This window comes from Leptospira fletcheri (assembly GCF_004769195.1).
GTDB lineage: Bacteria > Spirochaetota > Leptospiria > Leptospirales > Leptospiraceae > Leptospira_B > Leptospira_B fletcheri.
This window is the reverse complement of sequence record NZ_RQET01000004.1, coordinates 285,444-1,208,189: the sequence shown is the minus strand read 5'-3', so window position 1 is coordinate 1,208,189 and position 922,746 is coordinate 285,444. Positions and strand designations below refer to the sequence as shown.

The window sequence follows — 922,746 nt, the reverse complement described above, 5'->3', positions numbered from 1 at the left end:
TAAGAGGACCGTTCCTCATTTCCTGCCAATTCAAACCTGCGCTCATCGTCAATAGATGCCGGATTCGAATCTTTTCGCGCCCTTGTGAACTCAAACCCTTTAGGTCAGGATACGAATCCAAAAAAGGATCGTCCAATTTCAATTTTCCTTTATCGATCGCGATCCCGAGAAGGAGACTGACCACACTTTTACTGACGGAACGTTGGTCGTGTAGCTGAGTCGCATCGAATGGAACAGCCGAAGAAAAAGGCCAACGAAACCCATAGTTGCGAGCCATGGACCGATCCCTTCCCTTAAGATACATCTCTGCGACCAGTTTCCCGCTGCGTTCCACTAAGACGCTGTGGATATTTTCTCCGCTTTCGGAAATTTCCTTCAAACGAAGACAAAGTTTTCCCTCATGAAATCCTTGGGAAGCGGGAGAATCCGTCTTCCAATCGGAGTCCGACACGGGTATTTTGCAAGCGAAGCGATCGGATTCGGCTCGCAAGAGATCAGTGTTTACGAGCAAGAAACAGAAAAAGAGGCCTAGTAAAACTTTCATATCGATAGAAGATAAAACCGGAATTCTCTCCACATTCTTCTCCTTAAATTTCTTTGGCGACATCATTTCAATTGATCAATTTTTAACTTTTGGTCTAATAAACCTTTTTAACGAATTTCAATGCAGAACAGAACATGAAGAAATTTGCAACCTGCTTTGCAACGATTCTAACGGATCAATTAAAAACGCAAATGGAACAGATTAGGAAGAGCCGATGGGACAAATCCTGTACGGGCGGCAATCGTATTTTTCTTTTTCCCTCTTTAAACAAAAAGGAACACGAAAGGACAAATAGGCTCTAGTTTGGATGCGTTCGCCGGAAGAAAATTGGTTTCAAAGTTCTCGTTTTTTCCCGTTTTTTAAAGTCTACTAACAAATACGAAATTAGGTCTGCGGATCCATTCATTCATTGAGCAGGAACGGAATCATTAGGCAGGTCGATCTTACTTGTTTCGGACTCTAGGGCGAGGGTGGAAAGAAATGGAGCGCAGGAAGGCAGACAGATATTTTTCCGAGGAAATCAGCAAATTTAAAGTTCGGGCCAAAATCGCCGAAATCGGAGTCAACGGATATATATTCGATATCTCCGAACTAGGCGTTGGAATTGTCGGCCAAATGTCGGATGAAAAGGGAATATTCATTGGAACAAATATCTCCGGATATATAATGAGTCCCGATGAAAAAAGAAAATTCCACTTCGAAGGATCGATCGTCAGAAAGGAATTGATTTCCCACAATGAAATCGAAAAGCTCCTGATCGGAATCAGATTTTCAGTCAAAATCTCTTTGCCGGATTATTTGACCATGTTTGCCATGCCTGTAGGATTCATTGTCGATTAACACCGAATCGGTCCCGGTCCCAATCTACACGAAATGGGCACTTATCGATTCTCATTTCTCCAATTGTTTTCGATCTTTCTTTTCATATTTTCCAAAAGTTCGAATTTTAATGAAGTATGAATAACTTCAGAATTTATATGTATTGATGACCTGCTGAAGATTCTCTCCGATTCGTTCGACATCGTTTGAATTTTCCAAAAGAGTTAATGAACTTTCGGCTATTACTTGAGTTCCGGAAGTAATCACCTGGATTGACTTGGATATTTCTGTCACCGCGATCTTTTCTTGGTTTGCTGCATCCAGTATTTGGTGCGAATTTTCAACGATCATTTGGATAGAATTTACAATCTTGTCCGCATCGTGACTTTGTTTTTCTTTCGCATTGCTCACCAAACTTGCTACATCACGTATTCTAGAACTATTATTCAGAAGTTGGTTAAAACTATTCTCCATTTCTTCCACCATCTGAACGCTGTTTACAATTGCTTTTTTTGTTTCGAGAGTAAGCGAAAGGATATTCCGAGTATTCTGAGCGGTTTGATCCGCTAATTTTGTGATTTCTTGCGCTACTACCGCAAATCCTTTTCCCATTTCACCTGCACGCGCGGCTTCAATTGCGGCATTCAGAGCCAATAGATTCGTTTTCTCGGATATTTCATTGATAATATCCACGACCTCGTCAATACGCGAAGCCTTTTGATTCACCTCATGAATCGAATCTGAAGTTTTTCTTGAACTTAACATTCCGGAAGCAGCCTGCGTTGAAAACTCTTCCGTCAGACGTTTCATATCTTGCATTGCTTCCTCTACATCCTTCATAGCAGATCGGAATTGAATTACTACGGTTTCTATTTCTTTCAAATGTCCTGACTCAATCGTAAGATTTCCGAGAACGCTTTCTACCGACGCCGTAAGTTCCTCCGTTGCCGCCGAAGTTTCTTCGGAGGATGCTGCCTGATCCTGAGCTGCGTCGGAATATTTTCTAACAAGTTCCGCAGCATCTTTCGACCGAATCGTGAGCTTTCCTGCGACTTGTCGAAGTAAAAATATTATCTCGGTAAAATTCAGAATAAAAACCCCCATCCATTTTAGGAGTCCGCCGATTTCATCGTTTATTCCATAGTCGAGATTTTCCTTTAATTCCCCTCCTCCTCTTACGATCTGCCGTATCTTATTTGTACTATCCCTAAGTACATCCAATATACTTTTTATAGTCAGAAACTGGAATAAAATCAAAAGCCCCAGAATAGAAATTACGGAATAAGTAGCAATCAATCCTTCTCTTTTCGATCGTTCGGCTTTTATCCTTAATTTCCTGGCAAGACTAGACGCAACCTTTTGATTCAGAGCAAATACGCTGTCGATGCACTCGGTGATCGGATCGAAAAATTCCCCGGACTTTATTCTGGGCCGTTCGGTATCAACGATTTCCGATAGAATAAGAGCCGTAATTTTATCTATTTTTTCGTTCGTATCAGCATACCCTGATACGAAATCTTTTTCATCCGGATTAAATTGAATTATGTATTCGAAATTCTTTGAGAGATTTTCGACGGAACCTCCCGCATAGCCGAGCAATTCCTTGATCCTGAATTTATCGGAATCGGATATACTCTCCCCTTTTACGAGAAGCGGAGAAATATAAGCCCGCAATTGTCCGAGACTTTCAGCAAGATTCGGAAGCTTTGAAACCGAGGCATCCACCATAAAATGCGTATCTTTTTCCGAATCGAGAAATAAACCGGAAGCGACTCCAACAGAACTATCTAAGTCCAATATTAAACGAATTAATTTTACGTGTCTCGAGAAGCTTTCCCTATAGGTAAGTTTACGATTATTATCCCGTAAGTTTTCCCACTCTCTTATAACCGATTTTCCTTTTTCGAAAGTATGAAACTTATTTCCGGCCGTTTCATTAAGAAGCTCGAATTCTTTATATCTTGAATTCATTTCATTTTCGATTTCTGTAATTTTCGGCAAAAGGTCGCTTTCTCCGTTCAAAAACCTCCCGAAAAGCCCTCTGTGTTTTGCAGTGAGCTGCATCAATTCCGTAAGCTTCAGATTATATTCACTACCCTCCAGCCGATCAATCGAACCGATATATTCCTTGTTTATATCTAGAATAATTTTCAATGATAATGACCCCAAAGCAATTGCCATTAAGAAAAGTATGAAAAGGAGCTTTGTTTTGATGCGATACCTTTGTAAAAATTTTGTCGGATTTAATATCCACTGGATACTAAATTTAGCGCCTTTTTTATCCTGATAACTTTTAATTGCTGCGGCTATCTGCTCGCCTGTTGGCTTTATTCTTACGGCCGTAAAACCGATTCTCTTCCCATTCGAATCAAAAACGGGAGTAACCGTCATGTACGCCCAATAGTAATTCCCGGATTTTAGCCTATTTTTGATAACTCCGTTCCAAGGATCCCCGGAAAGAATCGCTGCCCACATTTCCTTGAATACCGCGTCCGGCATTTCGGGATGGCGCATGATATTGTGACTTTTCCCGATCACATCTTCCCGAGAATATCCGCTAAATAGGAGCATATCATGATTCGCTTCTATTATTTTTCCGGAGATGTCTGTTGTACTGACGAGAGTAGTATTTTCCGGAATATCCACCTGGTTGCCGATGCCATCTGGGCTTGCGATCTGCATACTCACTCCTGCTCAAACAAATATAGAAAATAAAATTTCATACTGTAGCTTTCAACCCCGGTCCCATTTTTGGACCAATTATACTCTAGAAAAAACTTTCTTAAGCTACATAATCTTCAAACTCAAAGGGAATAGCATAAACTAAGAAAGAATGCGATCTGTGTCTATTCTAATAAATTTTGAAACGACTGCTTCTACGTCTCATAATGGATGAAAGTAATTCTATCTTATCTCTCTTTTTAAGGAACTAAAAATGAATTCAGATACTTCCTCCTCCCAACAATCCCTCTCTCTACGGATAATCCTTCCAGCTTTGTTTAAAGGTAGAAATCCATAGGCTTGGCGTTCGAAGCGGTAACAGGTGCAAATTTCAAGCGAAACTCCGTTGGCATGCCGATCTCTCGAGCAAACAGATCAATTCAAAATGAGTAGATCCATAATATATTGAAACCTTATCTACAATCGAATACCATCCTGAATCTTATCTCAAATTTGTTAATTAAAAAGAAAGAGTCTCAATACAGATTGCGTGCGAGTAAACAATTCCATTCGTGAATGCGGTCGTAAAAAATAAACACCAAGGGTCCGATAGAGCAAGCCCCCATGAAAGGATGATATCTTTCAGACAAGCTAAGGTTATAACGAAAATTGTTCGAAGAACTAAAACTTCACACTCAACGATTTGCGAATCCAAGTAGAAAGTTTTTGCCTACACCGATGATTCGAAAATCTGACGGCTCAACCTTGGGCATTTCATGGCCTATCTTCAAAAGCCAAAAAAAGCAAATCGTGTTATCCCGAAAAGAGCATTCTCGATAACTATTTTATTATCGAGAAGTTAACGGAATTAACATCTCAAGACTAATAACTTAAGCGGATTTAGAATTTTTTGAGAAGATTAGATCTCGTCCGAACTTACAGACATTATCATTCACTAAGAGTGCAAATGAATTAGGCCCAGATTCGAAAGTACTCAGATGAGAAATACTCTCATCCGCTGAGGCACTAACTCACGAAATTTCCTAAAGCTTAAAAAAAATTGCCTTGATTTTTCATAGAACATATTTTCTTTAATAAAATAATCTAATGCAATCAAAGAATACTTCGCACCTATATTCAACTGTAAGCTTAGTCCTCGGCGTTAGTCTGCTTTTGAGCCGTTGCACTCATTCGAATTTTGTCCGCCAGATTTACAATAACGAAGACTATAAAACCGAATATCAATCTTCAGAAAGAAAATTATCGGTTGCCCTATTGAAAGTCAAGTTGCCATCTTTTTCATATATGCTTAACAAAGCTCTAGCTATGCCGATTCGGCCTATAAATTCTAAACGCTCTCAGCCTTTTATATACATCTATACTAGTACCGCAGGTGCTAAAACAAATTTAAATCAATGCAGAATGATTGTTCTCCCTCCTAACGACTATGAATTTGGTCGTTATGAAGAGAATGCAGCGAAGAGAGATGGAAGAGTTACGTCTTATGAAAAAATTACTCCCGTTTTTTTTGTAAATCGATCCTTCACAATTGAACCTGATCGAAATTATTATTTAGGCGAATTTAACCTATCGCAAGAGGGTGACTATCTGATAACATTTAATGAAAAGGATAAAAAGGAATGTGAAGACTATTTTAAAGTAATTGCAAATACTTCAATGCCTATTTTTATAAATGCATCATATAAAGAATATTTCGGTCCAAATAAATACCTAAAAAAGAATATAGAATGAAAAAGTTAATCTTTTCTCTCATAAGCTTCTATTGTATCTCAAATTGTATCGTTGTAAGCCAAAAGGAAAGGGCCTATAATTTTGAATACGACGGGAAAAAATTGGCTCCGACCACATTCGTAATTACGGGCTTTTCCAAAGATCCGACTTATAAACAATTGCTGTCCAGGAAAGATAAATTTTATAATCTGATTGGGTCCTGCTACTGTTTTAGCGAATATAACGTTTATCCTTTGGGAATTCCAAAGGGGGCCAAAATTCATGACTATATCATTAAGTTGGAATATGATCGTGACAGCCTTCTTGAGATCGGATGGCCCGGTTTGCTTTCGCTGATAACGTTTTCAGTGATCCCTTCTTGGAGAACACATTATACACACTATAAATATACTATTTATAATAAAAATGGTCAGGAATTGAAAACGAATGAATTTAACAATGAAACCACTAAAATTATTCAACTCTTTATGATTTTTCCATCAATGTTCGACACTCATTTTCGAGAATCATACGACAATAAAGCCTTCGACCAAGTTTTTAATGAGATATACTATAGCGGTACGATACCTTTTGCGGGGAAATAATGATAAAATCGGATTTTCTTGAAAGCTATTTTTAAGGCTGAATTTGAATCGAATCGGCAAAACAAATCGCATAGAGTTTTAAATAAATCTCGCAAACATTTATGAGGATTACGTCGGAGCCCCCTCACATTTTAAATAAGTCCGTCCATCAGAATGCAGCATTCATTGAATCTATGGGCAATTTTACCTCTGGACCAGGGCCAAGCCGAAATTTTCACCCTTAGGCTGAATCAATATAGCAAATCACGGATGAAATGAATTTCGTTTAATATTAATTTTTTTTATAAATATAATATAAAACCATTTAAAATTATTGACCCTTTTTGCCGACCAGTGCCAACGTTGTCATAAAGCGACACGATTCCTTCGTTTCCAATTTATGATTTTAACTCAGAGGATCAAATGACTGACTTATTCGTAATTTCAATTCTCTTATTTTTTTTAAATATTCTTTATACATTGTGTGCTTTGGTTTTTCCTAAACTTTTCTTCTGGAATAACTCCAGGACTTTCTCCCGCGGAAAGATCGTAAAGCAAGGCTCATTTTTAATCTTAACTCCATTGTTCCTTACCATGTTTGCCCTATTGAATATGGATACCCCTACCAACGATGTTTTCATAATTACTGTCGTTGTATTTTTGATTCCCGCTTCAATTACACTTATCTTATTCATTATATCCATGATAAAAGAAAATGCTTCTATTGCTGCTGGTCAGGAATTCGCCGAGAATTTCAAGATCGATTTTCTTAGTAAGAATCGTATTCCTGAAACTGCAAGTATAGGAGCCTCTATCCATGGGAAATTAAACGAAACCTTGCTTTCTTCCGGTGATGGAGATCTATATATCTGGGAAGATGATACAAACTTAAATTTTGCTCTAATTAGCTTCGACGAAGAGGATTTGAATTCATCCGCCTGCCATTCCGCACAGTTGAGTAAAAAAAATATCGTTGGCTATACCATGAAAGGAAATCGCGACGTTTTAAGTACGGTTTCCGGAATGGATTCCTATTCCTACTCCAATTACTTTTTCGGTATACAAGACCGTGACGCCCGATACTACAACGCAATCACCACTGAACATACGGTTGTCGACGACAGAGTAACTGTTTTACATTATTTAGACGATAAAAAGGAACAACAAATAGAGATATTTTCTGTCGAAACGTATGATATCTTTCTCGAACTCATACCTGAGAAAGACCTTACGACTCCCGGAGTCAATAATTTTCAAAGCGCGCCGAGTGCCCCGATAGAAAACAGCCGAGATACTGCGGGAGAAATCGATAAATTGTTTAAATTAAAGGAATCGGGAGCCATCACAGATTCAGAATTTCAGGAATTAAAAAGAAAGTTGATCGAGAAGAAATAGATCGATCTTAAAAATCCACACGTTGGGGCAAATTTTAGATAAGATCTCAATCCCGAGTGAATTGAGATCTTATCTAAAATAGAAAATACCTACTCCTTCATACCTACAGCTTGTCATTAATTATGGCTGAACAGTTATTGTGTAACTGTTAACCCCTTCTATAGGCGCAAGATTAAAGTAAGTAAGATTCCCTCCAGGGAAATATACGGCGTACGTTATACCTCCGCCGCCATCCTTAATACCCTTAATTTGGAGCATTGAGGGAACTTCAATATAAAAAACTTCTGGCTTATGCTTGATCATAAAAGGCGCACCCAGCGATTTGCCGTCAACCAGAACTTCCACCACATCCCCATCCTCGGCTGCAAAATCCCAAATCAGCATTCTAGACTTTTTTCCATCGAAAGATTTTGGAAGTTGCACTTTAAAATCCTTCGAGACCAACCCACTATCTGAATCACTGTTTATTAACGTGGAGCCCTCTGCCACATTCTCTAAAGTTTGATTTGAAGGGATTTTCAAAGGAGCCACTTGTGAAATAGGGGAAAAAAGAAAGTAAGCCAGGCCAATAAAAACCAAGGCGATACCAAACAAAGCGGCTTTATTCCTTGATTGGACGCTTAATCGTTTATTCTTTCTTGTGACGGGAAGATTCACAAAATCCTTTTGTTTCGGCTCTTCATTTCCTAATGGTTTAGCTTTTTTTCCGGATAACGTTTCCTTTTTTTCTAATGGATCATTCACATTCCACCTTCTTCCTTATTGCTCAAATAAATTATAGTGCATCTTGTAAAACAAGAGCATGCATCGAATGCTTTATTGTATTCCGAAACAGTGTTACGGTTTAATACCCATAATGAAATTGTTGAGCCCCCCTACTGGAGCGAGATTAAAGTAAGTAAGATTACCTCCAGAGAAATATGCGGCGTAGGATATGCCACCCACACCATCCTTAACACCCTTAACTTGGATTGTCGAGGGAACTTCGATATAAAAAACGTTCGGCTTGTGCTTGATCATAAAAGGAGGACCCAGTGATTTTCCATTTACCAGAACTTCCACCACATCCCCATCCTCGTTCGCATAATCCCAAATCAGCATTTCGTATTTTCTATCAGAAGATTTAGGAAGTTCCACTTTAAAGTCCTTCGCAATTAGATTGACGGAATCGTTCGCCGCCAATATAAGACCCGGCCGGGTATTCTCTAAAGTTTGATTTGAAGAGATTTTTCGTGACTCTGGACTAATAAGAAAATAGGCTACGCCTATGAAAGCTAAGGCAATACCGAGCAAAGCAACTCCGCGCCGCAACGGATCGCTCGAATGTTCATTCTTATTTGTAACAGGAAAATTCCCGAGATTCTTCTGTTTAGGCTCCTCATTTATCGGAAGCTTATTTTTTTTGGGGTAGATTGTTTCCTTTTTTTCTAATGGATCATTCATATTCCACCTTCTTCCTTATTTCTCAAGTAAATTATACAGAATGCGTTGAAATAAGAACTTGTATATTATCATTTTCTTCATCTATTATATTCTAAGATAGCTCTAAGGCTTAAATTTCATAGAAAAAGCATTAGAATGCCCGAAGGAGGTGACGTTAAAATAAGTCGACTCATTTCCCGGGAAAAAAGCTGCATACGAAACGCCGCTCCCTCCATCTTTAACGCTCCTGATTCGAATCGTCGATGGCATCGATATGGAAAGCGATGTGGGTTTATTTGTCAGTACAAATGAGGACTGTAATGGCTTTTCATCGACCAAAATCTCAATCTCATCGTCGTCTTTTTCTGTAAGATTCCATAAAAATATTCTGTATTTCCCGTCGGACGATTTCGGAAGTTCTACTGTATAATCCTTGGCAACTAATGTCTGGATGAACTTGCTATTCAGACCTACGGTTCCTACTTTGCTGTTTTTTGTGGTTTGATTGTTGGATATTTCCTTTATTTCATTTTCCGGCAATGCATGAAAAAAGAATGAAGCCGCGAGCATAGCAAGAGTAGTTATCAAAATTGCATTACTAAATCTGGATACAAGAGGAGAACCCATGCTTTCGGAATCTTTTTCCTCCGACTCAATTTTAGTTTCAACCCGATCTTCGAAACCTTTTCTCTCTTCGGATTTATGGACGGAGCGAGAAGAAGTGGCGAAAGCATCGAATCTCTTCCTTTTCTCTTCAAATGAGTCTTTCACTTCAATTTTCTCCTTCTTCCTCTTGAACGGGATACTTAGAATACCAAATGGATAATAAGATGCGCACTACAACCAAAAACGACCCGGCACAAATGATCGCGGTAGTTTTACCAATTGCATTGAAATGCGCCCATTCATTTATGATCGTCTGACTGAATTGAAATGATGCAAACATGATAAATAGAATGCACACCAAAGGGGAAAGCACAGGAATGATTTCGTAAGGATATCGAAGATGTGGAGTCCTCATCCCAACAAAAATAATCATGCCGAAAAAAAGAATCTCTCCAATTGACCCTCCGTAAATCGGGATTTCATTTTTTATAATATCTAAAATATTGGATAAGCTTATTGGAATCATGAACAGGAATACCAACAATATAAAAATTACAAAAAGATTATATATGACCGAAATAGTCACATATATCCCCCTTTCGATTTTTTCAGCCGGTTCCAACGTGCTACCAGCGCTCGAATTTTTATTGTTATCGGAAAGTGCCATTTTTTTCCTTAGAAAAAGATATGAAATTGGGAAGATGATAAATAAAAGAAATAGAGCGACATTATATAATGCTCTCTTGGTTTTGCCATTGGTTTCATTTTCCATAATTTATAGTCCAGCAAAATCTTCCGGCAGGATCGTTATCAGAATTTCCTCAGTTAAATCTTTGCCAGTCTGCTTTAAAGCAATCAAACGATTTGCAAATTTCCTTTCCGTCTTTTCTACAATGTTACGGATCCCCCTGGCATTTCCGAAATTTTTCTCCAAAACTTTCAATTGAATCGTCTGCGCCAATGCCTCTCTCGCCTCTTTGGAAAGAAGATAACCCTTACCCTTTAGCATTGAATTTGCAATTTCCATCAACTCGCTAAGAGAATAATCAGGAAAAGTAATCACATTCGGAAAACGGGACCTAAGTCCTTCATTTGCGTTAAAAAAGTTTTCCATGTCGGCGCTATATCCCGCTAAAATTACGATAAGGTCCTCTCTATGATCTTCCATAGCCTTAACAATGGTATCGATTGCCTCTTTTCCGAAATCGTTACCATCTCCTCTCGCGAGAGAGTATGCTTCGTCGATAAATAAAACCCCACCCAATGCTTCTTGAATTTTTTCGCCGGTTTTGATTGCAGTTTGACCTACAAACCCGGCAACAAGCCCAGAACGATCTGTCTCAACAACCTTCTCGCCGGGAATAACACCGATTTCATTTAATCGTTGAGCGAGAATCCGAGCAATCGTCGTTTTTCCAGTTCCTGGATTTCCCAGAAAGACCATATGAAGGCTCTGCTTTCCACCGGCGGAAATCCCCATCTCACCTCTAAGCTTTGAGATTTCCGTCTGAGCGGAAATTTCACGGATGAATTTTTTAACGTTCTCCAGACCGATAATTTCGTCCAACTTTGAGAGTGAGCTTTTATTACTTGTGCCGATCCCGATTTCGAAATCCTCTAGGGTTAACGTACTAAGTTCCTTCTTCTCTTGTTCCGTTAAGGAATCCCCTTTTTTTCCCTCCTGCAACCACGAGGCCATGATCCTCTCTGATTGTTTTCGTCTCGCCGAATCGATCAGGTTATCGACGAGCCTGCCGTTACCCGATTCGTTTTTTCCGAGCACTTGCCGTCCGGCGAAGTATTTCGGCAATTGGGAAATCACTTCCTTCTCAATGGTAAAACCTTTCCGCTTTGCATTAATTTCGGAGATAAGAACCATCTCTTCCGGCGTATAGTCTAAAAATTCGATATTGATTGGTATTCTGGATCGGAGGCCTGGATTCATTTTGATCAAAGAGTCCATTTCATTCGTATATCCGGCAAGAATTACGACTAGATTATCCTTATTATTCTCGATCTCTCGGATCAAAGTGTCGATAGCTTCCTTTCCAAAATCGGAGACGCCACCCTCAGCAAGTTGATACGCTTCATCAATAAATAAGACACCGCCTATCGCCTCTTTAACTACGTCTGCAGTTTTCCGCGCCGTCTGACCTATATATTCTGCAACTAGATCTTTTCGTGTTACTTCTACTAAATGACCTTTCTTTAATACTCCGATTTCCCTTAACATCTTTGCGATCAGGCGAGCCACCGTCGTCTTCCCTGTTCCCGGATTTCCGGAAAAAACCATATTGAGTCTCTGGCCGGTGTCTCCCGCTAGGCCCGCATCTTTCCGGATTTTTTCGAGTCTAATCTGGTTTTCTAATGATTGAATGAAGGTTTTCACTTTATCCAATCCAACAATCCCAGCAAATGCGGATTCCAAATTAAAAGTCTCTTTTTGACCGATTCCGAAATCCTCGGGTAAAAGCGTCTTGAAATCGTCCGCAAGAGCTGAAGGAGTTTTTGATAATCGATCTCCTTGTCGCTTCTTCGCTTCGTCCAAAATATTTCGAACGAGTCGCCCGTTCCCCGAATCGTTTCGACCGGGTATCTGCCGCATTTCGAAAACATCCATAAGCCCCTGGTCAGCTTCAACAGGAATCTGGAAATCCTTTCCGCAAAGAAGTCGCAAGATGGAAAGCATTTCAGTCGGAGCGTAATCTGGAAATTCTATCGCATTCGGAATCCTGGAACTCATTCCAGGATTCGCATTGAAGAAATCCTTCATTTCGTTTGTGTATCCAGCGACGATAACCGCCAAATCGCTCCGATTGTCTTCCATAGCTTTTAGTAAAGTATCCAGTGCTTCTTTACCGAAAGAGTCTTGTTTATTCTGAACTAACGTATAGGCTTCGTCTATGAAAAGAACTCCTCCGATCGCTTCCTTGACTTTCGACATGGTTTGCGGAGCCGTATGTCCTACGTATCCGGCAACCAAATCCTGCCGGGAACATTCGATCGTATGACCTTCTTTTAATAGCCCCATTGCCTTATAAAGTCTGCCGATCAACCTCGCAACCGTAGTCTTTCCCGTCCCGGGATTTCCAGTAAAGGAAAGATGAAGAGTCAATGGACCTATATCCTGACCGAGCGCTTCACGTTCACGTCGCTGCGAAATTAAATTGGCCAATCGATTGATTTCTTGTTTTACTGATTCTAATCCGATGAATTTGTTCAATTCGGTAAGAACGTCTTCTACCGATTCTTTTTGAATCGATGTACTCGGCTTTAAAAACCAACCTTTACTTTCACTGCGAACGGCAGGCTGCCCATCTTTCATTAGTAATGATATTTCGGAACCTTTTCGAATCTTGTCTTCTGCAACCAAAGACTGAATTTTTTCAACATAAGACCGATCTATCCACTCCTCTATCGCTTCCCCCGCACGATTTTCCTTTTCTAAATAAAGAACCATATCATCAATGAAAGGCGATTCGTACTTTGTGTGAATTTGTAATCGGGTAGCAAATTCCGATCCCTTCTCATCCAGCTTAAATTGAAAAATTCTCTTTAAAGAGTCTTTGCTGAGCGGGGCAGAAATAGCAAAGGATCGAATGCAATGCCGAAAGGAAACGGGGATGTCCTCCAGAATCGATTGAGGTATTGTTTCGTAAGGCCCCGACTCTTTAGGGACTTTATCCATATACAGGATAATAAAGTAATTTTCGGCCTGAATTTTAACTCCTTGCTCTGTTCTAAAAAAACCGTTAGCCAATAATTCCGCGATATATTCTTGTATTCTAGTGTGGGTTTTTTCCCACCTCGAAAAACAAACGATCCCTTGACCCTCGGAAAATGCGCCTGAAACATCCGCGATAAAATTTATATCAATGTCTCGTTCGGAATACTGGCCGAGATCAATCTCAATCGTTTTTTCAAACGGAAAAAGGTCTTGTTCATCTAAAAAATGAACCAAGTAATTCAAAGCTCGTTTCTTACCAGTACCTGGAGGACCAGCAAGTAGGATGATATTCAAAAGTTTCCCTTGCTCGCCGGTCAGATATGGCAACTTAAATGTACTAACAAGGGAACGCAGGAATTCGTCCTGCTCTAACATAATATTGGTAAGCTTTTCGAGAACAACGGAGAACTTATCGTCCAATTTGTCAGCATCACCCGATTTCGCTGCAAGAATCTTTAACTTTCTCGCCAGAGCTTTCGGAGTTTCGTTTCGATTAGATATATTTGAAATTCCATTTACGGAAGCAAAAGAAGTCGGTCTGATGCGATTCAAACTACCGTTTGCAAATTGAACTGCATTTCTTTTCTTTGCTACTAAGCCATTTTGTTTAACGAAATCATAAAGTTGAAGCTCCGGAAATATAAAGCGCAATATTTGGTACAATCTCATTCTATCGAATCCTTCATTAGCCTTCCTTGGTAAATATTGGGGAAGTTTCGCGTAAAAAACCCGTACATGAAATACTTTCGAAATTTTATTTTCTGATCTCTCAGAAATTCCGACAAAGAAATTACGAACTGTATTTGCATCTTAATCGAACGAACAAACTCCGACAGATAGGGCTATCCATAACGATCGGCGTTTTTCATGCTTTGAATTTTAAGAAATAAACCTTTTATATAGCTATTGAATAAATAATCAATGCGACATCCCCAAAACCTATCGGAGACAAATCGGCCACGATCGACTTAGAACTAAAATTGTCACATTTTCTTAATCCATTTACTATTATATTTTAACAATATTCAAGCAAATATTTTACTAAAATAGCTAAATTTTAAAAGTTTACGATCGAAGAAATCAACGATTCGCGTAACGATTTTCAGGAATCCGGTCCGTAAGATGCTCTGTTCGTTTATATAGAAACGTATTCGAAAAAACTCAAAGAGGATATTTCAAAGTTATGTTTAAAATAAAGAGAAGGACCGAGTTATTTTCCCGAACGAGGAATCAACCCTAATATTAATGACTATTTGACTCGATCGCGGTTTCACCTATGAAACAAGAAACGGAAAAGTCAGAAATCTCAAAACTGACAGGTGGATCCGTTTGAAGCCATTCTTGAAATTAGAATTGTGGAAAACTTTAAGTGTCCAGGGTCAGCATATTCCCTCTCAGTTCCAATCTAACCGCTAACAATTCCGTCCGCAGTTAACTGAAACAAAACCTCTTCTATTAGGTTCCTATAATCTTATATTCTTGCGCGGATCAGCGATTTGAGTGATTTGCCTGGACCTTTTTTAGGTCAATGTAGCTGATCTTTTTTTATTTTTAATGGGGAATATGGTTGGCCCTAAGTTTGGACCGCTGGGGAAAGATGTTGGCCTTGGACACTTTAAGGACGTCCATCGTTCTAAACTATTGGCAATATTTTCTACCATAGGTATGATAGAAATCATTTTCAAAATCGGAAATATAATACCCTACATTCTCTTTTAGGTAATCACCAACAAAGAAAAAAAGACCTAAAATAATATTAATATTACTACTCAACTCCCGTGTTTGAATGAAATAAACTTTGCTTAGTAATCTTACTCCATTTTCATCAATTGCCTTAATCGTAACTGCCCTAAATGCATTATCCAGTCTGCTCGGCATGAACCCTAAAGATAGCGCACTTATCCAGAATCCCCAAAAAGAAACTTCAAAATAATAATCAGTTTCAATCTTGACCAGCACTGTCAATGACTTACGATTACCTGTATTCCCGGAAAGCAAGGCATTTTGCCCTTCTGAATGTTGCAGGATAGAACTCTTAATTGAATTAAATACCAAAGCCCCATCGTCCGCAGTAGAAATTTTTTTTATCGTTCCGTTATAAACTCTATACTCTCGATATTCATTTTCAAATTCATAGGCGGCTCCGATCCTGCATTTTCCATTCAAAATAGAACGATCGTAATTCGGAATGTTCAGTTTATCATAAGTAGTATTACATTTATATATAAATGTCAAAAATAGAATTGATAACGTTAGTTTTTTCACAATCTTCATCTATAAAGTTTCAAAATATGGCTGTGTCATAGCAAAAAATTTCTCCATAAATAAATCGTTAACCAATTTTAATTCGTCAAAATGAGTCCCAGCTATCCCTTATAGGACATTGGAAATACAGTCAATGGAAGATAATTAGTAGTGTTTTATGTTATTAATTATATGCCTTGGAAGAAAATAGAAATAAACAAAAAATAAATGCTAATAGATTTATAATTAAAACAGGTTGCGACCTTTTTACTGCTTGTTGCCATTCCGATCTTTTCGATTTATCTGCGAAGTTAAGGATTAAGTTTAAATGACCGAATGGATCAACGAGAAAGGATACAAATAAAATAAAGGAGATATCTTCTATTTTTCGTTGTGATCATTGAAGTAATTGCGAAATTTTTCTATAGTTTTTACTTCAGTTATGTTTGAAATTTCGGGTACATCTTAAGACATCTGCAATAATTAATTCTGATGTTTTATTATACAAAATAATTTCTAAATAAAATCCCGCTCGTAATGCCTCTCTTTTTAAATCCCTTTCTACAATTTACCCTCTATATAAAGCATCTTGTAATTCACCGGTTTTAAGGACAATCGAGACGACATCTTTATTTCTGCTGGCAACTAATTCGATTTAGTCTAAAAACCCAAGAACGTGCTCCTTTCTTCTCCCCCTTCGAATCCCAACCGAGCTTTTCCCTTCCTTCGAACCCAACCTCACGCTACTATAGAAACCCCTCACAAAACCAACCCTTAGATCCTTCTCCTAAACCGGATCCTTATACTCTCAGAAATAACCCTCCGAACCTAAAAACCCAATTCTTCACCGTCCTTACGAAGAAAATCCTGAAGGACTTCTATCCTAAGACCTGTCCGAATCCGAAGTGTGAGAATAGAATCTTAGAAAAAGAAATCTCCACTCACCCAGAAATAGTTTCCGAGAAAAGAAACTCAGGCAATAGAAGTAGAACTGTAAATAGTTTAAACATCTTTAAAAACAAAGCCCGAAACGAATTCGGGCCAAATGAGAATTCTTTAATTTTTATGAGAGCAGGAAATTTTAAGATAATTTGAAATACGCAATTTCTACGAAATTCTTCTCTTCTTTCTGCCTAGAGGTATTCGCGAGAGTAGCGGTTCGAATTTCTTTCAATTCCTTTTTATATTTATCGCGTCTACTTGCCCGCCGAGCGTTAATAGGTCTATAAAATCACCAACACCAAATATTCCGAAAAAAAATAGCTAGAGAAAGCCAGTTCCTATCTTACCTAAGTAAAAGCGATGTAACCCCAATACTCCAAAGAACCCACATAGCCACATAATATAAGCCGTTCCTTTTGATTTCATAAAATACCTCAGAGAAACTCCCGTAACGCAGGTAATTCGAGTCCCACTAAACCCCTTTTTCTGCTTCACAGATAAAGGTCCAGCAGGGACTCTATTTAAGCTTCCTTGTAAATTGAAGGCTTTATACAGTTTTGATGTATTTCAGATGACTGATAAACGAGATGAGAGCCTAATCGGTAAAAAGACCTTAGCCGTCATTGAAGCGACCGGAGATAACCAAACAAGTACTGCTCCTAAGCTAAAGCAAACGAAGGCTGGTTTAAACAATATAATCAAAGGAAGATTGGAATCTCCTTCAAAGTCATTTTTAGACGCGATTGTAGCTGCCTACGGCATAGACTTAAATTGGTTCTTGAATGATTCGAAGCCCGTTCATCCGATCTTCTATCTCCAGAAAACTGGAGATAAGGCGTCTCTTATGGATGATGACAAAACTTTATGGAACCAAATTCGGAATTCGAAAGGTATTAAGGACATCGTAAAGAATCTGATTAATTTCTCCGCTAAAGAAGTGAACACGTGGGGGGATCTGATTTCTGAATATGCAAAGATGAAGGAAGATTCGAAGAAGAAATAGAGATTTCTGCGATTATGACTATAATCTTCTTATTTTAAGTTAAACGATCTTAATCGGTATGCCCGCATTACATAATATGTGAAATATTCTGGACATTATCTTACCTTTCGCCGAAAAGTCGGTCGTAGAATTAGGGATTTGAGGCTGTAGAAAGGACTTGCCCAGGAAGATATGGACTTTGGAGATGATGGGATTCCTGTAAGAACTATTTAGAATATAGAAAGCGGAAGGTCCAACCCAAATCTTAGAACTATCCATCGCCTAACCCGAAACCTACAAGTAAAGGCGAAGGATTTGTTCGATATTTGAAGATTTTTGTTATTAAAATTGATATCCCCATTTACCGATATAATATAATAGCTACTTGAGGTGGTTGCTCTTATTCAGTGAAACTTCCAGCTATGCTGGAACGGGAACCGCGACCGTGACTCCCACCGCACTTGGTTTCAGTTGCTAAGGTGAAACTTCCAGCTATGCTGGATTTCCGTGATCAAGTAATCGCAGCTTCCGCGAGGTTTCAGTTGCTAAGGTGAAACTTCCAGCTATGCTGGGAAATGGGGACTTTTAGAAAGATCATTCACTGACAGTTTCAGTTGCTAAGGTGAAACTTCCAGCTATGCTGGATGCTCTAGTTGGAGGATACGTTCCAGGTTATTAGTTTCAGTTGCTAAGGTGAAACTTCCAGCTATGCTGGGACTTAAACGGAATGGAGAGAACGGAAGATTCTAGTTTCAGTTGCTAAGGTGAAACTTCCAGCTATGCTGGGTAACATTCCAATCGTGCAGTCTTCCTTCATGGGGTTTCAGTTGCTAAGGTGAAACTTCCAGCTATGCTGGCGTTACGATTGCACCGACCGTATACGCACGTTGAGTTTCAGTTGCTAAGGTGAAACTTCCAGCTATGCTGGAAAAGAAGAAGTTTATCTTTACCTATTGAAGTTTTAGTTTCAGTTGCTAAGGTGAAACTTCCAGCTATGCTGGTCCACGCTCCTCGCGAAGTTCTCGATAACATGTGTTTCAGTTGCTAAGGTGAAACTTCCAGCTATGCTGGTTGGGGCAGGGTAGCGGTCAGCAGCCCGTATTACGTTTCAGTTGCTAAGGTGAAACTTCCAGCTATGCTGGCAATACCATGAAGAACTTATCGACAATCTTCTCAGTTTCAGTTGCTAAGGTGAAACTTCCAGCTATGCTGGCCAAATCCGCGAATGCAAAGTCGAACGCTCCTGGTTTCAGTTGCTAAGGTGAAACTTCCAGCTATGCTGGAAAAGTATCCAGTTGCGTCCGTGTGAGTCCTAAGCAGTTTCAGTTGCTAAGGTGAAACTTCCAGCTATGCTGGAGGAAAGCGCTTGTTTTGCAAGTCATTTGGACTTGTTTCAGTTGCTAAGGTGAAACTTCCAGCTATGCTGGAGCGGTCCAAAAGCTCTCAAAATGCCGATTCTTCCGGTAATTTGAGAGCTTATTTTTTTTGTTTTTTCGAAAAGTAAATTGGAGCTAAAAACCGGCAAAATTTTCGAAACCATAAATCCGGTCTCCGCAGCTAAAAGTTATAAATTGGCAAGGCCACAGAATCGAGAACTATATTGATTCTACCAGAATTTTACCTGAGATTTAATAAAATTTATTGCCGAAAAACTGCTTTAGTCGATGTTAAGGATACCTTAAGCACTGAAAACAATCAAATGTGGCGAAAGCCGGCTGGACCTCTACGAATTTTTATTCCTATGTCTCAGTTAGTTTTCTTGTCTTTGGTAAAAATGAGCCGAGCTGGATTTTCCAACCGGCTTTTTTTATATATTTCTGTCGTTGCAATAATTCAAGTATTCGCATTGAACGCATTTGGTTGGCGAGGTGGCTACATACGGCAGGATAGGAGTAGACATTACTTCATTTATGTTTTGATAGGTCTCTCGCACCATTTTTCTCAAATCCTTAGATAGATGAATCTCCCAAACTTTAACTCTATCTCCGTATAATAGAAAAGACCTTTTGACCTCTTTACCTTCCATTTCTTCTAAGCAAACTGCGTAAGCCGATAATTGAAGAAGTGCGCTCTTTCCTGGTTTAGAGGTAGAAGATTTAAACTCTATTGGGATTAATTCTTCTTCTGTTCTTATTACTCCATCCAAGACTCCGAAAAATCCGAAATTCGATCTCACCGGAACTTCAACATCCAGCTTCCCATTTAAATATCTAAGAATTTTAGGGAGTTTCTTTTTAAGTGTGGCATTTCTTTTCTCATGCTTCTCCGTGCCCTGTTCTACCCAGAGAGGATAGACAGGATTAATATGTTTTAACTCTCGAAAAAAAACGACCCTAGGACAAAAGGCAAACTGCCTAAACATATTAATTGGAATTTCTGCGTTCATCTTAAATGACCAACTGGACATCATCTTCGAATCGCTTTAGTTCGATATCCGAGTATCCAATGAGAATAGATTTCGCATTTGATGCCAAATTCACATCCATTACGAGTACTCTGTCTGAAATTTGCAAATCGTACTTATTATGAATATTATGAAGAATCGCTTTCTTCTCGGCTGGAATGACCCATCCCCAATATACGGATTTTTGGATGGATACTAAGCCGAAGTCCTTCAGCATATCGGAGACTTTTTTCCGAATCCTATTTGATTCGATATCGTAGCATACTAAGATCTCTATAAAATTTTTCATCGAAATTTACCATTTGAATAGAATCGGTTTATACGAGGATTTCTGATAAAAAACTCCACATAATCTATAAACTTGCCTCTGGAGTATAACCTCTATGTGCAATTTTTTTCCTCTATAAGGATGAATACTTTCAAAAGCTTTTTGAACTCCGGATATAACAAGCTTCCTTGCTTCCTCCGAAATTCTTTCTGTTCCAAGCAAATGGCTCTTTAAACTGAGAACGATTCGATCGACCATCCAGGGTCGATACTCTTCCATTAGGTCCAAAATCAAAGCTGGCTTTCCAGGTCGATCGGTATGGATTACACCAGCATACGGTTCAAGACCGGCCAAATGAATAGCATTCCAAATATACGTCTCCAAAATTGAATATCCAAGATTTAAAGCCTGGTTAATCGAGTCTCCTGCTCCTCTACCAACCCTTCCCTTAAAGGAATCTCCGAAATAAATGTCATTCTTAAGGGCATTCCAATAAATAGATGCCGCGCTCCCCTCAAAACCGAGTAATGATGAACGCCACTCAATTTCTCCCGAAAAGGCAAGGATCGATTTAACAATACTATCCAAAGAATTAAGAGCTGACTCTAACCAGTCGACGGAAACTCCCTTTTTCCTTTGGTACTTGGCGAAATATTGCAGTACAGCTTTTTGATTTTTTACCTTCCCATAAAGGATCAACTTTGCGAGGTCTCTACTCGAAAGCCTATCTACATATTCTAATTGCCTTTTTCTTAATTGAACGACGGCATGCTCATGAGATCCAGATAATTGGGAGATGTACCTCCCATTCCAATCACAGATATAGATCGGTATCCCTCGCTTTGCGCATTCGGAAATCGCATTCGAGCTTATAATCGCTCCCCTACCCGATAATTTCAGACTTTTCAAGCGATTTAATGGGATTTCGACCCCCTCTTCGCCCTTTATAGATACGAAGAGCCTTGCTCCAGTTATGGAAATACTGGACCCGTACGATTGTATTGCAATGTGCTTAACCATGTTACGTTAAGCGGTACATCGGAACTCCTGCTATAAATCTTAAATCACGAATATTTTTTAGAGCTATATAGAGTCATTATAGGACGATAACCAGGATTTCCAACTTGGAGAAGTATAGCTTAGTTCTACCGAGTTCACTGCTATCTTTGTCACATTAAGTTTCGGTGCGTCTGATCGAGGCATTCCTGGACGTTTTTCTGAAGGAATTTTATCTAATATTAAAGATAATTTCTCAATATTTTCCTTAGGAATAGATTCATTTAAAGCAAGTTCCCAGAATGAATCTTTTACCTTGAAAATTTTGGAGAAAAAGTCCTTACTAATAACGATTCGGATATAGCGACGGTCTGCAGTCCCCGGCGCAATATGCAAACTAATTATTCCGGTCGATAATAAGTTTTTCCTTTCTTCTGGCTTAAATACAATCTCCCTATACTCTGAAAACGCGATAGTCTCTCCTGAAGTAGGATAAATATAATCTTTGTCAGCATACGTAACTGAATTTGAATTTTTATACACATCTAATAATATAGGATTTTCTTTAGTTTCAGTATTTATTTCAAAAGCGTTAAATGCATTTCCTTCTACAGAATATAATTGATAAATTTTATAATCGTCAAAGGAATTTCTTCTGATCCTAAACCTACCGGAAGGCGATTTTGGGACTGAAAGAGCATAATGATTGCTTCTTCTTTTATGCTTCGCCTTAGGTTCACTTGTATCTTTGAAGAATCCATCCAACTTGGACAAGTTTTCCCGGCTATCGAACCACTTTAAAGTCAGGCTTTTGTTTTTGATCGCCCCTCTTAATGAATCGGACAAGAGTAATTTTTCCCATTCTGATTTACCTGGATATTGAATAAAACCGGAGGTAATTTTTACGTCACCAAGCTTGACCTCTATTTTAATTCTAAATTCTTTTTCTATCTTCTCTCCCCAATCGACTTTCTTTCCTCGAATCTTTGGTATTAATTCTTTCTTCTGATCAAATAAGAAACTAACAACAGGAGTGCGAAATACTGTATATGAAATACTTTTTAGTATGGATGCGAGTAGGCTATGTTCCTTTTGAGAAACCACCTCTAACGCCTTCGCTTTGTTGACAGGTAGAACAATATATTTCCTTTTATCTTTCTTCGCAAAGGAGGAGAGTGCAGGGTAATCGTGTGAAACTGGTTTCCTTTTGAATAATAAGACTGATCGGAGCACCTCAAAAAATTTTTTTGAATCCTGAGGTGACAATTCTAAAGAATTCTCCAAAGTGTAACCAAGTCTCAAGCCGTTCTCAAGAACAAGAATCGGAAGAAATCTCTCTCCAAAAACTCCGTCTTTAAAAAGTGGCTTCTTATGAGGATACCTCGAATTAGTTTTCTCCTTAGATTTAATTCGTAAGAATCGAATGTCATTAGGCAGATACTTAGACAACAACTCTGAATCAAATCTTTCAGATCCGCTCTTAGAACCATAGGATAAACTTCCGGAGTCTGTCTCTACCGCGTAAGCCATCACCATCGCCGCATCTACAATATGGCTCCCCGTAGGTTGGGGGTTTTGCTTCTCAAGATTTGGGAATTTTTGAGCAAGCTCTCTCCTCATATATGGCAAGTCAATTCCCCTTGGTTCGAAAAAGGAAAACTGAGGAAACTTGATTTTAGGAAGATCCTGATCTTTACGAAGCAGATTTCGAATCTTTTTAGCTAAATATAACTGGGTCCCGTTAACCCTGGCCTTAAGTTGGCCCGATAAAAGCTCAAATACTTTTGGGCGCAAGGGCTTTTCGAAAAGAGCGTGCCGTAAACAATCTTGCTCCTCCATAGATAATCGATCAAATACAAGTATTGAATTTTTCCTACTTGAAACTAAACGATCGACCGTCTCCGATATAGTTTTCTTAATGAAAGTCAGATCTTTGGTGCCAAAAATTTTCTTTAAGTATTTTTCGTCCAGATCATCGAGACTATAATCTCGCTTACCTTTGGCCTGGTTTCCTTCTCGCGAAACGTAAATCAGATTTACCTCTGCATTGAAAACGGTCCCGAATTGCTTTTGGGTTTGAGAACGAGGTAAAATATGATCTATTTCACCCTTGGAAATTCTTTTGCCTGTATAAGGACAGATCTCCCGAGATGCTTCTTTGATTCGATCTTGTTTAGTATTCAACCTTTTGTCGAACTCTTCGACCGATTTTCCGAGTTGCTCTCTTTTCTTTTTTGCAAGTTTCTTTAGCTCGGCCAGCTCATAGCGAAAACTGAACGAATTTTCCTCAATAAGAAGAGGAATCTCAACTGATTCTATTTTTGATGGATTGGATTTAAGGTATTGTTCTATTTCGGCTTTCTTCAGTCTTACAACTTCTAAAGCGATTCTGTCCAGAAGCATTGCAATCTGTCCATCGAATGGTCTTCCAGTGTCAGAAACCTGCTTGGAAGCCCAAGCCCGTAAGCCTCGATCTGTATCGATTAAAGTAGATCTCCAATGATTTTCTTCCTGGCAGGACCTGCAAACTTTTGAAAATCCTGATCGGTCTACAGAAATTATGTTATAGAGTTGAGCAATACTAAAGGGGTTGTCAAAGTAACTTTTGGAAATAGCTTGGAATCCTAATTCTTCTTTCAGAATTTGCTCCAACCTTCCGGATGATTTTGTCGTATTTTGATATGCCTTAAAGATGTCGCTCTTCCGATCGATCTCTCCTTTCTCGATTTTTTTAAGTAATATAGAGTATTCCACTCCAAATTCATCTGTGCTTAACCGAGCCTCCTCTATCGATTTTGCTAATGAGTTTAAGGAAGATCGTCCATCGAATTTTTCCGTCCAGAACGTAAGAAAAGATCGAAATAGTTCCGCCGAAAATCTGACATTCAAGACGTTTCCCACAAGGCTGGATAGGTTCTTCTGTTTCGAACCGGTCTTAGTATCACACTTATAAAAAAGTGATACTTCATCATTCTCTTCATGAACAATTGACTTAGGGATTTCTTTATGTTTTTTATCGGAATCTGGGGAGAACCACATTCCCTTCTTAATATCTTCTACTTCCCGGTAATAGTGGCCGGAGAGATCCAAGAATTGCTTTGCATCCGTCTCTCCTATAGTCTCTTTCATTCTTTCATACGCATCAGAGGCTTTTTTAAGCTCTTGCTTGGTAAGAGATCCAGTAATTTTGATTTCCTTGCTTGCTTTTCGCTGCAAACGAATAGACCAGGGATCTAGATTAGCCGAACGATCCAAAAACCTTTGAAGTATAATGGCTCGAACATCCAATTCTTTATCCGAATGGGCTCGGCTATACAATTTGATTAGCGTTAAAAGGGATTTTCCTTCCTCTGTTGTTTCGTTGATCTGAAAATCTTTCGTAACTAATTGCTCGAATGGACTGTCTTCTTCTTTTGCTAGAAGTTTTTGTAATGAACCGCTCCAACCCGGAAAATACCTATCCAGAATACCGGGGTCTAACCACAAATTTTGGCATTTTGGAGGTTTTCTATTGTTTTGGTCTTCATACGGTGGAATCGTATCTTTGGGATCAACTTCCTCTAGAAAATTTATGATATGCTTGAGTGTAGAATAAGTTGAATTACCTCGAATGGCTTTCAATCTTCCATTTTCTAGAAGAGAAAGCAATTTCTTTGCAATATTCCTTTTTTCAGCGTCTTTCGAATCCGCATGCCAGACACGAATCCATCCAGCAATCGAGCTATGCAATTTCTTTGGATCCCATATTTCCTTTTCCTTCATATTTTTATCGTTAAAATAATCTCGGAGAGGTTTGATTTGTAGGTTAGAGATGTTTTGGATCAGATTTAAAAATCTCTTTTCATCAATTTTATTCTTTTTCAAACATTCTAGTAATTTTATCTTTCTTGGAAGGTCTTCCTCAATCTCTTCAAAATATCGAATTCTATGTCTTGCTCCGTTATTTTGTTCAGCTTCAAAAGCTTCCTTTTGCTCCCTAATCATTTTAAGATGATTTTTATCATCTTTTGTTTCGGCCTCTTTAATAGGCTCTAGATATTCGAGTCTTATATTTTCTGATGAGAAGAAAGAGTCCAAGATAGTTTGGATCGGTAGAGACTTGTCCTGAATCTGCATCTTGGGAAAGTAGTCCTCTATCTCGGCCCAAGCAGTCTGTCCGTGTTCATTCGATTCCGTAACGACTGACTGAAAAGTATATCCCCTTCTAGTCAGAAGCGATTGTAGCTCGACTTTTACTTCTGGAGTTAGATCGTTTTCGGGAACTTTATAATGAGAACGGACGATTAAATAAACGAGCCTGCGAGCAAGTCTCATTCGGGAATAATTTCTTCTTTGGTGTCTTTTCGCTCTCCTATCCACCTGAGATAATTTCAAGTTATCTAAAATTAGGGTAGCTCCATGAATTCCCTGAGGTTTTGAATGCGGGGGGTAAGTCGTGTAAACGACTCCTGTATTTTTAGCTCCTAAATCAATTGCAATAGGTGATTTTAATATCATGTAGCACTTTCCTTAAATCTTGAAAAACAATGCAAAAAACACTTTTCTACGTAGCTATACTATAAACACGGCTACGGACAAATTCTCAGATCGTTTTAGTGAATTGTTAATTTTCTCTAAATTTCTTCCCAAAATTAACTGTAAACGCTCGTAAAAAAGACAACACCGGAAAGGAAATTCCCCATCTTCTAATTTTTTACTCGACTAAACCCCATTTCCCGAAATGAACGACTACAGAGGGATTTCCATGATAAATAATAACATTAAATATCCTGCAACTATTTTTTCTAAATCTATTCCGCCTAACGATTCCTACGCAATCCCCTCAAATTGGACCGAAATCGCTATATCTCCCCCTTCGAATGCCAACCGAGCCCTTCCCTTCCCCCGAATCCAACCTCACGCTACTATAGAAAACTCCTCAGAAAACCAGCCATCAGATCCTTCTTATAAACCGAATCCTCATACTCTCAGAAATAACCCTCCGAACCTAAACACCCAATTCTTCACAGCTCTTACAAAGAAAATCCTAAAGGACTTCTATCCTAAGACCTGTCCGAATCCGGAATGTAAAAATAAACCCTTAGAAAAAGAAATCTCTACTCATCCAGAACTCATCCGTTGCTCTAAATGTAGATACCTAACTTCCCGAATCTCCTACACTCCCCTTCACCATTGTAAGCTACCACTTTGGATGTTCGGATATGTATTCTACGAGTCCCTTCTTCAATATCCCAAGGTAATCACCTCAACCGAGATCAGTAAAAAATTAAGAATCGGAACTAATTCTGCTTCTCTATTAAAAAGAAGATTCCAGTTATTTTGTTCTGATCAACTACCTAAGTTTAAGTCCCTTACCTACGAATCCCTAAGCCACCAGTTCAAAGACTTCCTTTTACCTCCCAATGAGAATAAAGACATTACCAAGATCATGGAAAAACGCCCCTACGTATGCGTAGACACTGCTGTATTATACTCTGCTGGGGAAAGAGCGAGTCAGGGAAGGAAACGATACAGTCATAGAGGACAAACCTCTTCTATCTACCTTTCAGAGAAACTTGGTGGGAAAGCAGATCGGGACTTTAGTCCAAACAATCGCTATTAAAAATGGTCCTGTATTCTTTACTTCTGTTCCTAATCAAAAAGCGGAGACCTTAGGACCTCTCATCAGAGAACATTTGCCTACAACTACTCCACTTTTCACCGATCAAGGTTACCCTTGGCTTTGGGGAGTGTATAGAAACCATAGAAGTGTAAACCACTCTGCTCATTCCAAGGATAACAGGTTTCGGTGGGCAAGAAATCGATGGAGCAAGAATGGAGTCCACAACCAAGTCGCGGAAGGAAATCACAGGCTTTTAAAAACAGCATTCTCTTCTTACGGATATATCAGACCCAAGTATTCACAGTTATATTTGGATGAGTTCGCTTTTCTTAAGAACACTCACGTATTCGGATTAGATACGTTGGTGGATTCGGTTGGTGAAGGTGAAGATTCTTGTCGGAGTAGGGATCTCTTCTCCCCCCGATCGGGAGCTACCGTAGGGCGATCGGTTGGGATTCGGGGGAAGGGATTTCTATTCCGACAAAATTTTCAATTTCTTGCTGAAAATATAATCTTGCAAAAAGACCATATCGTCCGGATTCGAATCGAAAAAATTCACCCCGAGATGATACCTACCCTCGGATATCTCCCTAAATCGGACCACCTCTCCGCGTAGAATCAAATCCCTTTCCGCAATCGGTACGAACATTTTTATGATATTATGCTTTTTTAAATATTCGAACGTCCTCTTCTCCTCTATCTCGAACAGAAGACCGTTCATACTGATATCCAGTATTTTCGTAGCCGCCTTCGCCATCTTGTAGTTTTCCTGACGTATATACACCTTAGTGAACGCATACGTCAGAATCTCACCCAATTCCTGGATGTAAAGAGCCTGCTGTCTTGCTATGGAAAACTTATCCATAGCGGTGGAATACACCCGAATATGCCCGATAACGTCGTTGAATAAACGCACAGGTGTCGCCACGTACGAAATCATGAAATTCCTCACTTCGTCTTTCTGCATATCCCGGAAAAAAGCGTCGGCCTTTGCCTGGCCCTGGGCCTGAACCATTCCAAGATACGCCTCGCGGAAATTTTCGAGCGACTCCTCCTTCTCCTCCCCTATATAGTTCATGATCAAGGAGCAATCCGGAATATAAACCGTACAGTTATGCTCTTTCATAAACCTGCCGATAAAACCGCCGTCCCGACCGGATCCGTAAAAGACGATCTCATAATCCCGCGACACGGTCATGATATAATCCGTCGCCATAAGATTGATCAACTTCAAGCTCGGATTATCTTTCTTGATCTCTTTCATTAAATGGAAGAACCTTTGCTCCACATAAAGGTTCTTTCCGAGTTCCCTTTCACCTCCGCTCAAAGAACGGTATAGAATGACGTAATTCATAAACAGGTCGTCGACGGCGACCCTAAGATTCTTTCGGAACGCCGCGGCCTGAAGCTCCGCAGGGATCTTGATACGTACGTGGTCCTCCCAAAACTGTAGGATCACGACTTCGAACTGATAAAGTATATTCAATATTTCGAAACTAATTTTTGCCCGAAGAATTCCCTTGGACTGGACGTACGGCACCAAGAGGATTAGGGTATCTTCGGAGATCTCTTCTACGACCGCGCTGAGTTTTTCTCCTTCATAGTCGAAAGGAAATTCCCTCTGATCCGCCTTTAAACTGTAAAACAGGTGTTTTACGAGGTTGATATCCGACCCGATGATCGTTTCTCCGAACATCGTTTCGAGAATCGTGATTAACTCCTGTAGACTATCCGACCTGCCGACTGCCATAAAACCGAAAAAAGAAAACGACCCTATCTAACATTTTCGACTTTTGCAAAAGCCGAATCCAGCCGAAGAGTTTTGTTTCTTTTCCGATCCCTTCTTTTTACGGAAAAAATTATGGGACATATTCGCAAAAATACTGGAAGGAAATTGTTCAATAGGTTTTCGAAACTCCTGCCGAAAGAAATAGCATGGAACAGAATAAGTCCGAACTCAATCCCGAACTCTTCGATATGATGCGCCAAGGCAAACTTTCGGCGGCCAAAATTCTCGCTTTGATTTCGCTGAAAGAATTGGTGGATAAATTCGCCCACAAGCCTTTCCTCGAACCCGAAAAGCTCGCGGAAATCAAGGAAAGAACGGGCGTGGAACCGGATATTCTGAGCTGGGGAGATTATTTTCAGACGGAAGTGGCATCACGTTTCTTTGATAAATCTGACTCCGACTTCTCTAAAATCGTAGATACGATCCGCTTCGATCTGATTTCCGCGCACCTGATTTTTTCCGGCAAACCGGATTACTTTACGGATTCCGTCCGCGGCCAAGCCATCATTTCTAGATCCGTCGATTCCAGCTTTTGGACGTTGGAAGACGAAGAGAGCGTTCACTTGGAGATTCTTCTGGATTATTTCGAGCAGATGGGATTGGGAGAAAAACCTTTGGCCATCTCCGACAGAATTTGGTACGAAAGCTTCGAACTAAAACGAGAAGCCGTCTGATGGCGTTGGTAGATGCCGAAACAGTCGAATTGTCCCGCGATTCCAGGATAGAGATCCTCTACCTGAACAATCCCGAGACTAAGAATTCGATGACTACGGATATGGGCCTCGAATTCAAGGCCCATATAGATCGTCTAAAAAAAAGTTCTCCTCGCGTCGTCGTTATTACCGGCAAGAACGACATCTTTTCCGCCGGTGGAAATTTCGAGCTCCTGAAGTCCTTTGCCGCCAAGGACTTCGAAACGAATAAGCGGGAAATGTTCGAATTTTATAATCTTTTCCTCTCCGTACGCGATCTGGAAGTCCCAGTCATTTGCGCGGCCAACGGCCATGCAGTAGGAGCCGGACTTTCCATCACGTTCGCTTGCGACATACGTGTCTTTGCAAACGAAGGAAAATACCAATTCAATTTCGTGAAATTGGGTATCCATCCCGGCATGGGATCAAGTTATCTGGTCCGTGAACTTTTCGGAACTTCTCTGTCCAACAGGCTTCTCTTTTTAGCGGAATCTCTGAACGGCACTGAATGCTTCAAGGCCGGAATCTGTTACGATTCCGTTCCGAAAGAGGAAGTGCTAAAACGGGCTACCGAAATCGCGATTTCTCTCAGCGAAAGCGCTCCCTTGGCGCTTTCGGAACTCAAGAGGAACACTTACAATCGGGAAGCCCTAAACGCAGCCTTACGTTTGGAAGCGGAATCGCAAGCTCGCAATTTTCTTTCCAAAGATTTTCGGGAAACGATCAAATCCATCGAGGAAAAGAGAAAGCCTATCTTCAAAGGATTCTGATAACCCGCAAAAAAGTGACCGGAAAACCCGGCCACTTTTTCGATCCGATCGACGTTCCCCGTCTGAAGTCAATCAGAAATATCTAATTTACCTTCTCGAACCGATTCCTTCATCGCTTTGAATGTCTCCCTATAGTCGCTCCAGGCATTCCATACTACGAAGCCGTCGCTTTTGCTGGCCACGCTTGCCTCTATCTGAGCCTTGACGTAATCCTTTAAATTCTTTTTGGAATACGAGATCTTCATGGAAAAGCCCTGGATATAACCCACGACCCTCGTTTCAGGCAAGGCTCTATTCTTGGCATTGGTCAATCCGTCGAAGATGGTTTTGTACGGATTCGAGATCCGTTCCGGATGACCGTAAAAATGGGAAGGATACAACATGGGGTAGAGAACGTCCACAAGCTGCGCGAAGACTTCCACCTTCTGTCCGATCGTATCGTCCTTGTTAAAGGGAATTCTACCGAAGATATCGGCCCCCAAGTAAGGCGGATCCTCGCATGTATTGGCCTCGCTCCGGATCTTGGAGATAACGGATCCGATATTTTGGTATTTCTTCTTTACCGGAATCTTGAGCTCCGACTCGTCCGCATAGCGAATATAATCCAGTTGGATCTCGGGAAAGCCGGACTCGCACGCATTTCGAACGGTTTGCAGAATGGAATTCATGCGGGACGGAGCCGGGAATTCCGTCTTCAACCCTCCAGCAAAATTCACGAGTCTACCGATCGGGTAAAAACCTAATTTCCGAACCCGATCGATCTCCGCACGAGAAGGAGTACTAGCCTGCAGATCGATCACAAGCACGTTCACTCCGGCGTCCGCAGCCTCCACGAGAAGTGTTTCCCATTTTTTTCGATGGGAGCGATTTACAACCAAGGAATTATGCACATAGATTCCCCGATAAAATTTGGGGGGTTTGCTGTCGGAATGGATCGCTTTTCTAGGAATCGGTTTCGTTTTGGGAAGTTCTTCCGATGGCTGCTTCTTCTCCTTTTCCGTCCGCACTGGAGCCGCATTGGATAAGGAAGAACGATTCGTGGTTTCTGCGAATCTTCCCTTTGTTCGGGTCTGTTCCTCTTTTTCCGCCGATCGGAAGGGAGAAGAAATTTCCTTTTTCCTCGTGTTTTCCGGAAACGGAAGGGTGAATTCCGCACAAACGGAAAGCGGGAAGAAGGAAAAAAGAAATAAGGGTAAAATGGAAAACGATTTGCGCAAGTTTCCTCTCCGGTCTAGTAATAAGTATCGAAACGAGTCGCTCCGATCTTTCCTCGAAGTTTTGAACGGGGGAAAAAAACGGGAGGAACCAAATGAAATTCGGATATGTGTACGAGGACGTTTTTCTAAAACACGATACCGGCAAGTTCCATCCGGAACGACCCGAAAGGTTGGAAGCCGTTTTGGAGCGACTGGGAAAGACTTCCTATTTCGGATCTCTCCTCCGAATTCCTTCCCAAAAAATACCGCCCGAACTGATTCTTTCTGCGCACGATCGGACTCACCGGGACCGTTTTCTTTCCATCGAAGGAAAGCAAGGCAGCTTTGACGCAGACACCCCTTTTTCTCCGAAAAGCCACGAAGCGGCCCTCCTCGCCGCCGGAAGCGGAGTCGTCCTAGTCGACCAATTACTTGCTGGAACCTTGGAAGGCGGAATTGCCTTGGTTCGTCCCCCCGGTCACCATGCGGAAACCGGAAAAGCCATGGGATTTTGCCTTTTGAATAATATCGCGATCACCGCCGGCTATCTATCGGGCATGGGAAAGAAAGTGTACATCCTGGATTGGGACGTTCACCACGGCAACGGCACCCAGGAAATCTTTTACGGGTCGGACCGGGTATTCTTTACTTCTCTCCACCAATATCCTTTCTATCCGGGTTCCGGCTCCGCAAACGAGACAGGAAGCGGAGAAGGAAAGGGCTTCACTCTCAATATCCCTCTCCCGGAAAATTCGGGAGAAAAAGAATATCTCCGGGAATTCGAGGAAAAAGTACTTCCTTCCATCGAATCGTTCCGACCGGACTTCCTCCTAATTTCCGCTGGATTCGATGCCCACAAAAGGGATCCCTTAGGCGGAATGGCGCTTTCAACGGAAGCCTTTGCCAGATTTACGGAAATGACTCGGAAAACGGCCTCCCAATCCGGAGCTCCCATTCTTTCCTTCTTGGAAGGAGGGTACGATTTGCAAGCTCTGGCGGAGAGCGTGGAAGCTCATATCGCGGTTTTAGCGGAATAGGCTTTCAAAAAAATGCCCGCCCTCGCTCGAAACTTCGCCGATAGGAGGAATATGCAGGAGTTTTCTCCCCAATCGGACCTGGCTCATCGCTTTCGGAATTATGTAATCCTGTTGGACAGACTTTTGAGAGAAGTGGAAGAGGAACTCCAGGAAAACCGCGCGGCCAGGAACGAATGGTCGGAATGGAACCGCAATTGGAAGAAGGTTTGGCTCTATCCGAGCGAAGAAAACCGGCAATTGCGGGAAATCGTCTCCGTAAAATACCGCAACAGACTTCCCTGACTTCCCCCTCCTCCTTTTTGCCCTAGGACTTCCTTGAAAAAAGGGGTTGAAATTATGTCTCTAAATGGATTCAATCGGAAATACCGGGGAATCAAATGGGGAGAAAACTGCCACCTAGACTCTTTTTGTTCTTCCTATTAGGTCTTACCCTCGTCGCCTCCCTTCCTTCGGAACCCCTCCCGTTTTTCGCCTTAAAGGAAAAGGAAGCCAAAACCTTTTTTAAAAGAGGGTTGGCTTATTATAACAAGGGAGAATTCGCCGCCGCAAGGGAAAACTTCCTCAAATCCCTTTCCTTAAAACCGGACTTTACCCACGCCAAGTTCTTCCTATCCGAGACCTATTATCTCAGCGGAGACTGGCAGGAAAGTCTCGCCGAACTGGAACAGTTGGAATCCTCCGGCAAGCTCGGACTCATCCGAAAGAACAGATTGGACGCCCTTAGATTCCAACTCGGAGGCGGGAACAGGAAAGATACATTAGAATATTATAAATCCATAAATGGGGACGACCTCCGTCGCTTCAGATTCAGGAACCCGACCGATATAGCCGTGGACGAGGAGGGGTATCTCTACGTCGCGAGCTTCGAAACCGCGAATATCGTCAAATTCGACGCGAACGGAAACCCTGTGGACAATTTCAAAGGCTCCTTCGGGAGGAACATGGACGGGCCCACCGCGATTACGATCCGTGGAAAATCGATTTTCGTCGCGGATTATTCCGGAGATAAGATCTACGAATTCGACACGCGCGGAAGCTACGTGAATCGTTTCGGAAATACGGGAAAGCAGAATGGAAGTTTTCACGGACCTTCCGGCATTTTCCTCACGAGAGAAGGTTACTTATTCGTTTCGGATATGGGAAACGATCGGGTCCAAAAACTTTCCAAAAACGGGGACTTCCTGCAGGAAATCGGAAAAGGGATTCTAAGACAACCGGCCGGTCTAAAAGTCAATACGAGAGGCGAAATCTACGTAGCCGATAAGGGAAACCGAAGGATCGTGGTCTTTGATAAGGAAGGAAATTATCTGAAGGAAATTTCCCATCCTTCCTTCAAAAAACCCCGCAATCTCACGATCCGCGAGGATAAGATATACATCGCGGACGAGGGCTCCGGCTTATTCGTCTACGACTCCGTCTCCAAAAATTGGTCCGATTTCCAAAGTTTCCGGGATTCCAAAAACAACGTCCGGAACTTCGACCAACCTTTCTCCGTCTGTTTCGATTATACCGGAACCATGTTCGTCACGGATTTCAACAGACATCGGTTGGACATCTTTTCACCCAAAGGACAACTCGCTTCCAACTTGGATCTGTTGATAGAAAGAGTGATCAGTTCTGATTATCCGGAAATCTCCCTGGTCGTCCAAGCCAAGGATCGTCACGGAGTCGCGGCAAAAGCGATCCATAGAAATTCCTTTAGGGTCTACGAAATGGAAAACCTTTCCCCTTTGATCGGACTGACCGACATGAGAAAGTACGATCATCGGATCAGCGTTTCCATCGTTGCGGAAAATTCCAGGCTGATCACGGATTCCTACCCTCTGATCGAAAAATCCTTACGACCTTTCCTATCCGAACTCAGAGCCGAGGACAAACTGCAATTGCTACGCTCCGGAAAGGACACTCAGGTGGCCTATCCCTTCGGAAAAAGTATGTACGACATCCTGAAATCCGTTCGAGCCTTCGTTCCGGAAGAAGAATCCCAAATCGGCAAATCCTTGCAGAGGGGAATCACCGACCTCCTGGATAGCATCGGGCCCCGCGCCGTGCTTGCCATCGTTTCCGGAAAGGAATTGCGGGCGGGCTTTACCCAATTTCCTCCCACGAAAATCATACGCTTTGCGGTCGCGCACGATATTCCCGTTTTCTTTTTTTGCTTGGGAGAAGAAGGCGGATCCACTTCCGTATATAGGGAGATCGCGGAAAAAACCGGAGGAAAATTCCTACTCATACCGGGAGGTGGAGCGGAAAAGAACCTCAGGAATTGGATCGAAGCCAAAAAAGATCGCAGATATCTTCTTTCCTTCAAAAGTAGAATAGACTCTTCTGGCGGAGACGTTTATATACCGGTGGTCGTGGAAGCTATATTCAGAAATTCTAATGGAATGGCGGAGACGGGTTTCTTTACTCCATGAAAGTCTTTTATACATCCCCTGCTCTTCTACTCCTTCTCTTAGGAACTCTTCTTGTTTTCCCCGGTCCGCAAATCGCGAAAGAGACGATAGAATGGATCAAAGAAGGAGAGTCGTTTCTAAAGGCAAGAAACTATCCGAACGCATACGATTCTTTCCGAGAGGCGATCCAAAAAAACCCTCAGTCCGTGCGCTCCCACCTAGGCCTTTCCGAGGCGGCTCTTCGCCTTCACAAGGAAAAGGAAGCGCTGCGCTCCTTGAATAAGGTATTGGAGCTGGAACCGAAAAATAAGGCTGCAGTGAGGTTAAAGGCCGATACTCTAGCGAGACTGGGCAAGTATGAGGAAGCATTATCCGTAGTTCGCCCTTTTTTGGACGAGGACAAATACGATCCGGATCTTTTCCCGGTCTTAGTAGAAGTTCATCTGGCCCAAGGAAACGTGGAAAAAGCGGCCTTCGAATTGAACTCGGCTCTTTCGCGTCTCCCCAAAAACAGGGAAATCCGAATGTTGGAAGCTAGGAGCGCTGCCCTAGGTGGAAACTTCTCCAAAGCCCAAACTCTCCGGAACCAATTGGAAGCGGAAACCTCCGACGATCCGTCGGTATTTTTAGAATCCGGAAAATTCCTGCTCCTTTGGGCGGAAAAACTTTCCGGTTCCAAAAGAGAATCCAAGATCCAAGAAGCCGCGGAAAAATTCGAACGTTCGATTTCCCTTTATCCCGACGAAGAGGACGCTTTAAGGCAGCTCGCCAAGACAAGGCTCTATGCCGGTCGTTATTCCGATGCGGAAGAACTCCTAAATCGACTGTTGAATCGCTTCCCCTCTTCCACCGAGTACCTGTATCTTCGTTCTTTTGCCAGACTGAAGAAAGAACCGGAATCCAAGGAGGCAAAGTCCGACCTGGAACGGATCATGATTCTGGACGATTTGGATCCGCTAACGAGAGAACGGGCCGAAACTTTTGCACTGGAATCGTTAGCGGAAGGAAACGGAACTCGCAGGAGTTTGGGGGAATACCGATTGCAGCGTTTCCGCGCGAACCGAAACTCTTTTTTATACGATCTGGCTTGGGCCCATTTAACGAGGGCGAGAGAACTCCTCCCAAATCGTCCGGAGATTCTAGTACTTACCTTAGAGGAATACAAAAGGAGGGGGGACTTTCCCCGGTATTTCAATCTTCTATTGACTTTGAGGGAAAAATTTCCGGACAACAAAAAATACGGCTACGCCGTGGAAAACAATCTGGATCATTTTAAAAAATCGTTAAGTTATCGGGAAGGGTTGGTCAAAATCGGAAACTTCGGCATAGAGGAGGACTACGGACGGACTCCGCCGGAGCTTTTGGTTTTCGATCCCGAAAGCGAGGATTTCCTTTCCAAATATCCGAACGCTCCGACGATTGTCGGCAAAGCGCTGCGTTCCTTTTTATCTAAGGATCCCAGAGTCAAGGCCGTAGACCTGGAATCTTTCCAGAAAAAGGGGCTTCTGGACACGGAGCCGTATTCGGGAGCCGTTCCGAAAACCGAAAAGAACTTTTCCGAGATCAAAAATTCCAAGGGAGAACAGATCCGTTTCGTAGCGAGCGGAAAATTATCCTATAAGAACGGTGCGCTTCGCGTAGAATGGAGCCTAAGGGATCACAAAGAGGAAAAAGTCCTAGGAACTTTCCGCGTCTACGCCAACGGCCGCGACGGTTTGACGGAAGCTACTTTAAGAAGTCGTGATAAACTCCTCGCTCTCATTCCCGCCATGGGTCGGGTCCACAGAATCAAAGAGGATTCCATCGTTGTCAACGCTGGAATCGTGGACGGCATAGCCAAAGGAACCGTGCTCTATCTTTACAATTCCTCCGCCAAGGTGGGAGAAGCCGTCGTGGACGAAGCGGACCTGTACACCGCCAAGGCCATACCAACAGGAGGCGAGGAAATTCTTCGCGTCTTGGCAGTGGGAAATCGAGCCTATTGGCACCGAACCAAAGGAACTCCTGCAAACGAAAAATAAGCCTTCCTCTCGGAAAGATCCAAACCTTGCTTGTCTTTTAATAACGATTTATCATTATTGGTAAAATGCGTTTTCCCTGGAAACAGTCTGAAAATAGAGGTTCTGCGCCTTCCCTACGGAAGAGCGTGACAACTCTATTTGTATTGGCAGCGTTTCTAGGTGGATTTTCTCTCAGTGCCACCCACCAACATTCTACTCCTAGGAACAACAAGACGATCCAGGCGGAAAGCAAGCCTTCTGTAAGTTCCGAACATCTCTGCTTCCTGTGCTCTCACGGACAATTGGGTTCTGCGGAAGCCGGAAAACCGTTCCGATTGTTTTCCGCAAGTGCATCCTTAGTCCTGATTTTTTCTCCCGTCCCGATTTTTCGTAAAAACCCTTCCAGAGATCGCCTAAGAGGCAGAGCACCCCCTTTTCTTTCCTAAACTTCGCGTTCCTTATCTCGTCCCCGGTCAGACGAAAAACGCCATAATAGGAAAAGAAAAATGAAGAAATCATTATATAGTAAAATACGTTTTATTTGTTCCATATCCCTACTACTTTCGTCGTCGAGCCTCCTGGCGTTGGACGTGAATCTGAAAGGATTCGTAAAAGATCCGGAAGGCAAACCCATACAAGGTGCTTCTCTATTCTTGGTCGAGAATAGGATGGGAGCCAAGACCGGAAAAGACGGAAGTTTCGAATTTCTTCACCTTTCTCCGGGAAATTATACGATCACGATAACGGCGCCGAACCGACAACCCAAGACCGTATCGGTTGAACTCCTGGAGCAGGACAGGTCTCTGGACATAGTACTTCAAACTTCCCTCATAGAAGGTCAAGCCATCAACGTGACCGCCAAATCCGCGGCGTCCGATTTCCTATCCGCTCCCCAGCCGACAACGGTGATCGAAGGGAGACGCCTGGAAAGACAAAGAGGGCAAAACGTGATGTCGGCGCTGGACAATACTCCCGGAGTTGCCACACTCACGACCGGTGCCGGAACCTCAAAACCGATCATACGAGGTCTGACCGGCCAGAGAGTACTGGTGATGACGGACGGGGTACGCCAAGAGGAACAGCAATTCGGCGACGACCATACGGTGGATGTGGACGCTTTCAACATCGATCGGATCGAAATCGTGAGAGGACCCGCTTCCGTCTTGTACGGTTCCGACGCTCTAGGCGGAGTGGTGAACATCATCCGCTCCAAGGCGCCCACGGCCAAGGACGGAGCTCCTCTTTTAGGAGGTACGATTTCTTCGAACAGCTTTTCGAACAACAAACAGGATGCTACGTCCGTTTCCCTCTTCGGATACAATAAGGAATCGAATTTCGGTTATAGAGTCCAAACCGATACCAGAAAGGCGGGGCGGATCGACACGCCCAAAGGAACTCTTCCAAATACCGGCTTTAAGGAAAGAAACGTGAGTACCTCCATAGGAACGGACGGAAGTTGGGGAAATTTCTACGTGGATTCCTTCCAGAGATTCCAGGAGCAGGACTTATACGACAACCCGACCGAGTCTCCGGGAGCGAAAGGGTACCAACAGGTGACCCACCAAAAGACCCATGTTCACTCCTTCTTTATCTTACCCTTGGTCAATGTGGAACTGGATGCCGGTTATCAGCGGAATAATCGAAGAGAGATCCCCGATAAAAACCGTTACGTTCCGATCGAAAAAACCCTTTTTGATCCGACGGTAGACAACTTCGGCAAAGCTTATGCTATCTATCAGGTGAATCAAAACGCGGTCAAACAGGGCCTGAATCTATTTCTGGATACGACCACCTTCGACGCGAAAGTACACCACAAAGAATGGAAAGGTCTAAAAGGAACGGCAGGCGTCTCGGGAATGCAACAAAGAAATAGCACGATCGGAACCGATGCCCTTATCCCTAGCAATTCTCTCGGCAATATTGGTTATTTTATCCTCGAAGAATGGAAACTAGGCAGCCTCACATTCACCGCAGGAGCAAGATTGGATCGACGCACGATGGATATTCGCTCGAATCCGGCCCTCGGAGTTACGAATCAGACCCGAAATTTTTCCGCTCACACCGGAACGTTGGGAAGTATTTGGCGCTTTGCGAAAAACTTTGCTTGGACCGTAAACGTAGGCAGAGGTTTCCGCGCTCCCACCGCTTTCGAATTATTCGCGGACGGGGTCCACGAAGGAACGGGGAGATTCGAGATCGGAAAATCCAGCCTGACTCCGGAAACGTCTCTGAACTACGACACCTCTCTTAGATTCGCGACCGATAGAATCCAGACGGAACTCAGCGTATTCAAAAATAGGATCAATCACTATATCTATTCCGTAAGCGCGGGAGCCTTCGACCCTGCGTCCGGGTTACCGATCTACCTATATAGACAGGATTCTGCGACTTTACAAGGTGGGGAGTTTAACGTTCAGGCACAAGCGACTTCCTGGCTCGTATTGACCGGCGGCATAGACCTACTTGAAGGAAGGGTTCGTAAAACCGTGCCGAAGGAAGTATTGCTGAATCCCGGAGGCGTAAATCTGGACTCCATTGCCTCGGACCTTAGGACGAAATACCTACCGAGGATGACTCCGAACCGGGCAAGACTTGGAGTTAGATTCACCGCGGCCAAATTTTTAGGCATCACGAATCCTTACTTTTCCGTCAACGGAACCTTTGTGCAGTCCCAATACAAGGTGGACAAACTGGAAACCCGTACCGCCGGCTACAATCTGTACGACATAGGTTTCGGGGGAGAAATCCCGGGATTGACGAACGGATCCGAATCCGCCACCTTCGATGTCGCCGTACTAAACGTATTCAATAAGGAATACGTAAATAACCTCAGCCGCTATAAGGATTATGCTTTGAATCCGGGAACGAACGTCACGTTCAAAACGACGATTCCCTTCACATTGATATCGAACTAAACACGGGAATAAATCATGATTTACAAATACATTATCTTCTTTCTTTTTCTTTCCGCTTCTGCTTATTGCACCTCCGATCCCCAAACGGAAAAAAACAGGGAAGCGAACCGAAAACAGACCTTACTCTCCCTTATCGTGAACAAAGGAGTGACCGCGGACTGCGTGTATTGCAGCAACACGCAAGCGTTCCAAGGCAGTTGCTCCTGCTATACGAACATCCCGGTTCTTACTTGTCAGGGCTTGCCTAGCGGAAACGGAAAATCCAATTCCTATAAGATTTCATGCGCGGATCTAGTTTCCGGCGGCGGAATCTGGACCCAAGACGGGGCGGGAAATTCGAGTTGCAACTATCTTACCTGCCCTCCGGAGGCGTACCGGGCAGCATTCACTGCGGAGGGGAGGTGATCGTTAGACGAAGCAAAGTCTCGGATCCGGAAATGAAAGGGTTCAGTAGATCGGAAGACCCGTACTATAGTCGATCAAGGTTCTTTTATAAGAGGAAGAGAGAAGGTTGGAGGAGATCAGATAGTCGGCCGAGATCCGATTATTCGCGATGGGAATATTGTACAATACTGCGATCCTCAGTAAGGCTTTGACGTCCGGGTCGTGAGGCTGGGCTGTAAGAGGATCCCAAAAGAAGATCACGACGTCGATTTCCCCTTCCACGATTTTGGCGCCGATCTGCTGGTCCCCTCCGAGAGGACCGGATAAAAATCTATGCACCGGCAGATCCGTTTTCTCGTGGACGATCCGACCTGTCGTTCCTGTCGCATAAAGATGGTGTCTAGATAACTCCGATTGATGCAACTGCACCCATTCTACGAGGTCCTGTTTCTTATTGTCATGAGCGATTAAAACGATTCGTTTCGTCTCTGGAACGTTGGGCGCTTGCATCTTTCGAGTCTCCTCTACCATTCAGAGTTTGCATCCGCCTCCGTTTCTGGAACCATTTTTTAGCGGTGAAGACTCCTCTTCGATTCCATCCAGGTCACGTTGGAATTCAAGAGGTAGTTCGTGAACATGGCCAACGCGATGGCGAGAAGGTCGCAGACCAGACGCGCTTCCCAACCGGGTCTCGAACCGAACTCCGGAAGCAATCGATAATATAGAAAATGAAAAACGGACAATTGAACGAAGATCCCGAACAAGCTGACTAGGGAAAATATCAGAAACCCCCGCAAGGCATCCCATCGAAAATACCTTCGTTCGTAAAAAGTGAAATAATTGTTCAATACGAAATTGGAGATCACCGAAAGCTCTATCCCGAAAAGAACGGAAAGCGAAAATTTGGGGAGAATCCGAAAACCCGTATGCACTTCGCTGAATCCTGCCGCTTCCAGGAAAAGGAATCCTCCGATATTCACGAAGACCCCGAAGAAGCCCACGATACAATACAGTAAAAAAGTGGGCGAGATCCATTTCCCGAAACGGATGTCCAAAATCGCTACGAGGAAGTTTCGGACTACCGAATTATCCAGTTTGGAATCTCCTCGGGCTCTATTTCTGAAAATGTACGGGATTTCTGCGACTTTCAAGGCGATCTTAGACCTGCCTAAAATCTCTAAGAGGATCTTGAATCCTCTCGGATTCATGCGATTTTGAACCCTGTCAAAAACCTCTTTTTTGAGTCCGAAGAAGCCGCTCATCGGATCCGAAATACCTATAGGAAGTAGGCGTCTCGCGAACCAGGTCGCAAAACGACTCATTAAGCTCCTGAAAGCGGACCACTTTCCGACGGACCCACCGGACGCATATCTGGTGCCGACCGCTAGATCGAACCCCGACGACAGATCGCCGATCATCTTTGGGAGAATATTTTCGTCGTGTTGTAGATCCGCGTCCATCACGACGAAATATTTTCCTCGAGCAGACGCCATTCCTGTCATCACCGCGGAGGAGAGACCTTTTTCTCCCATTCTACGGATGATCCTGATTCTTTCGTCGCTTTCGCCCAGCTCCTCGGCGATCCTCCAAGTTCCATCCGGGCTGTTATCATCTATAATTAGTATTTCGTAATTTTCTTTTTTTAATATATTCGAAACCCTTCCTACAAGCTGATTTATGTTTTCAGCCTCGTTATAGGTGGGTATAAGTACGGAAACGTCCGGTCTCATTCGGGTATCCTCGGAATAGGGAAAAAAATCAGCGTACAGGACCGGAAATACGGGACTTCTCGCGTCCTGCAGCTGTGCTACAATCGTCGAAACGAAACAGATAAATGCTGGACCTTCTACCGTTCTTGGCCGGATTCAAAGAAACTACGAATTCCTCCAGAGGAGAGGAAGCGAATTCCGCTTCCAAACGCCAAGGCATCTCCGGGTCGATTCCGTTCAGAAAGTAATCCTTCCGAACGACGAACGCTGTAGAGCAAGCGTCGTACGGATTGAAATTTCTGATTTTAGGGAGGTGGTTCTCGTCCATTTCCGTCACCGGCTCTAAGGTCCTGAGGGGAGATCGGTAAGCGTAGGAAACCGGTAGATGCGGGACCGAATCCTTATACACGTAAACGTCCTGAACGTCCGAATTTCTGTTCAGGTACCGGACCAAACCGATCACGTTATTCTGGATCGTAAAAAAGGAAAGAAAACCGAGTAAAAGAAAATTCAGCGTGAAAAAGGAAACGATTCTCGGGTCGAGAACACTTTTTCGTTTATCCCACCAATAAGCGAACAGTGGAGCCGCCAATACCAGAAGAATCGGAAATATCGGAAGGAGGAATCTTTCCTCTTTATGCGGAACGCAGGAATGGAAAAACAGAAAGATTGAAGCGTACAAAAGTGCAGGGAACAAACCGCCGTAAGTGATCTTCCAACGAAAATCCGTATACTTGCCGATCAGAAACGGAAAAAGACTGGCTCCCAACACCGACGGAACATACGCGAACCAAGGAGAAGTGCCGTATTCGGAAGAATGAGACAGATTGTATTTAAGATACGCGATTAAAGAAGAATGAAAGGATCCCCTGAAAATCAGATCAGGTAGTCCTGTCAGAAAAAATGCGAACATGCCGGAAGCGATCAGAACTGCGCTTTGGCGGAATTTATTTTGTTTTATACTTTTATAAATAACGATTCCTGCAATAGGTAATATGCATATCCCGGCCTGAAAACGGAAAAGGGCGGAAATAGAACACCACAATACCGACCGAGCGATATCCGCATCCTTTTCGGATGTCCAGTATCTGGAAGCGTAGTAAGCGCTCAACAGTAGAAAAGGGGCCGACATCGATTCGATCAACGCGCGCGTGGATACGAACGGCATTAAAAAATGAAGGGAAAGTAAGAAAAGCCCCGTCAGCGGAATCCAAGTTTCATATCCGTTTTTTCTCGCTTCCTTACTTTCCGAATCGAACAGAAAAGAAAGATACCTATACCCGACCAAAAGAGTGATCGAAGAAAAGATTCCTAGAACCACGAACACGGCTCGGATCTGGTCCAAAGGATCCGCAAATCCGAGTAGATATGCAACCTTAGCGACGCAACGTATCAGTAAATCCGGCAAAAGGGAGCGGATCTCAGGAACGGAGGTCACCGGATCGATAACAGCCAGAGAAGCGGACTGTGCCGGAACCGAAAAGAAAAGGATATAATAATCGTCCAGCGCGAGATAACCGTAATTGAATATGGCTGTCGCAATGCGGACGAACATCCCCAGGACTAACAGGAGCCAGAACCATTTCGCTTTAAAAAGGGATTTTTCCATTCAGGATATACGAACGGAATTTCTTATCAAATCGATAGCAGTTCAATTACACATCGGTAAATAATGAGGACGACGATCCGGATACGCGATAAGATTTCGTCTCCCAATTGTCCGAAAACTGTAACCGAATGCGTGCTCTTAAATTCTTGCCGCCCTTTCGCCGCAATTCAGCTAGGAAAGCATGAAATATCTCTTACGGACCTTTCCATTCTGGATGACGCTCGTTTTGCTTCATACCAACGCACTCCATTCCCAATTCTATTCCAACAAAGGACTCAGAAAGAATGCGGGGGAAAAGAACGCGGAATGGCAGGTAAAAGGAAGATATTTCGAAACCGCGGAAAGAACTTCCCGACTTTCAGGGAGAAATGGGACAAACCGGCGCGTGCCTCACTCCCGATGAAAAAACGTTATCCACCACTGCGGTATACCAGCAAGGATGGGGTCGTAGCAACAAGATCACTCGTTGGAAATCCGCCGGAAACATCCCTAGAATTACGCAAATACTTTGACGAACCTGAGCATGAAAAATGGAATTCCATGTGGTCGGCTTCGGAGTCTTCGGGAAAAAAATCCGGATCGGCGACGTTCTTACAAAAGCGAAAGGAGCGATACAGCGAATCCGGTTTAGGTTCGGTAAGAAAAACAACATCGATTCTAATCTATAACGACAAATCGTCACGGACCCATTCGGAATAATACCGGGTCGCCTCCAGGGCGGCTCGGTACGTCAAGTGGTGGGGATCCAAAAATCCGCGCTTATCTGAAATCAACGCGGATGCGTCGTGAAAAGTAACTCCTTGGGATTTCAAAGAACCTAAAAATTGCAAGTATCCTTTGTACCAGACTCCGTTTTCATAAGTGCCCCTTTCCAACGGATTTTCCGGAGAGTTAATGAGCACCACCCGAATGCCTTTCTCTTTCAAAAAGGACACCGTTTTTCTTAAGTATTTCATCTCGGACCACTCCAGATAGGAATCGGAAGCGGAAAGCAATTCCTTACTCTTACGTACCGTTTTTAGGCGATTCAACGCTCCTTCTTCCTCTTGGTTTTTGTACAACCGGAGATCATAGTCCTCGTCATACTCGCGGGAATTCATATCAGTCAAACGGGAATCGTCAAGGCTCTCTATTCTTCTATAGGAAATATCCCGTCTAAAATCCTTTCTACAGAAATTCTGGGACAATCGGATCCCGTAAATTTCCTCGCGGCCAAAGATGCGACTGTCTACTTCGTCGGAAGAAACCGATGTATCCGTTTCAAAACGCAATCGAACCGTTTTAGGCCGATCGGAAAACTCGATGTCCAATTTATGCCACCCGGGCTTTTCGTATCTACGCTCCCAAATCGGCTCCGCTCGTCCTACCCGGAAGACGGCTAGCTTAGCATCCGGCCTGTGCAAAAAGAAACTGTCTTTCAAAGACGTACCGTCTATCTCGCATTCGATTTCGAATTTCGGTTTCGCCCAACCTCTTAAATAAATTCCGTTGTCCGGTATGATACCTGTATAATAATGATAGGATCTCCCCAAGCGGAACCTATGCATATACCAAGCTACGAACGGATCGTAAAAGAAACTCCTGAGTCGCACGGAAAATAGAAGAGACCGAACCAGAAAGTCCTGAAGGTTCGATTTACTTAATGTTCCGATCTCCCGCCACCTTTCCCTCAAAAACGATTGAGGATATAAGAGTCGATTCTGATGTCTCGCCTCCACCGAATCCTGAAAATATTTCACTTCATCGAAATACAATTTACTTTCTTTTTTCTTAATATACTCTAGCTGAAAATCGGCGGGATTGAAGACGTAAACGACGGCGGTCGGATTCTTGGAGGCGATATCCTCCTTATAAAAATAAAAATCGGAAGGGGACATGGACGGATGTGCGTAAAATTCCGCACGAGCCGATCCCGTTCTTGCAAAAGAATCCGTCGGAAACATCCCGTCCGGAAATACGGAATACAGAGCCACGCTGCTTCCCACGACAAGAACTCCTTTTTCGGATTCCTGAAATTCGATGTTCCTCCTCTTCGAAAGGAAATTGTACCAAGGAGAGGTATCCCATTCCATCTCGTTCGGAAAGTTGAAAACGATACCGTAAAAAAGAATCCGATCTACCGCCAGAGAACCGATCGAAAAAACGATCGCAGCCGCCAATACTTTGAGCTTCAAACTTGTCTCCCGAAAATTCTGCCGAGCTCCTCGGCGAACTCGTTCTACAAGCACCTCTCCAAGTTACGAAAACGAAGCAACCGAAATTCCGATTTTAAAGGAACGGCAAAAAACCGAAAAGAAAGACGATCGTCATAAAATCGAAGAGATCCGTTATTTTTGTAAAAAAAGAAAACGGATGATCGAACAGCGTTCATATCGATTCGAAAGCCCGTGCCGAAAATCCTGGAAATAAATTATAAATTCATGATATATAATCTGAACCCAGGTCTAGCTGAAAAAAGAAGGAACAAAATTCTTGCGATTCAGAATGCTAGGAAAAATCTAGGGAGGATATGTCCGACCGGATGCCACCAAGGCAAAACCAAAGGAAAGAAGAAGGATTCCGACTCGGACATTTTCTATCGTTTATTTTCCTACGATCGATCCTGCTTCCTTTTTCCTTCCTTCCATACAGAGCTTGTATCTTTCTGGGCTCGGCAATCATTCTTCTATTTTATCCTTTTGCAAGAAGGCATCGTAAAATCGCGTACAAAAACCTGAATCACTCATTTCCCGAGCTGACTCCGAAGGAACTTCGCTCCCTAGTCTTTAGGCACTTCCGATTTTTAGGAGTGATACTGGGATGTTTCTTTTACGAACAGAGGAAATCCCGGATCTGGACCGAAACATACATCTCTTACGACAAAGATTCCGAACTGCTGGAAAAAGAATTACAAGGGAAAGGCACGGGCGTTGTCATCGTATCCGGTCACATCGGAAATTGGGAAAGCATGGCCGTCTACATGCCTTTACGTCTTCCTAAAGTAGGAACCCTCTTCAAACCGGCCAGGAACCGATATGTGGGAAATTGGGTGGATTCCCGGAGACAAAACGCAGGGACTGTCGCGACGATTCCCATCGACAGACCCACTGAGGCTCTACGAAAACTGAAGGGGGGATACTGGCTCGCTTTTTTTGCGGACCAGAACGCAGGCAAAAGCGGAATTTTCGTGCCCTTTTTAAATCGACCCGCCTCCACTCACCAAGGACCCGCCGTCATGGCTTATACCGCCAAAGTCCCGTTGGTATTTTATACCACCATTTACAAAGGACGGGGAAAATTCGAAGTTTCCTGTGAGGACCTGGGAGTCCCTCGCCTTCTTGCCGGAGAAACCAAAGAGGACATGATCCTAAGAACGACAGAGATGTGGACGAAAGTTTTGGAGGAAAAAATCAAGAAGAATCCGGAGCAATATTTTTGGGTCCACCGCAGATGGAAAACGCAGCCGACGGACCTCTTCCTCAAATAAATAACCCGACGATTTCTTTCGAGTTCATATTTTTTCCTCCACGACCGATCCTAGTAATGGAATGATTTCTTTTCGCTCTACCGCTTTATCGGTTTCGGTTTTCCTGCACGCCGTTCTGATCCCTTGGGCTTCCGTGGATTCGGAAAACGTACCACAAACTACGATGTCTCGGGAAAAGAGCCTAGAAATGTTTCTCCCTGAGTCCGAAAACCAGAGTCCTTGGGAACAAAGTCCTCTCGAGTTTCATGACCCGGATTTTCTCGGAGATTTCTCCGAAGACAATTCCAAAACCCTGGTTCTAAAAGCCCGCGAGGATCTAAGCAAGGCACTGGACATCTTTCAAAAAACCTGGGAAGAGACCGATCGAAGACGTAAGGAAGAAGAAGCCAAGAATCTAGACTCGGAAAGATACGACTGGCAACGCCGAATGAGATTGGAAAATCTAGAGAGAAGTCTGAATCGGGAGTTGGCGAAGTCCAGACAGGAATCCATCACTCTCCTAGCGGCCGCTTCCCGCAATTTGGATAAGGTCAAAAGTCCGAAAGTTCACAAGACCCGGGAATATCTAGAAACCAAGGCGGGAGTCTATCGCGAACTGATCAAGCACCAGTACGCGATGAAGAACTACGTGCAATCCGCAGAATTTCTGGAAAAGTATTTGGACTTGGATCCTAGTTTCAGCGAAGAAACGGAGCCGCACCGATTGCTCGCATTCTGTTACGAAAGACTGGCGCTTGCAGCCAAAAAAAGTCGCGACGAAAACGACTTGGAACGGTATCTTTCCTTAAAACGAAAGCACGGAATACTTTACGCAAAACTAAAGTACGGAAGCGATTCCTACGAATTCAAAAGAATGGTGGAACTTCTCGCTAGGGACTAAAACAGGTTTCCGACTCTCAGGTAGGTTCGGACAGACCCAATTCCTTGCGCAGCCTCTTATTTTCCTCCACCAATTCTCGAATCTCCTGTTCCGTATAAGCGAACAGTTTGGTCTGAGCTTCGAGGATCCGATTCATCTCGATTTCTTCGATACTTGAGTATTCCAAAGCTCTTTCGGTGGCCTTTCTAAGTTCCAGGGCGTGCTTCAATTCCATAGTCTTCAGATTATCTATGATTTCGGAGACCTTCAATCTTTCGTGAAGAGTCAGCAATTCCTGATTTTTCAACTCGTTCACTCGTTCTATGGCCTTATTGATGTCTTCGTTATTCTTCTTGATTTTGGCCTCGAACTCCAGAATCGCATGTAGAGCCGCGTTTGCCTTGTTCGCATCCTGGTATTCCTTGTTTGCCAGTTCGAACACGCCTTCGAAGAAACCGACGTTCGCGAGACAGCTATTTCCGATCTCGTTCGCGATGAGTTTGAAGAATTCCGTTTGGATCACTCTGTCCAATATGATGCGTAACGTCCTAGGCTGAACCGGGTTTTCCAGCACCTCAGTCTTTCCTTTCGGGGAAAGTTTCGGAAAAATCTCCTCGGCATCGGGGGATACGACGATGATCAAGGCCACGAAAGGATGCAACTCGAAGCGCTTTAAGAAGTCGTCCTTGATTTCATTCCATTCTTTGATCTGAGTATTTACGTAAAAAACGTTGATATCCTGCGGATCCAGCTCGATGCTTCTGTATTCCTTCAGTAAAACTTTACGTAATTCTATATTAATGCGAGGGTGTTTCCAGATATGGACGGGGAATTCCGCTCCGGAAGTGATATGCCATATATTTGCGGTTTTCAAAGCCGACTTCCCCCTATCAATTCTTTTCGCATAAGTCGATCGGAACGTCCCGGTCTTACCTTCCGGGGATTTTAACCCCTTCCGTCCCGGTTTCTCCATAAGGATAATTTGTTGAGTACCACTGTCAATTTCGTTTTTAGGGGCTCGAAAACCCGAAAAATACGATCAAAAAAATCGAAGACGGGAGAAAGCCGGTCCGTGATCCGGTTCAAAAATTTCATCACGGGGAGAGGAAGTCTCATGTCAGTGCGCTTCAACATGATGTTGAGACTAATGATCGTCACCACAATATTCCCCGCCCAAGGACCTAACCATACCGGAACCTTGCTGTTATCGGAAACGTTACTTCCTAGAGTGAACAATCCCCAATAGATGATGATCAGAACCACGGCCATCGTGAAACTCATCCCTTTTCCGGATCTTTTGACGACCAGACCTAAAGGCAGGGAAATAATGGAAAATATCAGACAAGAGAGAGGCATGGCGATCCTTCTATGGATTTCTACATTGAACTTAGCCAGCACCTTTTTGGACTGCTTTAGCAAAGCATCCAATTGGGTCAGGATCGAGAACTTTTGGGTTTTTTCGGACGCGGAAATATTCGGGTCTTGAGCGGTCTGAAGTACCTCCAACTGCAACTGGGTGACCATCTGCTTGAGGCCGCCGATCCCCTTGATGGAAAGTCCCATTTCTTTTAGGATCTCCAAACCCGGAATATTTTCCAAGCCCTCGCTTTCGATGCTGTTCCGAATGGAGATCAAAACCGGCATGGTAAAAGTCTCCGGACTGACGTTCAATTCCAGAGTCTTCTTTTCCTCCTTCTTCGGAATATTGTAATCCATCTCCCCTTTTCTCAAATCGTAGACGGAAAAACCCTTCTTGTCCTGGTTCCATTCCAAAATCCAACCGCCCTTCAAACGAATGGATTTTTCGAACTCTCCGTTCGGTCCCAATTTTTCCACCAAGGTTCCTTTCTTAGCGGCGATGATCTGGGACATGCGCGATCCACCCATAGGAATCGCGGTGGTCCCTATATAAAAATATTCGTCCCCTTCGAGGGAAATCGTCCATTCCCTGATCTGAACGCCGGTCAATTCACCCGATTCGGGATTTACCCCTTCGGTGTACATGGTCCGCCCTTTTTCTTCGAAGAGCCCCTGGGTTTTATCTCCGCTGAATTGACCGGGAGTCATGGCGAGTAACGGATTATAAGCCATCACCCATTTGTTGAACTCTTCCATCTTTCTCGTATTTTCAGGGGATAGAAAAAAATTGAGATAGCCCACCAAGAGAGCCATCACCGTTCCGAAGAGCAAAAACACGACGTAGATTCTGGAGAAACTGATCCCTGCGGAACGGATCGCAGTGATTTCCGAATCTCCGGATAATCTTCCTGCCGCCATCACACCGCTCATCAGACAAGCCATGGGAATCGTCATCGGCATGATATTCCCCAAAAGATAACCGAAGTAATCCAATAAACGAAATGGATCCACACCCTTACCTACGAATAGACCGATCATCTTTTGCAAGGCGAGAGCCATGTAAACGGTGGTAAAGAAAAGAAGAGAGACGAAGAAAGGAGGAACGATCTCGGAGAGAATATAGCGGTCTAGGATCGGAATCCTTCTCAAAAATTTTTCGCGATCCGTATGGACAAAGAATCCGGGAGGAAGATCGGCTACCGTATGTACTCGAACAGAACGAAGATCCGTACCCTGCCGGACCTTCCCTTGCGCTTCCACGCCGAAACCTTCCGTGGTCTTTCCTTTTACCGCCTTTCCTTTTTTAGCAGTAGAAGCGGATTCGGCTGCGGCGACTTTCCCCTTTTTCGGCGGGGAAATTTTTTTCAAGCAAGGATCCTTCCCCTGAGGGTAGCGCTGGTAGCGGAAAGAATCTCTACCGGAACCGTTCTGCCGATCCAAGAGGAAGCTTCTTCTTCTTTCGGAATCGGAAACACAGTCATACGTCCGCAAGGAGTTCTTCCGCAAGCTTCCTCGACGGACTTTTTAGAAAGACCTTCGACCAAAATCGGAAAAGTCTTTCCGACGCGGGCCCGATTCCGTTCCAAGGAAATCGCGGTCTGGAGATCGACGAGTTTCGTAAGCCGTTCGGATTTCACCTCTTCGGGCACATCGTCCGGAAGTCTCCTCTGGGCGACGGTCCCTTCCCTCTCCGAATATTTGAACATAAAGGCCATATCGAAACCGACGGAGCGCACCGTTTCCAAAGTGTCTTCGTACTCCTCTTCGGTTTCCCCCGGAAAGCCCACGATGATATCCGTAGTAAGTCCGACGTCCGGAACGTAGCTTCTGATCCTTTGCGCCACTTCCAGAAATTCCTCCCTCGAGTAGCTCCTTTTCATATCGGAGAGCACCTTCGTGTTTCCGGATTGCAAAGGAAGATGAATGTTCGGACAGAACCTGGGATTTTCCGCCATGAGTTCCAGAAGGTGCAAAGGAAAATCTTTGGGGTGAGGGGAAGTGAATCGGATCCTCTCTATCTCCGTTTCTTCCAAAAGCATCCTTGTCAGCCCCGCAAAGTCGGTCCCTTCGTGGGAATAAGAATTCACGTTTTGTCCCAAGAGGGTGAGTTGCTTGATTCCTTGAGAAACCAAATCCCGAGTCTCTCGCACAATGGACAGCGGGTCCCGACTTCTTTCTCTCCCGCGGGTATAAGGTACCACGCAGAAAGTACAGAAATTATTGCATCCTCTCATGATCGTCACGAATGCCTGTACCCCATTGACGACTCTGGGCTCGATCTCGTCGTAGGTCTCGATTTTAGAAAGGCGAGTCAGGGAAACGGACTTTTCTCCGTTTCGAATTCTGGAAATCAGATCCGGGAGGGTTCTGTAATTATCGGGTCCGACCACCAGATCGAGAGGGAGTTCCTGGTGAAAAAGATCCTCTCCTAGATTTTGGGCCATGCAACCCAGCACTCCGATCACCAAAGAGGGATTCCTTTTTTTCAGGTATCCTAGACTTTGGAGCCTTCCGTAAATCTTCGCGTGCGCATTTTCGCGGATCGCGCAGGTATTCAAAAAAATAACGTCAGAGTCCTCTGGATTCGAAACAGTTTCGAACTGGGCTCCTTGCATCAGGCTGGTTACGATTCCGGAATCATATTCGTTCATCTGGCAGCCATAGGTCTCTACATAGACCTTGCCGGCCTTTACCGCCCGTTCTAAGACACTCATAAGACGAGTTTCCGGGGTCGAAATCGGGTGTAAAGGGGATTTCCCCCGTTTTTCGGATGCGAAAAATCGTTTCCTATTCCTACAGGAATCGGAGAAAATCGATCCATTGACGGTGGGCAAAGTGACGATTCTTGGGAACGGCTTGAACCGAAAAACGGATTACTACGAAATCTTGGGCCTCGTGAGAGACGCTCAAAAAGAAGATATCGAGGAAGCGTTTTGGAATTATGTTACCGAATTGGATTCGCATGAATGGCTTCCCGAAAAGGGGGAAGCCTTTAGGGAAGGACTAAGAGCCTATTACTTCCTATCCGATCCGGAGCGAAGAAAACGTTATGACGGTTCTTTGGATTACGAATTGGTGCTACTGGATCCGAACGGAGTACCCGAGGAATTCGAAAGATACTTCGAAATCCAAAAGATCAATACGCCCAAGGAGTACCAAAGACTGTACCGTCAATTTCTGGTTCTGAAATACGAACGGGAAGACAAACTTTGGTCCTTAAGAAACACGACTCTATTCTTCCTGGGATGTTTCACGTTTTTGATGGCGATGTCGATCGTACTGGTAATTTTCCAAAAAAACGGTTGGCTCTCTTCCGAATCCGACCTTTTCTACCGAAAGTGGGGCCTTTTTCTTTCTTCCGGACTGATGGGAGGCGGATACTTCTTCTTCCGGGTCCTTTTTTTGAATCGGGTTCTGTTACAAAGGGAAAAAAAGAGAGACCAAGAGATAGATGAAGAAAGCCGCCAAGCTTGATCCGAAAGCGTTAGTAAAGGAAGAAATCGAATATTATTATTCCTTGTTACAAGAAGAAGTAACCGAATACAATTGCGGTTCCCTCTGCGCCCCTTCCAACGGAGGAGTTCCGGTATGTTGCCAAGCGGACAACGCACTCCCCGCCCTCTACAAGGCGGAATACGAGATGCTCTCCTCCCGAACCGATCTTTGGAAGGAATACGTCCCCGCTACCAAACAGGAAAAAAAAGAATTCGAGGAATACGATCTTAGGAAAATCACGTTTTGCGAATGCAAAGGAATCGAACACTGCGAGCGGGAAAATAGATCCATCAGTTGCCGCACGTTTCCTTTGGAGCCCTACTTGGACACGAGAGGGATTCTGATCGGGCTGGTTTTCATGCGGGAATTCCTGACCAAGTGCCCGCTCACGGCCAAAGCCAAGGACATCCGACAAGCATTCATAGACAGTCATTTTCTCTTTTGGGAAAAATTGCTCTTTAGATTGGAGTCCGAATACGAGGTCTACTGGGATTCCAGCCGCGCCTACCGAAGGTGGAGCAAACGCACCGGAAAACCTTTGACCATCCTCTTTCCGAGCCATCTGAAAGACAAAGAATACCTGAAAAAGTACTGTTAAATCCGGAAACGAAGGACTCCTCTCTTGCTTGAGCTCATCGGATCCGTCTTTGCGCTCGTGCTTTCAAATTTTTATATTGACCGGTCTATTTATTAGTGATAGGATGTCCGAATGGGAGAAAAAGGAGAAAAATCCAAAGAGAGAATGATCCGCGCCATGGCGGAAGCGTTGGAGACCCGAGGCTATTCCGGAACGGGATTGAACGATATTGTGGAAGCGTCCGGCGCTCCCAAGGGATCGATCTACTTTCACTTCCCCGGAGGAAAAGAGGAACTAGCTGCGGAAGCTTTGAATACTTCGGGAGAAGAAATGGGGGAACTCTTTCAAAAAATCCTTCGATCTTCCAAATCGGCCGCGAATGGAATCGAAAACATCTTCTCCGCGCTGGAAACGAAGATGATCGAGTCGGAATTCCGAAAAGGTTGCCCGATTTCCATAACCGCCAACGAAACTTCTTCGGAGGACGGTGTGGTAGGTCAAACTTGTAGAAACGTATTCAAAAATTGGAATTCTAAATTGGAATTGTTCCTAAGGAGCTTGGGATACGGAAAGGCGAGAGCGGCCGAACTTTCGGTAGCCTTATTGTCCCTCATGGAAGGAGCGATTTTATTCTCCAGGACCTACAAGGATACAAGACCGCTTAGAACCGCGGCTAAAACCGCAAGACAATTGCTCGCATTGGAGGACAGGAGATGAAACCGAAAAGAATCGCTTGGGTCGTATTTGCCGTTTTGGTTTTAACGGTAGTCTTCGCGTTAGGATATCCTCGTTTAGCCGTTCCTTCTCTGAATTCCGACAGGGAACATTCTCCGGAGAAACACGGAACGAAATCAGATTTTCCTCTTTCCTTTTCCTTGATTGCGACGGGAGAAGCCGTCACTTCCGAAGCGTTCGTAGTGGAAGGAGGCTCCTTACTAAAAAAAAGGGGAATCATCCATACTGCCGTTTTGGTACGGCACCCGAAAGCTTCGTTTTTATTCGATACGGGACTGGGCACTCGCGTGGCGGAGGAATTCCGACAACATGAATTCTACAAGCGACCTCTATTGGCTTATAAAAACCCAAAACCTGCCGTGCTTCAGCTCAAGGAGGCAGGAATCGATCCTGATTCGATCCGTCACATTTTCGTTTCCCATCTTCATTGGGACCACGCGAGTGGAATCAAGGACTTCCCCTCGGCAGAGATCCATGTTTCCCCGGAGGAAAAAGGAAACGCTCCGATGGAAGGAGCAAAAAAAGGATACATACCCTCCCAATATTCTGGAACGGAAATCCGCTGGCAGCCGATCGTCTTCGAGGACCGTGCGTACGAATCGTATGCAAAGAGCAAGGATTGGTTCGGAGACGGGACGGTCGTCTTTGTGCCCTTGAGCGGCCATACTGCCGGTTCCATCGGAATGTTTCTGAATCTTGCCGAGGATCGCCGCTACTTCTTTACGGGAGACACTACTTGGTCTAAGGAAGGATTCGATCTGCCCGCGCACAAACCCAGGGGTTCGAGATGGCTTGTGGACTTGGATCCAGAGCTTTTGGGTCGGGAGCTAGATCGGGTGCACCGGCTAGGAATCCGACTTCCGAATCTGATGATCGTTCCCGCGCATGACAAAAGCGTTCAGGAGAAAATCGGATTCTTTCCCCGTTGGATCCGTTAGGAACGGAAAGCCGACTAGCGAGTCCCCGATCCGCCGTACTGGAAAAGAAAACGGAAGAGCAAAAGTTCGCTCCCTAAAATCTGTACTTCTAACCGATTTTCTCCGGATACGAAACACCTTCCCGGAAACGCGGCCAAGATCCTTCTCGTTTCCTCTTCGTAATAATGCCTCGCTTTTTTTCGGGGAAACGTCAGAGATTTGTAAGCTTCTTGGGGAGTTTTCGGATATCTTTCCGCCTGGCCGAAAGCGGCCTCCGGAAAAACGACATATGTATAAGGATATTCTAATTTATCGACCGCGTCGCATTCGCCCAATCTGATTCCGGTTTCTCCCAGATCGGAGACTTCCCTCCCGCCTACCTTCGGTTTGATGATGATCAAAAACACTCTAGCGCCGAACTTTTCCATTTCGGAAAACCCTTCCTGCACGTGATCCGAATCCGATTCCGGTCTAGAAAAGTTATTCGGATCCGCCAGAATCTTTTTCAATCTCTCTGATCCGATTTCGGAGGCGCTCACCAAAAACGCTCCGTTCCATACGTTCGGATCCGGGATCCCTTTTTTGGATTCGATCTCCGCGGAAGGTGCTGAGCGGACAAAATTTACTCGGGCCCTACAGGAGAAAACGCAGAAGAAAAACGGAATCCAAAGGAACAGAACATATCGAGCCCGCAAAAGGAAAGAAAAAGATTTCACCTGTAAATCCTTACGATCGCCTCAGCGGATTTTTTCCTGCGAATTCATCTGGTCGTCTTGATCAGCAGAATTTCACGGGTAGCCCTTTCCAACTCCGACTTGATTTCAGGGGTCTTTTCGAAGACATAGGCGTCGAATAACGCGGGAAGACAATCCGGATCTCCTATGACCCGGATCGTATCGACTGCCTGCATCCGCAAGGACAGTTTTTCCCTTCGGTTCGAAGCGAAAGTGATGAGCGCCGGGACGGAGGTTTTTTCCTTCAAATCGCCTAATGCACGTAAAATGGAAAGTTTTACGTCCAGATTTTTTTCCTTATCCAAAATCCTCTTTAAATCCATGGCGCCCGGGTTGTACGCCAGCTTTCCTATGGCCTCGGCGGCCCTAGAGCGCAGAGTCGGGTCCTTATCGTTTTCCAAAACGGTAAGCAAACCCTGTCCTCCACCGTGATTTCCCAAATCCAGCAAAAGATCTATCATCCTGATTTTCAGGCTATTGATGGGCTCCCGAGACAATTGTTCCGAGACAGATTTTGCCCCTTGCTTATCCCCGAACGGAAACAGGGCTTCTACACACACTGCACGGAGATCCGGATTCTGTTCGGTGATCCCCTTATAAAAGAGGGAAATATACTGCCTACTTTTCCTGTCTTTCAGGATTTCCAGGGCGTGATAACGCACATCCTCGTCTTCATCGGTGGCCGCCATCTTAGGAATCAGGCCTCTCGAATCGAATATATTATTTTTTTGCAATATAATAAAAAACTTACTTCTAAGAGCCGGACTTTCATCCGAAGCGAATTTCTGTATCAGATTCTGGACCCGCTCGTCCTTGATCCAGACGGAGGATTCCAAAAAATATTCCCGAAAAATCGGATTTGGGGAATTTGCCAGATCCAGAACGTAAGGCATGGCACGATCGTCCTTCATAAGCTGGACGCAACGATAGGCGATCTGTCTTAGCTCGTAATCGGGATGGGTAAGGCCGTCGATCACTACATAGATAAGTCTTTTTTCTTTTTTCTTTTCAGCCAGATCCAGAACGCGCCTTCGGATCTCCGTCTTTTTAGTGATCTTGAATAGATTTTCGCTTTCGGAACTCCAATTCGGAGCGAGAGAATCCAATTCCTCGGTCTCCGAAAAGAGATCCAGAACCGCGAAAAGAGTATCTTCTCTGGTATCGGGATCGGATAGGATTTTAGGAAGTTCCTTTACCAAGTCGAATCTCGAACGATTCCGTATCTCCCGGATCGCCCTGGCTTGTTTTCTCCCTCCCGAAAGAACCTCCTCTCGAAAGGGATCCTTTGCTTCCTCGGAAAATATCGAGTAGGAAAACGCCGAACAGTAGCAAAAGAGAAGCGGCAGGAGAATCCGTTTCAGAAAGCTCCCTCCCTTACGGAAGCCCCTTCCAAAGCCGCGGCGGCAGCTCTCTTATTGTCGTACGCTTCCGTGTTGGAAGGGTCCAAATCGATCGAATTCTGAAATGAACGCACGGCTTTCTTGTATTCACCGTTTTTGTAATACGCGACTCCCAAATAATTGTAGGCCGTCGACGCCGTCTTCGGTCTGACTTCGGATCTGACGATCGCTGTCAATTCTTCGATCGCCTTTTCCCGATCCAACACCGAATTGGAATCCAAAAGGATCTTGGTCAAAACCAGTCGTCCTTCGTAATCCTCCGGATTCATATGCGCCGAACGGTACGCCTCGTCCTTTGCTCGATTCCGTAAATCCGGATCCTTGGATTTATTGTACAAAAGGGCGAGTTTTTTATGGGCCTGCTGGAGTTCCGCCGGGTTCCTGGATTGGTTCAGTACTTGTAAGAGCACCTTTTCGGCGTTCGAGCTCTGATTGGAACCTATATAAGCCTCCGCGAGTTTCAACGCGACCTTATAATTATCTTCCTTTTGCTTAACGATAACCGAATATTCTTCTATCGCTTCCCGATAGAACTTATTCTCCAAATAATAGTCCCCTAACGCCTCCTTGGGTTTGATGTCCGAAGGGTCCAGGTAGGCAGCGCGACGGAAATTCTCTATCGTTTGCACTCCGTTGCCGGTATGTTTGTAGACTAGACCTAAATTATAATATGCTTTTGCATTTTTAGGATTGATCTCGATCAGACGGTTCAGGTAAGTGACTGCCTCTCCGTATCTTTCCATCTGATCCAGAACCACACCTAGATTCAATAACGCTGTCTCTGTAAAGCTGTCTCCCGGAGTGGAATCCACGATCCGACGATAGGTTTCTTCCGCGGCGAGCAAATCCCCGCGATTGTAATAGGTTTCCGCCAATTGGAAAAGAAGATCCAGATTATTCGGATTGTATTTCAGTCCCTTCTGCAAAGTGCTGATGGACTGCTCTCCCTGATTCAATTGTTCGAAGGATTCCGCGATAGAACGGAAAATCTCCGGGTCGCTGGCGCCTGCCTGTTTGGCGAGTTCCAGATATTTCAGAGCTTCTTCCTGCTTTCCGTTTTTCTTAAGCACCACGGAAAGATTGTACAGAGCTTTCGCGTCGTTCGGAGAAAGGTTGGCCGCTTCCCGGAAATAGTGTTCGGCCGCAGCTAATTCGCCGCGATTGTATGCGATGTTTCCCAAATAGGAATTCGACAACGCCGCGAGTTTTCCACCCCGGGACTTTAGTACCACAAGCTTGAACTGTTCTTCCGCCTGCGGGAGTTCTCCTTTTTTAAAATAACTCACCGCCAAATTGTACGTTAGGTACGGATCGTCAGGCGCGGACGAAAGACCTCGTTTGTACGAGTCAATGGCCGCGTCCGGATCGTTGATTTCATTGAACAAATTTCCTGCAAGCAACGCGATCCTTGGATCGTCGGGAGCCAACTCCTTGGCCTTCATCGCCGTGGAACGCGCATCCGCAAATTGACCGTTGTGCTTGTAAGCCAAAGTCAGGTTGTAATAAGCGTGTACGTTTTTCGGATCGTATAGAATCGCTTTCTGAAGCCTTTCGATCGCGAGCGGAAAACGCCCGGCTTCATCATGAATCACTCCGAGCACCGTCAAAGCTAAGGATTTTTCCGGTTCCGTGGAAGGTCCGTTCAGAAATTCCGTACAATAATCGAATGCCTGACGAGTAAACCTTTCCTTGTATAAATTGATGCACTTCGTAAGCTGCGGATTTGCGGAACCTTCCGGGAGGTAAGGTCTCTCCAGTAGACGACTAATGTCACCCTTTGGAGCAAGTAGATCTTTACTCCCTGGAAATCCCCCTCCGGCAATTTCTCCCGAACGATGGGAAAAATAATACCACCCGGCCGCCAGAAACGCCAAAAGAATCAGTAGCACCATGGCCGCCCAAAAAAAGGCCAGTTTATTATAAGAACGACGCGGTTGAAAGGACTCAGGCTCCTCTCCGTAATACGCCGAGGTTTTAGGTTCTTCCGTCTCCAGGAAGATCCGGTTTTTGCGGATCGGGTTTTCCATGTCGGTTGGTCTCGTACTGGAGGATGGAGTTTAGGATCCCGTTGATAAACGGCACGGAATTTTCACTCTCGAACTCTTTGGTCAATTCGACCGCTTCGTCGATTACAACGATCGGTGGGATCTCCATGGAGTTGAGAAGCCCGTAGATGGATAAGCGCAGTATGCACTTATTCACCGGGGAAATTCTTTCGAAATCCCAGTTCCTCGAGTACTTCTTGATTAAAGTATCGATGGCTTCGGAATTTTTCACAACCCCATTTATGATCGAAACCGCGAAATCCCTCTCTTCGGTTTCGATTTTTTTATCGTACCATTTGAATTTCAAGACCTCGGAAATGGGAGGCTTGACTAGCTCCAACTGATAAAGCGCCATTACGGCGATTTCTCTGGCCTTCCTTCTGGAAACGGACATGGATCAGAGGAGAGCCAACAGATTCACCATCTCGACGGCTGTCAACGCGGCTTCATAACCCTTGTTTCCCGCCTTCGTACCTGCCCTCTCTACGGCTTGCTCGATCGTGTCTGTGGTCAACACTCCGAAAACGACAGGTAAGGAATACTGTACTCCGATGGAACCGACTTTAGCGGATTCTCCCGCAACAAAGTCGAAATGGGCCGTCGCGCCGCGGATCACTGCACCCAAGCAAATGATGGAATCGTACTTTTTGGATGCTGCGGCCTTGGAAACTACCACGGGAAATTCGTACGCACCCGGAATACGGACAACGGTAATATCCTTGTCTTCCACACCGGCGGCGTTCAGAGCGTCCAAGGCCCCTTTTAAAAGACTTTCAACGATGAATTCGTTAAAACGGGACGCGATGATGCAATGTTTTTGGCCAGAGCCGTTCAGTTTTGCTTTAAGTTCCTTGGGCATCGGTTTCCTAGTTGATTCTATTATCGAAAAAACACAAGTTACCCTATGTGGCAACCGGAAAAGAACCTCGATCCGCCAAATTATTCCTTCTCGCGGGAACCTTCTTTGCGACGAGTTGCGCCTCCTTGCAATCTCTTTGGAAACCGGAAGACCTGTTCGTAAAGAGCCTCCAACTCCCTGCTTGGGTTTTGGATTCTTCGATCAAATTGAGGGTGTTTAACGATACTCCGAATACCGCAAATCCGGAAGACGCCCTTCCCGAAGACGACATCGCATTCTATTCCGGAAACGCTAGAGTGCTAATGGCGGCTTCTCCCGCAGCCATGAAAGACATATACAAAATGGCGGGGTGCTTGGACGGCACGGAGTTGGTGACCATCCGAGGAAATAAGATCACCGAAAACCAAGAAGATATCTGGTATGGCATCTGCCGGAGCGGGGCCTCCGATATGGTAGTGTTCAAAGTATTCGATATGGGAAACGAAAGCCTATATAGACTGTATGAGGAAGAACTCCTTCCGAGTTGGGAAGAAGCGCGAAAAATCATGCAAACCAATCCCGAAAAAGCGATGCGCTTAGCAAACCGCTTGATCGAACACGAACCGGCCCATCCCGGAGCTAGGAGGCTGCTAGGAAGCCTTTACTTAAAATCCGGTTATTGCCTCGGAGCCGTACGGAATTACCGGATTTATCTTCGGATCATTCCTCACACACCGGAAAAGGCCAAGATCGACTCCTTGCTGAGCAAATCCTGCAAAGACGGCTTAGTTCCGAAAAAGAAAGAGCCAAAAGAGTTCTCGGAAGAACCCCCTCAATTAGGAGAATAGTCTCCGGTCCGGAATCGGGATCCTTCCGGATTATTCCTTGATTCTAAGAACGAGTGTGATCTTTCCGTCTGGCCTTTCCACGACTTCGAAGCCCTCTTCCTTCAAGGACTTTTTGATCTTATAAAAACCTAGGTTCACCACTTTCGGCATGCCCTTTTTAGAAGGACGGGAGTTGAATTCGTCGGGAAGAGCTTCCATTCACTCTAGTTTCGGTCCGAAAGGTTCGCGTCTTGACCTTGACAGCAGAAATTCCTTCGGAGAAATGAGACTGAAATGAAAAGGATATTCCTCGTTGTTCTTGTTCTCCCGCTTTTGGGAGCCGGAATCGTGGGAGTTCTTTTTCCGGAATGGTTCGACTCTCCGGCTCTGATTTGGTTACTTTCTAAATCCTCCTTCGTCGTCTTTTTATTGGTCCTACTCTTGGCGACCGCCGCCATTTTGAGAGTTTTCCTCAGAGCCAAGAACGCGATCCATGCTCAGACCGCCGCCGTGGAATCCCATCTCAGGAACATCTTGGACGAACTTGTCCAGGATTCCCAAGCCCTGGAAGGTTTTTTGAGAACCGATCTTCCCCAGATGGAGGAAAGATTGAAGGTTTCCAAAGAGACCCTCCCTAAGGAAGTGTATTCCTCTTATCATTCTATCTGGACGCGGATCCGCACAGACGCCGAATCCGCGTTCCGCGATCTGGAACATCTCCCTCCCGAACCTCAACTCCGAGAGGCGCACAGGAAAAGATCCGAAATCATTTTAGAATATAAAGATTTACTAAACCGACACACCCGAGCCAAAACGATTCTGGAGAGAGTGAGAGCGGATCTTTCCCTTTTAAAGGAAAGACTGAAGGAGAGAAATTGCTGAATATCAGAGCGATCGGAATGATCGCGGTCCTTACCGTTCGTTGCAATGCCGGACAACCCCTAACGCACGAAACCGTAGAAGGGAAAATCCAAGAACCCACGTTTCCGATCCTTTCCCTATTAAAACCCGGAGAAAATACTGCCGATTTATCTGCGCCCAGAAAAGGAAATAGGACCAGAGGTATTCTGGTTCACCATACGAGGGGACTTTCCCCCGAGGAATATATCCGCAGAAGCGCCGCAGGAGGCTGGCTCGTCCATTATCTGGTGGACAAATCCGGAAAAATCTACGGGACCGACGAACCGGATAAAATCCGGCTGAAGGCGGCGCCCAAAACCGACGAGGACGTCATTCACATCAGTTGGGAAGGCAACCGCGAGGAAATCCTGAAACGACCCGTCCAAAAGAAAGCTTTTCTGAAGCTGGTGCGAAGGATCGCTTCGGATTACAAAATTCCTTTTACGAATTATGACATAGATTCCAAGAACGGAATCTTTACGCACTCCCAAGCCAAAAAAAGATACGGAAGATTCCTGGACGGAGGGGAATGCGGAAGCGAGAACGTTCTGAAGACGATCCTGGAGGAATCCGGGGGAAAATATTTTTCCGAAACGGAATGGAAGGAACGCTTCGGTCCTGACTGGGTGTTAAGAAGGGAAAAACCGTTTAGCGGCCCCACCGGAGAACCACGGGAACCCACCTACGATAAAGGGAGAGGGGTCACCCCTACTCCGAAAGCGGAGTTGGAAACGATCGAAAAGACCTTGGAAGGACTCCTGCCGGAGGAGCGGAGACTCAAATACAATCATCGCGGGACGATCTCGGCGGACTGCGTGGTCCTGCATTTCACCGCGATTCCCGATTATAATGCTACGTTAAACGTATTAGAAAAAAGAAATCTTTCCGCGACTTTTCTCGCGGACAAGGACGGAAAGATCTACCAACTGCTGGACCACCATCTTCATGCCGCCGCCGCTGCCACGGGAACGAATCGCAATTGTTTTCAGGTGGAGATCGTAGGCAAGGATACGGAAATGCTTTTAGGTAATCCCAAGCAGACGGAAGCCGTGGCAAAACTGGTAAAGGAACTTTCCCGAAAATACGAATTCCCGCTCAACAATAAGTCCATCGAACGTCTGAACGGAGTCTATTCCCATACTCAAGCCAAGAAGAAATGGGGAGGATCCATCTTTCTGGACGCCCAGGATTTCGACCCCGGCGAACCGTACATGAAAAGAATACTGGAATCCGTAGGCGGAACGTTTTACGAGGAAAAGGACTGGCAAGATCGAAAAAGCGAGGATTGGATCCTGCTTCATACGGATTTCCAACCCTAGGAATTGACCGGTTTTACGACTCTGCCCGGATTTTGTTTGTCCGACTTTCCCCCACCTCTCAACTGACTCGGGGTTTTTCCGGTGATCTTACGGAACGCGTCGTTAAACGATGATTTCGAATTGAATCCCACAAAATAGCAGATCGACAAAATGTCCTGATTGGAATTTTCGGATAGAAGCCCCACAGCCTCGTCTATCCGGAATCTATTTATATAATTATAAAATCCCACTCCTTTGTGTTCGTTTAGGAATTCGGTCAACTGATAAGGCTTGATTTCCAGATCCTCGGCCAATAGTTGAAGAGTCAGATCCGGATCCCGGTAAAGTTTCCCTTCCTTCATCAGCTCCTCTATTCTTAATTCCAGCAGGGCTAGATCCATACCGACTAACAGCGATTTTTCGTATTTTTTCTTTCTCACTTCCTTGGTTAAAGGGGCGAAAAAATTCGGATATCTGGCAGGCGCGAGAAATAGAAGAACCACCGTAACCGTGACGAGCATTCCCCCGAACCGGAAGAGATCGTCCCACCCTCCCATAAATCCGAGAATCATGGAATACATAGCCACTGCAGTCACGGTGGCTAAACTGAAGACGAATCTGATTTGAGGGCGGATCTCCGGAACGGACAACACCCCCAATAACATTCTGTATCTCGCTCCGAAATATCCGGTCGTGAACACAGTGGTAAAAAGAAAGGACAAGGCTAGATAATGTTTGTACCTTGCCGCACGGAAATCTCTCAGATCCGCAACGATTTCAGGGACGGGCCGGAAAAAGAAAAGGGCTTCCAATACGAGAAAAACGGCCGGAACTACGAAATGCAGTCGAATGTCTCGATCCAGCGGCTGGTTCGGATAGAGAAGAGAGCGCGTGTACAAAAGGGTCAAGGGCCCGATCGTGGAAAAGCTGGTCAACAGAAGACAAATCGCGTGGGGAAAGGTCTGGTCCAATGCCCGCGTTACATTCCCCGATGTAAATAAGATGGTTCCCAAGGCGGCGAACAAAACCGCGGCCAAACGGTCTTCTCTCCCTTTTTGGGACGGGAGAAGTTTCTGTACGGACAATAGGTAAGAGAGTCCGGAACCGAAGTAAATGACCCAGAGACTCCCCTCTTCCCAGCGAAACATGCACGGTAGTTTAGAAAAAACAAACGATCTGTCAAGTTTTCCTGGAGCCGAAAACGAATAGAACGGAATTCCGATCCGTCCGAACGGGAAAAAAAGAAAACCGATCCGTTCGACACCAAACTGATCGAAATGATATCGTACTTATAAATCACTTATTCATAAAATAGCCTTTTTGAAACAACAGTTCGAATAATAAAATTCGAACGTTCGGATTCTACCCTCCGGTCGCGCCTACCTTTGAATTCCGATATTCTCCTTCGGCAAGAACCGATGAGAATTGAGCGCATCGAACTGGAGTTTAAAATGGAAACGAAAGGCGTAAAGAAAGCCAATCGGGTTTTCAAAACTGCCGTGATTGCATTGACCGCCCTAGCAGCGGGCTGTCCGGCCGGAATATTTACGGAATTCCCGAACCAAGAACAAGTCTGTACCTTCGATCCCGTGCGGGAGGGAATCCGAGCGGTTTCCGCAGCCAGTTTTCCCCAACCCCAATTGCAGTCTCTATTCATCAACGGAACCCTGGCTTGGCAGAATCTACCGAATAGTGTCATCCCCGTTCCTCCGCCGGTCTTAGCGCCGGGGCAAGTGGTTACTTTAAAAGGGACAGGATTCGGAGCCGGCCCCGATATCGATTTTTCCAAAATCATGATCGGAAATACAAGGATCCTCGAAACGGATCTGAAAATGTACGAGCAACGTCTAGACGTGGCCAAACAAGTGAACTTTGAAGTGGATAATGTTCACGATCAATGGAATAAATACGTGATCTCCTGGACCGACACTGAGATCCAATTCACCGTTCCCGAGCATACGACCGGCGGACCATTGATCGTTCAAGTGCAGAAAAGAACCGGATATAACGAATCCTTATTGCGCCCCGGACAATCACATAACGTGATAGATGCCCAAACCGGTCGAATCACGGACGAGGATTTCAAGCAGAATTGCGACGTGGTTTCCACGTTAAGCGAAGCAAAGGCTACGGATCCTCTTGCCGTTACCGTGAACAATCCCGGATTCGGCGACCTTTTCGCCCTGGGCGAGGAAGTCTTTTGGTCCTACGACTTCAACATCGGGATCGCGCATATCATTCGAAACCTGGACTGGACCAAGATATTCGGATACCAAGCGACGGATCCGATCACCGGCTTGATCGCCGACCCGGTTCTCTTGTTCGGTGCGAATCGAGCCGTTACAGGAGAGGTACCTTCTGCAGCCACGGATAACGTGTATTTTGATCCGTATCCCCAACCCACTCCGATTCCTGGATTTTTAGGATCCGACCCTTTGCTGAAAGGAAATACGAGAAGCAGCGGCTGGGCAGGCTATAGATATGCGGAAGCTTCCAATCCTTATACCGGCAAAGGAGAATGGATCGGTTTCAATTGCGCGTCCTGCCACGGATATCGGGTCAGCTTCGAAGCTTCTCCCGGAAATGTGGTTACGAAAGTGATTCCGGGACTCCCGAATCCGAAATGGTCCATGAAATGGTCCTTATTGGGCGACTTCAAAGGAGTGAAAGCGAGTGAGCCCGGCCCGAGCTTCGATGCAAGTGCCAAGGACGTGGATAAGACGGTTCTGATCTACTCCCTTCCCCAGGGAGCAGGCGAACATACCCTGATCCGCATCAAAGGTGAAGGAAGCGAGACGGACAACGATTACCAATTCTCCCCGATCGCCATCCCGAACGTGACGAATTATATGGGAGTCAGAAGATCCCTTTCCCACACGGAGTCCTATGTCGGTTTCGAAGGCTCGTACATCCATTCGGAAGAACCGGATGGGGCCACCGGCTCCATGAAGACGAAAGCTCTCCAGGCCCTCACCGCCTACATGACGAAATTGGACCAGAATGACAGATCTTTACGCCAGGCAGGAATGTATCGTTGGCTGAAGTACAAAGGAAAACTCTTGGGACAAGCAGGAGCGAATCCGGGAGAAGGAAGTTTCGTGCAAACCGGCTGGGAATCTTATCCCGGCGTTTCCTCCGCGGTCAATCGAGGAAAAACGGTTTTCCAAAGGGATTGTGCGAGTTGCCACGGAGATAAGGTGGGGCTCAATTCGAACGAAAAAATGTTCCGTCTGGATCAGGTCGGAAGATTCTTCGCTCCCACCGTATACCAAAGGAAACAGCAATCCATCCGGGCGACCTTCCTCCGCGACATGTATTGGGTGCAACATAGAGGTCTGTTAAGCGACGGACATGTGCGGAATTTGGAGGATCTGGTTCATCCGGACAGATGCACCGAAGGGTCTTCCCTTTACAATTCCTATTATACGGTTCACACTGCCTCAATCCCACCGTTAGGCGGCCCCGATTTTCCAATTCCGTACCCTTCGCATAACAGAAAAGGAGACGTATTCCGAATCCCTAAATCTCCTTCCGATACGGACCAAGGCGTAAAAAGAAACCGATTCATCGAAAGACATAAGTACTTCGTTTCGATTCCCGGTGACAACGACTGGTATTATTGGGACTATCAGAAAATGAGACGGGAATACGGTCCGGAGGAACTAGGCACGACGGCCCCGATCGGATTACCGGCGAGTCCTCACCCCTGGTGTACGAACAGTTCCGCGGATGTGGACGATCTAGTGGAATATATCCTCACTCTCTAAGGTCGATGACCGTCCGGTAGGACGTCCCGCGGGGTGCGGGCATCCGGGAGGAGTGTTTCGCTCGAACGTTATTCTCCGTTCGGTCTCCTCCGGAAGGCAACTTCTGCCGGACTTTTCTTTTCTACTCCAACATACTGCGGAGCATCCAAGCGGTCTTTTCGTGAATTTCTAACCTTTGGGTCAACAAGTCCGTCGTAACCTCGTCCCCTCCGGACTCGGCGGCAGGAAGGATTCCTCTGGCAGTACGGATTACGGCTTCATGTCCCTCGACTAAGTTCTTGAGCATATCTTCCGCCTTCGGGACTCCGTCTTCTTCTTTTAGAGAGGTCAGCTTGGCAAAGGCCTTGTACGTTCCCGGAGCGGGATATCCTAAGGAACGGATCCTTTCTGCAACCAGATCTAGCGCATTCCAAAGTTCCGTGTACTGGGTCATGAACATGAGATGGAGAGTGTTAAACAGGGGCCCTGTCACGTTCCAGTGATAGTTATGTGTTTTTAGATAGAGAAAGTACGTATCCGCAAGCAGGCTCTGGAGGCCTTGGTTGATCGCATCTCTGTCTTTGTCCGGGATTCCGATATTCGGCTTCATAAAATCACCTTTTAGATTTATTCTTATTTTAGACTAATTCTAAATAAATCTACAAACAAGCAAATGAAAAAAATCTCGCCTTTTGCTGGAGAAGTTGCCATCCAATTTCGAAAATTTCTTCGATTTTTCTTATTTTCAAAGCAGGGGAAAACGGAAAAAAACCGGCACTCTGAAATCCTCAGGGTATGTCCGTGAAGAAGGCGCCGACCCCAATCTTTTAAGGATAGTACAGCACCCTACTGGCTGAATAGTCTGCCACCCATAGCTGTCCGCAAGGAGAAACCGTAAGCGCATTCGGCCCGAGCAATTGTTGCGCGGAAACCGTCAAATTCGGATTATTCGTAACGTAATCCGGTTCGCCTAACACATGATCGGCGGATTGTCCGTTGAAAAATAAAGGAGAGTAATGTACGGCTCTTCTGTTGCCATAATCGGCCACCCAAAGTCCCCCGGCAGCATCCATAGACAAACCGGTAGGAGTCCACAGACCCGTTTGGGAAGCGGCTGGACTGCTGGTTCCGAAGTTGAATTGTCCTAAAACCAAATCCGCACTTTTTCCATTGGAAAACGGAGAAGAATAATGCAACACTCGGTGATACCCTGCATCCGAGACCCAAATTCCGCCGTTAGAATCCGCCGTAACCGAGTTCGGATTCGCAAGAGTAGCCGCTGCCGCCGTAGTAGTGCTTCCGACCGTAAACGAACTTTGGCCCAAAACGATATCCGCCGGCTTTCCGGAAGTAAGAGGCGCCGAGAAATGAAGCAACCGATTGTTTCCGGTATCCACTACCCAAATTCCGCCGGAAGAATCTACTGTCACTCCCCTAGGACTATTCAATAAAGTCGTAGAGAGTCCGGAAGTTCCCGTGGTTCCGATCACGATGTCCGCATTCCCGTTGGAAACGACTCCGCTCGGAAAATGTAAAACCCTATGATTCAGATAATCCGCGACCCAAAATCCTCCTGCGAAATCCATCGCAATCGCCTGAGGATTATTGAATTGGTTGAGTGCCGTTCCGAAGGCTCCGCCGATGGAAAGATCCGCCGTACCGTTTGTGGTCGCACCGGCGGGGAAATGGAGCATCCGATTGTTTTGGGTATCCGAAACCCAAAGTCCCCCGGCCGAATCATGAGTCATACCTTGCGGATTGTGGAGTTGGTTCAAACCGGAACCGAAACCGCTGCTGGTGAAATTCGTTTGCCCCAAAACAACTGTGGAAGTTTCCCCGAGAGCAAGATTGGCGGCAGTACAGGAAGCTCCACCGGTCGAGCCGCCGGATCCCGAAAGATTGCCCAGAACGATGGAAAGTAAAAAGCCGCTTCCGTGGCTCATATCGACGTTGATCGGTTTCGCTTGGTTACAACTCTGAAGAAGAAGAGAGAAAAGAAGGACTCTCCCTACGAGTGGAATCCGAAACCTGAAGTGCATTTTGGTATGTTCGCCGAACATAATCCCATTCCCTGTTTCCCCGCCTAAAGAATAACAGATGGCGGAGAAAAAGTTGAAACGAAATTTCAAGACCCCTGGAAAAAAAAGTTCCTACTGTCTCGGGTTCCAGGGGCCATAGGCCTCGGGGCCTATTTTTTGTATTCCCGAACGGCGGCAAATACCTCTTCCAGTTCGGAATCCTTCATGTAAGGAAAGAGAGGAAGATTCAGAACGGAGGAACAAATTCTTCCGGTCCTGTGCTCTTCTCCGTACCGTCCTTGGATGTACGGCTTGGCCCCTTCCTGGTCGCTCATCGCTCCCGGATAGATATTTCCGAAACCGATCCCTTTTTGCTTCAGAATTTCCTGGATTTTCGGGCGTTCGGACGGATCGAACAGCGTAACGTTACAATAACCGTTCTCGAAAAAATCCTTGGGCGGATGGATCACGTTCACTCCCAGACTCGGAAGTGCTTCGTAATATTTTTGGCAGGCCTTTCTTCTGGAAGAAATGCGCTCATCCAAAAACGGGAGGTTCAAATTCAGAAAGGCCGCTTGTAATGTATCCAAACGGGAATTCCAACCTACGTCCCCATATCCGTAGTGAGAAGTTCTACCGTGATTAGAGAGCATCCTCACCTTGGACGCAAGAGCCTCTTCGTTCGTAAAAACCGCACCGCCGTCTCCGGCGCCGCCGAGCACTTTTGCGGGATAAAAGGAAGTAGTACTGAGGAAAGCGTTCTTATAAATGGACTCGCCTTTGTATTTTACTCCGAAACATTGCGCTCCGTCTTCCAGCAAAGGAATGCCTTTGGATTTACATAGATTCCGGAAATCCTCGAGTCGAGAACTGCCCCAACCGTAAAGGTGGACGATGATCGCCGCCTTGGGTTTGACCTTTTCCAGAGCTTTTTTAAAATCCTCGAAGTCCATTTGAAGATCTTCCGGATTCGTATCCACAGTTGCCGGAGTTGCTCCTACGTTCACTACCGCTTCGAAGGTCGCCCAAAACGTGGAATCGGGAAGCAATACGGTATCCCCTTTTCCGACTCCCAAAGCCCTCAATGCGAGTTGCAGCGCGTCGGTACCGTTGGCACAGGCGACGGAATACTGGGTTTCCGCTTTTGCCGCAAGATTCACTTCCAGGTTCGTCACTTCTTCGCCTCCGATAAACGAAGCGTTTTTGCTCAGAACCTTGACTTTTTCCTCCCATGATTCCAAAAGGCCGGACTCGAAACGTTTGATGTCTATAAAGGGTACGCCCATGTGATCTCCTCCGAACAGGTTCGGAGACATGTCGGAAAAAGCAATTCTTTTGAGACGGTCCTATTTTCGCCGAGCTTTCTTGGCCTGGACTCGCTTTTTGAGCCCTTTTTTTGCCGCCGGAGAACCCTTGGGCTCACGGTTCAGGGCTGCGGATTTTTCGTCGAATAGCAATCGGACCACATCTTGGAATCGGCTCACGGGAAAGAATTCCATTCCTTTTTTTACGTAGTCCGGAATCTCATCCAGTTGCGGTTTGTTATCGTTCGGGAAAATGATCTTATGGATTCCCACCCTTTTGGCAGCGACCACTTTCTCCCTCAATCCGCCTATCGCCAAGACTTCCCCCGTTAAGGTAAGTTCTCCAGTCATTCCGTATCCGAGCTTGATCCTTTTTCCCAAAGCGAGAGAAAGGATAGCCGTAGCCATCGTGATTCCCGCGCTAGGGCCGTCCTTAGGAGTTGCCCCGTCGGGAACGTGCAAATGAATCGTCTTGTCCGCAAAAAGCTCCTCGGAACCTAAGAAATTCTTAATATAGCTCAACGCGATATTGGAGGATTCCTCCATGGATTTTCCGATCATTCCGGTCAAAAGGATTCCACCTTTGCCTTTGATAAAGACCGCCTCTATCAATAAAGTGGCTCCTCCTACCGAGGTCCAAGCCAATCCGAGAGCCGTTCCCGGAACCGTAGGCTTAGTCATGCGATCATCCGTGTATTTCGGGACTCCTAAAAACCCTTCGAGATCGGACGCGCGGATTGCCTTAGGATATTTTTCCCCTTTTACGATCTGCAAAGCGATCTTTCTGGCAAGCTTGTCGGTCTGTTTTTCCAAGCCCCGGACGCCTGATTCCCGGGAATAGTGATCGATCATCGTTACGATCGCGTTTTTGTCCATCTGGAGTCCGTACTGGTCCAATCCGTTCTTTTCCAATATCTTCTTCCAAAGGTGTTTGGAAAAGATCTGCACCTTTTCGTCTGTAATGTATCCTGAGAGATGAATGACCTCCATCCGATCCAAAAGGATACGACTAATGCCGTCTAACGTATTCGCGGTGGCGATAAAGAAGATGGAAGAAAGATCGAAAGGAAGATCCAGGTAATGGTCGCGGAAGGATTTGTTCTGCTCCGGATCCAAGACTTCCAAAAGTGCGGCCGCAGGATCCCCCTGCATTCCGATGCCGAGTTTATCGATCTCGTCCAATAATAGGACCGAGTCCTTTTCCTTAGTGATCCTGAGAGCGGTGATGATTTTTCCCGGCATGGAACCGATATAAGTCCTACGATGCCCTTTGATTTCGGCCTCGTCCCTCATTCCCCCCACGGAAAAACGGAAGAATTTTCGACCCATGGATTCGGCGATCGATTTTGCGATGGAAGTCTTTCCCACACCGGGAGGTCCGACTAAAAGAAGAATGGAGCCTTTTTCCGCGGGTTTGAGTTTTTTTACCGCGAGAAATTCCAGGATCCTTTCCTTTACGTCGTCCAGTTTGTAGTGATCCCTATCCAAAGTTTTTTTAGCCTTATCCAAATCCATATCCCGAGATGGAGCGGGTTCCCAAGGCAGACTTTCCAGAATGTCGAGATAATTCCGTATCACATTGTAATCGGCGGTATTCTGATCCGTGTACAGGAATTTATCCATTTCCCGCTCCACTTCCTCGATGACTTCCGGGTCCGCAGGAATGGATTTGAGTCTCTCCAGAAATTTTTCGTATTTCTTCTCGTACTTGTCCTCTTTTAAACCCAATTCGGACTGGATAGCCTTGAGTTGTTCCCGGAGAAAGAACTGCCTTTGCTGCTTGTCTATCTTTTCCTGGATGTTTTCCTGGATCTCTCTCTGAAGGCTTACGAGTTCTATTTCCTTTTTCAGGAAAAGGAGAACTTTTTCTATCCTATCCTTCAGATTGATGGACTCGATGACCGACTGGTATTCCGCCTTTTCTATATTCAAAATACTGCATACGAAGTCGGCCATCTTTCCCGGCTCGTTTACGTTGAGCATGGTCAGCTTCATTTCTTCTGTAAACAGGGGGTTGTTCTGGGCCAGTTCCCTGGTCATGACCAAGAGCGTTCTCATCATGGCCTTAATGGTATTCTTCGGCGCGCCGGATTCCTCTTCCGGATAGGTGACTCCGGCTACCAACAGAGGATCCACTGCTACGAAGGATTCCACCTTGAATCTTCGGACGGTATTGATCAGAATGTTGACCGCTCCGTCCGGGAGATTGACCTTTTTCAGGATTTTCGCGACTACTCCGAAAGAGTATATATTCTCCTCCGTATTCTTTTCGTGCTCCTCGTCAATGAGCAGGACCAAACCGATGAACGAATTTCCGTTCAGAGAATTCTCCACGGCCTTCGCGAATTTTCCTCCCGGAACGATGAGAGGAGTGATGATCCCCGGAAAGACAGGACGGGATTTGATCGGGATCAGGAAAAGTTCCGGAGGCAGAATCGCATCCACGGGAACTATGTGACTTTCAATTTCGTTCAAATCGCCGTTGTATTCCACGTTTTCTCCTTTTACAGCGCGTATGGAAAGGCAGGGCCTTACGGACCTGCAGAGTCCAAAATTCTGATATACCTCTGGATTCTCAAACCATTCTTTGTGTCTAAAGTATCGTAGATGAAAGCCATTCAACTCAACCGATTCGGCGGCCCTGACGTTTTGAACTATGTGGAATTACCCGACCCTGTCCCGGAGGAAGGGGAAGTAACGGTGAAAATCCTGGCATCCGGCGTCAATCCCTCCGATTGGAAAATCAGGGAAGGGAAATTCCAAGCCAGAATGCCGAATGTACTCCCGATCATTCCCGGTTGGGAATGTTCCGGAATCGTGGTCCAGAGAGGATTTGCCGCGAGAAGATTCGAGGTTGGCGACGAAGTATTTTCTTATTGCCGCAGGCCTTGGATCGAAAAAGGGACCTATGCGGAAAGGATCTGCCTACCGGAATCGTATCTCAGTTTGAAACCGAAATCCCTGACCCACGAAGAGGCGGCCGGAATCCCATTGGCCGGCCTGACCGCATACCAGTGTTTGTTCCAAGCCGCTTCCTGCTCCAAAGGCGATCTTGTACTCATTCTGGGCGCGAGTGGAGGAGTCGGCTCTTTTGCCGTACAACTCGCTAGGATCGCGGGCGCAAAGGTAGTAGCGGTGGCAAGCGCGCGTAACGAGAAGTACGTGCTGAGCCTCGGCGCCGATGACTTTATAGATTATTCGGAAGGAGAATTGCGAAATACATTCCTTTCTAAGTACCCTGGGGGAGCCGATCTGATTCTGGATTTCGTGGGCGGGGAGACTTTTTCCCAAGGATTCGCATGCGCAAAATCCGACGGAAATATCGTATCTATCCTTGTGAAGGAAATGCCGCCGGAAACCCGGGTCCGAGGTTCCTATGTATTCGTAGAACCGAATGCGAAACAACTCGATGAACTTGCCGGATGGGCGGACGAAGGTCGCTTGAAAGTCCACGTAAGCGAAATCTTCGGGTTGGCGGAAGCCGCCGATGCCCAACAAAGAATTTCACAACTTCATACCCGAGGAAAAGTGATCCTAAAAATGTGATTTCGAAAGGGAATATTTTATATAACGAACGATATTTAATCCTGGGTAAACCCTGTGGAACGATTGACTTTTGTCACAGATTGTCGGATCATGAAACGTCTCTTTTTCAAAAGAGAATTTCGCAAAGATAGAAAAAAGAGTAACAAGAGTTTCCGAAATGAACGTTAAAAGAAAGATCGCCTTGTTTTTGGTATCCTGTATTTGGCTTTCCGGCTGCCACCAAGAGAAACACGATAAGAATAAGGAATTAACCGAAATCGCCTTAGGAGTCATACTTTACAATCCGTACCAAAAAATCGTCCCGACTGCGGGATCGATTACGATTTCGAGTATCGCTAGTTCCGGTTATAATAGCAGAGCCTTCAATCCGCAATGTACCGGCGTGACCGGAAATACCACCTTCGAATTTTTCAGGAAACAAATCGTTCCGAATAATACCAATTTGGTCATCAACTTCATGGGAGGAGGGGCCTGTTGGGATAATGCCAATTGCTTCGGAAATACGACGACCACTTACTTCAACCAATTGAACGCGGTTCCGGATCTTTTCGTAAAATTCGCCTTTCGCGGGATCATGAATGAGACGGCAGCTTCCAATCCGTTCAAGAATTACGACGTGATCTTCATTCCGTATTGTACGGGAGACCTACACGTCGGTCACAAAAGCAACTCTTATGTCAACCCTCTGACGGGAGGGACTGTGGTCATCAATCACTACGGTTACGACAATGTCCTCTCCGTTCTTCAATATATCCAACAAAACTACACCAACGTCCAGACCGTTTTCGTGATTGGGCAGAGTGCGGGAGGATACGGAGCGATCCTAAACTATCCGGTTGTTAGAGAAACGATCAAAGGAATCAATAGTAGCGCCCAGGTGCGTATGCTCTCCGATGCCTCGAATGGGATCGTTCCTCCGACTGGAACACCCCAGGCGTTCTTTCCGAATTTGAATTCCAAATGGGGAGTGGAAACTGCACACAACCTGCCGACCTGGGTGACCGGTATCGCGTCGGATTATACTTCCAATGCCGCGAATAACGCCTCTATCGACGACTTCTTTAAGAAAGTAGCGACCTATTATAGCGGAGACCGCTTCGGACAATATGCCGCCATATTCGACGGAAACCAAAGATTCTTTTATAACGTGATGGGCCAGATCAATAAGGTCAATGCGAGCACGTTAACCTATACGGATGCTTCGACCTCCGATCCTTACGATGTGGGCAGAACCTATTCTTCTCTTTTCGGAGACAGCGACGCTACTTCTATGACGGACGGCACGTCCACCAGCTCCAACGATTTTTCCAGCTGCGATTGGTCCAAGCAAGCGATCACGAAGATGAAAGGAGTCGCGACCGCGAATTCCTCGAATTATAGATATTTTTTGGCTCCGGGAGATGTGCATACGATCACCACTTCCGATTCCATGTTCACTCTGGGAAGCGGGGGGAGCGATTTTACCACTTGGCTGACGAATCTGGCCATGGGAAGCATTCCCGGCAATGTGGAATGCAGCGACAACAGCGGTTCCTGCGTGAGTTCCAATTTGAATTCGAATACGGTGGATACGAATTTAAAGCAGGCGACTTCGGACCAATCATACGCTTCTTCTCGGAGTCTTTATACTGCCTGCGGGGGATTTTCCGGTTTGGGGTTGTAAGGAGAGGGTTGAGCCCCACCCGGCTCTGGGTGGGGGCCGGTGCGGTGGTACCCCCGAAGCGCGACTTCCAACCACCTATCAGAATTTTATCGTTTCGACAAGAACGTTTCTTAGCAAATTCCTGTTGGAACTCCTACAAGAAAGCTTGGAAAAAAATTGCCAACGCACGCTTTTAATGCCTGAAAAATAGGCCTCAATTTACCTGCAGGCCCTACAACCTAATACTCGAAAATTCCCAGATCCATTTTTGCTTCATCGGAAGCCATGGTTCTCGGGTCCCATTTAGGAACCCAAACTACTTCCACTTCGGCGGAATCCACCCCCTCCACTCGCAACGCATTGTCTTGGATTTCCTGTTTCATCTGGGGTCCGGCAGGACAGGCCATAGAAGTGTAAGTCATTTCTATTTTGGCCGTTCCGTTTTCCACGTTGATGCGATAGATTAAACCGAGTTCCGCCACGGAGATTCCGATCTCCGGATCCTCTACCCGGCTAATTTCATCGTAAATTTTCCGCTCTAATTCCGTTTTAGGTTCTTCTAATAAAGGCATGATCTTCCTTCCGATCTTGATTCGATATTAAATCGCTTTAGGGAACTTTTCAACGGCTTTTTCCAACGTGTTCCAAGGTAGTACGGCGCATTTAATTCTTGCGGGTAATTTCTTAACCGCCTCCAAAGAATCGAGATCGGAATATTCCTCCGCATAGTTCGATTTTTTATCTTCCAAAAGATTTGCTTTTAATTCTCTCAGCAATCTTTTCGCTTCCGAGAGATTCTTACCGAGTAGGCATTCCGTAAGCATGGAAGCGGAAGCTTGGGAAATAGAACATCCTTTCCCGCGAAAACGTATCTCCGAAATCACATCTCCGTCCAATCGGATGAAAAGTTCCACCTCGTCTCCGCAGAGCGGATTCACTCCCTCCTCGTGCAGATCCGGATATATAATTTCCCCGTAGTTACGCGGGTTTTGATAATGGTCTAAAAGGACTTCCTTATAAAGCTCATCGCTTAAGGACACGGCCGAAAATCTCCTTCACCTTCTTTAGACCGTCCAAAAGACGATCCACGTCTTCTTTCGTGTTATAAAGGTACAAGGAAGCGCGGCAAGTTCCGGAAATTCCCATAAAGTCCATAAAAGGCTGAGCGCAATGATGACCCACTCGGATCGCGATCCCTTCTTCATCCAAAATGGAACCGACATCGTGAGGGTGAACTCCCGGAAAATTGAAGGAAATCACTCCGCCTCTTACGGATAGATCTCTGGGGCCGTACATTTCGAGTCCTCCGAAATCTTCCATCCTTTCCAGAGCGTACGATAAAAGTTCCAACTCGTGCTTTCGAATCGCATCCATACCTACCGCTTCTAAATAATCGATTGCGGCGCCGAAACCGATTACTCCGGCTATATTGGGAGTACCCGCTTCCAATCTAGCGGGAAGATCTGCATAGGTGGATTTTTCCTTCCACACTTTCGCGATCATGTCGCCGCCCCCCATCCATGGAGGCATGGTTTCCAAAATCTCTTCCTTCGCGTAGAGAATTCCCACACCCGTAGGGCCAAGCATTTTGTGCGCGGAAAACGCGTAAAAGTCGAAATCCTGTTTTTGCACATTCGCCGGTAAATGACAGACTCCCTGGGCCCCGTCCACCAGAACCTTGGCTCCGACTTGCCTCGCCCGGCGAAGGATCGGATTCAGATCATGGACGGTTCCGGTCACATTCGACATTTGGGAAACCGCTACTAATTTGGTTCGATCCGTGATGATCTGATCCAGATTGGTCATGTCCAACGTAGAATCGTAATTTAAAGGAATGAATTTTAAAACTGCCTGTTTTTCTTGAGCAAGCATTTGCCAAGGAACCAGATTGGAATGGTGTTCCAGCTCCGTTAAGACGATCTCGTCCCCTTCATGCACATTGGTTCTACCCCAGGATTGGGCCACCAAATTGATGGATTCCGTGGTATTTCTGGTAAAAATGATGACTTTCGCACAAGGAGCTCCGATAAAACGGGAAACCTTTATGCGAGCGAACTCGTATTTTTCCGTCGCTTTTTGGGAGAGAAAATAGACTCCGCGATGGATATTTGCGTTCTCCATCTCGTAGTATTTACGCACCGTCTGGATGACGGAGTTCGGCTTCTGGGAACTTGCGGCGCTATCTAAAAACACCAAAGGTTTGCCGTTCATTTCCGTGGAAAGAATCGGAAAATCTCCGCGAATCTTTTGAACGTCTAGAGCCAAATGCGTTCCTCCTTCCTCACCGGAACCATAAGTCAATCCTCTAACTCCACTTCCACTTCGTCACCCACGATTCTCACCGGAAAAACCGGAAGATCTTCTACCGCGGGAGGGCAGAGCGCTCGTCCGCTTCGAATGTTAAACTTCGCAAAATGCCTAGGGCAGGTGATTACGTCGCCTTGTAGTTCTCCGTGGGAAATCGCCTCTCCGTCATGGGTACAGGTATCCTCGAAGGCAAAGATCTCACCCTCGATAATAGTTAGACCGATTCGGTTGAATTTAGTCTCCACGATCCGAATCTGCCCTTCCTTCAGATCCCCTACTTTGACAAGAGGACGATACCTTGCCATCACGCTTCTCCCAGCATTCTAGTTTCAATCATTCTAGTCAGCTCTTCCCGGATGGATTCGGACGGGAATTCACGGATCACTTCGGCCAGAAAACCTTCTACGATCATCCGCCTGGCTTCCTCTTTGGAAATCCCTCTAGAGGCAAGATAGAATAACTGTTCTTCGTCGATTTCACCGACTGTGGCACCGTGCTCGCATTTGACGCTATCCGCAAACACTTCGAGTTTAGGAATGGATTCCGCTCTTGCAGTACGGTCCAGGAGAAGATTGTTGTTGATTTGAACGGCGCTTACGTCCTTACAATTCGAAGGAATATGCAAATTACCGGTGAATACGTTATGCGCCTTGTCTCGAGCAACGACCCGGAAAAGTATGGAACTCTGCGCATGGCTTTCCTTATGGAGTATCCGAATTTCCGTATCCTGGAACTCTCTCTTGCATAAAGGGCTTAAGCCGGCATATCTAGTCCAAGCGCCTTTTCCGACGACTTCGGAATCGAAGAAGGCCTTTCCTTTGTATCCGCCCCAAATCGCGAGAGAAGCATGGAACTTGGAATCTCGCTCTTGAAAGGCTCGAACCGTCCGAAAACGGAAAGTGGAATCCCCAAGGTTCTCAAGAGCCGAATATTGAAAATCCGCTTCAGCCCGAATATTCAGCAAAGTGATTCCGTTCATAAAAACAAAACCCTCTTTGGAGGCGGATTTCCAGCGTTCCGAAAAACGTCCTTTCAGGCGATCCGGAACCTCTATAACGAACAGAGGTAGGATAAAATCTCCGCCCTCGCAATCCACGACGACTTCAGGATGGAAATCCTCGGGAACTTCGTTTAATAGCTTAATATAATACGCATGGGTAAAGCGGGAAGCTGCCAATAGGGTAACCCATTCCGACTCGTAGGAGGACAAAAAAGCCTCAAGCAGCGGTCGCAGACGATCCCAGCCTTGCCGATCCAATTCGGAAATTTTTTTGACTTCGGCGAATTTTCCGGTCGAAAACTCTATGGCTGACGGCGGGCAAGGATTCTGATATTCGGATAATTTAAAATTAGAAAGATTTAATTTTCTCCAGGATTCGAGATGTAAATCGGGGAATTTGGCGGACTGTAGAAGGGAATCCGCTTTTTTCCGGAACTCCTTCAGAAATTCGGGCTCCTCCAGAGAGGACAGGAATTCTTCGAAGTGTCCGATTTGCAGCATCCCCTCAGTTTGCACCGGAAAGAATCCAATCATATCCTTTTTCTTCCAACTCCAACGCCAATTCCCTGGTTCCAGTCTTCAGGATTTTTCCCTGAGCGAAAACGTGGACGAAATCGGGAGTCACATAGTTTAGCATTCTTTGATAATGTGTGATTAATAAAACGGCTCTATCCGAGGATCTGTTCTTGTTGATTCCCTCGCTGATAATCCTGAGCGCGTCTATATCCAAACCGGAGTCCGTTTCGTCCAAGACGGAGAGGCTGGGTTTCAACAAAGTCATTTGCAGGATTTCGTTCCGCTTCTTTTCTCCTCCCGAAAAACCGTCGTTCACATAACGACCTACCCAGGACTCGGGAACTTCCAATAGGGATGTGGCCTCCTTTAATTCTTTGCGGAATTCCTTTACGGGCAGATCCTTTCCCCTTACCGACTTCAAAATGGTACGCAGGAAACTTCCGATGGTGACTCCCGGAATACTAGTAGGGTATTGAAAGCAGAGAAAAATTCCGGCTCGTGCGCGCTCGTCAGTAGGCTTGTCCAGTATGGACTTCCCCCGAAACAAAATGTCTCCCGAAATCACCTTATACTTTGGGTGACCCATGATCACGTTCGAGAGCGTGCTTTTTCCTGAGCCGTTTGGCCCCATAATCGCATGGACTTCCCCGTCTTTGATTACGAGGTCGACCCCTTTCAAAATCTCTTGAATTTCCCCGGATTCGGTTTCTATTCCCGCCCGGAGCCCGACGATACGTAAGTTTTCCGCCACTGCAGACTCCCGCCTGAGACTATGTTTTTAATTCGGACTCGGAGATCAATAGGAAACGAAACGGAAAATTCGATCGGAGAAGAGGTCGGGTTGCCTAAATAGAATCCCAGTCCAATCTCAGGACGAGAACATACTCGGAACCTAAATTCAAAGTAAATAAGACATATTGTCTTTTTGCATCTATATCGTGGATCGGCTCCGTAAAACCCCAAAGGCGATTGGAATGAAAAGATTCCGCCTTATGCCGGATAAAGAAAGGTTTCCAAGCGTAATTATTCCCGATCTCGGTCAAAAGTTTCGCCCATGGGAGCCCGTAAGAGTCTCTCTGGAAGGTCGGCGTGACCTGGTATCCTTGCAGATCGCAGACGAGCACGGAAGTAGCCTCTTTCGGCAACTCACCGAGTTTCTCCTCCAGACTTCGAGCCATATTTTCGGGACTGTCGGTGGAGATCTGTTTAAACGTATCGGTGAATAAATCGGAAAAGAATTTTTCCTTTTTCAGATTTTCCAGGATCTCCAAAAATCTTAAACCGGAGAATTTTTCCAGAGAATCCTTCAAGGTCTTGTTGAAACGCTTCTTATCCTGAAAATCCAGCGAAGGTTTGGAGAAATAAAAACCCTGTAAAAGATTCGCCCCCATGGAAAGCGCAAGATACAACTCTTCCTCGGTTTCGACTCCTTCGAACAGAAGTTGCGACCCTAGCCTTTGGGACATTTCCGAGATAGCCGCGAGAACATTTTTAAAGGAGCGCCTATTGAGGCTTTCCCTCATAATTTTGATATCCACCTTCATGATATCCGGATGGATATAACCGATTCTTTCCAGGTTGGAAAAACCTACTCCCAAATCGTCGACCGCGATTTTGATGCCTCTTTCCCGGAAGACACTCACGATATAAAGGAGCTTTTCTATATTCCCTTCGAACTTGTCCTCGGTGATCTCCAAAACGATATCCGCAGGATTGATTTCGTACTTTTCGATCAGATGAAGAACGTGAAGCCTCTTGATATCCAGAACCTCTCCACTGTACACCATGGAAAGAAAATTGGGCATCATATTCAGGAACATCTTGGTTTTCAGTCCCGTATCCTTCAGATGCTTGATCGCTTTCTCTCTGATGATCCGGTCGATATGAACAAGGCGGACGGTGTCGGTTTCCGGATTATGAAAATGATAGCCGAGAGAATGGTATTCTTGCGATTCCGGAGCCAGCGCCCTACCGAGAACCTCATATCCGATAATATTCCGATTCCCTACGTCCAGAATTGGCTGGTAATGGGGAGAATAGTATCCTTCGCCCAACGAGAGAATTTGATGGTACTCTTGTTCCACAAGCATGAGGAGTTCCTGCACAACTACAACCTGAAGGAAAGGTATCTACAAGCATATTTCCTTTTTGGAGCATTACAGAAAAGGGCGAAAGGAAGGAAAATTTCCGTGTTTTTTCATTGAATACGCAGACGCAAGTAGAATCGTTTCTTTTCAGCGCGTCTAAAAACAAAAATGACCTAATCCGTTCGGTGTAGAACCTGCGAAGGTCTAATAAGCTAAACTAACGAGGAATAGTTGAAAAATTTTTCATGAAAGAATCTGTCGGATCCTTGCTCCATCCTTCCACGTTGGAACCTCTTTTTGGAACGTATTCCGGGACCATTCTCGTAGACAACTCGAGAGAATACAAAAGCGGTCTTCTATCAAAAATTCGTTCCGTGGATTCCGTTCTCGTAGATATCATTAATCAGGATATTTTTCTGGAGCTTCGTTTGTATCGAACTCTTCTTCGGTCCGGCGCAAGCCTCTTTCTGTGGAATAAAAAGAACGGAACGGTCCGAGAGACTCAAATTTCCGAAAAAGGAAATTCTTCCTTTTTACGACAGGGTACGTTTCGCGACGGATATTGGAGCTTTACGAAGGACAATTATCGGTTTAATTTCAGATTGGACGATACGATTCGACAAGGTTATACCCATTCGGCCGTTTGGGAAAAAGATCTCAATTTTCAATTGGATGCGTTAGTCGGCATTGGCGACAAAAATAAATCCCTTCCCTATTCCGCGATTCTTCCTTCCGGAAAAGATTGGTATTTTATCACTCATTCTCCCGATTTGTCCGTACAGGGACAGTTGTCCTGGAACGACCTATCCTTCGATATGGAGAACGAAACCCTCGCCTATTCCGTCGCCAAAGGATATTCCAGTTTCGCTTTTCCGCTAGAAAATCGGATTTATGCTCGTACTTCCGGAAAGAAGAAGATTCATCTCTACGAATCCCAGGACCCGAGCGTCTTCTTGTGGAAAGACGGCTCCTGGGAAACCTCCCTGCCGTTCGAACAAAAAATGCGCGGTAAGAGCAGGATTTTAGTCGGAGAAAATTCCCGGTTCGAACTGGCATTGGAACCGAGTGTCGAAGCCAGTTTTTCCAGACCTACCACTTGGGGATCCCATAAATTTAGAAAAACGATATATACCGTATCCGGCTGGATCAAAAATAAGGGAAAGAAGGAAACGATAAAAGACGGAATCGCAATCTGGGAAGAGGAATTGGGTTAAGCGAGGGCGGATATTATTAAGGTAGCCCCGCCCTCCTTTGGGTGGGGGCCGGTGCGGTGGTACCCCGCTCGAAGCGCGACTTCCAACCACCTATCAAAATTTTATCGTTTCGACAAGAATGTTTTTTTGCAAATTTCTTGTAGGAACTCCTGCAAAAAAAGCGGCAATCGCTCACAAACGTGCCGAACCGGAGCGATCCTCAAATCCCCAAAATCAAATCTAGTACGACCTTTCCGTCCATTTCGCCGGTAACCTCGTTCATCGCTCGCTCCGGGTGAGGCATCATTCCAGTCACCTTAAAATCGGAGGAACAAATTCCGGCGATGTCGTCCAAACTTCCGTTCGGATTTCCGCCCGAGTACAAAAAGAGAATCCTTCCCTCTTCCTTTAATTGTTTCCGAACCTCGGAGGATGCGAAATAGCAACCGTCTCCGTGGGCAACCGGAACTCTCAATATCCGATCGTCAGGCAATTTTCCGCTGATCCGATTCGAATCGGAGCCCTTTTTTAGACCGACCGTCCTACAGACGTATTTTAGGTTTCGATTCCGGATCAAAGCGCCCGGAAGGTAGCCCGCCTCGGCAAGAATCTGAAAGCCGTTACAGATTCCGAAAAGTTTTCCGCCGCGACCCACATGCTCTTTTACGGATTGCATCACGGGTGAAAAGGCCGCCATTGCCCCAGACCGAAGGTAATCTCCGTAAGAAAACCCGCCCGGCAGAATCACTAAATCGTATTTTACGGAAAATTGATCTTTATGCCAGATCTTATCGACTTGAGCGGAATAAAAATTTTTTAATACGGAGACGATGTCGTTATCGCAGTTGGAGCCGGGAAACGTTACTACCGCAACTCTCATGCGGGTATGATCTCCGAGCGATACGTCTCTATCACGTGATTTACCAATAGTTTTTCGCAAATGCGATCCACGATTTTCTGTGCGGAAGCGATATCGGGAGAATCCAATTTTACTTCTATATATTTTCCCACCCGAACATCTTGCACCGAAGATTCTCCTAATTCGTGAAGAGTTCCCTGTACGGTACTACCCTGAGGATCCAGAACGGATTCCTTTAAAGTTACGTTGATTCTTGCGATAAACATTGCAAAAGCCGATCCTGTATTTGCTGGTAAGCTGCGGCGAGCTCCGAAATCAGATTTTCAGGTAAATCGGGAGCTGGCGGCTGTTTGTTCCAGCCGGACTTTTCCAAATAATTCCGTAAAATCTGCTTATCCATACTTGGAGGAGTCGTTCCTTTTCGGTACGTCTCTGCGGACCAATAACGGGAAGAATCCGGAGTAAGAATTTCGTCGATGAGAATGACCTGACCGTCCAGAATCCCGAACTCGAATTTAGTGTCGCAGAGAAGAATGCCCGCCTTCCCTACCAATTCGGCCGCTCGGCTATAAATGGAAATCGATTTTTCCTTTAGAATCCGAAAGAGATCCGTTCCTAGTTCTTCTTCCATACGCTTTTCGGAGACGTTTTCATCGTGTCCGGAATCGTTTTTGATCGCGGGAGTAAAAACCGGTTCGGGCAGCTTTTCGGATTCGGACATGCCGGAAGGAAGTTTTTTGAACGCGAGAGTTCCGTTTTCTTTGTATTCCTTCCAACCGGATCCGGACAAATAACCTCGGACCACACATTCGAAATCGATTCGCCGACATTTTTTTACCAGAATCGATCTCCCATCCAATTCCGGACGATTCCGGAACGGTTCGGGAAAGGAGGAAATATCCGTAGAGATCACATGATTCGGTATATCCCGGAAGGTTCGAAACCATTCGGCCGAGATGCGGTTTAGAATCTTTCCTTTGTCCGGAACTGTCTGCCGGAATACCACATCGAAAGCGGAAACTCTGTCCGTAGATACCAAGATTAATTCGTTTCCTAGATCGAAAACGTCCCGGACTTTTCCCGTATAATTCGGCTTCGGAAGAGTCATCATCCTTTCACCACCATCAAGGCGATATCGTCGTCGTGAGTCAATCGGTTGGAATGCATCAGAATTTTATCCAGACAGAAATTCAGAATATCTTGATCGGATTCCACGGCCTCTCTAAAAATCCTTTTAAGATTCTCTTCTCCCAGAATATTATAATTTTCATCCGTGATCTCGGTAGCGCCATCCGTATAAAACAGCAAAGAAGAACCCGGTTCGAAAGGTATCGTCCGAAACTCGTCTTCCGTGCCCAAGTCCAGAGGAATGATCAGCGGTCCCATGCCGGACAATTCTTCCACCGAGCCGCTACGGTACAACAAGGGAGGAGGATGTCCTCCGTTTGCATATTCCAGTGTTCGATTCTTATTTAAAATTCCGTAAAAGAACGTGATGGAAAAATCTTCAGGCAGGATCTTTTCCAATTGGGCCCTTAGATTCGATACCTTTTCCTTCAAACCGGTGATTTTGCTAAGATTAGAAACCTGCATCTTTACCATTGCCGAAAGCAATGCCGCGGACGGTCCATGCCCGGAACAATCGGCGATGAACAAATGAAGATTATCGTCTTCCACCCAAGCGTCTATAAAATCCCCGCCGATCTGCATCAAAGGGTGGAAGATGGAACTCACATGCAGGTGATTCCAATCCAAGGACTTTTCCGGCACCAACTCCTGCTGCACTCTGCGAGCCATCACAAGTTCTTTCTCATACTTTTTCTTCTGCTGCATGAGTTCGTCTTGAAGATTCTTGATCCGAATAAATGCGCGAATCTTTGCCACCAATTCCCGAGGTTGAAAAGGCTTATGCAGAAAATCGTCGCCTCCGTGGGTAATGGCTTCGTCGAAACCGATTTCCCTATTGTAGGCGGTAATGAATAGGATCGGCAGAAGTTTAAACCGATCGATCTCCCGAAGTTCTTTGCAGAACGAAAATCCGTCTTGGCCCGGCATACTCACGTCCAGCAATAGCACGTCCACATGATTCGTAGCCAAGATGGCGCGGGCCTCTTCCGTATTGATCGCGGTCAAAACCTGAAAACCGAGAGGCTTCAAAGTATGGACCAGAAGTTTCAGATTGATATCGGAGTCGTCGACGGCCAGAACCGAATAATCGGAATATTTCAAAATACTTTCGCCGCTCGGTAACGTTGCCATACTGGATAAACTATTTTTCTAAAGATCGTTTTTCAAGAAGTTCGGAAATTTACGCTTCGTCCGATAAAAAAGAACCTTCTCTCTTTCCTTTCAATCCTCGTCCAAAACGAGATCTTCTCTCGCGGCCAAGGATTTATCCAATCTATAAACCAGGCGGTACAAGACGAGAAAAAGAACATGATACCCTAAAACGCCTGCCCAAAACGCGCTTTTCATGTCCGGGTCCATTCCCCCCTTTCCCAAAACGGATTCCGGATGATTTCCGGGATTTTCCACCCAACGGATCGCCCCCCAAGTCATAATGGCGTTCGCAGTGCAGATCAGACTTAAGAACGCGGAAAAAATCCTTTTTTTCCCGGGATCCAAAACCAAGCCGCGCAATAGAAAATACGCAACCAGACTCAAGACCAGAACGAAAAAGGACTGCAAACGGGCGTCGGTAAAATCCCAAGGAGTGCCCCAAGCGCTGTAAGCCCAGATCGGACCGGAAAAAAGAACTCCTGCGGCGAACAAAAGGGAAATCTTATTCGCGGAAAGAGATAGAGTGTCCCAAATCGGAGCCTTCTTCCAAAGATAGATGACGGCGCAAACCGAGGAAATCACAGGACCGTAAAGAGCAACCCAGGCGACAGGCACGTGAAAATAAAAAATCCGATGCGAAACTCCCTGGTCCAGAATCACCGCGGGATAAAAAAGGCCGAGCAAAACCGAAAAAGGAAAAAAAACCGCGAAAACCGAACCTAAAATCCAATCTCCAATAGGATGAGAAAGGCGAACATGCATACGCTATGGAGCTTGTTTGAGCCTTTCCTTGGAATCAAGTAGAATTACTCGTCGTCGGACGTCATTTCTACGAGCAGAGCGCCGAGGGACGCATAAAAAACCGAGAACGCAAGCAAGAGACCCAAGGATCCTTTCAGAGCAAAGAAGGACTGGGACACGAGTTTCCTTTCGGCCTCCATTCCGTACAGGAAGATCGGAACCGAGAAAGGAACAAGCAGAAGAGGCAATAGAATTTCCTTCAAACGCGAGGAAAGGCTGACGTGGGAAAGAGCCACTCCCAAAAAAGAAAGAGAAAGAATTCCAGGCAGAAAAAAGACCAATTGCTTTCCGAACTCCGCAACTTCCCAGGGAAACGCCGCAAAGAAGAGTGCGAATAGACCTAAAAGATAAATCCCTGTCCCGGAGAGAGCTAAGAACACCAAAAAGGATTTGGACAGGAACAGGACCCACGCCGGCAAGAAAAGACGACTCGCGGTACCGCCTCCTGCTTCCCTTTCCTCCCAAGTGAATTGCCCGATGAGAACGAAGGAAGCCACGAATAAAACAGCCCATTTCAATCCGATCAGAGTGACACGGTCCATTTTTCCGTTCCTTTCCAGCGCGAAGTGAAATAGAAAGACCATGGCGGAAACCAGAACCACTAAGGAAAGGATTCCGTTACTCGCCCTTCCCATTAAACGAAGTTCTTTTTTCAGCAAAGAGAGAAAGGATTTCAACGGGAATTTTCCCCCAAATCCAGAACCCTCGTTTTGACTTTCAAAGCGAAATTCGGGTCGTGAGTCACGAGCATCATCGCGGATTCGCTGCAAACGCTCTCCAAAAGGGAAACGGCTGCCGCAGCGCCTTCCCCATCCAAAGCTGTCAAAGGTTCGTCCAACAAATACAGGTCGGAAATCGGAGCTAGGGCGCGGACCAAAGCGGCTTTCTGCTTCATCCCCCTAGAAAAGGAGGAAACCGGATCCATTCTCCGAGTCCAAAGGCGAAAATGTTTCAGCCAGGTCTCGATCCAGATCGGATCCCGAAACGTACCTGAAATTCCCCGAAAGTATTCCAAATTCTCCTCTAAACTCAAGGTCGTATACAGACCCAGTTCGTGACCCAAATAGGAGATTTTGGGCTTCGGCCCCTTACGAAATCGAAATTCTGCCGAAAACTTCCCGTGATGCAGGACCGACTTCAAAAGAGTCGTTTTTCCCGCTCCGTTCCTCCCCCGTACAAGCAACGCCTCTCCGGGAAAAACGGAAAAGGAAACGTTCTTGAGTACGGACTTTCGTCCGATAGTATAAAAAAGGCCCGAACATTCCAGAACGGGAACGGGTGTTTGTGAAGCAGCCAATGGGGACAATTTGGGTCCGAAAAGCGATTTTACAAGGCATAAATTTCGGCTTATGGTCTTGCACCGCCTTTGCCCTTTGCGCGACCGTCGGACTTTCGGCCCAATTTAAAATCGGCGGCAAGGAATACGCCGGAATTCTCTGGGGAGAAAACGATCTCCTGGATCCGGAATTCTACGAGGACGGAAGCCTTCTCCGTACGGACCAGGACTTTATCCTTGCAGCCGGAAGAAATTGGAAAGGAGATCCTCCCGGTTCCAAAGGATCCTTCGAATTCGACGGACAAAGGATCGAAAACTGCGGACTATTCAATAACGAAGCGGTCCGTATCCTGCAAACCGCGGATCCTGAAAAAAGAAAACTCGCCGTTCGCATGTTGGAGTCCGGAGTCCGATTCGACCCTTCGTTTTTCGCCTTCCGTTATAATTTGGGCAGAGCCTACCATCTGGAAAAAAACTACCAAAAGGCCGTCCTGCAATTCGAATACGCGTTCGCGGAAGTCCCGCAATATTATAGGACCTACCTTCATGCCGGAGTACTTTACGAATTATTAAACGAACCTATTCCGGCGGTGATTTCCTATAAAAAAGCCGTGGAACGGAACCAATTCCATACGGAAGCTCTGATCCTTCTCGCGGAACATTACATAAAAACGGATCTCAAGAATCGTGCGAAAATCTACATCCAAAGGGCGCTCAAAATAGACGAGAACAGTCCGGACGCAAAGCTAGGCCTAGCCCGATTGGAGATCTTGGGTGGAAGAGATTACTACGCGTACAAAATTTTCAGGAACACCGACCTCCACGACGAACAAGGAAACAAGCGCTCGTATAACAAGAAATTCCATTTTTATTTCGCGGAGACTGCCGGCCGCATAGGCGATTATGTCACGGCCGCGAAGGAATACGAGGAATTACTGAAATACCCCAACGATCCGTTCTTTACCGAATTTTCGCTCAAAATCATAGAGAGAAGGAGAGATCTCGCCAAACGCTTCGCGGAAATCAAAGCGTTGGACGAGGAATCGGAAAAGGAACAATAAACTCCGACCCGAAAAAGGCTTGGCATTCGCAAGGAAATAGAGCATTCTTGAAGCCGGAGGAACCGATGAAAAACCAAACCAGGCTTTTCGCATTGGCGGCCCTCTTATTTCTAACTCCGCTCTTGGCCCAAGAAAAACAAAAGGTCAGCCAGTCGGACGTATTCCAGGACGAAAGCAGCGAATACACCAAATCTTTACGAAAAATCATCGGTAGTCTCGAAGCGACTATCGGAGAAAGACTGAAGGATTTGGAACGCAAGCACGAGATTCTCGTCGTTCTGAAACCGGAATATGAGAAACGCCAAACCATCGTCACGGAGGACATTCCCTTTCAAGTGGAGGACGGTTACGAGAGCAACTTGCTCAAGTACATCATGTTCCAGTTCGAAGGGGGAAAGGTGAAAGACATCACCTTGGCCTCCGAAAGTAAACGGATCTATTACGAGGTCATGTTCGAGAACAAAAAGATTATTTTTAAACCGAGCGACCTCAAACAGAGCGAAGTAACTCACGAAGTTTTCGAAAAATCGGAAAGAACTTTGCTGAACGAAATGTCTCTCGAAAATCAGATCCGCGCGTTACGACTGCTTGAAACTAGTTTGCGATCTTCGATCTATCGTATCGATATTCTGCTCGCATTGTACAAAGACAAAAAGGACAGAAAAAATCTACAGCACATAGATTTCTGAAACTATTTTCGACCTTCTCCGGGAAGAGACGCTACGAACAGTCGCGTCTCCTCTTCCCGGGGACGACGACGCAGCTCGGAGGGAGTTCCTTCCTCTACGATTCTTCCTTTTTCCATCACTCCGATTCTGGAACAATATTTAAAAGCGGATTTTATATTATGCGTGACCCAGAGGATCGTAACTCCTTCTTTCCCGCGCAATTCGGACAACGCCGACAAAATCTCCGAATTCAGAATGGGATCCAGGGCCGAGGTCGCTTCGTCCAAAAGCAGAATCTTCGGTCTACAGAGCAATGCCCGGAGCAAAGCGAATCTTTGGAGTTCTCCGCCGGAAAAAAAAGAAGGGAGCCTGTCTCTATCCTTTTCCTCCAGACCCAATATGGGCAACCAATGTCGAACCGAAGCTTCATAGGTTTTTGCTTCCTGAAAAATCCGTAAGGGTTCCGAAAGGCTTTTTTCCAAAGTCCAGGTCGGATTAAAACTTAAGACGGGATCTTGAAAAACCGGCTGGATATCTCTGGGAGGAAAAGTCGATTTCGGCCTACCGAAAAACAGGATCGTGCCGTCTAACTTCCAAGAGGAAGGAAAAGGAAGTCCGAGAATTCCTTTTAGGAACGTGGATTTTCCCGAGCCGGATCTCCCGAGCAACGCGTAAAACTCTCCCTTCGGAATTTTCAGGAACACATCCTTCACAAGGGTTTTTTCCGTAGTTTTGATCGAGAGTCCGAATGCCTCGAGTGCGGTTTCGGAAAACGAATCGGGCGCTTCCATCGAATACCGGTTTAATGCTTGCCCGAAATTCTTACAACCAATCCCCTGAAGCAATGTCTCTCAAAATCACGGAAGTGGGTCCTAGGGACGGACTACAGAACGAGTCCAAAGAGATCTCGACCGAAGACAAACTCACGTTCATCCGCAAATTGCAATCGGCCGGAATTTCGAATATAGAAGCCACTTCTTTCGTAAAAAAAGAGGCGATCCCCCAACTATCTGACGCCAAAGAACTCTCTACATCCTTAAATTGGAAAGAAGGCACGAATTTCAGCGCCTTGACTCCGAATTTGAAAGGATACCAAGCGGCGAAGGAAGCGGGCTTCCGGGAAGTCGCCGTATTCACCGCAGCGTCGGAAAGTTTTACCAAACGGAACATCAACCGTACCATCTCCGAATCGATCGAAGGTTTTCGGGAAATTTTCCGAGAGGCGCATCAGGACGGAATTCGAGTCAGGGGTTATGTTTCGACCGTAATCGATTGTCCATATGAAGGAAAGATCTCTCCAGAAAAAGTCCGCGAAATCGCTAAGATTCTTTTGGACCAAGGAGCCTATGAGATTTCTTTGGGAGAAACCATCGGGACCGCCGTTCCGACGGAAGTAGAAAAACTACTTGCAGAACTTCTAAAGGAAATTCCTTCCCAAAAATTAGCTGGGCATTTCCACGATACGTATGGAATGGCGATTGCGAATGTCGAAAAATCCTACGAAATGGGGATCCGTTCCTTTGATTCCTCCGCAGGAGGATTGGGAGGTTGCCCGTATGCAAAAGGAGCCTCCGGAAATCTGGCCACGGAGGATCTTCTCTATTTCTTTCAAAAATCCGGAATCCGAACAGGAATCGATCTACCCAAACTGATCGAAGCCTCTTCGTTTATGGAAGCAGCTCTAGGCAGAAAGTTGGCTTCGCGTACCTATATAGCTTTGCGAGCAAAGGCCTCCTCCTGATTTATGCGGGAAGAGGATCGCATACGAAAAAAATTCCAAAAGCTGTACGAAATGTACAATCGTCCCGAATTTCTGGATTCGGACCCTTTGTTTCTTTGTTACCTCTATACTTCCGACGAGGATAGAGAATTCGTAGGATTGTTGTCCTCTCTTTTTGCCTACGGAAACGTCGCCTCCATCCGAGGTTTTCTTTCCCGCCTCCTATCCCCTATGGGAAAAAATCCGAAAGCGTTTCTTCTTTCGGAAGGAACAAAGGGTTGGAAAGGAAAATTAGGTCCTTATCGATTCCAGACGGAAGAGGACACGCTATTATTTTTGGAAGCATTGCGAAAAGCTTATGGAGAAACCCGCAGCCAAGGTTTCGATTTTCTAGAACCCTGGTTCAAACCTTTGGAAGAAGGCGCGGGAGGATTGGAAAAAAGGATAGGAGGATTTCAAACGAGATTACGGAATACTTTATCCTCCTTATCCAAGAAACGTTTCAGCTACGGATTGAATTTTCTCGTAGGAAGCGGCGGCGAAAATTCCGCATACAAAAGATATTGCATGTTCCTGCGCTGGATGGTACGCAAGGAATCCCCCGACCTAGGGCTTTACAAAGAGATCAAACCTTCCGAACTACTGTTTCCCTTAGATACTCATATCAATCGTTTGGGGGAAATCTTAAACGCAAGTTCGAGAAAGACCCCGGATCTGAAGAAAGCAAAGGAAATCACGGATTTTTTTCGCCGGATGTTTCCCGAAGATCCTTTGCGTATGGATTTCCCCCTTTCCCGGTTAGGCATCCTTAAAAAATGCAGAATGCGTTACGAAAAGAAACTATGCGAGACTTGCGAACTGAATCCGATCTGCAAAGTCTACAGGGAGAAAAAGGTTTAGCGAAGCCGACCTCAGATCGGTTCCTTTTTTAATTTACAGCTTCCCGCTACGATGACTAAACCGTTTAAATTAGTGGTTGTCGTAGCGGCATAAAGCATAAGATTGTTGGTGCAATCATCCACGGATTTGCTCTCGAACTTCGTCTTCAAATCCCTAGGATTCACTCCCAACGTTTGCTGTATCACGGTTAAGACGCTAAACGAAGAAGACTGCAAGTTAGAAGCATTCGGATTCGCAGCTAGCCCGACGAAAACTGCCATATCGACTTTCAGTGCTGCGTCGCTTGAAGTGACCGAGGGTCCCAAAATGCTCGTTCCTTGTATACATCCGTAAAGATGGAAAAAACATAAGACCGTAAGAATAATAAAACTGTTAATTACTTTCATGGAACCTCGCACAGGGTTTTTAATAGATTCTCAAAACGAGAACACCATTTTTTATTAAAAAATTCTATATTTAAAAAATGTCAATTTTTTAAATATAGACGTGAAAAATCGCCCGATCAGAATATTAGAATAGTATAAAATTATAAGCGAGCGTTTTTATATGGAGGGAAAAAGGAGGAATTGGTACCGCCACGGGGAATTGAACCCCGGTTACAAGAATGAAAATCTTGTGTCCTAACCACTAGACGATGGCGGCGTTTTCTTTTCTCGCTGGTCCTGAGTCGTCTGGGATTCGAACCCAGGACCACCTCATTAAAAGTGAGGTGCTCTACCAGCTGAGCTAACGACTCGGTCCGTTACGGAACACGATATTTTTCGGACCTCGGCCGTCAATTGATTTCCGAATAAAAAACGTCCTAAAATCCGGAAGCGATCGTGTCCTTCCGATCCGGACCCGTCGAAATCAAATCGATTCGGACTCCGATCAGTTTTTCCAACGCACGGATATAATCTTTGCAAGCGGAAGGCAATCGATCGAATTCCCCGGTCCCGCCGATCTCCGTTTTCCATCCCGGAAAATTCTCATAGATGACTTTTACGTTTTCCAAACCTTGGGAAGGAAAGCAATCCAGCTTTTTACCGTTCCGTTCGTACGCCACCGCCACAGGAATCGTATCATACGCGGAGAGTACGTCGATCTTCGTAAGCGCAATCGAAGTAAGACCGTTGATTCTCACTGCATGGCGGAGAACTTCCGTATCGAACCAACCGCAACGACGAGGACGCCCCGTAGTCGCGCCGAATTCGGCGCCGAGAGTCCGGAGCTTTTCCCCTTCTTCTCCCAGCAATTCGGTAGGGAAAGGTCCTTCCCCCACCCTCGTGGTGTACGCTTTCGTGATCCCGATCACCTTGGTCAAATGTTGGAAGGCGATTCCGGACCCGATAAAAGCTCCACCCGTAGTGGGATTCGAGCTAGTGACGTAAGGATACGTCCCGAAGTCCACATCCAACCCCGTACCTTGCGCACCTTCCAAAAGGATTTTCTTTCCGGCCTTTAGGGAATTCTCCAGATAATACGGAGTGTTTACGATGTTCTTCCGGATCTTGGCTAGGAAATGCTTGAGACCCTCCAGAATTTCCTTGGTGGAAATCGGTTCGATCCCGTAAAGCTTATCGATCTCGTGATTTTTCTCGTCCACGAGATGTTTTAACTTAGATTCGAAATCCCCTTCGAGCAAATCTCCCACTCTAAGACCGATACGCATCATCTTATCCGCGTAACAGATTCCGATTCCTTTTTTAGTGGTTCCGATTTTCCGTTCCGGAGCGCAGGAATTTTCCCTGGCGGAATCGATCAGACCATGAAACGGGAAAAGCAGATGACACGCGTCGCTGATCAGAAGTTTTTCATATACCGGAAAACCTTCCGCCTGAAGTTTGTCGCACTCTTCGATAAAAAAGACCGGATCCAGAACGACTCCGTTTCCGATGACGCATACGGTTTGGTCGTAAATGACTCCGGACGGAACCAAATGAAAAACGTACTTCTTACCCTGCACAACCACCGTATGTCCGGCGTTCGCTCCTCCCTGGTATCTTACGATGATATCCGTATCCTTCGAAAGATAATCTATAACTTTTGCTTTGCCTTCGTCACCCCATTGGGTTCCGACTACTAGTGTTGCGGGCATTGGATCATATCCTTATTTTGCGTTGGCTTTAAAGAGAACATTTTCGATTTTAGCGCTGTCATTAGACGCTTTCCAGTCCGTTTACGTCGATCGCATATCCGCATGCGTCCTTCTGGATTCCGGAAAACAATTCGTAGAGGCGGTCGTATGAGCCGCCGGTAACCACGGGTCCGGATATACCCGATAGATATCCCTGAAAAACGAAACCAGTATAGTATTCCAGATCGGGGATGAGGGTAAAATCCAAACAATACTGCACGTTTTTATAACTCTTTACGGAAGAAAGAATTTCCTTGGTTTCGGACAAAACTGCGCGGAATTCCTGGGGCAGGTTCGAACCGGAAAGAGAATAAACCGGATCCTCGATCGACTTGGAAAAACCCAGGCACAAGGATTCCAAAATCGGCGCGATTTCCTTTTCTTTTCCCGAACCCAAAAAGGAACGGATTTCCGGAAGATTCTTTTTGTACAATAAAAAGGAAAGCTGTCTTTGTGCCGAGACAGAAAGACCTACGGAATCCACTAAGGAACGGAAAAGATTCACGTTTCCTAAAACGAGAGTCAAGGGCGAAGAAAGGGACAATTCCTCGAAAAGAAAACCGACCTCGTCCAAAATCCGGAGGATAGCGGAAGGACCCGAGCCTCCTAAATTTTCCGCTCCGACCTGGAGGACTTCCTTTCTGCTACCGCTTCCCCTTCCGTAATCCCGGAAGATTTTTCCCTGATAAAAAATCCGTTGGTTTTCTTTGTGGTGGGAAAAACCGGCCATTCCTTTGACGGCCTGCACTGTCAGATCCATACTCGGAGAGATTTCCCTCCCTCCGGAATCGCGAAATCTGTACAATGCGCTGGAATCTTCCTCGGAAACGGTAAGTAAAAACGAAGAGGAATAATCGAAAGAAGGAAGAAACACTTCAGAATATCCGAAAGCTCTCAATCTTTCGCAAATCCTGTTCAGTAAGTCTCTGCGTTCCGAACTTTCGTCCGGGCCGAGAAAATGAAACCCGTCCGGGATCCATTTCTTTTCGCTAAACTCGGGAGGATTATGTGTCATCGGATTTTGCGGAGCCCCAAAATACAGTTCGAAATGGCTAAGGTAGAATTCAAATCGTTTTTCCCAAAAAAATAGAATGACAATCCGTGTTCCGGAAGTAGAAAGTATTCTCCGGAAAATTCGGTATACCGCCCTGCGATCCGTACAGAAGGGATTCACTCCGGAAAAATCCGATCCGAACCTCGATCAACCGCAAATTCAAAATAAAGGATTCGTATTATGGCCGAAAAAGAACAATCCGTAGGAAGATGGCAAAAGGAATTCTTCGAAAACATTCATCTATTCAAGCGTTCCGGAATGACCGAGGAGGAAGCCAAAAAAATTCTCCAGAAGTTTCTATATCTTTCCTCCGTAACGCCCATGCCTCCCGCTATGGACGTCTTCAAAGATCCGAACTCCCTGGAGCAAGTGGGAGTTTACACGGCACCCGAGGAAAAGGCTCGGAATTTCATGATCGAGTTTCTTTCGCCCATCATGAAATTCTTTACCGTGGAAGGGATCGAAAATCTGGCCGTCCTGAAACCCTTGATCGGAAAATACCCTCTTACATTGATTTCCAATCACCTTAGCCATTTGGATGCTCCTGCGATCTTTCAGCTTCTTTACCACGCTTCTCCGGAAGGTCGTTCCGTGGCGGAACAACTCGTATTCATTGCGGGACGTCTGGCGTACGAACCGGATTTTACGAGACTCGGATTGTACATGTTCGGAACCCTTCTCGTCTGTTCCAAACGGGACATGGCCGACAATCCCAGCTTATCCGATCTGATGACCAAGATCAACATGCGCGCCTTTCGCCATTCTCAAAAACTGCAGAGCGAAGGAAAGATCGTAGCCATTTTTCCGGAAGGAACCAGGTCTAGGGACGGTCGACTGATGCCTTTTGTCGATACGGTTTACCACTATGTTGCGAACAAAGTGGTTCTGCCGATTTCTTTGGAAAAAACCGACAAAATCCTGCCTACCACGAGTTTGCTCTTCAACCAAGTCGCCGGAAAACTCGTCATCGGAAAACCGGTTTTGGTCGGGGAACTTTCCAGAAAACAAATGGAGTCCTTTCCGAAACACATAGAGCACCTTCCTTTTCCCGAACACGGAGACAAAAAACAGTTTCTGATCGATAACCTGGCTCTTCTTGTCGGACAAAACCTGAACAAGCACCAACACGGAATTTATCGTAATTTGTACAGCGCGGATTCCAGGGACCAAAACAAACTGATTCGGATCCCCAAGGAATCGAAAGAAAAAATCGTAATCATCGGCAATAGCAGCATGGGGATCGCGATCGCCACGATTCTCGCCAACAAGGATGTATTAGTGAAGGTGTATCACCCGGACGCTTCCTATACCTCCCAATCCGACGAGGAAAGACGGGATCTCAAGAACTACTCCCTGTACAAACTTCCCCCGAACCTCACTTTTACTTCCGATCCGGAAGCGCTGAAAGACGCTACCCTATTCATCCAGGGAACAAATCCGTGGGAAATCCACACCGTTTATCCGGAATTGCAGGTCCATCTGATGAAGAACAAGGCTCCTTTCTTTAACGTGGTCAAAGGCTTTACAAGTTCGGGATTGATTCTGGACGACCTGCAACAGGCGCTGGGAATCGAAGACGATCGGATCGGAGTCATCTCGGGAGCCTCCTATCCGGATCAAATTATGGAGAGAAAAATTTCCGGATTCGAAATCGCAGCCGCAAACGAAAGCCTGATTCCGAGAGTCCAAAAACTTTTGACCACCGGTTATATCTTTCCAAGGCCGGCGATTGTGCCTACGGATTACAAAGGCGTCCAACTAGGAGGGGCTCTGAAAACGATTTACGCTCTCGTAATGGGAATCGTGGAAGGTTACTTCAACCAAACCCTGGGCGGAAACGTGGACAATTCCCTCTTTCACCTCTCGAACCGGTTCTTTAACGAGATGGTGAAAGTAGGTGTTCAGATGGGCGGAAGACCGGAAACCTTCCAAGGACTTTCCGGATTGACCGACTTTATGCTTTCCTGCTTCGGAACGGATGCAAAGGACAGAAAAACGGGTTACGATATCGCGAACGGACGTCCTTCGGAGAAGATGTCCAACGGTTTCTACGGATTGAAAGTGATGCCGAACCTGATGAAGATCGATCCGGAGGAAGTGCCGATCATGTATGCCGCTTATGAGGCGGTAATCAACAAAAAAGACGTGCGCAAAGTCGCGGAAATGATGGAAAACCGACTGTCTCGGGTCTAGAGAAAAGAAGTCATTCCTCCGAGGCTTGCCTTCCCTTGACGAACAAATGAATCAAACTTTCGGTTAAGGTCTCGATTTCCGCGGCCTTTTCCGTTAAGATCTGCTTGGTTTTTGCGAGGGCGATCTCTATATCTTCCTGCGGCACACCGAACGTTGTTAGCCCTAAATACAACGCTGTGTTCATCAGTCGATTTGCATCTATACTTCCGATGTACAGAGTTTCTTCCAATAAAGCCTGGAATACTCCCCGAAAAGCGTGAGTGCGAATCAGATATTCCTCGTGATCGAATGCAGGATTGTACTTACCGAAGAGCATTTCGTTCCGTGCCGCTCCTCTCTGACCGATCATTTCTAGAACTCCCTGAGTCCGGTAAGCGGCAAGATAAGTTTCCGCGATGGATTTTTTCTTCTGGATCAGATGCAACTGCAAGCCAACTTCTAGGGCAAAGAGAACGGCGGAATCAGGCTCTCCTGCAAGACGCTCCGCAGCGTCGGCCGCTTCCGTAAAGACCTCGCTTGCGATCGCAAATAGTATCTCTTCCTTATTTTTAAAAAAGTGATAAAGACTACCTGTCGTAATTCCCGCTTCGTCTATGATTCTTCTGATAGTCGCCTTTTCATAACCTTCATTCACGAACAGCCTGCGAGAGACTTCTAATATCTTGGCTCTTACTTTATTGGATTGTTCTTCTCTTTTCATGCGATCGGAAGTGACTCTTCCTACGATTAAGTTTCCGCCGCTTTAGAGTTCAAATCTTTTTAATAGAATTTCATTGAACGCGCCGTTCGAAATCTATCCGTTGAGGAACAGAAATTACTGTCATAGTTTAACACGAATTTTTCGCAGAATGTTCACATTCAAAAGAGCATGCTCTTTCAAAGAAAATGAATGATTATTCTGTCTGGGAATTGTTTTATCCCTAACTATGATTAGTCGAAGTCGAAAATATTCCATTTATATCGTATACTACAAAGTCGGACGATGTCTCGAATGGAAATATGAACATGATCTAGGTTCGACTAAGCGCCAAGAGAAGTCACCCAAGTGAGAATCCGATCCGCAGGCTTTTTCCAATCCGCTTCAAGCATCATATCATGGCCCATACCGGGAAAAATCTCTGCCTCGGTTCCGTATGCCTGAGCTGTTGCCCGGACTTGTTCTACGGAAAAGATGGAATCCTTTTCCGCTCCTAGCACCAGCACGGAAGTTTTCACCTTTTTCGGTTTTGGCAGCTCGAAGACCATCATATCCAAATAGCCGAGAAAAGATTCTTCCTGCATGTTCTGGAAGTATTTCTGTAACGTGTTATTCTGGATCGGTTCCGAAAAGAACGCTTCTTTGCATAAGGAAGGAGTGGAAATCACATGATAAAGACTCCAAGAAAGCGTCGTCTTTAAGAATACGAGCGGATGCTTCCGAGCGACCCGCAAAGTAGTGGCTAAGACTCCGGACGGAGGAACGGAAGCGAGCAACACGGCCCCCTTTACACTTTTCTTCTCCAGATATTTCTGTACGACCAGGCCCCCCATCGAATGGCCGATTAAAATCGGAGGAACGGAAAATGCTTGGATCACTTCCGTCAAATCGGACACGTAATCCGAAATGCGATGGAACCGAATGCCCTTTTTACCTTCACTTTGCCCATGTCCGCGGAGATCCAGCGCATGCACTTCGAAACCCTTGGAGGCGAAATACGGCAGAAAGAACTCGTCCCAACACCAGGCTCCGTGCCAAGCTCCATGAACGAACAAAAGAGGGATCTTATGCTTGGATTTTTTAGTGGGACGTCGAACAATTGTGTGAATCTTCATAAGACCTCTTTCGGGGTTGATTTGAGGTAGAAGAATCGCATATCGCCCCGTACAAGTCAATCCAAGCGCAAAACGCGGATTTGTCGAAGCGCCCTATCCTTCATCCGTTCAATTTGGCAAAATGACCTCGGTTGGACTCGTACAGCTTGCAAAACACTTCGAAATTTCTCTGGTATATGGCCTTCGTACTCGGATTCGGTTCGAAGCTCGTCCGAACCGGAATCAAATCCCGGATCTGCGAAAAATCGGAGATTTTTCCCAAACCCAACGCCGCTATCGCCGCGGCGCCGGTGGCCCCGGCATTCTGGGGGTGCTCCGTGGTTTCGACCCTTCTACCCGTAACGTCGGAGAGAATCTGGCAAACGATGGGGGATCTGGCTACGCCGCCTACAAAGCGAAGGGTTTTCGAGGCGGGGATTTTCTTTTCGGATAGTTCCAGGATCCATCTTTTGTGAAACGCGATCCCTTCAATCACTGCTCGGATCATCATCCTTTTACCTGTATTCAGTCCGATATTGAAAAAAATTCCTTTTGCCAAAGGATCCTCGAAAGGACAACGATTCCCATGGAGCCAAGGAGTAAAAATGACTCCATCGCTTCCCGCGGGAGTGTCCCGAATGGACTCGAAGAGCAACTCGAACAGACTTTCGTAGATCGCTTCCGTACCTTCCGTGACCTTCTTTTTTTCCAGATAAACCCCGATCTCGTCCAAAGCCAGATGGTCTTTGACCCATTGCAGGCATTTTCCGGATGTTTCCTGCTCTCCGAAATAATTGTAATACCCGGGACGCGCTCCTACGATGGAAGCGATTCGTGCGGAAAGATCCACTTTCCTCTTCGTGGTAACCGTGGAAACCCAGCCGGAAGTTCCGGAGTAAATGTGCGTGTCCCCTTCCGCCACAGCCCCTGCGCCGATCCCGATCAAGGAGGCATCACCGCCTCCGCCGAAAACTGGAATTCCTTCCGTCAGACCGAGATCTCCTGCGGCCAAAGCTGTCAGACCCCCTACTTTCATTGTGGAGGGTACTACTTCGGGCAAATGATCCGGATTGACCCCGAACATTTTGCAAAGACCTTCGTGCCAATGTCCTTTGCCTGGCCTGGAATCGAATAAGAACGTGACAAAAGCTGAATCCGGCGTCATGATCGCTCTCCCCGAGCTTCTCGCGATGAGATATTCCTTCACGTCCAACCACTTGTATACGCTTCGAAATACTTGCGGCTCCTTCGCTTCCACCCATTTGTACTTCCAGAGAGGATCCTTGACGCTCGCGGCTACGGCCCCCGTCACTTGCAACGATCGAAGCAGTTTGAATGCGTTTAATCCTTCGATTTTAAAACCGCTTTCGATTCCTTTTCGCATCTCCTCCTTAGCCCTGCGATCCATATAACTCATCGCAGGTCGAACCGGATTCAGTTGCTTATCGACGAGAACCAATCCCTGCATCTGTGAGCAAAATGAAATCCCGTCGATGTTTCCTTTTTCCCATTTCAAATCGGCAAGCAACCTTCGAGTCGTGTCGCACATCGCTCTCCACCAATCGGACACGTCCTGCTCGATGCCTCCGTCTTCCAAAATCGTTAAATCGTATTCCGCTCCGACGGAGTGCAAAAGTTTCAATTTTTCGGAGACCTCGAACAGACAGGTTTTAATTCCGGTAGTGCCTATATCGTACGTCAGAATATGAAGAGTGGAAGGATCTTTTGCCATTCGTTTGTTTTCCCCGGCCCGAAACCCACTCGGCTACAAGTGAGCAATCACTCATATGCAAAAGAACGAGGGACAAAGAGCAATCATTTTTCTTTCACCGGAACCTCCGATAGAAACGAATCGGAATGGATTTCGCTGAAAGAATTTTCATAAGACGGAAAAGAAAATTACACTTCACTTATATATCTCTTACATCCCGCAAAGAAGAAACCTTTCTCATTCCCGAAACGGTTCCGCGAATTCCGACCTGGAATCGTAAATTGCTTGGAAGTGGAAAGAAAACTACGATCCTTGTCTAAGAAAGATCGAAGGAAGGTTTCGCACCGGTTTTCCTGAAGAAGGATGATCGTAAAACTCTAAAGCGACGGCGAAGCGGATAGATCCTTTTTAACGGGGAAGTCAATGGAAGACAATCGCATTAAATCATACGGATATCGATGGGTAATCCTTGCTCTCTACTCTTTAGTCACTGCCATCATCCAAATCCAGTGGTTGACTTTTGCTCCGATCGCAAGAGAAGCGAAACAATTTTACGGCGTCGGCTCCTTCGAGATAGACCTCCTCTCCATGATCTTCCTGGGTGTCTTCATCGTGATGGCTATACCTGCGTCGTACGTCATCGATACGTATGGAACCAAGGTCGGAGTCGGAATCGGCGCTTTCTTGGCTGGCAGCCTAGGATTCCTAAAAGGATTGCTGGCCTCCGATTATTCCTTCGTGATCTTCTGCCAAATCGGCTTAGCGATCGCGCAGCCTTTTATCATCAATGCGGTAACTAAAGTCAGCGTCCTCTGGTTTCCGCTCAAGGAAAGAGCTACGGCAGTAGCGATCGGAACCTTGGCGCAATTTTTGGGGATCATAGCGGTCATGATCGGGACTCCTCTTTTCATCGGCGGAGACGAACCGGATCCCGCCAAAATTCCGCAAACCGTCATGATCTATGGGATCCTCTCCTTGGTTGGAGCGGCGCTTTTTCTCCTATTCTTCCGGGAAAAACCGCCGACCTCTCCTAGCGTAAACGGAGAAGATTCCAAAATCCAGGTGTTCCAGGGACTCAAACATATCCTGAGCCGGAGAGAAATGCAAAAAGCGTTACTGCTATTTTTCATCGGTTTAGGAATTTTTAATGCTCTGAGCACCTGCATCGATCAAATCTGCGAAAAAAAAGGACTCACCATGGAACAAACCGGGATCGTGGGAGGAATACTCCTCATCTCCGGAATCGTGGGAGGCGTGGTGTTTCCTCCCGTATCGGATGCTATCGGGAAACGGCGTCCCTTCTTGGTTTTGGCTATGATCGGTTTTCTTCCAGGAATCCTTCTTCTTGCATTCGCAAAAGATTATTCCCTTTTATTGGCGGGTTCATTTTTGATCGGATTCTTTCTACTAGGAGCGGGCGCTCCCATCGGATTCCAGTACTGCGCCGAAATCACTTCTCCCGCGCCGGAATCCTCTTCTCAGGGAATTCTATTGTTGATTGGACAAATCTCCGGAATCGCGTTCATCGTAGGAATCAATACTCTGGGCAGCGAAGAATTCATGCGGATCTTCATCGTTCTGTCGGTTCTAAACGCGATTTTATCTTTCTTCTTGAAGGAATCTCCGATGATGGAGTCGAATCTGGTAAAAAACACGGCGGCCGCTTTCCACAAATAATCGGGGGGAAGAAAGACTGAAACGACCGTTGAAAACCGGCAACTTCAGTCCTTGGACAGGGCTCGGCGGATGAACTTCATCAATCCTTGGACGATCTTTTCGTCGTTCCCCACCATTCCTTCCCCGAGATAAATTCTCATTCTTTCTTTATAATATTCCGTCGCGTAGGAGAATTGCAGGGTCATAAACAGATTATCCAGGCAGAATGCGAAAATCCTTTCATCGACCTCCTTGCTCACAATTCCCTGCTTTTTCGCGTTCTTCAACAAGGAAGTATAGACCTTTGCGGAAACCGTTTCCAACTCCGAGGACAATTTCCGTATCAGATCGGAATTCCCTTCCGAAGTCATTTCGTTGTACAATCTGATGATATCCTGATTTTCGCGGGAATGTGTCTGGATGATCCGAAGAATACTTTCTATTTTTCCGAACAGATCGTTTTGTTCGGTCAAAACGGTTTCTAAGGTCTTTTCCAACTGATTGATTCCGTGTCCGACCGCAGTGAGAAAAAAATCCTCTTTGGTCTCGAAATACTTGAACAGAGAACCTACACTGATTCCGGCTTTTTGAGCGATCACATTCGTGTTCGCACTAGTGAAGCCTCGATTTGCGAATTCCGTGATCGCTACGGACAAGATTCGATTTCTCTTTTCTTCCGGAATGCGTTCGAACGTCTCGCTGTAATATTTAGGCATAGATGCGGCCAATTTAGGAAACTCCCCCGTTATGCAAAAGCGGAACTCCTATTCAAATTCCGGATTTCCGGATTTTTAAAGAGGATTCCGTTTTTCTACTTGACAGTGAGTGAGTAGTCACTCACTGTCAAGTAGAAATCTCGATCCAGGGAGAGGAAAATGGCCACCGGTTATGCGATCACCAAATACCCAGATACGCAGGAAGTGTATCGACAATTAAGGAAACTGATCGGATTACCGATACGTTCGATTCGCAAAGACCATTTGCAGGATTATCTGGACAATTATTATGAAAAGAAATGCGTAAAGTCCAAAGCGATGATCCGGGAAGCCTCCGAATTCATTCCCGGAGGCGTGCAACACAACCTTGCTTTTAACTTTCCTTTTCCCCTAGTATTTACGAAGGCGGAAGGAGCCTATTTGCATGATCTGGATGGGAACAAATACATAGACTTCCTGCAAGGAGGAGGCCCTACGGTTCTAGGAAGTAACCCGAAATCGGTCCGTGAAAAAGTGGTGCAATTGTTAAAAGACACGGGACCGGTCACCGGCCTATTTCACGAATACGAACTTAGACTCGCTGAAAAAATCGTGGAACACATGCCCTCCGTTCAGATGTTCCGCATGTTAGGATCCGGCACCGAAGCCTGCATGGCGGCGATCCGGGTAGCGCGTCTGGCAACGAAGAAGAAAAACGTAGTCAAGATGGGTGGAGCCTATCACGGCTGGAGCGACCAACTCGCGTATGGAATCCGTATCCCGGGGACGAGACATTTCGAAGCCCACGGAATTCCGAAACACGTCTTCAAATACACCCAAGAGTTTTATCCGAACGATCTGAATTCCTTGGAAAGCGTTCTCAAAAGGAACCGCTGGAGGGGAGGCACTGCTGCAGTACTGATCGAACCTGTAGGGCCCGAAAGTGGGACCCGACCTCTCGATATGGATTTTAACAAAGGAGTCCGGGAGCTTTGCGACAAATACGGGGCATTGCTCGTATTCGACGAGGTCGTGACGGCCTTTAGGATAGGAATGAGCGGAGCCCAAGGCTACTTCGGAATCAGTCCCGATCTGACCGTATTCGGAAAAGTAGTGGCCGGAGGATATCCTTCCGCGGGAGGATTAGGGGGAAAACGGGAATATATGAAATACCTATCGGCCGGAATCCAAACAGGCATGAAGAAAGCCCTGATCGGCGGCACCATGGCCGCGAACCCTCTCAGTTCCGCAGCAGGATATTATACGCTTGTGGAAATCGAAAAGCAGAAAGCCTGCGAAAAAGCGGGCAAAGCCGGAGATAGAATCACCGCGGGTCTGAAAAAATTGATTCAAAAATACGACCTTCCCTTTGTCGCCTTTAACCAGGGATCCATCTGTCATTTGGAAACCGTAGGTACCATGCTTTTAGAAATCGATATTAAGAAATTCTGGAAAATCAAACGTACGATCCAGGAAGCGCACCAACGGAAAAAAGCCATGGAAGAGATGGGAGCCGCTTATATGGCCGAAGGCTTAGTGACTCTTGCGGGAAGCCGATTATATACCAGTGCATCGGATACGGATGCGGTGATCGACGACGCTTTAAAAAGATTCGATCGAGTATTCCAAAAAGTGGAAGGTGTTTCCGCGAGATAGGAAGTCGGATCGTTTGGAGGGAAATATGGATATCGATAAGGCTAAATTGCTGGTCCGGGATGCCGGAATACGACTGTTAAAGGCGGGATTGATCGCTCGAAGTTGGGGAAATATCAGCCAACGGATCGACGAGGATTATTTCGTAATCACTCCTACGGGAAGAACGTATGAAGACCTGAGACCGGACGAAATGGTACAAGTGAATCGCCACGACCTGAGTCATATCGGAAGGATCAAACCCTCCTATGAAAAGGGGCTTCACGCTGCCGCATACGAACTCAGGTCCGATATCGGCGCAGTGATTCATACCCACCAATTGCAGGCTTCCGTCGTAGCCGCTGCCAGAAGAGAGGTTCCGGTCCTGGATTCCGAGATGAAAAAAATCATAGGTGGCCCTGTACTTTGCACCTCTTATTCCTTACCGGGAACGAAGAAACTTATCAAAATGGCGATCCAAGCATTGGACCGATCCGGAAGCAAAGCGGTTTTGCTCGCAAACCACGGCACGCTATGTATCGGAAAAGATATGACCGATGCGTTCGATGTGGCGATGTCATTGGAACGGGTTTGTAAGAAATTTGTGGACCAAGAATTCGTCAAAATATCCGGGATGAAAAAAACTGGAACGAATGCAGTCAGGGAATGGTACGTCCAAAATTACGGAGTCCGAGCAAACGCATGAAAATTCCGCAAAGCCCGATCGAATTGCAATCGTTTCTTCCCAGATTGGTTCAGGAAGGAATTTTGAAACCGGACGGATGCGCCAGCGTCAAAATCGGACGCAGCGTCTGGATTACGCCGAAGAAGAGCGACCTGAACTCATTAGGAAAAAAGAAGAAGAACGGATTGCTGGAACTACCGTTACAGTCGGATCAGATTTTTCCCGGAGATGTGCCGGAGGAATCCGCAGCTCACATAGCTCTTTACTTGGAGCACCCCGAATGGAACGTAATCGTTCATTCCACTCAGGAAAACATAATGACTTGTTCTATGGCGGGGACGACAGTTCGACCTCTGTTGGACGATATGGCACAGATCGTGGGTCCGAATGCGAAGGTCGTCCAATTGGGTTCCGACCGGAAAGCCTCCTCCAAATTAATATCAGCCATTAAGAGAAGAAACGCAGTATTGTTGCGAAACTCGGGGGCTCTTTGTGCACACGGAAGCATAGACGACGTGCACGCGGTCTGCCAAGTATTGGAAAAGACCTGCAAAGCTTATGTTGATTCCCGGATCCTAGGTGGAGGAAAACCGGTACCGTGGCTGGAGGCGGAAGTGATCCGTTTCGTATACCAAAGAAAATATTCCAAGCAGGCGGAAAAGAATCGTTAATTCTTCAGTACGCCGTTCGAAAAGCGGAGTTTGCAGGCCCCGCTTTTTCTCCCGAAAATATAAGGCGAAGATAAGTCCTCAAGCCTGCCAACAATTATAATTTCTTTTTAAGGTTCTTAGATTCGCATATATAATGAAACTATTATAAAATAATCGAATCCCTTTTTTCCCTCGATTTTCACAAAAACCGGATTTGGAATTGCTTTCCATGAAAGAAGAGTATCGTCCCTTTCATGAAGAGAATTCAGATATATATCATCCTGATCGGCCTGCAATGTTTTGCGGGCTGTAAACCCGGGCAATCAGGTTCGCCGGAAGCCTCCTTTTGGCCCTGGACCTCCGCTCTTTCCTTTGGGGTAAGATCCGGATCGCAGGCATATTCTTTACTCCAAAGCCCTCATTCTTTGGATTATGCGGACACGGAATCCGAACGGATCATTCAGATCGGTCAAAAGACTTTCAACGGAATCACGGATCGGATTTTTTTGGACGGGCTCGGGCGTGAGGCGTATTTCCGAGGTTTTAACATATCCGGGAATACGAAATTAGCTCAGCACGGTTTTAAACCGTTTCAGAATACCGCGGATGCGGAGATCGGGTTTACTCGATTGGCCCAGACGACCGGTACGAACATGATCCGCTTCCTGATCAGTTGGGAAGGAGTCCATACTGCCGTGGATACGATCGACTATTCCTATCTGGACGCCGTAATCGCACAGATGCGGATCGCGATCGGAAAGAGAATGTACGTTCTGATCGATTTTCATCAGGACCTTTTCTCTCGTAATCTGTTCAATCGGAATTCCTGGTATACCGGCAACGGAGCCCCGGCATGGATCATCTCGGCGAATTCCTACCCTACGGAATATTGCGGAATCATCTGCGCGACCTGGAGCCAAAACAATCTTACGAACGAAGCGATCCGTTTGGCATATCGGAATTTCTGGAACGACAAAACCCTAAACACTACTGCGGGGACACGCACCACACAAGAGGAGTTCGTCTGGCAACTCGGCGAGGCAGCCTCCTATCTCAAAAAGAATCTTACCGCGGCGGAGTTCGAATACGTTTTGGGAATCGATCCTTTCAACGAACCGGTGGACGGGGGAATGGAAGGACTCACGCCTGCCCAATGGGACAACCAAAAACTCTGGCCTTTTTACGATAAGGTCAGACAGAAAATGAATCAGGTCGGTTGGGATACGAAATGGGTCTACGCGGAACCTTTGGTTTTTTGGAACACGAACGCGGGAATCGTCTCGGCGACCGGAGGAGGCCATTTGACCACCTTGCCTGGCGAAGGATTCGTTTTTAATTCCCATTTCTACGACGCGGCCCGTATGAGCACGGATCTGACCGGAATCGACAACGCGACTTACTTCACATATTTGGACCAGATACGCAACGAATCCAGATTTCTCCAAATCCCGGTTTTTTTAAGCGAATTCGGAATGTGGATAAAAGGAATCGGCGCCAAGGACACTCCTAGAATGATCAGCGCCGTTTATCAGGCTATGGAGATTTCGGACGGACAACAGAAGGTCAAAAGTCGGTATGCTGACCTTTACAACCCGCTCGTATCCGGTACGGAATGGCATTGGGATTACTACCGCGATCACCACCGGGAATACATGAACGGGAACCCCTCCAAATTGATCACTTCGAAAGACGCATGGAACAGCGAAGACTATTCCGTCGTTTCCGACTACGGCACTACCTTTAACATGGATTATCATGCGATCCAACGTGCCTACCCCAGAAAGTCCCAGGGAAACATCTTAAGTTTCTATTATAATACCGTCGGATTCGATTCCTGGAACAACGTGTTTCAATGGGGAGGAATCCGCCCCGATCCTGCAGGCCCGGTTTTCTTTTCGGATAGAAGATTCGCGATCCTGATTTGGAGAGGAAGAAAATCGGATGCGCCCACAGAACTATTTCTTCCGCCGCATTTCTCCTTATCGGATATCGTTTTGATTTCCGATAAGCGGATCTATAACAAGGGGATCCCTTCTACAATTCAAAGCGAAAACGGAGAAGCCGTCCTCATACCGGATAGGAATCGGGACAGCGGCTCTGGAAATCTATTGATCCTATGGGATGACCTTTTAGACGGTGAAGATCCCGATTCTACCCTGCATTTTCTGATTGCGGTCGACGCGGCAGGAACGTCGTACTCGGACGCCGTCCTGTCCAACATTCAGAGTGCGTTAAAAAACAGAGTCGTCGGAAGCCAGCAAAGTCCCATTTATATGACTGGGAAGATGACTCCGAGCGGATATCCTTCGGAGTAAGAATATCGTCCCGAATCCTTTTTTACGGAGCTTAAACGAATACATGGAAGATAGAAAGGAACTACTGACGGTCAAAATAGCCGCATCGGGACCTATCACGATCAACAGAATCCGATTCGGCCTAGTGATCCTGTTTTTAGGCTCCCTTGCCGCCTCTTGGGCCCAAAGCTCCCTTTTGCAGAATATATCCTATCTGCTCGGAACGATGACACTGGCCGGCTTCGCAGTCTGGAATCTGTTGTCTTTGCGTAGGCAGGGAAGCATTCCTTCCCATATCGGGAAAGCCTCTGTCACTGCGGACGCCGTCATCCTGGGAATAACCATGTTCGTTGCCTCCTGGACGGACAAAGACATGTCTTCGGGCGTGATTCGACAACTCGTACTATATGCCATAAATATGATTTTCATCGTTTATTCGGGACTTTTACTGTCTCCGAATCTCGTAATATGGATCGGTGCAATTTGCGCGAGCTGCCAGGCGATCGTGATTCTGAACAGCGGACTCATGGGTGTGGAATTCACGGAGGACCCGATCAAAGTATTGTCTCCCGGCTACGCCTCCATTTCCGAGCAATCCCTAAAATTGGTGTTCCTCGCCGTCGTGGCCTATATTACGAGAAGTGTGATCGTAATATTCCGTCTGATCGGAGCCGTCGAGGAGGAATATGCAAACACACTGGAAGAAAAGGTGAAAGAGAGAACGAAGGAAGTCACCGGTAAAATGGACGAAATCCAAGCGCTGAAAGTACAGCAGGACGGAGACTATTACCTGACTTCCCTTCTCAGTAAACCCTTGACCACGAACTGGAACACTTCCATCGACGTCACCACCGCCTTTTATATAGAACAAAAAAAGAAGTTCGTATTCAAAAACCGTGAATCGGAATTAGGAGGAGATATTTGCATTACGGGCAATCTTCTCTTCGGGCCGGAGAAAGACAAATGGATCGCATTTCTAAACGGAGATGCAATGGGGAAATCCATGCAAGGTGCAGGAGGGGCGATCGTTCTCGGCACCGCGATGAACAACATCATGGCACGCTCCGCCAGTCATGGAAGAATTTTGGAGATGAGTCCGGAAGATTGGCTTCGTCAGTCCCACCGGGAGTTGGACGATATATTCAGGACGTTCGACGGAATGATGATGGCCTCCGTGATTTTAGGCCTCATTCAGGAAAGGACGGGAAAGATCCTTTTCTTCAACGCGGAACATCCTTGGCCCGTTCTCTACCGGGATGGCAAAGCGTCGTTTCTAGTATCGGAAGCATCCACTTGGAAATTGGGCTCCCCTATCGAAACGAAATTCAAAGTCCAGGAATCTAGTCTGGAGGAAGGAGACGTGATATTTATCGGCTCCGACGGCCGCGACGATATCAGCCTATCGCAGGACGGCACCAACTGGAGGATGAACGAAGACGAAACGTTATTTCCGAAGATCGTAGAGGAGAATAGAGGGGATTTGGAATACATCGCCGATCGTTTGCATACTTTAGGGATTATATCGGACGACATCTCGCTGATTAGAATCGGATTCAAGGAAAAAGTTTCCGCCGATCATCCCAAATACGCATTAGCAATCGGCAAGTATTCTGAGGCAAGGAGAAGCTTACAAAGAAGAGATACGAGCAAAGCCGCCACATTGTTAAAGGAAGCGTGGATGATCGCACCTACGTTCAAAGAGCCCGCCCGACTGCTGGGCAGAATGTACTATGACGAAAAGGACTATTCCAAAGCGATTCAATGGTTTGAAAAATACCTCTCCATCGACTCCGAATCCCACAATATATGGTTCTTGCTTTCCTTATGTTATAAGCATACCAAGGCTTTCTCCAAAGCTGCTGAGGCTGCGGAAACCGTCCGGAAGTCTCAGCCACATCGTCTTGCAAATCTAGTCAACTTAGCCGATAGCTACCGGTTGTTAAACGACCTCGAAAAAGCGAGATCCATATTAAAAATCGCTCAAGAAGTAGACGGAAACAGCGCCATGATAGTCAGATTGGAAGACCTGCTAAGAGCAAACGACGGAAAGATCCAATAAAAAACCCCGGGAATCTCTTCGACTTCCGGGGCCCACTCTCTCCCATCTCTTAAAAGAGGATTTTATTTTTTCTTTGGTTTTGCGGCGGTCTTTTTCGGAGCGGCGCTCTTCTTTTTTTCAGCAGGCGCTTTTTTAGGAGCCTTCTCTTTTTTTGCAGGTGCTTCCTTCGCCGCTTTTGCCTTCTTCTCATCCGCAACGACTTCTCGTTTTTCGCGGATTTCCTTCAGAAGAGTCGGCCGATCTTTACGGTTGGTAAGTTCTAGAATCCCTACTTCAGAATTGTCCGAAGGACGATTCACGAGTTTCAGAATCCGAGTATATCCTCCATTCGTATTCGCATAGCGAACGGCGATATCTTCGAATAATTTGATCACGATATTACGATCTTTGACCCTTTTTAAAACTTCTCTTCTATTATGAAGCTTCACTTCAGGAGCGACATCTCCCAAGTTCTTTTTGGCTCGGGTGATGATCTTTTCCGCATGGGAACGTACCACTTTCAACTTTGCCTGGGTCGACTCGATCCTTTCATATTTAAAAAGGCTCGTAATCATATTGTTAATCAAAGCGTCCCTGTGACCTTTTTCCCGGTTCAGGTGCTTTACTTTATTTCTTTTATTCATTTCAGAAATCCCTCATTCCGAAAGACAAACCCAAACCGGCGAGTTTGGACTTTAGCTCGCCCAACGCTTGTTCGCTATAGTGTTTGGATTTTGACATCTCTTCTTCGGATCTTTTGACAAGATCACCTACAAAATCGATTTCTAAGCTGCGAAGCACATTAAGAGATCGGACCGAAAGCTCCAGTTCCTCTACGTGCTTGGACAAGGAAGCCTTGAGTTTCTCGTCCGCTTCGTCCAGTTCGTCCTCTTCTTCCTCGAGTTCCTCTTCGAAATTGATGAAGACGGTCAAATGCTCCTTCAAAATCTTAGCAGCTTGCGCGACTGCATCTTCCGGAGAAATGGATCCATCGGTCCAAACTTCCAGGGTAAGTTTTTCGTAGTCGGATCTTTGAGCGACACGAGTCTCGGAGATTTCGAAAATCACTTTTTGAACGGGAGAAAAAATGGAGTCTATCGGGATCGTTCCGAGAACTTCGATATCCTTCTTCTTGTCTTCCGCAGGAACATAACCGCGACCGCGTTGAATCTCCAGATCTAAGACAAGATTCGCATCCTCGTTCAGAGTGGCGATATGGAGATCAGGGTTCATGATCTCGATGGAGGAATCCACCGCCAGATCTCCGGCCCTAAAATATCCGGCGCCTTTCAGCTCAAGATGGATGACCTTGCTCTGGTCCTTGTCTTCCGGCTCGTATTTGATTCGAACCTGTTTTAGGTTCAATATAATACGGGTTACGTCCTCAGCCACTCCTTCGATGTATGAGAACTCATGATTGACGCCTTCGATCCGGATGGCGGAAATCGCCGCACCCTCGATCGAGGACATGAGAGTCCGACGGAGAGAGTTTCCGATCGTAGTCGCAAACCCGCGTTCAAACGGCTCCGCGACGAACTTTCCGTAATTCGGGGTATTCGCTTCCGTAGTGAATTCGATCTTTTTAGGACGTTTAAATCCTTTGAGTAAGCTTTTAAGAGACAATGTGAAAACCTTCGTACCTTTATTACTTGGAGTACAACTCCACGATCACCTGTTCTTTCACCGGAATATCCACATGGTGGCGCTCCGGTAGGGAAAGAACATCCCCCGAAAACTTGATAAAGTCGGCTGACAACCAAGAAGGAATCGCATTCAAAGACTGAGCCAACTGGATGTTTTGCGTGATAAAGCCGGACTTATGGAATTTCGGACGAATCTCCACTTTATCCCCTGCGTTCAATCTATAGGAGGGAATATCTACTCTTTCTCCGTTTACAAGAATGTGCTGGTGGGAGATGAAATTCCGCGCCTGACGTCTCGTTACGGCAAATCCTAAACGATAAACGACGTTATCCAATCTTCTTTCCAGAAGTTGCAAAAGGATTTCGCCCGTGACTCCGTGAGCGTGCGACGCTTCTTCATAATAACGACGGAACTGCTTTTCCAACAAACCGTAAGCACGTTTCAGCTTTTGCTTTTCTCTCAACTGCGCACCGTATTCGGAAACTTTCGGCTTCCTTTTCGGCGGCATACCCGGGGGTCCCTTTTTATGGAACTTGTCCCGATTGAAAGTATAGCTAGATTTGAGGAAGAGGTTGAGCCCCTCTCTCCTCATCAGTTTTACGACCGGACCTCTATATCTTGCCATATTCTTCCTCCCTTAAACCCTTCTTCTCTTACGGGGACGACATCCGTTATGGGGCAGGGGCGTTACGTCCTTGATCATTTTAATAGAAAGACCTCTCGCTACGAGAGAACGGATCGCGGATTCGCGTCCGATCCCCGGTCCGGAAACTAGCACATCGACTTCGGTTAGCCCGGTAGCATCGATCGCTTTTTCGGCTGCGTTCCCCGCCGCGATCTGAGCCGCATACGGAGTGGACTTCTTGGACCCGCGGAAACCCATAGCTCCCGCTGTGGACCAGGAAAGTGTATTCCCGGCCAAATCGGTGATGGTAATGATCGTATTGTTAAAGGAAGCGGTGATGTACACTTTACCGCGAGGAACTACCTTTTTTTCCTTCTTCTTTACTTTCTTATCTTTCTTTGCTTTTTTATCTTCAGCCATGATTACTTAGTCGCCTTTTTCTTGTTGGCCACGGTCTTCTTGACCCCTTTCCGAGTACGGGCATTAGTACGGGTTCTTTGTCCCCGAACCGGAAGTCCTTTTCTATGACGCAGTCCCCGATAACAACCGATATCCATCAAACGTTTGATGTTCAATTGGTTTTCCGAACGAAGATCTCCTTCCACTTTTACGGATTCTTCGATTACTTTTCTGATCGCCGCCTCCTGCGTATCGGAAAGATCCTTTACGCGGACCGCTTGGTCTACGCCGGCTTTCGCCAGGACTTTACGGGAGGTGGAAGGCCCTATACCGAAAATATAGGTCAAGCCGACGACGATTCTTTTTTCCCTCGGAAGATCGATTCCTGCGATACGTGCCATGGTTACGCTTGCCTTTGCTTGTGTTTAGGATTAGTGCAAATCACACGAATCACACCTTTTCTTCTAATGATCTTGCAACTGGTGCAGATTTTTTTTACGGAAGTTCTTACTTTCATAACGTTCGTCCTATTTCTTACGGTAGGTGATTCTACCCTTGGTCAAATCATACGGGGAAAGTTCCACGGTGACCTTATCTCCGGGAAGGATCCTGATGTAGTGCATTCTCATTTTTCCGGAAATATGAGCCAAAACCTTGTGACCGTTTTCCAGTTCAACGCGGAACATAGCGTTTGGAAGTGGTTCCAATACCGTTCCGTCCACGGTGATCGCTTCTTCTTTTGCCAAGTTACACCAGCTCCTTTTGAATGAGTTTGGTTACTTGCTCCAAAGAGCCGACTCCATTAATACGGGAAAGATTCCCTTTTGCGGAATAATAATCCAGAAGAGGAAGAGTCTTCTTATTGTACGTATCCAATCTACTCTTGATCGTAGTCTCGTTGTCATCGGAACGACCTTCGATCTCGGCGCGCTTCAATAACCTTTGCAGGAGCTCCACATCCGGAACCTCCAAGTTGATCGCACGTTTGATGTTCTTTCCTTCCGATTTCAATAGCTGGTCCAGCGCTTCCGCCTGCTCGACAGTCCTAGGAAACCCATCCAATAAAAATCCGTTTTTGCAATCCGGTTCCACAATCCGATCCTGAATGATACCGATCACGACGGAATCCGGAACCAGATCACCTGCATCCATATATCTCTTGGCTTCCAAGCCCATTTTGGTCCCGTTCTTTACCGCGGAACGCAAAATATCCCCCGTCGAGATCTGAGGGATTCCTAAGGTATCGCAAAGAATTTTGGCCTGAGTTCCTTTTCCGGCTCCGGGGGGCCCCATAAAAATGATCGAATTCATCTCTTAGGACCTTCCCTTAATTTTGGATTTCTTCAAGAACCCGTCGTAGTTTCTCATCAAGAGTTGGGATTCCAACTGCTTCAAGGTTTCGAGAGCCACCCCTACCATAATCAACAAGGAGGTTCCTCCGAACGTGTATACCAAGGAACCTCCGCCGGAGTTCGTTCCGAGATCCAAGAAACGAATAATGATATAAGGAGCCAAAGCCAGACCGGCGAGAAAGATTGCGCCCGGCAAAGTGATCCGGTTCAGAACCTTTTCTATATATTCCTTCGTATGGGAACCGGGACGAATTCCTGGAATGAATCCGTTGTATTTACGCAGATTCTCCGCAAGCTCGGCCGGATTGAATTGGATCGCAGTGTAGAAATACGCGAAAAATACGATCAAACCGATGTAGATAAAAAAGTACACCGCGGCGTGATACCAGATTTGGGAGAAAGGATTCAGATAATCCAGTAAAACTGCCCAACCGGCCCATTCCGGGATATCCACGATCTGCTGGATGATCGTCTGCGGGAAGAGAAGTAAAGAAGAAGCGAAGATGATCGGCATTACGCTGGCGCCATTGACCTTAAACGGAATGCTTTGGCTTTTGGCCTGAACCATCCTGCGACCTACCATCTGCTTCCCGTATTGCAAGGGCACCTTGCGAACGCCCTGCGTCAGAAGAACGGTCAAAGAGATCAGAAGAATGAAAAGAAGAAGTAGAATGATGATATTCAACCCGTCTACGAAGTTCTCTTGGAAGAGTTGGTAAACGGAACTAGGCAAACGGCCTACGATCCCGGCGAAGATCAATAGGGAAATTCCGTTCCCGATCCCTCTTTCAGTGATCTGCTCGCCAAGCCAAATCAAGAGAACCGTTCCGGTCGTGATGGACAATAACGCAATGAAGAAGAACCAAGATTCGACGGAAGAATGGATCAAACCTGGATGCAAAGCCGCTTTTTGATCGGCTCCATAAGACCATTGCTGCGCAAGGCGGATCACTGCGAGAGACTGGACCGCGCAAAGAATAATCGTGCCGTACTTGGTGTACTGGCCGATTTTTTTCCGACCTTCTTCCCCTTCCTTTTGCAACTTTTGCAAGGAAGGAATCAGCACCATGACCAATTGCATGATGATGGAAGAGGAAATGTACGGCATGATTCCCAATGCGAATATGGAGAAGTTCAAAAGGGCTCCTCCCGCAAACATGTCGAACATTCCGACCAGACCTTCGGATGAGGTAGCGTCAGCCGCAATTGCGGAGACCACCTTCGGATCGATTCCCGGAATCGTAATATGAGTTCCGAGACGGAATAGGAGAAGCATACCAAGGGTAAAGAAAACCTTATTCCTTAGCTCCGGAATCTTAAAGATATTTGCGATCGAAGTCAGCATGCGGTCCTAAATAATTCCTTATCCTGTTTCCGGGACCTTCCGATCCCCTACTGGGCAACAAAGGGACTCGAAATCGAATCCCTTCCCTAAAATTTCCTGACAAAAAATAGCCAGAGTAAAAAGCCGGAAATCAGGCTTTTTCAGCCAGTTCGGACCGTAATTTTACGGACCCACCGGCCTTTTCTATTTTTTCCTTGGCGGTTTTCGAAACCCGATCGGCCACGATATGGACCGCTTTTTTGATTTCCCCTGTGCCAAGAATCTTGAACGGAGTGGTCTCTTTATCGAGAATCTTCGATTCAACCATATTTTTGGCATCTATGTTCCCGGTCAAACCGCTTTTCTCGATGTCCCGCAGGTTGATTGGGAAGAAATCCTTATGAAAAATAGAAGTGAATCCTCTTTTCGGAATCCGGCGATGGATCGGCATCTGGCCGCCTTCAAAACCCCGGCGAACCGTATTTCTAGCATACTGTCCTTTGGATCCACGGCCCCCTGTTTTCCCGGTTTTGGAACCGATCCCGCGTCCCAGACGCTTTTTGGAGCGGCTGGAACCTTTCGGTGCAGGGACTGTATTCTGAGCGGGAGCATTTTCCTTTTCAGAACGTTCTTTTCCGAACGCCAGTGCAGTCTTGATTCTTTCCTTGCTCATATCTATTCCGAACCTTTACGCCTTATCCACTTTTACCAAGTGATGAACGTCGTTGATCATTCCTTGGATCTGGGGGGTCAGAGTATGTTTACGTTGTTGGCCGGTCTTTCTCAAGCCCAGCGCCGCTAAAGTCAGCTTCTGGCCTTTTTTAACGCCTATGCTGCTTTTGATTTGGGTGACGATCACGGTTTCCATTTATTTATCCTACGTCGTTACCGAACAAACGAGCCAGACTGATTCCCCGTTTCCGAGCAGCCAGTACCGGAGTCTCCAATTGTTGGAGAGCGTCCAGAGTCGCCTTTACGATGTTTACCGGATTGGAAGAACCCCAAGACTTGCTTAAGATGTCCTGAATTCCGACTTTTTCCACTACGGAACGAACCGATCCACCCGCAATGATTCCGGTTCCCGGTGAACTCGGCTTGAGAATCACCTTCGCGGATTTGAATTTCCCGGTTACTTCGTGGGGAATCGTATGACCGCGGAATTGGATTTTCACCAAGTTCTTCTTAGCCGATTCGATGGATTTACGAATCGCATCCGGAACCTCGTTGGCCTTCCCGAATCCGATCCCTACCTTCCCTTTGGAATCGCCTACTACAGTCAGCGCGTTAAAGGAAAAACGGCGTCCCCCCTTCACGACTTTTGCGACCCGGTCGATCTTCACGACCTTTTCGGAAAATTCTTTCGATTCTTGCTCTTGTTCGTATGCCATAAATTAGAACTCCAGACCAGCTTCTCTGGCCGCATCGGCAAAAGCCGCGATCCTTCCATGATAGATCATGCCGGAACGATCCAACATGACTGTCTTTACTCCCTTGGAAGAAGCTCTTTGTCCGATCGCTTTTCCTAGAGCCTTTGCAGCTTCGACATCTTTCCGGCTTTTTCCTGCGGACGCGAACTCATTTTCTAAGGTCGTCGCGGAAACCAAAGTGATTCCTTTGGAATCGTCCACAATTTGACAGGAAAGATAACGGTTCGACTTATTGAAAACCAGACGAGGGCGCTCTCCGTTTTGGCGAAGTTTGAATCTGGAGCGCTCCGCTCTTCTATGTTTGGCTGCGACTTTCTTCAGTTTGTTAATCATGGCCTTATTTCTTACCGGTTTTTCCGGCCTTTCTCTTAATTACTTCGTCGCTGTACCGGATTCCCTTTCCTTTGTAAGGCTCGGGCGGTCTTTTAGAACGAATATCGGCGGCGACTTGTCCGACCAATTGTTTGTCGATTCCGAAAACCTTGATCTTAACCTGTTCGTTTACGTCGATTTTGATTCCCTTCGGAGTTTTATAAACTACCTCGTGGGAATATCCCAAGTTCATCACCAGGTCTTCTCCGCGTTTTGCGGCGCGATATCCCACTCCGGTAATGTCTAGGTTTTTTTCCCAACCTTGGGTAACTCCCTTGACGCAATTCATCAGAAGCGCCCGAGTCAAGCCGTGCAGGGCGACCACGTTCTGCTCTTCGCTGGATCTTTCCAACTTCACGATTCCGGCATCGCTTTTTAGGGCGATTCCGGAGAAAATCGGCGTATGCAGCTCGCCTAACGGGCCTTTTACGCGAATCGTATCGTTTTCCAGTTTTACTTCCACTTTTTCGGGAAGTTTAATCTCTGCTTTTCCAATCCTGGACATAGGTTTTACGGAAATCCGCTCCCTCTTAAGAGAGTTTGCAGATCACCTCTCCTCCTACGCGTAATTTGCGGGCTTTTTTACCCGTCATGATTCCTTTAGAAGTAGAAAGGATCATCGTTCCCATATTGTTCTTATACGGACGGATGTCCTCGCTCTTGAGATAAACTCGTCTTCCGGGAGTGGAAACCCGAACCAACTCGCGAATCACCGGTTTCTTGGTTCCGTCATATTTCAAAGAAACCTTAAAATCCTCGAAAGTTCCGTTCGGAACGGGCTCGTAACCGTTGATGAAACCTTCTTCTTTCATCAGTTCCAAAATGGAACGTTTGATCTTGCTTCCGGGAATAACACAGCTTTCGTGTTTTGCACGTCCGGCATTCCGGATGCGGGTCAGCATGTCGCCGATAGGATCAGATAAACTCATATATTCTCTCCTCCCGCCTTACCAAGATGCCTTTACTACGCCGGGAATCTGTGCCTGACTGGCCAGCTTCCGGAAACAAATTCTACACATATCAAACCTTCTAAGGTAACCGCGAGGTCTGCCGCAAAGCGGGCAACGGTTGTGTACGCGCACCTTAAACTTCTTAACTTTTTTATGCCTTTCTATCAGAGAGGTCTTAGCCATAACTGCGGGTACTCCTTATCTCAGGTTCCGGAACGGCATACCAAAAGCTAAAAGCAAGCTATGCGCTTCCGCGTCGCTTTTGGTATTCGTCACGAAGGTCATATTCATTCCGTAGATCGTATTGATCTTATCCACTTTGATTTCCGGAAAAATGATCTGTTCTTTGATGCTAAAGTTGTAGTTTCCGCGGCCATCGAACCCTTTTTCGGAAACACCTTTGAAGTCGCGAACCCGAGGAAGAGCCACGTTCACCAAACGATCCAGGAATTCATACATGTAATTCCCGCGAAGAGTTACGGTCGCACCGAGACTCATCCCTTCCCGAAGTTTAAAACCCGCGATGGATTTTTTCGCCTTCGTTTTTACCGGGCGCTGTCCCGTGATCAGGGCCATCTCTTCAACCGCCGCTTCGAGAGCTTTCGGATTCGTATGAGCTTCTCCCATACCTACGTTCAGGACGATTTTTTCGAGGCGGGGAACCTGCATTACGGATTTGAAATTGTACTGCTTTTGGAGTGCGGGAGCGATTTCTTTCCCGTATTTTTCCTTCAATCTCGCTGCCATGACTTAGATCTCTTTCCCGTCCGGTCTGGATACACGGACTTTTTTGCCTTTACTTTCCTGGAATCCTACGCGAACCCCTTTTTTCTTTTTGGAGTCGTAGAACATCACGTTCGAAATATGCATCGGAGCTTCCACTTCGACGATCCCGCCCTGTGGATTCTCCTGAGTCGGTCTAAGGAATCGTTTGCGCTTGTTCAAACCTTCCACGACGACGCGATCCCGTTTCTTATCGATAACGAGGATCTTACCGCGTTTTCCTTTTTCTTTTCCGGCGATCACAACGACTTCGTCGTCTTTGTGTAAGCGGATCGCTTTGAACTTAGTATATTCGGATCCCCGATATGTAAGCTTGGACATTATAGAACCTCCGGAGCGAGGGAGATGATCTTTGCGTATTTCTTATCCCGCAGCTCGCGAGCTACAGGCCCGAAAATACGAGTGCCTTTCGGATTCCCCTTATCGTCGATAATCGCTACCGCGTTATCGTCGAAACGGATATAAGAACCATCGGGACGACGAATCTCTTTTTTCGTGCGAACGACAACGGCCCGCTGCACTGCCTTATTATGGACCTTTTTCCCCGTCGAATCCTTTAACCCGTAAGCAGGCTGCGCGTCCTTAACGGCGACGATGATTTCGTCTCCTACGGAAGCATAACGCTTTTTTGAGCCCCCTAGGACCTTGATACAAGTGACTCTCTTGATCCCGGAGTTGTCGGCGACTTGGAGGATGGTTTCCTGTTGGATCATCTTACTTTGCCTTTTCTACGATCTTAAATAAACGATGGCGCTTCTCGCGGGAAAGAGGACGGGTTTCGATCGCCAAAATCCTGTCTCCTACTTGGCACTCATTTTTTTCGTCGTGAACCTTCATTTTTACGGTTCTGCGAACGATCTTCTTGAATCTCGGGTGGGTCTTGCGAGTTTCCACAACCATGACTAAAGTCTTATCCATGGCGGTGCTCACGACCTTCCCTTCGCTCAGAAGAGATTTCTTAACGGACTTCTTTGCTGTTTCCATAATCAGTTCTTAGCCTTTGCCGCCGCTTTTGCAGCCCCGTTGGACTTAGCGACGTTTTGGTCTTTACGCTCCGCTCTGGAAAAATGACGGACCTTCTTGCTTCCCGTTCCGGCAGCCAATTGGCGCTCTTTTTGAATGGTCAGAAGGCGAGCGATCTTCTTTTTTGCGTTCGCGATTACCTTCGGATTTTCCAGGGAACGAGCCACTCCATATTGGAAGCGAGCGTTACGGATCACCTTACGAGCATCCTCGATTTGCGCGAGAATCTCTACGTCCTTCAGTTCGTGCAATTTGATCTTTTTCATAGAGTCGACCTCTTCACGAATTCGGTTTGAACCGGCAGTTTATATGCGGCCAGATCCAACGCCTTCTTAGCGGTGGCTTCATCGATACCGCTCATCTCGAACAAAATGCGACCCGGGCGAATTTCTGCGATCCAGAACTCCGGGTTCCCTTTTCCTTTACCCATCCGAGTTTCGGCCGGTTTTTTCGTGATCGGCAAATGCGGAAAAATCCGAATCCATAATTTTCCGCCCCGTTTCACTTGACGGTTGATCGTGATACGTGCCGCTTCGATTTGGCGTGCAGTCAGGCGACCGGACGTAACGGCTTTCAAGCCGAACTCTCCGAAGGAGACTTTGGAACCGCGCTCGTCGGTGCCTTTCAGTCTTCCCCTTTGTCTTTTCCTGAACTTAACTCTTTTCGGTGATAACATCTTTCGTTCCCTGTAAACCGATCCTTAAAGATCAGTTGGTCCTTCTCTTAACCGCGTATTTGTCCTCTTCGGATTCCTCTTTGTTAGAGATAAAATCCCCGGTGTAGGTCCAAACCTTCACACCGATCTGTCCGAAAGTAGTACTAGCTTCACGGAAACCTAAATCGATCTTGGCGCGCAAGGTATGCAAAGGAATACGGCCCTCGCGATAATGTTCCCTACGAGCCATGTCCGCGCCGTTCAAACGGCCGGAGATCATGATCTTGATTCCTTCCACACCGCCTCTCATTGCACGACGAAGCTCCTGCTTCATTACGCGACGGAAAGGTTGGCGTTCTTCGATCTGGATCGCGATGGACTCGGCAATGCACTGAGCGATCGTTTCCGGTTTTTTGACCTCGATAATATTGAGGTTCAACGGCTTCTCGCTCATCGTTTTGATGACTTTCTTAACCGCTTCTATGTTGGCACCGTTTTTACCGATCACCACGCCTGGCTTAGCGGTATGAAGATTCACGTTGATCTTTTCGGGAAAACGTTCAACGACAACCTTGACCACTCCGGCTTCGCGGAAGCGACTTTGGATAAAACGACGAATACGAATATCTTCGTGAAGATTCTTTTTGTAGTCCTGTTGGGAAAACCAAATGGAATCCCATCCACGGGTGATCCCGATACGAAGTCCGACTGGATTAACTTTCTGTCCCATGATTTCCCCTATTAATCAGAGATTACCACTGTTACGTGGCTGGTTCTCTTACGAATCCTTGCCGCACGACCGCGGGCACGAGGACGGAAGCGCTTTAGAATCGGGCCTTCGTCCACGAGGATCTTTTTAATGAACATCTTACCGGGCTCCGCGCTTTCGTTTTTCACGACCGCATTTGCGGAAGCGGATTTGATCAGCTTGAAGATCGGCTCGATTGCTTTCTTATTCGTATACTTCAGAATATCCAAAGCTTCCGCGACTTCGTAACCTCTGATCTCGTCTGCGACAAGACGGAGTTTACGCGGAGACATCCGGATAAATCTGGCGATGGCTACGGCTTCCATTATTTCTTACCGGCCTTTTTATCAGTATTTCCATGACCGCGATACGTGCGAGTCGGAGCGAATTCCCCCAGTTTATGTCCGACCATATTGTCGTTGATATAAACCGGAATGAATTTGTTTCCGTTATGAACCATGATCGTATGACCGATCATGTCCGGAAAAATCGTGCTTCTACGCGACCAGGTTCTGAAAGGCTTCTTCTGGTTCTCGGAGTTCAGCTTGATCACCTTGCTCATTAGGTGGCTGTCGATGAACGGACCTTTTTTCGAGGATCTCATGATGATTACCTGCTCCTATTTCCCTTTCTTTTCTGGACGATGAACTTGTCGGAAGGTTTCGCCTTACGACGAGTCTTATAACCCTTGGTAGGAATCCCCCAAGGAGTCACAGGGTGTCTTCCTCCGGAAGTCCGTCCTTCCCCACCACCATGCGGGTGGTCAACGGGGTTCATCACGACCCCGCGTACTTTCGGACGCTTTCCAAGCCATCTGCTTCGGCCCGCTTTTCCGATGGAAACCAAGTTGTGATCTTTATTACTGCAGATTCCGATCGTCGCATAACAATTCTGGTGCACTTTCCGGACTTCGGAGCTCGGGAGTTTCAGGAGAATGTATTCTCCGTCACGACCTGCGATCGTCGCAAAGGAACCGGCCGTTCTGGCGATCTGGCCGCCTCTTCCGATTTTCAATTCCACGTTATGAACGTTTGTGCCCGGAGGAATTTTTCCCAAAGGAAGAGCGTTCCCGACTTTGATCTCCGCGGCTTCGCCGGAAGAAATCTTATCACCGACTTTCATTCCGTCCGCGTTCAGGATGTATGAGTATTCTCCGTCCGTATAACAAACAAGAGAAATGAATGCGGAACGATACGGATCGTACTCTACGGATTTCACGGTAGCGGGAATACCCACTTTCCTTCTTTTGAAATCTATGATACGATATTTGCGTTTTACTCTTCCGCCTTTTCTACGAACGGAGATTTTTCCGCCTTCTCCCCTCCCCGCTTTGTAATTCACGGAAACGGTGAGAGGTCTGTACGGCTCGACTTCGGTCAGTTCCGAAAAATCAAGAACGGACTTGAAGCGGCTTGCGGAAGTAACGGGTTTGAATTTTTTAATTCCCATTTCTTATGCTTCCTTTCCAAAATCGATGCTAGCGCCGTCCTGGAAAGTGACGATGGCCTTCTTCCAGTGAGCTTTCGGAGCGGGCAAATGACGAAAACGTTTCACTTTTCCGCGATACACTTGTATGTTCACGGAGGAAGGAACCACGTTGTATATTTTACGGAATGCTTCCTTCACCAAAGTCTTATTCGCTCTAGGATGGATTTCCACGGTATATTTTACGGTTCTTTTTCCCAACTTCTCGCCGATCGTCTCCAGATCCTGGGACTTTTCGGTTACGATGGGAGAAAGGATGACTTCGTTGAGGTTCATTACTTGCTTTCTCCGTAATGCTTCAGGATCTCTCCCAAGGCTCCCTCGGTGATGACCAGGTTTCGATTGTAGAGAATATCCCGGATAGAAATGCGTTTGGAGTTGATGTATTTCACGGTCGGGATGTTGCGAACGGATTTTTTCAGAAAATCGTTCTCTCCACCCACCATGAAACCGATGACTCCGGTATTCTTTAATCCGATATTATTGAATAAAGTCGCAAAAGCCTTGGTATTAAATTCTTTCGGATCCAGATCCTCTACGATCTTAATCGCCGTGGACTGCGCCTTCTTGTTCAGAATCGAAAGTACTGCACGACGCTTCACTTTCGGAGAAACTTTGTAGGAATAATCCCTCTTTCTGGGTCCGTGAACGGTACCACCGCCAACCCATTGAGGAGCCCGAATGGATCCTTGGCGAGCGCGACCGGTCCCTTTTTGAGACCAGGGTTTTTTCCCGCCCCCGGAAACTTCTGCTCGGGTCTTGGTATGGTGATTCCCGGAACGCAGGTTAGCGTTTTCCGCCTTAATGGCGTCGTAGATAGCGCCGCTACTGTATTTGGATTCGAAAATTGCCGCTGGCAATTCGATTTCCGACAACAGCTTTCCTTCTCTGGAGTACTTCTGTGCTTTCATGACTCTACCGGATTTTTATAGCTTCTCGATGGTAACAATGGTATTCGCAGGCCCTGGAACGGAGCCGCTGACAAACACCAGATTTTCCGCTTCGTGAATACGAACCACTTTCAGATTCAAAACAGTTTTGGTATCGGAACCGGTGCGTCCCGGGAGCTTGCGCCCTTTGAATACCCTTCCTGGTGTGGTGTTGGAACCCATAGAACCTGGGTGTCTATGGAAACGGGAACCGTGAGCTCCCGGACCTCCGTGGTGACCGTAACGTTTGATCACACCCTGAAATCCTTTTCCCTTGCTGGTCCCCGTTACTTTCACCGTATCGGAAACTGCAAATACGTCTTGCGCCTTAAGCTCGGCACCCTGTGCAGGTGCGTCGCCGAAATCCCGGAATTCCTTCAACACTCTCTTGGGAGACAATCCGGCATTTGCCAAATGTCCCATTTGGGCTTTTGACAGATGTTTTTCTTTGTCATTCTGAAAAGCCAACTGAATCGCCGCGTAACCGTCTTTCTCGACGGATTTCACTTGGGAAACTGCGCAGGGACCTACCTCTAAGACGGTTACAGGAATGATATTTCCTTGCTCGTCGAAGATTTGGGACATCCCTATCTTTTTACCGATTAATCCCTTTGCCATTGCTTCTTCCCTTAGGATTTAATGTCCACGGACACTCCGGCAGGAAGCTGCAATTTCATTAAAGCTTCCACCGTGTCTTCATTCGTGTCCAGGATGTCGATCAGCCGTTTGTGAGTTTTCATCTCAAACTGCTCTCTTGATTTTTTATTTACGTGAGGAGAACGGAGCACTGTGTAGATTTCCTTCTTCGTTGGAAGAGGAATCGGACCGGAGACTGTAGCTCCGGTCCTCTTGGCAGTGGCAACAATCTCGTAAGTCGATTGGTCGATCAATTTATGATCGAATGCCTTGAGCTTTACTCTGATCTTTTGGCCAGCCATTCCCTTACTCTTACTCGGTGATCTCGGCCACGACGCCGGAGCCAATGGTCTTTCCGCCTTCGCGAATCGCGAACTTGAGACCTTTGTCCATGGCGATCGGGTGAATCAACTCGATGCTCATCGTTACGTTGTCCCCGGGCATAACCATCTCCATTCCGGAAGGAAGGTTACAAACGCCGGTGATGTCGGTCGTTCTAAAATAGAACTGAGGACGGTAGTTGTTGAAGAACGGAGTGTGACGTCCACCTTCGTCTTTGGTCAGAACGTAAACTTCCGCGTTGAACTTTTTGTGAGGGGTGATCGAACCCGGCTTAGCGAGAACCTGACCTCTTTCGATATCCTCTTTTTTAGTTCCACGAAGGAGCGCTCCGATATTGTCTCCTGCCTCAGCGGCATCCAACAATTTGCGGAACATCTCGATACCGGTAACGACGGTTTTGGTGGTAGGACGAATTCCCACGATCTCGACTTCGTCGTTGATCTTCAGGGTTCCTTGTTCCACACGACCGGTAGCAACGGTTCCACGGCCGGTGATGGAGAACACGTCTTCCACAGGCATTAGGAACGGTTTGTCTACGATACGTTTCGGGTTCGGAACGTAAGTGTCCAGAGCTTCCATCAATTTGATGATCGATTTCGTTCCGAGTTCGGAATCCTCTCCTTCGAGAGCTTTCAGAGCGGATCCGTAAACGATAGGAGTGTTATCGCCTGGGAAGCTATATTTATTGAGCAGGTCGCGAACGTCCATCTCAACCATTTGGATCATCTCTTCACGCTCATCGTCGGCAAGCATGTCGGCTTTGTTGATGTATACGATGATGTAAGGAACGCCAACCTGACGAGCGAGCAGAATGTGTTCTTTCGTCTGAGGCATTGGTCCGTCTGTAGCAGAAACCACCAGAATAGCCGCGTCCATTTGAGCAGCGCCGGTGATCATGTTCTTAACGTAGTCAGCGTGACCCGGACAGTCAACGTGAGCATAGTGACGGTTTGCGGTCTCATACTCTTGGTGAGAGGTTGCAATCGTGATTCCGCGGGCTTTTTCCTCAGGTGCGTTGTCGATTTGGTCGTAGGCTACAGCTTTGTTTTTCCCACCTAACACTTTTGCCAAAGTGGTGGTGATTGCTGCAGTTAGGGTGGTTTTCCCGTGGTCTACGTGCCCGATCGTTCCGACGTTTAAGTGAGGTTTGGACCTGTCGAATTTCTCCTTAGCCATAGTGCTTTTAAACTCCTTACTTGTTAACGAACCCTCACGGGACTCATTTAATGCAATACAGAATGGTGATCAAAGTCGAAAAGGGTGTCCAAAGACAGGACGCCCCTTCCCTGAGCCATATTTCTAAGGACACCGCTAAAGCCAAGCAAGTTTTGCGCAGCAGCACTTGCCTGGATCAAGGAACGGCCTTCCGCCACCGAAACCACCTTTCGAATCTTAGCCTCCCGCTTTGCCAAGCTGGCTAAGACGTCCCCTAAATAAGAATCCGGTAATAGAATCTCTATTTCGGAGACAGGACCGATCGGATCCGTGTTCGACGGAATTATGTCCTTTAAACCCTTGATCACGGCCACCTTGATCAAAGAAGAAAGATCTTCTCCGAAACCGCCCGAAGGAGGTTCGAAAGAATTCACGATCATCTGGACTCCGAGAACTTCATCCCCGTTTCTTCCAGTGGCGAGCACTTCCTCAAAAGCGAAAGCAATCGCCGACTCTACTTCTTCCGGTAGCTGTGTTTGGAACCGCACTCCCTTGGAGAAACTGTGAGAGCTTTCCAAGGACGCGAGCACCTGACCGCTCGAGACTTTTTGGTCGAACGCGGTATGCTGAAATGCGACCTTTTTCACCAAATTTTTCCATAAGGCAAATCTTGCAACTTTGATTCCGCTAGTCTGAAAACTTTTTGGAAAGGACTCTTTCAGGCGAGAGAGAGAGATCTCCAAATGCAACTCTCCCGTTCCGGAAAGCCGGAATTGCCCCGTATCGGAAAGAATATCCAAAGAAACGGATTCGTCCAGCCAAGCAAGCTCCTGCAATACTCCCCAGAATTCTTCCCGATCTTCTCCCCGTTCCGGTTCCAATAGGATCTGGAATTGCTTTCTCGCAGGAGACAATAAGTTCGGATTTGGAACATTATGTCGTGTGAATACGTCTCCCGGGTGGGGAGAAAGAAAAGAAGTCGTTGCGAGCAATTCTCCAGGTTCCGCATTAGAAGTTTCCTCCGCCTCCCTCGCGGAAATCCGGTACAAATTTTGGATCTGTAGAGCCGCACCTTCGGAAAAAAACCGGTCTCCGACTTGCATGGGAGCGAGAGCTTGGAAATGCAGAAGCTTCCCCAATTCCGGATGGACCTCCCGCTTGAACACGATCCCCGCAATTTCCTCGTTTTGCGGAGAAGACTTCGGGCGCCCCAGGGCTACTAGTTCGAAAATGGACAAGAGCTCCTTAACCCCGTTTCCGTGAAGAGCGGAACCTCCTAACACCGGAAAAATCCGCCCGGCCCAAAATCCACGTACGAATCCCAAGAGAGCCAATTCGGAGAGACGTTCCGGATGTTTCAGGTATTCTTCGGAGAGAGAAGCGTCCCACTCCAATAAAGGGAGAAACTCCCCTTCCGCGCCGGACTTGTCCAATAAAGGCACCGTTCCGTCTTCCCGGAAAAGAAGCGTGGGTTCTCGTCCCAGAGCCACCTCCAGATCCACGAGGGAAGAAAGGATATCCGCACCTTGACGATCTAGTTTATTCAGAAAAATGAATATGGGTTTTCCGGATTTGCGGAGCATCTCCACATTTTGGAACGTTTGGGATTTCAAACCCTCGTACGAATCGATGAGCACTAGGCCGAAATCCGCGACAAGCAAGGAAGCGTTCGCTTGGGATTGGAAATCCAAATGTCCCGGATTGTCCACGAATTGCAGAAGAAGCCTCGCGTTCTCCGAGCTGGGATACTGAATTCTCGCGACTGTGGATTGGATGGAAATTCCCCTTTCGATCTCCTCGGGAAGATAATCCGACTCTGTCGTCCCTTCCTCGATTCTGCCGGGAGCGGAGATTCTACCGGTCACAAATAGGATCCGTTCCAGTAACGTGGTCTTACCGGCATCGATATGCGCAAAAATCCCCGGATTCAAGGTTGGAAGAAACATGGCGAAGTTTTTTTACTTTCGCGACCCAAGGATTGGAGGCAAAGAAAGTTTTTAGTGAACAGACGTTAGATCCATATTTTTAACGGTTGCTTTTCGAAAACCTGCGCTTCTACTATTGCCCCAAAATATTGCGGGGCGGACCGCGTCGCCTTCTATGATCCGGCCGCATTCGAAAAGAGACACAGGAGACGAGCGAGATGGAATTATCCGGAAAACAGACCGAAAATGCATGGAAGATCCTGATCCTATTATTCTTTGCGAACCTGCTGAACTTTTTCGATCGAACGATACCCGCAATTCTAGTGGAACCCATACGCCACGAATGGACGTTAAGCGACCTGGAGCTAGGGCTCATGGGTTCCGTTTTCACGGTGGTGTATGCGATAGCCGGCGTTCCCCTAGGCAGACTCGCGGATTCCGGAACCAGAAAGAAAATCATGGGCTGGGGACTCAGCGCCTGGAGTCTCTTTACCGGAATTAACGGTCTTGCTTGGAACTACCTCTCGTTTCTCTTCGTTCGAATGGGAGTGGGAGTCGGAGAAGCCACGTATGCTCCCGCCGCAAATTCCATGATCGGCGATCTTTTTCCCGCTCACAAAAGAGCGCGTGCCACCGGGATCTTCATGCTGGGACTTCCTCTCGGGTTGCTTCTCGCATTTTTTACCGTCGGAGCCATGGTAAAATCCTTCGGAACTTGGCGGGCCCCGTTTTTCATTGCCGCAGTCCCGGGTTTTATTTTGGCGGTCTGTTTTTTTCTGATCCGCGAACCGGAAAGAGGAGCCGCGGAAGCAGTCCGAATTTCCGAAAAAACGGTTTCGCAACCGATCAAAACCGTTTTGAAAAATAGGACGATGTGGTGGCTTATTTTATCCGGGCTGACCTTCAACTTTGCAGTGTATGCCGTAAATAGTTTTCTGGTTTCTTTGTTGCAGAGATACTTTCACGTTTCCCTAACCGAGGCGGCCATAACTACGGGATGCATCGTCGGAGTCACCGGGCTTGTCGGCTTAACTCTCGGAGGATGGTTGGCCGACCGCATTCACCAAAGGTGGGAAAGAGGTCGACTTCTCTTCGGAGCGTTCAATCTCTTAGTTTGCGGAATCGCGGTTTGGTTCGCGTTAAAACAGCCGGAAAGTTCAGTACTTTTGTTTTCTTCTTTATTCGGTTTCGGCTGGCTTCTATCCTACAATTACTATACCTGCGTGTATCCGGCCATCCAGGATGTGATCGAACCCAGACTGAGAGCCACCGCCATGGCCCTTTATTTTGCCGCCATGTACCTGTTAGGCGGAGCAGCCGGCCCGACTGTCGTGGGCTGGATTTCCGATCAGTATTCCCGCAAAGCGATGATCGAATCCGGAACGATGGAAATGTCCGAACGTTTTAAGGCGATCGGACTTCACGAAGCTCTGATTCTCATTCCCTTCACCGTGCTCGTGTCCGCGATTTTCGTGTTCTTCGCCTCCCGCTCCTTTGCGGAAGACGCAAGAAGAATGAAACAAAGCCTGTCGGATCGGACCTAGAAAAATCGGGAAACCTATCCGTCGGACCGTTTTACCAGACTAGCTCCGATGCAAACGCAAGCGAGAGCGGAAGTCCAGGCGGGTAAAGGAAAAAAGTAAAGAAACTCGATGACCGCCAATCCCGCCAAATGAATCAGGATCGGAATGGACAAAATACGAACCGTGTTCGCGTTTTTCTCGGAAACGTTTCCGAGCAACCAAAGAAGAAGAGCGACGGAAAACAAGGACACGGAAAGCGCGATTCCCATTCCGTAATAGAAATCATCGTAGGAACGGTTCGTGACTTTTCCCATCATCGGTACCTTAACTTCCGACATCGACTGCAGCAAAGACTGAGCGGAAGGTTCTTGGACATTCTTTCTGTTCTGCATTCCGAACGTGTGCCCTACCGTATGGAAGAGGATCAAAAGTGCTGCGATACGCAAAAGAATTTTAGGTTTCATATTTCTCCTTTGGATTGGCGGCCCCCTCGCTTCCGCTCGGGTCACGCTGCTTCGGGCTACGCTCCGCTTCGGTCGCAAGCGCCTCGGTTCTAAATCCGCGAACCCTCTGCGGGCTCACGCTTTCGACTGTTTCACACCCTACGCATCGTTGCCGCGTTCTTGACCAGAATCCTTAAGTATATTCTAATTCTTCCGTATATCCGTCGAATCCTGTTAGAGATTCCAAGACTTTCGGGCATCCGATACGAATTATTTCGAGAATGCCTGTTGTTTCGTCTCAGCTAGCTTTTTCCAAAAGCCGTCCGGATATGCTTTCGACAATTTTTCATAAAATAATTTTTCGGCGTTCTTCTTATCTACTTTGTCTATCGATATATCATTATAAAAAACTTTTCGGAGGAAATTCGAATCCATACTTTTAATGTAACCTTCCCCGGGTTCAAAAACTATGGCAACCTTATTCCCCGAAAACAATTCCGTAATCCCGGCGGCATCATCGATCAATCCGTAAGGATTCTCTTTGGTAGTGCGAATCACTTTCGCCATGATAATCCCGCCGAACGTTATTTCTCCCGCCTTCGCTCTTATAGGAAACGATTTGAAGGATTGATTGGAATCGAGAGGAAAATCCCGAACAATCGTTCTCTGACAATTCTGTCCACAATTGATTTGGTAAGTATACGTTACTCTGGATATCAAGTATTCTTTCTTAGGATCGACCGAGAGCAATAAGTAGAACGGTTCAATGTACCCTTTTTTTCCCTCATAGTATTGGGTAGAGCCTACTTTTTCCATGATAGTAGGCGCTTCCATCGGATAAGGATTTGCCGTAACCACATTCCCTTTTCCGTCTTTTAAGATAACCTCGGAGAACTTGATAGAATCGGAAGTCAAATATGTATAAACGGTACCGGAATCTTTGCTGAGCAGCTTTCCGATCCCGAATGGGCCGTTCATTTCCGGATTATAGACGTAGAAACCGAACGCTACCAATCCAAAATTCTTCTTATCCTTTTCGTTTGTCGGATTATAGGCTCGAATTACGTGGCTTGTACAATTTGCGATCATTGCAAAAAATACCAATAGCATCATTCTTTCGAAGTAAGGTCGCATGATTTTGAAATTCCCCATTCATAATGTTTAAGATACGAAACTTAAAAATGATTAATTTTTAGTATAAGAGAGTTAAGTTTTTATAGTTGTTAAATCTTTCAAGGGTATTTTACAACTTGGGGCTAGAAAGGAACAACCCGAAGCCCCGCAAGCAAACCCAAAAACCATTTCCATTTCGGCTTACGTTCTCTTTCTTTTGAAACGCGGCGCGACGGCATAATTCAATTGGATCAGGAACGTAACTGCGATGCTAAGGTAATTATCGATCAGACAGAGCATCGTAGACAAGCCGTAAAATATTTGGGCGTAGATCACCCGCTTTCGGATGATCCGATCGATCGCCTGAATGTCGGGGTGGTCGGTGTCCAACAGATCGTTCCGATAAGCGTAAGCCCAATGGAAATAAATCGTGGCGCCTAGCAATACTAGGTTCAGCCAATAAAGAACCACTGCGGTTTTGAATTGGATGAATTCGCTTAAAAAAGCGGTGCTAAAAGGCAAGAGGGAAACGAATGATAAATACAGAACGGAAATCCAGCTTAAGTGACGGTCACTCTTCCGGATAAAGGTGAATTGCATGGAGTGCGCCGTCCAAAAAATCCCCAGAGTGATGAAACTCAACCCATAACTCAATAGCTTATGCGAAATGGAAACCAAATATGCAATAAGATCCGATTCCGACCGGATCAATTCCGTTGCGGGTAACTTAATATCCAGAACAAGCAAAGTAAATGCGACCGCAAAGACTCCGTCAGCCAATGCCTCCGTTCTATGGATTCTTTGCCCCGCTAATCGATTGTAATTATGACTCCAGAGCACCGTCACCTCTCGAAATAAATAGGATGTTTACGTCTTCTAAGATGGAGTTGTCAAGAAGGAAGAAAGAGTTCTTCTATTTCGGCAAAGAAAAGTAAAAAGTCGCACCGTGATCCTGTTCTCCCTCCGCCCAAATTTTCCCGCCGTGACGTTCCACGATACTTTTAACGGTCGCCAAACCTACTCCCGTACCTTCGAACTCTTCTTGCGCATGTAATCTTTGAAACACCCCGAAAAGCCTACTGTAGTAATTCATATTGAATCCCGCACCGTTATCCTTTACGAAATAAGCTACTCCTCCTTCCGTGGGCTCGGAACCGATCTCGATAACTGCTTTGTTTTTGTTCTTCGTGTATTTCAGTGCGTTCGATATAAGATTGATCCAAACCTGCCGAATCGTGACGAAGTCCGCAAGAGCGTCCGGAATTTCATATATACGAAACTCCACGTTCCTCCCGGCCTCGTACCCTTTCAGATCCGAAGCAACCGTCTCTACGAGTTCTTTCATCGATAATTTCACTTTTCTCAGCTCTGCTCTTTCCGATTTGGAAAACTGAAGCAAATCTTCGATAAGCTCGCTCATCCTATCGGCATTGGCGAGTATCTTTCCGGTCAAAGATATTGCGTCTTCGCTTAGTTCTTCGATGTGATCTTCGATTAATATTTTGGTATATCCGCTGACTGCGCGAAGCGGGGCTCGGAGATCGTGGGAAACGGAATAGGAAAATGCCTCCAGTCCCTTGTTGGATTTTTGAAGTCTTTCTTCCGCGACCGTTCTCGCCAGGTCGATCCGATTCAATATACTTGAGACGTACCAAACGGCGGCAAAAAAGGTGAATATGATGCTTGTGATCAGGATTCCCACGTACAATTCCACTGCGAGGGGAATCTTTGCGCCTATCAAAAGGCGGATATATCCGAAAAGAATCGGCACCAATACGACTAAGGGCAATAGAGCTCTGAAAATTCTTCCCCCCAAACGTGGGCTCGTAAAAGTCTTCATGAAGCCCGACTCCGGATTGATTGCCAGTATGGCTCCTGCATAAAAGATAAAGCAAACAGCCGTATGCAATGCCATCGGAATATACGTAAGAACTCCGTAAAATTCCTTTACCCCGTACAAGTAACCGATGATCGAAAATATTCCGATCAAGAGTACCGGAAATGCGAGAAAATTGGAGATCGTTTTGCTCGACTCTTCCTTTCGGATCGAGAAATAGCCCGCTAAACCCACAAGTAGGAAACAGAACGCGGTATTCGGAGCCATTCGGTTCGGGGTGCCGTTAACGACATCCTCCGCGATTTTTTTCGCGAACAGAATCCGGTCGATTCCAAAATCATAAAGTTCAAATATGGTAAAAAGCTTCGACGCTCCGATTCCGGATACGACGATAAATAAGGATAACGCTATTCGATAAAACGAAATCCTTTTTTCCGAAAACATTGCGGAGAAAAAGATCGCAAGCCCTATAACCAAGAATGTGGCTCCGGTTGCTGGATTCATCGCGACTAGCCCGGGCAGGATTCTCTTAAAGAACTGTAAATCGAACTGCCAACCCGTCAATACGAAGAAGGCAGTCAACATAGGAGGGATAGCAAAATACGTCGGGTATTTCTTCATCCGATCGTAAGGTTTTTCGGATTTCGGCGGACCGACAAATCGACGAATCCGGAAAGGAATCGCGATTTGTCGCTAAACAATTGGCGTTAAGTGCCCACGCTATATCGCATCAAGCTCTCCAATGCGCCAGGATCATCCCCATTGCTTGCAAGGAGACGAAGTAATAGGCCGCATTGATAAAGAATAGCTTCCAGGATTTTCCTTCCCAAGATACGGAACCGAACAACAGCGGAACGTAAAATCCGATCCAAGTGAATAAGGCAGCGAAAAATCCGTACGTCCAGGAGGATTGATCTGCTCCGACCTTCCAGGAAGAAGGACGCCAACTATCCACACTGTGCGCCAAAACGTATGCGGTTAAAAAGGAACCGATCACCATCAGTGCAAGGGATTTCATCATCTGCTTTTGGTCCGGCTTCATGTCCTGAGGAAATCCCATTTCCGCAGCCCACATTTTTCCGAACAATGGCCCGTACCAAAGGAATCCGATGGCGACATTCGAAAGAACTCCGGCTAAAATCGCTAAATAATTTAAATGAATTTCGGGTTGCATAAAAGCCCTCTTGTAGTTCGACTCGGGACAGCTTTATAGCCTCGATCGGGCGAGAGTCAAGCCTTTATTCCCGCTTTCAAAAGTCTTTGAGTGCGGGAGTCAAGTTTCGTATTCTTCCGCACTGGATGAATGTGTAACGGAATAGAGCCTTTTCAAATACAATTGGGCGGCTTTATCGTCCGGATAGACTTTGATGACTCGATCGAAAAATTCCTTTGCTTCCGCATAGGAATTGGCGTAAAAGCATTTTACGGCGGATTCGTAATCGGACTTCGTCTTCAATTTCAAATCCTGAAATTCCTCCTCGTCTCCGTCGATAATCTCGTAAACGGAAACGGGTTTCTGCTTTCCCTTGACCTTAACCCTGTCCAAAAAGCGGAAATGAAACTTACCACTGTCCTTGACCGCTTCCACGGTACTCTCACTCACCGCGATTCTGGAACCGTAAATCTTGGTCAAACTTTCGATTCTCGAGGCGAGATTCACCGTATCGGAGATCACGGTCCCTTCCAATCTCTCCTCCGCACCTATCGTCCCTAACATCAAAGATCCTGAATGTATTCCTACTCCGATCTGGATCGGGATATAACCCTGATTGTTCCGATGTGCGTTATACTCTTTCAGATACCTTTGCATTTCCACACCGGCTGCTACGGCATCCAGAACGCTCTTTTCGAACAAGGCCATGATCGCGTCACCGATGAACTTATCGATGAACCCGTTATGCCTTTGAATAATGGGGCTCATGCGACTCAAATAGGAATTGATGAAATTGAAATTCTCCGCCGGAGTCATCAACTCCGACAAGGTGGTAAAAGATCGAATATCGCTGAACAAAACGGCCATATCCTTTTGGATCTGATCTCCTAACTTCACATCCAAGATCGATTCCTTGCCCAGATTCGCCAAAAAATCCCGAGGAACGAACCTTGCGTAAGATTCCGTTAGGATTTTCTGCATCTCCAGAGTCTTTGCCTGGGCTTCTTCCTTTTCTTTCTTGATCATATTGATTCGCGAGGCCAAAGCGAACGAGAGAAGAACCACCTCCAATCCCGCCCCGATCTGAAGACCGTAATTGGTAAGAAAGACATCCGGAAGGATTGCGAAAGATTTCAAACCGTACAATATCCCTCCGGAAAGCAGAGTAAGCCAAGCGACCAGGTAGTAAACCGCCGGTTTATAACCTTTTCTTAATACGTAAAACGCGCACCCTAATATCAAGGGGACATTCAACATCGCATAAACCGCAAGCATCCAAAGAATGGAGGAAATCTTAACGAAAATCGAAACGACCGTAAGCAGGAGACCTAGAATGCTCGAAACAATCAGCACCTTATCCACTCTCGGAACGTTCTCGAAAGTCATTAGGAAGTAGCGGGAAAAAAGGATGACGAATACCGGCAAAAGCGGAATGAGGAACGTAGGAGCGTAGCTGGCCAGCCAAATGGAGTCGGGCCAAACGAATTGAAACGCCAGTCCGTTGAGACTCATCTGAAGTAGACCGAACGTGACGATGTATAAGACGTAAAAGAAATAACTTAGATCTTTTACTGTAAAGAATAGAAATAGGTTATAAAGAGCCATCACGAATATAAGGCCGTAATACAATCCGAAAACGAACTGTTCCGTCGCGTTACGGTTCGCAAAAGCCTTTTCGCTCAAAATCTGCATCGGAAGCGAGATCGTGCTCTCCGATTCGATGCGAAGGTACAGAACGGATTCCTTATCCAAGTCATCCTCTCCATGAAATGGAAGCTCGAATATGAAATTTCTGTGATTGATTGCCCGCTCCGAAAAGGGCAATTTGTCCCCCGCTTTCATAACCGAATACCCTCTCTCGGATGGGAAGTATAAGTCGACGTGATCAAGGACGGGATGACTGATTTCTAAGTACCAACTTCGTACTTTCTGGGAATGATTCCGAACCGGGATCCGTATCCAGTATGTATATTCGGTGATTCCGAAATTCGTCTTTTCTGGAACGGAAAAAACGACGCCTCGCTCCCCGTCGCCGACGACATCCTTTATTGTTAGATTTTTGCTTTTGTCCACGTAAAAAGTCACAGCTTTGGCGACCTCGTACAGGTCTTTTTCATCATTCAATATGATTTCATTTGCTTCAGCAAAGAGAGGTATTACGGGGAAAAGAAAGACGACGAATAAAACTCTGACAATGCCATAAATCATATTATTTTTGAATTCCTAAAGCTTTCGAAATCAGCCGGTCAAAGACTCGAGTAGGTAAATATTTCGGAAGAATCGTATCCGTCAAGAAGCTACTTTTTAGGAAGTACCTGGTTTTTGGGCGTTCGCTTAACAGAGCCTCTAGAGTCGCGGCGACTACCTTCCTCATAGGAACTCCCGATCTGGCTTTTTTTTCGTTTATTTGGATGAATTTTAAAAGGGAATCCTTATATTCGGATCCGACGGAGATCTTATGCAGACCTTCGTTTATTTTGTCGGTTAATGGTGTTAAAATGGAGCCGGGAAGGATCGATATCACATCGATCCCATAAAGCTGTAACTCGCGGCGAAAACCGTCCGTTAAGGCCTCCAATCCGTATTTGGATACGGAGTAGGCGGCAAGAAAAGGGAATGTACGCGTTCCGCTAAGAGAACTGATATTGACCACCCTGCCGGGAGGAAGCTCGGAATTCCTTCTTCCTCCTATGAGGGGAAGAAATTTCTGAATCACGGTAAAAGGACCGACAAGATTGATTTCTAGTTGGTTCCGAAAGGAGGAAACCGGTAATTCGGATAGGGGTCCGGGAATTACCACACCGGCATTATTTATGATTCCTTTAAGTCCTTTGCCCTTGAGTTCCTTTGTTACGATTTCCACCGATTTCTGTATTGCCCATTCGTCGGTAACGTCGAAGTGTAAGGGAAAAAATCTATCGCCGAACTTCTCCTTCAAAGCGATTCCCTGCTCTTCGGAGCGCAAACTACCGAAAATGTGAAACCCCTTTTGGACCAAGGCTTCCGTCAACGCCAATCCTACTCCGGAATTCACACCGGTAATAAGTACAGAATCCATAGGCACATTTTTCACAATTCGGGAACACGTGCAAATTATTTATTGCTTTTTTAGAAAATTCCAATATTCATGCCAGCCATGACTGGAATCGGCCATTTATCCTCTGCTTTCTTATTAAAATCCAAGTTCAAAGAGACTCCTATCTGGATTTTACTCATCGGAGCCGAAGTAGTGGAATTACTATGGGTTCTGCTGAATCTAAACCCTTTTGGATTTTCTCCTGCATTGGAATTTATGAAAATTGAAATTCCCTTCCTATATATCGGGGATATGAAATTGCTCAGCCAACAGTATTCCCATTCCCTTTTCGGAGGGGTCGCAATCGGGATCGTCTTCTTTTTCCTACTCAAGTTTTTCGAAAAAAACTGGACCCTAAACTACCTCCCCATCGCGCTGATCGTAAGCGGCCATTGGTGCTTGGATTTTCTAGTACACGACCACGATCTACAGATTTTTCCTCTCACAGGCTCGATGAAAGTAGGCCCTCTTTATTCCTTCGATCTTGCCGCCCCCGAATTGGGCATCAGTGCTACCATACCCTTGCTCGGTTTCAGCATACAAGCCTGCTTTTCATTACTTTGCGTTTACGTTTTCCTTAGAAATTTCCGTTTCACGAATCCGGGAAGGAAAAAAGTTTTCCTAATCGGAATCGTAGTTTTGAATCTTTTCGCCTTACCTATTTTCATAAAAGGCTGCATGACCTTTCTTATAAAATCGGAGAACTGGATGGCCTTTATGGTATTAGCGGATATGGTTTTTTCCGGGGTCTTGCTTTTTTATCTTTCCAAGACTTCCATTTCGAATACCGCCTAAGACGAAACGAATCCCAACTAGGATTCTTCATTTCCGCGAATGGGATTTTATGAATTCCAGGATTTTCGGAAAAACATCCTTATCGCTGTTTTTGCCCATTAACGTATCCTGGTGTCCATAACCTTTAGCTATGAATAGCTCGTTTCTTACGTTCGGTTTTAATCTTTTAAGAACGTCATGCGCGATTATATTGGAATCCTTGAATACTTTGTTCTTATCTCCCGTGATGAACAGGATCGGCGTCAATATTTCTGCGGCGTGTTCGAGATAGTTGTTAGGCAAAGAATCGTACGATTTGTTTAAAACTTCGTATTTCACGATTACTTTTCGAAAGACGGATTTCCGGATCTGCCGGTGATAGTTCATAGACGTCGCTCCGAAAAGATCCCCAACTCTTCGATGCGTGATCGAAGGGAGATTCTCGTGTTCATAACAAGCCGGCCACCCGGTTCCCCACATAAGACTTAGCATGTGACAAGCCGGATTATCGCATTCCGTATGGAACAAACTGATGAATTTGGAAAAAAGCTTTCCTCTGGCCGGACCCGGAAGATAGGACCAACGCGGGTTTACGTTCGGAAAACGGAAAACGTTCTCTATTAGGAACGGTGCGAACATGAGTTTGATCTTGGACCAAGTGGCGACGTTCGGAGTCAAAGAAACGCTGTTGGAAGTCACACTTGCGATACCGTCTATTTTTTTGGAAAACAGACTCATAAAGAAAGTAATGGATCCTACGCAATGCACGATAAAATGAATTCTCTTATCCTTTCCGACTTCCGATCTTACCTTTTCCACTGCGGCCGGAACGTCGTATAAGGCGATATCGTCCAAATTATAACGATGAGGAGTCAGATTGTATCCAAATCGTAGACTTCCACGCCAATCGAAACTCCAAACATCGGTATAACCGTTTTCATGCAGATAGGTGACCAGATTCTTATGTTCGGGCATGATGAACATATCCGAAGAAGTGGTCAGCCCGTGCATCAGCACGATCACGTCTTTACATTCTTTTTTCTTAAATCGCAACAAGCTTAAGGAGAGTTTGTCCGCCGTGGTAACATAATGGGTGGTTACTTCGGAATTTTTTACGCCTTCCAATGTGAATAAAGGGATTTCCCTTTCTTTCCAAAGCTCCGGTTCTGCTTTGGCCCAATGAGCGGCATATACTTCCCAGAGATTTCCCGCGAACAATTCTCCGAATGTAAGCAATGCGCTTTTTCTTTCCTCGAAAGTTTTTCCGTCCGAACGGAAAGTGGTCATCTGCTTGATGAAATCCAGTTCTTTGATATGGAGAATGCCTTCGGCGATCCTCACGGCTTTCGCTTCCAACTTTTCTTCTACGAATCCCTTGAAAATCCGCGTATAAAGTGTAGAAGTGTCGCTCCAGATGCGGAGAATTCCGTCGTCCTTGACGATCTTATGCCCGCTCAAAGTGAATTCCTCTCCTTTCGAATTCCTGAGGAAGAGCCTATATTGCATATTTTTAATGTTCTTCGAAGGAGTGCCCTTATCTACGAAACAATTGAACGTCCCCTTGACTACAGCCAAACGACCGCCCAAAGCGGCGCTTTCTACCCAGCCGATCGCTTCCCCGCGTTCGGCAGGATCATAGACGAAGAAGGCGACGTCTTTGATTCGGATCGTCAGATGGAACATCAGATAATTTTTTTCCTTCTTCCCTGCAGCGTAAGAGTCTTCGTAAGACGCTTTCGGAGAGAAGGTCACATAACCTTTCATTTCCTCGGTGAATTCGAGACTGACCGGAGAAGAGAGAGAAGGTGTGGTTTTGGGCGCTTTCTTTCTGATCGTCATGATAATCGCATCCTAATTTGTCTCTATTAAAGCTTTGCCGACGGTTTTATTTTTGTGATCGCTTCCGCAACTCGTTCGGACAATGCGGAAATCGTCATGGATGGATTGGCGCCGACGGCTGAGGGAATCAAACTCCCGTCTGCGACGTACAACCCTTTGTAATGAAAGACCTGTCCGTACGTTTTCGGATCGGAAGAGCAAACCCCTTCCTGAGGCGAAGTTGCGAGCACGCATCCTCCAAGCGGGTGAACGGTAACGTTGTTCCGTATAGGCCAGGCCCAGGTAGGAAGAGGAAAATTCGATTCGGCTTGCGTAAAGGAAGCGAATTTCTTCGTTACTTCCAGAATCGAATCGTACAGAGACATACTGTTTTTCTGAGGCCAGAAAATCGCGAGAGATTTTCTTTTTTTATCCAGATGCATTTCACCGTCGGATTTATCGACTCCCATGCAAAGTAAAACTGCCGAAGTGTAGGAAATATCCCCTTTTAAGGTCTCTCCGATCAAAAAGCCGATGCGACCGAAAATTTTTCCGTTTATGAATCGTTTGAAGATCTCGCCGGCCATTTTCAAAAAGAATCCGATGCGAAGAAACCAGGGAATAGCTCCTTCGACAAAATACGAAGCGAATACAGGATAGCTCGCGTCTTCGAGAACGAACGCCCGATTGGAATCATAATTTTTGAATAGATTGTAATCGGTATATTGAGTAATGACAGGACCGTAATTCGGATCTGCGGGGTCTTTTCCTTTTACCACGAAAGAAAGAAAGTCTCCGTTTCCGGAAAAGCGTTTGCCGAGTCGGTCCGAAATCTCCGGCAAAGTTTTGAACTGTTCCTTGCACTTCAGCAAAAGTTCGGTCGTTCCCAAGGTGCCGGCGGAAAGGATTACTCGGACCGCGTCCACGTGCCGAAACGTATCATTCTCCAGGTCTACAAAATGCACCCTGTATCCGAATTCTCCTTTCGAGTTCGCGTCTTCCCCGCCGTCCTTTCCTAAAGGCACGATTTTAACGACTAAATGTTCCGTCCGAATTTCGGCTTTGTATTTGTTCTCGGCAACGAAGAGATAATTCAGGTCTAACGTATTTTTGGAATGCGTATTGCAGCCGATATCGCACTCCGCACAATATGTACAGGAAGTCTGAACGGCTCCGAATCGGTTTTTTTCCTGCAGCCCTATATCCAAAGGTTTCTTGAAATCGTTTCCGAAAAAGACGTTAATATTCGCCAATTTGGATTCTCGTCCTGCGGATTTCGCGAACTTCTCGTACAATTCCGTTCGAACCACTCTTCTTCTTTCGTCTCCATTTCGAGGAATGGGACGGGAACCGAGAACATCTTTCACTATTTTGTAATAAGGATTCAGATCTTTTCTCTTAGTACCGGTAGGCCAACGTTCGTCGAAGACATGATCCGGGGGCTCCAAAAATACGTTCGCGTAAATCAAGGATCCGCCTCCGAGGCCCGCGGATAGAACGACGTCCATATTCGGATAGTTACGGATATCGAATAGCCCCGTCTCGTTCAGCTTTCTGAATTGCTTTGCTCGATAGGGGTTCGGGTCCGCAGGAATATTCCAGAAATTCTTGGACATGGCATGAGGCGAGCGGGGAAAGGATCCCTTTGGGTATCTTTTGCCTCTTTCTAATATTAAAACTTTCTTACCCCATTTCCTGGAGAGTCTACAGCCCGTAATTGCGCCGCCGAACCCTGAACCGATGATGACCGCCTCGTACAATGGAAACACTCCCCTAGCCTGGAAAAGTTTACTTATTTGTCTTATTTGCCCGATAATTGCAATAATTAATTGCCCTAATTTCCGTATTTTGAATAAATTTCCCCCGGAGAATCCATGAGCCGAATCCAATATATCATCCTTTCGGACATACATCTGGGCGGTTATAATAGCCTATTGACCTTTATCCAGGAAACCCCTCGGAATCCGAACGGTACGAGATACAACGTCGACGCGCAAAAAACCTCTCCCGTGCTTCGGGACCTGGCGGAGTGCATCAAAGAAATCGTAAATTCGATTAACAAAGGGGGAAAACCTCAGATCATCCTACTCGGAGACGTGATGGAACTGGCCCTAGGAGGACTCAACGATGCCTCCATGACATTCGAGCGTTTTCTCGAATGCATGTATAGCCGAAAGAATGCACCCTTTTCCAACCAAATCCTGTATCTTCCCGGAAATCACGATCACCATCTCTGGGAGACCGCTCGAGAAAAGCAGTATGCAAACTATATTTCCAAGTTAAAACCTAAGGAGCATATTTCCGCCCCCTGGCATACGACCAAGATGGTGCATCCCGACCTGATCGAATCGGATCTATTGACCGATCTATTTCGGAGAAACCACAAATCGAAACAGGGAAAGGTGATGATCGCCTATCCGAATTATGAAATTCGAGGAAAGAGCGGAAGGTCCATATTCCTGACCCATGGAAATTTTCTGGAAAACATCTATTCGTTAATGAGTTCAATCCAGAGAATTCTCCTTCCCGAATTAAGCGGATCGGACGGTTTAAAATCGAAAAAAAAATCCGGCTTGTTAAGTCGAATCGCCAAAATGCTGCCGCTTCAGGCAGTACCGGAACCTAACCGACCCGATTCGATTTATGAACTAGAGCACGAAAACTTCGCTTGGATCGATTTCTTTTGGTCCACTTTAGGGAGATCCGGAAAGGTCGGAAAAGGAGTCGGATTGATCTATGATATGCTACAGGACGAAAAAGCGGTCGGAAAACTAAGCGATAACATTTCCGGATATCTATTACGAAAACTGAAAATTCTTCCTTTCTTTAAAACGATCGTACAGTACGCTCTTTCCTTTTTCCTGAAAAAAGCGATCCTGAACGTAGGGCAGAGCGAAAGAGGAATGTCCGATTCTGTCCTAAGCCAGGAAGTGATCGAAAATCTGAACTTTTACCTGGAGACAATCCTTCCGAACCAATGGAAAGAGGAGACGAGGCGCGAATATCCGATTAATTATTCCTTTATATTCGGACACACTCATAAACCTTTCGAAACCCTCTCGGAAGACTTAGGGCTGGAGACTCGATCCGTACCGGTCTTTAACACCGGCGGATGGGTCGTGGACACCATTCAAAAAATGAAGACCCATGGGGGTGCGGTGCTTTTAGTCGACGAGGATGCAAACGTAGTTTCTTTCCATGCTTATACGGAAGGCGACATTCGGCCCTCCTTTCATGTTCCTAAAGGTTACCAGAATCCTCTTTATGCCGACTTACTCGCCAAAGTGAATCTGGAGGGTCGTAGTTTTAAGAAACTATCTCAGTCGATCGCGAGCGAAATCGAGTTAAGAAGAAAGGTGTTAAGGGCTCGAGTGGTGGAGTAAGGCCCCACCCTCTTTGGGCGGGGGCCGGTGCGGTGGTACCCGCGGAGCGGCGCCCCAACGCGGATAGCAGAAATTCTCAAAATGAAAAGCGTTTTTTAGGAAAAGTGATGTAGGAACTCCTACAAGGAATTAGGTGCTATAAATGAATTTGTGATAAAGAGACAAGGGGCACACAGTTGCTACGCCTCTATCTGAACTTGGACGGGGCAACTCTTCTCCCGAATTGCTTTCAATTCGCTCAAAATCTCTGCTCCATTCCTAGTCTTTGCGGCGGCGAAATCCATTTATATGATTTTTCGAGCGCAAATAATGATTCTTATCCGATTTATATTATCTTGATATAGCCTTAACCCACTTATCCCCTATAGGAATGGCGTCATAGATTCGGATGCGCGTATACATTTGTATCTTAGACGAAGACGGGGGAAATTAAGGCAATCATTATGGCGGTAGAATCGGCATTCACGAAGTTAAAGAATCTATAAGATAAAGTACCCCCCATTTTCGATGAATATAGCTTTAAAGCTCCGTCCGCCGGCGTAATCGCAAGGGGTATATCCAGGAAATACATACGGTAAAATAATCCCCGCACCCCCCTCAAATAAAAAAGGGAGGCCATTTTGCCTCCCCAATCCGATTCGGGATTCCGAGCGAATCACAATCCACTCGACCTCTGCAAAGTCCGGCACAAAGCCGGACAACTGCCAAAAACGTTTTACCAGCGATAGTGGCTGAATGCCTTGTTGGCATCGGCCATCTTCCGGATATCTTCCTTTTTCTTGATAGCGGAACCGGTACCTTTTTGTGCTTCGATAAATTCCGCAGCGAGTTTATTCGCCATTCCTTTTTCGTTCCTATCTCTGGAATAACGGATCAGCCAGCGTATCCCCAGAGCCAAACGACGTTCCGGACGAACTTCGATAGGAACCTGATAGGTCACTCCCCCAACCCGACGCGATTTTACCTCGACTTGAGGCTTCACGTTTTCGAGAGCTTCTTTGAAAGTGACGTACGGATCGTTTCCTGTCTTTTTCTGGATCAATTCTAAAGCGTTATAGAACAGTTTTTCCGCTACGGATTTTTTACCGTCCACCATAAGGCAGTTGATGAATTTGGCGATATGTGCATCCCCATAAACGGAATCCGGTTGGATCTTGCGGGGCTCGACTTTTCCTCTTCTTCTGGACATTCCCTAACTCCTCGTTACGCCTTAGGCTTCTTCGTTCCGTATTTGGAACGGCCCTTACGACGTTTATCGATACCAAGGGTATCCAAGGTACCACGGATAATATGATAACGAACCCCTGGAAGGTCTTTGACCCTTCCTCCGCGGATCAGCACCACGTTGTGCTCTTGCAGGTTATGTCCCTCACCTGGGATATAAGCGGTCACTTCGATCCCGGTGGTCAAACGCACCCTCGCTACTTTTCTCATAGCAGAGTTCGGTTTCTTAGGTGTGAACGTGGTCACCCTAGTACATACGCCCCTGCGTTGGGGGCTACTCTTGAGGGCGGGAGATTTAGATTTATTCTTCTGCTTCTTCCGGCCGTGGCGTATCAATTGGCTAATTGTAGGCATGAATCCCTTCTATTTTTAGGCGGGTGACGACCCGATTTTACCAGATCGTCAGTACCCTCTCCATTGTAAATCTCTTTAGTTCTCCGTATCTTCCGGTATCGCAGGGGGAATTTCTTCCTCTTCGACCTCGATCGGTTGATCTAGATCTCCGTAAGTTTCCTTAAAGACTGCGACGTCTCGATACTTCCTCATTCCGGTTCCCGCAGGAATCATGTGACCGATAATCACGTTTTCCTTAAGTCCCAGAAGGTTATCCGTCTTTCCTTTAATCGCGGCATCCGTTAGAACCTTGGTGGTTTCCTGGAAGGACGCTGCGGAGAAGAAAGACTCGGTATTCAACGACGCTTTGGTCAAACCGAGCAGAATCGGAACAGATTGCGCCGGAGAACCCCCTTCGGTGACGACCCTTTTATTTTCCTCTACAAAGGCGAAACGATCCACTTGCTGTTGGTTTACGAAAGAAGTATCGCCCGAGTCGGTGATCAACACTTTGCGCATCATCTGACGTACGACCACCTCGATGTGCTTATCGTTGATATGCACCCCTTGCAGTCGATAAACCTCTTGGACCTCTTGGACCAGATACACCTGCAGAGCGGTGACACCCTTCACACGAAGGATATCGTGCGGATCCAGGTTCCCATCGTCCAACTGATCCCCACGTTTGACAAAGTCTCCGTGACGAACTCGAAGTTGTTTTCCGATCGGGATGGTAACCTTAACTTTGTCCATATCCGGGTTATCGGGAACGATATACAGGACTCGTTTTTCTTTTACGACCTCTCCGTTATCCTCGATTTTCCCGTCCATTTCCGCCAAGGTAGTGGCGTCTTTCGGACGACGCGCTTCGAAGAGCTCGTCCACACGAGGAAGACCTCCGGTGATGTCCCTGGTTTTTTCAGCGACGGTCGGAATTTTGAAGAGAATGTCTCCCGCTTTTACCTTATCTCCGTTTTGAACGGACAGAATCGCATCCACGGGAACCAGATATTCTTCACGAGTTCCGCCGGTCGCGACCACGATTCTTGGTACGAGTTTTTCCCTACGTTGCTCGATAACCTTGTAAATAACGTTCGAGGTTTTGATGTCCTCGTCCCGGCGAAGGTTCTTACCGACTTCCAGATCGACCCAAGATGCGACGCCCTCGACTTCGGTGACTCCGATCTCGTTGTATGGGTCGAATTCCGCAAGAGCTTGGTTCGGCTCGGTGATGTCGCTTACTTTGGCATTCAGAGTTGTTCCCGTTTTGACCGGGACCACCGCCTCTTCTCCAAGGATCCGGAAGAGACCGTTATCGATCTTAACCGTTCCTGGAGCTTCGGAAGTGACGTTTTCTCCGGAAGCAAGAGTCGCGACCAATTCGCCCTTGTCCACTTTCTGTCCGTCCTCCACCCTCAGGTTGGTAAGATCGGAAGCTTTGAACTGTTGGATCAACCTTTGGACCACGATGGATCCGCGACGAGTAAAGACGATCCCCCGATCCGCAGTGGAAAGAGTACGTCCGTTGATTGCGTTTACTACTGCGCGATAACCGACTTTGTGTTCCTTTTCTTGGACCTTGGCGGATGCCGCACCACCGATGTGGAAGGTACGCATGGTCAACTGTGTACCCGGTTGGCCGATGGATTGCGCGGCGATGGTTCCTACCGCCTCTCCAATCTCTGCCGGAGTCAGACGAGCCATGTCCATACCGTAGCATTTTATGCAAATTCCCCAGCGAGCTTCGCAGGTAAGAGGGGAACGAACTTTGATCCTTTCGTAACCTAGGTTCTCCAGCTTCTGTCCCACTTCTCTGGTGATCAGGGTGTTTTTCGGATAAACCACGTTCTCGGAAACCGGATCGACGATATCTTCGGCGGTATAACGGCCGAAGACGCGGTCACTAAGAGAAACGATGACGTTCTCCCCTTCTTTAACGGTTCCTAAAGTGATGGATTCCTCCGTTCCACAGTCGTCTTCCGTAACGATCACATCTTGGGAAATATCCACCAAACGACGAGTTAGATATCCGGCGTCCGCGGTTTTCAAAGCGGTGTCCGCGAGACCCTTCCGAGCTCCGTGAGTGGAGATGAAGAATTCCAACACGCTCAATCCTTCGCGGAAGTTGGACCGGATAGCCAACTCGATGATTTCTCCGGAAGGCTTGGCCATGAGTCCCCGCATTCCCGCCAACTGACGAATCTGCTGTTTGGAACCCCTCGCTCCGGATGCCGCCATGATAAAGACCGGATTGTATCCGCCCTTGTCCTTTTCCAATTCCTTGAACATGGAGTCGGTGATCAGATCGTTGGTCTTAGTCCAGATCTCGATCACTTTCTTCTTACGTTCCTCGTTGGTGATGATTCCCTTGCGATACTCGCCGTCGGCACGCTCCACTTCCTTGTTCGCGTCCCCTACAAGGGTGACTTTTCCCGGAGACACTCGGATGTCCTCGATGGAGATGGTCGGGCTAAAGATCGTAGCATAACGATATCCTAATTTTTTGATATCGTCCAACATCAGGACGGTTTGGGCCGGGCCGTATTTCTCGTAAACTTCCGCGATAATCCTGTTGGTCTCCTTATCGGAAAGCGCACGGTTCACGTAAGGATATCCTTCCGGCAACACTGTGTTGAAGATCAATCTTCCCGGAGTGGTTTCCAGGATCTTACCTTGGTGAAGAACGGAAACTTTGGTCCGATATTCGATCACTCCCCGATCGATCGCATAGATCACCTCGTCCAAATTCGCGAAGGACTTGAGGGGGACTCCCGCTTCGGAGGGAAGCTCGGAAGTTAGATAATAAATTCCTAATACGATATCCTGGGTCGGACCGCAGATCGGGTGTCCATTGGCCGGATTCAGAATATTGTGCGGAGAAAGCATCAGCATCCACACTTCCAACTGAGCTTTCGGCGTCAGCGGAACGTGAATCGCCATCTGGTCTCCGTCAAAGTCCGCGTTGAACGCGTGGCAGACGAGAGGGTGCAGCTTGATCGCCTTCCCTTCCACTAGGACAGGCAAAAAGGCTTGGATTCCCAGGCGGTGCAAGGTCGGAGCACGGTTCAGCATGACCGGGTGTTCTTTTACTACCGTTTCCAGAACGTCAAAGACCTCTTTTTCTTCCGCCTCGACTTTCTTCTTGGCGGATTTGATGTTCGGAGCCAGGTCCAGATCCACCAAACGTTTCATGATAAAAGGCTTAAATAGTTCCAGAGCCATCTTCTTAGGAAGACCCATCTCGTGGTATTTCAGCTCGGGACCGACCACGATCACGGAACGACCGGAGTAATCCACCCTCTTACCCAGAAGGTTTTGGCGGAAACGGCCTTGTTTTCCTTTCAACATATCCGAAATGGATTTAAGAGGACGGTTCCCTTTTCCTTTTACGGTTCTTTTACGACGGCTATTATCGAAAAGAGCGTCCACAGCTTCCTGCAACATCCGTTTTTCGTTCCGGACGATGATCTCGGGAGCTTTCAGAGCGAGAAGACGTTTTAGACGGTTATTCCTGTTGATTACACGACGATACAGGTCGTTCAGGTCGGAAGTCGCAAAGCGACCGCCTTCGAGTTGGACCATAGGACGGAGTTCCGGCGGAATCACGGGCACTACGTCTAGCACCATCCATTCCGGACGGTTTCCGGAATCCCGGAACGCTTCCAGTACTTCCAAGCGTTTCAGAATCCTTTTGTCGGTGATCTTTTCCTTGTCCTGGATCTTTTGGCGGATAATGCGTGCTTCCGCATCGACGTCTATACGAGAAAGAAGTTCCTTGATCGCGTCCGCTCCGATTCCGGCTACGAATTTATCGCCGTATTCGTCCAGGTATGCGTGGTATTCCTCTTCGTCGATGAGCTCTCCCCTATTTCTACCTGTATCGGCCGGGTCGATGATCACGTATTTTTCGAAGTACAATACGCTCTTGAGCTGATTGATGGTCATGTCCAAGAGCAAACCCATACGGGAAGGAACGGAACGATAGTACCAGATATGGGACACAGGGGCCGCCAATTCGATATGCCCCATGCGTTCGCGACGTACCTTGGAGTGAGTTACTTCCACGCCGCATTTGTCGCAAACCACTCCTTTGTAACGGATGGATTTGAATTTACCGCAGTAACATTCCCAATCCTTGGTGGTCCCGAAAATTTTCTCGCAGAACAAACCGTCCCTTTCCGGCTTCAGGGTCCGATAGTTGATGGTCTCCGGTTTTTTGACTTCCCCGTAGGACCATTCTTTAATCCTTTCGGGGGAAGCTAATCTGATTGTAATGGATTCGAAGTCGTTATTGGATCTCATTCTACCCGTCCTTAAGCGTTCTCGATCGTCTCGAATTTAATCTTCTTCTTGCTCTTGGAATATTCGTCCTCGTAATCCGAGATATCCACCGTATTCCCTTCGGAGTCGGTGATGACGATATCCAGGGCAAGTCCCCTGAGTTCCTGTACTAATACGTTGAAGGATTCCGGAATTCCAGGTTTGATGGAATGGATTCCTTTTACGATCGCCTCATAAATTCTCGCCCTTCCCAACATGTCGTCGGACTTGATGGTGAGGAGCTCCTGCAGAGTGTGGGAAGCTCCGTATGCCTCCAGCGCCCAAACTTCCATCTCTCCCAAACGTTGCCCACCGAACTGAGCCTTACCGCCCAGAGGCTGCTGAGTTACGAGAGAGTACGGTCCTGTGGAACGAGCGTGGATCTTATCGTCCACCAAGTGAGCCAGCTTCAACATGTAGATGTATCCGCAGAACACTTCGTTCATGAACGGGAGACCGGTACGTCCGTCGTACAATTTGAATTTGGAACTGAGAGGAAGGTTTGCTTCCTTGCAGTATTTCTCTACGTCCGCCTCCGTGGCTCCGTCAAAGACCGGGGTCTCGAAATTGATTCCGAGTCGGCTCGCAGCAAGACCCAATTGGGTTTCGAAAATCTGGCCGAGGTTCATCCGGGAAGGAACTCCCAAAGGATTCAGTACGATATCCATCGGAGTGCCGTCTTCCATATAAGGCATGTCCTCTTCGGCCATGATCCTCGCGACGACACCCTTGTTTCCGTGACGACCGGCCATCTTATCTCCGACCAGAAGTTTACGCTTGCGCGCAACGAAGACCTTGACCATCTCTTCCACACCTGCGGGAAGTTCGTCGCCCTTCTCGCGGGAGAAGCGCTTAATATCGATGACGGTTCCTTCGAAGCCGTTCGGCATACGGAGGGAAGAATCCCTTACCTCTTTCGCCTTTTCCCCGAAGATGGAATGCAGAAGTTTGTATTCCGGCGTCAGATCGGTTTCCCCTTTCGGAGTCACCATCCCGACGAGAATGTCTCCCGGTTTCACTTCCGCCCCGATCCGAATCACTCCGGATTCGTCTAGATCTCGGAAGGCCTTATCGGAAAGATTGGGAATATCACGGGTGATCTGTTCTTGGCCCAGCTTGGTTTCCCGAGCTTGGATCTCGAATTCCTCGATATGAATGGAGGAGAAAATGTCGTCCTTCACTACCTTTTCGGAAATGAGAATGGCGTCCTCGAAGTTGTATCCTTCCCAAGGCATGAACGCTACCAGAACGTTCCTTCCGAGAGCCAGGGTACCGTTGTCCACGGCGGGTCCGTCGGCGAGCACGGTTCCTTTTTGCAGGATATTACCGAGCTCGTCCATTCTCTCCCCGGACACGATCTGTCCGGCGAGCGTCGTTCCCCTACGAACCTCTTCCCCGTTGGAAATGATCGGATGGTACTGCTTGGAACCGGAAGTCAGGTTGTATTCCCGGACGCTTCCGTTATCCGCGGTGACTTCGATTTTTTCCTTCGTAACCTTGGACACTTTTCCGTCGATCTCGGAATGGATGACTCCGACCACCGGAGTCTGGTTAAAACAGGTTCCCTGGTTGGTCTTTTTGAATTTCGTAAGATCGTAGGTATCGGATTCCTTTCCGCCCTTCTGCTCGATTATGACCTTTTCCGCGTCCACGTATTTTACGTATCCGTCATGTTTCGAGATGATACAGATCCGCGAATCGTAAGCCGCGCGGGTTTCCATACCCGTCCCTACATACGGAGCTTCCTGGCGTAAGAGAGGAACCGCCTGACGTTGCATGTTGGAACCCATGAGAGCTCGGTTGGCGTCGTCGTGTTCCAAAAACGGAATCAGAGCGGTCGAAACGGAAACCACCTGCATAGGAGCCAGATCCATGTACTGGATCTCGTTCGGATTCCGGAAAGGGTAATCCGATCTGTGACGAGTAGAAATCAGTTTATTCTTAAACTCTCCTTTCTCGTCCACAGGAGAAGAAGATACCGCGATAAAATGATATTCTTCCTTATCTGCCGTTAAGTATTCGATGTTATTGGAGACCTTACTGTTTTTTACCACTCTGTAAGGAGTTTCCAGGAACCCGTAATCGTTCACTCTCGCATAAGAAGACATGGAGAGGATCAAACCGATGTTCGGACCTTCCGGAGTTTCGATCGGACACATACGGCCGTAGTGGCTGTAGTGGACGTCCCGAACTTCGAAGCCTGCTCTATCTCTGGAAAGACCTCCAGGCCCGAGAGCGTTCAAACGACGTTTGTGCGTGAGCTCCGCCAAAGGATTGGTTTGATCCATGAATTGGGACAGTTGGCTGGAACCGAAGAACTCGTTGATGACCGCAGTGATCGGTTTGATGGAGATGAGAAGTTGCGGAGTTTGGGTTCCGACTTCTTGGACCGTCATACGCTCTTTGATCACGCGTTCCACACGAGTAAAGCCTACTTTCAGCTGGTTCGCGATCAGCTCACCGACCGAACGAATCCTACGGTTTCCTAGGTGGTCGATATCGTCCGGATAGTAATTCTCGGTTTCTGAGATCAGATTCAAAAGGTAGCGTACGGTCTCGATAATGTCCGCGGGGCGTAGAACCCTTTCGCTCGCATGAGAGAATTCCTTCGGGTTGTTGAACTCGAACTTGCTGTTGATTTTATAACGACCTACATCCCCTAGATCGAAGGTTTTCGGAGAGAAGAAGAGACGGTTCAGTTCCGTTTCCGCGTTTTCGATCGTGGAAGGTTCTCCCGGTCTCATGATACCGTGGAATTTCAGAACGGCATCTTCGTAATCGTTGACTCCGTCTTTTTCCAGACAATTTACGAGAACCGGATTGTCTTTTTCCCTGGGGAATTCCACCAGTTCGACTTCCTTTACCTTCATCTCTTTCAGGATGGAGATATTGTCCTCGTTGATCTTGGAGCCGGCTTCGAGCATCACCTCTCCGGTCTCCATGTTGATCACGTCCGCGATCACGCGGCGACCGATGAGTCGTTTCAACTCCCGGGAACTTCCTCCCGCCAGTTTCGCCTTGGATGCTTTGTAAAAAAGACGAAGGATCTCTTCATTGGTCCCGTGACCGAGAGATTTTACGAGTAGGGTCGCTGGGAATTTTTTCTTCCTGTCGATTTTCGCGACCAGGATTCCCTTGTTGTCCATCTCGAATTCCAACCAGGATCCGCGATAAGGAATCACCCGAGCGGAATACGTGTCTCTTTCCGCATCATAGGAAAAGAAAATACCTGGAGAACGGTGCAACTGGCTGACCACGACCCGCTCCGCTCCGTTAATGATAAAGGTCCCCTGCTCGGTCATCACGGGAAGATCTCCCATGTACACGACCTGCTCGCGGATTTCTCCGGTTTCCTTGATGATCAGGCGGATCACCGCCTTCAAAGGAAGTGCGAAAGTCGCGTCCGTATCCTTGCATTCCTGTGGGGATTTTTTTGGATCACCCAAAACGTAGTGACTGTATTCCATCACCATATCGTTGTTCGGGCTTTCGATCGGGAAAGTTTCGCGGAAAACCGCTTCTAAGCCTTGGCTCTTCCTTTTGGTAGGATCCTTGACTTCGGATTGAAGGAACCAATCGAAGGACTTCTTTTGGATTTGAATCAAGTTGGAAAGGTAGTCCAGATTGGTTATCTTTCCGAAATTTACCCGTTTTCTCTCTACTTGACCATACATCGGATGCCCCCTGATGAAACGTAAAAAATCATAAATTATGTGGATAAAAGCAATAAAGCAAGGAGGTCCAACGGGCCTCCTTGCCTAAGTGAAAGGATTGTAATCTGGTATCTAGGAGACTAGCCCCGAACAGATTAGACAGCCTTGAGTTCGATTTGAGCGCCAACCGCTTCTAATTTCTTTTTGATGTCTTCGGCTTCGGCTTTTGCAACGCCTTCTTTCACCGATTTCCCGCCGGCTTCTACCAGGTCTTTCGCTTCTTTCAAGCCGAGACCGGTGATTTCACGAACTACTTTAATAACTTCGATTTTCTTGTCTCCGAAGCCTTTCAGTACTACGTTAAAGGATGCGGGCTCTTCGGCCGCTCCGCCTGCAGCTGGTGCTGCTCCGCCGACTGCGGCAACTGCTACGGGAGCCGCTGCGGAAATTCCGAACTTCTCCTCCATTTTTTTAACTAGGTCGGCTGCTTCGACCAGGGTCAGCTTGCCGATTTGCTCTAATAACGCTTCAGTGGTAGACATTGGGTGCTCCTTTGATTCCGTATGGTCCTTTATACTAAATGTGTTCTACTGGTTGTTCTTTTCCGCAACCGCTTGGATAGCGCGTGCGAGGCTTGCGATGATCTGGTTGACTCCGGAAGCTATGCTCCGTGCCGGACCGTTGAGACCACCTGCGATCTGAGCCAAGAGTTGTTCTCTGCTCGGCAGACCTGCGATCGCCTCTACTCCGTTCGCATCCAATACCGATCCGTCCAAATAGCCTGCCTTTAGGATCAGGTTCTTATTAGCCTTTGCGTATTCCTTTAGGACTTTCGCTACGGACGGTAGGTTCTCGTTCGAAAAAATAGCCGCTAAGGGTCCTTGGTATTCGGGCCCAAAAGCGATGTTCTTATCCTTATGCTTTTCCGATTCTTTGAGTGCGAGGAGGAAAAGGTTGTTCTTGACTACCTTCATCTCCGAGCCTTCTTTCCGGAGTTTCGCGCGGAGACCGGTGATTTCCTCTACGGTCAGACCGCTGTAGCTAGCGAGGATAAAGTCGCTGCTCTCTTCAAGTTTGCCCTTCAATTGGGCGACTGCTTCGTGTTTTTCCTGGCTGGGCATATTGATTCCTCTCCCTGTCTTCGGACCTTAGAGGGCCGAGTTGACCAGTTCCTTAACGTCGACCTTAATCCCTGCGCCCATAGTCGGCGAGACTGCGAAGGTTTTCAGGTAATCGCCCTTGGCATCCGAGGGTTTGTCCCGGAGAAGGGTTTGAACTACGGTACGAATATTTTCCACGAGTTTCGTTTGGTCAAAGCTGACCTTGCCTACTCCTAGATGGACAACTCCGCCTTTGTCGGGACGATATTCGATCCTTCCCGATTTGAGTTCGCCCACTGCCTTTGCAACGTCGTTCGTAACGGTGCCTGCTTTGGGTTTCGGCATCAAACCTTTGCGCCCCAAGATCGGCCCCAGCTTACCTACATCCTTCATCATGTCAGGAGTAGCGACGCAAGCATCGAAATCCGTCCAACCGCCGGCGACCTTTTCGATCAGATCGGCGTCTCCCACGAATTCCGCTCCTGCGGCCTTGGCTTCGTTCTGCTTATCCCCTTTGCAAAAAACCAAAACACGAACCAGTTTTCCGGTTCCGTGAGGAAGGGAAATCGTTCCCCGGATATTCTGCAGAGACTTATAATTGACTTTCGTTGCGATTTCTATCGTTCCATCGAATTTAGTGTAGGAAGAGGCTTTTGCCAATTCCACCGCTTTTTCGACGGGATATACTTTGGTGCTGTCGATGTTTTCTTTCGCAGCACGATATTTCTTTCCGCGCTTCATCGTTCTTATCCTTCCACCGAGACGCCCATAGAACGGCAAGTACCTGCGATGATCTGAACCGCAGCGTCCAAATCATTGGCGTTGAGGTCTTCCATTTTGGTTTTTGCGATCTCTTCGAGCTGTTTACGAGTGATCTTTCCCACCTTTACGGTGTGAGGGGTAGCGGAACCGGTCTCTAAACCGATCGCCTTCTTCACCAGAAGAGCCGCCGGGGGAGACTTGGTAATGAACGTGAAACTCCGATCGGAGAACACTGTGATGACTACGGGAAGCTTGAGGCCGATCTGGGCCTTAGTCCTTTCGTTGAATTGCTTGCAGAACTCCATGATATTCAAACCGGCCTGACCGAGGGCGGGGCCTACGGGAGGCGCCGGGTTGGCCTTACCAGCTTCCACTTGGAGCTTGATCTGCTTTACGACTTTCTTTGCTGCCATTGGCGAAACACCTTATTTGTTTCTCCCGGTACCCCCACCGGTCAGGGTTCGGTTTTGACCTGCAGATAATCCAATTCCACAGGGGTGGATCTTCCGAAAATCTCCACCTTCACTCTGAGCCTTCCCTTGTCGGGGAAGATCTCATCTACGACTCCGGTAAAGTTGGCAAACGGTCCGTCGATGATCTTCAGACTGTCTCCAACCTTGAACAACAACCTCGGAGCGGCTGGCTCCTCGGATTTGAGTTCTCCCGATTCCGCAAACAGGTTTTTGACCTCGTCGACGGAAAGGGGCTCTGGGCCACCGTCTTTCGAACCAACAAAGGTCGAAACCGACGGAAGGCTCTGGATCATGAAACGCAAATCGTCGTCCATGTCCATTTCGATTAAAACGTAACCCGGCATCAGTTTCTTCTTGGAAACCTTCTTTTTGCCGTGTTTCATCTCGGCGACATCCATGGTAGGGATGCGAATTTGCGGGATCTTATCCTCCAGTTTCCGCTGGGTGACCAGTTTCTCCAAATTCTTCTGCACCTTATTCTCGTGACCGGAATAGGTCTGCAGCGCGTACCATTTCAATTCACCCATGATGACTTCCTTTGCCGCCTCGCTTCCCTATCCTTACAGATTCCAAAATCCGGTGAGAAGCCGAACAAAGGCCATATCCGAAAGAAAAAGGAACGTGGAGAAGAAGAGAACTGTCCCCAAAACCACGAAGGTGGATTGAACCACTTCTTGGCGATTGGGCCACTGGACTTTTTTCAGTTCTTCGCGGCATTCTTGTATAAAAGCGTTTAACTTCACTCGTTTCCTTCCTGTGCTTTGGCGCTCACCAAACAACCGTTCCTTGCAGGCCCGGAGAGAATCGAACTCCCACCAAGGACTTTGGAGATCCTAGTTCTACCATTAAACTACAGGCCTTTAAAATCGTAAAACTAGCCCTCTACCAGGCTTGAACTGGTGACCCCTTCCTTACCATGGAAGTGCTCTACCGCTGAGCTAAGAGGGCATGTCTTGCTATCCGCTCCCAGGTAGGGAAGCTAGAAATACACAGTATTTTTGCCCTGGGTCCTAGGTCAAGGTTTTAGCGGTTGGATTCCATTCGTTTGGCACTATTTATGCTAGGAGGAAAAGAAGATGAGATTTTCCGGAAGGAAACTTTAATCTTATGTCGCATTCTCAGAAACTGCGAGAAAATTCTAGGCAGGCTTAGAAGGTCCGGGCGGAAGTGCCGGTCACTTCTCCTTCCACGACTCCGCAGGTTCTCATAATCGGAACCGTGGGGAAAGGTAGAAAAAGCATAAAAACCGTCCAGGGCGGAAAGAAATCGATCCCGTCTATGTAGATCACTGCGTTTTTCAATCGCATGGAATGCTTTTCGTCCGTGCTTGGATCCGCGATAATATCGTTCCAAGAAGCCGGAAAAGGACGGTTGTACCAAAATAAGGCCACGAAAGAGTACATGCATTTCCGAAATTGAACCCGATTCGGCTGCGGATTTTCGGCTTTTTCCGCAGGAATTTCCCCGTTCGGATGAAGCTGCACCCTGCGAATATACCCTTTTTCATAAAGACAATTCTGTAGAAAAAGTAGGAGCACAAGAAGGATCAGAATCGAGCGATTCATTTCTTTTTTCTCTCCGGAGTGTATTCGATCTGCCAACACCCCGATCGGTGCTCGAAGTGCACGTCGTTAAACGCCACGATTTTCGGATCCTTCTTCATTTCTTCGCGGAGGGCTTCCACGAGCACATCGGTTTTGGCTCTGTGAATCCCGACTTGGAAAGCGTTCAAGAACATTTTGTCGCAGATCTTCGTGCTTACACGCTCCGCGGCAGCCATCGAAGCGCTTGCCTCGTATTCCGCTCCGATCGTCAATTCGTTGAAATGCCCGAGCACCTTTCTTCCGTAACAGTCGTTCGAAAGACAGGACGCGATTCCTAAAAAACAGAATGAAAGAATCCGTTTCGATCCCATGTTTAACTGAAAGAATTTCGTTTATCAATAAAGAAGTCAAGAGCCATTCCCTACTTTTTCTTTTTTGTAAACTGATCCTTCCCTTAAGGACGGAAAAAAATGAAACGGGTTTGTAAAACGAAAAAGAGATATTCAGAAATCCGAAAACAGGTTCCACCCGAGACTCGGAAATAATAAGCGAAATATAAGAACTCTATAGGACCCGATGTAATTGCGGAATTTTCCGAGAACCGGACCGCTGTGCCTACGGAACAAAGAGAATCATTTCGGAAACGAGGAAAACGAGCCGGAAACGACTCCCCTATTTTTTCCTTCCGGAATGCGGGAAGGATGCAAGGCCCAAGATTTATCGGGATCTAAACTCCGGAAACGAACCGCAGATATTCCCTTCTCCTTTATGAATTTAGAATATTCCTCCGCGACAACCTCCTCATTTTCCGTAAATCGGTCCGGCTTTCCGTCTTCGTCCGTATCGATCTCCATTCGAACCGGAGGATAAATCCAAAGATTCACTCCTTGCTTTCCATCCGTATTCGATTCGATTCGTGCGACTGTTCCCGTTAGCGCTTGAGGAACCGCATTCCAATTATAATAGATCGAGGTTTCAAAGACTCCGTCCCCGTTCGTATCCAGCAAATCTACGATCCGGAAATTGTTCGGTCCGTAGTAGGATTTGGTATCTACTGCATTTCCTGGCTTCGTAATCTGCTCTCTATAAAGGATATTCGATTTGTCCGATCTTTTCGGATCCGTGCTGACCCATTGCCAAGTATCGGCTTGGCCGGATCTATGTTCGTCGATTTCTACAAAGACGATCTTCCCCGTATTCCTGTACCGAAAGGAATGCACATTCGGTTCCGCCTGGGACGCCGCGGAAAAATCGATCGTCTCGAACGGAGACCGGCAGGCATAAAGGAGGAAAATGGACGCGACAAACGGCGAAAAAAGAAATCGGAAAGGCCGAGCTGTCCCTCTTTCGAAAGACGAAATCCTCTCGGACGCAAATGGGCAAAAAAGAAAAATCACTCTAAAACCTATCGATTGGATTTTGCCCTCTTACATTCAAGAAGGACGAAAGAAACCTCCTCCAGGGCAATTTTAGTCCGTTCAGCTCCTTTCCCTGATTTGCAAAAACCCGTTACTTTTCCCTACTTTCCAGCAAGGCAATACGGTAAATTCGGCATAAAAAGCGACCTGACAGACCTTCCCCTCGATTTAACCCAGATTAAGGCAAAATCAACCATAAAATTATTTTATAAAATAATTTATTATTTAATAGACAAAAATAAAACCGATCCGACAAACTAGCCCAGAAATAACGCCCAATGGAGATAAGATATCGTATGGGAAAAATAAAATTCATCGGATTCGCATTTCTATGCATTTCCGTATTCGCAAATTGTGCCAAGAAACACGACAATAAGGACCAAGAAACGATTGCCGCTTTGCTTCTATTGACTTCGGGAAATTGCGCGCAGACCCAAAAAATTGCAGCGAATAGCTACATGTCCACACTCACCCCTGTTCCTTCCAGCTCCTGCAACCAGGCAACGATTTTCGGAACGGATCCGAATTCGACGCAGGCAATCGGAGTGTCCCAACTAAAAGCAACGTTAGCGATCGCTCAGGGCATTTCCGGATGTACGAACACGAGCAATTACATCCAAAATCTAATCAATTCTTCGGCTCCGGCCAACCAAACCACCTGGAACTCCCTCGTAGCCGGAATGCAATGGACTCCCCTTTCCAGTATAGTGACGGAAGGAATGGCAAGCGTGACCAAAACATGGCCTTCTTTAACCCCCTCACAATTGGCATCGATCGGAACCGCAAGCGTTTCCCAATACCAAACGTTTGCGTACGAAGCAGTGATCTCCTTATATGCATCGGCAGCAAGCGAAGCATCCTGCACCGCGGCAACCTTGGCAAAGATAAATGCGGATTTTCCAAACACCCAATTTCTCTGGAGCGCAACGACTCCCACAGCGGCAGCCCCTACGTTGATTAGCATTGCATGTACCTATGGATCCGCAAGAAACACCGCCATAGGACAATGCGCTACCTTGAATAACTTATTCTAATCGCCACGATCTCTCCGGCAAACCGATCCTTTGCAAAACTCCTGGAAGGCAAGGGAATCGGTTTGCCTTCTTTTTTTCTACGCAATAGCCTCTCCCAAAACCTGCAAAGCGGACTCCTTCTACTACAAGAGAAAATAAGAAAAATCCCAAACGACCTTCCCAAATCCGCATAACGTGAACCGAAGGAATCCTTGACCCTCTTCTTCGGAACAATAATTCCTCCGCTGCGCTTGAGATAGATCAAGAAAGGAATATTCCATTTTAAAATATTTTACTTGATTTATATTATTCTGAAATAGGATATAATACATTCGAGACAAGTATGTTCCTAAAGGAAATCCGTCATTTTTACGAATGGAAAGATTTGCTCTATAGCCCCGAGCATTTTATGCAAGGACTTCCAGCATTCGAATTGGCCAGAGAATGGCAAGAAGCGAACGGAATTCCAGCCGGACTGTCACGGCAATTGAATCGAATTTCAGAATTGGAAGATCTCAAACTTCTTTTCGGAATTCCGCAATTCAAAATCCCCATGCCCGTTTTAACCCAAAGGTCCCAAACGGATCTCCTAGCTTTTTGCAAAAATCACAAAGGACTTTGGATCCTAACAGTGGAAGGGAAAGAAACTCTGGGGCCCAGAATCCGAGATTGGCTTGCGGAATCCCCGGCAAGGTCCCAAAAACTCTTCCGACTCTTGGAATCTCTCGGGATTCCGGAAAAGGAAGCTTTGCACTTGCGATTCCAACTGATACGCCGCCTTTATTCCCTAATTACTTTCATGGACGATTTTTCCACACCTCAGGGAATTTTCCTCATCCAGGGCTTCGGAGGAGATAAGAGTTTATACGATGACTTTCATCAATTTTTGAGTGCTCTCGGAATACGGCCGAGCAAGGATCCCCTACCGGTATCACTGCAATTAGGAGGGAAACATGTGTACTTCGTTTTTTACGACTCTTAAGAAGAAGAGGAAGTTACACTTACCTTCGACCCGAAGTTTGCTTCCGAAGAACAGTAGCCGCAGGACTGGCAAAATCCTACGGAGAAGAACCGAGAAGGCCCTAACCTCTTTTTTTCTTGCGAGGGGACGCAGCCTTCAAGCTCTTTCGAAGTGGGGATTTTACCCTTCCGGAAGCGGAGGGATAAAAGAAATATTCCACCGGCTTACCCAAAAATCGACTCAATTCAAGCAACTCGAGCACGTCCAGCCTTCGCTGGCAGGACTCTATTTTGGACACTAATGACTGTTTGATCTCGAGAGCCTGCGCCACTTCCTCTTGGGTCAATTCGGCGGTTAGGCGGGCTTGTCGTACTTTATCTATGATTCGGCGATATTCGTCGCTATATATGGTTTTACTCAAAGTACAAAACATTGTACTTCTTATATCCCCTTATGCCAAATTTGAATATTACGGAAACCGCGAGTATCTGACGCAAAAAAGGGGGAAAATATTGACAAATATCTATTTTCCAAAAATCGAAAGCTGCTTTACTCACACAAAGGGTTTTTTGATAGACGAATCTTTCTTGGAAAAACCGGAATGCATTCTAATTTGAAATTCATTCTCGTTTGGTTTTCCCGCTCCGCAGCCTTTCCCTTTGAAGGAATAGAGAACCGAAAGAAGGTTAGCGTCTTTTGGGTGCCGCGGCTTTCAAGGATTTCTTACGAGAACGCTCCGAGTCGTCGAAGCGAAAAAAGAAATCTAACGGCTTGCGGTAAATCTTTGCCAAGGCCCAAAATTCGATCACATCGATTCGACGGTCTCCGGCCTCGATTTTAGAAACGTACGATTGCGGCTCTCCCAGGGCCTCCGCCACCTCGACTTGGGTAAAGCCGGCCTCTTTTCGGGCCTTTTTTAGTAGCTTTTGAAAAGCTCGGTATTCTTCAGTATAAATCGTTTTAGCCAAAACGAATCTATTCTACTTCCCAATCCGGCATATACCAAATCAGGATAGAAATCCCGGGAATCGGATTTTCCTACTCTGGCAATTCAGGCAGGCTTCAAAGCTTTCAGCTTCTCTACGAGTTCCGATAAGTCGCGTACGTCGCCTTTTTCGTGCTTGTGAAAAGAGGTCCAGCCGAGCTCCCTCGTGGGTACGATATCCAGCTCGATTTTATCCCCACAGTAAAATAATTTTTGGGGAGGAAGTCCTACGGATTCGGAAGCGGCTTGAAATATCAAAGGGGAAGGCTTTTCGAATCCGAACTCTGCGGATACGAAAATCGGATCAAAATGGCGGAGAACTCCTACGCTTTTCAGTAGATCCCGCAGGCGATGGTCCCAATTAGAAATAATCCCCAACCCATAATCTTCTTCTCGTACGAATTCCAATAATTCGGGAAATCCTGGATCCACCTTCCATACTTCCGGATCGTCGAACTTACGAAAGATGGAAAGAAAAATAGGATCCGGGTCCAGATCGGAACCGATCTCTTTTAGGAAAATTCCAAGGAGATCCCTCCACCATCCTTCGCTTCCCCCATCGTGAACGTGAAACTTATCCCGGTGTTCGAGCAAAGGAACTTTCGTCAATTGAGAGTACGCCTTATGAAAAGCCTTTTCCAAGGAACCGGGAGGACGAGAGTTCGTGAGTCCGAAATTTTTCAGTACGTCGAAGTAAATTTCTCCCGCCGGCTTTTTCATGGTCAGAAGCGTATCGCCGACATCTAAAAAAAGGAATCGGGCCTTGCCTTCGGATATTTTCATCAAATCTGCTTAGTCTCGAAAAATCGGATTTATGGATGTGAGGGCGAAAGTCCCGGTTGAACTGCTAACCTCGTTTCGTCCGCTCCTTCCTTTAATTTGGGATCCAAAGAGGATTTATGAGCCAACTTTAATTCCTTCAACATTGCGATTTCTTTTTCTTTGGTCGGCATCTTGTCCTTGGAATGCAAGGAAAGTTTTACCGCTTCCAGGACGGAATGCAACAATGCATCCGGAGCCTTATCCCAGATGGCCGAAGTAAGCACGACTACGATTTTTCTATGAGGAATCACGTAGATGTACTGACCTCCTTTTCCCGTGGCCATGAACGTGGACTTTCCTTCGAATTCGTGTAACCACCAATGAAGTCCGTAACGCGGGTCCACACCGGGTTCCAGGGTCCAGGCGATCCATTCCGGACGAAGGACCTGACGGTTATGCCAGCGGCCTCCTTCCAAATACAATTGGCCTATTTTGACCATATCGATCGGCCTCAGTCTCAAACCGAATCCGCCCGTTTGTCTACCGGAAGCGGAAGTATACCATTCTTCTCCGTGGATTCGCAACCAGGCAAAGATCGTATTTTTTGCATATTCATACAGGTTCTTTCCCGTCTTCGCTTCCAGATACCCTGCCGCCAACTGGGAATCCCCGTTGGAATATTCGAATTTCGTCCCCGGGGGAGAAGAAACCTGGGGCTCCCACGCTACGGAGAGAGGATTTGCCTCGGTCCGAATTTCTTCTCTTCTAACGAACGAGTCCCAGCCCATCCCGGAACTCATACGCAATGCGTCTTTCAGACGGACCGATTCTTTTCCGGACAATTCGGTCGGTAAAATTCCGGGTAGACTAGATTCCGTAACTGCGAGGCTTTCATCCAGATCGACGCCACAGCCGTTGCTGTAGCAGATCCCCAATAAAAGAGATAACATGGATTTGGTGACGGAATACATATTATGGTTGTGGTTCCTAGAAACACCGCCTGCGTATCTCTCCCAAACCAATTTTCCTTCCTTCGCGATCAGGAAGGACCGGACCTCGGTCTTATCTTTCCGCATTTTCTGCGAAAGTTCGACTAAGGGACGGGAATCCATTCCGGATTCCTCGGGAAAATGAACGGAAAAACCGTCCACAGGAGTCCGATCCAAATGCACCGGGTGATCCCAGCTTACACCGTCAGGTAATTTGACCCAGCCCCAGGCGAGGGCGCTACAGTTCGAAAACGCAATTACGGAAAAAATCGTTACGAAAATTCTAAAATGCAAATTCGAATTCTCCCCTTCGGCGTATCGGCTCCTTCTTGAAAGAATAGAGGGACCGCCATGTACTGGCAATCTTATTGGACGAAGTTTTCGGAAATTTTTTTCCAATTTTTCATCGAAAAAGAAAAGAGAAAAACTAGTCTCTCAACTGTTAGACCCGAGGAATCGGATCGTACGTTCAAGATTCCAAAAAAAGATTTCTCCCCGTTTTTCCGATCTTACGGTCAAATCTTTCTTTGCGAGGCTCGGAGCGCAAAAGACCGTGGAAGCATGTCCGCATACTCCTTCTTTCGGAGAAATTCCTTCCGATATTTACCCTTGCTTTTTCTTTTTCTAAGCGGTTGTTTTTTTACCGTAGATTGGAACGGGAATTCTAAAGCTAAGGAGAAAACGGAACTGCGAGAAGTCCCCAAACCTGAGGAAGGCAACCTCTCCGCGGAGGAGCTAAAAAGACTCGGAAAAAAACCGACCTTTAAAAGCGAAGAGGAAAAGCGGTTGTTCGAACTCATGACTTCGGAAGCCGGCCGCAATTTAAGAAATTCTAAAGACTGTTCCGTACTTTACAATAACTGTAAGGACGAGTGCTGGAACGAATTTCCGACCCCGAGCGTACAGACCGTTTTTACCGCCATTACCGTGGACAGGAAGAGAAACGGCTGCATCGATCATTGTCGGAACCTATGTAAAAATTGAGCTCGCAACATTCCCTGTCTTAGATTCGGGGAGGAACGGAGAAAGGCTGGACAAATCGTAACGAAAGCGCATTTTCCTGTCTTTCGGAGGAAAGAATGTCATCCCAAGAAATACTCATTTTCACCACTCTCGCGGATCGCGACCTAGCGGAGGAATACATAGCAGAAATGCTCCAAAACGGAATCATCATCAGCGGGACGATCTTTCCGGAAGTATCCCTACTTTACCAGTGGGAGGGAAAATTGACTATCGATTCCGAAAACAAGATTTTGTTGAAAGCGAAAGCGGAACAGTATTCCGCGATCGAAGAGTATATTATGAAGAAGCACCCCTACCTTGCGCCTGAAATCATCCGCTTGGAAGCGAGTTTCGGATCCGACAAATTCAAATCCTTCATCCAGCAGAAGATCGCGAAAGGGGGATAAAGAAATTCTGAATCGGGTCCGGTTTGATACCCTGATCCGAACCTCAACGGAATACATTCAAAATGTAATACAGAAACTTCGGCAAGGCCTCAGGCTTCGCAAAAATCGCGATTGCCAAACCTGTTAGAGCTCCGTAAAGGTGCGCGTCGTGATTGATTCCGTCGTTCCCTTTTTTGGCAGCGTAAAACGTATATCCCAAGTACAGAATCGCGAATAACGGTGCGGGAATCGGGACCGGAATCAAAAATAGAAAAATACTGGATTGTGGGAAAAAAAGGACGGAAGCGAAAACGATTCCTGCAGTTCCACCGGAAGCGCCAAGCGTTGCATATTTAGGATTGTCCTTGTTCTTGGCAAAGGAGATTCCACCCGCGGAAAGTATGGAAGCCAGATACACGGACAGGAACCCCCATCCCCCGATACTGTATTCCACAGCCGGACCGAAAAAATACAAGGTCACCATATTGAACAACAGGTGGAACACATCCGAGTGTAAAAAAGCTCCAGTGACTAAAGTGTAAAACCTTCCTTCTTTCGCGTCTCTGTAAGGACGCAATAAAAAACGCTCTAAAAAGTCCTGGTTTACGAAAAGCGCATACAGACTGACGGCGGAAGTGATTCCTATAGTGATTTCGGTTATCATTCCTTTCCCTACGATTTCAAGGACAGCATTTTGTCGCGCAGCATGGCCGCTCTTTCGAAATCCAATTCCTTTGCGGCCTTCAGCATTTCTTCCCTGAGACGTTCTTTCATCTCTTCCTTGCTGGAGAAGTTCTTTTCCCGGAATTGCTTGTTGATGTTTTCCATCGCGGCTTCTTCCATCGTAAATTCTCGCTGTTCGCGTTCGATAATGTCGCTGATCCCCTTCGAGATCGTCTTAGGAGAGATCCTGTATTTTACGTTGTGCTCCTCTTGGATAGAGCGACGACGACGCGTTTCTTCTATCGCTTTTTCCATGGATTCGGTCGTCTTGTCCGCATACAACACCGCCGTACCGTTCACGTTACGGGCGGCTCGACCAATGGTTTGTATCAAAGATTTATAATTTCTTAAAAACCCTTCCTTATCCGCGTCCAGAATTGCCACGAGAGAAACCTCCGGTATATCCAAACCTTCCCGAAGAAGATTGATACCCACGAGAACGTCATAAATCCCTTTCCTCAAATCCCGAATGATCTCCACTCTTTCCAAGGTATCCACTTCCGAATGCAGGTAGGAAACCTTGACTCCTAACTCCTTATAATAATCCGTCAAGTCTTCCGCCATTTTCTTGGTCAAAGTCGTAACGAGTACTCTTTCTCCCTGGTCCGTCCGCTTTCGGATCTCGATCAACAAATCTTCCACTTGATTCTTTGTAGGACGAATCTCCACGATCGGATCCAGAAGCCCCGTCGGACGAATGATCTGTTCTACGATGGTTTTGCTTTTTTCCATCTCATAGTCTGCCGGAGTAGCGGAAACGTACAGGGTTTTAGGCGTTAGATCCTCGAACTCCGTAAAATTCAAAGGACGGTTGTCCAGAGCGGAAGGAAGTCTGAATCCGAAATCCACCAAAGTCGTTTTTCTGGCCCTATCTCCCGCATACATCCCTCCGACTTGGGGAATCGTAACGTGAGACTCATCCACGATCAGTAAAAAATCTCCCCGAAAATAATCGATCAGGCAGGCGGGACGTTCTCCCTCTTTTCTTCCCGTCAAATGACGGGAGTAATTCTCGATTCCGCTGCAATACCCCATCTCCCGGAGCATTTCCATATCATAGTTCGTGCGGGATACGATCCGTTGGGCTTCCAGGAACTTATTCTCTTTTTTGAATTTTTCTTCCTGTTGCAACATCTCTGCGTGGATCACACCCATCGCATCTTTAAGCATGGGAGAAGAAGTGATGAAGTGCTTTGCGGGATAGACAAAACAACGATCCAATTTGGCGATCACCTGACCCGTTACGGGTTGGATCCGGGAAATCGCGTCGATTTCATCTCCGAAAAATTCGATCCGAATTCCGTCCGTATGATAGGCGGGAAAGATTTCCACGGAATCTCCTCGAACCCGAAAATTCCCGCGGGAAAAATCCACGTCGTTTCGATTGTACTGGATATGAAGCAGCTTTCGAATCACCGCATCCCGGTCTATGGTTTCTCCTTTTTGGACGGAGACCACCGACTTAGTATATTCTTCCGGAGATCCCAAACCGTAAATGCAGGAAACGGAACTCACGATCACTACATCGTCTCTCTCCAAAAGCGAGGAAGTGGCGCGCAACCTGAGCTTGTCGATTTCCTCGTTCATGGACATATCCTTTTCGATGAATGTGTCCGAGGAAGGAACATACGCCTCCGGTTGGTAGTAATCGTAATAAGAAACGAAATACTCGACTGCGTTCTCCGGAAAAAATTCCTTAAATTCGCGGAATAACTGAGCCGCAAGAGTTTTGTTATGCGAAAGCACCAGAGTGGGTAATCCGAGTTTAGAAATCACTTCCGCCATAGTGAAAGTCTTTCCCGAACCGGTGACTCCGACGAGAGTAACCTTCTCCTCTCCCTTTTTAAAAGAGGTGGCGATTTTTTCGATGGCTTGGACCTGATCTCCGGCGGCTTGGTAAGGGGAATGAAGCTTGAAAACGGCGGGCATAGTAATTTTCCTACTCATTAGAATCCTGGGAGAAAAAAACGTTTTTGGTCCCGGGAAAATTCGGAAAGTTCAGGCGATTTTCTTTTCGGCCAAGAACAGCGCCTGTTTGCGTTCTTCCAAAATTTCCAGATCCATTTTATCGAATAATTTCTGCATGACCATCATTCCGCGCATCAATGTCGCAGTGGAAGAAAATTTGCCTCTTTCGATATCCTCTTCCAGGTTCAGGTCCCGTAAATTGTTCACAAGACGGATCTTAAAGGATTTTCCGGGATCGACGGAATAAGAAACTTCCACCGTTCCTCCGTCGCCGTATTTTACGGCATTTTCCACTGCTTCTATGGAGCCGATCGTCAGATCTACGATGATATCTTCCGAGATTCCGTTACTTCTTAAAAACGTCTCCAGTCTGCTCCGAACGTATTGCATGGGCTGGAATTCCGTTCGACCTAAAACCGAATATTCTTCTTTTTTTACGGGCTTTTTACGTGCAGGCGATTCCGCAGACAGGGAATATTCTCTAGGATCCAATTTTCCCCGAGCCGCTTCTCCCGTCCCGACCATGGTCTCCAATATTTTTGGAATCCATTCCGGAGAAAAAACAGGTTCTTCCCGAAATTTTCTGAGAACATCCATTCGGATCCAGGCATGGAAATCCTGGGAATTTCCTATCAAACCGTTTGCTAGGAGATCCCTTACTTGGGCCTCGATCTCTCCTAGGGAAAAGGACATTCCCATATTTTTCCATAGGAACTTTTTTTTAAATGAATGTAAATCGGATTTTTGACGTGGGTCACTAAACCGGAAAGCGAGACCTGTCCGATTCTCTATCGTCCGGGTATCCGAAAAGCAAATTCGCTTTTTCCCGCAATTTCTGTCCGAATTTTTCCGTTCGGCGACGAGTTCTCCGCTCTAAAACCGGTGGAGAATTCCTTTTTTTCAAATCGAAAATTATGAAAAAGGCCCGTTACGAATCGATTTCCCGTCGACAGAACCAGAGACCTTTCCTGGAATCGGTCGGAGTCCGATTGCTACATTACCAATTCCTAATTTGTCGCAAGGCCTCGTATGCGACCACCGCTACGGCATTACTCAGATTCAGACATCTACACTCTTCTTCCATGGGAATTCTTAGGACGGAAGAAGATTCTACGGACCGCATGAGTTCCGGGGGCAACCCGGAGGTTTCGTTTCCGAAAAGAAGGGAATCGTTTTCCGAGAATTTGGCGGACGTATAGGAAACGGAACCCTTGGTGGAAATCAGATAGAGACCGGAATCCGGCGGCAAAGAAACGAGGAAGTTCTCCCAATTCTCATGACGGAATAAACGTACCTTATCCCAATAATCCAGGCCCGCTCTCCTAGCCGCTTTTTCCGTCAATTCGAATGCGGGCTCCCCGACGATATGCAACTCCGCCCCGAGCGCTATGCACAATCTTGCAATGTTACCGGTGTTAGGCGGAATCTCCGGCCGGAACAAGGCGATCCGGAGAGGCATATTTTATCCCTTCTTTTTCCCTTTGGCCAAGGACTTAGCCAAGATCGCTCCGAAAGAACCCGTAGAAGAAGTCTCTTCGGAAAGATATCCTCCATAATCCAGGCGATCTTGCACTTCCTTCGCTTTAGTAAGAGAAAGCGAGATTTGTCGTTTGCTCAAATTCACTTCCATCACGAAAACATCCACCTTGTCTCCCGGCTTAAACACCTGGGAAAGGGGAACTCTATTCGGAACGCCGCTCTCCCGATTCGGGACTAGACCGGAAAAATGTTCGTTCAATTTCACGAATAAACCGAAAGGCTTGATGCTCTCCACAATTCCGGAAACGACGTCGCCTTCCTTGAACGGAACGTTCTGAGCCCAAGGGTCCTTTAAGAAATCCTTAACCGTAAAACTATGTTTGTTTTCTTCCCAATCCAGTTTCAAAACTTTCCCGCGAAGGATCTGGCCTGGATGAAATTCCGTCGAAAGATCCGCGTTCTTCTTGAATGTTGCTTCGGACGCGGGCACGAGAGCGGTCAGTCCGTCCGCTTCCACGATCAACCCGAAGGAATGCACGGATTTGACCTTACAGGTCACGAACATTCCGGGCTTCAATTCCCCTTTCAGCACGGAGATCTTGGCTTCCTTTTCCTTGTCCGCGATTTTCTTTTGCGAGACCACGATCTTCCCTTTCTGTCCGACTTCCACGATCAAAAAGCGAAGGTATTTTCCGACTAGCCCGCCCTGCTTTCTCAATTCCGGATCGAGTTGAGAAAATGGGCAGAATCCCAAGGATTCACCGAGCTTCACCTCGACACCTGCTTCGTTCTCACCTACGATATGCGCCAGCACGGGGATTTCGGAAGTCTGAGCCACGGAAAGAAAATCCTTTTCCAAAGAATCTCCGCTGAGACAGGTCGTAAAATATTGGTCTCCGGAGGACTCGCGCAAAAAATATGCTTCGAATTCCGAGCCCGTGACCGGAGGCTCCGTAAATTCTTCCGCGAGCACGATTCCCGAAATTCCGGTTCCTTTGGCCTTGATAAAAATATAATCCGATTTTACGCTGCTTACGATCGCAGTTACCTTTGCTCCTGGTTCTAGCGCCGCTTTTTTTCGGAAACTCTCGTCCAAAAGTTTTTCAAAAAGTTCTTTTTGGGATTCTTTCATCTTTCTTCCTCTCTTTATCCGCGAATTCCCTTCACTTTCGTTTTCTTAGCCGGAGCGATTTCCGTTTTTTTCCGCTCCGTTACGATCGTTCTCAGGGAGCGTAATTTTCCCCAGTCGGTCAACGGATCCTCTTCAAAGACCAAAAATTGAGCGGATTTTCCCGTTCGGATTTTCCCCTCATGCGCGGCGCCCAAATATGTACATGTGGTTTCTGTTGCCGCGCGTAATGCTTCCTTCGGCCCTAGGATCTTGGACAGTAAGGAGATCTCCTTCCATCCTGCAATTCCGGGAAACGTCAGATAATTTCCCGCACCGGAAGCAAGAAGAATCTTTAAAGCCAGATTCTTGCGGGCATTCAGAAACGCAAGATAGGAATCATACTCCTGATCCGCCTCCGCTTTTTCCTTTTCCCTCAATCCTTTCAAAGAGGAAACCCATTCCGCTGTCGGAGCTTTTTCCTTGAATTTCGGACTCCAATCGAGCAGACGATCCCATTCCGTCGAAAATTCGGAAGTCCCGACCTGCTTTTGATTATAATACACTCCGAACATGGGTCCCCAATAAGATTGGACTAAATTTCCGGAGACAGGGACGATAGAAGCCGTCTCCGGAATCGGATGATAGAGAACGGGAACTCCGGCCGACAGCGCCTCCCAAGTCGCAAACTCTTCCCCGAAGGAAGAAACCGCCAATTCTAGCCTCTGGGAGTCGGCTTTGGCCCTCATTCGATATAGAAGATGCCCGTCTAGTTGGAACAATTCCCCGGGATCGTGTCTTAGAAAAATATGCGCCTTGCCCCCCGCCTTGGAAGCGACGGCTTGCATCGCCTCGACCGCAGAGTGGAGGATTTTATATCCCTTCCGATCCGTTTCGGAACCTCGTAATTCCGGAGAATCCGCGATCCAAACCGGAGAAGAGGAGAGAATCTGCGGAAATTCGCCTTTCTGTCTTCTGGAACGTGCGACCTCTTCGGCCCAATTCGCATCCGCTACGCTTTGAACCAGAACGAATCCATGGAACAAAAACGAATGTAAGTCTTCTTCCAATTCCTTTTTGTCTTTTTGTCCGCCTAGGGAATTCGCCCCAAGAGTGACATTGGCATCACAAAATCCGGGTAAAAGATAAAGCGGAGTCGCCTCCTTGGAAGAAGGTACGATCTTTTCCACCAAGCCGTCCTTGACGGAAAGATCCACCGGTCCTTTGTATTCTAACGATCCTGGTTCGAGCACAAACACTCCCTTCCAATTCCAGCTTTGAGCCCGAAGCGAGCCAAAGGAGCAAAGTAGAAGCAAGTTCGTAAAAAACAGGATGTTCAAACGCAGGAAGACCTTTTTTGGACTGGCGTTTATGAGTCTCTTGACAAACAAATCGAGTTCCGGAAAGTTCAAGGTAATGGGTCAGGAAATCCGGGATATATCCGATAACATCCGACTGACGGTGGAAAACGGAAGAATTTTATCCCTCAAGACGCATAGGATGACCAGATCTGTAGAGGAACATATCCAGGAAGCGGTCGAACTGATCCTAGACAAAGTCACATCCCCCACTCTTGTCCCGACGATTTATACGATCGTTAAAGAGTTATCGATCAACGCCTGCAAGGCAAATCAAAAAAGGATTTTCTTCGAGGAAAAAGGATACGACCTGACCGACGAAATCGCTTATACCAAAGGCGTTTCCGAATACCGGGAATTATTTTCGGAAGCGATGGCGGAGGAATTCGGACAGAAGGCGAAAAAGAAAGGATATTATTGCCTCATTAATTTCGATTATTCCCTGGACGGAATCCGCATCGAAGTGATCAACAACACCCCGGTCACTCCCCAAGAGGAAAAGTCCCTCAGGGAAAAGTTGGAAAAAGGGATGCAGTATGCGGACATTGCGCAATTCTACCTGGATAACGCGGACAATACGGAAGGAGCCGGCCTAGGACTCGCTTTGATATTGATTATGCTCAAAGGGGAAGGGATAGATCCTTCCTATTTCCGTATCGGAATTCGTAAGGAATCGACGATCGCAAGATTGGAAATTCCTCTTACCGGCAATTTTAAGTCCGAAAGGGACAAGGATTTTTCCCGCACCTAAATGCCCCTTCCGATTTCTGCCTGCATCATCACCCTGAACGAAGAGGACAATATTTCCCGGTGCTTGTCCTCTTTGAAATTTGTGGACGAGATCATCGTTTTGGATTCCGGTTCCAAGGATAGAACCAAGGAACTTGCGGAAAATTTTGGAGCAAAATTCGTATTCCGGGAATTCGACGATTACGTCGGCCAAAAGAACCATGTGATCTCGCTGGCTAGAAACGCTTGGATCTTGAGCGTGGATGCTGATGAGGAAATCTCGCCGGACCTGGAGGCTGAGATTCGCGAAGTCTTAGGAGGACGCGAGCCGGATGAGGACGGATATTCCATCCCCAGATTGACCATGTATATGGGAAAATGGATCCGACACGGTGGTTGGTATCCGAATCGTAGGGTGAGATTGTTCAGAAAATCCAAGGGCAGATTCATAGGCGAAAAGGTTCATGAATCCGTAAAGCTCGACGGGAAAATGGGGAAATTAAAAAACCCCGTGCTGCATTATTCCTATCAGAATCTATTTGATCACGTGAATTTCATCAACAGCTACTCGGAATTGGCTGCCACGGAAAAATTCGCGAAAGGCAAACGCTCCGGACTTTTCCTGGCCTTGGCGGAAGCCGGATATAAGTCCTTCTGGATGTACTTCGTACGCTGCGGATTTTTGGACGGAAGACGCGGATTAATCCTCGCCGTAATGGGATTTTATTATAATTTTCTAAAATACACGAAAATTTTCGAGATGTTTCTCGCGGAGCAAATCGGAAAGAATACGAAGAAAAAGGGTTCGAAACAGGACTAAACGAAAATTAATCCCTTCTTTCCTTATTATGATTGATCCGATTCATGATATAAAGGGCAAAATAGCCTCCGATCAGAACCGCAATCAGATTCACGTTGGAAAGTTGGTAAATTCCGACCTTCGGAGAGATCAGCCAAAATACCACATCTCGTATGATGTCTTGAAAAATCGAAAGAATGATCAGGGAGCCCAATAAGGCGACCAGAAAAGCCACCCAAAAACCGCCCAAAAGATCCTTGCGTTTGTAAAAATAGAAATACCAGGCCAGACCACCGCTGATTCCGATGACGAAAAGTGCGTTGGTAAAAGGAGTCCACCATCCTACGGAGAATGCGGCCAAGACTAAAAAAGGTTGAGTGCCGAAGGAAGGAAGAAAATCGTAGAACGAAGCCAGGATCCCCATCTAGTTTACAGGTTTTCCGGGTTTTGGGATAAAGTCGAGAATTTTAGCGAAAAAAACGGTCCGATCCCAATTGAAAATCTTCAGAGACAGTTCCCAATATTTCGGCATCCTCGGAAATCCGCTTTCCCACACCCTTTCACCCTTACTTCATGAAGGTTGGTACCAGGACTTAAGTCTAGATTGCGCCTATTTTGTCTTTCCTGTTACGACTGTAGACAAAAACGACCTTAGAGTCTTACGAAAGTTCGGAGTAAAAGGTCTTTCCGTAACCATCCCCCACAAAGAAACCGCATACGATCTCGCCGACAAAACGGATCCCGCTTCTCAAGCGATGCGTGCAAGCAACACACTCGTATTAGGCGAAGACGGAGTGCAAGCTTTCAATACCGACGGACTGGGAGCAGTTCGAGCGATTCTAGAAACGGCCCCCGATTCTCTTTCCGGAAAAGTGCTGGTCCTGGGAAGCGGAGGAAGTGCGAGAGGAATCGGATTTGCGCTACTCAAGTCCGCAAACGTGTCGGACTTAACGATCGGTTCGAGAAACGAAACCACGGGAATGGAAATCGTCCGACTTTTAAACCAAGTGAAATCCGGATCTTCCTCCTTCTCAAATCTGGATTCCGCAAAAAGTAAATCGCAGGAATTCTCTCTTGTGATCCATACGACCCCGTTGGGAATGAAAGGACAAAATCCAGGTCCGATCTTGGATTCCTCCTTCTTTCGGAAGGAACAAACATTATTCGATATCGTATACAATCCGCTGGTCACTCCGTTAGTGGAAGCCGCTCGAAGTTCCGGAACGACGATCATCCCTGGAACGGAAATGTTGCTTTACCAAGCGGTGGAACAGTTCCGGCTTTTTACGGGAATCCCGTTGGAAGCGGAATACGTGGAACGCGGAAGACAAAGACTCTTCTCCGCTTTAAAAACGAAATAATACGCATGCAGGAATCGGGCTTTTTAGAATTCGGCTCCAAGTTGATCAATCTGGAAAAGACCAGAAACTTCAACGTATTCAAAGAATATTCCCTGGAATCCTTTCGGATTTTTCTGGATAAGTACGGATGGAGAGAACGAAAGAAGCCTCGTCTTCGAATTTCCGTAGTGGGAACGAACGGCAAAGGATCCGTATCCCATTTTTTGGCTCAGATTTTTGTACGTTTAGGATTAGGAACCGGTCTCTATACTTCCCCACACCTTCTGGATCCCAGAGAACGGATCCGGAAAAGTCCCGATCTCGCACCGATTTCCGATCTGGATTTAAAGAAATTAAGCGATCGTATATTCCAAAAATCGAATCTTTCCGAACTTGCGGAATTGTCTTGGTTCGAGTGGTTCACTCTGGGAGCGTTCGTACATTTCGAATCGGAGGACCTGGAAATTCAGATATTCGAAGCCGGACTAGGAGGAAGGTTGGACGCGACCCGACTCGCGGAGGCGGATGTAGTCGTATTGTGCTCCATCGGAGAGGACCACAAATCCATCTTGGGAGATACGAAAGCGAAAATTCTACAAGAAAAATTGAATATAGCCGGATCCAAAACCGGATTACTTCTGTCCATGGAACACCCGGAAAATCTGGACGCCGACGTTCGTGATTTCTGCACGGCGAAAGGGATAGAAGTCGCGTTTTATCCCGAAAAGACCGCAAAAATCTCCTACCTGGATTATAATCTCAACTTTTCCGCGTGGGCGGTGGAAAAAGCGATCCGCTTTTTCCACCGCCTACCCTTTCTCGAAACCGCATCTTTACAAGGAGAGAGCTGGCTCTTCGGAAAGACCGATTTCACCCTTTTCGGAGATTCCGAAATTCGTTTTTCCCCTCCGCCGGGTAGATTGGAATTGCTCTCTATCGATCCCGAGATCGTCTTCGACCCTGCTCACAATCCGGACGCAATAAGGACAACCCTGGAGGACGCATCGTCACGATTTTCCCGCAAATCCGCAAACGTGATCGCCGGATTCCTCCCCGACAAGGACGGGGAAACCATGGCGGAGGAAATCCTATCTTACTGCAGGAAAAACGGTACGGAAGCGACCTTTTTAGGGGGAGCGGAATTCAAACTTCCGAAAGGATACGAATCCTTTCTCTTACGCCCTTCGGATTTTTCACACAAATTGTTTTCCTTTGCGGACAAAGGGGTACTGATATTAGGCAGCTTTCGACTTTATAAATATGTAATAGATGCCGTAAAGGGTTTTTCGCACAAGGATCAGAAACGATAATTGAACCTTGCGTAAGTCTCGGTTTCCGGCCGGTTTTCCAGGCCTTTGACGAAATAAGGAGTCTTTACCGGAGCGACCCCCACATCCAGAGTTTCCGAGTCCAAACCCAACCAATAAAAAGTGACGCTAAGCGCCAGCATAGCCGCGATCCCGTACAGCATAAATCCGCCATGGAAACCTCTCTGCTGGGAAAACACGCCTCCCAAATCCCGATAATAATTCGCCTTGGCTTCCGCCTGACTGAAGATATTGTATTGATAGAGATATGCGGCGGTGAAAGTGTTCAAATTCGGAGAGGACTGGGCCAGACTAGCTAAACCCGTCAGAGTCATCGCATCCGTCATGGGTCGTGCACCTTCCAAAACGGAGTCCGCCTTCAGGTTGAAATAATAATAACCTGCATAAAACAGAAGAGTCCCATAAAGGGAATAGATCGCGAAATCGTCGTATGTGTGATCCATGAAAACGTATTTTTTATTTTTATAATAAGAAACCGTATCTCCCTTTTTCAAAGAGACGGAGACCTCCGAATTCTCTCCCTTTTTGATTTCCACTCCTTTTAACGAGTCGACGTATTCTTCCTTCGCGACTCTAAGTCGGTTCCAACCCACTTTTACGGGTACCTTGACCAAGGGAGTCACACCCAGATTCTGGGAACCGAAATATACCGTTGCTCCCGGAGGATCCGAGGTGACGGAGAGCCATCCTTCTTTCTTTTCTCTAGACAACTGGACTTGGATTTCCTGCGAAGAAGTCCTCATGTCTACTTCTCCTTTCCAATCGTCGAAGCCGTCGCGAGTGACCCGAATTTCGTGCAACCCCGGAAGGATATCGTCCCGAACCAAAGGCGTTTTACCGATATAATTGCCGTCTAAAAAAACCAAAGAACCCAAAGTGCTTTCCGAGCGAACGGAGAGGCGCAAGGTGGATTTTCCCAAAACGAAATTTTTCAGCTCCACCACCAAAGGATTCATCTCCTGATAGGATCGTCTAACGCTCGTTTTATGGGAAAACGCCTTTTTAGATCCGTCTTTGAAGGAACGGAGAAAAATACGTATCTTCAATTCTTCCTGCGAACTCCTTTCGAACTCGCCCGTAACCGTATAAAAACAGTTGTTCTTCTTTGCCAGAGGAATGGCGCCGGATTCGTCGGGAGCGGACTCCGACTCGAAAGGCTCGGACCGTAAGGATAAGTATCTCGGATCCTTTTTGACGGAGAGGGGAATTTTTCCGTCCTTCAGACGATTCAATTTTTCCCGATCCCATTCGTCCTCCTTTAGAGGTGCAACCGGAGAAGACTCCTGCTTACCGAAGGAATGTTGGATTACGGTCGGAAGAGCGTTTTCATCGTAGATCTGAACCACTGATTTCAGACCGGAATAAAGAACGGAAGCGTATCCGGCGGAATAGAAATCCAGATTCGAATCGCCCGTGATGTTTCGAAGCGGAAAAAAGCAAAGTTTCCTTTCCCTTTCGAATTCGATTTTTTCTCGGGAGGAAATCCCCGGAAAATCGTAATAGTCGTCCACGGCCCACAGAGTTCCTCCCTGAGGTAGCGCCAAAAATCCGCATAAGGCCAAAGCCGCGCAGAATTTTTTCGGGAAACGTAGGATCAATTCTTTCTACCGCCTACGGAATACACTAATCCAAGAATGCCGAAAACGGGAACGACCAAAGCCCAGGGTGCGGACTCCGCATAGTCTTTGGAAAAGGCGATCTGTTCCCCCAATCCCGGCCCGAAAAAATCTCCTCCCTCCGAAATTCCCAAGAATCCGAAGATCGCCAAAGTCATGACGACCGAAGGAAGACCTGTGGTCATGAGAACCCGCAGCAACTGAAAAGCCTGCGGTAGGATATGGTTTCGAAAAACATAAAATTTACCGGCGCCGAAACATTGTGCCGCAGTGACGTAACCGCTCGTACTCGCTTCGTCTATCCTTGCCCTCAAAGTCTCATAGGCTTGGGCCCAATCCCCTAGTAGGATCGCGATAAAAAGGGAAAACGGACCTGCTCCGAATACCTGGACTACCAGCAGTGCAAGAAGCAAGGAGGGAATGGAAATAAAAACGGAGGAAAGTGGAGCCAGAAGATTTCTCTGTACAAACGGACTAGAATAGGAGATCAGTCCGAAGCCGCTCGCCAAGACCAAAGTGAAAATTCTGGCAGGCACAGCAAAAAGAAAAGTGGAAAGACTTCCGTACCCCAACATAGCCCAAACGTCCCGACCCAAGCGGTCCTTGCCCATCGGAGCTTCCCAAGAGACGGAACGAAAAGACTCGTTTAAATCCACTTGGGTCGGAGGGGAATGGAATAGGATTCCTGCGACCACAATCGTCAGAAAAAGGATTACAATTCCGATATGTAGAAATTCCGCGGATTTCATGCGGCTTGGGTTTCCCATCCCAATAAGGAATCGCGGAATTTTTCCGAAATTCTGCTAAGAATATAAAAGATCAGTCCGCTGTAAAAAAGTAAAGCTGAGAGCAAGGAAACATCCATCGTCCGTATCGCGTGATACATGGACTTTCCAATGCCGGGAAAGAAGAATATCTCCTCCACCACGATGGCTCCGGATAAGAGGGAACTGAAATCCAAGAAAATCAAAACCAACAGGACAGGTAGGATTTTCGGAAGAACATGACGGAACAAGATCCGAAGTTCCGAATACCCCCTGGCCTTTAGGACTCGCACGTACGCCGAATCCGATTCCGCTTCCGCCATACTTAAGGAAAATCGAAACAATCTCGCCCAGACCCTCGAACCTAAGGCGATCCCCGGAAGAATCACATAAACCGTTTCTCCCGATTCGTATCCTCCGGGAGGCAACACTCCCAGGATGAAAAAGAAAACCGTCAAGAGTATGACTGCTGCGACGAATACTGGAGTCGATAGAACCAATCGACTCGACGCATCCAGGAAAACCCTTAGCCAAGAGGAGTCCAGAAAGAGAACGACGAAGGAAAGTCCGACGGCAAAAATCACGCTCCAAAAAATGGAAAAGACCGCCAAATGAAGGGTGGGTAAAAATCTGGCGCCTAGATGACTCAAAACCGGATCACCGGACTCGGTTTTGCCCAAATCCAAAGTCAGAATTCCTTTCCAGAACAAAAGGTAGGAATCTATAAAATTCCTCCCTCCGGAAAAATCCCTGCCGTCCTCTTCCGAGATGCCGGAATCCGCGAATAAAAATCTGCGGTCTAACGATCGGAGATGAGAAAACAAAACCGAAACGGCGGAAAGCAACAAAACGAAAGCCAAAAAACGCCGGACTTCTTCTAACAAGGTCGGAGATCCTTAAGGAGTAAAGGCTTTCCGAATTTCCTCGAAATTTTTGGAATGAACCAGCTTCTCCCGATCGTCCTTAACGTTAAGGGTTTTGGCGATCTGAGCTAGAGTTTTTATATGTTCTTGGAATTTGGATTTAGGAACGATTAATAGTATGAAAATGTGAACCGGAAGATGGTCTATGGCGTCGAAGTCGATTCCACCTGGAGAAAGTCCCATCACGCATTTCAACTCTTCCACCAAATTTACCGAACAGTGAGGGATCGCGACCCCGCTGCCGATCCCCGTAGACATGGACTTTTCCCTCGCGAGCAAGGATTCAAAGACCGGTTCTCGAACCTCGGGTTCGATCAATTTTGCTTCGACCGCTTTTTGCAAAAGTCGGGAAATCACTTCTTCTTTCGAAGAGCCTTCCAAATCGAACATCACGGTCTCAGGCTTAATTAAAGCCATCAGCTGGTTCATGCTTCTCTATCCTATCTCCTAGGAAAATACGAATCAAAACGGATTCAATGAAAAAAAACGACGGGACCCAAGTGAATGCCGGTACGGTTTCCGGGGAAAGTAAAAAAATTCCCGCGGCAACGGGAAGCAAAGCTAAAAAAGAGATCGGTAAGGCGGATTCGGTATTTCGACCCGGAAGAGATAGAGCAAAAGCAAAAGCAACGCTTGCCCCCCAAACCGGTTCCGAGACGAACTCGGAAGCCGGAATTCCGGATTTGACCGTCCAAAAACAGAGCGAAGCTCCGAAAAAAATCCACAAAAGAAAAGCGAGAGGACGTTTTAATAAAATCGGAAGGAGAAGAATGACTCCGTATCCGCCGGCCGCTTCCAAAGCCGAAAACCGAACCCCGGAAAGAGGAAGGTTCGCAAAGATTCCGGAAGTGTAAAAGTCTACGAAGTTCGGATCGCGAAACCGAGACCCCATGGATTCCTCCCAAAAAGAGATTCCCGGCAAAAGATAGAGTGGAAGAAAAACCGATATCTGGACCAACGCTAAGGGAAACCGAACTCTCAGATTCCGTTCCGCAGTCCACCAAAGTCCGAATCCGATTAGAACGGCAAATACGATTTGTAAAGAATACCTTTGGTCCTGGGGAACCAATAGGGAAAAATAAAGACCCTGGTTCACCCAATACAATCCGTAGGATTTCTGGCCGGTAAAAAGAAAATACGCCACGGCTCCTAGGGCCCAAGAAACTCCGAGCGCGATTCCGACCAATACGAGATTCCTCGAACCGATACAAAGAACGAGCAGGCAGACGACGCTTGCCAAAATATCGGGAAACAACAGGTCCTTCCGACGAAAAAACCCTCTTCCCGTCGAAAGTATAAAGCTAAACGCCACGCCTGTCCTCTTTGAAGGAACGGATCCGGTCTCGTAAGGAAATCGACGACGGACAGACGAAAGTGCATATGCCGCACTCCATACATAGGCCGGGCTGGAATTTTCCTCGGAATCCCACTAGCGCCATAGGATTCGCTTTTGTAGGACAATTCAAAGAACATTCTCCGCATTCCACGCAAGGAAACTCGGAACGATTTGCATCGTGCCTTGCGAGAAGAATCAGTGAGGAATGGAGACGAATATCCAGATAAAAACTCTCGTCTACCGTGCGGACAGGATAATTCTCATAAAAGGAATTCAAGGTAAACCAACGGAAATCATCCTGAAATTCCTCGAACAAAAATTTCAGATTCTGCCCGTTACGAAATGTTAAGGGCTTTTGCGCTTTTCGTAATCCTCCGTTCTTGCCCAAGAAAAAGAGACTCGCGTCCCTTTCAATAAAAGGAAAATCCGAGAACAGAGCCTTATACAGATGGTATAAAGTTTCAGGACCCAAATACAGAACTTCCGCGAATTTCTGAAACGGAATCCGTTCCGTTCGATAAGCGAAATACTCCGGAATTCCCCAAGGATAAGAGTATTCACGGACGGGAGGTTTCTTGTCCGAAATATAATCCCGGATCGTAACGCCCGGAAACCAATCGGCGAGAGCTTGTAAAAAAGCCTGATGACAGTCCGACATCTCTGAAAGCCGGGGACCGAAATCTATGTCTTGGGTTTTCGTGTAAGGAGAAAGTAGGATGACTTTCGGAGGAAGAGAGTTCCGGAAGAAACTGGACAAAGATCTTTCGCAAAAATCCAGAGACACGACCCCAAGGGAATCCATCGCATCGCAGGCGTCTTGCTTGCTCCAACGTTTTGGCTGAGGCTCTTTACGCGATGGAAACGTTCCATCCTGGGTGATGCGGATCTTTGTGCCGTTTTCTTCGCGAGCTAAGGAGGCTACTCCGTTTACCGGCGACAAAACCGTACCGGAAGATTGTTGAAAAAGTGGATCGCCCACCTTGACCCTGGCGGGAAATTCTTTTAGTAGAAGTGCCCCGCCTTCGGGGGCTAAGGTATAAGGTTCATCCAGAACCGTCTTTCGGATGCCCGTATCTTTGACGGTTCTGGGTTTGAGGAGGAACGGTTTTGCGAACAATGCCCTTTTTAATTAGGCGACTTAACCATATAGATTTCGTCTTTAATGGGTAATTCTTTCTTTAAATTTTTGATATAAGGCAGAATTTCTCCCATCGGCTCGTAGAATTCGCAATCCGTTTGCATACGACGTGCAACGGTAAAATACTTATAAAGCTTTTCCTCTCCGGAACGTTTGGACCATTTCTTTTTGGTGCATTTGACCCGGAGGATGTATTTGTCCGCCTCGGATTCATACTGCCTTACGGTTACGCAATGCAGGCAGTTGGCGCAATAGACTTTCTCGCTCATCGATTATCCTGTTTCCTGGGGGTAATTTGACAGATTTAGGCTTAGCCTGCGGGAGTCAACCCGTTTCTATTCCCCGTAAAGAAGCCGATTAGGCTTCTTGAGGAACTTCTTCCTGGGAGGCCCCCTCTTCCTGAGAGGCTTTGTATTTCCAAGCGGCTTCCCGGAAAGATTGGAAAGAAACGAAGAAAAACCCGATTCCATAGACCAATAGGAAACCTACGATATAAGGACGTCCGACCAAGAAAGATAAAGCTACAGAAAAGAGGCAATAGGCTCCCAGCAGGAATTCCAATACTACATGGAAATCCAAGGGAACAGTATATTTTAATCTTTCCCGGACCGAGTCGGAATTCTTCTCTATCCGGAGTTTCGGAGTCCGTTTAAAGGAAGATTGGATTCCCAAAACGGCTTCCAGCCACGCACGAGTATTTACCACGGCGATTCCCGTTCCGACCATAATCAATATGGGCAGGTAGACCAACCTACGCTTCCAATCTTTGTACAGGGTTTTCTGAGAATATGCGTAAAAGAAGAGAGGCCCTACCGAACCTACGGAAAGAACAGCCGCGGTGCCGGATAAAACCTCCAACGGAAGATCATAAAAACTGAACCCGGACCAATATTCCATCAAAAGCAACGGAGCGCTAAAGAGAATGTTGATGATCATCAGAGGGTGAACGGAGTAATTGATCAGGTGGGTGACCGCTTCGGCTTTGGTTTTCCAAGGAAGATCCGCTTTCCAAATTCTGGGGAGAAGTTTGACTGCAGTTTGGATAGAACCTTTGCACCAACGGAACTGTTGGGACTTGTAAGCGGACATCATAGCGGGAATTTCCGCTGGACATACCACGTCTTTGAAATAACGGAACTTCCACCCTTTCAATTCCGCGCGATAGGAAAGATCGAAATCCTCGGTGAGGGTATCGTGTTCCCAGCCGCCAGCGTCCGCGATGGTCTTTTTTCTCCAAGTTCCTGCGGTTCCATTGAAGTTCATCCAGAGTTTGGCTCCGTTGCGAGCCACCTGTTCGATCATAAAGTGACCGTCGATTCCGAAACTTTGGGCTTTCGTTAGAATATTATAATCTGCGTTGATATGTCCCCAACGAGCCTGTACCATCCCGATCTCGGGATCGTCGAAATAGGACATGGTTTTCAAAAGAAAATCCGGATCCGGAACGAAATCCGCGTCGAAAATCGCGATGAAATCACCGGTACTTTCTTTCATCCCTGCATCCAAGGCTCCCGCCTTGTGGCCGACTCGGTTCGTTCTATGGAGGTGGCTAATATTGAACCCTTGGGTCCGGTACTGTGCGACCAGATTTGCCGCTTTTTGAACGGTTTCATCGGTGGAATCGTCCAAAACTTGGATTTCTAATTTATCTTTCGGGTATTTCAATGCTACCGTGGAATCAATCAATCGATCCACAACATAGAATTCGTTGAATATCGGAAGTTGGACTGTAACTTTGGGTAAATTCGGATCTTCCAGGGAAAGAGTTCGGCTCGGATCCGTATCGCAGTTCGTGTTGTATTTCTTATACAAATACACCATAATATATGTGTGGATCCCGAAGAAAAACAGCCCGAGAATATCCAAGGCATAAATGGCAAGAAACAGGACGGTTACCGCAGTCAACATTTGTGTCAAAACTTTCGATATGGGCGAAAAAGTCAACGGGTTTTGCACCGCAACATGGAAACGGGAAAAATCAAGAGGACGGAGGACCCGCCCCCTCGGTTGGAAGTGAAAATTCGCAGTGGAGGTTCCTCAACCAGGGAGGTTGTGGTCCATCCGCTTAGAGTATCGGAAATCAAAAAGCCAACCTTAGCCACGGAGAACGTTTTTTGGGATTTTTGGGGAAAAAGACGAGGACTGGATACTATGAATTGAGGGATTTAAAGACCCCGGTGAGGCGTGGCCCAGGACCAAAGGCCGCTTGGTTCCCTACCGCAAAACGTCCTTTTCACAACTCCTTTTCCCATCGCTTTTTTGCAGGAGCTCCCACAAAAATTCGGCCAAAAAACATTCTTGTCGAAACGAGAAAATTCTGATACTCGGTCCGAAGTCGCGCTTCGGGGTACCACCGCACCGGCCCCCGCCCAGAGCCGGGTGGGGACCCTAAAACGCTTGTCCCCCAAAAGCAGTCACCTAATTTAGCTCCGTGCGATCCTCCTTACTAGGAATCCTAGCCGCCTTTGCCTCCGTCCTACTTGCCATCGCCCTGGAAGAGGCGCACTTCCTATCCTTCTTAAAAATATCCGCCCTAATTCTGATTTTAGGAGGAACGGCCGGAGCGACTTTCGCCAGCTACCGAATCGAAGAATTCGCAATCATGGCGTTTCATTTAAGGGAAGCCCTGTTCCCTAAAAAGGAATTCTCCTTAACGGATTTGTTTTTGGATTTTGCCGAAAGGGCGAGAAAAAACGGCCTTCTCTCTTTAGAAGACAGGCTATCTTCCGTACCGGATGCATTTTTAAGGAAAGGAATCCAATTGATCGTAGACGGTACCGACCCACGAGCCGTGGAAGAGATCTTATTCGAAGCGGCGGAAGGCTTGGAAGAAAAAGAAATTCGCTCCGCCAAAATTCTCGAAACCGCCGGAGGATTTTCCCCCACAATCGGAATCATAGGAACGGTTCTCGGCCTGGTAGGTGTATTGGAAAATCTAGGTGCCGGCACAAGAGCTCTGGGGGAAGGGATCGCAACCGCCTTTATCGCGACTTTTTACGGAATTTCTTTCGCGAACTTATTGTATTTTCCGTTAGCGAACAGAATCAAGAGTTGGGCAAGAGTCAGAAGTAACAGAAGACAAGCGATGATCCGAGGCATTATTTCCCTACAAACCGGAGACAATCGTAGAATTCTGGCCGAACGAATGGCCCCTTTTTTAGAGGAAACGCGATAATTCGAATTTTTGAAATCGCGGAAAACAAGAGCACATAATGTATAAAATAGCCGAACTCCCAAAATTAAGCGTTCTTACGATCGCTCATTCTGGAAAGAATCTCCCGAATCTCGCCCTCGGCGCCCACGGGAGTCAAAACGAGAAGAACGTCCCCGTCTTCCATCTTGGTCTTACCCGTCGGAACCAAATGGGTTTCTCCGCGATAAATCAAAGTAATCAGGGAATTTTCCGGAAAATCCAATTCATAAACGAACTTACCTACGGACGCGGAACCGTATGGAACGATATACTCCAACAACTGGGTATCGCTTTGATCCTTATTTTCGAATTCGAAGGGATACGAGGCCCTCTGTTCTAGAGCGGCCTGTAAACCTAAAAGTCGGACCACGTACGGAATGGTGCTACCTTGCAATAACAAGGAAGTCAAAACCGTAAAGAAGACCAAGTGAAAAATCGTCTCCGATTCCGGCAGAGACTTCGCATAAGGAAAAGTAGCTAAAATAATGGGTGCCGCGCCACGGAGGCCCACCCAAGAGATCAGTAATTTTTCCTTCCAATCCACATTGAAACCGATCAAGGAAATCCACACGGAGATCGGCCTCGCCACTAACATTAGGAAAATGGAAAATGCGATCCCCATACCGAAGACCGGAGGAATCCGGGAAGGAAAAACCAGAAGTCCCAAAGTCAAGAACATCACGATCTGCATCAGCCAGCCGATTCCGTCCATAAAACGTACGTTACTTCGTTTATGCACGAAGGACCGGTTCCCGATGACGATCCCTGCAATATAAACCGCAAGAAAGGCGTTCCCTCCGATGAGTTCGGTGGAAGCGAAGACGAACAATACCGAGGCCGATAATAAGACCGGATACAGTCCCTCGTAATCCAGCTTAATTCTGTTTATCCCCCGATAGATCCAATAGCCCAAAAGAAGACCGATCAGGATGCCGAGACTGAATTGTTTAAAGATCTCCCAAACCAGAAGCCCCCAAGAAGGAGAATCGTTTCCGACAAAACCCAAAATCGTGGTCGTTAACAAAACGGCAAGAGGGTCGTTACTCCCGGATTCGAGCTCGAGAAGGGACGTCAGCCCCTTTCTCATTCCGGTGTTACTAGTCCGCAATACGTTGAATACTGCGGCCGCATCGGTGGAAGATACGACAGCGCCTAACAGAAATCCTACGACGGGAGAAAATCCTAGAACATAAACGGAAAACAATCCGACAAAGATGCAGGTAAGCAAAACCCCGAAGGAACCTAGCGAGATTCCCATCCAAAGCACGGGTCGCACCTTGTTCCAATCCGTTTCCAAACCGCCGGAAAAAAGAATGAAAGCCAGCGCGATCGATCCTACTTTACGGGCCAGCTCCGCATCGGAAAAGGGGATGCCTAGAACTCCGTCCGACCCGGCAAACATTCCGATGGACAAGAAAATCAGTAACGCAGGGACTCCGAATTTCGTGGAAACTCGGAGCAAACCGATACTGACGATGATCAAACCGGATAACGCAAGTATTGTGAACTCGAATTCCATCGGATTACCAGGCGATACTTTCCGAAAGGGAGAATTTTTTACGAATCGTTTTTTTTCGCCTCTTCATGGAGAGAGATTTTTTATACAACATCGGAATTCAGCTCGTACAAAAGATCCTCCAATTCTCTGTCGTCCGTCACCTCGATGAGGCGATCCTCTCCGTATTCATCCGCTTGGATCCGAACGGCAAAATATCCGAAACTTTCCTCTCCTTTCAGAAAGCCGACGTCCAGGTTTACTAGGTCGCGATCCTCTTCCGTCGTAGGAATCAGGAGAAAATATTGTGCCTCGTCGACTTCCACCACTTCCCCGATCAGGAACGAATGCGAATTGCCTTCCTCGTCGATCAGGTTTAGAAATTCTTCGCCCGATTCCGAACCTTCCGCTTGGGATCGGGGGTCTTCTTCTTCGAACATTTTTCCCTCTTTATTTGCATCGGCCGGAAGTCGCGATCACCCGGCAAGATTCCGTTCCGTCGCCGTCCCGGAAAGGGTGGACAAGAAGGTAAAAAACCGAAATTTGGGTGGGATACACACCCGCGGAAAACCGAGCAAAATGGATCGAAAGAGAAATTATCTACTTCCTATTTTGGTCGGCTGTGCCTGCACCCTCGCGTTTTGTAGGCCGGAATTCAAAGACGACGTCCGACAGAAAAACGGAACCATGGATGCGAGCGGCTGGAACTTCCATCGGAAATCCGTAGCGCTGAATGGAGAATGGGAGATTTATCCTAACGCTCTTCTGATCTCGGAACCGGATTCGCTAAAACCGCCTGCGATATCGACCACGATTCCGAACACCTGGAACCACATTGTAAGCGACGGAAAACCGGTCTTTCCGAACGGCAAAGGGTTTGCCACCTATGTTCTTCGTCTTCAACTTCCGAAAGACTGTCCTCCGTTGATGTTACGCGTTCCTGACCAAGGAACGGCATATTCCCTCTATGCGAACGGGAAAAAAATCGCGGGAATGGGCAAGGTCGGAAAAAACAAAACCTCTTCCGTTCCCTTTCTCGCATCCGCTGTTGTGGACATACCTACGGATACGCGCGAACTCGCTTTCGAAATCTCCAATTATCACCATATCATAGGCGGATTCTGGTTCGCGCCCGAATTAGGGGAAAGGAATCGGATCCTGGAGGAAAAGTATGCCGATCTGACCGTAGATCTTGCGACCTCCTCCTCCGCACTGGTATTGGTCATTTACCAGATCGTAGCATATTTATTGACGAGAAGAGAGAGAGCCCCTTTACATTTCGTAATCTTCTCCCTTGCCGGAACTCTTCGATTTTTTCTCACCGGAGATCGGATACTCAACACGGTTTTTCCGCAGGTCCCTTGGGAAATCACTCATAAGCTGGAATACCTAACCACTTATGCGCTTTCCTCCGCTTTCTTTTCCTATACTGCGTCTTTATTTCCCCTGGACTTTCCCCGCTGGAGTGAACGCGCGTCCTTACTGTTGCTATCTTTCTTCTCCATAATCACGATCTTTTTCTCCGTAGAATATTACGGAAGATTGTTGGTTCCTTTCCAGCTCGTAGTCGTTCTAGGTTCTTTTTTCATAATTTACGGCTGCGTCAAAGCCGCTGTTTATAAACGGGAAGGAATTTGGCTGTTCCTATTCGGTATCGTCGCAATTCTAATCGCTTCGATTAACGATATATTGGCTTCCCAGTATATTATTAGAACTAAATATATTCTAGCGCCGGCAGTATTCGTATTCATCTTTTCCAATAGTCTATCACTGGCAGTCTCCTTTTCCAAAACCCTGGAGCGTTCCAGAATCGTCAGCGCCCGATTAAAGTCGGCCAACCGAGACTTGAACGAATTAAAGATCGAGCTGGAAAAAAAAGTCGATATGAGAACCAGACAATTGACGGAAGCCAAAAATAGGGCCGAAGGGGAAGCGAAATATAGATACGATTTCCTCGCCACCATGAGTCACGAGATCCGGACGCCTCTGAACGGTTTGATGGGAACGGCCAATCTGCTTTCGGAAACTCCCTTAAACCAGGAACAACAGGAATACCTGGACATCATGCAGATATCCGGTGAAAACCTTCTCCACCTGGTCAACCAATTGCTGGATCTTTCCAGAATCGAAGGAAATCGATTCGAATTGGAAGTTATACCTTTCGATCCTTTCGCGATCCTGCAGAAAGCCGCAAAAGTAGTCAGAGCGAGAGCGGAGGAAAAAAGGGTTCTATTGAACCTCGAATATCCCGAGCACCATCCTGGCATTTACGTCGGTGACGAAGGTAGAATACAACAAGTTTTGCTAAATCTCATAAGCAATGCCGTTAAGTTTACAGGATCGGGAGGCAAGGTGCTCGCGGGAGTCAAAAATGCGGGAGAGGATTTCCAATCTCGTATCCTGGAATTCTGGGTGGAAGACACCGGAGTCGGGATCGCCCAGGAAAAGATCTCCGATCTGTTCGAGCCTTTCGTCCAAGCGGATTCTTCGATTTTCCGCAAATACGGAGGTAGCGGCTTGGGGCTCACGATCTCGAAAAAACTCGTGGAGCTAATGGGAGGTTGCATTCGGGTCGAAAGTCGGGTTGGAAAAGGATCTAGATTCTCTTTCTTACTTCCCTTTCCTCAAGAGGAAGGAGAAGGAATAGAGGCGACGGGAGAAAAAATTCGATCCATCTCTCCGAAAAGAATTCTGATCGTGGAAGATCGGGAACCTGCCAGGACCATTGCACGCAAAACCCTGGAAAATATGAATATGACAGTGGACATCGCGAAAGACGGCAAAGAAGCGCTGACCAAGTTATTTTCCGAATATTACGATCTGGCGCTGATCGATATCGAACTGCCCGAACTGACAGGAATCGAAGTCGTCCGCACGTTAAAGGAGCACGGGGAAAACCTTCCGATCCTAGTAGCCTGGACGGCCCACGCACTTCCGGGTGCGGAAGCGGTTTTTAAAGCCACCGGTTTCGACGCTTACATGCAAAAACCTTCCCTCAGAAAAGATTGGGAAGCGCTCTTGCTCGCGCTTTTCAGATAAAATGCCCCGAACAGAATTTATGCGAGAATATCGAAGAATTCTCTCTTTTATAGCGTTTGTGGTCCTTCTTTCATCATGCGTTCTCGGAATCTCCTGCAACAATGGAAGTGCGAATTGCCACCGAGAGGCCCAGAAGGACGCCGATATAACCAAGGACTTGGAGATCGCATGTCTCCTGAATCCTTCCGACAAAAATCTTTGCAATTTCGCCCTTCTGCAATCCGCAATCCCCTACCAATGTTACGCGGGGCAATAACCTTCGAATCCGAACGTTCTCCCGGATAGGTTATAAAAATTTAAAATTCTTCGAAAGGAAGTTTGTTCTTCTTAGCGTTATTGCATTCCTTACATGCAGGTACAAGGTTGGCCTTGACGGACTTCCCTCCTTTCGCGAGAGGAACTAGATGGTCCATGGTTAGTTCTTCCGGAGAAAACTTTCTTCTACAGTAATAGCAGATCCCGTCGGATTTTTTCTTTTTCCACCAGGGAGTTTTGCGGAGCTCTTTCGCGATCCTTCTCTGTTTTTGGATCTCTTCCTCCCCGATCCATAACACGGGTTCTTCGGGCAAAAACGGTTCTTCAGGCATAAAAATCGATTAGGAGATCCAATCCTTTCCCGGTCCGAACCAGGAAAGACGCGTTCCCGGAATTAAGGCTCGGATCGCCAAACCGGTCCGCATCCCGAACGCGGTCGCGAGAACCGTATCCCCTTTTTTTAACGTTATCTCCCCTTCCACGGAACAGCTTCCGTCCAGAACCATAAGAATATGAAATACCGGCTCCGAGGAAAAGGAAGGCAAAACGAATTCCCCGGCTTCTTTCACGCTCAGAAGTTCCATTCTGAACTTATCGTTTCCCGTTAATAAAACTCTCTCGCCGTATTCCCAAGGAAGAGACGTCTGAGATAAAGGGTCTTCCGGGTCCGGTCCCGAGTAATCCAACACATCCAGCGCTTTTGTTAAGTGAAGCTCTCTGGGACGACCGTAATCGTACACGCGATAGGTGGAATCGGAAGATTGCTGGACTTCCATCAACAGGATTCCCGCTCCGATCGCATGGATTTTTCCCGGATTCAAAAGGAAAGAATCCGATTCTTTTACGGATACGACGTTCAATAGCTCTTCGGCCCGATCACTACGGACCAATTCGGCGAATTCGTCCCTGCTCGTAGCTCTTGCAAAACCGCAGACCAGCTTCGAGCCCGCATCCGCCTGGAGTACTGTCCATGCTTCCTTTTTACCGGAACTTTCCGGATCGAATTTTTCGGCGTACTCGTCGTCGGGATGGACTTGCACGGATAATTTTTCGCGGGCATCGATCAGTTTGACCAACAGGGGAAAGCCCTGTCCTATAAAAGACTTTCCTAAAACGTTTTCCGGATCCTCGGAATAAAACTCGCGGAACGTCCGACCGGCGGCGGATCCGTTTTCGATTACGGAAAGATCCTGACCATAATCCGAAACTTCCCAGGATTCTCCGATATCTCCCGCAGGTAAGATCCTACCCAAAAAAGTTTCAAACTTTCTGCCTCCCCAAACTTTCTCTTTGTAGATCGGGCGGAATTTTAAAACCTTCTGCATAGTCTTATTTTTTACCGCCCGTATAGACTTCAATTTTAACTTTAATCTCCCTTTTTTTGAAATGAGTGAACGAATCCGGACGGAAGCCGGAAAGGTCCAAAGTATAAATCCTGCCCGGGATCAATGTTCCCGGTCCGGATTTCCATTTCAGATAACGGAAACTTTTGTACGTTCCTTTTCCTCCGCAGGAACCGCAATTCAGATCCGAACCTCTACATTCCGGGCACAACACCCGAACGACCAAAGGAATCGCCGCTAAGACGGTCCCTTCCAGCTCCTCCTCCGTCAAACAGAGCCGAATATCATGGTAGATTCCCGTATATTTTCTGCGGTCTCGGTTCCGAAAGCCGGCACGCAACAGACCTCTCTTTGCGAACTCCACCGCCTTTGCGGAAAAAATAATCCTGGAGGCGGGGATCAAAAAGGTGCGCGAAGGATTCGAAATTTTTTGCCCGCCGCGAAGGGCAAGCTGGGCATCGAAGCGAAGTCTTTCCTCGGGCTGAGTTAGGATTTTATAAGAGCGAACGATCTTTAGGAAAATCTCCGCCGAACCTGTTTTTTTGTTATCCGGATGAAAAGCTTTTGCCAACGCACGAAATCTGGTTTTAATAATGTCGACTTCGGCATCCTGCGAAACTCCCAGGACCCGATAATGGTCCACCCAAACCGCATCCATGGTGAACCCTATTTTTTGCGACCTATCGCCGGCTTACGATCCGGAGGATTATTTGTTGGATTCTTCCTGGAAGGATCCGCCTTGGTCCAAACCGTCCAGCATCGTCTCGACATCGCGTCTATCGGCTTGTATGGTACCTTCCACATATTTCGTGATCGCTTGTATGACTTCCACAAGGTTGTTCCGGTAGGAGCGGACTAATTTCACTCTCTGGTCCGGGTTGCGAATATTAGACAGATTATACGTCTCTTCCTGGATTCCGCCATCCGTTTTTCTTTGGACTGAAAGGATGATACTGTTCGCTTCCGGAGCCGAAACGTTTTCGTTTTTGAGGATCCCCAGTTCGTCGTTGACCGGACGTAATTTGGTTACCATCGATTTGCGTGTCACGAATCGGATCCCTTCCAATTTAAAGGGTCCTTGCCCGGAAACCTTCAGGAAAAATTTCTTATCGAAAAGAAATCGTTCGCGATTCGGAAGTTCGTACGTTTCGATCGCCGGGATGAATTGTACGTATTCGTTGTTCTGAATCTTTTTTCTTTTATTCAGAAAGGAAAGCAACTCCTCTATCCGTTTGTGGAAGTATTTGATGTCGCTGTTCAGAGCTTCCAATGCGCGTATTTGAGTGTCTTTATAGGGAAGAATCTTGATCTGGCCGTCCGGCTCGATATCTTGTGCGTACGCGCTGACGGTCAGGACAAAAAATAGAATTGCGGAAGACGTCGCTTTCTTCATTAGTTCAGATTCCGGAAGATTTCCTTACCACTAGTGTCGTCCTTTATCGTAAAAAGCCCGGATTTTTCTTAAAAATTCGTTGAATTCAGGCCGGATTCTACGAAAAGGGAAGGGATCGATATGGAAATTACCATCAGAAAATCTGGCGAAACGAACGTAATCGGCTTATCGGGCAGTTTGGACATATATACGTCCATCGATCTGAAAAACTTCTTCGAACAGAACATCGACCGAAATAATAATAACGTGGTCATCAACTTGGAAAAACTGAATTATATCGATTCTTCCGGAATCGGAATGCTGATTAAGCAACTCAATTATGTCCAAGAATTGAACGGTAAATTCTTTATCGCAAATATGAAACCAGCCATCGAAAAAGTGTTCAAAGTGGCAGGGTTAACCTCCTACTTCCAAACTTTATCCGAATCGGAATTTGCGAATCGATACCCTTAAATTATGTCATCTCGGCAAGTCTCGCCGACGAAGCCGTTTTTTCGATATTACATTATAATCTCTTAAAATACTCCGAATGGATCGTTTCGTTTCCGGTCGATTACAGAGCGGAATAAGAGAGAAAAACGTCCCAGATTCCCCAAAAACGTCCTTCGTCCACGCCGACGGATTCCAGACGAAGGATCAGTCTTCCCTCCACCAGTTCCGACGGGTCTACGGAAATCCGTACCGGAGGAGCGGGAGCGTACAAGGCCTTTAAGTACAGCGCATGATCCGGAAATTTTACGGTTTTTTTTTCCGTTCCATTCACGAAGATCCGTAGTTCCCTCGTCGGAAAAGACGCTGAATTTTCCGTAGGATCGAATAGCGTCAGGTCGAAATAAACGTAAATCGTGTCTTTCCGATCCGGATCCGCCGTAAGCAAGACATCCAACCCTTCCTGAGGAATCATTCTGCATTGGTTATCGGATAAGATTCCGGTACCTGCCCCCGGCGCGGGATCCTTTCTATCCGGCGCAAGTTTCAAACCGTTATGCATGGCCCAAACCGAAAGTTCCGGAAAGGTGCGGTAATTTTCGGATACGTACGCTTCACCTCCCATCGGTTTTGAAAAATTCTCGAAATTTTTCGTTTTCCGATTTTCCACCTTAGCCTGACTCTGACTCGCAGTGGCTAGGAATAAAAACAAGAAGCAGCCGAAACGGAACCTGAACATGTTGTTTAGACTATCGGTCGTCGGAGCGGAGGAAACTTGAAAATTCTTAGGAACCTGGAACGCCTGGGGGAGACGATAGGAACGTCTACCGTTCTGACTCTCGGGAATTTCGACGGAATTCATTTGGGACACCAGGCCCTCTTGGAGAGAATCAAAGAAATCTCCTTGGAAACAGGACTCCCTTCCGTAGCGATCACGTATTACCCGAATCCCGCCCTCGTGCTCGGAAAAGATAAGGATCTAGGCAGCCTCACGACCCAAGCGGACAAGGAGGCGCTGATAGAATCTTTCGGCATAGATTGGTTGGTGATCGTCCCGTTTACGATGGAACTCGCGAGCATGGAAGCGGAAGACTTCCTTCATAACATTCTGATCGGAGAGCTGAACGCCAAAAAAATTCTGATCGGCTTCAACCATTGTTTCGGAAAAGGACGCAGAGGAAATTACGAATTATTGCAGCAATACTCGAGCAAGTACGGATACGAATTGGAAAAATTGGAACCGGTATACCTGGATAACACAAAACTCTCCAGCTCCTACATCCGATCCCTGATCCGGGAGGGAGAAGTTTCCAAAGCCGAGGAATGTCTAGGACGGGAATTTTCCATAACCGGAGAAGTAGTGGAAGGGCATAAGAGAGGAAGGACCATAGGATTCCCCACTGCCAATGTCAAACCTTCTCCCGAACTCATCCTTCCCGGGATAGGAGTTTACGCGGGAAAGACCGAGATCGGCGGAAAATATTATGATTCCATGATTAATATCGGAAATAACCCGACCTTCGGAGACGAACAACTCAGCCTCGAAAGCCACATCTTCGATTTTTCGGGAGATTTGTACGGTAAGACGGTCCGAGTCCTTTTTTCGGAACGGATCCGCTCTGAAATCAAATTTTCGGGTGTGGAAGCGTTGATCGCCCAATTAAAACAAGACGAACGGATTTCGCGCGAAATTTTAGCCGATCGTTAAGCGAAAGGATCCTGGATTCAACGTGAAGGTGGGTTATACCCTCCGAACAAAGGCACCTTAGGACGACCCAATAGAACAGCTTCCAGATCGATGGGGGGAGTGTACCTCAAGATATTCGCAAATAGTTCGAGTGAAATGCGATCCTGCCAATCCGGTACGAGCTCCGAAAAAGGGTCCCAAGTCAGACTAGGGTGTACGTCGTCGGGACCGAAATCGACGCTTTTACCCGTTCTATCGTAAAACCAGGATCTCATTTCGTTTAATAATTCTAATTTGGATAAGATGGGGATCGAAGTCGAAAAACGGATTGCGTAATCGGGCATGAACGTGCTCCGACAGTCCTCGTTCGTACACAGGATCGTGCGAACTTCCTCCCTGAAAGTGGCCCAATCTCTCAATCGGCCCCGCCCTTTTTTCCACAATACGGAAACCGTCTTTTGGCATTTCGGACAGACATACACGGGAATAAACGAAATCCCTTTTATGGATAGAATAGGTTCTTCCGAAAGACTCTCATCCGGAAAAGTCAGGTAGGGGGAATCCGTTTCAGGATCAGAAATCCCGGACTTTTTCTCCGCATAGCCGCCTCCTTCGGATAAATTCATATTCAATTCCCTTAATAAATACTAACCTATACTTAATGACGCATAACGCAATCGATTTTTATTTCTCTTTTATATCCAAAAAACGAAGTTGTAAAAAATTATTTTTCCCCCTTTTTTCCATGGAAAGGACATTTTCGGGTGTTTAGAAGGGATTGATTTCAGGGTCTAATCCGGTTAGCCTGTCTCAGGCGGAGCGGATCCATGAATTATTATCTATTTCTTCCGATCTCCGCATTTATCGTAAACAGCCTTCTCATCGCATACGTTTTCGCCCGCAGATTCAGGAGCGTGGTCATAGGAGACTTTCTCCGCTTCACGGTTTGCCTGGATCTCTGGTTGATCTCGTACATCCTGCATTGGTCTTTTTTACCGGCGGAATGGATGACATTGGTCTTCAAATTGACCTGCTTTACCTGGATTCCGAGCGGCCTTCTCTATCTGGAAGTCGTATACAAATTCCTAAACCGTGACTCCAAGACCTTTCTATACGTGTTCCGTTTCCTGGTCCTGCTTTCCATCCTGGTAACCACTTCCACGGATTGGGTGCTAAAAGGAACCAAGCTCTACTACTGGGGATATGAACTGGAACCGAATTGGCTTTTCCTGCCTTTGAGTGCGGTCGTCGTCGGCATCCCGTCTTATTATGGCTTGATGTTGATCGTAAGAGAAAGATTTCGTACGGATAACGAAAGAATGCGTAGACAGATGAACCTGTGGATCGTCGGCTCAGTGATCGCGATTTCATTAAGTATTTATACCGAATTGCTGAATCTCGACGAGCACGGATGGTTTCTCTCTCCTCCCCTAACCCCTGTTTCCATATCGGTCTTGGCGATCTTCATATTTTTAGCGATCACTCGATACGGTTTTTTGAATATCAGTTTGGAACGGATCGCTGTGGAATTGTTTCGCGATATCCACGACGGAATCGTATTGGCGAAAGAGGGAGGAGAACTTTTTTTCGCGAATCGATCGGCAGTTCAGCTGCTGCAGTTTTCCGTTTCTTCGGGGGGAAGATTCGAACCGGAGCGTTACTTTCTGAATTATAGGGAGGAATTGGACGCTCAACCCAGGGAATTCCAACTTTTAGGAAGACAAAATGCCGCTTTCGTCGAACTAACGCAATCCACGATCAGGATTACCGAGGAGGAATCAGGAACGTTGTATCTTTTGCGAGAAGTGACCGAAAAAAAAATCGCTCAGGAAAAAATACACCAGCTTTACTCCCAGATCGTCAACGATCTGGAGATCGCGAGAGTCACCCAATCTTCGATCATCACCCAAAAATTCCCCGAAAAGGATTCCTACCGGATCCATTCTTTTTTTCAGCCCATAGAAAAAGTAGGAGGCGATATGCTTAGGGTGATGGAGCATCCTTCGGGAAGACTGGACATTCTCTTCGCGGACGTTTCCGGTCACGGTATCGCTTCCGCTATGGTGGGTGGTATGCTTTCCATCACCTTCCAGATCATATCTCAAAAACTCATGAGCCCTAGGGAAAGCTTATCTGAGATCCACGAAATTCTATCCAAAGTCGTACTCCATCATCATATTTCAGCCGTATATGCGAGTTATTTTCCGGAAGAGAAACGGTTGGATTTTTCGTATGCCGGTCATCATCCGATCCTGGTCCTGAGAAACGGGGAAGCGACCCTCCTGGAGGGAGAAGGGCGGATCATTTTGGCCGTGCGCGAACTGTTTTTAAACGACTATTCGTTCCGAGTCCAATCCGGGGATCGTGTCGTCTTTTATTCGGATGGATTATTCGAAGTGAAAAATAATCAGGGTGAGATCCTAGGCTATGAGAATTTCCTGGATTGGATCCGGGAAACTTCCGAAAAGCCCACCCTTTCGATTCTGGAATCGGCGAGAAAAAAATCGATCGAATTTGGCGGAGGACGACACAACGACGACTTAGCCATGCTGGCTTTGGAAATCGTACGATGAATCCCTATCTCCTCATCCCCTTATCCGCTCTCTTCTTGAATCTGTTACTTTTCATCTATGTGATCGCTTTAAAGGGAAGACACAGAGTGGTGAACCTGTATCTTTTCTACTCCATAGATCTCAGCCTTTGGATCCTTTCCATCATACTCTACTGGTCTTTTCTGCCCGTCGAATGGATGAGTTGGATGATGCGAGTTACCTCCTTGACCTGGCTCCTCGCAGGAACCTTATTTCTGGAATTCATATTCGCGTTCCTGTCTAAGAATCCGAACCTCCTCCTCTACTTTTTCAGAGGGCTTTCCTTGGCGGTTTTTCCGATCGCGTTAACGACGAATTGGATCGTCGCAGGCGCGGAAAAAAAATATTGGGGATATGCGATCTCTCCGGGACATTTATACGTCGTAAGTCTGAACCTATTCGTGATCGCTCCCGCCGTCTATGCTATGGCCCTTCTTCTTTACGAATCCAGAAATCGGGAATCTAGATTTCGGAACCAATGCTATCTACTCTTCTTCGGAACTCTATCCTCGACCACATTGGGTTTTTTAACCACCATTCTCCCTCGCATGCAATCCCAAGGAGAAATCCATTTTCCTCCCTTAAGCGGCAGCGCCACCGTCCTCCAATCCGTCTGTATCTTTCTAGCGATCGCGAAGTACGGATTCCTGGAAATCCGTTTGGAAAAAATCGCATTGCAGTTGTATTCCAAACTCAGGGAAGGTGTCGTCCTTCTTTCCAGAACCGGGGAACTGCTCTATTGGAATCAGAGTGGGAAAGAGATGTTGGGAATTCACGGAGCCCAGCCGGAAAAACTGGATCTTTCCGATTATTTGGAGAATTTTCCTCCCGAACCGTTTTCCCGAATGGACTTTAAGGTGAAATCGAACCTCTCGAGCCTGGCAGGATCGAAAGAGAGTAAAATTCTTTCCTCCTCTCCGAATCGATTCCTGGAAGTATCCAGATCGGAAATACAACTTTCCGGTAGGGATAAAGGAAACGTTTTTATCCTGAGGGACATTACGGACAAAAAGGAAGCCTCGGAAAAGATCAGCGTATTATATTCGCGAGTGGTCAAGGATTTGGATATCGCAAGAGAAGTCCAAAATACGATTACTACCCGCGAATTCCCGCATTCGTCGAAATTCAGGATCTTTTCCTACTTCCGCCCTTACGATCACGTCGGCGGGGACGTGCTCAATTGTTCCGAATCCCAAGACGGAAAAATCGAGGTTCTTTTTGCGGACGTTTCCGGACACGGAATTTCATCGGCAATGGTCGCGGCAATGGCTTCCATCGCCTTCAGCGTAGTTTCAAGAAAAGGGACCCGACCGAAGGAAGGTCTATTATTTACGAACGACTTACTGACTTCGGTCGTAACTCAACATTTCATTTCCGCGGTCTACCTGAAGTACGATCCGATTTCCCGTGTTTTGGATTATAGCTATGCCGGCCATCATACTGGGTTGCTTCTGCGGAACGGAGAAGTGCGCGAACTGCTAGGCAAAGGGAGCGTGCTCCTCGGAATCGGCTCGCCGATTCTGGAGGAATACGACATCGCTCTTCGTCCCGGTGACAGAATACTGCTTTATTCCGACGGTCTTTTCGAAGTTCGAGGCTCCAAAGGAATTCCCATGGGAAATGCGACTCTTGTGGAAGCGGTTCGAAAATTGGCCTTTCAGGATTCCGAAAATCTAATACGATCTCTGGTCTCCTATTCCGAATCCTTCGGGGACGGAGTCATGACGGACGATCTGACCCTTTTCTGCATGGAGATTCGGGAATAAGGTCCGTCCGTGCAGGATGCGTTTTTTCTAGATCAGACGGACAACGAATCGGCCTGTTCTTTGACCTTTTCCAGAAACGGTAGCAATTCATCCAGCGCCGTAGGAATCTCGTATTCGATGATATCCCCGGCGCGAATGATGTCCTTCTCCTCCAACGCGACGGCAACGCTAGCGAGAGTATCGTTGAGTTCGTTCGTTTTTTCCTCGAAGGATTTTCCGCCGATAAAAAGGCTCGAATAGTTCAACCCGGGAAGTTTTTGACGTAGTGTGATAAACGAAGTCAATAGAACGTTAATTTGAGAAACGGACTGCGTGAGAAGATGCGTTGCAACTTCGTCCCTACCGGCCTGGTAGTTTTCGTTCACTTTTACGAAACTCTGTTTCAGAGCCGGGACCGCCTTGATAAAGGTATCCAATATTTCCCGCAAGGTGGGAAGATCTAAATCAAGCACGGAGGCTCTGGCGATCAGATCCATCGTGAACAATTTAAGATCCCGCAAGTGTTCCAAAAACTCCTCGATCGCGCCGATACCGTCCAATTTGGAAGACCTTTGTTTGAGGGCCGCGAGAACCTCTTCCACGTTATTTCCGGTACCCATCGGTTTGATCTGATCGTATCGTAACTTCAACATCCTGCCTGCCGAGCGAAGTAAGGACTCGATCCAATTGACTCCGTCGGACAACTCTTTGGATTCCTTTTCCGTGAGGCTATCCCGTCCTAACAGAGTCGTTCCCACTTTATCCACATAGGCGTCCAATTCGTTTAGCGAACTGAGTAGAATATCCAGTTCCTCTCCGACGTAAAATTCCATTTTGGAGGCGGAATCTATCGATTTGCCTTTCATCGTATCGGAACGGAACTCTTCTCCGTCCACAATACAGGACAAAAGAAATTTACCGTTCGATTCGACCCAGCGGCCGACGGCGTCGAAAACCTCGCCGAGATTCTTTTCGTTTTCGATTGCGCTTTCAAGCCTTTGTTCGTTCACGAATATTTCCACGGTTACTCCTCCGTTTCTATTATAAGTACTCACTTTCCGTCGTCTCCGCCTTGAACCCTGGAAAGATTGTTGTTCAAGTACGAACCTACCGCCTTATTTTTTCCCACTCCTTGTTCCATGTACAGGAATTTTTCCTTCAGCTTCTTTTCGTAGCTGGATAAGTGGGATTCGTAGTTCTTGATTTTCTTATTATTATCGGCAAACTGCTCTTCCAATAGTTTGATCTTACTGGTAACGAGGCCGCCGGCAAACTGTGTATACGGTTTCAGATGTTCCACTAAATTGACTCCGACCCCCGTATCCATTCTGGAGTCAGAGTTGGTGTCCTGAGCAAAAAGGTGACGGACCGCATCCGGGTTCTCAGAAAGTTTTTGGGAGAGTTTTTGTTCGTCCAGTTGAAGATAACCTTCCTGGATATCCGCCCATTTACTTCCGACCGTGCCTGTCGACACTCCGATGTCGGATAACATCCGGATTTCGGAATCACCTAATGGGGCAAAAGAAGTCGTAGTTACGGTTTTCATTCCGGCAAGCAATCTTACGATCGAATGTTCCCCGGCTAGGAGCCCGCTCTTCGTTTTCCCTTCCCAAAAGGAACGGCTAATATCCGGATCCTCGTTCTTGCCGTCGGACATACCGCTTTCACGATCGACGGCCGTCGCCTCTTTGGAATATTTTAGAACATTATTATAAGCTTCTATAAAGCCCTTGATCATCTTGATTCCTTTTTCGGAATCCACTTTGACGTCGACCAGGACCGGACCTTCGCTTTTTTTGTGTAGGTTTAAATTGATTCCGTCCAATACGTCCGTCAGTCCTTCGTTTTTCGGCCGGGTGACTTCTATGCCGTCCACGGTAAACAACGCGTCTTTGGCCTCTACTACGGTCTTTGCGGGTTTGGCGCCCTTGAATTCACCCGGAACCACCAGCCGGAAATCGGATAACTCCTTCTCCTTTCCGCTTTGGTTCACTACTATGATCTCGCGGATTTTCTTCCCGTCCAAGGAAGCCTTAAGCGTCAGCTTGAGACGTCCTTCTTTGTGGGCGGCGGTTTCCAGATAGACCTTTTCCTGCTCGTCCATTTCGTAAATGACTCCGAGAGAAATCGTCTCCCCTTCTGCCAGCGGCTCGGAAAGAAGAGCCTCCAATCGAAGCCCCTTTTTGGCTTCGTGCGATTCCGTATGAAACTGAAACGCCTGTTTGGAGGAGATTTTTAATTTAGTAGGTTCTTTGCCGTTCGGATCCGCGACGAGAACCGGTTTCGCATCCTTTTCCATGGAATATTTTTCGGGTTGAAACGCCTTCGCTTGTGTCGCTTCCAAAACGATCGGAAACGTTTTAGGAGGATCTTGAGGATACATGTCCCCCACTAATCCTGCCGCCTTCAGGACTCCGTTAGGATCGTCGAATTTTAGAAGGTTTTCTTTTCCCGATTGGGATGCTGTCAGAGTGAGGACCGTTTTGTTCTGATCCACTTTCACCAAGGAAGGCTGGGCCAATCCCGCAGCCGCAGTCCGGACCATAAGGGAAAGTTCTCGGACCGTCCCTCCCGAAAAATCGATTTCCTTTTCGTTTTCTCCGGAAAGAATTTTAAACGAACCCGCCGGAATCTTTCGTTCCGTATCGATAGGGTCGCTGGAAACCTGGTGGAAGGTAGCCAACTCCTTGATTTCGATCTTTCTTTTGGCGCTCGTCGCTGAGCGGGAAGCGTCTCCTGAGATCGTACCTTCCGGTTCGGAAATCACGGACTTTGTGGCAAAGGGAGCGGTGAAAGAAGTGATTTCCCTGGTTTTATTTTGAAGTTCGGTGGTTAAGGTCTTTAGATCGTTCCAAGCTTTTACCTGAGCTTTGTTATAATTATTTTGCCTTTCCAAACGACGGATCGGCTTGGCTTCCAATTCCACCAGCTTCTTTACGATCTGATTCGTGTCCTGTCCGGAGCTGAGTCCTGGAATGGTAAACGCAGGCATGGTCCCCTCCCAGTATACCCATCGGCCGTTTCGAAAAAAGCATAAGCCTTAAGAAGGGGATTTTTCGAATCCGTTCTCAGTCTCTCCGTTTCAAAACCTCCTTCGAAATGGGAGACATAATAAAAGACCTCGTCCGTCTATAGGATCGAAATCGTATATGTGATCGTCGTAGCGGCGGGAACGATGACCTGGTAACACCTATAATTTCCCGATGCGGTCATCACCGAGGAATTGGAATACGGCGCTTGGGAATGGTATACGTCGAAATTCGACATCATGCCCAAATTCGCCGGTTGGATGGAAACTCCCTGTTTCCCTATATTCAATTCACCGCCGGAGCTCCCGGAAGGATTCGAACTGAAACTGACGGAATCCGAACTCCCTCCGCCTTGGTACAGAAAATACAACACCAAGGAACTTGCCATGCCGTAATATCCTCCCGAAGGACTGGAAACCGTCGCAGTGAGAGGGGAACCCTTTACCAAATTGGTCTGGGAATCGCAAGGTCCGGACGAAAAAGGAGATTGCCCCGCAGACAAAGCGACCGCGATCAAAGAACCTGGATCGGTCTTTTGGCTGCCGGAATTGGAACAGCCGGAGGCCGAAAAAAACGAGGCGAACAGAAGAAGAAAAAGAGGGAACGTGATGGTTGGAAAAATCCGAGTTTTCATACGACTCAGCTCCTGGTCAGAAAGCGTCCCCGTCTTCTCGCCTAAGAGTGGATAGGAGAACCTTCTTCGACCGAACCTGAATCTTCGACGTTTTTAGGAAAGAAATCGGGAAAACGTCCGTTCCCCTTTCGGTATCCTTGGTTCCTGTCCTTTAGGATTCCGAAAGCGAATTTCCTTCTTACGGTTTTACGCTTACGTTCTCGAATCGAATTTGGAACGCTCCTGCAGGACCCTTTCTCTGCAAGGAGAGCGGGATCCCGGAAAAGACGGAGTATCCTTCCCAAGTCGTGCCACGGGTCGGCTCCTCCGATGCAGATTTATGATAGGTCCAATAACGAATTCTGTATTCCGAATCGTAATACAATTTGTACATATCGCCCGGAGTAAAACCGCCTTCGGCAGGATACTTCACGGACAATCTCCGCAACGGGCCGGATCCGTCCGGCTTAGGTTGAGCGCCGTCATAAGATAGAGAAACTCCTTTGTCCCAGACCAAATGGAAGGGAAACAATAACCAGTAACTGTCATTGATAAACTTGCCTTCCGTTTCCTGATCCGATTCCTGCAAGCGGTTTCTATCGTACCTGATTTCCTTTTCCCCTTCCGTAAATCTCACTTCCGCGGTTTTCGGGAACCAGATCCAACTCCTTCGTACCAATTCCTTTTCGGGAGTCGAGACGACGAAAGTAAATCCGATCTCCTGGATTTTTTCGAAATCCGCTCCTCCGTGTGCCGCAAAAATTTTCTTAGCGACGCTTTCGGGAGGAACCGAGCAGGACCAAAAGAAAAAGCAAATGGACGCTAAAATCGCAGAGAATTTCACTATGCTACCCTAGCCGAAGAGACCTTAGCATGCAACTTCGCCTTCAGACCTTCCACGAAAGCAAGGCTGTCCAACAAGTAATCCTCTACATGCGCAACCCTCTCGGACCGCAATTCGTCAGGAGTACGAAGAACGGATTTAAAAAAGAGGATTCCCGAAAGCAACCGAGCGCTAGCCCAGACCGTTTCGTCGGCGATCTCTTCCCGATCCTCGGAAGAGGGAAGTTCTTTATATAAACCTAATATTTCTTTGTAGGATTCCCAGACGTTTTCCAACGTTTTGGGTTCTTCTCCCGCAAAATGATTCCATTCGTTTTCGATATACTCTCGTAGAAAACCGTGAGGAGCCATTCCTGTGACGATCCCGCCGATCGCTGCGTTGACCTGAATCTGGGAAGTTCCGTCGTAGATGGTCGTTATCCTGGAATCCCGATAAATCCTGGAAACGTCGTAATCTTCGGTAAATCCGGCCCCTCCGTGAAGTTGCACCGCATCTCCGGCGATTTTTACGCAAGTTTCGGAGCAATAGAATTTGGAAATCGGAGTCAGCAATCCTGCCAAACGTTCCCAATATTTTAGCACCACGTCCGATTTTAGATCCCTGTCCGTCGCGCCTTTTTCCCGAAGATGATCTCCCCGAAAATAATAGAGATCCATGCTCCTCGCGCATTCCATCACCAAACAACGCATCGCCATGGTTTCTCTTTCCATTCTTCGAAGAATCTTACGCACTGCGGGAATTTCCGCGATCGGTTTGCCGAATTGTATCCTTTCGGATGCGTATTTTTGCGTTTCGGATAACGCGGCCTGGGCGATTCCGACTCCTTGCTGAGCGATCCCGACGCGTGCTCCGTTCAACATACCCATCGTGTGTTTGATCAACCCGTGTCCTTCTTCTCCGATCAGAATCCCGGGACTGTTCTCAAGGACGATTTCGCAGGTCGGCGAACAATGGAGTCCCATTTTCTTTTCGATTCCTGCCACTTGCACGTCCTTGGACTGGACGAGAAAAAAAGAAAGTCCTCTCGCTCCGCTTCCGGGATTTCCGGTCCGAGCCAATAACAGTAAAATCGCTGGAATTTCTCCCGTTCCGCAACCGTGCGTGATAAAACGCTTCGTTCCGTTCAGCAGATATCGATTCCCTTCCTGGTGCACCGCTCTGGTTCTTAAACCCGGAAGGTCGGAGCCGTGGTCAGGTTCTGTTAACCCCATCGCACAAGCGAATTCTCCCGCGGCCAAACGAGGCAGCCATTCTTCCTTCAGCTCTTCGCTACCGTTCTTTTCTATGATTTCCGCTAGGTTCACACATCCGATGGCTACACAGACGGAGGCGTCCACTCTATACAATATCTCTCCGAAAAACGCGCGCACCGTCCAAGGAATCCCTAAGCCCCCGTATTTACGGGAGAAACCGGTGGGTTGCAATCCGGCGTCGCGTGCCTTACGTACGATTTCCAGCATCTTTTCCGGAAAGACGACCTTGCCCTTATCGAATTTCAGGCCGACCTTGTCCAGATCCGCCACATAAGGCGCGATTTCCTTACCTGCGAATTCTCCGACCGAATCCAACAGAGTTTCATAATATTCTATCGTTTCTTCGTAGGAGGACGGCGCCGTAGAATAGCGTTCGTCTCCCGACTTATATTTTTCGGCGTCCGCAAAGCCGTTTTCGTACGCGTCGACGATTTCCTTCCAGGAGATGATATGATCGAAATGTAATCTAAGATCGGGAACGTCGTTGAAATAGTTGTTTTGGAGCATAATAAGGTCCTTGGATAAATGAGTATGCTTCGTTTTCGGAACCGGTCAATCCGTTTTCCGAAAACCGAAAATACCGACCTTCTCGAACGAATTTTAACGAGCGTTCGAGCAAACCGAAAAATGCTTTGAATCTCCAACTAACGAAAGAAAGGAATCTTCTTCCCATCGCGAAAGGTACTATTTCACATGCTGGTGGTCGTGCAGATGCCTTTCGCAATACTCCAAATCCGTGCAATCCACACAATATCTGAAATCCATTTGAGGATCGTCCTTTTCCGTAATTCCGCAGATATGGCACTTATGCACCGTCGGAGAGGAATCTTTCTTCAAGGCGGGCTTCATTTGGGTTTTTACGTTTCCTCTTAAATCTCTCCAGATCTCCTTTCCGTAAAATAGGAAAAGATTGGATAAACCCACCAAAATCCCCAGGAGCGGAAACACCGAGCCGGCTGCCATCGAATAGGAAATCCTGGTGTAGAGCATGATCCCTGCCACGAAAAAACCGAGCCATTTGATACGAACGGGAACCACGAAAAAAAGAAAGATCTGCATGTCGGGAAAGCGGTACGCGACCGCCAAAAAAAGACATTCGTAAAATAAGCTCGAGTCTACCGCTAAAGGCACATACAAGGAAAAGATCGCTCCGGCAGTGATTTGAACCGCCCCCAACCATAGATACATATTGAATTTGGGAACGCCTAAGTCCTCTTCCAGGATTCTTCCCATAAAAAAGAAAACGTACACGTAAAACAAAAGACCGATCCAAGGGTTTCCGAAAAAACTCGAATGCACTTTGAACACGTAGAGTGCGATGCTGGCCCAGTCCCTTTCCTTTAAGGTAGAAGGAGTGATATCCCCGAAGGCGGGATCAAAAAGCAGGGAATAAGCGCTGACGATTGCCGTAACGGCGGCGAAATAACCGGATAAGTTTTCGATATGGAAATTCTGGGAAAAGTTATTCAAAAAACGTTTCAAGGGAAAACGGAAGTCCTTTGGTAGAATGTTCTAGGAGAAAAGAAAGGGATCTCGCGATCTTACGTTTTATCTTTTCAAACGCATTGCGCGAGTAGTCAACCAATTAAACCGCCAATCGGAAGACTGGAAAAGTCCCGAGACGGAGGCTCCAAGCCTAAGTTGCGTACGTTTTACGCAGTAAATAAATTCCTAATTTTGAAATTTTTTGACCTCCAGGGAACGATCCAGGGTCTAAGTTCAAATGTTCCCAAGGATCGTAATCGCGACGTTTATCCTGAGCTTGGCAATGCAGCCCGGCTCCGTTGCTGCGTCCTCGGGAGCCGACACGACTTTCCAATCCTTCAAAAATAAAAAGGAGACTTCCGATACCTCGCCTCTCGCGCATATAGAAAATATTATCAAGTTAGACCTACCAGCGATCTCTGCTTCCGAGCCGAATTTTCGTCTTTCCGAAATTTCTCTTCAAACGATTCGAAATCATGATACTTCTTTTCGGTCGATCAAGAAAACTCTCGAAAAGCACGTCCTATCTCCGACGTTTTATTCCAATTTCTTTTTTCCTTTAAGTACGATTCGACTACTCAATTAGCGTGCTTTTCCCCCTTTTCCCTTTCGATCATCGAAAAATACATTCGGAGGAATCATATATGCGCAACGTATTCGCTTATTTAGCCGCAGCATCCATAGTAGCCGCTTCCGCCATGCCGGTAGTGGAGGAAAATTTCGAAGAGAAACTTCTCGAAAGATTGAGTCGATTTCAGGAGGAGCTTCTTTCCAACGAGGAAAGAAAAGGCAATGCAAGAGGCCTGGCATCCTTAGTCCGCGAATCAAAGAGGACCTTCCCGGAAACGAGAGTATTGTATGCAAAAGCTCTTACCTTCGCGGAACTCTTGGAAAAAGCGATCACCAGAAAGGACCAGGAATTTTTATACGGCGAACTTACGTTCGCGTTACAAAGCCTGGCTCCGAAATACGGTATGCACGCTTTTTACTGCCCGTTAACCAAAAAAACCTGGATCGCAAAAACCGAAACCGTCCGAAATCCGTATCTTCCCGAAATGAGAGAATCGGGAAGGAGAGTCAACTAATTCGGATCGGTTTGACGGACCGCTCAGGGTGATCTTGCCCGAGTCGCGGTCCTTCTCTTTCTAAGTCGGCTCCGGTCTTTAGTCTCATTCCAGAGTCCAAAGACCGGTTGCGGAAGGCGACTTGACGTCCAAACAGGTACTTCTAAACCAAGAAGAAAGAAGGAACCCGTCGTGGCCCAAAAGATAAAATCCGCCGAACCATCCATCGACAACGGAGCACACGGATCGAAAAATCCGATCTACATCGGCAATCCGGACATTTTCTTCGACCGGGAATTATCCTGGATCGATTTCAATAGAAGAGTCTTAGAAGAGGCAAACGATCCGGAGAATCCTCTGTTGGAAAGACTCAAATTTCTTTGTATCACGGAATCGAATCTGGACGAATTCTATATGGTTCGGGTTGCGGGAATCCGGAACATTTTAGCGGAAGGAAACGACGAAAACAGCCTGAACGGATTAAGAGCTTCGGAAATACTGATGGAGCTGTCCAAAAAGGTTCAAGTTTTCGTAAAGGACCAATACGAGTCCTTCGGGTTGACCATAAAACGGCTATCGGACAATGGAATCCACCTAGTGATGGATCCGGCGGAATTAAGCGAGTCCGAAATCGAGCAAGTACGTCAATATTATAAGGACGACGTATCCCCCATCCTGACTCCTTTATCCATAGACCCTTCCCACCCTTTCCCGCATATCTTAAACCGTTCGTTGAACTTGGCCATCGTTCTTAGTACGGATGATGAAAAGACAGGAACCAAAAAGGACTTGTTTGCGGTAGTCCAAGTTCCCTCGGTTCTTCCCCGATTCTTCCAATTGAAAAGCCACGGAAAAGGAAGACGGTTTTTCCCTTTGGAAGCGATCATCACGTTACATGTGAACGATCTGTTTTATGGGATGGAAGTGAAAGAAATCTATCCTTTCCGGATCATTCGGGACGCAGATATTTCCATAGACGAAGAAGCCTCCGTAAAGGACCTCCTCATAACGATGAAGAAAGAGATCCGGAATCGGATCTGGGGCGACGCAGTCCGGATGGATATCTACGAAGGCACCTCCCATTTCGTAAAGAACACTTTGAAGGAATTATTGGAGCTTCGGGACAACGAAATTTTCGACGTTCCTTCCATTCTGAACCTGAGCGACACGATGTATTTTTACGGTTTGGAACATACGTCCAAGTTCAAATATCCGTTCTTCCAACAGAAAACCACTCTGAAATTCGATTCACCGGAAAAGATTTTCGAAGCCATTCAGAAAAAGGACAGACTCTTACATCACCCGTACCAATCCTTCGCAGCGATCGAGGAACTTCTCCGGATTTCCAGCGAAGACCCGAAAGTTCTCGGAATCAAGATGACTCTTTATCGCACCAGCGGGGATTCCCCTCTGATACAGTATCTCGGTCAAGCTGCGGAGAACGGCAAACAAGTCACGGTTCTCGTGGAACTCAAAGCCCGCTTCGATGAGGAAAGAAATATAAAATGGGCGCAAAAGTTGGAAGAACGGGGCGTCCACGTCGTCTACGGAGTCGTCGGACTGAAAATACATTGTAAAATGCTTTTGATCGTCCGAAGAGAGGAAGAACACCTGGTCCGCTACGTACATCTCGGTACCGGAAATTACAACTCCACCACTAGTAGATATTACACGGATTTGAGTTTCTTTACCGTAAACAAACAGATCGCGGAAGACGTAGCTACGATCTTCAACACCATCACTAGTTACGCAAAGATGCCTCACTTGAACAAGCTGGCAGCTTCCCCTCACAATCTTAAGGCGACTTTTCTCGAGCTGATCGAAAAAGAAACGGAAAACGCGAAAGCCGGAAAGCCTGCGAGAATCGTCTTTAAAATGAACAGCCTAGTCGATCCGCATATCATCCTGGCCATGTACAAAGCAAGCCAGGCGGGAGTGATCATCGAACTCGTCATCCGCGGGATCTGCTGTTTAAAACCAGGTTTGCCCGGAATCTCGGAGAATATAACCGTAATTTCCATCGTAGGACGCTTCTTAGAACACACTAGAATTTATTACTTCCTCGCAGGGGGAGAAGAGAGTATCTTTCTAGCGTCCGCCGATTGTATGCCCCGCAATTTCGAGCGACGGATAGAGGTGCTCTTTCCGATTTTGGACGCCAAGAATAAGGATAGAATCAAGAAGATTCTGGACGTACAATTGAAGGACAATGTAAAAGCTCGCTTCCTGCATTCCGATGGAGTCTACCGTAAGAGGGAACGCGGACAGGGAGAGAAAGCTGTGGATAGCCAGATTGAACGGATGAAATTTGCGGAATAGAGAATGAGTACGCTTACACAGGAAAAACGCAGCGAGCTAAAGACTCTTATCGGAGAGGAAAAGGTATTTTTTCGGGACGAGAACAAAATGGATGCCGCTACGTTCCTGTCCTACGGCACGGATCGGACGAAGGTATACCGTCCCGACTTCGAGATTCTGGTATTTCCGAAAAACACTCAAGAAGTTTCGAAAATCGTAAAATTCGCTTATCAAAACGACCTAAAGATTGTTCCCTCGGGAGGTCGCACCGGTTATGCGGGAGGAGCCGTCGCAAAAGGCGGAGAGATCGTACTCTCTTTGGCAAAAATGGACCAAGTCCTAGACTTCGATCCGTTCTTCGGTTCCCTGAAAGTCCAAGCGGGAATGATCACAAAAAACCTCCATAAGGAAGCGGAAGAAAGAGGATTTTATTTTCCCGTGGATTTTTCCTCCACCGGTTCCTCCCATATCGGAGGGAATATCGCGACGAACGCGGGAGGAGTCAGGGTCGTTCATTACGGCCTGATCCGTCAGTGGGTCCTCGGTCTTACCGTCGTCACCGGTACCGGTGAAATTCTGGAATTCAACGGGGAAATCCTGAAGAATAACACCGGTTACGACCTAAAACATCTTTTCATAGGTTCGGAAGGAACCCTGGGCGTCATCACTGAATGCGTTCTGAAACTCACCGGAAAACCTTCGGATCATAGGGTGTTGTTCTGTGCGGTTCCGGATTTCGCTTCCATACTGGAACTATTCAAGGAAACCCACAGGATTGACGTCCCCGTTTTGGCTTTCGAATTTCTGACCAGATACTGTCTAGATAAGGTAATTGATCACCTACACGTTCCCGATCCGTTTCCGGAGAATAGTCCATATTACGTTTTAATGGAATTCGAAATCACCGACGAAAGGGAAGAGGAAAAACTGTTCTCCTTTTTGGAAACGGTTATGGAAAAAGGGTTCGTCACCGACGGTAGCCTTGCCTCCAATTCACGCCAGGCGGAAACTTTTTGGAAATACCGAGAAGGAATCAGCGAATCCATTTCCATAGATTTTACCGTGCATAAAAACGACATTTCTCTACCCCTCCGGAATATGAATCCTTTCCTTGCGGAGATGGAGTCCTTGTTAAAGAACGAATATCCCGGTTTCGAAATCGCATTGTTCGGACATATCGGAGACGGGAATTTGCATTTAAACATCGTCAAACCTAAAGATCTTACCGACTCGGACTTCTTTTCCCAATGCAAGAAAGTGGACCCTGCGATGTTCGAATTGCTCAAAAAGTACCACGGCTCCATAAGTGCAGAGCACGGAATCGGGCTCTTAAAAAAAGATTTCCTACATTTCTCCAGGAGCGAAGCGGAAATGGAAATCATGGGGCAGATCAAGAAAGCGCTCGATCCGAAAAATATATTGAACCCGGGAAAAGTATTGCCTTGAGCGGAAAGTCCGTCGCATCGATCTCGAGAGGAATCTTTAGAACGTTTACCGTACTCGCCTGGATCATATTCGCGGCCTTGCAATACAACGATCCGGATCCCGAAGTTTGGATCTCGACCTATTTGTCGGTGGTCCTACTCTATGCCGCGGAATGGTTCTCTTCGTTTCGGACCGTGGAACGAAGACGTTCGCTCGCGGGGATTTCCAGAGCCTTAGGTGTCGGCTATTTCGTTTGGGCGCTTCTTGCCTTTCGAGAAGATCCCAGAGTCGACTTCGATTCCGAAATATTTCGGGAGAGCATGGGCCTCGTTCTCTCTTCGATATGGCTTCTCATCCTCCCTCTCTTTCAAGGTAGATCCGAGGAATGATCCTCCGATTGTCGGTCTGGGTCTCTATTCTGATCCTAAGGCTGACATACGGAACCGTGCGATGGACGGAGATCAGGATCCCGCATGCAACCCGGGAATGTTTCCGAAAGAAGAGCGGACTCTTACTAGCCATCTGGCACAATCAAATCCCTTTTTTAATCGACTTCACCTCCTCGTATCTGGTCAAGCAGGTGGGATTGAGAATCGTACCTTTGGCTTCACGATCGAAAGATGGAGAATTGGTCGCACGGGTACTGCATCACTTCGGGATCAGATCCAAACGAGGATCTAGTAGACGGGGTGGAGCCTCCGGTTTAAGAGCACTAGTGGAAGAAGCGAAAAACGGAGGAGTCTCCCTAATTACTCCCGACGGGCCCACCGGTCCCGTGTATGAACTCAAAGCGGGTATCGTCCAATTGGCCTCCATAACTGGATATCCGATCGTCGCCTATTCTGCGCAATACGACCGCTACTGGACTACGAATAGTTGGGATAGGATCAAGGTCCCGAAACCCTTTTCTCGGGCCGTAATCACCTGCAGCGAACCCTTCTTCGTCCCGAAGTTGAAAGGGGAAGAGCAATTGGAGAAATGGAGACGAAAATTGGAGCTTTTTCTGCTGGAAAATTGCGGAATCTCCGAGGCTGAGGCCGAAGCGTTGCGACAAGAAGTGCTCGCCATAAAGGAAAAAGCGAACCGAAGAGAATGAAGGCAATCAGGTAAGAATTCCGGGAATCCGACGGACTTCGAATTCTCTTAAGGGACAGGAGGAATTTCCTCCTCTTTGATTCTATAAAAACTCCAGTGCACGATGAATAACCTGGACAAGAGCAGATAGAGAGATTCACCGTAGGTTCTCTCCGTGGTTTCCGCCATAGCCTCGAAGGCTCCGATCAATTCTCTTAATATTTCTCGATCTCCGGGGTCGGTTACCAAATTCAAATCCACTTGGGAAAGATCTTCGTCCGGCGGAAAAGCTATATCGTTGGATTCGAGTAGAATTTCCAAAAGTTTTTCCCCTTCTATTACCACCGACTCCGCAGTCTTCTCGGCCGGTTCCGGTCCGTGTAAAAGGGAAAAAACTCCGTCCGCCAATTCTAGAATCAACCCACCTAATACCATATCGTTTCCGGACTCGAACGTATCCGAAATCGTTTCGAATTTTTGTTTTAGTAACGTACGTACTTTTACGAAGGATTCCGCCGCATAATCCATCTCTCCTTCGTCCATAGCCTCTTCGAATCCCTGCAACCAATCCGGGCCGGTCGGATCGAAACTATCCCAATCCGCCCATAAGGATTCGCAGGCCAAAAAAACCTGGTCCGCTGTAGTACCGACATGTTTGTACGTCGTAACTACAACCGCGAGTTGCGCGACCGCCTCGGACCACTCGGTTCCCTTTACGTTATTCATAGTAGGATATACTAACCGAAATAAAGTTTCAGAAAAGCAAGATTCCTTTGCGAAGAAAAGAAACCTTCCCATTACCCCGAAAGGGGTAGCAAAAGAACCTACAATTTAGGCAAAAAGAATTTGTACCTTAAACGTTTCGGAGGATAAAGGAACTTTAATAATCGATCGGTCCGAGCGGAGCGCTCAAATCCAATCGTTGATCGCCGAAGCGACTTCCTGAGCTTTTTCTATATGCAACGCGTGTTTTGCGGAAGGGATCCAAACCAAGTCGCTCCCCTTTAGATAACCGTGGATCTTCTTTACCATGCTCGGATACGTAATCGGGTCTTCTTTACCCGATATGATGATGGATCTCAGTTTGATTTCCGAGATCCGCTTTCCTAGAAAAATTTCAGCTTCTCGATCGAGAGTGTTTCGGGTAAGAAAACGGTACGGCTCATCGTTCCAACTCGATAGAAGGATTTTTTTCGTAAAGGAGCCTAGACTCGGAGAAGATTCATGATAGAGGGACGCAAAAAGCCTTTCGATCTCTTCAAAGTTCTTTGGAAACAATAACTCCCGCATCTCGTCCCGCTTCGGATGAGGAATTCCTCCCGGAGCGAGAAGCACGAGCTTTTTGATCCGCTTTTCCCGCTTTGCGTCCAGAAGAGCGATGTACATCGCGATCAGACTTCCCATGGAATGCCCGCCTAGCACAAGATCGCGCAAATCCATTTCTCGGATGGATTCGTAGATCAGGTCCGCAAAAACGTCGACTTGATAAAGATATCGGATCGGAGGCATAGGACTCAGACCGAAACCGGGAATGTCTGGCAAAAGGATCGTATAATCTGTACGCAAAAAAGGAGCCAATTTGCGGAATCCGGAAGAGCTATCGAGAAGTCCGTGCACCAACAAAAGGTTTTTCTTGCTTCCCGAATCCGCCTCTCTCTTCAGATAGAAAAGCTTGTGCCCTCCAACATCAGAGTATACTTTCCGAAAACCCAATTCGGACTCCATATACCGGATCTTGTTTCGAACGTAGTTTCGAAGAAAAAAACGATAAATGAAATCCATAATTTTACGCTATGATTTATCCTGCGTTTCTATTATCAAGGATTCCTGCGTTTTTCGAAACGACGTAACTTGGATTAAAATCTGACCGATTATTTTCCGATACTAAAGCATCCTCATGCGAACCCAGGAACTCCTTCCCATTTTGGAAAACGCCTTCTTTCCCGCGCAAGAAGGGATCCTGATCCTCGAGCCGAAAACCTACAGTATACTTAGTGCGAATCCCAAAGCGACGGAGATTTTGGGCTATACCAAGGACGAACTCCAAACTCTTTCTCTTAGCAAACTTCTCTCGCGACCGGAACGAATCGGAAACCACATTTTAGGTGCCGAAGAATTAGGCATTTCTCTGCTATGGAACCTGAGAAAAAAAGACGGCTCCATGACCCTCGTGGAATTTACGATCAATGCCTTGCTTCCCGATTCAAAGGCGCCGCTCGTCTTTCATATATATAAAAGATCCGAGGTCCGGGAGACGGAATTACGACTTTATTATCTGCAGAGCATCTTGAGAAGCCTACGCCTACTGAAACTAAATTTGAGATCCTTGAGATTGAGTTCCGCTTCCACACTTTTCCAAAAAGTCTGCGATACTCTGCGGGAAAATCCGCATTACAGTTTGATCTGGGGATTTTATCGCAGAGAGGACGGCACCGACCAAGTGATCGTTCAATCCGATTCGGAGGGGGAATGGAAAGAGCGCTTGGAAAACTCCTGGTTAAAGGAGGAAAATCCCTCCCCCATGCGAAGCCTCGTGGAAAGTAACGAACTTTTTGTGATACACGAGTTCGGCGGAAAATCTTTTCCGGAATGGGAACGGAACCTGGGAACTTCCGATTTCAGAAGGTCCTTAAGTCTGGTGGTTAAAGAGGAGGACAAAATCGTCGGCGGAATAGAGATCCTTTCAAAAGAGAATATGGCCTTCGATTCCGGCGAAAATTATCTTTACTTGGAAGTCATAGAAGATCTGCTTTCTTCCCTGCAGTTTATCCGGATAGAAAAACAGAGAAGGGAAACAGCAAAATTGCTCCAGTTCCAAGGAGCTCTATTGAATTCCATCGAAGTCCCTTTATTGTCCACGGACGAGGAAGGTTTTATCACATACGCAAATTCGAATATAGCGAATTTATTGAATATTCCCAAGGAGGAGACCCTTGGCAAACAGATTCGAGACCTACTCAGGCTGGATGCCGAATCCGCGGACAGGGTATTCCTCGGATCGAAAGCGGAAATACTTCTCGGAAATTCAGTGGACGGAGAAATTCCGTTTCTTCTCGTGTCTTCCTCCTTAAAGGACGATTACGGCAACCGGATAGGAACGATCGTATTATTGCTAGACATCACCGAGCAGAAGAAAAACGAGGAACTGATACGCGCCTCCGAACTGAAACTCCGCAACCTATTCGCCTCCATGAATAATGGAATCGTAATATTAAATCCCCAGGGAACGGTGATGGAAGTCGCTCCGATCCTGAAATTTTTCCTCTTCCAATTCCTAAATGTGGCTCCCGGTGACAGTTTTCCGGAGCTTTTCGCCGACGAGATCAAAAACGAAATCATCGAAAAACTGGAGGAATGCGTAAGGATTCAGAGACCGGTATATTACGATTTCTCGATGGCATTATTGGGAGAGGAGGAGAACTTCTTTTCCGTAAAGTTCATTCCTCTGAAAAAATACCAGGACCTTCCGATAACGGCCATGTTAATCTTTTCGGACGTAACCCAGACCAAGCTCCTGGACAGACAACTCTACGAGACCGCAAAGTTCGCTTCGATTGGCGAAATCGCCGCAGGGATCGCGCACGAAGTCAACAACCCTCTCCAATCTAGCCTTCTCTATCTGGAAGATCTGTTGGAACACGAGGATCCGGATCCCGACGAGCGCAAAAAAGTATACAGAAGAATAGAAGGAGCAGCCATCAGAATCCGCGATCTGATTAAGGGGCTCCTGGACCTAGGAAGAAGGGCTCCCAGAAAAAAGGAACTCGTCTCCCCCTATTTCATCCTCCTCAGGGCCTGCGAATTGATCGAGGTCAGTTGCAGAAAAAGCGGCATCGAATTGAAACGGATCACCAGCCCGGAGCTTCCTCAAATTCATGTAGCTTGGCAGGAAATCGAGCAGGTACTGATAAACTGTCTCGTTAACGCGGTAAACGCGATTTCGGAAATGGAACATAAACCGGAATCCCCGTCCATACAAGTTTCTGCGCGAAAAGAAATGTATTTGAACACAGAGACGGTCGGTTTTACCATTCAAGATAACGGTCCGGGAATGAGTCCCGAAGTTGCAGAAAAGGCCTTTCTTCCTTTGTACACGACACGTAGGACGAAACAGGGAACCGGATTGGGCCTTACGATCTCTCAAAGGATCGTGGCCGATCACGGCGGGTCCATACAATTGGAATCGAATCGGGGGCAAGGTACCAAGGTTACGATCCGAATCCCGGTGGGAAAGACATGAAGGATCTATAGAAAGACGACATGACCGAAAATCATCCGAATGTTCTCGTAGTCGACGACGAATCGGAAATCCGAACGGCTTTAGAAAGGGTTATTTCTCGGGAAGGATATAATGTATTCGTAGCCGAAGACTTCACGTCAGCGATGCAGATCGTCCGCGAAAATCCGATAGATATAGTGATCTCCGACATCATGATGAGCGGAAAAGATGGATTGGAAGTCGCCAAGGAGATCAAAAAATACAATTCGAACATTCCTGTGATTCTGATCACGGGAAATCCCCAACTTCATACCGCAGAGGAAGCGCTTAGAAATAAGGCCTTCGATTATATTTCCAAACCGGTGACCCGACAAAGCCTCCTGGTGGTTTTGGAAAACGCAAAAAAGGAAAAGCAGGAAAAGGATAGAAAGTCGCGGAAAATCCTTAAGACTGTTCGGGAAAAGACCCATCTCGCGCAGCAATTCAAGGATTTAAATTATAGAAACAGTCTGATTTTGGAAACGACCGGGGACTGCGTGATCACTCTGGATGAGACTCTTATTATCCGGGCCGTGAACGAAGCCGCTCTGCGGCAGTTTCAGTACGGCGAGGAAGAGCTAGTCGGACAACAGGTCGAACTCCTGATTCGACCTGCCAATCGCGACTCCTACCTCGAACGGATCGAAAAGCTCACACACAGAAAATCCGAACATAAAATCGCAAGACTGCATAATGCGGAACTCGTCAACCGCAAGGGAGAATCCAGGACTTTCGATATCTCCGTCTGCAGATACGTCATGAACGGTAGAACCTACTATACGGGAATCGCAAGGGACGTGACCCAGAAGATACTAATTTCCGAAAAACTAATAGACGCGGAAAGAAGGGCATTTTTGACAACGATCGCGTCAAGCATAGGTCATGAGATCAATAACGCTCTTACCGCGATACAAGGTTTTATCGAAGTGGCGCGACTCCCCGATTCCGACGAGAATCTTAAAGATAGAGCCATACAGGTGACCTGGAATCAGATCACGAAACTGAAAAATTTGACGTTCAACCTTCTCCAATTGGGAAAACCGGGAGAGATAGGAAAGGAAAAGGAGATCCTGGACCTGAACGAAGTCGTGGAATCGGTCATAGAAGTCTTCAGAAAAGCCTCTCGTCTCAAGGAATGTGAAATAATATTCCAAAAATCTAAAGAAATAGTGCAGATCTTATCCAATTCGGACCAGCTCAGCCTGCTGATCTCGAATATAGTATTGAATTCCGCGGATGCCACGGCAAACAAAGGTAGAATCCAAATTTCCGTTTTGGAACGGAACCACCACCCGATGATCAGGATACAGGATAACGGAATCGGAATGAGCCAGGAGATCTTGAGAAAGATCTTTCAACCGTATTTTACCACTAAAAAGACGGGCCAGGGTACCGGTTTAGGAATGTTCGTCGCAAAAGAAATCGCGGATCTTTTCGGAATCAGGATCGAAATCGATTCGGAACCGGATAAGGGGACGGAATTCCGCTTGGTATTTCCCGACAAACTGGCGAACTAGGCCAAGTTGTCGCCATGTCACAATCCATTGGAGAAGTCGAGCTCCGATTTTTAGTCCAGGACGGAAAGTTCCCGCTTAAAATAGAGGAGCTTACTCCGGAAGCTTCTGCCCGCAGATATTATAGGGTTTTTTATCCGGGGGATTCCAAAATCCTATGTAAAGACGTACGCTTTCAGCACGACTTCGTCGATATAGGAAACTTTCTTCGATCGCACGGCTTCCGCGTACCGGACGTATATAAAACCGACTTGATCCACAATCTGACCCTACTTTCCGATGAAGGCGATAAGGACCTGACTTTCGTCAAAGACGACGGGGAATATAGGGAATACCTGGTAAAATGCGTGGAACTCTTAGTGGGGCTGCAAAAGCTCGAGCCGGAAGCTCCCGTTTCCGGCAGGGAATTCGATTACGAAAAACTCCGCTCGGAGAATCAGTTTACGTATACCTCCTTTCAACAATTCGCAAAACGTTTCGGATTAAAGACGGATCTCCGCGCGGAAGTGAAAATATTCCTGGACGAGGCGGCGGCTTTTCTCGCCGAATATAAGATAAAAGTCTTCTGTCATCGGGACTTTCATGCAAGAAATTTAATGCTCTCCCCTAAAGGAGAGATCACCATGATCGATTTTCAGGACGCCAGAATGGGGACTCCTTTTTACGATCTTTCTAGTCTGCTTTATGATGCTTACCGTTCCATACCTTTCGCTATGCGAAGAGGGTTGTTTCTTCTTTTCATGAAACTCTCCGATGCGCAATTTCCACGATCCAAAGAATGCTTTTATCTGCAGAGTCTCCAAAGATCCTACAAAGCCTTGGGCTCGTATTTTATGCTGATCGCCGAGAAAGGCCAGGACAAATACAGAACGAGCGTGCTATCCTGCTTGGAGAATCTACTGGAAATCGCGCAAGTCGGACTTTTTCCGGACCAGTTGTTTCTCTTCTTCCATTTTCTAAAAAAGGAACTTTCCGGCAACGCCGCATTCTTGGAAAAGCTGGAAGGAATCCCGGATGAACGATAAGGCCTTTTTTCCTTGCGCCGGATTCGGCACCAGGATGAAGGAATGGACAAAGGAAGTGCCCAAACCCTTACTCCCGATCGCAGGTGTTCCTCTCGTCTATTATTCCTTTTATTGGGCGAAGAGATGGGGCGTAAAGGAAGGGATCGCGAATTCGCACTATTTGGCCGAAGAATTGGAAAAGAATCTGAAAAAATTCCGGACTTTTCCTCTCCGTATTTCCCGAGAAGAACCTAGAATCCTCGGAACAGGCGGAGGAATCCGAACCGCTCTTGAAAGATTTTGGAACCTGGAAGAGGAGTTCCTGATCCTGAATCCGGATTTTATCCTATTTCCTGACGTCGGTTTTTCCCCCTGGCCGACTCTGGCGGAAAAAGACGCCTACGATTGTATTTTATATTTATCTAAAATTCCCCCGGATGCGAATTATACGGGCCTCTCTCTAAACCATGACAAGGTCGAATTCTCTCCCGGAGGCTATTTTTATATAGGTCTTTCTTGGATACGGGGAGAATGCTTAAGAGAACTGAGCCCGAATAAACCTTACGATCTAGCCGACACGTTCAGAAAACTAGCGAAACAAGGAAGACTCGGAGGCAGAATTTTTCCGGGAGAATGGCTGGACCTTGGGGAAAAAGAATTCTATGAAGCGGCTCGGAATACCGACTTCGGAAACAAATTGGGCTCCGAGTGGAAGGAATTCTTATCAACCGTAGCTTGATCTTGTTTCGCGGTGCAGAGTGATCTTGAAGCAAAGAGCCGGAGGAAAGTTCTACACAGTCGCTAATTATTTTAGTTAGATAAAGACCGCAGGGGAAACTTTGAATTTCTTTCCTAATGCCTTAATCTGACGAATATTTAATTCTCTTTTGCCATTTAAAATCTCAGAGACAACTCCCTGACTACCCAGTTCCGGAATGTCCTTTTGAGTAAACCCGTTCTCTTCCATGAAATACTTTAATACCTCAATAGGGCTTGCATCAATAATTTCAAAGTTGCTTCTTTCGTATTCCTCAATGAGATTTCCGACTGTTTCCATTAAAGGAGCCAATGGGTGCTTTTCGTTATTACCTACCTCATCTATTAATTCATCAAGAGCTTTTAATAACTTTTTATATTGTTTATCAGAATGAGGAATAGATAGAAGATCTTTAACTTCTGGCCAAACATTTCTTACACGCTCTAATTCAAGAATCATATACTATTATACCTCCTTCCATTTTCCCTTATCATATTCCGAATGTGTTAAAACATATCGAATAAAGACTTTCTTTCTATTGTAATGAATTGCAGAAATTAATCTAAAATGATTCCCGCCAATATTAAGGACTGTAAATTTACCTACCTGACCCGCACTTTTAAATACTTTTCTTAATTCGTTGAAATTCTTAAAATCCGTATTTTGAACTATTTTAAACCAGCTTTTGAGAGAGGATCCTGAGTTTGGATGTTTAATGACAAAATCTGAGATCTTTTTCCAGCTAATTATATGCACTTAGACGAAAGAATATCTCAAAATGAGATACGGCAAGTATTTTTCTTTTAAAAATGAGTTTTCAGCAAATTCCTCTGCATCTCCCCTAGAACCGCTTCCTCCTGTCCGACCGGATTTCAATTCAATCCGAAATGGGAGGGAAAAATCCGAAAAAGCGTACACCGCTGGGGTCTAAAAGGGGACGCTGGAACATATATGCCCGATTTTACCGTACTAGTGACCGAAGCAGCCCAAGGGGATGAAACCGCTTTTACCGAATTGGTTTCCAGGTTCGAAAAATATGTCCGCAGTGAGGCCGGAAAACGGATCCGGGACGAGGCAAAGGCGGAAGATCTAACTCAGGAGGTCTTTCTCGAAACCTGGAAGGTGCTGCCCAATCTGAGACAGCCCGAGGCCCTTCCTTTCCTACTCCGACGACTCGTAGTCAAGCATTCCGATCGAATTCTTAGAAGGAAGGATCTGATCTCCGGAGAATTCCGTCCCGAGATTACCATTTCTTCGAATTCGGATCCGAACGAAGATCTCTGGAGAAAGGAGGTACTGCAAGCCCTGGAGGAACTCCCCTCCGAGGAGAGAGAACTTTTAAATCTCAGATATTTCGGAGAATTGAGTTATGAAGAAATCTCGGAAAGAACGGGAATTTCCGGAGGAAACCTGAAGAATCGCCTGCGAAGAAGCAAAGAATTATTGAGAAAGAATCTGCTGACCAAATCGGATCGAAAAGAATGGCTTGAAGTCCTTCACAAACCGATGGCCATTGCCTCTTAGGAAAAATGCATGGAAACACCCGTTTTACCCGAAAATCTTCCGCTCGGAATCCGCTTAGACGAAGGCCATCTCAAGGAAAGAAAAATATTCCTTTGGGGACAAGTAGACGACGCGTCCGCCAAACATGTGATCGATCGACTTCTCTATCTTTCTTCGGAGGATCCGAAAAAGGATATCACCTTGGTCATCAATAGCCCCGGAGGAGCAAACACTTCCGGAATGGCGATTTTAGATACGATGAAAGCCGTCCCGAACGACATTCGCACCGTATGCATGGGCTTGGCGGCGAGTTTCGGCGCCTTGCTTCTTCTTTCCGGAACCAAAGGAAAAAGATCCGCTATGGCCCACAGTCAAATCATGCTTCACCAGCCTCACGTACCGGGTCGCATGGAGGCAAAGGCAACCGATCTAGGAATCTTCGCAACCATGGTGGAACGCGAAAAAAAAGAGATCAACAGAATCATCTCGGAACAAACCGGACAACCCTTGGAAAAAGTGGAAATCGATACGGACCGCGACTTCTGGCTCTCTGCGGACGAGGCCGTGGAATACGGGATCTTGGATTTCGTTTTTAAAAGCTGGGTCCCCGCGGAAAAAGAGACGAATTAAATCAAATATATCCTGAGAGGCACCAGGCGCAGATCCCAAGGTGCGCCGGAATTTCCGAGACCACTCTTAACGGAACGTCCGCAGGAATTGACGGAAAGAAAATCCGATCGTCCACCGTTCTTCCACAATGCTTACAGGTGGAAAGTTTCCAGGGTTCCAGTGTCTCAGTCGGTCTTCCGATGAAATGGTCCGGAAAAGGTTTTACCTCTTCGTCCTGACTGAGCCTCTTCGTTAAGGATTCGTATTTTTCTCCGAAAGGAAGTTCCGCCCGAAATACGTGTTCCCCGTCGGATGTATCGAATCGCAATAGACTCGGCCGTATTCCGATTTCTTTAAATTGTACTAGGGAAAGCGCGAGACCGATCTGCCTGCCTTCCTCATCGAACGGATAATCCTCGTAATAGTCGGAAACATTCTGATAGGATTTCGCACGAGAAAGATATTCCGTCAAATCCTCCTCCGATTCGGAGGGGATGATCGCGTTATTCGAAATTTCCACGGCAATCCCCGTGGGATTATGGGAGAGTGCTGTTCTAAGATAAAATCCTTGTTCTTTTAACAATGAGCGAACGGACATAGGATCCGAAAAATCCCAAGATCTCCAGAACTCGTCTTCACGCTCAAGAAGAGCCTCCGACTCGCTCGAATTCCATCCTTTGGTCCTGAAATAGGAATCCAGGCAGTTTTCCTGGTACGCTCGTTCTAGCAACGTGGACAAAAGGGAAAGCAAAGGGGAAAGAAGATCCGGCTTTTGGTAGAATTCCAGGCAAAACCGAAGATAGTTCTCGAGATTGGTCTTATAGGTACCGGAAAGTACGATACCGTGGAGGATGATTTTTTTTCCCGCCTCCATTGCCTGAATCAGGCGATTCCATTTGGCAAATTCGAGGTTCATTCGCATCCGGGAATAGCAGTCGCTTTCTCCAATAAAAAGTATCGGGTTTCGTCTAAGCCTGTCGCCTTTTTTTCGCGGCAAAACCGGATAAAAAAAACCCCGACCTCGGCAAAGAGAAACCCTTTACCGAGATCGGTTACAATACGGTGCTACGTTAGTTTTGATAAGTACGCGGAGGTCTTTCCCCGATTCCAATACAACGCATCGCCCGTAACGAAACGAGCAGGATGTCGATTAGGCCGAAATCGGAGGGGGAATGTTCAGAAGATATTGGGCGAGAAGTTTACAGAATCGGAATGGAAATCGATCTTGGCGGGAAGTTTTGGAATCGAGCAGCCCAGGATTATGTATCTTTTGAGAGTCGAGGCCATCGAACGAAAGCTCTGCCTTTTCCGAATTTTCGATAAAGCTATCGCCGCTCTGATAATATTGCGTCGCGGGTCCCGTAATGCTCGGGATCGTCGTTGGAATTTTTTTTCCCGGATAAGGATTCGAATGGGATAAATGCAAAAAAAACAGCAAAGCCGGGAGCGCTAATCCGGCCGATATTAAACGAAAAGCTTTCCGTTCCTTTGCCATACTTCAATGGCGATCAAAATCTTCCGATTGTCAAGTCCGAATCTTTCATATTCCTTTTGCTCTTAACTTTTCCCTCAGCTCCTCGAAGCCGGATTTTCCCAAAAGCGCAAACATGTTTCTCTTATAGGCCTCCACTCCCGGTTGGTCGAAAGGGTTTACGCCCGATAAGCTGCCGGAAATACCGCACGCCAGCTCGAAAAAATACATTAGATTTCCTAGATATTCTGGACCGGTATCCGGAAAACAAATTTCGATACAGGGAACGTTTCCCTCCGAATGTGCGGCCAAGGTCCCCAAAATCGCCTGCCGATTCACTTCCCTCATCGGTTTTCCCGCCAAAAAATTCAAACCGTCCAGATCGTCTTCGTCCGTGGGAATCACAGGATCTTCGGCGGTCTCTTCCGGACGAAGCACCGTCTCGAACAAATTCCGTTCCCCTTCCTGAAGGTATTGCCCCATAGAGTGCAGATCCGTAGTCAAGTTGACTCCGGCCGGAAAGATTCCTTTTCCGTCTTTCCCCTCGCTCTCTCCGTACAGTTGCTTCCACCATTCGGTAAGAGTACTTAATGAAGGTGTAAAATTCGAAAGGACTTCTATGTTCCTTCCTTCGCGATAGAATCGGTTCCTCAAAACCGCATATCTGCAGGAAAGATTCTCTTCGGGCGAAGTTTTACTTAAAAGATGATCCGCAGCTCCACGGAACCCGGCGACGAAAGCGCGAATGTCGATCCCTGCAATCGCGATCGGAACCAGACCCACGGGAGTCGAAACGGAGTACCGTCCCCCCACATCGTCAGGAATGGAGAATGTGGAAAACCCGAGAACATCCGACATTTTCCGCAAGGCTCCTTTCTTCGAATCAGTGGTCGCGATCACCCTTTGCGGAGCCTTGTCTCCGTATTTTCTCTTTGCGAGATTCCAGAGCAATCGGAAAGCCAAGGCAGGTTCCGTCGTCGTTCCCGACTTCGATATTACGTTGATCGAAAATTCCCTAGTTTCCAGATATTTCAACAATTCGGAATGGTATCTACCGTCCAAATGATGACCGGCATAGATGATTTCGGGAGATCCGATCTTCGGCCGGAAAAAATGCGGTTTGGTTGCGTCTATCACCGCCTTAGCCCCGAGATAGGAGCCCCCGATTCCGATCAGTACTACGGTTTCGGATTGGCTCCGGATTCGTTCCGCTTCCGATACGATTCTTTCTATCTCCGATGATAAAAGCCTTTGCGGGTAACGGACCCACCCTAAGAAATCGCTCCCCTTTCCCTTCCCCGAAATTAAATTCTCCAGCGCGATCCCGGCGTCCTTCCACAATTCGTTTTTAGGATCCTTCCCTAAAAACTCGGAGGCAAAGCGATCTTTGAATTCCAAAGCAAAAGTCATACGTCTTACCGATCCGGGCAGAATACCGACGGGTTCCCGGATAGCAAGGAAAAGATGTGGATCCGAAATTACGAGTTTCTCCTGATAGGGAGAAAAGAGACTTGAAATTCGGGACCTCCGTACGATCGTAAGCGACTCCGGATTCAGTCGATCGAATCCGAGAATCTTTCATGTCAGGTCCAAAAACGGAAGAACTGATCCGCATTTTGAATTCCCTTCCGCAGTCTCCCAAGGCTGGACGAATCCGTCTTTTTTCGGCCCCGGGTAGAATCAATATCATCGGCGAGCATGTCGATTACATCGGAGGAATCGTTTTACCTGCCGCAATCGATTTCCGAATCTCTGCGGCGGTTAGGACGAACGGAACGAATCTTCTTCGGATATATTCTTTAGATTACGACTCTTGGAAAATCTCCGAAGCTCTCGAGTATGACCCGATCCAAACCTGGTCCAATTACGTCTTGGGAGTCGCATCCGAAGCGAAAAAGATCGGCTTGCCCGTCCGAGGATTCGATCTCGCATTCGGAGGAAACATCCCCCAAGGAGCCGGACTTTCCTCGTCGGCGGCATTGGAAGTGGTAACTGCTTATTCCCTTTCGGAACTGTTCGGGTGGAACCTCTCCAAAACGAAGATCGCACTCTTGGGACAATCGGCCGAAAACGGATTTGTCGGAGTCAACTGCGGAATTATGGACCAGTTCGTCATCTCCGTGGCAAAGCCGGAGAGCTGTATTTCTTTGGATACGGAAACTCTGGAATACGAGTATTTTCCGCTGGAATGGAAGGATTGTGAACTGGTTCTCATCGATTCCAAAGTAAAGCATAGCCTAAAAGACAGCAGTTACAACGACCGAAGAACGGAAACCGAATCCGCCCTGGAAAAACTGAAGAAAACCCGGCCGACATTGACTTCCCTGTACCGTGCCGAGGAAGAATGGTTGAGTGAAACAAGGGAGCTCACTCCACAGGAAATGTCGAGAGCTTTGCACGTAATCGGGGAACGCAAAAGAACACATAACGTGATTCATGGCTTGCAGAAAGGAGACGTTCTCGAGGTGGGGAAATCCTTATATTCCTGCCACGACTCCCTTTCTCGCCTCTTCGAGGTCTCCTGTCCGGAGACGGATTCTATCGTGGATTGGATGAAGGGAAAGGACGTCATAGGCGCCAGAATGATCGGCGGAGGATTCGGAGGTTGCGTTCTCGTACTGGATCGGATCGGCCGCGTGTCTTCCCTTTTTTCCGAATGTAACGACGCTTATTCCCGGAAATTCGGGATTTCCGCCGAGATTTATCCGATTAAAATTTCGGAAGGAGTCCGCGAAGAACGCTAACAGAAGAGAAAAAACGGTCGAAAAATCCCAAGACAAAACGCAGACTGTTCGACGAGCCGGTAAATTCAATTTAAACCCGGAAAGAATCATTCGGAAATTATGGCGGAAACTCCCTTTAATTTAGATAGCAAGGAATTCGATCATGATGCACCCGAATTGGGGGTTTTTCTGGATCCGAATCATACACCGCTTGGGCTCCCGCAAGATGCGGTGGTTGTAAGGATAGCGGGAGAAATCAATTTGTATTCCGCACAGATCATGAAGGAGAAATTCTTTCACCTCCTGGATCGCGGCTTCCTGTATCTTTTGGTGAATATGGAGAGCGTGAAATACATAGACTCTTCCGGTCTCGGAGTGTTTATGGCGACGCATTCCCGTTTGGTTAAAATGGGAAAAGGTGGGATCGCGGTTTTTTCCCCTTCATCCCAAGTGAATAAGATCCTGGAACTTACCAAACTCAAAAGTCTGATCAAGGTGGGTGCCACTTCCGCCGAAGCCTGGAAATTGCTCGCGCCTTGAGGATGTCCTTACCTCTAGAATTCCAAAATCACATAGACACCCTTCTCCATTGCAGAAGATGCCCGAAGATGGAAGGAAATCCTGTCCAAGGCTGTATCGCGAACGCGAAGATCATGAGTATAGGTCAGGCCCCGGGGATACACGAGGAAAGATACGGAAGACCCTTCGCTTATACTGCCGGGAAAACACTCTTCAAATGGTTCTCCTCGATCGGCATCGAAGAAGAACTCTATCGATCGAAAGTGAATATGGCTGCAGTCTGCCGTTGCTTTCCCGGAAAGGCGAAAAGCGGAGACAGAAAGCCGGATCCTTCGGAGATCGAAAATTGCTCCGGTTTCTTGGCCTTCGAGGTCAGATTCAACGAACCAGAATTAGTGATCCCGATCGGGAAACTCGCGATCGACCAATTGCACGCGGAGAAAAAATACAAACTCGAGGACGTAATCGGAAAAAAATTCAGAAGAGAATTTCACGGCGTCGAGCTGGACTGGATCCCTCTTCCTCATCCTTCCGGTTTGAATGTTTGGAACCATACTCAGGAAGGAAAAATCCTGATCGCCAAAGCGTTGGATCTAATCCGAAAACACCCCGCCGTCGAGCGTGAGCTCTTAAAGTTCTAGGAAGGAAATTCGGTTTTATCTTTCCAATTCCACCATTTCGTGCGATTCGGATCCGGAACGGGAGTCGCCGAAACGTAAACAGCGCACCGAAAAACGTATAACATGCATCTGTCCACTTTCGTCCCTTGCAGATCGCAAAGTTCGTCGTAGAGTTTTTCAGGGTTCCGTCCCGCCAAATCCTCTTTTCCGCGGACGCCTAGATTCCACAAATCTTCCGCAATCACCTTTCCCACACCTGGTAAAGTCCTGAATTCTTTCAGAATAGCTTCGCGCACCATGAAAACTTATGCTATACAAATCCCCGAGAAAATCAAGCATTTGCAACCGTTTGTCCAATTCCCTTTTTTTCGAGACGTAAATCGGAAAAGAACCACTCCGCTTTGGAATTCCGAAGTGGGATTTCCGATGATTTCTCTGAACAGGCTTGCATAAGCGAAAAGAAATTATATCCTGGTTTGAACTTGTAAAGTTCTGTCGTCTCATCATCGAGATTCGTATAGACTGTTAGAACTAACGACTATGGATGTAAGAATGTTTCGGAAAGCGATTTTATCCTTTCTCTTCCTGACGGTTTTATCGTGTGGAAGTTCCGTCGCAGTCAGACCCGCCGCCGGCATCGCAGGGAACTACGATTATCTTCATGATGTCGTGATGCAAAAATTACGAGAAAGGATTAGGCAGGAAGAAATCGTAGGTATAGGTTTCGCGATTACCGACGGCTCGGGAAAGTCCATCGTAGGAGGATTAGGAAAAGCCTCTTCCGAAAGACCGGTTCAGGAAAATACCATCTTTAAAGTAGGATCCCTTTCCAAAATATTCACCGGGATCGCGGTTTTACAATTAGCGGAAAACGGAAAAGTGATCTTGGACGACCCCGCCGAGAGATATATTCCCGAATTGAAAGGCGTATCTTCCCGGTTTCCGGAAGCGAAACCGTTTACGGTCCGTCAACTTCTCACTCACCATTCCGGCTTACCTTCGGACGTCTTCGAAGACTGGATGCTATCGGACCATTCCTTGGACAAATCCCCTTACAACGAATTGCCCCCCCTTTTACAGGGCATCCACCTAACGCGTCCTCCGAACACTGCGTTCGCATACAGCAATCTGGGCTTTTCCCTCTTAAGCATCATCGTGGAGAGGACAAGCGGTTACAGTTTCGAGGAATATATGAGGAGATTCGTATTCGACCCGGCGGGCATGAAGAATACGAGTTTTTTCGACGATTTACCTGAGGCTCAAAAATCCGAAGGCTATTCCGGATGGCTGTGGAAGACGGAAACCAAGGTCCCGAAACTCAGGGATTTGGCGGCTACTTCGTTATCCACGACTCCCGAAGATATGAATTCGTTTATCAAAGCCCTATTTACGAAGGCCGGTAAAGGAAATAAACTGATGACCGGTAGAAGCCTTTCGGAATTTTACGAAAAACAAAATAAAGGAATAGAGAGGGACTTGGATTTCGAGATCGGCCTCCCTTTGTGGAGATTCCTAGATTCGCGCGGAAATCTCATGTTTGCAGGGCACGGAGGTGACCTGCCCCCTTTTTCCTCCTACCTACTCCTGGATCCGGAAAACCAAACCGGAGTCTTCTTGGTTTCCAATACTTTAAGTAGCGGATCGACTGGACTGGAGGAACTCGCGATCGAATTTTTATCCACGCTTTCCGAAGTCAAAACCGGGCGTAGGCAAAATCTTCGTGTAAAAACGAAAATGGAAAAAAATCCCGGACCGGAGCAGATCAGAGTGTGGAAAAAGTGGGAAGGATATTACGCTTCCCCCTTCGGCTTACACAAGCTCGACTTCGGGAAAAAAAATCCTAAACTCACGATGTTCTCCTCGGAATTTTCCCTCCAACCTCTGATGAACGGGGATTTCTTGCCGAAAATCCCGACACTCTTCGGGTTGTTCGACCGGGATCGTGAAAATCTGGATAAGATTCGGATCTCTCTGCACGAATTCTCGAAGCAACCCGCCCTTGCTTTTTCCACTACCCAAATCCCTAAAGGAGGAATGTTGGGTCTGGCGGAGAAAGTGGAACCTTATCCGCTGACCTCCGAATGGCACGATAGGATGGAAACCTATAAACCCGAATGTGCCGACCCGGAAGATATATTAGAAAAACTGCAATTTTCTTACGACGAAGACACCGGATTCATAATGATGAATATGTCCTTAAGAATCCCCGGCGTCGCTAACCGTTCGGTTTTTCCCGTCAGACCCTTGAGCAAGAATACTCTGATCGTCTTAGGCCACGGAAGAAACCTAGGGGATACCTTGAGTTTCGAGTTGGACGAAAAAGGAGGGGAACTTCTATCTTATTCCGGATACAGAATGAGAAAAGTGAAATTACACCACGAAACCTCGCGAGTCCACCTCCCTCCGAGCAAGACGGCATGCACTTCCAATCGGACGCTATCGCGCTTGTTAAAGAATCTTCACCTACACACTCTGAGTATTTCCAAGCAACGGGAATGAGTTTATTTTTCCGAATATCCTAGAACTTCCCAGCACCATTTTTTTTCCAGATTCCGATTTGCAAATAGAACCGCTTCTGGATCGGCACTCTCCGACAAAGCCTCCCAGGCCCCTTCATGAAATTCCTGATCGAGAATCCTTGCGCCGGGAAACTCTCCTCCCAGTTCGCCGGATTTTCGAACGGCATCCTCCCATTTCATTTCCCGGAAAACGGGCAGATATTCCGAAATATCGTCCAGCCATTCTTCGGGAAATGAAACGTTTTCCGGCAGCACAAGCACGATTCTATGCAGCATGTTTTCTCCCCGGTGCGCTAAGGTCCTGGAAAGATAGGATGCCGGAATTGCGGAAAACTCCATCATGATTTCGTTAATTAACTTGGGGGAAAAAGGTTCCCTAGGATAAAGGACGACGTCCGTAACGGTGTATGGATCCTTGAGAAGCCTGACCCTCAGTTTCGAAAAGAATTCCTTTTTGCTCGATTCCAAATTCTTTCCCTTCCACCAAACGGCGATATGCCGAGAACCCGGAACGGAGAAATCTGTTATCCCCTCGTCCCTCCCTCCGTTTTCCGAAAAAACGAATACGTCCCTCATGCTCGGATCGAAATCGGCAAGAAAAGGCCTAGGAGTCTCGTCCAATCGCCGATCCAAACGATCTTCCGAGCGGAAGAGAGTGGAAGCGAGGTCTTCCGGAGAGAAATTCGGAGTGCGTATGATCCGATAAGGAGGTTTTGAAAGATAAATCAAACCTTCCCGTTCCGCATCCTTTCTCATTGCCGTCCCGGGAAGCACAGACAAGGGAAAAACCTGCACCCATTCCCCCAAACCTTTTTCGAAAAAGAAATCGATCCCCTCGAGAACGTCCTCTGGACCATCTCCCGGAAGCCCGATGATCAAATCCAACAAAAGTTCGATCCCTCGGTCCGCCAACATCCTAGCCGCTTCGGCAACCTTTTCGGGACTGCCGTAACGTTTGACACGCTTTAGAGTTTCCTTATTGATCGATTGCATGCCGAGTTCGATCCTATCGAATCCGGCAGCGGCGAGTTTGTCCGCGATTTTTTCCGTGATCCCTTCCGAACGCAGCTCGCCGAACATACTCATCTGTCGGTCGGAATTCACCTCTATGATCGAGTCTAAAAATTCCTCGAAACCCGGTCTATGGTTGAAGGTAGGATCCAGAAAGACCAGCTCTCGGGCACCCTTTTCCTTCAAGCCTCGTACCAAACCGATCGTTTCAGGAATATTTAATGTTCTAAGTACGTTACTGCTTTTCGGATAAAAACAATACGTGCATTGGGATCTACAGCCCCGAACCGTTTCCAAATACGTGGAACGGGACGGATCCACAGGAACGAAACCGGCCAAATAAGGAGAAGGATACGCAGTCAAAGGAAATGCCGCGTTTTCTTCCTGGGAAAAAGGCCCCATTCTACCGTCTTTCCCCCGTACCGCCACATTCGGAACGACACCGATATCCTCGCGTTCCAGTAAAGCCGCCAAGAGTCTGGCAAACGTATTTTCCGCTTCTCCGGAAACCGCAATGTCGTATCCCGTTTCCGAAAGGACAAACGGATTGTCCGGATTTACCTCCGGACCGCCGATCAGGATTTTTGTTTTTGGGGAACGGTTTTTTACCTCCCGCGCCAAGTGGAGACTCCTTTCGGAATTCCAAAGGTAAAGGGAAAAGCCGACAAACTCCGGTTCGTTCCGGGCGATTCTATCTGCGAGACTCGTGTCTCCCTCCAAGTCCGTGACGGAGGGATCCAGGACCTCCACTTCCAAGCCTTTCTTTTCCAGACCGTTCTCCCTCGCGGAGACTGCCAGGCAGCCTGCGGCCAAGGGAACGTTCCCCGTGGCGGCAAACGCGGTCGGTGGAGGGACCGGAAGTTGGACGAGTTTTAATTTTGCCATCTCTAACCGTTTCCAGGTTTTAGACGGCGGAAACCCGTGACAATCCTGAAATCACGTGTTTCCATCGATCCATCCGGAATCCTTAGGCGCCGGATACTTTTCCTGCGGGAGGCGGCTCTTCCGGGGTTCCGTATTTTTTGCAAACATTCAATTCCGAAAATTTAGTCGCATTCTGTTCGCACTGCACCTGTTTCAAGGTTTTATGCTGTATGCAATGGTTTACGATAGCCTCGTTCATCTCCGGTTTTAAGATACTCCGAAGCATCAATGCCTGCACCTGTTTAGGCATACTTTCGTCGTCCGCGATCAGCTTGACGATATGGATTTGGGCATCCGCACACTCTTCCGGTTTCGGTTTGGTCCTAAAACACGCCGTCAGGAAGACGACTAGGACACAAAAAAGAAAAGCGGACGTAAACCGTCCGCTTTTCCCTCTTCCGAAAAAGTAGGAAACGCGATTATTTGTCGCCGCTATCATCGACGGCTGCTGCCGCTTCGACGCGTTTGCGAAGTTCTCTAATCTCGTTCTTGTTCACACCTGGGAGTTTCATAGCGTCTTCGTAATACTTGATCGCTTTTTCAAAATCTCCGGCAGAGAAGTAATAGGTTCCGATATTGGCTTTTGCAGCTCCGGATTTTCCTCCGGCTTTCTTGTCTGCTTTTTCCCAAGCCTCTTTCGCTTTTTTGAAGCTAGGAGTTTCTCCTTTAATCTCTTGGTATCCGTCGTCCAGATAACCTGCTACTTCGGGATCTTCGTCTTTCGTATAAACGCTGATCCTTTCGGTTTTCACCAGCGGAGAAAGACGTTCCTTAATATAGCCTGCTGCTTGGTCCAACGCCTTACCGAAAGAATCCAGTACGGAAGGACATGCCAAGTTACCTACTCCTGCGTCTACTTTTGCAGGGTTGGAAACCACGGCTTTTTTAACCTCTCCGGTTTCTACTTTAATCAAAGTAGCGTCCAGAGGGATCAGCATATAACGAATTCCGGTTTGTTTGGTCACCGGTCCGCTACCGCTGGTGTCGATATTTTTACCGGTAGCCATGGAAGCGAGAGCGCCACCGACTTTCATCGCTGCAGCTCCGTAGTCCACCATCATCTCACTACCGCATTCCGTATAAGGTTTTTGGTATCCGATGTATAGAATGGCTTCCGCGCCCAGCATGTTTCCGATTTTTGCACGGTTTTTGGTGATACCGGTGAGACTCAAGGTAGCCTCGTTCAGTGCGTCAGCACGTTTGCTCAAATCGATCAGTCTGTAGTAGGATTCTTTATCGAATGCTTCGAAAACTTTCGCCGGCATTTGATCGATAAAGCTTGAACCTGCTCCGAAAACGGTTTCCCAAAGACTCTTTTGGGGTTTTTCCACGGCCAAACCAACGTTACGAATGGAGCCAAGGAATTTTTGTAATTGGCGTCCGTCTTTATTTTTTGGGAAAACGGGATATTCTACGTCTACGGTGTCTGCGCAGTTGGAAAGTGAGAATACCAACGCTCCAGCAAAAAGCAGAGAAGCGATTTTTTTCATTGGGTTAATACCAATCCTTTATGGATGATTTTAAGAATAACAACGTATTGATTCGGGGATTTCTTTTCCTGTCAATTTATTTTACGATTGGAAGCGTTTAAAACGAATTCCCGCCGGTTTCGGAGAAGGTATTATCACTTGCAAAACGAGCCGAAAAACGAAACCCTAATTCTTGGAACGTTCGATAGCCGACAGGCCGTCCGAAACGGTCAAAAAAAGAGGAAATTCTCCGAAAAAAAGACTCCGGAGGCAATATGAAAACCGCAGAAGAAATTCGTAGATCACTGGAATCTACGTATATGAGCCACGAGATCGATGAGAAACTCCCTTTGATTGAGGAAATCAACCGTCTCAAAAAGGAAAAGAATGCCGTTCTTTTAGGTCACAATTACATGACTCCCGATATTTTTCACGGAGTGTCGGATATCGTCGGGGATTCTTTATATCTCAGCAAGGTTGCGGCGGATACGGAGGCGGAAATCATCCTTTTTAACGGAGTTCATTTCATGGCAGAGACCGCTAAGCTTATGTCTCCCGAAAAAAAGGTCCTCATTGCGGACCTGAAAGCGGGATGTTCCCTAGCGGAAAGTATTACCCGGAAGGACGTCCAAGACCTAAAAGCCAAATATCCTGGAATTCCGGTCGTCACTTATGTGAATTGTACTGCGGAGGTGAAGGCCGAAACGGATGTCTGTTGTACCTCCGCAAACGCCGTCCAGATCGTGAATTCGTTGGATTCCGACGAAGTGATCTTTTTACCCGACGAATATTTGGCGGGGAATGTCCGGAACCAGACCAAAAAGAAAATCATTTCCTTTCCCGGGCGTTGCATGGTTCATGAAATGTACTCTCCCGAAGATATCCTTTCCGTTCGGAGACAATGGCCCGGAGTCACAGTAATTTCCCATCCCGAATGCAAAGAAGACGTGGTTGCAGTCTCCGATTTCTCCGGTTCCACATCTCAGATGGCCAAATTCATTAAGGACTCCGGGGCCAAAGATGTGTTTCTGGTTACGGAATGTTCTATGGGAGACAATTTACGCGCGGAATTTCCCGAGAGAAGTTTCGTCTCTTCTTGCCGCACCTGCCCTCACATGAAGAAAATCACCTTGGAAAAGATCCGGGATGCTCTTTTGTACGAACGCTACGAAATAACGTTGGATCCGGAAGTGATCGAAAAAGGAAGAATGGCGGTTCAGAGAATGTTGGATATCAGTTATAAATGACTCTTCGCATTGGTCACGGATTAGATTTTCATCGATTAGAATTGAATCCTTCCCGAGATCTGATCCTGGGAGGAACCGTAATAGAATCCGAATACGCTTTGATCGGACATTCAGACGCGGATATAGTATTACACGCGTTAGCCGACGCGATTTTGGGGGCCCTGGGCCTAGGAGATATAGGGCAATATTTTCCGGACACGGATCCTAAGTTCAAGAATATGAATTCCAGAATCATCCTGGAAAAATCCTTAGAGCTGATGAGAGGCAAAGGATTCGAATTGGTCAATACGGATTGCACCATTATCGGGGAACGTCCGAAAATCTCTCCGCATAGAATACGTATCCAGGAGACTTTATCCGGGTTACTGGGTCTCCCGCAAGACTGCGTCTCCATCAAAGCGACTACAACGGAAAAAATGGGAGCGATCGGCAGACAAGAAGGAATCGGCACCGCTTGCGTGGTCTTATTGGAAAAGAATTAAGAACGCCCTTCCGTTAGGCGATTTTCCATCAGGATTGCGTCTTCTCCGGAGGAATAATAACCCTTTCTTCTTCCGATTTCCTGAAAACCTAAGGAAACGTACAAACCCTTTGCCGCAAGATTGGAAGCGCCGACTTCCAAGAACACTCTGGGATAAGCGGAGCACAAATAAGAGAGCGCACGCTTTGCCTCGCCGAAACCTCTTTTTTCCGGAAAGATTCCGATCCGAAGCAATTCCGCTTCTTCGCCCAAATCCAGAAAGAACAAATGACCCGTTTCCTCTCGAACCCAGGCCGGATGCGAATCGATATGTTCGGCGATTCCTATTGGAGTCCAAAAAGAATCCGGAAAGCAGATCCTTTCCGACTCGGACAGAAATTTTACGTCTTTTTCTTCCGCAATTCGCCATCCGGGTGGGGGAATTATTTTTTTTCCGAATGGCAAACCGTTTTCTCCTTGCAGGCGTCAAAAATAACAATATGAATTGACGGTCGCTTTGGGGAAGAAGTTTCCGAGCTCCGCCGGAATCGACTGCGAAGCGCTTCCAACTCGAGAGCGAAGTCTCATAGGAGAAATTTGATTATGAAAACCGTAGGGAAGTACCTATATGCAGTTCCGTTTTTAATCTTCGGGATTTTTCACCTGATTTACGCTCCTGGAATGGCCGGATTAGTACCTTCTTATATACCCTTTCAGGTTGTTTGGGTTTACTTAACGGGCGTTGCAATGATCGCGGCCGCGGCCAGCATCTTTATCAATAAAAAAACGAAATTGGCCACGACTCTTTTAGCCGTATTACTAGGCTTATATATCGTATTGATCCATTTAGGGCCGGCAGCGGGGGGAAACCAACAGGAACTCATGGCCCTCTTAAAGGACTTGGGATTGTTAGGTGGAGCCTTGGTGATTGCGGGAATTTCAAAAGACAACGAGTGATTCTGGGGAGAAAGGAAGAAAAGGGAAAGAAGAAAGAAACTCCTTTCCCTTTTCCAGCTCCGGTGTTGGAATTATGATTCCAACTTTTCTCACACTTTGGCCCCACCCTGCTCTGGGCGGGGGCCGGTGCGGTGGTACACCCCCGCAGCCATACCACAAAAACCACAAGCCGACAAGAGTTTTTTTCAGCCTGTAGGAGTTCCAACAAACCTCAAATACAGAGTCCGTTCTCCCTTCTTTTTTCTAAAATTCCGTCGTCCGGCTCGATTTTCCATAGACCGTCCCGCGATTTTTTGGCACCGTATTTTCGATTCAAATGAAGACCTTCTCCTCCATAACCATTCTTCTCGTTTTTCTCTCTGGCACTTTCGATTCCTGTAAGAATCTCAGTAAATTTTCCTCCAAAAGCACGTACAAACCCCCTACGGTAGAAGACTTGGAATCTTGGAAGCGCAGGCTCTCGATGGATGAGTCCGAAATCGTGGAATTGGAAAAAAAAATCCGGGAACTCGCTTCCAAAACCAGATCTGCAGGAGCTCTCAGTTGGAAAATCGCCCAAGGCTATATGAAAATCGGCGACTACGATCTTGCCTCTAAATATTATAATATAGCGATCCAAGAGGAAGCGAACGGTAAAAAATCCGAGGTCGTCGGGGCGGACGTACACTTTTTCGAATCGGCTCTACCCTATTTCGACAAGGCGCTTCTATTGATGCCCGTAGACCAACAATTGCTCTTCGAAACCGGATTGGCGTATGCGAACGCTTCTAAGGACCGAGGCTGGGAACCGAACCGACGGCAGGCAGCCATCGAAATTTTCCAGGCTCTTTCCCGTCAGGATCCCAGGGATTCCAGATTTCCCTTCCAATTGGCCCTGATCTATTTCGATTCCTCCATGGCGGATTCGTCTTGGGAAGGAATTCAGGCGGGATTTCACGAGCAGGACAAGGCATTCGTTCTTTTGGATTCTATTTTAAGAAAGGAACCCCGAAATGTTCCCGCAAAATTTGCGAAGGCGAATTTCCTCTACCGGTCAGGCAAAATAGGGGAAGCGAAAGAGGAATACCTGCAGATCAGGTCCGCATTGGAAAGCCTGAAAAAGGACGGATTTATCAAGGAAAATCTGGAAGAAAACGATTCCTATAAAAACGTGCTGAGCGATCTGAAAAAGTTGGAAGCGAGCGAAAAATAACGTTTTGCGGAAAAAAGATTCCGTTCTCCGCATGGATTTTCTTTCTCTCAGTTCTCCTAAATTGCATTCCCTGATCGGACGATCGAGGATACTTTCCCGTTTTCCTTCCGAACTCGAAGCGATTTCCGAATTGGAAAAAATTCTCCCGGCCTCTCTCCGATCCTTAGTAACGGAGGAGGCGAAACGATACAGGATCTCCTTCGAAAAGTTAGGCGGCTTCGTTCTAAGCTATTACGATTCCGATTATCCTAAATTATTAAGAGAAATATACGATCCTCCACCGAATCTGTTCTGCATCGGGGACCGAAACGTTCTGGGGCAAAATCTCGCGGCGGTGGTCGGGACAAGATCGATTTCTCCGATCACGAGGTTGGCCTGCAAATCCGTGCCTTCGCTTTTATCCGAAACGGGATACTCCGGCCTTGTGTCCGGACTAGCTCTCGGAGCGGACGCGCTAGTGATGGACGCTGCCTTAAATGCGGGAATGTTCGTATTAGGTGTTCTAGGAACAGGCCCCGAAAAGGAATACCCTGCGGAAAACGGAGCTTTATTCCGGAAGATGAAGAACACTGCGAAGGCTCTTATCGTCACGGAATATCCGCCCGATTTTCCCGTACGCAAATACGCGTTTCCAAAGCGAAACAGGATCATCACCGGGATTTGCCCGACGTTATTTCTGATGGAAGCTCCCGCAAAAAGCGGCGCGATCTCCTCGGCCTCAAGCGCCCTTTCCCAAAATCGAGAAATCTATGTATTCGACCACCCCGCACAAACCCGTAACGAAGGTGGAAAAAAATTGATATCGGAAGGGGCAAACCTTCTTCTGTTCCCTCGACTTTCGGACACGGGTGAAAAATTTTTCCACAAAGATGATCTTTTACCCGAGGATTTCCGGGACTTGCCTGAAACACTGGCCCGTTTGGGGAAAGAAACATTGGACGACAACTGGATCCATTTAGGCAATGGCTATCTGACGTCGGAAGGCTAGGCCGAAAAAGGAATGAAAACCAAGTTTGGCTTTATAGATCGGCTTCGGACCGAAATGACGGATTTTTCCCCCGCCTGGTCCCTAGGTTTGTTTCGATTCGGACTCGGAATCCTATGCACCTCGATCTCGCTTAGGTATCTCCTCAATGATTGGGTCGGAAAATTCTTCTTAGAGCCGGAATTCCATTTTAAATATTTCGGATTTTCCTGGGTGGAAGTTTTGCCCGCCTGGCTTCTTTACCCTTTCTTCTGGATCCTGTCGATTGCGGGTTTGGGAATCTGCCTTGGTATTCTGTACCGGCTTTGTGTTACGATCTATTTCTTAGGATTCGTTTATTTCAACCTGATCGACTCTGCCCTGTATTTAAATCATTCCTATCTGCTCGGACTGGTGCTTTGGATCATGATCTGGTTGCCGGCCGATCGTTGCCTTTCCGTGGGACATTTTCTGGAAGCGTACAGAACAGGTCGATGGCCCAACCCTAAAATACGCAACTGGAATCTCTGGCTGCTCCGCTTCCAATTCGCCTGCGTTTATTTCTTCGGAGGGATTGCTAAAATCGAATCCGATTGGCTTGTCAGAGCACAGCCTCTCAAAATCTGGCTGGCGAGAGACACGGACTTTCCTGTGATCGGAAAATTTTTCGCGACCCCGATCGCCGGATATATATTCGGTTATGCGGGACTGCTATTCGATCTAGTGGTCCCGTTTTTGTTGTTAAAACCGAAACTCAGGTCTTGGATGTTCTCCTTCGTCGTCCTTTTCCAAATTCTGATCTGGGAACTTTTTCCCGTAGGGATATTTCCCTGGATCATGATTTGGGGATCCGCCCTCTTCCTCTCCGCCTACTGGCCTTTGAGCCTGAGGAATTTTTTGAAACGCCGGGGGATCTTTCCTTACGGAGAATTCAGAAATCTATTCCGAACCGTTTGGCAAAAACTTCCGGTCCGCTTTCGGTTCGACTCCGCTCAGATTATTTTGCATCTGTTGACCCGCATCGAAGGGTTGGGTCGTTGGGGGAAATCAGCCGGAACTCGTCTCTCGGGACTCCGTTCTTCCCGGATCGTAAATCTTGGACCGTACGTCTTAGGCGTATATCTTGTGGCGCAGATCCTCCTCCCTCTACGGCATAGATTTTATCCCGGAAACGTCCTATGGACGGAACAAGGTTCGCGCTTTTCCTGGCAGACGATGCTATCCCAAAAAAATGCGATCACATCCTTTCGGGTCGCGAATTTAAGAACAGGTGAGGTCCGTTTCGTCCTTGCCGATTCTTATCTTTCCGAAAGGCAAAAAATCCCGATGAGCACCAATCCGGATCTGATTTTGCAATTTTCCCATTATCTAGGAAGGGTAGAAAAAGAAAAAACCGGAGATGAGGCTGCCGTTTATGCGGATATAACCGTCTCCTTGAACGGTAGAAAAAGCAAACCGTTCGTAAACCCAACCAGGGACTTAATGAAGGCGAAAGAAACCCTTTTCCCCCAGGATTGGATCCTGCCCGAGGAAAGATAAACTTGTAATTTTACTGGCGGAATCCTGCGGTTTCCCGTTCGATAACCTCTATGCCCCCCTGGATCTCAGAGTACGTTTTCCTCCCCCTAGGAATCTATCTGGCAAGGGTTACGGATGTCAGCATAGGAACGGTCCGAATCATCCTGATCTCCCGGGAACGAAAGATCCTAGCCGCCGCCTTGGGTTTCGTGGAAGTCCTTTTGTGGCTGATCGTCATCACTCAGATCATCCGGAACCTGAACAATGCACTTTGCTACATCGCATACGGGGCCGGTTTTGCGACGGGAACCTTCCTCGGAATGGTCGTGGAGGAAAAGCTCGCAATCGGTCATTCCCTCATACGGATCATCGTTTCGGGAAATGGGGACAATATCATCGAAAGTCTGACCCGTTCCGGCTTTAGAACCACCCGATTGGACGCTTTCGGCTCCCGGGGACCGGTAACCGTGATCCTTTCCTTTCTGCGCAGAAAAGAGGTTCCGGATGTTCTAGAAATCCTGGGAAAAACGGCTCCGAGGGCGTTTTACACGATCGAAAACGCCAGGAAAACCAGCGACCTCGGAATTTGGAAGGAGGAGCCCGGAGGGGAATTTTTGGCCGGCCTTCTCTGGAGAAGGCAATCCAAAATCAGAAAGTGAACGCCCGGTCCACCCGGGCGTGAAGGATCAAGCCGGAACTTTGACCAGGAGCTTCTTGATTTCTTTGTGCATAAATGCCGGGAAGTTAAGATGATACTCCGGCAAAAGAATCTTCCAATCGTCCTTACGAATGTATTTCCGGCAATTCGGAGCTCCGCAGCGGCATTCAAAGGTTTGGTCGAAGTTCACTACGAAATTCGCGTAGTCGATGGTCAGCTCTTCTCCTTTTCGTATGTCCCGCTTTGCGATGATATTATCGTTCTGATCATACCACATATTCGGATCGCAAGAGTGGTTCATGAAGTTGGAGTTGTTAATGACGAACTGGGGGCCGGTGGGTCCGGTTACGAGTCCAAAATCTACGTCATAGCCGTATTTCATGAAGATTTCCTTCTCGGACTCGGGGAGTGCTTCCGCTTCGGCGACGGATAGCACCTTCCAGCCGAACTCTTCGTCCTCGATCCACTCGCTGTAGCTAAAAAGAAGCGTCCCTTTAGTTATGCGCGACGAGGCGAAAATTCCGTATTCCCCGAATTTGTTCGTGCGTCTTTCGATCATGCAAGATCAACCTGCTCTTCCCCCGGAAGGGGGCAAAATTTTAATCAGTCAAGTCCGGGATCGAAAAAAGTTCAATTAAAAATAGCAAATCCCCCCCACCTAAGAGTAGGAAAAAGAGATTTGGATTTTTGCTCGGAGAAGGACGCCAGAGGCTCTCACTTCGCCGAAACCTATTCCAGCCGAAGCGAAGAGAGGACCTCGCTCGTCCAAGCGTCCGAAGAAGAGACATCCCCCTCTTGTTTGAGACTCCTAACCTTGCCCGGTCCGACTTCCGCTACGAAAGTGGAGGCCTCAAACAGAGTCGTCCGCCCGCTCGCTTCGGAAAGAAGGGAAGAATCCCTGCCGAATTCCAGAAAACAAGTGATGGGAAAAGAACTTTCCCAGTCTTTCCGGGAAAATTCGAGCTGGTCGGAAAAATCCAGCCCTCTCTGCCCCGAACGAAACCTTGTTGCGTTGATCAGAACCGGAACCGACCGGGAAGGTGTCCCGCCGAATTTTCCTTTTTTGGCTTCCTTGCAAAATGCTTCGGCTTGTTCCAAGGTCTCAGCGAAGCCCAGAAGAATCGGAACGTTCGGCCGAGAGAATTTCGAGAGAAGTTTTCCCAGCTTTAACCCCTCTTCTAGTCCCAGACTTCCCTTCGGTAGAACCAGAACTGGCTGGATTTCCCGATCCACCAAGCGAACCAACCATCTTAGGAGAAGTAAGGGACGATTCCGATCCTGAGAAAAAAGGGTGAGTATCATGGTTCGGTCCCCTTCTACCTACTTCCATCTTACGGCATAGTGATATTTCTCCGATTCTAGGAATTTGTTTTCCCGAAAAAATGCGATCCAAGAAGAGTTTGCCTGCATCGGCCTTTTATCTCCGCAGGGATCCGGAAACGGAAGGACTTTCAATGGATTAACCGGAACGGAATTTCCAAAAACATTCAATATTTATAATATTTAGGTCTCCCCCTTTTATACTCTAGGGATTGGAGATTCCGTCTTTATGTCTCTTCCGAGTCGTTCGGGCGATCCATAAAGGGAAAATCTGAAAAATGCTTGAACGAAAGTCCTTCTTTCGTAGATTTCGGACTTAACTTTTTCTTCGTTCCCGGGAGGCGAAAAGTTTTTATGAGCGTAAAGCGGCTTCTATCCAAACCGGATCATCAAAAAATCCTTTCCACGCTGGAAAGCTCCGAACTCCCCCAAAGCGTACCTACTTCCGTGATCGAAAGCCTGCGCAAAGAACTTTCCAAAGCCAAGAAACTGGACCCGCAGAAGGTTCCGGAGGATCTGATCACGATGAATTCCAAATTCGTATTACGGGACCTCGGGAACGCGCAGGCATTCCAATTCACGCTAGTCTATCCGGAGGATTGGGAAAGTACCCATCCTTCCAGTGGAAAAATTTCCGTATTCTCTCCGCACGGCAGCGCCGTATTGGGAGCAAGAGTAGGAGAAGTTGTACGTTGGTTAGTGGACGGGAACGAGAAATACTTAAGAGTACAAGAATTGCTCTTTCAACCCTGACGGGAACGACAAAAAGCCGATCGTTACTTCCGTGTATTTCGTGATCGGATCCGAACCGATTCCTTTGTAACCAAGAAGGCTCTCCCTACGAACTAGGTACCGAGGTAGAGACCCATGAAACGTAAATCGAATCCGTTCTTCCCTTTGATCCGCTCCATCCTTCCTCTTTTGCTCCTCTTCGCCGTTTTGCCCGCAGCAACAAAAGAGAAAACGAAACTAGAAACCGCGATTTTCGCCGGAGGTTGTTTTTGGTGTATGGAAGGTCCCTTTGAAAAACTTCCGGGAGTCGTCTCTGTGGTCTCCGGTTATTGCGGCGGAAAAGAGAAAAATCCGAAATACGAGGAGGTGGGACACGGACAAACAGGGCACCGGGAATCCGTCTTAATCACCTACGATCCGGAAAAAATCAAATACGAGACCCTGCTGGAAACGTACTGGAGACAAATCGATCCGACGGACGACGGAGGACAATTCGCCGATAGAGGGAAACAGTACAAAACCGCCATATTCTATAAAAATAATATTCAAAAAAAGATGGCGGAAAATTCCAAACGATCCTTAGCGATGTCGGGTAAATTCCAAAAACCGATCGTAGTGGAAATTTTGGCGGCTAGCGACTTTTATCCCGCGGAAGAATACCACCAAGACTATTATAAAAGGAACCCGGATCATTATAAGCAATACAGAAAAGGTTCCGGGCGGGAAGATTATTTACGGAAAACTTGGGGACAATGAATCTTTCTTCGGAAGTATCCGCAAAAGGGAAACTTCAGTTTCCCGCTAAACGAAATAGATAAATCGTCAGCTTTTGGAGTTTGTCCCGCTCAGGACCGGGGATTTCTTTTTCCAAATCTATGGTTTTTCTATAAATCGATTTGAGATGGTTTTTCAACGTTCCGGAATGGATGCCCAATTCCTCGCAGATCTGGTGTTTATCCTTGCCCGAAGCGATGCTGGCACAGATGTCCGTTTCCTTCTTGGTCAGCTTCGTTTTTTCCCGAAGAATCCGCGCCAAAGACTGACGGTCGTATCCTTCGAAACGGCGCAAAACATCGGGCTGAGTCGGTCCTTTAGATGCGATCTCCAAGACCCCGCGTAACTGGAACGGCCCTCCTACTTCCCGCTCGGACAATACCATGAGAAAATTGGTAATTTTACCTTCTTCGTCCTGGATGGGGGAGATGATCTGATTCCATTGCAAATATCTACCGGAGCGCTTCCGGTTCGGAAGACTTCCGTGGAATTCCTTCCCTTGGAGAATCTTTTCCCAAAACTCGTTGTAAAACTCCAAAGAAGCCGGATCGGACTGGAACACTTTAGGAGTCTTTCCGATCAATTCGGATTCCGCAAACCCTGAGATTACTTCGAACTGACCGTTAGCGGCAAGGATCACACCGTCTTTATCCGTTAAAAACATCGCACTCTTGGATTGGCGGAAAGCCCGATAGATGATATCCGTGGATCGAATGCGTTCGGAAGCCCCACCCTTAATGAACAATAAAAAGGACAAACCTTTTTGGGAATTGGGCAGGATCGTAGCGATTTGCAAAGTGGGAATTTTCTCTCCGGATTTTTTCAGAACGTAGACCTGGCCCTGCCACTCTCCGTTCCGCAGAGCTACCGGCAATATCTCGGCCTGAACGAAGGGCTTGTCCCTTTCGGAAAACAAATCCACCAGATTCTTTCCGAAAAGCAGATCTTCGGAAAGAAACTCCAGGATTTCCTTTCCTTTATGACTGATATGCAGGATCTGCCCCTCGGCATTGCAGACCAGTAGAATATCGGGTACGGTTTCGTATTTTTGATCGTATTCCCTTAAGTATTCCAATCGCTCGACCCTTCTCTCGTACTTTGCCTTCACAAAGCTTGATTTTTAAATCACGTGAAAATTTCCAAGAAACGAAGAAAGCCCAAAACTTGCGCTCTTCTACATCTTTGGGACAAGGATTTTAGGTAAAATCTAACAACCCCTCGGAAATTCCGGCAGGAAATACCTTTAAAATTTGGATTCGGGTCGAATCCGAAAGCAAGCCCGAAGAATTGGAACTTGGTTGCTTCCCAAAGACTGCCCCCGATGCTTGGGGCATGAGCGAACTCATTTTAGTGATCGGAAATAAGAACCTTTCTTCCTGGTCCTTCCGTCCCTGGATCCTTTTAAAACAAGCCGGTATTCCGTTTCGGGAAGTTTCTCTCCGACTGTTTACACCCGAATATGCTTCGGTGATCGCCGATTATTCTCCGTCTGGAAAAGTTCCCGTTCTCCGAGACGGAGACCTTACGATCTGGGACAGCCTGAGTATTGCCGAGTATGCGGCGGAGAAGAAGCCGGAACTCTGGCCCAAAAATTCGAATACGAGAGCCAAGGCCAGATCGATCACCGCGGAGATGCACTCCGGCTTTACGGGTCTCAGAAGCAACTTAACCATGAACTTCACCGGAAGGATCTCCGACAAGCAGATCCCTCCGGAGGCCCAAAAGGACATAGATAGGATCCGAAACTTATGGGAAGAAAATTTACGGGAAAATGGAGGTCCTTTTCTGTTCGGTAAGGATTTTACCGTAGCGGACGCGTTCTATGCTCCGATAGTTTCTCGCTTCATCACTTATAAGGTTCCTCTTTCCGGCCCGAGTGCGGAATACGTGCGCACGATTTCTTCTCTACCTGCCTACAAGGAATGGGAACAAGGCGCCGCAGAACAGGAAAAACGCTCCTGATCGAATTCGGACCGGTTCTGAAAAATAAACTATACAAATTTATAGTTTACAAATGTTTCCATTTATTTTATTCTCTGGTTCGTGCCTCCGAGATCCGAGAAAAAGCAAAAAAGAGGAACGACTTCTTCCCCGGAAGGAAGATTCACTCATGTGCATCGGGAAGTCTGGGAAGAGGCCGGAGAAGAAGGAACCGTCCGCACTACGGAATTTTTTTGGGAAGATTCCAAATCCCTTCTGACGTACAACGATTCTCCTGACATTCCGATCCAAGCCGGCCTCAACCCGTACCGAGGCTGCGAACACGGATGCATCTATTGTTTTGCGAGACCGAATCACGCCTATGTGGATCTTTCTCCTGGTTTGGACTTCGAATCCAAAATCTTCGTAAAAAAGAACGTAGATCGGTTACTGATCGATGCGTTGCGAAAAAGAAAAGGAAACGTAGAGACGATTACGATGGGCACCGCCACGGATCCGTACCAACCGGGAGAAAGAAAATACAAGAATTCCCGGAAGATCCTGGAAGTATGCCTCAAGTTCCGCCAACCTCTAGCCATCATTACGAAATCTTCTCTCATACTCCGGGATCTGGATCTTCTTTCCGAAATGGGTCGTCTCGGAATTTTGAAAGTCTTCGTTACCATCACGACCCTGAATTCGGAACTCTGGTCCGCCCTGGAACCGAGAGCCCCCGCCCCCAACAAAAGAATAGAGGCAGTCAAAGGTTTGACCGAAGCTGGAGTTCCTGTCGGAGTCATGTTCGCTCCGGTCATTCCGTTCTTAAATGACAGTGAAATGGAAACTGTACTGGAAAGAGCCAAATCTGCCGGAGCGGAAAGCGCAGGAATGGTCTTCGTGCGCCTCCCATACGAAGTCGCCCCCCTGTTCGAAGAATGGTTGGGAGTTCACTTTCCTCTCAAAAAGGAAAAAATCCTGCGTGTTATCCGGGAAGCCAGGGGAGGAAAATTGTACGACTCGGACTTTTCCCAAAGAATGACCGGAACCGGAAATTATGCGCAATTGTTGCGGACCAGATTTCGTTTAGCGACTCGCAGGTTGGGCCTAAACCATAGAGGAACCATCCGGGGCGATTTATTCCGCGTTCCGGAAGAGTTCCAGGTGCTTGCAAGCAAGGACCAGGATTTACTCCCCGGATTGTTCTAGCAGGATCGGATGTTTCGGACCGGAGCCTGACCTCGGAACTTATTGTAGTTTTTCGCGAAGTTGCTTGGTCTGCTGGTCCTTTTCCGGTGACTGCCAAGCCTTGTAAGAGAAAGTGTTCGAATCGTACGTCCGAGTCGTGTATTTTTCTCTGTAGGGAGCTACCAGTTCTTTGTCCGGTTCCGTAGTCCTTGCCGCAAGAATCTTCCTCATTCCTTCCTGTCCTTGTCCGAACCATTCCGGATCAACGGGAAGATTCACTCTATGGCCTCTCAATTGGGTTAAAGCATAAGGACCGTCGAATCCGCTCTCCCGGATCAATTTTCCGTAAAATAGAAATTCCACATCCTGGCGCCCTGCGCCCAACTTCCCGTCAAAGGAAGCCCAGGCAATGGGTTCTCCCGAGGCCGCATGGACGAGGTTCCCTTCCAAATGGTAGGTCCCGGCCCGAAATACGTTTAAGCTGGCTCGTACGGAAAGCGACCCTTCGTTAGGATCGTCGGAAAAATAACCGTTCCACTCCGCCGGCTGGTTTGGAGAAGAGAAAAAGGAAGTAAGCAACTTCCCCTCTTTCTTTTCTTTTCCGTAAATGAATTGGACTTCCAGATACATGTCTCCCCAATCCTTGATCCCGGGACGCCACTGGAAGGTAAAAAGATTGTCCTTAGCCTTCGCGTCTCCATCCGTTCCGTGATCGTTTCCTTCCGGACTGACGGCTCCGAATTTGTGACCGTCGAATTCCCTCCAAAGTTTTACATCTCTGACATCGATCGGAACCCTTTGGAATTTATTGTCGAAGCATTCCAAGGTAATATAGACAGGATCTTTCATACCGATCGCGGCCCATTGCAAGGGTTGCAGCTTGCAGGAATATTCGTTCGGTTTTTTATCCGTCGGCTTGTCCGCCATGGGAATGGGAGCTAAAGGAATAAAGTACGGATCCAAGAGATCCGCATTGTATTTCGTCAAGGGACGGGAATTCGGAGGATACTCCGACCATTCCAGATAATCTTTCAGAATTTTTTCCTGGGGAATACTCTCGTCCAGTTGCTGCAAGGAACCGGAATCCGAGTGGGAAGATCCTGAAGAAAACTTTCCCTTGGCCATGAATTCGGCCCTTTCTCTTTTTTCTTTTTCAGTAAGGAAATATCCTTCTTCTCTTGCTTCGTTCCAAAGTAACAGAAGGATCGCCAGCGAGGCCACAAGTAGGCCTAGATAGATCCAGATTTTTTTGTTTTTCATGTTTTGGGGAATGTCCTTCGATTGGCGGCTAAACTCTTTGTCCTTAAGAGCGGATTCTTCACAACCGTTTTTATTTTTCTCATCGGAATCGGAGACTGAAGATTCATTCCGTAAGCACAAGATCCCGCTTCGACTGAAAAGTTCCGAATCCGGGTCGGCAAAAATCCCCAAATCAAACAAAACAATTGTTATATAAAAATACGAATCGGTTACAATAATTTTAGCGACCGTTATACATAATTTTTTTCTAATTCATTAGAACGCTCTTTATATTTTTTTCATTCGAATTGTTATGCGAAAAAAATCTCCATTCACTTGACGCGGAGCACAACTTCCTGCATAGTTGTAGGTCGGGAAATTCGAGAAGGGTTCTTCTCGGCTTTCCCTAAAAGATCGGAGAATAGTGAAGATGAAAAATTGGAAGAGTATGGGATTCGGGTTGGCCTTTGCGCTATTGTTTGCAAGTTCCCTTTCGGCACAAACGTATACGATATTTGTGCATGGGAAATCGGACCAAAACCACAATGGCGTAGGGACCACGGATGTGAACAACTACTGGGGCACTGCTCCTAATTCCGTATCCGGAGCGAAAATTTTCGTAGGGTATGATGGAACCAGTGATCCACGTACGTATGGCACGGCAAGAGCCCAAACGAACCTGACTACCGGCTTAAACACGTATTGCACAGGATCCAATTCCTGCAAAATCGTGTGCCATAGCGCAGGCTGTTATGCTACCGAATATTGGTTAGCCAATCTAGGTGCTACTACGGCCAGCAGAGGATATAACATCACGAAAGTTACCGCACTTGCATCCGCTTCCGGCGGATCGGAACTGGCTTCCGCTCTGAACGGAATCACGTTCGGATTCGGCGGAAACGCAATGGACAAATCCTTGGTAGTAAGCACTGCCCGGGGAGCGTACAATCACAACGTTACTGCTGGGATTACGTTCTACCAAGTGCCAGGATACAAAGGATTCTCCGGCATCCAGGGGGCTTCTTCCCTCATTCTTCCGGGTGCGGACGACGGAGCGGTGGCTTTCCATTCCTCATGCGCTTACAATAAGTCGGGCGGTTTGAGCGTTTGCCAATCCTCGGTTACTCAGAGTGAAGGAATTTGGCCGTTTAATTACAACGTCACCTACACTCAGTTCCAAGGACATACGAGAGCTCCTTCTGTGGGATCCGGCGGGTTGTACCTCGACCACTACGAACTGGAAGGCGAAGGCTGGCGTTAATTCGTCGGCAAGGGTACGCTGCGCATCCGCGCAGCGTACTTTATTCCTTCCTGCCTCGATAAATTCCTTTCTTACAAATTCCCCTGTTTTAAATTCTTTCCCATGCTTCGCAACGGTTCTCTGTCCGCAAATTTCCTTTTACAAATCGCATTCTCTCTTCCTGTCCTTCTGTTAGGCGCTTGCTCCCAATTCGCCTGGCGACCGGCAAGTCTAGCTGTGGAAAGAGGTTGGTCCGAAACGGGGAAAGAACTCGTTCAGACGGAAGTGATGTACGAGGAAAGAAATTCCTGGAATCCTATGATGGGAACCAGGTTAAAAAGAAATTATAAAACGAAATTCAGGATCTACGACCTGAACGGCACTCCGGATCCAAAAGGAGATCCTCCGATTTATAACCATGAGGTGGCGCACTGGACTCTGCCGGGATCGGCGTATTATCATTCTTCCACCGGAAGGCTATTTTGGATCCAAGGATTGGACGACCAGTACGGCGGAAACTCCAGAGTGCCTTCCGTTTGGTCTCCTCAGGGTTACCACTCTTTCGACCCGAGCAAGTTCCTGACCGCGGAACAGACCGTTCTTCACTTCATACCTTCTCCGGATGGAGGAACTGCCGCTCTCTTATTGGGCAAGACGGATCCGAATCTGGAGATCCATTCCCCGAAACTGATTTTGGCGGATACGAACGGAAGGTCCTCTACGGACGATAAGAATTATTTCGAAGCCGCTTTGTCCGAATGGAAAGAGATCCCCACCTTTCAAATCCGATGGTCCCAGGATTCTTCCAGGATCTACCTAAGGTTGGGCAAGGAAGTCGTCCAAATCGGCAGAAAAGACGGAAAAATTTCCAAAGCCAAAGAATTCCCGAGATGCTTTTTCCCCTCCACGAATTTCGGTCCGGTCGGAATCAGTCCTGCCGGTTCCGGAGGAGATTCCTCCAACGAACGACGACTGGAGCCGGCTCCGTTCAGAAATTACTCCGATCGGCCTATGGTAAAACATATAGATCAGATTAGGAATTGTACCAAAACCGAATAAAGATTCGCAATTACTTGGCGTTCTGTGCGAATCTTTTCTGTCTAATTATGCATCCATGGAACGACTCGAGGAAAACCGATCGATAATAAAGGACGCAGGGGAAGCGTTGCGAAAGAATTTCGAGATGTTGCTTCTCGCACTTAGAAATTCCAAAGTGACCGTTTATTCCCAGGATAAGGACCTCAAATACAATTGGGCCTTTCATCCGGAGGACGCGAAGGATTTGGCGGATCACTTTGTCGGGAAAAGCGAATACGACCTGTTTCCGGATCGAACGGCCGAAGAAATCGTAAAGCTTAAGGAAAACGTAATACGAACCGGAGAGCCTTTCCGCGGAGAAATCGTGTTACCTTGTAAAGGAGCGGATGTCTATTTAGACTTGACGGTGGAACCGCTCAAATCGGCCGACGGGGCAATCCAGGGAGTCACTACCGCGGCGATCGACATTACGGAACAAAAGCAGATCCAGAAAAGATTACAAGAGATGGTCGGCGAAAAGGAAGTGATGCTCCGGGAAATCCACCACAGGGTAAAAAACAATCTTGCGATCATTCAAAGCCTTTTCGAATTCTCCAAAATGAAATTAGCGGAAGAGGAAAACGGGTCCTTCCTTCTCCCGATCTTCGAAGACTGTCAAAACAGGATCCGTTCCATGTCCTTGATCCACGAGAACCTCTACTCTGCGAGAAGCCTAGGATCCATTTCCTTAAAGGAATATATAGGACAACTCACGGAAAACATCAAATCCTCCATATTGATCGATCGGGACAGAATAACGGTCATATGCGACTTGGAAGAGGTCCCTCTCGATCTGGATAGAATGATCCATCTCGGAATGGCGTTTAACGAATTGTTGACCAATTGTTTTAGACATGCGTTTCCGGAAAGGTCAGGAAAGATTCGAATCTCCTTATTTGCGGACGCGAATAACGCGCATCTGAAATTGGAGGACGACGGCAAAGGCTTCGATCCAGGTCATAAAAAGAAGAATTCTCTCGGACTGAATCTGGTGGAGGCGATGGCGGAGAAACTCGGAGGAACTTTCGAAGCCTCCGGAATTTCGGGAAAAGGATCCGTATTCAGGATCACCTTTCCTTTGAAAAAACCCGAGTTCTCTTAGGAAATCCTTCCTTTCCGAACTTCCCGAACGTATTCGATCACTGCCGGCATCACGGAAACGATGATGATCCCGATTACCACTAGTTTAAAATTTCTTTGTATAAAAGGAAGGTTTCCGAACAGATATCCTCCCGCGCTGAAAACAACGATCCAAACCACTCCGCCGACCACATTAAAAAGGATGAATCTCGAATAGGTCATTTTACCGATGCCGGCTACGAACGGAGCGAAAGTACGGACGATCGGAATGAATCTCGCAATGATGATCGTCTTGCCTCCGTAGGTTTCGTAGAATCTATGCGCCTTTTCCAAATGCTTTTTGTTTAGAAACGGGATCTTTTCCTTTTCCAAGATCTTTTCTCCCGCGATATTCCCGATGCTATAGTTGATCGTGTCTCCCAGAATTGCGGCAACGATCAAAAGTAGGATCACCGTGACGAGATCCAAAGAACCTCTGGATGCAAACGCCCCGATCGCGAACAAAAGGCTATCTCCCGGCAGAAAAGGGGTAACCACTAACCCCGTTTCGCAAAAAATGATGAGGAATAATATCAGATACACCCAGGTTCCGTAGGACTGAATGAGACCGTCCAAATGTTGTTCCAGGTGCAGGAAAAAGTCTAAAAAGAATTTGATCGTTTCCAAAAACGGCCTCCGCAGTCAGGATCGGCAGGGGATCACAGAAGTCAAATGTCTTAGCTAGGCTTTTCCCGGTTTCGATTCCGTCGCCATGAATAGGTCGACGATTCGAATGGTTTTCTTTTCCTTCTCTCAAATTCTTCTTCCGTTGCTATGGCCCGAATAGAATCCTTTTCACACGAAAGGACGATTAGGTATAGGAGGCGGATTTGGAACCTTCCCTCCCGAACCCGAGTCCAATAATTGTACCGAGGGTTTTTAGGAGTTCTCCCATGCAAACCAAACAATTTCTTTCCGGCTCGGGAATCAAAAAGATAGGATACCTGTTTTTATTCGTCGCTGCATTTATTTCTTACGGTTGTTTTACGAATATCCGTCCTGGGGAAGCAGGACTCCGTTGGCATCCCCTAACCTCCGGACTGCAAAAGGATCTCCTGACAAATTCGCTGTATTTCTATGCTCCTTGGAACGACATCTATCTCTATCCGACTCAGTGGACCTCCTACAAAGAAAAAGTGGACGTACTGACTCGTGACGACCTGACGATTAATGTGGTAGCCGCGGTCATTCTCAGGCCTGTAGCCGCGGAAATCTATAACCTTCAGATAGAGATAGGACCGGATTATTACGAAAAAGTGGTGCGCCCCCAATTTCGGACCTCCGTGCGTAACGCACTTTCGGCTTACAGTATGATCCGGATCTCCAAAGAGACTCCGAAGGTTTCCCAAGATATCCGCCAAGCCTTGGGAGAAAAACTTAGAGGAAAACATATCGAGATCGACGACGTGATCATAGACGATATCGAATACAGTCGCCCGATTCTCACCGCTATCGAAGGGAAGCTCACGAAGGAACAGGAACAGGAGCAGATGAAATTCGAGATCAATATCGCCAAAAAAGACGCAGAGATCACGATCATTCACGCGGAAGCCAAGGCAAAGGCGACGGTAATCGAAGCGGAAGGAAAGGCGAAAGCGCAAAAACTCATCGCTTCACAATTAACGAAACAGTATCTACAACTAAAGGCTTTCGAAAATCCGAACAGTAAATTGATGATCGTTCCTTCGGGCAAAGACAGTCTACCGTTGATCTTAAACACGCCCCAGGAAAACTCCAAATCGGAAGAGTAGAAAAAAACTTTTCCGTTAAACGAAATGATGGATACGCGCATAAGATTCCTGCCGACAATATTCCTATCTTTCTCCCTTGCCGCTTCGTTCGGTTGCGCTGAAAAGAAGGATGCGAATTGCAAAATACGGTTCGCCGAGACTCCGGAAACCGTTTCACTTCTGCAGGAAGCTCTCTGTAGGAAAAGTTCCGTTCGAACGAACGCACTTTATGCGGAGCGAAACGGGAAAAATGTGGCCGAGTTTTACGCGGGGGATTTCGGGCCCGACAACTTGCAACCTCTTTGGTCCGTATCCAAATTCCTACTGAACACGATAACCGGGATGGCCGTCCTAGACGGAAAAGTGGACCTGAATTCTCCAGTGATTCTTTATCTTCCGGAATTGAAAGCGCAACTCCCGACGAACCTTACGGTGAGACATTTGTTGTTTCATGGCAGCGGCGCGGAATGGAAGGAAGGATACGAGTGGAATCCTTTCCGTTCGGACGTATTAGCCATGCTCTACGGCCCCGGAAGGGAGGATCATGCCCTCTATGTTTCAAAAAGACGTTTCGATCCGGGAAAATCCGTAAAATATTCCAGCGGAGATTCCAATTTGCTTTCCGCGGTTCTCTCTTCGGTATACCGCAAAGAAGGGGGTTTTCCGAAAGTCTTCTTTGAAAGAATGGAGATACGGTCTTACGTTTGGGAAACCGACGAGAAAGGAGTCCCAGTGGGGTCCTCTTACGCCTATCTTTCTCCTAGGGATTTGGCCAAGATCGGCAAAGTATATATAAAAAACGGAATGTACGGATCGGAAAGAATCTTTCCCGAAGATTGGATCGCGAAAACCTCGCAACCTTTCGTCGCGGAGAAGTCGTTAGCCTTCCCTCTTTCACTTTTGCCCATCCCTTCTATGGGAGGTCATCTGTATGCGAATCGGAAGCGCGGAAGTGCCGACGATCCTCTATTCGAATTTTTATCCCGAGCTTCCGTTTTCGGTTCGGGCCACTGGGGTCAATCCTTGGTCATCGATCCGGAAAAAAAATTGGTTCTCGTGAGATTCGGAAACGATCGCCTCGGCAGATTTTGGGCGCCGGAATTCACCCAGAAACTGCTGCAATCTCTGGATCTTGGAAGCGCTAAAAAATGAGACCGAAACTTCCTCCATTTTCATATTCCGATAGAAGGCTGCTTCCCTTCTTCGGCTGGATCCTAGTGTTAGCGACGATTTTTATCTGCGGAGTTTTCCTGTTCCGATTTCTCCCTTCCGACTTAATGCGGGTCCAAGCAAACTTTGCGGCAAAGGAAGGTTGCTCCTGTTTATTCGTGGTCCGCGCCGAAGAGACTTATTGTAAGGATTATGCAAAGGTTTTCTATTCTCCCGACATCTGGAAGGCCGATTCCGAATCCTTGACCGTCGGTTTCGTCTCAATGACCGGAAAGTTCGAAGCCAAAGCGAAACTGGTAAGCCGAGAAAACGGATGTCGCTTAACCAGCAATGTAAAAGACTAATCTTATCGGACCGAATCCCCTGATAAAGTTGCAGAATCAAAGGACGGATCGTACGGCAAAAATCCCTCGAACTATCTACGCACTTTCCGATTTTTAATCCGAGAATTTACCCGACAAAATCGATCCAAGAATGGAATGAATCCGAAAAATCTTCGTCGGATAAAAGTAAAGAGACAAGGGAGAGTTAGAACGATGAAAATTTCACCCAAAGCCAAAGTTCCCAAACGGACGGTTTTTAAAAAGATATTCCTATCCGTTTGGAACAAATTGCCGCATGGATTCAGAATGAGTCTGATCGGCACATCCCGTACTGCCGATCTGGATTTCTAAAACGGAATCGATCCGAATTTCTTTCCGAATGGAAACCCGGAAAACTCTAAACTTATAACTTCCCTTTTTTACACGCCAGGATACCGAATCCGGGCGACTCCCGCCGCTGCGGGACCGGGCTACTTCGGGTTCGGGCAGACGCCCTCATCCCTTCGCAATTCTTTCCCGAAAACAAAACAACGATTCTAACAAAGCTCGGGACAAAAGCCCTTCGTATCCCTGTCGCGAGAGAAACCAGCTTGTCTCAAAACCTGGATTTCTCTTATTCTATAAAAACCATAAAACAGAATTTTTTAATATCATTTTATGGAGGTAAAATTCGATCCGAGCCCGATCTCTAGATTCGAAACCGATAATCCGATCATTTCATCTTGATCGGATTGATTTCGGGCGATGGAATTCCCAAAGCTCTGCCCGAACGGAACCGACAATACGGAAGTAGCGACTCCTCCTGCACTCAAATTTTGGTTTCCCGGTCCGGACGTTCCCGCACTTTTAAAATAATATACTTGTCCGGTACCTCCGGTCGCGCTCACTAGGACGTCGGACATTCCGTCTCCGGTAATGTCTTGGAGGGAAGTAAAAATTCCGAAATTCAAACCTGCCGACGGTCCGGTCAGAACCGAAGTCGCCGTTCCCCCGGAGCTTAAGTCCACATTGGAAAATCCCGCCGCGCCTGAATTCTGGAACAGATAAACATTTCCATAACCGGCGGATGCGAGATGGGATCCTATGAGCAAATCGAAATAGCCGTCGCCGTTCGTATCTCCCGTAGAAACGGTGACGCCGAACGAACAATTCGTACCTCCGTTGCAAGTGGCGAGCGCAGGCCCGATAAAAGTGGCATTCGGTGCGGCGGAATAAGGGGTCACGGATCCGCAATTCGAATGAAAAACGAAAACGATGCCCTGATTCGTATTAAATGAAGATCCTCCTACCGCAAGATCGGCACAAGAATCTCCGTTAAAATCCGCGAGGACGAACGGTCCGGCTCCGAGGGAACAGCCCGTACCGGAAGCGCAGCCCGGTGCAGGAGAAGTAGGACCGACCAGAAATTGCTGCGGAGCCCCTGGGATCGTTCCCGAATTGGAGATAAAAATATAAAGTCTCCCTTGCTGTGCATTATAGGTAGGAGCAGAAACGACAAGATCCGTATAACCATCGGCGTTAATATCTCCTATCGCGGATTGAAAACCGAAATCGTCGTTATTTCCGAAATTATAAGTGATATCGGCAATGGCTCCGGTAGATAGATCTTTCGAAGGAACGCCGGCAGTTCCTTGGCTGTAAAAAATATATCCTAGACCGCCTGACCAAGGACTGGTCAAGATCGCATCGTCGTATCCGTCATTATTGACGTCTCCGCCCATCACAAAGGAACCCAATCTGTTCCCTGTCGTATGACCTTTTATGAAACTGTTATAGGAACCTCCAGAATTTAGATTCTGACTGGCAATACCGCCCTGCCCGGAACTATGAAAAATATAAACGTGACCGAATGTGGTATATCCGGGAGCTGCCTGGCTTCCGATGACTATATCCGCATAACCATCCCCATTAAAATCGCCGGCTCCAATTCTATCTCCGAAATAAGAACTGCCGACAAGACCGTCCGTCAAAATCGAATCGGGAGAGCTGGAGGGAATTCCCGTGCTTCCATGTGCCAAAAAAACCAAACCGTAACCCTGTACGGAGTTAGTGAGAACATCGCTGAGAATCACATCCGGAAATCCGTCACCGTCCGTGTCATGATTCGTTCCTTTTACGACATTCAAAACTTGCGGAGTCGAACGATTTCCGACTCCGTCCATCGCTGTCACGGAAATCTTGTGTTTACTTCCTATATTCCAATGGGTTCCCGTAATTGCTTGGGCCGGAAGTTGGTACCTCCAATTCAGGCCGTTGATCGCCGCATTCGTATACGGACCGCCGTCCAAGGATACGGACACGGAGACAATTCCCGGACGAATCTGACCTACAAGAAAACCCGTCTGGAGAATGGAATGATTCGCGATATTGGAGATAGTAACCGAAGGACTCAATGCGAAAAGAACCAAGAACAACTGACTTATATTGGAATCCGGGCAACGAGAATTGGGAATTTGGACCCAACATTCGACCATCGGAAGAAATATCGGATTCGACCAGCAATTTATATTCGGAGAACCGGCCAATATGAGAAAAAAGAATGTTAAAAGTTTTTGATAGAAATTTTGGCGAATCACAAGCTTGAAACCACTTAGAGCGTCAACCCCTCAGACGAAGGAAAAGAATTTCTTACAGGAGTTCAATAAAAATTTGTCTTTTTAGTCAATGCGAATCCAAGAAATCGGCCAAAATCTAGATCATGTTTCCCGATATAAATGAATCCATTTACATTGAAAGAATCCCGCGAAAGGAACCGGAGCTAGTGCCAGAATAAACATCACGTAGGAACAAATTGCGCATATGGCGACTCCCTTATAACATCTTACATTGAATAGAGAATTCACTTTTATATAATTTACATAAAAATAATTAAATATGGCCGCATAATTGCGGTCATTCCTCGCTCTTCTTTTAAAAAATTCGGCAAAGGGATAAAATCTGATAATTACGACCTTCATCTTGTTTACCGATTTACTGATAGCTTCCGGGTCGGATTTTCGAACCTCACGAACGGAGTATTTTACACAGCCATCGAATTCTGTATGGAAAATTCACAAGAACTAAAATGCTTAGATGGCATAAAGGTTATCACCTTTTTTATGAAATTAAAATCATCGCAAATACAACATTCCATTTCTACGAAGACGCATTCTCCAAATCGTTTCAAGGCTCCTTTCTATGTGCCAAGATTCTCTTCCGAATTGCTGAAGAGTTCCAGGAGCCAGGTATCCCCTGGAACGAATCCTCAAAAAGGGCGCGAGACGAATGAAAGCGGGGGAGACTTTCCTAGCGGAAATTCTGCCTTAGATTGGCTATTGTGGAGAAAGCGCGCCTTTACGAGTTTCGGCCCCCACCCTACTCTGGGTGGGGGCCGGTGCGGTGGTACAGTGACGTTCCATCCTACCCAGCCCGCCTGCAACATGGCGCCAAATAGCAGATTCTTTTCATTTTGGAAATTCTTTTTCTGCGCTGAAATTCTGCAGGAACTCCTACAGGGCCTTTCCGATTCGGGAAAGAAAAACCCGGGGATCTCTCCCCGGATCGGGTTCTCCAGTTCAAGCTTCGAATCTTTCCAGCACCATAGACCCCGCGATTCCGCCGTGCGCGCAGGCAGTCAAAAGCACCTTCTTCGCTTTCTGATCCTGCGCAAAGTCCATGATAGCATTGATCACTAAACGAACTCCCGTTGCTCCGAAAGGATGCCCGATTGCGACAGAACCTCCGTTCGGATTGATCTTTTTCTCGTCGAAACTTTTTTCCCAATCCCAACCGGTGTCCAGCCTGATCTGTTCCAATGCACCCACCGCAGTCGCCGCATATGCTTCATGGATTTCCACGTAATCCATATCCTGGATCTTAAGATTCAATTCGCTTAATAAACTTTCCGTTGCGTAAGCCTGGCCGAGACCCATCAGGTTCGGATGAACTCCCTTCATTTTCCAGCCCGACAGTACCGCTTCGATTTTCAATCCGAAGGCCTTCGCCTTTTCTACCGTCGTCAAAATCAATCCGGCCGCGCCGTCGGAACGGGGACTTGCGTTAAAAATAGAAACGGTCGGTCCATGCGTCTTTTTTAAATCCTCCGCATATTTCTTTTTAAAATCTTCGAATTTCATTTGAGGGTTATCGAAAAGAAGCATAGCACGCCCCATACGACTCGGATTTTCCACAAGACCTCTACGGAGTTCTACGGCTTCGTCAACGGTATGTAACTCTCCCGTCTCGTCCTTTACAGGAATCATATAAGGAGAATACTTGCCCGCCTCCGAGGCTTCGAGCGCCCTTTTAAAAGATTCGAAGGCCACTTTATCGGTGATTTCGCGAGAAAGATCGTAATTCTGTGCGAGAATTTCCGCGGTCACCTGCATCCCGTAGGAATTTTCTCCGTCACCCAACCCATCTTCGAGCGTATCACGTAGTTCCACTCCTTCTGGCAGATTGTCGGGTAATAATTTTTTCAACTTGTCTAGAGATCCCGCTTTCTTATTTTGCCTCGCCCCCTTTACGACAAAAGGCAAATCTGTCTGGGATTCTTCGCCGATCACCAGGAACAATTCTCCTTCTCCCAAAACGATTCTACGAGCTGCCTCGGATATCGCTTCCAAACCGGATACGCAATTATTCGATACCGTAATCGAGGGGACCTCATCCCTGAATCCGATCAGATTCGCGATTACGCGTGCCGCATTTGGGGCGCTAGGAAAACCTTCCCCGACCACAATACCGTCGAATTGCTCCTTCTTCAGACCGCTCTTCTCTACGATATCCTCCGCAACGATACGTCCTAAGTGATGCGCGGGATACTGCCCTAAGGCCTTCGCAATCTGGGCAAAGGGAGTTCTTCTCGAAGTGCAAATCGCCAACTTTCTTTCGAGCTTCATAACCGTCCTCCGGATGCTGTCCGGTTTTTTTACCGATCGCCAGCATATCTTTCACTAGGTTAGACTCCGATCTTCGATTTTTTCGATAAAAAACAGAACGATCGTTCTTATATATTATAAGCAAATCGGCAGTATTATTTAATTTTTAAAGGGAGAGAAATTTTCGGTAAAAACAAAAAACCCCGGGTTTCCCCGGGGCGATACAGTTTCAAAGTTTAAGGATGAATCAGCCTTCGTATCTTTCGATGAGCATAGAACCCGCGATTCCGCCGTGGGCACAAGCGGTGATCAGCACTTTCTTTGCCGACTTGTCTTCTTTCAAGTCCATGATCGCGTTTGCTATGAGTCGGATTCCCGTCGCACCGAATGGATGTCCGATCGCGATGGATCCTCCGTTCGGATTGATCTTTTTCTCGTCGAAGCTCTTTTCCCAATCCCAGCCGGTATCGATTTTGATCTGCTCCAGCGCGCCGACAGCGGTAGCGGCAAATGCTTCGTGAATTTCCACATAATCGATATCCTGGATTTTCAAGCCGGCATCCTGCAACAATCCTTCGGTCGCATAAGCCTGTCCGATTCCCATATTATTAGGATGAACCCCTTTCATTTTCCAACCGGAAACGACAGCCTCGATTTGGAGTCCGAGAGCTTTCGCTTTTTCTACGGTCGTAACGATCACACCTGCAGCACCGTCGGAACGGGGGCTCGCATTAAAGATGGAGACCGTCGGTCCGTGGCTCTTTTTTAGATCCTTGGAATATTTGGTTTTGAACTCGTCAAATTTCATCTGAGGATTGTCGAATAACAGCATCGCACGCCCCATACGGCTCGGATTTTCCACAAGACCCTCGCGCAAAGATACGGCTTCGTCGATCGCGAGTTCGGATCCGTCTTCGTCTTTGACAGGAATGATGTAAGGAGCGTATTTCCCTGCTTTAGAAGCTTCTAATGCACGTTTAAAGGATTCGAACGCCAATTTATCGCAGATTTCACGGGACAGATTGTAATTTTGAGCCACAATCTCTGCCGTGACTTGCATTCCGTAGGAAGTTTCTCCGTCGCCCAACCCATCTTCGAGAGTGTCGCGTAGCTCCACTCCTTCCGGCAAATTGTCTGGTAATAATTTCTTTAGTTTGTCCAGAGATCCCGCTTTCTTGTTCAGACGGGCGTTCTTAACGATAAAAGGCATAGAGGTCTGAGATTCTTCTCCGATCGCTAAAAAAACTTCACCTTCGCCCAAAACGATTCTACGAGCGGCTTCTGCTACGGCTTCCATTCCGGATACGCAGTTGTTGGCAACGGTTAGGCAAGGAATTTCATCCCGCAATCCGATTAGATTCGCGATCACACGTGCGGAATTCGGAGCATTGGAAAATCCTTCTCCGACTACGACCCCGTCCACTTGTTCCTTTTTGAGTCCGCTTTTAGCGAGAATATCTTCCGCTACAAGACGACCCAGGTGGTGGCCGGGATAAGGTCCCAATGCCTTCGCGATTTGTGCGAAGGGAGTTCTACGCGGCGTGCAAAGCGCCAATTTTTTTTCGAGTTTCATAGTCTTTCTCCAGACGTTAGTCTTTCTTTCCTTTCTAAATACATAATAAATGTCACCCGACCTCCTCGGAGTCCGGAAACTCCGTCACCCTAGCGGCGCTAGAAATCAATCGTTCCGGCGTTCTCTTCGGTCTCGACTTACTCACCGATACGACCAGGAGATTGTCCAAGGATTCCGCAAGAATTTCTCCGGTAACGGAATCGGTGATTTCCTGCCTCATATGGCCCCAAATCTTTTCGAAATTACGAATCCAAGTCCGTACTCTGGCCTTCCTTCCTGCTACTAACGGGCGATGGTATCGAATTTTTCCGCCCATATAAAAAAGCGTGGTGTCCAAGGCCACAAGGTCTTCCAATGAAAGTCCTGAGTCGGCGGTAAAATGCCATCTGCCTTCCTCTAAGATTCTCCAATAATGGGAAGGGTTGTATTCTCCAAACGGATTTCTTTCGCAATAAAATAGATCCCTTTCCGTAGCGGCCCGATCGCAGCTTCCGGAAAAAGCAAGCACCGACTCGAAGGAAGAGACTAAAGATTCCGCACTTTCCTCGGAAGCCAGCAAGTTCGTAGGAGCCCCGTTCTTTTCCGTCTGAACCAAAGTTCGAATTTCGGCAGCCGCCTTTCCGTCAGCCCCCAAAACCTCTTGGTGAAAAAGGAGTTTTCCGTCGGTCCCCGGTCGTACATCCGTCCGAACAGACAGAACGGTGTTTTCCATCTGCTGCGCCAGAAACCGGATGTCAGAGGCGAGGGCGGTCATTCTTACGGATTCTTCGATCATCCGCTTCCAACCGTAACCTGCATCTTCCAAAACCCTGTAGCGATCTCCCAAGCAGGCGTCTTCATAAGTCCTGCTTGTCGCGTGTCTCTGGGTGTCCAGATCGGAAAATCGTGTGCTGATCGTATGAACCGCGGCTCTTTGCATGGGAAAAATTTCCTGACCCTAGGTTAGACCCTGGCAAAATCGGGGCAACAAAAAATACAGAACGTTCGTTCTGGTTTTTTGAAGGGTAAACCCAAATTCTATTGACGAGAAGTGGATTTTGGTGGAATAATGAAATTATTAAAGAATCGGCCGATGACTGCGCAGAGAAAAAAGCGAGATTCCGGGGCCAGCGTTCGGGAAAGGATCCTGGATACTGCCACAGAACTTTTTTATACACAAGGATTCTCCAATACGGGAATGAGACAGATTATCCAGGAATCCGGCTCGGTTGCGGCTAGTTTGTACGATCATTTCCCTTCCAAAAAGGAATTGGGAATCGCCTATCTCGCTCGGCAGGAAGAAAAAACCCTCTCCGACCTCTCCTCCTTGATGGAGCGGTATCCCGAGGTCCAGGAATTTTTACGTGCTTGGGTGATCCTTAAAGAAAGACAAATTCGCCATTCGGAATTCCACGGAGATCCTTTTGCGGGATTTGCGAACCAAGTCATGGATTCGGATCCGGAATATACGGAATTTCTAAAGGGGATCGCAGACAAATGGATCCGAATGATCCGGGAATATCTTAGCAGAGCGGTAGCATCGGGTCAATTGTCGCGAAACATGGACATCCACTACGTTGCGAGACGAGTTCTCATGGCATACCATGGTTCCATTACCCTCTGGAGAATGACCAAAGACCTGCGTTATATTCGGGAAATGGAAGATTCTCTCCGGGAAATTTTCGAAGAGTACACGTTTTAATCGTTTTCCGGAAGCGGTAAGCGAAAGATCTCGACGTCGTCGAGCCGCCGTTTGATCCTATTTTTTAGCCTTTGATTTCTTTTTGGGAGTTTTGGTTTTTGTCTTCTTTTTGCCGGCTGTCTTTTTCTTTGCAGCGGAACTTTTTTTCGGCTTTTGCGGCTCTGCTTTGACAGGTTTCTGTTTTACGGAAAGAGGATCCTTCTTCTCTTCCGCAGTGATCAAAGAGGAGACACACTCGATTCCCAGCGACCCCAGATACAAATTCAAATGACCGTATTCGGGTATTTCCACGTCGTCGAAATGACCCAATCTCGCACTCTCGTACGGACGAACGATAGAATCGCCTTTCGTGAAAACAGATTGAACATTATGAAATTTTGAATAAGTTTCGACGACTTCCTGAACCAATTTGGAGCCTGGAAACATTTGCCAGGTGCAGGGGAAAAACGGAGCCACGTAGGCCACGTAGGTCCCATGTAAAGGAGATCCGAGCGTAAAGATTTTTCGCACCCGATCTCTCCCTTTGTAAGTCAATCCTGCAGCGATCAATCCCCCCATGGAATGACAGACAAGGTAACAATCCCTGATGTCCTTTTCCAAGATGAAGTCTTCCAAAAGTTTGCTTTTCTTGCGAATATCTCCGACCTGAAAACCGAGAGGAACCGCATATACGGGGTGCCCTAAAGAAACGAGACGTTCCTTCATGGCTCTCCAAGTGATATTTCTCCCCAAGAACCCTGTTACCAAAACCACCGGACGCTTGTGGCCTTCGGTATGATCCGGAAGGGTCACAAAAATCCCGATGATATTGGAAATCAGGTAATAAAAATTAAAATAAAACTCCACAAGATGCTGAACGAGGACCGGGCGAATCGAACGGTTTTCTGGCAAATAAGTTAGGTGGTCTTTCTTCATGCAATCGGATCCGAATCGATCGGACGCTCCGATAAGAAGGTTCCGCAGGTACCCTTTTTAGGCAAGTGTTTTAGGAAAGGCGCAGCACTCCGACTTACCGCAAACTCGCTGCCCGGAAGCCGGAGTCGCTTTCCAAAAAACGGAGTTCGATACGTTCTATCCGGCACCGAACCTGCCGATTTCCGAGCCTAATCTTTTTTAAACTTCAACGAAACGGAATTGATACAATAACGCAACCCGGTCGGCGCTGGGCCGTCGGGGAAAACGTGGCCGAGATGTCCGCCGCAACGGGCACAATGGACCTCTGTCCGGGTCATCCCGTGACTATTGTCCGTTTCCGAAATCACGATCTTCTCGTTCGTAGGTTTGTAAAAGGAAGGCCAACCGCTTCCGGATTCGTACTTGGTATCGGAGGAAAACAATTCCGCACCGCAGGCAGCGCATAGGTATTTTCCTTTTTCCTTATTATAATAATATTCTCCGGTAAACGCCCGTTCGGTTCCCTTTTCTCTTAACACTCTGTATTGGTCCGGATTCAGTACCTTTTTCCATTCCTCATCGGACTTTTGGACTTCGTAATTCATTTGCTTTCCCTTCTTTTCTTCCTTGGGTTTTCCGTAATTCGGAGAGCATGTTCCGCTTAATATGGCGGTAAAGACGAAGAATACGCAAAGAAGAAATAAACGCAGATTCATGGATTTTTCACCCCGATAGTATATTCCGATAAAAGTCCCGAAAGTTACGCCCGATGATAAAAAACGGGAAAGTTCGAGGATCAAAGTATTCCCTTTCGTCATTCTCTCACCGCTCGATAAAAAACACCTGTTCGGTAATTCGTTTGGTTCCGGACCGTTAAAAATACGTACGACTTGACAATACCTTGAGAAAAGAGTAAATCTAAACCTTAAAGTCTAACGGAGGAAACCCGATGATTCAAGGAAACTATTTCCAAGATAACGAAGATCTATTATTACATTTTGATACTTTGATCGACTGGGAAGAGATAGTCCGCGCCTACGAAGGAAATTTCGGAGACGCAGCCAAATATAAGGAAACCGGAAACGAAAAATATGCTTATGCCCCTTCCAGCGTTGCTGAGGCAAAGGAATATTATCGCTCCATATTGGATTCGCTCGGTGAGATCATGGGGGATTTCGTTGCTCCTCGCAGCAAGGAAATGGATCAGATCGGCCTTAAGTACGAAAACGGAAAAGTGACTTTTCCGAAAGCTCAGGAAGAATGTTATAAAACCCTAAAAGATTCCGGACTCATGCCGATTTCGATCAGCCGTAAATACGGCGGACTCGGGTTGCCCGCCACCGTCCAATCGATGATGTGCGAAATTGCAGCGAGAGCGGACGCGGCCTTCTGCCTTGCTTACGGGAACATCAATATCGTGGAAATCATGGAAAGATACGCTTCCGAAGAAATGTGCCAAGAATGGTTGCCCAGAATCTCCGCCGGCGAGTTCAGCGCGGCCATGGCATTGACGGAGCCAAATTACGGTTCGGACCTTCCGAACGTTCAGACGAGAGCCGTGCAAGGTCCGGACGGAACATGGAAAATCACCGGTGCGAAACGATTCATCACTCACGCCTGCGGTTATGTGGATTCTCCTTCCGTCATACTGACTCTTGCAAGAACAGGTTCTCCGGAAAGCGGAGCGAGGGGACTTTCGTTTTTTCTTGTGCAAGGAAAGGACGTTCACATAGCGGGAGTCGAGCATAAGATGGGACTCCATTGTTCTCCCACCTGCGAAGTGGTCTTCGAGAATTCTCCCGGAGAATTGATCGGAAAAACGGGTTACGGTTTGGTGAAATATTCGATGGGAATGATGAATGCGGCCCGATTGACGATCGCGACCCAATCCCTCGGAATCGCATCCGCGGCATATTTCGAAGCGAATAAGTACGCGACCGAAAGGATCCAGTTCGGTAGAGCGATCCGACAAATTCCCGCGGTGAAGAGAATGTTAGACCGTATGGAACGTGAAATTCTCGCTACCCGCTGTCTTGTCTCGGAAACCGGTCGCACAATAGAGTTGTACCATTGGCGCAAGGAACGGATGCTCAAGGAAGAAGGAAAGAGCGAAAAAGAAGTCAACCAAGACGAGTCTCTTCGTCGATGGGAAAAACTCGCCGACCTTTTTACTCCTATGAGCAAATATTACGCATCGGAAGGCTGCGTTTCCATTTCCTCGGACGCCCTCCAAATCCACGGAGGAAGCGGTTACACCGAGGATTACGATGTAGCAAGGATTTACCGGGACAGTCGGATCACCACGATTTACGAAGGGACTACCCAGCTTCAGATCGTAGCAGCGATCGGAGGTGTGGTTTCCGGAATGGCTCCGAGTGGACATCTCCGCCAGTACATAGAATCCGAATTCTCATCCTTTCCTGCATCGGCCGACCTGAAGAAATTGTGGGAAGACTTGGATCAGACGGTCCAAAAGTTCAGAGCGATTTCGGACGGAAACACCAAAGATTCCCTGGCTTTTGAAACCGTAGAGACCGCAACCAGATTGGTATGCGGAATCCTTCTCGAAAAGTCCCTCTCCAAATTGAATGGAGACGCTAGGAAAGAAAGAGAAACCGCTTCCAAAGCGTATAACGTAGATTCGTTGGCCATCGCCGAAGCGAACCTTTTCAAATTGAAAAGAGCTTCTCGCGAAGCGGTCGCGGTCTAAAACCTGGATCTTAGGAGAAGTTTTTCCGAAAAGAAAACCTTCTCCTAAGTCTAGTCCTTTTTCTTTTCGTCGGGGATCTTAGGCATTTCCCCGATCGCTACGCCTAACGCGATTCGATTCAATGCGTGTTGGTGGATCATGCGCCTGTAAGTCATCTCCGCGTTAATGGTGCTCAATCGCGCCGTAATCGCTTCGATCCTACTATTTCTTCCCGTTCGATACCCTGCGATTTGGCTTTGCGCGGTTTCTCTGGCGTATTGGTACGCCTTCTCGTAAATCTTCAAGACACGCTCCGAATTTTGGTAACTCTCGATTGCGGTTCGAATCTCTTGTGAAGCGGTTCTTTTCGTTTGCGACGCAGTCAACTTAGCCTGCTTTCGCATGGATTCCGCCGTTTTCAGGTCCGCCATCTGGGAAAACGGAGTCAATGGAACCGTAATGGCCAACTGCGCGGTGATGTCCTTCGGAGTGGTTTGACCGTGGACGGGAAAGGAGAAGTAGTTGTTCAAAGCGATGCTAGGAATAAACCCCGCCCATGCTTTATCCTTGTTCGCATCCGCCACTTGGATACTCTTATCCGTGGCTCGAACATCGTATCTTTTGGCGACGAATTCCTGAGGATCTCCCGTATCCGGCGGAGAAAAATTCGTAGTAAAAGCGGCCACCCTTACCCCGGCGGTCGAGCCAACCATCGTTCCTAACGTGATTCTCACCTGCTCCAACTGGAATTTCGAGTCTGCAAGAACGGCCTCCGCGTTGGATAGAGCCGTTTCTGAATTCAATAATTCGGATCTCATGATTCTTCCGAGAGAATACAATCTCCTTCTTTCATCCAGAGCTTCCCGGTTCAAATCGTAGGACTCCTGGGAATATTTCGTATTTTCCTCCAACTGTAAAAAGTTGAAGTATCCTTGCGCGAGCTCGAGGTACATCCTGCCCGCTTCGAATTTCGCCTCCATCCTTCTTTGCTCGATTAGGTTCTTGGCGGACCGATAATCCTGATAGGAAGCAATCCCTGCGGACAAAGGAATACTCAAAAGTAAGCGGGAACCGGCACCGACTGTAGGCGGCAGAGCGCTGCTCGAACCGTTCGGCAATAAGGAGGAATAGTTCCCGTTATTGATCGCATTGTAAGTCTGTAGATTCTGATAACTTTGGTCGACCCGGTGGCCGGGAACCGCATAAAATTTATTGAATACATAGGAGAGGGTTGGCAGGAATCCCGCAAACGCCTTGTCCTTTTGCGCGCTCGCCTGTTCCGTGGATTCGTTTTTAAGCGCGATCCTTTCCGTTCTTTCCACGGCGAGCACGTAAAGGTCTTCCAAGGTCAGCGCTTCCTTGGAAGAGACTCGTTCCACATCCTGGGTGGTAACCCCCGTGATTTCCTTTAACGTTTCCTCGACGACTCCGTCGTTCACCTTTACTTCCGGAGTGGAAGAGCAAGAAAGCGTCAAAAGAACGATCGATAAAACGAGTAGATATTCGGATCCGGATTTATTTTTATCTGTGGGCAAGATGATCATTCGATTCCTTTTCCATAAGCATGTAAGCCGCAGGAACCACGATAAAGGTTATGAGCGTAGAAAGAATCAATCCTCCTAAAATCGTGATCGCCATAGGTACGCGAGTTTCCGCACCCGGACCCAAGGCCAAAGCGGGAGGAATCGCCGCCGCGATCGAAGAGAAGGAAGTCATCAAGACCGGCCGCAAACGGACCGGACATCCTTCGCGGATCGATTCCGCGATCCCCTTTCCCGTGGATCGTACGTGATTTACGAACTCCACCAACAGGATGGAATTCTTTTTCACCAATCCAAGCAGCATGATCAAGCCTATGAAACTGTACATATTAAAGGACTGCTTAGTGAAATACAACGCGATTAGCGCCCCCGAAAAACTGAAAGGCATGGCCAATAAGATGTAGAGAGGTTGCTTGAGACTGTTGAACTGGCTGGCCAGAATCATGTAAGACATGATAATGCCGAGAACGAGGGCAAACTGAAGACTTCCCGCGGATTCCCCGGCGGTTTTTGCCGAACCCGTTACGTCCACCGAATAGCCTTCGGGAAGAATTTCCTTGGCGATTCGAATCGCATTCTCCGTCGCTTTGTTTTGTCCCACTGCCACAGGCGGATTTCCGAAAATCTTAATCGTTCTATCCCGATTGACCCGAGTGATGTTCTTGAGAGTATTCGTGGCCTGTAGTACCAAAACGTCCTTCAAGCGGATGAATTCTCCGTACGTATTGCGCACGGAAATATTCGGAATGATATCCGCCTTTTCGCCTTGTTCCTTATTGATCTTTACACGAACGTCGAAACTCCGCCCATTCTCGGTGAACCTACTTACCTTTTTCCCACCCATCAACGGTCCGATCGTATTTCCGATATTCGCCATACTCACTCCGCGAATCGCAGCGGCTTCGCGATTCGGAAGAATACGGACCTCCGGCTGTCCGGCGACGTAGTCGGTATCGATGTCCAACAAAATCCCTTTCTCGTCCAATCTGTTCCGGATCTCGTCGGAAACCTTGGCCAAATTGGCCCAATCCGGACCGGTAAGAACCAGTTCCACAGGATATCCCCGTCCCGCGCTAAATCCTCTTTGGGAAAGATCCTGCACGGAGAACTTGCATTCCGGAACGAGGGATTTCAAATCCTTTCTCAGCTCGGCAAAAATCTCGTTTTGGGTGATCTCTCTTCCGGTCTTTTTACTCTTCGGCCTCTTTCCCATGTCCTTCACCGAAACGAAGAACATGGCCCCGTTGGATTCCGTTCCTCCCATCCCTCCGATATTGGACATGTATTTCGTGATCTCGGGGCGAGAAACCAGATATTCCTCCACCTTCCTCATGGCCTCGTTCGTTCGAAAGATCGAGGAACCGATCGGCATTTTTGCACGGATCACGAAGCGTCCCATATCCTGAGGAGGTATGAACTCTTTCTTGAGGAGGATCATAAAACCTAGAGAAAGTAGAAATAAAATCGTCGAAACCAACAAGACCGTTTTCGGAAAAGCGATCACGTAATCCAAAGCCTTTCCGTAAATTCTCTCGCAGAATTGCAGAAACCGTTCGATTACCGGATCCATTTTTTTAAAGAAGGAAATCGGAGCCAGGATCTCCTTCGCTTTGGAGATGGTTCTATCCCATCGATCGGATTCCTGCTTCGCTCCGGGATCAGAGCCGAGATTCTTGGTCTTCTTTTTTCCGTGTTTAGCGATCGCTTCGAATGCCGCGATCGCTGCACCGTTTCTCTCACGGTACCTCGAAGCACGCATAGGAGTGAAGCTCAGCGCTTCGAAAAGGGAGAGCGCGACCGCGACTGCGACCGTCACACCGAATTCCAGGAAATACCTTCCGATGATTCCGGACATGAAAGCCACAGGCAGAAAGATGGCGATGATGGCCAGAGTCGCAGCCAGAGCGGCAAACCGAATCTCGGAAGCTCCGTCCAAAGCTGCTTGGAACCAGCTTTTTCCCATTTCCTTATGCCGACTGATATTCTCCAAAACCATGATCGCGTCGTCCACGACAATACCGACAGCAAGAGACAACCCCAACAAGGTGAACGTATTCAAGGTAAAGCCGGCGAAATACAGGATGAGGAAAGTTCCCATCACGGAAGTCGGTATGGCGAGCAGAACGTTCCAAGTACTGCTCCAGCTTCCCAAAAAAAGTCTGCATACGAATCCGGTCAGAAGCGCGGAAAGAACCAGCGTAAAGATCAGCTCCTCGACCGAATCACGAATGAACGTGGTGTTGTCCGCGGCTACGGATAAATCGTATCCTTCCGGTAAGGCAGGTTTTAGTTCCTGCATCTTTTTCTTAACTAGATCGCCGACCTGAACGGCGTTGGCTCCCTTCAACTTCTTGATTCCCAGACCTACGGCGGAAATCCCGTTAAACCGGGAAATTCTACGGATTTCGTCCAGGCCGTCCTCGATTTTCGCGACTTCCCGGAGTCTTACCGGACGGAACATGGCCGCCCCGCTTCTTGAGTTTATAAATATATTCGAAAATTGTTCCACTGTGGGAACGTCGCCTACCGCCCGTAAGGAGATTTCGGAACTCTTATTCTCCACCCTTCCCGAAGGAACCTCTATATTCTGTTCGGATAAAGTATTCGTAATGTCGTTGACCGTCAGTTCCGAGCGGGTCAAACGAATCGGATCCAGAAATACGTTGATCGTACGATCCACGTAGCCGCCAAGGATGATTTCCCCGACACCCGGAATCTCCTGGAACTTATCCTTGAGACGGGTCTTTACGAAGATCATCTTCTCCTGTTCCGTTTTTCCCTGGGCAGTGAGAGAGACCCAAATGATCGGAGTATCGTCAGGATTGGATTTCATTAGGATGGGCGGATCCAGAGCATCGGGCAACTTGTTCTGGACCTGAGCGATCTTCGTCTGAATCTCTTGGATGGCAACGTCCACATCCCGTTTGAGTTCCAATTCCACGGTAATGGTCGCAGAGTTATCGGTGGAAACGGACCGGACCTCCACTACGCCCTGGACCGTCAGCAGTACTTCCTCGATCGGATCCACTACGTCCGTCTCCATTACGGAGGCGTTAGCGCCTTCCAGATTTAAAGTAACGTTGACGACGGGAAAATCCACATCCGGCATTTGGGAAAGTCCCATCCTGGAGAAGCCGATGGATCCCAAGAGAATGATTCCGATCATCATCATCCAAGCGAAGATCGGATTGCGTATGGAAACTTCTGATAATTGCAAGGGAACCTACCGGTGACGACCTCGGAAATTAGGTCTCGATTCAAGAATTGAGACCTCTCTTTTTATCGACGGTGCCTGATTTTTTCTTGTTCACTCAAGGGCCTTCCTATAAGAAAAACCCCGTGCCTTTTCGACTTTTAGAACCCGATAAAGGAATTTTCCTCGCGGAGACTTCCTCCACCAATTCTCTTTTGAAAGGGAAGGAATTCCCACCCGGAACCTGGATCCTCGCCGATTTTCAATCCCGCGGTCGGGGAAGAAAGAATCGGACTTGGTCCGTAATCGGCGACGAACCCTTCCTGTTTTCGGGAAAACTCAGGTATAGCGGAGAACTCCCTTCTCCCAACTTGGTTTCTCTCTTCGTAGGGGTTTCCGTATCCAAAGCCCTTCTATCCGCCTATCCTTCCTTACATTCTTCCGGAAAACTGAAAATTAAATGGCCCAACGATATCTTCGTAAACGACAAGAAGGTATGTGGGATTCTGATCGAAACGGAAAAAGAAGGAGAAGAATGGGATTGGATCCTAGGAATCGGAGTCAATCTCTTCGGAAATCGTTCTCCGGAGGAACTCCCCGAGGCGGGCTTCGTGACTTCCTTGGATTCTGAATCCGGTCGGCGAAATCGTTTTCTGGAAACCCTTTTGCCCTTGCTCAACGATGCAGTTCTGTCTCTTTCCGATGGAAAGGAATATCTTTCCTTCGTAAACGACAGATTACTTTGGAAAGGACAGACGGTCTCTTTCCGACAGGACGGAGCGGAACAAACGGGAGTGTTATTGGAAGTGGACGTGTCCGGCCGCCTACTAGTGAAAGTGGACTCCGGAAGAATTCTCGAATTCATTGACAGCCCCGAAGATTTCAGGTCCTTGGCTTAAAATGATTCTGGTAATAGACGTCGGTAATACGAATACCGTCTTCGGTATTTATCGGGACGGTTCCAAAGAAGCGATCTTCCACAGGAGGACTGTGACTCGTAGGGATCGCACTTCGGACGAGATGGGACTTTTTCTCCGCGGTTTTTTACGGGAATTCGAGATAGATAGTTCGCATATCAAAGGCGGAATCTATTCCTCCGTCGTGCCTCAGCTCAATCCGATTTTGGAAAGAATGATCCAGGATTGGTTTAAAATCGATCCGATCGGAGTGAATTACCGGATGAAACTTCCTTTCGGAATTCTTTATCCTCGGCCCTTCGAAATCGGAGCAGACAGATTGGTGAATGCCGCGGCAGTCGTAACGGATCATCCGGGCAGGAACATCATCATCGACCTCGGAACCGCGACCACGTTTTGCGTAGTGGATGACGTTCCCAATTACTTGGGTGGAGTGATCGCTCCGGGTCTGAAAGGATCCATGGATGCTTTGACCAGAAACGCAGCGCAACTTCCGCCGATCGTGTTTCAGCCTCCGCAAAAGATTTTGGGGGATTCCACCATCGAATCCATACAAGCGGGATTTTTTTTCGGTTGGATAGGGTTACTGGACGGGATCATACAGGAAATCAAAAAGGCTTACGGAAAAGAATACCGGGTGATCGGTACAGGTGGCCTAGTGACCACCATTCATTCCGCGCATCCCGGACTCTTCGACAAAATAGAACCGTTGCTCACCTTACGCGGATTGCAGATTCTTTACGATCTGAATCGATCTTAACGAAGTTAAAGCAGCGAAAATGCGATCGAATTCTATGTCGCTTATTAAATAGTATGCGGCTCGAGAAGTTGCATACTTTCTTCGTTAGGCGAAATTTCGAACGGGATCTATTTATAAAAATATAATCCTTTTTGGATTGCAAGCCCCCGCCAAAACGACTACACTTAAGCGATAATCCCTTCTTTAAGGCGGGTATCTATGCGAAATGCGATCCGTAAAAAAGTGGAAACCCTTTTTTCCGCAGCGGGAGTTTCTTTTGTAGGAAATTCCCCCTGGGACTTGAAAATCAAAAATGACTCGTTTTACGAAAGGGTAGCCGCAAAGGGATCCCTGGGTTTCGGGGAAGCTTACATGGACGGCTGGTTCGAAAGCGAAAAACTGGACCAGACGATTTACAAAGTCGTAAAGGCCGGTTTGGAACGGAAAGGGGGAAAATCCTGGAGGGATTTATTACTATTCGTTCTCTCCCGTTTGATCAACCAGCAAGACGGAAACAGAGCCTTCGAAGTCGGAGAAAGACATTACGATATCGGCAACGATCTTTTCCGCGAAATGTTGGACCCGGAACTCGTGTATTCCTGCGCCTATTGGAAAAAAGCCAAGAATCTTGCGGAAGCCCAAATCAACAAATTGGATCTGATCTGCAGAAAAATTAAGTTAAAACCGGGAATGAAGGTCCTGGATATAGGCTGCGGTTGGGGAGGATTTGCCCGCTATGCCGCAAAACATTACGGGGCAAAAATCGTAGGAATCAGCGTGTCGAAGGAACAATTGTCCTTAGCCAAGGACTTATCCAAAGGATTCGACATCGAATACCGACTCCAAGATTATCGCGCTGTAAACGAACCCTTCGATCGGATCGTTTCCGTGGGACAGATGGAACACGTAGGTTTCAAGAATTATACGACCTATATGAAAATAGCCTATCGATGCCTGAAAGACGGCGGGTTATTTCTACTGCATACCATCGGCTCCAATAACACTTCCAGAGTCGGCGACGCGTGGATCGAAAAGTACATCTTTCCGAATTCCCTGCTTCCTTCATCCGCACAACTAACCAAAGCCGCCGAGAAATTATTCGTCTTGGAAGACCTTCAGAATTTCGGAAGCTATTACGACCAGACCTTGATGGCTTGGTACAATAACTTCGAAAAATCCTGGAAAAAGCTCGGTAATAAGTACGGAGAAAGATTTTATAGAATGTGGAAATTCTATCTCTTAGCGTGCGCTGGTGCGTTCCGCGCCAGGAAATTACAACTTTGGCAACTCGTGTTTTCTAAAGAGATGGAAGGAGTCTACGAAGGCGTGCGTTAAAATCCCTGCCCCCTTCCGTTCGAAGGATATCGATCGCTTAGCGACCGACGGAACCCGACATCGCAAAACCGACGTAAGCCGAGGCCATGGCATCCCAGGAATCGTCGTGGCCGGTCAGTTCCGCGAGTCCGAGCAGCAGTTTTAGGGCAGCTTTGATTTCCTTTTTATCGGCTACTCCGCTACCCGTTGTCCCTTTTTTAATTTGGGAAGCCGTAGGCTCGACGAAAGGTATATTATGTTCCCCTAATGTAAGAAGAACGACTCCTCTGGATTCGTAAACTTTTGCCGCTGTAGTTCGGTTTTTGGCAAAGAAAAGATCCTCCACACAGGCCAAATCCGGACGGAATTCGTCCAGGATGGCTTCGAGCTGGCGGCGGATCGCGATCAGATTGATCGGACTTTTGGTCCCCGAAGGGACTTCTATCGTTCCGTAAGTGCGGACATGGATCCTGGACAATTCCTTTTCTAACACAGCATAGCCCATGCGGTGGGAACCAGGATCGATTCCGAGCACCTTCATTCTAAGGACCGGAGAGGGGAAATCCGCGCCGGAAACGTCCTATTCATACTCCTTCTCCAACTCGGCCGACAGTTCGAAGTTGGAGTTAACGCTTTGCACGTCGTCGTGGGTTTCCAAGTTATCGATCAATTTCATCGTTTTATCCGCAAGCTCCTTATCGGAAACTTCGGTGGTAACGAGGGGAACGAATTTGATCTCCGATTCGTCAGTCTTGATTCCTTTGTTGTTAAGCGCAGTCTGCACCGCTTCGTATTCATCCGGAGCCGTAACTACGCGAAAGACTTCTCCTTCGTTCTGAACATCCTCCGCTCCGGCGCCTACGGCCAGATCCACCAGTTCCTCCTCGGAGATCTGCCCGGAAGGCACGATGATGATTCCCTTTCTCTCGAAGAGCCTACTGACGCTACCGGTAGTGGCAAGAGAACCGCCTAGCTTGGTCAGGATGCTTTTGATTTCAGGAGTCGTGCGGGATTTTTTATCCGTAACCGCTTCCACCATGATCGCAATCCCGCCGGGGCCGAAACATTCGTACAGACATTCCTCGTATACGATCCCCTCCAATTCCCCGGTTCCTTTTTTGATCGCCCTTTCGATATTGTCCTTCGGCATATTCGCCGACTTCGCTTTCAGGACGGCAAGACGCAGACGGGGATTCCCTTCCTGATCCGATCCGCCCATTCTGGCGGCGACCGTGATCTCCTTCACTATTTTGGTAAAGACGGCACCTCTTTTGGAGTCGATTGCGTCCTTTTTACGTTTGATCGTAGCCCACTTACTATGACCGGACATCGGCTAGTTCCCCTTTTTTGGATTGAGAATCGGTTCGTTAGATGATTCGATGAAAACCTAGTTTCAAAACCTTTTTTTCAACAAATCTCCGTTTTTCAACCTTGTCCATCTTTTTTGGGTTCGAATCTTTCCCGAGGAAAAGGTTGGCGACGATACGCTTATAAGAGAGAATCGTTTTTGTGAAGCAGAACAAATCCACCTTGTTCCGGAAACTTTTTCTACGCGGAATTTCCCTCCTCATTTTGGTCCAATTTTTTGCGGTTTGCGATAGAAACCAAGACGGCGACAAAAAGGAAATCCTATCGAACTTATTCGCCGAATTGCAAGCGGAGCTATCGAAAGAACTCCGATCTTCGATCCGGACCAGAGGGTTAGCCGATTCGATTTCCATTTGCAAAACCCTTTCTCCTTCCAAAGAAAAAGAGATCGGTGATCGTTACCCTGGCTTACGGATCCGAAGAGTCTCGGAAAAAAACCGAAACCCGCAACATTCCCCCGACGAATGGGAAATGCAGGTGTTCTCTGACTGGAAAAAATTCGCGGAAACCGGTAGGCCTCCTTATTCTTTCTTTGAAAGTACTCCGAACGAACTCCGCGCGATGCGACCGATTTCGATCGCCGACGAAACCTGTCTCAAATGCCATGGCCCGACGGAAAAAATCGACGCTAAGACCCTAGCGAAGATCCGCGCGTTATATCCTAAAGATGCGGCAGTCGACTATAAGATGGGAGACCTAAGAGGCGCGTTCTCCGCTACCTGGAAGAGACTTTAGTTTCCGTATACTGGCTCGAGATTTCCGCAAGCAATGCCAGAGCTTTTGTATGTTCTCGGTTTCTTAGGGTCAATCTTTCGCACAATTCCATCGCCTTTTGGATTTCTCCAGACATCTTATATCCGTACGCCGCATAATAAAAATGGTCTAGAGAAGAAGGAAAACGGGAAATATAGGATTCCAAATAGGAAGCGGCTTTTAAAAAGCTCTTTTCCTTTAGGAATTGCTCCCCCAGGAGTCTCAGTAGGTTTCCGTCGTAAGGAAAGGATTCGAACGCTTTTTCCAGAAGAGAGAGGCCTTCCTTTCTGCTTCCGGATTTCAGCAGACTTTTCCCATTCATAAATAATTCATAATATTCTCTGGAAACTTTCGGTCGTGAACTCTCCTTTTCTCCGGAATATTCCAATCTAAGCAGAGTGAAATCGTCGTACAATTCCCCCTTGGAAATCAAGAATTGGAAGATTTTCTCGGGATGACCTTCTCCATCCTCCACTACGGATAGGATCTGCTCCGTATCCTCGTTGATGAACCAATCTCCGGATCTTCCCAACATTTTCAGATCGTCTTTCCCGTCGGATCCTATGAAGATCACGTCTTTCGAAAAGAGCTGGAAGGTCTGAACGACTAGGTTTTTTTCGTTATCCGGTGTCCCGAACTTGCGACAAGTCAGGGTGTCCTCGATGAAGGTGGCGCGGCCGTCCCGGTACAGGATCGTCCAAGGATGCTCGGCATTGACATAGTACAAAAACCCTGTTTCGTCGTCCAACAAACCGATCACTGCGGAAACGTACATGGATCCGTCAAAAGATTCGTATACTTGCTGTAGTTCGGTGAAAACCTGTTTGAGCCATTGCTCGGGAGAAGTTTCCCTTTCCCTCGTCGTTTTGGACCGGGTCAAAATCGCTCGAAATACGGATCCTAAAACCAAAGCCCCGCCCGCACCTTGGATGGATTTTCCCATGGCATCACCGTTTAGAAAAACGGTATATTGTCTGCCTCTCAATTCCAGATTTCCGGAAACGCAAATATCGCCTCCGATCTCGTAATTCTTCGATCTGAATTCGAAGGTTTTCTTCTGCTTTATATAAAAATCCGTCCGGACCTTAGGACTTTTATTCTCGTTCACCGCCAAGGGATTGATCAGAAGAGCGGTGAGAAAATAATCCCCGTCCTGCTGGATCTTGAGTTTACGCATCTGGTCCAAGGTTTGATTCAATTCGAGGGTGCGTTCTTCTATCTTCTTTTCCAGGGAACCGTTGAGTTCTTCCACTTCCTCGTTCAATCGTACGAACTTATTCGCAAGGATGGTCGCCAAACTCAAGACGAAGAATACGAAGGAATATCCGACCAACCTCGGAAAGACAAAGACTCCCCTATCGGTAAGAATATCGACTACGGTAGCCGCAAGAACCAAACCCATTCCTGAAAGGACAAGCATAGCGTCCCGGTTCCGTTTCCGAATTTCCCGGTACAGCCAGAAGAACGCGAATGCGACATACCCGATCCAGATCGGTTGCACGATATTCTGGTTTACGAACATGTAATGCTTCACATCCCCGGTCGAAAGAATAAAAATCGCCGAGAGGAAACACAAGGCGTCCAGAACATGCAGTGCCGTCGTTCGAGGAGCGCGAAAATACGTCCGTAAAAAATGGCAGAAAAGCGGGACCGTAAAAATCAACACGAGATATTCCGTCTTTTTCAGGACAAAGAAGGATATTCCCAGATCGTACTTGGTCTGATTTCTTAAAAATTGATAAATTACGAGCAGGAGCGTAAAGGCGGAAAAATATAGGTTCTCGGATTCCTTTCTCCTCCTGATGAACAAAAATGCGAAATACACTCCGACGGTAAGATAAACCGTTAAGAGAAGTAACTTTAAATACTCCTCGCGATCGAATCCGGCTCGGATCAAATCGCTAGGACCGATTTCGACCCGATCTCCCGTGATCCCTATGTCGTTCGGAAAATACTTCTCGACCTTTACCAGAAGTACGTGAAAGGAATCCGATTCCGTAAGACTCTCCGGAATCTCGTAGATTCGGACTTGATCATAGGCCTGGGGTTTTTCCGAATCAAAATCTCCCGACTTTCCGATTCTGCGCCCGTCCCAGTATGCCTCGTCCCGGTCCGAGATCACACCGAGACGGATCGAAACCTGCTCCGCTTTTTCCTTCTTTCCGATCCGGATTCGTTTCGCGATCCAGATTCTGGAAATTTTCGAGCTTACGTCCGGCCTATTTTTAAAGTAATTTCCGGGAACGGAATATTCCTCCCAATCGGCGAAAGGATTTTCCCCGTTTCTATACGATTCGTAAATTTTTTCGGGGTCCAAATCTTCGGACGTCACCTTCCAATCAGATCCATCCAAGGAACGGACCGCGGAAAGATTGTCGATTTCGAAATCGATTCCGTCCTTCGCAGCCAAAGGAAGAACGATGATCAAAAAGCAGAACCAAGCGAACCTAAGTGGGAATTTCATCCCGAACATCCTTCTCGAGTATTTTCGAAACTAAACAGGGATCGCTTCGGTTATTTAACTTGCGGCATGGAATAAATACGGTTTCGTAGTCGCGCGACTCGGTCGACAATAAAACTCCAATCCCGAATAACAATTGTGTGTCGGAGGAAAATCGGGTCCCGAATCCTTTTGTTTGGAACAAAACTAAAACGAACAATAGAATGCGATACGCATTGCCTATCTATTTTCCAAAGATTGGGATAGTTCTTTGAGGATCTGGTGAATGGTACCCGTGTATCCGAAAAAAAAACGGGCCAGAAATCGGAAGATCGGATTCCAAATCTTTCCTCTTTCCCGAATCCGAACTCGAGTGAGATGCGGACCCAATTTCAGAAAATGGTAATCCCAGACCCCTTCATAAGGAAGTCCTTCGCTCAGGATTTTGACGACCAAAGAGGAAGGTCGATCTTCCGATTCAAAACAATAACGGACATGGTGGCCGTGAGAATCCTTTTCCAACCAAATGGTTTCGCTTTCTTTCAACACGGAGCGTACTCCGGATCTCCAACGAGGATATTCTTCCGGATTGCGGATCACCGCGAACACTTCCTCGATCGGTGCGGGGATTTCTCTTTCGCCTTCCGCTTCGTGCTCTTTCGGAAGTCCAAATCCGATACATACTACCACGAGTACGAATAGAAAGAAGACGCCCGTCGAAATCCCTAACCAAAACATAAACGGTTCAAATCGTCCGTTTCGATCGGGGTCGCACAACCGATTTTTGGCGGTCTGTTAAAAATTTACCGATTTTGACGAAAGAAAAAATAAGACCGTGAAATATGTCAAAACATTGACAAAAACGGATTTGCCTGGATCGGCCTGATCATAATGGAAGAACTCCGATCCGGATCTTTATCGAAGGAACCTAAGTAAAGGAGGTTCTCAAGAAGTTATTTTCGAAAATGAGTCGATTTCTTTCGGATGAAACGCTGCTTCTGATAACTATGCAAGAATAACAATATATTCCGAAGTTAGAATTCTATTTTGTTCCAGCTCCGTATTGAAAGCGTAATGATTCGCATAAGAAATACGAATACACGAAATGACTTTAGACATTTTTTATTTGACTCGAATGAAAGATATCCTAGAGTAACTAAGAATTCTTAATTTCTTCGTCATTCTTGTATCGCCCCGCATGATTCGTTTTATTTATTCAATTTTTATTCTCGCGGTATTCTTCTTAAATTCGCCGAATGATATTCAAGAACGAATTCTACAAGCCGATCTTGCCTGGGTAAAAAGCGGGGCCGAGAGCATTGCCACTCCTCGGCAGAAATATAAACTCAATTATTTCCTGAACGTCCTTGCCAACTTCGATCAAAACGAAGGTAGCCAGCAGATTGAAAAGGAAAAAACGAACCATTACAATAGTCGAATTACCCCCCAGACTCTGACTTTTTCATTCATATTATCGCCCGATACATCCTTTCCTTCTTTCGGATGCGTTCCGAATCTTTTTTCAAGACCTCCCCCAAGCACGATCCACAGCTAAAAACCGCATCCATGTTCGCATGGAATATCTACCCATACGAACATGGTGCGCCAATCGGATAACGGACCGTTACTATGCGGTAGGTTTTCATTCCAAATATTAAGTAATCTTTCTTCGGAAAGAATTCAACAATTTCGGTATCGATATGAAATCTATAAAGGGAATATCATTTCTTCTTCTCGTTCAATTTATTTTAATATTTCCGGTTAACGGACAGGAAGAAACTAAAACTGAAAATACCTCCGAAAAAGAAGAAGAGAAGAAGCCTCCCCTGAGCGAATCCCTCCGGGATAAATCGAATACGATAAAATCGGAAGCCTCGAAGCTCATCGATTCGTTGGACATTCACGGATTTGTGGATGTTTATTATCAGGACAACAATAACCAATCTTCCGGAACGCAAACCGATACTTCACGAGGCTTTGAAACGTACAACCTTCAATTTACGGTCAACCTTATCAAATTGGAGATTCAAAAACTCGCCGACAAGAAGGACCCCTGGGGCTTTCGGTTGGATTTTATGAACGGAACGAATACGATTTACCAGGAGGCCCCCCGTAGTCAGACGAATTCCATCAATAATATGAACGCATTTCAACAGGCGTACGTATCCTTTTATCTAGACTATCACAGAGGATTTACCGTCGATGTCGGAAAGATGGCGACTCATATGGGATATGAAAAAATCGAATCGAAGAATAATCCGAATTATACGATAGGAGCGATATTCTTTAATACCACGTCTTTCTTACATACGGGTGCTCGCATCAAGGGGAAAATCACGGATGATTGGGACGTCTCATTCTTTCTTTATAATAGCGGATTAGGTTCCGGTTATCAAAACGCGTCCTTCCTCACTTCTACGAACCCCGCATCGAACCCGACCAACACGAACATATTTATAGACGGATTCAGGCAGCAAAAAGCTTACGGAACGCAAATTAAAGGGGATTTAATTAAGGATAGACTCGTATTTACGTACAATACCCTTTTTAGCAGCGACAATCCTTTCGCCCGCCAAAACCCTTCGCAACAATACGTAGGCCAAACGATCAGCTCTCAAACAGGAGTTCAGAATTCCGCACCGATCCAATCCCGAGGAAAATTCTTCCAGGATATGTGGAATACCAACGAAATTATCCTATCCCTTACCTTAACCGATAAATGGGCATTGGATTTCGATTGGGTCCACGGTGAAAAGGGAGGCAGCGTATCGACGAATACTTCGCTCTCACAACAGGAATACAATCCGAACGGAATCATTAACCAATCGACGCTGTTACTGGGGCAGACTACGCCGATTCATATCAAATCGATTTATAACGCTTACGGATTATGGTCGAAATATAAGATCAATGAAAAACTCGAACTAAACGGAAGATTCGAATACATCGACGATAAAAATAACAACGGAGCGTTAATATCGGGTCCCGGTGTCGCAGGAAATCCCGCTGAAAAACAATATGAAAAGGATTTTTATTCGAACCTAGCGGATCTCATTCTTCAATCCTTAAATCTGAATCCGAATGCTCTAGCTTACGGGCCCTACAACCCCTTGACTCTGCATACCGTCATGGTGGAAAGAATCGATAAAAACCAGAGAGATTACTCCGGATTCCGAAATTATGGGCAGTATCATACCTTAACTCTTACGCCGGTCTTAAACTGGACCCAAAATCTTCAATTTAAATTGGATATTCGGAGAGATTGGGCGGACGGACTGCAGTTTGTGGATAGCGGAGGACATCGCCTTAGCTATCAAAACGGATATACCCTTGGAATCGTGGCTAAGTTTTAATGCCATATCGTAATTTTCGCAATATATAAAGGACGAGATCGGTTGAACGGAAAAAAAATATATCCTATTTTTATTATATTTCTTGTTGTCTGCGCGATTACTTTTCCTTCGGGTTTTTTATCGGCTCAGCAGGATCTTTTCAACGTTCCTGCGATGAAAATCACCGAAAAGGGAAGAAACTTCATACAGGAGCAGATCATTTTTTATCCCGTTCAAACCCAATTCGATACCACCTACGTGCACGGATTAGGAAATAATCAGGAGATCGGATTCAGCGCGTTTAATTATTTCTTAACCGCGCCTTACACGAATACTCCGGCACAAAACATCTCCTCTTCGTTGGGACCTTATCCGACCGCAGCTCCTAATTTTCAATTCGTTTACCAGAAGAAGTTCGAGCCTACCGAAACTTTCCATATAAGCGTCGGAACGAAGACGGGGATCGCTTCCGGGGCCACGCCCGCAAGTTCCAGCTTTGCCACCTATAATTTCTTTATGACCTCGACTAAAATAGAAAGCCTTCGCACGACTCTCTATGTCGGCACTTATTCGGGGAATCCGGCTTTTTTCGGATATTACAAACATCGACTTTTACCAGGATCCGAGTCCAGTATCAGTCTCGTGGGAATGATGTACGGAATAGAAATCGACGTGGTGCCCGAAAAATTCAGGCTCGTTTGCGATATGATCGCCGGGGTAAATTCCGTCGGCGTATCGGTTTGCGGTTTTTCTTACGAGTTTGATAGATCGTATTTTATTTCCGTCGGATACCAAATTCCGAATCCGAAAGACGGAACATTCAATCCTCACGCTTTATTAATCGAATTGAATGCGTATTTTTAAATCCGATAACGATCGGTTAAGACGAAATTAAAAGACTAAAAGTTTAACGTTGTCTAAAACCTCATTCAAGGAAACAAAATCAAGAGCCTCTATAAATTCCGTCTCCCGAGCGGCCCAATCTAAATTCTTAATTTGATCCGACAGTATTACGCCATCTATCTTTTTGGATTTCACCCTAACTTCAAACGGATAACCTTTCGTTCTACTCGTGATCGGACAGAATATTGCTAGGCCGGTCTTGGAATTATATTCTTTTGGTGATAATACTAAAACGGGTCGCCTTCCTCTTTGTTCATGGCCGGTCTGAGGTGTAAAATTCAACCAGACTATATCCCCTCTTGCCGGAGTGTATTTGGCCTTCTTTACCAAATTTCATTTCCCGACACTCTGCCGGTGTCTACTTCCGAATGACGATTTTCTTTGGTTATTTTTGATAATTTCTCCGCTAAGTTTGCTTTTCCTATCGGGTAAATTACTATTTTATCCCCTTCGTATTTCAGATCAACATGGCTGCCATTATTCAATCGCAACTCATCGGCAATCGACTTAGGAATTCTTATACCTAGGCTGTTACCCCATTTTTGTATGACTGATTTCATACCGCCTCGCTTATATATACATTGTATATACTTTGCATAAATCGTCAGCTCATTTTTATTCTTTTCCAGCCAATCCATTTTCCAACCGACCTTTCCAGAACCGAAACGCGAGCCATCCCGTAAAAACAGATACGGAAAGATAGATGACGGAAGATACTACGTCTTCCATGAGAAAGGCGCCGGTCCCGAACAAGCCGGAATACAGGGAAACGCTCGCAAGCGCCCAAACTCCGCAGCGGAAATAGAACTCTCTTCTCGCATCGACTCCTCCCCACTTTCCCCAGAATCCGAAGGGCTTCGTTCTTTTTACAAAAGATTGTAAGGTGGAATCGGGAGAGGGAGGCGTCAGGTACGTGACTAGGATAGAGGAAAAGACGCTTCCTAATGCGGTCCAGAATAACAAATACTCCGAGCGTACCTCCGGAAACGCAGGATACAAAAGAAGAGAAAGAACCAAAGCCGTACTCATCCCGGCCAACTCCGTCCATGCGTTCGTTCTCCACCAAATCCAACGAAGAATCTGAGGAAGCCCTAGCCCGGAAGCCATGGCTAGAAAAAATTTCCAAGCGGATTGTATGGAGCCCATTTGGGTCGCCACCAATACCGAGATTCCCGCCATCAAAAGCACCGCAATCCTGCTGGCCAACACCATCTGTTTGTTATTTGCGGAAGGCTTAAAAAATCGAAGATACAGATCGTTGACCAGATAACTGGCGCCCCAATTGATATGAGTGTCCGCAGTGGACATGAAGGCAGCCATCAGACTCACGAAAACCAATCCTAGAATTCCGGAGGGAAGGATGACCTTCATCAATACCGGATAGGCCATTTCCCGATCCAGCTGGACGGATTTTCCTTCCGACACAAGTAAGTCCGCTTTGTCCAAAGGAAACACGACCAAGCATACGAGCGCGGTCAATACCCAAGGCCAAGTACGGAGAATAAAATTCGCAATGTTAAACCAAAGAGATCCCAACTCCGCATCCGCCGGAGTCTTTGCGGTATGCAGACGCTGCGCCAAGTATCCCGAGCCGTCGGAATAATACTGGATCCACCATTGCACTCCGATAAATATTAGAAAAATCGTAAGCGGTAATTGCCCTTGCCCTTCTCCGAAAGAAGGCCAGACGGAAAGAATGCCCTCGGCCTTACCCGGATAAATCGCTTCGAGCTTGGAATATAGACCGTCCAAACCGCCCACATATCCGACGGCATAAACGGCAAAGACTACGGCGCCTCCGATCCCCAAAGCGAATTGGAATAGATCGGTCAGAATCACTCCTTGGATTCCTCCCATACTGCTGTAAAAGACGACCACGGAAAACAGAACCAAAACCGTAAGCGTATTGTTTAGATCGTCGAAGACGAGAAAGCCGGGCCAGATTGATTCTAACGCCGAAAACGAATCCGTCCCCAAGAGAATCTTCCAGTCCAAAAAGGGTCTTGTGATTTTGGACATTGCCTTAAAGACCCATCCCAGAATGATGGAATTGATCAATATGCTCAAGAAGAAGGCCTTGCTCGCGCGTAAAATCGCGGCTCCGGTTCCGGAATAACGGATTTCCACGATTTCGATATCCGTCAGCACCTCCACTCTTCTCCAAATCGAGGCGAAAAACACGGTCATTGCCATGTACCCTAAGGCCCAACTCCACCAGAGCCAATTTCCGCTGACTCCATCATTCGCAACGACTCCTGTGATGACCAAGGGAGTATCCGCTGCAAATGTGGTCGCTACCATGGAAGTACCGAGCCACCACCAGGGAAGTTTTCTATCTGCCACGAAATAGGAACTGAGACTTTCCCCTGCCTTGGAGGAAAGAAGGACCCCCGCTCCGAATGCGAATGCGATATATGTTCCGATCAGGATCCAATCGATAGTCGAAAAAATAGCGGCCTTCCTTTCTCCCTGGAGAGAGTCGTTTTTTCCATTAAGATCGGTCGGAAACGCAGGAAAACAAGGATTCTTTCGGCGGGTCTAGATCGATTTCTCTTGATCGGGCTATGAGGCACGGAAACATGGCTCCGAGGCTATGCCAAATATTATCGTCCAGAAATTCGGAGGCACTTCCGTCGGAACTCCGGAGAGAATTTTAAACGTCGCTAGACGCATCAAAGGATATCATGACAAAGGAGATCATGTCGTAGTAGTCGTTTCCGCGATGGGCCACACTACGGATGAGCTCGTGGATTTGGCGCGGCAGATCACTAAGAATCCGCACAAACGGGAAATGGACATGCTATTGTCCACAGGAGAGCAGGTCTCCATCGCCATGCTGGCAATGGCTCTTTGGGAAATCGGAGTTCCGGCAAAATCGTTCACCGGCTCCCAAGTGAGAATGATCACGGACGGAAATTTCTCTAACGCAAAAATCCAGACGATAGACCGGTCCCGGATCGACTCGGCCTTATCCGAAGGCAAGGTGGTGATCGTAGCCGGATTCCAAGGGATCGATAAAAACGAGGACATCACCACCCTAGGCCGGGGAGGATCCGACACTTCCGCTGTGGCACTTGCCGCAGTCTTAGGCGCAAAGGAATGCGAGATCTATACGGACGTGGACGGAGTGTATACGGCGGATCCGCGGGTAGTCAAACAGGCCTCCAAACACGCCCAAATTACGTATGAAGAAATGCTTGAACTTGCCAGTCTAGGTGCAGGGGTATTGCACTCCCGCAGCGTGGAACTCGGAATGAATTACGACGTGGTGATTCATGTCCGTTCCAGTTTTAACCAAAACCCCGGGACTCTGGTAGTGAGTGAGGATAAGATCATGGAAAAATTGAAAGTCAGCGGGGTCACTGCCAAAAACGATCAGGCGAGAATCACCATCGCGAACGTTCCGGACAAGCCTGGTCTAGCTGCCGATCTTTTCGGAAAACTGAGTGGAAAGGATATCCTCGTGGACGTGATTGTCCAATCCTCCCCCTATGATGGCCGGAACACGATCTCTTTTACCATTCCGAAAAAAGACATAGGTGAAGCCCTGCCCATCCTAGAAGCGTTCACCGGAGCCCACGGAACCGAAAAGCCCGAGATCAACGAAAATATCTCCATCGTATCGGCCGTCGGGATCGGAATGAAATCCCACGTAGGGGTCGCGGCACAGATGTTCCGGGCTTTGGCGGAGGACGGGGTGAATATAGAGATGATCTCCACCTCCGAGATCAAAATCTCCTGCGTCATCCCGCGGGACAAAGCCGAAATTGCGGTCAATCGGATCCACGATACGTTCGGATTATCGAAAAACGGTTGAACCTTGGCCCCTCGAACGGGCAAGTTTTCCCTGTGCCTATTTTCCGTAAATTGTTTGTAACCATTCTCCGGTCGGAAGGTTTGCGCCCTTTTCTCGCATTTGCCTTTTTATTTTTGGCCGTCATTACGGATCCGGCACATTCCGCAGAATCTATCAATCGGATCATCGCAACGGTAGGAAGTCATTCCATCTCGGAGCTGGATTACGACGACGCTTTGGACAAGTACCAGAAACTCTCCCGGTTTTTGAAAAACGAAGACATGCGCAAATCCCAGAGAACCCGGGTCATAGACTTTCTGATCGACCGGGCCATCGTGGACACGATCGCGGACGAAGAATCCATCCAGGTAAACGAAAAAAGGCTGGAAGGAGAAATCGAAAAACGCATGGAATTGATGGGGCTCACCTCCAGAAAACAATTCGAGCGCGCCATAGAAGCGTCTTCGGGAATGCCTTACGATCTTTGGATTACGGAACTCCCGTACCAAATCAAAAGAGGGCAGCTTCTCCAATACAAAGTTCCCATGCCGCCTCCCGCAGAAAAGGACGTGCGAAATTGGTACGCCCTAAATAAGGACAAGGTTGGATTCGAAATCCAATACAGACTCATCGCCATCGCGCCGAACAATGACAGTATTGCGGAAGAAGCCAGGATCCATAAGGAGGCGACGGAACTCAGGAAAACACTGCAAGCGGACCCCAATTCCTTCACTTTAATCGCAGGATCCCCTCGAAACGGCGACAATAAGCTCAGGGCAAGAAAAGGGCTCGTGGATTGGATCTCCTCCTTCGAACTGTTCAAAATCAGCAAGTCCTCCGCGATCGCCACGTCCACTTTACAGGCAGGTGCGGTCTCCGAAGTGTTTCGGGACGAGTACAAAAGGTACTGCATTATCAAAGTGGAAGGAAAGAGAGCGACTCCCTATGAAACCGTCAAAGGCGGGATCATGAACATCCTGGCCCGGGAAAAAGAGGAAGAAAATTTCCAAAAATGGGTCCGGGAGCAAAGAAGCACTGTGACGATTCAGATTTTCGACGATTCTTATAAAAAGGAAAACAAAATTCCGGACCACAAGGAATCCATCCACTTGGATTGATCTTTTTTGTCCGAAGTACAATCCTAGAAAAAGAAGATGAAATTTCCTCCTCAAGCGATCGCGTTTTATATTCCTCTCGTAAAAACCGAATTCCTAAAAAAACGCCCCTTGGCGGAAATCGAGCCTCTGGTTCGGGCAACCCTCCGCAATCTGACTCAAGTATTCCCAAATCTTCCGATTTATTCCAATACGATTTGGAACGATTCTTTGGACGGAAAATCCTTGGTAAGAGAATTCGGTTTTTCCGATTTTACGGTCCTTCCTTCCGATACCGAGGCCGCTTTTTTTCTTTCCATATCGGAAAAGCTGCCTGCTTCCCGTACTGGAGACCGGGACTGGGACGAAGCGAGTTTCGTCGTGATCGACGGACTTTCCCCTTTACTGGATCCGAACCTGAGCCGCCAAATCGCCGAAAGGCACGATACGTATCTGGCACAATATTCCTATTCGGAAAATCTTCCGGTCGGAATCGTTCCGCGGATTTTATCCCGGGAATTCGTGCAAAGTCTGCCTAAGGATTTTACGGGAAGTGCCCAGGACTTTCTCGCAAAAAACATCAACCATTACGATACGGAAATTTTCTACCAATCCCCGGATCTTCGCCAATGGAGAATGGACTTTTCCGCGTCGGATCTACGTTCCCTATTTTTGGTTCGGGCTTTCCTAAAACAAAAAAGCGGATGGAGTTACGACGAAATTCTACCGTTTCTGCTTTCCCATCCGGAAGTGTTTCGGAGCGGACCGAGTTATCTGGAATTGGAGATCGTCGGAACGAGAACTCGGGAATCGACGATCTATCCTAGGTCGAAATTAAGCGAATCGAAATCGGAGGCGGATTGGGAGGAATCCCTACTGGATTCCGTACTTTCCCAGCACGAAAACGAATTCGGAACGGAATATAGCGTTTGCTTCGGAGGTCTGGGAGAACCGATTCTACATCCTTCCCTACCTGCATTGTTGGATCGCACGTTACGCTCTCCTTCGTTAAAGGAGCTCTTTATCGAAAGCGATCTGGCCGACGATCCCAAAAACCTGATAGAGAGTTTCAAAGGAAGATCCGAAGAAGATCTGGAAAAAATCAGTCTCATCGTGAACCTAAGCACTTGGAACAAAAAGACCTTCCAAAGTCTGTACGGGTACGACGGCTTCGACACGGTCGTAAAAAATCTGGAATCCGTGTCCGAGATTCTGCCCAAGCACCGTATCTATCTCCAATTCCTCAAATTGAAGGAAATCGATTCCGAAGTGGATTCCTGGTACGATACGACCGAAAAAGCGGGCTACGGAATCATTCTGCAAAAATACAATTCGTATGCGGGAAAGTTACCGGAAAGACGAGCCGCAGACCTAACTCCTTTGGAAAAGGAATTTTGCTGGCACCTCGCCCGGGACCTATATGTCAATGCGGACGGATCCGTTTCGATCTGCAAGCAGCTCCCGGGAAATCCGAGCAAATCGATCGGAAATCTGAAACAACAATCTTTAAACGAGATCTGGGAAAAAGGACACGCATTCTTTTCCTCCTCGGTAAACGGAAAGCACGAAAATATCCCGGCGCCCTGCCTTTCCTGCGATGAATGGTACACCTTTAACGCGTAGTCCGATCCGTTCCCTGTACGCTTTCGTACAGGCGAGGACCGGTTCGTCGCGCTTTCCGAACAAGGTACTGACGGAACTACCCGCAGGCTCCGGAACGGTCTTACTGGATCATGTGCATCATAGACTCGTTCAAGTCTTGCCGGAATCTAGGATCGTGTACCTGATTCCGGAAGGAGATTCCGCGTTAGAGGATTTTCTTTCCGCAAGAGGCAGGCGCTTTTTTAGCGGATCCTTGGAGGACGTAAGGGCCAGATATATCTCCGCGGCTAAAACCTTCGGAGCGGATGCAATTCTTCGTTTAACGGGGGACAATCCGTTTTACGACGTCAAACACCTTTCTCTTTTGGTTTTTTCCTTTCTGGAAGGCGGCGCGGATCTTTCCTATTTCAGCGGTCTTCCCCTCGGTACCGGAGGAGAAATCTTCCGTACGCAGGCGCTGCTTTGGGAACCGCCGGAAGGCATCAAGGAACGGCATAGGGAACACGTTAGTCTACACATCAAAGAAACTCCGGAAAAATTCAGGATCCGTCCTATCACCGCGATTCTTCCTCCCGGATCCTCGGAAATCGTTTCGCAGCTGAGAATGACGATCGACACGAAAGAGGATTATACGGCCCTAGAGAAACTCTTAAACGGGCCGGCAAAACGAATCGGAACTTCCGCGGATGCCGTCTTTCGTTTCGGAGCGGAAGAACTTCTATCCTGGCAGGCGGAGTTTCCGGAAATCTTTCAGATCAACCGGGATGTACCTCAAATTCGATTTCCTCTACCTAGCCCCGTCCTGAAATCGAAGGGAAGGATCGGGCTTCTCATAGCGGGCGCAAAAAAGTTCGGCAGCGGACATGAGGCAAGATCCCATCTTCTCTACTCCTTACTGCCGCAACGCGATTGGGAAACGAGTCTTTTGCAGGAACCCCCGGAGGATGGAGAATTCGCCGGATTGATCGTGGACTATCGGGACCTGAAGATGATCCGTTCATACAAAAAAACTAAAGTGCTCCTCTTGGACCATTTCGGACCGGAAAGAATGCAATATCCGCATTGGGATCTACTTCCCCATCCTCTGAGCGGCAGTTCTTTCGATTGGGAAAACATTCTTATTTCTCCCTACCTTACCCAAGACGGAATCGGACAGGAAAAAGAAAGCGAGAAGTGCTGGGAGATCTTTTGCTATGCGGGCGCTTTGGATGGCGATACCTGCGACAAACTGGACGATTCGTTGGCGCAGCGTTCGAGTTCCGTATTCCGCGTGGGAGGAACTCCTCCGAAAGACAGACACTCGACAAAAATCGGTTATTCGCGCCGTCTCTCCAGCATGGAATATCTGGAAACTCTGAAAAAATCCGAAAACTTCTACGGATATTTCGGACAAAGTCTCTTCGAAGCGTTGTATCTAAGGATTCCTTCGGCAACATTTCCGATTTCTCCGGTCCACAAAACGCTTTCGGAATATTTATGGAAAGAAGCGGAGATCCCGTACGGAAATGCGGATTCCTTCCCTTCTTTTTCCGTCGGAACCCGCAGACCGGGTGCGAAAGGATACGACAGAATATTAGAATATATTGATATTCTGTTTCAGAACTCGTTTTTCCTGGGCATCCAAAAATAGAACGCGTTTGCCGCCAGAAAGGCAGGAAACAATAAACATAATCTTTGTTTCCATTGTCCGTTTTTTCCCTCAAGTTTCGAAAAAAGTTTGACCAAAATTTGCCTTAGAGGCATATTCAAACCGACCGTCGGTCTATACCGACGGTCGGTTTGAATGGAGGGGCCGCATGATCGCACCAAAAGTTTCCACAAGAGAGAGAATTCTGAATGAATCCCGAAAGCTCTTTTTCGCAAAAGGGTACGAAACGACTTCGATACAGGACATCCTCTCCGCATTGGACATCGCCAAAGGAACTTTCTACCATCACTTCCAATCCAAAGAGGAGTTGTTGGAAGAGATCGCGGTGAAATTCGCCCAAGAAGCACATGCAGCAATGCAGGCCGAAATAGGCAATTTGGGAGACGAAGGTACCGGTTTGGATAAGATTAGAAGAGCTTTGATCGTAACCCATAACTGGAAAAAGGGAAAAGCGGAAGAGATTCGCTTCCTGTTAGAGTCCTTATTCTCCGCAGGCAACCTGCAGCTTCGGGACAAGATCCATAGAAAGTCCGTGGATCTCAGCTTTCCTCTCTTCGTGTCTTTAACCGTAGAAGGCCAAAAGGACGGATCCCTTAAGAGTATACTCAGAGCGGACCACCTAACGTCGATTATCTTCGATCTTTCCGATGCGCTGGGCGAAAAAGTAGCCTTTTTCCTACTAGGAAAGAGCAAGGAAAGCGAGGATGAAATCTACGAGTTGATGCTTTCTTATCATAAGACGATCGAAGAATTGTTGGGCTGCCCGGAAGGCGGTTTGGATTATTTCGATCGTACGGAATGGACGGAACTTACGAAACTATTCAAGAAATCCGAATTACCTTCGGAAAATTTCGTGGATTCCGCTCCTTTAGTGGCGAACGCCGGTTGATGTTCAACCTGCCTTGAAGGAATCGAGGTTTTATTATGCTTCTTTACGCACTCGTCCCCACTCTACCTAGATTCGATCTGGACCATCAGATCGAATCTCCAATAGATTCGTACGTTCAAAGAGCCTCCGGAATTCGGAAGGAAAGGATGCTAGAACTTTTGGATTTCGTACGCTCCGAATTTCCGGATCTGAGAGAAACGTTAAAAAACAATATGCCCACTTTGGAACGGAACGGTAAGGGTTTCTCCTTTGCGAACCAAAAGAGTTATCTTACCGTTCAATTCCAACAAGAATCGTTTGTCCGCGCTTTTAAAATCAAGGCTCCGAGTATTACCTGCGGGAAAACCAGGATCAATCTGAGGGATAAAGATAAGGTTCCGATGGTATATCTAAAATCCTTAATAAAGAAAGCCCTATCGGACAGAGCCGGAAAAACCTGATCAATTCTCCGCCGTTTCGCAAAACGGACACTTTTCCCGAAACCGATGGGTTCTCCCGGCGTCTATTGATTATGTCACATAATTTCTCGGATTTGGACGAACAAAGAGATCCAAACCGAGAAGTTTCGATTCACTTGACCTCTGCCTTCCAAAGAAAATCCTATCCGAACGAAGGCTATGAAGAAGCAGATCAGTGATCGTTACGAACCTACTAGCGTAGAACCGAAATGGATTTCCCGCTGGGAAGAACGAAAGAGCTTCCTCCCAGATTCCAACGTCTCCCCTTCCTTCACGATTTCTCTTCCTCCTCCGAACGTCACGGGCAGCCTTCATATCGGACATGCGTTGAATCACACGGTCCAAGACATCATTACCCGAATCGAAAGAAAAAAAGGAAAAGCCGCTCTCTGGGTTCCGGGAATGGACCATGCAGGAATTGCGACTCAGATGGTCGTGGAACGGGAATTAGCCAAAGAGGGGAAAAAACGCTCGGATTTTACGAGAGAGGAATTCGAACGCAAGATTTGGGATTGGAAGGAACATTCTGGAGGAATGATCCAAAACCAACAACGCCTGCTGGGAGAATCCGTGGATTGGAGCCGCCAGAGGTTCACCATGGACGAAGGACTTTCCAAGGCAGTCGTCAAAGTCTTTAAATCTTTGTACGACGAAGGATTGATTTATCGCGGAGAAAGAATCATCAATTGGTGCCCGAAAACTCTCACCGCCATCTCGGACCTGGAAGTGGAATACCGGGAGACGAAAGGCAAGCTGTATCATTTACGTTATCCTATCGTCGGAAAACCGGGCGAGTACGCGATCGTAGCCACTACTCGGCCGGAAACGCTTTTCGGAGATGTGGCGATCGCAGCCCACCCGGATGACCAACGCTATCAAAAATTCCAAGGAGCGAAAGCCTCTCTTCCCTTAACGGATCGGACGATCCCCATCCTGTTCGATTCCTTCGTGGATAAAGAATTCGGTTCCGGTTTGGTAAAGATCACCCCCGCTCACGACGCGAACGACTTCGAGGCAGGGCAAAGACTAGGACTCAAACCTCTTCTCGTTATGAATCCCGACGCGACTCTCAACGAACATGCCGGAAAATACGCCGGGCTGAGCCGGTTCGTGGCAAGGAAGAAAATCGTAGAGGATCTCGAAGCTGCGGGACTTATCGAGAAGATAGAAGACCATGTACATTCCGTCGGACACAATTCCAGGGGCGGAGAAATCATCGAACCGTATCTTTCTCTACAGTGGTTTTGCAAAATGACATCCTTGGCCGAGCTGGCAATGGAAGCGGTCCGATCGGGTGAAACGGAATTCATACCGAAGCTCTGGGAAAAAACATTCTTCGAATGGATGAATAACATACGCGACTGGTGCGTATCCCGCCAACTATGGTGGGGACACCGGATTCCCGCGTATCATTGTAAGAATTGCGGTCATACGGAAGTCTCCGAATCCTCCGTTAGCACCTGCCCCAAATGCGGCTCCGACAAAGTGGAACAGGACCCGGACGTTCTGGATACCTGGTTTTCTTCCCAGCTCTGGCCCTTCTCCACTTTGGGGTGGCCGGAAAAGACTCCAGACTTCGAAAAATTCTATCCCACGCAAGTACTGGTGACCGGATTCGACATCATCTTTTTCTGGGTCGCTCGAATGATCATGATGGGGAAAAAATTCACTGGAAAATCCCCGTTTGCAAAAGTGATTATACACGGTCTGGTCCGTGACAAGGAAGGAAAAAAATTCTCCAAATCCGTCGGGAACGTCGTGGACCCGCTGGATATGATGACGAAGTACGGAACCGACTCCTTCCGTTTCTTTCTCGCGGCCACTTTACCCGAAGCCAGAGACGTTCTCTTCGACGAAAGCAGACTGGACGGATATAGATCCTTTTGCAATAAAATCTGGAACTCCAGCCGATTCATACTGATGAATCTGGACGAGGAATTCCGTAAAGAGGATCCGGAAACTCTAAGCGCTTCCGATTTGGAACCTATGGACCAGTGGATCCTGCACAAATTCGATGAGACGCTTTCCAGATACGAAAAAGCATATTCCAAATTTCTGTTTTTCGAAATGGCCTCCGAAATCTACGAATTCGTATGGGGGGATTTCTGCGACTGGTATATCGAACTCGTAAAACCCAGAATTTACGGCAAATTGGGCCCGCGTTCCCAGGAGACTGCTAAACAGGTTTTGACGGACGTTTTGGTCCGTGCTCTCGGTCTATTGCATCCGTTTATGCCTTTTTTAACGGAAGAGATCTACGAGGCATTCGGAGACGGAGAATTCCTGACGCGGACCCCTTTCCCAAAATCGTATAACGTATCCGCAGAAAACGAAGGCGTAATCAAGACGAACATTCTACAGGAAGCCGTAAAACAGATCCGCGTCCAAAGAACGGAAAACGGAGTCCCTCTGGATAAGAAATGCAAAGCCGTTTTAAAATCGGGAAATCCGCTGGTCGCCGCTTCCGTTAAGGATTTCGAAGTTTCCATTCTGCAGCTCGCACGTCTAGAGAGCATTCAGGTCGAGGAAAACTATTCCGCGGAAAAGACCGACTCCGTCGGCGCCTTCCGCTTCGGAGAAGTCATCCTACCTTTGGCAGGAATGATCGATTTCGAAAAGGAAAAAGCTCGATTGGAAAAGGACCTGCAAAAGGCGAAGCAGGAAGAGGAAAAACTCAGCGCAAAATTGGAAAACCCGAACTTTTTAGCGAAGGCCAATCCGGATGTGGTGGAAAAAGAAAAAGAAAAGCTCCGCCTATTGAAGGAAAAAACGGACAGTATCCGGAAGGCGATGGAAAAACTTTCCTAGAGGTCCGGATCCAAAAACGTCATGTTCTTCGGTCCTTTACCGAAGAGAAAAAAAGATCGGTGTTGTGAATGGAAAGATTTTCGGTAGGATTTCATATTTTATGTCTCGTATTCTTTTAATCGGCTCGGGAGGTCGGGAAAGCGCGATCGCGCACAAATTACGTCAATCTCCGAAACTCTCCTCTCTCCACGTATTTCCCGGGAACGGAGGATTTCCCGAATCGGAACTCCTGCCGGCGGGATCATTCGATCTGAAGAAAAAAACCTCCGTACAGGATTTCGTAAAAAGAAACGGCTACGATCTCGTGGTGGTAGGCCCCGAGGATCCGCTGGTGGACGGAATCTGCGATTGGTTGTCCGAGATCGGGGTTCCGACATTCGGACCTTCCGCGTATTGCGCGCAGGTGGAAGGATCCAAAGAATTTGCAAAATCCTTAATGAATCTGGCAAAAGTCCCCACTGCAAAGTACGAGTCGTTTTCCGATCACGCCGAGGCTCTGGACTACGTCCGCAAAGAAGGTGTCCCGATCGTAATCAAGGCGGACGGGCTCGCTGCTGGCAAAGGCGTCACGGTCTGCTTCCATCTCTCCGATGCGGAAGTCGCATTGAAAGAGATCTTCTTAGATAAGAAATTCGGCGAGAGCGGAAACAAAGTAGTGATCGAAGAATTCATGGAAGGACAGGAAGCGTCCATTTTCGCGATCAGCGACGGAACGGATTACTTCACTCTGCCTGCCGCTCAAGACCACAAACGTGCGTTCGACGGGGATCTGGGACCGAACACCGGAGGGATGGGAGCCTACTGTCCCGCTCCGATCGTAACCGAGGAAATCTTAGGGAAGGTAAAGCGTTCGATTTTCGATCCTATGTTCGAGATCTTCCGCCGACAAGGGCATCCGTACAAAGGACTTCTCTACGCCGGATTGATGATCGATGCTCAAGGAGAACCTAAAGTAGTGGAATTCAATTGTAGATTCGGCGATCCCGAAACACAATGCGTACTGCCCATGCTTGAAGGCGATCTAGTGGAGATCTTCACCGCTTCCGCAAAAGGCCGATTATCCGAGACGAAGGCTTCCGTCGGAAAGGGAGCTTCTACCGTCGTCGTTTTGGCCGCAAAAGGATATCCTGAATCCTATGCAAAGAATATTCCTCTGGAACTTCCACAAACCGAGAGTAAAGACGTCGTCGTTTTTCATGCCGGAACTTCAAAAAAGGATGGAAACCTGATCTCTACAGGTGGCAGAATCTTAGGAATCTCGGCTCGGGGATCGGATCTCAAAGATTCCGTATCGAAAGCATACGCCTATTTAAGTAAGCTGGATGTACCCGATACTTTCTATAGAAAAGACATAGCCGGTAAAGCTCTATAAACGTATGCCGTTCTTAGTATCCGGAAATATCGACTTAGTGGATCGTTCCAGCCTGCGTAAGCTGGAAAAACACCTCGGGATCATTCTATCTCCACACCAATATCCGATCGAACAGTACAATCTGATCCGGAACTCCTTACGCACGAAATTAGATTCCGAAAATCTAATCCGCAAGATGAGTCGTAAGGAGTTACTCTCGTTTATCTACATCCTGACGCAATTCGGAGACGTGGTCCAGGGAGAGACTCCTCAGGAATACTTGGATGTTGCGGAAATACCGGTAGTTTTGGAATGGCAAAAAGGACATTTCATGATTCCTTACGAGGTCTTGGATTTCCTAGCGCATTCCAGAGTGTTCCGAAACCAGAATTATCTCTTTGCACTCATTCCGACTCTACCTGCAAGGGAAAAAAAGGCGTGGATCGAATGGATCGGGGCAGGGTATGGAAAAGTCTTCCCTAGAGAGATCAACCACGAGCTATATTTTCAGTGTAGACATTTACAGAAACCGTTCCAAGGAAAAAGCCTAGTCCAGGAAGAAAGGATCCGAATCGATCAACTCTGGGCTCCCGGTAAAAACGAGATCGCGGATTGGTTCTATAAGGGAATCAGTCCGTTTTACTCTGCAATGAAGGAGCTCCAGAGAGCGGAAAGGGACCCTTTTCTTTTGCACGTTTTGGACCTGATCCGTTCTGGAAAACTTGTCCTAAAACGTATCCCGGAGGAATTTGGCAAAAGGGAACAATTCGATCTAGTCTCCACTGTCGAAGGAAATACCCCCCAACTCAGAGATACGGTTTTTAGCTGGGAAGTGCAGCGGGAAGAGCGGGAAGATTTTCTTTTTCGCTGAATTCCGGCTCGTCCCTCCTTCTTCCCTTATCCGAATACAAAGAATCACAATCGATCCGCATGGAAGTTAAGAACGCCAAGGAACTAAAACGCCTTTCCAAAGAACTCCAGGAAAATTTCCTAAATCGCTGGAAACTTTTGAATCTGGACAAAGATCAGGACCAGCTAAAATCCTTCGAAGAACGAATCGCCGATCCCGGCTTCTGGGATAACCCGGACCAGGCAAAATCGGTCAGTCAAAAAAAAATTGAGCTAGAACGGAAGTTGGCTCCTTGGTACGCCATCCGCCAAGACGTGCTCGATTTGCCCGACCTGGTGGAATTGACTCTGGAAGAAAAAGGCGAGGACGGAGTGGAAGAGCTCAGTTCCGAGTATTCCAGATTGAAGGAAGAGTTCGAGAGACTGGAACTTCTAGGAGCTTTGAACGAGCCCGAAGATATGAAACCCGCCTTTTTGAATATCCATCCGGGAGCGGGTGGAACGGAAAGCCAGGACTGGGCCGAGATGCTTTTTCGGATGTATCTGAAGTATTTCGACAAGAAGGGTTATCAGTACAGCGTGGTCGATTTTCAGGAAGGGGACGGAGCCGGAATCAAAAACGCCACGATCCATGTGGTGGGCGATTTCGCTTATGGATTTTTGAAATGCGAAAACGGAGTCCATCGTCTGGTCCGGATTTCCCCTTTCGACGCGAATAAAAGAAGGCATACTTCCTTCGTTTCCGTGCACGTGAGTCCGGAATTGGACGACGATATAGACATCAAGATAGAGGAAAAAGACGTGCGAGTGGACGTTTACAGGTCCTCCGGAGCGGGCGGACAGCACGTAAATACCACCGACTCGGCCGTACGTATGACCCATATTCCGACGGGGATCGTAGTCGCTTGCCAAAACGAGCGCTCCCAAATCAAAAACCGCGACACGGCGATGAAAATGCTCAAAGCGCGATTGTACGAGCTGGAACAGGAAAGGCTAAAGGAAGATCTCGAAAAAAAATCGGGAGAAAAGAAGGACATCGCTTGGGGGAACCAGATCCGGTCTTACGTATTCCATCCTTATAATATGGTAAAAGACCACCGTACGGATTACGAAACTGGAAACGTGCAAGCGGTTATGGACGGGGAAATCGAGCCATTCATCATGGCTTACTTAAAGACTCTTTAAGGCCTCTCCTTTTTCCGCGCGGTTTCCGATTCCGTATATCTCCTTGGTCCGCCGGATCCGAACTTCCATCTCTTTCCAGAGAGTTTCCTTTTGCGGATGGAAAGTAGCATATACTCCTTGCTTGATCAAATCCACGATTTCGTCCAGAGAGAAATCCAAAAACCTCCAGAGCTTGAAGTACTCGTACGTAAGGTTCACATTGAAGATTTCGGGATCATCTGTATTGATACAAAGAGGGAGTCCTTGATCGTAATAGTAACGGACCGGGTGATTCTGTTCCTTTCTAACGTATTTCCCGGTAAACACGTTAGACGTTACACATATTTCGATCGGAATTTTATGTTCGCGCAAATAGTTTACGAGTTCGGGATCCTGGATCGCGGAAGTGCCATGCCCGATCCGTTCCGCCTTACATAGTTCAACCGCTTCCCAAATCGCCCAGGGACCGTCGTCTTCTCCGGAATGCGCAACCACTCTTAAGCCAGCGTCTCGTGCTTTTTTAAAGACTTCGGCATAATCCCTCGCCGGCCCCATCAACTCCGCTCCGCCCAAACCGATTCCGATCACTTCCTTATGCTTTAATTTCAGGACCCGATTGAGATTGTTCATGGCGTTCTCGGGACCGAAAGAACGGGAAACATCTACCAAAATACGGATCTCGATTCCGTCTTTTGCTTTTTCCTCGCGAATTCCTTCCACAAGTTGCTCCACCATTTCCTCGAAATCCAAACCGTTCTGAATGAATTTGGAAGGGGCAAAGAATACTTCCGAGTACAGAATATTATTAGCCCTCATGTACTCGGCCAGACTTCCCACAAAATAGTACAGGTCGGCGGCTTCCTTAACCAGACTTTGGATGAAGAAAAAGACCTGAATGAATCCGTTCAGATCCTTAAAATTGAATTTGGCTTCGAACTCTTCGTCGCTGAGAGAGATCCCGTTCTTGGCCATCAACTTCTTCATGGTTTCCTTATTTACGCAGGCCTCCAAATGAAGATGAATTTCCGTTTTAGGAAGTTCCCGGATGAAGTTGATTACGTCTTGGTCCTGGAGTTTTTGACCGGAGAGGTCGGCCGGTTCCAGAAGGGCGGAAGCGGTTTTTTTACCGGCTTCCCTACTCTCTGAATCGCCAAGGAGCCAGGCTGGAGGACCGTCTATCTCCAGTTCCAAAAGCCGGATTCTCTCGTTTAGTAAATTGTTGATCTGCTTATCGAAGGAAATCTGAAGCGAGGAAGAATAAGGTCTGTCCGCGGGAAGGCGACTCTTGAGCCGGTTTAGTTCCGAGACATCCCGATCTAGGATTCGGATTCGTTCGAAAATTTCCGCGAAAGGGACACCCACTGGTGCAGAATAAGGAAGGGCCGTTCCGATTTCAATTCCGAAAAAGATTCCGGCGGTTTTCCCCTTATCTTTTTCGAAAATCGGCCGATGCTTAAAAAAGCCTCGGAGGATTTTGTCGCATGATCACCGCGAGAAAGACGTTCTTACCTTTCGCCCTGCCCCTAATTTCGGAAAGAGCTGTCGAGGAAGTCGCCGCAGTCCTCCGCTCCGGTTGGGTAACTTCCGGACCTAAGGTCCGGGAATTCGAGGAAGAATTCGCAAGATACACGGGAGCCGAATACGCATTGGCCCTGAACTCGGCTACTGCGGGACTTCACCTGGCGTTGGAAGCGATCGGGCTATGCTCGGAAGACGCGGTCTTCGTTCCCGCAGTGACTTTTACCGCGACTGCAGAGACGGTCTGCTACTTCGGAGCAGAACCCATTCTGACCGACGTAGATCCGATCTTCAATCTAATGACGGAATCCACGTTAAGAGAAGCGATCCGACGGGAATGCGTTCTTTCCAAAGGGAACCTCGTACATAAAAAGACCGGAAAAACGGTGCGTGCAATCATGCCCGTGCATCTGGCCGGCGCTGTCTGCGAAATGGACGCGCTGAATTCCATCGCGAAAGAATATCATCTTTATGTAATAGAAGATTCCGCTCACGCGTTCCCCGCTGCTTATAAGGGAAGAAGAATCGGCACGCTCGGGGACTTTACGGTCTTCAGCTTTTACGCGACAAAAGGGATCACGACGGGAGAAGGCGGGATGGTGACGACAAGACATCCCCATTTTGCGGAAAGAATCAAACTGATGAGATTGCACGGAATCAATCGGGAAACCTTCGACAGGCCGGGATGGTACTATGAAGTCGTTTCCCCTGGATTCAAATATAATATGAGTGATATCGCAGCCGCGATCGGAGTAGTGCAACTTTCGGAAGCCGAAGAACTCTGGAAACGCAGAATCCTGATTTCGGAAATATATCGTTCCGAATTTTCGGATCTACCTTTTCTCCATCTTCCCTTACCCGCCAACGACGGAGATCACTCCTGGCATTTGTTCCGGGTGGAAGTGGATCGTGTGCGGGGAAAAATCGACAGAGACATCCTTTGCTCCGAATTAAAAAAAAGAAATATCGGATGCAGCCTGCATTTCATTCCTCTGTATGAGCACCCGTTTTATCAAAGGTTCGGTTACGACAAAAAACACTATCCGAACACGGACGCGATGTTCCAAAGAACTTTATCCCTGCCTCTTTTTCCAGGCATGACCGATGGGGACATAGAGGACGTGGTCGCAGCTGTACGAGACGTCTTTTCCGGGCTATAAGGATTCGTCAGAACTCGCCGTTAAAAAGCGGATCGCGGGAAAATCAGTTAAAGAAAATATAAAATAAAAAGATCTTAACGAAGAGTACAAGAATTCCTGCTTCCAAATCCGAAGCCTCTTTGGCGTTATCGAAAGAAGTCAGAGCGACGATCCATTCCTCGACTTCTTCCGCAATTTCGGAATCCTCGAAAAGGGAAAGGTCGATCTTTCTATATCCGTTTTTGGGAATCGGTACACCGCAAGCCCCGCAAAGGTCGGATAAAATCTCCACGGCTTCCTCCCGAACGATCCGCGAAAACTCTCCCATCTCCTGCGTTTCCAGGAGAACGGCCTCTCCTAATTCCAGGACTTCCTCCATGACGGCTTCGCTACCCTCTTCTTCCGCAGTTTCCTTCCATTCTCGCAGGCAATCCAAAAGTCCGTCCGCTAAAACCAGCATCTTATCGGCGGCTTCCTTTCTCTTCTCCTCTGGCAAGGCTGGGGAAAAGCCTTTCATCCAGGATTCCTGAACCGCGTTTAAGGCGCCGTCTCCGCTGCTCAAAAAATCCAGGAGTAGGTACACGAGAGCCCAGGGATTTTCAGGATGATGGTTTGCGGATCCGAATTTCTGGAATGTCTGGAATTCTTTGAGCGGAAAAGGCATCAGTTCCTAAGAATCCGCTCCTACAAATTCGGCGCAAGCAGATTGCCGACGCAAATCGCTTTTCAATTTCCCTCGATCCGGTAAAATCAGCGTATCATGAGGAAATATTTTGCGGCAGTACTCCAGCTCAACAGCGGCTCGGACATAAACGCGAACCTGACCGAATCGGAGAAATGGATCGAAGACGCATTTTCTAAAAATGCGCAATTGATCGGGCTTCCGGAGAATTTTTCCTTTTTAGGTTCCGAAAAGGAAAAATTGGAACGCGCAAAAGAGATAGAAGTCCTTACTTCCAAATTTCTAAGCGAAACCTCCCGAAAATTCCGAATCCATCTTTTAGGCGGAGGCTATCCTACAGCCGGAAAGGACGGAAAAATTCTGAATACGTCGACCTTATTCGGACCCGACGGCAAAGAAATATTCAGATATTATAAAATTCATCTTTTTGACACCGATCCGGGAGATGGATTCCAATACAAGGAATCTAGATCGGTCTCTTCGGGGACGGAACTTCCTTCGATTTTTTCCTCGGCACAATTCGGGAATATCTCCACAGTAATCTGCTACGACCTCCGTTTTCCCGAATTGTTTCGTGCGCTATCCTATCGCGGAGCCGAGATCCTGTTCGTGCCTTCCGCATTCACGAAGTTAACGGGAGAGGCGCACTGGGAACCGCTTTTACGAGCGAGGGCGATCGAAAATTTCTGCTATGTACTTGCCCCGGCTCAAGCCGGACGGCATGACAACGGTCGGGAAACCTACGGTCATTCCTTGATCGTGAATCCCTGGGGAGAAATCCTAGCGGAGAAAAAGGAAGGAGAAGGTGCCTTAGTAGCGGAAATCGATCTGGAATTGATCCAAGAAGCGAGGAGGAAAATTCCTTCCCTCAAGCATAGAAAATTCATAGCGGAGTGGGAAAAATTTGCCTAAGCAAGACGAACAACTCGTGGTTCCCTTCTCTTCCCGGAAAGAATGGGAGAAGTGGTTGAAACAAAACCACGATTCCTCACCCGGAATCTGGATCAAGCTGAGTAAAAAGCAATCCGGTATTCCTTCCGTTTCCTACGAAGAGGCTTTGGAGATCGCTCTTTGTTACGGTTGGATCGACGGGCAAAAAAAACCTTTCGATTCCGAATACTGGCTCCAAAAATTCACTTTAAGAAAACCGAAAAGTATTTGGTCGCTTAAAAATAGGGAAAAAGCGGAAGAATTACTATCTTCGGGAAAGATCAAACCGGCAGGGTTGAAGGCGATAGAAGAGGCCAAACAAAACGGCGCCTGGGATAAGGCTTACGCCTCTCCGAGTAAGATCGTAGTTCCGGAAGATTTCCAAAAAGCTTTGGACCAAAACAAGAAAGCCGGGAAATTTTTCGAAACCCTGGACAAGACGAACCGGTACGCGATTCTATTTCGGATTCATAACGTGAAAAAAGCCGAAACGCGAACCAGAAAAATCCAGGAGTTCGTATCGATGCTGGAACAGGGAAAGAAGATCCATTAAAACGGATCCTGTACTCTCCCGATTTCCTTGGATCTATTTCGGGAGAATTTCCGCCCCGTCTCCGACCTCTCTGGAGAACGAATCCCGAAAAACCGACGGTAAGACTTCCTTTCCACCTTCCGGAGAACCGCTTTTATCCGATAGCTCCCGGATCGCAGCGGAACTCCCTCCACAAAATACTACGCTTAACACCGAACACGCAATCATCATCATATCTATTTTCCTTAAACGGTTCTTTCCCGCATGTTCTCATGATATCCCGCACTACATGTCATAATCTGTCATATTTTAATTCCGACGCTTTTTAGAGGAGATTCCGATTAAGCCTTGAATACATGACATAGAATGTCATGTATTGTCCGATAGAATTCCATCATGAGGGCGGACAGACTTTTAAATATCCTATTGCACCTCCAAGCCAAGGGCAAAACTACTGCCCGGGAACTCGCGGAAAAATTGGAGGTTTCGGAGCGGACTCTTCACCGTGATATGGAAGCTCTTAGCTCGGCCGGAATTCCGATTTACGCGGAAAGGGGAATCGGCGGCGGGTGGAGTCTTAGCGAAGGATATAGAACCAACCTAACAGGAATGAGGCGGGAAGAAGTGCTCTCCCTTCTGCTCCTACAATCTTCGCGGATTTTGGAGGATTTGGGAAGAAAGAAGGACCTAGATTCAGCTTTTCTAAAGTTAATGGCCGCTCTACCCCCCGCGTACAAAAAGGATGCGGAAACGGCAAGGCAACGGATTCACATAGACGGGGCCGGATGGAACCAAGCGATCCGAGATCTCCCGGTCCTCCCTTTGTTGCAGGACGCCGTTTGGGAAGATAGAAAAGTGGAAATCTTATACGAAAAGGAAGGCACGGTTTCTTCCAGAAACCTGGAACCGTTAGGCCTCGTTGCAAAAGACACGACCTGGTATCTGGTGGCGAGAAGGAGTCGGGAAATCCGGATCTACAGAATTTCCAGAATCCGAGAGGCAAAACTTCTAGCCGAAAGATTCGAAAGGCCGAAAAAATTCGACCTCTCCAAATATTGGGAATCCTGGCTGGAGGATTTCAAAACCAGAATTCCACAGTACCGAGTTAAGATACGAATCAAGAGTCCTCTAGAACTCAAAATCCGGCGAAATCCGTTTCTGAAAATTCTAAAGGTGTCCCCTGCGAAAAAAGGATGGAGCGAAATGGAATTGGATCTGGAAACCCTGGAGTGGGCGATCGGATCCTTAATGCGTTTCGGTTCCGCCGTGGAAGTACTGCAACCGGAAGAATTAAAGGAATCCATACTGTCAAAAGCGGAGGAAATCCTGACTCTATATCGAAAAGGTTAGAGCGTTTCCCGAACTAGGATTGTAGATTTTCGCTGCTTCATCCTTCTAATAAATTGCCCCGATGGTTTGTTTATGACTTTAGATTCGGAAAGCATTTTTACGAAACTAGGCCCTATCCTGGACGCCCTCGACGAAGGAATCGTGATTTTAGATTCTGCCGGAAAATCGATCGAGCAGAATCGCAGAGCAGCGGAATGGGAAATTGCTTCCGATCCTTTACAGCAAGATCGTTGGCGGCGCTTCTTCCAGGAATTTCCTCCGCCTAAATCCATGGTCGTTTCCTTAATGACCCCGTTCGGAAAAAGAAGATTCGAAATCCGTTCGGAGAAAATTCCCGACGGGTACGGTGGGCAACCGCTGACGATGTATTTCTTCAAAGATAACACCGATAGCAGATTCCTGCAAGTACGGCTGAAAAGATTAGAATTTCTGAATTTAAGAAGTCGGGCCAAAATCAGGAATCTGGAGATGCAAGATCCTCTTACGGGACTTTTTAACCGGAGCTATACCTCCAACATTTTTTCCTCAGAATTATCCCGCGCAAAAAGAACCGAAAGTCGGATCGGCGTAATCGCGATCGATATCGACAGGTTGAAAGTGATCAATGATACGTTCGGCACCGGTCAAGGAGACGAGCTTATCGCCAACGTCGGCAAAATCCTTTTGCAGAATTCTAGAAAAACGGACATTGCGGCCAGAACCGGTGGAGAAGAGTTCCTTCTGATCCTCCCAGGGGCGGATAGGCAAACCGTGTTGGAGAGAGCGGAAAGAATCAGAGACCAGTATTCCCTGCTTCGACTGCAAAGTCCGAAAGGATCGATTCAGTCCACACTTTCCGTCGGCGTAGCAATGTTCCCGGCGGACGGATCCTCCGAAGATAGTTTGATGCGTTCCGCAAATTCGGCACTATACGTGGCGAAGCGTTCGGGAAAAAACAGGGTGGTATCCACCGGAAGCAAGGATTAAGACGGATCGAAGTTCCCGTCCTCACTCTGCGCCCGACGATAACCGTTCGGACTCAATCCGGTCAATTTTTTGAATTCCAGATTAAAAGCGGATTTGGAGCTAAAACCGGATTTGACCCGCACTTCCGTAACCGTCAGTTTTGGAGATTGCCCTAAGAGTTTCTTTGCCTCTTCGATCCGATAATAGTTCAAGAGAGAAGGAAAACTGGTTTTGAATTCGACGTTGATGATTTCGGAAAGCTGGTGAACGCCGATCCCCAATTCCTTCGCGAGGTGTTCTTCCTTCAGGGAATTCTTAAGAAAAATCCGCTCTTCCTCTATCAGCGCCCGTATCCGGGAAACCAGCCGGTCCACCTCGAGGGAAGAGACGGTACTCTTTCTGCTTACAGGTTTGGATAAGTCTTTGGAAAAGAATTCCGCCGAGGACATCCTGAACAGACAAATGCCGACAAGAACGAAATGAAACGGAGCAAATAGAACCGATGCGAATACGGAAAATTCGTTATAAGGATAAAAGTCGAAATGGTAGAGCGCTTTTCCGAGATTGAAGAGTAAAAAAACAGCCCAGGAAATCCAATACGCCAAAACCGGAATTCGGCCCGAGCCGAACAGAGTCCGATGGGACTTCAAAAAATAATAGATCGATAAACCGGTGGTCGCGACTAAAATCAGAATTCTGTATTCGAAAACGGGCGGAGAAAGCGGGATCAAAAGATAGGGAAGTCCCGCCAAAGAAGCTCCCAAAAAGGAAATGTTCGGTTCCCGATCATTGTACCAAATCCTTTCCGCAAAATTTAAGAAAAGGAAAAATGCCGCATACGTCGTCGCTTGAAACAGGAAGTACGGAAATCCGAGCAGCCGACTGCTTTCTCCGAAAAAGAAAGAAAAAGGTTTCACTTGTAGGAAATAAAAAGAAGCGAAAGAAAGGAATACCTGCAGAACGAGCACAAGAAATACCGGATTCTTTCTTTTACGCCAATAGACTAAGGCGAGCAGGATCGCAATCGAAGACACCGTTAAAATATAGATTTGGGTCGTAAACCAGAAAAGGGACAAGCGCTCTGTCGCGTTTCCTGCCAGCAATTTGACGGGAAAATTCGCGTAAGTGATGTCCTCTTTGGACGAGATGAAATAATAGAAGGTCCTGCTTTCTTTCGGTCGCAATCGGATCAGGAAACGGGGAAAGCTAGGACGAAAAACGGATTGAAAATCGCGATGTTCCGATCCGATATATTCCGAATTTTCGTATTTTCCCTGCGCATCCACCGAGCAGAATTCGATCCGTGAAATGTTCGTGGAAAAGAAAGTCAGCTCCCTTTCCTGCATTTCATCGGATTCGTTTTTCAACGTGTATCTGAGCCAATTCCCGCGATCCATCCTCCTTACCCTCAAAGCGTCCGGGATGGGATTCGTATGCCACTCCAGTTTTCGGACCTCGTCCAACCCGGATCGAGAACAACCGACGATGACATGCTTCCGATATCTATATTCCGTAAAGGAACTTATGTTGGTAATTTCCGGATCGTCCTGACGGATAGGCACTGTCTCCGCAAAGGATGACAAAGAAAAAAAGAAAAAAAACTGCGGAAGAAGATAAAAAGCGCTCCGATATAATTTCCTGATTGTCATATTCGATTGGGTCGTTTCTGAAAATTCCCGTACGACCTCTTTCGGGCCTCAAACGTTCGAAAAACCAATATCTTGATATCCAATGCGGGCAAACCGTCAAACAAAAACGCAAGTTTTATCGACCATTCCCGTTTTATTAACTGCCGAAAGCTGCGAGAGAATTCCTATCTCGGATCCGATGGCGCGGAAATGACTCCCGACAGCATCCTTATAACCGACAATTCGGAAAAATATAGGTTCACGATAACAATATGATAACTTAATAATATGATACGTCCAACTTTTTAAATATGGACAACTTTTTAACTACGTTTGCGGCTAAAAATGATAACGATCTTGACTTTGCGAGTATCGGATAAAACGAAGGTATCGAAGGCCAGACATGTATTCGGAAAAAAACAAAGGCAGAGTTTCTATAGCGATTCCGGTCGTTCTATTCCTTGCTATGTCCTTCAATTCCGCCCTATCCAAACCTTTTATCCAAAAGGAAAAGTTCAGAGCCGAAATAGAAAGCGAAGATGCCGTAGAGGTGAGAGAAGACCACCACGACGGAGATTTTTCTTCCCTTCCTATCTCCTTCTTTGCTCCGGCGGAATTCATAAACCTTCCTATAATCCTCTCCGCTCGGTCCTACATCGCAGGCGGCATTCCTCACACGGCATACATCTTTCTTCTTGCTCCGTCTTTGCTCAATATCCCTCCTCCCCTATCCTAAACAAATAGCCCATTTCAATATTTCCGTTGAATCACGGAAATAACATATTCCAAAAAGGAATACCATTCGGATCTCGGACGAAACGGTTCCGGTAAACTTCGGAGAGATCAGGAAAATTCAAAATGAAGGTACGAGGTACCCAATGAGTCAAAAGAATAAGAATATTCAACCCCTGCCCGACCAAGATCGTCCGCCGACTTCTTATGCAGCGGCGGTAAAACAGGTCACTCAGGCCGGGATCGCCGCGTTTTCGGTCAAAAACCCGCACTTGATGATTGCCGGTTGTATCGTGGTGTTAGTTTTGGGGGTTCTGGCGTTATTTCAAATGCCTCGAGATCTTCTGCCTCCTTCTAAGCAACCGGCAGTCCAGATCCTGGACGTTTATTGGGGAATGCCTACCTCAAGTACGGAAACCATTCTCACCTGGAAGTTCGAACGTTATACGGGACAAGCGCCCGGTTTGATCCATCAGGAATCCAAGTCCTACCCGGGAGTGAGCGTGGTGAATAACTTCTTTGACGAAGATTCCACGTCCAGACCCGAAGCAATGGGCGCGACCGTCGGCTATATCATGTCGGTTCTACGAAGACTTCCTCCTGGAGCGATGCCTCCGATCGTACTTCCCTTCGATCCGATGGGTTCCACTCCCGTCTGCCTCGTGGCGGTGAGCGGCGATTTTAAGGTCAACGAATTGTACGACTTAGGACAGTACGACGTACGACGCGCCTTACAAGGAAGTCCGGGAACGATCGCACCGACGGTCATGGGCGGAGCGGAAAAGCAGATCATTATAGAGTTGGATCCGCTGAAGTTAAAGAGATTCGATATGTCCGCCGCGGAAGCGATGGAAAAAATCGGAAGGTTGAACACCTTCATTCCGGCGGGAGACGTTAAGATCGGAGATTTCGATTATCCGATCTATACGAATGGAGTCGCGGACACGGTCAAGGCATTCGACGACTTTCCTCTTCGCAGCCGCGAAGGCGTTTCCATATTCGTACGCGATGTAGGCGCTACCAGAGAAGCGAGTATCGTCCAGACGGAGATGGTTACTCTGAACGGAAAGGAAATCGTTTATGTTCCCGTCATGAGACAACAGGGCGCCAACACTTTGGCCGTCGTAGACGCCGCCAGAGAGGCCATGAAGACTTTGGAAAAAGAGGTCAAGGGCCTAAAGCTGAATATCGTGGCGGACACTACGATCTTTATTCGCAAGGCCGTGGAGACGGTGGGAGAAGAAGCCATGTTCGGCGGAGGTTTGGCCGCGTTGATGGTGTTTCTCTTTCTCGGAAACCCGAGAGCGACCTTTGCCACTCTTCTCTCTCTTCCCTTTTCCACCTTGTTCGTCCTCATGGGTTTGAAAGCCACGGGTTCTACGATCAATATCATGACTCTGGGCGGAATGGCACTATCGATCGGTCTACTTGTGGATAATTCCATCGTCGCGATCGAAAACATCATGCGACATTTGGCCGAGGATAAGGATCCGAACCGTGTAAGGGTTGTAGTGCGCGCCGCCCAAGAGGTGACCCCGCCCATTATCGCAGTCACTCTTTGTAACGTCGTCGTGTTATTTCCTATTCTTCTCACCAAAGGAGTGGTTAACGTTCTTTTCGGAGCGATAGCGAAGACGGTAATCCTTGCCATCACCGGATCTTTGTTATCCGAAACAGCGATCATTCCTCTTTTCGCAAGTAGATTCCTTACAGGTGAACCTCCCAAACTTCCTAGATTCTTTCAAGCGATCCAAAACATGATATCCGCTTTGACCGAAATTTACGGAAACGCTTTGGAGAAAGTCATGACCAAAACCAAAGCGGTGGTCGTCGGAATCCTCATACTCTTCGCGATCGGCGGACTTTGCCTTCCGTTTATCGGAACGGAACTGTTTCCCAGGGCCGACGCCGGAAGTTTCGTTCTTCATATGAGATTTCCTTCCGGACTAAGGATCGAGCAGACGAGCGAACAAGCGAAGTTGGTGGAAGGAAGGCTGAAGGAATGGATCAAAGGAGATCTGGAAATGGTGCTCGCCGATTCCGGTCTCTACCAAGGATTTCCCGCGGCCTTCTCCCAAAACGGAGGAACCCAGGACGTTTCCATGGTGGTGGAGTTGAAGGAACATCGTAAAAAAACCTCTCAGGAATACGCGAGAATTATCCGTGAAAAATTGCCGAAGGAATTCCCCGGCGTCGAAATCGGAATCGAGTTGGGGGGACTGCTTTCCTCTTCGCTTAACGGCGGCGCTCAAGCTCCGATCAATGTGCAGGTACGCGGTTCCAACGCAATGAAAGCGCACGATGTGGCGTTGAACCTTCTTCCGGAAATCAAAAAGATCAAAGGCGCTACGGACGTCCGTATCCTGGAAAGTTTCGATACCCCGGCCATCGAGGTAAATATCAATCGTAAGAAGGCGGATTCGCAAGGAGTCTACACGGACGAGATCGTGCAGAATATCGTGAGCGCTCTTGCCGGAAGCATCGTTTACAAGCCAACGATATGGGTGGATCCGAAAAGCGGTATCGATTATGCGTTGGGAGTCCGCTTCCCGGAAGAGAAATTCCAAACCATGAAGGATTTCGAGAATATTCCTGTTACGGGAAAATTCCAGGAGAGAGCGATTCCTCTCAATCAACTTTCCGACATCGAGCAGACCAAGGGTCCGACTATATTAAGCCGCGTTAATATGAAACGGACCGTCAACATCATGTTGGATTCCCAGGACAGGGACGTGGGGAGCGTGTCCGGCGACATCGAGAAAGTTATCAAGAAATTCAAGGTTCCGGAAGGATACAAAGTAGTCATCACCGGAGAAATAGAAAAGATGAGGGACGCGTTAGGTCAATTGGGAGGAGGATTCTTTCTCTCCGCCTTTTTGGTCTACATGATTCTGGTAGTACAATTCCGTTCCTTCATGCTTCCCGGAATCATGATGATGACCGTACCTTTGGGAATGGTGGGTATCGCGCTGATGTTCGCATTGACCGGAACCTATTATAGCCTCCAAGCGGGTATCGGAACTATCTTTCTGATCGGGATCGCGGTTTCCAACGGAGTGCTTCTCATAGAGTTCATTCTCCACATGTTGGAGCACGAAAAAATGGAACTCGATCGCGGGATCATAGAGGGAGCCAAAGCGAGGTTGAGACCGATCCTGATGACTTCTCTTGCCTCCATGCTCGGATTGACTCCGATGGCGATCGGATTCGGAAAAGGATCGGAAGCAAATATCCCCTTGGGGAGAGCCGTGATAGGAGGTCAATTTCTGGCAACATTGTTGACCTTGTTCGTATTACCTACGGTCTTCAGATATCTCTACCGCAAGTTCTATCTAAAGGAGAGCTGATTCCGACAAGATTTTTCGGGAGCAATAAAATGAAACGCAGACTCGAATCTACAATTAAGATTTTTATAATACTTTCGCTCGTTGGCGCGACTTCCCTCTATTCGGATTCGGAAACGATCCTGACCGTCGAGGACTTCATGCTCAAAGCGGAAAAAACGAGCCCGGAGGTGGCCGCAAAAATTTTCCTGGCAAAGCAGGCCGAAGAAGGGATCGGAGTGGCGAAAGCCGCTTACATGCCTACCGCTTACGCGTCCGGGATGATCACCTCCGGGTTACCGGGTTCGTTCGGGGAACCGGGCGTCATGGTTCCTAGAGGTGTGATGGTTTCCCCCTTTCACGCCGGACCTTCCGCGGGTATCTGGGGCCAATACACGCTTTATGATTGGGGCAGAAGGTCCAACGATCTGAAGTACGCCGAAAGCCAAGCGAAAGGAAGAAAGGAGGAGATCAGACTCACCCGACTCGAAGTCTTGGACACCTCCATTAGGAGTTATTACTCATGCTCCCGAAACCGGAGCATGATGGAGCTTTGGTCCGGCTTGACGGACGATCTGGACACGATACGGAGAGAAGCGCTCAGATTCGTACGTAACGGTCAGAAGTCGATCGTGGACAAATACCTAGTCGAGGCTCAGGTGGAACAGATCAAAACCCAGACGGACGACTACGAACTCAGATTGAAAAAAGGAAGAGAGGAACTAGGACTCTTAATACAGGAGGATTGGACCTCCATTTCCTGTCCGTCCATCACTTCCATCAATCTCGGAAAATTCTCGGAGACCGAAGAATCTTCCGGATCGAACCGGACGGATCCTTCTCTCGGAATCGGCGACCAGTACGATTCTTCTCCGATCGTAAGCCGCGTCAAAATGGAAGTCATAGCTGCCGAAGCCAAGTTGGATCGTTCCAAGGCGGACTTTATGCCCGAATTGAAATCATCCTATTCCGTAGGTACGTTCAAGGAGGCAAGGTTGGTACCTTATTCGAATTACTCCGCCAACCTTTCCTTCGTCGTACCGGTTTTCGAAGGACTTAAAACGGTTCGGGAAGTAAAGGCAGCCGAACACGAACTTTCCGCGAAGCGAAAGGAATTGGAAGCGGCCCGGAAGAAAGTAGCCGAGCTGAACGTGGGACTGAGCAAGACGATCGATTCCGCGACATTAAGAATCAAGCATCTCAGAAACGAAGTGGAACTGGCCAAGACCGGTTACGAAGTGGCGCGAAGTCGTTATGCGAACTACCAAGGAAACCTTGTGGATTTCAGAGAGGCGTTCCGAAACCTGTTACGGACCCAGGGGGAATTGATAGACGCCTATACCGAATATCTCACCTACACCAAGGTTCGAGACCTGGTAAACGGAAAAATATAAGGATAGATTCATGTATCATATTCGTATAAGTTCAACCTTATTCATTCTTCTGATTCTAGCTTCGATATCGAGCGGATGTATGAAAGGAGACACGCATTACACCAGCCAAAAGGATGCAAAAAAACTCCTATTCGAAACCGGAATGTTGAAATGTCTGGCATCGGGGGGACAACCTAACAATTACGGAAACGTTTCGTCCCTCGTCTCCGAAGTGATTTCCCAGAACCCCACATTGGCTCCGTCCGACGAAGGAGATCAGTATTTTAAGACTAGCGCCTTGCACGACTGCGAGGGCGCGATTCTAGCCGCGTCCATCACGAATTGCGACTTCCAGGAGTTCATGGCCGCAGATTATTTTTCGGGACATAGGATCTGCCACCTTACTCCGAGCAGGGAATTCCGTTTGGATAAAATGAATCATTGATTCGAAGCGTCGCTTCCGGAGCGGCGTCGTAGGATCCCACCCGAAACGTTAAGAAAAGAAACGGGTTGCGGAATCGCTCCGGTGGAAGATCTTTGTGTCCTCTCGGAGGAACGTATGTCTTCCCCTTTTCTGGGCGAATTTTTAGGAACGTTTGTTTTGATCCTATTAGGCAACGGAGTCGTCGCCGGAACTCTTTTGGAGCATTCCAAAGCGAAAGACAGCGGATGGATCGTAATCACCGCGGGCTGGGCATTTGCCGTTTTGATCGGAATCCTGACGGCGAATGCCTTCGGCAGTCCCGACGCACATTTAAACCCGGCGGTTACGCTCGCATTTGCGATCCAATCCGGCGATTTTTCCAAACTCGTTTCCTACACGACTGCCCAGATACTTGGAGCTTTTTTCGGCTCCGTCTTCGTAACCTTACACTACCTTCCGCATTGGAAAGAGACGAAGGATCCTCTGAGAATTTTGGCGATTTTTTCCACGGAGCCCGCGATCCGGCATAAGTTCTCCAATTTCTTCAGCGAATTCCTTGGAACCTTCGTTTTAATCTTAGGAGTGTATGCGATCTTTTCTCCGCAAATCAAGGGCCTGACTTCCCATCTCGGCGCATTTTTGGTCGGCTTGTTGGTTTGGAGCATAGGACTTTCCATGGGAGGAACCACGGGATACGCCATCAATCCCGCGCGCGATTTTGGACCGAGGCTAGCGCATTTCCTCTTACCGATTCCCGGAAAAGGATCCTCACGCTGGGAATACGCTTGGATTCCGATCTTAGCTCCGCTTTGCGGGGCTGCCCTTGCCGGAATGCTTTTAAGGACATATGTATCCCAATGACAGTAGCTCCTAAGAACGCCCTAAGATTCGTATTGATCACTCTCTTGATCGATTTTACCGGTTTCGGGATCATAGTACCCGTCATTCCGCAACTCATCGAACAACTGATAGGCGGAGACCTCAGCGAAGCTTCCGTGTACGGAGGCTGGTTGACTTTCGCCTACGCATTCACCCAATTCATTTTCGCTCCGATTCTGGGCGGATTGAGCGACCGTTTCGGACGTAGACCGGTTCTGCTCTCATCCTTATTCGGGTTAGGAGTAGATTACGTTTTTCTTGCATTTGCCCCGGATATCTGGTGGTTATTTTTAGGAAGAATCGTTTCCGGCCTGACCGGCGCGAGCTACAGCGCCGCCGGAGCATACATCGCGGACATCAGTCCTCCGGAAAAAAGATCCCAAAATTTCGGACTAATAGGAGCAGCATTCGGAGTCGGCTTCATCGTCGGCCCAGTAATCGGAGGGATCTTCAGCCAATTCGGACCGAGAGCTCCCTTTATGGTCGCCGCAGGACTTTCCTTTACCAACTGGATCTACGGTTATTTGGTACTTCCGGAATCCTTGGTCGAATCGAACCGTAGAAAATTCGAATGGAAACGGGCGAATCCGGTGGGCTCGCTAGTACAACTGAATCGACTTCCCGGAGCCAATGCAGGACTTCTTCTTGCGGTATCCCTTCTATTTATCGCAAACCATTCCTGCGAATCGACTTGGACGTACTATACGATGCAAAAATTCGCATGGGATGCGGAACAAGTGGGATACTCCCTGGGCGTAGTAGGGATCACCATCGCTTTCGTTCAGGGATTCCTACTCAGAATCGTCATACCCAAGTTCGGTCAAAAAAACACGACGTATCTGGGAATTTCCGCGGTGATCGTGGTTAGCATCCTGTTCGCGCTCGCTTCGGAAGGCTGGATGATGTACGTTTTGCTCGTTCCGTTTTCCATAGCTTTCTTGGCGACCCCTGCCATACAAGGATACGTCTCCAATCACGTTCCCGCAAACGAACAGGGAGAATTGCAAGGACTGATGGGAAGTATCATGGGCATAACGTCCATCATCGGCCCTGTATTGATGACGAACCTATTCTCCTACTTCACAAGACCGGGAGCATCCCCGTATTTTCCGGGCGCTCCCTTTATCACGAGTTCTCTTCTCGCACTTTTCAGCGGGATCATCTGCATCGTTTGTTTCCGAGAGGAAACGAAACGGACGGCTACGAAAGAAGAGATCTCAGGCGGAAATCCGGCAGAGAGTTAGAACACCGAAAACGGATTCTATTCCGATTCCTCTTCGTCCTCTTCCAAACCCAGATAGAATAGTGCCCAAAGAGTGTCGAATAAAATCTGCATCAGAAGAGCGAACCTTTCCTCCTGGTCCTCAATCGTTTTATAATCTTCTAATATAAAAGAAACGAAAGGCTCTAGGATATTCCTCTCCTCTTCGTCGGAAATCCCGTTCAGACTTTCAAGATTGAAATTTTTATCGACCGGTACTTCGTATAACGCTAGACGGGTATTCAGGATGTTGACCGCGACTTCGATCAGATCCGAATCCGCCATCGTATGAATGCCGGCATCCTTTAACCCGGCCAAGATGCCGGATATGGCCTCGTCGGTAACCGCCTCGGCTCTCTCCTCATCCTCTTCATTGTAAGCTTCCGAGATTGCGACCAAGATGGCGGTTGCTTGGTCCAGATAGTTCGATAAAACCTCGTCAAAACGTACTTCGTCCTGCTCGGTCAGTTCCCTAGCAAATCCCGTATCCAATACATCATAAAACGATTCAGGATCATCGGCCTCGCAAGCCGCAGATGCGAAGGTTCGCACCAAAAGCCAAAAAGGGGATTTTTCATGACCGATGCGCCGGATTTCTCCGGCATAACCGGCCACCGCAGCCTGCCAAGCACCCGAGGAATAAGGAGGAATTTCCATAATACGCAAAACTATGTATTTCCGTCCGCCCGTCGAGCCGGAATTCCAAGTCCCGCCCGCCGATTCCGGAATCGAACTTTCGTTAAAAATTTTGGAAGAAGAATGTTGACAGGAAAACAGGACAAAATAACTGAGAATCATCCTCAATATCAAAAATAAAAATCGCCCGGTGATTTTGAGAAAGAGAGGGAAAAAAGTGCTTGCTTTATATGAGAATGATTCTCATCTGCATTATCAAGCCGGTTTCCTGCGAAGGAAGTCGGAGGGAGTCATCCCCACAGTTCATCTCTCTGGACCCGACAGGCCCCCCTGTCGGGGATTTTTCCCGCAAATCGATCGGGCAATTTAGGAGCTAAAAGATGCGTAATGCAAATATACAGGCTTGGATCCGAGCGATCCGTATTTCCGTTTTGTTAGGCGGTATTTTTCTCTCCTGTACGCATGAAAAGAAAAACGACTCGAACATGTCCACAGCCATGCTTCTAGGAAGCATCCCCTCTGCTTCCCGAGACCAGGTCGTAGTTCGATACGCGGACCTGGCCTACGAATCCTATAATAAAAGCTACCAAGATGCAATCGCACTCCAAACGGCGGTAAATACCCTAAAAGCGACGCCGAACGCCACAAACCTAAGTGCAGCCAAAAACGCGTGGATCGTTGCTCGAGCTTCGTATCTAGTCACCGAGGCGTTTCGTTTTTCCGGGGGACCGATCGATCAGGCTAGTCTTAGCACAATCGGATGGCAGGGCTGCGGAGCAGGAACGAATTATGCGGGAGATACCACATACGATTGCCAAACCCTGCTCAACTCTTGGCCATTAGACGAAATCGCTCTAGACAATTATATCCAAAACGGAAACGACTCCACGAGCTTCGCCGCCATCCTCGCCAAGAACGGAAGCTTAACCCTAGCTTCTTCCGGAAACACGGACAGCACGACGATCGTCTTAACCGGTTGGCACGCGATAGAATATCTTCTATGGGGACAGGACAATTCCGGAAGCCCCCAAATGTACAATCAGGTGGCAGGTCTGGCGGATTCCACTTGCTTTACCGCTTCCCCCACTACCTGTAATAGCAACGGACAAGGCGGAACGAACGGGGGGACCGGGACAAACCGAGCGGCTTTTATGAAAACCGTGACCGACGCGTTAGTCGGTCATATAAAACTAGTACGTGATTCCTGGGGAACGGCCGCCTCTCCTGGAGCATACAGACAGACTTTTACCGCGGATTCCAGCGCTTCGCTTAGCAAAGTATTCAGAGGTTTGGGAAAATTCATCGCAGGAGAATGGGGAGGCGATAGACTCCAAGGGATCTATTCCCACGACCAAGAACACGAACATTCCTGCTTCAGCGACACCACCAAGGCGGACTTTTATTACGATGCCCAAGGAGTCCTCAACCTCTGGACGGGAAGCTATACTTTGATAAAGAATTCGCCCACCAGCACAGGTCCGGGACTATCCGCTCTTTTAGGCACTTTAAATCAGGGAGCCACCCAATCCCAGATCACGCAAGCGAGGGATGCGTTCTGCATTAACAATGGGGAACAATCCGCCGACCCGAACTTCGTCTCTTCTTGCCCGAGCGGATCCATCACGGGGCGCTACGATCAGATCATTATGGACGGATTCAACGGATTTCCCGGCTCGCAAAGTGCGGACTACCCGACCCTCCAAAACGTGCAAGTCCTAGTCGGAGACCGACTCAAGAAAAGTATCGTGGCGGCGGCTTCCTCTCTCGGGATTACGATCACCGACTTTAGCAATAACTGATAGGAAAACAACCCGGCCGGACCCATGCGTTCGGTCGGAAGATGAAAAAATATGAACTGTAATCGAATTCCCCTCCTCTTCCAAAAGAAAAAAGAAAATCGACCGAACCGTCGAAAAAATCGGCTCATTCTTGTTAGCTGTATCGTCCTATTCGGATTCCTACTTTCGAATTGCAACCGCAGCAAAAAGTCCGACGGAAACGAATTAGTTCTTCTTCTTGCCATGATCAACCAGGATCCGGGAGAAGCATACTCCGGAGGCTGGACCACCGTTTTCGACACCACAAGCAATGCATTTACGTTCCCCGTCGCGAACCTGCGTGATGGAGGATCCACACAATTCAACGTCGGAAACACTTTCTTCAATACGAACTGGACCCAAGAGGGAAATAGCGCATTAAGCGGAAAAGGACCCACTTTCAACGCCAGCTCCTGTCAAGCTTGTCACCAAAGATCCGGAAGAGGAGCGCCACCTAACAACGGTGCCACGCCCGCAGTCTACGGTGGCTCCTTGGACGGGGCAGTCGCTCTGCTGGTCCGACTCTCGAAAGACGGAGCGAACTCCGTTACCGGAGGACCGATTCCGACCGACAACTACGGGCTGCAACTCAATCACCAAGGAATCGCAAGTTTCACGAACCTTCATCCTAGTTCTCATACGGTTGCGGCGACCCCGGTAGAAGGACACGCTTCCGTGAGCTATTCTTCGATAGCTGCCCCGGTCTGTTCCACATGTTCCGGAACCACTTATCCGGACGGAACCGTCGTTTATCTCTCCCAACCTACGTACAGCTTTTCGGGTTGGAATTTCAACGATCCGACTTCCGCCTCCGGAGGATTTCATTTTTCTCCCAGAGTCGCTCCTCCGATTGCAGGCTTGGGATTACTGGAGGCGATTCCGGAAAGCACCGTCCTTTCTTGGGCGGATCCGAACGATTTGGACGGAGACGGTATATCAGGAAAACCGAATTATGTTTGGGATACCGCCAGCGGCCAAAAACTGTTGGGGAGATTCGGCTGGAAGGCCAACGAGCCTAGCATTGCTCAGCAAAACCAGGATGCCTTCCTGGGAGATATCGGAATCACAAGCCCTTTGAATCCTACGGACAATTGTCCTGCCGTTCAGACAATCTGCCTAGACTCGGCCAACGGAACCGGGGACCCGGAAATCGGAACCGGAGTCACGAGCGGAGTCATTTTCTGGAACCGAGTATTGGGAATCCCGGGAAGAAGATCCGTGACCGATCCACAGGTGGTCCTCGGAAAAGCGACGTTCGTATCGGTAGGTTGTGCTTCCTGTCACAAACCTTTGGTGCTCACGGGAACCGTCTCCGATTTTCCGGAAAATTCCTCCCAGTTCATCAAGCCTTATACGGACCTACTTTTACACGATATGGGATCGGGGTTGGCCGACGGAAGATCCGACTTTGACGCGACCGGCAGCGAATGGAGGACTCCTCCTCTTTGGGGAATCGGACTCGTCTCGGTTACCAACGGTCACCAACGGTTCCTGCACGACGGGCGAGCAAACGGATTGGAAGAAGCGATCCTCTGGCACGCGGGAGAGGGAGCGGGTGCCAGAAACAAATTCCAACTCCTCTCGGCTTCCGATAGAAGTAACCTCATTAAATTCCTGAATTCCCTTTAACGGCGGTAAGAATATGAAAATTTTTGAATTGATTTCACGAAAGACGTTCGGCTCGGTCCTGGTATTGGGAAGCATGACCTTGGATATCGCCTGCACTCCTCATTCCGGATCCGACTCTTCCACGATTGCGGCTTTGTTGGCTCTTCAGCCTTCTTACACGGAATTTTTGACTTATTCCGGAAATAGCCTCGTCCTCCCGGCATTCCAAAATCTGCAGACCACAACCTCTGCCTTAAAGATAGCCGCACAAGCGTATTACGCGGATCCGACGAATACCACCAAACTCGTAACTCTACAGCAGGCCTGGAAAACCGCCAGGACCTCCTTAAAGAAAGCGGAAGTCTTTTATTTTGGTCCCGCAGAAAACCCGCCAGGCTACTATTACACGAACCTGGACGGATTCGAAAAGGTCCAGAGACCGAAATGGAGTAATATCTCAGCGGTCCTCTCCAATACGACGAGTTTTCCGACCATCAATGAGGCGAACGTATTGAATTACAGTTCGATTCGTCGGGGGTTCGAAGCCTTGGAAATGTTGATTTTCAGTTCCGACGGAAACGACGCAATCGTTTCAAGCAACGCGAATATCATAGCGGCGAACAGTTCCAATTCTGGATACCAAAGAAGATTAGATTATCTGCAAGCATTGGCCTTGGTCATTTCCGACGACGCGACAGCGTTAAACTCCCAGTGGCAGTCATCTGGAGGGAATTTTCTCGGGAATTACGTCGCCGGAACCGGTTATTTCCTTTCCCAACGCGACTCTTTTAATACGTATTTGACAAAGATGGCCAACCTAACAGAGGTAATGCGAGACCAAAAAACCGCGACTCCCGCCGGACTGAGCGTAAGTTCCGCTGGAGTGGCTCGTTCCTATCAAACGGAGGCCATCTTTTCCAGAAACGCATACCAAGACCTGCTGGACAATCTCTCCGGAATGGACCTTGCCTACTCCGGAAATTCCGGGGATTCTCAGGCAAAGACGCTTTCTTCCATCGTATCGGCTCTAAACCCGACTCTTGACACGAACATCAAGAGTTCGATTTCGGATCTGAAGAGCACTTTGCAGACCAAGGTCGCCGGAAATTCGGATCTCTACGCGGACATTTCCGCGGGAAGCTCGAAGATTTCCAGCCAAGTGAGTCCTCTTTGGACGAAACTGAAAAATCTAAAAGCGTTGTTCACAGCGGACTTGCTGCCCATTTTAGGGGTTCCGGCATTGCCTTCCAACGCAGACGGGGACTAAAAATCGAATCCGACAAAGATACGATCGTAAAAGTGTTTGGATGCTCTGGAGTGCCGACATTTGAAATTCTTCTTGCCAGCTCCGACAAGTAGAGATTCAGTATCGGACCATGTACGATTCTTTACACGCTCTTTTATCTTTCACCGGTTGGACTCTTTTGCTTGGACTCGGGGTCATTCTCTTCCGAGTCTCCCAGGTCTTGGCAGGAAAAAAGAAGTCGAACGAATTCCCGGCCTGGATACAGCACGGTAGCGACTTTTATTGGAGACTAAACCGGGCACATTTGAATTGTCTGGAAAATCTTCCCGTCTTTGCCGTTCTGGTTTTTGCCGGAGCGATTTTGGATCCGGACCAAGCGATATTCGACCTGCTTGCCTGGATCGTTTTTGCAGCTAGGATCCTTCAGACTTGCGCCCATCTCAGCGGAGGAGGAGTTTGGCCGGTAAACGTACGATTTACGGGTTTTTTCCTCCAGTATGTCTCTTTCGGATCCATGCTCCTTCTTTTGCTGAAAAGCCTTCCTTAATATTAAAAAAATGATATATTTGTAGGATTCCGGTACGGTCGGCGACCCATTGTGGCATTGTTTCCGTTCCATGACGAAAAAGGACACCTGAGAAAGGTGTCCGGTGCGATTGAAAAAATCCACTTGACCGTCCTCCGATTTATGCGAATATTCTGATAAACATTTTTCCTATGGCTTCCAAGTTCGATTATCTCAGAAGGAATCTCTATGCGATGGCGGAGCTTTGCTTGGAGCAGATTCTGATCTTCGATGACGCGATCGAAAAGGAAAATCCGGACTTGGCCAAACAGATCATCGAGCGGGACGATCTGATCGATAACCTGGAAAAACAGAACGATAATCTTTCACAGAATGCGATTTTAGAAGCGATCGCGAATCGGAACCTCCTAGGAATGGACCAGGTGGACATTGAAGTCGTTCTAAAAAAAGATCCATTACGATTCGCTCTTTCGGCGATCCGGATCAACCGAAACCTGGAACGGATGGGAGACCAGATCGTAAATTGCGCCACCTGCTATCGGAGAGGGCTCTTGCCCAAGGGCTTTTTCCGCCAGGAGGAAATCCTGGACAAAATGATGTCCCGGGTTGTAACCTTAGTAGGAATGGCTGTGGAATCCCTAGTAGAGGAAAAGAATCGCTTTTACGGTTCCGTGCATACGGTGGAAGAGGAATTGAACAATCTCTGCAACGGCGCCTTTTTAAAATTCGTAATGGATTCCCGTCTGGACAAAAACCAATTCGCGGATTTGTACAGGATCATTTTGGGGATAGAACGGACGGGAGATTACGCGGTCAATATCGCAGAAGAGCTAGTTCGCCTAAACACCGGTATGGATATACGGCACCTGGCCGATCCGGTCCAAATCACGGAAAACGCCAAAACCTCTTCCCATTGAGAAAGTTTTCCTAGTTTTGAACGCGAGTGATACGGTTTTTGAATTTAGGGAATCGTTTCCCCTTGCTCCAGATAACTCGCAAGTTCCTCTTTTAATCCGTGGGGCAACTGCAATCCGGAACTTTCTATCCTTTCGTTATATTTGTTAAACGAAAATCTATGTCTGGAAGTCCCGAGGTAGGAACGCAAGGCTTCGGATCCCCATTCCAGAATTTCCTTGATGTATTCCTCGTTTTCCTCCAATTTTTCGCAATAAGGAATGAACAAGGGGCGGTTCACGGGGCGACCAATCGTCCTGTAAAACAGGAGCCTGCGTAAGACCTCGTGCTCCTTTAAGTGTCCCGATTCCAAGGCCTTCTCCACCATCCTAAGATTGATGCAATCCAGGAATTCCACCTTTAAATGCTCGTCTTTCAGACGTTTTCTAAGACTGGTTTTGATCTCCTCGGATTCGTACAGAAAATTCGGACAATACTCCGGACATTCATCCTTGTGCAGATCGCAGTAATGCAGAAGGATACAATCTATATCCGAGGAAGGTTCCACGATTCCGAAATTGATGGAACCCAAAATCTCCACCCCTGTACGAAATCCCTTGTCTTCCAATTCCTTCAACGCGATTCGGAACGCCTGCATTCTCTTCAAGGCTTCCTTCGTATCGTAATTACGATATTTGCTCTTTAACGCGATGTATTTTTCGATCAGGTACGTCATTAGAAGAGTTCTTTCAGGTAGCGGTTCATACCGAGGAGTACCACTTCCGGGATTTCGTGTCCACCAGGAAACGCCAGTAAATCCCCTTTCCAACCCGCTTCTTTTAACAAAGTTTCCAATCTCTTTGCGGCGGGATAACCTAGAACCGGATCGTTTCTTCCATGGCTTTGGAAAAAGGAAAATCCGGGAGTCGTCGCGGCCAAACCGGACCACCTGTCCCTATCTAATAAGGTCCCGGACAGGATTAGCAACCCTTTCGGTTTCTTTTCGGAACAAAGGAAAAGTTCGGTAGCGAGCATGGCTCCTTGGCTGAAGCCTCCCAAAACGATGCGGTCCATAGGAACTCCCAATCGTTCTATCATTTCCTCAGCCTTTGAGCGCGCTTCCGTCAAACCGTCCGGAGAACGATCGGAAAGATCCCTGGTTCCTCCGGCCACCATCGCCCTCTGTAACGCTTCCATGTCGATCGGAAACCAGGCTCTACCATAATAACCGGGCATAATCGGTATCTCCAGAATGCCGTTCGGAAAAAGGAAATTCGTTCCCTTGGGAACATCCAAATAAGAATAGAGGGGGAGAAGATCGTAAGCGTTGGCACCGTATCCGTGGAATAGGATCACGTACGGAGCTTCCGGATCGCCTTTTATCCAGGCAACTTGGACAGGCCCGATTTGGACCAGAGGAATCTGATCAGACATGATTCCTTTTTAGAAGAGGGCGATAAATTAGCAATAGTATAATATAGTAAGATCGACAGGAAAGAAGAACGAATGTTCAATACGACCGAACACCGTTTTCTCCTCGGAATATGCGATTGAATTTTCCTTGTCGAGAGAATAGGTTTAAGCGAAGTTAAACCAGAACAATCGTTCTACTTTCGTAAAAACAATCTAAATGAAACGTTTCCGAAGGCGGAAATAATTCTAAGTTATCAAGAGGATTCCGATGTCAAAACAATTCCAAGGCAAAGTCGCATTAGTAACCGGAGCCGCTTCCCCGAGAGGATTAGGACGGGCGATCGCAAATACGATCGCGAAAGAAGGCGGCGATATCGTCGTAGTGGATTTAAATCAGGAACATATCGTACAGGCGGCCGCCGAGATCTCGAAGGAATTCGGAGTCCAAGCTCTGGGCCTTTCCGCAAACGTGACCAAGCCGGAGGATTGCGACGCAGTGATTTCTGGCGTGAAGGATAAATTCGGCAAGTTAGACTTTCTCGTGAATAATGCGGGCGTACTCAAAGACAATCTCTTTATCCGGATGAGCGAACAGGAATTCGACTTTGTCATGGACGTGAATGCGAAAGGAGTATTTCTCATGACTAAGTCCGCCTCCAAACTTCTCTTAAAATCCTCTTCCGGAAGAATCGTAAACATATCTTCCCTCTCGGGATTGACCGGACAACCGGGACAGGCAAATTACTCCGCTTCCAAAGCGGCAGTCATCGCTCTGACCAAAGTGGCTGCGAGAGAATTCTCGGGTCGCGGAGTCCTAGTCAACGCAGTATGTCCGGGTTATGTTCAGACGGATATGACCGCTTCCTTACCGGAAGACGTGCAAAAAAAATTAACGGATCCCATGTTCATTCCTTTGAAAAGACCCGGAACCCAACAAGAAATCGCAAACGCCGTCGAATTCTTTTTATCCGACAAAGCTTCCTACATTACGGGAACGTATCTACGCGTAGACGGCGGTGCCGGAATAGGAATGTAATCCGAATCGGCAGTCGATGAAAACCTCAAAGTCGAACGTTCTTACAGGGAAAAAATGCGGATCCTGCGGATTTGAAACCGCAGAATCCGTCTCAACTTGTATCCTTTGCGGATCCGACACCTGGAAAGAATCGATTTTTAGCGGAAAAGGGAAAATTGATACCTACACGGTGGTGCAAGTCGGCTTCGGTCATCTTGCATCCAAAGCGCCTTACGTTCTTGTGGTCGTAGATCTACAGGAAGGAGCCAAAGCTTTAGGGATCCTAGAGGGGGAATTCGAAGGCAGACCGATAACAGAATCCGTACGTATCGATTTACCCGTGCAATTCGACAGGTTAGAGGAAAAAACAGGGCCCATCTTTAAGCCGGACGTTTCTGTGACAAAAAATTCCTTTGCTTCCGAATCAGAACGAGGAAAGATGGAATCCTGAAAAAGGAGAGATCCATGAAAAAAAGGGCTCTAGTAATTTCCGCCTCGGCCTCCATCTTTGCCTTGGCTTTGGTTTTGAACTGTGGTGATAAGAATGAATCCAAAAAAGAAGCAGCCGCTCCGACTACCGCAAGCGCTGCTCCGGCTTTAACCCCGGAATTGGAACAAGGAAAGGAAATCTTTGTCGCGAATTGCGCATCCTGTCATGGAGAAAAGGGAGCTGGAGACGGCCTTGCTGCGGCAAACCTGAATCCGAAACCTCGCAATTATAAAGCTCCAAGCAAAGAGTGGAAAAACGGTTCTACCGAAGCAGGCATTCTAAAAACGTTAAATAACGGAATCCCCGGCGGTACTATGGTTGCGTTCAAATATCTCGGCGACGAAAAACTCAAATTAGTCGCAAAATACGTAATCTACCTCTCTCAAAACTGATCGGGAGACGGGCGGGGCAATCCCGCCCTTTTCTTTTCTCCGGAGGGCTTTTCTTCTGGAACTTTTCCCCCCCTGATCGATTCTGGAACGGTGAACGGATTGCAAACTCCCCGCTGCCAGTCTTGCGGAACGGACAGAAATTCCTCCCTGACGAAAGTGATCAAAACTTATTCGAATTCGGCCTGGTTCCTCATCCTTTTCGGGATTTCCTCTAAACCGAAAGAGGTCCGCTTTCAATGCACCAAATGCGGCGAAATTTTCGATCAACTCTCTCCTCAGGAGTTAGAACACTATACCTGATTCTGGGCGGCAAAATGGCAGCCCGAACTTCCAAAAGCCGATGAAACGGGGTTGACTGTCGCTTGTGGAGAAGGTCTTTGTGATAAATAAGGCGTATGTCTGACGAATTCAAAATAACCGTGGACTTAGAGCCGTCCGTACCGGTTTTGCATATCTCCGGTGAAATCACTTCCGAAGCGGATGAAGATATTCTCGCTAAATATCATTCAATTCCCGAAATACGCAGAAATAGAGTGATCCTAAATTTCCACGGCACTTCTTATATCAATTCCGCCGGTTTGGCGACTCTGATCAGCTTGATCACAAAAGCCTCGGAATCCTCAGCTAAGATCGAATTCGCGGGGTTAAACGATCATTTTCGTAAAGTCATGGATATCGTCGGATTAACCGATTTCGTACTGATCCATAACACTTTGCAGGAAGCCTTAGGATAACGTTCGCGATAAATCCGGCGGAAAATCTTCCGTCGAACAAGGCATTCATTTTTTCTTAAATTCTAAATCCATCCCTTGGCCCGAAAATCGGCGATCACCGATTCAAGGTCCTTAGGAGTGTCCACGCTTAACGCAGCTTGCTTTGCGACATAGACTCCGATGGAATGACCCGCTTCCATAGCCCTCAACTGTTCCAGAGATTCGGATTCCTCCAAAGGACTCGCGGGCAGATCAGGATATCCCGTTAAAAAATCCCGATCATATGCATAAATCCCCAGATGGCGATATGCGGGAACCGTCTTCTTAAATTGGCTGGGAATCCTGGAGCGGGAAAAATAAAGCGCGCGACCGGATCGATCCATTACGACTTTTACTCGGTTCGGATCTCCGATCTCGGACTCCTCCAAAGGGACCGCGGCAGTCGTCATTTCCCAATTTTTCCGCTCTATTTTGAGCTTCGCGACTCCGTCGATCAGACCCGATTCGATTCCCGGCTCGTCTCCCTGGATATTGACGACGACTCCGAAATCCGGGAATCTTCCCGCCACTTCCCGGATTCGATCCGTACCGGAAGGATGGTCGGTCGCGGTCATGACCGCGTTTCCTCCGTTATCCAAAACGGTCATGAGGATCCGCTCGTCGTCGGTGGCGACGACGAGCTCGTCTATAAGAGACGACTTTAAGGAATTCTTATATGTCCAAAGGATCATCGGAATATCTCCGATGAGAGCCAAAGGTTTTCCGGGAAACCTGGAACTCCCGAACCTTGCAGGTATGACTCCTAAAACCTTGGGGGAAGACATCAGTTGACGATAAATTCCGTGAAATATACTTCCTGGATCTTACCCTCCGAGAGTATGTGGTTGATCTGCGCCTTGATTTCTTCCCGCAAATCAAGCTGGTCCTCCACATCTATCAGATCGTCTTTGGTCTTCCTTCCTACGATAAGATTGACCAAATCCCGCATCTGAGCGATCCGTTCCGCCAATTCGTTCGTGATCTTCGTATCATCCTTTGCGACGCCGAACGACAGTTTCATTTTTACGAAGTGGGTTTCTCCCTTATCGGCGGTGTTGATCCGGAATTCCTCCTGAAAGGCAAACGTTACCAGAGGAGGAGGAGGTTTGACCAACGAGACGTTCTTCATTTCGCGGAACGTACTAGTAGCGGCCTGTTTTGCCACGAACATGGATACGAGTACGACAATGATAATACCGAACACAGCTCCGGCGATGTAGATCAGCCATTTTATAAGCGGAGAAGAGCCGGCTCCGGCGTCCGCGGCGGGGACGCCGCCTTCTTCTTCGTCTATTTCGGGATCACCCATGGGTCACCTCTCCTTTTTCTCTTTTAAAATCCGCTTTCTGTGGAAGTTTCGGAGCCCGGTACCCGACTCTTCGGCAATCCGTAATTAGATTCGTGCGGTCCACGCTTCGTGGATTTTTCCGTTAAAATTACGATGTCTATCCTTCGATTAAAGGCTTTCGCCTCCGGAGTTCCTTCGTATTCCAAGGCCAAAGGACGATAGGATCCGAAACTGACAGCCTGCAACCAACTCGGATCCAATCTGCCGACTCCGACCATATAGTCCGTGGAATTGATGGCCCTGGCTCCCGCCAGATCCCAATTGTTCAGGTAGGCCCTTTCCTCACGGTTCGGATTCGCACCAGGGACGACGGCATCCGCGTCGCAATGTCCTTCCACTCTCACAAAGCGTTCCAGGTCCTTGATCAGACCGCTGGCCTTTTTTAACGTGGATTTGATCGGTTCGTTTAGGATCGCGGAACCTGGACCGAAATAATCCGCCCCCACTAAACTGATCACCAGTCCTCTCTCGTCTTCCGTCACACGTACTTTTCCGGCTTCGATTTCCGGTTTAAACAATTCGGTCGCGGTCTTCTTGGACTTGGAAAGCGCTTTTCCCGTAGTCATGGAAGGGAGGCTTTCTATATTCATTCCCATCTCTTCCAACTTGCCCTTGGAAAGGGTCTGGCCTCCGTCAAAAAAACCCGTCGTCGTTTTGAACGCGGAAAGTATGATCTGCATTTCGATCGCGTTCGTCTTACCGGTCTTATACAACATGATGAAAAAGCATAATAGCAGAGTCACCATGTCCCCGTAGGTAAGCATGTATTCGGGGATATTCTGAATGCATTCCGGACATTTTTGCTGCGCCATAGAATTTCCAACCTGAGAAGGGGTTTACCGCGAGGATCAATCCCCTTCGTCTTTCAACACTCCCCTTTCCGACGGAGGCAGGAAGCTCGCCAGTTTGTCCTTTACGATCCTGGGGTTGTCTCCCGACTGAATGGAAAGAGTTCCTTCTATCATGATTTGTTTAATTAACAATTCGTCTTCCGATTTACGGATCAATTTTTTCATGATGGGAATCGCGAACATGTTGGCTCCCATCGATCCGTAAAGAGTGGTGATCAAGGCAGCCGCCATCCCCGTTCCGATCGCGCTCGGATCTCCGGATCCGAGGTTCTTAAGCATCTGCACCAATCCGATCAAGGTTCCGATCATCCCGAAAGCCGGAGCCAATGCGCCCCAGTTTTCCCACCAGGCCTTTCCTTGCGAGTGACGGGAGGCGATGTTTCCCATTTCGGTTTCCATAATATTTCGGACGAGTTCCGGGTCTGTCCCGTCTACCACCAGAGTGATTCCTTTCCTAAGAAACTCCTCCGGAAGTTCGTTCACATCGTCTTCCAAAGCGAGGAGACCTTCTCGTCTCGCCTTTTCGGAAAAGGATACGAGCGTTTTGATCAATTCTACTAGGTCGCTTTTTTCCTCGCGAAACGCCTTACGGGTGATTTTTCCCACATCTAAGGTCGATTGCCAGGGAACAGCCATAATCGTACAGGCTGTCGCACCCCCGAACGTGATCAAAACGGAAGGTATGTCCACAATATCTATCGGGTTCAACCCGGCGGAAAGAATTCCGAAGGCGACAACGACTAATGCGGAACCGAGGCCTATGATCGATGCTATATCCATGATCGCTTAATCTACCTTCTTAAATTGGTCGGGAGAAGAGCCTACCGGAAAGACTAATATCCTCTTTTTGAACTCGATGATCTTTTCGATCACCTGCGGAACGCTCTCCTGAACCACGTATTTCCTATCGTTGAAAAGCGTGATCGTAGTATCTGGATTGGCTTCGATACATTCGATATGAGACGCGTTCAGGACGAATTCCGTCCCTTTTAAACGGTGCAGGGTTATCAATTTCCCTTCCTCGCACGGGAGTTCTTGTTCATAGAATCGACCATCCTGGAGATTTGGATAATGAATTTTTCCTCCGTAAAACGGTCCACGGAGGTTTGAAAATCCCGCGGCTTCCATGCCGAGGATATCGCCGTCAAAAGAGCCGAATTCAAAGATTCTACCGTTTGTTCTCGGAAAAACACCCCCGTTTTTTCCGGAACCACGGTTTCTAATGCTCCTCCTTTGCCGAAGGCAACAACTGGAGTGCAGTTCCCTTGGGCTTCGACGGGAGCGATTCCGAAATCTTCCATGCCTGGAAACACGAAGACCCTAGCTTTGGCCATATATTCCAAAACTTCCTTTCTAGGGCGATGGGGAAGAATTTCCACGTTTGGAGGCAGGATTTTGGCCAGATTTTTGTATTCCTGCCCGCTTCCGAGGATCTTTAAGGTCCTACCGTTTTTACGATAGGCCTCGATGGCCAAGTCGATCCTTTTGTAAGGCGCAAAGGCGGATACGATCAGATCAAAATCCTCCTTTTGCGTCTGTTTCACTTTAAAGCCCTTCGGCAGACAAGGCGGCGGGACCACCTTCGCTTCTCTTCTATAAAATTTCAGGATCCGTCGCGCGACAAAAGCGGAGTTTGCCAGAAAACGATCCACCCTTGCGGCAGAGACGGCATCCCAAGTCCTTAAATAATTGGAAACAGCCTGAAAGAGAAAAAACTTAAGCCCTTTTCTCGCGGGAAAATAATCGTAATACAGATCCCAAACGTAGCGCATAGGAGAATGCACGTAACTTATATGAATCGCATCCGGATCGCAAATCACTCCTTTGGCCACGCAATGAGAGGAGGAAAGTACGAGATCGTAACCTCGTAGATCCAAAGATTCTATGGCTGTCGGAAATAAAGGAAGATACCATCTGTATTTGGATTTAAAAGGAAGCCTGTCCGTAAACGCAGTGATGATCCTTCTGTTCTCTATCCTTTCGTTTAACTTTCCAGGTTCGTAAAATAGAGTAAACAGATCGGCTTCCGGATAGATTTTCAGAAGGGAATCCAAGACCACTTCTCCGCCCCGCATTCCGTTGAGCCAATCGTGGATTATTGCGACTTTCATAGATTTTCCATCGGCAGGAAATGCCGTCCTACCCGGCTTTTTCGGATCAGAGACGGTTGAAATAGAGATTGTCGGAGATGCTTCCGATCAAGGTGGTCCTCCGGTAGAGGTTGATCGAAAAAGGAACCGGAGCGGAACGTTCCAATTTGCGGTAACCTTCCGTATACCTTCTGGCATCGTCTCCGAACAAACGCATGTCCAACATGGTTTCGGCGATATTATCGTGAATGTCGTCCTCATTCAAAATTCTAGGAATACTCCCCCGATTGCCTTTGAGTTTTTCCGAGACTTCGAAAAGGTTTTTGAAAGTGAGGTGAATGTCCTTTTCGTTCTCCCTTATGATTCCCGTGGAGGCCGCAAAGAAATCGTCGTAATATTTTGCGGAAGGAGCAAAATCGGGAGCCCGTTCTTCCCCTTCCTTGTAGGTCGGTTTAAAAAAGCCCATTTTCGAATCCAACTCCGCGCTTCCCGGATCTATATCGATGGTCCTTCCGGAGAGAACGGTTTTCGTGCGAAAGCTGATATTGTAATTCGCGTACAGAGTAATCGGATCCGCTAAACGAATCGTGATCTCGACCGCCTTCTTTCGTAGAGGATCCAGGAAACGTCTGTCCGGTACGTCTTCGATCGGCACTACATCAACGTCCCGGACCAGTCCCTTCTCCACTCCCAAGACGCTGACGGAAGTCCCCGGCCGGATTCCTTGGGATTTCGGATAATAAATCTTAAGGGTATAAGGGTACAAGTCTTTCGTTCCCGCGCGCTCTAAAACGGATTGGTACAGAAGCAGGAAAAAAGAGAGAAAAAAGGCGAGGCCCAAATGAACGGGAGAAGGTGTGGGAAATTTCATCGATTCGGGATTTTTCCTCTCTAGACTCTATCGGTCTTTCGAATCGCACAACTAAAACCCGCTTCGAATCGGTGAAAATCGGCAGGAATCTGATCTTTCTTCCCGATATACGATCTAGAGGAAAGAAAAAGGTTCGAAGAAAGCACTATGAGACATAATCTAATTGACTTTCTGAAAGAATCCCTCCAGAAAAGAATAAGTTGGTGGCTCCTGGCTTTCCTTGGCTTTCTTGCCGCGTTTTTAGGGTGGGGCTGGCGGAAGGGTTCCCTCCCCCAAGAGCTGAACAAACTGATTCTAACCGGACACGAAACGCTAAAAACGGAAGAAATCGTTCAAATCATGGGAATCCAACCTGGAACTTCTTTCGAAAATTACGACTTGGGTCTGATGGAAACACGCTTAACGTCTCATCCTAGAATCAAAAAAGCCAGGCTCCAAAAAAAGTCCGAAGACCAATTGCTGGTGGAAATTACGGAAAGAAAACCGGCTTATCTCGTCAACTCTGACGGTCACCTATTCGAAATCGATTCCGAGTTGAAAGTGCTTTCCAAGGACGACGTCAGAACTCCCGGCCTAACGATCCTCTCTGGTACGTTTCCTAGAGAAGCGGGGTCCATGAGCGGGGCCGCGTTTCGGGATTTGTATACCTCCGTCGAAAATGCGTTCCGTGCTTACCCGGCTCTACGGACTCGAGTATCCGAGATATCCCTACATGAAGACGGAGAAATTTTCGTTTATACGGATTCCCCCATACCCGTCCGAGTACAGGTAGGCACCTTATTCCAAATCGAACAGGTCCGTAAATTGTATGCGGCTCTCGCGTATCTCGAGAAGGAAAAGATCAGACCCAAACTAGTGGACATCCGCGGAGAGGACGCGGTCTATCATTAAGCGAATGGAAGGCTCAGAAAGAACAATCGTCGCCCTGGATCTCGGAACTTCCCTCACGAAAGTGGTAGTAGGCCGACCTGTATCGGAATACGAAACCGAAATCGTAGGTACCGGCGCCTTCCCTTCCTCCGGAATCAAAAACGGATCGATCGTGAATATAGAAGCGACCACCCGTTCCATTGTGGAAGCGGTCAGCGAAGCCGAATTGATGTGCGGACAGGAAATCTCTGCTATAGTCGTAAACGTGACCGGAAAATCCCTGAGGGCGGACAATTCCAAGGGAGTGGTGGCGATTACGAATCGAGATCGAGCGGTGGCGGAGCCGGATGTGGTGCGGGTCATAGAAGCAGCGCAGGCGATCCGGGTTCCTGCGGACCAGGAAATCATACACGTACTCTCCAAAGAATTCTCGGTGGATGATCAGACTTCCATTAAAGATCCGATCGGAATGACCGGAGTCCGCCTCGAAGCCGAAGTCCATATCGTGACCGCGGGAATCACCGCGCTTCATAACCTGGATAAATGTGTGGAAGCCGCCGGCTTGGTCGAAGAAGCCCGGGTATTGTCCAGCCTGGCCTCTTCCGAAGCGGTGTTAACCTCGGGAGAAAAGGATTTGGGCACGGCGGTGCTGGATATAGGCGCCGGGATCTGCGATCTGATCGTTTATATGGACGGGGGAATCGCTTATTCGGCCATTATTCCTTTCGGCGGGTCCAACGTGACTTCGGACCTTTCCATAGGCCTGAAAACCACGCTCGAAACCGCAGAAATATTAAAAAAACGTTATGGTCATTGCGCTCTTCAGGAAATGGATCCGACGGAAACCGTGGAAATTCCTCCGATCAGCGGTAGACCCGCCCGATCCGTGCTACGAGAAGAATTGGTGAACATCATCGAACCTAGAATGCGCGAAATCTTCGAGATGGTGGATGCTGAGCTGGTCAAGTCCGGCAAAAAATCCTTCCTCGCGGGAGGGGTCATTCTCACGGGAGGCGGAAGTCTTTTAGAAGGGATAGAGTTCTTGGCCGAAGACGTTTTTCACCTAACCGTTACGCGGGCTCGCCCGGCAGGACTGACCGGAATTGCCGAAAGAGTTTCTTCCCCGGAATTTTCCACGGCGATAGGTCTGATCAAATACGCGTCCCGTCTAGGCGAGATGGAACAGAAATCCCAGGACAGAGCGGAATCCTGGGGAAAAAAGATCCGGAGATGGATCGAAGAGAATTTATAACTTAGCGTTCTTGCCGAGCTCCGTTCGGTCCCGAGGAAGGTGTGATATGTTGCGTTTCGAAGAAGAAGCAGAAAAGACAAGCCCTGCGATCATCAAAGTGCTGGGTATAGGCGGAGGCGGCATGAACGCAGTCTCTAGGATGCTCCACTCCAGCCTACGCGGGGTAGAATACGTCATTATGAACACGGACGAGCAGGTATTAAGGCGTTCCGAATTGGAGAATAAGATCGCCTTAGGAGCCAGAGTGACCCGCGGAATGGGAGCGGGAGGGGATCCGGAATTGGGGGCTAAGGCGGCGGAAGAGGACAAGGAAAAGATCCAAGCCGCAATCCAAGGAGCCGATATGGTCTTCGTGACCGCGGGTATGGGAGGAGGAACCGGCACGGGAGCTGCTCCGATCGTCGCAAAAATCGCGAAAGAGATGAAATGCCTCGTGGTAGGAGTCGTGACGATTCCGTTTTCCTTCGAAGGAAGACGACGAATGGAGTTCGCTAAAAACGGAATCGACCACCTTCGTAGCTATGTGGATACTCTTATCCTCGTAAATAACGAATCGATTTTCCAAGTGGTGGATCGCGCGACCCCCATCGACCAAGCCTTCCGAGTGATCGACGACATACTTCTGAACGCCGTCCGAGGAATCAGCGATATCGTAAACAATCCTGGAATCATCAATGTGGACTTTGCCGATGTGAAAGTCATCATGAAGGACACCGGCGATGCGATCATGGGAGTCGGAGAAGGGAGCGGAGAAAACAAAGTTTCCGAAGCGGTCAATTACGCGATCGATAACACTTTGTTGGATTCGCGTTCCATCGCGGGAGCGACCTCCTTATTGATCAACGTGACAGGGGGATCGGACCTTACGATCTCAGACTGGAACGAAGTATCTCAGATCATCACTTCCCAAGTCGATCCGAACGCGAATATCATAGTCGGACTGACGGAGGATTCGGAATTAGAAAATCGAATCCGAGTGACCGTGATCGCCACCGGTTTCAACAAACGTCCCGCGAATCATAGCTTAGGCACCTCGATGCGGCAACCGACCAGCTCGCCCCTTCGCAAAGCGGTGGGAATGGAGCAGCCCTCTCCGGAAGAACCTCGTCCTTCCCTGCGGTCGGAGCCTGAGCGAGTCGTCATGGATCCGGAAACCTACCGCTCCTTAAAAGCCCGGTCCGGTCAATCTTCTCCACGAGAAGATTACGATATTCCGGCATTCTTAAGAAGAAGCGACAGAAACAAACAATAACTACGGATTATTCCTTGTCCGAATCGGCTGCGGAAGCGGCCGTCTTACCGAGGCCTCTGAGATATTTCTCTTTTTTTACGTTCAACTTCGCTGCGGATTCGTAAAGCTCGGAAGCTTTTTCGAAATCGCCGCGGGAAAAATAATAAGTGGCAAGGTTTGCCTTTGCCGCCCAACATTTGCCCGAGGCTTTCGCGTCCGCTTTTTCCCAAGCGGATTTTGCCCTTAGAAAGCTGGGAGTTTCTCCCTTGATTTCGAGGTAGCCTTCCTCCAGATAAGAAGCTACCTCCGGATCCTCATCTTCGGTAAAGATCCGGATTTTTTCGGTCGCAATTTTCGGCGATAATCTCGCTTCCAATTCGGGAATGGATTCCGTAAGCGCTTGGGAAAGAGAGTCCAACATTGCCGGACAGGAAACCGCTCCCGGACTATTATAGATCGTCGACGCTTTGGAAATCGTCACGCTCTTGGACTCTCCGGTATCGATTCTCACTAAAGTCGCCTCTATCGGCAAAATGATTTTACGGACACCCGTCATCTTCATGATGGGATCGCTAGTCTGAACCGGATGCGGCGAAGGTGTATAGGATCGGTATCTTCCTCCGTGCTTCGATTTGGAATTGGCCGATGCGGCCACTTGCAGGACTAAAATTCCGATCGCCCAATAATCGGGACGCAATTCCTCGGAACATTCGGAAACCGGCTTGGCCACATTGATGTACAGGAGGGCCTCCGCTCCGGAAAGTTCCCCGAATTTCGTCCGATTTTCCGTAATACCGGTCAATGACAGGCTTATTTCGTTTCCCAAATCAGGCTGTTTGCTTAAATCGATCATCTTAAAATAGGAATCTTCCGAAAACGCTTCGAAAATCTTGGCAGGAACGATCCGAATAAACGCCTGGCTTGCATCAAGATCCGAACCCCAAATCTCTTCCGTAGGTTTTTCCACGGACAACCCGACTACGCGCACCCCTTTCAGAAAATGACGGAGTTCCCTTCCTTCGGGAGTCTTCGGATAAAAGGGATATTCAACTTCCAGCCTTTGACAGGATAGCCACGCGATGAGTCCTATAAGAAAAAATACGATTCTATTCTTCATCTTCTCGGATCCGGTTCGGAGGATTGCCGTTCGTATATTATTTTTCCAGAATCTTTCTGAATTCCTTTCTTTCCTTCCCTACCTGGGATATGAACGTAGCGATCGCGAAGAAGAAAGCGAAGCCGAGGAAAAAGAAGGGTAAAATCGAAGATTGTTCTTTCGAAACGTTATTCTGAACCAGAAGTCCGAAAGAGACGACCACAGCCAAAGCGGCAGGGACGGTAAGCAGGGATCCGATGTTCGAAAAGACGCGGAAACGGACCGTGTTCCCTTCCCGTTCCAATCTACCGTAAGACCAGAACCAGCTACGTAATTTCTGAAGGCTCGACGCATTTTGAAAAAGGATTTTTTGGCCGGCTTCTTTGATCCGGTATCCGCCGGCTTCCAATTTACGGATGGCGGCTGCCAGATCTATCTCCGGAGAAAAATTTCCCTTCATGATGGAGGGAAAATAGTTTCGGTTTTCCGAAAACCCGAAACCTTCCTTTCTCTTTCTCTCGCGGATCGAAAACAAAAAAACAAGGATAAAGATTCCGAACGGAATCGAAGCTACTGCAATCGAATAAGGGTTCATTGACTTCCTTCTAAAAGAATTAAATTCCGTTCTTGACGGATTGGAAAGCAAAAAGCAATTCTCGGGAAATATCTTCCGCCGTCTTGAGATACTTCCCGGAAGCCCCTTCCGTACCGTCCGAAGATTTCGGATCCTCGTACGGAAGACTGATGCGAACTTCGGCACCCGAAATGTACGGACAAGCCTGATCGGCGGAGGAGCAGACCATAATCGCGATCAACTCTCCGTGCGGATTCGGAGGATCCGAATATTTTTTGGAAAATATCGTCATCGAGGAGGTTCCGTCCGCCCATCGAATGGAGTATTTCGGATTTTTTGGGGGCCCCTCGTTGTCCGATCGGAATCCGATCTTTTCCAAGGTTTCCAACACGCTCGGATGAACGGCTGAAATCTCCGTCCCGCCCGAAAACGATTTGATCCCGGGAATTCCCAAATATTGGGGAATGGAAGCCCCGAAGACCTGGGAAAACTGACTTCTTCTCGAATTTTGCGTACAAACGAACAAAAGGTTGGAACGACTTCGTTTATCAAAAGAATCTAAAACGCCTTTTGCCAGCGAATTTAGCGCATCCTTTCTTTCTGAGGAAATGGAATCGAATTCCTCTTTTCTTTTATCAAAAAAGGTGCGCAGAGTCGGAAATAATGGGGACATGCGTGGAGAGTCTAGGTTCTTTTTTCGCGGTTGCAAGCTAGTTTTGCCGGAAAGAGAGAACGATCGGATTCGTCGAATGCGAAATTCCGAAGAGCCGAAAATCTATACGGATATTCCGTAGAACTTACGCGCGTTCTTCGAAAGGACCTTAGCTAGCATGTCTCCCTCGAAAGTTTCCCGGATTAGATTTAAGTCATTGTCTGAAAATGGAACCGGAGCACGAGTGCAAGGAAGGTCGGTACCGAAAAGGAGGCTATCAGGATTTACTCCCGCGATCTTTACTAACACGGGCTGCACTTCGAAATCCAACCTTCCGAAACCGGTGGCTTTGATCCGGACTCCTTTTTCCGCCAACCTAAGGATAATCGGCAACCCTTCCTTGGAGAGTCCGACGTGATCTATGGAAACTTTCGGGAGAGAAAAAAGTACCTCCGCGAGAAAATCGTCGATCTCCTTTGCGTCGATATATAGTTCCACGTGCCAAGCAGCTAGGTCGTATACTCTGACGGCAAGTTCCTTGATTCTGGACAATTCTTCCGAGCCACCGCGCCTAACGTTAAAACGAACTCCCCTCACACCGGCGTCGGATAGGGCAAGAATTTCCTCGTCGGTAGCCGAGGCGGGAAGTTGCGTGACTCCTACGAACGTTTTCCCTAAGATCGACAATGCCTCCAGCAAATACGATTGGTCGAAGGCTTGGAAAGAACCGGACACAACGGCGCCTCCGCCTATTCCGAGAGGTTCCGCTTTCGCCTTATAATCGGCGACAGTGAACGGCTCCGGTAAAAACCCTTGATTCGGCACCAAAGGGAACCTAGGGTCTATGATGTGAAAATGAGAGTCGAACAAGGACATACCTTAGTATAGCCCGATCCGAAAAAGAGGTCAAGAGATATGGAACATTCGAAATTCGGGATAAACCGATCCTCATTTTCCGTTAGACCTCGCAAAAAGAGGAGAATCGCCTCAATAGGAAAACGAAAGATAGAAAGATAAGAACCCTATCAAAAGGCAAAGCGGAGAATAAATTCTCGAATCCCAATACGCGAACTTCGTGCCTTTTACTTTCTTAAAGAAACCTACGTATCGAAACTCTCCGATCGACCTCAATACGAAGACCGCCCCCACCAGAATCAGACCTACGCGATGCGCCCTATGTCCTAGTGGAGAAGGATAAATTTGGGAGAAACCCAATACCCACGCCGCCGTGAACCAGAAGGCCAGGCCGATGACGAACGTGGAAAATACTCCCGGGAGAAACGCAGGACGTCCTTCCAGCTCTAGTTGAGGAATGGCCGAATCCGAACCCCAATTTCCTCCGAAGCTCCAATAAAAATGCATACTTCCTAAAAACACGAAGATAGCAACTAGTATAGAGGTAATCCAATCCTGCATGAGCGAAGCATATCCTACCCCCCGGTAATTTCGAGAATTTTTCCGTTTACTTGGGTTCGAATTCTCCTGCCTTCCAAGTCCCCTTGCGTAAAACCGTTCCGTCGGAATCCGTCAAGGTTCCTTCCCCGTCGCGTTTGTTCGCCTTCCAGGACCCTACATATTTGGAGCCGTCCATGTACAAGTACGTCCCCTGTCCGTCCTTGTGCCCGCGCAACCAGGTTCCTTCATAGGATTCCCCCGATTCCAATACGAGTTTTCCTTTCCCATCCGCCAATCCCTCCTTGAAATTCCCTTCATAACGGTACCGGCCGGGAAGATATTTCGTTCCTTTCCCGTCCCGACAGTTACCTTCTATACAGCGGGGAGAAAACATAAAATAGGCTGTAGCCGCAGCCAGTAAAACCAAGAGAAACGGAAATAACCCTTTTTGCATCGAATCCAATCTACAGTTTATTCAAATTGCGTTAAATATAAGAATAGAATGCTGAAAATTCATCGGTTCAATCGGATTTCTTGGAGCGAAAAATCTTCAAGGGAGCGATCGCCAGAATCCCCAAAGGGATCAGAACCAGGAAAGCGAAAGATCTTGCAAACCCTCCGTTGAAAGTCTCCGGGACCGGTCCGGAATCCGATTTTCCTATATAAAGATCGAACCGAACGATATCGCAAAGTCCGTAATTGGAAAAACTGGAGTAATAGAGGTAAACGGGAATGTGAGCGACATAGAAATAGAGTCCAAGCGAAGCAGGAACGCAAGCAAGGAAGAAACTCAATCTTCCCGCAGTGGGGGTTCCTAAAACCATCGCCAAAAGATAAAACAAAGCGATCAGATAGGATATTTCGGTGCCGAGTAAAAACAGCGAATAATCTCCGTCCAGACAAGGACCCGACTCGGCAAGAGGCAAAGTCATTGGAATTAAAAGGGAAAGCAGCACCCCGAACCAAAATAGGATTTTTTTCATCTAACTCCGAACGACGGAAATCTTTTTATCGATCCGATTTCGTTGATTATTTAAATTGTTTTCTTTGCCGCGGGAAGAATCATTTTTTCCAACTCCCTTCTCGGGCTGAAAAATTTATAGCCGCTTTTACCGATACGAACGAGCATCTGCACCTTTTCTCCCGACTTTAAACCTACGATCGTTTCGAATTCCTTCCGAAGAGAATCCATCTGATGGTATTCCTGCAGGATCTGGCTTAAAGGATGCATGACGTAGCCGTTCTTGGTCGCGGCGAGTTGCAACCTGGCATAATCCCTTCCCGCAAGAACCCAGTCCAAGAACCGATTCTGTTTTGTGACTAGATAAAGGAATCCCTTGGAACTTTCCACCTGATCGGCAAACATACCCAAGCCCGCGGACCGATTGCTTTCGGAATGCCAACTTTCTTTTCCCGGAGACAAAAAGAAATTTCGAACGAAAAAATACTTCAAACCGGACACTCCGGAACCTCGAAGAGAAAGTCCATCCCGTTCCCGATTGATCTCTTCGTCGTTATATCGGAACCAAACCCTGGATTCTTCGTATGTTTGGTACGTATTCGTTTCGACTTCCATCGCGGAATAGACGGCTTGTTTCACTTTCGGAAAGTCGGAGACCCCCATCAGAAAAGCGCGGGAAAAATTCGGTTTCGCGTCTTGCAAAAGAGCCGAAAATTCGGTTTCATTCAGAACGTCGCCGTGATACTCTCCCCGCACCGTTGCCCTTCGAGGAATGAACTCGGCCAAAGGATCCGCCGGAATACCGGAGTTCGGGAGCAAGCGAATCTTTGCGACCGGTTTCTTTCCGATATCCTTCGTCTCGTATTTTCCTTTAGGAAACATTTCAATCTCCGCTTTAAAGCCCAGTCGTGTGGAACCGATTGCGAGCGTTTCCAAAAAGGTTCCCTGTCCGATATGGATCTGTCTCGTCGGCGGATCCGTGTCCAAGAGTAAACGGTTTTCGTCCACATAAAGATTGGCCGAGAGGTCGTCCAAGATTTCGAATTTCCAGGGCTGGACATTGTGCGGATTCGGGGCGGTGATTCCCACGTTCAATGCCTTTAAAATCGGCCGGTTGTATTTCATCGATTCCGAATTGGCGTAGGGATCGCTTCCTTTCGGTCCGAAATTTCTGTCCGTAACGGCAGAACAAGCCTCTAAGAATTCGGAAACTGTCAATACGGTTCCGACACCGATCGCGCGTTTTAAAAAGGATCTGCGGGAAAAAGAATCCATTCTCGAAAAATAACTTCCGATCCAGAGAGGTCAACGAATATCGTTTTCCGTAACGGAGCTTTCCGTCCGCTAATTCATTGACAATACGCAGGTACTGAGTTTCCATTTATTCGTGGATCGAAACCGTCTCGCCTTAGCCGTAACATTTGTAATAACCGTCCTCGCCGTATTCGTAGGACTCATCAATCTACTCTCCAGTCTCAGCCCGTCCAAGCTCTCTCGAATCGAAGGAAGTTCGGGTTTCGGCACGGAGCGGATCGGAGCGGCCCTGATCAAAATCGAAGGAGAAATCCACTCCGGACAATCCGGTTACGATAGCGCAGGAGCTCAAACTATTCTGGAACAGTTACGTTCCATAGAAAGCGACCCGAATATCGTCGGGATTCTTTTGGAAGTGAATTCTCCCGGAGGAAGCGTAGGTGCCTCCCAAGAGATTTACAGAGAATTAATGTATCTTCGAAAAGAAAAAAATAAGAAGATCGTCGTTTCGATGAAGGACATCGCCGCCTCGGGAGGGTATTACATCTCCGCGGCCGCCGACAAAATATTCGCGTTAGGCGGAACCCTTACGGGATCCATAGGCGTGATCGCGATCGCCCCGAATATAAAAGGACTGCTGGACCGGTACGGAGTAAAGGTAAAAACATACAAAGAGGGAAAATACAAGGACTCGCTTTCCCTGTTTCGGGATAGTACTGCGGAAGAGGACGCAATCATTCAAAAAATGTTGGCGGATACCTATGAGGAGTTCATCGAGGACGTTTCCAAAGGAAGAAACCAAACGGTAAAATTCGTGTCCTCTCTCGCGGAAGGAAGAGTTTATTCCGGACAGGACGCGTTCCGAAATAAATTAGTCGACGATATCGGCGGCCGCAGAGAAGCCCTATCCGAACTTTCCAAACTTTGTAACTACGACGGAATCCTGCCCTTGTACGAGGAAGAGCCAAATCCCTGGGACAGATTCTTTCATCTATTACAGGCAAAAGCGGGAGTATTTTCGGGGGAGAAGATCCTTTTACAGGAGCTGAAACGTTCCCCCGTTCTCGTGCTATATCCTCAGGCAATGGCGTGGTAGAATCGGATGCTCAAGGTATATTATACTAAGTTTATAAATCTTTTGGATGCGACTTTATTCGAACCGTTCCGTCTGGAAAGTGCCCTATCGGAATCGGAACCTAGGTTCTTAAAATTGGTTACGAGTGTCCTTCTCTTTTTGGCCGCATTGAGCGCTTCGGTCGCATTTGTGATCGTATGTCCTCCTTATACGAAACGAAGCATAGGCTTGTTAGGAACCGGATTTTTGGGACACCTTGCCTTCTTTTCCCTGCTTCCTTATCCTTTAGCGTTCGTGTTGGACGGACTTGCCCAGAGAAAGGATAGAAAAAGCAACTCCAAAGTGATGTTCCTGCTCGTAAAGATATCGATGGTGGTATTTCTTTCCGCCGGAGCGTGGGCGATCCTTTTTACCCAGTTCGGCCTCTCCGGAGTTTGGGGAATCTCCATCCTCTATCTGATCCATTACGGCCTTTTTATCCTAGTCTCCATCCGCGGAACGATGTATCTTTACGATTTGAAGTTTAAGGATGCGCTTTCCTTTAATCTAAGCACGTTTTTGATCTCTATCTTCTTTCCGTTAGCAATGTATTTCGCCTTAGCTTCCTCCTTCGGACCCGCACTACAATGAAACCGGAGAATTTTCGATTTTTATAATGAATATCCTAATCACGAATGACGACGGAATCTCCTCTCAGGGCATATTGGCGCTCGAGAAGGTTCTAAGCAAGGAACACGACACGTTCCTGATCGCTCCGTTAAAGGAAAAATCCGCAAAGTCCATGGCTCTGAGCATTTACGACTCCCTGCGGGTGGAAAAGATCAACTCCAACCACTATATAGTGGACGGATACCCGGTGGATTGCGTGAATATCGGAATCCACGGACGTATTTTTCCTAAGATAGATCTGGTAATCTCCGGAATCAATCGCGGCGTGAACATGGGATACGACGTGCATTATTCCGGAACTGTCGGCGCTGCAAGGCACGCGGCTATCCATAATATCCGCGGTATGGCCGTCAGCTCGGGAAATTCGGATAAGCACTACGATTATATGCCGGAAGCCGAACTCGTTCGGGATATGATCCGCCTCTGGAAGGATGACATGAAATCGGGAACCGTTTACAACGTCAACATTCCCGCAAAATTCCGGCATTCTACGGAAGACGTGGAGATCGTCCGCTTAGGCAAGAGGACCTATGTGGATACCTATCATTCTACTCCGATTATCGGGGACATCGCCGAGTTCTATCTAGGCGGTTCGGATCTAGGTTTTATACCTGAGCCAGATACTGATTTCGAAGCCTTTTATAAGGATAAGGTGACTCTTACTCCCCTAAGTTTGGATCAGACGGATTCGGATGGATTAGCAGAATTTAAGCGTAGTATCGGACTCCATTCTCATTAACGGATTCCCTCTTGGAAAAGAAAAACCCCTCAAGGCAGATTCCCACAAAGCGCAGGATCTACTCCGAGATCTTAAAGGAGAACTATACGTTCGCCCTTACCTTGATCGACAGGGAATTGGCGGAACACGGAAAAGATCCGGAACTACTATATAACTTCGCCATCTGCTGTTCCCGAACCGCGAATCACAAAAAATGCATATCGGTTTTGGAGGAACTCCTGGAGGAATTTCCCCGGTTTTCCGAAAGGGACAACGCCTTTCGATTGATCATCTTTTCCCTAATCAACGTCGGAAAATACGGGGAAGCGATCCAAAAGACGGACGAAAGGTTGAAACTGGCGGTGGACGATATCATGTTGCTTTCTCTCAAGGCGGCAGCCCAGGAAAAATCCGGAGACGTCAAATCGGCGATAGAGACTCATCTCCGAATCCTTCGTCTCCGACCGGATCACAGGAACAGCTTAAATTCGGCAGCCTACTTGCTTGTGGAAGGAAGGGATCCGAATCCGGAGGAACTGCGAACCGCCACCGAAAATATAAAACGCGCCGTTCAATTGGATCCGGACAACCCGGCGTATCTGGATTCGCTGGGAGTGCTTCTTTCCAAATTAGGAAAAGAAAAAGAGGCAAGAACGGCGTTCGAAAAGGCCCTGCGTAGATCGCCCGCCCAAGATACGATTTTGGAACATCTCAAAAAACTGACTCGAAGCTCCGAACAAGGGACTTGACACTGCGGCTTTCCACGAAATCATGGACGTCGATCCGGGATGTAGCGCAGTGGTAGCGCATCTGTTTTGGGAACAGAGGGTCGCTGGTTCAAATCCAGTCATCCCGAATTTTGGGATTTTGACTCGATAGCTCAGCTGGATAGAGCAACTGCCTTCTAAGCAGTCGGTCGGGGGTTCGAATCCCTCTCGGGTCACTCACACGGTGAGCGTAGCTCAGTTGGTAGAGCTCCAGATTGTGGTTCTGGCTGTCGCGGGTTCGAGCCCCGTCGTTCACCCCAATTTCTTTTACTTATGAAAATTCAATCCGTGGGCTCGAAGCGAGAGCTTGGGAGCATTCTTAGCGATCCATAGAGAGCGTAAAAGAATGCGACCGAGGCACAGGAAGTGCCGAGGCAAGCTCGAGACGCCGTGGAGCTAAGTTTGCCACGAAGGCAAACTGCGTAACGGCGAGCCCCGTCGTTCACCCCATCCTTTTTTCATTCCAAAATCTAGTGCTTCGGACTGTCTTTGTCCACCTTTGTGGACGCCACTTGGCCGAGGCAATATCCTTCCGCGCTGCCCCCTGCCGCAAAATAGTCCGAGCGATTCTTTACGGCAAAACAATCGTTTCCGTAAGTATGCATGCAGGATTTGGTTTGTGTCACACAGAAAAAATAACTGCTTACTGGATCGTATTCGTTCCCTTTCTTTTTGCCCTGGATTTGGTCCCGATCGTTTTGCGTGCATCCTAGCGTAATATAGAGGAAAATAAAAACCGAAGAAAAAATCGAAATCTTCTCGCTACCGAAAATGTTATTCACTCTCAGTATTAGTCGAAAAAAAAGGAAAAAACAAGCAGCCGATTTTCTTACGTTATCGAAGAAAAAAGCCCCCGCCTCTACTCAGATACTCTGATCTCTCGGATACACGCTTCTGGACCCATACCCTGGAATGTCCCTTCTACAGACCAGATAAAAATTCCTTTCGGATATTGGTCGGCTTCGACCGGTTCGAATTTTCGAGAGAGAGGGAACCGAAACTCTTCGGATTCGCTAAAATCGAGAGTTTTGGAAAGGATAACGATATCGTCGGGTAGCCGGGATTCCTTATCCACGTTAATCGCTTCCCGCAATAAGATTTTAAAATCCAGTTTCGGAGCTTTTCGGGAACAAGCTAAGATTCTGATTTCCTTCCAGCCGGAGGGAATGTAAGTTCCGTTCTTCAACCTATGAGTCAGTCGGAGTTCCGCGTCAAAATCCATGGCGCGGGAGGAAGAACGCAATTTCTTCCATTCCGTCGAATCTTTTCCATCTGCCAGATAAAACGCTTGGGACGATCGGTCGTCCAAATAAGAATCCGTGAAATCGAAACGTAAAAAAGGAGGTTCCGATTTGTATTCGTCGATTTTCGGCTGAGTGATCGAATACAAATAGTAATTCGCCGTTAGCAAAGCGGCGGGAAAAGCAATCGCAAAAATTTTCGGTCCGATGGCGAATTTCATTCTCGGCTCTCCCGTTCATCTTCCGGAAGTTTCCGATTCCGAGCAACCAGGATTTCCTTTCTTCTTGTCTCCCGAAATGCGGTGTCATATTATGCTCCGAACAGGTTCGGAAAAAAGTTTTTTAGATTTTCCGGAAATCGCAAAGTGGGCGGAATCAAATCTATGCGAATCGGAATTTCCGGAGGAACCGGACTCATCGGATCCTTGTTAGCGCTGCGTCTCAAAGCGGAAGGCCATAAGGTCCGGATTTTTAGCCGGAGCGGCAAACTTCCCTATCGCCTGCAAAGATCTTCCGAATGGGACGTCCGGATCGGAAACGGTCCGAGTCCAGCGGACCTATCGGGCCTCGATGTTCTGATCAATTTTGCAGGAGAACCCATCGCGGGAGTGAGATGGACGGACGAAGTCCGGCAAAAAATCCGAACTTCCAGAATAGAAAGCACAAGAACCATTGTGGATCGGATCTCCGCCTTGGGAGATTCCGGCCCTAAAGCGCTATTCAATGCTTCCGCAGTCGGAATCTACGGTTCGTACGAATCTTCTACTCCGCCTTTTACGGAAAGCACCCCTCCCGCCGAGGACGAGCTGGGAAGGTTATGCTCGGACTGGGAAGCCGAGGCGCTTCGTGCGGAGTCCTTCGGAATTCGGACCGTTTTACTGAGAACCGGAGTGGTTCTTTCCACAGAGGGGGGCGCTTTGGCGACGATGCTTCCTGCCTTCCGTCTATTTGCCGGCGGACCGATCGGATCCGGTCACCAAATTCTTTCCTGGATTCATATCGAAGACCAACTTGCAGCAATCCTTTTCCTTTTACGACGGGAAGAAGCCAAGGGCGCATTCAATTTGGTTTCTCCGGAACCCGTTTCCAACGAGCAATTCAGCAAAACCCTTGGACAGGTTTTGAACCGACCTTCCTTTACCCGGGTCCCTGCTTTTGCGTTAAAACTTGCGTTTGGAGACGGCGCTCTGGTCGCCACCCACGGGCAAAGAGTGCTTCCGAAACGACTTTCGGACCTTGGATACAAGTTTCGGTATCCGAATTTGGAAGGAGCTCTCCGCAGTTTACTAGGCTGATTCAGAGAGAGTTTTCATTTTCTTCCGGTTTTTTTCCGAAAAATCAGAATTTGCTCCCTTCCGTTTAGAAACATTCTAAGTCTAACTGGTATGGAAAACACAACATTGCCTGGTTCTTTTGACGAACTGATCAGCACTCACGACAAACCGGTTCTTGTGGATTTTTGGGCTACTTGGTGCGGCCCTTGTAAAATGGTGGCTCCCGAACTGGAAAAATTCGCCCAAGCCCACAAAGGACAGTTGACTGTCGTAAAAGTGGACATTGACGAAAAACCGGAGATCGCCCAAAAATACGGTATTCTCTCTGTGCCGACCCTGATGCTTTTTAAGTCGGGTCAAATCGCGGAAAAAGTGATAGGCGCCATTCCTCAGGCTCAGATGGAAAAAGTCTTCGGACCTAAACTTGCCTAAGAGATTTTGTAGAAGGCTCGAAAGCGAATTTCGAAACGAAAACGATTTGCGGCTCCGAGTCGTTCGAAAGAACGCGGAGCCTTTTCGTTTCGGGACTTACCACTCTACGATTTTCGTTATCTCTTCCTGTTCCAGTTTCATCGTTTCATAATCGCCTTTCGCTTCGGGAAGAGTGCGGTACAGATAGCCGGCAAATCCTTTCGCAAACGAATCGAATAAGGAGGATCGATTCCCCTCTTTACGATCATGGACGGCCTGTTCCAGAAATTCCGACAACCCCAGAGCACCGAAGGCCAAGTCGGACAGATCCACTCGATAAGTTTCTTTCCATTCTCTAGGCTTCTCTTCCAAATCTTTGGCCCAGCGGGAAAGAAGAGTTTTTCCGAGTTCCGCGACCGACTTCAATTCACCGTATTTTTCGGCCTCTTCGAAATTCTTTCCCACTTCCAGGATGAAAGAATCGCGAATCTTAGCGCGATTCATTGCGCCTAACGCGTGATCGGTGATGATTAAATGGGTCCCCTCCCAAGTTTCGTTAATGATGCAATCGTTGTGAAGTCTAGGCAAACAAGTATAATCTCCGATAATCCCCGAGCCGCCTAAGGCCATGATCGCCCGATGAGTGATTTGGGAGGATAAGGAAGAGGTTTTGTATTTCATCAAGGGAGTGGTCAATTGCTCCGCTAGGACTCCCTTTCCGCTCCAGTCGATTCCGCGGAAAATCAATAGTACCTGAATCGCATACAGGATTCTCAATTCCGCCAACTCTCTGGAGTAAGCGGGAAAATCCTTGATTTTTTTGCCATAGGCCATCCTAAAGCGGGAGTATTCGAGGGCCTCCATAAAAGCTCTCCGGGACATACCTGCCGCAGCTACGGCCACGTGAACGCGAGAAGTTCGGATAACGTAGCGTATTAAGTTGGCGATTCCGTGAGCCGGCCTTCCCAGGGCTTCCGCTTCCACGTCCTCGTAAACCACCTCTACGGTCAATTTACCCTTGGAACCGATAATGTCTTTTTTCCGAAGGATATGGTGGCCGTTCAGTTCCCCGTTATCCTTGATGCGAGGAACGAGAAAAAGTCCGACCGTATCCGTCCCTTCTATCTTTGCAGTCGTAACCCAAAGGTCTCCCGGATTCGAGCAGAACCATTTTTCTCCGTTAAGAATCCATTTGCCGTTTTCGCCCTTCGTCGCGACGGTTCGGTTGGCGCCTACGTTGCTTCCCCCCACTCGTTCGGTCACATATTGACCGGCCATAAAATGCGAAGGGGAATCTTTTCCGGCGACCAAGGGAAGATACTTCTTCTTCTGCTCTTCGGTTCCGATCGCTTTGAGTACGTTGATCATCCCTTCCGTCATGGCAAGAGGACAGGTCATTCCCCCTTCCCCGTTTTGATTAGCCAAATACGCGAGAGAGTATCTATGAAGGTCCGTAAAAGGAAATTTCCATTCATCATGGAAATCTAAATTTACGATTCCGTATTCGTAGGAGATCTTACGGGACAACTTCTGCTCCGGGGAATAGACGACCAGATCGATGCGATTGCCGGCGCGATCGTATTTTACGATTTCCCCGTATTTTCCTTCCTTGTGGGAAGCTTCGGTGAGTTCGTCCAGAATGCCGCCTACGATATGACCGTAACCCTGTAAGTGCAACGCGAGCGCCCTTTTATGAGCCGGTTCGTAATCGGCGGAATATCTTTCCACCATTCTCTGCAATACCTTATCGAGGTCGTAGAAATTCTTACCCCGGTTTCCGCGATAAGAAGAGACGTCATAAGGAGCCAATCCCGGATTTTCGGCGAGACGAAGAGGATGATTCATATTATTGGTTTCCGATCGGTTGAGATGTTTTTACCGTTCCTATCTTACGACAAGAACCGGTATCTGCACTCTTTTTTTAAAGGCCGATCCGAGCGGGAGAATTACGAACAACGTTCGATAAGAAGACGCCGGAAAAAATCCGAACGATCAATATTCCAAAACCAAACCTTCATAAGGAGCGATCTGGAAAACGACGGGAATTTCCATCTTTTCGGGTTTTCGATGCGTGGAAACCAACACTTTAGCCGTGCGATTCGCGTTCGCTACGATCTTCTTGGATTCGTTTTCGAAGTTCAAAATCACGAGACATTTCTTCTTCTCATATTCTCTCGTGTATTTCAGAACCCCGGGAGGAGAGTCGTAGTCCAAGGCAAGGCTTCCTTTTTGTAAAACCTCGTTACCTTTTCTCAACCAGATCAACTTCCTGTAAAAGTTCAGGAGACTGTCCATGTTTCTGGACTGGGTCTCCACGTTTACGGTTTCGTATTGGGAAAAAACGGGAAGCCAAGGATCCGCAGAGCCGAAACCTCCGTTCTTATCCGCGGACCAGCACATAGGAAGCCTGCAATTGTCGCGGCTGGGATAGAAAGGCCAATAGCGTTTTCCCACCGGATCCTGGATCCGATTCTTGGGTACTCTTTCGTCGAGCATTCCCAATTCCTCTCCATAGTATAGAAAAGGTGTTCCGCGTAACGTGAGAAGCATAAGAGCGGCGATCTTTGCCCTCGGAATCGTTTCCGATCCCTTGGAATATCTGGTGACATGACGTCTAAAATCGTGATTGCTCAGGGTATAATTGGGCCACCCTTTTTCTCGAAGGCATTTTTCCCATTCCTTGATGACCTCGCGAAACCTTTCGGCCTTCCAAGGAGTATGAAAAAAGGCGAAGTTAAACGCCATATGAAGTTCGTCGCCGTCGTCACCGTAATAAGAGGCGGGAAGAATACTCGTACCGGGAGGTTCCATCATAACCTCGCCGACGGACATACGATCTCCGTACGAATCCAGAAGCTTCCGGAGATCCTTCAGAATGCCGTGCATCTCCGGTCTATCCCTGTCGAAAATGTGATCCTGTTGGTCGAAGGGTCTCGCGATCCACCGCTTTCTCGGATTGCTGCGGAAGTGCTCGTCCTTCATGAAAAGATTCACCACGTCCAGCCGGAAGCCGTCCACGCCCATATCCAGCCAGTTTTTGACCATTCCGAAGATGGCCTTTTTTACTTCGGGATTCCGCCAATTCAAGTCGGGTTGTTCCGATAGAAAAGAATGATAATAATATTCTCCCGTGGTCTGGTCCAGAGTCCAGGCTCTCCCTCCGAAGGTTCCCATCCAATTATTGGGAGGCCCTCCCTTTTCCGGAGCTTTCCAGATGTACCAATTCCTTTTGGGATTGTCTTTGGAGGATCTGCTTTCTATGAACCATGGATGAAGATGGGAGGTGTGATTGGCAACCAGATCCATTATGATCCGGATATTTCGTTTATGCGCTTCTTTTAATAGACGTTTGAAGGTGTCCAGATCTCCGAAAATCGGATCTATATTTTCGTAATCGGAAATATCGTATCCGAAATCGAACATGGGAGAAGGATAGATGGGAGAAAGCCAGATCGCGTCTATGCCTAGAGAATTCGGTGTCCCGTCGTTCAGATAATCCAGCTTACGGATGATCCCTTCCAAATCCCCGATTCCGTCCCCGTTAGCGTCGCGAAAACTACGAGGATAAATCTGATAGATGACCGCATTCTTCCACCAATCGGGAGAGGACTTCCTAGTCCTGGAAGTTTTTTTGCCGGTTTTTGCCGGTTTTCGGTTTGCCGCTTTTCTAATAGAAACCGTGGAGGAACTGCGCGCCGAGTTCATAGGAGCCATTTTTAAAACGTGAGTTCCCCTGTCACTCTTTCCATAGCCTGGATTCCAAGGATCCGCGACTCTAAGGAGGAAAGTAATTTCTTGTCCTTAACCTGTCCTCCGTCCTTATCCTGTAAATAAAAAGAATCGTAGGCGTAGTCCGCCGAGGTAGAGACGCGTAAGTAAGATACCTTCAAGCCGAACTCGAATACTTTTCGTAATATTCTATATACTAAACCTACCATATCGGGCATTCTCACTTCCATAATGGTCATGTCGGAAAGGTCCTCATTGGAAAAGCGGACGGACCGATTGATCATGCTTTCCGGGATGGGCTTTCTCGGATTCCATTCCGTAGGCTCGAACGCGATGCTGTCCCTCTGTAGTTTTCCCGAGGCCATCAAACGTAGCTTGTCCTCCAGCCTCGAAATCTTTTCGGGGGAAATATTTCCGCTTCCTTGCGAGTCCGTCACTTGCAGGATATTGATCTGAAACTTGCCGGAAGCGTAACTTTGCATTCCGACAAGACTAAGCCCCTCGGAGGAAACGGAGCAACACAAATCCAGTAGAATCTCGGGAAGATCCTGACTGACAACGTCGGCGGTTACGAATGCGGGATCCCGCTCCGATTCGAATAAAAGCTGGTTATGGGAATCCTGACTTAGGGTAACGATGGATTTGAAGTGCTTGAGAATTTTGCGGTTGGAAACCGTTTTCAAATAACTATGTGGAATAACCGAATATGCGAATGAAGCGACGCTTTCGGCTATGTTCTTTTCTCTTCCTTCCTTTTCGATCAGATAGGAAACCAAGTCCTTTGCGTGAGAGATGCGTTCCACCTCGTCCAAGAGCTCCTCTTCCGGAAGCGGTTTCGCCTTCAGAAATTCCATAGTATTCCTATACAGGTCGCTCAGGATACTCTTCTTCCAATTGGTCAGTACATTACTACCGACGGACTTCGTGTCGATGATCGTCAAAACGTAAAGTAATCTCAATCGCTCGGGGGAAGAAACGGTTCTCGCAAAACTCCGGATCAAGCCGGGATCCGAGATATCTCGTTTGGAGGAAAGTTCGGACATGAGGATATGCTTTTCCACGAGAAACCTACAGAGGTCGGTATCTTCCTCCGAAAGACCGAGTCGATCCCCGACGGATACCGCCAATTCGGCTCCGTACTCCGAGTGATCTCCTTCCTTCACTTTTCCGGCGTCGTGTAATAGGATTGCGAGAGATAGAATCTCCGTTTTAATACATTCCTTATAGACTTGTAGAATGTCCGGATCTTCGAAGTCTCCTGAGTCCAAACGATCCAACTCGTGAAGGATCAGAAGAGTGTGTTCGTCCACGGTGAATTCATGATGATAGCTAAAAAGAGCGAAATTCGTGCAGGCGCCGAACTCGGGCAATAGAGCGCCCAGAACTTGGCATTCGTGCATCAATTTCAAAACCCTTCCCCTATCTTTCAATAATCGGAGCATATTCAGGAACTCACCATTTACTTCCGCAGAATAACGGAAGTCGTCGTCCAAAAACGGAGAGGCGAATCTAATTTCGTTTAACAAAGTTCCCGAAACCTGAAACCCGGTTTCCTGGATCATTCGGAACGTAAGCATTACGTCCCTGTATAAAGTGTGAGGGTCCGCAAAAAGATTTTCCTCGGAAGGAGGATACACTGCATCTCTTACTTTGGAGAAGGCTAGACCGGAATAGGAAAACGTTTCCGTTTTTCCCGGCTTATTCCGCTCGATCGCAAAATCCAGATAACTTCTCATCACAAAGAAAACGTTTTTCTGGTGCCCGTAGAGTTGATTCATGAATTTTTCCACGGTCTGGAGAGCATCCTTATCCCCGAATCCCAAGTACGCAGCGACCTCGGGTTGTAGATTCAAATCCAGACGGTCGTGCTTTCTTCCGGTGGCGACGTGCAGTGCGATCCTAGTCCGAAGCAAAAAATCGTAAGCTTCCTCCAGAAGTTGCGCTTCCCCTCTTTGAAAAACGGGGAGCAAAGCCAAGGCTCCGAGGGAAGGAATCGGGTTTAGGGCCTTTTCGTGCCAATAGACGTATTGTACGTCTCTCAAGCCGCAGATGTCGGATTTCAAATGAGGCTCCGACAACAAGATGGGTTTGTCCTCCCTCAGGAATCTTTCGGAAAGCTGTAACTCCTTGGAACGGTTGTACCTGTCCACGTATTTAAAAGGGAGTTTTCCCAGGAAATCGGTCTTATATTTCTCGAACATCTCCCTGGATCCGAAAAGGAACCGACTATCCAAAACGGCATGAAAGCTGGACATATCGTCCAGATAATGAAAGGATTCCTTGATCGTCCGACAAGTGTGGCCCACTTCCTTTCCCGAATCGTAAAGATAAGTGTTCGTGGAGGAAATGATCTCGGAAAGTTTCGTTTCCGGGATTCCATTATGAAGATATAATATGTCCACGTCGGAGTGCGGAGCGATTTCCATTCTCCCGTATCCGCCGAGCGCGATAAGAGCGATTTTTTCCCCTCGTCCCAGTATCGAAGCCGCCTTTTCGAATCGGTTTTTCAGAAAGGAATCAAGGATGAACGTAAGTTGTCTGGAAACGAGCCTACCCGAAACGGAACGACTCTTTTCCAAGAGTCTCTGAAAGCTGTAACTGATGTCCAGTTCTAAGGGCATGGATTTGCGATTATTTCAGTCGATCCCCCGGCTGAGCGTCGCGATGCGGAACGAACAGGGTCAGATTTTCCCCTTCTCCCGCCGCGAGTAGCATAGCCTCAGAAAGTCCGAATTTCATTTTTCGCGGCTTGAGATTCGTGACCGCCACTACTTTTAGACCGACTAAAGATTCCGGATCGTACGCCGCCTTAATCCCCGCAAAGACGTTTTTGTTCCCCAGGGATCCTAGATTCAATTTTACCTGGACCAGTTTATCTGCACCTTCCACAGGACCGGCTTCGTCGATACGGCCAACTCGCAATTCCACCTTCCCCAAATCCTCAATGGAGATCTCGCCCAAGGAAGTCACCCCCTCCGTTTTGGAATTCGGAGTCGCTACCGCGGTTTGTCCTTGGACTACAGGAGTTTTGTTTTCTTCTATCATAGTTTGAATCGCCTTTTCTTCCACCCGTTTCGTGATCATTTCGTACGGAGCTACTTTCGATTTTTCCAGATCGGAAGAGAGGTCCGAAAAGGAAGGGAGTCCCTTGAGCCCTAAAAGTTCGTATACTTTAGAGGAAATTTTCGGCACCACCGGAAAGAGATAAATCGCCAAGATACGTGCCGCATTCAACGCCACGGTCACTGTCCCCCTGGCCTTTTCCGGATCCTCCTTGATTTGACTCCAAGGAGCAAGATCGTTCACGTATTTGTTCGCCACGTCGCCCAAGCGGGAACACTCCCGCATAACGCGAGAGTAATTTCTTGATTCGTACCACTCCCGGATTTTTTCCTCGCCAGCGCGAAGTTCGTCCAGAACGATCCGTCCTTCCGGAGGAAGTTCCCCTAATGTTCTATTCAATTTATCTAAAATAGAAGTCGATACGCGCGATACCAGATTCACGAAGTTTCCGACCAGGTCCGAATTGACCTTTGCCGTATAATCCTCGAAAGAAAGATCCAAATCGTCCATGCCGGAGCCTAACTTTCCGGAAAGATAAAAACGAAGATGTTCCGGGTCCAAATGTTTCAGATAATCTTCTGCACGGATAAAAGTTCCCCTGGATTTGGACATCTTTTCTCCGTTTACCGTAATGAACCCGTGTACATGCACCAAGGAAGGGGATCGGTACCCTCCTCCGTTTAGCGTTGCCGGCCAAAATAGCGTGTGAAAATAAAGAATATCTTTTCCGATAAAATGCGCGATCTCCGCGCCTTCATCCCTCCAAAAAGAGTCGAATTTCACCCGATCTCCTTTAAAGAAATTTAAACTGGATGCCATATATCCGATGGGAGCGTCCAACCAAACGTAAAAATATTTCCCGGTTTCCCCCGGAATTTCGAAACCGAAATAGGGTCCGTCCCGGGAGATATCCCAATCCTGCAAACCCGCTCCGAACCACTCTTGCAGTTTTTTTCGCACACCGTCCGCCACGTGCGTTTCGTCGTCGACCCACGAAGAAAGAAATTTCCCGAAATCTCCCAATTTAAAGAAGATATGTTTGGATCGTTTGGCTACGGGAGGAGTCCCGCAAAGAGCGCAATGGGAATTCTTCAGATCCTTCGGGGAATACGTGGCGCCGCAAACTTCGCAACTATCTCCGTATTGGTCCGGAGAACCGCAATTCGGACAAGTTCCTTTAATAAAGCGATCCGGCAGGAACATCTTATCGTACTCGCAATAGGCCTGCTCGATTTCCCTCTCCGCGATGTGTCCTTTTTCCTTTAAAGAAAGATAAATTTCCTCGGAAAGAATGCGGTTTTCTTCGGAGTTCGTAGTATAATAATTATCGTATTCGACCAAAAAACCGGTCAGATCCCGGTGGTGCTCCCGTCGCACCCGATCGATCAATGCTTCCGGTTCGATTCCTTCCTTTCTCGCGGCCAACATGATCGGAGTTCCGTGAGTATCGTCGGCGCAAAAAAAGTAACATTCGTTTCCTGCGGCCTTTTGGAAACGGACATAAACGTCCGTCTGGATCGCTTCCAGCACGTGTCCTAAATGGATGGGACCGTTCGCGTACGGTAAAGCCGAAGTCACTAGGATCCGGCGTTTCCTATCTGTTCTCACGTAGTCAGGATGGGAAAAATTCCCCCAAAAGCAACATGGATTTTCATTGCAAAACGTCCATGCAGGGTAAAATACTTCGGAAATACGCTACGTCTTTCGGAGAAGGAAGGAAAACAATGGAGAGGGTTTCATCCTTAGCGAGTAAGGTACTGCCTGGCCACGAATTTTACGAAAAATTTCAAAAGGGGCTGGATCCGGAATCTGAAATTTTTCAGTTGAAAATGAACTATGCCAAGGTTTTGGTCAGCCTTTGGTCTTACGCTTGTCACGCGGACGGAAACTTTCACAAAAGAGAAGGCAACTTGGTGGGGCAAATGGTAAAAGCCATGTTCGACAAAGATTGCATTTTCGATTCCCACCAGGATAGCAAGGAAGAGATCGTGGAGGAGCTCTCCGAAATTTTCGAATCCCCCCTTCCCGTCAAAATGATCCGAGATTTCGCCGAGGGAAATCCCGTCCTAGCGATGAATTTTTACGAAGACGCAGTCTGCATCATCGCCACCGACGGATCCTTTAGCGATAAGGAAAAAGAGTTCCTGAACGACCTTGCAGCGGAACTCGAAATATCGCAGATGGACAAGAAAAACATCGATAACAAATATACGGATGCGAGCGGCAAAGACTAAAAGCGAAGTCCTTGCCCGCCTTTCATGTCTTCTTATTTCGTTCTTCCGTTCTTTTTCTATCTAGGAGTCCAGATCTTTCTTTCCGGCCCGATTCTTCAGGTCCTAGTAAATATCGTCTCTTTTCGTCTCTTCAGATTCAGGTGGTTAAGTCCCGGGATTCTACTTCCGGGACTTTGGGTTTGGGCCCGGACTTTTACAGTTCATTTTCCGGGTGAATTAGGGACGGACATCGTCCATGCGAAAGGAAGTTTCCTAAAGTTCCGTGTTTCCATCGCGAAGCTATTTAAAGGAAAGCTGATCCTAAAAGGAGTCAATCTTCGCTCCTTCCATATGGACTACACGAACAGAATCGACTCACGGAAAAAAACTCCTTATTTGCCTCGTCGAGGAAGGATCCAAATCGGATTCGACAAGGTGATACATTCCAGCATCGACATCGAGGACAGAACTCTCACTCCGATCTTCAACATACAGATTCGGGATATTAAAATAGAAAACGGACTATTGGACGTAGGCTCTCCTTTGGAAATCCTATTTCGCAGCAGGAACGGCACATGTCGCCTAGGACGGGAAGGAATCCTCAGGATAGGAACGTTGCGAAGTGGAGAAAGAGGATACTTGAATCTTTCCGGAATCACATGGGGAGAATTAGCGGGTTTGGAGATCATTCCAATTCCTCTATTCAAAAAGAAAGTCCATCTTTCCGTGGAATTCAGACATATCGACGAGGATCATACCGACTTCGAAGGAACCTTGGTCCATACCTCCCAAAACTCCGACGAGGATTCGGAAAGTTATCCGTTCCGTTTCGGAGCGGATTGGAAGGAATTCAATCTTCCCTTCGACATCGCATTAAGAAAATTGATTATGGAACTTTTTTTGCAGACCAAACTGGAAAGCCTGATGGCCCGCACCCTTCAGACCATCGCGAAAGGGATCCGTATGTTTTTGCGTAAGGAATGATCCTGTTTGAATTCCACGGATTGGCTGCAAAACGGTTTCATTCTCTTCGGCGGGTTTTTGGCGGTACTGCTCTCCGCTACGGAATTTTTTTCCCCTCCTTTTAAACGTTCCAAATTCCTTTTCGCCTCCGCACTTTTTTCGATCGGTGTCTTACAATTATCGAGCGAATTCATTTTAGAAAAAGGGAATGCTCTTCCGAACTTTTACGTGAGCTTCCATACCGCCTTCCTGTTTTTACCCGCTCCTTTGGCTTTTTTGTGCGTAAAATCGCTTTCGCACGAAGCGGATCCCGCGTCGGATCTTCGGGCCGTGTCTTTACTTGTCGGACTTCCTTTTTTGTCGGCTTTTCTATACGCGCAGTTTTCGGGCTTATTCTTCGAAAAATATCTCCCGGAAGTCTGCGAATCCCCGGAGTGCGGCGTGTCTCGCTCCCTGTATTGTATCGCAGCCGTTTTTTCCCTCGTCTTCGCCTATCATATCCTTCGGATGTCCGTTCCTATACGTAACTTCCGAGTTCGGACATTACTTCTGATCTTCGCGTTCGATACCTGTATCGTTTCCGTTCTTGTGATCCTCGGTGCGATCGTCGACGTTCTTTTTTTCAAAATCTCTCTACTGATCATCACGCTAGTCGTGTGTTCGCTTTTTGTACTCGGAAAAAGATATCCGGATCTCGCGGATAATATCCGTTCGGAATTCGGCAAAACGAAGTATGCAAGAACGAGACTCGCCGGATTAAATTCGGATTCCGTCCTGGAACGGCTGAACTTCCTGCTCGATACCGAAAAAATCTATCGAAACGAAGGAATATCCCTGGCCGGAATCGCCAAAGACCTATCCATTACGCCTCACCAGCTTTCCGAATTGATCAATCAAAAACTAAACCAGGGATTTTTTTCCCTGATCAACGGCCGAAGGATAGAAGAAGCGAAAATCCTCCTAGCGGAAACGGATAAGACGGTTCTCGAAATAGCCTACGAGGTGGGATTTAACAATCGATCTTCGTTTAACGAATCTTTTCTGAAGTTCGCCGACGAAACTCCGGTGAGTTATAGAAAAAAATATAAATATAAGAGATTATAAACTCCGGTCAAAAAAAAGAAGAGCCGTTATAACTTCCGGCGACTTTCCCTTTCCGATCCGATACAATTCCTCTTATCGATCCTAAAGGAAGGGTATAAAAATGCAGACACACATTCTTGAATCTGAAAAGGCAAAATCGGGATCCAAGTATTTCGATTTCTTACGTAGCGCCTATCTACTCATGAATTTAGCGGTGTATTTCGGTTTTGCGGTCGGATTTCTGGTTCAACCCAATCCCCTAGCGGAGATGATCGGGATCTCTTTCCGATCGACCGCAGCGTTGGCGGATTTTCGCGCTATGTACGGAGGACTTTGCTTGGGTATAGGAATCCTGATCCTGTCGGGAATGTTACGGCCTACGGCCAGGATCGCCGCGATTCAGCTTTCCCTTTTGACTGCGGCCGGCCTGTTTCTAGGTAGGTTGATTACGATCGTATTCGACGGCCCGGGAAACGAATACATATACATAAGCATGTTTACCGAAGCAGTAGGCGTATTTTTGGGCTGGTTCCTCCTCCGTAAATGATTCGGACACTCGAATCCTGAGGATTTCGTTTAGCGGAGAACCCTCGATGCTAAACGAAATCGGAGAGAACTATTCGTATTTAACCGAACAACCGTACGGTTGAGACGCAGGAACCGAAACCGCCTTACCGGCAAGAACTTCGCCGACGGCATCGAGAACGTAATTTTTAGCCCCCGGAATGTCTTCCGCATCCGTCGTAGGTTTATCGTCTATAGCGCCGCTATAAAGGATCTTACCCTGGGGAGATATCAGCACCATCTGGGGAGTTGTCTTTGCGCCGTAGGCTCTTCCCATGCTTCCATCCGGATCCAAAAGAACGGAAGTGGGGAAAGCTCTGGATTTTTTCAGGTATTCCTTTTCTTGCTCCGCAGTCACGTAGCCCTGTTTTCCCGGTGCGGAAGAAATCACGCTCAGCCAAACCACACCTTTGGATGTGATCTCTTTCTGTAATTTTTGCATATTTCCGGAATTGTAATGTTTGCGAACGAAAGGACATCCCTGGTTATGCCATTCCAGAATTACGAATTTTCCTTTGAATTCGGTTAAGCTTCTCAATTTGCCATCTATGTCTTTTTCCGAAAAATCCGGAGCAGGATCCCCCGGTTTCATCGCCCACAAGGAAGAAATCAAAATCGCAAGTATCGAAAAAAGCGAAAGTGCACGTTTCATTTTCGATCCACCTTTTCAATCAACTAAACGCTCGAAATTAGACCCGATCGAAACGAGTTCTGTTCGCTAGCCGAAACATTTTCCCCGGTTCGTCTTGCTGGAATTCAATATTCATTGCAGGGTTTTTAAAAAGACGTCATTCTGGCCTAAATCCTCGGAGTAAAACAGAATCGTATCGAAGGATATCTCCGGCGGAATCCCAAAGGACGGAACATGCAGGACAACATAGAGTTATTCGTAAGAAGATTACCGCATCTTTTCTTTATTCTATTTTCGATTCCCATCGCTTTTTATCTTTATACCGGCTACAAGGAAAAGAGAAGCAAAAGATTCTTCATCACTTGGCCCGCGGTTACCTCCTACATACTGTTAGGTTGCGGTTTCATTCTTATCGTTTTGTCCGCCTATCTTTCCGTGGACGACATTCTCACCATTTTCAGGGAACTCACTACTCTGTTCGCTTTCATCTACGGAGTTTTCGCCACCATCCATGATTTCCATGAAAAGGACGATAGCACGGGAAAACGCGTAGTCACCAAGGTCGGGAAGATCGGCGTGATGGTGCTGACCGTGAATATCCTACTCTCCATGAGCACCGACTACGTGAATCAAGCGCTTGCCAACCTAGATAAGAATAATCTAGACTCCAAGATCAAGATCTTGGAGGACGAATACCTAACCCAAACCGGGGAAATCCGAGGAGATACTGCCCTGCTTCTCACCAACTACCAACAATACATCGAGCTATCCCATAAAAAAGTCGGGGAACTAGAAGCCGAAATCGAAAAATTGAGAAAAGAATCCCTATCCTTAACAGCCTCGCTTAAGGAAACACAAGGGAAATTGGCCCAGTCCGTCCAGGAAACCCAGGATAGAAAAAAGGAGTACGGAGATCTGAACTCCGAATTGTTGGCCAGGACCCATAGTCTGTCCGAATGCTCTACGAAGTTAAACGACACGGCACAAAAATTAGAAGAAAAACAAAAAACCGCCGCCTCTCTGAGCACGGATCTGCAATCCAGAACGGCAGAGCTGGCTTCCTGGACCACGAAAGCGAATTCTTGCGGCGTCGATTTGGCGAGTTCCAGAAAAAATCACACGGAATTGAGTTTGCAGATCCAAACGAAAGCGACGGAATTGGGCGCCTGTGAGGGAAGAATCCAGGAATCCGCTAAATCGACTTCAGAACTTAAAAAAAATCTAATGGATATCACTGCGGCCTTCAACGCAAAAACCGCGGATTACGCAGGTTGCTCCACCCAAACGACGGAATTAAAGGCGCTTCTTTCCGAAAAGACGAAGTCCCTGGCCGAAGCGGTCTCTCTATCGAATGTGCGAGGAGGAGATCTCCGGAATTGCCGCGCGGTTATCGATAAGGAAATGGTCGGAATCTCCCAGAAATTATCCGGAATCGAGGATTCCGTCAGGACAAAGCCTACGCGAGAAATGAAGGAGCCCAAAAGCTCGCCCTGAAAGAGAATCGTTAGGCGTATTTAAGACCTTCTCCAGCTGAATACGCCTAGACCGATCATCCAGAGTAGCAATAAGACGCTCGCCGGCATATTCACCATCATGGACAACTCTGAAAATCCGGTATAACCGATGATAACTCCGGCTACAGTCGTAGGAATCCCGGCTAAAATGCCTAGGACTCCAGACCATCTCGGAAAGGAGGAATCCAGCAATAAAGCGAAGCCGATCGTAAATACGGTAACTCCGGTGATCAGACCGGATACGCTAGCCAAACCTATCTCGATCTGTCGAACTCCGAATGCGGAATAGAACAAGACGGCCTTATCCGGTTCGGCAGCAGAAGCCCAGGCGTTGACCATGGACTTCAAGGCAACTCCGTCCACGGCTTGTAACGCCCCCGTCAACGCGAGTACGGCAACCGCTCCGATGGAACCGATCTGACCGAACACTCTCGCGGCCGGCTCCGACAACACCGAATTCAGGAGAACGAGAGAGATGACCATTAAGGCTGCTCCTAGAAGTTGGATAAAATGGCTCGCCACCCAATGGTGATCCTCCGCGTATTCCGTAAATGCGGCCAATGCATCATTCGGGTCCGCGTGCATCGGATGTAGATAGGTTCCCACAAATAGGAATAGTGCGCCGGCAATCGCGGTGATCGCGATCGTTTTGTTCGTGAATTTACTTTGCATCTTTTGCTCCGCTGTCCGAATCGGAAAGACCGCTTAGGAGAGGTCGAGAAAGATAAGACGTCCTACTCCTTCAAAGTTTTCAACAATAATTCCTTATTGAGTAAGGTCGGAAGAAATTTAGGTCGGTCTGATTTTCCGGGCGGGTAATAAACATAGAACGGAACGCTGTTCCTACCGTAAGAATCCAATGCCTTCGTGATTTCGGAGTCTTCATTGGTCCAATCCGCTTTTAAAACCTTTATGTTTTTGGATTTAAAAAAAACCGAAACGTCATCCGAATCCAAAACCGTTCGCTCGTTGAATTTACAGGTGATACACCAATCTGCGGTAAAATACAAAAAGACCCCCGATCCTTGCTTCAAACTAGAATCCAATCTTTGCTTCGAAAATTCTTCCTGTGGAAAATGTTCCGGCGAAACGGAGACAGTAGGACGGGAAGGAGACTTCCTCAAATAATACGCCGTACCGAACAAGGAGACGAACGCTAACAACAAGATCGCTTTATTCAGCAAGGCCGATTCCGTTCTTTTGGAAACCCAAAGTAAAAAAAGAGAAAGAACGATCCAAACCAAAACGATCGAAGACGAATTACGATCCGCCAATGCTCCAAGCACCCAGAAGAGCCAGATCGAGGTAAGAAATAATGGAAACGCAAGAAATTCCCGAAACGTCCGCATCCAAGGTCCGGGCTTGGGAAGAATTCCGGCAAGACCCGGAACGTTCCTGATTGCAAGAACGGGAAGAGCCGTCCCCAAAGCCAAGAACGCAAACACCGTCATTCCGTTTGCAATTCCTTCCGAAAGTGCGTAGGCAAGGGCAGAGCCCATAAACGGAGCGGTACAGGGAGTAGCGACGAATACGGTCAAAGCTCCCGAAAAAAAAGAGCCCGCGATTCCACTTTTGTCGGCCAATCGCGCAGTCGACCCGGAAACGGAGATCCCGAATTCGGCCACGCCTAACATCTGTAATCCGAGATAGAAAAAAATCGCGATCAAAAGAAAAACGAAGGATGGATTTTGCAGTTGGTATCCCCAACCTAGACTTTCCCCGCCTGTCTTAAGAAATAGAAAAGCGAAGTACAGGATCCAAAAAAAGACAAGGACTCCGAGAAAATAAAAGAAAGATTCCAAGAATAAGGCTCTTCGGTCCGGAATTTTAGAAAGCTCAAATGCCTTCAAAAAAAGCACCGGAAACACGCAAGGCATCAAATTGAGAAGGAGACCTCCTAAAAAAGCGAAGAACAAAGCCTGTAGGAAAAAACTGCCTGCCCCGGAACGGACAAGTACCCGGTGATTCGAATTTCCGAGTTTCAGTACCCCTCGAATCGAATCCGGATCCTTGGAAGAATATTCGGATTTCTGAATTTCGAATTCGATTTTTTCATCTGAGGATTCCAAAAGAAAAGGCTTTGCATGGGAAAGGACGGACGCATCCTCCGGGAAAAAATCGAAATCCTGCGGAAGATTTTCTCCTTCGATCCGGAACAAAAAGGAGTTCTCCCCTTTTTTACGAAAGGAAACCGTTATGTTCGGATTTTCTGATAGAGGCAAACCGGCAAGACTCGAGGCATAAGCACGTTCCTGAAATCGGTTTGCAAACACGGGTTTTTCGCCGATCGAATCCAGTACCAGAACGGCTGATTCCGGAAGACATTCCTCCTTGCAAACCAGCCAGCGGAATTCGGCACGGATAGGAAACGCCGAGGATGCCATCTTCGTTTCTAGCGGCTTTGCTCCTGCAAAAAGGGTAACCGGAAAATCGTAACCGAAATTCGTCAGGTCTCCGTATTGGATGCGTTTCGGTACGGGCCATTCCCAATCTTCGATCTTTAACGGCGATTCTGTTTTCCAGTCGGTCCTCAAACTGGTTCCGGAATCTCCCGGATTTTTCCAATAAATATGCCAACCTTCTTCCGGAGCCAGATATACCATGAATCGGACGGATTCGGAGGAAAGAGAGATTACCTGCAATTCGATACGGGAATGCTTTCCCTGATATTCTGATACGGATCGGGCAAAGACATCTCCGGCCGCCGGAAAGAGTCCGACGATCGAATGAAAAAGAAGAAGGGAGAAAATCCTAAATCCGGGCATATTTCTTTAGACCGAAAAGAAACCGATCCAATCCTGATAAGCGAAGAGAAACCCGGCGGAGGCCTTCGCCTCTATTCCAATGTTTCCGATCTAGGTTTTTGTAAAAAACTCGGATCCATTTCGTCCTTCAATCGTACCCCCGAAAGTTTACGGAGTAAGGATTCCTTTAAAAGATACTTCGTTTTCGCAGCAGCGGACTCCAAATCGAATCCGAGCGGGCGGATATTGGAGACGCAATTCCGCGCTTCATCGGTGGTACCGACTTTCGGGTCGTACGTAAGATACATCCCTAAACTATCGGCAGAGGAAAGCCCGGGCCTTTCTCCGATCAACACGATCACCGTTGCCGCTCCTAAGGTCCGAGCGATTTCGTCTCCCAGAGCCACTCTGCCGAAACGAGCCAATACGAGGGGCGCCAATTTCAGACGAAGAGATTCCAGTCCGGAAAGGAGAACATTCAGAAAGGGAACCAAATTGGAATCTGTCGCCTTCGCGGAAAGTCCGTCGATTCCTACGATGGCTAGATCGTATTCCCCCGCCCTTGCCGCCAGCTCTCCCTGCGAGCCTTCCGACAAACTGCGGCCCAAATCCGGTCGAAGGAGGTATTCGAGACGGTTCTGAGCCAGACTTTCCGCGGGGACCGCCTCGATTCCGTACCTCTTTCCCAACTTGTCCAAATTCGTCAGCAGCTCGCCGAATTTCGGTTCCAGCAAAACCGCATCTTTGGCCCTCGCGTGGTCCAATCTGAACCGAAGCAGATCCTGAGTGGAAAGGGAACCGCCGACACGATTCAGTCCGATTCTCGCGGAAGTCATTTTTTTCCATTCTTCCAAAGAAGTCATCGATCAGTCCTTTCCGTTCAAAATTCCTTCCAACAAACGAAACCCGTTTTCCGCTTTCGGCAGAAGCCCAGTTTCCGGAGAAAAGATTCCATGGGAGAGCAACCAAGATTCGAATTCGGGGGCGGGCCTCAATCCCAAAACCTGTCGCAAATACAACGCATCATGAAACGAAGTACTCTGGTAGGAAAGCATGATATCGTCCGCACCCGGAACGCCCATGATATAATTGCAACCTGCGACACCCAGCAAAGTGAGAAGAGTGTCCATGTCGTCTTGGTCGGCGTCCGCGTGGTTCGTATAACAAATATCCACACCCATAGGCAATCCCAAAAGCTTCCCGCAGAAATGATCTTCCAGACCGGCTCTAAGAATCTGCTTTCCGTTAAACAAATATTCTGGCCCGATAAATCCCACAACCGTATTTACGAGCAAAGGAGAAAATTCCCTTGCGACCGCGTAGGCTCGCACTTCCAATGTTTGTTGGTCCGCGCCATGATGAGCCCCCGCGGACAAAGCGCTCCCTTGCCCCGTCTCGAAATACATGAGATTTTGTCCTACGGTTCCTCGTCGTAGCTCCAAAGCCATTTCGTATGCTTCCCGAATCAGAGAGAGATCCACTCCGAAACTTTTATTTAAAGCCTCCGTCCCGCCTATGGATTGGAATACCAGATCTAAAGGAGCCTTTCTCTTCATGACTTCCATAGAAGTGGTGATATGACAAAGTACACAGGACTGGGTCGGGATCGAACCCCTACGGATAATGGAATCCAACATCTCCAGCAAGGCGATCACAGTCGGAACGTTATCGGTCGCCGGATTGATTCCGATTACTGCGTCCCCGCTTCCCAACAATAACCCGTCCAAAATACTCGCCGCCACTCCTCTCGGATCGTCCGTAGGATGGTTGGGTTGAAGTCTCACGGAAAGTCTTCCCGGCATTCCAAGAGTATTCCGAAATTTTGATATAACGTTGCATTTTTTCGCGACCAGGATTAGATCCTGATTGGACATTAGCTTGGATACTGCGGCCGCCATTTCCGGAGTGATCCCCCAAATCAGATCCGAAAGAGTCCGAGTATCCGTGGACTCCTTCAAAAGATAATCCCGGAATCCTCCGACGGTCAGATGAGAGATTTTACCGAAGGCTTCCTTGTCGTGTCTTTCCAGGATCAGACGACTTATTTCGTCGATCTCGGCCGGAATCAATTCCGTGTTTAGGAACTCCGAGAGATACAATTCGGATAGGGCCATCTGGGCGGCCACCCTTTCCTCCTGGCTACGGGCGGAGATTCCGGCCAAATCGTCTCCGGAACGTAAAGGACTGGCCTTGGCGAGAAGATCCTTGAGATCGGAAAATAGATACGTCCTAGGTCCTAATACGGTTTTGTAAGCCATGGACCGATCCTAATGCGAAACGGAGGATGGGAACAGAACTTTTCGCGCCCAAAACCCGCCGCTAAGTAGAATTAGGAGAAAAACTCCGAAGATTCTAGGATGCTGCCAAATCATTACGGCCAAAATCAAAACCGAAAGAAACAGAGCAATGATCGGCATCAACATTCCTCCCGGAACCGAAAAAGGGCGCTTCGCTGCGGGACGGAATTTTCTCAAAAGTAAAAAGCTGATCATCGAACCCGCATAAAGAACCACGGCACCGAACGCGGAGATGACAATCAAATCGGAAGTCCTTCCGGTAAACAGGGCCAGAATTCCCAGACAGGAATTTCCTATGAGCGCATAGGCAGGCGTCTTAAATCTAGGATGGATTTTGGAAAGGATTTCCGGCAAAAAACCGGCTCTGCCGAATTCCAGAGTCGCCCTGCCTCCTGCCAAAATGATTCCGTGAAAGGAAGCCACGAGTCCGAACAAACCGATCGTTACAAGCAGATGAAAGAACCAACTTTCTTCGCCGTACACTTTTCGCAAAGCAAGCGGCAAAGGCGAGTCCGAAGTCGCGCCGCTCACATCGGCGTATACGACAGTCCGCCAACCGTCCACTCCGATCGAGGAAAAATAGGTAAGAATACAAAGAAAAACTAATGTAGCTAAAGCGGAGCCGAAGCCGATCAGTATATTTCTCTGAGGATTTCTAGCTTCCTCCGCCACGTTCGCCACTCCTTCTATCGCTAAAAAGAACCAAATTGCGAACGGCAATGAGGCAAAAATTCCCATCCATCCGTTCGGAAGAGGGTCCTGCGAAAACTTAGGCCAGGAAAAATGAGGCAAGGTAAGAAAGCAAAAAAGAAGCAGCTCTCCCACCGCACAAAGAGTGATTGCGAATTCGAAACTGGCCGCTGTCTTCACGCCCAAGATATTTAAAGCGGTGAAAAGAAGATACGCTAGGACCGCCATCCAAATGGGAGACATCCACGGAAAGAAAAAGGAGAAATAAGCTCCGATCGCGGAAGCGATCGCCGGAGGAGCGAATAAAAATTCGATCCACTGCCCCATCCCGATCAGGTACCCCCAACGATTGCCGTACGCCTCCCTGGCATAATCGAAAGCCCCGCCGGCTTTCGGAATCATACAGGCCAGCTCCGCGTAACTAAAAGTAAAAGTCGCGTAGAGAACGATGACGATGCAGACGGCGATTCCCAGACCCAAGGTTCCCCCGACCGGCAACCCTAGATTCCAGCCGAAGTACATTCCGGAGATGACATAACCGACCCCCAATCCCCAGAGCAGCCAAGGACCCAAACCCTTTTCCAACGTTTCTTTCGTTTTCATTCTTCCCTTTTGTAGCAAAAAGCATGCCCGTTTTTGCCGAATCAACCCGGATTTAAAACTCGACGTCTAAAGGAATATGAGGTAGCCGTACATATATGCCCCAATACAGATCCCGCACTTCCACCCACGGACGAAATATGGCAGGTGCCAGAGCACTCTGGCGCGCCACAGGAATGAAAGAAAACGATTTCGGAAAACCGATCATCGCGATCGCGAATTCCTTCACCCAATTCGTTCCCGGTCACGTGCACCTGAAAGATCTGGGACAAATGGTCGCCCGAGAAATCGAAAAAGCGGGTGGAGTCGCCAAAGAATTCAATACCATCGCTGTGGACGACGGAATCGCCATGGGCCACGGGGGAATGCTCTATTCGTTGCCAAGTAGGGATCTGATCGCCGACTCCGTGGAATATATGGTGAACGCACATACGGCGGACGCACTCGTCTGCATTTCGAATTGCGATAAAATCACTCCCGGTATGTTGATGGCCGCGCTTCGTTTGAATATTCCGACGGTATTCGTATCCGGCGGTCCCATGGAAGCCGGCAAAGTAAATTGGGAAGGAGAAATCCGAAAACTCGACCTCGTGGACGCCATGGTAGAAGCCGCGAACCCGACAGTATCCGACGAATTGGTGGCCGCAGTGGAAAGATCCGCATGTCCTACCTGCGGTTCCTGCTCCGGAATGTTCACTGCAAATTCCATGAATTGTTTGACCGAGGCCTTAGGACTTTCCTTACCCGGAAACGGATCCACTTTAGCAACTCATTCCGATCGCAAAGAATTGTTTCTACAAGCGGGAAGAATTTCGGTGGAACTGGCCAAGCGCTATTACGAATCGGGAGACGAGTCCGTACTTCCTCGAAGCATCGCGAATTACCAAGCCTTCCAAAACGCGATGAGCTTGGACGTGGCGATGGGAGGTTCCACGAATACCGTCCTTCATATCTTAGCGGCCGCGCACGAGGCGGAAATCGATTTTACGATGAAGGACATAGACGCAATATCCAGAAAAGTTCCTTGCATCTGCAAAGTCGCGCCCGCTACCCAAAAATATCACATGGAGGACGTCCACCGTGCGGGCGGAGTGATCGGAATTCTTGCCGAGTTGGATCGCTCCGGCCTCATCCACAGAAATACTCCGACCGTTCATAGTAGAACGTTAGGCGAAGCTTTGGATGCTTGGGATATCACCCGACAAGACCCGAGCTCGAAAGCAGCCAGTCTATTCGGTGCAGCCCCGGGAGGAGTTCCCACTACGGAGGCTTTTTCCCAATCCAGAAGATGGCCGAGCCTGGACCTGGACAGACAAAGCGGATGCATCCGAGATGTGGAACATGCCTATTCCAAAGACGGCGGTTTAGCGGTACTTTACGGAAATCTGGCGCCGGAAGGATGCATCGTAAAAACGGCGGGTGTAGACGAGTCCATTTGGAGATTTACCGGTAGAGCTCGGATCATGGAAAGCCAAGAAGAGGCCGTGGCAAAAATCCTCGGAAACGAGATCGTGGAAGGTGACGTGGTGGTCATCCGGTACGAAGGTCCCAAAGGCGGCCCGGGGATGCAGGAAATGTTGTACCCGACTTCTTACTTGAAATCCAAAGGATTAGGAAAATCTTGTGCTCTGCTAACGGACGGTCGTTTTTCCGGAGGAACTTCCGGCTTGTCCATCGGACACGTTTCTCCGGAAGCCGCGGAAGGCGGAGTGATCGGTCTGGTAGAGGAAGGGGACGTGATCCAAATCGATATCCCGAACAGGATCATCAGATTGGAGATCGATGAAAAAGAACTTTCGTCGCGCAGAGAGGCGATGGAGGCGAAGGGAAAAGACTCTTGGAAGCCCAAGTCTAGAAAGAGACAGGTTTCTCCCGCACTGAGAGCCTATGCTGCTTTAACGACATCCGCACACACGGGAGCCGTTCGAGACGTGAGCCAGGTCGAAGGAAAAACTCCCTTAAAGACCGAAAGGCAAACTGCGGAAACGTTTCGATAGAAAAGAGAGTCATCTCTCACATTTCAGAAAAAGGAAATAAGAGAAAAGAAGGTCCTCCGAAATCCCAAAAAAGGCTGGAAATCGGAGGGACCTTCCCCTCTCATTCAACTGTAATGTCGAAAGGATTTCCATTCTCATCCGTAGGCACTCCTACGGAATTTATAGAACTTCTAAAAAAAGAATCGGAAAATCAGAATTTCGATCATTGGTTAGATCAGATCGCGGAAAAAGCGATTTCGGGAAACGACAAAGCCGTTTGGAGTTTTTTGTACCAGGCGGTACGCGATGCCGACTCCGGTAGACTTTCCTGGGGATTTCATAAAAAATTTCTTTCGGGAATTTTTCATATTCTAGCCAGGATCGGAGATAGCCAGGCGTATCGGTTATTGATCAATTACGTGAAGTCCTTGGACAGAACGATTCCGATCGGCGCGCTGGAATTGATCAGCGATTTAGTCCCCACGTTTCGCGAGATCGATATAAACGAAGTCCTCTCCATCGCTGCGAATCCCGATCCTTTAAAATCGGCGTTCGGAGTTTTAGCCTTATCCCAGCTCGTTTTGGAAAACCGTCTGCCCGAAGAAAAAACGGAAGAAACGAAACTTTTCCTGCAATCCTATACGAACGATCGGTACTTTCTAGACGATACCGTGGAACGGACCCTCGAATTACTGGAGTCCCCCGATTCGAACCTACTCTCTTTTGTGGAAGGCATAGCGCTTTCTTAAAATAAAAAAGGCGGAGCCGAATACCGACACCGCCTTTTCTCGAAACTTCGGTTCGAATTTTTTTTAGGAAGCGTACTGGTCCATCAGCGATTTTGCGATCACTCGGAGAGCCATCACTTCTTCCGCACCTTCGAAGATGGAGAACACTCGTGCGTCCACGAAATAGCGGGACACCGCGTATTCTTCCGCGTAACCCATTCCGCCGTGAATCTGCATCGCTTCGCGGGTCACCCATTCCGCTACCTTAGAAGCATAGAATTTTATCAGCGTCGCTTCCATTTGGCCCTGGTGGTTGTCCAACTGTTTGGCCACCGCATTCGTATATTGGCGGGAAGCCTGTACGATCATCGCCATACGGGCAATTTTGTATTTCGTAAGATTGTAATTGAAGATCGGTTTTTGAAAGACCTGTCTTTCTTGGGCGTAACGTAAAGCCGCTTCTAGAGCAGCTTGCATAACCCCGTTCGCGCGAGCTGCAGTCTGGATCCTTCCGCCGGCGAATCCTTCCATCTGGAAATAAAAACCTTTTCCGCGACCTGCATCGCCTCCGATCAGGTTTTCTTCCGGAACGAAATAATCCTCGAAAGAAACTTCGAAAGAATGCATTCCGCGATAACCGATCGTGCCGATCGCTTTGCCGCTGATTCTTCCGCCACCGTCCTGTTTGTAGTCGAACTCGTGGCCGGTAAAACTCGGCTTTTCCGCCAATAGAATGGAAAGTCCTTTGTGTTTGAGCTCCGGATCCGTTTCCGTTCTTACGAGAATCAAAAGAAGGTTCGCATAACCCGCAAAAGTACACCAGGTCTTGACTCCGTTAACGAGCCAACCTCCGTCCACCTTTTTGGCGGTGACGGAAACTCCTGCGACATCGGATCCGTAATTCGGTTCCGTAACCATGATCCCGCCCATTTTTTCTCCGGCAGCGATCAAGGGTAACCACTTCTCTTTTTGGGCGTCCGTTCCGCCCTTCAGAAGAGCTTTGGAAAGGATCTCCGGACGAGTGATCAAGGAACCCGCGATTCCCAAGGATCCTCTGGACAACTCCTCAGTTACTACCAACATGGAAATATTATCCGGATGATCGTTCGGTTGCAGACCGCCGTAGTTTTCCGGAATGCAAAGACCGAAACATCCCATGTCCCGCAATCCCTGTATGATTTCCTCAGGAACGATATCGTCGTGCCTATGCACGTGTTCCGCTCTAGGTGCGACCATTTCTTCCGCGAACTGTTTGAAGGTCTGCCGGAACATTTCGTGGTCTTCGCTCAATCCGTAGGCTCCGTAATGTCCGAGGGAAACGATGAGTTCCGCGATACGGTCGTAATTGGCGATGGCAGTGGCTTCCTGCAAAAACTGATTCGTACTATCGTCGAATAATTTGGAAATCAAATCCTGGACAGAGACGCCGTATTCATGGGGGCGTGCGCTGAGTTCGGAACGGATATGAGTTACGGTTTCCGCGGCAAAAGCGAGAGCCATCAGACGTTCCAAGTCTCCCGTGCCTAGGGAATCGTTCCATGCATAATTGATGAAGTTTTCCGCAATCCTTTGTTCGGACGTCAACCAAGCGATCTGATACTGAACGAGCTGATTTTCGTCCATTTTCGAAACGGAAACTTTTCCGCCGGAACTGCATTTTGCAGCAAGCGACTTAGTAGCCTGCTCGATGACGGATGCGGAACGGGAAAGAGCTTGTTTAGCCGTTGAGGAATCCGTCGGAGAATTCGTAGCGATCATCTTTTTCAACCTGCCAAATGGAAATTAGAGCTGTATTTACTATAAATTGAAAAAGTTTTGCACTGTCATTTAAGTTTTTCGGACCCCGTTCCAAGACAAAGAATGATTTGAGAATGAGACAGAATCCGCAAACCCTCGCGGCAAAATACGGATTACTTGAATTGGTTTTTCACCAAGGAATTCCGGATCTTCAAAAGATTGTTCCGGATCCTTCTTTTCTGGTCGTCCGACAGTTCGATTTCCGAGCGCTCCGCACGGTCCAAAACGAGGGACGCTTTTTCCACGAATTCTACCGCCGCTTCGCTGATGGATTCCCGTTTGGATTGCTTTTCCTTAAAAAAATCCAAAGCCTTTTGAACGGGTTTCAATTGCTCCGTTACCGTATCGATTTCCTGTAATTTCGCGCTCATACTTTCCTCTTCAATCGTACAGAACGTCTATGTATTTCTTCTTAGCTTCGGCGTGTTCCTTGAAGTTCTTGGAAAAATAGTGATAACCGTCCGGCTTCAGCAAAAAGAAAAGATAATCCGTTTCCGTAGGCATGAGCGCCGCTTCTAGCGCCGGGAGTCCCGGGTTGGAAATCGGCCCCGGGGGATACCCTTTATTTAAATAAGTATTGTACGGAGAGACGATCTTTAGGTCCTTTTCGAAGATCCTAGGATGAGGTTTGTCGAATAGATACTGGATGGTGGCGCAGGATTCGAGAGGAATATCCTTCTTCAAACGATTCAAAAAGACTCCGGCCATCAAAGGTCTCTCTTCCTTTTTCTTGGCTTCCCGTTCCACTACGGATGCGAGAACTACGATTTCATGAAGTTTATTCGGATTCAATTCCTTAGCCTTCGGAATCTTATCCAATTTGGCAAAGAACCGTTTGATCATCATTCTTACGATCTTGTCCGCGGGATAATTTACCGGGACGCTGTACGTTTCCGGAAACAGATACCCTTCGGCATTGGCCGCAGGAATTTTAAATTCCCTCATGAGCTCGGTCCGAGACGCCGCTTGCAGGAAATCCGCACGGGATTTTATTAGATTTTTTTTAACTAGCAGATCCCCTATCTGACGATCGTTGTATCCTTCCGGAACGGTGAAGGTAACCAATTTCACCTTTCCTTCGGTGATGACTTGCAGGATTTTTCTGGCGTCCATTCCGTCGTTGAGTTCGTAAAGGCCGGCCTTGATCTTATTCGCGGAACGGGTAGCTTTGATCAGGAACAGGAAATATTTGGAGGACTTGAGAAGGCCGTTTTTGGAAAGGAATTCCGTAACTTCGACCGGAGAATCCCCCGGTTCTATGCTCAAATCCAGCTTGACCTGACCGGAACCGACAGCGCCCCCTTTGAGTTCGTCCGTTACGAAGAAAGCAAGCAATGCTAAAAGGGCCACCCCGAGCAAGATTCCACCGAGTCCGAGAAGAATTTTATTTTTGGATTTCATATCATACGGTCCCAAAGATTTCTATCGTCATATCTACGATCATTCGAAATACACTTATCCTCTCCGTCTATTCCCTTCCTAAAAAGGGAACATTCAAAACTTGCAAGTTTTCTCCCTTTCTTTCGCGAAAAAAACAGGAATAGTAGCCTTCGTGACATGCGGCGCCCGATTGCTCCACTATGTACACCAAAAACTTACCATTCGCGGAAGCCAGGACTTCCTTCACATTTTGGACATGACCGGAAGTGTCCCCTTTCTTCCAGAGGCTTTTTCTGGACCGGCTATAATACGTACCGAAACCGCTTTCAAGGGTCAAGGTCAGACTCTCCCGGTTTGCAAACGCCTGCATCAAAACGTTCCCGCTGCGGTCCAAAGTGATCACGGGAATCAGCTCGTCCTGAAAATGCAAAACGGTCCGGTCAGTGAACGGGAAAAGCTCCGACTTCAAAAAGGAAGGATGTAAGAAAAGAACCGTATCCTCGTCGCAATCCACCAGCTCTCGGGTTCCTGAGGGCAGATTCTTTCTGACGGTCGCCAATTCCGTTTCGGACATTCTTTCCAAATCGGAGATGGATCCCGGCTGGGAGGTTGCGTAAACGACTGTGAGCATACGGTTATCGTACATGAACTTGGACGCCGTCGCTGTTGTCAAGGAAGGTGATTTTTTAGGAAGCCGCGGTATTTCCCGTCGGAACAAGTCGGAATTGGCCGCGCCCTTGCGGGACGGGCTGCTTCGGGTTCGCGGAGTCCCGCTCATCCAACACGTTCTCTTTCGCCTCCTAGCAGCATTTGCGATCTCTCGTGTTGGACAAGCCCTGCGCATCCCTCGCGAGGAAAAAAGTGCCACTTAACAATTGGGCTTTTCGATTTTTTGCATATTATAATTATTTAATAAAATTCTGAAATAAGGTTTCCGTCCAAAGATCGGGTTTAGGGAAAATACTATCTCAAATTCCAGGAAAGTGCTTAAATTCGAGGAAAAATTCCCCGAAAGACAATTCTTCCTGAAACCAAAATGACAATGAATAAGATGACCAGCATGACTCTTATAGAGACAATTTCTCCTTAATTACAAATTACCCCGGGTTTTCACGGCAAACCTTTGTAGCAAAAATTGCAGCTGACCATGGTAAAAACCCTGCTATCAATTTATTTCTATTCTTGGAAAATCGAAACCGAAGCTGTTCCTATTTGTCATAAATCAGCTTCTCTAAAGGGAAAATAACAATAGTATCCTCAGAAAAAGCAGAAAATATGGCATAAATATGCCATATTTTGTTCGATTTTTCTAGAAGGTTTTCAAATATTTATAAAAAAAATATGTAAAGAAATAGAACCTATATTTTCGTAGTCCACGAGAAACTACAATTATCTAGTATTTTGAAAAGTAAGCCTTGAGCTTTATAAAGCGGAATTTTTCTGCTTTTTCTCGCGAGAGAGATTAAAGCGACTCCCACTCTGCCATTAATTAAAATGATGAGGTAAAAATGTTTAAAAATCTTACTTTGAAGTTAGCTATTTTGATGATAGCTTCGATGTTTTCAACCGCTTGTTCAACGCACCAAACCTGGATCTATAGGGCAAGCGGTAAATCAATGATCTCCAAACCGCTTGTGAATGAACCAATTGTTATAGTCCCTTTCTTAGACCAAAGGGCAAGTACGAATGATAATAAAACTCTACTTTATGCAGTTCCATTTATGCCTTTTGGATGGGCAAACTATGAGGCCCCTGAAGGTGTTGCGCGCCACATAACGTCAGGACTCTGGCAGAATTACAAGCCGGTAGACGATTTTGCCAAAGCTTTAGTGCTGGAAATGGAAAATGCGGAATTATTCAAAGACGTTTCTTTTAGTTTTAATCGGGGAGACAAATATTATATTCAAGGCGTCATCCTTAAAACTGGGTATTCGGGAAAAATGTTTTCATATTTATTGAGCATTTACGGACCTATCCTCTGGCTTATCGGTTTGCCGGCAGTAACTGTAGAAAATACCCTAAAGATCGAATTAAGTTTAGTGAACAATAAGAGTAAAAAAATCTTATTCACTAAAGAATATGATGCAACACCTTATAGCGAAATCGGCTGGATATACAGTTTACCGAACGACTTCCACTATGCAGAAATGCTAAACGAAGTGTATAAAAAATTTATCTACGATTTAAGAACGGAACTTTCGAACGGGATAAAGAATTAAAAATCCAAACAAGGGAGGGGTGTTAATCCCCCTCTCTTATTTCTCGATAGCCCCGAGAATACCTTAATCGCATTCAATCGTTATTCCAATGTTAAATTAGAACATGGAATTATGAAAAACTATCCTTATTTTATAATTCTAAGTTTAGAAACTTCGGATAACCCATATACCGAATTAGAATTTTACTTTTCCGTTTTTTATTTCGAAACTTCTATTGTAGAATCAGTCGTATATCCGCTCGGTCCGGGTTCTTTCATACTTCATGGTTTACATGGTCATCTTCCTCATTAATTCAAAAAATCGAACTTCTATCCGAGAACACTATGTTTCAATTTCAGATGCAATCCAATCTTTCCGAATCGCCAGACGTCGTCTGGAATTCGGTAAAAACGATGAAAGGGGTAAACCGGGAAATTCTCCCCTTTCTAAGGATGACTTATCCTAAAGAAGCGGAAAATCTTTCCTTAGAGGACGTACCGCTGGACCGCACCTTGTTTCGCAGTTGGATCCTTCTCTTCGGGATTCTTCCGGTCGATTATGACGATATTAAAATCGTCGAAATTTATCAGCACGGATTTTTGGAATCCTCGGAAATGCTCTCGAACAAAATCTGGAGACACAAACGAATCGTATCGAGATCCGAAAACGGTTCCCTGTTACGGGACGAATTGGAATTTGCACCGCGGATTCCCGGCGTCGGATTCCTATTTATACCAATATACAAACTTGTCTTCGCTTACAGACATTTTCGATTAAGAAAAATTTTCGGAGAATCTAAAAAATAAATCCGTCATCCGAGAAGCCGGAGAACGTTCCGGATCTAGAACGTTAGAAAATCATTTATTACTTGAACGAAGGCATGAGTCCTTTATCCTTTGGCCGAGGTTAAAGCATAGCGTGAAAAACAAGATTGCAGTCCTTCTTTTCCGGATTTTGATCGTCTTCCTATTTTTCCAAACGAAGATGCAAGCCCAAAGCCCGTACAAGCTAAAAGGCCCCGTCCTGATTCGGCCTTTCGGCGATTCCATCACGTACGGGATCGGCTTTACGAACGATTGGCAATGCCCGGTATATGAGATCGGTCAATATCTTTGCATGCCGCCGGCAAGGACCGGAGGTGGATATCGCGGCTGGATGACGATTTATTCCTTTATGCAGGACGGGATCGTGTTCACTACCGAAGGCTACCAAAGCGGCGGATCCAACGCATCGCAGTGGATCGCCAATACCCAAACCCACGACGGGTATCCCGGCTGGACAAACGAGCAATTATTAACAAAGGCAAAGTATGCGAGTTTCTCGGACATCACCTTAGTGCATGCTGGAACCAACGATATGTGGCAAATTTTAAAAAATCCGAATCCTACGGATGCGATGATAAATCAAGTGGCGACTTCTGCCGGGGCCAGTTTATTCACTTTGCTGAATGCATTACTTCAGAGCAATCCGAAGACCTATCTGTTCGTCGCGCAAATCATCAAAGTAAGTGCCCCACAAAAGGGTTACAATTCTTTCGATTATGAAACGGTCAATAAAGTGATCTTTCAATACAATAATTACATTGCCGACAACTGGTACAATTTTCCCCCGGAAAGTAGGGCGAGAATGACGCTTGTAGATATGCACCAGACTCTGATTCCGGTCGAAGACTATTTCGGAGACGGGATCCATCCGAATATGTTGGGTTATCGGAAAATCGCGTGCTCTTGGATTCGGGCGATTCAAGGAAAAAAGCAGAACCAAGATGATCCTTGTTCCGGAATTCTGACAGCAGATGTCGGGAAACAGATGATTCCAAGCAAGGAAGAAATGTTGCGAATGACCCCTGCGAAAGACAAGTTGGAACAGTTCCTAAAAGGAAAACCGAACAGAAATTGAGGAATCAAGTCTCCATTCCGGGCTATATGGGCCGTGGGTTTCTTTCCGAATCCGCAAAGGTCTTACTTAGCGGATTTATCATAAAATGGGGTCTTTAAGACATTTAGAATCGATATAATTTAGATTTCCAATGACTGGAACGCATAAGAAAAGAATATACAATATAAACTAAGTATATAAAAATGAAACGGACGATTCTCGTCCGATTTACTTTTATAAAAGGCTTATATGAAACCGTTCAAAAAAATTCGCATCGTATTGACCCCTCTTATTTTTTTCCTATCCTTTTCAATTGAAGCAGGTTCCTCCGACGCTACTTTATATGTTCAAAAACTTTTTTCAGGTGCCTGCAAGAATGATAAGTCTCTTTTAAAGGATCACATGTTTGAAGTTATTCGTACGAACCAACCTGACGATCCCAGTAAGGCGCTCGATCCTGAAAATATCGATGATAGACAAGCCGAATTTGATGCGAATAAGGACCTTTACATTAAACAATTTTGCAATATGAAAATTCTGGGTGAACGGAACGAAGGACAAATTTTAGGAGTGATCGTTCGTGAATATCCAACAAATCCTTATTTCAAATCTATATGGAAGTTTAAAAAAATAGCAAATAAACTTTACTTAATCGAAGTCGACGAAACGACACTAGGTTATCCTCAGTACGAGTATAGAGATCTAAAGTCCGAATTCGAATCCAATGCATTAAAAGCCTCTTCCGAACTGCAAGGGAAAATCATCGGAGTCAACGGAACCGTTTGGAAAGTGGATAAAGACCTTTTGGGAAAACCGTACATCGCTTTTTCCGGATTGGAAGAAACGGGAAATTCTTTTGATTTCGGTTTCTTAAAATGTTTCCTTTTACCGGAAACTTTAGGATTAGCCAGAATGGTAGAAAAAGGGCAGAGAATCAATGTAACAGGAAAGCTTGTCGGACAGGAATTTATAAAGATTGAACTAAAGGAATGCGCTATTAGCGAAAGTACTGTCAGGGGAGAAGGAAACGAAGATTCAAATTGGCAGTAGTCATAAAGTGAAACATTTCAGACATCTGACTGGCAATCCGGTCTATGGACAAAAAGCAGATTCTTAAAGAAAGAACGTAAAACATCCCTTCCTTGAGTTTGCAATTTGCGGCGAGTCGGGGAGATATCCGACTGAATTTGTAACCCGTCAAATACGGCTAAAATCGTTTTGGCAAGAACCGAAGGGGAAAGCGTTGCAACCAAAAGTCCGTTCTTTTGTCCTTCCTCTATCGTGGATGAAAAGACGGCTTCCAAAGAATCATAAAAGGCGATGATTTCATCTTCCATAGTTCCACCATCAGCGGTTGCTTCCGCGAACAATCGTGGAGAACAATTTCCTTCGATAGCAAGGCGATTTGCAAGACGTTCCAGATATTCGCCCAGACGAAGATGGGCAGGGAGTCTCAACACTTCGGGATCTTGGAATCCGAAACGATCCAGATTTAGGAAACCTCGGATCAGAGTATCTCGGATTTCTTCTTTACTATCGAAATGAAAGTAAATTCCACCCTTGGTGAGTCCTGCCGCATCCGCTATGTCCTGAACGGAGGTCTTTTCGAAACCCTTGCTAAAGAAGCAACGCATAGCGCCGGTCAATATGGATTCCCTGCGCACATCTTCGGAGAGCTTTTTCCAACCAAGGCTTTTGGACATAAGATCTGCCTTCTTTTTAAAAGATCGAACCGGGCAAGTCAAACCGAATCGAATCTTTTTCGAAAAATAAATACCGACCGGTAGGAATTCCGGTTTGACAATTCTTCTTCAATAAATACCGATGGGTAGGAAACCTTTTTCCAAACTGGAGATGCCAATGAACCCGATTTCTAACCTAGCAAAACCGCTGAACCTCCCAAATGGCACGATCCTTCCGAATCGAATTGCGAAGGCGGCGATGGAAGAAGGGCTGGCGGATCGAGATTTTCTCCCGGGCAAAAATATGTTTCGTTTGTACGAGCGCTGGTCCCGCGGAGGAGCTGGTTTACTGCTTACCGGCAACATGATGGTGGACCCGGGAGCTTTGACTGGTCCAGGGAATGTCATTCTGAGAGAGGACGGAAGTCTAGATCGATTCCAAAAACTGGCAGAGATTGCACAGTCGGGAGGATCGAAACTCTGGATGCAGATCAATCATCCGGGACGGCAAGTATTCGGTTATATCTCAGAAATTCCGGTCGCTCCTTCGGCGGTTAAGGTTCAGATTCCGGGAAGAATGTTGGCTAAAGTTTTTGGAACTCCGAGGGCTCTGACATCCGATGAAATCAAACGCATTATAGATCGATTCATCATGGGAGCGAAGCTTGCAGAAAAGGCGGGTTTTAACGGGGTAGAGGTGCATTCCGCTCATGGATATTTGTTAAGTCAGTTTTTATCTCCCTTAACCAATCTTCGAGAGGATGAATGGGGCGGCTCCCTGCAAAATCGGGCGCGAATCCTATTAGAAATCGTTAAAGGAGTCAGGTCTTCCACCAAACGGGAGTTTTGCGTGGGAGTTAAATTAAATTCTGCGGATTTTCAGAAGGGAGGCTTTGAGGAAGAAGACGCGATAAAAGTGATCGAAATGTTAAATGAAACTGGGATCGATCTACTCGAGATTTCCGGAGGTAATTACGAATCCCCGGCGATGCAAGGAACGGAAAACACCGGGACGAAACAAAGAGAAGCTTATTTTTTGAACTTCGCCAAAAAGGCCCGCAATACGGCAAAAATGCCCTTAATGGCAACCGGAGGATTTCGGTCGGGATCGATTATGGAGGAGGCGATTCTCAGTGGGGTGGTCGATATGATCGGTATCGGGACTCCCTTCGCGTTCGACCCTGATTGTGCAGCTAAATTGGTTTCCGGAAAGATCGAAAAGACAAGCGTGAATCTTCCAAATCTTGCAAATCCGGCCTTGAATTCTCTTTCTAAAATATCCGCTATTAGAGTGCAGTTTAGAAGAATGGCAGAGGGAAAGGATCCGAAAGTCCCTTTTTCTTTAGTGGGCAATTTAATTGTTGAACAGATTCGCGCTAGGCGGAATGCGAAACGCTACAAACGATTCATCGAAGCAAAATAGACCCGAGAAGCGCACGAAATAAACTCGGAATGACCGATCACACTCGTCCGGAAATTTCGCCAAACTGGCAATCAGTGAAAATCAGATCACCGATCTTTTCTTTCTTCCGGATTTTGAATCACCTCCGAAGTTCGGTGTTCATCATTCTCTGTAAATTTCAGAATGTCGGCTATGGTGACTCCGGATTTGCCTTTCGGCAAATCCGGAGCTTCTCTTATGCGGCTTCCCTCTCTTTGCGATCTACATGACTATCGAATCGCACTTCTTCCGCGACGATCTTGAGTTTGGATCGGTTTTGCCCTTCCTGGTTTTTCCAACGATCCTGCTTTAAATAACCGACCACCGTAGCTTTTTTTCCTTTTTTTAGGTATTCGGCGCAGTTCTCGGCCGAGCGATCCCAAACTTCAACATCGAGATAAGAAACCTCAGGTTCCTCTCCTTCGACCTTTTTAAAGCTGTGATTCACTGCAAGTGTGAAGTTCGCTACGGATTTGCCGCTGGAGATCTTTTTCAGCTCGGGATCTCCCGTCAGGAAGCCGTCGACTACTGCGATGGATAGATTTTTCATAGGTATTTTTTCCTCAAAGAATTCATAGACTACATGTAAGGAAACAAGGAGTGCATGAGCATTTTTTTTTGAAGGGCCCCACCCTCTCTGGGCGGGGGCCGGTGCGGTGGTACACCCAGGCGCATAACACGCATTTGCTCAAGAGTAAAATCTTTTTTTGAAAATCTGTTGTAGGAGGTCATACAAAGTTGAAATAGAAAAATATCTTGCCCAAACGCAGTTTTTCTGATAGAGGATTCGGAGCAAATCGCCCCGAGCCCACTTCCTTCGCCCGGACCTGGGTGTGGGCCGCTCAAAACTTCCCTAGTACAGTCCTATTCCCGCATTTCGAGAATTCCGAACCGTTCTTTCTTTACTTTTCGAATCGGTTCGTTTCTATTTATTCCAGAAAGGGAGTTCCTACAAATCGGAATGATTCGCACAAAGTGCATTCGAAAAACCAAAGTCGCTCAGTGCATGTTCGCCCTTTCTTTCCTATTGAGTGCTTGCACATTCGATAGGACCAAAGGAATTCTTTACGAGGAAAATGCGATGGGAATCGACGTCGTTTTTCCTCCTTCCTATCGACCTCAAATTTTTTACCCTTTCGGTACGAATCTCTTCGAAAACGTCAAGCAACCCCAATGGGCTTTGTTAAGAGAAGCCCCAATCCTGACTTCCACCGCCCTGCAAAAATCTTTCGTTAAGACCTTTTCTCTTCGAGCAGGAATTCGACTGCAAAACTCGGAACAAGCTCCAAGAACGACCGTTACGATCATACCGATCAATTTGTTGATCTCGGACGGGTTGAGTGCCTTTGTAGAAATTCTGATCGTATTCAAATTACATGATGGAAGAATATTCACCGACAGGTTCAGCATGGCAACTAGGGACGAATTCCCGAATGGCGCCTACACTCGAGCATTTTGGGAGGCGGCGGCCTTTCGATCCTTAGAGCTCTATCGTCTCTTCCCACGACACCAGGACAAACTTCCGGAAGAATACCTTGTCCAACCGCGATTCTCGGAGGAACCGCTGACATATTTCATCTCTCTTTTCCAAGGAATGCCCGGAATCAAAATCAAATATTTCAATGAAGCGGACGCAGCCGTCGCCTATCTGCCGAATGAATTCGCGGCCTTGGACTGTCTTTCTTACGCAAACGATGTCAGAGGCGGTGTCAAATGCACAAGCCGCCAAAAAATAAAAATTCCTGTGTTCTGGTCCTTGAAAATCGACCGAACTTCTACGGATACATTCCTATCTAGATAAAACAGGTAGTTTCAAATTGAACGAAAGATCATTTCCTTTTCCGAATCGCAATCCAACTCGGAAAAGGAAATGTCTCAATTAAAAATTCGATTCAAGAACGGAGATATAAGAATCCCCTTCCCATATCCATGAAACTTCTCGGATCGAATCCTCTTCGCGGAGCATGTTGTTCCAGGTAAACCATCCGATCGAAATACCGATCAAAAAAACTGCGGCCGCCAACCATTTTCGATCCATATAGAGAATCGGTTTACTTTTCTCGGACTCCTGATGAAACCTGGCAATCACGTTAGACGCGATTTCCTTTGGCCAATCAGGATCGGATTTCCGAAAGTGGATTTCCTTATACATATCGGGGTTTTGTCCGTTCATTCTTCCCATCTTACCCCTCCCTCTCTTCTGTTAGAGTTATGCATCCTTCTCAGCATTTCCTTGCCTCTTGCCGCCCTAGACTTTACCGTGCCTGCCGGGACGCCTAACGCTTCGGCAATCTGTTTTTCGGAGTAGCCGGAGAAATAGTATTGAAGAACGCTCCTATAAGATTCGGGAAGTTGCATCACCCAAATCTTTGCTTTCTCCCAAGTAGGAAGATCTTCCAATTCGTCAGAATCGGAGACGGCCGGTTCCAACTTACGTTCTTCTTCGAATCTTTTACCGGCTTTTTCCGCTTTGGTTTCTTCTCTTCCCAACACTTCGTTCATACGAATGGATTCGTTTCTAGCGATCGTATAAAGCCAAGTGGTCAACTTGGAATCACCACGGAACTGACCCTTCAACAAGGCTTTGTAAGCCCGTAAATACGTTTCCTGTGCGACATCATCGATAGCGTAGGAAAAGCGTTCATACAAATAGCGGGAGATCGCCGCTAAGACGATCTCCCGAGTATTGTCGACGAAGCGGGAAAATTCCTCTTCTCCCATAAACCCCTCCGAAGAAAAAAGGATCAGCCTTCTTCCTTCTCTTTCCGGAATTTATCTTGGAACTTCGTAATCAGATCCGCCAGCTTATTTCTTTGTGCCGGAGTCAGAATTGCGTGAAACTCTACCGCTTTTTTCAGAATAAAAGTCCGGAGTTCCCCTTTTTTCTTTTCTCTTTCCTGACCGTACTTGTTCCATTTGTCTACATTCAGTTTTTCGCCGCGAATTTCATCGACCGCCTCTTTAGGAAGAAAATGTCCTTCTGGCAGATTCAATTCTTTCCGCTTTGCAAGAACTTCGCCTTTGATCTTTTCCAAGGTCGCAGCTTGGGACTCGTTCAACTCCAATTCGGATTTCAATTTTTGCACGACCATTTCCGCCCTTTTTTCAGGGGAAAGCCATTTATGATGACCGCAACCTTGTGCGAAGACGATAGCCGAACTAATCACGGCTAGGATAGCGGTCATTTTTGCAACTTTACGAAACATCTCTTTATCTCCTCGTTACTGATCCTCTGACCGAACGAGCAATCACCGGTTCCAAAAAAATTAGACGGTATCAATGACTAAAATATTTTCTTGGGGAATCTCATATTTCGTCGCAAGTTTGGCAACGACGGCATTCAGCAGTTCAAAGTAATTCTTGTGAAAATGAAAAGCTTCTTCTATCTCCAGAAAGAAACGTCTTGCTTGTGATAATTCCTTTAAGACAAAGCTGATTTCCTGAACGATTCTTTCCGGGGTTTTCCCGTAAGGACAACCGACCAACCTCACTCCGGCTCCATAACCTTCTTTGGAAATTTTCTGAATGGAAAAAGGGAATTCCTTCTTATCGATCAAAGAAGTTTGCTCGATTCTTAATGCCGATTTGATCTTTGCCAGTAGTGAATTCGGTTCGAAGGGCTTCAACAGATAAGCCGCCAACTGACCGCTAGCTGCTGCCTGCAGGATATTCTCTCTTTCATTACTCACAGTTAAAAAAATGATGGGTCGATTCTTGTTCTTGTCAGGAATCCTTTCGACCAATCTAAGACCGGACAAAAGCGGCATTTGATTGTCCAAAAGAATCAGATCATAGACGTCTTTTTTGAGTTTCAATTCCGCCGCAACACCGTCCACTACATGGTCTACTTCGAAATTATATCTTTCCAGAAAATGGATCAAAAGATCCGCGGAGGTTTCATCGTCTTCCGCCAGGAGGACTTTATAGGATCGATATGACATGGCCTGAATGCCTTTTTGTGCCCTTATCGGGAGAATGATTCGAAATTTATTGAAAAATCCCGCTCGGTTGAGATTCGACCTTCGGAGACTTCTCGTCGATAAAAAAAAACCGGTCGGGGGGAAGCGGCTAATGACCCCGGACCGGTTGCGTAATGAGGATGGATTCCGTTTGGGAACGAAAAGGTTATCTACCTCTTTCCCAATAACCTTCCCTGTATTGGTCGGTCAGATCGACCCAAACGTCGGAGGCTCCTTTGGAAGTTTTGGCTTCCTGCAGTTTCGTTGTTTCATACGGAGTCAAAGGCGAAGAGAATTGCCAACCGTACGCCGCACAAGCGCTTCGGCCGTTGCTCCAATTACCGGAAGAATCCGTAATCGCCCAATTTCCGGAACCGTCTTTGCAGGCGTAACGGAAATTCACGGAGCAATTATTGTCGTTCCAGCGACCGTCGCTTCTGACCTGGGCGCAATGTTCGTTATTATTGTAATTGTTAGGTTCCCCGACCCCCCAAGACCAGAGTCCTAATTTTGCGAAATCCGGATTAAATTGGTCGATTCCGAAGACACTTACGCCGCAGGATAACATTTGCGGAATATTCGAATTCGTAAATACTCCTGTTTCCTTTGCTCCGTTGTAGATTCCGAAGTAATTCGTGCTATCGTTATATACTCTGGTCATAGAAGAATCGTAGGTACTTCTACTCCAGTTACAATCCGGATATCCTCGAAAATCCTTGGGGTGGATGGAGAAATTCCCGAAGAACATCTGCTTAAAGTAAGAATTCCATACGCCCGGATAGCAGAAGTCGCTCATGAGGAGGATTCTTTTGCCGGAAGAAAGCATGTCCTTTAACTTAGGCATGTTATCGGGACTCGGAACATCGCCGCAAGCTCCGGTGGAATATTCGTAGAGATAAGGGCCGAGGTAACTTTTGACGATACTCAAAAATTGATCCGCACGATTGTCTATATAATCCTCTATGTAAAGGATAATGATTTCGTTCTGATTTTGAGGTGCGGAGATCCAATTTTGGATCTCGGAGAGTCCGTTTCCTACCGGGCGATCAAAGACGTTACACCCGACTCCGTTAGCTTGCGCGTGACAAAGTAGAAAATCTTTCGCGAAATGCGCTCCCAAAACGTAATGCACGTCTAGTTCGATGAATCTGGCTCCTAGCCGAAGCTGATCCGTAATCGAGTATTGCTGGTTGGGAAACGAATAGGAAAAGAAAGGACCTGCGTATGCCTTACTGTTATAGGAATTGTGGGTCCCGTAAAATAGCGCCTTATGAACGGGTAAATTAACTTCTCTTTGGATTTGCCTTTGGATGCCGATCGCTTTCGCTTCCGGAGATTGCTCGAATAAATCGATCGGATTCGGGACGACCGCTCCCCGGCTCGCCATTAGGACGTTGCCGGCTGACAAAAGCAGGGCGAGGACCAAAAACGGAACCATTCTCTTCATCATTTTTCACCTAAGTTTTTACTATATCCTACCTCCTTGCCTGATCGGGAACCCAAGCCTTACTTATTTATTACTTATATTCCGGATTTTTTATTTAGAACAACCGATATAATTTTTATTCGTTTGTTTTCAAACAATCGGTTAGCACTTCTTGGAATCCGGGAGAAGTCAGAATCTGATAATGAGACAAACCGAATAATACTCGAACTCTCTTTTCGGGATTTGCCTTCTTTCGATACACTCGTTCGGAAAGAGCTTCCAAACTGGATTTCTCCACAATACCGTCTCCGATCCAGTTCGACCAATCGCCTGGTTTTTCCGACACTAGGCTATAAACCTGGGTGGCATTCACTTCGTCCAGTTCTCCGAAATAGAATTCCTGTCCGTATCTTCCGATCGGATCTTTTCTTTGCCAATCTTCCTCTCGGATCAGTCCGTGCGACAAATCCTTCATCGCGTCGCTTCTTTGGTTACCTATGTATCCGATCAGATTTACCGGAAATACGGGCAGGGACTCCGCGCCTAACCCGAGCCAAAATCCGATCTTTTCGATATAGGATCCGCCGTCGGGCGAACTCACGAATAACGCATGACGTATCTTTTCCGAAAACCGAAATCCGTCTTTCTCTGCTAGATAGAAGGCACTCCTTAAAATCAGGCCACCTTGACTATAGGATAAAAAATCCGTTTTCTCGTCTTGAAATTCCGGCAGAGCAAACAGATCCTTGAGAAGAGAATACAAGGCCTCACCGTTTTTAGAAATATGGGCCCCGGGATTAAAACGTAGATATATCGGATAATAACCTTCCCGAACCATAGTCGCAACCGGACTGAACGGCCCTTCGGCGCTCCAGAGTCCTTCGTCGCAAAACAGACCCGGTATGCATAGCACCGTTCTTGTCAAACCGGAGCGTTGCCAATCCTGCAACACTTCGCTTGCACTCGCATCTCTTCCGTTCAACCGAAAGGAAGGTTGAATGGCCGAGGTGGTTACGAAATCCGCAAACGATTCCCCTACGATACTGGACACTGGGATATTCTCGAAGAGCTTTTTTTTAACGAACGAATCCGCCTGATCCAAAGAACCCAACGCGGTTTGCATGGCTGCCGCAGTGGACTCAAGCGCCCGAATCAACCCTGAATTCGTTTTTTCCGAAGCTCGTTGTAAGGAAGAGCCGGTTTCCCGAAAAAGCGAAGCTAATTCCGTTTTTTCCAGCACGGGGGTATCCGACAATTCCGTCAACTTTTGGGACATCCAGTCGAAGGAAGAAGTCAAGAAAGATCTGACTCCTTCCAAGGTTCCTAAGGAGACATCGGAAGCGAAACGGACTGCATCCTTACTCAGTCTAAAGCTAGGGTCCGTAGGTTTGTATAATTCGTCGAAAGGCATAATCTTTTAAGATCCGATAATAAACGATGGATCCAAGAAAGGTCCACCGAATTTTATCTTTAAACCGCACAGGGAAGATCCAAGAAAAACCGCGTATACTCCATCGGCACACTTTCGAATGAAAGATACCCTCCGTGTTCCTTTACGATACTCAGACTTACGGATAAGCCCAAACCGGTTCCCTTATCCGCTTCCTTGGTTGTGAAAAACGTATTAAAAATGGATCTACCTAGTTCGGGAGGAATTCCTACTCCAGTATCTTCGACCGTAATCCTAACCCAAGGTTTATTTCCCATGTCCACCATTTTAGCGAAAACGCTTACCCGCTTATCATCGTAGTAACCTTCGTTTTTTTGGTTCAAGGAATCTATGGAATTGTTCACCAAATTCAAAAGAACTTGCAGGATCTGCCCCTCTTTGCATAAAACCGGACACACATCTTCCGTTGTGTCGACTTGCAGGAAAATTTTACTCATCTTAGCTCTTTGTTCCGAAATGGATTTCATTTTGATCAAGCTATGCGTAAGCTTTACCTTTTCGAACTGTCCCTTTTCCTGGCGCGCGAATCGAAGAAGGTCCTTGACCATAACGGAAATCCTTTCCCCTTCGGTCTGAATTTTAATCGCCATGCGTTTCACCTTCTCAGTATCGGATTCGCCTTTTTCTATCATTCTGGCGTAATCTATGATAGCCATAATCGGGTTATTGATTTCATGCGCCATCGCTCCCGCTAAGAAGCCCATCGCCTCCAATTTCTGACTCTGCCTAAGTTGTTCTTCTATCTCGAATTTGTCCCGCTCGGCTTTTCTTCTGGCTTCGGTTTCTTCATTCTCTCGTAAAGCTCTTTTAAGCGCCGGAACCAATTTCACTAAACGATCTTTTAATACGTAATCCGTGGCGCCTCTGGTTAATGTCTGAATTGCCGCGTCTTCTCCGTACGTTCCCGAAACGAAAATGAAGGGCGTGGACGGACAGGCTTCCTTTGCAAGAGTTAATGCGGACAACCCGTCGAAATTCGGCAGGGAAAAATCTGAAAAAATAAAATCCGGTTTTTCCTCCACGATCGCCTTTAGATAGGCATCACGATCCTGTACATGTAGGGAGACGTATTCCACACCCCCTCTTTTAAGCTCTCTCTGGATTAATTCCAAATCCGTAGGTGAATCCTCTAAAAAAAGAAATTTAAGACGTTTCATTTTAAATCACCGATTTATTCACGATACACCAATATTGTCCGATTTCGGCGACGGTAGTGATCAGTTTCTCGAATTCCACGGGTTTGACTATATAGCTGTTCACTCCTAACTCGTAACTTTCCACTATATCCTTCTCCTCGGAGGAGGAAGTCAGCATAATGACCGGAACCACTCTGAGCTTATTGTCCGCCTTCATCGCTTTCAAAACTTCCAACCCGTCCACCTTAGGCATTTTTAAATCTAGAAGAACGAATAACGGAACTTCATTTGCATCCCGATCCGCGAATTTCCCTCGACAAAATAGGAAATCGAGAGCTTCCTCTCCGTCCCGAACATGTGAGATACGATTGAACAGATTTCTCTTTTTAAATCCTCTCATAGTTAATTCAGCGTCGCTCGGATTATCTTCCGCATATAAAATCTCGAAATTCCTCGAGTTATTCATAATTTAAACCTCCGACGGCAACGTAAAATAGAACGTCGCCCCTTTGTTTTTTTCTCCTTCGGCCCAAACTCTTCCGCCGTGACGACTCACGATCTTTTCCACTATCGCGAGCCCGATCCCGGTTCCTTCAAACTCATCGGAGGAATGCAACCTTTGGAATATTTTAAATAACTTATGTGCATATTGATGGTCGAATCCTGCCCCGTTGTCCCTAACATAATATGTGTTCTCCCCGTCTCCGATAGAGCCGCCGATCTCCACCAAGGCGCCGTTTTTTTTAGAAGAGTATTTGAAAGCATTGGAAATCAGGTTCATAAAAACCTGTTTAAGCATGGAGGAATCTCCGTAAGCAGGGGACAATTCAGCGATCTGAACGTCGTGTACGAAGGTGGCTCGGTTCAATTCTAAGGAAACGATACAATCTCTGACGAGGCGATTCATATCGACCGGGTCCGATTTTGGTTCGTTCTTCGAAATTCTATAAAACTCGAGAAGATCGTCGATCAATTGCCCCATGACCTTCGTGTTTTTCATGATCACGCCTAAGAGACGATTGCCTTCGGCGTCCAAAACTTCGGAATAGTCTTCCACTAGAATTTTCGTAAACCCGTCTATCCCACGGATCGGGGAGCGTAAATCGTGGGAAACGGAATAGCTGAAAGCCTCCAATTCCCGATTCGCATTTTCTGCCTTCTTTAGATTTTTTTCCAGCCTCAGATTCAATTCCTTGATCTGCCTTTCCTTCAAAAAACGATCCGTGACTTCCGTCAAAAGAATCACTCGACCGATAGGATCGCCGAGACGGTCCTTAAGTAACCTTACGTTCACTTCCAGAATGGATTCTTCCGGGCCCGGCTTGATTACATGAACGGAAAATTTGCTGGATTCCTTTTTGAAAAACTCCTGAATACCGACCAAAGAGTCTTCGAGATTCGTACCGTCGGGAGAATCGACTCTTGCGATCGTAAGCCCGCCCTTCCGAATCCAAACCCTCCAATCCTCCTGAAGAACCGGAATACTTCCCACCAATTCCAGAATCCTAGCGTTGCTAAGAAAGATCCGTTCCTTCTTATCGATCGCAAAGACCCCGTCCGCCATATTGTTCAGGATCGATTCCAAAAGGCTGTTCTGGTCGGATAAATTTTTCTCCGCGTTTAACCTTCTTTCGGATTCCTTTTTTAAGATCTGAAACAGTGCGGTCAGAAGAAAAAGATTGAAGACCGAAAATACCAAAATGATGATCTGCCCGATATCTATCCTAGTTTGGAATATCGCTGCCCTTTCCTGGAACAAAGACTTCTCGGCAATCTTCATCTCTTCCAATGTCCCAAGTATTTTTTCCCAAAAGGGCGAATTGACGGGAACTGCTGCAAGTGCGGAGTCACCCAAGGAATGGACCAGGGATTCAAGTTTTCGGACACGTTCCTGCTGCTTCGGATTTTCCCGAGTCAAAATTCTCAGTTCGACGATCTTTATCTCCGTAGTATATAAGGACCTTCCGAAGTCTTCACGGAAAGCTGCACCGTTTGCGCCCGCGTAACGGATCGCCAATATTTCAGAATCTTTAATATTAGAAGAAATTGATTCCAGTTTCAGAATAATCTCTCTCGTATTCTCCTCCGAAGATTTCGCTTTGGCCAATGTAAGATGATTCCAAAAGAAGGCTCCGCCTATTGCCGCGATCATTGATACGGCAAGAAGGAAGCCGATCGTCAATTTTTGGGAATAACTTAAGGTAAACATAAACAAAACGGCACCGAAAGATCGTACACTGCGGAAATCCGAGTGCAACTACAATCCATCAAAAGAGTGAATATTACGACTTTTTCATTTAAAAATGACACGAAAAAGCAATTTATTTTTAAGCTTATCTTATCGGACTTCCGAAATCGGAAAAAAAAGACAGGAAAGTACCGCAGTATACTCAGACTTTCGGGAAGGTAATTTTCCAACACCGGAAATGCGACATAGATTTGACTCGATCTCCTGCCCATTCAAGTTGACCTGTCCACTTCGTCCGTAAAACTGTCGAAGACCCGTTTTCGAGCCGATGCTTTTCAACACGTTCGTATTTCTCCTATTTTTTATCCTAGTTTATACGGTTTTTTTGGGTTTAGGCCTCTGGGCTAAGCGGCATTCGTGGGCAGCCAGAGGACAGAATCTTTGGCTTTTGGCCGCCTCTTATTTCTTTTACGGATGGTGGGACTGGATCTTTCTCATCCTAATCGTTTTAAGCACGCTCGTAGATTACGTTGCTGCCCTTGGAATAGAGGGAAATACGGACAGGAAAAGAAAAAGGATCTTCCTCTTTTTTTCGATCCTTTCCAATTTAGGCATCCTGTTTACGATGAAATATTTCAATTTCTTCGCGGACAGCATGGTCCATCAGTGGAACTCTTTAGCAGGTTTTCTAGGCTGGGAAACGATCGGCGGAAACGGTTCCTTTCTTTTAAAATCCGTAATCCTCCCCGTTGGAATCAGCTTCTACACGTTCCAGACTATGTCCTATACAATAGACGTGTACAAAGGGCAAATCCGGGCGGAAAAAGATTTCTTCGATTTTGCACTTTTTGTGACTTATTTTCCCCAATTGGTGGCCGGTCCGATAGAAAGAGCCGGCGATTTACTGCCTCAATTAAAAAAACCTAAATTTCCTGACACGGGAATCCTTTTGGAAGGGATTTGGGACGTACTCCTAGGATATTTTCTAAAGGTATATGTAGCGGATAATCTAGGTCCTTTAGTGGATCAGATCTATTTTCCGAATAAGGAAGCCTATCTTGCCCACCCCGACCATGCTTTAGGAATGGGAGGGGGGCAAGTTTTAGTCGCCACTCTCGGCTTTTTGATCCAGATTTATTGCGATTTTGCGGGTTATTCCTTTATCGCGCTCGGAGTCTCCCGATTTTTGGGAGTCCAATTGACCGTAAATTTCGAAACCCCGGAATATTCCGCTACGCCCATAGAGCTTTGGACGAGATGGCATGTCACTTTGAATCGGTGGTTCCGGGAATACGTATATTTCCCATTAGGTGGAAATAGGACAAGCAGAGCAAAACAAATTCGTAATATACTAATCGTATTCGGACTTTCCGGCCTATGGCACGGCGCGAATTGGACCTTCGTCACCTGGGGATTATTGAACGGAATTTTTACGGTAGTTTATATGATTATTCTCTGGAATTTCCCGCCGTCGAATTCTTCGGTCCCGTCGCCGGCGTGGATCCGAATTCCCGCCGCCGTAGGAAGCAGGCTCCTTACGTTCCTGCTCTTCGCACTCAGCGCGGTGGCATTTAGAGCGTACGATACGCACCACATGTTATTATTGTATTCCCAGATTTTTTCCCCTTGGAACCTGACGGAACAAGTCAACGGCGTCCTTTCCGTCAGCCATTATCTAGGTGAAATGCTTCGGATCGCGCTCCCGTTGCTGATTGTCGATTATTTCGTTTATACGAGAAAAGACAGATATTTTCTCCTGAAGAAAGGAGCTTGGCTCCAAGCCGCGGTATTTATTCTTTTGTTCGGAACCGTCGTACTGAAGGGAATCTTCGGTAAGGAGGTCATTTATTTTGCGTTCTAAACTTTCCGGACTTCTGATCGCGGTCTTTTTTTTCGCACTTTTAGAAGCGGTCGTACGTTTCCTTCCCAGTTATTTTATGGAGGAGCCGGAAACCTTTTTCGTGAACTACAAACGGGAAACGATCGAATCAGGAAAAGGAAAGGCCGATATCGTCATCCTCGGGGATTCCCGAAGCATGGCTCTTGCCGGAACAAAAGGGACATACGAAGTTTATAACCATAGCCTTCCCGCAATGGGACCGAGATATTATAAATTCCTGTTAGAGAAATACTTAAAATTCGGAAACAAGAAACCGAAACTATTACTTTTCGCCGCCAGCAGCGTATTGTATTCCCAGGGATACGGTCCTCCTTTGTACGATCCTTCCGGCCTAAGGACCATGAAAAACGAGGGTTTGGGGGAATATTCCGAACGGCGCTGGAAGGAAGGCTGGAAAAACACTTTTTTCAAGCAACAGACCGAATCGAATTTGGATCCGCTGGATCCTCGGCGGGAAGATTCCTTTCTCTGGGATTTTTTCGGACAAAGGTATCTCCACCAATTCTCCTTTTCGGAACTAGCAGGTCAATTCGAAGGAGTGGAACGGATCTTTATCCTATCCAAAGCCGCTCCTTTATTATATTCCACTTATAAATACAGAAGGTCCGTCGAGAATTCTCTTAGCCTTTCCAACTGGGAAACCGAAAAGGAAAACTCGGATTGGATTCGAAATTGTTCCACCTGCCAAGCAGTCGAGGCAGGCCTCTGCTTGCCTCCCGGATCTCAGCTACAGGACAATATTCTAATCAAAGAATGGTTGGATTTAAACCGGGGAAAATACAATATCTCGAATCGAATGAATCCTCTCCAGACGTACCAATCCCGCGAATACGTGAAGCAAATATTAGAAAAATCAATAGAATCCCAGAATCGGGTTCTTTCGCAGGATTTTTCCTCTTTGGTTGATTTGATCGATTTCTGCGAAAAGGAAGGAATCCTTTTCGGATTTTTGTACATGCCGGGAATCATGGAATTGGAAAATACCGCGAACTCCATAGCCGTGCGTTCCGCAGTAAAAAAGCTGGTCGAGAGCAGGAAGAACGCGGCCTTCTTTTCTTTTCCCGATTTTCGTTATCCGAAAGAGATGTTTGTAGACCAAATCCATTTCGATTGCCGCGGTGAAGCTAGACTAAACGCGGAATTTCAGGAATTCGTTTTACCGATGGTATTCCGTTTTCTGGATTCGAAACGGAAGAATCCGTTTCTTGAATGATTCTCATTTTATGTCGGATTCGAAGGAAATGCCGCGAAGTATACGCTAGGATTTTTTTCTGCGCCGTACAAATCGCACTTTTTACTTCGTTTCGCGGATGGAAAGCAGGAGAATCCCGGAAAAACACGATTTTTTGCTTGCTATAAAAATTTCAAATCGGCACACAAGGTTTCGGTACTCACATGGAAATTACGGTTCAAGACGACATTCATATCATCAAGATCTCCGGATCCATCCTCCAATCGGACAGCGAGGAACTGGACCGTAACCTCAGCGATCATAATTTCGACCCTTCCCCGAAAGTCATTATCGACCTTACGGAAGTGAGTCACATCTGTTCCACAGCATTAGGAATCCTAGTTTCCTATAAGAAAAAATTCAATTCCGCGGAAGGTGACATCATCATCGTAGTAAACGACGAGGATCTTCTGCAATTGTTCGAGATCACCATGTTGGACAAAGTCTTCAAAGTCGTTCCCACCATCGACGATGCTTTTGATGAATTCAAACTGGGAAATTGAAATCCCTAGCCTTAGCTTCCAATAATCCGCATAAAGTCCGCGAAATAAGAGCCATCCTGAATTCCTTGGGGATCGAATTGAAGACCCCCAAAGAGCTGGGATTGGAATCGAACCCCGAAGAGACCGGCGATACTTTCGAAGAAAACGCTTTGATCAAAGCCAGAGAGTTATTCGCTCTCTGCAAAATACCATCCTTAGCGGACGATTCGGGAATTTCCGTGGAAGCTCTGGACGGAGCTCCTGGAATCCATTCCGCCAGATTCGGAGATCCTAGTTTAGACGACGAAGGAAGGACCAGACTTCTTCTGGAAAAAATGAAGGGGAAGGAAAACCGAAACGCAAAGTATGTCTGCGTAATCGCACTCGTGGACGGAAAATCCGAATTCACTTTTCGAGGGGAATGCCACGGCTGGATCTCGGAGGATTACGATACGACAGGCAAAGGATTCGGGTACGATCCGATCTTTTATTTTCCTGAATTCGGAGCCCGCTTTTCACAAGTGGACGAGGAAAAAAAGAACTCCGTCTCCCACAGAAAAGAGGCTCTGGATCTTTTGGCTGCCCATCTCCGACGAGAAAACAGGTAGAAAAGGAATTTAGGGAGACTACTTCGCTTCCGCGAGTACAGGACCGCCTGCGAGCCGTTTGTAAAATTCGGCTCCTTCTCTTTCCAAAAATTCTTCGTAAGTCCCTTTGAAATCCCGAATCCCTTCGGTCGTGACTTCCAAAATGCGGGTCGCTATCGAAGAAACGAATTCCCGGTCGTGGGATACGAACAAGACCGTTCCTTCGAATTTCGTCAAAGCGTAGTTCAAGGATTCGATGGATTCCAAATCCAAGTGATTCGTAGGTTCGTCCAAAGCGAGAAGATTGTCTTGGGCTAAAATCATCCTGCCTAAAATGATTCTAGATTTTTCCCCTCCGGAGAGAACTTGGGTGGGCTTCTTAGCCATCTCTCCGCTAAAGAGCATCCTTCCTAAAATCGCGCGGATCTCCTCCATCTCGGTTCCTGGTGGCGCATAACGGTACAACCATTCCACGATCGTATCCGCATCCTTTTCGATCCCTTCCCTGTGGTCCTGAGGAAAGACCGATGCCTCGACCGATTCTCCGAACAACACGGATCCGAGATCGGCTTCCAGCTGTTTCATCAAAATTTTGAGAAGAGTAGTCTTACCCACTCCGTTCGTGCCGATAATCGCGATCTTTTCACCCTTCGTGATATTGATGGTAAAATCCTTAAAGATACTTCTGTCCTCATAGGCTTTCGAAATCGATTCGGCAATGATGACATCCTTTCCTAAGGGCCTTTTCATTTTAAATACGATGTACGGAAATTGTCGGGAAGACGGACGGATCTCGATCATATTGTCTTTGATCTTTTCGATCATCTTCTGACGGGAAGTCGCTTGCTTGGACTTTGCGGCGTTCGCACTGAAACGGCTTACGAATTCCTGAAGCTCGGCGATCTTTTCTTTAGCGCGTTTATTGTCCGCCACACTTCGTTCTCGAGACGCTTGAGCGGCTTCCATGTACTCGTCGTAGTTTCCGGGATATACGGTCATCGCTTGATAATCCAAGTCGGCGATATGGGTAGCAATGGAGTTGATAAAGTGACGGTCGTGGGAAATCACTACGACGACGCCTTTGTAATTCAATAGAAACGATTCCAACCAATGGATCGTTTTGATATCCAAGTGGTTGGTAGGTTCGTCCAGCAAAAGGACGTCCGGTTTTTGGAATAGCACCTGCGCGAGGAGAACCCTTAGTTTGAATCCGCCCGTAAGAAAGGAAAGAGTTTGAGAATGTATGTTTGTCGGAATTCCGAGACCTTCCAAAAGTTCCCCGGCGATACTTTCCGCCTCGTATCCGCCCATTTCTCCGAACGTCTCTTCCAATTCGGAAACGCGGATGCCGTCCTCGTCGGACATTTCCGGTTTAGAGTAGATCGCGTCCCTTTCTTTGGCGATCTCCCACAATTCCTTGTTCCCCATCATTACCGTATCGAGCACCTTTTCGTTTTCGTACTCGTAATGGTCCTGCTTCAGATAACCGACCTTGATACCTGCATCGATCGCGACCGACCCTGCGGCAGGCTGTTCCATACCCGCCAATATTTTCATGAACGTGGATTTTCCGGAGCCGTTTGCTCCGATCAAACCGTAACGGCAGCCTTCCTTAAACTTCAAGGTTACGTTTTCAAATAGGATCTTTTTGCCGAAATTAAGGGAAAGACCTGAGACGCTGATCATAATAACCTACCTATCCGTTTAGGCGACTTTCATGGGAGAAAGGGAATACCGCCAGAGTCCCAAAACCTCGCTTATTTGCCAACTAAAACCATCGGAATGCGACTTCACTCTCTTCGGAACCTATATTACCTTACCTCGTTTTTCGAGTGAGAGGAGAAGGATCCGTTTCGTTCCGGTTTTTGTAGTCTTTCTTCCCTTTTTTTCGGTTTTACCTTGAATTTCCCGATTTTGCGCAGATATTAAGCGACGAATGAAAATAGCAGTGATCGGAAGCGGAATCGCCGGTTTAAGCGCCTGTTGGTATTTAGGAAAAGAGCACGAAGTTACGCTGATAGAAAGACATCCTCTGGTAGGAATGGACGCTCATGGAACGGACTTGGATTGGAACGGGAGATCTCTCCGAGTCGACGTACCTTTTCGAGCATTCAAAAAGAATTATTATCCTTGTCTATTGGAACTGTTCGAAGAGGCGAAAATCGAAGTTAGACCCGTGGATTATTCCTTTTCCCTAAACTACAAGGACGGAACCACCTATTTCGGTTTTTCCACCATGGCTCTGGGAGGAAATTTCTTTCCAATCCCGTATTTTGCCTGTTTTTCGAATTCCATCTCACGAAAAATCTTATCCGACGCGATGCGATTTTACGAGGAATCCGAATCCCAGCTGGATCGATTGTCCGGAGAACAATTGACGATTTCCTCTTTTTTGCGCCGGTTCGGATACTCCGTGGAATTCGAAGATAGATATCTGATTCCTATGTTCTCCACGATCAACACGTGTACTTCGGAAAGCGCAAAAAATTATCCGGCGGAGGCGGTGATCCGCTACCATTCCAAGGGACTCAAATTCCTAAGATTTCTGACCGCGAAAAAAGGCACAAGAGATATCACGGAACGACTGGCTTCCCGGGCTGCAAGAGTACTGCTCAATGCCGAACCGACGAAAATCGCTTTAAATAAAAATAAAGTGTATGTCAAATTCCGGGATGGTGAGGAAAGTTACGATCGTGTAATCGTAGCCGCTCCTGCGGACCGGGCGGCTCCCATGCTTCCGGAAGAATATTCCGAAGAGCGCAAGCTGCTTTCCTCCTTCCGTTACGAAACGTCCGAAGTGGTGGTCCATTCCGATCCGCGATTCATGCCGAAGCAAAAAAAACATTGGGCGCCCATGTGTTTCGCATTGTCCGAAGACGGAAAGAGCGCGACGGCAACCATTTTATTGAACAAGGTTCTTCCCAATATGGGTGAGAAACCGGTATTCCAGACCTGGAATCCGCTCACGGAACCGGATCCGAAATCCGTACTTAGCCGCTCCAAATTCGAAAGACCGGTGATCGACCTTTCTTCCAAAGAAATCATTCGACGATTAAAGGAACTACAGCAAGGACCGGACAGAAAGGTATGGGTCTGCGGTTCTTATGCAAGATACGGAATTCCCTTGTTGGAAGCGGGGGTTGCTACCGCCTTAGACGTAAAGAATTGGGTGGCTGCGTCCGGGGGGAAATAAAGACTCCAACCTACTTTTCAAGAGTGTAAAGTACGTAATGAAAGAATTTTCTTCTTTTTTCGCTGGCTAAAAATTCTCCGAATCGAATATATCTAGCAGCTAATTTAGAAGGAATTCCTTCCATTCTCGGCAGAACTTTTTGTAGGAATTCCGCGAATCCGCCAAAAACGGTTTCGTCCAAGATTTCGAAGGATGTTTGTTTCAATCCTTGCGCTGCGTGAAGCTCGGCGAGTTCTTCATAGGAAAACCGATTAGATGCGGGAATTCCTGCAAGGAACGAAAGGATGTTCCGCTCGAGTCTTTCTTTCCAAGACAACTTCGCGGTAGAAAATACCAATTCCGCGGAGCAAAACTTCCCCCCCGGTTTCAGGATCCGAAACGTTTCTTGAATGAACTTTTTTCGGTCCCGAAAAAAATACGCGCTGTCCAAGCAGAGGATTTTGTCGTAAGAATCGCTCGGAAATCTCGAAAGACTAGCCGCGTCCGCGAATCTGAGGTCGAGAAACGGAAGCCGATTTCTCCATTTCTTTTCCGCATAGGATACCTGCTCCCGGGAAGAGTTGATCGCGACGATCCGATTCGAAGGAACTCCGAAGATTTGGTTCCAAACCTCGAGTTGGTCACCGCATCCGCATCCTAAATCCAAAACACGATCGTTAGCCGAGAGAGCCGCGGCATTTCCCAATAACCGAGCCAAGTTTCCGGCGGCAGTCGGATAATCTTTCGTATTCTTCCAGTATCCGAAATTCGCCCAAGAGGATGCGCTTCCTAGATTCAGATAGAGATGAGCGAGAGTGTCGGGTGCTTCTTTTCTCTTACTCCAACTGAAAGGATCCATTCGGACAAGATCCTATTCGTAAAAACGGTTCCCACAACCTTTTTTAAACCTCTGTCCTTTCGCTCAAAAAAGCGCTTTCCAGTCTTCGGGTTCGACGGAAACTACCGACACAGGTTCGTTATGAATAAAGCCCGCATTTTCGAGATCCTATCTTCCCTACTCGGATACCTAAAGAAAAATTGGAAGTTCCTCCTAAAATATTGTTCCGTAGCAGGATTGATCGTATCCGCATTTTTGGTCGGCGGTTCTTATGTGGTCTGGCTGACCAAACAGGACGAAGTAATACGCAACCTAGAAACGTTTCAAAAGGAAATTTCGAACTCCTATGATCCTGACAGAAGCAAACCGATCCGGATTCTTGACAAGAACGGAAAACTGATCGGAGAGTTTTCACGTAGAAAATTCCGACCGATCCGAACGGACAATCTAATAAATCATGGAAACATAATATGGGCTTTATTGAGTTCCGAAGATCAGGACTTTTACAGACACGGAGGAGTCAATTACGCTTCCTTGGCCCGGGCTGTGATCGTAAATTTGACCACGTTTCGGAAACAGGGAGGCTCGACGATCACCCAACAATTGGCCAAACTCACGTTGGATCTAGGCGCGAGAAATATTTTCAACAAACTGACCGAATTCTATTGCACTTTTTATTTAGAGAATCGCTTCGATAAGAACACCATATTGGCGATGTACCTGAATCGGATTTTCTTAGGGGAAGGAAACACGGGAGTCGAAGAAGCTTCCAGATATTATTTCAACAAACCCGCCTTCGAGTTAACGCCGGCGGAGGCAGCTCTCCTTGTCGGAACCATCCCGGCCCCTTCCAATTACAATGCGGTGAGAAATCCGAAAGTCGCTTTAAAGCGGCAGAGAATGGTCCTCTTCCTAATGGCGGAAAACAAACAACTCCATCCTAGGTCCAATTCCGTCGAAAAAGAATTCGAACGGAAGATAGACTCCAATATCCGTAAGTTCAGAACCTTTTATAAGGTGGAGGAAACTAAGGACGAGGAAAACAAAATATCCGTTACCTCCGAAATCGGCAAGTACGGCTTCGACAAGGACTTTAACGTCAATTTGGCTCCCGACTTCAATTTTCAGATCCGTCAATTCGTAATAGAAAATTTCTCCGAAATCGATTTGGAAACCCGGGGAATGAACGTTTATACCACTTTGGACTTCGACAAACAAGATTCCGCGGAAAGGGCTCTAAGAGAAGGAATCGAGGGGGTTCGAAAAAAACTTTCGGAAGAGAAAGCGGCGTATTTAAAATCGGGAAAAAACGAAGAGGCTGCAATTCAGAAAAAAATCATCGAAAACATGAATGGAAGTTTAATTTCCATTCATCCTTCCAACGGTCATGTGGAAGCGCTGGTCGGAAGTTATAAAATCTCCAATATATTCAGATTCAACCGTGCGGTTTCCGCGGTTCGACAACCAGGGTCCGTCATTAAAGCCTTGGTATATCTTCTAGCGTTCGAAAAGAGAATCATCACTCCGATCTCGATCGTCACCGACGAAGAAATCAAAATCAGAGGTTATTCGCCCAAGAATTGGTACAAAGGATATCGCGGAGACATGCAGGCCAGGATCGCGTTTGCCCAATCCGTAAACACGGTCGCGGTCAAACTGTTAAACGAAGTCGGAGTCGGAAACTTCCTAGACGCATTGGGAAAAATTCTGGATTTGGATCGGGCGCAGCTGAACGAAAGGTTCCAACCGAATCTTTCTCTTGCGTTAGGCTCCGGAGAACTTTCGCCGAAAGAGCTCGCAACGATTTATGCGACCATAGCCAATCTAGGTAAGAAAGTAAAACCGATCGAAATTCTTAGGATCGCCGATTTTGAAGGATCCGAACTTTTCTCCCTGCCGCCGACTCAGCCGGGAGACGTTGAACAGATTTTGGATCCGGTCGCTTGCGCGATGGTATTGAATCTCTTGGAAGCGGTAGTCTCCGAGGAAGGCACGATGAAAGTGGGTCTAAAAGGAGAGGACCGATTTCCGATGGGAGGAAAGACCGGGACAGTCCAATCGCCCAAAGAAGCCAGAAAAAGATGGGGAAACCGGAAAGGTGTGAGGGACGCTTGGTTCGCGGGAGTGAATCCGAATCTAGTCACTGCAGTTTGGATCGGCAACGACGCCGGCGCTCCTTTTCCCGGATCCGGTTCGGGGATCAGTGGTTCGGTTTGGTTCAAGTATGTTTCCTACGTCGCAAGAACGATCGGATTCGGAGACAGTTTGATCCCTCCGTTTAACGGTGATTATGTGAAGGTGGATCTTTGCGGCGAAACGGGCGGTTTACTTTCCGGGGAATCCGGATGCCAACATCCTCTGTACGGCCAATATTTTCACATAGGGGACCAACCGGCATCGTCGGTCGCGGCTCCGTTAAAAGAGGGAGCCAAATCCGAGTCTACCGGCGAAGCATTATCCGAGGAGGATTCCGTGGAATTGGAACTTCCTAAAATCAGTGAGAAAGAATAGACTCTGATTTTAAGCGCTCCGCGACCAGATGCAATTCATAAGGAGACCAGAGAAAGATCCAGGGCGCGTCTTCACTTAGAATCTCGAGGGATTCCTTCTCTAAGCGATGTCCGTCCAGGGAGTCCGTCGTTCTAGATCGATGCAATACGGATTCCATCTCCTCACTTTTGTAAAAAGACCGATTTCCGGCGTTCCCGAATCGATCCCCTGCAAATAAAGGATCCACGAAATTCCAAGCTCCGGGAAAATCCGCGTACCAGAAAAGCAACGTGAGATCTCCTTTTTCTTCCCCGTTTTCCTTGTACAAGGAAGCCTTTTCCATCGGGTGAATCCTCACCTTCAATCCCAAATCTCTCAGATAGCGTACGATCGCCGCGCCGTTCGCCTGATTTTCCTCGTCACCGCGCATCCGGAAGTCCAACTCCCTGGATAAAATCTCCGGATAACAGGAGGACTTTCTCAAAAATTCCACCGCGAGATTCGGGTCGTACGGATACGGTTCGGCGATACCTTTTCCGGTAAAACCTTCCGCAACACTTTGGGGGAAAGGTCCGACTGCCACTTCCGCTTTGCCTTCCAGCAGGATATTCAGAATTTTCCGTTTATCCACCGCATAATTTAACGCTTTTCTAAAATTCTTATCGAAACAGGGCTGTTTCGCATTGATCGCCACGTATTGGACTCCGCCGCCCTTTCTAACGAGCACGGACTCTTCTCTTACGTTCTTATTCCGCAATAGGAAATTCGGGAGCCTCATCTGATCGAGTTGTCCTTTCGCGTAGAGAAAGATACCGGTGGTAGCCTGGGGAAGAATTCGGAACAAAAGAAACGGAGACACTGCCCCGCTCTGATTTTCGTTCGCCCGGAGACGGATAAAGTTATTGCGTTTCCATTCCACTAGAGCGTAAGGACCACAACCTTTTTCGGGAGGGCCGCAATAGATGGAGGCCTGGGGAAGGGATAATTTTTCCAGAGCCTCCCGCAAACCTCCCTCGAAAACCAATCGAATCGTCATCGGATCCGGAGCGGTTCCTCCTTTCAAAAAGGAGTACGAGCTACGTTTCGGACCGGAGGAATTTCGAAGACGATCCAACGAAGAAAGGACGATCCCGGCGTCGATCGGGTTTCCTTGGGAATCCTTTCGAACCTCCAGTCGAATCTCCAAAATTCGATTCCGATCCCCCGAGTTTCCGATCACCCGGAAACTTTTCGCCAACGCGAACGCGATCCTTCCTTTGTCGTCCAAGGTGAAAAGATTCGGATAAAGGTATTTCAGGGCGATTCTAGAAGACAAATCCGTGGATTGGATCGGATCTAAAGAAATCGGATCGGAAGACAGGGAAAAGATCAGCTCGTCCGGAGAACGCTCTTGCTTTCCACAGCCGTAAAAAAGGAGGGACAAAACAAGGAAAGCTAGGGAAAAGGGTTGAGGAGGGAAAAACATTCCGGACCTATGAACGTCTATAGACGCCTCTTGGGGTATTCCTTCAAGTACAAATACAGACTACTGACCGGCATCGTCCTATCTTTCCTCGTTTCGATTCTCAACGGAGCCTCCCTAACCAGCATCATTCCGATCTTTGACGCGATCGGCAAAGGAGGAAAAGCGGAATTCGAAATTTCCCTCACCAAGAAAGATCGCGCCCTATTGGACCGAAAATCCAGCGGGGAAGCCCTCGCAGGTTTGGACACAATAGAGGTCTATTTGGCGGAGAAGAAGACGGATACCAACCGTTTCCTAGCCTCTTTACCGAAAGATCGTCTGGTTTTGCTCTTCTGCTGGATCGTTTTTCCGGTATACCTTGCGAAACTCTTGTTTTTGGCCGGAGCAGTATATTGCATCAACTCGGCCGGATATTTGGCCGTTCGGGATTTAAGAGCGCAGCTCTATTCCAAGGCGCAAGAACTACCTCTCAATCAGTTCGTGCAGGAAAAAACCGGAATTTTCATGAGTCGGATCATAAACGACGTGGAAGTTCTCGCCAAACTGATCAGCTCGGACCTGAAAGACGCCATTACGGATTTCTTTTATATCGTCACTCACCTTTCCTTTCTGCTGTTTCTGAGCTGGAAGATGTTTCTTGCGGTGATCGTAGTCGTTCCGTTGGTAATGGGTCCCGTATCGGCATTCGCGGATCGGATCAGACGTGCAACGAGAAACCAACAGGAAAGACTTTCCTCCCTAAACGGACATTTGCAGGAGGTCATTTCCGGAATCCGCGTCATACGAGCTTTCTCCATGGAAAAAGCGGAAGCGGCCCGTTTCTGGGAAATCAACAAGGATCTTTCCGACAAAACTTTTAAGGGACATTTCTACCACCAAATCGGACCTTCCTTAGTGGAACTTTCCAGTTCCCTCGTCGCCGTCATTTTCTTAAGCTTCGGAGCCTATTTAATGGATGCCGAGGACTTCTCTCTCGGAAAATTCATGGTCTTCTTCCTTACTTTGGTTTTTTTGACTAGGCCATTCAAACAAATGGGGATGCTTTCCAACTCCATCCAAAGCGCCGTAGCGGCGGGAGAAAGAGTATTCGAATTGTTGGATAGCGATACGGACATCAAACAGCCCAAGAATCCGATCTTACCGAAACGCCTCGCGCAGGAATTCCGTTTCGAAAACGTAAGTTATTCGTATCCGGGAACGAAAGGACTAGCATTAGAAAATTTGAATTTAACTATCGCCAAAGGATCCACGGTGGCATTAGTCGGCGCTTCCGGCGCGGGTAAATCCACGGTCGTGGATCTGGTCCCGAGACTGATAGATCCGACGGAAGGAATCGTCACTTGGGACGGCATCGATCTCAAGAATTTGGACCTTCCTTCTTTAAGGAAAAAAATATCCATCGTTAACCAACAAGTCTTTCTATTCAACGGGACAATTCGGGACAATATCTGTTACGGAAACGAAAACGTTTCGGAAGATCGATTGAGGGAAGCCGCTGATCTGGCATTTGCGACTGAGTTCATTCTTTCTTTCGAGGACGGATTCGATACGATCGTGGGAGAACGAGGCGTGATGCTCTCCGGCGGACAAAGACAGAGAATTTCCATCGCAAGATCCTTATTGCACGATCCCGAAATACTGATCTTAGACGAAGCGACTTCCGCCTTGGATACGGAATCGGAAAGGTTGGTCCAACAAGCTCTGGAACCGCTCTATAAGAACAGAACCGTAATCATTATCGCTCACAGACTTTCCACGATCCAGGTCGCGGACAAGATTTTCGCGATGGAAGGAGGCCGTATCGTGGAGGAAGGCAGCCATTCCCAACTGATCCAGCTGGATGGAAAATACAAAAAATTGTACGAGATGCAATTCGCGGAATCCCCCGCATAACGGCTTATGTTCCTACGTTCCGTCAGGATCCTTTTCTTTCCCCTACTTTACCTTTTAAGTTTTCTCTATCGGATTCTGTTTTTATACGACAAAGCAAGGAAAACTCCGAAAAAACTCCCTGATGCTTTCGTCATCAGCGTAGGAAATTTCAGCGTAGGCGGAACGGGCAAGACCCCTTTTACACTTCACCTCGCCGAATTGCTGCACGGAAAATTTCCGAAGATCCCGATCGTAATTCTGAGTCGAGGTTACGGCGGCTCCCTGCCCGAAGGAACAGCCAGAGTAAGAATCGATTCGCCGGCAAGAGAAGTGGGAGACGAACCCTTATTATTAAAAAAAAACCTCCCCTTTGCCGAAGTCTACGTCGGGAGGGACCGTTACGAATCCTATTCCGGATTCCGCCGCGATTCGCAGATCCCCGAGACGCAAATCGTGTTCGCGATTTTAGACGACGGTTTTCAACACCACTTTGTAAGTCGAAACCTGGAGATCGTCCTACTGGATTGCACAAGAATCGGAAAAGATAGATTTCAAATTCCGGCGGGAAGGCTGAGAGAACCTTACACCTCCGTAAACAGAGCGGATTTTCTCATCGCCTCGAAATACGAGGACCGTTTTAAGAACGAACTGGAAAAATGGAAAAAACGTTTCCGGCCAAAAACAATATTAGAATTCCGTTTTGTACCGACGAATATTTATCCGATCGGAGCCCGCCAAGAACCCGTCGGAATTCCGATAAAGGCATTAAACGGAAAAAAAATTCTCGCATTTTCCGGGATCGGAAATCCGGAGCCTTTCTATCTTTCTATCAAGGAAACGGGTGCACAATGTACCTTCCTCCGCTTTCCGGATCATCATTCCTATACCCGATCGGATCTGCAAGAGCTCACGCAAGCTGCGGAAGGAAAGGAATATCTGGTATGCACGGAAAAAGACTGGGTCAAATTGGCTCCTCTTCTCGAAGGATCCGCCGACCCTCGTTGGGCGTATCTAGAAATCAAAACCTCCCTTCAGAACGAATCGGTTCTGTTGGACAGAATAGACGAATTCATAAAACATAATATTCCTTAAAATACGGAGGACGAATTCCGAAGGACCGTAGCGAACGCTACACACTCGTTTCGCCTCGCTCAACTTATTTTTTCCAATTTTGGAAAGATTTTTCCAAAATTGATCCTTAGAGAAAAGGAAATCTCAATGCGGATAAATCCGGAAAACGATTGTAAAAACTAGAAATCTTGCTCTATACTGATTGGGACATCCATATGAAGCCTCTTGTACTGAAAGCGGCGATGCTGGTGTTTCTTCTTTTACCGGTTTCGTTTTTATCCGCACAACAAATGCAATCCGTCTTTCTTCGAGACGGAAGAGTTTTAAAGGGCGAAGTCGTAGACCAGACCGCCACATCCATACAACTGAAATTGCCCGACGGTAAAGTATTGGAACTCGCAAAGACTTCCATATTGAGAATCAGTTTTAAAGACGCTCCTCCCCCAAAACAGGAGAAGGAAACAAAAAAAACGGAACCGACTCCGGAAGAGCAGGATGCGGCCAAAAAATTAGAGGAAGAGAAAGCCGCAAAACTTCTCGCGGAACAGGCCAAGAAGGACGCTCTAGCCGAGGAAAAGAAAGCGAGACAAGCCAAACGACAGAAGGAAATCGACGAGGCGAAACGAAATTCGCTGGAGCTCTACGCCGGAACCGGTATGGGATCCTTTCAATACCAAACCGAGGATTATTACGAGAAATTTCTGAACTTCGTCAACTTAACCAAAGGTGCCAGTAGCGGAGGCCAATTTTTTTCGAGTCCGCAAACCAAGGCACAACGTCCTCTCACCGTTTCCGCTCGTTATTCCTGGAATCGACTGGTGTTAGAAGCGGGGGGCTCGAATTTCCGGAACAATGCCTCCATGGTAGTACCCGGGACCATCAACACTAGTGGAGCAGTCGTACCGAACCAATCCTCTTTAGCTTTCAGCTCCTTTCCGGAAACCTATAAGCAGCTTTATGCCCAGGTTTCTTTCAGCGTATACCCCCACCCAAAATACGATGTTCGCCCCATTTTAGGATACCAACGAATCTGGCAGAAAGCGGATAATTCCTTTCTTCTGGACTTGTCCCCTGCCGTTCCCGGAGGTTACAACGTAGCTCGCAAAGAAGACAGAGCGGTTGCCGATTATTTGCACGGGCCGTCCTTCGGAATGGCTTTCGATATGAAGATCAACGAAAAGTTGGAGGCCAGATTCGAAGTGCAATCGTATTCCCTAAAAGGAGATTCTCAAGCTAATTTGAGCACGTATGGTTTGACGATCGGCGGGAATCCGGGAGGGGATGAGACGAGCAGAATCCTAAACCACTGGAATGCCAAAGGATCCTTTCTATCTGCAAAACTGATCTACGAATGGAAGTACGGACTCCGATTCTGGGTCGGATTCCAATCCACAAAAATCCAATACTCTCTGCAGAGCACTCGAGCGGAAATCGGAACGACGAATCCCACTCCGCCGGACCAATTATTCCTGCAACAGATCGTCATCAACTCCATAGCCCAATCCTATGCCGGTGCCACATCCACTTCCGCAATCTTCTTAGGAGTAGGGACCGCCTTCGATTTTAAAAAATGATCCGCAATTCTTCAGCCGCAACAAGGGCAGTCCAGGCGGCGTTCCAAACGGATCTTTCTAAATTCCATATTCTTGGTTTCCACTTGGATCATGTTTCCGAACAATCCGGATTCTTGTACATTCGGAAATTCTAATAAGAATTTTATCGCTTCCGTTGCCTGGATGCTTCCGATCAATCCGGCTACGCTTCCGATCACGCCGGCTTCGGAACAGGAAGGAACGGATTCGGGAGGAGGTTCGGATTCGAATACGCAGCGAAAACAAGCGTCCACTCCGGGTCTGACGCCCATAACCATTCCTTCGAACCGCAGCACTCCCGCGGTAAGGAAAGGAATCTTCGACCGAACACAGGAATCGTTCACCAAAAATTTGGTCCCGAAGTTATCGGATCCTTCCAAGACCAGATCGAACCCCTGTAGCAAAGAATCCGCATTTTCGGACGAAAGGCGAACGGCATGGCTCGCGATTTGGACAAAGGGATTCAATTCGCGGGAATTGCGGGAGGCAGTTTCCGCTTTTTTGGCACCTATGTCCGAATGACGGTATAAGATCTGTCTTTGTAGATTGGTCGTATCGACTTCGTCGGAATCGATGATGGTAATATTTCCGACCCCGGCTGCGGACAAATAAAACAACGCCGGCGATCCTAAACCGCCGGCGCCTACGATGCATATTTTGGAAGACTTGAGTTTTTCTTGTCCCGCCCGGCGGACCTCGTCGAGCAGGATGTTGCGGGAATAACGGCTAAGTTCTTCCGGGCTCAACACTCGGAAAGAATTCTTATTTCTTTAACTTCTTATTGATAACGTTCAGTATGTCCGCTACGAATTCGTCCGATCTACGGTTCTTGTCCGCAAATTCCAAAGCCTCTTTCGTGGCGTCTTCGGCCTTTTCGTTTTTTGCAGTAATATTCAGTAAACCGGCCAGAGCGGTATAAACGATGTCGCCGTTTTCGGAACTAATGATCTTGTTTTTCAAAGCGATCGTGCTATCACCCGGTTCCGCAATTTCTCCCAAAGCGATGGCGGCAGGAACGGCCACTTTAGCGTCATTCGTGCGGTTTAACAGATTGATCAGTTCGGAAACCGCGGATTTTTCCTTTTTACTTCCCAGGTACAAGGCGGATTCGATTTTTTCCTGATCGGATCCGGTAGATAAGGTTTTGATATGTTCTTCGGTCGATTTTTCGGCAAAAAGAGAGGATGCAAAAACGAAACTAAAAACGGCGGTAAGGGCAAGAACACGGATTTTCATGGATTCCTCCTGGCTCCCGAAAATCTTTCCGCGCTTAGGCCGTTCGTCAACCGAAATTAATCCGCGCCGCCCTCTCTTCCCGCCCGTTTCCCCTCTTCAGGAATTTCGCAAAAGGGTCGAAGGAATCTCTCCCTTGCCGAAAGATGGAACCAAGGCATGGAACTCGGAATTCCGAAAATTCGACCGAAAGAATTTCTATCCAAATGGAAGGAAGAATTCTTTCCTCCGCGGATTCTGGACAAATACGTATTTTCCGAATTTTTTAAGACCTTTGCGGGAACCTGTATCATGATCACCGCGTTGATCTTTTTGAATATGGTCAACACCAACCTAAAGGATTTTTCCGGAACCAAGGCCCCCAAATTCCATATATGGCTCTATCTTCTATACAGCCTTCCTGAAATCATAGCCAGCTATTCCATCAACATGTCCGTGCTTTTTGCAGTCTCCTTTACCATCGGTCAATTTTCCGCGAATAAGGAAATCGTGGCCATGATGTCCGCAGGGATTTCCTTCCATAGAATCGTAGCCCCGATCGTCGCTTTCGGCTTTTTCCTCTGGTTTGTGGTCTTTCTCGGAACCCAATTTCTGGTCAGACCTATGAATAAATTGGCCAAAGAGGAACAGAAAATGATCACGGAAGGGACGGGAACCATGACCAATATGGTGTACCAGTTCCATTTCAAAGGGAAGGAAGGCTTCTACTATATCTATTTTTACGATCCGGTGAAGGACGAAATCAAGGGTGGATTCAATTATGTCAAACTCACCCACGACCAAACTCCGGAATATGTGCTTTCCTCTCTGAAAGCTAAGTACGACTCCAAGGGAGATATCTGGAAGCTGACGGAAGTGGAAGAGACCAGATTCGATGACGACCTGAAAGTCTCCTCCTTCCAAAAATTCCCCGAAAAGGAATATTACCTACCGGAGAAGCCTGAGTATTTCAAGGTTCCCAAAGGCTCCGTGAAAGAGATGAATATCTTCGAACTTGCCGAGGAAAAGGACAATCGTCTCAAGAAGGGAATCGGATTCGGAGACGTGAATATAGAGGAACATTCCTTATTCGCGGGTCCCTTTCTGGCGGTAATCGTAACGCTGGTCGGTTGCGTCGCCGGGTTTTTTACCAAAAGAGTGGCGGGAGTGGCCTCTTTAGGAGTAACACTGGTCGTCATCCTGGTGTATTTTGTGATGAGCTCGGCGTTTACTTCCGTAGGGGAAAATGGAGTGATTCCCTCCTGGTTTGCGGTATGGATCACACCCGCGATTTTTCTGGGAGTGTTGTACGGAATTTATAGAAGAATGAGGATTTGATCCGGACGAGATTCCCGCGAATTCCCGAAACACATCTTTCTTTTTCGGAATTTTTTTCCCAAAAAGTCGGAACTTGGAAAAAAAATTCATTGGTAGGAAAAGGTTTTACCGATACTGAGTACAGATAAACCTGTGGGGAAACCGGATTGATGAGACATAAAAGCCTGCAGGAGAGAAGAATTCAGAGATAATTCCCCTCTCCCTCGCTTGCATTCCGGCGGAACCGAAAGGAGGGTAAAGAACATGGACGTTCAACTGACGAAACTGGTCTCTTCGGCCGAAAAACTTCTCCGAGACAAGAGATCCGCCGTTTCGGGAAAGACCGAACCGCCCTCGGATACCCAAAATACCACGGATAAGACCGAGTTTTCCAGCAGCCTGACCTCCCGTTATTTGAAAGTTCAGGAGACCCTAACCGGACTCCAGCAAGAACTTTCCAAGGAGCAGATGAAACTCGGGATCCTGAACGAAGGAACCACTCCGAAAGAGGATTTGATTCACATTCTGTTCGGAGAAACTCCTCTTTTTAGAGAGCTCTCGGAAAACCCCGAGCTCGACCTAAAAGAGCTGAAGGATAAAGTCCAGACAAACAAGGACGAACTTACGGATATGATCCGCAAGTTTGAAGTGGAATCCGAGAACGTGCTTTCTGTGGGCATGCTGAAAAGCCCCGAAAATTTCCGGAAATCGATCGAGGAACTTTCCGCAAAAGATGTTCCGATGAGACAGCTTTCCGAAAAAACGATCGAAAGACTGATTCAGTAGGAATCGGCGGCCAACCGAATCGATCGATTGAGCCCGGCTTAGCCGGGCAGAATTTCTTTTCCCTAAAGAGGGAAGAACTTTTCATCACCTAACGAAGGGATTATTTCCCCTTTTCTCCACAAAGACTGACTTCTTTTCAGAAAAAGATTTGCTGCCGGTGCTTCCGAAATCGATTCTTTGTATCGTATGAAGTCGGTTTTCCAGCGGCTCGGTTTGTTTTTTTTCATCTGTATCTTTCCCCCTCTATGGAGCCAAGGAACCGATGGAGTCCGTTACGTTCTGATCACTTCCGGAGTCCTGAATGTTCGGGAAGCCCCAGATACAGGCAAAGTCCTTTTTACGTTAAACAAAGGTGCCAGAGTACGTTTGGCAAAAGACGACGGAGGAGACTGGGTAAAAATCAAATTGGAAGACGGACGGAACGGTTTCGTATCCAGACGATATCTCGGATCGACACCGCCGGAAACCTTGGATGCTTATAAATTAATCGGCTTAGTCTGGTCGGGATACGATCCCAAGGAACTCCCCGTTATGGTTCCTCTCGCGTTTTTCGGCAAAAACGGATGGCAGGAAGCCAAAGACGAATTCGAATTCGATTATAAATTCAGAAGCGGCGTGGAAAAAGGACTTCCTTCGGTCACTTTGCTGCAAGGAAACAAAGGGCCGATGTTTTCCGCAGTCGCCTCCGGGACTTACGGTTGCCAAGAATTTCCCGCGCTGAAAGTAAAACCAAGTGCCGAATTGGATTCTAAATTTTCTTATCTAGTGCATTCTCCCGAGCTCGGATTGCATTCTCTAACCTTACGGGAATTAGCCCCCTCCGAGTCCGAATACGAACTTTTTCGATCCTTGGCGGAGACGACCTGGAAAGCGAGGGGATTTAAAGAAACCGAATGGTTGAAATCCAAACTGCAGGAAGTGTACGAGTTTAAGACTCCGAAAAAAGAAACCTTCATTTCCGGTAGGATCGCATTCTCCGAAGGAAATGCGGAAAGAAAATATTTCTATCTGCTCGCCAGAAAATCCGGAACGGATCGTGCGTTGGTCGCATTCGAGAAATCGGAATCGCTTTCTCCGGAAATCGGAGTCTATGGAGGTTCTTTCCACTTGATCGGAACCGTATACCGCGAGGAGGATCCAGCTCCCATCCTGATCTTTACCGACATAGGTTATGATTCTTCCATTCGAAGCCTGTACGAATTGCGGAACGGAACGTTACGCTTGCTTTTACGAGGAGGCGGAGACGCCTGCTAGAAAATCCGCAGGCGCCCTCGAAATATTTCCTAGCGGGCCGCGTACGCGTAGTCGGTGTATCCTTTTTCCCCAGGAGTATAGAACGTACCTTCGTCCGGAGAAGATAGAGTCAGGCCGTTTTTCAATCGATCGACTAGGTCCGGATTCGCAATAAAGTGTCTTCCGAATCCGATCAAATCCCCCGCGTGTGCTTCCAAATCCGCATCGGCCCGGGTCGTATCGTATCCGCCGGATAAAATGTAAGCTCCTGCGGGGTTTCCGGATTTGTAAGCCGTACGAATTTTTTGGACGGTGGATGCGTTCGGCTTCGGTGCTCCCATAGAAGAGTGGTCCACAATATGAACGTAGGCTAACTTCAATTTCCCCAACTCTTTGGCCAATTCCTCGTACTGTCCTTCCAGTCCTTCGAAACTTCCCAAATCGTTAAAGACTCCATACGGAGAGATTCGGATCCCTACTCGTTCCGGTCCGATCGCTTTGGAAACGGCAGCCGCCACTTCGATCGCGAAACGGTTCCGATTTGCAGGACTTCCACCGTACTGGTCCGTTCTTTGGTTGGCGGCGGGATTCAGAAATTGGTCGATCAGGTAACCGTTCGCTCCGTGCAATTCCACTCCGTCCAGACCGGCGCGAATCGCATTTTCTGCGCCATGAACGAATTCTTGGATCGTCTTTTGGATGTCCTCTGAATTCATTTCCCTAGGAACCGGGTATTTCTGGTTGCCTTCCGAATCCGTCCAAATGTTCCCACTCAGACCTACGGCGGAAGGAGCGATCACTTCCGCCCCCGCCGGTAAATTGATCGGATGACCCACCCGACCGGTATGCATGATCTGAACGAAGATTCTACCCCCGTTTTGATGAACGGCGTCTGCAACTTTTCCCCAACCCTGGGTTTGCTCTTCGGAAAAAATCCCCGGAATTCGGGAATACCCCAAACCGTTCGGAGAGGGAGAAGTTCCTTCGGTGACGATCAGTCCGGCCTCTGCCCTTTGCGCATAATATTCTGCCATCAGATCGTTTGGTACGTTTCCGATCGCGCGGGAACGGGTCATCGGGCTCATGACGACCCTATTTTTCAATTCGATTCTACCCAGAAGGTACGGTGTAAAGAGTGGATGTGTGCTCATAGTTATTGGTTAGACCCAATAACTTTAACATTGAACTACTTTTTTCGAAAAAACTCAAAAAACTCCAGGATGCTATTTCACATCTTTCAATTTTTGGACTTCCTGTTGGGTGACGGAAATCATCTCTCGGCTAATTGCCAAAAACGTCCCTAATTCGTCCGTGTTATATCTCTCCAGCGCTTCTCCGGCAGCCTTGGCCAAAGAAGCGTAATAGGACCCGAATTCCTCCGCCCTTTCCGCACAGGGTACTACGAGGACTTTTCGCCGGTCACTTGGATCCGTTTCTCGTCGTGCCACTTTGGCTCGTTCCAGGCGATCGATGACCCCAGTAACGGCCCCAGAGGTCAATCCGCTCAATTCCGCCAGCCTTCCCGCAGTCATCGGTCCATAGAGCTGTAAAAAATCCCCGCATTCCATATCGGAAGGATTCATACCAACTTTTTCCGCTACAATCTGACTAATAATAACGGAGAGAGCGCTCATTTCGCGGATCGCCGTCATGACTAAATTTAAAATTTCCTTCCGGGACTTTTTTTTACTTGCTAGATCGGACATATACTTTAGACAATAAAACTCTTAGATGCTAAGATTTTTTTCAAGTAAGATTTATAATCCCTAAGGGGACAGCACAGGGTAAAAACAGAGTCGGAACGAAAGAAACCCGTTTTTTTCCTAGGAGAAAAAAGTATGAAAGAGAAAACCTTACAAATCCATCCTTTGGATATGAGCGGGGTTACCTGCGTGGAAATTTTCGGCCACGGGGGAGAAGTCTTCGTATCGAGTGGGAATACTTCTCCCGAATGCGTAGTGGAAAAAACCGGAAACGTAAGGTACCGCATCGAAAAGAAAGGGGAAAAACTAAAAATCTCGGCGGTGGTTCCCCACTTCGTTTCCTCCGGAGAAATCCGATTTCAATTGAATCTTCCCGAGAACCAAAGCGTGAAGATCGCCGGAAACTCGACTCCGATCCGTCTTAGAGGAAAGTTCCAAGATGTGGATGCAGCCTGCTCGGAAGGTGACATTCGCCTGGAAACCGCTAGCGGAAATTTCCGACTAGCTTCCGCAAAAGGAGATATCGTTCTTTCTAACGTCCACGGTTCCGTATCCGCATCCACAGCCGGAGGAGATATCATTGCCGGAGAACTTTCCGGAGATCATATTCTGACTTCCGTTACGGGAACCTTAACTCTAGCGGGAGGAGAAGGTCGCTTTCGTCTTTCTTCAGAACACTTTTTGTCCGCAAATGAAATTAGGCTCCGTCCGGGTTCGCAAAACTACTTCGTTACCGGGGGTCCCTTGCGATTGCAAAATCTGATTCCGGAAGGAGGCTGCCTTTTACATGCTTCCGGTCCCAAGAATCGAATTTTCCGGGACCTCCCGAGCTTCCTAATTTTGGAAAAAGGAAAATATCTGAAGGCGAGCGCGATAGGCCCGAAGCCTTCCCATCTACAGTTGCGTTCCAAAGAGGAGATTCATATACACTCCTCTCGGAACGAAGGACCGGATCCGAAACTTTGCGCAAATGCCTAAAGGAGCTCAGTGCGCCTCGTCCCAGTTGGCCCCGAATTTTCCGGCTACCTTGACCGGAACCTTTAGGGGCATCGCCTTCTCCATAAGGTCTTTGGCGACTTTCAAAAACTCATCCTTTTCGTTTTTGTGAACTTCGAAGACTAATTCGTCGTGCACTTGAAGAAGGAGTTGGGACTTCCACTTGTGCTTCGAAATCTTTTCGTGGATATGAAGCATCGCGATCTTGATCATATCCGCGCAGGTTCCCTGTATCGGCGTATTGATCGCCACGCGCCGGGCCGCTTCCTTGTGCATTCTATGACTCGAATTGATGTCCGGCACGGGACGGCGGCGTCCCTTCAACGTTTCGACATAGCCTTTTTCCTCGCAGAAGGCGATGGTATCTTCCATGTATTTCTTCACTCCCGGATATTGGGCAAGGTACCTCTCTATGAACTCTTTCGCTTCCTCTCTGGAAACGCGAAGATTCCTGCTTAATCCGTACGGAGTGACTCCATATATTACGGAAAAATTAACTACCTTGGCTTTGTCGCGCATCTCCGGAGTCACGTCGGATTCCGGTACGCCGTACAGGGCGGAAGCGGTCCGTTTGTGTATATCGATTCCTTTTTCATAGGCTTCGACCATCGCGGGATCCCCCGAGATATGAGCCATGATCCTCAATTCTATTTGGGAATAATCCAGACTCAAGAGTTCGAAGTCCTTGTGTCCGCTGATGAATCCTTTTCGGATCAGACGACCTTCCTTTTCCCGAATCGGTATGTTTTGGAGGTTCGGATCCGTCGAGGATAAGCGACCCGTAGCCGCGATGGTCATATTGTAGCTGGTGTGAATCCTTCCGTCTTTGGCAGAGGCCATAGATGGGAGAGTATCCACGTAAGTGGAGAGCAGTTTCGTATATTTTCTGTAATCCAAAAGTTTTTCCACGATAGGATGTTCCCCTAAGAGTTCCTCCAAAACTTCGTGGTCGGTGGAATAGCCTGTCTGGGTCTTTTTTACGACCTTCAATTTCAGATCTTCGAAAAGTATTTTCTGAAGTTCTTTGGTACTCGCTATGTTGAATTCCTTTCCCGCATACTTATGGATTTGCCGTACGAGATCTTTCACCTCCCGTTGAAAATCCTTGGAAAGTTCCGCGAAATATTCCGCATTTACCGCGATTCCGGCTTTTTCCATATCCGCTAAAACCCGGATCAAAGGAAGGTCGATCTCCTTCAAAACCGGATCCAATCCTGAGTCCTTTAAAGGCTTTCTCAGGGAATTGTATAAGCGAAGCGTGATGTCTGCGTCTTCCGCTGCGTATTCAGAAACCTTATCCAGCTCCACTTCCCAGAGATTCTTTTTATTTCTCCCTGTTCCCACTAGATCCGAATAATGTATGGTCTGGTAGTTGAGAAGTTCCTTTGCCAGGTCGTCCATATTGTGGCGCCGAGACTCGGGCTGGAGAATATAGGAAGCCAACATAGTGTCGAAGACGATATTCTCCAACTTAAAGCCGTGGTTTTCCAGTACGATCAGATCGTATTTGATATTCTGCCCGACTTTCGGAATGAACGGATCGGAAAGCACCGGATCCAAAATTTCCCGTACCTTGTCCAAAGGTAGAAGTTGGTCGTTGAAGAGTCCTTGAGAATGGGTTACGGGAATATAGGACCCCGTCCCTTCCTGGTTAGATAGGGAGATTCCCAGCAATTCCGCGTCCACAGGGTTTTGGGAGGTAGTCTCCGTGTCTACCGCCAAGATGGGGGATTTTTTCCATGCGCGGGCAAGTTTGGATAATTCTTCCAGGCTTTCGATTCTTTTGTAGATTCCTTTGGCCGCAGCAGAAGGTTTCCCTTTTTCTTCGGCCTCTAGTTCGTCGGGCGGAGGCTCCTTTCCCGCCGACTTGGCCAAATCTCGGGACAACACGTTATAGCCTTGGGATTTCAGATAACGGATAGCATCATCCGAATTGTACTCCGGAATTTTGAGTTCGCTCTCTCCGATGCCTAGATCCAAGTCTCTCTTGATCGTAGCGAGATTGCGGGAAAGAAACGCATTTTCCTTATGCTCTATCAGCTTATTCTTTACGGAAGCGTTCCGGATAGCCTCTACATTCTTATAGATTCCTTCCAAGTTTTTGTATTCCTGGAGAAGTTTGGATGCGCCTTTGTCTCCGATTCCTTTTACCCCGGGAATATTGTCAGACGTGTCGCCGACGATCCCCATATAATCCGTGATCTGCTTGACGTCCACGCCCAATTCCTCCTTTACCCAGGAGGAATCTATCTCCACGAATTCGGTGACTCCCTTTTTTCCGCGGAGCATTTTAATATTCTTTTTTTCTAATAATTGATAAAGATCCTTGTCGCCCGAAAAAATCAGAATCTCTTTCGCTTTTCCCTTATACGTCTCCGTTAAGGTTCCGATGACGTCGTCCGCCTCGTGTCCGGTCACCTTCAGTACCCGAAAACCCAGTTTTTCGAGGGTTTCCATAATCTCATGCAATTGAGGACGCAGATCTTCCGGCATAGGCTTTCGATTGGCCTTATAGTCCGCAAACGTAGTTCCCCTCTCTAAAGGACCGCCGGGATCGAAGGTCATAGCGACGTGGGTCGGCGTATAATCCTCGAAAAGTTTGAACAACATCCGAAAAAAGCCGAAGACGGCTCCGCTCGGTTTTCCCGTTTTCGAGTTCGTCAAATGAGCCGCAGCAAACGCGTAATAGGCGCGAAAGGCGAACGCATGTCCGTCTATGATCAGTAATCTTTTCACGCGGCTTCCCCCGATTTCCCTTTTTTCGGAACGATATACAGGTCCTCTCCGATAAGGCTGTAATAGGCCAGCTCCGTCTTCTTTAACGTATTTTTAATGGAGAATTTTCTGACGAATTCTTTGTTCATACCGCCGAAAGCCTTCCGCAATTTGGCGTCTTCTAACAGAATTTGAAACGACTTAGCGAGAGAGTCCGCGTCACCCACGGAAGAGATAAAGGCTCCTTTTTCCTGAACCAGCATTTCGGCGATTCCTCCTCCGTTCGTGGCTACGATCGGCAATCCCGCCGACATCGCGTCTAACACGGAAGTCCCCAGACCTTCCTCTTTGGAGGTCAGCGTGAATATATCGAAAAGCGAGAGAAATTCCGGTATGTCTTCGCGGAACCCCGTAAAGACCACCTTGTTCAGTAACCCCTTTTGTAGAGCCAACTCCTCCAATTCCTTTCGAAGCGGCCCTTCCCCTACGATGAAGGTTCTGAATTTTTGGTCTGATCGGACTAAAGAAAGCGCGTTCAGGAGAGTTTTTTGGTCCTTATGATCTACCAAAGCAGCCACATTACCGATCACTAATTCATCTTTTTGTAATTCGAATTCCTTTTTCAAAAGACTCGGATTCGGCGTTTTTTTCGGCGGAGTGAGATCTATTCCGCTATATACCGTAACCACTTTGGCGGGATCGACGCCGTCTCGGACTAGAACTTCCCGGATGGTATTCGAGACGGCTAAAAAAAGATCCACACGCGGGGATACGTATTTTCTCTTACTGAACCAATTCCGACGGATCCGAAAATCCACCCGGCGAGATACGATGAGACGTACTTGGGGGAGCTTGGCCTTGGCCATCCAGGCGATGGAATGGGCTTTGGCGGTATGTGCGTGAATGATCCGAATCCCTTTGGTTCGAATCAACTCCCGAAGAGCGGCCACGGATCCAAAGTCCCATTCCCCTTTCATCGGAAGGGTGACGACGGGAAACCCCGCTTCCTTTGCCCTTGTCTCCAGAGCGGAACCGGGACGACAGAGGATCCATTGGGAAATCTTACGCTTCTTCAGCCCTTCCGCCAGGAGAAAAAGTTGTCTTTCTCCTCCTCTCCAACCGGTTTCAGTATCGATATGTAGGATCACGCGATCTAACTTGGGGTGAAAGGTAGAATTCTGCAAGGAGTTATATACCGGATTTTTCCGCAAAAACCTCGGGAGAAGTTCTTCCGTCTTAATAAAAATAATTCCAATATAACGAAATGAGTTTTCCGAAGCTAGAAAAACTCCGACCAAATAGATGCCCCCATAGATGCAGAAAGGCAATCTCTGGAAATTTTTTTCTGAAAAAAGGAATTCTCCGAAAAAACGGATCTCCCTTTTGTTTCGCTAGTAGGGAGATAGATTCGTTTTTCGAACAGAACGTTCTTCAAAAACGAAACCGAAAGATCGGTTTGACAATCCATAGAAATGTTCGGAAATTAGGATTGCTCGCCTATGCTTCCGGAACTTCTTCTAGGCGAATTTTAAAATCATAAGCTTTCCCAGAGGTTAGAACGCGATGCGCCGCAGACTGCTTTATTTATCCATCGGAATTTTTTTATTTCTTTCGGCTTGTAACCTGATGCACAAACACAACAACAATCAGGATTCGATGTTGCTTCTTGTAGCGGCTTGGTTGAGTAGCAATCCCTGTCAAAACCAATCCGGATTGGTGATCTGCATCCCTCCCGGAGTCAGACTTTAGTCTTGGAGTTCCGGATGAAAACGAAACTCTCGCTTCTTTTAGCCTTTGCCTTCCTTGTTCTAGGATTTTCCGTGCGTATGACTCGGCAAAGCGACCATCCCGCTGCAGTGGTTACGGTGTCCCTTCCCGAGTTGAAGTCCATTGAGGCAACATTGAAAACGATGGCCACGGGCCAGACCCATTTTGCCGCAGGTTCCTCTCCTTGGAAGATCGTCCTGGATGGACCCCAAAAATTGGATGCGACTACCGCGGCCGATTGGGGAGCAGTACGCCAATCCGCGACTTGGGCGAACAACAATTCCTCTTTGGCGGACCAGATCATCATGGGTCTGAAAAAATCGGGACTTCTCAATAATACCGGAAGTTTCCAAACGACCACGAACTTGAACGGCGTCCCTTACAAGATCAAATTGACGACAGGCTCTGCCTGCGGAACTTCCTGCCAAAGCATCTCTTCTTCCGCTTATACCGGAACGAAGAATTTTACGAATCGTTTCAAAATCTGGAGAGCTAGCGACGGACTCGACGCTTTAGAATTGTTGTTTGATGACGTAAATACTCCCAACACGACGAACGGAGTTCTTCTCACTTACAGGATCGGAGTCTTGAGTTCCACTCTTTCGGATAACTCGAATTTGTTGGTGGAAAGTTATATCTACGGTGCAGCTCCTAGCCGTAGACAGACCTACTCTTGGGTAGGCGCATTCTGGCTCTCGGGCGCGAACGCTTCCACAACTTCCGATAGAGGACGAGTGATCCTGGAAGAAATGACCTTAGGCTTGCAAGGCGGAGGAATGGCCACGGGTATTTGCGTTCGGATTGCGGCAAGAACCGTAGCGATGACCAGCGCTTGTAGCGGAACTGCGGTAAACCATTATTACGCACTCGCCTACGGCCAAAAAACGGTAAGCAATTTCGAAACCACGGCTCTTTCGGGGGTCTCCACCACGAGTATGAGTACGAGCGGCACCATTTGCGGCTTCGACGTTTTGAAGTTCGGCATCTTTAACGGTGGAGGATTCATTGCGGATAATTATACTTCCAGCACCGTACCTACCGGTTTTCCGGAGCCTGCCAGCGGAGGAGGATATCCCGGAGTCCAAGCCCTCTTCAATAAATTAGGAACGGCTCCGAACGGAACGGGCTCGTACGACGATACTCAAAAGACCACGATCGATACCGGAATGGGAAGTTCCATCAGCCTCCATCCCTCCGGCGAATCCGTTCCGTTCTAACACGTATCGGATGTCGGAAATTTTCCGAGGACTTTTGTTCGCGGGCGTATTCCCGCTCGGAATCGTCCTCGGTTCCTGTTCTAAATGGAAGGTTCTTGCGGAAGCGGGAGGCTTTTGCGGAAACTACGACTACGGCTTGGCGGAGACAGTTTCCTCCCCGAAACATCCTCCAGACGTCTGCGTAACGAAAGAAACGGTCACCTTAGGAAGGCACTTATTTTACGAGAAAGACCTTTCGAAAAACAGGAACCAATCCTGCGCGTCCTGCCACAAACAAAGTCTAGGATTTTCCGACGGGCTTCCCCGCTCGATCGGTTCCACGGGAAAAGTACATCCTAGAAATTCCCTTTCGATCTCGAACCCCGGATATTTTTCTCCTTATACCTGGGCGAATCAGAATCTGAATCGATTGGACAACCAAACTCTGATCCCGTTCTTTTCGGAAAATACGCGGACCACCATAGAGGAACTTGCGATCAGTGGAAAGGAACATGTGATCGCGGCCCGTTTGCGAGAAAACCCTAAATATCCCGGAATGTTCCGAGAGGCTTTCGGGGAAGAAGCGATAGACGTGATCCATATCGCCAGAGCGATCGCTGCCTTCGAGGTTACCATGATTTCCCTTCGTTCTCCTTTTGACCGAAAGGCTCTGTCGGAAGCTGCTGAGAGAGGAAAGAAAATTTTCGAATCCGATGCGGCGGGGTGTTACCGTTGTCACGGAGGTCCCTACTTCAATTCGGACGAGAAAGGAAATATCCCGTTTGCGAATATCGGACTTTATAATGTGGAGAACAAAGGGGATTATCCGGACCACGATCTACACGGGCCGATTGCGGCGCTCCAAACCCAAGGAATTTATGCGATCACCCGAAAGTCGTCCGATCGAGGGAAATTCAAGACTCCTTCTCTCCGAAACGTTGCAGTTTCCGCTCCGTACATGCATGACGGGAGCGTTTCGACGTTAAGAGAAGTCTTGGATTTATTCGATTCCGGAGGAAGAAACATCCGGCACGGAGTCTTTTTCGGGGATGGGAGAAAAAACCCAAACAAAGATCCGAGGATTCGCCCGCTCGGATTAGCGGAAGCGCAAAAATCCGATTTGCTGGAGTTCCTGCGTTCCTTAACGGACGATTGTTTTTTGACCGACCCTAGCTTGAGCGACCCGGAAGAAATGCCCCCCACCCAACCGAAACATTGCAACGAATCGATTGAAAAGAACCTGAACCGAAGATAAAACGACCGATCGTCCACGGAGAAAAATCAAATGCCCCCTTTTTTATTTCGAACTTTCCTCGGCGCCTTAGTTCCTCTTCTGTTCTTAACATTACGTTCGGTTTCCGCGGAATCGGAACTCGAATCGGAAATCAACGCACTACTTTCGACTCTAGATTCCTGCAAGGGATGTGTTTTTATCCGCAACGGCTCGGAACATTCCGTACAGGAAGCAAAATCTCATTTATTACGAAAGTATGAAGCTACTAAGGGAAAGATCGGAACCGTAGACGAATTCATAAAAGCTCTGGCCAGCAAATCCTCGATCACAGGCATTCCCTACAAAATCCGTTTTCCGGACGGAAAGGAAATCGAATCCGAAAAATGGCTGACGACACAGGAGGAGAAAATCAAAAAAAAGAAAAATCAGGACCGACGGAACGTCGAGAAATAACTCTGCCGGAACCATTGTAACCAAAAAGTAATCGCCTATTCACCGAATAGATACAAGATTTCCGTACGATCGGAGAGATGTTTTCCGAGGCAAATACGAAAATTTATCCGAACCCTAACCCGTTGCGCGTCATGGTCGTGACGGAGACCTTCCCTCCGGAAATCAACGGGGTTTCCAAAACGCTACATCGTATGTTAAGCGACCTCCTGCAAAGAGGACATGAAATCATACTGGTCCGCCCTCGCCAATCCTCGAACGACATGGCCACGGCCAACGGAAATTACAGGGAAGTGCTGGTAAGGGGAGCCAAAATTCCGTTTTACGAGGACCTTCGCTTCGGCTTTCCGGAAAAGCGACTCTTGAGAAGATTGATGCAATTCGAAAAGCCGGACCTGGTGCATGTAGTCACCGAAGGCCCGCTCGGCTTGTCCGCCGTTCGTGCAGCGAGGCACCTAAAGCTGCCCGTGGTCAGCGATTTCAGAACGAATTTTCATTCTTATGCAAGATACTATAAGGTAGGTTTTATCGGCAAACTGGTCCATTCCTACCTTCGGAATCTGCACAATCTCACTCACGCTACGCTCGCCCCCACCGCGCAGATCGTGGATCAGTTGGCTGCCTCCGGATACAAAAACCTGAAAGTGGTTTCGAGAGGAATCGATACTACTTTATTTCATCCTGCGCAAAAGGATTCGAAATTAAGAAAAAGCTGGGGTTTAACTCCTTCCGACTTCGCCGTACTGTACGTCGGACGAATCGCTCCGGAAAAAAACCTGGGTCTTTTGGTTCGGGCTTTCCGTAGCCTCCAAGCGAAAGTACCGGAAGCGAAATTGATTTTGGTCGGAGACGGTCCGGCAAAAGAAAAACTGAAAGGCGAACATCCTGATTTCATATTCGCGGGAATGCAAAAAGGCCAAGAGCTGGCCAAACATTATGCGACCGGAGATTTGTTCTTATTTCCCAGTGTGACGGAAACGTTCGGGAACGTCGTGTTAGAAGCGATGGCCTCCGGTCTTCCGATCGTCGCTTACGATTACGCGGCTGCAAAAGAATATCTACGACACGGGAAATCGGCGCTCCTACCCGCATTGGATAAGGAGGAAGAATTCGCGGAACTTGCCTGCCTTCTTGCGGAAAACAAAAAGTTGGCCAAAAAACTAGGCGCTCATGCTAGAAAGACCGCAGAAGGTTGCTCCTGGGAAGACGTTGCCGACACTCTTGAAACCGTATATGCGGAATTCGGAAAACGAATCACGAAAAAAGCCAAGAGTCGCAAATCGAGTTCCTTTAAGGTAGTCGTAAGCAGGGCTTAATCGAAATTTCACTAAAAAGGAATATAAAATTTCCTTTTTTGCTTGTACTTCCTTTCCGATTCCTATAATGACGGGCAACCGAACGGTAAGGAGTCAGAAGCATAATGCTGAAGTTCCCCGGATACAAGCCTTCCACTTATTTTTCCTTCCCGAAAAGGGAGAAATTCTCATCCTCCCCTAGATTCCATATCAAAAACAACCGAGCCCGACAAAAACGCTTCAGACGGAGAGACAGAGAAAAAAGGCAGACCGGTAATCCATAGAGATCGTAACATGGCTTCCCATGGAAACATTGGAAGTCAAAACGATCAGCCTCTGGATCATGGCCGTCCTTTATACGATCGCCGGAATCCTACATTTCGTCATTCCTAAGTTCTATCTGAGAATCATGCCCCCTTGGATTCCTTACCATAAATTCATGGTACAATTCAGCGGAGTGGTGGAAATTCTACTCGGTTTAGGATTATTTTACCCCCCGACAAGACCCCTTTGCGCTTGGGGAATCGTGCTTTTGCTGATCGCAGTATTTCCGGCAAACGTCTATCATTTTCAATCCAGAACGAAGCGGGATCCTCCCACGATTTTACTACTGGTACGATTGCCCGTACAGTTGCTTTTGATCTATTGGGCTTATCTTTATACGTGATTTCCGCTTGCGCACAAACAGTCCGATGGGTCCTATGTCCGTAGCTTTCTGGGAGGAAGCAGGGTGAAATTCCCTCGCTGACCCGCAACTGTGATCGCAATCTTCGTTCCGTCCAAGTTACGGATTGCGTAAGCCAGATCTTCCCCGCGATTTTTATAACCCCGTGGTCTGGGTGAATCGTATCTCGTAAACGCGTTCTAGTCCGTTTTACGAAGGGCCCCCGAAAAGCGCTTCGGGGTTTCCATTGTGTCATTGATCCAGCAGGGTATACCCTTGCAGAAATCGAAGGCATATATCATCATATTATGATGAACTTGTGAATCCCCGTTTCAAGGGGGATAGTATCGATGCAAGTTCATTTCAGACGTTTCGCCGTCGCTTTGGCGTTCTTCTTACCGCTACAAATCGCTTTTTCGGAAACGGAAATAGAGGAAAAATCCAAACTTCCGGCCAAAAGCGATTCTTCTAGACAAACAAACGCAAAGAACGAAGGAATTACGGTCCGAGGCAAGGCGGATTCCAGATCCGCCAGCGAGGGCAGGATCGATTCGCAAAGATTAAAGGCTAGACCCATCCAAAACGTGGGAGAACTCGCCGAAGCCATACCCGGAGTGATCGTAACTCAACACAGTGGAGGAGGAAAAGCCAACCAGTTTTTTTTGAGAGGATTCAATCTGGATCATGGAACCGATTTCGCATCGAGCATCGACGGAGTTCCGATCAATAATCCGAGCCACGCTCACGGGCAAGGCTATACGGATTTGAATTTCATTATCCCGGAACTAGTCCGGGAAATCGAATATAAGAAAGGAGTCTATCATGTCGAAGAAGGGGATTTTTCTTCGGCAGGCGCAATGCGGATGAATTATTTCAAGTCTCTTCCCAAAAGTCTGATCAAGATCGAGGGAGGGAGTCTCGGCTTCAAGCGTACGGTTTTTGCCGAATCGAAAAGGATCGGATCCGGAAATCTCTTGTATGCGGGGGAATATTCCCATTACAACGGCCCTTGGACCATTCCGGATCGTTATAATAAATTGAATTCCTTTTTGGGTTATAGTCTCGGAGACGCTTCGGAAGGGATGTCCGTCCAATTTTCCGGATATAGAGGCTCTTGGCATGCTACGAATCAGATTCCGCAAAGAGCCCTGAAAATAGGAAGATCCTGGTTGAACGCGGATGCAGGAGGATTGAACCGGTACGATGCGGAGGATCCGAATGATGGAGGACATTCCCGAAGAGCGAGCTTTACCGCCGAAGCCCACAAAAAGACGGCGAATTCGGAGATGAAGGCGCTTTTGTACGGAACGTATTACGACCTCGACCTGTTTTCCGATTTCACTTTTTTTCTAAACGATCCCGTAAACGGGGACCAGGTCGAACAAAAGGATCGGCGATCCATAGGAGGGGGGAAGGCTTCCTACAGTCGAACCCTCTTCCTCGGCTCTTTCAAGTCCGAAAACACGGTCGGAGTACAGTTCAGAAGGGATTATATCCACACGGGACTTTATCACACCCAGGCAAGATCCAGGCTGGAAAGGATAACATTGGATCGGGTCATCGAAAGCTCCGCATCCGTATATTATGAAAATAGGATTTCCTTTACGAACAAGATCAAGGCCTTTGCGGGAGTACGAAACGATACATTCTTTTTCAACGTCGCTGACGATTTAACGAATAGAAGCACGATCCGGCGGGCACAGACGACCAACCCGAAAGCGGGTTTGAATCTCGGCCCTTGGAAAGGGTTCGATTTTTATCTGAACGGAGGTTACGGTTTTCATAGCAACGATGCGAAAGGTCTCTTACTTCCGTATACCACAGTAAGTCCTATTGCAAGAACCGGAGGAAGCGAAGTAGGAATGAAAACCATGATTCTTCCGGGACTACAATCCTCTTTGGTTTTCTGGAGATTGGATTTAGACTCAGAATTAGTCTACTCGGGAGATGACGGTACCACCAGCCCCAGTCGTCCCAGTACGCGAAAAGGTGTCGAATGGTCCAATCTCTATTCTCTCTCCTCCTGGTTGACGGTAGATCTAGACGTTTCGATTTCGAAGGCGAAATACAGAAAATACGATCCGATCGGGAATTACGTTCCACAAGCCATAGGCAAGGTGTTCGCCGCCGGAATCAGCTTCGATCGCTGGGAATTTTTCGGATCGATTCGTGTACGCTATTTCGGCCCCAGAGCTTTGATCGAAAGCGACTGGGTACGATCGGCTCCGAGCACTCTCTGGAACCTTCAAATCGGAAAACACATAGGCGATTCCTGTTCCATCCAGTTGGACGTCTTCAACCTGACGAATACACCCGCAAGTCAGGTCCAATATTATTATCCGACATTATTGAAAAACGAAGCCCCCGGTCCGGACAGCGGGGGTTATAACGACATTCTAACTCATCCGGTTATGCCAAGAAACATTAGATTTTCATTGAGTATCAAATACTGACCAAGGAGTCCGTTTAAAGGGAAAAGCGACTCTTTTTTGGCAGGAAGGCAAAAAAGTTGTATGCAAAATCCAAAGATTCGAATTAGTCTAGAGTCTCGGATAGTTTGTTTTAGGCACGCAAACGCCTCGCGTTTGTGGAAGATGGTGAAATTCCATCACGGTACCGCCGCTGTAAGAGGGACAAAAGGAGCAATATGTCACTGGAGAAATCTGGGAAGACGCTCCGAGTAGGATGAACTCGAGTCAGAAGACGCCCTAAAAAACCCTGAACGAGAATCAGCTTCGGCTTTAAGGCTGTTTTCCGTGAAAAAACAACTCAGAACAAAAACGACATTGAACGATTCTTTTTACGGATCGTACATATGCAAAAAACCATTTTAATACTCTTCGGGAGAACTTAAATGCGCACAGTAAGCCTTCTTCAAAATTCACTCCAGAGAATATCAGCCAATTGGAACTCTTTGTTTCTGATTTTCGGCATTTCGCTTTTTGCGTTCGGGGCGATTTATATCGTGGCTTTGGAACCGATGCAAGCGGTTCACGATACTTTCCACGATCTCCGTCACGCAGCAGGATTTCCGTGCCATTAAACGACCCAATGTCCCTACTCGCCCTCTGTAAAAGAGGGTTTTGGGCGGGGATCGGAGCCGGTGTCCTTTGGGGAATTTTATTTCTTTTTATCACCAGCCCACTCATTTGGGAAGCGGAACTTTATGAGGATGGGCATAGCCATTCCCACGGAGCAGCGACCCTCCACAGTAGAAGCGCTTCGGAAACCGACATAAATAAAAATTTCATACACCAATTCGTACCGACCGTACTGGGTTGCGCTTTGTTAGGATCGGGTTTCGGAATTTTAAGCGCTCTTTTTTCCGGAATCCTGAATCTTTTACGCGGCAATTCCGGCGACTTCCGTCCCGACTTCTCTTTTAAATCCGTTCTTCTTTTCGGCTTCCTCGGATTCGCCGTCTTTCACGGAATTCCAGCGTTTGGAACTCCTCCGGAATTGCCCGGCAATGCGGGTGCGGAAGAGTCGTTTTCCGCTCGGCGCTTTTGGTGGTCCGGATCCGTCTTTTGTTCTCTTCTCGGAATTTTAGCGACTTCCTTTCTAGTTTCCAAAACCGGAATCGCTTTTTGGAAACGACTTCCTGCATTCGCAGCAGGAATTTTGATCGCCTCTTTTCCTTTCTTTCTAGGAACTCCGGCGCAATCCCATAATAGTACGGCGCCTTTGGAATTGGAGACGCGCTTTTTCTATTCCAGCTTAGCGGTAAACGCGGCCTTTTGGTTTAGCTTATCCGTATTCTTTCTCTTTCGGAAAGCGGACACTCGTTGGAGATTTGCGAAGCCGTGAACGGATCCTCTTCGAGTCGGACCGGCGTTCTGATCGTCGGTCACGGAAGCCGTGAACCCGGCTCGAACGAGGAATTCGAAAGATTCGTTTCCGATTATTCCTCAAGAAGGCCGGACTTGGAAGTTCGCGGCGCCTATATAGAATTGGCCGCCCCGGATTTCAAATCCGCGTTAAACGAATTCGCCAAATCCTGTTCCAGGATCGTCGTTGTTCCTCTCTTCCTCTTTTCCGCCGGACATACCAAAAACGACATTCCGTTGGTACTGGACGAGGTCAGCCGACAATTTCCGAATACGGAATTTCTCCCCTCCAGCGCCATCGGAGTCCATCCTAAAATGCTGGAGCTGCTCCACCTACGAACCCGGGAGGCGCTCAAGAGGACGGAAAGTCGTCCCGAGAAAACCGCGGTCTTGGTGGTCGGAAGAGGATCTTCGGATGCGGATGCCAATTCAGATTTTTATAAAGTAGTTCGGCTCTTCGAGGAATCCAACTATTATCATTTCGTTATGCCTACTTTCATCGGAATAACGAAACCTCAGCTCCAGGATAGCCTTGAAATCGCCGCAAAACTCCGTCCGGAAAGGATACTGGTTCTTCCCTATTTCCTCTTCGGAGGAAAGCTGATCACGGTAGCGTCCGAGCGTTTGTCTTCCTTCTCAACGAACTATCCGTGGATCCGCACTATGATCGCAGGACATTTCGGTTCCGATCGTATCGTCCACGAGATCCTGGATGAAAGAATTCGGGAAGCGATTCTTGGGACCGGTCGTCTCCCTTGCGCCACCTGCGAGTATAGGGAAAAACTTCCCGGCCTTACCGATAAAGTCGGAGGACTTAAAGCGCTTTTATGGAGCGTGCGACATATGGAGACTCATTCCCAAGCCGCTCCTCACGCTTATCCACACCCGAACCTGAAAAAACACGTATTAGTCTGTGATAATATAGATTGTGCACACAAGGGAAGTGGCAGTCTGATCGCAAGGCTGAGGTCCGAAATTAAGAATTCGGGAAAGCAGAAGGATTTCAGGGTAACTAGAGTATCCTGCTTGGGTCGTTGCGGAGAGGGACCTTCTCTCGTGATTTACCCGGATGGAATCTGGTACCAAGGGGTGCAGGAACCTGACGCCCCGGAGATAGTACAGGATCATTTATTAAACGACAAAATCGTATCCAGATTAGTGGATTCGATCATGCAATAGGAGAGGAATCATGGCCTGCCACGAGATAGCCGCATTAAGATTGGGAATGATGAACATATTGGGTCTTCAGGATGAAGCGGTTCGCATCCACGAAATCAACGAAATCGGACAAAACGTGATAGCGACTCCGGGACCGATCCGGAGCCTATCCGAAGCCAAAGACTTCCAGTCACTGATGCGTTTTTACGAAGGCAGTCTGACGGAACTGGAGGAAAAAATCGCGAGTTTAGGTCCGACGGATCCGAAACTTTCATATTACAGATCCCTTCTTATCCTGACCAAGAAAGTGGAGCTGGAACTGAAAAGTACATTCCGAAATTTGAATGTATTGTTTAACGATCTCGAAGAAATGCACGATTTGGTGCACGAAATCTATCCCGGGTAATCGTTCGTGGCGACTCCTCCCAAAAAAGCGACTCTGGAATCCAGAATTCCGATAGGTTCAGGATACGATTTGTATTCGTTCTCCTTACCGAAGGATAACCCTCTGAATTTCTGCGGAGGACAATATGTCATTTTGAATTCCGGTCTGGACGCGGGTGAGGAAGGAAAGAAACTCAAGAGAGCCTACACTATCTTTTCGAAAGATTCCGATCAAAATCGATTCGAACTTCTGATTAGAAAAGTACACCGAGGTCGCGTATCCAATCATCTTTCCGAATGCCCGATCGGAGCCGATTTCGAATTCTCGGGTCCCTGGGGAAAATTCGCCGGTAACGAAACCTGGCCTAACACCGGAAAAACCCTCCTGTTTGCGACCGATAACGGAATTTCTTCCGCAATCAGCCTGATCTCTTCCGGAAAATTCAAAGACCGAGTCGATTCGACCAAATTGGTGTGGTTGTTAAGCGAACATGAAGATCCGTTCTTAGTGGATTGGATCCGGGAAGAAAGGATCGGAAACGCGACGGGTGTCGAATTCGTTCCCGTCCGATCCACCGGCGACTCTTGGTCCGTAGATTCGGCCCTTTCCTTTGTGCGCTGGATATTGAATGCCGGAGATTCCTATTCGAATTTCTTTTTAAGCGGAAACGGCCGGATTTTAGACGAGATCGCCTCCTTTTTGGAAACGAAAGGAATCGGAAGGGAAACGATCGGATCGGAATCCTATTTTCGACAGGAAGAACTGAAAGAGGATAGGACACGGACGGAAGTTTAAAGGTACTCGAATTCTATGGCGGGAAAGGAATTAAGGGAAGGGTTCACGACAGGTGCTTGCTCGGCGGCCGCGGCTAAAGCCGCAGTAAGAGTATTGGTCACAAACCAATTGCTTTCCGAAATAGAAACGACGTTGCCCAATAAGCGTAAGGTGACCTTTCAATTGCATCGATGCGAATCGAACGGGGAAGCGGCGGTTTGCAGCATAATCAAAGATGCGGGTGACGATCCCGATTGTACTCATGGCGCCGAGTTGGTCGCCGAAGTCCGCCTCAACAGCGGAAATGAAATCTTACTGATCGGCGGAGAAGGTGTCGCTACCGTAACGAAGCCCGGACTCGGACTGACGATCGGAGGCCCCGCCATAAACCCGGTTCCTAGAAAGAATATCACGGAAATGGTATTAGAAGAACTGAATGGATCCGAGTATACGGGAGCGGAAGTAACGATCAGCGTTCCGGGCGGACTCGATATGGCTAAAAAGACGATGAATGAACGTCTCGGCCTAGTCGGAGGAATATCCATTTTAGGCACTACGGGAATCGTAAAGCCTTATTCTACTGCGGCGTACAAAGCGAGCGTCATCCAGGCAGTATCCGTCGCAAAGGAATTGGGAGCGGACACAGTCGTACTCACCACCGGCGGAAAATCGGAGAAGTTCGCAATGGATTTGTTTCCGAATCTGGAACCAGCCTCCTTTATACAAGTAGGCGACTTTATCGGAACGGGATTAAAAAGCGCCGCGAAAGAAGGCATGAAATTCGTAGTCGTAGTCGGAATGATCGGAAAACTCTCCAAGATGGCGGACGGCGTTATGATGACTCACCGAGCAGGTTCTTCGGTTAACACCGAACTCTTGGCGGAAATCGCAAGAACGGAAGGAGTTCCAGAAGAGGTTTGCGCGGAGACCAAGACCGCGAACACCGCTAGACACGTTCTGGAACTTTGGAAAGAAACGGGCCACATGGACGTGCTTTCCGTCCTCTGCAAAAAAGTATCCGAAAACTGTACCAAACACGCGGGTGCGGATCTGAAAGTGTCTTGCCATCTCGTAGACTTCGACGGAATTCCACTAGGACAGTACGTCGCGTAATTATATTCGATAAGCGAGGAAACCCGAATGAACGTAAACGATATGAGACAAATGACATCGCTGGGTCGAAGCATTGAAAACAGCTCCTTCGAAATCATCGATCGGGAAGCCGGACCTCATAACCATTCCCCCGACGATTGGGAAGTAGTGCGCAGAGTGATTCACGCGACTGCGGACTTCGAATTCAAGGAGCTCGTAAAAATCCATCCGGAAGGGGTGGTATCCGGGATATCCGCTCTAAAAAACGGATGCAATATCGTGTGTGATGTTCAGATGATTCAGATCGGTCTGAATAAGGATCGTTTGGATTCCTACGGATGTAAGACTCACTGCTTTATCTCCGATCCGGACGTTATTTCAAAAGCCAAAGAACTCGATTCCACACGAGCTGTGGAATCCATGCGAAAGGCCGCAAGCTTGGGCCTTTTGGATGGGGGAATCATTGCGATCGGCAACGCTCCGACAGCGCTCTTGGAATTGGTAAGATTGATCAAGGAAGAAAAAATCAGGCCTTCCCTCGTCTTAGGAGTTCCCGTGGGTTTCGTTTCCGCTGCGGAATCCAAAGAAGCTCTATTGGAAATGCCCGAACCCGTGCCTTACATATTGACCAGGGGTAGAAAAGGAGGGAGCACGATCGCGGTCGCGATCATTCATGCTCTCCTTCTCTTGTCATCCAAAGGAGACTCGAATTGAAAGCGGTAGTGGTCGTCGGAATAGGCGACGATGGTTGCGTAGGTCTGTCGAGTCTCGCGATGGGAGCGATCGCAATGTCCACCGTGCTAGCGGGAGGTTCGAGACATCTGGATTTTTTTCCCCAATTCGAAGGGGAACGGATCGTGCTCAAGGAAAATATCTCTTCAGCCATAGACAGAATCGCGGAACTCTGCCAGGAAAACACGGTCTGCGTTTTGGCTTCCGGAGACCCCCTTTTTTACGGGATCGGAAGAATGATCCGTAAAAAGATCGGAGCCGAACATGTCGAATTCCTTCCGGCTCCAAGTTCCATGCAAAGGGCTTTCTCCAAAATAGGAATCAATTGGGAAGACGCCAAAATCATTTCCTTGCACGGCAGGAAAATGAGGGGCTTCGTTAATAAATTAAAGTTTCATAATAAAATAGGCTTCTTCACCGATGCTTCCAATAGTCCTTCCGCGATAGCGAAGTATATGAAGAAGTACGGAGAGGAAAAGTGGATCGCTTACGTCTGCGAGAATTTAGGAAGCGCGGGAGAAACTGCGAGAAAATTCACGATTTCAGAATTATGTGAGGCTTCGGACATTTCCGACCTGAACGTATTGATCCTGATCCGCGACGAATCCGATAAACGGATCCCGGCGACCGTGCCGTATTTGGACGAAATGCAATACGCAAAACGGATTCCGAAGAAAGGACTAATCACAAAAAAAGAGGTCCGAGTTCTTTCCCTCGCCGCTCTCGAAATCAGACCGAATTCGATCGTCTGGGACATAGGAGCCGGTTCCGGCTCGGTCTCCGTGGAAGCGGCGCATCTCGCTTACGACGGAGAAGTCTATGCCGTCGAAATCGATCCCGAGGGAATCGAGATCATAGAGGAAAACGTTCTCTCCCACAAAACGGATAACGTAATCGTAATACATGGCCGTGCGCCGGAGGCGATCATGGATCTTCCCGCCCCCGATTGTGTCTTTGTGGGCGGGTCCAAAGGAAGTCTGGCCGAAATCATCGAAACTTCGTACCAAAAACTGAATCCCGGAGGAAGGATCGTCGTCAACGCGATCACCCTCGACAACGTTTCTGAGGCCTATTCCACTTTCAAATCCTTAGGAATAGACCAAGAAGTCATTCTTATGAACATTTCGAGGGGACAAAAACTCGCCGATTATCTGCGGTACGAGGCATTGAACCCCATCCATATTTTTAGCGCAACGAAACCATTACAGGAAGCGACATGAATTCCACGAAAACCTTAGGCAAATTATTCGGAGTCGGTGTAGGACCCGGCGCAACGGACCTCCTGACTCTGCGCGCAGTTTCAATATTAAACGAAGTAGAAGTGTTGGCTATCCCCAAAAGCAGCGAGCATCTCCCTTCGTTCGCATGGAGGGTTTGCTCCCCATTAGTTCGCGAAAACGCGGAGCAGGAAAAACTGTTTCTGCACTTTCCCATGTCCAAAGACCCTGAAATTCTGATTCCCGCCTGGGATAAGGCATTTAAGGAAATCGGAATGCGATTAACACAGGGAAAAAACGTGGCCTTCATCACCCAGGGAGATCCCTCCGTTTATAGTTCATGGAATTATCTCAGGGAAGAGGCTCCGGAAAGGTGGCCGGGAATAGAAATAGAAATCGTTCCCGGTGTGAGTTCCATCACAGCGATCCCGGCCGAATTAGGAATTCCTTTGGCCGACGGAAGAGAAAGGTTTTGCGTCCTGCCTGCGACGTATGGACTCGAAGATCTTCCTCGTCTTGTGGAGGACTTCGATACGATCGTACTCACCAAGGTCGGTCAAAAGATCCCCGAACTAGTCGGTATATTAAAAGAATTGAACTTAATGGAAAACGCCTCCTACGTATCCTACGCGACCACGGATAAGCAGAACATAGTGGCTGATTTAGATACGATCAAAAACCAGAATTGCGATTACTTCTCCACGGTCGTTCTTTCCATACGTAAACGAAAAGGGGTTCTGCGAGGAGAGACCCATGAATGAATCCAGAAAGCCTTATGCCATTTATTGTATCACCAAACACGGGTTAACGGCAGGAGCCAAACTTAAACAATCTCTTTCCGGCGCGGATATCTACGTTTCCCCTAAGTTCATCGACCAAGGGCCGAAGGATTCGCTGTTACTTTCCCTTCCTATGGACTCCACTCTGAGGGAGACCTTCAACGCTTACGATTGCCATATTTTCGTAATAAGCGTAGGCGCTGTGGTCCGTATGATCGCACCGCTGCTTAAAAACAAAAAGGTCGATCCTGCCGTGGTCTGCGTGGACGACAAGGCTCTCTTTTCCATCTGCGTTCTCTCCGGCCATGTGGGAAGGGGAAACGCCTTCACCAATATCGTCGCCGATGTGCTAGGAAGCACTCCCGTAGTGACGACCGCTTCGGACGTATCCGGAACCTTAACAGTGGATATTCTAGGAAGAGAATTGGGCTGGAATCTGGAGGACGCGGACAGAAACGTTACTCGCGCCTGTGCGGCGGTGGTAAACGAGGCTCCCGTATTATTCGTGCAGGAAGCCGGAGAGGCGAATTGGTGGCCTATGGACAAGCCTCTTCCCAAAGGTGTGGAATATAGTACCAGTATGGAAAACGCGGATCCTGGCCGCTACGAAATCGTTTTACTAGCCACGGATCGAATCCGGATCAAAGACAAAAATCCGGAGCTATATAATAATTCAGTAATTTACTATCCCAAGAGTCTGATTTTAGGCCTAGGCTGCGACCGTGATATTACTTTCGAAGACGCGGATGCCGGAATCAGAAAAACACTAGATGAACACGGATTCAGTTTCAAAAGTATAAAAGCGATTGCCAGCGTAGATAAAAAAAAGGACGAAACCGCTTTCCTTGAATTGGCTCGGAAATACGGATGGGAATTTTTAACCTATCCCGCGGATCGATTGGACCGAGTCGAAGGAATTCTTACCCCTTCCGAGACGGCTCTGAAATACGTGGAAACCAGATCGGTCAGCGAAGCCGCCGCTCTTCTAGCTTCGGGGGCTTCTTCCCTTCTCGTTCCGAAACAAAAATACAAAGGATCGCCGGAAGGCAAAAATCTCACCGTCGCGGTCGCGAGGATTCCGTTCGCCGCACGATCCCCGATCCCTACGCTTAAAGAGGAGGCGCACAAATGAATGAAGGAATTTTGAATCTAGTCGGCATCGGTCCTGGAGACGACCTTCACATCACTCCGGCAGTTTTAAATGCGATCCGGGAATCCGAGTACGTCATCGGCTATTCGACTTACATCGGTTTAGTGCGTCACCTTCTTACCGGCAAGCAGGTAACAAGAACGGGAATGACGGAAGAGATCGGAAGAGCACAGGCCGCTGTAGAGGCCGCCGCATCCGGAAAAAAGGTCACACTCATCTCTTCGGGAGATGTAGGCGTTTACGGAATGGCCGGTCTAGTATTCGAAGTGTTAAGAAAAATAGGATGGAAGCGGGGAGATTCCCCCGAAATAAGGATTTTACCAGGAATCAGCGCAGATAACTCCTGCGCCTCTCTTGTCGGGGCTCCTCTAGTGCACGACTCCTGTAGAATCTCCCTATCCGATCTTCTCACGCCTTGGCCGGTGATCGCGAAACGGATCGAAGCAGCGGCTAGCGGAGACTTCGTTATCTCATTGTACAACCCCGCGTCGGGCAGAAGACAAAGACAGATTCTCGAAGCCGCCGAGATTATAAGCAAATACAGGCCTGCGGAAACTCCCGTCGCATTGGTAAAGAGCGCCTATAGAAGACGCCAAAGCGTGGTCCTTTCCGATCTGAAACATTTCCTGGAATTCGAAATCGGAATGAATACGACGGTCATCGTCGGGTCCACGAACAGTTTCGTCTATGAAGGGTATTTTGTGACTCCTAGAGGATATACGAATAAGTATTCCTTGGAAAACGGAGAGATTCATACGGGACAAAGAAAAGGTTTTTCTCTCCGCACGGAAGGTTCTCTTCATTCTCAACCGGAAAGAAGCGGGGAAAGAACTTTAAATATTACTAAAATTACAGGCGCTTTCGTAAAAACCGCCACCTCAGTATATGACGAAGAGGAAAGCCGGGAGTCGGAACCTGAGGAATTGCCTCAGGACAAATCCGTCCAAACCGCCTTAAAAGCGATCCAGTTTCTCCAGGGAACGGTAAAATCCGCCGAAAAACCGAAAGAATTAGGAATCGAAACGAAAAGTACCGGAAGATTGGGAAGATTAGCCGGTGCTATCCTTTACGAAACCGACGGAGAATATTATCTAATCGGTAACCTGAAACAACCATGTAATTTCGAGGATTTCGGATTTTTTACCCCGGAGGAAACGATCGGCCATTGCGTCAAGCTGCGAATCGGAAACAGGGAGCTCGCGGAAAATTTCCCCTTCCCTTATCTGGTACAAGGCGGAACGAATCCGGAAGACATATACGAAAAATTTTCCGTCTATAGAAACTCCTCCATCAGCGAAAGACTTTTTACTTTGGTTCGGGATAATAGCGACAAAGTGATCTGGAAAGGCAGCGAATATTCCGACCTAAGATGGATAGGAAACATGCCGTTACCTGTTTGGAATATCGTTCGCGAAAGCATTTTGAAATGTTCATAAGAGAATCATAATGAAAGTTTATATTATCGGTGCGGGTCCCGGGGATCCGGAACTCATCACACTAAAGGGCGCAAGACTGATCGAGACCTGCCCTATCGTCCTTTACACAGGATCATTGGTCCCGGAACGCGTGATCGCAAGGGCAAATCGAGAGGCAAGAGTCCTGGATTCTGCTAAGATGACTTTAGACGAAATCATGGACGTGTTGAAAAACGCCCACGACAAAGGACAGGACGTTGCGAGAGTGCATACCGGCGATCCGTCCATTTTCGGCTCCACTGCGGAGCAGATGCGAAGGATGGACGCTCTCGGCATCCCCTATGAAATCGTTCCGGGGGTCTCCTCCTTTACCGCCGCCGCAGCCGCCTTAAAAAAGGAACTTACCTTGCCCGAAGTTTCCCAAACCGTCATCATCACCCGCGCAGAAGGAAGAACCCCGATGCCGGAAAAAGAGAAACTCGAAACATTGGCCCGCTCCGAAGCTACTTTGGTGTTCTTTTTAAGCGCGACACTTTTGAAAAAAGTAACCGAAGAACTGATTCCGTTTTATGGGGAAGAATGCCCGGCGGCGATCGTTCAAAAAGCATCCTGGCCGGAACAGAAAATTATCAGAGGAACATTATCCGACATAGCTCAAAAAGCCAAAGAGGAAAAAATAAACGCAACCGCAATCGTATTCGTAGGGAAGGTTCTAGATTGCGAGGATTTTGCCGATTCCCGCCTTTATTCTCCGGATTTTTCGCATAAGTATCGCAAGAGAAAAAAGAATTCCGAATCCTCACCCTTCGCGGAAACGAATGGAGCAAAGGAATAACTTGGAAGAATCGAATCAGAATCGGCACGGCCTCTTGATCGTAAATACTGGGGACGGAAAAGGAAAGACTACTGCCGCATTGGGAGTCGTATTTCGCGCATTGGGCCGGGGAAAAAAATGCGGAGTCGTGCAATTTATCAAGGGAAAGTGGGAAACCGGGGAAAGGAAATTCGCCAAGACGATTCCGGAACTCGACTTCCACGTCATGGGTTTAGGGTTCACCTGGGAAAGCGACGACCTGGATCGGGATAAGACCGCCGCTAAACAGGCTTGGGATCTTTCCAAAAAAATGATCCTGAGCGAAGAATATGATATCGTCGTCTTGGATGAAATCACCTACGCCTTCCATTACGGTTGGCTGGAAGTCGACGAAACGGTTCGTATTCTTCGAGAACGTCCTTCCCAAGTCCACGTGATCATAACGGGAAGAAACTGTCCGGAATCGATTTTGCAGCAGGCCGATCTGATAAGCGAAATCCGCTCGGTCAAACATCCTTTCCAGTCCGGAATCAAAGCTCAGATCGGAATCGACTTTTAAGGAAATAAAATGGAAGGCAAGACCGGAATTCCTAGAATCCTGATCGCCGGAGCGAGCAGTGGAGTCGGAAAGACTACGACCGTACTCGCGTTGTGTAAAGCATTCCAAAAAAGAGGACTTAAAGTGTCCGTCTTCAAATGCGGCCCCGATTATCTGGATCCCACCTATCATAGCTTCGCCTCCGGATCTCCTTGTCAGAACCTGGACGGATGGTTGATGGGTAGAGAAGCCGTTCTAGACACCTTCCATCATGCAAGTAGAGGGAGCGACATCGCAATTCTGGAAGGAGTCATGGGATTGTTCGACGGAATCTCGCCCAAGGGGGAAGCGGGATCCAGTGCGGAAATCGCGAAATGGCTGGAAGCCCCCACATTCGTCGTATTGAATGCGGGCGGAATGTCCAGAACCATCGCGGCCTTGGCTTACGGATTGAAACAATACGACCCGGGCTTGGACGTAAAGGGAGTCATAGCGAATTTTTTAGGAAGCCAAAGCCATCGTTCCATTTTAAGCGAGGCCCTGTCCGCAGACTTACCACTGTTAGGCGGTTTTCCGAAATCCCCGGAGCAATCTTTTCCGGAAAGACACCTTGGACTGCACAGCGCGGAGGAAACGGAATCTTTACCCGAAAAACTGGAGTATTGGGGAACGACCTGCGAGGAGTGGTTCGACCTAGATCAAATATGGAAAATCGCATCCGAAAAAAAATACACGGAACCGATCCGTCCGGACTTAAATTCGGAACCTCCGAAATCGAAATGCAGGATCGGCATCGCGAGAGACGCCGCTTTCCATTTTTATTATGAAGATAATTTGAGAAGATTACGAAACGCCGGAGCGGAATTGATACCGTTTTCTCCGATCGCGGATCGGAAACTTCCGGAAGTGGACGGCCTGTACATAGGAGGAGGATATCCGGAACTGTACGCCCGAGAATTATCCGAAAACGAATCCATCCGGACCGGAATCCGAGAATCGGGAAAAAGCGGCCTTCCGATATACGCCGAATGCGGCGGATTAATGTATTTGTCCCAGGAGATTCGCACGAAGGATGCAAGTAGTTTTCCCATGGTAGGATTGCTCCCTGCGATCGTACAGATGCACGATAAACTCCAGGCCCTCGGATATGTGGAAGCCACCGTGGAAGAGGAATGTATTCTAGGCCAGGCCGGAGTCCGCTTTAGGGGACATCAATTCCGTTATTCCAGCTTTAATTTATTAAACGAAGACGGCATTCGTCCCCTCTACAGGGTTCGTAAAAGAAAAGGGGACCAGACTTTTTCGGAAGGTTATTCCCAAAACAACGTGATCGGATCCTATGTTCACGCTCATTGGGCCTCCAATCCGAACGTGCCTGAAAATTTCGTAAGCGCTTGCATCCGGAGAAAGTCGTGAGCCCCGTTTTACCCTTCGCCTCTCCGATTCTTAGCGGGGAAACCTGGCTTGAAGTGGACCTTCTCGATCCGCATCTCTCGTTAGGTTGGACCGTACTCGGGGAAGGCTGGGCGCGAACGAACAAAGCGATCTGGCATAAAGTTTCCGACGGAGATCTTTCGCCGACGGAAGATCCGAAGCAATATTTCCGGAAAAGATTGATCGATACGGGAAGGTCCGATTCGGATTTGATCGGATTTCTGACGAGCGCATCGCTTCTAGACTATTCCGAATCGGTATCTACTCTCTCCGATGTTTGGGTCAGAGTCGTAGGCACCGTAGGATTGGGGAATGCCGTACATGTGGCAGAATCCTCAAATCTTTTAGAATATTATGGAACTATAAACTTATTGATCCAAACCTCCGTTCCCTTGAGCCTATCCGCCTCCATAGAAGCCGTTTCAGTCGCTACCGAAGCCAGAACTGCGGCGGTTTTAGACGCACGGATTCCAGTGGAAGCTGGGCGAATCGCGACCGGTACAGGTACTGATTGCATCGGGATCGTTTCCCCCGATCGGAATTGTGCGGAAATTTATGTGGGAAAGCATACGGACATTGGTCGCCTGATCGGTAAATCCGTATACGAGGTCGTCACGGTCGGAATCCGCAAATGGAAAGAAAACGTGGAAGATCGGAAAAAGAAATGAAGTCGACCTTGTACTTGATCCGCCATCCCCAAACGGAAAATCGGCGAAGAGGAGTTTTTTCTGACGGAGGAAATTTCGGACTTTCTCTGGCAGGAACGAAAGAAGCGGAGGAGATAGACAGGAATTTATCGGAAAGAGTGGATCCCGGAAACGTCTCCCTATTTGCGAGTCCTTCGCTAATATGTACGGAGTCGCTGAAACGTATGAAATTTCTTTCTTCTCTCGAATGTCGGACCTTGGATTCTTTGGAAGAACTCCGTTTCGGAATCTGGCAAAATAGGTCTTTTACGGAATTCTATAACTCCCGGCCCTCCGATGCGGAACGATTTTCCGTTTTGGATCCGGACTTGGAATTCGAAGGAGGAGAAAGGATATCCTCCTTTCTAGAGCGCGCGGAGCGCTTAAAGAAATTCGCAAAGACGGAATTAGAAAATAAAAAGAACGTAATATTCTTTTCTCACGGAGGTCTTCTCGCGATTCTAATCTGTCTGTTTCTGGAGCTTCCTCCGAAAGAGTACGTCCGATTTAGACTCTTTTCCGGATCCGTTTCCGTTCTAGAAATAGATAAAAGCGGTCGCGCCGGTTTAGTCGGACTGAATTTCTACGGAACAGTATCGGAGGGGAGATGGCCGGCATAATCCTCGTAACGGGCGGGAACAGAAGCGGAAAAAGCGGATTCGCTTTGGATACCGCCCTGACCTTGCCCGGGCGAAGAATCTTTATCGCGACCTGCCCGAAAATCGACGAGGAAATGGACCGTAGGATTCTCAAACACAAAGAGGAAAGAAGAGGCCAAGGTTGGGATACCGTGGAGGAGCCGTTGGATTTGAACGGAGTTTTTCTGAAATTCTCCTCTCAGGAAGAGACGGTGACGATCGTAGACTGCCTAAGTCTGTGGATCAACAATCTGATGTACGATGCGCAGCAGAAGGGACAAACCTTGGAGGAAAGCACCGTCGTTTCCATAACCTCAGAGATGCTGCGTTCCGTGAGGTCGGGATTTCCGGGAAAAGTGATCTTCGTGAGCGGAGAAGTGGGCCTCGGATTGGTTCCGGACTCGGCGCTTTCCCGATCCTATCGGGATCTTTTGGGAACCTGCAATCGTACGCTAGCCTCGGAGTCGGACGAGGCGTTTTTTTTGGTAAGCGGAATCCCGCTGAGACTCAAACCGAATTCCGGACCGCACCAAGGAGAATACGATTCCAGTGGAAATTTCTGAACACGGCGGAAACGTCGACGCCATCGCGACCGAACTGGGCTGCGTCCTTGAAGAAATTACGGATTTTTCCGCGAACATCAATCCGAGAGGTCTTCCGGACTGGGTCAGGCCTTTGATCGGATCGCAAATCAGCAGATTGATCCATTATCCGGATCCACATTACGGATCCGTAAAACGTTCCATGGAAAAAAACTGGGGGGTAAAAGCCGAAAACATCGTTTTAGGAAACGGAGCCTCCGAACTCCTGTATTTCCTCCCCCGAATATTAAATTCTACGAATGCGATCCTATTCGTTCCGTCCTATGCGGATTACGAATCCGTGTTGAAAAAAAACGGGATTCCGATCGAAAAACTGTTCTTAACCGAGGAAAACGAATTCGAACCGGACTATGAAGCCCTCGATGCCCTACTGATTCGCCGGAAAACGGAAAAAAATCTGGTTCTCCTGGGACATCCCAATAACCCTACGGGAAAAATCCTGGATGAGAAAAAGATCGGAGAACTGATTCGCCGCCATAAAGAAACGATCTGGGTCTTGGATGAATCCTTTCTAGATTTTTGTCCGACGGGAAAGACCTTTTTGAAAGACGGTTCTCCGAACGTAATCGTGCTGAAATCCCTTACGAAGATCCTTGCCCTTCCCGGATTAAGGATCGGGTTTTGCGTCGCAGCCCCCGGTATTTGTAGGCGCCTGGAACAGGAATTGCCTCTTTGGTCACTCAACAGACTTTCCGCGGCAATCCTGGAAAAGGCTACGGAAGACGAAGAATTCTTCCGGCTCTCCCGGGCGAACGTACAAGATTGGAAAAATTCCCTCTTAAAAGGGATGGAGTCCCTCAGGCAAATTCGGGTCTTTACCGGCGACGCGAATTTTCTCCTTTTAAAACTTTCCCTGCAAAAACTTTCCGTTTCCGAAGTGTGCGATCGATTATTAAAAGAACATAAAATATCCGTCAGAAGATTCGACGGCACAAAAGGAATCGCATCCGATTTTATTCGTGTTGCAGTAAGGACCCCTAAGGAAAACGAGACGTTAACGGATTCCTTACGAAAAATCCTAAACGACACAGAATCCGTCGGACCGCTTCCGAAAACCAAAAGAAAAGCTCCGGCGCTGATGATACAAGGCACCGCCTCGAACGTGGGAAAAAGCCTAATGGCTGCCGCTTTTTGTAGAATTCTCCGCCAAGACGGAATCGACGTGGCGCCGTTCAAGTCCCAGAATATGGCGTTGAATTCCTTCGTCACTCCCGGAGGAGGCGAAATCGGAAGGGCACAGGCGCTACAGGCTCAGGCAGCGGGAGTTACTCCGGACGTCCGAATGAATCCGGTCCTTCTTAAACCTTCCAGTGAAAAAGATTCCCAGGTCATACTCAACGGAAAACCGGTCGGAGGCATGGACTTCCGGGACTATACCGAATTTAAACCGAAGGCATTCGAAGAGGTCAAACGTTCCTACGACTCTCTGGCGGACGAATTCGAGGCGGTGGTAATCGAAGGCGCAGGAAGCGTATCGGAAGTAAATTTAAAAAATAATGATATTGTAAACATGAATATGGCTTGCTATGCGGAAGCTAAAGTGCTTATTGTGGGAAACATCGACCACGGGGGCGTCTTCGGCGCACTAGTCGGATCCCTGGATACCATGGCCGAATGGGAGAGAAGTCTAGTCTCGGGATTCATCATCAATCGTCTGAGAGGCATTCCTGAATTGCTGCTTCCCGGCGTACGTTATCTGGAAACATACACCGGAAAACGGGTATTCGGAGTGGTTCCGCATTTCGACGACCTCAGCTTGCCCGAAGAGGATTCTCTCGAGTTCAAATCCGGAAACTTGAGCGACAAATCCGCTCTCGGGAATCGGATCGACGTCGTGCTGATCGATACGCCTAGAATCTCGAACCATACGGACGTGGACGCGCTCCGATGGGAAGCGGATGTGCGCGTCAGAATCGCACGTTCTCCCAAGGACGTGGGATCTCCTGACGTATTAATTCTGGGTGGAAGCAAAAACGTCGCCTCGGACATGCAATTCCTGAACGACTCCGGTTTTGCGAAGACTATCTTTTCCCTCGTGCAAAACGGGGCCACCGAGATCGTAGGAATCTGCGGAGGCTATCAAATTCTAGGAAATCGGATCAACGATCCGCATTCGATCGAATCGAATCGCGGAACATCGGAGGGTCTGGGTCTTCTTCCCCTGGAAACCACTCTCCAAAAGGAAAAGGCGTTGAAACAAGTTTCCGGAATCCATTCCCCGTCAGGCAAGACGGTTTACGGTTACGAAATCCATCATGGAACCACGGAACTGCAGGAGCAAATTCCGGTGGCCTTCGTTTCCGACGAAGGGAGTCCCTTGGGTCATTCCGAAAGGAACGGAAGGATTTGGGGAACGTATTTGCACGGAGTTTTTGACGGAGACGAGTTCCGAAGACATTTTATCGATAAGATCCGAGTACAAAAAGGGATGCAACCGGTAGGAAGAGTGACTTGCAATTACGACGTGGAATCCAAGATCAATCGTCTGGCCAAAGGCGTTCGGGAATCCGTGGACATATCCGCCATTTACGGCCTTCTAGGTTTTAAATGAACCCTCAGCTCGCGGTTTTTTCGGCTCTAATATTGGATTTAGCGTTAGGCGACCCCGGCTGGATGCCGCATCCGGTACGATGGATCGGAAAAACCGCGCGCTTTTTGGAAGAAAAAACCAGAAGAATCTTCCTTTCTCCCTTCCTAGCAGGATCCGCGACCTCCCTATGCATTTATCTAATTTCCTTCTTTCTACCCTGGACAATAATCGTCGCAACGAGACATGTCTCATCCTTTTTGGAATTTATATTTTCTATTTTCATAATATATACCGCCGTAGCGCTCAGAGATCTGCTGGATCATAGTCAGGCGGTGCACCTGGCCTTGGAGGAAAAAAACCTGGAAAAGGCCCGGGAAAAGGTGGGAAGGATCGTCGGAAGGGATACGCAAAACCTTTCCGAAAGCGAAATCGTCCGGGCCTGTGTGGAGAGCGTCGCGGAAAGTCTGGTCGATGGAATCACCGCGCCGTTGTTTTACGCGATTTTCGGCGGTCCCGCCTGGGCCATGCTCTATAGGTCCGTAAATACGTTGGATTCTCTCTTCGGATACAGGAATGAGAAATACGCGAGATTCGGAACCCTTCCCGCCAGAATGGATGACATTGCGAATTTTCTTCCGGCAAGGTTGACGGCCCCCTTGGTCTCTCTATCCGCAACGCTTCTCCGCCTCCACCCGATCCTTTCTCTCAGAGTTCTGTATCGCGACGGAAAAAAACATCCGAGCCCGAACTCCGGCCTGTGCGAAGCGGCCATGGCTGGAGCGCTGGGAATCCGTCTAGGCGGCACGAACTACTACCAAGGAATCGCCAGCGAAAAACCTTTTTTGGGATACGATACGGAGACCTTATCCCCGATCCATATCCTTTTAGCGAACAGAATCGTTCTTTTAACCTCGCTGATCTCCTTGGCTCTTTTCAGTTCCATTAGAATCACATTATATTTATTTCTCTAAAGGGTAAAGGAATCAGAACTTTGAAAGAGGAACGACGACCCGAATCCGCGAAGATACTTTCCGTTTTTCGCCATGGAGAAACGGATTGGAACGCCCTCTCCAAACTACAAGGACAATTGGACGTCCCCTTATCCGTCCGCGGGAAGCAGCAGGTAGGAATTTTATCCGAGGCACTTTTGGCGGACGAAATCGAATCCGTATATTCCAGCGACTTGTCCAGGGCAAAAGAAACCGTTCTCCCCCTCGCCGAAAGATTCGGAATTCCCATCCTTTTCGATCCCAGATTAAGAGAAGTGCATTTAGGAGAAGCGCAAGGAATACATATTGCGGACATAGATTCGCGTTTCGGCGCTCATTCCTGGTCCAAATGGAAAAGTTTCGATCCCCTTTGGGACGGTTTTAGCTTTCCGAACGGGGAAACCAAACCGGAACTAGACGGGCGAATTTTTTCCTTTCTAAAAAGCATTCTGCAAACTCCGGATCAAGTCAGAGTCGGAATCTGCACCCATGGGTATTGGATTTCCAGAATGCTTTTCCTGCTGAACCTACAACCGAAAGAAGATCTCCGGAATTGTGAAGTATTCCGAATCCGGCTGGATGCCAAAAGTTTTTTCGCGAAGACGGTTCCCTAATTCTCTACTCGCTCATTTTCTTGAGTTCTTCGATTCCGGGCAGGTTGGATAAATCCGGAACGATTACGATCTCGATCCTACGATTCGCGGCTTTGTTTTCGGGAGTCGTATTCGGCATTGCCGGCCGAGAAGATCCCATCGAAGCGGCGCTGATCCTGTCTTCCGGCATTCCCGCCTTCGTCATCGTGTGCAATACGTTCAAGGCTCTTGCGGAGGCCAATTCCCAATTCGAATAGCCTTTTACTCCCGTGGGAACGTCGTCCGTATGACCCTCCACTTGGAATCTTCTCCCTTGCAAAGAGGCGAGAATTCCGGTCACTTCCCGAATCGCATCAGCGCCCTTCGCGGAAAGGCTCGCGGAACCGGGAGGAAAAAGAATGTCGGAAGAAAGAACAACCACCATCCTGCCGTCCACGATCCGTATCTTCAATTTTCCCGCGTCGATCATACTTTTGAAACTGGAGAGAAGGTTTCTATATTCCAAAACCCTGTGTTGGGTCTCTTCCTGCAATTTTTTCAGGTCGTCTACGGACCGAAGCAATCCCTGTCTTTCTTTTTCGGAGGCTTCCAAATCCCTGGTTTTATGGTTATAAGCATCTTGCAAAGAGTCGTACTTGGATTGGGTAACGCAGTACGAAGTCGAAAAGAGAAGAAACACCAGAATAGATACAGATTTTTTTTTCAGTTTCATGCCATTTCCTGTCCCTGATTTTTGTGTTCGAGCGGACGCATATTAAAACTATCGATCGATCACCCGAAATCCTAAGCTATTCTAACCGGAAATTCGGCTCGAGGTGAGAAAAAATCTGGAAAGAAAGAAGCATTGAGGTTAGTCTGATTGGAACATATGCGCTTTTTCCGATTCGATCCAGGCAGGGCCGGATTCTTTCCGTTTCTGCTCGTAATATTTCTCATTTTACATTCCGAGAGCGACGCACAAACCACTCCGGCAGGAACCCCTGTACATCCTAAGGAATCCTTGACCGGTGGGCTTCCCACGTTGAGGAGCCTCGTGGATGGCGTACGATCCACGTTGAAAGAAAGGGGTTACGTTATAGATCGCAAATCCCAATTTACCGGATCCGTGTTCAAAGGAAACTCAGTGATTTTCAAGCTGCAATTTCCGGACGGCAAGGACCGAAAAGTGATGCGAAAACTAGGAATCGGCTTGGCCCATGAAATCCCCGACCAATCCGTAATGGTCCAGATCTTCATCTCGGACAGCCAGGATAGAAAGCTCTCTCCGTTATACACGGGATTGGCCGAAACCGCATTCGTTTACGAATGGGAAGCGAGATATGGGGAAAATCATTTCCTAGTGGAGATCCGCCTCGAAGAATCGGAGTCTAACGTGGCCAACTTCGAGCTACTGTTCGGGAGCCAGTTGTACACTCCGTCCACAGCCTTCGGCAGGGACTCGACCGATCCCGCCAACCAACCCCAGTCCCCAGGAACGAGCCAACCCGGAACGGAGGGGAGATTGCAAGGAACAAGCGAAATTAAGAACTATTTCGAAGTATTCAAAAAGGAATTTTAAGGCGCTCGATTTCCTGACTTTCCGGATTTTTCTTCAGAAGTTCCCTTACCGCCCCGGTCCTTCTGTTATTGAATTGCGGAAATCTGGTATTTGTTGTAGCGTAGAAGAATACATGTTTCGAAAACATGGTGGGCGGAAAGAAAGGCCTCCGAAAAATGAAAAACGGGACACGAATCTGGGTGTCCTCGAAAAAGAGGTTCATCGGTGAAGAAAAAGGACGGTAGCCCGGTCTACCCTATCAACGGAAAATATAGAAATTCCCGGGAAAGGATCCTGGAAGGGGCGGCTATCGCATTCGCCCGAAAAGGATTCCACGGAACCTCTCTCCGAGAAATCAGCCGGGAATGCGGCCTGGAACAACCAAGTATTTACCACCATTTTCATTCCAAGGAGAACCTGTTTCGCAAAGCCTTGGTTGCCACCCACCTGATGATACTGAACGGAATTCGGAGCAGAATCATAAAAGACAAAGGGCTCCGAGAAGAAGTCATTTCCATTTTTCAGTCCATTATCGATATCGTCCGGCAATTTCCCGAACGAGCCAGACTTCCCTTCAGTCTCGTGTATTCCGCTCCGGAAAATCTAGTATTGGAATATACGAATCATTATGGAGCCCAATACAGAAAATTATTGGAAGCAGCCGTTTCCAGGAATCCGCCGAGCAAGCGACCGGACCTGAAACTTTCCCTACTTGTGGATACCATGCACAGCTTGATCCTTTCCATCGCTTCCGAGCGTTTTTTCGAGGATCGAGTCAAAGGAATCGAAGAAAGGATCGATTTCATTCTAAATTCTCCCTGAATCCAAAACGCAAATTCCGTAAAATTCGCCCGACTAGCAGAAGAGAAACCGGTTTTTTTTGGTCGTATCGGAACGTAAGTACGTTTTTCTGGTCCGCATGAGCGCACCCGAAATCGTACCAGTAGGCCAACTTCCGCCAGTAGGAGTGGTCCCTAAAAAAATGCACGCACAGGTCATCCGTCCCGAAAGGTTCGGAGATCCGATCCAATCCATCAAACAGGAAGAAATCGAAGTACCGGAAATCGGTCCGGACGAAGTCTTAGTCGCCGTAATGGCCGCCGGAATCAATTACAATAACGTATGGGCCGGTCTCGGATATCCGGTCGATGTGATCGCAGCGAGAAATAAAAAAGGGGAACCCGAACCATTCCATATCGGAGGTTCGGACGCGTCCGGAATCGTTTATAAAGTCGGCGCCGACGTCAAAAACGTCAAGGTGGGAGACGAAGTCGTAATCCACTGCGGAATGTGGGATAGAAATGATCCGTGGGTAAAAGAGGGCAACGATCCCATGTTTGCTCCTTCTCAAATCATCTGGGCTTATGAATCCAACTGGGGATCCTTTGCTCAGTTCTGTAAGGTCCAAGACCACCAATGCTTGCCGAAACCGAAGCACCTTACCTGGGAAGCCTCTGCGGCTTACATGCTTGTCGGCGCGACTGCATACAGGATGTTGCATCACTGGAAGCCGAACGATGTAAAACCGGGAGACGTGGTTTTGATCTGGGGAGGAGCCGGCGGACTAGGCGCTATGGCGATTCAAATCGTAAAAGCAGCGGGCGGAATTCCTATCGCGGTCGTTTCCTCTGACGATAAGATAGAATTCTGTAAGAACCTCGGCGCAGCAGGCGTCATCAATAGGAATCGTTTCAAGCATTGGGGCGCACTCACTTCCGAAATCAATAAGCCCGAAGTCTTTGTGGAATGGACCAAGAATGCGAGAGAATTCGGAAAAGCGATTTGGGAAATCGCTGGCAAAGGGAAAAATCCGAAAATCGTATTCGAACATCCGGGAGAAACGACGATCCCCACTTCCGTATTCGTTTGCGAAACGGGAGGAATGGTCGTAATCTGCGCGGGCACGACGGGATACAACGCGACCGTGGACTTACGTTACCTTTGGATGAGGCAAAAAAGACTGCAAGGGTCCCACTTTGCCAACGATGAAAACTGCGCAGGAATCAACCAATTGGTGATCGACAAAAAAGTGGATCCGGTACTCGCGCAAACTTTCAAGTTCGAAGAAACCGCTAAAGCTCACCAATTAATGAAAGAGAACAAGCACCCCGCCGGAAATATGAGCATCCTTGTGGGCGCGGAAAAACCCGGACTGGGAATCAAATAAACTCTCTTGAAAGCCGCTCGGTTAAACGCATTCGGAAAAGAGAATCTTTCGATTGTGGACCTCCCCGATCCGGGACGACCAGGTCGGGGAGAAGTATTGGTCCGGTTCCGTGCGGCTTCCCTGAACTACCGGGACATCCTGGTAGTGGAAGGGAAATACAATCCTAAATTTCCGATCCCGCTGATTCCCTGTAGTGACGGTGCGGGGGAAATTTTGGAAGTGGGGGAAGACGTATCCGAATTCCGTACGGGAGACAAGGTCAACGCACTCTTTGCCCCGTATTGGATCGACGGCCCGGCCTCCAAGAAAGAACTCCGCACGACTCTAGGAGGACCTCTGGATGGAACCCTTCGGGAATTTGCGATCCTTCCTTCAAGCGGAGTGGTGCTTGCACCTTCCCATCTGAGTTACGAAGAAGCATCCACACTTCCTTGTGCAGCGTTGACCGCCTGGTCTTCCTTCTTCGTGGAAAACCGCGTCAAACCGGGAGACACCGTTTTAATACAGGGAACCGGTGGAGTTTCCTTGTTCGCTTTGCAGTTCGCAAAACTGGCGGGTGCAACAGTTTGTCTAACGTCCTCTTCCGACGAAAAATTGTCGCGAGGCAAAGAGCTGGGAGCGGATTTCGGAATCAACTATAAACGCACTCCTGATTGGGGAGACGCAGTCCGCAAATGGACCGACGGGTTAGGAGTCGATCACGTAGTGGAAGTGGGAGGAGCGGGAACTCTAGAACAATCCATCCGAGCCGTAAAACTTTTCGGAACCATTCATCTCATCGGAATCTTAGCGGGCTCTACGAAAGATTTGAACCTTCTCCCTCTCGTCATGAATCAGATCAAGGTACAGGGAATCGTGGTAGGTTCGAGAAACTCCTTTCTCGCAATGAACCGAGCCGTACAAAGTGCAGGACTGAAACCGGTGATCGATCGCACTTTTTCACTGCAAGAATCCAAAGAAGCATTAGAATATCTCCAAAGCGGTTCCCACTTTGGAAAGATCGTCATTCGAATTCCGTAAGCGGAAATTGATTCTGAACAAGATACTCAATACTTCTTTGCGCGTTTTTTTTCCAAAAAATAAACAATTGTTCACTTTTATCTGAGATTCGCTTTCACTGAACAAGTTCCAGAACCGGGATCGGACTTTTTATAGATAACTATCGTTATTTATAAAATTTAGTTTCATATCAAACGTATTTTTTAAATCTCTTTTTTCGAACGTTTTCTCTTGACAAAGCATTTGTTTGGAATAGAGTACCTAAGCGCTCCTATACCGAGCGATACATAGATAAAAAAGCGAACAAACCCACAAAGCGAATCTGAAAACGACAACTAGAGAATAGTGAAGAGAAAAGAGGTAACATTCCATGCGTAAACTAGGACTTTCCTTGTTGATCCTATTTATTTGTAGCGGCTCATTGTTCGCATCCGGAGGGGGATCTTCCTCCAAACCGTTGGCGGGAGCATATCCCATCATCCTTTCCCACGGATTGTTCGGATGGGGAACGGATTCCAGCGGAGTCATCAGCATTATCAGTTATTGGGGAGGAATGGACTCGTACCTGACCTCTCAAGGAGCTACCGTTTATGCTCCGACCAAGACTGCGGCCCAATCCAACGAAGTTCGGGGAGCACAATTGGCAAGCAAGATCAACGTCTATATGGCTGCCAACGGCTTTACGAAAGTGCATATCCTCGGCCACTCCCAAGGCGGATTGGACAGCCGGTATGCAATCTCTAATTTGGGCCTTTCTTCCAAAGTTTCCACTTTGACCACCCTAAACACCCCCCACCGCGGTTCTCCGATAGCGGACATAATCAGCAATGTTCTTCCGGATTGGATCAAACCTTTCGTGAGCGCTGTTCTTGGAGTCGTAGTTCAATTGGTTTACGGAGGCGGACAACAGGACGCTTTGGCAGCACTGGGATCCCTGACTACTTCGGGAACCGCTCTGTTTAACTCTTATACTCCGAATTCTTCCGGCGTAAAATACTACTCTTACGGATCCTATATCACCATCCCGGATCTCATCCAACACCCGTTAATGGGAATCCTCCAGCCCGCTTGTGCAGCAGGTGGATTGTTCAACGGACAGGGTGCGACCTGTGACGGACTGGTTCCGTATTCTTCCTTAAAATGGGGAACTTTCAACGGAGGCCCGGATTACGGAATCCTGACCACCGGTGTAGACCACTTGGAAGCTTCCAATACGCTGAATTCCGGCAAAACTTGGTACGATGTGGAAGGTTATTTCCTGAAAATGGCTTCCAACGCAAAAGCGAACCAGTAGTAGTTAGAACGACCTAGGGCTGGAAAACCGGGTGCTCCGAAAGGGGTTCCCGGTTTTTTATTTTACTTGGTTTTTCAGGTTTTACCGGCAATCTTTGGCCCCTGTATGCATGAGGATCTCCCAAAATTCGCAATCCTGGGCTCCGGTAGTATCGGAACCTATATAGGCGCACATCTGGTACAAGGGGGTTTTCCCGTGGTTTTTGTGGGAAGGGAGAGGAACCGCAAAGAAGTACAACTGTTCGGTCTCGGAATTTCGGATTTTACCGGGAAATTTTTTTCCATCCCGCCCAACAAGATCGAGTACGTGACGGACCTAAAGGACGTCAGAGGCGCTACCATTTTTTTGATCACCGTAAAAAGTAGGGATACGAAGGAATTGGGGGAATCGCTGAACAAACACCTATCCTCTTCGGAACGGGAAAAAGCGATCGTGCTCAGCTTTCAAAACGGCGTGAGAAACAAGTCTTTTCTGTACGAAACGATTCCTCATCTGGGAGAAAGAATTTTGGCCGGAATGGTTCCTTTCAACGTGGTAGCCAAAGGAAAAGGCCAATTTCATAGAGGAACGAGCGGGCACCTGGTTGTTCAAGACAACCAGCACGGGAAAAAAGTGGTCCACTATTTGAGAAGCTCGGGCCTGGAAGCGGAGACCCACCCCAATATGGACGGAGTCTTATGGGGAAAGCTACTGTTCAACCTGAACAATAGCCTCAACGCTCTTGCGGGAATTCCGCTCCGTGAGGAACTTTCCCAAAGAGGATATCGTAAAATCCTTTCCGCAATGATGTCGGAGGCCTTCGAAGTCCTGAAACTTGCCGGAATCCGACCGGTTCGAACCGGAAAAATGATCCCACAACTGGCGCCTACCATCCTACAACTTCCGGATTGGCTATTTTTCAGGGTCGCATCTAGCCTGATCAAAATCGATCCGGAAGCCAGATCTTCCATGTGGGAAGACCTGAACCAAGGAAGGACGACCGAAGTGGACAGCTTAAACGGGGAAATCCTGAAATTGGCGGACCGTGTGGGTCACGCAGCTCCGATCAACCGTGCGATCGTTTCCCTCATTCGAGAGGCGGAAAAGAAACCCAAATCCGCGCAATTCAATCCCGAGATTCTCGCGAATCGGCTCGGGCTAAAATTCTAAAATCCGAACTTTACTTAGGATTCAAGGAAGGCTTTTCGGAAAAGAGCCCGATGTCTTTTCTTACATGCTTTTCTTCCCATTCTTTCAGAGTGATCCCTTCCCGTTCGGCGAGCTTCGTCCTGTAAGCGTTCAGCATCTTATAGGTGAGAGGATAGCCCGCGATTGCCGCAGGGATTCCAACCACGAATCCCCCGATAAACATGGGAAGACCCATACGATCCAAAAGAAACACGGTCCAATACCACAAACCGGAAAGGAATCCCATCGATTCCGATTTGGCCATCACATCGTAAATCACTCGGAAATCCAATTCTGCGGAAGGTATTCCGAGAATTGAAAGAGTAAATTTTCCTAATACATAAAAGATATAATAAAAGAAAGGTAAAGTCACAGGATTCGTGATCCAGATCATAGCGATGGCGATCGGGAGATAAAAACGGATCCGGATGATCCTGAAAAGGATCCAAGTCGCCAGACCTAGATACATTTGGATGCCTATCAGAGGAGTCATGGACCAGATGAGGCCGACGGAAGTTCCCAAACAGACTTCGTTGACTGGAGCGTGGGACTCTTGGAAAGGAAGAATAATCTGTTTGTGAACGATTCTGAATAATATGGAAAGATATTTCACAGGTTTTTACCTTATTTTGCCGCTTTGGAATACTGCTCCCAGGATTTCGCATATTCCTGTTTAGCCGGAAACAGCTCGAACGCTTTCTTTGCGGAAACGGCGGCCGCTTGCGGATTTTTTTCCCAATCGTATTGCAACCTTGCCAGTAGATAATATGTTTCCGCTTTCAATATGGAATCCCTGTAAGGGGTCTTCAATCCCTTCTCCAGATATTCCTTAGACCTAGCTCGGTTTCCTTGCAGCAGAGACGTCAGTCCTAGACCGAAATAAGCCGCCCCATCCTGCTTTGCGACTAAGGATTTTTCATATTCGCCGAGCGCTTCAGAACGACGATTCTGTCTCAATAGTAGATTTCCCAAATCCACTCTCAAAACGGAAATCGCTTCTGCGTCTTTCCGTTTTTCCGCATTCCGTAAAGCCTCCTGAAAGTTGAAATCCGCCTTTTCATAATGCTTCCTGTGCTGTTCGATCAGACCGATCCCTCTTGAACAATCGTAGGATTCCGGATTTTCTTTTAAACAAACGCGGTACTCTTTTTCCGCCTGATCGTCCTCTTTCCTTAAATATTGGATCCAACCGCGCAGATAATGAATTTGGTCCGTTTTTCCGGAACGTTCCGCTTGTACTTTCGCTTTTTCGATCGATTCGCTTATATGTGTGGAATCAAGCATGTCTCTGATTTCCAGAATGGGGGGCTCTTCTTTTTCTCTACAAGAAAGCGTAAAGGAAACGAAAATCAAAAAGAAACCGAACGAAAATCGATTCATAAAAACCTTGCAACAACCTTTGCCATGTCTATGTCCGAGGGATCCTTATAGAAGTCTGAAACCTGTCGTTTTCATTGCAATCCCTAATTCGGATCCGTTCATTTCGGAATGATTAAAGCGGGAGCCATTTTTCTCACGATCTCTCTTCCTTCTTCTATCGCTTCCTTGCCTCTGTGGAACTCCATCAACCCTATATAACGTAATCTAGGAGCGAGCAAAACATCCGGAGGATCGCCGGCCATACGACTGCGAGTGATCCGAATCTGCATGATATTGATGCTTTTGGAAACCACTTCCATGATTCCGGGCTTTTCATCCTTTTCTTTCTGGAGATGTTCATCCAAGTCTTTGCCCCAAAATTTGGCGGTCCAGGACCTCCAGCGAGAGCCGGATTCGGGAGAAATTTCTTTCTTTTCCTCTTCTTCTTTTTTTTCCAAAAGGTCCTGGTTCAGATCCACGGCGATCACATAATCGGCTCCCATGGCCCGGCATAAGGAAACGGGAACCGGATTGACTAGCCCTCCGTCCACAAGCCACCTTCCCTCTTTTGCGACCGGCGTAAAAATTCCGGGCAAGGAAATGGAAGCACGAACCGCCTCGAAAACGGACCCGCTTCTTAACCAAACTTCTACTCCGGTATCCAGATCGGAGGCGACAGCTCCGTAAGGAAGGACCAGGTCCTTGATTTCCGCATCCCGGAATTCCTGGGCAAAAAAGTCGAAAAGTTTTTTCCCCCGTATTAATCCCCCGCCAAAGCTCCAATCCATAAAGCCGAGAATGTCCCGCCATTCCAAACTTTCCACCCACCGCTCGAGCGCGGAAAGTTTCCCTGCCGCGTGGAAGGCGCCTACCAAAGAACCGATGGACGTCCCGCAAACTATGTCAGGATAGATTCCGAGTTTCTCCAATTCCTGGATCACTCCTATATGCGACCAACCTCTGGCAGAACCGCTCCCCAAGGCAAGGCCGACGATTCGGCTTCCGTTATTTCCCATTTTATCCTCGAAACTACGGTTCAAGACTTCCCTATTACGGTTTTTTTTGTCCATTCTTGCGTAGCGAAAGCCGGAAAAAAAACGTCTGATTTAAGGCCAGAGTTCCGAGAAGGCCTTACTTTCCGAACTCCGGTCTTCGATTCCCCTTTTCGAAATCGGACAATAATTTTTTTCCAATTTTAGAAAACAGTCGTCTATGTTAGGCGGAGAAAGATTGACTTTACGGCGATAGGAAGCAGAGGATGATTTAGGAATTCCCAACAGATGCACATATCTAAGTATTTATTCTTCCTTTTGGGCCCGGTGGGATTTCTGATTTTCCTTTTGACGTTGACGCCGTCGCATAAGGAGGAGAATGTCCGGGCTTACCAAGGTAGCATAGATCTGCGCGGGATACGGGACGCGTCGACCGGTCCTGTCGATCTTTCCGGGGAATGGGAATTTTTTTGGAGCCAGGAAGCGGGAAAGGTACTGGAAACCTTCCGAGGCAAAATCACGGTACCGGGAGCTTGGAACCGGGAAACGGAGGTCCATTCCTCCTACGAAAAAATCGGCTACGGAACCTACCGTCTGCGGATATTGATTCCGGACGTATGGGTGGGGAAAGTACTGACCGTCGGCTTGGGTTCCGTCCTTACTTCCTACGCTATCTACATGGACGGAATCCAGCTCGGACAAACGGGGCACCCCTCCCATTCTCCGAAAGAAACCGTCCCGAGGGTCCAACCCAAATTCTATTCGTTTATCGCGCCTTCCAACGAAGTCCGCTTGGAGGTTTTCGTATCCAATTATTATTCGCGGCAAGGTGGAATCATTTCGCCGATAAGGATGGGACCCGCCGACGTCATGGAAAGTTATCGGACGAGAACGATCTTTTCGGATATTTTCGCGTTCTCCAGCCTGATGATCATGGGCCTTTATCATATTTCCCTTTATCTTTATCTGAGATCGAGCAAAGCCCCCTTGTATTTCGGCTTTATGAGCATCGCGATCAGCGTTCGAGCGCTGGTGACGAACGCAAAGTTGTTGATGGAATTCTTTCCCTCCCTTCCTCAGGAAGCCATTCAGTTGCTGGACCAGATTCCGTTGATCGTAAGCGTCCCGTTTTATCTTTTATTTTTTCAAAGCACGTTCGAAGCTTACGTTTCCACTACGTTCGTTAAAGGCTCCATATTTATCGCTATCGTATTCGCCATAGGGACTCTATTCGGCTCCCTCGCGTTCAACAGTGAAAAATTAGTGATTTATCATATATTTATGGGAATCGTGATCGCGTACATCCTATACGTGATTTATACGATCGACTTCGACAAGGAAAACAATTCGGCTTATATTCTATACGGAACCGGACTGCTATTCTTAGGGATAGGGATCGACCTATTCTATACCTATGTGCTCAAGGTCTCCTCATACGAAGTTTCCCATTTTGCGTTGGTATTCTTCGTCTTCCTCCAATCTCTGGTCATCGCGTCGGATCGTTCCTCCAAATACAAGGAAGCGAAAATCCTGACCGAGGATTTGCAAACGATGAACCTCGAACTGTTCGAGATGAAGGAAAAGCTCGTGCAGAAAGTCGAGGATCGGACCAAAACTCTGAACGATACTCTGCAACAGATCAACCGGGAATTGGAGATCGCACAAAACGTACAGAGAAAGATACTGACCCCTCCGGATCGGGAAATTGCGGGCATCCGTTTCGAATACGTGTACAAACCCCTCGAAAAGGTAGGAGGGGATTTTCTGGATATCTCCGAAGTTCGGCCGGGCAAGATCCGCGTGCTGCTGGCGGACGCGGTAGGCCATGGGGTCCAAGCCAGTTTGATGACTATGGCTCTGAAGACGGAATACGAGGAACTCAAAAAATTGGATTGCCCTACCGAGGTATTGAGAGAGCTGAACGGACGCTTTTTGAGAAAATTCGATACGTTGGAAAGCATCTTTCCTTGTTTCGTCGCAGATATCTATTTGGCGGAAAAGGAATTGCTTTATGCGTCGGCGGGACACCCCGATCAAGTACTTCTCAGACCCGACGTTGCGTACGAACTATTGCATAAAACTGGCCCGATTCTCGGTCTCTTCGATGATCTGGAAATCCAATTCAATACTTTTCCTTTCCCGGTCGGCAGTAGACTCCTGTTATTTTCCGACGGGCTTATAGAAAATAGAAGGAAGGAGAACCGCTGGAGCACCGTGGATTCCATTGCGATCAAAGCGAATTCCATGCACTCTTCCAACCTTCAGGAACTGCTCGAAGAGTTAGTGCAGATGGAAGAAAGATCCAGAGGAGACGAACAAAGATACGACGATATCACCATCATATCGATCGAATCTAGGGAGCAGCCTGCCGGCTCAAGTCGTTCTTAAGGTAAATATTGCTCACCCTTCTTTTCTCAAAAGAAGAAAGGTAACGAACCCGCAGAGAAATTCGAATCCACTCGGCAATAGGAGCATCGGACTTGCCATTCCGAATAAAACGAAAGTTACGATCGCTGCGAACTGAAAGCTTCTAGAATGAGTCGTCAACCAGAGAAAAGGACGAATATTCCAGCTTCCCATTCGAAAATAAAAATATCCTAATATTGCCAAAGCGACTCCGACCACGCGGACCCAAACATCTTCCGCGCGCAGAAGGAAAAAGCTAAGGAAAAGATCCGGTACCAGGATCAGTAAAGTCCCTTCAATCAACAAGAAGACGCCGAAATATTGCACACTTTTAGCCGCGTTCATCATGCGCAAATGCATACTTCAATTCCCTACGAGGGCAATCGAATTTTATCTATTCGGATATCGTGAAGAAATAAAAAAGCCCTCGAAAATCGAGGGCTTGCAAACCGGTTTGTTAGAAAAATCCTAGCAAACTACGACTAATTCGCCGGAAGCCTTTACTTCCCCCGAATCATCCGCAGCTTCGACCGCTACCACCAGTAGTTTTTCGCCGTTTTCTTCCTTCTTACGTTTGACCTTTCCGGTACAGGTCAATTTTTGACCCGGCTTGGTCATGGCCTTAAACGTGACTCCGAATTCCTTGATCTGCTTTTGGTCCGCCCAATTCGTGCAGAGCCTTCCGATCTGAGCCATGACGAACATTCCGTGAGCGATCGTTCCGTCCAAACCCGTCTTACGGGCAAAATCGGGATCGTTATGGATCGGATTGAAATCCCCGCTCGCTCCGGCGTACCGGACTAGATTCGCGTGCGTAACCGCTTCCGTCTTAAGAGGCGGAAGTTCCTGCCCCACTTCCAATTTATCAAATTCTATTTTACTCATGGATGTCCTCCGATCACTGTCCCGGCTTTCTGATAAAGATGGCCATCTCCACTTCCAACACGACTTCGCCCTTGGCGTTGCGAATCGTCGTCTTGAACGTCATCGTATCCATCTTACCCACGGTCACATTAACGCATTCCCCTTGGGAAGAAACTCTTCCTGGGTATAACGTTTTCAAATAAGTATATTTTTCCTTTAAGTGAAGGATACGTGAAATGTCGACTCCCATGTTCTCCATATCCTGCCAGATCTTGGGATAACCCCAGAACTGGATCACGGTGGGGAACGTAGGCGGAGCGGGAACGTCCTCGTAACCGGCCTTCTTGGCCGCTTCCACATCGAAATATATTGGGTTGGTCTCGCCGATCGCCTGGCAAAATTCGCGGATTTTCCCGCGCTCTACGTCGAATTCGTAGCGGTCCAGTTTCGTACCGATCAGGTCTTTTGATATGCCTTTTTCTGCCATAATCCTTTCCTAATTTGGATCCTGCCTCCTATCTTAAAGGAGGTCGTACTGCCGCCCTCATTTTTTACCTTCGAGTTTACCGGTCTATTGCTTTTTACGGAACAAATGCAATAGAAACAGAACGTTCGTCTCGCCGAATACCGTTCATTTACCCGGTTTCGGGTTGTAAGCGGAAGGAAATTAAAAATCCTGTACCTAGATTCCACTCATGGTTCGATGTAAAATCCATCTTGTTTTAGGGCTTTTTCTTTGCCTAATCGATTGTAAACCGTCGTTTTTCCGTACATACGGCCAGGAAGACCCGTCACTCCTCGTATGGGACGGAGTGCGCGCACTGTCCGAACCCGAGAGCAAATGCGCGGGAAATCCGGAAAAAGAAATCGGAAGGATCGCTTACCATTATAAAAAAAATCCGGCTCGATACTCCGATCTTCCCGTTTCGGAAAGATGGAGAAATCTCCAATTTACGATTCTGTTAGATAAGGAAAATCTATTAAACGATTCCAGAGATAGTCTCTTTTTCTTCCAAGGAGGGGATTGCAGAATCTCTTCGACCTTCCTGAAAAAGGGAGAAAAGCTAAAGTCTCCCGAAAACATTCTCCTTTCCTTTTCCACTGCATTGTTATCCGCAAACGGAGAAAGAGCTCTCTCCTCCGGTAAACTGGAGATCCTTCTCGGTTCGGAATCCGTCTTTTCAGGATATCTGGAAGGAAACGGAAATTCTTGGGAAGACCATAAAGTAACGCTGGAAATTCCGGCGGCCCGTTTGTTGTTCGAGAACCCGAAACCTCAATGGACTTTTAGATGGCTCCCGAAAGATGGAAACTCGTTTCTCTTCCTAGGGGAACCGCTGCTATTTTCCAAAGTCGCGGACTCCGATGCATGGGGATCTCCGGAGAATTTGATCTTGATCGTGGTGGACGCTCTGCGGCCTGATCGTCTCGGTTTCGGAGGTTCTCCCGTTCCGACCAGTCCGGTTCTGGATCGACTCTCTTCAGAATCCGTAATCTTCGAAAATGCGTTCGCCAACGGAAACTGGACCAAACCGTCTATGCTTTCCTTCTTTACTTCACAGATCGCCTCCGAACTCGGAATGGGAAACGCTTGGTTCTATTCCACAAATCTACACCGGAAAATATTCTATTCCAAAAGACCGAAAACCTTACCGAATCATCTTCGGGACGCGGGTTTTGTAACCGCAAGCCTGATGAATAACGTTTTTCTGTTGGATTACACCGGGGTCGGAGTCGATTTGGGATTCCACCGATTGTTTCAACCCGGAAAAGACAAAGTGGATACGGAATTGATATTGGCGGAATCCAAAAAATTCCTGAGAGAAAATAAGGACAGGCGTTTTTTTCTACATATCAATATTAACACTCCCCATTATCCGTATCTACCGGAGCGTAAATATCTCGAAGCGCTGGAAAAAGCGACTCCAAAAGAAGTGTGGGCGAAATACGATCCTTACGTGAAAAAATACATGGCGGAAATTCTTTACACGGACCATGTGATCGGAGAAATCCTTGAGGAAGCAAGGCGCAACGGAGTGTACGAGAAAACTTGGATCGCCGTTGTCGCCGATCACGGGGAACTCCAGGAAATCGAACATTATTATCATCACCATTTCGTAGCGGAAAATCTTCACGCCCACGGAGAGAGCCACTATGAAGAAGAGATCAAGGTTCCGTGGATTCTCCATCCCCCGAAGCGATTCGAATCTTCGGTGCGAAAACGGAAATTCGAAGGACAGGTTTCCCTACTTTCCCTTTTTCCTACGTTAGTCGGGGCGATGGAATTTCCCTGTGTTCCGAATGAATGCAAAGGCAACGATTATTCTCGCGCTATGTACGGAAAAACAGGCCCGACGTTCGAGGAAAGCGTATATACCGAAGGAAGATTTTCGGAATCGATCCGAACCGAATCCTTTAAGCTGATCCGAAGATATCCAGGTTACGATAGCGTTCGTAGAACCGGAGAAGGGGAACCGCACAAAATGCCGGAAGAACTTTACGATTTGGTAAAGGATCCTCATGAAACTAGAAATTTAGCCCTCGAAAACGGCCCTCTGCTGGAAAAGGCGAGAAAAGCGCTATCCGGGAACTCTTTGAAAAAGAATTCCTTTATCCTTAAACTCCCGGCTCCCGAGCAAAATTGCGTTCGAAAAATGGAACTGTATGTGGAAGGCGGAATCTACAAGTTCGATACGGACGTTCCGTCCACTACCTTGTCGCTGGGGCAGAAAAATATCTCGATCCGATTGGACCAAGCGGCGGGGAAACAGGCGATCCTAAAGGTGGAGACGGTGGAACCGACGTTTCGTTTTAAACTTTCCTTATGGAAGGATGGAGTGATGGAGAGTTACAAATCCGGAAAATGGGGATTTACGGAAAAAGCGGCAAATCAAGTCTATCTTTTTGCGCCGGAAATCGTAGCTTCCTCCCGTGTCCCTTACGAATTCACTAATTCCAAAGTTCCCTATCTTTACAACGACGCCGGTCTTTCCGGAAATTCGGACTCTGCGGAACAGGCCGCGTTAGGAAAAGAAGTCCGTAAAGTGTTGGAGAGCTGGGGTTATATACACGAGTAAAAGCTGCCTCTCGTTAATCCAGTACGATCGTGATATCCACACGACGGTTTTTGGATCTGGATTCCTCGGAGGCATTATCCGCTATCGGCTTCGTTTTACCATATCCTTTATACGACATTCTCGATTCCGAAATCGCGTGATGATCACGAAGTTCCTGTAAAACGGATAAAGCTCGGTCTTGGGAAAGCTTTAAGTTATAATCGGCGCTGCCCCGGTCGTCCGTATGTCCGCCGATCCGAATTTCTTTGTCGGGATATTTCTTCAGAACCTCCGCAATTTTTGCCAGGACTTCCCGGGAAGATTCCTTCAAATCCGAACGATTCGTATCGAACAAAAGATTATCTAGGGAAAGAGTAACTCCTTCCTCCGATTTTCTGACCTCTACCGGCGCCCGGTTTCCGCCTTGAGGTTCGGGAGGTTCCTGCTCCCATTCCGGCCAATCCAAACCGTTCCTCTTCGATTCCCTTTTTCCGGTCGGACGAGATTTCGGGTCCGCAGGTCTTCCTAAGTATTTCTTTATCTCTTCCTCGATACGATCCTTATCCGGATCGGTCAGACTTCTCTGCTTGCTGTAGATCCCGTGGATATCGAAGGCCATTTCCGAGGCGATGCCGTTCGGATATAGAAACGTGTAAACCAACTGAACATGTTTATATTGCGGAACGCCTGCCTGTGCGTCGAAAAACACTTTTCCTTTCGCAAAACCGTAGACCTTATATGGAGTTCCCGCAGAGATAACCTCACTGTCATGCATGAGAGAATAATTATATTCTATCAGTTCTGCCTTCCCGCGCTTTCCCGCATATTCCCAATCTCGAATCCCCCGAAAGGAATATTTCGCTTCCACCGGAATTTCGATCCTTGATCTCGGAAATTGGAAACTCTCGGATGCAGACATGGTCCATTGCCCTCCTTCCGGAACTTCGGATTCCGAAAAACCGGGAAGGGATCTGAGGTTGGGCATGGTGTATTCGGGAGGCACCCGATATTCCCCTAGATTGGTCAAAAAGAAGCGACTCCGGTACGTTTTGTCTTTATAAAAAGCGGGATCTACCTCCGGAAACTTCGTGTACGTATCAAAAACACCAGTCAGTTCGCAACCCTGAAGATTACAGTTTTCCGCCCTCAAAAGGATACGGTTTTTATCCTCTCGATTCAGGATTCTAGCCCCTTGCCTCGCCCGCACCCTGTGGTATTCGTTCAGTTCCAGGTCGTCGCCGGCCTTCAACTTCCATCTAAATAAGGTTCTGTCCTGGGAAAACAATACTTGAGGAGAGAATAAACAGAACAAAACGAATATCCGAATCGGAGCCATATCTCTAGTGTCGATGTTTTCCCGAAGAAACTTAGGGTGAATTCGCTTAAAAAAAGGAAGAGGTCCCTTTTCCTTGGTACAAATCGGAATCCGTTTTTATATCCGATGTTTTTTCCGGACGAAAGCCGGGATAGATTCGAATTGAAATCGGTTGACAACGACCTCCGATCTGATTTTTCCTAAATCCGTGCATTCTTTCCTACAGGAAATCACGTTCTTCGGATTTTTATACTGTTTGCTCATTGGAACCGGAGCAATGCTTCGACCGGAGCGCACCGTTACTTTTCGGATTCTTGCCCTTCTTTGTGTCAGCGTATCCGCAGAAATTCTTTCCGTTTACTTTCTATTAAAGGATATTTATTTCGAACCTTCGTTCATAAACCATTTTTACATTCCGTTTGCTTGGCTTTTAGGTCCCGGAATGTACAGCCTATTCTCCATTACCGCGACGGAAGGAAAGTTTTCCCGGTTCGAATTGGTTTTTTATGCGCCCGCAGTCGGTTTTTTTCTCGGCTTTCCCCTGATTTCCTTTTTTTCCCCGAATCTTTTCGCATCCAAACCGATCGAATATTTCACGACGGGTAGAACTAGTTGGTTGGATATCCTACTATTATTGGCCTACGTGGGAAACTTGTGCTACTATTTACGCGTAGTATGGGAAACCAGATCCATCTTTCAAATTCGGAATCTGAAGGAAAGCACCGGAGCGAGGTTGTTATTGTATATCATTTTCGGAAGCGGAAGCCTTACGTTTCTGATCGTACTCGCTTATCTTTTACGAGATATTCATCTTTTGTTCATTTCCGTGGTCGGAACCATAACTTACGCCGCGATCGGATACCTAGCCCAAATATGGTTTCCTCAGATCTTTCATGAAATCGGCCCGTCTGTCCGTGAAGCCTATCAGAATTCGCGACTGGAAAGCGTAGATCTTAACGCGTTACAACAGAAATTGGAAATATTGATGCAAAAGGAAAAACTCTATTTAGAGGAGGATCTTTCTCTCCAGGTTCTCTCCGGTAAATTGGATATCAAACCATATCAATTGTCCGAATATCTGAACCAACATCGAAAAACGAATTTTTCCCGTTTCGTAAACTCATTCCGTGTCGAAGAAGCGATGCAGCTATTAAAGAAAGAACGGGATGCGAACATACTTTCCGTCGCGTACCGTTCCGGTTTTAATTCCAAAGCGACTTTCAATCTGGCTTTCAAATCCGTGACCGGCCTTTCTCCCCGAGAATATCTTCGTAGTCTCAAAAATTCCTGACTCGCAAAAAGTCTTAAATCCGTAATCAAGACCTTTAATTCGTCTCAATTCAAGATCCGAGACGAATCTCAAAACCCTCATCTATATACTCCTTTTGTATTAAGCGAACGAAACGGCCCATGCCAAAAGCTTAAGGAGAAATAAAAAAATGAGAATTGGATATCGAACGTTAGTTATGTATTACATAACTTTGTTACTTCTTATTTCCGGAGTTCTTTCCTCCTGTAAGAACGAATCCGGAACTTCCTCGGGGCAAAACGCAGCCCTTTTAGCGTCCTTGGTTCCCGGAAGCTCCCAAGCTGCCCTGGGGCAAGTGAATACGGCCCAGGCCGCCACTTACAGCACCAGCGATGCCACGAGCCAAATCAATGCGGCGTTTGCCCAAGAAAACGATGGGTCCTTTACTTTTGACGACTCTATCCAGGTAACCGCTTCCGATGGAGTCGTGCTGACTGCGAATATTTTCAAACCGGCAAACCTTCCTTCCGGAGTAAAGGTTCCGGCCGTGGTATTCGTAAATAGTTGGGCGATCAACAAATACGAGTACCTTGTGCCGGCAGCGAAACTGGCTAAGAAAGGGTACGTGGTTTTGACCTATAACACTCGAGGATTCGGAACTTCCGGCGGACTCATCAACACTGCAGGTCCACTCGACCGGTCGGATTTAAGCTCCATCCTGGATTGGTTGTTGGCAAATGCGCCCGTTGACTCCGCGAATATCGGAATAGGAGGAATTTCTTATGGAGCGGGAATTTCCTTACTCGGCGTCAGCGTCGAACCTAGAATTAAAACCGCGGTCGCGATGAGCGGATGGGGAGATTTAAAACGTTCCCTGTATGGAAACGACACTCCGCGCCTAGTATGGGGACTCATTCTGATCGCTTCCGGTTATTTTACCGGACACATGGATCCGATCATCGCGCAGAATTTTCAAAGCTTGCTCGCACACACGAATATTCCGGCGGTATCTTCTTGGGCCCAAGACAGATCCCCGGACAATTTCGTAAACCAAATCAACGCGGCGGGAAAGCCGGTTTATATGTCCAATAACTTCGAGGACTTCCTCTTTAATCCGAACGAGATTCTGGACTATTACTCCCAGCTCACCGTTCCCAAAAAGTTGGATATGAATGAAGGGATCCATGCCAGCGCGGAGATCGGAGGGATTTTAGGATTATCTAATTATGTTTGGACGAACGCGTACGATTGGTTCGACTACTGGCTAAAAGGAATCGATAACGGAATCATGAGCAAACCTCCCGTAACCTTTCAAAAAAGGTTCAACGGCGATCGGGTCAGTTTTTCCGCTTGGCCTTCCCCAACCGTAAGCCAAAAGACGTTTTATCTCAAACCCAGAACCTTCTTTACGGACGGACAGATTTCCACGACTCAAAATACCTCGAATTCGAATACCATGATTCTATCGGGAGCGGATACGATCGCGACTACCGGCGTCCCTCTGATTTCGGATATTCTGGCTGCGCATCTGGACGTTCCGGTAACCGCACCCGTGGAATTGGTAAGCAGAATCAACGGAATCGTATACGAGTCGGATCCTCTTCCTAGTGCCTTGAATATCAGAGGAAAGATCTTCTGGAACGGCCGGATCTCCTCCTCATTGGGAAAAGCGAACCTGAACGTGTATTTCTACGATTTGGACAGCTCCGGAATCGGAACCTTGATCACCCACGGAACCGCTACGATTTTCGACGCCGCTTCGGGGGAAGTCCGTAGCCTCTCCGTAGATTTAAACGCCGTGGCATACGATCTACCCGCGGGACATAGGATCGCCATCGCAATGGATACGTATGATCCCTTGTATGCGGTGCCGACCGTGCTGATTTACGCATTGAATGTCCTGCACAGTTCCAACCCGCAATCCACCCTGGTCATCCAGGCGGAATAAGAATCTCACAATCGGGTCCCGTACCGGGACCCGATTTTTAACGCTTAGAGGAAGCCTGAAAGGATTCTAAAATCGCCCGAAAAATCGGTTCGTCCTGATTGTCCTTCTCTGCGGCGGTTTGTGTGGTAAAGAAAAGCGACAAACCGGGAGATTGTGAAAAATAAAAACGATTCAGATAACTGAACGTTTCTCCCCTAGCCTGTACCGTATATTTTTCCCGAACGCCCAAGGTGACTCCCTTTGGTAAATTGTCGTTTAACGCGACCAGACCTTCCTCTTGCACCTCGGTTCCGGAGTTATTTTTGACGAAGAACTCCTTTTTTCTTCCGCGCATACTATCCACGGTCGAAAGAAAGAACGCCTCGTCCGTCTCGCTGTAGAGGACGATCACTTGAAACATGGCTTCTCCGCTCATCATGTCCAGATTGATCAGACGAGTTTTGGTTTTTCCTTCCTGAAACGTCTCGTCGGAGCTCACCTGCCAGCCCTTAGGGTACGAAAACCGAATGCCTTCTTTGTCGTAGGATTCGGAGAGAACCGGAACGACTTCTTTCCTACAAAACGGAAACGCGAGAAAGATCACGAACAGCAGTGCCGTTTTTCTCATGAATCTTCTCTCTCCTTTCTCCACTCCAGATAGTCCGGTAATTCGATGAGTTCGATATATCCTTCCTCATCAGGATCGGGAGGCAGCGCAGCCATCTCGAAATGCTGCACTTCCTGGGCAAAGACTTCCTCACCCAATACCGTCTCCAGCAGGATCGTAATTGCCGTCCTCAATCCTGTATGCTGTGCATATGACTCGTAATCCGGAAGTCCTACGCGCAGGCCGAAGGCGTCAGGTTGGTCGGAATTTTCGAGAGGTAAAAACCAGATCTCCTCAGAATCCAGTTCGATCCCTTCATAGGAAACGGTAAAACCCTGGGCTTGGGAATGGTCTGCGGAGAAAATTTCCCATCCCGGAATTTCCGGAGCCAGATCCACGAATCTCTCCGCCTGTCCGTAAAGCTCCTCTCCACCGGCAGTGATGATCGTCAATTCCTGGGGACCTTCTTCTCCCCCGGAGATTTCGAAATAAAATTCCTCGTTTACTTCCTGAAGACGATCCATGAATTCGTCGAACCTTTTGTCCCGTTCTTCGTCTTCGATCCGATCCAAACGGGAATAGTCGGGATGTTGCCCCGCAAACCATTCCCAAAATTTCTCCGCAATTCCGTCCATGTTTCGCCTCCTGGAATCTTTCCGATCAGGAATGTGACCGATCTAGGTTATAAAACGATCCGAAGGTAGGAAATCCTCTCCGGAAAGGAAATCATTATTTTGAAGTCTCCTTTTCGATCCAATCCAAATAGTCCGGATTCCCTTCTTCGATTTTCCAGCTCACCACGCAAGGAATCGTATATTCGTGCATTTCCTTTACTCTTGCGATCAGCCTTTCTACGGAATCCGCCCTAGTTTTTAAAAGCAGAACGGATTCTTCGTCCTTTTCGATCCGTCCCTGCCATCGGTAAATGGATTTGATTTTCGGAAGAATATTCGCACAGGCGGCGAAACGCTCCGTAACAAGGGTTTCTCCGATCCGGAGAGCCTCCTCTTCGTTCTTGGTCGTGATATAGATCGTTCGGAATTCCATACGTTCATTCGCATCCTGACTCGCGGTCTAAAAACTCATTTTCGGATTTGGAATCCGGTTCGGAGAAAATATTCGCTTAAAAATATGGACAATCCGCGCCCAGGTTTCTATCACATTCCAATGGCCAAATCCCCGAATCTCTGGATCAAAAAACGTTTCGACGCTTTATCTCTGAATTCCGCATTCTTCGGTTTCTTTGCGCATTCCGGCTTTGTCCTAGGGTTGAAGGAGATCGGATTCCGTCCGGCCAAAATCACGGGGTCTAGCTCGGGGGCATTGATCGGTTCCTTGATCGCGGCGGGACTTCCGCCCGAGGAAATTACGAGATTCATTCTTACTTTAAAAAAAAAGGATTTTTGGGAAGGGAACGCGATCTCACAGATCCTGAAACCTCTTCGGAAAGGATTCCGAAAGTACTCCGGCATTTTGAGCGGAGCCAGAATCCGTACCCTACTCAAACCCTATTTGGGAGAAAAGAATCTGAAAGACTTCCCCATTCCAATGGGCGTGGCGGTCTCTAACCTGACCAAGGGAGTAAGGGAGTTGCGGACGGAAGGGAATGCGATCGATATCATCCTCGCCTCCATGACCTTCCCCTTGTTATTCGAAATTCCGATCATAGAAGGGGATGAGTTTCTAGACGGAGGGGTCGTGGATGCGGAACCGATCAAAGAACTTATTTTAGACCCTAGTATTAAACGAATCATCACTCACGAGATCGATAACGGAAAACCGAAATCCAAACAACCTTTACTCCGGGCGTTCGACGCTTCCGTGGACGTGATCAGCAGCGAGACTCGGGAATTGAAGGACCTTTTGGCGAAAAAATACGGAAAACAGATCGTGCGTATCGCGACCCAAACACCGTATTTACACCCGAACCGGATGAAAAACGGAAGACTAGCTCTAGAGTTAGGCAGAAGATCCGCGCATTCTCATCGAAGCAGAATTTTAAATGCGGCTTCCTAAGTAGATTTTCGAATATTTCTGACATTCGACTTTCCCCTTCCAGCCAGAACGTAAAAGCACTTCGGAATGGCAACACCGGAATAGCAGTTCCAAAATTTTCTCCTCCATTCCATTCGGGAAAAAGTAGCTGACAGGTTCCAAAACGGCAGCATTTATACGAATCAGGACCCTTTTAGCTTAGGGTCCGATCGTCGCTTCACACTTAGTCCGGTGCTAACGGTATTTTCGTTACGCCGGCATTTTTTTACCCTAACAGCTGAAGATCCCCTTTTTTTCTTTAAATTCGTCCCGATTTCAAATTCCGGAAAAAATAAAAAGGGCCGCCCTTTCGGGCAGCCCAGTTGTCGCTCCACACTCGAATTAAGTGCGAAGGGTTCATCCGTCACCGGATTACTTCTTGTGCTCTTTCTTTTCAGCGTGCTCTTTGTGCTCAGCTTTGTGGTGCTCTTTTTTGTGGTCTTCTTTTTTCGGAGCTTCTTTTTTTTCTTCCGCGCTGAGAGCAAAAGCTGCAACAAGAGAGAGTGCCGTAACGGCGAGTAGAAGTTTTTTCATTGTGATCTTCCTTTTTTAATTGGTCGTCCTGGAACGTGCCAAAACGACCTGGGGATAAGATACTTTCTTTTTAAATCCGTCCGCAACAATCAAAATTCACTATCCTATATAAAAAATTACTAAATTGGACGCCTTTTTTTTTGTTCCAAAAAATTCAAAAAAAATGGAAAAAAAATCTTTCCCACGGAACGGAATGACTCCCTTGCCTGGTCTCAACCGGCAATTTATTTTGTCGCCTAAATCCGCAGACCTGAACTCGGCCTTCCTCCCAAAAATAGAATTAAAAATGCCTGAAACCCGGCAGTTGACTTACGAATCGTAAAATTTCCCGGTCGAATCTCCGGAACGTACGTTCTTGACTTCGAAACCTTCCACATAGAACCTGTATCTTAGGGTTCCTTAGGGAAATTCCACCATCCCCGCACTTTTTAACGGGTGAAGCCCGATCGCATTCTGCGCTTGTTTCTGCCGAAGGACGCGACACAATTATGGAGGTCGCTCGGGATGAGGTGGAAAAAACCATCCGTCCGTTCCCGGAGGTCCCGACATCCCATATAAGGTATCTATAGAATGGATTTTGCACTGTCGGACGATCAAAAAGCGCTCCGGGATTTGGCCAGAGATTTTTCCAGAAACGAAATTCGCCCCAAGGCCGAACATCATGATAAGACCGGGGAATATCCCCTTCAAATTCTGAAAAAGGCCTGGGAAATCGGCCTAATGAACATCCATATTCCGGAGCAATTCAACGGAGCCGGTATGCACGAATTGGACGATGTGATCATCGGAGAGGAACTCTTTTGGGGATGTTCCGCCATGGCCACGGCGATTTTGGCGAACAATCTGGCCCTCGCTCCGGTTTTGATCGGCGCCAGCGAAGAAGTTCTGAAAAAATGGGTCCAGCCGATGACGGAACAATTCCAGCTTTGTGCATACGCTGTCACGGAACCGGGAGCCGGTTCCGACGTGGCCGGAATCAGAACTACGGCAAGAAAGGTCGGAGACGAATACATTATCAACGGTTCCAAAATGTGGATTACCAACGCGGGTTATGCGGATTGGTTTTTCGTTCTCACAAAAACGGATCCGGCAGCAGGCCATAAAGGGATCACAGGTTTTATCGTAAGCTCCAAGGCTCCAGGCGTCATCGTAGGAAAGAAGGAGCTAAACATGGGTCAGAAATGTTCGGATACCCGCGGAATCACTTTCGAAGAGGTGAAAGTGCATAAAAGCCAGATGATTGGCAAGGAAGGAGACGGATTTAAAATCGCCATGGGCGCCTTCGATCATACCCGTCCGGGAGTCGCAATCGGAGCGGTCGGCGTCGCACGTGCTGCGATGGAACACGCACTCGAATACGCCAAGACGCGTTCCGCCTTCGGAAAACCGATCATGGAGAACCAAGCGATCTCGTTTATGATCGCGGAAATGGCCCGAGATATCGAAGCGGGTCGTCTTCTTTGCTACCAAGCAGCTTGGTTGATCGACCAAGGATTCAGAAACACGTACCAGGCCTCGATCGCGAAAGTTTTTTGCGCCGATGCTTGTATGAGAATCACCACCGACGCTGTCCAGGTTTTGGGCGGCTACGGATTCAACTCGGAATATCCCGTCGAAAAATTGATGCGGGACGCGAAGATCTTCCAGATTTACGAGGGGACGTCGCAGATCCAGCGATTGATTATTTCCCGTTACCTTTCCGAAGGGAAGGGAATCGAAGGACCGAACCTCTGAAGGAATTTTCCCTTACATACGAGGAGTTCCTGGAACGATCCCGTTCCGGGAATCTGATTCCTATCTTCAAACAGGTGTTTTTAGATCTGGAAACTCCGGTCTCCCTTTTTGCGAAATGGGGGGGAACGGAGGCCAAGCATTCCTTTCTATTGGAATCCGTGGAAGGAGGAGAGAACGTAGGTAGGAACTCCTTCCTAGGAAAGGATCCGTACCGTTTGTTGTACGGTAAAAACGGATTGTTCTACATTTCCAAGCGGAACGAACCCGAAACGGAAATCATTACGTACGATCCTTTGTTCCTTTTGGAATATTCCATGGGCGAAGATGTGTACGTTCCGGATCCCCGGCTTCCCTCCTTTCAAGGCGGAGCGGTAGGTTTTCTATCCTATGCATGCGTCCGTTATTACGAAACGATTCCGGACGAGAAACCGGAAGATGAACCTGCTCCCGACGCCTACTTCGCCTTATACGACGAAGTTCTGGTCGTGGATCACGTGGACAGATTACTTCGGATCGTCGTGAACGCTAGGCTGTCAGAATTCGAAGATCCGAAAGCTTGTTATGAAACGACTTTAGAAAGAATCGATTCGATCGAAAGGGAGCTTAGAGAAGGAGAAATCCCTGGCTGGGTGAGACATCCGGTGGAAACGCAGGAGCCTCTCGAATACCTTCCGAATATTCCGGATGAAGAATACAAAAAAGCGGTCCAGAAAGCCAAGGAATACATCTATGCGGGAGATATATTCCAAGTCGTTCCGTCCAGAAAACTGGAGTTCCATCCGGGAGTTCCGCCGTTTCAAGTCTACCGCGGATTGAGAACCGTAAATCCTAGTCCTTATATGTATTTCCTGAAGCTGGACGATATTTCCATCGTAGGCTCTTCTCCGGAGATCATGGTCAAATGCCAAAATCGCAAGACTTATCTCAGACCGATCGCGGGTACGCGCCCGAGGGGAGCGACTCCCGAATCGGATAAAGCGTTGGAAGACAATCTTCTCTCCGACCCCAAGGAAATTGCCGAGCATATCATGTTGGTGGATTTGGGACGTAACGATCTAGGCAGAGTTTGCGAACCAGGAAGCGTCCAGGTGCAAGAATTTAAGATCGTGGAGCGATACTCCCACGTGATGCATATCGTAAGCCAATGCTTCGGCGAATTGGATCCCGAAAAATCGGTATATGATCTGCTTCGGGCGACTCTTCCCGCCGGAACGGTTTCCGGAGCTCCGAAAATTCGGGCCATGGAAATCATAGACGAGTTAGAAAAGACTCGAAGAGGAATCTATTCAGGAGCCCTCGGTTACATTTCCTACGCGGGCGATACGGATATGGCCATCGTTATCCGAACCATTTCCTTTTACGGAAAAAGAGCTTTCGTACAGGCAGGCGGAGGCGTGGTCTATGATTCCTCACCGGAAGGCGAACTGGAGGAAACGAAAAATAAAATGGCCGCGCTTTTGCGTGCGGTGGACTTCGCCCGGAACGGCCTCAAAGGAGAATGGAATAGATGATCCTTCTCATCGACAACTACGACTCCTTTACTTATAATCTTTACCAATACTTCTGCCAGATCGGAAACAAGGTGGAAGTCTTTCGGAACGATAAAATAGATCTGAACCGTATCTCTGAATTAAGTCCGCAAGGAATCGTTTTAAGTCCGGGCCCGGGACGTCCCGAAGATTCCGGAGTTTGCCTGGATGTCATACGGGAGCTTTCCGGTCGACTCCCTATTTTAGGAGTTTGCCTAGGTCACCAAGCGATCGGACTCGTCTACGGAGCAAAAATCGTCAACGCCCCTAGCATCATGCACGGCAAAGTCAGTCTTATAGAACATGACGGAATGGACATATACAAAGGAATTCCGTCCCCCTTTTTGGCCACACGTTATCACTCCTTGGTGATCCAACCGGAAAGCCTTCCGCAAGACCTGGAGATCGCGTCCAAAACCCAGGACGGGGTCATCATGGGGGTTAGGCACAAAAACAAAACGAATCTTTTCGGGGTGCAATTTCATCCGGAATCGATCATGACTCAGAACGGTTTGGATTTGGTCCGAAACTTTTCCAGGATCGTTTCCGAAAGCTGATGCGATGAAGATATTCTTCCGTTTAATGGCTTATTCGGTCCGGTACAAGTACCGATTCACGTTAGGCATCCTGTTCGCATTGACCACCGCGGTTTTAAATGCAGTCTCCCTCACAGCAGTCATTCCCCTCTTCGATACGATGGGAGCGGATCCCAATACCAGATTCCAATTCGAACTTACCAAGCCTGAACAGGACATCCTATTGAAGGAAAGATACCAGGGTTACGACAGTTTGGATGCCGTAGAACGGGTCAAAAAGATCTTGGTGGACGCGAAGCAGTGGTCGAACGGTAGAACGAAATACATGGAGCCCAAAGAGGTGGTGTGGGCGGTTTGCCTTCTTATTCTGCCTATCTATGGCCTCAAATTGATCACATATCTCGCATCCGTTTTCTGCTTGGCTACCGCCGGATACAAAGCCGTACGGGACATCAGACAGGAACTCTTCGAAAAGAACCAAATGCTTCCTTTAACGTTCTTCTTTAAGGAAAAAACGGGGCTGTTGATGAGTCGGATCATCAACGACGTAGAAGTGGTAGCGGCGGTGATTTCGTCCAACTTTCGGGACGCGACGATCAATTTTTTCTACGTCATCACTCACTTAATCGTCTTATTGTATCTGAATACCGAGCTACTCTTGATCGCCTGCGCTTCCGTTCCGATCATCATCCTGCCCGTGACCCTATTCACGAAAAAGATCACCCGTTCTACGGAAAGGCTACAGGAGAAGATGGCGGATTTAAACGCGAATCTTCAGGAAATGATTTCCGGTATTAAAGTGATCCGAATCTTCAATACGGAGCGCTTTGAAAAAGAGAAATTCGGAAAGATCAACCAGAACGTTTATCGCAGGAATTTCAAGGGACAGTATTATCTTCAAGTCGCCCCGAGTCTCGTGGAATTGACCTCTTCGCTTGTAGTGCTCGGCTTCTTTGCTTTAGGAGCGAAATTCATCTTTGCCGGCTCGGGAACTTCCCGATTTTCCACGGGAGATTTCATGGCATTTCTCCTGACTTTATTGTTTCTCCTAAGACCCTTAACTCAACTATCCCAAATGGTGGGTAAAGTGTCCCAAGCGATTTCCGCCGGAAGACGCATTTTCGAGATCGTGGACCTGGAAACGGAGGACCATAGCGAAATCGCGAAGGTGGAATCCTTCGAACTCTCCGAATCCATTCAATTCAAAAACGTTAACTTCGCTTATCCCGGGACGAGCACGGAAGTATTGAAAGACATCAATTTGAACGTAAAAGCCGGCGAAACGATCGCGATCGTAGGAGCTAGCGGATGCGGCAAATCCACTCTGATGGACCTGATTCCCAGATTCTTCGATCCGAGTTCCGGATCCATCGAATTCGACGGAGTCAATATCAAGGATCTTTCCCTATCCGGACTTCGAAAGAAGATCGGGATTGTGACCCAGGACATCTTTTTGTTTCACGGAACGGTTTCGGAAAACATCTCCTATGGAAAACCCGGCGCGACTCGAAAAGACGTAATCCGTGCCGCGAGATTGGCTCACGCCCACGATTTCATCAAAAAAATGGATCGGGGCTATGACAGTTTTCTCGGAGTGAGAGGCCTGAATCTTTCGGGAGGGCAGCGCCAAAGGTTAGTGATAGCAAGAGCCTTACTCCGGGATCCCGAAATCATGATCCTGGACGAGGCTACTTCGGCGTTGGATCTGGAATCGGAACGACTCGTAAGCGACGCTCTTCGACGCTTATTCGCGAATCGAACCACTTTCGTCATCGCGCATCGCCTTTCCACGATCAAAGATATTCCCAGAATCATCGTGATGGACAACGGGCGCATTATAGAAGAAGGAAATCATTTTTCCTTAATGGAACAGAACGGAATTTACCGAAAGCTGACCGATAACCAATACGCAGGAGCCGAAATCCTACCGTGAAACCTCTAGTTCTCGTAGTCGACGACAATGATCGTTATGCAAATAATCTGAAGGTCTATCTGGAAAATCTCGGTTGCCGAGTCTTACGCGCGATCGACGCGAAACAAGGGTGGAATCTTTTCTTACAGAACCGGTCCGAACTAGCCGCAGTGATCACGGACATTACGATGGAAACCCAAACCTCCGGGTTATGGATGATCCGCAAGATCCATAAAGACGGGTTTCGGGGATTAAAAATCATCGCCACGACCGGGTTCGACGTTTTCGGAGTCATGGCTATCAGTAAATTTCTTCTGCCTTCTTTTGCCGGGATCAGCTTCATGATTCCGAAAGTTCCGTTAAAAAACGGCAAAGTGGTCATGCTACCCACAGGCCTCGCCTCGGAACCTTTCGAAAAAACCCTATTCCTTTATCCTTAAAGATCAACTCGCCCTTCTTCCTCCATTTATCATAAATCCATAATAAATAAACAAATCACTTCGAATATCGTTCTTCACAACTCGAAGCTTACGACACTTCGTCCCAAAAAAATTACAGCTTCTTTATTTTTACGAGATAACTTAGTGAACACCGGTTAACTAACATAAGTTAACTAACTCATGTTCACTAGCTTAAATTTTATGCATTCGATTCAGAAAATAAGAAATTCTTTAAATTGTAGCGACTGCTAAATCGGATCGAACATCGTTCAAAAGTATAGTATCCAATTTTTAACCTAACGAATCCGTTTTTTTCTTGAAAATCGATAGAGCGGTTTGTCACTAAATTCTGGACTTCGACTTGCAATAAGTTTCCGTCCACGGATGTTAAAATGAAAGCGAACCCGATCGAAACGAAATCCTATTCTTCCGACTCATTTCCAGTCCTAAAATCAGCATCTTTAAAGAATTATAAAGTATATACGATTTTCGGAGGACAAGGATCCGATCCTCTTCCACAGATCAGATCTTTTTACGAAGAGAATACGCAAAACAGGGAATTTTTCGAAATTGTCTGTTCGACTTTATCGGAGGAATATTCCCTTCTCTCGGAGCAACGTGCGGCGTTGCTTCTACCTTACGGTTTTCATCTTTCGGATTGGTTACAACAACCCGAACTGACTCCGCCTGCTGCCCATCTAGTACCGTGCCCTTACAGTGTTCCGCTTATCTTCATATCCCAAGCAATGGGATTATATCGCTTTTTGCAGGAAGAAAACGACTGGGAAACGCTAAGGTCGAGTATCGCCGGAACTTTCGGACATTCCCAGGGGATCTATGCGGCAATTCTTCTTTCATCCTCCAAAGACAAAGAATCTTTTTTAATCAATCTTTCCAAAATACTGAGAGTAATTTTCCATCTTTCCCTGCGTTCACAGGACGAGTTCCCCGTGCTGGAAATCGATGCCGCTTACAAACGACTTGTAAAGTCCGGGGAAGTTCCTTCTCCCATGGCATCCTTGAAGGCGGAAGAGACTCATCTCGTAAAAACTTTAGAAAAATTTAATTTAGATCGCGCAGCGGAAGATACCGTCTATCTGGGTCTTAAAAACGGCCCGGATTCGTTGGTTCTCTGTTCCTCGACCGAGTCATTGCTCGAATTCCGCGAATTCCTATCTCGATCCGATTTTCCGGATCTCGGTTCTTGGGGATTTTTGAATATTTCCGCTCCATTCCATTGCCAGTTGCTAAGAAGGGTTCCCGTACTCTTAGAGCAAGATCTGAAACGGATAGGTTTCGACGTTCGCCCCGAAGATCTGGAAATTCCCGTTTTCGATACCCGAGACGGAAGAAATCTGAAGGAAGAACAAGGGATTCCTCTTTCTCTCGCGAGAATGGTCGTTGCGGATTCCTTGGATTGGGGAGCCTGCATCAAAGAACTTACGAATGAAACCGGCAAGCTCTTACTTCTTTCCTTCGGACCCGGCACTGGAACGGACAGACTCTGCGCAAATTATCTGAAAGGAAAATCTTTCCTCCTGGAAAATTTGGAAAAAGAGGAATCATTCCGTTCGTTTAAACGTGCTGATTCAGCGAAGTTTCCGAAAGCATGGAAGGAATTCGCTCCCGAATCGGTTCGCTTGCCGAAAGGGAAAGAATTTATCCGCAATTCCTATTCGGTATGGACGGAACATCCCCCTGTTTTCGGAGGGGGAATGACTCCGTCCACAGTAGAACCGGACATCGTGATCGCCGCGGCCAAAGCGGGCTTTTTAGTCGAATGGGCAGGCGGAGGACAAGTCACCGAAGAAATCTTTCGGAAAAGGATGGATCGATTCCGCGAGGAACTGCCTCCGGGTAAGAAGATCGTAATCAACCTTCTGTATTTGGACGCTTATCTCTGGAATCTGCAGGTTCCTTTGGTGAAAAAGATGAAGGCCGAAGGAGCTCCCATCGAAGGCGTAACGATCTCCGCGGGAATTCCGGAAACGGAAGAAGCTGTCCGTATTATTAAGGATTTTGAATCCCACGGGATATGGTTGAATTCGTTTAAACCCGGTACGAAAAACCAAATCCAGCAAGTAATTTCCATAGCGAGAAGAATTCCCGAATCCACGATCCTGATGCAGATCGAAGGCGGAGCCGCGGGAGGCCATCATAGCTGGGAGGATCTGGAACACCTGGTTTCTTCCACCTATTCCGAGATTCGTTCCTGTACGAATCTGATTCTCGCGGTAGGAGGTGGGATCGCGGAGCCGGAGGACGCAAGACGCTGGCTTTTAGGAACCTGGAACCGGGAAACGATTATGCCTGTGGATGCGGTTTTTCTCGGAACGAGATTGATGGCCGCAAAGGAATGCGCGACGTCCGAAAAAATCAAACAAGCGTTAGTCGAATTATCCGGATCTCCGGATTGGCAATCCACGAAGGACGGAAAAAATGCGGGAGGAGTCGTCTCCGGAAAATCCGGTCTTGGAGCAGACATCTACTACGCGGGGAACACCTGGACGAAACTCTCCGTTTTGGCGGAAGAACTCACGAAAGGAAAGGAGACGGAAGAGGCAAGGAAAAACGTCTCCGATAGAAAGGAGGAATTGGTTTCGCTTATTAATTCCACCGCAAAACCGTATTTCGGCGATCTTGAAAGGATGACCTACACCGAAGTTTTGGAACGTTTCGTCGAACTGACTTGTCCTGGAGAACGTCTCCTTTCGCCCGAGGGAGATTGGCCGGACCATCCGTTCATAGATCGCAGTTTTCGGAATCGTTTTCAGGAACTAGTATATAGATTCGAAGGGCGTATGCTTCCTTCCTCCGTAGAGTCCAAGGATTCTTTTGCATGCAATCCCGAAATATTCAAAAAACCGAAAGAAGCGCTTCTAGATTGGAACACCTCTTATCCGAAGGCGAAAGAAATCCTTCTACTTCCGGAGGATAGGGCATTCTTCCTGGAAGTCTGTAAACGCCCCGGTAAGCCTGTGAACTTCATCCCCCTATTGGACGAAGATCTCGTAAAGTGGATCCGCTCCGATTCGCTTTGGTATTCTCATTGTGTCGGAATCGATCCTGATTCCTGCCCTTGGATCCCCGGACCGAAAGCCATATCAGGGATCAAAACCTCCAACGAATCGGTCTCTTCTATTTTTGCCGACTTTATTCGGGGAATCCTTCCTTTGAAAAATGATCCGAGGAACATAGATTGGTCCGATTTATGGGAAACGAAAAAATCCCTTTCGGACGAATTGAAAATATTCACGAACGAATCCGGTATCGGAGGATCCGTTCGGGTTCCCGCGGACTCGCAACCGTCTGTAGCGGAGTGGACTCCTCTCTTGTCCAAGCTGGGACATGGATTTCTCTCCGGAGTTCTTGCCGCGCCTAAAATCAACGGAGAGCCTTCCGATCTTACTTTTTTACTGCAGCCGAAATCGGATCGCCTTTTCACTTGGGAACTGAGTCCTGCAAACGAGCTGATCCTGCTTCAAGTTTACGAAAAAGGAAAATTGAAGATCGAGTTACGGTTGGTTGATCCGATTACCGCACAACTGGAAATCTTTTTTCATCGTCCCGGAGACGATCTTTCCATTCCTTTTCAACGTCGCTTCTATTTCGACCAAGAGGGCAACCATTTCATTTCGGAAGATTTAGGAACGAAGCAGAAATCCATCCTGAAACTTTACGAAACATCTTGGAGCGTAGATCCGAATCCTTCCGCGACGGAGAGCCTTCTCCAAAACGAACTAATCCACGAAACGATTTTAGATAAGGAAAGTATCATATCCTTTCGAAAGGCGATCGGAGAATTGAGGCGTGCGGACCTTAGATCCGAGCCGATTCCTCCTCTGGGAATGAGTTCCACTTTCGCTTGGAAGATTCTTGTTTCTCCCTTACTATCGCTTCCAGGTGCAAACCTCTTCAAACTACTCCACCTTTCCCAATCGTTCCGGTGGGAAAAAGAGGTCGCTTCCTTAAAGCCTAAGGATCGAATTCGTTCCAAAGTTCGTCTCGCAAAGATCCGGAAGACGCCTCTTGGATTGCAACTTGTCGTGATCGGAGACGCTTCCAAAGAAGGCTCACTTATCTGTTCCTTCGAAACCGGATTTTTAATCCGGGACACTACCTCCGACATCCGAAATTCGGATTCGTTACCGTTCCGAAAGGAAATACGAATCCAATCCTCCGCTCAGATCGAGGTCATTCTCTCCTTGCCTTGGATCCGAAAAACGGAAACTTCGCAAGATCCTAAAATAGGATGCATATTCAGATTCGAGTCGGATCAGGTATTGATCCGCGAGGAAGACTCCGATTCCGAATCCTATATCGCACAAGGTCAGATCGCAAAAATCGAAGGTGGCAAAACCGAACCTTGGGGAAGGTTCGAAATCGAAGAGAGGATTCCCTCGGGAAATAGAGGCTCGTTAGATCGCTTTTTTTCCGCGTTTCAAGAAGCGGAAACTCCCGTGTCTTTAGCTTCCCCATATCGAATATTTTCCGAAACCTTGACGGTGCCAGCCGACATGTCCGAATATTCCGCTGCGTCCGGAGATACCAATCCCATCCATACCGACTCGGATTTTGCCGTCTTAGGCGGCTGGAAGGATAAGATCGTCCACGGATTATGGACTTCCTGCCAAGTATTAAAACTTTTAGTACGAGAAGTCTGCAAAGGAGACTCTTCCCGAGTTCTGTCGTTTACGGAAACCTTCGAAGCTCCCGTATATCTGACCGAGGAACTTCGCGTGGAAGCTCGGCACGTATCCGCACATCAGGGAGACATGGTTCTCGAAATCAAGGTGGAGAACAGAACCGGGGAAATCAAACTGAATGTCCACGCAGTCGTTTCTCCTCCGGTTACTGGTTACGTATTTACCGGCCAAGGTTCCCAATCCCAAGGTATGGGATTGAAGCTGATGGAAGAATTTCCGGAGGCGAGAAAAGTCTGGGAACGAGCGGAAAAAACCGCAACAGAAGAATTAGGCTTTTCTCTGATCGAAATCGTCCGGGACAATCCTTCTTCCCTAAAAGTAGGCAACCGAATTTGGAACCATCCGAAAGGGGTTCTTCATTTGACCCAATTCACCCAGGTCGCCCTGGTTACAAAGTCCATGGCGGATTGGGAGATTCTGAAAGGCAGAGGATTCCTGGTTTCTCACGCCCCTTTCGCGGGACATTCTCTTGGAGAATTTTCTTCGCTCTCCGCGAGAGGATTCCTCGGATTAGAGAACGTGATCCGAATCGTTTACGGACGCGGACTTACGATGCAAGATCTGGTTCCGAGAGATTCGGAAGGAAAGAGTCCTTATGGGATGAGCGTCGTCCTAGGCAATCGGCACGTAGGTTTGACGGAAGAAAAAATTCTAGGAGTGGTCGAGGATATCCGCAAAAGTACCGGTCTCCCTCTGGAAGTAGTAAATCTAAACATTAGAGATAAACAATATTCTGCCACCGGTGATCTCAGGGCGCTGTCCGAAATGGAGGCGAAATTCAAGGAGATCGTACGGGGTAAAAAAACGACGATCCGACTGGAAGGGATAGATGTCCCGTTCCATTCCAGGATTCTGGTTTCGGGCGTCTCCGAATTCCGGAAAACTCTGGAAGCCAACGTCCCCTTGCATTCCGATTTCTCCGAACTGGACGGCAAATACATTCCGAATCTGATCGCCAAACCGTTTTCCATCGATAGGAAATTCCTGGAACAGGTCTTCGAAATTTCCCAAAGCCAGATATTGTCCGAAGTGATTTCCGGAAAACGCCCGGTTACTTCCGATTCCGAACTTCGCCGGATTCTGTTAATCGAACTGTTGGCGTACCAGTTCGCGATGCCGGTGCAGTGGATCCATACGCAGGACGTATTGTTCGGCGAATTAAACGTAAGAAGGCTAATCGATCTAGGCGCGAGAGGTGATCTTGCAGGGATGGCAAGGCAGACCATCCGAGACGTTTCGGATTCTTCTTCCTACGAAATTCTGCATATAGAAGAAAATCGAAATGCGGTCTTCTATGAATCCGAGGACGTTCCTCAAACTTCTTGGAGCGAGAAACCGGAATCTTCCCTCAAGTTCGAGATAAAGAGCGAAGCTCCGGAGATCGCAACCAAGACAGAAGTCAAAAAAGTCGAACTCGAAGCGGAAGCGACCGTTTCCGAATCGGATTCTATGCAGGAAGCGGAAGTGAATTTGGACAGAAAGGATGCCTTACTTTCATTGCTTTCCCTGAAGTCCGGAGTAAGGCCGGAAGAAATCTCCGAGGATGAAACGATCGATTCTTTGTTCGGGGGAAATTCCTCCAAAAGAAACCAGGTTATGGCGGACCTGGGCGCCGAATTCAGAACTCCTAGCCTCGATGGAGGTCACGAAAAACCGATTCGCGAATTGAATAAATTGTTAAGCGAACAATCGCAGTACGTTCAACCCGGTCCTTACTTACGGACAGCATTCGAGGAGACCGTCAAAAAACATTTCCCCCCGGATTTTGGACGAACCGAGATCTTCCGCCATTTAAAACAGGAAAGGAGTCTTTCGGAATCGGGCATTTTTGCGGTAAGTATTTTTCTCCCGCTGTTTGTTCGCGAAGGGGAATCTTTGCGCAAAGGTCTCTTAAGTCCGATCGCGCTCTCCGGGCGTTTGAACAGCGCGAAAGAAGCCTCTAAATGGCTGGATAAGGCGGTAGACCTCTTTGCGCAGGGCAAGGGGATCCGAATTTCGAAACTTTCGGCCGCAAAAGGCGCGTCCGGAGGAGCAAAAGTAGACGCAGCCGCATTGGAAGAGTTGGAAAGAAAATATTTTGGAGCGGAAGGAGTATTCGGTAAAAACATCCGGGATCTCAGAGTGAGGCTTTTAGGAGAAGATCCTTTTTCTCAATACTTGATCAGAGATCAGAATCTTCTTTCGGAAGCGAGAACCCGCAACCCCTCCGTCGCGGATCTGCAACCTCTTTTCGAAGAGAAAAAAGCGGTGGTCTTCGGAAATTCCGAACAGTGGGCAAAGAAGAAACTTCTCCAAATTCTCACGGAAATTTCCTCGGGAAAACGGATTCGCCTAAGTCTCGGAGAAGAAGTCTATCTCACGAACCATCGTACCCGGCTTTTGAAAAGCGTGTTCGAATACTGGATTTCAGGCGCAGGACTTTCTTCTCCGGACGCAAAGGAAGCGGTTTCCCGTTTAGAAAAGATCTTCCGCATTTCTTCCGAAGAGACGTCGTTACCTGTGTGGAAAGCGGCATCTTCCGTGCTGAGACCTAAGTTAGAAATCGAGGAAGATGGAACTTGGCGTTATTCGGAAACGGAAGATGGAAAGAATATCAAGGAATTATTATCTTCCAGGATTCATCTCAAAACGAGCGCGGATTTCGGAAGCAATTTCAAGGCCGATTCCTCTGAAACGACTTCCTTCGAAAAAACATTGGAAGAAGCGATCAGCGAAGGCGTTACGTTCGCCGGTAAAAAGATCCTAGTAACCGGAGCGGGTCCGAACTCCATCGCTTTGGAAACCGTACAAGCATTGCTTTCCGGAGGAGCCGACGTGATCTTAACGACGACTTCCTACTCCTCTGAAAAAGTCCGCCTTTATAAGAGAGTCTTTCAGGAATACGGGGCTCCGGGATCCCGCCTGCAAATCCTTCCCTTCTCACAAGGTTCTCTTGAGGACGTTCGTAGACTTTCGGATTGGCTCTCCGCCAAAAACTGGGAGCCCGATCTTTTACTGCCTTTCGGAGCGATCGGAGAGGAAAATTCGGTGTCACAACTGGACGAATCCTCTCTGGTTTCGTTACAAGTATTGTTGGTAGGTGTGGAAAAGTTGATCGGAGTCCTAGGAAGAGGAAGAAAAGCTCTCGGCCCGGACGCTTCTCCATTGAACGTCATTCTTCCTCTTTCTCCCAATCACGGAATATTCGGGAAAGATGGACTCTATGCCGAAACGAAGTTAGGACTAGAGGCTTTGTTCCGAAAAAAATATTCTGAATCCGAAGACTGGGGCAAGAACGTTCGGGTCATTGGTTGCGTAATCGGTTGGGTTCGAGGAACGGGTTTAATGGAGGCCAACGATCTGGTCGCCGAAGATCTGGAAAGGGAAACCGATGTCCTTACTTTCTCCAAAAGGGAAATGGGAGCCCTGATTTCCGGACTAGCCCGTCATACATTCGAAAACTCTAAAGCCGGCGCACTAAAAGCGGATTTTACCGGGGGTTTGGATTCCCAACCCGATCTAGGTAAAGCTCTGGCAAAAATAAGATCGAACATCGTAAACGAAGCCAAAAACAAAAGGGAAGCATTTGCGATCCGTTCCGAGATTTCGGGAACACAAATCAAGCCGCAGAAGGTTCGCCCCTTACCGAAGGAACTTTATTTCTATCCTTCCACACCGAACGAAAAGGAACTCTCGGCTTACGGCGACCTTACACATATCGATTTGAAAAATCTGATATGCGTCGTCGGGTTCGCGGAAATCGGCCCCGGAGGCAGCTCCTTAAGTCGATGGGAGCTCGAAAAAACCGGATCCCTTTCCCTCGAAGCGGCTTTAGAGCTAGCCTGGATTATGGGACTGGTAAAATACCAGGCTTCGGATAAGGGCCGGACTTGGACCGATGCGGAGTCGGGAGAGGCGATCCAAGAGTGGGAAGCGAAGGAACGTTATGAAAAACGAATTCTTCAAAATACCGGAATCCGGCTGATAGACCCCGCAGATAGAGGTTTCGATGCGAACGGTTTATTCGCTTTCGTGGATGTGGTACTCGAAGAGGATTTCTTCATCCCGGCCGCAAATCAAAAGGAAGCCGAGGAATTCCACAAAGCCGAATCCGAAGCTACCGAAATTTACCACGATACGGAAAAGGACAAATGGTTCGTTAAACGGAAAAAAGGAAGTGTGGTCAAGGTAAAAAAAGCGATCGGGGTAAACCGAAAAGTCGCGGGACAAATTCCCAAAGGCTGGGATCCGATCCGTTACGGTATTCCGAAAGAGCTCAGCAAACAGGTGGATCGGATCACCTTATACAATCTCTATTGCACCTGCGAAGCATTTCTCAGAGCGGGCATGGAACCCGTAGAACTTTACGCCTATCTGCATCCGGGCCTAGTAGGATCCACCGTAGGTTCCGGTCTAGGCGGAATGGGAAAAATGAAACGAATGTTTCAGGATTTCGTAATGGGCAACGAGAGACAACACGATGCACTTCAAGAATCCTTAATTAATGTCACGGCAGCCTGGGCGCTGACTTCCTATGTGGGAGCTTACGGACCGATGCAAACTCCTGTCGCAGCCTGTGCGACTGCAGGCGTCTCCATGGAAATGGCCGCGAATATGATACGGGACGGAAAAGCAAAATTTATGTTAGCCGGAGCGTTCGACGATTTTTCCGAAGAAGGAGTGATCGGATTCGGCGACATGCAAGCGACTGCGGACAGTCTAGAAATGGAAGCTGCGGGAATCGAACCGTCCTCTATCTGTAGACCCAACGACATTCGGAGAAACGGTTTTGTGGAAGCACAAGGAGGGGGAGTCGTACTTTTGGCTCGGGGAGATTTGGCTTTGGAAGCGGCTCTCCCAGTCTACGGCATTCTCGCGTATGCAGGATCCAAAACCGACGGTATCCAGGCTTCTATTCCGGCGCCAGGACTCGGACTACTCTCTTTAGGAGCGGAATCCGCCGACAAAGGAAGTCGATTTTGGAATATCGAAGATCGAAAAAAGGCTCTGACTAAATGGGAAGAAAATCGCCAACGGGTCGTCGAAAGTTACGGAGAAGACGGCGACGAATTCTTCCACAAAGTACGCGCTCTTCTTTCCGGCGACTTTCAACCCGGAGGAGAAGCGATTTCTCCTCTGCGATCCGCTTTAGCGCCGTTCGGACTGACCGTCGACGATATCGACTTCGCTTATAAACACGATACTTCGACCAAGGCAAACGATAAGAACGAAAATAAACTCCTTTATACTTTGCTAAAAGGATTGGGAAGAACTCCGGGGAATCTGCTTCCCATCGTTTCTCAAAAATCCTTGACCGGGCACTCCAAGGGAGGAGCAGCCGCTTGGCAAACCATAGGCGTCCTGCAAAGTTTAGAGGAAGGAGTCGTTACAGGAAACCGAAATCTGGAGGAAGTCGATCCCGACATGAACTCCTTTCCGTTTCTCGCATTTACGGACGAGTCTCTGAATTTCGGAAAACATTCCCTTAAGGCGGGAATACTGACTACATTAGGATTCGGTCACATAGGAGCCCTCTGCCTACTCCTGCATTCCAATTTCTTCCTGGCGGCATTGGCCCCAAAAGAGAGGGAAAAATACCTTTCCCTAAGACGCCGGAGAGAAATTACGGGACGGAACCGGTATCACGAAATCAGAATGGAGATCGGAAAGCCGCTTTACGAACGCAAAACCAAATCCTATTTCGAACGTGAGGAAATTTCCCTTTTACTAGATTCGTCCTTTCGACAAGGCAAGGGTTTTTAGGCGATGATCGCTTTGAAACCGAAACTTTCCGAATCCGTACAAGGACTCGGACATCCGAATCTATCGCTCGGCGTCGATCTCGTGTTTATTCCCGAATTCAGAAAAGCGCTTGAGGAACCGGGAACCGCTTTCTTCGACAAAACCTTCACTCGTTGGGAACTGGCAAAAGCCTCCGCAAAATCGCTGTCGGAACGCGCGGTATTCTTTTCGGGAAGATATTCCGCTAAGGAAGCATTCGTCAAAGCTCTCGACGGTCCCCGCATCCATTTGCCTCCGGCCTTTCGATTTCTATATTCCGAAATCGAAATACGAAACGACGAATTCGGGCGACCGTATTGTCGTTTTTACGGAAACCTGTCGGATTACATGAAGAAGACAGGATCTTCCGTTATCTCTCTCAGTATAACGCACGTTGAAGAATACGCCTTTTCGGAAATTCTTCTTTCACTTTAGGAAAGCGAAATGATACCCACAAGAAAATCGGAACCAGAATCTGCCGTAGAAGCTACGATCAGTCTCCCCGCTATAGAGGCCTCGGTCCGCCATCTTAAGTCCTTGAATCCCAACCTTTCCGAATCGAGCGAACCTCTACCTGAAAGAAAGGGAAAACTGAGAAAAGTTCTGGTTGCAAACAGGGGAGAAATAGCTAAGAGATTTTTTCAGGCTTTGCGTGAGGAGGGAATCCGATCGGTGGCGGTCGTTACGGACCCGGACCGAGGTCAATCTTGGTACGAACCTGCGGACGAAATTCTCTATATCGGAGATCCCGACGGATACTCCGATCCCCAAAGAATAGTCGCGGCGATATTGTTATCAAACGCCGACGCCGTCTATCCAGGATACGGATTTTTATCCGAAGATTTCCGGTTCGTAGAAACGCTGGAAACCGCTTCCCTCATATATAAGAAAAATATAACATTCATGGGGCCGAAAGCCCAAGTGATGAGGCGAGTAGGGAACAAACTAGACGCAAGAAAATTGGCCGGAGAAAACGGAATTCCTCTTTTCGACGGAAGTGGGCCGATCACCGAAGGGGAAGATCAGGCTCTCCGGGAAGCCAAACGTATAGGTTATCCCGTAATGGTAAAACTGGATGCAGGCGGAGGAGGCAAGGGAATGGTTGTCGCCTACTCCGAAGAGGAATTGAAAAGCGCGATAGAAAGCGCGGTCCGTATCGGTAAACAGGCTTACGGCAACGGAACGCATTTTCTCGAAAAATTCGTGGAAAGCCCGTCCCATTTCGAAGTACAGATATTCAATTCTGTAGCGGTCGGCGTACGAAAATGCGCCGTTCAACGGAGAAACCAAAAGATCGTCGAAGAAAGCGGCGAAACTTTTTTGGACGATAGGACCTTACTCCAACTACTCTCTTCCGCAGAGAGGATCGCGCATATCTCGGGCTATTCGGACGGATGCGGAGCGGGAACCGTGGAGTTTCTTCTGGACGGGGATAAGGGAAACTTCGGTTTTCTCGAAATGAATACCCGCCTGCAAGTAGAGTATCCCGTTACCGATCAATCTTTAGGAATCGACCTTGCCAAGTGGCAGATTCTTTTCTTTGACGGACGCGAAATCGAAATCCCTTTCGATTCGGTGGTAAGAAGAAGATTCTCGGCAAGAAACCATTCCATCCAATGCAGAATTTACGCGGAAGATCCTTTTCAAAACTATTCTCCGGCGCCGGGAAAAATCACCGAACTGGAACTTCCCACTTTTAACGGAGTGAGATGCGATTTCGGATTCAAAAAAGGGGATCGTATTTTGGGGGAATACGACCCTATGATCGGCAAATTGATCGCCTTTGGAACCAATAGACAGGAAGCCCTTTTAAGAATGGAAAGAGCCCTGTGCGAATTGTACGTCAAGGGAATCACCACCAACCATGAACAGCTTTTAAAACTGATCCGTCATGAATCCTTCCGCCAAGGGGGATACGATAACCGCATTCTGAACCAAAATCCCGAGTTGGTCAAAGAGGATTTCGTTTATCACCAAGAAGGAGCATTGTTCTGTTGTCTTTCCGAATGTATTCTTTCGTCGAATCTATCGGTCGAAGAGGCGCTCAAAGACGGAGATCTCCCCAGATTGTTGAAGTCGGAAGAATCGGAGTACTTATCGCACAAGTTCGACGTGAAGTTTTCCGGTTCCAATCTTCAAATCCGGATGTTCAAGGTTGGATTCAATTCCTACGAAATTCTATACGACGGAAAATATTTCGGTAAGGTGCAAGTGACTTCAGGCGAAAATTCCGGAGAGGAATTCGTCGTCGATTTTCGAGGGAGAATCATTCCCGTACGAGTCGATCGGCGACCATCCTTTCACTCCGTACGTTTCGTGGACGGAAACGGCAAGCTGAGATTTCTCCGATACATAATCCATTCCAATAAACGAAGAAAAACACGGGATGAGGAAGGACAATTGCGTTCTCCTTTTCAAGGAACTTTCGTAAAGATACCCGACAACCCAAAAACCGGAAAACCTTGGCGAGAAGGGGAATTCGTCCGAGAAGGGGAGCCGCTCCTGGTGATTTCCGCCATGAAAATGGAAACGGTATTAAAGTCGCCGATCGCCGGAAAATTGATTTACCTCGCGGAGCATGGAGATCCTTCCAGATTGATCAGGGGAACGAGCGCTTCCGGCTTGGTCTTAGGAAAAGGATTCACGGAGGGGGAAATTCTAGCTAAAATCGAAACCGAAGCTTCGACGGAGAATCGTTCCGCGGGAGTCGAGGAAAGACTGAGTCTTTCCGATTCCCTTTGGGAAAATTGGGAACTCCTTCCGACGGGACCCGAATCTACGAACCCTTCCGAACAAATCATAGACTCCATCGACGGAGAAGATTTGAGAAAAATATTGCTTTCCTGGGTTTCCGGAACATTCCGGGAAGAGGATTCCATTCCAAAAATGGAATATTTATTGAAATCCTACGACTTGAGTATGCAACCGGAGCCGGAAATCAGGCGATGGGGATCATTCTATCTTGAAATATTAAAATTTCATGTTTTGGTCCGAAGATTGTTCTCTTCCGATCCCGGAACAAAATTTTCCCATTTCGGAGAGATCCATAGGCTGCTCTCCAAATGGAACGAGGAAGGTTATAGCCCTTCCAAAGCGACTCGAAAATTGCTGTCCGCGGCTTTTCATTCCTACGGAATCGCGAATTGGAGTCCGGTCAGACGGACGAAGGAACAGAAGGAAGCTTTCCTGAATCTGGTGAGGGCCTATGCGAATCTTAGGGAAGGAAAGGATCTTTTCGTCAAGATCTTGGAGAAGTTCTCCTCAACCGCTCCTTCCACAAGATCCGTAGATCTCTCTTTGAACGGCATCATCTATCTGGAAGAAAGAGAAAAAGAACCGGGCTTAGAAAAGACCGCCAGAAGAATTCTAGCGATTCGAGGAAATCGTCCCCAAAAATTCCGCGGAGGAAATCCTACGATTTCCCGAAAACACGTATTCGATTACATACGATTCGTAAAGAATCCTTGGTCGCTGGTTTCGCAAGAAAATCCGGAAGGACTGGAAAAAAAATTCAAATCCTCCCTGGAAAAACCTTCGCTCCCACTCATACCGGAGGAACTTTCCGAAACCATGAGAAGTAGATTCGAAGAGAAAATCTCCTTTTGGAAATCCAAAGGAAGGATTTCCAGATTATTTTCTCCGGATAAAGTCCATTACCTCTACTTAGTAGATGACGGTAAGGAAAAGGAATATATCGTATTCTCTCCGATCACTCCCGAATCCGACCTAAACGTTTTCCGGGCCGGATTGGAAACCGCCGCCAAAAACGCCGCCTGTATCCTGCAAGGCGCCCAAACCTTGAGCAAGGTCGATTCCTTCAGACTGGAAATCATCACTACGGACGTTCCGATTCCTTTCGATCTTACTTCGGATTGCGGCTCCAAAATAAATTATGAAAAAATAATGGAATCTGCAAATTCCGTGGTTAGATTCTTTCTCCACGGTTTTTACAGCCAGTTTATCCTGGAAATATTCGATTCCGAGCGAAACGCGATCCGGACCTTCTCCTTTTTCTTCAAGGAAGGAAAACTGAGGGTGGACATGGTTCATCCGGACGATCCTAGATTTCCCTATTCCGAGACCTCTGAACCCAAGAATGCCGCATTATTCCGAAAAGGGAAATGGCCCTTAGAACATTGGATCCGAGAATCCTTTGATCGGGATACGGCCAGAGAAATATCGATCTCCGGCGCGGATAACGTCGTCCGAAAGAATCCCAAAACGGGGATCGAAGAAATCTGTACACCCGGAGCCAAGATTTTCGCGGGAAAAATCGGCGGAAAAGATGCGGTTTTCTTTTTCAAGGATTCCAGAGTAGCGGGAGGCGCTACGGGAGATCTTGAAGGACGAAAGTACATTGCCGCGGCCTATTACGCATATCGAAAGGATTCCCCTCTTTACGTCTGGAACGACGGAGCGGGAGCGAATATCAAGGAGGGAATGGTTTCGTTAAATCGTGCCGCAGAAGGATTCTTTTTCAACGCTTTGCTTTCACGAAGAGTTTCCGCTTCCGAATTCAAAGCCGCAATCGAGTCCCACGGAGATCCTATATTGCGGGAAATCTGCTCCGAAACGGAAAAGCAGTACGCCGATGAATTCCGCAGATATCAACCCGACGCAAAGCCGGAACACTGCGTCGTCATTGCAGTAGGAGTAGGCTCCTCCACGGGGCTGGACGTCTACGGATCCTCTCAGGCCGCATTACAGTTGATATTAAACGAAGAAGAATCTTACCGCGTTTTGACCGGATCAGCCGTAATCCAATCTGTAACGGGAGAAAAACTGACCAATTACGAAATCGGCGGGGCCCGCATTATGGGACAAGCGACGGGAACGGTCGATTTTATCGCCGGAGATAAGGTTCATCTACTCTGGTATCTTAGAAAAATCCAGGAAGTCCTGACCGGTAACGGCGAGAATACTGGAACGTACATCCCTCGTTTGCAGAAGGAAGATTGGGTTGTTTTGGAAGAGAACGAATTGTCTGCGAATTCCGAAACCAATTCACTACTAAGCGTAAAGGAGGACTATTCTGGTTCCGGTTCCTTGATTGCGGGTTTGGTCCGCTTCGGTTCCGCTCCGGTAATGGCTTTGGGTCCCAGAACGAGCTTCGGATTTCATTCCCTTTCCTGCATCGTTAAGGCAAAAGAATCGATCAGGATCGCGGATAAAGCGGGAGCGGATCTTCTTCTCGTTTACGGCAGCAAGTGGTTTCGGAGTTCCCATTTGGACGATACGGATTCTTTACGCCCTCGTAGGGATTTTCAAAAATCCCTACAGGAATTCCGAGGGGCATGTCTGCACTACGTAAAACATCCGGAGGGAATCTTAATACCGGAACTTACTGCCGCAGGAGACGCATGGCTTTTTCTGGACGATTCCGCCAAATCCAAAGAACGCTCCGCCAAAAAGGAATTTTCCGACGCGAAACGTTGGGCAACGTTCGTGGCTTCTTCGGAAGTCGAAGCATATTCCATTATTCGAAAGTTCTTCCATCTTCTAAGGATCCGCGAATACAAAGCCGATACACTGGTTCATCTGGAAAGAGTAAACATACCCTCTGATCCTTCCGTTCCTTATGATATGAAACGGGAGGTCGTATTAAAAGTGCTGGATCCGGATTCCTTCCTGGAGTTCTTCGAATCCGATCCTGGTGCGAGTCTTCTCACCGGGCTTGGACGCCTAAAAGGAAAAACCGTCGCAATCATAGCGGACCAACCCAAAGACGGAGGGGCTCCCGATGCGCCGGGAACGGAAAAGTTCAGGGTCTTTATGGAGTTCGTAAACAAACATCGGATTCCGGTGCTCATGCTTTCCGATGCACCCGGATTTGTTCCCGGAACGAAACAGGAAAGACTCCGGATCCAACAGATCGGGGGAGAATCTCTGGATGCGAACATTCTTTCTTCCGTGCCGGTAGTATCTTTGGTGCTCAGGCAGAATTACGGAGGAAGACAAATCCACGCGTTCAGCGGATTCCTAAGACCCGGAATCTCATACTATGCGTATTCGGAAGCCGTCCTAGCGGTAATGGGCGCCTCGTCCGCCTTCGACCTTTTTCAAGGAACCAAGATAGAAGCCTTAAGAAAGGAAGGTAAGAACGAAGAAATAGAATCGCTCCGCCGGGAATTTTTGGATTCTTTCCGAAACAAATCCAGAGCCGTCGAAGACGCCGAGAAATCCGGAGTCATGGACGAGACGTTTTCTTCTTTTACGGAACTTAGAGGAGTTCTCATCAAAGGATTGCGGGAAGCGGAACAAAAAATCGGAACGTGGAAACGGAAGTTAGAAGCGAATTCCACATCGGAGTTCGTTTACGGATCCGACGGAAATTCCGACGACTGGAAGGATCTCATTCTTCCTTGATTCCTTAGAAAACATTACAAGCTAGCGTTTCCGGATGGCGATCATCGCTATATCGTCGGAAAGCCTAGAGATGCCGGGCTTTCCCAGCTCTTGGGCAGTGTGCGTTTCCAAATCGGCAACGATCGTTTGGATCAGGTTTTCCGGACGTTTTTCCCCGTTTGCAAAAAGCAGCCGGGCTAATCTTTCTCGTCCGTACATGTTTCCGTCCGGGTTGCGAGCTTCGTCTAATCCGTCCGTATATTCGAAGAAGATGTCTCCGGAATCCAGAGCCAGAACTCTTCTTTCGATCGTGGTCTCGAAAAAGGAATTCTCGTCCATACCGATGGGAAGACCGCCGGCAGGAAGTTCGTGCAATTTCTTTTCCGAAGAATCGTAGAATAGGGGTTTTACGTGACCTGCGGAGATGTATTCGACCTTGGAAGTGTTCGCATCGAAAAATCCCAAAAAGAAGGTCACGAACATGTGATCAGGAGTATCCTCGTATAGTTGGGAATTCATTTCCAAAAGGATCTTCTTCAGATCGCGTTCCCCCCTTCTAAGAATAGCGCGGATCTGGGCCCTAAAAAGGGCCATGACGATCGCTGGACCGACTCCGTGATTGGAAACGTCCCCGATGCAAAACGCTATCTTGTTCTGACCTAATTCTATAAAATCGTAATAGTCTCCGCCCACCCCCGCCATGGCTTTATAAAAAGCCCCGAATTCCACATAGTCATTGAGGCTAGTCGGCAGTTTTTCGGGAAGAAGCCTTTTTTGTATCTCCTCACCGGCGAGAAGCTCCCCTCTCATCTCTTCCCTTTCCCTTAACCCGTGGACCATTTCGTTTAACGATTCGCTTAATATTCCGATCTCATCGTAACCGGCAGACGGAAATTCCACTTTTAAATTCCCTCCGCCGATTTCCTCCGCCTTAACGCTGATCGTCCGGATCCTTCTCACTACGAACCAGGCCAGTCCGTAAGCCAAGAGAATCGCGACTCCGCCGATCACACCCGTATAACGGATCAGCTCCTCCCGATTATCTCGAATCTGTCTCGCTCCTTCGGTCCTATCTATTATAATTAAGTTATATCCTAGCAAGTCTTTGCGAAGAAGGTCGTAGACTAGGCCTTTAGCCTCTTTTTCCTGAACGGAGACTAATGGAGTGGAATCCAATTCCCACATGACTTCCTCGGCCTCGCTCCTACTCCGAATCAGAATACCGGCTTCCGTCAAGAACGTCTTATTTTTAGGAAGGTTCGGAAGTTCCGTTTCCGAATTTCCGGACAATATCCACTCTCTCAATAATTTCCATTTTTCCCGAACATGCTTCCTTTCTTCGGAATCCTTATAATACCTACGAATCGAGGAGGAACCTGCCTTAAACGGCAAAAAGGCGAAATCTTCCAGCGCCGCCTCTCTTAAACCGTAAACGGAATCCTCAGCTTTGCGTTCTTCGAAAGAACTCCAATCCTCCTTAAGGGTTTCGAGGCGGACGAGAGAATCCCGTATCTCTTCGATCTGGGCTTCTAGTTCTCTCAATTTCTCCCGAATATCCTCCGGAGATTTTCGCGTTTCCCCTTGCTTCGGAGGGAATTTCAGCATCTTTTCCCATTCCAAAACCTCTTTGGAAAGAGAGGCGGATTTTTCCTCCAAGGACTTTTTCTCTTCCGTCCATTTTGTTCGTGCTTTCTCGAAAACGGACGCATACGGATGGAGTTCGTTTAATCTAGAATCCCTTTTCTTTAGAAGTTTTCGATACTGGAAAGAAAGATTCCGGAATGTCGGATCGGCTGCAGGTTTGGACTTTCCCTCCTTTCTCAATTCGGATATTCGAATCTTGAGCTTTTGCGTGAGCTCCTCGAATTCCTTGGAGAGCTTTCGATCTTCCTCTAAGTACTTTCTCCAACCGCTGCCGTTTTTAGAGACTTCCTCCGCCAATATTCTGGAACGCTCCGCGGTGCCCGGATTTCGGAAAACGGGACGATAGACCACTTCGTATTGTCTTCCTCCAACTTCGAAACTTTCGGGTTCGGACTTTTCTCGAATCACCTCCAAGACGTCGGAACCTTGAAACAATGAATCCTTGCTCTGTTCAAATTCCTTCTGGTTGAGCAATTTCTTTGCCGTACCGGCGGACTGCAGAAAGAGAAGACCCGTATCGAGGGTCTGTTTTCCGGATCTATCATATGCAAGAATCCGAATCTTGTCGGGTAAAAGGCCCAAAGAAGAAATCCCGTCCTTATAGGATCCTCTAAAGAAACTTTGCAACGCTTTGGCTAGATTCGTTTCCTCCGATACGGATCTCTTTTCACTTTCCGAAATGGATTTCTCCGAGGCCTTTTTTTCCTTTTCAAGCTTGGTTTTCGTATCGAGCAACGATTTCTTTTTGCGCGGATCGGAATCGGATTTGGACAACTCGGATTCCGTAATTTTTAATTCTTCTTCTATCTCTTCGATGCGGGACCGTGCATTTTCGCCGGTCAGCTTTGCGATCGCCGTTTTTTCCGCAATCGTGCGGATCTTTTCGTAGACAGGAGCTTCGATTGGAGCTCCGTTTTCCTTTCTAAGCTCGTTTCGAACCTTCGTCTCGAACTCCTGAATCTCTTTTTCGGAAAGATAGCGCGTAAAATAAGTATCCACGCTCCTATATACGTTTCCTCTCCTTACGTTCAATCCAATGGATTGACCGAAGGATTTTAAGGCTCCGAAAAAACCGGATTCTTTTTGAACCACCGTCCTCTTGAATTTGCTGAGTTCCTTTTTCTTTTCTTTTACCCTGATCTTGAATTCCTCAATCAGAATCATACTTCTGCTTAAGTTTTCCAGATCCAGAACCACGGTGTTCACGTAGTCCAAAGGCGCCTTCAACTCGGAGTTGATCTTTTCTTCCAAAGCCTTTTTTTGCTGCGAATAGTGAACAGCGGAGGTAAAGGCAAGTATAGAAACCACCAGGGCGGCCGTAAAAAACGAGAGCTTGGCCCGGATCCCCGGAAGCACCATTCGTAAGAATTTATTCTTTATCATTCTTTTTTCTCGAGTGAATCAGTATAAGTCGGTTCCGCGGCGGGTTGTTCAATCTTCTATATCGTAACAACATCACTTTTTTAATGGATCTCAGTCCGAACCCGCCGTCCGCACCGCTTTCGTAAAGTTCCTTCCAAGTTTCGTTCTTCGCTTCGGTCGGATCGAAGGGAATCCCTTCGTCCGTAAGTGAAAATTTCCAACTACCTTTGTTCTTCCGCATTTTCAACTCTATGCTGGAGATTTGCCCTTCGGAAAAACCGTGTTCGATCACATTCGTCACCGCTTCATCCAGACAAAAAACGATTCGTCCTTTGATCAGATCGGAACAACCTTCCCCGAGAAAAGCGCGCACTTCGCCCCGGATCCTGGACAACTCGTCCAAGTCGTTGGTAAAAACATAGACTTTTTCGTTTTCCGGATCCATGTTCCCGACCCTTATACGATCGAGAGAGCTTCTTCCAAATTCGGAAATATACGGACTTTCTTGGTGAAGTACATGAGTTCCATCGTATCCTTTACTTCTTTACGAAGACTGCAAAACACGATTTCTCCGGATTTTTCCTTTAAGAATTTTTGAATCGAATTCAGGACTCCGATCCCTGCGGAGGCGATATAAGTCAGCGCGCTACAATCGAATACGATCGTTTTCATTCCATTGCCCACGGCAGATTCCAATTTTAATTTCAATTCCGGCGCGGTTTTAGCGTCGATTTCTCCCGCCACTTTAAGGATCAGTCGGCTGCCGTCCGCCTTTTCGTCGAAAGTCAAATTCGCCATTTTATATACCCTTCTTCAAATCCTTCATTAAATCTTTCGTCTGAATAATTCCGTACAATTTACGCTCAAGGGAATCTATCTCGTAATAGTATTTCATATTCGGATCCCCTTCGAACGTGTGAGCGTATTTTCGTATTCCTTGTATCGCTTTTTTCGCATTCCCTTCGAGTATACCTCTGGTAATCGAGTAATACAATTCTATCGCGATCGAATCCATTAAGTTTTGCTTAAATCCTTGATCCCGCTTTTCCAACGCGCTGACCAGGTTCTCCACTTCCTGTTGGCTATAAACTTCCGAGTCGCTGTAGTTAATGATATATCTGGAAAGCAACCTCTTGCATCGGACGAGATTGTTCGATTTGCTGGCGGCTAAGATCTGCTGGTACAGCGTATGTATCTCCGTTTCTAGATATACTTTCTGTCGAGTGGCATCCAGTTTTACCGGCTCAAAAGCCGATTTTAATTCCTCTTGGGAAAAATTGCGGATGGAATCTTCGAATAACTTCTCGCTATTGCTCTGCGTCAAAAGCGCGAATTCGTTCAAAGGTTTTTCGATCAACGAGACGAATTCAAGAGCTTCTCTTGAAATGGATATCTTCGGATCCTCCTGTATCTTTTCCAAAAAGAAGATACAGGAGTCCCCTAAAGCGGACAAATTTTCCGTGAGGGCTTGAGAGATCAGGCGTTTGCAATGATGCGGAATGGTATGCAAATAAGCCGGATCGCGGGATTCCTCTTGGATTTTATCCATCATACGACTAGACACGAGAGCGGAGACGGACTTCTCCCGTTCCCAACCAGCGTAGATCAAAGGATCATATAGATATTTTTTAAAATTCTTCTTACCCGACAGCGCGAGTAAGCGGGTGGTTTTTACGAATTCCTGCGCGAGATCAGGCGGAATTGAAATTCTTTTTTCTGTCATTTTACGGATACGTTTTATTGATTTTGTTCGATCTCGAACTTTCGAGTTTTCGACCGTACATTACAATAAGACCGCAGGTATCGATGGCATAATTTCCGGTATTTCCGGAAAACGTATAGCAAATTCCGATTTTATAAAGGAGTGAATCCGGGAGAATTTCGGGAATGATTCGTAGATGTCGGGCTCAAGAACACGTTCGAGCCCGAGCAGAAAACGGAAACGACTAGAGTCTCTTACATCTTTCTCCGTCGGGAAGATGAGGATGGTAGACATGTTTGATCGGACGTTCCATACAGGCCAAACATTCTTTGAGTTTATGCTCTTCTTTTAAAGTAGAACACTGAGCAGCCGTTTCTCTGGGCTGAGCGAATAGGGAAACTATTCCTGCCACACAGGCGGACAAAAGGAACACAAGCAAAGTTAATTTGATTTTCATGTATTGGCTCCGGTTAAACGAAAGGAAGTTTATTCCCGAAAACGAAAGATAGAACAAGCAAAAAAATGGATTTACCGTGGGATAAAATTACAAATCCGAAAAAGATTTCAGTTAACAAAATTTGTAAAAAACGGAAATTTTAATCGGATTCGATGCTGATCTTGAGGATGTCCGCCAAGTCCTTAACGTCGTCCACGATGTTCAAAACGTCGAACCCGTGGGGAACGGCTATCGTCAATTTGATTTGAGCGTTTTTGTTTTGAAAGTCCTGCATAAAGGATTCCGATACCAGTTTCAGATCGTTTTTGGCCAAGAGTTCGCGAAACCCTTTCCGATGGAATTTCTTCTGCTTTAAGTCCAATATAAGTACTTTATATTCGTATTTTCCGAAATACTTGGATTCCACCATATCGAAAACGATCAGAATGATCAGGGTGAAAATCGAAGTCAAAAAGGAGGCAAAATACATTCCTGCTCCCACTAAGAGACCGATCGAGGACACCACCCAAATGGAAGCTGCGGTATTCAGCCCCTTGATATTCATTCCGGATTTGATGATGGCGCCCGCACACAGAAAGCCCACACCGGAAACCACTTGCGCGGCGATTCGGGTGGGGTCACCCGGAGCAAGCGCGCCGGAATAAAAATCCGGAACATAAATGGATAATAACATGAGAATGGTAGAGCCTAGTCCGATCAGTATATGAGTCCTAAATCCGGCTCCGTGATTCTTTTTCTCCCGGTTCCATCCGATCAAGCCCGCGCAAAAGGTGATCAAAAGGATCCTTATGGTGACGGTGAACATATCTATCTGTTTCGAATCTAGCAGATTTAATATATCTTGCATTTCCTCTCCCGGCTCTCTTATTTTTAGCGAATTCCCGTCGACTTAAAAGCGTTAAATTGGATTTAAGGGGAAAAATTCATCCTCTCACCGCGGCTTTAATCCAAAGGCTTCTCCAATCAGGCTTTTATCCTTTCCGATCACGGCGGACATTCTGATCTTATCCCAAGCCAAGGACTGTCCGTTTTTATCTAGTAGTGTCCCACCCGCCTCTTCGATCGCTACAGCGCCGGCGGCAAAATCCCAGACTTTCGCTCCGTTCAAATTCAGAAATAAATCCGTTCCCCCGGACAAAAGCTCCCGAAAACCGGCTCCCGTAGCTCCTAAGGATCTGGAGGTCATTGCACTCTTTACGACCTTGAATATCCAGGAAAAGTCCTCTTCGGATAAAGTATTATTTATTTCTAATGAAAGAACACTTTTGGCCAAGGGAAAAGAACCGGAGAATTCGATCCGCCGACCGTCCAGATAGGCTCCCTTCCCCCTCTCCGCAAAAACGAAAGAGTCGCTGTTCGGGAAATAAATACATCCTGCATAAGGCCTACCGTTTTCTACGTAACCTAAAATTACGCTAAAATCGGAAATGCCTCGGGTAAACAATGCGCTCCCGTCCAGTTCGTCGCAGACAAAATACGTCTTAGGTAACGGTTCCGAGTTTTCCTGCTCTTCTAAAACGAGAGGAATGTCCGAAAAAGCGCGGGTAAAAAAACCGGCCAAGATCTCATGAGAAGCAAGGTCCGCATCCGTCAAAACCTGCATCGGATCCTTAAGACGGAATTCGGAACTTCTCCGAAAAGCCTTTAATATCTCGGCACCCGCGTTTCGGGCTGCAACCTCGAAAGCGGACAGAATTTCCGATCGAATGGGAATCATCCTAAGAACCCTTTCAACTCGAAGGAGAAGTCTTCGATTTCGAATCTAGAAGCACGACCCGACGATCCGAGTTTCAAATCCCGTCAATGTGCTTCGGCAGAAGGATTCCCATCGCCGGCATCGGAGGGAGGCGGAGTAAGTTGAGGCGCGGGAGTTTCATCGTCAAGAATCGAAGGACGCTTCCTTTTTTTTGACTTCGCAGTAGGAGTGATATTTCTGATTTTGATAAAGGATCCGAATACCCAACCGGATGCCGTATCCGAAAAAGCGTCCTTGAATTTGGTATTCACGGAAACTTTATAATAAAAATCCTCTACTCGTTGACCGTTCAAATCCAGAATATAACGCTTCGGACTTTTCTTCAGAATTTTGCCGACTTCCCCTCCGTCCAAATCGCGGATTTTAGGGGCTCCAACAAAGGGTTCTTTTAACAAAGGAACATTTTCGGAACTGACCGTCATATATCTTCCGAAAGCTTTTAACTTATACAATCGGATGGCGACTTCCTTAACGACCGCTTCGGAATCGGAGAAGTTATTCAAAATTCGTAATAGAGCAAAGATGGCAAACGTATTTTTCCGGGCGGTCAAAGTGTCCAAAATCTGAAATCTCAGATTTTCCTTATCCCGAAACGCATCCTCTAAAATCCGCATTGCCGTGCGAGTCTTATGATTTCCTAGCGCTTCTACGGCGACTTTCTGCAACTCCTCATCGGAGGAGTTCAGATAATCTATGAAAACCTTAATGTCTTCCGGAGCTTGGTAGTGTCCTAAGCCCGAGATCGAGGCTTTTACGATTTCCTTTTCATCGGAGGTCAGACCTTTTCGGAGAAGAACTTCCCTGGCTCCCGGATCTCCCGTCTTTCCCATTCCACGAAAGCTGGCGATCCGAATCTCCTTGTCGGGGGACTTGGCTCCGACATAAAAATAATCCAACGAAGTCCGAGAACCTATATCGGCCAACCCTTGGTATGCCGCCTGCCTCACCGATTCACCATCTCGATCGATCATCCGATGTAAAGTTTTGATTCCGGATTTTGCGCCCAAGCGTCCGAGCGCCAACGCCGCCGCCGCACGGACTCTAGGAATCGGATGGGTCAGCCCTAGTTGATTCAATTTTGCCGTATTATGGTTGGCTTCCGCTTGGAACACCGAGAGAAGGCCTCTCTTGAACTGGTTGTTGTATTTTTTAATTTCCTTCTTATCTTGGAAAGTATTCCCGTCGGACGAGGAATTCTCCGTAGGAGCTCCCCCTGAGTTGGAAGGAGTTCCGGGATCATTGGAATGCTGTTGGTCCGAGGTTTCCGGGCTCGGTGCATCCCCGGATCTTTGGGCGAAATGATTTCCGGGGATCAAAAAAAGCCCGAGGAAAAGAAGAAAAAGGAAAGTGTTTAGATGAGTGCGTATCTGCATTTTAAATAAAAAGAGGACCGGTTCCAGGAAACGATTCCCGCTCCGAATCTCTATTCTTTTTTTCGACCTTTGTAGAATACGGAATCAGTATTTTTTCGGGATTCCGACCTAGATAAACCGATCGGAAACAACATTTTTACCGAAGTTTTTCCTTTCTGGGAAAAAACGAGTTCCTTTTTACGAATCGACCGAACGCCGAATTCCCTTCTTAAAAGAGTCAGTGGAACTACTTGACGAACCGAAACAAAACTGTTATTCTCAGTCGAAAGGGGTCACTTTTATCAGTAAGCTCAGCGGTAACTTATCCGGTCTCAAGTCCAATCAAATCCAACGTTTAAAGAAGCTTTCCGAACGAAGGATTCGGGAAAACGTAATTGTAACCCCGGAAGTTTCCAGATCCCTTTCCGAACTTTCCCGCGAAATCGGCCGCCAGGTCGGCATCTTAATCGACAGAATAGGATACGTTACCCACGTCGTCGTAGGCTCGGATAGTTCGATCGACATTCCTTGGCTAGATCGAATTCGGACTTCAGACGCCAGGCTCAGAGGCCTGCGCCTAGTCCACACTCACTTGAAAGACGAAGCTCTAAACCAAGAAGACCTAACCGACCTTGCTTTATTACGATTGGATTATATTACTGCAATCGCGGTGGACGAGGCCGGGTTACCGAAAGCGTATTACTCTGCTTGCATAAAACCGGAAGATGAAGAAGGGGAACCTTGGACCGTTCTCCCCCGCCGAAACCCAGGGCAATTGCAGGAAGGAATCCTGGAAGAGATTCTGGATCTCGAAGGCAGAATGGCCAGGTACAGGCGTAATTTCAAAGGGTCGCAAAAGGAAAATCGCGCCTTCTTAGTGGGGGTATACCCTGAACATCAGAGGGGAAGAACCCCTAACCAATCGATAGAGGAATTGAAAGAACTCTGCCGCACTGCAGGAGTACATGTAGTAGATTCGTTTATCCAAAGAAAAAATAGGATGGATCCTGCCACCGTACTAGGCAAAGGGAAACTGGAAGAAATCGTATTGAAGGCCATCCAAAAACAAGTGGAACTTCTCGTTTTCGATCTGGAACTGACTCCTTCTCAGGCCAAAAAAATTTCCGACTATGCCGACCTGAAAGTGATCGATCGAACCCAACTGATCCTGGATATCTTTGCAAGAAACGCCAAAAGCCGCGACGGGAAATTGCAGGTCGAGTTGGCTCAGTTGAAGTACCTGAAAGGCAGACTGACCGAACTGGACGACAATATGTCCAGACTTACGGGGGGGATAGGGGGAAGGGGTCCCGGAGAAACCAAACTCGAGATCGGCAAACGTAGAGTGGAAGAAAGGATCTCTCGTCTGGAACAGGAATTGAAATCCCTGAAGAAACGAAGGGAGATTGCGAGAAGAAGAAGAAAGAAAAACGAAATCCCCGTCTGCGGAATTGTAGGTTATACGAACGCAGGAAAATCCACGCTCCTGAATCGAATGACGAACTCGGAAGTCTTATCCGAAGACAAACTCTTTGCCACATTGGACCCGACTTCCAGAAGACTTCGGTTTCCGGAAGAAAAGGAAATCATCATATCGGATACTGTGGGATTCATTCACGACCTTCCTCCCGAATTGTCCAACGCCTTCAAAGCGACTTTGGAAGAGTTAGCGGATTCAGATCTTCTTCTGCATGTAGTGGATATTTCGAATCCCGATTACCGACTTCAGATGGAAGCCGTGGAATGCATTTTGGACGATCTCGGCCTTGCGGATTTGCCTATGATTCTAGTATTCAACAAGGTGGACAACCTGCCCGAAGAGGCCAGGGTAGAACTGATGAGGGAATCCGATGATCCTGATACGGTTTACGTATCGGCTTTCCAAGGAACGGGAATGGATTTGCTCTTAAATCGGATCGAAGAGAAAATTTACGTAGCGGCCGAATCGAAATTACGCAGAAGGGATCCTTTGGAATTTATGGACGAGGATTGGGTAGAGGAGAAACTCTCCGACGAACCGATAGTCACTTCCTAAGCGCTGCCGAATCCTTTTTCTTTCTAGGATCCGAAGAATTCGGAACTCCGAAAATTCCTTAAAAAGCGGTTTTTGCCTCGTCCATCGTGTGATAAATCGCCACTTTCTTAGGTAATTCCATTAAACGAATTACGTTTTCTAAAAAATGATTCAGTCCTCCAATGACGATCTTGCCGTTATGCTGATCCACCGTTTTTATCAGAGTCAGCAAAGTAGCGACTCCTACGCTGTTGATGTATTCCAAAGCGGATAAATCCAGAATGATCTCGTAAACACCTTCGTCGAATACGAAATTGATCTTGCGAGAAATTTCAAAGGCGTTAGAATTAGTGACCTTTCCGTTCATAGTCACCACTAAAACTTCCTTTTCCTTTACTGGAAGACGCTTTGTTTCTATAAACAGCCCTTCGAATTCCGTTCTTGCCATTTCTTCCTGTTCCGTGCTATAACAGCAGTTTACCGTTCTGTAAGGACGCCGATATTTCCCGGCATCCGGCGATATTTTTCGACTTAGATTCCACTCGAACCTGCCCGCGGGCAAGAATCCGGATCCAACCTTTACCGTCGATTTCCCCTTCGAATTCCAAATACACCCTGCGATGGTCATCCTTTCGCAGAAACGAAACCTTACCCCCTTCCTGCAATCGGTCCCATAAGGACGCTTCGGCTCCGAATGTGATTAGACGAGAAAATCCGTCTAAATCCAAAAATAAATCCAAATGTTCCCCGCCGTAACCTCCGTGAAAGGAAAGCGTGAAAGGGAATTCCTCCATTTTTTTTAGAGTTTGTCCTCCAGACGGATCGCAACGGACGGTTCCATGATAACCTCCAAAGAATCAATCCTTCCTAAAGAGGCTAAAATAGAGGCCTCAACGCAAGGATGAGTGACCACTACCACTTCCACAGGTTCCCTTTCGGACTCGTTTTGCCGCACCGAGGAAATGGATACTCCGTTTGTCCCCAGTACTTTTGCGATTTCCGCAAGCACTCCGGGCTGGTCCAACGTGTTGAACCTCAGATAATACCTTGCTTCCGTCTGATTCGCTTCGGAAATATTCGCCGCAGGGAAGCGATTCCGTTCCACCGGAAGATTCTTTTTCTTACGTAGACCGTAATATACGAGATCCGCCACTACTGCAGAAGCCGTAGGCAACGCTCCGGCTCCCTTACCGACTAGGAGTCCCGGTCCGGCATAAGAAGTTTTATAATATACCGCATTTGTTTCGTTCATAACGCTCGCAAACGCATGTTGCACTGGGATCATCACCGGTTGTACTCTCGCCTCGATTTTTCCGTCCAATTTGCGGACCAGTCCTAGTAACTTGATTCGATAACCTAGATCCGCTGCGAATCGGATGTCCAGTCGCGTAATCTTTGTTATTCCCTCCGTAGTCACGCTTTGTAAAGAAATTTTCTCGCCGAAGGCCAAGGATCCTAAGATGCTTATTTTATGCGCCGTATCGATCCCTTCCACGTCGAAGCTAGGGTCGGCTTCCGCAAATCCTTTCTCTTGCGCTAAGGCTAAAGCTTCGGAATAATCCAGATTTTCCGACTCCATCTTGGAAAGTATAAAGTTGGTAGTGCCGTTCAAGATTCCGTATAACCCTAAAAAACGGTCTCCGGTCAGACAATTCCGGATGGCGCGGATCACGGGAATCGAACCCCCGACGGCCGCTTCGTAACCGATCTCGACTCCGCTCTCTTCTGCTAAGCGAAATAGATATTCCCCTCTTTCGGATAACAATGCTTTGTTAGCGGTAATCACGGTTTGCTTCGCTTTTAGTGCGCGGATTACGATCTCTTCGGCAACAGCGGTGCCTCCGACCAATTCCAGAATCATGTCGATCTCGGGGTTACCAGTGACCTTCCCGATATCTTCAGTAAGCACCGCATTCGGAAACCGCTTGAGCAGATCCGCGACCTTACGAGGAGTACGAGTACAAACGGAATGCAGGACGATCGACAATCCGAATTCTTTTTCTAGCCTGCGAGATTCCTCATTTAGGATCTTTAAAACGCCAGAACCTACGGTTCCTGCTCCGATCAATCCGATACGAATCGTTTCCATTCTGGGACAATCCTTTCGTTGAACCGGTTTCGTTCGACCTTTTTCCTGTAAGTCCAAACCCTTTCCCTAGGCCGAAATGGTTTTTTCTTTACGAAATGCGGTCCTCGTGGTAAAGATTCTTTTTTGCGGCCATCTCCGGAATCTTTCGTGAAGCGGCACATTTATTTCACGGACCGTCCGGCGGTAAAACGCTCCAAATTAGATAGACAAAGGAAACTTCCCGTATGGCGAATCGTCGCAAGCCTCCCCGCAAATCCTCCCAACAGAAAAACCGGGATCCCCAGCAAAAACAGCAAGGCGGGAACCGAGGACACCAGGGAGGGGGAAACCAAGGAAAGCGTAGACCCGATCAGGGAAGACAAAACACGAGACAACAACAGCAAACAGTCGCAAGTAAAATCACTCAGACCATGCGGGAACTGCCGCAAACGGGAGAACCTTCTCGCTCCTCGTCGGTTTTGGTAAAGCTCGCCGGCTTTGCTTCCATTGCACTGATCCTATTCTTCGGCTATTTCATCCTAATGGAATATCTGGACAAAACTCCCGTTTACGGAAAGCACGGATGGGACGATGTCGCCGGACAACCCGCTACTTGGGAAGAGGCTGTCGAATATTGTTCCGCCAAACGCAAAAGATTGCCGGACAGAGAGGAGCTTAAGAACTTTTCGAAAAGAGCGGACAAAAAACTGAAAGCGGTAGGCATTTTCTGGTCCACTACTCCGGAAGGAGAGAACGGAAACTTTCAAACCGTAAATCTGAGTACCGGGGAATTCGGTTCCAGTCCCACGAACTTGAAATTCGCCGCAATTTGCGTGAAATAAGACTTTCCCTTGTTTCGGAGAAATCCTAACATCGGGACGACACTTTTCTCCGATATGGTCGGCACACGTTTCCGACGATCGGAACCAAACACATCCGGGAGAATGGAATGACGGTCCTTACCTTCGCTAGCGTGTGCTATCTTACGGGCTTTATCGTCTCAGGGCTATGCGCTTTCTTTTTGCTGGCACCGAAAGACAAATTCGAGTCCACGATTCATCTTGGATGGGTGTTTCTTTATTTCGCCTTGATGCAGGCCGCTTTCCTGGCCGGAACCTCCCTTTTTTATCCGATTTCCTTCCTCCATCGTTGGATTTCGATACCTTGCTCCATACTGGCCTGTTCCCATCTGATCTCCTATTTCTTCTTCCTAAATCCTCAGGCCTCAATCAAGACGGGAAGGACTCTTCTCGCAGGAGGCTTCATCCTTGCCTTAGCATCCTTAATCCTCCACGTTTTGCGAACTAGCTCTCTTCCACCTTCCTACGACTTTTCCGGAAATTCGTTCGATACGATTCAGATCGGAGACGAAAAGTTTTTGGCTTGGATTGTGTGTACTTATCTCGGAGGGGCTTTGATATTGGGAGCAGTCCGAGCGTTTCAGGCGCCTAGGGCGGATTTGAAACTGATGGCGATTTCCCTATGGGTTCCGTTTCTTTTATTATTCGGAACTACGCTTCTTTTTCACGCAGGAGAGATAGCTCTGCCCGTCGACAGAGCTATGGCGTTATCCTTTTGGAATCCGATTTTTCTGGTCGCATTATTCGTTTCCTGGTTGGTTCACTTGAGAGCCTCGGGAGAAGCGTTCAGTATCAAGAACCCGATTCTTCTGGGGATCGTGTTACTCCTACTCTTCGTTTTTCAGGGAAGCAGCTGGTTGTTCTTACAACCTAGTCTCGACTCGTTAAAGGAAACCGTAAGCGAGCGACAGAAAGCGGAGGATCTGCCTCCGAATTCCTATACTTTCACCGTAAATAATACCGAGGACTTTTCTTCCGGAGTAACGGGAAGTTTGAATTCCTCCATTTTCAAGGAAACGAAGCGGGATCTCATTCTCTCTTTTCTTTGGGAGAATCCGAAAACCATAGTCTCGGAATTTCCCGCATATTCCGGAGTCGCGGAGACTCTAAAAGAAAGTCCGGAATTCGCGGAAAAAATGACCACTCTCTCCAAAGATTTGGAAAAGTTCAGGAAAAAGATCAGAGCCTTATCCGAAGAAGGATTGAAGGAAGAAGCGCTGAAAATCCTGGAACCGGAAGGAAGACGAGAGCCTTTGGCCCAGTATCTGAAAATCCTTTCCGGTTCGATCCGGAATTCTTCGGAAAAAGGGGAGGACCTTCGGGAATCCATATTGGATCAGATGAGAGAACTCCAACCGGACGGAGAACCTAGATTCAGAAAAATTCCGGGAACCACCGAAAAATATTATTATTCTTTAATACAGAAATCACCGGGCAAAATCCAATCCAAGGAAACCGGAATCCCTTACAAGAACTATCTCGCTTTCCAAACCAAACTCTTAGCCAAACCGCTCCTGGCCTTTTTGCTCTGCCTTTTACTTTTCGGGATTGGAATCTACGCTTTTCTATCCTTCCTTTTACTGCGTCCGCTGGAGAGATTGTATTCCGGTCTCGAACTCGCTACCGAGGGAGATTTAGAAAGGGAACTTCGTGCGGAAGCCTGGGACGAAATCGGAAGTTTAGCAGACCAATTCAACAGGATGATTCAGTCTTTCCGGTCGGCACCCGGGCCCGGCCTTTCATCCGCGATTTCTTTTCATGACGGGTCTTGGCAGGAAGCATTGCAAAAAATCAAGATGACGGATTCCCCGAAGGAACTTTCCGGAATTCTTTCGGAACTCGAAAAATTCCCTTCGGGAGATCCGAACCGTGCGAAGCTGATCTTAAAGGCGGCATTGAAAGCGAAAGACTTCGGCAAAGCCCTATCTGCGGCGGAGGAAATCCGGCGGAAGGGACACGACCCCGAAGCGACTTTCCTCGCGTCATACTGCCTTAAAAAAATCGGGAAACGTCAGGATGCGATCCGTCTATCGGAGGAAGTCCGCTTGAGCAATCCTAGACATTCACGGAACCGACTCCATCTGGCGGAACTTTACTTTTTGGAAGGAAGGTTGTCGGAAGCCCAGGACCTCGCTTCGGAAATCGAATCCGACGAAGGGCCTTCCTCTACGTTAACGAAACTATTGAATGCAATAGAGAAGAAAGGGTACTGACGGCAACTCGGAATGGCGGAAATCGTTCGCAGAATTTCCGGAAGATTCCAAACCTCGAAGGAATCTTTCCTCGGAGTGATCGAAATCGATCCGGACTCCGGTCGCATCTCCTCCGTCCAAAAGGGACGTCTAATCGAATCCCCGTCCCGAGAAGATCTCCGTTTCGATCCTGAGAAAGTCGTAATTTTTTCCGGGTTCGGGGACATTCACGTTCATGCACGGGAAGACGAAACCGGAAAGCATGTCTACAAAGAGGACTTTCTTTCGGTCGGACTCGCGGCAATCAACGGAGGAGTCATCCACATCGCGGATATGCCCAACAATCCGATTCCCCCTACGGACGACGGAACCTATTCCCGCAAACGTAATCTAGCTGATCGATCCCCCGTTCGAATCACACTGTACGCGGGTATCGGACCGAAGACCAGACCCCTTTCCCTACATGTTCCCTACAAAGCCTTCATGGGACCGTCGGTGGGCGAACTGTTCTTTCATTCCAACGAACAGTTAGAGGAAACGATCCGACATTACGAAGGAAAGAACGTTAGCTTCCATTGCGAAGATCCGGAAATTCTGGAAAAACACCAAACGGAGGTCCTACACGAAGATCGACGCCCACCGGAAGCGGAGACTTTGGCCACCGATTTTGCATTGTATCTTATCGAAAAATACAATCTCAAAGGAAAACTTTGCCACTACTCTACCGGAGAAGGACTGCAAAAGATCGTCAAAGCGAGACAAAGAGGAGTGTCCGTCACCTGCGAAGCGACTCCTACCCATCTTTATTTCGATAGAACGATGCTCACCGACGAGAACAGGCATTGGTTCCAGATGAACCCTCCTCTCCGGGGTCCGGAAGATAAGGCGGAATTAATCCGAGGCATTCGGGAAGGCTGGATCGATTACCTTGCCACCGATCATGCGCCGCATTCGATAGAAGAGAAGCGAAAAGGAACTTCGGGATTATCCCAACTGGATACGTATTCCCTCTTTGTGACCTGGCTCCACCGAGAGGCGGGGATCAGTTTGCAGAAAATTGCGGAAATATGTGCAGAGAATCCGGGAACGTTCGTGAACGAATTCCTTCCTAGAGAATACGGGAAAGGGTTCGGAAAATTAGAAACCGGTTACTGCGCGAGTTTTACCGTTTTGGATTTTTATACGCCCACGACATTCCGAAAAGAAAATATCAAGAGCAAGAGCGGATGGTCCCCTTTTGAAGGGACCCTATTTCCGGGAAGTATAGTGGCGGTCTTCCATAGAGGCGTCCGAGTCAAGTAACACGGACGACTCCGTGGATTTTAAGGATCAGGCTTCGGGGTTTTCCAGAACCAATGCGATCCCCTGCCCTCCGCCGATACAAAGCGAAGCCACTCCGTACTTGGCCTTTCTTCTTTTCAGCTCATAGGCAAGAGTGATCGTAACGCGAGCTCCGCTCGCTCCGAGAGGGTGCCCGATTGCGACGGCTCCGCCGTTGACATTGGTGATTTCCGGATTCAAACCTAATTCCTTTTGAACCGCTAAATATTGGGCCGCAAAGGCTTCGTTCACTTCCACCAAACTCATATCCGATAGCTTCAATCCCGCCTTTTTTAATGCGGCCGGAATCGCGATCGCAGGACCGATCCCCATTTTTGCAGGATCGCAACCTGCGTGTCCGTAGCCTCTTACGATCGCAAGGGGCTTTTTACCGATTTTCTTCGCGTAAGAAGCGGAAGTGACGATAGTCGCCGCGGCACCGTCGTTTAACCCTGACGCGTTACCTGCCGTTACGGTTCCTCCGTCACGAAATGCGGGTTTTAAGGAAGGCAATTTTTCGATGGAAGCGGCTCCTTTGATGAATTCGTCTTTTTCCAGGGTGATCGGCTTTTTACCTCCGATCGTAACCGGAACGATTTCTTCCTTCAACTTTCCTTCTGCGGTCGCTTTTTCCGCCCTGGACTGTGAAATTCCGGCCCATTCGTCCTGTTCGATCCGGGAAATCTTGTATTGATCCACCAAGTTTTCCGCGGTAGCGCCCATAATCAGACCTACGTATTGGTCCGTCAGACCTTGCTCAAGTGTATCCTCGAATTCCGCGGAGCCGTAGCGAACTCCCCAGCGAGCATTTCGGACCACGTAAGGCGCGTTACTCATCGATTCGCTGCCTCCCGCCAATACCGCATCGGAATCACCCAGATATATTTTTTTTACCGCTTGAATGATCGCTTCCATTCCGGAGCCGCAGAGACGATTCAAAGTCAGAGCAGGAACTCCCAAAGGAAGACCGGTTTTCAATCCGACATGTCTGGCCAGATAGATCGCTTCTTTTCCGGTCGGAATCACGTTCCCGAAAATCGATTCCCCGATATCGGCCGGATCGATCTTAGTTCTTTCCAATAAGGTTTTCGACACATGTACTCCCAAATCCACGGCGCTCAGATCCTTTAAGGTCCCGCCGAAGTTTCCGAACGGAGTCCTAATCCCATCCAAGATAACAGCTTCTTCCATTAACGTAATTCCTCTTAAGTATTTATTGTATCGCTGATGACTCGTTTTGTCTGATCGCTTCGGGAAAAACCATTTCGAATGGAGAAATTCCGAATCCGGTTCTGAATCCTCCGGCTTTCAAAAAATCAGGAAATACGGTTTCGTCGATCCAAAGGTTCTCTAATCTTGCGAATTTCCCTTTTCCCGTTCCGCTAAACGAAGTGTTTAGATATTCTTCGTCCTGTTTTTGGAGAAGAGAAATCCCGAACGGAGCAGTGCTCACTGGAAAATTCAATCCTATCGTGTGTATCTTGGCACGTAAAAATAATTTGCCTTCGCGAGAAACTTCGATCTTAGTAACGGAGTTTTGACGCGTCCATACGAAGTCCGCTTGTTCTTTCGGGATTGCCCAATTCCGTCTGCCAGCCTCGACGGATTCTCGACTAGAAACGAAAATACGTGTGATTCTTTTGAATTTTCTTCCTTTCCATTCGAAATTTCCGGGTATGTACAGGACTTCATAGTAAGGTCCTACGTCCGAGCTTGAATAGTTTACGAAGAGTAGAGCCCCGAGTCCGCCCCTGTACGATTCACGATCCTCTCCATCCATAAAAGAGAACTCCAGATTATATGCCTTTTTAGAAAAGAGAGGAAAAAGAAAACCTTCTCCTTGCAATTTCCAGGGCGCGGGAAAATGCCTTTTGTCTCCTGTGGACCGGATTCCCGCTTTTTTGGCCTTAGGAGTCTTGGATTCCGCTTTTATAGACTTATTGGAAGCGCCGGAGGCTTTCTTTTTGGGTTTGGCTTTCGTTGTTTCCTGTGTTTTCATGAAGTTGAATCCGTTTCTTTTTTATGGACCCATCCTCCGAAAAACCCCGAATTTGGAAAGGAAACTCTTGAATCTCCTACGCATTTTCGAGATAACTGGAATAGGACAGAATATTTTCTAAAGGAAGGTAAGATTCCTTTAGTCTCTATCCGGAGGCAGCCATGACTGTAACAGCCACTCGACCGAAACGGCGTACTAGAAATAGTCTCAATAAAGAAAGCATCGTCCAGGCAGCGATGGAAATTCTCAACGAAGATGGAATCGACGGATTGTCGATGAGAAGAATCGCTGAAAAGCTGGATTGCAGCGTTGCGAGTCCTTATTCACATTTTAAAAGCCAACAGGACATCATCAAAATTCTGATTTCCCAGGGCGAAGCGCAACTTACCGAAACTTTACGGGAAGCGAAGCTGCACGGACATTCCGCTTACGAGAAGCTTACGAGAATCGCAAGAACGTACTATGAATTTTCCGGCAATAACCAGGAATTACATAAGGTCATGTTCAATACCGTGCACGGTCACATGCACCGCAAAGCCTTTCCGAAACTACCCACCAGTTATCGGGTATTTTTGGAGACGATCCGAGAAGGATGTCGCTCTGGCGAATTCATCATTACGGAAGAGGAATATCCCTCTTTGGCCCGGACTATGTATTCTTGGATGTACGGAATCATCGTATTGGATATGACCGGAATGTTGAAGAAGAGAGGAATGGGAGATCCTTTAGACGAGGGATTTCTTTTCTTTCGCAAGATCCTTTTAGGCGAAGAGGAATAAATCCGCATTGGAAGGACGGAGGCGCTAACCGGCCACAGATCGGCCCAAAGTGTATCATCCAATCAAATGAAAATAAGAATCGCTTCCTTTTTTGCAGCCGTACTCCTCCTCGGCTTAGCATCCATTCCCGCACTACGTTCCTCTGAAACCGGAATATTGGACCTGGAATCCAGAAACGGGACTTCGGGAAAATTCATTCGGCTCTCGCAAGGTTGGACTCATTACGAACTTTCCGGCCGCGAAACCGGAGATCTGGTCGTTTTAGTCCACGGCTTTTCCATTCCATACTTCATCTGGGACGGAGTTCAGGAAGCTTTAGTCTCGGCGGGATTTCGGGTTCTCAGATTCGATCTTTACGGAAGAGGTGCTTCCGATCGACCGGAAGTAAAATACGATTTGGATCTGTTCGATACCCAACTGGAAGAGCTGGTCCGAGAATTAAAGATCCGGGAACCGTTTCATATCATGGGACTTTCCATGGGAGGCGCCATTACCGCCAAGTTCGTCGGAAAAAGACCGGAGCGAATCAAAAAAGTGGTGTTGATCGATCCGTTTTCTGCAAAGGCGGAAATCTTTCCGCTGAACGTTCCGGGAATCGGAGAATACGTCGCGGCTTCCTATTTGATTCCCTCTTTGCCCGAACGACAAAAAGGGGATTTCCTAGACCTAAGCAAAATCCCGACAAGTTGGAAGGAAAAATACCGGCAGCAAATGCAATTCAAGGGATTCGGTGCAGCCATCCTTTCGACGCTTCGGAGCCTTCTCTCCTTGGACCCGCGTCCACAATATGAAAGTTTAGCCCGAGCGGAAAAGCAGGTGCTATTGGTCTGGGGAAGGCAGGATCGTACCACTCCGCTAGAAACCGGATCCTATGTAAGAGAATTACTAAAACCTACATTTCTCTTAGTGGAGGAATCCGGCCATCTACCGCATATAGAAAGGCCGGAAATCGTAATCCCGGCAATTCTGGATTTTTTATAGAACATTCTCCGAGACTTAGTCGAAGAGGAAGAGATTTCAATTTCCTTAATATTTAGCCAAGGTGGAATCTACATCGTCCGAGTATTGCAAAACGCCCCCTTCCAGGTTGAACACCTTGGAAAAACCGGTCGATTTCAAAAACGCACAGGCGTTGCCCGACCTTCCACCGGAGCGACAGTACACCACTACGTCTTTTCCGGAATTTTTCCATGCATCCAATTCGGAAACGCGAGCCGGCAATTCGGAGACCGGAATCAGTAGGTCCGTGCCTTCGATCAGGCAGATTTCCTGTTCATTCGGGTTCCGCACATCCAATAAGTAGAAATCGTCCTTTCCCGTGTTTCGCGCATCCAGTCTCGTTTTTAACTCTTTCGGATTCATCCCTTTCTCCCTTTTAAACGGCGGAAGATAATTCTTCCAACTCCAATTGGAGAGTCTCCCACTGTTCCGTCAAACGAAGGATTTCCGTCTTGGTCTGATTGTAGGTGTCTAACTCCATTTGATAACTGCGATTCTTGTAAAATTGAGGATCCGCTAAAAGTTCCTCGGAATTCGTCTTGTTTTTTTCCAATAAGGCGATCTTGGATTCGATTTGCTCGATATCTTTTTGGATCTTCTTTACCCTATTCTTATCCGCGTTCTTTCTAGTCCTGCTCTTATCCTTGGATTCCCCCTTATCCAAAACCTCGTCGGATTTTGCAAACCCGCCCTCGGCATGTAGGTCTTCCGGAGGAAATTTAAGATAATCGGAAAAACTAGTGTTCAAATCTCGGATACGACCGCCGGAAACCGAGATCGTTCGATTGCAAAGGTCCTTTAGAAATTCCGGATCATGAGAGATGACGAGCACCGCACCGGGATAAGAATGTAAGGCTCTCTTAAGATTCTCGCGGACCACCAAATCCAAATGGTTGGTCGGCTCGTCCAGAAAAAGACAATTGGATCCTAACTTAACAAGCAACGCTAAACGTAGTCGACTTTGTTCCCCTCCGGAAAGTAGCCCGACCTTTTTAAAAACCCGATCGTCCGAAAACGAGAAATAGCCCAAAAGGTTTCTGGCCTCGACCTCCGGAATTTCCGGATATGCGGAGAGAACGGTTTCAAGAATGGATTTTTCCGGATCCAGATCCTCATGGTGATTTTGGGAAAAATACCCGATTCGGGTTTTCGGTCCGAATGTGATGGATCCTTTTTTCAATTTGTGGATTCCCAATAGGCAACGGAGAAAAGTGGATTTCCCTGCACCGTTCGGACCGATTACCGCGATTTTATCACCGTTCGAGACGTGTAATTCCGCGTTTTCGAAAATATTAGGGGATTCGGCATTGTAGGAAAAATCCGCTCCTTCGATTCGAAAGGCCATATTCCCGCAGGGAATATAATGAAAATCGTATTCGGTTTTGGAGTTCCAGAAAGACTCCTCGGGAGCGTCCACTTTATCCCGTTTTTCCAGCCGTTTGATTACGCTTTGCACCGCTCGGGCTTTGGTGGCTTTCGCCCGAAAGCGCTCAACCCATTCCATCCTTTTCTTTAAGTATGCTTCTTCCTTTTGAAACTGGGTCCGAAGTTTTTCCAACAGTTCGTTTTTGTGTTCGAAATACTCCTCCAGAGTACCTTTAAATTCCAAAACACCCGACGGATTCAATTCCGCGATCGTATCCGTGGTAGAGTTCAGAAATTCGGGATCGTGGGTTACAAGGACAAAGGAACGGTTGGTATTTCTGAGGTATTCCGCCAACCATTCTTTGGAAGAATGATCCAAGTGGTTCGTGGGCTCGTCGAGCAAAAGGAGATTTCCCGGATTCAATACCGCGATCGCCAATCCTAGTCTATGTTGGTAACCCGGGGAAAATTCCTTTACCTTTCTTTCCATCTGTTCGTTAGAAAAACCGAGACCGCCTAGAACTTTTTTTGCCCTGGCTTCCAATTCATGGACTCCGTAGGTAAAGGCATATTCCTCCAGAGCGCTTTGTTCCTCTAGGAGAGAAGAGAATTCGGGAGAATCATGATCTGTGCTGGCATCCATTCTAGTATGAATATTACGAGAACGTGAAATATATTCGTTATAATGTTTGTGCCTGGAAAGAGCTGTGTCGATAACGGATACTTCGAAGTCGAAATCCGGAATCTGTTGAAAAAGTGAAATTTCGGTATGTTTAGATCGACTGACGATTCCTTCTTCCGGCGCCAGATCGCCTTCCGCCATGCGGAAGAGGGTGGATTTGCCGGAACCGTTCGGCCCGACCAAGGCAACTTTGGATCCGGGTTTGATGTGCCAGGAAAATTTATCGAATAGAGTGGAACTGCCGAACCGGTGCTTGATTTCTATAAACTGTAGCATGGTTCTTAAAGTGTGTCGAAGAGGAGGAGAAGGCGCTCGTCCGTTTTAGACGAGCACCCCGGGATTCAAAAGTAGTGCTATTTCTTTTTAGCGAGCAATTCTTGCTTTCTCGCCTTAAGATGTTGTACGTACTTGCTCGTTTCCCCGTTCATCTTCTCGACGGCGTCCTTAAGAGCTTGGTCCAGCTCCTGAACGGACATCTTGTTGATTTTTTTATTCTTTTTTTCGGTAGTCTCGTCAGACATAGGTACCTTCCGATGCGTTCGTATTACCAAAATTTTACCAATATGCCTCTTCGACAACTCATTTTGGACAGGGAAAATCGAGGCTCCTATCGGAGGTGCGTGAAAAATAGCTGGAACCGAAAGGCGGAAAGGCATACATTCCATGGCTGATATGTTCTATCCCTTTTTTGCCACGAAACCAGGAATCGGTCCGCTATTTCTACGAATCGGAATCTTTACGTGTATCTTCCCTCACGGCGCCCAAAAGACGGTCGGGTGGTTCGGAGGTTTAGGATACGACGTAGCGATGGATTATTTTACGGATACGTTGGGGTTTCCCGCATTTTTAGGAACTGCCGCCATTTTTTTCGAATTTGCCGGATCGCTTTTTCTGGCGTTCGGGTTCTTGACTCGCTTCTTTGCGTCGGGAATCGGCATCACGCTTTTTGTGGCAGCGTTGACCCACATACATTACGGATTTTTTATGAACTGGTTCGGGGACAAAGGAGGAGAAGGTTTTGAATATCATATCCTCGTAGTCTCTATGGCGATCAGTCTGTTTTTTTCTGGAGGTGGATCTTATTCCGTCGATCGCTCCATTTCGAACGGGTTGGCGTAAAAATTCAGAGCCCGACTCCCGTTTCGCGGGACCGTGCCACTCCGAGCTTCGGTCCCAGCGAAAACTATTTACTGTTATATATACTTCACCCTTTCAAGCGCTGCATATCGCTATCGTTCGATTAAAGAGAATAACTGTGCAGGGCCGCAACCCAACAAACTCTTTACAGAAGCAGATTATTACGAGCAGGCCAATTATGATTTACCTCTGAAATCCATTCAAACAATTCAGAATATTCACTAAATCATATAAAAAGTCCCACATTCTCAATGCATATTTTTCAGAACTGCCTGGATTTTATATCCGAGGTAATTTTCATGAAGCAACTTTTCATCTATGAGATTCAACACTCTGCCTCCGTGAGGAATATCACCTAAATATGCATCTTCGTAATTAACATAATTATTAACTATAGGAATTTCGGAAATAACCGTGTTCATAGAAACTAACTCAAAGGAATTTTTTTCGGCAATTGTTCTCAAAGTTACTGGCGAATAAAGGTTTACGTGTTCCAATCCGTCGAACATCTTGCATTTTTCTTGGAGCACTCTTGCAGCTAGCGAATGGAAGTTAGGAACTTGAATGAAAATGACTCCGTCCGGAGTCAGTAGGCTTTTCATTAACTTCAAATATTTATGCCCATCTTTGATATGTTCAAATACATCCCATAATGTAATCGCATTAAACTTAATCGGGAATTCAATACTCTCAAGCATTTGATTGAAAGCCTTATGACCCTTCTTTTTAGTGTATGCAATCTCTGCTTCATTGAGTTCAACTCCCCATGTATCCCAACCGTTAGATTTTGCAAGATCCAGAAAACTGCCTGCGGAACATCCTATATCTAAAATAGCTCCTTTTTTCGTGTGCGGAGTTAACGCTTCGAGTCCTTTCAAGTATATTTTTCGATAAAAGTCGCTCTCATTCTCGACGACTTCGGATTGAACCGTATTATTGCCTGTATAAAATTTCGTAAGAGAATCATCCGTAAAGACGGGGTTTAAGTAACCCATACCACATTCGTTGCATTTAACGTAAACTCCTCCGTCTGCATTAAAAATCACTCTTTCATTATTTTTAAAACAGACAGGACAGCTTCGGCTTTCCAGATACTCTGCTTTAAAAAAACCGGTTTTAGAATCTTTAAAGGAATCATGATATCTTTTTGCGGCATCGTACATAAACTGCCGACCTTCATGGAGTTTTTTGGCCCCGATTGCTAGGGCCATATCCTCTGATCTACTTGTAATATCGTTCATTAACATTCCTATCCATCTGCAAGTTAATCTTTTCAAAGAGAATAATATCGTAAATCATCTAAGCAAGCAAAAAAGTAAATTGTCAGCTTTGAACAGCCAATCGTACAACCCCATTCTGATGATGAGAAAATCCGTCAATTGTTCGATTAATAAACTGTCCAGTAAAACTTTGTAACGATTATTTCCCCTTCTCCTTCCACTTAAATAATATCCTATTTGCGCATTCAGAAAGCCCAATTGAGATGCTCCGATTTTTAGTGCCGGAGTAATGGGTGAAATCCTCTTAAGCAGAGTGTTTTAAATATTTCTCTGGAGTCAATCCCCCGAGTGAACTATGATGTGAATTCCGGACCGTTGCCCACAACTATCTGTTTCTAAAGGCTATAGGTTTCGGATACTTCATTCAAAATCCTTACTAATCGGTCAGAAGTAAATGCGACCGATTTACTTACCACTGCCAAACAACCGCAATCATCGATGTTATTTAGAATTCGAAATATCTTTCCTTAATAAAGTGTACCCGACATGAAATCCATAGACTAACTTCCCCCGAATTCTTAGGAACAACCTTCGGAACCATAACCCCTTTCGTTTCCGTTTAATTCTGTATTTTAAGTCTATTTCGGAATTCAGGCGATAGATCCGCTCATAATTTACATTCGCTTCCTGCCGTGTGAAGCTATGAATCTATCTGTAACCAGCTTTTTTATACTTGTATCCTAAAGACCGAATTCGATCTTTTAATTCTCTGTCTTGATCCTGAAGTTTGCAGCGATTTCGAAAACCAGCCCGAGAAACACTAATGACTTAGATGATTTGCGTTCTCCAAGCTTTACTTTTATTAGCATAACCGCCTTTTGTTCATGTATTTGGTTTACCGTTTTTTTTCAACTAGCATCTCTACAGCTTCGTGTTCTAAAGCTTACTCGGCAAGAGGTTCATACGGATTTGGCGGAGCCACGCTAAGGGCCCCTCAAGTCCTGGAATAATCCGTTTCACTTTTATCGATCATGAAGCATACCTACTGGAATGAAGCTTGCACCGACTTGTAGGAGAGGAACCTTTTCTGAGGGATTCGTTTAGAGAAAATTCACCTGGATGCCGCACAAATAAAAAACCCGGGAAGAATTCCCGGGTTTTACGAAAATCCAAGATTGGAGAAGACGATCAGTAACGAATCGTTTCCACCACCGACTCGTCCAGAATGTAGGAACCTTTTAAGGTTTGGACGATCAATTTTCCTTTTTTCTGAGAAACGACTACCCCGCGCAACTCACGACCGTCTTTCAGGATGATTTGCTCGATACTCTTGTCGTAAATCTCGCTCAATTCGGCTTCCGTTTTTGCCGTCTTAAGACCTCTGGTAGTCTCCATCACTTCCTTATCCAGGGCGTTCAGGTTCTTACGCATGTCGGAATATTCCGGTAGGGAATTCTTTGCACGATCCGTATCTTCGTAATAGGTAGCTTTTTGGACGGTAACGATTACCAAGCCGCCTACGTTCAGGACCTTTTCCGCCTCATCATTCACCAAAGGAGTTACTTCCACCGCTCCGTCAGAAACGAACACTGAGGATTCCTCCGGCGTAACCGCGACTTCGAAGGAAGTTCCCCGAACGGCAGCAACCACGGTAGGAGTATCCACGACGAAATTCGCGTTTTTCTTTTCCTTCTCAACCAAGTTCAGGATCCGACCGGAAAGGAGGGAAAGTTTCACTTGAGAAGCGTCCGTTTCTCTCATACCCTTCAGCATCAAGCTGGACTTTTCTTTGATCCGGATCATGCTAGAGTCGGTCAGCCCGATATCGACTGAGCCTCCAGGCCCGGTAACGATACGATCCCCTTCGGTTAAGATATCTCCGATATGGATCGGAGATTCCGAGTCCCGAACGACTTTCGCGTCCCCTTTAACGAAAACCACGGCCGCTTTTAAAACGGAACCTTCCACAACCGGAGCCTGAGATCCTTTAAAGAATTTGAAATATCCGCCTATACCGATTCCGATTAAAAGGACCGCTGCAGCAGAGAGGAAAAAGATCCGACGACTTGTATTTGGAAGTTCAACGACATTCTTCTGATTTGAAGTTTCCACAACGATAGCCTCCACCTTGAAGCGGGGGGATGTTTCGATCCAAGTAGGATCGAAATCGGGTAATTTAGAAACGGTCCGAGTTCTTTTTAAGAGCTCGGCGTAGGCATCGAAATTAGGTGTCATCCCATTCATCCTCTTTCTCCGTTTCTAAATTCCGGGATCCGGCTTGGTAGCGTTCTCTCCGCTTCCAGTTTGACTAACAAATCGTAAAGAGTCCCGTTGCTCGTTTTTTTCAAAATAATGCTATTTTCGACGGATAGAATCACGGATTTAAATTATAAAAAAGAATTCCTTTAACTCTTAAGAAAAGATTCCGGTTTAAATCCCCGTCTCTTGCCTTCCTGCAAAATAGCCTTTTCGGCCCTTTCCAAAAGCCTCGAAACTCCGGAAACGGAAAGACCCAGGACCTGTGCGATCTCTTCCAGCTTACAACCTTGAGAATAACGAAGTTCTACCGCCGTTTTCTGCTCTTCCGGCAGTATTTCCAGAATTTCGTTCAGTGCTCGGGTCAGATCCTGGGCCGCCATGTCGTCAAGAACCTGTCCTTCCGGACCTTGGGCCTTGGAGCCGAAAAAGGAAGCTACCTCTTCCCCGCCCATCAGCGAAACGTTCTTTTGATAATAGGATTTACCATAGTTGATCATCAGATTTCTCGCGATCCGAAATAGAATCATCCGAGCGATCTGTTCCTGGGGAAGGTTCCCTTTCCCGGAATAATGTTTAAAAAAGTTCAAAAACGTGTCTTGCAAAAGATCGAGCGCGGTAGATTCGTCCTTCACCGAACGCCGGATAAAGGAGAACAAGTGGTCCTTATTCGCGTTGTACAGTTTTTCAAAAAACAAGGTGTCCGACACGGTAGATAGAAAGTTTTTAATCGGTTGCCTTTTTTCAAGTAAATTAGGTTTTTTCTTGAAGAAAGATATTGCCAAAAAAACCTTCGAATCAGTGAATTCTAAACTCGGGGTTAGCAAAACCCGAGAAATGCGAACTTTCCTATGTATCTACGCAAGCTGATTTTGTCCGTTATTTTCGTTTCATCCACTGCAATGTTCGGGGCGACCCTGACTTTAAAAAACGGAAAGGTACTCCAAGGAAAGGTGGTCAATCAAACCCGAACCGACGTACAGCTAGAAGTCGACGGGAAAATTCTGACGATTCCGAAAACAGAAATCCAAGAACTCCGTCTCAAAGACGAACCCAAACAAGAACCAAAAAAAGTCGAGCCCCAAAAGAAAGAAGAAGTCCCTCCTAAAAAAGAGGAAATCGTCGAGTCCGGAAAAATCCGTTGGTGGCAAAAACCTCGTTGGAATTATCCGTTGAGTTCCGCGGTTCTTCCCGGATGGGGGATCTGGAAAGCGGAAAAGAAATGGCAGGGAGCGGTGACTTTTGCCGCAGTCGCCGGATTGGCATACTATTCCGTAAAAACAAGCGGAGAATTCCGCTCTGCAAAAAGCGCTTACCAAGATAAGGTTTACGAATACTTACTGATCTCTCAGAGCAACTCCACGTTAAACCCTCCTTCCGCCACGCTCATCCGAGTTTTGATCGGATCGGCATATTCCGGGGGAGCCTTCAAGCATTACCAGACGGCAAGTACCCAGTCCAATGATGCTCTGATTTTTTTCGGTATTGCTTACGGAGCGCAGATCCTTTATTCCTATTTTTTAGGGGTGCAAAAGGAAAAGCTCCTGGCAGGAGATTCTAACCCGGAAGGACTCCAATTCAGCCTAAATCCGACGTACCGCCCCGTGTCTCTGGGCGGAAACGGAGTGGGGTGGAATACCGAATTGCGTTATAGCTGGAAATTCTAAAGAAAAACCGCAAAATTTTTGCCTCCTTGTCCGCCTTCGGATAGTTCCTTAAGCCGCTTTACTTTTCCTTGTCGCTCCTCCGTTTTCCCCGTCTTTTCCGCAGAAATAAAGTTCGAGCATATAGCTGAATAAAAAACATCGGGAAACTCCGTGCCAGCGCGAGATATTCCCCAGACGAATCCAGTCCATTCCTTCCGGACGAAAATTGACTCTATCGAAATTTTCGGATGACCTTGGCCTCCTTCGCTGGTAGAGAAGTAGGGAAGATTCGGAATTCAGTTTCTCTTCTTTTTCTAGCCTAAGCGCATACAACTCCAAAAGTTCCTTCAAACATCGCGACAAAGGCCTTTCTCCCTCCCAGTGTTCCAACAAGCGAGCATAAAGGTTTTTAGATAGCAAAAGAGTACAATTCGGCGCTTCCCCTCTCGGAGATTTTGCCCGTAACGTATGAATTTTCGAACGAGATTCGGATGGATTCGAGGGCTTTTCCCATTTCATATCCATATAACCTGGCGATAAAATCGCAGGATGATCGTGATTTTTCCGTTCTTACGGAAAATTTATACGTTCGAAATTTCCGTAAAACCAGATTCTTTTTATCGTATTCCGAAGAAAACCGGATCTAAATTCAGAATCGGTACGGAGAGAAAAATGCCTACGGAAAAGAAACTGGAATTCGCGACTTTGGGGGGAGGCTGTTTTTGGTGTATAGAGGCCGTCTACCAATTCGTGAACGGAGTGGAATCGCTTGTCTCCGGTTATGCGGGCGGAAATGATCCCGCTCCGAATTACCGGTCGATTTGTACCGGAATGACGGGACACGCGGAAGTGGTTCGCATCGGATTCGATCCGGCCGTAATTTCCTATTCCGAAATTCTGGAAATTTTTTGGGAAGCTCACGACCCGACTACGAAGAACCGCCAGGGAAACGACCAAGGACCTCAATATCGGAGCATCATTTTGTTCGAAAGCGAGGAACAGAAAGAGATCGCGATCAGATCTAGAGAAGAAGCCGGACCTAGATTCGCCTCTCCTATCGTTACAGAAATCGAATTTTTGGAAAAATTTTTTCCAGCGGAAACCTATCACCAAAACTATTATCGTACCAATCCCGACCAGCCTTATTGCCACTACGTGATCCGGCCAAAGATAGAGAAGTTCTTAAAAAAGAAAACGCATTGAGCGAAGAGCTTAACCTCCCATCGGCAATCGGATAAAAAATTTCGTTCCACCGAAGGAGGTATCGAAGCGGATCGTACCGTTATGATTTTCCACGATTCTGCGCGCGATGTCCAGACCTAATCCGGATCCTTCTCCCGGCGCCTTGGTAGTAAAGAAAGGTTCGAATATCCTTTCCGCTATGGATTCCGGAATTCCGGGCCCAGTATCGGAAATTCTGACTTCGACTTCGTAATCTCCGATCCTATGAATTTCAAGAGTCAATACTCCCTTAAAATTCATGGCTTGGGCGGCATTATAAATCAGATTCGTCCAGACGTGCAATAGATCATCCGGATAAGCCTGTATCGGAGGCAGTTCGTTATAGTTCTTCCTGATTTCCACTCCCGTCTTCAATTGGTTATGATAAATCGTGAGTACCGTTTCCAAACTTTCATAGAGATGAACCGCAGTTTTCTCTCCGTCGGATCTAAAATGCGAAAAGTTCTTAAGGGCGTAGACGATCTTGGAAGTTCTGTCCACCGATATTTCGATGAGTCTACAGCTACGAGCTGCCTGAATTTCGTCTAACGCATACATCAAAACCTCTCTTGCATGCTCACCGGCGAATAAACCGGGAAAATCCGTCAGCGCGTTTTCGAGGCCTGCCTCGACCAATTCCTCGGCCAAGGAATGGGCCCCTTCTATGCCTAGTTCTTTTAGATTGGCCTCCAAAACCTTGGTTCTCTTCCGCGTTTCCTTAGGAGAAAGCAATTCTTGGTGATAGTGCCCTTTTCGAAGCAGAGAATACAGATCGTCCCGTCCTTTTTCCTCCAGACCGCGGAGGATCAGAAAGGCTTCTCCCATCCGTTCCGTCGAACGATTGAAATGGCTACGGATCGTCTCGTTGGCCGCGCTAATCACTCCGATCGGATTATTGATTTCATGAGCGATCCCGGCCACGAGCTGGCCTAAAGCCGCCATTTTTTCCGATACCAACAATTGGTTTTGCGTCTTTCTCAGGTTCGAGAGAGTGGATTCCAATTCGCTTTTCTGCTCCGCGATCAACTGATTCTGCTCGGAAATTTCCCGGTTCAAGACCCGCAGACCCTCGGCTTCTTTTCGGTCAGCAGTATCCTGAACCACGTTGATCATACTTTCTTCACCCTCTATCAATGCAAATCTCGTGGAAAATTCGCAGTGAAGCACCCTACCGTCCTTGGCCCTATAAAACGTTTCTTCGTTTAACAGAATCCCATCCCGCATGATCTTCTCTATAAACTTTTTTCTTTCCTCGGGATAAACCCAGAGTCCGATGTCTAATGCGGTCTTTCCTACGGCATCTTCTCTCGTATAACCGAATAAGCGGGTAAAACTCTCATTGATGTCGAAGTAGCGTCCGTCCTTGACCCTCGATATGGAAATCGCATAAGGACTAAGCTGGAATATTTTTTCAAACAATTCCTGACTCGTCCTTAATTTCTCCTGAGCCAAAAATTTCTCGGTGATATCCTGACTTGTTCCGAATAAGGTATTCGAATCCCTGTATTTTCCGCGAACATGGACGAACCTTTTTTCCCCGTCGATGCGTATCGCCTCGTATACTATATCCAACGAAAAATCGGGATCGTCTTTTCTGCGGATACAATCCTGAAGAATGTCTACGATCTTTTGTTCTTCTTCGGGTGTCACATGCGCATCCAAAAATTTCCTCAACGATACGGCCTTGGAACCTTTCGGATTTCCTTCTCCCAAGATATATTGAAATTCCTCTGTTAAAACGATTTCATTGGTCTGAATGTTAAAGGTCCAACCTCCGATCTGCGCATATCTCTGTACTTCGGCCAATTCGTCCTGGATCTTCCGGAACCCGCTCATTGCGAATCGCATTAAAAATGCGATCATGATAAAACCTACGGAAACTCCCAGTAGGATTCCCTTACTCGAAACGGCCTTATAAACGGGCCGGATCAGATCCATGTCCGTTAACGCAACGCTCGCTGCGCCTACCAAAATCGAAAGGACCGTATAAATCGTAGCAAACAGATTTCCGAGAACCAAAGCGGAAAAGACGATCAACACCATGCAAAACGAAAACGCGATCGATTGCACTCCTCCTTCCCGCAATACGATGGAAAAAACCATTAACCACTGCAGCCCGATCAAAAAATGCGCCGCCGCTTTAAGCTTTCCCCGCTTCGCCAAAACATGACTCACGAGAACCGCAAGCGGAATCAGATAAACGGAAAGATAAGTAGGTTTGGGTTTATCCGCGAGAATCGGATGTAGGATGCGAAACGCCAGCATCACTCCTAAGCACAGGAGCATTAAGGCGTAAAGCAATCGAACGGAGGCGTCTTTTCGCGCATCTGAAAAGACCGGGGGTCGTAAAAATTCGGGTATTTTTAAATGCATCATCCGTAACGGGCTATTCTGCGCTGTTGTTTCTAGCATTGGACGAAAAGAAAGAAAAGTCCGATTTTGATTTCAAAAAAACTTTTTATCAAGACCTTTATCGGGGAAAATCCGTGCGGAAATGATTTTTAGGAAATTTTCCGGACAATTCTCCCGAAAGCGCGACCATAGTCTATCCATCCGCTAAGTCCATAATAAAATTCTAAAGTTCCCGCTTTTATCCCTTCGGGAAAAGCCCGTAAAAGATTCCGATTTCCGGCGAAGGAAGCTCTGGAAACTGAAACAGAATCACGCTTTCTGCGGACGAACGGCGTTTCTTCCCTGCGGAGAACCGCGAGCCTGCGTCCAACAACCCGGAATTTTCCTTGATCGTCCGTAATGAAAACGGGAGCATCGCAGAGTATGGTTCGTACCAAAATCCTCTCGATCCTTTTTCTTTCGATATTCGCCTCGTGTTCGGCGAATATCGCCCTAAACGGAGACCTTCAACACCCGAAGACTTCGGATAATTGGAATTTAACGATAGAACATTTTTCCCCGGCAAACGGCTCGAATCCTAAAAAATATCCGGTTATTCTCTGCCACGGCTTCATAGCGAACCGAAAATACTTTAAGATCAACGAAAAATCCTCCTTAGTCGCAGGCCTCCAAAAAGAAGGATACGACGTTTGGCTTTTGGACCTCCGCGGAAGACAGGATGCGGGTTCCCCTTCCCTCTTTTTCGGAGAAAAAACCTTCGACTATTCCATTGATGAATACATCAAGCAGGACATGGGCGCGGCTATTAAATATGTATTGGACGCCACGGGAAAAGAGAAAGTCAATTGGATCGGACATAGTATGGGCGGCATGATTTCGTACGCCCGTATCGGAAGCTTGGGAGAAACAAGAGTAGCCAACCTAGTCACCATCGGTTCGCCCATGATCATGGATCCGCCTTCCAGGGCGCTCCAATTGTGGTCCGACTTTACTTGGGGATTGTATTTATGGCCTGTGGTTCCCACGGAAACCTGGTCAAGAATCCGAGGCGGCACTGGGATTCCGTTTTTACCTAAAAAGAATTTCGAAGAATTGTTTTGGCATGCGGATAATATAGATCCCAAGATCGTTAGTGGAGTTTTGACCTCTTCGATCGCTTCCGTCACGAAACGGGAAGCGAGGCAAATGGACAAAGTTATCGAAACCGGATCCTTCCGTTCCGAAGACGGAAAAACGAACTACGCGGATGGATTGGCGAATATAAAAATTCCCGCCTTACTGATCGGAGGGAGAAGGGATAAACTCGGTTTTATGTATTCCCTTAGATTCGTTTACGACACGATCGGATCCTCGGATAAAACCATGTTCGTTGCGTCCAAAGGAAAAGGCCTTTCCGACGATTACGGTCACACGGATCTATTAATCGGAAAAAAAGCCGACGAAGAGGTCTTCCCCTTTCTCTTACAATGGTTGAACAAAAGGAATTAATCCGGACAAAAAAATGAAATTTAGAATCGCATCGACCTTCCTTTTTCCGATTTTAGTTTTTTCTCTATTCGCTTCCTGTACTCGATATGTAAGGATCACCGAGGAGAAATTCACGAAGCAAACGGCAAACGTGGCGCCGAACGTTTATTTAACGACCTTCTCCGAAATCGATTCGGAGCATCCTCCGATTCTGATCCTCGACCCTATCTTGGTGAACAAGAAGGCGCTATACCTGGGCGATTATTCCGGACTGATCGGAGTATTGAACGGCAACGGATTTTCCGTCTGGCTTTTACACTTCGATTCTTATGCGGATTTGGATTTAAAAGAAATCGGGGATAAAATTCTTCCGCAAGCGATCTCCCAAATCCAAAGAGTGAGCAATCGAAAGGATTATATCTTGGGGGGAGTTTCCCTCGGCGGACAAGCGGTCCTCCATTACCTTCGCGGAAAAAAAGATTCTTCCATCTATAAGAGTTTCTTCCTCGGAACCGGGATGGATTACAAATACAACGACAGTTTCCTGGAAGATATGAAAAAGGAAAAGAGGTTCGGCAAGGATCTGACGGACATCTGCAAAGGAAAGGACACGTTCTGCTCGCGTTTTATCTCTTACGACCAGGACGATCCTTCTACGCTATTCGTATATAGGAATCTTTGGAATTACCTTCCTAGTTTGGAGGAAAACCCCAAAAACTGGGTGGATTTCGAATCCTCCGATTTTCCCACTTTGTTCATCGCGGGAAAGATAGACAATGTCGCTCCTTCCGAATCGATCCACCCGGTGTATCGCAGAAAAAAAGGGGCTTCTCAATTCGTGGAAATCGGTCGCGACAATCGCGCGAACATCGATTACGACCATCTCTCTCTATTTGCGCATGAAGGAGCAGCGTCCGAGATATATCAAAAAATCGCCGACTGGCTGAAAAAGAAAAAGGGAGATTGAGATTCGTCCGAGGTTCGGGTCCATTTCCGAACATCAGTACGTTTTTCCGGTTAGGCCCGTTTCCAACCTAGCTTCTCGAGGACTAGCTTGATGTCTTCCCAAACGTCCCGTTTCAAAGGGCTGTTGTCTCCGCCGTTTCGGATCACATAGCTCGGATGGTACGTAGGCATTACCGGAATTCCATGAAAATCCCCCCATTTTCCTCGTAGCTTCGTGATGCCCTCTTGGGTTCTCAAAATGAATCTAGTGGAGGGATTGCCGAGAGTGATGATCACTTTCGGGCTAATGATTTCGATCTGCCTGAGTAAAAAAGGAGAGCAGGCGATCGTTTCTTCTTCGTCCGGCGGACGGTCCTTCTCGAATTTTAGATCCACTGTCGGTCTGCATTTCGTCACGTTCGCGATGAACACGCTTTCTCTAGGCACCCCCATGCCTTTTTCGATAATCCGGGTCAGCAACTCTCCGGCCTTTCCGACGAAGGGCCTTCCCGTCAGGTCTTCCTGCTTTCCCGGTCCTTCTCCGACAAACATAACTTCCGCATCGGGATTTCCTTCTCCGAACACCGTCTGAGTTCTCGTCGCATGGAGTTTACACTTCGTGCATTTAGAAACCTCGGAGGCGATCGATCGGAGCCTTTCTAATTTATCCAAAGTGTTCATCGGAACTTAATCGATACGTAGATACCGTTATCCTGCAACCACTTTCTAAAAAAGAACTTGGCGGAAAAGAAAGCGAAAGCAGAACCTAGGCGTATGCACGGACATTCGCATCGTCATGAAAACCACGATCACGATCATGGGGGAAGTACCGGGCATTTCCATTCCCACGGTCCCACACCCGACGGCTCGAAGGCTTTCTTATATGCTTTCATTCTGAATTTCGGGTTCGCGATTTTGGAACTCGTAGGTGGATATTTCTCCGGTAGCTTGGCGATTCTTTCCGATTCCTTGCACGATCTTGGCGACAGCGGTTTCTTGGCCCTAGCCTGGGCCTTCCAAAAAATCGCGGCTAGACCTAGGACACAGACGTTCACTTTCGGATACAAGAGGTTGGGATTGTCGGCTGCCCTGGTCAATTCCATTGCATTGTTCGGTGGAGCCGTCCTGATTCTGTTCTTTGCGATTCCCAAACTCTGGAATCCCTCTTCGCCGAACGGTTGGGGAATGCTAGGATTGTCCGTTTTAGGAATCGCCGTTAACGGCGCCGCCTTATTCAAGATGAAAAAAGTGGACGGTCTGAACGGCCAAACCGTCGCCTTACATCTTCTCGAAGACGTTTTAGGGTGGATTGCGGTGTTCTTCGGAAGTATTACGCTTTTATTATTCGATTGGACCTGGATAGACCCGCTCCTTTCCGTTTTAATCGCAGTCTGGGTCGGGATACAGGCTTTCCGGAATTTAAGAAAGATATTGCTTCTGCATCTCCAGTCTGCGCCGGAAGGAATCAATACCGGAGAATTGGAAGCCCGGATCCTAGGCGTAAAGGGCGTGGAATCCGTCCACGATCTGCATTTGTGGTCTATGGATGGAGACTTTCACGTCCTTACTTTGCACGTAGGTGTGACGGGTACCTCCATATCCCACGCGCAAAAATTGAAAGAACGAATTCGAGACATAGCCGAGGAATTTCATATCCCGCACGCGACAGTGGAAATCGAACCCGTCGGCATATCCTGCCCTTACAAGGAATGCTAGACTGCTTGACAGCGGATTAAAACCCGAAAATTTGGTCAGGTATGAACCAGAAGACCGCAAAACTCCTCAAAAAATACGCCGAAGCCAAGGGGTTCAGCGAGAAGCAACTCAAGCGCGAATGGCTAGTGTTGAACCAACAACAAAAAGACGCCAAACGCCAGGAAATACTTAAAGACTTGGTCAAATAAGGGGGATACCCTCCTTTTTTCTTCGGAGATCCGAGTTCCGGGTCCTATGGGAACGAATCCAAGATTCCCTTTCCTCGTGCTCCTTCCGCAAACCCTTCTTAGGCCAGCTTGATGGAAGAAATCGAACTTACAAAAGAATTCCGCTTTGATGCCGCGCATTTCCTGCCCAACGTTCCAGAGGGACATAAGTGTAGGAGAATGCACGGACACAGTTTCCGTTTCAAACTTCATTTAAAAGGCAAAATAGATCCGGGCACCGGTTGGTTGATGGACTTTGCAGAAGTGAGCAAGTCTGTAAAACCGTTACTGGAAAATCACCTAGATCATTATTTGTTGAACGATGTGGCAGGATTGGAGAATCCTACCAGTGAAAACATCTGTCTTTGGCTATGGAAACGTCTGAAACCCCAGCTCCCTCTACTGCGAAAAATCACCCTTCATGAAACGTGTACGAGCGCTTGTATTTACGAAGGGCCGAAAGATATCGTATAACGATCCGGCAATCTTCTCCGATGCTTTCTAAATCCGAATCTAACAGTGTTCTCACCGTTTCGAAGTCCGAAAGACCGAAGGCAGTGGTTCTCTTTTCCGGAGGATTGGATTCTACCACTTGCCTATACCAAGCTATAGAGGACGGTTATCATCCTACGGCTCTTTCCTTTGACTACGAACAAAAACATAAGATCGAATTGAAATCGGCCAAGCAAATCGCGAAACATCTAGGAATTCCGCATTTAATACAAAAACTACAGCCTAAATTTTTTCTGGGTTCCTCCCTTACCGAAAAAAAGTTGAAAGTTCCCAAGAATTCCCTGGGAAAAGCCGGTATTCCGAATACGTATGTACCAGGTCGGAATATCCTATTTTTATCCTTCGGAGTGTCTTTGGCGGAAGGGATCCAGGCAAAGAGACTGTACATCGGCGTGAACGCCTTGGATTATTCCGGTTATCCGGATTGCAGGCCCGAATTTTTAAAAGCATATGCCGATGCGGTTCGTCAGGGAACGAAAGCCGGTGTGGAAGGGCATCCGCTGGAAATATGCGCTCCCCTGCAACATCTCGGAAAAAAAGAAATCGTCCTCCTCGGCTCGAAATTGGGCGTTCCTTTTTCCATGACCCATTCCTGCTATGACCCGATCGGAGGAAAACCCTGCGGAAGATGCGACTCCTGCTTACTTCGAAAAAAGGGTTTTCAGGAAGCAGGCATCCCGGAAAAGTGAACGAACAGATTTTAGGGTTTCGGCTTTTTTACGATTTTCCGCCGATCTAACCCCAAGGAAGCTTAATATGGAACAGTTCGTAGGCTACCTAACGATTTTCCTCCTCGCAGTATTCGTAGGATTCGAAGTCATCACCCGTATTCCGCCCCTTTTACACACTCCGCTGATGTCGGGGTCCAACGCGATTTCGGGAATCACGATCATCGGAGCCGTTTTAACTCTCCACGCTGTCAACAGTCCGCTGGTCAAGATTTTGGGGTTCCTTGCGATCGTCGGTGCGACGATCAACGTGGTCGGAGGATTCGTAGTTACCCACCGCATGCTCGGTATGTTCAAGAAAAAGGATTAATATCTAAATGGATAAGGCTTTCATCAACGTACTCTATTTAATTTCGAGCATTCTTTTTATCATCGGATTAAAGCTGCTTTCCCATCCTAAAACGGCCGTACGCGGAAATCTTACCGGAGCCGTAGGGATGTTCTTAGCCATAGTCGGCGTCTTCCTGGAATACGGTAAAATCGGCCAAGAGGACATCATTTGGATCGCGTCCGGAATTCTTCTCGGAACGGTGATCGGAACGTACATCGCTCTCAAAGTAGAAATGACGGGAATGCCCCAACTCGTGGCGCTTTTGAACGGGTTCGGAGGTTTGGCTTCCTTCTTAGTCGGTGGAAATTCTCTCATGGAGATTTTGGAAACCGGCAAGAATACCGAATTTCTTTCCAATTACCAATTTACGATTTCCACTGCGGCAACGGGTATCATCGGAGCAGTGACTTTTACGGGAAGCGTGATCGCGTTCGGAAAACTGCAAGGATTGGTTTCCGAAAAATCGGTCCGCTATTTCGGCGATCAGATCGTAAAAGTCCTACTGTTTGCAGCTTCCTTGTATTTAGGTTATTTAAACGTAACCCAACCCACCGTAATCGCTTGGTATTGGTACGTAGTGATCGCCGGATCCATTTTAGGCATTCTTCTGGTTATGCCGATCGGTGGAGCCGATATGCCGGTGGTAATCGCTCTGTTGAACTCCTACTCCGGAATCGCGGCCTCCGCAACCGGATTCGTATTGGGAAACAACGTGTTAATTATCTCCGGTTCCCTCGTCGGAGCTTCCGGAATCATTTTGACCCAGATCATGTGTAAAGCGATGAATCGTTCTCTCCCGAACGTGCTCTTCGGAGGACTCGGCGGAGCGACCACTACTACGGATGCCGGAGACATTTATTCCGGAAAAACGAAAAGCACTTCTGCGGAAGAAGTCGCGATGCTTTTGGATATGGCGCAGAGAGTGGTCATCGTTCCCGGATACGGAATGGCCGTCGCGCAAGCCCAACACGCGGTTCGGGATCTATACAATCAACTTACCGATCGCAACATAGAGGTCGAGTTCGCCATCCATCCTGTAGCGGGAAGGATGCCGGGCCATATGAACGTTTTATTGGCCGAAGCGGATATCCCTTACGATAAGATGAAGGAGATGGACGAAATCAATCCTACCTTCGATACCGTGGACGTAGTGATCATCAACGGAGCCAACGACGTGGTCAACCCTCTGGCAAAAACGGACCCAGGTTCTCCGATCGCCGGAATGCCTATCCTGGACGTGGAAAAAGCAAAGACGATCATTGTCATCAAACGTTCCCTCAGTCCCGGATTTGCCGGTGTTCCGAACCCTCTGTTTATTCAGGACAACTGCCTGATGTACTTCCAGGACGGGAAAAAAGCCACTCAGGAAATCGTAACCGCTCTAAAAGATACCTGATCTTTTCGGTTCGAAAATTTTCGAGTTCGTTAAAAAAGGGAGGAGAGATCCTCCCTTTTTTATTCTAAATTGAATATTAGAGGTTTTCTATGGCTCGAGAATATAAAGATTACAGCGACGAGGTTCGACCTCACAAATCCGGAATCGTGCGTTTCCTATTGATATTTGTCGGAACCGTTTGCGTGATTCTTGGGGTCATCGGGATTTTCGTCCCCGGCCTTCCTACTACTCCGTTCCTTTTGGCGGCTGCCGCTTGCTATGCAAAAGCGTCGGAACGTTTTTACAATTGGCTCATGAACAACAGGTATTTCGGGTCCTTCATTCGGGACTGGCGGATCCATAAAGCGATTCCTATGCGCGCCAAAATCATCGCGATCTCCACCATCGTTCTTACCATGGCTTTGAGCGCTTTTTTTCTCCCGGTTTTAGGAGTAAGGATCGGAATGGCAATCATAGGAATCGCGGTCATCGCTTACCTTTTACGTTTTCCCACGAAACGGAAAGAGGCCGAAAATCAGTAAGGTGATCGGGAAGGAAGCATATGATATACTTTCGGATCGTTATCTTTCAACAATTCCGCTATATCCAGAGCCTCCTGGATTTTTACCTTTTTATCCGGCTCTTCCGAAATCCATCCGGCAACGAAAGTCTCAAGTCGTCTATAGTCCTTCGTAAAAACCAAAGATCGCAGATAGTTGATCTTATCTTCTTCGCTTAATATTTTAGCGCCCAAAATACCGGAATATACGTTGGCAGAGGCTCGAAAATTAGCCGTGTGGAAATACGCGTGGCCTAAAAATCTGCGCTCGTTAAACGGAAGATCCGGAAATTGATTATATAATTTGATGGCTTTGCGGAAATTCTTATCGATATCCATCGCGAGGCGCGCGTATATATAAGCGAATTCCTTAGAAAGAAATCCTTCCTTGGCAAATTCTTTGCAGAGACTCAACGCATTGGCCTTGTTTCCCAGGGCAAAATCCGATTTCAGCAGAACCAATTTGGCGTTCCGAAAATTCGGCTTTAATTCCACCGCCTTTTCCGCCTCGGCTTTCGCACGCAAATATTGCCCGGTTTCGAAATACGCGAGGGCCAAATTCAATCTGTAGAAAGGATTGTAATTCGCCAATTCCACCGCTTTTTGAAAATAGGGAACGGAAGATTCCCATTTACTCCGCCGTACAAAAATCATCCCTAACAAATAATAGGAAGGGTCGTGTCCGGGATGGATTTCGATCGCCTTCAGCAAAGATTTTTTAGACTGAGGATAACGTCCGATCGCATAAAGATAGGCTCCGTTTAGATACTGGTACTCCAAACAATCCGGATCCAATTTTTTGATCTTTTCAATATTGGTTAGGGAACGGACCAGATTATTCACCCGAAGGAGATTGATCGTCTCGGTGTTTAACGCCAAGATCTGGTACTTGCGACGGGAAAGCTCGCTTTTGTCCGTGGGAGGCGGGGGAGGAGGCAGTTCTCCTTCGGGAGAAGCAGGCACTAAAGTCTGGGTTTCTTCGGAGTTCGTTTCCGAACGTAGAGGAGCGGAATCCAATATAAGGCAAAATAAAAGAATCAGTAGCGAACCTTTTTTGCCCGAACCGAACATCTATTTTTTCCCGACCCGTCTATAGGTTTCCGTATTCTCCTTTTTCGGATTGAAAAGTTCCAATTCCTCTTCGTCCGACTTGGCGATGACATAACGGATTTCGAAGCCCAAATTCAGGAAACGGAACACCAACTCCGGCGATTTGGATTTCGTGTTTTCTTCCTCGAGAAGGTATTCGATGTGAAACTCTTTTCCTTTGTTCGGTCCTTCCAGTTCGGGATCGGCATACAAAGCCAAACCGTTTTCCAAAACTGTTAATTTGCTCGGACCGAGAGCGGGATTCGGGTATCTGCAATTTCCTTCCGCGCCGCAGGTTTTCGTATTTTCCCAAACGCCTAGAATCCGTTCAGGCAAAGGCTTACGACAAGCTGATAAAAATAAAATCAGGGCAAAAGAGAGGATCGCTTTTTTCATCCGGACCCAGGCTATCGGTTTCGGGTCCTTTGTCGAGGGAATTTCCTACGCTACTCGGAGTAACAAGGTCATCATCCACCGTCTAGATTTGCTGGAAGTATTCGTCGATTTTCAACATTTCGAACGTTTTCATCAGATCTGGGTGGATTTCCAGAATCTTAATGTCGATTCCCTCGCTCCGGGCGTTTTTACAGAACCAAACGAGGGAACTGATCGAAATCGAATTCATAACGGGAATACGCCCTAGATTCAGAACGATTTTCTTGGGTTTCTTGGCGATCGCATCCATCAATTGGTTTCGGAAGGCATAATAATCGTTAAAAAGAGCCGTTAATTCGGGCTTAATCTCGATTACCTCGGAACCTTCTTCCATGTTTCTATTATCCCTCACACCAGCTTTTTTGAACGAAATTTTTCTGCCGAAACCTTTTTTTATCTTCGGGAAATCCCGAATTCAACCGAAATTTTTGTTGGGAGTGTCCTATGTTCGAAAAAACCCATTTCATGAAAACTCAGGATCTGCTCGAAAGAGGGATGAACGCGGCCACGTTAAAAAGAAAGGTGATTTCGGACAATATCGCGAACGCGGACGTACCCCATTTTAAGAGAAGCGAAGTGATTTTCGAATCCATGATCAAGAGAGCGATGGAATCGGAAAAAATCGAAGCATCCAAAGCGATTCCCACCAGAATCGAGGACGAAAGACATATTTCCTTCTTTACCCCCCTGGATTATCGCCAAGTGCAACCGAAGTCGAACATAGACTATCTTACGACCATGCGCGCCGATGGAAATAACGTGGATCCGGAAAAAGAAGTCGTAGATGCTTCCAATTCCCAGATGCAATACATGCTTATGGCTGACCGCTTAAACGCGAATTATAGAGATTTAAAGAACATAATGAGGCTCGCTTAATCCCGGAAATGGGACATAGCGGAATAGGAAAGGAAGCACATGGGACTTTTCACTTCGATTAATATTTCTGCAACAGGTCTCTCGGCACAGCGTCTACGAATGGACGTAATCGGAAATAATATCGCCAACTCGACGACGACTAGAAATACGAACGGAGACGGTCCCTTTCGTAGGGATAGGGTCGTTCTGACCCCTGTCAATCTCAGAACTCGTTGGAAAAGCCCCGTCTACCCGTTCGGGATTTCTCCCGGCGAGGGAAAAGGCGTGAAAGTAATGAAGATTGAAAAGGACATGTCTCCTTTGCGCATGGTATACGACCCGACCCATCCGGATTCGATCCAAATCGGCCCTAAAAAAGGGTATGTGGAAATGCCGAATGTCAATATAGTCACCGAAATGACCGACATGATTTCGGCTTCCAGATCCTACGAAGCCAACGTGCAAATGATCACAGGCTCGAAAGCGATGTTCAACAAAGCCCTCGAAATCGGAAGAGCTTAATCATTAGGAAAATACGATGCAGATAGATTTTAATTCGAAACTTTGGTACACTTACAATTCCGGATATTCGGACTCCCGATTTCCCCTGACTCCCAAAGGGGATAAGGTTTCGGTAAATGCCGCAGACGATAGACATTACAAGGACGTAAAAGAGCCTGTTTCTCCCGATTACGTTGCTGAAAGTTTTTCCGAAGCGATGAGAAACGCGTTCAAATCCGTAAACGATCTGCAGGTCGAAGCCGACGAGCTTACGCAAAAAATGGTCTACGATCCGAATAGCGTGGACGCGCACGAAGTAATGATTGCATCGGAAAAAGCGAGAGTTGCCTTGACGTTCACTAAAACATTGGCGGACGGAGTGGTCCGCGGGTATCGTGATCTTACCTCGATGAGGTAATCCCCTTTTTAAGAACCATCCCCCGTTTTAGGAACGGGGGATGTCCTGCCTTCTTCAAGGCTTGATTTTCTTGATCAGTTTTAGATCACCCTTGTTGAATACGCTGATCTGAGTCGAAGCGGACCCTTCCTCTTTTCCGGTCACGTAAATCTTATCTCCATAAAAGGTTACGTTAGAGTTAGGGCTGATTTCGTCTTCGGAAGACGCCGTTTTCTTCAGTCCTTTGTCGAAGCGGGCCAAGAAATATTTTCCGTCCTTCTCTTCGAAAGCGTACACATCTTCCCCCTTCAAAATCATGGGGGAACGCCAGAATACGGAATCCTTGGACCAAACGGCCGGTTTGAGCGTTTCCTGGTCTATCAATATGAGTTTGTGTTCCGCGGAATGGTCGGATTCGTAGCCGACCACGAGAGCCTTACCGTCCAATACTTCGAAGGTTCTTCCGCAGATCTTATTGAATTCTCCTCTGGAAATTTCGTCGTCGTTACTCGGGTCCAGTACGTGCAGTTCGTTGCTGTAATGCCCGTCGGAAAGATATTTTAAGGTCTTTAAAAATAGGATTTTTCCGCCGACCACGTTTTTATCGAATTCCTCTTTTTTCTTCTGCTCTTCCTTGGCGGTTTGCAGTTCCTGTTTGGTGTCCTTCAGTTCTTTTTGAAGTTCTTCCTTGCTCTTTTTATCGTCGGGACTATCCGTCTTTTTGGAATCTGCAGAGGAAGTCTTACCGGATTCGGTCTTGGAAGAATCGCTCACGGAAGATTTAGAATCGGACTTGGTATCCGACTTGCGGCTTTCCTCTTTTTTGGAGATCTCCTTTTCCTTCTCCTTCAGCTGCTGCTCTTCTTTTTTGGCTTGCTGCTGCTGTTGCTGGACCTGTTTTTTCTCTTCCTGCTTTTGGGTGATTTTTTGTTTGTTTTTTACAGGGTCCTTATTTAATTCCTGGAGCTCCCTTTCGATTTTCTTTTCTTTTTCGGCCGCTTGTTTCTGCTGGTTTTTGTTTTCCTCTTTCTTCTCTTCTAATTTCTTTTTTTCGTCCTGGATTTTTTCCTTTTGGAGGTCGTCCATTTTTTTCTTATCTTCCTGACCTTCCTTTTTCTTATCCAGATCCTTATTGACTTCCTTTTCGAGTTCGTCCGTGTGTACGTCCCTTCCGTCTTCGGAAAGAATATTACCTACGATCGGAATAATGATCTGAGTCTTATCGGGCCATTCATTGTACCGTCTCGCGATTCCGATCTTTTCGGGAGTCAGGTTCTTGACCACTTCGGCGCCGTATTTGCCCTTCACATAAGCCGTACCTTTTCTATGGATCGCATTGTAATAGAGTATATAAGTGGCGAGAGTATCCGAATTCTGTTCGGAGTAGCCGAAGTTCGCCTTTACGTAACCGGCCAAAATCCGTTGGATCGAATTGATGTGCCCGAATTCCGTTTCCTTACCTAAGCTAAAAATGTCCGCACCGAATTTTTTCTCCTCGGGCAGGACTCTCACTACTGTGATCCCTTCTTCGCTGGCGGGAGTCTGAGGATTCTTCTTCAGGGATTCCGCTAAATCCGCACCTGTCTTCGCATTATTTCCCCTCGTTTCCTCGTCGGCCCTAGCGGCGGAACGGTTTACGAAATTGACCCTCCCGGAAGAGCGAATCTCTCTTTCCCCCAGACGAGGACCCGTTTGGGCTAGAATTTGCCCGCAAACGAAGATAGAAGCGATCAAGAGGACGATCGGTCGAATCCGTGACATGTTTGAACTCCTTGGAAATGCAACTTTGCGATGAACGCAACGCGAGATACGAATGGCTATCCTACGCTCTTTCGGACCCCGCTGCCAAGGATTTTTCCCGGACGAGTATCCCGTTCGGTGGAAGAAAGTTGCCCCCGAACGAAGGATTTTTACCCTAGCTCCATGCGCGAGTTTCATCGGAGAATCTACAATTTCTGCGCCGGACCGGCCATGCTCCCTACGCCCGTAATGGAAAAGGCGGCCTCGGAATTCCTGAATTACCGAGCTTCCGGAATGTCCATCATGGAAGACAGCCACCGCGGCAAGTTGTTCGGAGAGGTTTTGGACGAAGCGCTTTCGCTCTTACGGGAACTACTCTCGGTTCCGGAAAATTACGAAATCGCCTTTTTTTCCGGGGGAGCCACGTTGCATTTTTCCGCGATCCCTTTGAATTTATTGAAGGAAGGAGAAAGTGCCGACTATTCGATAACCGGGATATGGGCCAAGAAGGCGATGGAAGAAGCCCTTCGCTATAACCCCGTCCAAAAGATCTACGACGGCGATTCCCACCATTATACGGAAATTCCCCGATTGACCGATGCCAACATAAACGAAACAGCGTCTTACGTTTATATCACTTCCAACAATACTCTGCTCGGATCCAGGTATCCGGTCATACCGGAATTGACGAAGGCTCCGTTAGTCGCCGACATGACTTCGGAAATTCTTTCCCGTAAAATAGACATATCTCGTTTCGGAATCATTTTTGCCGGAGCCCAAAAGAACATCGGACCGTCCGGACTCAGCGTTTTAATCATCAGAAAGGATCTCATCGGTCGTTCCGGCCGCGCAATCCCGCTTTTGATGGACTACGGCCTGACGATCAAAAACAAATCCATGTACAATACTCCGCCTACTTACTCTATATATATGGCAAAGCTGGTCTTCGAATGGCTCAAACAAAAGGGGGGCGTCGAGGCGATCGAAAGAGAAAACGAGGAAAAGGCGAAGTTACTCTACGATTATCTGGATTCCTCCTCTCTATACGGCGCTCCCGTCAAGAAGCCATATCGATCCACGATGAATGCAGTGTTTACGTTAAAAGATAAATCCTTGGAAGCGAAGTTCGTGGAAAGGGCGGAAGAACGAGGACTGCATGGGCTGGAAGGACATCGTCTAGTAGGCGGACTGCGAGCTTCCATCTACAATTCCATGCCGAAGGAAGGAATCGCGGCCCTGATCGAATTCATGAAAGATTTCGAAGCCTCCGCTTAAAAAGAATGAACCGCTTGGAACTTATCGGCCTCTTCCTGGTGGCCGGAATCTTTTCGGGGGAAATCCAATCCGCACCCCTGTACTTCCGCACCGCGACGAGAGCCTCCGTCTGTTTTTCCGCCGGAAATGTTCCGAAAGAGATCAAGGATTTTTACAATTCCAAGCTCCCTACTGAGGAAAAAGCGCGGTGGGTGGAACGAATTTCCGTTTCGGAAGCCAAGTCGCTCTACCAAAGCTTGGAATGCGTGCATCGTCTAAGACTTTCCAAGGAAGAAAAGATTCTTCTCTTGTCGGACTACGGACGTTACCGGGAAACCAGGGAGCTACTGTATTCGTTCTACGAAAACCACCTTCTCTCGGAAGAAAAAACGATCCGTTTTTCCGCGACGGAGGAAAAAGAGGTCCGTACGTTTCTACAATCCAAAAGGGAACTTTTAAACCGTCTGTTCGACGCGGAAGCGCTTTCTCTTTCGGAAGAACCCTTACCTCTGGAATCCTTTACGAATCTCTATCTAGCTTTGTTATTGCAACATTGGGAATTCTTCCAGACCGCTCCCGAATTTCTGAAAGAAAGCGTCGGCGATTAAAATCCTCCTTTTCAAGGAATTTGCTTGAATCCGTAAATTCCCGCCCGTACGTTAACGTCAGGACATGAAAAAAATAGGCATCGCCTCCGACCACGGGGGATTCGAGTTAAAAGAATATCTTAGACACGAATTGGCAAATTCGGTGGACATCCTCGACTACGGAACTAGGGACGAATCTTCCGTAGATTATCCGCTCGTCATAGGCGAAGCCTGCAAGAAAGTACTTTCTGGCGAAGTGGAAGGACTGATCGCCCTTTGTGGGACAGGGATCGGAGCTTCGATCGCGGCAAATAGATTCAAAGGAATCCGGGCGGCGCTCTGTCACGACGAATTCACGGCGGAAATGTCAAGACGCCATAATAACGCCAACGTCCTCGTTCTGGGCGGACGTGTTCTAGGAAAAGATCTAGCCGCCCGTATCGCGCAAAAATGGCTAACCACAACTTTCGAAGCGGGACGTCACGAGAGACGCGTGGGTCAATTGGATTCGATCAGCTAAATAGCGATTGCCGATCGGGATGACTAGGATGAGGAAATTCGGTACTTCCTTCGGTAAAATCTCCCTATCTTTTTTTCTGCTGCTCCTAAATATCACGCCGCTTTTTCCGGAAAAGGCGTCTTTCGTCCTAAATTCGTTTCACACGAAAGATCTAAGGCTGAAAAAATCCGACAACGGTACTCTGATCATGGACCTGGCCCCTAGAGATAGAAAACAGGGGGCCGATCTCTTTTTCGATTTCGAAGAAGAACAGGCAGGGGAACTACAGGATAAAACCGGCGGATACCGCGTCCTCTCCTCCTCCTACATGGTGGACGAGTCCCAGTCTCACACGGGAAAAAGATCCGCCAGATTTGCCGGAAAAAGATCCGGAATCAAAATCTCCGGTAAAACGAAAGGAATCCTGACCTCTTCCGATCTAAAAGAGGAATATTATATATCCCTATTCCTTTTACCGGGAACTTTGGATAAGGAAGCCACTCTCTTAAACAAAGGATTGTACACTCGCGGAAAACGTTTCGGCTGGGATCTAAAAATAAAGGATGAGATTCCCGTATTAGAGTTTTATAATTTTTTTGAAAAAGAGAATAAAACCTTTTCCTCCCTTAAAATCGTAGGAAGGGAAAGAATTTCCAGATCGAAATGGAATCACCTTGTAATCCATTTTCGCCCGATGCAAAGGGAGATCGTATTTTACGTGAACGGAAAGGAAAACGATAGAGCGACCCTTCCGCGCCGAGAGTCGATCGTCCGCATCGGATTTCATCCGGAAGATACCACTCCGTTCGTTTTGGGAGAGAATTTTTACGGCTGGTTAGACGATTTTCTGACGGCCAAGGGAGCGCCGGACTTGGAGGAACTTTCCACTCCCTATAGCGGACAAACCTACGACCAATCCTCTTTTACTGCGGGAGCCAAATTCGGAACCGCAGTCTCCCCCGTATATAAAACGAAGTATACGAATTCGGTGCCGGAAGGTCTGACCTTGAAAGCAAAGATACCGAAATCCTCCTTTTTGGAATTGTATTTTCGATTTTCTCCTCGCCCCTTTCCTCGATCCGGGGAAGACGGACCGAATTGGAAGTCCGTAGATCTCAGAAAACTCGAAGATTATTTGCAGGAAGATCTTTCCTCGGACGAAGAAACGGAAACACCGCCTGCGCAGAGGAAGTTCCAGACGTATAAGATCCCGTTGGATAAGAATCTTCCTCGTTTCAAGTATTTTCAAGCGAAGCTGAAATTCAAGTCGGACGCTTCCGGAAATACGGGTCCCGAACTGGAAAGTTTATCTTTTTCGTATAACGAGAACCTCCCTCCAGTCAAGCCTATGGGTTTGCAGGTTGTGTACATGGACGACGCCTATCCTGACACGGGAAGTCCCCGCGTATGTCTTAGTTGGACTCCGAATCCTGAAAAGGAAGTCCGGGGAAAAGCCGGCGGATACGTGATTCATTATGGAGTCGGCCCGAACAGAATGGTCGGAATTCTAAAAGGCACTCGTACGGATCTGGAAAAAGGCAAAATGCCCGTCCTGTCCATCTCAGATCGGGAAAAACATCCGATGAGCGAATATCTGGACCCCGTCCGAGGAGAGGACCCGTCCTGTCCGAACAAACAGAAGACGGGCGGGCAAAAACTTTGCCAGTGCATCGACAATCGATTGATCAGCTTGAACGCGGAAAAACCGGAAGAAGACAAACATAAACTCTCGAAGGGAAAAAAGAAAAAACCGATTTCGGATCCTTATGACAAAAAACTTCTGTTTTTACAAAAAGGACTTACCTTCTATTTTAAGATTGCCGCTTACAATTCGCTCTACGATCCGGCGGACGGTGCGGACCAGATCAGTCCGTTAAGCGACCCCGTCGAGGTCTATTTCCTCAGCGAGTAGAACTTTCATCAAAGTCTGTTTTCTGTACCGGGAATCCAGAGATAAAATTCCGTCTAGGTCGGAAAGGGATGCGGAAGCCACGTCCAACCACTCCTCCCAGTTCAAGTCCGCCGAGGCGGACAGTTTTAATGCAAGGGAGATTTCCTCCTTTTTGACCGGAAGGATTTCGGCGAAAAAATTTTTGGACTGCGCCCAAAGAATTTCCCTTCGCGAAAAGTCGCGTTCCATGGAAAGAATCGCTTGGACGGACGCTAAAGAAACGCAAAACAACGCGTTTTTTTTAGTAAGCGCTTCAAGCGCATTTTGGATCTCTTTCTTAGCTTTTGATTCGCCTAAAAGCAAGGTATAAAAGGAATTTTTAGCGAGAAGTAACTTCAAATCTCGGTTCCGGAATAGATCTGGGCCAGTTCTTTTAACGCTTCCAATCGACGATATGTGTCGGAGCGGAAAATTTCGTTTCGAAAGCAGGTCCTAAGCAATTCGGAAGCGGACATTTCTCTTTCGCTCGCCTCTCTCCTCAATAGTTCGAATTCTTCCTCGGTCAGGAGCATTTGGAATCGGCGTTCTACGCGTGCCATCACTCCTCTTCTTTCAGCTCCTTTTCGTTTTTCAAGTACGTTCCGAAATAAATACGAGAATCTTTAAGTTGTCCCAAACTTTCGTAGATCGCCCCTATATTATAATTCGCTTGGTTTAAACGAAAATCGTATTTGAAGGATTTGCGGAAAATCTGAATGGCCCTGTCCTCCCGCCCGGCATACCACTCCGCCAACGCCCACAAAAAAAACCATTTTCCTAGATCCGGATCCCGCGGAGAGATTTTAGAAAGACGGTCGAGAGACTCTTCGAAGATGCCGGCCGATCTTAGATAGTTGTCCCGGATCCGCTTCGTTTTTTCCATTCTGGAAAAAACGTCTTCGTCGTACTTAGGCAATTCTAGATCGGACCTCCAAAGTAATGCCCTGGCCAAATACAATCTGAACATCAATTCGGCCGGATTCTTTCTAACATATTCCTCCAAAAAAGGGAGACTCTGAGCTTCCTGTCCGCTTTGATGCAGGATCAAAATCTTCTGTTTTGCGTTCTTATTCCATTCTCTGCGGTTTTCCTCCTGGGAAACCAAAGGACCAGAAACGAAGACGATGGCAAAGGCGGCAAAAAAAATTTTGAGCATGGGAATCCCGATCCCGACCGGATCAAATGTACGTGTAAAGATTCTTACCGCCTTCGGGATAAGGCATAGGTACGATTTCCCAGCTCTCGCCTGTCTGTTCCAAAATTTCGGAAAGACTTTCTTTCATTTCCTCCCGAGAAAGAACGAATATCTCGCTCGGGGATACCCCGAACGCATAGTCCTCGGCTCCTAGCAAAGGTTGTACTCGTTCCAGAACCGTCTTTCTCCATTTTTCGGCGGAATCATAATCCCTTTGTCCTTTCAATCGAATCTTAAACAGATTGCATCGACTTCTTTCGCCGTGAGTCGCCCAGCGAAGTAATAGGAACTGAATCTGAACAAGGTCTCGTTTGTCCTGGATCGCGTGGGAGGCATGCTCTATCTCGAGTTGCAGAAATGCTTCCTCCACGGGATCGATGGATCGTTCCACGGATTCCAGGATTCGGTCGGCAAAATCGGAATTCGGAGGATCGGGAAACAACAGAAAAAATCGAAAATCCAAACCGGACTTGAACAAAGGAAAAGACACGATCCGAATCACTCCGTCCAAATCCGCAGGATCGAATTTTTTCCGGAAGAAATGATCGTTTCTACGTTCCTCCGTAACGTCTATAATAGAAACCTGATTGTTCTCTTCCCCCAAAAACTGATCCCCGTACAGGAATATCATATTTTGCCTCGTGTACGGTTGCATTCCCGACGTGACCACGGGAAGATATGCTCCCTTTCTCCTGTCATAGAAATGGATGGTGAAGGATTTCAGATGATACGACGAAAAGATCGTCAGATAATACTTCAAAAGCGAAGAGGAAGAGGAATCCAAACCTTGGTGAATTTCGTCTAGAACCTCCAGGACTTTTCTCTTTTCCCGGATCGGTTGTTCGTCCAACCAAGTACGGAAACGTTCCGAAAGGGCAATTTCCTCGTTCGGATCCGTCTTGCGTATTCCCCACCAAGCTCTGGCCCAAAGAAAAAATCTGGATTTATGTTGGAGAGCGATCCCCCTGGCGGCCTTCAATCCGATCTCTGCGAGTCCGCTCACTCGCAGGGCTTTCGCGAGGAGTCCGCTATCTTTCGGTTTCTCCTCCGTCGCCGGAATTTCCTCCACGCTTCCGGATCGAACCTTATCCACGAGCCTTGCCAATTCGTCCGTAAAAATGGAGTCCCTTTTCCTTTGGATCGTTTCCACGAAATCCGTCGAAGGTTCCGCTACGGAAACCAATTCGGGTATCGGATACGCTGCCGATCCCGCGACTCGGTGTTTCGGTTCTCGTAAAAATTTCGGAGTCAGAAAGGAATCCTTTGGAAGATCGAAAGGCAAAACATAGAACGTATCGCCGGATAAATTCACCGTTTCGTATACCGGAGGGGAAGGCGACGGAATTTCCGCCGGTGCCGAAGATCGGGCCGATTCGATCTTCTTCAGAGTTTCCTCCGCGATTCTCTCCGATAACAATTTCGTCAGCCGAGCGATATCCGAATTTTTATGCAGGGATCTAGTCGATCTTCTTCTTAGGAAAAATATCGCAAGATCCAGAGTCAGCAAAGCCGCGAATAATAGAGGAAAAAACATTAAAAGTTTGGAATTTACTTCCGGAACGAGAAGAAAAAAACCCTGTATAAACGCGGATTGGTTTTCGGGAAAAGATAAATAATAAGCCCTGTATTCGGTTTCCCCTATGGTAACTGCCTGGAAATCATTGCCGTTCTCCTTTAAAGAGAGAAGTAAGTCCTCCGAAATTCGAATCGGGTCGGCTCCCCTTTTCCGAGAGCCCCATTCTTTAAAAGATCCGATTTTCAGTTCCGGAAAAAAATATTCGCTCCGACCTTCTACGTCGAAATAGAATTTATCCTTGTCCAAGACGGCCAAAACCGCGAGTTGCTTATCATAAATCGGAACAAAGAATACCGGCTCCCCCTCCAGATTCAAAAGTCGGCTCGTCTTTCCTTCCCAAGCTTGGATCAATAGCTGCTTTATCGCGAGAGTTTCGAACTCGGGAGCAGAGCCCGTCTTGTCCAAAGAATCCCATATGGCGAATTTTCGTACGGGCACCGGTAGATTTTGCGTATCCAATAGGCTCGGATCGCCAATCCGTATTTCACGTTCCAAGTTTACAAGATTTTTGTTAAACGACGTGAACGCCGTCTTGAGCTTAGATCGGTAATAAACGCCGTCGGGGAAATAAGGCTCAACCCAAAAGACGAGCACCGAAAACAGACAGGCAAAAGCGAGAAGTACGCGTAATTTTGATCCGATCATCGATTTTCACCCCGAATTTTAGACAAGATGTCCGCAAGATTCAATTTCAGCCTCAATCGACTCTCCCTCTCCGTAAATCTGGCCTCGTTCTTTAAAGAGCCGTAAAGGCTTCCCCCCAACAAACCTCCGAGCAAAGCCAAAAAGGAAGCGCCTAGAGCACCTAAAATAGATAACAACTGCTGTGGCCGAGGCGGCTGCGGAGAATTCAAAAATAATTCGATGGACCCCTTTCTAAATCTTTGCCAAGTCACTCCTTCAGAGAAGGTTTTTCTCTCGGAAGATTTCAAAACGGAGGAATAAATCTCGGAGCCTGCAGATTCATCGTCGACAAAAGAATTCAAACGGGCGTCTTTACCGGGCAATACGGAAGCGGTGGGAGCCAGGTTCGTTTCCAGAAGATCGAATTGTTGTCCTTTTCTTTGGAAGGCTATGTACAAAAATCCGTCGTAGGCAAAACTAGGAAGATACGATCTGCGGGTCGCCTTGGATTCGGCAACGATGCGATCTGCGTCTTCCTTAGACATTTGGAAATAGAAAAGGCCGTCGGAAGTCCGGTAGAGAAGATCCCCTTGTCCATCTACAGCCCACTCGCCGGGGCGAATCTCCAATCCTCCCAATCTTAAATCGACCTGAAAAATCGGCTTCACAGTGTCGGAAGAATAGGCAAGCCGAAAGGAAGATTCGTAAATTCGTACGAAGTCCAAATGATTCGACAAAAGTAACTCTCTACCTATGTCCCCGACGCGATTTTCCGTATTCGAATACGGATATTTCCGAATGATATATTCGATTCTTAGCCCGAAATCGTAATATGTATCCGTAAATCGATTTAGGAGTTCTTCCGCAAACTTCTCTTTTTTTACGAGGTAGGCTCGATTCAGAATCTGGACGGGAGAAAAGAAAAGGGATTCCTTCCAAGCGGCGGGAAAAAAAGGAATGGAAAGAAGAATAGGACATAGCAAGATCAGGGAAAGGATCCGAATCCGCCTGCTTCGAAAACGAGGGTTCACTATTTTAGTATCGGCCAATCCGTCCGATCCGATCAGTCTAATTGTCGGGATCTTCGAATTCGTCGCTAGGCATACATAAGATGATTTTTTACGTTTTTATCGATGGGATCGGATTCGGGGAAAACGACCCGGAAAAAAACCCTTTTTCCAGATATGCAAAGGGGATTTTTCTCCCCCTAGGAGGAAAAAACCTCCCGCCAGATTCCCCACCTCGCTTAAGAGAATTGGTCTACTTGAGGACAGACGCGTCTATGGGAATCAAGGGACTCCCGCAAAGCGCCACAGGCCAAACTTCTCTCTGGACGGGAATCAACGCATGTCGCGTCTTAAACCGGCACATGAGCGGTTTTCCCACCTTCACACTGAAACGCATCATCGCCAAATATTCCATCGTGAAAATTCTGGAAGAGCGTGGCTTTAAGGCCGACCTACTGAACTGCTATACCCCCGGATTTACGGAGCACGTAAAGAAAAACCCGCGTCAAGTTTCGGCTTCCACTTTGATCCAATTGGCCGGAAATAAATCCCTGAAAGGAATGGACGATTTACGAGCCGGAAAAGGGTTATATATGGATATCAGCAGAGATTTCCTTCGAAAATTCGGCCGCGATTATATAGACAAAGAGGATCCGATCCTGGAAAAACAGGATCCATACAAAACGGGAAAGGAGATCGTACCGGCAGTAAGAGCGGATCATACATTGTGCATATACGAATATTTTTTAACCGATAAAGTCGGACATAAAATGAGTTGGACCGGTGCGGAACGTTGCATCGAGGATTTGGAAGAATTCCTTTTAGGCGTGTTAGAGGCCATGGATCCGGAGGAGGACCAACTCATCTTAACCTCGGATCACGGTAATCTGGAAGATTTAAGCGTCGACGTTCATACTTTAAATTCGGTTCCGACGATCCTGTACGGTAGATACACGGAGCAAATGAAGGATAAGATCCTGCAATTAAAAGATATTCCCCATGCGATCTACGATTGTCTGGGTATAGAATTGGCGATGTCCGAAGAGGAATTCATCAAAGTTTCCGGGGAATCCGAAATGGCGGATTCCAAAACTTCTATCTAGTATTTCCAGTCGTCGTCCGTGGAATCATCTTGCGCGGGCTTCGCTTTTGCGGAACTTCCGTCCCTGTAATTCAAATCGTCCTCGATCTGATCCAGAGCCTCTTTCTTCCATGCTGCGGCTTTCCTACCGAGTGCATTGTCATGATTCCTGTCGTTCGCTTCCTGGAATATGGACGCAGCCTTTTCGTAATTTCCTCGTCTAAAATAAATGGTCCCTTTCCGGAATAAAGCGGTCTGGTCCATAGTGGAATCGGAGTTTTCCAAAATCTTATTCAAATATTGTAATGCGGAATCCGATTTGCCTAGTGAATCGTAACTCTCCGCGATAAAATACCAAGCCTGTTCCCTGGCTTTTTCGCTGACCCCTAGATCAAGAGCTTTTTTCAGAGCATCGATCGCTCCGTAATATTGTTTACGGAAATAAAGTTGCCTTCCTTTCTCCAGCAATCCCGTCCTGAATTCGGAATCCACGGAACTCTTATCTTTGTCGAAGTAAGCATCAGCTTGTACGTAATCTTCGTAGACGTCGTATGCGGACCAGTCCCGGCCCATTTTCCGTAGAGATTTTCCCCAGCGAACCCGAGCCTTTACGTTTTCCGGATCCTCTTGTAACGCGAGAACGTAATTCTTTCTGGAGAGTTCATAGTTTCCTTTCTTCATATAATAATCGGCGATAGCGGAAAGAGCGTTGGAGCGCAGTTTATTATCTCCGGAAATCCGTAATACTTCCTCCAAATGCCCCTTTCCTTCCTCGTCCCGATTCAATTTCAACAACAGATTGCCGAGCCCGTAGGCGACTTTCGCTCTCTCCTCACGGGAAAGATCATCCTTCTGATTCAACTCTCGATATATACCTAGGGCCAACATTTTATCGTTCGTTTTTTCTAATGCTCTGCCTAGATCGTATTTTATACGGAAAACGAATTGGGTCGGAAGTTCTTTAGCGGAAAGTTCGGAGAAAATATCCAAAGCTTTTTCGGTGGATTTAGCGTTGGAATGTTTAAGATACTCCTCGCCTTCCCGTATCTTTTCGAGAACGCTTCTGTTTCCGCCGTCGTTCTCCTGAATCAATGCGGTATAAATACCGGTCAGTAAACCGGCGCATATGAATAAGAATCCGGTTACTAATATGATGGAACGGTTCAATGCCTTCCTCCGCCGATCTTTGCGAGACAATGCTTGGTCCAAAACTCGGTCCGATCCGGGTTATAGGATTTCACTTCTTTTTGAACGAAATATTGCAGTGCCCTTCTGTATTCTCCGCTATTATAATAAGACAGGCCGACAAAAAATTTCGCCTTTCCGCGGAGATCTGGGTTCTCGACTTGTTCATATGCAGCCAACTGTCGAATCGCTTCCGAAAAATCCTTTTTCCAATACGTCGCTTTTAGGATCCGATTCAATTCCTCATCCGACAAAGAATTTCCTGCCAGAGAATTTTTATTTCCGTTGTCGGATGTCGGTTCCTTATTGGCTTCCTGTTCGGCCGTTTGTCCTTCTCCCGAGCCTGCGACTGCTACATAAGAACTATCTTGCGAAAGGGTAAAATCTTCCTTGTCTCCGCGTTTGACCGTGACACCGAAATATACGGTACTTTTGGAGGGTTTCATCCGGACCATTACGCTCGTTTCCGGATGGGAAACCTCCCCTAATTTTCTGACGTTTCCGCCCAAAAAGGTGGCGAGACCACCTGACAAAGGTTTGGCGGCTTGATAAACGGAATAGATCGTATTTTCATCCGGATTCTCCGGAGCCTTCCAATCCAATCGGAATCCACCGTCTACGGTAGCCGCATTCAAATCTTTCACGTGCATTTCGTCGAAAGAATAGTCCGGTCGAGTGACGGAATCATCCTGCCCCGGAGGCTTTCTTTTGTCCTGATCATAAACGTAAAATTGACGGACAAAAGATTGGTTCTGTATCAGCGGAATGACTTCTTTCAATCCCTGCTTAACGGAAACTCCGTAATATAAAGTCTGGGACTTATGGAGATCCTGATCTAAAAAGGTGTTTTCGGGATGGGAGACTTCGGCTAACTTTTCCGCCTTGCGCATCAGACTTAGACTAGAAAGCGGCTCCGCAGATCGATACACCGTGTAGATGGTTTCTCCTGAAAGCCCCGCTCGGATCGGTTCCCAGGAGACTCGAAGATATTTCCCTTCCCGTTTTACCGAAATGTCCGTCACACGCGCATCGTCAGCAAGACTTTTCCTCTTATCATCCTCGGTAGGCGGATTCGAGTTGTCTTTGGTTTGTTCTATCACGATCGGAATCGTAGTAAAGTTCCTATTTGCGACGAGTTTGAGATCTTTTTTTCGGACGTGATGGGATAATACAACCGCATAATAATACGTCCCCGGTCGGAGATTATAATCGTAAATTTGATTTACGCCGTTCGCAATCCCGCTCGGAAATTTACCCAGAGAATCCGCGATATAGCATTTTTCGGGAACATCAATCACGCTAGGACTCCTAGCGACGATGATCTCGCCCGTCTCTCGGGGAGGTTCCCAGATGATCCGAACGGATTTACCGTCCTTTAGAATTTCCACGTTTATGGAACCTGCAACACCGTACATTTCGGTATCCGCACGCAAAACTTCCTGCTGTTGAGCGTCCGCTATACCGGTTAGCGCAAAAAGGCAGAATAAGAATAGAATCCGAGCGCGGGTCTTCATTTAGAAATAAGGTTCCGTATATAGGTATCGGAACCGGGAAACTGTTTTTTTACTTCGGTTTTTTTCCGAATCGACGGAAAATAAAAATATCGGCGACATATCGGTGGCCGGGAACTAGATAAGACATAATAAATACTCCGAGAACTGAATGAGCGACCTGGAATATTACTATGACCCCGAGTATCAGAATTTTCTTCTTTCAAGCAAGAGAAGAGAGATCACCCCGCCGGAACTCGTATTTAAACATTTTCCGATGAAAGACGTTGTGAACGTGGTGGATTTCGGGATGGGTTTGGGTTTCTGGACCGACCATTTATTGAAATCCATCCACAAAGAAGGTTGGGTTTGGGGCGCGGAATGCAATCAAGATTTACTGGACGAGGTGCTGCATAGAAAAAACCAGGAGGATATCAAAAGATTCACGCCATTTTACATGGAGAAGGCGGATCGTCCTCTTCTTCCTGAATGGATTCCGGTTCCGGAAGTTGTATTTGCCTCTTTGGTCCTGTCCACATTTCCGGATCCCGGCCAAGCGATGGACGGATTGATCCGATCCATGAAGAAAGGCGGCAAACTGATCGTGCTCGACTGGGTAAAAAACGAATTTCCTCTAGGTCCGAAAATCAACGATAAAATCTCTTTGGACAAAATGAGATTTTTGGCGGAACAGTATCGTCTGGAAGTCGTTAAGACGGTTCGGATCGGCGAGAACGTATACGGTTTGGAAATCCAAGCTGGCGCCGATTTCGAGTACGGCTATTACGATCTCAAAGAGGAAGAAACCTATTCTGAAGAGCTGATCCGCTCTTAAAGATCCTTTTTTAGCCCCGCGAATTCCGGCGCTTTTAGCCGACCGCGGCTAAAATTTGCCCGGATATTTTTCCCTCTTTTTCAGGGTCGGGAAGGTATTCACCGATTTGTACGGTCAAGAATTGCCCCGGACTGAGTGCACGCAATTCTCTCTCGGGCAAGATTACTTTTAAATAATTGTCCGTGACAGCCACGCCGTCCTTTTCGAGGATCGCCTCTCTTCTGTTCCCGGATTGTGAACGCGCATAGTCCGAATGCAAACTCCGGGATAGTTTCATCAACTCGTGAACCCTTTCCTTCTTTTGCTCCTTGGAAACGGTCTCGGGAAATTCCTCCGCTGCCGTATTGCGTCTAACGGAGAAAGGGAAGGCATGAATTTTAGCGAAACCTAATTCAGAAAGAAGGTTCTTAGAATCTTCGAAATCCGATTCCGATTCTCCGGGAAAGCCCACGATTACGTCCGTTCCTAAAAAGAGATCCGGTACTTTCGATTTTGCCAATTCTATCCGTTTGCGGAACGTCGTCGGATTATAACTTCTCTTCATTCTTCTCAGAATTTCCCGGCTGCCGCTTTGCAAAGGTACGTGTAGGAAAGAGCAGAATCTAGGATGCGTCAAAAATTCCACCAACTCGGTTCCTACATCGGGAGGTTCTATGGAAGAAAGGCGAAGACGGGAATATTCCAGCTTATTCAGAATCCCTTCGAGCAATTTCGGAAACGCTTTTTTTCCTTCGCTATCCCTGTACCAGCCTAGGTTTACTCCCGTAAGCATGATTTCGCCTACGCCGCTATCCTGTAAAAAGGAAACCTGGTCGATCACATCCTTCCAATCTCGACTCACCCCTTTTCCCCTCGCTTGAGGAATTTTGCAGTAGGAACATTTTCTATCGCAGCCATCCTGAATTTTCAGATAGGCTCTCGTATGCCCATTCGGAAGGACGTCGGAATAGGAAAAGCGATCCGCAATCGTATCGGATTCGAAGGAGATCCCCCCTTCTTTTTCCAAGATCATGGAAGGAAGAAGGGATTTTTCCCCGTTTCCCACCACCCCTGCTATTCCCGGAATCGCTTCCAAGGACATACGGTCCGTCTCCGCATAGCAGCCGGTCACCCATACGCGAGCTCCTGGATATCTTTTTACCGCATTTCGGATCACGTTTCTGTTTCTGGAATCCGCCTTGTTAGTGACAGTGCAGGTATTGACAACTACGACGTCAGGAATCTCGCTTTCTTGGGCAACTCTGTATCCGTGTTTGTTTAAGGCGGAAAACAATCCGTCGGATTCGAAAAAATTCAGGCGACAACCTAAAGTGTGGAAAAGGACTTTTTTATCATCCTTGGGTAAGGGCATGGATTCTGGCCTCGATTCTCTGGAGGTTTCCTTTGAATTTTTCGTCTTCCGGTTTTATTTTGAGAGCGGCATCGATCTGCTCTCTCGCACTTTTAAACTGGTCCAACGCCTTCTTCACGTTTCCCCGTTTGGCTTCCTGGTTGCCTCCCTTTTCATAGACCAAGGCCAGGTTGTTCAAAACATTTGCGTTGTTCGGGACGAGAGACTGCGCCCATTTCAGGCTGACTTCCGCTTTTTCGGCGCTCCCTAAATAATAATAAACTTGGGCTTCCAAAACCAAAGGCCGGTAATCGTTGGAATCCTCGGCCTTTAATTTTTCGATAACATACAGTGCGTCTCTCGCCTTTCCGTTGTACAGTAATGCGGTTGCATATAAGAGACGTACTTCCCGATTCTTGGGATCCGTTTCGTAGGATTTAGTGATGATCTCCAGAGCGTCGTCGTTTCTACCGACTTGCAAAAGGTATCTGGTAAAATCCGCACTCACGACAGGATCTCCGGGCTTCAATTTTAAAGCCTCGGACCAATGGGTTCCCGCGGATTTCATTCTTCCGGCTTTATAATGACAGAAGGCAGCAAGATAATGCGTTTCATAACTGCGTTTTCCCTGTTCGTGCAGAGTCCGTATGATCTCCAGGGCCTTTTCAGTGTTTCCTTTCTGAAACTCGGCCAAAGCAGTTCGATAATCCGGCTGCTCCTGTGCAATCGCGTTTCCGCCGAAAAAATTCAGCAACAAGGCGCATAAAAGGACGGTGATTCTTTTTTGTTTAACCATCTCTATCTCTCTTTCTTCCGAACCGGAATCTATCCTTAGGTGGGAACTCCCGTAGACTTGGCGTTTAAACAGTCGATCAGCGAATGAAAAGGTTCCACCGGATCGATGAAAACGATAATACTCGGGTATCTGGTGATCAGAAAATGCTCGATCCTTTCCTCGGAAGCGATCTCGATTTCTCCGCTTTCCAAAACCGGCAGGCCATCCGAGTTCCGATATAACTCGTATTCTTCGTTATCGAGAAAATCGGTCAGGAGCATATAACCGGATCCATAATAGACCCCGCCCTGAAAGTAGTATTTGTAAAGTACTCGTACCTCGGGAAGAAATAAATCCGGCTGAAAAACGCAGAGGGAAATTTTTTCGATTCCGGCTACCGTTCTGATCTTGCGAAGATGAAACCAAACCTTACGAACCAAGAGATAGGAAATCACGAAGATGACTGGGATCAGGTACGGCATAAGTTTCCCTCTGTCCTTATAGTCCTTCCCCGTCAATACGGCCGTTCTTTCAGAACGACCGTACCGATTTGCCAGTTTAAACTAAGGCAGGTTCTTCCGATCTTTCGGGGTTACTCGGAGAACTTCCCCCGCCCGGACCTTGGTCCGACGGTTTGTAGTCGGTCCAAAGTTCCTCCACGAAGTCCAATTTTCCGTCTTTGAACGAAACCGCGATCTTGGTCGGTTCCTTGTACGAACCTTTCAGAGTTTGGACGGCCATATAGTCTTCCAAATCTCTTTGGAAGACGCGACGCAAAGGACGAGCTCCGAATTTCTCATCGTATCCAACGTCCATAAAATGGTCTTTGGCTTCCTGGCTAAGGTCGATCTTGATCTTCTTATCCAGCAGGCGCTTATTCGTATCCCGAACCATGATATCGATGATTTTCATGATATCTTCTTTCTTGAGCGGTCTGAAATAAACCACTTCATCCACACGGTTGAGGAACTCGGGGTTGAAATGTTTCTTAAGCTGCTCTCTGGCTTGGTCGGACTTGTATTTGTCCTCCTCGCCGGAACGATCTTCGAATCCGAGCCTTACGCTGCTGGAAATCTCCTTCGCCCCGATGTTGGAAGTCATGATGATGATCGTATCCCTGAAATTCACCTTTCTTCCTTTGGTGTCGGTAAGGTTTCCCTCCTCCATCACCTGCAGAAGGATGTTGAAAATATCATGATGAGCTTTTTCAATCTCATCCAAAAGAATGATCGAATACGGTTTTTTGCGCACGAACTCGGTCAACTGACCGCCGTCATCATAGCCTACGTATCCCGGAGGCGCACCGATCAAGCGGCTGACCGCATGAGGTTCCATGTATTCCGACATGTCCACGCGAAGCATCGCGTCTTGGTCCCCGAACAGGAACTCCGCCAAAGCTTTCGCCAACTCGGTTTTTCCCACGCCCGTCGGACCTAGAAAGATGAAGGATCCTGTCGGACGTCTTTCCGCCTTGAATCCCGTACGAGCTCGCCGGACTGCTTTGGCGATCTTTTCGATCGCGTCTTCCTGCCCTACGACTCTAAGTTTTAACTCGTCCTCAAGGCGCAATAGCCTTTCGGATTCGCTCTCTTCCATTCTTTGGAGAGGAATGCCGGTCCATTGGGAAACGACGGAAAGAATATCGTCTTCGTCGATGGAGACCGCAAAGTCGTCCATCTTCTCTTGCCAAGCACGGATCTTTTCCTCTAACAGCTGTTTCTTACGGTTCACTTCGTCCCGTACACCGGCTGCCTTTTCATATTCCTGGGCTCGTACTAGATCCTCTTTCTTTTGGGAAAGGGATTTGATCTCTTCTTCCAAGTCCTTGATCGCCTGGGGTCTAGCGCAATTCGCGAGACGAGCTTTTGCACCTGCTTCGTCGATGATATCGATCGCCTTATCGGGAAGATACCGGTCGTTGATATAACGATGCGACAGTTTTACGGACTGCTCCAATGCACGATCCGAATAGCGAACCTTATGATGTGCCTCATAGGCTTTCTTCAGTCCGGTCAGAATCAGAATCGCGTCGTCCACGGAAGGTTCCGCTACTTTTACGACTTGGAAACGTCTTTCTAAAGCGGAATCCCGTTCGATGTATTTCCGATATTCCGTGCTAGTGGTCGCGCCGATACATTGCAGCTCTCCGCGGGCCAACGCGGGTTTCAGAATATTCGCTGCGTCCACAGCGCCTTCCGCAGCGCCTGCTCCGATCAAGGTATGCAACTCGTCTATAAAGATGATGATGTTATTGGAGGACGATATCTCCTTCATGATCTTCTTCAATCTTTCTTCGAATTCCCCGCGGTATTTCGTACCTGCGATCAAGCTGGCCAAATCCAAGGATAGAACCCGTTTTTCGAAAAGTAGATCCGGTACGTTTTTCTCCACGATCGCCAGAGCAAGACCTTCTACGATCGCGGTCTTTCCTACTCCGGACTCGCCGACCAAAACAGGATTGTTTTTGGTTTTTCTGGAAAGAATCTGGATCACCCTCTGGATCTCGTTGGATCTTCCAACCACCGGATCCAATTTTTTATCCCGAGCCAACTGGGTTAAATCCCGTGCGAACTCGTCCAAAATCGGGGTTTTGGTCTTTTCCGCACGGGGAGTTCCCGGCTGGGCCGTAGGCTGGCTGGAAACCCCGACCGTACTCGTAGGCGGAGCGCCCAATAGTCTGAGAATTTCTCCCTTAATAACGTTATAATTCACGCTGAAAGAGTAAAGCGCGCCGCCTGCTATATTGTTATTATCCCTCAATAAAGCCAAAAGGATATGTTCCGTCCCGACATAATTGTGCTTGAGACGTTTCGCTTCCTCTTTGGAAAGTTCGATGATCTTTTGGTATCTGTCCTGCCCTTGCGCCATATCCATCAAAAGAGTGGCGGAACTTTCTCTGGTTCGTCTTTCGACTTCCTTCCTGAGTTCGTTCAGGTTGATATTCAGGTTATTTAGGATCTTGATCGCTACCGAATCTTCTTCCTTGAGCAAACCTAAGAGGATATGCTCGGGACCGATAAATTCGCTGCCGAGACGTTTCGCTTCGTCTTGGGCGATCTCGTTGATTACTCGTTTGGCTCTTTTTGTAAACTCTAACATAATTGCGGCCTTCCCGGAGGGTTCTATCGATTAGACTGGTTTCGCATCAAATTTCCTACGGGAAGTACATCCCATAAGAAACATATCGGATGGATCTTTTAAAAGGGAAACCGAGTTGAAGAGGCTTTTCCCACTTCTTTTCCGAGTATTACTAGTAAGGCTAAATAGGAAACTAAATTGAAAAAGGAATTTTTTCCGTTTCGTCCGAAATTTTTTCGGAAAAAAATCAGTCTGCCTTGTCCTTCTTCCCGATAAAATCCCCAGTCCGTCGGTAGACGGAATCCTTCCAAAATCCCCGATTCCGTATACGAATCCGGAATCGCTACGGAAAATTTATCGCCTTCTCCCGAATTAGTGGGGCAGGAAGTCAAAAATCCGATCCCTTTTTTATAATCGAATCTTTCCTTGTCCCAAAATTTCTCGATAAAGGAAGAATCTAAAGTCTCCGAGAGATTAACAAGACTGTCCGTCACGTATTCCCATCGGAAATGATCCTCATCTCCCGTAAATAGAGTCCCTCCTTTCCAAGAAAACCTCGTTTCTTTTTCGGAAGGAAACCTTCTTTTTTTCTCTTCCGTTTCCGAGAGAGAAGGGACCGCATCCTCCGAAAGATCTATTTTTCCCGAAAACCAATCTAGAAAAAAACGTTCCGGCAGTTTTGTAGTCCGAACGGGGTATATGGAACCCTTCGGATTCCGAGCCACTCTGTACCTATAGGAAAAAGGTAGGGAATAAGAATCGATTTTTTTCCATCGGTCCACCTGAACGAGAGATTGGAATTCCTTCCATTCCGTATGCATCGGAAAATCAGTGGGAGGTTCCCAGATTCTTTCGGGTGTTCGAGGAATGAACCGAAGGTATTCTTCCCGAAAAAGCTCTACACAGTTAGAACAACCGACCCGTCCCTTTTTTTTCCAATCGGATGCGGAAATTCCGCAATAAACGCAGGATTCCATGACCGATTCACCGATTTTAACCCGGCTGGGAAACCGGAAGCGGGCGCAATTTTCCTTGGTAGATCTGGTTACGCCTATGGGCCAAGGCTGCAAGTTCCATGTCATGGGTTACAAGAATCAATCCGAAACCCAAGTCTTTTTGCAGATCCTGTATCAGTCCCATCAGGTTCCTGGAATTTTCCCGGTCCAGATTTCCAGTAGGCTCATCCGCCAAAATCAGGCGCTTTCCGGCCACTAAGGCGCGAGCCACTCCGACACGTGCGCTCTCTCCGCCGGACAACTGGGAAGGAAAACTTTCATAGCGATCCTTAAGTCCGACTTTGTCCAACATCCCCATTGCCTCTTCTCTCGCTTTGCCCGGAGAAGCCCCCCGGATCAATAAGGGGATGGAAACGTTTTCCAGGGCCGAAAAATCCGGAAGGAGAAGGTGGTGTTGGAAAATGAACGCGATCTTTTCGGCACGAAACGCCTCTTTTCCTTTTTCATCCAATTTTCCCAGTGAAACTCCGCAGACCTCGACTTCTCCGGAATCGAATCCGTCCATGGCGCCCAATAGATTCAATAGCGTGGATTTTCCGATTCCGGACTTGCCTTCGATGGAAAAGATCTCTCCGTCTTCCATATCCATATCCAGCCGGTCCAGGATTTTGAATTCCTTTTCCAGCACATGATAGGTTTTGACCAGATCCCGGATTTTTATCAGACTCACGTTAGTCGTTCCTTATCGTATCGACTGGATTCAAACTCGCGGCCCAACGTGCGGGAAAATATCCGGCGATCCCGGATAAAATCGTAGCAGCGGTCGTAACCATAAAGATAAACGCGATATCTATATCGACCGGAATCTTATCGAAATAGTAGATTCTTTTCGGAACCAATTCCACGGGAGTCCATTCCATTCCGAGGAGAACCGATATGTCCGGCCCGAGCATATTCATCACTTCCTCGATTCCGTTGATAATGTTTTCGAGGGAATTCGCTAAAAAGATTCCGGTGACTCCGCCGATCAAAGAAGCAAGGATTCCGACCAGCATCGCGTTTAACGTGAAGATCATCAGAATGTCCGAAGAAGGGAGTCCCAAGGCCTTCAATACGCCGATGGACTTCCGTTTTGCGCGAACCAAAGAATAGACGGAAGCGACCATCCCGAGTGCGGCGAGAAGGATAAACAGAAATACGATGATCGAAATGATCGTTTTTTCCAATCTCAACGCCGCCAAAAAATTCTCTTGTTCCTCCGCGATCGTTCTTACCGACAAAGAAGAGGCGACTTCGACCTCCCGCTCAAAATCGGGTTCGGAAAACAGTCGGAGTAACTTTCGTTTGCAGTATCCGAGGTCATCCAAGGTTTTTACTTTTACCGTAATCTGGTTCACGGAATTGCGCAGCTTAAAGAATTTCTGCGCGGTCGGAAGCGACATATAAACGTAGCGGGAATCGAACTGGTAGTTTCCTGTCTTGAAGAAACCGGAAACACGGAAATTCTCGACGCTCACTTCTACTCCCTTTCCCAGAGAGAATCGTCCGCCGGGAACGGCGAGGGTAAGTTGTCTGCCGAGGGAAAAATTGTACAGCCCTTCCATTTCCTTTCCGATGACGATATAATTTTCCTTATCTATCTTGGCCAATTCGTCCCGATTATAATGGACCACCCTCGGAAAATTAGGCAGTCGGGTATGCAAAAGATCCTCAACGTTGGAAACGGGAACGGCACGAATGATCACAGGATAAAAAGTATTGTAATTTTGGATCAAACCGTGGCTTTGTATGCCTCCTTCCACCGAAATGATTCTTTGTTTCAATTCCGGAGTTTTTTGGATCCAAGCAATCACTTTGTCGTAATCCGAGATTTCTCCGGCCCCGGAATTACTTTCGATCGTAATATGGGATCCGCCCTGCCATAGGGATTCCTTTACCTGTCTCTGGAATCCGTTGAAAATCGAGAGTACTACGATTAACAACGAGACTCCGACGGCCATGACTACGAAAGAGATTCTGGATTTCAGAGACAATAATCCGGCCGCTCTGGAGCCTCGAATGTATCGAGAGGTAAGTAAAAGTGCAAGCGGGGTTCGTGAGAAAAGAAAATTCATTTTAAAGAGAGTAAAATTACCGATGTCGATGGAATTGCTTAGTTTGACAATTCTACGATTTCGAAGCAGGATGTCAAAATAAAGTCGACTCCCTCTCGGTAATCGGAAAGAGTTCGATTTCATTCGAAAGGTTTATGGCTTCCAACCAAGTTTATTCTTTCCTCTTTCAATCCCGGGATAGCGCGTCCTCGTTATACGTACTCTTTGGCGGGATTGTGGATCCGGTTACCTCACATATAGAGCAATTGGATGTTGTCGCCGTCGGAAACGGAGAGCTGATCAATATCCAGTTGTCCGGGGCCACTTTCAAGGACGTTTCGAATATCTGCCAAAAAATCAAATATGAAGGTCGCCAGCTCAAAAATTTAACCAATAAGCTGAGCGAACTTTTCCAAAATTCCGGACAATCGGACGATTTCATGGAGCAATTGCTTCATTACATCAATAAGAAAGAAGACGAGAAAATCCGATATTTGATTACCCAAGTGGAGAACCAGGCTCTCGGAAACGTAAAACCGGACATTCAGGTCTGGTATTCCTTGATGGACCGGGAAAAGGCGGACGAAATTAGCGTAAGTCGCGAACCTTTGGAAAACATTGGCTCGGCAGGAGAAGAAGGACCTCCTTCCATGGAAGAATCCTCTGCGACGCCATCCCCGGCGGCTCTAACGATAGATTCTTCCATTCCGCAGAATGCCGTTCGCGTCCAATTCAAATTCATCCTTTCCCCCGTTTCCGGAATCCCCGTAAACCAATTGAAACCGGGAGACCAGATCCTAGTCCAGTTGCTTGCAGGAGATCCGACTACCCTCGGTGTCATAGATACGATGAAACTCAAAACCGAAGACGGATCGATTCGACCCGTCCCGGCCACGATCGTCGCTACCGAGAATAAAGGCACGGAAAGCGAGACCGTAATTCGAATCGGGGCCGACATATTCGGAAAGGTCTACGAAGAAGAGAACACGATTAAAGTTCGCCCGTATACCGGAGAAAAAGGTCCTTCAAAGGGAAGCGCAATCTCCCAGCATTCCGCGTCGAGCACCGAAGCTGGAGAATCGAGCCTACTCCTAACGGTCCTTATCGCGTTAGGAATCGTCGGCATCGGCATGGTGGCGGTCTTTGTATTTTTATTCTAGATTCCTTTTACTACACGAACCTGCTCAATGAAGAAAATCTCTAAATTACACGTAGCCTACGTCATTCCCTTCGTCCTTCTCGTCGTTTGCTTATTCCAACTTTTCCTCCAGCCCACTTTTCTGGATGCGAACGATACTACAACGATGGAGTCCATGTTGGACGGAAGCGGCAGAGAACCGATGTCCGGGTTTTATTTTCAGGGCGGCACGATTTCGCAAATGCTCCTGACCCAAAAGATCCTTGCCGAATTGAGCGACAACGGAGTTCCTGCAGACTCCCAACCGGAAGATACGATCGATAGAATGGGTCGGATCCTACTCGGTTTGAGGATCCAGATTTTCTTTTATTTCTTCCTTGGATTTCTGTCGGTGGCCTGTTTTCTTTCCTTATACTATAGGGCCTTCTTTTACTCTTTCCTAAATCGGATACTTTACGTTTTTGGAATAGTCTATTCCGTTTCCATTTTGCCCACGTTACTCGGTGCGGCGGTCAGGACTTCGGGAGCGAATTTTTGGGGATTTCCTACCGTACTTTTGGCCCTAGGCTGGATCGTCTTTTTAGCATATATGACCGTATCAGTTAGGCATATCTTCGACGACACGGAAGCGGACCGTTTTTCTTCCCTCCGAAATCTCAAGGAAGAAGAGGCCGAATTCAGGACGGGAAGCAAGGCGGAAAGCGAGACCATCTTTTTATCCGTCCTTCATTTCTTGAGTATCATCTTTCTCGGAGCTCTGGTCGGGAATCTGGTCTATATTCCCCTTTTTATGCTTCAGAAAAACTACACGAACCAATTCGGAATTCTGATGCTGATCTCGCTTTTGGTGCTGTGCGGGTTTTATGTTCGGAATTATCTACGCTTAGGTAGGAGTTCGGAATTAGGGAAGTTCCAAAACCTGGCGCTAGGCTTGAGTTATCTTCAGATGCGTTTCGTCAGAAATATTCTTTTCGGAGTCGTCGGTTTTACGCTAGTGATCATTTTCATCGTTTTCATTTTTTCCCTTTTGATAGTGAATATAAACGTGTTAGAAAACCTGTTTCCAGCGATCGACGGCGGCCAAAATCTCTAAGGTATTTTTTCCGGAAAGATAAATGGATAAAAGATGTAACGCGCATAACGGGACAAACCGCTTCGCATTTACGCTTCCTCTAAAAGCAAAATAATTTCCGATATGAACGAGCAAAAGGGCGATCAGCAATGCCTCGCTTCCCCTATGCGTAAAAGTAAGATAAAAACTTAAATAGACGGTTAAAAAAAAGAAACACCATACGGCCCGATTTTCCCAAGGTGGAGACTTTCGTTCCATAATACGATTCTAAAAAGGATTCAGCCGCAGGAAGCGCCTTTCGGAGTCACTTCGCAGATTTCCCTACCGTCAGGTGCATACAAAGTTCGAGAAAGAAAATTGCCGTCGTTATCGAAAACCTCGACCGCTTCCTTCGAGCGATTCGGAAAATAATAAAACCAGGTTCTGACCTTTTTTCCTTTGGAATAATATCCGGAATATTCCAACTCGCCGTCGCGAAAGTATTTTTGCCAGAATTCGGATTTTTGCCCGTCCTTATAGAATCCTTGGATCTCGATCGATCCGTCCTGGTAGAATCTTTTATAAGGTCCTTCTTCGTTTCCTTCCTCTCCGAGCCAGATCGATTCCGGTCTTTTGGGTCTAGTTCCGTATTTCTGGACGACGTAGGTTTTTCCATCGGGGAAGTACCAGATCCAATCTCCGACTTTTGCGCCGTGTTCGTATTTTCCTTCGGAAACGACCCTATCTTCCGTACGCGCAAAGGTCCGACAAAGGCCGTGAGAGAGGTTCTTTTCGTCCGCTCCGCAGTCGGAATACAATCTTCCATTTTCGTAATATAATCTCTGCCTGCCGGGCTCGTCGAGATAATATACGTTCCTAGACTTATCGTATTTCGCTTCCTTAGGAATTCCCGCAGGACGTTCGGTCACGTTGCAGCCGAATACGATCAGGCCTACAATCACAAATAACAGAAAGCGATTCATCAATCGATCGTGAATTTTTTAACGACGAGAATTTCCTCGTCTTCGTTTTTGACTTCGGCTTCGTAAGAGCCTTCTTCGTCAAAAAAAGAATCATCGTAGTAGGTCTGGAATTTTTCGATTCTCTTCTTCAATTCCTTTTCCTGAACGCTGACTTCCGCGCGGTTATCATCTAGTTTATAAATCGTTAATTTTATTTTCTTAGGGGAAAACCATCCTCCCCTCTTGTAATAGATGAAAAAATCCTGTCCGTGGGCGAAGTGATATTCCTTTTCCGCACTCATACCGGATACTTTTTCGGGAGTCATCTTATCCACGTCCATATAGATTTCGTGTTTAGCCGGCCAAATCCACCAAATCAAAAGCGCGACCAATACGACCCCGAAAATCCTAAACCATTTTTTATTCCCGTTTATCGTCGAGGACGGGGCCTGCATGTATTCGTCGATCCTCATACTGTTGTTTATCCCGAAGCGGTCTTTTTTGGGCAATTGTTTTTCCCCGTCGTATTTCTCCCCGAATTGCGGCGGTGCAATCGATTCGGGCTTTCGTTCGGATTCCGTATTCTCCGGAGGTTGTTCCCCTCCCAAAGTTTTACGTACAGCGTCTCCGGCTGCCTTACGCAACAGTTCTTTTTTGGAATCCGATTTCTTACCCAAGCGAATAAACCTCGTCCGTAAATCGGACATATTCCTTGGACGCTTTATTTTTTGGTTGGTATTCGTACAAGGTCCGATTCAAAAGATGAGCTTCTTCCACCGCTACGGACGGAGGAATTCTGGCATCGAATAGCCTAAGGTGTTCCGCGATCATAGGTACGACTGTCTGGGACATCGTAGTCCTAGCCTGGTACAATGTCAAAAGAGCCCCTAAAATTTTCAGCCCCGGATTGTACCTTTTTACGGTTGCAGCCTTGGCTTCCAAAATCGCTTCTATTCCGTCCAATGAAAATTTAGATACCTGAAGAGGCACGATCAGTCCGTTCGCCGCGACGAATGCATTCATGGTAATTAAAGAAAGACTAGGCGGACAATCGATGACGACCCAATCGAAATCCTCCGTACTTTTCTCCAATCCTTCTTTGAGCGCAAAGAAACCATCCAATTTACCTGAAAGCAAAACGTCCACCTGGGCCAATTTCGGAGAGGAAGGAAGTAGACTCAGTTTCGGAATTCGAGTCTGCCGGAGGACTTCCTTTGCGGAGGCGCCTTCGCTAAAAATGGAAAACACGTCCCGGCCGGCTTCGTTCGCTACTTCGGGAAAGACGGAACTTGCATTGTTCTGCGCATCCAGATCCAAAAGGAGAACCCTATCTCCTTTAAAAGCCAAGCCTGCGGCTAAATGAACTGCGGTTGTAGTCTTTCCTACACCTCCCTTCTGATTTGCCACACAAAGCACTTGCTTCATCAAAAAAATCCGTTGCCTGCTCGAATCCTATTCTCAGAATAACTCCATACGTCCTCGAGAAACCGGGGACAAGGAAAAAAACCCGTTTAGCCCGACAGTCGCTAAAAAAGGAGAGGCCAAGTGCAATACGAAGTAGTGATCGGTTTGGAAGTCCATGCGCAATTGAACACGGAATCCAAGGTTTTTTCCACGAGCTCTACGAAGTTCGGTGCTCCCCCGAACTCGCAGGTATCCACTGTTTGTCTAGGCCTTCCGGGTTCTTTGCCGGTTTTAAACGAAGAGGCTCTCAATAAGGCGATCATGGCCGGGCTCGCGTTCGGATCGGAAATTACGCTGCACACGAAATTCGATCGTAAGAATTATTTTTATCCCGATCTTCCGAAAGGATACCAGATTTCCCAATTTGACCGGCCTATCTGTCTCGGAGGAGGAGTTTCTTTTACGGTAAAAGGAGAAGAATCCCCCAAATTCGTAAGACTAACTAGAATCCATATCGAAGAGGACGCGGGTAAATTAATACACTCCGCTGATCCGAATATTCCCTTTTCCTACGTGGATTTGAATCGCGCAGGGACTCCGTTGATAGAAATCGTCTCCGAGCCGGAATTGAGATCTTCGGATGAAGCCTACTATTATCTTCTGGCCTTAAAATCAGTCCTGCGTTATATCCGGGTTTCCGACTGCAATATGGAGGAAGGTTCGTTACGCTGCGACGCCAACGTTTCCATCCGTCCGAAAGGCTCGGACAAATTCGGAACTCGGGTGGAAATCAAAAACCTGAATTCATTCAAAGCGGTAAAAGCAGCCATCGACTACGAGGTGGAATGGCAGTCCGAAATGCTCTCGCAGGGAAAAACTTTCCAACAGCAAACCAAACTCTGGGATTCCGCAGCCAATGTGACCGTGACAATGAGAACGAAGGAAATGAGTCACGACTACAGATATTTCCCGGATCCCGATTTGCCCTCGGTCGTTTTGTCAATGGAAACGGTGGAACGGATCCGAAAATCCCTTCCCGAACTACCGGACTCTAGACGCAATCGATTCATCGAAAAGTTGGGACTACCCAAATACGACGCCGAAGTTTTGACCGCCGAAAGGGAAATCGCAGATTACTACGAAGAGGCTCTGCAGGTTTCCGGCGATGCAAAACGTACTTCGAACTGGGTGAAGGACGAGGTTTTAGGAATCGTAAACAAGGAAAATATTACAATTTCGGAATTTTCCGTAGGACCCAAAAGAATCGGCCAACTAGTAAAGATGATCTCGGAAGGAAAAATTTCCGGAAAAATCGGCAAAACGGTCTTTGAGGAGATGGTTTTTGACGACAAGGATCCCGAAGATATCGTAACCGAAAAAAACCTCATCGTAGTGCGCGACGATAAAGAAATCGAGCGGATCGTGGACGAGGCGATCGCGGCAAACGAGGACGCCGTACAAAAATACAAATCCGGAAAAGATCGGGCCTTGGGAGCGATCGTAGGTTATGTGATGAAGGTCTCCAAAGGAAAAGCCGATCCGAATTTAGTAAATCAGATGCTACTAGACAAGCTCGGACCGCTTCCACCCAAAGGTTGAACTTCACGGTCGATACTTCGCGGATCGGAGAAAATTCGGTTATTTCTCCGATGGCACGGACCAGTAATAGTGCAAAAATTCCTCATGGATACGAAACCCGAAACTTTCGAACAGCTTTCTCGCTGCACGATTATCGGGTAGGGTCTCCAGGCTCATGCCCTTTCCTCCGAATTTTCGAACCACGGCTCCGGCTTCTTCCAGCAACTTTTTTCCCACACCTTTCTTTCTTGCCCCTTCGCGAACATATAGATCGTTCAATATGTAATCCTTTTTGAGGAATAGCGAAGAATACGTGGGATAAAGTTGGGCGAAGCCTAGAATCGTGTCCGTGTCCTCGGCAACGATCAATATGGAATCCTTATGAAGAAGACGATCCTCCAAAAATCTCTTCGTAGCCGCGTCATCGGATTTTAGACCGTAATGCTTTCTGTATAGATCGAACAGTTCGATCAGTTCCTCCAAATCCGAACGACTCGCAATCCTCAGAGTAATTTCCAGCTTTGACATTTAGAGTTTTCTCATATATATAATTTATTTTAAAACAGATTCGCACCGAAGCTTTCTCGGTTTGCGGAAGTCCGCAGGAAAAACGTTCAGGAATCTCCGAATCGCTTGCATTCTACCCGCGTCGCTAATTTGACAATTGCAAAGCCGCAAGCCGACAAAAAATCCGAATTCGAATCGGCCCCGCTTTGAGGTAAAATATTCTACCCCGTCCCGATTTTTCTCCGATAAAAATCCGGGAATTTTCTCGGTGTGGAGGTACGATTTTCAGGAAAAGCGTTTTTTCCGAAAAAGGTCTAATAAAGATAGGATTCGTTTTTCAGGCCTTTGAAAGATCGGGACCGTCTGGACTTGACGAATCAGGAGCCGACTTTCTATTATGTCCCTTGGAATGGAAGACTTCGCCCACCTCCACTTACACACGACCTATTCCATGCTCGACGGAGCGATCCGGATCAAAGAGCTAATGAAACACGTGAAAGAGCTCGGAATGAGTTCCGTCGCCATGACGGATCACGGAAACATGTTCGGAGCGATAGAATTCTACAATGAGGCGACAAAGAACGGAGTAAAACCGATCATCGGATGCGAATTTTATGTTTCTCCGAACCGCAAAGCGGAAGTGGAGGAAGTACGAATCGCCGACGGAAACGCCTATCATTTGATTCTTCTAGCCAAGAACGAAATAGGTTATAAAAACTTAATCAAGCTCGCAAGCAAATCGTATACGGAAGGCTTTTATAAAAAAGCCAGGATCGATTACGATCTCCTGGACAGACATAGCGAGGGATTGGTATGTCTGACCGCCTGCCTTGCAGGCGAAGTGAATCGAAAAATTCTGGAAGGAAAAATTCCCGAGTCCCTCCAATTAGCGGGAAAGCTGAATGAAATCTTCAAAAAGGAAGATTTTTATCTGGAGATCCAGAATCACGGAATTCCGGAGCAGGAAATCGTCGCCAAAGGCGCGTATGATTTTTCCCAAAGAACCGGCATTAAACTAGTCGTAACCAACGACTCGCATTTCCTTCGTAAGGACGATAAGGAAGCTCAAGATATTTTGCTTAGGATCGGAATGCGCAAAACGATCGAAGACGAAATGGAGTTCGGATTCAACCAACACTTTTACGTTAAGAGTCCTGCCGAGATGAAGCAACTCTTTCCCGAACTTCCGCAGGCGTACTATTCCACTCTCGAAATCCGGGATAAGATAGACCTTAAACTCAAATTCGGGAACTATCTTTTGCCCGAATTCCCCGTTCCGGAAAGTTACGACGAATATTCGTTCATGGAAAAACTAGTATGGGACGGAATCCGCGAACGCTATTCCGAAGTTAGCCCAGAAATCCGAGAAAGAACGAATTTCGAGCTCGAAACGATCAAGAACATGCGCTTTGCCGGCTACTTTTTGATCGTCCAGGATTATATCAACTTCGCAAAAAGAAGCGGAATTCCTGTCGGACCGGGACGAGGTTCCGCGGCAGGTTCCATCGTAGCTTACGCGTTGGGGATCACGAATGTGGAACCTCTTAGATTCAATCTTCTCTTCGAGAGATTTCTCAATCCTGACAGAAAGGATATGCCGGATATCGACACCGACTTCTGTGTGGAAAGACGGGAAGAAGTGATCAATTATATCCGGCACAAGTACGGAGAAGACAGAGTCGGACAGATTATTACGTTCGGATCCTTGGCTGCGAAAGCGGCCTTAAAAGACGTGGGAAGAGTAATGAACCTTCCTTTCGACGAAGCCAACCGCTTGACCAGTTATTGTCCGTCCAAGCCCGGGATCACGTTGGACGAAGCGATAGAGATTTCTTCGGATCTCAAACAGGCCAGCCAAAAAGACGAGCTGCACAAAAAGATTTTTTCCATCGCAAAACGACTGGAAGGAAATTACCGACAACCGGGAAGGCACGCGGCAGGAGTCGTAATTTCTCCCTATCCTTTGGATGAAGTAGTTCCGCTCTCTACCGTTGCCGAAAAAGAAAGACCCGGAGTCCGTTCGATCGTCACCCAGTACGAAAAGAACAACCTCGAAGCTGTCGGCCTGATCAAGATGGATATTCTGGGCCTAAAGAACTTAACCACGCTGAATTATGCGGTTCGATTGGTTAAGGAAAGAAGAGGGATAGAACTCGAGCTGGATAAGATTCCTCTAGATAACACCAATACGTATGCGTTACTCAGAAAGGCCAACACGTTAGGCATCTTTCAGTTGGAATCCACCGGTATCACGGATCTAGTAGCCAGAAGCCAGGTTTCCAATTTCGACGAAATCGTAGCTTTAATCGCGCTCTACCGTCCCGGTCCGATGGAGTCCGGGATGTTGGAGGAATACTTAGAAAGAAAAAGCGGCAGAAAACCGGTTTCTTATCCGCACGAATCCTGCGAATCCATTTTGAAGGAAACGTTCGGATTAACCGTTTACCAAGAGCAAGTGATGAGTATTTCCCGCATCGTCGGCGGTTTTACCATGGGCGAGTCGGACATGTTACGCAAGGCCATGGCGAAGAAAAAGAAAGAACTCATGGACCCGTTGCGCGTTAAGTTCGTCGAAGGCGCCCAAGCAAAAGGACACGGCAAAAAATTCTCCGAAGACCTATTCGACCAATTGGAGAAATTCGGAGGATACGGATTCAACAAATCCCACTCCGTCGCCTACGCTCTAGTCACATACCAGACCGCCTACATGAAGGCGAATTTTCCTACGGAATATATGGCCGCTTTGCTCGCGGGAGATCATTCCAAGACCACCGATATCGTAAAATACATCAATAACGCCCGAGAGATGGGGATCCGAGTTTTGACTCCGGATTTAAATGAGTCAGACGTATCTTTTTCCGTAATCGACGAACATACGATCCGTTTCGGAATTTCGGCGATGAAAGGTGTAGGAGAAGGCGCCGCCCAGAATATCATCCAAGTTCGCAAGCAGATCGGAGGGTTCAGGGACGTTAAGGATTTCATACTAGGCGTAGATACACGTATCCTGAATAAGAAAATATTGGAAGCGCTAGTCCAAGGTGGCGCCATGGATTCCTTCGGCTACAGCAGAAAATGCCTCTTCGAATCCATGGACAGCCTGGTTTCCTTCGCGCAAAAAGAACAGGAACGTTCCGCAGAAGGGCAGTTTTCTCTTTTCGGGGAATCCACTTTATCCTATGAACTCAAGTTACCCAAGGAAGCGGAGGAATGGGAGTCGGAAGAAAAATTGCGCCGCGAGAAATTCGTCACAGGACTGTTTCTCTCCGGCCACCCTCTCGACAAGTACGAAGGACACTTGAGGAGCTTGAACAGCATTCCGATCGAAAAGATGGATGATACCAGAGCCGGAGCAAAGGTGGAAATCGCGGGAATTCTGACGTCTTTGAAGATCAAGTTCACCAAAAAGAAAGAAGAATTCGTGAACTTTAAACTGGAAGACCGGACAGGAGAGATAGAGTGCGTCGCCTTTCCGAAGGTGTACCAGAAGTTTAAGGACTTGATCCGGGAAGACGAGGCCGTTTTCATCAAAGGAGACCTGGACCGGATCGAAGCCGGAGAATCGGAGTTACGCGGCCAGATCAAGGTAAATAGTTTTGAAATCCTGAACCAAGCCACTATCGAAGACAAGATGGAGAAAGCCCTTCATATCCGTTTGGAAGACAGGCATAGAAAAATGCCCGATATCATAGGACAATTGCACACTCTTTTGGCCGCATACCAAGGGAGCTCGCACGTCTACTTTCATTTGGTATCCGGAAGCGAGGAAAAAAAAGTGATCCGGGCTCACGATCATTATTCCGTGCATCCGAACGATGAACTGATGAATCGGCTTGTGAGTCTTTTAGGAAACGAAACCGTGTACTATAGTTTCGGAGAAAACATTCGCGCATTTTCTCCCAAAGAATCCGTCGTAACTAAGAAGTGACGAGAGAATCCCGGTCTCCGGGTTCATTTTTCCAAAAGTCTTTTTAAAGACAGAATCGTCTCCGTCGGTGCACCGGCGGAAGACCAATTGGATAAGTAAGAGGGAACGTCTCCCCCCGGGTCAGTTTGGTTGACATACGTGACTAACGTGGAATTATCCGACACTTCCTCTAAAGTCCACTGTATATGGGAACGAGTGATTCTGTAAGAGTCCTTTTTCACGGGAACGTTAGGATCGTTTACTGCCCGAGTCAAAATACTGACGCGTCTTTTCTGAGTGTCAAAAAAGGATTCCGTTTCCAAAATCATTTCCCTGTCTTTCACCGGCCAAGGAGCTCCGATCAAATAATAATGAATGAATTTATCCGGAACCTTTCCGCCTAGCAAACGGGATTCTTTGCAATTCGCGATCCAATTCGTATGGCCGGGAATGTTCAAAAAAACGTTTCGAACTTCGGGTAAGGAACGGGAAATTAGAGTACTGACTTTAAAAGCGTCAAAACGGGAATCGGTAGCTCTCTTAAAAATTTTCACACCGTTTTCTTCCTTCAGATATACCCAATCCCCCGCGATTATCTCCGGGGAAAAAAATAGGAAAGAAACCGTAGAAATTCCGTATAGGAATACGGAGAAAAACCCCTTATCGAAGAAAAGATTCTGTCGTTGTTTTGCCGAATTACTCATGCCCAAAAACCGAAGGAGAAGGATTATCTAATACGCGTCACATAAAAGGTAAAGCTCTTCTCGCTTAAGTTTCCTTTAAAATCCCATGCCAAAACCCGAACGGTATTCTCTCCGTTCCGAAAATCCAAATTGCCGAGAAGATATTGGTCCCGATAATACAACTCGCTAAAGCGGAATCCTTCCGGGTTTCTCCATTCTCCTAGGTCGTAGTTTAATAAGGAAAAACCTGCCTTTTTTAACGGTTCCCCGTTTAAAAACGTCTGGATCTGGGCAACTCCCCTGCGCTGGCCGGGTTTCATACCTGAATCCTGAATACCGACGGTTACAGGAAAAGATTGGGAAATATTGATGTTTTCCCCATCGTTAATTTGCGTGAATTTTTCCCCTACGTGAACCAATAGGTTTCCGATCTGAGGCGACGTACCGTCGTCGACCTGAGGAAGAAATTTCATCGGATCTAAAATGATTTTTCCGTAATCCTTTAGGACTAAAAAATGAAGGTGAGCTCCGCTGGAATGCCCCGTATTTCCCGTTGTTCCGATTTTTTCTCCGGCCCCGAGGATGCGATCCTCCAAAAATCCGTTTATACGGCCGCCTTTCAGGTGATAATAGGCAGTGTATATTCCTTTTCCGTGATCCAACCAAATGGAATTTCCGGTACCGAATTCGTCTTCGAACGGATCATCCTCGCCGAACCGCGAATAAAGGATTTTTCCTTCCCCCATCGCCAAAACCGGCTCCCCATTAGAGGAAATATCCATCCCGTTATGAAAATGGTCCCCTCTAGATTCTCCGAAGACCGAACTGACTTTGTTTTCAATTCCCTCCGTTTTCACAGGGAATAGAAAATTTATTACTTTATCGTTTTCAGCAAAGGTGCTTAGATGGAACGCGGCCAAGATTAGACCTATGGTAGGGATGATTCTCATTCCGGGTCGGCCCCCTGGTGCAAGGTTACATTAAGAATGAATTTGTCAAAGGATAAAACCCTGGATATCGTTACCCGATGCGGAGACGGGGACGAGGAAGCGCTAAAACTGTTTTTTGAAGCCTACTCGGAAGACATCTACAATTTTCCGATGAAAATCTTTCATTTGAGCGAAGACGACGCAGGGGACTTCTTCCTATACGCCTTCGAACGTCTTAAAACCGGCGCAAGATTTTCCAGCTTCAAAGGGAAATCCAGTTTTCGGACATGGTTTTATTCCGTTCTTCGCAACATGCTCATCGATTGGCAAAGGACCAAACGCGAGCTGAAAATGACCAATTTGGGGAAGATCAATAAGGAAGGAAAAGAATACGCTACGATAGAAGACGAACCGGACCAACGACCGGACCTGATCGAAGAGGCGCAGGAACTTACCCGGCACTTCCATCAGGTATTGGGAGAAATCGGAATCGAGAAACGCGTAATATTCAAACTTTCGTATATCTATTACCTGAACTTGGACGAGGAAGAGATAGAATTCTTAGGATCCAAAACGAAACTTTCTCCGGAGGAACTGAAACAAAAAATTATGTCCCTCCGAACGGAACTTTCCCGTAGAGAGGAAGAAAACATTCGGATGGAAGATAAGATTACTTCTTTATATCTGAACATTTTAGAGCTGAAGGAAAAGCAGAACGCTACGATCAAGAAGGCGCCGATCCTTCCACAAGAAATCGATAAGACTTCCCAAGCCTTAAAAAAGAAATACGAACAACGCAAAAAACTCCTGGAAAAACGCAAAAAAGGTCATTTTTTAGCCAGAACACCTTACCGAGAAGTGGCGGACCTTTTAGGGATCACGGAAGGGAATGTCAGCGTTACTTTGTTGCGTTTGATCGAAAAAATACAAAAAAAACTCAAATTTTCGGAATTGTCCGAGTAAAAGAAATCGTCTTAAACCTTATTGGAGCGTCACACGCAAATGGAATCCAAACGCGAACCAGGCTCGGAACCGGAAGTAAACAAATCTCTCTTTGAAGGAGAGGAAGCCGTAATCTCCGGAATCGATAAAAGTCCCGAGTTACAGAACGAATTGATTCGAATGGAAGAAGCTCTTCAAGCGGGAATCAAAACCGCAGAAGAATCTTACTTTGAATCTGCTAGTCGAAGCCACGCTTATCGTACATTTCAGGAAGATCTAGATGTTAGCAAAGCCGAACTGACGGAAGGTTGGCAGGCCAAGGCTTTCCCCGAATATTTAAAACGATATGTAGAAATGGAATTATCCCGTAAGGAACAGAGCCGGGAATCCATCGTGGTAAAATTAGGAAAATCGGGTGCTCAACTCTTCGATAGCCTAATCCAAACTCTGCAGATCAATACTAGGGTAGACTACGCTCCGGCAATGCGTTCCAGTACGACCAAGATGCCGGCCGCTTCAGAATTCATCGTCTTCGAAGAGAAAGTAGAGGATGATTGCAAATTTACCTATCAGGTCGTTCAAGAAACGGAAGAAACAGCTTACTTAAGCGTCAAAATCGACTGTCCTAGACCGGAAGACTTCCAAAGAGTGAATCTCTCTAAGGATGGAAGGTTTATTCTTTCCAACCAATTCAATTCGGACGGCATTACGAACTTTGCCGGATTGAGAGAGGGCAAGTACACCGTGGAATTTCAGGGAAAAGACTTGTCGAAATCCATTGACCTCTTTATTCTTCTAGATTAAAAGAGACCTCCGAACAAATTCCCCTCCGAGCTTATGTCTCGCCTGGGGAAGAAACCGGTCCGCTCTTCCCGGAACCTATGCTCAATCTTATCATAGACAGAGTCGGCGCAGTCAACGTATTCAACATACTCGACAGTTCGGGGAGCGGGTCCGAATCCCATTTGCAGTCCACAATGGACGAGGATCTGATCCTCGAATACATTAAGGAAATCGAAAACTTAGTCAGAGTGTCGGTGGCGATCCACCAAAAATCCTCCGGTCACCCTACCCTGGAAACGGACATTCTCCATGAGCTGAAAATCCTGGGAGAAACGTTTTACGATCAGTTTTTTCCGGCCGCTATCCAGGAAAAACTCCGGTTAACCACGGAAAAATACCTGCATTTCAATATAGATCCGAAATTGGGAGTGATTCCTTGGGAACTACTTCACGACGGAACCTGTTTTTTATCTGACAAATTCTTTATCGGGAAAACCGTTCGAGGCGAAGGACATAGCGGCGCTTTTAAGGAAAAGGAAAAACTGCGGATGCTGATCATCGCGGATCCTACCGAAGATCTGGAATGGGCGCAGAAGGAAGGAGAGCAGTTATTCAGAGTTTTGAGCGAAAAAGTTCCTTCTTCCCGCTTGGAAATAGAATTTATCGGGGGAAAACAGGTAACAAAACTGAAACTTCTTTCCTTGATTAAAGGAAAAAACATCATCCACTACTCCGGTCATTTGTATTTTTCGGATGATCCCCTCGAAAACGGTTGGTTGATTTCTGAAGGAAAGATTTTGAAAGCCCGAGAGATCAAAAACTCCGGTTTCAACACGGACATGGTTTTTTCGAATTCCTGCCAATCCAATAAAAGCACTACTCGCAATCTGAACTCGGATCTGATGAATAATTTCGCCGGCTCTTTTCTGATGTCTGGCATCAAAAGTTTTATCGGAACCAACTGGGAAATCGCGGATAACCAGAATACGATCGATTTTACCATCCAATTTTATACGAATCTATTCGCGGACAAAAGCGTTGGAGAGTCCCTGTTTCTAGCGAAAGAGCAAGCTCGACGGAATTACGACTCAAGCGATCTAACTTGGACGAATTATAGTCTTCATGGACAGCCGAATATACGCGTCACCTCCGATCCTACGAAAGGACGTACTGCGCATAAGATCGTCAATCCGTCCTTGATCTTCAAATTCTATCCTACACCGATAGCTTCCTCCTACTATACGTTCACCGAAAGACAAAAGACGGAGTCCTTATCTTCCTATGAGTTGATGGAAAACCTGATCGTGGCGTTCGAGGAATTCAGCAAGGTGACGGGAGGAATCCTATTCAGCGACCACCAGAACCATGCGCTCGGAAAATTCATCCCCAACAACCCGGACGACGCCTTCGGAATCGAACGTTGGTGGGACCTGATATTCCAATGCCTCCATGATTTCCGGAAATTGCAGATCACTCCTGTCGTTACGGGCCTTGCGGAAATCCTTTTTGCGAACCGCGATACGATCCAAAAAATGATCCAGTGGATCGAATTTTATTCCAAAGGACAGATCCAACCCGAATCTGCCGACGGTTATCTGATTACCTTTCAGTATTATTTTGAAAACCTTCTCACGGAGTTGGAGGAACTCGAAAGAATCAGCGTCTTTTTGGTATCTACAAATTCGAATAATCACCTTTTCTTCCGCGGATTAAAGCCCGAATCCTCATTGGTGGCCGCTCCTATGATCAAACAGGATTTCGTAGGAGAACAGATCGAAAAATATCGGGGAAGGGTCATCGTTTTCCACGAGGAGAGACTTCAGATTTTTCCCCTAGCCTGCAATATCATCGAAAACCCGGAGACCAAGGTTTTAGAGCTGGCATTCCCCGGATTCAAATCCGTTTCCCACGGAAATCTACCGCACGGCGGGATCTAAGTTGGGCTTATGCCAACCGGACTCGAAAGTTCCGTTTTCCTGCGGAGCCTGCTGCGGCCTTTTTAATCTAGATGCTTCTCCCGATCGGCTTCTGGAACTATTGGACCAAAGAACCCGTGAATTCAAAGCAACTGTGGACTTTGCAAGGCCTTACACGATGGCCGAATTTCGCAAAAGCAGGGAAGAACAAGAAAAAGAAATCCCGAGAAAGGATCCTTTAACCTATAACTGCCCTTTCCTTGGAAAACTCTCCGAGGATTTTTCCGAATCGGATAACAAACCTGTAAAAGCGAAAGCAAGAATCGGATGTATGATTCATCCGATTTATTCGGGAGACGCAAGAAGTCAGAATTATTCGTTTTACGGTGCGTCAATCTGCCAAGCCTACGATTGCAGAAACAAAGAGAGAAACAACGTCGAGGAATGGGAGAAAATATTTTCCGAGCTCGCGGACGATTCCTTTTCTTATTCGGCTCTCGCTTCCGATTACAGAACGATAGATCTGATCGAAGGTTATCTACGGGAAAAGCAAATTCCTGAATCGAAATGGTTTACTTCCGAGCGACACCGGATCCTGAATCTACTCGAACGGAAATTTCAGAACGAAATTGCTATCTGGAACACTTCTTTCGAGTTAGAAATGGAAAGTCCTCCGCCGATCACCTTTGAGGAAAGACTCGCTGTTTGGCTAGGAACTGACAAAGAGGATCTCTTTTTATCCTAATATTAGCGTGGATGCGGAACTCCGGAAAGAAGGTCCGAAAAGCCCCCCTTCCGGAGGACTTCCAATGAAAATGTTTATTGCTGACCTGCGCCTGTGCCGTTCGATCCTTTTTTCGTCGCGGCCTTTTTGACCTCTTCGACTTTATGATTTACTTGTCCGGCCAGTCCTTCTACGGAACGTAATGCATCTTCGATGTATTTCCGAAGATTGACCGCCACTTCCCCTTGGTCCTGAGCCCCTTTCACTGAGAGTTCTTTGAATTCTTTTTCCACTTTTAAAAGGATGCTGTCCGCTTGTTCCCGAAGCGTCTTAGCCGCGCCTATTGCAAAATTGAGAGCTTCTTTAATTTCTTTTTCCATTGTTGCATTCCTTTACAAATCGGACTTCGGATCTTTCTCTTTTTTAGGTACGGAACGGTCCGCACCCGGAATCTGCAAGTCCTGGATTCAAATACTTATGCGCTGCACAATTTATTGTCAAGCCTGTTTCCCCGTCGCATAACGTTGGGACAAAAAAAAGAGCAGGAAACATCCTGCTCTTTTAGGCATTCAAAAACTTCGTGAACTTAGCTTAGTTTCGGTCCGAACGCGGTAAAATCGTAATCCTTGGATCCTTCCGCATATTTTTTGAAGTTTTCGATAAACATATTCGCCAATTTCTTAGAGGTTTCATCATAAGCGGCTTTGTCGGCCCATGCGGCTCGAGGATCCAAAATCGCGCTGTCCACTCCTTCTACTGTTTTCGGATATTCGACCTGAAAGACCGGATGTTTGACAAATTCCGCTTTGTCAATGTTCCCGTTCATGATCTCGTCGATGATCTTACGGGTGGAAGGCAGATTCATTCTCTTGCCGATTCCGTAAGGACCGCCGACCAAACCTGTGTTCATCAGATACGCCCGCACTTTATGCTTACGCATTTTCTCGCCCAACAACTTCGCATATACGGTAGGATGCAAGGTCATGAAAGCGGCTCCGAAACAAGCGGAGAAAGTCGCAGTCGGTTCTTTGATTCCGCGTTCCGTTCCGGCAACCTTAGCAGTGTAACCGGACAAGAAATGGTACATCGCTTGCTCGATAGACAACTTGGATACGGGAGGTAGAACTCCGAACGCATCGTAAGTCAAGAAGATGATCACTTTAGGATGATCGCCTTTGGATGGAACTTGGATGTTTTTGATGTGGTAGATCGGATAGGAAACGCGTGTGTTTTCGGTTTTTGCTGCGGAAGTATAATCTACTGCCTTTGTCTTTTCGTCGTAGACCACATTTTCCAGCAGAGCGTCACGTTTGATCGCTTCGTAAATCTCAGGTTCGGTTTTGGGATCCAGATTGATCACCTTCGCATAACAACCGCCTTCGATATTAAAGATTCCGTTGTCGTCCCAACCGTGTTCATCGTCACCGATTAGTTTTCGATGCGGGTCCGTGGAAAGGGTCGTTTTTCCGGTTCCGGAAAGGCCGAAGAAGAGAGCGGTATCGCCGTCCTTATTTCCGATATTCGCGGAGCAGTGCATAGAGACGATACCTTGCAACGGTAACTTATAATTCATTACCGAGAAGATCCCTTTTTTCATCTCGCCGCCGTATTCGGTTCCGCCGATGATGCAGAGTTTTTTACCCAGGTGAAAAATAACGAAAACGTCGGAATTCAGTCCGTGTTCCTTATATTTTTCATTTTTAACTCCGCAGGCATTAATGATCGTGAATTCCGGCAGCAGGTCGGCCAGCTCTTCCTTGGAAGGGCGAAGGAACATGTTTGTGCAGAAATGGTGTTGCCATGCTTTTTCGGAAACCACACGAAGCCCCATGCGGGTTTCCGGATTTGCGCCGGCATATCCGTCAAAGACGTAGAGTTTTTTACCTTTTAGGTAATTTACGCATTTTGCATGCAATTCGTCGAAAATCTGCTCGGAGACTTTGAAGTTGATGTGGGACCACCAAATATTTCCGTTGGAAGAGGGTTCGTCCACGAAGTATTTGTCCTTGGGGGAACGTCCGGTAAAAATCCCGGTATCCACCATCATCGTGCCGTTGGAAGAAATCACGGTTTCGCCGTTATTCTTTTCGTGCTCGTAAATTTCGTCGTAGGAAAGGTTATGGAAGACTTCGGAGGGCTCGATACCGAGCTCCTTCAGTCCCTTCACTTGCGTCTGGGCCTGCATTTGGTGCTCCTTGCTGTTCGTATTTCAAATATTTTAGGGTTTAGGATAGAGTCAATTCGGAACCAGGACGAATTTGTTCCCGTTATGACCGAATCGGAAGATTCTGTCCCATATAAGAAAAGGCGGATCCTGAAAAAAGACCCGCCTTCCGACCGTTATTGCTGTTGCTGGTCTTGGAAATCCTTGCGATTTCCGAAATCGTCCCCGCGGTCCTGATTTCCTTGGTTTCGGTTCCGGTTTCTGTCCTGGTAATCCCGCCGGTTTCCACGATCCTCGTTTCCTCGATCCTGTTTTTCGGCACGATTCCCGCGATCTTCCCCTTTTTCCTGACCTTGACCTCTTTCCTGGCGATCTCCGCGATCCCGATCGAAATTTCTATCGCCCCCACGGTTGCGATTGTCCCTTTCTCCACGGTCGTTTTTATCATGACCACCACCGTTAGAGTTCGCCTTGGTAAAGATCATTTTTCCCGCGGCGGTCTGGATGATGGAAGTAACGGTTACTTTGACTTCTTTGCCGACCAGGTGGCCTCCGTTTTCTATGACCACCATAGTACCGTCTTCCAAATAACCGATTCCTTGGTTCTCGTCCTTTCCTTCCTTGATGACTTGGATCGCAAGTTCTTCTCCCGGAAGAACGACAGGCTTAAGCGCGTTAGCGAGCGTATTCAGATTCAAGACCTTTACGCCTTGCAATTCGGCGACTTTGTTCAGATTGAAATCGTTGGTTACAATTTTTCCACCGGTATCCCGAGCCAATTTGATCAACTTCGCGTCGACTTCTCGGGTATCTGAATAGTCCTTGTAGGTAATTTTTACTTCTATCGATCCTTTCCGCTGAAGTTTATTCAGCATTTCTAATCCTCGTCTTCCTCGAGCCCGTTTGATAGGGTCGGAAGAATCGCTGATCAATTGGATCTCACGTAAAACGAAATTCGGCAGAATCAACGGACCGTCGATAAAATGAGTATCCGCAATATCCAAAATCCGACCGTCGATGACTACGGAAGTATCTAGAATTTTATCGCGAACTTCATCCTTATTGATTACTCCCACTCCGAAAGGATCCATTCCTTGCGGACCGCCGGTACCACCGCCAAAAATGGCAAGGCCAGGTTCTTTTGCGAAAGCCTTTCCGATTCTCGCTCCCAATAATCCTAAAATCAGATACAGCGCTAAATTCAATTCCTCGAACCGTACGATGGTTCCGAGAAACCAAGCTAGAGAAAACCCTAGGAGAATTCCGATTCCGACGCAGAAAAGTACGTCGGCACGAAACTTAGGAAATAATTTTGCTTCTCCAAATAAAAGTACGAGAGAAACCACGAGAACCAGTCCAGCAAGAGAACCGGCAAGAACCCAATCTTGGGTCTGCTTCTGCGTCACAAAAAACGACAGAGAAGAAAGGAGGATAGCCGTAAGGCCTTTGTATAGGTAACCCATAACCCAAATCCTTCAAATAATAGACTCGAGTTTTATTCGGAATTATTCTTCGTCGGCCGCCACAGCTACTTTATCGCCGGTGGCGAAAGAGCTGGCCAACACGTCGGATACGAGGTTTCCCGCTTCTTCTTGAGAAACTCCCTTACTTAGGGCCACTTCCATTTTTACTAGGTTGTACGCGCTTTCGTACAACTTGCGTTCCATAATGGAAAGTTCCTTACCGTTCGCTCTGCGAAATAAATTTCGACAGACATCCGCTACTTCGAAAATCGAACCAGACTTAATCTTATTCAGGTTGTTTTGGTACCTGATTTTCCAATCCTCTTCCGTATCGATCTCATCTTTCTTGAGTAAATTGATGACTTTCTTGATATCCTTCTTGTCGATGATGGGCCGGATCCCGACCTGCTTCGCCTTATCAACGGGGATCATCACTTTCATCTTGCTACCCTGGATCTCCATGACGTAGCATTCTTTCTTCTTACCCAGGATAACTTTTTTAGCGATTTCGGTAATTTCACCAACACCGTGGATCGGATATACGACGTAGTCTCCCACGCCATGATCGTAGCCAGATTGTTTCTTTTTGCTAGCCAATTAGTTATTAAGACTTCCGTTAAAACTCTGCCTAGAAATATAGCAAATTTTAGCCGGAAGTCAAGGAAAAAAAGGGTTTTGACCGATTCCGTTCCTTTCGGATCTTTTCGGATCTTTTCGGAAAAAGTTCCGAATTATAATCTTGTTTTGTGGATTCTAGAGCCGTGGAAAATCGGGTCGTTTAGAGGTTTTACGGAGTCCAAAGCCCGAGCGGCTTCCGCCGGATCGTAAAAATACCCGATAAAAAGTTCCCCCTGACCCGATCTGAATATCCTTCCTTGGAATTCCGGCCTAGCTCGGAGTAATTTTTTTCCGACTTCCATCGCTTCCAACGAATCACTCGTAGGTATGGAAATAAAAAAATTCTCAAGGTCCGGCTTTGCGGGAAATTTTAACCCGCTTCCCAAAGTAGGGGACGGCTTCCGAATCGTAGCGGATTCCGATTCTGTTCCGTTTTGGATCTGTCCCGAATTTTCCCGCTCTTCAGGGGATTCGGACCGAACGTTTTTGTTGGATTTTCCGGCATTATAGAAGGACCGAGTTTCATTTTGGGAAAACGCCTGCTCTTTTTGGTCCAAGCGAAGGCCGACAACGACTCCTCCGGTGAATAGGGAGATCGCACCGATCAAAACCAGAAAAACGGACCGCGAACTTGGAAAAGATCGGATCGGAGAAGAGGAGCCCCTTACATATTGAATCGTTTGGACGGTCGGCTGCGAATCCGAAGTTCTTCCCGGAGATGCGGTTCTAGTCCCCGTTTGCTTCAGTCTGCGGGAATAATCTATATTTTGCATGATTGATCTCGACCTTAGGCGGAATCTACGATGTCCGTTTCTAGTATCGGTCGATTTTGCGACGAATCTTCGCAAAAATCCGTAAGGGAAGTCCCGGAGGAAATAAAAAAGGCCGGTGAATACCGGCCTTTCCTTTCGAAGATAGATTTCTTCTACCCGACGAGGTACAGTAGCGGGAATAGGTAAATCCAGATCAAGTCGACGACGTGCCAAAACAGACCTACGCCTTCTACAGGTGTGTAATATTCCGGTCCCACCTTATTTCGAAGTACCTTCAGGAGTACCCAGAAAATCAGACAAGCGCCTGCGAGAACGTGCAAACCATGAATACCGCTCATTACGAAGTAGAATCCGAAGAACAACGGCCAGTTATGGGTATCGTTCAACAAACGAAGGTGTTTGTATTCCTCCTCGTCCATGTGCAGAGTGTGTTCGCGTTCCTCAGCGGAAACTTGTCCGGCCTCTTTAACGAGAGCGGCGACTTTCGTAGTGGAACGAGTTTCGTCCGTGTAAGCGTATTTTCCGGGAACCGTACCCACATGAAATTTGTGTGTGTATTCGAAATACTTCACTACCATGAAGATCAACGCGCATACGATCGTTACTGCAAGAGCAATGATCGCTTTTAGGCGCAGTCCGCGCTGGACGAAATTGATTCCCAAGGCCATCGTAAACGAACTGAACAACAGCACTACCGTGTTAACGGCACCCAGAGTGATAGAAAGCTGTTTGCTTCCAGCATGGAAAATCTGGGGATACAGCGAATGATAAATCGAATATGCGACGAACAAGCCGCCGAACATCAGAATTTCAGTTACTAAAAAGAGCCAAATCCCCTGCTTGGAGGATTGGTATTGGTGTTCCGCGCTCTCGAAGTGATGAGCGTGGTGGAAACCCGCGTGATTAGCGGTACTCATAGGGTCCTCCCGTTACGACTGGGGTTTTGTCAAAATTTTCATGAGGCGGGGGAGAAGGAATCGTCCATTCCAGAGTTTTTCCTCCCCAAGGGTCATTTCCTGCTTTTTCACCGGCGATCAAACCGTGAATTACCGCAACTAAACCCACGATAAAACCGGTCCCGATGAGCCAGGACCCTACCGTCGACATCTGGTTCAATTCGGTAAAAGTGGGAAGATAATCGTAGTATCTACGAGGCATTCCCATTGCGCCCAAAATGAACTGAGGATAGAAAGTCACGTTAAATCCGGAAAAGATAAAGACCCAGGAAATCCTTCCTAACGTATCGTTGGTCATTTTGCCGGTTACTTTCGGGAACCAATAAATCAGGGCTCCCATAAGAGCCATTAAGGTTCCTCCCACCATCACGTAGTGGAAGTGAGCCACCACGAAATACGTGTCATGGAAGTGAATGTCCATCCCAGTGGAGGCCAGATACACTCCTGTGAGTCCTCCGATGGTGAATAGGAACATGAATCCCAATGCAAAGAGCATAGGAGCGTCCAACCGGACACTTCCGCGATACATCGTAGCGATCCAGTTGAACAGTTTGATCGCAGTAGGAACTCCCACAAGCATCGTAATTACGGAGAAAAGCAAACCGGCAAATTCGGATTGCCCCGATACGAACATATGGTGTCCCCAAACCAAGAAGGAAACTCCTGCAATCGCAAGTGAAGAATACGCGATCGCCGTATATCCGAAGATGACTTTGCGGGAAAATGTCGCGACCAATTCGGAGATTACTCCCATGGCAGGGAGAATCATGATATAAACGGCAGGGTGCGAATAAAACCAGAAGAAATGCTGGAAGAGAACTGGATCTCCGCCTAATTGCGGATCAAAAATTCCCACACCTAAGGTTTTTTCGGCCACCAAAAGCAATAAGGTGATCGCAAGAACCGGAGTGGCCAATACTTGCAGGATGGCAGTGGAATATAGAGCCCAAACCATCAATGGGATTCGAGTCATCGTGATTCCAGGGGCACGAAGTTTGTGCGTGGTAACGATGAAGTTTAGTCCCGTTAGAATGGAAGAAAATCCGATGATAAAGACCCCGAGCACCATAGGGATCACTCCCATTCCGGTTTTAATGGAAGAATAGGGAGTATAGAACGTCCAACCGGTGTCGACACGATCCATGAACAGAGTAGAGCCGGTAATCAGAGCGCCGATCATCAGCATGTACCAACTCATTAAGTTCAATCTCGGAAAAGCGACGTCTTTCGCGCCTATCATGATCGGCAGGACAAAGTTACCGAAAATGGCAGGGATTCCGGGAACGATCACCATAAACACCATGATCGCGCCATGGTAGGTCATCATTCTGTTATAGACATCCGCCGAAAACAAGGTCTTACCCGGGGTGAACAATTCCGCACGAACCAAAAGTGCGAAAATTCCTCCCAACAAAAAGAAAGACATGATGGCGATGAAATACATAATCCCGATCCGTTTGTGATCCAGAGTGGTCAACCACGACCAGATCCCTTTTTGATGGTTCAAGTAATTATGTTCGGTATGTGCGCTAGTAGCTGCGTGTGACATTGTCCGTGCTCCTATTTAAGCGTCTTAATGAATTCGATGATATCGGTCATCTGCTCGTTTGATACTCTTCCTTGGAAAGAAGGCATAGCGGGCGGAAAGCCTGCGACTATTTTGGCGGTCGGAACGAGGATGGACTGCTTAATGTATTCGTCGTCGCCCTTTCCGGTGGATCCGTCAGCGAATTCACGCTTGTTTCCATAAAGTCCTTTGAAAGAAGGACCTACGATCCGGGAACCATCCAGGGAATGGCAACTATTACAGCCTAACTCGGTATACAGCGCCTTTCCCTTGTCCGCAGGGTTTGCGTTTCCGGCATTTGCCGCAGCCGCTTTTTGCTCGCCGATCCAAGCAGCATACTGCTCGGAATCCACCACACGAATGGTCGCCATCATGTTGGAGTGGGAAGTTCCGCAATATTCGGTACAGAATACAGTAAAATCGCCTTTTTCAATCGGCTTAAACGTAAACGTGGTCCGTCTTCCGGGAACCGCGTCCATCTTGTTACGAAAGGCAGGAACATAGAAACTGTGCAGAACGTCGTCCGAAGTGAGGATGAAACGAACAGTTTTTCCAATAGGAAGCACTACGATTCCCGGCTTCAAAAGAGTAGAATTCGCGATCTCCGGATTCAATTTATCCGAAGTAGGGCTGCTTACCTTAATGCCGTCCTTGTATTGAAAAGACCAGGCCCATTGGCGAGCAGTCACGTGAACTTCCACATCTCCGGCAACACCCACTTTTCGCAGATCGTCGAAGACCACCCACCCCCAGGCAAAGATCACCATCATGATCACAAACGGAATGAAGGACCAGAGAAATTCCGCTAATGTGTTATGAGTGATGTAAGCGCTTTTTTGGGTTTCTGACTGTCTTCTGTACCGGATGATAAAGATCGTCATCCCGCCAATCAGAATCACGAAAGAAATCAAGCCGGAGATTAGTAAGAACGCGTAAAGATAATCCACACCGGCCGCAGCTGCAGAAGCCGGAACCGGCATAAAGCTCGTGGCCGTAATAAAATGGTACCAGTTCATCGGATCGAAATCACTCCTTCCTTTATGTGTTGATATTCGAGTTTTGTTTCTTCCAAAAGCGGAATAAGAACGCTGCGAGGGCAATCATCGTAAAGAAAGCGCCGACTCGCATGATATTGTAAGCGTATAATGTATACCTATTTTTGGATGGATCAAATTGGAAGCAAAAAAGGGCGATCCGATCGCTCAAATCGCCGATTTTGCCGTTACTTGCTTCCACCAAAGAGAGTCTAAGTGTCCTCTCGTCGAACATGATCCCTTTCAAATAACGGGAAATTTTTCCTTCGGGTGTGATCACATAGGCCACGGATTCGTGAACCCACTGCTCATTTTCAGGATTCCATTTGTAGGAAAAGCCGAGACTGGACGCCAGCGCTTTGATTTCCGGATCCTTTCCGGTCAAAAAGCTCCATCCGGATCCGTCTCCGCGGCCGTAATCTTTTATGTAGGCATCCTTTTTAGGTTTGGCCAATTCGGGCTTTTCCTTAGGATCAAAACTCACCGCGACATATTTGAATTCTTTGCCGACCTGCCAATTCAGCTGCTTCAATACGTCGGAAATTCCGTTCAGATGAAAATTGCAAAGAGTCGGGCATCGGTAATAGATCAGAGTCAAAAGAAGAGGTTTTCCGTCTTCCAGATAGTCTCCGAGCTTGACCTGCTTCCCATCCTCATTCACGAAAATAAGGTTCCGATCGATGGAATCTCCCAATTTTTCCACGACTCCGACTCCCTTGAGTTCGGGAGGGACTTCATGGGGAGGGATGCGCTTTTCCGTATCGAAAGAAAAAAGGGCCGAAAAGGGGATAACCAGCGCAAAAAGCGTTGTTAAACGAAATGCGAATTTTGAAAGAATCCGGAAATCCAAGTGGAAAAACCGAAAAAACTACCGCTTCCTACTTCGCTTGTCCCGTCGTAGCCGAGGGAACGACGGTGTTGTAATCTTTTACGCCCGGATGCACGAACGAAAGATAAATGAAGTAAAGAATATTTGCGGCTAATACCACGATAAACGTCCAAAATCCTGCTTTATTGTAATGGTCGTTCTGGCTCATTGAGGAACAACTCCTAAGTCGTTAAGAGGGAAACGATTCTCGCTTTTCGTTGCAAAGCGGAATCACTCGCCAGTTTCGAAGGGGTAGGTTTTTTTTGGAAGCGTTTTTGCTCGCCTAAGAGTTTCGAGATGTTTCGGACATAAATTCGAACCCTTTTTCTTTCTTTTTCGGATTTCGAAGACAAACCGGCACCCGCCTTCCCTTTCTCCGATCCATGAGATTTAGTCTCAGAGAAGAAACAAGAATCGACCTCCAAATATCTTGCCCGTAAATGAAAGGCTCCAAGTATGGTATCTAAAGGCCTTCGGATCCGAAAATTCTATGACTACGTCGGGTTTCTCTCAAATTCGCAAATTTTCCCTTTACCTTAGTATTTATTCCTTCCTGGTTTTTTTGAACCTTTTGTACGGACCTTTAGTAAGAGCTACCGATTCCGGCCTGGCTTGTCCCGATTGGCCCCTTTGTTTCGGAAAGGTTTTTCCCGATTTCGATTTCGGTATCTTTATGGAAGTGGGTCATCGCTACTATTCGATGATTCTTGGATTCATTTTATTGGGCGGAACCGTCTGGGTTTCAGTTTCCAACGAGTTGCGTAAGCCTTTCCTAAAATATTTTCTCCTGGCGATCCTCCTCATCGCATCGCAGGCGAATCTAGGCAGACTGACCGTTACCCTTTTGCTGGATCCCACTTCGGTGAATCTTCACCTGTTAAACGCGATTCTATTCCTACTTTGCATCGTAACGGCTACGATGAAAGCCAGAGAAATGGAAACCGGTGTAATCAATCCTTCGTATTTTTCACTGAAAACCCTTTTTTCCGGCGGACAGATCGTTCTGTTCATCGGAGTGCTGGTCATTCTTCTTCAAATCGTTTTAGGAGCAAGAGTGAGTTCCCATTATGCCGGACTTGCTTGTCCTGAATTCCCGACATGTAACGGAGAATGGATTCCGAGCGTTTACGAGGAAAAAACCGCAATCCAAGTGCAACATAGATTCGGAGCGTATCTCGTCGTATTTTTCGTCTTCGTGGTAAATCTTTATGGAACTCTAAACCGATTCTCGCAAAAGATACGGAAATACGTTCGGATATCGGTAGTCCTAGTTCTTTTACAATTCCTATTAGGAATTTTGAATGTTATGTACAAATTACCCAAACTAGTGACTGCCGCCCATACCGGCGTCGCAGTCTTACTACTTTGCGCGATGTATGCCGTTTGGATTTTACGAGCCCGAGAATCGGCCGAAGGAAAGGTTTCCTAATCCTATGAACCAATTTTTTTCGGATTGGAATCTGCTGCTGAAACCTAGGGTTTCCTCTTTGGTTTTAGCTACCGCCGTTCCCGGACTGTACTTGGGTTCGCAAACTTCGCCGCCAGGAATGCTCCTATTTGCCACCTTGTTCGGAACCTTCCTAATGTCTTCTGCGTCCTTTATCTTCAATCAAGTGATCGAAAAGGATAAAGACGCCAAAATGAAACGGACTGCGAACAGACCGATTCCGGCGGGACGAATCAGTTCTCCGAAAGCGCTTGCAGTAGGTTTTATCCTGATGATTCTTTCCTTTGCGATACTCTACTATTTCGCAAATTTACTTGCGGCTCTCTGCGCGTTCTCCGCTCTGGTGGCGTACGTCTTTCTGTATACGATCCTTTTAAAACCGAGAACACACCAGAATATAGTGATCGGGGGAGTCGCAGGTTGTGTCGGGCCTTTGATCGGATACGCGGCCGCGAGTAATTCGCTCCCTCTCCCTTCTTGGATTCTTTTTCTAATGATCTTCCTCTGGACTCCGGCGCATTTCTGGGCCCTCGCGATCTTTTTAAAGGAAGACTATAGCGATGCGAATTTTCCCATGCTCCCGGTCGTAAAAGGAGTGAAAGAGACAGGCCGTTCCATTCTATTCTATACGGTCCTTTATGTCTGCTCCGTCCTCTATTTTTACTGGGCAGAACCTTCGATGGGAACTCTTTATCTGATATCGGCCATCCTACTTAGCGCCGCGATTCTGTATCTGTCCTTTAAACTCTTCCTCAATCCTGAGCCGAAATTCGCTCGCGGGTTTTTCTTTTTCAGTATCCTTCATCTATTTTTAGTCAATATTCTCATTCTCGTCGATCACGCGATTGCATAAGCGTCTTAAAAACGATGTACATCTCGGAAATTTTACCGGTAGATTCCCTCGAAATTGCGGATTTTAAGATCTATTATACAAACTATAAGAGCGAAGCCGATCTTATCGTCTATGTGACGAACTATCGCCAAGAGGCTTTGGGGAAAGAGGAGATTTGGCATTTTACCGAGTATCGTTCAGACGCAGGCGCCAAAGTGTTTGTTACGGAAAACCGGTCGGAAGCCGATCTCATCATATATCGGAGTTCCTACAAATCGGAAGCGGGCTGGACCAAAGCTCACCCTTTACGAGGTAAGCTTCATTAAGGTTTGCACCTGACGAGAGTTCCGTCTTTTCGGAAGAAGACCTTCACTTCCCACCCCTTTTCCGGGGCGTTGAAATGATAATCCAGGGAACATTCTCCTTCCTTGAGTCGACTCGGATCCCGGGGAATCCTATCCTCGGAACACCATTCCCTCTGTTTTTCGGAAGTATAAAACTTCCAGTCCCAGGGAACCAAGGGTTGGATCCCTGCGTCTAGAAAGATATTTCTAGATTGCTCCTTAGGTTGGTAGGGGCTCCCTCCCCCGTGTAATCCCACAAAGATATCCATCCTATCTCCGCGTATGTATTCCGGAGATCCCGTATCGTTGATGCAAAAATAACCGTCGTGAATCTTCCCATTTGGCATTCGGATCCGCTTTTCCCGAATTTCGGGTAAAAACGCCAATGTACCTATCGTTTTCGACTTACTGCATTGGGAAACTTTGGGTCCGAGTTTGGCGCAAAGGTCCTTAAAATTTACGGCAATCGTACGATAGGGATAAACCTGGTACCCGTAGCCAGCGCCCCATCCCCATTCTAAATCGTACGTTTCATATCTTCCGTTCCCGGCAAAATGATACTTGGTCCCGTCTTTTGCGATCCCACTCCCTTCCCACCGAACCTGTTCCAAAAAGAGAGCCGATGCCTTGCCGATCTCCCTTCCCGAAGGGGAAAGAACGGTCACAAGAGTTCCTGGATAGGCATCCTCAACGGCGAGATGATAATAGGTCGGATAATATTTCCCTAAATTGAAAACGGTCACTCTATCCAAACCTTCTCGGTCCGAAGATGTAAGCAGAAATTCCAGGGATTTCGGAGAATGGTCTTTGGGACTCTCCATCGGACGAAAACCGTCGCGATAAAAAAGCGGTTTTAGATTCTTTCTAGGATAGAGGCAGGCCCCTTTTTCGTTGTTAACCCGGATATATTCCTCATCGTCCCTGAATCCATCGATTCTTACCGCTTCTCCGTGGAACAGGCGCAGAATGAAATCCGAGTCCGGGTTTCTACATTCGCAGCCGGAAACGGAACGAAGGCATAAGATCTTCGCGAATTGAATCTGCGGGCTTTGAGAGAAGAGGGGGAAAATCGAAACGATCGCGAGTCCGACCGTGAGAAAGGCCAAAATCCCGTCCCTACGTCCTGTAGGGAACGGGATAGTCTTGCGGGGGAAAGCCAACTTACGGGTTGCCTTCTCCTTCCCCTGAATTGCCTGAATTTCCCCAAGGGAAAAGAGAACCTTGGTTCGGCGCCGGAGTAGATTCCGGTCCGGACATCGGCGCAGCAGGACGAGGGGTCGCCGCCGGCTTCTTAGCTGCGACTTTCTTTTTGACCGCTTTCTTGGCGACTTTCTTTTTCGCCGGTTTAACGACCTTTTTCTTAGCTACTTTCTTTTTGGCCGCCTTTTTCTTCGGGGCCGCTTTCTTCTTTGCTTTCTTCTTAGCTACCATGGGAGATACTCCTTGTGTCGCGGGGAATCCTTCCGTAATTCCTCTAACAAATTTCCACTCCTATTGCCTCGACCCAAAAGAGTAAAATCTTTTTTGCTTTTCTATCGTTAAAGCATGCTAAACGATTCTTATTTTCTTAATGCTACCTTCAATTCGTTCCTAAAGAAAAGTTCAAATGACTCAGACTTTCCTCAGGATTGCGAATCCGACGCCTTACTAAGAAGGCTTTTACGAATCCTTTGCCCTTTACTTCTATATTTCCTCGTTCGACGAGCTCGAAATCGGAACGAATCGCCTCTGCAGTCGATTCCGTAACCTGAATTTCCCCTGGAACCCCGTGGGATTCCATGCGACTCGCTAGATTCACGGCATCACCCCAGATATCATAGATGAATTTCTTGGTTCCGATCACGCCTGCGACCACTGGTCCTGTGTTGATTCCTATCCTCATACGAAGTCCCATTCTCGATTTTTTCAGTTTGAATCGGGATAAGATCTCTTTCATATCCCAGGCCATGTGCGCTACTAGCAATGGATGATCCTTTTCCGGAACAGGAAGTCCTCCTACGGCCATATACGCGTCTCCGATCGTCTTGATCTTTTCCAAACGGTATTTTTCGGCCAAAATATCGAAATGGGAGAAGATTTGGTTTAAAATCCGAACGACGGATTCCGGTTTCATTTTCGAAGAAAGTCGGGTAAAACCGACGATATCCGCGAATAAAATCGAGACGTCCGGATAGCTTTCGGCGATCAAACCGGCATTTTGTTTGAGTTCCGCAGCGATAGAAGGGGGAAGAACGTTTAAAAGCAGTTTTTCCGCGCGGTCCTGTTCGTGTCGGACTCTTTCGTACGCTTCCGCGATTTCCACTCTAGCTTGTTCGTTTTCGGCGAGTGTCGTTCTTACCTTTCCTAGAACGAGATTGTAACGTTCCGCGATCTGTCCCACTTCCGTAAAAGGTTCTACCGGAACGTCTTTCGCCAAATCTCCGGTCTTTCTCTGATAATCCATGGCCAAAAAAAGATCGATGAGTTCCGTCGTCGCGTTGTGTTCCGATATATTCAGGCCTAGACGCTCCTCTTCCCCGTCCACTCTTAGCGGGAAAATCCGGTTCAAAGCCCAGAAGACCAAAAAAGAAATTCCGAAAGAAAAGATTCCTATGCTCAGAATTCCTACGAGCTGCGCGATTATGAGGGAAAACCTTCCGATTTCCGTTTCCATTGCCGATAGATCTCCGAAGAAACCTACGGCCAAGGTTCCCCAAATTCCTCCGATCAAATGCACGGGAACAGCTCCGACGGCATCGTCGATTTTCAACTTTTCCAGGAGCAGCTCGGAAGGATAGATCAGAAGTCCCGCAATCGAACCTACGATCGCGGATTGGAAAGGAGTCAGACAATCCGCACCGGCAGTCACGGCAACCAGACCGATCAGAGAACCGTTCAGAGGAGCAGTCGGCTCCGGAAAACCTTTGATCCCCCATGCGATCATCATCGCAACTATCATGGAAAAACCGGAAGAAACCACTGTGTTCAGAATGATTCCCGGAACTTTCCCGTCGAAGGACAAAGTGCTTCCTCCGTTAAATCCCATCCAGCCGAACCAGAGTAAGATTCCGCCCAGCATCGCCATCGGAAGGTTGCTACCTGTAACCTGCATTGGCGCGGAATCTTTCGGGAACCTTCCGATCCTAGGGCCGACTACCGTTAAAAGAGCAAGCGAAACCCATCCGCCTACGCTATGAACCAATGTGGATCCCGCAAAATCGTGAAAGCCTATCTTCGAAAGCCATCCGTTCTTTTGCTCCAAGATTCCGGCTCCCCAACTCCAATGCCCTACGATCGGATAGATGAATCCGGAGATCAGAGCAGTTGCCAACATATAAGAACTGAATTTCAGTCTCTCGGCGACCGCCCCGGAAACGATGGTGGCCGACGTTCCGCAGAATACTAATTGGAAGATAAAAAACGTGGGTGCCCACGCGTCTCCCGGTTGAAAATCGGGAAAGAAAAGAGAAGTTCCGAATACGCTGTTCCAAGAGGTTCCGAACATAAGGCCGAAACCGAAAGAGTAGAAAAGAAGAGTCGCCACCCCGAAATCCGCGACGTTCTTAATGGCGACGTTGATCGAATTCTTGGCACGAGTAAGTCCGGACTCTAGGACTAAAAATCCGCCCTGCATGATTAGAACCAAACCCGAGCAGACCAAAACCCATAAAATATCCAATAAACTCTTTTCTGTCGGCATGAAGGCTCCTGTTCCTAAAAAGATCGAGTGGGAAAACTGTCTTCTTTCCTATTCCTAGTATCGGAAAAGGCCAGAAGAAATCCGCTTTTCAAAGAATCGACTAGGACTCGGTTACTTGTCGAAATCGCTTTTCGTTTTTCTAACAACAGTGTTGTCCTGCGAAAAAGTGCGGAAAACCCTCCAAACCTAAGGAAGATAACGAACGTTATTTTTTTCGAACGTAACGCCCGTTCTGCAAACTCTGTCTCTCTGGGCCTAAAGCACCCCGTTGAAAGACGAAAAAAGCCTTTCCCTCCAAATAGGATGTTTTAAACAGGGATTATATCTAAAAAAACCTAGACGTTGGTATAATTTCATGAGGGAAATCAAAACCGTAACCGTCCTTGGCGCGAATGGAACTATGGGCGCCGGATCTGCCGCAATTGTAGCCGCCTTTGGAAAGGCGAAGGTCCATATGTTGGCTCGGGATGTGAATAAAGCGAAAGAAGGTATCGAAAAAGCGGTAGCTTCCGTCAAGACGGACACGATTCGTCCGCGTTTGATTCCCGGTTCCTACGACCAAGACCTGGAAAAAGCGGTTTCCGAATCGGATTGGGTATTCGAACTCGTCGCCGAAAGTTACGAAGTAAAAGAACCGATCAACAAACGAATCGCCAAAGCCCGTAAACCCGGAACGATCGTATCAACTGTCTCTTCCGGACTTTCCATCGCTCGTTTGGCGGACGCCTTTGACGAAGACGGAAAAAAACATTATTACGGAACCCACTTCTTCAATCCTCCTTATAAGATGATTCTTTGCGAACTCGTTACGCACAAAGGCAACGACAAAAAAGTAACGAAGAAATTGGGAGAGTATTTGGAAAAAACCCTCGGTCGTGCCGTCGTTTATACGAACGATACTCCCGCCTTCGCAGGAAATAGGATCGGATTCCAATTGATTAACGAAGTCGCCCAAAAAGCGGAAGAATATTCCGACAAGGGCGGGATCGCCCTGATGGATGCGATCATGAGCGGATACACCGGTAGGGCGATGGCTCCTCTGGACACCGCGGACTTTGTGGGCTTGGATGTTCATAAAGCGATTGTAGACAATCTCTACGAGATGACCAAGGACGCGGCTCATTCAACTTTCAAACTTCCCGGTTATTTCCAAAAACTCATCGATCGGGGCGATCTAGGTCGCAAGTCCGGACAAGGACTATTTAAGATGACCAAGACTCCCGACGGAAAAAAAGAGAAACTATATTACGATATCAAGGGAGACCTTTATGTTCCCGTTCCCAAGTTCGATATTCCGTTCATAAAGGAAGCGAACCGGAGGATCGGAGAGGCCGATTACGTCGGAGCCATGAACATAGTCAAAGAAGCCAAAGGCTTGGAAGCGGATCTCGCACGCTATTTCATCGCGCGCTATGTCAGCTACTCTCTCTCTATCGTAGGAGAGGTCGTAGATTCAAAAGAGATGGCGGACCTTGCCATGGGTACCGGATTCAACTGGGCTCCCGCTTCGGCATTCGTCGATTTTCTAGGCGGTCCCAAAGAAGCCATCAGTCTAATTACCAAGGCAAAACTTCCCGTACCGGATGTTTTGGCCAAAGCGAAAGCCGGGAAATCTTTCTACCAACTGAAGGATATCCTGGATGCTCGTTCTCTTTTTAAAGGATAATCGGGGAGGAGAAATTCTATGAAAGATACCGTTTACGTACTCGGCGGAGAGCAAACCGACTTCCAAAGAAACTGGACCAAGGAAGGAAAAACCTTTATGTCCATGTTCCGGGAAGCGATCCAAGACGGATTAGAAAAAGTCGGCCTTACCCCGGACGAGATCAAAAAACTGAATAAACAGAACCGGATCGGAGTTTTCGTAGGAAACTTCGACGCAGAACAGTATGCCACCCAAGGCCATTTGGGCGCTTTTTTAACCGAAGTGGATCCCTGTTTTTACGGAGTTCCCGGTGCGCGTTACGAAGCGGCTTGTGCTTCCGGTTCCGTCGCGCTCGACGCGGCCCAAACCAAACTTCGTGCGAAGGATTACGACGTCGCAATCGTAGTCGGATTAGAAATCATGAAAACGGTTTCTTCTTCCGTGGGCGGAGACTTTCTAGGAACTGCCGCTTATTACGAAAAGGAAGCGAGAGGAGTCCAATTCCCTTTCCCTAAATTATTCGGAAAGCTCGCAGACGTTATTTTAGAAAGATATAAACTGGAAGAAAAACGTTTTATGGGAGCGTTGGCCGAAATCTCGAAGATCAATTACGCGAATGCGAAACGCAACCCGAAAGCACAAACCCGTTCCTGGTTTATGAATCGAGAGCACGCGGACGCGAGAGGCGGTTCCTTCAACATGGCTGTAGGCGGACGTCTTTGCATCACGGATTGTTCTCAAGTCACCGACGGAGCCGCAGTGGTAGTTCTTGCGAATAAGAATTATGCGGAAGAGTTTGCGAAGAAAAAGGGAACAAAGCTTTCCGCTTATCCTAAGATCAAAGGTTGGGGACATAGAGTAGCACCCATCACCTTCGAAGCGAAAGTCGCAGAATCCAAAGGGGAAAAATGGATTCTTCCCTGGACTCGCCAGACCGTAAAAGACGCTTACGATCGTGCGGGAATGGGCACCAAAGACATAGACGTCTTCGAAACCCACGACTGCTTCACTTCCTCGGAATACGCAGCCATTTCCGCCTTCGGAATCAGCCAACCGGGCAAGGAACACGAGGCGATCGAAGACGGAGTGATCGCTTTCGACGGGAAGAAACCGATCAACACTTCCGGCGGATTAATCGGAGCTGGTCACCCCGTAGGTGCATCCGGAGTCCGAATGATGCTCGACTTGTACAAACAGGTTACGGAAACCGCAGGGGATTATCAGATCGGGGGAGCAAAGAACGGCTTGATGTTGAACATCGGCGGTTCGGCGACCACCAATTACGTGTTCATCCTCGGAAAATAAAAAATTCCAATAAAAAAGGATGGAAAAGCCCGGGATCTCCGGGCTTTTTTATTTCAAACGAAAGAGGTTGTTGAATGGGTCTACGCAATTCTAAGGATTGGAATCGTTTTTTATTAAGGTTCTTTATCGCTTTTGGATTCTGGGAAGTGGCTTCCGTTCCTTTGAGAACTTTACTTTTTTCCATCTTTTACTACGACCCGCTTTATCATTTCTTTTTCATTCCCGTCACGGAGGTCCTCTGGATAGGACCCATCGCAGCGGATTTGATCCAAGTGTTCTTTCTCGGGATATTGATCACTTTGACGAGGGCCAATCTTCCGATCGGAATCGTCGGAGGAATTCTAGTCGGTTTTTCCTTTTCGATCGCCGCCTTCGCCGCTCCGACTCTTTCTGTCCTACATTTAACTCGCGCCGTACCGACGCAGATCGCTTGGCTTTGGGTTTTGTACCAATCGATTCTGGTGCTGGTAGCAAGTCTGATTTATTCCTATTCCTCGGAAGACGAAGAACTTTCGTAAAATTCCCCGGATTCCCGACCGAAACGAGACTTTCGAAGGAGTAAATACGTTGCAACCTGGGTCATACTAAAACCGGTATGAATCAAGTAAGGAATTTCTGTTTTTTGCTCGGGATTCTGACAGTCCTTTCATTCAGCTCCACCGTCAGTTCCGAAGAAATAGAAAACGTACCTCTTTATACGTTATCCCAAGAAAGAAAAACGCTCTATAACGAGCTGCCGAATTTAGGACCAGGCGATTTTTTAATACTGAACTTTACGAGTTCTTTTTGCATACCTTGTAAGGAGGAAGTCCCCAGACTGCTTTCTTTGGTCGATACTTGGACTCGATCGGGACGATCCTCCGGAAAACTGGTCCTTTGGATCGTTTTTTTAGAAGATACGAGGGAGAGCGCCCAAGCTGCAGCCAAGGATTTAAAAATAGGAAATCGGGCTGAAGTCTTATACGACACATTGAACACCAGTATGCGAAGACTCAGATTTTCCGGAACTCCGACTAGTTACGTTGTAAACGGAGATCGCCAAATCCTGTTCAAAGGATCCGGTTACTCCGAGGAAAATTGGAATCGTATGTTGTCCGCACTCGGAGCCAAAAGGTAATGATCGTGCTTCGAAACAAATCATATAAATTTTTTCTAATATCCCTTCTGTCCTTTCATTTCGGCTGCGCTTCCGGGATGCCAAGGGAATCGGAAAAAGACGGATACGTAGAAGTGGAAGTAGTAGCGTCCAACCGCGAAGAGGCGGAACGTGTTGCAAAATCGGAAATGATCGGAAAAATCCTGGGGGAATTCGTCCATACCTCTTCTCTTATCGTCGATTCCGGCTCCAAAGGATATTTCGCGGAATCCTCTCGAGAAGGACTCATCCGAAGTTTTTCCGTAATGTCGACAAAGGAATCTTCCGAGGGAATCCGCTTGAAGGCCTCCGGTTACGTGAGCAAAAACCTGCTGGGCGATGCGCTGGAAGAACAATATAGACTCATAGGAAAACCCCGAATACTCGTCCTTATTTCCGAAAAAATCGGTCCACAATTCTTTCCCGCCGGAAAAACGGGCATCGAAACCAAATTCATTTCCCGTTTTAGCGGATTCGATTTTTTGGACTCGGCTAAATCGATGCGTATTTCCTCGGAAAAGCTGGAAGCCAAAAATTCGGAACCCGGTTCGAAAGCCGCTTCCGACGTGTTAGAAGCGGCCGTAAAAGAGGATTGTGAACTGGTCCTACTCGGATATTTCGAATCGAGACTAGGAGAAAAAATCGTCGAGGGTTCCGAAATGAGGGGAACATTCGCAAGTTTGAATTACAAACTCATAGAAACCCGCACCGGACAAATCCTTGCAGCGGATACGATCCGAGGAGGACGACCCGCCATCGATTTGAACTTCGGATCCGAAAAGGCCAAGGATCAAATTTTATCCGAACTTTCCTCTTCGTTAAAGAATCGATTAGCAGACCGATGGAAACGCGGGTATACGATCCGCTTAACGATACGAGGCATGAACTACGATACTTATGCGGATCTAGATGTCGCCGCATCCATCCGCTCTATTCGAGGAATCAATTCGGTTACCGAACGGGGAAAAGACGATTCCGGAGATATTGTGCTGGATATCGAAGCTCTCTACAACGCCGGTCGTTTGTACGGATTTTTGCGCGAATACAAAGACACGCTAGGTTTTTCGTTTCAAAACAAGGAGATCAGTGGAAACTCCATTTTGATCCGAGCGGAACCGGTATCCTCCCAAAAAAAATAAAAGATTGAATCTCCATACCGTATGATCAAGTTTTTCGATTTTCTCTTCTTACCGCACAAAGGTTCTAAAAACAGGATTTTCTTTTGCTCGATTCCGTTGCTATCTTTCCTCTTCCTATCCGGAATCTCCGCGGGAGAAAATACTTTACCGAAAATTTATATTCACAAATTCAAAACGGAGCAAGGAGTTCCCGCTTCTTTCGAAATCCGTCTCAGAAACGGAATCATCAATTCGATTCTCCGAAATTTCGAAGGGAAATACAATATAGCCGACGATGATTCGATCGCTACTCTCTTAAGACAGGCGGAACTAAAGCAGAAGCAGAATTGCAGCGACGAGATCTGCATGACTCAGATAGCGGATGCGGTAGACGCGGACATTTTGGTCTCGGGAGAAATTTCGAATACTTCCAACGGATTCAAGGTTTATTTAAGGAGCCAAAATCGGGATCCCAAACTTCTTACATACATGATCAAAACGAATTTCGATTTCGAGTTCCGTGAGTTCCAGGTAGATTATTATGCGGGGGAAGCCGGGAGAAAATTGGTCGATCTGCATTACTCCATGAACATATCTTCCTTATCTTCCGTAAATCCGGATGCGGTAGACATCCCCTCTCTTAAAATCGAATCGGCGCAAGGCTCGAATATTAATGTATTGGATTTTAAGACTTCGGACGGCGGAGCCCAAGGATTTATAGAAGCGGCCGCCGCTGCCCTTGAAGCCGCAGAGCTTGCTTCCAAGAACAAGAATTACGAAAGATCCATCTCCATTTACGAAAATGTTTTGTCGACGATGGAAGATAGATTGTCGGAAAAATCCAAAACCGGCATCAAAGAGTACATGAGAGGGATCCGATCTAGAATCGCGAACGCATATCTCATCATTTATAAAAATAGACTGGAAGTTATCGACTCCCAATTCAAATCCGGGAACGCGATTCCCTCGGTTTCTCTCCGGAATTTCCTGGATAAATACCGCGAAATTCAAAACGAGTATCATTCCAAAACGAAACAAGAGTATCGAATCCGCGATCTGGAAAAGGCGATGGGAGAAAGGGTGGAAAAGTTCGACATCGCGGTTTTAAACGGCATCGAAAAGGAGGGAGACTCGTTTTATTCCAAGTTCGACTTTACGAACGCTACGCTTTCCTACAGATCCGTTCGAGCGGAGTTGACCGCCAAAAGACCGGATACCATCGCCTACCGGAACCTGAAATCCAGAATAGAAAAGAAAATCTCCGCATCGGAGACTACGGGTCGATCCTATCTCCAAAGCAAACTCGCAGGAATTTTTCAATCCTTGGAAAAAGATTACGTCTCCGAGGGGCTTGAAACGGAAGAAAAAGCCAAAAACAAACATTTCGATCGTATCAAGGACGGCTTACGCCAGGGCTTGGAAACTCTGGTTCGGTCGGATTTTTCAAGCGAAGATTTAGTAAGAAATTATAATATACTCAAGCATAAAGCAGATCTATACGCCGGCAGAAATTTATTCGACCAGAACAGGGCCGACGAACTCCTTCAGGAAGGCATCGATAGAAAATTCCAGAAGCAGATCGATACTTGCATCAAGCTGGGGGCAGATCCCAATTCCCGCGGAAGTTCCAGCAATTCTGCGGTAGAGAGATTGATCGAAAATAAACAGATATTGATCAGTCCCGACGCGGTAAAAATCGCGAGGAAGCAGATCCAATCCAATAATCAAGCGGATACGGATCTTTTTAACTCCGTCTTCCAGAGAAAACCGGACGATATTATCCGAAACGTTTTAAAAGGCGCAGATCCGAACGCGAAAGATATTTTAGATAATACCCCTTTGCACAAAGCGACAGGATACGGTTACCCGGATATATCGGCGCTTTTACTGATGCTTGGAGCGGATGTAAATTCCAAAAACAGCGACGGAGAAACTCCCTTACATAGATCCGTAGGGCAGGGTTCTCTGGAAGTTTCCAAACTCCTACTCAGTGTAGGTTCGGACGTGAATGCGATCAAAAACGACGGAGAAACTCCGATCTATCGTGCAGTTAACGCCCCTAAAATGGCGAAATTGCTTTTGGAAACCGGCGCCAACGTGAATCTAAAGAATTACGACGGTTGGACCCCTTTGCATAAAGTGGCCGAAAGCGGCAGTCCGGAAGTCGCAAAATTATTGCTGCAAGCGGGCGCTAATGTAAATGCAAAGGACAATAGCGGTTGGACTCCTTTGGATTGGGCCGTTCAAAAAAATAGATTCGAAAATCCGAATGTAGTGAAAATTCTCCGAAGCGCCGGAGGTCAGTGTCTGGTAAATTGCGTAGAATAAACACTGTCTAAACATAGCAAGCTCGCGCCTTCAAATTGCCTCAAAGGCTTCTCAAAAATTCCTCCTGCTCTCTGGATTCGATTGCTCTTTCCGATCTCGCCTCGCGGACCACGCGGATCGCCTCTTCGACACCGTATCCTTCCCGGCGGATCAGATACGCGGCAGCCACAGTTCCGGACCTCCCCAATCCACCGACGCAATGTATGAGAATGTTGCGCCCACGACCCAGTTCAGAGTCCATCAGATCCAATAAGGATTCGAGAGCTTTTCGATCCGCCGGAGCCCTTTGGTCCATAATCGGAAAAAATATCGGGTCAAACCCTTCTCGTTGATATTCCGCCTTGATATCGGGCACTCCATATTCCGAATATTCGTTTTCCGTTAATAACGAAACGATCCGGTTCATTCCTTCTTCGCGAACGGTTTTCAAATCCTGGATCAAATTGCGATCCCTATCCTTTCGTCCGGGAAGTAGGGTCAGTCCTATCGATCCTTTGCCCGATGATAATTTAATCTTATCTATCCTTAGCCTCTTGGATAAACGTACGGATTATTTCACCTTTTCCGCGCATAAACAGCCGGTATATAAGGCCCATATTTTTTGTTCGCGGGAAGATTCATCAAAGGAAAGCGTATGCATCGCGTATCTTAAGGTCGCTACATGTAATTGATAGGGATCACGGTCCAAACGGATCAATTTCGGATAAAAGGATCTTAGTTTCACTGCGGTTCGAAAAGCTCTCCTGATTTTAGCACTTTTGAATTTAATCTCTTCCTCTTTCGGAATCGAAATGCCTAAATCCTGCTGTGAAACCAAAAGATCCGTTAGAGAGAACGCCTCAGCAAGCTCCTCTCCCTCTATTTTCGTAAAAATATACAAAAGATCGTTTTCGAGTTTTATCAAATCTTTTAGGACATGACCTCTATGAGTGTGGAAGAAATCGATCAACCATACGTTCCTTTGCGGATCGATGATGATATTCCTTCCGTTCAAATCCCCGTGAACATAGGATTGATACCGAGGTGCCGAACCGTATTCCCGAAGATCGAGCAAATCTTTTTCGTAAAAATTACACACATTGAACGCTTCTTTTCCGAAAGGGAATCGAATCGTATCTTCTTCCAGCGTTTTCCCCATCAAATTCTCGGTACGCCTTCGGACTCCCGGAGAATATTTGCTCTGAAAATCGTAATATTTCAGTAGATCCAGTTTCTCGGGTTCAGCCGCATCATAAAGTCTTCCCAATTGCTTTTCGAAGATCGTATCCAAAATCGGAAATATTTCGTTTTCGTCCTCGGACGATTCGTATAGATCCTGAAAAACTTTGGTTTCTCCTTCCAACATGGCCGCGTATCTATATTTGATTCCGCCTCGTTCTCCGATTTCTGCGGAGTCGACGATTCTGGGCGCATTATTTCCCAGAACTTCCTCTATACGCTCGAACGAGGTTCTTTCCTTCGCAATCGGATCTCTGGGTCCGATCTTGATTACGGTCGGAACTTGGGAATGACCCAGACTATCTACGCTCTTTGCACGAAGGACGACGTTTCCTGAAAAACCGCCATCCAAACAACGAAAACGGACCGATCTACACCCGCGAAAGAGGAAGAACAGGATTCTATGATCCTCCTCCTGGATCGTAAATCCGTCTTCAAAGTCGAAAGAAACGGAGTCCTCCCTTAGGGAAATATGGTGTTGCGATTTGGACGATGTTCCGGTCAAGAATTCGGAAAACGCGCCCAAAGAAGGATAAATCTCGACGTCCAAAAGATTCTTCAACTGGTCCAAAGCGATAAAGTGCATGTGCCTGGAAGAACTCGCAGTCAAAGCGCTGCACAATCCGATGCGAAACTTCGGATATCTCGTTCGCAGTTCGTAAGCTAAATAGCTGATCTTCGCTTCCGTCCAAACACCCGTAAGACCTACGTTGATCTCTTCCGTCTCGTAAACTTTTAGAATCTCCTCCAAGTCCGTGCGATGAAAATCGTTCAAACCCGAAGCGTCCACCGTATGCGCAAAGCGTTTCCCGCTATTCGATAAATGTTGAAATACGAATTCGGAACCGTGCGTGCCGCGGATGCAATGATTTCCGAATTGAACGAGATGCTCTCTTTGGGAAAGATCTTCCGGATCGTGCCAATCCCTTATGTGAATGATGGTTAGGTCCTCTTCCGGTTTCGAATATGCCCAATCCATGAAAGAAACGATCGGACCTTCCTGCGGTTTTTCTCCCATGATACGGAGAGCTTCCCCGTATCCTACATGCAGCAAATTCGGAAGCGGATCGTATTTTTGGATCGGCTCGACGAAATCGTTCTGTAGACATTGAGTGATCAAAATTCCCTTTGCCATTTATTCCACTTCCGTAATCAATTCGGTGGTTTTTTGCGCCAATCGGATCTTCGCAGTAGCTCCGGAATTGAATTCCAAAAAATCAGTTTCCATGCCGTCCGAAAAAATGGTCCCGTTTTCGGGCATATGACTTTCCAATAAAATATGGTCTCCCTCTTTTACCATGCCCGCAACCAACTCCGCGCCGCTCCATTTGCTTTTGAAAGGTTCCCGCACCATGAACAATAACTTTCTTTCCTGCCAAGGAATCCTTTCGAGCGTCTTGATTTTTTTGTTTCCCGCAAAATAAGAAATGCCGGAGGCCATATTGAATAAGGAACTTACCCAACCGGTGCTTCCGGCGGGAGTGGAGACAATTAACCCGCTGGAGATTTGTCGTTCGGACTTTTTTCCGTGGGTCAATGTATACCTAGCGCTCGTATGCGATTTTGCCCCGATGAATAGATCGTTGAAAGCGTACAACTTTTGTCCGTCGGTAAGACCCGCTTCCGCCATGGAAATTTTTTGGGTACCGATTTTTCCGTTAAAAACGGATCGCATGATGTCCGATGCCCGATTCGGAAGAAAAGGGAGAAGAATTCCGTCAAATCGATCCGGATCCGGATTGAATGCCAGGATGGGTTGCCCGTTCAGATACTTTGCCGTATTTACGACCAACCCGTCCTGCCCAAGCGTCACCACCAGATCGTTCGGTCCGAATAGATAATTCGGGAGAAAGGACCGATCCATGATATGGAATTTTATTCCAGGCTCGATACTTCGGACCAAGAGTTCCCTTGCATATCTGTAATTATCGTCCTCGGACTCGTAGTCTTCAAAGGATTGCCCCCGCTTCGTAACGTAAAAGCTGGCTTGGGCTTTCGTATTGAAGCGTTTGATGCTCTCTTCTAAGCGGGTTTGACGGGTTATGATTACGACCCTATCGAAGGACAATTTTACTTTCCTTTTTCCTTATTAATCAGCAAGGACATAAGCTCCGGAGAAAGATTCAAATTTCCTATCTTTTCCGCGTTTTTAGCGAGATCCCGGACTGCACGAGAAATGATCTTAGAGGAATCCATACTTCCTAACGCCAATATCTCTACGATCTCAGGGGAAAGTTCCTTAAACGCGGCAAGCTCCTCCCGAGTCGCTTGTCCTCTTGCCTTGGAAAATTGGAGGAGGTTTTGGGTTTGGTATTCCACCAAATCCTTTTTCCTTTTTTCCTGATCGACTAAGGACGCCAGCTTTTGGGTTTCTATCTCCGCCTTTTTTCTTTCCACTACTTGTACGGAATCCATCTTCGCTTCTTCGACCAATTTCTGTTTTTCTTGGACGGCGATTTCCGCATTCATCTGAGTTTCACGGATCGTCCTATTTTTTTCCTCCACGGCAATCTGGGTCTGTAATTCGTTTTCCTTGATCTTTCTTTCCTGCTCGACCGCAAAATTCCTTCTTTGATAAACGGCATCGTCTGCGTTTTTTAGAAGGTTCTCGCGAGATGCGGCTTCGAGGGCTCTTGCGATTTCCGGAGTAGGGCTGATTTTTAGGATCGCGAAATCCAAAACCTCGATTCCTAATTCCTTTAACGCGGGATTTTGGCGCAAACGCTCCAGAACCGGTTCCGCTAGACTGCTCGCCGCCGTCAGTGCATCCGCTAGATTTAAGGAGCGGAACTTCTCACGGATCGCTACTTGGATCAGGTTCGTCATCCTCAAGTCCAGTTTTTCGATCCCATCCCCTAGATATTTTCCCTTAACATCCACTGTAAAATCCAGAAGCGAAGCGAGCTTTTGAGGATCGAGCACGCGATATGTTACCTGACCCTGAATATCCAACTCCTGAAAATCCAGAGTATTTTCCTTGAAAATGAATAATGCGTCTCTGGTATCTGCGGGAACGATCACCAAAGTCGAAGAGGGGGCGTAATAAAAAAAGTTCAGACCTGCGCCCTGCTTTCTGATTTTTCCGCTGCGGAAAAGCAAAACGTAATCGATTGGACGAGTTTTAATAAAGCGAATACCGAACATAAGACCTCGCAAGAAATTTCCGTACAATTTTGAAGATACGATTATTAAACTAATACCGCTAAAATGGGAAGGATTTTTTGTCTTGCTTTTCGGCTCTTTTAGAGAGAAACTTCGGGGTCGATGCCGATATCCAAAAAACAGGGTTCGACCGGAACGCACGATTCGACCGATCTCTCGCGAAACCGAAAAAGCATTTCCCTTTCCGTCACAACGGAATCAGGAGTTTCCCTATTTCGAAGGCTTCTAAAAATCGGCGAAGAGGAGGCTATTTTCGCCTTACGAGAAATCGACGAGGGAGCCCAAATCCAATCCGTCCGTTATTGGGTCATTTTAACCGCATCTTCGGGCATTGCCACGATCGGAATCCTTATAGGTAGCCCTCTGATCCTAGGTTGTGCGATGATTCTTTCGCCGCTTTTAAAACCCGTAATCGGAATTGGAGCCGGTTTTGCAGTCGGGGATGTTTATCTTTCCATAAAATCGTTATTGAATCTTTTCTTAAGTTCTATCCTTACGATCTTGGTCGCGATACTTTTAAGCAAAATGGCTCCGGTCAGGGAATTAAGTCCAGAAGTCTTGAGTCGGGTAAGTCCGGGAGGATTTTATCTTATTATTTCCGCATTTTGCGGTCCCCTAATAGTGATCTCCGGCTTCGGATCTGCAAAAGAACATTATAGAGTAGGGATCGGAACCGTATTAGGAGTTTCACTTCTACCTCCTTTGTGCATATTCGGCCTTGCAGTAGAACGATCCTTACGCTGGGATATTCAACAGGGACTGCTCCTGTCCTTTTTGGCGAATCTTTCCTTGATCGTAGTCACGAGTGCCGCCTGCTTTTATATAATATTCGAAAAATATGACATACCGAATCTGATTCACCTACTATCTTCTCATAGACAAAAGAATGAACACCTCTATCAGTTCGTTTCGGATTTCAGGATATGGCAAAAATTCGAATCCAGATTCTCATTAGAGAATAGGATCATGTTTCCGAGCTTATTGATTTTCCTATTTTCCGTCCCCATTTTCAGTTCATTTTTCCTATTGAAGCAAAAATCCAATATCCGCGAATTTATAGACTCAAAACTTTCCGTACTTGGAGAAATTCATTATATTCGAGGAAGCGAAACCTTGATCTTTACGGGGTCTACGGTTTCCGGAACATTGGTATTCTATTCCAATAAATCCCCCGATGGAGGACTTACAAAATCTCTGAACGAGGAACTTACCTCGGGATTTCCCGGAATCAGCTTTACGATCCAATTGGCACGGATCCAGAGAGAAACCGATTTGCATTCATCCAAATTGTCCGATTTTACGGAAGCGGACGTTCTGGAAAAACCGGACCCGACGGACTAGAAAGTTTTATCGGCCCCGAACGCGGTTTCGAATTTTTCCAGATCTTCCGTAAGAATTTTTCGGATCCAATCCGGAATCAGGACGGAGGTCTTAGTCTTATGCTCATAAGAAACCTGAACCGTTTTGGCTTTTGCAAAAAGCGTTTCCGTTCCTTGCTCGCGTAAAACCGAAGTGAAATGCCAGGATTTATTTCCGATATGGGATACACAAGTTACGATTTCGACATTGTGGTCCATTTCCACCGGTTTGAGCAGATCGATTTCGATCCGAGCGAGTAAAAAAGGAATATCATATATTTCTTTTACTCCGAATTTTCTCCGGCAATAATCGACTCTGCCGATTTCCAAATAAGACACGTACCTCGCGTTATTAACGTGAGCAAAAGGATCCATATCGTTCCAGCGAACTTGAATCGGAGTTACAAGCATGAAGCGGGTCCTAAAATTGTTTCAGGAATCTAAGATTTCCCGAATGCAAATACCGAATATCATGAATTCCGTATTTCATCATAACGAGCCTGTCGAGTCCTAATCCGAAGGCGAACCCGGTCCATTTTTCCGGATCTAGTCCGTTCAATCGGAAAACATTCGGATGAACGAGGCCGCAAGGCATGAGCTCTAGCCAGCCGGAATGTTTGCATACGGAACAACCGCTCCCGCCGCATACTTGACAATTGATGTCCAGCTCGAAAGCAGGTTCCACAAAAGGAAAAAAGCCCGGACGTAGACGGGTCTTAACTTCCCTCTCGAAGATTCTGGAGAGAAGCACTTCCATCGTATAAATCATATTACCGGCGGATATGTCCTTACCGACCACCATGCCTTCCACCTGGTAAAAACAGGTTTCGTGAGAAGCGTCGACTTCTTCGTATCGAAAGACCCTGCCTGGGGCGATGATTCGAAAAGGAGGTTTCAATTTACGTAATGCACGAACCTGAATGGCCGATGTGTGAGTACGAAGAAGTTTTCCGTCGTCCAAGTAAAACGTATCCTGCATATCCCGAGCAGGATGGTCTTCCGTAAAATTCAAGGCGCCGAAGTTGTTAAAATCGGTTTCGACTTCCGGACCGTCCCAGATTTCGAATCCCATAGAAGAGAAAATATCCTCTACTTCGTACTGTATATGGGAGATCGGATGTAACGTTCCCGGTTCCGGGGAACCTTGGGGGCGAAGGACGTCGAACCATTCCTTTTCCGCAAGATCGCGGAACAACTTCGATTTCAGATTTTCCCGAGTTTCCAAAACGAACTCTTCCAATTTTTTGGAGATCTCGTTCGCCTTTCCTCCGATGGTTTTTTTTTCCTCTATCGAAAGGGAAGCGAGGTTCTTTAAAACGGATGTAAGTTTTCCTTTTTTGCCTAGATATTCGTTTTTATTCCTATCCAGCTCGACTTCGTCGGCGGAGGACGAGATCAGTCCCTGCGCCTCGGCATAAATTTTATCTAATTCTTCCGATAGATTCATTTTCTAGATTCCGCGATTTCCTTGAGCGTCGGATAGATTCCTCCGAAAGCTCCGTTGGACATGGCTAAGATCAGAATTTTTTCCCCGACAAATTGGGGAAGGATTTTCCGCAATTTTACGATCAAGTCCTTAGGATCTCGGCAATAAAAAGGAAGGGTCCCCGAATGCTTGGGAAGTTTTAAAATCAGTTTCTTTACGTCCAAACGGTTCTCTTTCGTTACCTTTTTTAAATTAAAGATTTCCGTTATGAAAGTCACGGCGGAACCTTTAAAGGCATAGGAATATTCCTTTTGGAAAACGTTCCTATGCGAAGTGGCGCTGCGAGGCTCGAAAAGACTGATTAATTTGTGTTCGGGAAAAACCTTCCGCACGGATTTGATCGTTTCTTCGACTGCGACCGGATGGTGTGCAAAATCCTCGATTACGACGGTTCGAGAGGATTCGAAAAGTATTTCCTGTCTTCTTTTGACTCCTGGAAATTTTTCCAAGGCGTCCAAAAGAACCGTTCTCGAGGAAGAGACATTCTCCTTTTCGAGAATTTCTTCGCATACCCGCATCGCGACTTCCGCGTTTCTATAATTATGATCTCCGAAGAATCTGGTGCGCAACACTCTATGCCCCGACGTCAGATTGCCCTTCTTCCAGGAAAGGACGGAATCTTTCCGATTGAATTCGAAGGCTTCGGATCGGACGTATTTGGACGCCTCCTTGCAAAGTCTTCGTAAATTCGCGGCTCCCGACCAATAATACGCTTTTCCGTTTCCCGGAATCAAACGCAGCAACCGGGAGAACATAGTTTCGATTTCCCCTATGTCTTTAAAGATATCCGCATGATCGAAATCTAATGCGTTCAAGACCGCGTACGTCGGTTTGTAATGCAGGAATTTGGAGGCTTTGTCGAAAAATGCGGTATCGTATTCGTCTCCCTCGATAACGAAATATTTTCCCTCGGAAAATTCGAATCCCGGAAATCCGTCCTGGCGGATTCCCCCCACGAACAGACCCGGCTTTAGACCCGCTTCCTTTAAAAGGTGATGGATGAGAAAAGTAGTCGTGGTTTTTCCGTGAGTTCCCGCGACCACGACCACTTTCTTATCCGCTAAAACGTAACGTTCCAATGCGGAGGACATGGACTCGTACATGATCCCTGAGTTTAGGACCTCTTCCACTTCCGCGTTACCTCGGGAAATAGCGTTGCCTATTACCACCAAATCCTTGCCCTTCAATCTAGCCGGGTCGAAACCTTCTCCGTAAGGAATTCCCCAGTCCTTCAGCTTTTCCGACATGGGGGGATACACTCCGCTATCGGAACCGGATACTTCGTGACCCAGACTCCGCAACATCGAAGCGAGGTTTCCCATTGCGATCCCGCCGATTCCGATCAAATGTATTTTCAATTTAAGAGCGTCCTAAAGATATTATACGCGAAAGTGAAGATTAGAAACAGACTCAGCAGATAAACCGCCGATGTTAGGGAGAAGATCAAAAATTCCTTGGATTCGACTCCGCTGACCCGCCTCATTCCTACGAAACTTAAATAGTAAGAAAATAACAACGACACCACGATCAAACCGGCGTGCAAGGGAGAAGGAAGAATCCAAAATAAGGAAGAAGACGAAAAGGGAAGGAAGGCGATCGTCAGTATGTTCGCCGCCGGATAACTCTCCCCTTTGGTTCTATCGATTCTCCTGTAAAAGACTCGAAGAACGTCCAATTGGAAGACTACAAATAACACTAGCGGATAAACGAGAAACGAACCGACCAATCCGGAAAAAAAGGAGGAAGTGATTTCATCGTAGAATATCCACTCTATGATTATGCGGAACAGGTTTCCGACAAACTTCGAGATCGGAGCCAAAATCCACAGAGCAAGATGAAGACGGACTAACTCCTTACGTCCCAATAAAGGCTCCCGCAGATAAAGATCGAAAGCCTCCTCCGGAGCGCGAAACAGTTTTTCGAGCAGGGAAAGTTTGGCTTTATCCGTCTCGGACATGGATTCTGTCTGGGATATCGGGATCATCTTTTCTTAGGCGGCTTTGGAGCGACCCAAACGGAGGCTTTTTCCACCAAGCCGGCACTCTCTTTGATTTTCCGAAAGGATTCCTCTGTCACGTAAAAAGGAGGCTCTTTAAAACTTCCGTTCCAAATCCTGATCGTGGGAATAAAACGTTTCCCTTGGATTTCCGTAGGTTTGTGAAAACGAAACATAAGTTCGTCCCCACCGCTTAAAGAGACTTTCAACGTCGCCAAAGAAAATTGCGAACGGGTATCCTGGGGGGCAAGCAGGTTTCCCACCTTAAAACCCGCCCCATTTTCTTCATCCGGATACAATTCCGCTCTCAAAGCGATTACGGAACGATACAATTCTTCGCCGAGTCTCGGTTCCAATAATATGATTTGGCCGGAGATCCTTCTCCAATAATTCCGTTTGGCTCCGTTTTCCTGGTACGGATGGTTATCGATGCGAATCGGCTTTCCATCCTCCTCCAAGTAATAGATTTCTTGGACGAATTCCTTCCCGGGAAAAACGAGCTGTCTCTGGCGGAAATCCTCCGGACCCTTTTGGAATCTCTCGAAGATGAAATTGTAGGCGGTCAATAGAGTCGCCGACTTTCCCTCTTCCATTACGATACGAGTGGATCCGTTGAAATGTTTCTTTCCCAACCTTAAAGTCTTGGTCTTATTTCCCGAATATAGAACGATGCGAGGGGCTCCTTCTCCCAATTTCAAGGAAGCCGAAGGAGAAGTTCCCTCCGCCAAGGATTCGAAATCCTTAACTTTCAGCTGACCTAAATCGCGAAACGTATTTTCGGAATTGTATCCTCCCTCGTACTCGATCCATTCTCCGGTTTCCTCGTTCCGATTCGAAACCGAAAAAAATAGGCCCCCTTTTTTGATTCCGTCCTTTAAAAAAATGGAAAACGCATTGCCGTAAAAATTCTCACCCGATTCGGAAATCCATTCCTTACTAGGAGGAAAATATTCCAATCGATCTAAAGAGAGTTTCCAATAGGAAATCTCGCTCAGATCCTCCTTCTTTTCCTCCATCACGATAAAGACCGTAAAGAGGAGTACGACCAATCCGGCGAGAATATAAAGTTTAGTCTTCATCCTTTCTCCCGATCCTTCTCCTACGGATCACATAGATGGATCCGAGGCCGGCGATCAGGCCCGGGAAAACAAACATACCTAAGATCCAAACCGCTCTTTTTTGTCCGTCGGTGAGAGAAACCGATTGAACCTCCTCTTTTCTGGGAGGAATCGACGGCAGGCTCAGGCTTTGGTGCATCCAAGTGGCAGAAGCGCTAGCCAATTCATAATTCGCGGCAAAGGGAAGGTACTGGTCCGTCAACCAAGAGGTTCCCGAATAGATTACCACTCGGCCTCTCTCTTCCCCTTCCGCAGGATTCGGAACGGAAGGGATCGGTGGAGCACCGGGAACCATATCCGCAGGCGAGTTTCTTCCCTTTACGAAGGTTTGCAAAACCAACGCGACCGGAGCATTCTTCTTTTCCTCTCCCGGATCCTGCTTCCCGTTTTGGTTGGGATCCAAGTAGGCGTCTCCTCCGCTATCCAAAAGGGGGAAAGCGTCGAACTGTTTTTGATTGCCTTCGGAAGTCTTCGCTTCGAAATAACCCGCGTACGGAAATACCACGCCCAAGTCCTTTTTGGAAAGAGTCTCTTCTATCGGATGTTTTCGAAAGGCCTTCGTTACGATTACTCCGGGCTGAGAGGGAATTTGAGAAAAGCCGGTTTTTACGAATCGGTATCCCGCTTCTTCCAAGAGCCAATCGAAGGATTCTCCCCCTTTGGGTTCGACCGTAATCATAACTTTTCCGTTTTTCTTTTTCACGAAATCCAAAACGGCCACCCTAGCTTCGGGGCCGAAAGGCACGGTTGGTCCTGCGATCACTAAAATATCCGTGTCGTTGGGAACTTTCGGAGGCCAACCTTCCTTGAAACTGAGAGCGCTCACTTTGAAGTTCAAAAATGCCAAACCGGAAGTCAGGCGATTCAGTCTTTCGTTGGGAAGGTTCTGAAAAACCTGAGAGTATCTTTCCCCGTTGGATTCCGTAAAATAGACCTTTCTTTCTTTGGTCGTGACGTTAACGACGGCTTGGACGAACTTTCTCTCGAATTCCTCGAGGTCCGATTTGTCCTTCACGCTGATTTTTTGCTCGGGGGCTTTGTCGGTCGCGACGGCCCCTTTCTTTTTAAAACGAACCAGCACGGTTCCGTTAGAGACCTGACCGAATTCCGTAAGCTCGTCCAATTCCACATCCGCGTTGATAAAACGGACTTTATAGGAGGCATGAATCGACGCTAATTGCCCCAACAGGATTTCCAGATCGGGACGGATTCTACGCAAGGACAGCGAACTGGCTTTGTCGGAAGCAGGAGCATTTTCTAAGGGTCGAGGATAAAAAGCGACCACGTCCACTTCCCCTTCGGGAATTTGTTTCAGGAGTTTTTTGGCTTCCAGAGAAAACGAAAACTGCCCGTGGGAACTCAGATCGAAGTTATGGTTTCGGATCGTCGCGATATAGTTGGCCAGTACGACGATCAAAAGTAAAATCCCGGTTCCGAGTAGAAAATCGCGGATCATGCCTTGCTTGGAAGATTTCAAAGAGGATTGGGCGCTCAGAGATTCCCGTTCCCATTCTCTTAACATTCCTAAAAAGAAATTTCCCAAAACGAAGAGCACTAATATCACGAGGAGGAACTCCCGGACCGGAGAGATCCAAACCGGAGCCGCCCCCCCCTTTTGTAATGCCGACTCTTCTAGATAGATCCGTAGGAAATAAATACCGAGAGAGACGATGCCCAAAAAGGATGAGATCGTTAGGTTGCCGTCTTTCTCATCTTTTTTGGAAGGGAAATAACGGAGAATTCCGGCGGCGCCCAGAAGAGCGAGTACGAACAGAGTGAATCCTAATCTTGCTCCGAAGGAAGTTAAGCTGTCGTAAATCGGAAAGAAGAGTAAAAGTCCGAGAGTGGATCCCCAGGAAAGAACGCGGCGCAAAAGTTCGTTTTTCATCCTCTCCACCTCCTGGATTCCAGGACTTTTACGGTGAGATAAAGAAAGAAAACCGTTCCGCTCAAAAAGAAAATAACGCTATTCAAAGGTAAGACACCTTTCGAAAAACCGATAAAATGCGAAAAGATATGCAAGTGAAACAGCACCTTTCGAGTCACCGCGTCGAACAAGTAAGAAAAGAAACCGATCACCCAAAGAGTTAACAGAATCATAATAGAAATCAACATGGAGATCATCTGGTTCTTACCTAAACTGGAACCGAATAATCCCACGGAATACGTGAACAATCCGAGTAGAAAGACTCCGACCGTTCCGGAGGCTACGATGTACAGCGGAGCTTTCCAGAAAAAATACAGAAAAAGAGGGAAGAGACCGTCTACCAACACGGATACGATCAAACAAACCAAGGCGCCGAAGAGGAATTTTCCGGCGACGATCTCCAAATCGGTTACGGGTGAAGTGAATAATAACTCCAGCGTTCCCCGGTTCTTTTCCTCCGTAATGGAACCCATGGAGACGATCAACATTGCGATCAATATGGTGCTCATAAAGGATAGAAAAGTCACCACAGTAGTCTCGGCGTAATTCGTTCCGGAATTAAAGTTTAGGATCAGGACGAAAAGGGAATTCAAAAAAGCGGTACCGCCCAATACCAAAGGGGCCAGGTACGTTCCGAAAAACACCCTTACCTCTTTCCAGAAAATCCATTTGATATTACGAAACATCGGTTCTTTCCTTATACCTTGTTCATAAAGATTTGTTCCAAGGTCACGTCCTGCTTGCGTATGTATTCCGGCAGGATTCCCGAGGAGGATATGCCCGAAAAAAGTTCCTCTTTGAACTTTCTTTCGGAATTCGTATTCACCAAAAACGTGGTTCCATGCGACTCTTCCGCCACAAAGCGAACCGTAGCGCCGACTTTTTCCGCGATCCCGCTCAAATATTCCTCTACCCGAGCTTTGGGTTTTCCCGAAAGAGTCACTTCCAGACCGGAAAGATTTTCCATCTCCTTTTCCAATTCGGCCCGATCGCATTGATAAACGATGCGTCCGTTATGCAAAAAGAGGAATCGGTTGCAGGTTTTATAAACTTCGGGAAGAATATGACTCGATAGTAGAATCGTATGACTTTCCCGTAGGCTCTGGATTAGATTGCGGATTTCCACGATCTGCTTCGGATCCAATCCGGAAATCGGTTCATCCATAATGATGATTTCCGGATTTCCTAATATGGCCTGCGCGATTCCTACCCTTTTTCTAAATCCTAAAGATAAGGTTTCGATCACCTTGTTTTTTACGTCGGTCAAATCCGTAAGCGAGCATACTCTTCCCAATTCTGCCGGAATTTCGTTCTCTTCGATTTGTTTCAAACGAGATACAAAAGTCAGATATTCAAAAACGGTTAATTCCGGATAGAGCGGCGGAGTCTCCGGTAAATATCCTATTTTTCTTTTTACATCCAGAGGGTGTTCGAAGGTATTCACTCCGTCGAGTTCGCAAATCCCGTCGGTAGCGATCAGGTAGCCGGTCAAAATACGAATGGTCGTGGTTTTTCCGGCTCCATTAAGACCCAGGAGTCCGACAATTTCTCCCTCTTTCAGTTCGAAATTCAATCGGTCGATGGCCAGCTTCTTTCCGTAAAACTTGGAAAGGTTCCTTACTTTTATCATACTGCTTTCTTTTCCGGAAAAACCGGAGATCGGAGAAATTTCTTTATAGAAGGGTTTAGGAGAAGAATACCTCACACCCGTGAATACGGGTCAATCATTTTCCCATAAGAATGAGATCGGCGCGTAACAAGAAGCGTTCGTTCGGAAATCGGAACGATCGTTCTTCTTAAACATGAATCTCTAAGGAAAATGTGAGCAAAAAAGAATTGCGAATCCCGGGGTTCATGGAAAGCATCCTTTAAACGACTACTGTATAAGGCATTCCATGGCAATAGCAAACTTCCTGAACGAAGCCAAAGCACAAGGCAATAAACTGTTTCTTCAATTCGGCGGCCAAGGTTCCCCTTGGTTAAAAGAACTTTCGAAACTTTACGAATCGGATCCGTCCTTAAAGCAATTCTTCGACACAGCCTTTCGCACTCTAGCGGAAGAAATACCCGGCCTAGATAAAAAATACATTTCCCAAGGTTACGATTTCGAGGCCTGGCTCAAGAACCCGGATGCGGCTCCGGATGAAAGTTATCTTTGTAGTGCGACCGTCTCCATCGTAGGAATCTTTCTGACCCAAGTTGGAAATTACGTCTCTTTGACCCATAAGGGATTCCCGGCTTCAGAACTTTTGGCGAACGCAATCGGAACTTCCGGTCATAGCCAAGGAGTGATTCCCGCAGTTCTGATCGCTCTCGGCAAGGAAGGGGATGAGTTCTATAAGGAATTTTCAAAATTTCTAAAATTCGTTCTCTACTTGGGCTATAGAGCTCAGGAACAATACGGATTGTTCCAGCCCGGCGAGGATTTGCTCAAAGGGAACGAAGAGGTCGGTGATAAACAACCCGCTCCGATGGTTGCCGTCTTAGGATATTCGCAGGCAGATTTGAGCGACCGAGTCAAAGCCTTCAACAGCGAGACAGGTTCCACCGGACATGGCGCGCTTTATGTTTCCCTTTTTAATACTCCGGATTCCAATATTCTTTCCGGAGATCCTTACAAACTTCTCGCGTTCCGTAAGAAATACAAAGCCGAAATGGACGAGAAAAAAGTGAAGTTCGTATATCTCAGAACGACAGCGCCTTTCCATTGTCCCTTAATGGACGAAACGGAAAATACCGTTCCGAAAGATATGCAAAGGATCGGATTCAGCTACAAAGGCTCAGACCTAAAGATTCCAGTATTTTCCATTTTCGACGGAAGAAATTTCCAAAATGAATCGGACGTTTCCCTTCCGCTGTTCCGCGAGGTGCTGATCAAGGCTCTCCATTGGGATAAGGCGATCTCCGCTTTCGTTAAGACTCCGAAGGTCGTGGGTATCGATTTTGGACCGAGCGTGGTTTCCCAAAAATTGACCCAAGCGAATCTAGGAACCTCCGAAAACAAGATTTACAGCGCATCTAGTCCGAAAGATATCAAGGTACTTTTGGGCTAAAACGTAAAGGCTGCCGGGATTCACCCCGGCGGCTTCCGTATGAAGGGCTTCTCTTGGGTCAATCTCCCGAAATCCTATAGGGCCTTTGCAAGAAGGTTCGCCTTCCTTTTTCCCGATTCAATCCGCAAAAGACTGCTTTTCGCGTTTCTTGCTCCTTTTCGCGAGGAGGCTCTCCCCAAGTTAGGAAAGACCGCATACCAGGCAGGCTTCCATTGTGAGAGACAACTCTGGAATCTAATAAAGAATCCGAGTGCGAGATCTTCGGAAGGTTCCAACCAGTATGTTTCGCCTAAACAAAAATCCCTGTTAAGAGAAATAGCGAACCGACTTTATCCGTCTGCAATCCACGCAAGGTACAACGATTCCGTTACCCGCGCGATGATCCGCAACAAGCAAGCCGTCCGCGGTGCCGCGTTTCAGACCGACTTTTTCGACTTCCGTGCGGATTTTCTCCTCCCTCAAGAAAACGGTTGGGAGATCGTAATCGTCAAGGCTTCTTCCTCGGTGAAAAAATCCTACGCCAGAGAACTTTCCTTTTTACGAATGATCATGGAAGAAGCGGAATTTCCGGTCGTTCGAACCACTTTACTATTTTTGAATTCGAAATACTTTTTTTCCGGAAACGAAATAGATCCGAATTCCCTTTTTCTACAGAAAAACCTGAGCGATGAAACGCTCGCTGCAGTTTCTAAAACCAGAGAGAAGGCGTATCGGATGCTGGAGATTCTCGAAGAGAACTCACTTCCTTCCGGAAATTCAGTGAACGTCTGCGAACATCCGCGTAGCTGTATATATCCGGAATCCTGTCTCGCGGATTCTCCGCCGGGAGATTTATTTTCCTTAAGAGAAGGAAAGGAAGAAACCCTGCGTCTTTGGGAAGCTGGGATCCGAAACCTTTCCGAAATCGGGGATATCGAGGAATTTACACAAAGACAAAAGATACAAATCCGATCCATACGAACCGGCGAGGAATATCTAAATCGGGAAAATCTGCTCCGCTTTATGAACAGATTAAAATTCCCGCTGCACTTTCTGGATTTCGAAACCATCAATCCCCCTGCTCCGATCTATCCGAAATCGAATCCCTTTCAACATGTTCCGTTCCTGTTCTCTTTACATGTCTTGGAAAACGACTTAGAAGAAGAGCCTGCGGAATATTCCTACCTGGACGACGGAATCCAGGATCCTCGCTTGGGAATTCTGGATTCCTTATCCCAAAAAATCCGCCCCGGGGGAACGGTATTGGCCTTCAACGACACTTTTGAAAAGCGGTGCCTGAAAGAATCCGTGCAAGTGTTTCCGGAATTCAAGAAGTGGTTCGATTCCATAGAAGCGGACTTTTTGGATCTCGCGCTTCCTTTTTGGGATTTCGATTATTATCATCCGGACCAACACGGGACCACTTCCTTAAAATCCGTTCTGCCGGTACTGACCGGAGCGAATTATAAGGGATTATCGATCAACGCAGGACACCTGGCAAACTCCGAATTTCTTAGGATCAAAACGGAACCGGTAACGGACGAGGAAAGAAAAAAAGTGGAATCGAACCTCAGGGAATATTGTAGAATGGATACCTTCGCACTAGTACTGATCCTAAGAAAGCTCGCGGAAAAACTGGATTGGAAAAACCGAAGCTAATCTATCCGCCACACGTTCGGGAGCGAAAATCGGGCTTGTCGGATGGGCTCGACCGAATTCCCTATCCTTAGAATGGCGGCTCCAAAGAATATTAAAAAGATCGTACTCGCTTACTCCGGCGGATTAGACACTTCCGTAATCCTTACCTGGTTAAAGGAAACCTACGGCTGCGAAGTGGTGGCATTCACCGCTGATGTAGGTCAAAAAGAAGAACTGACCGGGCTGGAAGAAAAAGGAATTAAAACCGGAGCTTCTAAAGTTTATATAGAAGACCTTCGTCTGGAGTTTGCGAGAGACTTCATTTACCCTGCGATCCAGGGAAATGCAATCTATGAAATGAGATATTTGTTAGGGACTTCCTTAGCCCGCCCTCTGATCGCAAAAGCGATGGTCGAAGTGGCCAAGAAAGAAGGAGCGGATGCGTTCGCACACGGAGCCACCGGAAAAGGAAACGATCAAGTTCGATTCGAACTGGCCTTCAAATCTCTGGCCCCGGAAAAGGAAATCATCGCACCTTGGAGAACGTGGACTTTCGGAGGCCGTGCGGACCTGATCGAGTACGCCAAATCGAAAGGCATCCCCGTTCCGGTTACCGCCTCGAAACCGTACTCTATGGACAGAAACCTGATGCACATCTCGTACGAAGGCGGCATCCTGGAAGATCCTTATAGGGAACCGAACGAAGATATGTTCCTCCTCACCGTATCTCCGGAAAAAGCTCCCGATTCTCCCGAGTATATCGAGCTGGATTTTTCGGAAGGAAACTGTATCGCAGTCAACGGTAAAAAAATGAATCCCCTCGAAGTCATGGACACCCTGAATTCGATAGGAGGCAAGCACGGAATCGGAAGAGTCGACATCGTGGAAAACCGTCTCGTCGGAATTAAGTCCCGCGGAGTCTACGAAACTCCCGGCGGAACCATTCTATTCCACGCTCATCGTGATTTGGAGTCCATCACCATTGATCGGGATACGCAACACCATAAGGACAAATTGTCCGCAGAACTCGCGGAACTGATTTACAATGGTCACTGGTTCTCCTCACGAATGAGCGCGGTAAGAGCCTTCGTCTCCGAAACCCAAAGATTCGTCACCGGAACCGTTAAGCTCAAATTATATAAAGGAAACGCGATCGTCGTCGGAAGAAAATCGCAGGTTTCCCTTTACAATCCCGAGATGGCTACGTTCGAAAAAGAGGAATTGTACAACCAAAAAGATGCGGAAGGTTTCATCAACCTATACGGATTGCCCGCCAAGGAAGCGGCACGCTTGAGGAAAAAATGACTAGAATCGCAGTTTATCCCGGTTCCTTCGATCCGCTTACGAACGGTCATGTCGATATTTTACAGCGTTCCATGGGACTTTTCGACAAAGTGATCATCGGGATCGCGGTAAATTCGAGTAAGAATTTCCTATTTTCCATCGAAGAACGCCTGGAATTCGTCCGTGAAGTGACGGAGGGATGGTCCAACCTGGAAATCGACACGTTCGAAGGATTGACCGTGGATTATTGCAGAAAGCGCGGAGCAAAAAGCATCATTCGCGGGCTCCGGGCCGTTACTGACTTCGATTATGAATATGCGATTTCTTTAATGAATAAAAAGTTGGCTCCGGAGCTGGAGACCATCTTTCTCATGTCATCCAACGAATATTCCTTCGTATCTTCCACTATAGTCAAGGAAGTAGCCCGACACGGCAGGGACGTGTCCGCTCAGGTACCGGATATAGTCAGTAAAGCTTTATTAAAAAAACTATCGAAATAAGGAAAACCAATGTCTAGAACGTTCATCATGATCAAACCTGACGGAGTAAAAAACAAACACGTCGGAGATATTCTGCAAAGAATCGAAAAAGAAGGATTCAAAATTCTAGGTTTGAAATATCTCAAACTTTCTCTGGAGGACGCTAAACAGTTCTATAAAGTCCATTCCGCCCGTCCTTTTTACAATGACCTCTGCACTTACATGTCTTCGGGACCGATTGTGGCCGCGGCATTGGAAAGAAACGACGCGGTCCAACATTGGAGAAACGTAATCGGAGCGACCGACCCGAAAGAGGCGGCAGCCGGCACCATACGCGCCTTATTTGCCGAAAGCAAGGAAGCGAACGCCGTACACGGTTCCGACTCCGACGACAACGCAGCCTTGGAAATCAGCTTCTTCTTTAAAGGAAACGAACTATTTTAAGGATCCTTTAAAACCGTCGGGGAATCCTTTTCCCCGGCGGCTGTCCTGAGATCGGCTACGAACGTCTTTGGGCAACCTTTCCCCTTTCCAGCTCCATGAGTATTCTTGCCGTCTAACCGAAAATCCGCGACGATGTTTCGGAATTTTTTCCGCCGAAAGCCATAAAAAATCCTTGTACTTTTAAGAAATTTATTTCCTCATTTTCGTTTAAGTAGGCGAAATCTTTCTCTCTTTTCGACCGAAGCTAATAATATGAACGCTGCAACGAAGGAACAAATCCTGAAACACAACCGCATTATGGAGAAGTACCGGACTAACGACCCTCTTTCCAGCGGTGCTCCGGACTGGATGGACGACGTTTTAGAGGTGATCTATTCGCAGGAAGAGTTCGCGATGGATCGTCCCGACATCGATCTCGATTCCGAATAAGCCCAGTTTTTCCCGATTTTTAATACGCCTCCTTTCCGAATAAAATCCTTGGTGAAACCGACCAGGAATGGTTCACTTGTATACGCCGAAGTTTTTCGAGTCGATCGGAGCGAACCATGAACGATATCACGGGAAAGAGGATTTCCCTGCGAACTGCCCAAGCCGAAGGTTACGTATTTTGTGGACCTGAAACGATCCAAAGAATCAAGCAGAACGACCTTCCCAAAGGCGATCTTTTCGGAGTAGCAAAAGCCTCCGCCCTCCTAGCCTCCAAGAAAACCTCGGAACTGATCCCCCATTGTCATCCGGTTCCGATCGATTCCTTTTCCGTCGATTTCGAAGTACTTCCGGAAAAAAACGCGATCCGCATTCTTACTTCCGCAAAATCCATAGGCAAAACCGGAATCGAGATGGAAGCATTGACCGGAGTTTCCGTAGCCGCTTTGGTGATCTACGACCTTCTCAAGCCCATCGATAAGAACATGGAGATTTCTTCCGTACGACTTCTGGAAAAGAAAGGAGGGAAAAGCGATTCTCATATCGCAAAATTCGCCTCAGGTTCCAGAGCGGCCATCCTAGTCTGTTCCGACTCGACCTTTGCAGGAAACCGGGAAGACGGATCCGGACCGGCGATCGGTGAATTGTTAAACGAACAGGGAGTGGAAGTTGTCGAACGGAAAATCGTCCCGGACGAGCCGGAAGAAATCCGTAAAGCGATCTCCGTTTGGGTGGGAGAAAAGCTGGATTTGATCGTTACCATAGGTGGTACGGGGTTGGGTCCGCGGGACAATACCACGGACACGATACGTTCGTTGTTGGATCAGGAAATTCCGGGAATCGCCGAAACGATGAGGTCCTTCGGTCAAGATAGGACTCCTTTTGCGATGCTTTCCCGATCGGTCGCCGGACGGATAGGCAAGACGCTTGTAGTGTGCGTTCCCGGTAGTACGAACGGCGCCAGAGAAAGTATGCAAGCGATCCTGCCGGCAATTTTCCATGCAAAAAAAATGATGCGAGGAGAAGGACATTGATCTCCTTGCAGGAAGCGATTTCTTTAGTAGTCTCGCACACGGAATCTTCTTCTTCGGAAAACCTTTCGTTATCCGAATCGACGGGAAGAATTTTAGCGGAATCCGTTCTCGCCGACCGGGACTATCCTCCTTTCCCGAGGGCAACCATGGATGGATTCGCTTTGCGTTCGGAAGGATTTTCCGCGGATCGGATTTATTCCTACGAGAGGGAAGTGTCCGCGGGTATGTCGCTGGAACTTCATCCGGGAGAAGAATCGGTTCGAATCATGACGGGCGCTCCTGTTCCGGAAGGGCTGAATGCGGTTATCAAGGTAGAGGACAGCATAGAGGAGAAAAAAGGATCCGTTCGATTCCGACTCCCTTCGTTAAAGGAAAATCTGAACATCGCGTTAAAAGGAGAAGATCTTAAGAAAGGACAAGTAGTCCTCCCAGGGGGACAAAAAATCGACGCCTCCACCTTATCGCTTCTGGCTTCCTTGGGAAAAAAAACGGTTCAAGTTTCCCGACTGCCCAAGGTGCATATCGTATCCACCGGAAACGAAGTGGTCTCCGTGGAAAAAGAACCCTTGCCTTGGCAGATACGGGATTCTAATTCCTATACGATCCGTGCAGGATTGTTCAAATTCGGAATTCTCCCGCAAAAAACGACGTTGGTTGGAGACGAGGAATCCGTTCTTCGCGAATCTTTGACCGAAGGTTTGGATTCGGACATATTGATCCTTTCCGGGGGAGTTTCCATGGGAAATTATGATCTGGTTCCTAGTGTCCTTGCCGACTTGGGGGTCGAGCAGATATTTCATAAAATCATGATAAAGCCGGGAAAACCGATCTGGTTCGGTAAGAAAAAAACCACCGCTATCTTCGGGCTGCCTGGAAATCCGTTCAGCGTTCAGGTTTGTTTTCGAATTTTCGTAGAAGCTTATCTGCGAAAGTTTTCGGGATTACCTCTCGAACGACCTTTGCTTCTTCCTTTGGCAGGTTCCAGAAAAAAGAAAAACAAATTGGCGGAATTTTTTCCTGCAATTCTGGATTCCTCCAGCGGGACAAAGGTCGCTCCGAAAATCTTCAACGGAAGCGGAGACGTGACGGCAGGACTTTTTTCGGAGGGGATCGCTCTGCATCCTGCCGAACGGGAGGAACTTGCGGACGGAGATCGGATCGAATTCCGCTTTTGGTGATTCTCTAGAAATCCAATCAAACGTGTTTTTCTCCGAAACCTTCGCGTTTAGTCGCATCATTAAAATCGAAAATACCTCCCGGTCCGAAAAATAAAACGTAAGTATTCCGGATTGACCCGTACCGATATCGGACTCAAATAAGTCTATTACCGGAGGGTTGAATGACCGCTAAAAAGAGAATCGCTGTGGCCAAAGGGGACGGAATCGGCCCGGAGATCATGGATGCGACTTTAAAAATTTTAGAGGCTGCCGGAGCGAAAATCGAGCCTGTCTTTTTGGAAATCGGTGAGCAGGTCTACAAAAGGGGCCATAGCGCCGGAATCGAACCTTCTGCTTGGGAGATCCTCAGGGAAACGAAAGTCTTCTTAAAAGCGCCGATCACCACTCCGCAAGGGGGAGGTTATAAGAGCCTGAACGTTACCGTTCGTACGACCCTAGGACTCTTTGCGAACGTCCGGCCCTGCGTTTCCCTATATCCCTATGTGGATACCAAGCACCCCCAACTCGACGTGGTCATCGTACGGGAAAATGAAGAAGATCTTTATACAGGAATCGAGCACAAGCAAACGGCCGATACTGTCCAATGCTTGAAACTGGTTTCGCGCCCGGGATCGGAGAAAATCATCCGGTACGCCTTCGAATATGCCAAGGCGTACGGCAGAAAAAAAGTCACCGCGATGGTTAAAGACAATATCATGAAGCAGTCGGACGGTCTGTTTCACGAAGTATTCAAGGAGATCGCGAAAGAGTATCCGGAAATCGAAGCGAACAGCGAGATCATCGATATCGGTGCGGCCCACCTTGCGGAACGCCCTCAGGTATACGACGTAGTGGTCACGTTGAACTTATACGGAGACATCATTTCGGACATAGTGGCGCAGGTTGCCGGATCGGTGGGAATGGCCGGTTCCTCGAATATAGGAGAAATCGTCTCCATGTTCGAAGCGATTCACGGTTCGGCGCCGGACATAGCGGGAAAAAACGCCGCGAATCCTTCCGGTTTATTAAACGCTGCAGTAATGATGTTAGTCCACCTGGGGCAGCCGGATATAGCGGCAAAAATACAAAACGCCTGGTTATTGACGATAGAGGAAGGAATTCATACCGGCGATATTTTCAAAGCCGGAGTGAGCAGGATCAAGGTGGGAACCAAAGAGTTTGCGGAAGCCGTGATCGGAAATTTAGGTCATTTACCGGAGAGATTCAAGCCAGTCTCTTTCGGAAAAGCCAAGCCCATTCATATTCCGGAATATAAAAGACGGACCATCCCGAAGGAATTGGTAGGTGTGGACGTATTTCTGGATTGGACTCCGGGCTCTCCCGAGGAATTAGGTAAAAAATTATCCTCTATCGCAGGAGACCTGAAGCTTCGTATGATCACGAATCGAGGGGTGAAAGTATATCCGAACGGAGCCCCCGAAACTTTCTTAACGGATCATTGGAGATGCAGGTTCGTACACGCGAATACTCCCGATACCGAGATGGGGGACGGTTTCGAAACCATTCAATCGGAGCAAATCGGAAAGTTATTGATTCGTATAGCCGAAGCGGGCATGGACAGCATCCAAACGGAGAATCTATATAAGTTCGCGGGGAAACGCGCGTTTTCACTCGGGCAAGGGGAATAAAACCGCGCTCGTTTTAGGAGCAACGAAGGTTTAATTGCTGGACTTTCTTTCGGAAACTCGGATTCTTTTCTTCCGCATTAGGATCCGGTTTTCCGATGATGAAGGATTTAGAAAAAGGGGAAATATACGAGGCAATTCAAATACTCGATTTAGGAAAGGACCAAGCCAGGAAATTTCTTATTTCTCTCTTTCCCCAGAGGGAACTCAAGGAGTGGGTTCGATTCGCCAGTATATCCTTTTTGGGCCTAGGACTGGCGTTATTTTCCTCAGGGATTGTTTTTTTCTTCGCTTATAACTGGGCAGGGATGCATCGATTCTCCAAATTGGGATTGATCTCTTGCTCTTTAGCGGTTGCCGTCGGGGTATATCTGCTCGGTAAATCCGAAAGTTATTCCAGACAGGCATTGCTGATCCTTGCCTCGGTTTTGGTGGGCGTTCTTCTCGCCGTTTACGGACAAATCTATCAAACCGGCGCCAACGCAGTAGATTTATTCTTAGGTTGGACTTTTTTAAGTCTCGGTTTCGTCATCGCGGGGAATTCTCCTCCGCTTTGGTTCCTGTGGATATTACTTTCGAATATTACGGTAGAATTGTACCAGAAGCAGGTTTTATTCCGTGACGAAAGTCCGTATTCCTACTCCTTCGCGCTCCTTTTCAATGCTGCAGCCGTCTTTCTTTACGAAAGAGAAAATCGAAAGAACGATTCCAAGGAAATTGCCGGATGGTTTCCAAATACTGTCGGATTTTTGACCTACTATTTTGCGACTTTCGGTTCCATTTTCAGCATATTCAGAGACGTGAAGGAAGAAGGAGATCTCCTAATGGTCTGCCTTTCGTTAGCGACCTTATCGATCGGCTATTTCGTTTATCGTTATAAGATTAGACGACTAGGAATACTGGCTCTATCTCTGCTATCCGCAATTACTTTGGTTTTTTCCGTCTTTGTAAGAGTCTTCGATTGGAACGATTTCGCTCTTCCCTTTTTATTCGGAGGCATCGCGTTGACTACGGTTACGGCATGGAGTGCAAGGCATTTGATGCAAATCCGAAACGAATGGAAAAAGGGGGAAAGAGTCGGATGAAATCGTTCGAAATTCCACCGGAACTGAATTTAAATGCGGAACAAAAAGAAAAATTGCGTTCCTTCCTTACTCGATCGGAAAGTTCCGATACTCCATGGTATGTTCACCTGGTAGTAATTCTAGGTTCCTGGTTTGCGACCATGCTTCTACTCCTGTTCCTATTTATCGCAAAAATATTGGAAACGACCGAGAGCTTGAAAGTGATAGGAGCTTTGATATCCGTCGGATCGATAGCGATCCCTTTATTGGATCAAAAGAAAAAGATTTCTGAATCTTTTATCGTTTCCGTAGGATTCCTGGGACAGGTACTGTTATTTTTAGGTATCGCATTCTCCAAATCCGAAATCCTTTCCTTTAGCGCCTCGGTCCTGATCGTTGAAATTTTTCTCTATCTTTTCTCCGGAACTTGGATCCAAAAATTCGTTTCGGTCCTTCTGATTTTTTCTTCCTCCGTAATCCTCCTAGAAGAGAACGAGATGTCGTTAGGAATTCATATCATGCTGGCTTTGTCAGGACTTGCAATTGTTCTTTTGTTTCGGTACGAAGTCGAAATCGTTTCCTCGGGAAAAATAATACCATCGTTCTATATGCCTACCATATACGGCTTGACGATTGCAATTTCCGGGATCCCGGCCCTATCCGTCATAGGCGGGAGCTACATTTCCACGGATTGGAGAATCTCCGGTACGATAGGCATTCTGGTCTTAGCGATCTATCTTTGGACTTGTCTGAATTCGATTCTGAAGGACAAACTCTTTATCCAAGGGTTCATGGTCGGAACCATATGTTTACTTCTGGCTCCTACCTTGCAAACTCCGGGAATTTCGTTTTCCGTTTTTTTAATCGCTATCGGTTTTAGGCAAAGACTCGATCTGGTATTGATGCTGGGGATTCTATCCATATCCTGTTATTTAGTGGATTATTATTATTCTCTTAAGTTTACTTTGCTGATAAAATCTTATATTTTACTTGGTTCCGGAGCGCTATTCCTCTGCGCCTATCTTTCTTTATCAAAATTGTATGATAGAAAGGAACGAGAGAATGAACGATAAAATCCGAAAACTCCTAGTCCTGTCGAATCTGATCGTCGTTCTGGCGTTTTTAGGAAAAGAGGTTTGGCAAAAGGAGAGAATCAAGGAGAAAGGCGAATTGTTCCTTTTCGCTTTAGCGCCGGTGGATCCCCGTTCTCTTATGCAAGGCGATTATATGCGATTGGGTTACGAGATTACCCGAACCAATTTTTCCCAGGATTTGCCCAATCGAGGATTTTTGATTTTCACCCCGGACTCCGACGGAGTGGCTCGATTCGTAAGATTCCAGAAAGACTCCGAACCGATTTCTACAAATGAGAAAAAAATAAAATTCCATCGTTCCCAATTTGCAGTGAGTTTCGGAGCGGAAGAGTATTTTTTTCAGGAAGGAACTGCGGATAAATTCTCCGAAGCCAAATTCGGGGGTCTAAAAGTGGATTCCGAAGGGAACGGAATTCTGGTCGGGGTTTACGACAAAGATCGGAAAGAAATCCGATAAACTTCTCAGGAAAGGCACCGAGAGTTCGGCTTACTCTTCCGAAAAGGACAGGATCCTCCGGAAGGAATCGACCGATACCGGCTTAATTAGATAATCCCGAACATAAGGAATGTCCTTGGCCTTCTTAATATCCGCATCGTCAACCGACGAACTTATCATATAGATGATCGGCTTTTTTAAGAGCATGCTTTCGAACAGAGAATATTCCTCCAGAAACTGCCAGCCGTCCATATAGGGCATGTTTATATCGAGTAGGATAAAATCCGGAATGGATTCCGGGTCCGTAATATGATCCTTTAAAAAGGAAATCGCTCCTTCTCCATCCGGAAACACGTCGAAGTTCTCCAAAATTCCGGCCTTTTCAATGGTCCTTTTTGCGATAGCGACAAAGATATCATCGTCATCGATCAATAAAAGTCTTCGCTTTCTAAATTGCGAATTCATAACCTTTGTTAAGCTGAACAATGAATTTCGTACCTACATCCGGCTCGCTTTCCACACGGATTTCTCCGCCTAAGGATTCCACTTGATTCTTGGTCATGAATAGGCCCAATCCCTTTCCTTCGGTATTTCTATGAAAGGTCTTATGCAATCTGAAAATCTGATTGCCGTATTTATTCAAATCCAAACCCAAACCGTTATCCTGAACCTCGATCATTAAAGCGCTATTCTGCCAATAGGTTCTAACATTTATACAAAGCTTTCGTTTAGGCGACCTATATTTCAAGGCATTGGAAAAAAGATTCAGAAGAATGCTTTCTAAATATATCTTGGGGTAAACTACTCCGGGGGCATCCTTAAAATCGGTACCGATAACGGCTCCGACTTCCATAATCTGACCGAGAAACATCCCTTTCACGCGCTCGAAGACTTCCTCGAAACGGATCTGTTCGGACGGGACATTTACGTTCTGCCTGATCTTAATCACTTCAATGAGTTCGTTCAAGGTGCATAGAAGTTGATCCGCCGTCTCTTTCAGATATTCGATGAATTCCTTTTTTTCTTCCTCCGTCTCTGCTTCTTCCAGAAACTTGATCAGAGTGGAGATATTTCCGATCGGAGAACGGATATTATGCGAAACGATCTGATTGAATTCCTCGAGCTGGCTTATCCTTTCCTGTAAGGTCTTGCTGACCGATTTCAGCCGCGAGTTCTTCTCTCTCAGGATATTCTCCAAGGTCCGTCGACGGGAAATATCCTGAACTTGAACGACTACGAACATCAATTCTCCCGAATCTTTTCTAACTGCTACTGCGGTAATCAGAGTCCAGATCAGAAAACCTTTTTTATGAAGATACCGTTTAACCAATTGCCCTGATTCCTTTTCTCCGGAAAAAATCCGACCGAACATCTCCTCCACTAAGGCTGTATCCTCGGAAAAAGCGATGTCGTTCAACTTCTTGGTCCAAAGTTCTTCCGCAGGATATCCGACCAGATCGGAAAAGGATTGGTTCACTTCGATAAATCTGCCTTCCTTATCCAAAAGGAAGATCCCGATTCCGGAGTTATGAAACGCAAGGGAAAATTTCTTTTCGCTGATCCGAATCTCTTCTTCCACGATTTTAGAAAGGGTAATATCCTGAATGGCGCCGTAGATCCCGACTATCTTTCCCCCGGAATAATTCGCCTTCCCTTGGCTTCGAAGCCACTTCACTCTGCCGGAGTCGGTGACGATCCTGTGCTCGAGCGAATAGCTTTCCCCGGTTTCCCCCAGTCTCCGATTGCAATGCATTACGATATCAAGATCCTCGGGATGGCAGTAAGCATAAATGATCGTTTTATCGAGTCTATCGCTCGGATCCCGTTCGAAGATCCTATAAACTTCCTCGGTCCAATGGATCGTCCCGGTTAGAAAATCGGATTCCCAACCGCCTACACAAGCAAGCTCACTCATCAAGCAGGAAAGTCTTTCCGATAATTTTAACTTATCGACAAGTTCGATCTGATCGCTGATCTCGCGAGTCGTAGTGTGCAGATATATTATTTTGCCCGTAGTGTCCGGTATAGGTTGAGTTTGGGTTTGAAGCCAAACGTATATCCCTTCTTTTTTTAAAAACCGGTAATCAATAGAATGCGGATTCGTACCAGCCTTGGCTAGATCATGAGATTCGAGACGGATCCTTCGTCTATCCTCCGGATGGATAAAATCGTAAGGATCTCTGTTTAAAAGTTCTCCAGGTTCGTATCCGGTCAACTCCCTGCAACGGGGGTTCGCATACAAATATCTACCTTCAATATCGTGCAGACAGACCATATCCCTGCTTTTTTCGACAAGGATTCGGAAGAAGGCTTCGCCCTGAAAGTCCGCGGGTATGGTTCCGTTGTCTTCTTGCACGTTCATCGAGCTTATTCATAAGACCCGTTTTTCGAGTTAAAAACACGGGTTAGACGAAGAAAAAGTACAAAATCTTTATGGAAAGAAGGATAAAAAAGGGGATTTTCTATTGCGGAGAACGAGGATCAAAACGAGTGAGAAAACCGAGGAATTCCGTACGAAACAAAAACGTGAAGAATTCCTTATCGAATCCAAATTATTCTCCGTCGTCTCCAATCGCTTCTACGGGACAAATTTCCTTTGCTTTACGGGCACAAATTTGTTCTTCAGGCGTCTGAGGTTGGCGATGAAAATACACCTTTGATTCGTCGTCGGTATATTTCAGAAGCATAGGAGCTTCCTCCAGACAATCGTTGCAAGGCACACAGGTATTATCTATGTAATACTTGCCTGACGCGTTTTCAGGAACTTTATCGTGCTTATCAGCCATGATCTACCAGGGATTATCGAACATATGTTTAGTCAACTCGGTTTTCCGAACGCATACTTACGGATTTTGCGCGAATTTTTCCCCAAGGTTTCGTAAGTTTCTCCTGTAAAACTTTTAAGGCGAATCTCCTTGACCGGGAGCCTGTCTAAGAAAACATCGTAAACGCAAGCTCGAGGAGAGGTGTCCGAGCGGTTTATGGTACATGCTTGGAAAGCATGCGTAGGGTAACACCTACCGGGGGTTCGAATCCCCCCCTCTCCGCCGATTTTCCTCCTCTGGATTTCCTTATGGAACCGTTCGGTAAGACTTTTCTCTGGATCGGAGCTATCTTCCTTTTTCTAGGATTCCTTTTTTTATTCGGTTCCAAACTTCCCTTCTTCTCTTCCTTGGGAAATCTTCCCGGAGATATTCGAATCGAAAAAGAGAACTTCCGCTTTTACTTTCCCATCACCACATCCGTTTTGATCAGCATCGTTCTTTCCGCGATTCTTTATATTTGGAACAGAATCGCCGGACATTGATCGGATGATTCCGGACTTTCTATCCAAATTCAGCGATCGATTCGATTTTGAAGCTGGAGAAAACCCGCTGTATTCCAAAGTCGGAGATTTGAAAAAGGCGGGAACGGAAATCCTGGACCTGACCGTTTCGAATCCTACTCGGGTAAAACTCTCCTTTCCTGGAGAGGCGATCCTACACTCACTTACCAAAAGCGCAAGCCTGGTATACGAACCTGAATCGCAAGGTTCCGAAGCTGCCAGGAATTGCGTGGCAGATTATTATCGGGAGCGAGGGTTCAATCTATTTCCGGAGGATCTATTTTTGACCTCCTCCTCGTCAGAAGCATATTCGTATATTATAAAATTAATCTGTAATCCCGGAGACGAAATCCTGATTCCTTCTCCCGGTTACCCTTTGTTCGAATTTTTGGCCCTGCTCGAAGGAGTAAAGTTCAGCTCGTACGACCTAGATCCCGGCCAAGACTGGAAACCGAATATACAGGAAATAGAGGCTGCAATTTCCGTGAGAACGAAATTACTGTTCCTCGTATCTCCGAACAATCCTACGGGTTCGATGATAAGCGAATCGGATTTTTCCGAAATAGTTCGATTTTGCGAATCCAAGGAAATTGGAATCGTATTGGATGAGGTTTTTTGCGATTATATCCATTCCGAAGAGATCCAGCGACCCGCGCTTCACACCCAAAAAGTACCCTTTTTTCGGATCAACGGGATTTCCAAAATTCTCGCGTTGCCTCAGATGAAACTTTCTTGGGTTCACATAGACGGTCCGGAGAATTGGAAAGCGGAATGTAAGGAAAGGCTCGAAATCATATCGGACACGTATCTCTCCGTCGCTACTCCTATACAACATGCCCTCTCCGACTTGATGCCTTGGAGAAAATTAATCCAAGGACAAGTGCTCCGAAGAATATCCAGAAATCTTAAAATTCTTTCAGGGATGATTCCGAACGCGGGAAAGATCCGGTTCCGACCTCCCGTGGCGGGTTGGTACGCCGTTTTAGAATCGGACTTTTTCCGAGAACAGGAAACTTTTTGTCTTCACCTTCTGGAAAAGGGACACACTCTTGTTCATCCGGGATGCATGTTCGGATTCCCCGAGGATCACCCCGCAATCGTTTTAAGTCTCTTACCGGAGAATGAAATTTTAGAAACGGGAATCGCGAAAATTCTAGACTTTGTCGGCGGATAGGGATCTCCCGTCGCGTGCCGGCTCCTATTTTTTGTTCGATAGTTTTTTCCTGCGAAAAAAAAGCTCCTTGTATTGCTTAGGAGTCAATCCGGTCGCCTTCTTAAATTCTACATTGAATGAAGTTTTAGAACCGAATCCCACCGTAAATGCTATATTCAGAATATTTCTCTCCGATCCGGATTCCAAGATGCGTTTCACTTCCTCTATCCTTTTGGAATTCACGTAAGAGGCAAAATTCATTCCTAATTTCGAATTCATAAGTTCGGAGAGTTGATGCTGGTTCAGCCCCAACCTGTCGGCCACATTCTGAAGCTGGAGATTTTCCTCTAGGTACGGTTTTTCCGAATCCATAAGTTTCAATAATGATGCTAAAGAACGATCTACATCGACCCCGGATAATTTCGATTTCGTGTATTTTCTTTTTTTACCGAAAGGATTCGGACTCAAATAGGATTTCCTTCTTTCCTCCAATTTTTTGGAGGATTTTTGGATTACATTATAAAAGAGTACGATCAAATCCAAAGGAAGAAGAATTGGAAGCGCGTAAACGGTAAAGAATGTATAACCGACAAAACCTAAATAATAAAATATGCTGGTATACCCCAACAACATGTAAACGGTCCAGGAGAATAGGAATAATCTTAATTTTCTATTTCCCGTTCTTTGCAGATAAATCCCGGCAAATAAGATCATAGGCATCGCAAAGGCATATAAAAACGCCGTAATCTTAGAAAGTACATGCAAATAGCTGTCGAAAAAGACCATGGGCAAAGAGGCAAGGGAAGCAAAAATACCACCCCGGAGTACGGCGTTCAGACAAAGCATACTTCTCTTCGTTTCCAAAAATTTTCTTATAAATTGGAAAAATAGGATCGTGGTTACGCCGAAGAAAAAATAATTCTTTTTTTCAGACCAATGGGAACTTCCAGAATCGAAAAACTCGTATATATTTCCGAAATTTACGTCGTAAGAAAGACCCATACAAAAGATATATCCGGCATAAAGAATGAATTCCTGTAGCCCCGTCGTTTTGTAATAAAGAACCGCCGCAAATATCATTAAAATGTAAAGGCAAGCGGACGAGGAAAAGAGGAAGGTTTCAAAGGTCAAATCGCTCCGAAGGCCGGCATCATCCATCAATTCCATCGGAAAAGACATCATGGACGTCGATTCTAGCCTTAGAAGGAATTCCTTTTCCTCTCCAGGATGCCCTTGCAAGCGAAACGAAGGATAGGGAAAATTTTGAACTGGCCAATCGGATCTGGGAATACGATCCCCTACCGTCTGGATAGCGTCCCGTCTTCCCGGCAAATAGAGTTCCGCCCGATCCTGAGCCCTCCAGCGCAAGACGAGAAATAGATCCTGCCTCTCTCCCTCCCGAAAATGGACCCGAAAACGGAACCAATATGACTTATCGGAAAAACTGAAATTCAAGGAGGAAAAACCGATCTTTTTCCAATCGAAAAGATCGACGTTACTCAAGGGTGAAAAATCTCCCCAGTCGCTTTCCAAAAATTCCAAATCGGAAGTTATATTTTTTGAATGTATCGAATCCTTTAGGCGTAAGGACTCAGAAAATAAGGAATCCCCGCAAAGAAGGATAAACGCCAGCATAACGCAATTTCGCATATTCTAGGGAATTCATATTGATCCCGGACCGTTTCCTAGCAAACTAAAATTAGTTCGTTTATATAATTCCGAACGATTCTGTCGATCGCCTCGTATATAATTCTATTCGTATTCGATTTAAGAAGAGAATGTTCGAATGTGGACGGAAGCACATATTCGAATGCGCTGTTTCCTTTAGGAAAAGCGGAAATTGGTGCCTTGCCTCGAGCGAAATATCCTTCGCTCGAACCATTAACACCCGCCGGAAAAGGCGGGCTTTTTTTGAAAACGATGCGAACGCAAGGGCCGCTTTAAAGCGAGAGGATAGCTAACGTCCGTTAAATCCAATCCTTCGGTTGCGATAAACCGATACGGACAAAATCGCGCAAAAATCCCCGGTAACGAGTCAGAGTGTCCCTTTTATTATGTTCCGCCGGACGGAAAATTCCCTTTTTGGAAAAAATCTTCATCGGCTCCTCTTTGATATCGGACCAAGTACCGACTTCTAAAGTTAAGGGTAAAAACTTCGCATCCCAGCCGGAGTGATCCGAATGCACGTCCCGATAATGATCGTAAAACTTATCCCATAGATCGCCATGCGTAGTATAACTCTCGCTTTGAGGTCCATAAGAAAAATGAAGGTGGCCGCAATTTTCCCTAAGATGGGACGCCAATTTACGATACAAAAAAGTATCTTCGCAGGGTTCCTGGGTGTAAGCATAAGGCCACCACACGTTATCCACCGTTCCAAAACCGGAATGCAGGTCCAGGACCGGCATGATGGCGTTTTTGACTTCGAAGAATTTTTCATACATGGTGCGGAACAGGATTCTAGATTCAGGTTCCAATCCATGCCCTCGAAAATAGGGAAGTTTACTGGAGAATTTCTGACCGCCGAAAAAAGGGAGCGGTTTTACCGCGTCGATTCCGGAATTGCGCATCAAATCGACTCCGCCGGGATTCGATCTCGTTTTTGCTGCCACTCCACCGGGATTCACGATCGGGATCACGACCAAACCCAGTTTTCCTTTTTTCAATTCAGGAAGATAACCCGTCGACTCCGGGTGAACGACGTATTCGAGAAAATCCAGTAAGATCTGAATTCCTATCGTCTCCAAGCCGTGAACTGCTGCAGTGATTCCCACGGGATGCTTTGTCAGTCCCTGATCTGTACCTAACTCCAAGGAATAGATAGGAAACCTAAAACCTTCGGACGTCCTTCTGGAAAATCCGATCTGCTTGAGTTTAGCCAGCTTGCCAGCCAATTTAGCGATTCTTAATAAACGTTTTTCATATCTGTTTAATCTCTTTAATCCTCTGAGCAAGGGTTCATCCTCCCGGATTTATCTTTTTCTTTCCCGGATTCGAGTCCCTTCGGGGCTCAAAAATTCCCTTTATTTTTTTAGGGAATCCCTCGATCGAATTCATTTCGATATTTGGTTCGAATACAGCCACATGCAATCTTCGGACAGACTCGATACTCCTTTTTTAATCGATTCGCAGTCCGAATCGATCACTTTTTGTAGGCAAGATCCGGTTCTGGCAACGGCAGTTTCGGGATTTTCCACTTCCAACTTATAAACCGGAGTCTCCTTAAATTTCTGTAAACAGACATCCGGCCTCAGTCTTTTTTCCAAAATCGACTTTTCGTCCTTGTTGAGTCTGTTTAAATCGTCTTGCGCGCAACTTTGAATCTTTTCGCAGTACTCGGCGATCAAAACGAGCCCGTTGGAGCCGAGTTTACCGTTTTCTCCAGTCCAAACTGCCTCGATATCCGCGGAGACCTTTCTCTTTTCCTTACAACTTAGAAGAGCACAAACGCAAAAAATCGTAGCAGAAGCGATAATCGAAAAGAATAAGATCCGATTCGAAAATCGTCTTTGTCGCATTCCTTTTCTTATAAAACTCATATTCCGTCTTATTCCTTTTCCTTTTTTCGAATCAGGATTTCAATTCGCTCTTGGGAAGCTTTTTGCTCCGGGGATGTTTCGTTTCGTTCACCTATTTGTCTGAAACCGTTAAAAGCCTGAACGGATATTTTCTCCTTGGGAACGCCGTATTTTTCCGAAAGCACCTCCGCGATCAGAGTGGCCCGATGAGCGTTGTATTCCCAAGTCGTTCTAAAACCTCGGTTTGTTATTTGATCCGAATAAGGAATTTGCACGCGAAGTGTAATATCCACGTCCAGTCCTTGGACCACCTCGGCGACTTTTCGAAACGTAAAATCCGTATCTTCGTCGGGCTGGAATTCTTCGCCTTCTCCCAAAGAAGGCGCAAAAATTTGAATCCGAATTTCTTCCGTCTCGTTCATCCCGATCATCAATTTTGTTTTTTCTCGCATCTTCTTTAAAGCATAGGAGATACGTTCCCAAAAACGGTACAGTTGCGTTCTAGGCTGCAGTAACGAATCTTCCTCAAAATTCGTATTCGAACCCTCGAAAAAAGATTCTCCCAAACCGAAACCGCCGCGAACTAGATCCGCAACTTGTTTCAATTTGCTTTGGTCCACCTGGGAGACAGAATACATGATAATGAATAGGCCAAGTAAAAGAGTGATCATATCCGCGTAGGTCAAAAGCCAGCGATCCCCGTTTTCTTCCGAGGATTCCTTCCTTTTATAACGTGCAAAACGGGATCTAAAATTCATAATGCGGTTTCTTGTCTGGATTCGGAATCGAATGCGGAATTTAAATATTGCGTTTCCCGTTCCTCCACTTTTTCGATAAACGCGGCGAATATCTTGGGTGAAACCGGAAGAACGGCATTATAAGCCTGTTCCACGGAATGAAACAAGGGAGAAACTCCGAGCAGGGATGCCATGAGTCTAGCCGGTCGTATGAGATACGCAGCGATCGGTCTATGTGCGAGTTCATAAAACGTTCTCAGATTGTGTAATACGATCCTCAACTGTTCCTCTCTCTCAGGCTTATGGCCGAAAGCGCGGTACAAATCGTCGTATTCTTCCCGAGCGAGACGCTTTCCGTTCCAGTCCCGCACGAGAAGCAGCTTGGCCATTTCGCCGTCGAGCTTATCCGTAAGATTGTTCAGTTCGATCAGCGTTTCCAAGTTGGATCTGGTCGTTTCTTTCATCATGTTTTTGACTCTTTGATACGTATCCAGAGCCAATTGCATCCATGCTTCCTTTCCTTCCAAATTATAGATCGTCTCGAAGAAATATTCCACCATAGGGATCGTCTCTTCCAGATGAAAGTAATCCGCATAGAATTTGCGGAATCGTTCCACTTGAGCCCGAACGATCTCTATTTTGGCCTGTTTGAGTTTTGTTTCTTCGAAATTTCCCACGGATAGAGTTTCCTTATCCAAAATCCGCTATTTGGATTTTCCTCTCGAGACTAAAGGCAGTCGGTAACTTCTGTATCCTTGTTGGTCCATTTCCGTCTTTGCGGAACTGGCCTGAGTAGGAATTTGAATCGTTTCCCGGTAAGCCTTGGAAGTGGAGCGAAACAATATATATGGAACTCCTTCTTCATTCGGAGTGTACTTGAATCGGATTCCGTACCGATGGTTTCTTCCCCAGCCTTCTCTCGTGGCTTCCAAAAGAGGCACCTTAGAACTTATGTATTTTCCTTCGGAAGAGTAAACGTCAGACCCGGGAGAATAGGTCCTGACCCCGTCCTTGCCGGATTCAACTTCGAGCTTTCCTCCTTGCGGAAAGGAGAAACTTAGATATGTCGTACCTGCATACGAACCGCGGTTCTTAAACCAAACGACCGTCTCTCCTTGCCGGTTTTTTTTCCAATCTGTCGGAGCTTCTACGCTTAACAAACCGGGAACAGCGACATTCGGAATATCAGGAATCATTTCCCAGCCGTTAAAATTGAAGTTTTGCGCGTAAGTTCTATTGGCGGGGAATATAGTAACGTTTTTCTCCTCTTTATTATAGTTAAAATCCGCTCGCTTGGACTTAACCAGAAATTCGTGATCTTTTAAGGCGGCAAGACCATCCAGAATTTTGACCCCTTTCCGAATCACGAACGGAACGGAAAAAAGTCCGTGGGGAGGTTCTTCGCTCAGAACTTCCAGGAAAAGGGAATTGAAATCGTCTCCGGGTAGCTCTTCCATAAGAATTCTCTTAATGACAAATCCGGCTTCTTTCGACTTGGATTCCTCTCCGGGTTTCCAGGAATTCGCCTTAGAATCGTAATGCATAGGTCCTATGCTCAAAAGCCCGAAAGGGAACTTATATTTTAAAACCCATTCCCCACCTTCTTTTTTGAACACCGCCAGAATTTCTTCCGTTCCGTTTCTGACCAAAGCGAAACATTCCAAATCGGGATCTTCATCCAAGTTCCCTAGCTTTTTCAGAATAACATCCGGATTTTTTTCTTCCGCGGCGGGCAACACGGACGACACGACTTTAGAGTCAGACGGGGTTTTGGAATTACAAGCGGTGAAGAATAAGCAAACGAAAAATAGGATAGAAAGTCGGAAGGAGAGGTACGTAAAAAATCGAGAATTCATGCCGGTCACAAACAGTATCCGAAGAGGAAAAGTCCCTGTCCATCGATTTCCGAGGTTAAACGACTCCTCCGATTCCCAGAACGTCCTTCAGTATTCGGGCATTCGTAGTACCTTCATATTCGTCTTCGTATAGACCAAGCTCTCTCGCAAATTCCGGAGATAGGCCCGCTTTCATCCTAAGTTCGGGAAAATAGAAGGTTCCTTTTGCACGACGCGGAGTAAAGGGATGAGAAATCAATTCTCTGTATTTGTGCCACTGGTCGATCCCTTTCGTCGAATCCCCAAAAAGGACCTTAACGCCTCTTTTGACGTGTCGAATCTCGTCCTTGTGCACTCGATCCATGATCGCGGCCTTTTCCGTATCTCCGAATTTTTCGAATGCCATTCGATAGATCTCTGAAAAATCCAAGTTTGCGCCTTCGAAAGAAATAGCCATTACGGCATAAAATTTTTCTAATGTGTTCATGTTCGGAGTCTGCTTCCAAAAGATATAGTTCAAAGGTTTATCCCCCAAATCCACACCTCCGGACCTTATGCATTCCAAATATAATCGCAGATGAGATTGTTCCTCCAGTAAGGTTCGATAAAAACTTTTTCGTACGCTAGTAGGCGCATCCTGAAATTTCAAAATCGCCCAGGCGAATAATTCCACTGCCATCAGTTCGTGGTTCGCAAAATGATGCAGGGAGAAAATCCGATTCTCTTCGTTATTCAAATGCTCCAATCTGGGGATCTTCGATCTTTTGTCGGAAAATGCGATTTTCGCCCCTCGGGCAGGATGATCGGGAAGAAAAAACGGAAGTGAAAAATCGTCTTCCGGAAAGTTCTCCGGAGAATAGAGTTTATCCTCCAGCCTTTCGGAACGGAGTATGAATTCTGCGAATTGGTTTAAGGAGGTCACAAGGAATGTTTTTTGGCGTCGAATGCGAGTTCTATGATGGATCCGCGAATATTCGAAACTCCAGGATCTGAGGAAATTCTGCCTTCTTTACAATGATAAAGTACTTTAACGGAATCCATCAAGGATTGTATGATCCTCAATCCCTTACCTAGATTCCGGTGGAAGGTAGGTTTTCCTTTCATCGGAAGGAATTCGCATTTGTTCTCTTGGTATATTTGAAATTTATTTATGAATTCTTGTAGGGAGGAAGCTTTGGATTCGTTATAGGCGGAACGGAGTCTTTCCTCCTTCAATCCGGAACCGTAATCGACGATCCAAAGAGTGAATTTGGAATCCTTAACGATCCATCTACAGAGTATCGTCTCCACCGAATCCGAGTTGATATTCGCCGATATGGAGTTGGTCAATGCCTCATCCGCTGCCAGCTCTATTTGTCCGATGTTCTTCGGAGAAAAATCGTTCTCTTCCAGCGACTCCCGAAGAGCGTTCCGAAAATCCCGTATGCTAGACAGGTCCGGCGGAAGGAACATCACGCAGGAACCCGAATTTTGCCTTACCAATAGTGAGTCGATCGTATCCCTCATTAAATGGATGTCCCTATATATTAGAGATACAGGTCAAAAGGGGGCTTTTGCAACAAAAAACCCCTAGTTTAAGGAAATTCCTGACTGTAATACCGTTTTTTCTATTCGTTTGAGTAGCTTTTCCTTCCCTAAGAGAGGGAAAAGAATCGGAAGCTCCAATCCGTGCGCTTTGCCGGTAGTCGCCACTCGAATAGGCATGTATAAGGTCTTGCCCTTCTGACCAGTGGCTTCTCCCGCTTGGGCCATCAATGTCTTATAATCTTCGTCGTTTTGCGGCAAAGATTCCGATAATAAGTGATAGAATTTGCGGATCACCGATGCGGCAGCTTCCTGCTTAAGGACTTCCTCCGCCTCTTCCCCCGCGATTTTTATATCCGAAACGAAGAACTCCGCCACATAATCCGGTGCCTGCCTGAGATTGTCCAGATAGACCCTAACGCTATCCAGGATAGATGCCAGTTCCGGGTTCTTGGGGTCCTTATGTTCTTTTGGAATATCCGTCCGATCCTTTAAAAAAGGGACCAAGGCTTCGGCAATCTGGGCGATGGGAAGTTCGCGGATATATTTATTGGACAACCAGTTCAATTTGGATTTCGGATTCATGGCTTCCGCAATCTGTTCCAAACTGGAGAAATTCGTGGCGACTTCCTCTTCTCCTCCTTTCGGCTTCTTGAATACGTCAAAAGTGGAAGGAGACTTGGAACATCTGTGTACGTCGAAAATGGATTTCAGAGTTTCGCCCCTGAGATACTCCTGTCCGTCCGACGAAGTCCAGCCGAGTAAGGCCATATAATTCACGAACGTTTCCGGCAAATAGCCTAGATCCCGGAAGGCAAGGATAGAAGTGGCGCCTGCTCTCTTGGACAATTTTTTTCCGTCCATTCCTACGATTTCGGATGCGTGAGCGAATTCCGGAACGGGAAAACCAAGCGCCTCATAGATCAAAATTTGACGAGGAGTATTGGAAAGATGTCCGACCCCGCGTATCACGTGGGAAATTCTCATCAAGCCGTCGTCTACGACTACTGCGTAGTTATAGGACGGAAAGCCGTCCGATTTAACGATGATGAAATCACCGATCAGCTTCGTTTCGAATTTCACTTTTCCTTGGATGATGTCATCGAAGATCAAAGTCTTGGAAGGAGTCCGGAATCGAACGGAATAGGGAACTCCCGCATTCAATTTTTCCTGCACTTCCGTCTCGCTCATATTCGCGTGCAGTCCGTCGTACACGTAGGGAATTCCCATCGCTTCGGATTGTTTTTTCTTCGCTTCTAATTCCTCCTGGGTGCAGAAGCAGCGGTACGCTTTGCCTTCGGAGATTAATTTTTCGGTGTATTCGCGGTAGATGGATAATCTTTCCGATTGTATATAAGGCCCGAAAGGACCTCCCACGCTTGGACCCTCGTCCCATTCGATTCCTAACCACGCCAGGGATTCCAAAATCGTTTTAAAGGATTCTTCCGTCGATCTGCTCTGATCCGTATCTTCTATCCTGAGCAGGAATTTTCCGCCTTGCGCTTTGGCATAGAGATAGTTGAAAAGCGCAGTTCTTGCGCCTCCGACATGTAAAAAACCCGTAGGAGACGGGGCAAAACGGGTGCGAACTTCTTTGTTATTTTGCATTGTTCTGGTCTGAGAGGATGATGATTGGATAATTCCTCAAATCGGCCCGAGTGGTAAACGGAATATTGGAGGAAACATCGTAAAAAAGAAAACTGGAGAACTTGCTCCCCTGAATGCTTCTCTGTCGGACTAAGGTTTGTGAGGAAAGCAGCTCTTCCGGGATGATTCCCCAAGCCCAGATTTCCCCTTTTTCTCTCCGAAAAATCCAGACAGGCAATGCGTCAGGCACTCTGGGCAAGGCGATAAATCCCACTTGTCTGTAATCATAATCCGCGTACGGAAAGGTTTTTCCGGAAGGGTGGACAAAGTCCGTGGTTAAAAGGGAACCTCTCGTTCTCAGATTTTCCCAAACGATCTCGGCGCCTGAACCTAGATTTCTAGATTCCTTGGATAGCCATGCTTCCTCAGGACTCAACTCGAAGGTAAGAGACCAATCTTCCAAAGGAATCCTCTTGGACAAGATACTCGTCGCGGACTTCGGAAATGTGTTTCCTTCCCAATCCCAGACCTCATTCATTTTCGGAAGAAAGGAAATCCGTTTCGGATTCGTAACGTCTCCTTCCACCAACTTAGAGGAACCGGTAAAAAGCCCTGCCTTAAACGTAAATTTCGGAAAAAAAATCGTTTTAGGAAGAGAATCCAAAAATTCGGATTTCGTTTCCCAAAGATCCACTTCTCCTTTCCAGATTCCTTCTTGGTGGGCTTCGCTACTCACCACGATATAGCGCAAATTGCTCGGTTTATTTTCGTAGCTTTCGGAAGTTTTCGGAACTTGAGATAGATTCCAGTAAATCCGAGTCTTGTGAGATTCGTCTAGGAGTGCTTTTTCCCCCGACATCCAATCCGGCAGGAGAGAACAGCGAGAAAGTCCGTGGATGCAAATGAAGAGAATGCTATAGGCTGCGGTACTATTAAAAGAAAGTCTAAGATTCAAAGGAATTCCTACGGAAAAAGAGGGTTTCCTGAAAAAGTCCTGCTTTCCAGTGTTTCTTCAAGGAAAAACCGGGAAATTTTCTTTCCCTCCTATCGTTTCCGAGCGAGAACGGAAGAAAGCCCAAAAACCTCCTTTCCGGACGGCTTATTGGCACTTTAAAATCTCCTTATTCTCAAAAAGGTTGACAGCAAAAGCGTCCTAAAATCCCTTGGCATAAAAGTCCTATGAAAGATTCCAATAAATCCAGCAAAGATAACTTTCCGAAAGTTCCCTTCGAAGACCAAGTCAACGACGACCAGAGAAAGTATTCCCGTTATGTTTGCGATTCTAGGGCGATTCCGCATGAAATAGACGGATTGAAACCGGTCCAAAGACGGATTCTCTGGGCGATGTGGAACTCCGACGCGAGAAATCGTTTTACGAAGACCGTAAAAGTTGCCGGTCTTGCAATGGGATACCACCCTCACGGGGATCGTTCCATCCAGGACGCCCTTTCTCAAATGGCGCAGGATTTTACGTTTGCAAATAATTACCCCTTGGTAGCAGGAGAAGGAACCTTTGGGGACGTCCTAGATCCGAGTGCCATCGCTTCCCCGAGGTACACGGAGGTCAAACTTTCGGATTTCGTAAAGGATCTGGGATTTTTCGAAAGTCTACCCGACATAGATTACGTTAAGAATTACGACGAAACCGAGGACGAGCCCATCCATTTCGTAGGAAAAGTTCCCGTCGTTCTTCTGAACAATATCCAAGGAATCGCGACCGGGTTCCGTTGCTTTATTCCGGGCCATAAACTTTCCGAAGTCATCAATTCCCAAGTCAATTATTTAAAAACTAAAAAGCCTCTTCCCCTTAAGCCTTGGTACAAGGATTACAAAGGCCAAGTGAAAATGGCCAAAACCGAAGCCGGCAATACCACGATGACCACCACCTTCAATTTCACTTGGGAAGGTGATACTCTGTTCCTTACGGATTCTCCGATGAACTGGAACCGGGAAAAAGTGATCAATCTCCTGGACGATATCCTGGAAAGGAAAGATTCCTGGCTCAAAGACTATGTGGATTATTCCAGTCAGAAATTCAAAGTCGAACTGATTTACAAAAAAGGGGAAAAACCGACTCCCAAACAGATCGCGGAAGTTTTTTCCAAAGAGGATACGCAGACCCTTGCAAACAACGTGATCACCTACGACGGCCGACTCAAAAATTTCGGACCCGAGGAAATCATCAAAAGATTCTGCGACTTCCGGAAAACCCATTTGATTCGAAGGTTCAAACGCCTCGCGGGTCTCGAAGAAGAAAAGATAGAAAGAAATTCCGAATTGATCAGATTCATTAAGGAAAAATGGAACGAAAAAGTCGTCGGAATCAAATCCAAAAAGGATTTCGAAGATCGACTTCAAAAAGCGAAATTTACGTATTTCGAATGGTTGGCCTCTATCCCGGTTTATAGGATGACGATCGACGAGGTCCGCAAGTGCGAAGAAGCGATCGTAGAAGCTAAAGCCGCGCTTTCCAGGTACCAAAGTCTCGTAAAAGAGGACAAGAAACTGACGGAATTCATGATCGGAGAATTGACCGAACTCAAGGATAAATGGGATAAGGAATGAGTAACGCCAAAACCAAAACCGAAAAAAAGCCGAACGGAGGTCAGGAAAGGAACTTCAAAAAACTTTCCAACGTAGAGCACGTACGTATGAGAACCGGGATGTGGCTGGGCCAAAACTCGGCGTCCACGTTCGAGCAACATTTTTTTCGTAAAGGAAGCGACGGTCAGTACGAAGTCGTCCACGAAGAGTTGGAGGACGTCCCCGCGAAATTGAAATGTTTGGACGAAGCCTGTATGAACGCGGTGGACGAATACCGCAAAAACCAGAAGGACAAATCCGTTCCGGAAAAGGACAAGATGTCAAAGTTGATCATCCAGCTTTCGTCCGACAAAAAAACGGTCAACGTCTTAGATAACGGAAGAGGTATTCCCGCTAAAAACGCAGAAGGCGTCTTTCTCCATCTGATGTACGGCGAAAACTTCGACGATCAGGTCAAACAGGACCACGTCGCCGGACAAAACGGGGTGGGAATCTCTCTCGTGCGTATGGTTTCCTCCTATTTTAAGGTAAAAACCGTAAACGACGGGATGTCCTTCAAGAAACTATTTACCCTTCATGAGGATGCGAAAAAGCAGATCCGCTCCTACAAACTTTCCAAAGAAGATACCGAACGGGCGTTTCTGTATTTCGACGAACAAGGAAAATTCGACGAATGTCCCGTTTTGGCCAAAGACCAGATCGAAAAACTGGTTCCAATATGCAAAAAAACGAATATGATCGAGGCGGTGGAAAAAGCCGCCAAGGAAGATCACGGAACCTCGGTAGAATTCGAACTGAATCCGAAATATTTCAACAGCCTCGACGTCTCTTTCAACGTGGATCTGATGAAGCAATACCTTCAGGATATCGCAATGACGAATCCGGGCTTGGAAGTTCAGTTCGTACATAAGGGCAAAAAGGAAAAATACAAATTCAAGAAAGGGTTGGACGAGATCTTTTCCCACTCCGCCCTTACGTATTACAAAATGGACTACCAAGCGCCCGCGACAGGAACCCAGCTTCACCTAGAAGCATATTTAGTGATCGGGCAAAATAAAAATCTTACTTGGGTAAATTCCATCTTCGCTCCCCAAGGCGGATCCGCTATCGAATATCTCGAAAACAGAATCTGCGACGAAATTCGCAAAAAAAGCCAGATCGTTTCCCTTGAAAAGAAATTAAAGACGAGCTGTACCAGAAACGACGTTCGGAATTGCTTTCACATGTATGTGAATATGCGTCTTCTGAATCCCCGATTCAAATCCCAAGATAAGTCTTATCTGATCAACGACCTAAATGAAGATATTCGTAATGCGGTAGACAAACACCTGGATAAATTCATCAAAAAAACGGGACTGCTGGAGGAAGTAAAACTCCAGATGGAGAAACGGACCCAAATGAAAGCCTTTGAAGATGCACAAAGAGGTCTCAAGAAGGCGAGTAAGATGAACATTCCGAAGTTGATGCCTCCGACGGGAAAACCGGGAGACGCCGGCAGGGTGCTCTTCGTGGCGGAAGGAGATTCCGCAATCGCAGGACTTCGTCCGGCAAGAAATCCGAAGCTTCACGGTCTGTTTCCTTTGAGAGGAAAACCGATGAACTGCAAAGGCGTTTCCTTGGCCAAAGCGATCGCCAACGAGGAATTGAAGAATATCGTCGCTATCGTCGGATTACCCTTGAACGAAAAAGTGAAGTCTATAGACGAACTCAATTACGAAAAAGTAAGTATCATCACCGACGCGGACTTCGACGGATATGCCATCCGGTCCTTGATGCTATCTTTCTTTTATGAATATTGGCCGGAATTATTCGAGCTAGGATTGATTCATATTTCCAGCGCCCCTCTGTACGAAGTGGACATCCGCATGGGAGATTCGAAAAAGACCGAAACGGTCTTTTGCATCGACGATAAGGATTATGACGATCTGATCAAGAGAGTCCAAAAGTCCGGCGGACAAGTCATACGCAAAAAAAGGAACAAAGGACTGGGAGAGACCGGCAAGGAAGCTATGAAGTTTGCCGTGGAAGAATGTATGACCAAAATCGTAATCGGGAGTAAAAAAGAGGCTTCCAAGGTGCAGAATCTTTGGTTCCACAAGGATTTTGCGGAGCAAAGAAGAGACGCGATCTCCGAATATGCGATGAGCGTTATAGAAGACTAAATAGCAGCATCCGGAATTCCTTCGGGATTCCGGATTTCAGGCCCCTTTCTTTTCCAAGAAATTTTTCAACTGGGTTCCGATCAATTCCGTCCAGCCGGCTTGGAAATTCTCGCGAGCAAAAACAGGATTGTCATTTGGAAAGGTTTCAATTCCCTCGTGCGTCAATCTGAGCTTCGTGTCTGAACTTCCTTCGGAAAAAAGTTCGAAGATTACTTTGGAATCGCCGGGATAACCTTGGTATTTCCAACTATAAGCCAATTTTTTACCCGGAATCGCTTCGGTAATCCTACATAAGTGAACGTATTTTTTATCTTCCGGACCGGCTTCGAAACTGAATTCGAATCCAATCTCGGGCTTGAACTCCGAAAGATCGAAATACCATTCTTTCATTCGATTTTTATCCGTAATCGCTTTCCAAACTTGATCCGCGGAAACACTATAAGTTCTTTCGATAACGAACGGGGTTGCCGACATATATCCTTCCTAAATTCCCTCGAGTCGCCGTGAAAAATCCACGAGTTCCCGGTTTTCGTTTAAAGATTTAGACCATGTTGACCGCTTTGATCGCCGATACTAAAGCGGCCTCAACCGTACCAGTACTTTCTCCCGTATGTTCTCCGGCAAAGAAAATCCGATCGAACGGTTTTCTAAGACTCGTCTCCGAACCGTAACTGCCGGGAGGGAAGGTTGCCACTCCGGAAGGCAAATAATCCTTACCGGTTTCGGAAGAATAGATTCTCTGGATCTGAAGGTCCTTTTTCAACCCTAAGCGTCCCAAAGTTAGTCGGATATAATCGACTCTCTGATCTTGGGAAGCGGATTCGAAAACGGAATACCTGTCCCCGTTGGCTATCATTCCGAGGATCTTATCCGGAGAATCGGTTTTAGTACCCGCATCGTACAGAAACTGAGCTGCGGAATCGGAATGCACCGCAAAAGGCGAGGATTCCCACGGCGCTTCCCGCAAAACCAGAAATAGTTTATAGATTTGTGAATATCTGATTCTGAGAGCGGAAAGCAGTTTTTCCTTATCCAAGTCCGGATTCCATTTCAATGCTGCAAGTTGATTTGCGGGAAGAGTGCAAACGCATACGGCGCCTTGGAATTTTCTACCGGAGGCCGTGCCGATCGTTACTCCGCTACCGTCCTGATCCACGGAGCGCACCGGATCCGAAAATACGAACTCTGTGTTCTCTATATTTAAAACAAGGGTCTTGGCGATGTTCTCCATCCCGCCTTCTATTTTGGAATTGCGTTGGGGAAATTGCGCTAAATCCGTTAAGACTTTCTGAGCGGAAAGCACACGGATCGAATCTCCGTAATGTAAGGATAATTTATATCCTAGAAGTGAAAGATCGTCCGCACTCGCTCCTTGGTAAAGAAGATAATTATAGAAGCTGATTCGATCCAATCCTTCTTGTTGACTCGGATTCATTTTGGAATTCAAGCCGACCAACTTGTTCAAGATCTCCTGGGATTTCCCGGAGATCTCCCAGGAACCGAATTTTTTATAAGTCCCTAAAAACAAATCCGGGTGCAAGGCGACTGAAAAAGATTTTAACCCCAATTCTCTCACCAAGCTTCGGACCGTTTTATCCTCCGAAGAAATCCATTCTGCGCCTAGATCCAGTGTATGCCCGGAAGAATCTGTTATGGAACGAACCCTTCCACCTACTCTCTCCGTTGCTTCGATCAGGGTCACCTTGCTTCCCGTCTTTCCGAGTAAATACGCGGAATATAGCCCGGCGAGACCTCCGCCTAAGACGATTACTTTCTTTCCGGGAGCGGGCGAAGATTGAGCATGAATAACGTTCTTTCCTATTCCTAACAACGTCGCCGCCGTTAAAGCTCCCGCTTTCAGGAATTCGGACCGGGAAAACTTCATAACGAATCACCTCGAATCGGTTTGGAGCACGAACGTACGATCCTAGACCGCTATAAATATCTTCGGACGTCGATGCAGAATATCACGGGTTTTTTTCTTGCAATGGAAACCTTAGAATCGTTCTCTAGTCTTAAACTTTCAGGGAGGAAGTCGGGTGTTAATCCCGCGCTGACCCGCAACTGTGATGTCCGTCCTTTCATAGGCCGGAACGAGCCAGATCTTCCCCGCTATACGATCCTCGAGGTCGGGACGTATTGCATTCTCGCCGAAGCACGCCCGTGCACCGCGAAGGGGCCCAGAAAGTCGTATGTCGGGGCACCCTGAATGGTAATGCGGCGTAAACAAAACCGTCGACCACCTAGGATACAATCGTCTTTACCCGTTTAATCGGTAAAGATCGCCTTTGCGCGATTTGCGATTCGTGCCGCCGCCAAATATGGAAAACGAGGAAACCAAGATGGGACGGACAAAGAGTATAGTACGGGTATCGGCATTCGGCATCCTATTCGCGATGAATCTAGGCTGTTTTGAAAATAAGAAAAACGATCATAATGATCAGACAACCGGGCTTTTGGCGCTGTTATCGATCAATCCGACTTTGGGAAATTACGTTTATTACAACGGAACTCCGAATTATCCCGGAGGAACATACACTGCGGCGGGAAACGTAGCGGTCGGAGAATATAATATTACAAATTCGTTAATTACTAGATATGATTACGATACCGGATACGGTGCAAGCCATCTTTACGGAGAAGTTCAGGAAGTCGATTTGAATCGCCAGGTAGTCTACGTAAGATTCAGATCGGACTCCACGTATTCCGCAGGAGACTACGCCTGGTATCGGTGGACGTACAACGGCGGATATCTGTATATTTGCCCCGACCTTTCTGGCGTGAGTAACCAAACGACTTTGGCCGCAGCCAAAGCATCCAATGTGGATTACTATTCGGACCCGACCAATATCAATACGGGTTGCGGCCTAAACAGCGGATTTTCCCCCACAGTCTGGAGCAGATTGCAATCGAAATAAGAGAGCAAAGCCCGCGCTTCCCGCTCGAAAAAGAGGAGTAGAATGGCGAAAAATAAAATCCTTCATTTTCTTACCGGCGCCCTTTTGGGGATAGGGTTTTCCGTTTCCTGTCAAAGCAAATCCGAATCGGGTAGCGAGGTGTCGATAGCGGCATTGACCCAGTTACTACAGGGTGGCGGATCCGGAACTACGAGCAATTGTCGAAGTTTCTTACCGAAGGAGTCCGGCAATATCTACGTAGGCGATCAGATCGTTTCCGCTCCCGCAAATAGCGGGATCGGTTTCAAAGATTCCTACTGTTCTGCTAACGGCGTCCGAGGAATCGACCTTTTCGACGGTTCTCTGGACGTTTATACTTTGGATCCTTCCGGAGTCGGTGCCCTTTTGGTTCTAGGCTGGTCAGGAAAAAAGGTACTGCCCGGACCTGGGATTGATTTTATGGTTTATGAAAATCCGTTCTTCATCGGAGTCCAAAACAACACGAATCCATTTAACTCAGTTTTCTTGGAACCGATCGTGGTGGAAGTCGGCAACGACCTAACAAATTGGTGCGGTTGGAACCCTACCTACACGAACTCGAACCCGAGTGTCTTTTCCAACGATCCTTCCGTTTGGGCGAGATTTGCAGGAATCACCCCCTTCGTTTTGAATCAGGAATCGAATCCGATGACTGTATCCGCCGTATACAATCCGGATGTAGTTCACGGAGGCGGCGGCGGAGACGGATTCGATTTGGCAGAACCGAATTTCGGAGCCACCGGATCCGGTTGCACGGGAACCTTAAAAAACGATCTCCAGACGAACGGGTTTCTTTATATCAAACTAGTTCCTGCAATTACAGTCCAACCTTCTCTTCCAATTCCGGCAGGGAATGGCACCCCGGATATAGACGGAGTGATTGCGAGAAATCTAAGTCCTTAAAGTAAGGAGAAAAAAAATCAGAATTTTTCGTGCATACTTTCGCATTCGTCTTAGTCTCGGTGAAAGACTTCTATGATTCGTTTCCTTCGTCGAGAGCTGGTCCTATTTTTATCTTCGGTACGCTTTAACACTCGAATCGCCGTGCCGGATTGGGTGGAACATTCCGAAGAGCTGCTCGCTTCTTCGGTAAGATACTTTCCTCTCGTAGGTTGGATCATCGCCTGTCTGACTCTTTCGGTATTTTTAGGAAGCCGGCAAATTCTGCCTACGATGATCGCCGCCATTCTTTCGATTTGTGCCTCCGTTTTTGCCACGGGAGCTTTCCACGAAGACGGATTTACGGACGTCTGCGACGGTTTCGGCGGAGGTTGGAACAAGGAAAAAATCCTGGGGATCATGAAAGACAGCCGGATCGGAGCTTTCGGTGTAATCGGCATCGTTCTCCTTTTACTCTTAAAGTCGGTCTGCTATTTTTTTCTGGCGGATCTTCCTTTCTTTTTCTTCGCGATCGCGATTTGGAGTTCCCATGCATCGAGCAGACTTTTTGCGAACATGATGGCAATATCCTTACCTTATGCGAGAGAAGACGAACTTTCCAAAGTAAAATCGATCGTCAAATCGATGAAAGCATCCGACGTTTTTATTTCCGCGATCTGGGGATTGGGACCTTCCCTTTTGCTCCCTTTCATTCAAAGCTCCGATCCGCTTCGATATTCCCTTATGACTCTTATTCCTCTCGGTTTTCAATTATTAGGTTTCGTTACTTTACGAAATTTTTATAACAAACGGCTCGGGGGATATACGGGAGATTGCCTAGGCGCAGTTCAGCAAGTCACGGAGATACTTTTTCTGCTAGGGACGATAGTCGCATGGAAATATTACTAATCCGTCATACGACTCCCGAAGTGGAACCTGGGACCTGTTACGGCTGGACCGATTTGGGTCTTCCAGCCACCTTTGAAAAGGAAGCCGGCGAACTCTCAAAGATCCTTCCGGAACGAATGAATTCGATACGAACGAGTCCCCTATTTCGGTGTTATAGTCTGGCGGAATTCCTAAGCAAACGATGGGAAGCGATTGGAAAACCTCCCGCCTGGAAAGTCGATCCCAGAATTCGTGAATTGAATTTCGGAGCTTGGGAAGGGAAACTCTGGGAGGAAATCCCCCGTGAAGAAACGGATCTCTGGATGGAAAATTACGTTCATCGTTCTCCGCCTGACGGAGAAACGTATTCCGATTTGCGAACCCGAGTTTCCGAAGCTTGGGAAGAAGCTTTAAAGGAAGGGCGCGCATGGGAGAAAACCAGAAAGGAAGAAGGAGAAAGCGAAGAATACAGGGAAGCCTGGGTCAGTCATGGCGGAGTCATTCGGTGTATCGCATCCATCGTCCTTGGATTCCCTTTGGAGAACGCTTTCCGCGCCTCTCTGGAATACGGCTCTCTTTCCATGGTTCGGGTCCGCTTCGGAGAGAATACTTCTTTTCCCCAATTCGTATTTTGGAATCGACGGGCCGGTTAAAACGCGCATGATTATGTCCTAGAAAGTCGCGACCTTTTTTAGGACCTTCGCATTCCCCTTATGGTTTTTCCTCGTTTTCCGATAAGAAATATGAGCTCCCTAATCATGCGGAAAATTCAGATCTTTCTCCTTCGACATTCCTATCGATTTTCTCGGATGGGGATTCTCCTTTTCGTCGCTTACTGGTACGCCCTTTCGCTACCGATATTCGCATCCGATCTTTTTCCCGGATCGACGGATTCCGAAGAACGCGCCAAGCTTTTCGTTTTGGATGCAAGCGGCTCGATGAACGAGTATCTAGGAATCTACCAAAAGATTCATTTGGCCAAAAAACACGTAAAACATTATGTGGACGGCCTCTCCGAGCGCACAACGGTAGGATTCATCGCCTACGGAAACAGGCTTCCGGGATGTCAATCTTCAAGACTTTACCAGCCTTTTGAGGATGATAAATCAAAATTTCGTAATAAACTCTACGGATTGACTCCCTCCGGCGCCACTCCGTTAGCGGAATCCATCAGAGTCGCGGGAACCTATCTTTCCGGAAAAAAAAGACCTGTGGAATTGATCCTGGTTACGGACGGAATCGAAAGTTGTTACGGTGATCCCGAAAAAGAACTAAAAATACTCCAATCAAAAGGGATCGATTTCCGGATGAACATCATCGGACTCGGATTGAAACCTGAAGAAAGAGCCGCCATGCAATCCTTGGCAAAGCTAGGTAAAGGCTCCTATTTCAACGTGGACGGCGACGGCGACTTCCAGTCGGCTGTGGAAAAACTTCTCCATCAGGAAACAGTTTCCAAGATATCCGAAAACTCCGGTTCCAGACCTACAGGAAATTCTTCTCCGATCCGAATCCTAAATTGGGAAAGAACCAAAGTGGACGAAAACAAAAACGGATACACGGTTACTTTCGAATTCGATCATCCGGGTTTAAAGGATCGTTGTATCACGATGAACCTGAAATCCCCAGGTACCGATTCCCTCAAACCGACCCAATTGGGCAAACTAAGACCCGAAAATCCCGAAAAGGTAAGCAGACTAGAAACCGTCTGCCCGAGCCAAAGCGCCGGTAGGGGGAAATTCTCTTTCGTGGCCGTGAAGGGAATTGGAACTTCCGCAGTCCTCGAACTCTGGGACATGTCGGGAGTTCCTCAGGTCGTCGGAATCAGCCAAGAGGTCCAGATCGGCAAAGATTTCACGGAAGGTTCAGGTCCTGATCACTCGGAAAACTGACTCGGTATTCCAATTTTACTTCCCTCTTACTCGCCGGCGGAATTTCTAGACGCCATTCGTAGATTCCCGAGTTCGGACGAAATTCCTTTGCTCCCGCCGTAGTTCTTTCTTTTACGATCTCCACAGTAACGCTGGCCAATTCGGAAATCGGAATTTGATCCCGGACTAAAACGGATTTCGCTTCCTTACCGAAATTTTCCAAAGTCAGATAGACTCGTTTCTCCAGTACCTTCTGGGAAGTGATCAAACCTTCTCGAGTCTGGTTGGACTCTTTTCTGTAGGAAAGCCGAAGACTTCCTTCCGTACCTAAGGAAACGGAAACCGATTCCCCCGGGCTGGTATAAGGAACCCGAGTCGTTCCGATTAATCCGGAATTGCGAAACAAAGAGACTTCCCCCGGCAAAATCGGAAACTCTCCCGCATTCAGGAAGCTAGCCTCCTGCAAAGGAAAGGGCTTGTATCGAGGAGAAGCGATCGTGCGGATCTTTGCTGCAATGTTAAAAGAACTCATTTCGAGTTTTCTGGATTCTTTTTGGGAAGGAAGATTGACTAGTTTAGGCAATCGGAATAGAAAACCGCCTCCTCTTTCGGATGTCGCCTGGGATTCCGGAGCATTTTGAGAAGCGGTTTGCGAAGGTTCCATTTGTGCCGCGCCAACCGATTGGGTTTGCGTGTTTAGGACTTCTTTTCTTACTGCAACTTCTTGGTCGTAAATCCTCTGCGGATGCAAGCGATTGCGTCTTTGGGACTGGTCCGGTCGGGTAGTGGACAAAGTCAATCTGACTCCTTGCCAATCTTCTCCCGTTTCCTGACGGACCTCGGCCAAAGATTCGAATTGGACTTTCTCGGCGGAATCGTTAGACGTAAGAATGTACGTCGGCTTCCAAGTCGCATTCGGAACCAAGTAACTCAGACGAAGTTCCGCGGTTTTCACCTCGCCGGAAGTATTTACGATCTGAACCCAGGTAATGCGTCTGCTTTTTTCCGCCTGAGAAAGGAGAAGGGAAAGTTTCGCTTTCTCCTCTTCCAACTCGTTCTGAAGGTTTTTCTTATTTTTCTCCACCTTTTCCCAATGGGAAAATAGGGAAAAAGAGTCCTCTCTATTTTTCCTCAGATAGGTTCCCCAGTTTTTACCGTCCGACTCCACTCTTCCATACATGAGATTGCGGCTGACGGTCTCCGAGACTTTCTTACGGAATTCGGCGAGAAGATCCTTTTCGGATTTCAGATCGTTCTCTTTGGAGACGACCGCTTCCAAATCTTTCTGTAGATTTTGTATCCTTCTTTGGAGTTGGGCAACTTCCGGATTGGACGCTGCAGTGCCTTCTTCTTTCCAAGTTCTCGTGCCCGTCACTTCCGATTGTTCCGAGTCGGTGCCGGCCATAAGGCTCTCCTCCAACAGAGAAACGGGCAAATTCGGAACTACGATCCGGTTCGCTCCGGGGGAAAGTTGGATTTTGCCCGTTCGTAAAACCTGTGCGGTACCTTGGTGCACCGTTATCTCCCGAATCGGAAAATCGCCACCCACCGCGAAAATGCCTTCGCAGAAAAGCGAAAAGGAAACGAGTAAAAACAAATTTCTAATATAATTCGGTTTCATTTCCCTTATTCTCCCTTAATAAGATCCTGTTCCGGAAGAGTCCCTTAAAACGTTGTTTGCGGGATAAGAAATCGTGTATTCGAATTCGATTTTCTTGGAAGAACCTGCAGGGATCTCCGCTTCATACGTTAATATGCCGTCTTCCGTTTTTTCCGGTTTGTCGGGACCTAAATTCCAGCGGATTTCCACGCTGTCGTCCACAGTGTACGGTATCCGATCTATCAGTCGGAATAGGATTTTCCGCTTCTTATTATTTTTGATCGAAATTCCGATCCGATGACGGATCGTCTTTTTCCTGGAAATGAGCCCCGACTTATCCTCGAATTTTTCTTCCCGTCTTACGATTTTTACGTCCCGATCCGGACCCAATTCCATTCTGATTTTTTCCCCGGGCTTCAAGGTCGACACGGAAGTCGTGCCTAGCAGATTCTCGCCGGAATAAATTTCCAGCGGACCGGAAAGCAAAGGCTCCCGTTCCTGATTCGTGGATACTACGGTCAGATAGGCGTCTTCTCCCGTCAAAGGAGAAGACTCGTAAGTAGGTGTAACCGGAACCGTCCTTTTACGCAAAAAGACCCGATTTAAAGTCTTGTCAGAAGGAATGATCTCCTTCGATTGGGATATATAACGAAAATCGAATCCTTCGGACGACAATCCAGGGGCGATCAGACTGTAAGCGTATTTTCTGTCCGAATTCAATTGAGAAGATCGATTTAATAGAATCTGAACTTGGGATTCTATCTCCTTCAATTCCTTACGAGAACTTTCCCGTAAGCCGGAAAAACGCCTTAGCGCTTCTTTTCCGTATCGAATAGAATCCTCGTACGAACCTTGATCGAAAAAGGTTTTCTGGTTGGCCAAATCCCCTCTAAGTTGGCCCATATTTTCCTCGACTTGAAGGGAATTGGATTGCCCTTTGAAATTCCCCTCTATGATCATACGGGATTTTTCCAACGGATTCTCGTTTTGCGTATCGGAATCTTCCGATTTCAAATCGTCCGCTTTGGCATGACTGGTAGACGGACGATATACTTTTTTTCTAGCTTCTTTTGCCATGACCGGCGCGGCAGCCGGAGGTCCCGCGGAGGATTTCTTAGCTCGGCTATAATCTATATCCCTATCTTCGGAACCGGAATATTCCTTTTCTTCCGCGGCGATCACGCGGGAAGTAATCCTCAGCTCCCGATAATCGGGAAGATCCAAATCCTGGTTCGGATTTGCGGTGGAAAATTCCAACCGTACCCCGTTCCAGTCCTCTCCGGTTTCGTTCCGAACGAGAGCATACCATCCTAGCTCCGCTTCGCTTCCGTTAGGTTTCAAATCCAGAGTGTAGCGGGGATACCAAATGGCTCCTCGAATCAGATATTTGTATTCGAGTTTATAAGTTCCGGCAGTCTCTACTTCGGCCTCCAGACGAATTTCCTTTCGGCGGAGAACATCTCCTTGGGCCAAATGATCGAGCTTGGCATTAACGATATAGAACTCCTCGCGGATTCGGTCCAATTCCTCTAATTTAGATAAACGTAATTTGGTATTCTCTTCCGAGAGATCCGAAAATGTTTTCCGAAATCCGGACAGAGAATCCGGATCCACCTTTTCGATGACGCCCTCTTCTTCCCTCAACACCGGTTTGATGGATTTAAAACTCGTCTCCCAATCTAAGAGTTCCTGAACTTCTCTAGACTTCGTCGAGAGGGAAAGAAGTAACGACTCTTTTCTCCGGGATAATTCCTCCGTCTCTTTCGATTTAAATTTTCGAGTCACTCTTTCCAGAACCCGAATGCCTCGAATTTTAAATTTTCTTCCCGCATCGGAAAAAGAAACGGAGACACTTTTATCCAGAATATTATACGGAACCTCGCCTAGGCTGATTTCCGAAGAACCTACGGGAAGTTTGAATTCCGCAATTCGAGTCGTATATGCGAAATCCGAGTATAACAGAACCGAGTGAACGCGGGGCGTTCCGAGATAAGAAATCGTTTTAGGGGAATCTGACGCTTCCGTAATTGCGGTAGGGGTCTCCTCTTCCGACTCCTGTGAAATTACGGATCCAGGAGAAGATAAAAACCCTAATAGGATACAGGAGATCGAAAAGTACCTGATAAAAGGTCGAAAAGACATAGGCTCAATAGATAAGCCCGATTTTCCCTCTTCGTCAATTTATTTTCAGCCCGATAAACAAGGACCCCGGATCCTCTATGCCGCCTTCGTGGAATATCCTTTGACACTGAAAAACCGTTTTTGGGAAAGGAGAAACGCACCTAAAACCAAAAAGGATCCGATCGCAGTGACTTTCATTAGATTCGGAAGAGAGGCGACGATTTCCGGAGCAAGCAGTGCATTCAATTTTTCCACTCTTGTAAAATCGAAAGGATACACATAAGTCAATGCGGCTATGGATGCCAAGCGAACGAGTTCCAGAACGATTCCGGACGTTTTCAGTTCGAAAATCGTTCCGATATTCCGAAGCGTCCAAAGTATATAAAAACCTAAAACGATCATTTCGGAGAGAGGAAGTTCCTTCTTAAATTCGATATAGACCATGGAAGCGCCCATGGCAGACAAGAACTGGAGAATCGTGTAAACGGTCAAAGCAACAGGGATCTCGGTATCGAACTTCCTATAAATTTTCCGATCGATTTCAGGAGGAATCACGCTTTCCCCTAGGTCCCTAGGTTTCCAGCCGGGGGGTCGAAACCAAACGGCAAAGGCGTCTTTCCAAGATTTCGTTTTCCAAGACAGTTCGAATAACTCCCTAAAATAATCGAATTGTGCTCGAACCGGATTCCATGTAGTCATAGGTTTTACGATTCCGAAGATCGGTTCTTCTTCCTCCTCCTGAAACGTACCGAAGAATCTGTCCCAGATGATAAAAGTTCCGGCATAATTCTTATCTATATATTTCGGATCTCTTCCATGGTGAACTCTGTGATGAGAAGGAGTGTTCCATAACCATTCGAACCAACCTAGCTTAGGTATAAGACGAGTGTGGATCCAGAACTGATAAGCGAAATTGATCTGAATGACCATTACGAACATAAAAGGGGAAAAGCCGAGCACAGCTAAAGGAAGATAGAACGGAAGAGAAAACGTATTCTGCAGGACTCCTTGTCTCAAGGCGACGGTAAAATTATAATCCTCGCTTTGGTGATGAGCCACGTGTGAAGCCCAGAAGACGTTAATTTCATGGGCAAACCTGTGATACCAATAATAAAAGAAATCCGCCAACACGTAGCAGACGATCCAGGCCTGCCAAGACGAATCGGATAACGTAAGAAGCCGACACTTTTCATAGATCCAGGCATAGATCCCGACCAAACCGACCGTAATAAATACCGTAAAGACCTGCATAAATACGCCGGCCGAAAGGTTGTTCACGGAATCTTTATATCTATAGAACGGCTTTTTTGCTGCAAGGACCCAAAAAAGTTCCGCAAACGCTAAAACAAAAAATGCAGGAGTGATCAATTCTATGATATTCTTTTCCATTTGCCCTTCCTCTTTCGACTTTCGATGTAACGATCGGTCGGTCAAGAAAAAGAAATCGGGATAACCGGATATCCCGCAGGAAAGATTCGATAACGTACGTTATCCGAAAACCGGGAAAGTACCCTTCTATATCAAAAGAAGAAACTCACGGAGAAGTTCAGGGATACGATTCCCCCACCATAATGGTAATTGGGATTTTGACTCGTAGGAATGTATTTGTCCACTTCCACCCATCTTAATTTTTGGTACATCAATCCTACGTCGAAGATGACCGGATTCTTCAACCTATCTTTCAAAAACTTGAAGTTGCGACCGCTCAGAGCGTAGGAAAGTCCCAAAGAGTAGATCATCCTATCGTTATCCATCCAGTTATTCATACCCGCATAGTGCGGTACCGGAGTAGGACGGCGTCCGATACCTCCCCTTGCCTTTAATGTGGGTGTTACCACTACTTCCGTACCGAATCGAACATCCGTGGTATCATGGAAATTCAACGGATCCGAATATTTAGCCTTGATCCTTGAATCATGCAGAAGACTCCATAGCTCCCGATTCACATCCAAATTCAATAGCACCCTTTTGAACGGACGGAAACCGACCCCATAAGACCAGACCCTCGGGTTGTATTGGTCGAAAAGAGCTAAGTCGAAATCCAATTGAATTCCTAATAGGGTAGTCTGGGCTCTCGCAGGAATGGGATCCGCAGACAGATAGGTTTCCCTTTTGTAAGAGGCTCCAAGACTGAATTTTCCGTATGTGAATTGAAGTCCATAGGTCGGGTTGATCAAGGGTTTGAGAGTCAAAACCACTTGAGAATTCGCTTGGACAGGATCGGGAGAAATCGGAACGTCCTTTAACAAGATCGCTCCGGATCCTCCGGCTAGAGCCGTAAAACCCACTCCCGCAAAAAGACGGTCCTTCCACAATTCCACTCCGACCCCGCCCATAATCGTAGGTCTTTCGTTGCTCGTTCCCGATTGAAGATATCTCGGCACTGTAGGGTTTTGATCGTTCACCACCATCAAGTTTCCGCCGGCAGGAAGAATCGCATTTAAACCGAAACGAATGGTCCGACCGATATCGAAAATTTCGTTCAAGTTCATCGAGAATCCCAATCCGACAAAACTATCGTGAGGTTTTTTGATATCGTTATCTGTCGGGGCGTTCGTACGAATCGTAGGATTCGCATAATTCATGATCAAAGCCACTTCATGAAAGTTTCGTGCAGGACGAAGAAGAGGCCTATAAACGAATAAGCCGTCCTTGAGATTGTACCAGCCTCGTTTGTACCAGGGGCCCGTTAAACTGGGATCGTCTTTTGCAGGTTCCGTGGAAAGAATCGGACCTTCCGGAGGAGTTTTTCCGTCCTTATTCGCCTCTGTGGCAGCGGCAGCTTCTTTTTCTTTGTCAGCTTGGTCCATCTTTCCGACAAAGAGGTCCGCTTCGTTCAAGCGCCCTAAACCTGCAACATTGTAAAATACTGCGGATGAGTTGTTTACCGTTGCGGTTACCGCTCCGGCCATCCCTGTCGCAGCTGGGTGAGCTCCGTAAATATCCCCATAACTCCCGGCGTGGATTTCGGAAAGCCCTCCTCCGACAAGGCAATACAATAGCGTAAAAGACGCCCCCGAAAGATAGGGAATCTTTCTTTTCATTGGAATGTTTCGCATGTTCCCTTCCTGATCAATCAGCTTCCAATCTATCTACGACAGATAGATAGATGTTTCTAATTTCTTTATTACACATCAGTTATTTTTTAAAAATTATTCCGTATCTTAATGCTCAGGGCGAAAATGTCCAGTACTATTGAAAAAACAGGGTAGTATCGAATTTTATCAAAAATTATCAATTTACAAAGAAAAAATTAGATAAGCAGCGTTTTTCATAAAAGAATGAACGCTACAATATATACATTCTAACCCAAAATTGGCCGGGAAGAAAAACATTTATCCGATGGAGCGATTTTTTTGAGGAACGGTAGCCTCGAAATATACTTTCATCAGTTCCGCATACCGAAGGTATCCCAGGAACTCCTTCCCCTCCGTTGTGGTTACCGCGATCTTATCCAGATCGAATTCCAAAAGCAGTTTTAAAACGCTTGCGAGGCTTTGGTCCAAGGAAGCGGCAGGCACCGCGGTATCCGCGGCGTCCCCGACCGTGATCAGATTCGTCGCGAATTCCCTGCTCTCCGGAGAATGTCTGATTTTTCTTAAGGAAAGGATCCCGAGGTATTTTTCCTTCTCGTTCAAAACTACGTAATCGCTCGCCTGGATCTTCATGGATTCCTTTTCCAATTCGGATAACAAAACAGAAGAACGGACTACCGCGATCTTCCTGAGAAGAGAGGACACTTGTCCTACTACGATTCCTTCCAGCACATCCCTGTTCATATCCCAATAATGAGCCGGTGATTGGAATCGGTTCTCCTTCTGATTCCTGTACAAGGTCAATTTGTGAGACATTACGAAGGAAATGATCGAAACGACCATTAAAGGAGGCAATAACGAGTAGCTTCCGATAATTTCGCAGATCATCACCATCCCGGCAATCGGTGCGCTGGCTATTCCGGCATAAAACGCCCCCATCCCGACGAGAATAAAAGAGGAAACGGAGACGGAAGTGGAAAGGACCATTTTTGTTACCGTTCCAACTGCGCCGCCTAGCATTCCGCCGATAAAAAGCGCCGGTCCGAACATACCGGCCGAGCCTCCGGTTCCAATCGTAAAGGAAGTGGTAAGAATCTTCAGGAAGGCGAATCCGAAAAAGAAGAGCACCAACAAAAGATTCCTTTTTACGGCGAATTCCTTTTGAAGGTTCGTCGTAGATAATATTCCGTCTCCCTGTAGCCCGATAGCTTCCGGTATTTTATTAATTCCTAATGCATCTAAGACATTCGGAATATAAGGATCGAAAATCTGCTTTCCGTCCAGCGCGTCCTGGAGAACTCCAGCTCCGGTTCCGATCACTTCGGGAAGAAAAAATCCGATCAACCCCACGGGAATTCCTCCGATCGCGGGTTTTAGCCAATCGGGAATTTTCCAACCGGCAGCCCAATCCTGGATTTTTCTGAAAATATGAATGAATAAGGATCCGTTCAAAAAACAGAGGATTCCAAGGACCGCGTAAAAAAACAACTCCGGATATTCTTCGAACCCGATCTCCGGTACCCGATAAACGGAACCGAATCCGTTAAGACCGGAATAGGTCAGGTAAGCAGTTACCGAGGAGATAATACAAGGTATCAAGGAATCACTTTCTATATCCTCGCGATAAATCATCTCCACCGCGGTCAAAGCTCCCCCCAGAGGAGCATGAAAAATCGCGCCCAGACCTCCTGCAGTTCCCGCTAAAAGTAAAGTTCTCCTCGCTCTGGCTCCGGCCCGGGTAATTGTCGCAACCAGAGAGCCGAAACCGGCGCCGATTTGGGAGATGGGTCCTTCTTTTCCGCCGCTTCCTCCGGAAGAAAGAGTGAAAATAGTCGAGATTGATTTTACGAAAGGAACCCTGGATTCCATTTTCCCTTCCTTGTTATGGAAGGAATCGATCATAGAATCCGTTCCCGTTCCGGCGGAATCTCTGGAAAAACGGGTTACAATCCAACCGGTCACCAATCCGCCGACTACCGGTAAAAAAAGCAAAATCCAACGGCCGATCCTTAGATTCGGATCAGGATTTAAATCTACGTAATATTCTCCGTTCGGATGCGTATTGTTCACACCTGCGGCGGTATACAACATTAGAAATTCGCCCCAAGCCAAAGCACGGGAAAATGCAAACGCTCCCAGTCCTGAGACGATCCCGGTCAAGAGGCAGTACAAATAAAGGGATCTTCGTCCCCCGATCATTAAAAAGGAGCGCAGTCGTCCGATTCGTTCGGGCTTAGGATTCGATTCCGTCATCGTTTAGAATCTCGAACTTCGACTTTAAAAACTTTTGGAGACGTTCAGCTCCAGGATTCGATTGTGCGAGTACGTATCTTGCCAGGCGCCCACAAGACGATACAATCGAGGAACGATCAGTAGTCCTAAGAACACTCCCGCTCCGGGAGATTGCATCACATTCCCGGAAGGAGTAGATTTTCCCAACAAGGTGTCTATCGCGGAATGGGAATGGATCGTACTGGAAGCGTAGTAATAACCGATTCCAGCCAGCAACAAATCGGCCATTATATATCCGAACATCCCTTTTAACGTATCCGATGAAGTATATACCGGAGAGGCCTTCGAATTATAGTAAACCGAGGCGGCGGGTTCCAATAAGGCCAATCCTCCGGAAATCAGATATCTTTTTTCCGAAACGGCACCGGCAGCGGACCCGTGCGCGGATTCGGGAGATGTCTGCCCGTTGACCGCCTGTCTTCGAGTCAATTCCTCGTATAGAAAATCCCGAAAGGCTTTTTCCGCTCCTCGTTTCGGCGATTCGACTCGAATCAAACTCAGTTTTTCACGCTTCGAAAAACCTAATACATAAACGTCCACCGATATAGGAGAATACCAGCGCGAGGTGTAACGATAAGCGAAGCCTTTTGTGTTTTTGTTGGAAATGATACGATCGTAGGTCAGCTTATTCAAAGCCGCAATAATCTTGAGATCGTTGTCGGTAGGGTCGCCCTCCAATTCGAAGGCCTCTCCTGCAATAAGGGAATCGCCTCCCCAAAACAGCAGGATCGCAAAGAGAAAAGTAAAAACCCGGCCTTTTCCGCAGTTCATCCTACGACTCGGTCTCCCAAAAAAAATGCGGCTATCAACATGGAACTGTTGTAGGTGACATGAGCGGTAATGGGAACCCAAATATTTTCGGTTTTTAAATAGGATAATCCGAAATAAAGGCCTACGAAAATCAAAAGTAACGGACCTACCCAAGACCCCTTCGGGTTATAATGCACTAATCCGAAAAGTACGGAAGTCAGTATTAGACCGAGCCGCTCCATGCCCTTTCCCGCAAATTGCTTGAGTAAGAAACCGCGAAAAAAAGCCTCCTCCACGAATCCCGCCCCGAAACTTACGCCGAGTAAAGCCCAAGTTAGCAAGGTCCAATTTCCTTGTAGGTTTTGGGTCAACGCGACTTCCAGCGGATTGGATTGAGGTTTTCCTATAAAAAAGAAGATCAGACCGCCCGCGACATTTACGAAGCAGAAGGTAGCGACTCCGACGGATACTCCGATCCCGAAGGAACCTCCATCGAACTGATCCCTGAAGTCCGCCCGATCCGCCTTGGCAAGTCTGGCAAGAATGAAATACGCGGGTAATAAAAAGCAAAAGGCCCATACAAGCCTGTCGATGACAAGAAGCCAGGGTCTTTTCGTGACTACGAATTCGGTATAATCCTTGAGAGCCTTCTCTGCGGAAGCAGGTTCGTTCCACGCGATTTTTCTGTCTTCCGGTTGAACCCCGGGAAAAGGCGTTTTTGGGGTCTTATTTTTTTCGTAAGCAGGCGGCTTAGCGGAAAGAGTTAGCTCGATTTGAATCTTGGCAATCTGTTGGTACAGAAGGTTCGCAACCAACAAAACCAGAACTTGGAGGAGCAAAATCTTTCCGACCTCGCTCCAAAAACCGCGGGTTCCGGGTTGCTTTTCGATTTCTTCCATACGCGGAGCCGCGCCCATCATTTTCCTCCGATTTTTTGCGTCATTGTTTTTTTAAACCTACCGATTCTTATAATGCGTGTCCTTCTTCGAAAAACTTATTAAACCGGCATTTTATTCAGTACTGCTACTCCTATTGTATTCCACCGAACCCCTTCGAGCAGGATTCGATAGAATGCAGTTAAAAAGTCTGGATTATTCGGATAAAAATCTCCTGAGAGTGAGGGAAGAGGTAAAATACAATCTACGAGTCTCCGTATCCAACCTCGACCAAAAGAATTTAGTACCTCTTCGATTTCTTGTTTATAAAGTGGGACCTAAGGATAATTTCTTCAAGATCATGGCAAGAACGGGAATGGACCTGGATACGCTCTCTTCCGTGAACCAACTTTCGTCCCCCCAGGACATTTATCCGGGGATGGAGCTTTTGATTCCGAACATGCGCGGATTTTACGAGTCGGAACAATCTTCCTCCGACGATTCCGAGAGAAAAAAAATCTCCTCCCGGCATAAGATTCCGTCCAAATTCCTATATTATGATGACCTAAGAAAGACCTGGTTCGTTCCCGGAAGAGGTTTGCCGAAAGAAGAGAAGAACTTTTTTTACGGTATGGCTTTTTCCGATCCGTTAGCGGAGGAAGGCAGGATCAGTTCCCGTTTCGGCAAAAGAAAGGACCCCTTTACGAAAAAGGATACGTTTCACGGAGGAATCGACTTGGCAGCGGAAAAGGGAACTCCGGTTTATGCTTCTGCGGAAGGCGTAGTTGCTTTTGCAGACTCCAAGGGCGGCTATGGAAATCTCGTAGTGCTCAAACATTTGCTGGGTTATGAGACGAGATACGGACATCTAGATAGGATTTTGGTTCCGTCCGGCGCGAAAGTGAAAAAAGGACAGCTGATCGGTGAAGTCGGAAAAACGGGTAGAGCAACAGGGTTCCACCTGCATTTCGAAATATTGAGAAATAGCCAAAAACAACGCCCGATATTTAAAGGTCATGTTTGATGATCCGTTCCCTATATCGTAGCCCGATCCTGAGAATTCTCGCTCCCGTCCTTCTATTCACTACCATATTCTCGATTCTGATCCTTGCCGGCTGGAATAAGACGGATCCGGATTTTTATTCCGTCGATTCCTCGATTTCGCAGGGAGAAGACAATGCGCTTTTCTTTTCCGAGTCCGTTCACGAAGGAAAAATCTCGGAACCTTTCGGATTGGCAGTCGACTCCAAAGGACGGATTTATACTGGTTCTACGGATGGAAACATCTACCGAATCAGAACCGACGGAAAGCAGGAAGTATTCGCAAAGACTTCCGGGCGCCCTTTAGGTCTGATCTTCGACGGAAAAGGAAATCTTGTCGTATGCCTTTCCGGAATCGGTTTAGTTTTTTACGATTCCAAAGGCGACGAAAACGTTTTGGCCCGTACCGACGAGAACGGTAATGAATTAAGAAATCTTTATGGACTAGACATTTCCTCCGACGGAACGGTCTACTTTACGGAGTTAAGCCGCAAGTTTTCGTATTCGGACTCCTACTTGGAAGAATTGGAATCGAAACCCAACGGTAGAATTCTTTCCTATCATCCGATGACCCAGTCCGTAAAAACGGTTCTGGACGAAGTCTATGCCCCGACAGGAATCGCCTTGTCGGCCAAAGAGGATTTTTTGGTTTTTGCCGAGAAGTATAGACACAGGATTAGCCGATTTTGGCTGCGCGGTAAAAAAACGGGAAAAGAGCAATTTTTTATCACCCACTTACCCGGTAGTCCTGCGCTAATCCGTTCGGACAAAGTAGGAACGTTTTGGATCGCGTTATCCTCTCCTAGACACCTCCTAATCGATAAGATCCAGCATAAACCCGAGTGGAAAAAAGTTCTAGCTGCTTTGCCGAAAATCTATAGGCCCAAGGAAGGGACCTTATCCTACGCACTAGGAATGAACGAACAAGGAGATGTGACCTTTGCCTTGACGGACGCCACTTCCGGGCGCGTCGGCTCGACGACTGCCATCGTCGAGTTCGGCAAAGGCCTTCTCCTGTCCGGAAATTCCTCGGATAAAATTTGGAAATGGAAATTCGAAACTCTCGAATCTTTCTTTTAAAGAGTCGAAACGAGCGTTGCGAATTACATCGAACCCAGGAGTTCCCGGATTTTATCCAGTCCGTATCTTTCCACGAAATCTCCGAATCTTTCCTCCGATTTTCCTTCTTTCTTCCAGACTTCGAAGGCCTTCTCTAACTGGCCCGGAATATCGGCAAACGCGATTTTCTTCGCTACGTATTGCCCTACCTTGGTTCCTTCCGGATTTCCTCCGAAAAAGAGAGAATACTTTCCACCGGCTTGCTGCCCGACGATTCCGACTTCCGCCGAGTAAGGCCTTGCGCATCCGTTCGGGCAACCGGTCATCCGAAGAATCGGTGCCCGATCATTCAGTTGGAGTTTATCCAGGACTTTCTGTATCCCTTCCAAAAGTTGAGGAAAAACTCTTTCCGATTCGGTAAGCGCCAGTCCGCAGGTCGGTAAAGCAGGGCAAGCCAAAGCTCTGTCGTACAAGGGTTTGGGGGAAGCGGGATCTATATTATAGTTTCTTAATTTACTTTCTACGTTCGCGCGATCATCCTTTTTGATTCCCATCAAAACCAGATCCTGATCCGCCGTAACTTGCACGTCCAAATCGAACGTAGAAATGATGTCTTTTAACGCGGTTTTAAGAGGCTTTTCCGGAAAATCTTTGATCCTACCGGACAGAGTATGAAGCCCGAGGGAATAGGTTCCATCTTCCCGTAAAGTCCATCCTAGATAGGCCGGTGTTTCCCACTTGGGTAAAGGTTTTATTTTGTCGAATTTCGCATTCGATCTTCTCTCAACCTCGGAACGGAACCACTCCACACCCTTTTCGGCTAGGACGTACTTGAGTCGTGCATGCTTTCTGTTGGTACGATCGCCAAAATCCCGATGAGAGGTGACGATCGCATCCGCTACGGAGATCAGGTCTTTTATGGGGACCCAACCCAACAGATCCGCGGCTCTAGGATAGGTATCAGCCTTATTATGGGTCATGCCCAATCCGCCGCCGGCAAATACGAAGTATCCTTCAATTTTACCGTCTTTGTCAAGAGTGGCAGCGAATCCCATATCATTCGTATAGATATCCACGGAATTGTCTCCGGCAAGAGTGACTGCGATTTTGAATTTCCTAGGCAAGTAGGTTTTTCCGTAGATCGGATCTTCGTCCTCTTCGGAATTGAGCTGCTTTTCTCCCAGCCATACTTCGGCATAAGCCTTGGATTTGTATTTGAAGTGGTCGGACAACAATTGAGCCACCGCATCCAACTGATTTAGATCGGACCTTCCCCAAGGATTTAGCGCCTGCGTTACGTTTCGTACCACGTCTCCGCAAGCACCCATAGTGGATAGATTGACTTTGTCGACGGCCTGCATGATCGGGCGCAAGTCGGTAAGACGGATCGTATGCATCTGTATGGATTGTCTTGTCGTTAAGCGAAGAGCTCCACCGGCAAATTTGTCGCCTAATTCGTCCCAAACCAAGTATTGCTTCGCAGTCAATCTCCCGCCTGGGATCCGACCACGGATCATAAAAGAGGTCGGATTTTCTATAAAATCGCCTTGCTCGTCTTTTCTACGATCCCTGTCCTTTTGTTGGTACATCCCGTGAAATTTGATCAACTGCCGATCATCGTCTCCGAATTCCTCGGACCCGGCCTCTACTGTAGCTCCGATTTTTCCCCGAAGCCCTTGAGAGGCCGATTTGATATGTTCCACTTCGCTGAGTTCATTTTCTTCTGACATAATAGGGGCTGTCCTTTTATATTAACTTTTATGAATGCTTTAATTTTAGGTATTTCTCTTTGAATTCGCGCAATAACGAGCGAAGCGCCTCTTTCCGAACTTCCGGATCGCCGAGGGATTTCTTTGCCGCCTTTCGGATCTCGAACAAATCTTCGAAGTCCCGTTCATGGCCCTGCGGGACCAGTTCCTCTAAAGCGTTTCGTATCGTTTTTGCCAATCCCGCAAATTCTCCCTGAGTCGAAACGGCGACCCGTAATGGGCCGCGATCAAAATAGGCGGAAGAATAAAAATCGCAAGCTTCCGGGTCGTCCGCACAATTGATCCAAATCCCCAGACGTTTCGCTTCTATTACGAGATCCTGATTGGTCTTTCTATCATTCGTCGCGGAATAGATTAAGTGGAAGCCCGCGAGATCCGAAAGTTCGACCTTCTTCTGAAAGAGTTGGACCTCGGGTCTTCCCGAAAGAATTTCAAGGACCTCAGGTCGAAACGTTTCGGCAACAAGAGTCAATTCGCATCCGCTTTCCAGTAGAGGCCCTAATTTTTCGAGAGCGACCCGTCCACCTCCGATCAGGAGAACCCTTTTTCCTTCCAGCTTTAAAAACACGGGAAGAAGTCGGTTCATTCTTCCGTACCGAAAGGAAAGTGACTTTGTCCATCTAGAATAGACGGATCGGTTTTCGATCGCAATCCCACGACAGCGCCTATGTAGATGATTCCCGGACCGGTTCCGTTTTTAGGGACTCCGTTTCTTGCCGCCTCGCCGAGAGTAAGCGTCCCGATTTTCTGTTCGGGTAGACTCGCATTTTCGACCAAAGCCAAGGGCAACTCAGGATCGGCACCGTGGTCGATCAATTGATTCGCGATTTTCTGGATGGAAGAAGTTCCCATAAAGAGAGCGATGGTGCCCTTGAATTTCGCGAACCAATTCCAATCCGTGTCTTCGTTTAATACCGTGTGTCCGTCCATGATCAGGACCTGTCTCGAAAGACCTCTGTGGGTTAGGGGAAATCCCGCTGCGGAGGATCCTCCCGTCAAAGAGCTTACACCGGGAACGATCTCATAGTCGATTTCGCTGGCACGAAGCGCTTCCAGTTCCTCTCCACCTCGACCGAATAAAAAAGGATCTCCGCCTTTCAATCGGACGACGGTTTTTCCGGAAGTCGCATATTTTATCAGAAGGTCCTGGATTTCGGTCTGAGTAGCGGAGTGCTGTCCCGCGCGTTTTCCCACATAATGTGCGATCGCAGTGCGCGGAAAGTATTCCAGAAAAGAAGGATCCAAAAGCGCGTCGTATAAGATCACTTCCGCACTCTCTAAAATCCGCAGAGCACGTAAAGTCAACAGATCCGGATTGCCCGGACCGGCTCCGACCAAATATACTTTTCCGCGCTTTTCCATTCGTTTTTTCTAATCTCCGATTCTCTAAGAACCGGAAATCATTCCGGCTCCGACCGTATTATTCGTTCCTTCATCCACCAAAACGAAACTTCCCGTTCCTCGGTTTTTCGAATACTTGTCGAAGGCGATCGGTTTTGCTGTACGGATTTTAATCCTACCGATCTCGTTTAGCCCTAACTGCGATACTTCCACTTTTTCATGGGTCTGGGTTTCTATCCTAAAGGAAATTTCGCGAACAGCGGATTTAACGGAGCCAGTCGTTTGTCGAAGAAGATACTTATTCCCGGGAACCAGCGCTTTGGTATCCATCCAGCATATATCCGCTTCCAAATCTTGAGAAACGATAGGAGGAGAACCGGAAAGTACGATCATATCGCCGCGACCGATATCGATCTCGTCCTCGAGTAATATGGTCACGGACATAGGAGCGAAAGCTTCTTCCACACTTCCCTCATGCGTATCTATGGATTTGATTCTGGATTTCAGTCCGCTCGGTAAGACCGAAATCTCATCTCCGCGCCTGAAGATTCCGCTGCGGATCTGACCGGCATAACCCCGATAATCGTGGAACTCCTCGGTCTGCGGGCGGATCACATACTGAACTGGAAATCTGGTTTCCTGCTTGCTTTCGTCGGACTCTATATTGATCTCCTCCAAATATCCGAGCAAGGTATTTCCTTTCCACCATGGCATTCCTTGCGACGGATCCACCACGTTATCACCGTTCAGAGCAGAAATAGGAATAAATTCGATTTCTTTAATACCCAATTCGGCTGCGAATCTAAGATATTCCGCTTTAATCTCTTCGAATCTATTTTGGGAGAATTCCACCAAGTCCATTTTATTCACGCAGACTACGATATAAGGAATCCGGAGTAAAGAGACGATATAAGAATGCCTGTAGGTCTGTTCGATCACTCCCTTTCTAGCGTCGACAAGGATGATCGCCAGATCCACGTTGGAAGCTCCGGTTACCATATTTCGGGTGTATTGAACGTGACCGGGCGCATCCGCAATGATGAATTTCCTTTTAGGAGTGGAGAAGTATTTGTACGCGACGTCGATCGTGATTCCCTGTTCTCTTTCCGCCTTTAATCCATCTGTCAGAAGAGCGAGATTCACCTGTCCGTTGACCTGACCGGCTCTTTCTATGGCTTCCAATTGGTCCTGAAAAACGGACTTACTGTCGTACAACAACCTTCCTATCAGGGTGGACTTTCCGTCGTCCACGCTGCCTGCAGTGATGAAACGCAATAGATCCATCAGAAATATCCTCCCCGTTTCCGTTCTTCCATAGCAGCTTCGGATCTCTTATCGTCTAAACGGGACCCGCGTTCCGTCGTTCTGGAGGTCTGTATTTCTCGTATGATATCGTCTAAAGAATTTGCCTCGGATTCGACGGCGGCCGTACAAGTCATGTCGCCTACCGTTCGGAAGCGGACCGTCCTTTCCTCCACCTGATCTCCGGAATCCAACGTTACGAATTCCGAGACCGGAAAAATCAGATTTTCTCTCCAGACGATCTGACGCCTGTGGGAGAAGTACAGGGAAGGCAATTCGATATTTTCCGCCTTGATGTATTCCCAAACGTCCAGTTCCGTCCAGTTACTGATCGGAAACACCCTGACGTTTTCTCCTACGTGGATTTTTCCGTTATAAATATTCCATAGCTCTGGACGCTGCAGTTTCGGATCCCAACCTCCGAATTCGTCTCTCACGGAAAAAACTCGTTCCTTCGCCCTGGCTTTTTCTTCGTCCCTTCTTGCGCCTCCGATACAAGCGTCGAATTTAAATTCCGCGATCGTATCCAGGAGGGTAACGGTTTGGATTCCGTTTCTACTCGGAAATTTCCCCTTTTCCTCCACAGCCTTTCCTTGGTCTATCGAGTCCTGAACGTAACGCACGATCAGTTTTTCCCCGATCTTTTGCGCCAGCCTGTCCCGGAAATCCAAGGCCTCTTGAAAATTATGACCGGTATCTATATGAACTAAGGGAAAAGGGAATCTTCCGGGCCGGAACGCTTTTAAGGCGAGATGGACTAGCGTGATGGAGTCCTTTCCTCCGGAAAATAACAGAGCAGGGCGTTCGAATTGCGCGGCCACTTCCCTTAAAATATAGATCGATTCCGCTTCCAGTTGCTGCAGATGCGATAGGCGAGTACGGGTAGTCATACTTGCGATCCTTTTTTACGAACTAATTTTCCGTCCACCCAATGGAGACCGCATTCCTTTGTGGATTCGTTCTCCCACCACCAGCGTCCCGCTCTGGAATCCTCTCCAGGAAGTACGGCTCTTGTGCAAGGAGCACAACCGATGCTCGGATATCCTTTGTCATGAAGAGGATTGTAAGGCACCCCATTAGCTTCCACATAGGCCTTGGTATCTTCCCAAGTCCAATCTAGAATCGGATGAAATTTTAATATATTTCTGGCTTGGTCCAACTCTACTTTCGGTAAGTCCTCGCGCGAACCGGATTGCTCTCCCCGAATCCCGGTAATCCAAAGAGCGGCACCTTCCAAGGCTCGATTCAAAGGAAGAACCTTACGGATATGGCAGCATTCTTTTCGATTCTCGATCGAATCATAAAAGGAATCCGGCCCTTTTTCATTCACGAGTTTCTCTACGTCTTCCGAATCCGGAAAGAAGGTTTGGATTTTTTTCCCGTACATTCCGTTGGTACGCTTGTGGAGCTCGTACGTTTCGCTGAAAAGTCGACCGGTATCTAAGGTAAAAATGCGGATTCCCAGATTTTGGGAATAGATTGCGTGCGTGATCGCCTGGTCTTCCAAGCCGAAACTGGTTGAAAAAACGGCGGTTCCCGGAAATTCTTTGTCGATCCAAGCCAGGGATTCTTCCAATCCCATTCCTTTGATTCGATTTTCCAGCTCCTTCGGATCCATTGAACTTACCCTGCCACTGAATGTACTATGACGGTTTGACTAATATACTGCACAAAAGTTTTATATATTGGATTTTTTGTAAGATATAATCGTTTCTCTGTACCAAGATTCTAGCAGCCCACCGTCCGGAACAGAGAATTTTAAAAAAAAAGGAAAAAGAGAAAGCAAGGATGTCCTCATTATGTCTCGTCTTATTTTTTAACCCCTCAACTCAGCATTCGTCATTCGTTGGTAGAAAGACGCAATTCCGAACGAAGCGATCGGTCGGGAGGAAAGTGTTTTTCCCAGTAGGCCATCCTAGTAAAACCTCTTCTCGTCGCCTTTGTAACCAACTTTTGAGCCGGGGAAAGAAAATCGGAATCGGGGTATTCTTCTTCCCAACCTAGGATCCGATGCGGAAACGCTGATTCAAATTCGATTTTCAGAGTTCTATCCCATCCGAGGTTTCGAATTATGTATCGATTCATCCGTGTATCGACGATTTCAGTTTTGGCTTCGGCAAATACCGAAGCCAAATCTCTATGAGAGAAGCGAAGATAAAACGCGCTGGGAAAAATTCGGATCTTTCCTTGCGGTAATTTTTCCGGTGCGAGCCTGATCCGGTTCCAAAGTTCGTCCTCCAGAATCGAATTTTCGATCCTTCCTTTTTTGTCCCCTTCCGATTCGAAATAAGAATAGGAAACGAAATCGTAGCCGTTCTCTTTTCGGTTCATCTGTAAAAAAGTCGTTCCGCACCATTCCTGAATGCTTGCGACTTCTTTGATGCTAGAAGGTAACGATGTCCTAGGAGTAAAGACGGAAAGCATCAATTTGTACGGGTACACACCCGTCAAAAAATCCTTGGTCATGTTCAGCTTGAGCACGGGAATGATGCCACCGGATGGGTCGTCCGGAGAATCCGATTTTACCTGTTTTTTCCCCGAAAATCCTTCGTGAACGAAAATGAGAGTGGCAATCCCTTTATGGATCTTTCCATACCGTGCCTGTGAAAGATCATATGTAGCGATCTCTGCAAGTCCGGAATCCCAGTATTCCGAAAATTGCTTCGCATTTACCAGTGGAGCCGAAGCTGTATCCGGACGATCACATTGAAAAAAGACCGGAAGAAACAGAAGCGGGAGAAACTTTCCTAGGATCGACATCGACGTTCCTTTTCTCAGATCATACGTCGGAACTCTCCGGAAGAAAATTCTTTTTCCACCTCCGAGAAGGTACGCATTCAACAAATGTTTACTTTAACACTCCGGGTTTAATCCGGACTTAAAAGAAAGCCTTCCCAAAACCTGGAAAGTTCGGTCTCATTTTCCGGCCGAGTATGCCATCTTCTATGAAGCCAAAAATAATCGGCAGGGTGCTTTCTGACTTCCTCTTCCAGTCGTCGGACCCATCGATACGTGAATTCTTTTTCCCATTTTTCGGGATCCTGTCTCGGGTCCGACTTCGGCCTTTCAAATTCCTCGATATAAAAATACAATTTCCCCGAATCGTCGTACCAACTGCTGCAAAACAGGATCGGTACGTCCGTCATACGGGCGAAAGTCGCAGGTCCTAGAAACGTGGATGCTAAACGACCTAGAAACGGAAAGAAGGTCCCGTTTTTCCCCGCATCCTGGTCCGAAATGAATGCGACTAATTTTCCCTTTTTTAACAACCCCAGAGCTTTTCTGGGGCTTTCGTCGGTATACACCAATTTAATCCGTTGCGTAGCTCGCGTATTTTCGATCCATCGGTTGGACCAGGGATTGCTCTGCCTCTTTGCAAAAACGTAGAGATCGTTTTCCGGAGCGGAATAGCAGGCGGACACGCCCATTGTTTCCCAATTTCCAAGATGGCCGAGAATCAAAATACCGCCTTTCTCCAAAAGCCTGCTATGAGTTTCCGGGTCCGGCAGAAGCGAGACCCAGTTTTCTAGGAACCCGCGATTCATCCTAGGTTCCTGACAAAACTCATTGGCCATATTCGCTAGATTTTTGAGATTATGGGAGACCAACCCTTTGATTTCGGAATCCGACTTTTCCGGAAAAACCATCCGCACATGTCGCTCGATCCTATTTCGAACGGCACCGGTGAATTTACTCAGCAAGAGTACGAGCGAAAATAGAATTCGAGCTCGTAACTTGTAGGGAAAAAAGGACAGGAAGCCAACGACAAATCTAGTCAAGATGTACTGAAAGAATTTTTTGACCTTCTTTCGTTCGCTTCGCGGAGTGAGGGTTGACATAAAGCAATTGGGCGGATTGGCCCCAATCGAACAAGTAGAATTTGGTCTAGACGACAGAGCAGCCTAAAAGGAAAGAGTCCAAAGATTGGAATCGGGTAAAAATTGGACTTTTATCACAAATCGGCTAAAATGTGCGGCCGAATCCGATTTTCGCTTGGCAGGAATTTTAAGCATAATGAAGGATTCTGTCGGATCCGAAATTCGAAATATCATAACCGGATAAAATATGGCCATCGAAGTACCCCAGACTGAATCTCGAAAACATGGAGTCGATCCCCGAAGATACGAACCGAAAATCCGACGTGCGCAAGTATGTCTCTTATTGTTTCTTCTTTTACTCGTTACTCACCTGAATGCTGAGAATGCAATCGTTTTAGGTCCGGGGAAACTGGCGGCGAGTCCGAAAACGGAACACCAGAAATCTTTTAAATTTCCGCAGGATCATTTCTTTCATGCCGGGTATCGGGTGGAATGGTGTTATTTTGTGGGAATTCTGGAAACGGATTCCGGCCCCATGGGTTACGAATTGAGCTTCTTTCGGGCGTATTTCGGGTCGAAAGTCACCGTTTATCCTGTTCATTTTGCAATCTCCGATATGCGAAATAAAATTCATAAAACGGCTCAGGTTCTGGAGAGGGAACTCGGGAATCTTGCCGGTCAGGATAAGCGTTCGATTTGGAGCGGGGATTATCGGCTGGAGGTTTTGGGTCCAGCTTCGTTTCGAATCAGTGCCTTTCCCCGAGAAGAACCCGGCTTTGGAATCGAACTGGATCTGAAAGGCAAAACGGAAAACATCCTTCTCCACGGAAACAGAGGAAAATCACTCAAAAGCAGGAATCGTCCGGGATTCTATTCCTATTACTATAGCATTCCTAGATTGGAAACAAAAGGTACGATGTACTTGGACGGAAAGGAATATGCGGTCCAATCGGGACAGACATGGATGGACCACGAATGGAGCAGTCCGGAGAATTCCCCGGATTCCCGTTCCGATCTTTCCTCCAAGGAAAACTCCTGGGATTGGATCTGTATCCAGCTCGACGACGGTTCGGATGTAATGGCATTCAATTTCCGTTCCGGTCAGGGAGAACCGTCCGAAACGTTCGGTACGATCCGAAACAAAGAAGGCGAAGTCCTTTCTTTAGACAAAGAAGGCCAGCTCCTTTTTCGGGCAAAACCGCAATCTTGGACCAGCTCCAAAACCGGAATTTCGTATCGGTTGCATTGGACCATTGAAACCGAAACGTTAAAATTGGAAATCTCGCCGAAATTCGAAGACCAGGAATTCGACGCTAGACAAACTTCCGGATTGATCTATTGGGAAGGCGGAATCGAAGTCAAGGGTTGGAAGGACGGAAAACCTGTCTCAGGGAAGGGTTATCTAGAACTCAAAGGAAGTCGTTAGAAGCGATCCAAAGTCGGCAAAACCGGTCGAAAAAATCTTTATCCTTAGCAAGCATTTCGGAAAAATAGCCGGATATCTAGGATTCGGATATAGGATTCTTTGAGGAGACCGGCGTGGGAAATTATTTTCTAAAGCGAATCGTGTTGATCCTTCCGACCCTTCTCGGAATCACCTTTCTTGTTTTCATCCTTTCTCACTTGGCGCCGGGCGGACCTCTGGAAAGAGAGATTGCGAAAATCAGGGGATATGCCAGCCTCCAAGGAGCGCAGGCAAATCAGATCAGCCAAGAAGAGATCGATCTTTTAAAAAAGCGTCTTCATCTAGACCAACCGATTCCGATAGCCTATCTCTTTTGGCTGAAAGACATTCTCCATTTCGATCTCGGCGAGTCGAGATTGCATTCCCGTCCCGTCTCGGAACTCATCGCGGAAAAAATTCCCGTATCGATCACTTTCGGTCTTTCCGGGTTCTTGCTGTCCTATCTGATCTGCATTCCGCTCGGAATCACGAAAGCGCTTCGTAGCGGAGAAGCATTCGATTCCGGAACCAGCATTTTGATCCTACTCGCCTATTCCATTCCGGTCTTTGCCCTGGCCATGCTTTTGCTCTATGTCTTCGCTTCCGGAGAGGTATTTTCCTGGTTTCCGTTAGGTCACGAAGTCTCGGACGAATACGAATCCCTCGGATTTTTCGATCGGATTCAAGACCGTCTATCGCACATGTTTCTCCCGGTAATCTGTTATGTTTCCGGTTCCTTTGCCGTTCTTACTCTCTTGATGAAAAATTCCCTATTGGATCAGATCTCTAAAGAATACGTTCGTACCGCCGTGGCCAAAGGAATGTCTTTTAAGGAAGCGGTGTTTAGGCATGCATTCCGCAATAGTTTGATTCCGATCGCTACCGGATTCGGATCCAATATCAGCCTGGTATTAGCCGGTTCTTTGATCATCGAGTTGGTATTCAACATAGACGGGATGGGACTCTTGAGTTTTCAAGCCGTGACGGAACGCGATACGGACCTGATGATGGGTCTCCTGTTGATTCAGAGTTTGCTCGCTCTTTTCGGCAATATCCTTTCGGACATTTGCTACGTACTGATCGATCCAAGGATTAATTTCGAAGCATGAATTCGTTGTTCGAAAGACGTTTTAAAAAATTTCGATCCAATCGGCGGGCATGGATTTCTCTCTGGATCCTAATCGTAACGTACGGGATCTCCGTTTTAGCTCCGGCGCTTGCCAACAATCAACCTTGGGTCGTTTCCTATTCGGACCGATTTTATTTCCCGATTTTTTCCTTTTATACGGACGAAGCTTTCGGAGGTGTCAATCTCACTTCTCCCAATTATAAAAAGTTGGCCAAGAGATCCGATTTTCAGCAGGGCAAAAATTGGATCCTGTTTCCTCCGATTCCGTACGGGTACAACGAAGATAATTTGGAAAGTTTGGAAGGCGACGACGCTCCTCCTTCGGCGCCGGGAAAACGACACTGGCTCGGAACAGATGATCGAGGAAGGGACGTATTTACCCGAATTTTTTACGCGTACCGGAATTCGATGAGTTTCGGTTTGGTATTGGTCGTCGTCGAACTTTTACTCGGAACCATCGTTGGCGGTGTGCAGGGATATTTCGGAAAAAGGACGGATATCGTATTGCAAAGAATCATCGAAATCCTGTCAGCTATACCGTTCTTATATCTGATCCTGATCATGGGCTCCTTTTTTGGACGCGGATTTTTCGTTCTTCTGATAACCTATGCCGCATTGAGCTGGATCGGAATCAGTGCGTATATGAGAGGAGAATTCTACAAACTCAAGACCCAAACGTACGTGGACGCGGCGAGAGCACTCGGAGCGAGCTCTTGGAAGATCATGTGGAATCACATTCTTCCGAATGCGATCACTCCTTTGTTGACCTTTTTACCTTTCACTCTGATCGGTGCGGTGGGAATTTTAAGTGCCTTGGATTTTTTAGGGTATGGAATTCCCGCCCCGAATCCTTCCTGGGGCGAGATGATCGGGCAGGGAAGGGAAAATCTAAGAGCTTGGTGGTTGATCACTTTTCCTTCATCCGCTTTGGCAATGACCATACTTCTTACCTCTTTTGTCGGGGAAGGTTTAAGAGATTCCTTTGATGCCAAGGAAAGGACGACGTACGAATGATTTCCGAAGAAACGATTTTATCCGTCACCGATCTTTCTCTGGAACTCCGAACGGAAAACGGCTACGTTCCTCTTTTACAAGACCTTTCCTTCCGGATGGAAAAGGGAAAAGTGTTGGCTCTAGTCGGGGAATCCGGTTGCGGAAAATCCGTATGCTCCATGGCACTGACGAAACTGCTTCCGAAGGATTTGTTCCGTTTTACCGGCGGGGAGGTTCTCTTCGAATCCAGAAATCTTCTGACCCTCGCTTCTAAAGAATTGGAATCGGTCCGGGGAAGAAACATCTCTTACGTTTTCCAGGAACCTTTTTCTTCCTTAGATCCTCTCCAAAAAATCGGAGACCAGATGACGGAAGGATTCCTGATCCATTCCATGGGTTCCCGCAAAGAAGGGGAGGAGAAGGCGGAATACCTTCTTTCTTCCGTCGGAATCACGGACGTAAAACTCAGGATGAATTCTTATCCTCACCAACTCAGCGGAGGAATCCTGCAAAGGGTAAGCATAGCTGCCGCCTTAATGTGCGACCCGAAATTGTTGATCGCGGACGAACCTACCTCCGCCTTGGACGTAACGGTGCAGGCACAGCTCGTAGAGTTGTTACTGAAACTGAAAGATGCGTTCGGGCTTTCGGTCCTATTTATCTCCCATGATTTCGGACTAGTCAGTCATATCGCCGACCAGATTTGCGTGTTGTACGCGGGCAGGGTCGCGGAGATAGGAAGTACGGATTCTGTTATCGAGTCACCCTCACATCCTTATACCCGAGACCTGTTGAATTCTTTACCTTCCAGATTCACTGCAACCGGCGCCTTTAGGACCATAGAAGGAAGGGTGCCTCCGCCCGGTAGTTATCCGAGAGGTTGCCACTACCAAAATCGCTGTTCCTCCGCTTTTGATCGCTGCGAATCATCGAAGCCGAACTTGCTTATTGCAGGAAGTCCAGAGCATTATTCCGCCTGCTACCTGCTCTCAAAACAAGGAGAGAACAAATGAATTCCCTACTGGAAATCAGGGATCTGACCGTCGGATTCGGAAAGGAAACGTTCTTCGGCCGAAGTAAAAAGAGATTGTTAGCGGTCGAAAATCTAAACTTGGATCTCGTAAAAGGGGAAACGCTCGGTTTAGTCGGAGAATCCGGCTGCGGAAAATCCACGTTAGGCAGAGCAATACTTCGTTTATTAAAGCCGGATTCAGGAAAGATTTCTTACGAAAAAACGGATATATTGCCCTTGTCCGAAAAGGGTTTTCATCAATTTAGGCGGAAGATACAAATCGTTTTTCAGGACCCTTATTCCTCTTTGAATCCGAGAATGAATATTAAGGAAATATTAATCGAAGGGTTGTTACTCCACAAACAGGAAGCGAAAAACGACGCGGTCGAAGAGGTAAAAAACATTCTGGAAAAAGTCGGGCTTCCTTCCGATATACTGGAACGTTATCCGCATGAATTTTCGGGCGGCCAGAGACAAAGGATCGCGATCGCGAGAGCTCTTGTCCTGAAACCGGAATTCGTCGTTTTGGACGAAGCAGTGTCGGCCTTGGACGTATCCACACAAGCCCAAGTCCTACTATTATTGCAGGATTTGAAAAAACATTTCGGACTTTCCTATCTTTTCATTTCTCACGATCTCGGAATCGTTCGAGCGATCTCCGACAGGATAGCGGTCATGTACTTGGGTAGAATCGTTGAAATCGGTGATACCCGCAACGTGTTCGAGCGCCCCGCACATCCTTATACTCAAGCCCTTTTCGGATCCGTTTTCAGTATAGAAAATAGAAAGGAAAAGAAACCTTCTCTAAAAGGGGAAGTTCCCAGCATTCTTCGCAAACCTTCCGGTTGCCACTTTCATCCCCGTTGCCCCATAGCGCAGGAAATATGTTCCCATGCCAAACCGGACTGGAAACCCGTCGGGTCGGATCGTAAGGTTCTATGTCATTTTCCTCTGGAGAAATGAGATGCGCGCATGGGACGTATTATCCGATTACCTAGAACGTAAAAGGCTAAAACTCCTATTTATCCTATCGCTTATAGGAATTCTCTTCCTGACTCTGGTTTATATTCCTTTTCTGCAAAGAAAGGAGTTCTATAAGGAATTTCTGTTAAACCAAATCCGGCAGGCCACTGGACTGGATATAGAAGTCAGAAATTCGGATTTGATCGTATTTCCTTTTCCGGGGATCACTCTCGAAGGTGTTTCGATTAAAAAAAACGACGTTCTACTGGCGGTTAGCCATAGGATCGATCTCGATATATCCTGGTTAGGTTTATTCCACGGAGTAGTGGAGTTACGGGATATAACCATCGAAGGAGGATCTCTATATCTCGAGCGTAGAAAAGACGGATCCTTTGATCTACTGGAATATCTGCAAAAAGAGGAAACCGACGAGGATGAAAGATCTAGTATAAAGCTCGATCCCGAAAATATCGATCTGAGCGTGGGTTTTTCCGCGAAGAAGTTCATCGGTATAGAACTCAAGAACGTCGAGGTAAATAACTTTACACTTGTATACAAGGAAGATATTCATAATAGGGAATATAGCGTATACTTCTACAAATCTAGGATTTCGATCTCTTTTTACGGAAACAATATAGACTTCTCGTTTAAAGGAAAAATCGACGAGCAACCGATAGACCTGGAATTTACTTCCGCTATCGTCCAAAAAGCGAACGCGGATTGGAATAAACTGAGTTTTTCTATCGTTCTAAACCTGAACGATCTATCTTTATCTCTGCTAAGGGATTTATTCTTTATCTTTCCCGTTGCGGATTTTTCCAAGACCACTGTGTCCGGCCGAATCGAAGTATCGAAGGAAAGGGATTCTTTAGTTCACTTTAAGATCAGGTCCCAGGTTCGCGACCTCGCTTACAAAGGAGGGGTTCCGTTCGGAAAGATTAAAGTCGATACCGATTTCGACTTGGATCCTTTCGGAAAGAAGATATCCTTTTCTTATATAGACGGCCTTTGGGAAGGTGTGGCGAAAGCCAGCGGCACCGGAAGCGTGAACTGGAAAAACAGAACCGTCGGACAATTCAGCATTCACAGCGATTATGCCGATTATCATCATCTCGTAAAATTAGGACGCCTTTTCGACGTAAGAGAAGATCTCTTCGATCCGACTTCACCTCCGGGAATATTTTATTTCAACGCGGAGTTGAACAATTTTTTCGCCTTCAAACATCGTTTTGCGTCCATAAAAGGCGAAGCTAAGTTTGTAAAACCGATGTTGAGTATTCCGAGCTTTCACGCGTTCATCTATAACGGCGAAATCGTAGGGAAAGCGAAGATTTTTCCGTTTATCCCGAAACTGGAGGTGGAAGGAGAAGCTTTTAGACTTCAATCCGATCGGATACTTTTACCTTATCTTCCGGAAAGGATCATTACGGGAGAACTGTATAGTCGATTCTATCTGGAAACATATATCAGGGATCATTCACGTGACACGGTCGCTGAGCTATTCGAGAATATGACCGGATCCGGTAATATGAGAATCCGAAACGGAGAGTTGATCGGATACGCCAACTTCATGATTCCGGTTTTGAATACTCTCGGAAAGATCATCAGCTTCCAAGGCGTAGACGGTCGAAAATTCCAATTTTCCGAACTTAAGTCGAACATTAAAATCAGAAATAATAAATTATTTTTTCCTAATCTTTCTCTTGAAGGGAGCGGAATGGAAGTGGACGGGAACGGAAACGTCGGCTTTGACAAACGGATCGACATGATATTGTATTTGAGATTGGGAGGAAAAGTGGTGGGCCAAGCAGCCAAGATCCCGATTTTATATAAAGGTGTGTTCGGAAAAGGGATCCCTTATATAGATCCGATTTGGCTAGGTTCCGTTTATGCCGGTTCTATTCTCTTGGGCCCTTATCTCCTGCCTCTGGGCGGTCCTTACGGAGGCGGAGTCGCTGGCTCGGTGATCGGAGAATATGTAAGAGATCTTTGGGACGGGGTCACCGGTCTTTTCGGAGGATCGGAAGAGGAATCCAAAAACAAGAAACCGAAAGGAAAATAACCCTTACTCTGATTTCCGATTCGTTCCCGTCGGTCCGAACGCGCGAATCAGGAAAAGTCCAGATCTAAACCTTCCAGTTTAAGTACTTCCAAAGCGTTGCTGGATTGGACGACCCCGTTCCTGATTTTATAGTCGAAACTCATTTTTCCGTCCTTTATCTCTTCCCGAAAATGTCTTAGTTCCAGCCCTTCGAGTCCGGCCAATTCCAGATCGTGGGTCGTAACGATTCCGAATACTTTCGATTTTTTTAAAGTTTTCAGGATTCCTTTGCACGCGAGAGTTCTCTCCCGCGAATTCGTCCCTTTCAGGATTTCGTCCAGCAAGACCAAGTGTTCCACGCCGGTATCGGAAACCTCGGACAAAATTTTTGCCAATCGCCTGACTTCCGCATAGAAGAAAGAGATTCCTTTTTCCACGGAGTCTTCGTTTCGAACGCTTGAATGAACTTCCAGTAGCGGAAGATTACACTCGGAAGCGGGAACAGGTCCGCCCGACATGGCAAGGATTCCGCAGATTCCGGCGGATCGAAGATACGTAGTCTTACCCGACATATTGGATCCCGTTAAGAGAAATATATCTCCGGGAGAAACCTTCTCCAAATCGTTCGGTACCCGTTTTTCGGCTTGGATCAACGGATGCACCAAGGCCTTTGCTTCCAATTTTGCCGACTCGGATTTTCCGAGAATATTCGGAAAAGAGAAAGTAGGTTCTAGCCACTTGAGATTCGCGAGAGGAAGAATCGAATCCAATTCCGCAAGATCGGAGAAAGCGGACGCGATCCTGCTTCCCCAACGTTTCCACCAGCGATCATATCTTTTCCAAAGCCACAAATCGAAGAGAAAAAGGAAATTCAGGCTGCTATGCGGAAGAGGAGCTTGGAAAAATGCCGCGCGATTTGCTATTCTTGTGAATTCGTTCCAACAGAGTTGGAATTCCTGCGGAGACCAATCCGAAAAGAATTTTTTTCCTGAACTGCCGGCAAGATTCGAACGTATCGCGTAATTCAAGATTTTTCCCAATCTAGGAAGAGACTCGGACTGCTTGGCTAGGGAACGAATCATATCCAGTGAAGTTCCACGATAGAATCCGAATAAGGATAAGTTCAATAGAAACAGACCGAAACCCCAAGTCTTTCCCCCTAGCAAAGCTCCTAAAACGACAATCCAGTTAAAGGCGACCCAGAAAGGAAAAACGGCGCGAACAATCCTTCCCCTCTCCCCGAAGGCGCCGGTCCAAAATTCGTCGGGACTTTGACGGAATAAATCGGAAGGAGGACTTCCTTTTTCTTCCGTCGAATCTTTCGAATCTTTTTTGAAAAGAGAAGGAATGTAGGAAGGTAAAGATTCTTCCTTTTTCTCTTCGAGTTCCGGTAAGGATGCTTCGTAAAGCTTGAACAGTCGTAAAAGTTTTTGGACTGTAGGCAATCTTTTGGAAAGTTTCAAAACGGAAGATTGTCTTTCCCGCGAAGTAAGTACCCGCTTCGGTTCCAAAAAATAAGATAGAAAGCGTATTTGACCCTCGGATGTGGAAGCGGTATCGATCCGCGAAAATATCCCGCTTTCTCCTAAAAAATCCAAATCTTTGGTCCATGTAGGGAGATCCCTCTGCCCGGAAAGATTGCGGTACAATTCCCGCTTTATCCGCGGATATTCCCCTGGAGTTAAGGTCAGCCTTGCCTTCTGCTCCTCCAAAAACCGGATCCAGAGACTTAGGCGATCTTTCTTGTCCTTTCTTGCCTGGTACATTCCAAGCAATCGGTAAAATGCGGCCAAAAAGAGGACAGAGGGAAGATAATAAATTTCGGAAGTAGGCCTGAGTAGATATGCGGTTAGAATCCAAAGGAAAAAAGCCGCGAATGAGAAAAGCCTCAGTGTGGATAGGTTACGGAGTTTTCTTTCTTCGAAAGTAAGAAGTTTTGAGATTCGGGTTTTTCTCCTTTCTACGGAGAGAACCCGGGCCGAGATATTCATACAGCTGCCGAAACGTTCTCGTAATTTTCGGATTCGCGGCGATACAGCTCGTGGTCCAATAAGCGGACCATGGAGCCGAGGTCATTCATAACCCATCTGGATACGATTCGCCCACGGTCTTTTCCGCGGAATTTATCCACGTACACGTAGCCGAATAAGTCGGTTCCGTACTCGTAAACTACGTATCTCCCCGACCTTCGTCCCGTTCGATTTTCCAGACGAATCTGCATTTTAACCGTTTTTATCCGGTACTTTCTTATCGTACAAGAAAAAAAAACCTCAAGTATTTTGTAAATCCCCCGAAGTACAGTTCAGGGAAAGGCTCCTCTTCCACGGACGGATCGACGGACCTTCTCACTTTTCCACCCGAAGGGTCGCACGGAGGCGATTTATGTTGTATTCGGAAATGGATCCGGATCTCCGGAGTTCTTTTGCCAAGGTCAGTGGAATCTTCGCAAATCTGACGGATGACACCGCTTTACCTACCTCGGGTTTAAAAGCGGGAAATCTACTGGATACGAAACAAATGAAAAAACTGAACGAAATCCGTAAAAGAAGAATTAATTCCAGTCAGTGGAAACATTTCCAGAAAGACTGATAGAATAAAAAAGCCTTCCGATCGGAAGGCTTTTTTCATATTACTCTTCTTCCGAAATCAATATTTCGTTTTCGTAGAAGGAAGCTTCACGTTTAGAATCACGTCCACTTCCGTCACTTCTCCTTCCTTGACGACGAGATTCGAATTGTTCAAATTCAAATCCTCCGCAAAAGAAGCCTTGATTTCGTATTCTCCCGGTTTCAGGTTCGTAAACCAGAAGTTTCCGCTCTGATCCGTATTTAGTTTCTGGATCCCTGTTACGCTCGAAATCGTTGGCATATAAATCGGCTGATTGATTACCGGGTTGTCCAAAGTCTGGTAAAAGACCTTGCCGCGTATCGCGCCGAAACCGGACATAGAAGTCACTACTTCCATTTCGTTCTTTTTGTTCGGAATCACTGCCTGCGTTTTTTGAATCTCCGGATAATCATCCGCCTGAATCGTTATCTTATGAACGCCTGCGGGAAGGTCCTTCAAAGTAAGCGTATAAATCGCTCCGGAAACCAATTTGCCCATTTTTTTGACCGAACCCCAATATGCGGAAGACTCGGTCGAGATTTTGGTTTCGTACTCCTTATCGTCGATCAATACTTTCACGGAACGATTCCCTTTTCTCTTCTTACCTGTCGTTAAACGTATATCGGGTGGAAGATCTGACACTCCGTAAGCCCTGTCCTGTATGATCGTCGTCTTGATCACCAGATCCCCTTTCGAATTCGTCGGAACTACGGGCGGCTCTTGCGGGGTCACTACAGGCGTTACCGGATTCGGCTTGGGAGGATCCACATCGGGAGTTACCGTAGGATTGACCGGAGGTTTGGTGGGTTCCACCGCAGGAGGAGGTTCGGGTTTCTTCTCCCCAGCCAACAGGATTCCTGACGCGTTTCCCGATACCTGTGGTACCTGTTCATGGTCGAATTTCTTGGCCATTGCGGCCGTATCGTCCCTGGAAACGAAAAACGCTTCCAATGCGGTAACCACATTATCGTGATTCAAATCCGCGGTAGAAAGCGCTTTTCCGAACGTATATGTAAAGATTCCGTGATTGATATTTCCGCCCACTTCTATTGCGGTCTGATTATCGTCCGCAGAGGAAATGATCGCCTTATCCTGGAAATAGAAGTCCTGAGGATCTTGGCGGACCGTTCCATCACTCCCTTGCGGAATCGGAACGGGTGCGGCTCCTCTAGTCGATCTTCCTTTTTTGGTAATCCCGCCCGAAAAACAACAGTCGAAGACGAATACAGTTTTAGGGGACTTGATATCGCTCAGATAATCGTTCAGCTCATCGTCGCTCAAATGTGGACGGTCATAGCAAATGATGAAATTCCGCATTCCATTCTTGGCGTTCGCATCTCTTTGAAAAGCTCCGTGTCCGGAGAAATAGAGAAAGACCGTGTCATCGGATTTCGCACGAGAAGAGAGCGCTTTAATCTCTTTCTGAATATTATCCTTCGTGACGTCCTTTCCGAGAATGATCTTAATATCGTCGAACTTGCCAACGCGTCTTATTTCGTCGTGAAGATACTTAGCGTCGGCTTCGCAAAGGTTAAGTTCTGGAATCCCCGCTTTGTTTCCTTTATAGTTCGAGCCGAAGATGAGTCCGAATCTTCTCTGCGCAAATACGTCCGTTGAAAACAGAAAAAGAGAGATTCCGATTGCTGAAATTAAGGATTTCAATCCGAGCCTCCTGGCTTGAGTGGTCCTAAAAATAGCAAAATCAAAAGGTTTGTCATTATTTTTTTGCCTTTATGGAGGTTCTTTGTTCGAGCAAAATGGCGGATAAAAGACGATTTTTGCGAAAATTTCCGTAGTAAAATCGGGAGGGTGATAGAAGGGGACTGCCGCGGGTAGGACCGCGCTATTTTGATATCCCGTATTTTCGAATCCTGAAAATAAAAAAGCCGGAGATTTTAAGCTCCGGCTTCCAAAAAACAGAATTCTTGAATTCTTATTTACCGAGCCACTTCATCATGCTGCGCAATTTCTTTCCGACACCTTCGATCGGATGGTTGGCGTTCTTATCCCGCATTTTATTGAATTCAGGATATCCCGCTTTGGTCTCCGCAATCCAGGCTTTCGCGAATTTGGCTCCCTTATCCTTTTGGATATCGTTCAAGACGTCTTTCATTCTGGCTTTTACGCCTGCGTCGATGATACGAGGACCGGAAACGTAATCCCCGTATTCCGCGGTTCCGGAAATTGAGTAGCGCATACGAGCCAATCCGCCTTCGTAAATCAGGTCCGTAATCAGTTTCACTTCGTGAAGACATTCGAAATACGCGATCTCAGGATCATACCCCGCTTCGGTTAATGTTTCGAATCCCGCCATAATCAGATTGGATAGTCCACCGCAGAGAACGACCTGCTCTCCGAATAGGTCCGTCTCAGTTTCTTCGCGGAAAGACGTCTCGAGAATTCCCGCACGACCACCGCCTACTCCTGCAGCGTGAGCCAGAGCGCGCTTTTTAGCCTCGCCGGTCGCATCCTGATTAACCGCGATTAAGCAAGGAACACCGCCTCCTTCCACATAAACGCGACGAACGAGATGGCCCGGACCTTTCGGAGCCACCATATAGACGTCCACATCCTGCGGAGGTTTAATGAATTCGTAATGGATATTGAATCCGTGCGAGAATACCAACGCATCGCCTTTCTTTAAATTCGGCTCGATATCGGCCTTATAAATGTCAGCTTGGATCTCGTCCGGTGCAAGAATCTGAATAATATCCGCTTTTTTGGCCGCTTCCGCGACGGAATACACTTCGAATCCGGCTTCTTGCGCGTCCTTTTTCGATTTAGATCCTTCCTTTAATCCGATAATCACTTTCAGGCCGGAATCTTTCATGTTCTGAGCCTGAGCGTGCCCTTGGCTACCGTAACCGATTACGGCGATCGTTTTTCCTTTCAGAAGGGAAATATCAGTGTCCTGATCGTAGTATAAATTGGCCATCTATGGTACCTCGAATCTACCTTAAGAACCTCCAGAAAAAGCCCGTCTTTTATCAAATGAGACGAAATATTCCGACGTGGAACCGTATCAAAGACGAATCGGAAATTTTCGGGCTTACGCTATGAAGACGACGAGTCGAACCGGCGTCCTAGAGGGTCCTTTTGACAGCACATTGTAAAAAGGCCCATTTCACAACCTAAAATTCCTCAGTAGCCTTTGGATTTGAGAAGCTCGTCCAGTTTCTTGACTCCGGGGCTTTCCTTGTCGATGCTCTGTGCGACTAAAAGAGTGGATCTCGCCTCTTCCCAACGACCTAAAAGTCGATAGTTGTCCGTGAGATTCACTAGGTTAGCGAGTCTCTGAGGTTGGGAGTATCGAACCTTTTCCGCCGATATGCTGGCTTGCGAATAATTTTTCAGATATTTTTGACATATCGAAAGGAGAAACCAGATATTCGGTGAATCCGAATCGAACTTTACATACTCAGCAAAAAGACTCGCGGCTTTTTCGTAATCCTTTTGGTCGTAATAGATCTGTCCGAGAAGCCGGATCGCTTCCTTAAAATCGGGTTCCGATTTGATCGTCTCCTCCAAAAGAACGACGGCGGTGGAGATTTCGTCTTGCTGTAATAGTTCTTTGGCTTCCGAAAATTTTCGGATCGCCGTATCTCCATATTTGCGTTTAGGTTCCGAAGCCGTCGCAACCTCGGTCTCCTGAAAGCCGATCCTGATCAAAGAAAGATCGTCGGTCAATATGCCTAGCCCATGAATATAATTCACGACTCCATCCAGATCCGCTTTAGAGGATTCAACAGCTTTTAAAAATATCGTTTCATCCTCGTTCATCGTCCAGGAGGAATTTCCTTGGGCTACGTTTATATCGTCTCTTCCGTCCGAGCCCACATATATCACGTCCCCGGGTTTCAAAACATATTCTAAAATCTTAAAACTCATCTCGGAAGGAGAACCTAACTTTCTTAAGGTCAGTTCCTTCTCCAAAAAGGAGGATTTTCCGTCCCGAAACAGTACCGTCCAAGGATGTTCGGCGTTGAAATATAACATTCTCCCGGTACGTTCGTTGATCAATCCCAGTACGACGGACGCCATCATCACCCCGTCGAATGTCCTGAATATATCGTCAAGTTCCCGATACGTATCCTGGATCCAATCTTCGGGACTGGATTCCAGGGCTTTTCCTTTTCCCGCCGAACGAGCCATGATATTATTCATCGCCGTGCCCAAAACGATGGCGCCGCCGGCCCCCTGCATGGATTTTCCCATCGCATCACCGTTAACGAAAACGGTCCAACGATCCTTGTCGCTGCCGAAGAGGAGATTTCCGCTGATGCATATATCCCCTCCGATTTCGGAATTCTTATTACGAAAAGTGAATTTCTTTTTCTGTTCTATGTAGAACGCAGTGCTTACGCTTCTCGATTTATTCCAATTGGTCATTAAAGGACGACTCAAAAGGGAGGTCAGATAATAGTCACCGTCTTGTTGGACTTTTAAAGACTGTATCTCCTCCATTTTCTCCGTGACTTCCTTGGTTCTGGATTCCACTTTTTCTTCCAGCGTGTCCGCGTACTCTTCCAGTTTGGTCCTGCCTTCGAGAATGCTCTGGACCATTTTGTTAAACGCATCCGTGAGAAAGCCGATCTCGTCCTGAACTAGTACGGGAATTTTTACGGAAAGATTTCCAAGGTTCACTTCTCCGACACCCTGGATCAGAGTATTCAAAGGGCGCACTAAACTCCGACTGAAAAAAACCGGAAACAAGGTCAGAATGATCAACACCAGGAACAGTGTCAGAATCGCGACCCACCTGTTCGTTTCATCCAGAAAAGTCCGATAGTAGACATAGGGAAAAGCGACCTGAACTATCCTGTCGTTTTCGGTATCGGATATGTAATATGAGTAGAATAGATCGGACAATTTAGGAACGTATTTGGAAGCGTTTTGCGTCGATTTCGGAAGATTGACCGTGGGAATTCTTTTCAGGAAATTTCCCGCACTTTTGTTTTTGACGATATCCTTTAGGGACTCGTCGAGATTCGGTTCGTAGTTTTCCTTTTTGTGAAGTAATTTTGCTCTCTGGGAATTCTTACCTAGAGATATCACATATGCTATCGATGTACCGTCCGATTTTCCCGTGGAAACGAAAGTCAAAGCTTCTTTCAGGCTGATCTCATCATAAAGTGCCTCGTTTCTAATGTTCAAAACGGTGGAGAATCCTTGTGCAAAGACAAGACTGGTGACGACCGTTATTCCGACGATCTTAGTCATGAAAGAAGTCCGATCCACCGTATTATTGATGAATACGATCGTGAGCGAAAAATAACCCACTATCATGAAACCGACATATAGCTGCTGGAACACCTGAAATTTTATATAGCCTTCACGCAATAGCAAATTGGAAAAAACGGGTACGAGATAGGTAACTCCGATAGCGATCGACATTTGAATCAGCGCTTTCTTTTCTTCTCCGGAACTTTGCACGATTTTCCTGATTTGAATGACGAGCATCGATACCAAAAATCCGATCATTACTATCGCAAGTATACCGCCGACGCCGGCGGGATACGTGTATATCTGGCCTTGAAAATCGAAAATCGGATCATGAGTTAAAATCTGATAATACGAATAAATGACCGCGACTAGGGAGATGGAAGACAAAATGCCTAGCACGATTTTCGCTTCCTTCGGTCGGTCGTTCCGAGGATACAAATAGGAAAACACACAAAGGAAAATCGTCCCGAACGCTGCTCCGGGACCGGTCAGCATTCGATGAAATGCACCGTTAGGATACGGGAATATCGCAGAGATAAAAAATCCCAAATTTACGATAAAGACCAACAGGAACAGTACGGAAAAAGACCCGGTATAACTCGCCTTGTTTTTTAACGCAGCGAGATAGACGAAAATGATGAGAGTAAATATGCAGCAGATAAGAGTGGAAATCGCCCAAGAATCGAAAAACAACATCGACCCACGGTTTTAATCGGCTAAAGGGAAAATGCAAGGAGAAATTCCTTTCGAAATGATCCGCAAGACAAAAGGAATCGTTGCAAGAAGCCAAAAGAAAAAGTCTTCTCTTTAATTCACCGAGCTTTCTTGGAGAGTAAGTACTTCTGCTTCCTTTTCCAAAGTTCGAATCGTTTCGCCGAGAAGTTCGCTTTTATCCAAAAGCGAATCCATGGAACTCTGTAGGGCCGAAACCGCCTGCATCATCGAGCCCGAACCCGAGGCCTGCTCTTTTGACGCAATCTCAATGTCCGAAGAAAGGTCCCGCAACTCGCCTAAGTTGGATAAAAAGCGGTCGTTGACCGTCTTCTGCTTTTCCAGCAATTCACTCAGCTGCGCGAACCGATCCAAGAAATTACCGAACAACGATTCCTGCTGTTGCACTTTTTGCGTCGCTGTCGATGCGGATTTCTGTCCTTCCAAAACGTGTCCCGTACTTTCTTTGATGATCCTAGAGATACGGTCCGCGTTTTCCGAACTGCTTTCGGCTAGCTTGGAAACCTCGACGGCAACAACCGCAAACCCTTTACCCGCCATTCCGGCCCGCGCAGCTTCGATCGACGCGTTTAAGGAAAGCAAGTTCGTACGATCCGCCACGTCGGACATGATCTGATTCACTTCCCCGACGGAGCGAAAGGAATTTCCGAGCGAATCCAGAGATTGACGAAGCGCTTCGACAAAAGCGCTAACTTCCTTGCTCGCAGATAAAACGATCTCCATGTTCTTGTTCAATTGGGAGGAATTGCTGTCGATCTTTTCAATCAAATCATGTAGGTTACCGCTTTCACCGAGCAAACCTTCGATGCGTAACAACTGATTTCGGACCGTCCCCGCAGAGTGCTCGGTCTGCGCCAGGAATTCCTCCATCGTCGAACTGATTTGCTCGAAAGAAGCCGCATGACTGCTGACCACTTCCGATAATTCTCCCGAAAACTCCCGTAGTGTTTTCGAATTCCGTCTGAGGGAGCTGGCTGAGATGGTCATTTTTTCCCTTTCCGTTTCCAGTTCCATTCTGGCACGTTCGGCGGCGATCGACTTTTCCTCCTCCGCATCCTTTAGTCGCATAAATATGGAAATTAAAGTTCGGACGATGAACACTACAACGATCAAAAAGGCCGTTTTCGTGAACTGTTCGGAGATGGGAGCGTATCCTGGAAGATTTACTATCTTGGGATCTTCCGTAAAAATTACTCCGGTCAGCTTGGCGTTGAAGATAATGATCAATTGCGCAACCACGGAAGACAATCCGGTCCATATCACAAACGAAGTGGATAGGAGAAGTCCGGAATATATTATATAAATCACATATATTGTGAATAATACGATTTGCCGAATCACTACCGACGCACGTTTGGGGTCTTCGAACGTGGCGCCTATCATCACTAGCGTAAGCACTACCACGTCTACCAATACGAATGCTTTTCCTAAAACTGGGGAAACTCCACCGCCGAATCGGTTTTTGTAAAAGGAGTAAAGGGTATACAGAACCATGGCTGAAGTACCCGCGATGTACATCGTATTTTGAGTCGTCGTGCTAAGCTTATAGCCGATCGCAATCGAAGCAAAATAAAGAAAAATTAATCCAAATCGTATCCGGTTGATCGTGATCGGTCCTGTAGCCGCAATCTTCTCGGCCCCGGTTTGATTCGACATAGTGCCCGTTCCCCAGTAATTTATTTACATTACTTACAGGAGATTTAGAATAGGAAATAGGTCAGAAAGCGACACTTTTTTGCTGAACGACCGTGGAAAATTCGCCGCAAAAGAAAGGAACGTTACAACATTTTAACGTTTCATGAAAAATATATGGAGCAGAGAATATGTCCGAGTATCGTATTCAATTAAATTGGAAAAAAGGGCCGGAAGAGTTTAAGTACGAAACTTATGATCGAACCCATTTCATTCGCTTCGGAGGAGGACAAGAAATCAGAGGATCGTCAACTGCCTCTACTTTCGGGAAAGAGGAATACGCGAATCCGGAGGAAATCATCGCAGCTTCCTTATCTAGTTGTCACATGTTAACGTTTTTGGCGGTCGCCGCCAAAAGAAAGTACATAGTGTTGGAATATTCCGATACTGCGATATCCACCCTGGACAAAAACGAGAACGGAAAACTTGCGATCGTTAAAATCGACATCCATCCCAAAACCAAATTCGCTCAGGAAAACTTCCCGACTGAAGAAGAACTCAAAACCCTACACGAGCTTGCCCATAAGAGTTGTTTTATAGGAAATTCCATCAAGGCGGAAGTAATCATTCATCCGAGTCTTGAATAGCTTCTCTTTAGATGTGCTTCTCCTCAGCTTCCGGCTTTTTGTCCGTGTAAGTGCGCAACACATCTTTGATTTTTAGGATCGCTTCGTTATCAGGGTCCAATCTGAGAGCGGACTGGGTCATTACCATGGCCCTGCTGTAGTTCTTTAAGGCGATGTAAATTTGAGCGAGGTTCATCAGATTTTTAAAATGGTCCGGCTCTCTTAAAAGCAGCCTTTCCCCGAAGTCCAGAGCTTTTCTAAGTTGACCCGCTTTTCTCGCCGCGTACGAAGCTACATACAGGATTTCCTTATCCACCGGTTTAATATTCAGATAATCCTCCGCATAACGGGCGGCTTTCGTATAATCCTTCATCTTTAAAAACAGGCGGACGAAATTCTTTTTTACCTCGGGGATTCTGCTATTCAAAGATTCCGCCTGTTCCAAGTAGGAAATCGCCTCATCGATCTCTTTGTTTTGCGAAGTCTCTTTCGCCTTTTTAAGAAGCTCCCGGACTTTTCCCTTTTGCTCTTCCTCTATCCTTCTTTGCTCGGGATCCGATTCCTTAAAAGAAAGACGGATCAACGAAAGGTCGTCGGTAAGATTTCCCTTGGATAATATACCGGAGTAGATTTCTTTTAAATCTCCTTTCGCCTCCTCTACGGTGCGTAAAAAAAGGCGTTCGTCGTCGTTAATGATCCTAGCTCCTTCGGCATCGACGCCTAAAAGAATGTCATCCCGTCCATCAGATCCAGCTATGATCACGTCTCCAGTTTCAAGCTGGAACGTCTTGATGAAAATTCGCCCTTCCATTCCGGTAGTGCCCAACTTGCGGAACATCAGTTCGTCTTCGATAAAACTGGCTATTCCATCCCGATACAGAACAGTCCAAGGATGCTCTGCATTAATAAAATATAATACTCCAACCTCGTCGTCGATCAGACCGACCACGGAAGACACGAGCATGGAGCCGTCAAAACTCTCAAATACCTTATGGAGTTCCGTAAACGCGTTCTTGAGCCAACGTTCCGGAGATTGGGTCCGCATGGATTCCACGATCCTAGTTCTTTCGATGATGGATTCGAATACGGCACCGAGAACCAACGCTCCTCCTGCTCCTTGCATGGATTTTCCCATCGCATCGGCATTCAAAAAGACCGTATAAGATCTCCCTTGGAGATCGATATGATTCGAAATATTGAGATCCCCTCCGATCTCGTCCTTATATCGCCTGAAAGTGAACTTCTTTTTCTGCTCCATCAGAAAATCCACTTTGACGTTCTCTTGGTTGGCCTTATTAGCTCCTAGAGGCTTGATCAACAGAGACGTGAGGAAATAATCCCCGTCCTGTTGCTGCTTCAACTCGCGAACTTCGTCGAGAGTCTGCTCCAATTCCTTGGTTCTTTCTTTTACTTTTTCCTCAAGTTCGTTCGCGTATTGCTCTAGTCGTTTTCTTGCCGCTTGGATGGACCTGGCCATCCTGTTAAAGGAACGGGCGATAAAGCCTATTTCATCCTCGACACGCGGAGTAAGACGATAATCCAGATTTCCCGAATTCACCTCGGTCAATCCGACGACCACTTCGCTCATCGGAACGATCAAGGCGAATTGAAAAAAGAATCGGAATCCAATCGATACAATCAGGATGACGGCGATGAGAGAAGTCACCAAAACCAGAGAAGGATCGTGTAAAAACTCCCTCAAAGATTTATAATCGAAACCGACTTCGTAGATTTTTCCGTTTTCCGGATGGACGAAAAAATAAGAAACGTAAAAGATCGGCTTTTCTTCGCCGTAATTATAGAACTTCGTTCCGCGATAAATTCTCTCCCCGGGCTCCCGAATTAAAGCTAAAGAGGAAAGAACGTTTTTAGCCACCTCTTCGGAGGATTTTCCAGCCAAGATTTGCTTTTCGGTTCCGGTCCTTACCTTCTCTAAAAGTCCGGAAACTCCGATCTCGTTCGACTGGAGCAATTTGGAAACGGCTTCACGATCCGTTTTATTGGGAAAGTGTGAAAATTTACTTCGAATCACAGATAAGTTTTTTCGAATATTCTTAAAAAGGGAACTTATCTCTTCGTCCGAAACGTTCTTATCTCCTTTGTCCGCTAAAAATTGTCGAACTGCTTCCCGGTAGCCGTAAAATTCTCTCGGAGAACTTTCCAGGATCTCCTTGGATTTTTCCCAACGTTTCTTGGCGGGCAAGCTCCCCAATCCGGTCAACCGACTATAAAAATGAAAAAACCGGATTTCCGTCTTATCTTCCTCGACGAACCTGGGGTCCTTCAGACCTTTTTCGGTAGTAAAGGAATCTTCCGAAGGATCGTAGGAAATTTCATATGCAAAACCGGAAGGCTTTTCTCCTTCCATCACCACCAATTTCGATTCTCTGATTTTGATCTGATCGAAAGAGGATTCGTAACCGTTTAAAATCGCATAACCTACAAGTTGGAATACCAGCAAAAAAGTTGCCATCGTGATTCCGACGATCCTGCTGAGAATGGTGGTACGTTCCTTCGTAGTATTTACGTACACCACCAATATCAAGAATAGTCCCGTAACGAGACCTAAGTCCGCTACTTGTTGATAAAGGGCGCGTGAAATAGATCCGTCCCGACTCAGAGCGTTTGCCACTCCCGGAAAGATAGTTATTACACAGTATGAAAGTATGATATATATTACGGACCTGCGTTCTCTTCCTTTCTCGCTGATCGCTCTCCAGATTCCCGCGATCAGAAATAGCAGGTTATACGTCAGAACGACCAAAGAGAATATCTTATAGAACTGATGTGTTTCAAAATCCCAATAATGGCTTCCCATTACGAAAGTTCGAACGGATTGCATGGAGGCGACTATGTAGTAACCCGTCATTATGGCTACGCCTAAGTATGATGCGGCATAGACGGACAGGCCTAGTTTCACCTTCTTTGGTTGGGGAAAATAAAAGAAAAAGATCAAAAGCTGCGTATAGCCTATCATCGGAGTTGGAATAACGATCCATCGATGAAATATCGACCATTCGTCGTAAGAAAGGAACCCGATCGCATAACCTAAATGAAAGACGAATGTGGATAAGGCGGATAAACCTAAATGAAAAGCAGCCTTACTTCTATCCTTGATCGTAAGAAAGAACAGCGAAACATAAAGCGCAAATAAAGACGCTAGTAAGGAGCCGAAAAAATAGAAATTAAGATATATGTGATCCATAAAAGGGCGGTCTGAGAAGAATTCGATCAAAACGACTCACGTCAAGGAAAATAGTTTTTGCCTAAGACCGCGAACGGACCGAGCCGCCTAACGGTTTTCTCGGCGTAGTCCTAAAGAGGATCCGTAATCTTTATGTCAAAAGAATTCTAAATAAATGACGAATATTCCCGTAAAAAACTACACCTTCTTGTAATTATAACTAGTTCCGAATTTAATCGGCAATCGAATCCTGACCTCCCCAGCAAAGATATTTTAGTTCCTGGTATTCTTCGATTCCGTATCTAGATCCTTCGCGACCGATTCCGGATTCTTTCACTCCTCCGAAAGGAACTTGCTCCGTGGAAAGCAAACCCTCGTTTATGGAAACCATTCCCGCTTCTATAGATTCGCTGAACCTCCAAATTCTCGCCGGGTCAGTCGTATAGAAATAAGATGCGAGACCCGTTTTACCCGAATTAACGATTCGAACCGCGTCTTCCTCAGTTTTAAAGCCGAGAACCGGAGCTAAGGGACCGAATGTTTCTTCTTGGAAACAGAGCGAATCCTCGGACACACCGGTAATTACTGTAGGTTCGTGAAAATTTCCGCCGAGAGGATGAGGCTTTCCTCCGATCAGGATTTTTCCTCCTCGGGAACAGGCATCTTCGATATGCTTTCTCAGTTTCGTAAAACCGATGGAATTGATTAAAGGTCCTTGTTGCACGCCATCCTCAAAGCCGTTACCCACTTTCAATTTCGAAACCTCTTCTACAAGCCGCGCGGTGAATTCGGGAAGAACGGATTGTTCCACCAAAAATCGGTTCGCACACACGCAGGTTTGACCGGTATTCCGAAATTTCGATAACATCGCTCCCTTTACGGCTTCTTTTAGATCCGCATCCGAAAATACGACGAAAGGAGCGTTGCCTCCCAATTCTAAAGAAACCCGCTTAACGCTTTTAGCAGCCTTTTCCAAAAGCATCTTCCCTACTCTTGTGGAACCCGTAAAACTGATCTTTCGTACGAGAGGACTTTCTAGAAATTCGTTCGCGATCGGTTCCGGGTCCCCCGTCAAAATCTGGAATGCGCCGGGTGGAAACCCCGCTTCTTGAGCCAGAACGGCGAGAGCCAGTGCGGAAAAAGGAGTGAGCTCCGACGGTTTCGCAATCACAACGCATCCTGCCGCTAAAGCCGGTCCAGCCTTCCTCGTGATCATAGCGCTCGGAAAATTCCAAGGAGTTAAAATTGCGGAAACTCCGACGGGTTCCCTTAAAGCAAGCAAACGCAATTCCTGCCGGTGCGTCGGTATTACATCTCCGTAAGTTCTCTTAGCTTCCTCTCCGAACCATTCCAGAAAAGAGGCCGCATATTCGATTTCCCCCTTGGATTCCGACAAAGGTTTTCCCTGCTCCCAGGTCATGATCTTCGCAAGATCTTCCTTATGAAGGTGCATCAGATCCGCCCAATTTCTTAAAAGTTTGGCTCTGTACTTGCCGGTCGTTTTTGCCCAACGCCGTTGTTCCGCTTCGGCAAACTCGATCGCCTCTCGAGTCTCTTCTCTCGAAAGATTCGGAACTGTGCCGATCTCTCCTCCACTTGCAGGATCCATGACTCGGATTCTTTTTTCCGAAGATTGCTGCCAATGGCCCGCGTAAAAGGAGGAAGTCCTGAAAAGCGAAGTATAAGCTAAACTAGGATCGTTCATAAGAAATGCGAATATTCCTTTCTAATAGTTGATTAGAGAGTTGATTGGACTCTAGTTCGGAAAAAAAGTTAATTTTTTTTCCCCAAAATTATTAAAAAAAAGGAATTATTTTAATAATTAATAGTTAACTAACTTAATTATCTGAATTGAATTCTGAATCGCTCGGTAAAAGGGTGGTATTATGAGAAAAAAACATCGGCGTTTATTCATCGCATTATTTTTCTTCACGCCCTTCGTAGTCGATCTGGACGCGGTTACGGTTCTGACTACGGGCGGTCGCAGTTTCGAACGAGTCACCGTCGAAAAAGAAACGGAAACGGAGATCGAAATCGTCGATAAAGACGGAGTCGTCTATCGAATCCGTAAGGACCGGATCAAACAAATCACTCCGGATGCCAAGGAAGGTCCGGCGGAATTCACCACCGACGAGAGTGTTCCGACTGGAGCGGTAAAAAAAGATTCCCCTGCGGAATCTCTACCAGAACATTCCTTCCTTCTTTCCCAATCCGTTTCCAATGACGGTGCGTTTCAGGGTGTGGATCTATTCGGAGAACGGCAAGCAAGACGAAACGGGACGAAATACAAGGATTTTTATCAAGCTTACTTTATGACCACTAGCGTAGACCTATTAGGTCTGCCGAAACAATTCAAGCTCGGTTTAACCGTCATGGATCCATTGGTCGATCGGTCCAATACCGATGCGGACAATCGTTTCCAATCTACGCCGGGCGGCCCGGATCAATCCTACCTGATCAACCAATCTTTGGCCACAGGAACTTTACAGTACGATCCGAATCAGGTCAAAACTAGAAAGGAAAAGAACGGGCTCTTCGATTACCTTTTCACACGTGCGATGTACGAGCATGAAACGAAGATGGGCGCTTTTTCCGCAGGCTTTCTTTTTATAAACGCGAACGACCCTATATATGTGATGCGTGGATATTGGGTCGTAGGCTGGAGACCCCCATTTCTACAATGGTTGAATCCTCAATTTTCGGCGAACAACAAAATGTTAAACGACTACGGCGGCATTTTTCAGGGAACCCACAACTATCGACTTTCCTTAAGTCACGAATTCTTTAAAGGAGAGACGTTTCGAATCACCCCGAGCTTAGTGATCGGATATGCCGACGTAAACGACAACATAGATAGGAAAAAAGGAGTCAGCGATATCAGTCCGAGATTGCAGTTCGACTACGGAAAATTTTTCTTCGCCCTGAACGCGATGTACCGTGCGACTCCGGCCTTGGTGGATAACGAGATATATACTCCTAGCGCGGGCGTTTATCCGGATACGAATCCGAATGATGGAAAGACGACGGATCCTTCCAAGGTATACGGATATAAGAACCAATTCATAGTGAATTATCTTACCTCCATTGCGCCGAACGAGTTCGTAAGAAGAGGACTGATAGAGCACTACCAGCAGCAGCATATCGTGCATTTTATATTTTTCTATAATATAGGATATACGATCCGGATCTGAAAAATGCGGAGAGTGAACGTTTGTTCTCTTTTTAATCGGAGAAACTCTTCACAGGAAGTTGTTTGCTAGAATCATTTTCCGACTTGACCTTCGACCATGAGGCGGATTCAATCTAGTCTCCTTCTTACCGATCGGTATTGTACAAGAATTGGAGACTGCCCATGGTTGATTTACCTAAAGTTTGCGTCATCGGAGCCGGTTCTAGCGGAATCACCGTATGCAAATCTCTCCAGGACAAAGGGATTCCTTTCGATTGCTACGAAAAAGGGAGCGATATAGGCGGAAACTGGCGTTTCAATAACGACAACGGAATCAGTAACATATATAAATCCTTACATATCAATACTCATCGGGACAGAATGGAATATAAGGATTATCCCATGCCGAAATGGTATCCGGATTATCCGAATCATGAACCGATCCAAAGATACTTTTCCGATTACGTGGATCATTTCGGACTTCGAAAAAACATGATCTTTAAAAACGGAGTATCGAAGGTCGAACCTCAGGAAGACGGAACGTATCTTGTCTCGACCGACAAAGGAATCAGGAAATATTACGATGCGGTTATCGTCGCGAACGGACACCACTGGTCTCCTCGCTGGCCGGAACCGAATTTTCCGGGTAAATTCAGCGGAAAGATCATCCATTCCCACGATTATGTGGATCCGGAGAAGCCCGTACGACTGACCGGAAAGAAAGTGGTAATCCTCGGTATGGGTAATAGCGCCATGGACATTTCCGTAGAGCTGAGCCGGCCCGGAGTCTCGGCGAAAGTTTTCCTAAGTTCCAGAAGAGGCGCTTGGATCATTCCGAATTATCTGTTCGGAAAACCCCTGGACAAATCGACACAACTCATTCCTCCCGGAACTCCGTTTTGGCTCAAAAGAGCCTTGGTGGGTTTTATTTTACGATTGGGAGTAGGAAATATGGAGGATTTCGGCCTACCTAAACCCGATCACGAACCTGGAGAAGCGCACCCGACGATATCTCAAGACATTCTTGTACGCCTAGGAAGAGGGGATATCGTTTATAAACCCGTTATAAAGGAATTTAAAGGAAATATGATTCAATTCGCCGACGATTCGGAGGAGGAAGTGGATGCCGTAATCTACTGCACCGGATACAACGTCCGATTTCCGTTCTTCGATCCGAGTTTCATTTCCGTGGAAGACAACCACCTTCCGTTATTTCATAGAACTTTTAAACCCGGATCGAACAATCTTTTCTTTATCGGCCTGTATCAGCCGCTCGGTGCAATTATGCCTTTGGCGGAATTCCAAGGAAAATGGATCGCGGAATATCTGACCGGAAACTACCAACTTCCGCCGATCCCGGAAATGCAAAGTCAGATCGAAAAATACGAATCCGCAATGCGTAGGCGGTATGTAGCCTCCGCTCGACACACTATGCAGGTGGATTTCGAAGATTTTCTCTATTATATGCAAAAAGAATTGAAAGCGGGAAAAAAGCGTGCTTTAAAATCCGGAAACAACCTTCCGATCAAAGCGAAAGCGCAATTTCGTTCCTCTGCGAGTACTGCTGTTCGGAAAGGGAAAAAACGTACGGGGCAAAGCAAAAAAAGTGCTATGGCAAAGACTTGAAACGGCGGCGGCGCGTTCTCTTTTAGCGGTTCCGAACGAAGTCGTCCGGATTTTCGGCGAGGATCGGAAGCGGGAGCGGTCGTTGGATCCGAAACTTCGGACGATCCTTTTGCTAGCCAAAACGAAGCCGAAATTGGAATCTCTTCCACCGGAAAAGGCCCGAAAATTATTCGCTTATATTTTGAATTTATTCGATTTTCCTAAAGTAGAACTCTCTCGTGTGGAGAATTTTACGATTCCGGGAACTGCCGGTCGAATTCCTGTCCGTCTGTATTCTCCCCATCCGACTTCGGAACCTCTTCCTTGTTTGGTTTACTATCATGGGGGAGGATTCGTGATCGGTAATTTAGAAACTCATGATCTTCCTCTGCGCTACTTAAGCGGTTTGTCTAAATGTGCGATTTTGTCCGTCGATTATCGACTGGCACCAGAGCACCCTTTTCCGGCAGCATGGGAAGACGCATATTCCGCCTATTCCTGGACTCGTAAGCAGGGCAAAGCTATGGGATTGGACGCTAGGATGGTTGCGGTAGGAGGAGATTCCGCCGGAGGAAATCTCGCAGTTTCCATTTATGCGAATGCAAAAAAGGAAGGATTAACTCCTCCGAATTTCCAATTGTTGCTGTACCCTTGGCTGGACTTAAGTCAGGAAAGAAAAAGCGTGGAGGAGTTCGCGGTAGGATACGGTTTGACACGGGACCTTCTTAGATATTTCAAAAAACATACCTTTCCGAACGACAAGGATTGCCGAGACGCTCTAGCGAATCCGATAAACCACACGTCCCTAGCCGGAACCCCGCCTACCTACATTCAGATTGCGGGATTCGATCCTCTTCAGGATGAAGGATTCGCTTATGTGGAAAGGCTCAGAAAAGCTAAAATCTCCGTGGAAGCGAAAGTACTGGAAGGAATGATTCACGGATTTCTAAACTTAGGGGCGAGTGTCCCGGAAGCCAAAAATGCGGTCGTGGATTTGGCGCTTTGGATTCGAAAAAGATTTAAGTTGAAAGGCTGAACCCCGATCAGCGATTTTCGAACACCATCCATCTACTTTTGCTCTCAAAACATCCCGATAAAAATAGAATTGTTTTTTAAAAAATACTCCGCTAAATCGAAACATGCTGAGTAAAAAAATTATCTTGGTCCTAACTTTATCCCTTCTTCCTGTAGGTTTCGCATTAGCCTTGATCCCCAACGCTCCGCAGAAACGGGAAAAGGAAAAAACGGAAAGGAATCGATCCGCTAAAACTACGGAAAAAGTTTCTTGCTGCGAGTTGGACGACAGATCGCAAGGAGACCTCCGTTTAGTCCGACTTTGCCTTACTAAAACGAATACTAGGATTTTTTTCAAATACGATCATCCTAGTTTTGCATGTACTATTTTGGAGAACGTGACGTTTCGAGATGAGACCGGAAAAGTATACTCTGCCGTTTCTTACGAAGGAATTCCCAGATGTCAAAGTTCGAAAAGCTGGCAAGTGGAAACGTTTTCTTGGAGCTTCGAGAGAATGGATCCGAAAGCCAAAACGTTCGACCTTTTTGAAAAGGAAATTCCGGAATTCCCCGGTGCTTGGAGCTGGAGAGAGATCAGCTTGAAGAATTGTCGCTTCGAGGCGGAATAAGTCTTTGGGAACGAAATTGTAAAAAGGATTTTCTTCCATATGAGTTACTGCGCATACATACGGACCTTAAAAGACGACCAAGCGTTGGAACACCGAATCTATCACGATACCGAATACGGCTTTCCACTCGGAACGGACGACGAACTATTCGAACGGTTGGTCCTGGAGATCAACCAGGCCGGACTTTCTTGGACTACCATCCTCAAGAAGAAAGAGCACTTTCGGACAGCGTACCACGGTTTTTCGATTCGAAAAGTCGCAGGATACAAGCAGAAGGATATCGATCGCTTATTGAGCGACGCCGGAATCATCAGAAACAGATTGAAAATCGAAGCGGCAATACACAATGCGAATGTCATTCTTTCCATTCAGAAAGAAAGCGGAAGTTTTTCCGAGTGGTTGGATTCCCACCATCCCAAATCCAGAGACGAATGGACCAAATTGTTTAAGAAGACTTTCCGATTTACCGGCGGCGAAATCGTTAACGAATTTTTGCTAAGTACCGGATATCTCCCGGGAGCGCACGACTCGAATTGCCCCGTTCATAAAAAGATCGCCCGATTAAAACCCAGATGGATGTCTTCCAAAAGGAAGCAGACAAAAAAAGGATCCGAATAAACTTCGAATTTCATTCCTAAGAAACGGAAAAAGCGGATCGCCTTTCGTTCTTTTTGCTCGCAGAGCGGAATTATTCATTATAATATTGGTTCCGGACACTTTGTCTCTTTTCATATATGAGCTTGAAATCGAAAATCCTGCTGTCAACTTTAACGGTTCTCTTTGCGGTTCCGATTCTATTAAAAGGAAACGAAAAAGAGACTTGTTTAAATTGGGAAAAAGTTTTTCCTAGAGTCGATTCGCGTTTGTCTCTAGAAGTCAGCAGTTTTCATCTTCTACTCGTTCCTCCTTCGTCTGCAATGATGCAAAGTAGAAGATCGGGAGAACTCGTAGCCAAAACGAAAGGTTTTTTTAAACTAGAGAACCGGCATCTGATTGTCGAATTCGATTTTCAGTCCGATGATCCGGACGAATGCAGCCACAACTGTAAAGACCAAAGCCACCGATCTAATTTCAGTGTGAATCCCGAAAACGCATATTCGGTCTGTTTTCAGTCCTGCAAATCGAACGCGGAATTCCGGTACGGAAAAGGAAATTTCAAACTTCCTTTGACTTTTAAGATCTATCAGGATGAAACAGGAAGCATCCGAATCGACGGACTTCGCTACCGGGACCCCGATCCTATTCCTGGAAAAATGGCTTACATTTTTCCCCATTATTTTGCCGGAGATCTCGTAGGCTGCGCTCCTCCCGATATCGACTGGGGGGAATCGTTTTGAGATTTATCCCTCAAGGAATCATTCAGTCACGAAATTTATAAGCAAATTCTAAGAGATAAGTTTGTTATCTTGCTTACATGGAAGAACAAAACTTTCTCCAAGACAGAATCGTTTCTCACCCGTCCATTTGCAACGGGAAGCCGACCCTGAAAGGAACTTCGATACCCGTATTGGAGATTTTGGATCGGATTTTTCTGGGTTTTGGAGCTGCCGAAGTTCTACAAGAATATCCCCAACTGGAAGGGGATGACATTCGCGCTTGCCTAGAATATGCTTCCCAAAGATTGCATTCGCCTCTTCTGGAAAAAGCAATGCAAAAAGATTGGATAGAGAGTCTGAACCCAAACCAAACGGCCCGGAATTAAACGGTTATTTTCTCTCTCCCAAAATAGGCCCGCCGCTTTTCTCCATCATTCTTTCCTTCGTTAGGATTAAATCCTCACGATTGTCCGCCGCCATTTCCGCAGGTCCATCCAGGTAGATTGCTCCTTTAGGGCAGGCTTCTTCGCACAAACCGCAAAAAATACAACGAAGCAGATCGATTTCGAATTTCTTCGCATACTTATCTTCGGGATGAAGATGCTGTATTTCAGGAGTCACAAGTCCGGCTTCGATATGAATCGCGTCCGCAGGACAAATCCACATACAGCAGAAACAACTCGTACACCTTTCCCGCCCCTGTTCGTCGCGTTTCATGCTGTGCATTCCGCGGAAACGGGAGGAATATTTTCTTCTTTTTTCGGGAAACTCCAAAGTAACCGCACCTTTTAAAAAGGCGGCCTTGACGAAATGTTTCAACGTGATCCAGAGACCGTTTCCGATCGAATAGAAATACAGTTTTTGGTACCACGCCAGCTTATGCTTCGCTGCTACGTTGACTACGTTAACGGTTCCCAACGACGGCCTCCTTTCCGGATCTCAATTCGGAGACTCGGTTCAATATTTCCTCAAAGAATTCGCCGGAAGACAAAAGGCCCTTCGGAGGTTCCATGGACTTTTTAAAGTTCTGTTTCCAACCGTTTTTATTCGTAAAGGAACCGGACTGTTCCGAATACGCCTTGACCGGAATTCCGAAAGATGCTTTGGAAACACTCGTATTCAGATTCGTATCCAGTACTATAAGAGTCTTCGGTTTTATTCCATTCAATACCGATTCTGCGTCTTCCTTAATCACAAAAACCAAATCGAATTCCCCTTTTGAAATCGACTCGCGTAAAGCCGTCACACCGGCGTTCGAAACGAATTTCGCCTCGACGGCTCCCTTCGTATTCGGTCTTTCATCCGAAGTCAAAAGAAAATCCACCTGTTCCGGTTCCTTGTATTGGGCGTCCGAAACTCTCGCTTCCATTACGATAGGGACTCCGAATTTTTCCAACGAGGATCGAATGGATTGCAGATTCTCGTTGGATTCCTGTGCCCCTCCTAACACCGCGATCTTCACGGCCTTCGAAATCGAAAGCGCGATTTCTTCGAGTACTTCCGATCCTGTACTCACGGCCCCATTCTTATAATAAGCGAAAAGACGATTCGAATTCAACCATTCTACGTCGAAGCGACCCTTATCACAGAGGAAATATTGGTCCTTTTCTTCATCGACCCTGGGCATATACCGGTACATCTTATTGTCCCGTACGTTCGTATACGTTTTACATCCGGTACTACAACCGGGGCAAACCGATTCCTCGGATTTGTACCACCAAACCCTGGATTTGAATAATGTCTTATCGTTCAACAGAGCTCCGACAGGACAAATATCCGCGAGCGCTCCCTGGTAATTATGAGAGATGGGTTCCTCTTTGGCCAAACCTATAATGGAATGATGGCCTCGCTCGAAAAGACCGAGATTGGATTCCCCGATCATTTCCTCTTCGAATCGCACACACCGATAGCAGACGATGCAACGATTGTGATTAATGATCAGATTGGTTCCGATCTCTTCTTGAGGAATATTGCGTTTTTCTAAAGTAAATCTGGAGTTTCCCTTTCCTGAGTTAAAGGAATTGTCCTGGAGTTGGCATTCACCTGCCTTATCGCAGACGGGACAATCCAGAGGGTGGTTTGCCAGAAGAAACTCCATCGTTCCTTCTCTGGCTTCTTTTACTCTGGGGCTATTCGTAACGATCGAGAGTCCTTCCGCGACCTTCGTATTGCATGCGACTTGTAGACGGGGAATTCCTTCGATTTCGATCAGGCACATTCTGCACATGCCGACTACGGATAATTTCGGATGAAAACAGAAAAAAGGGATATCCACACCGACGTCTTTAGCCGCCGAAATCAGATTCTTCTTTTCGTCGACTTCGTATTCGATCCCGTCTATCTTTATCTTGACCACTCGGACCTCCGTTCCTTCGGCTCCGCCAGGCGCACGTCTCAATGGAATCTTACTATTCCCGATTTGCAACCCGTTTCTTGTCCGGAAAGCGGGAGACAAGAGTCAAAGTTTTAAATCGTCGTAGTAGGCGGGCAGACTGGCCCATTTTTTAAACCAAAGCGGATTCATTGCCCTTTGGTACAAATACGCGTCTACCAGAACAAGGTTCACGGCGGCCTCCACGATCGGTACAGCCCTGGGCAGAACGCAGGGATCATGTCTCCCTTTCGCTTCCAGAACGGTTTCTTCCCGATTGAGATTTACGGTATTTTGTTTTTTAAAGATCGTAGAAGTAGGTTTGAACGCCGCTCGGATCACCAAGGCTTCTCCGTTCGAAATTCCCCCCTGCAGGCCTCCGGACCGATTCGTTCGAGTTCTGACTCGTCCCGATCCTTCTTCCACATAAAACTCGTCGTTATGATTGCTTCCGGTCAAAAGAGTGCCGGCAAACCCGGAGCCGACTTCGAATCCTTTGCATGCGGGAATAGACAGAATCGCCTTAGCTAAATCTCCGTCCAGTTTATCGTACACCGGGTCCCCTAATCCGGGCGGAAGGTGATAAGAGGCGCAACGGATAATTCCTCCGACGCTATCTCCCGCCTCTTTCATTTTAAGGATCAGGTTCCTCATCCTATCAGCCGCAGCCGAATCCGGACACCGAACCTCGTTTCCGTCTACTTCCTCCCTACTACGCGGATATTTTTCCTCCGTAAGATCGGAAGAGATTTCTCCGATCGTATCTACCCAAGCCACTGTGCGGATCCCCAAGTCGTCCTCGAGGATCATTCTGGCAATCGCTCCGGCGGCTACCCTAGCTATGGTTTCGCGGACGGAGGAACGCCCGCCGCCTACATGAGCTCTAAAACCGTACTTTGCTTGGTACGTATAATCAGCGTGAGAAGGGCGGAATGTTTCCCTTAAATTTTCGTAATCTTTGGAGATGGTGTTTTGGTTATCCACGATCAGCGCAATCGGGCTCCCGATCGTCTTACCTTCAAACACTCCGGAAACGATCCGAACCGTATCCGATTCGTCCCGAGGAGTGGTTAGTTTGCTTTGCCCGGGCCTTCTTCGGTTCAAATCCTTTTGGATTTCCTCAAGACGGATCGGAATTCCTGCAGGAACCCCTTCTACGACTACACCGACGGATTCTCCGTGAGACTCGCCGAACGTACTGATACGAAATATTTTACCCCAACTGGAAGGCATACAGTACCAGAAAACAAGAACCCCCGAGCAGAAGAAAGTCCGTTTCGGACAGGCAAGGGAAAAGCGGTCCGACTTACAAAGGCAGATTTCCGAGCTCTAACGCTTTTGCGGTAAATCAAGTCCCGTTTCATCCGAAAATCGGATCATTCTGCGGGGGTTTTTACCGACTCCTCGGAGTCCGTTTGTGTGGACTTAGGAGCGAGGAACTCTCTGGCCTTCTTATCCAAAAATCCGAAGAATTCCGCGTCCAATTCCGGATCTACCAAGTAAATGATCCGTCTCGGATCCGCATTTCTTTCTAGGTTAAAAATCGCCCGCCTGCGATCCAGATTCAGGCTCGTTTTGTCGAATCCGGAAATTCGGAGTTTTCCGTTATTTGCAAAATTCGGCCGGATAGTCCCGATCCTTTCCAGCATAGGTCGTATGGAATTCTTATAGGATTCCCGGATCACGCAGATCTCGAAGTAAACCTTCCGATTGGAGTCTTGAGAAGCTACGATTACATAATCCCCCGTTTTTAAAAACGGTTGGTTCTCGGAGAGGGAAAGACCGACGTGATCGTAAAAATCCTTTAAGGTCTTTTCGTTATATGCGAAAAAACTGTTATTCAGGATCAATTTTAAGGCTTTCACCGCCGCCATCGGTCCTCTCCAAGGCTGCGCAGTGGTAAGGGAGGCAAATTCTCCCGCAATGGAAAGCATTCCAATATCGTCGTAAGAAAGCGCGTTCGATAAAATTCCTCTTACTTGTTTTTGGATATCGTTGACCAACGTGTTTTTCCTATAATCGTCCTTGTACTTCTCTCGATATCCTTGGAGTTTCTGTACCAGAGGCTTGGTCTGAGGATAATTGTTATTGAGCCCTTCCCCTTTATGCGGTCTGTGATGATTCAGCACGATCGACTTTACCGAATCGTCCAGCTCTTGAATATTCGCGATCATAAGATAGCTTATAATGGGATGGTTCTTTATATAATCCAATTCCTCCGATTTCAGATCCGCATGAGTAGGCATCTTCATCTGAGTATAACCGATATCCGCGAGATATGAGGCCATCATAAGATTCATCTGTTCGGCCTTTTTGACGTCCATGTCCGCTTTGGTGAAAGCCTTAGCGGTCCGGACTTTCATGGCCATGGTGATCACGGTACGTTTCGTCAGAACTTCGGAATCAATGGGGGCGCCGACAGTGCTCATCACTTCCAAAATATTGACCAGTCCGGTTTCCATATTCGGTGAAGATTTAAAATCTTCTAATATAGAATCTATGGATTTTCCGACGTCCCGAACCTGGGCGCCCGTGAGAGGATATCTTTTGATTTCTTGGAGAAGGTCGGTCGCTCCTTTCGTGAGATTGACCGTAAGTTCGGGATTGATCAGTCGATCGAAAGAAGGATCGCCGCCGTAACCTCGTCTTCCGGAACCGGGGTTTATCTTCCCGATTTCGGATAGTAAAAAGTAGATCCCTTGTTTTTCAAATTTCTGGAGACGATTGATATCGTCCCCCGTCGCCATATCCTTTTTGTGAATGAGAATCTGACCGTTCTTATTATAAAAATCTACCGGGATAATCCTGTTTTCCCTAAAATGCTGGATTACCTCTTCGGTAAAATCGAATTTTTGCAGGTCTTTGGACGCGTCCATTTTGCGAGAGGAAAACTCCTATTTAAATTATCGGCTTTCTCGCTTATTTCAAAAACGTTTAAACGATCCGAAAATATCGCCGCACTTTAAAACATACGTATGCGTTCAAACCCGAAAAGCTTATGACGCATGTTGGGCGTATATTGGCTTTTGACGAGAAATTTCGTCCTTATCAAACTTGATTCAGGCTACTTTGCAATATATATCTACGAACACGTTCTTCGATCGAAGTACCGGAAAATCCCGCATTCGTACGAGAGTCGGTTAATAGGAAAGTATCCTGAGCGTTATTGGTGGTTCCATCCGTTCGCACTTCGCCGGAGAGAATATTCACTCCCAAATCCTTCAAAACCCCGGTAACAAAGTAGAGTAGTCCTTTTCGATCGGGAGCTTCGAGATAAAATTTTGTAGCCGAGCCATCCGGCAAATCTTCGAACTCAAGCTGAGAATCTTTGCCTAGATAGAAAGTGTTCCGGATATCGATTTCACTGGAAGTCTGGATCATCTCTTCCAAAAGTTTCTCGTCGGAAAAAACGGAAGACATCAAAATCCCGAGTTTGGAGGCTTTAATCCGGGAATCCGTCTCGTCGGAGCGCAATAGAAATTCATCGTAACTGATCATAGAATCGCCTTCCTGCACGGTTCGGATATCTCCGGACAGGATTTCGAAACCCATGAAAAACATGGCTTTTACCATTTTGTGAAGGGTTCCTGGCGCAGTTTCCGAAGTCTTTAAGGTGACCCGATAAACTCCGTATTCTTCTTTATAGTTAAATTCTATCATATACCCGCGCGCTAGGAAAAAACCCAGTTTTCAGCCAGTATCCAGCAAAAACTTGTGTTCGACCCTACGATGGAATCAAGTCTAAAATAGTATAGGACCTTTTTTCCGGATTCTGTCTCGAAAAATTTTTCTTCAATGAGACAGAAGTTTGGTCGAAATCCTTCGCCTTCCGCTTTTCGTCCTTGGCACTTTCTGAATAATAGGAAAATCTTAGGACAAAGTAAAGAAATTAGGTTCTAAAAACCCCGCCGACTCGATACAAAAGGGGACAAATATATGACAAATAAACAGAAATTTAAGGATGGGTTCCGTCTAGGTAAGAACTCGGGAGCTTTCCCCAATACGCCTACCGGAACTCCGAAAGCTCCGCCAGGAAGCCAAGCCGCTAGAGGTTCCTATTCTTCCTCCTTGGGCCCGAATTTAGTCTCGGGAGAACCTTCTCAAGATTCCCCTCTCTTGATTTTATACGGACTCACCCGTTTTTTCCGAAAATACAAGTTCCAGCTCGGCATCGTTCTCGCCCTTTTACTCGTAGAAATTCTGGTTTATTCTACGATCCCGTTCTCCTTTAAATTCCTAATAGACGACGCAATCATCGGCAAGAACCAAACCGTACTCTACGTAACGGGAATTTTCCTAGTCACCGGAACCATTTTGATCACAGCCGTAGGAACGATTCGTGATTACTTATACAATTGGGTCTCCGCTAAAGCGATTCGCGACATGCGGGAAGAATTGTTTCTACATTTGCAGCGTGTCAGTCTTGATTTTTACGGGAATGCACGGATGGGAGATATCCTTTCCCGCTTTTCCTCCGATCTATCCGCTTTAGAAAACGCGGTCCTGGCCGCTATTCCTTGGGGGATCTCTCCGATTCTGGAAGCGATCTTCGGTACTGCTCTTTTATTCGCCCTAGATTGGAAATTAGGAGCGATCGCTACCTTAACTTGGCCTGTCACTTTCCTAGGACCGATCTTCTTTTCCAAAAAATCCACCCAAGCAAGCTATGATAGGAAAGGAGAAGAGGCGAAAGTGTTGAACGCGGTGGAGGAATCCGTATCCGCACAAAACCTGATTCGGGTCTATGACCTAGACAAACTCTTTTGGGAAAGGTTCCGGAGCAATTGTGATCGATTGTTCAACGTATCTCTACGGTTAGGTCTTACGAATTCGTTTTTGGAACGTTCCGCATCCGGAGGAATCCTATTACTTCAGGCAGTACTCCTGATCTCCGGCGCCTGGTTCGCATTTCACGGAATGGTAAGCGTCGGAGCCTTGGCTGCATTCTTACCTCCCTTCCTGAATCTAAGCTATTCCTTACTTTATGTTTCCCAGTATTTTCCCACTCTGAACCAAGCTAGTGGCTCCGCTAAGCGCATATTGGAAATATTGAGAACTCCCGTTTTCGATCAGGACGCAAATCGAGCGATTTCTCCCTCCGAATTCAGAAACATGATCCGGTTAGAGGATATTCACTTCCGATATAAAGGAAGAAATAAAAATCTGAACGGAATCAACCTGGAAATTCCGAAAGGAAGTTACACCGTAATCCTGGGACCGAGCGGTTCCGGCAAAAGTACGATCTTTAAAATGCTGCTTGGAATGGTAGAACCGAACCAAGGCAAGGTCACTTTGGACGGCATGGACTTGGACAAAATCCATCGTCCGGCATTGCACTCTTTGATCGGAATCGTGTTCCAGGATACGTTCCTCTTTCATACTTCTATTCTGGAGAATATTCGTCTAGGAAGCCCGAACGCAAATGCGGAAGACGCTATCGAGGCGGCTAAACTCGCGGAAATACACGATTTTATCACTTCCTTGCCGGACGGCTACGAGACGATCGTAGGGGACAAAGGCACAAGACTATCCGGGGGAGAAAAGCAAAGGATCGCTCTTGCAAGAGCCATGATCCGAAATCCGCAGATCCTTCTACTGGACGAGGCTACTTCTGCACTGGACCCCGTTACTGAAGCGAGAATCCTCAAAACTCTACAGAAATTGCGGGAAGGAAGGACCATCGTTTCCGTCACTCACAGGTTGACTGGGTTGCATTCCGCAGATCAGGTTTTAGTCATGAGAAACGGATTGTTGGAACCTTACCCTTCCACGGAAGACGAACCGACTCCGATTCCGGCTATCGGTCTTTGACGGAATTTCCGACGACGATCGGCAACTAGGTTGATTTTAAAGGAACCGATTTTTTCCTACTCCTATTATGCTAAAAGTGCCTACGTACGTCGCAGAATCTCCGATCGGAGGATTGGGACTCTTCGCGGGAAGAGACATCGAACCCGGAGAGTTAATATGGGAATACCATCCTAAAACCGTCTGGATCCTTACGGAGGAAGAGGTCGCTTCTTTTCCCGCAAGATTGAAGGAATCGATTTTTACGTATTCTTATTTGTACGAAGGCAAATGGTTTTTCTGCGTGGACAATTCGCGTTTTATGAACCACAGCGACGATTCCAACACTCTCGAAGACAAGACCGGAGTTTCCGGAAGCAGCAACCCGATGGGAAGAGATCGTGCGGTTCGAAAGATCCTAGCGGGAGAGGAACTGACCTGCAACTACAAACAGTTCGATCAAAATTGGAACGAAAAACTTCCGCCTCAATAATCGATCTTTAAGTCTTTTATCTTCTTATCCAGCGTGTTCCTATTGATGCCTAGGAACTTCGCGACCCGGGTTTTGGTGTACTTGAATTTCTTCATAGCGTACTTTATCAACCGAGCTTCCACCTCTCCGACCACAACCTCCATGGCACGCCCGTCCAAGGCATCCAAATGAGCGGGAGAAAAACGAGAACTCGCGACTTCTAAAGAAGTGTCGGGATCTCCGACATCGATGGCTTCTCCTTCGTCCCCGTATAGGATACGACCGTTGATTTCGGAAAAATCCTGAATGTCCAGCATCTCCGACTGGGAGAGCACGACGGCTCTTTCTATTACGTTTTCCAATTCCCGGACGTTGCCTGGCCAATTATAACTCATCAGCAGCTTATGCGCTTCCCGCGTAATTCCCTTGATCTTCTTCGTATTCTCCGCAGTGTATTTGGAGATGAAATGATTGATAAGCAACGGAATGTCCTCGGGACGATCCCGCAACGGAGGAGTGAGCATATTCACCACGTTTAAACGGTAAAAAAGATCGGCGCGAAAGAGTTTTTGCGCGATCAACTCTTCCAGATTCGCGTTCGTCGCCGCTATGATCCTGACGTCTATCTTCTTGGGTTTCACGGAACCGACCGCTTCTATTTCCTTTTCCTGAAGCACTCGTAAAAGTTTCGACTGAAGGTTCAGATCCATTTCTCCGATTTCATCCAAGAAAATCGTTCCGGTATCCGCCATCTCGAATTTCCCTTTTTTGTCGGCAACCGCCCCGGTGAACGAGCCTTTCTTATGCCCGAACAATTCCGATTCCAACAGATTCTCCGGAATTGCGGCGCAATTGATCTTGATAAAAGGTTTATCGGAGCGTGAAGAGTTGTAATGGATCGCCGACGCGATCATTTCCTTTCCCGTTCCTGATTCCCCCGTAATTAAGACGGAAGCTCTGGAATCGGATACCAACTGGATCATTTCGAAAAGTTTTTCCATCGGTTTGGATTTCCCGATGAGAGAACCGAATTTATATTTGTTCTTCAATTCTCGTTTGAGAAGAACGTTCTCTCTGGAAATCTCGCGTTTTTCCTCGTCGATCAGTTTCTGGATTCGGATCGCCTGATATATGATGGACGCAACCACTTGTAGAAAGTCCAAGTAGGTCTTTAAATCCACGTATTTCTTATGAACGAAGAATACGCTCACTACTCCCAAAACGTCCGTATCCGATTTGATCGGTGCCGCTAAAAAACTTACGTTCTCAGGATTGTTCTTAAAGTGGGTCATGTTCCCCATACGATTCAGGAAGTTATCGTCGTTTACGATCGATTCGACGATCATCGCTTCTCCCGACTCGTAAACTTTTCCAGTGACTCCCTCGCCCGGAAGATAAACTCCTTTTTCCATCTCTTCGGCAGTCAGCCCGTACGCACCCGTCAGCTTCAGGATATTTTTTTCCGAGTCGAACAGAACGATGGATCCTCTTTCCAGGTTCAGGGACTTATCCAACCTTTCCATGATATCGTCGAAGATTTCCTGCAAAATGAGTGTGGAAGTGACCGTGCGAGAGATATCGATGAGTACTTGCTGGATTTTGTTCTTCTGTTCCAGTTGCCTAAAGGTCTGCAGGTTTTTGAAAATCTGCGCCGCCATATTCGCCAGGGTAGAAACCAATTCCAAATGCTCTTCGGAAAAGGCCTGTTTGCGGCTGGAGTCCAATGAAATGACACCGATCACTCCGTCTTCTACGATCATAGGTACGGCTAGCTCGGAAAGTATGTCGTCCTTTATGGAAATATAATGCGGGTTCTGAGTGACATCGTTTACGATCATTCCTTCCCCGGACGCTGCAACAATTCCCGTGATCCCTTCTCCTACGCGCAACTTTACTTTCGTACGAACGGAAGGATTCATTCCGCGGAAGGTTACGATATCCAGAACCTCGTCCTGGCGGTTGATCAGCATAAGAGAGCCGGAGCCCACTTCGCATATTTGGATACATCTTTCCAGGATCAAATCCAGAAGACGATCCGGATCCAGAGTGGAATTCATTGCGGTTGCCACTTCTTGGATGTGGCGAAGGGGACTGGGCTTTACGTAACCTGACATCTGCTTAAAAAAGGTGCGAATTGATGATTTTAGGGTCAAGTAAAAAATCTTAAAATTCGAGCAAGAGGCTTCAAAATAATTCAATCCGCCGGTTTTTTTTCACTTTCTAGAGCAATTTCTGAAATTTAAGCGCATAATTTTTACGACCGGTTTCCGAAAACGATTCCCTTATGAAATAAATTTCTTATTCTGAGGAGAATGCCCTGCGTATTCTGCGGAGAAGAAAAGGTTCCGGAAGGAATTTTTGAAGCCGGAAAATTCTTCTGCCGTGCCTGTAGCCGGGAATGGATCTTGGAGAAGCGCAAAAATACGAGGGCCAAGCCTCCGGAAAGCCATAGTCTAACCAACGAAGTTCTGCTGGAGTTCCTCTCTCTCTTCAATACCAGCGCCAACTTGGACGCCTTACTCCAGAATTTTACGAACCTAGCGTTTCGAAAATTGAGCCTCCCCGGAATCTCCGTAATGGTCTATGAGCCTAGGCTCGACCGCATTCTCGTTAAATCCTGCAAAAATCGGCAAGGCCCGGCTTTAGAAAGATTGGCCTTTAAAATGGAAATTCGAAAGGGCGAGGAAACGGGCCCCTTCGGTCGATGCGTAGACACTTGCAAATCCATTTATTATAGATTTGCGGAACAAAAGCTGAAGCAGATCAAACAATACGGTCGATTGAATCGGGTCGTCTCTGCGCTTTGCGTCCCGATCCATTTAAAAGGGGAGGTCCTAGGACTTATCAACGTGGATTACGAAAAAGACGATCCGTACCAGGCGGAAAAAGATCGCTACTTCCTGGAACTGATCGCGAACCAATTCGCAACCACATTAAAGAATCGAATTCTTTTCGAAATCTCCCAGACACAGTCCAGAAACTTCCGCAATCTGCATTCTGCCGCGTTGAAGCTAAGTAGTTTAGGTTTCAAATATCGAACGGAAATATTTAGAGTAATCCTTTTATGCCTCACGGAATTTTCCGAAAGCGATGCTTATGCAATTTTAGAAAAATCGAACGGCTCGGAAAATGAAATTGCGGTAAAAGGACATTTTCTAACGGGAAATTCGATGGTCCCGGAATTGAAACTGAACAATGACCTAAAGGGAAACTGGGAAATCCTATCTCACCCGACGGAGGAGGTTCGGGTTTTGGACTCCTCAGAAATATCCGATTGGAAGAAGTTAGGATTCGGAAAAAAGAATATCGCCCTTTTACCGGTACTTATTTCGGACGAGACGAATATCTGGATCTTACTCACGAAAAATCCTGAGTTCCTATGGAGTCACGAGGAGCTAGACGTGTTAAACGCGTTTGCAATCCAAGCGGGAATTTCCATCCAAAACTTCAACCTTTTCCACCAGAGAGCGGAGAAAGAGAGACTCGATAGGGAAATCGAAATTGCGAGAGAACTCCAAAGATCCTTGCTTCCGAGAAAAGTTCCGGGACATTCCGATTACGAATTCGGAGGAACGATGATCCCTGCAATCGGGGTCGGCGGAGACTATTATGATTTTATAACGGACCCTATGGACAAAGAGACTTACATCTGCATCGGGGACGTCAGCGGGAAGGGAGTCCCCGCAGGCCTCGTAATGGCGACAGTTCGCACGGTCATTCACTCGTTAGTCAGAAGGAATCCGGGAACTTGGGAAATCATTTCGACCGTAAACACGTATTTGTATCAGAATTATTTTAAGGATTCGTTGAGTCCCAGATTCATGTCGCTGACGATGATCCACTGGAATCGCGTAGGACATGAATTTCAATTCAGCGGCGGTGGACAGGGAAATATTTTGGTCTATCGGGCCTCCTCCGAACAAATCGAAGAGGTACCTACGGGAGGCATCGTCCTGGGAATCGATCCGAACGTAAGCGAATTCGAGAACCACGGAGAATTCCGGCTAGACATCGGAGATTTTTTCGTTATGGGAACGGACGGAATCTGGGAAGCTTTGGATGTCGACGGAGATCGGTACGAAACGGAAAGATTGAAGGACTGTATCCTAAAAAACAGAAAAGAATCCTTACCGGTTCTTTTCGATAAAATTGTGAAGGATATAAAACGCTTTACCGGAGAACAGGAGCAAGTAGACGATATCACTCTAGTGGGATTAAGAAGGTTAAAGTAGATCTATGTCTGAAAAAATCGTTCGAGAAGAGGACGTATTTTCGGAGGCCTGGTACAATCTTCGAAATTATCAGGAACTCATCCGTCGTAAAACGGCAGTCATCGCTTACTCCGGAGGAAAAGATTCCTCTCTTCTTCTGCAATTTTATCTCTGGCTCCGAAAAGAAAAACACCTAAGCAAGGATCCGATTCTGTTTCACCTGGACCATTCGATCCGAAAAAACGAAGGGCAAGAGAAAGAAATCCTCGAATATATTCGAGGGTTGGGTCTTTTGCTGATCGATAAAAAAAAAACGTTCCAAAATTTTCCCATCGAACCGGTTTTAGTTTAGAGGAAGCGGGGAGAGCTCTTCGTTACAAAAGTCTTCATCGAATTGCCGGAGAGGTGGAAGGCTACGTCGCGACAGGACATCACTCGGAGGACTATCTAGAAACCGTAATCGTCCAGCTGATCCGAGGTGGAGGTTGGAATTCTCTTCGCACTTTGAAAGTGTTTGAAAACGACAGACTCCGGCCCCTTCTACTTTTTAAAGAATCCGATCGGAAATCTCTACTCGAACATCCGAAATGGCCGGTCTTCGACGATGAATCCAACGAATCCGACTCTTACCTCAGGAATAGAATCAGGAAGCAAGTTCTTCCATATTTATTGAAGGAAGGCGCCAATCCGGAAAAAATCTATCGGAACTTTCATGATCCGGAAGCTCCCAGACCCAAAGCCGACAAAAGCGGAAAAGAAGTTCGCATCGTAAGTCGGCAAATACTCGAATCGGAAACCGAATCCGTCTGCAAAGACCTTCTCGACCTGCATCTGAAATCCGCACTTCTCCATCCGCTCTCCGGAAATTTCCTACGCGATCTGCTTTCCAAAATCGACTCCAGAACCTCTTTTTCTTTGGAAAATAAGGAAGCCTGGTTCTGGAAAAGTGTTTCTTCCGACCTTTATATTTTACCTAAATCGGGGGCATTCTTTAGAAGCTTTCAATTCGATTCGAAATCCAGATTTTTGCGCTGGAACGGGAAAACAAAGCGGGTTCCGGAACTTTGTCTGCCGGAATCCGATGCGGAGGGCGAAAAAATTTTATTGAGAGGAATTCACAGAGATCTTTCTGAGTTGTTAAGGGAAAAGGAGATCCCCGTCCCGATCAGAAAAATGCTACCCATTCTAAAAAGGAACGGGAAAACTGTAATGGTCTGTCTCCGAATGTGGGATACAAGGATGGATGATATCCTGTCCGACGATTTCCAAGGAGCCTTTTAGAATAAGGGGAGAGTATGTCGGAAGAGGTTCAAGAAACGAAACCCGATCCATTCTTCCGGGAGGTTCGATTCTATTCCTCCTATGCGGACGCATCTAAAGTTCCCGCCAGAGGAATACCGCAAATCGCCTTTGCCGGACGGTCCAATTCCGGAAAGTCCAGATTGTTAAACGCTATCGTCGAGCGCAAATCTCTCGCAAAAGTTTCTGCAGTTCCTGGAAAAACGAAGCTTCTGAATTTTTTCCTAGTGTCGAAATCCCTGTATTTAGTGGACACTCCCGGATTCGGTTATTCGGCCAATTCGCATAAAGAACACGAGCAAATGATGGATTTGCTTATGAACTATCTGAATAGCGCCAAAGATCTTAAGGTGTTATTCTTACTTTCGGATGCACAAAGAGAGTTACCGGAAGAAGAGCTGGAGTTGATCGGCACTTGCTTTGAACGCGGAATGAAACCGGTACTGATCCGAACGAAAGTCGACAAACTGAACCAGTCGGATCTCGCCAAGCTACGTAAAAAAATGAAGAATATCCAGGGACTCTATCCCATGCTGGAGGTGGTACTAGTTTCTCCGAAATACGGAAAAGGTCTCCCCGAGTTGCGAAAGATCATAGAAACGATGATGAAGACGATCATTTTACCGGTCGAAGAAGAGCCTTTTCCGGGAGAGGCACAAGGCCAAGGTTAAGTTTTATTTTAAGCGAGATCCTGCAGGAAATTCCCTATCGTTTCGAATTCCCCGTTATATACTTTGTTCGCGAACTGGATTTGTTTTCGGTTCAACTCTTGGATCGTATCCAACGTTTCCTTTAACAAAGCCTTTAATTTTTCCTGACTCAATTCCATTTCGAGCTTTCTTTTCAGTTCTACGAGTTCGACACGCTTACGGGATTCTTCCTCCTTTTTTACGTCGGACTCTTCGGAGGATTCGGGATTCTTATCCAAACGACCTAATTCCAATTCGATCTGTCTTAGTTCGGACATGAGGTCCCATTCCCGATCCGTAATGATCTCGGACCTTCCGCTTTTTTCGGAATTTCCTTTTGCGTTCTTTTCGGATTCGACGGAATCGGATTCTTTCCCGATTTCTAAGGTCGCTTTACCGGTCTCTTCCGCCTTTTTTACGGAAGTCACTTTCGTTTCGCCGGCCACAGCTACCAATTTTCCGTCTCTCATTTCGTATTTGATGGAAACGTCTATCGATCTGATTTCGGCCCGATCTCGAATCGCTTCGCTTTTAAATTCGGCGACATGGCCCAATTCATGGGAAATTACGTGAAGAACGGAGGTAGATTGGGGCGAGCTTTCTAACTGCCCGTGGCCTACGTACTTGACCGACGTATCTCGCGATCTTTCCAGTACGGCAGATTGTATTGCCCCGACATTCATCCTATATTAAATGTCGGCGATAAACTTTCTCAGTTTAGGATTTGTTAAAAAAATTGAATCTATCGAAAAAAAAATCATTCGGAAGGAACGGGGATCTTATTCAGAATTTCTATGATAAAATCGTCCGTTAACTCGCCGAATATCAGCGCGTAACGTGTTCCACTCGGCATTTCTTCCTTTCTTATGACTTCCGCTTCCAACTGACAAGAAAACATAGGAGACATAATTTTCAAACGAAAGCCGACATCCCAGACTCCATCCGAAACTAAGGAAATTCCGATCATCGATATATCGATCAGATCCCCTTCTACACAATCTCCCCCGTAGAAAACACGAACTCTGTTTTGTCTGCGAAACCTTATATAAAATCTTTTATCTCGCATGCAATCGGGTTCGTCCACGGGGGACGTATTTTTCCCGATCTCTAGCCTTTGCATAACCGGGAAAGTTTACACCTGTAAAAAATAAATAGGAAGGAATTTTTCAAAAATTTCCCGAAAAGCAACGCCTTAGACCGCTTCAATACCAGCATTTCCGCCGTTATAAAACGAAAGAATCGGATTCCTTAGCGAGTTTCACTTCGGCCAAAGAGCTGCCCGATTTTTCGGACTCGAAAATCCGAAGAATATCAGCGTCCGCGTGATCCGGTTCGTGATGCGTTAACACTAATCGATCTACACCTAGTATTTCTCCGCATCTGACTGCGATTTTACCCGCAGTATGTCCCCATCCGATCTTGGCAGCGGCTTCGTCGGAACTATATTGAGCATCGATTACTAGAAGATTTACCTTTCCGAATTCCTTTCTCAACCGTTCGATTTCATCCAGGCCTTCTTCCCGGACTTCCAAATCCGTGCAAAAAAGGAAACTTTTCCCGTTTTCCTCCACGTGATAACCCGTACAATTTCCGGGATGCCGCAGTAAAAAAGGGGTCACCTTAAAATCTCCGATTCTTGAGGGTTTATCCTTTTCCAAAAGTGTGAACGTCTTACTGGAAGCCATCGAATCGAAAGACACGGGGAAATTTTCCGGATGCTGCTGCCTTTCCAACCTTTCCTTCAAATTTGCGATCGTGGAATAAAAATCGATTTGAATGGAAGGCATGTAGGCAGGTTTAAAAAAGGGCCAACCTTGGATATGGTCCCAATGTGTATGGGTCAGACAGATCGAAATCCTCCCTCCGGACGCGATCCCGTTCTTCAGGAGTTCGTTTCCTAACACCCGCATCCCGGAACCGCAGTCGATCACGAGACGACTTCCAAGGGAAGATTCAACATAAATGCAGGTGGTATTTCCTCCTATCGGTTTGGCGAGAAGAGGATCCAGAGATCGAACAAAGTCCGAGACGGAAAATTCGTTTCCCTTTTGCAAAATCTCAGGCAGGGCCTTTTCGAGTATTCTTTCGATTTTTTCCTGGTATTCTAGTTCCGAAATCGGCGTCGGGAGCGAGCCCCGAACACCATAAAGTTTTATTTTCACTGTATTAAATTAGACAATCGGGAGATTTGGTATTCTCGGTATATCCTCAATGACCGAAGATTTTCGAAAAAAACTTTGGAACATCGCGGGCGGAATTCCCTTCGACTCGGAATATTTCCTGAGAATTCTTCCTGAAAGTAAATTAAAAAAGTCCGATCTATTCGTATCGGACTTCGGGACATATTACTTGGAGTTGGGTTCCGGCTGGGGGGAAGTCGCGATCGAGCTGGCTCAAACTCATCCTGAAATCGGATTCGTGTTGATGGAAAAAAAGGCGGATCGGATCAGAAAAACGATCAAAGCAGCTAGCCGCTTAAAGCTGACTAACGTGAAAATCTTATCCGTGAATTTCAACTGGTTCCTCGAAGACATTTTCGAGGATGGGAGTTTCGAAGAAATCCTTCTGAATTTCCCGGATCCATGGCCGAAAAAAAGACATCACAAACACAGAACGCTAAGTCCCAGATTTTTGGATTCGATCCACCGACTGCTCGTCCCGGAAGGCCGTTTTCGCTTTGCTACGGATTACGGACCTTATGCCAGAAAGGCGATTGGTTACTTTCGTCGGGATCCGCGTTTTAGATCCGTCGGTCCAGAGTATTCGCTATTCCGAAAGGATTTTCCCGTTTCCTATTTCGAAAGAACGAAGCGGGAAGAAGGTTCGCGGATTTATTATCTAGACCGCGAACGTATCTGATACTTATCGATATAGCAGGGAATAAACGTTGTCCTTGTCTTGGGTCAGTGAGTATTTCCAGGCAATTTCTCCCCGATCCGTGTACCGGATTGCCGTATTGTCCGAATAGACTACGATGCAATCTTTCCCTTTTCCCGGGAGAAGTCCCTCAACCGTTTTTGAATCGATTTTGATCGAAGTAGGCGAACTAGATCCCGCTTCTAACCGGAACAGATTCTCTTTAGCGACATACCACAAAGTGTTCCCGCGGACACTAAACATAGAAGCGGCTGCGTCTATATTCTCCGCTTTAGAGACTCTTCCCTTGCCCGAGATATATAGAATCTGATTCTCCAACCGGTAAAATACTCCGTCTTCCGCAGACCCGAGCAATCTAGGTTCTTGGGAAGCTTTGCCGGTCCACGACGTTTCCATTCCTCCGTTAAGACTCGAATCCATCACAGAAATCTTATTTTCTTTCGAAGTGGCAGCGGATAAGAGTAGTCGACCTTCTTTTGTCGATGTCCAAGATTTCGCTTCCAACGGAATCGTCTTCTTGTCCTCCAATGTTTCGGTATACGACGTCAAGGACCTCTTACCGGAGACCTCCGTTTCTATCAGGACGCGTTCTCCCGCAATCTGTGCCTTTTTAAAATTGCCCGAAAGTTGCAGGGATTGAAAAAGGACGCCGGTATTTTGATCCCGAACCTCCAATGTTTTATCCGTAAAAGCAAAAATCCGTTTGTCCGCAATCACCGATTTGTAAGGTTTAGTGGCCGAAATCCTCCAAATCCGGATCGCTCGATTCTTATCCAGTGCCTCGAGAGAAGTACCATAATTCATCAATAGAGTATCGTTTATCAGAATGGGAACTCCGACGAGGGATCCTCGATTCGGAAAAGGCTGAACGATAACCGGCGTATCGTCGTCGGCCAAAAGCAATCTTTCTGCGTGAGTGGAATAGGGAGAATTCGGATATTTCTCGGCGATTTCCCGTCCAAGTTCCAAGGCCAATTTCTTATATTCCGACCTACTGGGATATTTCAAACGCAATTCACTCAGTATTCTGATCCGAGCATGAAGATATTTTTCGTTTCTCTCCAGATCGAGAGCTTTTCCAATTTCCGAATCCGCTACTTCCAAGTCACCGCGTTTAAAATAGATATAGGAAAGCTGGTAGTGCGCGTCCGAAAAATCGGGATTTCTCTTTATAATATCCTTAAATACATTCGCTGCTTGTTCCAAAAGGTTATCGTTAAATAACACGATTCCTATATTATAGGGCGCTAATTCGTTTTCGGAATCAGATTTCATAGCGCTCTCGAATTCCTCTCGTGCCTCTTTCGTCCGACCTCCGTTATAAAACGCGATCCCTTTTCCTATTTTTGCCGCGGAGAATTCCGGATTCAACAACCAGGCTCGGTCGAAGGATTGAATCGCGGGATCATAATCCTTTCTTTGGAGAGAGATGATACCCAATTGGTAATGGCTATAGTAGGAATCTGGTTTCTTTTCCAGAATCTTTTTGAATCCCTTTTCGGCCTTATCCGCTTCTCCTTTGCGCAATAGGAAGGCGTTGATCGCCTCTTGAGACGCGATATTTTTCGCGCCTTCCGGGGAATTTTCTAAGAGGGAAATTCCTTTTTCCTCATTTCCCATCGCCAAATAACATTCCGCTATTTTTATGTATAACGTCAGCTTTTTGGTCTTATCGTATGCAGTTTGGTAAAGAGGTAATGCCTTATCGTACGCTTTCAAGTCGAAGAATCGGTTCGCCTTCCTGATCGTAGGGATTACCTCCGCAAATTTTTTATTCTGCTCGATTGTCTGCTTCGCCTCGGCGATTTCCGGAAGGTCTTTGGTAAGTTTCTCAGCCTTTGCTAGCCATGAAGAGGCAGCGTCGTAGTTCGCTTTTTCGTTTTCTTCCAGGGAGATTTTATAATATAAATGAGCCAGGCGGAATTGAAGCGCATCGTTCGACGGAAACTTCTTCAAAAGATTTTTGTACGCGCTCTCCGCTTTTTCATATTCCTTCTTATCTTCGTAAGTACGGGCCAAAACGATCCCGGAAGTAGGATCGTTTGCCGTTTGACTTTCGAGCTCTCTCGTATATTGAGCAACCTTCGATTGGTTTTTTTGGGAAGAGTACAAGCGAATCAATCCCTGGAGGGCTGGGAGGTTTCCCTTTTGTATGCTTAACGCTTTTAAAAAATTCTGTTCCGACTGTTTCTGATCTCCCGAGATTTGAAACAGTCGCCCGTATGCGGTATACACGCTTGGGTCGTTAGAATCTTTCGATTTAGCCTGATCGTAAAAGCCTCTCGCCGCTTTCGTTTCTCCTTTTCGGAGTCGCTGATCCCCTTCATAGATCAACTCGGCAACGTCTAAAAATAGGCGGGCTTTTTTGACTTCATCGTCCGATTTCAATTTATCCAATTCGTTTCTTGCGGTTTTGAATCGATTGTCCGAAGCAAGCAAGTAGGCCAAATTCAGAACAGGCTCCTTGTATGCCGGATCCAATTCTCTCGCCTTAGTAAAGGAAACTAGCGCTTTCGCGTTTTCTCCCAAAGATTTTTGATTTAAACCGATCTGATTGTAAACTGCGGCGTTTTTCGGGAAGAAAGGCAGGGCTTTTTCGAGTACCGAGATCGCTTTGGGAAAGTTTCCGCTTTTATTGAATGCGGCAGCTAAGCCCGAATACGCTTCCCAATAATCCGCTTTTAATCTCAAAGAGGTTTCGAAGGCCTTGACTGCACCATCCGTGTCACCGGCCAAAATCTTCGCGTTTCCAAGAAATACGTACGGGGAAGGGTTTTTCGGATCCAATTGCGAAGCAGCGGAAAAAGAAAAAATCGCCTCTTTGTAATTTTTGTTCTTTAATGCAGAATTTCCTTTTTCAAGTAAATGTGCGACTCGAGTGGCGGAAGCGGATTGTTTGGCAGAAGCCAATTCCGGATCGATGCCTCTGGCTTTTTCGAAATATTTTTCCGCCTCTTCGTACTCTTTCAATTGTACGGCTGCATCCCCAAGTTGCATATAAAGCTGTGCCTTGAACTTGAATTTTTCCTCGGGAATGGATTTTAATGCGGCGTACGCATCCTCGTAACGCCCGACAGCCTTCAAAAGAACCGCTTTCTTAAAAGAATAAGACGATGCGTCGATTTTCGGAAGTTTTTCCAATCTGGAATACACTTCTATGGCTTCGTTATTGGAACCTTGAGCCGTGTATAGGATACCTAAGGTCAATAGGATCTGTTCGTTTTCCGGATCCAATTCCGTCCCTTTCTTCAGGGATATCAGGGCTTCTTCCGATTTTCCGAGTCTATACTCGGAAGATCCGATCAAGTAATAACCTTCTGCGGTCGGATATACGGATACCGCTTGCTTGCCTTTTTCCAAAGCGATCTCAAATTTTCCCTTTTGGTAGGCCGCATTTCCTTCGTTGATTAAATTCGAGGATTTTTTAATACTTTGTCTAGTAAGAAGGTCCTTTTCCAAGACGGCGTCTTGGGCGTTCGATTTTCGAAAATCGCGGGAACTACAGGCGATAACGAAAAGGAATACGAATGCCGGAAAGAAAAGATAGAAAAGTTCCTTTTTCGGAAAATGATTTAGAATTTTCATTTGTATCCCCTATATTGAATTTTCAAATCTTTCAAAGGTGAATGTTCCTTGAAATCATCCCCTTTCGTGAGAATGGAGATCGTCCAAAATCCCTGAAAGGAAATCTGTCCTTCCCATACCATATCATTCCCGAGATACAGTCGCACTCGCTTTTCCTTTGCATCGGTACGAAAAGAGAAGGCCCGGCCCACATCGTTTTCCAGTTTTAGATACTTATAACTTCCGACGGTCTTGCCTTCCGAGGGAAAATGAAAAACCGACACCTTTTCCGGTCCCGCTTCGAAACCAAGGTTGAAACCCGGGCCGTGGAACGTTATCGCCACCGTGCCGCTCTTGTGGTCAGACGGTAAAAGGAAATTACCGATGATTTCCAGTTCGTCCGCGGGAATAGGCAAAGAGTAGACTCCGTTCCAGCCCGACGGTAGGTTTTTATTTTTCGTGAACTCCAGATTACCGATCCCGAAAGGATTAAACCCGACTTCTCCGGAGCCTTTCCAAAATTCGGTTTCGGAAAGTAGCGAGCCTCCGGAATAAGGGAAGCCTATCTCCGTTACCTTATCGGACTTTACCTCTAACGTTGATTCATAATATACTAATGATCCCTCCGGATTATCTTTTATCAGCTCAATCTGATAATTTCCCGGATTCAGACCGCTTCGGAAAAAAGGAGTTTCTCCCTGTTTGAATCCGTCTACGGAGACGGAAAGCCCTGCCGGTACGCTTACGATCTTAGCGGAACCCAAGGTTTTGTCTTCCTCCCATTCCTGAAAGATCGAAGATCTTTTTCCTGCACGGACGAGAACGGTTTTGACGACCGGTTTTTTTCCCTTTAAGTGAAACTCCACTTCCTGCAAGCCTTCGCCGATCGAGAAGTCGAGTTGCGGAGTTTTTCCTAAATGAACGCCTTTATGGAAGACGTCGGTATCCCCGGAGGAGGCACGGATATTCAATTTTCCGCGGACGGTGGAGCTTATGATTTCTTTAATTTCGGATGAAAAAAGTTTTCGCTCCCATACCGGCACGGTGGCTTTACGAGCATCCAAAGAAATGATACGATCGCCGGCTTTCCAGAAAAAAACCTGGCTCCAACTTCCTGAATCTTCCGAGTTTGCAAGAGGACGTTTAAAGGAACCTTCAAACTCTCCGAATTTAAAACCGTTGATCGGATCTATTACGGAAAATTGAAATACCCATCCGTTGTCGGTTTCGACCACCTTCTCTTGGACGAAAGCATCCACTTCCGCATTTTTGGCCGCGGCAAGTAAGGCGTCCGGGTTGGACCAAATGTCGGCCGGAATCTTTACCCCGGAAAACTGGACTTCTCTCCACGGAATACCGATCTCTTGTTCAAAATAGGCGACTAACTTCTTATCAACGGACTTAGGATAAGATACGGGAGAAAAAGCCAAGACCGGTTTTTCATGACCGGATTTGCGAATTTTATAATCCGATTCGGACTCCCTGAATAAAAAGCCGCCTGGGTTTTCCCCCAGTGCTCGGTAATAGGGTTCTTGGATCGTCCGAGGAGGTTCCTCCAATTTCTGGACGGTAGAGCACGCAATCGGAAGAAATACGAGCAGGGATAAGAACGAACGGTTACGTGAATAGATGGTCCCCATTCAGTAAAAAAATTTCCCTCGGTCCGTTTTAGCAAACCTTTTCCGGAATGAGTCTAAATCGAGTGAATTGAATTCCCAGAAATCCAAGGACTTCGGTCGGGGAATGGGTAAATTACGTGAATTTGTAATAAAAGGAATGGCCCACCTTTTGTTGAAAGGTGGGCGGCGAGGTTCCGGTAAAAGTTTACCGGAAAATAAGGAAAAACAAAGCTTTCGGAATCCCTGTTTAGAAGGTTTCCTTAGGATTTAATTTCAGTTTTTCCTTTTGGACATCCTGTTGAACGTATTTCGTCTCGTTCACGACTCTAGCAGTTTGGGTGACTTCATCTGCGCTATTTCTAGACATTTCTCGCTTCTGAAGTTGTACCTTGGCTTCCTCCACACTGGAGGTCTGGCTCAAAATACGTAATTCTTCGCTCGAAGCTTTGAGTTCGTCTACCAAACGATTGTATTCCAAAACATCGTTCTTTTTCAGTACGATCAAGCCTTTGAGTTCTTTCAAAGATTCGGAACGCAGAGTTAAAATCAGCTTATCAGTCAACTTCTGGTTCTTTTTCAGAGTCAATTCCCGGTTCCGATCCAAAATCACTTCCGAATCTTCCCCGACTTTCGTTACTGCTACGGATCCTTCTAGAACGGCGAATCTTACTTCGCAACCTTCGTTAGCACAATTCATCCGATTTCCGGAGGGATTTTCCACTGATGTAAGAAATGTGGTCCCACGAACCCCTGCCAATGCGGTAGGAGTCACGACTCGGAAGTCCGATGTCTTCTGTTCCTTACGAACCATGGTCACGATTTTTCCGTAATTTACGTTTACTTTTACGTCAGATCCAGAATCCGTCACCAGGGTGGCTACGGAAAGTTCGCTATTTTTTGAAACCTTAATGATCCCGCTATCCGCTACGATAATCTCAACGCTACCGTTTGCTCCTGTTAGGATGGTGTCAGATGCGGAAACCGTCAGGCCTTGTTCGGCCTTTTTCTCGCCAGCGGCAGATTGGATTCTAACATCTCCCACTACCCAGACGATTTTTGCAGGTGATACCCGAGCCTCGGACTTGACTTGGTCACGTCCGGTTTTAGGACCGCAGGCAATTAGAAAAGAAATCGCAAGGGCCGAGGATAAGATTAAATTAGTTTTGATTCGAAACATATTCTGCCCCGCCTTTTAGCTGAAAGAATGCTATATTAAAAACAATCTAACAAGGATTTTTTTTCCAAAATTCAAAGAATGCAATCTTTTCACAAGGGTTTCGAAGCAATCATGGAAAAAAATTTCCTATATATAAAAACAAGTTCTAGTGGGGTTCCACTGGAAGAACCAGGGAAAATCATGACAAAAAGACTCAAAAAGCTCAAGGTCCTGGCTTTTCTTTTTTGTTCGAATCCTCGGATTCCTGAGTATCTTCCAAATCTTCTTCTAATTTACATTTCGGATAATGATCTGCAGGTAAGCTGGAACCGACCCATCCAAACGCTTCTTGAGCGGAAATTACGTGTATATCCCATCCCCGAACGATATTCGGGCAATCCCAAACCTTGTTTTTACAAAGTACTTGGCTTGCCTTGGGTTTTGGATAAGCCCAAGCCGCCGGAGGGTGAAGGCATTGCATTTCGATTTCCGCCAATTTTCTCATCCGTTTGACGTTATCTTCGAATCGCTTGAATAAATTCACCAGAGGATTCGCGAGCACCTCGTTAAAGTAACCTCTCGTGGTATTGTAAGCCAGGTAATATACCAGCTCCTCCATAACGTAATCCTTATCCGCACTAAACGAGCTCACTGTGTGAATATAACGTGCGATCTTCATAGAATCGGTCAGTAATTCACGTAATACGTCTTCGGATTTGTCGGCTCCTTCCTCTTCTTCTTCGTCCGAAGAGGAATCACTTTCCCCGTCGTCCAGGAGCAGATCCGAAAAGAAGGTTTCGTCAGGTTGCTCTTTGTCCAGTTTTTTGGCCGAATAAGTACTGGGGTCGCTATTGTCCTGGAGGCCGAGCGGAACGTGGTTGGAAGCGGCGGAGCACACGAATTCCGGAAGATCCAGTTTTTGCATAAAATTCGCACATAGTTTTGCGATCCTGGTTTTCTCCGAATCTTCAGGAAAAGGTCTGTTCCAGTGCTCGGAATTCACCCTGACGATATCCATGAAGATTCCACCTAAAAAGGAATAACGTCGGAGCATTTTATATTTTAACGCGTCCGGAATCAGCACCACACCTAGAGACAGTAGACCTAGTTCACAGATATGCTTAAAGAACGGTCCGTTGACCTGATAGACCTTGAATAGAGCGAGTAAATGTTTCTTATTGGAAAGGGAATTCCGAATGATTCCCTTATAATTAAACGTGTTTTCCTCATATACGAATTTGAGAAATTTTTTGTCCGTCTGTTTCAACTGGAAAACGATCTTTTCGCTGATCTTGTCCTGGATTTGGCCCGTGAGCTCCTTGGTAAGTTTTACTTTGAACTCCGGAGTATACTGACCTTTGATTTCCTTGAGGCGGGTTAAGGCGGATTCTTTGACCTGAACCTCCTCCTTTACGAGGACATTTCCGCTGTTGTCCGAAATGGGGTTAAGAAAACGGAGCATATTCCCAGTTCCGTAATCCCTTACGAAGAAAAGTAAGTCTTCGATTGATTCGAATTCTATCGCTTTAGGAGAGACTTTCATTCTTAAGATGATCCCTGCGTGTGATTCTAAAAGGGTTATCCAGACTGGCAAGCATAGATTCGAGACTTTTTCTCCTCTCTTCGCGGATCCCTTCCCGAGATTCCAAAACTTGAAGCAACCGGCAGGATAAGTCCGCCTGGCAACAATCCGGTTCCGTGCATTCTTCCTTGAATCGATTTAATTCCGGAAAACTCAGTAAAATCTCCCCTCTCGTAAGGTGAAGTATTCCCCATTCCTTTATTCCGGGAGAGTCTATCAAAATTATATCTTTTTCCAAAATTAGAAAATTAGAATTCGTAGTCGTATGTTTTCCTTTGCGTGTGGAAAAGCTGATCTCCGAAGTCCTTTGCAATTCCTTTTCCGATAAGACGTTTACCAGGCTGGATTTTCCGACTCCTGAGTTACCCGCCAAAAAGGTGGTTTTGCCGGAGATTTTCGAAACCAAATCGGAAATCCCTTCTCCCGTCTTGCAGGAAACCGCCAACACATCATAGCCCAAATTTGAATACGATTCGATTCGATTTGCCAAGACGGTTTCGTCGACCAAATCCTTTTTTGTAAAGAGAATCAAAGCAGGAATTCCTGCAGAATATGCGGAGGCTAGACATCGGTCCAAAAAACCGTCTTTTGTCTCCGGATTCCGTAAAGAAACGAGCACTGCGATCTGGTCCACATTCGCGCAAAGAACTTGAGCGTCCCCTTCCTTGCTTTTTCGCAGGAGCTCATTCTTTCTCGGAAGTTTCTCCGAAATCACCCATTCTCCGCCGGATTCTTCGGCGAGCACGGAATCACCCACCACAAAAGGATGACGTTCTTTGGAAACTAGCGTCCGGAGTTTCCCGCGTAAAACGGCGCGCCGCCTTCCTCTTTCCGGAGAATACAGATCATAGAAAGCGCCAAAGACTCTAGCAATGGTAAAAAACTCCTTTACTCTACCGGTCGAAGTCGTCATTGTAATGCCTAGTTTTTCGGGCCGCCGATGAAAATCATACGCAAATTCGGACCTCTACTCGGTTTGGTTCTTGCCATAACCTTTTTACAAACCGTCGTTATTCTGACGTTAAATATCGGATCCGCCACCGCCAAAGAGAAGGAACTCCTGATCGGAAGTCTACTCATATCCGCGGCCGCGGCTACTCTGTTTTATATCGTTTTTTCTCTTTTAACGGGTGACACGAGCTTTTCTCAAACGATCGACAGATTGACCGTTCGAGATAGACAATATCTGAAATACCTTTCCGTTTTGGATAAATTTAAGAGCGATTTGATCGCCACGAATATTACGGATTCGGTTTGCGAAAAGATACTCAAATTCGTTCCGAATATCGTTCCACAAGCATCCACAAAGATCTATTTATGGAGAGAAGATTTGGGCACGTTTTCCCCGTTTCCTAAAGACGGGGCAGCGGAACATTTTTATATCTTCGATCCGTTTTTACTCTGGATCACCGAACACGATCGAATCTTTCATACTTCGGAATTCGAAACGAATCCGAATCTATCCCAGATTAAAGAACACGCGATCTCCTTTGCCCGAAGAACCGGCGCGGAACTTTTGGTTCCGCTGATATTAAATCGGAGTCTGCTCGGTATGATGGTATTGGGAACCCGCGATGTGAGAAGAGAATATAGCAAGGACGAATTGGACAAATTGAATGAAGTTCGTTCCGTTTCCGTAATGTCTCTTTCCAATTCCATTTTTTACGAAAGATTGATAGAACTTACCGAGACTCTTGAGGAAAAAGTTCGGAACCGCACGAGGGAATTGGAAAACGCCCAGTCCCAATTGATCATGTCCGAAAAAATGGCGTCTTTAGGAACCATGGTCGCCGGAATCGCTCATGAAATCAATACTCCCGCGGGAGTCATTAACGGGTCCGCCGACAACCTGGAATCGAACATGAATTATATCGTTAAAAACGTTTTCGACGTGGTTCGCTTTGCAAGGAATAAGAAACTCCGGAAATCTTTCGAAATCGCGCTGCTGTACTTGCTCCGAGATCGTAAAAAATCCGCGCCGATGGAATCCAAGGATAAATTCAGGGTAAAAAAGGATATCCGGGAAGAAATGACCGCTCTCGGCATAGAATCCGGACTCGCGAGCGATGTTTCCTCTTTCGTGATCGAAAACGACGTTTTGGAAGTGCGTAAGCATATTTTCGAAGTGATTGTTCACGGCGAAAAAAAAGGATATTATATGCTGAAACACGCTTCGAATACGAATCGGAACATTAAGAACATTCGATATTCGATTCGGAACATCGTAAGGATAGTAAAGGCGTTAAAATATTATTCACATTTGGACCAAAGCAAATCCTTCATCAGTGCAGATATCGTGGAAGGAATCGAAAATACTCTAGTCATTATGCACAACCAACTGAAATACGGAGTGGAAGTCCGGAAAAATTTCGCCTCGATACCGATGGTCGTTTGTAATCCGGACGAGCTCAATCAGATCTGGACCAATCTGATTCAAAACGCGAACCAAGCGATCCGAGGCCAAGGGGTGATCGAAATCTCCGTCTATCCGAAAGCCGAAAAAGTATTCGTAGAAATCCAGGACGACGGCCCGGGGATCGATCCCGGAATCAAAGATCGGATTTGGGATCCGTTCTTTACGACGAAGGATCAGGGAGAAGGTTCGGGATTAGGTTTGGGTATCGTGAAAGGAATCGTAGAAAAACATAAAGGTCAGATAACGTTCCAATCCCATCCGGGAAAGACCGTTTTTACTGTGGAACTTCCTCTTCGTCCCCCCGCCGTCTCTACTTAGAAAATCGAGAAAAAGTTCGTAAGAGATGAAATCCCGTCCCGCTTTAAAAAAGAAATCGAAGAAAGAAGAGAAAAAACCTAGTTTCTACGAAGAAGTCTATTCGATCACAAAAAAAATTCCCAGAGGAAAAGTGACGAGCTACGGTAGAATTGCAGTAATTCTCGGCCACCCAAGAGCGGCAAGAGCCGTGGGCTATGCTTTAAACGCGATTCCGAAAAACCGCGAGGGAAAAATCCCTTGGCAGAGAGTGATCAACAGTAAAGGCAGAATTTCCTTTAGAGGGGATTCCCACCGAGCGATCCTGCAGAGAAAGATCTTAGAGTCGGAAGGAATCAGATTCGACGATAACGAAACCGTCGATTGGAAAAAGTTCGGATGGCCTTGAAGAACAGGAGGAACCCTTGGTAAAGAATCATCCTGTAGCATTAACGATCGCCGGCTCGGATTCCGGAGGAGGAGCTGGAATCCAAGCGGATCTCAAATCCTTCCAGAGCACGGGAAGTTTTGGAACTTCCGCGATCACATGTATTACCGCTCAAAATCCGGAAGGAGTTTCCGGAATTTTGGAAATCGATCCGGACTTTCTGGAAAAGCAGATCCGGGCTGTTTTTTCGTATTTTTCCGTAGCAGCGGTAAAGACTGGAATGCTCCTTTCAAAAGAGATCGTTTCTCGAGTGGCGCTTCTCCTTCGCGAATTCCGAAGGGAAGGCCGGATATTCCGATACGTACTGGATCCCGTAATGGTTGCTTCCAGCGGAGCAAGTTTGTTACGCGAAGACGCCGTCGATTCCATTTTGGACGAATTGCTTCCGTTGGCCGACCTGATTACTCCGAATCTGGACGAAGGAAAAATCTTAGGAATAGGGAAAATCCGTCGTACCACGGAAATGGGCGCGGCGGCGGAAACTTTATCCGAAAAGTTAAAGACGAATGTGCTCTTAAAAGGCGGTCATCTAAAGGATGCGGACAAGGCTGTCGACGCTTTGGCGATTTCCGGTCGATCGGCAACGATCTACTCGAAACCGTTTATCAGGGATTTTTATCCGCACGGAACGGGATGTACGTATTCTTCCGCCATCGCTTCCTATTTGGCCCAGGGAGATTCTCTCGAAGTTTCCGTTTCCAAAGGAAAAGATTTTCTGCACTCTACGATCGTTCAGGCGTATTCGATCGGAAGATCCAAAACCTTAAACCACCTTCCGAAAGAATATCGTTAAATCGATTCCTGCTATTTCGAAGATAGGAATCGTTTGGATTCCTCCTCCAATATTTCCATAGGTAAGGAACCTTTTCCCAACGCAAATTCGTGAAAGGCTTTTATATCGAAGCGTTCACCGGTTTTATTTTTCCAGTCCTCCCGCAATTTCAAAAAGGAGATCATTCCGATCTTATAGGCGCAGGCTTGTCCTGGATATACAATATAACGTTCGATTTCCGCTGTGACGTCTTTCGGAGGTAATCCGGTATTCTTGTTCATATACTCGATAGCTTGCTCCCGAGTCCATCTTTTACGATGGATCCCCGTATCGACAACGAGTCTGACCGCTCGGAACAATTCGGCCTGCAATCTTCCCAAATCGGAATAGGGATCTTCCTTAAAAAATTCGTAATCTTTGGCTAATCGTTCCGCATACAAAGCCCAACCTTCCACAAAGGCTGTAAAATGCGTCGTCCGTAAAATTCGAGGGGCATCGGTCAATTCTTGGGCCCAGGCGATCTGTAAATGATGTCCGGGAACCGCTTCGTGATAGGTTAGAGTCCGCAGGCCAAATTTGGGAATTTCCTTCAGGTCGCGTAAATTCGCGTAAAAGACTCCAGGACGTTTTCCGTCCAAACTGGGCTCCTCGTAATATGCGCCGGGAGCACCGGCTTCCTTAAAGGGAGGAATTCTACGGACTTCTACCTTTGCCTTAGGCCATCTCGGAAAAATTTCCTTGGATCTTCGGATCGAATCGGCCAGTATTTCGGAATAAGAGGCTAAAACCATCTCTCTTCCCTCCTCCGAATCCGGAAAAAGAAATTCGGGTTTGGACCGCAACTCCTTCAGCGCGGTAGGGATGTCCGCTCTTTTAAAACCGAGAGAGGTTAATATCTCTTTCATTTCCGTCTGAATCCGTTGGACTTCGGAAAGTCCCAACGAGTGTATTTCTTCGGGCGCGAAGGACGTAGTCGTATGGTATTTCAAAACATGGGCATAATATTCGTCTCCATCCGGTAGCTTCCAGACTCCTGCCTTTTTATCCGAAGACTTGGTTTGGATCTTTAGAAATTCCTCTAATCGTTCGTATGCCGGATAAATGTTTTTTCGAATCTCGTTTTCGGCTTCCGCTAGATATTTCTTTTTATCCGGATTCTCTTCGGATGAGATCTTGTTCATTTTATTTAAAAAATTCGAATATAATATATTTTCCTTCGGATCCGATTTCTTAAAATTCCTGATTTCATGCAATACTCGTTCCAGTATGAAAATAGGCGGAATAATACCTTTGGCTTGTCTTAGCTTTAAGCCGCGCATGCACTGATTTAATTTCTCCGGTATCCCTTTCAATCTTTCGATGTAAGCTTCCGCATCTCGAAAATCGTCTATCGAATGCACGGAAGCCAAAAAAGTCGGAATCTGATTCTGCACTCCGAACAATTGATTTACCGGGTAATCATAATATACGAATGCTTCTCCTCTCGTCGCCAAATCGAGACTCCATTCCAGAGATCGATAATATACTCTTTCCTCTTCCGACAATCCTGCGACATCGTAACTACGAAGGGCCGCTAACTGCCTCTTTTTTCTGTCGGCAACCTCTACTTCGCGTTCCGGAGAAGAGTCGGTCCATTTCGAATTATGGGAATGGATTCCCCAGGCGTCCAAAATCCTCAGTGAGGAAAGGGTTTCCGGATCATCGAGAACGTTTTCCCAAAATATCTTTTCATAAAATAGGGAAAGGGTCAGAGGTCTGAAATAGGCAGTATGCAATACCAAGCCTGCCGCAGCAAGTAAAGCGACGATCCCGATAAGGAACAGGGACAATAAGATTTTTTTCATATTCTGACTCTCTTAGGGAACGAATGGAATTTTATTCTTAGAATAGGGGAAAAAGAATCTTGATCAGAAAGATCAGAATCGCAGTCCAGATCGCGGATGAGGACAGCGAAAACGGAATCGGGTTCGGCCAATCCACCAAAGGAACGCACACGAAAAGGAACATTCCCGCGTAGGAGAGGGCAGGCGAACGATCGAAGAGTTTCTTTTGCCATTCAAAAAAACCCTGTCGAAAATCTTTTGCCTCTCCTCTCGCCTTATGTAGAAAAATCCATTCCGATATATAACCGAAAATACAGAACAAAATCCCGAAAAACGAAAAAGCGATCAGCCAAGTCTTATCCGCAAAACGAACTCCCGAAAAATACAGAACCAAAGGGAGTCCGGGCGAGAGCAAAGCGGAGAAAGGATAAAGTAAAAATCTTCGGAAGAATTTACTTTCCGAAAAATATTTCAGCACGGGCACTCTTCCCGCAATCTGGTATGCCCCACAAAAAACGCAGCGTTCAGACTCCGCCGGAATCAGGGAACCGCAGTTGCGGCAAGAGATTTGTTTCTTTCCTTCCTCGATTCCGGATGTCACAATAGTCGCCTTAAACTTTCTTCATCAGCTTATTGATCAATTCCCTTAGGAATTGTTCGTCGGGCGTACCACTGCGTATCGCTTTGTCGTTAATATAGAGACTCGGAGTGCTGCGTATATTCAACTTTTCCGCTTCGTCCACTTCCTTGGAAATCTGCTGGCGAACGGCCGGAGAAGATAGGCAAGATCGAAAGGAATTCATGTTGAGTCCGCTAGATTCCGCCAATTTTAAAACGGTGGCTGGAGTATGCATAACTCCTAGCTCTGTATCCTTATAAAGACCGGAGTAGACGACGGAAAATTTATTCTGCTTATCCGCACAAATAGCGGCGGAAGCGGCGACGCAAGAACTTGCTTCGGGAGAGGATCTTTGGACAAGACGATTGCAATTTCCGTCCAAAGGAAAGTTCTTATAGACGACCTTTACGATTCCTTCATAATCCCTCAGGATTCCCCTAAGAATATGGGAAGTATGCATGCAATGTCCGCAGTTAAAGTCCGCGAATTTCACGATCGTAATAGGGGCCTTCGGATCTCCCTCGACGGAAGATCCGACGATGTCGATCGGAGTGATCGGAGCCGCGTCGTAATCCGCAAGAGCGCGAGAGACTTGAGAAGCCCCGGAGTGTTCTCCCGCAGTCAAAGAAGAAGAGGTGATTTTGCCGAAAACCTGGCCGACCAAAAGGAAAGCCAAGATCGCGATCGCGAAATTCAGAAAATCCTTGGATACTGTGGGCAGAATCTTTGCCGGGGATTTTTCTTTGATTCCCTGGAACCTCGAATACGTAAGAACCAAAAGGGCTAAGGTAATTACGTAAGTGGCCGCGCAAAGTCCGCAGATCGCCTTAATAACAAATAGAGAAACCAGGAGTAAGGCAAGATCGATGATCGTTCCTAATACGATCATGTAGAATGCGAGTCGAAGATAATCCGTTTCGGAATTTTTATCCCTTTCCGACCAAACGAATAAAAACCCGAGAAAACCGTAGAACGTAAAACCGAACAATGCGATCGGAACATCTCCGAAGAAAGGAATATTACGAATCGCGGAAAAACTGCTTTCCGAAACCTTGTCACAGGAACCCGTTTCGCTGAGAGCGTTACAAAGGGCCTGGGCCGCTCCGTCTCCGCCGAAGAACTTCTGGATCAGGAAAAAGGAAAGTATAAGACCGATTCCGGCGATTCCGGCTAGAACATAATTGGATTGGAGTTTTTTCATCCGATTTTCTCCCGTTTAGAATTTACCTTAGTACCGACGATAAATGCGGAAGGAAAGAAAAATATCTGGAAAGGAAGCCGGGGGATTCCGAGTTAATCTTCTCCGAGCGAGGAAATCGCTTCCGCTAGATCGATACGACCCTCGTACAAGGCCTTTCCGGTAATCACTCCGAATACCGGTGTGGGAGTTCCTAAGGCGGAAAGAGCCATGATATCCTTCAGGGAGGAAATACCTCCCGATGCGATGACTTGGAATCGGAACTTATTCAAGATTTCACGATACGCATCTAGATTCGGTCCGGCCAAGGTTCCATCTTGGGCGATGTCCGTAAATATGATAGAACGTATTCCGGTCCGTTCGATCCGTTCCAAAAGATCCATATAACGAATACCGGAATCCTCTTCCCAGCCGGTTATCTTTACGATTCCGTCGCGAGCATCCACCGCTACCACAACCCGCTCTTTTCCGTATTTTTCCAAAGCGAAATCCAATAAATCCGGATCCTTAACTGCGGCAGTTCCCAAAATGAATCTGTCTATTCCGATGGAATCGTAATATGCCAGTTTTTCCTTATCCCGGATCCCGCCTCCTAATTGGATCTTGAGCTTCGTGGATTTGCGGATCTTAGAAATGGATTCCTCATTGATTCCCGCACTACCACGCGCCCCGTTCAAATCCACCAAATGAATGATGGATGCTCCGTTCTTTTCGAATCCTTCCGCCAGCTTCCAAGGTTCCGTGGAATAAACGGTTTTATCCTCATACTTCCCTTTAAAAAGTCGAACGGCGCAATTATCCAGTAAGTCGATGGCAGGTATTAAGATCATAATGATTTTATAAAATTCTCCAGAATTTTTAAGCCGAAGGAATGTGATTTTTCCGGATGGAATTGTGTCCCGAATATATTGCCCTTTTCCACCACTGCGGGAAATTTTTCCCCGTAATATTGGCAAAGACCCGTAATAGCCTTACCTTCCACTTCCACCGATCGATAGGAATGTATGAAGTAAAAGAAGGATTCGTCGGGAATATCCCGAAGAAGTATGCTATCCTTTTGCCTTCTTTTGAAAAGTTTATTCCAACCGATATGAGGGACCTTAAAATTTTTTCCCCGAAATTTACGGATCTTTCCTTTTAAATATCCCAAGCCTTTCACAGTCGCAGATTTGTTCGAAGAGAAGATTTCATCGGAATCTTCGAACAAAATTTGAAAGCCGATACAAATCCCGAATAAGGGTTTTCCCGACTCGACATGTTGATCTACGATATTTTTGAGGCCGAAGTCCCGAAGGTTGGACATTGCTTTATCGAAATGTCCATCCCCGGGAAGAATGAGCGCGGAACAGTTCCGGATTACTTCCGGATCTTTTGTATAACTATAATCTTTCGTGTAAAGAGAAACCGCTTTCAGGCAGGAATGGATATTTCCCATTCCATAATCTAGGACTGCAATCACTCCAACACTCCCTTAGTAGACGGAATGGAACCTGCCGATTGGGGGTCGATTTCCATTGCCATCCTAAGAGCTTTTCCGAAACCTTTGAATATGGATTCATGAATATGATGACGATTCTCGCCATAATGCACCTTTACGTGCAGATTCATTTTGGCATTCAACGCGAATTTCTGCAAAAATTCCAAAGAAAGCTCGGCATCATAAATCCCGAATTTTCCGGTTAGTTCGGGTCCGGAATATTTGAAGAAAAACCTTCCTCCTAGATCCACTGCAACGGTGGTAAGCACCTCATCCATCGGAAGAGTAAAATGGCCGTACCTACGAATGCCGCTTTTATCTCCCAATAATTTGTGCAGAGTAGATCCCATTAGGATGGCTGTGTCTTCCACACTATGATGGCAATCGATTTCTATGTCTCCTCGCAGCCAAAGATCTAAATCCATCAAGCTGTGTTTAGAAACGTGAGAAAGCATATGGTCGAAAAAAGGAATCTGCGTATCGAACTTGTATTTTCCGCTCCCTCTCGGGTTCAGACTAAGCTTTATCTCCGTTTCGGTTGTTTTCCTCTCTTCTTTCATACCTTCCTAACCCTACTTTCCTCTCGATTATCGTGTCAATGAATTCCAAAAATAAGCTGACGGAAAGACGCGATTTCGAAAATTATCCTCATCAGGGAATTTCATTCCTCTAAAAGCCGAAGTGGCGGAATTGGTAGACGCACTGGTTTCAGGTACCAGCGGGTAACACCGTGGGGGTTCGAGTCCCTTCTTCGGCAAAATTCCATCGAACAAAATCTTTGAGCTGGAACAGTCCCGGTCCGAAAGCGAAAAAGATCTCCTTAAGGATCGTTCATTTACGTGATCATAGACAAAGCACAACCCAACCTGCGGGATCCACAGTGACACCGAGTTTGTCGGAACGACGGTGAAACGGGTGATCTTCTTTCTTCACAAAACATCCATTCATGGCGTCCTGCGTTACGTGAACCGTTTTCGCGAATTCTCCTTGACTCTTTCCCTTTTTAAGGCGAAAAATATTTCCGCTTTTTGAGCGTTAAGAAGAAAAGCGGAGATGATATATGCGATCAACGATGATGGATTATCCATTAGTCCTACCTTCGATATTACGGCGTGCTAAAGAGGTCCATCCTCATAAGGAAATCGTCACAAAATGGCACGACAATTCCGTTCAACGCTATACATACGGAGAATTTTACAAAAGAACGATTCGTTTAATGAATGCATTGCGCAGTTCCGGTGTTCGGCCGGGCGACGCGGTTGCGACGTTTTGTTTGAACCACTCTGCGCATTTGGAATTGTATTTCGCGATACCGAGCATCAAAGCCGTATTGCATACGATCAATGTGAGACTTTTTCCCGAACAGTTAACGTACATCATTAACGAAGCGAAAGATAAATTCATCTTTGTAGACAAATCCCTCACTCCTGCACTGGAGAAAATACTCCCCGAAATCAAAGGAGTCGCAAAATTCGTCATCATAGACGATAAGGAAAATTGCGAAGCGGCAGCTCTGCCGAACACGATTCCGTACGAGGAATTTCTTTCCAAAGGGGACGACTCGGAACGCTTCGAAGTCATAGACGAACTGGAAGCTGCAGGGATCTGTTACACATCGGGAACTACCGGCAATCCGAAAGGCGTCATTTATTCCCATCGTTCCACATATCTGCATTGCATGGCGGTCTGTATGGGTGACGGATTAGGATTAAGGGAGAAGGAGGTCGTTCTTCCCGTCGTACCTATGTTTCACGTAAATTCCTGGGGAATTCCTTTCGCTTCCGTGATGTCCGGCTGCAAACTCGTATTTCCGGGAAAGCATCTTTTGGGCGCGGGGTTGGCGGAGTTACTGGAAGCGGAAGAAGTCACGATCACTGCGGGGGTTCCCACCGTATGGAATGTACTTTACCAGCATCTTAAGAAGAATTCCTATAAGTTAAAATTGCATACCATGGTTGTCGGAGGTTCTGCCGCTCCCAGGGGTCTGATCGAAGGATTCGAAAAGGATTTCGGTATCGAAATTTTACACGCTTGGGGAATGACGGAAACCTCGCCGATCGGAACCGTTTCCCATCTCAGAAGTTTTATGAAGGATTGGAGCGACGAAAAACGATTCGCTTATCGGGCAAAACAGGGAGTGCCCGTTACGGGAGTCGAGATTCGTGCCGTGGATGATGACGGCGCGGACGTTCCGAAAGACGGAAAAACCCCGGGAGAACTTCTGGTTCGAGGACCTTGGATAACGGGTTCTTATCGTGAAGGCGTATCTAAAGAGTCCTTTACGCCCGATGGTTGGTTTAGAACCGGAGACGTAGTCGTTCTGGATGAATACGGTTACATGCAAATTACGGATCGAAAAAAGGATCTGATCAAGACCAGAGGCGAATGGATTTCCAGCGTAGACATGGAAAATCTAGTCATGGCGGATCCTGATATTTTAGAAGCAGCAGTAGTAGGAAGAAAAGATTCCGTCCGGGAAGAAGCGCCGGTGATTTTCGTAGTTCCGGTGGAAGGTAAGAAAGTGGACGCTAAGAGAGTGCATGATCATTTGAAGAGCAATTTTGCTCACTGGCAACTTCCGAAACTGGAGGATATCCGCACCGTTACGGCGATTCCGAAAACGAGTGTAGGGAAATTCGATAAGAAAAATCTAAGAAAGCTTTTAGAAGAATAGACTGGAAAAGGCACGTATCACAACCTAGATACGTGTCTCAATCCAACCGTTTACTGATTCTTCTCTTAGGCGCCTTAACGGCGATCGGACCATTTTCCATAGACATGTATCTTCCCGGACTGCAGTCTATTTCAAAGGATTTCGGTACCCCAATTTCGAATGTTCAGCTTACACTGACCAGTTTCTTTTTCGGCTTTTCTTTCGGACAATTGATCTACGGTCCCTTGATCGATAAATTCGGAAGGCGGACTCCTTTGTTGATCGGGATTTTTGCATATATCATCAGCTCGATCGGATGCGCTCTTTCCGTTTCGGTCTGGAGTCTGGTTTTTTTCCGATTTTTACAATCCTTCGGCGCTTGCGCCGGCATGGTAGTTTCCAGAGCGGTAGTGAGAGACGTGTTTTCTCCTCACGAAGGAGCGAAAGTTTTCTCGCAGATCATTTTGGTCATGGGCGTCGCGCCTATCGTCGCCCCGACGGTCGGCGGACTTTTACTGAGTTACACGGATTGGAGAATGATTTTTGCTGTATTGACAGTAATCAGCGTAGTCATAGCGGTGGGTACTTGGCTTTATCTTCCGGAAACCGGATTAAAAGACTCGTCTATTTCCCTTAAGTTCTCTCAAGTGATGAAAGAATATTATGAAGTTTTAATGGTTCCTCGTTTTAACGCATATGTGATCGCCTCTGGCTTTTCTGCGGCGGTCATGTTCGCGTATATCGGAGGATCGCCATTCGTATTCATGGGAATTTTCGGACTGAGCGAGTCGGAGTACGGATGGTTTTTCGGATCTAACGCGGCCGGTTTGATCCTTTCCAGCCAATTGAACCGCTTACTCCTCAAAAAATTCGAGGCGGAGTCTATTATTAACGCTGTCTCCATTTTTTACGTTCCCGTCGGAATATTGTTGGTATTTGCTTCGATGTTCCAATGGGGAATGATTCCGATGATCGTTTTGATCTTTCTCTTGGTAAGCGGATTCGGCTTCATCGTGCCCAACTCTTCGGCTCTGGCTATGGCGCCTTTCAGCAGAAATGCGGGATCCGCGTCCGCATTAATGGGAGCGTTGCAAATGGTATTTGCGGTGTTCGCAACGGGAGGGGTCAGCCTTCTTCATGATGGAACATCCTTACCGATGACTCTCGTGATGGCGGGTTCCGGAATTTTGTCCTTACTATCTTTGACGATTCTAAGACCGAAGGTTCACAATCCCCAAGCCAATTGAGGATTCAAATCCGATCCGAAGAAAGGCTACGCCGCTCCTGGATAGAGATCACTTTTTCGAACCTTTGTTCCAATAACTGAGCGGCATATCTATCCAACAACTTTCCTATTTTCTTTGTATGAGGAAAGTCAGGCCCTGACGGGATGAGTTCCGGTTTTTCCGGCTGGATCTCGTCGGTCGGTCTGGTATTCACGGTTGCCTCCGCAAAAATGGATAAAGCGAAGGTTGAAATCCCTGTTTTTCGTTGTCAAGCAATCCTAAAGAATTTGCTCAAACCCCTGAGAATCGACGTTTTGAGCGAAAAATTCGAATTTATTCTTCCGAACTCAACCCCAATTTTTGCTCCATCGCTTTGATACGACGTGCCCATTTTTGGAAGTTCACCACGTTCCTGATATTCACACGAAGTTTTTGAAACTCCGGAAATGTGAGTCCGTAATCCCAGCCTACATAGATATCGGCTTTTGGAGGAGTATTTCTGACAGAGGTTCCGCCGCCGATGATGGTGCCACTCGGGATACGTATATGATCGGCCACACCGCAACCGCCTCCGATCGTTACGTTATCTTCCACAACGGTGGAACCTGCTAACCCTGTCCATCCGGCAATAACGACATTTTTTCCTAAAACGCAATTGTGCCCGATATGCACCAAATTATCGAACTTGCAACCGTCTCCGATCACGGTATCTTCCAGACCTCCTCGATCGATCGCCGAATTCGAACCGATTTCCACATCGTTTCCGATACGGACCGTACCTACTTGAGGAATCTTATTGTGTTTTCCTTCCGCAAAAACGAACCTGAACCCGTCCCCGCCGATCGTACTATTTCCGTGAGAAATAAATCTTTTACCGATTATCACGCCGTGATGAATAACACTGTTCGGTCCGATGTGAGAACCTTCTCCGATCTTCACTCCCCGTCCGATTCTCGCTCCGTTCTCTAGGATCGTGTTGTCTCCGATTTCGGTCATTTCTCCTACGGAAACGTGGTGCCCGACATAGCAGTTTTTCCCCAGCTTGGCGCTAGGATGTACGAAAGCCGTCGATTCCACGACGCTTGGATAGGAATGAGGAGGATAAACAAGATCCAGAACTTGGGCTAAAACCAAATCCGGTTTTGCGACGATCAAGCAGGGAACTTCCAATTCTTTGGCAAATTCCTCCGTCGTAAGTACCGCGGCAGAGGACGTCTTTTTCGCGTCGGATAGAATTTTCTTATTTGCTAAAAAACTAATGCTAGAAGGAGCTCCCGGGCTGACGGGTGAAACGGTTTCAATGACGATCTTAGAAGGTTCCTTGCAGTTCGCGATTTTCGATCCGGATATCTTTGCTGACAGTTCTTCCAAAGTATATCTAGCCATGAAATTCCTCTTTATTGGTTTTGATCTAAAGTGTCAGCCTATGGGGGTCTATGATTACTTACTATCCGAAAACGCGGATCTTGCCGAGGCGCTCCGTTTCACAGGAAAGGGTCTGTGTTCGTTTTTTCCCGGGAGGTTTTGTTTGCAAACCGACATAATCGGTGAAATCATTTCGAGTCGGCGGAAGATGTTAAATATCCCGTTTGACGAATTGAGCTTCGGAAAAAATCTGTATTCAGTCTTATATCGAAATTAGGAATCTTCCAAGCGTATGAAGCCCGTTAGAGAGCCGCAAATCAACATCTTTAAGAAATCCAATCCATACAAAGCGAAAGTTGTGAGCAATGTTTGCCTCACTCCGGAACCGGGAAAAGGGAACCGCCCGAAAAAGGAAGGGGGCTCCGAAATCCATCGCATCACTCTGGCGGTGGATCATAGCGTCTATCCCTACGTAATCGGACAATCCGCAGGTATCATTCCTCCCGGTGAAGACCCCGAGAAAAAAGCGAAAGGATTGGCGGACGCCGCTTACACCGTTCGTTTGTATTCCATCGCTTCTCCTAGTTATTCGTTCGGAATGAAGGAAGATAATATAGAATTCATCATTAAGAGGGACAACGTTTATGATTCGGACGGAAACATCCAATTCAAAGGAGTTTGTTCCAATTACGTTTGCGATTTAAAAGTCGGCGACGAAGTGATCATGACCGGTCCTTCCGGAAAAAAATTCCTGCTTCCGAACTCCGATTTTTCCGGGGACATCATGTTTTTGGCCACCGGAACCGGGCTTGCGCCTTTCATCGGAATGTCTGAGGAACTGCTGGAGCATAACCTTATCAAATTTACGGGAAATATCACGTTGGTTTACGGAGCTCCTTATTCCGACGAGCTAGTCATGATGGACTATCTAAAAAACCTGGAGACGAAATACAAAAACTTCAAGTTAGTCACAGCGATTTCCAGGGAAGAAAAGAATCCGTTCGACGGCGGGAGAATGTATATATCTCACAGAGTTCGCCAAATGGAATCGGAAGTGAAACGCATACTTACCGGAGGCGGTAGATTCTATATCTGCGGTGGCCCGAAGGGAATGGAAAAAGGGGTCATCGAAGAAATCCAAAAGATAGCGGGAGACGCGTCCAGCTATGAGGATTACAAGCATCATTTGGAACATTCCCACCAATTGTTCGTAGAAACGTACTGATACCGAACCGGTAGCGTGCAATTAGGAGTCCGTAAGGACTCCTTTTTTCTTCGGAAAAACGGCTGGAAATTCGTACGATACCCTGTAACCTCAAGCGATTTAGGAGATTTGGAAATGAGCTTTGTAAGGGACATCGACAAAGGAAAAGGAGAAATCATCCGGGTGGAAGTTTCCGAATTTAAAGGGAATAAATATTTGAACCTTCGAGTCTGGTACACCGACAGCGAAGGGGAGTACAAACCCACTCAAAAAGGAATTGCGATTCCGGTAGGTCTGTATCCCGAAGTAAAGGACGCCATTCTCGCCGCAGAAAGCCAACTGGATTAAGTTTTTCTTAAACTCTTTTTTCTAAAATCCAATTCTGCAGCAAATGAACCGCATCCTCCTCGGCCTCCACAGCCCGGATATGCGATTCTAGCCTCGTAATCGAGAATACTTTTTTCACGGAATCGCGCAGATTGCTGACGACCAGCTCTCCCCCTCTTTTACGCAACCAGCCCGCGACCTGGATCAACATTCCTATCGCTGAAGAATCGATATAAGAGGAACGACCTAGATTAAAAACGACGTACCTGTATCCTTCTTTCATCTTTTCCTGTATCGTATTCTTGATATCGGGACATTTATAAAGGTCTATGTCCTCGGAGGTGCGATAAGAAAAAATCTCGTCGTGGTATTCGATTCCGTCGTCGACGGGAAAATCCATTACGCCTCCCGATTTAAGCTCGGATGCGGAAGCCACAAGGTGCTTGGAAGCCGTCGGAGAATTTTCCAGAATTCTCACTTTCAGTGCGCTGATCCGAAACCCCAAGCTCTGCAGGACGTCGGGGGCTAACTCTTCCTTCTCGCTGATGTCCTTCAGCATATCGCTCAAGAGGGTGATCGCTTCTTCGGAATATCCTTCCTTTAAGAGAACTCCCGCTTTTTTAAGCCCTCGACCGGCTCTTGCGATCAGGGTTTCGACGACGACATCCGCGTCTTCTTTTGCTTCCTCGGACGTCCAGTCAAGACTCAGATCCTTATTTTTCTGTTCCAACTTCATCCCGTCGGAAAGATCGTAGTAACTCGCTTCGATGGACATAGACTCGGGTGTGTCTTTGCCGTTAGGCTTGACGTGAACGACGAGACTCTTTACATCATCGGCTCTCATATCCCCGACTTCCAAAACCAAGGTTTTGACTCTGCCGGATTCCTCCGGATCCGGTTCCGTATAAGAAGCGATTTCCGAAACCGAATCCAAATATTCCATCCCTTTCGGGAAATGAATCTTCACTTCTATCGACTGAGCGTAGAGCGTTCCTATATCCCCGAATTCGCGGAAAAAAATATCCCCGGTCTCTTCCGGACTTTCGATAAAATAAAAATTACCCCCGCCCGACTCGGCGATTTCCTTCAAAAGGATTTCGTTAAAGTCGTTTCCAAAACCGATGACCGTCGTAGTAATCCCTTTTTTGTAGGCGTTCGAAGCGATTTCGATGAGTTGGACCGGATCCTTAATTCCGAGAGTCGGATTGCCGTCCGTTAAAAGAATTGCCCTTTTATAGACATCCGTTTCTGGAAATAATTCAAGAGAGCGTAGTACGTGCAGCCAGCCCCCGCTTAAGTTCGTAGAGGTTCCGACTTGTATGGTACCGAGTCTATGAATCACGGAATTTTTTTCCGCTAGTGGAACGATGGGTTGAATCACCTGAATATCTTCCGCGTAAGCCACGGCAGTCAGATAATCCCGGCGCGTAAGCCAGTTGACGAGAGAGGAAGAAGCCTGAATCACCGCTTCCAATTTTTCCCCTTTCATCGACCAACTTCTGTCTAGCGCTAAGCCCAAAACCAACGGGCGTCTTTGCTGGTTCGTACCTCCGGGAGGCGAATTCAATCGTACGAGTAAGGAATTCGTCTTCGAAGATGAACCGGCCGGTCTAAGAAGTTTGGCCGAAAGAATCATGCGCTTGAAAAAACCATTTGCCTTCCCGCTTATCAAGTAGAATTTTCAATACATCGGGAAACATACGGAGCAAATGGATCAAAACGAAATTTTGCCTTATCTGCCCGAATTTTTGGACCGATTTCGAATTTTACGGGGAAAAAACACGGAAGAAATTCCCAGTTTCACGCGAATTTATAGGGAGTCGAATTTCGTTTGTGAGGCCTCCAATTCCGTGGAAGGATCCGAAGACGCTTCCAGACATAGCGAAATTATCGCTATCGCTAAGGCGAAAGAGATACTAGGAGACCGTTATCTATCAGGTTGTCTTTTACTGACTACGCTGGAGCCCTGCTTGATGTGTACCGGCACGATCCTCTTGTCGCGGATCCCGAAAGTGGCATACCTTCTCCCGGCAAAGCAAGGGGAAGGGATTTCTTCCTTGAGTTTTGAGACGATTTACAGTCGAAATTTTTTCCCGGAACTTCTTCTACTTCGGACTCAGGAAAGCCTTGATTCGTTTCGGGAATTCTTTCGGAACAAACGGAACTAGTCCGGCTTTTCGACTTTTCCTTCTTTATCTGTCCGAAGTATTTGGTAAAATAGATCAATCATGGCCGGAAACCACGAAGTACTTTCCCGAAAATATCGTCCCCAAAGATTCCAGGACGTAATTCACCAAAACCTTGCCATAGGCGCGCTCCAGAACGCGGTTAAATCGGGCAAAATCGGCCACGCATATATTTTTTTCGGCCCGAGAGGGGTAGGCAAAACCACGATCGCCCGCATTTTCGCAAAACGTTTGAATTGCCAGAATCCGATCGATAACGAGCCGTGCAACCAATGCAATTCCTGTGCGGAAATCGCAAAGGGAATTTCCAGCGACGTGTTGGAGATAGACGCGGCGAGTAACCGCGGGATCGAAAATATCCGCGAACTCAGGGACAACGTAAAATTCACTCCTATGGGTGGAAAATACAAGGTCTACATTATCGACGAAGTTCATATGTTGACCGATCAATCCTTCAACGCGTTGTTAAAAACGTTGGAGGAACCCCCTTCTCACGTGGTTTTCGTTCTCGCGACGACGGAATATCATAAGATACCGGAAACGATTCTTTCCAGATGTCAGGATTTTATCTTCAAAAAAGTACCTTTGACCGTGCTTCAGGACTACGCGGAGAATTTGTGCAAAGAGGAAAAGACCCAATACGATAGCGAGGGATTGTTTTGGACCGCCAAAAAAGGGGACGGTTCCGTACGAGACATGCTTTCCTTTATGGAACAGGCGTTAGTCTTTACCGACAACAAACTCTTGGGAGTCGAAATCCGAAAAATGATCGGATACCACGGAATCGATTTTTTGGCCGACTTTATCAAAAGTTTAATTCAACCTGAAAATCATTCCAAGGCGTTGGAAATCGTCGAAAACCTATACCAAGAGGGTCAAGACGTATATAAATTTCTTTGGGACTCTATCGAATTCACCCATACCCTTTGCCTTTTGAAAGAATCCGTGGCGGATTCTGAATCGGTGAATTACCCCCGCGAAGATCTAATACGGATGAGAAAGGAATTTGAAAGTTCCGATCCTATCGTTCTAAATCATCTCTCTTTCCGTCTCTTCGATCTGTACGAAAAAATTAAGACGATACGTCTCCGAAATTCCTTTGAGATCAAAATATTTACGGAAATCCAAATCAAGAAGCTGGTGGAAGATTTGGGAAAACCGTCCTTGTCGGGCCTAGTCGATCGTATCAATCACGTTATTCTTATGGTCCAAAATCAGGACGGAGGATTGCCGAAATCAAACGAGAATACGCTGACCCGAAAACATCAGGATAAACCGGACCCTTCTTTTTTCTCTCCCAGCCAGGAAACGAAGAATAAAGACGCAGGCCTTCCCCAGTCTAACACTAGGAAAGAAAACCCCGGTAAAACGGAAGGGACTGTTTCCGCTCTTTCTTCGTTGGAAGAACTAGCGAAAGGGGGAATTTCGGAAGATATGGAGTGGGAGACTTCCTTCAAAAACGAATTCTTGGGGACGGATGTCGACCCGTCGAAAGTTCCTAAGCTGGAAAAATAAGGATCATAAGAATGTTCGAGAACTTAAAGAACGCGTCCGATATTTTCTCTAAGATGGGGGAAATGCGCGGTAAGATGGAGGAAATCAAAAAAAGGATTTCCGCAATTCGAGTTACGGGCGACGCCGGAGCAGGTATCGTTCAAGTTACGAGCACCGGAGAAGGAATCATTACGAACGTTCTTATCAATCGGACTTTGCTCGATTCGGAAGACAATAAAATGTTAGAGGACCTAGTCCTTGCCGCGACAAACGACGCTTTAAAAAAGGCGAAAGACGCTGCGGAATACGAATTAAAGACTGCGACCGGCGGTATCGATTTCTCCCAAATTTCCAAATTGCTTGGCGGTAACTTTGGCTGAGCACCTGATCGAAGGAATGGTAAGCGCCTTATCCTCCTTGCCCGGCATCGGAAAAAAAAGCGCATACAGGATCAGCTTCCATTTGCTGCGCCAAGATTCTAGAATATTCCACGAATTCATTCGAAGTCTATCAGACACGAAGGATAGAATCCGCTTTTGTTCCAGATGCGGGGCGTACTCCGAAGAGGAAGTTTGCGATCTTTGTCTCTCTTCCAAACGGGACGGGCATACGATCTGCGTGGTCGAACAACCGGAAGACGTTTTCTTTATCGAAAATACCGGCGAGTTTAAAGGCAGATACCACGTTTTGAACGGAGTCATTTCTCCTTTGGAAGGAATCGGACCGCAGGATCTCCGCATCAAAGAGTTGATCGCGCGTATCCAGCCCGAGGAAGTACAGGAAGTTTTAGTCGCTACGAATCCGACTTTAGAAGGGGACGCCACGGCCGACTATCTAAATCAGCAGCTGCATTCTTTGAACATTACCGTAACCCGTATCGCTTACGGAATCACGGTAGGGGGTTCGATCGAACTTGCGGACCAATACACTTTAGGAAGGGCGATTCGGTCTAGATTGAAACTTTAACGTTTCGGGTCAGAATCTATGCTCGGCGGTCACGAACAATTCCCGCAAAAAGGATCCGTTCGTCGTATCCAAATAGGCCTTAAGCCCGTCACCCGGAATGAAGTAACCGGATCTTAATAAAATCTGCATATCTCTAAACGCGTTCCATCGGATATTTAAGTTATATTCCTGCCCGAAGTAGGCGGAGGTCTGATAAAAATTGTCCGAATTATAAAATCTGTTATTGTCTAAAAGAGGGGACTTACTTCCGTACAAACGATAATATCCCAAAGTGAAAACAAGAGGACCCGCAACTACGACATCGGAATATATTCCATATTCATATAAGCCGCTAACGTCCCTACCTCCGGAAAAAAGGGCATAACCTCCCGTAAAGTCGATAGCGATGTTGGAAACCGAGTATCCCGGAAAAAGGTTTTGGTACCCGGATCCGTGAAGACTCGATCGAGTGCCGTCTTTTTCATATCCCGGGCGACCGGTGGATCCCAAAGCGATCAGGTTTAAGGTTAGAGATTCGTTGAATCTGTAGGTAATTTGAGTATCAAAAAAACCGCCTTTGATATTATACCTATCGTATTTTCTGAAGATTTCATTACCGTTGGAATCGCGATAAGGGTTTAGCGCATTTAAAACTCCATGGTTGTAAATCCCGTGAACTACGAGAGTAAAATCCGAAAAGTTGAATTCGTTGAAAAGACCGTGCCAGAAAAGCTGTCCCGTCTGACTTTGTCGGTTGACTAGTCCGTATACTCCCGTGGTATCTTGAACGTCCTTAAGAGTATCGTCCATGTAAAAACTGTAAAGTTCGTGCTTGGCGTTGTTTATGAAACTCGTTTTGACCTTGTAGAAATAGATATTGTTTCCCCGATAATTTCTGTCGGCAAAACCGTTATTATCCAAATCGGTAAGGTTGTTCTGTTTCGCTACGAACCATCCGCCTTCCAGAGTCATATTCCAATCGCGGATATCTTTAGTCATATTGACGCCGGTTCCCGGGATAAATACGACCCTTCCCTGCGCCGAAGTGAAAAGCTGCAGACCGACCCTTGTAGTAAAACTTTTTTCCGGAAGTTTAAAATTCAAATATAGAAAGTTTGTCTGTATGTTAACGGACGAACTGAAGGTCGCTTCTCCTCCTTGTCCAGGACCGACTGTAGAACTTTGTCCGACTCCTCTTCCTCCGAAAATGATGTCTCCGATCTGAACACCGGCCAACGCCTCGAAATATTTTGAGGATGCAAAGTTCATATTAAGAGTCATACGGTTATCGTAGTAAGTGACGTTTTCCCGTGTCGGGGTAACGGTGGAGGGCAGCCCCTGCATCAGCGCATTGATATCGTTTTGGACTTTGTTATTCAGATTTTGTTGGTATTGGTTTTGCCAAGTCTGTTTGTCAAAAGGAGTACCTGGAGTTTGTCTAGAAGTATAAATGTCCCTTCCAAGATTGAAACCTCGGACCCTGTAGTTTCCTTGGATGTCGATCTTGGTTTTCTCCTCTATTTCCTGCGCGGACAGAGACTGCCAACATAGGCAGACGAAAAGCAGTAAGGAAAATCCTCCAAGTTGTCGGAATTTCGTCTTCAACAACTACTTTACCCAATCTTTACCAAGAAAATATTTTGTACGAATGCCTTCGATGACGCCCGTTCTTTTTAATTCCTTAACGAAGAAATTGAAATTATCCACGAAAATCAAATCGTTAAGCGGCATGGCGGCACTGATATAATCCTCCATTACCGGGTTAATAAGCGGAGTGTACCTAGCCCGCAAGCTGGGTTGTTTTTGGAGCATCGCAAGTATAAAGAGGCTGTCCGCCACATAACAGGTTACGTCGTTTTTCAGAAGCGCGTCCATTGCAACGGAATCGGAAAGATAACTATATATTTTATTTTTTCCGAATTTTTTCAGGAGATAATTGTGATTGGTCGTGTTCGAACGGACAGCGAAGGAAATACCGTTTACGACCAAAAGATCGTCCAAGGATTTGAACGATCGTGTAGTAACGATATTTCCCTCCGGTTCAGGAGGCAGAGCTTTCTTGAAGACCAATCCTGCCGGAGTCGCAAGCAGATAGGGATCCGAAAAGGTAACAGTCTTACCTCTCGTCAAATCAGTGGACATACCAGCCAAAGCGATATCGATCGTACCGGCGGCGATTTCGTCCGAAAATTGTCTGAACGTTTTAAGCGGCTTTATCTTAAGCGCAACGCCGAGATAATCGGCGTATAGTTTCGCCAATTCAACGTCGAAACCGGGATAGCCGTCCACGGGGTCTTGGATATAAAAGGGCTCATATACTCGATTGACTCCGACCGTAATCTCTTTCTTTGCCAAGATTTGGTCCAAACGACTGCCATAAAATTTCGACTGAGCAGCAAGAGTCGTAGAAAGAGTTATAAAAAGGGTAAAGAGGAGAACCCGTATGGCTTTGCCCGGTCTCTTCATGTTACCTAAGTTATCGGCAACCATAGGCTTTAAAAGGAGTTTTTGTTTTCCGATAATCCGAACTTTACGGGAGCTATTCGATTAATTGGAATTCCGTACGTCTGTTTCTCCGATCGGTTTCCGGATTCTTTTCCGGAAAAATCGGCGCAGAACTTCCCAGTCCTTCCACGGAAAAACGGTCTTCCGATAGACCTTTTTTGAGAAGATATTTCAAAACGGATTCTGCTCTCTTTCGACTTAACACGAGGTTATCTTTAGGGTCTCCGTGCAGATCGGTATGGCCCGAGATTTTCAGCCTCACATTCCCGTTTTTGTGTAAAAAATCCGCTAACTCGTCCAATACAGGTAAGGAATCGGACTCCAATTCGTAGGAAGCACTGTCGAAATGAATCGATTCCAAAGAGATTTTTTTGCCTGTCTTTAAATCTTCCCAGTTAACCGAAGCCTTGAATTCGTAAATGTCATAATTGGAGGAATCCATCCTTCTGCAAAAATAAGCGTTCTTGCCATCCGGTGTCTCAATGTAAAAAGCCTCATCCCCTTTGGAATTGATCTGGGGTCCTAGGTTCGTAGGTTCCGAGTAACTTCCGTCCTCCAACCTATGCGACCTGTAGATGTCCAAGCCTCCAAAGCCGCCGGGACGATTGGAGGAAAAGTAAATCGTTTTTCCATCGCGCCCTATCGTCGCTGCAATTTCCGCAAAGTCGGTATTGATCGGTGCGGGAAGTCGATAGGCGGTATTCCAAGTTTTATTAGAATATTCAGAAATAAAGATATCCGATTCGGTCACGTTTCCGAACGGATAACGGGTAAAGTAGAGTTTATTATCATAAAGAAACGGATTTTCCTCTATCTCCGGCGTGTTTACGGTCTTCGGCAAAGCGATCGGCTTGAGCCAACGACCTTCTCCCTTTTTAGAGAAATACAAATCCCTAGAAACTCCTATTCTTCCGTTCGGAAGAGAGAATTCGATACTTCCGTCTCGATTCGAGGAAAATAAGATACCTTCCTCCTTATTCAATACGAAAGGACTCTGGTCGTCGAACTGGGAATTAATTTCCGACAATTCCTTTCCTTGAGGCCAGATCTCTCCGTCGCGAACGGATTTGTAAAGATCCGTATAATTCGAGTTGTTTCTCTTGGAATAATAATATAAAGTATTTCCGTCGTCGGATAGACTAATCCCGAATTCGTTTAACGAAGTATTAATTCCCCCCTCTAACTTCCTAACTTCGGAGGACCCGTTCGCCTGGTCCGGAAAAAGATCGGCCATATACGCGGAAAGAATCGTGATAACTAGAATTCCGAGATTCTTTTTTAAACGGGACTCCGGGAAGTGGGCAGACCGAGATGGAGGACGCATATTCGTACTATCCTCCTTTTATAGAAAAACCTGAACTTTTTTTGATAAAATTAAAGGTACTTTTTCAAACAATCGGGAAAATCGATAGAGCCGTCTTCTTTTTGGTACGTTTCCAAAACTGCGGCCATAGTCCTTCCGATTGCAAGGCCGGAACCGTTTAAGGTATGGATCAGCTGGTTTTTACCGTCTTTAGACTTATAACGAATTTTTCCTCTGCGAGCCTGAAAATCCTTAAAATTCGATACGGAAGAAATTTCCATCCATCGATTCAACCCCGGCATCCAGACTTCCAAATCGTAAGTCTTGGAAGAAGCCGCCGAAATATCTCCGCTACAGAGCAATACTACCCGATAACGAAGGCCTAGTTTTTTCAGAATGTTCTCGGCATGAGAGAGCATTTTTTTATGCTCTTCTTCCGATTCTTCCGGCTTCACGAATTTGACGAGTTCCACTTTTTGGAATTGATGCACCCGCACAAGACCGCGGGTGTCTTTGCCGTAAGAACCGGCCTCTCTTCTGAAGCAGGATGTATGAGCGGTAACCGAAATCGGCAATTGGTCTTCCAGAATGATCTCGTCCCTATACAAATTCGTCAGAGGAACTTCCGCAGTCGGAATCAAGTTGAGGTCGTCTTTTTCTAGACGATAATATTCCTCTTTGAATTTGGGATATTGGCCGGTCGTTAACATGCATTCGTCCGACACCATCACGGGAACCCAGACTTCCGTATAGCCGTGTTCCTGAGTATGCGTTTCCAGCATAAAATTCGCTAACGCTCTTTCCAATTTAGCCCCGAAACCGAAATAAGTGTAGGCTCTAGCTCCGGCGAGTTTTACGCCTTTTTCGAAATCGATCCATTTCAAATTTTCACCGAGTTCGTAGTGAGCCTTCGGGTCGAAAGGATAATTTCTGGTTTTGCCGACTTCGTACAGGATCTTGTTTTCCGTCTCATTTTTACCTTTAGGAACTTCGGAATCCAATATATTAGGAAGACCTAAATTTATTTCGTTGAGCAGTTTTTCCTGAACTTCGAGATCGGATTCCAATCCTTTGATTTTATCTCCGATTTCTTTTACCGCAGCGGAAGCTACGGCGATATCCCCTCCGGATTGCTTGACCTTCCCGATTTCTTTGCTAGCCCTATTTCGCTCTTCCCGGAAGGCTTCGACTTCTTTCTGTAATTCCTTCTTTTTATGAACTATCTTGGTAAGTTCATCCAGAAGACCTAGGTCTTTGAAGCCTCTTAGATCCAGGTTCGCTTTTAAAGATTCGGTATTTTCGGTAATGAAGCGGAGATCAAGCATGATGGAACGGTTTCCTTTGTATAAATTTTTCCGAATTTAAAAAAAGCGATCGCTCTACTTCGGCATTCGGTTCCTTTCTAAGCGAAAACATCTTTTCCAAAACGAATTTAGTGTATGCAGGTTCGTTGCGTTTTCCTCGAAAGGGTGGGGGAGCTAAAAACGGAGCATCGGTTTCGATCAACATACATTCCAAAGGAAGTTTTTCGGCCGCTTCCTGAATGTCTCTCGCGTTTTTAAAGGTTAAGATTCCGGAAAAGGAAATATAATAACCCAAATCCACTAATCTTTTTGCGATCGAATAATCGTATGTGAAACAATGGATGACTCCGAAAGCATGATCACGATGCTCTTTCAAAATCGATACCGTATCTTCACCTGCGTCTCGCGAATGGATGACTACCGGAAGTTTGTATTCTCCGGAAGCATTCAAAAAAGAATGAAGAATGTCGGCTTGTTCCGCTTTTTTTGAAGCATCGTGGTAGTAGTCCAATCCGATCTCGCCTATCGCACAAAGTCGAGAATCGGAAATGTTTTCCTTCACAAAGGAAAGGATTTCCTCTTTTTTCGGAAATTCGTGTGATTCGGTCGGATGACAACCGATCGAATAGAAAATCTCCAAGTCCTGCTCGGAATATTTTTGCGATAATCCTTTTGCCTTAACCGAACTCTCAAGATCAATCCCGATCTGGACGATTTTCTTGATACCGGATTCCTTTGCATTTCTTAGGCTTTGTTCGATCGTTAACCCTTGTTCTTCGATTATATCCAAATGACAATGAGTATCTATGATGGAATACATGCTGAAAACGGCTTTTAAGGAACAGTTTTCGTGATTTAGATTGACTGAAAAGAGAATTTTTAAGAATCCTTACAGCATATGCCGTCCGGCAGGAGTCCGATGGATTTGGGACATAAACCGTGAACTTAAAATCATATTTCGCTCTCATTTATTATCGGCTTCGTTATAAATACCAGGATCTCAGATTGAAGTTCGACGTGAAAGTCGCGAACTGGAATAAAAAAGGGAAAGAACGTCTTACTGTGATGGTCATTCCTCATTCCGAACAAAAGACCATCAATTTCCATATTTCCTACCGGGCGATTACGATCTTTATCGGTACGATTCTAGTCCTGCTCCTCATCAGTTCGGTTAACGTTTTAAGCCATTCAGGATCCATTCATCAATTGACAGAACTGAACCTTTCCAATCAGGACTTTATCAGACAGTCCGCAAAAATGAAGGAAGAGATCAATAGCCTTCACGAACATGTGGACTATTACCACAACCACGTCGGCGCCCTCTATGGTCGTTTAACGGGAGATTCCTCCAAAGTAGCCAAAGGTATCGGTGGTGCGGAAAAGCTCTCTTCTCAAAACCTATCCAAAGATGGAAAGCCTCTTCCACCCGGTACCGAAGTGTTTCGCCTAAAAGAAGACGTACACAACCTGAAAGTAGCCAACGAGCTTACCCATGAAATCATCAGTATATTAAAAAAAAGAAAAAACGTGATTCGTCAGACTCCGTCCATCTGGCCGGTGCGCGGGTACGTTCTCTATCCTTACGGAGAATATCTGAATCCAGTGACTGCTCGTAAAGAAACCAATAATGGAATCGATATCGGCGCCTTTCCTGGATCCGAAGTCGTCGTGACCGCTCCGGGAACCGTTTATGAAATCGGATATACGAGACATACCGGTTACTTCGTCAAGGTAGGTCATAAATTCGGTTGGAAGACCATATATTCCAATCTAGACCGCATTAAGGTAAAACAAAACCAGCAAGTATCCAAAAGCGAAGTGATCGGATTCGTAGGGAAATCGGAAAATAGTCCGCAATACAGTCTCCATTACGAAATCCATGTCGGTACAAGAGCGATCAATCCTTTCGCATTCTTAAATCAAATCCAAGACTAATGGCCCATACGGAAGAGCAACTAGCGGTAAATAGTATCATCGGCGAAGGTGCCGAGTTCAATGGAGAATTCAAGCTCTCCGGTCTTTTGAGAATCGACGGTATTTTTCGCGGAACGATCAAAACCGACGGAAAAGTCCTAATCGGAAAGTCGGGAATCGTCGATACGGATATCAGAGCTCGGATTGTCGTTGCCGGAGGCGAGATTAATGGGAATATCTTTGCTACCGAACGAGTCACTCTTTTGGCCAGTTGTAGGATGAAAGGCGATATTATAACGCCGAAGGTCGTAATGGAAGAAGGTGTGCAATTCGAGGGAAACTGTAAGATCAACCCGATTGCAAGTTGAAAGTAACTCCGGAACCGAATAGAAACCACAGACGCAAACGAGACTTCGGTCTCTCTCTCTCTTCAAGCTTGTACAGTCCGGTCCCGGCTGCTGTGCCCGAATCTCAGATACCCGACTCCAAATCTCAGTTCTTCGAGTTGGTGGAAAATCTACTCCCTTACAGTCAGGAAAAAACTCGGGATTTAAATTCCCTTCTTAGGGATCTTCCGGACGCGGAACGCAATTTTTTAAAATCTCCTAGCTACGAGAATCTGAACGTTTATAAAAGGATCGTACAGTCCATACTCAGAGAAGTTATGGACCGTAATGCAAAGGTGGAAACCCTGCGTTCCAGGGCAAAGGGTGGTTCCGAAAAGATGTATCAAATCGTCACGATCATCGACGAAAAGGTGCAGACTCTCGCCGACTTTATCATTCATCCGGAAAATTCCACCTTCGACTTGATGAAGAGAATGGAGAATATCCGCGGACTTCTAGTCGATTTGACCAGTTAAAAGCAAAACGAAGCTGATTTTCATCTTCCAAAGATTTCCGGAAGTTTAGAAGAACTGCGCGATTCCAAATGAAGAAAGGCCTAAGTCAGTTCACCTTTACAAATCGAACTGTTGTCACCCTTTCTATGGATTTGTAAATTCCATTAGAATACCGAACACGAACGGCATAATGAAAATCGGAAAAAGACTTGGGCCATCACAAACCCAAGGCATCCAAAACTTTTTGTAAAGCTTCCAGATTAGGGTACGCAATGGACAACTTTCCTTTTCCGGAAGAAGAGTTGTGGGCAATGTCCACTTTCATGGAATATTTCTTTCGAAACTTGTTTTCCAATTCCACGATATCTACTTCCTTTCTCTTCGTTTTCTTTTTTTCTTTTACGGGAGCTTCATCCGTTAAGTGGGAAACGATTTCTTCTACTTGCCGGACTGTGAGTCCTTTTTCGGCGATCTGATACGCTAACTGTTCCGTTTTCTTTCTATCAGCGATGCCTAGTAAAGGGCGAGCATGGCCTTCCGAAATTCTACCATTCTTTACCAGATCCATTACGGAATCAGGAAGTTGAAGTAGACGGATCAGATTCGACACCGTGGCTCGATTCTTTCCCACCCGTGTCGCGACATCGGTTATTTTTAATCCAAGTCGATCGCATAAAGTTTTATAAGCCAGGGCTTCTTCAATCGGATTCAGATTTTCTCTCTGGATATTCTCGATCAGGGCCATCTCTAAAGCCTGGTTTTCACTAGCTTTCTTTACGATCGCCGGAATTTTCATAAACCCCGCAAGTTTGCAGGCTCTATACCTTCTTTCACCCGAGATGATCTCGTAACCGGAACCCGTATCCTTTACCACGATCGGTTGGATTACTCCGTGAGCTTTGATCGTCTCGGACAATTCCTTTAAGGATTCTTCGGTGAAAGTTCTACGTGGTTGGTCCGGATTCGGACGAATTTCCGAAAGTCGAATTTCTCTGAGAGCTCCTTCTCCGCCTGCTTCGCGGAAGGATTTTTCCTCCGCGACCGGGATTAGGTTTCCTAGTCCTCTACCTAGAGCTTTCGGTTTTGCACTCATGGATTAGTTTTTCCCCGCGACTTCCAATGCGAGATTGCGATAACTTTGGGCACCGACTCCTTCCGGATCGTAAGATAAGATGGATTTTCCGAAAGAAGGAGCTTCGGACAGTTTGATATTCCGAGGTATGACTGTGGTATAAACTTTATCCTTAAAATATGCCTTAACGTCTTCCGCTACTTGTTGGGCGAGATTCGTCCGTTTGTCATACATGGTCAGAAGTACTCCTTCCAATTCCAAAGAAGGATTCAATTTCCCCTGAACCAAAGAAATAATCTTCATCAACTGGGTCAGTCCTTCCAAAGCGAAATACTCCGTTTGTAAGGTGATCATCACACTGTCGGCGGCAGACAATGCATTGATCGTCAGTACTCCTAATGAGGGAGGACAATCGATCAGTATATAATCGAATTCGGTTCTCAAGGACCCGATCGCATTTTTGAGCCGATATTCCCGGTTTTCTTCCGCGAGAAGGTCTGCCTCCGCTCCGGAAAGATTGATGTTGGAAGGAACGATATGCAGGTTCTCTATTTCCGTTTTATGGATACACTCGTTGGCGGAACATTCTCCGATGAGTAATTCGTAGGAAGTCTTGGGAATGGTATTGATTTCAAGACCTAGACCCGAACCTGAGTTTCCTTGCGGATCGAAATCGACGATCAAAACCTTCTTTCCGATGGCCGCCAAATTTGCGGCGAGATTGATCGATGTGGTAGTTTTTCCTACTCCTCCTTTTTGGTTACTAATCGATACGATCTTTCCCATGTTCCACCTTACTCTCCTTTACCAGGATTTTCCAAGCTCTAGGGATACCTTGCCTTGTCGATTCTACCTTTTTCAAGAATTTAATATGTCGCATCCCTAAAAATCGAAGAGAGGGGAGTTCTATCGTTTTCGTGAGTTGAAAACCGGTGGGTTCTAAAATTCTCTTTATAAGATTCTTATCAAATTCGTCTTTCCCTAAGAATGGGACATAAGTCCCGCTCTTCTTTACCCATTTGCTCAAGACTTCGGCGCTCCAAGGAAAGGGAATAAACCCTCGGGAAACTGCCAAATCCCAGTCGCTTTTACCCTCCTCCGCCCTTGCGAAAACGCACTCTACCCCATCGATGTTCTGTTCCTTTAAGAAGTTTTCGGTCAAAGCCAACTTTCTACGCTGCGAGTCCAAAAGCACCAATACGGGTCTTTCTTTTTGAATGAGGCATCGGAAAAAAAAGCCGGGTAACCCGGGACCGGTTCCGGCATCTCCCACCTTCATTTTGTTAAGCGAACCAAGTTCCTTTCGTATCGCATAAATATGATAAACCGATTCCAACACATGACGATCTAGAATTTCGTCCGCGTCTCTTTTGGAAAAGAAGCCTCCGATTTCGTTTTTTTCCTCTAAAAATGCGATAAACCTAGCCACCAAATCCCAATCGAACAGATCTAATATTTCCCCGCTCTCGCTCGGGAATCTATAACGGATCGCCGAGCATATCCCGGAAGCGTCATGGGAAAAATTCTCAGAGTATTCCACGAATCAATGTTTCTCCTTTGCAACGTAATTGTATTCGACTACCGTCCTAAAAAGGATTTGGATCCCTGTCTTGAGTTGTGTAACAGTCATACTTTCATTCTTGCCGTGTATTCCGTCGATTTCATCCGATGTAAGTAAGGCGGGAATCAGACCGTAACATTTCAAACCGATCGCTCTCATGTAAGAACTATCCGTAGTACCCGGAGATAAAAACGGAGCCGTGACCGAACCAGGTTCGACGGACATCGCTACTCCCGCAAGTATCCGAAACAACGGACTGTCCATCGGCGAAATCGTGCCGGGTTCCAGATGTCTAGCGCTCACTTCTACGTTGTATTTTTCCCCTAAGGTTTTAATCTCTTGAAAGATTTTTTTCTCATCCTGTCCCGGAAGAATTCTGATATCTACGGAACCCGTAGTTTCCGATGTGATCACATTTATTCCCGCTTGATGACTATCGATGCCGGTGATACTTACCGTGTTCCTAGTCATCGCGCGTAAATGTCTGTTGGACTGAATCACTCCTTTTAGGATTAAAAATAAGAGCGGATTTCTGGATCGCTTGAGAACAAATGAATTCGGAAACGGGCTTAAGTCTCCAATAGAAAAGAAGAAGGCCGCCGCCTCTTCTCCAATCATAGTTTTATCCCCTAGCTTTTGTAGTTCTTCCAAAAAATCCACCATCGATTTCGCTGCATACTTCAACGGGGGAGTACTACCGTGTCCGGGATCCGCCTTCGTTTTTAAGTCCAACCACACGGCTCCCTTTTCGGCGTGTTGAATATTGAATATCTTAGATCCTTTGATTGCAATATCCCGTGTCCCGGTACCTCCTTCGTTCAATACGTATTCATATCCGTTGAACAGTTCTCTATGTTCCTTAATAAGAAATCTCGCTCCGTGTAAAGACCTGCTTTCTTCATCCGCTAGAGCTAAGAACATCAAATTGTTGGTTAAGGGAATTTTCTTTTCATGCACTAGGAAAAACGCATACAATTGCATGATTCCTAGACCTTTTACGTCCACCGCTCCACGGCCATAAATCCTTTCCCCGTTTCTTATTCCTGCAAACGGAGGTTCCGTCCATTCCTTCGGATCTGCTTCGACCACATCGATATGGTTCGTGAGAATCAGACCGCCCTTTGTTCGGTCTTTGCCTTTGATCTCGGCAACCAAAGAGGCTCGGTCCGCCTTGCCCGGAAATTCGATGACTCGGGACGCAATGCCTCGCTTATCCAAGATTGATTTCAAAAAAAGGGCTCCTTCCTTTTCTCTACCCCTTACGGTCGCAATACGTATATAGGATTGAAGATCTTTTGCGGCTTGCTCACTTAATGCCCCGTAATCTATGTTCGGAACTTCCGGCGCTCTAGGAGGAACCGGATGAGTGCCTCGTTCCGTGATCAAAATGGTATATAAGAGAAAAATTCCCAGTGAGCCGAGAATCCCGAACCCGATTTTTCTTAGGGACATAGTAACTTTCCTTTAATGATTGTTGGGAGATCTTACGCTTTTTGTTTTCAGTCTTGCAGTCCGTCTAAAACGAAGGAAAGCTTTAAAGTTCGCGACGAAAGTTAGCCCGATCATGCGCATCGGCAAGGACAATTCGGGTTTCGTCGCAACGAAGGATTTTATGACTTCAAAACCGTCTCAACCTTTTTGGGGAAAAGCCGATGGTCTAACTAGAGGATAATATTCATGCTCCGCTCCGGAATTTGTTTCATCACGCTGTTATTTGCTTCATCCCTGTACTCCTTTACCCCGGGAAAATGGTCTCACACGGATCGCTTCGTCATCGGTTCTGAGAAAGGGGGTCCCGCCCAAGAAGTCGTCAAGAATGCCGAAGGCAAAATCATTTATACGGCGAGATATTCGTACGACGAGTCCGGCAAATTACTTCGTGAAGATTATATTACTCAAGAAGGTAAGTCGGATGGATTCACCAAATTTACCTACAAGGATAAGAAAATTCAAAAAGAGGAACTCTTCGACAAAGACGGAAAGAACGTAGAAACGAAAACCTTCCTCTATGATAAAAGCGGAGTTCTTTCTTCCGTGGAACTCTTCGATCAAAACTCCAAATTAATATTAAAATGCACGATCCTATCTTGGGGGGAAAACGGACTCGTAAAAGACGGACAAACCGACTGGGCCGACTCCAAGGAAATCGAACGTTTTTCCGTGGTTAAAGACACGAACAAACCGGGACTTTATCAGCAAAATATATACAATGAAGATAAGCAACAAGTAGCATCGACGGTTCTCACTTTCGATTCCCGAGGAAAGCTCGTAAGTCGCATGAACGTTCAAGGAAACTTGGAGCGCTTGAATAGGATGGTCTGGGACGACAAAAATCGTCTACAGCAATTCACGTTTCTGGTTAAGCAAGGAGACAAATGGGCCCTCGAAAAAACACACGAGCTGATGTATCGCTGATCTTTTTTAAGACTTACGATCCGGATTTTATTCCAATCAACTCGCCCGCGCATTCATCGTGGGCGTTTTATTTTCATAACTGCAACTGAAAGAATGAGTTCCCTGTGCTTCGTTTCATGTGAAACGTTTTGTCCTGGATTTCCAGATCCAAATCCTATCGTTCCACGTGAAACAAAAGGTCGACAAAACCTATAGAAGTGCCAGTCGAGCTTAGTGAAAGATTTCCTGTCGGACTTTTAAACAGGATTCGGTCTTTTTCCCTTAATGTAAAAAAGCAACATATCGATATCGCTCGGATCGACACCGGAAATCTGAGAGGCCTTTTCAAGATTTAAAGGACGGTGCTTACTGAGTTTTTGAATCGCTTCTTTTTTGATTCCCGGAACTTGCTCGTATTCGATATCTTCCGGGATCGCGATTTTCATAAACCGATTCTTCCATTCGATCGTTTCCTGTTCCCGTTTGATATAACCCTCGTATTTTACTTCCATCTCTATCACCTTCTTGTCTTGGGCAGAGAGAAATTCGGAATCAGGAACCATAAAGGAGATATCTTCGAAAACTATCTCGGGACGTTTTAAAAAAGAGTCCAATTTAGATCCATACTTGAACCCCTGGATCGACTTCCGCTGCAATAAAGATTCGAATTGCGGAGTCGGCTTCAAAGGTATGGATTGTATTTTTCCCTTCGTTTCATGAATGCGCGAATATTTCTCACGCATCTTCCCGTACGTTCCTTCATCGACTAGTCCCATTCTAAACGCATATTGCATCAATCTTTGATCGGCATTGTCTTGTCTAAGTAGCAGCCTATGTTCCGCTCTGGAAGTGAACATCCTATATGGATCTTCTACTCCCTTGTGTACTAAGTCATCGACCAAAACTCCGATATAAGATTCGTTTCTAGAAAACAAAATCGGATCCTCGCCTCGTAAAGAAGCGAGCACACTGTAAGCCGCAACTAAGCCTTGGGCTGCCGCTTCTTCGTAACCGGTCGTGCCGTTGATCTGACCTGCATGATACAATCCGCGGATCTTTTTGGTTTCAAGAGTAGGCTTTAGTTCCGTCGGATCCACATAATCATACTCGATCGCGTACCCCGGACGAAGAATTTCCGCTTCTTCCAAGCCTGCAATCGAACGGACTAACTTCCATTGGACTTCTTCCGGCAAACTAGTAGACACTCCGTTGAGATAGACTTCTTGAGTATCGTACCCTTCGGGTTCCAGAAAAACCTGATGCCTTTCTCGATCCGCAAATCGAACGATCTTGTCTTCGATGGAAGGACAGTAACGAGGGCCGGTAGATTTTATCTGGCCTGAATACATCGGAGATAGGTGGATATTTTCGCCGATCAGTCTGTGTGTATGCTCGTTGGTATAAGTGATATAACAGGGAATTTGTCTTCTCGTAATCTTATCCGTGCTAAAAGAAAAAGGAGAAGGATCGGAGTCCCCTTCTTGCACGGTCATCGGGGAGAGATCCACCGAGTTCATATGGATCCTTGGAGGAGTTCCCGTTTTCAATCTTCCTAATTTCAACTCATACTTAGCTAGAGAGAGGGAGAGACCTTTGACGGTCGGCTCGCCGAACCGCCCATTTTCTTTTTGATACGTTCCTATATGAACGATCGAGGAAAGAAACGTGCCCGTAGTAAGAATAATGTGATTCGAATAAATCTCGAAGCCTCTGCCGGTTCTTACTCCTTGGATACGATCGTCCTCGATGAGCAAGTCTTCCACAGTGTCTTGCCGAATGGAAAGATTGCGGATAGATTCCAGAGTGTGCTTCACCTTGAGTTGGTATTCCTTCTTTTCCGCCTGGGCACGCGGCGCCCACACACTCGGACCTTTAGAAGTATTCAGCATTTTGAATTGTATTCCGGTCGCATCTATGACCTTACCCATGAGTCCGCCTAGGGCATCGACTTCCCGAACCATATGTCCTTTGGCAATTCCACCGATCGCCGGGTTGCAGGACATTTGTCCGATCGTGTCCAAGTTCATGGTGATAAGTAAAGTCTTGGCGCCTCCTCGCGATGCGACATAGGCCGCTTCGGCCCCTGCATGACCCGCCCCAACGACGATGCAATCGAACAGATTCGGAAAGAAGGAAGTTTTCATATATCCTTTTAGACTCATTCCCCGAGTCCTACCCACGTTACCGGTGGATTAGTCGACAGCTAAACCGGGGAAAAGAATCATGTAATCATTAATCTCCTTTCAGGTTCCTTGTACATGCCCGAATCCATCAAGAAACTCTCTTATTTCGAGGGGAAAATCGTCCCCGAAAACGAAGCTAACATTAATATTAAAACCCATGCTCTCCAATACGGAACTACGGTTTTCGGAGGAATCAGAGGTTACTACGACGAAACTTCGGACGATATCTATGTTTTTAGATTGTTAGATCATTATCGAAGGCTCGTGAATTCCACAAGAATCATGCAGTTGAAATGCGACAAGACCCCGGAGCAACTGCGCGACATCACTCTGGACTTGCTGAAGCAATCCGGATATAAAAGGAACGTATACCTGCGACCTTTCGTTTACACTTCCGCGCTACAACTATCTCCTCGCTTCCATGATGTGCCCACGGAAATTGCGATTTATATTTTGGAGTTGGACGACTATCTGGATACGAAAAAAGGACTTACCACTATGGTTTCAAGCTGGAGAAGATTCGATGATACCGTCATCCCGACTCTTTCCAAAGTTTCCGGAGGCTACGTTAACTCCGCGCTCGCGAAATCGGAGGCGGTACAAAACGGATACGACGAGGCGATCTTTTTGGACGGAAGAGGTTTCGTGAGCGAAGGCTCGGCCGAAAATATCTTTTTAGTCAGAGAAGGAAAAATCCTGACACCTTCCTTATCTTCTTCTCTTTTAGAAGGAATCACGAGAAGATCCGTCCTTCAGATCGCAAAAGATCTGGGATACGAAATCATAGAGCGGGACATCACAAGAAGTGAACTCTATATTGCGGACGAAATATTTTTTTCCGGCACGGGTGTCCAAATTGCTTGGGTAAGTCAGGTAGATCGGCGAACGGTTGGATCCGGAAAAATGGGCCCGATCACTCAAAAACTCCAAACCACTTTTTTCGACCTAGTAAAAGGAAAGATTCCCGATTACAAACACTGGTTGACTCCCGTTTACGCATAGCGTTCCAATCTAGATATGAGCATCGGCTTTCAGCTGGAGGAAATTCGAGGTCAGGAGAAGGCCCTCGTCTTTCTAAAAAAATACGCGAATCAGCCGAACCGAATCCCACCCTTACTGATCTTTCACGGACCGGAAGGTACTGGTAAGGAATCCTCGGCGGAAAGATTCATCAGGCATTCACTTTGTCTTGAAGGGAACTCTTGCGGAGTTTGCGCTTCCTGCAAGGCCTTCATGCATCATTCTCATCCGGATATCGTATGGTTTCCGCCGGATAAAAATAAACAGATCTCCATCGGGAACGAAGAAAATCCCGAAGAATTTACGATACGTTGGCTGATTCGAACTAGGCTTTATTATAAACCGCATATATCGAAATTGAGATTCATCGTAATACCCGAGGCCGGTATGATCGGGAACGAAGCGGAGACTGCTCTTTTAAAAAGTCTCGAGGAAGCACCTGCTTTTACTAGGTTTATTTTCTTAGTGGATTCTCTCGAATCCTTGAAAGAGACAATCGTAAGTAGAGGTGTCTGCATTCCTTTCGGATACCTGCCCCAAAAAGTCGTCCAAGAATTGCATCGCAAAGACGAAAAAGAATATTTCACTTTCCAAGGGGGCAGTATGAAAACTTTCGATTGTCCCAAAGAAGCATTGGATTTAATCATTTCTAAAGTGCGGGACAAAGTTTTCACGCCCTTGCATATATTGCATCTCGAAGAATGGATTATCGATTACAAGGATGATCATCCCGAGTGGAAAGAAGGATTTTCCTTTAAGGATTTGTTGGATTTAGTCGGGCTCGTTCTATTGCAGGAATTCTCAAAGACGCAAGTGGAAGAAAATTTTCCAAAACTAGATGCGATTTTTCGATTCAAAAAAGAACTTCATGAAAGAATTCACGGCCAGGAAAACATCATTCTATCCAAACTTATGCATGAGCTGAGTCTTTTCAGTGCAAAATAATTCCCAAGATGAAGTTATTAAGAACTTCTTTCTGTTATATTCGTTTAACATTCGTTAGGTTTTACTACTCGAATCTTTGCTATATAAAAAAGTGACATAATTTTTTATCTATCGCCAATCCCATTCGTTTTTACTAAGCTTTCTTGTGCGATTTCCGAATTTTCATTTGTAGGCGACCCTCATCGGAAAAATAGTGTATTCTCGTCGGAAGGTATTTTCTTTCTCCGACTTCTCCTATTTTATATTCCGGCGTATCCAACTTTTAAAAAGAAAACGACCGGGGATCGCGAATCTAAAACCCAAGGAAGGAGTGTTTTGCTTGGACCCAAGCTGGAAGCGTATACTAGACGAAGTTTCTAAAGAAATTCCGCCTACTTATTTCGATAAATTCATTTATACGCTCCAGTTAGATAGCTTGAGCGATCAAAAATGCATCCTGATCGCGCCGTCTTCGAATATCAAAACACACGTAGAAAAGAAATATCAGATTTATATAGAAGATGCGATTTTTAAAACGATAGGCACACGGATTCCCGTCGAACTCGTTTTGGAATCTTCCGGAATTCTAAAGACCGTTCTAAACGAAAATTTCCGCGGAGGTTCCTATTCTTTTAATCCCGATTATAGTTTTGAAAACTTCGTGGTGGGAAATTCGAATCGTCTTGCTTACAGTGCAGCCATCGACTGTGTACGCAACCCCGCCGAAATCAATCCGTTGTATCTGTTCGGCAAAGTGGGAGTGGGTAAGACTCACCTTCTCCACGCAATCGGTTCCGAAATCTTAAAAAAAGATCCTTGGAAAACGGCTTACTACGTAGATATAAAAACCTTCATGAGCGAATTCTTATTCGCACTACAATCTCGCGAAGCCATCGAATCCTTCAAAATCAAGTACCAGTCGTACAATTGTCTTCTTATAGACGATATCCAACTTTTGAATACGGGCGCGGAAAAAACCCAGGAAGAATTCTTTACGATTTTTAATTTTCTTTTCGAAAGGAAAAGGCAGATCGTAATCGCATCCGATCGACCTAGTTCCGAATTGCCGATCCAAGATCGATTGAAATCCAGATTCGTAACCGGAGTTCAAGCGGATATCCAACCTCCCGATCGTGAAATTCGAATCCGAATTTTGGAAAGGCAGGGCAGTATTTTAAATTTAGGCCTTTCTACCGAAGCAATAGAATTGATCGCTGATCTGATCCAAGAAGATACGAGAACCCTTTTGGGCGCTTTAAACGATTTGGCTTTACACAAACGTGCCTTTTCCCATTTATTTTTTACCGCTTCGATGATCGAAGAAATCCTTAAGAACAGAATTTTCAGAAAGAAAAACCTTCAGTTAAGCCAGGACAAAGTCATCGAATACGTTTCTTCCTTATATAATCTGGATCCTAGAGAAATTATGGGCAAGAGTCGTAAAAAGGAACTTATCATTCCAAGGCATCTCTGCATGTTCATTCTCCACAAATGCTACCGGATGAACAAAAGTCAGATCGGTCGAATTTTTGGGGGCGAGCATACGACTGTAATCCATGCCGTTCGTAAAATCGAATCTTTGATGAAAGAGGATAAGAATTTCTCCAGTAAGGTAGAAGAAATTCTAATGCGCTTCCAATTCCAATGAATTCCCTACTAAGAATGTGTAGAGAAATAGAGAAAGAACTGTAAATAAACTATAAATAAAGTCTCAGTTATATGTTCTTAAACTATTAATAAGACATAAAAACAAATTACTGTCCCTTATATTCAAAAAAATCCCCTTTATTATCACAGAGAATTCGGAGTTTTTTCCAACCTCTGGAAATTGTTCTTTTCAAGATAAATGCGACATATTTCCTTATTCTCTAAAGCTACATAGTTTTTTTACATATTAACAAGTACAACTACAGAAACAATATAAATAGAAGTACCTTTATATAAAGCGAATGCATTTAAAAGGGAGTAAGTAAATTGAAGATCAAAGTAAATACATCCGAATTTTTAAAATCGATACACGCAGTCGAAGGAGTGATTTCCGCCAGGGAAATCCGTTCTATATTATCAAATCTTAAACTTGAAGCTGAAGGATCTACCGTTTCCATCTCCGCAACCGATTTGGAAATTTCGATAAAGACTTCTTTGAATGCGGAAGTTCAACAGCAAGGAATCGTCTCTCTTCCGGCAAAGCAGTTATCCAGTATTTTTAAAACCATTCATTTCGAGGAAACGTCTCTTACCAAAGAAGAAAGTGATTCCGATTCGAGCGTGACTTATATTACTGACGCCACCCAAAAGAACGATTATAAGACCAAGTTGAACGGGATGGATGCGGACGAAATCAAAACGATCCCGAAAGTGGATGGGGCTTTGGTATCGGAATTTCCCACTGCTTTATTGGGAGAAATGATACGCAAAACCGGATATGCTATCGCCCATGAAGACCAACGTTATATCTTTAACGGTTTGTATATGGTTCCGAAACAGGACAGATTGATCTTTGCGGTTACCGATGGAAGGAGACTTTGTAAGATAGAAAGAAATCTTCCTTCTCCTTTGATGTTCAAGGATCCGGTTATCATTCCCGCAAAAGCGATACGGGAAATTTCCAAAATGATTACTACTGCCGAAACCGGCAAGATCGGAATTGTGGACAATCAGATATACGTTACCGCAAATCAGGCAGAACTACTCTGTAAATTGATAGAAGGCAATTTTCCGAATTACGAACAAGTCATTCCTAAAAGTTCCAAATTTTCCGCGTCCATTCCTAAGGAGAATTTTCAAATCTATCTTAGACAGGCTCTCATCGCCGCCGAGGAACCGACTCGACAGATACGTCTTACTTTTTCCAAGGATAATCTGAACTTTTATGCGCAAACGCAAGGCGTAAACGAAGTCAGCATAAATATGCCTATAGAATATTCCGGAGAAGAAATCACCGTCGCTTTTAAAGGGGAATATCTGTCCGACGTCTTTAAATCCATCGATGACAATGAATTTAGGATAGAATTCAGCGATTCAAGTTCGCCGGTAGTGTTCAAAGATCCGTCGGATCCGGACTTTATTTCCGTGATTATGCCGATGAAGATATAAAACGGCTAGGCGATGTTTTTACGAAGCCTTAGGCTTCTGAATTTCAGGAACCATGAAAACATTAACCTTGAATTCGATTCGAGGTTGGTTTTTTTCGTGGGTGAAAATGGAGAAGGAAAGACGAACCTTCTCGAGGCGATCGCTCTACTTTCCTGGTTGAAAAGTTTTCGGGAATCAGAAGACGGAAATTTGGTGCGCTGGGAAGCCGACGGTTTTTATTTAAAAGCGGAAGTGGAATCCGGTCCGAAAACCGACTTTATAGAAATCGGATATTCCAAAAGACCTACCGTAAGAAGAAAGCTAAAATACAATCAGGAAGAAATCAAAAAGAGATCCGATTTGATCGGAAAATTCATAACCGTTTTGATGACGCCTCTCGATCTGCAAATCGCCGAAGGTGGACCGTCGGAACGGAGAAGATTTATAGACGGTCTTCTTTCCTCCATCGACAGGGATTATCTCAACGATCTGATCGATTACAATAAGATATTAAAACACAGAAACGCTTTGTTAAAATCCGGATCGAAAGATGAAGGGCTTTATTCGATCTGGGATTCGAGGTTGGTAGAAAAAGGGATATCCGTTCACGAAAAAAGATACGAATTGATAAACGACTTCGACGGAATTTATCGGCAAAATTTGATAAAGCTCAGTGGCGGTAAGGACGAACTTTTTCTCAAATATAAACCTAGCTTTTCCGATCCGGACGATTTTAAGACCCGGCTGCAAAGAAATTTTTCAAGGGATCAAAGATTAGGGTACACATCCGTAGGTGTGCATAGGGACGATATTTTTATCGGCATAGATGATAAAGACATCACGGAGTTTGCATCTCAGGGACAAAAACGGAGTACGGTCATTTCTCTGAAGGCTGCTTCCTTTGAATACTACCGCAAAACGTTGAATATCACACCGGTTCTGCTGATTGATGACGTCATACGGGAACTAGATGTTAAGAGAAGGGAATATTTCGTAGAATTAGTCCTGAACGCGGGACAAGCGTTCTTCACGACGACGGATTTGGAAGGGATCTCGGAATACGTAGGCAGACTTGCCCATGAAAAACAGATTTTTTCGGTAGATAAGGGAATCGTCCATGCCTGCGACAAAAGGACCTGAAGAACCCGAAAAAATAGAAATAAGCGATTTAAAGGACTTACTTGAAGATTTGGGTTGGTCCGAAGAAAATATCCATTCTCAAATTTTGCTTAGAACGATTGCCCAAAGATGGTCAGATATTGTAGGTCCGATTTTTTCCTTGGAATCGGAGCCTCATTCTATTTCGGGCGATACTTTGATCATAATAGTTTCCCATACTGCCTATAAACAGGAACTGTTCTTTCTGAAGCAAAGGATAATATCGTATTCGAAACGATTGTTAGGAAAGGGAGTATTGAGATCGATCCAGGTTCGGATCGGGAATTTATCCCAAAAAGGAAAAAGAAAGACTCTCACTGAGGCCCCTAAGACCGGATTGGTAGGAAAAGATGACTTGCTTAAAATCCTGGAAAAAGAGACGGATCCGATCGCAAAAAAGCGTCTTCTGGAACTGATAGAATACCTTTAATCGAACCAAGATGGAATTGAAAGAACTCTATTCTTTCCTTATATCAGAACGAATTTCCTTGCCTCCCTAGCGTTTTCGAGAAAACTATTCCTAGATCCTGGAGGACCCTGTGAGCCAATCAGACAATAGTTACAGCGCCGGTCAGATAAAGATTTTAGAAGGTCTGGAAGCTGTTCGAAAACGGCCGGGAATGTACATAGGTACGCAAGACGAAAGTGGACTCCATAAAATGGTCTATGAAGTCGTCGATAACTCCGTTGACGAAGCAATGGCTGGCCATTGTACCGATATTATCATTTCGATTCTCCCCGATAACATCATAGAAGTTCGAGACAACGGCCGGGGAATTCCTACTGCGATTCACCCGGACAAAAATATCTCCACGATCGAAGTGGTTATGACTATCCTTCATGCAGGCGGAAAATTCGAAAACGACGCGTACAAGGTCTCCGGAGGGCTTCATGGGGTCGGGGTGAGCGTCGTAAATGCTCTTTCCGAGTGGCTTGAAGTGGAGGTCTACCAACAAGGGAAAGTGCACTATCAAAAGTATGCGAAAGGAGTTCCACAAGGGCCCGTGTCCGTACAGGGGGATTCCCAAGATAGGGGAACTTTGGTTCGGTTCAAACCGGATTCCTCCATTTTTACGACCACCGAATTCCAATTCGATGTGTTAACCACGCGTTTTCGAGAGCTGGCCTTTCTGAATAAAGGCCTGAAACTGATCGTTAAAGATAATAGGAAACCGGAGCCGGAAATTCACGAGTTTCTGTTCGACGGTGGGATCGTTTCTTTCGTGGAATATCTGAACGAGAACAAACACCCTCTCCACAAGACGATCCATTTCGAGAGAAATAAGGACGATGTCGTTGCGGAAATTGCGATCCAATATTCGGACACTTATTCCGAAAATATTTTCTGTTTTACGAATAATATAAACAACAATCTCGGCGGAACCCATTTGGAAGGGTTTCGGGCCGCATTAACTAGAACATTAAACGACTATCTTAAAAAAGAGCAGCAACTTTCCAAGAAGCAACCCAGCGGACTTTCAGGAGACGATTTAAAAGAAGGATTGACTGCTGTTATTTCCGTAAAGATTCCCCAGCCGCAATTCAATTCACAGACCAAAGAGAAACTTGTGAATGCCGAAATAAAAGGAATCATGCAAACGTTGACGGGCGAAGGTCTGTCTTTGTTCTTCGAGGAGAATCCTTCGGTTACTAAAAAAATTCTGGAAAAATGCATTCTCGCGGCCAAAGCAAGAGAAGCCGCGCGCAAAGCTCGGGATCTGACCCGAAGAAAAACCGTACTGGAAGGCGGAGGACTTCCCGGAAAGCTCGCGGACTGTTCGGAAAAAGATCCTGCCGCTTCCGAATTGTATATCGTCGAGGGGGACTCCGCCGGAGGTTCCGCTAAACAGGGAAGAGACAGGAATTACCAGGCCATCCTTCCTTTGAAAGGTAAGATTTTGAACGTGGAAAAATCGCGTTTGGATAAGATCTTAGGAAACGAAGAAATTCGGACTTTAGTTTCAGCCTTGGGTACCGGTATCGGCGAAGACGAATTCAACGTGGATAAAATTAGATACCATAAGATTTTCATTATGACCGACGCCGACATCGACGGTTCGCATATACGGACCCTCTTGTTGACGTTCTTTTTCCGATATATGAAATCGGTGATCGAAAAAGGATATTTATACGTGGCCCAACCGCCTCTATATCTGATCAGACACGGAAAAAATTCCACATACCTGTATTCCGATAAGGAAAAAGAGGAATACTTGAAAACGATCGGTTCCGAGAAAGCCGTCATCCAAAGATACAAAGGACTCGGGGAAATGAATCCGGAACAACTGTGGGAGACTACTATGGATCCTGAGAGACGAGTTGTCTTGAAGGTCAAACTCGACGATTATGTCGAAGCGGAAGACACCTTTAATATTCTTATGGGCGACGAGGTTGTTCCTCGGCGCAGGTTCATCGAGGTAAATGCGGCAAAAGTCGCAAACCTGGACCTCTGAAAGATAGAAAGACGGGAGATCTAAAAGCGAATGAGCCAAGAGATGGAAAACGAAGTAAAAACATTGGGATTCAGTCCCGCGTCGAGGCCGGATATCAGTGACGCGCTGAAAAACGGAGTTCGTGTAATTCCGGTGGAAATCGAAGACCAAATGAAAGAGGCCTATTTGGGTTATGCGATGAGCGTAATCGTGGGCCGAGCGCTTCCTGACGTACGGGACGGTCTTAAGCCAGTACATAGAAGGATTCTTCACGCGATGAACGAACGTGCTTGGAGAAGCGACAGACCTTACGTGAAATGCGCGAAGATTGTTGGAGAAGTGATCGGTAACTACCATCCTCACGGTGATAGCGCTGTCTATGACGCATTGGTAAGAATGGTCCAGGATTTCTCTTTGCGGGTTCCCTTGATCGACGGCCAAGGGAACTTCGGATCCGTAGACGGAGATAATCCTGCTGCCTATCGATACACCGAAGCGAGGCTGGAAAAAATCGCGGAAGAATTACTTCGGGACATCGAGAAAGAAACGGTAAATTATTCTCCGAACTTCGACGATACCAAGGAACAACCGGACGTACTTCCCGCCAATTTTCCGAACTTGCTGGTAAACGGTTCTTCCGGGATCGCCGTGGGGATGGCTACGAACGTTCCTCCCCACAATCTACAGGAATCGATCCAAGCGGTCATTGCAGTCATAAAAAATCCCGAGATCACGATTCCGGAACTCCTGAAGATCATGCCGGGGCCGGATTTCCCCACGGGTGGAACCATCATTGGGGGAGAAGGGCTTCTTTCCGCTTATCACTCCGGAAGAGGTTCGATCCGAATTCGATCCAAAGTAGAGATCGAAGAGAATAAGAAGGGACGAGAAGTGATCGTAGTCACCGAAATTCCTTACCAAGTCAACAAACGAACTCTCTTGGAAAGAATCGGCGAACTAGTAAACGAAAAGCAGATCGAAGGAATCTCTGAAATTCTGGACCTTTCGGACCGGAAAGGAATTCGAGTGGAAATCCATTGTAAAAAGGATTCCAACGCTCAAGTGATTTTAAACCAGCTGTTAAAACTCACTCAACTTCAGGTAAGTTATGGAATCACCATGCTTGCGATTCTGGATAACAAACCTAAAATCTTCAATCTAAAGGAGATCCTGGTCGCCTATTCTTTGCATCGTAAAGAAGTCATCGTAAGAAGAACCAAGTTCGACCTGGATAAGGCCGAAAAACGTGCTCATATTTTAGAAGGGTTGAAAATCGCTCTCGAAAATATCGAAGAAGTGATTAAGGTCATTCGTGCTTCTAAAAACGCTCCCGAAGCAAAAGAACAATTGATGAGCCGCTTCGTATTGTCGGAAGTCCAAGCCGAAGCGATTCTGGAAATGCGACTCCAGAGACTTACTTCCTTGGAAGTGCAGAAAATCATCGACGAATTGGAGGAAGTACGCGTACTGATCCTGGATTTGAAGGATATTCTTTCCAACTCGAATCGGGTTTCGGATATAGTGTGCACGGAACTTCTGGAAGTTTCGGATAAATTCGGAACCGGTCGAAAGACTGAAATCAGCTTGGAAAGCGTGGAGTCCTCCGGTTTTAACGCGGAAGATCTTATCGCCGACGAGGAAATCGTTCTCCAGATCACTTTCGACCAATTCGTAAAACGCCTGCCCATCGATACGTTCAAGCGCCAGAGAAGAGGCGGAAAAGGGATCCAAGGACTTTCGCAGAAGCGGGACGACATCATAAAAATCATGAAATCGGCCATGACGCACGATAACGTGATGTTCTTTTCCAATATCGGAAAGGCGTATATGATGAAGGCTTACGAACTTCCCCAAGCCTCTAAGGAAGCTAGAGGGAAATCGTTAAAAGCCATCATAGGTTTGGGAGAAAACGAATATATATCTTCCGTATTCACCTTCCGAGAGGAAGACAAACATAAAGATCTACTTTTGGTAACGAAAAAGGGATTCATAAAACGTGTGGAATTATCCGAATTCGCCAACGTAAAAAAATCCGGAATCATAGCGATCGGCCTTCGTGATGAGGATGAATTGATCGCGGTGCAATCCGTAATCAAAGGCGACGACGTTATGATCTTCTCCAGAAAAGGACTGGCTCTACGGATCGAAATGGATAACGTCCGAGCCCAAGGTAGAGCAGCGCAAGGAGTGACGGGAATGCGTCTCGCCGGCGACGACGCGATCGTGGGATTGTCCAAAGTCGTGGAAGGGGAGGATATATTCGTAATTTCCGAAAACGGTTACGGAAAACGACTCGGGTTCGAGGAATTTTCCACGAAAGGCCGAGGAGGAAAAGGGATGGCTTTCCTAAAAGTCGGAGAAAAGAACGGATCCGCAGTCGGAGTGAGTTCCGTCGGTTCCGAGGATGAAATCATACTAGTTACCCAACAAGGGATGATCATCCGGACGGAAGCGAACCAAATCTCCAAAATGGGACGTACAGCCGTGGGCGTACGCGTAGTGGACATTAAAGGAACGGATAGAGTCCAAGATTGTACGGTGATCGGCGAGAGTAAGGAAAAATGATTCGGATCGGGTCCGTCGCAATTCCGGGATGGTTGGCCATGTCTCCGATGGCAGGCATTAGCGACAGTCCCACTCGCACGATTGCACGGAGGTTCGGATCCGCCTTTTCCTACACGGAGTTCGTTTCGACGGACACCTTGGCGGTCGGCTCGAAAAAAGCCCTTTCACAACTTAAATTTAGAGAAGAAGAAAGGCCCGTCACTTTTCAAATCTTCGGTAACAAACTGGAAATTATCGTAGAAGCGGCCAAAAGGATCCGTGAATTAAATCCGGACATCATAGATTTAAACATGGGATGTCCTACAAAAAACGTATCTATGAGAGGTTCTGGGGTCGGGCTCCTGAGAAAACCCGTTTATGCCGGAAAAATTATAGAAGCAATGCGAGCTACGCTAGACATTCCGGTGACCGCAAAAATCCGTCTCGGTTGGGACGATACTTCCCGCAATTATATGGAAGTTTCCCGGATCTTGGAGGAGTCGGGAGCTCTTGCGATTTCCGTACACGGAAGGACGAGAGAGATGGGGTATTCCGGAAAAGCGGATTGGGATGCCATCGCGGATATTAAAGCAGCCAGAAAAATTCCCATCTTCGGAAACGGAGACGTGACAAGTTATGAAGAAGCGGTTCGCAGAAAACGGGAATCCGGGGTGGACGGAGTGTTGATCGGAAGAGGTTCCATTGGAGATCCGTGGGTTTTTTCCGAAAGTTCTCGAGAATCGATTCGGCTGGAAGAGTTGGTTTCGGTGGCGATCCAACACTTAGATCTGATGGTCGAAAATTTCGGCGAAAAATTCGGTCCGATTCTGTTCCGAAAACATATGGTTCGCTATTTCCACGGAAGACCGGAATTCATTCCGCTCAAAATAGAGCTTTTACAAGAGATGGTTTCGGAAAGAATCAAAGAATCCTTATTGAGTTTGCAAGAGTTGTCGTTGCCGACGACCGCATTCGCCGTCTAATTTTGTTTTTCGATTCCGATTGACAGGAATCATCGTTCGTCCTTCATTAAACCCGTCCAATAAAGGAGTTTAAGATCCGATGAATATAAAAAATTTCCTGACGGTTGCTATAATTGCTTTCCTGTTCTCCGCATGCAAAAAAGAGCAGCCTTCACAGCAAAGCCAGATCGTAGGGACGAAATATTCCGGCTGGGACCAATGGATCTATAAAAAACCGGGTACAGCTAGTAAAGCGGAACAGGTCACTCTCGTTTACGGTATGGAAGAGGTGACCGGTCTGGAAGTCGTTACTCACGAAGAAACCGATAAAAAAGGAAATAAGAAAGTAACAGAATACTTAAAACTTAAGACGGTAGACAATAAGGAAGGATTTGCTCCGGTTAAGAATTTCTTCGACGCGATCTTATTCGTTGTGGGAGAAGGCGGGCAGGCTTTCGCTAAAAATTCCTTAACTTCTCCTTCGAAAGGAAAATTGCAGAGGGGAATGTACTGTCTGGAAATCGAAGAAAGCGGGGAATTCGCTAAAGTAAAATGTTACGAATCGATCGTAAAGGGAGGTAAGCTGGCCGACTTGCACGACGTATGGATCCAACCGGCTTCTCCAAGTCTCTCCCGAGACCCTTTATTAGGAGATACGCTCCGGAATCTGCGCAGCGCTAGTACCAAATTACTGGAAGCAGCAAAGATGCAGGATACGACTAAGCAAGAGCAGTTGAAATCCGAAGCAGCAAAAGCCTTAAAGTCGGTCGTAGAAAAAGGGGATCAGTTTTTGGATGATGCGAACTCGATCGCAACCGAATACGGGCTTACTCTGGCCGAATAAAAGAAAATCCCTTCGAACACCGTCGGTTAATGACGGAGAATTCCTTCCGGAATGATTTGTATAGAAAAGCGGTAACTGAAAAGGAAAGCTTGGCGGAATTTTTCCGAGCAACTTTCATTTAAAGCGCTTCTTTTGGTAGGTCTGTACAACAAAAAACCCCGCCCAATGAAAGGCGGGGTTCTCTTTAAAATGAGTAAGTAAAAAGTTACCCTAAATTATTTTCCGACTTCCTGAGCTTTTGCAACAAGAGCGTCGCGACCACCAGGGAATTTAGCGTAGATTACACACTGACATTCTTCCCAGTTGTCTTTAGAAACGTCTTTCGGATCGGAACCCGGGCCGGTAGCTTTACACTCGTAAACTCCCACACCTTTAACGATACCGGCAGATTGCGAAACGATTACGTTTGCAGTTGCTTCACCGTCGGATACTCCGGAAGCCGATTCAACGGTTTCTCCAACCATCTTCTTAACTACGTCGGAAGCTCCCTGTAAACGAGACGCTTCACGGCAAGTAGATTGCATCATCGCAGGGCTTTTTTTAGCCACAGCTTTAGCGGAAGCGCGAGAAGAAAACTTCATGTAGTAGTAGTCTTTAGGATTGGTATCCTTAGGAGTTTTCCCATCGTTTCTTTGTTCAGGGGGTCCACCCCAACCTTCGAAAGACCATCCGCCGTCACCAACGGAGGTAGCATCCTTTTGCGCAGTGTTAGGCCCGCAATAGGAGAAGAGTACAGCCGCTAGTGAAATAGCGATTAGTTTCTTGATCATCATTTTCTCCTTGATCAGATGGATTTGAGGAATATATCCAATAAACGGATTTCGCAAGCTATTTTTAATGAATCGTTTTAAAATTATTTTTGCTACGGCAGTCAGGAATAAAAAATTTCTTCGCAGCGCACAATTGTCAAAAAATTTCTGCCTTTATTGGACTTTTCTGTTAATTCTCCCGATAGGCGACGCAATAGCGACGACCATCGTATTTCTTCCTGGTAGCTGGCAAGGGCTGGCGCCGCAGGTCATAGAAGGTACGACGGAGAAACCCTTCGAGTTGGCCAGACTGGGTCAATTTTATGCTAACAACGCCTATTCCGTAAAAATCAAAGAAGCGTTTTCAAATCGTGCCGAGGTCGAGATGCAGGATTACCTTCGTCCGCAACTTTCCAAAGAATCTTTTAAGAACGCTTGTTTACAATTTAAGACGGACTATGTCGTCCGAGATGCGATCGAGATTCAAACAAATATCCGCATCGATCGCACCGTATTCGATTGTAATCTGTATCGGTGGGAAGAATTCTCCGTCGTCGGTAAAAAGGATTTGTTCGAAGTCTTTGAAAGGTTGACCCGTAACTCTCTCCTTTTCGTTCCGCGTAAGTCCCAAAAAGACGTTAAAATAGAATCCAAGCCTCTCCCTCAAATCCAGATTTTCGTGGTTGATGGGTCCTTTTCTTTCGCTCCGGAAAGAAGAGAGTTTATGTCCCAAATAGAGGCGTTTTCTTGGCGACCGGAAACGAAGTTTCGATTAGCGATTTTCGGAGAAAGCGGTTCTAAAATTTATCCCGAATCGACTCGGAAAGAGATGATTGCACAGTGGAAAGAATGGAAACCTGCCGGAAAGTCGGTCACTTCCGACATCGCAAATGCCCTGGTAAGATTGAGAAGAATTCTAATTTCGCAAGATAAAATGGGAACCAAACCGGTTTTATCCGTAATCATACTAACCAACGCAAAAGAAGGCAAATCGGATGGCAGCTATTCCGCTGCAATCGAAGCGCTTCGACAGATTGGGTGTAAAGTGACTATTCTATATTCATCATATTCCGGACCGGAATCCAGGAGGGCGCAAAAAGAAGCGTCCATACGGGGAGCGGATTTTAAAGAAGTTACCTATTTTCAGAGAATCGCCACGAATCGGGATTCTAAAACGTTGGTTTTCCAAGGGGGGAGATTGTACGTAACTCCCCAAGTTTTAGCTTCCGGAGCGGAAATCGATGAGAGTGTTCTGGAAAAAGTCGATATGAGCGGGGTTTATTCTTCCGGAGACAATCTAAATCCTTGGGCTCTATCGAGTCTGTATGAGGAAATTCGTAAGGAAAAGGTGATTTCTTCGGAGCCGGTTCGGAGCAACTTCGCTTCTTTGTTCGGCAAATCGGTGACTAACACTTCCAAAGAATCCGGATCTTTTTCGGGAAAAAGGGCGTTAGTTAAAGCGAAAGGAAAAGCTTTCTGGATGCAATTTCCTAGTTTTTTCGAGCTTTCCGAGGGAAAAAAAGGGGTATGGAAAACCACATTTCTTTCCTCACCTTATTCTTCCGAAGCAGTGGAGACCCTGCCCGAGTCTGTGGAAAATTATCCTTATTCTCCTCCGAAAACTCTGGATTGTGACCCTTCTATCGTGAGAAACTATTTTCAAAACACGGAGAAGTCCAAGTTTGATTGCCTAGTCCGCGGAGAAATTCTGGAGATCGCTCGTCCGTGAAACTGCAAATGGAAGATTTTGAATTCGTTGCTCTCTCTCCTTTGACGAAGAAACTTCTGGATCGAATCCGGCAGACTTCTGCGTCCGAACTTCCGGTTTTGGTTTTAGGCGATGTCGGAACCGGTAAGAGTTTCATCGGGCGTATCTTTCACGATTTGTCCCGGGAAAAGTTTCCGGGTTTTCAATTCGTGGATTTCGGTTTGGCGGAATCTGACGCGGAGTCGAACGAGATCTTTTCCTCTATGGAAGGAAAAGAAGGATTCCTGATCGTAGTCGAGAATTTCTCCAAATTGGCTCCGAATTCCCAAGTCCAATTGTTGCAAAAAATCCGGAGCGAAAAGGGAAAGAACCGCTATATATTGGCGGAAAGTCCTCTCCTCGGCGAAAAAGTTCGCCAGGGAATCCTGCAAGAATCTCTTTTCATCGAGATACAGACTTTGCAAGTCCAACTTCCTTCTCTCCGCGAGAGGAAAGAGGACATTCCTAGCTTCGTTAGAAAATTTTTGGACGAAATCGGAAAACGTTATAATCGGAAAACCATCAAAGTGTCGGAGAAGTTGGGGCATTTCCTATTGGAATACGATTATCCCGGAAATCTTCACCAGCTGAAGAATCTGCTGGAGGGAATGGTTTCCATGCATAATTCCAAAACTTTGGATACTAAGCATCTTCCTCCGGAACTTTTTTCCACACGGTACACGCAAGGAAACGGGTTGGAAGTCAGAACAGGTATCCCTCTAAAGGATTACGAACGGGAAATTATTCGGAAGAACCTGATCTTAGTGAACGGAAATCGGGAAAAAGCGGCGAGAATCCTAGGAATTTCTGAGAGAACGATCTATCGGAAAATCACCGAGTTCGAACTATTCGATTCTAACGACGGAAAAACTCTTCCGCCTTCCTGAGGAAATAGTAGACGGTCTCCTCCTTTTCCGATCCGGTCTTGGACTTCTTATTGATATCTATGACAAAATCGTAAATATCAAGGATATCCTTATCGGAAAAGGAGGAGGATTCCTTACGCAATCTGCGCAGGGTATGGCTCTTTCTTGCGGGGGAATAATTCTGCATGCCGAGCAGATCCGATTGTTCCTTTTCGGACAAGACCTTCTCGTAAAAACGGGAGATCATTTTGAATTTACGTAAACGATCCGTGTGATCCTTGAGTAACGCTAAAAATAGGAGCAAGGAGTCTTTTCCGATTTTAAATTTGGAAAATTCCTTTGTAAAACGGACCATATCCCGTTCGAAAAAATGGTCCACCGTTTCCGGAGCGCTGAATTCGGACGTTTGGAAGAGTACTTCCTTTAAATCCTCCGCCGTGAAGGATTTTTTTCCGAGATACAGTTTTAATTTTTCCAGATTTCTAAGATATGAACCTGCAGTAGGATTGATCTTTAAAAGGAATTCCTCCTCGGCCTGAGCGTCTAGGCGAAGATCGAGTTCTTTGCATGCCTTTAACACGGCCTCTTTTCGTTTATCAGGAAATATTTTTCCAGATTTAAAATACCTGACTTCGGTACCGAATAGAGAGAGAAGCTCCTTTGAAATATCCCAATGGTCATAATGCACTACGATTTTTACGGAATCGGGAAGAGAGGAAAAATGACTCTTTGCGCCGGTTTTGGTTTTTCCTTTTCCAAGGAGCGGTTTGAAGAAATTCGTTCCGGACTTGATGACGAACAGTTTTCGTGCCGCGAACATATCCAAATTGGACACTTCACCTTGGAATTTTTCCAAGTCTCCGGGTTCTGAAACGAATACTACGACTTCGTAAGCATCGCCCGATTTTTTGAGGGCATCCTTGTACAAATCGCTGACGAGCCCGAATTCGTAGGAATCCTCGGTAACCGCAAAAAGTACCTGAGGAAAATCGTCTATTTTGCCCTTAGTCTTGTGTAAAAAATCCAAAAGATTTTCGTACATACCGGAGGAGGATTCCCGTGTCGCTAGTGCCACAGATGCAGGTTGTTCGGAAAATCGGAGGAGTCAAGCCGTTGGTAAAAGGAAAATACTGTAAAGATTTGCCTTCGAACTGCCGATCCTTTGTACGGTCGGAAGTATTTCCGCTCGGTTTATGAGAATCAGCGACGGAATCCAAAGAGTATCCTTTCCGGAAGAGGCATTAACCTACGTTAAGCCGGTTATGAATCGGACCGTCGTGCCGCCCGTAGATCCTGTGAAACAACGGGATTTTTCCCGGTTCGATTCGAATTTGAAATTTTACGGTCCGGAAGGCGAAACGATAAAGGCGAACCCGGATCTCAAGCGGGGAAGTCTCCTCGATCTTTACGCCTAAGGCTTCTTTCTTAATTTTCCAAATAGCGGGACCAAATTCGATGATACCTTAGGAATTTTCGGATCGGAAAACCTAGGATATTCGTATACGACCCTTCAAAGGACAGAACGGGAGAATCGTTATCCTGGATTCCGTATGCTCCCGCCTTATCGAATGGCTTGGCTCTCCTTATGTAATTTTCCGCATCCTCTTTTTTCCACGTTTGAAAAACCACTGTGGAAATATCGTAGTCGAATATTTCTTCCTCGCCCGTTCGTAAACCTAGACCCGAGTAGACAAGATGGGAACGTCCGCTTAAACTTAGGATCATCTCCAACGCATTCGCCTCGTTTTCGGGTTTTTGTAAAATAGAATCGTCGCGTACTACGATCGTGTCTGCGGATACTTGGAGGTCTAAAGTATTCTCCGCCTTCGGGCCTAGTTTTGCTAAAGTGATTCTCTCCAAATATTCCAACGGTCTCTCCCGAGTCAGAGACGATTCGTCCAAGTCTAGCGGATCGACTTTGTAAGAAAGTCCGAGTGAGTCGAAGACCTCCTTTCTTCGGGGAGACCGGGAGCGTAAGTATAGCATTCCCCCATGTTTGAAGAAAAGCCTTGCCAGGCACTCCTTTTCTCTATATCACTGGACGAACGGATTGCCTACATGAAACGATTTGCTCCTTCTTTTATAAAATCCTTTCGTATGATTCTATTTTTTATCGCATCTCTTCTGGTTCTCGAGCTTTCGGCTCAGGCGAACTCCGATTCGCCGACCAAAGAGGAAGCCGCCAAACATTCGGGAGAAGCGCAGGCCTCGGCCGGAAAGAATCCGAACGTGGATCCGAAATCCAAAGCCTTTTCGATCCGGAAAAAGTCCTGGGTCGGTCTTCGATATTTGAGAAATACACTTTTGAATTTCGGTAAGAAAACGGAATGGGAATCCTTATTGGCGGAATATTCCAAAGCGGAATCCTCGTTTCAAAGAGGGGAATGGGATGCTTCTTCTTCCGCTTTCCAATCTCTAAAAGTAAAACTGGATCAGATCGCGGATTCACAATCCAAAGATGTCTTGGTAAAATCGGATCGTCTCGAAAAGGAACTCCAGCCGAAAGTTGTGGACTTAAAGATCAATAAAGAGGCCGAAGGAAGAGCCTTCGTTCCCGTCATAGAAAAGCACCTTCAGATTTTCCGAGACACTTGGTTGGCAGGAAAAGGAGAAAGGGAATCCGGAAACCAAATCCAGGGATTGTATTTTGCCAAACAAGGACTGCTGCAGCTCTATAAGGCGAAAATCCTTTTGGAAAAAGCGAAGGAAGGAAAGTTGGAGTCCGAAACGAAATTATCCCGTAATCGGGTGTTGGAAACGGATTATCTGAACTCGGAGGAAGTGAAATATTGGGATGATTGTCTGGAAGTTCTGAACGAATCCGAAGAAAAGAGCCGAAAGAAAGAGAAGGACGCCATCCGAAAAGTATACCAAAGCAGAAAAGGATCTCTACCTCCCGAGTCCAAAGGGGAGAATTCTGCGGAAACAAAACCTTCCACCGGAACGAACTCAGAAAAGAAATGAGAAACGATTAGATTCGAGGATCGAAACGAGAATAGATGCGAGTCTTAGTGAAAATGATTCTTTCGGCATGGATTGCCGTTTCCGTATTTTCCTGCCGAGGAATGAATCTACAGAACTTCCGAAACTTTTCCTTTGAAAAATCCTGTCGTTTTTTGAATTTATTCTGTGATCGTTTAAAAATCGTACCGGACTTGTCGGATTGCGATCCCTTTCACGAAGAATACGACGGCTATAGCCATTATATAGATAGAAGCGTACTAAAGGACGAATACAAGATCAGAGAAGCCTCAAAGAAGGAAAAAGAACCTTCCGACCCGCTCGAACCCCTTCCTAAGAGAAGGGAACTGGACCGAGATACCCGGACGGATTATGGAAACAACATGAGGTTGGATTCTAAAAAATTATTCGAGAGATACGATATTACCGCGGGGCGAAAGGCGGACCATAGAAGAAGCGAACATCCGTGCAGTCCTATCGACGGAGAGGATCGTCCGAAAGTGAACTATTCAGAACCTAAAAAGCAGGAAAGAGACGGAGTAGAATTTTGAAAAATATTTTTGATATCAGCGGTAAAACCGTTCTAGTTACTGGGGCAACCCGCGGGATCGGAAGACAACTTGCGGAAGGCTTTAAAGAAGCCGGAGCGATTGTATATGGAACCGGATCCTCAGTAGAATCCATCAAGCGATTAGAGGGCACGGGAATCGAGGCATTTCCTGCAGACGTCCGTACTGTAGGTGCCATGGATCCTATCATCGAATCCATCGTAAAGAAACACGGAAAATTGGACGTATTGGTGAATAACGCCGGAGTGGCTACGAATCTTCCTGCCGGGTTTTTTAAGGAAGAGGATATCCAAAACGTTATCCAAACGAATTTTACGGGTGTATTTCGCTCCTGTCAGGCGTATTATAAGATTCATAAAAAGAAAGGCGGTAACATCATTAATGTCGCTTCGGTTTTGGGAATCCGGGGGACCAAGTTCGCATCGGTCTATTGTGGTACGAAGGGAGCGGTGATTAATATGACAAGGGCTCTTGCAGTAGAATGGGTAAGTTCCGGTTATCGGGTAAATGCGGTTTGTCCGGGTTTTATCGATACTGACATGACGGAAATGATCAAAGAAAAACCGGAGGTTATGGCGCAAATGAAGGCTCGGATACCCATGGCAAGACTAGGAAAACCCGAGGATTTGGTAGGAGCGACGTTATATCTAGCTTCCGATGCGGCTTCTTATGTAACTGGGCAGACCATCGTGGTAGACGGAGGTGTAACCTCGGTTATATGATCCTAACACTTCATCCCCAAAATCCCGAAAAAAGGATTCTCGGGCAGGTATCGCGGAAACTGTCCGAGGGGGGTGTATACATATTTCCTACCGATACGGTTTACGGATTGATCGCAGATTCCCAATCCCACTCCGGTGTTGAAAAACTTTACAAACTCAAGAATATTCCTAAAAACCAACCGCTTTCCCTCCTCTGTCCGAATATTTCCGTAGCTTCGCATTATATCGAACAACTTTCTAACGAGTCCTTCCGTCTAATGAAGCGAATTACTCCCGGGCCGTTTACGTTTATCGTAAAGGCAAACAAGCATCTACCGCGGGTTTCTTTTACCAACCAAAAAGAGAAGAATATCGGGATTCGAATTCCGGACTCTCCGTATCTCCAAGCTCTTATGGAAATCCATCCGAATCCTTTGACTTCCACCTCCGTTTTCGTTAAGGAGGAATTTTTGATCGATGTGGATATGTTGGAAAACGAATACGGCTCCAAAGTGGACGGCATTGTAGACGGAGGGATATTCGATGTGGAACTTTCCACGATTCTAGACTGCGCCGGAGACGGAATCGTGATTGTTCGAGAAGGGAAAGGAATGGATTTGGTCGCCGATCTTTAAAAGTAAGACCGGTTGCCAGGCCTATGGAAAAAGTCCGGTGCTGGGAGATATCATGCAAAAAAGGCAATTAGGTAAAAATGGTCCTACAGTTTCCGAGATCGGATTAGGCTGCATGGGGATGTCGGATTTTTACGGTAAAAGGGACGATTCAGAATCCATAGCTACCATACATCGGGCCTTGGAATTAGGAGTCAATTTTCTCGATACGGCTGATATGTACGGTCCCTATACGAACGAGGAATTGGTAGGAAAAGCGATCCAAGGAAAACGGGATTCCGTCGTATTGGCCACGAAGTTCGGAATCGTAAGAGATCCCTCCGATCCGCAAAAACGAGGGATCAATGGAAAACCCGAGTACGTAAAGGCCGCATGCGATGCTAGTCTGAAACGTCTAGGTGTGGATCACATCGATCTCTATTACCAGCACCGAGTGGATACGAGTACTCCGATTGAAGATACGGTCGGGGCCCTATCGGATCTAGTGAAGGCCGGAAAAATCCGTTACATAGGATTGTCCGAAGCCGGAGTCGAAACGATTCGCAGAGCTTCGAAAGTCCATCCTATCGCCGCTTTACAAACCGAATATTCTCTCTGGAGCCGGGAACCCGAAGACGATCTTTTGGAAGTTTGCCGCGAATTGGGAATCGGGTTCGTTGCTTACAGTCCCTTAGGCCGTGGTTTCTTGACCGGGCAAATCGCCAAGTTCGAAGACTTGGATCCGACGGACTATCGAAGATTTGCTCCGAGATTCCAAGGGGAAAATTTTCAGAAGAACCTGGATCTGGTTTCTAAAATCAAAGAGATCGCGGCGGAAAAATCCGTCTCTCCCGGACAATTGGCTCTTGCTTGGGTACTTTCCCAGGGCAAGGATATCATTCCCATACCGGGAACGAAGAGAAGATCTTATTTGGAAGAGAACGCGAAAGCTGCAGAGGTCAGGCTCACAGAGGAGGAATTGAAGCGGATCGATTCTATTTCTCCGAAGGGCGTGGCTTTTGGAACCCGGTATCCCGAATCCATGATGAGTTCTGTCGGAAGGTAGGACCGGAATTTCGGTTTTAAAAACTCTCGGATAACCTCGGATCCGTCTTTGATGAATTCGAGGTTATCCGGTTTCGAAGATTCAGCCGAAGATCTTGTCCCACTCATCTTCCTTAAATCCTACCAGTCCGAAATTTTCTCCTAGGACAAAAGGTCTTTTTACCAAATTTCCGTTTTTGGAAAGAAGATCGAATTGTTCTTCCAGGCTCATTTTCGGCAATTTATCCTTTAGTGAAAGTTCCTTATAATCTCCGCCGGAAGTATTGAATAAACGCTTCGAATCGCCGTTAAGATAACCCAGCATTTTCTTCAATTCCGTTTTTTTTGGGGGAGTTTCGCGGATCGGCAGATCCTCGAAATCCACCTTTTTACTTTCCAGGTACTTCAATGCCTTCCGGCAGGTACTACAATTTTTATATTCGTAGACTTTCGTTTTCAAAAATCGCCCTCTCTACGCTTCCCAGATTGGAATATTTATGTCTTATTGGCAAGTCATTCGTCCGGAAAAATCTTTGCCTTGAAAACGCGCTTTTTTGCCGATAATATCTTTTAGGAAAGAAACTGAAACCGTGCTGAATAAGAAGACCACTTTAACGGGAAGGCAAAAAGCGGCGATCTTTTTGATCGCGGTGGGGTCGGACGTTTCTTCCGAGATTTTTAAACATCTTAGAGAAGACGAGATCGAACAAATCACGTTCGAAATCGCGCGACTAGACAAGATCACTCCTGAGGACAAGGAGAAGGTCCTAGTAGAATTCAACGAGCTCATGATGGCTCAAGAATTCATCTCCAACGGAGGTATCGACTTTGCCCGAGGCTTATTGGAAAAAGCCTTAGGAAATCAGAAAGCGATCGATATCATCAACCGATTGACTTCGAGCCTTCAGGTAAGGCCTTTCGACTTTATCCGAAGAACGGACCCTCAACACTTATTAAACTTCATTCAGAACGAACACCCTCAAACCATAGCCTTAATTCTTTCGTATTTGGATCCGCAAAAGGCTTCCAACATTCTTTCAAACCTGCCGCACACGATCCAAGCGGAAGTTGCAAAGAGAATCGCTACCATGGACCGCGTTTCTCCCGACGTTCTCCGAGAGGTGGAACGGGTGTTGGAAAGAAAATTATCCACATTGGCCAGTGAGGATTACACCTCCGCGGGAGGTATAGACTCCGTGGTCGAAATTCTGAACCTCGTGGATCGGGGAACGGAGAAAACCATCATCGAGGCTCTGGAAGAGGAAGATCCGGAACTTGCAGAAGAGATCAAGAAACGGATGTTCGTATTCGAGGATATCGTGTTGCTCGACGACCGCGCGATCCAAAAAGTTTTGCGGGAAGTGGACAACTCGGATCTGGCCAAAGCGTTGAAGTCCGTCGACACGGAAGTGCAAGAGAAGATCTTCAAAAACATGTCTAAACGTGCCGCCAACCTTCTGCGTGAGGATATGGACTTTATGGGTCCGATCCGAATCAAAGACGTAGAGGACGCGCAGCAGAAAATCGTAAACATCATTCGAAAACTGGAAGAATCCGGCGATATCGTCGTCGCGCGTGCTGGCGAAGACGAATTGGTCATGTGAGGTCCGAATTTGGGCCAAAACGCTTTCCGAAATCGATTCTTTACGTTTCTCTGTCTCTTTTCCCTTGGAGCGATTTCGGCTTGCATAGGAACAAAGGATTATCCGCAGGCTGTCGACTTAGGAAGTATACGTTGGGAAGGAACGTTAATCGGCGATCATGAAAAAACGCCTCCGCCGAAAGTTAAAGGAAAAACGGATCTAACCGCAGAAAATTCTACAAAAAGCTGGATAGAGTTGCCGCGTTTTCCCCTAGCGTTCACGAAAATATTCAAGCTATCTCCTCGTTCAGGAATATACGAGGTTCATATCCGAGGATCTTTTGATATTTCTAAAGAGAATCGTCTTTTGTCCGTGCCAACCGGAATTTATCTGCCTGACATAGGAGAAAATTGGCGTATACGACTGAACGACAAACTGCTCCGCGAAGAATGGTACGATTCGCCGGATGAAGAGCTGGCAAAGCGTAGGTCGGTTAAAGGACTTACGGTTCCGATTCCGGCGGGAATTTTGAAACCAGGTAAGAATGAGATCGCGATCTTATTCAAGGGACAGGCTGCCGTCACAGAGTATGTTCCGAACGATCATTTCGGTTTTTATCACGCCAGCGGATTCAAAATCTCTTCCTTGGAGGAAATTTACGATTCCGGGACGGAATATCTGGATATATTCCTGTTCGGGATATATTTTATATTCGGTTTTTATCATGTATTATTCTTTGTAACTAGAAAACAGGATTCTTATTATCTATTTTTCGGGCTATTTTCCCTTTTGTCCTCCATATACTTTTATTCGACTTCATATCTTATATATAATAAATTCGTCAATTATCCGGGGGGACCGGATACGAGCTATTTTTATAGGTTAGAGTTCGCAAGTTTAGTGCCTATAGTTCCGGTGTTTTTACTTTTTGCCCGGGATTTCTTTTATCGAGAGGAAGGCACCTTTTGGGCGATTCGAATTTTCTGCGGAGCAAGTATTGCATTCTTTATCGCTACTTGGATTCTCCCTTTCGAGTTCCTGCTCTCTAACTTGCGCTTATACCAGTTTCTATTGATTCCGATGCTTGTGTATGTTCTGTTTTTTTCCTTCCAAGCGATACGTAGGAAAAAGCCGGATTCAGTTAAATTATTTATAGGGATCGGCGTCTGTGCTCTCTTCGGAATCTGGGACACTTTGGACGCGATCTATAAAATCGTAGGGATACATTATCCCTATTTTAAAATCGCATATTCTGTATTTATCATCGTAATCATTAGTCTTCTTGTGTCCCGCTACGTCAGCTTATATAAAGAATCGCAAATGCTGAATCTGGAAATATCCAGACAAAGGGACGCTTTCTATCGGTTTGTTCCTTCCGATTTCATTTCCATCTTGGATAAAAAAAGCCCTGTGGAAATTAAGATCGGAGATTCCAAAGAAAAGACGATGACCGTTTTTTTTGCGGATTTGAGAGGTTATACTACCGTATCGGAAAAATTGGCGCCCGAAGAGAATATCAAATATTTAAACCGGTATCTCTCGGCTTTCGAGGATCGAATCTATAAAAATGCGGGTTTCGTGGATAAATATATCGGAGACGCGATCTTAGCTTTATTTTCCGATCATAGCGAGCGTGCAGAAAAAGAGAAATTCAATTCCGCGGATAATGCACTCCAATCCGCTATCGAAATGGTACGCTTAACCGGGTCCATAGGCGGCGATATGACGGGTCCTGCAGATCTAGGAATCGGAATCAATACCGGCACTTTGATTCTAGGAACCGTAGGTAGCGATCGTCGGATCGATACGACCGTCGTCGGAGACACTGTAAATTTGTCTTCCAGGGTGCAGAATCTTACCGCATTCTATAAGACCAAAATATTGATCACGCACCATACCTTTTTAAGGTTGAATTTGCTTTCCGAAGTTCGTGCTAGGGAAATCGATACCGTGATCGTAAAAGGCAAGACGCAACCGGTGATTTTATACGAGGTGTACGAGGGTGATCCCCCGGAACTCGCAGATTGGAAGGATTCCGTAAAATCTAAACTCAACGAAGGAATCATATTGTACAAGGTCGGAGACTTCAAGTCCGCCTTTGCCATATTCAGGGAATTGTATAAGAAAAAACCTCTAGATAGTGTGGTCCGTCTTTATGCGAAACGGACCAAATTCTTTTTGAACCAAACTCCCGGCAAAGATTGGGATGGAATTTTCCGGCTACATAGAAAATAATTTTTTCCCGAAATAATTTCCCTGTAACATTCCTTGGGAACGTTCGAACGATTTCCTCTGTCAAACGAACGCAGTGCTTATCCTCAAGCGTCTTCGGCGGGAAGTTTCAATGTCTAAATTATGTTTGTTCTTTGTGGTCCTGATCGCTTCTCTTCCCGTCTCGGGGAAAGGAAGCGTTCCTAAATTCCGGATGCAGGATCAAAAGGGCAAGGTATTTACTTCCGAATCCGCAAAAGGAAAGACTTTGTTTCTTTTAGGTTGCGGATTCAAAGATGTCATTCTTTGCAGGAAGCACGGGAGAAAAATCTATTGGAAAATGCAAACCTTGTTAAAGGATGAAGATACCGTAGAATTTTTGGCATACCTCGATCTGCACGCGGCTCCAGAAACGGTTCACGATTATATTTCCGGCGAACGCGATAAGGATTACGAAAGTATTTTATTGGATACGAAAGGGGATTTATCGCAGGGTCTTAAGGATGGATCCTCTTATTTACGCGTTTATTCGAGAACGGGGACGATATTGCACGAGGAATATTTTACGAATGTGGATGATTCAGTAGTGCTGCGTTTATTCGAATTCGTTAAGGCAGATAGAATTCGGAGAAAGGCTTCATGAGGACGATTCGCGACATTCCGTTTTTATTTCTGACCTTTTTTGCTCTTTGTTGTGTTCATAAAAGCAAAACTTCCGCCGATTACTTCGAAAAATATTTTCAGTACCAGGAAGTGATTCAAAAGGATTTTAAGGAAGGTCCCGTTCGAAGGATCCTGTACGGAAATCCCGAAGCATCCGATGAAAAGGAATTTGCGGAAAAAGGGGACCTTCTTGTTCTAGGAATGCGTCTTACGAAGGAGCAGAATTTCTTTAGACCAGATCTCTCCGATTCACCTCCGGAACTCGCTCTTTCCTCTCCCTATACGGTTTATGTAGAGGCGAAAAAGCACCATTTCAGGGAAGAACCGACGTATAAAATCAGGAGAGTGACGCAAATGATTTCTCCCGAATTGAGCGTCATCGATTTATTGCCGCATTTGGAATCATTCCTTGGGCACGTGCGCAATCCTTCCGCTCCTTCTTTAGAAACGTTTTCCTCCTTACAGCATTTTTTATGCTCCAATATGGAATGCGATCTGCAAAGACGAAAGGATTCGATTCTTCTTTCCTACACTCTTTCCGAAAGAATGAAGAAGAACTTTCCTTTAGCTTACGAAAAATTCTCTAAACGCCTGGAGCAGACGGCCTTTCGATTGCAAGTGTTTCAACCGGGAGGTTTTTCGGAAGGCTGGGAAATTTATAACGAAGGAAAGACGATTCATCTGGAGATCCCGCATTCTCCGAAAGGATATTGGTCTCATCTAAATTCCTTACATTGTAGATTCTATGTTTTTCTCCGCGTTTTTGGTTTGAAGATAGATATTCGCGGGCTCGGTTACACTCTACGATTCGCGAGAAACGGAAAGACGGATACCGTCACCGGAAAATTTTCCAAGATTCCGGAGACAAAAATCGGCGGTAGGTTCCTTTCCATTTTTCCTCCGGGGTTCGTAAACATTTTCATTCCCGGAAATATGGAGCAATATTTTGAGAATTATTTCGAATTGCTCGTTAACGGTTCCGACGGTAAGGGAGGGAGCAGATTCGTTTCCTCGACTCGTAGGGCGGGACACAAGACAACGGTCACCTTGACAACGGAATCGGAAATTTTGCGCGAACGGTTTCTTCCGTTTCGGGGAAAGGACGAGGACGATTCCCCTAGCTTCGTTTCCGAATTTGAAAAAGCAGTGGTCCAAGACATCGGAGGATAGCTTTCCGTTCATACGATAGACTCTGGAAGATATTTCAATTTAGAAAGTTTCTAAAACTGCTTGACTGGTCTAGTTCGAAATGGATCCTATTAAGCGTTCGGCTTTTCACCGAATTTGAAAATTTTGAACTGTGAGCGGAGGAATCATGGAACTCGCCCTCTTTACCCAGCAGGGTCTTTACTTTTTAGTTAAGTACATCCATTTTCTAGCGGGCATTACTTGGATCGGAATGTTGTATTATTTCAATTTCGTCCAAGGGCCTTTCTTCAACGAAACCGATGCGGAAACGAAAAAGAACGCAACGCAAAAATTGGTTCCCCGAGCCCTTTGGTGGTTCCGTTGGGGCGCTATGTTTACCTTCCTTTCTGGAATCGCGATGATCGCTCTCGCTCTGAGTACCGGAATCCCGCATAACTCTCAATGGGTTGTGGTGATTCTTGTAGGTGCAATTTTCGGTACGATTATGTGGGCCAACGTTTGGTTCGTGATCTGGCCGAATCAAAAAGTTGTGATCGCTAAAGCGAAAGGCGAAACCACCGTTGATCCGGCGCCGAACGCGAACCGCGCTTTTGTGGCTTCCAGAACGAACACACTCTTGTCCATCCCGATGCTTTTTGCAATGGGGGCGGCTCGCAACCTTCCCATAGCCTACAGCCCGAATAAATTGGGTATGTTTTTGGGATTGATCGGATTGATCGCCTTGATCGTAGAAGTGAACGCTTTAGTTGCCGACCAAAACGGACCGAGCGTAAAACCGATAAAATCCGTTAAGGCCGTGATTACTAGTGGATCCGTTTTCGCTCTGGTAACGTATCTTTTAATGGAAGTTTTGTTAACCGCATAAGGACGGCTGAAATGAATCGTTCCCGAAACGTCGGGTTCGGTAAAAATGGGGGCGGTTTCGACCGCCTCTATTTTTTGGCCGGAACCGTTCTCATTCTATCTTTGCTCTTCGTTGCTTGCAAGGGAGAAGAAAATCTCACTCCCGAACAAAAGCTAGAGGCGAAAGGAAAAGGAATCTACGTAGCGAATTGCACCGCTTGCCACAATCAAAATCCGAAATTGGACGGTCCCATAGGTCCGTCGGTTGCGAACTCTTCCCTTGAATTGTTAAAAATTCGGGTTCGGGAAGGCGGCTATCCGGAAGGATATACGCCTAAAAGAAACAGCAAGTTGATGACCAAGTTTCCTTTCGGAGACGAGGAAATTTCCGCGTTAGAAGCGTTCTTGAAGAAATGAGGGACGCCTTCATCCGAAGGAAGTTGATATCGGAAAAATCGGAGGCTCTGCCCGAGGGGAAAGGCTCCGATTGAAATCTAAAAAGGTTTTCGTCAGTTTCTCCCGATGGAGATCCTTACATTTCTTAAGATATCGATGATTTGCTTGTGAATTTTCCCGTTGGAAGCGACCACTTCCGTTTGTCCCGAGAGGAAATGCTTTCCGTGAAAATCGGTCAGCTTTCCGCCGGCTTCCATTAGGATGACGGAACTGGCTACCGTGTCCCAGAGTTTCACGCCTTTTTCCCAGATTCCGTCCAGCACGCCTTCCGCCACCCAACAAGTATCCAGAACGAAAGACCCCGTTCTTCTCATCGATCGCCCACAACTGATGAAGGCGGTAATATCGGAGATTACCTCGTTTAGAATTTCCTTTCTGTTCGTAGGAAAACTGGAAACCAATAGGGATCTTGCTAGAGCGTCCGTATTGGAAACGTCTATTCTCAAGCCGTTTTTAAAAGCCCCTTGGCCCAGAATAGCGGAATAGCGAGCGTCGAGCTCCGGAGCGAACACGATCCCTGCCACAGGAGTTTCCCTATGTTCTAGGCCGACGGAAACCGCATAAAGTGGAATGCCTCGAACAAAATTCATGGAACCGTCTATGGGATCCAAAACCCAACGAAAGGAATTGCTTCCCTCGTGGCGATAGTAATCTTCCGATATGATCGAATCGGCGGGAAAGTTTTGCCTCAGAAACTCGATCAGGAATTTTCCCATCAATTCATCCGCTTTCGTGATACGATCTTTCTCTTCGGAATCCGAAACGATACCGAAGACACGAATTTCTTTCTGTAGTTTTCTCGCGGATTCGAGTACTAAACCGGAAATCGATTGAACGGATTTAATCCGTTTTTTGACTTCTTCCAGGGGAAAATCTATCGGAGGGGCAAGTGATTCCATTGGCATTCGACTCAGGGTAATATTAGGTCCGTTCTTCCCTCAAAATCTTCCAGGCCATATTTCCGGAAGGGGACAAAATTCGTTCCGACGTATGGGAGCGAAGCCAGGTGTAAAGGGATTCCCGAGCGGATTCTTCAAAAGTCATATTGTCCGACGTTAACAAAAGATCAACAACTTGCCGGAATGAAATAAAATCGCGAGCTATCTTTCCTAACGAACTATCCAAGAATCTGGCCGTCAATGTCAGATATTCCACCGCCAGAGGTTCGAAGATTCTCCCGAGCAGCCAATCCTTAGAAGTGATTCCGAGGGTCTCTCCTATGATTTTAATCTGCTTGGAATAATCCACTTCGTCGAAGATCTCGGAATGCGTGTGTCTTATATTATCGTGGTATTCGGCTCCGACTTGAACCATAAATTCGGACTCCCCGTATTTTCGTGGAAAGAAGTCCACTACCAAGCCGTCGTCGATTATTAGGTAGTCTAGAGGAACCACGCGGGCTAAATAATAGATCCTCTTGGTGCGAACGGACATAGTTCTGCCCTGTATAGCTTGGGCCAGAACGTCCTGTTTCTCGGCTCCACCCAAATACATCAATTGAAAGCTCACCACTAAGAGATAGGGAGGAAGGTGTTTTTCCCAGTATTTGGGTGAATTCTCGCGAAAGGTTTCCTCTTCCGGATAAAACGGTTTGACCAAAAAAAGTCGATCGCTATCTCTTTTGGGTCTCGGTTCCGGCAAGACCAGACAATCTGAAACGAGTTCGGGAAGTCTCTCTTTGATACTTCCTAGAAAGGATTTTGCCGCAGGAAAATCCACTTCGAATACGGAACAAGGGGGAAGCGCATAGTCCTGTTCGAATTCTATAAACGGCGTATGAAGATTATCCACATAAATCGAATGAGGAATATTCGATCCCTTAGGAAGGTTCGCTAACATGGAGTTCAATTCGCTTATTTCTTTTCGATTCATGATTTTCGTCGCGGTATGATACGCACTTCGAAAGGTTTGAGCCGTTTCCAGCCCGCAAAGACGCTTTTTCTAGAATGATTCAGATAGATTTCGTAATTCTTCTCTTTTCCGCTTCGGAAGATTTTTTCCACATTCGGTCCGTAAAAGGAAAAGCCGACTCCGGCATTTCGCAAAATCCTCCTGTATAAAAGCATAAACGAAATCGGATGAAGGCTTGCTCCGACATACACTACGGATCCCTTTCCGAAGCGATTATGCGTGATTACAGGCTTCCCTTTATAGAACTTTTTGTTGTCCGTATACGTTGCCCAGACTTCGGCAGTTTCAGGTTCCAGAATTTCGCAGATTTTGGAACAGGTTCCCGGTAATACCCTGAATCTGAATTTTACCGGTTCCTCTCCTACCGCTTCGAATTTGCGGACGCTAATTCCGGCCATTTTGCGGAACGGGCCGGGTATAGGAGAATCCAACATCCAACCGTTTTTGTCCTTCGCTCCCGATCGATAACCGAGCACGAGTGTGCCTCCCGCGCTTACGTATTCTTCCAGTTTTTTTACCACAGCTTCTTCTATCATAGAATACAAAGGAAGAACCAAAACCTTGTATTTAAAAAAGTCCGTCTCTCCGGCGGGAAGAAAATGGGTATTCACGTTTAAAATGTCCAGGCCCGCAAACCAAGTCGCCATTTCCAAATCGTATCCGACCTGCGCGAAAGGAACCGGAGAGAATTTTAATCCGGAGGATACGGGTTGGTGCTTAAAATTTCTCGCATTGTCGATATCATGCAAGACGGCAACTTCCGCGGGAAACGGTTCCGATGCAAAATCCTGGGCGTAAGGAAGAATCTCAGCGATCCCTTTTTGCAATTCGAAGTATCTTTCCGTTAATACCTTATCATGGTCCAAAATTCCGTAACAGAGCTGTTCCTGTCCGTATCTCGCCGTCCTGTAACGGAAAAAAAGAATCTGATCCGCTCCTTGCGCAATTGCTTGTTTCATCCAAAGCTGGGTTTGTCCAGGTGCGGGAAGATAACCTAAAACTTCATGACCTTGGAATCCGGAGATCTGCTCCATCACGGTAAAGGATCGATTCTTAAGTCCTCGATTGTACTGGTGCATGACCGAAACGAACGGGTGAGGAAACGGTTCCTGCTGCTCTCCCCATGTAGGATAATTGTCCCAAGACACATAATCCAAGTTTCGGAATAACTCGGCCATATCAATCACCGGAAGAAACGGACTCGGATATAGATTTGTGGTTAGCGTTCTTCCGGGGGAGAGTTTTCTGAGGATTTGCGCCTGCATGCGGACGAAGTCCACAACGGTATCCGACTGGAATCGGTAAAAATCCTGGATCATGGACGGATTGAAATTCGCAGAAACGTGAGGTCCTGGAATCGGAATCTGGTTCCAGTCGTCGAAAACGATCCCCCAAAAAACGCTTCCCCAAGTTTCGTTCAGAACTTTGAGAGTTTTGTACTTCTTTTTTAGCCAACTGCGGAACGCGATCAGGGATGTCGGAGAATGGTCTATATCCGAACCTTCGTGTCCTATTTCATTATCGATTTGCCATGAGATTAGCGCCGGGTGTCTTCCTAAGGCTTTAGCCATTTCGGTTACCAATCGTTCTGCAGCTTTCTTAAACTTGGGGGAAGAAAAACAAGCCTGTCTTCTGGTTCCGATTATCCTCGTGATTCCATCTCGGATTTGCATAACTTCTGGATGTTTTTGCGCTAACCAAGGAGGAAAGGTTGCAGTCGGAGTTCCCAAGATCGCCTGCATCTCGAATTTTCCGACCAGATCCAATATTTTGTCCCAAAAGGAAAAATCGAATAACCCTTCCTTCGGTTCGACGAGAGCCCAGGAAAATTCCGCGAGGCGTACGACCGAAAGACCCATATCTTTCATGATCCGGAGGTCTTCTTTCCAATCGTTTGGAGTCCATTGTTCCGGGTAATAATCAGCTCCGAATTTCATGATTGCCGTTTTAAAATAAGTAGGACGATGTTCGTGGAAAGCCGTTAGCCTTTCCAGAAAGAAAACTGAGAATCGGGAGTTTAACCGGGAAAAAATACTGTCTTTTCGATGCGATTCGTAGAGAATAGAATGGTGCAAGTTCGATTAGGACAATTTTAAGCCCTTCATGGAAAATCGAGACTCTTATGTTTACGGTATTCTCCCCGACGTACATTTTCGCTATTCCGCCGCGGAAATTTCCTACGCAGTAACGGCGGCATCCCACCTGCATGGGATAGACGATACAGGCACGGAGCTTTTAGGAAGAACCATGCTTGCGGCTTTCTTTCTTGCGGACTTGGTAAAAGAAGAAACGAAGGTCAGCGTACAGATTCGATTCTACGACGATTCCGAAATTCACTCCGTATTGGCCTACAGTACACGTGATGGAAGAATGAAATCGACTCTGAGATATAGACCGGAGGAAGACGTAGAGCAGGATCAAATCTCGGAAGAAAATCTCGGAATTTTGAAAGTATTCCGTTGGAGAGGCGGTGAATGCATTTACCAATCCATCGTGCCTTTCCGGAACGTAAGTTTCGAGACGAATATAGAGAATTATCTTAGGGATTCCGAACAGGTTCCTTCCTTTCTAGTCATTTTTTTCAGGCAAGACGGTTTGCATTGGAACGTCCGCGGATTATTCCTCCAGGCTCTGCCTGAAGCGAAACCGGGACATGTGGAAGCTGTTCGAGAATGGGCGGAGACTATCGAGGCGAATAAGACCGATTTTCTGGCGGAAAATATTCAGGAATGCTTGGATCGATTGGGAAAATTGGGGAGCACGATCGTTCATACGTTGGAAGAGGGACAACCCGAATTTAAATGCGATTGTTCCGAACAGAAAATCAAGGAACTGATCCAGACTTTGGGAAAAGAAGAGGCGATGGATATCGCCGAGGAACAAGGGCAGATCGAAGTAACTTGCGAATTCTGCAATTCCGTTTACCGTTTTCCTAAGGAGCAAGTCCTAGAACTTTTTTAAAGGAGACGATGCGTAAAAGTTATATCGATATCGGACTCGACGATCTGCAAATTCCCGCCAGCGATTTAGCCGAGTCTGCGGCTTTGGCCTGGAGACGGGGGAAACATCCAATCGTTCTACTATCCGGGAATATGGGTTCGGGTAAAACTACGCTCGTGTCCCGTTTTGTACAGGAACTCTATAAAGAACTTTCCGTTTCGAAAAACGGATCGAAACTTTGGGTCAATTCCCCTACGTACACTCTCATGAACGAATATCCTATACCCGAGGTCCAAAGCGAAGCGGGAGAGAAATTATCGATTTTCCACTTCGATCTTTATCGACTCTCCGGTGAAGCAGAAACGGAGGATTTAGGTTTTGAAGAATATTGGGGCCGTCGCGGAATCTGTATTGTGGAGTGGTGGGACAGGGCCCCGAAGGCGTTTTCGAGTATGCAATGTTCCGCTTCTGTAAGCATTTATGAAAACGGAACGGAAGAGTCTAGAAATCTTAATGTGGAATGGCTCGGGTCCGATTGGACAAGTTGTGATTCCGAGTTAGCGTCGATTTTGAATCGGGCAAAGAAGGAAATCGGATGAAAAAAATCCTGTTCTTCGACGCCACCAATCGATGGATCGTCATAGAGTCCTTTTTACTCTCCGAGAACGGATCGTTGAAGAATCTCCAAAGATATTCCGGACTTCACAACAGGGAATCGGCGGAAAGGCTGGTCAAGGAAATCGGAATCTGTTTGGAGGAATCAGGATGGAACTCTCCGGATCTGATCGTCACCGCACTGGGGCCGGGGTCGTTTACCGGAATTCGAATATCGGTTTCTACTGCCAGAAATTTCGCCCAACTCTGGAAAATTCCCGTTCTCGGATTTGATAGTCTAGATGTCTATTCTGCACACTATTTTCGGGAAGAAGATTCTGCCGTAATCGTTGCAATCGAGGCTAAACAGAATAAAATATACTTCGCTTTAAGAGACCGGATCGGTTTTTTGGGAAGTTTCGACATTGCCCCGGCGGAACCTGCGGAAATTCTTCCGGAAGAAAGGCTTAGTTCTTACTTAATTGCGCGAAGATTTACGGATTGTCCCGAATTTTTTTCCGGCGAGAATATGGAAGATCGTTTGCCTTCTTCCGAATCGATTTTGACGGAAAGCGTCGTACAATTGCGGAACGCGATTCTCGATCCAAGTCGATTTTCCTTCCGGGATTTACTCCCCAACTATATCCGCGGAACATATGCGGATCATAAATTAAAGGTATTTTTAGAATGAAGAAAACAGCAAAGAAATCTATGGATAAAAAAAAGACGAAGAAGAAATCTTCGCCCGTTCCGCCTAAGAAAGATCATAAAGAAAGCGTAAAGAAATCCGCGGAAAAGCCGACGGAAAAAAAATCCCTTCGGAGAAAAACGAAAGATCTTCCCGAGTTGGAAGCGATCGACGTGCCTGAACTGACTCCGCAAGAGGAAAAAAGAATTAAAGAGGCTTTTAAAGCGCGTATCAGTGCGCATACAAAAAAGAAGTCCGAAGAAGAGAAGGAAAGAGACGCGCGAATTTCGGAGCAAAGCCGGATCGAGAGAAAAAGAATGGAGGAGAGAAACCGCGCCAGGGCAAAAAATCGCGTCGCTGCTGAAGCTCTTCCGAAACCTATGGTGGAAATTTTAGACTCTCCGAATCCCGTTCCAAAAAAGGAAAAGAAAGACGAGATAAAACACAGAACCGATAAAAAACCGGGCAAGAAAGAGACTCATATTCCCGGATACGATCATAGATCTTTTTACAAACATTCCGGCGATTGGGAGAGGGAAAAAGATCCAAGCCGAAAACTTCTCAGATTCTTTCAGGCTCGATCGGGTAAGTTACTTTCCTATCACGAACTCCTTTCACGCATGGGCGAGAAGGCTGGCAAGAAGAAGAAATTCAGAAAAGAAAGATGGGAAGTCTCGGAAACGAAGAGATCAACGGAAGACTTGCTGGAGTTTTTTGAACGCGAAGGACTGATCGAAATCCAGGGAAAAAACGTGCTCGTCCACCCGGACCAGACGTTAGAAGGAACGATTTCGCTTAGCAAAAGAGGGGACGGTTTCGTAAAACTCACGACTGGAACCGAAGTTTTTGTCCCTTCCCAATATACGGGAAATTCCATACAAGCGGATACTGTACAAATCCTCCCTTCCGGAATCGGGAGAAAAGGAAAACTAGAAGGCGAAGTCATTTCCGTTCTGCGTCGTGGGCGGGATTTTTATAGAATGAAAGTCTCTGAAAAAACCGAAAAGTTTCTGATCGGATCTTTTCTGGATATGGATGGAGAAGGAAAGGAAGGGTTTTTACCTAGAAAAAGTCTACTACAAGACCTACAGGACGAAATCAAGCTCCGAGACGTAATTGTAGTAAATCTTAAAGAGGACAGCGCTCAGGAAAGAAACCTTTACGAGGTTCATTTCATACGATTCGAATCGGATACGAAGGAAGATACGGATCTTATGAGAATGTTAATGAAATATAATTATCAGATCCTGTATCCTGAATCCACGGAGTTAGGTACTTTACCCGAAGAAGTCGAGGAAAGTGCGGTGGAAGACTGGGGAAGTCGGGTCGATCTAAGAGAACTTCGGTCCATTACGATCGACGGAGAATATTCCAAGGATTTTGACGACGCGATTTCCTTCGTGGAAGAAGGCAAAAGAATCCGTTTTTATGTTCATATCGCCGATGTGGCGAATTACGTAAAGGCCGGTTCCCCTTTGGACGAGGAAGCCTACAAACGTGCGACTTCCGTTTATATGGGAAGTCGGGTCGTTCCCATGTTACCTCCCGAATTATCCGAAAATTTGTGTAGTTTGGTGGCGAAAAAAAATCGCCTGGCCTTTACAGTGGAGATGGAGGCGGACTGGCAGGGAAATATCACCCACGCCAAATTTTACAAATCGATTATCAAGGTCGCTGAAAGATATACGTATAACCGCGCCGAAACAGAGATTCTCTCGGGAGATCCGACGAACTGGATATTCAAGATGATGAAATTCGCGAACGTTCTGCGTGGAAAGCGGATACGGGACGGAAGAGTCGATCTGAATCTGAAGGAAACGAAGGTAATCACGGATAGCGATCATAATATCGTAGAAATCTCTACCGTCGAGCGGTTGCAATCCCACATATTAATCGAAGAGTTCATGCTCTCTGCGAACATTAAGGTGGCAGAATTTATTCGCAGGAAAAAAAGACCTACCCTATACCGCGTTCACGAACCTATGGACGCGGAGAAGTTGGATAACCTGAACGCATTTTTGAACCTAAACGGAATCGAAGCACAAATGCAGGACGCTAGTTATGAATCCATCAAGAATGTGCTTTCCGTAATCAGCGGCAGTCAAGCTGAACGGCTGTTCAATATATCCCTGCTACGGAGCTTTATGCAGGCATACTACTCGGGAGAGCAGCTCGGTCATTGGGGTCTGGGATTCAAGGATTACTGCCATTTTACTTCCCCGATTCGCAGGTATCCGGACTTGGTTTGTCATAGAGTTCTACAAAGCATTCTGGTTGATTCGGAAAATCCGTACAATGAAGAAGATATACGTGTCATGAGTCTTCATACTTCCCACGAAGAAAGAAAAGCTTCGGATGCGGAAAGAGATTATTATAAACTGAAAGCTTGCAGATTTTTGGAAAAGACGGGAATCCGCGAATTCAATGCGACTTTGACGGGTTTTAAATCTTCGTTAGCCTTCGTAGATTTGGATAATCCTATGGTCGAGGCGGTATTGCCCGCGCTTGAATTTACCGATGAAGGAGAGTTGTCCTCCGAAACGGACTTTTCCTTTTATTCGAAAAAGTATTCTAAGATCTTTACTCTTGGCGAACAGCTTTCGGTAGAATTGGATCGAATCGATTTCGAAGAAATCCGTATTTATGTGAAGATGCAAAAATTTCAGAAGAAAGGATGGACAAAGAATCGAGAATAATTTAGAACATTCGTTACGATAAAATCTTCGCCTTCGGACGATAGGTTTTGGAGGTCCAAGTGGAAACTTTATTTTCGGAAGAGATTTCGCGTAGCGGTTTTCTTAAATTTTTATTTAAAAGTGCCGCGCTTTCTGCGGTACTTATTCCGGCGACTTCATCCTGTGGTGGAGAAGCCGTTCCCCCCTTGAAAGGCTTGTCTGCGACCCAGTACCGAGCCTTTCGAAGTTTGCAGGATGTGTTTCTTTCGGGAAATCCGATCGAAAATTTCGATCTGGGAGTTGCTGCCGACCAATACATTTACGGTCATCCCTATCCGATCGAAACGGAATCGACTCTTCAGATCTTGGCCTTTTTGCCGACTTCTACTTTGGTTTCCCTCGCTTTAGATTTTTCTTTTACTCCATTGGCCAGTCTTTCCAAAGAAAACCGTGAGAAAAGACTGCTCTCTTGGAAGAATTCCTCTCTCTCATTGAAGCGGGGTGCATACAATATCATGCGCCAACTTTCCTTCTTTTTGATCTCCAAAGAGAAGAGCTACCAACAACTCTTAGGATACGAAGGATAAACATATGGGCGGAATTCCAGCGGCTAACGATAAAATTCTAGTGCCGAGCAAACACGCGGATTTTCTGAAAAAAGAAGGAATCACGGACGGTGTATGGAACGTAAAAACGGATGCCGTCGTGATCGGTTCCGGTTCCGGGGGAGCCGTCGCGGCGGCGACTCTTGCCAAAGCAGGATGGAAAGTCCTACTGATTGAAGAAGGTTCCTATTTTACTCCGGCTAAATTTACGGGAGACGAATTTATCTCCCAGGCGCGTCTTTATAGGGATGCGGGATTCATCGTTTCGGAGGAACAAACCATTTCCATTCTCCAAGGAAAAACCGTAGGAGGATCGACTACGGTCAATTGGCAAACGTCTCTCTATCCTCCTCACTATGTTACCGACGAATGGCAAAAGCGATTCGGTTGGAAAGGATATGGAAGAGACGAGATGGAAGGTATTATCTCCGAAGTCCACGAAAGATTGGGCGTCCACGAAGTGCCGGGCAATTTGATTAACGCTAATAACGGCGTGCTGATGAAAGGTGGAAAGAGTCTGGGGCTGCATCCGGAAGTTCTTCGCAACAATAACCGCGGATGTATCGGGTTAGGTCGTTGCGGGTTAGGATGCCCGATCAATGCGAAGCAATCCGCTTTTTTAACCTGGATTCCCGACGCGATCGAAGCGGGAGCCGTAGTGGTTCCGAACATGAGGGCGAAGTATGTCCAGGACGGAGCGATCAAAACGGTTGTCGCGGAATTCGCACCGGACGCTTATGAAAAAGCCCCGGATGAAATCATCCGAAAGATGACGATCCAAGCTCCGGTAGTGATCGTAAGTGCCGGAGCGATCGAAGGGCCGGCTCTCTTACAGCGATCCGGAATCGGAAACGATTGGGTCGGTCGGAACTTGAAACTTCATCCTACTACTACGAATTTTGCGATCTTCGACGAGAAGATCAATATGTTCTCCGGGCCTCCGCAGTCGGCAGTGATTAAAGACGGCCATAATCAGAACAATACCGGATACGGATTTTGGTTGGAAGTCGCTCCTTTCCGTCCGACCTTGGCGAGTTCATTGGTTCCCTTTTACGGTGCGAATCAATTCGAAGTTATGAAGAAGTTTCCGCACATGAGCGCCGGGATCGTACTTGTTCGAGACGGCGCGGATGGAGAAGCGAATTCCTCGGTCCAATGGTCCTTAGGAAGAAGAAAAGTGTATTTCGAGCTGACTCCTACGGATGGAAAGAATTTATTGAAAGGGATTAAAATGCTCGCGGAAGTCCAAGCGGCCGCCGGGGCTAAATCCATCATCTTTCCGTTTCCCGATATCCAAGAGCCCGTAAAAGTCGATAAAAACAGCAAGTTTGATTGGGTGCTCGAAAAAAGCATCGAGCCAGGACGTATTGCGGTCGGATCGGCCCATCCTCACGGATCCTTGCAGGCTGCCGATTCTTCGGAAAAAGGAGCGGTGAACCTGGATTTCGAATTGTACGGGCACAAGAATATTTACGTGATAGACGCATCGGTTTTTCCTACTGGACTTTCGGTAAATCCGCAAATTACCACTATGAGCGTAAGTTTAAGGGCTTCTCGGGCGTTAGCGGCTCGAAAATCCGAGATTTTAGGAAATAATTAATTCCAGGGGAAAAAGGGAGAATTCCACTTTATTCGGAAGGCTCCCTTTCGAAACTGGATATATGCCCGGTCGGTATCGTCAAAATCTGCGACGAAGCTATGTAACAGATTTTTTAAACCTCGCAAAACTTCTTTCCGGGGTTGCGGTTTTATGCTTTTTTTTCACCTCTTCCGCACTGCTCTCGGCGGATTTAAAGGACGGAAAAAAAGCCTATTCGCGAAAAGACTACACCGAGGCGCTGAAGCAATTCCAAAAATACAACGATAACAATCCGAGTTCGGGCGAAGCCTGGATGTACATGGGTTATATTTATGAAAGCCGTAAAGATTATACGAAGTCTATACAGGCATTTAAGAAAGCGGTAACTTTGAATCTTCCCAAAAAAGATTTAGTGAACTGTTACACCAAAATCATTCTCTATTACAATTATCATCGAGAATACGGAGAAGTGATCGCTTATGCGAATCGTTTGCTAAAAATCGCGCCGGATCTGAACCATATCCAAAAAATTCGCGCGGCAGCCGAAGAGAAACATTCTGGGGCGAGTCGACCCCAAAAAATTCCGCTTCCGCAGGAAGTCGAGGAGGAACAGGAAACCGTCTCCTCCCTCGAAAAGAAGCTAAACAAGGATCCGAATAATAAAAATATAAAGTGGCAACTTTCTCTTGCGTACTATAACGAAAAGGAATTCAGAAAATCAGAAACGATTCTTGCCGAGCTTGTAAAAGACGAACCTGAAAATCTCGAATACGGTTACAAGTATGGCGCACTCTTGGTAAGGCTCGGAAAATACGACGACGCGTTGGCGACTCTTGCGAAAATCGAACCTAAGATCCCTTCCGAAAAGGAGAAATTACTTTATTTTACCCATCTAACGCAGGCGGCCGCTTTCCATAAGAAAAGGAATTTCGAAGAGGCGACCAAATATTATCGCAAAGCCTATGCAAATAAACAAACGGTTCTTCCGTTAATAGGCATCACTAAAATAAAATGGCAGGTTAAGGATTGCGAGAATGCGATTAAGACCGCCGAAAAGGCCTTGGAATTCGGGGAAAAAACAAGGGAAATCAAAATGTACGTCGCCCTCTGCAAAATACAAGGGGGTAAAAAAGAAGAAGGGTATGATACTCTAAAAGAGATCGCGTCCGCTATCGAAAAGGAAAATCCGAAGTTCCAGAATTTGCCGGAAGTGTACAACGACGGTATCTTGAAATTAGCCAGATATTATACGAATACGGGAGATTATGAAAAAGCTCTTCGGTATTTCAAATCCGTAGAGCCCGACGAAGAAGAGGAGAGAGAATACCGTTTTTATCTCGGGAAAGCCTATTACTATACGGGATCCGTGGAAAAGGCGATTACGCTTCTGGAAAAAATCGAAAATTCCGCCAATGCTTTTTATCTGTTGGCTAAATGCCAAGCGCGTCTCGGAAATATGGATGCGACGATGAGCTATATTAAAAAAGCGGCGGATTTGAATTCCTCCCTCTGGATTTCCGCCATAAAGGAAAAAGAATTCATAAAATTTAAAGAGAACGAACCTTTTCGACAGTTTTTGGAAACTCGATCGGGAACTCGAAGTCCGAAAAACGAACCCGAAAATCCTCGCTCCGAAGAATCGGAAAAAGACGATTCCGATAGATAATCAAAAGCCGTTTTTTCGGCTTTCTAAAAGTTCCTGCAATCCGACTTGACCGGGAGCTTTCGGATTCTTGAAGCAAGCGTATGTGAATTGGGACCCGATTTTTTCTGGAAAGATCCGGAACTCTTTTCCCGAATCTCCCATTAATATTCCACAATAACCGAATCGAGTTCCTTCCTCTTTGACCAATTCCGATATCTTCCGACTGATCTCGACGAATTCCCTACTCTCTTCTTCGGAATCGGGCATGACGGCAACTTTCAGAATCCGATCGAACGGAAGGTTCGTTCTACGGGATCCGATCGCTTCTTCCGCCACCGTACGAAAATAGAATTCTAACTCTTCCGAGCCTAGAATTCCGGAAAAAGAATGGATGGATCTTACGATTCCGAAGTTAGAATCTTCCGCTTCGGTAAAAATTGAGTTATCCTTATCTAGTTCCACGTCCAGATAGTGATTTCCCCCTTGCAACTTCCGGAGAAACGGGGTTACGTCTTCCTGAGTCCAGATGGACCTCGCTTTTACGCTGGAATCTTCCGGTTGTCTGTACGTCAGAATCGCTCGAGCACTTAATTTCTCGAGGATATCCAATATTTTTTCCGGCTTTCCGGATTCGTTCAGAAATAGGTCCAACCGGATTTCCATAAAGTCGGCCGGGGGAAGATTCTGTAGGGCAAAGAATTCTTCCTCATCCAAGGTAAGCACCGTATAGATTTTTTCAGCCTGGGACATACGGTGCTACAAACCTTTTTGCAAAAGATCGTGAACGGAAACGAAGCCCAAAAGTTTTTCACGGTCGACGATGGGTGCGATAGAAATCGGACGTTCCCTTCTTTCCATAGATTGAAGAACATCGTAGGCCATAATCCCGGATTGGAAAACGATAGGTTTCGAATTCATCATTTCGGAGGCTTTGGTTTCTGAGTGAAATTTCCCTTCTCTAAGTAACTTTCTTACATCGTAGTCCGTGATTACTCCGAGCAATACATCATCCGGTCCTACGACTGCAGTTGCTCCGATCAATTTTGCGGTGATTTCCGAAAGCACGCTTTCCAAATTCGCTTCGGGAAGCACTTTTGGAAGTCTTTCGCCTTTTCTCATAACATCGTCGACTCGCAGAGATAGTCTTTTCCCCAATCGGCCGGCGGGATGGTAGAGTGCAAAATCCTCTTTTTGAAAATTTCTCATCTCCATCAACGCCATTGCGATCGCGTCTCCCAACATAAGTGCAATCGTGGTGCTCGAAGTAGGCGCCAATTCCAAAGGACAAGCTTCCTTTAACACGGGAGTAAGTACGACCAAATCACTATCTTGGGCCAAGCGAGAATCCGGATTGGCAGTAAGGCTGATCAATTTCGCGCCTAAATTCTTAATCGTAGGAATTAAATTCAATAACTCCTCGCTTTCCCCGCTTTTCCCAATCGCTAAAACAATATCTCCTTGAGCTACGATTCCCGCATCCCCATGTGCCGCATCCGAGGGATGTAAAAAGAACGCAGGAGTCCCGGTTGAAGAAAGAGTAGAAGCGATTTTTTTTCCCACATCTCCCGACTTACCCACGCCGGTAACGATCACCTTTCCGGAAGATGCAAAGATAAGTTCCACCGCCTTCTCCACTTTCGGATCGAGATTTTCCCTAAAATATCGGATCGCTTCGATCTCTATGTCCAAAGCCTTTTGAACTTTATCTAGAGCTTCGCCCAATGTTCTTCTCCTCTTGAGTTTCTATGGAATCCGGATCCAAATCCACCGAAATACTGGATTGGATGCCGGAGATATTCACCTTTACCGAAACCGAGCTGATCTTTCTGATCACAATGGCTCTATACCCTTTAAAGGATCCTCGAGTGATTAGGACCTTATTACCTGGTTCCATCTTCTCCTCGGATTGAACTCGTAGATGTTCCGGAAAGTCTCGTACGAATATTTTTACTAACTCTATCTCTTCCTCCGGAATCGGCAAGGGACTTCCGTCCAGTGAAAGAATATGGTGCGCCCCCGGAGTTTGCAATACCCGGATTTTCTCCGATTTCAAATCCATTTTTACGAATACGTAAGAAGAGAACACCGGTTCTAAAACGGTTTTCTTCCGATCGGACCATTGTTTTTTGAGCGGAAGTAAGGGTAAAAAATTTTCGATCCCTTTCTTATCCAACTCCTTAGCCAGTTTTTTTTCCGACCGGGAAAGGGTATAGATCGCATACCAGAATTTCATTTGATCAGTCATTCGATTCTATTCGGAAAGATACCGGCACCGTTATTCTAGTACCTTCCTTTAATTGAAATTTCCAGCGAGAAACGGACTTTCGAAAATGATTTTCGAAGACCGGGTATTTGCAAGACTTTACGGTCATTATTGTCTTGGCTTCGCCGTTCTTGCCGATTTCGATCAGCCAAGAACAATCCGATTCTAGTCTTTGCTCCAGCGCTTCGGGTGGAAAATGAATTTCGTTTTTCAGCCTCTTTATTTCGTCCGTTTCCGATCCGGCTTGGCTTTCCTTTTCCGAAGAAGTCCGTCCCTTTCCGGATTCCGGAGGAAAGGAAAAATACAGATTCGGAACCCCTCCCCGCTCAAAATGCAAATTTATCGTTTCGAGCTCTTTCTCGGTAGTCCGAAAAAAAAGGAAAAATCCGACTATCACTAAAAGATGAATCGAAGCGGATAGAAGAAGACCGAACCGAAGATCCATGGTTTCTTTCTTCCACTGAAAATCGGACCAGCGAATTTGCAACCCCTTGCGTCTTTCTCAATCCCTTTCTTTTTCCATTCGGATTTGTGGTTGAAGAGAAGGATCGAAGGACCTAGGATAATCGTTCATGTCGGAATGGAATTTTACAAACTCTCATGCGGTTCAAATCCTTTCCATTTTTGCGACATCTTCTTTTGTCGGCTGGTTTACGAACTATATCGCCGTAAAAATGATCTTCTATCCGAACGAAAGAGTCGGTTTCGGTTTTGTGGGATGGCAGGGAATCATACCTCATCATGCGATAAAAATGAGCGGTTTGATCGCTCAAATTCTGACTTCAAAACTGATTCGTCCGTACGAGCTCTACAAAAAAGTCCGTCCCGAAAAAATCGCAGATCTGATCGCGGATTTGATACGGGTACGCTCCGCAGAAATCGTCAAAGACGTTCTCGTTGCGGAAAGCCCGGTTCTTTGGACGACGCTTCCTCCCGGATCGAAGGAGATTTTGGAAAAAGAGATTCGAGAGGAGATTCCCGTCAAAATACGCGAAGTCTATCATTCTTTCGGAAAAGAATTGGATCGAGTGATGGGGATAGAGGAATTCGTCCGCGCTTCCTTGTCGGGACCGAATACGAAATATCTCGTGGAAGTTTTTCGAAAATGCGGCGGACCCGAATTCGATTTTATCGTCCGATCGGGCATCTATTTCGGGTTTCTAATAGGCTGCCTTCAGGTGTGCTTTTGGGAGATTTTCGACCGATGGTGGACGCTGCCGATCATGGGGGTTGTGGTCGGTTACGTCACAAACTGGATAGCGATTCTCATGATCTTTCATCCCTTGGAACCGAGAAACTTCATCCTCTTCAAATACCAGGGACTTTTTTTAAAAAGACAAAAGGAGGTTTCTCGGGAATTCGCTTCCGTAATTTCTTCCAGAGTTCTGACGACGGAAAATCTGATACGATTGATCTTCTTAGGAAAAGGAGGAGACTTGATTGTTCGCGAATTAGCGGAAAGAGCTAAGGAGTTGTCGGAGAGAAAATTAAAAGAGAAAATTCCGTACGCGAAATTACTGCTTGGGAAAGCGAAAGTAAAAGAGGTTCAGGAAAAAATCGCCGACAAAGTAGTGGGAATGGTACCTGAGACCGCCGAGAGGATGAAAGGATATCTCGAAGAAACTCTCGAAATCGAAAGAATCATTTCTTTAAGACTAAGTCAACTTCCGCCGACAGAATTCGAGCGCCTTCTTCATTCCGTTTTTCGGGAGGACGAATTGACTTTAATTTTGCTAGGTGCATTACTTGGGGGACTTGTCGGATGCGTTCAAACTTATATCTTGTTCTTTGCACCATAGTCCGTTTTGCTTAGTGGCATAACGTCCGGATCGCATTTTTCCGTTTGTTGACAAAGGTAATTCTCGGGAGGATTTATTTCGCTATACTCCTATGACGATACTGTAGAAAAAGAAATCATGAGGAAAAACCTCCCAGTCACGAACAGAGAGATTCGGTTTCCTGCCAATGCGGTTATTATCTCACGCACGGACCCGAAGGGAAAAATCACCTACGTATCCCGGGATTTTGCAGACGTCAGCGGATATAGCGAGAGCGAACTCTTAGGTGAAGCTCATAATATAGTCCGACATCCGGACATTCCTCCCGTCGTTTTCGAAGATCTATGGATCACGATCAAATCTGGACGCCCGTGGAACGGAATCGTTAAAAACCGCGCGAAGAACGGGGATCATTATTGGGTGGATGCGACGGTGACTCCGATTTTGGAGCAGGGAGAAATCGTCGGCTATATGTCGGTTCGCAAGCAAGCCGGCCGACAAGAGATCGAAAAGGCCGACAAGCTCTACCGAAAATTAAGTCGTGGCCTAGGACTAGGATATCGGGTTTCTTCTGTCATACATTCTATCCAAAGTACGTTGGGCAATTTCGGTCTGGCGGCGGTTCAGATGAGTCTGGTACTTTTACCGGGGTTGTATCTTAGCTTCCGGCTTTTTCCCACCGATCCGATATTATCCGCCGTGACGACGATGTCGGGAATTCTAGGTTCTTTCTTAGTCCTGGTAACGATGAAGAAGCAAGGTGCAAAGATTCTAGATGTAGTCGAAGTCGTGCGCCAAATGGTTAACGGGAACATGCTTGCGGAAATCCGGAGGCAGGAAGGCAGGGAAGACGTAGATAAGATCTATACCAACATACGCTGCCTTGCTATCAGCCTCTGGGGCTTGATCGTTCAGATGAAGGAAAACTATGATCGGAATATGAATCTGTACGAGACATTATTCGATTCTATGCAAAAATTCCGTTCCAGTACCCAAACCCAAGCTCAGTCGGTCGAGGAAACTGCCGCTGCCTCCGTGCAATTGTCCAAAACGATCGAAGAGATCGTCATTACCATAGCCGAGCAGACCAGAAGTCTTTCCAATGTAAACGCAAGTATAGGCTCTATCGATTCTTCCTTGCGGGAAACTTCCCACTCCATGGAAGAGTTGGCGTCGCAGACGGGAGAAGTTTCCGGAAAGGCATTGCAAGCCGAACAAATTTTTAACGAAGCGATCCGCTCGATGGAAGAAATCAAATCCTTCTCGGATCAAATCAATAAGATCGTCTCTATCATCACCGGTATTTCGGAAAGAACGAATTTATTGGCGTTGAACGCTTCTATCGAATCAGCCAGGGCGGGAGAAGCCGGCAAAGGCTTTTCCGTAGTTGCCGACGAGATTTCCAAGTTGGCCGAACAAACCAAACATAGCATCAAAGATATCGTTCAATTAGTTAAGAATACCTCCCTTTCCGTCGATGAGGGTGCTTTAAAAGTCAACCAATCCGTGGATGTTTTCAAGAAGCTTCAGGATTATATAGAAAAAGTCCATGCGTCCGCGTCCGACGTAAGGATACATCTTTCCGAACAATCCAATAAACTTCGGGAAATCCGAATGAGTTCGGACCAATTGCTTACGTTGGGACAGATGATGAACAATTCTTCCGAACAGCAAAAAGGAGCTTCGGAGGAAATTTCCTCCTCTATGAGCATAATCTCTAAAAATGCGGAGGACATCGCGTCGACGTCGGAAGACATAAAGCATACCGTCGAAGGCACTCTGGAACATTCAGAGAGATTGAAAAGTATTCTGGGTCATTTTAAAACCTGAATCATCGTCGATCTAGGCTGCCCTTTTCGGAGGTTGGTGTCGATTTCTTTCTATCCCGCCTTGTTCGGATGCCGATATTCATGTTAGCATGGAAAATCGTTTCCTACGCCTCGCATTGATCTTGGCCATCGTCGCCACTTTACTATCCTACTGGAATCACGGTTGGGTTTCCTATCTGAAAGATTTCGTAGTTCTGATTCATGAGGCAGGACATGCCACTGCCACTCTGTTGACTGGCGGAAGTGTCCAGACCATAGAATTGCAGGGAGACGAAGCGGGACAGACAGTAGCCTCACCTCTTGCAGGAAAAGGTCCGTTTGTCTTCGTGGTTTCAGCCGGCTATCTGGGTTGTTGTTTGGTTGGCGGTTTTTTGGTTAACAGAGGATTTAAAGGAAGACTCGTACGTCCTACTCTTTTACTCTTCGGTGGAGCGATTCTCCTCCTTACATTAAAATATACTTCGTCCGGAGGTCTCGCTCAGAAAACGGGATTGGCTTGGGGGCTATTCGTTTTGATCAGCTCTTTCTTACCTTTCGGATGGGATAGATTGGTTACAGTTTTTCTCGGAACAAGCGTTACGTTATATAGTCTTTACGACCTTCTGGATTTTACAGAAAATATCCAGAATACGGATGCAGGGATTCTCGCCGGTTGGATCACGGGAACGGATGCGAAATCCGCTGCACCTAAATCCGTTGTCTTTCTAGGATATTTGATTGCTCTCCTCTGGTCCTTTTTTAGCGTATCCATCATATTCTTTTCCCTAAGACGTGCGGTGGCTCCGAGCCAGGCTTCCGACCAAGTGGAATCTCCTTCCGATGTTTTGACGACAAACGGAGCTTCCGAAGAATCTCCTTTTCCGGGTGAAGTTACTCCCGAAGTCATGGAGTGGTTTTTAAGTCGTGGATTGGATCTGAACGGTAAACCGCTGCCGACAGAATTTAAAGATTAAGAGTGATTGGATGGGTAGCAGAGTTTTAGTGACCGGCGGAGCCGGTTTTATCGGGTCGCATCTTTGCGAACGCCTGATCGGTATGGGCCACGAGGTGATCTGCCTCGATAATTTTCACACCGGAAGAAAAGCGAACGTAGAAAGATTATTGGACCACCCCCGTTTCGAATTGATCCGGCATGATATCACGGAGCCGATCCGCTTAGAAGTGGATAAGATCTATAATTTCGCCTGTCCCGCTAGTCCGATTCACTATCAATCGAATGCGATCAAGACGATCAAAACAAACGTTTTAGGCATGCTGAATATGCTAGGCATGGCCAAGCGTGTAAAGGCGAGAATCCTTCAGGCTTCGACGAGCGAGATTTATGGGAATCCTCTCGAACATCCTCAGAAAGAATCCTATTGGGGAAACGTAAATCCGATCGGAATCCGGAGCTGCTATGATGAAGGGAAACGAGTCGCGGAAACCCTTTGCTTCGATTATCACCGGAATCATAAGGTGGACATAAGGGTCATTCGAATTTTTAATACGTACGGACCCAGAATGCTTCCGGACGACGGTCGTGTAGTCAGCAATTTCGTAGTGCAAGCCCTCGCCGGAAAAGACATCACGATTTATGGAGACGGTTTGCAAACTCGTTCTTTTTGCTACGTAGACGATCTCGTCGAGGGGATCATCCGGCTCATGGAGACCCCCGATTTTATCGGACCCGTGAACTTAGGAAACGACGGAGAATTTACGGTAAAAGAATTGGCGGAGTTGGTGATTCAGGAGACGGGTTCGCCGTCCAAGATCGTTTATCGGCCGCTGCCGCAAGATGATCCTGTGAGACGCAAACCCGATCTTACTCTTGCGAGACAAAAATTAGGTTACGAGCCTAAGGTCGCTTTAAAGGACGGAATCCGGAAAACGATCGAGTATTTCAAAAATCACTTGGATTAATCGTTCGTCGGGAAAATCTGGACGTACTTTTCCCGAATTTTCGGGGATCGAACCGAAAAACTTTATTTTCGAGCAGGCTGTATGAACATCGGAGTATTAAAAGAGGCGAAGGAAGAAACCCGGGTAGCGATCACTCCCGACGTCGTCGACGCACTCAAAAAAATCGGAGCTTCCGTACTGGTAGAAAAAAGTGCCGGAGAGTCTTCTTATTTCTCGGATGAGGATTATAAGAAAGCGGGAGCTACCATCGTCACCCGCCAAGATATCCTAAAAAAATCCGACATAGTAACTAGTATACATTTGGCGGATTCCTCTACGCTTTCCAAAATCAAGAAAGGCGGCATCTATCTCGGGATGTTTCAGCCGGCGATGAACGCTCAAACGATTAAGAAATTATCCGCTCAACAAGTGACCGTTATCAGTTTGGATGCGATCGCAAGGATCACCAGAGCTCAATCTATGGACGTTCTGTCTTCCCAAGCAACCGTGGCGGGATACAAGGCGGTCCTGCTTGCAGCGACACATCTTACCCGTTTCTTTCCGATGTTGACCACCGCAGCCGGTACGATTACTCCTGCGTCCGTATTGATTATCGGAGCTGGAGTTGCCGGCTTGCAGGCAATCGCTACTTCTCGCCGATTGGGAGCGGTCGTTGACGTTTTCGACACACGCCCGGAGGTGAAGGAGCAAGTTCAGTCTCTCGGAGCGAAATTTGTGGAAGTCGAAGGCGCTCGCCATTCCGCGGAAGCGGGAGGTTATGCCGTAGAGCAAACCGAAGAATATAAGAAGAAACAGCAGGAAGCGATTGATAAGTTTGCCGGAAAAGCGGACGCGATCGTTACTACCGCTTTGATTCCCGGAAAAAAAGCCCCGATTCTCATCACTAAAAAGATCGTGGATAAAATGAAATCCGGTTCCGTAGTGGTCGATCTTGCTTCCAGCATGGGTGGAAACTGCGAATACACCCAGCACGGAAAAACCATCCTCACTAAAAACGGAGTCTCGGTAATCGGACATTTGAATTTACCTGGATCGTTGCCAGGCGATGCGTCCAGAATGTTCGCTAAGAACGTCCTGAACTTTCTGAAACTATTGTTGAAAGAGAAGAAAATCAATCTCGATCTTTCCGACGAAATTCTGTCTTCTACCACCGTGACTCATAGCGGAGAGATCCGCCATAAGCTTACTCTAGCGGCTTTAGGCTCCACCGGTAAGGAAGAAAAGAAAACTCCTGCCAAGAAGAAGACCCAAAAGTCCGAATCCGCTTCCAATTAACCAGCCCCCTAGCACATCGCTCGGAAAGTGATGCAGGGATAGGAGACGACCTATCCCTGCCATCAGGCTGAGCACCAAGAACCACTCGGGAAAACCGAATAGAAAAACGAGAAGCAAACACGCGGTCATGGAATTCGAAGCATGGGCCGAAGGGAAAGAGTGCTTCATATCTGGATTTCCGTCCACTTTTCCCGCTACCGTGATCAAAGGCCTTTTTCTCGCGATCGCCTTTTTCAGGAATAGAACAAACCTATCGTTCGCATAAGACACGATCCCGGTATATGGCAAAACGATCCACCAAGGATAAGGAAGAATGTTTTTCCAAGCCGCGTAAGCGAGATAAGGAATTATGATGAGGATCATCATTTCCCCTCTATTGATTCTGGATAGGATCCGATTCAAACGGGGTCCGTGAATTTTTTCTCGGATGAAAAGGGCCACGGCGTAATCGGCCCTTCCTAAAAGACTTTTTATCTTCAATGCTTCTTTAACCAAGCATCGAATCCTTTAATTTGGAGGACAGATCCTTACGGGAAAACACGGATTGTGCTCCGGTCTTCAGATCCTTTAATTGTATTTCCTGCTTTGCGATTTCGGATTCCCCCAAAAAGAGAACGAACCGATAGCCTTTCTTTTCGGCAGTCTGGATCTGCTTTCCTACTTTACCGGATTCCAACATCATCTCCGCGTTAATTCCGTCGGAACGGAGTTCGTACGCCAATTTTAGGATTTCCGGAAACAAGGATTCTTCCATCACCGGGATAAATACGGTATCATTACGGTGAAGATCCGGAACCAGACCATGGCCTTCTAAAAAGCTCCGAAAAGTCACATCCCCTAAACCGAATCCGATTCCGGACAATTGGTCGTTGGAAAAAAGGCCGATCAGGTTGTCGTAACGTCCGCCGCCGTAGAGAGATCGCCGGTTTTCGGGATTCGTATCAAAAACTTCAAAAATACAACCCGTATAGTAGTCGAATCCGCGGATAATGGAAGGATCGAAGGAAATCTGTTTTTCTATTCCGAGGGATTTTAAATCTGCAGCTAAGCGTCCGATAAATTCCACCGCTTCGGAGTTGATTCCTTTAAAGCGAGACAAACTTTCCAAATCGCTTTCTAGATAAGCATAAATCAACGGGATTTGTCCGTCAGGATTCGATAGCAGAGGTCTTAATTCTTGTTCGAAAGCTTCTCTCGATATTTTCGCCTTCTTGTCCAGGAGTTTGGAAACCGCCTGACATTTCTCCGAAGGGAGAGAAAGAGAATTCGATAAAAAGGAATCTAGAATCCCTCGGTGAGAGATCTTGATTTGATAGCTCCCGTCGGGTGCTCCGAATTTCTTGAGGATGGAATCGGCAATAAGTATGATCTCTACTTCGGCGCGGTAAGAATTGACTCCGAAGAGATCCACGTTGAGCTGCCAATGCTCTCGCAACCTCCCTTTTCCCGGTTGCTCGTATCTCCAGAGATTGGGTATGGAAAACCAACGAATCGGCTTTGCGAGATTTCTGACTTCTCCTGCAACCATTCTGGCCAGAGTCGGAGTCATTTCCGGGCGGATTGCGACGTGGCGATCTCCCTTATCCGTAAAATCGTACAATTGTCTTTGTACGATTTCTTCGCCGCTCTTGGCCTTATACAGATCGAAGGATTCCAAGATCGGGCCGTCGTATTCCTGGTATCCGAAAGATTGGACGGTTTCCCGCATAACGGAAAACATCCAATTACGAAACCGCATATCGTCCGGATAAAAGTCTCTCGTGCCCTTATAAGGGGCCGTGGGTAAAAAAGATTTTTGTTTTTCCAATGCGCTTAAAGGCTCTTAACGAAGCTTAGATTCTTCTTTAATAGAGTCATATTCGCCTTAGCATCATTGGAGCCAACTATTTCTGCACCGACGAGATAAATTTCACCTAATTGAGAAATATGTCGGATTTTAAACGCGAATCTTAAAGGGGCTTGCATTTTAAACGTTAAGTCCGCCGTGAAGAAAGGTTTGTGCAAAAACGATTCGACCAGCTGAGATTCGGTGATTTCCAGTAAGATCCCGCCTTCGGAGGCGTTTACGACGTTTTGTCGAACGTCCAGATCTAGGGTATTGGAATCCTCGATTCTACCGTTGAAAACGACTTCGAGCTCTTTGTATTTCTTCAGAATTTCCGGTTCTAGAGCTCCGTCCTTGGATTCGGAATATCCCAAGGCCAAGAGTTTGGCCCCCATTGCATCCCGATAAAATAAAGGCACGATTACGAAAGATTTGATCTTGCCCATGCGGAAGAATTTTATTCGATCTTCCAAGATCATTTCCTCTTCCAACTCGGTTCTCAAATCCATCACTTCGAAATCCGTAAGCGTATTTAGGGAGGGTTGCTCCAACGTGAAAGCGTCGGATACGAAGATCGCTTTCCCGGTCCGTTTTATCAGATCCTGTTCAGGGGTTAGGTCTTTGCTATTCGGAAATATCAACCTTGAATTTTGATACTCGGACAACAAGTTTCGGTGCAAGTCGGTAAGAAGAATTTGTCCTGAAGTTCCTAGTATTTTGGTCGAATCCTGCTCTTTTTTTTGGATATGAAATCTGTGAGCGACGACTTTTCCCGCCAATCCTTCGATTCGAGTCGTGATTCTTCCCTCTTTCGCGATTTTGACGTATTCCGGGATGCAGATTGCGATTCCGTTTTCGTCATCGACGCGTTCCACACGGAAGCCGATTTCCATATGCTTGCTTAAGGTTTTATAGACGGTGATTTCGTTTTCCTTGTTTACTTGGTTTGGATCTATACGTATGTGTATCTTCCCGTCTTCGGAATTTTTCAGGATCTGTAATTCCTGTTTTAAAGGATTTTCCTTAAGGAAAATTCCGTTGTTATGGACGTATTCCTTTAATATGTATCCCACTTTCGTAGGGTCAGTGATTTTATCCCAAACGCGTGGGGATTGAAGGAAGGATCGATATTCGACTTCCATCTGCGCCGCTCCTTAGAGTTTGCGAAAATCTACTCTCCTGTTTTTGGCTCTACCTTGTTCGGTAGAGTTGTTTTCTTCGGGTCTGGAATACCAGTAAGCTCTTGTTTTTAGTTGAACTCCCGGGGTTCCTTTACTTCGGATGTAATCGTAGACGTTTCGCGCTCTTTTTGCACTCAATCGAGTGTTGTATTCTTTGGAGGCGATATTGTCGGTATGGCCTCCGATCTCTATCTTATCCGACGGATTCTTCTTCAGGTAATCGACAATGGTGTCTAACTGCCTTTTGTGTTCCTCGGTCAGATTCGTTTTATTAAATTCGAAATAGAGTTTCAGTCCTAGAACAACAGGTATGTCCGCTTCTTTTTTCAGCGTGATAGAAATTATTGACCCGTCTTTCGCGTCCTTCTTGAGAACATTAACGCTTTCTGAAATATATTTCTCAGCTTTTGCAAATATTTCGAAATCTGTGTCAGGAATATTTTGTATTTGGAAATATTTTTCTTCGGAATCGCGTTTTAGGGTCTCCCCTTGCCGATTTTTAGGCGTAAATAATGTAGCGCTTGCTCCAGGGATAGGCTCTTTCGTAACCGCGTCTACGACGGACACTTTCATTCCACGGAATTTTTTGCCCTCTTCTACGGAAGTTTGCTCCGGTTTCGCTTTGTCCTCTTCCCGGATAGGGAGAAGAATATACGTTTTATAGATTTTCTTCCCTCTTTCGATATTCCCTCTCAGATCCAAACGGTCTTCCGTCGGATAAAAACCGGGAGAAGAAATTTCGACTTTGTAGACGCGGCCTGTTTTTAGAACGGTTTTGAAGTTAGAAGGATTTCCTTTGGATAAATCTCCCCCTATGCGCTTGGATGTGATCGTCCTACCCGGGCCTACGGAATCGAAGATCTTTATGGTCGAATCCAGGCCGATCATAGTTTGTTCGGAACCGTCCAAGACCAATCCGGAAAAGGAAACATCATAGGAATTCCTTAAGGATTCGGGCACTTGGAAGCGATAGATATCGTACTGCCCCTGTCCTCCGTTTCGATTCGAGGAAATGTACGCCCAGATTCCTTCTCTATCGAATGAAATTCCTTCCGAATCGATTCCTTCTGCCGGATCCAGATTGAAAGGATGAGGAAGTTTTTCCAGAGTCTTGGAATCCGGAGTCGGAAAAGGTAGACTGGTTTTGGAAATAGCGGTTTTATCTTCCTCGTCTTCCGTATCCGAGTTCTCGGGAAGATTCAAAAAGACCCGAAACAACGAAAACTTCTTTCGCTCATTTTCTCGATTCGTGGAAAAGTAGAGCTGCTCTCCGTCCGGATGAATATAGGGAAGTATTTCTCCCGATTTTGAATTTACGGAATCTCCCATATTTATGGGAGAAGACCAGGAGCCGTCGGAAAGGTTTCGGTAGGAAATCCAAAGATCGTAATCCCCGAATCCTCCGGGTCTGTCCGAGGAAAAAACAAGAAATCTTCCGTCGGGAGAGATTGCGGGCATCTTATCATTGAAGTTCGAATTGATTTCGGGAACGGGGACCGGATCGGTCCAGAGTTTCGTTTTATCGTCCTTTTTTGTATAATAAATATTTAATGCATCAAAACCGGATCGATCCGCTTTTTCGTTTCTTATCGAAGTGAAGAAAATTTCTGCCGGATTCCCGAGATCGTCGAAACGGATGGATATTCCTCCTTCGAATCGGTCCGTATTCAGAAGTTTGGCCGGTCGCTCTCCTGCGGGGAGTTCCTTTTTGTTTTTTTCCCAGATGTCCTGGTTCAAATTCACCGGTTTTCGCCAATCGGTTTCTCCGTCGCGACTTTTGTAATTCGCGTTTTCGGAAAGCCATAAATCCATTTCTCCCTCTCCGCCCGGTCGATTCGATTGGAAGATCAGGTAACGACCATCGGGACTGATCACCGGATTGTATTCGTCGTTCTGGGTATTTAAAGGAGGTCCGAAAAAACGTTCCGCCAAGGAAGGCAGAGGCTGAGCCGATCGATCTCCGTAAAAAGGGAGGCCGGATCCGATTAGAATACAAGTGGAAAGAAGGAAGGCCTTTAGCGAGCGGAGATTCGGGAAGCTGTTTCGATTGTAAAATGACATACTGTTTATTCTCGCTAATCGGAAAATCCCTGGATTTTCCCCCTGATTCCTCTAGTATCGGAAGGAAACCGCAAAGGATCAATATGGAAACTGACGCGATGAACCCGAGAATCGGGATGCGATTTCCCCCTAAGCCCCAGATTTTCGGGGTTTTGAATATCACTTCCGATTCTTTCTCCGACGGAGGAAGGTATCTTGATCCTGACCTTGCCTTTCAAAAAGCTCTGTCCTTGGTACAAGAAGGGGCGGACGTCGTCGATATCGGAGCTCAATCCTCGAATGTGGAAGCAGGTTGGGTGGAACCGGAAACGGAATGGGAGAGGATGAAGGAGATCATCCTGGAACTTAAAAATCGGAAGATAACCGTCTCCGTCGATACATTCAAGCCTTACGTGATCGAAAAAGCTCTGCAAGCGGGAGTCGATTTTATAAATAATATTCGGGCCTTTACGGACGCGGAGAGCGGAGAGATTCTCAGGAAATTTCCTTCTTCCCGAACGAAATACGTCGTTATGTATTCGCATAATCATGGAGACAAAGCGAAGCAGGATTCTCCTTTGAGTCGGGACACGGTACTGCGGGAGATCGTCTCTTTTTTCCGGGAGAGGAAGAAGACTTTGGAGGGATGGGATGTTGCTCCGGAACGGATCGTGTACGATCCCGGAATGGGGTTTTTTTTAAGTCCGGATCCGATGGTCAGTTTTTCGGTGCTTTCTTCCGTAACGGAACTTTTGAGCGAATTTCCCGGTTTAATGGTATCCGTGACTCGAAAGTCATTTCTCGGTAACGCTTTAGGTGGGATTCCGGTCGAAGAGCGGGATATTCCCACGGCGATCTGCGAACTTTCCTTATGGTTACGGAACGTTCCTATGATCCGGACGCATTCGCCCTCTAAACTTTTGCAAGCGATTCGAACGTGGAAACTTTCAAACGGAGAGGATTCCTGATTAACGACCGAGTATATTTCTTTCGGCGGCTTCTCTTCCTTCCGGTACGGTCGTAGGTAGAAAATCCTCTTCCGAGATTTCCAAACCTTGGGCTTTCAATCTTCTGAAATAAGGTACCAAGGGAGTAAGGTCCGCTCGGGGATTCCTGGAAAGAAGGCAAGTTCTCCAGAGATTCAAGAAACGTAGATTGCCGCGATCGGACTCGGGAACTTTCCGGATCCATTCCAAGGCCTCGTCGTATCTTTTTTTTTCCGAGTACGCGTGAGCCAAATAATATTCTAGATCGGGCACACGCTCCGCTGTCCCTATCAAACTCTGACCGAACACGATTGCCTCGTCCCATTTTTCCAACGTATCCGCCATCTTCAGCATGAGTCCTCTGGCGTTTTTATGATACGGACTGACGACTAAAATCTTCTCTAGATAAAAATAGCTCTTTGACCAATCCTGTTTTCTGTAAAAATAATCGGCTAGACCGTTCCAGGAATGAACTTCCTGTCCCGGGATGGAAGACAACGAGTCCCAGAAAATGACCAGTTCTTCCTCTCGCAGATTGTCTAGCAGGATCTTTTCGATCTTATTCCTTTCCGCCGGACTTGCCTGCTTTAGATAATTCGAAAGCAGGGCTCTGGACTCGGAAATCGCATCGACTAAAAAATACAGTCTAAGTAGATTCAAAATAGGAATCGGATCGGATGCCGAAGACTTATGGGCCTCTAAGAATTCCTGCTCGGCCTCATCCAAAAGAGATCTTTTTGCTAAAAGGATCCCTAGGTTGTTGTGGTCCTCCGTGCTGATCGCTTTTCCTCGGAGGGACTTGGCTTCCCAAGGACTTTCGATAGACTCGATCTTCTCTTTCGTAAATCTCTGGGAAGGAAGATACAGAAACCCGCGATCCGATTCCAAGGTTTCCGCATAGCGTATAGGATAAACACAACCACTCAAAAAGAGTTGGGCGATCAAAATCCGGAGAAGCGGATTAAGGAACCTCTTTAGCGGGATTCTCTTCCAAATTTTTTTGTGCATACAACAGATATTTTAAGGCGCGCTCGGTATCTCCATGAAATAGATACATAAGGGAAAGATCAAGCGCGTCCTGAGCTTCCGGAGCCTCGAAATCTTCGGGACTTTCTTTGGAAAGAACCAACTTATTTTTAAAATCGTTTAGCTTCTTTTTGGTTAGAGTTTCCAGGTTTTCGAAGAATATTTTCTCTTCCGGTTTGGGATTCCTTTTAGAACTTCGAACCGAATCCGAAAAATTAGAAAAACCCTGCGCCGTTGCGGTGACTTTTTTTAACGTCTCGAAAGATTGTTTGTAGTTCCCCAATTTTACATGGATTTCCGTTAACAGGATTTCCATTCGAGGGTCGTTCGGATTCACGGCGAGCGCCTTTTCGGTAGCGTCCAAAGCCTCGTCCCATTTTTCCGTATCGAAATAAATCGTAGCTAAGGCCGAGAGCGCGGTCCTATTTTTGGGCTCGATTTTCAGAACGTTCTTTAGATAGAGCTCCGATTTTTCGGGCTTCTCCAACTGCTTATAGCAATACGCGAGTAAAAGATGGGAATTTAAATATCTCTTGTTCAGTTCCAAGGAATTTTTCAATGCCCGAATGGCGGCTTCCGGACTGTTCAACCGATAGAGTTCGACTCCCATGTTGTAGTAAAGCTCCGGAGTCTTGCCGATTTCCAGAGCTCTTCGATATGTCCGGATCGCGTTTTCGGAATCTCCGGACTTGGAATACAGGGCTCCAAGATTCAGATAAGCCTTTTGGAAACCCGGTTCTGACTGGACGATTTCCCCATATAATTTCGCGGCTTGGGAGATTTTGCCCTGTTTTTCTAGTCTAAGAGCCTCGTTGAATTTTTTACGAGAATCTGATTCGGCCATACCAGGAGTATCGACGTCGGAAAGGAATTACGCAATCGGAAAAAGTCTTTAGGTGATTTCCGGATTCTTCCGATGAATAAAAGGAGAGAATCTCGACTGAGGACAAAAATGAAACGGTTTTCCGCGATCGTAATTTTAACCACCATAACGGCTTGTGCTTCCGTAGAACCTAGACGGAGCATCAGCGCTTCCGGCGACCCGTCGGAAATCTTCTTTGAAAAAGAAATCTCGCCTATGGACCAAGAATCCAAAAAGGATATGGCATTGGCGCAAAATTCGGCCAGTCGGCAAAGAGGTTTAGACGACCTACTTTCGGATAACAAACCTGTAAAAGCTACTCTGCCAGCCGCGAAAAAACCGACCGAGGGAGATTTTGACGAAATCGGATATTCATCCTGGTACGGACCTAAATTTCACGGAAAGCCCACCGCGAGCGGAGAATTATTCGATAAAACCAAATTGACCGCTGCTCACCCGAGCCTTCCGCTCGGATCCGTCATTAAAGTAAAGAACCTGGAAAACGATAAGGAAGTAACCGTTCGAGTGAATGACCGTGGGCCTTTCGCGAAAGATCGGATCCTGGATCTTTCGGAAAAGGCCGCAGAAAACTTGGACTTTAAGGACGTAGGAATCGCAAAGGTCGGACTTAAAGTAATCAGCAAAGGTGGCAAAGACGAAGCGGAAGATTTGGAGAACGTGGAAGACGAAGAAGCTCTATTAAACGAAACCAAATCCGAAAAATTGACCCCGAAAAAGGCGATTACGCCCGCAACTTTGGTAAAAGGCGCTCCCAAAGGTCAGACCGTCCAAGTCGGAGTTTTTAGAAATAGTCAGCTTGCGGAAAACTACCGAAAAAATCTTTCGGCGGAATACGGCGAAAAAGTTTATTTGTTCGAGCGAGAAGGGATGTTCGTTCTTCAGATGGGAGATTTTTCGGACCGGGGAAAAGCCCTTCAACTGAAAACCAAGCTGAAAGAAGACGGAGTGGATTGTTTCATTCCCCTAAGATAAATCTTTTTAGACAAACGCGGAGCCGGAATCAAGCGATCTCGAAGAGAGGTCGCTTTTCTTTTTTGGTATCGTTGATCCGTTTCCGAAAAGTTTTTAATCTCTGTGGGCCCTGCAGCCCTGGAGTTTCATGCGATCTCCGCAGATACTTTTAGCGAGCTCTACATGGCCGATCGTGCAAGTGCCGATTCCTTGTCCGCAAGCCGGATCCGTAAGCAGCAAGATGGAAAGGCAATGATCATAATTCTTTAAATCTTTGCCGCAAAGTTGTTCATTACTGACTAACGCGTTGCAATCGGTAAGAAGAATCGAACCGAACAAAAAAGAAAAAGCGATCATTCGTTTTAAGTTACGCATCATTTATCTCTTAGTCGGAGGTTTCCGAATGAATTTGCAGGAACTTAGGCTGGCTCTTTTTCGGGTTTTGTCAAATGATTTACGATTTTAAAACCCGGATTTTAAATTCCGTCGCCGTAGATGTATTCCTGAAGTTCCTGATCCCCTTTTACCGGAGTGTGCTTCGGTGCAGTCGCATTCACTTTTGCATATAGATCGTTTACTTCCTGCTGCAGGGTATCGATCTTTTCCGCTAGGATCGAAAAGATCCGGGCGATCGGGTCGGGAAGTTCGTTGTGATCGAGCATCCTTTCTCCCGCTTCCCCGAAGTCCACTTTGGAACGCACTACTTTTCCCGGAATTCCCACTACGGTGCAATCGGGAGGTACGTCTCGAAGTACTACAGAACCGGCTCCGATCCGTACGTTATGTTCTATAACGATATTTCCTAAAATTTTTGCTCCAGCTCCAACCACTACGTTTTCCTTTAAGGTTGGGTGCCTTTTTCCGGTTTCCTTTCCTGTTCCTCCTAAGGTGACTCCCTGTAAAATAAGGCATCCCCTGCCGATTTCAGCGGTTTCTCCGATTACGACTCCCAGGCCATGGTCTATGAAAATACCCGGAGAAATTTTCGCACCCGGGTGGATGTCCACTCCCGTCAAAAATCGAGCGAACGTATTGATTATCCTCGGAATTAAGGGCAGACCGAGGTTGTACAAAGAGTGCGCGACGGAATGAAACCAAAGCGCATGTAATCCGGGATAGCAAAGTACGATTTCGATGTATGACTTTGCCGCCGGGTCGTTTCTTCGGATCGCTTTAATATTATCGAACAATCTTGATTCCTGTTCCTTTCGCGCTTGCCTAGAAGGCTCCTATCGGAAACCCTATGTAGGGTTCCTTTATATGTAAACAAGGAATCCGTCGCAACCACCCGATCGTCTTTCGGGCAGGGACAAAGGAGATCAGCCATTGGAAAAACCAAAATACGGACTCCATATCATCCTCTTCCTTCTTACTTTTTTGACTCTTACATTTCAAGAAGAGACTTTAAATCTTCCGTTTTTGCAATGGGATTGGATTCGAGCTCAGTTTTGGGAAAGGTACTTGTATTCGATTCCTGTTTTGGGGATTTTATTTTGCCATGAAATGGGTCATTATTTAGCGGCACGATATTACGGAATCCGCGCGACTCTTCCTTTTTTTATTCCTTTGCCTGTTTCACCGGTCGGAACGATGGGGGCCGTCATAAAGATTCAAGAGCCGATCCGAGACAAAAAACAGCTTTTTGATATCGGAATCTGGGGACCTGCGATGAGTCTGATCCTTTCCGTCCCGTGCTATCTGATCGGCTTAAAGTATTCGAAATTGGTACCGATTTCGGAATTGTCCCAGTCGCTCGGCTCCAATCCCGAATTGTTTCAGGTCCGATTCGGAGAAAGCTTACTTGTGGCTTGGGCCAACCAGTTGGTCTTGGGCCCTTTTGACGCGAATTTGTATGAAGTAGAGATTCATCCGCTTGCGTTTGCCGGTTGGGTTGGCCTTTTGGTTACGGCAATCAATTTGCTTCCTTTCGGCCAATTGGATGGAGGACACGTAATTTACGCCGTTTTCGGGGAAAAATACCGCACCTGGATCTATTACTTATTCTGTGTATTTCTCGCGCTTTCTTTCTGGAATTATGCGTGGATCCTTTGGGGATTGCTCATCTACTATTTCATTAGGGTGGAACATCCTTACGTTCCGGATCCGACGTATCCCTTGGATTCGATCCGGAAAGTTTCCGGCATCGCGATTTTGCTTTCTTTGGTTTTCATTTTTACGCCTTCGCCCATGGAGATCGTTACTGCTGCAGGACCCCAGCCTAGCTTAGGAGAGGAGCTATGGAACGGAATTCGAGACCTTTTCGTCAGACAAAATTAGTCTTTGCGCTTTCTTTTATTTTGATCCTATTTTCGTTTCCGCAACTCGGAGCCCAAGAGGAAGCGGATCTCGAAATTCAATTAACCGAGAATCCTTACGGGCTGTCCTACGACGGTACGAATTTTTGGTTCGTAGATAGCAAGCGAAGAGCCATCTTTAAAGTGGACCCGACCGGACGGCAGGAAGTGTTTAACTTAGGGATTCCCTTTCTTTCGGGACTGAATTTCGATACAAGAGAAGGAAAAGTGTTCGTTGCCGCAAAACGAGTAATATTAAAAGTCGAGCCGAATACCGGCGGAGTCACGGACAGAATTTCCGTCCCGATAGACAAGATAGGTGGAATCGCTAATTTTCAAAACTATCTCTATATTTTGGACGCCGACTCAGGAAAAGTTTCCGTTTACGACAAAGGTACGCAGACGATTCTCGGTGGCTTTTTAACGGATAGGGCCGGACCGAAAGATATCTGCTATGCGAGAAACAGCATTTGGATCTCCGATTCTTCGGACGGTAATATCTACCGGTACGACCCGAACAACGGCAGAATTACGGGCTCCGTTAGGAGCCCTGCCAAAGATGTCAGGGGATTGGCAATTCTAGGAAGCAGGATTTTCGTCGTGGACCGGACTAGCAAGGAAGTGAAAAAAATTTCCTTCGTAGAAACGGACCGTTTTCTCGCATCCGGAGAAGCTACGTATTTGATCGACGTAAAGCTGACTTACAATCTGGACGAGCCTAGTTTGATCGGGGGAACTTTAGGACTTCTCCCGCCTCCTACGACCGAACACCAGCGAATCCGAAATTTGAAAGCGAAAGACCCTAAATTCAAAGGGGACTTCGTTTCCGGCGCTCGCGGATTGGCGAAAAAGTTAGGCTTGGACGATCGAAAAGGAAGTCACACGCTGGAATACCAATTCGAAGCGAGAACGACGAACGTTCGATTTTATATCATGGATGAATTCCTCCAAAAAAAAGAGGAGATTCCGACCGACTTATCGCCTTTTCAGAAAACGAAGATTTCCGTAAAAGAAAAAGGCGGAAATTATTTTATCGATAAGATATTCGATTCCAGATTATTCCGATCGGATTGGGACGGCCTTAAAAAATCGTTACTTGACGGAGGCGTGCCTATCCGTCCCGTTCGGACGGTGGTTCTTTCTAATCCGGCTTCTCCCGTCTTTAAGGATGCGCTTGAAGCTTATGTGCCCGGCTTCGGCTGGATTCCCCTTTCTTCCGTAAAACCCGAATCCGTTGAATCTTCCCGCACGTACCAGAAGAGCGAGGAAGTTCTGGACTTGTACAGGAGTGAAAGTTCGGGAAGTCTGCCTTCTCCTTTGATGTACAAACAGAAAGACTCGGAGTACTGGAAACCGATTCCGGCGGAAGTCGAAATCAGAATCTTACCTAAGGGTTCCAGTTCCACGGACGCAGATCGAAGCTAACCTTTCGGGTTCAAAAGTCGGAAGGCCTGACGTCCGAGGGTGAGGGAACGGCCAAGCATATAAAAACCGAGGGACAACCAGAGAAGATCGTTGTTTCCTTGCTCTTTTCCCGTTATTGCGACCGGAAGGAAAAATAGAAGCGTGCTCACGACCATCGCGTTTCGGAGGATTTTTCCCTCAGAAAGTCCCAAAAAGAATCCATCCAAAACGAAGGCGACCGAACCGAGTAAAAGCACCGGAGCTAACCAGAATCGATAGCGATACGTTATCTTAAGCACTTCCTGATTTTTGGAAATCCAAGGGAAGATCCAATCGGGAAAGAATATGATAAAAAAAGAAAATAGAAACCCGATGGTTCCGGCGGAAATCAAGGCGAGCTCGAGTAAAAACGACATGCTTCCAAGATCTTTTTTGCCTTTCGCTTCCCCGGCTAAGGTTTCCGCGGCCACTGCAGTCCCATCTATCCAATACGCCGCTACCAAAATCAATTCTAACAGGATCGCGTTTCCCGCCAAAACTACGGATCCGAAAACAGAACTGAAATTTCTGAAAATACCGAACGCGGTGACCAGCATCACGGTGCGCAATAGGATGTCTTTGTTCAGAGATAATAACGATCTGAAGTCCGGCCATGAAAAAAATTTTTCCGAACCGGTGGAGAAAAGTGAAAAGCGACTCCTCTCCCGTATATAGCATACTAGAAAAATAAAGAGCATGAAGAATTGGCTGATCGTGGTAGCTATGCCCGCTCCCCAGGAGCGCCAATCCAAGTAGAGTACGAACCAGAAATCCAAGACTATGTTCAATAAGTTCGAGAGAACGGTAGCGAATAGTACGACTCCGCTTTTGCTTCTTCCTAAAAACCAGCCCATTAAAGCGAAATTGCAAAGTGTGGCGGGCGCACTTCCGATACGAGCCTGGAAATACTCCAAGCCAGCCGATTTTACCTGTTCGTCACCTTGCAAAAGAAAAAAGGAAAACTCACGTATCGGATTTTTTAAGAGTAAAATGCACAATCCGATCCCGAGTCCCAAAAACAAAGACCGGAAGAGTATCAGGTCGGATTTAGATTCGTTTCCTTCTCCGTAAGCCTGAGCGGTAAGTCCGGTGGTTCCCATACGCAAAAAGGCGAAACTCCAAAAAAGGTAATCAAAGACCACGTTGGTCAGCGCCACGCCCGCTAGAAAAGTATGGGTTTCCAACTGACCTAGTACTGCTGCGTCCGCTAACCCGGCCAAGGGGACGGAAAGGTTCGCCAAGATATTATAAAATGCCAGACGATAAAATTTTCGTTTCAAGAGGAGGAGTTCTCTTCGGCATCCTGCAGTCGTTGAAATACGTTGCAGGCCACAAGATCGCCCGTTACGTTTACGACGGTTCTACACATATCCAGCAGTCGATCCACGCCAAAGATGATTCCGATTCCTTCGGTAGGAATTCCTACGCCGGTCAGGATGGTAGCCAAAATCACGATTCCTAAACCCGGAGTGCTGGGCGTGCCGATGGATGCGATTACGGTCGCTACCAGCACGAATCCCAATTGGAAGAGGGTAAGCTCTATTCCGTATACCTGAGCCAGAAAAACCGTGGCCGTCGCTTGGTAAAGTGCGGTTCCATCCATGTTGATGGTCGCACCTAAAGGAATGATAAACTCGGCTATTTTTTTGGACACTCCCATCTTTTCGATTCCAGTCCTTAAAGTAAAAGGTAAGACCGCCGCGGAACTAGATGTGGAGAAGGCGAGAAGTTGGAGTTCCCCGGCATTCTTAAAGAACCGGATCGGATTTCTTTTTGCTACAAGAGCAAGTAAAAGGGAATAAAAAAACAGTATGAAGACCAATCCTCCCAAAACGCAAAAGAAATATACGCCCAAACTTACTAGAATATGAAAACCGATTTTCGCGGTCATCTGTGCGATCAAACCGAAGACTGCGAACGGAGCTAATTTCATAGCCCAGTTTACGAAAACCATGCTCGTTTTAAAGACAGCTTGGAACATCTCTGTGACCGATTTGAAAGTAGGCCCGTCCAAGGAAAGCAGAGCGACTCCCACCAAGATCCCCAATAGAACTACGCCGAGCATGTCTCCGGCGAACAGAGTTTGGAAAGGATTTTTGGGTAAAACGGAAAGAAACAGCTCGGGTATTTTCTGGAAACTAGGGGCTTCCGTTTGCGTAGGGATCTTTGCAAGAATGCCCGTTTCAGGGATTCCGGCCGGATCCACGAAATTTCCCGGTCGGATAAAACTCGCGATTGCGATTCCAAAAGATACAGCGACGAAAGTCGTAAAGACGAAGTACAAAAAAACTCGAAACCCGAACTTTCTCAGGTTTTCCACGGTTTCACCGGCGCTGACACCGAGCAGGATGGACGAGAAGACCAGCGGAATCATGATCATCTGCAGGAGTATCAGGAATAGTTGCCCGGGTAACCCTAACCAAGCGGAGAGAATCGAGCTGCTATCCTTCGAAACCAGTTCGTACTCGGGGCTCAAACATAGACCAACGATCGTTCCTAAAAACAATCCCAGAAGTACCCGAGACCATAGCTCTTTTCGGATGAGGGCAATCAGATTTGAATTGAACCTTCGGATTCTTTCAAAGACGACCATGATCGACAGAATCGAGACGATTCCTGTATTTTTCTATTGATTTTTCCCTTTTCAAATTGATAGTGAAGGCTTAAATCGTTTTTCCGCGATTTCTTTCGTCCTAAAAGCGAAAGAAGCCGTACCAAAAGACATAGAATCGGTCGGAGTCGCCTTCAAAATCCGCGGTTTGAAGCGACCTTAGGAGTTTATGGGATTCAATACAATCTCTTGGGACTTAGTCCTATTTAACTATTATTCTTTCGGAAGTCTATTGGTCACTTTGACCACCCTCCTTCTCGGTATTTTCTATCTTACCTTAAAGAATAAAACGGTGGCAACGACCCACTTAGGTTGGGGATTTATCCTTCTTACTTTTTTCGAAAGCGGGTATTTCTTCGCTGCGCTCCTATATCATCCGTTCGCTTCGTACCACCGATGGATCACGGGCGGCTTTATTCTTCCCGCTTTGACTCATTATACCCAATTTCTTTTGAGGTTTCCGGGTAATAGCAACCAACGTTTAGCGAAATGGATTCTGATCGTAGAGTATTCCGTCATCACGGTCGTCGTTATTCTTTTCATTTACTTGACTTCCGTTGCCGAGCGCATTTATCACTTCACCGCTCATCACTGGGATGTAAACGCCTACGATGCGAGCCGCTATTTGGCGATCGTAATCGCCATCGTGTCCATAGTCGGCTTCCTGATCATTCCGATTTGGAGAATTTTCGTAACGAAGGATAAGAGACGGATCGCCTTGATCATGTTTACGGTAGGATTTCTGGTCGCCGCGATCTATCCGAATGTCTCCAATGTTTTGAGCCGAGACGGAGCGATGGAACGTTCTACGTACATGACTTCGAACGTAATCTTCTTCTTGGCGGCATTCTCCGTTCTAGTGATTGCATTCATCAATAATAGCGCAGAAAGAACCACGTTCATGGTAAAAATCGTGGGGATCACCCTGTTTACGATCTGCTTGATCATGCAAGCGCTCGTATTCATTTCCAGCCAAGAGAAAGAGTCCGAATATGATAGCTTAAAAATGGTGAACATCGAGCGGGCGATCGAAAACGGGGTCAAGACGGACGATATAAAATACATCGTCCGCTGGAACGATAATAGCGACGTTTTAAATTCGAAAGAATACAATCGGAAATTGGACCTGAATCTCGCGCAGGTAGAGATCGACCTTCAGAACGTAACGATTTACGAGGAAATCCGGAATTTAGGGGAAAAGAATTTTCGGAAATCTTTGGCGGAAATTCTGGACGAGACCCACACGTATTTTGGCGGCTACAAGCGGCAGATATTGGAATTCGTATCTCACAACGAAAAACTTTCCGGCGAGGAATTGAAGAACGCTTTATTGGGCGAGGCGGAAAAATGGAATAAGCAGGCCTTCGTCGCAGCTAATCGATTAGAAGGAGTTGTGGGCTCGAATTTTTGCAAAAAGGGTCGTTCCTTTATAGATTCGCTAGGAAACGAATCCTATAAGCAGGAGATATTTTCCCATTGGTCGGAAGATTGCCTTTGGGACGGAAAGAAACTCTCCGACGAAGAATTAAAGGAAGAAGTTCTCCGGTATTTCCGCTATTTTAAACCGAGCGAAACTCGCCACTATCGGAGGAGTCTGGACGGATCCGGACATTACGTGGCTTTCATGAAATTTTCACCGGATAAAGGTGAAATGAGCGAAGTCGGATTTTCTTATCTAGTCTATCGCGAATTTATGCACCCGACAGCGGTGAAACAGACGATTATTCTTCTTTCGGTAATCTTCGTCGTTTTAGCCTTATTTCCTCTCTTCTTCAAGAACAGTCTTGTGGATCCGCTCAACGGTCTTTTGGCCGGGGTTGAGAAAGTCAACAAGGGAGATCTAGACGTAGTCGTTCCGGTGAAAGTTCGGGACGAAATCGGCTTTCTCGCCGATTCGTTTAACGCGATGGTTTCTTCGATCAAACAGGCAAGACGGGAACTTCAGGATTACGCCGAAAATTTGGAGGAAAAAGTCCGAGAGAGAACGAGAGAAGTGCAGGAAAAAATGGAAGAGGTCCAACGGCTCAAAGTGCAGCAGGACGGGGACTACTTCCTGACTTCCCTTTTGGCAAAACCGCTCTTTTATAATGCGAATAAATCCAAGTTGGTATCCACGGATTTCATTATCCGGCAGAAGAAACAATTCGAGTTCCGAGGAAAACATTCCGATTTGGGCGGGGATATTTGCGTCACCGGAAACCTACGTTTAGGAAGATCCGACTCTTTTAAAAGGTTCACAGTCGCCATGAACGGCGATGCAATGGGAAAATCCATGCAGGGAGCCGGTGGAGCCTTGGTAATGGGAGTCGTTATGAACTCCATTTTAGCCAGATCCGCGGCAAACAACCGTATCTTGGATTCCACTCCGGAACAATGGTTGGCCGACATCTACCAGGAAATTCATGCGGTTTTCAAATCCTTCAACGGTTCGATGGTCATTTCCGCGGGTGTCTATTTGGTCGAAGACGAGACCGGTAAGTGCTGGTATTTCAATGCGGAACACCCTTTTACGGTTCTTTTGCGGGACGGAAAGGCGAGTTTCGTGGAAGATGGTTTGACCTTACGGAAGCTAGGCTTGGATTCGGAATTCGATTTCCAAGTTCATTCGTTTCAATTGCAAACCGGAGATATTCTGATTCTAGGTTCGGACGGAAGGGACGACGTGGATTTGACTCCCGACGAGACCGTTCGTACGATCAACGAAGACGAGACCTTATTTTTGCGCCATGTCGAAAAAGCCAGAGGCAATCTAGAGGAGATCGAAACGGAAATCCGAAAAACGGGGGAACTTACGGATGACCTATCCCTCCTGAAGATCGAATTCCAAGCAGAGCCTAAGAAAGATGAAATCGAGGATATCTTCGACTCCGAAGATCATATAGACAAGGCTCTCAATACCGACACGGTGTACGAGGACGCAAGAAAACTCTATAAGACCGGTAAGCTTGAGGAAGCTCTATATCTTTTGAAGACGGGCTATATGCACGATAGCGCCAATCAGAAATTGAATAAACTTCTCGGTTTGCTAAGCTTCAAAGGGAAGGATTACGCGACTGCAGTAGAAGTTCTGAACAATTATCTAGGAAGCGATCCGGACCTCCACGAATACTGGTTCTATCTCTCGATCGCCAATAAGAAAATGGGTAAATACGAACAGGCACTTTCCGCAAGCCTCAAGTTGCTGGAAGTGGATCCTGAAAATTTATCCAATCTAGTAAACCTGGCGGATATATATCGACTGATGGAAGTTTATGATCGTGCCGAGGAATATGCTAGGAAGATCCTGCAGAGAGAACCCGGAAACGAAAACGCTCATAAACTGATTCGTCTCATCGAGAGGGACCGGTGATACGAAAGCACCTCGTCGGAAAACGATCTGCCGGTTTCTGCGGACGTTTTCTGATCGGGGTTTTTCTATTGTTTGTTTCGACCGTAGGAAATTCTCAAAATCTTTCAAAACACAGCGCTAAGTCGGGAATGGAGCAATCCGTCCGATTCCGGGACGGCGATACGGTCTTTTCGATCAGAAACGAGACTTCTGCACATAGCTGGAACCAGTACGCTTTCGAAAAGACGAGAGACCTGATTGATGCTTACGAATCTTATACGGGAGTTTCTTTCCAACGTGCGACCGTACCGGTTTACAAGACGTTGCCAGAGTCGGAAAAAAATCGCATCCGCTTGGTTCTGAAAGAGTCGGTTTATTTAAATGGTACCCGAATCGGGGGATACAATAACGTTTCAGGAGGTACAGGGAAGGAGTTAGGAATTTTTTTGGAATCCGGATTGGTTCCCATCGGCTCCCCTGCGCTACTTTTGCATGAATTGGGACATTATTATTTTACGGAACCGATTTGGCTAACCGAAGGCATCGTTTCTTTTTTGCCGTTTCTATTGGCTAAGAAAGGAATTCTTAAGTTAACGAAGCAGGAAATCTCATCCGTTTCGGACGAATGGCAGTTGTCAGAACGTCCTTCTAAAATAGACCCTCCGTTGGCGGAGAATTTCCAATCCGACGATCCTCGAGTCGGGGCTTGGCTGTATTCGAAATCCGTACGTTTGCAAGGAATCCTTTATCGGGAATTGGGGAACGAAAATTATCGCAAATTTTTAAAAACGGCGATCAGCCAGGACTTATCGGACGGAAACGGATTGTTGGCGGTTCTTCGCTCTATTCAGCCTAAAAATTGGGAGTCCATACTGAAAGGCTGGGTGCTGCCGGGAAAATATTCGGCCTATTCCGTTCATTCATTTTCGAAAATGAAGGATTGGGACTCTCTTTAACGAACGGCGTTTTATCTTAGAACAATCGTTAGGTTTAGCTTTCCGCCCAATCTGCGTTTTTCGTTTGATTAGAATATAAGTAAGACTAGAATAAACCATTCCGAATCGTCCTTTTACAAAGAAATCGGAATCCGCTATCGTATGGAATTATTCACTATCCTAAAAGAAGATATTCTCCTAAATTATTATTCGTTCGGAAGCCTTTTGGCTTTCTTAACGGTCTTTCTCGCCTCCTTATTTTTCCTTTTTTTAAAGGGCCGGTCCTCCAGTACTCGCCATCTCGCCTTAGGTGCCCTGTTTCTTTCTTTCCTTTGGTTGGGTTATTTTATCGCGGCGATGATCTATCATCCTATGGCTGCATATCACCGTTGGATGACCGTCGGTTTTATCTTTCCGGCGATTTTGCATCTAGGACAGTTCATTGCCAGGTATCCGGAAGATACGAATCCGAAAGTTTCCAGGTCTCTTTTGATCGGCATGTATGTCGTCGCGATCGCGGCCACAGCCCTGTTTTTTTATACTACTTGGAACGCTCCCAAAAAGTATCACTTTACCGCTCATCATTGGGACTTTAACGCAGAAAAAGTTTCCCGAGCGATCGCGTTAATCATCGGTGCCTTCGTCCTCACATCCTTTTTGGTAATTCCCGTGTGGAAGATGATTATAACGAAAGGGCGGGTGAGATTCGCCATTGCAGCTTTCATGGTGTCCATGCTGGTCGGCGGGGTGATTCCGGCTCTGACCAATATCATGAGCAGGGATGGCGTGATGGAACGTTCCACATTTTTGACTTCCATCGTTCTATTGATTACGCTGGCAATTTTTTTGATTCTGGTAATGTTCCTGAATTTCAGCGAGGAAAAGACCACGTTCATGATCAAGATCGTCGGGATCACTTTCGTAACGGTGATGCTGATCATGCAGGCGTTGGTTTTCATCTCCGATCAGGACAAGGAGACGGAATACGATACCAAAAGCATCGTGAATATGGAAAGGGTGCTGGAGGGAGGGCAGAAAACCCCGGAAATGGAATACATAGTCAACTGGGAAGGCGGAGAAAATCCGGTAGATTATTCCAAATATAACAAAGCATTCGATCTAAGACTTCCTCAGCTGGAGACGGACTTCAGAAATACGGAACTGTTCGAAAGGATCAAAAGTCTTCCGGATAAGAATTTTAGAAGCAACCTCGTCAAGGTCCTGGGCCAAGGCCACGAATACTTCCAAGGGTACCGGAAATCAATAGAAGATTACCTGGAAAAAAATCCTACGGCAAACGATAAGGAATTAAAATCGAATCTCTTTAAATTCCTAATTTCTTTAAATCGGAATGTGTTCGTCGCATCGAATAAGTTGGATTATATCTTTCCGATCGATTTTTGTCAGGAAGGAAAAAACTATCTAAGGGGGTCCGCAGCGGACGTATCCCATTTTCGGGATTATATCCTTTCGAAGTGGAAAGAATGTACGTTGGAAGGAAAAGACCTTCTTCCCGGAGAATTAAAATCGGAAGTTCTACTCTATTTAAGACCCTTCCAGCCGGCTTTGAGTAGACATTATCGTAAGAGTCTGGACGAACACCAACATTTCGTGGCCTATATTCATTATGATGCGGAAAGGGATCTTACCAGCGAGTTAGGATATTCGTATCGGGGATATCGGGAATTCATGCATCCCACCGCGGTAAAGCAAACCGTCATTTTGGGCGTCGTTTTGGTCGTGATTCTTTTCGTTTTTCCGTTATTCTTTCGACAAAGTTTGGTTACTCCTTTGAACCGACTTTTGAGCGGAGTGGAAAAGGTAAACGAAGGTAGTTTAAACGTCGAAGTACCTGTTGAAGTAAAGGACGAAATCGGATTCCTTTCGGACTCTTTCAACAGTATGGTAAGCTCGATTCGCCAAGCGAGAGGAGAACTCCAGGATTATGCAGAACACCTCGCCGATAAGGTTCGAGAAAGGACCCGGGAATTATCCGAAAAAATGGAAGAGCTGCAAAGGCTCAAAGTACAACAGGACGGGGATTATTTTCTCACCTCCTTGCTGGCCAAACCTCTGTTTTATGACGCGAATAAGTCCGTAAAGGTAAAGACCGATTTCATTTTGCACCAAAAGAAGCAGTTCGAATTCAGAGGAAAGCGAGCGGATCTCGGCGGAGATATCTGCGTTACCGGCAACCTGAGATTAGGAAAGGATCATAATTATAAGCGGTATGCCTTTGCGATGAACGGTGACGCTATGGGAAAATCCATGCAGGGAGCGGGAGGTTCTCTCGTCATGGGAGTCGTCGTGAATTCGATATTGGCTCGTTCGGCGGCCAACGATCGTGTTTTGGATATGACTCCGGAGCAATGGTTAACCGAAACGTACCTGGAGACTCAGTCCGTATTTAAGTCTTTCAACGGTTCCATGGTTATTTCGGGAACGTTTCTCTTAGTGGAGGAAGAGACCGGAAAAGTCTGGTATTTTAATGCAGAACACCCCTTTTCCGTTTTGTACCGTGACGGCCGCGCAGGATTCCTAGAAAGCAGTTTAACTTTAAGAAAAATCGGGCTGGATTCCGAATATGAATTCAAGGTTCTAAAAACGAATTTAGAGCCGGGAGACGTAATCATCATAGGCTCGGACGGTAAAGACGACCTGGATTTGACGCCTGAAAGGGAAGTGCGAACGATCAACGAAGACGAAATGCTCTTCTTGCAATTCGTCGAAAAAGGAAACGGGGATCTGGTACGAATAGAGGAGGAGATCCGGGAATATGGAGAATTGACGGACGATCTCTCCTTACTTCGCATAGAATACAATCCCGCCGGGCAGAATCATGAAGAAGAGCAAGGTCCCTCGGGAACCGAAGATTGGAAATACATCTACAAAAAGGCCAGAGAAGATTATCAAGATGGGAAAGCCGAGGACGCGATCAAGGCCTTGGATTCCCTCTATAAAAACGATCCGGAAAATACGAAGGTAACCAAACTCTTGGGGCTACTCAGTTTCAAGGGTAAGAATTACGTAAAAGCGGTCGAGGTTTTGAACAAATATTTGGGTTCGGATCCGGATCTTGTGGAATACTGGTACTATTTGTCCTTGGCGAATCGCAGAATCGGACATATGGACGACGCGATTTTGGCCGCGAAAAAAATGGAGAACCTACAACCGGACAACGGCAATAATTTGGTTAATTTGTCCGACTTATACAGACAGACAGAGCAATTCGAATTGGCGATGGAATACGCCCGAAAAGCTTTAGAAATGGATCCGAACAACGAAAATGCGATGAAGCTGGTCAGGCTTATTCAGAGAGACCGCTCGGAAGGTTAATATTTTCCGTTTTCGAAGTCTTTGTAGAGCATCGAAGTTTGGATCCCTTTGTTGCCCTGGTATTTTCCGGATTTGTATTCCGTAATTTCGCCTTCCACAGTATGGTAGAAAATCTGGCAAATCTCCACGTTCGGATAAATGACCAAAGGTTGGATTACCGAGATTTCCAAGGTCCAGAACCCTTTAAATCCTACGTCTCCGAAACCTGCGGTTACATGGACATACATCCCCAATCTACCGATGGACGAGCGGCCTTCCAGCATCGGGACCAAATTATGGGTTTCCGTATATTCTACGGTTCGACCAAGATATAATATTCCGGGTTTTAGCTCGAGGCCTGACTCAGATATCTTCAACTTTACGGCTTCGTTCGGTTTCTTCATATCCAGCGGTAAAGAAGTGTATTGAAGCAATTCGTCATAGAGTCTCAGGTTGTAAGAATTCGGATTTAATCTTTCGTCCGAATAGGGATCGATCAGGATATCGGTTCCAATTCGTTTTTTGATTTCTTTGCCCGTCAATATCATCCTGACACACTCTCTATCCGGTATTATTGCCAATAATAAAAATCGTGTTTACCTAAGCCGCAATTTTTTAGTCGGTTCACCGGCCTTTAAAATTCGGCTTCCGTTTTTCTTTAAAGGCGAGTAAGGCTTCCTTCCTGTCATCGGTATCCAAGGTTTGATTGTAGTGGGCGCGTTCCACTTGCAACGCTTCTTCCATTTCTAGGCCGATCCCTTTTCGTATCGCTCCCTTTGCAAGGCGGACTGCGATGGGGGCTTTTTCCGAAAGAATGCCAGCAAAGGATTTTGCGTCCTCGTAAGCCGAGGAATCAGATACCGAATTTGCCAGTCCGTAAGTATAACCGGTTTCCGCGTCTATCGTCTTGCCCGACAGAATCATTTCCATGGCACGGTAGGTCCCGATTCTTCTCGGCAGACGTTGGGTACCTCCGGCGCCCGGTATAATTCCTAAACCGGTTTCGGTCAGCCCGACTCGAACATTTTTTTTCAAAATAATAAAGTCGCAGGAAAGAGCTAATTCCAATCCCCCTCCGAATGCGTCCCCGTCCAAAGCGGCGATCGTAGGACAGGAAAGATTTTCCAGAGAAAGAAAACATTTTCCGATCGAATCCAAAAACGAGTGTACTTCCGCTTCGCTCATTCCCTCTCTTTCTTTTAAATCGGCTCCCGCACAAAATACGGACCCTTCTCCCCGAAGGAGCAAAGCGCGGATTTCAGAGTCGACGGATACTTGATTGATAAGGGACATAAGCTTGGAGAGTAATTCCCGAGAAATCGCATTTCTTTTCTCAGGACGATTCAAAGTAATCGTTGCTATTTTGTTTTCTAAGGAATAAAGAACGGTCGAGTTCATACGTGATCTCCGGAAAAATCTTGTTTCTGGCGGTAAATTCTGTCCGATAATAGGGTAAGTTGCCGGGTTTTTTCCATGCGGCAAGCAAAAGGCGATTCTTTGATCGGTTATAGGGTAGGGAAAATGCGGACTCATAACATGCGGATTCTACTCGTTTCGATTTTAGTTCTAGGCTCTCTCTTTTGTCAGAACTCTTCAAAACATACGGATCTGAGTACGTTGCTAGGTTTGGGAAATCCGGTCATCACGCAAATTGATCCGCCATCCGGATCCCCTCCGATTGCGCCGTACTTGCCGACCCAATTGACGATTACGGGAAGAAATTTCGGTACGGATATAACCACATCCGCCGTGACGATCAACGGGGTGACCGCCACCATTCTTACCGCAAATTCGACGACGATCACGACGACTGTGCCTGCCGGAGCCGCATCCGGACTTTTGTATGTGATGAAAACTAACGGAGTCGTTCTTTGCGACCCTTTGAACAGTAGCACTGCCACGAATTGCTATGGCTCTAAATTCTATGTGGATTGCTATAAGTCCTATAACGGAGCCTACGGGACGGAGATAGGGGTTACCTATCCGACAGCTAAAAGTTTTTCTATCAATGGACAGGTCGAAACGCACGCAATTCGAGTGGATTTGAATCTAAACGGACCTACGAACGTAAAGATAGGTTGCGATACGTACACTGCGGTCACATATTTTTCTCCGACCTGCGGTCAGACGAATATAGGAACGTTTTCCAACCCGGCGAGCTGGGTGTACCAACCTACGATCAATTTCACGACGTACTATACCGTTCAAATGTTTATTACCGCTGGAACCGGAAACTGCAATATATCCTTTCCCTAAGAGACTATTCTCGGAAAAAAAGCTTGGTTTTTTTCATCCAGCGAGTTAGGATCTTGGGTGAGAGGAAATATGAGCGTAGTCTCTTCCATAAAACTCGGACTGCAGGAAAAGAATTCCCTGGATAACCGAAAGCTCCCGAAAGTGGAAGGGCTGATGAACGAGCCTTACGAAAACAAGCAGGCTAACACGAACGACCGTAAAGCCACGAGCCTGGATTATACGGGAGATATGTACAAGGTCAAAGGCGCTTTCATCGATAAAATCGCCTGATCGTAAAACGAAGTATTCCTATAAAAACAAAAAAGCCCTCGAGAAGAGGGCTTTTAAATTTCATCTACTCTGGATTAAGACTCTCAATCTTCTTTGTAATTGATTTCTAAAATGTTTCCGGACGGATCCAAGAAATGCAGGAATTCTCCCCCGTCCCTTGCTTCCGGTCCTCTCACGATCTGAACGGATTTGGACTCCAATTCCACGATAGCCTCCGTAAAATCGTCCACATCCAGAACGAAGCTGAGCACGGGTGACTTGGCTTCGCTAAGCGCTCCTTTGCTACCGTTGGTATGTAGAAGCTTGATATTAACAGAGTCGAGACCTATAATTGCAAATTCACCGGTCCGCTCTTCGATGGTCTCAAAATCGAATAGTTCGGAATAAAACTTCACGGAGGTTTCCAAATCTCCCGTGGGTATTACGATGTAGTCGATTCCTTCTACGATGATCATTGAGGCGGATCCCTATTTTCTTTTTTAGTCATTATGGGGGGAAAACCAAGCTTGTCTATCGGAAAACCTCGGAGCAGTCGAGGTTTTTCCCGGCCTTCCCGAATTCCGTTCTGTAACTTTACGGAAAACGAGTGGAAGGGGGAAATCGATACGAAGTTTCAAAATCGGGAAAATAACGAAATCCGGCTTTTATCCTGAAGTGGTCTATTATGGAAAACTGCCGTTCTCGTTTCTTCAAATTCCGGGGTTTTACGGAAATTCGCTTTTTACATTTCCGTGTTCTGCTCGCTCTTTTTCGGAAGACCGAAGAAATTCCTCAATTCGGAGTTTTGCTTTCCGATCTTCCAGAGGAATCCGTCCAAAACATAGTGAGTAAATTGAGGCAGAAAGAATAGAGGGACCAGCACCGATTCGAGCCCTCTTCCGATACCCGATTTTACGATCAAATCGTTTCCGAATAATTGAGGGTGCTCTCTCCATACGAACGTATCCCAAAGCCATTCCTCGGAATAGGAAAGTATGATCAGAGTTCCTAAAAACGCGAAAACTCCCAAACCGATCCTTTTAAATGCATCGTAATATACTGCGGGAAAATTCCCTTTTGCGAACCTTCCATACATAAACAGCAAGGCCATGTAAGGGACTCCGTGGTTCACTATGTTCGTTAAGGTAAAACTTAAATCGTCGTTTTTAACGACGATTCCCATATACCAGATGACGGCCGTATTTAAGAGCAATAGGTTTTTGGGCCAGGAGAATTGACCCGATCTAAGATACGAATAAACTTGGGAGACGAAATACAGGAAGATCCAACCCCAAAAAAAGACCAACGAATAAGTCGCTATATCCGCTTGAGGAAAACTGAAAAAATCCCCGTCCAAGAACCATTCAAAATTACGGCCTTCGGGAGTCGTATGCCAATAGATAATCGGAATGATGGTAACGACATAGAGTGTGGATTTTTCCCAAGTGAAAGAAAGTACTTTAGATTCCTTCGGTTCCTTAGAGGAGTATAGCGCTAAGAAACCGTATTGTTGTCTGATAAAATGAAACACGGCCAGATAGGCCATAATTCTCCAAAAGATCGTTTTTCCGAAAGAGTGAAGGATTAAAGCCGTCAGGAAACAAAAGATCGGAACGAGAGTTAGGAGCGTTTTCCTCTCTATCCATTGTCGCTTATCAAAATACGTACGGAATAAAGTGGAATACACGTGCGAGACATCGATGCCGGGAACAAGGAGCAACCATAGCCAAGTAGGGAAGGCTTTTCCATTCGTTCTGCCGGAACCGGATCCTGTGATTCCGCTCGATATTCCGGCCAAATCCAGAAAAAACAATAGCAATACCGAAAAGATTCCCGGACCGATGATCCAGATCAGATCGAATTTCGCGGAAAAAATCCAAGGATTCTTTTGTGAAGACTCCGGTTTCAAAAAGCTCTTCCTAGATCTTTACTCACTTTCTTGAAGGCTTCGTGTCCTCTATAAAGAGCCTCCTCGAAAATGGATACTCCACTTAAATCGGAATGCGCAAAATGAAGACCCTGAGCGGAGAGCGAAAGGCTTTGGCGATCGTTTCCCCAGAGAAAGCCCGGATTCGGTCGGATCATCGCGTGAGCCATCGTCATTACGTCCAACCGAGTAACCAGTCCGTCTATGTCCGGATGTGGTCGGCGCAAGTCGGAGAGAATTCTGTCTCTCCAATCTTTCCAAGAACTCCGAGCCATGGAATTTCTGGAACCTATCGTATCCCTTTCGCCGAAAGCGTGGTAGTAAGTCAAAACGGATTGAGGTCTTTGCGCCCTAAGATCTTGGTGAGTTGAAACCACGTATCCCAATCCTTTACTCCGATAAATCACGTTTTCCCAAGCGGGCGGATGTCCCTTCCCTTCCGGAACTTCGTCTACGAACAAGTTCGCGACGAGCCAGGGAGAATACTGTAGCCGATGCAACACGGGATTTTTTTCTCCCAATATATACTTTCTCGTAAACGAGGGAAGGGAATAAACCACCTGCTCGGAAACGTATTTGGTCTCCTGATTTCTCGTCGCATCGTAGACGATCGTTTCCCATGTATTCGCGATTTTTTTTATATTTAAGACTAACTGCGAGGTTTTGATCCGATTTTCGGAAATGCTTTTTAATTTTTCCATTAGGAATCCGTTTCCTTCCGGCCAAGTTAGTACGGCCGGAAAATCGTCTTCGTCATGGGGACGAGAGCAGAAATAATGCAGCCCGGCCCAAGCGGATATACTTTCCGAATTTGCGCCATAATCATCCCGAACACAATAATCAGCATACCAGAGGATTTCGGGAGAGGAGATCCCTTGGGACTTTAGATAATCCGAAAACGGAAACATGTCCAATTTTAAAATGGAAGGATCTCTAGAAGATAGGTCGATCGGAATCACGAATGCTCGCTTTCCGTCCCGGCCGATCCGGTCTTTCCAAGAGCGAAGTATTTCCTTGAATTTTAACTCTTGTTCGTCTGGCTCCCCCGATCTTCTAGGCAATAACCCTGCATGCCATCTCCCTTGGTAAAAAAGTCTTTCACCAGGATCGAAACAGAGAGAAGTTTCCGCATAAATCGGATCTCCCGACTTGTCCTTTCCGACAACGAGCCCTATATCTTCCAAAAACTTACGTACAAGTACCGCTTCTTTTCCCGGCTGTGGAAGATAATGCGCTCCCCATGGAAATCGGAGACCTTCCCGCTCCTCGTACCTGGAATTGCCGCCGACTTCCTTTTCCAAATCCAGAATCAGATAGTCCTCGAATCCGGAATTTTTGAGGTAGTATCCGACAGAAAGTCCCGAAATGCCGCCGCCGACGATCAGAACTTTCGTTCTTTTCATTTCTCCGATCGGGTTTTTTCCGGGGGAATAGTCGCGGATTTTATGCCCGAGATTTTTATTCGGTCCTAGAATGAATCCTTCTAATTTTTTTCTCCTAAACTTAAAGAGGGCGCCGATTCCCAGTGCTGCCGAGCATAAGGCTAGTGTGAAAAGAAAGACTCTCCTCGAAAAACGATCCTCGTTCATATACTCGTCTTATCTTTACGGACCGAACGGGTACTGCAAGGAAAAGATATCAGGCAGAGGATTCTCCTTGGCTTTTCCCCCGGTCGGAAAAATTTTCCCACATGGCTCTTCTATTGGATTTGGACAATACGCTTTTCGACTCCGTAACGATTTACGAATCTACTTTGAAACAATTGGAGAGAAACGCGAAACGATTCGGTTTCAAGAATCCGGACGAATTTCGGCAGAAATATTCTTCGGCAAGAACCGAAGCAAAACGCGAATTACCCAAAAAATCCACGAATCAATTGCGACTATTGTACTTCAAAAAAATGTCCGAATCCCTATTCGGATCGATTCGGGCAAAATGGGTTCTGGATTTGGAGGCGGAATATTTTCGTCTTTTCCTGCACGGAATCAAGGACTGGAAGAGAAAGAACGGAAACGAGTTCGGGAAAATACTTCGGTTACTCCGGGAAATCCAGGAACAGAAGGATCTGATTCTTCTTACGAACGAGAATCTCAGAACCCAGCTTCTAAAATTAAAAGTGTTACTTCCGAATACCCTTAAATACCAACTGACGACCTCCGAAGAAGTCGGTGAGGAAAAACCTTCCCGTCGGATTTTTGAAAAAGCGCTAAGTTTGGATTCCCGGAAGAGTGGGCAGGACTATATGATCGGGGATTCTTTGGAAGGAGATATTCAAGGAGCATTGGATTACGGAATCGAAGCGATCCACATAAAGGGGATCCTATCCGATTCGAATCGAAGCGATTTCGTTCTGGAAAAAAGAAGTCATGCTGCGGGAAGCTATTGGGAAGCGCCCGACTTACGTTCCGCGCTGAATTTGGTCCTAGCTACGGACCAAGGGAGAGTGCTTTAGGAAGCGGCATTATTTTTTTGAAATGGTACGATCGACTAGGTCTAAAAAAGGTCCGAACGGGCGAACTTTTTGGACTTTCCGTGATGACGGACGCTTTCAGGATGGATGTAATATAATACGGTTTGGGACAGGTGCGTAAATTGGCGAAAGTACAATTCACCAAAATGGAAGGAATCGGAAACGATTACGTGTACATAGATGCGACTCGGGACGATCTCAGGTTGAGTCCGGAGCAGATTCAAAAACTTTCGGATCGAAATTTCGGGATCGGGGGGGATGGAGTCATCTTCATTCGAAGCTCGAATCGGGGCGATTTTCAAATGGATATGTACAACGCCGACGGTTCCTCTTCCGAAATGTGCGGTAACGGAATTCGTTGCGTCGCCAAATATGTGTACGATCACGGGTTGACTTCCAAAAAGAATCCTCTCATCGAAACGGGAGCAGGTGTACTCGAAGTCGATCTAGCGGTAAATTCCGTAAATAAAGTGGAATTCGTTTCCGTGGATATGGGGAAGCCGATCCTTGCGCCGTCTCTTATTCCGGTAAATTTGACGGGAGAGGGGCCGATCCTAGAACATTCGATCCAGATCAGAGATCGATCCTTGAAGTTCACTGCGGTAAGTATGGGAAATCCTCACTGTGTGATTTTTGTGGAAGATCCGGATACCTTTCCGGTACATGAAATCGGTCCCTTGATCGAAAACAAAACGGATCTATTTCCGAGACGGGTAAACGTGGAGTTCGTTTCTTTAAAAGGAAAGGACCATCTTTACCAAAGGACTTGGGAAAGGGGCGCAGGAGAAACTCTTGCCTGTGGAACCGGGGCCTGCGCGGTGATGACTGCGGCACATTTGACCGGAAGAACCGGAAAAGACGTCAGGATTGATTTAAGAGGGGGAAGCCTTCGCATCCAGTGGTTGGAATCCGGACACATCTTAATGACCGGTCCGGCTCAGGAAGTATTTACCGGAATTGTGGAAGTCTAGGCTTCCACGTATTGGCCTTCCAGCAACCTCGTCATTCGGAAACGAACCTCGTCGGAAAGGTTTTTTAAATTTTCTTCCAACGATCCGGATAGGAACGGCCGGTGGTCTATCTTCTCTCCATAAACCACTTTGACTTTTTTGTAAATCGCTCGTTTCTTGATTTCACAGACTTCTTTCGGCATTCCCATAAAACTACGAACGATGGGTGGAATGGGAATATCCGAGTAAGTCTCTTCCACAGGGATAATCACGGTAGGAAGAATATCTACTTTGTTCCGGATCGAAAACGCTGCAAAACCTTCGTGAAAATCCACCATGGGTTTTTTGAAATCGTTTTGTACCATGTAATCATGACCTTCCGGAAAGATTCCTAGTACGTCCCCTCGTTTGAAAACTTGCTGGATCATTTTTATGGAAGCGAGAGAGATCTTACCGTCGACCGACATGGGGATTCCTCCCGCAATTTTGGCTAGATCCTTAAAGATCGGAATTCGAAACGTATATTCCGCCGCCACCCAGGAAATGAATCTGGGGAACGTGCAAGAGAGAATAAATGGATCCATGTCGGAGCGATGATTGCAGACCAGAATCAACTTGCCGTTAGATACGATGTGTTCCGTACCGTACGCGGTGATATTCACCGCCATTCCGATGAACGGAGCGACAAAATTTCGAATCGTAAGATACGCCCTTGCCTCTTTATCCATACCGGTTTCCAGTTCGCGAAATTATTCTCCCAAAAATACGTTCCACCATTTCTTATCCGGTTCCGCAGATTTGGAAGAACCGGAGCCTCGCTCATTCGGTTCCGGTCCACCGGACTGCGGCCTTCCCGTTTCCTTTTGCTTTCTTCGGGGCTGGATCGAGGCGAGGTTTCGTTTCATCTCCTCGTATTCCTTTTGGGCCCCAGCGTTGGAACGGATATAATTTCGAATCTCGGCCCATTCTGGGTCATGTTCATTGCCGTATACGGCGTAGTTCATCAGATCGATTTGATCGAACTCAGGCATAACTTTCCTTTCCGTAAAGGGAATTCGAAGCGGATTCGGGCTTTCGACGTCGCTCCACCCGAACCTTTCGCATGTTTGCCCGGGAAAATACTGTGGCAACAGTTTTAGTAAATTTCAAACCGGATTTTCCTTCTTTGTAAAAGAAAATTCTCTCGAGAAAGAGTGAATTCCGACTCTTCGTTTTCCGAATCTATAAAACATGGAGAGAGAGAATCTCCCTCGATTTAACGGACATAATCTTTCCGAAGCGGAAGAAGAAAAAAAGACCCCGTTCGAAGTAGGAAATACAAGGATCATTCCTTTTCCTACATTGCCGGGCCGAAACTTACGGAAAATCCGAGAGTTGTACGAAATCTTATTCGATTCTAGAGAAAGAATTTAACAGAGAATCTCTTTTTGGGAAAAAAGGGCCTTCCCGAAAATTAAAAGAGAGAACGTAGAAAGTTCAGGTATTCTTCTTTGTTCGGATCCGACTCCGAAGGACACCATGTGGCAAATTCCTTGTCCGACTGAGGATCATAAGGTCCTGATTTTCCTTCGAAACAGATACAATTTTCGGAAAGGCAGACGACGGTATGGTAAATTCCGGGAAGAATATCGATTCCATACACCGGTCCTTCCGAACTTAAAATTTGGGTCTCTAGAATGCTTCCGTCTTCCCGAAAGAGAATGAATCCCAGTTTTCCCCGGAGCGCTATAAACGTTTCCGGCTTGGGAGGGTTTTTATGTCGATGGGGTTGGACGTAAGTGTTCTTTGTAAGGACGTTCAAGAACCTCTGGTACGGTTCCGAGAGTTCGTGAAAATTGTGGTTTGTTCTGCCTCGGGAGGATGCGGCAGCTTCCTGCAGGAGTTGCTGGTAAAGTGATTCTTCTATATATTCTCTATCGAGTCGCGGCAAGGTTTAATCGCTCTTCACAATAAGCTACAAGGTAGTCTTTGCATGCAGTGCAGGTATCTGCAGCACCGCAGGATCGTACTACCTCTCTATAATCTTTCCCTTCGGAGACAGCTCTTTGTACGATCGTTTCAAATCTCACTTGAGCGCAATGGCATTTTTCCATCCAACAGGCCTCTGTCCTAACAGTACTATCGTTTTTGAGACTCAGTATAAATGTCAAGTGTTAGAGGAAAAAAAGGGAAAGAATTTACGTCAAGAATTATATATTATGTCTCTTTCTGAGAACTAGGATTGGATCGAAAATGGCAAGGGAAAAAGAACAATACTTGGATCCGAAGGATTTTAAGCAAAGAAGTGGCGCGCCCTGAAGGATTCGAACCTCCGACCCTTTGATCCGTAGTCAAATACTCTATCCATCTGAGCTAAGGGCGCGGATTTTAATGAAAAAGTTTTCTCTCCAAAAGCGCTAAATGCTCTTCCGGGAGTTTCGGGACCAGTTTTTTTCCCTTAGAGTAATTGTATAGCAAGAAACCGGATAGACCGACATAGACGATAATTCCGATCAGGTGCAATAGATTTCCGAGCCAAGGGCCCGCAATCGGAATCCAGGAAAGGATCCAAGAGGAGAAGAGAAATCCTAGAAAGTACAATAGATTTAAAAATGAAAGTTTGGAATATCTGAGGACGGTCTCTTGACCCGGAAAGAAGGTGAATCCGATGAGCCAATTTCCGAACAAGGGAAGAGTCACGAGGTATACGCGGAAGGTTTCGGAAGTCGCAAATTCTCTTCCCCGTTTGAGTTCGGGTTCGAGGCGAGCGAAACACTTATCCTTGAGTTCCGCGAATTTTACCGAGTATTTTTCGAACTTCATTTTCTATTTCCGGAAAGAAAGGTAATACTGCTTTTTTGCCTTGGTACGCCCATAATGCGCCGAGAACGCTATATATCGTTAGAAGAACCCAGGCTACGTAACTTAAGAAATCCGTAACGATAGGATTGGCGCGAATCAATTTCAAAATGGAACTTAAGATAGGGAATTCGCGGAGAAACCAGACCACCAGATACAAAAATACGAATCCGGCATTCAGCTTCATTGCCTGGATCGCGTGGAATTTGCAGATCTCTTGGTGCTTCCTAAAAAACCAAGGTAGGAACCATCCGAAAAAAGGGATGTAAGAGATCGCGGCGAAGGAGTTCGGGTATTCTTCTCCTTCTAAAAGTTTTCTAACATCTTCCAGGAATTCCCGGGTATTGAATCTCTGGGAGGACATATTTTCTTTCTTCCTGGCTGTGTCAGACGGAAAGGAGGGAACATTCGGAGACGCAGGGATTCGAACCCTGGGTACAGGTTACCCCATACGACAGTTTAGCAAACTGCTCCTTTCGACCGCTCAGGCACATCTCCATTCGTTCCTATCCGGAGAAGGTAGGATTCGAACCCACGGTGAGTTTCCCCACGACGGTTTTCAAGACCGCTGCCTTAAACCACTCGGCCACTTCTCCGGTTAAGGAATACTTTACTGACAGGAAGGGGGCCCCTGTCAAGGTGATTTAGTTATGGGCTCGGAAAAGAACCGTCCTTGGAATTTGAAAAAAAACCTTCGGAATTCCAAGTCGAAAAAAGGAAATCTTTCCGAAGAAAACGAGGTGAGGGATATCGCGCTCGAAAGATGGGCGAACCTAGGAAGAACCATTGCTCATACCGAAGGTAAAACCGCATTCATAAAGGCGGGAATTCCTGGAGAGATCGTCACCGTCCTTGTGGAGAAAGAAAAATCGGAACTCCTTTGGGGTAGGGTAAAATCCGTCCGAAATTCTTCTCCTTCCCGGATCGGTACGGACTGTTCCTCTTTTCCGGAATGCGGCGGTTGTTCTTATCGGCATGTGTCTTACGAGGAAGAACTCGATATTAAAAAAGAACTTCTACTGGATACTTTGCAGGGAATCGCAAAGTCAGATCGATCGCGTCTGCCGTCGGTCGGAATTCTATCCGGTCCTAGCGATCACTATCGAAATACCGCACAGATAAAACTCCTTCGTACGAAAAAAGGAATTCTCGCAGGATTTTACCGAGAGAATTCGAATCTGTTCGTCCGTCTTCCGGAGGAAGGTTGTAGGCAGCTTCCGAAAGAAATGAACGAGTATCTTTCTTTCGTACTTAGAGATTCGATTCGTTGGACAAACAAGGAAGAATGCAGGCTCAGGTTTTTCGGAAATTCCGTGATCGAGTACGACGAGGAAGAAGCGACGATCGGTCCTTTTTTCGAGGAGGGACTGGTTTGGAAGATTCCGATCGGAGGATTTACGCAAGTGAATCGGTTTTTGATCGAACCTTGGTTGGAGCGGATCCGGTCCTGGATTCCTACTGGAATCGACTCCGTTTTGGAACTTTACTGTGGGGCCGGTTTGATCAGCCTTTCCTTGTCGTCGAAAATAAAACGGCTGACCGGTTATGAATTATCAGGTCGATCGGTGCGTATGGCTAGGGAAAACGCGGAAGCTGCAGGCAGAAAGAATCTTTCTTTCGAGGTATTGGATTTGGAAAAAGAGCCCCTTCCCGAAAAGATTTCCTTGGAATCGGACCTATGGATTTTGAATCCCCCAAGATCCGGCGCTTCGAAAAAAGTCATGGCGTCCTTGGAATCTTGCAAGCCCCGTTCTCTGATTTATTCCAGTTGCAATCATACTACCTTAGCTCGGGATTTGCGTGCCATGGACGAATTCGGATATAGGATAGAAGATTTGGTTCTTGCCGATTTCTTTCCACGCACGCACCATTTCGAAGTTCTGGTTCGACTCGAACGAAACGGGAATAAAACACATTCTTAAAACCCGACCTTTCTTTCTCTCATTCCTCCGGGGAAAAAATTTCTTTTCCGAGATTCGTTCGAAAAATCGCTTTTAAACTCCCTCTTTCCTGCATGGAATAGTGTACTTATCTCCGGCGGAATCCTATGCCAATTATCGACGATACAGAATTTCTTTCCCGAAAGAACCAGGAATCGAACCTGAAGCTGGGAGAAGTGTTCCAAGGGATATGGTTGGAAAACGAAATTTGCTTCGCCATCGCAGGCGGAGGATGTAAGGCGTTTTATGGACTCGGGATCGGGCATGAGTTAAAATCTTGGGGATTGAAATTAAGACAAGTTTCGGGAGTTTCTGCGGGAGCCGCCATGGTCCTCTGTCTTCTCTGCGAATCCGAAGAGGAGTCCGTGGCTTTTTTCGAAAGGATTGTCCGTAAGAATCCTCGTAATTTTTATTTCACAAAACTCTTTCGCGGGGAACCGGCTTTTCCGCATGAAGAGATGTACAGAAAGACCATCCGGTTCGGTATGGATTTTCCCAAGATCATCAAGTCGGGCGCAAAGGTTTATATTCATACGATTCGGGCTTTTCCGAAAAGAGATTCTTTGAAAAACACGTTTCGCTTGGCACGTCTCATTGCCGAAACCGGAAGAGCTTTTTTAGAGGATGAACGGGACCGAAATCGGGGTTTACATACGGAGAGAACGTTTCGTGTTCTCCGAAATTGGAATATGAAGGAAGTCCTTTTTACCGAGGCGGACTTTCAGGATCCGAACACGATCGAACAGATTATCCTGAATTCCTCTTCGATTCCTCCGGTAGTCTCCTTTCAAAAACATAGAAAGGAATACTATCTGGATGGAGGCTTAACGAATAATCTTCTTTTAGAAGCATTTCCTCCGTCCGCAAAGATTATCGGCGTCCATTATGAATCTACGACTCTAGTCGGCAAGGATCCGAGGTTATTGGGTCGTTGCTTTTTGATGAATCCTTCCGAACCTTTGCCCATTACTAGTTTCGATTATACGAATGCGGTCGGCGTACGCGAGACATATGAGTTGGGAAAAAGGGACGCGCGCAGAAATAAGGAACGGATTCTCGATTATCTCAAAAGGGACTGGGCTAAAAAAGCGAGTCGCTTGCGGAGCTGACTCCTGATACGGAACGGATTTAGTCGGAATCGGAAAAAGAATCGAAGGATAATCGGCGAAATGGAAATCTGATCCCCAGGTTCGAATCGTGTTAAATTCTTCAACTGTCATTTCCGTTCAAAACGTAACTAAAAAATTTAAGGACGTAACTGCGGTGGATTCCCTTTCTCTGGAGATCCGAAAGGGAGAGTTCGTCGCTCTGCTTGGACCGAACGGTGCAGGCAAGACTACTCTTATAGAAATGTTGGAAGGGATCCAATCTCCGGATTCCGGAAAAATCTCTATATTAGGTGTTTCCTGGAAGGCCAACGAATCCTTTCTTCGGGGAAAGATCGGCCTTGCTTTGCAGGAAACTCGGTTCATGGACAGGGCTACCGTGTGGGAAACCCTGGAACTCTTCGGTAGTTTTTACAAAGCTCCGGAACGAAGATTGAACGAGATCCTAGAATTGACTCGGTTGACCGAAAAGAAAAAAACCTTTGTGAACAGTCTGTCCGGGGGACAACGGCAAAGGCTCGCTTTAGGAATCTCCATCATGAATCGTCCTGAAATTCTTTTTTTGGACGAGCCGACGACTGGTTTGGATCCCGGTGCTCGACGGGATATCTGGAAGATTTTGGAAGATCTTCGTAGTGAAGGAACTACGATGATCCTGACGACTCATTATATGGAAGAAGCGGAAGTGCTCTGCGAGAGAATCATCGTAATGGATAAGGGAGCGATTCTGGACCAAGGAACTCTGTCGGAATTGCTCGGAAAAATGGGCGGAGGAGAAATCGTGCGATTTACCTTGGAAGACGGAACCGGGAAAGATCCGGAGGGTTTTCTCCCGAACTACGGACGTTCCAAATTTCTTTGGAATCCCTCCAACAAGGAAGGTCGGGTGTTTGTGGATAAGATCACGGAATATCTTCCGGCGATGCTGGATTCTTTTTCCAAAGCAGGATTGGCGCTAAAAGAATTGGAATGTCATCAAAAGACTTTGGACGACTTGTTCCTTTCGATGACTGGCAGAGGACTCGGAGAATGAAACAGATATATCATTTAGTCACGATCCAATTGAAGGAATTTTATCGAGAGCCTGGAATCATATTTTGGGCGTTCGTATTTCCTATCGCGATTGCGGGCGTTCTGGGACTTGCATTTACGACAAGAGGAGTCCCGGAAACTCGAGCGGCGGTCCTATCGTCTTCCCCGAACGCGGAGGCCTTAAGTAAAAGAATCGAGTCCGCGTTTGCAGCCACAGAAGGAGGCAACCTCCACGGGTTAGGAATCGTCCGCCCGAAGATCCAGTCCGAAGAGGAAGCGTTCAAGGCTTTGAAGCGAGGGGAATTGAATCTGATCGTTAGCGAGGACTTGGAGGGCAATCTGGAGTTTTCCTTCGATCCCAAGAATTCCAATTCGCAAAGGGATTATCTTTTGCTTTCGAACGCTTTGCTTGCGGAATCTAAAACGGAAACGACTCAGGCGAAGATCAGAACTTTGGATTCCAAAGGCACCAGATACATAGATTATTTGGTACCGGGAATGCTTGCCATGGGAGTGATGAATTCCTGTCTTTGGGGAGTCGGCTGGAATCTGATCGAGATGCGCATGAAGAAACTTTTGAGAAGGATGTCCGCGACTCCCATGAATAAGTTGGGTTTCGTGCTTTCGTTTTTCTTTACCAGATTGATCGTCACCGTGCTCGAATCGATCCTATTTTTGACGTTCACGTTTACGGTCTTTGATAACGCATTTTTCGGCTCAGTATGGGGTGCGATCGCAATATATTTGGCGGGAAATTTCTCCTTTGCCTGTGTCGGAATTTTGGTAGGTTCCCGCGCGCAGAGTTCGCAAGTAGGAAACGGCTTAGTGAACGCGGTCACTTTTCCGATGATGGTACTTTCCGGAATCTTTTTCAGTTATAAAAATTTTCCGGAAGTCGTACTTCCTGTCGTACGAAATCTACCTCTTACATTGATGGCGGATTCTTTGCGCGCCGTATTCGTGGAAGGTGCCGGCTTTTTGGATTGTCTACCTGCGTGCGCTTTATTGACGATTTTCGGTTTCGTTTTTTTGACAATGGGCCTTCGGATATTTCGATGGTCTTAGAATGCTGAATTTACCTTCCCGTTGGAAACAGTGGGCATACGAGAAAACCGTTAAGCCGATCCTATTAAATCTAGATCCGGAAAATGCTCACCTTCTCGCGCATAGACTTCTGGACGTATCGTCGAGTTTGCCTTTCGCATTTTTCGCGATTGAAAATTCGATGTGCTTTAAAAGTTCCCGTTTAGAAACGGAAGTTGCGGGGATTCGATTTTCCAATCCTGTGGGTCTTGCTGCAGGATTCGATAAGACCGGCGAACTCTATCCTTTCCTTTCGAGAATGGGATTCGGTTCCATCGAAATCGGAACAGTTACCGGACAATCGCAGCCCGGGAATCCTAAGCCGAGAATCTTTCGCTATCCGGAAGACCAGGCTCTTATCAATCGAATGGGTTTTAACAACCCCGGGGCGGACGGAGTCTTAGATACCGTTCAAAGACAGAATAGAATCGCAGTAAGAGGAATCAACGTCGGGAAGTCCAAAATCGTATCGGAAGAAAATGCTGTCGAAGATTATCTTTATTCCATCCGCAAGCTTATCCGATTTGCGGATTATCTCGTGATCAATATTTCCTCCCCCAATACTCCCGGTTTAAGAAATTTCCAGAGGCCGGAAAATTTCAACAAGTTGATCGGTGGAATACGAAACGGCTTAGGAGGAGGATTTCCTGTTCCTACTTTCGTCAAGTTTGCACCGGATATGGAGGAGAGGGAATTGCGGGAATTGTTGGAATGTTTGCCGGAGTCCGGATTGTCCGGCGTGGTTCTCACGAATACCACCGTAGATAAAACCGTTCTAAAGAGATATCCTAACGTAGAATCCGAAGGAGGAGTTTCCGGACTTCCCCTCCGCAGCAGATCCACTCAGTTGGTTCGGATCGCGTATCAAACGCTAAGGGGCAAGTTGCCGATTATCGGTGTCGGAGGAATCGATTCGGGCGAAGCCGCTCTGGAAAAAATTTTGGCCGGGGCCGATTTAATTCAGTTGTATACCGGTTATATATACCAGGGTCCTTTTTTACCTTTACGGATTCTGGAATTCTTGGACAAAACCTTGGAAAAGTTTGGAGCCAAATCAGTTTCGGAAATCGTAGGAAAACAGTCCTTATAATCGGGACACGTCGAATCGAGGCGAAAAATAGGATTGCCGCCTTTGTCGGAAAAGCGCGATCTTTAGTTTTGTAACGGGATGCGATCGAAAAACCTGATAAAATAGAATTATATGAAAAGAATTACGTCGCTAGCGATCCTTCCCTTTCTCTCGTTATTTTTGCTTTCCTGCTCCAAATCGGGCAAGAAGGACAATAATACGGATCTACTGTTGGGACTCATGATTGCCGACGAAATAAAATACCATTGCGATCCGAGTGAGAATGTCCGAACCAGTCTTCCCAGTTCACCGCAGTATACTATATCCGCTATAAATCCGAGTTACAGCGTTTACGATTCGGCGTACCAATCCGGAATCGGTACCATTTATTTGAACGGATATGATTCTTGGACAGGTCTTGGCAGATACAATCCAATGGGAATCCTTTACGCATCCCAAAATCAGACGAATTCCAGCGCGATGATGGCCGGATATTGGACTGCAGCGGGAGCTTTCGGTGAAAGTTCGATTAATAAGGATGAAGGCGGAGGGACGTATTCTTCTACGACTTCGTTTCCCGTAGGGTCTTCTCCTGATTATGCGGCCCCCGGATCCGGCTACGACAATTTCGGAACGAATAGCCAACTCAGAACGTACATGGTCACGACCGCATCCGCGATCACGTCTTCTATCTCAGGTTGGAAAGTGATCAATAACATCCCTCAGACTTGCGAGGAGTATAAATTTCGACCGGAGCAAGGAGGAGTCGTCGGAAGTTCCCAAACCGGTTTGAGTAAGGTTTGGCAATCTAGAAAAAGACTTACGATCCGATTCATAGAGGTGAATAACGGAACTAGTCAGGTCTTTACGAACCCGACTTTCTTTACCGCGCTGGTCGGATCGAACGCTCTTACCGCAAGGCTCATTCAAATTTTCGGTCAACCTTCGGTCGGAATCGACCTTTCCTTTTCTTATTATGTATATGATGCGGCTTCCTGTGGAGACGTAGCCAACGGAAACCGCTACGAGATTTCCGACATCTTCAATGATTCCGCGACTAGTCCTACAAGTTGTTCCCTGGCGAAATTGTACACTACCTCCTCCGCGGCTCAGGATCCGAACGCGTTGAACGTATTCTTTATTTCCGAACTTTCCTCCTCCGTGAATCCGAAACTCCACGACGGTCTTTTAGGAATTGCTGCCGGAATTCCCGGTTTACCCGGTAAGATCGGAACTCCTAAATCGGGGATGGCCGTTTTTATAGAAAATCATCGATCCTCCGGAGTTGTAGGCGGAAACTTGTCAGATACGGACCTCACTTTTCTCGCAAATACGATCGCTCATGAAGGTTCGCATTTCTTAGGATTGTATCATCCGGTAGAGATAGACCAATCCTCGCAGGTATATGTAGATCCGCTACCGGAGACTCCTGAATGTCGTAATCCGGGAACCAACGGTCAAATTACGATTTCCGGATGTTTAGGGTCGGGTTTTTACAATTCGGGAGCTTTGAATCTCATGTTTCCGTTAGGAAACGCGAGCGTGAATCAATCCCAATTATCGGGTGAACAGGGTTGGGTTTTACGCTCGAATCCTTTGGCATATTGAAGGAAAATTGAAATGAAAAAGGAATCCATCTTCTCCGTCCTTTTCTTGCTGATGGTCCAGTTGCCGACAGCCGCATTCGCACAATCTTTAGATCCGAATACCAAAGACAAAATTCGGGAAATTACAAGCGAGACGGGACATACGAATCGGGACGACCAATACGCTAGGATATCCGGCCTATCTTCCGACCCGGTTCCGTATTTGAATGCGATCTTAAAAGACGGCGGAGTCCGAGTCTATGAGCAAAAGGCGATCTTGGATTTTATCGGTCGGTTCCGATCCGACGGCGCCGCATCTTCGTTGGAAAAAATCGTTTCGGACGAGACCGTACATCCTTCCGTAAGGACTGCCGGATTGGTTTCTTACGCGAAAAATTTCGGGTCGAAGAAAAACGCCAGAGTATTGCAGTTTTTGGGCGGATTCGCAAACCACCCGTTGTTAGGAAAAGATTCCGTTCTACTAGTGCAGAAGATTCAAAACGGAGAAATTACGAGTGTGGAAAAGACTCCCGCTTCCGGGTCCAAAGGAAAGCAGGGAAATTTTTTCATCAAAACGAATCCCTAGGTCGAAAATTCCCCGAAGATTCAGGGATCTTCCTTAGGACGACATTTTCCTCTGTCCTCCCACTCCACTTTCCATTCGCTTGCCGAGGTCCCTTCCTTGACCATTCTTAGAACGACATCCGAGCAGATATTTTTCGTCCCGCTTTCGGTAAGCTCGTATTCGCCTTCATAACGAAACCAAAACTGTTCCTTACTGAGTGTGGAGTTTTGTCCGAATTCCGGTTCACTTAACCGTAAGGAATCCAGAGTCTTATTCGCTCGGCCTTTTTCTTCAAAGATCGCGGCTTCAGCGAGTTGGTATGCTTCCTCCTTACTCGGAGGTTCTTTCCCCGCCTCGGTCAGAACCATGGAGCGGGCTAGTCCGATATCGGCAAAGATCCAACCTTTATTTCTCGTAAATTGAAAAATGACGCCTACAGGGGTCTTTGTAGTTCTACCGTCTTTGTTCCGTGCAGTCAAAAAGAAGGAGAACTTATAGCGAACATCGGGAGTGGAATCTTCCGAAGTATCTCCCTCGATCAATCTGGGTTTTCCGGTGGAATGTATGCTTAGAACCTTATCTCCGGGAAATCGCTTGGTCCATTGCGATTGTAGTTCCTTCTTGGCTTTCTCCTCGTCGGGAGGACCCGCAATTTGCGCCGCGATATATAAAGGCGAAAACAGAAGTAGAATCGCTCCTGTCGTTAGAAGTAATTTCGCCATAGACCGGAATTTGTATCCGCTTGAAAGATCCTTGTCAATGAAATTCCCTTATTTCACTATTTCCCAATCGGAGGCGAGTTCTTGAAGTCGATTCATTTGATCCGGCATTCCAAATCGGATTGGGAAACTTCGTATTCGCGCGACACGGAACGACCTCTATCGGATCGGGGACGAAAGAACGCGAAAGCATTGCGGAAATATCTGAACAAAATCTCCTTTTCGACGGATCTTGCCTTGGTCTCTCCCTCGGAAAGAACGAAGGAAACTTTTCGTCTCTTAAACGAGTCCGAACCTATTGCAAAGAACGTGAATTTTGTCTCTTCTCTTTATGAATCGGAAGGATCCGAGCTTTTGGAATTATTAAGGAAGTTGGAATACGATTTAGAGAACGTATTAATCATTGGCCATAATCCGGGGTTGGAGAACCTTGCCGAAAGATTGGTTTTCGGAAAAAAGGAGACCTTCTCCGAATCGCTTTTCTTAAAGTTTCCGACTTCCGGGTTTCTGTCTTTGGTATTGAATTCTACGGACTGGAAGAATTGCGGAGTTGTGCCCTGTCAAATGCAGAGGTTTTGGATCCCATGAAAAATGATTTTACTCTTCCCCAGAACCCTTCTCTCAAACCGTTCCTCTCTCGGCAGGAAATCGAATCAAAAGTCTCCCAAATAGGAGAAAGGATTGCGCTAGATTATCTAGGAAAGGAACCCATACTCGTTTGCGTGCTGAGAGGGGGAGTTTATTTTTTTTCGGATTTGACGAGAGCCATTCCGTTCCCTGTGGAAGTGGACTTTCTGCAAGCAAGGTCTTATTCCGGAAAAGGATCGAGCGGAAAAGTCGAATTACTAAAAGATTTGGACTCCGACATTACGGACCGTCACGTACTGCTTTTGGAGGACATTGTCGATACGGGACTCACGCTGAAATTTCTGATTCGACATATCCTCTCCCGCAATCCCATGACTTTGGAAGTGGTGTCCCTTCTCTGCAAAGAAGGCATGGAGAATGTGGAATATCCCGTAAAATACGTAGGCTGGCATATCGGTAACGAGTTTGTGGTCGGTTACGGATTGGATTTCGACGGAAGATTCCGTAACCTTCCGGACATATACGTCTTCGAGGACTAGTTTCTAGTCCGCTTTTTCCTTTCGAACCGGACAAGATGGAATCCGGCTTCTCTAAAAATTAGAATGGGAAGCAGGACTTTTGCAAAAAAGTCTTTTTTGTACGACTTTGCTTTCTACCTTTGGACGCAAACCAATCTCGGATTTTAGAAAATGGACCACCATTCGGTCAGCCTACTCACCGACATCGCCTTAAGCATCATTTTTGCCACGTTATTTTCGCATGTCGCAAAGGTATTCAAACAACCCTTGGTCCTGGGCTATGTTCTGGCAGGCTTGGCGATCGGTCCGTTATTCGGACCTTTTATCGATTCTAAATTAGGAATCGGTTATGTCCACGGAGAGGAGAGCATAGAGCTCATTTCCGAAATCGGATTGATTCTACTCTTGTTCATCATCGGTTTGGAAATCGATCTGAAGGAACTGGCCCGCATGGGTTTGTCCATGTTCGTTTTGGGCACAGTTCAATTTTTCGTAGGCGTCGCGTTTGCTTGGTTCGCATTCGAGAGCGTATTTTCCAAAGGCTCCGGAAATTTTGATCTATTGTACTTCGCGATCGCCTTGTCTTTGAGCTCGACTATGATCGTAGTCAAACTTCTGCACGACAAATTCGAAATCAGCACCGTGCCGGGTCGCTTAACGATCGGAGTGCTGGTATTACAGGATATCTGGGCTATCTTATTCATGGGGATCCAGCCGGACCTCCAGGATCCGAGAATTCTAAACGTGACCACTTCCTTATTGAAAGGAACCGCTTTGGTGGTGTTCGCATTCGTGATCAGCCGTTATCTCCTTTCCCGTCTCTTTTTGGCGGCGGCGGCAAAGCCCGAGCTGATTTTGATTACTTCCATCGCTTGGTGTTTTCTGTTGTGCGGAATCGCGGAAAAAGCGGAGTTATCCAAGGAAATGGGAGCTTTGATTGCGGGAGTCAGTATAGCTGCCTTTCCGTATGGAGCGGACGTTATCAGTAAGCTTTCCGGGATACGTGATTTTTTTATCACTTTGTTTTTCGTGGCATTGGGAATGAAGATTCAAGCGCCGAATTTCGACGATCTTCGAATCGCTTTTTTGGCGGTAGGTTTCGTAATTTTCAGTCGGGTCTTGATCGTCGCTCCTACCGTTTTTCTTTCCGGAAAAGGTCTTCGCGCCGGAATCATAGCGGGATTGAATCTAGCTCAAATCTCCGAATTCTCCCTAGTTATTTTGGCTTTAGGAGTGCAGAAAGAACATATCGGAAAAGAGCTTCAGGCGATCGTTCTTACTTCCATGATCCTTGCGTCTATTGTGTCCACGTATGTGATTCTGTTTAACGATAAGATTGCGAGAGGGATTCTCTCGTTTTTATCCGTTTTAGGAATTCGGGAAGCAAGGGAACCTCTGGAATCTCAGATCACGGGGGAACCGAAGCGCGATATCGTTCTTCTCGGTTATTTCCGGATTGCGCAAGGATTGATCGAAGGAATCGAGAAAGAAAGACCGTCGTGGTTGAAGCGTATCTTGGTCGTGGATTTTAATCCGATTTATAGGCAAACGCTCGAATCCAAGGGAATACGATGGGCCTACGGAGATTTGGCACACCCGGAAAGTCTGCATCACTTAGGCATAGAGGAAGCCAGATACGTGGTATGTACGATCTCGGATATGATTCTTAAGGGAACGACAAACCGCAGGTTATTGGAATCTTTAAAAAGCATCTGCAGGGACCACCAACCTCAGTTCATTCTGACGACGGATGATATCGCGGAAGCCGAGGTCTTGAAGAACAACGGAGCGTCTCATGTGATCGTGCCCGGACGGTTATCGGGACTTTCCCTTTTTACGGATTTGAGGGAAATGGTGGAAGGAAATCGGAGCGCCTTGATTTCCGAAAAAGGCGAAAAGAGAAAATCGGCTTCGTCTAAAAAGAAGGGACCTTCCCCCAAATAAGTTTTTATGATCGTCCGATCCCCTTGTATAAAAGTCTGCGAAATGAATCCTGAAACCGGGTACTGCCAAGGTTGTTTTCGAACTATAGAGGAGATCGGAATGTGGACGGCATATACGGAAGAAGAAAGAAAAAGGATTCGATCGGAACTTCTAGATCGGAAATCGGCCGCCCTTTTGCCGAAAGATAGTTTATAGAAGTTTCCTTTTTTTTGCCAAGAGTAGGTATTCTTCCACCGTCTTCTTTGCGGAGATTTTCCAATCATATTTTTTTACGTTCGATGTTGCGAGTCGTTTTTTCGAAACTGCGATCTTAGGTTTCTGCAAAAGTTCTAATAAACCGGACTCGAAGCCGTCTCTATCCGTAGGCGAAAAATAAAACGCGGATTTCCCTAAAATTTCCGGCATAGCGCTCGAATCGGAGGAAAATACCGGGCAGCCACAGGCTTGGGCCTCTAAAGGAGGAAAACCGAACCCTTCATACAAAGAAGGAAAAAGTAGAAGCCCCGCACTTGAATAGAGAGCACCCAGTTCTTCCGGTTCCAACCGGGGCAGGATTCGGATTCTATCCTCCCATCCGGAAGCATCCGTTTTCAGATACTCCGGGAGTTTTCCGTCTGCTCCGGCAATCACCCATTGTCTTTCGGTTTTTCCCAAAGACCAAAGACTTTTCAGAACGTTCAATACGAAGCCGAGATTTTTATGCTCCTTTCCGATTCCTACGCTGAGCAGATAATTCTGCTCCAGGCCGTACTTACGGCGAAATGCCTGAATTTCCTTAGCGGGATTCGGATGAAAAAGATCGAAATCGATTCCGTTATAGACGGTTCGCATGATCGATCGGGAAAATCCGAACACTTCCTCCAAATCCTTAGCCGTAAAATCGGAAACCGTTATGATACGCGCTGCCCCGCTCCTAAGGAGGGAAAAAATGAGGCGCATATAAATCTGTTTTATCGGTGAGGAATGAAATTGCTTCAATCGAAACGGAATAATGTCGTGAATCGTTACTATGCATTTTTCCAAATAACGCAAGGGAACATTGAAATGCGGGATATCCAAAATGTCGAATTCCTGCATTTCCGAAATTCCCCACATCTCCAGAAGGGAATAGATCGGAGCATCATAGTGTATGAATTTATAGAATGAAAGAATGGAAGGATCTAATCCGGATGCTTCCAGCTTTTCTCTGGATCCTAGGACGGTGATCTCTATTCCGTGCTTTCCCGCGATCTCAGGGAGTTCCGAAAGAATTCCTCGGATCCTCATTCCGATTCCGGAATGTGCGATCATTCTCGCGTCGTAGCCTATCTTTAAACTGGGGGATTCCATACGGATCGAGTCATTCTCGGTGCTGGACCGAGATTGGCAAGTCTTACGCTTTTTTGCCCGATTTGTTCCTCGGAAGGGAACAAACTTTTTTTTCTTCGTCTAAGTATTGTCTTTTTTTGAGACAAAACGAAAAAGGTTCATTATTCGAAAGAAGGTTCGATTTGGAAGAGGAAGTCACCAAAATATTAAAAGCGATCGGAGAAAATCCCAGTCGGGAAGGTCTGCTGGATACTCCGAAGAGGGTCAAAAAAGCGTACGAATTCTTGACTTCCGGCTATACAGCGGACATTCATAAGATCGTTAATAACGCCATTTTCGAGGAGGAAAGCCGCGGGATGGTTCTGGTGCGGGACATCGAAATGTATTCCCTTTGCGAGCACCACCTACTTCCGTTTTTCGGAAAGGCGCACGTCGGTTATATTCCCAATAAAAAGATCATCGGGATCTCCAAGATTCCTAGAATCGTAGACGTCTTTGCAAGAAGACTACAGGTTCAGGAACGGATGACCGAACAGATCGGAAATGCCTTAATGGAAGTTCTCGAACCTCTGGGTGTCGCGGTGGTGGTCAAGGCGAAGCACCTTTGCATGATGATGCGAGGCGTGGAAAAACAGAATTCGGAGCTCTTTACTTCCTGTATGCTCGGAGAATTCAAGACAAACATGGTAACTAGGAACGAATTTTTAGATCTGATTCGAACCGGCTCGACCTAACCGGATTTCGATCTTAATTCCTCCGCTTTTTTTTCCGCGATCTGCTTATTCAGCATCATGGCATCTTGGACAAGGAGACGCTGGAATTCGAATTCTTCCTCGGTCAGATTTCTGGGGATCCAAATCGGTTTTCCGTAGGATACTACGAAGGTGGTGAACGGTTTCGGAACCCTGTGTTTGTCCCAGGATTTTTCGAGAACCCATTGCCTGGTGCATTCGTAATGGAAGGGAACGATCGGCACTTGGGAAACTTGTGCGGATGCGATGAGGCCCGGTTGTACGATCAAAGCGGGGCCTCTCGGACCATCGGGAGTGAAGGCCGCCGGCAGATTCTTTTTCAGATGGACGATCATTGCTTTTAAAGCTTTGGAACCTCCTTTGGAAGAACTACCTCGGATACTGGTATTTCCAAACCTATGGACGACTCCGGTGATAAAATCACCGTCCTTGGATTCCGAGATCAAAACGGCTACTTTTCTTCCTCTATGCAGATAGGGGGAATACAAAACGTTGGTATGCCAAATGGAAAGTATGAACGGTTTTCGGGACTTAAAAAGGGAGTCGAATTCTTCCTTTCCGATTTCGATGAGAGAAGAGGTTAAGCCGATGATCCTCTGCAAAAAAACCACGAGAGTAGGAACCAGCCATACGAGGAGTTTTCGCTTGAGTCCGTCTTTTTCCGGGGGATCCATTTTTTGCTGCATTGAGCCTACATGCTATACCTTGGTCTAATCGCATTCTTTTTTTCGATCGATTTGAATAAATCCGAGGAAAAAATCGAAGTACAAAGAATCAGCTTTTATTGATATTTTACGGATTCAGCCTTCTTGGAAGAGGAACCGTTGAGAATTGGTAGACAAGCTCCTTTTTAATGACATCCTGCTGCATTTGCGGAGGTGGTCATGGCAAAGGAAAGAATCGTCCAGCCTAACGCTGATTTCAAAAAAAAAGCGAACATCAGCCTGAAAGAATACAAAGCTCTTTATAAAGAATCCATAGAAAACCCTAAGAAATTCTGGTCCAAGGAAGCCTCTCAAAGACTGCATTGGTTCAAAAAATGGGATAAGGTTTTAGAACACGATTTTAAGAACGCGAAAGTACAATGGTTTAAAGGCGGAAAGCTGAACGTTTCTTACAATTGCTTGGACCGTCATCTTGATTCTCCCTTAAAAAATAAAGCGGCCATTATTTGGGAAGGCGACGACCCTAACGAGTATAAGATATACACTTATCACGATCTGTATCGCGAAGTAAATAAACTCGCGAACGTTCTGAAAAAATTCGGAGTTAAGAAGGGAGACAGAGTACTCATTTATCTTCCTATGATTCCGGAATTGCCTATTTCTCTCTTAGCATGCACGAGAATAGGAGCGGTTCATTCCGTCGTGTTTGCGGGATTCTCGCCGGAAGCCTTGCAGAGCCGGATAGACGACTGCAAACCTAAGATCGTCATCACAGCGGACGGGGGTTACAGGGGCGGAAAGGGTTTGGATTTGAAAAAGGCCGTGGACACCGCTCTGGATGCCGCCGTTGAGAAAGTATCCGATGTGATCGTCGTCAGGCGAACCGGCCAAGAAGCGAATTTAGGCTGGAAGGAAGGAAGGGATCATTGGTGGCATCTGCTTATGAACGACCCGGCTCTTCCCCCATACTGCAAACCGGAAGCGATGGATGCCGAGGACCCTCTGTTTATTCTATATACCTCGGGGTCTACGGGAAAACCGAAAGGCGTGCTGCATACTACGGGAGGTTATCTTCTCGGGGTCACCATGAGTTTCCATTACGTTTTCGACATTAAGCCTTCGGATACTTATTGGTGTACTGCGGACATAGGTTGGGTGACCGGTCATAGTTATTTGGTTTACGGTCCGCTATCGAACGGAGCGACTTCGGTCATGTTCGAAGGAGTTCCCACTTATCCCGATTCGGGCAGATTTTGGGATGTGATCGATAAGCACGGAGTAACCGTTTTTTATACGGCCCCGACCGCGATTCGTTCTTTGATGCGGGAAGGAACGGAACCCATAGAAAAGAGGAGTTTGAAGACTCTCAGATTGATCGGATCCGTCGGAGAACCGATCAATCCGGAAGCTTGGGAGTGGTATTATAAGAACGTAGGTAAGTCCAATTGCCCGGTTTTGGATACTTGGTGGCAGACCGAAACGGGAGGAGTGATGATTTCTCCGCTTCCCGGAGCGATCGCTCAAAAACCGGGCTCGGCAACACTTCCTTTCTTTGGAGTCGAACCTCTCTTGGTGGATGAGAACGGAAAGGAGCTCGAAGGCAAAAAGGAGGTTTCCGGAAACCTTTGCATTCGATCTCCATGGCCTTCTATTATGAGGGGGGTTTATGGAGATCCGAAAAGATTCTATGACACGTATTTCTCCACTTATAAAGGTTACTATTTTACCGGCGATGGAGCCATCCGGGACAAAGACGGTTATTACTGGATCACCGGCAGAGTGGACGACGTAATCAACGTGTCCGGCCATAGGATCGGTTCTGCAGAAGTGGAAAGCGCTTTGGTGGAAAATGCGTCCGTGGCGGAAGCTGCTGTCGTGGGATTTCCTCACGACATCAAAGGACAAGGTATCTATGCATATGTTACCGTAAAGCAAGGAGTGACTACGAACGACTCCCTCAAAAAGGAACTGATTTCCACCGTGGAAAAAGTGATCGGCAAAATCGCGAGGCCGGACGTGATCCACTGGACTCCGGCTCTGCCCAAAACCAGATCGGGAAAGATCATGCGTAGAATCCTGCGCAAGATTGCCGCCGCGGAATTCGAAGGCCTCGGCGATACGTCCACTCTGGCTGACCCGTCCATTGTCGATCGGTTGATAGAGGACAAAAAGAAATATCATAGCTGAAACAGGAATGGGACCTAAAAGAATCGTCTGTCTGACGGAGGAAACTACGGAACTCCTCTACCTGCTCGGGGAGGAGGATCGTATCGTAGGTATTTCGGCGTATACGGTCAGACCACTGAAAGCGAAAGAAGAAAAACCTAGAGTCTCAGCCTTTATAAGCGGTAACGTTAGAAAAATAAAAGAACTAAAACCGGATTTAGTCATCGGATTTTCCGATATACAGGCCGATCTCGCTCGCGATCTGATCCAAGAAGGTCTGAACGTTTTGGTTACGAACCAACGAAGTCTAGAAGAGATTTTCGAAGCGATTCGATTGGTTGGGGGATTGGTGGGAAAAGACAAGGAGTCCGCCGCATTGATCGACGGATATCGCGGAAAGTTGGAGAACGTTCGAAAGAATTCGTCAAATAAATCCAAACCTAAGGTTTTCTTCCAGGAATGGGATGAGCCCGTTATTACCGGAATCCGCTGGGTTTCCGAATTGATCGAAATCGTCGGAGGCAAGGATTGCTTCGGCGATTTTCGGGAAAAAACCTTGGCAAAGGATAGAATTGTTTCGTTGCAGGATGTAGCCGATGCGGATCCCGACATCATCGTCGGTTGTTGGTGCGGTAAGCCTCTGGATTTCGAATGGGTTAGAACCAGGCGGGAATGGCAAAACGTTTCGGCGTTGAAAAACGAAAAGATTTTCGAGATGGATCCGGCGATTATTCTGCAGCCGGGACCGGCTTTATTCGAAGAGGGTCTTTTTGAACTCGAGAAAATTATGAAAGAGTTCGAATCACCCAAAACCCATTAAAACGATCGTTCAATGAGGAAGGATATAATGGAAACCAATCATTCGACTCTCCAAAAGTCGGAATCTTCTATTCTGCAACTTTGGAAAAACGGCGGAGTAATAATCAATCGGATACGATTCGGATTGGTCCTTCTTTTTACGGTTTCTTTGGCGGGAGCGTACAAAAGTTTCGAACCGATGCAATTTCTGGTACATTGTCTCGGAACGTTGACTCTAGGAATTTTTTGTATCATCGCGTTTATCGGAAACCGAAAAGGCAAAATGTCCGTCGGATTCCATAAGATTTTAGTGATCGGCGACGTTCTCGTTCTGACTTCCACTTTGATCTTCGATTCTCTGGTCGATGCGGAGACCGCGGCTTCCACTCTCCGAAATCCGATTTTATTCTTCATATATTTCTATTTCATGATGTATTCCTGTTTGTTAGGAGAAACCTCTTTCGTTATCATTATCGGAGGCTTGAGCACTATCGGATCCGGGATCGCACTTGCCTGCGGTCTCTCCGCCGGCGTTGTTCTTGTGGAAGATCCGAAGACCTCGCAACTTCCAGGCCATTTGAGCGGTTCCACCGAAGTGATCAAGCTCGCGTTCATTTTTGCAGCGAGTATAGTTTTAGCCCAATTGATGAAGTTATTTTATCGTTTAACGGAGGAAGGTTCCCGCCTTCACCAAGAATCGAAATCTCTATTGGAAAAACTTTCCGATAATAGGGTCGGGGTAAATCGTTCCGCCGAAAATTTGGAGGATTCGATCCGGAAATTCGCCCTATTCATCAGTAAAACAGGCGAGAAAATGGAATCTCAAGCCGCAGCCCTGGAGGAGGCCAATGCCGTGCTGGAGGAATTATCTGCGGCATCCAACAGCACTTCTCAATCCATCGAGCGCCAAAATTCCAGTCTTTCGGAACTCGTAGGAAACTCGGACAAACTGGGATTATTGATTAAGAATATCTCCGACTATAGTCAGGCCTTGACCAAGTTCGCGGAAGACAACAAGGCGGATATGGAAAACGTCACGATCGCCGCGGAAAAGACTAAATTATATCTGGTGGATATTGCGAATTCGTTTAACCGGGTGGACGAGATCAATCAAATCATGGGGGAGATCGCGGACAAGACGAACCTTTTAGCCTTGAATGCTTCTATAGAAGCTGCACGAGCAGGGGCTGCAGGCAGGGGGTTTGCAGTCGTCGCGAACGAAGTCAGCAAATTGGCCGAGTTCACGTCGGAAAACGCAAAATCAATCTCTGCGATCGTCAAGCAATCCAGGGATTTTATCGAGCAGGCTAGACTCGCTTCGGGAGAAACGGGAGAATTGACCGAAAGACAAAAATTCAAAATTTTAGATACATCGGAGCGGATTCAGAGAATGAACGATCTTTATACTGAACAACGTACGATCGTCCAACAGTTCGTTTCGGAAATCGAAAGCATTAAGATCGTCTCCGGCGATATTTTGGAATCCACGAAAGAACAGATGGAAGGCCAAGCCGAGATGATTAAGACCATGGGAGAGCTAGAGAGGGAGATCAACGAGATCAACGAGGACTCCGGAAGATTGAACGACGAGATCGAGACGATCAAAAACCGGGCCGCAGAATTGCGAGTTTTAAGCGGTCAGACTTCCTCTTAAATTCAAGTCGAGATTTACATTCCAACCCCCTATCGCATTTTTGGAAGTTACGATTTCCGCACTGCGGCAGAGGAGAAAGAAATGTCTACTAAGGTAAAAGTAGCGATTATCGGAGGAACGGGCCTTTATAGCCTGGAAGGCATGGAGCTTGTGGAAGAAGTACTTCCCGATACTCCCTGGGGAAAACCTTCCGATAGTATTAAAATAGGTAGGATTCAGGGGAAACTCCTAGCTTTCCTTCCGAGACACGGTGTAGGACATTTTTTGATGCCTCACGAAGTTCCCGGAAAGGCAAACATCGCCGCTTTGAAACTTTTAGGTGTGGAGGAGATCGTTGCCTTTAGTTCCGTAGGAAGTCTCCGCGAAGAGATTCGACCTTTGGATTTCGTGCTTCCGTCCCAGATTATAGACCGGACTCGTGGAAGGGATTCGACCTTCTTCGGTAAGGGAGTCGTCGCTCACGCTCCTTTTGCGGATCCTTTTTCCTCCAATCTAAGTTCCCGGATTAAAAAAGCCGCGGGTAAAATCGGCCTCCCTATTCATGAAAACAAAACTTTGGTTTGTATGGAAGGTCCGCTCTTCTCCACGCGGGCCGAATCTCACATGTATCGCTCTTGGGGCGCGGACATCATCAATATGAGCGTGCTTCCGGAAGCGAAACTGGCGCGAGAGGCGGAAATCGCATACCAAATGATCTGTATGTCTACGGATTACGATTGTTGGAGAGAAAACGAAGAAGCGGTCACTGCGGAAATGGTGATGGCTAACTTGGGAAAAAATGCGGACAGCGCCAAAAGGTTGCTCACTGCGTTAATTTCGGATATAGGAAACGGAGACGATCTATCATTAAAGAATAGCACTAAGTTTTCGATCATTACGGCGCCCGAACGGAGAAATTCCGAAACCGTGGCGAAACTCAAGGTTCTGTTTCCGGAATATTTCTGAAGGTCGAAATCCCGTCTTCGATTCGGGTCCTGATTCGGATCGGGAGACGGGATGGAAAGGCTTCTTCAGTGTTGATGTCTTTTTAGGAGCACTTTTATGGAGAATGCCGTTTGCTTTATAACGAAAAAAGAATTGGATCCGGACGATTGTTATAGGGCGGGTTCGCTTCCGAAATTCATTTTCCGTAAAATACAAGAGGAGTATCCGGGATTGGCACAGGATTCTTATATTTCTTCGGAAAAGGTAAAAGAATTCCAAAGAAAGTACCTTAGCAATTTGGTTCAGGAGGAATCTCAGGAATTGGATCGGATCGAAAAGGAAGTCCTAGATTCGATCGAAAAAAACCAGGTCCTTTCCGAAAATATTGAGCCCATCATCGAACATAAACTTACTTTCGGCGAAAAACTTTCGGATAAGATTGCCGAATTCGGCGGGAGTTGGACCTTTATTTTTTCCTTTTTCGGATTCATACTTCTTTGGATCGTCTTGAATGCGGGTTATCTGCTTTTAAAACCTTTTGACGAATATCCGTTCATCCTGTTGAACCTGATCCTTTCCTGTATAGCGGCGATCCAGGCGCCGATCATTATGATGAGCCAGAATCGTCAGGAACAGAAGGACAGGACTCGAAGCGAACACGACTACAAAATTAATCTTAAGGCCGAATTGGAGATCAAACTTCTGCACGAAAAGATTGATTACCTGATTGCCCATCAAAATCGCAAGCTGATGGAAATCCAAGAAATCCAAGTGGAATATTTGGATGATATATTAAAAAGATTCAATAAACGGACGGGCGATTTGCAAAACTAACGGGAAAGGATCCGTTTCAGTTCTCTACGGTATTCCGGAAAAACGGAGAGATCGTTGTGACTTCCTCCCGCAACGGGAATAAACTGGGCTTTTTTTCCTTCCCGAATCGCTAGATCGTAAAGAGACTTTCCTTGGGAATACGGGACGATCTCGTCCTCCGTCCCATGAAATATGAAAATCGGGGAGGAGATTTTCGAAATTTTGGATTTCGAATCCAACTTGAACGCAAGAAAGGTACTCGGAAGAAACGGATAGAAAATTTTCGATAGATCTACCATCGAAGTATAGGGTGTTTCCAGGATTAGAAAACGCGGTTCGGTTTTCAGGGATAGATCGACTACTACTCCGGTTCCTATGGAACGACCGTAGAGGACGATGCGATTTTCAGGAATTCCTCTTTCGTTCCTCAGGTAAGAATACCAACGCTCCGCATCTTCGTACAATCCACGTTCCGTGAGATTCGCCCTACTTTTTCCGTATCCTCTATAGTCGGTTATTAAAATGTCCCAACCGTTGGTAAGTATGTCTTCGGAAACGCTTCCCCAAGTACGTAGGCTTCCCGCATTTCCATGGAAATAGAGAACGGTTCCCTTGGACTCCGAGGTCGTGCGAAAATACAATCCATATATCTTTTCCCCGTCGGGTAACCGCAGCTCGACTTCTTCGAACGGTTCGGGAAATGAATAGGAATAATCCTCCGGCAATATTTCGGGAAAGAAGATCAGTTTGTGCTGATTGTAATAGAGTAGTACGACAAACGCCGAACAAAGCAAAAGAATCGCCCCGAATAGGATTCCGAACAGAATCATAAGTCTCATTTTGCCAGAATTTCGCGGGTCCAAAGTTCTTTGCCTGCAAAATCGAATATATGAACGGTCAATTTTCGACTTTTTAAAGGACCGGAAACTTCGATCGTTCCGAAGTTGCGTTTGTCGTCCACAAGGGTTCCCGGTACTCTTAGAGGATTTTTTTCCGTGATCGGCGGATAAGTGGAGGAGGTTAAGGGAGAAACGGTAAGATCGTAGAGAGGTTCCTCGCCGTTTTCTTCGAGTAGGGACAATTCCGTAAAGTGTCTATCTCCGGTCAGAAATATCACGTTTTTCAACTTTAGTTTTCGGATGGCGGCGATCAACCGGTTTCTTTCGTCGGAGTACGTGGAATAGTTTTCGTAGACCTCGAGAGGATTCAACACCTGCCCGCCGACGACCACGAATTTGAATGTGTATTTGGAAAATGCGAGGGAGTTGATCAACCAATCCAATTGTTTTTCTCCTAGATAGGATCGTTTGCCCGTCTTATTATCGTTCGCGGTCCGGAAGGTCCTATCGTCCATTAAGAAGAACTGGGCGTCTCCCCAGGTAAAGGATCCGTAGATTCCGCGTTTCGCATAATTGGGATTCGTCCAAAATAGTTTGAACATTTCTTCCGCCGTATCCCGGAGCCAAAACGAGGAATCGCTATCGTTCGGCCCCCAATCGTGATCGTCCCAAATCGCATATTGGTGAACTCTCGCAAGCAAAGGAGCCAATTCCGGGACGGCCCTTTGGTGCGTGTACCGATACAGAAAACCGGTTCTGGAGTCCCAATCAGGTTCCCTCAAATAGATGTTGTCGCCCATCCATAACATGAATTCGGGTTCTTTGGATAAGATGGAGCGGAAAATCTCGTAGTTTCCTCCGTACGGTTTCGGTTGTGTGTCGTATTTAGGATCGTTGATAAACGAACAACTACCTAGAGCGAAACGGAAATTCGGCGGACCGTTCTGTTTTCCTATCCAGATCGGTAGAGTCCGAAATTGCTGCGTATTCCGAATCTCTAGGGGCACATCGTCGACATAAATTATGTAGGAATAAACCGTACCCGGCTCGAGAAAGTCCGCGATTAGATGAGCCACATTTCCATTTTCGTGACGGGTCATGATTTCCGAGGTTTTCTTTCTGGTCTTCGGATCCTGCACGGGGAAATATTCCGCATAGACTTTTGCGGGGTTTTTAGTCTGCACCCATAGTTTCACTTCTTTATGAGTCGAGTAACCGACCATGGGACCGTTCCTCAAGGAGATCGAGTCCGTTTGAGTCGGGATTTTGCTTTTGCCTCCGACGGAAAGAAACGAAGCTAGAGAAAATATGACGAAGATTGCGGCCGACCTATTCATAGCTAAAATTTTCTTTGAACCTGTGAAGGATCAAACGAAAAAAGTCATGATTTCGGAAGGATCACTTTGAAAACGGTCTCGCCTTGTTTGGATTCGAACTCCATTCTTCCTCCGTGCTTCAATATGATTCTTCTCGATATGTCCAGACCTAATCCGCTACCCTCTCCCGGTCCTTTGGTAGTGAAGAACGGGTCGAAAATCTTAGCTTTTACGTCCGGGGAAATTCCGGGGCCGTTGTCCTTTATCGAAACGGTTACATCTTCGTTGGAATCCCGGATCGCAATCCAGATTTTGCCTTTGAACTTCATCGCTTGTAACGAATTATAAATCAAATTGGTCCAAACCTGTAAGAGATCGTCCGGGAAAGCGGGGACTTTCGGTCGAATCGGAAAATCCAATTCCACTTCGACACCGTTCTTGATTTGATTGTGATATATGGTCAGGACGGTTTCTATATTTTCCGCCAAGTCCGTTTCCACCTTTCTTCCGCCCAGATCTATATGTGCATAATTCTTCAAGGCATAGACGATTTTCGAGGTTCGATCGACCGCTAGACGGATGGAAATTACGTTTTTGTAAGTTTGAACTTCGTCTATGGCAAAATCGACTAAGGGAAAGTTGATCGGATTCTCAAGGAGTTCCGGAAACTCTTTCAAGGCGGACTGCATTCCTACGTCAGTCAATCGATCGGCGAGATAGTAGGGATTCTCGAATCCGAATTCGGCCAGCTTTGTTTTGATTTCCTTTAGCAAAATTCGTCTTTCTTCTCGGGAGGGAGGAGATTCCTTATTCTCTATTCCGTAGCGGATAAAATTGGAAAGCGAATGGATCAACGTCGGATTGACGGAAGCTAGAGTCGTTCCCAATTTTTCCAGGCGATCTGCAGCAGAATTCAAGTAAGCTTTCAATTCACCGCTTAAAGCGGATATGGCGCCGAGAGGATTATTGATTTCGTGAGCGATCCCGGCGACCAATTGTCCTAAAGCGGCCATTTTTTCGGATAGAATCAGTTGGTCCTGGGTTTTGCGAAGATTGTCCAAAGCGGAGGCGAGTTCGGAAGTACGAACGGTTACCGCTTTCTCCAAATCCATTTTTGCCGCCGATCTCTCCGCGTTCAGCAAAAGCTGGGTGATCTGCTCTGCTACCGTTACGGAGAATTGAGATTCGTATCCTTTCCATTCCCGCATCGGACCTCTATGTTCCATGCAAATCACACCTATCACTTCTCCTCTAAGAAAAATCGGAACGTCCAGTATGGAGGTTATCTCTAAAGGAATACTGTAAGATTCCGCGAATTCGAAAGTTCGAGGGTCGTGGATCGCATCTTTTGCGTCGATGAAGCGATCCGTTTTTATCGCTGCAAAGAAATTCGGAAAATCGGAAATTCTCATTGAGCCCGTCTCCGAATAAGAACCGGCTTTTCGGTCCCAGCCGGCGATCATCCTCCAAGTTTCCTTGTTACGCAGTTCGAATATCCAGATCGACGCCCGGTCACAATCTAAAGTATCGGCAGCCATTCGGCAGATTTTTTTAGCCCCTAGATCCAGATTTCCGGAAGCGAATTCCGGGTCCGTGGCCATTTCAAGGAAAGCTTTTGCCTGTCGGGAAAGTCTTTGGGCCTGCTCTTCCTTTTCCTTGGCGGCAAGTTTGGAAAGAGTCACGTCTCTCGTAATAGCGATCAGAGCGGGGGATTTCCCTAGATGAACTACCCGCCCTGAGAAGATAACATCCACCATGGATCCGTCTTTTCGGATGAGTTTTACGTCCATCTCCCGTGTTAATCCTTTTTGGTTCAGATTATTCACGATCTCCTTTCTTACGGAACTCGACCAGATTCCCAGTTCTACAGAAGTTTTTCCGATCGCTTCTTCTTTAGAGTACTGGAGCATCTCTGTAAATCTTTCGTTTACGCTGATATATCTTCCCGTGCTTAATTCGGAGATAGTGATCGTATCGGGGTTCATTTCGAATACCCGTTCGAAGAGTTCTTTGCTCTCCAACATCTTAGCCATGTATTCGTCGCGCTCGGATTCTACTCTCTTCTTTTCCGTGATATCTATCAAGAGAGCGAGTAGCATCATTTTACCGTTCACAGGAAATACACGATTTCCCGATAACACTTGCCTTTCCGTTCCGTCCGAATGTCGGATCGTGGCTTCTATACTACCGGTCCAACCTTTCTCTTTCAATTCTGCGACGAGAGCTTGTCGGTCTACGTTCGTCAGCCAAATGCCGAGTTCGAGAGAGGATCTTCCGACGACTTTTTCTCTTGGGAATCCGATCAATTCGCAGTAGTTATGGTTTACCTGTCTATAAATTCCGGTTTCCAATTCGGAAAGACTGACCGCTGCCGGATTGAGCTCGAACATCTTTTCGAACAGATCTTTGTTGAATAATATCTCTTCGTTTAATCTGCGGGCTTCCTCTTCCGCTTTCTTTCTTTCCGAAATGTCCGTACAAACGGAAATTAAGTGTGGTCGATCGTTTAAAACTACGATTCTTCCGGAATATAAAACCGGTATGGAGAGGCCGTCTTTCGTTTTAAATATCGATTCCAACCCGGTGACTTCGCTCCTGGATTCGAGCAACTTATATACGGATTCGCGGAACTCAGGTACAAAATCCCAAATTCCCATATCCGCGGAGTTCTTTCCTAAAACCTCGTCCCTTGAAAATCGGGTAAGTTCCAGAAAACGTTCGTTCACGTCCACTACGACTCTAGTTTCCAAATCGGTTAGAGTTACTGCGGAAGGGATGAGCTGAAAAAGTCTCTGAAATAATTCCCGACTTTTTTCCAACTCTTTGGCTAAGGATTCCAATCTTTCCCTGGACTCCTTGATATCGGTGATATCCAATCCGATCGCGAGGATTTTCTTTTCTCCTCTAGATTCGAGCATGCGTGCCGAGAAGAGAACCGGACGGATTTTACCGTCGACGGTTTCCATATTGATTTCTAAATTCTTGACGATCCCGTCCTGTCTTAGTCCCGCTAGCACCTTTTCTCTGTCATTCAGGTCGTAATAGATTCCTAATTCGACGGGAGTTTTTCCTAGAACCATTTCCTTCGGTTTTCCCAAATACTCCAGAAAAAGGTCGTTCACTTCGAGATACGTTCCGTCCGCTTTGGAAAGTGTGATTGCGGAAGGATTTAAACGTATGATCTGATCCAGAATCTCCTGGTTTTCCCGCATATCTTCCAGGAGTTTTCTTTTTTCTCTTTCCTCCCGGATTCGTTCCGATATAGGAGCGGTGATCGTTAGTAAGACAGGTCGTCCTTTGTACTCGATGATTTGCGCGGAGAAGAGTCCCCAGAATTCCTCTCCCGATTTCCTTCGAAAGAGCAATTCGATATTGCTGACGGATTTTTCCTTATGCAGTCTTTCGATGATTTCTTGTCTTCGCTCGTTGTTCTCCCAAATTCCGAGATCGGTAGTTTCCTTTCCGATCAACTCTTCCAACGAGTATCCGACTTCTTGGGAAAAGCGTTCGTTGACATCGATCAGTTTTCCGGAATCGATTTCGGAGATCGACATGGGCAGTGGATTTAAATCGAAAACCTGCTTTAACGCTTCCCAATTTTCTTTGGTGGACCGGAGATCGCGGGATTCAGAGGATCCGGCTCCGGTTACTTCTCGAAAAAAGGCGCAAACGGTTTTTTTCTTTTCTTCGGCAGTATCGCTAATATGCAATTTTAGCGATACTGGCAGAAATTTTCCGTTCTTATGAGGAATTTCTAATTCTAAACTTTGAACTGATTCTAGGGCGGCCGCGTTTAGTCTCAAAAAATCCCGAAGATTTAAGGACAAAGATTCCGATTCGGAATATCCGAATAGATTGAAGAACGCCTGATTCGCTTTCTGCACGGTTCCGTTTAGGTCCGTTATGAGGATGGCCTCGGGAGAAATTTCGAAAATCTGTAATAGAAATTCGGATTCAAATTCTTTCGGATTCAATCTAGGATCGTCCAGGCGTGTTTCCTAGAAGATAGCAGTATCCAAGGGTACAGAAACCATTTTTTCTGTCCGAACGGTTATTTTCGAAAACTCCAATGCCCCCTCGGAGCGGATAGATTATCTAACGTGGATTCTTTCTCTTTAGGGATAGGCCAGTTTTTTACCCGATGGAATCCTTCGGTTAGAGGGTTTTTAAACCGTGTGAAAGGCGTTCAAAATACAAAAATAAATTTACAAGTTTGTCGTTTCTTCTTAAATCGAAAGCTCGATGTTGGAATTTTTCGGTTTTATTGGCTTTTTGGTTATGATCTTTTTCTTCGTTTATCCCCTCCTTTTGGGGGCGAGGGTAAAGGAATTGAAAGGAAGATTGAAGGAGTTGGAGAGTCGGATCGACGAATTGGAATCTGAAAAATTCGTTTCGGTCTCAAAGGAGACCCAAAAGACACAAGGCCCCGTTCGGGAGAAAAAATCAACTCTGACGACCTTGCCTCCTCCGGTCCCCGAATTCCCGAAAAAACGAGAGCCTTCTCCGATTTTGGAGCCTGCAGACTCCGCACCGAGCCGATCCCTTGCTTCTTTTTGGAAGTCTCCCCTTTGGGAAAAAATCGAAAAGTCCTTGGCTCAGAATTGGACGGGGATTTTCGGAACAGTCATTTTGGTAATGGGGGTCGGCTTCCTAGGAATTTATGCCGCCTTAAAGATGTCCCCTTTTCTCCGGTTCCTTATGGTATTAGGAATCGCTGGCGGACTGTTTGCGTGTTCGATCTATCTTAGTACGAGAGAATTTTGGAAACAGATCGCCTATTGGCTTAGAAGCGCTGCCGGTGCGGTTGTGCTTTTTGCCTGTTTAGGTTCCGTTTCTTTTCAGGGAATGAAATGGGTCGAGACCGAATCTTTAGGATTGCTGCTAGTTTTACTCGGAGTCTTTGTCAATCTGTCCTTGGCTTGGTTTGCCTCATTTCAAAAGTTTGCCAGTCTTCATATCGTTCTGAGTTTGCTCGCGTTGGCGATTTTGCCGATGACGGATCTGGTCTACGGTGTTGCTATCGGCGTCTCCGTTTTCGGTTTGTTTTTGTCCTATCGATCCCAATGGGAATATCATCTCATCTATAGCGTACTTTCCTTTGCTGCGATCAACTTTCTTTACAGAGAGCACGTATTTTCCTCCGGTGCAAGTCCGGAATCCGTAGGTAGGATGTATGGGATGATCGGTACCCTTTTGGTCGGTTCCGTTTCCGTTTTGGTCCATTATCGGAAGGTTTATTCTTCGCAGAAGTTCGATAAGTTCGCTTTTCTCAGTCATTTTATCTCTTGGTTTGCGACTGCAATAGGTTTTGCATTCTATGCTACCGGCTCTAAATGGAACGCTCCTATTCTTGTTCTTGCGGCTATTTTTGTTTTCTTGCATGCGAGAAGGGCGAGAACCGTCGGCATACGCTGGTTGTATCTGACGGACACTCTCGTTTCCTTGGGAATTGCCTGTTTAGGCGTCGTATTTTTAAGTAGATGGGAATTACATTATTTATCCGTAAATTTGATTTTAAGCTTTCTTTTTTTCTCCTTCTTCTTCGTAGCTTCGGAGGAAAAAGAGAAAACTCTTATGAGAGTCGGGGGCGCCCTACTTCATTTTTCTCTTTTTTTCTTTTTGGTTTTATTATGGTTCTATAAGACGGAAGAGAACGGGGATCTAAGATCTTTCCTTTGCTTCTCTACGTCTTTAGGAATGATCTCCCTTTCTCTCGCGATTCAGATTCTGGATAGTACCCGATATTCGGATAGATTGAACTCGTGGGATGATATATACGGATTATCCGAAAAATTGAAAGTTTCTCCCGCCGGGATTCTCTGCGGCTTTTTGGTCTCAGCGCTCTGTTTCGAGACTGCGGGCGGAATCCGCGATTTATGGATCCTTTCCTGTCTCGGGATTCTCCTGCTTTTTTTACGCCAAAGAACGAACTGGAACGGTTTGGGCATGGGAATGTTTCCTTTTACGATCGCCATCCATTTCCTGGTGTTTTCTTCGTGGGAAAATATAGGGGAGGTAGATCGATTTTTGCGGGCTCTCCCCGTCATTTTCTTTTGCTTCTCCGCAATTCCATTATCGAAAATCCGAGGTGCCGACGCCGGGGAAAGATATTTGTCGCAACCCGGCGTCATCTTATTTTCGCTCCATTTAGCTTTGCAAATATTCGTGTTAGGAAACCCGACGTCCTCCTTTCTTCCGGGAATCGTTTGGCTTTTGTTCTCGCTATTCTATCTAGAATTTTATCGATTTCTAATCGAGAAAAAGGGAAGTTTGTCGATCGGTTGGAAAAGAGGATTTTCGGAAGCCGCTCCGATTTGGGCTTCCTTTGCACTGGTCTTTGCGGGTTTATTCTTAGGTGCTCATATCCTGGTCCATCTGCAATCCGAGTTTTCCGTCGGTTTCCTAAAAGTTCGTTTGCTGGTGCAGATTTTCGCGATATGCGCTTTCGTTTATTGGGCCTCTAGCTCCTTCCCTTTGGTAGAAGAGAATCCGATTTGGTTTCGAAATTGCCTGCCTTTGTTTTGGGAGTTAGCTCTGGTCGTTTTGATTACGGCCGTTTCTTTGGAAGTCCCGAACACATGGTTACCGGTTGCTTGGATCCTACTCGCATTTTTGACGGAGGCAGTGAGTAGAACCGCCTTGTCCGTTTCCAGATTCCATTTCTATTCTTTGGTGTTATTTTGGCTTTCTTGCGGACATACTGCTTTCCTATCTAGTTCCAATGCCACCCCGTCCATTTTTTGGGCGGACCAGGAATGGGTGGGAGGACTCGTTTCTCTGTTTTTCCAAACGGGTTATCTGATTCTGATCTATCTAAGACCTTCTTTTCTGCCGCAATCGTCGGAAGGCTTCCCCCTTCTGGTGGACCGTTTCGCCGGAAAAATAGATTCGAGGGTCAATATGATGATCTTCTATCCGCTTTTTATCACGGTAGCCTTATTCCTATTCTGGAGTTTCGATACGGCTTTCCTGACTTTACTTTGGATGACTGAAGTGTTCGTGGTATTTTTAGTCGGGCTTTTTTTGAGGGAAAGCCATTTCAGATACGTATCATTGACGGCCATGATGCTTTGTCTCTTGCGTCTGATTTTTTGGGATCTTTCCAAATCATCTACGATCACTCGTGCTTTCGTTTTCTTGGGAGTAGGGGGAATATTAATTTTAATGAATACGCTTTACGGAAAATACAAAGTTTCCGAGGGAAAGAAATCGGATGTTCAATAAAAGAGGTGCGTTCTTTCTCATTTTGATTTTATCCGGGATTTGCCTGGCGATTTTTGTTTCGGCATTCAAAATCGGCGTAGAAAAACAGGCCACGCTCGCGCCGATGTTCCAGCTTTTGGGAAAACCTCTCAAAACTCTGGACAGAGGTTTGACTAAGGTGCTTCCGATATCGGATTTGGACGAAAAGCAACTCGGAGATGCGATTGCGGAAAGATACTCCGGTTATGCGGAGAACGAACAAAACCCGGACTTGGTATACTTAAGGTCTTTGGTGGCGAAACTTTCCGAAAGAAATAAGAAGGGCTTTCATTACAGGATTTTGATCCTCGAAACCGAGGAAGCGAACGCCTTCGCAATGCCGGGGGGCGTTTTATTCGTTACATCCGGTCTACTTAAGACGGTACGATCGGAATCGGAATTGGTATCCGTGATCGGGCATGAAATCGGACATGTGGAGCTTTCCCATTGTATGGACGGGGTTCGTTTCGAACTTTTAAGCCGGAAAATAGATGCAGCCGGCCTGGGAGAGCTTGCGGATTTAGCCGTCAGGATCCTACTCAAGCCCGGCTTTAGTAAAAACCAGGAAGACGAAGCGGATGACTACGGATACAAAGTTCTGATTCGGGAAGGTTATGATCCGTTTGCAATGGGAAAAACATTCCAAAGATTAAAGGAATCCGCCGGAGGGCAGGAAAAAACGGAATCCCCGATCGGGGAGTATTTTATGACTCATCCGTACCTCGACCTTCGGTCCGAGAAATTTCGAGAAAAGGCCAAACGAGAAAATAAAGGAAAATATTATATAGGAATTCGAAATTTATCGGATCGGATTTGTCGGTTCGATTCCGAGTACGAATCGGAATTTGTGCTACGCAAATAAAGAGTTTCGAAACCGTTCGATTCTGTCTCTTGCCGGTCCGCTTGCCTTTTATTCGGAAAAAAATTTCTTTTAAACGGAATTTATACCCTTGCAGAGGGGTCTGAATTTCGTCGGATATCAGAAAAGGAGACGGGAAGTTGTCTCTAACGTGCTGACAGGAATACTCTGCTTAAAGCCTTTTAAATAGAAATGTTACTTTGCGGCCTTCTTATGAAAAATCCGCAAATTTCCTGAAAAAAATCTGTCCAACAGATGCGTTTTCGGTATATGGTACTTAAGGAATGTTACCTGAGTACCGGTTTTATCCGATCACTTAGTTAACATATATCCAATTCTCTTCACTATTCTCACTACGTGAGCGACCCCGCAAGGGGTCGCTCCGGTCTTTTAATCTAGTTTATGATCCATCCCGCAGTTTTACGGAAAGAAATAGTCTTAGAGATCTTTCAGAATCTCGGTCTTTTTACGTTCGTATTCGTCTTTCGTAATCAGGCGCTTTTCCAAGAGGTCTTTTAAAATTTTCAGACGATCTGCTGCTTCTTTTGGAGGTTTCGTCTTGGAAACGGATTCGGGTTCTGAAAGTTTTTTTTCGGTCCAAAAATTCGGACGGATACAAAGACGATTATTCGTGGCGTTTCTGCCCGCAATCGGTTCCGCATACTCTAAACCGAGAGGTCGGATCTCGGGTAAAAAAACGGAGTTTGTGGGAGCAATTTCCGGCTCGCGAATCGGGTAAAGGATCCAGTCTCGCAATGCATAAGTCGTTTGGAAATCCACGACTTGCCCGATTTCTCCGAACTCGAAGAGCATGCAATCTAGACGGTTTCTAAGATAGAAAACCGTACGTCTGATTCTCAATCCGGGCCGGAGCTGGTCTTCCCTTTTTAGTATGATCTGGTACGCCTTGGGACTTCCGTCCGGGATCTCTTTCTCCGCTTTGTATAATAGTTCACCCAGAATTCGGGATTCTTCCTCCGTGAAAAGACGGATCGGTTCCTTTGCACCGACGATATTATCGCTGATTCCTAGATATTTGAACAAAGATTCCCATCTTTGCAGAAAGGCGGCTTTTTCGTCAGAATCGAAATGAACTTCTCTTAACACGGTGGAAGCGAGCGGTAGCCAAGTTTCAGGCTCTAAAAATTCGGGAGTCTCACGACTTTTATGGATATAAAACAGAACGACGGAATCCGACAAGGTGGCCATTTCTTTCCTTTGCAAGGAAAGACATTCCCAGGAGAGAAGAGCGAGGCTTAATAAGATGGGAAAGGTTCTAAGTCTTATCTTTTTTATTCGTATCGCCTTTTTTAAGAATGTTGCCAATTTTACCGAGTTCCTCCGGCTTGATTTTCGTTCCTGCCGCTTTTTTATTTTCGGCTTGGATTTCGCGGTATACTTCGGCCCGGTGTACGGAAACTTCTTTCGGGGCCTTCACCCCTATTTTTACCTGATCGCCTTTGATGTCTACGATAACGATTTCGATATCGTCTCCGATTATGATCGATTCGTTTGTTCTTCTTGCTAATACGAGCACTTATGACATCTCCACGGTTGCGCTTTCCAGAATCCTTTCGCGAACCGAATGGTTCTCGTTTCTGGAAACGTATTGTCTGCCCGTTAGGTCGGTTTTGTTGATTAAAATCGGACCTTGGAGATTTGCCGTCATAGAGGCAGGATCGTCGTTCGGAATGGTTACGATCACTAAAACAAGCGCTTCGGATACGTTCGCTATACCTATCTGAGAAAGTTCGTCGAGATTCAATACGGGTACGTATTCCTTCTTAAATAAAGACGGAGGAATGACCACGAAAGCTAGTTCCACTTCGTCCACGGACTGCAACCATTTAAAGACGGATTCCTCTTCCTCTTCGATCAAGGCGAAGTTTTTATAATTCCCGAATCCCAAGAGTCCTTCGGGGAAACGGATCATTTGGCGCTCAGATATTCGAATTTTTCCGAAGGGTTTGCTTTGGATTTCAACCATAACCGACCTTTTTACGGGGATCCTTTCGGATCCCGTTAGTTTAAACGTTAATTTGGCTTCCTACAACGAAAATTCCCGGGTTGTATTACCTTAGAAAATCCATCAAAGTAGGTTTAATGATTTTGGACCCCACATTCAGAGCATACTGGTGGATCGTTTCCAACCACTTCAGATTCATGATGGTTTCCGGGAAATCTATGCCTTCGTTCTTAGCAAGCAACTCGGTCATATAAGATTTATCGAATTCCACTCTCTGAGAATGTTCTTCCAATCGATTCATTCTGGCACCGGTGATCGCCCTATAACGAAGAACGTTTTCCAGTGCAAGGTCCAAGTCTTGGATATCTCTTCCGGAAATCCGTTCCTGGTCTTTCTGGATCAAATCGTTTCTGAACTGTATCAGCACATCGAATACGGATAGTCCCGTTACCGTTGCGGATTTACTGTAATTGTTGGGCGGCTCCGAATTCGCTGGGTCGATAAGGCCAATATCCCGAAGTACCGTTCCGCCTTCCGTGTCTTCCAACCAAATTTGATGGGGAGCCGTCGAGCTAAGGCTGATATTGTCTTGAGCCAGTTTGTTCGCTTTGACTTCTATCGGAGCGTTGTTGATCTTATCAATGATGTCGTCGATAGTATCGCCTGCTGACACCAGTATCTCGGCGCCATCGATCTTGAATTTCTGATCGGATACTGCGACGTAACCGGAGTTATCCACGCGGCTAGTAACACTCATGTTCGTTCCCCAGAAAACTTTGTTTCCCGGAACCGTGACGGGTATGTATTCCCCTTTTTCGATCTCCCGGATCTGTTCTCCGATATCCCCGCGATATTCCACGCCTATATATTGGTTCTTCAGTTCGAGTCCTTGGAGACCTTTGATTTTAGATTCGATGGGTTCGAAAGGCGGACGTTCGATGACATGTCCTCCGAATAGTGGGCGACCCGTCGCATCTCGGGTATTCGCAATATCCACTAAGGCGCGTAAAAGCTCGTCGATCTCCTTGCCGACCGCTACTTCCAATTCGAAACCTTTGTCCCCTTGGTAAATACCGTTTGAAGCTTGCACAGCAAGAACCCTGGCCCTCTGGAAAAGATTTCCGATACGGTCCAATTCTCCGTCTATCTGCTGCAGTCGGCCGAAACCGTCGTCTATGTTCGATTGAAAAGTTTCTAATTCGTTTATACGAGAGCGGAAGAACATTTGGTTCGTGGCCCTTCCCGGATCGTCGGAAGGAGTTTTGATCCTCTGGCCGGTACCCAATTGATTTTGGGTCTCGTCAAGTGCCAATTGGTGACGATTCAAAGTCCTCACGAGAGTGTTGTTCTGCATCATGTTAGTGATCCGCATCATGGCTTAGCCTCCTTGCTATTTCCCGCGGAAAATTTATGCGCCTAGCCGATTGATGATCGTATCTAGAATTTCGTTCATGGTATTGATCATCTTTGCGGCAGCGTTGTACGAGTGCTGGAATTGGACCATATTGGCCATCTCTTCGTCCAGACTTACTCCCATAACGGATTGTCTCATATTTTCGAGTTCGGTCATCAAATCCGTTTGGATGCCCCACTCTTGTTTGGCTTCCCTGGCTTCCGTACCTAATTTTGAAACGAGAGTATTATAAAAATCGTCAGTCGTTTTGGAGTAGTCCACCATAACAGGATTGTTTCGAAGAGCCGACGCGACTAAGAGCGCGTTTCTTCCGTCTTTGTGTCCGCCGGGTGAATTATAATCTCCGGTTCCTCCGACGTCTTTTCCTCTCGCGGCTGCGATATTGGCCACGTTACTGGCGATTTGCTCGCTGATCCTAAAATGGGAGGAAGGATGAAAATGCGGAGAAAGCGTAATGTCTTCCGGCTTGGACTGCAACTTCGTGATTTCTCCTAGCCGTTTGTAATCGTAGGCTCCCGCCGGCCCGGACGCCATCAGAATTCCGGTCAAGCCTACGAGAAGATCTCCGGAATCTTCTAGGTGTCTCAGGATAAAGTTCCGTTTCGGGGAATCCTCGGCGACCGTCGCCTTTAAGGCCAGTTGGTTGTCGTGGTTCATATAAGCCACGACCCCTACTTTGGACGCGTTGATTCGTTTAATGATACCGTTTAAAGTGTCGTTTGCCGAGTAAGGTACCAAGACGGAGGTTTCTTTTTCGTCCGGTTTATGGAAAGTCAGAGTTCCACCGATACCTATCGGTCTATCCGGATCCAACGTGTTCTTGCCCGAAACCCGGAAAATCGCGGTGATATCGTTTTGGCCGTCTCCGTCCGAATCGTATTCTCCGAACGTGTTGAGGGCCAAAGATCTGATTTCGAAAAAGTTCTGGTTGGTGTTTCCGTTGATTCCGAACCCGTCTTTATGGATCTCGTTAATCACGTCCATCACGTTGACCGCCAGCGCGTCCACTTGATCGATCTTTTCCCTTAAAATGGAATCTCGGACTTCCACCAATCCCTGTAATCTTCCTTTTCGTAGTAAAACAGGATCTCCGGTCGTCTGCCAATAAAGATCCAGAAGACCGTCTTTACCCGGATTTCCGAGGATCTCTATTTTGTTGGCTTTTCCGCCTTGAACTAGGATCTGCTGTCCGATAAAGACCATCAATTCGTCTTCGTCGCTTCTACCGATCGTAATATCCGTTAAACCGGAAAGTTCCTGCAAAAGGGAATCCCTTTTGTCGTACAGATCGTTCGGACGATCTCCTAAAGCTTCGGACTTGGAGATCCTTTCGTTCAGAGTTCTTATGTTCTCGGCGATGACGTTCAGATGCAATGCGTGCGATTCGATTTCCCGATTGGCCTGATCCCGAAGTTGGGAGAGCTTTCTGAATACGTCTTCCATTCTGCTTCCGAGGCCCTGGGCTTTTTCCAGAACGACGGAACGATGAGCGTTATCCTCGGGATAATTAGATAATTCCTCCCAAGAAGACCAGAATTTATCCATTAAAGTCCTAAGGGTCGTTCCGTTCGGCTCGTTAAAGATCGTTTCCGTCTGGTAGAGATACTCGTTTTTCGCCGCCCAGTAATCCTTAACTCCCGAAGTCTCTATGATCCTATCGTCTATGAAATTGTCCCGGACTCTTTCGATAGCGGCAATTTCCACCCCTTGTCCGATTTGTCCGGGCAAATGGGCCCTATTTAAGGAAGGCTCGTATAGAGGATCTGTAGCTTGAAGTACGACCCTTTGGCGGGAATAATGCTTATTGTCGGCGTTTGATATGTTATGCCCCGTCGTTTGCAGAGCTTGTTGGTGGGCGGTCAAACCTCGTTTGCCGATTTCCAATCCGGAGAATGTGGATCCCATTTTCTCTCCCCCCTTTTTCCTTACTGCCTCAAGCGGAGGCGTTTACCAGAACAGAAGATCTTTTTTTCTTCGTCCTGGAATTCATCGGGCTTTCACCCTCGTATGTAGCGACTTCTCCGCTTTTAGAGTTTTCTCTCATTGCATCGATCGTCGCTTTCAGGAATTCCTGCCTAGTGCGGATCAGTTTATCGTTCGCCTTGATCCGGTCTTTGAGTCTATGAACTACGTCTTTGAGTTGCGTGCCTAAATGTTTCAGTTTGTATCCCGATTCTCGATCCAACCGATTCAGGAATTCGGTAAGAGTAACAGAGGGAGAAATTCCCTCGGTGTCGGAGTTTCTTGTGCTATGGACTTCTTGGATGGTGTTCATGCGAACCCGCTCGATCTCGCTGGCATGAACGATCAGTTCATACGTTCTCTTTGCGATTCTTTCCAACGATTTCCCGTCGGCTTTACCGATCGCCGTCGCTTTTTCCTTCTCCAATTCCAGAATTTCCGAGTACAATCGGATCTCTTCCTCGAACAGGGAATAAATCCGCTCCAACCATTCCTCTTTTGGGTTCGTCATATTTTGCGTCCTTTTCCATCCATCGGTTGATTGGGAAATTTTATGAGGGGTTTTTTGGAGAAATTCATTGCCGAAGATTCTAAGGGACATAATGGAGGGGAACTCATCGAAAAAAATGGGATTCTCTTCGATCGAATCGGTTTCGGATGCGATCGGGAAAATTCAAAGAGATGAAAATCGGTTCGGTCTCGTCCAAAATTTTCATAGGAAAAATTTCCGCACGAACGACTGCGAAAATCCGAAGATTAAAAGGTATTTTCATGGAGAAGAGAACTATCCTACCGAAAAAGTTCGGAATCGTTTTGATCATTTGCCTCCTCTCTACTTGGCAGAGTCATGCTCAGTCCAAAGCGGGAGCGGCCGGAGCGAAGGATCAAAAAATCGCCACGACGATCGCCGAAAATACCTCTTCGAAAAAAACGAAAGCCGGAGTTTCGAAAAAAGGCTCCTCCGGTCCGCGAGCCGGAGCGAATAAAAGATCGGCAGGTGAAATCGTAGAAAAAAAAGAGTCCTTATTTTCCTTTCGCCTTGTCGGTCGAAAATTTGCTCAAGGAGAATTGCTGCTTCTTTCTATCCGTCCGATTCCGGATATTTTTTCCAAATTGGATCGGATCCGTGTGGCTTGGGACGGGCAGGAACTCCTTGTTTCCAAAAAAGAAGGAGTATTTTACGTTTTTATACCGGTATCTCCGGAATTTTCCAAATCTTCCGGAATATTAGAAATTACGGAAAAGAACCTTTTTAGAAAAAGCGAATCCAAGAAATACGAGATTCCGATCTCTAAAACATCGTTCGCCACTACCAAAGTTTCTCATCTTACCATGGACAAACAATACACTTCGGCCTCGCTTCCGGAGGAGACTATGGCATTCATACGCGAATGCTCGGAAGCGAAAGCAAAAGCCTTCCAAACGAAAACGGATTTGCAGATATCGTCAGACTTCGATTATCCGGTATCGAATCCGGTACTGAATAGCCCGTTTTATAAAAGAAGGATCTATAATAAGGAAAAAGGAAAACCCCACGGCGGAGTGGATTTCAAAGGCGGAATCGGAGAGCCGATCCGTGCTATCAACGACGGGACGGTGGTTCTTGCCAGACCGATGCATTATGAAGGAAATTTCACCGTTATCGATCACGGTTCGGAGATTTATTCCTTGTACATGCATCAATCCGAGCTATCTGTAAAATCGGGAGATAAGGTCAAGAAAGGGGATCTTATAGGAAAAATAGGGAGTACGGGAATGTCCACGGGACCGCATCTTCATCTTGGTTTGCGGGTTCATGGAACGATGCTGGATCCTTTGTCGGTAATCCAAACCGACCTTTTAAAAGAGAAAAAGACTCCTTCCCGTTGAAGTCGTAGAGTTTTCTGCGGAGCGCTCCACAACGTACTGGACAAGCGTAAGGAATATTTTATAGTTCTCCATCATTTTGATACGGGGACCTGAATGGAAAAGAAGATCGATCGTAAAGAATTTTTAAGGTCGGGTGCGGGCCTTACGCTAGCTACGGTTTGTCTGTCTAGTTCTTCGATTTTATTGCAATCGTGTAGTACGAATGTTGCCGGAGGTACTTCGGATCGGAATCTTAGATTCCGTTCTTTGGAGGAGGCCGATCATGAAATCGAAAATTTGAGTCGAGCCGGAAAAATCGTGCCTTACGGAGATTGGAGTCCCTTTCAGGTTCTCGTACATTGTGCGGAAAGTATCCGGTATTCTATCGTCGGCTATCCCGAGAATAAATCGGAATTGTTTCAATCCACTCTTGGAAAGCTAGCGTTGTTCAGCTTTTCGATCCGGGGAAAAATGTCCCATGATTTGAATGCGCCGATTCCCGGCGCACCCGAATTGCCGAAACAGGGAACTTTGGAAGAAGGGATAGCGAATCTTCGGAAATCCATGGAATCTTTTATCAATCATAAAGGCGAGTTCGCTCCTCATTTTGCCTATGGCAAACTTTCGAAAGAAGAATATGAATCGGCTCATGCGATGCATATCGCTAATCACTTGAGCTACTTAAAAGTTTGAATCCGTTTATTCTCTATGAACGCTCGTAAGAATAGATTCCACCGATTCTTCATGTCTCCGATCTTTGATCAGACTTTCGGTCACGTTAAAAAGGAGGGAATCTCCTTCGTTCGTCTCCGAAAGTACGAAGATCCCGGTTTTCGCATAACGCGGTCTTAGCACATCGTAAAAAGTCCAGAACTTGCCGGAATATCGGTTGTTGAAATCCTCGTGTTCCAGCTCGTTCAGTTCCTCGATATCTCCCCGGCTTACTAATAGGTCCAGGTACTTCTTAAACTCGGAGATTAAAGGATCTATCTCCACGTACGGTTGCGGAACGTAAAAGATACGGATGTACGGATAACGGTTCGGGTCAGAATCACTGGTCGAGATGATTCCGGCAATCTGCCCGGTTCCCGTCTTATTTTCCCATGTTAGGTTTTTGGGGTTGTGGAAATAAAAATCTTCCGGAAGTTTTAGAGAGAGCTTCAATTCCGGATTCGAGACGGTTCTCGTACTCTCGTCAAAATTCCAGTGAGTCAGATCCTTTTCCTGGAAGGCAGGCTTAAATAGAATATAAGCCACCCAATTTTCGGTGAATTGCAGAGCCTTAAAGCTGCCGAGACCGGAAGCAAGAATCAGGACTCCTAAAAAGCCCGCTTTATAGTAGATTTTATTCTCTAAAAATCGGACTGAAAGCGCACCGATGCAATAAATGATGAAAAACAGTAGCCCGGATCTGTTTGCGAAAAATTCGGTCGAGTAGCAGATCAGTATCGAAATTAGGAAAAGCCCTACTTCGATCCAAGGAACTAGCGCGGTAGTTGGGCGCGAGATTCCTACTTCCGTGATGATTGCAGGGATTTCGACTTTAGTTTCTAATTTTCTATAGGAGTAAACGATTCCCCAAAACAATAATGTGGAGACCAAGTAGCCGACTAGGGCCAAACTGACCATCCAAAACAACGGTAAATGAGATTCGTGGTAAAGAAGGAAGTATAAAGCAAAAATCGAATAGACGATAAAGAGCTTCTTAGTAAAGGAAAATTCTTGCAGCTTTCCGAGTAGGACGGTTCCTTTTTCCCATCCCGGAATTTTGCGGAGTAAATTCATGAGCCAGATCACCCAGTTCTTCTCCAATCTGAAGGCGGACTTTGACAGGTTGAGCCAATCCATTGACAACCTGGTCAAAACCTATAACGCCATCGTTGATTTTTTGGAATTAGTTTCCAGCATCTTTCCGTTGGACTTGGTTCTGGTTCTACTCTTTTCTATCCCGCTCTTGGTCGTTTTTAACAGCCTTTCTCCCTCTTCTCCAAGGATCAACTATACGATTGCCGTTTTGGCGGTTTCAGGAATCAGATCTTTTCTACAACATTCGATTTCCGAGTCTTGGGATTTGTTTGCGACGGTCAAAACTGCCGTAATCCTCTTGTTACCCGCGTACGGATTCTTGCTTTCGCGATTTCTGGTCGGAATCGGACGGAGAGTTCGATTGCGGAAAAGGGCCTTGGCCCCCAGGAACCTGGAGGAGTCTTTTACCTTTGTCCAAGCCTCCTTTCGAAGTCTCGCGGCAGACCTCTATCAGGAGCTGGAATCTGCGGGAGATTCGTCCTTTGTAGACGGCGAAAAGCTACTGCCCGCACTGCAGAATCTGGAAGAAAGTCTAAAAGGATTGAGAAGGACTTTAGAAGGAAATTCCTCGACCTAGGCCGATTTTATTCCGTGGACTTAAACAGATCTTTGACGGCGTCTTTGGCCTTAGATAGATTATAGTCTTCACGATCGATGAGAGTGAAGTCCAGTTTTTCTTTTTCGATCCTTGCGAGAACTTTTGCGAGTTCTCCCGGGGATTTTAGGTTACTTGCTATGTATTTAAATTTCGTTCCGCAGTTAGGGCAAGACTTGTCTTTCGTATAGTTCAAACCGAGGTGTTTGCAGTTTCCGCAAGTCCCGTACAGGTCGTCTATGATGAGGAGGTGAGAAGTCACTTCTCCTACATTCATTTTTTTCCAGACCCGAATGTATTTTTCCTCGTTCACTTGCATGTCTCAAGGTTATGGACTTATCCAGAGGATCCGTCAAGGGTTTTACGCACAGATTCCGAGATCTTATCGCAGGCGATTCCTATCTCCTCCCTGTTGATGCATAGGGGGGGAGCGAATCGGATCGTGTGATCATGGGTTTGCTTTGCGAGGAGTCCTTTCTCCAAGAGATCGTAACAGACTTTTTTCGCGAGAGATCCTTCCTTTCCGGGGAAGAATTCGACGGCGTTTAACAAACCTTTCCCTCGGACTTGTTTGATCTTGTCCGGATAGTCACCTTGTAGCAATTCCATTTCTTGTCTGAATTCGATCCCGCGGGCCTCCGCATTTTCCGAAAGCTGCTCTTCTAGCAAGACTTCCACGGCGGTTTTAGCCACGGAACAAGCAAGAGGATTTCCTCCGAAAGTGGATCCGTGTTCTCCGGGTTTTAAGGTCAACATTACTTCGTCGGAGGATAATACGGCGGACACGGGCAAGGTTCCTCCCGAAAGTGCCTTTCCTAAAACAAGCAAATCCGGTTTTACGCTTTCATGATCTCCAGCGAGCAATTTGCCGGTTCGACCCAAGCCGGTCTGGATTTCGTCGAAAATCAACAAGACGTTTCTACTTTTACAGATTTCTTTGCATTTGCTCAAGTATCCGGGATCCGGAACGATAACCCCTGCCTCTCCCTGTATCGGCTCTATCATAAAGGCAGCAACATTCGAATCTTCTAATTCTCTTTCCAATGCCGAAATGTCGTTGTACGGAATTGTCGCGAAGCCCGGGAGAAAAGGACCGAATTGGTTCCGACTATTCGGATCCGTAGAGGCGGAAATTGCGCCCAGGCTTCTTCCCCAAAAATTTCCGGAAGCGAATACCACTTTCGCTTGGTCGGCGGGAATCCCCTTCACTTGATAGCCCCATTTCCTCGCGAGTTTTACCGACGTTTCGGCGGCTTCCACTCCCGTATTCATAGGGAGCATTCGATCGAAGCCGAAGGTTTCGCAGAGAAATTTCTCGGTGGGACCGAGCCGATCGTTATGAAAAGCGCGAGAAGTCAAAGTTAAGCGCTGTGCTTGCTCGATTAAACTTTCTATAATACGCGGATGACAATGACCTTGGTTAACCGCGCTATAAGCTGACAGGAAATCAAAATATTTTTTATCATCGGTATCCCAAACGTAGATCCCTTTCCCTCTGTGCAATACGACGGGAAGCGGTTCGTAATTAAACGCTCCGAACTTGCTTTCCAGCTTTATATACGATTGTGCGGATTTCGTAGGCATCGATACTTGTTTCTATCTTCTAAATCAACCTACAAGGAGATTTCGGGATTTTACCTTGACTTTTAGATGACAAGAGCTCGAAAATCGGGGAATGAAGAATTTTATTTCCGAACATATGAAGCGGACCGTGCTTGCTCTCTGTTTTATGTTCCTTTCCTCCTGCATTTATACGAACATCAAATCCCCCGGCTGGTATTATTCTCAAAGTTATTCGGACGTTCGCGGAATGGAACCTATCGGTCGGCTCGAGGGAAATTCCTGCGGAACGAGCTGGCTTTGGTTGGTTTATACGGGAGACGAAAGTTATGAAAGCGCCGTACAAAACGCAATCAAGGACAAAGCGGATCTCCTCTTTGACGTCCAGACGGATTACAGTTATCGTTCTTTCATCTTCGGATTGTATTTCGAGAAATGTACCCGGGTTTCCGGTGTCGGTGTTAAATTACCGCAAAGGCTTTTGAAGAAGGAATGAATCTTCGCTTAAATTATAAGGGAATTTTTTTGGTCACCCTGTTTCTTGCGGAATTTTCGGCCATAGCTTCCTGCATTGCCATGGGCGGAACGAGGGCTCTCGTTCGGCGGAATCCGGAGCCATATCCGACCGGCTTAGGGATTCCCCCGGAAAACGAAGTGCGCTTAAACGGATTTAATTTTAGAGACCCTTCCATTCACTACGGAGCGAGTTCGACTATGTTGAAAACGGGAGGGTTCGACGGATGGATTCGATCTACTGTTTCTCTCCCGTTCAAGGATATGTTTCATACCTCACTGGAAGGTTGGGATTGGTCCGAACACCGGATCGTCAGATTCGAGGGGGAAAGCAAGGGTTGCCAAACCGGGATCCGATTGGTATTACCCTTGAAGCAAGGCTCTAGGGAAAGTTTCGTCCCGGTGAATTTCGTGTTCGGTCCCACGAGTTTTTACGAGGAACTTCGGCAAAAAATGCAGGAAAGTTCGATTGAAGCTTTGTTTGACAGCAGATTGGATATCGAAAATACCTCTTACATATTCGGAGTCTTCCGTAGGAAGTGCATTAGGTTTCGTAGTTATGGAATTCAAAAGTTCTAGAAATTTTCCTTTGTTGCTGGCTTCGATCAGCGGTTTTAAGGCTGTCGCATTGGGAGCCTTCGGTGCCCATATATTGAAATCCATTTTAAGTCAGGATTCGCTTTCCATCTTCGAGACGGGAAGTAGATACCAATTGATTCATTCCGTCGTATTGCTTGTGCTGTCCATCGGACCATGGTTTCAAAAATCGAGTTTGATCAGACTTTCCTATTGGTTCTTTTTTTCCGGTATTTTCCTATTTTCCGGTTCGCTTTACATACTCGCGATCAGTGGAGTGAAAATTTTAGGAGCCGTTACTCCTCTGGGAGGTCTTTGCTTTCTTTCCGGGTGGGCGCTTCTGGGATGTGCGGCATGGAAAAACCGATAATCTCCTTTCCATCTCTAGGTCGAAACCGTTTTCCGGCCCGGTTTATTTCCTTTTTTTGATTCCGTTTACGAAGAGTCGGACCATCGTTTTGGCCATTTCCTTTGCGTTCCCTCTGTCGATTCCTAAAGTAAAGACGAGCTGGCTCTCGTTGACGAGAGTGGAAAAGCCGTGGACGATGGACCAGGCAGCAGTGGCAAGTTCCTCGGGACTAAAATCGGAAACTCCTTTTTCCTTGCAAGCCAGGACGGTTTCCCAGAGACGAAGGAAGGATTGTTTACCGGCTTCCTGCAATTCTAATAGATCGTCTTTCGGACCTAGATCCGTATGCCACATGGCCCGATAATATCCCGGGTTTTCCACGCAAAACGAAACGTAAGCGATTCCGATTTTTTCCAGTCGATCCAAAGGGTCGTCGGGTCTCGCTTCCGCTTCCGCTTTTAAAAACGCATCGGTAATTCCTATAAAACCATCCTTTGAAATTTCCGCCAAGAGATCCCGGTGCGAAGGAAAATGTCTGTATGCAGCGGCGTGACTTACCCCTGCTTCTCGGGCGATTTCTCTGATCGTGAACGCGGAATCCTTGCTTTCTTCCAACCTTTTGAGGGCCAAAAGTTTCAAAGTTTCGGCCAAATTTCCGTGGTGGTAGGTCTTTGCCGGTTTGGCGCTTTTTTTTCGAGCCGTCATAAGATTTTCCAAAAAATATGTTGACGATGGTAACATATAGTGTTACCATATGTAACATTACTGGCCCCTATCGTTTGCAAGGCAAGTCTTTAGCGCTAGGGTTTTCTGGAAAAAAGGGAGTATGCAGTGACGCCTGAATTGCTTTTTACGATATCGAACCGCTTCGCTTTAGTCGGCTGGATTTTACTGGCGTTCTTTCCGAACCTTAAGATCACCCGAATTTTGGTTCGAAACGGAATTTGGTCCGCCATTTTATCGGTCGGGTATTTGTTGATCCTTGGCACGCATTTGGGCGCCGAAGGCGGTTTTCAATCTCTGTCGGGTGTATCGACCCTCTTTTCGAATCCTTGGATTCTTTTGGGCGGATGGGTACATTACCTCGCTTTCGATTTGTTTTTGGGAGTTTGGGAATCGAAGGAGACAGAAGCCATCGGGCTTTCCAGATGGGTTTTGATTCCTTGTCTGTTTTTGACGCTCATGTTTGGACCTATCGGTTTTCTTATTTTTTTCGTTATACGACTAGTTAAAGGAGGCATTCATGTCGGCATATAGCGCACCGTTTTCGGTTTTCGAGGAATCGGGAGGATTTCTTAACGATTTAAGAACTCGCCGTCCGATCTCTTTTTTCGGAGGGCTGATCGCCATACTGGTTTTACCGGCGTATCTAGTTCTAATGGCGTTCGACGAAAGAACCGTTTTGGGAATCAATCCCTGGATTAAACCGGCTAAGTTCGCGATATCGATTTGGATCTTCAACTGGACGATGGGATGGATTTTGGATCGATTGAGCAGCGAATATTCGAAATTCAGAGACAAAGCGGAACTGTATTTTGTGGTCGCGATGGTCGTAGAATTAAGTTTGATCACTCTACAAGCCGCTCGCGGAGTATCTTCCCACTTCAACCAATCCACACCGTTTGACGGAATCGTATACGGGATCATGGGCTTATTCATCTTTCCGGTGATTCCCGTGGCGATTCTAATCGATAGGAAATTTGCCAAGCCGATCACGGGATTGGATGACCGGATCGTACTTTCTATCAGAATGTCTTTATGGATATTCGTCTTTGCATCTCTTGCCGGATCCTATATGACCGCGATCAACGCGCATTCGGTGGGAGTTCCCGACGGAGGAGAAGGAATTCCCTTATTGAACTGGAGCAGGCAAGGCGGAGATGTTCGGATCGCTCATTTTCTAGGAATCCATTCCCTACAGATTCTTCCGATTTTCGCGGGGTTTGCGGCGCGTAAAAATTTGAGTCGTACTAGTGTGCTCGTAGTAAGTTTGATTCTTGCGTCTTTGACCGTGGCTTTGTTCGTAAATGCTCTGCTCGGCAGACCTTTATACTAGGAAGGAAATCCGGTTTATTTTCTTTCCGTCCCGTAATAAAATTTTCCCTGCTTGCGGATCAGGTTGCGGGTCAGCAATCCCTCCGCAATGATGAGCAGCCCTTGGGCTGCACTTCTTTTTTTCTCCTCTGGTGCGTCCTGTTCTTTTGCCATCAGTTCGTGTACAAAAGCTCTTCTTTTCGGCTCCAAAACTCCTAACATGGATCCGCATACTTTTTTGTCTCCGATCAGAAACGCGAGAGCGAGGGTCTGAGGCGGGGTTTCGTTGCACAAATAATACAACGCCAGATTATCGAAAAAGGATAGTTCTTCGAAGGATTTTACTGTTTGTTCTTCGTTTTCTTCTCGGCTCACGGATTACTCCTGTTCGTTGATCTTAGTGGAAAGATATGCTACTAGATATTTGGCGTTCGGTTTTTCACCGGTAGCTTGTTCTATGATTTCTTCCGCCCTCCATCTCTTTCCTTTGGAATGTACGTTCTTTCGGAGCCAATCCAAAAGAGTCGCTGTTTTGCCGACTTTTAAGTCCGACGGGAACTCCGGATGTTTAGAGAGAAAGGAAGCATACAATTGTGCGCCGTAGATATTCCCCAAAGTGTATGTCGGAAAATATCCGAAGGCTCCTCCGCTCCAGTGGACGTCCTGCAAGTAACCGCGACTATCGTCCGGAACATCCACGTTCAAAAGATCCTTCATTCCGACTTTCCAAGAGTGGCTTAGGTCTTTTAAACTTAATTCTTTTCTAAATAAGGCTCTTTCCAAATGAAATCTGAGTATGATATGTAGGTTGTAAGTGATCTGGTCCGCTTCGACACGAATCAAGGAAGGTTTAGCCCTGTTGACGAAAGAATAGAGTTTTTGAAGAGGCAATTCCTTTTCGGACAAGCCTATGGAAGTTAAAAAGGATGGATATACCGCCTCCCAAAATTCCCTAGATCTTCCGATTTGATTTTCCCAGAGTCTACTTTGTGATTCGTGCATCCCTAAGGATGCAGAATCTTTCAGCGGAGAATAGGCGCCCGGGATGGAGGAGATTCCGGCTTCATAAAGCGCATGTCCCGTCTCGTGGAGCACGGAAAAAACGGAAGATAAAGGATCCGTTTCGTCATAACGCGTGGTGATTCGCTTGTCGAACGTTCCTATGGAAGTGGAAAAAGGATGGGCGCTGGAGTCCAATCTAAAACTGTTTTTCGGCAACCCCAGAAGCTCGGGCAACTTTAGATTAAACGGTTGTTGGGAACTTTCGGGAAAGGTGCCTCGGAAGGGTGCCGGAAAATCCTTAGCCTTAGCGACTAAGGGAACGAGGGATTTTCTAAGATCTTCGAATAAAATTTCCAAAGACGCGGCGGTGGCTCCGGGTTCGTATTCCTCGAGCAGACAATCGTAAGGTTCCGTTTCATAACCCAGATAATCGGTTTTTTGAAATACGAGTTCGATCAGATCGCTCAGAACGGGCAAAAACAGGTCCGAGTCGTTTTTTCTTCGCGCTTCCATCCAGACAGAATGCGCTCGGCTTGCAGTACGGGAAAATTTTTCCACCCATTGCGTGGGTAGGGCAGCGGCTCGGTTTCTGTCTTTGGTCAGGATTTCCATCTCGCGGGTTCTCGTTTCGTTGCCCGGAAGCTCGGAGTTGCCGTTTTCTTCGATCGCTTCTTCGATAAGTGTGCGAAAGAATTCTCCGGTGAAAGCGTCGTGCGTTATTCCGGATAACAATCCGATTTGTTCCCCTCTTTCCGTTTGTCCCGCGGCCGGAAGAGTGACCTCCATGTCCCAATGCAGTAGACTGAGGATATTTCTTAGATGGCTGATGCGTTCGAATTCTTTTCGATATGAATGAAACTTCGGGAGTTCTTTCTCCCAATTTTGCACTTCCGATTCCCACATACAAAAATCACTCTTTTCGATTGACATCCTCCTCTCCAACAAAAAACTATCCTTAAATTCGTCGCGGGCATGGTGTAATGGCTAGCACCGTAGCCTTCCAAGCTTCTAGTGAGGGTTCGAGTCCCTCTGCCCGCAATTCCTTTCCTTTCGAAATTTCCCTCGAACGAAATCTTATAAAAAGAATTTTAAAGCGTGATCTCCGCTTAGGAACTGTAGATCCTTCCAATCCCAAACTCTTTCCGGAAATTCGTCCACATTTCGGGGGCTTCGGTTCCATAGGGTCGGGCCCAAATCCACGGACGCACGAAGGTGAAAAACCACGCTTAAGATGCACGTCGCCACCCAAATCGATCGGAACCAGCTTCTTGTCGGCATCGACTTCGAAAAATCAGGCGATCCTTTGGCTGCGAACCAAAGAAAGAACGGTAGGATTTCCGTCAGTAATCTCGGGCCGACGGAATGACCTCCCCACCACATATCGAAACTGGAAATTAAGAAAAGATGCGTTACGATGCAGGAAAGGAATAGCCAAGAAAGGCTCGAGTCCTTTTGTCCTCTCATCTTTAACATCCCGATCACGGAAAAAAATAAAAAAGGAGACCAAATAAATAAACCTCGGTTCGGACTAATCAAAATCCCCGCGAGCCCTTGCCCGAACGTTTCGAATTTAAAAACCCGATCGATGTGATGGGAAAAATATACGGGAAACAAACTTCCGTACAAGTTTAGGTTGAACATCAGATAGGCCGCGAACAAGGGTATGGCAGGTAAAAGAATCCAGTTAGCGCGAAGCCTTCGCTTTACCAAGAAAAACAGAAAAACCGGGCCGGAAACCAAAAGAGTCGTGGGTCTCACCCAAACACCGAGTCCGCAAACGAGTCCCACCCATATCATCGTTCGTATATCGTATCTTCCGCGTACTAAAAGGAAGAAAAGGGCGCTATTCAGTAGAAGTGCTCCGCTCTGTTGCCACAACGCTCTGCCTCCGGTGGAAAGAGCTGGGGTAGCGAATGCGAATAGCAATGAAAAGAGAAGGGCTTTGGACTGACCGAGTTTTTCCCGAAAACCCAAAAATACGAATAGAGCGGCGATTCCCATCCAGGCGGCTGCGACGAATTTTCCCGCTTCTAAGGAATGATTGAGGATTTCTTTAGATCCATTGATCTGTGTCATCAGAAACAACTGCGGAAGGGCAAGCAAGGAGACTCCGATCGGAAAAATATTATAGGATTTCCCGTCGATATGGACCAATCCATAACCGCCGAATTCCTTCTGCAATTCGGGGTATTCGTCCAGATTTATATTTCCCTGCAATAGGATACTCATTCCAGTAGGAACGTTCCAGATCGCGTCTGATCGGGGAACCACCGGTAAAACGACGTTGATTAAAAATACCAGAAAGAATAAGGAAAGGCCAAAACGATTTTTCATATATAGAATGATCAGGAAGCCGCTTCTTTTTCTAGCCTATCCGCGGCAAAGGATTCTTCTAATTGTTTTACGGCGTTCTTGGAAAAAGCGATCAATTCCTTTTCGTCGTGTTTAACTTTGTACTGGCCCATCAGCATTTCCTCGTCGTACGCGCGGAATTTTTCGAGGATACGCTCCACTTCGGAGGGCAAAAAGCCCAATTCCATCAAGGCTTCCCCTCCGATTTCCAGAGAAGAAGCGAATGTGTCCCTGCGAATGTTGCGGATTCCTAAATCCAACAGTTTAAAATAATGCGCCCTGTTTCTTGCCCTCGCGATAATCTGCAGCTTCGGAAAATGTGCCTTTACTAATTCCGCGATTTTAACTGAGAGATCCATATCTTGTACCGCTAGGATCAATATGTCCGCTTGTTCGGCTCCGGCGGAGATTAATAAGTCCAGTCTACTCGCATCTCCGAAATAAATCTTATATCCGAATTTCCGTGCCACATTCACCTGCTCTGCGTTGTGCTCCAATGCGGTGAATCCTATCCGATGAACATAGAGCATGCGACCGATGATTTGTCCCACCCTTCCGAAGCCGGCGATGATGACCCGATTTCTTTCCTCGATCACGTCCGGAGGAGTTTCCTCTTCGTTACGAAAGAAAGGGTCGAAAATTTTTTCCTTTAAGATCGTAAAAAAAGGAGTCAATAACATGGAAACCGTGACGACGACGATGGAATATTCGGAAATCTGTTTTTCTAATATTCCTAATTGAGCGGAAACGTTTAAAATTACGAAAGCGAATTCCCCTCCTTGCGAAATATTAAAGGATAAATTCGCGGCGGATTCCGAGCTCAGTCGATTGACCCTTCCGATTATAAAGAGAATCAATCCTTTCACGAGCATCAATCCTATGGAAATTCCCAATACGAACCAAGGATTCAGTTTCAGAACGTCTAGATTCATCGACATTCCTACGGCTAAAAAGAACAATCCTAAGAGAAGTCCTTTGAAGGGCTCCAGATTGGCTTCCAGTTCGTGTCGGTATTCGGAATCCGCCAATAACACTCCGCCTAAAAAGGATCCCAAAGCCATAGAGAGCCCGACTTGCTCCATAATCAAAGCTACGCCAAGTACGAGTAGCAGAGAAAGTGCCACGAAAATTTCGTGATTTCCCGAAGAAGCTATGATTCGGAACAGAGGTCTCGTAAGAAATCTGCCTCCGAGGATGACCAAAAGTATGGCGAATAATGCCAGAGCGAATTTCGTAAAATCGAAACCGGGATGTTGACCCGTTCCGCCACCGGACGCCGCCAACGGTAGGATTGCCATGATCGGAATTACGGCAAGGTCCTGGAACAATAGGATGGCAAATGCGGATCTGCCTGTCGTAGTGTTTAATTGGTTTTTTTCCGCAAGAGATTGGAGTGCAAAAGCCGTGGAAGAAAGAGAAAAACTAACACCGAGCAATGCGGCGGCGATCCACTCTATGGAAAAGATCCAGTGGATCAGATATGTCAGCACCACGGAAGATAAAACGACTTGAGTCAGACCCATTCCGAAGATGGGTTTTCTCAGAATCCATAGGGTCTGGGGCCGAAGTTCTAATCCGATTAGAAAAAGAAGAAGGACCACTCCGAATTCCGCGAAGTGCAGGATTTCGGTTCCGCCTGTCACTAAGCGAATTCCGTAGGGACCGATCAGGATTCCGCCGGCGACATAGCCGATGATCGAGCCGATTCCGACTTTTTTAAATAAGGGAACGCACAGGACGGCGGTCGTTAAGAGAATGATTGCGGTGATCAGGATGCTTTGCTGTTCCATTTAAAAATCCTCTTCGTTACGGTCCGATCTTAGCGATTTCACCTTAAGCGTTTCGCTCGTGCGAATTTTCCGCTCGGAATCCCGTTTCAAAGACCCCGACTCAACTGATAAAAAAGTCGGATGCTAATTTTTCAACGTTTAATGTTAAGTTTTTGTTAGGATTCCGCCCGTTTAGAAAAATAAATAGACTTTCGCCGTCCGAAAATAGAGTACTCAAACAGATGATTGCCCGTTTTAAATATCATTTTCGGAATCGAGAATTTCTGCCGCTGATTCATTTTTATCTCATCTTAGGCCTTCTCGGATTCTTCTTTCTGAATCTTCCTATCCGTTCCGATGAGAATCGAAGCGTCGACGGGAAAATAAAAACAGAGGAGGAAGTCGAAAAGGAAGCGCACGTGGAAAACGAAGGAAAATCGGAATCCGCGGCAAAAGGAACACCGAAAACGGCGGTGACAATAAAAGAAAATACCGTACTTCCACAATCGGTTCAGCCTGCCTACGTCGCACCTTTGCCTATTAAGATAGGGTTCTTTGTGGATAGTTATTACAACGCGGATTTTAACCGGCCTAACTCTAAGGAAGCGGCCTATACGACTCAGGCGACTCGAACCAATGAATTCAATATCAATCTCGCTCATCTGGACGCCCAAGTGGAGACCGAAAAATTTAGAAGCCGCTTTGCCGTTCAATTCGGTACTTCAGTCGCAGCAAACTATGTTGGAGAAGGAACGACCGGAAAGACAAGCAACGAATTCAGTGTCCGAAATATGCAGGAGGCGTACGGAGGTATCAAGCTCGGAAAATCCACCTGGTTGGATATGGGGATTTACTTCGGACACATTGGTTACGAGTCGTGGATTTCCCACGATAACTTCGTGTATACCAGATCCTTAGCCTTGGATAACGTTCCTTATTACGTTTCCGGCGCTAGGTTGAGCGGGAGAATAACCAACAAAGTCTCTTATCAATTGCATTTGGACAACGGTTACCAAGTCGTTACGGATAATAATAAGGATGTTTCCGGCGGATTCCGTTTGGAATGGACTCCGACTCAGCATTGGATGTTTCGATGGAACACCTTTATGGGAAACGAACAACCGACTCAGATTCCGAAGGAAGTTCGGTATTACAATAATTTTATCGCGGAATGGAAACCCTCCGAGACTCTGACCGTCGCATCTTCTTTCGACGTCGGTTATCAAAAAAGAGCGGATGATATGAAGCTGATCTATCTTTCTTCGGGTCCCACTTATATGGAAGGAAATAGTAAGGCTTATAGGCAGCAGTATGCGGGAAATCTCTGGATCGGATATCGTTTTCTTCCGGAATGGAGAATCGGACTGAGATTCGAAAGATACGCCGACAGGGAACAGATGATCGTTCAAACGGGAACCAAGCACGGGTTTCAGACTGGGGGAGGGACGGCCACTCTGGACTATATTCCTAATGACGCCGTTTTGGTTCGTTTTACCTATCAGTACCGCCATTCCATGGATCCCGTCTATCCGAGGGAGGCTGCGTCCTCCAAGTTGGATAGGCAATTTATTTTTTCCCTCTCAATTAAAATCTAATCCCATAATGCGATTTTTTTATAAATTCGGGCAAAAATAGATTGTAAGAAATTAAATTGTATGCAATTTAATTATTCATCGGGAGATTATTCTATCCATGGCACAAAATCTATATGAACTTACGGCGACCCTGAATAACGGGCAGGAAAAGAAACTCGGGGATTATCAAGGCAAGGTGCTTTTGATCGTCAATACGGCGAGTCAGTGCGGGTTTACGCCTCAATATAAAGGACTTCAGGCTATGTACGACAAGTATAAGGGCGAAGGCTTGGAAATATTGGGTTTTCCCTGCGATCAATTCGGTCATCAAGAGCCGGGAAACGATTCGGAAATTCAGAATTTTTGCGAGATGAATTTCGGAGTTCGGTTTCCGCTTTTTAAAAAGATAGAAGTAAACGGCGAAGGCGCCCATCCCGTTTTCAAATATTTGAAACACGAGGCTCCGGGTTTTCTGAGTACTTCGATAAAATGGAATTTTACCAAATTTCTGGTAGACAAACAAGGAAAAGTGATCAAGCGTTTTGCACCGATGACTCCTCCGGAAAAAATCGACCAACAGATTCAGGATCTTTTGAAAAAGTGAAGGAAGATCTCTTAAGTCTAGATCGGCAAATTTGTTTTCCGCTCTACGCACTGTCCAGAGTGGTTACGGCTCTATACCGTCCCATTCTGGACGAGTTCGATTTGACTTATCCTCAATATCTCGTATTGCTTGTGCTTTGGGAAAAAGACGGCATCCCTCTAAAAGAGATAGGGGATAAGTTATTGCTCGATTCCGGCACCCTGACCCCTCTTCTGAAAAAGATGGAATCCCAGAAATTTCTGACCCGGGAAAGATCCGAAGAGGACGAACGGTCTTTGGTCGTAAAGTTGACTACAAAGGGAAGAAACTTCAAAAAGAAAGCCGAGTGCATTCCGGAACGTCTGTTTGCCGATTCGGGTCTTACTCAGGAAAAAGTCGATCGATTGAAGCGGGCGTTGGACGATCTTTTGGTGCGACTCGCACCCAAGTTAGGAAATTCCGCGTGACAAATCCGTTCCTCGATCAAGAATAGATCCGCTTTTAATCCGCCTCAGAAGATGGCATAAAAGGAGTGAGGGATGAAAAAAATTTTTTCTGCGATCCTACTGGTTTCCGCGACTTTATTTTTTGGGACTTGTTCTTCGGAAGAGAAGAAGAGCGAGCCGGCTTATCAACCGAATTCGGATATTCGAGTTGTGGAAGCGAATATGATCAAGCAAGGGGATAAGAGACTGAAAGCCGAAGCGCTATTGGGAACTCCCACCGTGGAGGAAAACACCCAGGACGGCTCCTTGTTGGAATGGTATCTCGAGTCCACCACTTATCAAAAGAATTCCTATAAGACTCTCGCCGATAAGCCTTCTAAGATTTCCCCCGATACGAAATTCATTCGGGTGGTCGTGGACAAAAAAGGCGTCATTACGAAATACGAATATAAACTTTGATATTTCCTTAAGATTTCGAATTATAAGAAGGCCGCGCATTCCGCGGCTTTTTTTATTCTATATCATCCTCTAAAAGATCCAATCCGGTAAAACCGAGAATAAAATCCAAAAATTCCGCTACATTAAAACCGATTCTTATTCCGTATCGAAGACCCAAATATACTTCGATTTGGTATAAAAACGCCAAGGGATAATCGTCTTTGTTTTCGGGGTTTTGGGCCAGATAGGCCTGTAACGCGTCGTTTCTTTTGTCCGGATCCAAGCTCTGGACGTATTTTCTAAAGAAGGCTTCTTTCTTTTTTCTCCTTCTCTCGTCTACAGGTATATTATAAAATTGCAAATAACGAAGCGAGTAACTCTTGGCTTTTTGGCGCTCTTCCAAAGCGTCCATTTCGGAGTCCGTGCCTTCTTGGCTTTCGGTGTCTGGCAACTCCGGAAAAATCAGTCCGGAATTTTCTCTCGGGCCGGAATCCGTTTTTCCGTTCGGATTCGTATCGGAAGATGGTCCTGATACGGTAAAGTTTTTGGATGGGAGAGAGTGGAATTTATCGCTTCCTAGAATCCCGAAGATGAGTTGTTGAGAACGATAGCTTCCGAAACTTCCTCCGCGGAGTCCGTAGCCGATTCCCAAATCCCTTTTTCCCGGCGCACTCTCGCCGCCTTGAAAAACGAAACCTCCGGCCAAGGGACCCAATCGAACTCCCACGCCATAGCCGGGATTTTCCACTCCGAAAGTAAATACGTCCTGCAAATCATTCTTTCTATGGGACCAATATGTGGCACAATCCGTGAAAAGAAGCGCGCAAATGAATGTCGGAATCAATCTAACTAGGATTCGCATGGAAGGAAATGTCGAAAGAAAAGCGGTCTTTCTTTTTTCGACTACGATTTTCTAACTAAACTCGGCGGAGAGTCCGGAAAGGCAACCTGAAAACTCGGAATCGATTTATTGGTTTTCTTGTTTCGCTCGGAAAGGAAACTATGCATTTCATCAGAAAGAGAAATTACGGAATATTAGATGAACGATGAAGAAATTCTGGAGATCCGTTATCCGAACGTGGCGATTTTCGGGGGAGGACCCATGGGGGTCCAACTGTCTACGATGGTTTCCTCCAAGGCGGATCGAGTCTTCTTATGGTACGGAGATAGAAAAAAGGTCGAGAGAATACAGAAGGATCGTTCCGTGGAACTTTTGGACGAGAACGTCCCCCTTCCGGAAAATGTCACTCCCGTCTATGATACGGATTTCCTGACTGAAGGCCATTGGATCATCATCTCTGCCGTTCCCTCCAGGTTACAGGAGAACGTGATCGATCGCATTTGTTCCTCTCTTTCCTTATCGGAAAATCACGTCATATTATCTTTTACCAAGGGTCTTGTTTCCTCTTCTACGAGAAGAAAGACCGGAAGCGTGACTTTTTCCGATTACGTCACTCATGTGAAGGAAAAGATCGGAAAACCCGACATAGAATACGCTGCAGTGGCCGGGCCGAATCTTTTAACGGAGATGATTAAAAACCAACACAGTTTTTTTTCGGTGGCGTCTACGGGAAAAAAAGCCTCCTCCATTGTGGAAGATCTTTTTTCGGGTGGGAGAAACCACACGAAGACATACGAAGACATACGCGCTCTCGAAGTTGTCGGGGTCCTCAAGAATCCGGTTGCAATCGCCTGCGGTATCGCTAGCGGCATTCCAGAATGCGGAAGCAATTTCGAAGGAGAACTGATTCGCCTCGGATTTTCCGAAATTTTGGATCTACTGAGATCTATGGAATTGTCGACCCAATCCGCAATGGAGTTCGGACTTGCGGATCTGATTTCTACGTCCACTTCCCGCGTCAGCAGAAACCGTGCGTATGGACAAAGATTCGTTCGTAAACTGATCTCGGGCGAAGATGAACCGAACCTACTGGAACGGCTGGAATTATTCTTTAATCCGAAGGAATTCATTCAGCGGGAAATGAGCCAAAGCGAATCGCATGTGGAAGGAGCTTACGCTCTTTCCACAATTCTAGATATAGCTCAAGAAAAAGACCTCTCTTTACCGTTGTTCACTACTTTATTCGAAATTCTGACCAGAAAAGTATCCCCAACCCAGATCATCCGTTTCGTTTCCAAATCTACGAGCAATGAGATCCGGACGATCTCCAAATTCGCCGCCAAGCGTTCCGGGTTATCTCTGGCATCCGGAAAGGAATTCCAATCCGCATTGAGACGCAGGATTTTAAGACATATCAATTCGCAACCGGGGATGGCGGATCGTATTTTAAAGCAGGCGGGATTGCAGATCAAATCCTTGGAAAAAAGATACGAAGAAGCCGTGGAAAACAAATCCGCAACGGATCTCGCTTTGCTTCCCAGAGAAATTCAACTTTGGAAAGAAGCGGATCAGGCGTATGAAACTAGAAATGCGCGCGACCTCGAAAAAATCGTGGAGTTTTATGTGTCCGAAATCGCGGACGATTATAGACCTTTCTTTCGGGAATCCTTGATCCATCTAGTGGCGCCTACGAGATTCGCGATCGGCGGATTTAAACCGGGCGGTGGTTTGCCGAAAATCGGAGGCTGCGTCAAAGAGGTAAAATCCCTCGCATCTCGCTACGATATTCTATACACCCCGACTCATCGTTCCCATTTGGATTCCATAGAAGTCGCGTTCGGATTGAGATGGTTGGGCTTGCCCGTTCCTAGATACGCGGCCGATAAAAAGGTCATGGGTACACCGGGCTTGGCGCGTGTGCTCAAATCTCTCGGAGCATACATGGTGGATAGGAAGAGAAATCGAAATCTTCTTTATCTGGATTGTCTTACCCAATATTCGACCATGATGCTGGAGGCGGGAATTCCCACTCTCGTTTATCCCGAAGGTACGAGATCTAGAACGGGCGGAATCATCCCGATCAAAACAGGAATTCTTTCCACTTCGGTGGACGCGTTTAAGAGGACCGGGAGCGAAGTGATCGTGGTCCCCATAGTTCTTTCCTACGAGAACGTACCGGAAGATACGGAGTTTGCCGGGAGCGAAGAGCATCTTTCGTTTAAGGATTTTCTTTTTAAAAGGACAGAAGTTTACATGGATCTTTGCGAGCCGATTCCCGTCTCCAGATACATCCATGAGGATGACCCGACCCTGTCGATATCGCTCGAAATCACTCGATCCTGGCAGGCACACCATCGCATTCTGCCGAACCAATTGATCGCAAAGTTGATCGTCCAAGAAGGCGGGGAAGTCGCGATCAAGGACCTACGTTCTCTGGTCTCGGAAGTCATTCTTTCTAGAAAAGGGAATTACTTGACCAGAGAAGTGGACGAGATCGTGAACCGCGGAACGAAAGTACTGAAGTCCCGCGGATTCATTTCCGTAGAGAAGGATATCGTCAAAACCGAGAGAGCGGCACTATTGGAATATTACGGAAATATGGTGCCGGATCCCACGTAAACTTCTTAATCCACCTTGATTTTGGAAGCGATCAGAGTGGCCCGCTTTCGAAGAGAGGAGAGCGACTCTTCCTTGCTCGAATAGGATAGGGCCACTCCCATTCTTCTGTATTTTCTTGTGATCGGTTTCCCGAAGATTCTCAGATCGGATTCGGGCATTTCCGCAACGATGTCTAGGCCGCTTACGATCGGAGCTTTTCCGTCCGATTCCGAAAGAACAACGGCGCTTGCGCCTCTGCGAACGAGGACGATTTCCGGAATCGGAAGTCCCAACACCGCACGCAAATGCAGTTCGAATTCGTTGAAATTCTGGGTCCCTGCAAGAGTAACCATTCCGGTATCGTGCGGCCTAGGAGAAAGTTCGGAAAAATACACATCATCTTTGGTCAAAAAGAATTCGACTCCCCAAATTCCGGAACCTCCGAGTTCCTTCGTGACTTTGGCGGACATTTCTTGGGCGATTTTCAATTGTCGATCCGAAACCTCGGCAGGTTGCCAGCTTTCCTGATAATCTCCCCGTTCTTGGCGATGACCGATGGGAGGGCAAAACAAAGTCTTCCCCGATTTTTGAGTGACCGTGAGAAGGGTGATTTCGGATTCGAAGCGAATAAATTCCTCGACGATGATTTCCGAGGCTCTGGTTCTCCCTTTCGTTTGGGAGGCGGTCCATGCGGATTCTATCTCGCCTTCGTTCCAAATTACGGATTGTCCTTTTCCGGAAGAAGACATCAGAGGTTTGACTACGCAAGGGATGCCCAACGTTTTCGTCGCTTGCTTGAGTTCCTCTAAACTGGATGCGTAAGAGAACTTAGCCGTTTTTAAGCCTAACGTCTCCGCTGCCAGGTCCCGAATCGATTTTCGGTTCATCGTAAAATTAGCGGCCTTTGCACTGGGAACTACATGGATTCCTTTTTTTTCGTAATCGTAAAATCGTTCCGTGCGTATGGCTTCTATTTCCGGGACGATGATATCCGGATTATGCTTCTCCACGACCCTATCCAGAGCGGTTCCGTCCAACATGTCTATAATCTCTCTTTCATGGGACACTTGCATAGCGGGGGCATTGTCGTAGCTGTCCACCGCGACAATGTGTTGGCCTAACCTTTGAGCGGCTATGGCGAATTCCTTTCCGAGTTCGCCGGAACCGAGAAGAAGTATTTTCTTTTTCATAGTTTGAGGAAAGGATTTCCGGGAGGCAGGGAGGATGGGAAGAAAAAACCGCCCTGCAGTTAAGAATTAAAAACCTAAACGCCAATACGCCAATCCTCTGATTCCGAATTCACGGACGAGTATCGTCCAGTCCGTCTCATCCACGATCAGACTGGAAAACTCGGATCCGTTTTCGAGAATGTGAATTCCGTCTTTCTTTCGACCGAACTCCGCCATTTTACGGGAAGAGGATTTTCGAGTAATGATGTCCGGCTTTTTCCGTTCCGTCTTCCAGGAATAACCGTAGAGAGGGATTCCAAGCCAGATCTGCTCTGGAGAATAGCTCTTAACCAGGAGCGTTAAATTTTCCTTTGTCCAAGACAACCCCGTCACGGGACCCGGTTTCGTTTTTGGGGAATGCAAGTCGTAGGACATCAAAACCACCTCGTCTGCTAAATCGATCCGGGAAATTTCCGAATGAAATCCCGAAGGTTCGTGGGAAAATCCGATCTGAGGAAAGAGAGCGATCGTAAGCTTTCTATTTTCCGTACGAAAGGCGGGAAGAAGCTCTTTAAGCAGGATTTTGAAATCATTTGCGGAGGAAGAAGGCAATCCCTCCAAATCCAAATGGATCCCCGAGTACTTCGGGTATTTCTTGAAAAAGCCGACTAGGCTTCCGAGAAGTGCCTTTCTCTGGTGTTCCGATTTCAAAAGGCGAATTCCCTCGGTTTTAGAGGAAAAAGCAAACATAGGGATCCATCGAACTCCTTTTGCGATTCCGGAGTCTAATAGATAAGCCGGTATTTCAATCCAAGTGATCTTTCCGTCTTTTCCGATCTTCCCTCCTGTAAAGCAGATTGTTACATTTTGCTGAAATTTACTCTGCCAATCGAAATCGCTCTTTTTTAGGTCGCCACCGATCGCATAGTACCACACATGCGGGTGAGGTTCTGCGGCCAGGAGACATAGAAAAAAAAGGAAGATGAGAAATATACGAGCACAAGTAAAAGAAAAGCGTCTCATTTCTTCGTCCTGTAATATTAAGGAAACCTATTCGGGATTTTTCTTCAATCCTGATTGTTCGTCCTCCGATTTTAATTAGAGGGACCCGAATGAACGAATCGGGAAGGATACGAACCGATGGCTCTCACGAATACTCGAAATGAGGAGTTGATCCGAGACGGATTGGAAAGACTGGGCCTACTTTCCCCTACTAAAAAGGTGGAAGTGGCCTTTCACTCTTCCAGTCTTTTCGAACTATATGCCGTTAGTTTTCGGGACGGGTCGAGAGTGGCTGTCAAAGTCATTCCTAAAAAGGAAATGGCGGAAACCGAAGCGGAAGGGCTGGAACAGCTTTGTCGTCTAGGAGTTCGGGTGCCGGAGTGTTTTGGCACCGTGGACCTAGGAAAGGTTTCCTTACTGGCTATGGAATTCATAGAGGTCGGCTCCGGAGCAGGATTTCGAGAAGATCTGATCGCAAGCTTAAAAAACCTCTATCGTAGGGAATTCGGTTCCTGGGGATGGAAACGGGACAATTTCGTCGGATCCCTTCCGCAGAAAAATGGGTGGTTTTCCAACTTCGATGAATTCTTCTGGCAGGTCCGTTTAAAGCCTCAATTGGATTTGGCCCAAGGTAGAAAACTTCTCACCGAAAAAGACATCAACTCCGTTCGTAACGTTTTTGAAAAATTCTCGATCGAGTGGGGATTTAATAGGGTTCAACCTAGATTGATTCACGGAGACCTTTGGTCTGGAAATATTTTGCAAGGAAGGAACGGACATGCTTATCTGATCGATCCCTCCGTCTCGTATTCTCATCCGGAACAGGATTTGGCCATGCTTCAACTTTTCGGTAGTCCTTTGAATTTGGAAGAGATGCAGGACATCTTATCCACATCGGGTTTGGACGATCCGGGAAATCTGAAGGATAGAATTCAATTTTGGCAAATCTATCCGATTCTAGTCCATATAAATCTTTTCGGAGCTTCCTATTTAACTAGCCTTCGACATATTCTTCGTTACTACGGGGCAAATTAATAGTTTTCTTGAAGGATTCCTCCCGTAGCTGTCTATGGGAAGAAGAGATCGTTTTTCGGAGAAGACCCGGTTGGCCAAAGTAGTAAAAAACGGAAAATCTGCGGAAGCTTCTCCCAAGTCGAAACCGTTAGGATTGGAACCTAGAAAAGCTCCTTCCCAAAAAAGAGCAATCCAGCGAGTTCAATATATTTTGGATATCGTAGCTTCGTTATTGGACGAAGTGGGGGCCGAAGCGATCACGACGAATCTGATCGCACAGAAAGCCGGGATTCCTATCGGTTCCTTGTACCAATATTTTCCAAATAAACATGCCATCCTGAACGCTGTCGGGAAAAGACATCTGGAACGGGTCAACGAAATGTTCATGGGCTTTCTTACCGTGGAAGTGGACGAGAAAGGTTGGCCGGAACTGATAGACAAGGTGATCGACGCGTTTGCGCACCTGTATCTTACGGAACCAGGGTTCGTACCTCTTTGGTCGAATATCAAATTGGATCCCGAGTTAGAGGAAATCGATCGGGAAAACAATCGCTTTATCGCGACCAATGTTTCGGATCTGTTTTCGAAAATCGTTCCCGGGATGAAGGACAATCCGGAAGGAGAAATCATTTCCCGGATCATTGTGGAAGTGACGGATTCCGTTTTGACCCGTTGGCTTAGGGAAAAAGACGATCGAACGCTTGCCGAGAGAATTTTACGGGAATTGAAGGTGATGTTGAAAGCGTATTTGAACCACTTTATAAACGAGGGCAAGAAGTGAGGGCCTTTTTTTTCGAGTTCCCTTTGACCGCCTCCTTTGTTCTTCTCATTTCGATTTCTCAAATCGTTTTAAACGCATTCGTGCCTCGTGAAATCTTGGAGGATTTTTTCATCAGCCGTCCGGGTGAGTTCTATCCTTGGAAATGGATCGGCATGGCTTTTTTGCACGCCGATGCCACTCATCTCTTTTGGAACATGCTGTTTTTATTTTTCTTAGGGCGCATTGTGGAATACAAGGTGGGAGTCGGAAAGTGGCTGCTTTTCTTTTTTATGGGCGCCTTTATTTCGGGATTCCTCGATTCTCTGGTGAGAGGATTGTTCTTGGAAGACTCCGGCCCTGCGATCGGAGCTTCGGGAGCGATCTCGGGTTTGGCGGCAGTGGCGGCTCTTTTGTCTCCGTTCTCGATTCGAATTCGAAAGCGCAACTATCCCTTTCCTGTTTTCGCTTTGGCGTGGGTCATGGTATACTCGGATATCACGAATCTATTTGCCAGGGATCAGGTGGCCCATTGGGCTCATTTGGGGGGATTCCTTTCGGTCGTCTTTGCCGCCTATTTCCTGAATCATAAGGAACGAAAACAATTGCATACTGGGTTCATTCTGAATCTCGTATTTGTGCTTCTATTGCTCATATTGGGCTTTTTTGTGGGAGGACGTTGATTGGAGTTCGTGGAGTTTTCCGCCTTCGATTATCATAGTGACGATACGTTTTCCCTATCCAAGTATAGAGTCGAAGGTTCGGAACAAGAGGGTTGGGAGATCCTAAGAAACGGAGAATCTTATCTGACTCTAGGGAAAGGATACCGCCTTCTCAAAACGGAATTGTGCGGAGTATGTTCGACGGATTTGGATCGGCGCTTTCTTCCGTTCCCTCTTCCTCAAGTGATCGGTCATGAAGTGGTCGCATCCGATCCTCGGACGGGAAAAAAGTTCGCATTGGAAATCAACGACACTTCGACTGCTCGAGGGCAAGGTTCTGATATTTTTGCCCGACGCGGGCTCTTTACTCATAGCCCCGACCGGCAAGTTCTCGGAATCGATCGTTTACCCGGGGGATTCGGACCTTATTTACTTGCTCCGATCGGAACTATGGTGGAAATCGGATCCTTGTCAGATTCGGAAGCGGTTCTTCTGGAACCTTTTTCCGCCTCCTTCCATGCCGTAGAAACTTCCTTGCAGCGCCTGGGTTCGAATCCGAAACGGATCGCCGTGCTCGGTCCGAGGAGATTGGGTTCCTTGCTTCTCGCAGCTTTAAATCTGTATCGTCGTTGCCAAGAATCGGATTTCAGAATCTCCTCCGTCGTTAAACGGGAAGCGTTAAAAGACATTTCTTTCAATGCGGGTGCGGACGAAGTTTTCGTTTTTGAAGGTTTGGATTCCGGAACTGCAATTTCTCCCGAGTTGTCCGGAAAAAAATTCCTGAAAAACGGAACCTCCGAGCTTATACGTTGGAAAGACTTGAAAAACGAATTCGACTTGGTATTCGATACGACGGGAGCCGTTAGCGGACTGAAAATTTCGATGGAACTTACCCCTTCGGTGGTCCATCGAAAAACGACGAACGGTCAGGCTTCCTTAGGAATGAAAAATCTAACGGAACTCGTGGTGGACGAGCTTACGATCGCGCCGTTACGGGAGGATTTTTGGAATCTTTCCTGGGGAATCCACCCTTCAGACGAAAAGGTTTGGGTGTTTCTGGAGGAAAAAGTGATTTTGTCTTCCGAAGAAGAACTTCTGCTTGCGAAGGCACGAGAAAAAGGGATCCGATTTTTTTCCGGCTCCTTGTCGGCCGCGACGAATTTCTTGGCTTCTCCTGAATTTACGGGAGATCTCGGACGTTTCGACTTCGCCATTGTCTCTTCTCTCCCGTCCATAGATTCAGTGATTCGTCCAGGGAAAGCGGACGGCTCGTCTTTGCTTCGACCGAGAGGATCGATTCTTGTTCCGAGGAGGAACGAAACACAAGATCGGTTTTTGGATTGGATCAAAAACGGAGGAAATTTACAATCGAGTCGATGCGGAGATTTTCGAAGAACTCTTTCCGCTCTGGATTCTCATCCAAGATTTTTAATGGAATTGTCCAAGCTTTTAATTGCAGCCGAATTTTCCGGGGAAGAAGTTCCCGAGGCATACGTTGAGGCTAGAAAACCGGATTCCATAAAAGTGGTTGTCAGACACGGCTCTTACGGACCGACTAACCCTAGTTCTTCCAGGAGGGGAAATTCTTGACCCGTCACGGTTTCTTTCAGATTACCCAAAAAGTATTTTTACGAAGGGGAGCCGAATTGCTGGTTTTACGGGATCGTAAGTCAGGGTTCGGGGATTTGCCCGGCGGTAGAATGAATGAGGACGAATTTTATGGAGATTGGTTGGACAGTCTTTCTCGGGAACTGACGGAGGAAATGGGAACGTCCTGCAAACTTCGAGTCCGCCCCAATCCGATCTTCGTTCATAAACACCGCGTAAGCGAAGGGAACCATCCGTGTATTATCCTGGCGTATCATGCGGAATTTCTGGAAGGGGAGATCGTTCTCTCCGAAGAACACGATTATATCGCGTGGGTAAACGCGGAAACCTACGATCCGACAGAACTATTTTACGAATACATGTTGGATGCGATGCTTCTCTACCAAAAGGATTTCGTCCCGCTTTTGAGGGATAAAAATTTTCTCGAAGGAGGGCGGATTCTATGAGCCCTTTTTGGAAAAACGCCATTCTATCCATTTTTTTAATTCCGATATTTTTCATCTTAGGCTGGATTCTTTCCGGAACGGAGATTTCGGAGGAGGAATTTTCCCGCTTGGATGGAAAGCGGGAGATTCGAGTGGAGTCTTCCGGATACAATCGCAGGGCGGGCAATCTAGTGCTCGTTCAACTAGAATTCGATCCCGAATATTATTCGAGAGAGGATCGATTTCGTTCTTGGTTGGAAAAACCGCTTCTTTTAGCGAAAGAGAAAGGCTGGTTGGACAAGACCACTTTAGTGATCTATCCCGCCGAAATCGGAAATTACCTTTTCTTGCTGAATCAGAGAAAAGAAGTTTTTCGTTCAGAAAACGAAATCGATGCCTGGAATTCTTCCTTGTGGATTTCCAGGCTGTCCCCTTTTCGAGCAGGCGTAGCCGCTTTTTCGGAAGAAGAGACTCGATTTAAAATCGCAAAGAAATCTGAAGAAACGTACGAAAGAATCTTTTCCGAACTCTCCAAATTGTATGGAGTCCACATTCTAGCGGGAACGATCGCCTTGCCTGGACCGAAAATCACCGAAAAAGGATTGGAGATCCATCCGGGGAACTGGGAGGAACGCGGGTTCTTGTTCGGACCCGATGGAAAAATCTACGGCGTTTCGACTCCGCGAAAGAAAGTAAGGTCAGGTTCCGTTTTTTCCGAATTGGTCGCAGGATCCGACTCCGCTCAGGAAGAGTTCTGGATCGCCTCTCCTCCTTTTGCGAAAGTAGGAGTTCTTTTCGGAAATGCGATCCGGGTTCCAGAAACGGAGGATGCAGTCAAAAAGACCTTCGTTTCCAGATGGATCGTTTTTGGATCGAAGGAAGGAGACGGGCAGATTCGGGATTGGTTTTCCAAAGCGGGATTCGAATCCAGCGGCCAGGTTTTATTTTTCGGATCGATTTGGAAGGAAGCTTTTTCCGGAACGAGTTTTATCAAGACTAGATACGGAAACCTTGAGCCTAAGGAAAGCCTGAAGGGACCCGCATTGTTGAACCTATATTTATAATTTCAGAATCATCTTCTTTTTGATCATCGTAACTTTTCGTTTCAATCAATGGATTTTGCGGTTCGCTTCCAGGATTGCGTTTTCTAGTAAATGTCTCGGGGGAACTCCGGAAAGTTTTCCGGATTCGTTTTTGTAAAGCCTACAGGAATTACCTCCGGGACCCTCGGTGCCTTCTTCGATATCTTTTCCGTCTATTAGAATCGTCGGGGAAGAGAGATTTTTTGCGAAATTCGGAGCATTCGGATCGTCTCTGTCTATTTCAATGATATCCGTGAAAATTCCGTGTGTGAGTAAAATATTCTCTATTAGTCTTTTCGTTGTGTTTTTGTTCGGGCAAGTCGCTTCATAGACCAGTTGGATCTTCATTTTTCTCTCCATCAAATCAGCACGGAATATTCTACTTTTACGATTTAATTGCGATTGCGTCGCGGTCGCTCTACATTTTAAACCGGCATAGAAACTACAGTGCCGGGAATCAGTGACCCATTCCATCTATGGGTTGAGAGATGTCGTTTAACAATAAGATTTTTGATTTTTACTGTAGCGCAGTCTAATTTGTAGGCAGGGCCTAAAATATGTTACAAACGTTTTACAAACGACTAATTTAGGATTGCATACCGCGCCATTTTCTGACTGCGTCTTCTAAATTATAGAAATATCCCGTTGTTCGGCCGCATCCGTCGCAGCGTACGAAGTATACTATTCTCTTATCGTACGGGCAATATTTATTTAACACTTCCAGGAAATCCTCTTTTTTGCACTCGTAACAAATAGAAACCGAGATATTTGAAATCGGAGCGCTACTTTGAAATAGAAGTTTGTACGTTTTCACTTCGCATAATAAACAGGATTCAATTCTGTTTTGTCAAGAAAGGAAACATATTATTTCGGGGCGGAAGTATGGAAATATAAACGAAGGCTTTCTTTAAAAGTAAAAAAAGGCCGGATCGGAGAAAGTTCTGACATCCTTAAAAAGAGAGCGTCGTCCTTCGCACAGCCGTGACGAAAAACGGTACCATTCTTACTTGCTTCGAATTTCCTCGTACAACTTCATCAGGGTCCAATCGTCCTCCGGAAATTCCAAACCGGTTAAATAAAGACTCCCCGATTCGGTCTCGCATAGAACCCGCTCTGGATGAACTACCCAAGTACGTTCGCACAATAAGGGCAGAATCTGGCTTTTTCTCATCGGTCCCCAGAGATGTACTTTGCCGGAATAATTCGAAAGAAATTCGTTCTTTGCGGAAAGTTTCCAGGGATTGATTTCTTTTCTGCTTACCGTAAACAATTTGGAAATCGTCGGTTTTCCTTTTCCGTACTGAACTCTGCGAAGATGGAGCCGCCCAATGGTTCCGCCTAGATAAAACGCGGAGTTGTCAGGCCCGTAATAAAGCTGTGGGCTAATGACTTCCTGGTCTATCTTGTCCGCGATTTTTTTGTCCGGTTGGAAATAATACAAAGTATACGAACCTGCATTTCCTGAAAACAGCAGGAAGTCCTTTCCGATCGGATAGAGATAAAATCTCGATTTCAGGTTCGGAAAAGGGGGAGCTATCTTTTCCTTGCCCAGTACGAGTTTCGGAGTTCTGGGTTCGACCGTCTTCTCTTCGTACAATTGATTGTCCACGAAGTAAAAAATCTTGGAGCCGTCGTCCGAGATTCCTCCCCGGTTTCTGCAGGAAATTTGGGCACCGGATTCGTACTGCAAGGAATCATCTTTTAAGGAAAGGGCCAATAGACGACAACCGTTTGCCATCGGATATTCCGAAAGTGCAAAATTCGCTTTCACAGAAACGGCAACGGACGCGGGAATTTCATCCAATTTTCTACTTTCCGAAGCGGCTTCGTTCAAGTCGCGGATCGTCAGTTTATTATCCTCTACGAAGACGAGTCGTTTTCGATCGGAAGAAAGTTCCACGATTCGCGGAGATTCGGGTTTTTCCTTTGAAAGGATTTCCGCATCCGATCTAGGATGAGAGAGATAATTCTTTAAGAGTTCCGTCCCCTTTTCATATTTTTCCTCTTCGATCAGTTCCTGGATTTCCTCGATCAGACTTTCTTGTTTGCTTTTGCAATTTCCGAAGAAAAGGAGAACGATAAGAAAAGGTCCGCAGACTTTACGCAAAATTTCGAATTTGTTCATGCAGGTCAGGCCGTTTCTTCCACCCAAGGTTCGTCCGAGGGAACGGAAACGATTTCTTTAGAAAATACCGACTGGGCTCTTTGCGCGACCTTTTTCGTTTCCGAATAGGAAAGTCCGCCGGAAAGTGCGGATCCAAATAAGGAAATCCAAATACCGCGTTTCTTGCCTTGGGAGGAAGAAGAATTTCGCAAGGACTTGGCAACCTTAAGAATTCCCTGTCTCATTAGTTCCCAGGTCGCCGGCCGGATCAAAATCCGAGAACCCACTTCCCGGAGGATATTCCTAAAAAGGGAGGTTTTGTCGTTAAAAAGACAGTAGGCCATCAGCTCTTCCGTAACCTGGGATTCCTTGCCGTACAAGGCGGCAATATCCTTTACCAGTTTTCCCTGGACTCGCAGGACCAAAAAGGTCTCGGGAGCCAAAGTTATGGCGCCGACCGCGCCGGTGGGTAAGGAAAGAGCTCCACTTGTCAAAGCCGCTTGAATCGAGGCTTTTTGGGTTAACCTGTCGATGAAATCGGAAGGCTCTCCTATCGTTTTCGCGTACGGGCTTCTGTAGGAGTTCAAACTTGTAAGCAGGGAAAGGATCCTTTCGGAAACCTCGGAAAGAATTGAATTGTAGTTTTCCATGGAAGGGAGTGAAGTACTAAGGCAATGAGATACTGTTTCTATGTTAGATAGACTAGAAAAAATACAACAAAAATACCTGAAAATCTCGGACGAGCTCACCACGGCGTCCCAGCCGGAGGAATTGAAGCGTCTTTATAAGGAACGGTCCCGTCTCACGCCATTATTCGAAAAGATCTCCGAATATAAAAAACTGACCCAAGACAGAAAAGAAGCCGAAGAACTTCTAAAAACGGAAAAGGACGGCGAAATGCGGTCCATGTACGAGGAAGAAAGAAATTCCGCTTCGGAACGGATCGCGTCCTTGGAAAAGGAATTGGAAATTCTACTTCTTCCCCCTGATCCGAACTCCGGAAAGAATATTTTAGTGGAGATCCGAGCGGGAACCGGCGGAGACGAGGCCGGTCTTTTCGTCGCAGACTTGTTCCGCATGTATACCAAATTCGCGGATAAACAAGGAATCAAACACGAAATCATAGATTCCTCTCCGACGGGAATCGGTGGGTTAAAGGAAATCGTTTTCGCTTTGGAAAACGACAGGGCCTATGACCTTTTTAAATACGAAGCGGGGACTCATCGGGTCCAAAGGATTCCGGCGACCGAATCCGGGGGAAGGATTCATACTAGCGCGGTGACGGTTGCCGTCCTGCCGGAGGCCGAGGAATCGGAAGTGAATATAAATGAAAATGATCTGCGCGTGGACGTTTATCGTTCTTCAGGATCCGGCGGGCAACACGTAAATACGACGGACTCCGCGGTTCGGATCACTCATATTCCTACCGGGGTTGTAGTGGCTTGTCAGGATGAGAAGTCCCAACATAAAAACAAAGCCAAGGCGATGCGTATTTTGAGCGCCCGTATTTTGGAAAAGCAGGCGGAAGAGAAAAAAGCCGCCGCGGACGCACTTAAGAAGCAGATGGTGGGCACGGGGGATCGTTCGGAAAGGATCAGGACCTATAATTTCCCTCAGGGGCGTTGTACCGACCATCGTATCGGCTTTACCAGTCACAATTTGTCCGCGATTATGGAAGGTGATTTGGACGATTTGATCGGGGCCCTCACGGAAGAAGACAGAGTAAAACGGCTGGCAGAATCTCAGACCCATTAAACTTCGACTTAAGTGCTTTTCCGGGTTGAAGTTTCCTGCTCCAAGATTGCGATGGTAGGCGGATTATGCTGAAAGAAGTGCAAGAACCTTTTCGACGCGTATGCGGCGAAAGAATCCCATTCTCCAATGTACACGCAGTGTCCATGAGTCTGCCGTTGGTAGCGGACGTGATCGGCTATGAAGAAAAGCGTGTAGAAACCCTCTCCCGTTTGAAAGCGGGCTATCCTAGGTTTATCGCGCATGCATATGTGGAAAAAATCCTGGATTATAATCGGGAAAGGAACGGGATAGAAGGTCCTCAATTCATCGTTAATTCTAGAAAAGCTGCCGAACACATCGTCGATCTTTTCGAAATTCCTTCCGCTTCGATCTTGGAAGATGAGGGAATGATCACCTTGGTTTTTCAGAACAATAAAGAGAAAGAACTGCAGGTTTTATCCTTCATACAGCATACCGGTTGCCTAGTATCCTCGCGCAAGGCGGAGGATTATTTATTTAAAAAAGGGCTCATAGATTCCGTATATTCGGAAGAAACCTTTAAAGAAGATCCGGAAGTGAGCGTTTGCAAAGAACTCGGAAACTTATATCCTGGTAAGAACCTTGAGATCCTTTTGACCACTTCCGGAATGAACGGAATTTACGCTACATTCAAGGCTCTCGACGAAGCTAGAGCTAAGGAAGGAAAGATCCTTTGGTTACGCTTAGGTTGGCTCTACGTGGACAATATCCGGATTTTGGAGAAATATTCTCGGGGGTCCAGAATCTTTCACGAGGTAGGGAATCTCTCCGAATTGGAAGAGTTTTTGAAACAGGAAGGAAACCGCGTCGCGGCGGTTCTTACCGAGTCTCCGACCAATCCGTTGATCCAAGTACCAGATTATCCTAAATTGAAAAGTTTGTTGGATCGATACGGAATTCCTTTGATAGCGGATATTTCCGTTGCCGGGTCAGCTGTCGTGGATCTTTCCTCCTATGCGGACGTTATCGTAGAGAGTTTGACCAAATTCGCTTGCGGGAATGCGGACGTGATGATGGGTGCGGTTTTTCTAAATCCAAAATCCGAGTATTTTCATTTTCTACAAGAGCGGTGTCCGGCTTTCGTCGAATCGCCGTACGTTCGGGACCTGGAGCGTATGGCGCATGAGGTTCGTGGATATAAAGAAAGAGTCCGCGCGATCGGGAAAAACGCCCTGATCTTAGCGGAGTTTTTTCAAAACCATCCTAAGATCAAAGCCGTTCATTGGAGCGGTTCCGAGGAGAATCGGGAGAATTTCTCCAAAATAGCTCGTGAAAAAAATCTCCATTGCGGAGTGATTACGATAGAACCGGGGATCCCTTTGGAAAAATTCTACGATTCTCTAGAGCTTCTGAAAGGGCCCAGCTTTGGAACTGAATTCACTCTCAATATGCTTTATATGTACTTGGCCCATTATGAACTGGTCTCTACTGAGACGGGAAGAGCATTCCTTCAGGAAATAGGTTTGGATCCGAGTCTGGTACGTATTTCTGTCGGAAGGGAAAATCCGGATCTTCTGATTGGGGAATATAAAAAAGCCTTAGGCGATTGAACTTAAGATGGGAATCCGTACTACCAGGATTCGCCCAGGTGTTCTTTGCAGGAGCTCCTACAGTGTTCAGCTTAAAAAAATAGATTTTCAAAATCGGAAAAATCTGTTATTTGGCCAAAGCTTGGGCGGCGGGGTACCACCGCACCGGCCCCCGCCCAGAGAAGGGTGGGGACTTTACCCTTTCCCACCCTTCGATGAATTGTTTTCTCTTTCCGTTAAGGAATTAAGCCACCGATTTCATCGCTATTTTTGCGGAAGCCTTTTCGCTCGGGAGTTGCATCACTTTCCGATAGAAATACCGGAAGAGTCCGAATTTGCTCAAGCCGAAAAGGTAAATGAAAGCGATCGAAGCTGGAACTCCTAAGATCCAACCTGAAATGTGGATTAGGACACTGGAAACGATAGCGAATCCCAAGGATCCGATAAAGACTGTCGCAAGAAAAGCCGAGGTCGATCCCAGTGAGGAAGGGCTGGAGGAGACGGGAAATTCCGGAGAAGTGGAAATCGCCCATCCTTCTTGTTCTATCTTCAGCATGGACCAAATCAGAATTGGGATCAGGATGACTCCCATCACATACAATGTGATTGCTACATCAGAAGTGAACCAACCTTGCGCCGTAGACCAAGTCCAATCGTTCCGAAAAGATTCCGCAGTCGGAGAGAAAAATCTTTTGTATCCAGTACCGTCCCACCCGTGAACTAGAATGAAAAACATTCCGAAATAGCCTATAGCCACCTGCAAGTAGGCCAAGAATGCCCGGCCCGCCTTTAACAAGGCCCAGACCGCCCAAAACCCTAGAATCCCTTGGGAAACGTTCGTGAATCCGAATAAACAGACTAACCATCCCGGCATTCCCTTGTCTCCCGCATGCATCGTTTCCCAACTAGTGAATTGCCAAACAAGGTACAGGCCAGAAGGAGCGAATAGGAGTGACAAGTATAATAAATTCGTAATGAAATACTCGTTATTCCAGAAAGATACGGAATTTCCCTTTACGGAAGGGAGGCTGCTCTTTTTGCCCTCTCCCGATTGTAATTTTCGGATCTGACGAGCGGCAGCGACTGCATAGCCGGCCCCTAATCCGTATGACCAAAAAACATCCACTTGAACCATTTCATTTATCTCCTCATAATATAAGAATGACATGTCATTCAGTTTTTGTCAATAGCGAAGATCTTTTTTTTGGGTGAATCTACTCGGTTTATTCAAAACTCGGGTCAAAAAAACGAAATCCGCTTTACCCGTATTTTTCCGGGAATTGATATGGTAGTCATTGGATGGGTTAGCTTATAAAATGAGGTAATCCAGTGAAGCTAAACAGAATATTTAAATCGAAGAACTTTCTGCTATCGGTTCTTCTCTTTTTCGGTTCGTGCCGGTTTTTGGGGATCGGATCCATTCCTTTGGAGGAACTGAAATCGAAATATGCGAACGAAAATTCTAAATTCATCCGGATAGACGACGTAGATCTGCATTATAGGGATGAAGGAAAAGGACCGGTAATCGTTCTTTTACACGGAGTCTGCTCCTCCTTGCATACGTGGGACGTTTGGGCGGAAAAACTAAAAAGTAAATATCGGGTGATCCGATTGGATCTTCCGGGGCACGGTTTGACGGGGATCGGAAAAGATCTGAACGGTCTTGAATTGCCTCAAGGCGTCCGGACCTTGGACCGATTTTTGAACGCTCTCAAGATCGACCGATTCTATTTGGTCGGGAATTCCATGGGCGGTTACATTTCCTGGAATTACTCGCTGAAACATCCCGAAAAGGTATTAAAGTTGGTTTTGATCGATTCGGTCGGCTATGCCCAACCTCTTCCTCCCATGATCGCCTTGGCGAGTCATCCTTTGGTAAGTCCATTCGCAAAACACGTCTTACCGAAATTCATGATAGAAAAAAGCGTCGAACAGGTTTACGGGGATAAGAACAAAGTCACCCAAGAACTGAAAGACAGATACGCGGATCTTTCCATGAGGGAAGGGAACCGTACGGCCTATAATTATTTTTTCGTTATGGCCCGCCAAAAATTCACGAACGCGGAACTCTCGGAAGGAATCGATAAAATTCGACAACCAACTATGGTAATGTGGGGGACGGAGGACGAATGGCTAAAATACGAGTATTTCGGAAATTGGAAAAAGAGCCTGCCGAAAGCGGCATTCCGAGTCTATGAAGGAGCGGGCCATATTCCTATGGAAGAGATTCCTGAAGTGACCGTAAAAGACTTGGAGAACTTTATCGCATCGGAATAGAATGAGACAGCAAGATAGGTATTCGTTTTAAAGAAAGATGCCTATCTTTTCCTCATCCCTTCCAACATTAACTTCGGTATTTCTTCCATCCATCTTCTCGCAAATTTCGCGTCTTTTCCGTAGGAGATTCCCGCGCGTATTCCCTCGAACATTATCGCATTGACTGCCTGTGAAGCGATTCGGGTATCCAGGTCTTTTCGCAAAAATCCTTTCGATACTCCGTTCTTTAAATACAATTCCGTGAGTTTCGCACTTCGATCGATTCCCAAGCGTACCTTTCTTTGAATAGCTTCATCCAATCCCATGGCCTCGAAAAAAACGATTTTGGCTTGTCGCGGGTCTTTTGCGAAAAGGTGAAACAATTCCTCTCCGATACTTACGATTTGTTGCCTGTACTCCTCGAGGGTGTCGGATTTGTCTGGTGTCTCTTTTTTGACCACTTCGATCAATCCGATCAGGATTCTATCCACAAGTGCATGAAGGATATCCAGTTTATTCTTGAAATACCTGTAGCAGGTACCGTGCCCGATATTCAATCTTCCGGCGATGTCCGCGATGCCGGTTTCGTGATATCCCTTTTCGGAAAAAACCTCTAGCGCCGCTTCGAGTATTTGTTCTCTACGAGCCTCTGCTCTGTTCGCGATCGGACTGGGGGGCTTGGTTCTCATTGGAATCCTTACTCGTTCACGCTTAAAAGATAAGCAAGGATTTTTCGTTATTGGGCGAGAGAGAATCGGATTCTAAACGAGGTTCCTTTGCCTAAGGAACTGGAAAAATCCAGCTTTCCTTTTAATTGTCGTGTTAGGACCTGAACGAGAGTCAGTCCGAAGGAAGGACCTTCGAAAGGATCCGAATCTCCGGACAAGCCGCATCCAGTGTCGCTTATTTCCAGCACTCCGAAATCCTTTTCTTTTCCGATCCGGATGGTCACGCTTCTCTCTCCCGATTCGGGTTGGAATCCGCTAGGAAATGCATATTTGAAACAGTTCGTCAAAAGTTCGTTTAATATTAGGCCTAGTGGAATCGCCACACTTACTTCTAGATTCAGTCGCTCCATTTCCGTTTTTAAACGGACATCCGGACCTATCTTGTAAGCAGAACGAATTTTAGCCGAAAGGCGATTTGCATATCCGGAAAATTCGATATCGCCTAAGTCTTTGGATTGGTAAAGTTCGTCGTGTATTAATGCCATCGTCTGGATTCTATTCTGGCTTTCCGCAAAGGCCTCGTGAACTTTGGGGTCGTTTACATAGTCCGCCTGTAGGCTGAATAAACTGGATATCGCTTGCAGATTGTTTTTGACCCTATGATGGATCTCTTTCAACATAACGTCTTTTTCCCGAAGTGATGCCTTGAGCTGGCGCTCCGCTTCTTTCTTTTCGGTAATCACTTCTGCGGTGACGATGATGGAAGAAAAAGTTTTTTCCGATTCCGGCGGTAGCGACCATCTCAGTGTCGCTTCGAATTTGCTTCCGTCGTAAGCGGTTAAAAAAATGTCGTATTCGAGGGCTCTTAATCCTAATCGAATGCAATATAGCAGATTAACGAAATCGTTGGATTTTCCGATATCGTAGATATTTTTCGTAATTTGCAATACCGCCTCTTTGGAGTTGGTTTTGAACATCTTTACGGTTTCTAGATTTGCGTCGATTACGCGAATGGACTGCGCACATTCCCGCATAAATTCGGGGTTCTTGGATAGAAATCGGTAAAATTGCATATTCCCCATCGGTGGGAGGGAATCTAAAAGAGCTTTTACTCGACTGTAATCGCATTCGAAGATACCGATCGGAATGTTTTCGAACAATCTTTTGTATCTAGCCTCGGTTTCGTCCAGGGAAACGTTCGACTTAGTCAGTTCCAGAGTCCTCTCCGTTATGAGAGTCTCCAGTTCACCGTGAGAATGCAGCAATCTGCGCTCGGCTTCCCGTCTTTCCCGAACGACCGATAATACCAATAGCGAGGTGATGGACATCGCCGAGAGAAAACTTTGCAATAATAGAAGGGACGTTTCCCGGGAAGATGCGGAAAATTGTGTCGAACCTTGGAGAGCCCCGCAAATTGCAAGACCGGAGATCAAAGTGAGAGTTAGAGAGGATTCTCTGGCTCCGAACTGTATGGAGGACCATATGACTATCGTTATCAATAGATAGGCGATTGGATAATCCAGCTCCAAGGCTTTGATTCGAAAAACGTTAAACGTTGCCGATGCGATGAGTATCAGCAAAAGGATCACCGGGATACTTTCTCTTAGCACGTTTTTTTTGGGGGAAGAGAGATTCGGAGTCAACCACGACCAGAAAAAAGGAAAATAAAGAAACACCCCCAGCATATCCCCGGACCACCAAAAGATCCAAGTGGAAGCGATCGTTTCTGCAGGAATGATTCCCATTAAGAAAAGCCCTAAGTTGGCCACGCTAGCGCTCGTGGTGCAGACAAGGGTTTCCATCCAAAGGAATCGGATAACATTGGCGGTGTTTCTCGTAAAATCCGCGTCCCGAACGATTTTGTTGTAGAATATGGAACCTAATAGGGCCTGGAGACCGCTCCCGCATCCGATTAAGATCGCTCCCCAAAATTGCGGAGCAAGGGGATATTCTGAAAGGATATCTAGTTTGGTCGAAAGATTATAGACAAAAGAGCCGAAACCCACTCCGATCGCCGCAGATTTTCCGAATAAAAGCAAGGCACAGAGAGCCCATCCCGACGCAGGCCATACGGGAGATGCGTAACCGGAATAGGCAGCGGTAAAAAAACCGATATGCCCTAAAAGAAAATAAAAGATCGCGGTTATTAAAATTTTTCCGGCCCAGGAAAATGTCCTAAGCTGTTTTATGGACGCAAAACGGTTATATAGGATCATTTCACTTTATTTATCCGATCGCTATTTGGATAAGGGATAAAAAGACTTCCTTGTATGAATTGGTTTAAGGACAACGGTGTAAAGCCTTTCGTGTTTTTGGGAAGAGGGTTTTCGTGCGAACAAAAACCTATCCTCGCGTTTCCGGAGGAAGTCTTCACTACTAATCGACGAAGCGAAGTTCTTAAAATCATTCGGAAAATCGAAGATAAGGTTTCGGAAGGTTTTTTTGCGGCAGGATGGATTTCATACGAATCGGGAGATGCTTTTTTAAAAGGGGAGGGAGAATATGTCGATTCATCTTTCGATTTTCCCTTAGTTTGGTTCGGAACGTTCCAAGAGTATAAGAGTTTAGAAAAAGAGGAATTGGCAAGCTGGGAAAATTCCTTTTCCGCGGAAGGTTATTCTATTCGGTACAAATCTTCCATAAATTTCGATAAATTTGAAGATTCTATCCATAAGATCAAACAATCGCTACGCAATGGGGACGGTTATCAAATTAATTACACGTTTCCCCTAGAGTTGAATCTTCTCGGTTCGAGTGGCCGCTTTTTTTTCGATCTTCGTAAGGCGCAGGATGTTCCATACGAGGCATGGATCTATACTGGTCGAGAAAAGGCGGACAACGTCGGGCGAGAAATTCTGTCTTTTTCTCCCGAACTTTTTTGGGAGAGAACGGGTAAAATCATAAGAACTTCACCCATGAAAGGGACTAGGCCCAGAGGAAAAAATGCGGAAGAAGACCTTCGATTCAGGACAGATTTGCAGGACTCCGAAAAAGATAGGGCCGAAAATCTGATGATCACGGATCTGATTCGGAGCGATCTAGGCAAAATATCCGAATTAGGTTCCGTCTCCGTTCAAAATCTGTTCGGAATCCAGGAATATAGCACCGTCTTTCAGATGACGAGCGATATCGGTTCCGTCTTAAGCGAAGGGGTTTCTTTTTCGAAAATTCTGGAGGCTCTCTTTCCTGGCGGATCGATTACCGGGGCACCGAAACGGAGGGCGACAGAGATCATTTCTTCTCTAGAAGGAAGTCGAGGAATCTATACCGGAGCAATCGCCTTTTTATCTCCCGGGCAGGAAACGGTATCCATTCCGATCCGCACCCTAGAGTTTCAGGGGGATTTCGGAGACGGGCGGAGCGGCAGGTTCGGGATTGGCGCCGGGATTACGATCGATTCAGACCCTGAAGAAGAGTGGAAGGAATGCTGGTCCAAGGCTGCTTTTTTAACGGAATCCGTCCGCGAAATCGGAGGGAACTTCGAGATTTTCACGACGGCAAGAGCGAAAAGAGGTACGGTATATTTCGAAAAAGAACATGAAGAAAGGATGCGAAATTCCGCAAAGGAACTGGGTTTTACTTTTCCTGATCAGGAATGGAAATCTATATTAGAAAAAATAAAAATAGAGAGTTCGGGAAACGCTAAGAACACATACCGTGTGCGGATCTCTTTGGATCGGAAACTCGGTTTGAAGTTCGAAATGCAATTATGGCCGTCGGCGGAGAAAGAAGGGAGAATCTTGATTTCGAATAAAAGATTGCGGAATAACGAGACGCTCCGTCTTCATAAAACCAGTGTTCGGACGGCATATCTGGAAGGATACGAATCGGCACGTTCCAAAGGTTATTTGGACGCAGTCTTTACCGACGAGGAAGCTCGTATTCTAGAAGGAAGTATCCATTCCATTTTTCTAAGAATCGGAGGAAAATGGTTCACACCCTCCCTTCAATCGTGTATCCTACCCGGGATCGCTAGAAAAAAATTAATGATAAGACTAAAGGCCAGGGAAAAGGATTTATTCGTACCGGATTTTCGGGAGGCCGAAAGAATTATTCTCTGCAATGCGCTGCGCGGGATCCGTTTAGTCACTTCGGTAGATTTGGAATGAGAACGTTCATCGGTCTTTCTCTTCCGGAAAAAATCCGCGATTCCATTGTCCGAATTTGCTACGGTATAGAAGGAGCTCGCTGGGTGCCGGAGGAGAATTTTCACGTTACTCTGGTTTTTTTAGGCGAATTGGATTCCGTAGGATTTGATTCTTTGCGGGAAATCTGCACTGATGTCAGTGCGGGAGTCTTTCCTCTAAAAGCTAGCGGACTCGGATGGTTCGGGTTCAAAAAGCCGGCGATTCTTTATATCGCTTGCGATCCGGATCCTGGGTTATTGGATCTACAGAGAACCTTGGAATCTGCTTGCAAGAGAGCAGGTTTTTCCGTAGAAAAACGGGAATACAAGCCGCATATAACCATAGCCCGGTTTCGGGATTCGGCTCAAAGAAGCGTTATGACCTATCTGGAAGAATTTCGGGATTTTACCCTTCCTGTCTTCGAACCGGGAGAGTTTCATATTTATTCCAGCAGAAGCGATGGTCCGATCTATAGGATCGAAGAATCGTTTCCTATCGGGAGGGAGTGAGGTGGAATTTCCGAGCGAGGAGACGTATATTCCTAAAATCCGGGATTTTTCGGATTTTTTTCTCAACCCGAAAGAAACAGAGGAAGAGGTGGTCGGAATCGGGGGAGATCTTAGTACGTCCCGTCTACTTTACGCTTATACTCACGGAATTTTTCCCTGGATGGATAAACCTTTGCTTTGGTTTTCTTTGGATCCCAGAGCGATCTTCGATCTGAATGTTCTTCATCTGAGCCGTAAGGTCCACCGGAAAATTCGGCAGAAAAAATATACGATCACGATGAATCACGCGTTCGAGCAGGTTATGCGTTGCTGTTCTTACCGTTCCGAGGAGCAGACTTGGATTACGGATACGTTCCTAAAAGGATTTACCGAGTTCCATAGACAAGGTTACGCACATAGTCTGGAAGTTTGGAACGAAGAAGGTCTTCTCGGTGGAGGAGTTTACGGAGTGGCGATCGGAAAATTCTTTGCCGGCGAGTCCATGTTTTCTTTCGAACCTGATTTCGGAAAAATCGCTCTCCATTATCTTTTCCAGATTTTGAAAAGGGACGGTTTTACTTTGTTCGATACCCAGCAGATGAATCCCGTAACGCTGTCGTTAGGGGCGTACGAGATACCGAAATCGAAATTTTTGGAACGACTTACTTCGGCTGTGGAAGTGCCTTCCAAGTGGAAACCTTCTCGACTCGAAATTTGATTTTTTGCTAAATTCGGTTTGATTTGCCTTACATAATAATAAAAGTAAGGCATTAAAACCAACCTAAAATATAGGCAGACTATCATGACCCTATTCAAAAAAATTCTAGCTTCCCTTCTAGTTTCCGCAATCGCTCTTTTCGGTTTTAACGGACTGACTGCAGAAGATGCGGCAGGTGACGAGCCCGCTCACACGCAAGATTCCGGTGCGGCAAAGTCCGAGAAAAAAGGTAAAAAAGGGAAGAAAAAGAAATCCAAAAAGAAACACGGTAAAAAGTCCAAAAAAGGAGCTAAAAAAGAGGAAGAAGGATCCAAGTCTGAGTCTTCCACTCCTGCTCCTTCCCACGAGGGAGCTGCCGGCGAAGAGCAGTAATTCCGGTATTCGTTTCGAATTCCGCCCGACGATTCTGCGGGCGGAATTTATATTATCAAAACTCGTTCTCTCTCCGATTTTGCACCGCACCGTTTTTCTCTTTTCTAAAATTTTCTTGACTCTTCTCTTCCTCGCAATACCGTAAGCGCTCTTTTAGCCCAATTTACCAAAGGGTAATATTTATTTATCCCTTCTTCAAAAAGGAAGAACTCCAATGTATAAGAATTTAGCAGAGTTGTACCTCAAGGCAGCCCAGGCCTACGGGGACAGGCCCGCATTTTGGTCCAAGGACGAGAGTAAAGAGTATAAACCTACTAGCTTCAAACAATTGGCCGATCTCGGCCTGAATCTAGCGGAAGCACTCATCGATCTCGGAGTAAAGGCCCGGGATCACATCGGGGTGATTGCCGACAACCGTTTGGAATGGATTATCGTGGATGCGGCCGTTCTATTTTGCGGTTCCGCAAACGTTCCTCGAGGAACGGATGTCACTGATGGGGAAATGGATCATATTCTGAACCATTCTCATGCTGCTGTCGTTTTTCTGGAAAACGACAAGGTATACGAGAAGTTCCTTAAGAACAAATCCAAACTTAAGGATGTCAAGACCGTCATTATCATGGATAAAGATAGCAAAATCAAAACGAAAGGGGTTTTGCATCTTTACGATTTGATCGAAGAAGGGCGGGCACATCGGGCAAAAGGCTCCAAAAAGGCCGAAAAACGGATCGAAGGAATCAAGCCCGACGACCTGTTCACATTGATTTATACTTCCGGAACAACGGGAATGCCTAAGGGCGTTATGCTTATGCATTCCAACATGACGCACCAAATCGAATATGTCGTCCCCCTGATCCTGAAAAAGTCCATGATCAAAGAGGATGATAGTATGCTCTCCATCCTCCCGGTAT

Annotated in this window: 852 protein-coding genes, 13 tRNA genes, 3 pseudogenes, 1 CRISPR repeat array and 1 riboswitch (2 of these 870 running past the window's edge); of the genes and pseudogenes, 414 read left to right on the top strand and 454 right to left on the bottom strand. The window is 46.7% G+C overall.

Annotation, left to right across the window (positions count from 1 at the left end):
• Window positions 1–544, bottom strand: partial view of a serine hydrolase domain-containing protein gene (locus tag EHO60_RS09020; RefSeq protein ID WP_167880177.1) — the 5' end (the start) only. Its footprint begins 626 nt before the window's first position; the window shows 544 of its 1,170 coding nt (coding positions 1–544); its start codon is at window positions 542–544; the stop codon falls past the left edge of the window.
• A gap of 480 nt (window positions 545–1,024) precedes the next feature.
• Between EHO60_RS09020 and EHO60_RS09015 the strand changes: the two genes are divergently transcribed.
• Entirely contained in the window at window positions 1,025–1,384 is a 360-nt protein-coding gene (locus EHO60_RS09015; protein ID WP_135767776.1) for a PilZ domain-containing protein, read from the top strand.
• Between the two features lie 126 nt (window positions 1,385–1,510).
• Here EHO60_RS09015 and EHO60_RS09010 read toward each other — a convergent pair whose 3' ends face one another.
• Complete coding sequence (locus EHO60_RS09010; protein WP_246028204.1) at window positions 1,511–4,045, bottom strand: methyl-accepting chemotaxis protein; 2,535 nt, start codon at window positions 4,043–4,045, stop codon at window positions 1,511–1,513.
• Window positions 4,046–5,197: 1,152 nt separating this feature from the next.
• Here EHO60_RS09010 and EHO60_RS09005 point away from each other — a divergent pair.
• Both EHO60_RS09005 and EHO60_RS09000 read left to right on the top strand, forming a co-directional pair.
• On the top strand, window positions 5,198–5,776 hold the full coding sequence (locus EHO60_RS09005; protein ID WP_135767775.1) for a hypothetical protein: 579 nt from the start codon (window positions 5,198–5,200) through the stop codon (window positions 5,774–5,776).
• Between the two features lie 986 nt (window positions 5,777–6,762).
• Window positions 6,763–7,734 carry an SHOCT domain-containing protein gene (locus tag EHO60_RS09000; protein ID WP_135767774.1) on the top strand — a complete coding sequence of 324 codons (972 nt, stop codon included), beginning with the start codon at window positions 6,763–6,765 and terminating at the stop codon, window positions 7,732–7,734.
• 120 nt (window positions 7,735–7,854) lie between these two features.
• Here the strand turns inward: EHO60_RS09000 and EHO60_RS08995 are convergent, their stop codons facing one another.
• The 7 genes from EHO60_RS08995 to EHO60_RS17250 all read right to left on the bottom strand — a co-directional run bounded on the left by EHO60_RS08995 (window position 7,855) and on the right by EHO60_RS17250 (window position 17,074).
• Window positions 7,855–8,478 carry a hypothetical protein gene (locus EHO60_RS08995; protein ID WP_135767773.1) on the bottom strand — a complete coding sequence of 208 codons (624 nt, stop codon included), beginning with the start codon at window positions 8,476–8,478 and terminating at the stop codon, window positions 7,855–7,857.
• Window positions 8,479–8,571: 93 nt separating this feature from the next.
• Entirely contained in the window at window positions 8,572–9,177 is a 606-nt protein-coding gene (locus EHO60_RS08990; RefSeq protein WP_135767772.1) for a hypothetical protein, read from the bottom strand.
• A gap of 102 nt (window positions 9,178–9,279) precedes the next feature.
• Window positions 9,280–9,927, bottom strand: a complete 648-nt coding sequence (locus EHO60_RS08985) for a hypothetical protein (RefSeq protein ID WP_135767771.1) — start codon at window positions 9,925–9,927, stop codon at window positions 9,280–9,282.
• A gap of 1 nt (window position 9,928) precedes the next feature.
• On the bottom strand, window positions 9,929–10,429 hold the full coding sequence (locus EHO60_RS08980; protein ID WP_135767770.1) for a hypothetical protein: 501 nt from the start codon (window positions 10,427–10,429) through the stop codon (window positions 9,929–9,931).
• 108 nt (window positions 10,430–10,537) lie between these two features.
• Entirely contained in the window at window positions 10,538–14,158 is a 3,621-nt protein-coding gene (locus EHO60_RS08975) for an AAA family ATPase (protein ID WP_135767769.1), read from the bottom strand.
• 969 nt (window positions 14,159–15,127) lie between these two features.
• Entirely contained in the window at window positions 15,128–15,754 is a 627-nt protein-coding gene (locus EHO60_RS08970; RefSeq protein WP_135767768.1) for a hypothetical protein, read from the bottom strand.
• Between the two features lie 1,242 nt (window positions 15,755–16,996).
• A complete protein-coding gene (locus EHO60_RS17250; protein WP_246028242.1) occupies window positions 16,997–17,074 on the bottom strand; it encodes an NINE protein in 78 nt (25 codons plus the stop codon).
• Between the two features lie 172 nt (window positions 17,075–17,246).
• Between EHO60_RS17250 and EHO60_RS08960 the strand changes: the two genes are divergently transcribed.
• Complete coding sequence (locus EHO60_RS08960) at window positions 17,247–17,678, top strand: XRE family transcriptional regulator (RefSeq protein ID WP_135767767.1); 432 nt, start codon at window positions 17,247–17,249, stop codon at window positions 17,676–17,678.
• Window positions 17,679–18,121: 443 nt separating this feature from the next.
• A CRISPR array of direct repeats spans window positions 18,122–19,084; the repeat unit is 37 nt; unit sequence GTTTCAGTTGCTAAGGTGAAACTTCCAGCTATGCTGG.
• A gap of 380 nt (window positions 19,085–19,464) precedes the next feature.
• Here the strand turns inward: EHO60_RS08960 and cas4 are convergent.
• The 4 genes from cas4 to cas9 form a co-directional block, all read right to left on the bottom strand.
• The gene (cas4, locus tag EHO60_RS08955; protein ID WP_167880175.1) at window positions 19,465–20,043 is read right to left on the bottom strand and encodes a CRISPR-associated protein Cas4; all 579 of its coding nucleotides are present in this window, start codon (window positions 20,041–20,043) and stop codon (window positions 19,465–19,467) included.
• A 1-nt stretch (window position 20,044) separates the two neighbouring features.
• On the bottom strand, window positions 20,045–20,350 hold the full coding sequence (cas2, locus tag EHO60_RS08950) for a CRISPR-associated endonuclease Cas2 (protein WP_135767765.1): 306 nt from the start codon (window positions 20,348–20,350) through the stop codon (window positions 20,045–20,047).
• Window positions 20,351–20,356: 6 nt separating this feature from the next.
• A complete protein-coding gene (gene cas1 / locus EHO60_RS08945; protein ID WP_135767764.1) occupies window positions 20,357–21,349 on the bottom strand; it encodes a CRISPR-associated endonuclease Cas1 in 993 nt (330 codons plus the stop codon).
• A gap of 63 nt (window positions 21,350–21,412) precedes the next feature.
• Window positions 21,413–25,822 (bottom strand): type II-B CRISPR-associated RNA-guided endonuclease Cas9/Csx12, encoded by a 4,410-nt coding sequence (gene cas9, locus EHO60_RS08940; protein ID WP_135767763.1) that lies wholly within the window; start codon window positions 25,820–25,822, stop codon window positions 21,413–21,415.
• A gap of 247 nt (window positions 25,823–26,069) precedes the next feature.
• On the opposite strand from cas9, the pseudogene EHO60_RS08935 reads away from it, so the two are divergent.
• Window positions 26,070–27,306 (top strand): annotated as a pseudogene (locus tag EHO60_RS08935) (transposase); the annotation flags it as partial.
• 93 nt (window positions 27,307–27,399) lie between these two features.
• Here EHO60_RS08935 and EHO60_RS08930 read toward each other — a convergent pair.
• A complete protein-coding gene (locus EHO60_RS08930) occupies window positions 27,400–28,677 on the bottom strand; it encodes a PilZ domain-containing protein (RefSeq protein WP_135767762.1) in 1,278 nt (425 codons plus the stop codon).
• Window positions 28,678–28,862: 185 nt separating this feature from the next.
• On the opposite strand from EHO60_RS08930, the gene EHO60_RS08925 reads away from it, so the two are divergent.
• Window positions 28,863–29,390 carry a hypothetical protein gene (locus EHO60_RS08925; protein WP_135767761.1) on the top strand — a complete coding sequence of 176 codons (528 nt, stop codon included), beginning with the start codon at window positions 28,863–28,865 and terminating at the stop codon, window positions 29,388–29,390.
• Window positions 29,390–30,178 carry an enoyl-CoA hydratase/isomerase family protein gene (locus EHO60_RS08920; RefSeq protein WP_135767760.1) on the top strand — a complete coding sequence of 263 codons (789 nt, stop codon included), beginning with the start codon at window positions 29,390–29,392 and terminating at the stop codon, window positions 30,176–30,178. The genes EHO60_RS08925 and EHO60_RS08920 overlap by 1 nt, the downstream gene beginning before the upstream one ends.
• A 68-nt stretch (window positions 30,179–30,246) precedes the next feature.
• Here the strand turns inward: EHO60_RS08920 and EHO60_RS08915 are convergent, their stop codons facing one another.
• Window positions 30,247–31,395 (bottom strand): putative glycoside hydrolase, encoded by a 1,149-nt coding sequence (locus tag EHO60_RS08915; RefSeq protein ID WP_135767759.1) that lies wholly within the window; start codon window positions 31,393–31,395, stop codon window positions 30,247–30,249.
• Between the two features lie 92 nt (window positions 31,396–31,487).
• Here EHO60_RS08915 and EHO60_RS08910 point away from each other — a divergent pair, with 92 nt between their 5' ends.
• The 7 genes from EHO60_RS08910 (at window position 31,488) to EHO60_RS08880 (ending at window position 40,127) form a co-directional block, all read left to right on the top strand.
• Window positions 31,488–32,411: a histone deacetylase family protein gene (locus EHO60_RS08910; protein WP_135767758.1), complete on the top strand. Its 924-nt coding sequence runs from the start codon at window positions 31,488–31,490 to the stop codon at window positions 32,409–32,411.
• Window positions 32,412–32,462: 51 nt separating this feature from the next.
• On the top strand, window positions 32,463–32,693 hold the full coding sequence (locus tag EHO60_RS08905; RefSeq protein ID WP_135767757.1) for a hypothetical protein: 231 nt from the start codon (window positions 32,463–32,465) through the stop codon (window positions 32,691–32,693).
• A gap of 95 nt (window positions 32,694–32,788) precedes the next feature.
• Window positions 32,789–34,828 carry a tetratricopeptide repeat protein gene (locus EHO60_RS08900; RefSeq protein ID WP_135767756.1) on the top strand — a complete coding sequence of 680 codons (2,040 nt, stop codon included), beginning with the start codon at window positions 32,789–32,791 and terminating at the stop codon, window positions 34,826–34,828.
• Window positions 34,825–36,828, top strand: a complete 2,004-nt coding sequence (locus tag EHO60_RS08895) for a tetratricopeptide repeat protein (RefSeq protein ID WP_135767755.1) — start codon at window positions 34,825–34,827, stop codon at window positions 36,826–36,828. Before EHO60_RS08900 ends, EHO60_RS08895 begins: the two co-directional genes overlap by 4 nt.
• 125 nt (window positions 36,829–36,953) lie before the next feature.
• On the top strand, window positions 36,954–37,253 hold the full coding sequence (locus EHO60_RS08890; protein ID WP_135767754.1) for a hypothetical protein: 300 nt from the start codon (window positions 36,954–36,956) through the stop codon (window positions 37,251–37,253).
• 60 nt (window positions 37,254–37,313) lie between these two features.
• Window positions 37,314–39,722 (top strand): TonB-dependent receptor, encoded by a 2,409-nt coding sequence (locus EHO60_RS08885; RefSeq protein WP_135767753.1) that lies wholly within the window; start codon window positions 37,314–37,316, stop codon window positions 39,720–39,722.
• 15 nt (window positions 39,723–39,737) lie between these two features.
• A complete protein-coding gene (locus EHO60_RS08880) occupies window positions 39,738–40,127 on the top strand; it encodes a hypothetical protein (protein WP_135767752.1) in 390 nt (129 codons plus the stop codon).
• 42 nt (window positions 40,128–40,169) lie between these two features.
• Here EHO60_RS08880 and EHO60_RS08875 read toward each other — a convergent pair whose 3' ends face one another.
• The 3 genes from EHO60_RS08875 to EHO60_RS08865 are packed head-to-tail and all read right to left on the bottom strand — an operon-like array spanning window position 40,170 to window position 43,424.
• Window positions 40,170–40,616: a methylglyoxal synthase gene (locus tag EHO60_RS08875; protein ID WP_135767751.1), complete on the bottom strand. Its 447-nt coding sequence runs from the start codon at window positions 40,614–40,616 to the stop codon at window positions 40,170–40,172.
• A 59-nt stretch (window positions 40,617–40,675) separates the two neighbouring features.
• Window positions 40,676–41,836 (bottom strand): glycosyltransferase, encoded by a 1,161-nt coding sequence (locus tag EHO60_RS08870; protein ID WP_135767750.1) that lies wholly within the window; start codon window positions 41,834–41,836, stop codon window positions 40,676–40,678.
• A 28-nt stretch (window positions 41,837–41,864) separates the two neighbouring features.
• Window positions 41,865–43,424, bottom strand: a complete 1,560-nt coding sequence (locus EHO60_RS08865) for a glycosyltransferase family protein (protein ID WP_135767749.1) — start codon at window positions 43,422–43,424, stop codon at window positions 41,865–41,867.
• Between the two features lie 181 nt (window positions 43,425–43,605).
• Here EHO60_RS08865 and EHO60_RS08860 point away from each other — a divergent pair, with 181 nt between their 5' ends.
• Window positions 43,606–43,827 (top strand): hypothetical protein, encoded by a 222-nt coding sequence (locus EHO60_RS08860; RefSeq protein ID WP_135767748.1) that lies wholly within the window; start codon window positions 43,606–43,608, stop codon window positions 43,825–43,827.
• Window positions 43,828–44,086: 259 nt separating this feature from the next.
• On the opposite strand, the gene EHO60_RS08855 is transcribed toward EHO60_RS08860, so the two are convergent.
• Complete coding sequence (locus tag EHO60_RS08855) at window positions 44,087–45,598, bottom strand: hypothetical protein (protein WP_246028202.1); 1,512 nt, start codon at window positions 45,596–45,598, stop codon at window positions 44,087–44,089.
• A gap of 347 nt (window positions 45,599–45,945) precedes the next feature.
• Here EHO60_RS08855 and EHO60_RS08850 point away from each other — a divergent pair, with 347 nt between their 5' ends.
• Both EHO60_RS08850 and EHO60_RS08845 read left to right on the top strand, forming a co-directional pair.
• Window positions 45,946–46,890, top strand: coding sequence for a lysophospholipid acyltransferase family protein (locus EHO60_RS08850; RefSeq protein ID WP_246028201.1), 945 nt, complete (start codon window positions 45,946–45,948; stop codon window positions 46,888–46,890).
• A gap of 61 nt (window positions 46,891–46,951) precedes the next feature.
• A complete protein-coding gene (locus EHO60_RS08845; protein ID WP_135767746.1) occupies window positions 46,952–47,770 on the top strand; it encodes an FcpA-related putative periplasmic flagellar protein in 819 nt (272 codons plus the stop codon).
• Window positions 47,771–47,786: 16 nt separating this feature from the next.
• Here the strand turns inward: EHO60_RS08845 and EHO60_RS08840 are convergent, their stop codons facing one another.
• The 3 genes from EHO60_RS08840 to miaB all read right to left on the bottom strand — a co-directional run bounded on the left by EHO60_RS08840 (window position 47,787) and on the right by miaB (window position 51,822).
• The gene (locus EHO60_RS08840) at window positions 47,787–48,623 is read right to left on the bottom strand and encodes a hypothetical protein (protein ID WP_135767745.1); all 837 of its coding nucleotides are present in this window, start codon (window positions 48,621–48,623) and stop codon (window positions 47,787–47,789) included.
• A 71-nt stretch (window positions 48,624–48,694) separates the two neighbouring features.
• Window positions 48,695–50,476, bottom strand: a complete 1,782-nt coding sequence (locus EHO60_RS08835) for an LptF/LptG family permease (protein WP_135767744.1) — start codon at window positions 50,474–50,476, stop codon at window positions 48,695–48,697.
• Window positions 50,473–51,822: a tRNA (N6-isopentenyl adenosine(37)-C2)-methylthiotransferase MiaB gene (gene miaB / locus EHO60_RS08830; protein WP_135767743.1), complete on the bottom strand. Its 1,350-nt coding sequence runs from the start codon at window positions 51,820–51,822 to the stop codon at window positions 50,473–50,475. The genes EHO60_RS08835 and miaB overlap by 4 nt, the downstream gene beginning before the upstream one ends.
• Window positions 51,823–51,934: 112 nt before the next feature.
• On the opposite strand from miaB, the gene EHO60_RS08825 reads away from it, so the two are divergent.
• The 4 genes from EHO60_RS08825 to EHO60_RS08810 all read left to right on the top strand — a co-directional run bounded on the left by EHO60_RS08825 (window position 51,935) and on the right by EHO60_RS08810 (window position 54,853).
• Complete coding sequence (locus tag EHO60_RS08825; RefSeq protein WP_246028241.1) at window positions 51,935–52,582, top strand: J domain-containing protein; 648 nt, start codon at window positions 51,935–51,937, stop codon at window positions 52,580–52,582.
• Entirely contained in the window at window positions 52,560–53,201 is a 642-nt protein-coding gene (locus EHO60_RS08820; RefSeq protein ID WP_135767742.1) for a hypothetical protein, read from the top strand. Before EHO60_RS08825 ends, EHO60_RS08820 begins: the two co-directional genes overlap by 23 nt.
• Window positions 53,202–53,312: 111 nt before the next feature.
• On the top strand, window positions 53,313–53,897 hold the full coding sequence (locus tag EHO60_RS08815; protein ID WP_135767741.1) for a TetR/AcrR family transcriptional regulator: 585 nt from the start codon (window positions 53,313–53,315) through the stop codon (window positions 53,895–53,897).
• Window positions 53,894–54,853, top strand: coding sequence for an MBL fold metallo-hydrolase (locus EHO60_RS08810; protein ID WP_135767740.1), 960 nt, complete (start codon window positions 53,894–53,896; stop codon window positions 54,851–54,853). Before EHO60_RS08815 ends, EHO60_RS08810 begins: the two co-directional genes overlap by 4 nt.
• Window positions 54,854–54,867: 14 nt before the next feature.
• Here the strand turns inward: EHO60_RS08810 and EHO60_RS08805 are convergent, their stop codons facing one another.
• From EHO60_RS08805 to ribH, 5 genes are read right to left on the bottom strand one after another with little or no spacing between them, the layout of a single operon-like run.
• Window positions 54,868–55,548, bottom strand: coding sequence for a hypothetical protein (locus EHO60_RS08805; protein WP_135767739.1), 681 nt, complete (start codon window positions 55,546–55,548; stop codon window positions 54,868–54,870).
• Window positions 55,549–55,592: 44 nt separating this feature from the next.
• Window positions 55,593–56,870: a HEAT repeat domain-containing protein gene (locus EHO60_RS08800; RefSeq protein ID WP_135767738.1), complete on the bottom strand. Its 1,278-nt coding sequence runs from the start codon at window positions 56,868–56,870 to the stop codon at window positions 55,593–55,595.
• 53 nt (window positions 56,871–56,923) lie between these two features.
• On the bottom strand, window positions 56,924–58,993 hold the full coding sequence (locus EHO60_RS08795) for a tetratricopeptide repeat protein (RefSeq protein WP_135767737.1): 2,070 nt from the start codon (window positions 58,991–58,993) through the stop codon (window positions 56,924–56,926).
• Window positions 58,941–59,405 carry a transcription antitermination factor NusB gene (gene nusB, locus EHO60_RS08790; RefSeq protein ID WP_135767736.1) on the bottom strand — a complete coding sequence of 155 codons (465 nt, stop codon included), beginning with the start codon at window positions 59,403–59,405 and terminating at the stop codon, window positions 58,941–58,943. The genes EHO60_RS08795 and nusB overlap by 53 nt, the downstream gene beginning before the upstream one ends.
• 3 nt (window positions 59,406–59,408) lie before the next feature.
• Complete coding sequence (gene ribH, locus EHO60_RS08785) at window positions 59,409–59,870, bottom strand: 6,7-dimethyl-8-ribityllumazine synthase (RefSeq protein WP_135767735.1); 462 nt, start codon at window positions 59,868–59,870, stop codon at window positions 59,409–59,411.
• A 47-nt stretch (window positions 59,871–59,917) separates the two neighbouring features.
• Here ribH and EHO60_RS08780 point away from each other — a divergent pair, with 47 nt between their 5' ends.
• Window positions 59,918–60,697: a tetratricopeptide repeat protein gene (locus EHO60_RS08780; protein ID WP_135768015.1), complete on the top strand. Its 780-nt coding sequence runs from the start codon at window positions 59,918–59,920 to the stop codon at window positions 60,695–60,697.
• A 30-nt stretch (window positions 60,698–60,727) separates the two neighbouring features.
• On the opposite strand, the gene EHO60_RS17125 is transcribed toward EHO60_RS08780, so the two are convergent.
• Window positions 60,728–60,895, bottom strand: coding sequence for a hypothetical protein (locus EHO60_RS17125; protein WP_167880174.1), 168 nt, complete (start codon window positions 60,893–60,895; stop codon window positions 60,728–60,730).
• A 75-nt stretch (window positions 60,896–60,970) separates the two neighbouring features.
• Here EHO60_RS17125 and EHO60_RS08775 point away from each other — a divergent pair, with 75 nt between their 5' ends.
• Both EHO60_RS08775 and EHO60_RS08770 read left to right on the top strand, forming a co-directional pair.
• A complete protein-coding gene (locus tag EHO60_RS08775) occupies window positions 60,971–61,558 on the top strand; it encodes a hypothetical protein (RefSeq protein ID WP_135767734.1) in 588 nt (195 codons plus the stop codon).
• A gap of 17 nt (window positions 61,559–61,575) precedes the next feature.
• The gene (locus EHO60_RS08770) at window positions 61,576–62,895 is read left to right on the top strand and encodes a peptidoglycan recognition protein family protein (protein WP_135768014.1); all 1,320 of its coding nucleotides are present in this window, start codon (window positions 61,576–61,578) and stop codon (window positions 62,893–62,895) included.
• On the opposite strand, the gene EHO60_RS08765 is transcribed toward EHO60_RS08770, so the two are convergent.
• Window positions 62,892–64,022: a helix-turn-helix domain-containing protein gene (locus EHO60_RS08765; protein WP_135767733.1), complete on the bottom strand. Its 1,131-nt coding sequence runs from the start codon at window positions 64,020–64,022 to the stop codon at window positions 62,892–62,894. The genes EHO60_RS08770 and EHO60_RS08765 overlap by 4 nt on opposite strands.
• A gap of 303 nt (window positions 64,023–64,325) precedes the next feature.
• On the opposite strand from EHO60_RS08765, the gene EHO60_RS08760 reads away from it, so the two are divergent.
• Window positions 64,326–66,641: a hypothetical protein gene (locus EHO60_RS08760; RefSeq protein WP_135767732.1), complete on the top strand. Its 2,316-nt coding sequence runs from the start codon at window positions 64,326–64,328 to the stop codon at window positions 66,639–66,641.
• Between the two features lie 121 nt (window positions 66,642–66,762).
• Here the strand turns inward: EHO60_RS08760 and EHO60_RS08755 are convergent, their stop codons facing one another.
• From EHO60_RS08755 to lon, 4 genes are all read right to left on the bottom strand, one after another.
• Window positions 66,763–67,230, bottom strand: a complete 468-nt coding sequence (locus tag EHO60_RS08755) for a Dps family protein (RefSeq protein ID WP_135767731.1) — start codon at window positions 67,228–67,230, stop codon at window positions 66,763–66,765.
• 217 nt (window positions 67,231–67,447) lie between these two features.
• On the bottom strand, window positions 67,448–68,680 hold the full coding sequence (locus EHO60_RS08750) for an NHL repeat-containing protein (RefSeq protein WP_246028198.1): 1,233 nt from the start codon (window positions 68,678–68,680) through the stop codon (window positions 67,448–67,450).
• Window positions 68,681–68,808: 128 nt separating this feature from the next.
• A complete protein-coding gene (locus EHO60_RS08745) occupies window positions 68,809–69,924 on the bottom strand; it encodes a DegT/DnrJ/EryC1/StrS family aminotransferase (protein ID WP_135767730.1) in 1,116 nt (371 codons plus the stop codon).
• A gap of 60 nt (window positions 69,925–69,984) precedes the next feature.
• On the bottom strand, window positions 69,985–72,435 hold the full coding sequence (gene lon, locus EHO60_RS08740; RefSeq protein ID WP_135767729.1) for an endopeptidase La: 2,451 nt from the start codon (window positions 72,433–72,435) through the stop codon (window positions 69,985–69,987).
• Window positions 72,436–72,549: 114 nt separating this feature from the next.
• On the opposite strand from lon, the gene EHO60_RS08735 reads away from it, so the two are divergent.
• Both EHO60_RS08735 and EHO60_RS08730 read left to right on the top strand, forming a co-directional pair.
• Window positions 72,550–73,488, top strand: a complete 939-nt coding sequence (locus tag EHO60_RS08735) for an NADP-dependent oxidoreductase (RefSeq protein WP_135767728.1) — start codon at window positions 72,550–72,552, stop codon at window positions 73,486–73,488.
• A 157-nt stretch (window positions 73,489–73,645) separates the two neighbouring features.
• On the top strand, window positions 73,646–75,151 hold the full coding sequence (locus EHO60_RS08730) for a pectin acetylesterase-family hydrolase (RefSeq protein WP_135767727.1): 1,506 nt from the start codon (window positions 73,646–73,648) through the stop codon (window positions 75,149–75,151).
• A 218-nt stretch (window positions 75,152–75,369) separates the two neighbouring features.
• Here the strand turns inward: EHO60_RS08730 and EHO60_RS08725 are convergent, their stop codons facing one another.
• From EHO60_RS08725 to EHO60_RS08695, 7 genes are all read right to left on the bottom strand, one after another.
• On the bottom strand, window positions 75,370–75,702 hold the full coding sequence (locus EHO60_RS08725; RefSeq protein ID WP_135767726.1) for a metal-sulfur cluster assembly factor: 333 nt from the start codon (window positions 75,700–75,702) through the stop codon (window positions 75,370–75,372).
• 27 nt (window positions 75,703–75,729) lie between these two features.
• Window positions 75,730–76,170, bottom strand: coding sequence for a Fe-S cluster assembly sulfur transfer protein SufU (gene sufU, locus EHO60_RS08720; RefSeq protein ID WP_135767725.1), 441 nt, complete (start codon window positions 76,168–76,170; stop codon window positions 75,730–75,732).
• Window positions 76,154–77,395, bottom strand: a complete 1,242-nt coding sequence (locus EHO60_RS08715) for a cysteine desulfurase (protein WP_135768012.1) — start codon at window positions 77,393–77,395, stop codon at window positions 76,154–76,156. Before EHO60_RS08715 ends, sufU begins: the two co-directional genes overlap by 17 nt.
• Before the next feature lie 32 nt (window positions 77,396–77,427).
• Window positions 77,428–77,742 (bottom strand): non-heme iron oxygenase ferredoxin subunit, encoded by a 315-nt coding sequence (locus EHO60_RS08710; RefSeq protein WP_135767724.1) that lies wholly within the window; start codon window positions 77,740–77,742, stop codon window positions 77,428–77,430.
• Window positions 77,742–78,971, bottom strand: coding sequence for a Fe-S cluster assembly protein SufD (gene sufD / locus EHO60_RS08705; protein ID WP_135767723.1), 1,230 nt, complete (start codon window positions 78,969–78,971; stop codon window positions 77,742–77,744). Before sufD ends, EHO60_RS08710 begins: the two co-directional genes overlap by 1 nt.
• Complete coding sequence (sufC, locus tag EHO60_RS08700; protein WP_135767722.1) at window positions 78,943–79,704, bottom strand: Fe-S cluster assembly ATPase SufC; 762 nt, start codon at window positions 79,702–79,704, stop codon at window positions 78,943–78,945. Before sufC ends, sufD begins: the two co-directional genes overlap by 29 nt.
• A 94-nt stretch (window positions 79,705–79,798) precedes the next feature.
• On the bottom strand, window positions 79,799–81,043 hold the full coding sequence (locus EHO60_RS08695; protein ID WP_135768011.1) for an EAL domain-containing protein: 1,245 nt from the start codon (window positions 81,041–81,043) through the stop codon (window positions 79,799–79,801).
• Between the two features lie 242 nt (window positions 81,044–81,285).
• Between EHO60_RS08695 and EHO60_RS08690 the strand changes: the two genes are divergently transcribed.
• The gene (locus tag EHO60_RS08690; protein WP_135767721.1) at window positions 81,286–82,254 is read left to right on the top strand and encodes a DUF2804 domain-containing protein; all 969 of its coding nucleotides are present in this window, start codon (window positions 81,286–81,288) and stop codon (window positions 82,252–82,254) included.
• 199 nt (window positions 82,255–82,453) lie between these two features.
• Here EHO60_RS08690 and purQ read toward each other — a convergent pair whose 3' ends face one another.
• From purQ to EHO60_RS08655, 7 genes are all read right to left on the bottom strand, one after another.
• Window positions 82,454–83,113: a phosphoribosylformylglycinamidine synthase subunit PurQ gene (gene purQ / locus EHO60_RS08685; protein ID WP_135767720.1), complete on the bottom strand. Its 660-nt coding sequence runs from the start codon at window positions 83,111–83,113 to the stop codon at window positions 82,454–82,456.
• On the bottom strand, window positions 83,110–83,358 hold the full coding sequence (gene purS / locus EHO60_RS08680; RefSeq protein WP_135767719.1) for a phosphoribosylformylglycinamidine synthase subunit PurS: 249 nt from the start codon (window positions 83,356–83,358) through the stop codon (window positions 83,110–83,112). The genes purQ and purS overlap by 4 nt, the downstream gene beginning before the upstream one ends.
• Window positions 83,334–84,203: a phosphoribosylaminoimidazolesuccinocarboxamide synthase gene (locus EHO60_RS08675; RefSeq protein WP_135767718.1), complete on the bottom strand. Its 870-nt coding sequence runs from the start codon at window positions 84,201–84,203 to the stop codon at window positions 83,334–83,336. Before EHO60_RS08675 ends, purS begins: the two co-directional genes overlap by 25 nt.
• The gene (locus EHO60_RS08670) at window positions 84,200–85,351 is read right to left on the bottom strand and encodes a PP2C family protein-serine/threonine phosphatase (RefSeq protein ID WP_135767717.1); all 1,152 of its coding nucleotides are present in this window, start codon (window positions 85,349–85,351) and stop codon (window positions 84,200–84,202) included. The genes EHO60_RS08675 and EHO60_RS08670 overlap by 4 nt, the downstream gene beginning before the upstream one ends.
• Before the next feature lie 90 nt (window positions 85,352–85,441).
• Window positions 85,442–86,134, bottom strand: coding sequence for a cytochrome c biogenesis protein (ccsA, locus tag EHO60_RS08665; RefSeq protein WP_135767716.1), 693 nt, complete (start codon window positions 86,132–86,134; stop codon window positions 85,442–85,444).
• 44 nt (window positions 86,135–86,178) lie between these two features.
• A complete protein-coding gene (locus EHO60_RS08660; RefSeq protein WP_135767715.1) occupies window positions 86,179–86,850 on the bottom strand; it encodes a heme exporter protein CcmB in 672 nt (223 codons plus the stop codon).
• The gene (locus tag EHO60_RS08655; protein ID WP_135767714.1) at window positions 86,847–87,470 is read right to left on the bottom strand and encodes an ABC transporter ATP-binding protein; all 624 of its coding nucleotides are present in this window, start codon (window positions 87,468–87,470) and stop codon (window positions 86,847–86,849) included. Before EHO60_RS08655 ends, EHO60_RS08660 begins: the two co-directional genes overlap by 4 nt.
• Here EHO60_RS08655 and EHO60_RS08650 point away from each other — a divergent pair.
• Window positions 87,470–88,510 (top strand): tetratricopeptide repeat protein, encoded by a 1,041-nt coding sequence (locus tag EHO60_RS08650; RefSeq protein WP_135768010.1) that lies wholly within the window; start codon window positions 87,470–87,472, stop codon window positions 88,508–88,510. The two genes, EHO60_RS08655 and EHO60_RS08650, sit on opposite strands and share 1 nt — an antisense overlap.
• A 65-nt stretch (window positions 88,511–88,575) precedes the next feature.
• Window positions 88,576–89,199 (top strand): hypothetical protein, encoded by a 624-nt coding sequence (locus tag EHO60_RS08645; RefSeq protein ID WP_135767713.1) that lies wholly within the window; start codon window positions 88,576–88,578, stop codon window positions 89,197–89,199.
• Between the two features lie 2 nt (window positions 89,200–89,201).
• On the opposite strand, the gene EHO60_RS08640 is transcribed toward EHO60_RS08645, so the two are convergent.
• Window positions 89,202–89,969, bottom strand: a complete 768-nt coding sequence (locus EHO60_RS08640) for an ABC transporter ATP-binding protein (protein WP_135767712.1) — start codon at window positions 89,967–89,969, stop codon at window positions 89,202–89,204.
• Between the two features lie 53 nt (window positions 89,970–90,022).
• On the opposite strand from EHO60_RS08640, the gene EHO60_RS08635 reads away from it, so the two are divergent.
• Window positions 90,023–90,919 (top strand): hydroxymethylglutaryl-CoA lyase, encoded by an 897-nt coding sequence (locus tag EHO60_RS08635; RefSeq protein WP_135767711.1) that lies wholly within the window; start codon window positions 90,023–90,025, stop codon window positions 90,917–90,919.
• A 51-nt stretch (window positions 90,920–90,970) separates the two neighbouring features.
• Complete coding sequence (locus EHO60_RS08630; RefSeq protein ID WP_246028197.1) at window positions 90,971–91,798, top strand: TIGR02757 family protein; 828 nt, start codon at window positions 90,971–90,973, stop codon at window positions 91,796–91,798.
• Window positions 91,799–91,809: 11 nt separating this feature from the next.
• Here EHO60_RS08630 and EHO60_RS08625 read toward each other — a convergent pair whose 3' ends face one another.
• The 5 genes from EHO60_RS08625 to EHO60_RS08605 all read right to left on the bottom strand — a co-directional run bounded on the left by EHO60_RS08625 (window position 91,810) and on the right by EHO60_RS08605 (window position 94,929).
• Window positions 91,810–92,103: a hypothetical protein gene (locus tag EHO60_RS08625; protein WP_167880173.1), complete on the bottom strand. Its 294-nt coding sequence runs from the start codon at window positions 92,101–92,103 to the stop codon at window positions 91,810–91,812.
• Between the two features lie 262 nt (window positions 92,104–92,365).
• Window positions 92,366–92,440: transfer RNA gene (locus EHO60_RS08620), tRNA-Glu, on the bottom strand.
• 21 nt (window positions 92,441–92,461) lie between these two features.
• A tRNA-Lys gene (locus EHO60_RS08615) sits at window positions 92,462–92,534 on the bottom strand.
• A gap of 66 nt (window positions 92,535–92,600) precedes the next feature.
• On the bottom strand, window positions 92,601–93,875 hold the full coding sequence (locus EHO60_RS08610) for an adenylosuccinate synthase (RefSeq protein ID WP_135767708.1): 1,275 nt from the start codon (window positions 93,873–93,875) through the stop codon (window positions 92,601–92,603).
• A 61-nt stretch (window positions 93,876–93,936) separates the two neighbouring features.
• Entirely contained in the window at window positions 93,937–94,929 is a 993-nt protein-coding gene (locus tag EHO60_RS08605) for an ATP phosphoribosyltransferase regulatory subunit (protein WP_135767707.1), read from the bottom strand.
• 219 nt (window positions 94,930–95,148) lie between these two features.
• Here EHO60_RS08605 and EHO60_RS08600 point away from each other — a divergent pair, with 219 nt between their 5' ends.
• Window positions 95,149–97,161: a 1-acyl-sn-glycerol-3-phosphate acyltransferase gene (locus EHO60_RS08600; RefSeq protein WP_135767706.1), complete on the top strand. Its 2,013-nt coding sequence runs from the start codon at window positions 95,149–95,151 to the stop codon at window positions 97,159–97,161.
• A 10-nt stretch (window positions 97,162–97,171) separates the two neighbouring features.
• Here the strand turns inward: EHO60_RS08600 and EHO60_RS08595 are convergent, their stop codons facing one another.
• The 3 genes from EHO60_RS08595 to EHO60_RS08585 all read right to left on the bottom strand — a co-directional run bounded on the left by EHO60_RS08595 (window position 97,172) and on the right by EHO60_RS08585 (window position 100,684).
• Complete coding sequence (locus tag EHO60_RS08595; protein ID WP_135767705.1) at window positions 97,172–97,861, bottom strand: TetR/AcrR family transcriptional regulator; 690 nt, start codon at window positions 97,859–97,861, stop codon at window positions 97,172–97,174.
• A 320-nt stretch (window positions 97,862–98,181) separates the two neighbouring features.
• A complete protein-coding gene (locus EHO60_RS08590; protein ID WP_135767704.1) occupies window positions 98,182–98,973 on the bottom strand; it encodes an alpha/beta hydrolase in 792 nt (263 codons plus the stop codon).
• Window positions 98,974–99,073: 100 nt separating this feature from the next.
• Window positions 99,074–100,684: a xylulokinase gene (locus EHO60_RS08585; protein WP_135767703.1), complete on the bottom strand. Its 1,611-nt coding sequence runs from the start codon at window positions 100,682–100,684 to the stop codon at window positions 99,074–99,076.
• A 402-nt stretch (window positions 100,685–101,086) separates the two neighbouring features.
• On the opposite strand from EHO60_RS08585, the gene EHO60_RS08580 reads away from it, so the two are divergent.
• Window positions 101,087–102,340, top strand: coding sequence for an MFS transporter (locus tag EHO60_RS08580; RefSeq protein ID WP_135767702.1), 1,254 nt, complete (start codon window positions 101,087–101,089; stop codon window positions 102,338–102,340).
• Window positions 102,341–102,384: 44 nt separating this feature from the next.
• Here the strand turns inward: EHO60_RS08580 and EHO60_RS08575 are convergent, their stop codons facing one another.
• Window positions 102,385–103,035 carry a TetR/AcrR family transcriptional regulator gene (locus EHO60_RS08575; protein ID WP_135767701.1) on the bottom strand — a complete coding sequence of 217 codons (651 nt, stop codon included), beginning with the start codon at window positions 103,033–103,035 and terminating at the stop codon, window positions 102,385–102,387.
• Window positions 103,036–103,194: 159 nt separating this feature from the next.
• On the opposite strand from EHO60_RS08575, the gene EHO60_RS08570 reads away from it, so the two are divergent.
• The 5 genes from EHO60_RS08570 (at window position 103,195) to EHO60_RS08550 (ending at window position 110,334) form a co-directional block, all read left to right on the top strand.
• The gene (locus EHO60_RS08570; protein ID WP_135767700.1) at window positions 103,195–104,670 is read left to right on the top strand and encodes an aspartate aminotransferase family protein; all 1,476 of its coding nucleotides are present in this window, start codon (window positions 103,195–103,197) and stop codon (window positions 104,668–104,670) included.
• Window positions 104,671–104,695: 25 nt separating this feature from the next.
• Entirely contained in the window at window positions 104,696–105,352 is a 657-nt protein-coding gene (locus EHO60_RS08565) for a class II aldolase/adducin family protein (protein ID WP_135767699.1), read from the top strand.
• Window positions 105,349–106,002: a class II aldolase/adducin family protein gene (locus EHO60_RS08560; RefSeq protein ID WP_135767698.1), complete on the top strand. Its 654-nt coding sequence runs from the start codon at window positions 105,349–105,351 to the stop codon at window positions 106,000–106,002. Before EHO60_RS08565 ends, EHO60_RS08560 begins: the two co-directional genes overlap by 4 nt.
• Window positions 106,003–106,235: 233 nt before the next feature.
• Window positions 106,236–108,296 (top strand): cellulase family glycosylhydrolase, encoded by a 2,061-nt coding sequence (locus EHO60_RS08555; protein WP_135767697.1) that lies wholly within the window; start codon window positions 106,236–106,238, stop codon window positions 108,294–108,296.
• A 43-nt stretch (window positions 108,297–108,339) separates the two neighbouring features.
• Window positions 108,340–110,334 carry a PP2C family protein-serine/threonine phosphatase gene (locus EHO60_RS08550; protein ID WP_135767696.1) on the top strand — a complete coding sequence of 665 codons (1,995 nt, stop codon included), beginning with the start codon at window positions 108,340–108,342 and terminating at the stop codon, window positions 110,332–110,334.
• A 62-nt stretch (window positions 110,335–110,396) separates the two neighbouring features.
• Here the strand turns inward: EHO60_RS08550 and rplQ are convergent, their stop codons facing one another.
• The 32 genes from rplQ to EHO60_RS08390 all read right to left on the bottom strand — a co-directional run bounded on the left by rplQ (window position 110,397) and on the right by EHO60_RS08390 (window position 128,108).
• A complete protein-coding gene (gene rplQ / locus EHO60_RS08545; RefSeq protein ID WP_135767695.1) occupies window positions 110,397–110,957 on the bottom strand; it encodes a 50S ribosomal protein L17 in 561 nt (186 codons plus the stop codon).
• 1 nt (window position 110,958) lies between these two features.
• Window positions 110,959–111,936: a DNA-directed RNA polymerase subunit alpha gene (locus tag EHO60_RS08540; RefSeq protein WP_135767694.1), complete on the bottom strand. Its 978-nt coding sequence runs from the start codon at window positions 111,934–111,936 to the stop codon at window positions 110,959–110,961.
• A 22-nt stretch (window positions 111,937–111,958) separates the two neighbouring features.
• On the bottom strand, window positions 111,959–112,582 hold the full coding sequence (rpsD, locus tag EHO60_RS08535) for a 30S ribosomal protein S4 (RefSeq protein ID WP_135767693.1): 624 nt from the start codon (window positions 112,580–112,582) through the stop codon (window positions 111,959–111,961).
• A 12-nt stretch (window positions 112,583–112,594) separates the two neighbouring features.
• The gene (rpsK, locus tag EHO60_RS08530) at window positions 112,595–113,002 is read right to left on the bottom strand and encodes a 30S ribosomal protein S11 (RefSeq protein WP_135767692.1); all 408 of its coding nucleotides are present in this window, start codon (window positions 113,000–113,002) and stop codon (window positions 112,595–112,597) included.
• A gap of 2 nt (window positions 113,003–113,004) precedes the next feature.
• Entirely contained in the window at window positions 113,005–113,382 is a 378-nt protein-coding gene (gene rpsM / locus EHO60_RS08525; protein WP_135767691.1) for a 30S ribosomal protein S13, read from the bottom strand.
• A gap of 2 nt (window positions 113,383–113,384) precedes the next feature.
• Entirely contained in the window at window positions 113,385–113,498 is a 114-nt protein-coding gene (gene rpmJ, locus EHO60_RS08520; protein ID WP_010414512.1) for a 50S ribosomal protein L36, read from the bottom strand.
• A gap of 10 nt (window positions 113,499–113,508) precedes the next feature.
• Complete coding sequence (gene infA, locus EHO60_RS08515; protein WP_010414515.1) at window positions 113,509–113,727, bottom strand: translation initiation factor IF-1; 219 nt, start codon at window positions 113,725–113,727, stop codon at window positions 113,509–113,511.
• Window position 113,728: 1 nt separating this feature from the next.
• Window positions 113,729–114,292, bottom strand: a complete 564-nt coding sequence (locus EHO60_RS08510) for an adenylate kinase (RefSeq protein ID WP_135767690.1) — start codon at window positions 114,290–114,292, stop codon at window positions 113,729–113,731.
• A gap of 3 nt (window positions 114,293–114,295) precedes the next feature.
• Window positions 114,296–115,678: a preprotein translocase subunit SecY gene (gene secY, locus EHO60_RS08505; RefSeq protein ID WP_135767689.1), complete on the bottom strand. Its 1,383-nt coding sequence runs from the start codon at window positions 115,676–115,678 to the stop codon at window positions 114,296–114,298.
• 130 nt (window positions 115,679–115,808) lie between these two features.
• On the bottom strand, window positions 115,809–116,330 hold the full coding sequence (gene rplO / locus EHO60_RS08500; protein WP_135767688.1) for a 50S ribosomal protein L15: 522 nt from the start codon (window positions 116,328–116,330) through the stop codon (window positions 115,809–115,811).
• Window positions 116,331–116,345: 15 nt separating this feature from the next.
• The gene (gene rpmD / locus EHO60_RS08495; RefSeq protein ID WP_135767687.1) at window positions 116,346–116,525 is read right to left on the bottom strand and encodes a 50S ribosomal protein L30; all 180 of its coding nucleotides are present in this window, start codon (window positions 116,523–116,525) and stop codon (window positions 116,346–116,348) included.
• A 4-nt stretch (window positions 116,526–116,529) separates the two neighbouring features.
• Window positions 116,530–117,045 (bottom strand): 30S ribosomal protein S5, encoded by a 516-nt coding sequence (rpsE, locus tag EHO60_RS08490; protein WP_135767686.1) that lies wholly within the window; start codon window positions 117,043–117,045, stop codon window positions 116,530–116,532.
• A gap of 3 nt (window positions 117,046–117,048) precedes the next feature.
• The gene (gene rplR / locus EHO60_RS08485; protein ID WP_135767685.1) at window positions 117,049–117,417 is read right to left on the bottom strand and encodes a 50S ribosomal protein L18; all 369 of its coding nucleotides are present in this window, start codon (window positions 117,415–117,417) and stop codon (window positions 117,049–117,051) included.
• A 4-nt stretch (window positions 117,418–117,421) separates the two neighbouring features.
• Entirely contained in the window at window positions 117,422–117,961 is a 540-nt protein-coding gene (gene rplF / locus EHO60_RS08480) for a 50S ribosomal protein L6 (RefSeq protein ID WP_135767684.1), read from the bottom strand.
• A gap of 25 nt (window positions 117,962–117,986) precedes the next feature.
• Window positions 117,987–118,385, bottom strand: coding sequence for a 30S ribosomal protein S8 (gene rpsH, locus EHO60_RS08475; RefSeq protein ID WP_135767683.1), 399 nt, complete (start codon window positions 118,383–118,385; stop codon window positions 117,987–117,989).
• 18 nt (window positions 118,386–118,403) lie between these two features.
• Entirely contained in the window at window positions 118,404–118,589 is a 186-nt protein-coding gene (locus EHO60_RS08470) for a type Z 30S ribosomal protein S14 (RefSeq protein ID WP_135767682.1), read from the bottom strand.
• Between the two features lie 15 nt (window positions 118,590–118,604).
• Window positions 118,605–119,153: a 50S ribosomal protein L5 gene (gene rplE, locus EHO60_RS08465; protein ID WP_135767681.1), complete on the bottom strand. Its 549-nt coding sequence runs from the start codon at window positions 119,151–119,153 to the stop codon at window positions 118,605–118,607.
• Between the two features lie 3 nt (window positions 119,154–119,156).
• Window positions 119,157–119,510: a 50S ribosomal protein L24 gene (rplX, locus tag EHO60_RS08460; protein ID WP_135767680.1), complete on the bottom strand. Its 354-nt coding sequence runs from the start codon at window positions 119,508–119,510 to the stop codon at window positions 119,157–119,159.
• On the bottom strand, window positions 119,510–119,902 hold the full coding sequence (rplN, locus tag EHO60_RS08455) for a 50S ribosomal protein L14 (RefSeq protein ID WP_135767679.1): 393 nt from the start codon (window positions 119,900–119,902) through the stop codon (window positions 119,510–119,512). Before rplN ends, rplX begins: the two co-directional genes overlap by 1 nt.
• Window position 119,903: 1 nt before the next feature.
• On the bottom strand, window positions 119,904–120,173 hold the full coding sequence (gene rpsQ, locus EHO60_RS08450) for a 30S ribosomal protein S17 (protein ID WP_135767678.1): 270 nt from the start codon (window positions 120,171–120,173) through the stop codon (window positions 119,904–119,906).
• 2 nt (window positions 120,174–120,175) lie between these two features.
• Window positions 120,176–120,478: a 50S ribosomal protein L29 gene (gene rpmC / locus EHO60_RS08445; protein WP_135767677.1), complete on the bottom strand. Its 303-nt coding sequence runs from the start codon at window positions 120,476–120,478 to the stop codon at window positions 120,176–120,178.
• Entirely contained in the window at window positions 120,475–120,888 is a 414-nt protein-coding gene (gene rplP, locus EHO60_RS08440) for a 50S ribosomal protein L16 (protein ID WP_135767676.1), read from the bottom strand. The genes rpmC and rplP overlap by 4 nt, the downstream gene beginning before the upstream one ends.
• A 31-nt stretch (window positions 120,889–120,919) precedes the next feature.
• The gene (rpsC, locus tag EHO60_RS08435; protein ID WP_135767675.1) at window positions 120,920–121,597 is read right to left on the bottom strand and encodes a 30S ribosomal protein S3; all 678 of its coding nucleotides are present in this window, start codon (window positions 121,595–121,597) and stop codon (window positions 120,920–120,922) included.
• 11 nt (window positions 121,598–121,608) lie between these two features.
• Window positions 121,609–121,941 carry a 50S ribosomal protein L22 gene (gene rplV / locus EHO60_RS08430; RefSeq protein ID WP_135767674.1) on the bottom strand — a complete coding sequence of 111 codons (333 nt, stop codon included), beginning with the start codon at window positions 121,939–121,941 and terminating at the stop codon, window positions 121,609–121,611.
• Window positions 121,941–122,222 carry a 30S ribosomal protein S19 gene (gene rpsS, locus EHO60_RS08425; RefSeq protein ID WP_135767673.1) on the bottom strand — a complete coding sequence of 94 codons (282 nt, stop codon included), beginning with the start codon at window positions 122,220–122,222 and terminating at the stop codon, window positions 121,941–121,943. Before rpsS ends, rplV begins: the two co-directional genes overlap by 1 nt.
• 2 nt (window positions 122,223–122,224) lie before the next feature.
• On the bottom strand, window positions 122,225–123,064 hold the full coding sequence (rplB, locus tag EHO60_RS08420; RefSeq protein WP_135767672.1) for a 50S ribosomal protein L2: 840 nt from the start codon (window positions 123,062–123,064) through the stop codon (window positions 122,225–122,227).
• 3 nt (window positions 123,065–123,067) lie between these two features.
• Window positions 123,068–123,376, bottom strand: a complete 309-nt coding sequence (locus EHO60_RS08415; RefSeq protein ID WP_135767671.1) for a 50S ribosomal protein L23 — start codon at window positions 123,374–123,376, stop codon at window positions 123,068–123,070.
• Window positions 123,376–124,011 (bottom strand): 50S ribosomal protein L4, encoded by a 636-nt coding sequence (gene rplD, locus EHO60_RS08410; RefSeq protein WP_135767670.1) that lies wholly within the window; start codon window positions 124,009–124,011, stop codon window positions 123,376–123,378. The genes EHO60_RS08415 and rplD overlap by 1 nt, the downstream gene beginning before the upstream one ends.
• A 15-nt stretch (window positions 124,012–124,026) precedes the next feature.
• Entirely contained in the window at window positions 124,027–124,647 is a 621-nt protein-coding gene (rplC, locus tag EHO60_RS08405) for a 50S ribosomal protein L3 (protein ID WP_135767669.1), read from the bottom strand.
• An 11-nt stretch (window positions 124,648–124,658) separates the two neighbouring features.
• A complete protein-coding gene (gene rpsJ, locus EHO60_RS08400; protein ID WP_008593919.1) occupies window positions 124,659–124,967 on the bottom strand; it encodes a 30S ribosomal protein S10 in 309 nt (102 codons plus the stop codon).
• Between the two features lie 10 nt (window positions 124,968–124,977).
• Complete coding sequence (tuf, locus tag EHO60_RS08395; protein ID WP_135767668.1) at window positions 124,978–126,183, bottom strand: elongation factor Tu; 1,206 nt, start codon at window positions 126,181–126,183, stop codon at window positions 124,978–124,980.
• Window positions 126,184–126,230: 47 nt separating this feature from the next.
• On the bottom strand, window positions 126,231–128,108 hold the full coding sequence (locus tag EHO60_RS08390; protein ID WP_135767667.1) for an elongation factor G-like protein: 1,878 nt from the start codon (window positions 128,106–128,108) through the stop codon (window positions 126,231–126,233).
• A 197-nt stretch (window positions 128,109–128,305) separates the two neighbouring features.
• Between EHO60_RS08390 and EHO60_RS08385 the strand changes: the two genes are divergently transcribed.
• The gene (locus tag EHO60_RS08385) at window positions 128,306–129,631 is read left to right on the top strand and encodes a spinster family MFS transporter (protein WP_135767666.1); all 1,326 of its coding nucleotides are present in this window, start codon (window positions 128,306–128,308) and stop codon (window positions 129,629–129,631) included.
• Window positions 129,632–129,645: 14 nt separating this feature from the next.
• Here the strand turns inward: EHO60_RS08385 and EHO60_RS08380 are convergent, their stop codons facing one another.
• The 7 genes from EHO60_RS08380 to EHO60_RS08350 form a co-directional block, all read right to left on the bottom strand.
• Window positions 129,646–130,074, bottom strand: a complete 429-nt coding sequence (locus tag EHO60_RS08380) for an LIC_13387 family protein (protein WP_135767665.1) — start codon at window positions 130,072–130,074, stop codon at window positions 129,646–129,648.
• Between the two features lie 249 nt (window positions 130,075–130,323).
• Window positions 130,324–131,187 (bottom strand): plasminogen-binding receptor Lp30, encoded by an 864-nt coding sequence (gene lp30, locus EHO60_RS08375; protein ID WP_135768009.1) that lies wholly within the window; start codon window positions 131,185–131,187, stop codon window positions 130,324–130,326.
• 180 nt (window positions 131,188–131,367) lie between these two features.
• Window positions 131,368–132,006: a TMEM175 family protein gene (locus tag EHO60_RS08370; RefSeq protein WP_135767664.1), complete on the bottom strand. Its 639-nt coding sequence runs from the start codon at window positions 132,004–132,006 to the stop codon at window positions 131,368–131,370.
• A gap of 73 nt (window positions 132,007–132,079) precedes the next feature.
• Window positions 132,080–133,624: a sensor histidine kinase gene (locus EHO60_RS08365; RefSeq protein ID WP_135767663.1), complete on the bottom strand. Its 1,545-nt coding sequence runs from the start codon at window positions 133,622–133,624 to the stop codon at window positions 132,080–132,082.
• Between the two features lie 109 nt (window positions 133,625–133,733).
• The gene (locus tag EHO60_RS08360) at window positions 133,734–134,177 is read right to left on the bottom strand and encodes a DUF1761 domain-containing protein (protein WP_135767662.1); all 444 of its coding nucleotides are present in this window, start codon (window positions 134,175–134,177) and stop codon (window positions 133,734–133,736) included.
• A 99-nt stretch (window positions 134,178–134,276) separates the two neighbouring features.
• Window positions 134,277–136,364, bottom strand: coding sequence for a 7TM diverse intracellular signaling domain-containing protein (locus EHO60_RS08355; RefSeq protein ID WP_135767661.1), 2,088 nt, complete (start codon window positions 136,362–136,364; stop codon window positions 134,277–134,279).
• 1 nt (window position 136,365) lies between these two features.
• Entirely contained in the window at window positions 136,366–137,214 is an 849-nt protein-coding gene (locus tag EHO60_RS08350; RefSeq protein WP_135767660.1) for an SDR family NAD(P)-dependent oxidoreductase, read from the bottom strand.
• A gap of 69 nt (window positions 137,215–137,283) precedes the next feature.
• Here EHO60_RS08350 and EHO60_RS08345 point away from each other — a divergent pair, with 69 nt between their 5' ends.
• A complete protein-coding gene (locus EHO60_RS08345; RefSeq protein ID WP_246028196.1) occupies window positions 137,284–138,027 on the top strand; it encodes a hypothetical protein in 744 nt (247 codons plus the stop codon).
• Between the two features lie 27 nt (window positions 138,028–138,054).
• Here EHO60_RS08345 and EHO60_RS08340 read toward each other — a convergent pair whose 3' ends face one another.
• Both EHO60_RS08340 and EHO60_RS08335 read right to left on the bottom strand, forming a co-directional pair.
• Entirely contained in the window at window positions 138,055–139,845 is a 1,791-nt protein-coding gene (locus tag EHO60_RS08340) for an alpha/beta fold hydrolase (protein WP_135767659.1), read from the bottom strand.
• 26 nt (window positions 139,846–139,871) lie between these two features.
• Window positions 139,872–141,584 carry a GMC oxidoreductase gene (locus tag EHO60_RS08335; RefSeq protein ID WP_246028239.1) on the bottom strand — a complete coding sequence of 571 codons (1,713 nt, stop codon included), beginning with the start codon at window positions 141,582–141,584 and terminating at the stop codon, window positions 139,872–139,874.
• A 114-nt stretch (window positions 141,585–141,698) separates the two neighbouring features.
• Between EHO60_RS08335 and EHO60_RS08330 the strand changes: the two genes are divergently transcribed.
• Window positions 141,699–143,207, top strand: a complete 1,509-nt coding sequence (locus tag EHO60_RS08330) for a metallophosphoesterase (protein ID WP_135767657.1) — start codon at window positions 141,699–141,701, stop codon at window positions 143,205–143,207.
• A gap of 715 nt (window positions 143,208–143,922) precedes the next feature.
• Here the strand turns inward: EHO60_RS08330 and rpsG are convergent.
• The 15 genes from rpsG to lsa25.6 form a co-directional block, all read right to left on the bottom strand.
• A complete protein-coding gene (rpsG, locus tag EHO60_RS08325) occupies window positions 143,923–144,396 on the bottom strand; it encodes a 30S ribosomal protein S7 (protein WP_135767656.1) in 474 nt (157 codons plus the stop codon).
• Between the two features lie 14 nt (window positions 144,397–144,410).
• A complete protein-coding gene (gene rpsL / locus EHO60_RS08320; protein WP_040510012.1) occupies window positions 144,411–144,785 on the bottom strand; it encodes a 30S ribosomal protein S12 in 375 nt (124 codons plus the stop codon).
• 75 nt (window positions 144,786–144,860) lie between these two features.
• Window positions 144,861–149,066, bottom strand: coding sequence for a DNA-directed RNA polymerase subunit beta' (gene rpoC / locus EHO60_RS08315; RefSeq protein WP_135767655.1), 4,206 nt, complete (start codon window positions 149,064–149,066; stop codon window positions 144,861–144,863).
• An 11-nt stretch (window positions 149,067–149,077) separates the two neighbouring features.
• Window positions 149,078–152,758 (bottom strand): DNA-directed RNA polymerase subunit beta, encoded by a 3,681-nt coding sequence (rpoB, locus tag EHO60_RS08310; RefSeq protein ID WP_135767654.1) that lies wholly within the window; start codon window positions 152,756–152,758, stop codon window positions 149,078–149,080.
• A gap of 134 nt (window positions 152,759–152,892) precedes the next feature.
• The gene (gene rplL / locus EHO60_RS08305) at window positions 152,893–153,279 is read right to left on the bottom strand and encodes a 50S ribosomal protein L7/L12 (RefSeq protein WP_135767653.1); all 387 of its coding nucleotides are present in this window, start codon (window positions 153,277–153,279) and stop codon (window positions 152,893–152,895) included.
• A gap of 45 nt (window positions 153,280–153,324) precedes the next feature.
• Window positions 153,325–153,858 (bottom strand): 50S ribosomal protein L10, encoded by a 534-nt coding sequence (rplJ, locus tag EHO60_RS08300; protein WP_135767652.1) that lies wholly within the window; start codon window positions 153,856–153,858, stop codon window positions 153,325–153,327.
• Between the two features lie 27 nt (window positions 153,859–153,885).
• Window positions 153,886–154,578 (bottom strand): 50S ribosomal protein L1, encoded by a 693-nt coding sequence (gene rplA / locus EHO60_RS08295; RefSeq protein WP_135767651.1) that lies wholly within the window; start codon window positions 154,576–154,578, stop codon window positions 153,886–153,888.
• Window positions 154,579–154,583: 5 nt separating this feature from the next.
• The gene (gene rplK, locus EHO60_RS08290; RefSeq protein ID WP_135767650.1) at window positions 154,584–155,012 is read right to left on the bottom strand and encodes a 50S ribosomal protein L11; all 429 of its coding nucleotides are present in this window, start codon (window positions 155,010–155,012) and stop codon (window positions 154,584–154,586) included.
• A 41-nt stretch (window positions 155,013–155,053) separates the two neighbouring features.
• Window positions 155,054–155,599: a transcription termination/antitermination protein NusG gene (gene nusG / locus EHO60_RS08285; protein ID WP_135767649.1), complete on the bottom strand. Its 546-nt coding sequence runs from the start codon at window positions 155,597–155,599 to the stop codon at window positions 155,054–155,056.
• 33 nt (window positions 155,600–155,632) lie between these two features.
• Window positions 155,633–155,815, bottom strand: a complete 183-nt coding sequence (secE, locus tag EHO60_RS08280; protein ID WP_135767648.1) for a preprotein translocase subunit SecE — start codon at window positions 155,813–155,815, stop codon at window positions 155,633–155,635.
• Between the two features lie 46 nt (window positions 155,816–155,861).
• Window positions 155,862–155,932: transfer RNA gene (locus tag EHO60_RS08275), tRNA-Trp, on the bottom strand.
• 16 nt (window positions 155,933–155,948) lie between these two features.
• Window positions 155,949–156,020: transfer RNA gene (locus tag EHO60_RS08270), tRNA-Thr, on the bottom strand.
• Between the two features lie 200 nt (window positions 156,021–156,220).
• Complete coding sequence (locus EHO60_RS08265) at window positions 156,221–156,637, bottom strand: hypothetical protein (RefSeq protein ID WP_135767647.1); 417 nt, start codon at window positions 156,635–156,637, stop codon at window positions 156,221–156,223.
• Complete coding sequence (locus EHO60_RS08260) at window positions 156,634–156,987, bottom strand: hypothetical protein (protein WP_135767646.1); 354 nt, start codon at window positions 156,985–156,987, stop codon at window positions 156,634–156,636. The genes EHO60_RS08265 and EHO60_RS08260 overlap by 4 nt, the downstream gene beginning before the upstream one ends.
• Window positions 156,988–157,248: 261 nt before the next feature.
• Entirely contained in the window at window positions 157,249–157,911 is a 663-nt protein-coding gene (lsa25.6, locus tag EHO60_RS08255; RefSeq protein ID WP_476737696.1) for an Lsa25.6 family adhesin, read from the bottom strand.
• Between the two features lie 401 nt (window positions 157,912–158,312).
• Between lsa25.6 and EHO60_RS08245 the strand changes: the two genes are divergently transcribed.
• A complete protein-coding gene (locus EHO60_RS08245) occupies window positions 158,313–159,068 on the top strand; it encodes a hypothetical protein (protein ID WP_246028194.1) in 756 nt (251 codons plus the stop codon).
• Window positions 159,069–159,390: 322 nt separating this feature from the next.
• Window positions 159,391–160,029: a DUF6946 family protein gene (locus tag EHO60_RS08240; RefSeq protein ID WP_135767644.1), complete on the top strand. Its 639-nt coding sequence runs from the start codon at window positions 159,391–159,393 to the stop codon at window positions 160,027–160,029.
• A gap of 100 nt (window positions 160,030–160,129) precedes the next feature.
• On the opposite strand, the gene EHO60_RS08235 is transcribed toward EHO60_RS08240, so the two are convergent.
• From EHO60_RS08235 to EHO60_RS08220, 4 genes are all read right to left on the bottom strand, one after another.
• A complete protein-coding gene (locus EHO60_RS08235; protein ID WP_167880172.1) occupies window positions 160,130–160,441 on the bottom strand; it encodes a helix-turn-helix domain-containing protein in 312 nt (103 codons plus the stop codon).
• Between the two features lie 253 nt (window positions 160,442–160,694).
• Entirely contained in the window at window positions 160,695–160,976 is a 282-nt protein-coding gene (locus EHO60_RS08230; RefSeq protein WP_135767643.1) for a helix-turn-helix domain-containing protein, read from the bottom strand.
• Window positions 160,977–161,059: 83 nt separating this feature from the next.
• Window positions 161,060–161,776, bottom strand: a complete 717-nt coding sequence (locus EHO60_RS08225; protein ID WP_135767642.1) for an HAD-IA family hydrolase — start codon at window positions 161,774–161,776, stop codon at window positions 161,060–161,062.
• A gap of 29 nt (window positions 161,777–161,805) precedes the next feature.
• Window positions 161,806–163,038: a serine hydrolase domain-containing protein gene (locus EHO60_RS08220; RefSeq protein ID WP_135767641.1), complete on the bottom strand. Its 1,233-nt coding sequence runs from the start codon at window positions 163,036–163,038 to the stop codon at window positions 161,806–161,808.
• Window positions 163,039–163,353: 315 nt separating this feature from the next.
• Between EHO60_RS08220 and EHO60_RS08215 the strand changes: the two genes are divergently transcribed.
• The gene (locus EHO60_RS08215; RefSeq protein ID WP_167880171.1) at window positions 163,354–163,728 is read left to right on the top strand and encodes a hypothetical protein; all 375 of its coding nucleotides are present in this window, start codon (window positions 163,354–163,356) and stop codon (window positions 163,726–163,728) included.
• A 95-nt stretch (window positions 163,729–163,823) separates the two neighbouring features.
• The gene (gene cutA, locus EHO60_RS08210; protein WP_135767639.1) at window positions 163,824–164,153 is read left to right on the top strand and encodes a divalent-cation tolerance protein CutA; all 330 of its coding nucleotides are present in this window, start codon (window positions 163,824–163,826) and stop codon (window positions 164,151–164,153) included.
• A 43-nt stretch (window positions 164,154–164,196) separates the two neighbouring features.
• Here cutA (EHO60_RS08210) and EHO60_RS08205 read toward each other — a convergent pair whose 3' ends face one another.
• The 6 genes from EHO60_RS08205 to EHO60_RS08180 form a co-directional block, all read right to left on the bottom strand.
• Window positions 164,197–164,796 (bottom strand): rhomboid family intramembrane serine protease, encoded by a 600-nt coding sequence (locus tag EHO60_RS08205; RefSeq protein WP_135767638.1) that lies wholly within the window; start codon window positions 164,794–164,796, stop codon window positions 164,197–164,199.
• A gap of 8 nt (window positions 164,797–164,804) precedes the next feature.
• Window positions 164,805–166,784, bottom strand: coding sequence for an excinuclease ABC subunit UvrB (gene uvrB, locus EHO60_RS08200; RefSeq protein ID WP_135767637.1), 1,980 nt, complete (start codon window positions 166,782–166,784; stop codon window positions 164,805–164,807).
• Window positions 166,785–166,853: 69 nt separating this feature from the next.
• Entirely contained in the window at window positions 166,854–167,516 is a 663-nt protein-coding gene (locus EHO60_RS08195; protein ID WP_135767636.1) for an ATP-binding protein, read from the bottom strand.
• Between the two features lie 304 nt (window positions 167,517–167,820).
• On the bottom strand, window positions 167,821–168,282 hold the full coding sequence (locus EHO60_RS08190) for a tRNA (cytidine(34)-2'-O)-methyltransferase (protein WP_135767635.1): 462 nt from the start codon (window positions 168,280–168,282) through the stop codon (window positions 167,821–167,823).
• 3 nt (window positions 168,283–168,285) lie between these two features.
• Window positions 168,286–169,434 (bottom strand): S1 RNA-binding domain-containing protein, encoded by a 1,149-nt coding sequence (locus EHO60_RS08185; RefSeq protein WP_135767634.1) that lies wholly within the window; start codon window positions 169,432–169,434, stop codon window positions 168,286–168,288.
• A gap of 14 nt (window positions 169,435–169,448) precedes the next feature.
• A complete protein-coding gene (locus tag EHO60_RS08180; protein WP_246028193.1) occupies window positions 169,449–170,663 on the bottom strand; it encodes an amidohydrolase family protein in 1,215 nt (404 codons plus the stop codon).
• 163 nt (window positions 170,664–170,826) lie between these two features.
• Between EHO60_RS08180 and EHO60_RS08175 the strand changes: the two genes are divergently transcribed.
• The gene (locus tag EHO60_RS08175; protein WP_135768004.1) at window positions 170,827–171,519 is read left to right on the top strand and encodes a histidine kinase; all 693 of its coding nucleotides are present in this window, start codon (window positions 170,827–170,829) and stop codon (window positions 171,517–171,519) included.
• The gene (locus EHO60_RS08170; protein ID WP_135767632.1) at window positions 171,520–172,317 is read left to right on the top strand and encodes a glycosyltransferase family 2 protein; all 798 of its coding nucleotides are present in this window, start codon (window positions 171,520–171,522) and stop codon (window positions 172,315–172,317) included.
• A 7-nt stretch (window positions 172,318–172,324) separates the two neighbouring features.
• Here the strand turns inward: EHO60_RS08170 and EHO60_RS08165 are convergent, their stop codons facing one another.
• Window positions 172,325–172,720 (bottom strand): hypothetical protein, encoded by a 396-nt coding sequence (locus EHO60_RS08165; RefSeq protein WP_135767631.1) that lies wholly within the window; start codon window positions 172,718–172,720, stop codon window positions 172,325–172,327.
• A gap of 70 nt (window positions 172,721–172,790) precedes the next feature.
• Between EHO60_RS08165 and EHO60_RS08160 the strand changes: the two genes are divergently transcribed.
• Together EHO60_RS08160 and EHO60_RS08155 are read left to right on the top strand one after the other, a co-directional pair.
• Window positions 172,791–173,657 carry a shikimate dehydrogenase family protein gene (locus EHO60_RS08160; protein WP_135767630.1) on the top strand — a complete coding sequence of 289 codons (867 nt, stop codon included), beginning with the start codon at window positions 172,791–172,793 and terminating at the stop codon, window positions 173,655–173,657.
• 5 nt (window positions 173,658–173,662) lie between these two features.
• Window positions 173,663–174,946 carry a folylpolyglutamate synthase/dihydrofolate synthase family protein gene (locus tag EHO60_RS08155; protein WP_135767629.1) on the top strand — a complete coding sequence of 428 codons (1,284 nt, stop codon included), beginning with the start codon at window positions 173,663–173,665 and terminating at the stop codon, window positions 174,944–174,946.
• Here the strand turns inward: EHO60_RS08155 and EHO60_RS08150 are convergent.
• The 8 genes from EHO60_RS08150 to EHO60_RS08115 form a co-directional block, all read right to left on the bottom strand.
• Complete coding sequence (locus EHO60_RS08150; protein ID WP_135767628.1) at window positions 174,934–176,562, bottom strand: PEGA domain-containing protein; 1,629 nt, start codon at window positions 176,560–176,562, stop codon at window positions 174,934–174,936. The two genes, EHO60_RS08155 and EHO60_RS08150, sit on opposite strands and share 13 nt — an antisense overlap.
• Complete coding sequence (locus EHO60_RS08145; RefSeq protein WP_135767627.1) at window positions 176,559–177,329, bottom strand: ABC transporter permease; 771 nt, start codon at window positions 177,327–177,329, stop codon at window positions 176,559–176,561. Before EHO60_RS08145 ends, EHO60_RS08150 begins: the two co-directional genes overlap by 4 nt.
• Window positions 177,326–178,228, bottom strand: coding sequence for an ABC transporter permease (locus tag EHO60_RS08140; protein ID WP_135767626.1), 903 nt, complete (start codon window positions 178,226–178,228; stop codon window positions 177,326–177,328). Before EHO60_RS08140 ends, EHO60_RS08145 begins: the two co-directional genes overlap by 4 nt.
• A gap of 12 nt (window positions 178,229–178,240) precedes the next feature.
• Complete coding sequence (locus EHO60_RS08135) at window positions 178,241–178,696, bottom strand: PTS sugar transporter subunit IIA (RefSeq protein WP_135767625.1); 456 nt, start codon at window positions 178,694–178,696, stop codon at window positions 178,241–178,243.
• On the bottom strand, window positions 178,671–179,522 hold the full coding sequence (locus EHO60_RS08130; protein ID WP_246028192.1) for a hypothetical protein: 852 nt from the start codon (window positions 179,520–179,522) through the stop codon (window positions 178,671–178,673). Before EHO60_RS08130 ends, EHO60_RS08135 begins: the two co-directional genes overlap by 26 nt.
• A gap of 46 nt (window positions 179,523–179,568) precedes the next feature.
• On the bottom strand, window positions 179,569–180,720 hold the full coding sequence (locus EHO60_RS08125; RefSeq protein WP_135767623.1) for a 4Fe-4S dicluster domain-containing protein: 1,152 nt from the start codon (window positions 180,718–180,720) through the stop codon (window positions 179,569–179,571).
• Between the two features lie 8 nt (window positions 180,721–180,728).
• Entirely contained in the window at window positions 180,729–181,010 is a 282-nt protein-coding gene (locus EHO60_RS08120; protein ID WP_010414765.1) for a hypothetical protein, read from the bottom strand.
• A gap of 88 nt (window positions 181,011–181,098) precedes the next feature.
• Window positions 181,099–182,649, bottom strand: a complete 1,551-nt coding sequence (locus EHO60_RS08115) for a cellulose synthase family protein (RefSeq protein WP_135767622.1) — start codon at window positions 182,647–182,649, stop codon at window positions 181,099–181,101.
• Between the two features lie 523 nt (window positions 182,650–183,172).
• Between EHO60_RS08115 and EHO60_RS08110 the strand changes: the two genes are divergently transcribed.
• Window positions 183,173–183,916 carry a motility protein A gene (locus EHO60_RS08110; RefSeq protein WP_135767621.1) on the top strand — a complete coding sequence of 248 codons (744 nt, stop codon included), beginning with the start codon at window positions 183,173–183,175 and terminating at the stop codon, window positions 183,914–183,916.
• Window positions 183,917–183,980: 64 nt separating this feature from the next.
• Here EHO60_RS08110 and EHO60_RS08105 read toward each other — a convergent pair whose 3' ends face one another.
• Window positions 183,981–185,453, bottom strand: coding sequence for a potassium/proton antiporter (locus tag EHO60_RS08105; protein ID WP_135767620.1), 1,473 nt, complete (start codon window positions 185,451–185,453; stop codon window positions 183,981–183,983).
• An 80-nt stretch (window positions 185,454–185,533) separates the two neighbouring features.
• Entirely contained in the window at window positions 185,534–185,869 is a 336-nt protein-coding gene (locus EHO60_RS08100) for a DUF1292 domain-containing protein (RefSeq protein ID WP_135767619.1), read from the bottom strand.
• 139 nt (window positions 185,870–186,008) lie between these two features.
• On the opposite strand from EHO60_RS08100, the gene EHO60_RS08095 reads away from it, so the two are divergent.
• Window positions 186,009–188,468: an ATP-binding protein gene (locus EHO60_RS08095; protein ID WP_135767618.1), complete on the top strand. Its 2,460-nt coding sequence runs from the start codon at window positions 186,009–186,011 to the stop codon at window positions 188,466–188,468.
• Between the two features lie 296 nt (window positions 188,469–188,764).
• Here EHO60_RS08095 and EHO60_RS08085 read toward each other — a convergent pair whose 3' ends face one another.
• Genes EHO60_RS08085 through EHO60_RS08070 form a run of 4 tightly spaced genes read right to left on the bottom strand, consistent with a single transcriptional unit; the run spans window position 188,765 to window position 191,459 of the window.
• Window positions 188,765–189,055, bottom strand: a complete 291-nt coding sequence (locus EHO60_RS08085) for an HNH endonuclease (protein ID WP_135767616.1) — start codon at window positions 189,053–189,055, stop codon at window positions 188,765–188,767.
• Between the two features lie 9 nt (window positions 189,056–189,064).
• The gene (locus EHO60_RS08080) at window positions 189,065–190,048 is read right to left on the bottom strand and encodes a type I phosphomannose isomerase catalytic subunit (protein ID WP_135767615.1); all 984 of its coding nucleotides are present in this window, start codon (window positions 190,046–190,048) and stop codon (window positions 189,065–189,067) included.
• A gap of 4 nt (window positions 190,049–190,052) precedes the next feature.
• Window positions 190,053–190,724: a DnaJ domain-containing protein gene (locus EHO60_RS08075; RefSeq protein WP_135767614.1), complete on the bottom strand. Its 672-nt coding sequence runs from the start codon at window positions 190,722–190,724 to the stop codon at window positions 190,053–190,055.
• A 48-nt stretch (window positions 190,725–190,772) separates the two neighbouring features.
• Window positions 190,773–191,459 carry an LIC_12936 family protein gene (locus EHO60_RS08070; RefSeq protein ID WP_135767613.1) on the bottom strand — a complete coding sequence of 229 codons (687 nt, stop codon included), beginning with the start codon at window positions 191,457–191,459 and terminating at the stop codon, window positions 190,773–190,775.
• 120 nt (window positions 191,460–191,579) lie between these two features.
• Between EHO60_RS08070 and EHO60_RS08065 the strand changes: the two genes are divergently transcribed.
• Complete coding sequence (locus EHO60_RS08065) at window positions 191,580–191,912, top strand: STAS domain-containing protein (protein WP_135767612.1); 333 nt, start codon at window positions 191,580–191,582, stop codon at window positions 191,910–191,912.
• A 100-nt stretch (window positions 191,913–192,012) separates the two neighbouring features.
• Here the strand turns inward: EHO60_RS08065 and EHO60_RS08060 are convergent, their stop codons facing one another.
• Window positions 192,013–192,627 (bottom strand): LIC10729 family protein, encoded by a 615-nt coding sequence (locus tag EHO60_RS08060; RefSeq protein WP_135767611.1) that lies wholly within the window; start codon window positions 192,625–192,627, stop codon window positions 192,013–192,015.
• A 36-nt stretch (window positions 192,628–192,663) separates the two neighbouring features.
• Here EHO60_RS08060 and EHO60_RS08055 point away from each other — a divergent pair, with 36 nt between their 5' ends.
• Window positions 192,664–193,596, top strand: a complete 933-nt coding sequence (locus tag EHO60_RS08055) for a bifunctional riboflavin kinase/FAD synthetase (RefSeq protein WP_135767610.1) — start codon at window positions 192,664–192,666, stop codon at window positions 193,594–193,596.
• Window positions 193,597–193,613: 17 nt separating this feature from the next.
• On the opposite strand, the gene EHO60_RS08050 is transcribed toward EHO60_RS08055, so the two are convergent.
• The gene (locus EHO60_RS08050; protein WP_246028190.1) at window positions 193,614–194,201 is read right to left on the bottom strand and encodes a hypothetical protein; all 588 of its coding nucleotides are present in this window, start codon (window positions 194,199–194,201) and stop codon (window positions 193,614–193,616) included.
• Between the two features lie 201 nt (window positions 194,202–194,402).
• Here EHO60_RS08050 and EHO60_RS08045 point away from each other — a divergent pair, with 201 nt between their 5' ends.
• The gene (locus EHO60_RS08045) at window positions 194,403–196,148 is read left to right on the top strand and encodes a SpoIIE family protein phosphatase (protein WP_135767609.1); all 1,746 of its coding nucleotides are present in this window, start codon (window positions 194,403–194,405) and stop codon (window positions 196,146–196,148) included.
• On the top strand, window positions 196,145–197,932 hold the full coding sequence (locus tag EHO60_RS08040; protein WP_135767608.1) for a SpoIIE family protein phosphatase: 1,788 nt from the start codon (window positions 196,145–196,147) through the stop codon (window positions 197,930–197,932). Before EHO60_RS08045 ends, EHO60_RS08040 begins: the two co-directional genes overlap by 4 nt.
• Before the next feature lie 32 nt (window positions 197,933–197,964).
• Here EHO60_RS08040 and EHO60_RS08035 read toward each other — a convergent pair whose 3' ends face one another.
• The 6 genes from EHO60_RS08035 to EHO60_RS08010 all read right to left on the bottom strand — a co-directional run bounded on the left by EHO60_RS08035 (window position 197,965) and on the right by EHO60_RS08010 (window position 205,132).
• Entirely contained in the window at window positions 197,965–198,933 is a 969-nt protein-coding gene (locus EHO60_RS08035; RefSeq protein ID WP_135768002.1) for a hypothetical protein, read from the bottom strand.
• A 29-nt stretch (window positions 198,934–198,962) separates the two neighbouring features.
• On the bottom strand, window positions 198,963–200,903 hold the full coding sequence (gene fliD, locus EHO60_RS08030; protein ID WP_135767607.1) for a flagellar filament capping protein FliD: 1,941 nt from the start codon (window positions 200,901–200,903) through the stop codon (window positions 198,963–198,965).
• 137 nt (window positions 200,904–201,040) lie between these two features.
• A complete protein-coding gene (locus EHO60_RS08025; protein ID WP_135767606.1) occupies window positions 201,041–201,574 on the bottom strand; it encodes a hypothetical protein in 534 nt (177 codons plus the stop codon).
• 178 nt (window positions 201,575–201,752) lie between these two features.
• Window positions 201,753–202,397 carry a hypothetical protein gene (locus EHO60_RS08020; RefSeq protein WP_246028189.1) on the bottom strand — a complete coding sequence of 215 codons (645 nt, stop codon included), beginning with the start codon at window positions 202,395–202,397 and terminating at the stop codon, window positions 201,753–201,755.
• Window positions 202,397–204,157: an acyl-CoA dehydrogenase family protein gene (locus EHO60_RS08015; protein WP_135767604.1), complete on the bottom strand. Its 1,761-nt coding sequence runs from the start codon at window positions 204,155–204,157 to the stop codon at window positions 202,397–202,399. Before EHO60_RS08015 ends, EHO60_RS08020 begins: the two co-directional genes overlap by 1 nt.
• Before the next feature lie 177 nt (window positions 204,158–204,334).
• Window positions 204,335–205,132 carry a rhomboid family protein gene (locus tag EHO60_RS08010; protein ID WP_246028188.1) on the bottom strand — a complete coding sequence of 266 codons (798 nt, stop codon included), beginning with the start codon at window positions 205,130–205,132 and terminating at the stop codon, window positions 204,335–204,337.
• Between the two features lie 647 nt (window positions 205,133–205,779).
• Here EHO60_RS08010 and EHO60_RS08000 point away from each other — a divergent pair.
• The 5 genes from EHO60_RS08000 to EHO60_RS07980 all read left to right on the top strand — a co-directional run bounded on the left by EHO60_RS08000 (window position 205,780) and on the right by EHO60_RS07980 (window position 211,018).
• The gene (locus EHO60_RS08000) at window positions 205,780–206,220 is read left to right on the top strand and encodes an LIC13259/LIC11441 family protein (protein WP_135767601.1); all 441 of its coding nucleotides are present in this window, start codon (window positions 205,780–205,782) and stop codon (window positions 206,218–206,220) included.
• A gap of 171 nt (window positions 206,221–206,391) precedes the next feature.
• Window positions 206,392–208,518, top strand: coding sequence for a polyphosphate kinase 1 (gene ppk1, locus EHO60_RS07995; RefSeq protein ID WP_135767600.1), 2,127 nt, complete (start codon window positions 206,392–206,394; stop codon window positions 208,516–208,518).
• Between the two features lie 3 nt (window positions 208,519–208,521).
• A complete protein-coding gene (locus EHO60_RS07990) occupies window positions 208,522–209,943 on the top strand; it encodes an FAD-binding oxidoreductase (protein WP_135767599.1) in 1,422 nt (473 codons plus the stop codon).
• Complete coding sequence (locus EHO60_RS07985) at window positions 209,940–210,311, top strand: transmembrane 220 family protein (RefSeq protein WP_210409327.1); 372 nt, start codon at window positions 209,940–209,942, stop codon at window positions 210,309–210,311. Before EHO60_RS07990 ends, EHO60_RS07985 begins: the two co-directional genes overlap by 4 nt.
• The gene (locus EHO60_RS07980; RefSeq protein ID WP_135767598.1) at window positions 210,308–211,018 is read left to right on the top strand and encodes a lysophospholipid acyltransferase family protein; all 711 of its coding nucleotides are present in this window, start codon (window positions 210,308–210,310) and stop codon (window positions 211,016–211,018) included. The genes EHO60_RS07985 and EHO60_RS07980 overlap by 4 nt, the downstream gene beginning before the upstream one ends.
• Window positions 211,019–211,065: 47 nt before the next feature.
• Here the strand turns inward: EHO60_RS07980 and EHO60_RS07975 are convergent, their stop codons facing one another.
• Together EHO60_RS07975 and EHO60_RS07970 are read right to left on the bottom strand one after the other, a co-directional pair.
• On the bottom strand, window positions 211,066–211,722 hold the full coding sequence (locus EHO60_RS07975; protein WP_135767597.1) for a hypothetical protein: 657 nt from the start codon (window positions 211,720–211,722) through the stop codon (window positions 211,066–211,068).
• 183 nt (window positions 211,723–211,905) lie between these two features.
• The gene (locus EHO60_RS07970; protein WP_135767596.1) at window positions 211,906–212,778 is read right to left on the bottom strand and encodes an alpha/beta fold hydrolase; all 873 of its coding nucleotides are present in this window, start codon (window positions 212,776–212,778) and stop codon (window positions 211,906–211,908) included.
• 115 nt (window positions 212,779–212,893) lie between these two features.
• On the opposite strand from EHO60_RS07970, the gene EHO60_RS07965 reads away from it, so the two are divergent.
• The 4 genes from EHO60_RS07965 to EHO60_RS07950 are packed head-to-tail and all read left to right on the top strand — an operon-like array spanning window position 212,894 to window position 218,511.
• Window positions 212,894–215,236: an ATP-binding protein gene (locus EHO60_RS07965; RefSeq protein WP_135767595.1), complete on the top strand. Its 2,343-nt coding sequence runs from the start codon at window positions 212,894–212,896 to the stop codon at window positions 215,234–215,236.
• Between the two features lie 20 nt (window positions 215,237–215,256).
• Window positions 215,257–216,771, top strand: a complete 1,515-nt coding sequence (locus EHO60_RS07960) for a hybrid sensor histidine kinase/response regulator (protein WP_135767594.1) — start codon at window positions 215,257–215,259, stop codon at window positions 216,769–216,771.
• A gap of 14 nt (window positions 216,772–216,785) precedes the next feature.
• Window positions 216,786–217,793 (top strand): phosphotransferase, encoded by a 1,008-nt coding sequence (locus tag EHO60_RS07955; protein WP_135767593.1) that lies wholly within the window; start codon window positions 216,786–216,788, stop codon window positions 217,791–217,793.
• The gene (locus tag EHO60_RS07950; RefSeq protein WP_135767592.1) at window positions 217,783–218,511 is read left to right on the top strand and encodes a sugar phosphate nucleotidyltransferase; all 729 of its coding nucleotides are present in this window, start codon (window positions 217,783–217,785) and stop codon (window positions 218,509–218,511) included. The genes EHO60_RS07955 and EHO60_RS07950 overlap by 11 nt, the downstream gene beginning before the upstream one ends.
• Before the next feature lie 75 nt (window positions 218,512–218,586).
• Here the strand turns inward: EHO60_RS07950 and EHO60_RS07945 are convergent, their stop codons facing one another.
• Window positions 218,587–218,988, bottom strand: a complete 402-nt coding sequence (locus tag EHO60_RS07945; RefSeq protein WP_135767591.1) for a helix-turn-helix domain-containing protein — start codon at window positions 218,986–218,988, stop codon at window positions 218,587–218,589.
• Between the two features lie 6 nt (window positions 218,989–218,994).
• The gene (locus EHO60_RS07940) at window positions 218,995–219,285 is read right to left on the bottom strand and encodes a type II toxin-antitoxin system HigB family toxin (RefSeq protein WP_210409326.1); all 291 of its coding nucleotides are present in this window, start codon (window positions 219,283–219,285) and stop codon (window positions 218,995–218,997) included.
• A gap of 195 nt (window positions 219,286–219,480) precedes the next feature.
• Here EHO60_RS07940 and EHO60_RS07935 point away from each other — a divergent pair, with 195 nt between their 5' ends.
• The gene (locus EHO60_RS07935) at window positions 219,481–220,053 is read left to right on the top strand and encodes an RNA polymerase sigma factor (protein ID WP_135767590.1); all 573 of its coding nucleotides are present in this window, start codon (window positions 219,481–219,483) and stop codon (window positions 220,051–220,053) included.
• A 9-nt stretch (window positions 220,054–220,062) separates the two neighbouring features.
• Window positions 220,063–220,662, top strand: a complete 600-nt coding sequence (locus EHO60_RS07930) for a ClpP family protease (protein ID WP_135767589.1) — start codon at window positions 220,063–220,065, stop codon at window positions 220,660–220,662.
• A gap of 1 nt (window position 220,663) precedes the next feature.
• On the opposite strand, the gene EHO60_RS07925 is transcribed toward EHO60_RS07930, so the two are convergent.
• On the bottom strand, window positions 220,664–221,557 hold the full coding sequence (locus tag EHO60_RS07925) for a hypothetical protein (protein ID WP_135767588.1): 894 nt from the start codon (window positions 221,555–221,557) through the stop codon (window positions 220,664–220,666).
• A 624-nt stretch (window positions 221,558–222,181) separates the two neighbouring features.
• Complete coding sequence (locus tag EHO60_RS07915; RefSeq protein WP_135767586.1) at window positions 222,182–223,522, bottom strand: glucose-6-phosphate isomerase; 1,341 nt, start codon at window positions 223,520–223,522, stop codon at window positions 222,182–222,184.
• Between the two features lie 170 nt (window positions 223,523–223,692).
• Here EHO60_RS07915 and galK point away from each other — a divergent pair, with 170 nt between their 5' ends.
• The 3 genes from galK (at window position 223,693) to EHO60_RS07900 (ending at window position 225,995) form a co-directional block, all read left to right on the top strand.
• Entirely contained in the window at window positions 223,693–224,856 is a 1,164-nt protein-coding gene (gene galK / locus EHO60_RS07910; protein WP_135767585.1) for a galactokinase, read from the top strand.
• A gap of 99 nt (window positions 224,857–224,955) precedes the next feature.
• Window positions 224,956–225,375: an STAS domain-containing protein gene (locus EHO60_RS07905; protein WP_135767584.1), complete on the top strand. Its 420-nt coding sequence runs from the start codon at window positions 224,956–224,958 to the stop codon at window positions 225,373–225,375.
• Window positions 225,376–225,377: 2 nt separating this feature from the next.
• Entirely contained in the window at window positions 225,378–225,995 is a 618-nt protein-coding gene (locus EHO60_RS07900; RefSeq protein WP_135767583.1) for a uracil-DNA glycosylase family protein, read from the top strand.
• Here EHO60_RS07900 and EHO60_RS07895 read toward each other — a convergent pair.
• Window positions 225,992–226,273 (bottom strand): helix-hairpin-helix domain-containing protein, encoded by a 282-nt coding sequence (locus EHO60_RS07895; RefSeq protein ID WP_135767582.1) that lies wholly within the window; start codon window positions 226,271–226,273, stop codon window positions 225,992–225,994. The two genes, EHO60_RS07900 and EHO60_RS07895, sit on opposite strands and share 4 nt — an antisense overlap.
• Window positions 226,274–226,526: 253 nt before the next feature.
• Between EHO60_RS07895 and EHO60_RS07890 the strand changes: the two genes are divergently transcribed.
• The gene (locus EHO60_RS07890; RefSeq protein WP_246028187.1) at window positions 226,527–228,473 is read left to right on the top strand and encodes a serine hydrolase domain-containing protein; all 1,947 of its coding nucleotides are present in this window, start codon (window positions 226,527–226,529) and stop codon (window positions 228,471–228,473) included.
• Between the two features lie 2 nt (window positions 228,474–228,475).
• Here the strand turns inward: EHO60_RS07890 and EHO60_RS07885 are convergent, their stop codons facing one another.
• The 3 genes from EHO60_RS07885 to EHO60_RS07875 all read right to left on the bottom strand — a co-directional run bounded on the left by EHO60_RS07885 (window position 228,476) and on the right by EHO60_RS07875 (window position 231,918).
• Window positions 228,476–230,389, bottom strand: a complete 1,914-nt coding sequence (locus tag EHO60_RS07885) for a B12-binding domain-containing radical SAM protein (RefSeq protein ID WP_135767580.1) — start codon at window positions 230,387–230,389, stop codon at window positions 228,476–228,478.
• A gap of 82 nt (window positions 230,390–230,471) precedes the next feature.
• Window positions 230,472–230,867, bottom strand: a complete 396-nt coding sequence (lep, locus tag EHO60_RS07880; protein ID WP_135767579.1) for a LipL41-expression chaperone Lep — start codon at window positions 230,865–230,867, stop codon at window positions 230,472–230,474.
• Window positions 230,848–231,918 carry a lipoprotein LipL41 gene (locus EHO60_RS07875; RefSeq protein WP_135767578.1) on the bottom strand — a complete coding sequence of 357 codons (1,071 nt, stop codon included), beginning with the start codon at window positions 231,916–231,918 and terminating at the stop codon, window positions 230,848–230,850. The genes lep and EHO60_RS07875 overlap by 20 nt, the downstream gene beginning before the upstream one ends.
• A 254-nt stretch (window positions 231,919–232,172) precedes the next feature.
• Here EHO60_RS07875 and nadA point away from each other — a divergent pair, with 254 nt between their 5' ends.
• Both nadA and ispF read left to right on the top strand, forming a co-directional pair.
• Window positions 232,173–233,144: a quinolinate synthase NadA gene (gene nadA, locus EHO60_RS07870; RefSeq protein WP_135767577.1), complete on the top strand. Its 972-nt coding sequence runs from the start codon at window positions 232,173–232,175 to the stop codon at window positions 233,142–233,144.
• Window positions 233,141–233,626 carry a 2-C-methyl-D-erythritol 2,4-cyclodiphosphate synthase gene (gene ispF / locus EHO60_RS07865; protein WP_135767576.1) on the top strand — a complete coding sequence of 162 codons (486 nt, stop codon included), beginning with the start codon at window positions 233,141–233,143 and terminating at the stop codon, window positions 233,624–233,626. Before nadA ends, ispF begins: the two co-directional genes overlap by 4 nt.
• Here ispF and EHO60_RS07860 read toward each other — a convergent pair.
• A complete protein-coding gene (locus EHO60_RS07860; protein ID WP_135767575.1) occupies window positions 233,623–234,069 on the bottom strand; it encodes a GNAT family protein in 447 nt (148 codons plus the stop codon). The genes ispF and EHO60_RS07860 overlap by 4 nt on opposite strands.
• A gap of 138 nt (window positions 234,070–234,207) precedes the next feature.
• On the opposite strand from EHO60_RS07860, the gene EHO60_RS07855 reads away from it, so the two are divergent.
• From EHO60_RS07855 to EHO60_RS07835, 5 genes are all read left to right on the top strand, one after another.
• The gene (locus EHO60_RS07855; RefSeq protein WP_135767574.1) at window positions 234,208–234,561 is read left to right on the top strand and encodes a DoxX family protein; all 354 of its coding nucleotides are present in this window, start codon (window positions 234,208–234,210) and stop codon (window positions 234,559–234,561) included.
• A 316-nt stretch (window positions 234,562–234,877) separates the two neighbouring features.
• Window positions 234,878–235,753 carry a tetratricopeptide repeat protein gene (locus tag EHO60_RS07850; RefSeq protein WP_135767573.1) on the top strand — a complete coding sequence of 292 codons (876 nt, stop codon included), beginning with the start codon at window positions 234,878–234,880 and terminating at the stop codon, window positions 235,751–235,753.
• 4 nt (window positions 235,754–235,757) lie between these two features.
• On the top strand, window positions 235,758–236,741 hold the full coding sequence (locus EHO60_RS07845; protein WP_246028186.1) for a DNA-processing protein DprA: 984 nt from the start codon (window positions 235,758–235,760) through the stop codon (window positions 236,739–236,741).
• 12 nt (window positions 236,742–236,753) lie between these two features.
• Window positions 236,754–238,256: an HTTM domain-containing protein gene (locus tag EHO60_RS07840; protein WP_135767572.1), complete on the top strand. Its 1,503-nt coding sequence runs from the start codon at window positions 236,754–236,756 to the stop codon at window positions 238,254–238,256.
• 50 nt (window positions 238,257–238,306) lie between these two features.
• Window positions 238,307–238,894 carry a DUF2179 domain-containing protein gene (locus EHO60_RS07835; protein WP_135767571.1) on the top strand — a complete coding sequence of 196 codons (588 nt, stop codon included), beginning with the start codon at window positions 238,307–238,309 and terminating at the stop codon, window positions 238,892–238,894.
• Between the two features lie 27 nt (window positions 238,895–238,921).
• Here the strand turns inward: EHO60_RS07835 and EHO60_RS07830 are convergent, their stop codons facing one another.
• Both EHO60_RS07830 and EHO60_RS07825 read right to left on the bottom strand, forming a co-directional pair.
• Window positions 238,922–239,452 carry an SET domain-containing protein gene (locus tag EHO60_RS07830; RefSeq protein ID WP_135767570.1) on the bottom strand — a complete coding sequence of 177 codons (531 nt, stop codon included), beginning with the start codon at window positions 239,450–239,452 and terminating at the stop codon, window positions 238,922–238,924.
• A 170-nt stretch (window positions 239,453–239,622) separates the two neighbouring features.
• Window positions 239,623–240,195: a hypothetical protein gene (locus EHO60_RS07825; RefSeq protein ID WP_135767569.1), complete on the bottom strand. Its 573-nt coding sequence runs from the start codon at window positions 240,193–240,195 to the stop codon at window positions 239,623–239,625.
• Between the two features lie 372 nt (window positions 240,196–240,567).
• Between EHO60_RS07825 and EHO60_RS07820 the strand changes: the two genes are divergently transcribed.
• Complete coding sequence (locus EHO60_RS07820; RefSeq protein WP_135767568.1) at window positions 240,568–240,966, top strand: GreA/GreB family elongation factor; 399 nt, start codon at window positions 240,568–240,570, stop codon at window positions 240,964–240,966.
• A gap of 114 nt (window positions 240,967–241,080) precedes the next feature.
• A complete protein-coding gene (gene msrA / locus EHO60_RS07815; protein WP_135767567.1) occupies window positions 241,081–241,701 on the top strand; it encodes a peptide-methionine (S)-S-oxide reductase MsrA in 621 nt (206 codons plus the stop codon).
• A gap of 34 nt (window positions 241,702–241,735) precedes the next feature.
• On the opposite strand, the gene EHO60_RS07810 is transcribed toward msrA (EHO60_RS07815), so the two are convergent.
• Window positions 241,736–242,794, bottom strand: a complete 1,059-nt coding sequence (locus tag EHO60_RS07810) for a PAS domain-containing protein (protein WP_135767998.1) — start codon at window positions 242,792–242,794, stop codon at window positions 241,736–241,738.
• Window positions 242,795–243,051: 257 nt separating this feature from the next.
• On the opposite strand from EHO60_RS07810, the gene EHO60_RS07805 reads away from it, so the two are divergent.
• Window positions 243,052–243,681: a glutathione S-transferase family protein gene (locus EHO60_RS07805; protein WP_135767566.1), complete on the top strand. Its 630-nt coding sequence runs from the start codon at window positions 243,052–243,054 to the stop codon at window positions 243,679–243,681.
• A gap of 81 nt (window positions 243,682–243,762) precedes the next feature.
• Window positions 243,763–244,845 carry a PA0069 family radical SAM protein gene (locus EHO60_RS07800; protein ID WP_135767565.1) on the top strand — a complete coding sequence of 361 codons (1,083 nt, stop codon included), beginning with the start codon at window positions 243,763–243,765 and terminating at the stop codon, window positions 244,843–244,845.
• A gap of 39 nt (window positions 244,846–244,884) precedes the next feature.
• Here the strand turns inward: EHO60_RS07800 and EHO60_RS07795 are convergent, their stop codons facing one another.
• Window positions 244,885–246,084 (bottom strand): hypothetical protein, encoded by a 1,200-nt coding sequence (locus EHO60_RS07795; protein WP_135767564.1) that lies wholly within the window; start codon window positions 246,082–246,084, stop codon window positions 244,885–244,887.
• Window positions 246,085–246,493: 409 nt separating this feature from the next.
• Here EHO60_RS07795 and EHO60_RS07790 point away from each other — a divergent pair, with 409 nt between their 5' ends.
• The 3 genes from EHO60_RS07790 to EHO60_RS07780 all read left to right on the top strand — a co-directional run bounded on the left by EHO60_RS07790 (window position 246,494) and on the right by EHO60_RS07780 (window position 249,482).
• Window positions 246,494–247,324, top strand: coding sequence for a hypothetical protein (locus tag EHO60_RS07790; RefSeq protein ID WP_135767563.1), 831 nt, complete (start codon window positions 246,494–246,496; stop codon window positions 247,322–247,324).
• A gap of 102 nt (window positions 247,325–247,426) precedes the next feature.
• Window positions 247,427–248,362 (top strand): hypothetical protein, encoded by a 936-nt coding sequence (locus tag EHO60_RS07785; protein WP_246028184.1) that lies wholly within the window; start codon window positions 247,427–247,429, stop codon window positions 248,360–248,362.
• A 106-nt stretch (window positions 248,363–248,468) separates the two neighbouring features.
• Window positions 248,469–249,482, top strand: coding sequence for a sensor histidine kinase (locus EHO60_RS07780; protein WP_246028183.1), 1,014 nt, complete (start codon window positions 248,469–248,471; stop codon window positions 249,480–249,482).
• On the opposite strand, the gene EHO60_RS07775 is transcribed toward EHO60_RS07780, so the two are convergent.
• Window positions 249,479–250,126: a DedA family protein gene (locus EHO60_RS07775; RefSeq protein WP_135767561.1), complete on the bottom strand. Its 648-nt coding sequence runs from the start codon at window positions 250,124–250,126 to the stop codon at window positions 249,479–249,481. The genes EHO60_RS07780 and EHO60_RS07775 overlap by 4 nt on opposite strands.
• A 266-nt stretch (window positions 250,127–250,392) precedes the next feature.
• On the opposite strand from EHO60_RS07775, the gene EHO60_RS07770 reads away from it, so the two are divergent.
• The 4 genes from EHO60_RS07770 (at window position 250,393) to EHO60_RS17120 (ending at window position 253,073) form a co-directional block, all read left to right on the top strand.
• Window positions 250,393–251,250: a prohibitin family protein gene (locus EHO60_RS07770; RefSeq protein WP_135767560.1), complete on the top strand. Its 858-nt coding sequence runs from the start codon at window positions 250,393–250,395 to the stop codon at window positions 251,248–251,250.
• A 24-nt stretch (window positions 251,251–251,274) separates the two neighbouring features.
• On the top strand, window positions 251,275–252,381 hold the full coding sequence (locus tag EHO60_RS07765; RefSeq protein ID WP_135767559.1) for a serine hydrolase domain-containing protein: 1,107 nt from the start codon (window positions 251,275–251,277) through the stop codon (window positions 252,379–252,381).
• On the top strand, window positions 252,378–252,743 hold the full coding sequence (locus EHO60_RS07760; RefSeq protein ID WP_135767558.1) for a hypothetical protein: 366 nt from the start codon (window positions 252,378–252,380) through the stop codon (window positions 252,741–252,743). Before EHO60_RS07765 ends, EHO60_RS07760 begins: the two co-directional genes overlap by 4 nt.
• Before the next feature lie 192 nt (window positions 252,744–252,935).
• Window positions 252,936–253,073, top strand: a complete 138-nt coding sequence (locus EHO60_RS17120) for a hypothetical protein (RefSeq protein ID WP_167880170.1) — start codon at window positions 252,936–252,938, stop codon at window positions 253,071–253,073.
• Between the two features lie 299 nt (window positions 253,074–253,372).
• Here the strand turns inward: EHO60_RS17120 and EHO60_RS07755 are convergent, their stop codons facing one another.
• From EHO60_RS07755 to EHO60_RS07740, 4 genes are all read right to left on the bottom strand, one after another.
• The gene (locus tag EHO60_RS07755; protein WP_246028182.1) at window positions 253,373–255,136 is read right to left on the bottom strand and encodes an FG-GAP-like repeat-containing protein; all 1,764 of its coding nucleotides are present in this window, start codon (window positions 255,134–255,136) and stop codon (window positions 253,373–253,375) included.
• Between the two features lie 1,140 nt (window positions 255,137–256,276).
• A complete protein-coding gene (locus EHO60_RS07750) occupies window positions 256,277–257,602 on the bottom strand; it encodes a thiolase family protein (protein ID WP_135767556.1) in 1,326 nt (441 codons plus the stop codon).
• A 226-nt stretch (window positions 257,603–257,828) separates the two neighbouring features.
• The gene (locus tag EHO60_RS07745; protein WP_135767555.1) at window positions 257,829–259,154 is read right to left on the bottom strand and encodes a thiolase family protein; all 1,326 of its coding nucleotides are present in this window, start codon (window positions 259,152–259,154) and stop codon (window positions 257,829–257,831) included.
• 52 nt (window positions 259,155–259,206) lie between these two features.
• Window positions 259,207–260,073, bottom strand: coding sequence for a thioesterase family protein (locus EHO60_RS07740; RefSeq protein WP_135767554.1), 867 nt, complete (start codon window positions 260,071–260,073; stop codon window positions 259,207–259,209).
• A gap of 153 nt (window positions 260,074–260,226) precedes the next feature.
• Here EHO60_RS07740 and EHO60_RS07735 point away from each other — a divergent pair, with 153 nt between their 5' ends.
• A complete protein-coding gene (locus EHO60_RS07735) occupies window positions 260,227–260,835 on the top strand; it encodes a TetR/AcrR family transcriptional regulator (RefSeq protein WP_135767996.1) in 609 nt (202 codons plus the stop codon).
• Between the two features lie 57 nt (window positions 260,836–260,892).
• Here the strand turns inward: EHO60_RS07735 and EHO60_RS07730 are convergent, their stop codons facing one another.
• Both EHO60_RS07730 and msrB read right to left on the bottom strand, forming a co-directional pair.
• Entirely contained in the window at window positions 260,893–261,750 is an 858-nt protein-coding gene (locus tag EHO60_RS07730) for an esterase/lipase family protein (protein WP_135767553.1), read from the bottom strand.
• Between the two features lie 188 nt (window positions 261,751–261,938).
• The gene (gene msrB, locus EHO60_RS07725) at window positions 261,939–262,334 is read right to left on the bottom strand and encodes a peptide-methionine (R)-S-oxide reductase MsrB (RefSeq protein ID WP_210409346.1); all 396 of its coding nucleotides are present in this window, start codon (window positions 262,332–262,334) and stop codon (window positions 261,939–261,941) included.
• A 344-nt stretch (window positions 262,335–262,678) separates the two neighbouring features.
• Between msrB and EHO60_RS07720 the strand changes: the two genes are divergently transcribed.
• The gene (locus EHO60_RS07720; RefSeq protein ID WP_135767551.1) at window positions 262,679–264,439 is read left to right on the top strand and encodes an acyl-CoA dehydrogenase family protein; all 1,761 of its coding nucleotides are present in this window, start codon (window positions 262,679–262,681) and stop codon (window positions 264,437–264,439) included.
• Between the two features lie 50 nt (window positions 264,440–264,489).
• Here EHO60_RS07720 and EHO60_RS07715 read toward each other — a convergent pair whose 3' ends face one another.
• Together EHO60_RS07715 and EHO60_RS07710 are read right to left on the bottom strand one after the other, a co-directional pair.
• A complete protein-coding gene (locus EHO60_RS07715; protein ID WP_135767550.1) occupies window positions 264,490–265,962 on the bottom strand; it encodes a TolC family protein in 1,473 nt (490 codons plus the stop codon).
• A complete protein-coding gene (locus EHO60_RS07710) occupies window positions 265,940–269,131 on the bottom strand; it encodes an efflux RND transporter permease subunit (RefSeq protein WP_246028238.1) in 3,192 nt (1,063 codons plus the stop codon). Before EHO60_RS07710 ends, EHO60_RS07715 begins: the two co-directional genes overlap by 23 nt.
• Window positions 269,132–269,298: 167 nt before the next feature.
• On the opposite strand from EHO60_RS07710, the gene EHO60_RS07705 reads away from it, so the two are divergent.
• From EHO60_RS07705 to cfa, 3 genes are all read left to right on the top strand, one after another.
• The gene (locus tag EHO60_RS07705) at window positions 269,299–270,051 is read left to right on the top strand and encodes a biotin--[acetyl-CoA-carboxylase] ligase (protein WP_135767548.1); all 753 of its coding nucleotides are present in this window, start codon (window positions 269,299–269,301) and stop codon (window positions 270,049–270,051) included.
• Window position 270,052: 1 nt separating this feature from the next.
• Window positions 270,053–270,829: a type III pantothenate kinase gene (locus EHO60_RS07700; protein ID WP_135767547.1), complete on the top strand. Its 777-nt coding sequence runs from the start codon at window positions 270,053–270,055 to the stop codon at window positions 270,827–270,829.
• Window positions 270,830–271,027: 198 nt separating this feature from the next.
• The gene (gene cfa, locus EHO60_RS07695) at window positions 271,028–272,143 is read left to right on the top strand and encodes a cyclopropane fatty acyl phospholipid synthase (RefSeq protein WP_135767546.1); all 1,116 of its coding nucleotides are present in this window, start codon (window positions 271,028–271,030) and stop codon (window positions 272,141–272,143) included.
• A 37-nt stretch (window positions 272,144–272,180) separates the two neighbouring features.
• On the opposite strand, the gene EHO60_RS07690 is transcribed toward cfa, so the two are convergent.
• Both EHO60_RS07690 and EHO60_RS07685 read right to left on the bottom strand, forming a co-directional pair.
• On the bottom strand, window positions 272,181–272,663 hold the full coding sequence (locus EHO60_RS07690) for a crossover junction endodeoxyribonuclease RuvC (protein WP_135767545.1): 483 nt from the start codon (window positions 272,661–272,663) through the stop codon (window positions 272,181–272,183).
• 39 nt (window positions 272,664–272,702) lie between these two features.
• Window positions 272,703–273,452 (bottom strand): YebC/PmpR family DNA-binding transcriptional regulator, encoded by a 750-nt coding sequence (locus EHO60_RS07685; RefSeq protein ID WP_135767544.1) that lies wholly within the window; start codon window positions 273,450–273,452, stop codon window positions 272,703–272,705.
• A 179-nt stretch (window positions 273,453–273,631) separates the two neighbouring features.
• Here EHO60_RS07685 and EHO60_RS07680 point away from each other — a divergent pair, with 179 nt between their 5' ends.
• Window positions 273,632–274,225 (top strand): Tll0287-like domain-containing protein, encoded by a 594-nt coding sequence (locus EHO60_RS07680; RefSeq protein WP_135767543.1) that lies wholly within the window; start codon window positions 273,632–273,634, stop codon window positions 274,223–274,225.
• On the opposite strand, the gene EHO60_RS07675 is transcribed toward EHO60_RS07680, so the two are convergent.
• Both EHO60_RS07675 and EHO60_RS07670 read right to left on the bottom strand, forming a co-directional pair.
• Window positions 274,206–276,707, bottom strand: a complete 2,502-nt coding sequence (locus tag EHO60_RS07675; RefSeq protein WP_135767542.1) for a SpoIIE family protein phosphatase — start codon at window positions 276,705–276,707, stop codon at window positions 274,206–274,208. The genes EHO60_RS07680 and EHO60_RS07675 overlap by 20 nt on opposite strands.
• 216 nt (window positions 276,708–276,923) lie before the next feature.
• Window positions 276,924–277,421, bottom strand: coding sequence for an LIC10604 family protein (locus tag EHO60_RS07670; protein ID WP_135767541.1), 498 nt, complete (start codon window positions 277,419–277,421; stop codon window positions 276,924–276,926).
• Between the two features lie 962 nt (window positions 277,422–278,383).
• Between EHO60_RS07670 and EHO60_RS07660 the strand changes: the two genes are divergently transcribed.
• Both EHO60_RS07660 and EHO60_RS07655 read left to right on the top strand, forming a co-directional pair.
• Window positions 278,384–280,036: an outer membrane beta-barrel protein gene (locus tag EHO60_RS07660; protein WP_135767539.1), complete on the top strand. Its 1,653-nt coding sequence runs from the start codon at window positions 278,384–278,386 to the stop codon at window positions 280,034–280,036.
• 153 nt (window positions 280,037–280,189) lie between these two features.
• On the top strand, window positions 280,190–280,879 hold the full coding sequence (locus EHO60_RS07655) for a hypothetical protein (protein ID WP_246028180.1): 690 nt from the start codon (window positions 280,190–280,192) through the stop codon (window positions 280,877–280,879).
• A gap of 27 nt (window positions 280,880–280,906) precedes the next feature.
• Here EHO60_RS07655 and mazF read toward each other — a convergent pair whose 3' ends face one another.
• The 3 genes from mazF to EHO60_RS07640 are packed head-to-tail and all read right to left on the bottom strand — an operon-like array spanning window position 280,907 to window position 283,369.
• Window positions 280,907–281,248 carry an endoribonuclease MazF gene (gene mazF / locus EHO60_RS07650; RefSeq protein ID WP_135767538.1) on the bottom strand — a complete coding sequence of 114 codons (342 nt, stop codon included), beginning with the start codon at window positions 281,246–281,248 and terminating at the stop codon, window positions 280,907–280,909.
• Window positions 281,242–281,478: an AbrB/MazE/SpoVT family DNA-binding domain-containing protein gene (locus EHO60_RS07645; RefSeq protein WP_135767995.1), complete on the bottom strand. Its 237-nt coding sequence runs from the start codon at window positions 281,476–281,478 to the stop codon at window positions 281,242–281,244. Before EHO60_RS07645 ends, mazF begins: the two co-directional genes overlap by 7 nt.
• A gap of 55 nt (window positions 281,479–281,533) precedes the next feature.
• Complete coding sequence (locus EHO60_RS07640) at window positions 281,534–283,369, bottom strand: sodium:solute symporter family protein (RefSeq protein WP_135767537.1); 1,836 nt, start codon at window positions 283,367–283,369, stop codon at window positions 281,534–281,536.
• A 142-nt stretch (window positions 283,370–283,511) separates the two neighbouring features.
• Here EHO60_RS07640 and EHO60_RS07635 point away from each other — a divergent pair, with 142 nt between their 5' ends.
• The 10 genes from EHO60_RS07635 (at window position 283,512) to prfB (ending at window position 296,598) form a co-directional block, all read left to right on the top strand.
• Window positions 283,512–284,735 carry an aspartate kinase gene (locus EHO60_RS07635; protein WP_135767536.1) on the top strand — a complete coding sequence of 408 codons (1,224 nt, stop codon included), beginning with the start codon at window positions 283,512–283,514 and terminating at the stop codon, window positions 284,733–284,735.
• 80 nt (window positions 284,736–284,815) lie between these two features.
• A complete protein-coding gene (locus EHO60_RS07630) occupies window positions 284,816–285,832 on the top strand; it encodes a putative peptidyl-prolyl cis-trans isomerase (protein ID WP_246028179.1) in 1,017 nt (338 codons plus the stop codon).
• 36 nt (window positions 285,833–285,868) lie between these two features.
• Window positions 285,869–287,431, top strand: a complete 1,563-nt coding sequence (locus tag EHO60_RS07625) for a spiro-SPASM protein (protein ID WP_135767534.1) — start codon at window positions 285,869–285,871, stop codon at window positions 287,429–287,431.
• Complete coding sequence (locus tag EHO60_RS07620) at window positions 287,406–289,040, top strand: cytidylyltransferase domain-containing protein (RefSeq protein WP_135767533.1); 1,635 nt, start codon at window positions 287,406–287,408, stop codon at window positions 289,038–289,040. Before EHO60_RS07625 ends, EHO60_RS07620 begins: the two co-directional genes overlap by 26 nt.
• 166 nt (window positions 289,041–289,206) lie before the next feature.
• Window positions 289,207–289,947, top strand: coding sequence for a TetR/AcrR family transcriptional regulator (locus EHO60_RS07615; RefSeq protein WP_135767532.1), 741 nt, complete (start codon window positions 289,207–289,209; stop codon window positions 289,945–289,947).
• A 35-nt stretch (window positions 289,948–289,982) separates the two neighbouring features.
• Entirely contained in the window at window positions 289,983–290,387 is a 405-nt protein-coding gene (locus EHO60_RS07610; protein WP_135767531.1) for a DUF1801 domain-containing protein, read from the top strand.
• Window positions 290,388–290,564: 177 nt separating this feature from the next.
• Entirely contained in the window at window positions 290,565–293,213 is a 2,649-nt protein-coding gene (locus tag EHO60_RS07605) for a valine--tRNA ligase (protein ID WP_135767530.1), read from the top strand.
• A 100-nt stretch (window positions 293,214–293,313) separates the two neighbouring features.
• The gene (gene purD / locus EHO60_RS07600) at window positions 293,314–294,585 is read left to right on the top strand and encodes a phosphoribosylamine--glycine ligase (protein ID WP_135767529.1); all 1,272 of its coding nucleotides are present in this window, start codon (window positions 293,314–293,316) and stop codon (window positions 294,583–294,585) included.
• A gap of 4 nt (window positions 294,586–294,589) precedes the next feature.
• On the top strand, window positions 294,590–295,435 hold the full coding sequence (locus tag EHO60_RS07595; protein ID WP_135767528.1) for a hypothetical protein: 846 nt from the start codon (window positions 294,590–294,592) through the stop codon (window positions 295,433–295,435).
• Window positions 295,436–295,494: 59 nt separating this feature from the next.
• Window positions 295,495–296,598: a peptide chain release factor 2 gene (gene prfB, locus EHO60_RS07590; RefSeq protein WP_135767527.1), complete on the top strand. Its 1,104-nt coding sequence runs from the start codon at window positions 295,495–295,497 to the stop codon at window positions 296,596–296,598.
• On the opposite strand, the gene add is transcribed toward prfB, so the two are convergent.
• A complete protein-coding gene (gene add / locus EHO60_RS07585; RefSeq protein ID WP_135767526.1) occupies window positions 296,584–297,939 on the bottom strand; it encodes an adenosine deaminase in 1,356 nt (451 codons plus the stop codon). The two genes, prfB and add, sit on opposite strands and share 15 nt — an antisense overlap.
• Before the next feature lie 119 nt (window positions 297,940–298,058).
• On the opposite strand from add, the gene EHO60_RS07580 reads away from it, so the two are divergent.
• The gene (locus EHO60_RS07580; RefSeq protein ID WP_135767525.1) at window positions 298,059–299,255 is read left to right on the top strand and encodes a DegT/DnrJ/EryC1/StrS family aminotransferase; all 1,197 of its coding nucleotides are present in this window, start codon (window positions 298,059–298,061) and stop codon (window positions 299,253–299,255) included.
• A 43-nt stretch (window positions 299,256–299,298) separates the two neighbouring features.
• Here EHO60_RS07580 and EHO60_RS07575 read toward each other — a convergent pair whose 3' ends face one another.
• A complete protein-coding gene (locus EHO60_RS07575; RefSeq protein ID WP_135767524.1) occupies window positions 299,299–299,898 on the bottom strand; it encodes a hypothetical protein in 600 nt (199 codons plus the stop codon).
• Between the two features lie 96 nt (window positions 299,899–299,994).
• On the opposite strand from EHO60_RS07575, the gene EHO60_RS07570 reads away from it, so the two are divergent.
• Together EHO60_RS07570 and EHO60_RS07565 are read left to right on the top strand one after the other, a co-directional pair.
• The gene (locus EHO60_RS07570; protein WP_135767523.1) at window positions 299,995–300,828 is read left to right on the top strand and encodes a carbon-nitrogen hydrolase family protein; all 834 of its coding nucleotides are present in this window, start codon (window positions 299,995–299,997) and stop codon (window positions 300,826–300,828) included.
• Entirely contained in the window at window positions 300,821–301,399 is a 579-nt protein-coding gene (locus tag EHO60_RS07565) for a YdeI/OmpD-associated family protein (RefSeq protein ID WP_135767522.1), read from the top strand. The genes EHO60_RS07570 and EHO60_RS07565 overlap by 8 nt, the downstream gene beginning before the upstream one ends.
• Window positions 301,400–301,432: 33 nt before the next feature.
• On the opposite strand, the gene EHO60_RS07560 is transcribed toward EHO60_RS07565, so the two are convergent.
• Window positions 301,433–301,612: a hypothetical protein gene (locus EHO60_RS07560; protein ID WP_135767521.1), complete on the bottom strand. Its 180-nt coding sequence runs from the start codon at window positions 301,610–301,612 to the stop codon at window positions 301,433–301,435.
• Between the two features lie 162 nt (window positions 301,613–301,774).
• Here EHO60_RS07560 and EHO60_RS07555 point away from each other — a divergent pair, with 162 nt between their 5' ends.
• Both EHO60_RS07555 and EHO60_RS07550 read left to right on the top strand, forming a co-directional pair.
• Entirely contained in the window at window positions 301,775–302,728 is a 954-nt protein-coding gene (locus EHO60_RS07555; protein ID WP_135767520.1) for a helix-turn-helix transcriptional regulator, read from the top strand.
• A gap of 72 nt (window positions 302,729–302,800) precedes the next feature.
• Complete coding sequence (locus EHO60_RS07550) at window positions 302,801–303,694, top strand: GGDEF domain-containing protein (protein WP_135767519.1); 894 nt, start codon at window positions 302,801–302,803, stop codon at window positions 303,692–303,694.
• On the opposite strand, the gene EHO60_RS07545 is transcribed toward EHO60_RS07550, so the two are convergent.
• Window positions 303,691–305,235 (bottom strand): helix-turn-helix domain-containing protein, encoded by a 1,545-nt coding sequence (locus EHO60_RS07545; protein WP_246028178.1) that lies wholly within the window; start codon window positions 305,233–305,235, stop codon window positions 303,691–303,693. The genes EHO60_RS07550 and EHO60_RS07545 overlap by 4 nt on opposite strands.
• 469 nt (window positions 305,236–305,704) lie before the next feature.
• On the opposite strand from EHO60_RS07545, the gene EHO60_RS07540 reads away from it, so the two are divergent.
• From EHO60_RS07540 to EHO60_RS07515, 6 genes are all read left to right on the top strand, one after another.
• A complete protein-coding gene (locus tag EHO60_RS07540) occupies window positions 305,705–306,037 on the top strand; it encodes a hypothetical protein (protein ID WP_135767518.1) in 333 nt (110 codons plus the stop codon).
• A gap of 142 nt (window positions 306,038–306,179) precedes the next feature.
• On the top strand, window positions 306,180–309,380 hold the full coding sequence (locus EHO60_RS07535) for an efflux RND transporter permease subunit (protein ID WP_135767517.1): 3,201 nt from the start codon (window positions 306,180–306,182) through the stop codon (window positions 309,378–309,380).
• Window positions 309,381–309,409: 29 nt separating this feature from the next.
• Window positions 309,410–310,750, top strand: a complete 1,341-nt coding sequence (locus EHO60_RS07530) for a TolC family protein (protein ID WP_135767516.1) — start codon at window positions 309,410–309,412, stop codon at window positions 310,748–310,750.
• Between the two features lie 79 nt (window positions 310,751–310,829).
• Window positions 310,830–311,174, top strand: coding sequence for a hypothetical protein (locus EHO60_RS07525; RefSeq protein ID WP_135767515.1), 345 nt, complete (start codon window positions 310,830–310,832; stop codon window positions 311,172–311,174).
• A 114-nt stretch (window positions 311,175–311,288) separates the two neighbouring features.
• Window positions 311,289–312,014, top strand: coding sequence for an MIP/aquaporin family protein (locus tag EHO60_RS07520; protein WP_135767514.1), 726 nt, complete (start codon window positions 311,289–311,291; stop codon window positions 312,012–312,014).
• Complete coding sequence (locus EHO60_RS07515; protein ID WP_135767513.1) at window positions 312,011–313,276, top strand: TCR/Tet family MFS transporter; 1,266 nt, start codon at window positions 312,011–312,013, stop codon at window positions 313,274–313,276. The genes EHO60_RS07520 and EHO60_RS07515 overlap by 4 nt, the downstream gene beginning before the upstream one ends.
• Before the next feature lie 17 nt (window positions 313,277–313,293).
• On the opposite strand, the gene EHO60_RS07510 is transcribed toward EHO60_RS07515, so the two are convergent.
• The gene (locus EHO60_RS07510) at window positions 313,294–313,950 is read right to left on the bottom strand and encodes a hypothetical protein (protein WP_135767993.1); all 657 of its coding nucleotides are present in this window, start codon (window positions 313,948–313,950) and stop codon (window positions 313,294–313,296) included.
• Between the two features lie 359 nt (window positions 313,951–314,309).
• On the opposite strand from EHO60_RS07510, the gene EHO60_RS07505 reads away from it, so the two are divergent.
• The 5 genes from EHO60_RS07505 (at window position 314,310) to EHO60_RS07485 (ending at window position 320,043) form a co-directional block, all read left to right on the top strand.
• Complete coding sequence (locus EHO60_RS07505) at window positions 314,310–315,728, top strand: imelysin family protein (RefSeq protein WP_135767512.1); 1,419 nt, start codon at window positions 314,310–314,312, stop codon at window positions 315,726–315,728.
• Window positions 315,729–315,779: 51 nt separating this feature from the next.
• Window positions 315,780–317,375, top strand: a complete 1,596-nt coding sequence (locus tag EHO60_RS07500; protein ID WP_135767511.1) for a di-heme oxidoreductase family protein — start codon at window positions 315,780–315,782, stop codon at window positions 317,373–317,375.
• A gap of 13 nt (window positions 317,376–317,388) precedes the next feature.
• A complete protein-coding gene (locus EHO60_RS07495; RefSeq protein WP_135767510.1) occupies window positions 317,389–318,621 on the top strand; it encodes an imelysin family protein in 1,233 nt (410 codons plus the stop codon).
• Between the two features lie 109 nt (window positions 318,622–318,730).
• The gene (locus tag EHO60_RS07490; protein WP_135767509.1) at window positions 318,731–319,147 is read left to right on the top strand and encodes an MAPEG family protein; all 417 of its coding nucleotides are present in this window, start codon (window positions 318,731–318,733) and stop codon (window positions 319,145–319,147) included.
• A 170-nt stretch (window positions 319,148–319,317) separates the two neighbouring features.
• On the top strand, window positions 319,318–320,043 hold the full coding sequence (locus EHO60_RS07485; protein ID WP_135767508.1) for a phosphate signaling complex PhoU family protein: 726 nt from the start codon (window positions 319,318–319,320) through the stop codon (window positions 320,041–320,043).
• Window positions 320,044–320,087: 44 nt separating this feature from the next.
• On the opposite strand, the gene EHO60_RS07480 is transcribed toward EHO60_RS07485, so the two are convergent.
• Window positions 320,088–320,756: a hypothetical protein gene (locus EHO60_RS07480; protein ID WP_135767507.1), complete on the bottom strand. Its 669-nt coding sequence runs from the start codon at window positions 320,754–320,756 to the stop codon at window positions 320,088–320,090.
• On the bottom strand, window positions 320,756–321,454 hold the full coding sequence (locus EHO60_RS07475; protein ID WP_135767506.1) for an alpha/beta hydrolase: 699 nt from the start codon (window positions 321,452–321,454) through the stop codon (window positions 320,756–320,758). The genes EHO60_RS07480 and EHO60_RS07475 overlap by 1 nt, the downstream gene beginning before the upstream one ends.
• A 247-nt stretch (window positions 321,455–321,701) precedes the next feature.
• On the opposite strand from EHO60_RS07475, the gene EHO60_RS07470 reads away from it, so the two are divergent.
• The 5 genes from EHO60_RS07470 (at window position 321,702) to EHO60_RS07450 (ending at window position 324,064) form a co-directional block, all read left to right on the top strand.
• Window positions 321,702–322,469 carry a glucose 1-dehydrogenase gene (locus EHO60_RS07470; protein WP_135767505.1) on the top strand — a complete coding sequence of 256 codons (768 nt, stop codon included), beginning with the start codon at window positions 321,702–321,704 and terminating at the stop codon, window positions 322,467–322,469.
• 16 nt (window positions 322,470–322,485) lie between these two features.
• Window positions 322,486–322,899: a Zn-ribbon domain-containing OB-fold protein gene (locus EHO60_RS07465; RefSeq protein WP_135767504.1), complete on the top strand. Its 414-nt coding sequence runs from the start codon at window positions 322,486–322,488 to the stop codon at window positions 322,897–322,899.
• A 14-nt stretch (window positions 322,900–322,913) separates the two neighbouring features.
• The gene (locus EHO60_RS07460; RefSeq protein ID WP_135767503.1) at window positions 322,914–323,330 is read left to right on the top strand and encodes a c-type cytochrome; all 417 of its coding nucleotides are present in this window, start codon (window positions 322,914–322,916) and stop codon (window positions 323,328–323,330) included.
• A 90-nt stretch (window positions 323,331–323,420) separates the two neighbouring features.
• The gene (locus tag EHO60_RS17245; protein ID WP_135767502.1) at window positions 323,421–323,630 is read left to right on the top strand and encodes a hypothetical protein; all 210 of its coding nucleotides are present in this window, start codon (window positions 323,421–323,423) and stop codon (window positions 323,628–323,630) included.
• A 95-nt stretch (window positions 323,631–323,725) separates the two neighbouring features.
• Window positions 323,726–324,064: an STAS domain-containing protein gene (locus tag EHO60_RS07450; RefSeq protein WP_135767501.1), complete on the top strand. Its 339-nt coding sequence runs from the start codon at window positions 323,726–323,728 to the stop codon at window positions 324,062–324,064.
• A 62-nt stretch (window positions 324,065–324,126) separates the two neighbouring features.
• On the opposite strand, the gene kdsB is transcribed toward EHO60_RS07450, so the two are convergent.
• Genes kdsB through EHO60_RS07415 form a run of 7 tightly spaced genes read right to left on the bottom strand, consistent with a single transcriptional unit; the run spans window position 324,127 to window position 329,242 of the window.
• Entirely contained in the window at window positions 324,127–324,867 is a 741-nt protein-coding gene (gene kdsB, locus EHO60_RS07445; protein ID WP_135767500.1) for a 3-deoxy-manno-octulosonate cytidylyltransferase, read from the bottom strand.
• Window positions 324,867–325,391 (bottom strand): flagellar basal body-associated FliL family protein, encoded by a 525-nt coding sequence (locus EHO60_RS07440; RefSeq protein WP_135767499.1) that lies wholly within the window; start codon window positions 325,389–325,391, stop codon window positions 324,867–324,869. The genes kdsB and EHO60_RS07440 overlap by 1 nt, the downstream gene beginning before the upstream one ends.
• 23 nt (window positions 325,392–325,414) lie before the next feature.
• Complete coding sequence (gene motB, locus EHO60_RS07435) at window positions 325,415–326,242, bottom strand: flagellar motor protein MotB (RefSeq protein WP_135767498.1); 828 nt, start codon at window positions 326,240–326,242, stop codon at window positions 325,415–325,417.
• A 36-nt stretch (window positions 326,243–326,278) separates the two neighbouring features.
• A complete protein-coding gene (locus EHO60_RS07430; protein ID WP_135767497.1) occupies window positions 326,279–327,061 on the bottom strand; it encodes a motility protein A in 783 nt (260 codons plus the stop codon).
• Window positions 327,062–327,067: 6 nt separating this feature from the next.
• Window positions 327,068–327,292, bottom strand: coding sequence for a flagellar FlbD family protein (locus EHO60_RS07425; protein ID WP_135767496.1), 225 nt, complete (start codon window positions 327,290–327,292; stop codon window positions 327,068–327,070).
• Window positions 327,289–328,392 carry a glycosyltransferase gene (locus tag EHO60_RS07420; RefSeq protein WP_135767495.1) on the bottom strand — a complete coding sequence of 368 codons (1,104 nt, stop codon included), beginning with the start codon at window positions 328,390–328,392 and terminating at the stop codon, window positions 327,289–327,291. Before EHO60_RS07420 ends, EHO60_RS07425 begins: the two co-directional genes overlap by 4 nt.
• A 46-nt stretch (window positions 328,393–328,438) precedes the next feature.
• Window positions 328,439–329,242 carry an MlaD family protein gene (locus EHO60_RS07415; protein WP_135767494.1) on the bottom strand — a complete coding sequence of 268 codons (804 nt, stop codon included), beginning with the start codon at window positions 329,240–329,242 and terminating at the stop codon, window positions 328,439–328,441.
• 147 nt (window positions 329,243–329,389) lie between these two features.
• Between EHO60_RS07415 and EHO60_RS07410 the strand changes: the two genes are divergently transcribed.
• From EHO60_RS07410 to ftsZ, 3 genes are read left to right on the top strand one after another with little or no spacing between them, the layout of a single operon-like run.
• Entirely contained in the window at window positions 329,390–330,133 is a 744-nt protein-coding gene (locus EHO60_RS07410) for a cell division protein FtsQ/DivIB (RefSeq protein ID WP_135767493.1), read from the top strand.
• 4 nt (window positions 330,134–330,137) lie between these two features.
• Window positions 330,138–331,364 carry a cell division protein FtsA gene (gene ftsA, locus EHO60_RS07405; RefSeq protein WP_135767492.1) on the top strand — a complete coding sequence of 409 codons (1,227 nt, stop codon included), beginning with the start codon at window positions 330,138–330,140 and terminating at the stop codon, window positions 331,362–331,364.
• 46 nt (window positions 331,365–331,410) lie between these two features.
• Window positions 331,411–332,616, top strand: coding sequence for a cell division protein FtsZ (gene ftsZ, locus EHO60_RS07400; RefSeq protein WP_135767491.1), 1,206 nt, complete (start codon window positions 331,411–331,413; stop codon window positions 332,614–332,616).
• 7 nt (window positions 332,617–332,623) lie between these two features.
• On the opposite strand, the gene EHO60_RS07395 is transcribed toward ftsZ, so the two are convergent.
• From EHO60_RS07395 to EHO60_RS07360, 8 genes are all read right to left on the bottom strand, one after another.
• A complete protein-coding gene (locus EHO60_RS07395; RefSeq protein ID WP_135767490.1) occupies window positions 332,624–333,712 on the bottom strand; it encodes a lipoprotein LipL41 in 1,089 nt (362 codons plus the stop codon).
• 37 nt (window positions 333,713–333,749) lie between these two features.
• Window positions 333,750–334,286 carry a hypothetical protein gene (locus tag EHO60_RS07390; RefSeq protein ID WP_135767489.1) on the bottom strand — a complete coding sequence of 179 codons (537 nt, stop codon included), beginning with the start codon at window positions 334,284–334,286 and terminating at the stop codon, window positions 333,750–333,752.
• Between the two features lie 19 nt (window positions 334,287–334,305).
• Complete coding sequence (locus tag EHO60_RS07385; protein WP_135767488.1) at window positions 334,306–334,938, bottom strand: low molecular weight phosphatase family protein; 633 nt, start codon at window positions 334,936–334,938, stop codon at window positions 334,306–334,308.
• A gap of 102 nt (window positions 334,939–335,040) precedes the next feature.
• On the bottom strand, window positions 335,041–335,793 hold the full coding sequence (locus EHO60_RS07380) for an amidohydrolase family protein (RefSeq protein WP_135767487.1): 753 nt from the start codon (window positions 335,791–335,793) through the stop codon (window positions 335,041–335,043).
• A 111-nt stretch (window positions 335,794–335,904) separates the two neighbouring features.
• Complete coding sequence (locus EHO60_RS07375; protein WP_135767486.1) at window positions 335,905–336,333, bottom strand: DUF3995 domain-containing protein; 429 nt, start codon at window positions 336,331–336,333, stop codon at window positions 335,905–335,907.
• 46 nt (window positions 336,334–336,379) lie between these two features.
• Window positions 336,380–336,766, bottom strand: a complete 387-nt coding sequence (locus EHO60_RS07370) for an MORN repeat-containing protein (RefSeq protein WP_135767485.1) — start codon at window positions 336,764–336,766, stop codon at window positions 336,380–336,382.
• Between the two features lie 67 nt (window positions 336,767–336,833).
• Window positions 336,834–337,295, bottom strand: a complete 462-nt coding sequence (locus EHO60_RS07365) for a hypothetical protein (RefSeq protein ID WP_135767484.1) — start codon at window positions 337,293–337,295, stop codon at window positions 336,834–336,836.
• A 50-nt stretch (window positions 337,296–337,345) separates the two neighbouring features.
• Window positions 337,346–338,548: an Acg family FMN-binding oxidoreductase gene (locus tag EHO60_RS07360; protein WP_135767483.1), complete on the bottom strand. Its 1,203-nt coding sequence runs from the start codon at window positions 338,546–338,548 to the stop codon at window positions 337,346–337,348.
• Window positions 338,549–338,660: 112 nt separating this feature from the next.
• On the opposite strand from EHO60_RS07360, the gene sppA reads away from it, so the two are divergent.
• The 7 genes from sppA to EHO60_RS07325 all read left to right on the top strand — a co-directional run bounded on the left by sppA (window position 338,661) and on the right by EHO60_RS07325 (window position 342,016).
• Window positions 338,661–339,623, top strand: a complete 963-nt coding sequence (sppA, locus tag EHO60_RS07355; protein ID WP_135767482.1) for a signal peptide peptidase SppA — start codon at window positions 338,661–338,663, stop codon at window positions 339,621–339,623.
• 6 nt (window positions 339,624–339,629) lie between these two features.
• On the top strand, window positions 339,630–340,232 hold the full coding sequence (locus EHO60_RS07350) for a hypothetical protein (RefSeq protein ID WP_135767481.1): 603 nt from the start codon (window positions 339,630–339,632) through the stop codon (window positions 340,230–340,232).
• Window positions 340,233–340,257: 25 nt separating this feature from the next.
• Window positions 340,258–341,010: a 5'/3'-nucleotidase SurE gene (gene surE, locus EHO60_RS07345; RefSeq protein WP_135767480.1), complete on the top strand. Its 753-nt coding sequence runs from the start codon at window positions 340,258–340,260 to the stop codon at window positions 341,008–341,010.
• 11 nt (window positions 341,011–341,021) lie between these two features.
• Window positions 341,022–341,738 carry a tetratricopeptide repeat protein gene (locus EHO60_RS07340; RefSeq protein WP_135767479.1) on the top strand — a complete coding sequence of 239 codons (717 nt, stop codon included), beginning with the start codon at window positions 341,022–341,024 and terminating at the stop codon, window positions 341,736–341,738.
• A 35-nt stretch (window positions 341,739–341,773) separates the two neighbouring features.
• A tRNA-Pro gene (locus EHO60_RS07335) sits at window positions 341,774–341,845 on the top strand.
• A gap of 13 nt (window positions 341,846–341,858) precedes the next feature.
• Window positions 341,859–341,932: transfer RNA gene (locus EHO60_RS07330), tRNA-Arg, on the top strand.
• Window positions 341,933–341,940: 8 nt separating this feature from the next.
• Window positions 341,941–342,016: transfer RNA gene (locus EHO60_RS07325), tRNA-His, on the top strand.
• A 210-nt stretch (window positions 342,017–342,226) separates the two neighbouring features.
• Here the strand turns inward: EHO60_RS07325 and EHO60_RS07320 are convergent.
• The gene (locus EHO60_RS07320; protein ID WP_135767478.1) at window positions 342,227–342,538 is read right to left on the bottom strand and encodes a hypothetical protein; all 312 of its coding nucleotides are present in this window, start codon (window positions 342,536–342,538) and stop codon (window positions 342,227–342,229) included.
• A gap of 77 nt (window positions 342,539–342,615) precedes the next feature.
• On the bottom strand, window positions 342,616–343,218 hold the full coding sequence (locus EHO60_RS07315; protein ID WP_135767477.1) for a hypothetical protein: 603 nt from the start codon (window positions 343,216–343,218) through the stop codon (window positions 342,616–342,618).
• 162 nt (window positions 343,219–343,380) lie between these two features.
• Between EHO60_RS07315 and EHO60_RS07310 the strand changes: the two genes are divergently transcribed.
• Both EHO60_RS07310 and trxA read left to right on the top strand, forming a co-directional pair.
• Complete coding sequence (locus EHO60_RS07310) at window positions 343,381–344,292, top strand: TIGR01777 family oxidoreductase (RefSeq protein ID WP_135767476.1); 912 nt, start codon at window positions 343,381–343,383, stop codon at window positions 344,290–344,292.
• Between the two features lie 105 nt (window positions 344,293–344,397).
• Window positions 344,398–344,703 (top strand): thioredoxin, encoded by a 306-nt coding sequence (trxA, locus tag EHO60_RS07305; RefSeq protein ID WP_135767475.1) that lies wholly within the window; start codon window positions 344,398–344,400, stop codon window positions 344,701–344,703.
• Window positions 344,704–344,799: 96 nt separating this feature from the next.
• Here the strand turns inward: trxA and EHO60_RS07300 are convergent, their stop codons facing one another.
• From EHO60_RS07300 to metG, 4 genes are all read right to left on the bottom strand, one after another.
• On the bottom strand, window positions 344,800–346,527 hold the full coding sequence (locus EHO60_RS07300) for an acyl-CoA dehydrogenase family protein (RefSeq protein WP_135767474.1): 1,728 nt from the start codon (window positions 346,525–346,527) through the stop codon (window positions 344,800–344,802).
• A 147-nt stretch (window positions 346,528–346,674) separates the two neighbouring features.
• Window positions 346,675–348,396 (bottom strand): alpha-glucosidase, encoded by a 1,722-nt coding sequence (locus EHO60_RS07295; protein ID WP_135767473.1) that lies wholly within the window; start codon window positions 348,394–348,396, stop codon window positions 346,675–346,677.
• A 2-nt stretch (window positions 348,397–348,398) separates the two neighbouring features.
• Window positions 348,399–351,032, bottom strand: a complete 2,634-nt coding sequence (locus EHO60_RS07290) for a [protein-PII] uridylyltransferase family protein (protein ID WP_135767472.1) — start codon at window positions 351,030–351,032, stop codon at window positions 348,399–348,401.
• Between the two features lie 10 nt (window positions 351,033–351,042).
• The gene (gene metG / locus EHO60_RS07285) at window positions 351,043–353,082 is read right to left on the bottom strand and encodes a methionine--tRNA ligase (RefSeq protein ID WP_135767471.1); all 2,040 of its coding nucleotides are present in this window, start codon (window positions 353,080–353,082) and stop codon (window positions 351,043–351,045) included.
• Window positions 353,083–353,198: 116 nt separating this feature from the next.
• On the opposite strand from metG, the gene EHO60_RS07280 reads away from it, so the two are divergent.
• The 4 genes from EHO60_RS07280 (at window position 353,199) to EHO60_RS07265 (ending at window position 356,280) form a co-directional block, all read left to right on the top strand.
• Window positions 353,199–353,708: a tellurite resistance TerB family protein gene (locus tag EHO60_RS07280; protein ID WP_135767470.1), complete on the top strand. Its 510-nt coding sequence runs from the start codon at window positions 353,199–353,201 to the stop codon at window positions 353,706–353,708.
• A 24-nt stretch (window positions 353,709–353,732) separates the two neighbouring features.
• A complete protein-coding gene (locus EHO60_RS07275; protein ID WP_135767469.1) occupies window positions 353,733–354,671 on the top strand; it encodes a hypothetical protein in 939 nt (312 codons plus the stop codon).
• Window positions 354,672–354,677: 6 nt separating this feature from the next.
• Window positions 354,678–355,754, top strand: a complete 1,077-nt coding sequence (locus EHO60_RS07270; RefSeq protein WP_135767468.1) for a helix-turn-helix domain-containing protein — start codon at window positions 354,678–354,680, stop codon at window positions 355,752–355,754.
• Between the two features lie 100 nt (window positions 355,755–355,854).
• Window positions 355,855–356,280, top strand: coding sequence for a DUF4345 domain-containing protein (locus tag EHO60_RS07265; protein ID WP_135767467.1), 426 nt, complete (start codon window positions 355,855–355,857; stop codon window positions 356,278–356,280).
• A gap of 69 nt (window positions 356,281–356,349) precedes the next feature.
• Here the strand turns inward: EHO60_RS07265 and EHO60_RS07260 are convergent, their stop codons facing one another.
• Complete coding sequence (locus EHO60_RS07260) at window positions 356,350–356,949, bottom strand: thioredoxin family protein (protein ID WP_135767466.1); 600 nt, start codon at window positions 356,947–356,949, stop codon at window positions 356,350–356,352.
• A gap of 213 nt (window positions 356,950–357,162) precedes the next feature.
• Here EHO60_RS07260 and EHO60_RS07255 point away from each other — a divergent pair, with 213 nt between their 5' ends.
• Complete coding sequence (locus tag EHO60_RS07255) at window positions 357,163–358,422, top strand: family 2 glycosyl transferase (protein ID WP_135767465.1); 1,260 nt, start codon at window positions 357,163–357,165, stop codon at window positions 358,420–358,422.
• A 20-nt stretch (window positions 358,423–358,442) separates the two neighbouring features.
• Here EHO60_RS07255 and EHO60_RS07250 read toward each other — a convergent pair whose 3' ends face one another.
• The 5 genes from EHO60_RS07250 to eat all read right to left on the bottom strand — a co-directional run bounded on the left by EHO60_RS07250 (window position 358,443) and on the right by eat (window position 364,776).
• Window positions 358,443–359,114, bottom strand: a complete 672-nt coding sequence (locus tag EHO60_RS07250) for a DUF4386 family protein (protein ID WP_135767464.1) — start codon at window positions 359,112–359,114, stop codon at window positions 358,443–358,445.
• A gap of 62 nt (window positions 359,115–359,176) precedes the next feature.
• Window positions 359,177–361,207 (bottom strand): protein-disulfide reductase DsbD family protein, encoded by a 2,031-nt coding sequence (locus tag EHO60_RS07245; RefSeq protein WP_135767463.1) that lies wholly within the window; start codon window positions 361,205–361,207, stop codon window positions 359,177–359,179.
• 71 nt (window positions 361,208–361,278) lie between these two features.
• Complete coding sequence (eutC, locus tag EHO60_RS07240) at window positions 361,279–362,049, bottom strand: ethanolamine ammonia-lyase subunit EutC (RefSeq protein ID WP_135767462.1); 771 nt, start codon at window positions 362,047–362,049, stop codon at window positions 361,279–361,281.
• 3 nt (window positions 362,050–362,052) lie between these two features.
• Entirely contained in the window at window positions 362,053–363,444 is a 1,392-nt protein-coding gene (locus EHO60_RS07235; RefSeq protein ID WP_135767461.1) for an ethanolamine ammonia-lyase subunit EutB, read from the bottom strand.
• Window positions 363,445–363,453: 9 nt separating this feature from the next.
• Window positions 363,454–364,776, bottom strand: a complete 1,323-nt coding sequence (eat, locus tag EHO60_RS07230; RefSeq protein ID WP_135767460.1) for an ethanolamine permease — start codon at window positions 364,774–364,776, stop codon at window positions 363,454–363,456.
• Between the two features lie 95 nt (window positions 364,777–364,871).
• On the opposite strand from eat, the gene ilvD reads away from it, so the two are divergent.
• Entirely contained in the window at window positions 364,872–366,770 is a 1,899-nt protein-coding gene (ilvD, locus tag EHO60_RS07225; RefSeq protein WP_135767459.1) for a dihydroxy-acid dehydratase, read from the top strand.
• Window positions 366,771–366,883: 113 nt separating this feature from the next.
• A complete protein-coding gene (locus tag EHO60_RS07220) occupies window positions 366,884–367,498 on the top strand; it encodes a hypothetical protein (RefSeq protein ID WP_135767458.1) in 615 nt (204 codons plus the stop codon).
• A gap of 63 nt (window positions 367,499–367,561) precedes the next feature.
• On the opposite strand, the gene EHO60_RS07215 is transcribed toward EHO60_RS07220, so the two are convergent.
• The 4 genes from EHO60_RS07215 to EHO60_RS07200 form a co-directional block, all read right to left on the bottom strand.
• Entirely contained in the window at window positions 367,562–369,235 is a 1,674-nt protein-coding gene (locus EHO60_RS07215; RefSeq protein WP_135767457.1) for an acyl-CoA dehydrogenase family protein, read from the bottom strand.
• A gap of 152 nt (window positions 369,236–369,387) precedes the next feature.
• Window positions 369,388–369,645 carry a hypothetical protein gene (locus tag EHO60_RS07210; RefSeq protein WP_135767456.1) on the bottom strand — a complete coding sequence of 86 codons (258 nt, stop codon included), beginning with the start codon at window positions 369,643–369,645 and terminating at the stop codon, window positions 369,388–369,390.
• Between the two features lie 10 nt (window positions 369,646–369,655).
• Entirely contained in the window at window positions 369,656–370,675 is a 1,020-nt protein-coding gene (gene mltG, locus EHO60_RS07205; protein ID WP_135767455.1) for an endolytic transglycosylase MltG, read from the bottom strand.
• Window positions 370,676–370,742: 67 nt separating this feature from the next.
• Window positions 370,743–371,285 (bottom strand): phosphoribosyl-AMP cyclohydrolase, encoded by a 543-nt coding sequence (locus tag EHO60_RS07200; RefSeq protein ID WP_135767992.1) that lies wholly within the window; start codon window positions 371,283–371,285, stop codon window positions 370,743–370,745.
• Between EHO60_RS07200 and EHO60_RS07195 the strand changes: the two genes are divergently transcribed.
• From EHO60_RS07195 to EHO60_RS07175, 5 genes are all read left to right on the top strand, one after another.
• On the top strand, window positions 371,278–371,526 hold the full coding sequence (locus EHO60_RS07195; protein WP_167880169.1) for a hypothetical protein: 249 nt from the start codon (window positions 371,278–371,280) through the stop codon (window positions 371,524–371,526). The two genes, EHO60_RS07200 and EHO60_RS07195, sit on opposite strands and share 8 nt — an antisense overlap.
• Window positions 371,527–372,162: 636 nt before the next feature.
• On the top strand, window positions 372,163–372,873 hold the full coding sequence (locus EHO60_RS07190) for a hypothetical protein (protein ID WP_135767453.1): 711 nt from the start codon (window positions 372,163–372,165) through the stop codon (window positions 372,871–372,873).
• Between the two features lie 323 nt (window positions 372,874–373,196).
• Window positions 373,197–373,658 carry a hypothetical protein gene (locus EHO60_RS07185; protein ID WP_135767452.1) on the top strand — a complete coding sequence of 154 codons (462 nt, stop codon included), beginning with the start codon at window positions 373,197–373,199 and terminating at the stop codon, window positions 373,656–373,658.
• Between the two features lie 112 nt (window positions 373,659–373,770).
• Complete coding sequence (locus EHO60_RS07180) at window positions 373,771–374,751, top strand: GDSL-type esterase/lipase family protein (RefSeq protein ID WP_246028177.1); 981 nt, start codon at window positions 373,771–373,773, stop codon at window positions 374,749–374,751.
• A 381-nt stretch (window positions 374,752–375,132) separates the two neighbouring features.
• Window positions 375,133–375,780, top strand: coding sequence for an OB-fold protein (locus EHO60_RS07175; RefSeq protein WP_167880168.1), 648 nt, complete (start codon window positions 375,133–375,135; stop codon window positions 375,778–375,780).
• 17 nt (window positions 375,781–375,797) lie between these two features.
• On the opposite strand, the gene EHO60_RS07170 is transcribed toward EHO60_RS07175, so the two are convergent.
• Window positions 375,798–376,433 (bottom strand): TetR/AcrR family transcriptional regulator, encoded by a 636-nt coding sequence (locus tag EHO60_RS07170; protein WP_135767449.1) that lies wholly within the window; start codon window positions 376,431–376,433, stop codon window positions 375,798–375,800.
• A 157-nt stretch (window positions 376,434–376,590) separates the two neighbouring features.
• Here EHO60_RS07170 and EHO60_RS07165 point away from each other — a divergent pair, with 157 nt between their 5' ends.
• Window positions 376,591–377,835, top strand: a complete 1,245-nt coding sequence (locus tag EHO60_RS07165) for an NADH:flavin oxidoreductase/NADH oxidase family protein (RefSeq protein ID WP_135767448.1) — start codon at window positions 376,591–376,593, stop codon at window positions 377,833–377,835.
• Window positions 377,836–378,049: 214 nt separating this feature from the next.
• Here EHO60_RS07165 and EHO60_RS07160 read toward each other — a convergent pair whose 3' ends face one another.
• A complete protein-coding gene (locus EHO60_RS07160; protein WP_135767447.1) occupies window positions 378,050–378,403 on the bottom strand; it encodes a single-stranded DNA-binding protein in 354 nt (117 codons plus the stop codon).
• A gap of 411 nt (window positions 378,404–378,814) precedes the next feature.
• Here EHO60_RS07160 and EHO60_RS07155 point away from each other — a divergent pair, with 411 nt between their 5' ends.
• Window positions 378,815–379,654: a hypothetical protein gene (locus EHO60_RS07155; protein ID WP_135767446.1), complete on the top strand. Its 840-nt coding sequence runs from the start codon at window positions 378,815–378,817 to the stop codon at window positions 379,652–379,654.
• Window positions 379,655–379,732: 78 nt separating this feature from the next.
• On the opposite strand, the gene EHO60_RS07150 is transcribed toward EHO60_RS07155, so the two are convergent.
• From EHO60_RS07150 to EHO60_RS07110, 9 genes are all read right to left on the bottom strand, one after another.
• A complete protein-coding gene (locus tag EHO60_RS07150; protein WP_246028176.1) occupies window positions 379,733–380,026 on the bottom strand; it encodes a hypothetical protein in 294 nt (97 codons plus the stop codon).
• Window positions 380,023–380,574 (bottom strand): RNA polymerase sigma factor, encoded by a 552-nt coding sequence (locus EHO60_RS07145; RefSeq protein WP_135767444.1) that lies wholly within the window; start codon window positions 380,572–380,574, stop codon window positions 380,023–380,025. The genes EHO60_RS07150 and EHO60_RS07145 overlap by 4 nt, the downstream gene beginning before the upstream one ends.
• 23 nt (window positions 380,575–380,597) lie before the next feature.
• The gene (locus tag EHO60_RS07140; protein WP_135767443.1) at window positions 380,598–381,059 is read right to left on the bottom strand and encodes a Spy/CpxP family protein refolding chaperone; all 462 of its coding nucleotides are present in this window, start codon (window positions 381,057–381,059) and stop codon (window positions 380,598–380,600) included.
• Between the two features lie 60 nt (window positions 381,060–381,119).
• Window positions 381,120–381,794, bottom strand: coding sequence for a response regulator transcription factor (locus EHO60_RS07135; RefSeq protein WP_135767442.1), 675 nt, complete (start codon window positions 381,792–381,794; stop codon window positions 381,120–381,122).
• 184 nt (window positions 381,795–381,978) lie between these two features.
• A complete protein-coding gene (locus tag EHO60_RS07130; RefSeq protein ID WP_246028175.1) occupies window positions 381,979–383,262 on the bottom strand; it encodes a phosphoinositide-specific phospholipase C-related protein in 1,284 nt (427 codons plus the stop codon).
• Between the two features lie 112 nt (window positions 383,263–383,374).
• Window positions 383,375–384,649: an esterase/lipase family protein gene (locus tag EHO60_RS07125; protein WP_135767441.1), complete on the bottom strand. Its 1,275-nt coding sequence runs from the start codon at window positions 384,647–384,649 to the stop codon at window positions 383,375–383,377.
• A gap of 59 nt (window positions 384,650–384,708) precedes the next feature.
• Window positions 384,709–385,845 (bottom strand): hybrid histidine kinase/response regulator LvrB, encoded by a 1,137-nt coding sequence (gene lvrB / locus EHO60_RS07120; protein ID WP_135767440.1) that lies wholly within the window; start codon window positions 385,843–385,845, stop codon window positions 384,709–384,711.
• 1 nt (window position 385,846) lies between these two features.
• A complete protein-coding gene (locus EHO60_RS07115; RefSeq protein ID WP_135767439.1) occupies window positions 385,847–386,290 on the bottom strand; it encodes a response regulator in 444 nt (147 codons plus the stop codon).
• 3 nt (window positions 386,291–386,293) lie between these two features.
• Window positions 386,294–388,033, bottom strand: coding sequence for an ATP-binding protein (locus EHO60_RS07110; RefSeq protein WP_135767438.1), 1,740 nt, complete (start codon window positions 388,031–388,033; stop codon window positions 386,294–386,296).
• Between the two features lie 307 nt (window positions 388,034–388,340).
• Here EHO60_RS07110 and EHO60_RS07105 point away from each other — a divergent pair, with 307 nt between their 5' ends.
• The 4 genes from EHO60_RS07105 to rdgB all read left to right on the top strand — a co-directional run bounded on the left by EHO60_RS07105 (window position 388,341) and on the right by rdgB (window position 392,233).
• Window positions 388,341–389,873: an MBOAT family O-acyltransferase gene (locus EHO60_RS07105; RefSeq protein ID WP_135767437.1), complete on the top strand. Its 1,533-nt coding sequence runs from the start codon at window positions 388,341–388,343 to the stop codon at window positions 389,871–389,873.
• Window positions 389,863–391,125, top strand: a complete 1,263-nt coding sequence (locus tag EHO60_RS07100; RefSeq protein ID WP_135767436.1) for a DUF1574 domain-containing protein — start codon at window positions 389,863–389,865, stop codon at window positions 391,123–391,125. The genes EHO60_RS07105 and EHO60_RS07100 overlap by 11 nt, the downstream gene beginning before the upstream one ends.
• Window positions 391,126–391,307: 182 nt before the next feature.
• Window positions 391,308–391,646: an STAS domain-containing protein gene (locus EHO60_RS07095; RefSeq protein ID WP_010417441.1), complete on the top strand. Its 339-nt coding sequence runs from the start codon at window positions 391,308–391,310 to the stop codon at window positions 391,644–391,646.
• Window positions 391,643–392,233, top strand: a complete 591-nt coding sequence (gene rdgB, locus EHO60_RS07090) for an RdgB/HAM1 family non-canonical purine NTP pyrophosphatase (protein ID WP_135767435.1) — start codon at window positions 391,643–391,645, stop codon at window positions 392,231–392,233. Before EHO60_RS07095 ends, rdgB begins: the two co-directional genes overlap by 4 nt.
• Before the next feature lie 18 nt (window positions 392,234–392,251).
• Here rdgB and EHO60_RS07085 read toward each other — a convergent pair whose 3' ends face one another.
• Window positions 392,252–393,898, bottom strand: a complete 1,647-nt coding sequence (locus EHO60_RS07085) for an ATP-binding cassette domain-containing protein (RefSeq protein ID WP_135767434.1) — start codon at window positions 393,896–393,898, stop codon at window positions 392,252–392,254.
• 250 nt (window positions 393,899–394,148) lie between these two features.
• Here EHO60_RS07085 and EHO60_RS07080 point away from each other — a divergent pair, with 250 nt between their 5' ends.
• Entirely contained in the window at window positions 394,149–395,405 is a 1,257-nt protein-coding gene (locus EHO60_RS07080; RefSeq protein ID WP_135767433.1) for an FAD-dependent oxidoreductase, read from the top strand.
• Window positions 395,406–395,415: 10 nt separating this feature from the next.
• Here EHO60_RS07080 and EHO60_RS07075 read toward each other — a convergent pair whose 3' ends face one another.
• Window positions 395,416–396,243, bottom strand: coding sequence for a class I SAM-dependent methyltransferase (locus EHO60_RS07075; protein ID WP_135767432.1), 828 nt, complete (start codon window positions 396,241–396,243; stop codon window positions 395,416–395,418).
• A gap of 120 nt (window positions 396,244–396,363) precedes the next feature.
• Here EHO60_RS07075 and EHO60_RS07070 point away from each other — a divergent pair, with 120 nt between their 5' ends.
• Window positions 396,364–398,733: a transglycosylase domain-containing protein gene (locus EHO60_RS07070; RefSeq protein WP_135767431.1), complete on the top strand. Its 2,370-nt coding sequence runs from the start codon at window positions 396,364–396,366 to the stop codon at window positions 398,731–398,733.
• Here EHO60_RS07070 and EHO60_RS07065 read toward each other — a convergent pair.
• Entirely contained in the window at window positions 398,717–400,177 is a 1,461-nt protein-coding gene (locus EHO60_RS07065) for an ABC transporter substrate-binding protein (RefSeq protein ID WP_135767430.1), read from the bottom strand. The genes EHO60_RS07070 and EHO60_RS07065 overlap by 17 nt on opposite strands.
• A 9-nt stretch (window positions 400,178–400,186) precedes the next feature.
• Here EHO60_RS07065 and EHO60_RS07060 point away from each other — a divergent pair, with 9 nt between their 5' ends.
• From EHO60_RS07060 to EHO60_RS07050, 3 genes are all read left to right on the top strand, one after another.
• Entirely contained in the window at window positions 400,187–402,070 is a 1,884-nt protein-coding gene (locus EHO60_RS07060; RefSeq protein WP_135767429.1) for an ABC transporter ATP-binding protein, read from the top strand.
• Window positions 402,071–402,076: 6 nt separating this feature from the next.
• On the top strand, window positions 402,077–403,141 hold the full coding sequence (lpxK, locus tag EHO60_RS07055; protein ID WP_135767428.1) for a tetraacyldisaccharide 4'-kinase: 1,065 nt from the start codon (window positions 402,077–402,079) through the stop codon (window positions 403,139–403,141).
• Between the two features lie 194 nt (window positions 403,142–403,335).
• Window positions 403,336–404,694 (top strand): cell envelope integrity TolA family protein, encoded by a 1,359-nt coding sequence (locus tag EHO60_RS07050; protein WP_135767427.1) that lies wholly within the window; start codon window positions 403,336–403,338, stop codon window positions 404,692–404,694.
• Between the two features lie 11 nt (window positions 404,695–404,705).
• On the opposite strand, the gene EHO60_RS07045 is transcribed toward EHO60_RS07050, so the two are convergent.
• Window positions 404,706–405,461: a HesA/MoeB/ThiF family protein gene (locus tag EHO60_RS07045; RefSeq protein WP_135767426.1), complete on the bottom strand. Its 756-nt coding sequence runs from the start codon at window positions 405,459–405,461 to the stop codon at window positions 404,706–404,708.
• Window positions 405,462–405,474: 13 nt separating this feature from the next.
• Entirely contained in the window at window positions 405,475–405,948 is a 474-nt protein-coding gene (locus tag EHO60_RS07040; RefSeq protein WP_135767425.1) for a HEAT repeat domain-containing protein, read from the bottom strand.
• 156 nt (window positions 405,949–406,104) lie between these two features.
• On the opposite strand from EHO60_RS07040, the gene EHO60_RS07035 reads away from it, so the two are divergent.
• The 3 genes from EHO60_RS07035 (at window position 406,105) to EHO60_RS07025 (ending at window position 409,281) form a co-directional block, all read left to right on the top strand.
• Window positions 406,105–407,262 carry an LptF/LptG family permease gene (locus EHO60_RS07035; protein ID WP_135767424.1) on the top strand — a complete coding sequence of 386 codons (1,158 nt, stop codon included), beginning with the start codon at window positions 406,105–406,107 and terminating at the stop codon, window positions 407,260–407,262.
• A 243-nt stretch (window positions 407,263–407,505) separates the two neighbouring features.
• Window positions 407,506–408,027 (top strand): LIC10415 family protein, encoded by a 522-nt coding sequence (locus EHO60_RS07030; RefSeq protein ID WP_135767423.1) that lies wholly within the window; start codon window positions 407,506–407,508, stop codon window positions 408,025–408,027.
• 186 nt (window positions 408,028–408,213) lie between these two features.
• Window positions 408,214–409,281 carry an SH3 domain-containing protein gene (locus EHO60_RS07025; RefSeq protein WP_135767422.1) on the top strand — a complete coding sequence of 356 codons (1,068 nt, stop codon included), beginning with the start codon at window positions 408,214–408,216 and terminating at the stop codon, window positions 409,279–409,281.
• 29 nt (window positions 409,282–409,310) lie between these two features.
• Here the strand turns inward: EHO60_RS07025 and EHO60_RS07020 are convergent, their stop codons facing one another.
• A complete protein-coding gene (locus tag EHO60_RS07020; RefSeq protein ID WP_135767421.1) occupies window positions 409,311–410,411 on the bottom strand; it encodes an alkene reductase in 1,101 nt (366 codons plus the stop codon).
• A 72-nt stretch (window positions 410,412–410,483) separates the two neighbouring features.
• Window positions 410,484–410,912 (bottom strand): MarR family winged helix-turn-helix transcriptional regulator, encoded by a 429-nt coding sequence (locus tag EHO60_RS07015; RefSeq protein ID WP_246028173.1) that lies wholly within the window; start codon window positions 410,910–410,912, stop codon window positions 410,484–410,486.
• A 186-nt stretch (window positions 410,913–411,098) separates the two neighbouring features.
• Between EHO60_RS07015 and EHO60_RS07010 the strand changes: the two genes are divergently transcribed.
• Window positions 411,099–411,941, top strand: coding sequence for a DUF4097 family beta strand repeat-containing protein (locus tag EHO60_RS07010; protein WP_135767419.1), 843 nt, complete (start codon window positions 411,099–411,101; stop codon window positions 411,939–411,941).
• A gap of 6 nt (window positions 411,942–411,947) precedes the next feature.
• Here EHO60_RS07010 and polA read toward each other — a convergent pair whose 3' ends face one another.
• Complete coding sequence (gene polA / locus EHO60_RS07005) at window positions 411,948–414,695, bottom strand: DNA polymerase I (RefSeq protein ID WP_135767418.1); 2,748 nt, start codon at window positions 414,693–414,695, stop codon at window positions 411,948–411,950.
• Entirely contained in the window at window positions 414,692–415,822 is a 1,131-nt protein-coding gene (locus tag EHO60_RS07000; RefSeq protein WP_135767417.1) for a glycosyltransferase, read from the bottom strand. The genes polA and EHO60_RS07000 overlap by 4 nt, the downstream gene beginning before the upstream one ends.
• Window positions 415,823–416,237: 415 nt before the next feature.
• On the opposite strand from EHO60_RS07000, the gene EHO60_RS06995 reads away from it, so the two are divergent.
• The 27 genes from EHO60_RS06995 to EHO60_RS06865 all read left to right on the top strand — a co-directional run bounded on the left by EHO60_RS06995 (window position 416,238) and on the right by EHO60_RS06865 (window position 442,654).
• Window positions 416,238–416,423 (top strand): hypothetical protein, encoded by a 186-nt coding sequence (locus EHO60_RS06995; protein WP_135767416.1) that lies wholly within the window; start codon window positions 416,238–416,240, stop codon window positions 416,421–416,423.
• A 14-nt stretch (window positions 416,424–416,437) separates the two neighbouring features.
• A complete protein-coding gene (locus EHO60_RS06990) occupies window positions 416,438–417,658 on the top strand; it encodes an LIC_12337 family protein (protein WP_135767415.1) in 1,221 nt (406 codons plus the stop codon).
• 34 nt (window positions 417,659–417,692) lie between these two features.
• A complete protein-coding gene (locus EHO60_RS06985; protein ID WP_246028172.1) occupies window positions 417,693–418,892 on the top strand; it encodes a cytochrome c peroxidase in 1,200 nt (399 codons plus the stop codon).
• Between the two features lie 30 nt (window positions 418,893–418,922).
• The gene (locus tag EHO60_RS06980; protein ID WP_135767413.1) at window positions 418,923–419,324 is read left to right on the top strand and encodes a DUF5329 family protein; all 402 of its coding nucleotides are present in this window, start codon (window positions 418,923–418,925) and stop codon (window positions 419,322–419,324) included.
• A 77-nt stretch (window positions 419,325–419,401) separates the two neighbouring features.
• Window positions 419,402–420,637: a glycosyltransferase family 4 protein gene (locus tag EHO60_RS06975; RefSeq protein WP_135767412.1), complete on the top strand. Its 1,236-nt coding sequence runs from the start codon at window positions 419,402–419,404 to the stop codon at window positions 420,635–420,637.
• A gap of 283 nt (window positions 420,638–420,920) precedes the next feature.
• Window positions 420,921–421,283, top strand: a complete 363-nt coding sequence (locus tag EHO60_RS06970) for a DoxX family protein (protein WP_135767411.1) — start codon at window positions 420,921–420,923, stop codon at window positions 421,281–421,283.
• A 347-nt stretch (window positions 421,284–421,630) separates the two neighbouring features.
• Window positions 421,631–423,733: a TonB-dependent receptor gene (locus EHO60_RS06965; protein WP_135767410.1), complete on the top strand. Its 2,103-nt coding sequence runs from the start codon at window positions 421,631–421,633 to the stop codon at window positions 423,731–423,733.
• Between the two features lie 93 nt (window positions 423,734–423,826).
• A riboswitch (cobalamin riboswitch) is annotated at window positions 423,827–424,007 on the top strand.
• A gap of 127 nt (window positions 424,008–424,134) precedes the next feature.
• Window positions 424,135–424,323 (top strand): CbtB domain-containing protein, encoded by a 189-nt coding sequence (locus tag EHO60_RS06960; protein WP_135767409.1) that lies wholly within the window; start codon window positions 424,135–424,137, stop codon window positions 424,321–424,323.
• 8 nt (window positions 424,324–424,331) lie between these two features.
• A complete protein-coding gene (locus EHO60_RS06955; protein ID WP_135767408.1) occupies window positions 424,332–425,087 on the top strand; it encodes a CbtA family protein in 756 nt (251 codons plus the stop codon).
• Window positions 425,084–426,286 carry a CbiX/SirB N-terminal domain-containing protein gene (locus tag EHO60_RS06950; protein WP_135767990.1) on the top strand — a complete coding sequence of 401 codons (1,203 nt, stop codon included), beginning with the start codon at window positions 425,084–425,086 and terminating at the stop codon, window positions 426,284–426,286. The genes EHO60_RS06955 and EHO60_RS06950 overlap by 4 nt, the downstream gene beginning before the upstream one ends.
• A 10-nt stretch (window positions 426,287–426,296) precedes the next feature.
• Entirely contained in the window at window positions 426,297–426,671 is a 375-nt protein-coding gene (locus EHO60_RS06945) for a DUF3209 family protein (RefSeq protein WP_135767407.1), read from the top strand.
• 6 nt (window positions 426,672–426,677) lie between these two features.
• On the top strand, window positions 426,678–427,445 hold the full coding sequence (locus tag EHO60_RS06940) for an FAD-binding oxidoreductase (protein WP_246028171.1): 768 nt from the start codon (window positions 426,678–426,680) through the stop codon (window positions 427,443–427,445).
• 15 nt (window positions 427,446–427,460) lie between these two features.
• Window positions 427,461–428,537: a cobalt-precorrin-5B (C(1))-methyltransferase gene (locus EHO60_RS06935; protein WP_135767406.1), complete on the top strand. Its 1,077-nt coding sequence runs from the start codon at window positions 427,461–427,463 to the stop codon at window positions 428,535–428,537.
• Between the two features lie 27 nt (window positions 428,538–428,564).
• Window positions 428,565–429,230, top strand: coding sequence for a precorrin-8X methylmutase (locus EHO60_RS06930; protein WP_281283032.1), 666 nt, complete (start codon window positions 428,565–428,567; stop codon window positions 429,228–429,230).
• Window positions 429,227–430,468 carry a precorrin-6y C5,15-methyltransferase (decarboxylating) subunit CbiE gene (cbiE, locus tag EHO60_RS06925; protein WP_135767405.1) on the top strand — a complete coding sequence of 414 codons (1,242 nt, stop codon included), beginning with the start codon at window positions 429,227–429,229 and terminating at the stop codon, window positions 430,466–430,468. The genes EHO60_RS06930 and cbiE overlap by 4 nt, the downstream gene beginning before the upstream one ends.
• Entirely contained in the window at window positions 430,465–431,226 is a 762-nt protein-coding gene (gene cobI, locus EHO60_RS06920; protein WP_135767404.1) for a precorrin-2 C(20)-methyltransferase, read from the top strand. Before cbiE ends, cobI begins: the two co-directional genes overlap by 4 nt.
• Window positions 431,219–432,376 carry a cobalt-precorrin 5A hydrolase gene (locus tag EHO60_RS06915; protein ID WP_135767403.1) on the top strand — a complete coding sequence of 386 codons (1,158 nt, stop codon included), beginning with the start codon at window positions 431,219–431,221 and terminating at the stop codon, window positions 432,374–432,376. The genes cobI and EHO60_RS06915 overlap by 8 nt, the downstream gene beginning before the upstream one ends.
• Window positions 432,373–433,830 (top strand): precorrin-3B C(17)-methyltransferase, encoded by a 1,458-nt coding sequence (cobJ, locus tag EHO60_RS06910; RefSeq protein ID WP_135767402.1) that lies wholly within the window; start codon window positions 432,373–432,375, stop codon window positions 433,828–433,830. The genes EHO60_RS06915 and cobJ overlap by 4 nt, the downstream gene beginning before the upstream one ends.
• A gap of 10 nt (window positions 433,831–433,840) precedes the next feature.
• Window positions 433,841–434,644 carry a precorrin-4 C(11)-methyltransferase gene (cobM, locus tag EHO60_RS06905; RefSeq protein ID WP_135767401.1) on the top strand — a complete coding sequence of 268 codons (804 nt, stop codon included), beginning with the start codon at window positions 433,841–433,843 and terminating at the stop codon, window positions 434,642–434,644.
• A 1-nt stretch (window position 434,645) separates the two neighbouring features.
• A complete protein-coding gene (cobO, locus tag EHO60_RS06900) occupies window positions 434,646–435,182 on the top strand; it encodes a cob(I)yrinic acid a,c-diamide adenosyltransferase (RefSeq protein WP_425460285.1) in 537 nt (178 codons plus the stop codon).
• Window positions 435,183–435,191: 9 nt separating this feature from the next.
• On the top strand, window positions 435,192–436,577 hold the full coding sequence (locus EHO60_RS06895) for a cobyrinic acid a,c-diamide synthase CobB (RefSeq protein WP_135767399.1): 1,386 nt from the start codon (window positions 435,192–435,194) through the stop codon (window positions 436,575–436,577).
• Entirely contained in the window at window positions 436,574–437,263 is a 690-nt protein-coding gene (locus EHO60_RS06890; RefSeq protein WP_210409324.1) for an adenosylcobinamide amidohydrolase, read from the top strand. Before EHO60_RS06895 ends, EHO60_RS06890 begins: the two co-directional genes overlap by 4 nt.
• Window positions 437,260–437,901: a histidine phosphatase family protein gene (locus EHO60_RS06885; RefSeq protein ID WP_167880167.1), complete on the top strand. Its 642-nt coding sequence runs from the start codon at window positions 437,260–437,262 to the stop codon at window positions 437,899–437,901. The genes EHO60_RS06890 and EHO60_RS06885 overlap by 4 nt, the downstream gene beginning before the upstream one ends.
• On the top strand, window positions 437,889–438,482 hold the full coding sequence (locus EHO60_RS06880; RefSeq protein ID WP_135767397.1) for a bifunctional adenosylcobinamide kinase/adenosylcobinamide-phosphate guanylyltransferase: 594 nt from the start codon (window positions 437,889–437,891) through the stop codon (window positions 438,480–438,482). Before EHO60_RS06885 ends, EHO60_RS06880 begins: the two co-directional genes overlap by 13 nt.
• Window positions 438,469–441,072 carry a cobyric acid synthase gene (locus tag EHO60_RS06875; protein WP_135767396.1) on the top strand — a complete coding sequence of 868 codons (2,604 nt, stop codon included), beginning with the start codon at window positions 438,469–438,471 and terminating at the stop codon, window positions 441,070–441,072. Before EHO60_RS06880 ends, EHO60_RS06875 begins: the two co-directional genes overlap by 14 nt.
• Window positions 441,069–442,022, top strand: coding sequence for an adenosylcobinamide-phosphate synthase CbiB (gene cbiB / locus EHO60_RS06870; RefSeq protein WP_135767395.1), 954 nt, complete (start codon window positions 441,069–441,071; stop codon window positions 442,020–442,022). Before EHO60_RS06875 ends, cbiB begins: the two co-directional genes overlap by 4 nt.
• A gap of 20 nt (window positions 442,023–442,042) precedes the next feature.
• Window positions 442,043–442,654: a histidine phosphatase family protein gene (locus tag EHO60_RS06865; RefSeq protein WP_246028170.1), complete on the top strand. Its 612-nt coding sequence runs from the start codon at window positions 442,043–442,045 to the stop codon at window positions 442,652–442,654.
• A 4-nt stretch (window positions 442,655–442,658) separates the two neighbouring features.
• Here the strand turns inward: EHO60_RS06865 and EHO60_RS06860 are convergent, their stop codons facing one another.
• Window positions 442,659–443,345: an OmpA/MotB family protein gene (locus EHO60_RS06860; protein ID WP_167880166.1), complete on the bottom strand. Its 687-nt coding sequence runs from the start codon at window positions 443,343–443,345 to the stop codon at window positions 442,659–442,661.
• Between the two features lie 156 nt (window positions 443,346–443,501).
• On the opposite strand from EHO60_RS06860, the gene EHO60_RS06855 reads away from it, so the two are divergent.
• The 6 genes from EHO60_RS06855 to EHO60_RS06830 all read left to right on the top strand — a co-directional run bounded on the left by EHO60_RS06855 (window position 443,502) and on the right by EHO60_RS06830 (window position 449,779).
• Window positions 443,502–444,191 (top strand): hypothetical protein, encoded by a 690-nt coding sequence (locus EHO60_RS06855; protein WP_135767984.1) that lies wholly within the window; start codon window positions 443,502–443,504, stop codon window positions 444,189–444,191.
• A 204-nt stretch (window positions 444,192–444,395) separates the two neighbouring features.
• Window positions 444,396–444,992 carry a TetR/AcrR family transcriptional regulator gene (locus tag EHO60_RS06850; protein WP_135767394.1) on the top strand — a complete coding sequence of 199 codons (597 nt, stop codon included), beginning with the start codon at window positions 444,396–444,398 and terminating at the stop codon, window positions 444,990–444,992.
• 97 nt (window positions 444,993–445,089) lie between these two features.
• Window positions 445,090–446,337, top strand: a complete 1,248-nt coding sequence (gene ccrA / locus EHO60_RS06845) for a crotonyl-CoA carboxylase/reductase (protein ID WP_135767983.1) — start codon at window positions 445,090–445,092, stop codon at window positions 446,335–446,337.
• 6 nt (window positions 446,338–446,343) lie between these two features.
• Window positions 446,344–447,357 (top strand): zinc-dependent alcohol dehydrogenase family protein, encoded by a 1,014-nt coding sequence (locus tag EHO60_RS06840; protein WP_135767393.1) that lies wholly within the window; start codon window positions 446,344–446,346, stop codon window positions 447,355–447,357.
• A 349-nt stretch (window positions 447,358–447,706) separates the two neighbouring features.
• Entirely contained in the window at window positions 447,707–448,630 is a 924-nt protein-coding gene (locus EHO60_RS06835; protein WP_135767392.1) for an esterase/lipase family protein, read from the top strand.
• Window positions 448,631–448,735: 105 nt separating this feature from the next.
• A complete protein-coding gene (locus tag EHO60_RS06830) occupies window positions 448,736–449,779 on the top strand; it encodes a 2-dehydropantoate 2-reductase (RefSeq protein ID WP_135767391.1) in 1,044 nt (347 codons plus the stop codon).
• A gap of 10 nt (window positions 449,780–449,789) precedes the next feature.
• Here EHO60_RS06830 and EHO60_RS06825 read toward each other — a convergent pair whose 3' ends face one another.
• From EHO60_RS06825 to rssA, 3 genes are all read right to left on the bottom strand, one after another.
• Window positions 449,790–450,410 (bottom strand): DUF2062 domain-containing protein, encoded by a 621-nt coding sequence (locus EHO60_RS06825; protein WP_135767390.1) that lies wholly within the window; start codon window positions 450,408–450,410, stop codon window positions 449,790–449,792.
• Between the two features lie 11 nt (window positions 450,411–450,421).
• Window positions 450,422–451,177 (bottom strand): tetratricopeptide repeat protein, encoded by a 756-nt coding sequence (locus EHO60_RS06820; RefSeq protein ID WP_135767389.1) that lies wholly within the window; start codon window positions 451,175–451,177, stop codon window positions 450,422–450,424.
• Window positions 451,178–451,275: 98 nt separating this feature from the next.
• A complete protein-coding gene (gene rssA, locus EHO60_RS06815) occupies window positions 451,276–452,196 on the bottom strand; it encodes a patatin-like phospholipase RssA (protein WP_246028169.1) in 921 nt (306 codons plus the stop codon).
• Between the two features lie 240 nt (window positions 452,197–452,436).
• Here rssA and EHO60_RS06810 point away from each other — a divergent pair, with 240 nt between their 5' ends.
• Window positions 452,437–454,536 carry a SpoIIE family protein phosphatase gene (locus EHO60_RS06810; protein WP_135767387.1) on the top strand — a complete coding sequence of 700 codons (2,100 nt, stop codon included), beginning with the start codon at window positions 452,437–452,439 and terminating at the stop codon, window positions 454,534–454,536.
• A 12-nt stretch (window positions 454,537–454,548) separates the two neighbouring features.
• Here EHO60_RS06810 and EHO60_RS06805 read toward each other — a convergent pair whose 3' ends face one another.
• From EHO60_RS06805 to EHO60_RS06795, 3 genes are all read right to left on the bottom strand, one after another.
• Window positions 454,549–454,914, bottom strand: coding sequence for a hypothetical protein (locus EHO60_RS06805; RefSeq protein WP_246028168.1), 366 nt, complete (start codon window positions 454,912–454,914; stop codon window positions 454,549–454,551).
• Window positions 454,915–455,022: 108 nt separating this feature from the next.
• Window positions 455,023–455,439: a MaoC family dehydratase gene (locus EHO60_RS06800; RefSeq protein ID WP_135767385.1), complete on the bottom strand. Its 417-nt coding sequence runs from the start codon at window positions 455,437–455,439 to the stop codon at window positions 455,023–455,025.
• 13 nt (window positions 455,440–455,452) lie between these two features.
• Complete coding sequence (locus tag EHO60_RS06795; RefSeq protein WP_135767384.1) at window positions 455,453–455,905, bottom strand: FAS1-like dehydratase domain-containing protein; 453 nt, start codon at window positions 455,903–455,905, stop codon at window positions 455,453–455,455.
• Between the two features lie 208 nt (window positions 455,906–456,113).
• Between EHO60_RS06795 and EHO60_RS06790 the strand changes: the two genes are divergently transcribed.
• The gene (locus EHO60_RS06790; RefSeq protein WP_135767383.1) at window positions 456,114–458,495 is read left to right on the top strand and encodes a sulfatase family protein; all 2,382 of its coding nucleotides are present in this window, start codon (window positions 456,114–456,116) and stop codon (window positions 458,493–458,495) included.
• A 13-nt stretch (window positions 458,496–458,508) separates the two neighbouring features.
• Here the strand turns inward: EHO60_RS06790 and EHO60_RS06785 are convergent, their stop codons facing one another.
• Window positions 458,509–459,810, bottom strand: a complete 1,302-nt coding sequence (locus tag EHO60_RS06785) for an OmpA family protein (protein WP_135767382.1) — start codon at window positions 459,808–459,810, stop codon at window positions 458,509–458,511.
• A gap of 151 nt (window positions 459,811–459,961) precedes the next feature.
• Between EHO60_RS06785 and EHO60_RS06780 the strand changes: the two genes are divergently transcribed.
• Together EHO60_RS06780 and EHO60_RS06775 are read left to right on the top strand one after the other, a co-directional pair.
• The gene (locus EHO60_RS06780; protein ID WP_342775988.1) at window positions 459,962–461,080 is read left to right on the top strand and encodes a helix-turn-helix domain-containing protein; all 1,119 of its coding nucleotides are present in this window, start codon (window positions 459,962–459,964) and stop codon (window positions 461,078–461,080) included.
• A 148-nt stretch (window positions 461,081–461,228) separates the two neighbouring features.
• Window positions 461,229–462,986: a CocE/NonD family hydrolase gene (locus tag EHO60_RS06775; RefSeq protein WP_135767381.1), complete on the top strand. Its 1,758-nt coding sequence runs from the start codon at window positions 461,229–461,231 to the stop codon at window positions 462,984–462,986.
• 37 nt (window positions 462,987–463,023) lie between these two features.
• Here EHO60_RS06775 and EHO60_RS06770 read toward each other — a convergent pair whose 3' ends face one another.
• The 3 genes from EHO60_RS06770 to cutA (EHO60_RS06760) all read right to left on the bottom strand — a co-directional run bounded on the left by EHO60_RS06770 (window position 463,024) and on the right by cutA (EHO60_RS06760) (window position 464,619).
• Window positions 463,024–463,593 (bottom strand): hypothetical protein, encoded by a 570-nt coding sequence (locus EHO60_RS06770; RefSeq protein WP_135767380.1) that lies wholly within the window; start codon window positions 463,591–463,593, stop codon window positions 463,024–463,026.
• Window positions 463,590–464,207 carry a hypothetical protein gene (locus EHO60_RS06765; protein WP_135767379.1) on the bottom strand — a complete coding sequence of 206 codons (618 nt, stop codon included), beginning with the start codon at window positions 464,205–464,207 and terminating at the stop codon, window positions 463,590–463,592. Before EHO60_RS06765 ends, EHO60_RS06770 begins: the two co-directional genes overlap by 4 nt.
• A 94-nt stretch (window positions 464,208–464,301) precedes the next feature.
• Window positions 464,302–464,619, bottom strand: coding sequence for a divalent-cation tolerance protein CutA (cutA, locus tag EHO60_RS06760; RefSeq protein ID WP_135767378.1), 318 nt, complete (start codon window positions 464,617–464,619; stop codon window positions 464,302–464,304).
• A 120-nt stretch (window positions 464,620–464,739) separates the two neighbouring features.
• Here cutA (EHO60_RS06760) and EHO60_RS06755 point away from each other — a divergent pair, with 120 nt between their 5' ends.
• The gene (locus EHO60_RS06755) at window positions 464,740–465,588 is read left to right on the top strand and encodes a patatin-like phospholipase family protein (protein ID WP_246028165.1); all 849 of its coding nucleotides are present in this window, start codon (window positions 464,740–464,742) and stop codon (window positions 465,586–465,588) included.
• Between the two features lie 390 nt (window positions 465,589–465,978).
• Here EHO60_RS06755 and EHO60_RS17115 read toward each other — a convergent pair whose 3' ends face one another.
• A complete protein-coding gene (locus tag EHO60_RS17115; RefSeq protein WP_167880165.1) occupies window positions 465,979–466,140 on the bottom strand; it encodes a hypothetical protein in 162 nt (53 codons plus the stop codon).
• Between the two features lie 570 nt (window positions 466,141–466,710).
• Here EHO60_RS17115 and EHO60_RS06750 point away from each other — a divergent pair.
• From EHO60_RS06750 to EHO60_RS06715, 8 genes are all read left to right on the top strand, one after another.
• Window positions 466,711–467,874, top strand: a complete 1,164-nt coding sequence (locus EHO60_RS06750) for an acyl-CoA dehydrogenase family protein (RefSeq protein WP_135767377.1) — start codon at window positions 466,711–466,713, stop codon at window positions 467,872–467,874.
• A gap of 86 nt (window positions 467,875–467,960) precedes the next feature.
• A complete protein-coding gene (gene trpE, locus EHO60_RS06745) occupies window positions 467,961–469,385 on the top strand; it encodes an anthranilate synthase component I (RefSeq protein ID WP_210409344.1) in 1,425 nt (474 codons plus the stop codon).
• Complete coding sequence (locus tag EHO60_RS06740) at window positions 469,382–469,960, top strand: anthranilate synthase component II (protein ID WP_135767376.1); 579 nt, start codon at window positions 469,382–469,384, stop codon at window positions 469,958–469,960. The genes trpE and EHO60_RS06740 overlap by 4 nt, the downstream gene beginning before the upstream one ends.
• A gap of 4 nt (window positions 469,961–469,964) precedes the next feature.
• Window positions 469,965–471,872: an ABC transporter ATP-binding protein gene (locus EHO60_RS06735; protein ID WP_167880164.1), complete on the top strand. Its 1,908-nt coding sequence runs from the start codon at window positions 469,965–469,967 to the stop codon at window positions 471,870–471,872.
• A complete protein-coding gene (locus EHO60_RS06730; protein WP_135767375.1) occupies window positions 471,869–472,291 on the top strand; it encodes a response regulator in 423 nt (140 codons plus the stop codon). The genes EHO60_RS06735 and EHO60_RS06730 overlap by 4 nt, the downstream gene beginning before the upstream one ends.
• Before the next feature lie 392 nt (window positions 472,292–472,683).
• Window positions 472,684–482,739, top strand: coding sequence for a type I polyketide synthase (locus tag EHO60_RS06725; protein ID WP_135767374.1), 10,056 nt, complete (start codon window positions 472,684–472,686; stop codon window positions 482,737–482,739).
• 3 nt (window positions 482,740–482,742) lie between these two features.
• A complete protein-coding gene (locus EHO60_RS06720; RefSeq protein ID WP_135767373.1) occupies window positions 482,743–483,192 on the top strand; it encodes a holo-ACP synthase in 450 nt (149 codons plus the stop codon).
• Between the two features lie 9 nt (window positions 483,193–483,201).
• The gene (locus tag EHO60_RS06715) at window positions 483,202–489,123 is read left to right on the top strand and encodes a carboxyl transferase domain-containing protein (protein WP_135767372.1); all 5,922 of its coding nucleotides are present in this window, start codon (window positions 483,202–483,204) and stop codon (window positions 489,121–489,123) included.
• A gap of 21 nt (window positions 489,124–489,144) precedes the next feature.
• On the opposite strand, the gene EHO60_RS06710 is transcribed toward EHO60_RS06715, so the two are convergent.
• The 8 genes from EHO60_RS06710 to EHO60_RS06675 form a co-directional block, all read right to left on the bottom strand.
• Window positions 489,145–492,129 (bottom strand): SpoIIE family protein phosphatase, encoded by a 2,985-nt coding sequence (locus EHO60_RS06710; protein ID WP_135767371.1) that lies wholly within the window; start codon window positions 492,127–492,129, stop codon window positions 489,145–489,147.
• Window positions 492,116–492,553: an ATP-binding protein gene (locus tag EHO60_RS06705; RefSeq protein ID WP_135767370.1), complete on the bottom strand. Its 438-nt coding sequence runs from the start codon at window positions 492,551–492,553 to the stop codon at window positions 492,116–492,118. The genes EHO60_RS06710 and EHO60_RS06705 overlap by 14 nt, the downstream gene beginning before the upstream one ends.
• Before the next feature lie 11 nt (window positions 492,554–492,564).
• Window positions 492,565–492,906 (bottom strand): STAS domain-containing protein, encoded by a 342-nt coding sequence (locus EHO60_RS06700; RefSeq protein WP_135767369.1) that lies wholly within the window; start codon window positions 492,904–492,906, stop codon window positions 492,565–492,567.
• Between the two features lies 1 nt (window position 492,907).
• The gene (locus EHO60_RS06695; protein ID WP_135767368.1) at window positions 492,908–493,831 is read right to left on the bottom strand and encodes a hypothetical protein; all 924 of its coding nucleotides are present in this window, start codon (window positions 493,829–493,831) and stop codon (window positions 492,908–492,910) included.
• A gap of 223 nt (window positions 493,832–494,054) precedes the next feature.
• Complete coding sequence (locus EHO60_RS06690) at window positions 494,055–494,267, bottom strand: hypothetical protein (protein WP_135767367.1); 213 nt, start codon at window positions 494,265–494,267, stop codon at window positions 494,055–494,057.
• 139 nt (window positions 494,268–494,406) lie between these two features.
• Window positions 494,407–495,114, bottom strand: coding sequence for an MgtC/SapB family protein (locus tag EHO60_RS06685; RefSeq protein WP_135767366.1), 708 nt, complete (start codon window positions 495,112–495,114; stop codon window positions 494,407–494,409).
• An 84-nt stretch (window positions 495,115–495,198) separates the two neighbouring features.
• On the bottom strand, window positions 495,199–495,984 hold the full coding sequence (locus EHO60_RS06680; protein ID WP_246028164.1) for an inositol monophosphatase family protein: 786 nt from the start codon (window positions 495,982–495,984) through the stop codon (window positions 495,199–495,201).
• 83 nt (window positions 495,985–496,067) lie between these two features.
• On the bottom strand, window positions 496,068–497,396 hold the full coding sequence (locus tag EHO60_RS06675) for a HEAT repeat domain-containing protein (RefSeq protein WP_135767365.1): 1,329 nt from the start codon (window positions 497,394–497,396) through the stop codon (window positions 496,068–496,070).
• A gap of 220 nt (window positions 497,397–497,616) precedes the next feature.
• Here EHO60_RS06675 and hflX point away from each other — a divergent pair, with 220 nt between their 5' ends.
• A complete protein-coding gene (hflX, locus tag EHO60_RS06670; protein WP_246028163.1) occupies window positions 497,617–499,410 on the top strand; it encodes a GTPase HflX in 1,794 nt (597 codons plus the stop codon).
• Between the two features lie 58 nt (window positions 499,411–499,468).
• Here hflX and EHO60_RS06665 read toward each other — a convergent pair whose 3' ends face one another.
• The 3 genes from EHO60_RS06665 to EHO60_RS06655 are packed head-to-tail and all read right to left on the bottom strand — an operon-like array spanning window position 499,469 to window position 501,478.
• On the bottom strand, window positions 499,469–499,837 hold the full coding sequence (locus EHO60_RS06665; RefSeq protein WP_135767364.1) for an STAS domain-containing protein: 369 nt from the start codon (window positions 499,835–499,837) through the stop codon (window positions 499,469–499,471).
• Between the two features lie 16 nt (window positions 499,838–499,853).
• Entirely contained in the window at window positions 499,854–500,183 is a 330-nt protein-coding gene (locus EHO60_RS06660; protein ID WP_135767363.1) for a hypothetical protein, read from the bottom strand.
• 5 nt (window positions 500,184–500,188) lie between these two features.
• Entirely contained in the window at window positions 500,189–501,478 is a 1,290-nt protein-coding gene (locus tag EHO60_RS06655) for a homoserine dehydrogenase (protein WP_135767362.1), read from the bottom strand.
• Window positions 501,479–501,702: 224 nt separating this feature from the next.
• Here EHO60_RS06655 and EHO60_RS06650 point away from each other — a divergent pair, with 224 nt between their 5' ends.
• The 3 genes from EHO60_RS06650 (at window position 501,703) to EHO60_RS06640 (ending at window position 505,811) form a co-directional block, all read left to right on the top strand.
• Window positions 501,703–502,299, top strand: coding sequence for an LIC_10572 family protein (locus tag EHO60_RS06650; protein WP_135767361.1), 597 nt, complete (start codon window positions 501,703–501,705; stop codon window positions 502,297–502,299).
• A gap of 107 nt (window positions 502,300–502,406) precedes the next feature.
• Window positions 502,407–504,530 (top strand): HAMP domain-containing protein, encoded by a 2,124-nt coding sequence (locus EHO60_RS06645; protein WP_135767360.1) that lies wholly within the window; start codon window positions 502,407–502,409, stop codon window positions 504,528–504,530.
• Between the two features lie 12 nt (window positions 504,531–504,542).
• The gene (locus EHO60_RS06640; protein WP_135767359.1) at window positions 504,543–505,811 is read left to right on the top strand and encodes an amidohydrolase family protein; all 1,269 of its coding nucleotides are present in this window, start codon (window positions 504,543–504,545) and stop codon (window positions 505,809–505,811) included.
• A 27-nt stretch (window positions 505,812–505,838) separates the two neighbouring features.
• Here the strand turns inward: EHO60_RS06640 and EHO60_RS06635 are convergent, their stop codons facing one another.
• Window positions 505,839–507,020, bottom strand: a complete 1,182-nt coding sequence (locus tag EHO60_RS06635; RefSeq protein ID WP_135767358.1) for an acetyl-CoA C-acetyltransferase — start codon at window positions 507,018–507,020, stop codon at window positions 505,839–505,841.
• Between the two features lie 22 nt (window positions 507,021–507,042).
• A complete protein-coding gene (locus tag EHO60_RS06630) occupies window positions 507,043–507,828 on the bottom strand; it encodes an acetoacetate decarboxylase family protein (protein ID WP_135767357.1) in 786 nt (261 codons plus the stop codon).
• A 161-nt stretch (window positions 507,829–507,989) separates the two neighbouring features.
• On the opposite strand from EHO60_RS06630, the gene EHO60_RS06625 reads away from it, so the two are divergent.
• Together EHO60_RS06625 and EHO60_RS06620 are read left to right on the top strand one after the other, a co-directional pair.
• Complete coding sequence (locus EHO60_RS06625; protein WP_135767356.1) at window positions 507,990–508,607, top strand: TetR/AcrR family transcriptional regulator; 618 nt, start codon at window positions 507,990–507,992, stop codon at window positions 508,605–508,607.
• A gap of 66 nt (window positions 508,608–508,673) precedes the next feature.
• Entirely contained in the window at window positions 508,674–509,588 is a 915-nt protein-coding gene (locus EHO60_RS06620; RefSeq protein ID WP_135767355.1) for an alpha/beta fold hydrolase, read from the top strand.
• 45 nt (window positions 509,589–509,633) lie between these two features.
• On the opposite strand, the gene EHO60_RS06615 is transcribed toward EHO60_RS06620, so the two are convergent.
• The 3 genes from EHO60_RS06615 to EHO60_RS17110 all read right to left on the bottom strand — a co-directional run bounded on the left by EHO60_RS06615 (window position 509,634) and on the right by EHO60_RS17110 (window position 512,174).
• Window positions 509,634–509,969 (bottom strand): rhodanese-like domain-containing protein, encoded by a 336-nt coding sequence (locus EHO60_RS06615; RefSeq protein ID WP_135767354.1) that lies wholly within the window; start codon window positions 509,967–509,969, stop codon window positions 509,634–509,636.
• Between the two features lie 13 nt (window positions 509,970–509,982).
• Complete coding sequence (locus tag EHO60_RS06610) at window positions 509,983–511,929, bottom strand: ABC-F family ATP-binding cassette domain-containing protein (RefSeq protein WP_135767353.1); 1,947 nt, start codon at window positions 511,927–511,929, stop codon at window positions 509,983–509,985.
• 77 nt (window positions 511,930–512,006) lie between these two features.
• On the bottom strand, window positions 512,007–512,174 hold the full coding sequence (locus tag EHO60_RS17110) for a hypothetical protein (protein WP_167880163.1): 168 nt from the start codon (window positions 512,172–512,174) through the stop codon (window positions 512,007–512,009).
• A gap of 151 nt (window positions 512,175–512,325) precedes the next feature.
• On the opposite strand from EHO60_RS17110, the gene EHO60_RS06605 reads away from it, so the two are divergent.
• On the top strand, window positions 512,326–512,772 hold the full coding sequence (locus EHO60_RS06605) for a DoxX family protein (RefSeq protein ID WP_135767976.1): 447 nt from the start codon (window positions 512,326–512,328) through the stop codon (window positions 512,770–512,772).
• Window positions 512,773–513,038: 266 nt separating this feature from the next.
• On the opposite strand, the gene EHO60_RS06600 is transcribed toward EHO60_RS06605, so the two are convergent.
• From EHO60_RS06600 to EHO60_RS06590, 4 genes and pseudogenes are all read right to left on the bottom strand, one after another.
• Window positions 513,039–514,031, bottom strand: coding sequence for a class I SAM-dependent methyltransferase (locus EHO60_RS06600; protein WP_246028162.1), 993 nt, complete (start codon window positions 514,029–514,031; stop codon window positions 513,039–513,041).
• Window positions 514,032–514,408: 377 nt separating this feature from the next.
• Window positions 514,409–514,953 (bottom strand): annotated as a pseudogene (locus tag EHO60_RS17380) (IS3 family transposase); the annotation flags it as partial.
• Window positions 514,954–515,198: 245 nt separating this feature from the next.
• Window positions 515,199–516,254 (bottom strand): FecR domain-containing protein, encoded by a 1,056-nt coding sequence (locus EHO60_RS06595; protein ID WP_135767352.1) that lies wholly within the window; start codon window positions 516,252–516,254, stop codon window positions 515,199–515,201.
• Between the two features lie 161 nt (window positions 516,255–516,415).
• Window positions 516,416–516,997, bottom strand: coding sequence for an RNA polymerase sigma factor (locus tag EHO60_RS06590; protein WP_246028237.1), 582 nt, complete (start codon window positions 516,995–516,997; stop codon window positions 516,416–516,418).
• Window positions 516,998–517,117: 120 nt separating this feature from the next.
• Here EHO60_RS06590 and EHO60_RS06585 point away from each other — a divergent pair, with 120 nt between their 5' ends.
• Window positions 517,118–517,933: an LA_0442/LA_0875 N-terminal domain-containing protein gene (locus EHO60_RS06585; RefSeq protein ID WP_135767350.1), complete on the top strand. Its 816-nt coding sequence runs from the start codon at window positions 517,118–517,120 to the stop codon at window positions 517,931–517,933.
• A 48-nt stretch (window positions 517,934–517,981) separates the two neighbouring features.
• On the opposite strand, the gene EHO60_RS06580 is transcribed toward EHO60_RS06585, so the two are convergent.
• On the bottom strand, window positions 517,982–518,431 hold the full coding sequence (locus tag EHO60_RS06580) for a DUF1564 family protein (protein ID WP_246028161.1): 450 nt from the start codon (window positions 518,429–518,431) through the stop codon (window positions 517,982–517,984).
• A 153-nt stretch (window positions 518,432–518,584) separates the two neighbouring features.
• On the opposite strand from EHO60_RS06580, the gene msrA (EHO60_RS06575) reads away from it, so the two are divergent.
• The gene (msrA, locus tag EHO60_RS06575) at window positions 518,585–519,115 is read left to right on the top strand and encodes a peptide-methionine (S)-S-oxide reductase MsrA (protein ID WP_135767348.1); all 531 of its coding nucleotides are present in this window, start codon (window positions 518,585–518,587) and stop codon (window positions 519,113–519,115) included.
• Window positions 519,116–519,124: 9 nt separating this feature from the next.
• Here the strand turns inward: msrA (EHO60_RS06575) and EHO60_RS06570 are convergent, their stop codons facing one another.
• Window positions 519,125–521,506, bottom strand: coding sequence for a PAS domain-containing sensor histidine kinase (locus tag EHO60_RS06570; protein WP_210409342.1), 2,382 nt, complete (start codon window positions 521,504–521,506; stop codon window positions 519,125–519,127).
• A gap of 402 nt (window positions 521,507–521,908) precedes the next feature.
• On the opposite strand from EHO60_RS06570, the gene EHO60_RS06565 reads away from it, so the two are divergent.
• Both EHO60_RS06565 and EHO60_RS06560 read left to right on the top strand, forming a co-directional pair.
• Complete coding sequence (locus tag EHO60_RS06565; protein ID WP_135767347.1) at window positions 521,909–522,973, top strand: alpha/beta hydrolase; 1,065 nt, start codon at window positions 521,909–521,911, stop codon at window positions 522,971–522,973.
• A 13-nt stretch (window positions 522,974–522,986) separates the two neighbouring features.
• Window positions 522,987–523,919, top strand: coding sequence for an alpha/beta fold hydrolase (locus EHO60_RS06560; protein ID WP_135767346.1), 933 nt, complete (start codon window positions 522,987–522,989; stop codon window positions 523,917–523,919).
• 50 nt (window positions 523,920–523,969) lie between these two features.
• On the opposite strand, the gene EHO60_RS06555 is transcribed toward EHO60_RS06560, so the two are convergent.
• Window positions 523,970–524,578 carry a uracil-DNA glycosylase gene (locus tag EHO60_RS06555; protein WP_135767345.1) on the bottom strand — a complete coding sequence of 203 codons (609 nt, stop codon included), beginning with the start codon at window positions 524,576–524,578 and terminating at the stop codon, window positions 523,970–523,972.
• Between the two features lie 93 nt (window positions 524,579–524,671).
• Here EHO60_RS06555 and EHO60_RS06550 point away from each other — a divergent pair, with 93 nt between their 5' ends.
• The 7 genes from EHO60_RS06550 to EHO60_RS06525 all read left to right on the top strand — a co-directional run bounded on the left by EHO60_RS06550 (window position 524,672) and on the right by EHO60_RS06525 (window position 529,308).
• Window positions 524,672–525,613: a cation diffusion facilitator family transporter gene (locus EHO60_RS06550; RefSeq protein WP_135767344.1), complete on the top strand. Its 942-nt coding sequence runs from the start codon at window positions 524,672–524,674 to the stop codon at window positions 525,611–525,613.
• 41 nt (window positions 525,614–525,654) lie between these two features.
• Window positions 525,655–525,801: a hypothetical protein gene (locus EHO60_RS17105; protein WP_167880162.1), complete on the top strand. Its 147-nt coding sequence runs from the start codon at window positions 525,655–525,657 to the stop codon at window positions 525,799–525,801.
• A 111-nt stretch (window positions 525,802–525,912) separates the two neighbouring features.
• A complete protein-coding gene (queD, locus tag EHO60_RS06545; protein WP_135767973.1) occupies window positions 525,913–526,293 on the top strand; it encodes a 6-carboxytetrahydropterin synthase QueD in 381 nt (126 codons plus the stop codon).
• 20 nt (window positions 526,294–526,313) lie between these two features.
• Complete coding sequence (gene queC, locus EHO60_RS06540; protein ID WP_135767343.1) at window positions 526,314–527,021, top strand: 7-cyano-7-deazaguanine synthase QueC; 708 nt, start codon at window positions 526,314–526,316, stop codon at window positions 527,019–527,021.
• 67 nt (window positions 527,022–527,088) lie between these two features.
• Complete coding sequence (locus tag EHO60_RS06535; protein WP_135767342.1) at window positions 527,089–527,370, top strand: NAD(P) transhydrogenase subunit alpha part 2; 282 nt, start codon at window positions 527,089–527,091, stop codon at window positions 527,368–527,370.
• Window positions 527,371–527,377: 7 nt separating this feature from the next.
• Window positions 527,378–528,787, top strand: coding sequence for an NAD(P)(+) transhydrogenase (Re/Si-specific) subunit beta (locus EHO60_RS06530; RefSeq protein ID WP_135767341.1), 1,410 nt, complete (start codon window positions 527,378–527,380; stop codon window positions 528,785–528,787).
• Between the two features lie 89 nt (window positions 528,788–528,876).
• Window positions 528,877–529,308 (top strand): YbaN family protein, encoded by a 432-nt coding sequence (locus EHO60_RS06525; RefSeq protein WP_135767340.1) that lies wholly within the window; start codon window positions 528,877–528,879, stop codon window positions 529,306–529,308.
• Here EHO60_RS06525 and EHO60_RS06520 read toward each other — a convergent pair.
• From EHO60_RS06520 to EHO60_RS06510, 3 genes are all read right to left on the bottom strand, one after another.
• Complete coding sequence (locus EHO60_RS06520; RefSeq protein WP_167880161.1) at window positions 529,302–530,396, bottom strand: tetratricopeptide repeat protein; 1,095 nt, start codon at window positions 530,394–530,396, stop codon at window positions 529,302–529,304. The genes EHO60_RS06525 and EHO60_RS06520 overlap by 7 nt on opposite strands.
• Window positions 530,397–530,810, bottom strand: coding sequence for an LIC10301 family lipoprotein (locus EHO60_RS06515; protein WP_135767339.1), 414 nt, complete (start codon window positions 530,808–530,810; stop codon window positions 530,397–530,399).
• A gap of 82 nt (window positions 530,811–530,892) precedes the next feature.
• Window positions 530,893–531,183: an STAS domain-containing protein gene (locus EHO60_RS06510; RefSeq protein WP_135767338.1), complete on the bottom strand. Its 291-nt coding sequence runs from the start codon at window positions 531,181–531,183 to the stop codon at window positions 530,893–530,895.
• Between the two features lie 110 nt (window positions 531,184–531,293).
• On the opposite strand from EHO60_RS06510, the gene flgB reads away from it, so the two are divergent.
• From flgB to fliE, 3 genes are read left to right on the top strand one after another with little or no spacing between them, the layout of a single operon-like run.
• Window positions 531,294–531,725, top strand: coding sequence for a flagellar basal body rod protein FlgB (gene flgB, locus EHO60_RS06505; RefSeq protein WP_135767337.1), 432 nt, complete (start codon window positions 531,294–531,296; stop codon window positions 531,723–531,725).
• A 39-nt stretch (window positions 531,726–531,764) separates the two neighbouring features.
• Window positions 531,765–532,226 (top strand): flagellar basal body rod protein FlgC, encoded by a 462-nt coding sequence (gene flgC / locus EHO60_RS06500; protein WP_135767336.1) that lies wholly within the window; start codon window positions 531,765–531,767, stop codon window positions 532,224–532,226.
• Window positions 532,227–532,242: 16 nt separating this feature from the next.
• On the top strand, window positions 532,243–532,623 hold the full coding sequence (gene fliE / locus EHO60_RS06495; RefSeq protein WP_135767335.1) for a flagellar hook-basal body complex protein FliE: 381 nt from the start codon (window positions 532,243–532,245) through the stop codon (window positions 532,621–532,623).
• A gap of 54 nt (window positions 532,624–532,677) precedes the next feature.
• On the opposite strand, the gene EHO60_RS06490 is transcribed toward fliE, so the two are convergent.
• Entirely contained in the window at window positions 532,678–534,363 is a 1,686-nt protein-coding gene (locus EHO60_RS06490) for a P83/100 family protein (RefSeq protein ID WP_135767334.1), read from the bottom strand.
• 162 nt (window positions 534,364–534,525) lie between these two features.
• On the opposite strand from EHO60_RS06490, the gene serC reads away from it, so the two are divergent.
• The 4 genes from serC (at window position 534,526) to EHO60_RS06470 (ending at window position 538,594) form a co-directional block, all read left to right on the top strand.
• Window positions 534,526–535,617: a 3-phosphoserine/phosphohydroxythreonine transaminase gene (gene serC, locus EHO60_RS06485; RefSeq protein WP_135767333.1), complete on the top strand. Its 1,092-nt coding sequence runs from the start codon at window positions 534,526–534,528 to the stop codon at window positions 535,615–535,617.
• Between the two features lie 5 nt (window positions 535,618–535,622).
• A complete protein-coding gene (locus tag EHO60_RS06480) occupies window positions 535,623–536,204 on the top strand; it encodes a hypothetical protein (protein WP_135767332.1) in 582 nt (193 codons plus the stop codon).
• A gap of 64 nt (window positions 536,205–536,268) precedes the next feature.
• Window positions 536,269–536,703, top strand: coding sequence for a ribose 5-phosphate isomerase B (gene rpiB, locus EHO60_RS06475; RefSeq protein WP_135767331.1), 435 nt, complete (start codon window positions 536,269–536,271; stop codon window positions 536,701–536,703).
• A gap of 28 nt (window positions 536,704–536,731) precedes the next feature.
• Entirely contained in the window at window positions 536,732–538,594 is a 1,863-nt protein-coding gene (locus EHO60_RS06470) for a fibronectin type III domain-containing protein (RefSeq protein ID WP_135767330.1), read from the top strand.
• Here EHO60_RS06470 and EHO60_RS06465 read toward each other — a convergent pair.
• The 5 genes from EHO60_RS06465 to EHO60_RS06445 are packed head-to-tail and all read right to left on the bottom strand — an operon-like array spanning window position 538,556 to window position 543,038.
• Window positions 538,556–538,972: a hypothetical protein gene (locus tag EHO60_RS06465; RefSeq protein WP_135767329.1), complete on the bottom strand. Its 417-nt coding sequence runs from the start codon at window positions 538,970–538,972 to the stop codon at window positions 538,556–538,558. The two genes, EHO60_RS06470 and EHO60_RS06465, sit on opposite strands and share 39 nt — an antisense overlap.
• A complete protein-coding gene (locus EHO60_RS06460) occupies window positions 538,969–539,172 on the bottom strand; it encodes a CopG family transcriptional regulator (protein ID WP_135767328.1) in 204 nt (67 codons plus the stop codon). Before EHO60_RS06460 ends, EHO60_RS06465 begins: the two co-directional genes overlap by 4 nt.
• Window positions 539,172–539,768, bottom strand: coding sequence for a tetratricopeptide repeat protein (locus EHO60_RS06455; protein WP_135767327.1), 597 nt, complete (start codon window positions 539,766–539,768; stop codon window positions 539,172–539,174). The genes EHO60_RS06460 and EHO60_RS06455 overlap by 1 nt, the downstream gene beginning before the upstream one ends.
• Window positions 539,769–539,790: 22 nt before the next feature.
• Entirely contained in the window at window positions 539,791–542,028 is a 2,238-nt protein-coding gene (locus EHO60_RS06450; RefSeq protein ID WP_135767326.1) for a hypothetical protein, read from the bottom strand.
• The gene (locus EHO60_RS06445; protein ID WP_135767325.1) at window positions 542,025–543,038 is read right to left on the bottom strand and encodes a hypothetical protein; all 1,014 of its coding nucleotides are present in this window, start codon (window positions 543,036–543,038) and stop codon (window positions 542,025–542,027) included. Before EHO60_RS06445 ends, EHO60_RS06450 begins: the two co-directional genes overlap by 4 nt.
• Before the next feature lie 80 nt (window positions 543,039–543,118).
• Between EHO60_RS06445 and EHO60_RS06440 the strand changes: the two genes are divergently transcribed.
• Complete coding sequence (locus tag EHO60_RS06440; protein WP_135767324.1) at window positions 543,119–544,117, top strand: metalloenzyme; 999 nt, start codon at window positions 543,119–543,121, stop codon at window positions 544,115–544,117.
• On the opposite strand, the gene EHO60_RS06435 is transcribed toward EHO60_RS06440, so the two are convergent.
• Together EHO60_RS06435 and EHO60_RS06430 are read right to left on the bottom strand one after the other, a co-directional pair.
• Entirely contained in the window at window positions 544,114–545,262 is a 1,149-nt protein-coding gene (locus tag EHO60_RS06435) for a tetratricopeptide repeat protein (protein WP_135767323.1), read from the bottom strand. The two genes, EHO60_RS06440 and EHO60_RS06435, sit on opposite strands and share 4 nt — an antisense overlap.
• Complete coding sequence (locus EHO60_RS06430) at window positions 545,259–546,794, bottom strand: tetratricopeptide repeat protein (protein ID WP_135767322.1); 1,536 nt, start codon at window positions 546,792–546,794, stop codon at window positions 545,259–545,261. Before EHO60_RS06430 ends, EHO60_RS06435 begins: the two co-directional genes overlap by 4 nt.
• Window positions 546,795–546,942: 148 nt before the next feature.
• Between EHO60_RS06430 and EHO60_RS06425 the strand changes: the two genes are divergently transcribed.
• Window positions 546,943–547,605, top strand: coding sequence for a class I SAM-dependent methyltransferase (locus EHO60_RS06425; protein ID WP_135767321.1), 663 nt, complete (start codon window positions 546,943–546,945; stop codon window positions 547,603–547,605).
• 34 nt (window positions 547,606–547,639) lie between these two features.
• Here EHO60_RS06425 and mtaB read toward each other — a convergent pair whose 3' ends face one another.
• From mtaB to EHO60_RS06390, 7 genes are all read right to left on the bottom strand, one after another.
• Entirely contained in the window at window positions 547,640–548,956 is a 1,317-nt protein-coding gene (gene mtaB / locus EHO60_RS06420; protein ID WP_135767320.1) for a tRNA (N(6)-L-threonylcarbamoyladenosine(37)-C(2))-methylthiotransferase MtaB, read from the bottom strand.
• Complete coding sequence (locus EHO60_RS06415; protein ID WP_135767319.1) at window positions 548,937–549,731, bottom strand: tetratricopeptide repeat protein; 795 nt, start codon at window positions 549,729–549,731, stop codon at window positions 548,937–548,939. The genes mtaB and EHO60_RS06415 overlap by 20 nt, the downstream gene beginning before the upstream one ends.
• Window positions 549,732–549,766: 35 nt before the next feature.
• Window positions 549,767–550,192, bottom strand: coding sequence for a hypothetical protein (locus EHO60_RS06410; protein ID WP_135767318.1), 426 nt, complete (start codon window positions 550,190–550,192; stop codon window positions 549,767–549,769).
• Window positions 550,193–550,268: 76 nt separating this feature from the next.
• The gene (locus tag EHO60_RS06405; protein WP_135767317.1) at window positions 550,269–552,809 is read right to left on the bottom strand and encodes an ATP-dependent Clp protease ATP-binding subunit; all 2,541 of its coding nucleotides are present in this window, start codon (window positions 552,807–552,809) and stop codon (window positions 550,269–550,271) included.
• Window positions 552,810–552,907: 98 nt separating this feature from the next.
• Window positions 552,908–553,765, bottom strand: a complete 858-nt coding sequence (locus EHO60_RS06400; RefSeq protein WP_210409322.1) for an ATP--guanido phosphotransferase — start codon at window positions 553,763–553,765, stop codon at window positions 552,908–552,910.
• A 16-nt stretch (window positions 553,766–553,781) separates the two neighbouring features.
• Window positions 553,782–554,474, bottom strand: a complete 693-nt coding sequence (locus tag EHO60_RS06395) for an ABC transporter ATP-binding protein (RefSeq protein WP_135767316.1) — start codon at window positions 554,472–554,474, stop codon at window positions 553,782–553,784.
• 1 nt (window position 554,475) lies between these two features.
• Entirely contained in the window at window positions 554,476–555,858 is a 1,383-nt protein-coding gene (locus tag EHO60_RS06390) for an ABC transporter permease (RefSeq protein WP_135767315.1), read from the bottom strand.
• A gap of 134 nt (window positions 555,859–555,992) precedes the next feature.
• Between EHO60_RS06390 and EHO60_RS06385 the strand changes: the two genes are divergently transcribed.
• Together EHO60_RS06385 and EHO60_RS06380 are read left to right on the top strand one after the other, a co-directional pair.
• A complete protein-coding gene (locus EHO60_RS06385; protein WP_135767314.1) occupies window positions 555,993–556,997 on the top strand; it encodes a hypothetical protein in 1,005 nt (334 codons plus the stop codon).
• A gap of 27 nt (window positions 556,998–557,024) precedes the next feature.
• Window positions 557,025–558,068, top strand: a complete 1,044-nt coding sequence (locus EHO60_RS06380; RefSeq protein WP_135767313.1) for an LIC_10230 family protein — start codon at window positions 557,025–557,027, stop codon at window positions 558,066–558,068.
• Here the strand turns inward: EHO60_RS06380 and EHO60_RS06375 are convergent.
• The 4 genes from EHO60_RS06375 to EHO60_RS06360 are packed head-to-tail and all read right to left on the bottom strand — an operon-like array spanning window position 558,024 to window position 560,413.
• Window positions 558,024–558,305: a hypothetical protein gene (locus EHO60_RS06375; protein ID WP_135767312.1), complete on the bottom strand. Its 282-nt coding sequence runs from the start codon at window positions 558,303–558,305 to the stop codon at window positions 558,024–558,026. The two genes, EHO60_RS06380 and EHO60_RS06375, sit on opposite strands and share 45 nt — an antisense overlap.
• Before the next feature lie 20 nt (window positions 558,306–558,325).
• A complete protein-coding gene (locus EHO60_RS06370; RefSeq protein WP_135767311.1) occupies window positions 558,326–559,009 on the bottom strand; it encodes a toxin-antitoxin system YwqK family antitoxin in 684 nt (227 codons plus the stop codon).
• The gene (locus tag EHO60_RS06365; RefSeq protein ID WP_135767310.1) at window positions 559,009–559,695 is read right to left on the bottom strand and encodes a hypothetical protein; all 687 of its coding nucleotides are present in this window, start codon (window positions 559,693–559,695) and stop codon (window positions 559,009–559,011) included. The genes EHO60_RS06370 and EHO60_RS06365 overlap by 1 nt, the downstream gene beginning before the upstream one ends.
• Complete coding sequence (locus tag EHO60_RS06360; RefSeq protein ID WP_135767309.1) at window positions 559,658–560,413, bottom strand: ParA family protein; 756 nt, start codon at window positions 560,411–560,413, stop codon at window positions 559,658–559,660. The genes EHO60_RS06365 and EHO60_RS06360 overlap by 38 nt, the downstream gene beginning before the upstream one ends.
• Before the next feature lie 120 nt (window positions 560,414–560,533).
• On the opposite strand from EHO60_RS06360, the gene gatB reads away from it, so the two are divergent.
• Window positions 560,534–561,991 (top strand): Asp-tRNA(Asn)/Glu-tRNA(Gln) amidotransferase subunit GatB, encoded by a 1,458-nt coding sequence (gatB, locus tag EHO60_RS06355; protein ID WP_135767308.1) that lies wholly within the window; start codon window positions 560,534–560,536, stop codon window positions 561,989–561,991.
• Between the two features lie 39 nt (window positions 561,992–562,030).
• On the opposite strand, the gene EHO60_RS06350 is transcribed toward gatB, so the two are convergent.
• Window positions 562,031–562,498, bottom strand: a complete 468-nt coding sequence (locus EHO60_RS06350; RefSeq protein ID WP_135767307.1) for a GNAT family N-acetyltransferase — start codon at window positions 562,496–562,498, stop codon at window positions 562,031–562,033.
• 388 nt (window positions 562,499–562,886) lie between these two features.
• Between EHO60_RS06350 and dnaE the strand changes: the two genes are divergently transcribed.
• Complete coding sequence (gene dnaE / locus EHO60_RS06345) at window positions 562,887–566,405, top strand: DNA polymerase III subunit alpha (RefSeq protein ID WP_210409341.1); 3,519 nt, start codon at window positions 562,887–562,889, stop codon at window positions 566,403–566,405.
• Between the two features lie 23 nt (window positions 566,406–566,428).
• Here the strand turns inward: dnaE and EHO60_RS06340 are convergent, their stop codons facing one another.
• Window positions 566,429–566,977 (bottom strand): START domain-containing protein, encoded by a 549-nt coding sequence (locus tag EHO60_RS06340; protein ID WP_281283053.1) that lies wholly within the window; start codon window positions 566,975–566,977, stop codon window positions 566,429–566,431.
• A gap of 134 nt (window positions 566,978–567,111) precedes the next feature.
• Window positions 567,112–568,017 (bottom strand): M23 family metallopeptidase, encoded by a 906-nt coding sequence (locus EHO60_RS06335; protein WP_167880160.1) that lies wholly within the window; start codon window positions 568,015–568,017, stop codon window positions 567,112–567,114.
• A gap of 36 nt (window positions 568,018–568,053) precedes the next feature.
• Here EHO60_RS06335 and EHO60_RS06330 point away from each other — a divergent pair, with 36 nt between their 5' ends.
• The 4 genes from EHO60_RS06330 to EHO60_RS06315 all read left to right on the top strand — a co-directional run bounded on the left by EHO60_RS06330 (window position 568,054) and on the right by EHO60_RS06315 (window position 572,382).
• Window positions 568,054–568,959 (top strand): sigma-70 family RNA polymerase sigma factor, encoded by a 906-nt coding sequence (locus EHO60_RS06330; protein WP_135767304.1) that lies wholly within the window; start codon window positions 568,054–568,056, stop codon window positions 568,957–568,959.
• A 39-nt stretch (window positions 568,960–568,998) separates the two neighbouring features.
• A complete protein-coding gene (locus tag EHO60_RS06325) occupies window positions 568,999–569,742 on the top strand; it encodes a hypothetical protein (protein ID WP_135767303.1) in 744 nt (247 codons plus the stop codon).
• 77 nt (window positions 569,743–569,819) lie between these two features.
• Window positions 569,820–571,658 (top strand): CHAT domain-containing protein, encoded by a 1,839-nt coding sequence (locus tag EHO60_RS06320; protein WP_135767302.1) that lies wholly within the window; start codon window positions 569,820–569,822, stop codon window positions 571,656–571,658.
• 1 nt (window position 571,659) lies between these two features.
• Window positions 571,660–572,382: a hypothetical protein gene (locus EHO60_RS06315; RefSeq protein WP_135767301.1), complete on the top strand. Its 723-nt coding sequence runs from the start codon at window positions 571,660–571,662 to the stop codon at window positions 572,380–572,382.
• Window positions 572,383–572,456: 74 nt separating this feature from the next.
• Here EHO60_RS06315 and EHO60_RS06310 read toward each other — a convergent pair whose 3' ends face one another.
• From EHO60_RS06310 to EHO60_RS17100, 10 genes are all read right to left on the bottom strand, one after another.
• Window positions 572,457–572,741, bottom strand: coding sequence for a phasin-related domain-containing protein (locus EHO60_RS06310; protein ID WP_135767300.1), 285 nt, complete (start codon window positions 572,739–572,741; stop codon window positions 572,457–572,459).
• 206 nt (window positions 572,742–572,947) lie between these two features.
• Window positions 572,948–574,546 (bottom strand): phosphoenolpyruvate carboxykinase (ATP), encoded by a 1,599-nt coding sequence (pckA, locus tag EHO60_RS06305; RefSeq protein ID WP_135767299.1) that lies wholly within the window; start codon window positions 574,544–574,546, stop codon window positions 572,948–572,950.
• 155 nt (window positions 574,547–574,701) lie between these two features.
• Entirely contained in the window at window positions 574,702–575,988 is a 1,287-nt protein-coding gene (locus EHO60_RS06300) for a PIN/TRAM domain-containing protein (RefSeq protein WP_135767298.1), read from the bottom strand.
• Between the two features lie 42 nt (window positions 575,989–576,030).
• Window positions 576,031–576,585 carry a CarD family transcriptional regulator gene (locus tag EHO60_RS06295; RefSeq protein WP_135767297.1) on the bottom strand — a complete coding sequence of 185 codons (555 nt, stop codon included), beginning with the start codon at window positions 576,583–576,585 and terminating at the stop codon, window positions 576,031–576,033.
• 134 nt (window positions 576,586–576,719) lie between these two features.
• The gene (locus EHO60_RS06290; protein WP_135767296.1) at window positions 576,720–577,379 is read right to left on the bottom strand and encodes a hypothetical protein; all 660 of its coding nucleotides are present in this window, start codon (window positions 577,377–577,379) and stop codon (window positions 576,720–576,722) included.
• 152 nt (window positions 577,380–577,531) lie between these two features.
• The gene (locus EHO60_RS06285; protein ID WP_135767295.1) at window positions 577,532–578,296 is read right to left on the bottom strand and encodes a cytochrome c oxidase subunit 3 family protein; all 765 of its coding nucleotides are present in this window, start codon (window positions 578,294–578,296) and stop codon (window positions 577,532–577,534) included.
• Window positions 578,283–579,884, bottom strand: coding sequence for a cytochrome c oxidase subunit I (ctaD, locus tag EHO60_RS06280; protein WP_135767294.1), 1,602 nt, complete (start codon window positions 579,882–579,884; stop codon window positions 578,283–578,285). Before ctaD ends, EHO60_RS06285 begins: the two co-directional genes overlap by 14 nt.
• 11 nt (window positions 579,885–579,895) lie before the next feature.
• The gene (gene coxB, locus EHO60_RS06275; RefSeq protein ID WP_135767293.1) at window positions 579,896–580,918 is read right to left on the bottom strand and encodes a cytochrome c oxidase subunit II; all 1,023 of its coding nucleotides are present in this window, start codon (window positions 580,916–580,918) and stop codon (window positions 579,896–579,898) included.
• 22 nt (window positions 580,919–580,940) lie between these two features.
• Complete coding sequence (locus EHO60_RS06270) at window positions 580,941–581,774, bottom strand: SCO family protein (protein WP_425460284.1); 834 nt, start codon at window positions 581,772–581,774, stop codon at window positions 580,941–580,943.
• A gap of 40 nt (window positions 581,775–581,814) precedes the next feature.
• On the bottom strand, window positions 581,815–581,973 hold the full coding sequence (locus EHO60_RS17100; protein ID WP_167880159.1) for a hypothetical protein: 159 nt from the start codon (window positions 581,971–581,973) through the stop codon (window positions 581,815–581,817).
• 321 nt (window positions 581,974–582,294) lie between these two features.
• Here EHO60_RS17100 and EHO60_RS06265 point away from each other — a divergent pair, with 321 nt between their 5' ends.
• Genes EHO60_RS06265 through EHO60_RS06255 form a run of 3 tightly spaced genes read left to right on the top strand, consistent with a single transcriptional unit; the run spans window position 582,295 to window position 584,409 of the window.
• Window positions 582,295–583,233 (top strand): COX15/CtaA family protein, encoded by a 939-nt coding sequence (locus tag EHO60_RS06265; protein ID WP_135767291.1) that lies wholly within the window; start codon window positions 582,295–582,297, stop codon window positions 583,231–583,233.
• Window positions 583,234–583,237: 4 nt separating this feature from the next.
• Window positions 583,238–584,104, top strand: a complete 867-nt coding sequence (gene cyoE / locus EHO60_RS06260; RefSeq protein ID WP_246028159.1) for a heme o synthase — start codon at window positions 583,238–583,240, stop codon at window positions 584,102–584,104.
• A 14-nt stretch (window positions 584,105–584,118) separates the two neighbouring features.
• Window positions 584,119–584,409, top strand: coding sequence for a 7(1) septoil knot domain-containing protein (locus tag EHO60_RS06255; protein ID WP_135767289.1), 291 nt, complete (start codon window positions 584,119–584,121; stop codon window positions 584,407–584,409).
• On the opposite strand, the gene EHO60_RS06250 is transcribed toward EHO60_RS06255, so the two are convergent.
• The 3 genes from EHO60_RS06250 to amt form a co-directional block, all read right to left on the bottom strand.
• A complete protein-coding gene (locus EHO60_RS06250; RefSeq protein ID WP_135767288.1) occupies window positions 584,406–585,587 on the bottom strand; it encodes an RlpA-like double-psi beta-barrel domain-containing protein in 1,182 nt (393 codons plus the stop codon). The genes EHO60_RS06255 and EHO60_RS06250 overlap by 4 nt on opposite strands.
• 1 nt (window position 585,588) lies before the next feature.
• The gene (locus tag EHO60_RS17200) at window positions 585,589–585,858 is read right to left on the bottom strand and encodes a hypothetical protein (protein ID WP_210409321.1); all 270 of its coding nucleotides are present in this window, start codon (window positions 585,856–585,858) and stop codon (window positions 585,589–585,591) included.
• A gap of 148 nt (window positions 585,859–586,006) precedes the next feature.
• Window positions 586,007–588,106, bottom strand: a complete 2,100-nt coding sequence (gene amt, locus EHO60_RS06240) for an ammonium transporter (protein WP_135767287.1) — start codon at window positions 588,104–588,106, stop codon at window positions 586,007–586,009.
• A 355-nt stretch (window positions 588,107–588,461) separates the two neighbouring features.
• Between amt and EHO60_RS06235 the strand changes: the two genes are divergently transcribed.
• The 6 genes from EHO60_RS06235 to EHO60_RS06210 all read left to right on the top strand — a co-directional run bounded on the left by EHO60_RS06235 (window position 588,462) and on the right by EHO60_RS06210 (window position 595,637).
• Complete coding sequence (locus tag EHO60_RS06235; protein ID WP_135767286.1) at window positions 588,462–589,772, top strand: 3-hydroxyacyl-CoA dehydrogenase family protein; 1,311 nt, start codon at window positions 588,462–588,464, stop codon at window positions 589,770–589,772.
• Between the two features lie 18 nt (window positions 589,773–589,790).
• Window positions 589,791–591,056: an acetyl-CoA acetyltransferase gene (locus tag EHO60_RS06230; RefSeq protein ID WP_135767285.1), complete on the top strand. Its 1,266-nt coding sequence runs from the start codon at window positions 589,791–589,793 to the stop codon at window positions 591,054–591,056.
• 74 nt (window positions 591,057–591,130) lie between these two features.
• Entirely contained in the window at window positions 591,131–591,574 is a 444-nt protein-coding gene (locus EHO60_RS06225; protein ID WP_135767284.1) for a hypothetical protein, read from the top strand.
• 77 nt (window positions 591,575–591,651) lie between these two features.
• Window positions 591,652–592,173 (top strand): TlpA family protein disulfide reductase, encoded by a 522-nt coding sequence (locus EHO60_RS06220; RefSeq protein ID WP_135767283.1) that lies wholly within the window; start codon window positions 591,652–591,654, stop codon window positions 592,171–592,173.
• A 113-nt stretch (window positions 592,174–592,286) separates the two neighbouring features.
• Window positions 592,287–593,330: a hypothetical protein gene (locus EHO60_RS06215; RefSeq protein WP_246028158.1), complete on the top strand. Its 1,044-nt coding sequence runs from the start codon at window positions 592,287–592,289 to the stop codon at window positions 593,328–593,330.
• 21 nt (window positions 593,331–593,351) lie between these two features.
• Window positions 593,352–595,637, top strand: a complete 2,286-nt coding sequence (locus tag EHO60_RS06210) for an ankyrin repeat domain-containing protein (RefSeq protein WP_135767281.1) — start codon at window positions 593,352–593,354, stop codon at window positions 595,635–595,637.
• Window positions 595,638–595,677: 40 nt separating this feature from the next.
• Here EHO60_RS06210 and EHO60_RS17195 read toward each other — a convergent pair whose 3' ends face one another.
• The 4 genes from EHO60_RS17195 to EHO60_RS06195 all read right to left on the bottom strand — a co-directional run bounded on the left by EHO60_RS17195 (window position 595,678) and on the right by EHO60_RS06195 (window position 599,999).
• On the bottom strand, window positions 595,678–596,118 hold the full coding sequence (locus EHO60_RS17195; protein WP_281283052.1) for a phosphatase domain-containing putative toxin: 441 nt from the start codon (window positions 596,116–596,118) through the stop codon (window positions 595,678–595,680).
• 69 nt (window positions 596,119–596,187) lie between these two features.
• The gene (locus tag EHO60_RS06205; RefSeq protein WP_210409320.1) at window positions 596,188–597,990 is read right to left on the bottom strand and encodes an isochorismatase family protein; all 1,803 of its coding nucleotides are present in this window, start codon (window positions 597,988–597,990) and stop codon (window positions 596,188–596,190) included.
• On the bottom strand, window positions 597,991–598,923 hold the full coding sequence (locus tag EHO60_RS06200; protein ID WP_135767280.1) for a diacylglycerol kinase catalytic domain-containing protein: 933 nt from the start codon (window positions 598,921–598,923) through the stop codon (window positions 597,991–597,993).
• Between the two features lie 2 nt (window positions 598,924–598,925).
• Window positions 598,926–599,999 (bottom strand): SPFH domain-containing protein, encoded by a 1,074-nt coding sequence (locus tag EHO60_RS06195; protein WP_246028156.1) that lies wholly within the window; start codon window positions 599,997–599,999, stop codon window positions 598,926–598,928.
• Between the two features lie 120 nt (window positions 600,000–600,119).
• On the opposite strand from EHO60_RS06195, the gene EHO60_RS06190 reads away from it, so the two are divergent.
• Complete coding sequence (locus tag EHO60_RS06190) at window positions 600,120–601,358, top strand: DUF389 domain-containing protein (protein WP_135767278.1); 1,239 nt, start codon at window positions 600,120–600,122, stop codon at window positions 601,356–601,358.
• On the opposite strand, the gene EHO60_RS06185 is transcribed toward EHO60_RS06190, so the two are convergent.
• Genes EHO60_RS06185 through EHO60_RS06150 form a run of 8 tightly spaced genes read right to left on the bottom strand, consistent with a single transcriptional unit; the run spans window position 601,355 to window position 609,532 of the window.
• A complete protein-coding gene (locus tag EHO60_RS06185; RefSeq protein WP_135767277.1) occupies window positions 601,355–601,786 on the bottom strand; it encodes an acyl-CoA thioesterase in 432 nt (143 codons plus the stop codon). The two genes, EHO60_RS06190 and EHO60_RS06185, sit on opposite strands and share 4 nt — an antisense overlap.
• Window positions 601,787–601,796: 10 nt before the next feature.
• A complete protein-coding gene (gene pheS, locus EHO60_RS06180; RefSeq protein WP_135767276.1) occupies window positions 601,797–602,822 on the bottom strand; it encodes a phenylalanine--tRNA ligase subunit alpha in 1,026 nt (341 codons plus the stop codon).
• Window positions 602,819–604,219: a UDP-N-acetylmuramate--L-alanine ligase gene (locus EHO60_RS06175; protein ID WP_135767275.1), complete on the bottom strand. Its 1,401-nt coding sequence runs from the start codon at window positions 604,217–604,219 to the stop codon at window positions 602,819–602,821. The genes pheS and EHO60_RS06175 overlap by 4 nt, the downstream gene beginning before the upstream one ends.
• Window positions 604,216–604,845, bottom strand: a complete 630-nt coding sequence (locus tag EHO60_RS06170) for a hypothetical protein (RefSeq protein WP_135767274.1) — start codon at window positions 604,843–604,845, stop codon at window positions 604,216–604,218. Before EHO60_RS06170 ends, EHO60_RS06175 begins: the two co-directional genes overlap by 4 nt.
• Window positions 604,842–605,936, bottom strand: a complete 1,095-nt coding sequence (locus tag EHO60_RS06165; protein ID WP_135767273.1) for a hypothetical protein — start codon at window positions 605,934–605,936, stop codon at window positions 604,842–604,844. The genes EHO60_RS06170 and EHO60_RS06165 overlap by 4 nt, the downstream gene beginning before the upstream one ends.
• Entirely contained in the window at window positions 605,926–607,863 is a 1,938-nt protein-coding gene (locus EHO60_RS06160) for a motility-associated ABC transporter substrate-binding family protein (protein ID WP_135767272.1), read from the bottom strand. The genes EHO60_RS06165 and EHO60_RS06160 overlap by 11 nt, the downstream gene beginning before the upstream one ends.
• Window positions 607,860–608,588, bottom strand: coding sequence for an ABC transporter permease (locus EHO60_RS06155; protein WP_135767271.1), 729 nt, complete (start codon window positions 608,586–608,588; stop codon window positions 607,860–607,862). The genes EHO60_RS06160 and EHO60_RS06155 overlap by 4 nt, the downstream gene beginning before the upstream one ends.
• Window positions 608,589–608,599: 11 nt before the next feature.
• Window positions 608,600–609,532 (bottom strand): ABC transporter ATP-binding protein, encoded by a 933-nt coding sequence (locus EHO60_RS06150; protein WP_135767270.1) that lies wholly within the window; start codon window positions 609,530–609,532, stop codon window positions 608,600–608,602.
• 265 nt (window positions 609,533–609,797) lie between these two features.
• On the opposite strand from EHO60_RS06150, the gene EHO60_RS06145 reads away from it, so the two are divergent.
• The 12 genes from EHO60_RS06145 (at window position 609,798) to EHO60_RS06095 (ending at window position 621,657) form a co-directional block, all read left to right on the top strand.
• Window positions 609,798–610,955, top strand: a complete 1,158-nt coding sequence (locus EHO60_RS06145; protein WP_135767269.1) for an ACP S-malonyltransferase — start codon at window positions 609,798–609,800, stop codon at window positions 610,953–610,955.
• A 39-nt stretch (window positions 610,956–610,994) separates the two neighbouring features.
• Entirely contained in the window at window positions 610,995–612,593 is a 1,599-nt protein-coding gene (locus EHO60_RS06140) for a DUF2779 domain-containing protein (RefSeq protein ID WP_135767268.1), read from the top strand.
• A 72-nt stretch (window positions 612,594–612,665) separates the two neighbouring features.
• Window positions 612,666–613,877 (top strand): argininosuccinate synthase, encoded by a 1,212-nt coding sequence (locus EHO60_RS06135; RefSeq protein ID WP_135767267.1) that lies wholly within the window; start codon window positions 612,666–612,668, stop codon window positions 613,875–613,877.
• Window positions 613,874–614,356, top strand: coding sequence for a pantetheine-phosphate adenylyltransferase (coaD, locus tag EHO60_RS06130; protein WP_135767266.1), 483 nt, complete (start codon window positions 613,874–613,876; stop codon window positions 614,354–614,356). The genes EHO60_RS06135 and coaD overlap by 4 nt, the downstream gene beginning before the upstream one ends.
• Before the next feature lie 9 nt (window positions 614,357–614,365).
• Window positions 614,366–614,779, top strand: a complete 414-nt coding sequence (locus EHO60_RS06125; protein ID WP_135767265.1) for a nucleoside-diphosphate kinase — start codon at window positions 614,366–614,368, stop codon at window positions 614,777–614,779.
• 252 nt (window positions 614,780–615,031) lie between these two features.
• The gene (locus EHO60_RS17095) at window positions 615,032–615,208 is read left to right on the top strand and encodes a hypothetical protein (RefSeq protein ID WP_167880158.1); all 177 of its coding nucleotides are present in this window, start codon (window positions 615,032–615,034) and stop codon (window positions 615,206–615,208) included.
• A gap of 80 nt (window positions 615,209–615,288) precedes the next feature.
• Window positions 615,289–616,239, top strand: a complete 951-nt coding sequence (gene moaCB, locus EHO60_RS06120; protein ID WP_281283051.1) for a bifunctional molybdenum cofactor biosynthesis protein MoaC/MoaB — start codon at window positions 615,289–615,291, stop codon at window positions 616,237–616,239.
• Window positions 616,236–617,417, top strand: coding sequence for a molybdopterin molybdotransferase MoeA (locus EHO60_RS06115; RefSeq protein ID WP_135767263.1), 1,182 nt, complete (start codon window positions 616,236–616,238; stop codon window positions 617,415–617,417). The genes moaCB and EHO60_RS06115 overlap by 4 nt, the downstream gene beginning before the upstream one ends.
• A 161-nt stretch (window positions 617,418–617,578) precedes the next feature.
• On the top strand, window positions 617,579–619,045 hold the full coding sequence (locus EHO60_RS06110; protein WP_135767262.1) for an NADP-dependent isocitrate dehydrogenase: 1,467 nt from the start codon (window positions 617,579–617,581) through the stop codon (window positions 619,043–619,045).
• Between the two features lie 95 nt (window positions 619,046–619,140).
• Window positions 619,141–620,127 carry a DUF2157 domain-containing protein gene (locus EHO60_RS06105; protein ID WP_246028155.1) on the top strand — a complete coding sequence of 329 codons (987 nt, stop codon included), beginning with the start codon at window positions 619,141–619,143 and terminating at the stop codon, window positions 620,125–620,127.
• A complete protein-coding gene (locus EHO60_RS06100) occupies window positions 620,124–621,179 on the top strand; it encodes a DUF4401 domain-containing protein (protein WP_135767261.1) in 1,056 nt (351 codons plus the stop codon). Before EHO60_RS06105 ends, EHO60_RS06100 begins: the two co-directional genes overlap by 4 nt.
• Window positions 621,169–621,657: a GDYXXLXY domain-containing protein gene (locus EHO60_RS06095; RefSeq protein WP_135767260.1), complete on the top strand. Its 489-nt coding sequence runs from the start codon at window positions 621,169–621,171 to the stop codon at window positions 621,655–621,657. The genes EHO60_RS06100 and EHO60_RS06095 overlap by 11 nt, the downstream gene beginning before the upstream one ends.
• A gap of 30 nt (window positions 621,658–621,687) precedes the next feature.
• Here the strand turns inward: EHO60_RS06095 and EHO60_RS06090 are convergent, their stop codons facing one another.
• The 3 genes from EHO60_RS06090 to EHO60_RS06080 form a co-directional block, all read right to left on the bottom strand.
• The gene (locus EHO60_RS06090; protein ID WP_135767259.1) at window positions 621,688–622,101 is read right to left on the bottom strand and encodes a response regulator; all 414 of its coding nucleotides are present in this window, start codon (window positions 622,099–622,101) and stop codon (window positions 621,688–621,690) included.
• A complete protein-coding gene (locus tag EHO60_RS06085) occupies window positions 622,085–623,998 on the bottom strand; it encodes a PAS domain-containing protein (protein ID WP_135767258.1) in 1,914 nt (637 codons plus the stop codon). The genes EHO60_RS06090 and EHO60_RS06085 overlap by 17 nt, the downstream gene beginning before the upstream one ends.
• Before the next feature lie 190 nt (window positions 623,999–624,188).
• Complete coding sequence (locus tag EHO60_RS06080; protein ID WP_135767257.1) at window positions 624,189–624,422, bottom strand: ferredoxin; 234 nt, start codon at window positions 624,420–624,422, stop codon at window positions 624,189–624,191.
• Window positions 624,423–624,596: 174 nt separating this feature from the next.
• Between EHO60_RS06080 and EHO60_RS06075 the strand changes: the two genes are divergently transcribed.
• The 3 genes from EHO60_RS06075 (at window position 624,597) to EHO60_RS06065 (ending at window position 626,135) form a co-directional block, all read left to right on the top strand.
• Window positions 624,597–624,683, top strand: a tRNA-Ser gene (locus EHO60_RS06075).
• Between the two features lie 26 nt (window positions 624,684–624,709).
• Complete coding sequence (locus tag EHO60_RS06070) at window positions 624,710–624,943, top strand: DUF2905 domain-containing protein (RefSeq protein ID WP_135767256.1); 234 nt, start codon at window positions 624,710–624,712, stop codon at window positions 624,941–624,943.
• 4 nt (window positions 624,944–624,947) lie between these two features.
• Window positions 624,948–626,135 (top strand): pyridoxal phosphate-dependent aminotransferase, encoded by a 1,188-nt coding sequence (locus EHO60_RS06065; RefSeq protein ID WP_135767255.1) that lies wholly within the window; start codon window positions 624,948–624,950, stop codon window positions 626,133–626,135.
• 24 nt (window positions 626,136–626,159) lie between these two features.
• Here the strand turns inward: EHO60_RS06065 and EHO60_RS06060 are convergent, their stop codons facing one another.
• The 10 genes from EHO60_RS06060 to EHO60_RS06015 all read right to left on the bottom strand — a co-directional run bounded on the left by EHO60_RS06060 (window position 626,160) and on the right by EHO60_RS06015 (window position 636,270).
• Complete coding sequence (locus EHO60_RS06060) at window positions 626,160–627,749, bottom strand: 7TM diverse intracellular signaling domain-containing protein (protein ID WP_135767254.1); 1,590 nt, start codon at window positions 627,747–627,749, stop codon at window positions 626,160–626,162.
• 332 nt (window positions 627,750–628,081) lie between these two features.
• Entirely contained in the window at window positions 628,082–629,068 is a 987-nt protein-coding gene (locus tag EHO60_RS06055; protein ID WP_135767253.1) for a M14 family zinc carboxypeptidase, read from the bottom strand.
• A 99-nt stretch (window positions 629,069–629,167) separates the two neighbouring features.
• The gene (locus EHO60_RS06050; RefSeq protein WP_135767252.1) at window positions 629,168–629,653 is read right to left on the bottom strand and encodes an LA_2478/LA_2722/LA_4182 family protein; all 486 of its coding nucleotides are present in this window, start codon (window positions 629,651–629,653) and stop codon (window positions 629,168–629,170) included.
• Between the two features lie 8 nt (window positions 629,654–629,661).
• A complete protein-coding gene (locus tag EHO60_RS06045; RefSeq protein ID WP_135767251.1) occupies window positions 629,662–630,390 on the bottom strand; it encodes an OmpA/MotB family protein in 729 nt (242 codons plus the stop codon).
• Window positions 630,387–631,046 (bottom strand): FFLEELY motif protein, encoded by a 660-nt coding sequence (locus EHO60_RS06040; protein ID WP_135767250.1) that lies wholly within the window; start codon window positions 631,044–631,046, stop codon window positions 630,387–630,389. Before EHO60_RS06040 ends, EHO60_RS06045 begins: the two co-directional genes overlap by 4 nt.
• Before the next feature lie 27 nt (window positions 631,047–631,073).
• The gene (locus EHO60_RS06035; protein WP_135767249.1) at window positions 631,074–632,225 is read right to left on the bottom strand and encodes an LIC13341 family surface-exposed protein; all 1,152 of its coding nucleotides are present in this window, start codon (window positions 632,223–632,225) and stop codon (window positions 631,074–631,076) included.
• A gap of 55 nt (window positions 632,226–632,280) precedes the next feature.
• Window positions 632,281–633,126, bottom strand: coding sequence for a DUF455 family protein (locus tag EHO60_RS06030; protein ID WP_135767248.1), 846 nt, complete (start codon window positions 633,124–633,126; stop codon window positions 632,281–632,283).
• Window positions 633,123–633,710, bottom strand: coding sequence for an ATP-binding protein (locus tag EHO60_RS06025; protein WP_167880157.1), 588 nt, complete (start codon window positions 633,708–633,710; stop codon window positions 633,123–633,125). The genes EHO60_RS06030 and EHO60_RS06025 overlap by 4 nt, the downstream gene beginning before the upstream one ends.
• Window positions 633,711–633,773: 63 nt before the next feature.
• Window positions 633,774–635,336, bottom strand: a complete 1,563-nt coding sequence (gene gltX / locus EHO60_RS06020; RefSeq protein WP_135767247.1) for a glutamate--tRNA ligase — start codon at window positions 635,334–635,336, stop codon at window positions 633,774–633,776.
• Entirely contained in the window at window positions 635,326–636,270 is a 945-nt protein-coding gene (locus EHO60_RS06015) for an LIC_13346 family putative lipoprotein (RefSeq protein ID WP_246028154.1), read from the bottom strand. Before EHO60_RS06015 ends, gltX begins: the two co-directional genes overlap by 11 nt.
• A 224-nt stretch (window positions 636,271–636,494) precedes the next feature.
• On the opposite strand from EHO60_RS06015, the gene EHO60_RS06010 reads away from it, so the two are divergent.
• Window positions 636,495–637,880, top strand: coding sequence for a DNA gyrase subunit A (locus EHO60_RS06010; RefSeq protein ID WP_135767246.1), 1,386 nt, complete (start codon window positions 636,495–636,497; stop codon window positions 637,878–637,880).
• On the top strand, window positions 637,877–640,021 hold the full coding sequence (locus EHO60_RS06005) for a toprim domain-containing protein (protein ID WP_135767245.1): 2,145 nt from the start codon (window positions 637,877–637,879) through the stop codon (window positions 640,019–640,021). Before EHO60_RS06010 ends, EHO60_RS06005 begins: the two co-directional genes overlap by 4 nt.
• 36 nt (window positions 640,022–640,057) lie before the next feature.
• Here the strand turns inward: EHO60_RS06005 and EHO60_RS06000 are convergent, their stop codons facing one another.
• Window positions 640,058–640,495, bottom strand: coding sequence for an SRPBCC family protein (locus tag EHO60_RS06000; protein ID WP_135767244.1), 438 nt, complete (start codon window positions 640,493–640,495; stop codon window positions 640,058–640,060).
• A 67-nt stretch (window positions 640,496–640,562) separates the two neighbouring features.
• A complete protein-coding gene (locus EHO60_RS05995; RefSeq protein WP_135767243.1) occupies window positions 640,563–641,906 on the bottom strand; it encodes a flavin monoamine oxidase family protein in 1,344 nt (447 codons plus the stop codon).
• A gap of 457 nt (window positions 641,907–642,363) precedes the next feature.
• Between EHO60_RS05995 and EHO60_RS05990 the strand changes: the two genes are divergently transcribed.
• The 5 genes from EHO60_RS05990 (at window position 642,364) to EHO60_RS05970 (ending at window position 646,616) form a co-directional block, all read left to right on the top strand.
• Window positions 642,364–642,939, top strand: coding sequence for an LIC13354 family exoprotein (locus tag EHO60_RS05990; protein ID WP_135767242.1), 576 nt, complete (start codon window positions 642,364–642,366; stop codon window positions 642,937–642,939).
• 42 nt (window positions 642,940–642,981) lie between these two features.
• Window positions 642,982–643,860, top strand: a complete 879-nt coding sequence (locus EHO60_RS05985; RefSeq protein ID WP_135767241.1) for an LIC_13355 family lipoprotein — start codon at window positions 642,982–642,984, stop codon at window positions 643,858–643,860.
• Window positions 643,861–643,932: 72 nt separating this feature from the next.
• Window positions 643,933–644,745 (top strand): adenosylcobinamide-GDP ribazoletransferase, encoded by an 813-nt coding sequence (locus EHO60_RS05980; RefSeq protein WP_135767240.1) that lies wholly within the window; start codon window positions 643,933–643,935, stop codon window positions 644,743–644,745.
• The gene (locus EHO60_RS05975) at window positions 644,730–645,377 is read left to right on the top strand and encodes a histidine phosphatase family protein (protein WP_135767239.1); all 648 of its coding nucleotides are present in this window, start codon (window positions 644,730–644,732) and stop codon (window positions 645,375–645,377) included. The genes EHO60_RS05980 and EHO60_RS05975 overlap by 16 nt, the downstream gene beginning before the upstream one ends.
• 90 nt (window positions 645,378–645,467) lie before the next feature.
• Window positions 645,468–646,616, top strand: a complete 1,149-nt coding sequence (locus EHO60_RS05970; protein ID WP_246028153.1) for a vWA domain-containing protein — start codon at window positions 645,468–645,470, stop codon at window positions 646,614–646,616.
• Here the strand turns inward: EHO60_RS05970 and EHO60_RS05965 are convergent.
• The 7 genes from EHO60_RS05965 to EHO60_RS05935 all read right to left on the bottom strand — a co-directional run bounded on the left by EHO60_RS05965 (window position 646,579) and on the right by EHO60_RS05935 (window position 657,313).
• Window positions 646,579–648,216 (bottom strand): mucoidy inhibitor MuiA family protein, encoded by a 1,638-nt coding sequence (locus tag EHO60_RS05965; protein WP_135767238.1) that lies wholly within the window; start codon window positions 648,214–648,216, stop codon window positions 646,579–646,581. The genes EHO60_RS05970 and EHO60_RS05965 overlap by 38 nt on opposite strands.
• A gap of 15 nt (window positions 648,217–648,231) precedes the next feature.
• Window positions 648,232–650,337: a DUF4139 domain-containing protein gene (locus EHO60_RS05960; protein ID WP_135767237.1), complete on the bottom strand. Its 2,106-nt coding sequence runs from the start codon at window positions 650,335–650,337 to the stop codon at window positions 648,232–648,234.
• Between the two features lie 75 nt (window positions 650,338–650,412).
• Window positions 650,413–651,705, bottom strand: coding sequence for a sterol desaturase family protein (locus tag EHO60_RS05955; protein ID WP_135767236.1), 1,293 nt, complete (start codon window positions 651,703–651,705; stop codon window positions 650,413–650,415).
• Window positions 651,706–651,836: 131 nt separating this feature from the next.
• Window positions 651,837–653,375: an OmpP1/FadL family transporter gene (locus tag EHO60_RS05950; protein ID WP_135767235.1), complete on the bottom strand. Its 1,539-nt coding sequence runs from the start codon at window positions 653,373–653,375 to the stop codon at window positions 651,837–651,839.
• 276 nt (window positions 653,376–653,651) lie between these two features.
• Window positions 653,652–655,604, bottom strand: a complete 1,953-nt coding sequence (locus tag EHO60_RS05945; protein ID WP_135767234.1) for a chloride channel protein — start codon at window positions 655,602–655,604, stop codon at window positions 653,652–653,654.
• A gap of 24 nt (window positions 655,605–655,628) precedes the next feature.
• Window positions 655,629–656,414 carry a hypothetical protein gene (locus EHO60_RS05940; RefSeq protein ID WP_135767233.1) on the bottom strand — a complete coding sequence of 262 codons (786 nt, stop codon included), beginning with the start codon at window positions 656,412–656,414 and terminating at the stop codon, window positions 655,629–655,631.
• The gene (locus EHO60_RS05935; protein ID WP_246028152.1) at window positions 656,411–657,313 is read right to left on the bottom strand and encodes a CPBP family intramembrane glutamic endopeptidase; all 903 of its coding nucleotides are present in this window, start codon (window positions 657,311–657,313) and stop codon (window positions 656,411–656,413) included. Before EHO60_RS05935 ends, EHO60_RS05940 begins: the two co-directional genes overlap by 4 nt.
• Window positions 657,314–657,389: 76 nt before the next feature.
• Here EHO60_RS05935 and EHO60_RS05930 point away from each other — a divergent pair, with 76 nt between their 5' ends.
• Both EHO60_RS05930 and EHO60_RS05925 read left to right on the top strand, forming a co-directional pair.
• Complete coding sequence (locus tag EHO60_RS05930) at window positions 657,390–658,292, top strand: LysM peptidoglycan-binding domain-containing M23 family metallopeptidase (protein ID WP_425460283.1); 903 nt, start codon at window positions 657,390–657,392, stop codon at window positions 658,290–658,292.
• Window positions 658,292–659,389 (top strand): SMP-30/gluconolactonase/LRE family protein, encoded by a 1,098-nt coding sequence (locus EHO60_RS05925; RefSeq protein ID WP_135767231.1) that lies wholly within the window; start codon window positions 658,292–658,294, stop codon window positions 659,387–659,389. Before EHO60_RS05930 ends, EHO60_RS05925 begins: the two co-directional genes overlap by 1 nt.
• A gap of 23 nt (window positions 659,390–659,412) precedes the next feature.
• Here the strand turns inward: EHO60_RS05925 and EHO60_RS05920 are convergent, their stop codons facing one another.
• The 8 genes from EHO60_RS05920 to EHO60_RS05885 all read right to left on the bottom strand — a co-directional run bounded on the left by EHO60_RS05920 (window position 659,413) and on the right by EHO60_RS05885 (window position 667,619).
• Window positions 659,413–661,098: an NADPH-dependent assimilatory sulfite reductase hemoprotein subunit gene (locus EHO60_RS05920; protein ID WP_135767230.1), complete on the bottom strand. Its 1,686-nt coding sequence runs from the start codon at window positions 661,096–661,098 to the stop codon at window positions 659,413–659,415.
• A 28-nt stretch (window positions 661,099–661,126) separates the two neighbouring features.
• On the bottom strand, window positions 661,127–661,723 hold the full coding sequence (locus EHO60_RS05915) for a precorrin-2 dehydrogenase/sirohydrochlorin ferrochelatase family protein (RefSeq protein ID WP_135767229.1): 597 nt from the start codon (window positions 661,721–661,723) through the stop codon (window positions 661,127–661,129).
• Window positions 661,720–662,499: a uroporphyrinogen-III C-methyltransferase gene (cobA, locus tag EHO60_RS05910; protein WP_135767228.1), complete on the bottom strand. Its 780-nt coding sequence runs from the start codon at window positions 662,497–662,499 to the stop codon at window positions 661,720–661,722. The genes EHO60_RS05915 and cobA overlap by 4 nt, the downstream gene beginning before the upstream one ends.
• A 24-nt stretch (window positions 662,500–662,523) precedes the next feature.
• Window positions 662,524–663,762 (bottom strand): sulfate adenylyltransferase subunit 1, encoded by a 1,239-nt coding sequence (locus EHO60_RS05905; RefSeq protein ID WP_135767227.1) that lies wholly within the window; start codon window positions 663,760–663,762, stop codon window positions 662,524–662,526.
• Window positions 663,762–664,670: a sulfate adenylyltransferase subunit CysD gene (cysD, locus tag EHO60_RS05900; protein ID WP_135767226.1), complete on the bottom strand. Its 909-nt coding sequence runs from the start codon at window positions 664,668–664,670 to the stop codon at window positions 663,762–663,764. The genes EHO60_RS05905 and cysD overlap by 1 nt, the downstream gene beginning before the upstream one ends.
• Window positions 664,667–665,398: a phosphoadenylyl-sulfate reductase gene (locus EHO60_RS05895; RefSeq protein WP_135767225.1), complete on the bottom strand. Its 732-nt coding sequence runs from the start codon at window positions 665,396–665,398 to the stop codon at window positions 664,667–664,669. Before EHO60_RS05895 ends, cysD begins: the two co-directional genes overlap by 4 nt.
• A gap of 221 nt (window positions 665,399–665,619) precedes the next feature.
• Window positions 665,620–666,540, bottom strand: coding sequence for a septum formation inhibitor Maf (locus EHO60_RS05890; protein WP_135767224.1), 921 nt, complete (start codon window positions 666,538–666,540; stop codon window positions 665,620–665,622).
• Between the two features lie 107 nt (window positions 666,541–666,647).
• Window positions 666,648–667,619, bottom strand: a complete 972-nt coding sequence (locus EHO60_RS05885; RefSeq protein ID WP_135767223.1) for a lysophospholipid acyltransferase family protein — start codon at window positions 667,617–667,619, stop codon at window positions 666,648–666,650.
• 226 nt (window positions 667,620–667,845) lie between these two features.
• Between EHO60_RS05885 and EHO60_RS05880 the strand changes: the two genes are divergently transcribed.
• The 6 genes from EHO60_RS05880 to EHO60_RS05855 all read left to right on the top strand — a co-directional run bounded on the left by EHO60_RS05880 (window position 667,846) and on the right by EHO60_RS05855 (window position 675,201).
• Window positions 667,846–669,024 (top strand): lipocalin-like domain-containing protein, encoded by a 1,179-nt coding sequence (locus tag EHO60_RS05880; RefSeq protein ID WP_135767222.1) that lies wholly within the window; start codon window positions 667,846–667,848, stop codon window positions 669,022–669,024.
• A gap of 113 nt (window positions 669,025–669,137) precedes the next feature.
• A complete protein-coding gene (locus tag EHO60_RS05875; protein WP_135767221.1) occupies window positions 669,138–670,151 on the top strand; it encodes an ABC transporter permease subunit in 1,014 nt (337 codons plus the stop codon).
• Window positions 670,148–671,185, top strand: a complete 1,038-nt coding sequence (locus tag EHO60_RS05870; protein WP_135767220.1) for an ABC transporter permease subunit — start codon at window positions 670,148–670,150, stop codon at window positions 671,183–671,185. Before EHO60_RS05875 ends, EHO60_RS05870 begins: the two co-directional genes overlap by 4 nt.
• On the top strand, window positions 671,185–672,177 hold the full coding sequence (locus EHO60_RS05865; RefSeq protein WP_135767965.1) for an ABC transporter ATP-binding protein: 993 nt from the start codon (window positions 671,185–671,187) through the stop codon (window positions 672,175–672,177). Before EHO60_RS05870 ends, EHO60_RS05865 begins: the two co-directional genes overlap by 1 nt.
• The gene (locus EHO60_RS05860; RefSeq protein ID WP_135767219.1) at window positions 672,174–673,139 is read left to right on the top strand and encodes an ABC transporter ATP-binding protein; all 966 of its coding nucleotides are present in this window, start codon (window positions 672,174–672,176) and stop codon (window positions 673,137–673,139) included. Before EHO60_RS05865 ends, EHO60_RS05860 begins: the two co-directional genes overlap by 4 nt.
• 1 nt (window position 673,140) lies before the next feature.
• Window positions 673,141–675,201, top strand: coding sequence for an AsmA family protein (locus tag EHO60_RS05855; protein ID WP_135767218.1), 2,061 nt, complete (start codon window positions 673,141–673,143; stop codon window positions 675,199–675,201).
• 47 nt (window positions 675,202–675,248) lie between these two features.
• Here the strand turns inward: EHO60_RS05855 and EHO60_RS05850 are convergent, their stop codons facing one another.
• Window positions 675,249–677,171 carry a MutS-related protein gene (locus tag EHO60_RS05850; protein ID WP_135767217.1) on the bottom strand — a complete coding sequence of 641 codons (1,923 nt, stop codon included), beginning with the start codon at window positions 677,169–677,171 and terminating at the stop codon, window positions 675,249–675,251.
• Window positions 677,168–677,401, bottom strand: coding sequence for a hypothetical protein (locus EHO60_RS05845; RefSeq protein ID WP_135767216.1), 234 nt, complete (start codon window positions 677,399–677,401; stop codon window positions 677,168–677,170). The genes EHO60_RS05850 and EHO60_RS05845 overlap by 4 nt, the downstream gene beginning before the upstream one ends.
• Before the next feature lie 161 nt (window positions 677,402–677,562).
• Here EHO60_RS05845 and EHO60_RS05840 point away from each other — a divergent pair, with 161 nt between their 5' ends.
• Window positions 677,563–677,769, top strand: a complete 207-nt coding sequence (locus tag EHO60_RS05840; RefSeq protein ID WP_135767215.1) for a hypothetical protein — start codon at window positions 677,563–677,565, stop codon at window positions 677,767–677,769.
• Between the two features lie 57 nt (window positions 677,770–677,826).
• On the opposite strand, the gene EHO60_RS05835 is transcribed toward EHO60_RS05840, so the two are convergent.
• From EHO60_RS05835 to EHO60_RS05820, 4 genes are all read right to left on the bottom strand, one after another.
• Entirely contained in the window at window positions 677,827–679,449 is a 1,623-nt protein-coding gene (locus tag EHO60_RS05835; protein WP_135767214.1) for a caspase family protein, read from the bottom strand.
• 271 nt (window positions 679,450–679,720) lie between these two features.
• Window positions 679,721–680,722: a ketol-acid reductoisomerase gene (ilvC, locus tag EHO60_RS05830; protein ID WP_135767213.1), complete on the bottom strand. Its 1,002-nt coding sequence runs from the start codon at window positions 680,720–680,722 to the stop codon at window positions 679,721–679,723.
• A 206-nt stretch (window positions 680,723–680,928) separates the two neighbouring features.
• The gene (locus tag EHO60_RS05825; RefSeq protein ID WP_135767212.1) at window positions 680,929–683,706 is read right to left on the bottom strand and encodes a SpoIIE family protein phosphatase; all 2,778 of its coding nucleotides are present in this window, start codon (window positions 683,704–683,706) and stop codon (window positions 680,929–680,931) included.
• Between the two features lie 111 nt (window positions 683,707–683,817).
• A complete protein-coding gene (locus tag EHO60_RS05820; RefSeq protein WP_135767211.1) occupies window positions 683,818–685,398 on the bottom strand; it encodes a methyl-accepting chemotaxis protein in 1,581 nt (526 codons plus the stop codon).
• Window positions 685,399–685,565: 167 nt separating this feature from the next.
• On the opposite strand from EHO60_RS05820, the gene EHO60_RS05815 reads away from it, so the two are divergent.
• On the top strand, window positions 685,566–686,021 hold the full coding sequence (locus EHO60_RS05815) for an OsmC family protein (protein ID WP_135767210.1): 456 nt from the start codon (window positions 685,566–685,568) through the stop codon (window positions 686,019–686,021).
• 7 nt (window positions 686,022–686,028) lie between these two features.
• Here the strand turns inward: EHO60_RS05815 and EHO60_RS05810 are convergent, their stop codons facing one another.
• Both EHO60_RS05810 and EHO60_RS05805 read right to left on the bottom strand, forming a co-directional pair.
• Window positions 686,029–689,205: a SpoIIE family protein phosphatase gene (locus EHO60_RS05810; protein ID WP_135767209.1), complete on the bottom strand. Its 3,177-nt coding sequence runs from the start codon at window positions 689,203–689,205 to the stop codon at window positions 686,029–686,031.
• Between the two features lie 211 nt (window positions 689,206–689,416).
• Window positions 689,417–690,889: an NAD-dependent succinate-semialdehyde dehydrogenase gene (locus EHO60_RS05805; RefSeq protein ID WP_135767208.1), complete on the bottom strand. Its 1,473-nt coding sequence runs from the start codon at window positions 690,887–690,889 to the stop codon at window positions 689,417–689,419.
• 181 nt (window positions 690,890–691,070) lie between these two features.
• On the opposite strand from EHO60_RS05805, the gene EHO60_RS05800 reads away from it, so the two are divergent.
• The 7 genes from EHO60_RS05800 to EHO60_RS05770 all read left to right on the top strand — a co-directional run bounded on the left by EHO60_RS05800 (window position 691,071) and on the right by EHO60_RS05770 (window position 697,303).
• Window positions 691,071–692,375 (top strand): hypothetical protein, encoded by a 1,305-nt coding sequence (locus EHO60_RS05800; RefSeq protein ID WP_135767207.1) that lies wholly within the window; start codon window positions 691,071–691,073, stop codon window positions 692,373–692,375.
• A gap of 161 nt (window positions 692,376–692,536) precedes the next feature.
• Window positions 692,537–693,979 carry a flavin-containing monooxygenase gene (locus EHO60_RS05795; RefSeq protein ID WP_135767206.1) on the top strand — a complete coding sequence of 481 codons (1,443 nt, stop codon included), beginning with the start codon at window positions 692,537–692,539 and terminating at the stop codon, window positions 693,977–693,979.
• Window positions 693,960–694,994, top strand: a complete 1,035-nt coding sequence (locus EHO60_RS05790; RefSeq protein WP_135767205.1) for an alpha/beta hydrolase — start codon at window positions 693,960–693,962, stop codon at window positions 694,992–694,994. Before EHO60_RS05795 ends, EHO60_RS05790 begins: the two co-directional genes overlap by 20 nt.
• 103 nt (window positions 694,995–695,097) lie before the next feature.
• Window positions 695,098–695,601: a hypothetical protein gene (locus EHO60_RS05785; protein ID WP_135767204.1), complete on the top strand. Its 504-nt coding sequence runs from the start codon at window positions 695,098–695,100 to the stop codon at window positions 695,599–695,601.
• 39 nt (window positions 695,602–695,640) lie between these two features.
• The gene (locus EHO60_RS05780; RefSeq protein WP_135767203.1) at window positions 695,641–696,219 is read left to right on the top strand and encodes a DNA-3-methyladenine glycosylase I; all 579 of its coding nucleotides are present in this window, start codon (window positions 695,641–695,643) and stop codon (window positions 696,217–696,219) included.
• A gap of 116 nt (window positions 696,220–696,335) precedes the next feature.
• Window positions 696,336–696,938, top strand: coding sequence for a hypothetical protein (locus tag EHO60_RS05775; RefSeq protein WP_425460270.1), 603 nt, complete (start codon window positions 696,336–696,338; stop codon window positions 696,936–696,938).
• 77 nt (window positions 696,939–697,015) lie between these two features.
• A complete protein-coding gene (locus tag EHO60_RS05770) occupies window positions 697,016–697,303 on the top strand; it encodes a DUF433 domain-containing protein (protein ID WP_135767202.1) in 288 nt (95 codons plus the stop codon).
• 4 nt (window positions 697,304–697,307) lie between these two features.
• On the opposite strand, the gene EHO60_RS05765 is transcribed toward EHO60_RS05770, so the two are convergent.
• The 5 genes from EHO60_RS05765 to EHO60_RS05745 form a co-directional block, all read right to left on the bottom strand.
• A complete protein-coding gene (locus tag EHO60_RS05765) occupies window positions 697,308–697,835 on the bottom strand; it encodes a NuoI/complex I 23 kDa subunit family protein (RefSeq protein WP_135767201.1) in 528 nt (175 codons plus the stop codon).
• Window positions 697,822–699,273 carry an NADH-quinone oxidoreductase subunit G gene (locus tag EHO60_RS05760; RefSeq protein ID WP_135767963.1) on the bottom strand — a complete coding sequence of 484 codons (1,452 nt, stop codon included), beginning with the start codon at window positions 699,271–699,273 and terminating at the stop codon, window positions 697,822–697,824. The genes EHO60_RS05765 and EHO60_RS05760 overlap by 14 nt, the downstream gene beginning before the upstream one ends.
• Window positions 699,274–699,375: 102 nt before the next feature.
• A complete protein-coding gene (aroC, locus tag EHO60_RS05755; RefSeq protein ID WP_135767200.1) occupies window positions 699,376–700,521 on the bottom strand; it encodes a chorismate synthase in 1,146 nt (381 codons plus the stop codon).
• 143 nt (window positions 700,522–700,664) lie between these two features.
• Window positions 700,665–702,164, bottom strand: coding sequence for an HD domain-containing phosphohydrolase (locus EHO60_RS05750; RefSeq protein WP_135767199.1), 1,500 nt, complete (start codon window positions 702,162–702,164; stop codon window positions 700,665–700,667).
• 172 nt (window positions 702,165–702,336) lie between these two features.
• Window positions 702,337–702,948, bottom strand: coding sequence for an ACT domain-containing protein (locus EHO60_RS05745; protein ID WP_135767198.1), 612 nt, complete (start codon window positions 702,946–702,948; stop codon window positions 702,337–702,339).
• Between the two features lie 276 nt (window positions 702,949–703,224).
• Here EHO60_RS05745 and EHO60_RS05740 point away from each other — a divergent pair, with 276 nt between their 5' ends.
• Together EHO60_RS05740 and EHO60_RS05735 are read left to right on the top strand one after the other, a co-directional pair.
• The gene (locus tag EHO60_RS05740) at window positions 703,225–705,099 is read left to right on the top strand and encodes an ABC transporter ATP-binding protein (RefSeq protein ID WP_135767197.1); all 1,875 of its coding nucleotides are present in this window, start codon (window positions 703,225–703,227) and stop codon (window positions 705,097–705,099) included.
• A 67-nt stretch (window positions 705,100–705,166) separates the two neighbouring features.
• Complete coding sequence (locus EHO60_RS05735; RefSeq protein ID WP_135767196.1) at window positions 705,167–705,568, top strand: SET domain-containing protein; 402 nt, start codon at window positions 705,167–705,169, stop codon at window positions 705,566–705,568.
• On the opposite strand, the gene EHO60_RS05730 is transcribed toward EHO60_RS05735, so the two are convergent.
• Window positions 705,562–707,604: a sigma-54-dependent Fis family transcriptional regulator gene (locus tag EHO60_RS05730; RefSeq protein WP_135767195.1), complete on the bottom strand. Its 2,043-nt coding sequence runs from the start codon at window positions 707,602–707,604 to the stop codon at window positions 705,562–705,564. The genes EHO60_RS05735 and EHO60_RS05730 overlap by 7 nt on opposite strands.
• Before the next feature lie 255 nt (window positions 707,605–707,859).
• On the opposite strand from EHO60_RS05730, the gene EHO60_RS05725 reads away from it, so the two are divergent.
• The 4 genes and pseudogenes from EHO60_RS05725 (at window position 707,860) to yihA (ending at window position 711,728) form a co-directional block, all read left to right on the top strand.
• On the top strand, window positions 707,860–709,779 hold the full coding sequence (locus EHO60_RS05725; RefSeq protein ID WP_135767194.1) for a GAF domain-containing SpoIIE family protein phosphatase: 1,920 nt from the start codon (window positions 707,860–707,862) through the stop codon (window positions 709,777–709,779).
• A 4-nt stretch (window positions 709,780–709,783) separates the two neighbouring features.
• The gene (locus EHO60_RS17315; RefSeq protein ID WP_281283027.1) at window positions 709,784–710,110 is read left to right on the top strand and encodes a PP-loop family protein; all 327 of its coding nucleotides are present in this window, start codon (window positions 709,784–709,786) and stop codon (window positions 710,108–710,110) included.
• 38 nt (window positions 710,111–710,148) lie between these two features.
• A pseudogene (locus tag EHO60_RS05720) lies at window positions 710,149–711,039 on the top strand (PP-loop family protein); the annotation flags it as partial.
• Window positions 711,040–711,053: 14 nt separating this feature from the next.
• The gene (gene yihA / locus EHO60_RS05715) at window positions 711,054–711,728 is read left to right on the top strand and encodes a ribosome biogenesis GTP-binding protein YihA/YsxC (RefSeq protein ID WP_135767193.1); all 675 of its coding nucleotides are present in this window, start codon (window positions 711,054–711,056) and stop codon (window positions 711,726–711,728) included.
• An 8-nt stretch (window positions 711,729–711,736) separates the two neighbouring features.
• Here yihA and EHO60_RS05710 read toward each other — a convergent pair whose 3' ends face one another.
• From EHO60_RS05710 to EHO60_RS05700, 3 genes are all read right to left on the bottom strand, one after another.
• Window positions 711,737–712,429 carry a hypothetical protein gene (locus EHO60_RS05710; RefSeq protein ID WP_135767192.1) on the bottom strand — a complete coding sequence of 231 codons (693 nt, stop codon included), beginning with the start codon at window positions 712,427–712,429 and terminating at the stop codon, window positions 711,737–711,739.
• Between the two features lie 74 nt (window positions 712,430–712,503).
• The gene (locus EHO60_RS05705; RefSeq protein WP_246028151.1) at window positions 712,504–712,812 is read right to left on the bottom strand and encodes a PilZ domain-containing protein; all 309 of its coding nucleotides are present in this window, start codon (window positions 712,810–712,812) and stop codon (window positions 712,504–712,506) included.
• Between the two features lie 157 nt (window positions 712,813–712,969).
• On the bottom strand, window positions 712,970–713,908 hold the full coding sequence (locus tag EHO60_RS05700) for an MBL fold metallo-hydrolase (protein ID WP_135767190.1): 939 nt from the start codon (window positions 713,906–713,908) through the stop codon (window positions 712,970–712,972).
• Window positions 713,909–713,957: 49 nt separating this feature from the next.
• On the opposite strand from EHO60_RS05700, the gene trmB reads away from it, so the two are divergent.
• Complete coding sequence (trmB, locus tag EHO60_RS05695) at window positions 713,958–714,605, top strand: tRNA (guanosine(46)-N7)-methyltransferase TrmB (protein WP_135767189.1); 648 nt, start codon at window positions 713,958–713,960, stop codon at window positions 714,603–714,605.
• A gap of 3 nt (window positions 714,606–714,608) precedes the next feature.
• On the opposite strand, the gene EHO60_RS05690 is transcribed toward trmB, so the two are convergent.
• The 5 genes from EHO60_RS05690 to rsgA form a co-directional block, all read right to left on the bottom strand.
• Window positions 714,609–718,208 carry a tetratricopeptide repeat protein gene (locus EHO60_RS05690; protein WP_135767188.1) on the bottom strand — a complete coding sequence of 1,200 codons (3,600 nt, stop codon included), beginning with the start codon at window positions 718,206–718,208 and terminating at the stop codon, window positions 714,609–714,611.
• Complete coding sequence (locus EHO60_RS05685; protein WP_135767187.1) at window positions 718,205–719,827, bottom strand: LIC10124 family lipoprotein; 1,623 nt, start codon at window positions 719,825–719,827, stop codon at window positions 718,205–718,207. The genes EHO60_RS05690 and EHO60_RS05685 overlap by 4 nt, the downstream gene beginning before the upstream one ends.
• A gap of 226 nt (window positions 719,828–720,053) precedes the next feature.
• On the bottom strand, window positions 720,054–720,983 hold the full coding sequence (locus EHO60_RS05680; RefSeq protein ID WP_135767186.1) for a FecR family protein: 930 nt from the start codon (window positions 720,981–720,983) through the stop codon (window positions 720,054–720,056).
• A 202-nt stretch (window positions 720,984–721,185) separates the two neighbouring features.
• A complete protein-coding gene (locus EHO60_RS05675; RefSeq protein ID WP_135767185.1) occupies window positions 721,186–722,505 on the bottom strand; it encodes a hypothetical protein in 1,320 nt (439 codons plus the stop codon).
• The gene (gene rsgA / locus EHO60_RS05670; protein WP_135767184.1) at window positions 722,489–723,457 is read right to left on the bottom strand and encodes a ribosome small subunit-dependent GTPase A; all 969 of its coding nucleotides are present in this window, start codon (window positions 723,455–723,457) and stop codon (window positions 722,489–722,491) included. The genes EHO60_RS05675 and rsgA overlap by 17 nt, the downstream gene beginning before the upstream one ends.
• A gap of 27 nt (window positions 723,458–723,484) precedes the next feature.
• Between rsgA and EHO60_RS05665 the strand changes: the two genes are divergently transcribed.
• The 3 genes from EHO60_RS05665 to thiD are packed head-to-tail and all read left to right on the top strand — an operon-like array spanning window position 723,485 to window position 726,495.
• On the top strand, window positions 723,485–725,278 hold the full coding sequence (locus EHO60_RS05665) for a sensor histidine kinase (RefSeq protein ID WP_135767183.1): 1,794 nt from the start codon (window positions 723,485–723,487) through the stop codon (window positions 725,276–725,278).
• Window positions 725,279–725,303: 25 nt separating this feature from the next.
• Window positions 725,304–725,663: an MGMT family protein gene (locus EHO60_RS05660; RefSeq protein ID WP_135767182.1), complete on the top strand. Its 360-nt coding sequence runs from the start codon at window positions 725,304–725,306 to the stop codon at window positions 725,661–725,663.
• A 16-nt stretch (window positions 725,664–725,679) separates the two neighbouring features.
• Window positions 725,680–726,495, top strand: a complete 816-nt coding sequence (gene thiD / locus EHO60_RS05655) for a bifunctional hydroxymethylpyrimidine kinase/phosphomethylpyrimidine kinase (protein WP_135767181.1) — start codon at window positions 725,680–725,682, stop codon at window positions 726,493–726,495.
• An 11-nt stretch (window positions 726,496–726,506) separates the two neighbouring features.
• Here thiD and EHO60_RS05650 read toward each other — a convergent pair whose 3' ends face one another.
• From EHO60_RS05650 to hisB, 6 genes are all read right to left on the bottom strand, one after another.
• The gene (locus tag EHO60_RS05650) at window positions 726,507–728,318 is read right to left on the bottom strand and encodes a DUF885 domain-containing protein (protein ID WP_135767180.1); all 1,812 of its coding nucleotides are present in this window, start codon (window positions 728,316–728,318) and stop codon (window positions 726,507–726,509) included.
• A gap of 37 nt (window positions 728,319–728,355) precedes the next feature.
• The gene (locus tag EHO60_RS05645) at window positions 728,356–728,898 is read right to left on the bottom strand and encodes a hypothetical protein (RefSeq protein WP_135767179.1); all 543 of its coding nucleotides are present in this window, start codon (window positions 728,896–728,898) and stop codon (window positions 728,356–728,358) included.
• A 10-nt stretch (window positions 728,899–728,908) separates the two neighbouring features.
• Complete coding sequence (locus EHO60_RS05640; protein ID WP_135767178.1) at window positions 728,909–730,117, bottom strand: vitamin K epoxide reductase/DsbA family protein; 1,209 nt, start codon at window positions 730,115–730,117, stop codon at window positions 728,909–728,911.
• Between the two features lie 92 nt (window positions 730,118–730,209).
• Entirely contained in the window at window positions 730,210–730,944 is a 735-nt protein-coding gene (hisA, locus tag EHO60_RS05635) for a 1-(5-phosphoribosyl)-5-[(5-phosphoribosylamino)methylideneamino]imidazole-4-carboxamide isomerase (protein WP_135767177.1), read from the bottom strand.
• Window positions 730,941–731,573, bottom strand: a complete 633-nt coding sequence (hisH, locus tag EHO60_RS05630; protein WP_135767176.1) for an imidazole glycerol phosphate synthase subunit HisH — start codon at window positions 731,571–731,573, stop codon at window positions 730,941–730,943. Before hisH ends, hisA begins: the two co-directional genes overlap by 4 nt.
• On the bottom strand, window positions 731,570–732,151 hold the full coding sequence (gene hisB / locus EHO60_RS05625; RefSeq protein WP_135767175.1) for an imidazoleglycerol-phosphate dehydratase HisB: 582 nt from the start codon (window positions 732,149–732,151) through the stop codon (window positions 731,570–731,572). Before hisB ends, hisH begins: the two co-directional genes overlap by 4 nt.
• Before the next feature lie 115 nt (window positions 732,152–732,266).
• Here hisB and EHO60_RS05620 point away from each other — a divergent pair.
• The 3 genes from EHO60_RS05620 to EHO60_RS05610 all read left to right on the top strand — a co-directional run bounded on the left by EHO60_RS05620 (window position 732,267) and on the right by EHO60_RS05610 (window position 735,491).
• A tRNA-Leu gene (locus EHO60_RS05620) sits at window positions 732,267–732,348 on the top strand.
• A 303-nt stretch (window positions 732,349–732,651) separates the two neighbouring features.
• The gene (locus tag EHO60_RS05615; protein WP_135767174.1) at window positions 732,652–734,265 is read left to right on the top strand and encodes a long-chain fatty acid--CoA ligase; all 1,614 of its coding nucleotides are present in this window, start codon (window positions 732,652–732,654) and stop codon (window positions 734,263–734,265) included.
• Between the two features lie 32 nt (window positions 734,266–734,297).
• A complete protein-coding gene (locus EHO60_RS05610; protein ID WP_135767173.1) occupies window positions 734,298–735,491 on the top strand; it encodes a multidrug effflux MFS transporter in 1,194 nt (397 codons plus the stop codon).
• Between the two features lie 4 nt (window positions 735,492–735,495).
• Here the strand turns inward: EHO60_RS05610 and EHO60_RS05605 are convergent, their stop codons facing one another.
• Together EHO60_RS05605 and lpxD are read right to left on the bottom strand one after the other, a co-directional pair.
• Window positions 735,496–735,684: a hypothetical protein gene (locus tag EHO60_RS05605; RefSeq protein ID WP_135767172.1), complete on the bottom strand. Its 189-nt coding sequence runs from the start codon at window positions 735,682–735,684 to the stop codon at window positions 735,496–735,498.
• 119 nt (window positions 735,685–735,803) lie between these two features.
• Window positions 735,804–736,856, bottom strand: a complete 1,053-nt coding sequence (gene lpxD, locus EHO60_RS05600) for a UDP-3-O-(3-hydroxymyristoyl)glucosamine N-acyltransferase (RefSeq protein WP_135767171.1) — start codon at window positions 736,854–736,856, stop codon at window positions 735,804–735,806.
• 271 nt (window positions 736,857–737,127) lie between these two features.
• On the opposite strand from lpxD, the gene EHO60_RS05595 reads away from it, so the two are divergent.
• Both EHO60_RS05595 and EHO60_RS05590 read left to right on the top strand, forming a co-directional pair.
• Window positions 737,128–738,060: a ferredoxin reductase domain-containing protein gene (locus EHO60_RS05595; RefSeq protein ID WP_135767170.1), complete on the top strand. Its 933-nt coding sequence runs from the start codon at window positions 737,128–737,130 to the stop codon at window positions 738,058–738,060.
• A gap of 114 nt (window positions 738,061–738,174) precedes the next feature.
• On the top strand, window positions 738,175–738,387 hold the full coding sequence (locus EHO60_RS05590; RefSeq protein ID WP_135767169.1) for a transcriptional coactivator p15/PC4 family protein: 213 nt from the start codon (window positions 738,175–738,177) through the stop codon (window positions 738,385–738,387).
• Between the two features lie 7 nt (window positions 738,388–738,394).
• Here the strand turns inward: EHO60_RS05590 and EHO60_RS05585 are convergent, their stop codons facing one another.
• Window positions 738,395–740,002 (bottom strand): VWA domain-containing protein, encoded by a 1,608-nt coding sequence (locus tag EHO60_RS05585; RefSeq protein ID WP_135767168.1) that lies wholly within the window; start codon window positions 740,000–740,002, stop codon window positions 738,395–738,397.
• A gap of 73 nt (window positions 740,003–740,075) precedes the next feature.
• Between EHO60_RS05585 and EHO60_RS05580 the strand changes: the two genes are divergently transcribed.
• Genes EHO60_RS05580 through recR form a run of 4 tightly spaced genes read left to right on the top strand, consistent with a single transcriptional unit; the run spans window position 740,076 to window position 743,012 of the window.
• Window positions 740,076–740,534: a nucleoside deaminase gene (locus EHO60_RS05580; RefSeq protein ID WP_135767167.1), complete on the top strand. Its 459-nt coding sequence runs from the start codon at window positions 740,076–740,078 to the stop codon at window positions 740,532–740,534.
• A gap of 60 nt (window positions 740,535–740,594) precedes the next feature.
• The gene (gene dnaX, locus EHO60_RS05575; protein ID WP_135767166.1) at window positions 740,595–742,067 is read left to right on the top strand and encodes a DNA polymerase III subunit gamma/tau; all 1,473 of its coding nucleotides are present in this window, start codon (window positions 740,595–740,597) and stop codon (window positions 742,065–742,067) included.
• A gap of 11 nt (window positions 742,068–742,078) precedes the next feature.
• On the top strand, window positions 742,079–742,426 hold the full coding sequence (locus EHO60_RS05570) for a YbaB/EbfC family nucleoid-associated protein (RefSeq protein WP_135767165.1): 348 nt from the start codon (window positions 742,079–742,081) through the stop codon (window positions 742,424–742,426).
• On the top strand, window positions 742,407–743,012 hold the full coding sequence (gene recR / locus EHO60_RS05565) for a recombination mediator RecR (protein ID WP_210409318.1): 606 nt from the start codon (window positions 742,407–742,409) through the stop codon (window positions 743,010–743,012). Before EHO60_RS05570 ends, recR begins: the two co-directional genes overlap by 20 nt.
• A gap of 9 nt (window positions 743,013–743,021) precedes the next feature.
• Here the strand turns inward: recR and EHO60_RS05560 are convergent, their stop codons facing one another.
• The 5 genes from EHO60_RS05560 to EHO60_RS05540 all read right to left on the bottom strand — a co-directional run bounded on the left by EHO60_RS05560 (window position 743,022) and on the right by EHO60_RS05540 (window position 748,923).
• Window positions 743,022–744,557, bottom strand: coding sequence for a hypothetical protein (locus EHO60_RS05560; RefSeq protein WP_210409339.1), 1,536 nt, complete (start codon window positions 744,555–744,557; stop codon window positions 743,022–743,024).
• Between the two features lie 42 nt (window positions 744,558–744,599).
• Window positions 744,600–745,457 (bottom strand): substrate-binding periplasmic protein, encoded by an 858-nt coding sequence (locus tag EHO60_RS05555; protein WP_135767962.1) that lies wholly within the window; start codon window positions 745,455–745,457, stop codon window positions 744,600–744,602.
• Between the two features lie 73 nt (window positions 745,458–745,530).
• Window positions 745,531–746,820: an OmpA family protein gene (locus EHO60_RS05550; protein WP_135767162.1), complete on the bottom strand. Its 1,290-nt coding sequence runs from the start codon at window positions 746,818–746,820 to the stop codon at window positions 745,531–745,533.
• A gap of 50 nt (window positions 746,821–746,870) precedes the next feature.
• Window positions 746,871–748,124: a serine--tRNA ligase gene (gene serS / locus EHO60_RS05545; RefSeq protein WP_135767161.1), complete on the bottom strand. Its 1,254-nt coding sequence runs from the start codon at window positions 748,122–748,124 to the stop codon at window positions 746,871–746,873.
• Window positions 748,117–748,923, bottom strand: coding sequence for a TatD family hydrolase (locus tag EHO60_RS05540; RefSeq protein ID WP_135767160.1), 807 nt, complete (start codon window positions 748,921–748,923; stop codon window positions 748,117–748,119). Before EHO60_RS05540 ends, serS begins: the two co-directional genes overlap by 8 nt.
• Before the next feature lie 119 nt (window positions 748,924–749,042).
• Between EHO60_RS05540 and EHO60_RS05535 the strand changes: the two genes are divergently transcribed.
• From EHO60_RS05535 to EHO60_RS05525, 3 genes are read left to right on the top strand one after another with little or no spacing between them, the layout of a single operon-like run.
• Window positions 749,043–750,038, top strand: coding sequence for a M23 family metallopeptidase (locus EHO60_RS05535; protein WP_135767159.1), 996 nt, complete (start codon window positions 749,043–749,045; stop codon window positions 750,036–750,038).
• Window positions 750,038–750,385 (top strand): bactofilin family protein, encoded by a 348-nt coding sequence (locus EHO60_RS05530; RefSeq protein ID WP_135767158.1) that lies wholly within the window; start codon window positions 750,038–750,040, stop codon window positions 750,383–750,385. The genes EHO60_RS05535 and EHO60_RS05530 overlap by 1 nt, the downstream gene beginning before the upstream one ends.
• Entirely contained in the window at window positions 750,382–750,879 is a 498-nt protein-coding gene (locus EHO60_RS05525; protein ID WP_135767157.1) for a YaaR family protein, read from the top strand. The genes EHO60_RS05530 and EHO60_RS05525 overlap by 4 nt, the downstream gene beginning before the upstream one ends.
• A 196-nt stretch (window positions 750,880–751,075) precedes the next feature.
• Here EHO60_RS05525 and EHO60_RS05520 read toward each other — a convergent pair whose 3' ends face one another.
• Genes EHO60_RS05520 through EHO60_RS05505 form a run of 4 tightly spaced genes read right to left on the bottom strand, consistent with a single transcriptional unit; the run spans window position 751,076 to window position 754,943 of the window.
• Window positions 751,076–751,951: a ParB/RepB/Spo0J family partition protein gene (locus EHO60_RS05520; protein ID WP_135767156.1), complete on the bottom strand. Its 876-nt coding sequence runs from the start codon at window positions 751,949–751,951 to the stop codon at window positions 751,076–751,078.
• A 3-nt stretch (window positions 751,952–751,954) separates the two neighbouring features.
• Window positions 751,955–752,716 (bottom strand): ParA family protein, encoded by a 762-nt coding sequence (locus tag EHO60_RS05515; protein ID WP_135767155.1) that lies wholly within the window; start codon window positions 752,714–752,716, stop codon window positions 751,955–751,957.
• On the bottom strand, window positions 752,694–753,470 hold the full coding sequence (locus EHO60_RS05510; protein ID WP_246028150.1) for an RsmG family class I SAM-dependent methyltransferase: 777 nt from the start codon (window positions 753,468–753,470) through the stop codon (window positions 752,694–752,696). The genes EHO60_RS05515 and EHO60_RS05510 overlap by 23 nt, the downstream gene beginning before the upstream one ends.
• A gap of 3 nt (window positions 753,471–753,473) precedes the next feature.
• Window positions 753,474–754,943: a M20/M25/M40 family metallo-hydrolase gene (locus EHO60_RS05505; protein WP_135767154.1), complete on the bottom strand. Its 1,470-nt coding sequence runs from the start codon at window positions 754,941–754,943 to the stop codon at window positions 753,474–753,476.
• Window positions 754,944–755,168: 225 nt separating this feature from the next.
• Between EHO60_RS05505 and EHO60_RS05500 the strand changes: the two genes are divergently transcribed.
• Window positions 755,169–755,906: a hypothetical protein gene (locus tag EHO60_RS05500; RefSeq protein ID WP_135767153.1), complete on the top strand. Its 738-nt coding sequence runs from the start codon at window positions 755,169–755,171 to the stop codon at window positions 755,904–755,906.
• A gap of 236 nt (window positions 755,907–756,142) precedes the next feature.
• On the opposite strand, the gene mnmG is transcribed toward EHO60_RS05500, so the two are convergent.
• The gene (gene mnmG / locus EHO60_RS05495) at window positions 756,143–758,029 is read right to left on the bottom strand and encodes a tRNA uridine-5-carboxymethylaminomethyl(34) synthesis enzyme MnmG (RefSeq protein WP_135767152.1); all 1,887 of its coding nucleotides are present in this window, start codon (window positions 758,027–758,029) and stop codon (window positions 756,143–756,145) included.
• 114 nt (window positions 758,030–758,143) lie between these two features.
• Here mnmG and EHO60_RS05490 point away from each other — a divergent pair, with 114 nt between their 5' ends.
• From EHO60_RS05490 to lenA, 10 genes are all read left to right on the top strand, one after another.
• Complete coding sequence (locus tag EHO60_RS05490; protein WP_135767151.1) at window positions 758,144–759,070, top strand: branched-chain amino acid transaminase; 927 nt, start codon at window positions 758,144–758,146, stop codon at window positions 759,068–759,070.
• A 15-nt stretch (window positions 759,071–759,085) separates the two neighbouring features.
• Window positions 759,086–760,033, top strand: a complete 948-nt coding sequence (locus EHO60_RS05485) for a hypothetical protein (RefSeq protein WP_135767150.1) — start codon at window positions 759,086–759,088, stop codon at window positions 760,031–760,033.
• Between the two features lie 319 nt (window positions 760,034–760,352).
• Window positions 760,353–761,660, top strand: coding sequence for a chromosomal replication initiator protein DnaA (gene dnaA, locus EHO60_RS05480; RefSeq protein ID WP_135767149.1), 1,308 nt, complete (start codon window positions 760,353–760,355; stop codon window positions 761,658–761,660).
• Window positions 761,661–761,986: 326 nt separating this feature from the next.
• Complete coding sequence (gene dnaN / locus EHO60_RS05475; RefSeq protein ID WP_135767148.1) at window positions 761,987–763,108, top strand: DNA polymerase III subunit beta; 1,122 nt, start codon at window positions 761,987–761,989, stop codon at window positions 763,106–763,108.
• 12 nt (window positions 763,109–763,120) lie between these two features.
• A complete protein-coding gene (gene recF / locus EHO60_RS05470; RefSeq protein ID WP_135767147.1) occupies window positions 763,121–764,227 on the top strand; it encodes a DNA replication/repair protein RecF in 1,107 nt (368 codons plus the stop codon).
• Window positions 764,205–764,675 (top strand): DciA family protein, encoded by a 471-nt coding sequence (locus EHO60_RS05465; RefSeq protein WP_135767146.1) that lies wholly within the window; start codon window positions 764,205–764,207, stop codon window positions 764,673–764,675. Before recF ends, EHO60_RS05465 begins: the two co-directional genes overlap by 23 nt.
• A 109-nt stretch (window positions 764,676–764,784) precedes the next feature.
• Entirely contained in the window at window positions 764,785–766,698 is a 1,914-nt protein-coding gene (gene gyrB, locus EHO60_RS05460; RefSeq protein ID WP_135767145.1) for a DNA topoisomerase (ATP-hydrolyzing) subunit B, read from the top strand.
• Between the two features lie 30 nt (window positions 766,699–766,728).
• The gene (gene gyrA / locus EHO60_RS05455; RefSeq protein ID WP_135767144.1) at window positions 766,729–769,242 is read left to right on the top strand and encodes a DNA gyrase subunit A; all 2,514 of its coding nucleotides are present in this window, start codon (window positions 766,729–766,731) and stop codon (window positions 769,240–769,242) included.
• Complete coding sequence (locus tag EHO60_RS05450; protein WP_135767143.1) at window positions 769,239–770,204, top strand: tRNA dihydrouridine synthase; 966 nt, start codon at window positions 769,239–769,241, stop codon at window positions 770,202–770,204. Before gyrA ends, EHO60_RS05450 begins: the two co-directional genes overlap by 4 nt.
• Before the next feature lie 79 nt (window positions 770,205–770,283).
• The gene (gene lenA, locus EHO60_RS05445) at window positions 770,284–771,027 is read left to right on the top strand and encodes a lipoprotein LenA (RefSeq protein WP_135767142.1); all 744 of its coding nucleotides are present in this window, start codon (window positions 770,284–770,286) and stop codon (window positions 771,025–771,027) included.
• Window positions 771,028–771,242: 215 nt separating this feature from the next.
• Here the strand turns inward: lenA and EHO60_RS05440 are convergent, their stop codons facing one another.
• Window positions 771,243–771,797 (bottom strand): lipoprotein LipL21, encoded by a 555-nt coding sequence (locus tag EHO60_RS05440; protein WP_135767960.1) that lies wholly within the window; start codon window positions 771,795–771,797, stop codon window positions 771,243–771,245.
• 133 nt (window positions 771,798–771,930) lie between these two features.
• On the opposite strand from EHO60_RS05440, the gene EHO60_RS05435 reads away from it, so the two are divergent.
• Both EHO60_RS05435 and EHO60_RS05430 read left to right on the top strand, forming a co-directional pair.
• The gene (locus tag EHO60_RS05435; protein WP_135767141.1) at window positions 771,931–773,505 is read left to right on the top strand and encodes an LIC10012 family protein; all 1,575 of its coding nucleotides are present in this window, start codon (window positions 771,931–771,933) and stop codon (window positions 773,503–773,505) included.
• Window positions 773,502–774,410, top strand: a complete 909-nt coding sequence (locus tag EHO60_RS05430) for an AAA-type ATPase lid domain-containing protein (RefSeq protein WP_246028149.1) — start codon at window positions 773,502–773,504, stop codon at window positions 774,408–774,410. The genes EHO60_RS05435 and EHO60_RS05430 overlap by 4 nt, the downstream gene beginning before the upstream one ends.
• On the opposite strand, the gene holA is transcribed toward EHO60_RS05430, so the two are convergent.
• On the bottom strand, window positions 774,379–775,464 hold the full coding sequence (gene holA / locus EHO60_RS05425) for a DNA polymerase III subunit delta (RefSeq protein ID WP_135767140.1): 1,086 nt from the start codon (window positions 775,462–775,464) through the stop codon (window positions 774,379–774,381). The genes EHO60_RS05430 and holA overlap by 32 nt on opposite strands.
• A 118-nt stretch (window positions 775,465–775,582) precedes the next feature.
• Here holA and EHO60_RS05420 point away from each other — a divergent pair, with 118 nt between their 5' ends.
• Complete coding sequence (locus tag EHO60_RS05420; RefSeq protein ID WP_135767139.1) at window positions 775,583–775,804, top strand: hypothetical protein; 222 nt, start codon at window positions 775,583–775,585, stop codon at window positions 775,802–775,804.
• A 10-nt stretch (window positions 775,805–775,814) separates the two neighbouring features.
• Here the strand turns inward: EHO60_RS05420 and EHO60_RS05415 are convergent, their stop codons facing one another.
• A complete protein-coding gene (locus tag EHO60_RS05415; protein ID WP_135767138.1) occupies window positions 775,815–776,375 on the bottom strand; it encodes a nucleoside triphosphate pyrophosphatase in 561 nt (186 codons plus the stop codon).
• Window positions 776,376–776,447: 72 nt separating this feature from the next.
• On the opposite strand from EHO60_RS05415, the gene EHO60_RS05410 reads away from it, so the two are divergent.
• From EHO60_RS05410 to EHO60_RS05390, 5 genes are read left to right on the top strand one after another with little or no spacing between them, the layout of a single operon-like run.
• Window positions 776,448–777,353, top strand: coding sequence for a hypothetical protein (locus tag EHO60_RS05410; RefSeq protein ID WP_135767137.1), 906 nt, complete (start codon window positions 776,448–776,450; stop codon window positions 777,351–777,353).
• Between the two features lie 35 nt (window positions 777,354–777,388).
• Window positions 777,389–777,901, top strand: a complete 513-nt coding sequence (locus tag EHO60_RS05405) for a hypothetical protein (RefSeq protein WP_135767136.1) — start codon at window positions 777,389–777,391, stop codon at window positions 777,899–777,901.
• Window positions 777,898–778,641 carry an SDR family NAD(P)-dependent oxidoreductase gene (locus tag EHO60_RS05400; RefSeq protein ID WP_135767135.1) on the top strand — a complete coding sequence of 248 codons (744 nt, stop codon included), beginning with the start codon at window positions 777,898–777,900 and terminating at the stop codon, window positions 778,639–778,641. Before EHO60_RS05405 ends, EHO60_RS05400 begins: the two co-directional genes overlap by 4 nt.
• Window positions 778,638–779,255 carry an L-threonylcarbamoyladenylate synthase gene (locus tag EHO60_RS05395; protein WP_135767134.1) on the top strand — a complete coding sequence of 206 codons (618 nt, stop codon included), beginning with the start codon at window positions 778,638–778,640 and terminating at the stop codon, window positions 779,253–779,255. The genes EHO60_RS05400 and EHO60_RS05395 overlap by 4 nt, the downstream gene beginning before the upstream one ends.
• 52 nt (window positions 779,256–779,307) lie before the next feature.
• Complete coding sequence (locus EHO60_RS05390; RefSeq protein ID WP_135767133.1) at window positions 779,308–780,297, top strand: aldo/keto reductase; 990 nt, start codon at window positions 779,308–779,310, stop codon at window positions 780,295–780,297.
• Window positions 780,298–780,378: 81 nt separating this feature from the next.
• Here the strand turns inward: EHO60_RS05390 and EHO60_RS05385 are convergent, their stop codons facing one another.
• Window positions 780,379–780,735, bottom strand: coding sequence for an arsenate reductase family protein (locus tag EHO60_RS05385; protein WP_135767132.1), 357 nt, complete (start codon window positions 780,733–780,735; stop codon window positions 780,379–780,381).
• Between the two features lie 130 nt (window positions 780,736–780,865).
• Between EHO60_RS05385 and fliG the strand changes: the two genes are divergently transcribed.
• The 6 genes from fliG to EHO60_RS05355 all read left to right on the top strand — a co-directional run bounded on the left by fliG (window position 780,866) and on the right by EHO60_RS05355 (window position 787,141).
• Window positions 780,866–781,879 (top strand): flagellar motor switch protein FliG, encoded by a 1,014-nt coding sequence (gene fliG / locus EHO60_RS05380; protein WP_010416486.1) that lies wholly within the window; start codon window positions 780,866–780,868, stop codon window positions 781,877–781,879.
• Between the two features lie 345 nt (window positions 781,880–782,224).
• Complete coding sequence (locus EHO60_RS05375) at window positions 782,225–784,093, top strand: adenylate/guanylate cyclase domain-containing protein (protein ID WP_246028147.1); 1,869 nt, start codon at window positions 782,225–782,227, stop codon at window positions 784,091–784,093.
• 109 nt (window positions 784,094–784,202) lie between these two features.
• Entirely contained in the window at window positions 784,203–784,712 is a 510-nt protein-coding gene (locus EHO60_RS05370) for a hypothetical protein (protein WP_135767131.1), read from the top strand.
• Window positions 784,709–785,902: an LIC10025 family lipoprotein gene (locus EHO60_RS05365; RefSeq protein WP_135767130.1), complete on the top strand. Its 1,194-nt coding sequence runs from the start codon at window positions 784,709–784,711 to the stop codon at window positions 785,900–785,902. The genes EHO60_RS05370 and EHO60_RS05365 overlap by 4 nt, the downstream gene beginning before the upstream one ends.
• Window positions 785,903–786,047: 145 nt before the next feature.
• Window positions 786,048–786,746: a urate hydroxylase PuuD gene (locus EHO60_RS05360; protein WP_167880156.1), complete on the top strand. Its 699-nt coding sequence runs from the start codon at window positions 786,048–786,050 to the stop codon at window positions 786,744–786,746.
• Between the two features lie 11 nt (window positions 786,747–786,757).
• Complete coding sequence (locus tag EHO60_RS05355; RefSeq protein ID WP_135767128.1) at window positions 786,758–787,141, top strand: c-type cytochrome; 384 nt, start codon at window positions 786,758–786,760, stop codon at window positions 787,139–787,141.
• 92 nt (window positions 787,142–787,233) lie between these two features.
• Here the strand turns inward: EHO60_RS05355 and EHO60_RS05350 are convergent, their stop codons facing one another.
• The 3 genes from EHO60_RS05350 to EHO60_RS05340 are packed head-to-tail and all read right to left on the bottom strand — an operon-like array spanning window position 787,234 to window position 791,028.
• The gene (locus EHO60_RS05350) at window positions 787,234–788,079 is read right to left on the bottom strand and encodes an inositol monophosphatase family protein (protein ID WP_135767127.1); all 846 of its coding nucleotides are present in this window, start codon (window positions 788,077–788,079) and stop codon (window positions 787,234–787,236) included.
• A 22-nt stretch (window positions 788,080–788,101) separates the two neighbouring features.
• The gene (locus EHO60_RS05345; RefSeq protein ID WP_135767126.1) at window positions 788,102–789,052 is read right to left on the bottom strand and encodes an LIC_10030 family protein; all 951 of its coding nucleotides are present in this window, start codon (window positions 789,050–789,052) and stop codon (window positions 788,102–788,104) included.
• Window positions 789,049–791,028, bottom strand: coding sequence for a beta-galactosidase (locus EHO60_RS05340; protein ID WP_135767125.1), 1,980 nt, complete (start codon window positions 791,026–791,028; stop codon window positions 789,049–789,051). The genes EHO60_RS05345 and EHO60_RS05340 overlap by 4 nt, the downstream gene beginning before the upstream one ends.
• A 166-nt stretch (window positions 791,029–791,194) precedes the next feature.
• Between EHO60_RS05340 and EHO60_RS05335 the strand changes: the two genes are divergently transcribed.
• The 7 genes from EHO60_RS05335 (at window position 791,195) to EHO60_RS05305 (ending at window position 799,838) form a co-directional block, all read left to right on the top strand.
• Window positions 791,195–792,052: an Hsp33 family molecular chaperone HslO gene (locus EHO60_RS05335; protein ID WP_135767124.1), complete on the top strand. Its 858-nt coding sequence runs from the start codon at window positions 791,195–791,197 to the stop codon at window positions 792,050–792,052.
• An 8-nt stretch (window positions 792,053–792,060) separates the two neighbouring features.
• Window positions 792,061–792,630, top strand: coding sequence for a tRNA (adenosine(37)-N6)-threonylcarbamoyltransferase complex ATPase subunit type 1 TsaE (gene tsaE, locus EHO60_RS05330; protein ID WP_135767123.1), 570 nt, complete (start codon window positions 792,061–792,063; stop codon window positions 792,628–792,630).
• Window positions 792,627–793,316: a tRNA (adenosine(37)-N6)-threonylcarbamoyltransferase complex dimerization subunit type 1 TsaB gene (tsaB, locus tag EHO60_RS05325; RefSeq protein WP_135767122.1), complete on the top strand. Its 690-nt coding sequence runs from the start codon at window positions 792,627–792,629 to the stop codon at window positions 793,314–793,316. The genes tsaE and tsaB overlap by 4 nt, the downstream gene beginning before the upstream one ends.
• A gap of 377 nt (window positions 793,317–793,693) precedes the next feature.
• Window positions 793,694–796,009, top strand: a complete 2,316-nt coding sequence (locus EHO60_RS05320; protein WP_425460282.1) for a ribonuclease R family protein — start codon at window positions 793,694–793,696, stop codon at window positions 796,007–796,009.
• Between the two features lie 59 nt (window positions 796,010–796,068).
• Entirely contained in the window at window positions 796,069–796,575 is a 507-nt protein-coding gene (locus EHO60_RS05315) for a hypothetical protein (protein WP_135767120.1), read from the top strand.
• Between the two features lie 4 nt (window positions 796,576–796,579).
• Window positions 796,580–798,193: a GMC family oxidoreductase gene (locus EHO60_RS05310; RefSeq protein ID WP_135767119.1), complete on the top strand. Its 1,614-nt coding sequence runs from the start codon at window positions 796,580–796,582 to the stop codon at window positions 798,191–798,193.
• A 61-nt stretch (window positions 798,194–798,254) separates the two neighbouring features.
• A complete protein-coding gene (locus tag EHO60_RS05305; RefSeq protein ID WP_135767118.1) occupies window positions 798,255–799,838 on the top strand; it encodes a tetratricopeptide repeat protein in 1,584 nt (527 codons plus the stop codon).
• Here the strand turns inward: EHO60_RS05305 and EHO60_RS05300 are convergent, their stop codons facing one another.
• From EHO60_RS05300 to EHO60_RS05285, 4 genes are read right to left on the bottom strand one after another with little or no spacing between them, the layout of a single operon-like run.
• On the bottom strand, window positions 799,839–800,567 hold the full coding sequence (locus tag EHO60_RS05300; RefSeq protein ID WP_135767117.1) for a type I 3-dehydroquinate dehydratase: 729 nt from the start codon (window positions 800,565–800,567) through the stop codon (window positions 799,839–799,841).
• A 6-nt stretch (window positions 800,568–800,573) separates the two neighbouring features.
• Window positions 800,574–801,539 carry a KpsF/GutQ family sugar-phosphate isomerase gene (locus tag EHO60_RS05295; RefSeq protein ID WP_135767116.1) on the bottom strand — a complete coding sequence of 322 codons (966 nt, stop codon included), beginning with the start codon at window positions 801,537–801,539 and terminating at the stop codon, window positions 800,574–800,576.
• Window positions 801,520–802,062 carry a UpxY family transcription antiterminator gene (locus EHO60_RS05290; protein WP_135767115.1) on the bottom strand — a complete coding sequence of 181 codons (543 nt, stop codon included), beginning with the start codon at window positions 802,060–802,062 and terminating at the stop codon, window positions 801,520–801,522. Before EHO60_RS05290 ends, EHO60_RS05295 begins: the two co-directional genes overlap by 20 nt.
• Window positions 802,055–802,525, bottom strand: a complete 471-nt coding sequence (locus EHO60_RS05285; protein ID WP_135767114.1) for an LIC_10042 family TonB-like protein — start codon at window positions 802,523–802,525, stop codon at window positions 802,055–802,057. Before EHO60_RS05285 ends, EHO60_RS05290 begins: the two co-directional genes overlap by 8 nt.
• A gap of 127 nt (window positions 802,526–802,652) precedes the next feature.
• Between EHO60_RS05285 and EHO60_RS05280 the strand changes: the two genes are divergently transcribed.
• From EHO60_RS05280 to EHO60_RS05260, 5 genes are all read left to right on the top strand, one after another.
• A complete protein-coding gene (locus tag EHO60_RS05280; protein ID WP_135767113.1) occupies window positions 802,653–803,879 on the top strand; it encodes a DUF445 domain-containing protein in 1,227 nt (408 codons plus the stop codon).
• 117 nt (window positions 803,880–803,996) lie between these two features.
• On the top strand, window positions 803,997–805,688 hold the full coding sequence (locus EHO60_RS05275) for a methyl-accepting chemotaxis protein (protein ID WP_135767112.1): 1,692 nt from the start codon (window positions 803,997–803,999) through the stop codon (window positions 805,686–805,688).
• A gap of 88 nt (window positions 805,689–805,776) precedes the next feature.
• The gene (locus EHO60_RS05270) at window positions 805,777–806,640 is read left to right on the top strand and encodes a M50 family metallopeptidase (RefSeq protein WP_135767111.1); all 864 of its coding nucleotides are present in this window, start codon (window positions 805,777–805,779) and stop codon (window positions 806,638–806,640) included.
• 10 nt (window positions 806,641–806,650) lie between these two features.
• Window positions 806,651–807,586 carry a UDP-glucuronic acid decarboxylase family protein gene (locus tag EHO60_RS05265; RefSeq protein WP_135767110.1) on the top strand — a complete coding sequence of 312 codons (936 nt, stop codon included), beginning with the start codon at window positions 806,651–806,653 and terminating at the stop codon, window positions 807,584–807,586.
• Window positions 807,587–807,667: 81 nt separating this feature from the next.
• The gene (locus tag EHO60_RS05260) at window positions 807,668–808,861 is read left to right on the top strand and encodes a Re/Si-specific NAD(P)(+) transhydrogenase subunit alpha (RefSeq protein WP_135767109.1); all 1,194 of its coding nucleotides are present in this window, start codon (window positions 807,668–807,670) and stop codon (window positions 808,859–808,861) included.
• Here the strand turns inward: EHO60_RS05260 and EHO60_RS05255 are convergent.
• From EHO60_RS05255 to EHO60_RS05240, 4 genes are read right to left on the bottom strand one after another with little or no spacing between them, the layout of a single operon-like run.
• Window positions 808,784–809,335, bottom strand: a complete 552-nt coding sequence (locus tag EHO60_RS05255) for a phosphatase PAP2 family protein (RefSeq protein ID WP_167880190.1) — start codon at window positions 809,333–809,335, stop codon at window positions 808,784–808,786. The genes EHO60_RS05260 and EHO60_RS05255 overlap by 78 nt on opposite strands.
• 13 nt (window positions 809,336–809,348) lie before the next feature.
• A complete protein-coding gene (gene hisS / locus EHO60_RS05250; RefSeq protein WP_135767107.1) occupies window positions 809,349–810,668 on the bottom strand; it encodes a histidine--tRNA ligase in 1,320 nt (439 codons plus the stop codon).
• Between the two features lie 5 nt (window positions 810,669–810,673).
• Complete coding sequence (locus tag EHO60_RS05245) at window positions 810,674–811,828, bottom strand: DUF1577 domain-containing protein (protein ID WP_135767106.1); 1,155 nt, start codon at window positions 811,826–811,828, stop codon at window positions 810,674–810,676.
• Window positions 811,829–811,840: 12 nt separating this feature from the next.
• Window positions 811,841–813,928, bottom strand: coding sequence for an OmpA family protein (locus tag EHO60_RS05240; protein WP_135767105.1), 2,088 nt, complete (start codon window positions 813,926–813,928; stop codon window positions 811,841–811,843).
• 98 nt (window positions 813,929–814,026) lie between these two features.
• On the opposite strand from EHO60_RS05240, the gene folP reads away from it, so the two are divergent.
• Entirely contained in the window at window positions 814,027–814,875 is an 849-nt protein-coding gene (gene folP / locus EHO60_RS05235; protein WP_246028146.1) for a dihydropteroate synthase, read from the top strand.
• Here folP and EHO60_RS05230 read toward each other — a convergent pair whose 3' ends face one another.
• Together EHO60_RS05230 and EHO60_RS05225 are read right to left on the bottom strand one after the other, a co-directional pair.
• Window positions 814,876–815,838, bottom strand: coding sequence for a tetratricopeptide repeat protein (locus EHO60_RS05230; protein WP_246028145.1), 963 nt, complete (start codon window positions 815,836–815,838; stop codon window positions 814,876–814,878). It abuts the gene before it with no gap.
• Between the two features lie 16 nt (window positions 815,839–815,854).
• Window positions 815,855–816,763 carry a tetratricopeptide repeat protein gene (locus EHO60_RS05225; protein WP_135767102.1) on the bottom strand — a complete coding sequence of 303 codons (909 nt, stop codon included), beginning with the start codon at window positions 816,761–816,763 and terminating at the stop codon, window positions 815,855–815,857.
• A gap of 108 nt (window positions 816,764–816,871) precedes the next feature.
• On the opposite strand from EHO60_RS05225, the gene mpl36 reads away from it, so the two are divergent.
• Window positions 816,872–817,774 (top strand): RlpA family plasminogen-binding lipoprotein MPL36, encoded by a 903-nt coding sequence (gene mpl36, locus EHO60_RS05220; RefSeq protein ID WP_135767101.1) that lies wholly within the window; start codon window positions 816,872–816,874, stop codon window positions 817,772–817,774.
• A gap of 93 nt (window positions 817,775–817,867) precedes the next feature.
• On the opposite strand, the gene EHO60_RS05215 is transcribed toward mpl36, so the two are convergent.
• Window positions 817,868–818,131: a hypothetical protein gene (locus EHO60_RS05215; protein WP_246028144.1), complete on the bottom strand. Its 264-nt coding sequence runs from the start codon at window positions 818,129–818,131 to the stop codon at window positions 817,868–817,870.
• A gap of 98 nt (window positions 818,132–818,229) precedes the next feature.
• The gene (cysE, locus tag EHO60_RS05210) at window positions 818,230–818,943 is read right to left on the bottom strand and encodes a serine O-acetyltransferase (protein ID WP_135767100.1); all 714 of its coding nucleotides are present in this window, start codon (window positions 818,941–818,943) and stop codon (window positions 818,230–818,232) included.
• A 136-nt stretch (window positions 818,944–819,079) separates the two neighbouring features.
• Between cysE and EHO60_RS05205 the strand changes: the two genes are divergently transcribed.
• Window positions 819,080–820,030: a site-2 protease family protein gene (locus tag EHO60_RS05205; protein ID WP_135767099.1), complete on the top strand. Its 951-nt coding sequence runs from the start codon at window positions 819,080–819,082 to the stop codon at window positions 820,028–820,030.
• Window positions 819,991–821,472: an NHL repeat-containing protein gene (locus tag EHO60_RS05200; RefSeq protein ID WP_135767098.1), complete on the top strand. Its 1,482-nt coding sequence runs from the start codon at window positions 819,991–819,993 to the stop codon at window positions 821,470–821,472. Before EHO60_RS05205 ends, EHO60_RS05200 begins: the two co-directional genes overlap by 40 nt.
• Here EHO60_RS05200 and EHO60_RS05195 read toward each other — a convergent pair.
• Window positions 821,469–822,770, bottom strand: a complete 1,302-nt coding sequence (locus EHO60_RS05195; RefSeq protein WP_135767097.1) for an MATE family efflux transporter — start codon at window positions 822,768–822,770, stop codon at window positions 821,469–821,471. The genes EHO60_RS05200 and EHO60_RS05195 overlap by 4 nt on opposite strands.
• Window positions 822,767–824,083, bottom strand: a complete 1,317-nt coding sequence (locus EHO60_RS05190; RefSeq protein ID WP_135767096.1) for a dicarboxylate/amino acid:cation symporter — start codon at window positions 824,081–824,083, stop codon at window positions 822,767–822,769. Before EHO60_RS05190 ends, EHO60_RS05195 begins: the two co-directional genes overlap by 4 nt.
• Window positions 824,084–824,270: 187 nt before the next feature.
• On the opposite strand from EHO60_RS05190, the gene EHO60_RS05185 reads away from it, so the two are divergent.
• The 3 genes from EHO60_RS05185 to EHO60_RS05175 all read left to right on the top strand — a co-directional run bounded on the left by EHO60_RS05185 (window position 824,271) and on the right by EHO60_RS05175 (window position 831,700).
• A complete protein-coding gene (locus tag EHO60_RS05185; RefSeq protein ID WP_135767095.1) occupies window positions 824,271–827,450 on the top strand; it encodes a SpoIIE family protein phosphatase in 3,180 nt (1,059 codons plus the stop codon).
• Complete coding sequence (locus tag EHO60_RS05180) at window positions 827,447–828,385, top strand: gluzincin family metallopeptidase (protein WP_135767094.1); 939 nt, start codon at window positions 827,447–827,449, stop codon at window positions 828,383–828,385. The genes EHO60_RS05185 and EHO60_RS05180 overlap by 4 nt, the downstream gene beginning before the upstream one ends.
• Before the next feature lie 141 nt (window positions 828,386–828,526).
• Window positions 828,527–831,700, top strand: a complete 3,174-nt coding sequence (locus tag EHO60_RS05175) for a SpoIIE family protein phosphatase (RefSeq protein WP_135767093.1) — start codon at window positions 828,527–828,529, stop codon at window positions 831,698–831,700.
• Here EHO60_RS05175 and dcd read toward each other — a convergent pair.
• Window positions 831,697–832,227, bottom strand: a complete 531-nt coding sequence (gene dcd / locus EHO60_RS05170) for a dCTP deaminase (RefSeq protein WP_135767092.1) — start codon at window positions 832,225–832,227, stop codon at window positions 831,697–831,699. The two genes, EHO60_RS05175 and dcd, sit on opposite strands and share 4 nt — an antisense overlap.
• A gap of 76 nt (window positions 832,228–832,303) precedes the next feature.
• Window positions 832,304–833,077, bottom strand: a complete 774-nt coding sequence (locus EHO60_RS05165; RefSeq protein WP_135767091.1) for an enoyl-CoA hydratase/isomerase family protein — start codon at window positions 833,075–833,077, stop codon at window positions 832,304–832,306.
• Between the two features lie 75 nt (window positions 833,078–833,152).
• Here EHO60_RS05165 and EHO60_RS05160 point away from each other — a divergent pair, with 75 nt between their 5' ends.
• Together EHO60_RS05160 and EHO60_RS05155 are read left to right on the top strand one after the other, a co-directional pair.
• Entirely contained in the window at window positions 833,153–833,935 is a 783-nt protein-coding gene (locus tag EHO60_RS05160) for an LIC10067 family putative lipoprotein (protein WP_135767090.1), read from the top strand.
• A gap of 69 nt (window positions 833,936–834,004) precedes the next feature.
• Window positions 834,005–834,205, top strand: coding sequence for a hypothetical protein (locus EHO60_RS05155; protein ID WP_135767089.1), 201 nt, complete (start codon window positions 834,005–834,007; stop codon window positions 834,203–834,205).
• 83 nt (window positions 834,206–834,288) lie between these two features.
• On the opposite strand, the gene EHO60_RS05150 is transcribed toward EHO60_RS05155, so the two are convergent.
• From EHO60_RS05150 to EHO60_RS05140, 3 genes are all read right to left on the bottom strand, one after another.
• Window positions 834,289–834,660 (bottom strand): VOC family protein, encoded by a 372-nt coding sequence (locus EHO60_RS05150; protein ID WP_135767088.1) that lies wholly within the window; start codon window positions 834,658–834,660, stop codon window positions 834,289–834,291.
• Window positions 834,661–834,926: 266 nt separating this feature from the next.
• Window positions 834,927–836,093: a hypothetical protein gene (locus EHO60_RS05145; RefSeq protein ID WP_135767087.1), complete on the bottom strand. Its 1,167-nt coding sequence runs from the start codon at window positions 836,091–836,093 to the stop codon at window positions 834,927–834,929.
• The gene (locus EHO60_RS05140) at window positions 836,090–837,700 is read right to left on the bottom strand and encodes an NAD(P)-binding protein (RefSeq protein WP_135767086.1); all 1,611 of its coding nucleotides are present in this window, start codon (window positions 837,698–837,700) and stop codon (window positions 836,090–836,092) included. The genes EHO60_RS05145 and EHO60_RS05140 overlap by 4 nt, the downstream gene beginning before the upstream one ends.
• Before the next feature lie 101 nt (window positions 837,701–837,801).
• Here EHO60_RS05140 and EHO60_RS05135 point away from each other — a divergent pair, with 101 nt between their 5' ends.
• Window positions 837,802–838,563 (top strand): HAD family hydrolase, encoded by a 762-nt coding sequence (locus tag EHO60_RS05135; protein WP_135767085.1) that lies wholly within the window; start codon window positions 837,802–837,804, stop codon window positions 838,561–838,563.
• Window positions 838,564–838,703: 140 nt separating this feature from the next.
• Window positions 838,704–839,552 carry a diaminopimelate epimerase gene (gene dapF, locus EHO60_RS05130; protein WP_135767084.1) on the top strand — a complete coding sequence of 283 codons (849 nt, stop codon included), beginning with the start codon at window positions 838,704–838,706 and terminating at the stop codon, window positions 839,550–839,552.
• On the opposite strand, the gene EHO60_RS05125 is transcribed toward dapF, so the two are convergent.
• From EHO60_RS05125 to EHO60_RS05080, 8 genes are all read right to left on the bottom strand, one after another.
• Complete coding sequence (locus tag EHO60_RS05125; RefSeq protein ID WP_135767083.1) at window positions 839,549–840,259, bottom strand: lysophospholipid acyltransferase family protein; 711 nt, start codon at window positions 840,257–840,259, stop codon at window positions 839,549–839,551. The two genes, dapF and EHO60_RS05125, sit on opposite strands and share 4 nt — an antisense overlap.
• 21 nt (window positions 840,260–840,280) lie before the next feature.
• Complete coding sequence (locus EHO60_RS05120; RefSeq protein WP_135767082.1) at window positions 840,281–840,562, bottom strand: hypothetical protein; 282 nt, start codon at window positions 840,560–840,562, stop codon at window positions 840,281–840,283.
• A gap of 422 nt (window positions 840,563–840,984) precedes the next feature.
• Window positions 840,985–841,461, bottom strand: coding sequence for a WbuC family cupin fold metalloprotein (locus tag EHO60_RS05110; protein ID WP_135767080.1), 477 nt, complete (start codon window positions 841,459–841,461; stop codon window positions 840,985–840,987).
• A 355-nt stretch (window positions 841,462–841,816) separates the two neighbouring features.
• Window positions 841,817–841,893: transfer RNA gene (locus EHO60_RS05100), tRNA-Arg, on the bottom strand.
• A gap of 5 nt (window positions 841,894–841,898) precedes the next feature.
• Complete coding sequence (locus EHO60_RS05095; protein WP_135767078.1) at window positions 841,899–842,333, bottom strand: hypothetical protein; 435 nt, start codon at window positions 842,331–842,333, stop codon at window positions 841,899–841,901.
• Window positions 842,287–842,733, bottom strand: coding sequence for a hypothetical protein (locus EHO60_RS05090; RefSeq protein WP_135767077.1), 447 nt, complete (start codon window positions 842,731–842,733; stop codon window positions 842,287–842,289). The genes EHO60_RS05095 and EHO60_RS05090 overlap by 47 nt, the downstream gene beginning before the upstream one ends.
• A gap of 45 nt (window positions 842,734–842,778) precedes the next feature.
• A tRNA-Ser gene (locus EHO60_RS05085) sits at window positions 842,779–842,867 on the bottom strand.
• Window positions 842,868–842,880: 13 nt separating this feature from the next.
• Window positions 842,881–842,965: transfer RNA gene (locus EHO60_RS05080), tRNA-Ser, on the bottom strand.
• A 54-nt stretch (window positions 842,966–843,019) separates the two neighbouring features.
• Between EHO60_RS05080 and EHO60_RS05075 the strand changes: the two genes are divergently transcribed.
• The 7 genes from EHO60_RS05075 to EHO60_RS05045 all read left to right on the top strand — a co-directional run bounded on the left by EHO60_RS05075 (window position 843,020) and on the right by EHO60_RS05045 (window position 850,771).
• The gene (locus EHO60_RS05075) at window positions 843,020–844,291 is read left to right on the top strand and encodes a class I SAM-dependent RNA methyltransferase (RefSeq protein ID WP_135767076.1); all 1,272 of its coding nucleotides are present in this window, start codon (window positions 843,020–843,022) and stop codon (window positions 844,289–844,291) included.
• 125 nt (window positions 844,292–844,416) lie between these two features.
• Window positions 844,417–845,418, top strand: coding sequence for a patatin-like phospholipase family protein (locus EHO60_RS05070; protein WP_135767075.1), 1,002 nt, complete (start codon window positions 844,417–844,419; stop codon window positions 845,416–845,418).
• An 88-nt stretch (window positions 845,419–845,506) separates the two neighbouring features.
• The gene (locus EHO60_RS05065; protein WP_135767074.1) at window positions 845,507–846,448 is read left to right on the top strand and encodes an ABC transporter ATP-binding protein; all 942 of its coding nucleotides are present in this window, start codon (window positions 845,507–845,509) and stop codon (window positions 846,446–846,448) included.
• Window positions 846,445–847,512 carry an ABC transporter permease gene (locus EHO60_RS05060; protein ID WP_135767073.1) on the top strand — a complete coding sequence of 356 codons (1,068 nt, stop codon included), beginning with the start codon at window positions 846,445–846,447 and terminating at the stop codon, window positions 847,510–847,512. The genes EHO60_RS05065 and EHO60_RS05060 overlap by 4 nt, the downstream gene beginning before the upstream one ends.
• 1 nt (window position 847,513) lies before the next feature.
• Window positions 847,514–848,620, top strand: coding sequence for a quinone-dependent dihydroorotate dehydrogenase (locus tag EHO60_RS05055; RefSeq protein WP_135767072.1), 1,107 nt, complete (start codon window positions 847,514–847,516; stop codon window positions 848,618–848,620).
• Window positions 848,621–848,731: 111 nt separating this feature from the next.
• Window positions 848,732–850,207, top strand: coding sequence for a pappalysin-1 domain protein (locus EHO60_RS05050; protein WP_135767071.1), 1,476 nt, complete (start codon window positions 848,732–848,734; stop codon window positions 850,205–850,207).
• Between the two features lie 12 nt (window positions 850,208–850,219).
• A complete protein-coding gene (locus EHO60_RS05045; protein ID WP_135767070.1) occupies window positions 850,220–850,771 on the top strand; it encodes a hypothetical protein in 552 nt (183 codons plus the stop codon).
• A gap of 20 nt (window positions 850,772–850,791) precedes the next feature.
• On the opposite strand, the gene EHO60_RS05040 is transcribed toward EHO60_RS05045, so the two are convergent.
• Window positions 850,792–851,472: a hypothetical protein gene (locus EHO60_RS05040; protein ID WP_135767069.1), complete on the bottom strand. Its 681-nt coding sequence runs from the start codon at window positions 851,470–851,472 to the stop codon at window positions 850,792–850,794.
• Between the two features lie 81 nt (window positions 851,473–851,553).
• Here EHO60_RS05040 and EHO60_RS05035 point away from each other — a divergent pair, with 81 nt between their 5' ends.
• From EHO60_RS05035 to EHO60_RS05020, 4 genes are all read left to right on the top strand, one after another.
• Window positions 851,554–852,057, top strand: coding sequence for a SixA phosphatase family protein (locus tag EHO60_RS05035; RefSeq protein ID WP_135767068.1), 504 nt, complete (start codon window positions 851,554–851,556; stop codon window positions 852,055–852,057).
• Window positions 852,054–852,596 carry a hypoxanthine phosphoribosyltransferase gene (gene hpt / locus EHO60_RS05030; RefSeq protein ID WP_135767067.1) on the top strand — a complete coding sequence of 181 codons (543 nt, stop codon included), beginning with the start codon at window positions 852,054–852,056 and terminating at the stop codon, window positions 852,594–852,596. The genes EHO60_RS05035 and hpt overlap by 4 nt, the downstream gene beginning before the upstream one ends.
• Window positions 852,597–852,746: 150 nt before the next feature.
• Window positions 852,747–854,519, top strand: coding sequence for a cation:proton antiporter (locus tag EHO60_RS05025; protein ID WP_135767066.1), 1,773 nt, complete (start codon window positions 852,747–852,749; stop codon window positions 854,517–854,519).
• 6 nt (window positions 854,520–854,525) lie between these two features.
• Window positions 854,526–854,714: a DUF1289 domain-containing protein gene (locus EHO60_RS05020; RefSeq protein ID WP_135767065.1), complete on the top strand. Its 189-nt coding sequence runs from the start codon at window positions 854,526–854,528 to the stop codon at window positions 854,712–854,714.
• Here EHO60_RS05020 and EHO60_RS05015 read toward each other — a convergent pair.
• A complete protein-coding gene (locus EHO60_RS05015) occupies window positions 854,709–855,848 on the bottom strand; it encodes a glycosyltransferase family 4 protein (RefSeq protein WP_135767064.1) in 1,140 nt (379 codons plus the stop codon). The genes EHO60_RS05020 and EHO60_RS05015 overlap by 6 nt on opposite strands.
• 116 nt (window positions 855,849–855,964) lie before the next feature.
• Here EHO60_RS05015 and folE point away from each other — a divergent pair, with 116 nt between their 5' ends.
• Window positions 855,965–856,561: a GTP cyclohydrolase I FolE gene (gene folE / locus EHO60_RS05010; protein ID WP_246028143.1), complete on the top strand. Its 597-nt coding sequence runs from the start codon at window positions 855,965–855,967 to the stop codon at window positions 856,559–856,561.
• Here folE and EHO60_RS05005 read toward each other — a convergent pair.
• Window positions 856,558–857,265: a lysophospholipid acyltransferase family protein gene (locus tag EHO60_RS05005; protein WP_135767063.1), complete on the bottom strand. Its 708-nt coding sequence runs from the start codon at window positions 857,263–857,265 to the stop codon at window positions 856,558–856,560. The genes folE and EHO60_RS05005 overlap by 4 nt on opposite strands.
• A gap of 198 nt (window positions 857,266–857,463) precedes the next feature.
• Here EHO60_RS05005 and acs point away from each other — a divergent pair, with 198 nt between their 5' ends.
• From acs to EHO60_RS04980, 5 genes are all read left to right on the top strand, one after another.
• Window positions 857,464–859,431 (top strand): acetate--CoA ligase, encoded by a 1,968-nt coding sequence (gene acs / locus EHO60_RS05000; RefSeq protein WP_135767062.1) that lies wholly within the window; start codon window positions 857,464–857,466, stop codon window positions 859,429–859,431.
• Window positions 859,432–859,438: 7 nt separating this feature from the next.
• The gene (locus EHO60_RS04995; protein ID WP_135767061.1) at window positions 859,439–860,230 is read left to right on the top strand and encodes a cobalamin-binding protein; all 792 of its coding nucleotides are present in this window, start codon (window positions 859,439–859,441) and stop codon (window positions 860,228–860,230) included.
• Between the two features lie 27 nt (window positions 860,231–860,257).
• A complete protein-coding gene (locus EHO60_RS04990; protein WP_135767060.1) occupies window positions 860,258–861,862 on the top strand; it encodes a methyl-accepting chemotaxis protein in 1,605 nt (534 codons plus the stop codon).
• An 81-nt stretch (window positions 861,863–861,943) separates the two neighbouring features.
• Window positions 861,944–862,807: an S-methyl-5'-thioadenosine phosphorylase gene (mtnP, locus tag EHO60_RS04985; protein ID WP_135767059.1), complete on the top strand. Its 864-nt coding sequence runs from the start codon at window positions 861,944–861,946 to the stop codon at window positions 862,805–862,807.
• A gap of 96 nt (window positions 862,808–862,903) precedes the next feature.
• Complete coding sequence (locus tag EHO60_RS04980; protein WP_135767058.1) at window positions 862,904–863,620, top strand: DUF1003 domain-containing protein; 717 nt, start codon at window positions 862,904–862,906, stop codon at window positions 863,618–863,620.
• On the opposite strand, the gene EHO60_RS04975 is transcribed toward EHO60_RS04980, so the two are convergent.
• From EHO60_RS04975 to EHO60_RS04965, 3 genes are read right to left on the bottom strand one after another with little or no spacing between them, the layout of a single operon-like run.
• Window positions 863,617–864,438 carry an alpha/beta hydrolase gene (locus EHO60_RS04975; RefSeq protein ID WP_135767057.1) on the bottom strand — a complete coding sequence of 274 codons (822 nt, stop codon included), beginning with the start codon at window positions 864,436–864,438 and terminating at the stop codon, window positions 863,617–863,619. The two genes, EHO60_RS04980 and EHO60_RS04975, sit on opposite strands and share 4 nt — an antisense overlap.
• A complete protein-coding gene (locus EHO60_RS04970) occupies window positions 864,435–865,775 on the bottom strand; it encodes an alkaline phosphatase D family protein (protein WP_135767056.1) in 1,341 nt (446 codons plus the stop codon). Before EHO60_RS04970 ends, EHO60_RS04975 begins: the two co-directional genes overlap by 4 nt.
• Window positions 865,776–865,819: 44 nt before the next feature.
• Entirely contained in the window at window positions 865,820–869,728 is a 3,909-nt protein-coding gene (locus EHO60_RS04965; protein ID WP_135767055.1) for a PAS domain S-box protein, read from the bottom strand.
• Between the two features lie 268 nt (window positions 869,729–869,996).
• Between EHO60_RS04965 and EHO60_RS04960 the strand changes: the two genes are divergently transcribed.
• Window positions 869,997–872,978, top strand: coding sequence for a DUF2339 domain-containing protein (locus EHO60_RS04960; protein WP_135767054.1), 2,982 nt, complete (start codon window positions 869,997–869,999; stop codon window positions 872,976–872,978).
• Entirely contained in the window at window positions 872,968–873,858 is an 891-nt protein-coding gene (locus EHO60_RS04955; protein ID WP_135767053.1) for a M48 family metallopeptidase, read from the top strand. The genes EHO60_RS04960 and EHO60_RS04955 overlap by 11 nt, the downstream gene beginning before the upstream one ends.
• A gap of 435 nt (window positions 873,859–874,293) precedes the next feature.
• Here the strand turns inward: EHO60_RS04955 and EHO60_RS04950 are convergent, their stop codons facing one another.
• From EHO60_RS04950 to EHO60_RS04925, 6 genes are all read right to left on the bottom strand, one after another.
• Window positions 874,294–875,181: an SHOCT domain-containing protein gene (locus EHO60_RS04950; RefSeq protein WP_135767052.1), complete on the bottom strand. Its 888-nt coding sequence runs from the start codon at window positions 875,179–875,181 to the stop codon at window positions 874,294–874,296.
• Entirely contained in the window at window positions 875,132–875,392 is a 261-nt protein-coding gene (gene csrA / locus EHO60_RS04945) for a carbon storage regulator CsrA (protein ID WP_135767051.1), read from the bottom strand. Before csrA ends, EHO60_RS04950 begins: the two co-directional genes overlap by 50 nt.
• Window positions 875,393–875,842 (bottom strand): flagellar assembly protein FliW, encoded by a 450-nt coding sequence (fliW, locus tag EHO60_RS04940; protein WP_135767050.1) that lies wholly within the window; start codon window positions 875,840–875,842, stop codon window positions 875,393–875,395.
• 85 nt (window positions 875,843–875,927) lie between these two features.
• Window positions 875,928–877,193 (bottom strand): flagellar hook-associated protein 3, encoded by a 1,266-nt coding sequence (locus tag EHO60_RS04935; RefSeq protein ID WP_135767955.1) that lies wholly within the window; start codon window positions 877,191–877,193, stop codon window positions 875,928–875,930.
• Between the two features lie 36 nt (window positions 877,194–877,229).
• Window positions 877,230–879,140: a flagellar hook-associated protein FlgK gene (gene flgK, locus EHO60_RS04930; RefSeq protein ID WP_135767049.1), complete on the bottom strand. Its 1,911-nt coding sequence runs from the start codon at window positions 879,138–879,140 to the stop codon at window positions 877,230–877,232.
• A gap of 28 nt (window positions 879,141–879,168) precedes the next feature.
• Window positions 879,169–879,708 carry a flagellar protein FlgN gene (locus tag EHO60_RS04925; protein WP_135767048.1) on the bottom strand — a complete coding sequence of 180 codons (540 nt, stop codon included), beginning with the start codon at window positions 879,706–879,708 and terminating at the stop codon, window positions 879,169–879,171.
• Between the two features lie 260 nt (window positions 879,709–879,968).
• On the opposite strand from EHO60_RS04925, the gene EHO60_RS04920 reads away from it, so the two are divergent.
• Together EHO60_RS04920 and EHO60_RS04915 are read left to right on the top strand one after the other, a co-directional pair.
• A complete protein-coding gene (locus EHO60_RS04920; protein ID WP_425460269.1) occupies window positions 879,969–881,066 on the top strand; it encodes a M23 family metallopeptidase in 1,098 nt (365 codons plus the stop codon).
• 93 nt (window positions 881,067–881,159) lie between these two features.
• The gene (locus tag EHO60_RS04915) at window positions 881,160–881,738 is read left to right on the top strand and encodes a DUF1569 domain-containing protein (RefSeq protein ID WP_135767047.1); all 579 of its coding nucleotides are present in this window, start codon (window positions 881,160–881,162) and stop codon (window positions 881,736–881,738) included.
• Window positions 881,739–881,744: 6 nt separating this feature from the next.
• On the opposite strand, the gene EHO60_RS04910 is transcribed toward EHO60_RS04915, so the two are convergent.
• Complete coding sequence (locus EHO60_RS04910) at window positions 881,745–882,830, bottom strand: hypothetical protein (RefSeq protein WP_135767046.1); 1,086 nt, start codon at window positions 882,828–882,830, stop codon at window positions 881,745–881,747.
• Here EHO60_RS04910 and EHO60_RS04905 point away from each other — a divergent pair.
• Window positions 882,829–883,428, top strand: coding sequence for a hypothetical protein (locus EHO60_RS04905; RefSeq protein WP_135767045.1), 600 nt, complete (start codon window positions 882,829–882,831; stop codon window positions 883,426–883,428). The two genes, EHO60_RS04910 and EHO60_RS04905, sit on opposite strands and share 2 nt — an antisense overlap.
• Window positions 883,429–883,435: 7 nt before the next feature.
• Here the strand turns inward: EHO60_RS04905 and EHO60_RS04900 are convergent, their stop codons facing one another.
• Together EHO60_RS04900 and rocD are read right to left on the bottom strand one after the other, a co-directional pair.
• A complete protein-coding gene (locus tag EHO60_RS04900) occupies window positions 883,436–883,765 on the bottom strand; it encodes a hypothetical protein (RefSeq protein ID WP_135767044.1) in 330 nt (109 codons plus the stop codon).
• Between the two features lie 17 nt (window positions 883,766–883,782).
• Window positions 883,783–885,030: an ornithine--oxo-acid transaminase gene (rocD, locus tag EHO60_RS04895; RefSeq protein WP_135767043.1), complete on the bottom strand. Its 1,248-nt coding sequence runs from the start codon at window positions 885,028–885,030 to the stop codon at window positions 883,783–883,785.
• Window positions 885,031–885,145: 115 nt separating this feature from the next.
• Between rocD and EHO60_RS04890 the strand changes: the two genes are divergently transcribed.
• The 3 genes from EHO60_RS04890 to EHO60_RS04880 are packed head-to-tail and all read left to right on the top strand — an operon-like array spanning window position 885,146 to window position 886,465.
• The gene (locus EHO60_RS04890; protein ID WP_246028232.1) at window positions 885,146–885,502 is read left to right on the top strand and encodes a TRL-like family protein; all 357 of its coding nucleotides are present in this window, start codon (window positions 885,146–885,148) and stop codon (window positions 885,500–885,502) included.
• Window positions 885,499–886,098: a hypothetical protein gene (locus EHO60_RS04885; RefSeq protein ID WP_135767041.1), complete on the top strand. Its 600-nt coding sequence runs from the start codon at window positions 885,499–885,501 to the stop codon at window positions 886,096–886,098. The genes EHO60_RS04890 and EHO60_RS04885 overlap by 4 nt, the downstream gene beginning before the upstream one ends.
• On the top strand, window positions 886,079–886,465 hold the full coding sequence (locus EHO60_RS04880) for a DUF423 domain-containing protein (RefSeq protein WP_135767040.1): 387 nt from the start codon (window positions 886,079–886,081) through the stop codon (window positions 886,463–886,465). The genes EHO60_RS04885 and EHO60_RS04880 overlap by 20 nt, the downstream gene beginning before the upstream one ends.
• Before the next feature lie 42 nt (window positions 886,466–886,507).
• On the opposite strand, the gene EHO60_RS04875 is transcribed toward EHO60_RS04880, so the two are convergent.
• Complete coding sequence (locus EHO60_RS04875) at window positions 886,508–887,149, bottom strand: TetR/AcrR family transcriptional regulator (RefSeq protein WP_135767039.1); 642 nt, start codon at window positions 887,147–887,149, stop codon at window positions 886,508–886,510.
• A gap of 126 nt (window positions 887,150–887,275) precedes the next feature.
• Between EHO60_RS04875 and EHO60_RS04870 the strand changes: the two genes are divergently transcribed.
• Both EHO60_RS04870 and EHO60_RS04865 read left to right on the top strand, forming a co-directional pair.
• On the top strand, window positions 887,276–887,701 hold the full coding sequence (locus EHO60_RS04870) for an ABA4-like family protein (protein ID WP_135767038.1): 426 nt from the start codon (window positions 887,276–887,278) through the stop codon (window positions 887,699–887,701).
• Window positions 887,688–888,500, top strand: coding sequence for a hypothetical protein (locus EHO60_RS04865; protein WP_135767037.1), 813 nt, complete (start codon window positions 887,688–887,690; stop codon window positions 888,498–888,500). Before EHO60_RS04870 ends, EHO60_RS04865 begins: the two co-directional genes overlap by 14 nt.
• Before the next feature lie 14 nt (window positions 888,501–888,514).
• Here EHO60_RS04865 and EHO60_RS04860 read toward each other — a convergent pair whose 3' ends face one another.
• Together EHO60_RS04860 and EHO60_RS04855 are read right to left on the bottom strand one after the other, a co-directional pair.
• A complete protein-coding gene (locus EHO60_RS04860) occupies window positions 888,515–888,853 on the bottom strand; it encodes a hypothetical protein (protein ID WP_135767036.1) in 339 nt (112 codons plus the stop codon).
• Window positions 888,854–888,856: 3 nt separating this feature from the next.
• On the bottom strand, window positions 888,857–890,410 hold the full coding sequence (locus EHO60_RS04855) for a carboxypeptidase M32 (RefSeq protein WP_342775987.1): 1,554 nt from the start codon (window positions 890,408–890,410) through the stop codon (window positions 888,857–888,859).
• Window positions 890,411–890,446: 36 nt separating this feature from the next.
• On the opposite strand from EHO60_RS04855, the gene EHO60_RS04850 reads away from it, so the two are divergent.
• Window positions 890,447–890,518 (top strand) — tRNA-Gly (locus EHO60_RS04850).
• A 36-nt stretch (window positions 890,519–890,554) separates the two neighbouring features.
• On the opposite strand, the gene EHO60_RS04845 is transcribed toward EHO60_RS04850, so the two are convergent.
• On the bottom strand, window positions 890,555–891,814 hold the full coding sequence (locus EHO60_RS04845) for a glycosyltransferase family 39 protein (RefSeq protein WP_135767035.1): 1,260 nt from the start codon (window positions 891,812–891,814) through the stop codon (window positions 890,555–890,557).
• 11 nt (window positions 891,815–891,825) lie between these two features.
• Window positions 891,826–893,622, bottom strand: coding sequence for a monovalent cation:proton antiporter-2 (CPA2) family protein (locus EHO60_RS04840; protein WP_135767034.1), 1,797 nt, complete (start codon window positions 893,620–893,622; stop codon window positions 891,826–891,828).
• A 221-nt stretch (window positions 893,623–893,843) separates the two neighbouring features.
• On the opposite strand from EHO60_RS04840, the gene EHO60_RS04835 reads away from it, so the two are divergent.
• From EHO60_RS04835 to EHO60_RS04820, 4 genes are all read left to right on the top strand, one after another.
• Window positions 893,844–895,196, top strand: a complete 1,353-nt coding sequence (locus EHO60_RS04835; RefSeq protein ID WP_135767033.1) for a porin — start codon at window positions 893,844–893,846, stop codon at window positions 895,194–895,196.
• A 97-nt stretch (window positions 895,197–895,293) separates the two neighbouring features.
• Window positions 895,294–895,779: a glutathione peroxidase gene (locus tag EHO60_RS04830; protein WP_135767032.1), complete on the top strand. Its 486-nt coding sequence runs from the start codon at window positions 895,294–895,296 to the stop codon at window positions 895,777–895,779.
• Window positions 895,776–896,225 (top strand): MarR family winged helix-turn-helix transcriptional regulator, encoded by a 450-nt coding sequence (locus tag EHO60_RS04825; RefSeq protein ID WP_246028141.1) that lies wholly within the window; start codon window positions 895,776–895,778, stop codon window positions 896,223–896,225. The genes EHO60_RS04830 and EHO60_RS04825 overlap by 4 nt, the downstream gene beginning before the upstream one ends.
• Before the next feature lie 72 nt (window positions 896,226–896,297).
• Window positions 896,298–896,663 (top strand): LIC13410 family lipoprotein, encoded by a 366-nt coding sequence (locus EHO60_RS04820; protein ID WP_135767030.1) that lies wholly within the window; start codon window positions 896,298–896,300, stop codon window positions 896,661–896,663.
• 52 nt (window positions 896,664–896,715) lie between these two features.
• On the opposite strand, the gene EHO60_RS04815 is transcribed toward EHO60_RS04820, so the two are convergent.
• A complete protein-coding gene (locus EHO60_RS04815) occupies window positions 896,716–897,504 on the bottom strand; it encodes an LIC13411 family adhesin (protein WP_135767029.1) in 789 nt (262 codons plus the stop codon).
• Window positions 897,505–897,681: 177 nt separating this feature from the next.
• On the opposite strand from EHO60_RS04815, the gene EHO60_RS04810 reads away from it, so the two are divergent.
• Window positions 897,682–900,102, top strand: a complete 2,421-nt coding sequence (locus EHO60_RS04810; protein WP_135767028.1) for a 1-acyl-sn-glycerol-3-phosphate acyltransferase — start codon at window positions 897,682–897,684, stop codon at window positions 900,100–900,102.
• Between the two features lie 5 nt (window positions 900,103–900,107).
• Here the strand turns inward: EHO60_RS04810 and purT are convergent, their stop codons facing one another.
• Complete coding sequence (gene purT / locus EHO60_RS04805) at window positions 900,108–901,271, bottom strand: formate-dependent phosphoribosylglycinamide formyltransferase (protein WP_135767027.1); 1,164 nt, start codon at window positions 901,269–901,271, stop codon at window positions 900,108–900,110.
• A gap of 66 nt (window positions 901,272–901,337) precedes the next feature.
• Window positions 901,338–902,273, bottom strand: a complete 936-nt coding sequence (locus tag EHO60_RS04800; protein ID WP_135767026.1) for a glycosyl hydrolase family 18 protein — start codon at window positions 902,271–902,273, stop codon at window positions 901,338–901,340.
• A gap of 117 nt (window positions 902,274–902,390) precedes the next feature.
• Here EHO60_RS04800 and EHO60_RS04795 point away from each other — a divergent pair, with 117 nt between their 5' ends.
• From EHO60_RS04795 to EHO60_RS04770, 6 genes are read left to right on the top strand one after another with little or no spacing between them, the layout of a single operon-like run.
• The gene (locus tag EHO60_RS04795; protein ID WP_135767025.1) at window positions 902,391–903,287 is read left to right on the top strand and encodes a fructosamine kinase family protein; all 897 of its coding nucleotides are present in this window, start codon (window positions 902,391–902,393) and stop codon (window positions 903,285–903,287) included.
• A gap of 34 nt (window positions 903,288–903,321) precedes the next feature.
• Window positions 903,322–904,047, top strand: coding sequence for a TetR/AcrR family transcriptional regulator (locus EHO60_RS04790; RefSeq protein WP_135767024.1), 726 nt, complete (start codon window positions 903,322–903,324; stop codon window positions 904,045–904,047).
• On the top strand, window positions 904,044–904,706 hold the full coding sequence (locus EHO60_RS04785) for a rhomboid family intramembrane serine protease (RefSeq protein ID WP_135767023.1): 663 nt from the start codon (window positions 904,044–904,046) through the stop codon (window positions 904,704–904,706). Before EHO60_RS04790 ends, EHO60_RS04785 begins: the two co-directional genes overlap by 4 nt.
• A 9-nt stretch (window positions 904,707–904,715) precedes the next feature.
• Window positions 904,716–906,275, top strand: a complete 1,560-nt coding sequence (locus tag EHO60_RS04780) for an MDR/zinc-dependent alcohol dehydrogenase-like family protein (RefSeq protein ID WP_342775990.1) — start codon at window positions 904,716–904,718, stop codon at window positions 906,273–906,275.
• Window positions 906,272–906,739 (top strand): NUDIX hydrolase, encoded by a 468-nt coding sequence (locus tag EHO60_RS04775; RefSeq protein ID WP_135767021.1) that lies wholly within the window; start codon window positions 906,272–906,274, stop codon window positions 906,737–906,739. The genes EHO60_RS04780 and EHO60_RS04775 overlap by 4 nt, the downstream gene beginning before the upstream one ends.
• Window positions 906,736–907,782 carry a hypothetical protein gene (locus EHO60_RS04770; RefSeq protein ID WP_135767020.1) on the top strand — a complete coding sequence of 349 codons (1,047 nt, stop codon included), beginning with the start codon at window positions 906,736–906,738 and terminating at the stop codon, window positions 907,780–907,782. The genes EHO60_RS04775 and EHO60_RS04770 overlap by 4 nt, the downstream gene beginning before the upstream one ends.
• A 45-nt stretch (window positions 907,783–907,827) precedes the next feature.
• On the opposite strand, the gene EHO60_RS04765 is transcribed toward EHO60_RS04770, so the two are convergent.
• From EHO60_RS04765 to EHO60_RS04755, 3 genes are all read right to left on the bottom strand, one after another.
• Window positions 907,828–908,148, bottom strand: coding sequence for a hypothetical protein (locus EHO60_RS04765; protein WP_135767019.1), 321 nt, complete (start codon window positions 908,146–908,148; stop codon window positions 907,828–907,830).
• Between the two features lie 655 nt (window positions 908,149–908,803).
• Window positions 908,804–909,925, bottom strand: coding sequence for a hypothetical protein (locus EHO60_RS04760; protein ID WP_135767018.1), 1,122 nt, complete (start codon window positions 909,923–909,925; stop codon window positions 908,804–908,806).
• Between the two features lie 5 nt (window positions 909,926–909,930).
• Complete coding sequence (locus EHO60_RS04755; RefSeq protein WP_135767017.1) at window positions 909,931–910,554, bottom strand: hypothetical protein; 624 nt, start codon at window positions 910,552–910,554, stop codon at window positions 909,931–909,933.
• A 40-nt stretch (window positions 910,555–910,594) separates the two neighbouring features.
• Here EHO60_RS04755 and prfA point away from each other — a divergent pair, with 40 nt between their 5' ends.
• Both prfA and EHO60_RS04745 read left to right on the top strand, forming a co-directional pair.
• A complete protein-coding gene (prfA, locus tag EHO60_RS04750) occupies window positions 910,595–911,659 on the top strand; it encodes a peptide chain release factor 1 (protein WP_135767016.1) in 1,065 nt (354 codons plus the stop codon).
• A gap of 65 nt (window positions 911,660–911,724) precedes the next feature.
• Complete coding sequence (locus EHO60_RS04745; protein ID WP_135767015.1) at window positions 911,725–913,227, top strand: PLP-dependent transferase; 1,503 nt, start codon at window positions 911,725–911,727, stop codon at window positions 913,225–913,227.
• Between the two features lie 223 nt (window positions 913,228–913,450).
• Here EHO60_RS04745 and EHO60_RS04740 read toward each other — a convergent pair whose 3' ends face one another.
• On the bottom strand, window positions 913,451–914,341 hold the full coding sequence (locus tag EHO60_RS04740) for a hypothetical protein (RefSeq protein WP_135767014.1): 891 nt from the start codon (window positions 914,339–914,341) through the stop codon (window positions 913,451–913,453).
• A 269-nt stretch (window positions 914,342–914,610) separates the two neighbouring features.
• Between EHO60_RS04740 and EHO60_RS04735 the strand changes: the two genes are divergently transcribed.
• The gene (locus tag EHO60_RS04735) at window positions 914,611–915,483 is read left to right on the top strand and encodes an alpha/beta fold hydrolase (protein ID WP_246028140.1); all 873 of its coding nucleotides are present in this window, start codon (window positions 914,611–914,613) and stop codon (window positions 915,481–915,483) included.
• Between the two features lie 41 nt (window positions 915,484–915,524).
• Here EHO60_RS04735 and EHO60_RS04730 read toward each other — a convergent pair whose 3' ends face one another.
• Together EHO60_RS04730 and EHO60_RS04725 are read right to left on the bottom strand one after the other, a co-directional pair.
• Complete coding sequence (locus EHO60_RS04730; RefSeq protein ID WP_135767012.1) at window positions 915,525–916,151, bottom strand: TetR/AcrR family transcriptional regulator; 627 nt, start codon at window positions 916,149–916,151, stop codon at window positions 915,525–915,527.
• Window positions 916,152–916,198: 47 nt separating this feature from the next.
• Window positions 916,199–918,346, bottom strand: coding sequence for an MASE1 domain-containing protein (locus tag EHO60_RS04725; protein WP_135767011.1), 2,148 nt, complete (start codon window positions 918,344–918,346; stop codon window positions 916,199–916,201).
• A 54-nt stretch (window positions 918,347–918,400) separates the two neighbouring features.
• Between EHO60_RS04725 and EHO60_RS04720 the strand changes: the two genes are divergently transcribed.
• From EHO60_RS04720 to EHO60_RS04700, 5 genes are all read left to right on the top strand, one after another.
• Entirely contained in the window at window positions 918,401–920,239 is a 1,839-nt protein-coding gene (locus EHO60_RS04720) for a bifunctional chorismate-binding protein/class IV aminotransferase (protein ID WP_135767010.1), read from the top strand.
• The gene (gene thpR, locus EHO60_RS04715; RefSeq protein ID WP_135767009.1) at window positions 920,236–920,766 is read left to right on the top strand and encodes an RNA 2',3'-cyclic phosphodiesterase; all 531 of its coding nucleotides are present in this window, start codon (window positions 920,236–920,238) and stop codon (window positions 920,764–920,766) included. The genes EHO60_RS04720 and thpR overlap by 4 nt, the downstream gene beginning before the upstream one ends.
• Window positions 920,767–920,803: 37 nt before the next feature.
• Window positions 920,804–921,463, top strand: a complete 660-nt coding sequence (aat, locus tag EHO60_RS04710; protein WP_167880187.1) for a leucyl/phenylalanyl-tRNA--protein transferase — start codon at window positions 920,804–920,806, stop codon at window positions 921,461–921,463.
• 84 nt (window positions 921,464–921,547) lie between these two features.
• Window positions 921,548–921,835, top strand: coding sequence for a hypothetical protein (locus tag EHO60_RS04705; RefSeq protein ID WP_135767007.1), 288 nt, complete (start codon window positions 921,548–921,550; stop codon window positions 921,833–921,835).
• A 214-nt stretch (window positions 921,836–922,049) separates the two neighbouring features.
• Window positions 922,050–922,746, top strand: partial view of an AMP-dependent synthetase/ligase gene (locus EHO60_RS04700; protein WP_135767006.1) — the beginning only. It continues 1,361 nt past the right edge of the window; only the first 697 of its 2,058 coding nucleotides appear in the window; its start codon is at window positions 922,050–922,052; its stop codon lies off the right edge, out of view.

Bases quoted from the DNA above. Each gene is read 5' to 3' on its own strand.
- EHO60_RS06300 (WP_135767298.1), bottom strand. From the start codon at position 575,988: ATGGGTTACCTATACAAAGGCCTTACGGCTATCCTCCTTTCTTCTCTG.
- EHO60_RS07605 (WP_135767530.1), top strand. From the start codon at position 290,565: ATGAAGAAGCAGATCAGTGATCGTTACGAACCTACTAGCGTAGAACCG.
- eutC (WP_135767462.1), bottom strand. From the start codon at position 362,049: ATGACTTCTTTGGAAGAATGGAAAAAAATGACTTCCGCGAGAATCGGA.
- EHO60_RS05925 (WP_135767231.1), top strand. From the start codon at position 658,292: ATGATCCGTTCCCTATATCGTAGCCCGATCCTGAGAATTCTCGCTCCC.
- EHO60_RS07570 (WP_135767523.1), top strand. From the start codon at position 299,995: ATGAGGAAATATTTTGCGGCAGTACTCCAGCTCAACAGCGGCTCGGAC.
- EHO60_RS08330 (WP_135767657.1), top strand. From the start codon at position 141,699: ATGAGCCGAATCCAATATATCATCCTTTCGGACATACATCTGGGCGGT.
- EHO60_RS08730 (WP_135767727.1), top strand. From the start codon at position 73,646: ATGAACGTTAAAAGAAAGATCGCCTTGTTTTTGGTATCCTGTATTTGG.
- EHO60_RS06470 (WP_135767330.1), top strand. From the start codon at position 536,732: ATGAGGAAATTCGGTACTTCCTTCGGTAAAATCTCCCTATCTTTTTTT.
- EHO60_RS04880 (WP_135767040.1), top strand. From the start codon at position 886,079: ATGGAATTCAAAAGTTCTAGAAATTTTCCTTTGTTGCTGGCTTCGATC.
- EHO60_RS06595 (WP_135767352.1), bottom strand. From the start codon at position 516,254: ATGAATGGGATGACACCTAATTTCGATGCCTACGCCGAGCTCTTAAAA.
- EHO60_RS06830 (WP_135767391.1), top strand. From the start codon at position 448,736: ATGCATGAGGATCTCCCAAAATTCGCAATCCTGGGCTCCGGTAGTATC.
- EHO60_RS06620 (WP_135767355.1), top strand. From the start codon at position 508,674: ATGAAAATAAGAATCGCTTCCTTTTTTGCAGCCGTACTCCTCCTCGGC.
- EHO60_RS05040 (WP_135767069.1), bottom strand. From the start codon at position 851,472: ATGGCGAAATTACTTCTAACGACAGGAGCGATTCTACTTCTGTTTTCG.
- EHO60_RS07560 (WP_135767521.1), bottom strand. From the start codon at position 301,612: ATGATGATGATTGCGTGTTCGGTGTTAAGCGTAGTATTTTGTGGAGGG.
- fliE (WP_135767335.1), top strand. From the start codon at position 532,243: ATGCAGATAGATTTTAATTCGAAACTTTGGTACACTTACAATTCCGGA.
- EHO60_RS07075 (WP_135767432.1), bottom strand. From the start codon at position 396,243: ATGGATCCTTTCAGTTGGAGTAAGAGAAAAGAAGCACCCGACACTCTC.
- EHO60_RS07140 (WP_135767443.1), bottom strand. From the start codon at position 381,059: ATGTTTCGTAAAGTTGCAAAAATGACCGCTATCCTAGCCGTGATTAGT.
- EHO60_RS06820 (WP_135767389.1), bottom strand. From the start codon at position 451,177: ATGAATCGATTTTCGTTCGGTTTCTTTTTGATTTTCGTTTCCTTTACG.
- EHO60_RS05060 (WP_135767073.1), top strand. From the start codon at position 846,445: ATGAAACAGATATATCATTTAGTCACGATCCAATTGAAGGAATTTTAT.
- EHO60_RS07535 (WP_135767517.1), top strand. From the start codon at position 306,180: ATGAGTCAAAAGAATAAGAATATTCAACCCCTGCCCGACCAAGATCGT.
- EHO60_RS07050 (WP_135767427.1), top strand. From the start codon at position 403,336: ATGAAGCCTCTTGTACTGAAAGCGGCGATGCTGGTGTTTCTTCTTTTA.
- EHO60_RS08870 (WP_135767750.1), bottom strand. From the start codon at position 41,836: ATGAGACCGGACGTTTCCGTACTTATACCCACCTATAACGAGGCTGAA.
- EHO60_RS08575 (WP_135767701.1), bottom strand. From the start codon at position 103,035: ATGCCTAAATATTACAGCGAGACGTTCGAACGCATTCCGGAAGAAAAG.
- galK (WP_135767585.1), top strand. From the start codon at position 223,693: ATGTCAGGTCCAAAAACGGAAGAACTGATCCGCATTTTGAATTCCCTT.
- EHO60_RS07750 (WP_135767556.1), bottom strand. From the start codon at position 257,602: ATGAAGCTCGAAAGAAAGTTGGCGATTTGCACTTCGAGAAGAACTCCC.
- EHO60_RS04740 (WP_135767014.1), bottom strand. From the start codon at position 914,341: ATGGTTCAAGTGGATGTTTTTTGGTCATACGGATTAGGGGCCGGCTAT.
- EHO60_RS08695 (WP_135768011.1), bottom strand. From the start codon at position 81,043: ATGCTTGTGGAACAAGAGTACCATCAAATTCTCTCGTTGGGCGAAGGA.
- EHO60_RS17315 (WP_281283027.1), top strand. From the start codon at position 709,784: ATGTCTGAAAAAATCGTTCGAGAAGAGGACGTATTTTCGGAGGCCTGG.
- rplD (WP_135767670.1), bottom strand. From the start codon at position 124,011: ATGAAAGCACAGAAGTACTCCAGAGAAGGAAAGCTGTTGTCGGAAATC.
- rplE (WP_135767681.1), bottom strand. From the start codon at position 119,153: ATGGCAGCGAGATTGAAGGAAAAATACGGGAAAGAAATCGCTCCCGCA.
- EHO60_RS08415 (WP_135767671.1), bottom strand. From the start codon at position 123,376: ATGAACCTCAACGAAGTCATCCTTTCTCCCATCGTAACCGAAAAGTCC.
- EHO60_RS07290 (WP_135767472.1), bottom strand. From the start codon at position 351,032: ATGCCCTTAGAACTGGACATCAGTTACAGCTTTCAGAGACTCTTGGAA.
- EHO60_RS08345 (WP_246028196.1), top strand. From the start codon at position 137,284: ATGCCAGCCATGACTGGAATCGGCCATTTATCCTCTGCTTTCTTATTA.
- EHO60_RS08610 (WP_135767708.1), bottom strand. From the start codon at position 93,875: ATGCCCGCAACACTAGTAGTCGGAACCCAATGGGGTGACGAAGGCAAA.
- EHO60_RS07220 (WP_135767458.1), top strand. From the start codon at position 366,884: ATGTCGAAAGGATTTCCATTCTCATCCGTAGGCACTCCTACGGAATTT.
- rpsE (WP_135767686.1), bottom strand. From the start codon at position 117,045: ATGGCATACGAACAAGAGCAAGAATCGAAAGAATTTTCCGAAAAGGTC.
- EHO60_RS04755 (WP_135767017.1), bottom strand. From the start codon at position 910,554: ATGGAAAACTACAATTCAATTCTTTCCGAGGTTTCCGAAAGGATCCTT.
- EHO60_RS06660 (WP_135767363.1), bottom strand. From the start codon at position 500,183: ATGGAGGAATTCCCTTTCACGCTTTCCTTTCACGGAGGTTACGGCGGG.
- EHO60_RS07490 (WP_135767509.1), top strand. From the start codon at position 318,731: ATGTACGATTCTTTACACGCTCTTTTATCTTTCACCGGTTGGACTCTT.
- EHO60_RS17115 (WP_167880165.1), bottom strand. From the start codon at position 466,140: ATGAAAAAACTTCTACTCGCCGTTACGGCACTCTCTCTTGTTGCAGCT.
- EHO60_RS05985 (WP_135767241.1), top strand. From the start codon at position 642,982: ATGGCGAAAAATAAAATCCTTCATTTTCTTACCGGCGCCCTTTTGGGG.
- rplC (WP_135767669.1), bottom strand. From the start codon at position 124,647: ATGGCAAAGGGATTAATCGGTAAAAAGATAGGGATGTCCCAAATCTTC.
- EHO60_RS08260 (WP_135767646.1), bottom strand. From the start codon at position 156,987: ATGGGATCGAAACGGATTCTTTCATTCTGTTTTTTAGGAATCGCGTCC.
- EHO60_RS06400 (WP_210409322.1), bottom strand. From the start codon at position 553,765: ATGGAATCCTGCGTTTATTGCGGAATTTCCGCATCCGATTGGAAAAAA.
- EHO60_RS04810 (WP_135767028.1), top strand. From the start codon at position 897,682: ATGAACGATGAAGAAATTCTGGAGATCCGTTATCCGAACGTGGCGATT.
- EHO60_RS07310 (WP_135767476.1), top strand. From the start codon at position 343,381: ATGCGAATCGGAATTTCCGGAGGAACCGGACTCATCGGATCCTTGTTA.
- lenA (WP_135767142.1), top strand. From the start codon at position 770,284: ATGAATATAAAAAATTTCCTGACGGTTGCTATAATTGCTTTCCTGTTC.
- EHO60_RS17200 (WP_210409321.1), bottom strand. From the start codon at position 585,858: ATGGTAGCTAAGAAGAAAGCAAAGAAGAAAGCGGCCCCGAAGAAAAAG.
- EHO60_RS07765 (WP_135767559.1), top strand. From the start codon at position 251,275: ATGATGGATACGCGCATAAGATTCCTGCCGACAATATTCCTATCTTTC.
- EHO60_RS08565 (WP_135767699.1), top strand. From the start codon at position 104,696: ATGGATATCGATAAGGCTAAATTGCTGGTCCGGGATGCCGGAATACGA.
- mpl36 (WP_135767101.1), top strand. From the start codon at position 816,872: ATGAAACGGTTTTCCGCGATCGTAATTTTAACCACCATAACGGCTTGT.
- EHO60_RS06065 (WP_135767255.1), top strand. From the start codon at position 624,948: ATGATTCCGGACTTTCTATCCAAATTCAGCGATCGATTCGATTTTGAA.
- EHO60_RS05800 (WP_135767207.1), top strand. From the start codon at position 691,071: ATGAGAAAAAAACATCGGCGTTTATTCATCGCATTATTTTTCTTCACG.
- EHO60_RS08845 (WP_135767746.1), top strand. From the start codon at position 46,952: ATGATTTCTTTTCGCTCTACCGCTTTATCGGTTTCGGTTTTCCTGCAC.
- prfB (WP_135767527.1), top strand. From the start codon at position 295,495: ATGGAAGTTAAGAACGCCAAGGAACTAAAACGCCTTTCCAAAGAACTC.
- EHO60_RS08190 (WP_135767635.1), bottom strand. From the start codon at position 168,282: ATGCCTCTCCGGATCGCCTTGTTCCGGCCGGAGATTCCGCCTAACACC.
- EHO60_RS08605 (WP_135767707.1), bottom strand. From the start codon at position 94,929: ATGACACATAATCCTCCCGAGTTTAGCGAAAAGAAATGGATCCCGGAC.
- EHO60_RS08025 (WP_135767606.1), bottom strand. From the start codon at position 201,574: ATGAAAACTCGGATTTTTCCAACCATCACGTTCCCTCTTTTTCTTCTT.
- cobM (WP_135767401.1), top strand. From the start codon at position 433,841: ATGAAAGTTTATATTATCGGTGCGGGTCCCGGGGATCCGGAACTCATC.
- ctaD (WP_135767294.1), bottom strand. From the start codon at position 579,884: ATGTCACACGCAGCTACTAGCGCACATACCGAACATAATTACTTGAAC.
- EHO60_RS07145 (WP_135767444.1), bottom strand. From the start codon at position 380,574: ATGGGAGAAGAGGAATTTTCCCGCTTCGTCGACAATACTCGGGAGATC.
- EHO60_RS08145 (WP_135767627.1), bottom strand. From the start codon at position 177,329: ATGAAATCCGCGGAATTTCTACATATCGGAATTGTAATCCTTTTTCTG.
- tsaB (WP_135767122.1), top strand. From the start codon at position 792,627: ATGAAAAAAATCCTGTTCTTCGACGCCACCAATCGATGGATCGTCATA.
- EHO60_RS08590 (WP_135767704.1), bottom strand. From the start codon at position 98,973: ATGAAGATTCACACAATTGTTCGACGTCCCACTAAAAAATCCAAGCAT.
- EHO60_RS07540 (WP_135767518.1), top strand. From the start codon at position 305,705: ATGTATTCGGAAAAAAACAAAGGCAGAGTTTCTATAGCGATTCCGGTC.
- EHO60_RS08080 (WP_135767615.1), bottom strand. From the start codon at position 190,048: ATGCAGAAGGTTTTAAAATTCCGCCCGATCTACAAAGAGAAAGTTTGG.
- EHO60_RS04730 (WP_135767012.1), bottom strand. From the start codon at position 916,151: ATGAGAACCAAGCCCCCCAGTCCGATCGCGAACAGAGCAGAGGCTCGT.
- EHO60_RS07500 (WP_135767511.1), top strand. From the start codon at position 315,780: ATGAACTGTAATCGAATTCCCCTCCTCTTCCAAAAGAAAAAAGAAAAT.
- eat (WP_135767460.1), bottom strand. From the start codon at position 364,776: ATGAAAACGAAAGAAACGTTGGAAAAGGGTTTGGGTCCTTGGCTGCTC.
- EHO60_RS04905 (WP_135767045.1), top strand. From the start codon at position 882,829: ATGAGCCAGATCACCCAGTTCTTCTCCAATCTGAAGGCGGACTTTGAC.
- EHO60_RS06265 (WP_135767291.1), top strand. From the start codon at position 582,295: ATGACTACGTCGGGTTTCTCTCAAATTCGCAAATTTTCCCTTTACCTT.
- EHO60_RS04975 (WP_135767057.1), bottom strand. From the start codon at position 864,438: ATGAGACTTATGATTCTGTTCGGAATCCTATTCGGGGCGATTCTTTTG.
- EHO60_RS07470 (WP_135767505.1), top strand. From the start codon at position 321,702: ATGTCAAAACAATTCCAAGGCAAAGTCGCATTAGTAACCGGAGCCGCT.
- EHO60_RS07430 (WP_135767497.1), bottom strand. From the start codon at position 327,061: ATGGATATAGCATCGATCATAGGCCTCGGTTCCGCATTAGTCGTTGTC.
- EHO60_RS06050 (WP_135767252.1), bottom strand. From the start codon at position 629,653: ATGAGTTTTATAAGAAAAGGAATGCGACAAAGACGATTTTCGAATCGG.
- EHO60_RS06035 (WP_135767249.1), bottom strand. From the start codon at position 632,225: ATGAATTCTCGATTTTTTACGTACCTCTCCTTCCGACTTTCTATCCTA.
- EHO60_RS07945 (WP_135767591.1), bottom strand. From the start codon at position 218,988: ATGATTCTTGAATTAGAGCGTGTAAGAAATGTTTGGCCAGAAGTTAAA.
- EHO60_RS06860 (WP_167880166.1), bottom strand. From the start codon at position 443,345: ATGAAACTGAAAAAAAAATCTGTATCTATTCTGGTGTTTCTTCTCTTT.
- EHO60_RS07015 (WP_246028173.1), bottom strand. From the start codon at position 410,912: ATGACGGCGATCCGCGAAATGAGCGCTCTCTCCGTTATTATTAGTCAG.
- EHO60_RS05245 (WP_135767106.1), bottom strand. From the start codon at position 811,828: ATGGAAGTCGAATATCGATCCTTCCTTCAATCCCCACGCGTTTGGGAT.
- EHO60_RS08390 (WP_135767667.1), bottom strand. From the start codon at position 128,108: ATGTTTCTTCCAACCTTGAATCCGGGGATTTTTGCGCATATCGATGCC.
- EHO60_RS06880 (WP_135767397.1), top strand. From the start codon at position 437,889: ATGGCCGGCATAATCCTCGTAACGGGCGGGAACAGAAGCGGAAAAAGC.
- EHO60_RS08350 (WP_135767660.1), bottom strand. From the start codon at position 137,214: ATGGATTCTGTACTTATTACCGGTGTGAATTCCGGAGTAGGATTGGCG.
- EHO60_RS07105 (WP_135767437.1), top strand. From the start codon at position 388,341: ATGCTTTTCAACACGTTCGTATTTCTCCTATTTTTTATCCTAGTTTAT.
- EHO60_RS05960 (WP_135767237.1), bottom strand. From the start codon at position 650,337: ATGTCTTTTCGACCTTTTATCAGGTACTTTTCGATCTCCTGTATCCTA.
- EHO60_RS06990 (WP_135767415.1), top strand. From the start codon at position 416,438: ATGAAAACGAAACTCTCGCTTCTTTTAGCCTTTGCCTTCCTTGTTCTA.
- rocD (WP_135767043.1), bottom strand. From the start codon at position 885,030: ATGCCTACGAAATCCGCACAATCGTATATAAAGCTGGAAAGCAAGTTC.
- EHO60_RS05975 (WP_135767239.1), top strand. From the start codon at position 644,730: ATGGAAATATTACTAATCCGTCATACGACTCCCGAAGTGGAACCTGGG.
- EHO60_RS06070 (WP_135767256.1), top strand. From the start codon at position 624,710: ATGGAACCGTTCGGTAAGACTTTTCTCTGGATCGGAGCTATCTTCCTT.
- EHO60_RS07275 (WP_135767469.1), top strand. From the start codon at position 353,733: ATGTCTTCTTATTTCGTTCTTCCGTTCTTTTTCTATCTAGGAGTCCAG.
- EHO60_RS08105 (WP_135767620.1), bottom strand. From the start codon at position 185,453: ATGGAATTCGAGTTCACAATACTTGCGTTATCCGGTTTGATCATCGTC.
- EHO60_RS05300 (WP_135767117.1), bottom strand. From the start codon at position 800,567: ATGTCCCAGGCTGAAAAAATCTATACGGTGCTTACCTTGGATGAGGAA.
- EHO60_RS07955 (WP_135767593.1), top strand. From the start codon at position 216,786: ATGTCACAATCCATTGGAGAAGTCGAGCTCCGATTTTTAGTCCAGGAC.
- EHO60_RS08120 (WP_010414765.1), bottom strand. From the start codon at position 181,010: ATGAGCGAGAAAGTCTATTGCGCCAACTGCCTGCATTGCGTAACCGTA.
- EHO60_RS07700 (WP_135767547.1), top strand. From the start codon at position 270,053: ATGATTCTGGTAATAGACGTCGGTAATACGAATACCGTCTTCGGTATT.
- EHO60_RS04770 (WP_135767020.1), top strand. From the start codon at position 906,736: ATGAGCCCTTTTTGGAAAAACGCCATTCTATCCATTTTTTTAATTCCG.
- EHO60_RS07745 (WP_135767555.1), bottom strand. From the start codon at position 259,154: ATGAAACTCGAAAAAAAATTGGCGCTTTGCACGCCGCGTAGAACTCCC.
- rpmC (WP_135767677.1), bottom strand. From the start codon at position 120,478: ATGAAAAAGATCAAATTGCACGAACTGAAGGACGTAGAGATTCTCGCG.
- EHO60_RS06750 (WP_135767377.1), top strand. From the start codon at position 466,711: ATGGATTTTGCACTGTCGGACGATCAAAAAGCGCTCCGGGATTTGGCC.
- EHO60_RS05190 (WP_135767096.1), bottom strand. From the start codon at position 824,083: ATGGTCGTCTTTGAAAGAATCCGAAGGTTCAATTCAAATCTGATTGCC.
- EHO60_RS05275 (WP_135767112.1), top strand. From the start codon at position 803,997: ATGAGGAAAAACCTCCCAGTCACGAACAGAGAGATTCGGTTTCCTGCC.
- cas4 (WP_167880175.1), bottom strand. From the start codon at position 20,043: ATGAACGCAGAAATTCCAATTAATATGTTTAGGCAGTTTGCCTTTTGT.
- EHO60_RS06835 (WP_135767392.1), top strand. From the start codon at position 447,707: ATGCGTAAACTAGGACTTTCCTTGTTGATCCTATTTATTTGTAGCGGC.
- rpiB (WP_135767331.1), top strand. From the start codon at position 536,269: ATGAAAAAAATAGGCATCGCCTCCGACCACGGGGGATTCGAGTTAAAA.
- EHO60_RS06715 (WP_135767372.1), top strand. From the start codon at position 483,202: ATGATACCCACAAGAAAATCGGAACCAGAATCTGCCGTAGAAGCTACG.
- rplA (WP_135767651.1), bottom strand. From the start codon at position 154,578: ATGAAGCGCGGAAAGAAATATCGTGCTGCGAAAGAAAACATCGACAGC.
- EHO60_RS05845 (WP_135767216.1), bottom strand. From the start codon at position 677,401: ATGCAGATTCGTCTGGAAAATCGAACGGGACGAAGGTCGGGGAGATAC.
- EHO60_RS05370 (WP_135767131.1), top strand. From the start codon at position 784,203: ATGTCTAAATTATGTTTGTTCTTTGTGGTCCTGATCGCTTCTCTTCCC.
- EHO60_RS08205 (WP_135767638.1), bottom strand. From the start codon at position 164,796: ATGATAACCGAAATCACTATAGGAATCACTTCCGCCGTCAGTCTGTAT.
- EHO60_RS07730 (WP_135767553.1), bottom strand. From the start codon at position 261,750: ATGAAGAAAGACCACCTAACTTATTTGCCAGAAAACCGTTCGATTCGC.
- EHO60_RS07315 (WP_135767477.1), bottom strand. From the start codon at position 343,218: ATGAAATTCGCCATCGGACCGAAAATTTTTGCGATTGCTTTTCCCGCC.
- EHO60_RS06255 (WP_135767289.1), top strand. From the start codon at position 584,119: ATGTACATCTCGGAAATTTTACCGGTAGATTCCCTCGAAATTGCGGAT.
- EHO60_RS08510 (WP_135767690.1), bottom strand. From the start codon at position 114,292: ATGAATTCGATCATTTTTATGGGGCCCCCCGGAGCCGGAAAAGGAACT.
- EHO60_RS05530 (WP_135767158.1), top strand. From the start codon at position 750,038: ATGGCCCATACGGAAGAGCAACTAGCGGTAAATAGTATCATCGGCGAA.
- EHO60_RS04725 (WP_135767011.1), bottom strand. From the start codon at position 918,346: ATGATCCTATATAACCGTTTTGCGTCCATAAAACAGCTTAGGACATTT.
- EHO60_RS07495 (WP_135767510.1), top strand. From the start codon at position 317,389: ATGAAAATTTTTGAATTGATTTCACGAAAGACGTTCGGCTCGGTCCTG.
- EHO60_RS08710 (WP_135767724.1), bottom strand. From the start codon at position 77,742: ATGGCAAGGTATCGTCCTCTTGTCAAAGTAGGGGATCTGAAGGAAGGG.
- EHO60_RS07170 (WP_135767449.1), bottom strand. From the start codon at position 376,433: ATGTCCAAAAGCCTTGGTTGGAAAAAGCTCTCCGAAGATGTGCGCAGG.
- EHO60_RS07670 (WP_135767541.1), bottom strand. From the start codon at position 277,421: ATGTTTTGGTTAGGGATTTCGACGGGCGTCTTCTTTCTATTCGTACTC.
- EHO60_RS07830 (WP_135767570.1), bottom strand. From the start codon at position 239,452: ATGATCGAAAGACGCACGAACAAATTCGGGGAATACGGAATTTTCGCC.
- EHO60_RS06005 (WP_135767245.1), top strand. From the start codon at position 637,877: ATGAGTAACGCCAAAACCAAAACCGAAAAAAAGCCGAACGGAGGTCAG.
- EHO60_RS06330 (WP_135767304.1), top strand. From the start codon at position 568,054: ATGAATTTGTCAAAGGATAAAACCCTGGATATCGTTACCCGATGCGGA.
- EHO60_RS08670 (WP_135767717.1), bottom strand. From the start codon at position 85,351: ATGGCAACGTTACCGAGCGGCGAAAGTATTTTGAAATATTCCGATTAT.
- ilvD (WP_135767459.1), top strand. From the start codon at position 364,872: ATGCCCCAATACAGATCCCGCACTTCCACCCACGGACGAAATATGGCA.
- EHO60_RS04790 (WP_135767024.1), top strand. From the start codon at position 903,322: ATGGGAAGAAGAGATCGTTTTTCGGAGAAGACCCGGTTGGCCAAAGTA.
- EHO60_RS06635 (WP_135767358.1), bottom strand. From the start codon at position 507,020: ATGGAAGAAGCTGTTATCTTGGATGGGATTAGGACTCCGTTCGGAAAC.
- EHO60_RS04960 (WP_135767054.1), top strand. From the start codon at position 869,997: ATGTTGGAATTTTTCGGTTTTATTGGCTTTTTGGTTATGATCTTTTTC.
- EHO60_RS05850 (WP_135767217.1), bottom strand. From the start codon at position 677,171: ATGAATATCTCGGCCCGGGTTCTCTCCGTAGAAAGGAGAAAAACCCGA.
- EHO60_RS05405 (WP_135767136.1), top strand. From the start codon at position 777,389: ATGCGAGTCTTAGTGAAAATGATTCTTTCGGCATGGATTGCCGTTTCC.
- EHO60_RS08585 (WP_135767703.1), bottom strand. From the start codon at position 100,684: ATGGCAAAAGATCCTTCCACTCTTCATATTCTGACGTACGATATAGGC.
- EHO60_RS08635 (WP_135767711.1), top strand. From the start codon at position 90,023: ATGTCTCTCAAAATCACGGAAGTGGGTCCTAGGGACGGACTACAGAAC.
- EHO60_RS06765 (WP_135767379.1), bottom strand. From the start codon at position 464,207: ATGGACGGAATTGCGGAGAAATTTTGGGAATGGTTTGCGGGGCAACAT.
- EHO60_RS05015 (WP_135767064.1), bottom strand. From the start codon at position 855,848: ATGGAATCCCCCAGTTTAAAGATAGGCTACGACGCGAGAATGATCGCA.
- EHO60_RS06375 (WP_135767312.1), bottom strand. From the start codon at position 558,305: ATGGAACGAAAGTCTCCACCTTGGGAAAATCGGGCCGTATGGTGTTTC.
- msrA (WP_135767567.1), top strand. From the start codon at position 241,081: ATGAAACGTAAATCGAATCCGTTCTTCCCTTTGATCCGCTCCATCCTT.
- rplL (WP_135767653.1), bottom strand. From the start codon at position 153,279: ATGTCTACCACTGAAGCGTTATTAGAGCAAATCGGCAAGCTGACCCTG.
- EHO60_RS05055 (WP_135767072.1), top strand. From the start codon at position 847,514: ATGCTGAATTTACCTTCCCGTTGGAAACAGTGGGCATACGAGAAAACC.
- EHO60_RS06045 (WP_135767251.1), bottom strand. From the start codon at position 630,390: ATGAATTTTAGATCCCGTTTTGCACGTTATAAAAGGAAGGAATCCTCG.
- EHO60_RS06810 (WP_135767387.1), top strand. From the start codon at position 452,437: ATGCACATATCTAAGTATTTATTCTTCCTTTTGGGCCCGGTGGGATTT.
- EHO60_RS06460 (WP_135767328.1), bottom strand. From the start codon at position 539,172: ATGGCACGCGTAGAACGCCGATTCCAAATGCTCCTGACCGAGGAAGAA.
- EHO60_RS05965 (WP_135767238.1), bottom strand. From the start codon at position 648,216: ATGAAACCGAATTATATTAGAAATTTGTTTTTACTCGTTTCCTTTTCG.
- EHO60_RS05970 (WP_246028153.1), top strand. From the start codon at position 645,468: ATGAGCTCCCTAATCATGCGGAAAATTCAGATCTTTCTCCTTCGACAT.
- rpmJ (WP_010414512.1), bottom strand. From the start codon at position 113,498: ATGAAAGTAAGAACTTCCGTAAAAAAAATCTGCACCAGTTGCAAGATC.
- EHO60_RS17250 (WP_246028242.1), bottom strand. From the start codon at position 17,074: ATGTGGCTATGTGGGTTCTTTGGAGTATTGGGGTTACATCGCTTTTAC.
- EHO60_RS07720 (WP_135767551.1), top strand. From the start codon at position 262,679: ATGATTCAAGGAAACTATTTCCAAGATAACGAAGATCTATTATTACAT.
- EHO60_RS07520 (WP_135767514.1), top strand. From the start codon at position 311,289: ATGTCTTCCCCTTTTCTGGGCGAATTTTTAGGAACGTTTGTTTTGATC.
- EHO60_RS05165 (WP_135767091.1), bottom strand. From the start codon at position 833,077: ATGAACTCGACCGTTCTTTATTCCTTAGAAAACAAAATAGCAACGATT.
- EHO60_RS05665 (WP_135767183.1), top strand. From the start codon at position 723,485: ATGAAAATCATACGCAAATTCGGACCTCTACTCGGTTTGGTTCTTGCC.
- EHO60_RS07365 (WP_135767484.1), bottom strand. From the start codon at position 337,295: ATGAAAAAAATCCTATTTTGGTTCGGGGTGCTGCTTTCCCTTTTAATT.
- EHO60_RS07900 (WP_135767583.1), top strand. From the start codon at position 225,378: ATGTCCTTACCTCTAGAATTCCAAAATCACATAGACACCCTTCTCCAT.
- EHO60_RS05725 (WP_135767194.1), top strand. From the start codon at position 707,860: ATGCCCTGCGTATTCTGCGGAGAAGAAAAGGTTCCGGAAGGAATTTTT.
- EHO60_RS05005 (WP_135767063.1), bottom strand. From the start codon at position 857,265: ATGCAGCAAAAAATGGATCCCCCGGAAAAAGACGGACTCAAGCGAAAA.
- mtaB (WP_135767320.1), bottom strand. From the start codon at position 548,956: ATGCCCTTACCCAAGGATGATAAAAAAGTCCTTTTCCACACTTTAGGT.
- queC (WP_135767343.1), top strand. From the start codon at position 526,314: ATGCTTTCTAAATCCGAATCTAACAGTGTTCTCACCGTTTCGAAGTCC.
- EHO60_RS07070 (WP_135767431.1), top strand. From the start codon at position 396,364: ATGAATAAAGCCCGCATTTTCGAGATCCTATCTTCCCTACTCGGATAC.
- EHO60_RS08770 (WP_135768014.1), top strand. From the start codon at position 61,576: ATGATCGCGGTCCTTACCGTTCGTTGCAATGCCGGACAACCCCTAACG.
- EHO60_RS08355 (WP_135767661.1), bottom strand. From the start codon at position 136,364: ATGATTTATGGCATTGTCAGAGTTTTATTCGTCGTCTTTCTTTTCCCC.
- EHO60_RS08650 (WP_135768010.1), top strand. From the start codon at position 87,470: ATGGGGACAATTTGGGTCCGAAAAGCGATTTTACAAGGCATAAATTTC.
- EHO60_RS07210 (WP_135767456.1), bottom strand. From the start codon at position 369,645: ATGAGCGCGAAATTACAGGAAATCGATACGGTAACGGAGCAATTGAAA.
- EHO60_RS06165 (WP_135767273.1), bottom strand. From the start codon at position 605,936: ATGAAGACTAAACTTTATATTCTCGCCGGATTGGTCGTACTCCTCTTT.
- tsaE (WP_135767123.1), top strand. From the start codon at position 792,061: ATGCGTAAAAGTTATATCGATATCGGACTCGACGATCTGCAAATTCCC.
- rplV (WP_135767674.1), bottom strand. From the start codon at position 121,941: ATGGAAGCCGTAGCCATCGCCAGATTTATCCGGATGTCTCCGCGTAAA.
- EHO60_RS08060 (WP_135767611.1), bottom strand. From the start codon at position 192,627: ATGTTCAGGTTCCGTTTCGGCTGCTTCTTGTTTTTATTCCTAGCCACT.
- EHO60_RS07385 (WP_135767488.1), bottom strand. From the start codon at position 334,938: ATGTCCCCATTATTTCCGACTCTGCGCACCTTTTTTGATAAAAGAAAA.
- EHO60_RS05120 (WP_135767082.1), bottom strand. From the start codon at position 840,562: ATGCCTGAGTTCGATCAAATCGATCTGATGAACTACGCCGTATACGGC.
- pheS (WP_135767276.1), bottom strand. From the start codon at position 602,822: ATGAATCTATCGGAAGAATTAGATAAAATTTATGCCGAGGCGCAGGGA.
- EHO60_RS06235 (WP_135767286.1), top strand. From the start codon at position 588,462: ATGAGGGAAATCAAAACCGTAACCGTCCTTGGCGCGAATGGAACTATG.
- EHO60_RS07970 (WP_135767596.1), bottom strand. From the start codon at position 212,778: ATGGATTTCATTTATCGTTTTTTTCTTCGAAACTACGTTCGAAACAAG.
- EHO60_RS06665 (WP_135767364.1), bottom strand. From the start codon at position 499,837: ATGGCAAGAACGGAATTCGAAGGGCTGTTTATAGAAACAAAGCGTCTT.
- EHO60_RS06655 (WP_135767362.1), bottom strand. From the start codon at position 501,478: ATGGAAACGATTCGTATCGGATTGATCGGAGCAGGAACCGTAGGTTCT.
- EHO60_RS08810 (WP_135767740.1), top strand. From the start codon at position 53,894: ATGAAACCGAAAAGAATCGCTTGGGTCGTATTTGCCGTTTTGGTTTTA.
- cyoE (WP_246028159.1), top strand. From the start codon at position 583,238: ATGAACCAATTTTTTTCGGATTGGAATCTGCTGCTGAAACCTAGGGTT.
- ilvC (WP_135767213.1), bottom strand. From the start codon at position 680,722: ATGGCCAATTTATACTACGATCAGGACACTGATATTTCCCTTCTGAAA.
- EHO60_RS08850 (WP_246028201.1), top strand. From the start codon at position 45,946: ATGCCACCAAGGCAAAACCAAAGGAAAGAAGAAGGATTCCGACTCGGA.
- EHO60_RS07925 (WP_135767588.1), bottom strand. From the start codon at position 221,557: ATGAACCTCGAATTTGCCAAATGGAATCGCCTGATTCAGGCAATGGAG.
- EHO60_RS07620 (WP_135767533.1), top strand. From the start codon at position 287,406: ATGAATGGTACACCTTTAACGCGTAGTCCGATCCGTTCCCTGTACGCT.
- EHO60_RS08135 (WP_135767625.1), bottom strand. From the start codon at position 178,696: ATGAACCAGCTGATGGCTTTAATTAAGCCTGAGACCGTGATGTTCGAT.
- EHO60_RS05240 (WP_135767105.1), bottom strand. From the start codon at position 813,928: ATGTCATTTTACAATCGAAACAGCTTCCCGAATCTCCGCTCGCTAAAG.
- ftsZ (WP_135767491.1), top strand. From the start codon at position 331,411: ATGTTGCGTTTCGAAGAAGAAGCAGAAAAGACAAGCCCTGCGATCATC.
- EHO60_RS06080 (WP_135767257.1), bottom strand. From the start codon at position 624,422: ATGGCTGATAAGCACGATAAAGTTCCTGAAAACGCGTCAGGCAAGTAT.
- secY (WP_135767689.1), bottom strand. From the start codon at position 115,678: ATGCTGACTTCGATCGCAAATATCTTTAAGATTCCGGAGCTAAGGAAT.
- coxB (WP_135767293.1), bottom strand. From the start codon at position 580,918: ATGAACTGGTACCATTTTATTACGGCCACGAGCTTTATGCCGGTTCCG.
- EHO60_RS06060 (WP_135767254.1), bottom strand. From the start codon at position 627,749: ATGCTGGCGTTTATCCTTCTTTGCGGGGATTCCTTATTTTCTGAGTCC.
- EHO60_RS08170 (WP_135767632.1), top strand. From the start codon at position 171,520: ATGCCCCTTCCGATTTCTGCCTGCATCATCACCCTGAACGAAGAGGAC.
- EHO60_RS05365 (WP_135767130.1), top strand. From the start codon at position 784,709: ATGAGGACGATTCGCGACATTCCGTTTTTATTTCTGACCTTTTTTGCT.
- rplO (WP_135767688.1), bottom strand. From the start codon at position 116,330: ATGAGCAAGGAAAGAATCAAGACTGCACTGGCGTTCGGAAAAGAACGT.
- EHO60_RS06550 (WP_135767344.1), top strand. From the start codon at position 524,672: ATGCACGGACATTCGCATCGTCATGAAAACCACGATCACGATCATGGG.
- EHO60_RS07415 (WP_135767494.1), bottom strand. From the start codon at position 329,242: ATGAAATTTCCCACACCTTCTCCCGTTCATTTGGGCCTCGCCTTTTTT.
- EHO60_RS08245 (WP_246028194.1), top strand. From the start codon at position 158,313: ATGGAGATAAGATATCGTATGGGAAAAATAAAATTCATCGGATTCGCA.
- EHO60_RS08360 (WP_135767662.1), bottom strand. From the start codon at position 134,177: ATGCAACCCGAAATTCATTTAAATTATTTAGCGATTTTAGCCGGAGTT.
- EHO60_RS07550 (WP_135767519.1), top strand. From the start codon at position 302,801: ATGACTTTAGATTCGGAAAGCATTTTTACGAAACTAGGCCCTATCCTG.
- EHO60_RS06885 (WP_167880167.1), top strand. From the start codon at position 437,260: ATGAAGTCGACCTTGTACTTGATCCGCCATCCCCAAACGGAAAATCGG.
- EHO60_RS05860 (WP_135767219.1), top strand. From the start codon at position 672,174: ATGAATTCCCTACTGGAAATCAGGGATCTGACCGTCGGATTCGGAAAG.
- EHO60_RS05555 (WP_135767962.1), bottom strand. From the start codon at position 745,457: ATGAAGAGACCGGGCAAAGCCATACGGGTTCTCCTCTTTACCCTTTTT.
- EHO60_RS07160 (WP_135767447.1), bottom strand. From the start codon at position 378,403: ATGAAAAATCTATCCATCGCAGTAGTCGACGGCTTCCTGACGGGAGAT.
- fliD (WP_135767607.1), bottom strand. From the start codon at position 200,903: ATGCCTGCGTTTACCATTCCAGGACTCAGCTCCGGACAGGACACGAAT.
- EHO60_RS05200 (WP_135767098.1), top strand. From the start codon at position 819,991: ATGGAACGGAATTCGAGACCTTTTCGTCAGACAAAATTAGTCTTTGCG.
- EHO60_RS06100 (WP_135767261.1), top strand. From the start codon at position 620,124: ATGAAATCGTTCGAAATTCCACCGGAACTGAATTTAAATGCGGAACAA.
- EHO60_RS07795 (WP_135767564.1), bottom strand. From the start codon at position 246,084: ATGAAAAACAAAAAAATCTGGATCTATCTAGGCCTACTTGTGGCCTCG.
- dcd (WP_135767092.1), bottom strand. From the start codon at position 832,227: ATGATATTGACGGGCAAAGAAATCAAAAAACGAATTGGAACCGATATC.
- EHO60_RS07825 (WP_135767569.1), bottom strand. From the start codon at position 240,195: ATGATACTCACCCTTTTTTCTCAGGATCGGAATCGTCCCTTACTTCTC.
- flgC (WP_135767336.1), top strand. From the start codon at position 531,765: ATGGGACTTTTCACTTCGATTAATATTTCTGCAACAGGTCTCTCGGCA.
- EHO60_RS05260 (WP_135767109.1), top strand. From the start codon at position 807,668: ATGAACATCGGAGTATTAAAAGAGGCGAAGGAAGAAACCCGGGTAGCG.
- EHO60_RS04970 (WP_135767056.1), bottom strand. From the start codon at position 865,775: ATGAATAGGTCGGCCGCAATCTTCGTCATATTTTCTCTAGCTTCGTTT.
- EHO60_RS07450 (WP_135767501.1), top strand. From the start codon at position 323,726: ATGTCTGACGAATTCAAAATAACCGTGGACTTAGAGCCGTCCGTACCG.
- purD (WP_135767529.1), top strand. From the start codon at position 293,314: ATGTCTCGTATTCTTTTAATCGGCTCGGGAGGTCGGGAAAGCGCGATC.
- EHO60_RS07040 (WP_135767425.1), bottom strand. From the start codon at position 405,948: ATGAAAATCCGTGTTCTTGCCCTTACCGCCGTTTTTAGTTTCGTTTTT.
- dnaX (WP_135767166.1), top strand. From the start codon at position 740,595: ATGGCCGGAAACCACGAAGTACTTTCCCGAAAATATCGTCCCCAAAGA.
- EHO60_RS05870 (WP_135767220.1), top strand. From the start codon at position 670,148: ATGAATTCGTTGTTCGAAAGACGTTTTAAAAAATTTCGATCCAATCGG.
- EHO60_RS07785 (WP_246028184.1), top strand. From the start codon at position 247,427: ATGCTTCGCAACGGTTCTCTGTCCGCAAATTTCCTTTTACAAATCGCA.
- lep (WP_135767579.1), bottom strand. From the start codon at position 230,867: ATGATAGCGGCGACAAATAATCGCGTTTCCTACTTTTTCGGAAGAGGG.
- EHO60_RS04890 (WP_246028232.1), top strand. From the start codon at position 885,146: ATGAAGCGGACCGTGCTTGCTCTCTGTTTTATGTTCCTTTCCTCCTGC.
- EHO60_RS07245 (WP_135767463.1), bottom strand. From the start codon at position 361,207: ATGCCCGGATTTAGGATTTTCTCCCTTCTTCTTTTTCATTCGATCGTC.
- rplJ (WP_135767652.1), bottom strand. From the start codon at position 153,858: ATGCCCAGCCAGGAAAAACACGAAGCAGTCGCCCAATTGAAGGGCAAA.
- nusB (WP_135767736.1), bottom strand. From the start codon at position 59,405: ATGTCCGTTTCCAGAAGGAAGGCCAGAGAAATCGCCGTAATGGCGCTT.
- EHO60_RS05990 (WP_135767242.1), top strand. From the start codon at position 642,364: ATGGGACGGACAAAGAGTATAGTACGGGTATCGGCATTCGGCATCCTA.
- EHO60_RS07990 (WP_135767599.1), top strand. From the start codon at position 208,522: ATGAGTACGCTTACACAGGAAAAACGCAGCGAGCTAAAGACTCTTATC.
- EHO60_RS06360 (WP_135767309.1), bottom strand. From the start codon at position 560,413: ATGAAGCAAGTGCTTTGTGTGGCAAATCAGAAGGGAGGTGTAGGAAAG.
- EHO60_RS08095 (WP_135767618.1), top strand. From the start codon at position 186,009: ATGGATCGAAAGAGAAATTATCTACTTCCTATTTTGGTCGGCTGTGCC.
- cas1 (WP_135767764.1), bottom strand. From the start codon at position 21,349: ATGGTTAAGCACATTGCAATACAATCGTACGGGTCCAGTATTTCCATA.
- EHO60_RS05780 (WP_135767203.1), top strand. From the start codon at position 695,641: ATGAGTTACTGCGCATACATACGGACCTTAAAAGACGACCAAGCGTTG.
- EHO60_RS04840 (WP_135767034.1), bottom strand. From the start codon at position 893,622: ATGGAACAGCAAAGCATCCTGATCACCGCAATCATTCTCTTAACGACC.
- EHO60_RS08085 (WP_135767616.1), bottom strand. From the start codon at position 189,055: ATGCCTGAAGAACCGTTTTTGCCCGAAGAACCCGTGTTATGGATCGGG.
- ccrA (WP_135767983.1), top strand. From the start codon at position 445,090: ATGAGCGCACCCGAAATCGTACCAGTAGGCCAACTTCCGCCAGTAGGA.
- EHO60_RS04815 (WP_135767029.1), bottom strand. From the start codon at position 897,504: ATGCGAATCCTAGTTAGATTGATTCCGACATTCATTTGCGCGCTTCTT.
- EHO60_RS05305 (WP_135767118.1), top strand. From the start codon at position 798,255: ATGCCCGGTCGGTATCGTCAAAATCTGCGACGAAGCTATGTAACAGAT.
- EHO60_RS08045 (WP_135767609.1), top strand. From the start codon at position 194,403: ATGAATTATTATCTATTTCTTCCGATCTCCGCATTTATCGTAAACAGC.
- EHO60_RS05045 (WP_135767070.1), top strand. From the start codon at position 850,220: ATGAAAAAGGAATCCATCTTCTCCGTCCTTTTCTTGCTGATGGTCCAG.
- EHO60_RS05265 (WP_135767110.1), top strand. From the start codon at position 806,651: ATGGGTAGCAGAGTTTTAGTGACCGGCGGAGCCGGTTTTATCGGGTCG.
- EHO60_RS08600 (WP_135767706.1), top strand. From the start codon at position 95,149: ATGGCCGAAAAAGAACAATCCGTAGGAAGATGGCAAAAGGAATTCTTC.
- EHO60_RS04900 (WP_135767044.1), bottom strand. From the start codon at position 883,765: ATGCAAGTGAACGAGGAAAAATACATTCGGGTCTGGAAAAAAATGAAT.
- EHO60_RS04885 (WP_135767041.1), top strand. From the start codon at position 885,499: ATGAATCTTCGCTTAAATTATAAGGGAATTTTTTTGGTCACCCTGTTT.
- EHO60_RS07575 (WP_135767524.1), bottom strand. From the start codon at position 299,898: ATGCCTTTTCCGCTCAAAGAATTCCAGACATTCCAGAAATTCGGATCC.
- EHO60_RS08905 (WP_135767757.1), top strand. From the start codon at position 32,463: ATGCAGGAGTTTTCTCCCCAATCGGACCTGGCTCATCGCTTTCGGAAT.
- EHO60_RS07530 (WP_135767516.1), top strand. From the start codon at position 309,410: ATGAAACGCAGACTCGAATCTACAATTAAGATTTTTATAATACTTTCG.
- EHO60_RS06335 (WP_167880160.1), bottom strand. From the start codon at position 568,017: ATGAGAATCATCCCTACCATAGGTCTAATCTTGGCCGCGTTCCATCTA.
- ccsA (WP_135767716.1), bottom strand. From the start codon at position 86,134: ATGCATGTTCGCCTTTCTCATCCTATTGGAGATTGGATTTTAGGTTCG.
- EHO60_RS06705 (WP_135767370.1), bottom strand. From the start codon at position 492,553: ATGGATCCGGAAAACGAAAAAGTCTATGTTTTTACCAACGACTTGGAC.
- EHO60_RS06755 (WP_246028165.1), top strand. From the start codon at position 464,740: ATGGCCAAATCCCCGAATCTCTGGATCAAAAAACGTTTCGACGCTTTA.
- EHO60_RS07635 (WP_135767536.1), top strand. From the start codon at position 283,512: ATGCCAAATATTATCGTCCAGAAATTCGGAGGCACTTCCGTCGGAACT.
- EHO60_RS07380 (WP_135767487.1), bottom strand. From the start codon at position 335,793: ATGTCCTTGTTCGACTCTCATTTTCACATCATAGACCCTAGGTTCCCT.
- EHO60_RS05590 (WP_135767169.1), top strand. From the start codon at position 738,175: ATGAGCTTTGTAAGGGACATCGACAAAGGAAAAGGAGAAATCATCCGG.
- EHO60_RS06025 (WP_167880157.1), bottom strand. From the start codon at position 633,710: ATGAGGGATACGATCGACTCACTATTGGTAAGGCAAAATTCGGGTTCC.
- EHO60_RS17110 (WP_167880163.1), bottom strand. From the start codon at position 512,174: ATGTCTGACGAGACTACCGAAAAAAAGAATAAAAAAATCAACAAGATG.
- EHO60_RS08675 (WP_135767718.1), bottom strand. From the start codon at position 84,203: ATGATGACTCTTCCGAAGCCGAATTATACGGGAAAAGTCCGGGACGTT.
- EHO60_RS07875 (WP_135767578.1), bottom strand. From the start codon at position 231,918: ATGAAAAAAATCGCTTCTCTGCTTTTTGCTGGAGCGTTGGTATTCTCA.
- gltX (WP_135767247.1), bottom strand. From the start codon at position 635,336: ATGCAAAATAACAAAGAAGTTCGCACCCGTTTTGCCCCGTCTCCTACG.
- EHO60_RS07200 (WP_135767992.1), bottom strand. From the start codon at position 371,285: ATGCTCACAGTCGTTTACGCAACCTCCCAGCCGGGATCCATCTCCGAT.
- EHO60_RS07615 (WP_135767532.1), top strand. From the start codon at position 289,207: ATGATCGCACCAAAAGTTTCCACAAGAGAGAGAATTCTGAATGAATCC.
- EHO60_RS06640 (WP_135767359.1), top strand. From the start codon at position 504,543: ATGGCGGAAATCGTTCGCAGAATTTCCGGAAGATTCCAAACCTCGAAG.
- EHO60_RS06480 (WP_135767332.1), top strand. From the start codon at position 535,623: ATGAACCGCTTGGAACTTATCGGCCTCTTCCTGGTGGCCGGAATCTTT.
- EHO60_RS07035 (WP_135767424.1), top strand. From the start codon at position 406,105: ATGGAACTCGGAATTCCGAAAATTCGACCGAAAGAATTTCTATCCAAA.
- EHO60_RS07115 (WP_135767439.1), bottom strand. From the start codon at position 386,290: ATGAATAACTCGAGGAATTTCGAGATTTTATATGCGGAAGATAATCCG.
- EHO60_RS05945 (WP_135767234.1), bottom strand. From the start codon at position 655,604: ATGACGGAATCGAATCCTAAGCCCGAACGAATCGGACGACTGCGCTCC.
- EHO60_RS05705 (WP_246028151.1), bottom strand. From the start codon at position 712,812: ATGCGAGATAAAAGATTTTATATAAGGTTTCGCAGACAAAACAGAGTT.
- EHO60_RS06515 (WP_135767339.1), bottom strand. From the start codon at position 530,810: ATGAAAAAAGCGATCCTCTCTTTTGCCCTGATTTTATTTTTATCAGCT.
- EHO60_RS05505 (WP_135767154.1), bottom strand. From the start codon at position 754,943: ATGTCCCTAAGAAAAATCGGGTTCGGGATTCTCGGCTCACTGGGAATT.
- EHO60_RS07735 (WP_135767996.1), top strand. From the start codon at position 260,227: ATGACTGCGCAGAGAAAAAAGCGAGATTCCGGGGCCAGCGTTCGGGAA.
- EHO60_RS06290 (WP_135767296.1), bottom strand. From the start codon at position 577,379: ATGCAAAATATAGATTATTCCCGCAGACTGAAGCAAACGGGGACTAGA.
- EHO60_RS08195 (WP_135767636.1), bottom strand. From the start codon at position 167,516: ATGTCCTTTTCCCTAGGAGAGATCGAGGCCCAAGTAAGGGATCTCCTA.
- EHO60_RS07510 (WP_135767993.1), bottom strand. From the start codon at position 313,950: ATGGAAATTCCTCCTTATTCCTCGGGTGCTTGGCAGGCTGCGGTGGCC.
- flgB (WP_135767337.1), top strand. From the start codon at position 531,294: ATGTTCGAAAAAACCCATTTCATGAAAACTCAGGATCTGCTCGAAAGA.
- EHO60_RS04865 (WP_135767037.1), top strand. From the start codon at position 887,688: ATGTCGGCATATAGCGCACCGTTTTCGGTTTTCGAGGAATCGGGAGGA.
- EHO60_RS07555 (WP_135767520.1), top strand. From the start codon at position 301,775: ATGAGGGCGGACAGACTTTTAAATATCCTATTGCACCTCCAAGCCAAG.
- EHO60_RS07095 (WP_010417441.1), top strand. From the start codon at position 391,308: ATGGAAATTACGGTTCAAGACGACATTCATATCATCAAGATCTCCGGA.
- miaB (WP_135767743.1), bottom strand. From the start codon at position 51,822: ATGAGTGTCTTAGAACGGGCGGTAAAGGCCGGCAAGGTCTATGTAGAG.
- EHO60_RS06320 (WP_135767302.1), top strand. From the start codon at position 569,820: ATGCTCAATCTTATCATAGACAGAGTCGGCGCAGTCAACGTATTCAAC.
- EHO60_RS07390 (WP_135767489.1), bottom strand. From the start codon at position 334,286: ATGAACCCTTATTCGATTGCAGTAGCTTCGATTCCGTTCGGAATCTTT.
- EHO60_RS08595 (WP_135767705.1), bottom strand. From the start codon at position 97,861: ATGAAAAGAGAAGAACAATCCAATAAAGTAAGAGCCAAGATATTAGAA.
- EHO60_RS06150 (WP_135767270.1), bottom strand. From the start codon at position 609,532: ATGATAAAAGTAAGGAACCTTTCCAAGTTTTACGGAAAGAAGCTGGCC.
- EHO60_RS06790 (WP_135767383.1), top strand. From the start codon at position 456,114: ATGGTTCGATGTAAAATCCATCTTGTTTTAGGGCTTTTTCTTTGCCTA.
- EHO60_RS07690 (WP_135767545.1), bottom strand. From the start codon at position 272,663: ATGAAGGTGCTCGGAATCGATCCTGGTTCCCACCGCATGGGCTATGCT.
- EHO60_RS06110 (WP_135767262.1), top strand. From the start codon at position 617,579: ATGACCGCTAAAAAGAGAATCGCTGTGGCCAAAGGGGACGGAATCGGC.
- EHO60_RS04820 (WP_135767030.1), top strand. From the start codon at position 896,298: ATGAAAAAAATTTTTTCTGCGATCCTACTGGTTTCCGCGACTTTATTT.
- EHO60_RS04745 (WP_135767015.1), top strand. From the start codon at position 911,725: ATGCTGAAAGAAGTGCAAGAACCTTTTCGACGCGTATGCGGCGAAAGA.
- EHO60_RS07835 (WP_135767571.1), top strand. From the start codon at position 238,307: ATGCCCCCCTGGATCTCAGAGTACGTTTTCCTCCCCCTAGGAATCTAT.
- EHO60_RS08815 (WP_135767741.1), top strand. From the start codon at position 53,313: ATGGGAGAAAAAGGAGAAAAATCCAAAGAGAGAATGATCCGCGCCATG.
- EHO60_RS05270 (WP_135767111.1), top strand. From the start codon at position 805,777: ATGGAAAATCGTTTCCTACGCCTCGCATTGATCTTGGCCATCGTCGCC.
- rpsL (WP_040510012.1), bottom strand. From the start codon at position 144,785: ATGCCTACAATTAGCCAATTGATACGCCACGGCCGGAAGAAGCAGAAG.
- EHO60_RS07370 (WP_135767485.1), bottom strand. From the start codon at position 336,766: ATGCAAAAAGGGTTATTTCCGTTTCTCTTGGTTTTACTGGCTGCGGCT.
- rpsK (WP_135767692.1), bottom strand. From the start codon at position 113,002: ATGGCTGAAGATAAAAAAGCAAAGAAAGATAAGAAAGTAAAGAAGAAG.
- EHO60_RS06535 (WP_135767342.1), top strand. From the start codon at position 527,089: ATGGAACAGTTCGTAGGCTACCTAACGATTTTCCTCCTCGCAGTATTC.
- EHO60_RS04795 (WP_135767025.1), top strand. From the start codon at position 902,391: ATGGCTCTCACGAATACTCGAAATGAGGAGTTGATCCGAGACGGATTG.
- EHO60_RS06490 (WP_135767334.1), bottom strand. From the start codon at position 534,363: ATGTCACGGATTCGACCGATCGTCCTCTTGATCGCTTCTATCTTCGTT.
- EHO60_RS05390 (WP_135767133.1), top strand. From the start codon at position 779,308: ATGCAAAAAAGGCAATTAGGTAAAAATGGTCCTACAGTTTCCGAGATC.
- serC (WP_135767333.1), top strand. From the start codon at position 534,526: ATGCGCGAGTTTCATCGGAGAATCTACAATTTCTGCGCCGGACCGGCC.
- EHO60_RS06695 (WP_135767368.1), bottom strand. From the start codon at position 493,831: ATGACAGAAAAAAGAATTTCAATTCCGCCTGATCTCGCGCAGGAATTC.
- EHO60_RS07915 (WP_135767586.1), bottom strand. From the start codon at position 223,522: ATGACTTTTGCTTTGGAATTCAAAGATCGCTTTGCCTCCGAGTTTTTA.
- cutA (WP_135767378.1), bottom strand. From the start codon at position 464,619: ATGGAATTCCGAACGATCTATATCACGACCAAGAACGAAGAGGAGGCT.
- EHO60_RS06230 (WP_135767285.1), top strand. From the start codon at position 589,791: ATGAAAGATACCGTTTACGTACTCGGCGGAGAGCAAACCGACTTCCAA.
- EHO60_RS08185 (WP_135767634.1), bottom strand. From the start codon at position 169,434: ATGAAAGAATCCCAAAAAGAACTTTTTGAAAAACTTTTGGACGAGAGT.
- EHO60_RS05155 (WP_135767089.1), top strand. From the start codon at position 834,005: ATGAGCGTAGTCTCTTCCATAAAACTCGGACTGCAGGAAAAGAATTCC.
- EHO60_RS07460 (WP_135767503.1), top strand. From the start codon at position 322,914: ATGAAAAAAAGGGCTCTAGTAATTTCCGCCTCGGCCTCCATCTTTGCC.
- EHO60_RS08725 (WP_135767726.1), bottom strand. From the start codon at position 75,702: ATGCCTTTATTAGAAGAACCTAAAACGGAATTAGAGCGGAAAATTTAC.
- EHO60_RS05785 (WP_135767204.1), top strand. From the start codon at position 695,098: ATGCTGAGTAAAAAAATTATCTTGGTCCTAACTTTATCCCTTCTTCCT.
- EHO60_RS06740 (WP_135767376.1), top strand. From the start codon at position 469,382: ATGATCCTTCTCATCGACAACTACGACTCCTTTACTTATAATCTTTAC.
- EHO60_RS05280 (WP_135767113.1), top strand. From the start codon at position 802,653: ATGTCGGAATGGAATTTTACAAACTCTCATGCGGTTCAAATCCTTTCC.
- EHO60_RS06685 (WP_135767366.1), bottom strand. From the start codon at position 495,114: ATGCAAGATATATTAAATCTGCTAGATTCGAAACAGATAGATATGTTC.
- EHO60_RS08580 (WP_135767702.1), top strand. From the start codon at position 101,087: ATGGAAGACAATCGCATTAAATCATACGGATATCGATGGGTAATCCTT.
- rplN (WP_135767679.1), bottom strand. From the start codon at position 119,902: ATGATCCAACAGGAAACCATCCTCCAAGTCGCCGACAACTCCGGGATC.
- rplP (WP_135767676.1), bottom strand. From the start codon at position 120,888: ATGTTATCACCGAAAAGAGTTAAGTTCAGGAAAAGACAAAGGGGAAGA.
- rplQ (WP_135767695.1), bottom strand. From the start codon at position 110,957: ATGAATAAAAGAAATAAAGTAAAGCACCTGAACCGGGAAAAAGGTCAC.
- EHO60_RS05520 (WP_135767156.1), bottom strand. From the start codon at position 751,951: ATGAGTGCAAAACCGAAAGCTCTAGGTAGAGGACTAGGAAACCTAATC.
- EHO60_RS07130 (WP_246028175.1), bottom strand. From the start codon at position 383,262: ATGATGAAGAGAATGGTTCCGTTTTTGGTCCTCGCCCTGCTTTTGTCA.
- EHO60_RS07805 (WP_135767566.1), top strand. From the start codon at position 243,052: ATGAGCGAACTCATTTTAGTGATCGGAAATAAGAACCTTTCTTCCTGG.
- EHO60_RS06205 (WP_210409320.1), bottom strand. From the start codon at position 597,990: ATGGCAAAGGGAATTTTGATCACTCAATGTCTACAGAACGATTTCGTC.
- EHO60_RS07360 (WP_135767483.1), bottom strand. From the start codon at position 338,548: ATGGATTCTTTTTCCCGCAGATCCTTTTTAAAACGCGCGATCGGTGTC.
- recF (WP_135767147.1), top strand. From the start codon at position 763,121: ATGTTTTTACGAAGCCTTAGGCTTCTGAATTTCAGGAACCATGAAAAC.
- EHO60_RS07060 (WP_135767429.1), top strand. From the start codon at position 400,187: ATGAACGTCTATAGACGCCTCTTGGGGTATTCCTTCAAGTACAAATAC.
- EHO60_RS05395 (WP_135767134.1), top strand. From the start codon at position 778,638: ATGATCCTAACACTTCATCCCCAAAATCCCGAAAAAAGGATTCTCGGG.
- EHO60_RS06390 (WP_135767315.1), bottom strand. From the start codon at position 555,858: ATGAATTTTCTTTTCTCACGAACCCCGCTTGCACTTTTACTTACCTCT.
- EHO60_RS05675 (WP_135767185.1), bottom strand. From the start codon at position 722,505: ATGAAAGTCTCTCCTAAAGCGATAGAATTCGAATCAATCGAAGACTTA.
- EHO60_RS06710 (WP_135767371.1), bottom strand. From the start codon at position 492,129: ATGATAAAGAATAAATTCTTACGAATGGTGCTTCCGGGGATCCGGGCC.
- EHO60_RS04800 (WP_135767026.1), bottom strand. From the start codon at position 902,273: ATGAGACGCTTTTCTTTTACTTGTGCTCGTATATTTCTCATCTTCCTT.
- EHO60_RS05585 (WP_135767168.1), bottom strand. From the start codon at position 740,002: ATGATTCTTTCGGCCAAACTTCTTAGACCGGCCGGTTCATCTTCGAAG.
- EHO60_RS08570 (WP_135767700.1), top strand. From the start codon at position 103,195: ATGGCCACCGGTTATGCGATCACCAAATACCCAGATACGCAGGAAGTG.
- EHO60_RS06775 (WP_135767381.1), top strand. From the start codon at position 461,229: ATGAGAATTGGATATCGAACGTTAGTTATGTATTACATAACTTTGTTA.
- EHO60_RS07740 (WP_135767554.1), bottom strand. From the start codon at position 260,073: ATGCAAAGAGCCGCGGTTCATACGATCAGCACACGATTTTCCGATCTG.
- EHO60_RS05345 (WP_135767126.1), bottom strand. From the start codon at position 789,052: ATGAATCGAAAAGAAATAAGCGAATTGAACTCCATGTTAGCGAACCTT.
- lpxD (WP_135767171.1), bottom strand. From the start codon at position 736,856: ATGGCTAGATATACTTTGGAAGAACTGTCAGCAAAGATATCCGGATCG.
- hisB (WP_135767175.1), bottom strand. From the start codon at position 732,151: ATGAAAGAAGAGAGGAAAACAACCGAAACGGAGATAAAGCTTAGTCTG.
- EHO60_RS07595 (WP_135767528.1), top strand. From the start codon at position 294,590: ATGCCGTTCTTAGTATCCGGAAATATCGACTTAGTGGATCGTTCCAGC.
- cfa (WP_135767546.1), top strand. From the start codon at position 271,028: ATGCGAAATGCGATCCGTAAAAAAGTGGAAACCCTTTTTTCCGCAGCG.
- EHO60_RS07465 (WP_135767504.1), top strand. From the start codon at position 322,486: ATGAAAACCTCAAAGTCGAACGTTCTTACAGGGAAAAAATGCGGATCC.
- EHO60_RS06195 (WP_246028156.1), bottom strand. From the start codon at position 599,999: ATGTTCGGTATTCGCTTTATTAAAACTCGTCCAATCGATTACGTTTTG.
- EHO60_RS07770 (WP_135767560.1), top strand. From the start codon at position 250,393: ATGCAAACCAAACAATTTCTTTCCGGCTCGGGAATCAAAAAGATAGGA.
- EHO60_RS06365 (WP_135767310.1), bottom strand. From the start codon at position 559,695: ATGTCCGATTTACGGACGAGGTTTATTCGCTTGGGTAAGAAATCGGAT.
- flgK (WP_135767049.1), bottom strand. From the start codon at position 879,140: ATGGGATCCACATTCTCCGGATTGGAAATCGGCAAACGAGGTTTGACC.
- EHO60_RS05490 (WP_135767151.1), top strand. From the start codon at position 758,144: ATGCCCGAATCCATCAAGAAACTCTCTTATTTCGAGGGGAAAATCGTC.
- trmB (WP_135767189.1), top strand. From the start codon at position 713,958: ATGACCGAAGATTTTCGAAAAAAACTTTGGAACATCGCGGGCGGAATT.
- EHO60_RS05580 (WP_135767167.1), top strand. From the start codon at position 740,076: ATGGATCAAAACGAAATTTTGCCTTATCTGCCCGAATTTTTGGACCGA.
- EHO60_RS06975 (WP_135767412.1), top strand. From the start codon at position 419,402: ATGTTTTCCGAGGCAAATACGAAAATTTATCCGAACCCTAACCCGTTG.
- EHO60_RS08920 (WP_135767760.1), top strand. From the start codon at position 29,390: ATGGCGTTGGTAGATGCCGAAACAGTCGAATTGTCCCGCGATTCCAGG.
- EHO60_RS06945 (WP_135767407.1), top strand. From the start codon at position 426,297: ATGGCCTGCCACGAGATAGCCGCATTAAGATTGGGAATGATGAACATA.
- EHO60_RS04925 (WP_135767048.1), bottom strand. From the start codon at position 879,708: ATGACGAACCCAAAAGAGGAATGGTTGGAGCGGATTTATTCCCTGTTC.
- EHO60_RS06415 (WP_135767319.1), bottom strand. From the start codon at position 549,731: ATGGTTAAACAAAAAAGAATCACCGTCCTTTTATGCGCCTTGTTGCTG.
- EHO60_RS07975 (WP_135767597.1), bottom strand. From the start codon at position 211,722: ATGAATAACGTAAAGGGAACCGAGTGGTCCGAGGCGGTCGCGCAACTC.
- EHO60_RS09000 (WP_135767774.1), top strand. From the start codon at position 6,763: ATGACTGACTTATTCGTAATTTCAATTCTCTTATTTTTTTTAAATATT.
- EHO60_RS05135 (WP_135767085.1), top strand. From the start codon at position 837,802: ATGGCTCTTCTATTGGATTTGGACAATACGCTTTTCGACTCCGTAACG.
- EHO60_RS06605 (WP_135767976.1), top strand. From the start codon at position 512,326: ATGTTCTATCCCTTTTTTGCCACGAAACCAGGAATCGGTCCGCTATTT.
- EHO60_RS07675 (WP_135767542.1), bottom strand. From the start codon at position 276,707: ATGAAATTCCCACTTAGGTTCGCTTGGTTCTGCTTTTTGATCATCGTT.
- EHO60_RS07950 (WP_135767592.1), top strand. From the start codon at position 217,783: ATGAACGATAAGGCCTTTTTTCCTTGCGCCGGATTCGGCACCAGGATG.
- EHO60_RS05350 (WP_135767127.1), bottom strand. From the start codon at position 788,079: ATGGAATCACTTGCCCCTCCGATAGATTTTCCCCTGGAAGAAGTCAAA.
- EHO60_RS05185 (WP_135767095.1), top strand. From the start codon at position 824,271: ATGGGATTCAATACAATCTCTTGGGACTTAGTCCTATTTAACTATTAT.
- surE (WP_135767480.1), top strand. From the start codon at position 340,258: ATGAATATCCTAATCACGAATGACGACGGAATCTCCTCTCAGGGCATA.
- EHO60_RS05680 (WP_135767186.1), bottom strand. From the start codon at position 720,983: ATGTTTCGAATCAAAACTAATTTAATCTTATCCTCGGCCCTTGCGATT.
- EHO60_RS04765 (WP_135767019.1), bottom strand. From the start codon at position 908,148: ATGAAGATCCAACTGGTCTATGAAGCGACTTGCCCGAACAAAAACACA.
- lvrB (WP_135767440.1), bottom strand. From the start codon at position 385,845: ATGAAACGTCTTAAATTTCTTTTTTTAGAGGATTCACCTACGGATTTG.
- EHO60_RS06085 (WP_135767258.1), bottom strand. From the start codon at position 623,998: ATGAACGTGCAAGAAGACAACGGAACCATACCCGCGGACTTTCAGGGC.
- EHO60_RS04990 (WP_135767060.1), top strand. From the start codon at position 860,258: ATGGAAACCAATCATTCGACTCTCCAAAAGTCGGAATCTTCTATTCTG.
- EHO60_RS06170 (WP_135767274.1), bottom strand. From the start codon at position 604,845: ATGATCCCGATATCCCAGACAGAATCCATGTCCGAGACGGATAAAGCC.
- EHO60_RS08900 (WP_135767756.1), top strand. From the start codon at position 32,789: ATGGGGAGAAAACTGCCACCTAGACTCTTTTTGTTCTTCCTATTAGGT.
- EHO60_RS05290 (WP_135767115.1), bottom strand. From the start codon at position 802,062: ATGACTGATCAAATGAAATTCTGGTATGCGATCTATACCCTTTCCCGG.
- EHO60_RS07025 (WP_135767422.1), top strand. From the start codon at position 408,214: ATGAAGTCGGTTTTCCAGCGGCTCGGTTTGTTTTTTTTCATCTGTATC.
- EHO60_RS06980 (WP_135767413.1), top strand. From the start codon at position 418,923: ATGCCCCCTTTTTTATTTCGAACTTTCCTCGGCGCCTTAGTTCCTCTT.
- EHO60_RS08365 (WP_135767663.1), bottom strand. From the start codon at position 133,624: ATGAAGAAATACCCGACGTATTTTGCTATCCCTCCTATGTTGACTGCC.
- EHO60_RS05815 (WP_135767210.1), top strand. From the start codon at position 685,566: ATGTCCGAGTATCGTATTCAATTAAATTGGAAAAAAGGGCCGGAAGAG.
- EHO60_RS17105 (WP_167880162.1), top strand. From the start codon at position 525,655: ATGAACCAGAAGACCGCAAAACTCCTCAAAAAATACGCCGAAGCCAAG.
- EHO60_RS05285 (WP_135767114.1), bottom strand. From the start codon at position 802,525: ATGGATCTTCGGTTCGGTCTTCTTCTATCCGCTTCGATTCATCTTTTA.
- EHO60_RS06440 (WP_135767324.1), top strand. From the start codon at position 543,119: ATGATTTTTTACGTTTTTATCGATGGGATCGGATTCGGGGAAAACGAC.
- EHO60_RS07515 (WP_135767513.1), top strand. From the start codon at position 312,011: ATGACAGTAGCTCCTAAGAACGCCCTAAGATTCGTATTGATCACTCTC.
- EHO60_RS05415 (WP_135767138.1), bottom strand. From the start codon at position 776,375: ATGCTATACTTACGCTCCCGGTCTCCCCGAAGAAAGGAGGTCTTCGAC.
- EHO60_RS08630 (WP_246028197.1), top strand. From the start codon at position 90,971: ATGTACAATCGTCCCGAATTTCTGGATTCGGACCCTTTGTTTCTTTGT.
- EHO60_RS05880 (WP_135767222.1), top strand. From the start codon at position 667,846: ATGGCCATCGAAGTACCCCAGACTGAATCTCGAAAACATGGAGTCGAT.
- EHO60_RS08975 (WP_135767769.1), bottom strand. From the start codon at position 14,158: ATGAGATTGTACCAAATATTGCGCTTTATATTTCCGGAGCTTCAACTT.
- EHO60_RS05750 (WP_135767199.1), bottom strand. From the start codon at position 702,164: ATGGACGCGTCCAAAGACCTGCAAAAATTCGATTTTACCGAAGAGGTA.
- rpsH (WP_135767683.1), bottom strand. From the start codon at position 118,385: ATGAGTTTATCTGATCCTATCGGCGACATGCTGACCCGCATCCGGAAT.
- cas2 (WP_135767765.1), bottom strand. From the start codon at position 20,350: ATGAAAAATTTTATAGAGATCTTAGTATGCTACGATATCGAATCAAAT.
- EHO60_RS05980 (WP_135767240.1), top strand. From the start codon at position 643,933: ATGATTCGTTTCCTTCGTCGAGAGCTGGTCCTATTTTTATCTTCGGTA.
- EHO60_RS07080 (WP_135767433.1), top strand. From the start codon at position 394,149: ATGAAAATAGCAGTGATCGGAAGCGGAATCGCCGGTTTAAGCGCCTGT.
- EHO60_RS07420 (WP_135767495.1), bottom strand. From the start codon at position 328,392: ATGAAAGTCGCAATAATCCACGATTGGCTCAACGGAATGCGGGGCGGA.
- EHO60_RS05685 (WP_135767187.1), bottom strand. From the start codon at position 719,827: ATGGGGACCATCTATTCACGTAACCGTTCGTTCTTATCCCTGCTCGTA.
- EHO60_RS05940 (WP_135767233.1), bottom strand. From the start codon at position 656,414: ATGAACTGCGGAAAAGGCCGGGTTTTTACTTTTCTCTTTGCGATCCTG.
- EHO60_RS05095 (WP_135767078.1), bottom strand. From the start codon at position 842,333: ATGAAGTTCGAAAAATACTCGGTAAAATTCGCGGAACTCAAGGATAAG.
- EHO60_RS17120 (WP_167880170.1), top strand. From the start codon at position 252,936: ATGAAAATTTCACCCAAAGCCAAAGTTCCCAAACGGACGGTTTTTAAA.
- EHO60_RS07655 (WP_246028180.1), top strand. From the start codon at position 280,190: ATGAAAATCACCGAAAAGGGAAGAAACTTCATACAGGAGCAGATCATT.
- kdsB (WP_135767500.1), bottom strand. From the start codon at position 324,867: ATGTCTTCCCCCAAGGTTTTAGGAGTCATACCTGCAAGGTTCGGGAGT.
- EHO60_RS05440 (WP_135767960.1), bottom strand. From the start codon at position 771,797: ATGATCAAGAAACTAATCGCTATTTCACTAGCGGCTGTACTCTTCTCC.
- EHO60_RS08795 (WP_135767737.1), bottom strand. From the start codon at position 58,993: ATGGAAAACCCGATCCGCAAAAACCGGATCTTCCTGGAGACGGAAGAA.
- EHO60_RS05320 (WP_425460282.1), top strand. From the start codon at position 793,694: ATGGTGGAAATTTTAGACTCTCCGAATCCCGTTCCAAAAAAGGAAAAG.
- msrB (WP_210409346.1), bottom strand. From the start codon at position 262,334: ATGAATTACGAAGTCCAAAAGTCCGATGAGGAATGGAAAAAGGTACTG.
- EHO60_RS08115 (WP_135767622.1), bottom strand. From the start codon at position 182,649: ATGTTGACTGCGGTAACCGTCCTGTTTCTTGCCATTTATGCCTTGGAT.
- EHO60_RS07485 (WP_135767508.1), top strand. From the start codon at position 319,318: ATGGCTTCCAAGTTCGATTATCTCAGAAGGAATCTCTATGCGATGGCG.
- EHO60_RS06895 (WP_135767399.1), top strand. From the start codon at position 435,192: ATGGAAGGCAAGACCGGAATTCCTAGAATCCTGATCGCCGGAGCGAGC.
- EHO60_RS06310 (WP_135767300.1), bottom strand. From the start codon at position 572,741: ATGGAAAAAGAAATTAAAGAAGCTCTCAATTTTGCAATAGGCGCGGCT.
- EHO60_RS05420 (WP_135767139.1), top strand. From the start codon at position 775,583: ATGAGAATCAGCGACGGAATCCAAAGAGTATCCTTTCCGGAAGAGGCA.
- EHO60_RS05770 (WP_135767202.1), top strand. From the start codon at position 697,016: ATGGAAGAACAAAACTTTCTCCAAGACAGAATCGTTTCTCACCCGTCC.
- EHO60_RS07375 (WP_135767486.1), bottom strand. From the start codon at position 336,333: ATGCAGGATTGGATTACCTCTATACTAGTTGCTATCTTCGTGTTTTTA.
- EHO60_RS05340 (WP_135767125.1), bottom strand. From the start codon at position 791,028: ATGAAATTCGGAGCTGATTATTACCCGGAACAATGGACTCCAAACGAT.
- EHO60_RS06000 (WP_135767244.1), bottom strand. From the start codon at position 640,495: ATGTCGGCAACCCCGTTCGTTATCGAAAGAACTTATAGTGTTTCCGCG.
- EHO60_RS07165 (WP_135767448.1), top strand. From the start codon at position 376,591: ATGAACCCGATTTCTAACCTAGCAAAACCGCTGAACCTCCCAAATGGC.
- EHO60_RS08065 (WP_135767612.1), top strand. From the start codon at position 191,580: ATGGAAATTACCATCAGAAAATCTGGCGAAACGAACGTAATCGGCTTA.
- EHO60_RS07645 (WP_135767995.1), bottom strand. From the start codon at position 281,478: ATGAAATCAGTCATACAAAAATGGGGTAACAGCCTAGGTATAAGAATT.
- cobI (WP_135767404.1), top strand. From the start codon at position 430,465: ATGAATTCCACGAAAACCTTAGGCAAATTATTCGGAGTCGGTGTAGGA.
- EHO60_RS06370 (WP_135767311.1), bottom strand. From the start codon at position 559,009: ATGAATCGCTTTCTGTTATTTGTGATTGTAGGCCTGATCGTATTCGGC.
- EHO60_RS06650 (WP_135767361.1), top strand. From the start codon at position 501,703: ATGGCGAATCGTCGCAAGCCTCCCCGCAAATCCTCCCAACAGAAAAAC.
- EHO60_RS06520 (WP_167880161.1), bottom strand. From the start codon at position 530,396: ATGTTCGGTTCGGGCAAAAAAGGTTCGCTACTGATTCTTTTATTTTGC.
- EHO60_RS05895 (WP_135767225.1), bottom strand. From the start codon at position 665,398: ATGGATCCGAAGGAGCTGGAAAATCGAATCAAAGGAATGGGATTGGAA.
- EHO60_RS05050 (WP_135767071.1), top strand. From the start codon at position 848,732: ATGAAAAGAATTACGTCGCTAGCGATCCTTCCCTTTCTCTCGTTATTT.
- ribH (WP_135767735.1), bottom strand. From the start codon at position 59,870: ATGCCCAAGGAACTTAAAGCAAAACTGAACGGCTCTGGCCAAAAACAT.
- EHO60_RS08745 (WP_135767730.1), bottom strand. From the start codon at position 69,924: ATGGGCGTACCCTTTATAGACATCAAACGTTTCGAGTCCGGCCTTTTG.
- EHO60_RS08775 (WP_135767734.1), top strand. From the start codon at position 60,971: ATGAAAAGGATATTCCTCGTTGTTCTTGTTCTCCCGCTTTTGGGAGCC.
- EHO60_RS05465 (WP_135767146.1), top strand. From the start codon at position 764,205: ATGCCTGCGACAAAAGGACCTGAAGAACCCGAAAAAATAGAAATAAGC.
- rplR (WP_135767685.1), bottom strand. From the start codon at position 117,417: ATGATTAACAAACTGAAGAAAGTCGCAGCCAAACATAGAAGAGCGGAG.
- pckA (WP_135767299.1), bottom strand. From the start codon at position 574,546: ATGCAGGCCCAGACGCAAGTGAAGGGACTGAAGGAGCTCGGTATCGAG.
- EHO60_RS04760 (WP_135767018.1), bottom strand. From the start codon at position 909,925: ATGAACAAATTCGAAATTTTGCGTAAAGTCTGCGGACCTTTTCTTATC.
- EHO60_RS05735 (WP_135767196.1), top strand. From the start codon at position 705,167: ATGCTAAAAGTGCCTACGTACGTCGCAGAATCTCCGATCGGAGGATTG.
- EHO60_RS08865 (WP_135767749.1), bottom strand. From the start codon at position 43,424: ATGGAAAAATCCCTTTTTAAAGCGAAATGGTTCTGGCTCCTGTTAGTC.
- EHO60_RS04875 (WP_135767039.1), bottom strand. From the start codon at position 887,149: ATGACGGCTCGAAAAAAAAGCGCCAAACCGGCAAAGACCTACCACCAC.
- rpoB (WP_135767654.1), bottom strand. From the start codon at position 152,758: ATGTATGGTCAAGTAGAGAGAAAACGGGTAAATTTCGGAAAGATAACC.
- EHO60_RS05570 (WP_135767165.1), top strand. From the start codon at position 742,079: ATGTTCGAGAACTTAAAGAACGCGTCCGATATTTTCTCTAAGATGGGG.
- EHO60_RS08100 (WP_135767619.1), bottom strand. From the start codon at position 185,869: ATGTTCGAAGAAGAAGACCCCCGATCCCAAGCGGAAGGTTCGGAATCG.
- EHO60_RS04705 (WP_135767007.1), top strand. From the start codon at position 921,548: ATGACCCTATTCAAAAAAATTCTAGCTTCCCTTCTAGTTTCCGCAATC.
- EHO60_RS08175 (WP_135768004.1), top strand. From the start codon at position 170,827: ATGGGTCAGGAAATCCGGGATATATCCGATAACATCCGACTGACGGTG.
- EHO60_RS05150 (WP_135767088.1), bottom strand. From the start codon at position 834,660: ATGATCATCGTAGAAGGAATCGACTACATCGTAATACCCACGGGAGAT.
- EHO60_RS07395 (WP_135767490.1), bottom strand. From the start codon at position 333,712: ATGAAGAATAGAATCGTATTTTTTCTTATAGGACTCATCGCGTGGCTA.
- EHO60_RS06600 (WP_246028162.1), bottom strand. From the start codon at position 514,031: ATGAACGATATTACAAGTAGATCAGAGGATATGGCCCTAGCAATCGGG.
- sufD (WP_135767723.1), bottom strand. From the start codon at position 78,971: ATGATTGGATTCTTTCCGGTGCAAACTGAGGGGATGCTGCAAATCGGA.
- EHO60_RS06570 (WP_210409342.1), bottom strand. From the start codon at position 521,506: ATGCATTTAAAAATACCCGAATTTTTACGACCCCCGGTCTTTTCAGAT.
- EHO60_RS07935 (WP_135767590.1), top strand. From the start codon at position 219,481: ATGCCCGATTTTACCGTACTAGTGACCGAAGCAGCCCAAGGGGATGAA.
- EHO60_RS08930 (WP_135767762.1), bottom strand. From the start codon at position 28,677: ATGGCAGTCGGCAGGTCGGATAGTCTACAGGAGTTAATCACGATTCTC.
- EHO60_RS06010 (WP_135767246.1), top strand. From the start codon at position 636,495: ATGAAAGATTCCAATAAATCCAGCAAAGATAACTTTCCGAAAGTTCCC.
- rpsG (WP_135767656.1), bottom strand. From the start codon at position 144,396: ATGTCCAGAAGAAGAGGAAAAGTCGAGCCCCGCAAGATCCAACCGGAT.
- EHO60_RS08760 (WP_135767732.1), top strand. From the start codon at position 64,326: ATGGAAACGAAAGGCGTAAAGAAAGCCAATCGGGTTTTCAAAACTGCC.
- prfA (WP_135767016.1), top strand. From the start codon at position 910,595: ATGTTAGATAGACTAGAAAAAATACAACAAAAATACCTGAAAATCTCG.
- EHO60_RS07965 (WP_135767595.1), top strand. From the start codon at position 212,894: ATGCGAACCCAGGAACTCCTTCCCATTTTGGAAAACGCCTTCTTTCCC.
- EHO60_RS08980 (WP_135767770.1), bottom strand. From the start codon at position 10,429: ATGGCACTTTCCGATAACAATAAAAATTCGAGCGCTGGTAGCACGTTG.
- folP (WP_246028146.1), top strand. From the start codon at position 814,027: ATGAACCCGAGAATCGGGATGCGATTTCCCCCTAAGCCCCAGATTTTC.
- rpsD (WP_135767693.1), bottom strand. From the start codon at position 112,582: ATGGCAAGATATAGAGGTCCGGTCGTAAAACTGATGAGGAGAGAGGGG.
- EHO60_RS05540 (WP_135767160.1), bottom strand. From the start codon at position 748,923: ATGTATTCCATCATAGATACTCATTGTCATTTGGATATAATCGAAGAA.
- EHO60_RS06805 (WP_246028168.1), bottom strand. From the start codon at position 454,914: ATGCATTTGCGCATGATGAACGCGGCTAAAAGTGTGCAATATTTCGGC.
- ftsA (WP_135767492.1), top strand. From the start codon at position 330,138: ATGGAAGGCTCAGAAAGAACAATCGTCGCCCTGGATCTCGGAACTTCC.
- EHO60_RS05410 (WP_135767137.1), top strand. From the start codon at position 776,448: ATGAAACGATTTGCTCCTTCTTTTATAAAATCCTTTCGTATGATTCTA.
- EHO60_RS05660 (WP_135767182.1), top strand. From the start codon at position 725,304: ATGAAATCCCGTCCCGCTTTAAAAAAGAAATCGAAGAAAGAAGAGAAA.
- yihA (WP_135767193.1), top strand. From the start codon at position 711,054: ATGTCGGAAGAGGTTCAAGAAACGAAACCCGATCCATTCTTCCGGGAG.
- rplF (WP_135767684.1), bottom strand. From the start codon at position 117,961: ATGTCCAGGATTGGAAAAGCAGAGATTAAACTTCCCGAAAAAGTGGAA.
- rpmD (WP_135767687.1), bottom strand. From the start codon at position 116,525: ATGGAAACCGTGATCGTCACCCAAATCAAAAGCAGCATAGGCGTTAAA.
- queD (WP_135767973.1), top strand. From the start codon at position 525,913: ATGGAAGAAATCGAACTTACAAAAGAATTCCGCTTTGATGCCGCGCAT.
- EHO60_RS06380 (WP_135767313.1), top strand. From the start codon at position 557,025: ATGAAGAAAATCTCTAAATTACACGTAGCCTACGTCATTCCCTTCGTC.
- EHO60_RS06140 (WP_135767268.1), top strand. From the start codon at position 610,995: ATGAAGGGCTTCTCTTGGGTCAATCTCCCGAAATCCTATAGGGCCTTT.
- EHO60_RS08860 (WP_135767748.1), top strand. From the start codon at position 43,606: ATGAAATATCTCTTACGGACCTTTCCATTCTGGATGACGCTCGTTTTG.
- EHO60_RS17095 (WP_167880158.1), top strand. From the start codon at position 615,032: ATGAACGCTGCAACGAAGGAACAAATCCTGAAACACAACCGCATTATG.
- acs (WP_135767062.1), top strand. From the start codon at position 857,464: ATGGCAAAGGAAAGAATCGTCCAGCCTAACGCTGATTTCAAAAAAAAA.
- EHO60_RS07175 (WP_167880168.1), top strand. From the start codon at position 375,133: ATGTTTGAAGTTATTCGTACGAACCAACCTGACGATCCCAGTAAGGCG.
- EHO60_RS08340 (WP_135767659.1), bottom strand. From the start codon at position 139,845: ATGACGATCAGAAAGAAAGCGCCCAAAACCACACCTTCTCTCTCTTCT.
- EHO60_RS04980 (WP_135767058.1), top strand. From the start codon at position 862,904: ATGGAGAATGCCGTTTGCTTTATAACGAAAAAAGAATTGGATCCGGAC.
- EHO60_RS05225 (WP_135767102.1), bottom strand. From the start codon at position 816,763: ATGGCCGAATCAGATTCTCGTAAAAAATTCAACGAGGCTCTTAGACTA.
- EHO60_RS06555 (WP_135767345.1), bottom strand. From the start codon at position 524,578: ATGAACACTTTGGATAAATTAGAAAGGCTCCGATCGATCGCCTCCGAG.
- rsgA (WP_135767184.1), bottom strand. From the start codon at position 723,457: ATGACGACTTCGACCGGTAGAGTAAAGGAGTTTTTTACCATTGCTAGA.
- EHO60_RS09010 (WP_246028204.1), bottom strand. From the start codon at position 4,045: ATGCAGATCGCAAGCCCAGATGGCATCGGCAACCAGGTGGATATTCCG.
- EHO60_RS05215 (WP_246028144.1), bottom strand. From the start codon at position 818,131: ATGATGCGTAACTTAAAACGAATGATCGCTTTTTCTTTTTTGTTCGGT.
- EHO60_RS05070 (WP_135767075.1), top strand. From the start codon at position 844,417: ATGCCAATTATCGACGATACAGAATTTCTTTCCCGAAAGAACCAGGAA.
- purS (WP_135767719.1), bottom strand. From the start codon at position 83,358: ATGTTTATCGCAAGAATCAACGTAACTTTAAAGGAATCCGTTCTGGAT.
- EHO60_RS05730 (WP_135767195.1), bottom strand. From the start codon at position 707,604: ATGAATTCCACTCTGGATCCGGATCGTCTTCTGGATTTGATCCTGGAA.
- EHO60_RS07110 (WP_135767438.1), bottom strand. From the start codon at position 388,033: ATGTTTACCTTAAGTTATTCCCAAAAATTGACGATCGGCTTCCTTCTT.
- EHO60_RS05020 (WP_135767065.1), top strand. From the start codon at position 854,526: ATGATCGTCCGATCCCCTTGTATAAAAGTCTGCGAAATGAATCCTGAA.
- EHO60_RS05840 (WP_135767215.1), top strand. From the start codon at position 677,563: ATGTTGTATTCGGAAATGGATCCGGATCTCCGGAGTTCTTTTGCCAAG.
- EHO60_RS08750 (WP_246028198.1), bottom strand. From the start codon at position 68,680: ATGTTCGGCGAACATACCAAAATGCACTTCAGGTTTCGGATTCCACTC.
- purQ (WP_135767720.1), bottom strand. From the start codon at position 83,113: ATGAGAGTTGCGGTAGTAACGTTTCCCGGCTCCAACTGCGATAACGAC.
- EHO60_RS07350 (WP_135767481.1), top strand. From the start codon at position 339,630: ATGCTCAAGGTATATTATACTAAGTTTATAAATCTTTTGGATGCGACT.
- EHO60_RS05825 (WP_135767212.1), bottom strand. From the start codon at position 683,706: ATGTTGTTTTTCGATTCTTGGGCGATTTCCACTCTTATCTGCTGCATA.
- EHO60_RS08640 (WP_135767712.1), bottom strand. From the start codon at position 89,969: ATGGAAGCGCCCGATTCGTTTTCCGAAACCGCACTCGAGGCATTCGGA.
- EHO60_RS05025 (WP_135767066.1), top strand. From the start codon at position 852,747: ATGGACCACCATTCGGTCAGCCTACTCACCGACATCGCCTTAAGCATC.
- EHO60_RS08385 (WP_135767666.1), top strand. From the start codon at position 128,306: ATGGAATTATCCGGAAAACAGACCGAAAATGCATGGAAGATCCTGATC.
- EHO60_RS06155 (WP_135767271.1), bottom strand. From the start codon at position 608,588: ATGTTTCGTAATATCAAATGGATTTTCTGGAAAGAGGTAAGGGTGTTT.
- EHO60_RS07760 (WP_135767558.1), top strand. From the start codon at position 252,378: ATGAGACCGAAACTTCCTCCATTTTCATATTCCGATAGAAGGCTGCTT.
- EHO60_RS06690 (WP_135767367.1), bottom strand. From the start codon at position 494,267: ATGAAAATCAAATTAACTTTGCTTGTGTTCCTTTTGTCCGCCTGTGTG.
- EHO60_RS04855 (WP_342775987.1), bottom strand. From the start codon at position 890,410: ATGTCAATCGAAAAGAGTGATTTTTGTATGTGGGAATCGGAAGTGCAA.
- amt (WP_135767287.1), bottom strand. From the start codon at position 588,106: ATGCCGACAGAAAAGAGTTTATTGGATATTTTATGGGTTTTGGTCTGC.
- rpsC (WP_135767675.1), bottom strand. From the start codon at position 121,597: ATGGGACAGAAAGTTAATCCAGTCGGACTTCGTATCGGGATCACCCGT.
- fliW (WP_135767050.1), bottom strand. From the start codon at position 875,842: ATGGTTGAAATCCAAAGCAAACCCTTCGGAAAAATTCGAATATCTGAG.
- EHO60_RS07505 (WP_135767512.1), top strand. From the start codon at position 314,310: ATGCGTAATGCAAATATACAGGCTTGGATCCGAGCGATCCGTATTTCC.
- EHO60_RS06210 (WP_135767281.1), top strand. From the start codon at position 593,352: ATGATCAAGTTTTTCGATTTTCTCTTCTTACCGCACAAAGGTTCTAAA.
- EHO60_RS08755 (WP_135767731.1), bottom strand. From the start codon at position 67,230: ATGAAGCCGAATATCGGAATCCCGGACAAAGACAGAGATGCGATCAAC.
- EHO60_RS07580 (WP_135767525.1), top strand. From the start codon at position 298,059: ATGATCACCGCGAGAAAGACGTTCTTACCTTTCGCCCTGCCCCTAATT.
- ispF (WP_135767576.1), top strand. From the start codon at position 233,141: ATGACTCTTCGCATTGGTCACGGATTAGATTTTCATCGATTAGAATTG.
- EHO60_RS06675 (WP_135767365.1), bottom strand. From the start codon at position 497,396: ATGCAGATACGCACTCATCTAAACACTTTCCTTTTTCTTCTTTTCCTC.
- EHO60_RS07660 (WP_135767539.1), top strand. From the start codon at position 278,384: ATGAAATCTATAAAGGGAATATCATTTCTTCTTCTCGTTCAATTTATT.
- nadA (WP_135767577.1), top strand. From the start codon at position 232,173: ATGAAAACCGCAGAAGAAATTCGTAGATCACTGGAATCTACGTATATG.
- EHO60_RS08645 (WP_135767713.1), top strand. From the start codon at position 88,576: ATGAAAAACCAAACCAGGCTTTTCGCATTGGCGGCCCTCTTATTTCTA.
- EHO60_RS04915 (WP_135767047.1), top strand. From the start codon at position 881,160: ATGGAAAAGAAGATCGATCGTAAAGAATTTTTAAGGTCGGGTGCGGGC.
- cobA (WP_135767228.1), bottom strand. From the start codon at position 662,499: ATGGAAAAGCGCGGAAAAGTATATTTGGTCGGAGCCGGTCCGGGCAAT.
- EHO60_RS05885 (WP_135767223.1), bottom strand. From the start codon at position 667,619: ATGTCAACCCTCACTCCGCGAAGCGAACGAAAGAAGGTCAAAAAATTC.
- msrA (WP_135767348.1), top strand. From the start codon at position 518,585: ATGCCTACGGAAAAGAAACTGGAATTCGCGACTTTGGGGGGAGGCTGT.
- EHO60_RS08070 (WP_135767613.1), bottom strand. From the start codon at position 191,459: ATGAAGAAAGCGACGTCTTCCGCAATTCTATTTTTTGTCCTGACCGTC.
- EHO60_RS07065 (WP_135767430.1), bottom strand. From the start codon at position 400,177: ATGTTTTTCCCTCCTCAACCCTTTTCCCTAGCTTTCCTTGTTTTGTCC.
- EHO60_RS08265 (WP_135767647.1), bottom strand. From the start codon at position 156,637: ATGAATCGCTCGATTCTGATCCTTCTTGTGCTCCTACTTTTTCTACAG.
- mltG (WP_135767455.1), bottom strand. From the start codon at position 370,675: ATGAAATCCAAAAATAAAATTCTTCTCGGACTCGGTGGAATCTTGCTC.
- EHO60_RS06095 (WP_135767260.1), top strand. From the start codon at position 621,169: ATGAACGATAAAATCCGAAAACTCCTAGTCCTGTCGAATCTGATCGTC.
- purT (WP_135767027.1), bottom strand. From the start codon at position 901,271: ATGAAAAAGAAAATACTTCTTCTCGGTTCCGGCGAACTCGGAAAGGAA.
- EHO60_RS05550 (WP_135767162.1), bottom strand. From the start codon at position 746,820: ATGCGTCCTCCATCTCGGTCTGCCCACTTCCCGGAGTCCCGTTTAAAA.
- EHO60_RS06160 (WP_135767272.1), bottom strand. From the start codon at position 607,863: ATGAAAAACGAACTTTTGCGCCGCGTTCTTTCCTGGGGATCCACTCTC.
- EHO60_RS06105 (WP_246028155.1), top strand. From the start codon at position 619,141: ATGATGAAGGATTTAGAAAAAGGGGAAATATACGAGGCAATTCAAATA.
- EHO60_RS07480 (WP_135767507.1), bottom strand. From the start codon at position 320,756: ATGACGTACCTGATCGAAAAATACATCGCGTTAAAGAGCAAATATCGT.
- EHO60_RS05775 (WP_425460270.1), top strand. From the start codon at position 696,336: ATGAGCTTGAAATCGAAAATCCTGCTGTCAACTTTAACGGTTCTCTTT.
- EHO60_RS06090 (WP_135767259.1), bottom strand. From the start codon at position 622,101: ATGAATTCGCAATTTAGAAAGCGAAGACTTTTATTGATCGATGACGAT.
- EHO60_RS05485 (WP_135767150.1), top strand. From the start codon at position 759,086: ATGAGCATCGGCTTTCAGCTGGAGGAAATTCGAGGTCAGGAGAAGGCC.
- EHO60_RS07255 (WP_135767465.1), top strand. From the start codon at position 357,163: ATGCAGGACAACATAGAGTTATTCGTAAGAAGATTACCGCATCTTTTC.
- EHO60_RS08555 (WP_135767697.1), top strand. From the start codon at position 106,236: ATGAAGAGAATTCAGATATATATCATCCTGATCGGCCTGCAATGTTTT.
- EHO60_RS05125 (WP_135767083.1), bottom strand. From the start codon at position 840,259: ATGGATAAAGAGGCAAGGGCGTATCTTACGATTCGAAATTTTGTCGCT.
- EHO60_RS17100 (WP_167880159.1), bottom strand. From the start codon at position 581,973: ATGAGCCAGAACGACCATTACAATAAAGCAGGATTTTGGACGTTTATC.
- EHO60_RS06630 (WP_135767357.1), bottom strand. From the start codon at position 507,828: ATGAAAACACAGGAAACAACGAAAGCCAAACCCAAAAAGAAAGCCTCC.
- EHO60_RS05690 (WP_135767188.1), bottom strand. From the start codon at position 718,208: ATGAAAATTCTAAATCATTTTCCGAAAAAGGAACTTTTCTATCTTTTC.
- EHO60_RS06725 (WP_135767374.1), top strand. From the start codon at position 472,684: ATGAAAGCGAACCCGATCGAAACGAAATCCTATTCTTCCGACTCATTT.
- EHO60_RS06285 (WP_135767295.1), bottom strand. From the start codon at position 578,296: ATGAGTACCGCTAATCACGCGGGTTTCCACCACGCTCATCACTTCGAG.
- cysD (WP_135767226.1), bottom strand. From the start codon at position 664,670: ATGACTACCCGTACTCGCCTATCGCATCTGCAGCAACTGGAAGCGGAA.
- EHO60_RS04830 (WP_135767032.1), top strand. From the start codon at position 895,294: ATGGCACAAAATCTATATGAACTTACGGCGACCCTGAATAACGGGCAG.
- rplX (WP_135767680.1), bottom strand. From the start codon at position 119,510: ATGTCCAAGCTTACATATCGGGGATCCGAATATACTAAGTTCAAAGCG.
- mnmG (WP_135767152.1), bottom strand. From the start codon at position 758,029: ATGAAAACTTCCTTCTTTCCGAATCTGTTCGATTGCATCGTCGTTGGG.
- EHO60_RS06610 (WP_135767353.1), bottom strand. From the start codon at position 511,929: ATGCTACAGTTTATAGAAATCAAGCACCGGTTCGGCAGTTCCACTCTA.
- rpsJ (WP_008593919.1), bottom strand. From the start codon at position 124,967: ATGGCTGGCCAAAAGATCAGAGTAAAGCTCAAGGCATTCGATCATAAA.
- EHO60_RS08925 (WP_135767761.1), top strand. From the start codon at position 28,863: ATGGAACAGAATAAGTCCGAACTCAATCCCGAACTCTTCGATATGATG.
- EHO60_RS06580 (WP_246028161.1), bottom strand. From the start codon at position 518,431: ATGAAATGGGAAAAGCCCTCGAATCCATCCGAATCTCGTTCGAAAATT.
- EHO60_RS05820 (WP_135767211.1), bottom strand. From the start codon at position 685,398: ATGTCGAATCAAACCGGGGCCGAGAAGATTGCGGCTACAGGACCGATC.
- EHO60_RS07300 (WP_135767474.1), bottom strand. From the start codon at position 346,527: ATGAATCATCCTCTTCGTCTCGCCGAAAATCCGGGATTGGCTCCTTAT.
- mtnP (WP_135767059.1), top strand. From the start codon at position 861,944: ATGTCTACTAAGGTAAAAGTAGCGATTATCGGAGGAACGGGCCTTTAT.
- EHO60_RS07610 (WP_135767531.1), top strand. From the start codon at position 289,983: ATGCTTCTTTACGCACTCGTCCCCACTCTACCTAGATTCGATCTGGAC.
- EHO60_RS06405 (WP_135767317.1), bottom strand. From the start codon at position 552,809: ATGTTAGAGTTTACAAAAAGAGCCAAACGAGTAATCAACGAGATCGCC.
- EHO60_RS07710 (WP_246028238.1), bottom strand. From the start codon at position 269,131: ATGATGATGATCGGAATCATTCTCTTGGGATCCATCGGCTTCTCCAGG.
- EHO60_RS07010 (WP_135767419.1), top strand. From the start codon at position 411,099: ATGAAAGAGAAAACCTTACAAATCCATCCTTTGGATATGAGCGGGGTT.
- EHO60_RS08235 (WP_167880172.1), bottom strand. From the start codon at position 160,441: ATGTTTTGTACTTTGAGTAAAACCATATATAGCGACGAATATCGCCGA.
- EHO60_RS07625 (WP_135767534.1), top strand. From the start codon at position 285,869: ATGAAATTTCCTCCTCAAGCGATCGCGTTTTATATTCCTCTCGTAAAA.
- EHO60_RS06720 (WP_135767373.1), top strand. From the start codon at position 482,743: ATGATCGCTTTGAAACCGAAACTTTCCGAATCCGTACAAGGACTCGGA.
- EHO60_RS06225 (WP_135767284.1), top strand. From the start codon at position 591,131: ATGGGTCTACGCAATTCTAAGGATTGGAATCGTTTTTTATTAAGGTTC.
- nusG (WP_135767649.1), bottom strand. From the start codon at position 155,599: ATGGGTGAATTGAAATGGTACGCGCTGCAGACCTATTCCGGTCACGAG.
- EHO60_RS04720 (WP_135767010.1), top strand. From the start codon at position 918,401: ATGAATTGGTTTAAGGACAACGGTGTAAAGCCTTTCGTGTTTTTGGGA.
- EHO60_RS06700 (WP_135767369.1), bottom strand. From the start codon at position 492,906: ATGGCGAATTTGACTTTCGACGAAAAGGCGGACGGCAGCCGACTGATC.
- EHO60_RS06430 (WP_135767322.1), bottom strand. From the start codon at position 546,794: ATGAAGACCCGCGCTCGGATTCTATTCTTATTCTGCCTTTTTGCGCTA.
- EHO60_RS05920 (WP_135767230.1), bottom strand. From the start codon at position 661,098: ATGTCAGAAGAAAATGAACTCAGCGAAGTGGAACATATCAAATCGGCC.
- EHO60_RS08875 (WP_135767751.1), bottom strand. From the start codon at position 40,616: ATGCAAGCGCCCAACGTTCCAGAGACGAAACGAATCGTTTTAATCGCT.
- EHO60_RS06425 (WP_135767321.1), top strand. From the start codon at position 546,943: ATGAGCGACCTGGAATATTACTATGACCCCGAGTATCAGAATTTTCTT.
- cutA (WP_135767639.1), top strand. From the start codon at position 163,824: ATGTCATCCCAAGAAATACTCATTTTCACCACTCTCGCGGATCGCGAC.
- EHO60_RS05650 (WP_135767180.1), bottom strand. From the start codon at position 728,318: ATGAAAAAAATCTTATTGTCCCTGTTCCTTATCGGGATCGTCGCTTTA.
- EHO60_RS06800 (WP_135767385.1), bottom strand. From the start codon at position 455,439: ATGAGTAAAATAGAATTTGATAAATTGGAAGTGGGGCAGGAACTTCCG.
- EHO60_RS06995 (WP_135767416.1), top strand. From the start codon at position 416,238: ATGCGCCGCAGACTGCTTTATTTATCCATCGGAATTTTTTTATTTCTT.
- EHO60_RS06565 (WP_135767347.1), top strand. From the start codon at position 521,909: ATGGTTCGTACCAAAATCCTCTCGATCCTTTTTCTTTCGATATTCGCC.
- EHO60_RS07085 (WP_135767434.1), bottom strand. From the start codon at position 393,898: ATGATCAGCGTCTCAGGTCTTTCCCTTAATTTCGGCAAAAAGATCCTA.
- uvrB (WP_135767637.1), bottom strand. From the start codon at position 166,784: ATGCCCGCCGTTTTCAAGCTTCATTCCCCTTACCAAGCCGCCGGAGAT.
- EHO60_RS08990 (WP_135767772.1), bottom strand. From the start codon at position 9,177: ATGAATGATCCATTAGAAAAAAAGGAAACAATCTACCCCAAAAAAAAT.
- motB (WP_135767498.1), bottom strand. From the start codon at position 326,242: ATGGCGCAGCAAAAATGTCCGGAATGCATTCAGAATATCCCCGAATAC.
- EHO60_RS05090 (WP_135767077.1), bottom strand. From the start codon at position 842,733: ATGTCCTCCCAGAGATTCAATACCCGGGAATTCCTGGAAGATGTTAGA.
- EHO60_RS06855 (WP_135767984.1), top strand. From the start codon at position 443,502: ATGCGCTTTTTCCGATTCGATCCAGGCAGGGCCGGATTCTTTCCGTTT.
- EHO60_RS06525 (WP_135767340.1), top strand. From the start codon at position 528,877: ATGGCTCGAGAATATAAAGATTACAGCGACGAGGTTCGACCTCACAAA.
- EHO60_RS06325 (WP_135767303.1), top strand. From the start codon at position 568,999: ATGGAATCCAAACGCGAACCAGGCTCGGAACCGGAAGTAAACAAATCT.
- EHO60_RS04995 (WP_135767061.1), top strand. From the start codon at position 859,439: ATGGGACCTAAAAGAATCGTCTGTCTGACGGAGGAAACTACGGAACTC.
- cas9 (WP_135767763.1), bottom strand. From the start codon at position 25,822: ATGATATTAAAATCACCTATTGCAATTGATTTAGGAGCTAAAAATACA.
- EHO60_RS05955 (WP_135767236.1), bottom strand. From the start codon at position 651,705: ATGGAAAAGAATATCATAGAATTGATCACTCCTGCATTTTTTGTTTTA.
- EHO60_RS07885 (WP_135767580.1), bottom strand. From the start codon at position 230,389: ATGGCAAAATTAAAACTCGTCCAACTTCCGGTCCCTCCACCGACCGCG.
- EHO60_RS06960 (WP_135767409.1), top strand. From the start codon at position 424,135: ATGCGCACAGTAAGCCTTCTTCAAAATTCACTCCAGAGAATATCAGCC.
- EHO60_RS08895 (WP_135767755.1), top strand. From the start codon at position 34,825: ATGAAAGTCTTTTATACATCCCCTGCTCTTCTACTCCTTCTCTTAGGA.
- serS (WP_135767161.1), bottom strand. From the start codon at position 748,124: ATGCTTGATCTCCGCTTCATTACCGAAAATACCGAATCTTTAAAAGCG.
- EHO60_RS06930 (WP_281283032.1), top strand. From the start codon at position 428,565: ATGAACGTAAACGATATGAGACAAATGACATCGCTGGGTCGAAGCATT.
- EHO60_RS06795 (WP_135767384.1), bottom strand. From the start codon at position 455,905: ATGGCAGAAAAAGGCATATCAAAAGACCTGATCGGTACGAAACTGGAC.
- EHO60_RS05640 (WP_135767178.1), bottom strand. From the start codon at position 730,117: ATGAAAAAACTCCAATCCAATTATGTTCTAGCCGGAATCGCCGGAATC.
- EHO60_RS08820 (WP_135767742.1), top strand. From the start codon at position 52,560: ATGAAGAAAGCCGCCAAGCTTGATCCGAAAGCGTTAGTAAAGGAAGAA.
- EHO60_RS06385 (WP_135767314.1), top strand. From the start codon at position 555,993: ATGGCTTCCAACCAAGTTTATTCTTTCCTCTTTCAATCCCGGGATAGC.
- EHO60_RS07250 (WP_135767464.1), bottom strand. From the start codon at position 359,114: ATGCAAAGTAAATTCACGAACAAAACGATCGCGATCACCGCGATTGCC.
- EHO60_RS05075 (WP_135767076.1), top strand. From the start codon at position 843,020: ATGGGCTCGGAAAAGAACCGTCCTTGGAATTTGAAAAAAAACCTTCGG.
- EHO60_RS05310 (WP_135767119.1), top strand. From the start codon at position 796,580: ATGGGCGGAATTCCAGCGGCTAACGATAAAATTCTAGTGCCGAGCAAA.
- EHO60_RS08470 (WP_135767682.1), bottom strand. From the start codon at position 118,589: ATGGCTAAGACCTCTCTGATAGAAAGGCATAAAAAAGTTAAGAAGTTT.
- EHO60_RS06680 (WP_246028164.1), bottom strand. From the start codon at position 495,984: ATGATTCCCATTCGATCGGAAATTCTGTCCGCTTTCGAGGTTGCAGCC.
- EHO60_RS06965 (WP_135767410.1), top strand. From the start codon at position 421,631: ATGCAAGTTCATTTCAGACGTTTCGCCGTCGCTTTGGCGTTCTTCTTA.
- EHO60_RS05950 (WP_135767235.1), bottom strand. From the start codon at position 653,375: ATGCGAAACATTCCAATGAAAAGAAAGATTCCCTATCTTTCGGGGGCG.
- dnaE (WP_210409341.1), top strand. From the start codon at position 562,887: ATGGAAGACTTCGCCCACCTCCACTTACACACGACCTATTCCATGCTC.
- EHO60_RS07685 (WP_135767544.1), bottom strand. From the start codon at position 273,452: ATGTCCGGTCATAGTAAGTGGGCTACGATCAAACGTAAAAAGGACGCA.
- EHO60_RS07715 (WP_135767550.1), bottom strand. From the start codon at position 265,962: ATGATCATCTTGCCCACAGATAAAAATAAATCCGGATCCGAATATCTA.
- EHO60_RS06915 (WP_135767403.1), top strand. From the start codon at position 431,219: ATGAATGAATCCAGAAAGCCTTATGCCATTTATTGTATCACCAAACAC.
- EHO60_RS06770 (WP_135767380.1), bottom strand. From the start codon at position 463,593: ATGAGAAAAACGGCACTGCTGTTCGTGATCTTTCTCGCGTTTCCGTTT.
- EHO60_RS05855 (WP_135767218.1), top strand. From the start codon at position 673,141: ATGCGCGCATGGGACGTATTATCCGATTACCTAGAACGTAAAAGGCTA.
- EHO60_RS07905 (WP_135767584.1), top strand. From the start codon at position 224,956: ATGGCGGAAACTCCCTTTAATTTAGATAGCAAGGAATTCGATCATGAT.
- EHO60_RS07850 (WP_135767573.1), top strand. From the start codon at position 234,878: ATGAAGACCTTCTCCTCCATAACCATTCTTCTCGTTTTTCTCTCTGGC.
- thpR (WP_135767009.1), top strand. From the start codon at position 920,236: ATGAGAACGTTCATCGGTCTTTCTCTTCCGGAAAAAATCCGCGATTCC.
- tuf (WP_135767668.1), bottom strand. From the start codon at position 126,183: ATGGCTAAGGAGAAATTCGACAGGTCCAAACCTCACTTAAACGTCGGA.
- EHO60_RS06125 (WP_135767265.1), top strand. From the start codon at position 614,366: ATGTCTAGAACGTTCATCATGATCAAACCTGACGGAGTAAAAAACAAA.
- EHO60_RS05795 (WP_135767206.1), top strand. From the start codon at position 692,537: ATGGTTGATTTACCTAAAGTTTGCGTCATCGGAGCCGGTTCTAGCGGA.
- EHO60_RS07980 (WP_135767598.1), top strand. From the start codon at position 210,308: ATGATCCTCCGATTGTCGGTCTGGGTCTCTATTCTGATCCTAAGGCTG.
- EHO60_RS07440 (WP_135767499.1), bottom strand. From the start codon at position 325,391: ATGGGTGATCCCGAAATAGACGAAGAAGAAGGCGGCGTCCCCGCCGCG.
- lpxK (WP_135767428.1), top strand. From the start codon at position 402,077: ATGTTCCTACGTTCCGTCAGGATCCTTTTCTTTCCCCTACTTTACCTT.
- EHO60_RS06645 (WP_135767360.1), top strand. From the start codon at position 502,407: ATGACGGTCCTTACCTTCGCTAGCGTGTGCTATCTTACGGGCTTTATC.
- EHO60_RS05515 (WP_135767155.1), bottom strand. From the start codon at position 752,716: ATGGGAAAGATCGTATCGATTAGTAACCAAAAAGGAGGAGTAGGAAAA.
- EHO60_RS07125 (WP_135767441.1), bottom strand. From the start codon at position 384,649: ATGCCTTTCGACGAATTATACAAACCTACGGACCCTAGCTTTAGACTG.
- EHO60_RS07475 (WP_135767506.1), bottom strand. From the start codon at position 321,454: ATGTCTGATCAGATTCCTCTGGTCCAAATCGGGCCTGTCCAAGTTGCC.
- EHO60_RS05740 (WP_135767197.1), top strand. From the start codon at position 703,225: ATGACAAATAAACAGAAATTTAAGGATGGGTTCCGTCTAGGTAAGAAC.
- EHO60_RS08960 (WP_135767767.1), top strand. From the start codon at position 17,247: ATGACTGATAAACGAGATGAGAGCCTAATCGGTAAAAAGACCTTAGCC.
- EHO60_RS05500 (WP_135767153.1), top strand. From the start codon at position 755,169: ATGCTCCGCTCCGGAATTTGTTTCATCACGCTGTTATTTGCTTCATCC.
- EHO60_RS07790 (WP_135767563.1), top strand. From the start codon at position 246,494: ATGAAAAATTGGAAGAGTATGGGATTCGGGTTGGCCTTTGCGCTATTG.
- EHO60_RS05905 (WP_135767227.1), bottom strand. From the start codon at position 663,762: ATGGATCTATTGCGTTTCATCACTGCAGGCAGCGTGGACGACGGAAAG.
- EHO60_RS05595 (WP_135767170.1), top strand. From the start codon at position 737,128: ATGAAGCCCGTTAGAGAGCCGCAAATCAACATCTTTAAGAAATCCAAT.
- EHO60_RS06510 (WP_135767338.1), bottom strand. From the start codon at position 531,183: ATGGAAGAAGGTTCCGAGGTAATCGAGATTAAGCCCGAATTAACGGCT.
- hpt (WP_135767067.1), top strand. From the start codon at position 852,054: ATGAAAAATGATTTTACTCTTCCCCAGAACCCTTCTCTCAAACCGTTC.
- EHO60_RS07260 (WP_135767466.1), bottom strand. From the start codon at position 356,949: ATGAAACGTGCACTTTCGCTTTTTTCGATACTTGCGATTTTGATTTCT.
- EHO60_RS07890 (WP_246028187.1), top strand. From the start codon at position 226,527: ATGTTTCGGAAAGCGATTTTATCCTTTCTCTTCCTGACGGTTTTATCG.
- cbiB (WP_135767395.1), top strand. From the start codon at position 441,069: ATGAACCCTCAGCTCGCGGTTTTTTCGGCTCTAATATTGGATTTAGCG.
- EHO60_RS07295 (WP_135767473.1), bottom strand. From the start codon at position 348,396: ATGGCTCCTATGAACTCGGCGCGCAGTTCCTCCACGGTTTCTATTAGA.
- EHO60_RS07190 (WP_135767453.1), top strand. From the start codon at position 372,163: ATGTTTAAAAATCTTACTTTGAAGTTAGCTATTTTGATGATAGCTTCG.
- rpsQ (WP_135767678.1), bottom strand. From the start codon at position 120,173: ATGGAAACAGCAAAGAAGTCCGTTAAGAAATCTCTTCTGAGCGAAGGG.
- EHO60_RS07235 (WP_135767461.1), bottom strand. From the start codon at position 363,444: ATGGCTTACAAAACCGTATTAGGACCTAGGACGTATCTATTTTCCGAT.
- lp30 (WP_135768009.1), bottom strand. From the start codon at position 131,187: ATGCGACCTTACTTCGAAAGAATGATGCTATTGGTATTTTTTGCAATG.
- EHO60_RS05810 (WP_135767209.1), bottom strand. From the start codon at position 689,205: ATGGATCACATATATCTTAATTTCTATTTTTTCGGCTCCTTACTAGCG.
- EHO60_RS08380 (WP_135767665.1), bottom strand. From the start codon at position 130,074: ATGAAACCTAAAATTCTTTTGCGTATCGCAGCACTTTTGATCCTCTTC.
- EHO60_RS08040 (WP_135767608.1), top strand. From the start codon at position 196,145: ATGAATCCCTATCTCCTCATCCCCTTATCCGCTCTCTTCTTGAATCTG.
- EHO60_RS05710 (WP_135767192.1), bottom strand. From the start codon at position 712,429: ATGAATGTCGGGGCAATACAATCTGCCGTACTGGAAAGATCGCGAGAT.
- EHO60_RS05140 (WP_135767086.1), bottom strand. From the start codon at position 837,700: ATGAACGAGGATCGTTTTTCGAGGAGAGTCTTTCTTTTCACACTAGCC.
- EHO60_RS07020 (WP_135767421.1), bottom strand. From the start codon at position 410,411: ATGAGCACACATCCACTCTTTACACCGTACCTTCTGGGTAGAATCGAA.
- EHO60_RS05450 (WP_135767143.1), top strand. From the start codon at position 769,239: ATGATTCGGATCGGGTCCGTCGCAATTCCGGGATGGTTGGCCATGTCT.
- rplB (WP_135767672.1), bottom strand. From the start codon at position 123,064: ATGGGAATTAAAAAATTCAAACCCGTTACTTCCGCAAGCCGCTTCAAG.
- EHO60_RS05890 (WP_135767224.1), bottom strand. From the start codon at position 666,540: ATGTCGATCCTAGGAAAGTTTCTCCCGCTTCTGTTTCTTCCGGTCTTT.
- EHO60_RS04935 (WP_135767955.1), bottom strand. From the start codon at position 877,193: ATGCGGATCACTAACATGATGCAGAACAACACTCTCGTGAGGACTTTG.
- EHO60_RS08910 (WP_135767758.1), top strand. From the start codon at position 31,488: ATGAAATTCGGATATGTGTACGAGGACGTTTTTCTAAAACACGATACC.
- EHO60_RS05805 (WP_135767208.1), bottom strand. From the start codon at position 690,889: ATGAACGATCCTAGTTTAGCTTATACTTCGCTTTTCAGGACTTCCTCC.
- EHO60_RS06970 (WP_135767411.1), top strand. From the start codon at position 420,921: ATGGAAACATTGGAAGTCAAAACGATCAGCCTCTGGATCATGGCCGTC.
- EHO60_RS08690 (WP_135767721.1), top strand. From the start codon at position 81,286: ATGAAAGAATCTGTCGGATCCTTGCTCCATCCTTCCACGTTGGAACCT.
- EHO60_RS06190 (WP_135767278.1), top strand. From the start codon at position 600,120: ATGCCGATATCCAAAAAACAGGGTTCGACCGGAACGCACGATTCGACC.
- EHO60_RS07855 (WP_135767574.1), top strand. From the start codon at position 234,208: ATGAAAACCGTAGGGAAGTACCTATATGCAGTTCCGTTTTTAATCTTC.
- EHO60_RS05160 (WP_135767090.1), top strand. From the start codon at position 833,153: ATGCGGCAAGCAAAAGGCGATTCTTTGATCGGTTATAGGGTAGGGAAA.
- EHO60_RS05915 (WP_135767229.1), bottom strand. From the start codon at position 661,723: ATGAACCGACTTCTTCCCGTGTTTTTAAAGCTGGAAGGAAAAAGGGTT.
- EHO60_RS06450 (WP_135767326.1), bottom strand. From the start codon at position 542,028: ATGATCGGATCAAAATTACGCGTACTTCTCGCTTTTGCCTGTCTGTTT.
- cobJ (WP_135767402.1), top strand. From the start codon at position 432,373: ATGAATGAAGGAATTTTGAATCTAGTCGGCATCGGTCCTGGAGACGAC.
- EHO60_RS07185 (WP_135767452.1), top strand. From the start codon at position 373,197: ATGTTTCAATTTCAGATGCAATCCAATCTTTCCGAATCGCCAGACGTC.
- EHO60_RS07135 (WP_135767442.1), bottom strand. From the start codon at position 381,794: ATGTCATATCGATCCTATAAAGTCCTCCTGGCGGAAGACGATGAAACC.
- EHO60_RS08560 (WP_135767698.1), top strand. From the start codon at position 105,349: ATGAAAATTCCGCAAAGCCCGATCGAATTGCAATCGTTTCTTCCCAGA.
- EHO60_RS06615 (WP_135767354.1), bottom strand. From the start codon at position 509,969: ATGAATCCGAAAGAGTTAAAAACGAGACTGGATGCGCGAAACACGGGA.
- EHO60_RS07960 (WP_135767594.1), top strand. From the start codon at position 215,257: ATGACCGAAAATCATCCGAATGTTCTCGTAGTCGACGACGAATCGGAA.
- EHO60_RS06785 (WP_135767382.1), bottom strand. From the start codon at position 459,810: ATGGCTCCGATTCGGATATTCGTTTTGTTCTGTTTATTCTCTCCTCAA.
- EHO60_RS06935 (WP_135767406.1), top strand. From the start codon at position 427,461: ATGGCGGGAAAGGAATTAAGGGAAGGGTTCACGACAGGTGCTTGCTCG.
- coaD (WP_135767266.1), top strand. From the start codon at position 613,874: ATGACTAGAATCGCAGTTTATCCCGGTTCCTTCGATCCGCTTACGAAC.
- EHO60_RS08765 (WP_135767733.1), bottom strand. From the start codon at position 64,022: ATGTTTCGCTGGGAAGAGGGGAGTCTCTGGGTCATTTACTTCGGTTCC.
- EHO60_RS06625 (WP_135767356.1), top strand. From the start codon at position 507,990: ATGACTGTAACAGCCACTCGACCGAAACGGCGTACTAGAAATAGTCTC.
- EHO60_RS07030 (WP_135767423.1), top strand. From the start codon at position 407,506: ATGGACGTTCAACTGACGAAACTGGTCTCTTCGGCCGAAAAACTTCTC.
- EHO60_RS05745 (WP_135767198.1), bottom strand. From the start codon at position 702,948: ATGATAGAATTTAACTATAAAGAAGAATACGGAGTTTATCGGGTCACC.
- EHO60_RS06145 (WP_135767269.1), top strand. From the start codon at position 609,798: ATGGCAATAGCAAACTTCCTGAACGAAGCCAAAGCACAAGGCAATAAA.
- EHO60_RS07410 (WP_135767493.1), top strand. From the start codon at position 329,390: ATGAGACATAATCTAATTGACTTTCTGAAAGAATCCCTCCAGAAAAGA.
- EHO60_RS06530 (WP_135767341.1), top strand. From the start codon at position 527,378: ATGGATAAGGCTTTCATCAACGTACTCTATTTAATTTCGAGCATTCTT.
- EHO60_RS07930 (WP_135767589.1), top strand. From the start codon at position 220,063: ATGGAAACACCCGTTTTACCCGAAAATCTTCCGCTCGGAATCCGCTTA.
- EHO60_RS08225 (WP_135767642.1), bottom strand. From the start codon at position 161,776: ATGAAAATATCCGAAGGCAAGGCCCGATTCCTTTTTTTAGATGTCGGC.
- EHO60_RS06560 (WP_135767346.1), top strand. From the start codon at position 522,987: ATGAAATTTAGAATCGCATCGACCTTCCTTTTTCCGATTTTAGTTTTT.
- EHO60_RS05995 (WP_135767243.1), bottom strand. From the start codon at position 641,906: ATGAAGTTTTCCCGGTCCGAATTCCTGAAAGCGGGAGCTTTAACGGCG.
- EHO60_RS05355 (WP_135767128.1), top strand. From the start codon at position 786,758: ATGAATCGTTCCCGAAACGTCGGGTTCGGTAAAAATGGGGGCGGTTTC.
- EHO60_RS05360 (WP_167880156.1), top strand. From the start codon at position 786,048: ATGGAACTCGCCCTCTTTACCCAGCAGGGTCTTTACTTTTTAGTTAAG.
- EHO60_RS06185 (WP_135767277.1), bottom strand. From the start codon at position 601,786: ATGCTTGTAACTCCGATTCAAGTTCGCTGGAACGATATGGATCCTTTT.
- EHO60_RS06585 (WP_135767350.1), top strand. From the start codon at position 517,118: ATGTATCTACGCAAGCTGATTTTGTCCGTTATTTTCGTTTCATCCACT.
- EHO60_RS17125 (WP_167880174.1), bottom strand. From the start codon at position 60,895: ATGGAAGCTCTTCCCGACGAATTCAACTCCCGTCCTTCTAAAAAGGGC.
- gyrA (WP_135767144.1), top strand. From the start codon at position 766,729: ATGAGCCAAGAGATGGAAAACGAAGTAAAAACATTGGGATTCAGTCCC.
- aroC (WP_135767200.1), bottom strand. From the start codon at position 700,521: ATGCCTTCCAGTTGGGGTAAAATATTTCGTATCAGTACGTTCGGCGAG.
- EHO60_RS07895 (WP_135767582.1), bottom strand. From the start codon at position 226,273: ATGGTGCGCGAAGCTATTCTGAAAGAATTCAGGACTTTACCAGGTGTG.
- hisA (WP_135767177.1), bottom strand. From the start codon at position 730,944: ATGATCTTAATACCTGCCATCGACTTACTGGATAATTGCGCCGTTCGA.
- EHO60_RS05935 (WP_246028152.1), bottom strand. From the start codon at position 657,313: ATGATGGGCGCGGCTCCGCGTATGGAAGAAATCGAAAAGCAACCCGGA.
- EHO60_RS08735 (WP_135767728.1), top strand. From the start codon at position 72,550: ATGAAAGCCATTCAACTCAACCGATTCGGCGGCCCTGACGTTTTGAAC.
- EHO60_RS04920 (WP_425460269.1), top strand. From the start codon at position 879,969: ATGGAGAAGAGAACTATCCTACCGAAAAAGTTCGGAATCGTTTTGATC.
- EHO60_RS07840 (WP_135767572.1), top strand. From the start codon at position 236,754: ATGAAAACCAAGTTTGGCTTTATAGATCGGCTTCGGACCGAAATGACG.
- EHO60_RS08880 (WP_135767752.1), top strand. From the start codon at position 39,738: ATGATTTACAAATACATTATCTTCTTTCTTTTTCTTTCCGCTTCTGCT.
- EHO60_RS07215 (WP_135767457.1), bottom strand. From the start codon at position 369,235: ATGATCGCTACGAATTCTCCGACGGATTCCTCAACGGCTAAACAAGCT.
- EHO60_RS08155 (WP_135767629.1), top strand. From the start codon at position 173,663: ATGCAGGAATCGGGCTTTTTAGAATTCGGCTCCAAGTTGATCAATCTG.
- EHO60_RS07155 (WP_135767446.1), top strand. From the start codon at position 378,815: ATGATTCGCACAAAGTGCATTCGAAAAACCAAAGTCGCTCAGTGCATG.
- EHO60_RS06735 (WP_167880164.1), top strand. From the start codon at position 469,965: ATGAAGATATTCTTCCGTTTAATGGCTTATTCGGTCCGGTACAAGTAC.
- EHO60_RS07820 (WP_135767568.1), top strand. From the start codon at position 240,568: ATGAGCGTAAAGCGGCTTCTATCCAAACCGGATCATCAAAAAATCCTT.
- EHO60_RS08550 (WP_135767696.1), top strand. From the start codon at position 108,340: ATGGAAGATAGAAAGGAACTACTGACGGTCAAAATAGCCGCATCGGGA.
- rplK (WP_135767650.1), bottom strand. From the start codon at position 155,012: ATGGCAGCAAAGAAAGTCGTAAAGCAGATCAAGCTCCAAGTGGAAGCT.
- rpsM (WP_135767691.1), bottom strand. From the start codon at position 113,382: ATGGCACGTATCGCAGGAATCGATCTTCCGAGGGAAAAAAGAATCGTC.
- EHO60_RS08015 (WP_135767604.1), bottom strand. From the start codon at position 204,157: ATGCTCCAAAACAACTATTTCAACGACGTTCCCGATCTTAGATTACAT.
- EHO60_RS06955 (WP_135767408.1), top strand. From the start codon at position 424,332: ATGTCCCTACTCGCCCTCTGTAAAAGAGGGTTTTGGGCGGGGATCGGA.
- EHO60_RS06455 (WP_135767327.1), bottom strand. From the start codon at position 539,768: ATGCTCAAAATTTTTTTTGCCGCCTTTGCCATCGTCTTCGTTTCTGGT.
- EHO60_RS08075 (WP_135767614.1), bottom strand. From the start codon at position 190,724: ATGGATGCGGTTTGGGTGGACCATTATCGGGTCCTGGGAGTTTCGCAG.
- EHO60_RS07280 (WP_135767470.1), top strand. From the start codon at position 353,199: ATGGAGAGGGTTTCATCCTTAGCGAGTAAGGTACTGCCTGGCCACGAA.
- EHO60_RS09015 (WP_135767776.1), top strand. From the start codon at position 1,025: ATGGAGCGCAGGAAGGCAGACAGATATTTTTCCGAGGAAATCAGCAAA.
- EHO60_RS07150 (WP_246028176.1), bottom strand. From the start codon at position 380,026: ATGAACGGACAAAACCCCGATATGTATAAGGAAATCCACTTTCGGAAA.
- EHO60_RS08050 (WP_246028190.1), bottom strand. From the start codon at position 194,201: ATGAATTTATCCGAAGGAGGCGGCTATGCGGAGAAAAAGTCCGGGATT.
- EHO60_RS08165 (WP_135767631.1), bottom strand. From the start codon at position 172,720: ATGGGGATCCTGGCTTCGTTCTACGATTTTCTTCCTTCCTTCGGCACT.
- EHO60_RS04910 (WP_135767046.1), bottom strand. From the start codon at position 882,830: ATGAATTTACTCCGCAAAATTCCGGGATGGGAAAAAGGAACCGTCCTA.
- EHO60_RS05615 (WP_135767174.1), top strand. From the start codon at position 732,652: ATGCGATCAACGATGATGGATTATCCATTAGTCCTACCTTCGATATTA.
- EHO60_RS05335 (WP_135767124.1), top strand. From the start codon at position 791,195: ATGGAAAATCGAGACTCTTATGTTTACGGTATTCTCCCCGACGTACAT.
- EHO60_RS08885 (WP_135767753.1), top strand. From the start codon at position 37,314: ATGAAGAAATCATTATATAGTAAAATACGTTTTATTTGTTCCATATCC.
- rpoC (WP_135767655.1), bottom strand. From the start codon at position 149,066: ATGAGATCCAATAACGACTTCGAATCCATTACAATCAGATTAGCTTCC.
- EHO60_RS06220 (WP_135767283.1), top strand. From the start codon at position 591,652: ATGAATCAAGTAAGGAATTTCTGTTTTTTGCTCGGGATTCTGACAGTC.
- EHO60_RS04835 (WP_135767033.1), top strand. From the start codon at position 893,844: ATGATTGCCCGTTTTAAATATCATTTTCGGAATCGAGAATTTCTGCCG.
- EHO60_RS05175 (WP_135767093.1), top strand. From the start codon at position 828,527: ATGGAATTATTCACTATCCTAAAAGAAGATATTCTCCTAAATTATTAT.
- EHO60_RS06410 (WP_135767318.1), bottom strand. From the start codon at position 550,192: ATGCCGTACCTGATCCCAGTCATCTTCGTGATTTCCTATCTCTTGGTT.
- EHO60_RS07525 (WP_135767515.1), top strand. From the start codon at position 310,830: ATGAAAGGAGACACGCATTACACCAGCCAAAAGGATGCAAAAAAACTC.
- EHO60_RS04955 (WP_135767053.1), top strand. From the start codon at position 872,968: ATGTTCAATAAAAGAGGTGCGTTCTTTCTCATTTTGATTTTATCCGGG.
- EHO60_RS06350 (WP_135767307.1), bottom strand. From the start codon at position 562,498: ATGTCAAAGCTGGAAATTACTCTGAGGATTGCGAGTCGTTCGGATTTG.
- EHO60_RS04845 (WP_135767035.1), bottom strand. From the start codon at position 891,814: ATGAAAAATCGTTTTGGCCTTTCCTTATTCTTTCTGGTATTTTTAATC.
- EHO60_RS06135 (WP_135767267.1), top strand. From the start codon at position 612,666: ATGGCGGCTCCAAAGAATATTAAAAAGATCGTACTCGCTTACTCCGGC.
- EHO60_RS07265 (WP_135767467.1), top strand. From the start codon at position 355,855: ATGCAGACACACATTCTTGAATCTGAAAAGGCAAAATCGGGATCCAAG.
- EHO60_RS08000 (WP_135767601.1), top strand. From the start codon at position 205,780: ATGCGCAACGTATTCGCTTATTTAGCCGCAGCATCCATAGTAGCCGCT.
- EHO60_RS08240 (WP_135767644.1), top strand. From the start codon at position 159,391: ATGTTCCTAAAGGAAATCCGTCATTTTTACGAATGGAAAGATTTGCTC.